The sequence below is a fragment of the Pseudomonas paraeruginosa PA7 genome (assembly GCF_000017205.1).
Taxonomy (GTDB): Bacteria; Pseudomonadota; Gammaproteobacteria; order Pseudomonadales; family Pseudomonadaceae; genus Pseudomonas; species Pseudomonas paraeruginosa.
The window spans coordinates 3379642-4278782 of the sequence record NC_009656.1; the positions used below are offsets into that span (position 1 = coordinate 3379642).

Here is an 899141-nt window from a genome sequence, read left to right on the forward strand (position 1 = left end):
TTGGTTTTTCTGGCCACTGAACGTCCTCACAAGGGAAAGGCGCCGCAAATCATAAGGATATGTTACAGAAACGCCAATTAATCAATCACTCATGACTGATTATATGCTACTGTCGCGCCGCTCGTGGGTTGCACCGCCCATTCCCGGGCACGCCCACAGACTCATGAATCCGAGGGACATCCATGCACATCCAATGGACCGGCTCGCTGCGCGGGCTGCTGGCGACCCTGGTCGCCCTATTCCTGCTGGGCTGCGACAAGGCTCCGGAAGCCGAGAAGGCCACGGACGCTCCCGCCGAAGTCGGGGTGATCGTGGCGAAACCGGCGCCGATCGGCATCACCAGCGAACTGCCCGGCCGCCTCGAGGCCTACCGCCAGGCCGAGGTACGCGCGCGGGTCGCCGGCATCGTCACCCGCCGCCTGTACGAGGAGGGCCAGGATGTTCGCGCCGGCACCGTGCTGTTCCAGATCGACCCGGCGCCGCTGAAGGCCGCCCTCGACATCAGCCGCGGCGCCCTGGCGCGGGCCGAGGCCAGCCACGCGGCGGCGGCCGACAAGCTCAAGCGCTACGCCGACCTGGTCAAGGACCGCGCCATCAGCGAACGCGAGTACACCGAGGCGCAGACCGACGCACGGCAGAGCCTGGCGCAGATCGCCTCGGCCAGGGCCGAGCTGGAGCAGGCCCGCCTGCGCCTGGGCTACGCCACGGTAACCGCGCCGATCGACGGACGCGCGCGACGCGCGCTGGTCACCGAAGGCGCGCTGGTCGGCGAGGACTCGCCGACGCCGCTGACCCGCGTCGAGCAGATCGATCCGATCTACGTGAACTTTTCCCAGCCGGCCGGCGAAGTCGCCGCCATGCAACGGGCGATCCGCGAGGGCCAGGTGCAGGGCGTCGCCGACAAGGACATCGCCGTGCGCCTGGTCCTGGCCGACGGCAGCGAGTACCCGCTGGCCGGCGAGCTGCTGTTCTCCGACCTGGCGGTGGATCCCGGCACCGACACCATCGCCATGCGCGCCCTGTTCCGCAATCCGCATCGCGAATTGCTGCCGGGTGGCTACGTGCAGGTGCGCTTGCAGCGCGCAGTGAACCCGCAGGCGATCACTGTCCCGCGCGACGCGCTGATCCGCACCGCCCAGTCCGCCGTGGTCAAGGTGGTCAATCCACAGGGAGTGGTGGAAGACGTGGAAGTCCACGCCGACACCCTGCAGGGCCGCGACTGGATCGTCAGCCGCGGGCTCAAGGGCGGCGAACGGGTGATCGTCGAGAACGCCGCCCAGCATGCCGCCGGTTCCAGCGTACAGGCGGTGGTCCGCCAGCCGGCCAGCGCCGGCGCCCCCTCACCGCTGGCCGCCTCGCCGGCGGGCCAGTGACGGAGAACACTACGAATGGCTCGTTTCTTCATTGACCGGCCGGTCTTCGCCTGGGTGGTTTCCCTGCTGATCGTGCTCGCCGGGATCCTGGCGATCCGCTTCCTTCCGGTCGCCCAGTACCCGGACATCGCGCCGCCGGTGGTCAACGTCAGCGCCAGCTATCCCGGCGCCTCGGCCAAGGTGGTCGAGGAAGCGCTGACCGCGATCATCGAGCGCGAGATGAACGGCGCGCCCGGCCTGCTCTACACCAAGGCCACCAGCAGCACCGGCCAGGCCTCGCTGACCCTGACCTTCCGCCAGGGCGTGAACGCCGACCTCGCCGCGGTGGAAGTGCAGAACCGCCTGAAGATCGTCGAATCGCGCCTGCCCGAGTCGGTGCGGCGCGACGGCATCTACGTGGAGAAAGCGGCGGACAGCATCCAGCTGATCGTCACCCTCACCTCCGCCAGCGGTCGCTACGGTGCCATGGAGCTGGGCGAGATCGCCTCGTCCAACGTGCTCCAGGCGCTGCGCCGGGTGGAAGGCGTGGGCAAGGTCGAGACCTGGGGCGCCGAGTACGCCATGCGCATCTGGCCGGACCCGGCCAGGCTGACCTCGATGAACCTCAGCGCCAGCGACCTGGTCAACGCCGTGCGCCGGCACAACGCCCGTCTCACCGTGGGCGACATCGGCAACCTCGGGGTCCCCGACTCGGCACCGATCAGCGCCACGGTGAAGGTCGACGACACCCTGGTGACGCCCGAGCAGTTCGGCGAGATTCCCCTGCGCATCCGCGCCGATGGCGGCGCGATCCGCCTGCGCGACGTGGCCCGCGTCGAGTTCGGCCAGAGCGAGTACGGCTTCGTCTCGCGGGTCAACCAGATGACCGCCACCGGCCTGGCGGTGAAGATGGCGCCCGGCTCCAACGCGGTGGCCACCGCCAAGCGCATCCGCGCCACCCTCGACGAGCTGTCGCGCTACTTCCCCGAAGGCGTGAGCTACAACATTCCCTACGACACCTCGGCGTTCGTCGAGATTTCGATCAGGAAGGTGGTCAGCACCCTGCTCGAGGCAATGCTCCTGGTGTTCGCCGTGATGTACCTGTTCATGCAGAACTTCCGCGCCACCCTGATCCCGACGCTGGTGGTGCCGGTTGCCCTGCTCGGCACCTTCACGGTGATGCTCGGCCTGGGCTTCTCGATCAACGTGCTGACCATGTTCGGCATGGTCCTGGCGATCGGCATCCTGGTGGACGACGCGATCATCGTGGTGGAGAACGTCGAGCGCCTGATGGCCGAGGAAGGCCTGTCGCCGCACGACGCCACAGTCAAGGCGATGCGCCAGATCAGCGGGGCGATCGTCGGCATCACCGTGGTGCTGGTCTCGGTGTTCGTGCCGATGGCCTTCTTCAGCGGCGCGGTGGGCAACATCTACCGCCAGTTCGCGGTGACCCTGGCGGTGTCCATCGGCTTCTCGGCGTTCCTCGCGCTGTCCTTGACCCCGGCGCTGTGCGCCACCCTGCTGCGCCCGCTCGACGCCGGCCACCACGAGAAGCGCGGCTTCTTCGGCTGGTTCAACCGTACCTTCCTGCGCCTGACCGGGCGCTACCAGAAGGCCGTGGGCGGGATTCTCGCCCGGCCGATCCGCTGGATGCTGGTCTACGCCCTGGTCATCGGCGTGGTCGCCCTGCTCTTCGCGCGCCTGCCCCAGGCGTTCCTGCCGGAAGAGGACCAGGGCGACTTCATGATCATGGTGATGCAGCCCGAGGGCACGCCGATGGCGGAAACCATGGCCAACGTCGCCGACGTCGAGCGCTACCTGGCGGAACACGAGCCGGTGGCCTACGCCTATGCGGTCGGCGGCTTCAGCCTGTACGGCGACGGCACCAGTTCGGCGATGATCTTCGCCACCCTGAAGGACTGGTCCGAGCGCCAGGACGCCAGCCAGCACGTCGGCGCCATCGTCGAGCGGATCAACCAGCGCTTCGCCGGCCTGCCCAACCGCACGGTGTACGCGATGAACTCGCCGCCGCTGCCGGACCTGGGCTCCACCAGCGGCTTCGACTTCCGCCTGCAGGACCGCGGCGGGGTCGGCTACGACGCCCTGGTCAAGGCCCGCGACCAGCTCCTGGCACGCGCCGCCGAGGACCCGCGGCTGGCCAACGTGATGTTCGCCGGCCAGGGCGAGGCGCCGCAGATCCGCCTGGACATCGACCGGCGCAAGGCGGAGACCCTCGGGGTGAGCATGGACGAGATCAACACCACCCTGGCCGTGATGTTCGGCTCGGACTACATCGGCGACTTCATGCACGGCAGCCAGGTGCGCAAGGTGGTGGTCCAGGCCGATGGCGCCAGGCGCCTGAGCATCGACGACATCGGCAAGCTGCACGTGCGCAACGAGCAGGGCGAGATGGTCCCGCTGGCGACGTTCGCCAGGGCCGCCTGGACCCTCGGCCCGCCGCAACTGACCCGCTACAACGGCTACCCCTCGTTCAACCTCGAGGGCCAGGCCGCGCCGGGCTACAGCAGCGGCGAGGCGATGGCGGCGATGGAACAGCTGATGCAGGGCCTGCCCGAGGGCGTCGCCCACGAGTGGTCCGGCCAGTCCTACGAGGAACGCCTGTCCGGCGCCCAGGCGCCGGCGCTGTTCGCCCTCTCGGTGCTGATCGTGTTCCTCGCCCTGGCCGCCCTCTACGAGAGCTGGTCGATCCCACTGGCGGTGATCCTGGTGGTGCCGCTGGGCGTGCTCGGCGCGCTGCTCGGGGTGAGCCTGCGCGGCCTGCCCAACGACATCTACTTCAAGGTCGGCCTGATCACCATCATCGGCCTCTCGGCGAAGAACGCCATCCTCATCATCGAGGTGGCCAAGGACCATTACCAGGAAGGCATGGACCTGCTGCAGGCGACCCTGGAAGCCGCGCGCCTGCGCCTGCGGCCGATCGTCATGACCTCGCTGGCCTTCGGTTTCGGGGTGATCCCGCTGGCGCTCTCGAGCGGCGCCGGTTCCGGCGCCCAGATCGCCATCGGCACCGGGGTGCTCGGCGGGATAGTCACCGCCACCGTGCTCGCGGTGTTCCTGGTGCCGCTGTTCTTCCTGGTGGTCGGCCGCCTGTTCCGGCTGCGCAAGGCGCCTCGCGCCGATGCGTCGGCCAATACCCCAACGGAGCTGACCTGATGCCCCTTTCGAAACTCTCGGCCTCCTCCCTGGCGCTGTGCCTGGGCCTGCTCGGCGCCTGTTCGCTGGCGCCCCGCTACCAGCGCCCGGAGGCGCCGATCCCGACGGCCTATCCGGCCGTCCCGGCGAGCCAGCAGGCTGGCGACCGGGCCAGGCTGGACGACTGGCAACAACAGTTCACCGACCCGGTGCTGCGCCAGATGATCGGCCAGGCCCTGGAGCACAACCGCAACCTGCGCGTCGCCGCCCTGCGCATCGAGGAAGCCCGCGCGCTATATGGCGTACAGGCCTCGGAGCGCTTGCCGACGCTGGAGGCCAGCGGTCGCTACGAGCGCGAGCGCATGCGCGGCGAAACCCGCGAGGCCGGCCAGGTCGAACAGCGCTATCGGGTCGCAGCCGGCATCAGCGCCTTCGAGCTGGACTTCTTCGGCCGGGTGAAAAACCTCGGCGACGCCGCCCTGGCCGACTACCTGGCCAGCGAGGAGGCCCAGCGCAGCGCGCGGATCGCCCTGATCGCCGAGGTCGCCGGCGGCTACGTGCAGGAACGGGCGCTGTACGCACAGCAACGGCTGGCGGAACGCACCCTGCACGCGCGCGAAAACGGCCTGGCGCTGGTGCGCAAGCGCTACGCCGCCGGGATGAGCACGCGCATCGACCTGCGCAGCGAGGAAATGCTGGTGGAAAGCGCCCGCGCCACCCACGCCGCGCTGGTTCGCGAACGCAGCCAGGCGGTCAGCGGCCTGCAGCTGCTGCTCGGCGACTTCACCGGCGACTGGCAGGATAGCCAGCTGGACCTGGAACACCTCCAGCTGCAGCCACTGCCCGCCGGACTGCCCTCGGAGCTGCTCGCGCGGCGTCCGGACATCCGCCAGGCCGAACAACAACTGCGCGCGGCCAACGCCAACATCGGCGCGGCGCGCGCGGCGTTCTTCCCGAGCCTGCGCCTGAGCACCGACCTGGGCTCGGCCAGTTCAGGCCTGCACGGCCTGTTCAGGGGCGGCAGCCGGGTCTGGACCTTCAGCCCGCAGATGACCCTGCCGATCTTCGACGGCGGACGCAACCGCGCCAATCTCGACCTCGCCGAAGTGCGCAAGGACATCGCCGTCAACCGCTACGAGGAAAGCATCCAGGTCGCCTTCCGCGAGGTCGCCGACGCGCTCAGCGCCGGCGACCAGCTGGAGCTCCAGCTGCGCGCGCAGCGCGCTGTCCGCGACGCCGACCGTGAACGCCTGCAACTGGTACGCAAGCGCTATGCCAAGGGTGTCGCCAATTACCTGGAAATGCTCGACGCCCAGCGCAGCCTGTTCGACTCGGAACAGCAACTGATCCACCTGCGGGGCCTGCGCCTGAACAATGGCGTCGCCCTCTATCGCGCCCTCGGCGGCGGCTGGTCGCAAGGCTGAGACGCCCACCTAGCGGCCCGCCCGCAACGGACGGCTGAAGCGGTAGAACAGGTTGGGTTCGCTGACCAGGTACAGATTCCCCCGATCATCCATCGCCAGCCCCTCGGCCTGCGGCACGTCGTCCGCCAGGCCGTGGTTGCCGGCGCGCAGGGTCAGGCCTCCGAGCGGGCGCCCGGCGCGATCCAGTTCGATGACCAGGCGCGACTCGTCGGAGAGCACCAGCAGGTGATCGCTGGCCTTGTGATAGTAGAGGCTGGAGAGGTCGGTGAGGAACAGCCCGCGATCGCGCCGCGGGTCGCCGCCAACGCTCAGGTCGAGCGCCTCGCCGCGGTCGTTGAAGAAACCGTTGACCTCGATGATACCCACCGGCGCCTTTTCCCGGGCCACGAACAGGCGCTGGCGCAACGGGTCGTAGGCCAGCCCCTCGAAACCCTTGTTGCGTTTGCTTTCCAGCCCCAGCGAGAGCTTGCGGGCGTTGCGCGGGTCGTCGATATGGATCTCCCGCGCGCCGGCATCCACATGGATTTCCACCAGGCGCTGGCGGCGCTCCTCGGCCACCACGTAGACACCGGGACGGACGTATTCGATGGCCTCCGGGTCCCGGAAACCACGCAGCGGAATGCGCCGCAACAGCTCACCGTCCAGCGACAGTTCGAGGAAGTGCGGGTCCTGGTTGGTCACGCTGACCAGGCTGCGCCGGTCCGGGTCGAAGGACAGCGCCGAGACGTTGGCTTCGGCGCCGAGCACGCGGGCCTCGATGTCGACCCGGAAGTCGGCCAGACCCAGCGCCCGCTCCCGCCCTGCGACGTCGCCATGGCGCTGTTCCAGCTTGAACCAGATACGCTCGAACGTGCGCTGCTGCTGGGCCGCCACGAGCGCCGCAGACAATGCGGCGAGCAGGCAGGCCAGGACCACCCTGTAGGACACCAGCCGACTCATCACGACTCCTCCGGAAAAAACGCGTTCGGTGAAGCAGAACAGAGCCATCCGTGTCCTTTCATGAGGAGCAGGTTAAATCTTTCTGACAAGCATCTTTCATGCTTGTCATTTTTCCCGGCGCGGGCCGTTGACAGAAAACCGGCACATCTTTACGTTAACGTAAAGGTAAACGAGCAGGTGCCCCGCGCATGTCCACCACCTACACCATTTCCGATCTCGCCCGCGAGCTGGACATCACCACCCGCGCCATCCGCTTCTATGAGGAGCAAGGCATGCTCTCTCCCGAGCGGCGCGGCCTGGAACGTATCTACTCGCCGCGCGACAAGGTCAGCCTGAAGCTGATCCTGCGCGGCAAGCGCATCGGCTTTTCCCTCGCCGAGTGCCGCGAGCTGATCGAGCTCTACGACCCGGACCCGAGCAGCGGCAACCAGAAACAGTTGAACACCATGCTGGAAAAGATCGCCGAGCGACGCGCCCAGCTGGAACAGCAGCTGCTGGATATCGAACAGATGCAGCTGGAACTCGACACCGCCGAAGAGCGCTGCCGCGCCGCGCTGATGAAAACCGATATCAAACATAAGGTTACTTCTTAAACTTAATCCGAAGCTTTAAACCGGACAAGCACAATTACAGGTGAAAGCATGACCTACCCCAGCCTCAACTTCGCCCTCGGCGAAACCATCGACATGCTCCGCGACCAGGTTCGCGGCTTCGCCGCCGCCGAGTTGCAGCCGCGCGCCGCGCAGATCGACCAGGACAACCAGTTCCCCATGGACATGTGGCGCAAGTTCGGCGAGATGGGCCTGCTCGGCATCACCGTCGACGAGGAGTACGGCGGTTCGGCGCTGGGCTACCTGGCCCACGCCGTGGTCATGGAGGAGATCAGCCGGGCCTCGGCCTCGGTGGCGCTGTCCTATGGCGCGCACTCCAACCTCTGCGTCAACCAGATCAAGCGCAACGGCAACGCCGAACAGAAGGCCCGCTACCTGCCGGCACTGGTCTCCGGCGAGCATATCGGCGCGCTGGCGATGAGCGAACCCAACGCCGGCTCCGACGTGGTGTCGATGAAGCTGCGCGCCGACCGCGTCGGCGATCGCTTCGTTCTCAACGGCAGCAAGATGTGGATCACCAACGGTCCCGACGCCCATACCTACGTGATCTACGCCAAGACCGACATGGACAAGGGCGCGCACGGGATCACCGCGTTCATCGTCGAACGCGACTGGAAAGGCTTCAGCCGCGGGCCGAAGCTGGACAAGCTGGGCATGCGCGGCTCGAACACCTGCGAGCTGATCTTCCAGGACGTCGAGGTGCCCGAGGAAAACGTCCTCGGCGCGGTCAACGGCGGGGTCAAGGTGCTGATGAGCGGCCTCGACTACGAACGCGTGGTGCTTTCCGGCGGCCCGGTGGGAATCATGCAGGCCTGCATGGACGTGGTGGTGCCCTATATCCACGACCGCCGCCAGTTCGGCCAGAGCATCGGCGAGTTCCAACTGGTCCAGGGCAAGGTCGCCGACATGTACACCAGCCTCAACGCCAGCCGCGCCTACCTGTACGCGGTGGCCGCCGCCTGCGACCGCGGCGAGACCACCCGCAAGGATGCCGCCGGAGTGATCCTCTACAGCGCCGAGCGCGCCACCCAGATGGCCCTGGACGCGATCCAGATCCTCGGCGGCAACGGCTACATCAACGAGTTTTCCACCGGCCGCCTGCTGCGCGACGCCAAGCTCTACGAGATCGGCGCCGGCACCAGCGAGATCCGCCGCATGCTGATCGGCCGCGAGCTGTTCAACGAAACCCGCTGAAGCCTGGCTTCCGCGGCCCTTTCCCGGAAGGGAGAAGGCATTCCATTGCATCGACAGGCGCATCGCCAGGCCGGAACCGGCGCAAGCCGGTTCCGGCCACCTCGACACGGAGCCGCCGCCATGGCCATCCTGCACACCCAGATCAACCCACGCTCCGCCGAGTTCGCGGCCAACGCCGCGACCATGCTGGAACAGGTCAACGACCTGCGCACCCTCCTCGGCCGCATCCACGAAGGCGGCGGTAGCGCCGCCCAGGCCCGGCACAGCGCGCGCGGCAAGCTGCTGGTGCGCGAACGCATCAACCGCCTGCTCGACCCCGGCTCGCCGTTCCTCGAGCTTTCCGCGCTCGCCGCCCACCAAGTCTACGGCGAAGACGTCGCCGCCGCCGGCATCGTCGCCGGCATCGGCCGGGTCGAAGGGGTGGAATGCATGATCGTCGGCAACGACGCCACGGTGAAAGGCGGCACCTACTACCCGCTGACCGTGAAGAAGCACCTGCGCGCCCAGGCCATTGCCCTGGAGAACCGCCTGCCGTGCATCTACCTGGTGGACTCCGGCGGCGCCAACCTGCCGCGCCAGGACGAGGTGTTCCCCGATCGCGAGCACTTCGGCCGGATCTTCTTCAACCAGGCCAACCTGAGTGCCCGTGGCATCCCGCAGATCGCCGTGGTGATGGGCTCCTGCACCGCCGGCGGGGCCTACGTACCGGCGATGTGCGACGAAACCGTGATGGTGCGCGAACAGGCCACCATCTTCCTCGCCGGGCCGCCGCTGGTGAAGGCCGCCACCGGCGAGGTGGTCAGCGCCGAGGAGCTTGGCGGCGCCGACGTGCACTGCAAGGTCTCCGGGGTTGCCGACCACTATGCCGAGGACGACGACCATGCCCTGGCCATCGCCCGCCGCTGCGTCGCCAACCTCAACTGGCGCAAGCAGGGCCGGCTGCAATGCCATGCACCGCGCGCGCCGCTGTACCCCGCCGAGGAGCTGTACGGGGTGATTCCCACCGACAGCAAGCAGCCCTACGACGTGCGCGAAGTGATCGCACGGCTGGTGGACGGCTCCGAGTTCGACGAGTTCAAGGCGCTGTTCGGCACCACCCTGGTCTGCGGCTTCGCCCACCTGCACGGCTATCCGATCGCGATCCTGGCCAACAACGGCATCCTCTTCGCCGAGGCCGCGCAGAAAGGCGCGCACTTCATCGAACTGGCCTGCCAGCGCGGCATCCCGCTGCTGTTCCTGCAGAACATCACCGGTTTCATGGTCGGCCAGAAGTACGAGGCCGGCGGCATCGCCAAGCACGGCGCCAAGCTGGTGACCGCGGTGGCCTGCGCGCGGGTGCCGAAGTTCACCGTGCTGATCGGCGGCAGCTTCGGCGCCGGCAACTACGGCATGTGCGGGCGCGCCTACGACCCGCGCTTTCTCTGGATGTGGCCGAACGCGAGGATCGGCGTGATGGGCGGCGAACAGGCCGCCGGGGTGCTCGCCCAGGTCAAGCGCGAGCAGGCCGAGCGCGCCGGCCAGCAGCTCGGCGTCGAGGAGGAGGCGAAGATCAAGGCGCCGATCCTCGAGCAGTACGAGCACCAAGGCCATCCCTACTACTCCAGCGCGCGACTGTGGGACGACGGCGTGATCGATCCGGCGCAGACCCGCGAGGTGCTCGCGCTGGCGCTTTCCGCCGCCCTCAACGCCCCCATCGAGCCGACCGCCTTCGGCGTGTTCCGCATGTGACGAGCAGACCAGCATGAGCGAATTCCAGACCATCCAGCTTGAGATCGACCCGCGCGGCGTAGCCACCCTATGGCTGGACCGGGCGGAAAAGAACAATGCCTTCAATGCCGTCGTGATCGACGAACTGTTGCAGGCCATCGATCGCGTCGGCAGCGACCCGCAGGTCCGCCTGCTGGTGCTGCGCGGCCGTGGCCGGCACTTCTGCGGCGGTGCCGACCTGGCCTGGATGCAGCAGTCGGTGGACCTCGACTACCAGGGCAACCTGGCCGACGCCCAGCGTATCGCCGAACTCATGACCCACCTCTACAACCTGCCCAAGCCGACCCTGGCGGTGGTCCAGGGCGCGGTGTTCGGCGGCGGGGTCGGCCTGGTCAGTTGCTGCGACATGGCCATCGGCAGCGACGACGCGACCTTCTGCCTATCCGAGGTACGCATCGGCCTGATCCCGGCGACCATCGCCCCGTTCGTGGTCAAGGCCATCGGCCAGCGCGCCGCGCGACGCTATTCGCTGACCGCCGAGCGCTTCGACGGACGCCGCGCCAGCGAACTTGGCCTGCTCAGCGAAAGCTGTCCCGCCGCCGAACTGGAAAGCCAGGCCGAGGCCTGGATCGCCAACCTGCTGCAAAACAGCCCGCGCGCCCTGGTGGCCTGCAAGGCGCTCTACCATGAGGTCGAGGCCGCCGAACTGAGCCCGGCGCTACGCCGCTACACCGAAGCGGCCATCGCCCGCATCCGCATCAGCCCGGAAGGCCAGGAAGGCCTGCGCGCCTTCCTGGAGAAACGCACGCCCGCCTGGAGAAACGACGCATGAGCCCGGACTACCGCAGCATCCAGCGCATCCTGGTCGCCAACCGCGGCGAGATCGCCTGCCGGGTGATGCGCAGCGCGCGCGCCCTCGGCATCGGCAGCGTCGCCGTGCACAGCGAGATCGACCGCCACGCCCGCCACGTCGCCGAAGCCGACATCGCCGTCGACCTGGGCGGCGCCAAGCCCGCCGACAGCTACCTGCGCGGCGACCGGATCATCGCCGCCGCTCTCGCCAGCGGAGCCCAGGCGATCCATCCCGGCTACGGCTTCCTCTCGGAGAACGCCGGCTTCGCCCGCGCCTGCGAGGAAGCCGGCCTGCTCTTCCTCGGGCCGCCGGCGGCGGCCATCGACGCCATGGGCAGCAAGTCGGCGGCCAAGGCGTTGATGGAAGACGCCGGGGTGCCGCTGGTGCCCGGCTACCACGGCGAAGCCCAGGACCTCGAGACCTTCCGCCGGGAAGCCGGGCGGATCGGCTACCCGGTGCTGCTCAAGGCCGCCGCTGGCGGCGGCGGCAAGGGCATGAAGGTGGTGGAGCGCGAGGCCGAGCTGGCCGAGGCCCTCTCCTCCGCCCAGCGCGAGGCCAAGGCCGCCTTCGGCGACGCGCGGATGCTGGTGGAGAAATACCTGCTCAAGCCGCGCCACGTGGAGATCCAGGTGTTCGCCGACCGCCACGGCCACTGCCTGTACCTCAACGAACGCGACTGTTCGATCCAGCGCCGCCACCAGAAGGTCGTCGAGGAAGCCCCCGCTCCCGGTCTCGGCGCGGAACTGCGCCGGGCCATGGGCGAGGCCGCGGTACGCGCGGCGCAGGCGATCGGCTACGTCGGCGCCGGTACCGTCGAATTCCTCCTCGACGAACGTGGCCAGTTCTTCTTCATGGAAATGAACACCCGCCTGCAGGTCGAGCACCCGGTCACCGAGGCCATCACCGGCCTCGACCTGGTCGCCTGGCAGATCCGCGTCGCTCGCGGCGAGGCGCTGCCGCTGACGCAGGAACAGGTGCCGCTGAACGGCCACGCCATCGAAGTACGGCTCTACGCGGAAGACCCCGAGGGCGGCTTCCTTCCCGCCAGCGGCCGCCTGGCGCTATACCGCGAAGCGGCCGCCGGCCCCGGCCGGCGGATCGACAGCGGGGTACGCGAAGGCGACGAGGTCTCGCCGTTCTACGACCCGATGCTGGCCAAGCTGATCGCCTGGGGCGAAACCCGCGAGGAAGCCCGCCAGCGCCTGCTGGCGATGCTGGCGGAAACCTCGGTCGGCGGCGTGCGCAGCAACCTGGCGTTCCTCCGCCGCATCCTCGGCCATCCGGCATTCGCCGCCGCCGAACTGGACACCGGTTTCATCGCCCGCCACGAAGCCGACCTGCTGCCGGCGCCAGAGCCGTTGCCGGAGCATTTCTGGCAGGCCGCCGCCGAAGCCTGGTTGCAGAGCGAAGCCGGCTACCGCCGCGACGACGACCCGCATTCGCCGTGGAGCCGCAACGACGGCTGGCGCAGCGCCCTGGCGCGGGAGTCGGACCTGGTGCTGCGCTGCCGCGACGAACGCCGTTGCGTCCGCCTGCGCCACGCCAGCCCCAGCCAGTACCGCCTCGATGGCGACGACCTGGTCAGCCTGGTGGATGGCGTCACCCGTCGCTCGACGGCTTTGCGCCGCGGTTCCCAGCTGTTCCTCGAATGGGCTGGCGAACTGCTGACCATCGAAGCCGTCGACCCGATCGCCGAGGCCGAGGCCGCCCATGCCCACCAGGGCGGTTTGAGCGCGCCGATGAACGGCAGTATCGTGCGGGTCCTGGTCGAGCCCGGCCAGACGGTCGAAGCCGGCGCCGCCCTGGTGGTGCTGGAGGCGATGAAAATGGAACACAGCATCCGCGCGCCCCATGCCGGGGTGGTGAAGGCGCTGTATTGCAGCGAGGGCGAACTGGTCGAGGAAGGCACGCCGCTGGTGGAGCTGGACGAGAACCAGGCCTGACAGCCAAGACGAGGAACAGCATGAACCTGCCGAAGAAGGTCCGCCTGGTGGAAGTCGGTCCGCGCGACGGACTGCAGAACGAGAAACAGCCGATCGAGGTGGCCGACAAGATCCGCCTGGTCGATGACCTGAGCGCCGCCGGCCTGGATTACATCGAGGTGGGCAGCTTCGTCTCGCCCAAGTGGGTGCCGCAGATGGCCGGCTCGGCCGAGGTGTTCGCCGGTATCCGCCAGCGTCCCGGCGTGACCTACGCGGCGCTGGCGCCGAACCTGAAGGGCTTCGAGGCGGCCCTGGAGTCGGGGGTGAAGGAGGTGGCGGTGTTCGCCGCCGCGTCGGAGGCCTTCTCCCAGCGCAACATCAACTGCTCGATCAAGGACAGCCTGGAGCGCTTCGTACCGGTGCTGGAGGCGGCGCGCCAGCACCAGGTGCGGGTGCGCGGCTACATTTCCTGCGTGCTCGGCTGTCCCTACGACGGCGATGTCGATCCGCGCCAGGTCGCCTGGGTCGCCCGCGAGCTCCAGCAGATGGGCTGCTACGAGGTGTCCCTGGGCGATACCATCGGCATCGGCACCGCCGGCGCCACCCGCCGGCTGATCGAGGCGGTGGCCGGCGAGGTTCCCCGCGAGCGCCTCGCCGGGCACTTCCACGACACCTACGGGCAGGCCCTGGCGAACATCTACGCCAGCCTGCTGGAAGGCATCGCGGTATTCGACAGCTCGGTGGCCGGCCTCGGCGGCTGTCCCTATGCCAAGGGCGCCACCGGCAACGTCGCCAGCGAAGACGTGCTCTACCTGCTGAACGGCCTGGGGATCGAGACCGGGGTGGACATGCACGCCCTGGTCGACGCCGGCCAGCGCATCTGCGCGGTGCTCGGCAGGAGCAACGGCTCGCGGGCGGCGAAAGCGCTGCTGGCCAAGGCTTGAGAAGCGGCGGATAACCGCGAGCGGTAATCCGCCCTACCCGACGTCACGCCCAGGCTCGGACACGGCGTCATCCACCCTGCGGGCCGTCATACCCCATCCGCCAACTGATAGCCCGGGTCGTCGCCAGCAGCCGTTCCGCCGCCGGCCCCTGTTCCTCGGCCTGGAAGATGCTCGCCGGGCCGACCACCGTGAGTACCGCCGCCACCCGCCCGCGGGCGTCGAACACCGGCGCCGAGAGCGCTTCCACGCCAGGCATCAGCAGGCCGTGGATCGCATGCAGGCCGCGCGCGCGGATGCCTTCCAGCAGCGCCTCATAGGCCGGGGGCGCAGCCAACGGATGGTCGTCGCGGCCGGCCAGTTCCTCGTCGCGCAATTCAGCCACCTCCCGTTCCGGCAGGAAGGCGGCGAACACCAGCCCGGTGGACGAGCCGAGCAGCGGCAGCACCGAGCCGACCTGGGTGACCACCGTCACCGCGCGCACCGCCTGTTCCACCTGCACCACGGTGGCGCCACGGTTGCCCCAGACGGCGAGGAAACAGGTCTCGTTGAGCTGGTCGCGCAGTTCGGCCAGCGGCGCGGCGGCGCTCTTCAGCACGTCCATGCTGTCCAGTGCCGCCAGGCCCACGCGCAGCGCCTCGCGCCCCAGCGAGTAATGGTTTGTGGAGGCGTCCTGGACCGCGAAGCCGCTGGCGATCAACGCCTGCAGGTAGCGATGGACCTTGCTCGCCGGCATGCCCACATGCTCCGCCAGGCGCGACAGCGAGGTCGCCGGCGACAGTTCGGCGAGGGCCTTGAGGATATCGGTGCCGACTTCGGCGGAGCGGACCTTCTGCTTGCCGGAGGTTTCGGCGGGACTGCTGTTCTTTTCCATGGACGCGGGTTCCTGCAGGCGGGGCCGACGTTATAGCTTGACGCTGCTTTCCGCTCAAATTACGTTATGCGTAATTGAATTACGATAAAAATAACGCAGCCAGCGTGCCAGGTCCCCGGCGGATCGGCGGCAAGCTGCCCCACTTCCCCGGAGGCCTCAGATGAACCTCGACTCCACTGCCCTCGCCTATCAATCGGGCTTCGGCAACGAATTCAGCAGCGAAGCGCTCCCCGGCGCCCTGCCGGTCGGCCAGAACTCCCCGCAGAAAGCGCCCTACGGCCTGTACGCCGAACTGCTCTCCGGCACCGCTTTCACCATGGCTCGCAGCGAGGCCCGGCGCACCTGGCTGTACCGCATCACGCCGTCGGCCAAGCATCCACCGTTCCGCCGCCTGGAACGACAGATCGCCGGTGCCGAGCTGGATGCGCCGACTCCCAACCGCCTGCGCTGGGACCCGCTGGCATTGCCCGAGCAACCCACCGACTTCCTCGACGGCCTGCTGCGCATGGCCGCCAACGCGCCCGGCGACAAGCCGGCCGGCGTGAGCATCTACCAGTACCTGGCCAACCGCTCGATGGAGCGTTGCTTCTACGACGCCGATGGCGAACTGCTGCTGGTCCCGCAGTTGGGCCGCCTGCGCCTGTGCACCGAACTCGGCGCGCTGCAGGTCGAGCCGCTGGAGATCGCGGTGATCCCGCGCGGGATGAAGTTCCGCGTCGAGCTGCTCGACGGCGAGGCGCGCGGCTATATCGCCGAGAACCACGGCGCGCCGCTGCGCCTGCCCGACCTCGGGCCGATCGGCAGCAACGGCCTGGCCAATCCGCGCGATTTCCTGGCCCCGGTGGCGCGCTACGAGGACAGCCGCCAGCCGCTGCAACTGGTGCAGAAATACCTCGGCGAGCTGTGGGCCTGCGAGCTCGACCATTCGCCGCTGGACGTGGTCGCCTGGCACGGCAACAACGTGCCCTACAAATACGACCTGCGCCGCTTCAACACCATTGGCACGGTCAGCTTCGACCACCCGGACCCGTCGATCTTCACCGTGCTGACCTCCCCCACCAGCGTCCACGGCCTGGCCAACATCGACTTCGTGATCTTCCCGCCGCGCTGGATGGTGGCCGAGAACACCTTCCGCCCGCCGTGGTTCCACCGCAACCTGATGAACGAGTTCATGGGCCTGATCCAGGGCGCCTATGACGCCAAGGCCGGCGGCTTCGTGCCCGGCGGCGCCTCGCTGCACAGTTGCATGAGCGCCCACGGCCCGGACGCGGAAAGCTGCGACAAGGCCATCGCCGCCGACCTCAGGCCGCACAGGATCGACCAGACCATGGCCTTCATGTTCGAGACCAGCCAGGTCCTCCGGCCGAGCCGTGCCGCCCTCGAGACGCCGGCCCTGCAGAATGACTACGATGCCTGCTGGGCGTCGCTCGTATCCACCTTCAACCCGCAACGGAGATAACCCCATGAACCAGCCAACCCCCACTCGTAGCTGGGTCGCCTCCGCCAATGGGCATGCCGACTTTCCCCTGCAGAACCTGCCGCTGGGCATCTTCAGCCGTGCCGGCCTGAGCCCGCGTTGCGGCGTGGCCATCGGCGACTCGATCCTCGACCTGGAGGCGGCGCTGGCCGCCGGCCTGTTCGAGGGTGCCGCCGGCGAAGCCGCCGAAGCCACCCGTGGCGGTGCGCTGAACGCTTTCTTCGCCCTCGGCAAGCCGGCCCGCGTGGCGCTGCGCCAGCGCCTGCTGGAGCTGCTCGGCGAAGGCGCCGCGGAGCGCCCGGAGCTGCTCCATCCGGCCGCCGAGTGCCAAATGCACCTGCCGGCCAGGATCGGCGACTACACCGACTTCTACGTCGGCATCCGCCATGCCGAGAACGTCGGCAAGCTGTTCCGCCCGGACAACCCGCTGCTGCCCAACTACAAGCACGTGCCCATCGGCTACCACGGCCGCGCCTCGACCGTGCGCGTCTCCGGCAGCGAAGTGCGCCGGCCCAACGGCCAGACCCTGCCGGCCGGCGCCAGCGAGCCGGTGTTCGGCCCCTGCGCGCGGCTGGACTACGAACTGGAGCTGGGCATCTGGATCGGCCAGGGCAACGCCCCGGGCGAAGCCATCCCGGTTTCCCGCGCCGCCGAGCACATCGCCGGCTTCTGCCTGCTCAACGACTGGTCGGCGCGCGACATCCAGGCCTGGGAATACCAACCGCTCGGCCCGTTCCTGTCGAAGAGCTTCATCACCAGCGTCTCGCCCTGGGTGGTCACCGCCGAGGCCCTGGAACCGTTCCGCCGCGCCCAGCCAGCGCGCCCCGAAGGCGACCCGCGGCCGCTGCCGTATCTCTACGACGACAACGACCAGGCCCACGGCGCCTTCGACATCGAGCTGGAGGTCCTGCTGCTCACCGAGGGCCTGCGCGAGAAAGGCCTGCCGCCGCAGCGCCTGACCCTGAGCAACAGCCTGAGCATGTACTGGACGGTGGCGCAGATGGTCGCCCACCACAGCGTCAACGGCTGCCAGTTGCAGCCCGGCGACCTGTTCGGCTCCGGCACCCTGTCCGGCGCCGAGCCCGGCCAGTTCGGCTCGCTGCTGGAGATCACCGCTGGCGGCAAGCAGCCGGTGCAACTGGCCTCCGGCGAGACCCGGCGCTTCCTCGAGGACGGCGACGAGGTCATCCTGCGCGCCCGCTGCAAACGCGAGGGGCAGGTCTCGATCGGCTTCGGCGAATGTCGCGGCAAGGTGCTCGCGGCCCATCCGGGGGCGCGCGGATGAAGCTCTATACCTACTACCGTTCCACCTCCTCCTACCGGGTGCGCATCGCCCTGGCGCTGAAGGGGCTGGACTACCAGTCGCTGCCGGTCAACCTGCTCCGCGACGGCGGCGAACACCGCCAACCCGCCTACCTGGCGCTCAACCCACAGGGCCGCGTACCGGCCCTGCAGGTCGACGAGGGCGAGTTGCTGATCCAGTCGCCGGCGATCATCGAATACCTCGAGGAGCGCTACCCGCAACCCGCCCTGCTCTCCAGCGATCCGCTGCGCCGCGCCCAGGAACGCGGGGTCGCGGCGCTGGTCGGCTGCGACATCCACCCATTGCATAACGCCAGCGTGCTCAACCTGCTGCGCCAGTGGGGCCACGACGAAGAGCAGGTCCGGCAGTGGATCGGCCACTGGGTCGGCCAGGGGCTCGCCGCCGTCGAGCAACTGATCGGCGACCAGGGCTGGTGCTTCGGCGACCGGCCGGGCCTGGCCGACGTCTACCTGGTCCCGCAGCTCTACGCCGCCGAGCGCTTCGGCGTGGCATTGGACGCCTGGCCACGGATCCGCCGGGTCGCCGCCCTGGCCGCCGCTCATCCGGCGTTCCGCCAGGCCCATCCGGCCAACCAGCCGGACACCCCGGCCGCCTGAGCGACCGCAGAGTCCCGCTCCTGAAGATAAAGGGGGGCGTCCGCCGGACGCCCCATCACCAATAAGAACCTCAGGTACCTTGCGATGCAGAACCAGATCGCCAGCTTTCGCGCGGCGCTCGACGCGCGCCCCGTGTCCCGCTACCAGTGGCTGTTGCTGCTGCTCCTCGCCCTGTTGCTGGTCACCGATGGCTACGATGCCCAGGTGCTCGGCTACGTGGTGCCGACCCTGGCCCAGGAATGGGGCCTGGACAAGGCCGCGTTCGGCCCGGTGTTCAGCGCCAACCTGTTCGGTCTGACCGTCGGTTCGCTGCTGGTGACGCCGCTGGCGGACCGCTTCGGCATCCGTCGGGTGCTGCTCTGCTGCGTGCTGATCTACGCCAGCCTGACCGTCCTGATGGTCTTCGCCGGTTCCCTGGAAAGCCTGATGCTGGCGCGCTTCGTCTGCGGCATCGGAATGGGCGGGGCAATGCCCAGCGCCATGGCGCTGATGGCCGAGTACTCGCCACCGCGCCTGCGTACCCTGATGGTCACCCTGGCGGCCTGCGGTTTCTCCTTCGGCGGCGCCGCCGGCGGTTTCGTCGCGGCTGCCTTCATGGACGGCTTCGGCTGGCAGGCGGTGTTCCTCGCCGGCGGCGTCACCCCGTTGCTGCTGTTCCCCTTCCTCCTCCTGTTCCTGCCGGAATCGCTGCCGCGCCTGCTGCGCGACGCGCCGCCCTATGCCCGCCTGCGCCAGCTCAGCGAGCGCATGGCGCCGGGCTGGCAGCCGCCGCCGGCACAGGCCGACGCCGAGCCGGCGGCGCGCCTGAGCGTGCTGGAGCTGTTCCGCCACGGCTATGCGCGCCCGACCCTGCTGCTCTGGGCGACCTTCTTCGTCAGCCTGATCCTGCTCTACTTCATGGTCAGCTGGCTGCCCTCGCTGCTCCAGGAAAGCGGCCTGACGCGCAATGCGGCGAACCTGGCGACCTCGATGTTCCTCTTCGCCGGCACCCTCGGCGCGATGCTCCTGGCCTGGCTCGCCGACCGCCTGCGCAGCAAGGTGCGCCTGTTGGCGGCGATTCTCGCCGGCGCCGCGCTGTGCACCCTGCTCCTCGGCCTCGACCACGACCAGCCGCGCTGGCTGCTGGCGTTCGTCTTCGCCGCCGGCTTCTGCATCATCGGCGGGCAGCTGACCCTGAACGCCTTCGCCAGCAACTTCTACCCGGCCCAGGTGCGCGCCACCGGCACCGGCTGGGCGCTGGGCGTGGGCCGCTTCGGTTCGATCCTCGGCCCGCTGTTCGGCAGCCTGCTGCTGGGCATGCACATATCCGTGGAGAACATCTTCATGCTTGCGGCGATACCCGCCGGGCTCGCCGCGCTGCTGATCCTCCAGGTCCGCTCGCCCGCCGCCCAGGCGCAGCGGGAAAGCACCGCCGCGCTGGCCGTCGAGGAATCCTGAGCCTTCACCGCGAGCGGCTTCCCGGCTACAGTGGCGACCCGTTTCGCCGCCCGCCGCAGGAGCCGCCAATGACCGCTGCCGACAGCCTCCAGGATTACCAGCGCGTACGCCAGCAGGCGATCCGCTCGCTGTTCGAGATCGTCGAAGGTTCCAGCGAAGGCACGGTGATCGTCGACCGCGAGGCGCGCATCGTCTGGATCAACCAGCGCTACGCGCAGCGCTTCGGCCTCGCCGAGCCGGCGCAGGCCATCGGCCGGCCCTGCGAGAGCGTGATTCCCGGTAGCCTGCTGCGCGAGGTGGTGCGCAGCGGCAAGCCGATCCTGCTGGACATGATGGACAGCGCGAAGGACCCCTTGGTGGTGATGCGCCTGCCGATCCACGACGACGCCGGCGAGGTGATCGGCGCCATCGGCTTCGCCCTGCTCGACGAACTGCGCTCGCTGTCGCCGCTGGTGACCCGCTACCTGAGCATGCAGCGCGAACTGGCCTCGACCCGCTCGCAATTGCAGGCGCGCCAGGCCAAGTACAGCTTCAGCCACTTCGTCGGCACCAGTCCGGCCAGCCTGGAAGTCAAGCGCCGCGCCCGCCGTGGCGCGGCCAGCGAAGCGCCGGTGCTGCTGCTCGGCGAGACCGGCACCGGCAAGGAACTGCTCGCCCACGCCATCCACAGCGCTTCGCCGCGGGCGCACAAGGCCTTCGTCAGCGTGAACGCCGCGGCGATCCCGGAAAGCCTGCTGGAGGCCGAATTCTTCGGTACCGCACCCGGGGCCTTCACCGGTGCCGAGCGCAAGGGTCGACCTGGCAAGTTGCAGGTGGCCCAGGGCGGCACGTTGTTCCTCGACGAGATCGGCGACATGCCGCTGGCGTTGCAAGGCAAGCTGTTGCGCGTGCTACAGGAGAAAGAATTCGAAGCGGTGGGGTCCAACGAAGTGATCCGCAGCGACATCCGCCTGGTCGCCGCCACCTCCATCGACCTCCAGCAGGCGATGCGCGAAGGCCGTTTCCGCGCTGATCTCTACTACCGGCTGAACGTCCTGCCGATCGAGATCCCGCCGTTGCGCCAGCGCCTGGACGACCTCCCGGCGCTCTGCGAGTCGATCCTCGACAGCCTCGACCATGGCCGTCTCCACGAACTCGGCGGCGACGCCCTGGCGCTGCTCGCCCGGCATGCCTGGCCGGGCAACGTCCGCGAACTGCGCAACGTGCTGGAACGCGCGCTGCTGCTGGCCGACCAGCCGTTGCTGGACGCCGCCGCCCTCGGCGCGGCGCTCGGTCCCCTGCAGCCGTTGCCTGAACTTGCGCAGCCCGGGGACGAGGTGCCGGTCGGCGATTTCCAACGGGCCCGCGAAACCTTCGAGCGCGAGCTGATCGCACGTGCCCTGGCGCAGAGTGCCGGCAATGTGGTGGAAGCGGCGAAACGCCTGGGCCTGGGTCGCTCGACCCTGTACAAGAAGATCGTGGCGCTGGGCATCCGTCTCAATAACGGGACTCGTCTCGAAATCGAGACGAACTGAAACCGGCATAGCCCCGCACCTCGGCTCGAATCCGTCTCCATCTGGAGACAAGGCTATTCCCCGCACGCCCCTTCGCCTCGCCGCAGCCCGCGAAAACCGCGACCTTGTGGCCTGGCACGGTTATCGCTACCGGGCTTTCCGACGGCCCTGCCCCGTTCCAGGCCGTCACGCCGGTGCCCGCACCGTTCGACAACAAGAAACAGGCCCGGAGCGCCCTTCCCCATGCGGAGCGCGCCCGCAGCGCCGTGGAGATATGCCCGATGAGCGTGATCATCGCCCTTGCCGCCCTGGGCCTGCTGATGCTGGCCGCCTACCGGGGCTACAGCGTCATCCTGTTCGCCCCCCTCGCCGCCCTCGGCGCCGTGCTGCTCACCGATCCCGGCGCGGTCGCGCCGACCTTCACCGGGGTGTTCATGGAGAAGATGGTCGGTTTCATCAAGCTCTACTTCCCGGTTTTCCTGCTTGGCGCGGTGTTCGGCAAGCTGATCGAGCTGGCCGGCTTCTCCCGCTCCATCGTCGCCGCGGCGATCCGCCTGCTCGGCACCCGCCAGGCGATGCTGGTGATAGTGCTGGTCTGCGCGCTGCTCACCTACGGCGGCGTCTCGCTGTTCGTGGTGGTGTTCGCGGTCTACCCGTTCGCCGCGGAGATGTTCCGCCAGAGCGACATCCCCAAGCGGTTGATCCCGGCGACCATCGCCCTCGGCGCGTTTTCCTTCACCATGGACGCGCTGCCCGGCACCCCGCAGATCCAGAACATCATCCCCTCGACCTTCTTCGGCACCCACGCCTGGGCCGCGCCCTGGCTCGGCACCCTCGGCGCGCTGTTCGTCTTCGCCGTGGGCATGCTCTACCTGCGACACCAGGCGAACAAGGCGCGGCGCAACGGCGAAGGCTACGGCAGCGACCTGCGCAACGAGCCGGAGACCGCCGATGACCTGCGCCTGCCCAATCCCTGGCTGGCGCTCTCACCGCTGGTGCTGGTAGGGGTCGCCAACCTGCTGTTCACCCACTGGATCCCGCAGTGGTACGGCCAGGTCCATACCCTGCAATTGGCCGGAATGGCCACGCCGCTGCAGACCGAGGTCGGCAAGCTCACCGCGATCTGGGCGGTGCAGGCGGCCCTGCTGCTGGGCATCCTGCTGGTGCTGGCGAGCGGCTTCGCGGCGATCCGCAGCCGCCTCGCCGAAGGCACCCGCAGTGCGGTGGCCGGCTCGCTGCTGGCGGCGATGAACACCGCCTCGGAGTACGGCTTCGGCGCGGTGATCGCCTCGCTGCCGGGCTTCCTGGTGCTGGCCGACACGCTCAGGAGCATTCCCAATCCGCTGGTCAACGAAGCGATCACCGTCACCCTGCTGGCCGGCATCACCGGTTCCGCGTCGGGCGGCATGAGCATCGCCCTGGCGGCGATGTCCGACACCTTCATCGCCGCCGCCAACGCCGCGCAGATCCCCCTGGAAGTCCTCCATAGGGTCGCCGCCATGGCCAGCGGCGGGATGGATACCCTGCCGCACAACGGCGCGGTGATCACCCTCCTGGCGGTTACCGGCCTGACCCATCGGGAGGCGTACAGGGACATTTTCGGTATTACCCTGATCAAGACCCTGGCGGTGTTCTTCGTCATCGGACTGTTCTACGCCACCGGCCTGGTCTGATCCGCCCTTTTTTTCATCCAGCGGGAGAAACAGCATGACCCTGAAAGGCAAGACCGCCCTGGTCACCGGCTCCACCAGCGGCATCGGCCTGGGCATCGCCCTGAGCCTGGCAGAGGCCGGCGCCGACCTGCTCCTCAACGGCTTCGGCGAGGTCGACGCGGCGCTGGCGCAGGTCCGCGCCCGCGGCGTGCGCGCCGAGCACCACCCGGCCGACCTCTCCAGCCCGGAGCAGATCGGCGAACTGATGGCCTTCGCCGAGCGGACCTTCGGCGGCGTCGACATCCTGGTCAACAACGCCGGCATCCAGTACGTGGCGCCGGTGCAGGAGTTCCCCACGGAACGCTGGGACGCGATCATCGCGATCAACCTGTCCTCGGTGTTCCATACCACCCGCCTGGCCCTGCCGGGCATGCTCGCGCGCGGCTGGGGGCGGATCGTCAACATCGCCTCGACCCACGGCCTGGTCGCCTCGGCCGGAAAGAGCGCCTACGTCGCCGCCAAGCACGGCGTGCTCGGCCTGACCAAGAGCGTGGCGCTGGAAACGGCGCGCACGCCGGTGACCTGCAACGCCATTTGCCCCGGCTGGGTACTGACCCCGCTGGTGCAGAAGCAGATCGACGCGCGCATCGCCGAGGGCGTCTCGGCCGAACAGGCGCAACACGACCTGCTGGCGGAAAAACAACCCTCGCGGGCCTTCGTCACCCCCGAGCAACTCGGCGGATTGACGCTGTTCCTTTGCAGCGAAGCCGCCGACCAGGTGCGCGGCGCGGCCTGGAACATGGATGGCGGCTGGGTGGCACAATAGGACTCGCCGGCGCCGCGCCGGCCAACTGGAACAGGGACAGGCCCGGAACATGAAACTCCGGGCCGATCGCGATGCCGGGGACGCCTTTCTCCAAATGAAATTCATCTCCATGACTCGGAATGAATACCGAACAATAGCGAAACGCTATATTCCATATGAGGAACTAGCGTTTGACTCTTTTCTGGCGTCAAATTAAAAAAGCCCTCACATCGAGTTCCCCCTGAAGAAGGGGAATCTGCAACACGGACGAAACTTTCCTGAAGGAGCATCGATGTGAGCCATGAACTTTTCATTGAAATAAGACAGCAGCCAATCAGCACTTCGACTTTCGCCGACCTCCTGGATACTTATGGTGTCGGCGAAGTTCTCTGTCGAAATATCGTTTCAAGAAACACGCAACGACATTATTTCATAGGGCATGCCTATACGGTGGAATGGGAGCGGGTCAGGAAGACCGGCGACATCACCCGTGCGCAACCTTCCACCTGGGAACAGGTGAAGGACTTCCTCGTCCCGGACCTGAGTTCGGCCAGGGACCTGGTCTACGTCGCCGGAGCCGGCGCGCTGACGACCGACGCCGCGCTGGCGGGGGGCCTGAGTTGCACCTATTTCGCCAAGCTGGGTTTCGAAGGCATCGTCCTCGGTGGCTCCGTCCGCGATGCGGCGGAAGTAAGGGCCCTGACGACCCCCGTCCTGGCCAGCAACTTCACCCCGGTCGATACCCAGGGCGCCTACCGCGTCAGGAGCACGGGGGAAAGCTGCATGATCGAAGGCAGCCGCGTGACGAGCGGCGACGTGGTGGTCTCGGACGACAACGGCACCGTGGTGTTCCCTGCCCCGCTACTCGGCGAACTCTACGAAAAGGCCCTCGAAATCGAGCGGATCGAGGGAGAAATCCTCGCCACCCTGCGTAACGGGCATGACCACAGGAGCCTGGCCAGCCTCGTGGAGGAACGCAACCGCATCTGACCCGGTAAACACCACAGGGAAGAACCAAGGATGAATATCTATACGCTGGGTCCCAGCGGGACCAACTGTGAAAAAGCCGCCCGGCAATATATGGCCAAGAGTGGCTGGAATGGCCAGATCGAACTTCGCGCCACCCTCGAAGAAGCCCTGGATGATTTGCTCGGCTCACAAGAACCGGGAATCCTGATGGGCTGTATCGTTTATCCCAGGCTGCATGAAATCGTATTTCGTCACCTCGATCGCTTGAAACTTGTCGACCACCATCTCATGGATACCTATGACATGGTCTTCGCGCGAAACGGAAATACCACGGTAAAACGAATCGGCTCCCATCCAGCACCCACCAGTCTGCTGGCAAAGTTAGGGGAGCCTGCAACTTCCGCCGAACTTGTCCTGTGCACTTCGAACAGTGAGGCCGCTCGCCAATGTGCCCTGGGAAATATAGATGGCTGCATCACCACCATCGAGGCGGCGCAGAATAACGAGCTGCATATCGTGGAGAACTTCGGTCCGGTACCGATGGGTTTCAGTATCCACCTGAAAACCGCGACGCCGGTAGCCTGACGATTCCGGACTCATGGAGCCAATGATTCCCATGGAAAAGATCATCATCGAAAACCTGAAGAAGCATGCGATCAATGCCGACGGCAGCGCCCGTGCCGGCTTCATCCACACCGCGCACTGCACCATAGCTTTCTGGAACCTGGAAAAGGGAGCGGTGATCCCCTGCCACCGGCATGTGCACGAAGCCTGCCCCATCATCATCAAGGGCCGGCTGAAACTGCGGGTCGGCGACGTGACCCATGTGCTCGGCGACGGTCAATGCGCGGTGATCGCCTCGAATGTCGAGCATGAAGCCCTGGCGCTCGAAGCCTGCGAGATACTCGAGATCTACTCGCCGGTGCGGGAGGACTACCAGCAACTGGACTTTCGCAAGGTCGCCTGGGACGTGGTCGCCGAAACCTGATCCGGCGCCTGCGGCGATAGCTGTCCTCCACGCCAGTCATCCCTCCGTGGGCGTTTACCGTCCCAGGCGTTATCCGCCATTGCCCCGCTGGCTCGGCGGATAGCCGCGTTGCGGTCATTCGCCCTACGGCCCCGGCTCCGTGCCCCGGCGTAGGGCGCATAACGCCGCAGGCGTTATCCGCCGTTGTTCCACCGATACGCTACGGCATCACCGGCGGAATGTAGGCCAGGGTGCTGCCCAGGGCCCAGAGCAGCACCAGCACCAACGGGATGTGCACCAGCAGCTGGACGAACGAGAAGCCGATCAGGTCGCGCGCCTTCAGCCCCAGCACGCCGAGCAACGGCAGCATGTAGAACGGGTTGATCAGGTTCGGCAGCGCCTCGGCGGCATTGTAGATCTGTACCGCCCAGCCGAGGTGGTATTGCAGTTCGTTGGCCACCTGCATCACGTACGGCGCCTCGATGATCCACTTGCCGCCGCCCGAAGGAATGAAGAAGCCCAGCACCGCCGAGTACACGCCCATCAGCAGCGCATAGGTATCGTGGGAGGCGATCTGCACGAAGAAGGTCGAGATATGGTGGGCCAGGGTCTCGCCGTCGCTGCCGTTGACCGTCGTCATGATCGCCGCGATCGAGCCGTACAGCGGGAACTGGATCAGCACCCCGGTGGTGGTCGGCACCGCGCGCGCCACCGCGTCGAGGAAGCTGCGCGGGCGCCAGTGCAGCAGCGCGCCGAGCATCAGGAACAGCAGGTTATAGGTGTTCAGCCCGGAGATCGCCAGGATCGCCGGCTTGGTCGAGAACTCGTGGACCAGCCAGCCGCCGGCCAGCAGCACCAGCAGGATGATCAGCAGCGGGCTGTGCTCCAGCCACTCGCCGGGCCGGGTCGGCGCCAGTTTCGCCGGTGCCGTGAAGCTCACGTCGACCCCGCAGGCCTTGGCGTCGCGGGCGCTGGCGGCGCTCGGCGCGGTCATGTAGGCGATCACCAGCGAGACCAGGACCAATGCCAGCAGCATGACTCCTGACTGCCAGAGGAAGATGGTCTCGGTGAACGGGATCACCCCGGTGATCGCCAGGATCGACGGTGGCAGGCTGGCCGGGTTGGCCTGCAACTGCGCGGCCGACGACGACAGGCCCAGCGCCCACACCGCGCCGAGGCCAAGGTAGGCGGCGGCGCCGGCGGCGCGGTAGTCCATGCGCAGCTCTTCGCGGCGCGCCAGGGCGCGTACCAGCAGGCCGCCGAAGACCAGGCTGAGACCCCAGTTGAGCAGCGAGGCGAGCATCGACACCAGCGCCACCCAGCAGACCGCCGAGCGGCCATTCTTCGGCACTCGCGCGAGCAGATCGATGAGACGCGAGGCGGGGCCTGAGCTGGCTACCACGTAGCCGCCGATGACCACGAAGGCCATCTGCATGGTGAACGGGATCAGGCTCCAGAAACCGTCGCCGAAGGCCTTCGCCGTGGCGGTCGGGCCGGCGCCCATGGCCAGCGCGGCCAGGCTGACGATAAGGATGGCCAGGGCGGCGAACACCCAGGAGTCGGGAAACCAGCGCTCGGCCCAGCTCGAGCAACGCATGGCGAAGCGCGCGGAGCGGCTTTCTTGGATGGGAAGGATAGCGGTCATCGCGGATTCTCTCGGTTTTATTGTTATTCGGCGGCAACGGGGCCGCCTGTGTGTGCGGTACGGCTCCCTGGGCGCCCGACCGTTCCGGGGAACGGAACGGTGCGGCGCCGGTCGGACGGCCAAGGCCGTCCGCCGCTCGTTCCCTGGACACGAGCGCGCCATGCCCCCGCGAAAGGACATGGCGCGATCACGCCGCGAGCGGCCGGTCGATGGATCAGTCGCGGGCCAGGGTCAGGGCGACGCCCTGGCCGCCGCCGATGCACAGGGTGGCGAGGCCCTTCTTCGCGTCGCGACGGATCATCTCGTGCAGCAGGGTCACCAGCACCCGGCAGCCGGACGCGCCGATCGGGTGGCCAAGGGCGATGGCGCCGCCGTTGACGTTGACCCGGGCGGCATCCCAGCCCAGTTCCCGGCCCACCGCCAGGGACTGCGCGGCGAAGGCTTCGTTGGCCTCGATCAGGTCCAGTTGCTCCAGGCTCCAGCCGGCCTTGTCCAGCGCGCGCCGGGTGGCGGAGACCGGGCCGATGCCCATGATCGCCGGGTCGACCCCGGCGCTGGCGTAGCTGGCGATCCGCGCCAGCACCGGCAGCCCCAGGGCCTTGGCCTTGGCCGCGCTCATCAGCAACACCGCGGCGGCGCCGTCGTTGAGGCTGGAGGCGTTGCCGGCGGTGACGCTGCCGTCCTTCCTGAAGGCCGGCTTGAGCTTGGCCAGGGCCTCGACGGTGGTGCCGGCGCGCGGCTGCTCGTCGGTGTCGAAGCTCAGCGGCTCGCCCTTGCGCTGCGGGACCTGGATCGGCGTGATCTCGTCGCGGAAGCGCCCGCCCTCGATGGCGGCGATGGCCTTCTGCTGCGAAGCGGCGGCGAAGGCGTCCTGCTCCTCGCGGGTCAGGCCATACTTCTCCGCCAGGTTCTCGGCGGTGATGCCCATGTGGTAGTCGTTGAAGGCGTCCCACAGGCCGTCCTCGATCATGCTGTCGACCAGCTTCGCATGGCCCATGCGCAGGCCGGTGCGGGCGCCGGGCATGACGTAGGGCGCCAGGCTCATGTTCTCCTGGCCGCCGGCGACGATCACCTCGGCGTCGCCGCAGCGGATCGCCTGGGCGCCCAGGTGCAGGGCCTTGAGGCCGGAGCCGCAGACCTTGTTCAGGGTCATGGCCGGTACGCCGACCGGCAGGCCGGCCTTGATCGCCGCCTGGCGCGCCGGGTTCTGCCCGGACCCGGCGGTGAGCACCTGGCCGAGGATCACTTCGTCGACCTGGCCGGCATCGAGACCGGTCTGTTCGAGCAGGCGGCGGATCACCGCGGCGCCCAGCTCGGGGGCGGGAATGCCGGCCAGCGAGCCCTGGAAGCTGCCGACGGCGGTGCGGGTGGCGGCGACGATGACGACGTCTTGCATGGATGGTTCTCCTGGATTCGCCCGTGGCCGGGCCGAATCGCTGCGGGTGGACGTAGGGGTGGATCGCTGCCCTATCCTACGCCCTCTGGAAAGGGACGGACCGCGCGGCCGGCGCCTTGCGTGGAAGCGCCAGCCGCGCGGGCCGGGGACTCAGAAGCTCATTTCCGGCACGTGCTCGGGGACGATCAGCTTGCCGGCGGTCTTCGCCACGATCTCCTCGACGCTGACCCCGGGGGCGCGCTCGCGGAGGATGAAGGCGCCGTCCTCGATCTCCAGGTAGGCCAGGTCGGTGAGCACCTTGCGGATGCAGCCGCAACCGGTCAGCGGCAGGGTGCAGTACGGCAGCAGCTTGGACTCGCCGTCCTTGGAGGCATGGGTCATGGTGACGATGATGTTCTCCGCGCCGGCCACCAGGTCCATGGCGCCGCCCATGCCCTTGACCAGCTTGCCGGGGATCATCCAGGAAGCGATGTTGCCGCGCACGTCCACCTCGAAGGCGCCGAGCACGGTGAGATCGACATGGCCGCCACGGATCATGGCGAAGGACTGCGCCGAGTCGAAGATCGACGCGCCGACGCGGGCGGTCACGGTCTGCTTGCCGGCGTTGATCATGTCCGCGTCGACTTCCGCCTCGCTGGGAAACGCGCCCATGCCGAGCAGGCCGTTCTCCGACTGGAGCATCACGTCGATGCCCTCCGGCACGTAGTTGGCCACCAGGGTCGGGATGCCGATGCCGAGGTTGACGTAGTAGCCGTCCTTCAATTCGCGCGCCACGCGCTGCGCCATCTGTTCGCGGGTAAGTGCCATCTGGGGAAACCTCTTGTCGTTGTAGCGGCCGCCGTCAGGCGCGCAGCGTGCGTTTCTCGATGCGTTTCTCGAACCGACCCTGGATGATCCGGTCGACGTAGATGCCGGGGGTGTGGATCTGCGTCGGGTCCAGTTCGCCGGGTTCGACGATCTCCTCCACCTCGACCACCGTGATGCGCCCGGCGGTGGCGACCAGCGGGTTGAAGTTCTGCGCGGTGTGGCGATAGACGACGTTGCCGAAATGGTCGGCCTTCCAGCCCTTGACGATGGCGAAGTCGCCGGTGATGGCCGGTTCGAGGATGTAGTGGCGGCCATTGAACTCGCGTGCCTCCTTGCCCTCGGCGACCGGGGTGCCGTAGCCGGTGGCGGTGAAGAAGGCCGGGATGCCGGCGCCGCCGGCGCGGATCTTCTCGGCCAGCGAGCCCTGGGGGGTCAGTTCGACCTCCAGCTCGCCGCTGAGCAGTTGCTGCTCGAATAGGGCGTTCTCGCCGACGTAGGACGCGATCATCTTGCGGATCTGCCGGTCCTCCAGCAGCACCCCGAGGCCGAAGCCATCGACGCCGCAGTTGTTCGAGACCACCGTGAGGTCCCTGACCCCGCGCCGGCGGATTTCCGCGATCAGGTTCTCGGGGATCCCGCAGAGGCCGAAGCCCCCGGCGAGGACGGTCATGCCGTCGGTCAGGCCTTCGAGGGCCTCTTCGTAACTGCCTACTCGCTTGTCGAGTCCGCTCATGCTGCTGTGCCTCTTCCGGCTCTTGTGATTGTGCGTGCGGCAGTCCGACTGCCGGGTCGCACAGAGCTTCTCCGCTGCGGACTGATTTGTTAAGTTTGTTTTTCCAATCCATTGATGAGAAAAACAAATAAATGACCGTCAAGCAGTTGCGCGCCTTCCTCGCCGTGGCGCAGAGCCTCAGCTTCGCCCAGGCCGGCGAACGCCTGCACCTCTCCCAGCCGGCCCTGAGCCTGGCGATCAAGAGCCTGGAGGAAAGCCTCGGCGGTGCGCTGCTGGAACGTACCACCCGCAGCGTCAGCCTCACCCCCGAGGGCGAGGCCCTGCTGCCGTTGGCGCAGCGCCTGCTGGCCGACTGGGACAACACCGAGGAATTGCTGCGCCAGCACTTCACCCTGCAACTGGGCAAGGTCTCCATCGCCGCCATGCCCTCCTTCGCCGGCAACCTGCTGCCGCTGGTATTGAAGACCTTTCGCGAGCGCCACCCGCGGGTCAACGTGGCGGTGCACGACGTGATCAACGAGCAGGTGCTGGAGATGGTCCGCAACCGGCGCGTCGAGCTGGGCATCGCCTTCGAGCCGGAGTTCCTGGAAAACCTCGAATTCACCCCGTTCTACAACGACCGCTTCGTCGCCGTGGTGCCGGCCGGCTCGCCGCTGGTCGGGCGGGAGCGGATCAGTTGGCGCGAACTGCTCGGCGAGCCCTTCATCACCCTGCAACGCCCCTCGGCGGTGCGCCTGCTCCTGGAAGAAAGCGTGGCCGCCGAGCACGGCCGCCTGCCGGTGGCGTTCGAGAGCCACCAACTGGTCACGGTCGGGCGGATGGTCGCCCAGGGCCTCGGTGTCAGCGCCGTGCCGACCCTGTGCATCCAGCAGATGCGGGAACTCGGCGCGCGCTGCCTGCCGCTCTATGCGCCGCAGGTGCAGCGCCGGGTCGGCCTGCTGCGGCTGAGCGAGCACAAGCTGTCCACCGCCGCCCAGGCCCTCAGCGACGTGCTGCTGCATGGCACCGACTGGCGCTCGCTGGCGCTGCCCGAAGACCAGTCCGGCGATTGAGGCAGGCGCCGCCGCGGGCGGTTATGCTTGGCGCATGGGTCAGAACGACAAGAAGGACGGACACGCCATGCCCGCACCGCTCTGGACGCCTTCCGCCGAACGTATCGCCGCCAGCCGCATGGAGGCTTTCCGGCGCTTCGTCAACCAGCGCCACGCCCTCGCCCTGGCCGACTACCCGGCGCTGCACGCCTGGAGCGTGGAGCGCCGCGAGGCGTTCTGGCAGGCTATCGTCGACTTCTTCGAGGTGCGCTTCCGGCAACCGCCGCGCGCGGTGCTCGAGGAAGGCGCGCAGATGCCCTCGGCGCGCTGGTTCCCCGGCGCCATGCTGAATTTCGCCGAACACCTGCTGCGCCGCCGCGATGACGCCCCGGCGCTGATCGCGGTGAGCGAAGACGGCCGCCGCGAGGTGCTCAGCCACGCCGAGCTGGCCCGTCACGTCGCCGGCCTGCAGAAGCGCCTCGCCGCGCTCGGCGTCGGTCCTGGCGAGCGGGTCGCGGCGCTGATGCCGAACACCTGGCAGACCGTGGTCGGCATGCTTGCCACCACCAGCCTCGGCGCGACCTGGTCGAGCTGCTCGCCGGACTTCGGTACCCAGGGCGTGATCGACCGCTTCGGCCAGATCGAACCGCGGGTGCTGATCGCCTGCGCCGGCTACCGCTACGCCGGCAAGTCGCTGGACCTGACCGCCAGGCTCAACGAGGTGCTCGCCGGCCTGCCCGGCCTGGAGCAACTGCTGGTGGTGCCCTACGACCGTCCGCAGGCACAGCCGCAGGACTACCGCTGCCAGGCGCAGGTCGCGCTGTGGGACGGGTTCTACCAGGCCGAGGGCGAGCCGGTCTTCACCCCGGTGCCCTTCGAGCAGCCGCTGTACATCCTCTATTCGTCGGGCACCACCGGGGTACCCAAGTGCATCGTCCACGCCACCGGCGGCGTGCTCCTGCAACATCTCAAGGAGCACGGCCTGCACACCGACCTGGGCGACGGCGACCGGCTGTTCTACTACACCACCTGCGGCTGGATGATGTGGAACTGGCTGGTCTCCGGCCTGGCGGTGGGCGCCAGCCTGGTGCTCTACGACGGCTCGCCGTTCCATCCCGGCCCGGAACGCCTGATGGATCTTATCGACGCCGAGGGCATCGGCGTGTTCGGCGCCAGCGCCAAGTACCTGGCGGCGCTGGAAAAGGCCGGCGCCCGCCCGCGCCACAGCCATCGCCTGGACAGCCTGAAGACGCTGCTTTCCACCGGCTCGCCGCTGGCCCACGAAAGCTTCGACTACGTCTACCGCGAGCTGAAGAGCGACCTCTGCCTGTCGTCGATCTCCGGCGGCACCGACATCGTTTCCTGCTTCGCCATCGGCAATCCTCTGCTGCCGGTATGGCGCGGCGAACTGCAATGCAAGGCGCTGGGCATGGCCGTGGAAATCTGGGACGACGACGGCCGCCGGCTCGCCAGCGGCAAGGGCGAACTGGTCTGCACCCGGCACTTTCCGTCGATCCCGCTGGGCTTCTGGAACGACCCGGACGGCGCCAGGTTCCATGATGCCTACTTCAGCAGCTTCCCCGGCGTCTGGGCCCATGGCGACTACGCCGAGGAGACCGCCCACGGCGGACTGGTGATCCATGGCCGCTCCGACGCGGTACTCAACCCCGGCGGCGTGCGCATCGGCACCGCGGAGATCTACCGCCAGGTGGAGAAGGTCGAGGAAGTCCTCGAGTCCATCGCCATCGGCCAGGACTGGCGGGGCGATGTGCGGGTGGTGCTGTTCGTCCGCCTGCGCGACGGCGTCGACCTCGACGAGCCCCTGCGCGAACGCATCCGCCAGACCATCCGCGCGAATACCACGCCGCGCCACGTGCCGGCGAAGATTGTCCAGGTCGCCGACATCCCGCGCACCCTGAGCGGCAAGATCGTCGAACTGGCGGTGCGCAACGTGGTCCACGGGCGCCCGGTGAAGAACACCGACGCCCTGGCCAACCCGCAGGCGCTGGAGCTCTACCGCGACCGCGCCGAACTGCGCGACTGAAGCCACGGCGGGCCTGGGCTAGAATGCGCGTTCCGTTTCCCGCAGAAGGTAATCCCATGCCTGTCGCCATGGCCCGCCACATCCTGGTCAAGACCGCCGCCGAGGCCGAGCAACTGAAGCAGCGCCTGGCCAGGGGCGAGGACTTCGCCACGCTGGCCAGGAAGCATTCGACCTGCCCGTCCGGCAAGCGTGGCGGCGACCTCGGCGAGGTGCGCCCGGGACAGATGGTCCGGCCGATCGACAATGCGATCTTCAGAAAGCCCGTGGGCGTACTCCAGGGTCCGCTGAAGAGCCAGTTCGGCTACCATCTCCTGGAAGTGTACTTCCGCGACTGACCCGCCACCGGAGCGTCCATGACCGCCGACCAGATCGCCACCTTCTGCCTGCAACTGCCCGGTGCCCGGGAAGACCTCAAGTGGGGGTCGAACCGGGTGTTCTCGGTGGCCGGCAACAAGATGTTCGCCATCCTCGACTTCGTCGACAAGGACGGCGGCCTGGCCTTCAAGGTCGGCAGCGAGCTGTTCCTCGGCTATGTCGACCGCCCCGGCATCCGTCCGGCACCCTACCTGGCGCGGGCGCACTGGATCGTGATGGCGCGTCCCTACCCGATGAAGGCCGCCGAGCTGCGCGAGGCCCTGGTCCGCTCCCATCAGCTAGTGGTGGCGCGCCTGCCCAGGCGCCAGCGCCTCGGCCTGGTACTCGACGCATGAGCGGCGAGCGTCTGTACACCTGGGCTGGCCTGTGGCGCTCGCCGTCGTCCAGCTGGGAGGCCCTGCGCCTGGAGCACGACCAGGCGGAAAGCCAGTTGCGCGCACCCGACGAACGCAGCGGACTGCCCTACCAGCTGGACTACCGGCTGCGCTGGGACGCCGGCTGGCATCTGCGCGAAGCGGTGTTCCACGTCGAAAGCGAGACCGGGGTGCGCAAGCTGCACCTGCTCGCCGATGGCCGCGGCCACTGGCAGGACGGCGACGGCGAAGCGCTGCCGGCGTTCGACGGCTGCCTGGACATCGACCTCTGGCCAAGTCCCTTCACCAACACCTTCCCGATCCGTCGCCTGGGCCTGGCCGATGGCCAGCGCGCGGAAATCCGCGTCCTCTACATCGAGGCCCCGGCCCTGGAGCCGCGCAGCATGCGCCAGGCCTACACGCGCCTGGACGCCGGCCACTATCTTTACGAGAACCTCGAAGGCAGCGCGTTCAAGGCGGTGCTGCTGGTCGACGAACAAGGGCTGGTGATCGACTACCCGGGCCTCTTCCAGCGCCTCTGAACGTACCTGCGCCACGCGCCGCGCGCCGCTGATCGCCCGGCGAATCCGTTAGCCTGCTTTCATTCCTCATCGGCAACGGTCATCATGGCGAACCGCGACAACCCACTGCGACCGCGTTTCCCACATGTCCGTCGATATCCCCCCCATCCCGCCGGCGCAAGACAGCGCGCGGCAGAACGTCACCCTGCAGATCGTCTCGGTGGTGCTGTTCACCTTCATCGGCTACCTGACCATCGGCATTCCGCTGGCGGTGCTGCCCGGCTACGTGCACGACGACCTCGGCTACGGCTCGGTGCTGGCCGGCCTGGTGATCAGCGTGCAGTACCTCGCCACCCTGCTCGCCCGGCCCTACGCCGGGCGCGTCATCGACGGCCTCGGGCCGAAGCGCGCGGTGCTCTACGGCATGGCCGGCAGCGCCGCGAGCGGGCTGTTCATGCTGCTCTCGGTGGCGTTCCAGGGCTGGCCGGCGCTGAGCCTGGCCAGCCTGCTGGTCGGCCGCCTGGTGCTCGGCGCGGCGGAAAGCCTGGTCGGCTCGGCGGCGATCGGCTGGGGCATCGGCCGGGTCGGCGCGCCGCACACCGCCAAGGTGATTTCCTGGAACGGTATCGCCAGCTACGGCGCCATCGCCCTCGGCGCGCCGCTAGGGGTATTGCTGGTGCAATGGCTGGGACTGTGGAGCATGGGCGCGGCGATCGTCCTGCTCGGGCTGCTCGGCTTCGCCCTGGCCTGGCCGAAGCTGCCGGCGCCGCTGGTGCACGGCGAACGCCTGCCGTTCCACCATGTGCTCGGCCGGGTCACCCCGCACGGCATGGGCCTGGCGCTGGGCGCGATCGGTTTCGGCACCATCGCCACCTTCATCACCCTCTACTACGCCAGCCGTGGCTGGGCCCACGCGGTGCTCTGCCTGAGCGCCTTCGGCGGCTGCTTCATCGGCGCCCGGCTGCTGTTCGCCAATAGCATCAACCGGCTCGGTGGCTTCCGCGTGGCGATCGTCTGCCTCGGCATCGAAAGCCTCGGCCTGCTGTTGCTGTGGAGCGCGCCGAACCCCTGGATCGGCCTGGCCGGCGCGGCGCTCACCGGCTTCGGCTTCTCCCTGGTGTTCCCGGCCTTCGGCGTGGAAGCGGTGAACCTGGTGCCGGCTTCCAACCGCGGCGCGGCGCTGGGTGCCTACTCACTGTTCGTCGACCTGTCGCTGGGCGTCACCGGGCCGCTGGTGGGCTTCGTCGCCAACCTGTTCGGCTTCCGCTCGATCTTCCTCTTCGCCTGCCTGGCCGCGCTCAGCGGGCTGGCCCTGGCCGTCGCGCTGCACCGGCGCAGCCGCCGGCCCGGCTAGGGCCTGCCACCGTCTCCGGCGCCGCGGGGAGCGCCCTGGGCCTCGCCGAGCAAGGCGCTTAGGGCGGCACGCAGCTTGCCGGGCTTCAGCGGCTTGTTCAGCAGCGGCACGCCCAGTCGATTCAGCGCGCGACGGCAGTCGTCGCTGCGGTCGGCGGTGATCATCACCGCCGGGATAGCGGCGCCGTAGTCCCCGCGCAACGCGCCCAGCAACTGGCAGCCGGTGGCGCCGTGATCGAGATGGTAATCGGCGAGGATCACGTCGGGCGCGCGTCCGCCGAGCACCCGCCGGGCGCTTTCCAGGTCGCTGGCGGTGAGCACTTCGCAGCCCCACTGGCCGAGCAGCGCGGCCATGCTGAAGAGAATCTCGGTCTCGTTATCCACCACCAGCAGCCGCCTTCCCGGCAGCGGATCGCCGGCAGACATCCGCGCCGGCGCCTCGCCGGGCGCTGGCCGCGATGGCTCGCGGACCACCGGCACCTCGATGGCGAACAGCGAGCCTCGGCCGGGAATCGAATGCACCTCGATGCGATAGCCGAGGATGCCGGCGATCCGGTCGACGATGGCCAGGCCCAGGCCGACGCCACGGCGCTCGGAAGCCCGGCCGACGTCCAGTTGGTTGAACTCGAGGAAGATCGCCTGCAACTGGTCGGCGGGAATGCCCCGGCCACTGTCCCAGACCTCCAGGCGCACGTTGCCGCCACGCCGGCGCGCGCCCAGCAGTACGGCGCCACGCTCGGTATAGCGGCAGGCGTTGCTGAGAAAGTTGCGCAGGATCCGCGACAGCAGGCGCGCGTCGGTGCGCACCGCCAGCCGGGGAATCCGCGCGCGCAGCGCCAGGCCGGAGGCCCGCGCGACTTCCTCGAATTCGGAAACCAGCGGCCCGAGCAATTCGTCCAGGGAGTAGTCGTCCAGCTCCGGACGGATCGCGCTCTGGTCGAGCCGGGCGATCTCCAGCAGGTCGGTGAGCAGCGTCTCGGCGCCCTCCAGCGCCAGATGGGTACGCTCCACCAGTTGCAGCTCGGCGGCCGGCAGGCCACGCTCGCGCAGGGTATCGACCAGCAGGCGCGCCGCATTGAGCGGTTGCAGCAGGTCGTGGCTGGCGGCGGCGAGGTACTTGTCCTTGCTGTGGTTGGCGGCCTCGGCGGCGTCGCGCGCCTGGCGCAACTGGCGATTGAGCTCTTCCAGCTCGCGGGTACGCCCGGCCACCCGCCGCTCCAGTTCCTCGTTCATGCTCTGCAGGCGCTGCTGGGCCTGGACCCGCTCGGTGATGTCGGCGACGAAGCCTTCGACCAGTTCCTCTTCGTCGTGCCTGAGCAGCAGGTTCATCAACACCTCGATATGGCTGCCATCCTTGCGCCACAGGCGCGTCTCGTAGCCGAACAGGCCGCCGCGCTCGCGCAGCAGCGTGCGGATCCGCCGCATCTCGGCCTCACCGCCGACGAACAACTGCCCGGCCATGTCCTCCAGCGACCAGAGCACCTGTTGCGGATCGTCGTAGCCGAGCATCTGCGCCAACGCCGGATTGGCGGCGCGCAGGCCGTGGCCGAGGCTGGCCTGGAAGATGCCGTGCACGGCGTGTTCGAACAGCCACTTGTAGCGGTTGCGCTCCGCCTCCAGTTCCTCCAGGCGCGCCAGCAGCTCCGGGTAGTGGCTCTTGCGCGCGGAGTGGCTGCCCAGGCCGAGCAATCCGGCCAGGGCCTCCTGCTGTCGCTCAGAGGGCCTCGCCATAGACCACCTCGACGTCACGCTGGCTCGATTCGCGCGGGTTGGTGAGGATGCACGGGTCCTGCATCGCATGGCGCGAAAGGAAGGGGATGTCGGAACTGCCGACCCCGTGCAGGGCGAGGCTCTCGTGGAAACCGACGGCACGCTTGAAGGCGATCAGGTGGTCCACCAGGCGCTGGCGGACCTGCGCCTGGGTCAGGCCGCGGCAGTCGATGCCGAAGGTCTCGGCGATCACCTTGAAGCGCTCCGGCGCGGCGCTGTAGTTGAATGCCACCACGTGTTCGACCAGCGCCGCGTTGCACAGCCCGTGCGGCAGGTCGAGATAGCCGCCGAGGCTGTGCGACATGGCGTGCACCGCGCCGAGGATGGCATTGGAGAAGGCCAGCCCGGCTTGCATGCTGCCGAGCATGATCTTCTCGCGCAGGGCGATGTCGCCGGGGTTGGCGATCATCTGCACCAGGTTGCCGTCGATCAGGCGCATCGCTTCCAGCGCGTGGGGATCGGTCAGCGGGCCGTGGCCGGTGGAGACGAACGCCTCGATGGCGTGCACCAGCGCATCGATGCCGGTGCAGGCGGAGAGGAAGGGGTCCATGGTCAGCGTGGTTTCCGGGTCGATCAGCGAGACGTCGGGCACCACCGCCTTGCTCACCACGGAAAACTTCATGCGCTCGTCCTGGTTGGAAATGATCACGAACTGCGAGACGTCCGCCGAAGTCCCGGCGGTAGTCGGGATCAGGATCAGCGGCGGGCTCGGCACCCGCAGCCGGTCGACGCCTTCGAACTCGAGGATGCTGCGGCCATGGGCGGCGACGATGCCGATGCCCTTGGCGCAATCCATCGGGCTGCCGCCGCCCACCGCGACGATCACGTTGCAGCCCTGGCTGCGGTAGAACTCGGCGCCGAGCATCACCTCCTCGACGCGCGGGTTGGGCGAGATCGCGGTGTACAGGCAATAGTCGACGCCCTGCCCCTCCAGGCTCGCCTGGATGTCGGCGACCCAACCGGCGGCGAGCACACCGGGGTCGGAGACCAGCAGGACCTTGCGCGCACCGAAGGTCTTCGCGTAGTTGGCGACGCTGTGCCGGCAGCCGGCGCCGAAGATGATCTCGGGCGAGACGAATTTACGCAGTTGGCTGAGGTCGTGGCTCATCTGACAGACCATTCTTATTGTTATCGGACATTGCCGGCAGCCTACTGTATTCGTCGGTTATTGCAATGCGACCTTGGCGGGTCCCTTCAATCCTCCAGCAGGCCCAGGTAGAAGCGCCATTCCGCCAGCAGGGCATGGGCGCGATTGGCCGGCTGGCGGAAGCCGTGGCGCTCCTGCGGATAGCGGTGGCACTCCACGCGCACGCCGCTGCGCCGCAGGCCAGCGACCATCGCCTCGGTCTGCTCCGGCACCACCACCGCGTCGAGCCCGCCCTGGAAGAACACCACCGGCGCGCGGATACGCCCGGCCTGCCGCACCGGACTGCGCGCCAGGTAGCGGCGGCGCTGGCGCCGCGGGTCGCCGATCAGCCAGTCGAGGTAGTCGCCCTCGAACTTGTGGGTGCAACGCGCCAGTGCCAACGGATCGCTGACCCCGTAGAGACTGGCGCCGCCGCGCAGGCCATCGAGGCAGGCCAGGGCGCGCAGCGCGCTGTAGCCTCCGGCGCTGGCGCCACGGACGAAGACCCGGTCGCGGTCGATCCGCCCCTCCGTCGCCAGCTGCGCCAGCGCCGCCTCGATGTCGCGCACCTCCAGGCGTCCCCATTGGCCGCGCAGGCGCTGCCGATAGGCGCGGCCGTAGCCGCTGCTGCCACGGTAGTTCAGCGCCGCCACGGCGAAACCGCGCTGGGTCCAGAACTGCAGGCCGGCATCGAACGCCGGCGAATGCATCGAGGTCGGTCCGCCATGCAGCCACACCAGCAACGGCGGTGGCCGTTCGGGATCGACGCGGCGGCGGGCGTTGCGCGGCGGATAGAAGAAACCGTGGCCGTGTTCGCCGTTGCCCAGGGCATAGACGAAGGCCTGCGCATGCGACAGCTCGCCCTCCGCCAGTGACCGCTCGCCACCGCGCAACACCTCGACACGCAGGTCGTCACGGCGGATCGCCAGCAGCGCCGGCAGACGATCGGCCGCCGCCGCGATGCAGTAGAACGCCCGGGCATCCGCGGCCAGTCCGGCGAACCGGTTCCAGTCCGCGGCCAAGCGCCGCTCGCTGCCGTCCGCTTCGCGCAGGAACAGTTGCCCGCCGCCGGCCTCGAGGCGTCCGAGCAGCAGCCTTCCCTCTCCCAGCGGCAGGTAGCTGCAAGCGCCCAGTTGCCAGGGCGCGCCCGCGTGGTCGGCATCGGCGAAGCGGCCGGCCAATGCTACCTCGGCGCAGGGACGCCACCAGCCGTCGCGGTCGCTCAGCCAGTGAAGGCGGCCGTCGGGATCGAAGCGCGGCTGCTGGATCGACTCGCCGCCACCGGCTCCAGCCAGGCAGCGCGTACGCCCACTCTCCGCCAGGCCCAGGCGGGTCTCGGTCCAGGGCTGGTGCGGGCGGTCCCATTCGATCCAGGCCAGCCGCCGCCCCTGGCCGGCGGCACGCGGGGCGGCGTAGAAATCGGCGCCCTCGACCAGCACCCGGCGCGCGCCATCGGCGTCCAGGCGCACGATGCGATGCACCACCCCGGCCGCCTCATGGCTCTCCTCCACCGCCAGCAGGGCATCCCAGGCATCGACGTAGGCCAGGTCGCCGTAGCGACACCGCGCCCCGCCGCCCAGCACTTGGGCTGCACGACCCGCTCGCCAACGGCGTACCTGCTGGTCGGTTTCGTCGACCCAGGCCAGCCCGTCGAGCGTCACGCAGCAGGCGCCGCCACCGTACTCGTAGACCCGGCTGCGCACCGAGCCGTCCGGCGCGGTGGGCTCCTCCAGCTCGCCGTCGCGCCACAGGTACAGGCGCGAGCGCGCGCTGGCCGGATCGAATTCCACCCAGGCCAGCCCGCCATGGGCCGCCTTCAGTTCGCTGAAATCGCGCCCGGCCGCCACCGCGCGCTCGGCGCCCCAGTCGCTCGGCCAGTCGCCGTAGTCGACCATTGCCTCAGGCCTTGCAGATCAGGCGCGAGGCGCGCTGATTGCGCCAGGTCAGCGCGTCCAGGCCCAGCGGCGCCTCCTCGGCCTGGCGCCGGGCGTCGAGGATCAGGTCGTGGCGGGCCGACTTGGCGCAGACCGGGTCGGTGGCGTCGGCGTCGCCGGTAAGGAGGAACGCCTGGCAGCGGCAGCCGCCGTGGTCACGCTCCTTTTCCTCGCAGGAGCGGCACGGCTCGGGCATCCAGGCGTCGCCGCGATAGCGGTTGAAGCCGAACGACTCGTACCAGATGTGGCGCAGGCTGTGCTCGCGCACGTTGGGGAACTTCAGCGGCAGTTGCCGCGCGCTGTGGCACGGCAGCGCGGTGCCGTCCGGGGTAATGTCGAGGAACACGCTGGCCCAGCCGCCCATGCAGGCCTTCGGCCGTTCCTCGTAGTAGTCGGGGGTGACGAAGATCAGCTTGCACGGATTGCCTTCGGCGGCCAGCCGCTGGCGGTATTCGGCGGTGATCCGCTCGGCGCGCTCCAGTTGGGCGCGGGTCGGCAGCAACCCGGCGCGGTTCAGCGCGGCCCAACCGTAGAACTGGCAGGTGGCCAGTTCCACGTAGTCGGCCTCCAGCTCGATGCACAGCTGGATGATCCGCTCGATGTTGTCGATGTTGTGCCGGTGGGTGACGAAGTTGAGCACCATCGGGTAGCCATGGGCTTTCACCGCGCGGGCCATCGCCAGTTTCTGGGCGAAGGCCTTGCGCGAGCCGGCGAGCAGGTTGTTCACCTCTTCGTCGGCGGCCTGGAAGCTGATCTGCACGTGGTCCAGCCCGGCCTCGGCGAAGCGCGCCAGGCGTGCCTCGTCGAGGCCGATGCCGGAGGTGATCAGGTTGGTGTAGAAGCCCAGGCCGCGCCCCGCCTCGATCAGTTCGGCGAGGTCCTGGCGCAGCAGCGGCTCGCCGCCGGAGAAACCGAGCTGGGCGGCGCCCAGCTCGCGAGCCTGGCGGAACACCTCGATCCATTCCGCGGTGCCCAACTCGGCGCCCTCGCGGGCGAATTCCAGCGGGTTCGAGCAGTACGGGCACTGCAACGGGCAGCGGTAGGTCAGCTCGGCCAGCAGCCAGAGCGGCGGCCCCACGCTTTCACTGCAGCTCGATCCAGAATTGCGCATGGGCCACCTCGAGGAACGTCAGGATGTCTTCGTCTATGCCGGGAACTTCGGGAAAACGTTCGCGCAGCGCCGCGACGATGGCCGCCACGTCGCGGCGGCCATCGACCAGCTTGAGGATCTCCCCGGCGCTGTCGTTGAGCTTGACCATCCCTTCGGGATAGAGCAGCACATGGCAGTCCTGGGCCGGTTCGAACTGGAAGCGGAAGCCCCGGCGCAGGACCGGCACGCTGTCGAGCGATGGCAGGCTCATGGCGCCAGCCCCCGGTGCCAGACCCGCTCACGGGTCACCGTATGGTACGGCGGACGTTCCAGCTCGTAGGCCATGCTCATCGCGTCGAGCATGCTCCACAGCACGTCCAGCTTGAATTGCAGGATCTCCAGCATGCGTTCCTGTGCCTCGCGGGTCCGATAGTGCTCCAGGGTGATCCGCAGGCCGTGCTCGACGTCACGCCGGGCCTGGGCCAGGCGGCTGCGGAAATACTCGTAGCCGGCCGCCTCGATCCACGGATAGTGGCGCGGCCAGCTGTCCAGCCGCGACTGGTGGATCTGCGGGGCGAAGAGTTCGGTCAGCGAACTGCTCGCCGCCTCCTGCCAGCTGGCGCGACGGGCGAAGTTGACATAGGCGTCGACGGCGAAGCGCACGCCGGGCAGCACCCGTTCTTCGGACAGCACCTGCTCGCGCTCCAGGCCCACCGCCTCCGCCAGGCGCAGCCAGGCCTCGATGCCTCCCGCCTCGCCGGGGGCGCCGTCGTGGTCGAGGATGCGCTGGACCCACTCGCGGCGGACCTCGCGGTCGGGACAGTTGGCCAGGATCGCCGCGTCCTTCAGCGGGATGTTGAGCTGGTAGTAGAAGCGGTTCGCCACCCAGCCCTGGATCTGTTCGCGACTGGCACGGCCCTCGTACATCGCGACATGGAACGGATGGTGGATATGGTAGTAGCGCCCCTTGTCGCGCAGCGCCCGTTCGAACTCGGCGCGGTCCATGGCGGCACGGCTCATGTCGGTCCCCCTACAGCTGGATGTGCATGCCATCCCAGGCCACTTCGATGCCACTGGCATCCAGTTCGGCGCGCTCGGCCGAAGCGGTGTCGAGGATGGGATTGGTGTTGTTGATATGGATGAGCACCTTGCGCGCGGCCGGCACCTTCGCCAGTACCTCGAGCATGCCGCCCGGCCCGCTCTGCGCCAGGTGGCCCATCTGCCGGCCGAGCTTGTCGCCGACCTCGCAGGCCAGCATCTCGTCGTCGCGCCAGAGCGTGCCGTCCACCAGCAGGCAGTCGGCGCGGCGCATCCATTCGAGCAGCGCCTCGTCCACCTCGCCGAGGCCCGGCGCGTAGAACAGTGTGCCGGCGCTGTCGAGGTCCTCGACGAACAGGCCGATGTTGTCGCCCGGATGCGGGTCGCCGCGATGCGGGGAATACGGTGGCGCGCTGCTGCGCAGGGGGATCGCGGTGAAGCGCAGGCGCGGACAGGCCGGGATGGCGAAAGGCTCGCCATCGAGGGCGATCGGCCGGTGGCGCAGGCCGCCGTTCCAGTGGGAAAGCATGCGGAACAGCGGAAAGCCTTCGCTGAGGTCCTGGTGGACCATCTGCGTGCACCAGACTTCGTGCGGGCAGCCTTCGCGCAGGCTGAGCAGGCCGGTGGTGTGGTCGATCTGGCTGTCGAGCAGGACGATCGCGCCGATCGCCGTATCGCGCGGCCGACGCGCCGGCTGCAGGGCCGGGAAGGCGGCGATCTGGACACGGATGTCGGGCGAGGCGTTGCAGAGGATCCAGCGCTCGCCGTCGTCCGACAGGGCGATGGAGGATTGCGTGCGTGGCTGGGCCGCTACGCTGCCGTCGCGGACCCCGCGACAGTTGCGGCAGTTGCAGTTCCACTGGGGAAAGCCGCCGCCGGCGGCCGAACCGAGAATACGGATGTGCATGGGTCTGCCCCGCGGGCTGGAGGGAGGCCCCGGATGACCGGGGCCGGATGGGTCAGCGGTTGGCGAAGTAGAGGGTCACTTCGAAACCGAGACGCAGGTCGGTGAAGCTGGGCTTGGTCCACATGGGGTCGATCCTCCTGGGGTGGTGCCGGTCGATTCCGGCAGGTCGAGTTAAACATCAGCGGGGAACGCCTCGAATGAGACTTTCGAAGGAGTTCGTCCCCTGATTTGGTAGGGACTGCCGACCCTGGCCAAGGTTCGCCCGGACCGATCCCCCTCGCGCGCCACGGTTGCCCCGGCGCACGAAAAAGCCTAGCCCACGCGGGGTGCTGCGAAGGTCGGCCGGTGTAACGAAAAAAAACGCGGCCGTGGCCGCGTCGCGCCAGGACCCGCCCTGGGGAAGCCACGCCGGGCGTGGCGGCGGGCGCCCCGGGGGGCGTCGGCGAAAGCCGCGCGCCGGAGCGGCACGCGGCGGCTGAGGAACGCTCAGAAGAAGCCCAGCGGATCGATGTCGTAGCTCACCAGCAGGTTCTTGGTCTGCTGGTAATGGTCGAGCATCATCTTGTGCGTCTCGCGGCCGACGCCGGACTTCTTGTAGCCGCCGAACGCGGCGTGGGCCGGGTACAGGTGGTAGCAGTTGGTCCACACGCGGCCGGCCTTGATCCCCCGGCCCATGCGGTAGGCGCGGTTGATGTCGCGGGTCCAGAGGCCGGCGCCGAGGCCGTACTCGGTGTCGTTGGCGATGGCCAGGGCTTCCGCCTCGTCCTTGAAGGTGGTGACGCCGACCACCGGGCCGAAGATTTCCTCCTGGAACACGCGCATGCCGTTGTGGCCCTTGAGCAGGGTCGGCTGGATGTAGTAGCCGCTGGCCAGGTTGCCTTCGAGCTTCTCGGCGCTGCCGCCGGTGAGCACTTCGGCGCCTTCCTGCTGGGCGATGTCGAGGTAGGAGAGGATCTTCTCGTACTGCTGCTGCGAGGCCTGGGCGCCGACCATGGTCTCGGTGTCCAGCGGGTCGCCGCGCTTGATCGCCCTGACCTTCTTCAGCACTTCTTCCATGAATGCCGGGTAGATCGACTCCTGGACCAGTGCGCGGGACGGGCAGGTGCACACCTCGCCCTGGTTGAAGAAGGCCAGCACCAGGCCCTCGGCGGCCTTCTCGATGAACGCCGGCTCGGCCTGCATGATGTCTTCGAAGTAGATGTTCGGGCTCTTGCCGCCCAGCTCGACGGTGGAGGGAATGATGTTTTCCGCCGCGCACTTGAGGATGTGCGAGCCGACCGGGGTGGAACCGGTGAAGGCGATCTTGGCGATGCGCTTGCTGGTGGCCAGGGCCTCGCCGGCCTCCCTGCCGAAGCCCTGGACGACGTTGAGCACGCCCGGCGGCAGCAGGTCGCCGACCAGTTCCAGCAGCACGCAGATGCCCAGCGGGGTCTGCTCGGCCGGCTTGAGCACCACGCAGTTGCCGGCGGCCAGCGCCGGGGCCAGCTTCCAGGCGGCCATCAGCAGCGGGAAGTTCCACGGGATGATCTGCCCGACCACGCCCAGCGGCTCATGGATGTGGTAGGCCACGGTGCTGTCGTTGATCTCGGCGGCGGAGCCTTCCTGGGCGCGGATGCAGCCGGCGAAGTAGCGGAAGTGGTCGGCGGCCAGGGGGATGTCGGCGTTGAGGGTCTCGCGCACGGCCTTGCCGTTGTCCCAGGTCTCGGTGACGGCGAGCAGTTCCAGGTTCTGTTCGATGCGGTCGGCGATCTTCAGCAGGATGTTCGAGCGTTCCTGCACCGAGGTGCGGCCCCAGGCGTCGGCGGCGGCGTGGGCGGCGTCGAGGGCCTTGTCGATGTCCTCGGCGGTGGAACGGGGGAACTCGGCGATCGGCTGGCCGTTCACCGGCGAGGTGTTGGTGAAGTACTGGCCCTTGACCGGAGGCACGAATTCGCCACCGATGTAGTTGCCGTAGCGAGGCTTGAAGGTAACGACGGCACCGGGGGTTCCGGGCGCTGCGTAGATCATGGCGAAGCTCTCCTGTGTGGTCGTTCCGCCGTGGCGCGGCGGACTCGGCGAGGGCGCCGCGGTCGGCGGCGAAGGGTCGGGCGTGTCACTCGTCGACGTGCACGCTTTCCAGATAGCTGCGGATCGCCCAGAGGCCTTCCTGGCTGATGAAGTCGGCCATCTTCGGCATGTACACCGCGCCATCGCGCACCGCGCCGTTGATGACCCGCTCCTTGAACCACTCGTCGCCCTCGGCGCCGGTCTCCAGCAGGCGCAGGTCCGGGGCGATGCCACCGGACTTGGCTTCCAGGCCGTGGCAGCGCGCGCAGTTCTGGTTGTAGGCGGAGGCGCCGATCTCCACGGCCAGGTCGTGCTTGGCGTAGGGCTCGCGGTAGGGGTTGGTGTCGCGCCATTCCTTGCCCAGCGGCTCGAGTCCCTTGGTGTCCACCGCCTGGGGGGTCACGTCGCCGTGGGCCAGGGCCAGGCTCGAGAGGCTGAGACCGGCCAGCACCAGCAGGCCGCGCAAGGCGTTGTTCTTGTTCATCACTTCATTCCTCCGGGGAGACAGGACAAGGCACGGGCGCCAAACGGCGCTCGCCGCCATCCTAGGAGCCTCCGCCGCGCGGCCGAATCCTGCTTTGGGCGCCCTCGCCTACTCCCTTCGCAGTAGAGCCTCGGAAGGCCTCGCGGGGGGCTTTGGCAGCAAGTCCAAGTCATGTCCCGGCCGGGAAGTCTTCCCGGGCGAATCGGGCGATCTTCCGTTCCCGCCGGCGAGCCCCGCTTCCACCATGAAACCGCCGCGGCCCGAGCAGCGGCCTGCCGTTTCTCGACCCTCACTCCAAACGGGAACCCGATCATGACAACAAGAACCTCACCCGCCCCTGCCGGCCTCCTGCGCCCGAGCCTGCACTGCCTCGCCTTCGCCGTCGCCCTGGGCAGCGGTGGCGCCGCGCTGGCCAAGGATGTGACCTGGGAGGACATCGCCAACGACGACAAGAGCACCGGCGACGTGCTGCAGTACGGCATGGGCACCCATGCCCAGCGCTGGAGCCCGCTCAAGCAGGTCAACGCCGACAACGTGTTCAAGCTGACCCCGGCCTGGTCGTATTCCTTCGGCGACGAGAAGCAGCGCGGCCAGGAGTCCCAGGCCATCGTCAGCGACGGCGTGATCTACGTGACCGCCTCCTACTCGCGGCTGTTCGCCCTCGACGCGAAGACCGGCAAGCGCCTGTGGACCTACAACCACCGCCTGCCCGACGACATCCGCCCGTGCTGCGACGTGGTCAACCGCGGCGCCGCGATCTATGGCGACAAGGTGTTCTTCGGCACCCTCGACGCCTCGGTGGTGGCGCTGAACAAGAACACCGGCAAGGTGGTGTGGAAGAAGAAGTTCGCCGACCACGGCGCCGGCTACACCATGACCGGCGCGCCGACCATCGTGAAGGACGGCAAGACCGGCAAGGTCCTGCTGATCCACGGCAGCTCGGGCGACGAGTTCGGCGTGGTCGGCCGCCTGTTCGCCCGCGATCCGGATACCGGCGAGGAAATCTGGATGCGCCCCTTCGTCGAAGGCCACATGGGCCGCCTGAACGGCAAGGACAGCACGGTCACCGGCGACGTCAAGGCGCCGTCCTGGCCGGACGATCGCAACTCGCCGACCGGCAAGGTCGAGTCCTGGAGCCACGGCGGCGGCGCTCCCTGGCAGAGCGCCAGCTTCGACGCCGAGACCAACACCATCATCGTCGGCGCCGGCAACCCCGGCCCGTGGAACACCTGGGCGCGCACCGCCAAGGGCGGCAACCCGCACGACTACGACAGCCTCTACACCTCCGGCCAGGTCGGGGTCGACCCGAGCAGCGGCGAGGTGAAGTGGTTCTACCAGCACACCCCCAACGACGCCTGGGACTTCTCCGGCAACAACGAACTGGTGCTGTTCGACTACAAGGCCAAGGACGGCAAGATCGTCAAGGCCACCGCCCACGCCGACCGCAACGGCTTCTTCTATGTGGTCGACCGCAGCAACGGCAAGTTGCAGAACGCCTTCCCCTTCGTCGACAACATCACCTGGGCCAGCCACATCGACCTGAAGACCGGCCGCCCGGTGGAGCGCGAGGGCCAGCGCCCGCCGCTGCCGGAACCGGGGCAGAAGCATGGCAAGGCGGTGGAAGTATCGCCGCCATTCCTCGGCGGCAAGAACTGGAACCCGATGGCCTACAGCCAGGACACCGGGCTGTTCTACGTGCCGGCCAACCACTGGAAGGAAGACTACTGGACCGAGGAGGTCAGCTATACGAAGGGCAGCGCCTACCTGGGCATGGGCTTCCGGATCAAGCGCATGTACGACGACCACGTCGGCAGCCTGCGCGCCATGGACCCGGTCAGCGGCAAGGTGGTCTGGGAACACAAGGAACACCTGCCACTCTGGGCCGGGGTGCTGGCCACCGCCGGCAACCTGGTGTTCACCGGCACCGGCGACGGCTACTTCAAGGCCTTCGACGCGAAGAGCGGCAAGGAACTGTGGAAGTTCCAGACCGGCAGCGGCATCGTCTCGCCGCCGATCACCTGGGAACAGGACGGCGAGCAGTACCTCGGCGTGACCGTCGGCTACGGCGGCGCCGTGCCGCTGTGGGGCGGCGACATGGCCGACCTGACCCGGCCGGTGGCCCAGGGCGGTTCCTTCTGGGTATTCAAGCTGCCCAGCTGGGACAACCGCACCGCCAGCCGCTGATCCCCGCGCCGCGCCCCGCGGGGCGCGGCTTTCCCCGCCCGCGGAGTATCCCGATGAAGACCTTCCTCCTCTGCGCCGCCCTGCTCGGCGCCGGCCTGGCCCAGGCCGCCGACGACATCGACGACGACAGCGTCCGCATCATCGCCGGCTGCCGCCTGGAGCCCGGCGCGCGCTGCGCCAGGGCCGACCTGCGCGGTGCCGACCTGCGCAACCTCGACCTCGGCCGCATCGACCTGGCCGGCGCCGATCTCTCCGGCGCCGACCTGCGCCACGCCAGGCTCGACCTGGCCAACCTGGAAAAAGCCGACCTGCGTGGCGCCGACCTCACCCGCGCCAGCCTGCAGCAGGCCAACCTGCGCGGCGCCGACCTCTCCGGCGCCAGGGCGGTGGCGATCCAGGCCTGGGGCCTGTTCGCCCAGGGTGCCCAGTGGCAGGGCGCCGACCTTACCGCCGCCTACCTGGAGTTCGCCCGACTCAGCGGCGGCCGCCTGCACCAGGCCACGCTGCGCGCCGCCGACCTGGAGATGACCTGGCTGTCCCGCGCCGATCTCAAGGGCGCCGACCTGCGCGACGCCAACCTGCAGGAAGTCAAGCTGGCCGAGGCCAATCTGGAGGACGCCGACCTGCGCGGCAGCAAGGTGCGCTTCGGCAACTTCCAGGGCAGCAACATGCAGGGTTGCAAGGACTGCCCCGCGGGCTGGCGGTGAAGCGCCGGACAGCAGCGAGGATGCCCCTACCCGACGCTGCCGCAAGCCTTCTCGGCGAGCGGCAGCGGCAGGCCCAGCCGCAGCACGCCGCTGTCGATGGCCCGGTGCACCAGTTCCGCCTGGGTGCTCACCTGCAGCTTCTGCTTGAGCAGGCTGACATGGTTTGACACGGTCTTGCCGCTCACCCCCAGCTGCTCGGCCACCTGACGCATGGCCAGGCCGCGCGCGAGCAGGCGGAATATCTCGAACTCACGGCGGGTCAAGTCGCGCAGGATGGCCTCGCCCTCCTCGCTCCGCTGCTGGCACGCCAGGCGGATGGCCAGGCCCTGCTCGATGTAGACCTGCCCGGCGAGCACCCGGCGCACCGCCTCCAGCAGCGTCGCCGGTGCCGCGCGCTTGGTCAGGTAGCCGCGGGCACCGGCGTCCAGTGCCTGGCGCACCAGCGCCAGCTCGTCGTGCAGGCTGAAGAACAGCACGCGCAGCTGCGGCAGGCGCTGGCGCAGCCGGCGGGTCAGCTCCACGCCGCTGATTCCCGGCAGGTCGAGGTCGACGATGACCAGCGAGGGAATCTCGCGCTGCACCGCCAGCAAGGCGTGCTCGCCGTCGCCGGCCTCGCTCAGTTGCACGTCGGGCAGCAGGCCCCGTAGCAACCCGGCGAGGCCTTCGCGGACCACGGGATGGTCATCCACCAGCAGGATCTTCATGCTTTCCTCCTTTCAGTCGCCACACCCGGCGACGGTCACAGGCGCAGCTCGCAGCCGCGTCCATCGTCGCGCCCGCCCGGTCGAGGGAACCGCCACGCCGCCGCAGGCGGATCCGCGCGTGGCGCCGGCATGCCGTGCCTCAGGGCGCAGCCCGGCAGGCGTGTGCGGCCGAGCAGGCGCCAGGCGTGTCGGGCTGGACATGCCGGGCGTAGAGGAAATCGAAGCCGAGCAGGCTGAGGATCAGCAGGATGGGCAACACCAGGGTGACGGCGATGCGCATGGCGGCGCCTCCTTTGGATGGTCATTGCCAAAGCATGCTAGGACGCCGCCAGCCGCGACAGGCTACTACCTTGGTACTGCCGGGGCGCTACCTTCCCCCAGGTTCCGGCCGCCGCGCGGACGCGGCCGGCATCGGTGCCAGGACATGGGCCATGCGCAAGAGTGGCCGTCTACTACTTTGGTAGCGCTTCGCCCCTCTCAACGTCGAATTTCCAAAGCAGCGCACCTGTCTTGTAATGGCCGCTACAAGAAGAACTACAGAGAAATCGCCATGCCTCGCCTTGCCCACGCTCCGTCCAGCCTGCCACTGGCGCCGTCCGGCCGCGCCCGCCAGCGTCCCGGTCGATCTCCTCGCCGATCCCTCATCCCGGGCCGCCTGGCCCCGCCAGGCCAGGGCGGCGCCGCGCTGGGCTATCGCCGCCGCGGCTGCTACCGTGACGCCAGCGGCGTCCGCCGAACGCCAGCCTCGCGCTGAACCGCCACCCGCCGCCCATAACGACAATAACGAGGTCCTGGCCATGTACAAGATCCTGATCGCCGACGATCACCCGCTGTTCCGCGAAGCCATCCACAATGTCATCGCCGACGGGTTTCCCGGCAGCGAAGTCATGGAGACCGCCGACCTCGACAGCGCCCTGGGCCTGACCCAGGCCCACGACGACCTCGACCTGATCCTGCTCGACCTGAACATGCCCGGGATGCACGGCCTCAACGGCCTGATGAACCTGCGCAACGAGGCCCCGACCATTCCCGTGGTGATCGTTTCCGCCGAGCAGGACAAGCAGGTGGTCCTGCAGGCCATCACCTACGGCGCGGTGGGCTTCATCACCAAGTCCTCGCCGCGCGCGCAGATGACCGAGGCCATCGAGCAGATCCTCAACGGCAACGTCTACCTGCCCTCGGACGTGATCCGCACGCAGAAGAGCTCGCCGCGCCGTTGCGGCCACGAGGAGCACGCGATCGCCCCGGAACTGCTGCAGGCCCTGACCCGCAAGCAGTTGCTGGTGCTGGAGCGAATGACCAAGGGTGAGTCGAACAAGCAGATCGCCTACAACCTGGAGATCGCCGAGACCACGGTGAAGGCGCACGTCTCGGCGATCCTGCGCAAGCTCAGGGTGCACAACCGCGTGCAGGCCATCCTCAGCGCCAGCGACATCGACTTCGCCGCCTACCTGCGTCGCTGAGGCCCGCCCATGCCCGACCGCCGCACCCTGCTGCTCACCATCCTGGCGATGCTGGCCTTCGCCGGCAATTCGCTGCTCTGCCGGGCAGCGCTGAAGGACACCGCCATCGACGCGGTCAGCTTCACCGCCCTGCGCCTTGTTTCCGGGGCGCTCATGCTGCTCTTGCTGCTGCGCCTGCGCCGCGCCCCGGCCGGCGCGCGCGGCGGCTGGCGCGGCGCGGCGGCGCTGTTCGTCTACGCCGCGGCGTTCTCCTACGCCTATGTACAACTGGACGCCGGCACCGGCGCGCTGCTGCTGTTCGGCGCGGTGCAGGTCAGCCTGCTCCTGGCCGGGCTGCTGCGCGGCGAGCGGCCGGGTACGCAGGCACTGGCCGGTTTCCTGCTGGCACTGGGCGGCCTGCTCTACCTGTTGCTGCCGGGAGCCAGCGCGCCGCCACTGGGCGGCGCCCTGCTGATGCTGCTGTCCGGCCTCGCCTGGGGGCTCTATACCCTGCTCGGCCGGGGCGGCGGCGACCCCCTGGCGGTCAGCGCCGGCAATTTCCTCCGCGCCATCGCCTTCGCCGCCCTGCTGCTCCTGGTCTTCCACGGGCAACTGCGGCTGGACGGCCCCGGGTTGCTCTATGCGCTGCTCTCAGGCGCCCTCGCCTCCGGCCTCGGCTACGCCGTCTGGTACAGCGCGCTGCCGGGGCTGACGGCGCTCCAGGGAGCCTCGGTGCAGCTCAGCGTGCCGGTGCTCGCCGCCCTCTGCGGCGCGCTGCTGCTCGGCGAGCCGCTCGGCCCACGGCTGCCGCCGGCGACCCTGGCGGTGCTCGGCGGGATCGCCCTGATCCTCCTCCCGCGCCTGGGCCGCGCGGCGCGCGAACGCGGCTGAATCAGACCACGCCTTCGCGCTCCAGCAGGTGGCAGAGCGCGGTCTTCAGCTTCATCGGCCGTACCGGCTTGTGCATCAGGGTATGGCCAAGCTCGCGGACCTGCTGCTTGAGGTCGTTGCTGTAGTTGGCGGTGATCATCAGCGCCGGCAGTGGCGAACCGCGCCGGGCATTGATCGCGGCGACCGCGTCGATGCCGTTGCGCTGGTCGTCGAGGTGATAGTCGACGATCAGCAGGTCGGCCTCCGCGTGGTAGTTGTCGACCTGGCGCGCCAGGTCTTCCTCCGACAACGCCGTCACCACCCGGCAGCCCCAGGCCTCGAGCAGCGTGCGCATGCCGGCGCAGATCGCCGCGTCGTTGTCCAGCACCCACACCCGCGAACCGCGCAGCCGCTCGCGCAGGTCGTCCGCGCAGGCCGGCGGCTCGGCGCGGCCGCGCGGGGCGTGGCGGGCCAGCGGCACCTCGATGGCGAAGCACGAGCCCTTGCCCGGCCGCGAGCCGACCCGGACCCGGTGGCCGAGCATGCGGGCGATCTTGTCGACGATCGCCAGCCCCAGGCCGAGCCCGCGGTCCTGTTGCGAGCGCTGCAACTCGCCGCGCTTGAACTCCTGGAATATCTCGCCGAGCTTGTCGGCAGCGATGCCGACCCCGGTGTCCCAGACCTCGATAGACAGGCTCTGGCGCTGCCGGCGGCAGCCAAGCAGCACGCGCCCGCGGGGCGTGTAGCGGATGGCGTTGGACAGCAGGTTGCGGAGGATCCGCGCGAGCAGTTGCTGGTCGCTGCGGACCAGCGCCCCGCAGGCCACGAACTCCAGGCGCAGGCCCTCGCTGACGGCCACCTGGCGGTACTCCGCGGCCAGGTTGCCGAGCAGCTCGCCGATCTCGAACGGCGCGATATCCGGGCGGATCACCCCGGCGTCCAGCTTGGAGATGTCCACCAGCGTGCCGAGCAGATTCTCCACGTCCTCCAGCGAATGACTGATGTTGTTCACCAGCGCCTCGTTGCCCTGCCCGACGCCACCGCGCTCCTGCAACGCGCTGGTGAACAGCCGCGCGGCGTTCAGCGGCTGCAGCAGGTCGTGGCTGACCGCGGCAAGGAACTTGGTCTTCGACAGGTTGGCCTGTTCCGCCTCGCGCTTGGCCTCGCGCAGGCGTGCCTCGACCTGGCTGCGCTCGTGGATCTCGCGCTTGAACTGGTCGTTGAGGCTGGTCAGCTCGGCGGTGCGCTCGCGCACCCGCTGCTCGAGGTTCTGGTAGGCCTGGTGCAGCGCCTCGGCGGTGCGCCGGCGCTCGGTGATGTCGCGGATCAGCACGAACAGGCCGACCACCCTGCCGTCGGCCTGGCGGTTCGGCACATAGGAACGCTGCATGTAGCGCTCCTGGCCGGACAGCGCGGTCTCGGCGATCTCGAAGGTCACGCTCTCGCCGGCCAGCGCACGCTCGAAATACGGCTCCAGGCGCCGGCAGTGCTCGGCGCCGTGCACGTCGCGCAGGTTGCGTCCGAGCATCGAGCCGCTCGGCCAGCGGTACCACTGCTCGTAGACCTTGTTGGTGAATTCGTAGACCAGCTCGTCGCTGAGATAGGCGATCAGCGCCGGCACCTGGTCGGTGATCAGGCGGATCCAGCGTTCGCTGGCGCGCAGTGTCTCGGCATGGCGATAGCGTTCGGTGATATCGGTGAAGGTGTTGACGAAGCCTCCGGTGGGCAAGGCATGGGTGCGGATCTCCAGCACCCGGCCGTCGAACAGGCGCTGCTCCAGCACCGCGCGCGGAGCGCCCTGGGCATCGCGGCTGCACGGCGTGATCAGCGGCAGTTCGCTCTCCGCCATGACTTCGGCGAAGGCCCGGTGGCCGCCGATCGGGGCCAGACCGCAGAGTTCCAGGAAGCGTCGGTTCCACAGTTCCAGAGTACCGTCGGCGCCGACCATCGCCACGCCCTGGGACAGGTTGTCCACCGCCCGCTGCAGCAGGTGCGACTTCTGCGCCAGAGCCTGCTCGCGACGCGCGGTTTCGCTGAGCTTGATCTCGGTGACGTCGGTGTAGAGCACCGCCAGCCCGCCGTCGCGGGTCGGCCGCTCGCTCATGCGCAGCCAGCGCTCGTCGCGCAGGCGGTACAGGGTCTGCTCGTCGCCGCCGCGCTGCTCCTCGACGATCAGCCCGCCGCTGCGCGCCAACCGACGCAGCTCGGCCTGGCGCATGCCGGGACCGATGCGCGCGCGGGAATTGGCCCAGAGCGCGCGGAAGCGCTCGTTGAACAGGACGATGCGGCGTTGCCCGTCGAACAGGACGAAGGCATCGGAAATGCTCTCGATGGCATCGAGCAGGTGCTGGTGGGCGGTTTCGGCGCGCAGGCGGGCGTCGCTGAGCAGCTGGTTGCTGGCCCGCAGCTCGGCCATCGCCTGGCTCAGCGCGTCGGTGCGCTCACGGACCTGCTCGGCCAGCACCACGGAATACTGGAAGGCGCCATAGGCATCGTCGCTCTGCGCGGCGCTCGACTCGATGCGTCCGATCAGCGCCTGGTTGATCCGCTGCAACTTGTGCCGCTCTTCCTCGAGGGCGACGACCCGCGCCTGCAGCTCAGCGACGGACACCTCCGCGGGGTCGGCCAATGGCGACCCCGGTGAAGGTCTGGTTGATATGCATGCCATTGAATTGCTCTCCGTAGGTGTTGAAGCCGATCACCTGCTGGCTGCGGAGAAACGCGGCGGTAGCTTCCGTGTCGCCGCCGACCTCCAGCTCCAGGCGCCGCAGGAAGCAGTCGCAACCGATGGTCAGCAACGGCGGTCCGAGGCGCTCGTGCAGCCGGCGGAACTGCGCCTCCAGGTTGGGCAGCAGCGGCCCGGTGCTCATCGCGGTGAGGACGATGCCGTTCTCCACCGCGCAGTAGAAGGTCAGGCTGAGGTCGTCGTTGGCCTGCTGGATCGAGCGCACGTAATAGCGGTCGTCGACCCGCACCGCCAGCGGATGGGCGGAGAACAGGGCGAAGTCCAGCGCCTCCGGCGCCACTCCGACCAGCCGCGCGTACTCCAGTGCCGCCGGTTCGGCGTTGAGTTCGTGGACGCGCCGGCTGCCGCTGTCGGCGCGGGTCACCACCAGCTTCTCGGCGCGCGGCAGCACGTGATGGGTGGTGAAGACCTCGAAGTCCAGCCAGGTGTTGACCAGCAGCACCACCGCCGCGCCGGTATGGAACTGGCCCCGGTGGTAGACGTGGGTATGGGTCAGGTGGTTGTCGTCGCCGGCCGATCCGCCGAAGTGCGGGATCGCCCCAAGGGCCGCGCTGAGCGCGGCGAGCACCACCTCCTCGCGACTGGACAGGCCGTCGAGCAGGGTCAGGGCGAAGCTGTGGCCCTTGATCGGCGCCAGGCCGCCGCTGCGGCAATCGGCGACCAGGCGCTCGACCATCTGCTGGGCGTCGAGCAGGCTGAAGCGCTCCATCTCGTCGATCAGCACGCTGGCGATGGCGAAGCTGCGCAGGTCGAAGCCCACCGCGCTGACGCAACCTCGGCCATAGCCTTGCGGGGTGATCTCGCCGGCGGTGGTGCAGCCGACCAGGTCGATGCCGCCGAAGTAGCGTTCGAGCATCGCGGCGAGGGCCGGCAGGTCGTATTCGGCGGAACAGAAGAACAGCACGAAGCCCAGGTGCGGGTGGATCAGCTGGCGCGCCAGGTCCTGGGCCACCGCCTCGACGTCGCGGGCGCTGGACATGCCCCTGGTGACCCCTTCCCCGTGTCCGTCGTACATGCCTGCGTCCACTTCCGGTTTGCCTGCCGACATTCTACGGAGGCGAGCGCCGCGGCCCCTATCCTACTTGGGTCGCGGCGCCGTCCTCCGAAGGTAGCGGGATCACCAGTTCAGCACGGCGCCAAGGGCCACGGTGTCGGTGTCCTCGTCCAGCGCCGCGCCGTCGCGGCCGTCGATCCGGTAGCGGTTGAGTTCGGCGACCAGCTTGAGGTTGTCGTTGATCGTACGGAAATAGGCGATGCCGCGGCTCTCGTAGTCGGCGGCCGAGCCCAGGCCGTTGCCGTCGTCGACGGTCTTGCCATAGGACAGCGCCAGGCGGTTCCTGCCCCAGCTGTAGGAGCCCTGTAACAGCGCGCCGCGGCTGTCCACCTCGCGCAACGCGGCCTCGCCGGCGTTGTTGGTGAAGAACGGGTTGATGCCCTTGGCGGTGAACCCCGAGCCGGTCAGGGAAAAACCGCCGAACTTCGCCTGCACGCCGTAGCCGAGACCCTTGGAAGTGACGCTGTCGACCGTGTCGCTGGTGTTCTTCGAGGTCTGGTAGCCGCCGTTGATCCAGCTGTAGATCTGCGTACCGCCGAGGTCGAACTGGTAGCTGACCTCGCTCTCGTAGCGCGGGTTGTCCTGGTAGGCCTTGTCGTCCAGGCCGTCGCTGGCGTCCTTGTCGATCTGGTTGGAATCGATCGGGTCGAGGATGCCCACGGCGATGCGCAGGCCGGGCAGCAGGCTGTTGTTGCGGTAGGTGATCTGCGAGGTGGGGAACGGATACGGGTAGCCGGTGCCGATGTTGCCGAAGGACACGCCCTTGCCATCCACCAGGCCGAGGGTGTCGCTGGGATTGCCGAAGCCTGCGAGCAGTTCGTCGAGGAAGATGTTCGAGCGCGAGAACAGGCCGAAGTCCTTGCCGATCAGCACCTCGCCCCAGTCGCCGGCGACGGTGCCGTAGAACTGGCGGACGTCGATGGCGGTGTCGGTGCCGTCGGTCTCGCTGTCGTTGATGGTGACCCAGAACGACGCCCGCCCGCCGAGGGTCAGGTCATCGACCTTCCTGCCGAAGTTGAAGCCGATATAGTTCGGCAGGAACCCCATCTTCACCCGCGACTGGCGGCGGTCGTAGGTCTCGCCCTCGCGATCGACGTCGCTGTTGACGTAGAAGGCGTTGAAGTAGCCATCGGTGGAGAAGGTCGTCTCGTCCTTGTCATAGAGCAGGATGTCGGCGACGGCCGGTTGCAGGCCGCCCAGGGCCCCCAGCGAGGCCAGGGTCAGCGGCAGGATTCGGCGAACGGCGGTGTTGTTCTTGTTCATGGCGCACTCCGCGAGGGTGAAACGACCGGGCCGGTCGTGGCGGAGCCGATTATCGAAACCGGGGAATCCCGGCCATACGCTTCCTTGGGCCTGCTTAGGCGCTGCTTCCCGGGGGGCGCCGGTGGCGCTGCGCAAGGTGGGGTCCCCCTCCCCCGGCGGTAGCGCAACCATGGTCGCGGGGGGAGCGCCACCGAAGCAGCGCGGCTTTCGTCCTAACGCCGCAGTGAAGCCGGCAAGGCTATCTTCGCGATCGGGCGCGACTCGCTTCAGCGTCGGCTGGAAAGCACCCACCAGCCGCCGTGCGCCTCCAGCAGCGCGGCCTGGGCGGCAAGCAGATCGTCGACGCCCAGGCCGCGAGCAGCCTCGGCGAGCAGCCGGGAGCGGCCCTGGCCACCGCCGAGATGCTCCGCCCAGGCGTGTCGCGCCCGCTCGGCAAAAGTCCCCGGCGCCCGGCGCAGGTCGTCGGCGAGGGCATCGCGCAGGCCGGCCAGGCGTTGCGCCGGCAGTTGCGCGAGCGCCTCGACGGAACGCTGGAGGAAGATCTCCGTGTGCTCCAGCAGGCGTTCCGGGCAGGCACGCGGAGATTGCGCGGCGAACAGCAGGCCGCGCCGTGCGCCGACCTCACGGAAGCCGCAGAACAGCGCGTAGCCCAGTTGCAACTCGTCGCGCAGGCGCCGCTGGAAGGCCGGCTCGTGCAGGCGCGCCAGCAGGCGCCAGGCCGCCTCCATCGGCACCTCCGGCGCGGGCAGCGGACAGAACAGCAGCAACGCCGACTCACCGTCCACGGCCAGCTCGCGGCGATGCCGTCCGGGCATCGCTGGCAGAGGCTCAAGGCGCTTGCCGGTAGCCTGCCCGGGCACCCATCGTGGATCAGGCATCGCGGCCTGCATGACCAGGCCGTCCCAGCGCGTCCGCCGCCAGTCGTCGTCGACCTCCGCCAGCGGCTCGCCGAGTACGCCGGGCAAGGCGTCCAGCAGTTGCCGGATCGGCAGGCCAGTGGCGCTGCGGCGCCGCTCGGCGAACGACAGGCGCTCGCCGCTTGCGCGCCAGTCGGCCGGCGCCGCGAGGAGCCGGGCCAGGGCCGGTCGCACGGCGGCCTCGAGGCGGTCGCGTGCTCCGAGCAGGCTCAGCGTCCAGTCTTCGCCGAGCGCTTCCAGGCCCATCTCCACCCCCCGCAGGCGCGCCTGGCCGCACAGCGGACGCAACGCCTGGCGCAGCGCCAGGAAGCGTGACCGTGCGGATATGCCGGGAAAGCGCCAGCGCAGGAACAGCGCGCCCTCGGCGGCGGTGCTCGGCGGCGGCGGCAGTTCGAAGCGCCAGGCATGCCGCTGCGCTGCCAGCGGCGGCGGCGCTGCGGCGACGGGCGCCACGCTCAGGCGGAAGCCCGCCGACCAGCGCGCTTCGGCGCCGTCGAGTTCGCTGTCCAGGTGCAACCGCAGGCAGCGTTCGGCGCGCAGCGCATCCAGGCAGGCCGGGCGAATCTCCGCTGGCAGGCCAAGCACGCGCTGGCGCAGTCGCTCCAGCGGCGCAGTGGGCTCCGCCAGCAACGGCCGGCGCGCCGCCAGCAGGCTCGCGGCATCGTCGCGCAGGGCGCGCAGCCAGTCGAAAAAGGTCTCCTCCAGCGCCGCCGCCGCGCTGCCGTCGAACAGTTCGAAGGTCAGCGCCAGGAGCGCCTGCCGCGCGTCCCGATGGACCACCCGCAGCGCCACCGATTCGCCCAGGCCCTGTTCGCCGAGTGCCGCCAGCAACCCGCCCGGCGAGCGATCGCCAAGCAATTCGGCGAATGCCAGCAGGGTCTGTTCGTCAGCCCCCCGCAAAGCGTCGATGGCAAAGCCCAGCACCAGACGCGGCGGACCCGGCAGGCGCAGCGCTAGCGCCGCGCCGGCGAAGGGTGACAACGGCGGCGGCGACGGACTCGCGCCTGGCGAGCGACCCGGCAGGTCGGCGCAGGCACGCCGCGCCAGCCTCTCCAACTCGTCCAGTGCCTGCGGCCCTTGCAGCCATAGCTGGCAATTGCCGGCGTGATAGTGGGCGGCATGGAATTCGCGCAGCGCCCGCTGGAACGCATCGGTCTCCAGCGCCAGGCTGTCGCGGCGCCCGGCAACGAAACGCCGCAGGGGATGCCCGGCGGGCAGGCCGAGGGCCAGCGCCGCATCGATCAGGGTCTGCTCGTCGGCCGCGCGCGCCAGGTACTCGGCTTCCAGCACTTCGCGCTCGCGCCGTTGCGCGTCGATATCCAGCAGCGGTCGCACGAGCATGTCGAACAGGCGTGCCAGACCGGCGCCAAGGTGCTCCGCCGCCACCTCGAAGAAATAGTCGGTGCTCCTGCCCCGGGTGCTGGCGTTGACCTGGCCGCCGCGCACCTGCAACCACGGCATGAGACGCTCGTCGCCAGGAAACGCCGCGCCGCCGAGGAACAGCAGGTGCTCGAGGAAGTGTGCCAGGCCGGGATGCGCGGTCGGCTCGTCGTGGCTGCCCGCCGCCACCCGCAGCCAGGCAGCGGCGCGCGATGCCGCCGGGTCATGCGCCAGGTGCAGGCGCAGGCCATTGGGCAGCACGCAGTCGCGGCTCCTGGGGTGGCGTTGGGCGTGGCGATCCATGGGCGTCCTCGCGGGTTCCAAGGCTGAACCTTACCCTTGCGCGAGGCGAAGGAAATAGTCCTTTCGCCGGGTCGTGTCAGGAAGCCGCCGGTGGCCGCGCCGGCGGCTCCTGGCCAGACGCTTCCCCGGAGTACAGCGCCTGTCCGCCGTCCGCCTTGAGCGCCTGCCGGACCTCCGGCGCCCGGCACGGGGCGAACAGGTCCAGCGCCGGGTCGTAGGCGTCGGTGCGCACTTCCAGCAGGCCGAGCATGGAATGGAACAGGTTGTCCTGGGACAGCTCTTCGTTGCTGCGCTGGCGCAGGCAGCCGCTGTCGAGGCCGAAGGCGCTCTGGTAGCCGGGCGAGAACCAGGCCAGCATGCCGACGTGCTTCTGCTGGTCCGGCGCCAGCAGGTAGGGCGTGCCATGCAGGTAGAGGTTGTACTCGCCGAGCGATTCGCCATGGTCGGACAGGTAGAGCATGCCGGTATCGATGCGGTCTTCGTTCTTGCGCAGCAGGTCGATCAGGCTGGCCAGCACGTGGTCGGTGTACAGCAGGGTGTTGTCGTAGCCGTTGATGATGCTGTCCCGCGAGCAGGCGCTGAAGTCGTTGCTGGCGCAGACCGGGGTGAACTTCTCGTATTCCTTGGGATAGCGCTTGAAGTAGGCCGGCCCGTGGCTGCCCATCTGGTGCAGGACCAGCACGGTGTCCTGCTCGAGCCCGTCGATGAAGGCCTGCAGGTCGCTCAGCAGGATCTCGTCGTGGCACTCGCCGCCAGCGCACAGCGCCGGGTCCTTGCTGTCGCTCAGGTCCTGGAAGGCCACCCGGTCGCAGGTGCCCTTGCAGCCGGACTGGTTGTCGCGCCAAAGCACCCGCAGGCCGGCGCGCTGCAACACATCGAGGAGGCCCTCCTGGGTCCGTGCGCGGGCGTCGCTGTAGTCGCTGCGGCCGAGGTTGGAGAACATGCAGGGCACCGATACGGCGGTCTCGGTGCCGCAGGAATGCACGTTGGCGAAGTTGATCAGGCCCTCCTCGGCCTTCAGGCGCGGATTGGTATCCCGTGCATAGCCGTTCAGGGCGAAGTTCTGCGCCCGCGCGCTTTCGCCCACCACCAGCACGGTCAGCGACTTGCGCCGGTGCCCCTGCCAGGGCGCGGCACGCCGCGCATCGATGGCGATCGGCCGCAGTGGCTGGCTGGCCGCCTGGGCCTGGCCCTTGGCGTAGCTGATGGCGGCGCCGACCAGGTTGCTCGGGGTGACCTGCAGGCGCAGTTCCTTGTTGTTGCGGAACAGCGAGGACAGCCCCTGGTAGTTGGCCAGAGCCACCCCGCCGAGCAGCGCCAGGCAGCCGAGCGCCACCAGCAGCTTGCTCAGCAGCTCGCGCGGCCACGGCCGGTAGCGCACCGGCGTGCGCCACAGCAGCCAGACCGGCAGCGCGCCTAGCAGCAGAAGGTAGGCGGCGAGCTTCGGCGAAAGCAGGTCGGCGACTTCCGCCGGATTGGTCTGCATGACGTTGCGCAGCATGCCGACATCCATCAGCACGCCGTACTGGCTCATGAAGTAGGTGGTGCCGGCTGCGGCCAGGATCAGCAGGGTCAGCGTCGGCTTGAGCAGCCAGCGGAAGGCCAGCAGGGTCAGCGCCAGGTTGAAGATCGCGGCGATCATCAGGCCGACCGCCAGCATCATGCCCAGCCCCTGCCAGCCCGCCGGGGTGATGGCCATCAGGCGTTGCCACAGCGGCAGGTTGTAGAACAGCAGGAAGGCGACGCTGACCAGCAGGGTCAGCAGTTCGGGACGAACGGCGCGGGCTTTCGGCATGGGCATGGATCTTCACTGACTTCCGGGTTGAAGTGCGCGGTGCCGCCCGTGGCAGCACTCGACGACGGCGGCAGTCTGCTCGGCGATCCGTCAATCTTTCGTGAAGAATATCTACAGAAAACGTGGCCCTTCCGTTCCGCCGAAACCCGCGTATTCCGTGGCTTTCAGACGGATAACGAGAAGCTCGCGGAAAGCTTGCCGAAGGCTTCGGAAGAGCCTCGCCGGGTTGCCCCGGGGAACGCCGCCCCCGCGATCGTCGCGACAGGAACCGGCAAGGGAAACGGAGGCAGGCCCCTACGGACTGTTCTGATTGCGACGTCGTTTTTCAACGAAAGGACAGCCAGACCAATGTCTATCCCGCGACCCCGCCATTTTCGCTAGCATGCCTGGCTTCCGGCCCGGGCTCCCACAAGGACGGCGGCCGCCTCCCTGCTCGTCCCATCCAGATGAGTGCCGTTTCCCCCACCCCACGGGAAACCCTTCTGTGAATTTCCTCGAGCAGCGCGGTACCTCTCCAGCATGAACGCTTTGAAAGGCCGGGACATCCTGGCGCTTGGTTTTATGACCTTTGCCCTGTTCGTCGGGGCCGGCAACATCATCTTCCCGCCCATCGTCGGCTTGCAGTCCGGTCCCCATGTGTGGCTGGCGGCGCTGGGCTTCCTGATCACCGCGGTGGGCCTGCCGGTGATCACCGTGATCGCCCTGGCCAAGGTCGGCGGTTCGGTCGACGCCCTCAGCCACCCGATCGGCCGCTACGCCGGTGGCCTGCTGGCGGCGGTCTGCTACCTGGCGGTCGGCCCGCTGTTCGCCATCCCGCGCACCGCCACGGTGTCCTTCGAGGTCGGGGTGGTGCCGTTGCTCGGCGAGAGCGGCACGGCGCTGTTCGTCTACAGCCTGGCGTACTTCCTCCTGGCCCTGGCCATCTCCCTCTACCCCGGGCGCCTGCTGGACACCGTCGGGCGTTTCCTCGCCCCGCTGAAGATCCTCGCCCTGGCGATCCTCGGCGTCGCCGCGTTCCTCTGGCCCGCCGGCCCGACCGGCACGGCCCGGCCGGAATACGCCGAGGCCGCGTTCTCCCAAGGCTTCGTCAACGGCTACCTGACCATGGACACCCTTGCCGCGCTGGTCTTCGGCATCGTCATCGTCAACGCCATTCGTTCCCGCGGCGTGCAGTCGCCGCGGCTGATCACCCGCTATGCCATCGTCGCCGGGCTGATCGCCGGTGTCGGCCTGGTGCTGGTCTATGCCAGCCTGTTCCGCCTCGGCGCCGGCAGCCACGCCATCGCCGCCGACGCCAGCAACGGCGCGGCGGTCCTCCACGCCTACGTGCAACATACCTTCGGCAGCCTCGGCAGCTCGTTCCTGGCGGGACTTATCGCGCTGGCCTGCCTGGTCACCGCGGTCGGCCTGACCTGCGCCTGCGCCGAGTACTTCTGCCAGCGCCTGCCGCTGTCCTACCGCAGCCTGGTGATCCTGCTGGCGGGCTTCTCCTTCGTCGTCTCTAACCTCGGCCTGACCAAGCTGATCCAGGTATCGATCCCGGTGCTCACCGCGATCTACCCGCCGTGCATCGTGCTGGTGGCGCTGAGCTTCTGTGCCAGCCTCTGGCATTCGGCGACGCGCATCCTCGCCCCGGTGATGCTGGTCTCGCTGGCGTTCGGTGTGCTCGACGCGCTGAAGGCAGCGGATCTCAGCCAGGACTTCCCGCAGTGGCTGCTGCATCTGCCGCTGGCCGAGCAGGGTCTGGCCTGGCTGATACCCTCGGTGGCCACCCTCGCCGCCTGCAGCCTGGTCGACCGCCTGCTGGGCAAGCCGGCGCAGGTCGCGGCCTGACCCTTCCCGGCGATACGCCTGCGCCCCGCGTAGCCATGGGGGCGAAGGCGCGGAGCGGCACCTCTCGACGGGTGTCGCTCCTACTCCGACGCGCAGCGCGCGGGCGCCGCATTGCGCCGGCTCGCACCCGAGCCTCCTCGCGCTGCGGGCTCCGTTTGCCGCTCCCTGCCGCACCAGGCCTGCCGTCCTTCCTACAGTATGCATAACCTCGATGGCAGGAGTTCTTCCTGCTTTCAGTCGGGCGAATAAGCACTATCGAGCGGGATGATTTCTAGCGCCGCGACGCCGTTGTTAGCCTTTCGAGCATTCCCCCGGGAAACCGAATCCAGGAGCCGGTCATGGCCAAGGCACTCATCAGCGTACTGTTCCTCTCCCTCGCCCTCGCCGGCTGCGCCAGCGACTACAACCCCTCGCGCCCCTACGGCGAAGACGAGGTCCGCCAACTGGCGCTGGAAGACCTGGCGCGGCGCAGCCTGTCGTTCGAGGAGTACCAGGCCAAGCGCCAGGCGATTCTCCAGCAGCAAGCGGAAACCACTGTCAGCCAAACCACCGCCGCCGGCCACAGCAACGCCATCTGAGCGGTTTCCCGCCGCATAAAAAAGCCCCGCGACGCGGGGCTTCTGCGTTTCGGCGGACGCTCAGCCGCAGGACAGGCGCTTGATCACCAGGTTGTCGTCGACATCGATGTTCAGGCGACGCGGGTTGTAGTCCATGGTCACCGCGTCATGCGGGCGCAACGCCCGGGCAACTTCCGCGCCGGCGGCGCGGCGGGCCTCTTCGACAGCGGCCGCGGAAGCCTGCTTGCCGACGTAGCCCTGCACCGCCTGGGCATCGCAACGGCCGTCTCCTGCCGGGGTCGCCGCGGGCGCGCTGGCGCTGTCGGTGGACGGGCCGTCGCCGTTGCTGCTGCAACCGGCGAGCAGGGCCGCTAGAACGAGTGCACTGGAAAACTGCTTCAAAGGCATACCGCCTCCTCTGATCTTCTGGAACCACCACCTTACCAGTGGCATGGGTTTGCTGGCGAAACTGCAATCCGCGCTGACAAATTCGCCAGCCTCAGTCGCCGCTCAGGCGCTGCAGTTCGCGACGCACCATGGCCGCGTACTCCGGCGGACGCAGGAGGTAGAGTTGCCCCGCGACCCAGTCCAGCCAGCGCCCGCCCTGTTCGGCGCGGGCGGCGAACAGTCGCCGGGCTTCCTCTTCGGCGCGTTGCCGGTGCTGCTGGTGGAATGCCTTGCGCTTCGACAGGCCGGAGGCATCTGCGGTTCGATCGTCGGGAGTATCGGTCATGGCTCTCTTCGCAACGTGATGCACAGGCCGCGCATTCTAACCTTGGAACACCGTTGCCGTTCGCGGCAAGCGCTTGCCTGCGTCCCGCCCTGCGCCATGCGCAGATCCCTCTGGGGCTGGGCCCCGACGATCTGGCACGGCCTTTGCGAAGCAGCGGCGGTCATTCATTTCCATGGAAGCCGGTCATGAACAGCATCGGTGCCGCCAGCCTTTCCGGCTGGCCTGCGCGTTACCTGAACAACCAGCGGCAAACCACCGTCGACACCGGCGGCGATCTGTCGAAACCGCGCCCCGCCCTCGGCACGCCGCTAGGCGGCGAAGCCGCCGATCCCGCCGCGGAGTCCGCCCGCCAGGCCCTGGACGAAGGACTCGCGAAGCTGAACCTGACGCTGAAGCAGAACCAGGCGCATCCCCCTGCCGCCGCCAGCGAAGGCAAGTCGGCCTATGACGAGTTCAAGGAGTACAGGCAGAAGTCGCCCGCCGAGAGGATGCGCGAGCAGGTCCTGAAGAGCCTTGGCCTGAGCGAGGAAGAACTGGCGGCGATGCCGCCGGAGAAACGCGAGCAGGTGGAAAACAGCATCGGCGAACGCGTGCGCGAAATGATCGCCATGCAGAACGGCCAGGCGCCGGGCCGGCAGAAGGACCCGACGCAGGCCGGCGCGGCGCTGAACGCCTGGATCTGATCCAGGCGCTGGGAAGGACTCAGTTGCGGCCGGCGGCGATCCGCTTGGCGTAGCTGGCGCGCTCCATCTCGCGCACCTCGACGCTGACCTGCACGCCCTCCTCGCCGCCGCCCGCCACCGCTCCGGCGAGCACCTCGCAGACGGCCTCGCCCAGCGCCTGCCGGGTCGCCGCGTCGCGTCCATCGAGGATCGACAGGCAGGCGTGCAGGTAGGCGCGCTCGACCGCCGCGGTGCCCTGCCGGTAGGACTCCAGGGTGACGAAACGCGACTTGATGTCCGCTTCGCCGAATTGCCCGGAGGCAAGCAACGCGGCATTGGCCTGCTCCAGCAGTTCGCCGGGGGAAGTTTCGAGGCGGAGATTGGCGGTGGCTTCGATGACGAGATGCGGCATGCTGGCGGGCCTTGCGGGTAATGGGAAGCGGGATTCTAGCGAGTGGGCAAGGGATGCGACAGTCGGCTTCCGCGCCCCGGCTCAACGCGTCTCGCAGGCCTGCCGCTGGCCCTTGGCCGGTGTGTACAGGTAGCCGGCCGAGTCGCCCGCCTGGCGGTACAGGACCGAACCGTCGCTATAGGAAATCGCGCTCAGCGCCTGGCCATCGGCGAGGCTGCGGACATCGCCGCCCAGCGACTGGACGCTGCTGCCGTCAGGCAGCTTGAGACTGGCGAAACCGTCGATCACCTCGAGTTCGCCGAAGTCTCCGCAGCGCAGGGCCAGCGGCCCGGAAGCAGCCTTCCCGTCCGACGATGAGTCCCCGCAGCCGCCCAGGAGCGACAGGACCAGCAAGGCGGGAAGAACGGCGGGTTTCATCGGAGAGTCCTTTGCAGATGAGCGGAGGACGGGACTCTACCACCTGCCGGGCAGCGGGAAAAACCGCTTCGGCGCACGCTGTCATGCAACGGCAGGCGCACCTGTGAGACAATTCGCCGAATGCCAGGCATCACATCCCGCCTTCATCGCGCTACAGCCACGTCATGACGCTGGCTGCGGCACTCCACGAATGCCCGCAGGATCGACCCACGCTCCAGATGGAGCGAAGCGGAAAGCCGAGAACCGGTACCAGACCGGTATCGCCATGGTCCAGGCGTGCGTAAGTCCTCTATAGGTAAAGAAGTTGATCTCCACCGCGAATATCACCATGCAGTTCGGCGCCAAGCCGCTGTTCGAGAACGTTTCCGTCAAGTTCGGCAACGGCAACCGCTACGGCCTGATCGGCGCCAACGGTTGCGGCAAGTCGACTTTCATGAAGATCCTCGGCAACGACCTGGAGCCGAGCGCCGGCCAGGTCATGCTCGAACCCAACGTGCGCCTGGGCAAGCTGCGCCAGGACCAGTTCGCCTACGAGGACTTCAGCGTCATCGACACGGTGATCATGGGCCACGAGGAACTCTGGGCGGTGAAGGCCGAGCGCGACCGCATCTACTCGCTGCCGGAAATGAGCGAGGAGGACGGCATGGCGGTGGCCGAGCTGGAAGTCCAGTTCGCCGAGTTCGACGGCTACACCGCCGAGTCCCGCGCCGGCGAGTTGCTGCTCGGCCTGGGCATCCCGCTGGAGCAGCACTTCGGCCCGATGAGCGCCGTCGCTCCCGGCTGGAAGCTGCGCGTGCTGCTGGCCCAGGCACTGTTCTCGGACCCGGACGTGCTGCTGCTCGACGAACCGACCAACCACCTGGACATCAACACCATCCGCTGGCTGGAAGGCGTGCTCACCGCGCGCAACAGCACCATGATCATCATTTCCCACGACCGCCACTTCCTGAACAGCGTCTGCACCCACATGGCCGACCTGGACTATGGCGAACTGCGCCTGTTCCCCGGCAACTACGACGAGTACATGACCGCCGCCGAGCAGGCTCGCGAGCGCCTGCTGTCGGACAACGCCAAGAAGAAGGCGCAGATCGCCGAGCTGCAATCCTTCGTCAGCCGCTTCTCGGCCAACGCCTCCAAGGCCAAGCAGGCCACCAGCCGCGCCCGGCAGATCGACAAGATCCAGCTGGAAGAGGTCAAGCCGTCCAGCCGGGTCAGTCCGTTCATCCGCTTCGAGCAATACAAGAAGCTGCACCGCCAGGCGGTGACCGTGGAAAACATCGGCAAGGGCTATGACGGCAAGCCGCTGTTCAAGGGCCTGAGCCTGCAGGTCGAGGCCGGCGAGCGAGTCGCCATCATCGGCCCCAACGGCATCGGCAAGACCACCCTGCTGCGCTGCCTGGTCGGCGACCTGCCGGTGGACAGCGGCGAGGTGAAATGGACCGACAGCGCCGACGTCGGCTATTTCGCCCAGGACCATGCCGACGACTTCGCCGACGACATGAGCCTGTTCGACTGGATGGCCCAGTGGACCCAGGGCGGCGAACAACTGGTGCGCGGCACCCTCGGGCGCATGCTGTTCTCCAACGACGAGATCAAGAAGTCGGTGAAGGTGATCTCCGGCGGCGAGCAGGGCCGCATGCTGTTCGGCCGGCTGATCCTCAAGCGCCCCAACGTGCTGGTGATGGACGAGCCGACCAACCACCTGGACATGGAGTCCATCGAGGCGCTGAACCTGGCGCTGGACAACTATCCGGGCACGCTGATCTTCGTCAGCCACGACCGCGAGTTCGTCTCTTCGCTGGCCACCCGCATCATCGAGCTGGGCGAGAACGGCGTGACCGACTTCAGCGGCAGCTACGACGACTACCTGCGCAGCCAGGGCGTGATCGTCTGATCCAAGGACGCGCAACGAAAAGCCCCGCATCCGCGGGGCTTTTTCCTGCCCGCCGTCCCGTCCCGGCGGATGGCCGCAGACGTCCCGCCCCCACGCGCGGTCATCCCGGAAATTGCTCCAGCGGCCGGACTCAGTCGACGTAGCCGGCCATCATCGCCGCGCGGGTCGCCAGGCGCTGGCCCTCGGCGATCTTCGCCCGCTGCTCGGCGGTCAGCTCGCGGGGCGGATGGTCCTTGATGTAGGCGGCCACGTTCACCCCGATGTAGACGATCAGGGCCGCGGCGATCAGGACGTTCTTCGGGTTGATGTCCGAGCGCCGCTTGCAGGCTTCGCAGATGCCGCTCTCGACGAGACGGGTCGCTCGGGCGCCGCAGTTGCGGCAGTAACACGCGTTCACAGGCCGGTTCCTTGTGCTTGTAATTGTCCGGCCAATCTACACGCAGCGCGGTGCCGCGCACAACGCGAAAACCCCGCCGAGGCGGGGTTCTGCGTTGACGCGGGGATCAGGCCGCGGCGAACTGCTCGGCGATCTGCCGACGGGCGGCGGCGATGGCCTGGGCGCGGGGTTCCTCGCCATAGGCCAGGCCTTCGGCGCGGACCACCTCGATGTCGGTGATGCCGAAGAAGCCCAGCACGGTGCGCAGGTAGCCCTCGTGCGCCGCGCCGCTCGGCTGGCCGGCGTGCAGGCCGCCGGCGGTGGAGACGATCACCACCTTCTTGTCGCCGGCCAGGCCCACCGGACCGTTCTCGGTGTAGCGGAAGGTCTTGCCGGCCACCGCGACGCGGTCGATCCAGGCCTTGAGCTGGCTGGAGATGGTGAAGTTGTACATGGGCGCGCCGATCACCACCACGTTGGCGGCGAGGAACTCCTCCAGCAGCGCTTCGCTCAGTGCGGCCTCGTGCTTCTGTGCGGCGTCGCGCAGTTCGTCCGGGGTGCCGCCGGCGGCCAGCGTCAGCGCCGAGAAGTGGGCCACGGCGTCGGCGGCCAGGTCGCGGTAGCTGACCTCCAGGCCCTGCTCGTTCTGGCGCCAGGCCTGGACCAGTTCGGCGCCCAGTTGGCGGGAAGCGGAAGCGTCGCCGAGGATGCTGGAATCGATGTGCAACAGTTTCATGGTTCGCTCCTGGAAGTGGGGATCGCGGGTCGGCGATCGAGTGGGTTGCATCCTACCCGCAAGAGCAATCGTCGATTAGTCGGCAAGAACATGACTATTCGTCCCATCCATAGGACAATCCCTCACTTCCCAACGGAGCGCGGCCATGCCCCACGATCTCAACGACCTGTACTACTTCGCCAAGGTGGTGGAGTGCGGAGGCTTCGCCGCGGCCGGACGCGAGATCGGCATCCCCAAGTCTCGCCTGTCGCGGCGCATCGCCGAACTCGAGGAGCGCCTGCAGGTCCGCCTGCTGCACCGCACCACGCGCAAGCTGGCGCTCACCGAGGTCGGCGAGCGCTACCTGCAGCATTGCCGCAACCTGCTGCTGGAGGCGGAGATGGCCGACCAGGTGATCGCCGAGCTGAGCGTCGAGCCGCGCGGCCGGCTGCGCCTGTCCGCCCCGGTGGCCATGGCCTCGAGCAACCTCGCCGACCTGCTGCCGCGCTTTCTAGAACGCCACCCGCTGGTGCAACTGGAGATTCTCCTGACCAACCGCCGGGTCGACCTGCTCAACGAAGGCGTGGACGTGGCCCTGCGCGTGCGCGAGATCGGTGACGAGGACCCGGCGCTGGTCTGTCGCCGGCTGGTCCCGGCGACCACGCAGATCCTCGCGGCGCCGACGCTGATCGGCGGACGCCGCCTGGAACATCCCGACGATCTCGCCGACCTGCCCTTCCTCGGCGCCATCGAGAACGACCGCAAGGTCCACGCCACCCTGATCGGGCCGGACGGCAGCCGCTACCACCTGGCGCGCGAACCGCGCCTGGGCGTCGATGATTTTCTCCTGCGCAAGAAAGCCGCCATCGCCGGCCTGGGCGTGACCCTGATGCCCGAAGGCTATTGCGACAAGGAGCTGGCCGAGGGCAGCCTGATACGCATCCTGCCGCACTGGACCTTGCCGCAGAGCACCCTGCAGGCGGCCTACCTGCCGCGCAGCAGCCAGGTCCCGGCGATCCGGGCGCTGCTCGACTTTCTCGTGGAGGCCCTGCAGCGCGCCGCGGACGAAGCCGGCCCGGCCTATCGGCGCGCCAGCGACTGAGCCACGCCGCTCAGCCTAGCCGTTGCAGCAGCATGGCGGACAGCCACCCGCCGAGCAGGGTGTCGAGCCAGAACAGCTGGTGCAGCAGGACGATGCCCCAGAACAGCAGCTGGAAGGAAATCTTGCGGGTCTTGTGCCGGAAGACCTGCTGCGCGATCAAGGCGCCGGGCCAGCCGCCGAGCAGCTCGAAGAGGTGCAGGCGAGCCTCCGGAGTCCGCCAGTCGCCGCGCGCGGCGCGGCGCTTGTCCTGCCAGTAGAGGGCGAACGCCAGCAGGCTGGCCAGCGGATAGGCCAGCAGCGGCCAGAGCGCCTGGCCATCCAGGTGCATGCGCCAGGCGCCGGCGGCCGGCAGCACGCAGAGCAGCAACAGGACCAGCGACTTGGCCAACGGCCGCTGCAAGGCATGCGCCGGCGCCGCCGGCGGACGCGCCTGGGCCCGCGTCACCGGGGCCTGGGCACCACGGCGGACACGGGGTGGGTCGAGGGTCAGCGCGTCCAGCCGCGCCCGCTCGGCGCGCAACCGACCCCGCGCGTCCTGGCTGGCGAGGAACCAGACCTGGTCGCCCTGCAGCGGCCGGCGGTCGCCACGGAAGGCGGAGATGTGCAGGAAGATCTCCTCGCCGCCGGCCTTCGGCTGGATGAAACCGAACCCCTTGTCGTCGTACCAGCGGCTGATCATGCCAGGCTTTTCCATGTGTCCTCGCTCGCTAATGCTGTCGCGCAGCATTCTAGCCATTGGCGCCGGCCGAACGAAAAAAGGCGCGGCCGGAGCCGCGCCTTTCTCCCATGCGGCACGGAGCCTCACAGATCGCCGGCGGTGCTCCAGTCGATCAGGTGGAACTGCCAGGTCGCCAGGATCAGCAGGCCAAAGGCGATCCGGTACCAGGCGAAGGCCGCGTAGCTGTGGTTGCCGATGAACTTCAGCAAGGCGCGCACCGCCACCATGGCGAAGACGAACGAGGTGACGAAGCCGACGGCGAACACCGGCAGGTCCTCGGGACGGAACAGCTCACGGTACTTGTAGCCGGAATACACCGCCGCGCCGACCATGGTCGGCATCGCCAGGAAGAACGAGAACTCGGTGGCCGCCTTGCGCGACAGGCCGAACAGCAGGCCACCGATGATCGTCGCGCCGGAGCGCGAGGTGCCCGGGACCATCGCCAGGCATTGCGCGCAGCCGATCTTCAGGGCGTCCTTCCAGGTCATGTCGTCGACATGCTCGGCGCGGATCACGTGCTGGCGGCGCTCGGCCCAGAGCATGATCACCCCGCCCACCACCAGCGCCAGGGCTACGGTGATCGGATTGAACAGCCATTCGTGGATCAGGTCGGCGAACAGCACGCCGAGGATCACCGCCGGGAAGAATGCGATCAGCAGGTTGACGGTGAAGCGTTGGGCCTGGTGCTGGCTCGGCAGGTCACGCACGACCTGGAAGATCTTCCCGCGAAACTCCCAGACCACGGCGAGGATCGCCGCCAGCTGGATGATGATGTTGAACGCCTTGGCGCGTTCGCCGCCGAAGCCGATGAGATCGGCGACGATGATCTGGTGCCCGGTGCTGGAAATCGGCAGGAACTCGGTCAGCCCTTCCACCACACCCAGGATGAACGCCTGGAAAGCAGTCCACCACTCCATATTCTCCCCCTTCCACTACTTGTCCCGAACACGCTTTCGTTGTTCTCGGCGAAACAGTCGCCGTCTTTTGAGAAGGCCTTACGACTCCAAGGAACCCGACCAGTTCCCCCACGCCCGAAGTCGAAACCGGCGGGCATGCTACCAGAGCGGCAACCAGGGAATCTCGTAATTCTTGCACTGCGGCCGCTGGGCGAAACTGCCGAGACAGCCTTCCGACACGCCACTTCCCGGCACGGCGGGCACATTGGCTACAATGCGCCCTCGTCGCATGAGGGCCTTCTGTGTCACCCCTTGAACTCTTCGCCGCTTCGCTCGGCGTCATCGCCGTCTACCTGACTGTCCGCCAGAACCCCTGGTGCTGGCCCATCGGGCTGGTGATGGTGCTGCTCTATGCCTGGATCTTCTTCGAGGTGAAGCTCTACTCGGACATGCTCCTGCAGGTGGTCTACGCGGCCCTCCAGCTCTATGGCTGGTGGCAGTGGACACGCGGCGGGCAACGCCACGACGGCCGCTCGGTGAGCCGCCTGAGCAACCTACAGCGGCTGCTCGGCCTTGCCGCGGGGCTGGCTGGCAGCGGCGCGCTCGGCTACCTGATGGCGACCCACACCGACGCCGCCAGCCCCTGGTGGGACGCAGGCCTGACCGCCTTCAGCCTGGTCGCGCAATGCTGGATGGCGCAGAAACGCCTGGAGTGCTGGCCACTGTGGATCGTGGTGGACCTGCTGTTCGTGGCGCTCTTCGCCAGCAAGGCGCTGTACCTGACCGCCGCCCTCTACGCCCTCTTCACCCTGCTGGCGATCCACGGCTGGCGCACCTGGCGCCGCGACCCGGCATTGCGCGAGGGCGTCGCCGCATGAAGGTGCTGGTGCTCACCGGGCCCGAGTCCAGCGGTAAGAGCTGGCTTGCGCAACAGGTCCAGGCCCGTTTCGGTGGCCGGGTGGTCGGCGAGTACGTCCGCCACTTCATCGAAGAACAGCGCCGCGACACCCGCTACGCCGACATCCCCGCCATCGCCCGCGGGCAATTGGCCTGGGAAGATGCCGCCCGCGCGGAGCGACCTGCGCTGCTGGTCCTCGATACCCACCTGCTGAGCAACATCCTCTGGAGTCGGATTCTCTTCGGCGACTGCCCGCACTGGCTCGAACCCGCGCTGCTGCGGCGGCGCTACGACCTGCACCTGCTGCTCTCGCCGGAAGGCGTGGCCTGGAGCGCCGACGGCCAGCGCTGCCAGCCGGAACTGGCGCAGCGCCAGGCATTCCATCGCGCCTGCCGCGCCTGGCTGGAAGATCATCGACAAGCCTACCGGACCATCGCCGGCGATTGGGCGGAGCGCCAGCGGCAGGCCTTCGCCGCCGTCGAGCAATTGCTCGACGATGACTGACGGGGCCGTCCTGTCACACCGACGATACAGCGGCTGGGCCGACGAAGCCTTGCCGCAGCGCGCTCGGCGAGAGAACGCGGAACGCCGTCTCGGCATTGAGACAGCCCTCGCCATGCCCACCGGCAGGCGCCCTTCAGCGGTTGCCGCCGGCCCGCCGTTGCAAGGTTGAAACACCTACTCCCATCGCCCCATCCCGCGCGGCCAAGTCCTTGATCGCCAGGGGAAGGCCCGAACCGGCAGGCCCCATGCTCGCTCCCTTGCAACGCTGATCAGGGCTCAGCAGCCAGAAGAGCAAGATCAGGCAGGACGGCCAGGAGTGGCAGATCGTCAGCGGCAGCGACGCCAACGCCAGCTATTTCGGCCTGGGCATGCCTACTCCTCAAGGGGATGCGTGAGCCTGGGAACGATCATCACGTAGCTGCGCAGGGCGGATAACGCCACAGGCGAATCCGCCGGCACCCGGCAACGGCACCTTCCCTTTCAGGCCTCGCCAGCGAGCGCCCGCTCGACTTCCTCGCGCGAGGGGATCGAGGTCTGCGCACCGAGACGGGTCACCGAGATCGCCGCGGCGGCCTGGCCGAAGCGGATCGCCGCCGCCTCGTCGAGGCCGCGCGCCAGGGCCGCGGCGAAGCCGCCGACGAAGGTGTCGCCGGCGGCCGTGGTATCCAGCGCCTTGACCCGCGCCACCGGGAAATGCTCGACCCGTCCCTCGCCCACCAACAGCGCCCCCTGTGCTCCGAGGGTGACGATCACCCTGCCGGCACCCATTGCGCGCAGGCGCTCGGCGGCACGCCCGGCGCTCTCCAGGGAGTCCACCGGCAGGCGGCAGAGCAGTTCGCTTTCGGTCTCGTTGGGGATCAGATAGTCCACCAGCGGCAACCAGTCCGCCGGCACCTCGCGGGTGGCCGGCGCCGGGTTGAGGATCACCGTCTTGCCCAGCGCATGGGCCCGGCGCAGCACATGGCCAACCGTCTCCAGCGGGCTCTCCAGCTGGCAGACCACCACCTGCGCCTGTTCCAGCAAGTGCTCGTGGCGCGCCAGTACGGCCGGCGACAGGTGGCCGTTGCCGCCAGCGACGATGACGATGGCGTTCTGGCTGCTGTCGTCGACCACGATCAGCGCCACCCCGCTGGACTCCCCGGCCACCCGCTCGATCCCCTGGCAGTCGATGCCCTCGGCCTGCAGAGCCCGGTGGAGCTGGTCGCCGTAGGCGTCGTCGCCGAGGCAGCCGATCATCGCCACCTGCGCGCCGAGGCGCGCCGCGGCCACCGCCTGGTTGGCGCCCTTGCCGCCGGGAATGGTGGCGAAGGACTGCCCGGCGAGGGTCTCGCCACCCCGGGGCAGGCGCGGCGCGCGCACCACCAGGTCCATGTTCAGGCTGCCCACCACCAGTACGTTCGCTTGCATCGTTGCGTCCTTGTTCCAGCCTCTCTCTATCGAGGGCGCCCCCGGCGCCCGGTTCAGACCCGCACCAGCGGCGGCGCGGTGGATTCGCGCAGGACCAGCGCCGGCGCCACCACCCGCCGCTGCATCGGCTCCTCGCGCTCGGCGATGCGCTGCAACAGCAGTTGCGCGGCGATCTCGCCAAGCAGTCGGATCGACTGGCCGACCGTGGTCAGCGCGGGAAACACGAAGCGGCTCAGCTCGATATCGTCGAAGCCGATCACCGACAGCTCGTGCGGTACGCGGATATTCAGTTCGGCGGCGGCGCGCAGCACGCCGATGCCGATCATGTCGTTGCCGGCGACGACCGCCGTCGGCCGCTCGCCCGCGCCGCCCAGCAGGCCGAGCGCCGCGTGGTAGCCGCCGGGGCTGCTGAACTCGCTTTCCAGCAGCCACTGCGGGCGCACCTCCAGGCCGGCCCTGGCCATCGCCCGGCGGTAGCCCTCGACCCGCAGCGTCGAGACCTTGGTCGACAGCGGCCCGCCGATGCAGGCAATGTCGCGGTGGCCCAGCTCGAGCAGGTGGCGGGTCGCCAGGTAGGCGCCCATCTCGTGGTCGATCTGCACCCGGTCGGCCTCCACCCCCTCCACCTCGCGGTCGACGATCACGGTCGGCGTGCGCATGTTCGCCAGGCCCTTGGCCAGCGCGCCGTCGCCGCCGGCGGAAGCCAGCACCAGGCCGTCGATGCGCTTCTCCTGGAGCACTCGCAGGTAGTTGCTCTGCTTCTGCGGGTTGTCGTCGGAATTGCAGAGGATCACGCAGTAGCCGTTGCGCTCGCAGCAATCCTCGATGCCACGCGACAGCTCGGCGAAATACGGGTTGGTGCTGTTCGGCACCAGCAGGCCGATGATCGAGGTGGTGCGCACCTTCAGCGAGCGCGCCACGGCGCTGGGCACGTAGTGCAGCTGCGCGATGGCGTCCTCGACCTTCTTGCGCACCGCGTCGCTGACCGGCCGCGTCCTGTTCACCACATGCGACACGGTGGTGAAGGAAACCCCCGCCATCGCCGCCACGTCCTTCATTGTCGCCATCGTTCAGCCCTTTCTGCGGGCGCGATGGCTGCGGTAGGTATCCAGCACCACCGCTACCACGATCACCGCCCCGGTAATGATTCGTTTGGTCGGCTCCGACGCACCGATCTGCGCCAGCCCCGCCGCCAATACGGAAATGATCAGCACGCCGAAGAAGGTGCTGACCACCGAACCGCGCCCGCCCATCAGGCTGGTGCCGCCGATCACCACCGCGGCGATGACCTGGAGCTCCAGGCCGACCCCGGCGTTGGGGTCGGCCGCCTCCAGACGCGAGATCTGGAACAGCGCGGCCAACCCGGCGAGCAGCCCCATCAGGGCGAATACTGCAATCTTATAGGGTTTCGGGTTCACACCGGCCAATCGCACCGCTTCTTCGTTGGTGCCGATGCCGATCAGGTAGCGCCCGAACACCGTGCGGGTCAGCGCCGCCTGGGCGGCGAACATCACCAGCAGGGCGATCACGAAGGCCGGCGAGATGCCGAAGGCCAGCGGGTTGGACAGCCAGGCGTAGGCGTCGCCGATATAGGCGGTGCGCGAGTCGGTCATCTGGTAGGCCAGGCCGCGGGCCATCTCCAGCACCCCGAGGGAAACGATGAACGAGGGAATCCGCCACGCCACCGTGATCGAGCCGGTGACGCAGCCGGCCAGGGTCGCGCAGGCCATCCCGAGCAGCGCCGCCGGCAACACGCCCCAGCCCCAGCCGAGGGTCGCCAGGCTCACCGCCGAAGCCGCCAGGGCCAGCACCGAGCCCACCGAGAGATCGATGCCGCCGATGATCAGGATGAAAGTCATGCCAACCGCCAGCACCACCAGGTCGGGGATCTGGTTGGCGATGGCGAGGAAGGTGCCATAACTGAAGAAGTGGCTGCTCAGCGTCGAGAACAGCGCGATCATCGCCAGCAACGCGCCGGCCAGGCCGAGGTAGGTGCCCAGGCCGAAACAGTTGCCACGACGCGGCGGCGGCGTGGCAGTGGAGGCGGAAGAGGTCGGGTCGCTCATTTCTGGTTCCTTGCGTTGCATGTTCACGACGTCGCCAGCAGCGCGTCGCGTTTCCGGTAGCCGGCGAAGGCCGCCGCCAGCAGCGCGTCCTGGCTCCAGGCGTCGCGCGCGAAGATGTCGACCAGGCGCCCCGCCGAGAGCACGCCGATGCGGTCGCAGATCAGCATCAGCTCGCGCAGGTCGCTGGACACCACCACCAGCGCCTTGCCCTGGCGGGTCAGCTCGGCGAGCAGCGCATAGATGTCGAACTTGGCGCCGATGTCGATGCCACGGGTCGGCTCGTCGAACAGCAGCACCTGGCAGTCGCGTTCCAGCCAGCGGCCAATGACCACCTTCTGCTGGTTGCCGCCGGACAGCTCGCCGACCGCCTGCGCGATGTCCGCGCAGCGCACCCGCAGTGCCTCGACCTGGCGCCGCGCCAGGGCCTCCTCGCGGCGCCGGTCGATTATCCCGTGACGGGCCAGCGCCGGCAGGTTGCCCAGGGCCAGGTTGGCGCTGATCGACTGGCTCAGCAGCAGGCCCTCGCCCTTGCGGTCCTCGGTGATCAGCGCCACCCCCTGGCGCACCGAGTCGGCCGGCGAACGCAGGCTCAGGCGCTGCGGCGGGTCGCCGAGCAGGACCTGGCCGCCGTCGGCGCGGTCGGCGCCATAGATCAGGCGCAACAATTCGGTGCGTCCGGAGCCGATCAGGCCGGAGAGACCGAAGATCTCCCCCGCCCGGACCTCGAACGATACCTCGTGCACCTTGCCGCGCCGGCTCAGCTTCTCCACCCGCAACAGCGGCGCGCCCAGGCGCCGCGGACCGAGGTCGAGGCGTTCGCCCAGCTCGCGGCCGACCATCAGGGTCACCAGCTGATCGGCGTCATGGCGCGCGATCGGCTCGACGCAGACCAGCCGGCCATCGCGCAGCACGGCGATGCGTTGCGCAATCCGCGCCAGTTCTTCCAGGCGATGGGAGATATAGACGATCGCCACGCCGCGCCGGCGCAGGCGCTCGACCTGCTCGAAGAGCATCTCCACCTCGCGCGCGGTGAGCATCGCCGTGGGTTCGTCGAGGATCAGCAGGCGGCAGTCGCCGATCAGGTTGCGGGCGATCTCGACCATCTGCTGGTGGCCGATGCCGAGGTCGCCGACCAGGGTGTCGGGGTCGATCGCTTCCAGGCCGACCTGGGCCATCGCCTCGCCGGCCGCCTGGCGCAGGCGCCGGCGGTCGATCCAGCCGGCGCGTCGCGGCAGGTCGTGGAGGAACAGGTTCTCCGCCACCGACAGGGTCGGCAACAGGTTCAGTTCCTGCATCACCATGCGCACGCCGAGCGCCTCGGCCTCGCGGCGGCTGCCCGGGGCGTAGGGCCGGCCAAGGAGCTCCAGGCTGCCGGAGCCGGGACGCTCCAGGCCGCCGATGATCTTCGACAGGGTGCTCTTGCCGGCGCCGTTCTCGCCGGTCAGGGCCAGCACCTCGCCGCCGAACAGTTGCAGGTCGATCTCCGCCAGCACCGGCTGCGCGTAGGTCTTGCCGACCCCGCGGACGCTCAGCAGCGGCAATGCGTCGCTAGACATGGAAAGACTCCCTCGGGACCGTCAGGGCGCGGTCACCAACTCCACAGGCGTCTCGACCACGCCGTCTTTCTGGTGTTCCGGGGTTTGCCCGGCGAGCAGTTGGAGCGCGGTCTGGATGCCGAACACCGCCTGCTTCGCGGCGAACTGGTCAGCGCTGGCCAGCACCCGGCCATCCTTGAGCATCGGCTTGATCGCCTGGATATTGTCGTAGCCGACCACCTTCACCTGTCCGGCGCGGCCCGCCGCGCGCACCGCCGATACCGCGCCGAGGGCCATGCTGTCGTTGCCGGCGAGCAGCGCCTTGAGCTGCGGATATTCGTTGAGCATCGCCGAGGCCACCGCGTTGCCCTTCTCGATCTCCCAGTTTCCCGATTGCAGGGAGACGATCTTCAGCCCCGCCGCGTCCATGGCTTCCTTGAAGCCGGCGGTGCGCTGCTGGGCGTTGGTGGTGGTGGACACGCCTTCGATGATGCCGACCTGGTCGCCGGCCTGCAGCTGCTTCGCCAGGTACTCGCCGACCAGCCGAGCGCCCTTGCGATTGTCCGGTCCGACGAAGGGCACGTTGAGTTTCTTCGCCTGCAGTACCTGCGGGTCAAAGCGGTTGTCGATGTTGACCACCACGATGCCGGCCTCCAGCGCCTTCTTCACCACCGGCACCAGCGCCCTGGAATCGGCCGGCGCGATCACCAGCGCATCGACGCCGGAGACGATCATCTGCTCGACGATACGGATCTGGCTGGAGGTGTCGGTTTCGTCCTTGATGCCGTTGGAGACCAGTTCGAACTGGTCGGCATGCTCCTTCTGGTAAGCCTTGGCGCCGTCCTCCATGGTCAGGAAGAACTCGTTCGCCAGCGACTTCATCACCAGCGCGATCCTGGGCTTTTCGGGAGATTCCGCGTGGACGGCGGACAGGGGCAGGAACGAGGAACAGGCAGTCAGGACAACGGCGGCCAACAGGCGCCGGGAAGCGACCCGCTTCATGGTGTATCCTCCAGCTTTTCTTATCGTTTTATTGAGGCTTTCGTGCAGGCGCAAACGTTTGCGTTAGATGAATATGCTTCGATCTGACAGATTCTGTCAATTGCCACGAGCAACTGTCGCGAACCGGTCGGGATCGGTTGGATTCTAGATCGCTACCGGTAGCGAACGCAGGTCATTTTGCACGGACTCCCGCGCCGCTCCCCGCGCAAGTGAATCTTTTTTTATATCGCCAATGCCGAAATCGTCTTGTCAGTCATAGCCGCGGCGCTTGACTTCCAGGCGCCGGACGAATTCCTCGAGCACCAGCTTGTAGAGGTCGTCGCCGAGGTAGACATCTTCCACTCCGCAATCGATGTTCGGGTTGTCGTTCACCTCGATCACCACCACCTTGTCGCCGGCCTGCTTCAGGTCCACCCCGTAGAGACCGTCACCGATCAGGTTGGCGGTCTTCACCGCCAGCTCCACCACCTTGCGCGGCGCCTCGTGCACGGCCATGGTCCGGAAGTCGCCGCTGACCTCCTCGGCGTCCGGGCTGTGGTCGTAGATCTGCCAGTGGCCCTTGGACATGAAGTACTGGCAGGCGAAGATCGGCTTGCGGTTGAGCACGCCGATGCGCCAGTCGTACTCGGTATAGAAGAACTCCTGGGCGAGGATCAGCACCGAGCGCTCGAACAGCTCGGCGCTGGCCGCCAGCAGCTGCGCCTGGTCCTCCACCTTGATCACCCCGCGCGAGAAGCTGCCGTCGGGGATCTTCAGCACCAGCGGAAAGCCCAGGCGCTCGCCGACCTTCTCCAGTTCCTGCGGGTTCTCCTTGTAGAGAATCTCGGTGGCCGGCATGCCCAGCTTGTGGCTACGCAGCAGGTCGGCCAGGTACACCTTGTTGGTGCAGCGCAGGATCGACACCGGGTCGTCCATCACCACCAGCCCTTCGCTCTCGGCCTTCTTGGCGAAACGGTAGGTGTGGTCGGCGACATTGGTGGTCTCGCGGATGAACAGCGCGTCGTACTCGGCGATCCGCGAATAGTCCTTGCGCTCGATCAGGTCGACGTCGATGCCCAGGCCGCGGCCGACCCGCACGAAGTTCTTCAGCGCCTTGGCGTCGGAGGGCGGGAACGCCTCGCCGGGGTCGTGGAGGATCGCCAGGTCGTAGCGGAACGGCTTGCGCGAACGCGGCTTGCGCCAGATCTGCCGGCTGAAGCTGTCCAGGGCGTTGGCGAAGAGGTCTTCCTGGTCCTCGCGCAGCTTGTGGATGGCGCCGGGCTTGATGCCCTCGATGTGCCAGCCGCGGTTGCGCTTGAACTCCACCAGCAGCAACGGGCAGGGAAACGCCTCGAACAGCTGGCGCGCCAGGTCCTGCAGCGGCTCGATGTCGGTGCGGCCGAAGTACAGGGTCAGGGTGAAACCATCGGTGCTGCCGTAGGGGTGCGCGGCCAGGGCCTTGTCCAGGGTGCGGTCGAGGTCTTCCAGGACCAGGCTGTACAGCGATTTCCTGGCCAGCTCGCTGATCGTCCGCACCGAGGGGATCACCTTGTGCCCGCGCGCCTCGGCGAGCAGCGAGCAGTAGTAGCCGTGGCGCAGGTACTTGTAGTGCCGGCACAGGTTGATCACCTGGACCCGCTTGCCGGTGTCGTCGTCGATGGGCAGTTCCAGGTATTCCTGGGCGGTGACCACATCCTCGCTGGGGTAATAGGACGTCCAGTCTTCCTTGCGTTCCACGATGATGAACAGCTTGCTCACGACACCTCCCGGGGTGACAGCGAAACCACGGCGCATTCGGAACCGGCTTGCCGGCGCGCGCATCCCGGCCAATACTCGGCGGGAATCCCTTGCGAAACCGCTCTATGGCGCCCGCCAGCAAACCGAAACGTACAGCATCCATTACAGCACGCCCGCGCGGAAGTTCCCGCCCACGGCCGTGGAGAGCGCTATGAACCTGACCCTCCGCCCGGCCGGCGTGGACGACCTGTCCGCCCTGGTCGAGCTGGAAAACCGCTGCTTCGACTACGACCGCCTGTCCCGCCGCAACTTCCAGTGGATGCTCACCCGCGCCCATGCCAGCCTGACGGTCGCCGAGGGCGACGGCGGCGTGCTCGGCTACGCCCTGGTGCTGTTCCACGAAGGCACCTCGCTGGCCCGCCTCTACTCCATCGCCATCGACCCGCGCGCCCGCGGCATCGGCCTCGGCCAGAAGCTGCTGGAAGCCGCCGAGCAGGCCGCGCGGGACAACGACCGCGCCTACATGCGCCTGGAAGTGCGCCCGGACAACCGTGGCGCCATCGCCCTCTACGAGCGCAACGGCTACCGTCCCTTCGCCACCGTGCGCGACTACTACGAGGACCACAGCGAAGCGCTGCGCTTCGAGAAACGCATCCGCAACCCCGGCCACGACCAGCGCCGCCACGTGCCCTTCTACCGGCAGACCACCGATTTCACCTGCGGCCCGGCCTGCCTGCTGATGGCCATGGGCGCGCTGCAACCGGAGCGCCAGTTGACCCGCCGCGAGGAACTGCGCCTGTGGCGCGAAGCGACCACCATCTACATGACCGCCGGCCACGGCGGCTGCAGCCCCCAGGGCCTGGCGCTGGCCGCCTGGCGGCGCGGTTTCCGGGTCAAGCTGGTGCTCTCCGCCAGCGGCCCGCTGTTCCTCGACGGTGTACGCAACGAAGACAAGAAGGCGGTGATGCGCCTGGTCCACGAGGACTTCTGCGAGGAACTCGACGCCTCGGGCGTCGAGCAGAAGCGCTCGGCCCGGCTCGACATCCCGCGCCAGTTGGCCAGGGGCGGCCAGCCGCTGGTGCTGATCAGCAGCTACCGCCTGACCCGCTCCAAGGCCCCGCACTGGGTGCTGGTCACCCACTACGACGAGGACTTCGTCTACCTCCACGACCCCGACGTCGACCACAGCCAGCACCGCCAGCCGCTGGACTGCCAGCACATTCCGGTGAGCCACGCCGAGTTCGACAAGATGAGCCGCTTCGGCCGCAGCAAGCTGCGCGCGGCGGTGATCCTGTTCAATCCTGAATGAGGCGCAGCGCCCCGCCGACCGGCGGGGCGATGTTCTCGCCTATCAATCAATTTCATCGATAGTCGCTAGTGAGACTATCCATTTTTCATTCGCCAGCGCCGATGTTTACATGGTCGCCAGATCCCCGAATAACCAGAACGGAACTGGAGACGACACCATGAGCTACTCCGCCAAATCCTTCTCGGCCCTGATCAACGCCATGCGCGCCGACGGCATCACCCGCCTGGAACAACTGGCCCGCCAGCCGTTCCGCAACGCCCAAGGCTTCTGGAGCGCGGAGGCGAAGAAATGAAAGCCCTGCTCGACCGCCGCACCGACCCCACCTGGATGCTCTACGCCGCGATCATCGCCTGGCTGGCCTTTTCCGGTCTCTGACCGGCGGGCCGCCGGCGGCCTCCCTCCTGCCCTTCCCGTTCCACGCCGTTCTCCAGCGAAACGCCAATCATTCGTCGGCAACCTGCCTGGTTGGGCGATGCAAAAACGTTTCACCTGTTCGCCGTCAAGAAAACCTTGTCAAAAAAGCTGATAGCAGCTTGCCAATATGCCGACGCCTTGGCATAACGATGCGCAAAAAAGGCCTACAAGGACGTTCCCGATGCGCACCGTGAAGAAGGCTCTGCTGGTTGTCGGCGTGATCGTACTGGCGGCTCTCGGCGTACTGCTCTACTACGTCGCCAACCCCAACCTGCCGCGCTACCAGGCGCCGAGCGAAGTACGCTACCTGCCGCAGTGGCAGGACGACGCCCGCCAGCGCTTCTACTACACGCCCCAGGGCACCCTGGTGAAAGGTCTGCACTACGACTGGTTCACCGCCCTCGAACTGCCCCTCTCCGAAGCCCCCTTCGCCGCCCCCGAATACCTCGCCCGCTTCGGCTTCCTCGTCGACCCGCGGCAGAAACCCAGCGAGCTCAACCCCGGCAACCTGCCGGTGGGCTTCAGCCAGCACCGCGACGAGCAGACCGGCACCCGCTACCTGGATATCACCTGCGCCGCCTGCCACACCGGCGAGCTGCGCTACCAGGGCAAGGCGCTGCGCATCGACGGCGGCGCCGCCATGCACTCCATCGCCGCCACCGTGCCGACCCTGCGCGGCGGGGCCTTCGGCCAGGCGCTCGGCGCGAGCATGGCCGCCACCTACTACAACCCGTTCAAGTTCAACCGCTTCGCCAGGAAGGTCCTCGGCGAGCGCTACGAACAGGACAAGGCGCAACTGCGCGCCGACTTCAAGGCGGTGCTCGACACCCTCCTGCGCACCGCCTGGAACGACACCCGCCGCCACCTCTACCCCACCGAGGAAGGCCCCGGCCGCACCGACGCCTTCGGGCGCATCGCCAACAGCGTCTTCGGCGATGCCATCGACCCGAGCAACTACCGCGTCGCCAACGCCCCGGTGAGCTATCCGCAGGTGTGGGACATCTGGAAGTTCGATTGGGTGCAATGGAACGGCTCGGCCATGCAGCCGATGGCGCGCAACATCGGCGAGGCCCTCGGCGTCGGCGCGCGCCTGCGGATCTTCGACGAGCATGGCCAGCCGTTGCAGGGCGAGCAGCGCTACGCCTCCAGCGTGCGCCTGCACGACCTGCACACCCTGGAAGAAACCCTGCAACAGCTGAAACCGCCGACCTGGCCGGAAGACCTGTTGGGCCGCATCGACCTGCAACGCGCCTCCCAGGGTCGCGCCCTGTTCGAAGCCAACTGCGCCTTCTGCCATGCGCCCAAGGTGCAACCGGCGGAATTCGCCGCCTCCGGACGCAATCCCGAGTGGCGCATGCACATGGTGCCCACCGAGGTGATCGGCACCGACCCGACCACCGCCGACAACATCGCCGACCACCGCTACGACCTGCGCAAGCTGGGCTGGAGCGTCGACGAACTGGCGCGGATGAACGTCCAACTGATCGGCGCCGATCCGCAGCAACTCGACCTCTCGCAACTGTCCTCGGCCAAGGGCCTGGCCTACATCACCGCCTTCGTCGAGCAGCGCGCCTATCGGGACGCCGGCATTCCGCCGGAACAGCAGAAGACCATGAACGGCTTCGACCTGCCGATCGGCGTGCAGGAACTGCGCGCCTACAAGGCCCGCCCGCTGGACGGAGCCTGGGCGACTCCGCCGTTCCTGCACAACGGCTCGGTGCCGAACCTGTTCCAGTTGCTCTCCCCGGCCGCCGAACGCTCGCCGCAGTTCTACGTCGGCACCTTCGAATTCGATCCGAAATTCGTCGGATTCCGCACCGAGAAGTTCCCCGGCGGCTTCCTCCTCGACACCCGTCTCACCGGCAACCGCAACAGCGGCCACGAATTCCGCGACGGCTGCCGGCAGAACGGCGTGATCGGCCGCGCCCTCAGCCCGGAAGAACGCTGGGCGCTGGTGGAATACCTGAAGGTGCTCGGCAACCCCGAATTCGAGCGCCGCCTGGTCCCGGCCCAGACCCCGCCCTGGACGCCCGGCCCGAAATGCCCGGCGCCGGAGCAACGGACCGCGCAACGCTGAACCAGGGAAGTGGAGCAACGCACGCCGCCCCTCTCCGCTCCGAACCAGCCCACGCCCTCCGGGACCTGGGCTGGGGAGAGGCAATCGGGCAGCGCTCCCCACCCCAGAAGAATGAAAGCCCCCAGCCAACGCACACCACCAAGGACACCCACTCCATGCGCGCACTCCTCACCCACGCCTGGCTGTTCCTCGGCAAATGGCTCGGCCGCCTGCTCCTCCTGCTGCTGGCCGTCGGCCTCGGCGGCTGGGCCATCGGCAGCCTCTACTACGCCTGGAAATTCTCCGGCCCGGTGTCCGCGGAAGAGCAGATCGCTCCGGACGAAGCCCGCATCACCCAGGCGATCATCCAGGACGCCATCCGCGTGGTCGAACAGCACCGCGACAACACCCGCGTCCTGCGCGATGCCCACGCCAAGGCTCATGGCTGCGTGAAGGCCGAGCTCAAGGTGCGCGCCGACCTCGACCCGGCCCTGCGTCGCGGCGTGTTCGCCGAAGCGGGCAAGAGCTGGAACGCCTGGGTGCGCTTCTCCAACGGCAACGCCTACCCGCAGTTCGACAGCAAGAACGACGCGCGCGGCATGGCCATCAAGCTGCTCGACGTGCCCGGCGAGAAACTCCTGCCCGGCCGTGGCCACGACAGCGAGCAGGACTTCGTCATGTTCAACCAACCGGTGTTCTTCATCCGCGACATCGCCGAATACCGGCAGAACTTCGCCGCCCAGGCCGACGGCAAGAAAGCCCTGGCCTTCTTCCCCAACTGGAACCCCACCAGTTGGGAACTGCGCCACCTGCTGATCGCCCTGCGCACCCTCGCCCCCGCCCCGGACAGCCCGCTGCACGCCGGCTACAACGGCATCTCGCCGTACAAGCTGGGCGAACACAACATCAAGTTCCGCGTCGTCCCCGCCCCGGAGAAGTGCCCGGCCTACCAGCTACCGAAGCAGAACCAGGACCTGCCCAACTTCCTCCGCGCCGCCCTGTACCAGCAACTCTCCATCGACCGCGCCCCCGCCTGCTACGCCTTCCAGGTGCAGCGCCAGGATCCGGGCAAGTACATGCCCATCGAAGACACCAGCGTCGAATGGAAGGAGTCGGACGCGCCCTTCGCTACCATAGCCGACATCATCGTGCCAGCTCAGGATTTCGATAGCCGGGAACAGAACCTGTTCTGTGACAACCTCTCGTTCAACCCCTGGCACGCGCTGCCGGAGCATCGGCCGATCGGCGGGATCAACCGGTTGCGGAAGGCGGTTTACGAGGCAGTCAGTGGGTATAGGTTGGGGAGGAATGAGTGAGGGGCCAGACCAACATCACGCTGGATTTCACGAAGGGGCTGAGCAACTCGTTCTTGTAGCGGAGGAAGCCATTGACCTGAGGCTGGCAAACTTGCAGCCGGTAAACCTTGTGCAGGATCTCTGGTGAACAACCACAGTCGACGTCGCAGCTCGCGCAATTCACGGTCATGAGCGACGCCACTCAACCTCTTGAGCAGCCCTGGGAGTGGGCATCCAGCTGGCTGGTGTCGGACCGGCTGATCATCGCACAGGTCTCCGGATTCTCTGCCGGAATCGTGGCAAGAGTGAGATCACGCCGCTCGTAGGAACGCGGCATCCCCCCTCCGCCCCTCGATAGCTCAACTACACTGGTCCAACTGCATGCACCGGCCACGGGAGCTGAAAACAGCTTGCGGGGGAACACTCCATTACCTGACCTAGGGACAGATCATGCCTCGGAACTTAACAACCGAAATAAGCCCAGCCCAAGATACAGTCAGGATCGGAATTGAGCTTGAGGGGGTTGGAACTGTCCGCATTAAATGGCCAGAAGAACTCGGCCATGGATCCATCAAGAATCTAGAACACCTCCGAGCTCAAACAGATTTCAAAGACACCCTCAAGCGAACCCCTCTGCTCCGCTCTAATAGTTATGGGGATTTCCGTGGCATCTATATTACGCCAGAGGAAGCACAAGAAGAAAAACTAGGTATAGATCATCCTGCCGAAATGGTTTCCCAGCCACACACTCTTGATGAACAAAACCTAGACTTTCTCAGGAACTCAGTATACAAAGCCCTTCGATCAAACCTTAAAGGCAAAATCGCCTTATCCACTAACGAGCAGAATACCCGGTATGGCAATGCGCCAGACAAGTACCCAGCAATTCCTAACGGGAAAGTCCCAACAATCCAAACTGGCGCAACATTTTCGGGCATGTACACAAACAGTGGCGAAGCCTTTCCCACCGTCAACATTGTTCAAACGAGCTGGGGAAAGCAAGTGCCGGTGCTTGGCGGGAATCTTCAGGTTACCTGTGGCATTGCAGTTGAGCAACTCTTTCGGCAGGACCCTGAACAGCTTTCACTAATGGCAGACTTCATCTCCCGCAACGAGTACAAAACCCGATATATCTCCCTTGTAACTTGTACGCTAGCCATTGTTGAAGCCCTGACCGCTCAAGGCGAAATCTTTTACGATTTCGCTGACAAGCGCAACGAACTTCACCTCGCAACATACATGTTCCTGCTTCATCATGTCGCCCCTATCTGGAAGCCCGCGGCCGGATATGAAAAGTGCGCCGTTGGAGCAAACTTCAAGGGAGGAAGTTCCTTTGTCGGCTGCGGTGTCAGCAATACAAACGACCTAATCCCCGACAGCAGTTACGCCTCCGTCTTCGCTAAAATAATAGTCGCGATAAATAGCACCAATGCAACTGACAAAGCAAAGATCCTAAGCACCCTCACATCCCCCCAAGTCATTGAGCTCTACGGAAAGCCTGGACTTTCCTGTCAAGTGCATTTTGACAAGTGGTTTTCGATCCCCAATTTTAGCGACGCTGGCGGGAATCTTTATACCGTCGTCGAAATCCGGCAGCATGCAACAGGAATGAATCTTGAGATGGCTGGATTTCTAGGAGGAAGGCTTACTTCCAACCAGTTTCTCACGAGAATTACCCCATTTGTTTTTGCTCAGCACTGACTTTGCACCAGGGCGTGAAAGCGGTTTAACCAAAGCTGGATATTGGCGCGGCGCCAGCGCGCGATGCCACCCCACGTCCGGCGCGGCGGCGAAGCCAAGGCTGTCGGCGGCATGCCGTGTTCGACTCCGTTGCGGGGAGCGAGTCCAGCCCGGCGACCCGGCGGGTGGCCGCCAAGCCGCTTGCGCAGGCTGCCGGGTTCAGCCAAGCAGCTTGTCGACGGTCAGCGGGAAGTCGCGCAGGCGGCGGCCGGTGGCGTGGTACACGGCGTTGGCCACCGCGGCGGCGACGCCGACGATGCCGATTTCGCCGACGCCCTTGGAGCCCAGTTCGTTGACGATAGCGTCGGGCTCGTCGACGAAGATCACCTCGATATCGCCGATATCGGCGTTCACCGGGATGTGGTACTCGGCGAGGTTGTGGTTCATGCAGCGGCCCAGCGCATGGTCGACCTGGGTTTCCTCCTGCAAGGCCATGCCCAGGCCCCAGACCACCCCGCCGAGGATCTGGCTGCGCGCGGTCTTCGGGTTGATCACCCGCCCCGCCGCCACCGCGCTGACCACCCGGCTCACGCGCAGGCTGCCGAGGGCTTCGTCGACGCGCACCTCGACGAACACTGCCGAATGGCTCGCGCTGGCGTAGCCTTCGCGCCGCGCCGAGGGTTCAGCTTCCACCTCCACCTGCAACGCGTCGTCCGGCAGCCCTTGCAGCAGGTCGGCCAGGGCGTATCGCGTATCGCCCGCTTCCAGGTGGCCCCGGCATATGCGGAAGCGCTCTTCGGCGGCGCCGGCCAGTTCCGGATGGCGGGCCCTGGCATGGGCGACCAGGGCCTGGCGCAGGCGCAGGCAGGCCAGGCGGACGGCGGAACCGACCGAAGAGACGGTGGACGAACCGCCCTGCAACGGGGCCTTCGGCAACGCACTGTCGCCAAGCTGGAAGCGCACCTCTTCCGGCGCCATGCCGGCGGCGTCGGCGGCGATCTGGGTCATCACCGTGTAGGTGCCGGTGCCGATATCGGTGGTCGCGCTGGCCACCCGCAGCAGGCCGTCCGCCTCCAGCCGCGCCCTGGCGCTGGCCTTGCCCTGGATGGCCTCCCAGACGCCGCCGGCCATGCCCCAGCCGAGCAACCGGCGCCCCTCGCTCATGCTCCGTGGCCGTGGGTCGCGGGCCTGCCAGCCGAAGCGCCGGGCGCCTTCCTCGTAGCAGGCCAGCAGCGCCTTGCTGGAGTACGGCTTGTCCTCGTTGCCGTTGCGCTCGGCGAAGTTGATCCGGCGCAGCGCGATCGGATCCATGCCGAGCCGCACCGCCAGTTCGTCCATCGCGCATTCCAGCCCGATCAGCCCCAGCGCCGCGCCGGGGGCGCGCATGTCCAGCGGGGTATAGACGTCCAGCGGCACCAGGCGGTAGGCCAGGGAAAGGTTCTCGCAGCGGTAGAGCATGCCGCTCCACTCCACCACGTGCTCGGTGAAGTCTTCGAAGCGCGAGGTCTGCGCTGTCGCCTGGTGGCCCAGCGCGAGCAGGCGCCCCTCGGCATCGGCGCCCAGTCGCAGGCGCTGCAGGGTGCGCGGCCGGTAGCCGAAACTGAACATCTGCTGGCGGGTCAGCACTACGCGCACCGACCGCCGCAGTTGCAGCGCCGCCATCACCGCCAGGGCCAACTGGTATTGCGGGCGCAGGCCGGAGCCGAAGGCGCCGCCGACGTAGGCGGCACAGACCCTTACCTTGTCGCCGGGCAGGCCAAAGACCTTTTGCAGGTAGGCCTGGCTGTTCTGCGTCCCCTGGGTCTTGTCGTGCACCAGCAGGCTGCCGTCGGGCTGGACGATGACCGTGGACGCATGCGGCTCCATGGGATTGTGGTGCTCGCTCGGCGTGCTGTAGCTCGCGTCGATACGAACCGGCGCGGAGTGATAGGCGCGCTGGAAATCGCCGCGCTCGGCGGGCAGTTCGGCGGGAGCCTCATGGGCCTGGTCGAGGGCGGCCAGCAGGTCGGTCTGGTGCGGCTCGGGCTCGATATCGATGCGTAGCAGCGAGCCCGCGTGGCGGGCCAGTTCCAGGCTCCGTGCCAGGACCAGGGCGAGGGGCTGGCCGCTGTACAGGACGCGGTCGTCGAACAGCGGGCGGAAGGGTTCGCCTTCGGCGGCATCGGCGTCCTTGTAGGGCTCGGCGTCGCCCGCCATCGGCGGCCGGTTCAGGTGGTGCAGCACCGCGACCACCCCGGGAACCGCCAGCGCCGCCGCACAGTCGATGCCGCGCACCCGGCCGCGGGCGACGTGGCTGCTGACCACGCTGCCGTGGAGCAGATCGGCGGCGGGATATTCGGCGGCGTAGCGGGCCTGGCCGGTGACCTTGGCCGGACCGTCGACGCGATCCAGGGCTTGCCCGGTGCTGTGTGGCAGGCTGCTCATTGGCCGATCCCTCCCGAGTGGGCTTCTTCCAGTGCGCGAACGATGGCGTTGCGCGCCAATCCGATCTTGAAGGCGTTGTGGGCCAGCGGCCTGGCATCACGCAGCAGCGCTTCGGCGAAGCGCGCATAGCTGTCGCGGTTCGCCGGGAGCCCCCTGAAGCGTTGCTCCAGCTCTGCGACACGCCATGGCTTGTGCGCCACCCCACCGAGCGCCAGGCGCAGTTCGCCGATGCGCTCGCCGTCCGGTTCCAGGGCCGCCGCCACCGAGACTAGGGCGAAGGCGTAGGAGGCCCGGTCGCGCACCTTCAGGTAGTGGCAATGGCGGGCGAAGCGCGGCGCCGGCAGCTCGATGGCGGTGACCAGTTCGTCGCCGGCCAGGCAGTTGTCGCGCTCGGGCGTGTCCGCCGGCAGGCGATGGAAGTCGGCGAAAGCGACCCGCCGCTCGCCGGCACGACCGCGCACATGCACCCTCGCCTCCAGCGCCGCCAGCGCCACGCACAGGTCGGATGGATGTACCGCCACGCAGTGTTCGCTGGCGCCGAGAATCGCATGGTTGCGGTTCAGCCCGCTGCGTGCGGGGCAGCCGCTGCCCGGCTCGCGCTTGTTGCATGGCGTGGCGGTGTCGTAGAAATACTGGCAGCGGGTACGCTGCAACAGGTTGCCGCCGGTGCTGGCCATGTTGCGCAATTGCGGCGAGGCGCCGGCGAGGATCGCCTGGGCGAGCAAGGGATAGTCCGCCTCGACGGCGGGATGCCAGGCCAGTTCGGCGTTGCTGACCAGGGCCCCGACCAGCAGGCCGCCGGTGGGCGTCCGGCGGATGTCGCGCAGCGGCAGGCCGGTGATGTCGATGAGCCGCCGGGGCCTGGCGACGTTTTCCTTCATCAGGTCGAGCAGGTTGGTGCCGCCGGCGATGTAGCGCGACTCCGGACCGGCCAGGCCCAGCGCCTGTTCGATATCGGCCGGCTTGGCATAGGCGAAGGGCGTCATGCGCGCGGCCCTCCCCGCCCGTCGCGATCGAGCAGCGGCAAGGCGTCTTCCACGGCGTCGAGGATATTGCCGTAGGCGCCGCAGCGGCACAGGTTGCCGCTCATGCCCTCGCGGATCTCGGCCCGCGAGCGCGCCCGCCCCTCGCGCGCCAGGCCAAGGGCCGAACAGATCTGTCCGGGGGTGCAGTAGCCGCACTGGAAGGCATCGTGGCGGATGAACGCCTGTTGCAGGGGATGCAGGCGGTCGCCCTCGGCCAGGCCCTCGATGGTGGTCAGCGCGTCGCCGTCGCACATCACCGCCAGCGTCAGGCAGGCGTTGATCCGGCGACCGTTGCGCAGCACCGTGCAGGCGCCGCATTGGCCGTGGTCGCAGCCCTTCTTGCTGCCCACCAGGTCGAGCCGCTCGCGCAGCAGGTCGAGCAGCGTCAGCCACGGGGGTACTCTCAGCTCTCGGCGCTGGCCATTGATCAGCAGGCTGATCGGCAGGTCCGCCGGTTCCGGATTGGTCATGGTGCTAGCCTCGCGGTCGGTGCATCGGCGCGGCGGATGCCGCTTTTTCAGGTCCGACCGGGGGCCTGGAAGAGACGTTCAAAGTAAATGACTGCCATGGCCATGCGCGCCACGGCGAGCGGCTGCTCGACGCCTGCGCCGCCTACCGGCTGTCCGGGACCTGCGTCGCCCTCACTTGAACAGGCTCGACACCACCCGCGCGACGTGCTCGGCGCCCTTGCTGATCTCCTGCATGATGCCGGCCACGGTGGCGATCTGGTTGTTGTTCTCCCGGGCGCTGGACTCGATGGTCTGCATGTTCTGGTTGATCTGCTGGGTCAGCTTGACGTTCTCGGTGACCACGTTCTTGATCTCCACCGTGGCCCCGCTGGTGCGCGCCGCCAGTTGCCGGACCTCGTCGGCGACCACCGCGAAGCCGCGGCCCATCTCGCCGGCGCGGGCCGCCTCGATGGCCGCGTTGAGGGCCAGCAGGTTGGTCTGCTCGGCGACGCCCTGGATGGTGGTGACGATGTTCTCGATATCCTTGGTCTGCAGGGTCAGCTGGGAAATCAGGCCGACAGCGGTATTGACCATCGACAGGGTCTGGGCCGACAGGGCGACGGACTGGTCGAGGGAGTCGATGCCGCGGGTGGAAATCTGCGCGGTCTCTTCCGCGGTGGAGAACGACAGCTCGGCGGCGCGCCGTACTTCCTCGTTGCGATGGACCTGCTCGGTGACGTCGATAGCGAACTTGACGATCTTGAACACCCGCCCCGTGCCGTCCTTCACCGGGTTGTAGGTGGCTTCGATATGTACCCGCTCGCCGGCGGCGGTGCGGCGCTCGAAATGCCCGCGGGAGAATTCGCCGTGGCGCAGCCGGGCCCAGAAATCCGGATGCTCGCGGTAGAACTCGTCGAAGCAGAGCATGCGATGGTGCTGGCCCTTGAGCGACTTGAGGCTGTAGCCGAAGAGACGCAGGAAGTTCTCGTTGGCGTCGAGTATCTCGCCGTCCGGGGTGAACTCGATCACCGCCATGGACTGGCGCATGGCGTCGTTGATCGCGTTGAGCAGGAGCAGCTCGGAGTGGTTGCGGGTCACGTCGGCGGCCATCTTCAGCACTTCGATGACCGCTCCCTGGGCATTCTTCACCGGGAAGTAGGTGGCTTCCAGCCAGACCGGCGAGCCGTCGCGCCGCAGTCGCTTGAACACGCCGCGCTGCGGCGTGCCTCCCGCCAGCTCCTTCCAGAAGCGCGCGTAGTCGGCGGAAGCCCGGTAGTCCTCCTCGCAGAAGATCCGGTGGTGCTTGCCGACCAGTTCGTCCGCCGTGTAGCCGACCACCGCGAGGAACAGCGGGTTGGCGGACAGCACCTGGCCCTCGGGAGTGAACCGGATGGTGGCGACGTTCTGCCCGATCGCCTCGAGTCGCCACGCCAGGTCTTCACCCTTGGCGGCGCTTTCCACCGCCCTGCTTTTTCTGCCGAAGAGCATCGCGCACGACTCCTTGATGACGCCTGCCATCGCGAGGGAGTAGAGAGCCGGAGATAGTCGTCCTACCGCTAAACGCCAGTGTAGATCGGCGTCCGTCAACTTTCCTCGCGGTGCGCGGCACCGTCCGTCTCCCAGGCTCGCCGCAGTTCCGCCGGCGTGCCAGGCGGCGGGGTTCACTCCCGGTAGTCGCTCAACCTGCTCCAGGGCGCGGAAAAACGCGCGGCCTGCCGATACGTCCGCCAGCGCAACGCCGACGCGGTAGTTGCCCTGGGCGCTGTGGTACATCGGCAGGACCACGTCGCCGGAGTCCACGCGCAGGATCGCCAACTGGGCGTTCCGCCTGTGCAACTCCAGAACATCGGCGCGGGAGCATCCGCTCGCTTGCGCTTCGGCCGCAAGCGGGCGCGCCGCCTCATGTCGATCCGATGGAACCATCCGCCGAACAGGCGACCACAGCCTTCACAGGGCGTCGGCGCGGCAAGGTACGACGCCGAGAACCGGGCCAGCGCGCCGGACGCGGGCGTTGCGTACCGGCCTGCGAAACCGCGAAACCGAGGAGGAGCCCATGAGCCAAGCATCCGCGAGCACCGGCTGCTGCTGGACCGCCAGTGTCCCGCCGGCAAGCTTTCCACGCCTGACCACGAACCATGATTGCGAGGTGGCAGTGATCGGCGCCGGCATCGTCGGCCTCAGCACCGCCCTCGCCCTGCGCCGGGCCGGCAAGACGGTGACGGTACTGGAGGCGCTGGAGGTCGGCGAGCAGGTCAGCGGCCGCTCGACAGCGAAGATCAGTGCCCAGCATGGGCTGATCTATCACTACCTGATCGACACCTTCGGTCGCGAACTGGCCCAGGCCTATGCCGACGCCAACCGCGAGGCGCTGGAAACCATCGCCCGCTGGATCGGCGAGTACCGTATCGATTGCGACTACCAGCCGCAGTCGGCCTACGCCTATGCGAACACGCCGGAGGGCCTTGCGGCGCTTCGCCAAGAGGCCGAGGCCGCGCGTTCGCTGGGCTTCGACGCGCGGCTGCTGGAGCGCGCGCCGTTGCCGTTCGCCACCAGCGGCGCGCTGGAATTCCCCGGCCAGGCGCAATTCAACCCCGCGCGCTACCTGGTCGGCCTGGCCCGGGCGCTGGAGGCCGGCGGCGGGCAGGTCTACCGGCGGACCCGCGCCACCGGCTTCGAGCACGACCGGCGCTGGCGGATCGCCTTCGACGGCGGCACGCTGGAGGCCGACCGGGTGGTACTGGCCACCCACCTCCCGGTAGAAACCCCGGTGGACTACGCCAGTCCGACGCAACCGCGCTGCCACGTGGCGATGGCCTTTCGCCTCGAGGAGCGGGCGCGGCTGCCGGGCATGTTCATCGGCATCGACCCGCCCACGCATTCGATCCGCAGCGGCCGCGACGCCGAGGGGCCATTGCTGCTGGTGCTCGGCCCGCGCTTCAACACCGGCCAGGACGGCAACGTGGCGCGACGCTTCGTCGAACTGGAGGACTGGGCGCGTCGCCACCTGCCGGTGGCCGAGGCGGCCTGGCGCTGGTGCAACGAGGACTACGACACCCCGGACCGCATGCCCTACGTCGGCGAAGCGGACCCACGCAAGGCCCCGGGCCTCTACGTCGCCACCGGCTTCAACGCCTGGGGCATCAGCACCGGCACCGCCGCCGGGCTGGCCATCGCCGGGGAGATCGTCGGCGGCGAACGCCCCTGGGGCACGCTCTTCGCCCCGGACCGGCCGGCCGCGAAGGACTTCAACCAGGGCGGCAACAGCCAGTCGCGGATCGACGATCCGGCGCGCCTGGCCCCCGGTTCGGGCGGCGTGATCCGCCGTGGCGAGGAGCACCTGGCGGTGTGGCGCGACGACGACGGGCAACTGCACGCGGTCGATGCGGCCTGCACGCACATGGGTTGCACGGTGACCTGGAACAACGCCGAGCGCACCTGGGACTGCCCCTGCCACGGCTCGATCTTCCGCGCCGACGGCGCGGTGCTGCACGGTCCGGCCCGCCAGCCGCTGCCCAAACGAACCCTCTAGCCCGCGCGCAGGGAGGCGCAGAGGCGAAGCCTCGGCGCTGTCCGGCATGGATCGGCGCCGGCCACACCCCGGGAGGTAACCATGCCCGCACCCGCACCTGCACACCGCGCCAACGAGGAGGCGCGCCTGGACGCGCTGCTGCGGCGGCACGCCGAACCGCTGCCGGCGCTGGACGACGAGTCGTTCGGCGCCGCCTTCGAGCGCTTCGCCGATGCCCGCGTGGTGCTGATCGGCGAAGCCAGCCACGGTACTTCGGAGTTCTACCGGGCGCGCGCCGCCATCACTCGTCGCCTGGTCGAGCGGCACGGCTTCGGCCTGGTCGCCATCGAGGGCGACTGGCCCGACGCCGCGCGCATCGACCGTCATGTCCGCGCGCTCGGCGACGACCGTGTGGATAGCGGCGACACGCCTTTCAGCCGCTTTCCCAGCTGGATGTGGCGCAACCACGAGGTGCTCGCGTTCGTCCGCTGGCTGCAACGCCACAACGCCGAGCGCCCCGCCGCCGCGCGCTGCGCCTTTCGCGGCCTGGACATCTATAGCCTGCGCGCCTCGATGGACGCCGTGCTGCGCTACCTGGACGCGCGCTACCCGGAACGCGCCGGCGAGGCGCGGCGACGCTACGCCTGCCTGACGCCCTGGCAGGACGATCCGGGCGCCTATGGCGCGCGGGTCGAGTGGGGCGGCGGTGACTCCTGCGAAAACGCCGTGGTCGAGCAGCTCGACGATCTGCTGCGGGCCCGCCTGGAGACCCTCGACCACGGCGAAGGACTCTTCGACGCGACCCAGAACGCCCGCGTGGTGCGCGCCGCCGAGCAGTACTACCGGTCGCTGTACCACGGCTCGGTGTCGTCCTGGAACCTGCGCGACAACCACATGTTCGACACGCTCAGGCAGTTGCTGCGCCAGCGTGGCCGCGACGCCAGGGCGGTGGTCTGGGCGCACAACTCGCATGTCGGCGACGCCTCGGCCACCGCCATGGGCTGGCGCGGCGAATTCAACCTCGGCCAGCTGGCGCGGATCGCCTGGGGCGACGAGGCGGTGCTGCTGGGCATGGGCAGCGACCATGGCGAAGTGGCGGCCGCCGATGACTGGGGCGGGCCGCTGCGGATCAAGCAGGTGCCGCCGGCGCGCGAGGACAGCTGGGAGCGACGCTTCCTCCAGGCCGGCCTGCCGGCCTCGCTTACCGACTGGCGCGGCGAGCGCCGCCGGACGCTGCGCGAAGCCCTCGCCCAGGCACGGCTGCAACGCGCCATCGGGGTGATCTACCGGCCGCAGAGCGAGCGCCTGAGCCACTACTACGAGGCGGTGCTGGCCGAGCAGTTCGACGCCTACCTGTGGTTCGAGCGCGGCACGCCGGTTACTCCGCTGGATCCGCTGGACGGCGGCACCGGCGCGGAAAGCGAAACCTACCCCTTCGGAGTCTGAGATGAGCTATCCACGCTTCGCCGACCGCCGCCACGCCGGCCGCGAGCTGGCCGCCCGGCTGCGCGGCCTGCGCTTGCCACGGCCGCTGGTGCTGGCCCTGCCGCGCGGCGGGGTGCCGGTCGCCTACGAGATCGCCCTGGTCCTGGCGGCGCCGCTGGACCTGCTGCTGGTGCGCAAGATCGGCGCGCCGGGCCATCCGGAGTTCGCCCTCGGCGCGGTGGTCGACGGTGCCGATCCACACTGGGTGGTGGACGAGCGCATGATGGAACTGTTCAAGCCGCCACCGGACTGGTTCCAGCACGAGCTCGCCGTGCAACTGCGCGAACTGGAGCGTCGCCGCGCACGCTACTGCCGGCAACGGCCGGCGCCGCGGATAGAGGGTCGCGACGTGCTGCTGGTGGACGACGGCATGGCCACCGGCAGCAGCGCCCTCGCCGGCCTCCAGGCTCTGCGCCGGCAAGCCCCGCGCTCGCTGCGTCTGGCGCTGCCGGTGGCGTCGGCGGCGAGCGTGGTACGCCTGCGCCCGCTGCTGGACGAACTGGTCTGCCTGGACACGCCGGAGACCTTCCGCGCGGTGGGCGATCACTACCGGGACTTCCACCCGCTCGACGACGACGAAGTCATCGAGCTGCTCGCCGCCGTCCCGCATTGACCCTGCGCGCCCCGATGCGCGTCTTTCCATCGATGCGAGGCGGACCGCCAGATGATCGACGACCGGCGGATCCGCGAACGCCGGGAGCGCGCCGGCCCCCGGCGGCGGCATCGAGTCCGCCGTCGCGCCGGCTCGTCACTGGGCCGCTGGCCGGTCGGCGCTCCCTCCGCTTTCCGGCACGTAGATCATCCGCCCGTCGGCCAGGCGGTAGGTCACCCCGGCGCGGCTGCCCTGCCCTTCGCCGATTTCGCCGCTGGCCTGGTAGCGCTTCAGTTCCTTGCCATCCTTGACCAGCATGCGCATGTCCGCCTCGCCGGGGTTCTCGACCACCACGACCTTGTCCTGGCTGAACGGATTGAGCGGGTTGCGCACGATGACGATCAGGAGAATGCCGATCACCACCAGGAACAGGTCGATCAGGTTGACCATCGAGAGGATCGGGTCGTCCGCCTCGTCGTGTTCGAGGAAGCGCATCAGCCGGCCTCCCGCGCGCGCTCGACGGCGCGCAGTTCCTGGAGCAGCCAGCGGCGACGCACGGTGAGGATGAAGAAGGTGACGCTGGCGGCGACCAGGGCCAGGATCACCGCGGAAAACGCCACCACCAGGTTCTCGCCGATACCTTGCGCATCGTTGCGGGTCAGCGCCAGCAGCGCCGGCCCCATCGGGATCATGGTCGCCACCAGGCCGAGCATCGGCGCGCTGCGCGAGGTGACCCGCAGCCACTCCAGGCGCTGCATGATCCACAGTTCGAGATCGTCGCTGTTGCCGCCGTGCAACGCCTGCCACGCCGCCAGGCGCGAACGGTAGCGCCCGCGATGGCGCTGCCAGGCTTCCACGGCGAAGCCGCCAAGGGCGACGAAGGCATAGGCCAGCGCGGCGAGGATCAACAGCAGCACCGGGACGAGGAACAGGCGGGTGAGTTCGTAGAGGCTGGTTTCCAGGCCATTCATGAGCGATTTTCCATCAGGAGACGATTGACTACGGATTGCCGGACGGCACCGGCGACGAACAGCGCGAGCAGCGCGGCGGCGGCCAGCCAGAACCACCGCTGCGGCTCGCCGGGCGGGGGCGGCGCGACTTCTTCGAGGACGCGGCCGCTGACCGTTTCGCCGGCGCCGGACGCCGCGGCGCCCTCCGCCTGCGCCGCGGCCTCGCCGAAGCCGCCGGCCATCCGTTCGATGAATTCACGGGTGGTCGCCGCGCCGGCCTCGCCGGCGCCGGCGGCCGCCAGTTGCCGCCAGCGCTCGGCCAGTTCGCGGCGGGTCTGCTCGCTGGCGTCCCAGTAGCCCTTGCGGATCGCCTCGGCCATGCGCGCGATGATCTGCGCCTGGGCGGTCGGATTGTGCGTTTCGAACCACTCGGCGAGACCCAGCTCGCGGCGGTCCATGACGAAGGTGTCGTGCAACGCCTGCCACTGGTCGGCGCGGACCATGGTGCGATCCGCCGCCTGCCAGCCCCACAGGTTGTTGGCCAGGTCGAGCATTTCCAGGCTGCCGGCGTAGCCCTCGCGCTGCATCGCGGCGATCCACTGCGGGCTGAGGTAGCGCCCGCGCAGCTCGCTGGCGAGGAACTGCGCGGCGGCCGTGGTGCGCGGCTGGCGCTGGCGCAGGTCGGCGATGTACAGCGCCGGGCTGGCGCCGTCGAGGTAGCGTACCGCCAGTGACAGGCCGCCGAGGTACTCGAACGGGTGGTCGGTGGAGAGCACGCCGTTGAGCGTCGAAGAGCGCGAGAGGAGCGCCGCCTGGACGCCCTTCAACTGTTCGGCGAACAGGTTGCCGCCGTCCAGCTTCACGCCCCAGTCGCGACTGCCGTAGGCATACTGCAAGCGCCCGAGGAACTGCTCGGCGAGCGCCGAGTCGTCGTCCCAGCGGGTGGAGTCGAGGGTCAGTTGCGTTACCCCGGTGCCGTAGTCGCCCGGCGCGTTGCCGAACAGCCGCAGGCGCGACAGGCGCTGCGCCAGTGGCGCTTCGATGCCGCGTTCGCGCAGGCGCCGCTCCAGCGCCTGGCTGTTGCGCGCCAGCGGGTTGCCCGGCTCGTCCAGCGCGGCGAGGCGCTCGATGGCCTCGGCGAGCAGGCGCATGAAGCCGTCGAACTGGTCGCGGTAGACACTGGTCACCTGTAGCACCACGTCCACCCGTGGGCGTCCCAGCTCCGCCGCCGGCACGATGTCCAGCGCCAGCAGGCGGCCACCGGCGTCCCAGCGCGGGCGCAGGCCGAGGGCGTGCAGCGCCTGGCTTTCGACGATGCCCAGGTGGCGCATGGTTTCCGACGACCAGAGGCTGAAGGCGAGCTTTTCCGGCGCCCTGCCCTGGTGCTCGGCGCGGTAGCTTTCCAGCAGTTGGCCGAAGGCCTCGGCGCCGGCTTCGTAGGCGGCGCGGGTCGGTACCTTGTCGGCCTCGAAGGCGAACAGGTTGCGCCCGCTGGGCACCTGCGGATTGCGGATCGGATCGCCGCCCGGTCCGGGTGCGACGAAGCGCCCGGCGAGGCCGGCGAGCAACGCCTCCAGTTCGCCGGTGGCGGCGAGCTGGCGGTCCAGCTCGCGGGCGCGCAGCAGCTGTTCGCGCAGGCGCGGGTCGGCCACACCCGCGATCTCGTCGCCGTCGCGCAGGTAGCGTTGCAACGTGCGGTAGGCGCGGCTGTCGCGCACTGCCTTGAAGTCGCTGGCGAAGAGTTCCCCGGGATCGAGGCCGAGCGCGCGGTAGTAGGGTTCGCCGAGTTGCTGCATGACGGTGCCCAGGCGCAGCTCCGGCGCCGCGGCGACGCCGAAGGTGTGCAGCCCCAGCGGCATCGCCGCGCCGGCCAGTCGGTGCAGGTGGTCGTGGAGCACACCGAGGAACGCCGGGAAATCCTCGCGCATCGCCGCCTCGCTCCAGCCCAGGTCGTCGTTCATGTGCGCCGCCAGAACCGCCGCGCGGATCTGCCCGGCGCTGCGCTCGCGCACCGCGCCTTCGTCCAGCTGCTGGTACTCGTGGATCAGTTGGTGCAGGTCGCGCAGTTCGTCGTACAGCCCGGCCGGGGCGAACGGCGGCGTCTGGTGGCTGACGGTGACCGCGCGCCCGCGCCGGCGCGCCTGGAGCGCCTCGCCAACGTTGTCCTGGATATATGGATAGAACACCGGCAGGTCGCCGAGCGCCCGCAGCGGGTAGTCGCCCACCGCCAGCCCGCGGTCCTTGCCGGGCAGCCATTCCTGGGTGCCGTGGGTGCCGAAATGGATCAGCGCGTCGGCGCCGAAGCCCTCGCGGACGAACTGGTAGACCGCCAGGTAGAGGTGGTCCGGCGGCACCGCGCTGTCGTGGTAGGCCTCGCCCGGACGGCCGGCGCGCGGCGGCTGCGGCAACAACAGGAGATTGCCCAGGCGTGCCGCCGGGAACACGAAGCGTCGCTGGCCGTCGATGTCGCGCAAGGCCCAATGTCGACTCGGGTCGCCCCAGCGCCCGCGCATCCGCTCGCGCAGATCCGCCGGCAGCGCCTCGAACCCGCGCAGGTAGGCGTCCAGCGGCAGGCTCGCGGCGAGGCCGTCGCGATACAGCGCGTCCAGGGTCTGCGGCCGGTAGTAGCCGCCGAGCAGGCGCTGGGCGGTATCGACCAGCGTGCTTTCGTCGCTCGTCGCAATCCGGTAGCCGTCCGCCCGCAGCGCCTCGCCGAGACGGGCCAGGCTGGCCGGTACGTTGAGATGCGAGGCGGCGACGTTCTTCTCGCCCTCCGGGTGGTTCCAGAACATCAGCGCCAGGTGCTTGTCCGCCGCCGGCAGGCGACGCAGGCGCAGCAGCCGGTCGAGCTTGTCCAGCAGGGCCTCGGCCTGCCCGGCCATCAGCTTCGGCTCGCCGTTCTCCAGGGCGCTGATCACCAACGGATCGCTCATTCCCCAGGTTTCCGGCATGCCGAGGAAGGCCGCCGCGGTACGCGGCGCCACCCCGCTGGCGGCGGCCAGCCAGTCGGCCTCGTTGCCGTCGCGGTAGCCGAGGGTCTGCAATACCGGCACGTCCAGCGCGAGGAACTCGGCACGGCGCGCCGGGCCGTTCTGCAGGTGCTGCAGGTTGACCAGCGCCTGGACATCGGCGCCAGCGAAGGACTTCCTCAACGCGTCCGGATCGCTGTCGTCGAACCACGCCGCCAGCGGCGCCTGGCCGTGCCGCTCGCTACGCCGCAACAGTTCGTCGATGGCGCCGGTCTGGGCGTCGGCGATGGCCCCGCGCGGAATGAGGAAGGCGATGCGCGGGGCATCGCTGGCCCAGCGCGAGGCGCCCCAGGCCAGGTAGTCGGCGAGGCCGGCGAACGGCGCCGGTGCGTCGGGATGATAGAAGCCGGCCTGCGCCAGGGGCTGCGGCGCCGGCAACGCGTCGACGGGCAGGCCGGCATGCCAGCGTCGGACCGCCTCGAACAGCCGGCGCAGGTTGGCTTCACCGCCGTTCGCGTAGTAGCCGACCAGGCGCCCGCCCAGCGCCGCCGGCAGGTTGCCGAAACCCGGCGGACCGCCGCCGACGCGGATCCAGGGTTGCGTCCCGCCTTGCAAGCGCTCGCCCAGCGCCTGCTCGACCTGGGCGCGGTCGGTCGGACGCGGCGTGTCGAGGATCAGCAGGTCGCCGCCGTCCAGCCAGTCGCCGGGCGGCGCCTCGCCAATGCCGAGGCGCAGGCCGCGCAACTCGACACCGGCCTCGCGCGCCCATCCGGCTAGGCGCTGGTGCTTGCCCGGGAGGACGAAGTCGCTGCTGAGCAGACGCACCTGGGCCGGCTCCGCCCAGGCACAGAGACCGACCAGCAGCGCGCCGCAGAAGAGTAGCGAACGGCGCATCAGAAGCTCGCCACCAGACCGAGATGGAAGGTCCGCCCAGGTTCGGCATAGGTGAAGTGCGTGTCGTCGTCGGCCAGGCGTTGGTCGCCGAGGTTCTCGATGCCGCCGCGCAGGGTCAGGTTCTCGCTGAGCTTCCGGCTCAGCTCCAGGTGCCACAGGCTGTAGGCCGGCAAGGCATAGCCGACGTTGCTGCTGTAGGTCACCTGGCTGCCGACGTATTCGGTGCGCAACTGGGCGCTGAAGTGCGCGTCGGGCGTCCAGCGCAACTGGCTGTTGGCGAGGTGGCGGGCACGGTCGCCAAGGCGCTGGCCAACGGTGCGGTTGCGCGCGTCGAGATAGGTGTAGTTGAACTCCCAGCGCAGGTCCGCGGGCAGGTCGACGCCACCACCCAGTTCGATGCCGCGGATCCGCGCCTTCTCGACGTTCTCGTAGTTGCGCACTTCGGCGCCGCGTACCCCGCAGCGCGCTACGCAGACGGTCTGGATCAGGTCGTTGACGTCGTTCTCGAACAGCGTGCCCTTCAGCGTCCAGCCGTCGCCCTGGTAGTCGGCGCCCAGTTCGTAGGAGGTGTTGGTTTCCGGCTTCAGGTCGGGATTGCCGTAGATGGTGAAGCGCCCGCCGCCGCCCACCGCCGCATACTCCGGCGACAACTGCTTCAGGCTCGGCGCCTTGTAGCCGCGGCCGACACCGGCGCGCAGGGTCAGCGCATCGGAAAGATGGTGCAGCAGGTACAGGCGCGGACTGCTTTCCCAGCCGAACGCCTCATGCTTGTCGAAGCGGCTGCCGAGGGTCAGCGACCAGTCCGGGCCGAAGGCGATCTCGTCCTGCAGGAACCACGCCTTGTGTCGCGCGCTGGCGTCGCCGGCGGTATTCACCGAGCGATCCTCCAGTTCTTCCTTGCGCCATTCGCCGCCGAGGGTGAAGAGATGCCGCTCGAAGGCCGGCAGGCTGAGGTGGCCGTCGACCACGCTGTCGGTAAGGCGCTGCGGGTTGCTCGGCGATTGTCCGTCGGAACGTGCGTTGTGCCGCTCCAGGCGGTTGCGGTAGGTGCGCAGCTGGCTGCTGCCCCAGTCCCACTGGCCATTGTGGGCGAGCGACCAGCGCTCGCGTTCGATCACGTCGCGCGACTCGTAGTAGCGCGAGCGCGGCCCGCCGGTCTCGCTGTTGCGCCAGCGTCGTTCGCGCCCGCGCTGATGGCCGAGCTCGATGCGCTGGGCTTCGTCAGGAGTCCAGCTGAGGTTCAGCCCGGCGCTGTCGGCGTTGCCGCCCTCCAGCTCGGAAAGCCGGCGATCGTCGGCGTCCGGGGTTTCCTGCTGGCGGCGGCTCTCGCCATTCAGGGCGAGGCCCAGCTTGCCGGGCACCAGCGGCCCGGAGAGATAGGCGCCGAGCTGGTGGTTCTGTCCGCCGAGTCCGTCCTCGCGCACACCGCCATCGAGCAGGCCGCTGCCCGTCCAGGTATCGGTGGCGCGCCGGGTGATCACGTTCACCACCCCGCCAAGGGCTTCCGAACCGTAGAGCGAGGACATCGGCCCGCGCACCACCTCGATGCGCTCGATGCTTTCCACCGGCACCCAGCCGAGGTCGAAGTCGGAATGCGCGATGGCCCCGGACGAGGTGGAAATCCGCTGGCCGTCCACCAGCACCAGGGTGTGCTCGCTGGACATGCCGCGAACGCTGATGCCCCGCCGGGACATGCCGACGCCGTTGAACTGCAGGCTTTCCGAACCGCGCAGAGCTTCCTGCAGGTCGCGCACCGGGCGCCGCCGCAGGTCCTCGGCGGCGATCAGCGAGATGCTGGCCGGGGCGTCGCGCAGCTTGCGCTCGGTATTGGTGGCGCTGACCACCGTGGGCTCCAGGTCGACCGGCGCAGCCAGCGCCAGGCAGGGGAACAGGTAGAGGACCGGCATGGCGCGGGCCAGCCGCAGTGGAGGAAGACGGCGCGGGGAGGAATGGGGGAGCATGGTCGGCAGTCATGAATTATGAATAATCAGAAGTTATAACATAACATTCTATGAGGCTAAGAACGCCAGCCGTTTTTCACGCTGCGTGCCAGGCGGGCTTCGCCGAGGTCGCCACGGTCTGCCAGGAACTGGACGATCATGCGGTCTTCGCCCGCCTCGCCCGGGTCTGGTCGACGCGGTCACCGACACAGGGAATACCTCCAATGGAACCCGGGCAATCCGCCGGAGGTTGACGCAGATCAACGTCCGCCCGGCGACGCCCGCCAGAATCCACAACATATTGATGTTTTGAAAAAACAAAACACATCATGTTGTGGAGAATCTGAAATGACCCAGCCCCGGAAGGCTTCCTCGCCGGCCACCCTGCTCAAGCGCAACGGACGTGAAGTCCCGTTCGATCCCGGCAAGATCGAACGCGCCATCGCCGCCGCCGGCCAGGCGACCGGCGAACTGGACTCGCGGCAGGCGCAGGCGCTCGCCGAGCGCGTGGTGGAGCGCCTGCCGGAGCGCGCCTGCCTGGATATCGAACGGGTCCAGGACCTGGTCGAACGGGTGCTGATGGAGGCCGGCCACTATCCCACCGCACGCGCCTACGTGGTCTACCGCGAACGCCACGGCCGGCTGCGGCGCGAGCGCAGGAGCCTGGTGGACGTCGCCGCGTCGATGAACGAGTACCTCTCGCAGGAGGACTGGCGGGTACGCGCCAACGCCAACCAGGGCTACTCCCTCGGTGGCCTGATCCTCAACGTGTCGGGCAAGGTCACTGCCAACTACTGGCTCGACGAGGTCTACGACGCCGAGGTCGCCGCCGCCCACCGCGACGCCGACCTGCACATCCACGACCTCGACATGCTCGCCGGCTACTGCGCCGGCTGGTCGCTGCGCACCCTGCTGAACGAAGGCCTGAACGGCGTGCCGGGGCGGGTCGAGGCCGGGCCGCCGAAGCACCTGGGCAGCGCCCTGGGGCAGATGGTCAATTTCCTCGGTACCCTGCAGAACGAATGGGCCGGCGCCCAGGCCTTCAGCTCCTTCGACACCTACCTGGCGCCCTACGTACGCAAGGACCGCCTCGACTATCCCGGCGTGCGCCAGGCGCTCCAGGAGTTCATCTACAACCTCAACGTACCGTCGCGCTGGGGCACCCAGACGCCCTTCACCAACCTGACCTTCGACTGGGTCTGCCCGGAGGACCTGCGCGACCAGGTGCCGCGCATCGGCGGCGAGGAAATGCCCTTCGCCTATGGCGATTTGCAGGCCGAGATGGACCTGATCAACCGCGCCTACATCGAGGTGATGCAGGCCGGCGACGCCCACGGCCGGGTGTTCACCTTCCCGATCCCGACCTACAACATCACCCACGACTTCCCCTGGGACAGCGACAACGCCACGCGCCTGTTCGAGATGACCGCGCGCTATGGCCTGCCCTATTTCCAGAACTTCCTCAACTCGGACATGCAGCCCAACCAGGTGCGCTCCATGTGCTGTCGCCTGCAACTGGACGTGCGCGAGTTGCTCAAGCGCGGCAACGGCCTGTTCGGCTCGGCGGAGCAGACCGGCTCGCTGGGCGTGGTGACGCTCAACTGCGCGCGCCTGGGCTATCGCCACCGTGGCGACGCCGCCGGCCTCTACCGCCAGCTCGACCACCTGCTCGAACTCGCCTTCGCCAGCCTGGAGCTGAAGCGCAAGGTGATCCAGCAGCACATGGACGCCGGCCTCTATCCCTACACCCGGCGCTACCTGGGTACCCTGCGCAACCATTTCTCCACCATCGGGGTGAACGGCCTGCACGAGATGCTGCGCAACTTCAGCGACGACCGCGAGGGACTGCACAGCGAAGCCGGGCGTGAGATGGCCCTGGCCCTGCTCGACCACGTGCGCGCCCGCCTGGTGGGTTTCCAGGAAGACAGCGGACACCTCTACAACCTGGAAGCCACCCCCGCCGAAGGCACCACCTACCGCTTCGCCCGCGAGGACCGCAAGCGCCATCCGGACATCCTCCAGGCCGGCACCGCGCAGGCCCCCTACTACACCAACTCCTCGCAACTGCCGGTGGGCTTCACCGACGATCCGTTCGAAGCCCTGGAACTGCAGGACGCCCTGCAATGCAAGTACACCGGCGGCACCGTGCTGCACCTGTACATGGCCGAGCGGATATCCTCGGCGGAGGCCTGCAAGACCCTGGTGCGCAACGCCCTCGGGCGCTTCCGCCTGCCCTACCTGACCGTCACCCCGACCTTCTCGATCTGCCCGCGGCACGGCTACCTGGCCGGCGAGCATGAGTTCTGCCCGAAGTGCGACGAGGAACTGCTGCGCCGCGCGGGCGCCAGGAGTTGCTGCGGCGGCTGTGGCGGTTGAGCCGGCCCTTTTCCCTTCCATCCAACCGCAAGGAGTACACCGATGAGCGTCAACCAGTTGCCCGAAAGCCAGCGCCAGCGCTGCGAAGTCTGGACCCGCGTGATGGGCTACCACCGTCCGGTAGCCGCGTTCAATGCCGGCAAGCAGTCCGAGCATCGCGAACGCCGCCATTTCCGCGAGACGCGATGAGCGCCACGCTCAGGGTCGGGGGCGTCGTGCCCCTGACCACCCTCGACTATCCCGGCCTGCTCGCCTGCGTGCTGTTCTGCCAGGGCTGCGCCTGGCGCTGCCGCTACTGCCACAACCCGGAACTGATCGCCTCCCGTGGCGCGCGGGAGATTCCCTGGGCAGGCCTGCTCGATTTCCTGCGCCGCCGCCAGGACCTGTTGCAGGCGGTGGTCTTCAGCGGCGGCGAAGCGACCCTGCAGGCGGCCCTCGGCGACGCCATGCGCACGGTACGCGAACTGGGCTTCCGCGTCGGCCTGCACAGCGCCGGCATCAACCCGCGCGCGTTCGCCCGGGTACTGGCGCATACCGACTGGGTGGGCTTCGACGTCAAGGCGCTGGCCGAGGACGTCGCCGCCATTACCGGCGTGCGCGGCAGCGGCGCGGCCAACTGGCGCAGCCTGGAACGCCTGCTCGATAGCGGCGTGGCCTACGAATGCCGGACCACGGTGCACTGGCGGTTGTTCGATAGCGAACGCCTCTGGCGCCTGGCGACGCGCCTGCGTGGGATGGGCGTGGAGCGCTTCGCCGTGCAACTGGCGCGCCCGGCCCGCCAGCTCGATCCGACGCTTCTCGCGGCGCCCGCGCCGCAGGGCGCCCCCCAGCTATGGCGAGAGCTGGAGGCACTGTTTCCCGCCTTCGAGCTGCGCGACGCCTGAGCCGCCCCATCGGCGCCGCTCGGGCGCGCCATCCTGCTCCTCGGACCGGGCATCCAGCCCCGGCGATAGAGGCTCGCACAAGACCCATATCAATGCGCCGGATCGAGGACGTCAGCGGCCGCTCGCTGGACGGCACCACCGATGTGGCGACCCTGTGGTTCGCCTTGCAGGCGGCGCGGCTGTCGCCGAACGCGGGAGCGGCGTCCTGGCACAGTCCGCGAACCGAGGCGGTCGCCTGGACTGGCGGCGAAGCCCGTTACCCGGAGCTTGCAGGACACCACCAACGCCAACCGGCGCGGCCCGTGTATGCCGCGCTACCGCGTCCGGCAGTCGCTCCACAGCGAGCGCCTTTGCGAATGCATTAATCCCCCTTGCTAGCTAGCCACCCCGCCGCTGGAGCGACGCGGCCCGCGCTTCTAGGCTCGAACGGTATGACGCAAGCCCATCGACGCGGCGCAAAGGAGGCCTGCGATGCATAACGGAGTTCAAGTGGTATCCGCCCCGCTAACCACCCTGTTCGTGGTTGTCACCGCGGCCTTCGCCGCCTCTCTCGACCACCGCCACCCGCCCGCCACGCCGTCTTCGGTCACGAGCGAACCCGGCATCGCCCACGACATCCGCCTGCTGCCCCGCGCCGCCGCTTTCCGCTGATCTGCGCTGCGCCGGCGGCCCGCCGCCGCATGCGTTTCCCGACCATCCCCCGCGATCCGCCCGTCGCACTCGCCCTATCGGGGCCAACCGGGTCGTCCCCGGCCCGTTCCTTCGAACCTGTGTGGAGTCCATCCCATGAACGGAAGCAGATCCGCCTTTCTCTCTCTTCTCGCCGCCGGCGGCCTGGCGCTCACCCCGGCGGCCCAGGCCGACCAGGGCAACGACGTGGTCGCCCGCCTCAACCAGTTGTACAACGACACCCGCCAGGACTGCGGCGGACCGTCGAAGCCGGCGTTCCTCTGTTCCGGCGTGCTGTTCCGAGCCACCTGGCCGTCCACCGACTACATGTTCTACAGCGTCAGTCCGAAGAGCCAGAAAAGCGGTGGCGTCTCCGCCTCCTACCTGCGCAAGGACGCGAAATACCGCAAGCTCGCCTACGGGCTGAAGAGCGGTTTCATCTTCGACACCATCTTCGGCAACCCGAAGGATCACCAAGACTACGCGGTGCTCTGTTCCTTCCCCATCGACGCCGCCACCGACGATCGCGCCCAGCAGGGCTGCACCGACTCGCGGCGCACGCCGAACAGCGTCGAGAAGTTCTGCCAGGACATCAACGTCGGCACCGCCGAGCAGTGGGCGGCGAACTACCGGCAGAATCGCGGCGACCATTCCCGGCAGTGCTCCTTCGATGTCCGCGACGAGCGCAATGTCGCCGCCGGACCGGCGTTCTACCAGAGCCTCCGGGCAATGGCGCAGATCGCCGACGAATCCTTCACCACCCAGAACGAACTGCGCCTGGCCAAGTGGGAGGAGAACCCGCCGAAGTCGCCGTCGATCCTCGCCGCGTTCTACACCGAGGACGCCGGCCTGGAAGGCGCGCGCCTCAACCAGATCCAGTGGTACCAGTCGGTCCAGGCGTTCCTGCCGATCATCAACATGAGACTGCCGCAGACCCGCCAGCAGGAGGCGCAGTTCGCCTACGACAGCCGCAAGCAGGCGATCTACCCGATCAGCGCGAAGAACGCCTGCCAACGCTACGTGGAAAGCGCCACTTGGGTGGAACGCGACGATCCCGGCTTCAGGAAGAAAATCATGACCCTGGAGGTGATCCCCACCGACTGCGGGCGCAGGATCCAGGACGACCAGACCAACAACTTCTTCAACGAACTGGTGGTCGACCACTACCTGGACAGCGCCTGGAAGGACAACCCGGACAACCGCGACAGCAACATTGGCAGCATGCGCCGGCAACTGGTCTGTCACTTCAACATCGCCCGCGACAAACCGGAGTGGAACCTGGAACCGTCGCGGCCGTATACCTCCAACGAAGACTCGATCGCCAAGGGCTGCAACAACACCTGAGGCCATCCGGCGGGGGCGCCGCGGCGTCTCCGCCCGACATATGGCGCTTTGATATCACACATTTTACCATGCTTTCCTTTCCACGCCGCCCTGGGAACGAACGCATGGCCTTCGACGCCGCCGACTATGTCCACCGCTACCACGCCAGCCTGGAATATGCTCCGGGCAATGAATACCCGCGCCTGAAAGCCTGGGAGTTCCTCTGGGAATACATCTGGGATTCCCGGCGTAGCTGGGACGACCTGGTCGCTCCCGAGCAGCTCGATACCACCGCGCTGCACCTGGGCTTCTACCTGGCCAACTGGGGCATGTTCCGTGGCTCGTCAGGCCTGTTGCAGAACAGCAATCTGGACCTGATGAAGGCCCTGGCCCGGCAATTGTTCGGCGGCCCGGGGCCGGAGCTGTTCGAACTGTCGCTGGTGGACTTCGCCGCCAGCGCCCCACGCCTGGCGCGTAACCAGGAACTGCTGGAGACGGTGCTCGGCGCGATGGACACCCTCAGCAGCCGGGTCAGCTGGACCGACACCCTGAAAAGCAAGATCCTCCTCGGCGTCTGGGGCGAGTTCCCCGCCCTCGACCGCTACTACGTGGCCGCCTGTCGCGCGCTGTACCCGCGCCGCCCCCACCTGACCCGCGCCAGCGGCAAGACGCTGACCGCGCTGCACGGCCTGATCGGCGCGGAACGGCTGTCCTTCCCGCGCCTGGAAACCGCCCGCCAGGGACTGCTCTACCCCACCGGCCGCCTGGCCGACATGGCGTTCTTCCAGTATGGGTTGGAACACGCCTGAGTTTCCTCGCCACCTGCGCCGGCAGGCGCCGCCGCCGGTCCGGGGGACTTGTGGGCCGCCCCTGGCTGCAAGTAGCATGAGACTCATTCTCAATTACAACAGCGACTCCCCCATGCCACCGGCCGACGCCTCCCTGCACGACGCTGTGAGCCATCTCTACCACAACCACCACGGCTGGCTGCAAGGCTGGTTGCGGCGGCGCCTGGGCTGCGCGGAAAACGCCGCCGACCTGGCCCAGGACACCTTCGCCCGCCTGCTCGCCTCGCGCCGGGTGCTGGAGGCGCGCGAGCCACGGGCCTACCTGACCACCGTCGCCAAGGGTCTGATGATCAACTGGTTCCAGCGCCAGTCGCTGGAACGCGCCTATCTCGACGCCCTGGCCACGCTTCCCGAAGAACTGGCGCCGCCGCCGGAACAGCGTCTGATGGTGCTGGAGACCCTGCACGAGATCGACGCCCTGCTCGGCAGCCTGCCGGGCAAGGTGCGCCAGGCCTTTCTCCTGGCCCAGATCGAAGGCCTGAGGTACGAGGCCATCGCCGAACGCCTGGGAGTCTCCCTGGGCTCGGTGAAGCGCTACATGCAGCAGGCTTTCCGCCACTGCCTGGAGCTGATGGAGTGAGTATCGCGCTCGACGGCAGGATTCCCTCGCATATCCTCGACGAAGCCGCCGACTGGCTGGTGCGCCTGCAGGACAGCGCCTGCAGCGACGCCACCCGCCAGGCCTGCGCCCGCTGGCGCCAGCTAAGCCCGCAACACGCCCACGCCTGGGAGCGCGCCGAACGCCTGCTGCAACGCCTCGGCAGCCTGCCGCCGGCGCTGGCCCTGCCGACCCTCGGTCGCGAACGCGGGCTCGACCGGCGGCGCGCGATCAAGCACCTCGCCCTGGTCCTCGGCGGCGCCTCGCTGGGGCTCGCCACCTGGCGGGCCGAACCCTTGCGCGACTGGCTGGCCGACCAGCGCACCGGCGTGGGCGAACAGCGCCGCCTGGATCTGCCCGACGGCAGCCTGCTGACCCTGAACACCGACAGCGCCGTGGACCTGGCCTTCGACGCCAGCCAGCGCCTGGTACGCCTGCAGCGCGGCGAGATCCTCGTCGACAGCCGCGCCGAACCGCGCCCCTTCCGCGTCGCCACCGCCGAGGCGCGGCTGGCTGCCGGCGCCGCGCGCTTCAATGTGCGCCAGGAGCACGCCGCCACCCGGATCGCGGTTCTCGCCGGACGGGTCGAACTGCTTCCGCTGTATGGGCGCGGGCACTGGCTGGAAGCCGGCGAATCGGTGCGCCTGGGCAACGATGGCGAAGCGCGCCCGTTGGCCCGCGACGATATGCCGGACGCCTGGACCCGCGGCATGCTGATGGCCGACCGGATGCCGCTGGCCGAGTTGCTCGGCGAACTCGGCCGTTACCGTCGCGGCGTCCTGCGCTGCGATCCGCAACTGGCCAGGCTGGCGGTGTCGGGCGCCTATCCGCTGCTGGATCTGCGGCGCACGCTGGGCATGCTGCAGGCCACCTACCCGCTGAAGGTGCGCGGGGTGACCGACTACTGGATCACCCTGGTGCCGGCGTGAGCCCAGGGTGCGACCCGCGCGAAGAACCCTGCCGGAGGGCGCATAGCGCCAAGTCCGACATGTCCAGCGACAGGCCGCTCCCACGAAAGAATCTTTCCACGACCTGAGACCTTTTCCCATCTCGGCTGGCAAGTAGAGGAATCCGTCCGACCCAAGGTCCGCAGAGACCACGAGGAACCCTGTACATGCCCGTACGCACGCTTCGTCCCCGTTCGCTGTCCCTGGCCATCCACGTCGCCGCCACGAGCCTGGCCCTCGCCGGCACGGTGCCCGTCCTGCACGCCGCCGAGACACCCGTCGCCAGCGCGGCGCGCAGCTACGACATCGCCCCCGGCCCGCTGGGCCGTACCCTGTCGGCCTTCGCCAGCGAAAACGGCGTGTCCCTGGCCTTCGATCCGGCCCTCGCCGAGGGACGTCGCAACGCCGCCCTGCGCGGTCGCTACGCGCCGGTCGAGGCGCTGCACCGCCTGCTGCTGGGCAGCGGCCTGGAACTGCAGCAGCGCGGCGACGGCAGCTACACCCTGGTGCCGGCGCCCACCGATGGCGCGCTGGAACTGCAATCCTCGCTGATCACCGCCCAGGCCGCCGGCGCCGAGACCCTGCCCGCCGAGTACACCGGCGGCCAGGTGGCGCGTGGCGCGCGCCTGGGCATGCTGGGTAACGTCGACGTGATGGACGCGCCGTTCAGCATCGTCAGCTACACCGCCAGGACCATCGACCAGCAGCAGGCGCGCAGCGTCGCCGACCTGCTGCAGGCCAACGATCCGTCGGTACGCGTGGTCGGCGGGCGCGGCGACCTGGTGGACAGCTACACGATTCGCGGCTTCGCGGTGCAGAACGCCGATGTCGCCTTCAACGGCCTCTATGGTCTGCTGCCGTTCTGGCGGGTGCCGATCGAGTTCGCCGAACGCGTGGAAGTGCTCAAGGGGCCGAACGCCCTGCTCGGCGGGATTTCTCCCGGCGGCAGCGTCGGCGGCACCATCAACCTGGTGCCCAAGCGCGCCGACGACCAGCCGCTGACCCGCGTTAGCGTCGACTGGAGCCAGCGCAGCCAGCTCGGCACCCACCTCGACATCGGCCGTCGCTTCGGCGAGAACAACGCCTTCGGCGTGCGCTTCAATGGCGTCTACCGCAACGGCGACACCGCCGTCGATCATCAGAGCCGCGAGTTTCCCATGCTCTCCCTGGGCCTGGACTTCCGTGGCGAGCGCCTGCGCCTGTCCAGCGACCTGCTGTACCAGAAGGAAAGCCTGGAAGGCGTGGTGCGCCCGCTGCTGACCGGCCCGGGAACCACTCACATCCCCCACGCCCCGGACTCGAAGACCCGCTTCGGCCTGCGCGATTCCTACCTGGACCAGGAGGATTACTCCATGGTCAACCGCGGCGAGTACGACCTCGCCGACAACCTGACGGCGTTCGCCAGCCTCGGCGGCCGCCAGAGCAACTACGAAACCATCGCCGCCAACAGCATCCTCATCGGCAACCAGGGCGATATCGTCAACAGCCTGGCACGCCAGCGTGGCGACCGCCGCACCTATTCCGCCGAGGTCGGCCTGCGCGGCAACTTCGACACCGGCCCGCTCCGCCACGACTGGACGCTCAGCGCCAACCGCCTGCACGAACGGCTGGGCATGGTCTACGCCTTCACCGGGATGCAGCCGGGCAACCTCTACCAGACCTCGCCGCATACGCCGGTCCCGGACTTCTCCAGCCTCGACGGAAGCATCCCGAAGACCAACGAGACCGACCTCGGCGGCGTGGCGCTGGCCGACAGGCTGTCGTTGCTCGAGGATCGCGTGCAGGTCACCCTGGGCGTGCGCCGCCAGCAGATCGAGTCGCGCAACTACGACCAGACCAGCGGCGCGCGCACCAGCCATGACAAGCGGCACGTGTGGACACCGATGGCCAGCGTGCTGGTCAAGCCGCTGCAGGACCTGTCGCTGTACGCCAGCTACATCCAGGGCCTCAGCCAGGGCGAGGCGGCGCCGATGACCGCGGCCAACGCCGGCCAGGTGCTGGCGCCGTACAAGGCCGAGCAATACGAGATCGGCGCCAAGTACGAGCTGGGCGGCTTCACCACCACCCTGGCGCTGTTCGAGATCAGGAAACCGAACGCCTATACCGACGCCAGCAACGTCTTCCGCGCCGACGGCGAGCAACGCAACCGCGGCGTGGAGCTGAGCCTCTATGGCGAACCGCTGGACGGCGTGCGGGTGATGGCCGGCGCCACCTACATCAAGCCCGAGCAGAACAAGACCGGCGACCCCGCCAGCGAAGGCAGGGACGCGCCCGGCGTGGCCCGCCGCCAGGCCAACCTGGGGCTCAGCTGGGACACCCCGTTCGTCGACGGCCTGACCCTCGACAGCCGCTGGATCTACACCGGCTCGGCCTACGTGGACAGCGCCAACGCCCTCGACGTGCCGCACTGGAACCGCGTCGACCTCGGCGCCGCCTACGCCTTCCAGGTCGCCGGCAAGCCGCTGGTGGCGCGCGCCAACCTGGAGAACGCGCTGGGCAAGGACTACTGGACCGCGGCCAACGGCTACCTGTCGATCAGCTCGCCGCGCACCCTTTCCCTGTCACTCACGGCGGACTTCTGAGTCCGCCCCGCCATGACCAGAAACCGCCGATGAGCCGCCAATGACCGCGAAAACCCTGCGCACCTGGTACCTGGTGCACAAATGGACCAGCCTGATCTCCACGATCTTCCTGCTGATGCTCTGCCTCACCGGCTTGCCGCTGATCTTCCACGAGGAGATCGAGCACTACTTCGAGCCGCATCCGCAGCTCGAACCGCTCACCGCCGAGTCGCCGCGCATCGACTACGACGACGTGATCGCCCGCGCCCTGGCCGCCCGGCCGGGCGAGGTGGTGCGCTTCCTGGTATTCGAAAAGGACGACCCGCTGGGCCTGGTGATCACCGCGCCGACCCTGGTGCCGCCGCCGGAGAACGGCCACATGCAGCCGTTCGACGCGCGCACCGGAGAATTCTTCGACGCGCTGCCGCCGCCGGGCGGCTTCATGTACCTGATGCTGAAGCTGCACACCGACCTGTTCCTCGGCCTGCCCGGCTACCTGTTCCTCGGCCTGATGGGCCTGCTGCTGGTGGCCTCGCTGGTGTCCGGGGTGGTGGTGTACACGCCGTTCATGCGCAAGCTGGACTTCGCCACGGTACGCGCCGAACGCAGCCGTCGCCTGAAGTGGCTGGACCTGCACAACCTGCTGGGCATCGTCACCCTGTCCTGGGTACTGGTGGTCGGCGTGACCGGGGTGATCAACACCCTGGCCCTGCCGATCCTGATGCTCTGGCAAGGCGGGCAGTTGGCGGAAATGACCGCGCCCTACAAGAACGCGCCGCCGCTGCAGCGCCTCGGCTCGCTCGACGCGGCCCTGGCCACGGCACGCCGGGCGGCGCCGGACATGGAGGTCAGCTTCGTCGGCTTCCCCGGTACCCAGTTCAGCAGCCAGCATCACTATGCGGTGTTCATGCGCGGCAACACGCCGCTCACCGAGCGCCTGCTGAAGCCGGCTCTGATCGACGCGCAGACCGGCGAACTCACCGACATGCGCGAGATGCCGCTGTACGTGAAGACGCTCCTGCTGTCGCAGCCGCTGCACTTCGGCGACTACGGCGGCATGCCGCTGAAGATCGTCTGGGCGCTGCTCGATCTCGTCAGCATCGTCATCCTCGCCAGCGGTCTCTACCTCTGGTTCGGCCGACGCAAGACGCCATTGGAGAAGCGCCTGGCGGAACTGCCGGACGGCAGCCTGGCGACGGAGGGCAAGGCATGAGGCGCGGTCTCTGGATGATCTTCCGCTGGCCCCTGCTGCTGGCCCTGCTCGGCCTCTTCGGGCTGCTCTCGGCGCTGCTCGGCGACGGTCTCTGCGACCTGCTCTCCTGGCTCGCCCTGGGCACTCCGCTGGTGCTGATCGGCTGGGTCTGGCTGCGCCTGCCGCGAACCCGAAGGAACCCCTGAATGACTGCCCCGCCGCCACCCGCCAGCACCCTGGACTTGCGTCCGCTGATGTTCGAGACCTTCGCCTGCACCCTGGCGGTGATGTCCTTCGTCGCCCTGGTCGGCCCGCTCGCCCGCAAGCTCGGCCTGGCGCCCTGGCAGGCCGGCGCCGCGGTGACCGCCGGCGGCATCGCCTGGATGCTCGCGGCGCGCCCCTGGGGCATCGCCAGCGACCGCCATGGGCGACGGCGGGTACTGCTCGGCGGGCTGGCCGGCTTCGCCCTCTCCTACGGCTCGCTCTGTCTGTTCATCGTGCTCGCCCTGCACTGGACGTTGCCGAGCCTGCTCGCCTTCGCCGGCATCGTTCTTCTGCGCGGCCTCGCCGGCGGCTTCTACGCCGCGGTGCCGGCTTGCACGGCAGCCCTGGTGGCCGATCACGTCGAGGCACAACGACGCGCCGCGGCACTGGCCGGGCTCGGCGCGGCCAGCGGGGTGGGCATGGTGATCGGACCGGGGCTGGCCGGGCTGCTGGCGATTCACGGGCTGGTCCTGCCGTTGCTGCTCACCGCCGCGCTGCCCCTGGTCGCCCTGCTGGCGCTCTACCGCTGGCTGCCACGCAAGGAGCGCCGCCAGCCGAACCGCGGCCTCCCCCTGGCCCTCGGCGACCGCCGCCTGCGGCGGCCGCTGGCGCTGGGCTTCGTGGCGATGTTCAGCGTCACCGTGGCGCAGATCACCGTGGGCTTCTTCGCCCTCGACCGGCTGCGCCTGGAGTCCGCCGACGCCGCGCGGGTGGCCGGCATCGCCCTGACCGCCGTGGGCGTCGCGCTGATCCTGGCCCAGCTCCTGGTGCGCCACCTGGACTGGCCACCGTCGCGACTGATCCGGGCCGGCGGGCTGGTCGCCGCCATCGGCTTCGCCGCCGTGTGCTTCGCCGACTCGCCGCCACTGCTCTGGCTGGCCTTCTTCGTCGCCGCGGCGGGCATGGGTTGGCTGTTCCCGGCAGTCTCGGCGCTCAACGCCAATGCCGTGCGCGCCGAGGAACAGGGCGCTGCCGCCGGCACCCTGGTGGCCGTACATGGCTTCGGCCTGATCAGCGGGCCGCTGCTCGGCGCGCTGCTCCACCAACTGGACAGCCGCGCCCCCTACGCGCTGGTCGGCCTGCTGCTGGCGCTGGCGGCGCTCTGGCCGAGCCAACCGACGCGCCCCGTGGAAACGAGGAGCGAAGCCCCATGACCGCTGTCGACCTGCTGCTGGTCGCGACCCTGCTGGCGGCCCTGCTCGCCTGGTGGATACCCGCCCTGCCCGGCCGCCGTGGTCTGCTGGCGTTCGCCTCGACGCTGGCGCTCGGCGCCGGCCTGTACGCTGCATGGGACGACCGCTGGCAGGCCGCCGTCGGTGCCTTCGCCGGTTTCTCCCTGCTGCTCGGCACCTGTCTGCGCCGCAAGCCCGTGCGCGGCCTGCCGTTCCGGAGCGGTTCGCTGTACGGCCTGCTGGTGCTGCTGGCAATCGCCGCGCTGTACCTGTTCCCGGTCGCGCCGCTACCGGCGCCGAGCGGCCCCTATGCAGTCGGCGTGCGCGATTTCGAACTGGCCGACCCCAGCCGGCCCGGCCTGCTCGGCGCCCCGGCCGGGCAGCCGCGGCGCCTGCTGGTGCGCGCCTGGTACCCGGCGCGCCCGATCGTCGGCACCGCGCCACGCCACTACTTCGACCCGGACGAGGCGCGCAGCACCGCGCGGGGCTTCGGTGAAATACTCGGCTTTCCGCCGTTGCTCACCTACCTCAAGCACCTGCGCACCCATTCCTATCCGGACGCCCCGTTGCGCGACGACTCCGCTCGCCTGCCGGTGGTGTTCTACAGCCATGGCTACAGCGCCTTCGCCGGCGGCAACTGGACCCTGATGGAAGAGCTGGCCAGCCACGGCTATGCCGTCTACGCGATCCAGCACAGCGGCGACGCGTCGCCGACCCGCCTGCCCGACGGTACGCTGCTGCCCATGGACCCCGGCCTGGTCGAACACCTGCGCCGGGCCGCCCACGACGGCTTGCCGCAGGCCATGCGCCAGGGCTATGTCAGCGACGATCTCGACCAGCGCCTCGACGGCCAGTTGCACACCGCCCTCGACCTGCCCGTCCCGGCCAACCGCGCCGTCAACCTCAGCGCGCCGGTATGGCTGGCCGACCGCCTGTTCGTCCATGACCGCCTGCAGGCCGGCGAGGTCCCGGATAGGGTCGCCGACCTGGTGGCCGCCAGCGACTTCGCGCATACCGGCGAGATGGGCATGTCCTTCGGCGGCTCGACCACCGGCGCGGTCTGCATGGTCGACCGACGCTGCGCGGCGGCGGTCAACCTCGACGGCGGCGACTTCGACTTCGCGCCCTTCGATAGCGATTTCCCGGCACCGCTGCTGATGCTGCACGCCGACCTTGGCAACTTCTACCGGCTGTTCGGCATCGAACCGCCGGCCCGCCCGAGAAGCTTCAACGACTTTTCCTACGAACGCTTCGAACACGCCGGCCAGCGCCAGGACATTCATCGCCTGGTACTGCGCGACTCGGCCCATGCCGGTCTTACCGACAATCCGCTGTTCATCCGCCGACCGCTGCGCGACGGGCTGCTCGGCTCGGCCCCGACGGAAATCCTCATCCAGGCGCCCAACGCCCTGGTTCTGGGCTTCTTCGATCATTACCTGCGCGGCCGCGCCAACGACTTTCCGCAAGCGCAGATGGCGCGTTTCTCCGGTTGGCTGACGCGCTATGACAACTCGGCGGTGCGCGACTGGTGGCTGGCCAAGCCGCAAGCCCAGCGCCTGGCGCTGCGACAACGCATCGACGAAATGAAACGGCGCAAGACCGGGCTGGATCTTCCCTGACCACGGGTTACAGTGGGCGCCCCATCTGCGGAGCGCCGTCCATGCATATCCCGCCCGAGCTGATCATCCACCAGACCCGCCACTGGACGTTGAACCAGCGGATCGACTCGGCCCTGCCCGGCTACTGCATGCTCGGCTCGCGGCAACCGGCGACGGCCTTCCACCAGTTGCCGGAACAGGCCCTCGCCGAATTCGGGCCGCTGCTGGCCAGGGTCGAACGCTGCTCCGCCGTGAAGCGCCGGCGCTACGGCATCGTCACGGTTGCAGGTAGCGGTGCCTCCAGCCTCCCTCGTCGCGGTCGTAGCGCAGGCGTTCGTGCAGGCGCTCGGTGCCGTTGCCCCAGAACTCCACCGACTCCAGGCACAGCTCGAACAGGCAATAGCCCGGCGGGCGCGGCAGCGGGCCGGCGGTTTCGGCCAGGCGGCGGGCCTCGGCGCGCAGGGCGTGGATGTCGGCGAGGGTCTGGCTCTGCCGCGAGGCGATCGACATCGGGTGGGTCTGGTACGGGCGGCTCAGCCACTGGGCGTCGGCACGCTCGTCGGGCAGGCGTTCGGCGATGCCGTTGAGGATCACCTGCTGGCTGCTCTCGCGCCAGTACAGCACTCCCGAGGCCCAGGGGTTCTGCGCCAGTTCGCGGCCCTTCTGGCTGTCGGCGTGGGTGGCGAACACCACCCCGCGCTCGCCGAGTTCGGCGATCACCACGATCCGCGTCGATGGCCGGCCCTGCCCGTCGACCGTGGCCAGGGCCAGCGCCCGCGGCTCGCGCACGCCATAGCGGCGGGCGCGTTCCAGCCAGTTGCGCAGGACCTGCATGGGGTTCGCCGGCGGCGCCTCGAACTCCGGGAAGGCGGCTTCGATGGTCCCGGTGAGGGACTCGGAGATGTTCGGGTTCACGCCCATGGCGGCGCTCCTTTGCTCTGGGGGTTCACAGGTAGGCCCGGCCTTCGGCGAAGGCCGCGCCGTTGCCCGACACTTCCACCGCCGAGACCCGTTCGCCGGCACCCTCGGCGCGCGCGTACATGCGCGACGGCCGGCCGATCTCGACGCCCTGGAGGATCTCGATCTGCTGCCCGTAGGGGATCTGCCGGTGGCGCGCCAGGTGGATCGCCAGCGGCCCGGCGGCGGAGCCGGTGGCGGCGTCCTCGACCACGCCGTAGGCCGGCGAGAACATGCGGCTGCGCCAGTGCCGCCCGGCGCCGGCGAAGCAGTTCACCGCCAGGTCCGGGAAGTCGCACAGGGCGCGGTGGTCGGGGTGCAGCGCGGACAGCGCGGCGACGCTCTCCAGGCCGACGAAGACGTGGCGCGGGCCGTTGCGGTAGACCTCGATGGGAAAGGTCGAGCCCTTCAGGCCGAGGGCGGCGAGCAGCTCGGCCGGGCGGCCGAAGTGCTCCCAGGTGGGGATCGGCTGCCGCATGCTGCAGGCCACCACCTTGCCGTCCTGGCGCTCCAGGGTGAAGGGCACGGTGCCCATCCTGGTCTCCAGGAACAGGCTGTCCTTGTCGGTCTCGGCGCCCAGGGCGATGGCGGTGCCCAGCAGCGGGTGGCCGGCGAACGGCAGTTCGTTGACCGGGGTGAAGATGCGGATGCGCGCGTCGCCGTCCTCTTGCGGGCGGAGCACGAAGGTGCTCTCCGACAGGTTCATCTCCCGCGCCATGCGCTGCATGCGCTCGCCGCTGAGGTCGTCGCAGTCGAAGAACACCGCCACCGGGTTGCCTTGCAGCGGTTCGCTGGCGAAGGCGTCTATCACGACATATCTGTGCATGGGGTCTCCTGGCTCAGGGCCGCCGCTCGACCAGCGCGTGGCGCAGCAGGTCGGCGATGATGCGCGGACCCTCGCGGGTCAGCACCGATTCGGGGTGGAATTGCATGGAGGCGAAGCGCGGCCCGCGCAGGGCATGGACCTCGCCGGTCTCGCGGTCGCGGCTGATCTCGATCGGGCCGACCTCGGGGATCTCGATGCGGTCCTGCAGGGCGCGCGCGGCGAAGGTGTTGTAGAAGCCGACGCGCTCGGCGGCGCCGAACAGGTCGATCTGTTTCTGCACGCCCTGGTTGGGCTCCTGCCGGCGTTGCAGGTCCAGGCCCAGGCACAGGCTCAGCACCTGGTGGCTCAGGCACACGGCGAGGAACGGCCGGCGCTCGCTGAGCAGCGAACGGATGGCCAGGTGCAGGTGGCCGATCTTCGGCTGGCCGACCTCGGTGGGGTTGCCCGGGCCGGGGCCCATGATCACCAGGTCGTAGCCGTCGAACGAGTACGGCTCCTGGAAGCCGCGCACGCTCACCGCCAGGCCCAGCGACTTGAGCTGCTTGGCGATCATCGAGGTGAAGGTGTCCTCGGCGTCGACGATCAGCACCTCGCGTCCGGAGAGGTCGGCCTGCAACTGCTGGCGCTCGCTGGCGCCGCGCAGCCAGAAGTCGGCGATCGGCGCGTTGCGGCTGGCCAGCGCCGCCACCACGTGCGGATGCGAGCCCAGGCGCTGCGGTGCCTGGCTCTTCAGCGCGGCGATCAGCCCGGAGGCCTTGGCGCGGCTTTCCGCGGCCTCGCCGCGGGGATCGGAGTGGCGCACGATGGTCGAGCCGACGCCGATGCGCAGGCGACCGTCGGCCTCGATCTCGGCGGTGCGGATCAGGATCGCCGAGTCCAGCGTGCGCCCGCCCTGGCCGTCGCCGCCGATCAGCGCCGCGACCCCGCTGTAGTAGCCGCGCCCCTGCGGCTCGTAGCGGCGGATCACCCGGCAGGCGCTTTCCAGCGGGCTGCCGGTGACGGTCGGGGCGAACAGCGTCTCGCGCAGGATCTCGCGCACGTCGCGGTTGCTCTGGCCCTCGATGAAGTACTCGGTGTGCGCCAGGTGCGCCATCTCCTTGAGGTAGGGACCGAGCACCCGGCCGCCGTCCTCGCAGATCCGCGCCATCATCTTCAGTTCCTCGTCGACCACCATGTACAGCTCGTCGGCTTCCTTGCGGTTGTCGAGGAATTCCATGACCTCGGCCAGGTCCGGCCCGCTCGGCGGATAGCGGTAGGTGCCGCTGATCGGGTTCATCACCGCCAGGCCGTCGCGCACGCTGATGTGCCGCTCGGGCGAGGCGCCGACCAGGGTGCGTTCGCCGGTGTGGATGATGAAGGTCCAGTAGGCGCCCTTCTCGCGCAGCAGCAACTGGCGGAAGAAGCTCAGCGCGCTGGCCGTGGCGTAGCCGTCGATGCGCGCCTGGAAGCGCCGCTTGATCACGAAGTTGGCGCCTTCGCCGCGGCCGATCTCGTCGGCGATGACCCGCCGGACCACCTCGGCGTATTCCTCGTCGTCGAGGTCGAAGCCTTCCTCGTCCAGGGCCAGTGCCTGGTTCGGCAGCAGCGCCAGGGCCTGTTCCAGCGGCAGCAGCTCCTGCTCCAGGACCTTCAGCGCCAGCAGCGGCGCGCCGTCGTCGAGCGCCTCGAAGCCGCGCTCGGCGATCTGCCGGTAGGGAATCAGCGCCAGCAGGTCGTGGCGCGGCAGGCCGGCGCCGGGCTCGTCCAGCGGCAGGTCGGCCAGGCTGCGCAGCTCGTGCGCCTCGCCACGGATCACGTCGAGCAGGCCCGGGCCATTGCTTTCCGGACGGTAGAGCAAGGCGAACGGCGCCGGCCGCTCGAGCAGGCGTTGCAGCAGCGATGGGGGCAGGCCGTTCATGCGAGCACCTCGTCGGTGGTGACCACCATCGCGCAGCGGCTGGCGGCGTATTCCAGGGCCATGCGGTGGTGCGCCTCGCTGAAGTCGGCGATGGCGTCGGCCACCAGGAACGGCTGGATGTCGTTGGAGTAGGCGTCGACCGTGGAGATCAGCACCCCGACGTGGGCATACACGCCGCACAGCACCAGTTGGTCGCGGCCGGCGGCGCGCATGCGCTGCAACAGGTCGGAGTGGAAGAAGGCGCTGTAGCGCCACTTGGTCAGCAGCCAGTCGTCCGGCCCCGGCGCCAGCTCCTCGACCACCTCGCGGTCGGCGGGACTGGCGCGCATGCCCGGGCCCCAGAAGTCCTTGAGCAGGCCGCGCTGCTCCTCGGTCATGCTGCCCGGCTGGGCGGTGTAGGCGATCTGCACGCCCTGCCCGGCGCACCAGCGGCGCAGCCGCGCGGCGTTGGCCACCAGGTCGGCGCGCAGGCTCGCCGGCAGCGGGCGCAGGAAGTAGCGCTGCATGTCGTGCACCAGCAGCACCGCGCGCGCCGGCTCCAGGTTCCAGCGCGCCAGGTTGGCCGGCAGCTGGCCGGCGGTCGGCAAGGGATAGGCGAGGATTTCGGGAATGCCGCTCATGCCACGGTCTCCAGGGGGAAGGTTGCGCTCGGGATCGCCTGCGCGCCGGACCAGGCCATCACCGCGCTGAGCGCCTGCCAGGGGTTGAGCCGCGGATCGCAGAGGCTGGTGTAGTGCCGGCCGACCTGGTGCAGGCCGCTGGAATCGGCGACGCACTCGGTGACGTCGTCCGGGGTGGTCTCCAGGTGCAGCCCGGCGGCCACCCCGCCGGAGCCGGACACCGCCAGGCGGAACGCCGCCACCTCCTCGGCGATGCTGCGCACCAGGCGGGTCTTGTTGCCGCAGGGGGCGACGATGGTGTTGCCGTGCATCGGGTCGCTCAGCCAGATCACCGGGTGCCCGGCCGCGCGCACCGCCTCCACCAGCGGCGGCAGGCGCTCGCCGACCTTCTGCGCGCCCATCCGCGCGATCAGCGTCAGGCGCCCCGGCTCGCGGCGCGGATCGAGGCGCTCGCAGAGCGCCAGCAACTGCTCGCGGCCGATCTCCGGGCCGACCTTGCAGGCCACCGGGTTGAGCACCTCGGCCAGCAGCGCCACATGGGCGCCGTCGACCTGGCGGGTGCGCTCGCCGATCCACGGCCAGTGGGTCGAACCGAGGTAGACCCGGCGCTGCTCGTCCTCGCGCAGCATCGCCAGCTCGTAGTCGAGCAGCAGCATCTCGTGGCTGGTCCACACCGGCGAGGCGTTCGCCTCCTGCCCGGAAGCGGCGTCCCAGCCCAGGTGACGCATGACGTTGCGCGCCGCCGCGTAGCCCTTGAGGATCCGCTGCGGATCGGCCTGGCGCCGCTCGGCGTGAGCCTCGCGGCCGTTGACCATGTCGCCGCGGTAGACCGGCAGGGTCTGCCCGTCGACCTGCTCGTGCGGCTTGGAACGCGGCTTGGCGTACTGCCCGGCGATGCGCCCGACGCGGATCACCGGACGCTTGCCGGCCAGGCGCAGGGCGCCGGCCAGCAGTTCCAGCACCGCCGCCTTGCGCGCCACGTTCTCGGCATGGTGGTCGTCCATGTCCTCGGCGCAGTCGCCGCACTGCACCACCAGCGCCTCGCCGCGCGCCACCCGCGCCAGGGTCGCGCGCAGGGCCAGGATGTCGCCGGCGCGGATCAGCGCCGGGCTGCCGCGCAGGTACGCCTGCACCTCGCGCAGCCGCGACGCATCGCCCCACTCGGGTTGCTGCAGCGCTTCGCAGCGCCGTACGCGTTGCAATAGATCGTCCATAGTTCACCCCTTCCAGGATGGCCTCAGGTGGGAATGCCTTCGCGTTTGATCTGCGGCACCGGAATGCTCAGGGCGCGCAATTGCTGGAAGACGTTCATGAACTCGCGGTTGCGCTTGATCTTGCCGTCGTCCAGCTCGAAGGAATGCAGGAAGTGGTTCTCGTAGTAACCCTCGGGATACCCGGGGAAGAGGATCTTGCCGTGGCCGTCGCACTCGACCCAGAAGTGGTTGGGATCGTCGGTCTCGAAGACCTGGATGTTGTACCACTCCCAGTCCGGGAAGCATTTCAGCGACCACACCGCGTGCTCGGCCAGCTTGTCCTTGCCGCGAATGACGATCGGTTCGCCGGTATCGGTGGTCCACAGGCCGCCGCAACCATCCTCGACGAAAAGTTCATGGCGGCGCAGGCGATCCTGGCCCTTGGTGTTCATATACTTGACTACCGTCTCGCGATTCTTCCTGCGTAACTCCACGGCGTCTTCGAAACCTTGGGGAATGGCATTATCGAGCATCGTCATATCTCCTCTGGAATTGGAATAATCATTAATCAGGCGGGAATGCCGTCACGTTTTATTTGCGGAACGGGTATTCCCAATGCACGCAATTTCTGCATCGGATTCATGAACTCGCGATTGCGTTTTATCCGGCCGTTCTCGAGTTCGAAGGAATGGATGTAGTGGTTCTCGCAATAGCCCTCCGGATACCCCGGGACCAGCGCCTTGCCACGCCCGTCGCACTCGACCCAGAGGTGGTTCGGATCCTCGGTCTCGAAGATCCGCACGTTGTGCCACTCCCAGTCGGGGAAGCAGCGCTCGAGCCACTCGGCGAGCCGCCTGAGGCTCTCATGGCCCCGGAAAACCAGGGGTTCGCCGCTTTCCGTGGTCCAGTTGCCGGCGCAGCCGTCTTCGACGAACAGGCTGTGCCGCTGCAAACGTTCGGCCCCCTTCATGCGCATGTAGCGCTCTACCGTGGCGCGGTTGCGCCGGCGCAACTCCAGGTTGTCGGTGAACCCTTTCAGCCGTTGGTACTCGCGCATGTTGCAAACCTCCGTCAGACGAATCGATAGGCTTCGATCCCGCAAAGAAGACATCGGAATGACAGGCCGGAGAAAAAACCATGTAACTTTTCCCGGGCAAAAGTCGCCCGCTTCGGAGTCTCTCCAAAGTTTCAACTAGTGCCGAATTGCCATGCCGATTATTTCGCCTGCAAACCAGATGTAACCAAATTTGACAGGGGACAAACTTATAAACGCTTTTTTGCAAGCCCCATAACCCCTTAAAAATTACAGGTGCCAGGCATAAATTCCGTTCTATTCTTTCGCCGTTTTGCCGTCCGCCGAGGGAAACCGCTTCCAGCGGGATCGCCAGGCAGGACGGAACGGGCGCGAGGCGGGCCCGGTTGGCCGGGGTGTGCTCGAAGGGAAGGCGTCGCTGCGACGCCGGGAAGCGGCAGCGGCCGTCTGGGGAGCGGCCGGGACGATCAGCGTGGCGGAAACCGCCGGGCGCGCCACGCCCCGGTCCGGTCGCAGGCCGCCCGGCTCAGTTGAGCAGGCCGATGGCGTAGGCCTTCATGGTGGCCTCCGCCTTGTTGCTGGAGTTGAGCTTGCGCATGGCGTTGACGATATGGAACTTCACCGTGCGCTGGTCGATGGAAAGAATCAGGCCGATCTCGCCGTAGGTCTTGCCGACCGCGGTCCATTTGAGCATCTCGGTTTCCCGGGCGGTCAGGCGCACGTTGCTTTCCGGGACGATGCGCGGCGCCAGCAGGTCGCCGAAGGTGGCCTGCAGCATGCTGGTGATCCAGAGCAGGAAGGATTCCTTCTCGAGGATCTCCGCGGCCGCGATGCTCTCGGCCGAGCGCACCAGGGAGAACATGCTGATCAGGCCGTACTTGCCGCGCACGGGAATCGACCAGCCGTGGCGGATGCCATGGTGCAGCGCCTCCTCCCAGAAGAAGCGGTTTTCCTGGAAGTCCTCGCCGTTCCAGATCAGCGGCATGTATTCCAGCAGACCATGGCGAACGATCGGATCGATGGACGTGTAGTCCTCGGAGATATATCTGCTTTTCCACTCTCCTGGATAGTTCGACAGAAAATGATATTTGGGGGCGGTCAAGGGGAAAGGCGCCCGCGCACCGAATGAAAAGAATTCGAAACCATAATTCCCGCATATCTCGAGCGCCAGGGAAAAGAACTCTTCCTCGGTCGTTATTCTTGACAAAATCTCGAGATATCCCTCTCTCTCATCACGCATGCCAGCTTCACCAGTCAACAATCGATCCCGGCAGGATTCGGTTCTCGGTAATTGTTATTCTTTTCGGCTTCCGACTTATCCGCTCATGACACTTCCCTATATCAATCAGGACACGCAAGTTCATATCGCGGCCGACCCGGTTGCAAAACTCGAGGCGACGCCCTTCCCGTCCATCCCGGACCGGGCGGCGGCGAAACGAACCTGAAGAGAGAATCCCGAAGAGTACGGACGCGGGGTTCCACGCAAGGCCTGCGCGGCACTGGACGGGACGGCGCCCCGGGCGTTTGCGGGAGCCATCGAACGGCTCTCCGACGGGCCTCACGGTGGTCTTATTCATTCTTCTTCTCGCACGCTCCATCGTCGTCGGGACAAGCGCCCGCCAACAATCCACCCATGCGCAGCCTCGCTGGAACGGCATGCGTACGGGCACGAAATGGCAGCTACATGGTTCCCCCCTTATCTCCTCGCAGATACCTGCCCGGAAGGGCAGGTTGTCGCTGCATGCCTGTGACAATTTAATTCGACCAGGCATTTCGTTTTCCGTGCCGATGTTCAAGGAGCGCATTCTGATGCAATTAAGAAGAGCACTCCATTCGACCATGGACAACGTATCCACGCCTGACCGAGATCGCTCCCCGCATATAGCGAAGCGATAACCGCAGCCTGCCGAGAAGTGCTTCGAACAATAAACAGGACGCTGGTATTTCGCCTCTACGAAGTTCCGCGCCGCGTCTGTCCCTGAAGGAAGAGGAGAAAAACGAATGATCTATTACTTGATCGGAGTGGCGCTATTCATATTCATGCTGGAGCAACTGATCCCCGGCTGGAAGTTGCCCAAGGTGAGCACCTGGGTGGCCCGGGTGATCTTCCTCAACATCGTCCAGGTGTCGATCGCCCTGCTCGCCGGCATCACCTGGAACAAATGGATGATGGACCACAGCCTGCTGCACACCTCTGACGCCCTGCCGCCGCTGCTGGCCGGCTTCGCCGCCTACTTCGTCAACACCTTCGTCACCTACTGGTGGCATCGCGCGCGCCATGCCAACGACACGCTCTGGCGGCTGTTCCACCAGTTGCATCACGCGCCGCAACGCATCGAGGTATTCACCTCCTTCTACAAGCACCCCACCGAGATGGTCTTCAACTCGCTGCTGGGCAGCTTCGTCGCCTACGTGGTGATGGGCATCAGCATCGAGGCCGGCGCCTACTACATCATGTTCGCCGCGCTCGGCGAGATGTTCTACCACTCGAACCTGCGCACCCCGCACGTCCTCGGCTACCTGTTCCAGCGCCCGGAGATGCACCGCATCCACCACCAGCGCGACCGCCACGAGTGCAACTACAGCGACTTCCCGATCTGGGACATGTTGTTCGGCACCTACGAGAACCCCCGCCGCATCGACGAGCCGCAGGGCTTCGCCGGCGACAAGGAGCAGCGCTTCGTCGACATGCTGCTGTTCCGCGACGTGCACAGCCTCCCCGGAAAAACCGAGCCCGCTCCCGTCCTGGTCAAGCCCGACGTCAGGTGAACGCCATGATTCCAGACATCGATTCCCGTCTCAGCCGGAACATATTGAAATCCATCTCGTATGGCCTCCCCCTCGCCGAAGTGGTCCCCGACCATACCTATGCGCAACTGGAAACGCGCCTCGGCGAACTGAAACGCAGGTATCTGGAGCTGCGCATCTCCCACGGCGCGCGCGAGCTGCCGTTCAGCAACTACCTGTTCTACCTGATCCTCCAGTCGCGCCACCAGGAATTCGACTTCAAGCTGCGCCAGGGCAACTCGGTGGTCACCAACATCCACCGCTTCAAGAGCAAGGGACGCATCCCGTCCCTGACCACCCTGCTCCTGGCCGATGCGGTCAACGCCAAGAGCGAGCTGGAGCTCAAGCATCCGGACATCCCGCAGCTCGACCGCCACGCTCGCGACATCGAGCGCTGGCTGGCCGCCGGCAACGTCATGCCGCCCAGCGAGCGGGCCCTGCGCGGCCTGGTTGAGGCGCTGGAGCGCGCCGCTGGCGAAGGCCGTCCGTTGCACCTGGTGAGCGCGGTATGCCCGGACTACTCGCACTCCAGCGATGCCGAGGGCAAGCCGCGCTACACCTTCGAGCGAGTCGGCGACCAGCCCGGCCTGGCCGGCGCCAAGCTGGTCAGCGCCGGCCAGGCGGTGGCGGAGCTGGCCAGGGCGCGCCAGGTGGAAATCCGCCACGCGATCCTCGGCGGCGAGTTCGAGTACCTGTCGTTCAACCGCACCCCCGCCACCGGCGAGACCCGCGAGGGTTTCCTCGGCAAGGTCGAACGCCAGCTCGAGCGGATCGCCGGGGCGCTGCCCTGCCCGGCCGCGACCTGTTCGTTCTTCGAGATGTGCGGCGGCGAGGACGGCTGGCACCGGGCCCACGGCGAGATCGTCCAGCGCCTGGAACAGGGCGACTACGGCCAGACCGGGCTGGACTACCCGGCCCTGGAGTCGATCTTCCTGTCGCGCCTGCCGCTCTACGAAAAATGGTTCGCCAGCCAGTCGCGCGAGCAGATCCGGGCCAGCTTCATCTCCCAGGCCGCCGAGTACGCATTGATGGGAAAACTCTTCGGCGAGCGCTTCGACAACTTCGTCGTGCTGGCCGTCGATCACTACCGGATGGAGCCGTTCTACTCGTTCTTCGCGACCGTCCCGACGCTCTACATCCGAACCGACTACCTGTAACGAGGGAGCGCCTGCGCCATGCAAGATGAACTGTTCAAGACCCGCTACTCCAGGTACGGCTACGGCATCGACGTACGCCGCACCTACAAGGACCTGCCCTGCCAGCCGTTCTGGACCTGGGTCACCGGCAAGTCGCTGAACGACCGCCCGCCGCGGCGGCCGAAGGACACCCTGCTCAAGCCCTGGCAGCTCTACCTGCACATCAGCTGGGGCTACGCGGTGTTCTTCCTCGCGGTGATCTACGGCCAGCAGCTGCTCGCCTCGCAGCAGCCGCTGTGGCTGAAGTGCCTGCTCGGCGCGCTGATCATGTGCCTGGTGGTCAACCGCCAGCGCGGCTTCCTCCATACCTTCCACTACACCACCCACGGCGCCAGCCTGGAGAGCAAGGCGCTGGCGCGCTTCACCTGCAAGTGGATCCTGTCGATCCCGATCCTGCACACGCCGCGCGACGAGTACATCAGGCTGCACGTGAACGAGCACCACAGCGTGCGCACCTTCAACACCGAACAGGACGTCGACCTGATCTTCATGAAGCAACACGGCTTCTACAAGGGCATGTCCGAGGCCGCGTTCTGGACCCGCCTGGTGCTCGCCCCGTTCCATCCGGCGCGGATCCTCGAACACCTGAAGTTCCGCTTCGAGGTCAGCTTCGTCTCCGCCGCGCGCCACGAACGGATCAGTCGCGCGCTGTACTGGATGGCGCTGCTGGCCCTGGTCAGCGCAAGCGGCTACCTGGAGGCGTTCGCGCTGTTCTACCTGTTCCCGATCTTCATCCTGACCCAGTACTCGTCGTGGATCCAGCACGTCTCCGAGCATCTCTGGTTCGCCCGCAACGAGCACGGCCTGCCGCGCTTCCTGCATTACGGCTCGCTGAGCTGGGGACGCTTCCTCGGCCGCCCCTACCCGGCCGACAAGCAGGGCCTGGCCTTCGCCCTGGCGCTCGCTCGCTGGAGCCTGGGCGTGCTGCTGATCGACATCCCGCTGCGGGTGTTCTCCTTCATGCAGGACCTGCCCAGCCACGACTTCCACCACCGCAAGCCGGGGGTGAACTTCTGGCGCATCGCGCCGGAACGCGCGGCCAACGAGGCACTTCCCTCCAAGTTCGGCCCGATGACCGAGACCTGGGGCATGTGGGAGAACTTCCTGATCCTGCGTGACCACCTCTGCCGCGGCCAGTCGGACCCGTTCGGCATCGTCGACTGGTACCGCGAGAACCAGGCCCGGCTCGCCCCCGAGCATGACGCCGCCAACCAGCCACTTCCCCACCAACCGGTAACCCAGGCCACTGCCTGATCAGACACAGGAACCCTCATGAATACTCAGATCGCCCAGATCACCCAGAGCCTGGCAGCCAACGGCTGCGCCTACATCACCCCCAGCGACGCGCTCTACGACGAGCAGGACTGGGAGCTGATGAACCAGGTCCTGGCCAATTCGAGCCTGCCGTGGGAGAAAATCCTGATCGGCGACGCCGACGAGGAGAACGACCTCTACGTGGCCCGCTTCATGACCGACCGCGAGCGTCCCACGGTGGTCAACCATGCGCTGTCGGAGCTGATCATCCCGCGCGTCTGCAACGACAACGTGATGAGCCTGTTCCGCAAGCTGATGGGCGACGACGCCTTCTACGTCCGGCGCATGCAGGTGAACCGGATGAAGGCCGGCTCGTTCATCGGCCGGCACCTGGATACCGACAGCAACCCGGACTACCAGTACTCCATCGTCCTGCAGCTCGGCACCTACTTCTCCGGCGGCCAGTTCGTGGTCTACGACCGCGACGGCAACCTGCGCAACGACATCAAGCCGGAGCCGCGCTCGGTGATCATCAGCGACTGCAGCTACCCCCACGAGGTCCAGCAGGTGACCGCCGGCGAGCGCGTCTCGCTGGTGTTCTTCGTCAGTCGCCATGCGGAACGGAACCGGCGGGTCTATTGACCCGCCGGCGTGGAGACCGGAAACGATGTCGAAAAATGCACGTTACGCCTGGCGCCTCGGGCTCGGCGGCCTGCTGCTCGGGCTGCTGGCCTACGCGGTGTACCTGGTGGCCGTCCCGCTGGGCTTCAGGTACGGGGAGATCCAGGTCGGCAGCGGCCTGGAGCACGAGGGGCGGATCGCCTGGGACGCCGCCGGCGTCCCGCACATCCGCGCGCAGAACCTGGAGGACGGTTATTTCCTGCTCGGTTACAGCCACGCCAGGGATCGCCTGTGGCAGATTGAGTTCGCCCGCCGCTATGCCGGCGGCACGCTCTCCGAGGTGTTCGGCGGCAAGACCCTGGCGATGGACCGGTTCGCCCGCACCATCGGTTTCCGCCGCACCGCCGAGGGCATCCACGCCAACCTGGACGCGTCCACGCGCGTCCTGCTGGAACGCTACAGCGCCGGGGTCAACGCCTACCTGGAGCAGGCTCCGGCCGCGCTGCCGCTGGAGTTCAGCCTGGTCCGCCACGAACGGCCGCGGCCCTGGACAGCGGTCGACAGCCTGTCCCTACACCTGCTCTATTCCTGGTCCCTGAGCGCCAACCTGGGCATGCAGTTGCAGCGCCTGGCGCTGGCCGAGCACCTGGACCTGGCGCGGATCAACGAGGTATTCGCCCCCTATCCGGGCGAGCGGCCGCTGGCCACCCGCGACTACACCAGCCTGTACCGCTCCCTGCGCGGCACGCCGGACGCCGGCAAGCTGCTGGGGCAATTGCCCGGTTCCAACGTCGAAGGCATCGGTTCGAACAACTGGGTGGTCTCCGCCAGCCGCAGCGCCACCGGCAAGCCGCTGCTGGCCAACGATCCGCACCTGCGCCTGACCAACCCGGCGGCCTTCTACCTGGCCCGCCTGGAGATCCCAGGCCTGAGCCTCACCGGCGCCAACTTCGCCGGCGCCCCGCTGTTCGTCATCGGCCATAACCGGCGCATCGCCTGGGGCTACACCAACACCGGCTCGCACATCCAGGACGCCTACCTGGAACGCGTCGACCCCCAGGACCCACGGCGCTACCTGACCCCGGACGGCTACCGGCCCTTCGAGACGCGCCTGGAACGCATCGCCGTGCGCGACGGCGAGACGGTCTCCCTGGAGGTCCGCAGCACCCGCCACGGCCCGGTGATCAGCGACATCTACGAACCGGCGCGGCTGCCGCAGGCGCAGCGCGACCGGCTGGTGATCGCGCTCGCCTGGACCGGCCTCGACCGTCACGACAAGACCTTCCCGAGCCTGCTGGCGATCAACCGCGCCGAAGGCTGGGAACAGTTCCTCGAGGCCACCGCCGACTTCGGCGTACCGCCGCAGAACATGGTCTATGCCGACGTCGAGGGCAACATCGGCTACGTCTCCGCCGGTCGCGTACCGCTGCGCGGCGCCGATGACGACCTCCATGGCCTGGCCCCCTCGCCCGGCTGGGAGAGCCGCTACGACTGGGTCGGCTACGTTCCGGAAAGCGCCAAGCCACGCAGCCTCAACCCGCGCGAAGGGTTCATCGCCACGGCGAACCAGCGCATCGTGCCGCCCAACTATGCCTTCGACTTCGGCCATGACTGGGTCCTGCCCTACCGCTACGAGCGCATTCGCGAGTGGCTCGGCGGCCCCGGCCAGCGCACCCTGGAAGACAGCCTGGAGTTGCAGAACGACGAGTTTTCCAGCGTGATGGCGAGCCTGTTGCCGAAGATGCTGGAGCAGGTCAGCGACCCCGAACTGCGCGCCAGCGAAGCCTTCGCCCTGCTCCGGGGCTGGAACCACCAGGCCGCCGCCGACCTGGCCGCGCCGCTGATCGCCGGCTACTGGGCGCGCGCCTTCACCCGCGAACTGCTGCAACCGCGGATCGGCTCGCGGTTGCTGGCCAGCGGCTGGAACCAGCGCAACTACGACGGATTCCTCCGGCTGATCCTCGACGGCCAGGCCGACCTGCGCTTCTGGTGCGGCCAGGAACAAGGCTGCGACCTCAAGCTGAACCAGTCGCTGCGCAGCGCGCTGGACGAACTGCGGGCCGCCCACGGACCTTCGCCGGACGGCTGGAAGTGGGGCGAGGCGCACGCGGCCGTCGCCGAACACGTGCCCTTCCACAAGACCCCGCTGCGCGCGCTGTTCGACCTGAAAAACAACAAGGGCGGCGACAACTTCAGCGTCGACGTCGGGCGCTTCGACTACAGCGACCCCGACAACCCGTTCAACACGCGGATCGCCGCGACCCTGCGGATGGTCATCGACCTGGCGGACTTCGACAACTCGCGCTACGCGCTGTCCACCCGCAACTCCGGCCTGCCGTTCGACGGCGCCACCGACCTCAACGAACTCTGGGCCCGCGGCGCGTACATCCGTATCGCCGACGACGCCCCCGGCGCGACGGACCGCCCACTGGTCCTGCGCCCTTCACCTTCTTCCTCCGGCGAGCCACGACCATGACCAGCGATCCGCAGAAAAACGCCTTCGACCTCGACTACTCCAGCCGCGAGCGGCAATTCCCCGAAGGCTTCAAGCGCAAGATAGTCGCCGACCTGCAAGAGGGAATGCCGCAGTTCGATGTGCTGCAATACTTCGGCAACCAGCCGGAGATCTTCGAGACCTACGACCACCTGGTGCTGGCGACCGACCCGGAGGGAGAACGGATCATCGGCATCCTCGGAGCGAAGGACTTCGTCCGTGGCTCGACGCGCTTCCTCTACCTGTGGACGGCGATGGTTGCCGACCGCTACCACCGCACCAGCCTGTTCAAGCGGATCAACCAGTTCTTCCTGCGCCAAGTCAGCGAACGCAACGGCGGGCTGCCGCCGCTGATCGTGGCGAAGACCTACAACCCGGTGGTCTACAACATGTTCCGCGCCCTCAGCGCGCGGATCCCGGGAGCGACGCTGTACCCGGACCTGGAAGCGTCGAGCCAGTGCCCGGACATGGTCGACCTGGCTCGCGAGGTGGTCGGCACGCTGTCCGCCAACCTGCGCCTGGACGCGGAAACCGGTCTGATACCCGGCGGGCAGCGCAGCGTCGCCCCGGATTTCTTCCCGCGCATGGCGATGTCCAGCCACGCCAGGACCAACGACCACTTCGTCGCCCACGTCGGCAGCAGCGACCAGATCCTCTGCATGGTCCGCCTCGCACCCGGTGCCGAACCCTACGTGCAGCAGAGGATCATCCGGTGAGCGGACTCGCGCAGCGCTCCGACGACCCGTGGCTGGCGGCGCTGCCGGCCGCGGTGCTCTACGGTGCCTGGGCAGCCTATGCCAACCAGGACGGCGGCCTGGCGCGAATGGGTGTCGCCGCCCTGCTCCAGGGTGGCGCCAGCCTCCTGGCAACGCGCCTGGGCCTGCACCTGCTGGGCCGTTTCGGTGGTCGCGGCGGCCTGGCGCAACGTCACGCGCCGCTATTGGTGGTGCTCCTGCTGACCACGCCGATGGCCGCGCTGCACGGGCTTGCGGGCGCGCCGCACCCATTGGCGAGCGTGGCGCCGTCGTTCGTCATCGGCTGGCTGTATTTCGGTTTCTGGGCGCGCCGCAACCCGGGCCACCGGCAAGCCGGTGGCGCCTAGCCGGCCCGCCCGGTCGAGCCGCTCCCCGTCGACGGGATCGGCCCGTATACTCGGGGCCTCCCTCATCCGTCCAAGGACGCGCCATCGCCATGCTGGAGATTCTCGGAAAGGCCTCTTCGATCAACGTGCGCAAGGTCCTCTGGACCTGCGCCGAACTGGACCTGCCCTACCGCCGCGAAGACTGGGGCAGCGGTTTCCGCGACACCCACGCGGCGGAATTCCTCGCCCTCAACCCGAACGCCATGGTGCCGGTGCTGCGCGACGGCGAACTGGTGCTCTGGGAATCCAACAGCATCATCCGCTACCTGGCCAACCGCTATGCCGGCGAACGTCTCTATCCGCAGCAGGCGGCGCCGCGCGCGCGAGTCGACCAGTGGCTGGACTGGCAGGCCTCCGACCTCAACCGCTCGTGGAGCTATGCCTTCATGAGCCTGGTCCGGCAGTCGCCGGCGCACCGCGACGCGGCCCAGGTGGAGGCTTCGCTGCGCGGCTGGACGGGCTTCATGGAAATCCTCGAGGGACAAATGCTACGCACCGACGCCTATGTCGCCGGCGAGACCTTCAGCCTGGCCGACATCGCCATCGGCCTGTCGGTCAACCGCTGGTACGAGACGCCGTTCGAGCGTCCGTCGCTGCCAGCGGTGCACGCCTATTACGAGCGCCTAGGCGCCCGCCCCGGCTTCCTCGCCCACGGCCGCAACGGCGTACCCTGAGCGAGGCGCGCGATCACTGGCCGAGCGCCTTGCCCAGGCGCTGCGCCAGGGCGGTGGTGTTGGCGCCGGCGGTATCGAGCAGCAGGTAGTCGTAGTCGGACTTGGCCACCGGGGCGATGCGGTATTGCAGGACGCCCTCGACCACCTGCTGGCCGGCCGGTACGCTGAGGGTGCCGACGCAGGACAGCACGCCGCTGTCCGGATCCTTCTCGAGGATCGCCACGTCGCGCAACGCGCTGTCCTTGAACTCCGGCGAACGCTCGGTGATCGCGCCCTGGAGGAAGATCCGCATCAGTTGGTCCTTCACGTCCGGCGAGGCACAGGCCTCGGCCTCCTTCTTCGCGCAGGCGCTCAACAGCAGCGCGGCGCCCAATACAGCGAGCACGGGTAGCTTCATCATCCCCTCGGGGGTCGGTTGGTGATGCGGGATTGGACTGCGCCGCCGCCGAATGATTCCCAGGCCCCGCGCGACGCCTGCCGCAGGCAGCTGGCACTGGCCAGCCGGCGCGACTGCCAGTAGTCTGTCCGCCGCGCTGGCGACGCCGGCCCCACGCCAACTGGAGCAAGACATGTACCGAGACACCGTGACCCTCACCGTCAGCGCCGAGCAACGCGGCCACGAAAGCGAGGCCGTGGACAACCCGAACGTCGCCATCGGCCTGGAAAGCGTCGAGCCGGGCGTGCTCAAGCTGCACTTCGAAGGCCAGCTGGACGCCCCGGAGAACGCTACCCACATCTGCTTCAGCCTGACCATCGGCCTCACCTACTACGGCCCGATCCTCGACGGCGCGGCCAGCGAGAACGGCGGCTGGATGACCTTCGAAAGCGACATGCTCGACCCGGCGCAACTGGCCTGATCGACTCTCCTTCGCAGCCATCCACCATGAGGAAGGCTGCGAAGTGGCACTTTGACACCCACCCCTCGGCGGTCTATAGACAGTTGCAGAACAGACACGGAAGTGGTGGTTCAGCATGTCAACGTCTTCGACAGTTCGCCCCACGACGAGCCTTTCCGGGATATCCCAGGCCCGCTTCCAGGGGACCCGGACACACGCCTCCCCAGCCTTTCGCGGGACGACTTCTCCGCCTGCGCTCTCCCATCCCCCATGACAGCACCCGGCCGGCGACACGGGCACCGACAGCGCCAGAGCGTACCGACCGGCCTGCCTAACGGGTAGCGACCGGTCGAGTTCTGGCGCGCGGGAAAAGAATCTCCACGCGGGAATCTCATGAAAATACTCGCCCTTCTCGCAGCCTGCCTGCTGGCAGGCTGCGCCACCAACGCCCCGCTGCGCGATGACAGCGAATCGACCTGCGCCGACATGCGGCCTTGCAGCGACAGCTACTACGAACGCCATCCGAACTACGAGATCGGCTTCGTCGAATACAGCGAGCGTGGCAACGACTTCGCGCCTGCCAGAACGCAACGCCTGATCGACCAGCTAAAGCGCTACTCCGCCCGGGAGGACATCGCCATGGTGGTGTTCATTCACGGTTGGAAGCACAACGCGGGACGGGACGACGGCAACGTCGCCAGCTTCAACAAGGCACTCGCCAATCTCGCCTCCTCCGGGGTGCTGGGCAAACGCAGGCTGGTCGGCCTCTATGTTGGCTGGCGGGGCAAGTCGATGCATGGCCTGTATAGCGAGAACCTGACCTACTGGGACAGGAAGGCCGTCGCCGAGGAAGTCGGCCGGGGTGGCGTCGCCGAGTTGCTCGCCCAGTTGGAACGGATCGATCGCAAGGACAGGAACTATCTGGTGATCGTCGGCCACAGCTTCGGCGGCGCAATCACCCTCGGCGCACTTCACGACCCGTTGCTCGAACGCCTGCTGGCTCTGCAGGAGGGTCAGCGGATACGCGCCTTCGGCGACGCGATAATCATGCTGAATCCGGCGATAGAGGCCAATCAGGGCCTGCTGCTCAAGGAGAACAGCCTCAAGGTCGGCGCCCTGGGAGCCCGGCCGCCGCCGCTGCTGTACGTCATCAGTTCGCACGGCGACAGCGCCACCCACTTCGCCTTCCCGCTCGGCCAATGGATCGGCGTCAACCTCACCTGGAGCCAGGTGGACCTGGACAGGACCTACAACGGAACCCGCTATCGCCTCCGGGAAGAAGACCTGGATACCACCGCCCTCGGCAACTACAGCCTGTATCGGACCGCCCTGCTGATCGACCGCGAGTGCCCGCTGCCGGATGGCAGCGACAACTGCGCGCCAAGGCCACCCGAACCGCGGGTGATCGACGACACCGATATCGGCAAATGGCGCTTCAGGAGCTTCTGCAGCGTGGACGGCGGCAACGCCGATCCGGCGCTGCCGCGCATACCCTGCTACAGCAACGAGCCGGTCAACTTCATCTACACCTCGCAGTCCTTCATCGCAGACCACAACGATATCTTCAACGACCAGGTAATCGCCTTCATGGCCACCGCCGTCAGCAAGGCCATCTACGAACGCACGGCTGGCGCCTCCTACTACCGGGAGTGCCACGACCCGGTGCGGAAGAACTTCTCGTTCGGCAAGTGCTTCGACTTCCACTACCTCAAAGCCACGGCCATGCACCGGCGGCTGCAACGGCAACTCTCGGAACCCGGCACCCGCAGCGAACAGGACGTCCTCTATGAAAACCCTCTCTAGCCTGCTCCTGATCGGCTTCGCCGTCGTTCTGCTCGCCCCGCGGATGGCGCCTGCCGCCAGCGCCGCCGAAGACAAGGCCACCTATTGCGGCTCCGGCTTCACCCAGTATCTGGTTCCGGACGACGTCGCGGGCTGCTCGCTCAGCGAGGCCTGCCGCCTGCACGATATCTGCTACGGCCGCTGCGACAAGGACGGCGACCTCTACGGCAGCGCCTACTGCGCGCAAAGCGAAAAGTCCGAAGCCCGCAACATGAGCAAGCAGCAGTGCGACGCCAGGCTGCAGGCCGACATCGCCGTACAGAACGGCAACAGCCGCCTGTGCCGCGCGGTGGGAGGCGTCTACCGGGTATTCGTGAAGCACCTGGGGCAAGGTCCGTTCAATGGCCGGGAGGCGCTGGACATCTACCTGAAGGTCATGCAATCGGCGCCCAGCGCAGCCGACGCCGACGCCCGCCTCGAAGCCATCCATCAACTACAGAAGCAGGGCCTGACCGACGCCAAGGAAATCCGTTACGACGCCGAGCGTATCGTCATCCCACTCAACAGGCCCGTGGAGTCGCCGTTGACCAACGGCTCGGACACTCTCGTCCTGCCGCGCAACCTCGACCGGGAACGGCTGCGCCAACTGGACCAGCGGCTCATCCGCCAATGAGCCTCAGAACAGCGCCATCTGCCGGTCGACCAGGGTGGCGAAATCGTCGCCGACGAACGGCAGGATGGCGTCGGCCACCGGCTGCAACTGCTTGCCCACGTAGTGCTCGTAGTCGATCGCCGAACGCCGCGCCTCGAGCGGCTCGGGACCGGCGACGCCGATCACGTAGCTGATCCAGCCGCCGCTCTGGTACTGCCGCGGGCGCCCGCGCTGGAGGTTGTAGTCATCGGCGATGCGCGCCGCGCGCACATGCGGCGGCACGTTGCGCTGGTAGTCGTCGAGGCGCCGGCGCAGGCGCTTGCGGTAGACCAGCAGGTCGTCCAGCTCGCCGGCCAGGGTCCGCCGCACGTAGTCGCGCACGTAGTCCTGGTAGGGCTGGCGGTTGAAGATGCGCAGGTAGAGCTCCTGCTGGAAGCGCTGGGCCAGCGGCGACCAGTCGGTACGTACGGTCTCAAGGCCCTTGAAGACCATTTCCTCGCCGCCGTCGGCGCGGCGCACCAGGCCGGCGTAGCGCTTCTTGCTACCTTCCTCGGCACCGCGCACGGTGGGCATGAGAAAACGCCGGTAATGGGTCTCGAATTGCAGCTCGAGGGCGCTGGCGAGGCCGAATTCTTCCTTCAGGTGCTCGCGCCACCAGTCGTTGACCCGCGCCACCAGCGCCCGGCCGATGGCCGCGGCCTCCTCCTCGGCGTGGGGGCTGCCGAGCCAGACGAAGGTGGAGTCGGTATCGCCGTAAATCACCGTATAGCCCTCGGCCTCGATCAGCTCGCGGGTACGGCGCATGATCCGATGCCCGCGCAGGGTGATGGACGAGGCCAGGCGTGGGTCGAAGAAGCGGCAACCGCTGGAGCCGAGCACGCCGTAGAAGGCGTTCATGATGATCTTCAACGCCTGCGAGAGCGGCTGGTTGCGTTCGCGCTTGGCCGCCTCGCGGCCTTCCCAGACCCGCGCGACGATGGCCGGCAGGCAATGCCGGGTACGCGAGAAACGCGCGCCGCGAAAGCCTTCCACCGAGTGCTCGTCGTCCGGCTGGCGCAGGCCTTCCACCAGGCCGACCGGATCGATCAGGAAGGTGCGGATGATCGATGGGTACAGGCTCTTGTAGTCGAGCACCAGCACCGATTCGTAGAGGCCCGGCCGCGAGTCCATGACGAAGCCGCCGGGGCTGGCTTCCGGGCGTTTCTCGCCGAGGTTCGGGGCGACGAAGCCGGCGCGGTGCATCAACGGCATGTACAGGTGGGTGAAGGCCGCCACCGAGCCGCCGCTGCGGTCCGCCGGCAGGCCGGTGACGGTGGCCCGCTCGAGGAGGAAGTCGAGCAGTTCGGTACGGGCGAAGATCCGCGTGACCAGCTCGCAGTCCTTCAGGTTGTAGCGCGCCAGGGCCGGCTTGTCCTCGGCGAACATGCGGTCGATCTCGTCCATCCGCTGGTACGGATTGTCGATCGCCTTGCCTTCGCCGAGCAGGGTCCGGGCGACGTTCTCCAGGCTGAACGAGGGGAAGCTCCAGGTCGCCGAGCGCAGCGCCTCGATGCCGTCGATGATCAGGCGCCCGGCCGCCGCGGCGAAATAGTGGTTGTTGCGGCTGCCGTGCTCGCGCCAGCCCATCTCGTCGCCGCCGCGCCCCAGGCGCAGCGGCACCTTCAGGCGCTGGGCATGCTCATGCAGGACGCGCAGGTCGAATTGCACCAGGTTCCAGCCGATGATGGCGTCGGGATCGTGCTCGGCCAGCCACTGGTTGAGGCGTTCCAGCAGCCCGGCACGGCTGTCGCAATAGTCGAGGCGGAAATCCACGGCCGAGGCGTCGCCGTTGGCCGGACCGAGCATGTATACCTGGCGCTGGCCGCAGCCTTCCAGGGCGATGGAGTAGAGATCGCCGCGGGCGTTGGTCTCGATGTCCAGCGACACCAGGCGCAGGCGCGGACGATAGTCCGGAGCCGGCTTCAGGCGCCGGGCGAGCAGGCTGCCGTCGGCCTCGACACTCGCCTCCAGGCTGACCGGCGCGGTGATGAAGCGCTCCATCAGGTAGCGCTCCGGCGGCCGGATATCGGCCTCGAACACCTCGACGCCGGCCTGGCGCAAGCGCTTCTCCAGATTCATCAGTTGGCGATGCTGCTGGCAGTACAGGCCCAGCACCGGCCGCTGCTGGAAGTCGCGCAGCGCCAGCGGCCGCAGCTCGGCGCCGCTCTCCCCGGCAAGAAGCGTCTCGACCCGGACGCGCTGCTCGACCGGCACGAACGCCACCGACGGCTGCGGCGGCAGCCGCACATGCCGGGGGCCGTGGTCGGTCGCCAGCCAGAACGCGACTTCCGTGCCGGCCGGCGTATCGCGCCAGTGCCGGGTCAGGACGAACCCTTGCAGTAACTCCACCATCGACCCCGAATGACTCGCATCCGCCGATTCTACCCGGCCTGCCTTGGGAACGCTGGCATCTTCGGTCAGCCGGCAGCAGCCAGGCGCTTGTAGAAATAGGTGGTGGGACAGGGCGTGCCGTCCGGCATCAGGGCGTAGTCCGGGATTTCCCCGACCCGTGTCCAGCCGGTCTTCAGGTACAGCCGTTCGGCGGCGCTGCCGCTGACCGTGTCCAGCACCAGCAGGGACTTGCCGTGCTCCACGGCGAGCCGGTCCAGTTCGCCCATCAGCGCCTCGGCGAGGCCGCGTCGGCGTGCCCGCCGGTGCACCAGCAGCTTCGCCACGTCGGCGCGATGCGGCTGGTTCGGTGGCTGCGCCAGGAGCAACTGCACGCTGCCGACGATGCTCCCGCCCGCCTCCGCCACCAGCAGCAGGCGCTCGCCGCGCGCCACGCCCTCGGCGACGCCGCGCCAGAAGGCGCTGGCCTGTTCCCGCGGCAACGGCCACATGAAGCTGACCGAAGCCCCCCCTTCGACGCAATCCAGCAGCACCTCGGCCAACTCGTCCAGGCGCGCCAGGGCCTCCTCGGCCGCCAGGCGGCGAATCGTCGGTTCGCTCATCGCCATCTCTCCTGCGCAATGAAATTTCCAATATAGTGGAATACGAATATCATGGACGACAATCCACCGCCAGGGAGTCGCCATGGACCTCGATGAACTGATCGCCCGACGCCTCTCCACGCTGCGCAGTGAGCGCCGTCTGACCCTCGCCCAGCTGGCGGAACGCAGCGCGGTGAGCAAGGCGATGATCTCGCGCATCGAACGCAACGAAAGCAGTCCCACCGCCAGCGTGCTCGGCCGTCTCGCCGGGGGCCTGGGAGTCACCCTTTCCGAGCTGCTCGGCAACACGCAAGCGCCGGCCGCCCCGCTCTGCCGGCGCGACCGGCAGGAGGTCTGGGAAGACCCGGCCAGCGGCTACCGCCGCCGCCAGGTGGGGGCGCGCGACCCGCACAGTGGCTGCGAGATGGTCGAAGTGGAAATCCCGGCGGATACCCGCCTCGACTATCCGCGCTGGGGCGGCCGGCCCTACCGGCAGCGCTTGTGGCTGCTCGAAGGCACCCTGGAAATTGGCTACGGCGAGCAGCGCTTCATGCTGGAGCACGGCGACCGCCTGGACTTCGGCGTCGACCGCGCGGTGACCTTCGTCACCGCCGGACAACCCTGCCGCTACCTGCTGGTGATTCTCCACGACTAGTCGCGCGGCTTTCTCCGCCGACGCTCCGGCGACCAGTCGAGGGCGCCGACCCGGTGCAGGTAGAACAACCCGGCCAGGAGCAGGGAGACGAACAGCGCCACCTCGACGAAGCCCGCCCAGCCGTTCTCCCGCACCGATACCGCCCAGAGATAGAGGAATGGCATCTCGATGCCGAAGATCACGAAGAGCATCGCCACCAGGGCGTACTTGACCGGGAAGCGCAGACGCGCAGAGCCGGTGGAGTCCACCCCGGACTCGAACGGCAGGTTCTTCGCCCGACCATGCGAGCGGCCGCCCAGAACCCGGCCCAAGCCCAGCATGACCAGGCAAAGGGCGACCGCGCCAAGGACGTAGGCGATGAACGCCCAGGCCCCGGGACTGAGAATTCCATGCATGGTGGTCGCTCCTCAACCCTGCGGGGTGGCCAGCTTGAGGATGACGATGCCGGCCACGATCAGCGCCACCGCCAGCAGCCGCAGCGGACTCAGGCTTTCGCCGAAGAGCAGGATACCCAGGGCGAAGGCGCCGACCGCGCCGATGCCGACCCAGATGGTGTACGCCGTGCCCAGAGGCAGACTCTTCATGGAGACGGCCAGCAGGCCGAAGCTGAGGACCATGAACGTCAGGGTGACCAGGCTCGGCCACAGGCGGGTGAAGCCGGCCGACTCCTTCATGGCCGTGGCCCAGACGATTTCGAAGACACCGGCGAGCAGGAGATAGATCCACGCCATTTTCAGCCTCTCTGCAGGGTCGTCCCCGCGCAATGAAAGAAGGAAAACGGGTCGTCCCGCTTCCGGCTGAACGTGCGTGCCGCCCGGGCGGGCGGTCAGTCACCGACGGCGGCGATCCTAGCGCATCGCCGGCGCCGGAGTGAACGCCCGCGGCGGGCGGAGATGTTTCGCCGCGTTTCGGCCAGCGCGCCGAGCGTTCGGCAGGATTGATCTAGACTTTCGCAGGATCGTGCAAGGCGTCCGCCACGCCCCTCGCGCACACTTCGCCCGATGTATCCCAGCCTGACAAGAGATAACGCCCTGCCCGGGCCTTTCCGTGGAGAACCACCATGCCCACCTCGCTCGTTCTGAACGGCAAGGACATCACCCTCGATGTCGACCCGAATATGCCCCTTCTCTGGGCGATTCGCGAAAGCGCCGGCCTGCACGGCACCAAGTTCGGTTGCGGGATGGCCCAGTGCGGCGCCTGCACCGTGCACCTGGAAGGCACCGCGGTACGCTCCTGCGTGCTGCCGGTGTCCGCCGTCGCCGGCAAGCGCGTCACCACCATCGAAGGCATCCGGAGCAAGCCCGGCAAGGCCGTGCAGGACGCCTGGGTCAAGCTCCAGGTGCCACAGTGCGGCTATTGCCAGTCCGGCCAGATCATGTCCGCCACCGCGCTGCTGGAGCAGAACGCCAGCCCCAGCGACGCCGAGATCGATGCCGCGATGAACGGCAACATCTGCCGCTGCGCCGCCTATGCGCGGATCCGCGCCGCCATCCACGAAGCCGCCGACACCCTGAAGGCCTGACGCCATGAACAGCAAGATCGATCTGAGCAACGCCCTGCCCGGCTCGCGCCGCGGCTTCCTGAAAGGCGCCGCGGTGCTCGGCCTGAGCATCGGTTTCCAGTGGAGCGGCGCGCGCCGCGCGCTGGCCGCCGCCCTGCCGGAGTCCGGCTTCGCGCCCAACGCCTTCCTGCGGATCGCCCCGGACGACAGTGTCACGGTGATCGCCAAGCACGTGGAAATGGGCCAGGGCGCCTATACCGGCATCGCCACCATCGTCGCCGAGGAACTCGACGCGGACTGGAACAAGGTCCGCGTGGAAAGCGCCCCCGCTGACGCCAAGCGCTACGCCAACCTGGCCTTTGGCACCATGCAGGGCACCGGCGGCAGTTCGGCGATGGCCAATTCCTGGATGCAACTGCGCGAGGCCGGGGCCAAGGCGCGGGCGATGCTGGTCGAGGCCGCCGCCCGCCAATGGCGGGTGCCGGCCGCCGAGCTGCGCACCCGCGACGGCTTCGTCGAACACCCGGCCAGCCAGCGCAAGGCCAGCTATGGCTCGCTGGCCGCGGCGGCGGCGGAACTGCCGGTGCCGGAAAAAGTGCAATTGAAGGATTCCAAGGACTTCCGCCTGATCGGCCACCAGGCTCCGCGCGTCGATGTGCCCGGCAAGACCGACGGCAGCGCGCAGTTCACCCTCGACGTCAACCTGCCCGGCATGCTGGTCGCCCTGCTCCAGCGCCCGCCGCTGTTCGGCGCCACGGTGAAAGCGTTCGACGCCACGGCGGCCAGGGCGATTCCGGGGGTGGTCGAGGTAGTCCAGGTGCCGCACGGCGTGGCGGTGGTCGCCAAGGGCTTCTGGGCGGCGAAGCAAGGCCGCGACGCGCTCAAGGTCGAATGGGACGAGAGCAAGGCCGAGAAGCGTGGTTCCGAGGCGCTGATGGCGGAGTACCGCAAGCTCGCCGAGCAACCCGGCAAGCCCGCGCGCAGGGACGGCGACGCCGCCGGGGCGCTCGCCGGAGCGGCGAAGAAGGTCGCCGCCAGCTACGAATTCCCCTTTCTCGCCCATGCGCCGATGGAGCCGCTGGACGCGGTGGTCAGGCTGACCGCCGACAGTTGCGAGATCTGGGCCGGCGACCAGTTCCAGACCGTCGACCAGGGCAACGCGGCGCGCACCGCCGGGCTGAAGCCGGAGCAGGTGAAGATCAACACGCTGTATGCCGGCGGCAGCTTCGGCCGACGCGCCAACGCCTGGTCGGACTACATCGTCGAGGCGGTATCGATCGCCAAGGCGCTGGGCGCCAACGGCGTGCCGGTGAAACTGCAGTGGACCCGCGAAGACGATATCCATGGCGGCTTCTACCGGCCGATGTACTACCACAAGCTCGAAGCCGGGCTGGACGCCGACGGCAAGCTGGTCGGCTGGCAACATCGCATCGTCGGCCAGTCGATCCTGGAAGGCACGCCGTTCGCCGCGATGATGGTCAAGGACGGGATCGACGGCACCTCGGTGGAAGGCGCCGCCAACCTGCCCTATGCGGTGCCCAACGTCTCGGTCGAGCTGAGCACCACCCAGGTCGGCGTACCGGCCCTGTGGTGGCGGGTGGTCGGCAGCTCGCACACGGTCTACGCGGTGGAGGCGTTCATCGACGAGGCGGCGCAGGCCGCCGGCAAGGATCCCTACCTGTTCCGCCGCGACCTGCTGGCAGAGCAGCCGCGCCTGCGCGGCGTGCTCGAACTGGCCGCGGAAAAGGCCGGCTGGGACCCGGCCAAGCCGCTGCCCGCCGGGCGCGGGCGCGGTATCGCGGTGACCGAGGCATTCAAGACCTTCGTCGCCCAGGTCGTCGAGGTCTCGGTGGACAAGGACGGCAAGCTGAAGGTCGAGCGGGTGGTCTGCGCGGTGGACTGCGGTATCCCGATCAACCCTGACGTGATCGCCGCGCAGATGGAGGGCGGCATCGGCTTCGGCCTCGGCGCGGTCCTGCACAGCGCGATCACCCTGAAGGACGGCAAGGTCGAGCAGAACAACTTCGACGGCTACCAGGTGCTGCGGATCGCCGAGATGCCCAGGGTCGAGGTGCACATCGTGCCCTCTGGCGAAGCCCCCACCGGGGTCGGCGAACCCGGCGTGGCGCCGATCGGCCCGGCGCTGGCCAATGCGATCTTCGCCGCCACCGGCCAGCGCCTTTACCACCTGCCCTTCCCCACCACCTTCGCCAAGGCCTGAACCAGGCGCCCGCCGGCGGCCCCGCGGCTGCCGGCGCGGCTCAGGCGACCATCCGGGGGCCGCCGCCGACCACGCCGGTCGCCCCGGCGTCGCGCCGATTTGCCTCCGCCCGGCGTCGGGCGCAGACTTCGACGTCCATTCGCCAGCGTAGCCAAGCATGACCGAGCCTCTTCCTTCTTCGTCCCTGGGCCCCGCCCTGCGCCGCTGGCGCCTGCTGCACCGGGTCAAGCAGGCGCACGCCGCCGAGCTGTTCGGCGTGGCCCAGTCGACCATCTCGCGCTGGGAGTCCGGCGCCCAGGCACTGCGGGCGGAGGAACGGACACGCCTGGAAACCCTCCTCGGCGCCCGCCTGGAGACCGCCGCCGACCGGGCGCTGGCCCGCCTGGTCGATGGCAGCCCGCAGCCGATGCATCTGATCTGCGACCTCACCCACCGCCTGCTGGCCTGCTCGCCGGCGCGCGCCACGCAATTCGCCGTCCCCCTCGGCGACCTGCTCGGCCGTTCGCTGTGGCCGTATTGCAGCGAGGAGATCCTCCGCCAGGAAGCCGCCCTCGAGGACCTCGGCTGGCGCGAGCTGCTGGCGCCGCCGGCGCTGGAGTTCGCCAGCGGAACGAACGCCTCGACCATCGTGCCGATCCGGCGCAGCCGCTGCCGCTGGACCCGCCTGACGCTCTCCGACGGCCGCGCGGTGCGGCTGGTGGAAACCCTCTGAACGGCACCGCGGATATTTTATCCGTGGACCGCCGGCGTCCCCGCGCCTAGGCTTGCAGGCTCGCTTCATCCGTAGCGGAGCCCCTGCCATGTCCCTCGAACTGCTGAAGAACCGCCTCGACTTCCTCCGCGAAGCCGAACGCCTGAAAGATGTCCTGCGCTCCGCGCATACGTCTTCCGGTCGCCCGGAAAGCACCGCCGAACACAGTTGGCGGCTGTGCCTGATGGCGCTGGCCTTCGAGGATCAACTGGCCGGCCTGGACCTCGGCAAGGTCCTGCGCATGTGCGTGGTCCACGACCTCGGCGAAGCGATCCACGGCGACATCCCAGCCGTCGAGCAGGCCGCGCACCCGGACAAGGGCGAACAGGAACGCGCCGACCTGTTGCAGTTGACTCGTCACCTCGACGCGCCGCTGCGCGAACGCCTGCTCGCCCTGTGGGACGAATACGAGCGCGGCGAGTCCGCCGAAGCCCTGGCAGTGAAGGCCCTGGACAAGCTGGAAACCCTGCTCCAGCACACCCAGGGCGACAATCCGGCGGACTTCGACTATGCCTTCAACCTCGACTACGGCCGTCGCTATACCGACCGCGCACCGCTGTTCAAGGCCCTGCGCGAGCTACTCGACGCCAAGACCCGACAGCGCCTCGCAGCTCGGCGCGACGCCTAGCGTGGGCCCGCCCGGGCAGCGTTACCAGCGCCACCGCCTACGTAGCTCGCCATGGCTACAGGGAAGCGGCTGGCACGTTTCCACCGACCGGGGCCTATCCTGCACGCTTCAGTAAAGGCGCGCCTTGATCAGCGGGCGCAGCAGGTAGTTCAGCACGCTGCGCTTGCCGCTGAGGATGTCCACCTCGGCGACCATCCCCGGAATGATCGGCAATACCTCCTCGCCGCGCTTCAACTGGCTGCCGTCGGTCTTGATCAGCACCTGGTAGTAGGACTCCTTGCCATGCGGGGTGTCCTCCTCGATGGTGTCGGCGCTGATCTGCTCCAGGGTGCCCTTGAGATCGCCATAGATGGTGTAGTCGTAGGCGGTGATCTTCACCTTGGCCGGCATGCCGGGCACCAGGAAGGCCACGTCGCGCGGCTTGATCTTCGCCTCCACCAGCAGGCGCTCCTCCACCGGGATCACTTCCATGATCGGCTCGCCGGGCTGGATCACCCCGCCGCGGGTGTTGATCAGCACGGTGTTCACCCGGCCACGCACCGGCGACAGGATCTCGGTGCGGCGCAACTGGTCCTGGCGCTGCTGGACGATCGGCTCCAGGGCGCTGAGATCGGCCTTGCGCTGCGCGCGCTCGGTGTAGGCGTCCTGGAAATAGGTGCTCTTCAGTTCGGTCAGCTTGCCGCTGAGGGTGGCGATGTCCTGGCTCAGCTTCAGCGCCTCCATCTGGCTCACCGCGCGCTTGGCCACCAGCGGGCGTACCAGGTCGAGCTGGCTCTGCGCCAGGTGGATCTGCCGCTGGATCGCCTGGCTGCCTTCCAGCAGCTTGTCGCGCCGCGACTTGAACAGCTCGCGCTCGGAACGCGCCAACGGCCCGTCGGGATCGACATCCGGCGGGAACTCGATGCTCTTCCTGCCGAGCACCTCGGCATCCAGCCGGGCGATGGCCGCACGCAGCACGCTGGCCTGGTTGGCCGACTCCTGGAAGTTGGTGAGGAAGCGCGTCTCGTCCAGGCGCACCAGCGGCTGGCCGACTTCCACCAGGTCGCCCTCCTTCACCAGCAGGCGGTCGAGGATGCCACCCTCCAGGCTCTGGATCTTCTGGATCCGACTGAACGGCACCACCCGGCCATCGCCACGGGTCACCTCGTCCAGTTGCGCCCAAGCGGCCCAGCCGATGAACAGCAGCACGCAGCCGAGCAGGGTCCAGAGCAGCGGCCGGTAGACCGGATGGGTAGCCGCCAGCAGCGGGTCGGCCAGTTGCCGGCGCAGGGCGGCGGCATTGCGCTCAGATTCCATGGTTGCCTCCTTCGGCGGCCTGCGGCGCCTGTACCTGGTTGCCCTGCACCACCTGTTCCAGCGGGCCGTCCATGATCACCCTGCCCTGGCGCAGGACCACCGCGCGCTCGACCAGGGCGAGCATGCTTTTCTTGTGGGTGGTGATAACCAGGGTGCGCTTGCCCAGCCATTGCTGCAGGTAGTCGATGACCTGCTTCTCGCTGGTCTGGTCGAAGGCGGCGGTCGGCTCGTCGAGCAGCAGGATCGGCGGATCCTGCAACAGTACCCGGGCCAGCCCGACGGCCTGGCGCTGGCCGCCGGAAAGGCTGGCGTTGCCCTGGATCGGCATGTCCAGGCCCAGCGGGTGGCCGCGGACGAAGGCGCCCAGGCCGACCCCGTCGAGGGTTCCCAGCAGTTCCTCGTCGCTCAGCGCGGCGTTCTCCAGGTTGAGGTTGTCGCGCAGGCTGCCATGGAACAGCGCCACGTCCTGCGGCAGGTAGCCGATGCCACGCTGGCGGTCGGCCGGGTCGATCTGGGTCAGGCTGACGTCGTCCAGCAGCAGGCGGCCCGACTGCATGTCGAGCAGGCCGCTGAGCAGGCGCAGCAGGGTCGACTTGCCGGCGCCGTTGCCGCCGAGCAGCGCCACCCGCTCGCCGGCGCGGATGCCCAGTGCCTGCACGTCGACCACCGGTGGACTGTCGCCGTGGGCCAGGCGCACGCCTTCCAGGCGATAGTTTCCCAGCAGGCGCTCCTTGTGCACGAAGCGCTTGCCCTTGGGCCGCTCCTGCTCGGCGCTCATCAGTTGGTCGAGGCCTTCCATCGCCACCTTGGTGTGCTGCCAGCGGCCGAGGATGCCGGCCGCCTGCGACAGCGGCGCGATGGCCCGCGAGGCGAGGATCGAACAGGCGACCAGGGCGCCGACGGTCATCGCGCCCTCGCTGATCCGATAGACGCCGAACACCACCACGCCGACGTAGCAGAGTTGCTGGACGATGCCCGCCAGGTAGCTCAGGGTCGAGGCCAGGGTATGGGTCTTCATCGCCGTGCCGGCCAGCTCGCCGGTCAGGCTTTCCCACTGGTGCAGGCAACGACCCTCGGCGCGGGTCGCCTTGACCGTCTCCAGATGCTCGAAGGCTTCCAGCAGCACGCCGTTCTTCATCGCCCCCTCGCGCAGGTTCTGTCGCGACAGGTGGCCGAGCAGGCGCTGGGTCAGCAGTCCCGGCAGGACCATCAGCACGCAGGCCACCAGCGGCACCCAGACCACGTGGCCGCCGATCAGCGCGATGATCAGCAGGAAGATCGCCACGAACGGCAGGTCGCTGATCAGCGCCGCGCTGGACGAGGTGAAGAACTCGCGCACCGACTCGAACTCCCGCACCTGGGTACTGAAGGCGCCCATCGACGCCGGCTTGGCGGCGATGCGCGTGCTCAGTACGCGGGAGAACAACAGTGTCGAGAGCTGCAGGTCGAGGCGCTTGCCGAGCACGTTGAGCAGATGCCCGCGCATGATCCGTAGCACGCCGTCGAGGACGATCGCCAGGGCCACGCCGCTGGCCAGGATCCACAGGGTGTCGAACGCCGCGTTGGGCACCACGCGGTCGTAGACCTGCATGGCGAACAGCGCCGAGGCCACCGCCAGGACGTTGGCCATCAGAGCCGCGGCGGTAACCTCGGCATAGGAGCGCCAGAGGCGCTTGAGCGGGCCGAAGAACCAGTGTTCGGGCAAGGCGCTGGCATAGTCGCCAACCCTCCCGTCCGGCCGGTAGCGGCACTTGGCGAAGATCGCCGTGCCGCTGTAGAGCGCCTCCAGCTCGCGCAGCGGCAGGCGTTCGCGGCCGCCGTCGCTCTGCGGCACCAGCACCTCGGCGTGCTCGCCGTCGTTGCCGACCAGCACCAGGCTGCCGCCATCGTCGAGCAACAGCAGGGCCGGCAGCAGGTAGGCGTCGATCCGCCGCAGCGGCTGCCGCTCGACCCGGGCGGTGATATCGGCCCGGCGCAGCGCGCGGGCCACCAGGTGCAACGGCAGGCGGCCGTGTTCCAGCGGCATGCCGTCCACCAGCTCGGCGTCGCCGAGCGGCCGGCCGAGCTGCCGGCAGAGCAGCAACAGGCCCTGGCGCAACGGGTCGACGACGGGGTCGTGGTTGAGGATCACGACGTTATCCGGGGTTTTCTCAGCTTCCATGATTCAGCCGGTTCTCCAATAGCGGACCCAACAGGCCGACTTGCGCGGCCGCCCGATACTCGATGCGCTTGCGTTCGATACGCAGGTTGATCAGTTGCCGCTCCGCCTCGAAGCGCTCGCGCTGCACGTTGAGCAGGTCGATCACGTCGCGCCGGCCGACCTCGAACTGCTCGCGATAGAGCTCGCCGACCTGCTCCGACTCGGTCACCTGCTGGGTCAACGACTGTTCCCGCCAGCGCAGCGTGTCGCCGTTGTCGAAGAGGTTCTGCAGTTGCCGGCGGATGTCGCGCTGCATCGCGTCGGCGGTCCATTTCGCCGACTCCAGGCGCTGCTGCGCGGCGGTCGGCCGGCGGAAGTTGGAAAGCCCCTGGAAGGTATCCATGCGGAAGCGCAGGGATACCACCGAGTCGCTCTCCGGATGCCCACCGATCTCCCGGCGCAGCGCGCTGGCCTCCAGGTTCAGCTGCGGCAGCAGAGAGGCCTTGGCCTCGCGGACCTCGGCCTCGGCGACATTGGCGTCCTCCAGGGCCTTGCGCTGCAAAGGCGATTCGCGGATCACCCGCGCCATATCGCTGGCCGCCAGGTAGCGTTGCAGCGACATCGGCTCAGGCTCCACCAGGTCGGCAGGCTCCTGGCCGACCAGGATCGCGTACTGGTTGCGCGCGTCCTGCAGGTTGCCCTTTTCCAGTGACAGCTGTTCCTGGGCACGCGCCAGCTCCAGGTTGGCGCGGTCCAGCTCGCTGCGGTCGGCATAGCCGTCGCCGCCGCGCGCCTGGGTCATCTCGCGGATGCCATCGAGGCGCTGGATGTGCGCGCGTACCGCCTCGACCCGGCGCTCCGAGGCGAGCACGTCGAGATAGGTCTCGACGATGTCCAGCGCCGCGTCGTCGCGCGCCACCAGCACCGCCTCGGACAGCTTGCGCTGGGTCGCGCTGGCGCTGTCCACCTTGCTCGTCACCCGCCCCCAGTCGTACAGCATCTGCGACGCGGTGAGATCGTAGACGATCTCGCCGAAGTCGAACTCCTGCGGCCCTCCGGACATCGTGACGGAGGGGTAGTACCCCCCTTTGGCCATCTCCACCTCGGTGCCTGCGCGGTCCGCTTCGGCCATCGCGGATCGTACTTCCGGGTGGATCGCCAGCCCTGCCCTGACCGCCTGGTCCAGGGGCATGGCCGGCGCGAACATCGGCAGGCCCAGGGAAAGGAGCCAGATGGCTCCCTTCCCGCACCGCCGTCCCTTGCGCGCGTACTGCCGGCGCCCGCGCATCAGACCACGACCTGTACCGTGTTGTCCTCGACCAGCAGGGTGGTACTGCCGAAGGTGTAGACGTCGTAGGTAATGCCGTTGATCAGTTGCGTGGTACCGGTGTTCACCGCGCCGCTCACGTTCAGCGTGTCGTTGCTTTCACCGGTGATCTGCAGGGTGTTGCTGGCATCGGTGATGACGTCCACCTCCGCCGCCGTCAGGGTCAGCACGCTGCCGCCGTCACCCTTGCCCAGGTCGATACGCTCGAGGTTGCTGAGCGTGCCGACGCCGACGGCGTTGTAGTCGAGGTCGATGCCGTTGGCCAACAGCAGGGTGTCGAAACCGTTCCCGCCGTCGATGCTGACGAAGTCGGTCGCGGTGATCTGGATGGTGTCGTTGCCATCCCCCGCCTGTACCTGGTCGCCAGTGCCGACGTTGAGGATAAGGTCGCTGCCGGCACCACCATTGATGTGCTCGGAGCTGCCGTTGGCACCGGAGAGCACATCATCCCCGCTGGTGCCATTGACGTCGATCTGGCCGATGTTGAGACCGACCCCGGAACCGCTCAACGTGATCCCGTACGACGCGCTGTCGTTGCCGTTGCTGTCGATGGCGACGACATTGAACGACAGCTGCGAGCCGAGGTTGAGCAGATCGGTGATGCTCCCCAGGCCCAGTTGCAGCAACAGCGCCGGGTCCAGCAGGTTCAGCGCGAAATGCCCGGACGCATCCGCGGTCAAGGGCACGGTCACGTTCGCCGCCGGGGTCACCACGCGCACTTCCAGTCCGGAGTTGGGGGCGGTATCGCCGCTGAAGCCGAAGGTCGGCGGCAGCAGCCCGACATCCAGGCCGAAGTTGCCAATGGTCACCGGCTGCGGAATGTTGGTCCCGACGCCAATGGAAGCCACCGGGCTGGGGTTGCCCGCCAGATCTTCGCCCTTTACCGAAACCTGGGCGTTCAGCAACTGGTCCCAGCTCAGGTCTATATCCAGGCCCGTCAACAGGTCCAGCGAGGCAAGCCCGGTATTGTCGGCCGTCAGCGTGACCGTCGCCACGGCTCCCCCGATGTTCACCTCTACCGTGACCTCGGTGCCCGGTTCCGTCGAGATGGTCAGGATGTTGCCCACCAGTGACAGTACCGGAGCGGGTGGCGGGACCGTATCGACCGTGAAGCTCACCGTGTTCGACGCGGTGCCGCCGTTGATGTCGGCGGTGACGGTCGAGGCACCCTCCGGGAATGGTCCCTGGCCGCTGGGAGGCAACAAGGTCAGGGTCACGTTGCCGATGGCGATGTCGCCTGCGGTGAGCGTATGGCTGACCTCGGCCTCGTAGCCGTTCTGTCCGGCGAACTTGACGGTGATCACCTGGCCGGCCTGCATGGTCGGGCGCACCGCGACGTCGACCTGGATGCCATCGCCGATCTCGGCGGCGTTGATCCAGCTATCGGCGGCCTCCGGCACGCTGATGGTCGGCGGCGCCAGGTCCGGCGCATTGATCGTCGCCGGTCCGCTGACGTTGCCGACGGCATCCACCGCGACGCCGGCGATCAGCTCGCCGGTGACCAGCGGTGGCGCGAACGGCAGGCTGAAGTTGCCGCTGCCATCGACGTTCACCGTGATCGGGTTGGCGGTATCACCGTTGACCACGATGCGCACCTGGCTGTTCGGCTCGGCGGTGCCGGTCAGCAGCGCGCCGTCGGCGCTGATGCTCAGCAACGGCGCCGATGGCGCCACCGAATCGACCGTGGTGCTGGCCGGGCCGCTGGCGTTGCCCGCGGCGTCCTCGGCGACGGCATTGATCACCGTGCCGTTGGCCAGCGGCGTGCCAGGGGTGAACGTCCAGTTGCCGCTGCCGTCGGCGGTGGTCTCGCCGATCGGATTGCCGTTGCCGTCGGTGAGGATCACCTTGGCGCCAACTTCGGCGGTGCCGGTGATCACGCTGCCGTTGCTGGCGTTGATCACCGGCGTGGCCGGAGCCACCGTGTCCACCGTGGTGCTGGCCGGACCGCTGGTGTTGCCGGCCGGGTCCTGGGCCACCGCATTGACCACCGTGCCGTTGGCCAGCGGCGTGCTCGGAGTGAAGGTCCAGTTGCCGCTGCCGTCGGCGAGGGTCTGGCCGACCGGGTTGCCGTTGCTGTCGGTGAGGATCACCCTGACGCCGGGCTCGGCGGTACCGCTGAGTTCGACGCCATTGCTCGGCGCGATCACTGGCGTGGCCGGGGCGACCGCGTCCACCGTGGTGCTGACCGGACCGCTGGTGTTGCCCGCGGCGTCCTGGGCCACGGCATTGACTACCGTGCCGTTGGTCAGCGGCGTGCCCGGGGTGAAGCTCCAGTTGCCGCTGCCATCGGCGGTGGCCTGCCCTATCGGGTTGCCATTGCCGTCGGTGAGGATCACCGTGGCGCCGGCTTCGGCGGTACCGCTGATCACCGTGCCATTGCTCGCATCGAGCACCGGGGTGGCCGGGGCCACCGTGTCCACCGTGGTGCTGGCCGGGCCGCTGGTGTTGCCGGCGGTGTCCTGGGCCACGGCATTGACCACCGTACCATTGGCCAGCGGCGTAGCCGGGGTGAAGCTCCAGTTGCCGCTGCCGTCGGCGGTGGTTTCGCCGATCGGGTTGCCGTTGCCATCGGTGAGGATCACCTTGGCCCCCGCCTCCGCGGTACCGGCGATCACGCTGCCGTTGCTCGGGTTGAGCACCGGGATGGCCGGGGCCACCGCGTCGACCGTGGTGCTGGCCGGACCGCTGGTGTTGCCGGCCGGATCCTGGGCCACGGCGTTGATCACCGCGCCATCGGCCAGCGGCGTAGCCGGGGTGAAGCTCCAGTTGCCGCTGCCGTCGGCGGTGGCCTGCCCTATCGGGTTGCCGCCGCCATCGGTGAGGATCACCGTTGCGCCGGCTTCGGCGGTACCGGAGATCACGCTGCCGTTGCTCGGGTCGATCACCGGGACGGCCGGTGCCACCGCGTCCACCGTGGCGCTGGCCGGGCCGCTGGCGTTGCCCGCGGCATCCTCGGCGACGGCATTGATCAGCGTGCCGTTGGCCAGTGGGGTGGCCGGGGTGAACGACCAGTTGCCGCTGCCGTCGGCGGTGGTCTGCCCGATCGGGTTGCCGTTGCCGTCGGTGAGGATGATGGTCGCACCGGCCTCGGCGGTACCGCTGATCACCGTGCCATTGCTCGGGTTGACCACCGGCGCGGCCGGGGCCACCGCGTCCACCGTGGCGCTGGCCGGACCGCTGGTGTTGCCGGACGGATCCTGGGCCACGGCGTTGACCAGCGTGCCATCGGCCAGCGGGGTGGACGGGGTGTAGGTCCAGTTGCCGCTGCCATCGGCGGTGACCTCGCCGATCGGGTTGCCGCTGCCATCGGTGAGGAACACCTTGGCTCCGGCTTCGGCGGTGCCGCTGATCACCACCCCGTTGCTCGGATTGATGACCGGCACAGGCGGCGCGACGGCATCGACGGTGACGCTGGCCGGACCGCTGGTGTTGCCGGCCGGATCGGTGGCCGTGGCGTTGACCACGGTGCCATTGGGTAACGGCGTGCTCGGCGTGAAGCTCCAGTTGCCGCTGCCGTCGGCGGTGGTCTGGCCGATCGGGTTGCCGTTGCCGTCGGTGAGGATGATGGTCGCACCGGCCTCGGCGGTACCGCTGATCTCCGTGCCATTGCTCGGCTCCACCACCGGCGCGGCCGGCGCCACGCCGTCCACGGTGATCACCGCCGGCGCGCTGTCGACGTTGCTCGGGCTGCGCGCCACCACGTTGACCACGGTGCCGTCCGGCAGCGGAATGCCTGGTGTGAACGACCAGTTGCCGCTGCCATCGGCGCTGACCTGGCCGATCGGGTTGCCGCTGCCGTCGGTGATGATGATGGTATTGCCGGCATCGGCGGTGCCGCTGATCACCGAACCGTTGCTCGGATCGACCTGCGGGATCGACGGCAGCGAGGTATCCACGGTGGTACTGCCGGGACCGCTGGTATTGCCGGCGGCATCGGTCGCGGTGGCATTGACCACGGTGCCGTTGGGCAGTTGCGAAGCGGGGCTGAATGTCCAGTTGCCGCTACCGTCGGCGCTGACCTGGCCGATCGGGTTGCCGTTGCCATCGGTTAGGGTGATGGTACTGCCCGGCTCGGCGGTGCCGTTGATGACGTTGCCGTTGCTCGGGTTGACCACAGGGCTCGGCGGTGCCACCGAGTCCACCGTGGTGCTGCCTTGCGGGCCGGTGTTGCCGGCCGGATCCTGGGCCACGGCGTTGACCACCGTGCCATTGGCCAGCGGCGTGCCCGGGGTGAAGGACCAGTTGCCATTGCCGTCGGCGGTGGTCTCGCCGATCGGGTTGCCGTTGCCGTCGGTGAGGATCACCTTGGCTCCGGCTTCGGCGGTGCCGCTGATGGTCGCGCCGTTGCTCGGGTTGACCAGCGGTGCCGGTGGCGCCACCGAGTCCACGGTGGTGGCGGCCTGCGGCCCGGTGTTACCGGTCGGGTCGGTGGCGGTGGCGACGATCACCGTGCCATTGGCCAGCGGCGTAGCCGGGGAATACGACCAGTTGCCGCTGCCATCGGCGGTGACCTGGCCGATCGGGTTGCCGTTGCCATCGGTCAGGGTCACGCTGGCGCCGGCCTCGGCGGTGCCGCTGATGGTCGTGCCATTGCTCGGGTTGATCACCGGCGCCGGCGGCGCGCTGGAGTCGACGGTCACCGTCGCTGGCGGGCTGCTGTTGCCGGCGGCGTCCCGGGCCACCACGTTGACCACGGTGCCATTGGCGATGGGCGTGCTCGGGGTGTAGGTCCAGTTGCCGCTGCCATCGGCGGTGACTTCGGCGATCGGGTTGCCGTTGCCGTCGGTGAGGGTCACCGTGCTGTTCGGCTCGGCGCTGCCGGTGAGGCTGCTACCGTTGCTCAGGTTGACGGTCGGTGTGGCCGGCGCCACGCCGTCCACGGTGACGCTGGCCTGCCCGCTGGTGTTGCCGGCGGCATCGGTTGCGGTGGCGTTGACCACGGTGCCATCGGCCAGCGGCGTGGTCGGCGTGAAGCTCCAGTTGCCGCTGCCATCGGCGATGACCTGGCCGATCGGATTGCCATTGCCATCGGTCAGGGTCACGCTGGCGCCCGGTTCGGCGGTGCCGCTGATCTCCGCGCCGTTGCTCGGATTGACCACCGGCGCGGCCGGCGCCACCGAGTCCACGGTGGTGCTGGCCGGAGCGCTGGTATTACCGGTCGGGTCGGTGGCCGTTGCGTTGACCACGGTGCCGTTGGCCAGCGGGGTGGATGGGGTGAAGGTCCAACTGCCGCTGCCATCGGCGGTGACCTGGGCGATCGAGTTGCCGTTGCCATCGGTCAGGGTCACGGTGCTGCCCGGCTCGGCGCTGCCGCTGATGGTGATGCCGTTGCTCGGGTTGATCACCGGCGCCGCCGGTGCCTGGGAATCAACGGTGACGCTGGCACCCGGGCTATTGTTGCCGGCGGCGTCCTGGGCCACCACGTTGACCACGGTGCCATTGGCGATGGGCGTGCTCGGGGTGTAGGTCCAGTTGCCGCTGCCATCGGCGGTGACTTCGGCGATCGGGTTGCCGTTGCCGTCGGTGAGAGTCACCGTGCTGCCCGGCTCGGCGGTGCCGGTGAGGTTGCTACCGTTGCTCAGGTTGACGGTCGGCGTGGCCGGCGCCACGCCGTCCACGGTGACGCTGGCCTGCCCGCTGGTGTTGCCGGCGGCATCGGTCGCGCTGGCATTGATCACGGATCCATCGGCCATTGGCGTAATCGGCGTGAACGACCAGTTGCCGCTACCATCGGCGGTGACCTGGCCGATCGGGTCGCCGTTGCCATCGGTCAGGGTCACCGTGCTGCCCGGCTCGGCGCTGCCGCTGATGGTCGTGCCATTGCTCGGGTCGACCAGCGGCGCGGCCGGGGCCTGCGAGTCCACGGTGGTGCTGGCTCCCGGACTGGTGTTGCCGGAGGGATCGGTGGCCGTGGCGGTGACCACGGTGCCGTTGGGCAACGCTGTGCTCGGCGTGAAGCTCCAGTTGCCGCTGCCGTCGGCGGTGACCTGGCCGATCGGGTTGCCGTTGCCATCGGTCAGGGTCACGGTGCTGCCTGGCTCGGCGGTGCCGCTGAGCGTGGTGCCGTTGCTTGGGTTGACCACTGGCGTGGCCGGTGCCACGGCGTCCACGGTGACGCTGGCCGGCGCGCTGGCGTTGCCGGACGGATCGGTGGCCGTGGCGTTGACCACGGTGCCGTTGGGCAAAGGCGTGGTCGGGGTGAAGGTCCAGTTGCCACTGCCATCGGCGGTGACCTGGCCGATCGGGTTGCCGTTGCCGTCGGTCAGGGTCACGCTGCTGTCCGGCTCGGCGGTCCCGCTGAGGGTCGTACCGTTGCTCGGATCGACGATAGGCGTGGCCGGCGCGATGGCATCCACGGTAACGCTGGCCGGCGGACTGCTGTTGCCGGCGGCATCCCTGGCCACCACGTTGACCACGGTGCCGTCCGGCAGCGGAGTGGACGGAGTGAGGGTCCAGTTGCCGTTGGCATCGGCGGTGACCTGGCCGATCGTGTTGCCGTTGCCGTCGGTCAGGGTCACGCTGCTGCCCGGCTCGGCGGTCCCGCTGAGCTCGCTGCCATTGCTCGGCTCGACCACCGGCGCGCTCGGCGCCACGCCGTCGACGGTGATGGAGGTCGCCGGGCTGCTGTTGCCGGCGGCGTCCCTGGCCACCACGTTGACCACGGTGCCATCCGGCAGTTGGCTAGCGGGAGTGAAGGTCCAGTTGCCGTTGGCATCGGCGGTGGCCTGGCCGATCGGATTGCCGTTGCCGTCGGTGATCACGAGGGTCACGCCCGCTTCCGCCGTACCGCTGAGGGTGCTGCCGTTGCTGGCATTGACCTGGGGCGCGTCGGGGAAGTCGGGTGCTTCGGCGGTGACCGGAGTGCTGCTGTTGCCGGCCGGGTCGGTGACCACCACCGTCACCGTCTCGCCATTGGTCAGCGGCGGGTTCAGCGGCACCTCGAAGCTGCCGTCGGGACCGACCACCACGGTGGTATCCGGCTGGCCGTCGCCATTGCTGTCGACGCCGACGGTGGCGCCCGGCTCGGCCTTGCCGATCACACTGCCGCCGTCCGGCGCGACCTGCACCCCGGTGGCCGGCGCCGGTGCGGTGGTGTCCGGCGCGACGACCTGCGCCGGCGGGCTGGCGTTGCCGGCAGGGTCGGTGACCACCACGGTGACCGTCTGCCCATTGGTCAGCGGCGGGTTCAACGGCGCGGTGAAATTGCCGTTGGAGTCGGCGATCACCGTAATGTCCGGTTTGCCGTCGCCACTGGTATCGATGCCGACACTCGCGCCGGCCTCCGCCTGGCCGCTGATGCCGCTGCCGTCGGGGGCAACCTTCAGCCCGCTGGCGGCCTTCGGCGGGGTGGTATCCGGCGGTACGCCGCCGCCCCCACCGCCGCCGCCACCGCTGTTGGAAAGCGCCACGCCGCCACCGATCACCGCGGCACCGATCAACAGCGCGGTACCGGCGCTCATGCCACCGAGCAGCCCGGCGCCGGTCAGCGACTCGAAGCCGGCGAAGCTTTCCTGCGGGATGTAGCCGGCCATGAGCGGCCCGTCGGCGGCCACCGGAGGCAGGACCACCGCCACCAGTTGGTCCTTGTCGGCCAGGAACAACTGGCTGGAGGGCTGGCCTTCGGCGTAGAAGTCGGCGATCCGGACCGTTTCACCGGTCTTGAGCTGGACGATCAGGTCGGAACCGCTCTTCGAATATCCCGCCACCGCGTCCGGCGCGACGTCCAGCGCGACATTGCTGCTCTGGGATAGATGGATGATCCCGTTTTCCGGTATTTCGACGGCAGCCGCAGAAGAAATACTTTGATCGATGGAGGTAACTTTCGCCTGGATCGTCATTTCCGACATTCCTCTTGTCAAGCAGCGACCGAGCGGTCGCACCATGTAATCCAGAAATAGCAGCTTTTAAACAAAAGGCGAGTCTGACTTTATATATAACGACTAAGAAAACCCCTGGTGGAAAACCAATCGATACAACTTCTCAAGAATCTGAAATCACTTAGCCATCACAGCCCTATCTTCTTGATAATCAATATATAATCAAAAAGATATAATACTTTGTAAACATCCCGATGACCCTGAAAAAGAAAATCCATTCCAATAAACCTCGAAATCAATATCAGAACTCTACGATGCGGATTTCATAACAGACTTCCAGGAGCGCCGGTTCACCACGAAATGACTTTCCGATACCTCGTTATTCTTCCGCGCGGCGATTTCCATCGCTCCGCCATCAAAGCGTCACCGATCCGGTACCAAGTTACGAAATCGGTCTTCTCCCGCGAGCGCGCATGATCACGATTTCTCCCCTGCCCAGGACACCGACCTGTTCGGCCTGATCCATGGCTTTCGCCCCGGCGAACCGGGGCGGGAAGTCGACTCCGCCCTCGCCTGCCTGCCTGCGACAGGCCCGGGACCCGGACGTGTTTCTGAACGCCGGCTGAGGAAGTGCCGGACTATTCCTTCGAGAGCCTCGTGAAGGTTCGCGCTCCGCGCGCATCGAGCACGTCGACTCCGCCTTGCTGGCACTGGTCAGCGACGTGGTCTTCAATTTCCGCCTGGTTTCCTCGGAGGTCACCACCCTCGGTGGTCTGCGCCCGCGGTCGCCTGCCGGTCAACGCGCGGACGCAGCCATTGCGCTCGGCGGACAAGCCGCGCTCCTCGGTGAAGCACGGCGAACGCTTTCGCTCCTCCGCTCGTCCCTGGAACTGTTGATCCACCTGCTGCGCGACCAGGGCGACTGCCCCAGATCGCCCGCGACACCCGCATGGCGATGGACCATATCGAGGACCAACTGCTGGCCCTGCGCCCCTCCGCGAACCGCGCCGAACAACACGACGACTGCTGAACATGGACAACGCCGGCGGACAGTGGTTAGGTTGCACGACGACCCTCCACCCGGACCGCCCATGAGCCTCTCCCCCGCCGATCTCAAGCAACTCCAGGCCGCCAAGAACCTGCTGGAGAACCCCGGCCTCACCGCGCAGCTCACCAGCCTGCTCGGCACGCCGATCGAATACGGCCTGAAGAAGCTGCCGCGCAAGGTCAGCGAGAAGCTCGGTTCGGTGATCGAAGGCGCATTGCTGAAAGTCGCCCGCTCGGCCACCGCGACCCTCCAGGAGAACGCCAGCGGTCAGCCGGCGAACCGCCTGCATACCCTGGGCGCCGCCGTTTCCGGTGGCGTCGGCGGCTTCTTCGGGCCGCTGGCGATGCTCGTCGAGGTTCCGGTCACCACCGGCATCATCTTCCGTTCCATCGCCGACATCGCACGCAGCGAGGGCGAGTCGGTCAAGGACATGGATACCCTGATGGCCTGCATCGAGGTCTTCGCCCTCGGCGGCAAGTCAGGCTCCGACGATGCCTCGGAGTCGGGCTACTATGCCGTGCGCACGGCGCTGGCACAGCAGGTCAAGGCCGCCGCCGACTTCCTCGGCAAGGACGCCGGCAGCAAGAAGGCCGCACCGATGCTCCTGGCGCTGGTGCGCAAGGTCGCCGAACGCCTGGGCGTGCAATATTCGGAGAAACTCGCGGCACAGATCGTGCCGATCGTCGGCGCCCTCGGCGGCGCGGCGATCAACACGGTGTTCATGAACCATTTCCAGGCCATGGCCCGCGGCCATTTCGTAGTCCGTCGCCTGGAGCGTCACTATGGCAAGGACGTGGTGCGCGAGGCCTATGCCCTGCTGCCGCGGCTCGGCTGAGCATGCCGGCGCGCGACTTCGAGCTGCTGCCCGCGCATCTGGCGGGGGTGGAGGCGGTCGCCGCGGAAAGCCTGCACCGTTTCCCCCGGCATTCCCACGCACAGTACGGTATCGGTCTGGTCGAGGCCGGCGCGCAGAAGTCCCTGAGCGGGCGCGGCATGGTCGAGGCCGAGGCTGGCGACCTGATCACCGTCAACCCCGGCGAAGTGCATGACGGCAGTCCGCTGGGCGGGCGGGCGCGACGCTGGCGGATGCTCTACCTGGAGCCGGCGTTGCTGGCCGAGGCCTGCGCCGGTATCGACGAGCGTTCGGCGAGCCCGCCGGAATTCACCCTCCCGGTGCTGCGCGCGCCGAGGCTGGCGGCAGTGTTCCGCCAGGCGTTCACGGCACTGACCGAAACACTGGGCGACGCCCAGTCGCTGGCCATCGAGGAATCGCTGGTCGGCCTGCTGGCGGAGATCGTCGTACCTTCCCGCCAGCCGCCGGCGGACATCCGCATCCAGCCTCTGCGCGAGCGGATCGACGACGATCCGCTCGCGCCCCTGAGCCTTGCCGAACTGGCCAGCATCGCCGGCCTCAGCCGCTACCAGGTGCTGCGTGCCTTCTCCCGCGCCACCGGTCTCACGCCCTACGCCTACCTGCTGCAACGCCGGCTGGAGCGCGCCCGTGGCCTGCTCGGCACCGACCAGCCGCTGGCCGACATCGCCCTGGCCTGTGGCTTCGCCGACCAGAGCCACCTGACCCGGCTGTTCGCCCGCCTCTATGGCATCTCGCCCGGGCGCTACGCCCGGCCCCGGCGCTGACTGCAATTTCGTTCAAGAACGCCGTCCGCATTGCTGGTGCAGTAGGCCGCTCCAACAGCGGAAGCCCATGTCATGTCCTCCCGTCACCTCGCCCAGGCCTGCCTGGCACTGGCCATGCTGCTGGTCGGCAGCACGGTGGTGGTCAGCAAGCTGCTGGCCCACGCCCTCGACCCCTTCCTCGCCACCGCCCTGCGCCTGGCCCTCGCCCTGCCCTGCTTCCTCATCCTGCTGCGCCTGTCCGGCCAGCGCTGGCCGCGCCTGGGAGCGCGCGACGGATGCTTGCTGCTGGCGCAGGCGGCGGCCGGCAGCGTCGGCTATACGGTGCTGCTGATCGTCGGCCTCCGTTACACCTCGGCCGCCGACGCCGGGGTGATCCTCGGCGCCCTGCCGCTGGTGGCGGCCTCGGTGTCGATCCTGCTGCTCGGTGAACGTCCGTCGCGCCGTTTGCTGGCGGCCCTGGCGCTGGCTTCGGCCGGGGTGGCGGCAATCACCCTGGAGCCCGGCGGCCCGCGCGGCGCCTGGCTGGGCAACCTGCTGGTGCTGCTGGCGGTGGGCTGCGAGGCGCTGTTCATCCTGCTCAACAAGGCGCTGCGTACGGCTGTGCCTGCGCTGCCGCTGTCCACCGCGATGAGCGCCCTCGGCCTGCTATTGAGCCTGCCGCTGGCGCTGCCCGCCCTGCCCGGCCTCGCCACGGTGCCGCTGTCGGCGCTGCTCGCGGTGCTCTACTACGCGCTACTGCCGACGGTGGCCGGTTTCCTGCTCTGGTACGCCGGCGCCAGCCGGGTCAGCGCCAGCGAAGCTTCGCTGTTCACCGCACTATTGCCGGCCAGCGCACTGCTGGCAGCGGCGCTGGCCGGCGAAACCGTGTCGGTGCGCCAGTTGTGTGGTCTCGGCTGCGTCCTACTGGCCTTGCTGGCGGTCCTGCTGCCGAACGGCCGGCGCAGGGGGCCCGGCTGAAGGCGGGCCCCCCGGGCGTCAGAAGGCCAGGCCGGGGTTGTACAGCGGGCGGAAGGCGCAATGGGTGGTGCCGGCGCTCTGGTTGTAGAGATAGAAACGCCGGCAGTCGTTGTCGTAGTTGCCGCTGCCGACATTGATCCGATAGGGGCCGAGGTTGACGCCTTGCAGCGACACGAAGGCACCGTTGTACAGCAGCGAGAAGTGCAGATGCGGTCCGGTCGAGCTGCCGCCCTCGCAGAGTGCGGTGTTGATATCGCTGGCATAGATCCCGAGCTTGGTGTCGGCGCTGACCTGCTGGCCATTGCTCACCTGGATCCGGTCCATGTGGTAGTAGTTGGTCGCCCAGCCGCTGGGATGGGTGACCCGCACCTGACAGCGCGACAGCACCCGTACCGTGCCGGCATGGGCGGCGACCACGCTGTAGGTCGGGCTGCCCCAGCGCGGCCAGTCGTAGGAGGCGTCGATGGACGACAGCGGATAGCCCGAGCCGCTGTTCGAATGCGCGCCATTCGGCTGCCAGGAATAGCCCTGCCGCCATGGCAACTGCATCAGGTTGGCCGGCGGCACCAGCGCGGCCTTCGCCTGCAACTGGCGGGCCGCACGGTTGCGCGGCTGCAGCAGCGCCTGGGACGGGGTGCCGAAAAGCCGCTGGAAGGTCTCGGCATAGGCGCCCAGCGGATGTCCACCATTGGCGTCGGCTTTCGCCGTGTCCTGCAACAGCAGCCCCAGCAGCGCGGCGGAAGCCGGGTTCAGGCCGTTCTCGGCAACGGTGCTGGCGGCTGCCGCCTGGCGCAACCGGTACTCCTCGAAGCCGTAGTAGCGCCGCGACAACTGCTGCAGCACATCGCGCACCTGGGCCTCGAAGCCCTGCTTCGCCGACAGGCGCCCCAGCGGCGCCGCCAGGGCCTGCGGGTCCGGCGCGCCAAGCGGGCCGGACTGCATGACCATCAGCGTCAGCAACACTTTCGGGTTGATGCTGTAGTAGCCGCTCCAGTGCTCCAGGTACTCGCTCCTGTCACGCAACGCCGGCGCGTTCAGCGCCAGGTAGGCCTCCAGGTCGAAGGCCTCGGCGTCGCGGCCGTAGAGAAACAGGTCGTCGTTCAGCGGCAGGGCCACGCTGGGCAATTGCAGCCGCTCGAGCAGTTCCGCCGTGTAGCGGAATGCCGGCAGGCCCTCGTCGTGGGCGCTGGCGGCGCCGCTCACGGCAAGTGCCAACACGGCGAGCAGAAACGGCGAGCTGGAGCTCGCCAGGGCACGCGATCGTTTGTGTTGCATGGGTAGCTCCTGGTCATCGAAGGGAAACCTTGAAAGCCAGCAGCCCGGCAACATCGTCTCCAACGGGGCGGCCTGGTCCGCTCCGCCGGTATTTCGCCCAGGCCGGGTTGCACGCCGCAGGACCGTGCAACGCCGCCAGCCGGGGGGGCAACTACCAGCTTTTGCAGTAAATCCGCCCCCTGGCCGTTTCAGTCGGAAAAATGTGCGGCAGCGCACCAAGGACCCATCGAGTCGATCACAGTACGCCAGCCCACGGAAATACCTCGATACAGTCCGCGCCTTCAACGCTCTTCGTCGCCGCTACCGTCGAGGGGGTCGCGACGGGCCATCTCGGCCTCGTCGAGACCGTGTCCGGCACCGATCTCGTTGCCACGCACGACCCTCAGCCGCTTGTCCGCGGGTGCTTCACCGCCACGCTCGGCGGGCGAGCGGGCGCCGCTCTCGTCGATCAGGGTCTCCGGCGCCAGGTCGTCCATGCCGACATTGTCCTGGTAACCATCGTCCGCGTCCGGCTGTCCGCCGGCATGCCCGGCCTCGCGCACCCGTCGCGAGGAAAACTCGGCGTCAACCTCGGCTTCCGGACGCTCATCGCCGATGCGCGCCTTGCGCGCCTGGCGGCGCTCGTCGAAATCGAGCTCGCGGATCGAGCCCATGCGGTCCTGGATATCGTCGATTTCCTGGGGCGTGGTTTTCCGTCGTGTAGCCATGGCGACCTCCCGTTACGAATGTCGGGCGAAGACTGCGCACCGCGCAGCGCCCTTGTCGGGTCGACCGGCGAGGCACGGGAAGATTCAGGAATTCCAACCGACGGCAGCCTGGCGGCGGAAAAAAAAGCCGGATCGGCCCGGGGCGGGCTGGACGATCCGGCGGAATCGAAGCGCGGGACGTCGCGCACCTTGCCGCCGACGGCGGGAGGTGGCGCACAGCGTTTCGCAGGGAATGACCACGGGCATCGGCCGGTGGTCCAGGGGGAGTCAGCTAGGGACGGCTTCCTCGAGGTAGTCGACGGCCTCGCGCACGGTCTCGATCCGCTCCACGTCGTCATCGGCGATCTCGACGCCGAACTCCGCTTCCAGGGCCATGACCAGCTCGACCACCTCGAGCGACTCGGCTCCGAAGTCGCGACGAAAGTCGCTGTCGAGCCGGATGTCACATTCCTCCACGCCGAGCCGGGCGGCCACCAGTTTCCTCACTCTGGTCTCGATGTCGTCCATGCCTCGCGGTCCCGATGTCCCGACCGTGGAAAAGTGCGGCTAATAAAGCCTCCGCCCCCGCCAGCGACAACTGCCAGATCTGGCAGTGGCGGAAGGCCGACCCACGGCCGCCGCGCCCTGCCGGGCTGGCACGGTGGCTGAGCCGCTGCCGGGAAGATGAAGCCTGTCACAGCCTTTCCTGGGTGCGCGCTACCACCCGCGCCCTGGCCCGCGGCAGGCTCTCCGGCAATCCGGCCAGGGCCCGCTGCGCCTGCCGCGGATCGGCGAAATCGCCCTGCTCCACGGCGAACCACTCGCCGTCGTCGCGCTTCTCGCGGCGCAGGCGCAAGGCTAGCCCCGCGTGGCGTTCGATCAGCGCCCGCATGAACGCCTCGCTGCTACCCTCGATCAGGCGCACCGTGTAACGCCGCGCTGGCGCCGCCGTGGGCTCGCTCTCGCGCACCTCCAGCACCTCGCCGCCACGGCCGTTGCCCAGGCTCGCCGGGTCCGCCAGGCGCGGCTTCTCCATCAGCACCGGGGCCGGATCCGGGTAGCCGCGCGGCGACTCGGGAAGCGCCGGCAGGGCCTGCGCGGCGGGGCGCAGGTCGATGGCCGGGGCGGCGTCGAACAAGGGAGTCGAGGCGCCGCGCAATACCTGGATGGAACGGTAGCGGCCCTGGCTGACCCGTGCCAGGCCGACGGCGTCGCGGACGATGCTCGGGCGCAGGAAGACCATCAGGTTGCGCTTCACCCGGGTGTCCCGGGTCGAACGAAACAGCCGGCCGACCCCGGGAATGTCGCCGAGCAGGGGCACCCGCGAGTCGCTGCGCACCACGTCGTCCTGGATCAGCCCGCCAAGCACGATCACCTGGCCGTCGTCGGCGAGTACCGTGCTCTTGATCGAGCGCTTGTTGGTCACCAGGTCCACCGTCTTGGCCGCCAGCGTGGCCGCTGGCGCGATCGAGGAGATCTCCTGCTCTATTTCCAGGCGCAGCATGCGGTCGTCGCCGATATGCGGGGTCACCTTCAGGGTCACTCCGATGTCCTTGCGCTCGACAGTGGTGAAGGGGTTGCTCGATCCTTCGCTGTTGGTGGTGTAGGAACCGGTCTGGAACGGTACATTCTGCCCGACCAGGATCTCCGCCTTCTGGTTGTCCAGGGTCAGCAGGCTCGGGGTCGACAGCAGGTTGCTGTTGCTGTTGCGGGTCAGCGCGGTGATCAGTGCGCCGAAGTCGCGGCTGCCAAGGCCAACGATGGCGCCATCCGGTAGCTCGGCTGGTGGCTTGCCGCTCTGCAGCGCACCGAGCAGCGTGCCGATGGACAGTCCGCTGCCGGCGAAGCTGGTGCCGCCGACGGCATGCCCGCCGCGCATGGCCCATTGCACGCCGAGCGCCTCGTTGAGTTCGCCGGTCAGTTCGACGATCGCCGCCTCCACCAGCAACTGCGCGCGCGGCACGTCGAGTTGGCGGACGATCTCCTCGAACAATCCGACCTCCTGCGGATCGGCGAGGATCACCAGCGCATTCAACGATTCGTCGGCACGCACCAGCGCGCCGCGCTTGCCGCTGCGCCGCTGTCCCTGATCCCCGCCCTCCCGCAGCGACTCGCCGATCTCTCCCAGGGTGCTGGCGATGGTCTTGGCGTCGCCATGGCGCAGGCGGATCACCCGGCTGTTGGCCGAGCGCGACGATGGCACGTCCAGCGACTGCGCCAGGCGCAACAGCCGGGCCCGCGCCTGTGGCGGGCCGAGCAGGACCAGGCGGTTGCTGCGACTGTCGGCGAGGACCTGGACGGTGGCGGCGTTCTTTCCGGCGGCCGGGGTGACGCTTTGGTCGAGCACCTCGGCGATTTCCGCGACCCAGGCATGGCGCAGGTCGTAGATGCTGTAGTCGTGCTCGCCGGCCTGGTCGAGGCTGCGCACGATCGACTCGATGCGCTCGATGTTGGCGCGCCGGTCGCTGACGATCAGCGCATTGGCCGAGGGTACCGCCGCGAGATGGCCGTGGGCCGGGACCAGCGGACGGATCATCGGGATCAGCTCCACCACCGAGGTCTGCCGGGCCTGGATCACCCGCGTCTCCAGGCTGCCCGGCCCGACGTGGACGCCGCCACCGGCGGCGTCCTGGCGCCCCTCCATGTTCGGCACGATGCGCGCCTGCCCGTCCTGGGGCAGCACCGCGTAGCCATGAGTGGCGAGCACCGAAAGGAACAGCTGGTAGACCTCCGCCAGGTTCAGCCGCGCCTGGGAAACCACCGTGACCCGACCCTTCACTCGCGGATCGACGATGAAAGTCTGGCCACTGATGGCCGAGACCTGCTCGATGAAGTCGCCGAGCTCGGCCTCCTTCATGTTGATCGTCCACTGCTCTTCCTCCTGCGCGGCGGCAGTGGCGGCAGGCGCCGGATGCGCCGTCGCCGCCAGGCCGGGAGTGACGAGCGCCAGCAGCAGGAACAGCGAAGACAAACGGAGGGCGGAACGGGTACTACAACGTGGCATGGGTGGCTTCTGCCCTTCCGGCTTTGGGGAAATACAGACGTTCTTCATGACCCTGGTCGCGTAGCACCACGTGGTCGCGATAGACCGCCAGCAGCACGGTGCCGGGGCGCACTTCGGCGCCCGCCAGGAAGCGCTGCGAGCGCCCGGCCACCGCGATCAGCGCCGCCGAACGATCCGCGCGAAGCGCCAGGAAGCAGGCCAGCAGGCGCAATTGCAGGCGCTCGCCGGCGGGCGCACCGCGTGGCGGCGGGGCCGCGCCGAACAACCTGGCGAGCGCCGCGCGCGAAGCCGGCACCGACGCGCGCGCGGGTGCCACGGGCAACGCGGCGGGCAACGCGCCCAGTTCATGGCGCAGGGCCCGCGCCTGGCTGGCCAGGCTGGCGCTGAGCAACGCCAGCAGCAGCACGCAGAGCGCGGCGGGCACCTGCCCGGACAGGCCACGCGGGGCAATGGGAAACGATGGGAAATGACGCGACATGCAGCAGACGGGTTCCGGCAGACGGGCATGCTGCAACGGCGCGGCTCGCCCAGGGGCGGCGAGCATAAGGGATGGTCTCGCGGCCTATGGCCGCGAAAGGGCAAAACTGTTAAAGACGCCCGCTTTGAACCGCCGGGCCGGGAACTGGCCCACAAAACGGTCGTGGAGAAAGACCGGTATCAGCGTTTGCCCATCGAACGACGGGTGCCGCGCGGCGCCATGCCGGGGCGCTGGCCCTTGTCGTGGACCCTGTGCTGCGGATAGAGCTGGGCCTGGTTCTTCTTCGCCAGGGCGGCTTTCAGCAGCGCGCTGGCGTCGCTCGGCGCGGCAGGGGCCGGGGCGTCGTCGGTGGTAGGGGCCTGGGGAGTAGCGTCGGGGGCGGAAGCCATGGCGTGTCCGGATCGGGGGAAATCGTGGGGGCGCGATTATACATGGCTCCCCAGCGCTCCGGCAGCACCCCCGGCGTGCCGCAACCGGTCAACGCACCTGCCACCAGCCCGGCAATAGCCGGCGCACCCTGGCCTGGGCGAAACGGTCGTCGATCAGGTGCACCACGCCGCGATCGCTGCGGCTGCGGATCACCCTCCCGGCGGCCTGGACCACCTTCTGCAGGCCCGGGTACAGGTAGGTATAGTCGTAACCGTCGCCGAACAGGCGCTGCATGCGCAGCCGAATCTGCTCGTTGACCGGGTTGACCTGGGGCAACCCGAGGGTGGCGATGAAAGCGCCGATCAGGCGCTCGCCCGGCAGGTCGATGCCTTCGCCGAAGGCACCGCCGAGCACGGCGAAGCCAATGCCCTCGCCGCCCGCGACGAAGCGTTCGAGGAAGGCCCGGCGCTCCTCTTCGTCCATCCGTCGCGTCTGGCTCCAGCACGGCAGCCACGGGTATGCCTGGCGGAAGACTTCCAGCGCCTGCTGCAAGTAATCGAAACTGCTGAAGAAGGCCAGGTAGTTGCCCGGCCGCTGGCGAAATTGCTCGCCGAGAATCGCCGCGATCGGCGCCAGGGATGCCTGGCGATGCGCGTAGCGCGTGGACACGCGGCGTTGCAGGTGGACCTCCAGCTGCTCGGCGCTGAACGGCGAGTCCACCTCCAACCAGGGCGTGCCCGCCGGCAGGCCGAGCAGGTCGGCGTAATAGTCGCGCGGCCCGAGGGTAGCGGAGAACAGCACGGTGGAGCGGCTGGCGGCGAAGCGCTCGGCGAGGAACGCCGCCGGCACCACGTTGCGCAGGCACAGGCGGGCCAGGCTGCGGCCGCCGCTGCCTGGACGCTTCTCGATATCGAACAGGGAATGCTCGCCGAACAGCTCGGCGAGGCGGCCGAACTGCAGGATCGCGAAGTAGAACTCCTGCAACGCCGGCTCCAGCGCCTGCGGCTGCTCGGCGAGCAGGTCGTTGATCGCCCCCACCGCGCTCTGCAAGGCCAGGAGCAGCTTCTGCGGTGGCTCCTCGTAGGCCTGGTAGTCGTCCGCCTGGGCCTTGGCCAGTTCGTTCCAGGCACGCTGGATGCGTTCCAGGGGTTTCTTCAGGACCGCCGGGGCGCTCTTGCGCACGCCGAGGAAATCGCCCTGGTCGAGTTCGGCGGAGTACATCCGCCGGCCGCGCTCCACCAGGTTGTGCGCCTCGTCCACCAGCACCGCCAGCCGCCACTGGTTGACCTGGGCCAGGCCATGGAGCATGCCGCCGAGGTCGAAGTAGTAGTTGTAGTCGCCCACCGCCAGGTCGCACCAGCGCGCCAGTTCCTGGCCCAGGTAATAGGGGCAGACCTGGTGCGCCAGCGCCACCTCGCGCAACCGCGCCTGGTCCAGCCAGCGCGCCTCCACGGCGGCGGCGCGCGCCGCCGGCAGGCGCTCGTAGAAGCCCCGGGCCAGGGGACAGGATTCGCCGTGGCAGGCCTTGTCCGGGTGCTCGCAGGCCTTGTCCCGCGCCACCAGTTCCAGCACTCGCACGGGCAGTTCGCCGGCCTCCCCGTGCAGGCTGCGCAGGGCATCCAGGGCCAGGGCCCGACCCGGGGTCTTGGCGGCCAGGAAGAACAGCCGGTCCAGGCGCTGCCCGGGCATCGCCTTGAGCTGCGGGAACAGCGTGCCGATGGTCTTGCCGATCCCGGTCGGCGCCTGGGCCATCAGGCAGCAACCGGCGGAGGCCGCCTTGTACACCGCCTCCGCCAGTTGTCGCTGGCCATGGCGGAATTCGCCGTGGGGAAAGCGCAGCGCGAGCAGTCCGCGGTCGCGTCGCTGGCGGTGCGCGAGTTCCTGCTCGGCCCAGGCGAGAAACGCCTGGCACTGGGTTTCGAAGAAGATCCGCAGGTCGTCGGCGCGCTGGCGCTCGACGAAACGCGTTTCCTTGTGGCTGCCGACCTCCAGGTAGACCAGCGCCAGTTCGATTTCCTCCAGCTTCCGTTCGGCGCAGAGCAGCCAGCCGTAGACCCTGGCCTGGGCCCAGTGCAGGTGCCGGTGGTTGGCCGGTTGCAGGGCGAGGTCGCCGCGGTGGGTCTTGATTTCCTCCAGGCAGTTCGCCTGCGGATCGTAGCCATCCGCCCGGCCGCGTACCTGCAGGTGCCGGTAGCGTCCGCTCAGCGCCACTTCGCGCTGGTAGTGGGCGGGACGCCGGGAGGTCACCAGGGTGTGTCCGGCGATGCCCTCCAGGGCGCTGGGCGAAGGGGTGAAGCGCAGGTCGAGGTCGCCGCGCTTGGCGGTGAACTCGCAGAGCGCGCGCACCGCCACCTGGTAAGGGACGTCGACGCCGGCCTCAGGCATCGGCACGCCACTGCACGTAGCAGACCGCCACCGGCATGTCGCGCTCGCGGCAGAATTGCAGCCAGCGCAACTGGTTGTCCTGCAGGCGGTCGCCCGGTCCCTTGACCTCGACCATCCGGTAGCGGCGCTGCGCCGGCCAGAACTGGATCAGGTCCGGCAGGCCGGCGCGGTTGCCCGGGATATCCTCCAGCAGGCGCTCGAACCAGGCGCGCAGGTGGGCCGCCGGCAGGCAGTCGAGCGCCTGCTCGAGCAAATCCTCGCCGAGCAGCTCCCAGTGGACGAAGGGTGACTGCAGGCCGGATTTCTCGCGGTAGCGGCGGCGGATCGCATCGCGATAGCTGCCATCCTCCAGCCGGCCCAGGCAGGCCTCGAACAGGGCGGCGCGGCGCTGGTGGAAGTCGGCACCGTGCAGGTCCGCCGGCGCACTGTGGAAGGGATGGAAGAACGCCCCGGGAATGGCGGCGAAGATCGCCTCCCAGCAGAGCAGCCCGAACAGCGAGTTGATCAGGCCGTTCTCGACGTAGTGCACCGCGCAACCCGGTTCTTCCAGGTGCTCGCGGACCGCCCACTCGACGCTACACGGTTCGCTCGGGAACGCCAGGCACAGGTCCAGGCGTTCGATTTCCGGCGGCGCGGCCCGCGCCTGCCGCGGCAGGCCAAGCTTGCCCTGCAGGCGCGGCAACAGCCGCGCCAGGCCCTGGCGCTCGGCGTCGCTTTCCGGCGCGCTGGCGGCCTCCAGCGCCAGCGTATGGGCCTCGGCGAAGCGCTCGCCGCGTTCCAGGCTGCGGATCGCCCGCAGGCGCGCGCCGGGATGGCTGGACTGGCGATAGAGTGCATGGGCCAGGTGGAAATCCTGTCGCTTCTCGCAGTGCTGGGCGAACTGGAACAGCAGCTTGACCCGTCGCCCCTCCAGCCAGGAGTTGGCATACGGCTCGCGCGGCAGGTCGGCGAGCAGCTCGCCCAGCGGCTCGCCGAGGTCGAAGCGCTGCCGGCAATCGAACAGGCGCAGGTAGGCGTCGATGTCCTCGCGCTGGCGAAAGCCGCGGGAATCGGCGGAAAACTCGACGCTTTCGTAGCGATAGATGCCCAGGTCGGCGAGGACGAATTCCGACCAGTCCTGCCACAGGTTGCCGAAGTACATCAGCCGCAGGCGGTCGCAGAGCGCCATGCAGCGCAGCGCATAGATCGGCTCGGGGAAGTCGGCCTGCCACTCGGCCAGCCGCCGCGCCTCGGGAAACAACGGCTGCAGCCGTTCCAGCAGTTCGTCCTTGCGCAGGTTGGCCCGCTCGAGATGCGCCCGGAACAGCCGCGACAATTCGTCCTTCTTCAGCAGCGCGAACAGCTGCGCCAGTTCCAGCTCCGGCTGCGCGTCCACCCAGCCCAGCGCGAGCAAGGGTTGCACGGCAGCATGGGTATCGCCGATCTCGGCATAGGCCAGCTTGCCTTCGCGGAACAGCGTGCCCTTGCGCATCACCATGCGCACCAGCAACGCCTGGCTGGCCTCGGGCAGCGCGGCGAACGCGGCGATGAAGGCGCGCTCCTGGTCGTCGAGCAGATCGGCATAGCGTTCGCCGATCCAGGCGAGCACCGCGCGGAAGTTGTGCAGGTAGTAGAAGGGTTCGGGAAGCGCTGGGGAATTCACGGGAAGCGGAGCCTGGTACTGTTCATGCATACAGATACCAGTGCCCCCGCGGCTTGGCAATGCGCATCCGATCAAGCGTCGCCGGCATGGCGACGACTATCCAGGCACAAGGCGTTCGTTATATAAAAATATTAACAACGAAACCTGCCCCGTATCGGTCCGATGAAGAAGATCCGCCAACGCAACCTGCAATTGATCCTCGACGCCGCCTGCGAAGTCTTCGCCGACTGCGGCTTCAGCGCCGCCCGGCTCAGCGACGTCGCCGAGCACGCCGGCGTGGCCAAGGCCAACGTGCTCTATTACTACCGCTCCAAGGCGCAACTCTACGAAGCGGTGCTGGACAGCATCGTCGAGCCTCTGCTGGAAGCCTCCCGGCCATTCGCCGGCGACCAGCCGCCCGCCGAGGCGCTACGCGCCTACGTCGACAACAAGATGCGCATCGGCGCCGAGCGGCCGCACGCGGCCAGGGTCTTCTCCTGCGAGATCATGCGCGGCGCGCCGCGCATGCCGGCGACGCTGCTGGAACGCCTCGACGCCCAGGCCGAACGCAACGCCGAACGCATCCGCCACTGGATCGCCGAGGGCCTGCTGGCGCCGCTGGATCCGTACCACCTGCTGCTCAACCTCTGGGCCATGACCGAGTCCTATGCCCTCGGCGGCTGGCAGCTGGCGCGTCTCACCGGGCAGGCGGGACTGCGTCCGGACGACTACCGGCAGGCGGCGGAGAACATCGTCCGGCTGGTCTGCGCCGGTTGCCTCGCCACCTCCGCCGAGTCCGCCGCGCGCCGGCGGATCCGTGCGGTGGGCGCCTGAGCGTCTTGCGCGAGATCAATTTCCACGCACCGCTATATTCCAAAAGCCATAGCGAAGCCCTAAGCTTGCGCCAGCCCCGTCCGCCCTCCACAGGAGCCCCCATGACCACCCGACTGCCCCAGCTGTTGCTCGCCCTCCTCGCCAGCGCCGTAACTCTGGCCGCCAGCGCCGAGGAAGTTCAGGTCGCTGTCGCGGCCAACTTCACCGCGCCGATCCAGGCCATCGCCAGGGATTTCGAAAAGGACACCGGGCACAGGCTGGTCGCCGCCTACGGCGCCACCGGCCAGTTCTATACCCAGATCAAGAACGGCGCGCCATTCCAGGTTTTCCTCTCCGCCGACGACAGCACGCCGGCGAAGCTGGAGCAGGAAGGCGAGATCGTGCCCGGCTCACGCTTCACCTATGCCATCGGCACCCTGGCGCTCTGGTCGCCCAAGGCCGGCTACGTCGACGCCAAGGGCGAGGTGCTGAAGAGCGGCAGCTTCAGGCACCTGTCCATCGCCAACCCGAAGACCGCGCCCTACGGCCTCGCCGCGACCCAGGCGATGGACAGGCTCGGTCTCGCCGCCACGCTCAGGCCGAGGTTGGTGGAAGGGCAGAACATCAGCCAGGCCTACCAGTTCGTTTCCAGCGGCAACGCCGAACTGGGCTTCGTCGCCCTGTCGCAGATCTACAAGGATGGTAAAGTCGCCAGCGGCTCGGCCTGGATCGTTCCCGCCGAGCTGCACGACCCGATCCGCCAGGACGCGGTCATCCTCAACAAGGGCAAGGACAACGCTGCCGCCAGGGCCCTGGTCGACTACCTCAAGGGTCCCAGGGCCGCCGCGCTGATCAAGTCCTACGGCTACGAACTCTAAGGCGGGACCCGCATGGCGTTGCCACTCGACAGTACGGACCTGGCGGCCATCTGGCTGACCATCGAGCTGGCTTCGCTCACCACCCTCCTCCTGCTGCTGATCGGCACGCCCATCGCCTGGTGGCTGGCGCGCACCCGCTCCTGGCTGAAGGGGCCGATCGGCGCGGTGGTGGCCCTGCCGCTGGTGCTGCCGCCGACGGTGATCGGTTTCTACCTGCTGGTCAGCATGGGTCCCAACGGTTTCATCGGCCAGCTCACCCAGGGCCTCGGCCTGGGCACCCTGCCCTTCACCTTCGCCGGCCTGGTGGTCGGCTCGGTGTTCTACTCGCTGCCCTTCGTCGTGCAACCGCTGCAGAACGCCTTCGAGGCGATCGGCGAGAAACCGCTGGAGGCCGCCGCGACCCTGCGCGCCAGCCCCATCGACCGCTTCTTCAGCGTGGTCCTGCCGCTGGCCCGGCCGGGCTTCGTCACCGCCGCGATCCTCGGCTTCGCTCATACCGTCGGCGAGTTCGGCGTGGTGCTGATGATCGGCGGCAACATTCCGGAGAAGACCCGCGTGGTCTCGGTGCAGATATTCGACCACGTCGAAGCCATGGAGTACGCCCAGGCCCACTGGCTGGCCGGTGGCATGGTGGTGTTCTCCTTCATCGTCCTCCTCGCCCTCTATTCGGGCCGGCGCCGCCGGCCGGGCTGGGCCTGAGATGGATGGCCTGCGCCTGCGCTTCCGCCGCGCCTACCCCGGCTTCGAACTGGACGTCGACCTGGACCTGCCCGGCCGCGGCGTCACCGCGTTGTTCGGCCATTCCGGCTCGGGCAAGAGCACCTGCCTGCGCTGCATCGCCGGCCTGGAAAAGGCCGCCGAGGGCGAGGTGACGATCAACGGCGAGACCTGGCAGGACAGCCGCCGCAACCTCTTCGTCGCGCCGCACCGGCGCGCCCTCGGCTATGTGTTCCAGGACGCCAACCTGTTCCGCCATCTATCGGTGCGGCGCAACCTGGTCTTCGGCCTCAGGCGCATCGCCGCCGCCGAACGCCGCGTCGAGCTGGAACAGGCCTGTGCCCTGCTCGGCATCGAGCACCTGCTCGAGCGCATGCCCGAACGTCTCTCCGGCGGCGAACAGCAGCGCGTCGGCATCGCCCGGGCCCTGCTCACCAGCCCGCGTCTGTTGCTGATGGACGAGCCGCTGGCATCCCTCGACCTGAAACGCAAGGGCGAGATCCTGCCCTATCTCGAACGCCTGCACGAGGAACTGGACATCCCGGTCCTCTATGTCAGCCATTCGCCGGACGAAGTGGCGCGCCTGGCCGATCACCTGGTGCTGCTGGAGAACGGCAGGGTCCGCGCCAGCGGGCCGATCGGCGAAACCCTGGCGCGAGTGGACCTGCCGCTGGCGCTGGACGACGACGCCGGGGTGGTGATCGAGGGTACGGTCAGCGGCCACGACCCGGCCTACGGCCTGCTGACCCTGGTCCTGCCCGGCAGCGCGCTGCAGATGCGTGTCGCCCACGCCCCGCTGGCTCCCGGCAAGCGCCTGCGCTTCAAGGTACAGGCGCGCGACGTCAGCCTGAACCTGCGCGAGGACGCCCAGAGCAGCATCCTCAACCGCCTGCCGGTACGGGTCCTGGAATTGGTCGATACCGACACCGCGGCCCACGTGCTGGTGCGCCTGGACGCCGGCGGCAATCCGTTGCTGGCGCGGATCACCCGTTACTCACGGGACCAGTTGCAACTACGGCCCGGCCAACTGGTGTGGGCGCAGATCAAGTCGGTGGCGGTGCTCGCCTGAACCCCGGACTCGCCTCGGCGCCTAGACCCTGGGCCAACGGTAGCGGATCAACCGGCCCATCCGCCGCAGGAAGGCGAAGCCGTTGTAGATCGGCAGCAGCAGCCGCGACGACTGCGGCAGCTTGGCGACATCCTGCGGATCGTAGTCGGTGACCTCTTCGATGAAGCGCAGGGCCGGATGCCACTGCTCGAGTTCGCGCGGGTCGTCGATGCTCCAGTGCACCTGCGCTCCGGTCTCGCGCAGCGGCGGATACAGGCGCAGCAGCATGATGCCGAGGCGGCCGTAGCCGTCGAACAGCAGCTCACCGCTGCCCAGGTGGTCGACCAGGCGCTCCACCAGGCGCCGCACCTGGGGCTCCCGCAGATAAGGCATCAGCCCCTCGGCCAGGACCAGGGCGGGCCGTTCGCGCGGCACCCCTTGCAGCCAGCCGTCGTCGTCCACCGAGTGGCGCAGCGCCCGGTAGGCGCCGGCGCGCGGCGGGTAGAGGCGCTCGCGCAGGTCCATGACCTGCGGATAGTCAAGGTCGAACCAGGGCACCTCGGCCGGCGGATCGACCCGGTAGATACGGCTGTCCAGGCCGCAACCGAGGTTGAGCACCTGGCCCTCGGGATGGCGGCCGAGGAAGTCGCGGCAGGCCTGGTCGAAGTAATGCGAGCGCATGGCCAGGGCCCGTTCGTTGCCCTTGCCGAGGGCGACCCTGGAGAAGTCGAAGTCGATCTGCCGCACCGCCTCCTCGGCGAAACGATCGTGGAGGATGGAGTCCTCCAGGCGGCTGTCCAGCGCCTTGGCGTAGAGGGTGATCAGGAGTGTCTGCTTTTCTCCGGTGAGGGTGATGCGATGGCCGGGCATGAAAACCTCCTGCTGGCACGCGTGCCTCTTCATTCATTGCTGAAAAGATCGCTATGCTTCGCAATGATTGCCCTGGAGTCACGAATGAAAGCCAACTCCGATGAACTGCAAAGCTTCGTCAGTGTAGTCGACAGCGGTTCCATCAGCGCTGCCGCGGAGCACATGGGTCTGACCGCCTCGGCCGTCAGCCGTACCCTCTCGCGCCTCGAGCACAAGCTCGGCACCACCCTGCTCAACCGCACCACCCGGCGCATGGAACTGACCGAGGAAGGGCGCTATTTCCTCGAACAGGCCCGGCAGATCCTGCAACGGATGGAAGAACTGGAGGAACGCCTCGCCCTGCGCCGGCAAAGTCCCGCCGGGCGCCTGCGGATCAACGCCGCCTCGCCCTTCATGCTGCACGCGGTGGTGCCGCACATCGGCGAGTTCCGCCGGCTGTACCCGAACATCCAGCTGGAACTGAACACCAACGACCTGATCATCGACCTGCTGGAACAGCGCACCGACGTGGCGATCCGCATCGGCGCCCTCAGCGACTCGACCCTCCACGCTCGCCCGCTCGGCGCCAGCCGCCTGCACATCCTCGCCAGCCCCGAGTACCTGGCCCGCCAGGGCACGCCACGGGATGTCGAGGCGCTGGCCGAGCACACGCTGCTCGGTTTCACCCAGCCAGAACACCTCAACCGCTGGCCGGTGGTACATGTCGACGGCGACCGCCTGGACATCCAGCCGGACATCTGCGCCTCCAGCGGCGAAACCCTGCGCCAGCTGGCGCTGAGCCACCAGGGCATCGCCTGCCTGGCCAGCTTCATGACCGACCGTGACATCCTGGAAGGCCGACTGGTGCCGTTGTTCGCCGAACAGATGAGCGAATACCGGCAACCGATCCATGCGGTGTACTACCGCAACTCGCAACTGGCGCTGCGCATCCAGTGCTTCCTCGACTTCATCCAGCAGCGCCTCGGCGCCTGAGTCCGCCGTGAACGAGCGCCTCGACTTCTCGCCCTATCTCGAACGCTGGGCGCTGCAACCCGACGGCGCGCCCTTCGCCACCCACAGCAGCCATCTGCTGCCGGTCCGCCATCGCGGCGCGCCGGCGATGCTGAAGATCGCCTGCGCGGAGGAGGAACGCTTCGGCCACGTGCTGCTCAACTGGTGGGACGGCCAGGGCGCCGCGCGAGTGCTGGCCCATGACGAACAGGCGCTGCTGATGGAGCGTGCCACCGGCACGCGCTCGCTGCTGCAGATGGTCGAGCGCGGCGAGGACGAACAGGCGACGCGCATCCTCTGCCAGGCCATCGAGCGTATCCACGTGCCGCGCCCGGGGCCGCTGCCGGAACTGGTCCCGCTGGAGCGCTGGTTCGACTCGCTGTACGCCGCCGAGCGCCGCTACGGCGGGCTCTACGTCGACGCAGCGGACGCCGCCCGCCATCTGCTGGCGACCGCCCGCGAGCAGCGCCCGCTGCATGGCGACATCCACCACGGCAATGTGCTCGACTTCGGCGCGCGCGGCTGGCTGGTGATCGATCCCAAGCGCCTCTACGGCGAACGCGGCTACGACTACGCCAACCTGTTCACCAACCCCGACGCGAAGACCGCCCAGGCGCCCGGTCGCTTCGAGCGCCAGTTGGACATCGTCGTCGCCGCCAGTGGCCTGGAGCGACACCGGCTGCTGCTGTGGATCCTGGCCTGGGCCGGCCTTTCGGCGGCCTGGTTCGACGAGGACGGTAGCCACGAGGAGACCGCAGCCGAGTTGGTCATCGCCCGCCTGGCACTCGACAGCCTGTTCCGCGAGGCCTGATCAGAAGCGCCAGAATGCGCGGGTGCACAACACCAGTACGGTGAGGATTTCCAGGCGCCCCAGCAGCATGCCGACGGTCAGTAGCCACTTGGCCATGTCCGGCAGGCTGGAGAAATTGCCCGCCGGTCCGATGATCGGCCCGAGCCCAGGCCCGACGTTGCACACGGCGGTGGCGGCACCGGTGAGTGCGGAAATCCAGTCGAGGCCGAGCATGGTCAGCCCGAGCGCGATCACGCCGATGGTGATGGTGAAGAAGAACGAAAAGGTGATCAGCGAGCGGACGATTTCCTCGTCCAGCGGATGACCATTGTAGCTCTGCCGGATAGTCGCGCGCGGATGCACCAGGTTCTGCAGGTTGGCCTTGAGCAGCACGAAGGCCACCTGGAAGCGGAATATCTTCAGTCCCCCGGCAGTCGATCCCGAGCAGCCGCCGACAAACGTGAGGTAGAAGAACAGCATGACCGCGAAGGTGCCCCAGGTGGTGTAGTCGGTCAGGGCGAAGCCGGTGGTGGTCACCACCGACGTGACATTGACGGCCACCAGGCGCAGCGCATCCCACCAGCCATAATCGGAGTTCATCCAGAGCCAGCAGGCGATCACCAGCCAGGTCACCCCCAGGAAGCCGATGAAACCATGCACCTGGTGATCCTTGAGCAGGGCCATGCGATGGCCGCGCAGAGTAGCGACATAGAGGGTGAACGGCAGACTGCCGAGGATCATGAAGAGCACGGCGACCCAGTGCACCGCCGGCTGCGGCCAGTGCGCGAGAGACGCGTCGGAGGTGGAGAAGCCACCAGTGGAAAGCGCGGCCATCGAATGGTTGAGCGCTTCGAAGGGCGTCATGCCCGCCCACCAGAAACACAGTACGCCCAGCAGCGTGAGCGCCACGTAGACAGCGAGGATGTACTGGGCCGCCATGTGAGATCGCGGCATCACCTTCTCCCCCCAGTCGGAGGACTCCGTCTGGAACAGGCGCATGCCGCCCACGCGCAGCAGCGGCAGGATCGCCACCGCCATGCCGATGAAGCCGATGCCGCCGAGCCAGTGCAGCAGCGAACGCCAGATGAGGATGCCCGGCGACATCTGGTCCAGGCCGCTGAATACCGTGGAACCGGTGGTGGTGATGCCCGACATGGTCTCGAAGAACGCGTCGGTATAACTGATGTGCCGCGCCATCACCATCGGCAAGGCGGCGAAGGCGCAGACCACCACCCAGCTGGCGGTGGTCAGGAAGTACATGTGCCGGGCACGAAAATGCACCTGAGCCGGGCGCCCCGGCAGGAGAAGCGCGAGGCCGGCAGCCGCGGTGAGCAGGCTCGACCAGAGGAAGGCATCGAAATCGTCGTAGCGCTGGAAGAGCACAAGCGTCAGCAGCGGAATCAGCATGCTGGCCGCCAGGGTGAGCAGGAAAAGACCGAGGACGAATCCCACCAGGCGAAGCAGGGAAAGGCTCATTCCGTAACAACCTGTTTCAGGGGAGGCGAACAGCCGCGTATTCTAGCGGCCCATGGGGCGAATCCGGAACTGCCTGTCGAAATTGCCTGCCCCAGCCGCAAAGGCCCTCTGTTCGCGGGCATCGTTACATTGTCAAATAGGCACCCCTCACCGCCCACTACCTGTAAGGAAACCCCAAGATGGCCGGAGCCAGCCTCCTCACCCTCCTCGACGACATCGCCGCGGTGCTCGACGACGTCTCGCTGATGACCAAGGTCGCCGCGAAGAAGACCGCCGGTGTCCTCGGCGACGACCTGGCGCTGAACGCCCAGCAGGTCACCGGGGTCAACGCCGATCGCGAACTGCCGGTGGTCTGGGCGGTGGCCAAGGGCTCGCTGCGGAACAAGGCGATCCTCGTCCCCGCCGCCCTGCTGATCAGCGCCTTCGCGCCCTGGGCGGTGATCCCGCTGCTGATGCTCGGCGGCGCCTACCTGTGCTTCGAGGGTTTCGAGAAGATCGCCCACAAGTACCTGCCCCATGAAGACGAGCATGGCGACGAGCAGGCGCTGGCGGCCAACGTCGACCTGGCAGCCCTGGAGAAACAGAAGATCGGCGGCGCCATCCGCACCGACTTCATCCTCTCCGCGGAAATCATCGCCATTACCCTCGGCACCGTCGCCGAGTCCAGCTTCACCACCCAGGTGCTGGTGCTGGTCGGCATCGCCCTGGTGATGACCGTCGGTGTCTACGGCCTGGTCGCCGGTATCGTCAAGCTGGACGACGCCGGTCTCTACCTGTCCAAGCGCGACAGCGGCTTCGCCCGGGGGCTCGGCGGCGCCATCCTGCGCACCGCGCCGTACCTCATGAAAGGCCTGTCGGTGGTCGGCATGGCGGCGATGTTCATGGTCGGTGGCGGCATCCTCACCCACGGCATCCCGCTGGTCCACCACGCCATCGAACAGGCCGCGCAGAGCGTCGCCGGCATCGCCACGCTGGGCCCGCTGCTGGCGGCGATCACCCCGACCCTGCTGAACTTCCTGTTCGGCATCGTCGCCGGCGCGGTGGTGCTGGCAGGGGTGCTGCTGGTCAAGCGCCTGCTGCCGAAGAAGAAAAAGGCGGGCTGAGCCTGTCATCGCGGCAGCGTCATCCGCCATTACCGCAGGAACGGCGGATAACCGCGAAATGGTTATCCCGCCCTAGCGCAGAACTCGTCCCACCTCGTGGCGCGGACATCCGCGAGGCGCTCGTCCCCACGCAAGACCTCGCTCGCTTTAATTCAATTATTTTGCACTGTAATAGCAACATTATTCGTTGGAGACGAATAAACCTCCCCTCCTAGAATGTCCACCAGTGCCACGAGCCGTCTGTTCCGAGCCTTCCAGACGAAGATCCGACCTCCGCACTCCATCGACCCGGCAACGGGATACCCAGAAAAATACCGATAACCCAACGAGGACCCGAGGGTCGCGCCTGCTCGCCAGCCGGCCGGACTCCGGGGCCCGGCGTGCCAGCGACCATGAACGATACGGATAGCAGAAAAGACCCGGACGGCTACAACTACGACGTCGTCCGCCAGTTCACCCTTATGACCCTGGCCTGGGGCATCCTCGGCATGGGCCTGGGGGTGTTCATCGCCGCCCAGCTCGTCTGGCCGCAGCTCAACCTCGACCTGCCCTGGACCAGCTTCGGCCGGATCCGCCCGATCCATACCAGCCTGGTGATCTTCGCCTTCGGCGGCAGCGCGCTGTTCGCCACCTCCTTCTACGTGGTGCAGCGCACCAGCGGCGTGCGGCTGATCTCCGATTCCCTGGCGCGCTTCGTGTTCTGGGGCTGGCAGGCGGCGATCGTGGGGATGATCGTCAGCTACCCGCTGGGCTACACCACCTCCAAGGAATACGCCGAGATGGAGTGGCCCCTGGCGTTGTGGATGACCATCGTCTGGGTGGTCTACGCCTACCTGTTCTTCGGCACCATCGCCCGCCGCAAGGTGAAGCACATCTACGTCGGCAACTGGTTCTACGGTGCCTTCATCATCGTCACCGCGATGGTCCACATCGTGAACCATGCGCTGCTGCCGGTGAGCCTGACCAAATCCTACTCCGCCTATTCCGGCGCCACCGACGCGATGATCCAGTGGTGGTACGGGCACAGCGTGGTCGGCTTCATCCTCTCGGTCGGCTTCCTCGGCATGATGTACTACTTCGTGCCCAAGCAGGCCGGCCGGCCGATCTATTCCTACCGCCTGTCCATCGTGCACTTCTGGGCGATCATCTCGATCTACATCTGGGCCGGCCCGCACCACCTGCACTACACCGCGCTGCCGGACTGGGCGCAGTCGCTGGGCATGGTGATGTCGCTGATCCTCCTGGCGCCGAGCTGGGGTGGCATGATCAACGGCATGATGACCCTCTCCGGCGCCTGGCATAAGCTGCGCGACGATCCGATCCTGCGCTTCCTGGTGGTCTCCCTGGCCTTCTACGGCATGTCCACCTTCGAAGGGCCGATGATGGCGATCAAGACCGTCAACTCGCTGTCCCACTACACCGACTGGACCATCGGCCACGTCCACGCCGGCGCCCTCGGCTGGGTGGCGATGATTTCCATCGGCACGCTCTACCACATGATCCCGAAACTCTGGGGCCGCGAGCGGATGCACAGCACCGGCCTGATCAACGCGCACTTCTGGCTGGCCACCATCGGCACCGTGCTGTACATCGCCTCGATGTGGGTCAACGGCATCACCCAGGGCCTGATGTGGCGGGCGATCAACGAGGACGGCACGCTCACCTACTCGTTCGTCGAGGCGCTGGTGGCCAGCCATCCGGGCTATGTGGTGCGCCTGCTCGGCGGCGCCACCTTCGCCAGCGGCATGCTGCTGATGGCCTACAACACCTGGCGGACCCTGCGCGCGGCGCAGGACCGGCCACTGCCGGCCCTCGCGGCCGGGCAGGAGGCCTGAACATGCTGCTATCCCTGCTGTGTCTCTCGACCCTGGCGCTCGGCCTGGTCCTCAGCCTCGCCGGCAGTACCCGCGAGGAGCGCGAGCAGGCCGCCCTGCTGCCGTTCGCCGACGACCCGGAGGCCGCCCGACGGGTGGCCCGGGATACCGGCAAGGTCTGTCGGCGGGTCGTGCGGCCGCTCGAGGAAGTCCGCGAGACAAGCGACCCGCCCTTCCTCGCCTGAACCGACTCCATCATCCAGGGATGGATGCCTCCAGCACGCAAGTGCCTTTGCGGGGCCGGCAACGGCCCCTTTCTTTTGTCTCGATGAACTCATGAACGACTCTCCCGGCGTCACCGTAAGAACCTGGCTGAAAGGCTTCCGCCCCCTGACCCTGAACGCTCGCCCGCGCGACTGCCTGCGCGCCGGACTCGGCGCCTGCATCGGCGCGCTCGCCGCGGTGTTCGCCTGCCAGGCACTGTTCGGCACCGAGCTGGCGCTGCGCCTGGCCGCGCCGCTCGGCGCATCCGCCGTACTCCTGTTCGCCCTCGGCTCCAGCCCGCTGGCACAACCCTGGTCGATGCTCGGCGGCAACCTGGTCGCCGCCCTGGCCGGCGGTCTCAGCGCCTGCTGGTTCGGCCACGAACTGGCCCCGGCGCTGGTCGGCATGGCCCTGGGCATGCTGCTGATGTTCGCCCTGCGCTGCCTGCATCCACCAAGTTGCGCGCTGGCCCTGAGCGTGGCCCTCAACCCGTCGCTGAGCGAACTCGGCGTCGACGTGGTCTGGCCGATCCTCCTCGCCACCCTGGTGCTGATCGGCTGCGCGCTGCTCTACAACAACCTGATGCGCTCACCCTACCCCCGGCCCTACCAGCCGCCCCGGGCCAACCTGCACGGTACCCGCGACCTGGCGCCGAGCGCGCGGACGGACTTTTCCGCCCGGGACCTGGACCAGGCGCTACAGGACTTCGGTGAATTCGTCGACATCACCCGCGACGATCTCGAGCGCCTGATCCACCACACCGAGCGCTACGCCCTGCGCCGGCGCATGGGCGAGCTGACCGCGGCACGGATCATGTCCCGCGACGTGCAGACGGCCAGCACCGAGACCTTCATCGACGATGCCTGGAAGCAATTGCAGGAGCACCGCCTGAAGGCCCTGCCGGTGCTCGACGAGCATCGCCGGCTGGCCGGCATCGTCACCCAGAGCGACCTGCTCAAGCACTTCCGCCCCGACGGCAGCCCGTTCAAGCGCCTGCGCTTCCTGCGCGGGACCAAGCTGAAGACGATCATGACCACCCCGGTGGTCTGCGTGCAGGCCGACACCCACGCCGTCGAACTGGTCTCGCTGCTATCCGACGAGGGCCTGCACTGCCTGCCCGTGCTCAACGAGGCAGGCTACCTGGTCGGCATCGTCAGCCAGACCGACCTGATCGCCGCGCTCTATCGCAACTGGTTGCAGCACCTGGGCCACGCCGATCAGATCACGTAGTCCCAGCGCTGCGACCAGTCGCTGTCCTCGCGAACCAGCTCGCGCAACAACTGGAAGGCATGGCGCAGGGTCGGCGAGAGGCGTTCGCGGGAATACACCAGGTAGGTCGGGTAGGCGAACTCCGGCGCCTGCTCGACCCGCTGCAGGGTGCCGCTGTCCAGGTAGCTGCTCACCACCCGGGTGCGGAAATAGCCGCTGCCGCCGTTCTGCATGATGTATTGCAGGGCCAGCGGACCGAGGTTGCAGGCCAGCGCGGCCTTGGCCCGGTCCGGCAGCGCGGCGTCGTGCTGGCTGCGGAAGTCCGCGCCCCAGTCGACATACAGATAGGGCTCCGCGGCTACGGCGGAACGCACCATCACCAGCTTTTCCTCCAGCAACTGCTCGACCTGCAGCCCTGGCCAGTATTCCGGCTGGTAGACCAGTGCGGCATCCAGCGCGCCCTGCTCCAGCTGCTTCAGCAGGTCGGCGCCCTGGCCGATCTCGACCCGCACGGCATGCCCGGGAATCGCCTCGCGCAGCCGGCGCATCCAGTTCAGCAGCAACGGATTGCACAGGCTGACCTCGCCGCCGAGGTTAAGCAGGTTGCGGAAGCCGTCCGGCAGCGGCAGGTCGCGCCGCGCCGCGTCCCAGGTCTGCACCAGCTGGCTGGCGTAGCCGAGGAAGTGCTCGCCGTCGGCGGTCAACCGGGCACCCGCGCGGTTGCGCACGAACAGCCGGCAGCCGAGCTGCCCTTCCAGGTTCTGGATGCGCGCGGTGACGGCGGTCTGGGTCAGGTGCAGGCGTTCCGCGGCGGCGACGAAGCTGCCGCTGCGGGCGATCTCCAGGAAGGTACGGGCGAGGTCGATATCCATGCGAAGCGGTCCGCTGCCACAGGTGGGCCGCCATTCTAGGCTGTGCAGGCGCGGGCGGCGAGCGAAGTCCGGCCTGGCCGCCCCCTGGAAATCTGCGACAAAACACCGCGCATAACCGCTTCGGCGCGCTCAAACCCTTCGAAAAGGCGACAACCTGTTGCACAAACGCGCCATGGCGTGACTTTTTCGCTTTCGAAAGCATCAGTTAGCGTGACCGAACACGGTGGAGCCGGGAAGCGCCACCCATGTTCCACGCAGACAATGAACGAGAGAGACCGACTCCCATGAACGCTACGCTCCGTTTCAACGAGGCTTTGCTGATCACCGGGCGCGCCTTCCAGCCATACCAGTGCGTTGCCTGGTCCGAGCTAGGCAGTGACGGCGGCCTGAGCCTGTCCGTAGTCGATCGCACCGGCACCCGCCTGCTGGGTCGTGCGCGCATTCCAAGCTCCGCCTACTCCGATCCGGAGCAGCTTGCCGGCCTGCTGCAACAGGCACGCGAAGAACTCAGCCACAACGGCTACAGCCTGCAGGACTGGAGCATGCCCAGCCAAGGCTGAGCCGCTCCATACGACGAAAGGCGCCCCAGGGCGCCTTTTTCATTCCTCTATTCGAGGCGGTCATGCTGCTGGAACGCCACGCGCACCATGTTGCGCCCCGCGTCCTTGGCCTCGTATAGAGCGCGGTCGGCCTCGCGATAGAGCGCGTCCAGGCCCATGCCGGAGGTCGAATAGGCGACCCCCAGGCTGATCGTCAGGCAAGGGCCGGCGCTGGAGCGGCGGTGCTCGATGCCCAGCGCCTCCACCGCCTGCCGCAGGCGTTCGGCGATGGCCAGGGTGTTGCCCTCCTCGCTGTCGTACAGCAACACGGCGAATTCCTCGCCGCCCAGGCGCGCGGCGATATCCATCGGCCGCCGCGCGCCCTGCCGGAGCACGGCACCCAGCCGGTGCAGGGCGGCATCGCCGGCCGGATGCCCGTAGTGGTCGTTGTAGGCCTTGAAGTCGTCGACATCCACCAGGATCAGCGCCACCCCCTTCCCCTCGCGGGTACCCTGTTCCAGGGCCCGCTGGGCAAGCAGCTCGTAGTAGCGCCGGTTGACCAGGCCGGTGAGGCTGTCCTGCTCGGCCATCATGCCCAGCAGGCGCCGACCGAGGAACTGCTCGCGCTGGGCATAGTCCTGCAGGTACAGGGCGAAGGAGCAGATCAGTACCACCAGGCCGTTGTAGAGGGTATTCAGCAGGTTGGTGCGCAGGTTCTCTTCGCCGCCGAAGAGCAGGAATACCGCCAGGTTCAGGGTCAGGCACAACAACGCCAGGCGCACGCAGGTCCAGAACGCCAGGCCGAGCGGAAAGAACACCGCGAGAATCCCGAGGGTCGCGCCCAACTGGGTGAAGCGCGGCACCCCATGCCACTCGAACAGCACATCGCAGGCCAGCACCGCCAGGTTGATCAGCAACAGGCAATAGGGTGCGATGACATCGCCGACCCTGCGCAGACTGGGCATGAACGCCGCCGGCCAGACCACCAGCAGCAGGCCGATCATCCCCAGGCGTACGCCCAGCAGTTGCTCGAGCAGGCTGGGATGCTGGCGGATATCCACCATCAGCCAGTCGGCCAGAATGAACAACGCCCAGATCAGGAGCGCCACCCCGATGGCGGCGCGCCGCTGCATCAGCGAGTTCCAGCTGAGAAACTCGCGAAATTCGCTTTCCAGCTCCTTTTCGAAACGCAACCAGCGAAAACCGTTGCGCAACTGGCGCGCATACGGATTATCCGGCAGACCAGCCTGTACCAGGCTGTCGCGTGCAAGCATGCTGACTCCCCTACCTCGGACCGACGCTGAAACAGGCCTGGAACGACAATACCCTGGCGCCACTGCAGCGATGAGTCAAAAAGCCATCACCCGTTACCAGACAATAGGGCATGCGAGGTGCCGAGGCGATACCAGCCATCGTGCAGCACATCGTTCCGGCGAGCGAATGGCAAGATCCGTGGGCCGACTGGCATTGCGGCCAGGTCTGAAGGACGCCAGACTGCCGCCATCGCCATGAGGTTGTGCCATGCCCGAACCGCGCCTGATTGCCTGCCTGATCTATCCCGACGTGATGAGCCTGGACGTGACCGGACCGCTGCAGGTATTCGCCTCGGCCAACGTCGAACGGCAGCGCCAGGGCCTGCCACCCTTCTACCGGATAGAGGTGCTCGGCGAGCGTAGCGAAGCGGTGCCCAGTTCCGCGGGCATCCGCATCTGCGCCGACCGCGCCTGGCGCGACTGTCCTCCGGAGAGCCTGGATACCCTGTTGATTCCCGGCGGCCTCGGTGTCGAAACGCAGACTCGCAACGCCGACCTGCTCGCCTGGCTGAAAGCCGCCGAACCGCGCATACGCCGGCTCGGCTCGGTGTGTTCGGGAGCGCTGATCCTGGCCGCCGCCGGGGTTCTCGACGGACGCCTGGCGACCACCCACTGGGCCGACGTGGCGACGCTGCGCCAGGGGTTTCCCGGCGTCCATGTGCAAGGCGACCGCCTGCACACCTACGACCCACAGTGCCGCGACGGCGACGCCCACATCTTCACCTCGGCGGGCGTCACGGCGGGGATCGACCTGGCCCTGGCGCTGGTCGAGGCCGACCTCGGCCGCAGCCTGGCGCTCAGCGTCGCGCGGCGCCTGGTGATGTTCCTCAAGCGTCCTGGCGGCCAGGCCCAGTTCAGCGCCTGGCTGACCCCGGAACCGAGCCGTACACCACGCCTGGCCGCGCTGCTCGAGTGGATTCCCGCCAACCTCGCCGGCGACCTGTCCCTGGAAGCCCTCGCCGACCGGGCCTGCATGAGCCCGCGTACGCTGTCCCGGGTGTTTCTCCAGGAACTGGGCGTGGCGCCCGGTCGCTACGTCGAACGGGTTCGCCTGGAGGCCGCGCGCGCCCTGCTGCAGGACGCCCAGGCGTCGATCGCCACGGTGTCCCGGCTGTGCGGCTTCGGCCATCCGGAAAACCTCCGGCGGACTTTCCACAAGCACCTTTCGGTCAGTCCCCAGGAATACGCCGAACGCTTCGGCATGCTGGCCTGACGCTCCTCCGAGGACCTATCCATGCTGGAACTGCGCCCCAACTGCGAGTGCTGCGACCGCGACCTGCCCGGCGACAGCGGCGACGCGCTGATCTGCACCTTCGAGTGCACCTTCTGCCGCGACTGCGCGACGACCCGCCTGGGCGGCCAGTGCCCGAACTGCGGCGGCGAACTGCTGGCCCGGCCAAGGCGTCCGCCGGATGCGCTGGTCCGCCACCCTGCCTCCAGCCGGCGCGTCGTCAAGCCCGGCGGTTGCCCGGAGTGAGGCCATGCTGCTACGCAACCCGACCCTGCTCCTGCTGTTCTGCGGCCAGGCGCTGTACTGGTCCTGCTCGCTGATCGGCATCACCCTGACCTCGCTGATCGGCGTCCAGTTGGCGCCGCTGAACACCCTGGCGACCCTGCCCCTGGCCCTGCTGGTACTCGGCAACCTGCTGGCGGTGCAGCCGCTGGCGTATTTCATGCAGCGCCACGGCCGCCGTCCCGGACTGATGCTCGGCGCCGCCGGCGGTGTGCTCGGCGGCCTGGTCTGCGCCGCCGGGGTGTGGAGCGGCGACTTCCTCTTGTTCTGCCTGGGCTCCCTGTGCATCGGGATCTACCAGGCCTCGGCCATGTACTACCGGTTCGCCGCGCTGGAGGCGGTGGATGCCGGGCGGAAAGGCCGCGCCAGCGCCTATGTGCTCGCCGGCGGGGTATTCGCCGCGCTGCTGGCGCCGAGCCTGGCGCTGTGGTCGCGCAACGCGCTGGCGCAGCCCTTCGTCGGCGCCTATCTGCTGATCGCCGCACTGGCCCTCGCCGGCCTGTCGCTGATGGCCCTGCTCCGCGAAGGCCAGGCGCCGCGCCCGGCACGACTCGCCTGGCGCGACGTAGGCGGCCTGTTGCAGCGGCCGGTGGTCCGCGCGGCCATCGCCTGCACCGCGGCGGGACACGGACTGATGATCCTGATCATGAACGCCACGCCGCTGGCCATGAGTTTCTGCGGCCTGCCGCTGGAACAGTCGAGTCGGGTCATCCAGTGGCACGTGCTGGGCATGTTCCTCCCGGCATTCTTCGCCGGGCCGCTGGTCGACCGCATCGGCAACCGCCGCGTCGCCCTGCTCGGCGCCGCGCTGCTCGCCGCCAGCGCGGGCATCGCCCTGGGCGGGCAGTCGGTCATGCAGTTCCTGCTCAGTTCGCTGGCCCTGGGCAGCGGCTGGAACCTGATGCTGATCGCCGGTACCACCCTGCTCGGCGAGGGCCACGCCGACAGCGAGCGCGGCGCCGCGCAAGGATTGATGGAGCAAGGCAACAGCCTGGTGGCGGCGCTGATGTCGTTCGGCTCCGGCGCCCTGATCACCAGCCTTGGCTGGAACGCGGTGAACCTGCTGGTCTGGCCGGCGCTGCTGGTGGCGCTGGCACTGCTCTGGCCGGTACGGCGAACGCGGACGCTGTCGCGCTGAAACGCCGGCAACGAAAAAGGCGACCTTGCGGTCGCCTCTTCTGCTTTACGGAAACGCCTCAGTAGTAGGCGTTCTCCTTGTTGCTGTGGTCGGTCACGTCGCGCACGCCCTTCAGTTCGGGAATACGCTCGATCAGGGTCTTCTCGACGCCATCCTTGAGGGTCATGTCGACCATCCCGCAGCCCTGGCAACCGCCGCCGAAACGCAACACGGCGATGTTGTCCTCGACCACGTCGACCAGGCTCACCTGTCCGCCGTGGCTGGCCAGCCCGGGATTGATCTCGGTCTGCAGGTAGTAGTTGATGCGTTCGGTGATCGGGCTGTCCTCGTTGACCATCGGCACCTTGGCGTTCGGCGCCTTGATGGTCAGCTGGCCACCCATGCGGTCGGTGGCGTAGTCGACCACCGCGTCTTCGAGGAAGGGCTCGCTGACGGCATCGATCCAGGCAGTGAAGTCCTTCAGGGCGATGGCGGTGTCCTCGACCTTTTCCTCGCCCGGCTTGCAGTAGGCGATGCAGGTTTCCGCGTACTGGGTACCCGGCTGGGTGATGAAGATACGAATGCCGATACCCGGGGTGCTCTGCTTCTCCAGCAACTCGGCCAGATACGCTTGGGCAGCTTCGGTAATGGTGATGGCGCTCATGGCAACTCCTCGCAAATATGCCGACAGTTTACGCCAATCGGTACTTGCGGATAAAGCCCTAGTAAATTAGTAGGAATAATTCGCGATAACCGACCCGCCCCTTGCGGAGCGGGTCGCGAGACTCAGAGGTTCTCGTAGCGGTTCATGTCCAGTGCGCCCGCCTCGACCGGCTCGGTTTCGCGGATGTACGCCTCGAGATCGTGGAAGTAGCTCCAGAACTGCGGATTGCTGCGGCGCACGCCCCAGCGTTCGACCACCTTGTCGAAGTCCTCGCCGCTCTTCGCCGCCTCCAGGGCGCCGACGAAGGCCTCGGCATCCGTCGCCGGCAGATCGAACATGAAGTTCGGATAGCTGGACAGCACGCCGGGGTAGATCGTCAGGGTGTCCAGGCCCGGCTGGTAGCGCAGCGACTCGCCGAGCATGAAGGCGACATTGCTGTGCGCGCGGTTGCGCAGCACGGTATAGACCTCGCGCTTGCCGCTGGACGTACGTATCCGCAGCATGGTCGCCTCGGGGAAGCGCTCGATCACCTTGAGGCCGGCCGCCGGCCGGCTGACCAGGCGGCTGAAGGCCTGCTCGGCGTCCTGCAGTTCGCGGTCGATGCCCGGTCGATAGCAGTTGCCGTCCAGGCAGCGATTGATCGGGTCGGGACGCGCATTGAGGTCGCCGTAGCGACGCAGCAGTTCTTCGGCGAAGGCCTTCTTCGGCTGCTTCTCCGGCAATCCCAGCGCGCTCGGCGTGTCGTCGTCGAAGGCCTGGTAGTCCAGCCACATCTTCAGCTTGCCGCTGTTCTGGTACCAGTCGTCGAGCAGCGGCTGGCGCGCGTCGACCGGCATCAGGCGGAGGAAGTTCTGCTCGGCGCCGTTGCGGATCAGGTCGAAGTACAGGCGCGTCTGCGCCTGGTGCGAGACGTTGCCGAAGACATCGAAGTTCACCACCAGCCCGTAATAGGTCCGTTCGAACAGCGGGTAGTCCATCAGCCACAAGGTCTGCGGTATCTCGCCAAGCAGGCCCTTGCGCACCGAGGCGCTGTCGAACTGGCGGAAGATGCTCAGCAGGGCGTTGTCGTTGCCATGCCAGATCGTGCTCCAGGTCGGTGGCGGCGCGTCGGCGTAGACGTCCTGGCGCAGGTCTTCGTACTCGTTGCGCTTGTCCCGGTAGGCGCTCCACAGGCCGAGCAGGTTCTTCAGCTCGTCGATCTGCCCCGGCAAGGCCAGCAGCGGCTCGCTCTGCGCGCGGAAGTTGGCATCGGTGACGAACAGGTCCTGGGAGGGATCCTGGAATACCACCCAGAAGTTGTCGCGGATCACGTCGGTGGCGATCTGTCCGCGGCAGACCGGACCGCGGATGAAGGTACGGGTGAAGTACTCGGCATTGTCCAGCATGAACTGGTAGCGCGCCCGCGCCGGGATCGCGGCGAAGGTGGTGAACGGGTTGGCGCGGCTCTGCAGGCCGTAGCCGGGGACCTTGTCGGTGTTCCACTGGGTGCCGAAGAACAGCTCCTGGACATGGTCCAGCTTCTTCGCCGTCAGCGGATAGGTGATGTGCGTCTTGTGCACGATCACGCCCTGGATCGGCCACAGCCGGTAGTAGAAGGTATTGCCCGGGTCGTCGTTGGGGCGCCGGGTGGGAATCGGGTCGATCGGCTGGCCGCTGGGCGTACGCGAGCGAACCAGCTGGAAGAAGTGGCCGGGCGCGCCCTGCTCCGGGAAATACAGGTGTGCCAGGAACAGGTGTTCGTAGAGCCAGCGCGATACCAGGCTCTGCTTGGCTCCGGGCTGGTTGAGGAAGTTCTCCCAGCTGGCCACCTGGCGCATCTCGGCGGCGGTCGGTCGCAACGGCTGCTCGTCGACCGGCGCGCCCGCGGCCAGCCACTTCTGCAAGGTGGCGTATTCGTCGTCGCTCAGCCCGGCCACCGCGAAAGGCATGCCGGAACCTGGGTTCTTGCGGATGAACTCGTCGATGCTGGCCGGCGTCGGGCACTGGTTGGCGCGGTTGATCGAAATGTCCAGGCCTTTAGGGATCTTCGCATTCGGCTGCAGCGGCTGGCTGTGGCCAAGCTCGAGCATCCGCGCCATCAGTGCCGCCTGGCCGCCCTGCGGTTCGAGCACCGACCAGAACTCCTTGCGCCGCCAGGCGTCGGCGCCGTGCGCATCGAGGTACAGGCGGGTGGTCTCCTGCGCCTTGGTCCGCGTGCCATCGTAGACCGGCAGTTGGTTGGCGCCGCGCTGCGCGCCTTCGGCGCTGCTCAGGTTGAGCTGGCAGGGCGAGTCGTAGCAGGCGTGGCAGGCGACGCACTTGGCAGTGAAGATCGGCTGGACGTCGCGGCTATAGGAGACTTCAGCGGCGCAAACAGACTGGATAAAAGACGACAAAACGAAGGCCAACCCAACCAACGGTCTTGGCAACATGAACCACTCCTCACTCGGCGACGGGCGATTCTAGCAAACCCGCCTCTCTGCGCCGCACTTTCGGAGCGGCGAACGACATTATCCGGGCACGGGCCATCATTTAGCCGCCATTCCACCGGCTTCGGCCGCCACGTATGCTAGCCGGGCTCCCAGGCCCGCCCTGGCGATCAAGGACGATGATTTCGAGGAAACAGGGATATGTTTCGACTCGCCGCGCCCCATCCGCGCCCGTTCGCGTGCGCTCCACGTCCCCTCTTCGCCGCTTCCGCCTCCTGTCGCCAGGCGGCGCTTCCGTTCGCGCCCGGCGCGGCCTGGTCCATCCTTTCGCCGCCCTCGCGGCCCATTGGAGAACCCGCCCCATGAAACTGCTCGCCGGCAGCTTCGCCGCTGTCTTCCTGAGCCTTTCGGCCCAGGCTGCGGACTGTACCTTCACCCAGCTGGAAATCGTGCCCCAGCTCGGCTCGCCGAACATGTTCGGCGGCGAGGACGAGCACGTCCGCGTGATGTTCAGCAACGAAGACCCCAACGACGCCAATCCCGACGCCTTTCCCGAACCGCCGGTCTACCTGGCCGACCTCGACAGCGGCAACGATTGTCGCATCGAGGACGGCGGCATCTGGTCGCGCGGCGGCGTGTTCCTCAGCGAGGACGGGCGGCGCGTGCTGATGCATGAATTCAGCGGTTCCAGCGCCGAACTGGTGGCCTACGACAGCGCCACCTGCAAGGTGGTGCACCGCGAGGACATCTCCGGCCAGCGCTGGGCGGTGGACAAGGACGGGCTGCGCCTGGGCGAGAAATGCTCGGGCGAGTCCGTCGCCAGCTGCGCGAAGATCGTGAAGCGCTCGCTCGCACCGTTCTGCCAGACCGCAAAGAAATGACCCCGGGCCGGAGCGCCCTTTTTCCGACACGCATAGGTGACACATGGACAGTCTCGATCAATGCATCGTCAACGCCTGCAAGAACAGCTGGGACAAGAGCTACCTGGCCGGCACCCCGAACAAGGACAACTGTTCCGGCTTCGTCCAGTCGGTGGCCGCCGAACTCGGTGTGGCGATGCCGCGCGGCAATGCCAACGCCATGGTCGACGGCCTGGCGCAGCACCAGGGCTGGAGCAGGCTCGCCTCCGGCGCCGAGGCCGCGCAGAAGGCCGCCCAGGGTTACCTGGTGATCGCCGGCCTAAAGGGCCGCACCTACGGCCACGTGGCGGTGGTCATCAGCGGCCCGCTGTATCGGCAGAAGTACCCGCTGTGCTGGTGCGGCAGCATCGCCGGCGCGGTCGGCCAGAGCCAGGGGCTGAAATCGGTCGGCCAGGTGTGGAACCGTACCGACCGCGACCGCCTCGACTACTACGTCTACTCCCTGGCCAGCTGCAGCCTGCCCAAGGCCAGTTGAGACAGCGTCGCGAATGAGCCAACCTCATTCGCGGCCGCATCCCGCCAGCCCCGACCAGTCCTGCCAGGGTCTCCCGCACCTACTGCCCACGCCTCGCGACCTGCGAATCCTGTGCATCCGCTACGGCACAGCGGCGCTCCCGCTGCCTTTTGCTGGTAAATGAGCAGACTTCAACTTGAATGAAATTCATGGTCCAGCCACCCTCGGTCGGTAAGCCCCTGCCTTTGTTATGCTTTTCACCTTTCCGCCCACTGACGCCAGGTCCATCCATGTCCAGCCCGCTCACCGATCGCAGCGCCCGCCTGCAAGCCCTCCAGCACGCCCTCAGGGAACGTATCCTGATCCTCGATGGCGGCATGGGCACCATGATCCAGAGCTACAGGCTGGAAGAAGCGGACTACCGCGGCGAGCGCTTCGCCGATTGGCCAAGCGACGTGAAAGGCAACAACGACCTCTTGCTGCTGAGCCGCCCGGACGTGATCCAGGCCATCGAGAAGGCCTACCTCGACGCCGGCGCCGACATCCTCGAGACCAACACCTTCAACGCTACCCAGGTGTCCCAGGCCGACTACGGCATGCAGGCGCTGGCCTACGAGCTGAACGTCGAAGGGGCGCGCCTGGCCCGCCAGGTGGCGGACGCGAAGACCGCCCAGACCCCGGACAAGCCGCGCTTCGTCGCCGGCGTGCTCGGCCCGACCAGCCGCACTTGCTCGATTTCCCCGGACGTGAACAACCCCGGCTACCGCAACGTCACCTTCGACGAGCTGGTGGAGAACTACGTCGAGGCGACCCGTGGCCTGATCGAAGGCGGCGCCGACCTGATCCTGATCGAGACCATCTTCGACACCCTCAACGCCAAGGCGGCGATCTTCGCCGTGCAGGGGGTGTTCGAGGAGCTCGGCGTGGAGCTGCCGATCATGATCTCCGGGACCATCACCGACGCCTCCGGTCGTACCCTGTCGGGCCAGACCACCGAGGCCTTCTGGAACTCGGTGCGGCACGCCCGGCCGATCTCGGTGGGCCTGAACTGCGCCCTCGGCGCCAAGGAGTTGCGGCCGTACATCGAGGAATTGTCGACCAAGGCCGACACCCATGTCTCGGCCCACCCCAACGCCGGCCTGCCGAACGCCTTCGGCGAATACGACGAGTCGCCGGCGGAAATGGCCGTGGTGGTCGAGGAATTCGCTGCGGCTGGTTTCCTCAATATCGTCGGCGGCTGCTGTGGCACCACCCCGGCGCACATCGAGGCGATCGCCAAGGCAGTGGCCAAGTACCCGCCGCGGGCCATCCCGGAGATTCCCCGGGCCTGCCGCCTGTCCGGCCTGGAGCCGTTCACCATCGACCGCAGCTCGCTGTTCGTCAACGTCGGCGAGCGCACCAACATCACCGGTTCGGCCAGGTTCGCCCGGCTGATCCGCGAGGAAAACTACGCGGAAGCCCTCGAGGTCGCCCAGCAACAGGTGGAAGCCGGCGCCCAGGTGATCGACATCAACATGGACGAAGGCATGCTGGACTCGAAGGCGGCCATGGTCACCTTCCTCAACCTGATCGCCTCCGAGCCCGACATCTCGCGCGTGCCGATCATGATCGACTCCTCCAAGTGGGAAGTGATCGAGGCCGGGCTGAAGTGCATCCAGGGCAAGGGCATCGTCAACTCGATCTCGATGAAGGAAGGCGTCGAGGCCTTCAAGCACCACGCCCGCCTGTGCAAGCGCTACGGCGCCGCGGTGGTGGTGATGGCCTTCGACGAGGACGGCCAGGCCGACACCCAGGCGCGCAAGGAAGAAATCTGCAAGCGCTCCTACGACATCCTGGTCGACGAAGTCGGCTTCCCGCCGGAAGACATCATCTTCGACGCGAACATCTTCGCCATCGCCACCGGCATCGAGGAACACAACAACTACGCGGTCGACTTCATCAACGCCTGCGCCTACATCCGCGACAACCTGCCCTACGCCCTCAGCTCGGGCGGAGTGTCCAACGTGTCCTTCTCGTTCCGCGGCAACAACCCGGTGCGCGAGGCGATCCACTCGGTGTTCCTCTACTACGCGATCCGCAACGGCCTGACCATGGGCATCGTCAACGCCGGCCAGCTGGAAATCTACGACGAGATCCCGAAGGCGCTGCGCGACCGGGTCGAGGACGTGGTGCTCAACCGCACGCCCGAGGCCACCGAGGCCCTGCTGGCGATCGCCGACGACTACAAGGGCGGCGGCGCGGTCAAGGAGGCCGAGGACGAGGAATGGCGCAGCTACAGCGTCGAGAAGCGCCTCGAGCATGCGCTGGTCAAGGGCATCACCACCTGGATCGTCGAGGACACCGAGGAATGCCGCCAGCGGTGCGCGCGCCCCATCGAGGTCATCGAAGGTCCGCTGATGGCCGGGATGAACGTGGTCGGCGACCTGTTCGGCGCCGGCAAGATGTTCCTCCCGCAGGTGGTCAAGTCCGCGCGAGTGATGAAGCAGGCGGTGGCCCACCTGATTCCCTTCATCGAGGCGGAGAAAGGCGACAAGCCGGAAGCCAAGGGCAAGATCCTGATGGCCACGGTGAAGGGCGACGTGCACGACATCGGCAAGAACATCGTCGGCGTGGTGCTCGGCTGCAACGGCTATGACGTGGTCGACCTCGGCGTGATGGTGCCGGCGGAGAAGATCCTGCAGACCGCAATCGCCGAGAAATGCGACATCATCGGCCTGTCCGGCCTGATCACGCCGTCGCTGGACGAGATGGTCCACGTCGCCAAGGAAATGCAGCGGCAGAATTTCCAGTTGCCGCTGATGATCGGCGGCGCCACTACCTCGAAGGCGCATACCGCGGTGAAGATCGATCCGCAGTACAGCAACGACGCGGTGGTCTACGTCACCGACGCTTCGCGCGCGGTAGGCGTGGCCACCAGCCTGCTGTCCAAGGAGCTGAAGGCCGACTACGTGGCCCGCACCCGCGCCGACTACGCGGTGGTCCGCGAACGCACGGCCAACCGCAGCGCCCGCACCGAGCGGCTGAGCTACGAACAGGCGATCGCCAACAAGCCGGCGTTCGACTGGGCCGGCTACCAGGCGCCGACGCCTTCCTTCACCGGCGTCAGGGTGCTCGACGAGATCGACCTCGCGGTGCTCGCCGAGTACATCGACTGGACGCCATTCTTCATTTCCTGGGACCTGGCCGGCAAGTACCCGCGCATCCTCACCGACGAGGTGGTCGGCGAGGCTGCCACCTCGTTGTTCAACGACGCCCGGGCGATGCTGAAGAAGCTGATCGACGAGAAGCTGATCAAGGCCCGTGCGGTGTTCGGCTTCTGGCCGGCCAACCAGGTCGAGCACGACGACCTGGAGGTCTACGACGCCGACGGCGAGACCCTCGCCACCCTGCACCACCTGCGGCAGCAGACGATCAAGCCGGACGGCAAGCCGAACCTGTCGCTGGCCGATTTCGTCGCGCCGAAGGACAGCGGCGTGCGCGACTACATCGGCGGCTTCATCACCACCGCCGGGATCGGCGCCGAAGAAGTGGCCAAGGCGTACGAAGCCAAGGGCGACGACTACAACAGCATCATGGTCAAGGCGCTCGCCGACCGCCTCGCCGAAGCCTGCGCCGAGTGGCTGCACGAGCGGGTGCGCAAGGAGTACTGGGGCTACGCCCGCGACGAGCACCTCGACAACGAGGCCCTGATCAAGGAGCAATACATCGGCATCCGCCCGGCACCGGGCTACCCGGCCTGCCCCGACCATACCGAGAAAGGCACCCTGTTCGAACTGCTCGATCCGCAGGGCCTGTCCGGCGTCAGCCTGACCGAGCACTACGCGATGTTCCCGGCCGCGGCGGTCAGCGGTTGGTATTTCGCCCACCCGCAGGCGCAGTACTTCGCGGTCGGCAAGATCGACAAGGACCAGGTGCAACGCTACAGCCAGCGCAAGGGCCAGGAAGCCAGCGTCAGCGAACGCTGGCTGGCGCCGAACCTTGGCTACGACGACTGACCAGGAAGGCGACGATGAAATTCCTCACTCCCGAACAGATGGAAAAACCGCGCAAGCGCCGCCTGCGCAAGAAGCTGCGCCTGGGCGAGTTCCAGGAGTTCGGTTTCAGCTTCGAACTGACCTACGACCGCAGCGCCCTCTCCCACGACGATGCGCTGGACCATCTGATCGACTTCGTCGAAGCCCAGGGCTGGGTGTTCGGCGGTGGCGGCTCACCGGAACAGGCGGAGATCAGCGGCTACCTGTGCCTGGCGCGGGTCGGCAGCCTGGACGAGGCGGACCGGGAAAGCGCCCGCCTGTGGCTGGAAGCCCAACCCTGGTGCAAGACCTTCGAGGTCGGCCCGTTGAGCGACTGCTGGCACAACTTCTTCGAGTGAAACCGGCGCCGGCAGGCGCGAAGATGCAACCTACACCCTGATCAGGCGCGGTTCATGCCCCGTGTGGGCGAGGAAAGCCAGCAGGTCTGCGTAGCGAATGCACTCGGTGGCGGTATTCACCAATGGGTGGAAACCGAGCAACTGGTCCTGGCGAATGGCATCGTCGAGCAACACCTCGACCCTGTGCTGCGGATCGTTGACCAGCGCGAAAGGCGTCACGCAGCCCAGTTCGACGCCGAGGTATTCGCGCAGGCGCTCGACCGAGGCGAACGACAGGCGGCTTTCGTCGATCTGCTCGGCGATGCCCGGCAGGTCGGCCTCCTTGCGCTCGTCGAGCAGCACCAGGTAGTGGCGAGTGCCCTTGCGGTTGCGCAGGAACAGGTTCTTGATGCCCTGGTCGGGCAATTCGATGCCCTGCGCGTAATATTCCTCGATGGAGGCGATCGCCGGATGCTCGACCCGCTGGCTGTCGATGGCCAGCTCGCGGAGCAACGCCAGAAGCGCCTGCTCGTCCATTTTTGCACTCATGGGACGCGCGCCCTCAGGTGAACTGCGAGCCGGAACGGCGCACGAACCTGATCGACCACTTGAAGTTCGGCTTGCGCGTCACACTGATCGGGCGCCGGGTCACGGTATCGATGGTGATGTTCCAGAACCCGGTGCTGGGTACCTTGATCTTCGCCGGGAAGCGGTCGAAGGCACCGCCATGGTAGCTATGCCGTCCGCCATTCTTGAAACTGCGGAAATTGGCGTCGTTCATCAGACGGATGTTGCATTGCTGCGAGCACTCGATGACCACGATGTCGTCTTCGTTGAGGTGTTCGCGCTGGTGGACGAATTTCATGGAACGGTTCCGTTGCTGCGGTGGAGCGGAGCGCAACGATAGCACGTCGGCGCCGGCCATACCGCCTCATGACGGGCAATGGTAGGATGCGCGCCCCATGCGTAGCCAAGACCTCCACCAGCGCCTCGCCGATCTCGGCGCCAAGCCCCTGCATTGCGGGAGGATCGTCCGCGCCTGGCTGCAGGGCCGGGCCCTGGATGCCTGTACCGCCCGCCAACGGGCCGAGGACTTCCTGCCGTTGAGCGTACGCCAGGGCCTCCCACGTGTGGCCGAGGAACTGGAAGGCATCGCCCGCCTGCACAGCGAACACCCGGCCAGCGATGGTTCGTCGCGCCTGCTGGTGGAGCTGGCCGACCGGCAGAGGGTGGAGAGCGTGCTGCTGCCGCGCGGCGGCCTGTGCGTCTCGACCCAGGTTGGCTGCGCGGTCGGCTGCGTGTTCTGCATGACCGGCCGCAGCGGCCTGCTGCGCCAGGTCGGCAGCCTGGAAATGGTCGCCCAGGTGGTCCTGGCGCGGCGCCGGCGAGCGGTGAAGAAAGTGGTGTTCATGGGCATGGGCGAGCCGGCGCACAATCTCGACAACGTCCTCGAAGCCATCGACCTGCTCGGCACCGATGGCGGCATCGGCCACAAGAACCTGGTGTTCTCCACCGTCGGCGATCCCCGTGTATTCGAGCGCCTGCCCGGGCAGCGGGTGAAACCCGCGCTGGCCCTCTCCCTGCACAGCACCGATGCCGAACTGCGCCGGCGGCTGCTGCCCAAGGCGCCGCCACTGAGCCCCGAAGAACTGGTGGAGGCCGGTGAAACCTACGCGCGCCAGGTCGACTATCCGATCCAGTACCAGTGGACCCTGCTCGAAGGCGTCAACGACAGCCTCGAGGAAATGGACGGCATCCTGCGCCTGCTCAAGGGCCGCTTCGCGGTGATGAACCTGATCCCCTACAACAGCATGGACGGCGACGCCTACCGGCGCCCGCGCGGAGAGCGGATAGTCGAGCTGGTGCGCTACCTGCACAGCCGCGGCGTGCTGACCAAGGTGCGCAATTCCGCCGGCCAGGACATCGACGGTGGCTGCGGCCAGTTGCGCGCCAGGGCCGAAGGCGCGGCGCCGCAACGGCACATCCGGGTGCGCCGGGGCTGAGGCCCCCTCCTTCCGCCAAGGGTCTAGACTCTCAGGGCAGGAACGCAAAAAGGGAGGAGCACCGATGGCTATCGAGACGGAAGAACCGAACCAGAAACCACCGACCTTCTGGCAGATGCTGCACAGCGTGATGGCCGCCGCCTTCGGCGTGCAGAGCGGGCGGAACCGCGCCCGCGACTTCACCCACGGCAAGCCCGTCCACTTCATCATGCTGGGCCTGCTGTTCACCCTGGTGTTCGTGCTGCTGCTGGCGGGGATCGTGAAGCTGGTGCTGAGCCTCAGCGGCCTTTGACCCGGCGGCCGCCAAGGCTGGGCATCACTGGTGGCTGACCCAGAAGACGGCGGTGGCCACCACCAGCAGGATCAGTACGAAGGCCGCGCGCGCGTCGACCACGCTATCGCGGTTTTCCTGGGTTTTGCTCGGCTCGCTCATGACTCCCCCTGCTTCTTGTGAGTATCCGGGACGAAGACATCGAAAGGCATGTTCCAGTTAAGACCAGCGCCGCCCATCGCTCAAGAAAGGCACGCTTGCAAAGCAGTTATGCTTGCCTGACGCCTTAGGCTTTTTGGTTCTTACCATATACTCAAACATCACTTTTACGCATAACCCCGAACTGGTATCGTGCGCCCACTCCGCGTGGAGCGCGTAGCCGTGCGCGCTGGTTAACGCAGTAAGCCGCATAGCCTGACAGCAGGAAAATTCATGTACGTATACGACGAGTACGACCAACGGATCGTCGAGGACCGCGTCAAGCAGTTCCGCGACCAGACCCGCCGTTACCTGGCGGGTGAATTGACCGGTGAGGAGTTCCGCCCGCTGCGCCTGCAGAACGGTCTCTATATCCAGCGCTATGCCCCGATGCTGCGCATCGCCGTTCCCTATGGCCTGCTCTCCTCGCGGCAACTGCGCAAGCTGGCGCAGATCGCCCGCGACTACGACAAGGGCTACGCCCACATCAGCACCCGGCAGAACGTGCAGTTCAACTGGCCGGAACTGGAGGACGTGCCGGAAATCCTCGCCGAACTGGCCACCGTGCAGATGCACGCGATCCAGACCAGCGGCAACTGCATCCGCAACACCACCACCGACCAGTTCGCCGGCGTCGCCCGCGACGAGCTGGTGGACCCCCGTCCCTGGTGCGAGATCATTCGCCAGTGGTCGACCTTCCATCCCGAGTTCGCCCACCTGCCGCGCAAGTTCAAGATCGCGGTGAACGGTGCTGTGAGCGACCGCGCCGCCATCGAGGTGCACGACATCGGCCTGGAAGCGGTGAAGAACGAGGCCGGCGAGCTCGGCTTCCGCGTCTCGGTCGGCGGCGGCCTGGGCCGGACCCCGATCGTCGGCAGCTTCATCAACGAGTTCCTGCCCTGGCAGCACCTGCTCGGCTACCTGGATGCCATCCTGCGCGTGTATAACCGCTATGGCCGGCGCGACAACAAGTACAAGGCGCGGATCAAGATCCTGGTCAAGGCGCTGACCCCGGAAGTCTTCGCCGAGCGCGTCGAGGCCGAATGGGCCAGCCTGAAGGACGGTCCGAGCACCCTCACCGAGGCCGAAGTCCAGCGCGTCGCCGCGCACTTCGTCGATCCCGCCTACAAGGCCCTCGACGACCTCGACGAATCCCTCGCCCGGCTCGATGCCGAGCATCCCGGCTTCGCCCGCTGGCGTGCACGCAACACCTTCGCCCACAAGAAGGCCGGCTACGTCGCCGTGACCCTCTCGCTGAAACCCACCGGCCAGGCCCCGGGCGACGTCACCGACAAGCAGCTGGACGCCATCGCCGACCTCGCCGACCGCTACAGCTTCGGCGAGGTGCGCAACAGCCACAACCAGAACATCATCCTTGCCGACGTCGAGCAGGGCGAGCTGTTCACCCTCTGGGGCGAACTGCGCGAACTGGGCTTCGCCACACCCAACGTCGGCCTGCTGACCGACATCATCTGCTGCCCGGGCGGCGACTTCTGCTCCCTGGCCAACGCCAAGTCGATCCCGATCGCCGAGGCCATCCAGCGTCGCTTCGACAACCTCGACTACCTGTTCGACATCGGCGACATCGACCTGAACATCTCCGGCTGCATGAACGCCTGCGGCCACCACCATGTCGGCCACATCGGCATCCTCGGGGTCGACAAGAAAGGCGCGGAGTTCTACCAGGTCTCCCTCGGCGGCAGCTCGGCGCGCGACGCCAGCCTCGGGCAGATCCTCGGCCCGTCCTTCGCCCAGGAACAGATGGCCGACGTGATCGACAAGATCATCCAGGTCTACGTGGAACGCCGGACCGAGGAAGAGCCCTTCATCGACACCTTCCGCCGTATCGGTATCGACCCGTTCAAGGAGCGCGTATATGCAGCGAATCATTAAGGACCGCCAGGTGATCGACGACCGCTGGCACGTGCTGCCCAAGGACGCGACCCTGGAAAGCGTGCCCAACAGCGACGACGTGATCATCCCGCTGGCCCTGTGGCTCGAGCACGGCCCGGCCCTGCGCGGCCGCGACGGCGGCCTGGGGGTCTGGCTGGACGCGGACGAGGAGCCGGAAAGCATCGCCGGCGACCTCGACAGGTTCCAGGTGGTCGCGGTGAACTTCCCGGTCTTCACCGATGGCCGTGGCTTCAGCAGCGCGCGCCTGCTGCGCGAGCGCTACGGCTACAAGGGCGAGATCCGCGCGATCGGCGACGTGCTGCGCGACCAGTTGTTCTTCATGCGCCGCTGCGGCTTCGACGCCTACGCCATCCGTGCCGACCGCAGCCCGGAAGACGCCCTGGTCAGCCTGGACGACTTCAGCGAGGTCTACCAGACCTCGGTGGAACAGCCGCTGCCGCTGTTCCGTCGGCGCGGCTGAGCCCAATCCATGAGAAAAAGCCCCGCTTCGGCGGGGCTTTTTCGTTCCTGGCGCCACGGACGCCTCAGGCCGCCCGCACGCTGTCCCAGGCCACCTGCGCCAGCAGTTCGCGACAGTCAGCCAGCGCCACCCGGCTCCGTCCGGCCAGCCACTGGCGGGCCAGATCGTGGGCCGGGCCGATCACCACCGAGGCGAAGCAGTCGTCCGGCATCTCGCGGAACAGGCCCTCGGCCCGATATCCCGCCAGCGCCGCATGGATCCGTGCGAAGTGCGCTTGGTTGTCGGCCCGCAGGCGCTCGCCCAGCTCCCCCGCCTCCACCCGCCCGCGGCTGTGCAGGATGAAACGCGCCCAGTCGGGATTCGCCACCACCCAGTCGATGTAGCTGGTGACCAGCAGCCTGACCGTTTCCTCGGCGCTGCTCGCCCTGGCGAAGCCGGCTTCGAGCAACGCCGCGTACTGGCCGATCCCCGCCAGGTACAGCTCGCCATGGATGCGTTCCTTGTTGCCGAAATGGTGATAGAGGCTGCCGATGCTCGCGCCGGAACGATCGCGGATCATCTCGATGGTCGTGGCGTCCACGCCATGCTCGCTGAAGCAGGCCAAGGCGGCCTGGAGAATCTCGTCTTTGCGGGAGGAACGGCCCATGTCGGTCCTTGTCGATAATCGTCGGAACGCTGACTAGAATATTTTTCTAGAATAAATTTCTAGCCTTCGTATACTGCCCCGGTGCGCACACATCTTCAATCCTGAAACGCCCGGAGTTTTCCCATGAGTCAGATGATGCAGATGTACCGGCAGGTCGGCCCGGCCCAGTTCAGCGCCATGATCGGCCAGTTCGCACCCTATTTCGCCAGCATCGCCCCGCAGTTCGTCGAACTGCGCCCCGGCTATGCCGAAGTCACCTTCCCCAAGCGCCGCGAGGTGCTGAACCATATCGGCACGGTGCACGCCATCGCCCTGTGCAATGCCGCCGAACTTGCCGCCGGGACCATGACCGACGCCTCGATCCCCGCCGGCCACCGCTGGATTCCGCGCGGCATGACCGTCGAGTACCTGGCCAAGGCCACTGGCGACGTGCGCGCGGTGGCCGACGGCAGCCAGGTCGACTGGAACGCCACCGGCAACCTGGTGGTGCCGGTGGTCGCCTATGTCGACGACCAGCCGGTATTCCGCGCCGAGATCACCATGTACGTCAGCCAGCAGGCCTGAGGCCACGCGCCTCCCGCCGTGCTTTCGGCCGGCTGGAGGCGCGCACTCGCCTGATCCTATCCTCGTAGTGCTGGACAGACACCGGAGCGCCACATGAGCCGAGCGCAACACCGAGCCATCGACAACGGCAACGGCCACATACTGGCCAGCCACTGGTACCGCCCCGAAGGAGCGCCGCGCGGCTGCGCACTGATCGCGCCGGCGATGGGCGTGGAGCAACGCTTCTACGCGGCATTTGCCGCCTGGCTGGCGGAGCGGGGCTATCTCGCCGTGACCTTCGACTACCTGGGCATGGGGCAGTCGCGCAGCGGGCCGCTGCGCGGACTGGAGGTCAGCGTGCTGGACTGGGCTCGCCACGACTGCAGCGCCATGCTCGCCGCCGCGCTCGCCGAGATAGGGGACAGGCCGCTGTACTGGATCGGCCATAGCCTGGGCGGGCAGATCCTGCCTTTCGTCCAAGGGCGCGAACGCATCGCGCGAATCTTCAGCATCGCCAGCGGCAGCGGCTACTGGAAGGAAAACAGCGTCCCGCTGCGCAACAGGGTCTGGCTGTTGTGGTATGTCATCGCGCCCCTGCTGACACCCCTTCTCGGCTATTTCCCGGGCCGCCGCCTGGGCATGGTCGGCGATCTGCCGCGCGGGGTGATCGAACAATGGCGGCGCTGGTGCCTGCACCCGCAGTACGCCCTGGCGGATGGCGAGGACATCCGCCGGGCCTTCTCCAGCGTACGCACGCCGATGGTATCGCTGTCATTCACCGATGACGAAATGATGTCCCGACGCAGCATCGAATCGCTGCTGGGCTTCTACCGCGAAGCGCCGAAAACCGCCTGGCGCATCGCACCTGAAGAAATCGGCGCCCGCCACATCGGTCACTTCGGCTTCTTCCGGGCGCAGTTCGCCGAGTCGCTGTGGGCGGGCTACCTGCTGCCGGAGCTGGGCTCCGGCAACGCTCTCAGCCGAGGTTGACCAGCGCCCGGCCGACCAGCTTGCCGGCAAGGATCTGGTTGATCGCGCCCGGCAATTCCTCCAGGGTGATCTCGCGCACCACCTCTTCGAGGTTGTCGAGCTTCCACTGCAGGGACAGCTTGTCCCACATGGACGCCTTGACCACCAGGGGCAGCTCCACCGAGTCCACCCCGAGCAGGTTCACCCCGCGCAGGATGAACGGTAGCACCGAGGCCTTGAAGCCGGCGCCGGCGGTGAGTCCGCAGCAGGCGACGCTGCCGCCGTACTGCAGCGACTTGACCACGTTGAAGAGGATGTCGCCGCCCACGGTGTCCACCGCGCCGGCCCACTGCTCCTTGAGCAACGGCTTGTCGACGCCATCGGCGACGGTGGCGCGATCGAGGATCTGCTTGGCACCCAGGCGGTTGAGGAACTCGGCCTGTTCCAGCTTGCCGGTGGCCGCGGCCACGGTGTAGCCGAGCTTGGCCAGCAGCTCCACGGCGATGCTGCCGACCCCGCCGCTGGCGCCGGTGACCAGCACCGAACCGTGATCAGGACGCAGGCCACTGCGCTCCAGCTTGTCCACGCACAGCGCCGCGGTCAGGCCGGCGGTGCCGAGGATCATCGCCTCGCGCAGGCTCAGCCCCTGCGGGCGCTTGATCACCCAGGCCGCCGGCACCCGGACGTACTGGCCGAAGCCACCGGCGGTGTTCATGCCCAGGTCGTAGCCGGTGACGATCACCTCGTCGCCGGGAGCGAACTCGGCCACCGAGGACTCGGCGACCACACCGGCGGCATCGATGCCGGGGGTATGCGGGTATTTGCGGGTCACCCCACGGTTGCCGCTGGCGGACAGCGCGTCCTTGTAGTTCAGCGAGGAATACTGCACGCGGATCAGTACGTCGCCCGCCGGCAGGTCGCCGGTATCGCGCTCGACCACCTGCGTCTCGTAAACGCCGTGGGGCGCTTCCGTCACCCACAACGCCTTGAATACAGCCATTTCGACCTCCTCTCGTGAAAACCCTTAAGACAGCCTGTTCGTCCCTGCCGGCGCCGGCCTACTGCCAGAACTTCTGCTGGTTGAGGCGTCCCCACCAGGTCACCAGCACGCGATCGATGACCACGCTGGCGGCCAGGCCGACACGCTCCTGCAGGCTCTTGCGCTCGACGAATCGCACCTGGTAGACGTCGCGTTCCCGGGCCTGCTCGGCCAGGTATTCGTCGCTGGTCTTGAGTTCGTCCACCAGCAGCTTGCCGAGCGCGGCCTGGCCCAGCCAGACCTCGCCGGTGGCGATCTCGTCCATGTTCAGTTGCGGCCGGTAGTGGGCAACGAAGTTCTTGAACAGTTCGTGGGTCACTTCCAGGTCTTCCTGGAATTTTTCCCGGCCCTTCTCGGTATTCTCGCCGAATACCGTCAGCGTACGCTTGTATTCGCCAGCGGTAAGCACCTCGAAGTCAATGTCGTGCTTCTTCAGCAGGCGATGGACGTTGGGCAACTGCGCCACCACGCCGATCGAGCCGAGGATGGCGAAGGGCGCGGAGAGGATCCGCTCGCCGATGCAGGCCATCATGTAGCCGCCGCTGGCCGCCACCTTGTCGACGCAGACGGTCAGCGGCACCCCGGCCTGGCGGATGCGCGCCAGCTGCGAGGCCGCCAGGCCGTAGCCATGGACCATGCCGCCGCCGCTTTCCAGGCGCAGCACCACCTCGTCGTCCTTGCCGGCCATGCTCAGCACCGCCGTCACCTCATGGCGCAGTTGCTCGGTGGCCGAGGCCTTGATGTCGCCGTCGAAGTCGAGGACGTAGACCCGCGATTTCTGTTCAGGATGTTTCTTCGCCTGCTTGGCCGCCTTGCTTTCCTCCTTGTGCAGGGCCTTGAGGCTGGCCTTGTCGAGGACACTGTGGCGAACGCGCTCGCGCAGGTCCTTGTAGAAGTCGTTGAGCTTCTGCACGTCGAGATGCCCGCCTGCGCCGCGCCGTCCGCGACCACGCAGGGCGACGATCACCACCAGCACCACGATGATCGCCGCCAGCACGGTCACGGTCCTGGCCAGAAAGCCCGCATATTCGGCAATGAACTCCACACAACCCCCTTTCTACTGTTGACGCACCCATCGGCGGGCGACACGATTGCGCAAGCATACCCAGGCCACCGACGGGCGGCCAGCGATGCCGCTGCCGGAAGAACCTTCGCAGGGCGCGCCCGGGCAGGCCGATAAAGGCAGCGAATGGCATTCAAACAAGCGTATGTTTTTTCGTTGACAGCCCCCGGTGATCCTCATACCCTCGCGGAACTTTCACCCGCCGAGGTCCGCCCGTGGGCAGCATCTACCTGATTCGACATGGCCAGGCGTCGTTCGGTGCCGACGACTACGACGTGTTGTCGCCGACCGGCGTGCGCCAGGCGGAGATCCTCGGCGACCACCTGCTGAACCTCGGCGTCCGTTTCGACCGCGTGCTCAGCGGCGGCCTGCGCCGCCAGCAGCACACCGCCCGCACCGCCCTCGAGCGCCTGCGGGCCGGCGGCCTGCAGACAGCGGAACTGGAAGTCGATCCGGCGTTCGACGAATTCCAAGCCGACGCGGTGATCCGCGCGCACCTGCCGGACCTGCTCGAGGAGCAACCCGAGGCCCTGCATATCCTTCGCCATGCCGCCGAGCATCGGGCGGAGTTCCAGCGCCTGTTTTCCACCATCATCGCGCGCTGGGTTTCCGGCAACCATGAGAAAGATGGGCTGGAAAGCTGGGCCGGATTCCTCGATAAGGTCCATGACGGTCTTCGCCGTCTGCTGGCCGAGGCCAGCGGCAAGGACAGGGTTGCCGTGTTCACCTCCGGCGGCACCATCACCGCCCTGCTCCAGCTGATCGTCGGCATTCCGCCGCTCAAGGCCTTCGAGCTGAACTGGCAGATCGTCAATACCTCGCTGACTCGCCTGAAGTTCCGCGGCGAGGAAGTGTCACTGGCTTCCTTCAACAGTCACGTGCACCTGGAACTGTTGAAGGCGCCGGACCTCATCACCTATCGATGAGCCGGCCTACCGCGACCGTTCCGGTCGCCGAAAAAACCCTAGAAGAAAGGAATAGAACCCATGACCACCGTTGCTGACATCGTCTCCACCATGAAAAGCAAGTTCAACGCCAGCGCGGCCGCCGGCCTGGATCTGGTGTTCCAGTTCAACATCGAAGACGGCGACAACCACTACCTGGTCGTCAAGGACGGTACCTGCGAAGTGGTACAGGGCGACGCCGAGAACCCCAACGTCACCCTGATCATGGACAGCGAGACCCTGAAAGGCATCACCAGCGGCGAGACCGACGGCATGCAGGCCTTCATGGCCGGCAAGCTGCGCGCCGAAGGCGACATGATGCTGGCGATGAAGCTGGGCGAACTGTTCCCGGTCTGATCGTTTCCGGCGTCATGCCAGAAGGAAGACCGGAGTCCCTCGCGGCTCCGGTTTTTTTTCGTCCGGCATTCCTCCAGGCCGACGATCAGGCACCGTGATGGAGCGGCAACACGCTTGCCCATAACGCCCGGCGGCGGCTTGTGAGGCCCGGGACAGGGCATTAGATTAGCCAATTATCGCCGGTCACCATCATTGCGCAGCCTGATGCGCGCACCGGCTTCCGCGGCTCCGCCGTGGCACCACGAGAAGGGAACCCCATGTCGCTGACCGACCAGTCCACCCGCATCCGCGCCGGCGAAGAACTCGACGCCGCCGTCATCGACCCGTACCTGAAAGCCCATATCCCCGGCCTCGAAGGCACCCCGAAGATCAGCCAGTTCCCCGGCGGCGCCTCCAACCTCACCTACCTCATCGAATACCCGCGCCAGGAGTTCGTCCTGCGTCGCCCGCCATTCGGCCACAAGGCCAAGTCGGCCCACGACATGGGCCGTGAATACCGCATCCTGAACCAGTTGAACGCCGGCTTCCCCTATTGCCCGAAAGCCTATCTCTACTGTACCGACGAGTCGGTGATCGGCGCCGAGTTCTACGTCATGGAGCGGGTCAAGGGCATCATCCTGCGCGCCGAACTGCCGCCGGAGCTGAATCTCGACGAACAACAGACCCGCAGCCTGTGCAAGAGCTTCATCGACAAGTTCGTCGAGCTGCACAACGTCGACTATGCCGCCTGCGGGCTGGCCGACCTGGGTCGCCCGGAAGGCTACGTGCAGCGCCAGATCGCCGGCTGGACCGACCGCTACGAGAAGGCCCTGACCCCCGACGCGCCGCTCTGGGAGCCGGTCAAGGCGTGGCTGAAGGACAAGCAGCCGGCCGACCACCACAAGCCGGGCATCGTGCACAACGATTACCGCTTCGACAACGTCATCCTCGACCCGGATAACCCGATGCAGATCATCGGCGTGCTCGACTGGGAACTGGCCACCCTCGGCGACCCGTTGATGGACCTCGGCAACACGCTCGCCTACTGGGTGGAAGCCGGCGACCCGGCGCCGGTGCAAATGACCCGCCGCCAGCCCAGCCACCTGCCGGGCATGCTGACCCGCCGCGAGTTCGCCGACTACTACGCCGAGCGTGCCGGCATCGCGCCGATCGTCAACCTCGACTTCTACTACACCTACGGCCTGTTCCGCCTCGCCGGGATCGTCCAGCAGATCTACTACCGCTACTACCACGGGCAGACCCAGGACAAGCGTTTCGCCCAGTTCGTGCAGATGAACAAGCTGCTGGAGCAGATGAGCCTGCAGGCCATCGAGCGCTCCCGCCTGTAACCGACCACTACAAGGGGATAGCCCATGTCCAAGACCCACCTGTTCGACCTCGACGGCAAGATCGCCTTCGTCTCCGGCGCCAGCCGCGGCATCGGCGAGGCCATCGCCAAGCTCCTGGCCCAGCAAGGCGCCCACGTGATCGTTTCGAGCCGCAAGATCGACGGCTGCCAGGCGGTCGCCGACGCGATCGCCGCGGAGGGCGGCAAGGCCACCGCGATCGCCTGCCACATCGGCGAGATGGAGCAGATCCAGAACGTCTTCGCGCAGATCCGCGAACAGTTCGGCCGCCTCGACATCCTGGTCAACAACGCCGCCACCAACCCGCAGTTCTGCAACGTCCTGGAAACCGACCTGGGCGCCTTCCAGAAGACCGTCGACGTCAACATCCGCGGCTACTACTTCATGTCCATCGAGGGCGGCAAGCTGATGAAGGAGCACGGTGGCGGCAGTATCATCAACGTGGCCTCGATCAACGGCGTATCGCCCGGCGAGTTCCAGGGCATCTACTCGGTGACCAAGGCCGCGGTGATCAGCATGACCAAGGTCTTCGCCAAGGAATGCGCGCAGTTCGGCATCCGCTGCAATGCCCTCCTGCCAGGGTTGACCGACACCAAGTTCGCTTCGGCGCTGGTGAAGAACGACGCGATCCGCAACCTCGCCCTGCAGCGCATCCCGCTCAAGCGCGTGGCCGAGCCGAGCGAAATGGCCGGTGCCGTGCTCTACCTGGCCAGCGAGGCGTCCAGCTACACCACCGGCGTGGCGCTGAACGTCGACGGCGGTTTCCTTTCCTGACGGAACGGCGAGCGCACGAGAGGGAGCCAAGGCTCCCTCTTTTCATTCAGGATTGCCAGTGCCTCGCACGAGTGCGGGCTATTCAGCTGCGTTCTCGGGCAGTCGGATGCCATAGGCGTTACCCGGCGCTTCCGCTTCAGTTGCCGACCCGCCAGCCACCGTTCACCGAGACCACCGCTCCGGTGACGAAGCCAGCCTCGGGCGAGGCCAGCCAGGCCACCGCCGCGGCGATGTCCTCGACTCGCCCGGTCCGGCCCAGCGGGGTTTCCCCGACGATGGCGGCCACCCGCTGCGGGTCGAGACCGCCGGGGAAGAACCGGGTATCGGCGATGTAGCCCGGCGCCACGCTGTTCACCGTGATTCCGCGCGGTCCGAGTTCGCGTGCCAGCGCCAGGCCGAAGCCGTGCAGGCCGGCCTTGGCTGCCGCGTAACCCAGCGCGCCGGGACTGCCGCTGCCGGCCTGGGCGGCGATCGAGCCGATGTGGATGATCCGTCCATCCTCCTCGGCAAAGCGTGGCAACAACGCCAGCGACATGAGAAAGGCGCTCTTCAGGTTGCCGGCCAGCAATGCATCCCACTCCCGCTCTGCTTCCGCCAGGGGCGTGGTGGCGGCGACCAACCGGGTGAAGCCGGCATTGTTCACCAGTACGTCGAGCGTATCGAAGGTCTCGCCGATCCAGGCGGCGACCGCCTCGACGTCGTCGCGTCGGGCGAGATCGGCGGCCATCCAGGCCACACCGCCCAGCTCGGCGGAGACAGCCTCCAGGCGTCGTCGGTCGCGGGCCACCAGGGCGACCCGATAGCCTTGTTGCTGGAGATGTCGGGCGATGGCCAGGCCGATGCCCGAGGAGCCGCCGGTGACCAGCGCGCTACGCGGAGAAGGATGGGTATGCATGACAGGCTTCCTCTGTGGGAGATGGGGTCGCCTCGTCTGGCCAGAGCGAGTGGACGGGAGAATTGTCGGACGTTACGCCGCGATATATCCAATACTGTCTTTCTCAACACGCCATATCCGGGAGGTATCGCAGTGGCCGACCTGCGCCAGTTCCGCCAGTTCGTCGCGGTGGCCGAGGAGCTCAGCTTCCGCCGCGCCGCTGAGCGCTTGCACATGGCCCAGCCGCCCTTGACCACGGCCATCCGGCGGCTGGAAGAGGAAGTCGGCACGCGCCTGCTGGAACGCGACAACCGCATCCACCGCCTGACCCCGGCGGGACGCGCCTTCCTCGACGAGGCGCGGCGCACACTGGCCCAGGCCGAACGCACCCTGGCGGCCGCCCGCAGCGCCGCCAGCGGGCGCCCGACGCTGCGCCTGTCGTTCGTCGACAGCACCATCAACCTGCTCCTTCCGCGCATCCTCCAGGCGTTCCGCCAAGGCGGCGACGCGCTGGACTTCCAACTCCAGGAAGACACCACCGCGGCGCAACTGGAAGCATTGCGCGAGGACCGCACCGATGCCGGGCTGATCGTCCTCCCGGTGGAGCGCCAGCCTGGCCTGCACACGCACCTGCTGGTGGATGGGGAGATGCGCGTGGCGCTGCCCGAGGGCCATCCCCTGGCGCACCATGCCAACCTGCGCCTGGAGCAACTGGCCGGGGAGCCCTGGCTGCTTTTCCCACGGCACCACGGCCCGGGCATGCACGACCTGATCGCCAGCGCCTGCGCCGAGGCCGGCTTCGTCCCGAACGTGGTACAGCAAGCGCGGCAGATGCAGACCATCGCCGGCCTGGTGGCCGGCGGCATCGGCGTCGCCCTGGTGCCTTCGCTGCTGCAGCCGCTGCGGCCGCCCGGCGTGGTCTTCCGCCCCCTGCACGGACGAGCGCGGATTCCCTACCGGCTGGCACTGGCCTACCGCACGCCATCGGCGCTGGTCGAGCGTTTTCGCGAAGTGGCCCAGGCGGTCGCCGCCGAGCCGAGCTTCGGCGGGAAACCTAGCGCCAGTCTCTGAGCGCTGCCTCGGCCGCCGGGTTCATCGGCTCGGCAAGCAGCCCGGCGACCCCGTAGTTCACCGCGAACACGGCCTGGTCCGCCATCGGCAGGAAGGTCACCCGCCCGGCCAGCGGTTCGAACAGGAACAGGTCGTGCTCGCCGGCCCGCAGCCAGCGCCAGAGATCGACGCCCAGCGGACTCTGCGACAGGCTCAGGCGTCGGCCGCGGGATTGCTGCTCGAGGGCCAGGAAGCGGCCGCTCAGCGCGTCGAGCCGGTAGCCCGGCGCCAGGCCGATCAGGGCGGCCAGCCCCTTCCAGCGGAAGATCCGCGCATCCAGTTGCCAGAGTTCGCCGTCCAGCACTACGCTGCGTTCGCTGGCGCCCTCCTGGATCAATACCCGGTAACGCTGCGGCCCTTCGGCCTGGAAGCTCAGGGTGGCCATCGGCTGCTCGGGCTTGAGCAATGAATAGCTGCGCAGGTCCCAGGCCAGCGCCAGCAGCAATGCCGCCAGGGCGACGAAGGCCAGGCCGCAGGTACCGCGCAGCCAACCGAGGAACCAGGTGCGCTCGAACAGGATGCGCGCCGCGACCAGGATGGCCAGCAAGGCCAATAGCGCGAATGCCCAGGCCAGGCCGTCGTACTGCATGCAAGCGATTCCTTCTAGGTGAAATTGCGGGCATTATGCGCACCGCTCCTCCCGACGGCCAGCGAGGCCGTTTCCCGATTGGAAGCAGGTCCGGTTTTTCATGCCCTTCGAACTCGCGATAGACCCCAGCACCCTGATCATCCTGGCCGCAGTGGCCTTTCTCGCCGGCTTCATCGACGCCATCGCCGGTGGCGGCGGCCTGCTGACCATCCCTGCCCTGCTCACCGCCGGCGTCCCGCCGCACCTGGCGCTGGGCACCAACAAGCTGAGCTCGACCTTCGGCGCCGCGACCGCCAGCTACACCTTCTACCGGCGCAAGCTGTTCCATCCCGGCAAGTGGCGCAACGGCCTGCTCGCCACCGCCATCGGTGCCGCCGTGGGGGCCTGGGCCGCCCACCTGCTGCCCGCCGAATGGCTGAACCGGATGCTCCCGGCGGTGGTGTTCGTCTGCGGGCTCTACATGCTCTTCGGCGGCACGCCGAAGGCGCCGCTGGACGCCGATGCTCCGGTCGGTCGCAAACGCCAGTGGCCGCAAGGCCTGGCCCTGGGCTTCTACGACGGGGTGGCGGGTCCGGGCACCGGTGCCTTCTGGACCGTCAGTTCGCTACTGATGTACCCCCTGGACCTGGTACGCGCCAGCGGCGTGGCGCGAAGCATGAACTTCGTCAGCAACGTCGTGGCGCTGGCGGTGTTCATCGCCTCCGGCCAGGTGGTCTGGCTGCTCGGCCTGTGCATGGGCGGGTCGCTGATGATCGGCGCCTATTTCGGCGCGCGCACCGCCATCGGTGGCGGGGCGAGGTTCATTCGCCCGGTGTTCATCCTGGTGGTGCTGGCGCTGACCGCGCGGCTAGCCTGGCAGCACTGGTTCAGCGGCGCCTGAACGGCGCGCCAGGTACAGGTCGATCAGGTGCCGGGCGATCGAGCGCTGCGCCGGTAACGGCGGCAAGGCGTCGAGGGAGAACCACTGGGCGTCCTCGATCTCGTCCTCCTGCGGGACGATCTCGCCGGAAACGTACTCGGCGTGGAAACCGAGCATCAGCGAATGCGGGAACGGCCAGTTCTGGCTGCCTATGTATTCCAGGTTGGCGACTTCCACCCCGACCTCTTCACGCACCTCGCGGACCACGCACTGCTCCACCGACTCGCCGGCCTCGACGAAACCGGCCAGGGTGCTGTAGACCCCCGGCACGAAGCGCGGCGAACGCGCCAGCAGCACTTCGTCGCCGCGGGTGACCAGCACGATCATGCTCGGCGACAGGCGCGGATACTGGTGCAGGTTGCACTGCGGGCACTGCATCACCCGCTCGTGGCCCAGCGCCTGCATGCGCGTGCCGCAGTTGCCGCAGAAGCGGTTGTGGCGCGCCCAGATGCCGATCTGGCTGGCATAGCCGAGCATGCAGAACTGGTCGAAGTCGCCGTGCAGCATGAACTGGCGCAGCGGCGTCCAGGCCATTCCCGGCAGTTCCAGCGGTTCGTCCAGCTCCAGCAGGTAGACCGGCTCACCCTGCCAATGGCCGACGCCATGCTCGGCCAGCAGCGGGAGGTCCTGGCGCTTCAGCCATTCACGGGGGAACAGCAGGCCGTTGTCGTCCTGGAGGAAACGCTGCTGGCAGTGCGCGAGCGCCCAGCCACCCGCCTGGGCGGTATCCGGCCGGCCAGCCTGCCAGCGGAACTCGCCGGCCATCTCAGGCCGCCACCGGCAGGCCGAGCGCCTTGACGCTGGCGCTGGCCAGGTCGAGCACGTCCGGCTGGCCCTGCGGGCGCAGCACGGCCCCGCCCTCGAGATAGTACTCGAGGCTGGTCAGGGCGTCGGCGAGGGTTTCCAGCATCTGTTCCGAGGGCATCTGCGCGGTCTCGATCATGCGTTGCTGGATGTAGTCGGCACAACCGCCGACCAGCAGCGCGGCGCGCTCCTGGCCGAGGAACCAGAGGCCGCCGCGGACGGCCTGCAGGCTCGCCGGGACGTTGGCCAGGTTCAGCTTGTCGCCGTTGGATTCGAGATAGGCGGTTATCGCCCGCTTGGCCAGCGCCAGGCCGGCCTTGGCCTCCTCGATCACCACGATGCGCGCCTCCGCCAGCTGATGTACCGCGAAGGCGTCGGCCTCCCCGGCCTCCAGCGGAGACGGCCGGCTGATGCGCCGCTCGCCACGCTCCAGGTTGCCGACCATGCTTTCCACGTACAGCACCGCATCGGCCAGGCGCAGAAGCGCCTGCGGCGAGTCGGCTACGCCACTGGCTGCCCAGGCGGCCACGGTGGGCAGTTGGGTCTGCAGGGCGGTGCCGGCCGAGTTCAGGCCGACCATGCCGAGGGTCTTGCTCAGCTTGCCCAACTGTGCGTGCAGGTTGCTCAGGCTGTCCGGCTGGGCCACGCCGCGCTCGATCAGGTCGAGCATGTCCTTGACCCCCGCCAGTTCCTCGCGAATCGCCGTTGACAGCGAACGCATCACCGACTGCCCCGGACCGGACAGGCGCTGCGATTCCTCTTCCAGCAGGTGGTCGGTGAACGGCAGCGGCGCCAGCCCATGCAGCTCGCGGACCTCGCGCGAACGCGGGCCCTGGCCGTCGGACAGCGCCACCAGGTAGAGCAGTTCCTTGAGCAGATGGCGCGGCGCCTCGTAGGCCGGGCCGATCAGCAACTGCTTGAGTTCCCGGTCGATGCGCGAGAACAGCTGCTTGCGCGACTTGCGCGGCAGCAACTGGCCATCGACGATCGACTCGATCGCCGCCGCGCCGATCCAGCACAGCCGCGAGCGGGCCACTCCGCCGTGCAGGCTGTCGAGGCGGGCCAGCGCACGGCCCATCAGCTTGAGGCTCGGATAGAGGTTCTGTTCGCGGATCAGCCCGAGCAGGCCGATCTGGTACATGTGCCGCAGGCGCCGGCTTTCCTCGTCCAGCTCGGCCTCGGCAGGCAGGTGGTCGATGGCGGTGCTCGGCGGCCGCGGGATATCCAGGCGAGCGCTGAAGAAGAAGCTCTCCGGCAGCGCCGGCTGCCCGGCGGCGCAACGCACCTCGTTGATCGCCGGCAACAGCAGCTCGGGGATCTCCTGGCGATTGGCCTCGACGTTCTCCAGGTAGCGGCGCAGCACGTACAGGGCATTGCCCAGGGCGGCCAACTGGCCGTCGCGCTCCTCGCTGACCCCGGTGGGGATGTCGGTCGCCAGTTGCAGGGCCTCCTGGGCCAGCAGCTCGGCACCGGCCAGTTCGATCAGGTTGAGGGTGCCGCGGATCTGTTGCAGGCATTCGACGGCATGCTGCAGCAGGCTGCCGTTCTGCCGCTCGGCAATGAACTGCTCCAGGCCCTGTTCGGCCTGCTCCATGGTGGCGAACAACTCGTCGCGCACCAGACTGAGGGACGTGGCTCCTGTGACCATCGGCCTAGTGCGCCTCCCGCGCAAGAATGTACAACGGCATCAATCAGCGAATTCCGGTTGCTGTTTGGCCATATGCGCGGCCATCGCCACCCGCAGGTCGGCGGACTGGAGCATGGCGGCGTTCCAGGTGGCGACGTACTCGAGGCCGTCGTCGACCCGGTGGTCGCGCATATAGCGAATCATTTCCTTGGTTCCACGGATGGCGATCGGCGACTTCGCGGCGATCTGCCGCGCCAGTTCGAAGACCCCATCCATCAAAGCGGCCTGGTCCGCATAGGTGCGGTTGACCAGACCGATGCTGCGCGCCTCCTCGCCGTCGACCATGCGCCCGGTATAGGCCAGCTCGCGCATCATGCCATCGCCGATGATCCGCGGCAGGCGCTGCAGGGTGCCAACGTCGGCGGCCATGCCGATGTCGATCTCCTTGATCGAGAACTGCGCATCGGCGGTCGCGTAGCGCATGTCGCAAGCCGAGACCAGGTCGATGGCGCCGCCCAGGCAATAGCCCTGGATCGCCGCGAGCACCGGCTTGCGGCATCTGTCGACAGCGTTGAACGAGGCCTGCAGTTCGAGGATCTTGCGTCGCAGGGCGTCGGCATTGCGCCCGACGTCCTTGCCCAGCTGGGCGCCGACCTGGGCCAGCAGCATCAGGTCGATCCCCGAGGAAAAGTGCTTGCCCGCCCCGGACAGCACGACCACCCGCACCTCGTCGGTGTCGTCGGCCCAGCGGAAGATCTCGATGATCTCGCGCCAGAAGTCCTGGTTCATGGCATTGATCTTGTCCGGACGATTGATCTGGACGTGGGCGATCCTGTCTGCCAGCTCCACACGGAATGCGTTGTACTCGGTCACGGCGATAGTCCTCGGCAGAGCAACTGCGCTGTCAGAACGCAGAGATTTTTGTTGTGCGGAAAATCCCGCAACTATAACAAGGGCGAGCCAAATGTCGATGCCGCACTGTGTGATGCAGGGCACGCCCATTGATACCGCAATCTCTTCGATGGATGCGCTAAACGCTTGATCTAACGAAAGTCCTGCTGGCATTTTCAGCGTTTTCCCCGCCGTGGAGACCATCGTGAGCAGCCCTTTGAGCCAGGCTTTCGCACAGAACTTCCTCGGGCATTCGCCACGCTGGTACAAGCTGACGATCCTTGCCTTCCTCTTGTCCAACCCGCTGCTGCTGTGGCTGGCCGGCCCGACGGTGGCCGCCTGGGTACTGGTCGGCGAATTCATCTTCACCCTCGCCATGGCGCTGAAATGCTATCCATTGCAGCCGGGCGGCCTGCTGGTCCTGGAAGCGCTGCTGCTCGGCCTGGCCAGCCCCGAAGCGCTGTATGCCGAGCTTCAGCACAATTTCCCGGTGCTCCTGCTGCTGATGTTCATGGTCGCCGGCATCTACTTCATGAAGGACCTGCTGCTCCTGCTGTTTTCCCGCCTGCTGCTGGGCGTGCGCTCGAAAACCCTGCTGTCGCTGCTGTTCTGCCTGCTCGCCGCGCTCCTCTCGGCCTTCCTCGACGCGCTCACCGTCACCGCCGTGGTGATCAGCGTGGCGGTGGCGTTCTTCGCCGTATACCACCGGGTCGCTTCGGGACAACGCGCCAGCGAGGACTACGACCCCGCCACCGACCGCCAGGTCCCCGAACTGCACCGCGCCCATCTCGAGGAGTTCCGCGCCTTCCTGCGCAGCCTGCTGATGCATGCGGCGGTCGGCACCGCGCTGGGCGGCGTCTGCACGCTGGTGGGAGAGCCGCAGAACCTGCTGATCGGCCACGAGGCCGGCTGGCATTTCGTCGAGTTTTTCCGCCAGGTCGCGCCAGTGTCGATGCCGGTGCTGGCAGCCGGCCTGCTGACCTGCGTGGCGCTGGAGAAGAGCCGTCGCTTCGGCTACGGCGCCCAGTTGCCGGCGGCGGTGCGCCAGGTGCTCGCCGAGTACGCCGCGGGCGAAAGCCGCAAGCGTGGGCCGCAGCAGAAGGCCGCGCTGCTGGTACAGGCGCTGGCAGCGCTGGTGCTGATGATCGGATTGGCACTGCATGTCGCCGAGGTCGGCCTGATCGGCCTGCTGGTGATCGTGCTGATCACCGCCTTCACCGGTATCACCGATGAACACCAGATCGGCCGCGCCTTCCAGGAAGCCCTGCCGTTCACCGCGCTGCTGGTGGCGTTCTTCGCGGTGGTCGCGGTGATCCACCAGCAGCACCTGTTCACCCCGATCATCCAGGCGGTGCTGGCGCTACCGGCGGAACGCCAGCCGGGCATGCTGTTCATCGCCAACGGACTGCTCTCGGCAATCAGCGACAACGTGTTCGTCGCCACCATCTACATCACCGAGGTGAAGCAGGCGCTGGACGCCGGGCACATGACCCGCGAGCATTTCGACACCCTGGCGGTGGCGATCAACACCGGCACCAACCTGCCCAGCGTGGCGACGCCCAACGGCCAGGCCGCGTTCCTCTTCCTGCTGACCTCGTCCATCGCCCCGCTGGTGCGCCTGTCCTACGGCCGCATGGTGTGGATGGCGCTACCCTACACCCTGGTCATGGGCGGCCTCGGCTGGTGGGCGGTCAGTCACTGGCTTTGAGCGTAGGCACCCCGTTGACCTGGTTGCGCCACTGCCGCCAGGTATACATCGGGATACCCGCCATCAGCACCAGGAAGCCCCAGAAGATCGCCTGCTGGCCGGTGCCGTAGAGCGCCCACAGCGAGTAGGCGAAGCCCAGCGAACCGATCACCAGCAACTGCCGGCGCGAGCGCGGCGAGAACTCGCCCGGGCGCACCGCCAGCAGTTGCAACAGCGCGGCGGTGCAGAACGCGTAGGGCACCACGCCGGTCATGGTGCCGAGCAGGATGATCACGTTGAACACGTCGACCAGGTCACCATGCCCGTCGACCATCACCAGCGCCGTGACCAGCAGCCCCGAGGCCAGCAGGCCGTGGGCCGGCGCGCCGTTCTTGTTGAGCTGGCCGAGCGACTCCGGGAACAGCCCGTCGCGCGCCGGCGCCACCGGGATCTGCCCCTGCAGCAGCACCCAGCCATTGAGCGCGCCGAGACAGGCGATGACCGCGCCGGCGGCCACCAGGTAATAGCCCCAGTCGCCCATCAGGATCCGTGCCGCGTCGGCGAACGGCGAGGTGGAGCGGGCCAGCACCTCGGGTGGCATCAGCCCCTGCACCGAGGTGATCGAGAGAATGTAGAGCGCCGCCGCGGCCAGGGTGCCGAACAGCGTCGCGCGTGGGATGGTGCGGCGCGGATCCTCGACGTCGTCCGCCGGCACGGTGGCCGATTCCAGGCCGATGAACGACCACAGGGTCAGCGCCGCGGTGGTGGCGATCGCCTGGGCGTAGCCCATGCTCGGCAGCTCGCTGCGCGCCGGGATCGCCAGGTACTCCGGATTGAAGTGGAACCAGCCGAGGATACCGACCAGCAGCAACGGCAGCAGCTTGAGGACGGTCAGCAGGTTCTGCACCACGCTGAAGGTACCGATGCCACGCAGGTTGATCAGGGTGCACAGCCAGATCGCACCGATGGCGACGCCGACCATCAGCAGCGGATCGGCCAACGCCGGGATGAACACTCGCAGGTAGCCGACCAGGGTCACCGCGATCGCCGCGTTGCCGATCCAGGCGGCTTTCCAGTAGGTCCAGGCGCACAGGTAGCCGGCGAAGCTGCCGAAGCCGTCGCGGGTATAGGCATAGGGGCCGCCGGCGCCAGGGTTGACCCGCGCCAGGCGGGCGAAAGTCAGCGCCAGCAGCACCGCACCGGTACTCGATACCAGCCAGCCGAACAGGCTGAGCCCGCCGAACGCAGCCAGGCTGGAGGGGAGCAGGAACACACCCGAGCCGACCATGTTGCCGATCACCAGCGCGCTGCAGGTCCAGAACCCCATGCCGCGCTTGCCGGCCTTTTCTCCTCCCGCCATCGACTCCCCTTAGCCTATCGGCTTCATTCCTTTATGCATTCAACGGTATAGCAGCGCCCGGACGGTCCGTCCTGATGCTGCAGGCCGTGCACATCGGAATCGAAGCCGGGGAAGGCGCGCTCGAAGGTCCGCGCGAACTCGAGATAGTCGAGGATCGAGCGGGTCGCCTCGGTGAAGCGCTCACCCGGCATGATCAGCGGGATGCCCGGCGGATAGGGTACCAGCATGACGGCGGCGATGCGCCCTTCCAGTTGGGCGATCGGTACCGCCTCGACCTCGCCGCGGACCAGCTTGTCGTAGGCCTCGGACGGACGCATCGCGACTTCCGGCAACACCGTGTACATGCGCTTCATGGCCTTCGCCGTGGCATTGTCGCGATAGCTGGCGTGCAGGGCGTCGCTGAGGTCGCGCAGACCCATGCCGTTGTAGCGCTTGCCGCCGGCCTGGGCCACCGAAGGCAAGACATCGACGAGCGGCAGGTTGGCGTCGTAGCAACGCTTGAACTCGAGCAGTTCGGTGACCAGGGTGCTCCACTTGCCCTTGGTGATGCCCATCGAGAACAGCACCAGGAAGGAATACAGGCCGGTCTTTTCCACCACCAGGCCACGCTCCCAGAGGAAACGGCTGACGATGGCGGCGGGAATGCCCTGCTCGCCGAGCTTGCCGCCGGCGCTCAGCCCCGGCGTGGTCAGGGTGACCTTGATCGGGTCGAGCAACACGTAGTCTTCGGCGATGTCGCCGAAGCCGTGCCAATCGGCGCTCGGCTCCAGCACCCAGTCGCCGGTGCGCACCTGGTCGGTGCCCTCCACCTGCTCCGGCTGCCAGACGCCGAACCACCAGTCGCCACGACCGAGGTTCTGTCGCGCGTTGGCCAGGGCGCGGCGGAAGCTCAGGGCCTCGTCGAAGGTTTCCTGGACCAGCGAGCGCCCGGCGGGCCCCTCCATCATCGCCGAGGCCACGTCCAGCGAGGCGATGATGCCGTACTGCGGCGAGGTGGAAATGTGCATCATGAAGGCTTCGTTGAAGCGCGCCACGTCCAGCTGGCGCGCGCCGCCGTCCTGCACGTGGATCATCGAGGCCTGGCTGAAGGCGGCGAGCATCTTGTGCGTGGAGTGGGTGGCGAACACCAGGGGGCCCGCCTCGCTGCGCGAGGTGCCCATGCCATAGCGGCCGTCGTAGAACTCGTGGAACGCCGCATAGGCGTACCAGGCCTCGTCGAAGTGCAGCACCTCGACGCTGTCGCCGAGGGTTTGCTTGATCAGCTCGGCGTTGTAGCACAGGCCGTCATAGGTGGAGTTGGTCACCACCGCCAGCTTCACCTTCGGTTCGCGGCCACGCGCCAGCGGGCTGGCGGCGATTTTCGCGGCGATCGACTCCCGGCTGAACTCGCTCAGCGGGATCGGCCCGATGATGCCCAGTTCGTTGCGCTCCGGGGTCAGGTAGAGCGGGATCGCCCCGGTCATGATGATCGAATGGAGGATCGACTTGTGGCAGTTGCGATCAACCAGCACCAGGTCCTCGCGGCCGACCATCGAGTGCCAGACGATCTTGTTCGCGGTGGAAGTGCCGTTGATCACGAAGAACGTGTGGTCCGCGCCGAAGTTGCGCGCGGCGCGGTCCTCGGCCTCGGCCAGGGGACCGGTGTGATCGAGCAGCGAGCCCAGTTCGGGGACCGAGACCGACAGGTCCGAACGCAGCGTGTTCTCCCCGAAGAACTGGTGGAACGCCTGTCCCACCGGGCTCTTCCGGTAGGCGACGCCACCGCCGTGGCCCGGCGTGTGCCAGGAGTAGTTGGACTGCGCGGTGTGCTCGACCAGCGCGCGGAAGAACGGCGGCAGCAGGCCGGCCAGGTAGTTGCGCGCCGCGCGGGCGACCTGGCGGGCGAGGAACGGCACGGTGTCCTCGAACAGATAGAGGATGCCGCGCAACTGGTGCAGGTCGGCCATCGACTCGGCAGGGGCGTTCTCGATGGTCACCTGCTCGCCAAGGGCGAAGATCGGCAGTTGCGGCGCCCGCACGCGGGCCACGCGGATCAGCTCCACCACATCCTGCAGCAGGCGCTGGTTTTCCCCGGCGCCTTCGGCGGCGACCAGGATGCAGGCCAGGCCGTGATGGGTCGAGGCGACGATGCGTCCTTCGGCGGAACTGGCGGTGGAGAGAATGCTGAAGCCGTCCTGCTCCAGCTCGTGGGCGATGCCCCGCACGCGTTCGCCGGCAACGGTGTCGGCCTTGATGTCGCGATGGACGATGAGGACGGGAAATTTGAGGTCTTTATACATTGTTGATCCCGAGCAGCAGGCGGGCGAACCCCGCCGGTGGGCTCAGGGTAGAGAGTTGCCGGCACGCGCGTAACCCCCGGCGGCTTGCGCGTATAAGAAAAGGTCGCGGCAACACAAGTCATGCTTGCGCGCCTGCCTCCCCAACTGCCGGCGAGGAGCATGGTCCCTCCCACGAAAGAAGATACCGATGCGCAACGCCTGGCAGATCGTCGGCGGCCACTATGCCGCCTCGACCTGCGGCGACCTCGCCGGGATGCCGGCGGACATGGACGAACGCACGCAATGGACGGAAACGGCCGGTTTCCCGCTGGCCGGCACCCATGTCGGCGTGGCGATCCGCGCCGGGGTGTTCCAGGCCTTGCAGCGGGATTGGGAGGGCTTCAGGGTCGAGATCGAGCGCCTGATCGCCGGCGGCGACAACGTGGTCGCCGTCGGTCGATATGCAGCGCCCACCGTCGCAGCGGCAAGTCGTTCGAGGCGCGGGTGGCGCATATATGGATGGTGAAGGACGGCAGGTTCCGCCGTTTCGAGCGGTTCCGCGACACCTCGCTGGAGGATCGGGTGACGCGCTGAATGCGGCGCCCGCGGTGCGTGGGCAGGCTATTCGCCGACCGGCGCTTCCAGTTGCGCCCAGAGCGACGGACCGCCTGCCGACTTCTCGATCACCGCCAGCCGCGCCGCATGCGCAGCCAGCTCTTCGGCGCTGGCGCGCAGCACCGGGGTGGCTACCCGCGCCGGATCGAGCCGCCGGATCGGACTGACCATCGGGCGCCCGCTGCCGTCGCCTTCCGCGCCGCTGCCGGCCAGCGACAGGCTGGTCTGGCCGCCGGTCATCGCCAGGTAGACGTCGGCGAGAATCTCGGCGTCGAGCAACGCGCCGTGCAGGTCACGACCGGAGTTGTCCACGCCGTAGCGCTTGCACAGCGCATCGAGGTTGTTGCGCTGGCCCGGATGGCGCTCGCGGGCCATCAGCAGGGTATCCAGCACCGTGCAATATTCGGTGACATCCGAGCGGTCCTGCTGGCCCAGCAGGGCGAACTCGTTGTTGATGAAGCCGATATCGAACGCCGCGTTGTGGATGATCAACTGGGCGCCACGGATGAATTCGAAGAAATCGTTGGCGACCTCACGGAAGCGCGGCTTGTCCTTCAGGTATTCGTTGGTGATGCCGTGGACGGCGATCGCCCCTTCGTCGACCTCGCGGTCGGGTTGCAGGTAGACATGGAAGTGGCGGCCGGTCAGGCGGCGGCCTTCCAGTTCGACACAGCCGATCTCGATGATCCGGTGACCATCGGTCACCGGCATGCCGGTGGTTTCGGTATCCAGTACGACGCTACGCATCTATGAGCCTTTTTTCTCTTTCGGTGCAGCCCGAGGCTGCTGGAACGCTTGTTTCTACGGTGCCCGCTCAGCGCGGCAACTCGGCGACGCCGCGGTTGGCCAACTGGTCGGCACGTTCGTTGCCGGGATCGCCGGTATGCCCGCGCACCCACTGCCACTCCACCTGGTGTCGGGCGACCTGCTCGTCCAGCGCCTGCCAGAGGTCGGCATTCTTCACCGGCTGCTTGCTGGCGGTCTTCCAGCCGCGCTTCTTCCAGTTCGGCAGCCATTCGGTGATGCCGCGCATCACGTATTCCGAGTCGGTGACCAGGCGGATCGGACAGGAACGCTTCAGCGCCGCCAGTGCCTGGATCGCCGCCATCAGTTCCATGCGGTTATTGGTGGTATCCGGCTCGCCGCCCCAGAGCTCCCGCTCGGCGCCCTTGTAGAGGAGCAGCGCGCCCCAGCCGCCGCGCCCGGGATTGCCCTTGCAGGCGCCGTCGGTGTAGATCACTACCTGTTCTTTGTCTGTCATGCCTAGATTTCGGAATCTCGCCGGCTGACTTTCGCCACCGGCATGGGCACCAGCTGACCGCGCGGTTCGCGCTTGCTCTGGCGCAACGGGCGCAATCCCACGACCAGCTTGCGTGCCACCAATAGATAGAAGCCGGCGCCCGAAGACTGCCAGGCATCGCCCCAGCGCTCCAGGCGCGCCAGGCGCGATTGCCAGGCTGCCGACGCAAGCGGCGGACGATAGCACCCGAAGCGTCGTTTCTCCAGCGCGAAGCCCAGCAGGTTGAGCCAGTCGCAGGCCCGCGACGGTGGGATGCAGCGTGCCTGGCGCAGCGCATCGCCGGCGAAATGATGCCGCACACCCCAGAGACTCCAGGGGTTGATACCGACCAGCAGCAGATGGCCGCCCGGACGAACGGTACGCGCGGCTTCGCGCAACAGGCGATGGGGCGACAGGCAGAAATCCAGGCCGTGTTGCAGCAGCACCACGTCCGCGGCATGTTCGCTGAGCGGCCAGGCGCCCTCTTCGCAGGCGATGTCCACGCCCGGCATCGGCGGCCCCAGGCGCACGCCGCGCTGGATCTGCCCGGTGCTCGGCGGCAGTTCGGCATGCGGCCCGTAGTGCACCAGGTAACCACCGAAGTAGCGGGTCAGCTCGTCGCACAGCAGGCGTCGCTCTTCGGCCAGCATCAGACTGCCCAGCGGTCCCTGGAACCAGTCGCGCGCCCGGTTGATCGAGGCCAGCCATTCGGCATCGGTCTGGGCGAAGGCTTGCGGTTCGTTCATGCGTACCTCCAGCGTCTTCCTCCTCGCGGCGACAGACATCGGCACGAAGGGAAAATAAGCAATACTATGCGCCAATGACTTCTGCTTAGCGACATCGAGCCATGATACAGATCGACGCCCTGCCCGCCTTCAACGACAACTACATCTGGCTGTTGCAAGATGCGACAAGCCGTCGCTGCGCGGTGGTCGACCCCGGCGACGCCAGGCCGGTGGAGGCCTGGCTGGCGGCCCATCCCGACTGGCGGTTGAGCGATATCCTGGTGACCCACCACCATCATGACCATGTCGGTGGCGTCGCCGCGCTGAAGGAGCTGAGCGGCGCGCGGGTCCTCGGCCCGGCCAACGAGAAGATCCCCGCGCGCGACCTGGCGCTGGAGGATGGCGAACGGGTCGAGGTGCTCGGCCTGGTCTTCGAGATCTTCCACGTGCCCGGCCATACCCTCGGCCACATCGCCTATTACCACGCGGCACAAACACCCCTGCTGTTCTGCGGCGACACCCTGTTCGCCGCCGGCTGCGGCCGCCTCTTCGAGGGAACCCCGGCGCAGATGCATCGCTCGCTGGCGCGGCTGGCGGCCCTGCCGGCCAACACCCGGGTCTACTGCACCCATGAGTACACCCTGAGCAACCTGCGCTTCGCGCTGGCGGTGGAGCCCGAGAACCAGGCGCTGCGGGAACGCTTCGAGGAGGCGACCCGGCTACGTGAACGGGATCGCATCACTCTGCCATCGGAAATCTCGCTGGAATTGTCGACCAATCCATTTCTTCGCGTTTCGGAAAATTCTGTTAAGAAAAAAGCCGACCAGCGGAGCGGCCAGCAAAACCGCACCCCGGAGGAGGTTTTTGCGGTCCTGAGGGCCTGGAAGGACCAGTTCTGAAGGCTGGCGAAATCTTGACCACCCTTGAGGTCATTTCTAGAATCGGCTGAATTTTTGCCCGGAACAGCACTCAGCCGATGCCGCCACAGACCCGTAAAACCCCCGATCTAGACGCCCTGGCTCGCGCCGTTCGGGTGTCCATCCTGCTCATCGCCGGCGCCCTCGCCGGTTGCCAGGGCAGCGGCCAGATCAAGGGGGAGGCCCAGGCCAAAGCAGCACGCCCCGGCGCCCGAGCCGTCGACGTCCAGTTCAACCCCTCCTGGCTGCACACCCAGCCCGGCCAGGACACCGCCTACAACGATATCTGGGACCGCATGCGCGACGGTTTCCAGCTCCAGGATGCGATCAGCACCAACCCGCGCATCGAACGCCAGCGTCTCTGGTTCCTCAGCAACCAGTCGTTCCTCGAACAGTCGAGCGAGCGCGGCAGCCTCTACATGCACTACGTGGTCGAGCGCCTGGAAGAACGCAACATGCCGCTCGAACTGGCGCTGCTGCCGGTCATCGAAAGCGCCTACAATCCGTTCGCCCTGTCGCGCAGCAATGCCGCCGGACTCTGGCAGTTCATTCCCGCCACCGGCCAGCATTTCAACCTGCGCCAGACCAACTTCTACGACGGCCGCCGCGACATCACCGCCTCGACCAACGCTGCCCTGACCTACCTCGAGCGCCTGCACGACATGTTCAACGGCGACTGGATGCTCGCCCTGGCGGCCTACAACGCCGGTGAAGGCACCGTCAGCCGCGCCATCGAGCGCAACGAGAAGCTGGGCCTGCCCACCGACTACTGGAACCTGCCGCTGCCGCAGGAAACCCAGGACTACGTACCCAAGCTGCTCGCCCTCTCGCAGATCGTCATGGCGCCAGACTCCTACGGCATCAGCCTGAGTCCGATCAACAACGAGCCGTACTTCCAGGCCGTGCGGGTCAAGCGCGGGATCGACCTGTCCAGCGTCGCCGCGCTCGCCGACCTCGACGAGGACGAGCTGTACCAGTTGAACCCGGCCTACAAGCGCCGCGTGACCATGGACGGCCCCCAGCAACTGTTGGTGCCGATGGAGAAAGCGGCGTTCCTGACCGCCTCGCTGGATACCCTCAAGCCGAAGGAAATCACCGCCTGGCAGCAATACCGGGTGCGTAGCGGCGACAGCCTGCACAGCATCGCCAACCGCTACCGGATCACCGTGGCGGAGCTCAAGAGCGCCAATCGCCTGTCCAGCAACCACCTGCGCAAGGGCCAGCAACTGAGCATCCCCGGTCAGATCGCCGGCGGCGCCAGCAAGCCTGTCTACCAGCAGCTCGCCCGGCAGAGCGCGCCACAGGCCCGGACCCGCTCCTACAAGGTCAAGAACGGCGACAGCCTTTGGCAGATCGCGCGCAACAACGGCGTCGACGTCAACGACCTGAAGCGCTGGAACGGCCTGGACAAGCACGCCCTGAAGGTCGGCCAGACGCTCAAGCTGCAAGGCGGCACCCAGGCCCTGGCGGCGCGCAAGGGAGGCACGTCCGGCAAGCGTGACAGCGCCACCTACTACAAGGTCAAGCGAGGCGACTCGATGTACCTGATCGCCAAGCGCTTCAATGTCGAGATGAAGCACCTGCAGCGCTGGAACCCACGCAGCAAGCAGGCGCTCAAGCCTGGCCAGACCCTGACCCTGTATCTGGACACCGCAAGCCGCTGACGGTCCGCTGCGACCAGCCCTGGAAACGCCACGCCCGCTCCCGCCGGCGTGGCGTTTTCGCAAATACCGCGGGAACGGCGAAACGACGTGTCGGACAGGACCGGCGCGCCCTCTTTTTTCCTGTGCGAGCAAGGTGTTACTGTTGCCGGACGATTCGTTGTCAAAAATAGCCAAGGACCCGGATACACGCCTGATGCGTCGCCTCTCCTTCCTGATCCTCGGCCTGGCCGCAAGCCTGCCCGGCTTCGCCGCGATTACCCAGAGCCATGGTTATGCCCAGTTCGGCACGCTCAAGTATCCGGCCAACTTCCAGCATTTCGACTGGACCAATCCCGACGCTCCCAAGGGCGGCACCCTGCGCCTGATGGCCTCGGGCAGCTTCGACACGCTCAACCCCTACACCCTGAAAGGCACCAGTCCGATCGGCACCGGCGATTTCCTGCAGTACGGCGTCAACGAGCTGAACGAGCCGCTGATGGTCGGCACCGGCCTGTACGATCCCTCCGGCGACGAGGCGGCCTCCAGCTATGGCCTGATCGCCAAGAGCGTGGAATACGCGGAAAACCGCAGCTGGGTGGTATTCAACCTGCGCCCGGAGGCACGCTTCCACGACGGCAGGCCGATCACCGCCAGCGACGTGGCCTTTTCCTACCGCACCCTGGTCAAGCAGGGACATCCGATGTACCGCACCTATCTGCAGGAGGTGAAACGGGTCGACATCCTTAACCCCCACCGGGTACGTTTCGTCCTGCGGCGTTCCGGCAACCCGCTGTTGATCCTGCGCCTCGGCGAGCTTCCGGTCCTGCCACAGCACTACTGGAAGGATCGCGACTTCCGTGCCACCACCTTCACACCTCCGCTGGGCAGCGGTCCCTACCGTGTCGTCGAGGTCGATCCCGGCCGGCGCCTGGTATTCGAACGGGTCAAGGACTGGTGGGGGGAAAAGTTGCCGGTAAACCGCGGCAAGTACAACTTCGACCGGGTCGTGGTGGATTTCTACCGGGACAACGGAGTCGCCTTCGAAGCCTTCAAGGCCGGCGAGTTCGATTTCTATATCGAGCACCAGGCGAAGAACTGGCTGAACAACTACCGCTTTCCCGCCGTCCTGCGCGGCGAAGTGATCCGCACGGAAATCCCGCACCAGATACCCAGCCAGACCCAGGCGCTGTTCATGAACACCCGCCGCGCCGTATTCAAGGAACGCGCGCTGCGCCAGGCGCTGGGCGAGATGTTCGACTTCGAATGGACCAACCGTGCCCTCTTCAGCAATTCCTACCTGCGCTCGCTCAGCTACTACCCGAACAGCGAATTCGCCGCCCGCGGTGTTCCCGAAGGCCAGGAATGGCTATACCTGTCGCCGTACCGCAAGCAGTTGCCGGCGCAGTTGTTCAAGCAGCCTTTCAGCCTGCCGACCACCGAGGGGCGCGGCATTCCCCGTGAAACCCTCAGGCATGCGCTCGGTCTACTGGCCGAAGCCGGCTGGAAGCTGTCCGGCGACCGACTGCTGAATAAGAAGGGCGAACCGCTGCGTTTCGAAATCCTGCTGGTCAATCCGAGCCTGGAGCGGATTCTCCAGCCCTACCGCGAAAACCTCGCCAGCATCGGTATCGACGCGCGCCTGCGTACCGTCGACCGCGCCCAGTACAAGCAGCGCCTGGACCAGTTCGACTACGACATGATCCTCATGACCCTGCCGCAGACCCTGAGCCCCGGGCTGGAGCAGTGGCAGTACTTCCACTCCAGCCAGGCGAAGGTCAAGGGCAGCAAGAACTACGCGGGGATCGCCAACCCGGTGGTCGACGCGATGCTCAACCGCCTGCTCGGCGCCCACAGCCGCGACGAGCAGGTCGCCGCCGCCCGCGCCCTGGACCGAACCTTGCTCTGGCAGTACTACAGCATTCCCAACTGGTACCTCAATTCGCACCGCCTGGCGTACCGCAACCGTTTCGCCTTCGTCACCACCCCGCCCTACACCCTGGGCCTGCGCGCGTGGTGGCAGAAAAACCTGGAGACGTCCCGATGATCCGTCCCCGCTTCACCCCCCTTCTGGCAGCCCTGCTGTTCGGCTGCTGCGGCCCCCTTCTCGCCGCACCGAAGCACGCACTCACGCTCTACGACGAAGCCCCCAAGTACCCCGCCGACTTCAAGCACTTCGACTACGTCAATCCGGACGCGCCGAAGGGCGGCATCCTCCGCCAGGCCGACTTCGGCGGCTTCGACAGCCTCAACCCGTTCATCGGCAAGGGCGTTTCCGCACCTTCGCTGGGCCTGATCTACGACACCCTGGCCTTCCAGTCGCAGGACGAGCCCTTCACTGAGTACGGCCTGCTCGCCGAGAAGATCGAGAAGGCCCCGGACAACAGCTACGTGCGCTTCTACCTGCGTCCCCAGGCACGCTTCAACGACGGCACGCCGGTGACGGCCGAGGACGTGGTGTTCACCTTCGAGACCCTGGTGAGCAAGGGCGACCCGATGTACCGCAACTATTACGCGGATGTCGACAAGGTGGTCGCCGAAGACAAGCTGCGCGTGCGCTTCGACTTCAAGCACGCCGGCAACCGCGAATTGCCGCTGATCCTCGGGCAGATCGCGATCCTGCCGAAACACTGGTGGGCCGACCGCGACTTTTCCAAGACCGGCATGGAAATCCCGGTAGGCAGCGGTCCCTACCGCATCGCCAAGGTCGATCCGGGACGCTCCATCAGCTACGAGCGGGTCAAGGACTGGTGGGCCAAGGACCTTCCGGTCTCCCGCGGACTCTATAACTTCGACACCATCACCATCGACTCCTATCGCGACATGTCGGTCGCCCTGGAAGCCTTCAAGGCCGGTCAGTACGACGTCAACCTGGAATACTCGGCGAAGGACTGGGCCACCGGCTACGAGTCGCCGGCGCTGCGCGACGGGCGCTTCGTCAAGGCCAGCATCCACAATTACAACCCGGTCGGCATGCAGGGCTTCGCCTTCAATATCCGCCGCCCGGTGTTCCAGGACCGCCGGGTACGCCAGGCGATCAGCCTGTTGTTCGACTTCGAATGGTCGAACAAGCAGCTGTTCTTCAGCTCCTACAAGCGCACCAACAGCTATTTCGAGAACTCGGAGATGGCCGCCCACCAGTTGCCCAGCGAAGCCGAGCTGAAGATCCTCGAACCGCTGCGCGGCAAGATTCCCGACGAAGCCTTCGACCAGGTCTTCCAGAACCCGGTCAACGATGGCAGCGGGGTGATCCGCGAGCAGCGGCGCAAGGCCTACCGGTTGCTCACCGAAGCCGGCTACAGGATCGAGAACAACCGCATGGTGGGTCCCGACGGACAACCGCTGACCTTCGAGTTCATGCTGTTCCAGGCCAACATGGAACGGGTCATCCTGCCGTTCAAGCGTAACCTGGCCGAACTTGGCATCGACATGCAGATCCGCCGCGTCGACGTCTCGCAGTTCGTCAACCGCCTGCGCTCGCGGGATTTCGACATGACCTCGGCGACCTGGCCGCAATCCAACTCGCCGGGCAACGAGCAGCGCGAGTTCTGGCATTCCAGCAGCGCCGACAAGGCCGGCAGCCGCAACTTCATCGGCCTCAAGGATCCGGCCATCGACAGCCTGGTGGACAGCCTGATCCAGTCCGACTCGCGGCAGAGCCTGATCGACCATACCCGCGCCCTCGACCGGGTATTGCTATGGGGCTACTACGTGGTGCCGAACTACTACGTCGACACCTGGCGGGTCGCGTACTGGAACCGCTTCGGCCGGCCCAAGGTCACCCCGCTCTACGACTGGGGCCTGATGACCTGGTGGCAGACCAGCGACAAGGCGCTGCCGAGCAAGCCGCAAGCCGAAGCCGCGCAAGACGCCGCGCCGGAACGGGAGTAACGCCGCATGCTCTCCTACATCCTGCGGCGCCTGCTGCTGATCGTCCCGACCCTGTTCGGCATCCTGCTGATCAACTTCATCATCATCCAGGCCGCTCCCGGTGGCCCGGTGGAACAGATGATCGCCAAGCTGGAAGGCTTCGACGCCGCTTCCGGCGGCGCCACCGGACGCATCTCCGGCGGCGGCGGCGAAGTCGCCGTGGCCGGCTCGCAGTACCGCGGCGCGCAAGGCCTGGACCCTGAGCTGGTGAAAGAGATCGAGCGCATGTACGGCTTCGACAAGTCGGCGCCCGAGCGCTTCATGATCATGCTGAAGAACTACCTGCACCTGGATTTCGGGCAGAGCTTCTTCCGCGACGCCAAGGTCACCGACCTGATCATCGAGAAACTGCCGGTGTCGATCTCGCTCGGCCTCTGGAGCACACTGATCATGTACCTGGTGTCGATCCCGCTGGGGATAGCCAAGGCGGTTCGCCACGGTAGCCTGTTCGATATCTGGACCAGCTCGGCGATCATCGTCGGCTACGCCATCCCCGCCTTCCTCTTCGCCATCCTGCTGGTGGTGCTGTTCGCCGGCGGCAGCTACTGGGACTGGTTCCCGCTGCGCGGCCTGACCTCGAACAACTTCGACCAGCTCAGCCTCGGCGGCAAGGTTCTCGATTATTTCTGGCACCTGGCATTGCCGGTAACCGCCCTGGTGATCGGCAACTTCGCCACCATCACGCTGCTGACCAAGAACAGCTTCCTCGACGAGATCGGCAAGCAATACGTGGTCACCGCCCGCGCCAAGGGCCTGACCGAACGCCGCGTGCTCTACGGTCACGTATTCCGCAACGCCATGCTACTGGTGATCGCCGGCCTGCCGGCTGCGCTGCTGGGGATCTTCTTCACCGGCTCGCTGTTGATCGAGGTGATCTTCTCCCTCGACGGCCTCGGCCTGCTCAGCTTCGAAGCGGCGATGAACCGCGACTACCCGGTGGTCTTCGGCACGCTGTTCATCTTCACCCTGTTCGGGCTGGTCATGAAGCTGATCAGCGATATCGTCTACACCCTGGTCGATCCGCGCATCGACTTCGAGAACCGGGAGTAATCCGATGCGCCTGTCTCCCATCAACCAGCGCCGCTGGGCCCGCTTCAAGAGCAACAAGCGTGGCTGGTGGTCGCTCTGGCTGTTCCTCATCCTGTTCGTCGGCAGCCTCGGCGCCGAACTGATCGCCAACGACAAACCGCTGGTCGTGCATTACGACGGCGGCTGGTACTTCCCGGTCTTCAAACGCTACCCGGAAACCACCTTCGGCGGCGAATTCCCCCTGGAAGCCAACTACAAGAGCCCCTACATCAGCCAACTGATCGCCGAGAAGGACGGCTGGGTGCTTTGGCCACCGATCCCCTACAGCTACGACACCATCAACTACGAGCTGAAGGTTCCCGCTCCCGCCCCGCCGTCGGCGGAAAACTGGCTGGGCACCGACGACCAGGCCCGCGACGTGCTCGCCCGGGTGATCTACGGCTTCCGCGTGTCGATCCTCTTCGCCCTGACCCTGACCGTGCTCAGCTCGCTGATCGGCGTCATCGTCGGCGCCCTGCAAGGCTACTACGGCGGCTGGGTCGACCTGCTCGGCCAGCGTTTCCTGGAAGTCTGGTCGGGGCTGCCGGTGCTCTACCTGCTGATCATCCTGGCCAGTTTCGTCCAGCCGAACTTCTGGTGGCTGCTGGGCATCATGCTGCTGTTCTCCTGGATGAGCCTGGTGGATGTGGTCCGCGCCGAGTTCCTTCGCGGCCGCAACCTCGAATATGTACGCGCCGCCCGGGCCCTGGGCATGCGCAACAGCGCCATCATGTTCCGCCACATCCTGCCGAACGCGATGATCTCGACCCTGACCTTCATGCCATTCATCCTCACTGGCGCCATCGGCACCCTCACCTCGCTGGACTTCCTCGGCTTCGGCCTGCCGCCCGGCGCGCCCTCCCTCGGCGAGCTGGTGGCCCAGGGCAAATCCAACCTGCAGGCGCCCTGGCTGGGCATCTCCGCCTTCGTGGTGCTGGCGGTGATGCTGAGCCTGCTGGTGTTCATCGGCGAAGCCGCCCGCGACGCGTTCGACCCGAGGAAATGAGATGAGCGAGAACATTCTGGAAATCCGCGACCTCGCCGTCGAGTTCACCTCCGGCGAACAACGCCAGCGCGTGGTCGAAGGCGTCAGCTTCGATATCCGCCAGGGCGAGACCCTGGCGCTGGTCGGCGAAAGCGGCTCGGGCAAGTCGGTGACCGCCCACTCGATCCTGCGCCTGCTGCCCTACCCCATCGCCAGCCATCCCACGGGCAGCATCCACTATCAGGGCGAGGACCTGCTGAAACTGCCGGAACGGCGCCTGCGCGGCATTCGCGGCAATCGCATCGCCATGGTCTTCCAGGAGCCCATGACCTCTCTCAACCCGCTGCACACCATCGAGAAGCAACTGGCCGAGGTCCTGGCACTGCACAAGGGGCTGAGCGGCGCCAGGGCCGCCGCGAGGATTCTCGAACTGCTCGAACTGGTCGGCATCCCGGAACCGGCCAGGCGCCTGAAGGCCTACCCGCACGAACTCTCCGGCGGCCAGCGGCAGCGGGTGATGATCGCCATGGCCCTGGCCTGCGAGCCACAATTGCTGATCGCCGACGAGCCGACCACGGCGCTGGACGTCACCGTCCAGTTGAAGATCCTCGACCTGCTCAAGGAGCTGCAGGCACGCCTGGGCATGTCCCTGCTGCTGATCACCCACGATCTCAACCTGGTCCGCCGCATCGCCCACCGCGTCTGCGTCATGCAGCGCGGCCGGATCGTCGAGCAGGCCTCCTGCACGGAGCTTTTCGAAGCCCCGCGGCATCCCTACACCCGCGAATTGCTGAATGCCGAACCCAGCGGCGGCCCGGCGGTCAATCCACCCGGCGACACCCTGCTGGCGGTGGACGACCTGCGGGTCTGGTTCCCGATTCGCAAAGGCGTGTTCCGCCGCACCGTGGATCATGTGAAGGCGGTGGACGGGGTCAATTTCGAATTGCCCCGCGGGCAGACCCTGGGCATTGTCGGCGAGAGCGGCTCGGGCAAGTCGACCCTGGGCCTGGCTATCCTCCGGCTACTGGAAAGCCAGGGTGGCATCCGCTTCGAAGGCAGGCGCCTGGATGGCCTGTCGCAGCACGAAGTGCGTCCCCTGCGCCGGGAGATGCAGGTGGTGTTCCAGGACCCGTACGGCAGCCTCAGCCCGCGCATGTGCGTCGGCGAGATCGTTGGCGAGGGCCTGCGTATCCACGGCATCGGCAGCGAAGCCGAACAGGAGCAGGCGATCATCGACGCGCTGGTGGAGGTCGGGCTCGACCCACAGACCCGTTATCGCTACCCCCACGAGTTCTCCGGGGGCCAGCGCCAGCGTATCGCCATCGCCCGGGCGCTGGTACTGAAACCGGCGCTGATCCTGCTCGACGAACCCACCTCGGCGCTCGACCGCACCGTCCAGCGCCAGGTCGTCGAGCTGCTCCGGCACTTGCAGGGCAAGTACAACCTCACCTACCTGTTCATCAGCCACGACCTCGCGGTGGTCAAGGCCCTCAGCCACCAGTTGATGGTGGTGCGGCACGGCAAGGTGGTCGAACAGGGCAGCGCCGAGCAGGTCTTCGCCTCGCCGCAGCACGCGTACACGCAACAATTGCTGGAAGCGGCCTTCATGGCCCCGGCAACCGTGGAAACCGAATAGCAGACGAGGACCGTAGAATGGGATTTCTCACCGGAAAGCGCGCCCTGATCGTAGGCGTCGCCAGCAAGCTTTCCATCGCCTCCGGCATCGCCGCCGCCATGCATCGCGAAGGCGCCGAACTGGCCTTTACCTACCAGAACGACAAGCTCAAGGGCCGCGTGGAGGAGTTCGCCAGCGGCTGGGGCTCGGGGCCGCAGTTGTGCTTTCCCTGCGACGTGGCCGACGATGGCCAGATCGAAGCGGTGTTCACCGCCCTGGGCAAGCACTGGGATGGCCTGGACATCATCGTGCACTCGGTCGGCTTCGCGCCAGGCGATCAGCTCGATGGAGACTTCACTGCGGTGACCACCCGCGATGGCTTCCGCATCGCCCACGACATCAGCGCCTACAGCTTCATCGCCCTGGCCAGAGCCGGTCGGGAAATGATGAAAGGCCGCAACGGCAGCCTGCTGACCCTCTCCTACCTGGGGGCCGAGCGGACCATGCCGAACTACAACGTGATGGGTATGGCCAAGGCCAGCCTGGAGGCTGGTGTGCGCTACCTGGCCGGCAGCCTCGGACCGGAAGGAACCCGGGTCAACGCGGTCTCCGCCGGACCGATCCGCACCCTGGCGGCCTCCGGGATCAGGAACTTCCGCAAGATGCTCGCCGCCAACGAACGGCAGACACCGCTGCGGCGCAACGTCACCATCGAGGAAGTCGGCAACGCCGGCGCGTTCCTCTGCTCGGACCTGGCCAGCGGAATCAGCGGCGAGATTCTCTATGTCGATGGCGGCTTCAATACCACCGCCATGGGGCCGCTGGGCGACGACTAGGTGTCCTGCGCCTAGCGAAAGAGGCCGCTCCGCGCGGCCTTTTTCATGTCTCGGAAACAGGAAAGGCCGCTTGCGCGGCCTCTCCTGTCGACTTCGGTCTCAGTATTTCTCGACTTCGGCCTTGTCCTGCAACTGGCGACGGAAGGCGGCGAAATCTTCCTGGCCGCTACGCGACGCCAGGAAGCGGCGGTACATGGCCTTCTCATCGTCGGAGATAGCCTGCTCCGGCTCGCTGACGCCATTCAGACGGATCACCACGTAGTCGCCGTTGGCCAGGGTCACGCCGGAGAACGACGGCTTGTCCTTGGCTTCCGGACGCTGCATGCGGAACACGGTCTGCAACAGCTTCGGATCGATGCCCTCCTGGCCCCGGGAAGCGGCTTCGACCACTTTCCAGGCTTCGCCCGGCTTAGACGGCGCACGCCCTTCGCGCAACTCGGCGATCAGCGCCTCGCCCTGCTTCTTCGCCGCCTCGGCGGCCTTCTCGGCGGCCAGGCGGTCGCGGATGCCCGCGGCGACCTGTTCCAGAGGCTGCTCCTTGGGCTTGTTGTGCTCCTTGACCCGCAGGACCACCACGGTGTCCGGATCCAGCTCGATCGCGCCGCTGTTGGCAGCCTCTTCCAGCACTTCGGTGCTGAATGCAGCCTGCACTATCTGGCGGTTGGCGGCGATGCCATCGCCACCCGAGCGGCCGAACGGCTGGCTGGTCTGCACCTTCAGCCCCATCTCCTGCGCCGGCTGGCTCAGATCCGCAGCTTCGTAGGCGGAACTTTCGAGGTCCTTGGTGGCCTCGACGAAACGCTGTTCGACCATCTGTTTCTTCAGCTCGTCCTCGAGCTTAGGCTTGAGGCTTTCCAGGCTCGGAACCTCCGGTGCCTGTACGCCCAGCAGCTTGATCAGGTGGTAGCCATACGGGGTTTTCACCGGCGCCGACACCTCGCCCTGCTTCAGTGCGTACAGGGCTTCCTCGAAGGCCGGGTCGTAAACGCCACGTCCGGCATAGCCAAGGTCGCCGCCGGTGGCGGCCGAACCGATGTCCTGGGAGAACTCCTTGGCCAGCGCGGCGAAATCCTCGCCCTTGGCCAGGCGCGCCTTGATCTCGTCGATCTTCGCCCTGGCCTGTTCATCACTGGTCTTGTCATTCACTTCGATCAGGATGTGCGCGGCGTCGCGCTGCTCGGAGAGGTTGGCGATCTCCTTCTGGTACAGCGCATCGAGATCTTCCTGCTTCACCTTGACCTGGTCGAAGAAGGAAGACTTCTTCAGCTCCACGTACTCGACGACCACTTGCTCGGGAGTCATGAATTCGCTCTTGTGGCCCTCATAGAAAGCCTTCACCTCGTCCTCGGCCACGCTGCTCTTGGACGCATCGGCCTTGACCGCAAGGGTGGCGAAGTCGCGGGTCTGCCGCTCCAGGCGGGCGAAGGACTGCAGTTCGTTGTCGGTGACGAAGCCGGTACCCGCCAGGCCGGCACGGAGCTGGCCGATGAGCATTTCCTGGCCGAGCATCTGGCGGAACTGCAGGCGGCTGTAGTTCATCTGACGGATGACCTGGTCGAAGCGGTCCGCATTGAACTTGCCATCCACCTGGAACTCGGGCGTTTGCAGGATCAGTTGGTCCAGAGCCTGGTCGGAGAAGGCGAACTTGTCGTCCTTGGCGGCCTGGAGCAACAGGGTGCGCTCGATCAGGCCCTTCAGGGCCGCTTCCTTGAGCAGCTTGTCATCCAGCATGGATGGGTCGAAATCCTTGCCCAGGCGCTGCAGCAGCTGGCGGCGCTGCATGTCCACGGCCTGTTGGACTTCGTTGAGGCTGATGTCGTCACCGTTGACCTTGGCGGCCACGTTGGAATGGTCGGTAGCCCGGATGATGGCGTCGAAGCCGGTCAGCGACAGGAGAACGATGATCACGCCAATGATGGTCTTGGCGATCCAGCCCTGGGAATTATCCCTGATGTTCTGCAGCATGCAGCCCCCAAAAACTGCCACGACCAGCCGTCTGGGGCGGCGCGGCGTGGGTAAGAGATGCGGATATAAGAAAGGCGCATCCGAGGATGCGCCTTCTCGTAACTGGCGGAGCGGACGGGACTCGAACCCGCGACCCCCGGCGTGACAGGCCGGTATTCTAACCGACTGAACTACCGCTCCGCAGCCAGGCCAGCCTTGGCCAACCTGGGTAGAACTAGTCCAAAAAGACGCTTAGTTGACAGCATCCTTCAGGGCTTTACCGGCCTTGAAGCCCGGGATCTTGGCAGCGGCGATCTTGATCGGCTTGCCAGTTTGCGGGTTGCGACCGGTGCGAGCAGCGCGCTCTTTGACAGCGAAGGTGCCGAAACCAACCAGCACGACGGAGTCACCAGCCTTCAGGGCGCCAGTGACGGACTCGATCACTGCGTCCAGTGCGCGACCGGCAACAGCTTTCGGGATATCAGCAGATGCGGCAATTGCATCGATCAGTTCCGACTTGTTCACTCTAAGTCCCCTTATTTCTGTTGAGTATGTTTCTATGTGTTAGGTGTAAGGAAATTCTGTGCTGGTAGGCCAACTGACTCAGCAAGTGCCGCTTTATAACAAGGGCCCAAAAACAGTGTCAAGAATACCTACCGACTAATGCGTGCTAATTCGCTCCTTGGAATCAGGCTCGCGTTTATCATCCTTTGCAACCATCTCCGGAGCCGCATCGGGCAAGGGCTCCGGGGCGTATTGCAGCGCAATTTGCAGGACTTCGTCAATCCATTTAACCGGTTTAATAACCAGATCACTCTTAATATTGTCCGGAATTTCCTTCAGGTCGCGAACATTTTCCTCGGGAATGATCACGGTCTTGATGCCGCCACGGTGCGCCGCCAAAAGTTTTTCTTTCAGCCCACCGATCGCCAGCACCTGTCCCCGCAGGGTGATCTCCCCTGTCATCGCCACGTCGGCACGCACCGGAATCTGCGTGATCGCCGAGACCAGAGCGGTGCACATGCCGATCCCGGCGCTCGGTCCATCCTTCGGCGTGGCGCCCTCGGGCACGTGGATGTGGATGTCGCGCTTCTCGTGGAAATCCGCCGCGATCCCCAGGCTCTGGGCGCGGCTGCGCACCACGGTGAGGGCCGCAGTGATCGACTCCGCCATCACATCGCCCAGCGAACCGGTCTTGGTCAACTGGCCCTTGCCGGGAACCACGGCCGCCTCGATGGTCAGCAGCTCGCCACCGACCTGGGTCCAGGCCAGGCCGGTCACCTGGCCGATCTGGTCCTGCTGCTCGGCCAGCCCGTAGCGGAACTTGCGCACACCCAGGTAGTTCTCCAGGGCCTCGGTGGTGACCAGCGCCTGGATACGCTTCAGCTTGGCATGTTCCTTCACCGCCTTGCGGCAGACCTTGGCGATCTGTCGCTCGAGGCTGCGCACGCCGGCCTCGCGGGTGTAGTAACGAATGATGTCGCGAAGGGCCGCCTCCTCGAAGGTCAGCTCACCCTTCTTCAGGCCGTTGGCCTGGACCTGCTTGGGAATCAGGTACTTGGAGGCGATATTGACTTTCTCGTCCTCGGTGTAGCCCGGCAGGCGGATGACCTCCATCCGATCCAGCAACGGCGCCGGGATGTTCATGGAGTTCGCCGTGCAGAGGAACATCACGTCGGACAGGTCGTAGTCGACTTCCAGGTAATGGTCGTTGAAGTTGTGGTTCTGCTCCGGATCGAGCACCTCGAGCAGGGCCGACGCGGGGTCGCCGCGCATGTCGCTGCCCATCTTGTCGATCTCGTCGAGGAGGAACAACGGGTTGCGCACACCGACCTTGGTCATTTTCTGGATCAGACGCCCCGGCATCGAGCCGATGTAGGTGCGGCGGTGGCCACGAATCTCGGCCTCGTCGCGCACACCGCCAAGCGCCATGCGGACGAACTTGCGGTTGGTGGCGCGGGCGATGGACTCGGCCAGGGAGGTCTTGCCCACCCCGGGCGGGCCGACCAGGCAAAGGACCGGCCCCTTGAGCTTCTTCACCCGCTTCTGCACGGCGAGATACTCGAGAATGCGCTCCTTCACTTCCTCCAGGCCATAGTGATCGGCGTCGAGGATATCCTCGGCCTTGGCGAGGTCATGGCGCACCTTGCTCTCGGCCTTCCACGGCACATTCAGCAGCCAGTCGATGTAGGAGCGGACCACGGTGGCCTCCGCCGACATCGGCGACATCTGCTTGAGCTTGTTCAGCTCGGCGGTAGCCTTGGTGTGCGCTTCCTTGGTAAGGCCGGCGTTGTCGATGCGCTTCTTCAGCTCCTCGACCTCGTTATGCCCCTCATCGATGTCGCCCAGTTCCTTCTGAATGGCCTTCATCTGCTCATTCAGGTAGTACTCGCGCTGACTGCGCTCCATCTGCTTCTTGACGCGGCCGCGGATGCGCTTTTCCACCTGCAGCAGGTCGATCTCGGCATCCAGCAGGGCCAGGACGTGCTCGACCCGCGATGGCAGGTCGGTGATTTCCAGAATGTCCTGCTTCTGCTCGATCTTCAGCGCCATGTGCGCCGCCATGGTATCGACCAGCCGGCTGGGCTCGTCGATGCTGTTCAGCGAGGAAAGCACCTCGGCCGGGACCTTCTTGCCCAGCTGGACATATTGCTCGAACTGGCTCAACAGGCTGCGGGTGAAGACTTCGGCCTCGCGCTCGCCGACCTCGGCGTCGTCGACGACCTGGACCGCGGCACGGATGTGCCCCTCTTCCTCGATGAAGCGCTCGACCTGGCCGCGCTGCTCGCCCTCGACCAGCACCTTGACGGTGCCGTCCGGAAGCTTGAGCAGTTGCAGCACGGTCGCGACCGTGCCCATGCGATACAGGCCATCCTCGCCGGGATCGTCGTCAGCGGGGTTCTTCTGCGCCAGCAGGAGAATCTGCTTGTCGCCGGTCATCGCCGCCTCGAGGGCCTCGATGGACTTTTCCCGCCCGACGAACAACGGGATGACCATGTGCGGGTACACCACCACGTCACGTAGCGGCAGCAAGGGCAATTCGACGAGTGTTTTCATAATGTCGGCTCTACAGCGGCACTTGGCCACGAAACAGATAGGAAGATCTTTCAGCCTAAGATGGGGTTAGGCCCGGGAAAAAACAAGCGTGGCAGTCGGAAAAGAAAAGGGGCCCGAAGGCCCCTGCTCTGTCATGCCTCAGGCGCAGCCTTGGCTGGCTTTTCGCTGTTCTCGTAGATCATCAGGGGTTGCGACGAACCATCGATGACACTCTCATCGATGACCACCTTGCTGACATCCTGCTGGGAGGGAATCTCGTACATGGTATCCAGAAGAATACCTTCGAGAATCGAACGCAAGCCGCGTGCGCCGGTCTTGCGCTCGAGCGCCTTGCGGGCCACGGCCTTGAGGGCGTCCGGGCGGAACTCGAGATCGACGCCTTCCATCTCGAACAGCTTGGCGTATTGCTTGGTGAGCGCGTTCTTCGGCTCGGTGAGTATCTGCATCAGGGCAGCCTCGTCGAGTTCGTCGAGCGTGGCGATTACCGGCAAACGGCCGACAAACTCCGGGATCAGGCCGAACTTGACCAGATCCTCCGGCTCGACCTCCTTGAACGCCTCGCCGACCTTCTTGCCCATTTCCTGGCTGCGCACCTCGGCATTGAAGCCGATGCCGCCGCGCGCGGAACGGTTCTGGATGACCCGCTCCAGGCCGGCGAAAGCGCCGCCGCAGATGAACAGGATGTTACGCGTATCGACTTGCAGGAATTCCTGCTGCGGATGCTTGCGGCCACCTTGCGGCGGCACCGAGGCGACAGTGCCCTCGATAAGCTTCAGCAAGGCCTGCTGCACACCCTCGCCGGAGACGTCGCGAGTGATGGAAGGGTTATCCGACTTGCGGGAAATCTTGTCGATCTCGTCGATGTAGACGATACCCATCTGGGCCTTTTCCACATCGTAGTCGCATTTCTGCAGGAGTTTCTGGATGATGTTCTCGACATCCTCACCCACATAGCCGGCTTCCGTCAGCGTGGTCGCGTCGGCGATGGTGAACGGCACGTTCAGCAGGCGCGCGAGGGTCTCGGCCAGCAGGGTCTTGCCCGAGCCGGTTGGGCCGATCATCAGAATGTTGCTCTTGCCGAGCTCGATATCGTCCTTCTTGTCACGCTGGTTGAGGCGCTTGTAGTGGTTGTACACCGCTACCGCCAGAACCTTCTTCGCCCGCTCCTGCCCGATCACGTACTGATCGAGGATGGTGCGGATCTCTTTCGGCGCCGGAAGTTTGTGCCCACTACTTTCCGCCTGCGCTTCCTGCACCTCCTCGCGGATGATGTCATTGCACAGGTCGACACACTCGTCGCAGATAAAGACCGAGGGGCCGGCAATCAACTTGCGCACTTCGTGCTGGCTCTTGCCGCAGAAGGAGCAATACAGCAGCTTGCCGTTGTCCTCGCCGTTGCGGGTATCAGTCATTCGATCGATCCAATGGGTAGCTTCAAACACAAGATGAAGGCAATTGTGGGCATTTTCAAGCCCACGAGGCGGCCGAATGTCACGGCCGCCAGCATTGCGGAGCCTTAGACGGCCTGGTCGCGCTGGGTCATGACCTTGTCGATCAGGCCATACTTGACGGCTTCGTCACCGCTCATGAAGCGATCACGATCGGTGTCGCGGGCGATGACGTCCAGCGGTTGGCCGGTATGGTGCGCCAGAACCTGGTTCAGACGTTCCTTGATGAAGAGGATTTCCTTGGCATGGATCTCGATATCCGAGGCCTGGCCCTGGAAACCGCCCAGCGGCTGGTGGATCATCATCCGCGAATGCGGCAGGCAGTAACGCTTGCCCGCGGCGCCACCGGCCAGCAGCAAGGCACCCATGCTGCACGCCTGGCCGATACAGGTGGTCGACACGTTCGGCTTGATGAACTGCATGGTGTCGTAGATCGACATCCCGGCGGTCACCGAGCCACCCGGCGAGTTGATGTACAGGTGGATATCCTTCTCGGGGTTCTCGGCTTCCAGGAACAGCAACTGGGCAACCACCAGGTTGGCCATGTAGTCCTCGACCTGGCCGACCAGGAAGATGATCCGCTCCTTCAGCAGGCGGGAATAGATGTCGTAGGCGCGCTCACCGCGGGCGGACTGCTCCACCACCATGGGCACCAGGCCACCGGCGGCCTGGATATCGGGAACGTGCGGAATAAAAGAGTTGCGAGACATGTCTAGCGATCACTCCCTAACAGATAGTGAAGCCTCAAAGACGCACAAGCCAGCACTAAGGCTGGCTTGTGGGATTCGAACGAGAGGACGAATCAGGCCGCTTGCGGAGCTTCGGCCGGCTTGACCGCTTCCTCGTAGGATACCTGCTTATCGGTCACAGTGGCCTTTTGCAGGACAGTATCTACGACTTGTTCTTCCAGTACAACAGAACGGACTTCGTTCAGCTGGGGCTCGTTCTTGAAGTACCAGGCGACGACCTGCTCGGGCTCCTGGTAGGCGGAGGCCATTTCCTCGATCATCTCGCGCACACGGCCTTCGTCGGCCTTCAGCTCGTGCTGCTTGACCACTTCGGCAACGATCAGGCCCAGCACCACGCGGCGCTTGGCCTGCTCTTCGAACAGCTCCGCCGGCAGCTGGTCCGGCTTGATGTTGCCACCGAACTGCTGGACGGCCTGCACGCGCAGACGGTTCACCTCGTTGCCGATCAGCGCCTTGGGAACCTCGATCGGATTGGCCTGCAGCAGACCTTCCATGACCTGGTTCTTGACCTTCGACTTGATCGCCTGGCGCAGCTCGCGCTCCATGTTCTTCTGCACTTCCGCGCGGAAGCCATCGAGGCCGGTTTCCTTGACGCCGAACAGGGCGAAGAATTCCTCGTTCAGTTCAGGCAGCTTGGGCTCGGCAACGCTGTTGACGGTGACGGTGAACTCGGCGGGCTTGTTGGCCAGGTCCAGGTTCTGGTAGTCCTCGGGGAAGGTCAGGTTGAGCACGCGCTCTTCACCGGCCTTGGCGCCCACCAGGCCCTCTTCGAAACCGGCGATCATGCGACCGGAGCCCAGCACCAGCAGAGTGCCCTTGGCGGAACCGCCGGCGAAGGCTTCGCCGTCGATCTTGCCGACGAAATCGATGTTCAGCTGGTCGTCGTTCTGAGCGGCACGCTCGACCACTTCGAAGCGGGTGTTCTGCTTGCGCAGGACGTCGAGCATGTTATCGACGTCGGCGTCTGCCACCTCGGCCTGCAGGCGCTCGATCTTGATGCCTTCCAGGCCGGAAACGGTGAACTCGGGGAAGACTTCGAAAGTAGCGATATATTCCAGGTCCTTGCCCTTTTCGAAGGACTTGGGCTCTACCGACGGCGAACCGGCCGGATTCAGCTTCTGCTCGACCACGGCTTCATAGAAGGTTTCCTGGATCAGATCACCCATGGCTTCCTGACGCGCGGAAGCTTCATAGCGCTGACGAATGACACTCATCGGCACCTTGCCGGGACGGAAACCTGGAATCTTGGCACGACGGGCGGTCTGCTGCAGACGCTTGTTGACTTCGGTCTCGATACGCTCGGCAGGCACACCAACGGTCATGCGGCGCTCAAGAGCGGAAGTGCTTTCAACAGAAACTTGCATGGATATTCCTCGTTGCACAGACGTAAGCCGGTCCTTCCGGCTCCCAGAATCAAGGGCATGCATTCTAGTAGAGGGAAATGCAGAAGTCACCCCGGCAGGATGCTGTGGCATCGCGGGAATATTCCGACCGCTTTCCCAAGGTCGCCACGTCGTCGACCGCCACTGGAGCTTCGCCCGGGACCGATGCATATAATGCCCGCCGATTCCGTTCCCACCGATGAATCCTTATGGACTGCCCTACCCTCAGCAAGGTATTGCTCGTCGAAGACGACCAGAAGCTCGCCCGCCTGATCGCCAGCTTCCTTTCCCAGCATGGTTTCGAAGTGCGCCAGGTACACCGCGGCGATGCCGCGTTCGGTGCCTTTCTCGACTTCAAGCCGGAACTGGTGGTCCTCGACCTCATGCTTCCCGGCCAGAACGGCCTCCAGGTGTGCCGCGAGATCCGCCGCGTGGACAATCTGCCGATCCTCATTCTCACCGCCCAGGAAGATGACCTGGACCATATCCTCGGCCTGGAGTCCGGCGCCGACGACTACGTGATCAAACCGATCGAACCCCCGGTGCTGCTGGCCCGCCTGCGCGCCCTGATACGTCGCCACGCACCGCTGCCCGCCTCGCCCGAAACCCTGGCGTTCGGCCAACTGAACGTCGATCGACGGCGCCGCGAAGCGGAGCTGGATGGTCGCAGCATCGAACTGACGACCATGGAGTTCGAGCTGCTCTGGCTACTGGCCAGCCAGGCGGGGGAGATCCTCTCCCGCGACGAGATCCTCAACCAGATCCGCGGTATCGGCTTCGACGGCCTGAACCGCAGCGTCGACGTCTGCATCAGCAAGTTGCGCAGCAAACTGAAGGACAATCCTCGCGAACCGGTCCGGATCAAGACTGTCTGGGGCAAGGGCTACCTGTTCAACCCGCTGGGCTGGGAACTCTGAATGCTGCGCCTGTTCCTGCGACTCTACCTGCTCCTGGCCCTGGGCTTCGCCGCCGCGATCTTCGTGGTCGACCATGTCCTCGACGCCGCCTACGACAGCATCCTGGAGAACTACCACCGCGACGCCGTGCGTGGACAGGCCTATTCGCTGGTGGAGAAGCTGGCCCCGCTGGATCAGGCCGGACGCCTGCGCCAGCTCGAGGAATGGCGCCCCCACTACGGCCTGGGCCTGAGCCTGACGGACGCCGGCCTGGCGAAGCTGACGCAGGAAGAACGGGCGCTCCTCGACAAGAACCTTCTGGTCGTGCGCGAGGACTTCACCGAATTCATCAGCCGCATCGACGACGGCCCGCAACTGCTGGATATCAAGCTGCCGCCGGAACCCTCCCTGACTCCGCTGTACACCGTACTGGCCTATATCCTGCTCGGCGCGCTGGTCGGCATCGCCCTGCTGGTCTGGGTACGCCCGCATTGGCGCGACCTCGAGACGCTGCGCCTGGCCGCGCAGCGCTTCGGCGACGGCGACCTTTCATCGCGCACGCGCATCTTCCGGCGCTCCGATATCCGCACCCTGGCCGAACACTTCAATCAGATGGCCGATCGCATCGAGGGCCTGATCAGCCACCAGCGCGAACTGACCAACGCGGTTTCCCATGAGCTGCGCACGCCGATCTCCCGCCTGTCCTTCGAACTCGAACAACTGAACAAGCAGATCGGCGCCGAAGCGCGCCAGGAGCTGATGGAGGATATGCGCGCCGACCTTGGCGAACTGGAGGAAATGGTCTCCGAACTGCTCACCTACGCCCGCCTGGAACACGGAGCGGTCGGCAGCCACCGGGAAATCGTCGATGCTGCGAGCTGGCTGGACAGCGTGGTCGCCGACGTCACCCTCGAGGCCGAGGCCGCCGGCATCACTTGCGAGATCAGCGCCTGCCAGGTCGAGCAGATCCGCATCGAGCCGCGCTTCATGGCTCGCGCCGTGATCAACCTGCTGCGCAACGCGATCCGCCACGCGCATTCACGCGTCGAGATCGCCCTGCTCGACCTTGGGGAAACCTGCCAGATACGGGTCAACGACGACGGCCCGGGCATACCGGCTGACGCCCGGCAGAAGATCTTCGAACCCTTCTCGCGCCTGGACGATAGCCGCGACCGCAGCACTGGCGGTTTCGGCCTGGGACTGGCGATCGTTCGCCGGGTCGCGCAATGGCATGGCGGCCACGCCGAAGCGCAGGGAGCCCCGCAAGGCGGCGCTTCGTTCCGCCTGACCTGGGCGCGCCCGCACTGAAGGCTTAACAATCTTTCACAGATTGCTGACAAAGCTGCTGGGATTGTCCGCAGCACCGCCCCTAGCATGAGACACCTCGCTTACTGCCAGGTGCTCCATGTTCCGCGCAATGCATCTCCCTCTCCTCGGCTGCCTGATCGGCGCCAGCGGCTGCCAGGGCCTGCCGCCCAGCTCTCCGACGACAAGCGCCGATCCGGAACACTACGGCGAGGTCATCGACTACCTGCAACAGCATATCCGCCAGCAGATGAAGATCCAGAAGATCCCCGGCCTCGCCCTGGCGCTGGTCGATGATCAGCAACTGATCTGGGCACGCGGCTTCGGCTACGCCGACGTCGAACGCAGGAGCAACGCCAGCGAGCACACCGCCTTCCGCGTCGGCGGCCTGTCCAAACTGCTGACCGCCAGCGCCTCGCTGCAACTGGCAGAGCGCGGGCTGCTGCCGCTCGACAGCCCCCTGCAGGACAGCCTGCGCGAGTTCTACGTCCGCTCGCGGTTCCATGCCGACCAGGGCGAGGCGGATCGCGCCGTTACCATCCGCCGGCTGCTCAGCCACCAATCCGGCCTGCCTGGCGACCACATGCCGGATCTGTTCGACGACCGCCCACTGCCACTGGCACAGCTGCCCGCGAAAGTATCCGGAGTCTGGCTGAGCAATCCACCCGGAACCCAGGTCGCCTATTCCAACCTGGGCTACGCACTGCTCGGCGCGGCCATCGAACGCAGCAGCAGCGAGGATTTCGAGCAGCACCTGCAGGACAGCCTCCTGCGCCCCCTGCAGATGTCCCACTCCAGCTTCGCCACGCACACGCGGACGGAACAGCATCGCGCCCGCGGCTACGGCGCCACCGAAGACGAGTCCCGCGACCTGCCGGCCAACGGTTTGTGGGCCAGCCCGGCCGACCTCAGCCGCTTCGTCCGCATGCTGTTCGCCGACGGCCGGTACAAGGACCGGCAGTTGCTGCGCAAGCAGTCGGTCGAGGAGATGTTCCGCCAGCAGAACGCCGGCAACGTCCTGGACTTCGACTGCCAGGTGGGTCTCGCGTGGTTCCTGACGTCCTGCGGCACGCCGCCCCTCGAAAACGCCGGACGCCACTACGCCTACGCAGGAAGCGCAGCGGGCTTCCATGCCTACCTGATCCTGGCACCGGAGCAGCGCCTGGCGGCCATCGTCATGAGCAATTCCGCCGCCGCCGGCAGCCTCACCTCCTCCCTGGCGCGGCATGCGCTTTCGCTGATGCTGCGGGTCAAGCAAAGCGGCGCGCCCACCCCGATGACAACGACGCCCTCCAGATCCGCGGGCCTGGCAGTACCAAGCCCCATGGATCGCCAGCGGCTGAGCGGTCATTACGCGACCAGTCTTGGACTGGTTCGCCTGCACGAGCGCAAAGGCCGCCTGTATGCCGACTTCGGCGACCAGCGCGTGGAGCTGCTGCGCAATGCCGCGGGCTGGCTCCAGGCGAGAAAACGGCTGCTGGGACTCTGGCCCGTCGACCTGAAGGAACCCGGGCAACCGCAACTGGACGTCGTCAGCCATGGTCAGCGACAGATCCTGGTCTGCCGCCGCCACGGACGAACCACCTACCTTGGCGAGCGCATCGCCCGGACACCCCTGCCCCAGGCCTGGGTAGATACCGTCGGCAGCTACCGCGTCTCCGGCAATGGCGGGCACAGCTACCTCGATGGCCTGTCGATCAGGCTAGCGGATGGCTTCCTGCTGGTGCGCGGACGAACCGGAAACGGCCAGCTCGGCGAATTCATCCTGCAACCCGTGGACAGCGCGCATGCGGTCCTGGCCGGCAGCGGCCAGGGCCTGGGGGACACCTTCAGCCGTGACTTCGACGGCCTGAACGCGCTCGGCTACCGCTTCGCCCGCCAGGGCACCCAGGCATCACCCTGAACCAATCGAAAGGAATCCCTCATGAAAACCGCCTCCCTGTGCCTCGCCGGCACGCTCGCCGGCCTGTGTTCCGCCGCCACCGCCGAGGAATGGCACTACAGCCTCGGCCTGGGCGCCAGCAACGCGCCCCGCTACAGCGGTAGCGACGAACGCGTCAGCGCTCCCCTGGTCAATCTGGAAGTGGAGGGTCCTTATGGATTTTTCCTGGACCTGGACAAAGGGCTCGGCTGGCAACATGACTGGCAGGACGCCAGTCTTGCGCTCTACGCGGGTCCCAGCGAGCGCCGCAAGGACCGCCGCTCGCGCTTCCATGGCTCGGACCGCCTGAACGGCCTGGGCTCGATCGATGCCCGCCCCCGGCTCGGCCTGGCCGGTACCTACGATATAGGGCCGGTCACGCTCGGGGCGACCTTCGAGCACGCCCTGCGCAAAGACAGCGAGCGCGACACCGGCTCCGCCTTCAGCAGCCTGGAACTGAGCCTTTCCGGCGAACTGTACGAAGGCCGCTTCGGCCGGCTGAACGGGGCTCTCGACAGCCGCTTCGGCGACGGCGACTACCTGCGAACCTGGTACGGCGTCAGCGCGCGACAAGCGGCGCGCAGCCGCTTCAAGGCCTACGACGCGCACGGCGGATTGGTGAGCATTGGCGCCAGCCTGACCTGGCGCTATCCCCTTGGCCAGGACACCAGCCTGATCGGCGCCTTCGACATACAACGCCTGGCCGGCGACGCCGGAGACAGCCCGATCGTCGAACGTCGTACGCAAAGCTCGCTCAGCGCGCTGGTGGAATATCGCTTCTGACACGACACGCAAGAGAGAGCACGGACATGTTCACGACCTTCGCCCTCCGTGGCCGCCAACCCTACATCGCCCGCCGAAGCGCCCTGCAGGGCAACGCCCCGCTCGAGAAACCGACAGGCCGCCAGGAGCCCCCGGCAGCCACGGGAAAATCCTGATCCTCCTCGGCCACGGCGCGCTTCACTGGCAACGGATCACGCCGCTGGCGATGTCGTCATCGATGGAACGAAGCACATCGGCACCCTGGTGCATTCGCTCGATCACTTCGAGCAAGCGCTGAGCCAGCCTGGGATCGCTCGAGCGCTCGACGGCGCGCATGATCTCGACGGCCGCAGACTCATGATCGTTGGCCATCTGTTTCAACGCCTTGCGCAAGCGCTGCTCGGTCCATTTCATCGACATGTCCTTCACTCATACTGCCTAGAGGGGCCCGGTAGGAACACGGGCCCGCTTAAGAGCACCGCGCCGGTGACAAGTTCAACCCGTCGACATGCCCGGCCGACACCAGCGAGCCAGGCGGAAGCGATGGCGTGGCGGAACCGCGGGAAATCCGGGGAAAGACGATGCAGAGGCGTGGGGAGGGAGGAACGAAAACGCCAGGCGCAAGGCCTGGCGTTCGAAAATATGGGGTGGACGATGGGAATCGAACCCACGACACCAGGAGCCACAATCCTGTGCTCTACCAACTGAGCTACGCCCACCATATTTCAAATCGTACCGGATTATCCGGCGTTACCCGCGGCGGTCGGCTGGACTCTGCCTGAAGGTGGTGCGGACGGAGAGACTCGAACTCTCACGCCTTGCGGCGCTGGAACCTAAATCCAGTGTGTCTACCAATTCCACCACGTCCGCGGGACACTGCTTGGAAATGAAAACGCCAGGCCCTGGGCCTGGCGCTTCGGAATATGGGGTGGACGATGGGAATCGAACCCACGACACCAGGAGCCACAATCCTGTGCTCTACCAACTGAGCTACGCCCACCATATTACGACTTGCGGTAAAACATCGCCTGCTTCTTGCCGATTCGCCGAATGGCGCACCCGGCAGGACTCGAACCTGCGACCATCCGCTTAGAAGGCGGATGCTCTATCCAGCTGAGCTACGGGCGCTTTATTCATCTGCATTCAATGCTGAGCGCAAACTTTAAGCTCTGGCAATCACAAAGTCAGCAACCGACTTGCATTACCTCTTACCCTGCGTCCGGCTGTGCTCGGCAAGCGGGGCGCATGTTATACAGGGGGCGAAAGGCCGTCAACGGGTTTTTTAAAAAAATTCAGTCATATAAAGGAGTTACGGCAAATCAGCGGGCCGCCTCCTTTGCCCCGGGCGGCGTCCGTGCGAAAATGCGTACCCTTTTTCCACCCGATTCGATGGTTACCCTTCCGACATGACCGCACAACTGATCGACGGCAAAGCGATCGCCGCCAACCTTCGCCAGCAGATAGCCCAACGCGTGACCGAGCGCCGCCAGCAAGGCCTGCGCGTTCCCGGCCTGGCGGTGATCCTGGTGGGCACCGATCCGGCCTCTCAGGTCTATGTGGCGCACAAGCGCAAGGACTGCGAGGAAGTCGGCTTTCTTTCCCAGGCCTACGATCTTCCCGCCGATACCAGCCAGGACGAGCTGCTGGCACTGATCGACCGCCTGAACGACGACCCCGCCATCGACGGCATCCTGGTCCAATTGCCGCTGCCGGCCCACCTGGATGCCTCCCTGCTGCTGGAACGCATCCACCCGGACAAGGACGTGGACGGCTTCCATCCCTACAACATCGGACGCCTGGCCCAGCGCATGCCGCTGCTGCGCCCCTGTACCCCGAAGGGCATCATGACCCTCCTCGCCAGCACCGGCGCCGACCTGTACGGCATGGACGCGGTGGTGGTCGGCGCCTCGAACATCGTCGGTCGGCCGATGGCCCTGGAACTGCTGCTGGGCGGCTGCACCGTCACCGTGACCCACCGCTTCACCCGCGATCTGGCGGCCCACGTGTCGCGCGCCGACCTGGTGGTGGTCGCCGCCGGCAAGCCGGGGCTGGTCAAGGGCGAGTGGATCAAGGAAGGCGCCATCGTCATCGACGTCGGCATCAACCGCCAGGCCGACGGCCGCCTGGTCGGCGACGTGGAGTACGACGTTGCGGCCCGGCGCGCCAGCTGGATCACCCCGGTTCCGGGCGGTGTCGGACCGATGACCCGCGCCTGCCTGTTGGAAAATACCCTGCACGCAGCCGAGCACCTGCACGACTGAGGGTTTCCGGCAATGAAAAGCCCCGCGAACGCGGGGCTTTTCATTTATCGCTGCGGACTCAGTCGGCCAGGCGCCAGGTAGTGCCGCCCTTGCCATCCTCCAGCACCACGCCCATGGCAGTGAGCTGGTCGCGAATCCGGTCGGACTCCGCCCAGTTCTTCGCCGCCCGTGCTTCCAGGCGCGCCTGGATCAGCGCCTCGACCTCGGCCGCGTCGACCTTGCCCTCGGCGCCCGCCTGCAGGAAGGCCTCCGGCTCCAGCTGCAGCACACCGAGCAGGCCAGCCAGTTGCTTCAGGCGCGCCGCCAGGGCCGCCGCAGCCGGCAGGTCGCTGTCGCGCAGGCGGTTGACCTCCCGGGCCAGCTCGAACAGCACCGAGCAGGCGCCAGCGGTGTTGAAGTCGTCGTCCATCGCCGCGGCGAAGCGCTCGACATGCTCGGCCGCTTCCGCCGGCGCCGCCTCCGGCAGGCCTTTCAGGGCATTGTAGAAACGATCCAGGGCGGCCTTGGCCTCACGCAGGTTCTCCTCCGAGTAGTTGATCGGGCTGCGGTAATGGCTGGCGATCAGCAGATAGCGCACTACCTCGGGGTGGTATTTCTCCAGCACCTCGCGGATGGTGAAGAAGTTGCCCAGGGACTTGGACATCTTCTCGCCATTGATGGTGATCATTCCGCAATGCAGCCAGGACTTGGCGTAGGGCTTGCCAGTCGCCGCCTCGCTCTGGGCGATCTCGTTCTCGTGGTGCGGAAACTCCAGGTCGTTACCGCCGCCGTGGATGTCGAAGGAGTCACCCAGGCAGCAGGTGGACATCACCGAGCATTCGATATGCCAGCCCGGGCGCCCCTCGCCCCAGGGCGACGACCAGCTCGGCTCGCCCGGCTTGGCGCCCTTCCAGAGCACGAAGTCGAGCGGATCCTCCTTCGCTTCGCCCGGCTCGATCCGCGCGCCGATGCGCAGGTCCTCGACCCGCCGACGCGACAGCTTGCCGTAGCCGGCGAACCTGCCGACCCGGTAGTACACGTCGCCGTTGCCGGGGGCATAGGCATAACCCTTGTCGATCAGGGTCTGGATCATCGCGTGCATGCCGGCGATATGGTCGGTGGCGCGCGGCTCCTGGTCCGGCTTGAGGATGTTCAGCCGGGCCTCGTCCTCGTGCATCGCCGCGATCATGCGCTCGGTCAGCACGTCGAACGGCTCGCCGTTCTCGTTGGCGCGATTGATGATCTTGTCATCGATATCGGTGATGTTGCGCACGTACGTCAGGTCGTAGCCACGATGGCGCAGCCAGCGCGTGATCACGTCGAACGCCACCATGCTGCGGCCGTGGCCCAGATGGCAATAGTCGTAGACGGTCATGCCGCACACGTACATGCGCACCTGGTTGCCGACCAGCGGGGTGAAGACTTCTTTGGTCTTGCTCAGCGTGTTGTAGATCTGCAGCACGGTCTTTCCTCAGCCCTGTCCCCAGGAGTCACGCAGGGTGACGGTACGATTGAACACCGGCTTGCCCGGCCTGGAGTCCTTCAGGTCGGCGACGAAATAGCCTTCGCGCTCGAACTGGAAGCGATCCTCCGGGTTCGCCTGGCCCAGCGACGGTTCGGCGCGGCAGCCGGTCAGGACCTGCAGGGAGTCGGCGTTGATGTTGTCGAGGAAGCTGCCACCCTCTTCCGCCTTCTCCGGATTGGCCGAGCGGAACAGCCGGTCGTACAGGCGCACCTCGCACTCGACGCTGCCTTCGGCCGGCACCCAGTGGATCACGCCCTTGACCTTGCGGCCCTCGGGGTTCTTGCCCAGGGTGTCCGGGTCGTAGCTGCAGCGCAGTTCGACGATGTTGCCATCGGCGTCCTTCACCGCTTCGTCGGCACGGATCACGTAGCTGCCACGCAGGCGCACTTCGCCACCGGGAATCAGGCGTTTGTAGCCGGCCGGCGGGACTTCCTCGAAGTCACCGGCATCGATGAACAGCTCGCGACCGAACGGCAGCACGCGCACGCCCATGTCTTCCTTAGGATGGCGCGGCAACTCGAGGTTCTCCACCTGCCCCTCGGGGTAGTTGGTGATCACCACCTTCAGCGGTTTCAGCACGCACATGGCACGCGGCGCGCTGGCGTCCAGGTGGTCACGGATGCTGAATTCGAGCATGCCGATGTCGACCACGCCGCTGGCACGGTTGACGCCGATCATCTCGCAGAAGTTGCGGATCGACTCCGGGGTGTAGCCGCGGCGGCGATAGCCGGACAGGGTCGACATGCGCGGATCGTCCCAGCCGCTGACATGGCCCTCGTCGACCAGTTGCTTGAGCTTGCGCTTGCTGGTCACGGTGTAGTTCAGGTTGAGCCGGGAGAATTCGTACTGGCGCGGTTGCGCAGGCACCGGCAGATTGGCCAGGAACCACTCGTAGAGCGGGCGATGGTCTTCGAACTCCAGGGTGCAGATCGAATGGGTGATGCCCTCGATGGCGTCAGACTGGCCGTGGGTGAAGTCGTAGCTCGGATAGATGCACCACTTGTCGCCGGTCTGGTGATGATAGGCATGGCGGATCCGGTACAGGATCGGATCGCGCAGGTTCATGTTCGGCGAACTCATGTCGATCTTCGCCCGCAGCGAACGAGCGCCGTCGGGGAACTCACCGGCCTTCATGCGGGCGAACAGGTCGAGGTTCTCCTCCACCGAACGATCACGGTAGGGGCTGTTGCGGCCCGGCTCGGTGAGGCTGCCACGGTACTCGCGCATCTCCTCGGGACCGAGGTCGCAGACGAACGCCTTGCCGGCCTTGATCAGCTCGATGGCCCAGGCATGCAACTGGTCGAAGTAGTTGGAGGCGTAGCAGACCTCGCCGGACCACTGGAAGCCCAGCCACTTGATGTCGGCCTCGATGGCGTCGATGTACTCCTGGTCTTCCTTGGCCGGGTTGGTGTCGTCGAAGCGCAGATGGCAGTCGCCAGCGAATTCCTGGGCCAGGCCGAAGTTCAGGCAGATCGACTTGGCGTGGCCGATGTGCAGGTAACCGTTGGGCTCCGGGGGGAAACGGGTGACGATCTTCGCGTGCTTGCCGGCATCCAGGTCGGCTTGAACGATCTGGCGCAGGAAGTTCGGGGCGGCGGTGGTCTCTGGCTTGCTCATGGGATCCTTGGTCATGCTCTCGCCCGGCCAGGGTAGGCCAGGCAAATCAAAGCGCTTATCATAGCCGAAGCTGTCAACCCCCTGACAGGCCTTCGATTTTCACGACAAAGCGGATTACCCACATGATCAAGCTGCATACCAACCATGGCGTCATCACCCTGAAGCTAGACGAAGAGAAAGCCCCGGAAACCGCGGCCAACTTCAAGGAGTACGTGAAAAGCGGCCACTACGACAACACCATCTTCCACCGCGTGATCAACAACTTCATGATCCAGGGCGGCGGTTTCGAGCCGGGCATGAAGCAGAAGTCCACCCGCGCGCCGATCAAGAACGAGGCCAACAACGGCCTGACCAACAAGGTCGGCAGCATCGCCATGGCCCGTACCATGGACCCGCATTCGGCCAGCGCGCAGTTCTTCATCAACGTCGCCGACAACGACTTCCTCAACCATACCGCCCCCACCACCCAGGGCTGGGGCTATGCCGTATTCGGCGAAGTGGTCGAGGGCATGGACGTGGTCAACAAGATCAAGGGCGTGGCCACCACCATGCGCAGCGGCCACCAGGACGTGCCGGCCGAGGACGTGATCATCGAGAAGGCCGAAATCGTCGAAGAGTGAAGCGATGAGCGTCCTGTTCATCTCGGACCTGCATCTCGAAGCGGAACGCCCGGACATCACCCGGGCGTTTCTGTCTTTTCTCGATGAGCGCGCCCGCCGGGCCGAGGCCCTGTACATACTCGGCGACTTCTTCGAAGCCTGGATCGGCGACGACGGCATGGACGCCTTCCAGCATTCCATCGCCAGCGCACTGCGCCAGGTGGCCGACGGCGGCACGCGCCTATACCTGATGCACGGCAATCGCGACTTCCTCATCGGCCAGGCGTTCTGCCGCGAGGCCGGCTGCACGCTGCTGCCCGATCCGAGCGTGATCGACCTCTACGGCGAGCCTGTATTGCTGATGCACGGCGACAGCCTGTGCACCCGCGACGAGGCCTACATGCGCCTGCGTCGCTGGCTGCGCAACCCGCTCACGCTCTGGGTACTGCGCCATCTGCCGCTGGCCACCCGGCACAAGCTGGCGCGCAAGCTGCGCAAGGAAAGCCGCGCGCAGACCCGGATGAAAGCCGTCGACATCATCGACGTCACCCCCGACGAAGTGCCCCTGGCCATGCGCAGGCATGGCGTGCGTACCCTGATCCACGGCCACACTCATCGTCCGGCCGAGCATGCGCTGGAAGTCGACGGCCAGCCCGCCCGGCGCATCGTGCTCGGTGACTGGGACCGCCAGGGCTGGGCGCTGGAGATCGACGCCAACGGCCATCGCCAGGCGCCCTTCCCGCTCTGACCCACCCCAGGCCCGCCACGCGGGCCTTTCAGCGAAGTATTATGCGATTCGCATTTTTTCCGCCGTCCATCTTGACGCCGCGGGCCACCTTTCAGCAGGATCGCGCACCCCACCCCCGCATCAAGGAATGATCGTGATCATCTCGAAGGGAAACCTGATCAAGTTCGTCGCCGCTCCCATCGGCGTTCTGGCCCTCGGCTTCGGCCTGTTCAACGGCGTGTTCTTCTACAACGAAGCCGGCTTCATGACCCACGTACGGACCATCTTCGGCGACGAGAAGATCGTCGACGACGTCGGCTACGCGACCAAGTGGTTCGGCCGCGCCACCACCTGGAAGAAGGCCATCAGCGTGCAGTCCGTGCTGATCACGGACGACAACGACACCAATCCGGACAACGACGGCCTCGGCGCCACCATCGAGGCCTTCCCGATCGTCTTCCTCGGCAACGTCGATGCCAAGGTCGAGTCCTCCGCGCGCTTCCGCCTGCCCGGCGGCGAGCCGTTCCTGAAGATGGCCCAGGAATACCGCAACCCGGACAACTTCATCCGCACCGCGCTGGTGCCGGCGATCAAGGAAACCCTCCAGGCCACCGCCTCGCTGATGAGCGCCGACGACTACTATGCCGGTGCCCGCAGCGAATTCGCCGCCGAGTTCGAGAACCAGCTCAACGACGGCCTGTACCTGATCAAGCGCAAGGAAGTCCGTGGTCCGCGCGGCGCCGTCCCGCACCAGACCGCGATCCTCCAGGCCGGCACCGAGCAGGGCGCGTTCGGCGACAACAACGCCAGCCAGTTCGTCACCGAGAAGGTCACCGATGCCAAGGGCATCCCGGTACGCAAGCAACAGCAGTTCCGCAAGTTCGGCGTCGAAGTGGTGGAGGCGCGGATCACCAATGTCGACCCCAACCCGCAGTACAAGCAGCGCATGGTCAAGGTCCAGCAGGCGCTCGCCGAGCTGGCGGTGGCGCGGCAGAACCGCCTGAAGGAAGAAGAGGAAAAGCTGCTGGTCACCGCCCGCGGCGAGAAGGAAGTCGAGGCCAAGCGCCAGGAAACCCTGCGCGACCAGATCGAACGCACCACCCAGGCGGAAACCGACAAGCAACTGGCGGTGATCAACGCCGAGCGCGAGAAGCAGCGCGCCGAGATCGAGAAGCAGACCGCCGAACTGCTGCGCGACAAGGCCACGGTGACCGCCCAGGCCACCAAGATCACCGCCGACGCCGAGGCCTACGCCCGCGAAGCGGTGATCAAGGCGGACGGCGCGTTGCAGCCGAAGCTCGACGCGCTGATCGCGATCAACAAGGTCTGGGCCGAAGCCGCCGCCCAGGCCCCCGTCCCCAGCGTAATGATGGGCGCCGGCGCCAACGGCGCGGCGAGCCGCCAGGACGAGATTGGCCAGCTGATGGGCGTTCTGGCGACCAAGGCCGCCCGCGACCTGGCCCTCGACCTCAAGGTCAAGGACTGATTCAGGCAGCAAAAAAAGCGCCCCGCGGGGCGCTTTCTTGTTTCCGGCTCAGGCCACCAGGTCCACCGGGTGGCCGCTGTGGAAGCGGAATTCGTTGTCCGGACTGCTGATCAGCTCGGCCTCCTTGGCCCGCACCACCTCGATCGTCCGCTCCACGTCGGCCTCGTCGCCGTACTGGTAGGCCAGCTTCAGGTAGTCCTGGAAATGCCGCGACTCGGACTTCAGCAAACCGCCGTAGAATTTCGCCAGCTCCGCGTCCAGGTGCGGCACCAGGGCGGCGAAGCGCTCGCAGGAACGCGCCTCGATGAAGGCGCCGACCACCAGCGTATCGGTCAGCCGCTGCGGCTCCTGCTTGCGCACCAGGTCGCGCAGCGCCGAGGCGTAGCGGGAGGCGCTGACATTGACCACCGGGATCCCGCGTTTCTTCAGGATCGCCAGCACCTGCTCGAAGTGGCGCAGCTCCTCGCGCGCCAGGCGGCTCATCTTGTTCACCAGGTCCAGGCGGCCGGAGTACTTGCCGATCAGTTGCATCGCCGTCGCCGCGGCCTTCATCTCGCAGGCCTTGTGGTCCAGCAGCATGACGTCCTGGCGCTCCAGGGCCGCCTCGACCCAGGCGGCGGGAGTGGAACAGGCGAGGAATTGGTCGATCTCGGGCAACATGGTGCAGGTCACTCATTCTGGAAAGGGCCTGCCACGACGCTGGTCGGGGCAGGAAAGGCGGAGCATTATACGGAAGCTGCGGTGGTCGGGCAGGCCGACCCGTTTGATATGCATCAAGAGCAGCGGCTGGATTGCGTCTAGAGTTGTTTCAGCGATAACCACAAGCACTCAGGGAGACGATCATGCAAGCCATTCGCAGCATCCTCGTGGTGATTGAACCGGACCAGCTGGAAGGTCTCGCCCTGAAACGGGCACAACTGATCGCCGGCGTGACCCAGTCGCACCTGCACCTGCTGGTCTGCGAGAAGCGCCGCGACCACAGCGCCGCCCTCAACGACCTGGCCCAGGAACTGCGCGAGGAAGGCTACAGCGTCTCGACCAACCAGGCCTGGAAGGACTCCCTGCACCAGACCATCATCGCCGAGCAACAGGCCGAAGGCTGCGGGCTGATCATCAAGCAGCACTTTCCCGACAACCCGCTGAAAAAGGCCATCCTCACCCCGGACGACTGGAAGCTGCTGCGCTTCGCCCCCTGCCCGGTACTGATGACCAAGACCGCCCGTCCCTGGACCGGCGGCAAGATCCTCGCCGCGGTCGATGTCGGCAACAACGATGGCGAGCACCGCGCCCTGCACGCCGGGATCATCAGCCATGCCTACGACATCGCCGGCCTGGCCAAGGCCACGCTGCACGTGATCAGCGCCCATCCCTCGCCGATGCTGTCCTCCGCCGACCCGACCTTCCAGCTCAGCGAGACCATCGAGGCCCGCTACCGCGAGGCCTGCCGCACCTTTCAGGCCGAATACGGCTTCAGCGACGAACAACTGCACATCGAGGAAGGCCCGGCCGACGTGCTGATCCCGCGCACCGCGCAGAAGCTCGACGCGGTGGTCACGGTGATCGGCACCGTGGCGCGCACCGGGTTGTCCGGTGCACTGATCGGCAATACCGCCGAGGTGGTGCTGGACACCCTGGAGAGCGACGTCCTGGTGCTCAAGCCGGACGACACCATCAGCCATCTGGAAGAACTGGCCAGCCAGGACTGACGGGACATCGGAGTGAAAAAAGCCGCCCTCGGGCGGCTTTTTCCTTCACGGGCCGGCGTCAGCGCCCGCTGGCCTGCAGGAACGAGGGCGCGATGTAGCGCTGGTAATGCGCCTCCGACAGAAGGAAGAATTCCCGATCGATGGCATCGCGCAGGTCCGGCAGGTTCCAGTCGCGGAACTCCGGCAGCAGTGCCACGCCGTAGGCTTCGATCTGGTTGATCAGCCGCGAACCGCGGGCGATCAGCTGGTAGGCCCAGCAATAGGGCGACTGCTCGGGGACGAAGCGGATCTGCCGCTGCTCCAGTTGCAGGCGCAGGCGCGCGGCGTCGAAGACTTCCAGCTTGGCGGCCATCACCTGGGCCAGCAACTGCTCCAGGCGACTCCAGACCGCGCGCTTCTCTTCGGCGTCGTAGAGGTTCCAGTTGACCACCTCGTGGTGGAAACGCTTGCAACCACGACATACCAGGTCGCCGTATACCGTGGAGCAAAGCCCTACGCAGGGGGTTTTGATTCTTTGCGAAGACATGACCGGGACAACGAAGACAAAGCGGCATCTTAGCCCTTTGTCTAATCAAGATCACCCCATGGCGCCTGGGGTTTCCGACTTAACTTTGTGCGGAGTTTCCAGTAATATTGCTCCGCCTTTTTAGGCGCCAATGTCCGTTAGAAGCTGTTTTCAAAGCGTCACGAGCACAGTTTCCGGCAGGTACGCTGGCGACGGCGCCACCCTCAAGCGTCTCGCCAGCCCCACACCCCAGCCCGCCGGCGTAAAACTTTGAAAACAGCTTCTGTCTGGAACCTGCCGATGCCCTCGTAGGTTGGTGGATTACCGTCCACCTGGGCCTGACGAGCGGATCTGCGTCGGTTCCTGGATACGTGTCCCCCGGGACCACTGATGAGGGAAATACTGTGCTTGAAGCCTACCGCAAACACGTAGAAGAGCGTGCCGCCCAGGGTGTCGTGCCCCAACCGCTGAACGCCGAACAGACCGCAGGCCTGGTCGAGCTGCTGAAGAACCCGCCGGCCGGCGAAGAAGAATTCCTCCTTGACCTGATCACCAACCGCGTACCGCCGGGCGTCGACGAAGCCGCCTACGTCAAGGCCGGTTTCCTTTCCGCCATCGTCAAAGGCGAAGCCACCTCCCCCCTTATCGACAAGCAACGTGCCGTCGAGCTGCTGGGCACCATGCAGGGCGGCTACAACATCGCCACCCTGGTCGAGGTGCTGGACGATGCCGAACTGGCCAGCATCGCCGCCGATCAGCTGAAGCACACCCTGCTGATGTTCGACGCCTTCCACGACGTCGCCGAACGCGCCAAGAAGGGCAATGCCGCGGCCAAGTCCGTGCTGCAGTCCTGGGCCGATGGCGAGTGGTTCAAGGCCAAGCCGGAAGTCCCGGAAAAGCTGACCCTCACCGTGTTCAAGGTCCCCGGCGAAACCAACACCGACGACCTCTCCCCCGCCCCCGACGCCTGGTCGCGCCCGGACATCCCGCTGCACGCCCTGGCCATGCTGAAGATGGCCCGCGACGGCATCGAGCCGGTCCAGCCGGGCTCGGTCGGTCCGCTGAAGCAGATCGAAGCGGTCAAGGCCAAGGGCTTCCCGGTCGCCTACGTCGGCGACGTGGTCGGCACCGGCTCCTCGCGCAAGTCCGCCACCAACTCGGTGCTGTGGTTCTTCGGCGACGACATTCCGTTCGTGCCGAACAAGCGTGCCGGCGGCTTCTGCTTCGGCACCAAGATCGCGCCGATCTTCTACAACACCATGGAAGATGCCGGCGCCCTGCCGATCGAGTTCGACTGCACCAACCTGGCCATGGGCGACGTCATCGACGTGTACCCCTATGAAGGCAAGGTCGTTCGCCACGACAGCGGCGAAGTGGTCACCACCTTCGAGCTGAAGACCCCGGTCCTGCTCGACGAAGTCCGCGCCGGCGGCCGTATTCCGCTGATCGTCGGCCGTGGCCTGACCGAGAAGGCCCGCGCCGAGCTGGGCCTGGGCGCCTCCGACCTGTTCCGCAAGCCGGAAGCCCCGGCCGACAGCGGCAAGGGCTTCACCCTGGCGCAGAAGATGGTCGGTCGCGCCTGCGGCCTGCCGGAAGGTCAGGGCGTGCGTCCGGGCACCTACTGCGAACCGAAGATGACCACCGTCGGCTCCCAGGACACCACCGGCCCGATGACCCGCGACGAGCTGAAAGACCTCGCCTGCCTCGGCTTCTCCGCCGACCTGGTGATGCAGTCCTTCTGCCACACCGCGGCCTATCCGAAGCCGATCGACGTCAAGACCCACCACACCCTGCCCGACTTCATCATGACCCGCGGCGGCGTGTCCCTGCGTCCGGGCGACGGCATCATCCACAGCTGGCTGAACCGCATGCTGCTGCCCGATACCGTCGGCACCGGCGGCGACTCGCACACCCGCTTCCCGATCGGCATCTCGTTCCCGGCCGGCTCCGGCCTGGTGGCCTTCGCCGCCGCCACCGGGGTGATGCCGCTGGACATGCCGGAGTCGGTGCTGGTGCGCTTCAAGGGCAAGCTGCAACCGGGCATCACCCTGCGTGACCTGGTCCATGCGATCCCCTACTACGCGATCCAGCAGGGCCTGCTGACCGTCGAGAAGAAAGGCAAGAAGAACATCTTCTCCGGCCGCATCCTCGAGATCGAAGGTCTCAACGACCTGACCGTGGAGCAGGCCTTCGAGCTGTCCGACGCCTCGGCCGAGCGTTCCGCCGCCGGCTGCACCATCAAGCTGCCGGAACAGGCGATCGCCGAGTACCTGAAGTCCAACATCACCCTGCTGCGCTGGATGATCGGCGAAGGCTACGGCGACCCGCGCACCCTGGAGCGTCGCGCCCAGGCGATGGAAGCCTGGCTGGCCAAGCCGGAGCTGCTGGAAGCCGACAAGGACGCCGAGTACGCCGCGGTGATCGAGATCGACCTGGCCGACGTCAAGGAGCCCGTGCTCTGCGCGCCGAACGACCCGGACGACGCGCGCCTGCTGTCGAGCGTGCAAGGCCGCAAGATCGACGAGGTGTTCATCGGCTCCTGCATGACCAACATCGGTCACTTCCGCGCCGCCGGCAAGCTGCTGGACAAGGTCAAGGGCGGTATCCCGACCCGTCTGTGGCTGGCCCCGCCGACCAAGATGGACGCCCACCAGCTGACCGAGGAAGGCTACTACGGCATCTACGGCAAGGCTGGCGCGCGCATGGAAATGCCGGGCTGCTCGCTGTGCATGGGCAACCAGGCTCGCGTCCAGACCGGCTCCACCGTGGTCTCCACCTCGACCCGCAACTTCCCGAACCGTCTGGGCGACGCCACCGATGTGTTCCTGGCCTCGGCCGAGCTGGCGGCGGTCTCCTCGATCCTCGGCAAGCTGCCGACCGTCGAGGAGTACATGGCCTACGCGAAGGACATCGACAGCATGGCTGCCGACGTCTACCGCTACCTGAGCTTCGACCAGATCGCCGAGTTCCGCGAAGCGGCCGCGAACGCCAAGATCCCGGTCGTCCAGGCCTGATCCCAGCGACGCGTCGAAGAAGCCCCGCCCCGTGCGGGGCTTTTTCTTGCCCGCGCGAAGGTCCGCCGCCTCCTGGCATAGCGCTTGCTGCTGCCCCGGCAATGGTGCGCGCCAGCGATGGCGCCTGCACGCCGGACAAGGGGGCGAGCGTACCGCCCCGCCGTATACGAGGTGACGATGACAGACAGAGCGATACGCAACCAGGCCTGGGTCGGCGGCTCCGACGCACCGGAAAAGAGCGCCCTGGACATCGGCTTCATGGCGCTGACCGACTCGGCCTCGCTGATCGTCGCCGCCACCCAGGGCTTCGCCCAACCCTACGGCCTGACCCTCAACCTCAGGCGCCAGCCGTCCTGGGCCGCCCTGCGCGACAAGCTGCTGAATGGCGAACTGGACGCCGCCCAATGCCTCTACGGCCTGGTGTACGGCGTGCAGCTGGGTCTCGGCGGCAGCCCGCCGCGCGACATGGCGGTACTCATGGGTTTGTGCCAGAACGGCCAGGCGATCAATCTTTCCGAACCGCTGAAGCGCGCGGGCGTGACCAGTCCCGAGGCACTGCTCCGCCATCGGCGCCAGAATGGTGCATGCCTGACCCTGGCGCAGACCTTTCCCACCGGCACCCACGCCCTGTGGTTGAACTATTGGCTGGCGAGCATCGGCCTGGATCCGCTGCACGACGTGCACAGCGTGGTGGTTCCGCCGGCGCAGATGGTCAGCCACCTCCAGGCCGGGCGCATCGACGGTTTCTGCGCCGGCGGCCCCTGGGGCGCCCTGGCCGTGGAGCAGGGCCAGGGCTTCACCATCGCCACCAGCCAGGCGATCTGGCCGGACCACCCGGAAAAGGTCCTCGGCGCCACCCGCGCCTTCGTCGACACCCATCCGAACACTGCCCGCGCGCTGGTGATGGCGGTCCTCGACGCCAGCCGCTTCATCGAACGGAACGCCGAGAACCGCCTGGGCACCGCGCAGCTGATCAGTGGCCGCGACTATGTAGACGCGCCGCTCGGCGCGATCCAGCCGCGCTTCCTCGGCCGCTACCAGGATGGCCTCGGCAACGCCTGGCAGGATCCCCATCCGCTGCGTTTCTTCGGCGAGGGCGCGGTCAACCGGCCCTGGCTCTCCGACGGCCTGTGGTTCATGACCCAGTTCCGCCGCTGGGGCCTGCTGCGCGAGGACCCGGACTACCTGGCCATCGCTCGCGCGGTGCAGCAGACCGCGCTGTACCGCGACGCCGCCAGCGCCCTCGGCCTGAACACGGAGGGCGGCGACATGCGCAGTTCGACGCTGATGGACGGCCGCACCTGGGACGGCAGCGACCCCGCCGGCTACGCCCGCAGCTTCCCGATCCATGCCCTGGCCGACGCCGGCCAGGGCATCGTCCTCTGACCCTGGTGCGCCCGCCATGCTGCGTATCCTGCTGATCAACGATACCCCGAAGAAGGTCGGACGCCTCAGGACCGCCCTGCTCGAGAGCGGTTTCGAGGTGGTCGACGAATCAGGGCTGACCGTCGACCTTCCGGCCCGCGTCGAAACATTGCGTCCGGACGTGATCCTGATCGATACCGAGTCCCCGGGCCGCGACGTGATGGAACAGGTCTGCCTGCTCAGTCGCGACCAGCCGCGACCGATCGTGATGTTCACCGACGAACACGACCCGGGCGTGATGCGCCGCGCGATCCAGTCCGGGGTCAGCGCCTACATCGTCGAAGGCATCCAGGCCAGCCGACTGCAACCGATCCTCGACGTGGCCATGGCGCGCTTCGAGAGCGACCAGGCCCTGCGCGCCCAGCTCCAGGCGCGCGAGGCACAGCTGGCGGAACGCAAGCGCATCGAGCTGGCCAAGGGCCTGCTGATGAAGATGAAGCACTGCGGCGAGGAAGAGGCCTACACGCTGATGCGGCGCCAGGCCATGAGCCGGCAGCAGAAACTGATCCAGGTCGCCGAACAGATCATCGCCATGCACGACATGCTCGGCGGCTGAAGCCGATGGGCAGCTGGCGATCATATCGCCAGCCACCCTGCTGGCCCCCGGCGCGGGGCGGCGCGGCTATGCTCGGGCGCCCGGCGCGGACCTATCCGTTCTGGGAGTCACCCCCTCGCCACCCTCGACTAGCATGACCAGGGAGGCCCGCAGTGGACGCCCAGGGCTAGGAGCCGCAGGCGTCCGCCCGAACCGCACCGCCTACTCAGCGGTCAGGAGATGCTCAGCATGATCGATCTCAGCACCTGGAACCTCACCATCCCCACCGAGCCCACCCCACAGGTGATCACCACCCAGCAGCTCAACAACGGCTACCAGAGCCAGTATTTCCAGCAAGGCAGCGATGGCGGCCTGGTGTTCTGGGTACCGATCGACGGTTCGCACACCGAGGACAGCACCTACCCGCGCACCGAGCTGCGCGAGACCCAGGCCGACGGCAGCCTCGACAACTGGTACTACTGGCAGGCCGACAACGAACTGCGGGTGACCATGAGCGTCGAGAAGGTCCCGTCGAAGAACAAGGTGATCATCGGCCAGATCCACAGCAAGTCGCCGCAGACCGACGACGGCGAGCCCCTGGTGAAACTGCAGTACTACTACAAGCCGGAGGAAGGTCTCGGCCGCGTGGAGGCGCTGGTGCGCAACCACCCGGACGATTCCTACAGTCGCAACGTGCCGATCCTCGAACAGGTGAGCCTGGACGAGCGTTTCAACTACAGCCTGCGGGTCACCTCAAGCGGCGAGCTGGCGGTACGCGCGCGCAGCCAGGACGGCGAAGAGGACGCCTACTACCAGACCCTGGGCAGCGCCTGGGACAACCAGCTGCTCTACTTCAAGGCCGGTGCCTACGTGAACGACAACGCCGGCGACAGCGGCGAAGGCAGCCGCGTGACCATCTACCACCTGAACACCGCCCATCGCTGACCCACCGCGGCGCACGGATGCGCCGCCCCAGCCCTGTGCAGGCTCCCGGCGCTTGCCACCGGGGCGTGCACACCCAGCCACCCAGGCTTCCCCGCGACCGCTCTACGGCGCGCTCTCGACGACTTGGCAAAGAGCTTGCTAAGTCCAGCCTGACGGTAGCCAACGGCGGTTACCCCTCCCCGACAAAGACGTCGCGCGGCCACTCCTCCGGGAGAGGCCCGTGGCGTCTTCGTCGTTTCGCCCCAGTGCCGGGGCGGGTGGGTGTTCCGCTGTCGGACGCTCACCTTGTAGCGACGCAACTTCCGCCGGGCGGCCATTCCGCCCCCGAATCCGCTGGATACGAGGTGTTCGATGAACAACAGCTTCTGGAAGGCCGGCCATGCGCCGACCCTGTTCGCGGCGTTTCTCTATTTCGACCTGAGCTTCATGGTCTGGTACGTGCTCGGCCCACTGGGCGTGCAGATCGCCGGCGACCTGCAACTGAGCACCCAGCAGCGCGCGATGATGGTCGCCACGCCGATCCTCGCCGGCGCCGTGCTGCGCTTCCTGCTCGGGATGCTGGCCGATCGCTGGTCGCCGAAGAGCACCGGCATTCTCGCCCAGGTCATCGTCATCGCCGCCCTGGCGGCCGCCTGGCTGCTGGGCGTGAACAGCTATCCACAGGCACTGCTGCTGGGGTTGTTCCTCGGCTTCGCCGGGGCATCCTTCGCCGTGGCCCTGCCGCTCGCATCGCAATGGTACCCGCCGCAACACCAGGGCAAGGCCATGGGCATCGCCGGCGCGGGCAACTCCGGTACCGTGCTCGCCGCCCTCTTCGCCCCCGGCCTGGCCGCCGCGTTCGGCTGGAACAACGTGTTCGGCTTCGCCCTGCTGCCTCTCGTCCTGACCCTGCTGGTGTTCGCCATGGTCGCGCGCAACGCCCCGCAGCGGCCGGTGCCCAAGGCCATGGGCGACTACCTGAAGGCCCTCGGCGACCGCGACAGCTGGTGGTTCATGTTCTTCTACAGCGTCACCTTCGGCGGCTTCCTCGGCCTGGCCAGCACCCTGCCCGGCTACTTCCACGACCAGTACGGCCTGAACCCGGTGACCGCCGGCTACTACACCGCCGCCTGCGTCTTCGCCGGCAGCCTGATGCGCCCGCTCGGCGGCGCCCTGGCCGATCGCATCGGCGGCATCCGCAGCCTGCTGATGGTCTACACCCTGGCCGCCATCTGCATCGCCGCGGTCGGCTTCCACCTGCCCAGCGCGATGGCCGCGCTCGGTCTCTTCGTGGTCGCCATGCTCAGCCTCGGCGCAGGCAATGGCGCGGTATTCCAGCTGGTACCGCAGCGCTTCCACAAGGAGATCGGCGTGATGACCGGGCTGATCGGCATGGCCGGCGGCATCGGCGGCTTCTGCCTGACCGCCGGCCTCGGCGCGATCAAGCAAGGCACCGGCGACTACCAGCTCGGCCTGTGGCTGTTCGCCAGCCTTGGCGTGCTGGCCTGGTTCGGCCTCCATGGGGTCAAGCGGCGCTGGCGCACCACCTGGGGCTCGGCGGCGGTCACCGTCGCGCGGGTCTGAGCATGGGCCTGCGCCTGAGCATCGGCGAGGCCAGCGCCTGCGGGCCCCGCGCGGAAAACCAGGACGCACTGCGGGTGGTCACCCCGGCTCCGGCCCTGGCCGCCAGCAAGGGCCACCTGTTGGCCATCGCCGACGGCGTCAGCCAGTGCGCCGATGGCGGCCTGGCGGCGCGCAGCAGCCTACAAGCGCTGGCCCTGGATTACTATGCGACTCCGGAAACCTGGGCCATCGTGCAGTCCCTGGACCGCCTGCTCCTGGCGCAGAATCGCTGGCTGCAGGCCAACGGCGGCGGCCAGCCGCTGCTCACCACCCTCACCGCCCTGGTGCTGCGCGGCACCCGCTACACCCTGGCCCACGTCGGCGATTGCCGGGCCTACCTGTGGCGCGACGGCGAGTTGCTCCGGCAGACCAGCGACCACGTCTGGGAGCAACCGCACATGCAGCACGTGCTGACCCGCGCCCTGGGCCTGGACCAGCACCTGGTGGTCGACTACCTGGAAGGTGAGCTGGAGCCCGGCAGCCAGTGGCTACTGGTCAGCGACGGTGTCTGGGCCACGCTGGGCGATAGCGGCATCCGCAGCATCCTGCGCAACGCCGACGAGCCGCAGCGCAGCGCCGAGGCCCTGGTTCGCGCCGCCCACCTGGCAGGCAGCCAGGACAACGCCAGCGCCCTGCTGGTACGCGTGGAAGCCGTGCCCGCAGGCAGTCTCGGCGACGCCCTCGCGCAACTGGGCCAATGGCCGCTGCCGCCGCCGCTGAAGCCCGGCCAGCTCTTCGAAGGCTGGCGGGTCCGGCAGTTGCTCGGCGAGTCCCGCCAGTCCCTGCTCTATCGCGTCGAGGATGGCCAGGGCCACCCCTGGCTGTTGAAGACCCTGCCCGCAGCGCGTGCCAACGACCCGCTGGCGCCCCAGGCCCTGCTGCTCGAGGAATGGTTCCTGCGCCGCGTCCAGGGCCGGCATTTCCCCGAGCTGCACGGATTGGCGCAACGCCAGCACCTCTACTACCTGATGCGCGAACACTCCGGGGAGACGCTCGCCGAGCGCCTGCGCAGCCATGGTCCGCTGTCGCTGCCGGAGTGGCTGGGGCTGGCCAACCAGTTGCTGCGCGGACTAGGCCAGTTGCACCGACGCAACCTGCTGCACCGCGACCTCAAGCCGGAGAATCTCCATCTCGGCCGCGACGGCGAGCTGCGCCTGCTGGATTTCGGCCTGGCCTGGTGTCCGGGATTGTCGCGCGAAGACCCCCACCTGCTGCCGGGTACGCCCAGCTACCTGGCGCCGGAGTGTTTCGCCGGCAGTCCGCCCGCGGTGCGCCAGGACCTCTACGCCGCCGGCGTCTGCCTCTACCAGGCGCTGACCGGGCGCTATCCCTATGGCGAGATCGAAGCCTTCCAGCATCCCCGCTTCGGCCGCCCCGTCCCGCCCAGCCGCTATCGCCCGGATCTGCCGGCCTGGATCGACGACCTGCTGCTGCGCGCCGTCGCCTGCGACCCCGCACAGCGCTTCGAGACCGCCGAGGAATGGCTGCTCCTGCTGCAGCAGGGAGAAGCGCTGCCGGCCACGACACCCCGCCCGCTGCTGGAGCGCGAACCGCTGAAGACCTGGCGCGCCATCGCCCTGCTGTCCCTCGCGGCCAACCTGGCGCTATTCCTGGCCTGGCTGGAGAGCTGAGCGGCACCAGTCCGGTGCGCAACGCCCCGGCACAGAGCAGAAAGGCCTCGCGGATCCCGCGTGTCATTCCCGCAAGATCGTGGAGAGGGGCAATATCGCAAGTTGGCACGGCGCCTGCTTGGACTTTCCCGACAATCGACAACACAGCGCCGACCTCAACGACGAGGCTGCGCTTCCCGACCGAACGGGACCTGGACAAAGGCGTCCTGCTGGCAACAGCGGGACGCCTTTTTTGTTTGCGCCAACCTTATGCAGGAGCTCCTCCGCATGAAGAAGATCAAACTGGTGATGGTCGGCAACGGCATGGCCGGGGTCCGCACCCTGGAAGAACTGCTCAAGCTCAACTCGGACTTCTACGACATCACGGTGTTCGGCGCCGAGCCCCATCCCAACTACAACCGCATCCTGCTGTCCCCGGTGCTGGCCGGCGAACAGACCTTCGAGGAAATCGTCCTCAACGACCTCGACTGGTATGCGGAAAACGGCATCAAGCTGCTCCTCGACCGCAAGGTGGTGCAGATCGACCGGGTCCGCCGCAAGGTGGTCGCCGCCGATGGCACCGAAGCCGAGTACGATCGCCTGCTGCTGGCCACCGGCTCGCTGCCCTTCATCCTGCCGATCCCCGGCAATCGCCTGCAGGGCGTGATCGGCTACCGCGACATCGCCGACACCCAGGCCATGATCGACTGCGCCCGGAGCCACAGCCACGCGGTGGTGATCGGCGGCGGCCTGCTCGGCCTGGAGGCGGCCAATGGCCTCAAGCAGCGCGGGATGGACGTGACCGTTGTGCACCTCTCCGACTGGCTGCTGGAGCGCCAGCTCGACCGCACCGCCGGCAAGCTCCTGCAAGGCGCGCTGGAAGCCCGCGGCATCCGCTTCCGCCTGAACACCCAGACCCGCGAGCTGATGGACAACGGCAGCGGCCGGGTCTGTGCCGTGCAGTTCAACGACGACGACGTGATTCCCGCCGACCTGGTGGTAATGGCCGCCGGCATCCGTCCCAACACCGAGCTGGCCGAAAGCGCAGGCATCCCCTGCAACCGCGGCATCCTGGTCAACGACACCCTGCAGACCTACGATCCGCGCATCTATGCGGTCGGCGAATGCGCCAACCACCGTGGCATCGCCTACGGCCTGGTGGCGCCACTGTTCGAACAGGCCAAGGTCTGCGCCAACCACCTGGCTCATCTCGGCTATGCCCGCTACCAGGGCTCGGTGACCTCGACCAAGCTCAAGGTGACCGGCATCGACCTGTTCTCCGCCGGCGACTTCATCGGCGGCGAAGGCAGCGAGACCATCACCCTTTCCGACCCCATCGGCGGCGTCTACAAGAAGCTGGTGATCAAGGACGACGTGCTGGTCGGCGCCTGCCTCTATGGCGACACCACCGACGGCGGCTGGTACTTCCGGCAGATCCGCGAAAACCACAACGTGGCGCAGATCCGCGACCACCTGATGTTCGGCGAGAACGCCCTCGGCGATGTCGGCCACCAGGGCCAGAACAGCGCCGCGAGCATGCCCGACACGGCCGAAGTATGCGGTTGCAACGGCGTCTGCAAGGGCGCCATCGTCAAGGCGATACAGGAACACGGCCTGTTCAGCGTCGACGAAGTCAAGAAACACACCAAGGCCGCCAGCTCCTGCGGCTCCTGCGCGGGCCTGGTCGAGCAGATCCTGATCAGCACCGTCGGCGGCGCCGCCGACGTCAAGCCGAAGAGCGAGAAGGCCATCTGCGGTTGCAGCGAGCTCAACCACGGGCAGATCCGCAAGGCCATCCGCGAACACCGGCTGACCAGTCTCGACGCCGCCATGCGCTTCATGGACTGGAAGACCCCGAACGGCTGCGCCACCTGCCGCCCAGCGCTGAACTACTACCTGATCTCGACCTGGCCGGGAGAGGCCAGGGACGACCCGCAGTCGCGCCTGATCAACGAACGTGCCCACGCCAATATCCAGAAGGACGGCACCTACTCGGTGGTCCCGCGGATGTGGGGCGGTGTGACCAGCGCCGCCGAGTTGCGGCGCATCGCCGACGTCGCCGACAAGTACCAGGTGCCGATGGTCAAGGTCACCGGCGGCCAGCGCATCGACCTGCTGGGGGTGAAGAAGGACGACCTGCCGGCCATCTGGAAAGACCTCGACATGCCCTCGGGACATGCCTACGGCAAATCCATCCGCACCGTGAAGACCTGCGTCGGCAGCGAGTTCTGCCGCTTCGGCACGCAGAACTCGACGCAACTGGGCATCGACCTGGAACACGACCTGTTCAACATGTGGTCGCCGCACAAGGTCAAGCTGGCGGTTTCCGGCTGCCCGCGCAATTGCGCCGAGGCCGGGATCAAGGATGTCGGCATCATCGGCGTGGACTCCGGCTGGGAGATGTACATCGGCGGCAACGGCGGGATCAAGACCGAGGTCGCGGAGTTCTTCGTCAAGCTCAAGACCGCCGAAGAGGTGCGCGAATACAACGGCGCCTTCCTCCAGCTCTACCGCGAGGAAGCCTTCTATCTGGAGCGCACGGTGCATTACCTGCAGCGGGTCGGCATGGCGCATATCCGCAAGGCGGTGGTCGAGGACGCGGAAAACCGCAAGGCACTCAACGCCCGCCTGCAATTCGCCCTGTCCTTCGAGCAGGACCCATGGAAGCAGCGCATCGAACAGCCGCTACTGAAGAAGGAGTTCGAACGGATTCCGCTCAAGCAACTGGAAAACGTCTGAAGCCCTTGCCCGGGCCGTCCCACGGCGGCCCTTCCCAACCGGAGTGAACCGATGAACTGGCTGGATATCTGCGCCCTCGATGAAATCAACCCGCTGGGCTCGCGCGTGGTCGCCGGCCCGAAAGGCGACATCGCCATCTTCCGTGCCGCCGACGACCAGGTCTTCGCCCTCGATGACCGCTGCCCGCACAAAGGCGGCCCGCTGTCCCAGGGCCTGATCTACGGCAAGCGAGTGGCCTGTCCGCTGCACAACTGGCAGATCGAACTGGAGAGCGGCGAAGCCGTGGCCCCGGACCAGGGCTGCGCCCATCGCCACCCGGTGCGGGTGGAAAACGGACGGGTGCTGCTCGGCCTGGACAGCGTGGCGCTGTGCGCCTGATCTCTCGACGATAACAGGAGCGAGCATGCCGACAGACTCCCACACTACTGCCTCGACCTGCTGCTATTGCGGCGTGGGTTGCGGCGTCCTGATCGAGCACGACGGCGAACGCATCCTCGGCGTACAAGGCGACCCGCGGCATCCGGCCAACTTCGGCAAGCTGTGCAGCAAGGGTTCCACCCTGCACCTGACCGGCGACCTCCAGGCCCGCGCGCTCCATCCCCAGTTGCGCCTCGGCAAGCAACTGGCGCGGGCTCGCAGCGACTGGGACAGTGCCCTGGATCATGCCGCCGGGCGTTTCGCCGAGACCATTCGCGAACACGGGCCGGACAGCGTGGCCTTCTATATATCCGGCCAGTTGCTGACCGAGGACTACTACGCCTTCAACAAGCTGGCGCGGGCCCTGGTCGGCACCAACAACATCGACAGCAATTCGCGCCTGTGCATGTCCTCGGCGGTGGTCGGCTACAAGCGCAGCCTGGGCGCCGACGCACCGCCATGCAGCTACGAAGACCTCGACTGCGCCGACTGCGTGCTGATCGCCGGCAGCAACATGGCCTTCGCCCATCCGATCCTGTTCCGCCGCCTGGAGGCCGCCAAGGCGGCACGACCGGAAATGCGCATCGTCGTCATCGATCCGCGGCGCACCGATACCTGCGAACTGGCCGACCTGCACCTGGCGCTGCTCCCCGGCACCGACGTCGCACTGTTCCACGGCCTCCTGCACATCCTGCTCTGGGAGGACTGGATCGATCGTTCGTTCATCGCCGAGCACACCGAGGGTTTCGCCGCCCTGAAAGACCTGGTGCGCGACTACCCCCCCGCCGCGGTCGCCGACCTCTGCGGCATCGCCATCGCCGACCTGCAGCGCTGCGCAGAATGGATCGGCCGCTCGCCGCGCTTCCTCTCGCTCTGGTGCATGGGCCTCAACCAGTCGAGCGCGGGCAGCGCGAAGAACAGCGCACTGATCAACCTGCACCTGGCCACCGGCAAGATCGGCCGTGCCGGATGCGGGCCGTTTTCCCTCACCGGCCAGCCGAACGCCATGGGCGGCCGCGAGACCGGCAGCCTGGCCAACCTGTTGCCCGGCCATCGCGACGCCGCCGACCCCGCGCATCGCGCGGAGGTAGCCCGCCACTGGGGCGTCGAGACACTCCCCTCGGCCCCCGGTCTCAGCGCCATCGAGCTGTTCGACGCGGTTCATGAAGGCCGGATCAAGGCGCTCTGGATCGCCTGCACCAACCCCGCGCAGTCGCTACCGGACCAGCGCAGGATCCATGAGGCGCTCGCGCGCTGCCCCTTCGTGGTGGTCCAGGAAGCCTTCGCCACCACGGAAACCTGTCGCTACGCCGACCTTCTGCTTCCAGCCGCTTCCTGGGGAGAAAAGGAAGGTTCGGTGACCAACTCGGAGCGCCGCGTCAGCCATGTCCGCCGGGCCATAGCCCCGCCCGGAGAAGCCCGCCAGGACTGGCAGATCGTCTGTGACTTCGCTCGCCGCCTGGAGCACCGCCTGCGTCCGGGGCAGCCCAGCCTGTTCGACTTCGCTGACAGCGCCAGCCTGTTCGACGAGTACAAACGACTCACCGCCGGGCGCGACCTCGACCTGGCGGGACTCAGCTACGAGCTGCTCGACCGCCTGGGGCCGCAGCAATGGCCATTCCCCGCCGGTGCCGAGCAGGGCACCGCGCGCCTCTATGGCGACTGGCGCTTCCCCACCGCATCGGGGCGCGCCCAGTTGATCGCCGATCCCTATCGCGCCCCGCAGGAAAGGCGCGACGCCCGCTACCCGCTGACCCTCAATACAGGACGGCTGCGCGACCAATGGCACGGGATGAGCAGGACCGGTACCTGCGCGCGGCTGTTCGGCCACGAGGGGGAAGCCCTGGTACACCTGCATCCCGAGGAACTGCGCCGCCGCCAACTGCAGGAAGGACAGTTGGTTCGCCTGAAGAGCCGGCGTGGCGACCTGGTCCTGCCGGTGGGCGCAGACGACTCGGTGCGCCCCGGCCAGGCCTTCCTGCCGATGCACTGGGGCGACCGCTTCCTCAAGGGGCTGGGCTGCAACGTACTGACGGTGCCAGCCTTCGATCCCCTGTCGAAGCAGCCGGAACTCAAGCATGCCGGGGTACAGGTCGAGTCCGTCGAACTGCCCTGGCGCCTGTTCGCCCTGGTCGAGATCGATATCCAGACGCGTTTCGAAGCCCTGCGCCCGCTGTGCGAAGCCTTTGACCATGCCGGTTTCAGCCTTGCCGGAGGCGAGCGCCCGGCCCTGCTGATCGATGCAGCGCATCGCGAAGCGCCGGACAGCACCCTGCTGGAACGCATAGACCGCCAGCTCGAACTGCTCGACGGACCGATCCTCGCCTACGACGATCCGCGACGGGCGATCGGCAAACGCGTGCGCCTCGAAGACGGGCGCATCGTCGCCGTCCGGCTCGCCGGCGAAACCCTCGCCCGCGACTGGTTGAAAGAGCTCTGGCTTACCGGCCGGGCCGATAGCGAGCTACGCCGCTGGCTGCTCGCCCCACTCGGCGCGGCACCGGGACGACCCAGCCAGGGTGCGGGCGGCAAGACCCTGTGCAGTTGCCAGAACGTCAGCCAGCAAACGGTGCTCGGCGGCATCGCCCGCGGATTGGACCTGGACGGATTGAAGCGCGAGTTCGGCTGCGGCACCGGCTGCGGCTCCTGCGTACCGGAAATCAAGAGACTGCTGGCGGCCCCCCGGCCCATGGCGGCGAATGCCTGAGGAGAACGACGATGAGCGGTAAGGTCTGGCTGGTGGGTGCGGGTCCCGGCGATCCGGAACTGTTGACCCTGAAGGCAGTTCGCGCCCTGCAGGACGCGGATGTGGTGATGATCGACGATCTGGTCAACCCGGGCATACTGGAGCACTGTCCGTCCGCCCGGCTGGTCCGGGTCGGTAAACGCGGCGGCTGCCGCTCCACACCGCAGGACTTCATCCAGCGCCTGATGCTGCGGCATGCCCGCCAGGGGCGCAGCGTGGTACGCCTGAAAGGCGGCGATCCATGCATCTTCGGCCGCGCCGGCGAAGAAGCCGAATGGCTGGCCCGCCACGGGATAGACAGCGAGATAGTCAACGGCATCACCGCCGGGCTGGCTGGCGCCACTGGCTGCGGCATACCGCTGACCTACCGCGGCATCAGTCGCGGCGTGACCCTGGTGACCGCGCATACCCAGGACGACAGCCCGCTGGCCTGGGAAGCCCTTGCGCGCAGCGGCACCACGCTGGTGGTCTACATGGGCGTGGCCCGTCTCGCGGAGATCCAGGCCGGGCTGCTGGCTGGAGGCATGGGCGAGGATACGCCGCTGGCAATGATCGAGAACGCCACCCTGGGCAACCAGCGCGAGTGCCGCAGCAATCTCGGCAAGTTACTGCGGGACGCCGGACGTTTCGCCTTGAAGAGCCCGGCGATCCTGGTGATCGGCGAAGTGACCCGCGGCATCGTGTCGCAACCGGTTTCCCTGAGCGCCTGACGAGCGGTCTTTTTCCAGGCAAAGAAAAACCCGGCCTGGGCCGGGTTTTCTTTGAAGGCTCAGCCGATTACTTGGCTTCGGCTTCTACTTCGGCTTCAACGCGACGGTTGATAGCGCGGCCTTCAGCGGTGGCGTTGTCGGCAACCGGGCGGGACTCGCCGTAACCGACAGCGTTCACGCGACCACCTTCCACACCGTACTCGTTGACCAGTACGTCACGAACGGCGTTGGCACGACGCTCGGACAGCTTCTGGTTGTAAGCGTCGGTGCCGACGGAGTCGGTGTGACCTTCAACGGTGGTGGAAGTGGACGGGTACTGCTTCATGAAGTCGGCCAGGTTCTTGATGTCAGCGTAGCTGTTCTCTTTGACCTTGGACTTGTCGAAGTCGAACTTCACGTCCAGCTGTACGCGTACGACTTCGGCGACAGCCGGGCAGCCGTTGGCGTCAACGGTGACGTTGGCCGGGGTGTCCGGGCACTTGTCGACGTTGTCGCAGACGCCGTCGTTGTCGGAGTCGGAGCAAACGTCGGCAACCGGTTCCGGAGCCGGAGCGGCTTTCGAACCACCGAAGTTGAAGCCGACGCCCAGGCCAGCCATCCACTCACCCTGGTGACCGTTGTCACGCTTCTCCAGGCCGTACTGGCCGTCGAGGCTGGCCTTGGCGAAGAAGTTCTCGGTGAAGTAGTACTTCAGACCAGCGCCGATGTTGGCCATGGTCATCTGCTGACGGCCTTGGCTGTCGCTGTTGATGTTGGTGATGTTCTGGTGAGCCAGACCAGCCGACACGTACGGACGCAGACCTACGCCCGGGGTACCGAAGTGGTAGATGGCGTCCAGGGAGGTCAGGTTGCCATGGACCTTCTTGTTGCCGGTTTCGTAGGTGCCACGAACATCGTGGTACTCACCGTAGGACAGAGCCAGCTCGACGTCGTCGGTCAGGAAGTAGCCGATCGAGCCGCCGTACAGGTCAGCGTTCTTCATGTTGCGAACGCTGTCGGTGAAGTAGCGCTTGCCGAAGGCTTCGATCTCTACCGAGTTCTGGCCCTGGGCGAAGGCGTTCATTGCCGAAGCGGCAACCAGCGAGCCGATGACAACGCCTAAGGTGTTCTTCAGTTTCATCCGTTAAATCCCCATCTTGATGGTCAGTTAGTTGTCCAACAATCAGCCGCACAACTTGGGTGGCAAGTTTATCAGAACTTCCCGCATAGAGAGACAATATTTACCCAACTATGTTTCGGTCGCATCTGAAAACTTTTCGCGCAGGCGGTCCAGTGCCCGCTTGTAGCGCATTTTCGTCGCACTCAGACCCATGTGCATGATATCCGCTATCTCCTGAAACTCCAGTTCCGCGACGAAGCGAAGAACCAGAATCTCCCGATCAATCGGATTGACATGGACGAGCCAACGGTCCAATCCGCCCCGTTCCTCCACCTTCGGCGACTTCTCCTCGGAAGCCTCCTCCAGCGGGTCGAGGCTGAGCGCATCCATCAATCGGCGCTTTCGGCGCTCCTTGCGGTACTGCGTGATGCACTCGTTGTACGTGATGCTATATAGCCACGTTTTGAACTTCGACTTGCCCTCAAAGTTCTTGAGGCCGTACAAAACTTTCAGCATCACCTCCTGGCACACGTCGTCCGCGTCACGGTCGTTGCCCAGGTAGCGGGCGCAGACGTTGAACAGCGTGCGCTGGTAACGCCGCATCAATTCCTCGTAGGCGCGCGTCACGTGGAACAGCTCCGAGTGCGCACGCTCGACCAGCTCTTCGTCGGAAAGCTGGCGTGGGTCATACCGCTGTGACAGGGGGTGAGGCTTATTCAAGTGAGATCAGGCCAGTCATATCGTAAGCCGGGCCGCCCTGCAGAGCAGCCACGTCCATTATCTCTCCAGGATCAGCGGCTGGTAACTCGCTGATCGAGCAGTAGACGGTTGGCCAGTGACACAAGCTCTCCCTCTTCCGTCAGCAGGATGGTCTTGACCGTACCTATCTCTTCAATAGTGCCTTCGATGTCGCCCACTTTCACCTGTTGTCCGACCTGATACAGTTCGCGGACGTAGATTCCCGCGATGATCTGCCCGGCCACCTCGCGGCTGCCCAGGCCCAGGGCCAGCGCCGCGGCCAGGCCCACGGTGATCAGGACGATGGCGATGATGTAATTGAGCAGGTCGGTCTTGACCTCCAGCTGCCCTACCGCCACCGAGATGCTGATGATGATGACCAGCCACTGGGCGATTCGCCCGAGGCCGTTGGCGTATTCGAGGCCGACGCCATCCGCCGCGCCGCGCACCACGCTGTTGACCAGTTGCGCCAGGAGCACGCCGACGATCAGCACCAGGGCCGCGCCGAACACCTTGGGCAGGTACAGGGCGAGGACATCCAGGGTGGCCGAGACCCGCTGCAGGCCGAGCGACTCGGCGGCGGAGACCAGGAATACGAGCAGCACGAACCAGTAGACGATCTTGCCGACCAGTGTCGACACCGGAACCTGGATGCCGACCCGGGCCAGCAGCTTGGTCAGGCCGGTACCGCCCATCAGGCGATCCAGGCCGAGCTTGGCGAGCAGCTTGGAGAGCAAGGCGTCGAGCAGCTTGGCGATGACGAAACCGAGCAGCACGACCACCAGGGCGCCGAGCAGGTTGGGAATGAAACCTGCCAGCTTGCCCCACAGGGTGTTCATCGCGGTCAGCAGGCTCTGGGTCCAGATATCGAATTGCATGTTCACTCAGCCTTGTCAGCAGCAGATGCGTTTTTCGCGGAAAGACGGGAAACCGGCGCCAGGTGCGGCGAGCCGTTGTTGATGCCGATCATCAGCGCCTGCAACCAGTGCCCCATCAGGCTGAACAGGTCCCCGGCGCCGACCTGGCGGTTGGCCGTCTTCAATACCCGGCCCAGACGCGCATCGTCGTCCGGCTGGGGAGCCGAAGCCTTGAGCAGGTCCCGCAGGGACTCTTCGAACGGATCGTGCATGCGCACCTCATGTCTGTACGAGGGGGTGACGCCCTCTTCCCCGCGCTGGTCACGTCAAAGCCAGCGCAGCCGACGAAATACCCACCACTGGAACGTGGCGACCCCGCCGATCAGCAGGCAGGCCAGCCAGAACCCGTGCGGGGCATCCGCTCCCGGAATGCCGCCGACGTTGATTCCCAGCAGGCCGGTGACGAAACTCATCGGCAGGAAAAAGCCGGTGATTATACCAAGGAGATACATGGTGCGGTTCATCCGCTCGGTGATTCGTCGCGACTCGGCCTCCTGCAACACGCTGATGCGTTCCCGGATCAGCTCGAGTTCCTCGAGATTGCGGGTCAGCCGGTTGTTCAGTTCGTTCCAGTAGTCGGCATCGTCCTCGACGAACCAGGACAGCTTGTAGCGCGCCAGTTGCGAGTAGATGTCGCGCTGCGGCGCCAGGTAGCGACGCAATCCGGCCGAGCGACGGCGCAAGGTGCGCAACTGGTGCTGGTCGGGACTGGCCCGTTCGTTCGCCTCGACCAGCTCCTCGATCCCGTCGAGCTGGTCGGCTATCGCACTGATGAGCGTGTCGACACGGTCTGTCAGATAATGCGCGAGATAGTAGACCACTTCCGAGGCCGTCCTCGGCCCCTTTCCCGCCTCCAGGTCCGCGCGCAGGTCGGCGACCGCCTTCAGCGGACGCAGGCGCAGGGAGAAGACTCGTTGAGCATCGGCGAAGACCCGCAGCGACACCATGTCCTCCGGCTCCGCGCCCGGGTTCAGGTTCACCCCGCGAAGGAATACCAGCAGGCTTTCCGCGCCGAGGTCCACCAGCCTGGGGCGGGTCGCCTCCTCCAGCAGCAGGTCGCAGGCGAATTCGCTCAGTCCCGCGGAATCACGCAACCAGGCCTGCGCCTCGGGTACGCCCCGGTCCCAGTGCAACCAGAGGCTCTCATCGGGCGTCAGGTCGAGCACGGCAATTTCATTGCGGGCGACACGCCGGCCACCGCCACGCCCATCGAGGACGTAGCCATAGATCAGACCGCGCTCGTTACCTGACTCATACGCTGGCATTGCGCTTCCCTTGGCAAAACGACCATTCCGACAGTAAAAGCAGAAGACTGGCTTCAGTCAATTCATGGACTTGCGGCACAAGCTTAAAGTCAACCCTGAGACCAGGACTGTCTCATGGGGTTCACTCCTACGAAAAGCCCCGGGACACTGCCTGCGTCGCCGGGGCCGGGAACCCTGCGTAAAACAGCCTTAGCCGGGCATATTCAGCGCCTGCGGGGAAACGATGATGCCGTTGTTGTCGGCATAGACGAATTCGCCGGGACGGAACGTGACGCCACCGAAGGTCACGACGACGTTCAGGTCGCCGATCCCGCGCTTGTCGGTCTTCATCGGATGACTGGCCAGGGCCTGGACGCCGAGCTCGGTCTGGGCGATCACATCGACGTCGCGGATGCAGCCGTAGACGACGATGCCTTCCCAGCCGTTCTTCGCCGCCTTCTCGGCGAGCATGTCGCCAAGCAATGCACGACGCAGCGAGCCGCCGCCATCGACGACCAGGACCTTGCCCTTGCCGTCCTTGTCGACCTGCTCCTTGACCAGCGAATTGTCTTCGAAGCACTTGATGGTCACGATCTCGCCACCGAAGGCATCGCGACCGCCGAAGTTGCTGAACATCGGTTCGACGACCTGGACCAGTTCCGGATAGGCATCGCACAGATCGGGAGTGACGTAATGCATGAGGAAGCTCCTGTGGGTGAAGTTCAGGCTCGCGCGGATCCGGCTGCCACACCCGCCCGTTCAGGCGGCGCCGACGTGACCGGAGCCACTGTTTGCGTCACATGTTAGCCGCTGAGACCGGCTTCCGATACGTCTAGCGCCCGACTCCGCACGGTTTCCTCCAGCACCGCCGAACGCTGGCGCAGCCAGCGCTCGACCAGCGGCCATACCTCCCGCTGCGCGGCCTTGCTTACCAGCATCTCGATATGCCCGTAATCCTCGACGAACCCCTCTTCGCGGCCGAGCAGCAGGTACTCGCGCTCCGCCGAGGCAAACCGCTCGAACAACTTGCGGCACGCCCAGGGCGGGTCCTGGCGGTCCCCCGCACCGGCCACCGCCAGCAGCGGCACATCGACCGCCGCCAGCCCCGTCCACCAGTCGTTGCCCGGCTCGCCGAAACGCCCGAACAGACCATGCCAGCGCAAGACCTCCAGGGCGACCCCGACCGGCTCGTCTTCCGGCCCCTGCCGCCAGCGGCTCCCGGAGACTGCGTCGACACGACGCAGCAGCAGGCGCGCGACCCAGGCCGCCAGCGGCAACCTGAACAACCAGTGCGCGGTGCTGACCTGGCTGCCGAACAGCGCTACGGAGCCGATCCGTGCCTGGTCCAGATACCCTCCCCCCAGGCCCGCCGCCAGCACCACGCCACCCAGGGAGTGGCCGATCCAGTGCGCCGGCTGCCCGCTCTGCTCATGAATGAAGTCGGCGATCGCCGGCAGATCGTGGCGCGCATAGTCGGCAACCCGGTTGCCCCGGTAGCCGTCATTGCGGATCGACAAGCCGTGGCCGCGCATTTCCGGCAGCCAGACGTCGAATCCGGCCCGCGCCAGATGGGGACCGAGCCCGAGCGCACGCGGCGAATACCAGAAGCGCCGATTGGAAAAACTGCCATGCAGGAGAATCACCGGCACCCCGCGACGCTCGCCGGCAGCCTGCTGGCCAAGGCGGGTGACGACCAGCTCGACGCTGCCGTCAGGGCTGTTGCCGGGCTTCAGGCGGTAGATGTCTTCGGTGAGGTCGGCGCGCAGCTCGGCGCTGACCAGGGCGACAGGAAAGAGGCGACTACTGCTTTGCATGCTTATCTTGGACTGGAGACACAAAAAAGGGCGGTGTTACCCGCCCTTTCCGGATACAGCGAGGAGCGCTCAGGCCTGGTGGTCTTGCCCTTCGGCGAGGAAGAACCAGGTGTCCAGCACCGAGTCGGGGTTCAGCGAGACACTCTCGATGCCCTGCTCCATCAGCCAGCGCGCCAGGTCAGGATGGTCGGAGGGGCCCTGGCCGCAGATGCCGATGTACTTGCCGGCCTTGTTGCAGGCGGCGATGGCGTTGGCCAGCAGCTTCTTGACCGCCGGATTGCGCTCGTCGAACAGGTGGGCGACGATGCCGGAATCGCGGTCCAGGCCGAGAGTCAGCTGGGTCAGGTCGTTGGAGCCGATGGAGAAGCCATCGAAGAACTCGAGGAACTCATCGGCCAGCAGGGCGTTGGACGGCAGTTCACACATCATGATGACCTTCAGCCCATTCTCGCCGCGCTTCAGCCCGTTACCGGCCAGCAGCTCGACCACCTGGCTCGCCTCGCCCAGGGTACGTACGAACGGCACCATGATCTCGACGTTGGTCAGGCCCATCTCGTTACGGACCTTCTTCAGCGCCCGGCACTCCAGCTCGAAGCAGTCGCGGAACGATTCGCTGATATAGCGCGATGCGCCGCGGAAGCCGAGCATCGGGTTCTCTTCTTCCGGTTCGTAGAGCTTGCCGCCGATCAGGTTGGCGTACTCGTTGGACTTGAAGTCGGAGAGGCGCACGATGACCTTCTTCGGCCAGAAGGCCGCGGCCAGGGTGCTGATGCCCTCGACCAGCTTCTCGACATAGAAGCCGACCGGGTCGGGATAGCCGGCGATGCGCTTCTCGACGCTTTCCTTGATATCCGCCGGCAGGCCGGCGAAGTTCAGCAGCGCCTTGGGGTGCACGCCGATCATGCGGTTGATGATGAACTCGAGGCGGGCCAGGCCCACGCCTTCGTTCGGGAGCTGGGCGAAATCGAAGGCGCGGTCGGGGTTGCCGACGTTCATCATGATCTTGAACGGCAGTTCAGGCATGGCGTCGACCGAGTTCTTGCGCACGTCGAAGCCGAGCTCGCCCTCGAAGATGAAGCCGGTATCGCCTTCGGCACAGGAAACCGTCACGCCCTGGCCGTCCTGCAGGACCTGGGTGGCGTTGCCACAACCGACCACGGCCGGAATGCCCAGCTCGCGGGCGATGATCGCGGCGTGGCAGGTACGCCCGCCACGGTTGGTGACGATGGCGCTGGCGCGCTTCATCACCGGCTCCCAGTCCGGATCGGTCATGTCGGAGACCAGGACGTCGCCCGGCTGGACCTTGTCCATTTCCGACACATCGTTGATCACCTTGACCGGGCCGGCGCCGATACGCTGGCCGATGGCGCGACCCTCGACCAGGACGGTCCCCTTCTCTTTCAGCAGGTAGCGCTCCATGACGGTGGCGCTGGCACGACTCTTCACGGTCTCGGGGCGGGCCTGAACGATATACAGCTTGCCGTCGTCACCGTCCTTGGCCCATTCGATATCCATGGGGCGGCCGTAGTGCTTCTCGATGATCATGGCCTGCTTGGCCAGCTCGGTGACCTCGGCGTCGCTCAGGGCGAAACGGGCGCGGTCGGCACGCTCGACGTCGACCACCTTGACCGAGCGACCGGCCTTGGCCTCTTCGCCATAGACCATCTTGATCGCCTTGCTGCCCAGGTTGCGGCGCAGGATCGCCGGGCGACCGGCCTCCAGGGTCGGCTTGTGCACGTAGAACTCGTCGGGGTTCACCGCGCCCTGGACCACGGTCTCGCCGAGACCATAGGCGCCGGTGATGAATACCACGTCACGGAAACCCGACTCGGTATCCAGGGTGAACATCACCCCGGCGGTGCCGGTTTCCGAACGGACCATGCGCTGCACGCCAGCGGACAGGGCGACCAGCTTGTGGTCGAAGCCCTGGTGCACGCGGTAGGCGATGGCGCGGTCGTTGAACAGGGAGGCGAAGACTTCTTTTGCGGCACGGATCACATTGTCCACGCCACGGATGTTCAGGAAGGTCTCCTGCTGGCCGGCGAACGAGGCGTCCGGCAAGTCTTCCGCGGTAGCGGAGGAGCGCACGGCCACGGCCAGGTTGTCGTTGCCGTTGGCCAGGGCGGCGAAGGCCTGGCGGATCTCGCTGTCGAGGCGGGCCGGGAACTCGGCCTCCATCACCCACTGGCGGATCTGTGCGCCGGTCTTGGCCAGGGCGCTGACGTCGTCGACGTCCAGTGCGTCCAGCGCCGCATGGATACGGTCGTTGAGGCCACTCTGCTCGAGGAAGTCACGGTAGGCCTGGGCGGTGGTGGCAAAGCCGCCGGGTACGGAAACGCCGGCACCGGCCAGGTTGCTGATCATCTCGCCGAGGGATGCGTTCTTGCCCCCCACATGCTCTACATCATGGACGCCGAGCTTATCGAGGGAAACTACGTACTCTACCAAGGTGATCTCTCCACTATTGAATTGGAAAAGCTCAAGCGGGGCCAGGAGCAGCTCCGCTGGATTCTGGCCTGGCCCTTAGAAATAAGTGACAATGCTGCGACAGAAAGGCCTCTGACAACGCGCGGCCTATCATAGCCAAGAATCGTTCCTACCTTAAGGCTTTCGGTGCAAATGAAACGAACCGCATTCTTCATCTCGGATGGCACCGGCATCACCGCCGAGACCCTGGGCCAAAGCCTTCTGGCACAATTCGAGAACATCAGCTTCGTCAAACTGACGAGACCGTACATCGATACCGAAGAAAAAGCGCGCGCCATGGTACAGCAAATCAACAATGCTGCCGAGTCGGACGGGGCCCGCCCGATCATCTTCGACACCATCGTCAACCGCGACATACGGGCGGTCCTGGCGCAATCCAACGGTTTCATGATCGATATCTTCGCCACCTTTCTTTCGCCTCTGGAACAGGAGCTTTCCGCCGATTCCTCCTACTCTGTCGGCAAGTCCCACTCGATCGGCCACAACTCCAACTACATGGACCGTATCGAGGCGGTGAACTTCGCCCTCGACAACGACGACGGCGCCCGCACCCATTACTACGACAAGGCCGACCTGATCCTGGTCGGCGTCTCGCGCTGCGGCAAGACCCCCACCTGCCTGTACATGGCCCTGCAGTATGGCATCCGTGCCGCCAACTACCCGCTGACCGAAGAGGACATGGAGCGCCTGCAGCTACCCAGCGCCCTCAAGCAGCACAAGCACAAGCTGTTCGGCCTGACCATCGACCCCGACCGCCTGACGGCGATCCGCAACGAACGCAAGCCCAACAGCCGCTACGCCAGCTTCGCCCAATGCGAGTTCGAAGTGCGCGAGGTGGAAAGCCTGTTCCGCCGCGAGAACATCGCCTACATCAACTCCACGCATTTCTCGGTGGAAGAGATTTCCGCCAAGATCCTCGTCGAAAAAGGCGTCGAGCGGCGCTTCAAGTAGCGCTTCCAGGACCTCCGGCCAGCGCCGGCAGGACTGCTTGCCGGCTTCCGGTAACGCTTCGAGCCCCGGGACGGGATTTTGTTTCATGCAGGGAGCGAAACCCCGACCAAGTGGCATAAGCGGCTGTCGCTGGCGAAAATCCGCATGATAGAATCCGGCCCGCATGCGCCTGGCGGGGCGCCCGGCATGCCGGCCAGCCGAGCGCGGGCCGATGACGCAGGGTTTTCCGTCACGGACTGGACAGCGATCGCAAGATCGACCCGCCGAACGCGACACCAACCAGGACTTATGAAACTCAAGCCCTCCCTGTTCTGCCTATTCATCGCCGTACCAGGCCTGAGCGTAGCCGCCGAGAAGACGGTCTACGGCCTGAACGAATACGCGCGTATCAGTGACCCGGACATCCAACTGGCCGCCAAGCTCGATACCGGCGCCAAGACCGCCTCCCTCAGCGCCCGCGACATCAAGCGCTTCAAGCGCGACGGCGAGACCTGGGTGCGCTTCTACCTGGCCACCGACAACGCCGACGACACCCCGATCGAGAAGCCCCTGGCGCGGATCAGCAAGATCAAGCGCCGCCATGGCGACTTCAATCCGGACGAGGGCAAGGCCTATACCGCCCGTCCGGTGATCGAGCTGCAGGTCTGCATGGGCAAGGCGATTCGCACCATCGAAGTGAACCTGACCGACCGAAGTGCATTCCAATACCCGCTTTTGATCGGCTCGGAAGCCTTGAAGAAATTCGATGCGCTGGTCGATCCGAGCCTGAAATACTCGGCCGGGAAACCCGGCTGCAAACCTGATGCAAAACCTGCTGAGTAAACCACATGCGCTCTCTCAACCTGCATCTGAAAGTCCTGATCGCCATTCTCCTGACCCTGGGCGTGGCGATCACTGCCTATCAGATTTTCGTCCAGGGTATTCCCGTCACCGAAGCCGAAACCGATGATCTCTGGAACATCGATGCCAAGGTCGACTTCGTCGCCACGCCGAAAACCCCGGTCAAGGTGCAGATGTTCGTTCCGCCGTTGAGCCAGGACTATGTCAGCCTCAACGAAAGCTTCGTCTCCAACAACTACGGCGTCAGCATCAATCGCGCCGACGGCAACCGCAAGGTGACCTGGTCCGCGCGCCGCGCCAACGGCAAGCAGACCCTCTACTACCGCCTGGTGCTGACCAAGCGCTACACCGGCGAGAAGACCAAGGAGAAAGGCCCGATCTTCCGCGACAGCCTGCCCCTGGAAGGCCCGGAAAAGATCGCCGCCGAAGCCCTGCTCGCACCGATCCGCCAGCACTCGGCGGACGTCGAGACCTTCGTCAGCGAAGCCATCAAGCGCGCCAACAACGGCAACGACGACAACGTCAAGCTGCTGATGGCCGGCGACACCAGCCTGGAAAAGAAAGCGCATATCGTCGAAACCCTGCTGTCCATCGCCCACGTGCCGATGGAGCGGGTCCATACCATCCGCCTGGTCGCCGACCTGCAGCAGAGCCCGGAACTCTGGCTGCGCAGCTTCAACGGCGAGAACTGGCTGTACTTCAACGTGGTCACCGGCGAGCAGGGCCTGCCCTCCGACCGCCTGATCTGGTGGCTCGGCGATGAACCGCTGATGAGCATCGACGGCGGCAAGAAGGCCCAGGTCAGCTTCAGCCTGAACAGCAGCGAGATGAACGCCATCCGCCTGGCCAAGCTGTCCGACGAGAACACCGAGGCGGCCTTCCTCGAGTACTCCCTGTACGGCCTGCCGCTGTCTACCCAGCAGACCTTCCAGATCATGATCATGATCCCGATCGGCGTGCTGGTGATCCTGATCCTGCGCAACCTGATCGGCCTGCAGACCCTCGGCACCTTCACCCCGGTGCTGATCGCTCTGGCCTTCCGCGAAACCGGCCTGCAATGGGGTATCGCCCTGTTCACGGTGATCACCGCGCTGGGCCTGTCGCTGCGCTCCTACCTCGAGCATCTGAAACTGCAGATGCTGCCGCGACTGTCGGTGGTGCTGACCTTCGTGGTGGTGATGATCGCGGTGATCAGCCTGTTCAGCCACAAGCTCGGCTTCGAGAGCGGCCTGTCGATCGCCCTGTTCCCGATGGTGATCCTGACCATGACCATCGAACGCCTGTCGATCACCTGGGAAGAGCGCGGCGGCGGCCATGCGATGAAGGTGGCCATCGGCACCCTGTTCGCGGCATCGCTGGCGCACATCCTCATGCGCATCCCGGAACTGGTGTACTTCATCTTCACCTTCCCGGCCGTGCTGCTGATCCTGGTCGCCTTCATGCTCGCCATGGGCCGTTACCGCGGCTACCGCCTGACCGAGCTGTTCCGCTTCAAGGCCCTGCTCAAGGACTGAACCATGTCGATCTGGAAGACCTGGAAAGACCTGACCGCCAAAGGCGTGATGGGCATCAACCGACGCAATGCCGATTACGTCCTGAAGTACAACAAGCGGCACCTGTACCCGGTGGTGGACGACAAGATCATCACCAAGGAACGCGCGCTCGAGGCCGGCATCCACGTGCCGGAGATGTACGGCATCATCGAGACCGAGAAAGGCATCGACAAGCTCAACGAGATCATCGGCGAGCACAACGATTTCGTCATCAAGCCGGCGCAGGGCGCCGGCGGCGACGGCATCATGGTGATCGCCGACCGTTTCGAGGGCCGCTACAAGACCGTTTCGGGGAAGATCGTCAGCCACGAGGAGATCGAACACCACATCTCGAGCATCCTCTCCGGCCTCTACTCCCTCGGCGGTCATCGCGACCGCGTACTGATCGAGTACCGGGTGACCCCCGACCAGATCTTCAAGAGCATCAGCTACGAAGGCGTGCCGGACATCCGCATCATCGTGCTGATGGGCTACCCGGTGATGGCCATGCTGCGCCTGCCGACCCGCCAGTCGGGCGGCAAGGCCAACCTGCACCAGGGCGCCATCGGCGTGGGCGTCGACCTGGCCACCGGGGTCACTCTGCGCGGCACCTGGCTGAACAACAAGATCGCCAAGCACCCGGACACCACCAACGCGGTGGACGGCGTGCAACTGCCGAACTGGGACGGCTTCATGAAGCTGGCGGCCGGCTGCTACGAGCTGTCCGGCCTCGGCTACATCGGCGTGGACATGGTTCTCGACCAGGAGAAAGGCCCGCTGATCCTCGAGCTCAACGCCCGCCCGGGCCTGAACATCCAGATCGCCAACGACAGCGGCCTGGTGCACCGCTGCCACGCCGTCGAGGCGCGACTGGAAGAACTCAAGGCGAAAGGCATCGAAGAGTCCGCGGAAGAGCGCGTACGCTTCTCCCAGCAGCTGTTCGGCCACGTCCAGCAGCAACAGGGCTGACGTGCTTCCGGTATGAAGAAGCCCGGCTCCGGCCGGGCTTTTTCATGTCTCGGATTTCAACGCACCACGGCCAACTCGAAACCGCCCTGCCGGGCGTGCTCGTGCACCTGCATACCCGCCTCGTTTACCGCCAGGTCCTGCAACGGACGCTTGAACGGCTTGTTGTCGAGGGTTTGCAGCGAGCGGTCCTCGTCGGTGGTCAGCAGCAGCACGTAGCGCTCGCCGCGATTGGCCCGCACCGGTACCGTACCCTCGATGAAAGCGTAGCGATACCAGGTTTCCGGGTTCAGCTTGTACACCGCGTCGCTGACCAGCCGGGTCGGCCGCTTGTGCTCGTCGAGGAACAGCAGCGACGGGTAGACCACCTGGCGGTTGGCGAAACTGCGGATGCGCAGGCCGTAGACCCCCTGGGAGCGCGGCAGCCGGATCGCCGCGTAGAAGCTCCTGCCCATGGGAAAGTCGAAGCTCGGTGAAAAGCGGTTCAACTCCTCGTAGCGCGGTTCGTCGGCGTCCAGCTCGGTGAAGTCGCTTTCGGCGATCTGCTCGCAGCAACGCCGTTGCAGATCCTGGTAGAGATCGTCGATGGTCATCTCGGTGCCCTTGAGCAAAGCCTTCAGCGCATCGCTCTGCTGGCCGGCGCCATCCAGGCCGGGCAACGCCGCCGGACGCTGCTTGAACTCGATCTGCCGGCCCTCGGTGAAGGCGATCTGCGACGAAGGCGCGGCCTCCCGCTTGAAGCGCGCCGCGCGCTCCTCGGGCGGGATCTGCGAGTTGTGCATGCGGCCCTTCTCGTCCACCCAGGTGTAGTAGGGACTGCCGTTCTCGCTGCGAACGAAGCCCTTGCCCTCGAAGGCCTCGGCATCGATGTATTCGGCGGAGTGCTCGCCGTTGGGCAGGACATAGTCGGCGCGCTGCCCGGCGACCTGGGCGCCGGCGTAGAAGCTGTTCTGCACGTTACCGCTGGCGTCGATCCAGGTGTAATAGCGGCGCTTGCTCTCCCCGCCGCTCTTGTTCCCCGGCCACTGCGTGGCATTGTCCGCATTGTTCAGCACCCGCGCCTGGTCGCTCTGGCCGACGCGCTGTCGCGCCTGGCGTTGTTGCTGCTCGAACCGGCCGTCGACGAAGGTGTTGTGCACCCCGCCATTGTCGTCCACCCAGGTCAGGTAGCGGCCGCCGGAAGCCCAGCCCGCCGGGGATCCCAGCAGCGCCAGCGCAGCGCCGAGTACGATGGATGCGCGCATGTTCCAGCCCTCAGAAGGTCGTGCGGTAGGTCATGGCGAAAATATAGGCTTTCACCGTGGTGTCCACGTCCAGACCCGCGTAGGGGTTGTACACCAGGTTGTCGAGCCCGGTGCAGTTCAGGTTGCAGCTGGTGTCGGCCTTGACGCTCTGCTTGGTGACGAAGTAATTGAAGCCGACATCGATCACCGTGTCCTTGTCCCACTGGTAGCCCAGCCCCAGGCCGTAGAGATCGGCGTCGCCGATCGGCACCAGGATGTCTGCCTGGCCCTTGGGAATCGCCGAGGGCCGGTACTCATAGCCGGCGCGCAGCTGCAGGCGATCGTTGACGTCGTACTGCACGCCCATGGCCCAGCTCCAGGTGTCGCGGTAGCCGCGGTCGAGGGTGATGCTGTGGCTGGTGGCATCCTTGGAGTCGAGATATTTGGCGATGCGCAGCAGGTCGAGTTCGCGATCGAACTCGATCTTGAACTCGTTCCAGTCGCTGTAGCCGTTCCATTTCAGGTCGACGTTGAATTGCCATTTCTTGAACGGTCGCACCCGGATCCCGGTGGAGAAGGCGTCCGGGTAGACCATGTTCATCGTCGCGTTGCCGTGTTCCTCGTCGACGTTCCCGTAGGGGAACATCTGCCCGAGAATCGCACCGCCGAGCGACTTGTGCACCCCGGTCCAGAAACCCTGCCAACCCTGGCCGTAGTCGACCCGATACTTGCCCTTGAGCTTCATCCGCGACTCGCTCTGGTAGGTCGCGCCCCAGGCGAACCAGTCGGTGGGCTCCCAGAGCACGCCCAGGTTGAAGCTCGGCGACAGCGATTGCTGTATGTCCAGATCGATGTTCGCCAGGTTCTGGAACGGGCCGATGTTGCCGCCACAGACGTTGAAGAACACCTCGAGGATCTCCTGCATCCCCGGCAGGCAGCCGATCTCCTTGGTCTGCTGCAACAACCCGAGCAACTGGTTGGGCGCGCGGAAGTCCTGGTTAAGCGCCACCGCCTGGTGGGAGAAGCCCACCGAGAGGCCGACCGACAGCTCGTCGTTGACCTGGTAGGCCAGCGTCGGCGAGAAGTAGGTCAGTCGCTGCAGCGATACCTCGCGCCCCTGGTAACGCGCCGGATCGCTGTCGGAGTCGCGGCTGTAGCCCAGCGCCTGAGGGGTATAGACGTTGGTGGCGAAGGTGAACTTGGAGCCCGGCGGGTTGATCGAGATCCCGGCCAGCGGCGCCACCAGCAGGGGTACTTCGGTCATGCCGCCGAGCCCCGGCAGGTACATGGTCGGGGTCAGGGTCCGGCTGTGGCTGTTGGCGACCGGATCGTCGCGCAGGCCGAAGGTGCCTTCGCCGTAGTTCGGCGGCGCCTTGAAGCCGGCGCGGATATCCATCACCCCGGTCAGCAGCTTCACGGTCGCCTGGCGCCCCTTCATCCTGGTCAGTGCCGCCGGGTTGTAGTGCACCGAGTCGATACCGGTCTCGTCGGCTGTAACAGCGTTGCCGAGAGCCATGGCTTTCGGGTTGCCGATGGTCAGGTCGTTGGCCATCTGTGCTCCCGCCTGCGGAATCCAGGCCAGGCACACCCCTGCCAGCGCCAGCCGGAGCGGCGCAATGCGCATCTTCATAATGGGCCTCGCTCGCGGGTTACTGGGCCTTCAGCCCTTTGATATCCAGGGGTACGGATAACCCCAGCAGTACATCCGGCGAGTCTTCCGTGAGGCCGAAACCGGCGTTGACGTTGACGATGTAGTCCGGCGACGTCCGCAAGCCGAGCGAGAAGTTCATGATGCTGCTGGTCTGTTCGGACGACTCGAACGTACCGGCAGTGGTGTGATAGCGGTTCTTCAGCGTGTAGGCCATCTGGTACGAGGTCGCCAGCGAGACGTCGTAGGACAGCGCGTAGGCCATGCCCATGTTGAAGTTGATCGTGTTGCCGGGCGAGACCTTCTCCAGCCGGGAGTCGTCGGCCAGGGTCTGGTGCACGTCGTCCACCGGCAGGTTCCAGGTGTAGCCGAGCGAGCCGTAGAGGACCACCGGGTCGATCACATAGGACATGTTCGCGCCGAAGCCCAGGCTGTAGTAGCCGTTGCCGGTGGAGATGTCCTTGTCCAGGTTGGTCTTGTAGGGGCTGTCGCCGGTCGGCAGGCCGATGGTGGTGTACAGCGTGGTGACCGGCCGCCCGCGCACCGCCGCCCAGGGCTGCCAGCGCAGGGTCGCGGAGACGTCGCCGAGGCTGTAGGCGTGGGTGTCCATCTCGGTGTCGTACTTGGCCACCAGCGGCAGGCGGAAGCTGAAGGTAAGGTTGTCCCAGATCCCGTAGTCGAATGTGAAGGAATTGGTGAACGTGTGCTGTGCCTGGCTCTGCCGGCCGGCCAGGCCGTAGATCTGCGTACCGCCGCTGGTGGTGGTCAGCGGCACCAGGGCCAGGCGCTGGTCGCGCACCAGCGCGTAGTCGAACCCGTAGGTGAGGGTCCGCTCGCCCTTCTTCAGCAAGGTGTAGCTCTTCTCGGCGGCCTGGAAGACCTCTTCCAGCGCCTTGGCGCTATCGGCGTCATCCGACTTCTTGGCCAGCGCGTCACGGGCCTGGTCGACCGAGGCCTCCTCGGCGACGGACAGGCCGCTGATGCACAGCAGCAGCGCCGCTGCGCCTGTGTACCCCCTGATTCTCATGGCGCTATCCCCAGAGATTGTTCTTGTTTTGGGTACCTGCTACTTGGTGCGCAGGTGTATCACGTCGCCACCGCTGCCCAACTCACGGACCTGGTTTTCGGTGAATTTGTTGATCTGCGGAAACTCGCGGAATGCCAGCAGGCTGACGGTGCGGTCATCCACCAGGCGCATGTCGCGGTCGCTCAGCGCCAGCGCGTTGCGGGGCTCCTGCCCACTCGGGAAGATCACGAACAGGACGTTCTGGTCCCAGATTTCCTCGAAGCGCGTCCGGGTGAAGCTGATGTTGCCCAGGGCCGGGTCGGCGACGAAGACGTGATCGTTGTAGACATCGCGGACCACCACGAAATGCTTGAAGCCGGCGTAGTGGATGGGCACCAGTGCCGGATGCTCGAGGGCGTCCAGATCGCTGAACTCGGCGCGGAAGCCGCCGCTCTTGTAGCCCAGCGCGGCGGCGTAGCGCTTCATGTCGAGCAGCGAGAAACCGCGGCGCTGCACGATCTTCTCGGCCTCGCCATAGCGCAGCAGGCCTTCCATGACCTGGCGTTCCTCGAGGTTGCGCCCGAGGTAGTAGTCCAGCAGCGTGGTAAGGGCCGCCGAGCCGCAGCTGTAGTCGTAGGCCTGGCGGATGACGTTGCGGAACTGCAGCTGGCTCATCGGTTCCAGCTGCACGGATTCGCGATAGGGGCCATTGGGGGTCAGAGGCTGGCTGAGGTTGACCGTGCCCTGCGGTTGCGGCTTGGTGTCGACCGTCTGGGTGAACCCGAACAGTCCGATCAGACTTCCCAGCAAAATCTCGAACATCGCCCCGTCGCACCTCTTTGGAGAAAGACCCCGCCGATGCCTCGGCGAGGTCTTCGCGTCTCGACCCGGATCGCCTGGATCAGTGACCCCAGACCTTGATGGTGGAACCGGCCATGTTCAGTCCGGAAACGGTCAGCGAACCGATGCTGGCGGCGCTGGTGTCGCCTACCTTGATCGCGCCGACGGTCACGTCGCCGGTGATGGCCGGCAGGCCGATGGCCAGTTGCTGGGTCGACTTGCCGCCGATGTCGGCGGTGACCACATCGATGGTCAGCGGCTTGCTGTCATCGATGGTCAGCGCCGGCAGGCTGATGCTTTCCAGGCGCAGGGAGCCGCCGTTGGTGTCGGTGTCGGTGTAGGTCACGGCTCCCACGGAGCCCTGGAAGGTACCGGAAATGCTGATGCCTGCCTGACCGGTCACGTCGGACAGCGCGCCATCGTCCATGGCTTTCAGGTCGGCATGCGCCAGCAAGGGAGCAGCCAGAACAGCAGTTGCAAGGAACAGGTGCTTTTTCATTGTTATTTCTCCAGTGTTCAGGTGTGGTTTGCCCCAGGGCACTGCCGTTTGCATCCTCTCCCCGGCAGGTCGACCGGCGTTTCGCCGATCTCCAGGTCCGGGACTGCTTCCCTAGGTGTCCCGGACATGGATGCGGTAGAGCGTCATGCTCTCTCGTCCCGGTTTCCAAGCTACTGGGCCACCCCCTGCACCGCCAGCCCATCCAAGGGATGGAGCGATGGCGGGACATATTCACGCCTCGCTCAGCAACCCCAGGCTTTTACCCTTTAGTACGGCTTGCGTTCTGCTCTTCACCCCCAGCTTGGCGAACAGGTTGTGCAGGTGCCATTTGATGGTGGCTTCCGACAGGTGCACCGCCTGCGCGATATCACGATTCGACAAGCCCGCCGCCACCAGCCGCAGGATTTCCCTTTCGCGATGGCTAACATCCTGATTTTCATCGAAACTCTCCGGATCCACGGAGAGTTTCCGGCACTGTTCGCGAAGCAGGTCGGCCAGTCCCTGCCAGGCTGCCGCGCGCTTGGGCTCCGCCTCCCGCCAGCTTTCCCACATCGGCAGCAACCACAAAGCATCGTCCTGGAACAGCCGCCGGTAGCCGAGATTCCAGGCTTCCTCGAGCGTGGCGAGGAACAGGCCGATGGCTTTTTCGCTGTTACCTTTCTGCCAATACGCCACAGAAAGTAACAGGGACAAACGCAGCCGCCGGTCCCTCTGGTAGGCCGAAGAGTAGCCGGCCAGACAGCCTTCCAGCTTACTCTGGGCGCGTTCGGCATGCCGCTCGGACAATGCCAGGCGCGCCTCCGCCAGGACCAGGGCGGTCTGCGCGTCGGCATGCCGTTCGCCGGAGAGCCCGGCCAGGTGTCGTTCCAGTTGCAGGCAGACCCGTTCGGCCTCGTTGGGCCGGCGCAGCCACAGAAGGAACTGCACCTTGCAGCTCATGGCATGAGCGTAGACGCGCTCGTAGCCAGGCGAGAGCAAGCCGCCCAGCCACTCGTCGAGTTGCGCCAGGCCCTGTTCGGCGGCGCCGGAAAAGAAGCGCGCCCTGGCCATCACCAACTGGCCGCGGCTGAGCAGTTCGACGGGTGTCGCGACGTCCCGCCAGACCGTCGCCAGCGGTAGCTCGGCAAGCACGCCGGCGTGCCGGTCCTGCTCGTAGAGCAGATCGGCGTAGGCCAGCGACAGCGGACCGCCGACCCGGCTGCGGCGGCCGAAGACCTGCTCGACCCGGTTGCGCGCCGACTCGGCGATCGCCCTTCCCCGCTCCAGGTCGCCGCTCTCCTTGCAGATCAGCGACTCGATCAGGCTGGTCACCACCTGCAGGTATTCGCTGTCGGCGACCTTCAGGTCCTCACGCGCCGAACCGATGGCGCCGGCAGCCTCGGCGTAGTCGCCGAGCAGGGCGTACGCCGAGGCCTGCACGCAGAGCAGGCTGGCGCGGAACACCGGCTGGTTGCTCGGCACCATCGACAGCCAGTGACGGGCGACCTTCAGGCAGGCTTCCAGCTTGTCCTGGTAGAGCAGCACCAGGGCCTTGAGCACCTGGGCCGCGGCGAGCAACTCACCGAGGCCGAAATGCATGACCTTGCCGCGTCCCTGCAGGAGACGGTGGCTGACCTCTTCGATCAGCGCCTCGGCCTCGGCGAAACGCTGCTCGAACGCCAGTTGCCAGGCGTAGAAGATCTGGAACACCGGATGTTCGCGGATCACCTCGGAAGGAATGCCGTTGAGCATGCCAAGGATGCCGTACACCCGGTTGCCGGCGATCAGGCGCGCGCCCTGCCGCTCCAGCAGTTCGGCGGCGAACAGGTAGTCGCGGGCGCGCAGGGCATACTTGATCGCCCGGTCGGCCATGTCGCGCCCCTCGCACCAGCGCGCCGCCGCATGCAGCAACGGGGTCGGGTCGGCATGCCGGGACAGGCGCCCCTGGAGGAACTCGGCGAACAGGTGGTGATAGCGGAACCACTCGCGCTGGTCGTCCAGGGCGATGACGAACAACTGCTCGTTCTGCAGGCGCATGAGCATGTCCAGGCCATCGCGGCGGCCGGTCAGCGCGTTGCACAGCTCGGCGTTGAACTCGTCGAGCACCGAGGTCTGGTCGAGGAACAGCTGCAGGTCGGCGGGCAGGCTGGCCAGTACGTCCTCGGCCAGGTAGTCGGCGATGTTCCGTTCGGTCCCCGAGAGACCACGGAGGAAGCCTTCCCGATCGGTATTGCGGCTCAACGCCAGGGCTGCCAGGTGCAGCGCCGTGATCCAGCCCTCGGTGCGCTTGAACAGCAGCTTGAGCTCGCGCTCGCCCAGATCCAGCCCCTTGAGTTCGAGAAGGAAGGCATCGCTTTCCTCGCGCGAAAGGCGCAGGTCTTCCGCGCTCAGGCAGAAGGTCCAGGGCTTGAGGGTCGGTTCGTCGACCAGGAAGCGCGGCCGGAAACGGGTCGAGGCGACCACCCGCACATGGTCGGGCAGATTCTCCACCAGGTAACGGACGCCATGCGGCAAGGCGGCGTGGCGAATCCGGTGGAAATCGTCGAGGAACAGGTACAGCGGCCCCTCCAGGCGCCGCAGGTCGGCGAGGAAGGCATCCAGGATACCCTCCAGCGGTACCGCGACATCGGCCCCCAGAAGGTTGGCGGTATTGCCGCCGAAGGTCGGCACCACGCTCTGGATGCTCGCCAGCAGGTACTGGATGAGACGCTGCGGCTCGCTGTCGGTCTCGTCGCAGGACAACCAGGCCACCGCCGCGCCCTGCTCCAGCAGACGCAGGCGCAGCTGGCAGAGGATGGTGCTCTTGCCGAACCCGGCCGGCGCGCTGAGGACCAGCGCGCGCCGCGCGCGGGCCTCGTACAGGCGGTCGATCAGCGCCTGCCGGGGCAGCAGCGGGAGTCCGCCGGCGTTCGGCGGGAACAGCTTGGTCTGCAACAGCGGAATGGCGCTGGCGGAAGCTCCGTCGCGAATCGTCATGGTCAGAGCAGGCTCAATTCGCGGGCCCGCCGGATCGCCTGGGTGCGATTGCGCACCTTGAGCTTTTCGTAGATGTTGTGCAGATGCCATTTGACGGTCCCCAGGGCCAGCGACAGGCGCTGGCCTATTTCTTCGTTGGATAGACCCTGTGCGGCCAGGCAGACCACTTCGCGCTCGCGCTCCGTCAGTCCTTCCTCGAGCGCATCCTGGGGTTTGCGCACGCCCTGCCCCGGCCAGATGCCGAGCAGGCCGCGGATGAACGCCTGCAATGCCGGCTGGCGCTCGGTGGACTCGAGCTGCTGGAGCAACTGGCGGATTCCCTCGCCCTCTTCGACGAAGAGGCTGCGCACCCCTTCGCGCTCGGCGTTGATCAGGCATTCGCCGAGCAGGCTGTTGGCCCGTTCCTGATAGCCCAGGCGCTGGTAGCTGAGCGCCGCCAGGATGTCCAGGCGCAGACGCTGCAGGCCGTGCCAGCCGGGCTGCAGGGTGCCGCGCAACTGAGTGATCTCGTGCAAGGCTTCGCTGAAATGCCCGCGCCCCTGCAACAGGCGCACACGGGTCACGCCCAGCGACCAGTTGACCGGGTTGAAGGCCATGTTGCGGTAGTGCGCGGCCATCTTGTTCCAGTCCACGCTCTTCAGCCGCTGCTCGGCGCGCTTCAGGCGATCGGGCCCGACGTCCTGGAGGATCAGGTTGATTTCCTCGGCCATGGCCTGGGCGAAGAAACGCCACGACTGGTTGCGCGAGGCCAGGGCCTGCATCGCCGCAAGGCTGGCCAGCGCCTCCTTCGGGCGGCCGAGCAGACGCTGGGTGCGCGCCAGGCAGATCTGTCCCTGGGCATAGAAGTCGATCGGGTTGATCACGTCCACATGTCCCAGCGCCCAGCCCAGACGCTCCTCGAGGCCCTCTAGCTCGACCCGGTAGTAGGCGGTCAGGGCTTCGGTGATGGTGGGCAGGGCCAGGGCGCTCCTGGACTTCTCGAACAGAGGCTGGGCGCGCTGCCGGAGCCGCTCGATGAGAAGTTGCGCCTGCTTCACCTGGCCCTGCTCCAGGGCCAGGATCACCTCGACGTTGGCCAGCTGCATGTCCAGGTAGCGCCCTTCGAGGAAATGATTGCGCTGCTGCGCCAGCCCCAGCAGACGTCGCGCCTGGTCGGCCTGGCCGCGCACCACCTGGGCCAGCGCGGCGGTGATCAGAACAGCCACTTCGAGGAAGGCGGCGTTCTGGCCGAGCTGTACCTCCACCCGGCGCGCCAGGGAGATGCACAGTTCCAGGTCATCCTTCTGCAGCGCGACCACGGCTTTCACCGCCAGCGCCGACAGGTACTGGTCGCCCATCGGACCGTCGCCGCGACTTTCGCCCCAACGCGCGAGCAGCTCGTCGATGATCCGGTTGGCGTCGCCCAGGCTCAGGTCGCTGGCGCGCGACCAGGCATCGGTGAGCACCAGGATCGGATAACGTTCGGCAATTTCGTCCGGCACGTGCTTGCGCCAACGATAGATCAGGCTGAGCTGCCCGCGGTTGATCAGCTCCAGGCCGCAACCGTCGACCAGCGCGGCGATCATTTCCGGATCCTCCGCGGCGCAGGCGTGCTCGATGGCGAAGGTGGGCATGTGGTGGTTGGTGAACCACAGGCTGGCGTTGAAATGCAGTTGCTTGAAGCGGTCCGGGTCGGACTCGCGCAGGCGGGTACGGAGGAACTCGGCGAACAGTAGGTGGAAGCGATACCACTGCCGCTCGCGATCCAGCGGCAGGAGGAAGAGCTGCATGGATTCCAGGCGTTCCAGCAGCGCCTGGCCGTCCTGCCGCCCGGTCAGGGCATTGGCCAGGTCACCGCTCAACTGGCTGGCCACCCCCAATGCCAGCAGCGCTTGCTGCAGGTCGTCGGGCAGGCGCTCGAAGACCGCCGCCAGCAGATAGGCGCTGACCGCTTGCTTGTCGCCGTCCAGCAGGGCCATCTGCTGATCCTGGACTTGCGGCTGCTGGCGCAGCCACAGGCTGACGAGATGTACGCCGACCACCCAGCCCTCGGTCTGGCCATGCAGCGCCTTGAGGCAGGCCTCGTCCAGGTAGAGCCCGCTGCGCTCGAGGTATTCGCGGGTTTCCTCGAAACCGAGGCGCAATTCCTCGACGCCGATCTCCAGCAACAGCCCCTTGGCCCGCCAGGTGGCCAGGCTCAATGGCGGCTGCGAGCGCGTACCCAGGGCCAGGACCAGACCGGGTGGCGCGTACTGCACCAGGCGGTTGAGGCCGGCGAAAATGTCGGGGTTGCTCACCAGGTGCAGGTCGTCCAGCACCAGCAGCAGGGGCCGCGCATGGCGATTGAGCTCGCCGAGCAGGCTTTCGATGACCGCCACCACCGGTACCCGCATGGTGTTCTGCAGATAGGACTGGGCGTCGTCGCCCAACTGCGGTACAGCTTCGCCAACGGCTTCGATGAGTTGCCGGCAGAAACGCGCGGGATCGTCGTCCTCCTCGGCCAGCGACAGCCAGGCCACCGCCTGGTCTGCTACAGTGCGCTCCCTGGCCAGGGCCGCGAGCGCACAGGTCTTGCCGAAGCCGGCAGGCGCGGAAAACATCAGAACGCGGGAATGAGGGTTGCGATCCAGCAGAGCGCGGATCGCGGGGCGAAGAGAATATTCGGCTGGCACCTGAGGCGGCACTATTCTGGAGCGCGAAAGGCTGCCGGCTGCTGGATCCTGTACTGCATCCACGGCCTGTATCCCTGTGTCATTATCATTGTGGTACGGAGCCAAATCTCCGTGGGATATTTCCATAATTAGCAGATCACCCTTCTTACGTAAACTGAAGAAATGGCTCTAGGATCGACGATTCCGGCGAACTAGAATTCCTGATTGTCCCACTACCCCCACTTTCCATGCCCAGTTGTCATGTTCACCCGTTGCCCTACCACAGCGACCCGAGCTGTCGTTTCGCCATCATCCACGAGGCTCCCGGCGCGGTAATGCTCGATTCGGGTCGCCCTGTCGCTACCCGTGGACGCTATGACCTTATGAGCGCCTGGCCATTGGCAGAACTGGCGCCACTGCCCGACGAATCGGCCAACCGCTTCTTCGCCCGCCTACGCGAAGCGGCCGGAACCCTGGGCCCCACGCAGCTGCCAGCGCCGTACGAACTGCCCTTCGCCGGCGGTCTGCTGGGCTATTTATCCTACGACCTGGGTCGGCGCATCGAGCGCATCGGCGAACACGCCCGCGATGACCTGGGCCTGCCGCTGGCCTCCGTCGGCCTGTATGCCTGGGCGCTGATCAGCGACCACCAGGCCGGCACCAGCCAACTGGTATTCCACCCGCGATTGGACAAGCGCGAACGCCAGCGCCTGATCGCCCTGTTCAGCGAGGAAACGCAAGGCACGGCCGGCAACTTCAAGCTTCTGGGAAAATTCCGACGGAGCATCAGCGCATCCGACTATCGGCAGGCGATCCGCCGCATCCAGGACTACATCCAGGCCGGCGACTGCTACCAGGTGAACTACAGCCAGCGCTTCCAGGCCGCCTGCAGTGGCTCGCCCTGGGCGGCCTACCAGGCCCTGCGTCGCGCCTGCCCGACGCCGTTCTCCGGCTACCTGCGACTGGCCGGCGGGGCGATCCTCAGCCTCTCGCCGGAGCGCTTCCTCAGGCTCAGCCAGGGGCAGGTGGAGACCCGTCCGATCAAGGGCACCCGCCCCCGTGGCGAGACGCCTGCGGAGGATGCGGCGCTGGCCACCTCGCTGCTGTCCAGTCCCAAGGACCGCGCGGAAAACCTGATGATCGTCGACCTCCTGCGCAACGACCTCGGCCGCAGCTGCCGCCCCGGCAGCGTGCGGGTGCCGGAACTGTTCGCCCTGGAAAGCTACCCCAACGTGCACCACCTGGTGAGCAGCGTCACCGGCGAACTGGCGTCCGACAAGGACGCCCTCGACCTGCTGGAAGGCAGCTTTCCCGGGGGCTCGATCACCGGCGCCCCGAAGATCCGCGCCATGCAGATCATCGACGAACTGGAGCCGAGTCGCCGCGGCATCTACTGCGGCAGCCTGTTCTACCTGGACGTGCGTGGCGAGATGGACAGCTCGATCGCCATCCGCACCCTGTTGGTCAAGGATGGCCAGGTCAGTTGCTGGGGCGGCGGCGGCATCGTCGCCGACTCACGCTGGGAAGAGGAATACCAGGAGACCCTGGACAAGGTCAGGGTCCTGCTGGACACCCTGGAAGGGCTGGCCGCCAGCCGCCCGCTGGAATGAAAGAAGCCCGCGGCAGGCGGGCTTCTTCCGCAGCGTCGGTTACAGGCTCAGTGAACGACTGGAAGCCTTGAGGAACTCGCGCTTGAGGTCCTCGTAGCTATGCACCGCGGGAAACTGCGGGAACTCGCGGATCACGTTTTCCGGCGCATGGAAAAGGATACCGGCATGGGCCTCGGACAGCATGCTGGTGTCGTTGTAGGAGTCGCCGGCGGCGATCACACGATAGTAGAGGCTCTTGAAGGCGATCACCGACTGTCGCTTGGGATCTTTCTGGCGCAACTGGTAGCCGACCACGCGGTCGCTTTCGTCGATCTCCAGCTTGTGGCACAGCAGGGTCGGAAAGCCCAACTGGCGCATCAGCGGCTGGGAGAACTCATAGAAGGTGTCGGAGAGGATGACCACCTGGAAGCGCTCGCGCAGCCAGTCGACGAACTCCACCGCGCCTTCCAGCGGCTTCAGCGTGGCGATCACCTCCTGGATGTCGCCCAGCTTCAAGCCATGCTCGTCGAGGATGCGCAGGCGCTGCTTCATCAGCACGTCATAGTCCGGGATATCGCGGGTTGTCGCCTTCAGCGCGTCGATGCCGGTTTTCTCCGCAAACGCGATCCAGATTTCCGGAACCAGCACGCCTTCCAGGTCAAGACAGGCAATTTCCACAGGACTCTCCTCGAAATTCTCTGAACGATGGGGTGACGACGGACGCGGCACTCTAGCCGCTCGCCGACGGCAAGGCAACGCCAGCTTATTCCACGAACGAAGGTAGACAAAGGTAAATGGTTATTTAGGGCCATATGCCGCCCTTTGCTACCATTCCCGCCACAGAGCGCGACAGCGCCGCCCAGCACCAGGACCCCAGCCCGATGAGCCAGCCGTTTGACGTTCTCGCCCTCGCCTCCCGCCTTGCCGACCAATCCCCCCAGGAGATCCTGAAAGCCGCCTTCGAACATTTCGGCGATGACCTGTGGATCTCCTTCAGCGGCGCCGAAGACGTCGTCCTGGTGGACATGGCCTGGAAGCTCAACCGCAACGTGAAGGTGTTCAGCCTCGATACCGGCCGCCTGCATCCGGAAACCTACCGTTTCATCGACCAGGTCCGCGAACACTACGGCATCGCCATCGACGTGCTCTCCCCCGACCCGCGCCTGCTCGAACCGCTGGTCAGGGAAAAGGGCCTGTTCAGCTTCTACAGGGATGGCCATGGCGAGTGCTGCGGAGTGCGCAAGATCGAACCGCTCAAGCGCAAGCTCGCCGGCGTTCGCGCCTGGGCCACCGGCCAGCGACGCGACCAGAGCCCTGGCACGCGCAGCCAGGTGGCGGTGCTGGAGATCGACGGTGCCTTTTCCACCGCGGAAAAGCCGCTGTACAAGTTCAACCCGCTGTCGGCCATGACCAGCGAGGAAGTCTGGGGCTACATCCGCATGCTCGAGCTGCCCTACAACAGCCTGCACGAGCGCGGCTACATCAGTATCGGCTGCGAGCCCTGCACCCGCCCCGTGCTGCCCAACCAGCACGAGCGCGAGGGCCGCTGGTGGTGGGAGGAAGCCACCCACAAGGAATGCGGCCTGCACGCCGGCAATCTGATCAGCAAGGCCTGAAAGCGTCGATAGGCGTATGCAATCGGGGTAAAGTGCGGGTCGAACCCCGAGCGGAGACCCAGCATGCGCATCACCATGGTCAAGAAAGTCCTCGCCGACGGCGAGGACTGCCGCAAGTGCAAGGAAGTCCGGCAACGTCTGGAGCAAGGCGGCTACCTGCCGCGCATCCATCGCACCCTGGTGGCCGACGAGCGCGACCCGAACAGCGTCGGCTGGATGGTGGCCGCGCAGTATGGCGTGGACACCGCGCCGTTCTTCGTGGTTCGCCACGACGACGGGCGCGAGCAGGTCTACACCGTGTTCATGAGCTTCCTCCATGAAATCCTCGAACCGCAGGCGGAGAAAGCCGCGGATGCCGATCGCGAGGCCCTGGCCAGGCTGGCCGGACGCGACAATCTCGACATGCTCTGAAGGCCGGCCATGAAAAAGCCCAGCCTGGCGCCGGGCTTTTTCATGGCTGGAGGCGATCAGTAGACCGGCAGCTCGATACCGTCGAACAGCTCGTCCAGCTCGGCCTTGTTGTGGCACTGCACGGCCTTGGCCAGCAGTTCGCGGGTCAGGTGCGGGGCGAATTTCTCGATGAAATCGCACATGAAGCCACGCAGGAAGGTGCCGCGGCGGAAGCCGATCTTGGTCACGCTGGACTCGAAGAGGTGGCTGGCGTCGAGAGTCACCAGGTCGTTGTCGAGCTTCGGGTCGACCGCCATGTGCGCCACGATACCCACCCCCAGGCCCAGCCTCACGTAGGTCTTGATCACGTCGGCATCGGCGGCGGTGAACACCACCTTGGGCACCAGGCCGCGCTGGCTGAATGCCTCGTCGAGCTTGGAGCGCCCGGTGAAGCCGAACACGTAGGTGACGATCGGCTGCTCGGCCAGGGCTTCCAGGGTCAGCTTCGGCAGCTTGGTCAGTGGATGGCCATGGGGCACGATCACGCAACGGTTCCAGCGATAGCAGGGCATCATGATCAGGTCGCCGAACAGTTCCAGCGCCTCGGTGGCGATGGCGAAGTCGACGGTGCCGTCGGCGGCCATCTCGGCGATCTGCATCGGCGTACCCTGGTGCATGTGCAGGGAAACGTCCGGATACTGCTTGATGAACCCACTGATCACGTTGGGTAGCGCGTATCGCGCCTGGGTGTGGGTGGTGGCGATGGACAGCGTGCCCTTCTTCTCGTTGGAGAACTCCTGGGCGATCTGCTTGATGCTCTCGACCTTGCGCAGGATCTCGCCCGCGGTATGGATGATCCGCTCGCCCGCCGGCGTCACCCGGGTCAGGTGCTTGCCGCTGCGCGCGAACACCTCGACGCCCAGTTCGTCCTCCAGCAGGCGGATCTGCTTGCTGATGCCCGGCTGCGAGGTGTAGAGGCTTTGCGCCGTGGCGGAGACGTTGAGGTCGTGGTGCGCAACCTCCCAGATATAGCGCAGTTGCTGAAGCTTCATGGAGATTCCTCGAAAAGGTTGTCGCGACCGGCGATCAAGAACCGTAGGTATATAACCATATTAATGGTTTGAGGAATAAAATTAGACGTTTTTTCTGATTCTGCACGCTTTTTCGCCAGGCCGGTCACGCCGCGATTCACAGGTCGCGGCTGCGGTGCTGCAGCATCGGCACCAGGTAGACCGGCACTTCGGCCAGTTGCACCAGGCGCGCCGCGGTCCGTCCCAGCGGCGTGTCGAGCTGGGTGCCGTGGCTGTGGCTACCGGCGACGATCAGGTCGACGGCCAGCCGTTCCGCCTCGTCGAGGATCATCTGCGGCGGATCGCCCTGTACCACCCGCACGCTCTTGACCAGCGCGGCGTCCTGGGGCAGTTCGCCAAGCTCGTCGCGAAAACCTTCCAGGACACGCTTCTCGATGCTCTCCATGACGTTGTCCAGACCCTGCGTGCGAAGGTCCTGCAGGCGCTCGGTGTCCAGGTAGGTCTGCAGGACCGACTCGGCGAACAACCCGAGCGGCTCCACCACATGGACGACATAGAGTTCGGCATTGTAGGCGCGGGTCAACGACAGGGCGTGCTGCAGGACGTACGGGGCATAGAGCCCCAGGTCGGTGGCATAGAGAATCGAACGAATCATGCGGCCTCCTCGACAGCCTGCGCGGCGGGCCTCATTGGCAGATTAGCAGCAAGCATCCATTCTCCTAGCGTTCCCTGCTGTTTCGGGCTTTTTCCAGCCATGTCGCCGAGCGCCCCATCCGGGGGCGTCGCGTTTGTTCAGCGTCCTCGCGCTTCGAGGAAGCGCAACGCCTGGTGCAGCGCCTCTACCCTGGGCATGTCGCATCCCCTGGCGGCGGCCCGCGCCAGAGGTGCAGCATAGATCGCCGCGAGTTCCAGCGGACGCCGCTGGGCGAAGTCGTGGTACATGCTCGGGCGATAATCGGGCATCCGCTCGGTCGCCGCCAGCAACTGTCCGGCATAGCCAGGCGGCAGGAGGAAGCCGCAGGCAGCGGCGGCGTCGATGACCTCCTGCATCATCGCCTCGATCAGCGCCCGGCTGTCCAGGTCGGCCATCAGCGGCGCGGTGCTGCTGTCCAGCAATACCGACAGCCCGTTGTAGGGGATGTTCCACACCAGCTTCTGCCAGCGCGCCTGCTCCAGGTCCGGCATCGCCGTCGATTCCAGGCCGGCGGCGCGGAACAGCGCGGCCCCCTCCTCGACGATCTCGCCTCGTCGCGACTGCTCGGCCGGGCCGGAATGATAGCCGAGGTTCACCCCGCCATAAGCCTGGTGCTCGATCACTCCCGGCTCGCTGCGGTGCACGCAGATGAAACAGAGGCCGCCGAGCAGATGCAGGCTTTCGGGCAGCAACGGGCGCAACTGTTCCTCGACGTCCAGGCCGTTCTGCAACAGCAGCACCTTCGCGCCCTCCGCCGCCGCCGCGCTGATCAGCGGCGCGAGCTGGGCGTTGCTGGTGGTCTTGGCGCCCACCAGCAACCAGTCGCAGGGCGGCATGTCCTGCGCCGAATGGTAGGCCTGGACCGGCGCCAGGCGCCGCGTGCCATGCACCGCGCTGTTCAGGGTCAGGCCGGCGCGACTGACCGCCTCGAACTCGCTGCGCAGGAGAAAATGCACATCGTGGCCGGCATGCGCCAGCATCGATCCATAGAAGCCGCCGATGGCTCCCGTACCGATGATGCCGATCCGCCGCTGCGTTGGTTTCATCAGGGCAACTCCTCAGGTGAACCGGACAATCCCGCCAGTACCGCGCCCCGCAGGGCCTCGCGTTGCAGCGGGACATTCAAGGCGCCGTGGAAACAGCCGTCGCGAACCACGAACAGGGCTGGCAGGTGGAAAACCCCGTAGCGCTCCACCAGTCCGCCGTTGCGACCGGCATCCACCCAGCACAGGCGCTCGACGGGGAGATCCAGGTCACCGAGGTGACGCCGCGCCCATCGGCAGGAAGCGCACCCTTCGCCGGTGAAAACCAGCAGGGAAACCCCTGGCAGGGCGAGCAATCGCTGGTCGGCGTCCAGATCGGTGAGTTCCAGGGACGGCACGCTGTTGACCTCGGTAGAGATGGATTGGGAAAAGCGCTGCCGGTGCGTTCGCCGCTGCTCCCGCCGAGCGTTGGGCCAGGGCCCCGCCTCGCCTGCGGGCGCCGCGCCACCGTAGCGCCTGCACACTATCGACCGCGGCGGCGACGCCTGCAACTGCGGCGACGCCTGGGCGAAGAAATCTCCCGGCGCGCGGGAAAAACCCCGCCCATCCGCGTCCGGCCCATTGTCTAGGCCCGGCCCGACACGTTAAGGTTCGTCTCCCCGCTTGCGAACTTCATGCCTGCGCCCTTTCGCAGGGGGACTCCCGGCGGCCGGCGCCCGTGACCTGATTGAGTACCACGATGGCTGATTTACAGATCGACGACCTTAACGTTGCCTCCAACGAGACCCTGATCACGCCGGAGCAGCTCAAGCGTGAAATCCCCCTGACCGACAAGGCCCTGCAGACCGTGGCCCACGGTCGCCAGGTGGTGCGCGACATCCTCGACGGCAAGGACCACCGTCTGTTCGTGGTGATCGGCCCGTGCTCCATCCACGACATCAAGGCCGCCCACGAATACGCCGACCGCCTCAAGGCACTCGCGGCCGAAGTGGCGGATACGCTGTTCCTGGTCATGCGCGTGTACTTCGAGAAGCCACGCACCACGGTCGGCTGGAAAGGCCTGATCAACGATCCGTACCTGGACGACTCGTTCAAGATCCAGGATGGCCTGCACATCGGCCGGCAACTGCTCCGCGACCTCGCCGAGAAAGGCCTGCCCACCGCTACCGAAGCGCTCGACCCGATCTCCCCGCAGTACCTGCAGGACCTGATCAGTTGGTCGGCGATCGGCGCGCGCACCACCGAATCGCAAACCCACCGCGAGATGGCCTCCGGCCTGTCGTCCGCGGTCGGTTTCAAGAATGGTACCGACGGCAGCCTGACCGTGGCGATCAACGCCCTGCAATCGGTCTCCAGCCCGCACCGTTTCCTCGGCATCAACCAGCAGGGCGGCGTATCCATCGTCACCACCAAGGGCAACCGCTACGGCCACGTGGTGCTGCGCGGCGGCAACGGCAAGCCGAACTACGACTCGGTCAGCGTCGCCCTCTGCGAACAGGACCTGAACAAGGCCAAGGTCCCGCTGAACATCATGGTCGACTGCAGCCACGCCAACTCCAACAAGGACCCGGCCCTGCAACCGCTGGTGATGGACAACGTCAGCAACCAAATCGTCGAGGGTAACAATTCGATCGTCGGCCTGATGGTGGAAAGCCATCTGGGCTGGGGCAGCCAGCCGATCCCGAAGGACCTCGGCCAGTTGCAGTACGGCGTCTCCATCACCGACGCCTGCATCGACTGGGCGGCCACCGAGAAGAGTATCCGCAGCATGCACGCCAAGCTCAGGGACGTATTGCCGAAACGCCAGCGCGGCTGAGCGTGGGGTAAACGAAAACGCCGGGCATCCGCCCGGCGTTCTTCCTTGCGCGCCTCGCTCAGGCGGCGGGATCGGCCTGCCGCTGGCGCCGTTCGATGTAGCGCTCCACGTAGGAGCAGGACGGGATCACGCTGTAGCCCATGCGATCGGCATACTGCAGGGCATGCTCGGTCAGCGCGGCGGCGATCCCGCGGCCACGCAGCGAATCCGGCACGAAGGTCCGGTAGATGTCCAGGGTCTGCTTGCCCAGGTCCATGTAGGCCAGATAGGCGCGATGGCCATCCACCGTCGTTTCGAACTGATGGCCGCCCACGTCGTGATGGATGGACAGGGACTCGCTCACTTTGATCTCCTCAACGGGCCCGCAACCCGACCCGCGCCTGAATGATTGTTCCACGCGAGGCCATCCCTCGCGCTACCGGCCCTCCTCGGACCACCGAATACCTTCGTCCGCTCGCGTCCCCACGGCGAATGGCGCCCGGCGGAGTCCTCGAAACGGCTGACTCGCGCTCATGCGCGGCCGGACTAACGATAGGGCCCATATTGCGGCCTTCCCCGACCAGACTCAACCGTTTCTTCTGGCAGGCCGGGCAATGCCGGGCTCGGAGCCTTCGTGGCGGCTTCCGGCGTCCACTCCGCTTCGCCACGCACCGGCAGGTCCAGACCCGCAGCAGAACCTCGCGAGCCCGGCCCGGCATGACCCATGGGTCAGCCAAAGCGCTTTACGCAGGCTGCGCCCCTCAATAAAGTCTGCCCCACTCCACCACAAGGAAACCTGTCATGAGCGAGTTGATCAGCTACCAGTTCGAAGACGGCATCGCCACCCTGACCCTCAGCAACGGCAAGGTAAACGCCATCTCGCCGGCGCTGATCGACGCCTTCAACCAGGCACTCGACCAGGCCCAGCAGGACAAGGCCGTGGTCATCGTCACCGGGCAACCGGGCATCCTTTCCGGCGGCTACGACCTGAAGGTCATGACCTCCGGCCCGGAAAACGCCGTCAACCTGGTCACCGCCGGTTCTACCCTGGCCCGCCGCCTGCTCTCCCACCCCTATCCGGTGATCGTCGCCTGCCCCGGGCACGCGGTCGCCAAGGGCGCCTTCCTGCTGCTTTCGGTCGACTACCGCATCGGCGTCGACGGGCCGTTCCAGATCGGCCTGAACGAAGTCGCCATCGGCATGACCATGCATCACGTCGGCATCGAACTGGCGCGCGACCGCCTGCGCAAGTCGGCGTTCACCCGCTCGGTGATCAATGCCGAGATGTTCAGCCCCTCCGCCGCGGTCGACGCCGGCTTCCTCGACGTCCTGGTCAGCCCCGAGCAGTTGCTGGAGACCGCGAAGAGCGCGGCCCACCAACTGAAGAAACTCAACATGACCGCGCACCGCAACACCAAGCTCAAGGTGCGCAAGGCGCTGCTGGACACCCTCGACCAGGCGATCGAACTGGACAGGAAACACCTGGGCTGAACAGCCCCGCCCGATGAAGAGCCCGACCCGCGTCGGGCTTTTTTACGACAGATAATTACCTATAAGGTAATAGTTACTCTTATAAAGCGCAGTTTTTCAAAAATTATTACGGATCATACTGATGACATCCAAGGAAAACCGGAGGTCATCATGAAACGCAATGTCTTCGCCACTCTCCTGCTCGGCCTGGTCGCCAGCCTTTCCCTGCCGGGTGCCTTCGCCGACGAGTCCAGCCTGATGGAAAACCGCATGGTCCGGTTGAACCAGCACGCCATCGAACAGGCCCACCAGCAGCAGGCCATCGCGCCGGCTGCGAGCGATAGCGATGCGCAGGGCTGAGCCCCCTCGCCCGCTCATGCCCACTCGTAGAACCTGAAAAGCCCGGCGGATGCCGGGCTTCTTCGTTCAGGCCAGCTTCTCGTCGGCCGCCACGCCCTTGCGATAGACCTCGTAGAGAATCACCGGGATCTCCAGGTCGGCGAGATGACGCAGCACCAGCGGCTTGACCTCGGACCAGGCCAGCCCGCCCACGCCAGTCGCCACGCAGGGCAAGGCGAGGCTGCTCACCCCTTCGCTGCGCACGTAGCGAGCCAGTTCGCGCAGGGCGTGGCCGACATCCTCCAGGCTCGCCTTGCCCGGCTTGGCGCTGCGTCCGCTGTGCAGCATGCCCTGGGTGATCAGGTTGACGATGCACTGCGTCCTGCCCTGTTCGTCGACCCCGGCCCAGACCCAGATGCCGCCCGGCTCGGGTGCCCTGGCATGGGCTGCGTGGCGGTAGTCGCGGACCATCGACGGCCAACGCTCGCGCAAGGCCAGGGCCAGGCCGCTGTCGAAATGATCCTGGGGAGCGATGCCATGGGCGATCACCTGCGCCCCGGAAAGCAGAATGTCACCTTCAACTTCACGAATCATGAGCGTTTCCTTCTTGGCTTCGGGCTGGCGCGGCGTGCGCCGCCTTGCATCTTTCACCGTACGCCTCGCCCACCGGCGCCAGTTGATGCGCATCAAGGGTCGCCGGGACCACCCCGCGCCTGGCCGACTAGACTGCATGCGGGGGAACCTTGGGGGCGCCTCGCCCCTCCATTGGTTTCCAGCGTTTCACCATGACAAGGAAAATCCGCCATGCCGAAATGGATTGCACTTTGCCTGCTCCCGCTGTTGGCAAGCTGCGCCACCTGCCGCCAGGAAAACGACAGGGAGAAACTGCTGTTCGAGAATGACATGCTGCAGGCGAAGCTGATCATCGTCGCCAATGACCGCGAACGCCTGCCCCTGGCCCAGGCCCTGCTCGAGCGCGCCGCGCGCGACGATCGCAGTGGCGAGGCGGACTTCTATCAGGCGGTCCTGCTCGCCCGCCGCGACGGCCAGGCCAGCGACTGCGAACGCGTCACCGGCCTGCTCGAACGCTCCGCCAGGCGGGGCTACCCGCTGGCCAATGCGATGCTCTACAAGATCTACGCCGAACCCTACCTGCTGCCGCGTGCCGACATTCCCAGGGCCGAATCCTACCGGCAGGCCTACGCCGACCTGCCGGTGGCGCGCAGCGGCTACCCTTCCTTCGAGCGGGCCCGGCAGGTGGTCGACCGGCTGCTCGCGCCGACCTCCTGAGCGCTGCGGGCCCAGGATCCCTCCGCCTAAATCATCATTTCTGTCGATAGTTGATAGCGCGATAATTCGTTATTCAATCGAATTTCCATCCGCGATCCTATGCCCATCGAGGTATCGATCACGGAAGCCGCCATGAAACGTCGCAGCCCACGCCACTATGCCCGCAACACCGCCCTGGCCACCCTGGGTCTGTACGCCATCCTCATGCTGGTCGTGCTGAGCCTCCTCGCCGGCGCCGAAAGCGCCAGGAACGCCACACCCGACAACGACACCGCCACGACCTTCTACAACCAGATCGGCCAGGCCCTGCCAGGGCTGCTCTCGGGGTTGAACAGTCGACGCGCCGGTTGAACGCCGGCTTCTTTCCCGGGAAACAGCATGAGAAGGCAAACAAGGAAATTCTGGATCGTCGCCTCCCTGGCGATATTGACCAATGGCTATTCGCTGCTCGGCCTGGCCCAAGGCTCGGCGGGTGCGCTGGCGCGCACCCTCGAATGCAACCAGGCGATGGTTCGCGCGCTGGCGGCCAACCTGGCGCTGAAGTTGCAGAGCGGCACCCCGCCGGCACGCCCGCAGCGCGGGATCCCTGAGCGCTTCATCCTCGACTGCCCGGCCTGAAACGAAAACGCCGCCAACCCCGGGAGGCTGGCGGCGCTCGTATGGCGCGGGCCGGCTCAGGCGCCGGTTGGCTGGCGCGCGACGAAGCGCATCATCCATTCGGCGACGACGGTGCCCTGGTGGTCCCTCGCCAGGCTCTCGACCCCCTTGCGATAGAGCTCCTCGCCCAGGTGCTGCTGGCGCAGTTCGAGCAGTTCGCGGGAATAGTCGTGGACGAACTCGGGATGGCCCTGGAAGCACAGCACCTGGTCGCCGATGGCGTAGGCGGCGTAGGGACAGAAGTCGCTGGAAGCGATCACCCGCGCGTTTTCCGGCAGCCGGGTAACCTGGTCCTGGTGGCTGATCAACAGAGTCAGGTCCGGCAGCGCGGGACTCATCCAATCGGCTCGCTCGTTCAACTGGTACTGGTGGATGCCCATGCCCCACCCCTGGCTGGCGCGCTCGGCCTTGCCACCGAGCAGCAAGGCCAGCAACTGGTGGCCGAAACACACGCCGAGGAGCTTGTCGCCGCGCTCGTAGCGGTCCAGGAGGAAGGTCTTCAGGGTCTGGATCCACGGGTCGGGAGCGAAGGAGTCGGCCTTGCTGCCGGTCACCAGGTAGGCGTCGAAGCGCTCGTCCTCCGCCGGATAGCGTCCCTCCACCACATTGTGGATGACGAACTCGGCAGCGATCGGCTGCTTGGCGAACAGTTGCTGGAACATCCGGCCGTAGCCCTCGTACCGCTCGATCAGTTCGGGGCGAAGGATATCGGTTTCCAGGATACAGATGCGGAGCGACATAAAGACTCTCTGAAGAAGTGGGGTTATTGTCGTTTTCGTTTGATTTAATTAACACAGGAGCGCAGGCAAGGGAACTGTCGCCCTGCTCTCGAAAGGAATATCCGGACGATTCGCCAAAAAACAAGCGACCGGCAGAAAGTTTCCCGAGGCGCGCAACCGTAAAGAAATCTGCACAGGGGACGGAAGGCCTCCCCACACCCGGAACCGCCACGTAAACTGGCGGTTTTTCCCGCGAGGCACATGCCATGTTGCTCAAGGCAATACGTAACGGACTGGGTCAGGCGATCATCTTCGCCGACTTCGTCAGCCGCCCCCGCAAGCTGCAGCGCAGCGCCGAGGCCCAGGCCGAGGTCGAGCGAGCGCTGCGGAGCCTGTCCCTCTACCAGTTCCGCGCCTGTCCGTTCTGCGTGAAGACGCGCCGCGCCATGCACCGCCTCAACCTGCCGGTGCAACTCAAGGACGCCATGAACGATCCGCAGGCCCGCCAGGCCCTGCTGGAAGGCGGCGGCAAGGTCAAGGTGCCGTGCCTGCGCATCGAGGAAAACGGACAGGTGCGCTGGATGTACGAGTCCAACGAGATCATCGCCTATCTGGAGGGCCGTTTCGCCAACGCCTGAATGCCCCCTCCACCGCCCCCGGCCGCGTCCAGGGGCAGGCGATGGATCAGCACACGCGCCGGTACCTCGTCCTCGCGCCCCGCAACAGGCGTCTTACTTCGCGGAGCCGGGTTGCGCCGGGGGATTCGGGCGTGACGCATCCGCCCCGGTTCGCGACCATGAGAAAACCGGCCCGAAGGCCGGCTCTCCATGCGCCGGCAGGACTCAGAACAGTTCGCCCTTCGCCGCCTTCTCCAGCAACAGCGCCGGTGGCTCGAAGCGCTCGCCGTACTGTTCGGCCAGGTACTGGGCACGGGCGATGAAGTCCTTCAGGCCGTACTGGTTGATGAACTGCAGGGCGCCCCCGCTCCAGGCGGCGAAGCCGATGCCGAAGATCGAGCCGATGTTGGCGTCCGCGGTGGACTGCAGCACGCCCTCCTCCACGCAGCGCACTGTCTCGATGGCCTGGATGAACAGCAGGCGGTCGCGTACGTCCCCGGCGGAGATCTGCGCATCGGGTTTCTCGAAACGGCTCTTGAGTTCCGCCCAGAGATGTTTCCTGCCGTTCGCCGGGTAGTCGTAGAAGCCGGCACCGGCGGCCTTGCCCGGGCGCTTGTACTCGTTGACCATCAGGTCGATCACGGCGAACGCCGGATGCGCCGGCAGTGCCTTGCCCTCGGCCTGCAGGTCGCGGGCGGTCTGGTTGCGGATGTGGGTCATCAGGCTCAGGGAGACTTCGTCGGAAATCGCCAGCGGCCCCACCGGCATCCCGGCCTGGCGCGCCTGGTTGTCGATCATCGCGGCGCTGATGCCTTCGCCGAGCATGGCGATGCCTTCGTTGGTGAAGGTGCCGAAGACCCGCGAGGTGAAGAAGCCGCGGCTGTCGTTGACCACGATCGGCGTTTTCTTGATCTGCAGCACGTAGTCGAAGCCGCGTGCCAGGGTCTTGTCACTGGTCTTCTCGCCGCGGATGATCTCCACCAGCGGCATCTTGTCCACCGGGCTGAAGAAATGCAGGCCGATGAACTTCTCCGGCCGCGCCACCGCCTGCGCCAACCCGGTGATCGGCAGGGTCGAGGTGTTGGACGCCACCAGCGCATCGGCCAGGGCATGTTTCTCCGCCTCGGCGGTGACCTTGGCCTTGAGTTCGCGGTCCTCGAAGACCGCCTCGATGATCAGGTCGCAACCCTCGAAATCGGCTTCGCTGGCGCTAGGCGTGATCCGCGCGAGGAATGCGTCGCGCTTCTCGGCGGACAGGTGGCCGCGCGAAACCTTCTTGTCCAGCAACCTGGCCGAATGGGCCTTGCCCTTCTCCGCCGCTTCCAGCGAGACGTCCTTGAGCACCACCTCGATGCCGGCCGCCGCCGAGACGTAGGCGATGCCCGCGCCCATCATCCCGGCGCCGAGCACCCCGACCTTCTTCGTCGCCCGCACCGGATATCCCTGCGGCCGCGACTTGCCGGCATTGATCTCGTTGAGCTGGAACCAGAAGGTGCCGATCATGTTCTTCGCCACCTGGCCGGTGGTCAACTCGGTGAAATAGCGCGCCTCGATCAGTTGCGCGGTATCGAAGTCGACCTGGGCGCCCTCCACGGCCGCGCACATGATCTTCTCCGGCGCCGGGAAGCACCCCTTGGTCTTGTCGCGCAACACCGACGGTGCGATGGCCAGCATCTGCGCCACGCCGGGGCTGGACGGCGTGCCGCCGGGAATCTTGTAGCCGGCGCCGTCCCACGGCTGCTTGACCGCGGGGTTGGCGAGGATCCAGGCGCGCGCCTTCTCCAGCATCTCCTCGGGACTGCCGGCCAGCTCATGGAGCAGCCCGGCCTTGAGCGCTTCGGCCGGGCGCACCTTCTTGCCTTCGGCCAGGTACGGCAGGGCTTTTTCCAGGCCCAGCAGGCGTACCATGCGCACCACCCCGCCGCCGCCCGGCAACAGGCCCAGGGTCACCTCCGGCAGGCCCAACTGCACGCCGGGATTGTCCAGGGCGATGCGATGGTGGCAGGCCAGGCAGATCTCCCAGCCCCCCCCCAGCGCCGCCCCGTTGATCGCCGCGACCACGGGCTTGCCGAGGGTTTCCAGGCGCCGTAGCTGGCCCTTGATCGCGAGGATGCCGGCATAGAAGGCCGGGGCGTCGGCCCTGGTCACCTTGATCAGCTCGTTGAGGTCGCCGCCGGCGAAGAAGGTCTTCTTCGCCGAGGTCAGCACCACCCCGGCGATGCCATCCTTTTCCGCCTCCAGCCGCGCAACGGTCTTCTCCATCGCCTCGCGGTAGGCGCCGTTCATGGTGTTGGCACTCTGCCCGGGCATGTCCATGGTCAGGATGACGATGTTGTCCTGGCCTTTCTCGTAACGGATCGCGTCAGTCATTGCGGTTCTCCCCTTCACACGCGCTCGATGATGGTGGCGATGCCCATGCCGCCGCCCACGCAAAGCGTGGCCAGGCCGTAGCGCAGGTTGCGCCGCTCCAGCTCGTCGAGCAGCGTGCCGAGGATGATGCAGCCGGTGGCGCCGAGCGGGTGGCCCATGGCGATGGCACCGCCGTTGACGTTGACCTTGCTTTCCGCCACGCCCATGTCCTTCATGAATTTCATCACCACCGAGGCGAACGCCTCGTTGACCTCGAACAGGTCGATGTCTTCCACCTTCAGGCCGGCCTTGGCCAGGGCCTTGCGGGTCGCCGGCGCCGGGCCGGTGAGCATGATGGTCGGATCGGTGGAGGTCACCGCCGTGGCGACGATCCGCGCCCGAGCCTTCAGGCCCAGCTCGCGGCCCTTTGCCTCGGAGCCGATGAGCATGGCGCTGGCGCCGTCGACGATCCCCGAGCTGTTGCCCGGCGTATGCACATGCTCGATGCGCTCGACCTGGCTGTACTTGCGCAGCGCGGTGGCGTCGAAGCCCATCTGGCCCATCATCTCGAAGCTCGGCTTGAGCGCGGCGAGGCCCTCGAGGGTGGAGTCGCCACGGATGAACTCATCGTGGTCGAGCAGGACGATGCCATTCTGGTCGCTGACCGGTACCAGCGACTTGCTGAACAGCCCGTCGGCGCGGGCCTGGGCGGCCCTCTGCTGGGAACGCAGGGCGAACGCGTCGACATCGGCGCGGCTGAAGCCCTCCAGGGTGGCGATCAGGTCCGCGCCGATCCCCTGCGGGACGAAGCTGGCGTGCAGGTTGGTTTCCGGGTCCAGCGCCCAGGCGCCGCCGTCGGAACCCATCGGCACGCGCGACATGGACTCGACGCCACCGACCAGGACCAGGTCCTCGAAGCCGGAGCGCACCTTCATCGCTCCGAGGTTGACCGCTTCCAGGCCGGAAGCGCAGAAGCGGTTGATCTGCACGCCGGCGACCTGTTCGTCCCAGTCCGCCACCAGCGCCGCGGTCTTGGCGATGTCGGCGCCCTGGTCACCCACCGGGGTCACGCAACCGAGCACGATATCGTCGACCTGTGCGGTGTCCAGATCGTTGCGCCGCTGCACCGCACGCAGCAACCCGGCCATCAGGTTCACCGGCTTGACGCTGTGCAGCGCGCCATCCTTCTTGCCCTTGCCGCGGGGAGTACGCACGGCGTCGTAAATGAATGCGTCGGTCATGGCGGTCTCTCTTATCCTGTTCTCGTCCGGCCGAGCGGGCCTCCGCCTACCTTAAACAGGCACGCCAGCGGGACAATGACCGAACCGCTCAGGCTGATTGACCACCCAGCTCAGCCTGTGGCGCGCCGGACCACATGGGCCATGCCAGCTTTCGATCGGAAGCGGCGGCGAGCGGACGAACGGTCGGGGCGCACGCCAGAGCGGTCACCGCGCTGTCATATAGAAGGATTATGTCTGGACTCGAGCGTCTTGTATCCAAGTGGTCTAAGCCCGCGCGGGCCGGGGCTTAGACTGATCATGCAAGCGTTCGAAAGGGAGGTCGACGCCGGGGATGCCGGGCCGACCGAAGAGCACGCCACACCGTGGCAAGCCACTCCGTCGAGCCATGGCGCGGAGCCGGCTGCCACCCTGACAACAAGAAAGGCAGACAGGCCATGTTGAACGAGCAGCTGAAAAGATGGCGGCAAGCGAGCCTCATCGTCTTCGCCACCACAGTCATCCTGATCCTTCCCAACCTTAACAGTCTGATCCGCTAGGGCCCTTGCCTGCATGCTGCGCGCCGCGCCCGCGGTCAGCGCAGCGCGGGCAGCCACCAGCTCAGCAGCAGGGGAATGAAGGCGAACGACAGGAGCGTAGAACACAGCACCAGGCTGGCGACCTGATCCGGCGAGCGATTTCCGCGCAAGGCGTAGAGATAGTTGAACACCGCCACCGGCATCGACGACTGCACCACCAGCACCCCCTGCGCCAGCGGCGGCAGATCCAGCAGCAGCGCCACCGACCAGCCCACCAGCGCTCCGAGCAACAGGCGCAACCCACCGTAGAAGAAGCCATGGCCCAGTTGTCGCGGGCGGATGCTCGCCAGCGACACGCCGAGAGTGATCAGCATCAACGGGATGGTCAGTCCGGCCATCAGGTCGACGGTATTGGCCAGCCAGCGCGGCAGTTGCAGGTCCAGCCCCATCAGCAGCAGCGCCAGCAGCACGCTGAGGAGGATCGGGTTGCCCAGCAGCGAGCGCCAGGAACGCTCGCCGCTCATCCAGAACACGCCGAGGCTGAAGTTGCCGATCGACATGATCAGGTAGAACGCCACCGCCAGGGTCATTCCCGCCTCGCCGAACGCATAGAGGCATACCGGCAGGCCCATGTTGCCGACATTCGGGAAGCTGTAGGCCGGCACCAGCACCTGCCACTCCTGGCGCCCGAGTCGCGCCGCCAGCCATCCGAGCGCCCCCATGCAGAGGCAGATCAGCGCGCTGGCCAGGGCCATCCGGCCGAAGCTGTGCAGATCCACCCGGGTGTGGGCGAGGGTCGCCAGGATCAGGCAGGGCGAACCGATGTTGAACACGATGCGCGAGACGAACTCGGTCGGATAGGCGTGCCCGAGACGAACCCAGGCATACCCGACACCGGCGCCGAACAGTACCGGCGCCATCACGGCGAACAACTCGGCGAGCACAGGAACCCCTTGGTCAGCCAGCCATGCAACGGCCCGCATGCTACCGCGAGGCCCCCGTTCCGTGCCAATCTCTCGCTCCATGCCGAAACCGGCGGATGCACGAGGAACCCCTATGCCTGTCTCTCTCCCGCGCCTGGCACTGCTGGGCGCCCTGCTCTTCCCTGTGGCCGCCTGGGCCGCCGAGCTCCGCCTGGAACTGCCGGGCGGCACGCAGACCTGGAGCAGCGAGGAATTGCTCAGGCATCCGCAGGCCCGCGAGCTGGATATCCCGGCGGACGTCGCCTACCGCCGGAGCATGCGCTACCGCGCCGTACCACTGGCGGCCCTGTTGAAGGGCGTGCGTCCCGCAGACCACCTGCAGGCGGTGGCCAGCGACGGCTTCGCCGCCGAGATGGCGGCCGCCCCGCTGCTCGCCAGCCACGGCTCGCAAGCCTGGCTGGCGATAGAAGACCCACAGCACCCCTGGCCACCGCTGGGCGCCGGCAAGCCTTCCGCCGGGCCGTTCTACCTGGTCTGGAGCAACCCCGAGGAACGACGCATCGGCCCGGAGCAATGGCCCTTCCAGGTCGTCCGCATCCGTTACCAGCCCCCCTTGGCCGAACGCTTCCCGGCCCTGCTGCCGGCCGCCGATGCCAGCACGGAGGTGCGCGCCGGCTTCGCCGTGTTCCAGAAGAACTGCCTGGCCTGCCACCGCCTCAATGGCGCCGGCGACGCCCAGTTCGGTCCGGACCTGAACCTGCCGTACAACCCCACCGAGTACTTCCAGCCGCGCTTCCTCGCCCGCTACATCCGCGATCCGCAGGCGCTGCGGCAGTGGCCGCAGGCGAAGATGCCGGCGTTCCCGGAACGGGTGATCGACGACGAGGAACTGCGCCAACTGATCGGCTACCTGCGCCACATGGCCGGGCGCAAGGCCGGCGCGGCCGGCTGAAGAGTCGTCAGATGTTGTACACCGGGGGCGGCGACGGCAGGCGTTCCAGCAAGTCGTGCAGGCCGGCGCCCCACTGCCGGCGGATGGCGCTGAAATAGGCGTCGTCCTCGGTGACCCGGTAGCCCTCCGGCAGGATCAGGCTGTCGCGATGATAGACCAGCAGGTCCAGCGGCATGCCCACCGAGAGGTTGCTGCGGATGGTCGAGTCGAACGACACCAGTGCGCAACGCAGGGCCTGCTCCGGCGGCGTATCGAAAGTCAGGTTGCGGTCCAGGATCGGCTTGCCGTACTTGCTTTCACCCAGTTGCAGGAAAGGCGTGTCCGGCGTGGCCTGGATGAAGTTGCCCTGGGGATAGATGCTGTACAGCGCCGGCGGCTCGCCGGCGATCTGCCCGCCAACCAGGAAGGAACAACTCAGGTCGGTATTCCCTGCCAGGTTGCCGCCGTCGCGCTTCATGACCTCGCGGGCGGTCTCGGCGACCAGCGCCGTGGCGTCGTAGACGGAAGGAACGCTGAGCAGGCTGGCGCCGTCCCGGCGGATGCGCTGCTGCAACAGGTTGATCACCGATTGCGAGGTCGCCAGGTTGCCGGCCGTCTGCACCACCAGCAGGCGCTCGCCGGGCGTGCCGAAGGTGAACAGCTTGCGGAAGGTGGCGATATGGTCGATACCGGCGTTGGTCCGTGAATCGGAGACGAACACCAGCCCCTCGGCCAGGTGCATCGCGACACAGTAGGTCATCTCGAATCTTCCTTCTTCCGTCCGTCCCCGCCTCAAGCGTAAAGGCAATCGCCGATAACGCCAGGCGCGCAATGGCTCGTCACTGTTGCTGGACCTGCAGCAACGGCGCGCTGACCAGCACCCGCGCATGCATCTGCTCGCAACCGCCGCCACGGCGCAGGCCGCGCACCGGGCAGGCGTCGAGGTAGTCCAGGCCAACCGCCAGCTTGAGATGGCGCTCCGGACGGCCGAGCCGGTTGGTCACGTCGAAGCTGTACCAGCCGTCGCCGAGCCAGGCCTCGGCCCAGGCGTGACTGGCCAGGTGCGTCTCGTCCTCGGTGTAGAGATAGCCGGACACATAGCGCCCCGGCACGCCCTGGCTGCGAACGCAGGCGAGGAAGGCGTGGGCGTGGTCCTGGCAGACCCCGGCGCGAGCGCCGAAGGCCTCGATGGCGGTGCTGTCGACCCGGGTCGCGCCCGGCTGGTAGGCGATGCGCTCGTGCAGGGCATGCATCAGGTCGAGCAGGCCGCCGCGGTCCTTGCGCCCGCCCAGCGCCCGTTCGGCGAAGGCGCGCATCTCGGCATCGGCGCCGGTCAGGCGGGTGCTGCGCAGGAACGGCAACGGTGACTGGCGGTCGTGTTCCACTTCGCTCTCCTCGTCGATCTCGACCAGGCCATGGGCGGCGATCAGCACCGACTCGTGCGGCTCGTCGAGGGTCAGCACGTGCAGGATGTTGCCATAGGGATCGCGTTGCGGCCGGGCCGGGCGCGGCAGGTCCAGGCGCCAGTCGACCACGTGCTGGCGCTCGCTGTCCTGGGGTGTCAGGCGCAGGTACTGGATGCTCGCCCGTACCCGGTCTTCGTAGCGGTAGGTGGTGTCGTGGCTGATCGAGAGTCTCATGCGGCCTCCAGATAGGAGCGGTGGATGGCATTGGCCAGCTGGCGAACCAGCAGGATGTAGTCGGTGATCCAGGTATGCAGGCCCTGTTCCAGCACCTCGTCGATCCCGGTGTAGCGCACCCGCGCCTGCAGCTCGGCGGCCAGGCGCTGCGCCGGGCGGCCGTTGACGCCCGGCAGGCCGGAGAGAATCTCGCTGAGTTCCTCGATGCAGGACAGCAGCGAGCGCGGCACGTCCTCGCGCAACAGCAGCAGCTCGGCGATATTGCGGGCGTTGGGCGAGGCGCGGTACAGCTCGGTGTAGCCCTCGAAGGCGGACAGCGCCCGCAGCAGCGCGCTCCACTGGTAGTAGCCGCGCGCAGTGCCCTCCTCGGCGCCGACGCTGTCGCCTGGCTCGTCCTGGGTCTGGTAGCGCGCATCGAGCAGGCGCAAGGTATTGTCGGCGCGTTCGATGAAGGTTCCGAGACGGACGAAGCGGAACGCGTCGTTGCGCATGCTGGTGGCGAAGGTCGCCCCGCGGAACAGGTGCGAACGGTCCTTCACCCATTCGCAGAAACGGCTGATGCCGTAGCGCAGGATGCCCTCCGTGGCGATCCCGCGCATCTCCAGCCAGGTGGCGTTGATGTTTTCCCACATGTCCAGGGTGATCCGCCCGCGCACCGCGTGGGCGCAGGCACGCGCCGCGGCCAGGCAGCTGTAGATGCTGGCCGGGTTGTCCGGGTCGAGGGCGAAGAAGTTCAGCAGGCGCTCGGCGGCCAGTTCGCCGTGGCGTTCCAGGTAGGCGTCGAGGGTACCGGTGATCAGCAGCGGCATGGCCAATTCGTCCAGGCCACCGCCGCTGCGATCCTGCGGCAGCAGCGACAGCGAGTAGCTGACGTCGAGCATGCGCGCGAGATTCTCGGCGCGCTCCAGGTAACGCGACATCCAGTACAGGTCCGAAGCAGTGCGGCTGAGCATGCCTATTCCTCCACCACCCAGGTGTCCTTGGTGCCACCGCCCTGGGACGAGTTGACCACCAGCGAGCCCTCGCGCAACGCCACCCGGGTCAAGCCGCCGGGCACCAGGCGGGCCCGGTCCGGCGCCGACAGGACGAACGGGCGCAGGTCGATGTGGCGCGGCGCGACGCCGCTTTCGACGAAGGTCGGGCAGGTCGACAGCGACAGCGTCGGCTGGGCGATATAGGCCTCCGGGCGGGCCTTGAGGCGCTCGCGGAACAGTTCGATCTCTTCCCGGCTCGCCGTCGGCCCGACCAGCATGCCGTAGCCGCCGGAGCCCTGGGTTTCCTTCACCACCAGCTCCGGCAGGTGAGCCAGCACATGGGCCAGTTCCTTCGGCTTGCGGCACTGCCAGGTCGGCACGTTGTGCAACAGCGGCTCCTCGCCGAGGTAGAAGCGGATCATCTCCGGCACATAGGGATAGATCGACTTGTCGTCCGCCACACCGGTGCCGATCGCGTTGGCCAGCACCAGGTTGCCGGCCCGGTAGGCGGCCAGCAGGCCGGGTACGCCGAGCAGCGAATCGGGATGGAACGCCAGCGGGTCGAGGTAGGCATCGTCGATCCGCCGGTAGATCACGTCCACCGCCTGCGGTCCTGCGGTGGTGCGCATGTAGACCCGCTCGTCGCGGACGAACAGGTCGGCGCCCTCGACCAGTTCCACGCCCATCTCGCGGGCGAGAAAGGCATGTTCGAAATAGGCGCTGTTGAAGCGCCCCGGAGTCAGCACCACCACGCTCGGCCCCTCGACCTCGCTGGCGCGCTTGAGAGTATCGAGCAGCAGGTCCGGGTAGTGGTCGATGGGCGCCACGCGCTGGCGAACGAACAGTTCGGGGAACAGGCGCATCATCATCTTGCGGTTTTCCAGCATGTAGGAAACGCCGCTGGGCGTGCGCAGGTTGTCTTCCAGCACGTAGTAGTTGCCGCTGCCGTCGCGGACCAGGTCGACCCCGGCGATGTGCGCGTAGACGTTGCCCGGCAGATCCAGCCCCTGCATCGCCAGCTGGTACTGGTCGTTGGCCAGCACCTGTTCCGCGGGGATCACCCCGGCCTTGAGGATCCGCTGTTCGTGGTAGAGATCGGCGAGGAACAGGTTCAGCGCCTGGACCCGCTGGATGCAGCCAGCCTCGATGTGCGCCCACTCGACCGCCGGGATGCTGCGCGGGATGGTGTCGAAGGGGATCAGCCGCTCGGTACCCTGCTCGTCGCCGTAGAGAGTGAAGGTGATCCCGGCCCGGTGGAACAGCAGGTCGGCCTCGCGCCGGCGCTGTAGCAGCTGTTCTTCGGGGGTGTCGGCCAGCCAGCGGGCGAACTCCCGGTAATGCGAACGGCATTCGCCGCCCGCATCGTGCATCTCGTCGTAAAACATGCGTGCCATGCCGGACTCCTTGTCGTCACGAACAACGGGGAACTCGCAAAGCCCGTGCCAGCGCCGAGCCAGGACCCAGTGGCCACTGGCAGGGTTGTTGCGGCGGCTTCGCCCCAGTCTGGTGCATCCTGCCGACACGGAAAGAAAGGGCGCCCCGTTTGACGGCATACGCGCCCGCAACCACGGACCGGCATCGACCTGCCGGTCACGAAGCATCCTATCGGGCCGATGGGTCTGGAACAGACCCGGAAGGTAGAGGTTCTTCTCCCACCTTCTATCCAGACAGCCGCCTCGCTCGAACGAGCGATCGGGCGGACCAACGGTAGCAGGGAGGGCCGCCCGAGGCGGGCGGCCTCAGCGGAGCAGGGACAGCCAGTGGCGATAGAAGCCCTCCGCCACCCGGTTCAGCGCGGCAACCTTGAGCGGCAGGTCGGCCAGCATCGCCTCGCGGGACTGCTGGCTGGGCTGCGAGGAGTCGAGCAGCTGCGGCCAGCCATCGATCCAGCGCCGCACCAGTTCTTCGGTCATTTCCGGATGTCCCTGCAGGCCGAGCACATGCCCACCCCAGGAAAACGCCTGGTTCTCGCACCAGGCACTCGACAGCAGGCGCTCCGCGCCCTGCGGCAGGTCGAAGGCATCGCCGTGCCACTGGAAGATCGCGAAGCGCTCCGGCAAGTGCGCCAGCCACGGGCTGTCGCGGCTCTCGCGCTGCATCGGCTGCCAGCCCATCTCGGTATAGGGCTGTTGCCGTACCGTCGCGCCAAGGACGCGCGCCAGCAACTGCCCACCGAGACAATGGCCGAGCAAGGGTATGCGTCGCTCGATGAAGCGACGCAGCAACGCCAGTTCGTCGCCCAGCCAGGGCAGGTCGTCGTTGACGCTCATCGGTCCGCCCATGATCGCCACCGCGCGCGGGCGTTCGGCGTCGAGGCCGGCGAGTTGGCCGAGGTCGGCGCGGACCACCCGGAAATCCAGGCCGCGCTGCGCCAGCACGGTGGCCAAGTGACCCGGCGGACAGAACTCGGCATGAGTCAGAATCAGAATATCGCTCATGGCTTACCTCCGTCCCCAGTCTGAAGGAAAGCCTGCGCGGAAGAAAAGCCCGGCGCCCACCGCCGGAGCCCCGGGCGTCGCGCCCCCCGGCCGTTGGCGGCGGCCGGGGGCATACCGCCATCACGGTCGCAGCGAGGTGACCTCCTGGGTTACGCCCCAACCATCGAGCACACCCCCCAGCGGCACCACGACTTCCTCCAGGTCATGCTCGAAGGCGCCGATGGCGGCGTGGGTGGCGTACATCACCTTGCTGACCTGCAGGTTCCAGGTACCATCGTCGCGGGCTACCACCTGGGCCCTCAAGGATTCGCCGCGAAACTGGCCCGCGGCCTGGCGGGCTTCCCGCTCGCTGGGAAAGATGGCGAAGAAGTCGATGGGATGGATCCGCGCAAAATCGAAGCCGCCTTCTTTCATGCGGCGCAGGACATTCACGCTGACATCATCCGAGAAGGGCTTTTCCATGAGACGCACCTCCTGCCGAGACATTCATGTAGTTCACCGGATTCCCCAATAACTTGCAGTCATCGTCGGCGATCGTAGGATTTTCTTGACTGCTTGAATTGATGATCGGCGACCACGGCTTCTTTCAGGGTAGCGTCAACCTGCCAGCGCTGCCGAGCTTTCCAGCGACTCTGCGGGCGAGGAGCGACCGGCGGCAGACGAAGCGCTGTACCAACCCCCGGCGGGTTGAGCTAGATTTCAGCTGCGCCGAAGTACCGATAGCGACCGTTGGTCTTCCCCGTTGGCAATCGCGGACGGGACTCATGCAATAATGTCAGGTTGACATCAATCACTCTTTTCCCGTAATCCCGCTCGGACGCTTTCATGCTTATCAGCAGCTACAACCAGGTTCTTGTCGCCTTTTCCCTGCTTGTGGCCATCCTCGCGTCCTACACCGCTCTCGACATGGCGGGACGGGTCACCCTGGCGAAAGGCCGCGAGGCGGCCCTGTGGTTGAGCGGCGGCGCCTTCGCCATGGGCTTCGGCATCTGGTCGATGCATTTCCTCGGCATGCTCGCCTTCAGCCTGCCGATCCCGCTCGGCTACGACCTCGGCCTGACCCTGCTGTCGCTGCTGCTGGCCGTCGGCAGCTCGGCTTTCGCCCTGTGGCTGGTGTGCCAGGCCGAGCTGCCCTGGCAGCGGCTGGCGTTGGGCGCCTTGCTGATGGGTAGCGGCATTGCCGCCATGCACTACACCGGCATGGCCGCCCTGCTGATGATGCCGGGCATCGTCTACGACCCGCTGTGGTTCGGCCTGTCCATCCTGATCGCGGTAGTCGCTTCCGGCGCCGCGCTGTGGATCGCCTTCCGCCTGCGCCACGGCAGCCGCCGTATCGTCCTGGTGCGCACCGGCGCCGCCCTGGTGATGGGCTGCGCCATCGTCGGCATGCACTACACCGGCATGGCCGCCGCGCAATTTCCCCTGGGCAGCTTCTGCGGCGCAGCCGGGCGCGGGATCGACAATGGCTGGCTGGCGGTGCTGGTGATCGTCATCACCCTGGCGGTGATCGCCATCGCGCTGATCGTCTCGGTCCTGGACTCGCGCCTGGAAGCGCGCACCTCGGTGCTCGCCAACTCCCTCGCGCGGGCCAACCGCGAACTGATCCAACTGGCGCTGCACGACAACCTGACCAAGCTGCCCAACCGCATGCTGCTCGACGACCGGCTGGAACAGGCGATCCAGCAGGCGATTCGCGATGACCGCCGGTTCGCCGTGCTGTTCATGGACCTCGATGGCTTCAAGGCGGTCAACGATGCCTACGGCCACCACCTCGGCGACCTGCTGCTGATCGAGGTCGCCGAGCGCATCCGCGGCAATGTACGCGCCCAGGACACCATTGCCCGCCTTGGCGGCGACGAGTTCGTCCTGCTGATCGAGGCGCGCGAGCCGGCCGACGCCGCGACGCTCGCCGAGAAACTGGTGAAGCAGATCAGCCAGCCGTACCAGATTTCCCGCCATGAGGTGCGCGTATCGGCGAGCATCGGCATCGCCCTCTTCCCCGGCGACGGCCAGACCCGCCACGAACTGATGATCAACGCCGACGCCGCGATGTACCACGCCAAGGACCAGGGGCGGAATGGCTACTGCTTCTTCGAGAGTTCGATGAACGCCAACGCCCAGGAGCAGTTGCAACTGCTCCACGACCTGCGTCAGGCCCTGGAGCGCCAGCAACTGGTGCTGCACTACCAGCCCAAGGTGCTGGCGCCGAGCGGCCCGATGATCGGCGTGGAAGCCCTGCTGCGCTGGCAGCACCCGCTGCATGGCCTGATCACCCCGGACCAGTTCCTGCCACTGGCGGAAAAGACCGGGCTGATCGTGCAGATCGGTGAGTGGGTCCTCGGCGAGGCCTGCCGGCAGATGCGTCTGTGGCTGGACGCCGGCCACTCGGACTGGAGCATCGCGGTCAACCTCTCGGCCCTGCAGTTCGCCCATGCCGGACTGCTCGACGCGGTGCGCGACGCCCTGCAGCAGCATGCCCTGGAACCCGCACACCTGATCCTCGAGGTCACCGAATCGACCGCCATGCGGGACGCCGATGCCAGCCTGGTGATCCTCGAGCGGCTGTCGGCGATGGGCGTCGGCATCTCCATCGACGATTTCGGCACCGGCTACTCCAGCCTGCTCTACCTCAAGCGCCTGCCGGCAAACGAACTGAAGATCGATCGCGGCTTCATCAACGAGCTGGCCCATGACAGCGACGACGCGGCGATCGTCTCGGCGATCGTCGCCCTGGGCCGCACGCTGAACCTGAAGATCGTCGCCGAAGGCGTGGAAACCGAGGCGCAGAAGGAGTTCCTCACCCGTCTCGGCTGCAATTCGCTGCAGGGGTTCCTCCTCGGCAGGCCGATGCCGGCCGAGCAACTGCTCGCCAGCGTCGCCTGAGCGCCGACAGCGGCCCGTCGCCAGAGCCGTCGAACCATCGCCGCTGCGTTGACTTCCGCCCTCGCTGCGAACACCTTATGTCGCGCCCGCCGGGCGGCATGGGCCAATGCGCGCCACGCCGCCACGACGAGCGTCTACCCAATAACGAGAAAACATGCATGAACAGGCTGTGTGTACTGGGGCTTTTCATCGGGCTGAGCGGGAGCCCGGCACTGGCGGCAGGCCAGGCTGGATCCGCCGATCCGGCAGCGGATGCCAAGGAGCGTTTCATTTCCACCCTCATGGCTCGCATGAGCAACGAGGAAAAGATCGGCCAGCTGCGCCTGGTCAGCGTCGGCGCCGACCATCCCAAGGAAGCGCTGATGGCGGACATCCGCGCCGGCAAGGTCGGCGCGATCTTCAACACGGTGACCCGGCCGGACATCCGCGCGATGCAGGACCAGGTCCGCCACAGCCGCCTGAAGATCCCGCTGTTCTACGCCTACGACGTGGCCCACGGGCATCGCACCATCTTCCCCATCAGCCTCGGCCTCGCCGCCAGCTGGGACCCCGAGGTGGTCGCCCGCAGCGCACGGATTTCCGCGCTGGAGGCCAGCGCCGACGGCCTCGACATGAGTTTCTCGCCGATGGTCGACATCACCCGCGACGCACGCTGGGGACGGGTCTCGGAAGGCTTCGGCGAAGACACCTACCTGACCTCGCTGCTGTCGGGCACGATGGTCCGCGCCTACCAGGGCAAGGACCTCGCCGCGCCGGACAGCATCATGGCGGCGGTCAAGCACTTCGCACTGTATGGCGCAGCCGAGGGCGGCCGCGACTACAACACCGTGGACATGAGCCTGCCGCGCATGTTCCAGGACTACCTGCCGCCCTACAAGGCCGCGGTGGACGCCGGCGCCGGCGCGGTGATGGTCTCGCTGAACACCATCAACGGCGTGCCCGCCACCGCCAACCGCTGGCTGCTGACCGACCTGCTGCGCCAGCAATGGGGCTTCAAGGGACTGACCGTCAGCGACCACGGCGCGGTGAAGGAACTGATCAAGCACGGCCTCGCCGGCAACGAGCGGGACGCCACGCGCCTGGCGATCCAGGCCGGTGTCGACATGAACATGAACGATGATCTCTACTCCACCTGGCTGCCGAAGCTGCTGGCGGCCGGCGAGATCGACCAGGCCGACATCGATCGCGCCTGCCGCGACGTGCTGGTGGCGAAGTACGACCTCGGCCTGTTCGCCGATCCCTACCGGCGCCTGGGCAAGCCGGACGACCCGCCGTTCGACACCAACGCCGAGAGCCGCCTGCACCGCCAGGCCGCCCGCGAGGTGGCTCGCGAAGGGCTGGTCCTGTTGAAGAACCGCGACGGCCTGCTGCCGTTGAAGAAACAGGGGCGGATCGCGGTGATCGGCCCCCTGGCCAAGAGCCAGCGCGACGTCATCGGCAGCTGGTCGGCCGCCGGCGTGCCACGCCAGGCGGTGAGCGTGTACCAAGGCCTGGCCAACGCCGTCGGCGAGCGCGCCACCCTCCTCTATGCCAAGGGCGCCAATGTCAGCGGCGACCCGGCGATCCTCGACTACCTGAACAGCTACAACCCGGAAGTCGAGGTCGATCCGCGCTCCGCCGAGGCGATGCTCGAGGAGGCCTTGCGCACCGCGCGCGACGCCGACCTGGTGGTCGCTGTGGTCGGCGAATCGCAGGGCATGGCCCACGAGGCCTCCAGTCGCACCGACCTGCGCATCCCGGCCAGCCAGCGGCGGCTGCTGAAGGCACTGAAGGCCACCGGCAAGCCACTGGTGCTGGTGCTGATGAACGGACGCCCGCTGTCGCTGGGCTGGGAGCAGGAAAACGCCGATGCGATCCTGGAAACCTGGTTCAGCGGCACCGAGGGCGGCAACGCCATCGCCGACGTGCTGTTCGGCGAGCACAACCCCAGCGGCAAGCTGACCATGTCCTTCCCGCGTTCGGTGGGCCAGGTGCCGGTCTACTACAACCACCTGAACACCGGCCGGCCGATGGACCACGACAACCCCGGCAAGTACACCTCGCGCTACTTCGACGAGGCCAACGGACCGCTCTACCCGTTCGGCTACGGCCTCAGCTACACCGAATTCAGCCTCTCGCCACTGCGCCTGTCCAGCGAGCGCCTGGCCCGCGGCGATACGCTGGAAGCACGGGTGACCCTGAAGAACGATGGCAAGCGCGCCGGCGCCACGGTGGTCCAACTGTACCTGCAGGACCCGGTCGCCAGCCTCAGCCGGCCGGTGAAGGAACTGCGCGGTTTCCGCAAGGTGCTGCTGCAGCCAGGCGAGTCCCGCGAGATTGTCTTCACCCTCGGCGAGGCGGACCTGAAGTTCTACGACAGCCAGCTCAGGCACGCTGCCGAGCCAGGCGAGTTCAAGGTCTTCGTCGGCCTGGACTCGGCAAAGGTCGAGGAAGGGCGCTTCACCCTGCTCTGAGCGATCGCGCGATGAAAAAAGGGGCCTGACGGCCCCTTTCTCATGCACCCCGCGGATCAGTCCTTGTCCGGAATCCCGTGCACCACGCCGGCGGTGTTGTCCAGCAGGCTCTTGGTCGCGGTCTGGATGAACGATTCCAGCTTCTTCTGCAGTTCGGCCTGGTCCGGCACGTCCTTGGTGATCACCGCCTTGGCGTCGCCGCCCAGCTGGTAGTCGTAGACGCGCACGTCGCCGTCCTTCGGCCGCACCAGGATGCGATTGCCGGAAACGATGGCGACGTTCTGCTCGCTGCCCGACGGCTTGATCACGCCGAAGCCCTTGTCGCCTTCGGGCAGGTTCAGCAGGTCACGGCCCCAGCACTGGTGGACGGTCTCGCCGCCGAGCAGGCCCATGATGGTCGGCACGATGTCGACCTGGGTGCCGACGGTCGGCAGGCGGGTGCCGAACTTCTCCTGGATGCCGGGAGCGATCAGCAGCAGCGGCACGTTGAAGCGGTGCAGGTCCATCTCGGTGAGCTGCTCCGGGCTGCCGAAGCCGTGGTCGCCGACCACCACGAAGAGGGTGTCCTTGTAGTACGGCGACTGCTTCGCCTTCTCGAAGAACTGGCCCAGCGCCCAGTCGGAATAGCGCATCGCGGTCAGGTGTTCGTCGAGCGAACCGTAGCCGGTCACGCGCTCCACCGGCAGGTCCTTCGGCAGCGCGTAGGGCACGTGGTTGGAGAGGCTCTGCAGCAGCGCGTAGAACGGCTTGCCGGTGCTCGCCAGCTTGTCCAGCTCCTGGTTGCCACGGGCGAACATGTCCTGGTCGGAAACGCCCCAGGTCGGGTCGGAGAACACCGGGTCGACATAGTCGTTGCGGCCGATGAAGGTGGTCATGCCTTGGTTGCTGAAGAAGCCGGACTGGTTGTCCCAGGCGAAATCACCGTTGTAGACGTAGACGTCCTCGTACTGGCGGGCGCTGAGCAACTGCGGCAGGCCGGAGAACTTGTGGCCGCCTTCCGGGGTTTGCATCAGATACTCGAAGCCCGGCAGGTTGGGGAAGCAGGCCATGGTGGCGAACATGCCCTGGTGGGTATGGGTGCCGTTGGAGAAGAACTGGGTGAACAGCAGGCCTTCCTTCGACAGCTTGTCGAAATACGGCGTGATGTTGCCCGGCGCGCCCAGGGCGCCGACATAGTGGCCGGCGAAGCTTTCCAGCAGGACCACCACCACGTTGCGGATCGGCAGGGTGTTCGCCGCCGGCGGGGTGAATTCGCGGCGCACCGCGGCCTCGTCGGCATCCACCAGCTTGTCGTTGGGGGTCAGCAGCATCTGCCGGGTGGTTTCCAGGGCGACCTTGTCGTCCAGGGTGGCCTTCCAGATGTTCGCGCGATCTTCGGAGAAGCGCTCCTTGGCCGCCTTGACCAGGGTCAGGGTGCCGTTGAGGCCCAACTGGTTGGCGAACATCGATTCGGTGGTGAAGGCGTCGCCCCAGCGCAGCGGCGGGCCCTGGCGCAGGGTGCCGCGGGCGGCGAGGACGCAGACCAGCACGCAGACGAACAGCACCACGCCGCGCACGTACCAGGGCGCGGCGGCGTTCGGCCGGGCGACCACGCTGTCCTCGCGCGGCTTGCGCTGGCTCGGGCGGGTCGCCAGGTCGACCGCCTTGAACAGCCGGTACAGCACCCAGGTGGCGAACGCCCAGGCCAGCAGGTAGCGGACCACCGGGAAGCCGTACCAGAGCATGCTCATCACGGTCTTCGGGTCTTCCGACATGTACTGGAAGACCAGGCTGTTCAGGCGCTGGTGGAACTCGCGGTAGAAGTCCAGTTCCAGTACGCCGAGGAACAGGGTGATGCTGGCGAACACCGTCAGCCAGGCGCGGAACAGGCCGCGGGCGGCCATCGCGCGCAGCGCGAACAGCGAGAGCACCAGCGGCGCCACCGCGTAGACCACGACCCGCAGGTCGAAGCGCACGCCATTGAAGAACGCCTCGAGGAAGGTGCTCGCCGGGGTCGCGCCGATCAGTTCGCGGTTGTAGATCAGCAGCGCCAGGCGTAGCAGGCTGAACATGACCAGCAGCACCAGGGCGCTCAGGGCGGTGAATGCCAGGTGGCTGCGGATGGTCGGCTGGAACAGCCGGGATGGCGATTGGGTGGTTCGGACTTCCGTTTGGTCCATGTTTACAATTCGCTCTTCTGTCGTTCGATTTCGAGAATGCGGTCCCGCCCCTGCTCGGCCAGCAGGTAGCGGCCGGGCCCGATGGGCAGGAGGGATTGCGCGGAGCGCAGGCGCCGGACGATCACCTGCAGCTGGCCGCCGGGCGGCAGCAACAGGGCCCGCGCATTATGCGTCGAGTCCTCGGTGATCCACAGGCCTTCGCTATCGCACAGCAAGAAGCTCGGTGCGTTCAGTCCGTTCAGCACCACCTCGTCCTCGGCCCCCTCATGCAGGCGCATGACGTGGCCACGTTTCTTTTCCGTATAGAAGACGCCGCCGTCCGGGCAGGCGGCCACCCCCTCGGAGCGCTGCAATCCCTCGCGCAGTACCGCCAGTGCGCCCGTCTCCGGGTCGTAGCGGAGGATCCGTCCGTCCAGGTCGCGATCCTCGGCGGCGTACAGGTAGCGGCCGTCGCTGGCGACGCCCTCCACCTGGACCCCGTCGAACAGCGGCAGGGCCTGCTGCCCATGCCACCAGAACACCGGCGACTGTCCCTGTTCCTGGCTGATCGCGATACCGTCGCGGAACGCGGCCATGCCGTCGGGCTTGGACAAGCCGTCGAGCACGGTAGTCCGGCTACCGTCGGCGGCGATGCGGAAGACCAGCCCCTTGCCGTCCTGCAGCTCCTGGCTCACGTAGAGCAATCCGTCCGGGTCGCGGGCCAGGGCGCTGACATGGGGAATATCCTCGAGCACCACCCGATAGGACCAGCCCGGAATCGCGGACACCGGGGCGAAACGCTGCCAGCCGAGGAAGGTCAGGGCGATTAGGAGGACGCTACCGAGCAGGCAGGAGGCTACTACGCCGCTCTGGCGCAATCGTTTGGTCGGCATTCGATGCACTCAAGGACAAAACTGCCATTTATAGCCATGGCGATGGAAAAAAGCGCGCAGATTTTCCCGGATCAATTGTGAAAAAAATGTTAGCTGGCAGTAACAGGGGATGTCCGCGCCGGACATGAAAAAGGGCCTTTCGGCCCTTTCCCCGGTGAAGCGTCAGTCGTTGTCCTGCTTGCCGATGGCCTGCAGTACGTACTGCGGCAAGGCAAAGGCGCCCTGGTGGATATCGGCGTTGTAGTAGCGGGTGGCGATGCCACTGTCGCGGAAGCGCTGGCGCAGGGTCGCCAGCGGCAGGTGACGCAGGCCCTCGCGGGTCGAGCCCCAGGCGAAGGTCATGGCGCCGCCGATATAGGTCGGCACCGCGGCCTGGTAGAAGTGCCAGTCGACGAACAGGCCATTGGTGCGCCCGGCGGTGGTGCGTACCTCGTCCAGTTGCATGAACGGCGTGCCGTTCTGGGTGACCAGGATGCCGCCCTCGTTCAGGCAGCGCCGGCAGGCCTGGTAGAAGTTCTCGGAGAACAGCACCTCGCCAGGGCCGATCGGGTCGGTGGAGTCGGAAATGATCACGTCGAAGCGTTCTTCGGTGGTAGCCACGAAGCGCATGCCGTCGTCGATCACCAGGTTCAGCCGCGGATCGTCGAAGGCGCCCTGGGAGTGGTTGGGCAGGAACTCCTTGCACATGTCGACCACGGTGCCGTCGATCTCGACCATGGTGATCCGCTCCACGCTCTTGTGCTTGGCCACCTCGCGCAACATGCCGCCGTCGCCGCCGCCGATGATCAGTACACGCCTGGCCGCGCCGTGGGCGAGGATCGGCACGTGGGTGAGCATCTCGTGGTAGATGAACTCGTCGGCCTCGGTGGTCTGGATCACTCCGTCGAGGGCCATCACCCGGCCCATCCGGGCGTTCTCGAAAATCACCAGGTGCTGATGTTCGGTGCGCACCTCGTGCAGCATGTTGTCGATGCTGAAGCGCTGGCCGTAGCCCTGGTACAGAGTTTCCTGATAATCGCTCATGGGCCGGGATCTCCCTGGTAAGGCTGCAATCTGGCACGGGGACCTGCCCGCGCCGCGAAGAAAGGCGCGCATTCTACGCTGGCGGCCATGACAGGTCGAACCCCCGCCGGCGGATGGCGCCGAACGCGGCGGACGGGTATCGTCTGCCCATGAACCAGCCCGATTCTCCCCTCGTCCTGCACCTGCCCTACCAGTCGCCCTGGGAATGGCGCCAGTTCCACCAGCATTTCGCCCTGCGCCTGCTCGCCGGCGTCGAGAACCTGGGCGAGGGACACTATGCCCGCAGTTTCCGCGCCGATGGCCGTGGCGCCTGGTTCGAGGTGCGTCCGCTGGCGGAGCGCCAGGCCCTGGCACTGACCCTGAGCCCGGCTGCCCGCCCGCTGGCCCGCGAACTCGAAGCGCGGGTCCGGCGGATGTTCGACCTGGACAGCGACCCGGAAGCCATCGCCCGGCATTTCGCCGGCGATCCGCTGCTCGGCCCGCTGGTGGCTGCCAACCCCGGGCTGCGCCTGCCGGTGGCCTTCGATCCGTTCGAGCAGGCGGTGCGGGCCATAGTTGGCCAGCAGGTCACGGTGAAGGCCGCGGTGACCATCACCGGGCGCCTGATCCAGCGCCTCGGCGAGCCGCTGGAAAATCCCGGCTACGACGGCATCAGCCACCTGTTCCCGACGCCCGCCGCGCTGGCGCAAGCCAACCTCGACGGCATCGGCATGCCCGGCAAGCGCGTACAGACACTGCAACGCTTCGCCGCGGCGATCGCCTCGGGAGAGCTGTGCCTGGACCTGGCGGACGGCCCCGAGGCGCTGGTCGAACGCCTCTGCGCCCTGCCCGGCATCGGCCCCTGGACCGCCGAGTACATAGCGCTGCGCGCCATGGGCGAAGCCGATGCCTTTCCCGCCGCCGACCTCGGCCTGCTGAAATCCACGGTCTGGGGCCCGGGCGGCATCGACGCGCGCAGCCTCAAGGCCCGCGCCGAGGCCTGGCGGCCCTGGCGCGCCTACGCCGCCATCCACCTGTGGCAGCACTATGCCGCCGGCGGCTAGCCGCCGCGCGTACCTAGAGCTTCACGTTGCCACGCGGGCCGGCGATGGCCCAGATGATCAGGCCGAGCACCGGCAGGATGATGATCACCAGGACCCAGATGATCTTCATCCCGGTTTCCGCAGCGCTTTTCAGGATGTTGACGATGGCCCAGATATCCAGGGCCAGGATGACCAGGCTGATCAGCCCGCTGAGGGTGGAACCCATGGCGCGATGCTCCCGAGCGAGAGTGTTCCCTCAGGATAGCCGGCGCGTTCACTCCACGACGATGTCGGCAAAACTTGCCACCGTCGGATGCCCGTCCAGGCTGCCGCCTTCGCGGGCCACGCCGAGCGTGCGCAGGCCCGCGTCGCGCGCGGCATCCAGCTCCTGCACCACGTCGGAGAGGAAGAGGATCTGCGCGGCCGGCAGGCCGATGGCCCCGGCGATCCGCGCATAGGAGGCGCTTTCCCGCTTAGGCCCGCTGGTAGTGTCGAAGTAGCCGGAAAACAGCGGGCCCAGGTCGCCGGCCTCGGAACAGCCGAAGATCAGCTTCTGCGCCTGGATCGAACCGGAGGAATAGACGTACAGGTCCAGCCCTCTCGCCTTCCATTCGCGCAACGCCTGCGCCGCGTCCGGGTAGACATGCCCCTTCAGCTGGCCGTCGCGGTAGCCCTGGGCCCAGACCATGCCTTGCAGGGTCTTCAGCGGCGTCGCCTTGCGGTCCTCGGCGATCCACTGCAGGAGGATCGCGATCACTCGCTCGACACCAGCGTCCGCCTCGCCGCTCGCGGCGCGCACCGCATCCAGCTGCGCGGCCACCTCGGCCTCCCCGGCGTGCTCGCGGACGAAATCCGGCAGGTGCCGGGCGGCATAGGGAAACAGCACTTCGAAGACGAAGCTGACCGCGCTGGTGGTGCCTTCGATGTCGGTGAGGATGGCTTTGATGGTCATGCGGACTCCGGATGAAACCGCCCCCGGCAGGACCGGGGGCGCGGATGGTGACGGATGGGGCGGTGCCTCGCTCAGTCTTCCAGCAGGGGGAAGCGGCTGGCGATGTCGTCGCCGGTGAACTGGGCGACCCAGCCCTCGGGGTTGTTGAACAGGCGCACGGCGACGAAATGCGGATGCTCGCCCATGTCGAACCAGTGGCGGGTGCCGGCCGGCACCGAAATCAGGTCGTTGCGCTCGCAGAGCACGGCGTAGACATGCTCCTCGATATGCAGGACGAACAGGCCGCGCCCGGCGACGAAGAAGCGCACTTCGTCTTCGCCATGGCGGTGCTCGTCGAGGAACTTGGCGCGCAGCTCGGCCTTCTGCGGGTGGTCGCTGTCCAGGCTGACCACGTCCACGGTGATGTAGCCGCGCTCGCGCTTGAGCCGCTCGATCTCGTGGGCGTAGGCAGCGATCACCTCTTCCTGGCTGGCACCGGCGGCGATCGGCGCGGCGGCCTCCCAGCGTTCGAAACGGACGCCGACCTCGGCCAGGGTCGAGGCGATGTCCTCGGCATGGGTCAGCAGCTTCAGCGGCTGCTCCGGCTGGCTCTCGTGATAGACGGTAAGGCTGCTCATCGGCTCAGACTCAGTACTTTCAGTTCACACTCGAACAGAAACTCGAAAGCTTCCACCTGACGCAGGGCATCGCTCATGCGTGCGCCCCAAGTGTACAGCCCGTGGCCGCGGATCAAATACCCCGGGCAGTCCGGGTGCGCCTCCAACCAGGGCTGCACGCGACCGGCCAGGCGGGCGATGTCCTGGTCGTTGTCGAAGATCGGCACCTCGACCTGTCCTTCATGGGTGGTGACTCCGGCGAAGGCCTTCTGCAACTCGTAGTCCTGCAATACCAGGCGGTCGCCGCGGACCAGGCGGGAAAGCACGGTGGCGTTCACCGAATGGGTATGCAGCACCGCGCCGATCGCCGGACTCCAGGCATACAACTGGGTATGCAGGAGGGTTTCGGCGGAAGGTTTCTTGCCCGGCTCCAGGCTGTTGCCGGCCAGGTCGGTGGCCAGCACGTCGTCGAAGCCCAGCTGGCCCTTGTGCCTGCCGGAGACGGTGAGCAGCGCGCGCCCCTCGTCCAGGCGCGCGGAATAGTTGCTGCTGGTGGCCGGCGACCAGCCACGGCCATAGAGGAACCGGCCGGCGTCGATGATCTGCTGGGTCAGCTGTTCACGGTTGTCGTTCATGCCCGCACCTCTTGCAAACGGGTTCTGATGATAGCGGCTGCCAGCAAGGCTGCCAGGCTGGCGATGGCGAAGGTCCAGGCCGCGCCCAGGCTGTTCCAGCTGTAGCCGGAATACAGCGCGCCCAGCGCACCGCCGGTGCCGGCCAGCGCAGCATATAGCGCCTGCCCCTGTCCCTGCTGGCGCGGACCGAAGCTGCGCTGCACGAAATGGATGGCGGCCGCATGAAAACTGCCGAAGGTGGCGGCATGCAGCGTCTGGGCGAAGACCAGGAGCGCAAGGCTGTCGGCCAGGTTGCCGAGGAGCAGCCAGCGCAGCGCCGCCAGCAGGAAGCTCGCCGCCAGCACTTGGCGCAGGCTGAAACGTTGCAGCAGGCGCGGCATGACCAGGAACAGCAGCACCTCGGCGACCACCCCCAGCGCCCAGAGCAAGCCGATCAGCGCGCGGCTGTAGCCCAGCGCCTCCAGGTGCAGGGTGAGGAAGGTGTAGTACGGCCCGTGGGACAGCTGCATCAGGCACACGCACAGATAGAACGCCAGCACGCCCGGCTGGCGCAACTGGGCGAGGAAACCGCCCTCGCCTTCGCGCGGCTCGCGATGGGCCGGCTGGGCGTTGGGCACCCACCAGCTGCACAGCACGATGCCGAGCATGATCGCCAGCAGCGCGGCCGGGTAGACGTCCAGGCTCAGGCGCTCGAACAGCGCGCCGAGACCGACCACGGTGCAGATGAAACCGATCGAGCCCCACAGGCGGATGCGGCTGTAGCTGGCGCTGCGCTCGCGCAGGTGGGCCAGGGTGATGACCTCGAACTGCGGCAGCACGGCGTGCCAGAAGAACGCGTGCAACGCCATCACCAACGCCAGCCAGGCGTAGCTGTGGCTGACGAAGATCAGCGAGAAGCCCAGCGCCGTGCATACCGCGCCGAAACGCACGATGGCCAGGCGCTGGCCGCTGTGGTCGCCGAGCCAGCCCCACAGGTTGGGCGCGACGCAACGCATCAGCATGGGAATCGCCACCAGCTCGCCGATGCGCGGGCTGGGGAAGCCCAGGTGATGGAAATACAGGGCCAGGAACGGCGCCGTGGCGCCGAGCAGGCCGAAATAGAAGAAATAGAAGCTGGACAGGCGCCAGTAGGGAACCGCGCTGGTCACGATCCGCCGTTCACCCGTCCCGCATCGCTGCCTGCCACAGCCCTCACAGCTGCGGCAGGATCGGCGTGTCGACGCGCACGTCGGCGTTCTGCCCACGCTGGCGCAGCAACTGGTCGAGCAGGACGATGGCCATCATCGCCTCGGCGATCGGCGTGGCGCGGATGCCGACGCACGGGTCGTGACGGCCCTTGGTGATCATGTCCACCGGTTCGCCGGCGGTATCGATCGAACGGCCCGGGGTGGTGATGCTGGAGGTCGGCTTCAGCGCCAGGTGAGCGACGATCGGCTGGCCGGAGGAGATCCCGCCGAGGATGCCGCCGGCATTGTTCGACAGGAAGCCTTGCGGGGTCAGTTCGTCGCGGTGCTCGGTGCCGCGCTGGGCGATGCTGGCGAAGCCGGCGCCGATCTCCACGCCCTTCACCGCGTTGATGCTCATCAGCGCATGCGCCAGCTCGGCGTCCAGGCGGTCGAAGATCGGCTCGCCCAGGCCCGGCGGCACACCTTCGGCGACCACGGTGATCTTCGCCCCGATCGAGTCCTGGTCGCGACGCAGCTGGTCCATGTAGGCCTCCAGCTCCGGCACCTTGTCCGGGTCGGGGCTGAAGAAGGCGTTCCGCTCGACGCTGTCCCAGGTCTTGAACGGGATCTCGATCGGGCCGAGCTGGCTCATGTAGCCGCGCACCCGGATGCCCAGGCCCGCCAGGTACTTCTTGGCGATGGCGCCGGCGGCCACGCGCATGGCGGTCTCGCGCGCCGAGGAGCGGCCGCCGCCGCGGTAGTCGCGCACACCGTACTTGTGGTGGTAGGTGTAGTCGGCGTGGGCCGGACGGAACAGGTCCTTGATCGCCGAATAATCCTTGGACTTCTGGTCGGTGTTGCGGATCAGCAGGCCGATCGGCGTGCCCGTGGTCCGGCCCTCGAACACCCCGGAAAGGATCTCCACCTCGTCGGCCTCCTGGCGCTGGGTGGTGTGCCGACTGGTGCCGGGCTTGCGCCGGTCGAGGTCGCGCTGCAGATCCTGGGCGGACAGTTCCAGCCCCGGAGGGCACCCATCGACGATGGCGACCAGCGCCGGGCCGTGGCTTTCGCCAGCGCTGGTGACGGTGAACAGCTTGCCGTAGGTGTTGCCGGACATGCGAGGCTCCGCGGGAAGTCGAGAGGGAAAGGCAAAGGAGTATACCCGCCGGAAACGGGCCTGCGAACCTTCCCCGGCAGGCGCGCTCAAAGCGCTATCATCCGTCCATGAAGACCTCCATGCCGCGCGCCCTCCTCGCCCTGCTCTGCCTGTTCGCCAACCTGGCCCATGCCGCTCCCGGCAGCATCCTCCACCGCCCCTACGACCTGGACACCGGCCACGGCGTGCTGCGCGGCTCGCTGCTGCTGCCCAGGAGCGCCGAGCCGCCGCCGGTGGTCCTGCTGGTCGCCGGCTCCGGGCCGACCGATCGCGACGGCAACAACCCCTTCGGCGGCAACAACCGCTACCTGCTGCGGCTTGCCGAGGCCCTGGCCGAACGCGGGATCGCCAGCGTCCGCTACGACAAGCGCGGGGTCGCCCGCAGCCTGGCGGCGGCGCCGCGCGAGGAGGACCTCAGCGTCGGCGCCTACGTCGACGACGTGGTCGCCTGGAGCCAGCGGCTGGCGCGCGACCCACGCTTCTCCCGGCTGATCCTGGTCGGCCATAGCGAAGGCGCGCTGATCGCCAGCCTGGCGGCACCACGCACGTCCGCCGATGAACTGATCGCCATCGCCGGCAGCGGCCAGCCGATCGACCAGGTGCTGCGCGAGCAGTTGCGTGGCCGCCTGCCGCCGGCGCAACTGCGCCAGGCCGACTCGGTGCTCGCTTCGCTGAAGGCCGGGCAGATGCGCCGGGACATTCCGCCGGCCTTGTCCAGCCTGCTCCGCCCCAGCGTGCAGCCGTACCTGATCTCGCTGTTCCGCGAGGACCCGGCACGGGCCTTCGCCGCCCTGCGCATCCCGACCCTGATTGTCCAGGGCCGCAACGACATCCAGGTCGGCGTCGCCGATGCCCAGGCGCTCAAGCGGGCCAAGCCCGACTCGCAACTGGTGCTGATCGACGGCATGAACCATATCCTGCGGATCGCCCCGAGCACCGGCCTGCAACAGCTATCCGCCTACAACGACCCGAACCTGCCGCTGGCGCGGCAACTGGTCGAGGCGCTCAGCCGCTTCATCCTGCGCAGCGGCAACGCGGAAAAAGCCGGCTGAGGCGCTACAGAAATCGCCCCTGGCGCCGACAACGTCTGAAAGCCGGCCCGTGAACGCGGCCGGCCAGAGGATGCCCGATGATCGATAGCGACACCCAACCGGCCGCAGAAGAAGCCGAGAAGCAACCACCGCACCCCTGGGCCGACCTGGCGCCGGAGCATTTCCGCCTGCTCCGCCTGGCACCGCTGCCCACCGACCGGAGCACCGGCGCCCGCCCGCTGCGCTTCGTCCAGCTCGGCCGGGTCGAGCGTCACAGCGCCGACCAAAGCCTGCTGCGCCTGAGCATCCAGGTTCCGGGCCTGATGCTGCGCAAGGAACAGAACCTGCTGGAGGTCTGGGCCGATCATCGCAACAAGGAAGTGCGTTTCGGTTCGGACGCCGGGCTCAGCCTGGAACCCTTGAACCGCGGGCTGGGCCGCTTCCTGCTGGCCCAGGCGATCGCCTGGGCGCAGCGGCGCTGGGCCCACTACAAGGTCGAGGGCGGCGCACTGGCGCTGAAGGATGGCCTGACCGAAGACGCACGCCTGCGCCGCGACCATTTCATCCGCGCCCAGGGCTTCGACGTCACCTACGAGGACCAGCGGCTGCTCAAGGCCCGCTACAGCGCCGGGCGGATCAGCGAACTGCACAGCGATTGGCACAAGGACAAGGTGCAGCTCGTACCGCTGCTGGACGCCGCGGCGATGCTGGAACAGGCCGAGCAGGCCCTGCAGTCCCAGGAAAACGAGATCCGCCAGCTGGAGCAGCGCATCAACCACTATCGCCGCGACGACACCGGCCTGCGCTTCACCATCGCCTGCCTGACCGCCTTCGCGGTGTTCCAGGCCGGCCTGCTGATCTGGATCGCCACCCACTGAACGGCTGGCGACCTCGCATCACTTCTTCAGGCGCGCACGGAACAACGCCTGGTGCTCGCGGCACTGCGCGGCGGACAGCATGAACACGCCATGCCCACCGTGCTCGAACTCCAGCCAGGTGAAATCCACTTCCGGGTACAGCGACTGCACGTGCACCTCGCTGTTGCCCACCTCGACGATCAGCAGGCCTTTCTCGCCGAGGTGGTCGGCCGCCTCGGCAAGCATCCGCCGCACCAGGTCCAGGCCGTCGTCGCCACAGGCCAGGCCCAGCTCCGGCTCATGGTGGAACTCCGCCGGCATGTCGGCAAAGTCCTCGGCGTCCACATAGGGCGGGTTGGACACGATGAGGTCGAAACGCTGCCCGGGCAGGCCGGCGAAGCCATCGCCCTGGACGGTATAGACGCGCTCGCCGAGGTCGTGGCGCTCGATGTTCATGTTGGCCACCTCCAGCGCGTCGAAAGACAGGTCGGCGAGCACCACTTCCGCCTGTTCGAAAGCGTAGGCGCAGGCGATGCCAATGCAGCCGGAGCCGGTACAGAGGTCGAGGATCCGCGCCGGCTCGGCCGGCAGCCAGGGGGAAAAGCGCTGTTCGATCAGCTCGGCGATCGGCGAGCGCGGCACCAGCACGCGCTCGTCGACACTGAAAGGCAGGCCGCAGAACCAGGCCTCGCCCAGCAGGTAGGCGGCCGGGATGCGTTCCTCGATGCGCCGGCGGAGCACCTCCGCCAGTTCGAGGCGCTCGTCATCCTCCAGGCGGCAATCCAGGTAGCTGTCCGAAATTTCCCAGGGCAGGTGCAAGGACCCGAGAACCAGGTGGCGCGCCTCGTCCCAGGCATTGTCGGTGCCATGGCCGAAGAACAGGCCGGCGGCGTGAAAGCGGCTGACAGCCCAGCGGATGTAGTCGCGCAGGGTGAGCAGACGGGACTCGGACATGACGGAATGGCTCCTCGCAACGCACAAAAGGCCGTCATTCTAGCCGATCGCGCCGCGCCTGGCCTCCATCGCCGGAAGTCCATACCACTTTAGTGCGCCTGCGGCAAAGGTTCACAGTCTCGTCGATAGGGGCCAGAATGAAGGACATGTGCCTTCTCAGGAGTAGTGTCATGCCTCATCCGCTCACCCTTTTGCAGATCAGCGGACGCGGCTACCCGCCAGCCCCCCTTCGGCAGAGCACCCTGCTGATCATCGATGCCCAGGAAGAGTACCGCAGCGGCGCCCTGCGCCTGCCCGGCCTGGAGGCCGCGGTCGCGGAGATCGGCGTGCTGGTGCAGGCGGCACGCGCCAGCGGCACGCCCATCGTCCATGTCCGCCACCTGGGCATCCAGGGGGGCCTGTTCGATCCGCAGGGCCCGCGCGGCCAGTTCCTTCCGGAACTGCAACCGGAGGATGGCGAAAAGGTCGTGGAGAAACGCCTGCCCAACGCCTTTTCCGGCACCGAGCTGCACGAGCTGCTGCAGAACCATGGACGCCTCGACCTGATCGTCTGCGGCTTCATGACCCATTCCAGCGTCAGCACCACCGTGCGCGCCGCCAAGGACTATGGCTATCGCTGCACTCTCGCCGACAGCACCTGCGCCACCCGCGACATTCCCGCCCTGAACGGCGAGGTGCTGCGCGCCGACGACCTGCAACGCGCCGAAATCGCCGCGCTCGGCGACAACTTCGCGGCGATCGTCGCCCAGGCCAGGGAACTGGTCTGACCGCCCATCCTGCCGCTCTCCCGCCCGGCCCTGCGGAGGACTAGTCTGCCTGCAGGGCCGGGAGACGCGGCGCACGGTTTGCCCGCAGCTCCCGGAAACTCGGGAACCCGGCCGGGAGCTTCCGGTCCTAGCCCCGATGACACATGAGGAAGTCGGGATGAAGTTGTCCGATAGTTTCGATGCGCGCCGCCTGCGCCCGCGCCGACCACGGGTCTGGCGCTGGCGCCTGGCGGCGGCGCTGGCGGCCCTGGTGGCGACCCTCGGCGTGCTGCTGGCGCTGGCCGGCGCCTCGGCGCTGATCGGCCGCCAGCCGGCGGTGGGGATGATGCATATCGAACCCGGTGCCGGCGGCGTACTGCTGGCGCTTGGCCTGCTATCGCTCTGGCTGGGCGTGTTCTTCTGGCGCTTCAGCCGCCGCCGGGGCCGTCGCAACAGTGACCTGAGCCTGTCCCCCAGCCTGATGAAAAAGCGCGACTGAGCGGGCTGCCGGCGGCCGGCCGATCCGGTAGAATGCGCCGCTTCGCGGAGGCCCCATGCAAGACGACGACTTTTCCCTGTTCAAGAGCGAGATGCGCGGCGTCAAGCGCATCTCGGTCGACCGCGCCGACACCGGCAAACCCCGCAACGACCGCCAGCAGCTCAAGCAGCGCCAGCTCAATGCCAGCGTGCGCAACGACGAGATCCGCGTCGACGGCTTGTCCGACCAGTTCGTCATCGACGTCGGCCCCGAGGACGAGCTGTCCTGGGCACGCGATGGTGTCCAGGAAGGCCAGCTGCGCAAGCTCAAGCAGGGCCTGATTCCCTTCGACGGCAGCCTGGACCTGCACGGTATGAGCGTGGAAAAGGCCCGGCAGACCCTCTGGGATTTCCTCGCCGAAGCCACCCGCCTGGAAATCCGCTGCGTGCGCGTGACCCACGGCAAGGCGGCACGCAAGGACGGCCGCAGCCCATTGGTGAAGAGCCACGTCAACACCTGGCTGCGCCAGCACCCGCAGGTGCTCGTATTCACGTCCTGCCTGCCGCGCCACGGCGGCACCGGCTCGGTCTATGTGATGCTGCGCAGGACCATGCTCGAAGGCCGCGACGAATAACCGGCGTCCGCCGAGTCTTGCCAGCGGCCCGGCGACGTCCTACCCTCCGCGCTGGTATTCGTCTGACTGGAACGCCCATGTCCCTGGAACAACACTACTCCTCGATCCTCACCCAGCTCGGCGAGGACGTTAACCGTGAAGGTCTGCTGGACACGCCCAAGCGTGCCGCCAAGGCCATGAAATACCTGTGCCGCGGCTACGAACAGAGCCTGGAAGAAGTCGTCAACGGCGCCCTGTTCAGCTCCGACAACAGCGAGATGGTGCTGGTCAAGGATATCGAGCTGTATTCGCTTTGCGAGCACCACCTGCTGCCCTTCATCGGCAAGGCCCATGTGGCCTACATCCCGAACGGCAAGGTACTCGGCCTGTCGAAGGTCGCGCGGATCGTCGACATGTATGCCCGCCGCCTGCAGATCCAGGAGAACATGAGCCGGCAGATCGCCGAGGCGGTCCAGCAGGTCACCGGCGCCCTCGGTGTCGCCGTGGTGATCCAGGCCCAGCACATGTGCATGATGATGCGCGGCGTGGAAAAGCAGAACTCGTCCATGGTCACCTCGGTGATGCTCGGCGAATTCCGCGACAACGCCGCGACCCGCAGCGAATTCCTCAGCCTGATCCGCTGAAGCTCGCTCCGTCGATGAAAAAACCGGCCCAATCGGCCGGTTTTTTCATTTCCATACCCGGCGCTCAACCGAAGAAGCGCTTCATCGAGCGCGACAGCCAGCCGCCCTCGCTCTTGTCCTTGACCAGTTCTGACATGCTGTGGCGCACCGCGTCGACGTAGCCGGCATCGTCGTTGCGGATGTGATTGAACAACCAGCGCGAGAGCAGGCCCTTGAGTTCGTCGCCAACATCCTCGCCGGCCTGGAAGCGCACGCGGTACTCCGAGACCCGACGAATGAACAGCTCGTGGATCTTCTTATGCGCCCGGGAGAACTGATAGCCGGCGTCCTCCATCAGGGTTTCCTCGAAGGCGAAGTGCGACAGGGTGTAGTCCACCAGTTCCTCGATCACCTCGGCGATGGCCGCGTGCTCCTTGCCCTGCTGGGCGTCATGCAGGAGATTGATCATCTCGACGATGCGTTTGTGTTGATTGTCGATGACCTGAATACCGGTATTCAGGTCATCCTGCCAGACCAGATGCGCCATGATGACTTCCCCCAAGCGAACAGCGAACGGCCTTTCCGAACGGCCTGGGGCCAGGGTATTTTTGTGACGCAGTATGGGTATTGACGCCGGTCAAGCGGGACAAGATGTTAATGAATTTCGCATGAGTTCATTCGCCCCCCTCGCGGCGGCCTGCCCGCTCGATCCACTCGGTTTCGCGCGGCTGAACATCGACCATCGTCGCCGGAAAGCGGCGTCACCAGCGGTCCCGACAGGACAGGAAGGAAATGAACCTGATCGCGCACGTGGAAATACCAGTGTCCGATTTGGAGAGGGCGATGCGTTTCTACGCCTCGGTGTTCGGAGTGGCGTTCGGCGAGGTAGCCACCCTGCACGGAAGCAGAATGGCGCATTTCCCCTTCGAGGAAGGCCGTGATGGTGCCAGCGGCGCACTCGCCGAGGGCGACGTCTACGTGCCTACGCTACATGGGGCGATCATCTACCTGAATGTCGCGGACCTGGATGCCGTCCTTGCTCGGGCCCTCGGCGAAGGCAGCGAAATCCTCTTCCCGAAGACGCCGCTTGGCGACGGCGTGTTCATCGCCGAGATCAGGGACAGCGAAGGCAACCGTATCGCCCTGCAGAGCGCTTGCGGAGAGCGGCCGTAGAGGCCATGCAAACCGAGCGCCGCCGGCTCAACGGGCGAAAACGCCGGCCAGCCAGGAACGCCGCGCGCCCAGCGCTTCCTGCAATTCGCGGACGCCGATGCAGCGTCGTTCGGGGTCGAGGCTCAGGGCGGTACGCAGCGCCGGCCAGCAGCGCCGAGGCAGGTGTCCGGGCGCGCGCAACTGGCGCTCCAGCCCCTGCTCCCGGGCCTGGTTCGAGGGCAGGCGGCGGAACGGATGGCGACCGTCGGCCAGTTCGTAGAGGACGCAGGCCAGCGCATACAGGTCGGCCGCCGGCGACAGCGGCGCGCCCTCGAGCAGTTCGGGAGCGGCGTAGCCCGGAGTCCAGGCGTCGATGCGGCCCCGGCTGAGCTGCGGCAGGCCGTCCAGGATGCCTGCCTGCGCCTGGCCGAGGCCGAAGTCGAAGAGCCGCACGCCCTCCTCGCCGAGCATCACGTTGCTCGGCTTCAGGTCGCCATGCAGCACCCCTTGTTCGTGGGCATAGGCCAGAGCATCCAGCAACGGCCGGGCGATCGCGCTCAGCTCGGACCAGGGCAGGCCTTCGGGACGCTCGCAGAGCAGGCGGTCGAGCGGCAGGCCAGACATGAGTTCCATGACGATGTAGGCGCGCTGGCAGGCGGTGTCGACGTCGAAAGTGAACAGACGCACGACGCTCGGATGGCGCAAGCGCCGGGTCAGGGCGAACTCGCTATAGAGCAAGGCGCTGGCGTCGGGTGACTCGGCGACCGATTCGTTGAGCAGCTTCAGCGCTACCAGCGGCGCCGGGTCGCCGAACTGCTCATGGAGCAGGTCCCGGGCACGGTATACCGTCCCCATGCCGCCGGCGCCCAGCATCCGCTCCAGACGGTAGCGCCCGGAAAGAACGTCCGGCAGCGGACCGGGCAACACGGCCGGCAGCTCCGGCGCCGAGGCGGCCGGGGCGGCGAAGGCGAAATAGGTCAGGTTTGCGCCGCCCTCCTCCTCCGGCAGCAGCTCCAGCGACGACAGCGGTTCGTTCATTGGCGGATCACCACGGCCGTCAGGTTGTCCCGCGCGGCGCCGCTCAAGGCGCCGTCGAACAGCCGCTCCACCGCCACCTGCGGCGATGCCAGGCTCAACGCGCGGCCCAGTGCATCGGCGCTCAGCTCTTCATAGAGTCCGTCGCTGCAGAGCAGGAAGACGTCACCGGGATGCACCTCCAGTTCCAGCACGTCCAGCACCAGTTGTTCGCTGGCGCCGACGGCACGGGTCAGCGCGCGCGCCGAGGGATAGGCGCGGGCCTGCTCGATATCCATCCGCCGTTCGTCGACCAGTCGCTGCAACAGCGAGTGGTCGCGGGACAACTGGTACAACCGCTGGCCGCGCCACAGGTAGCAGCGGCTGTCGCCAACCCACACGCAGGCCGCCCGCGAACCCTCCACGACCAGCGCCACCACCGTACTACCGATGATCCTGTCACCGCGTTCGGCGCTGAGGGTGAGTTCCTCGCCCAGGCGCCGGTTGAGCCAGTGCAGGCACTGGCGCATCGCGTTCAGGCGCTCGTCGAATCCCGCTCGGGCCGGCAGTTCCGCCAGGCTGGTGACGATCATCCGGCTGGCCAGGTCGCCGGCCTGGTGCCCGCCCATGCCATCGGCGACCGCCCAGAGCCCGCGATCCGGGCAGTCCAGGAAGGCATCCTCGTTGCGCGCGCGGACCTTGCCGCGATCCGTGCGCGCCGCGCTGCGCCAGGGCTCGGTGCGTTGCATCAGAGCTGCACCGGCATGCGGAAGCTGCGCAGGACCGCGAGATCGAACGGATTCGGCGTGCGCTGGGCGAGCAGCAGGTAGTTGGCGCGCAGGCCGCCCAGGTCGGCCTTGAGCACCATCACGTCACGCCCGCTGAGGTACTCGGTCTGCATCAGGTCGAACAGCCTGAACAGCGACCAGGGCCCGGTATTGCGTTCGACTCCCACCGGTCGCCCGGCCATCCTCTCCAGCACCAGGCTGGTGCGGCCGCCGTCGGCGTCGCTGGGCCACTTGAACGACATCGGCACGATCGGGCCGTGGCGGTATTCCATGGATTGACCGTCGAAACGGAACTCGGCGCGGCTGACGCCAGGATCGAGGGTATAGGGCTCCAGGCGGAAGCGCACCTGCGGCTCGGCCGGGTTCTCGGCGAAGAAGCTCTGGCGAATCACCAGGGCCGTGCCCATCTGGTCGAGATAGACCTTGGACATCGGCAGGCTGTAGCCGTCCACGCTGCGCAGGCGGTAGCTGCCCGGGTCACCGCTGACGAAGGGCCGCATGTAGGTTTCGAAGAAGCGTTCGGCGACGCCCTGCGCCTTGAAGAACTCGCGAAAATCGCTGACCGCGACATCGCTGGCGCTGTGCGCGTTGAACGGGTAGCGCTTGTTGATCGCCTTGCTGTAGAAACCGTACAGCTCGCTCTGGTAGCGCTGGTTGAGGTACAGGTAGGCATCGCCGAGGACCAGCCGCCAGGCGTCTTCGGCCAGTACGCTGAACCATCCGCCGAGCGGTCGCGGCAGTCGCGCGGAGGCGTTGCGCAGGTTGCTCAGGGCATCGCGCTGGCCGCCCATGCGGCTCTTCGCCATGTCGAAAGCCGCCTGCTCCGGCTGGCTGGCGCGCGCCAGTCCGGCGAGTTGCAACTGCAACTCGTTGAGCGCCTGCAACAGCGGGGTGAGGTCGGCCGCCGGGCCGTTGTTATCGTCGAGCAGGCGATGCAGGGGCTCGAAGCGGCGTTGCAGGGACTTCTTCGCGGTATCCGGCAGGTTCTTCGCCAACGCGTCCCTGGCCTTGCCGGCCGCCGCAGCGGCCGCCTTGCCCAGCTTGCCGCCCTTTTCCGTGGCCTTGTCGCTAGCCTCTGCCAGCGCCTCGGCGCTCTCCGCCAGGACCGGGAAACGGGTGTTCTCACGGACCTCCAGCAACAACTGGAGGATCGGCGAGTTGGCGGCGAGCAGCCCGGAAATCTGGTCGGCACCCTCGCCGGCATCGTTGAACGGCAGCAGGCCCAGGCGTCCGACCGCCTCGCTCCAGAAGTTCGCGTAGTCGCGGAAATACAGCTGTTCGAGTTCGACCATCAGGCGCCGCAGGTCCATGTCGCTGATCCCGCTGCCCTCGCCCAGGACCCAGTTGTCGCGAAGGATATCGTTGACCAGGCTGGCGCCCTGGACCACGAAGTACTGCTGGTAGCCCTGCTGGGTATAGAACCCCGGGATCACGTAGTCGGTGCCGACGAACAGACCGGCCTGCGGCCCCAGGTGCTGGCCGAAGCGATACTCGGGCAGGCTTCGCGCCTGTTCGCGCAGCACCCGGTAGACCACGTTGGCCAGGGACTCGCTGCGCAGCACCTGGCGTGCCTGGGCCACCAGGGTGTCGTTCAGCGGATAGCTGAACGGTTGCTCGAGCAGACGGGCGAAATGCGTGTTCAGGCCATTCTGCACGGTGCCGTTGCCGGCATAGCGCTGCGACCAGTCGGTAGCCACCCAGTCCTTGAGCCATCCGTTCTCGCGGCGCTCGCGCAGATTCAGCATCAGGTAGGCCCGCAGGCTGTTGAGCAGGCGTTCGCGATTCTGCAGATTGCCGCGGATCTGCGCTTCAAGCATCCGCGCCACACGCGGCAGCAGTTGCGTCTCCAGCTCGCGGCGATAGGCAGCGGCCAGCGGGGGGTTGACCTCGTTGCCCTGGTACAGCCCGGCGCGCTCGTGCAGCGAGACTTCCCCTTTGGGCGGAAACACGGTGGTCGCCGCATAGCTGCTATCCAGCGTCTTCAGCGCCGCCATGGCGTCATCGCGTTCGCCAAGCGCCTGGCGCTGTTGGGTCCATTGCTGCGCCAGCTCGCGCACCCGCTCCAGGCGCTCGTGGTTGGCCGAGAAACCGCCAGCCCAGAGCAGGCCGAATAGCATAAGGAGCGCCAGCGAACCGACGTACAGGGCGCGCTGGCCCCAGTGGATGCGCGTGCGTTCGCGGCGATCGAGACCTGCCAGGTTGGCCTCGGGGAAGATCACCTGGCTCAGCAGGTGATGGATGAAGCGCGAGCGCCCGTTGCGCAGGGTCGGCAGCAGGCCGCTGGCGATCCCCAGGTTGGCGCCGATGCCGGCGGTGTCCTCGTCCAGCTGCTGGGCCAGGTGCGGCGCGCTGGTCAGGTAGAAGCCGCGCAGGCGGCTGGCGCGCTGGTATCGATTGCCGGTGAAGGCGAGTTCGACGAACAGGCACAACCGCTCGCCGATCTGGCCAAGCTGGTGCGGAAAGTCGAGGATGCGACCGCGACGCAGGGTATCGCGTTCCTGGTGGATGCGCATGATCACCTGGCTGTTCAGGCGTCGCAGGAGGTCCTCGAACGCCTGGCGCAGGACCGTCACATCGGTGCCGTTCTGCTCCTTGCCGAAGCTGGTGCCCAGAACCTGGTCGCTCTCCTCGCGGCTCAACTGGTCGAAGAACTCGTCGAAGCCGAGCAACTGGTCGGCCTTGCTCAGCACCAGGTAGACCGGCAGATCGAGGTGCAGGGTCTGCTGGATTTCCTGCAGACGCGCGCGCACCTGGCGAGCCAGCGTATCCAGCGCCATCTCGTCGTCGCTGAGCAACGTCTCCACCGGAATCGACACCATCACGCCATTCAGCGGCCGTGCGCGGCGGCGCTTGCGCAACAGGCCGAGCAGGGTCGCCCAGGCGCCCCCGTCGACCTCGCCGTCGGCTTGGGTCAGGTAGCGCCCGGCGGTGTCGATCAGGACGCCGTGGTCGGCGAAGTACCAGTCGCAGTAGCGCGTACCGGCGGTGTCACGGGTCAACTTGCGGTCGATCCGGTTGATCGGGAATTCCAGTCCGGAAAAGTCCAGCAGGCTGGTCTTGCCGCTTCCCTGCGGGCCGATCAGCAGGTACCAGGGCAGCTCGTTGCGCCAGCGCTCGCTGCGGCCGCGGTACAGGCTGGAGGTCTTCAGGGTGCGCAAGGCGTCCTTGAAGCGGCTGCGCAATTCCTTCTGTTCGTCTTCGATCAGACCGTCGCGGCGCAGGCGCTCCTGGCCCTCGTCGCTGTCCTCGACGGCCTTGCGCCGCACTCCGGCGCGCCAGCTGACGAAGACCATCGCCAACCCCCAGACCAGGAACATCAGGCTGATGCTCAGCAACCGCGAGGTCGGGCTTTCCCAGAACTTGTAGTCGGCGACCGCCAGCAGCGGCCCGACGAACCACACCAGCAATGCCGCCAGGAGTACCAGCAACAGCGTCCAGACCCACGTCTTGCGCAGGAAGACGCCGACTTTCTTGAAGAAGTTTTTCATTTCGCGTCCCTGTGTTTACGAACCGGGCTGTCCTGCCGCCGCATCGAGCGACTGGTATGGCTGCAGCACCGTGTCGCGTTGCTCGCCGAGAACCCAGGCGAATCCCGAATACATCACCACCAGGCAGACCAGGGTGAACAACGCCACCATCCACCAGGGCACGATCCGCACCAGGCCGCGACGCTGGTCGCTGAGCCCCTGCCAGTGCGGTGACAGTTCGCGCGGCACGTCGCCGCGCAACTGGCGGATCTGCCGGTAGAGCGCATCGGAAATACCGTCCAGGTCGAGCACGCCGCGAGCCATCACCCGGTACTTGCCCTCGAAGCCGAGGGCCAGGCAGAGGTACATCAGCTCCAGCATCGGCAGATGCTTGACCGGGTTCTTCGACAGCCGGTCAAGCAACTGGAAGAACTTCTCGCCGCCGAAGGTCTCGTTATGGAAGCTGCTCAGCAGGCTGATCTTCGACCATTCGCTTTCGTTGCCCCACGGGGTGGTCACCACCGCCTCGTCGACCACCGTGCACAGCACGTAGCGCGCCGCCATGACCTGGCTGTTTTCCACGCCATCCTGCACGGCGCGGAATTCGAAGAGCTTCATGGCGGAGGTCAACCGCTCCTTGAGCGCCGCAAGGTTCTCCAGCACGGTGCTGTGCTTGAGTCGGACCACTTCCGAAAGCAGTTCGGAAGCCGCCGCCACCAGCGGGTTCAGGCTGACGTTGAAGGCTTCGCCCGGACGCAGGCGCGCCGCGTAGATCATCCGCTCCTCGAGCTGCTCGAAGCGCGGCGGTTCGGCGAAATCGGTCAGCGGCCCCTGGGCCGGTACCTGTCCCTGGTGATCGAGGAGGACGGTCTTCTCGTCCTCGTGGTATTCCCTTTCCTTGATCATGTTCAGTTCCTGATGGCCCAGAATTTCAGCTCAAGCTCGGAGAACTCGCCGGATACGTGGAACGCGAAACCGCCGGAGCGCTCCAGTTGGGTCATGTCCTCGGCGTTGGGTTCGAGAATGAAATAGGTCTTGCTGGAGTGGAACGGGATCTGCCGCGGCGCCACCGGCAGCGGCTTGACCCGGATCCCCGGCAGGTGCAGGTTGACCAGTTGGCGAATGTGCTCGACCGCGCCCACCTTGAGATGCGCGGGCAGGCGCTGGCGCAGTTCCTCCGACTCGCAATTGGCACTGGCGGCGAGGACGAACGAGGCGCTGCCGAGCAGCTTGTGGTCGTGCAGGGGCGAGACCAGGATGCCGTACTGGCGGGCCTGGAGAGGCAGTTCGATGGCATGCTGCTCGAGCACCATCGACAGGACCTGGCGGATCGCCTCCATCAGCCTGCGGAAGCTGGCGCCCTGGTCGCTGTGCTGGTAACGGCTGTCCAGGCGCGGACGCTTGCTCTCGCTGCCGAAGGTGGCGAGGTCGCCGAGCATGGTCAGCAGCACCCGGTACAACTGCTCCGGATGCACCTGCTCCAATCCCAGGTAGTGGCGCAGCAGCAACTCGGTGCGATTGATCAGTTGCAGCATCATGAAATCGCCGACCTCCGCGCCGCCGACCTTGCCATTGGACCGGATACGCTCGGCGATGGTGTCGCCGCGATGGCCGAGCATGCTGATCACTTCCTTCAGGCAGGACAGCAGGTAGGCGGATGCATGGGCGTGGAGGTGGCTCGGCACGAAGTCAGGGTCGAGGCTGATCACCCCGTCCGGCGTGGTGTCCAGCACCACCGCCACCTTCAGTTTGACGTAGGCCTGGTCGCTCTGCTGCTCGCCGAGCAGCAGGCGAAAATCCGGCCGCGCACAGCTGACCTGCACCATGGAATCCTCGCCGGCGTTGGAGTCCGCCACCTCCAGGTCGTAGGCGGTATAGCGCGCCAGGACCTCGGCCTGCTCCGGCCGGCGCGCCTCGATGTGGTTGCCGGTGACCAGCGGCAGGGCCAGGTAGATCGGCACGTTCGAGGTATTGGGCGGCACGTCGAGAGCGAGCGGCTCGGTGTTGCCGCCGAGTTCGAACAGGCTGCCGTCGGGCAATACGCCGGAGGCCTGGCTGATCACCAGCTTGCCCATGTTGAGGAACTGGCGGTCCAGCTCCAGGGCGAGGAAGCCCCAGCTGTAGCTGCCCAGCAACTGGGTCCGGGCCTTCATCTGGTTGTCGTAGTAGCGGTCGTTGTGTTGCAGGTGCTGCGGGCGCAGCAGCATGCCTTCCTGCCAGACGATCTTGTGCACGTTCATCGCGCGTCACCCGCCTTGCCGAGCAGTTCGCCGGCATTCAGGATGCCCTTCTGGTCCAGCTTCAGCTCTACCCGGGTCAGCTCTTTCGCCGTGACCGGCACCACGTAGCGCCAGCTTGCCTCGCCGAGATCGCGGTAGGCGGCGAGCACGCCCACGTAGCGGCTCCCCTGCTCCACGCTGAGCTTGAGTTCGACCCGCTCGCCGGGACGCAACTCCAGCTCCTCGCTGGTCACCAGGTCGGGGTCCAGGGTCTCCTTGGGACGTTCGTAGAGGCTGAAGAAGTCGGCGTTCTCGAACGCCACCGGGTGCTTCAGCTCGAACAGCCGCACTACCACCGGCGACGGCCGGCCATTGAGGTCGGGATTGACCCGCTCGCCGGCGCTCAGGGCGAGGTCGAGCTTGGTCAGTCTGGAATACGGCGACAGCGTGGAACAACCGGCCAGCAGCGCCAGGACGGCGAGCATGGCCAGCGCCCTGGCTGGCGGGATCGGGCGACGAGACATGGCAATCATCCTTGGTGCTCGGTGTAGAGGGTGGAAATCAGGCGAACCTGCTCTTCGTAGGCCTGGGCGAAATCACGCGCCAGCAGGCGCTCGCTCCAGTCGTCGTCCTGGCATAGCGACTGGTGGTAGCGACCGTAGGCACGCCAGCGGCTGCCCGAGGTAGCCAGCAACGGCCGGCGGCCGTCGCGCTCGAAACGCAGGGCCAGCTGCTGCGGCGAGAAATGCTCGAGGGTCGCGCGCACCGCCGCCCGGCTGGCGCCGAGCAGCGCCACCTGGTGCGCCTGGAGGTCGCGGAAACTGCGTGCGACGGCCTGTTCGCCACTCAACTGGCCAGGCTTGCCATCCCGAAGCAGATGCCCCAGCGCCTCGCCGGCATCGGCGCTGAAGCGCAAGGGATTCTTGCCGGTATCGCGCAACGTGCTCAGCGACAGCCGCAGTTCGTTCTTCAGTTCGCTGCGGGTTCGCAGGCTCTGCTGCAAGCCGCCGATGCACTGCCGCAGCAAACCGGCGGCGTTGATCGCCAGCGCTTCGCGCGCAGCGCCGTCGAGGCCGTCGAGGCCGTCGAGGTCCACTCCGAGGGCCTGGCCGAAACGCTGCCAGAAGGCTTCGTCGCGTTCCGGACGCGGACTTTCCACGGGTTCCTGCGGAGCCGCCGGGGCGGGCACCAGCTCCGGTACGACCAGGCTTTCCATGTCGATCCGCGCGTAGTCCGCACGCGCCCCGGCCTCATGACTGGGCTGGGCGATCGCGCTCAGGTCGTCGAGTTCGTAGGCATCTGTACCGTCCTGGTCGAGCGCCTGCAACGGATCGAGGGCCAGGAAGGCATCGTCCGGAATGATGCTGCCCGCCGGCTGCGGCCGCCCGACGTCCATGGCGAACTCGTCGGGCTCGCGCAGCAACCGCGCGCGGATTTCGAAGTCGCCGAGCAGGAAGACGCTGTCCTGCTCGATGCGCTGCGGCTCGCCATGCGGCAGGCGGCTGCCGTTGCCGGCGCGGATGCCGTTGCTGCTGGTGTCGGTCAGGTAGAACGCGCCGTTGCGATAGCTGACCCGCGCATGCTGCTTGGACAAGTGCCGCTTGCGATCGGGAATCGCCCAATCGCACTCACCGCCGCGGCCGATGAGGCCGCCGTTCCTGCCGAAGGTCTTGCTGCATAGCTCCGTCGGTACGAATTGCTTGGCGCTGAGCATTTCCAATACCAGTTCCATGAGATCGCTCCTTGCGGTCACTTGCCGCGATTGACCGCCTGCGGATCGCCAAGCGGGCGATAGTCGCCGTCGTTGAATTTGTAGTTGCCGCTGCAACCGGCGAGGCCGCAGAGGACGGCCAGGGCCAGAAGCACGGCGGGCCAGTGACGAACAGGCATCAGGGAGTCTCCATGGAAGGGCCGCGGACGCCGCGCTCCAGGCGCGCGCCCGGCTGGGCTGGTTGGAAGGAAATCTCGATCATGGGCTTCAGGTCCGGGGATCGCCGAAATGAATGTTCAGGCGTCCCATGCGATAGATCAGGGTTCGGCGCGGCAGACCCAGTTCGCGCGCGGCGAGGGTCTGGTTGCCAGCGTTCCTGCGCAGGCAGGCGAGCAGCAGGTCCCGTTCGATCTGCTCCAGATGCTCGCGCAGCTTGAGTGGCGCCTCCGCTTCCGGCGGGGCGCGCAGGGAAAAGTGTTCGGCCAGCAGCACGTCGCCTTCGCAGAGCAATACCGCGCATTCCACCAGTCCCTTCAGCTCCCGAACGTTGCCGGGAAAGCCATAGCCCTCGAGCAGTTCCAGCGCTTCCGCGGACCAGCCCAGCGGCGCGCGACGCAGGAACACGCAGGCGCGTTCGGCGAAATGCCGGGCCAGTTCGAGGGCGTCGCCCTCGCGCTGGCGCAACGGCGGCAACTCGATGGGAAACTGCGCCAGTCGGTAGTAGAGGTCTTCGCGGAACTTGCCATCGCGTACCAGCAGGGCGAGGTCACGGTGGGTAGCGGCGATGATGCGTACATCGACCTTGTGCGTATCGTTGCCGCCGAGCGGGCGAATCTCGCCTTCCTGCAGCACGCGCAACAGCTTGGCCTGGAGCGGCAGGGACATGTCGCCGATCTCGTCGAGCAACAGGGTTCCGCCGTCGGCGGCGTCGAACAGCCCGGGGCGGTCGCGTTCGGCACCGGTAAAAGCGCCCTTTCGGTAGCCGAACAGTTCGCTCTCCAGCAAGTTTTCCGGAAACGCCGCGCAGTTCTGCACCACGAAGGCCTGCGAACGTCGCGGACCGTACTCGTGGATCGCCCGTGCGACCACCTCCTTGCCGGTACCGGTCTCGCCCTGCAGCAGTACCGTGTAGGGGGTATGCAGGACCTTGCTGATCATCCGGCAGGTCTCGCGCATCGCCGCGCTCCGACCGATCAGCCCGTAGCCGCTGACCACCGGCGCACTGGATGGTCCCTGCGGCTCACTGGCGGGATGCGCCAGGCGCTGCAGCAAATGCAACTGGGCCAGCACGAACGAGCCGAGCTGGCCCAGCGCATGGGCGAACCCCTGCAGGTTCAGTGGCCGCAGGGTGGCGCAGACAACCACCCCTCCTACCGTTTTTTCCGGGCTCATCAGCGGCACGCACAGCAGGGACAGCCACGGCTTGTCCCGTAGCGGCAGGAAGCCGGTCTCGTGCAGCCGGGCCGGAAGGTCAACGAGGCTGACCACACGGTTCTGACAAAGAGCGAACTGCAGCAGTTGCTCGCCGTTGTAGTCTGCCGGCAGGATGGAGGGCTCCAGCGCCTGCGGCAGGCCATCGCGGCACTCGGCGCTGAGTGTGAGCACCGTATGGGTCTGGTCGAGCAGGTACAGTTGGCTCAGCTCGCATCCGCAGAGCTTACCGACAGCGCACGCGAAGCCTCCCAGCAAGGCCGAGGCATCGGTTTCCCGTGACAGCGCGGTGAACTGCGCCAGCAGGGCTTCGGCAAAGGACAGCGGTTGCGCAACACGACTGAACATAGCAACCACCTCAGGCGAACTCGCAGAACACGTGTCCGTGCTCGTCGAGTGTCGCGTGAACCCGTACGAGCCGCTCGTCGCGCGCCATCGCCTGCAGCAACCGGTCGGCCACCAGAGGCAGAAGATGAGTGTCCAGCAGATGATCGATCAGCCGGGCGCCACTGTCGCTCTGGATGCAACGTTCACCCAGGTGATCCACCAGCGCAGAGCTGTAGTCGAAAGCCAGGTGGCGGCGGGCCAGGCGCTCGCCGAGCCGGTCCAGCTTGATCCCGATCAGCTCTCGCAGCACCCTGCCGCCCACCGGGTAGTACGGCACCACCCGCATCCGTGCCAGCAACGCCGGTTTGAAATGCTGGCTGAGCACCGGGCGGATGGTGTCTTCGAGAATCTCGGGGGACGGCCGCTCGCCGTCCCGGCAAAGCGCGGCGATACGTTCGCTGGCGAGGTTGGAGGTCATCAGGAACAGGGTGTTGCGGAAATCGATCTCGTGCCCTTCGCCATCGTTGGCTACACCCCTGTCGAATATCTGGTAGAAGAGGTTGAGCACGTCCGGATCGGCCTTCTCCACTTCGTCCAACAACACCACCGAATAGGGCTTCTGGCGTACCGCCTCGGTGAGCATGCCACCCTCGCCATAGCCGACATATCCGGGCGGTGCACCGATCAGGCGCGAGACGGAGTGCTTCTCCTGAAATTCGGACATGTTGATGGTGGTGATGAAACGCTCGCCGCCATACAGCAGGTCGGCTAGCGCCAGCGCGGTCTCGGTCTTGCCCACCCCGCTCGGCCCCACCAGAAGGAACACACCGGCCGGCGCATCGGGCTTGTTCAGCCCTGACGCGGTGGCGCGCATCGAACGGTCCAGTGCCCTGATCGCCTGTTCCTGGCCCCGGATTCGCGCCCGCAGGTCGTCGGCGAACCCCACCACCTTGGCATTGTGCTCCCGCGCCAGTTGCTCCACCGGTACACCGGTCCAAGCGCTGATCACCTCGGCGACCAGGCGCGGGCAGACCTCGAAACTGACCAGCCGCCCCTGGGCCTGGGCATCGGCGAGTGCCTGGCGGGTTTCGTGAAGGGCCTTTTCCAGGGCTTCGACACCGCCATGCTCGTCGGCCGGGAAAGCCTCCGCGTCCGCCTCGCCGCCCTGTTCTTCCCGGCTCGCCTCGCGGGCCCTGGCCAATTGCTGGCGCAGGGCGAGCAGGCGCTCGGCGAGTTCGCGCTGGCGGCTCCACTGGTCCTCCAGTACGTGCCGCTCGCTTTCCGCCTGGGCCAGGCGTTCTTCCAGCACCTGCAGGGCCTCGTGGTCGATCGGCAGCCCTGCCTCGGCATCGCGGCGCAGGGCCTGGCGCTGGCGCTCGCCTTCGGCCAGCTCGCCGCGCAGGCGCTCGAGACTCTCCGGCGCCGCCGCCAGGCTGATGCGCACCCGCGCACAGGCGGTGTCGAGGATGTCGACGGCCTTGTCCGGCAACTGGCGACCCGCCAGGTAGCGGGCGGACAGTTCGGCGGCGGCCACCACCGCGTCGTCGCGCAGGTAGATACCGTGGCTTTCCTCGTAAACACGGGCCAGGCCACGCAGGATTGTCACCGCTTCGGCAACGCTCGGCTCATGCAGTTGCACGGGCTGGAAACGCCGGGCCAGCGCCGGGTCCTTCTCGAAATACTTCTTGTACTCGGCCCAGGTCGTCGCCGCGATGGTACGCAACTCACCGCGTGCCAGGGCCGGCTTGAGCAGGTTGGCGGCATCCGAGCCGCCGGCCTGACCGCCCGCGCCAATCAGCGTATGGGCCTCGTCGATGAACAGGATGGTAGGCCTGAGTGCTGCCTTCACTTCGTCGATGACGCCTTTCAGGCGCCGCTCGAACTCGCCCTTCACGCTGGCACCGGCCTGCAACAGGCCCATGTCGAGGGACAACAGCTCGACGTCCCTCAGTGCCGGCGGCACTTCCCCTGCGGCGATCCGCGAGGCCAGGCCTTCGACGATGGCGGTCTTGCCGACGCCAGCCTCGCCGACCACGATGGGGTTGTTTTTCCGCCGACGGGCCAGGATGTCGACCATCTGGCGAATAGCCCCGTCGCGACAGAGCACCGGATCGAGCTTGCCGTCGCGCGCCTGCTGGGTAAGGTTGTGGGTGAAACGCTGCAACAGGGACTCGCCGCCACCCGGCTTGCCGCTGGGCGCGCCCTCCAGCGGCTGCGAGAGCGCGAAATCCTTCAACCGCTCGATGTCGAGCCGCGCCAGCAGTGGCTGGTAGCGGCTGCCGGCATAGCGCAACGGGTTGCGTAGCAGGGCCAGGATCAATGCCGCCTGGTCGATCTGGCTACGGCCCAGTTCGAGGTTGGCCAGCAACAGCGCATCCTGCAGCCACTGCACCAGCTCGGGCGCGAACACCGGATTGCGCGAGGCACTGTGCTCGCCGCGCGCTTGCAACGCGGCGTTGAGTTCGCCGGCGTCCACCGCGGCATCCTGCAGGGCGCGCGCCAGCAATCCCTGGGGACGCTCCAGCAGGCCCAGCAACAGGTCTTCCACCAGTACCCTGCTGCCGCCGCGGGCGACGCAGCGCTCGGCGGAGCCCTCCAGGTCGCGCCGGGTGTCGGCATCCAGCGCCTGAATCAGTTGTTGCAGGTCTACGTTGATCATGCTCATCCATCCTTAATGAATCTTGCTGCCCAGCGTCACCACGCCATCGGCGCGTTCCCGGCCCAGCCAACTGGTCCAGCCAAGGCGGCACGGGTTCTGCGCGCCGATGCGGAACTCGCGGATTTCCTCGTGGCGCAGGACCAGTCGGATGTCATAGTCGAGCGGGTCACGCAGGGTGAAGCGCACCAGCGCACAAAGCGGCTGGTAACCGGGACCGATTGGCAGGAACTCGTGAAAGCGCTGCCAATCGAGCTGGCGGATATGAATGCGGAACTTGCCGCTGCGGTCGCGAACCCGTTCGCCCAGCACTGCGTCCTCGCCAAGCTGGCTGTTGAACAGACCGAGCCGGTTGCGCTGCTCCTCGAGGATCGCGACGCGCCGTTCGATGCATTGCTCGGCGAGCAGCTCGGCGTGCTTGAAGTAGTAGCGCAGCACCGACTCGATCAGGGCCGCCGAGTGGGCCCGCAGGCTGAGCAGACCGAGGTAGGGCAGCAGACGTTTCCAGTTCAGCTCCCTGGCCTTGCGGATCTCTTCTCCACCCAGCCCGACAACGGAGAACAATTGGGCGGAGAACGCATCGCTCGCGCCGCTCTGGAAACTCACCCGGTAGCGATACTTGCGCCAGATGGGCAACAGCAACCGATGCAGGCGGTGATGGAAAAGATCGAGGAAGTTCCGCGTAGGGTTACTCTCCTCACTGTCGCCCAGGGCCTGCTCGCTGTAGAACGCCGGCAGCGGCGAACTGGAACCGAACAACCCCATCAGGTTGAAGCGCAGCCGCGCCCGCAGCATGCCGCGCTCTTCGAAGAACTCCACCCGATCTATATCGCTGGCCGGAAAGCCGAGACTAGGATTGGCCTGGAATTCCAGCTGATCGTAAAGCGCCTCGTCCCCCAGCCCGGGGTATTGCTCGCGCAGACGATCCATGACCAGCAGGACCGCCTGGAACAGCGAGTATTCGCGAATACCCCGTGCCAACGCGCTTACAGCAGGGGCTGCAAACCCATGCGCGGTTTCCATTGGTACACGTCTCCCTGTGTGCTCCTCACCCGCAATTCGTGGTAAGAGTTGATGCTGGCGTAAAGTGCGAAAAATTCGTTCAGAACCGAAGCGAACACAAACAGGTCGCCCTCGCCGATATAGCCTTCCGGATCGATCGTCAGCTCGGTACGCAAGCCGCGCAGCGGCAGCCCTCGGTGCAAGCGGTCGACATGCTCGTGGCGGACCGCCTTGAGCCCGCCCAGCAGGCGCTTGCTGACCTTCGCGGCATGCTGGTCGTAGTAGCGCGGCAGGTCGTAGGTTTCGAGGATCACCTTGAGTGCATCGACGTTGGCCAAAGACAGGTAGTTGAGCGACATGTTGCTGATCAGCTTCCAGAGGAAGTCGCGGTGCAACGGCGGCGCGTAACTCGGGGTCGCCGGGGTGATATTGCGGAAACCGAGGAACTCCGGTGTGCCTTCGCAGGCGACGCAGATGTCGCCCAGGCGCAGCCGCTGCGGCAGGTTCTGATTCGTGCAGGTAAGCTCCACCGACAGTGTCTCGATCTGCTCGGGATGGCGGATGCCGAAGCTCAGGTAGGTATCCAGGCCATCATGCAGGAGCGAGGTGCGTTGCCGGATGCTGTAATGGGGACGAGCCTCGGGTACATCGAAGCTGGGATCGTGCTCGAACGATTCGAACGGCACATATCCCCGGTAGCCTAGTCCGCCCGGCCGCCAGCCGGTGACACTTTCCACCGAGAACACTCCGCAGTCCTCCAGGGCGTATCTGACCGGCATAAGCAGGTACTCGTCCTGCTTGCCGTCGAGACGGATAGGTAGCGCATCATGGCGGAACAGGTTGACCACCGGAGTGCAGTACAGCCTGATATTCTCCAGCGTCGGGTGCAGGCGCTGGATGCCGTTCTTGCGGATATCGAAACGCAAATCCAGGCCACGAACCTGCTTGAGGAGGTCATCGGGCAGGCTGTCGAGCAGCTCCAGTCCATCGACGTCGACGAAAAGGAACTTGTCCTGGAACGCAAAGTACTCCTGCAGGTAGCGGTAGCCGCGGAAGGTATTCAGCGGATAGGGAATCAGCGCCTCGTCCTCGGCGAACCCCACCGGCCGCACCCGCTCGCCCGCCAGGCGAAACGCCAGCGGCTTGCCGTCGACCCCATCGAGCGGAAGCCCCTGGGCGCCTAACGGGATCAGTTGGATATTGTCCAGATTGCGCAATAGGCACAGGTAGAGCATCTGGCTGATGTAACGCTCGCCAGTCAGGTGCAGGCGCAGACGATTCAGTCGCAGCTCGCCGAGATGCCCGTCGCAGTTCATCTCCAGTCGCAAGCCCAGCAATGCGCCGTCGCCAGTCACCGAGTAGTTCAGCGCCTTCAGGGTGAGCGGCAGGACTTCGGTGGTATAGCAAGTGCGGAAGCGGCAGGCGACCTCGCCTACCGGCCGGCTTTCCACCGGGGTATCGCGTTCCACGCGCAGTGCTTCGCCTGGTCGGGTCAGCGGGTCGAACTGGAGGATGCTGAACGCCGGCAAGGGGCGCATATAGTTCGGCCACAGCAAGTGCATCATCGAGTGGCTGAGTTCCGGCAACTCGTCGTCCAGCTTCTGCCGCAACCGTCCGGTCAGGAAGGCGAAGCCCTCGAGCAGCCGCTCGACGTCCGGATCGCGCCCGGCCTGACCGAGGAACGGCGCCAAGGCTGGGCTGCGCTCGGCGAAACGGCGTCCCAACTGTCGCAGTGCGGTGAGTTCGCTCTGGTAGTAGTGGTTAAAGGGCATGGCGTAGAGATCCGCAGATAGGCGCGATGGCAGGCTCCAGGAACGAGGCGGCGCCCGACGAAGACAGTGCCGAAACCAGTGGTATTCTCTTTCTTGCAGGCATGCGTCCCTGCCTATCTTTCCTGGAGCCCTCGACTCCATCGGCGGCCAGGCCAGGGAACCGGCGGGCGCCAGGAGCGAGCTCACGGACGATGGGCTTGCAGGACATCAGAACCTCCTCAACTGACCGTCACCTGGCCGCGCCCATCCAGGCACGCGGAAAAACTCACCTGGCGCTTGACTCCCTCCACTTCCAGCAGGCCCTCTATGCTGAAGGCCAGGCGGAGTTGGTCGTTGTCCGGCGGCAGGGGAACGACATGCACCTCGCCCAGGCGTGGTTCATAGGCCTCGATGAAGCTTTCGATGGCCGCCCGGGCCTGGCTCAGGGCATCATGCAGGCTCAGGCGCATGTCGTTGAGATCGGGTAACCCGTAGTCGGACAGCGTCTGCACGCTGCCCGCCCGGGTGCTGAGCATCTTGGCCAGATGGGCAGCCACCGACGCCATGGCGGAAACCTCGCTGCTCCAGCCAGCGCGTTTATCCGTCTCGCCGGTGAGGCGTTCGAACAGACTGCCGTATCCGGTCATGGGACGCCCCGCTTACTCCTTGTCCAACTTGCCGACCAACGACAGGGTGAAGTCCGCCCCCATGTACTTGAAGTGCGGACGCACGTTCAAGCTGACGCGGTACCAGCCCGGCTCACCCTCGACATCACTGACGATGATCTGCGCGGCACGCAGAGGACGCCGGCCGCGGACCTCGGCGCTGGGGTTTTCCTGGTCGGCAACGTACTGGCGGATCCACTTGTTCAGTTCCAGTTCCAGGTCGGTGCGTTCCTTCCAAGAGCCCAGTTGCTCGCGTTGCAGCACCTTCAGGTAATGGGCCAGGCGGTTGACGATCATCATGTACGGCAGTTGGGTACCGAGCTTGTAGTTCAGCTCCGCAGCCTTGCCTTCGGCACTGATACCGAAGAACTTCGGCTTCTGCACCGAACTGGCGGAAAAGAACGCTGCGTTATCGCTACCCTTGCGCATGGTCAGGGAAATGAAGCCTTCCTCGGCCAACTCGAATTCGCGGCGATCGGACACCAGCACCTCGGTAGGAATCTTGGTCTCGATCTCGCCCATGCTTTCGAAGTGATGCAGCGGCAAGTCCTCCACCGCGCCGCCGCTCTGCGGCCCGACGATGTTCGGGCACCAACGGTACTTGGCGAAGCTGTCGGTCAGCCTGGTACCAAAGGCATAGGCGGTGTTGCCCCACAGGTAGTGCTCGTGGCTGTTGGCCACGGTCTCCTTGTAGGCGAACGATTTGACCGGGTTTTCTTCCGGATCGTAAGGCGTGCGCAGCAGGAATCGCGGGACGGTCAGCGCCACATAGCGAGAATCCTCGGACTGGCGGAAGCTCTGCCACTTGGCGAACTGCGGGCCTTCGAAGTGATCCTTCAGGTCCTTCAGGTCCGGCAGCCCGGTAAAGCTCTCCAGGCCGAAAAACTTTGGCCCGGCAGCGGCCACGAACGGCGCGTGGGCCATGCAGGCCACGCTGGAGACGTACTGCATCAGCTTGACGTCCGGCGAGCTGGGCGACAGGTAGTAGTTGGCGATGATCGCGCCGACCGGCTGGCCACCGAACTGTCCATATTCTGCGGTATAGATATGCTTGTACAGGCCGGATTGCATTACCTCCGGCGAGTCCTCGAAATCGTCCAGCAAGTCCTCCTTGGATACGCTGAGGATCTCGATCCTGATGTTCTCGCGGAAGTTCGTGCGGTCGACCAGCAATTGCAGGCCGCGCCAGGCCGACTCCAGGGCCTGGAAGTCCGGATGATGGAGGATCTCGTCCATCTGACTGCCGAGCTTGGCATCGATCTCGGCGATCATCCGATCTACCATCGCCTTCTTCACCGGCTCGCCTTCGTTCTGCGGCTTGAGCAGTTCCTCAATGAAGGCCGACACACCACGCCTGGCAATGTCGTAGGCCTCGTCGTCCGGGCTCAAGCGAGTTTCGGCAATGATGCTGTCGAGAATGTTGTACTCACCGTTCTCGTTCCGGTTTTGCTGTGCAGCATTCGTGCTCATGTATTTGCTTCCTTGGCTAGGGGCGCTCAGGCGTCCTGGGATGGTGTGGTATTCAGTCCCAACTCGCCCAGCACACGGCTACGGGATTCGTCATCTGCCAGCACGCCTTCGATGGCCTTGCGGAACGCCGGGGCATTACCCAGCGGCCCCTTGAGGGCGACCAGCGCATCGCGCAGTTCCATCAGTTTCTTCAACTCGGGCACCTGCTCGACGATGCTGGCGGGATTGAAGTCCTTCATCGAGTTGATCTGCAGGCTAACCGCCAACTCCTCACAGCCCCCCTCCACCTGCAGACGGTTGGCCACGCTCAGGGTCAGGCCCAGTTCCTGCTTGGCCAGCACTTCGTCGAAGGTCATCTTGTCAATGCTGATGGGCTTGCGATTCTCCACCTTGCGCTCATCCGCGCGCTGGGTGTAATCCCCGATCGCCAGCAGCTTCAACGGCAGTTCGATTTCCTCCTGCGCCCCGCCCGTGGCGGGTTTGAAAGTGACGTTGATGCGTTCCTTTGGGCCTACCGAGCCTTCTTTGGCCATGGCTTTTTCTCCTTGAAAAATGAGGGCGCGCGGCCCTATTCGAGCACCACCTCGAGATCGAGATGGCACAGCCTGCGATAAATGTCGTCCTTGCGTTCTCGCACGGCATGGTTCTGCGGCAGCAGCTCGCAGCAACTGTGCAGCAGGTGCAGTACATCCAGCGCAAGCTCGGGTTCCCAGGCGCTGAGGCCGGACTCGTGCAACTGCTGGTCGAGGCTTTCCAGTTGGGTCTTGGCCAGTTCGTATTTCTTCGCCAGGAAGCACAACCGTGCCAGGCTCAGTTGCCAGAAGAACCGGGCGCGACCGCCATGTGCACGCGTCATGCCCTGTTTGAGGACCTTTACTGCGGCTTTCAAGCCGTCCTTGCGCAGGATTGGCTGGGCCTCGTCGAGTGCAATGTCCCACTCGGCCTGTAGCGCCACGTTCTCCGCCATGCGCGGGACGCTGCCACTCTGTAGATGCGGCATGACGTGGGCACTGATCCAGCTGCGGGTGGCCGGTTCGGCAAACGCCGTGCCATCGTGGAAGCGCAGGTCCACCAAACCCGGCAACCGCTGCAGCAGCAGCGCAAAATGCATCTCGACTTCCCGCATAGCCTTATCGGCATTGAGCCCCTGCAGACATTCCCAGACCAAACGCTGCCCGTCGAACCAGAACGGCGCCCGGGACAGGCTCGCTTCCAACTCCACCAGCAGGTCGGCGTACAGGCCTTGGGCGAAACGCTCCTGGTAGCTCTTCAGCCTGTCCGCCGGTACGCCCCTGAGCGCGGTGACCTGTTCGCCATTGCGCTCTGGCATGGTCTCGATGGGCAGCCAGAGCATCGTCCGGTTGAGGCGCAGCGCGCGCAGGTCGGTGGCTTTCTGCCGCAGCCACCAGGCGCACAGGGAACGAGCGGCTTCCTGCTGGGCGCGCATGGACTTGTGCGCGTCACGCTCGTTGTCGATGGGGGTACCGGGAGCCAGCAACTGGCTGGCCGCCTGCTTGACCTGGGCCACCATGGCGCCGACCATCCCGGGCTCCGGCTGGACGTCAGTGGTGCGCTGGAGCATGCCCGCCAGGCGCCGGCTGATAGGCAGGAGCAACGGTGCTTCATCGCCCAACTGCTCGGTCAAGACGGAATCGAGGCTGTCCAGATGCTCGACGAGACGTCGGAATAGGGGGAATTGCTCCTTGAGCGGAACGCTCTCGCTGAGCGCCTGCTCCAATCGAGGCACCAGCCAGGCGATGGCCGCGGCTCGGGTGCGCGGCTTGGCCGGGTGCATCTCGACCCAGTGCCTGCAGCACAACCGGTCCAGCAGTCCCAGGCCGGCCAGCAACCCGCTAAAGGACTCGCGCTGGTAGAGAGCCCAGGTCAACCAAGCGGCGACACGCAGGTCCTTGGACTGGGTGCGCAGAAGCACCTCGCTGTTTTCCAGGATCTTCAACCAGTCGACTTGACCACTTTCGTGGAGCGACAGCGCCTTGCCCAGCTCGTTCTCCAGGGCTTCGTACTCACTGGAGAAACGCACATCTTCCCCCGCAAAGACATCCTTTGAAATCGGCTGGTCCGCGAGTTCGAGATAATGCAAGGAGAGCTTGCTTGAATAGGTCATCCTAACCCTTCAATGCACACCATGTGCGTCAGTAAATATCTTGATAGCTCAATTGCTTGGCAGGGAAACCCAAATGAGAATCCCAGTAAACTGCCGAGCGCTTTGTCTCCTCATGAAAACAACATAAAAACCGGCTTGCAATAGGAGCTCCCTTTTTTGGGAATTTTCCTATTCGCTGATACGTATCAATGAAGGGTCATCAAATGGCAAGCCTGTTTCTACGGCCTTGCAGTGCGTCGACAGCCATCATAACGACATTGATGGCCTTTTGGAAAACCCTACCAAAACAGGTAGTTAAAAAAACAAGAAACAGCCCTCAGCCTTAAGAAGGCCAATATGCCAAAAGACCTCCAATGATTCCGTCCTTGGCTGAGAATAGAACTCAAGGATGTGCAAAAAGCTGCACAACCGTAACTTCCAACCTTTCAAAATTAGTCTTCAAGCCCTTGTTAACGCTGCCTAGCACGCAACTGCGCAAAAAGCTGCACACAACATTCCAGCCCCACATCATCTCAACTGTTTCTTCTAAAGAAATGCGAAACGAATGACACTTGAGCAACTGATGAAACTGAAACAGAAATACAGGGAAATAAGCTCGGGGCATTGCGGGACACAGCCTCCGATGAGGCGTAACCCTGACCCAACGGGAGGCCGTGCAAACCGTCCCCACGACCAGCCCAGCTTCCATTGGACGCCACGTTGGCACGCTAGCAGCCGGCTCGCCCAGTTCCCCGGCCAGAACAGTGACCGTGCGACATACGGCCACTAGCGATGTGCAATGGAGCCAAAACAGGTAGGCGAACCTTCGCCGAATGCCGAATAAAGAAAGACCGGCGGTATCACCCGCCGGCCTTTTCCGCCGCGAAGGCGGCTTTGAATCCATCGTCTGAAAAGTGCCTGCCCGCTTTGGACAGTTCCTTCCCTCAGTCCAGCATCCCCACGTACCCAGGCACCTCCCCTACCCGCCTGATCCACGCGCGGATCGCCGGATAGGCCGTCAGGTCGAAGCCGCCTTCGTCGGCGACATGGGTGTAGGCGTAGAGGGTGATATCGGCAATGGAGAACTGTTCTCCGACCAGGAACGGCGTGCGCGCGAGCTGTTTTTCCATGACGTCGAGGGCCTTGTAGCCGCCGGTCTTCTTCTCTTCGAATTCGGCGCGGCGGGCCTCCGGGAGGCCGAGGTAGAGCTTGATGAAGCGCGCCACGGCCACATAGGGCTCATGGCTGTATTGCTCGAAGAATTGCCATTGCAGCACCTGGGTGCGCAGGCGCGGTTCGCTGGGCAGCAGGGCACTGCCGTCGGCGAGGAAGTTGAGGATCGCGTTGGACTCCCACAGGCAACTGCCGTCCTCCAGCTCCAGCACCGGAATCTTGCCGTTGGGGTTCTTCGCCAGGAATTCCGGGGTCTGGGTCTCGCCCTTTAGGATGTCCACCGGTAGCCACTGGTAGTCGATGCCGAGCAGCGACATGGCCAGCTTGATCTTGTAGCAGTTGCCCGAACGGTAATCACCGTAGACCTTGTACATCGTGTCGCTCCTGGGGTCGGAGGCCGGCGCGGAAGAGCGCCGGCGAAGGTTCAGGCCGCTGCGGCGGCCTGGGCGTCGCGGACGACCTTGGCCAGGCGCCGCAGGCCTTCGTGCAGGCGCTCCGGAGCGACATGGCTGAAGTTCAGGCGCAGGCGCCCGAGATTCTGCTCCGGCTCGGCGAAGAAGGGTTCGCCGGGCATGAAGGCGACGTCCGCGGCCAACGCCGGCTTGAGCAGGGTGCGGGTATCCAGCGGCTGCTTTAGGGTCAGCCAGAAGAACAGCCCGCCCTCCGGGATGTTCCATTCGGCCAGCTCGCCGAAGTGTTCCAGCAGCGCCTCCTGCATGGCATCGCGGCGGACCCGGTAGAAGCCGCGCAGCTCGGCCAGGTGCTGGCGATAGGCCTCGCTGCCGAACCATTGCAGCGCCTGCCACTGCCCTACCCGGTTGGTATGCAGGTCGGCCGACTGCTTCAGGCGCAGCAGGTGCGGGAACAGGTCCGGGGTGGCGATCAGGAAACCGACGCGCAGCCCCGGCAGCAGGGTCTTGGACACCGTGCCGGTGTAGATCCAGCTGGACTTGCGCAGGCGGCTGACCAGCGGGGACGCGCGGCCCTCGTCGAACACCAGCTCGCGATAGGGTTCGTCTTCGATCAGGGTCACGCCGAATTCGTCCAGCAGCGCCGCCACCGCATCGCGGCGCTCTTCGCTGTAGCGCACGCCGGACGGATTCTGGAAGGTCGGGATCAGGTAGGCGAAGGCCGGCTTGTGTCGCTCCAGGCGCTGCCGCAGGGCAACCAGGTCGGGGCCCTCGGCACCCAGCGGCACGGTTACGCAATCGGCGCCGAACAACTGGAAGGCCTGTAGCGCGGCGAGGTAGGTAGGCGCCTCGAGCAACACCTCGGTACCCGGGTCGATGAACAGCTTGCTGGCCAGGTCGAGGGTCTGCTGCGAACCGCTGACGACCAGAACCTGGCTCGCCTCGCAGGGTACTCCGAGTGCACGCGCCTCGGCGGCGATGGCTTCGCGCAGGGCCGGCTCGCCCTCGCTCATGCCGTACTGGCCCATGGAGGCCGGCATCTGCTCCCACTGCACCTTCGGCAGCATCGGTTCGGCCGGCAGCCCGCCGGCGAACGACATCACCTCCGGACGCTGTGCCGCGGCGAGGATTTCGCGGATCAAGGAGCTTTTCAGGCGGGAGATGCGTTCAGAGAAGGCCATGGGTTCACCGGTAGCGTAGGCATGGGAAAATGGGTCAAACTGTTTGACCGAAACTACGATGCCGCCCCCGGAAGCGTCAATATGCCTGACCTGAAAAACCACGCCGTCCAGCAGCAGGCCATGATGGAAGCCTTCTTCTTCGCCTACCAGGCATTCACCGCCAAGCCGGACGAGATGCTCGCCCGCCGCGGCCTGGGGCGCGTGCACCACCGCATCCTGTTCTTCATCGCCCGCCACCCGGGGCTCAGCGTGAAGGAATTGCTGGCCCTGCTCGGGGTGACCAAGCAGGCGCTGAACATTCCATTGCGCCAGTTGCTGGAGATGGACCTGATCAGCAGCGCCGCCGCCGACGAGGACAGGCGCAAGCGCCTGCTCGGCCTCACCGGCGAGGGCGTACGCCTGGAGAAAGCGCTGCGCCGGGAACAGTCGCGGCTGCTACAGCGCTGCCTGGAGGAAGCCGGTGGCGAAGCGGTTGCCGGCTGGCTGGCGGTCAATCGCACGCTGGCCCGGACGCATGCCGGCGTTCGCGGCGAGACGGCGGCGGACGCCGACTAGCGCCGAGCGACAAGGCCGGTCGTCACCCCCGCCCCTGCTCCAGCTCCCGCGCCGCGCGCCAGTAGGCCAGCGCCATGGCCACGGTGGCGGCCAGCAGTGGCAGCATCGCCAGCACCAGCAGCAGGACCGAAACCACCATCGCGCCACCGGCGATGTCCAGCCAGGCCATGATCCGCAGCGAGGGATAGAGGTTCTCCTGCTTGAGCAGGCGCAGGCCCAGCCAGAGGGTGGCGACGCCAAGCAGCGCGAGCAGTGCGAAGTACACCAGCGCCTGCCAGTGCCACTCCTGCAGCGCGTCGTCCGTCACTGCCAGCAGGCTCCAGGCTTCGCCCACCAGGGTCAGGAGGATCGACAGCCAGACCGGCCAGGCCAGCGAAGGGCCGCGGAAGCGTGACTCGACCAGATGCTTGAGCCGCAGCAGCAGGTAGGCGCCGAGCAGGCTGAGGAGCAGGCCGAGCCAGTCGGCGTAGGCGCCGAGCGCGGCACCGTCGCCGAACGCCTCGAGCAGGCTGAGCACCATCAGCACCACACCGCCGGCTATCGAGGCCAGGCACAGCCAGGCGAGGACCCGCAGTTGCGCAGCCGTCCAGCGCTGGCGAAAGCCGTCCGGCACGCCCTGCTCGACCAGCTCGACACGCGGAGTGGCGTAGGGGTTTGCATCCATGGCGAAGCTCCTCGGCAAATGCCGCGACGTTACCAGTTGCGTTCGCTTCCGGCAGCAGGGACTGTATGGCCAACTATGTCCGCGGCTGTACCGGGACAGCCCCGCCCCGGCTGTTTAGGCTGCGGAAACAGTAGAACGATGATCGGCACCCTGCGCTTCGCGTCACCCTCCTCCGTGGCCCCGCCCACCGCTGTGCCCGGTCATCCCCACTCCATGGAAGTGCCCGGCATGACCGAAACCACCCAGCCTCAGCCGCAGTCCCGCCTGCGTCCTTTCGCCGACTCTTCGCCCGCCGCCGTGGTGGCCGGCTTCGTCGCCATGCTCACCGGCTACACCAGTTCGCTGGTGCTGATGTTCCAGGCCGGGCAGAACGCCGGCCTGAGCAGTGCACAGATTTCCTCGTGGATCTGGGCGCTGTCGATCGGCATGGGCCTGGCGACCATCGGCCTGACCCTGCGCTACCGCGTGCCGATCGTGATCGCCTGGTCGACCCCCGGCGCTGCGCTGCTGATCAGCAGCCTGCCCGGCGTGCCCTACAGCGAGGCTATCGGTGCCTTCATCGTCTGCGCCGCGCTGATCACCCTGTGCGGTGTCACCGGCAGCTTCGAACGCCTGATGCGCCAGGTTCCCTCCTCGCTGGCCTCGGCGCTGCTGGCCGGGGTGCTGTTCCGCATCGGCATCGAGATCTGCAACGCCGCCGAGCAGCAGACCCTGCTGGTGCTGGCGATGTTCTTCAGCTACCTGCTGTGCAAGCGCGTCTCGCCGCGCTACGCGGTATTCGCCGCGCTGCTGGTCGGCGTGCTGCTGGCCGGGGCGCTGGGCCAGCTGGACTTCAGCCGGTTCCGCCTGGAACTGGCGGTGCCGGAGTGGACCACGCCGAGCTTCTCCCTGGCCGCCACCATCAGCATCGGCATCCCGCTGTTCATCGTCGCCATGGCCTCGCAGAACATGCCCGGCATCGCCGTGCTGCGCGCCGACGGCTACCAGGTACCCGCCTCGCCGCTGATCTCGAGCACCGGCATCGCCTCGATCCTGCTGGCACCGTTCGGCTCCCATGGCATCAACCTGGCGGCGATCAGCGCGGCGATCTGCACCGGCCCCTCGGCCCACGAGGACCCGCGCAAGCGCTACACGGCGGCACTCTGGTGCGGCTTCTTCAACTGCATCGCCGGGACCTTCGGCGCCACCCTGGCGGCGCTGTTCGCCGCTTTCCCCAAGGCGCTGGTGCTGTCCATCGCCGCCATCGCCCTGCTCGGCTCGATCATGAACGGCCTGGCCAATTCGATGGCCGACGAGCGCCAGCGCGAGGCCGCGCTGGTGACCTTCATGGTCACCGCCTCCGGCTTCACCCTGTTGTCCATCGGCTCGGCGTTCTGGGGCCTGGTGGCCGGCCTGCTGACCCAGTTCGTGCTCAACTGGCGGCGCGGCTGACGATCCTCAGTCCGGCGCCGCCACGGGCGCCGGAGCGGCCTTGTGACCGCGGCTGACCCACCAGCCGAAGGCCGCCGCGGTGAAGAACATCAGCACTCCGTAGATCGCCGGCGGAATCGCCATGGTGCTGTTGTTCAGCAGACTCGGACTCAGCGCCAGGGCGATCGCCAGGGTGCCGTTGTGGATCCCGATCTCCATGCCGATGGCCACCGCCTGGGCCTTCGGCAGGCGCAGCAGGCGCGGCACCCAGTAGCCCACCGCCAGGCTCAGCAGGTTGAAGGCCAGCGCGGCCAGCCCGACCACCGGCGCATAGGTAACGAAGGTCTGCCAGTCCTTGGCCAGCGCCAGCAGGATGATCACCAGCAACAACAGCGCGGAAAGGATCTTCACCGGCTTCTGCAGGCGCTCCGCCACGGCCGGCAGGCGGTTGCGCACCAGCATGCCGATGGCCACCGGGCCGAGGACGATGACGAACACCTGCACGACCTTGGCGAACTGCAGGGGAATCGCCTGTCCATCACCCATGAAGTATTGCAGCGAGAGGTTGACGATCAGCGGCATGGTGAGGATGGCGATCACCGAGTTCACCGCGGTCAGGGTGATGTTCAGCGCCACGTCGCCATGCGCCAGGTGGCTGTAGAGGTTGGCGGTAGTGCCGCCAGGCGAGGCCGCCAGCAGCATCATGCCGACCGCCAGGGCCGCCTCCAGGGCGAAGCCCTGGACGATCAGGAAGCAGGCCAGGGGCAGCAGGACGATCTGGCATACCAGGCCGACCAGCACCGGCTTCGGATAGCGCACAACGCGGATGAAGTCGGCCGGGGTCAGGGACAGTCCGAGGCCGAGCATGATGATGCCCAGGGCGATGGGAAGAAACAGCGTCAGGATGGGATCGGCGGTCATTATTGTTATTGCTCCGATGCGACGAAGGCGGGCTCAGGCCGCGGATTCTCGACCCAGGTTAGTCCCCCGGCAGTGGCCTGGCGCGCCAAACCGCGCGCCGACCTGTAACAGAATGCGAACGCCCCGCGACGAGGCATCCGAGGCGGACGGCTCAGATCGCCGTCGCGCCGCCGTCCACCGGCAAGGCGATGCCGGTGGTGAAGCCGGCGTTATCGCTGCACAGGTAGAGCACCGCGGCAGCGATCTCCTCGACCCGCCCGACCCGCCCCAACGGATGCATCGCGGCAGCGAACTCGGCCTTGCGCGGGTCGGCCTCGTAGGCGCGGCGGAACATGTCGGTGTCGATCACCGCCGGACACACGGCGTTGATGCGGATGCCCTTCTTCGCGTACTCGATCGCCGCCGACTTGGTCAGGCCGATCACCGCATGCTTGGAAGCCGCGTAGATGCTCATCTTCGGTGCCGCGCCGAGGCCGGCGACCGACGCGGTGTTGACGATCGCGCCGCCGCCCTGGGCCAGCATCAGCGGGATCTGGTGCTTCATGCACAGCCAGACGCCCTTCACGTTGACCCCCATGATGGCGTCGAACTCGGCCTCGCTGCCGTCGGCCAGCCTGCCCTGCTCGATCTCGATGCCGGCGTTGTTGAAGGCATAGTCGAGGCGACCGTAGGCAGCCACGCAGCCTTCGACCAGCGCCTTGACCTCGGCGTCGCGGGTGACGTCGCAGCGGATGAAAGCGGCCTCGCCGCCGGCCTGGCGGATAGTCGCCACCGTGGCTTCGCCGCCGACGCTATCCAGGTCGGCGACCACCACCTTGATCCCGGCGTCGGCGAAGGCCAGCGCGGTGGCGCGGCCGATGCCCGCGGCACCGCCGGTGACCAGGGCGACCTGGCCGGAAAGGAGTTTGCTCATCTACTGATCCTCGGGGAAAACGTCTCCCGCCAACCGCGGCGGGATCGAACCGGGCCAGTCTAGCCAGGGTCCAGGGCAGGCATAGCACTATCAGGCGATTGGAGGATGGCCCATCCAGGCCATTGATGACACCGCGCAACGCCAATCACCCTCATAGATGACCGGTCATTTCCACACCGCTCGGCGCTTGCCGCCGCCGTTGCCGGCGACTAACCCTAGGTATCCGTTTTCCATTCCACGAGTGCCTGCCATGCAAACCCAGATCAATCGGCAATACCAGTTGGCCCAGCGTCCCAGCGGACTGCCCGGCCGCGACACCTTCAGTTTCGTCGAGGCCCCGCTCGGCGAGCCGGGCGACGGCCAGATCCTGGTACGCAACGAGTATCTGTCGCTGGACCCGGCGATGCGCGGCTGGATGAACGATGCCCGCTCCTACATCCCGCCAGTGGCCATCGGCGAGGTGATGCGCGCGCTCGGCGTGGGCAAGGTGCTGGCCTCCAGGCACCCCGGCTTCAAGCCCGGCGACTACGTGAACGGCGCCCTCGGCGTGCAGGACTACTTCGTCGGCGAGCCGAAGGGCTTCTACCTGGTCGACCCGTCCCGCGCGCCGCTGCCGCGCTACCTCTCGGCGTTGGGCATGACCGGGATGACCGCCTATTTCGCCCTGCTCGACGTCGGCCAGCCGAGGAGCGGCGAGACCGTGGTGATCTCCGGCGCCGCCGGCGCGGTGGGCAGCGTCGCCGGGCAGATCGCCAGGCTCAAGGGCTGCCGGGTGGTGGGTATCGCCGGCGGCGCCGAGAAATGTCGCTTCCTGGTCGAGGAACTGGGCTTCGACGGCGCCATCGACTACAAGAACGAAGACCTCGCCGCCGGGCTCAAGCGCGAATGCCCGAAGGGCATCGATGTGTTCTTCGACAATGTCGGCGGTGAAATCCTCGACACGGTGCTCACCCGCATCGCCTTCAAGGCACGTATCGTCCTCTGCGGCGCGATCAGCCAGTACAACAACAAGGAAGCGGTGCGCGGCCCGGCCAACTACCTGTCGCTGCTGGTCAATCGCGCGCGCATGGAAGGCATGGTGGTGATGGACTATGCCCAGCGCTTCCCGGAAGGCCTGAAGGAGATGGCCACCTGGCTGGCGGAAGGCAAGCTGCAATCGCGCGAGGACATCGTCGAAGGCCTGGAGACCTTCCCCGAGACCCTGCTCAAGCTGTTCAGCGGGGAGAACTTCGGCAAGCTGGTGTTGAAGGTTTGAGAGCCGTCCGGCGGCGCCGGGAAACGGCGGATATCGTCCTGCGATATTCGCCCTGCGCCTCCTCCCCGGAAGCGGCTACGGCGAAAAAATAATGACTCCCGGCAATCCCGCCGCCGGGCCTTCGGGATAAGCTGCGGCATCCGCGCCTGCAAGGAAACGGCCGCATGCCACTCGCCCGCTGGGTCCCCGGACTCGACAGCCTGCTCCACTACCGCCGCGCCTGGTTCCGCCCGGATCTCCAGGCCGGCCTGTCGGTGGCGGCGATCCAGATCCCCACCGCCATCGCCTACGCCCAGATCGCCGGCTTCCCGCCCCAGGTGGGACTCTACGCGTGCATCCTGCCGATGCTGATCTACGCCCTGATCGGCAGTTCGCGGCAACTGATGGTCGGTCCCGACGCGGCCACCGCGGCGATGGTCGCCGCCGCCATCACTCCGCTGGCGGCGGGCGATCCCCAGCGCCTGGTGGACCTGTCGATGATCGTCGCGATCATGGTCGGGCTGTTCTCCATCGTCGCCGGCCTGGCCCGCGCCGGGTTCATCGCCAGCTTCCTCTCGCGACCGATCCTGGTCGGCTACCTCAACGGTATCGGTCTGAGCCTGCTGGTCGGCCAGCTGGGCAAGCTGTTCGGCTACGAGGCGGCCACCAGCGGCTTCGTAGCCGGCATCCTGGCGCTGCTGGAGAACCTGCTGCACCTCCACTGGCCGACGCTGATCGTCGGCAGCCTCTCGCTGGCGGTGATGGTGCTGCTGCCGCGGCGCTTCCCGCAGTTGCCCGGCGCGCTCTGCGGCGTGCTGCTGGCGACCGTGGCGTCAGCGGCGCTGGGGCTCGACCGTTTCGGCGTCGAGCTGCTCGGCGAAGTGCCGGCCGGACTGCCGCACCTGAGCTGGCCGCAGACCAACCTGGAAGAATTGAAAAGCCTGTTGCGCGATGCCACCGGCATCACCGTGGTCAGCTTCTGCAGCGCCATGCTCACCGCGCGCAGCTTCGCCGCGCGTCATGGCTACAGCGTCAATGCCAACCACGAATTCGTCGCCCTCGGCCTGGCCAATGTCGGCGCCGGGGTTTCCCAGGGCTTCGCCATCAGCGGCGCCGACTCGCGCACAGCGGTGAACGACATGGTCGGAGGCAAGACCCAACTGGTCGGCATCGTCGCCGCGCTGGTGATCGCCGCCACGCTATTGCTGCTGAACAGGCCGCTGGGCTGGGTGCCGATGCCGGCGCTCGGCGCGGTCCTGCTGCTGGCCGGCTGGGGACTGATCGACGTACAGGCGCTGAAGGGCTTCTGGAAGCTCAGCCGCTTCGAGTTCAGCCTGTGCCTGCTGACCACCGTCGGCGTGCTCAGCGTCGGCGTGCTGCCGGGCATCTTCGTCGCCGTCAGCATCGCCGTGCTGCGCCTGCTCTACTACACCTATCGTCCGAGCGATGCGGTACTCGGCTGGATGCACGGCGTCGACGGCCAGGTCGAGCTGGCCAAGTACCCGCAGGCCAGCACCCTTCCCGGCCTGGTCATCTACCGCTTCGACGCGCCGCTGCTGTTCTTCAACGCCGACTATTTCAAGCAGCGGCTGCTCGCCGTGCTGGAGCGCACCGAGCAGCCACGCGCGGTACTGCTCAACGCCGAGGCCATGACCAACCTGGACATCAGCGGCCTGACCACCCTCCACGAGGTACAGCAGATCCTCAAGGCCCAGGGCGTGCACCTGTCGCTGGCACGGGTCACCGGGCAGACCCTGGACCTCCTGCAACGCTCGAGCATGCTCGGCGAGATCAAGCCGCCGCTGGTGTTCAGCTCGGTGCGTTCGGGCGTCAGCGCCTACCGCTACTGGCTACGCCAGCAGGCCAAGCTCGCCGGCGCGACGGCACAGCCCCAAGGCGAAACGGTTTCACCGCCGGCGTGAAGCCGGCGATACTGTGCCCTCCCCGGAGAAAGGAGGTTCCCGATGCGTTTCCCGCCGATCCTGCTGCTGGCCCTCGGCCTGTCCGCCAGCGCCCAGGCCGACTGGAGCGGCCCGATCGAGCAGCCGCTCTGGTCGCTGCCGGCGGCCCCGGGCCTGTCGCGCTGGCTGATCGTGCACAACCTGTCGAGCGCGGCGGCCGACGGCCTGTACCACGTCGAGGTCCTGGAGCGCCGCCAGGGCCAGCAGCCCTGGCAGTTCCAGCGCCTGGCCGCGCACCTGGCGCTGACCGAACAGGCGCTGCGGGCGAGTATCGTGGCGCCGCTGAAGCGCGGCGGGGTGTATCCGGAAAGCTACCAGTTCGCCTATCGCGAATGGCAGCGGCGGCAGGCCGCGGGGCAGGCACCGGTGTGCCGCAGCACGGTCGCCGAGTGCCTGCCGACGGCCGAGTGACACCGTCTACCTGGGCCGGATCATGCTGAACGTGTCGCGGGTATAGCTGTAGAGGCTGCCGCCGAGGCGACCGACCAGGTCGAGCCGGGCGCTGTCCACGTGGCGCTCGTCGGCCAGCACCGCGTCGTCGACATGCGCCAGCAGCACGCGGGCGAAGATCATGTGGCAATTGGGGTTCTCCGCCGGATACGGCTTGATCTCCGCCACCTCGCACTCGAAGGCCACCGCCGCCGCGGCGATCCGCGGCGGCGCCACGCGCACGCTGGGCACGGTAGGGATGCCCACCGTCTCGATCTCGCTGATCCCGTGGGGCAACCAGGCGGCGGTGGTGTTCATGGTCTCGGCCTGGGCGGCGCCGACCAGATGGATCACCAGTTGCCCGGTGGCCTGGACATTGCGCAGGGTGTCCTTGAGGCTGCCATCGTCGCGCAGGCTGACGTTGACCATCAGGGTCGGCGGCTCGTCGCTGATCACCTGGAAGAAACTGAAAGGCGCCAGGTTGCTGACGCCCTCGGCGGACAGCGTCGAGACCCAGGCGATCGGCCGCGGGGTGACGGTGGAGGCCAGCCAGCGATAGGCCTCGGCAGGAGCGATGGTGGTGAAGTCCAGTTGCATGACGGGCTCGCGGGAATCGACGGAGGGGATGTCGATTATGCCCGAGCGCGCTCAGCCCGGAGGCGCCAGATAGTCGTAGACCAGGGCAGGCATCTCCAGGCTGAGATCGGCGACCAGGTGACTGGCGCCGAGCACTTCCAGCACCGGCAGGTCCGCCATCGGCGCCAGGGCATGCGCGAACAGCTGCAGGCGCGCCGGGCCGGTCCAGGCCTCGTGCAGCCGGATGTCGCTGATCCGGGTCCGCACCAGCTCGCAGATCCGCGGGCGGCTGTCGTAGCCACGCATGGTCTTGAGCATGAAGGTTTCCACACCGATCGCCGCCAGCGCCTCGTCCCTGGGCAACGGCCGGTGCTTGTAGCCCATGGTCGCGGTGGCGATGCGCAGGCTGCCATAGTCGATGCTCCCGACCAGGGTATCGGAGTCCACGTACAGGGCCGGCTTGCCGAGCTTCTTCGGGTAGGCGCTGGCCTCGCGCCCGGCGGCGATGGCCGGCAGGCTGTCGACATACATCGCATGCAGGTACTCGCCATGGCAGCCATCGAGGCTCACCCGGATCGCCTGGCCACCCTCGGCATAACGCCCCAGCCCGACGCTGTCGGGCATCAGCATGATCTCGAAGCGCACCAGCGCGCCGTCCAGTCGCAACGGTTCCGGGACCACCCGGCGCAGCGCCGCGGGATCGCTGCGGTAGTAGATGTTCAGGTATTCGCGGCGGAAGAAGCGGTACGGCCCGCCGGGATATGCGGCGCCGTCGCCCAGCGGGGTGGAAACGGCGCGCAGGACCTCTTCGATGTTCATCGTACATACCCTGTCGAGATGGACGCTGGAGTTCTAGTCCAGCGTCCGGCCGCCGGCAAGCACGCCTGTAGGGTTTCACAGGCCGGCGCGGGGGACGCCCACCGGCTAGAGTTGTAACCCTTCCCTATCGGAGACAACGCCATGAACCATCGAGGAAGCTGCCACTGCGGAACCATCGCCTACGAGGTCGAGGGCGATCCCGACCGGGTGATCCAGTGCAACTGTTCGCTGTGCCGCCGGCGCGGCTGGCTGCTGTGGTTCGTGCCGCGCGACCGGCTGGCGCTGAAGACCCCGGCCAGCGCCATGCGCACCTACAGCTTCAACAGCCACCGCCTGCAGCATCACTTCTGTCCCACCTGCGGCTGCGCGCCGTTCAGCGAAGGCATCGGCCCGGACGGCCAGGCCATGGCCGCGGTCAACGTGCGCTGCCTGGAGGGCGTCGACGCCGACGCGCTACCGCTGCAGCACTACGACGGCCGCAGCGCCTGACGCTGGCGCAGGTAGGCGATCACCTCGGCCTGGTTGCCGCGGAACTCGACGCGGTCTTCCTTGCTCTGCCGCTGGAAGGCGTACATCGGGTCGTAGTATTCCTTGAGCAGGCCCTCGATCCAGCCGCGGTGGGTCTCCACCGAGCCATCGCGGCCCTGCTCCTCCAGCGCCTGCACGAGGATCGCCGCCAGCCGCTGGTAGCGCTCGCCACCCAGGCGCTTGACGATGCCGGCGAGGCTCTTCTGCAGGTAGGCGGAGAAGACGGCGAAACCCTCTTCCGCACCGACCACGCGCTCGAACTCGCTGCGCAGGTCGATCACGTAGTCCTTGAGGATGCGCGCGACGCGCTGTTCGAAGCCGTCCTCCAGCCACACCAGCGGATAGCCCTGCATGCCCTGGTACAGCTCCAGCGGCAGCGAGCAGCTGCCGACGATCCGCCCCTCGTCCTCGAGGACGAACTGGCCGACGCCGCGATGGCGCTTCTTCAGGATGTCGATGGCCAGGCGGTTCTCGAAGTCGATCTGCGCCGGCTGCGGCGTGGCCCGCCGGCCGAAGCTGGAGCCGCGGTGGTTGGCGTGGCCTTCGAGGTCGAGGCTGTTGTCCAGCGCCGCGATCACCTCGGTCTTGCCGCAGCCGGTGAGACCGCCGACCAGCACGAAGTCGCATTCATCGACCGCCGCGCGGGTGGTTTCGAAAAGGAAGTTGCGCAGCGCCTTGTAGCCACCGATCACCCGCGGATAGTCGATGCCGGCGTCCTGCTTCAGCCACTGCTGGACGATCTGCGAGCGCAGGCCGCCGCGGAAGCAATACAGGTAACCGTTCGGATTGGCTTCGGCGAAGGCCTTCCAGGCCGCCAGCCGTTCGGCCTTGACCGCCCCGCAGACCAGCTCGTGGCCAAGGGCGATGGCGGCCTGCTGGCCGTGCTGCTTGTAGCTGGTACCGACCTTCTGCCGTTCGATGTCGTTCATCAGCGGCCGGTTGACCGTGTGGGGGAAGGCGCCCTTGTGGTACTCCACCGGGGCGCGCACGTCCATCAGGGGTGTGTCTTCGAGGAACAGTTCGCGGTAATGCTGGGTGTTGTCGCGCATCACACCACCTGTACCGCGAGACTCTGTCGCTCGACCAGCTCGCCGATCGGCGCCAGTTGCAGGCCGAGTTCCGCCGCCACGGCAAGGAACTCCGCCTCGCCCTCGGGAGCCACCGCCACCAGCAGGCCGCCACTGGTCTGCGGGTCGCAGAGCAGCAGCTTCTGCACCTCCGGCAGGGGCGCGATACGTTCGCCGTAGCTGTCGAAGTTGCGCAGGGTGCCGCCGGGCACGCAGCCCTGCTCCAGGTAGTACTCGGCGCTGGCCAGGCGCGGCACCGCGGCGTATTCGACGCGCGCGGTGAGCCTGCTGCCGTCGGCCATTTCCACCAGGTGGCCGAGCAGGCCGAACCCGGTGACATCGGTCATCGCCCTGACCCCGGCCAGGCGACCGAAGCGCGCGCCGGGCCTGTTCAGGGTGCACATCCAGTCACGTGCCACGCCGACGTCCTCGGCGCGCAGCCTGGCTTTCTTCTCGGCGGTGGTGAGGATGCCGATGCCCAGCGGCTTGGTCAGGTACAGCCGGCAGCCGGCCTCGGCGGTGTCGTTGCGCTTCATGAAGCGCTTTTCCACCATACCGGTCACGGCCAGGCCGAAGATCGGCTCGGGAGCATCGATGGAATGCCCGCCAGCCAGCGGAATGCCGGCCTCCTCGCAAACCCTGCGGCCACCGGCGATGACTTCGCGGGCGACTTCGGCGGCCAGCACGTTGACCGGCCAGCCGAGGATGGCGATGGCCATCAGCGGGTCGCCGCCCATGGCATAGATGTCGCTGATCGCGTTGGTCGCGGCGATCCGGCCGAAATCGAAGGGATCGTCGACGATCGGCATGAAGAAATCGGTGGTGGAAACCACCCCGCGCTCCTCGTCGATGGCGTAGACGGCCGCGTCGTCGCGCGAGGCGTTGCCGACCCAGAGCTTCGGATCGAGGTTCTGCGCGCCGCTGCCGGCGAGGATCACCTCCAGTACCTTGGGCGAAATCTTGCAGCCGCAGCCGGCGCCGTGGCTGTACTGGGTCAGGCGGATCGCCTCGCTCATCGGTGTACTCCCGTGGATGTCGGAAAAGTGCCCATTCTAGCAAAGCCGACGCCATCGCCAGCGGTCCGATCGCCGCGCCCGTCTCAACGCCCGGCGCGCGACTCGCGGATATAGAAGCGCGCCTTCTCGGCCTTGCTGGTACAGCCCTCGTAGGCCTCGAACTGCTGCTGGGTCTTGGCCCCGGTGAGCAGGGTCAGGGCCTTCGAGTAGCTGACGGTGCCGGCGAAGCCTTCGGCCTTGGCCAGGTCGAGCTCCTTCCAGGCCGCGTCCAGCTGGTCGGCGCAGTTTTCCCGGTAGGCGGTCTTGCCGGCGCAGCCGGCCAGGGTCAGGGCGAGGACGGGCAGAACGATCCAGGTTTTCATCGACAGGTCTCCGGACAGGGAACGGACCGGCGCGGCGCTCTTGGCGGCGGCCGGCTGACGCGCGTATCGTTTTCGCTTCGTCACGCAGTATTGGCAAGGGGTTGCAGATGAGCAAACAGGTCGCCCTGGTATTGGGCTCCGGCGGTGCGCGCGGCTATGCGCACATCGGCGTGATCGAGGAACTCGAGGCACGCGGCTATGAGATCACCTGCATCGCCGGTTGTTCCATGGGTTCGGTGATCGGCGGCATCTACGCCGCCGGCAAGTTGCGCGAGTACCGCGAGTGGGTGGAAAGCCTGGACTACCTCGACGTGCTGCGCCTGCTCGACGTCAGCTTCCGCCTCGGCGCGATCCGCGGCGAGCGGGTGTTCGGCAAGATCCACGAGATCCTCGGCGAGGTGAACATCGAGGACCTGTCGATCCCCTACACGGCGGTCGCCACCGATCTCACCAACCAGCAGGAGATATGGTTCCAGGAGGGCTGCCTGCACCAGGCCATGCGCGCCTCGGCGGCGATCCCGAGCCTGTTCACCCCGGTCATGCAGGGCAGCCGCATGCTGGTCGACGGCGGCCTGCTCAATCCGTTGCCGATCGTCCCGGTGGTGTCGGCCCACAGCGACCTGATCATCGCGGTCAACCTCAACGCCACCAACCAGAAGCAGTACCACCTGCCGGTGATCGAGCGTCCGGCCGCGCTCAAGGGGCGCTTCGACAGCATGATCGAGAGCCTCGGCCACAAACTCTCGTTCTTCCGCCGCCACGGCGACGACAACACCCCGCCGGAACTGAGCGCCGACGCCCTGCTCCACCCGGTGCCGGCGGATTCCGAGGAGCCCGCCGAGCCGCAACTGCAACAGCCGGCCGCGGCGCCGCAGGGCAAGGACTCGCCGAAGTCGGCCAGCGGCACCACGGTGGTGGAGAGCAGCGGCCCGGCGTCGTTGCTGGAACTGGTCAACCAGAGCTTCGAGGTGATGCAGACCTCGCTGGCGCAGTACAAGATCGCCGGCTATCCGCCGGACATCCTGATCAACGTGCCGAAGCGGGTCTGCCGCTTCTTCGAGTTCTACAAGGCGCCGGAGCTGATCGCCCTTGGCCGGCAGATCGCCAGCGACACCCTGGAGCGCTACGAGGAAGACAACGCCTGAGGCTCAGCGGCTGAACTCGAGGACCTCGTAGCCGCCGCGCCGTTCCGGGAACAGCAGGAGGAAGCCGCCGGCGTGCGGGCGCAGCAGCGCGACCACGTCGGACTCCGCCGGCGCGCCATGGGCCAGCCCGCTGAAGGCCACCTGGGGTTCGTCGTTGACCGTGGCGCCACCGAGGAACACGTAGCGCTCGGCACCTTCCGGGAACAGGTAGCCGCTGACCCGCTGCGAACCGCTGGTCTTCTCCAGGAACAGGCCCTGGTCGGTGCGCCGGATGCGGCACTGGAAGTTCGGATAGCGATAGATGCCGTACTGGTCGGCCTGGGTCGAGCGGCACTTCCAGTTGCCCAGCAGGCCTTTCTCGTCGATGGCGACGGCGGGCTGCGCCAGGCTGAGTTCCAGTTGTTCCAGTTCCGGCAGGAAGTCCTCGAAGGCACTGTCGTAGTAGCGCTTGTTGATGACTTCGGCGTCCTGCTCGACAGCCAGCACGCTGCGCTGCTGCTGTTCGCTGGTGTAGCCACGCCAGTCCGGTTCGGCGGCGCCGGCATGCGCGCAGGCGGCGAGAACGGTGAGGCAGGCGAAGACACGGGAAACGGGGATCGGACGGGACATGGCGACCTTCCTGGCGAGTGGACCGGCGCATCCGGCGCATCCGGCGCCGGCAAGCGGTAGCCACAGAACATAGCGCAGCGGCGCCGGGAATTCGAGCGCCGCCGCGACGGACGGCGGCTTCAGAAGATCGACCAGCCGATCCGCTCGCTGAGCTTCTCCAGCGCGGCGATCCCGGCCAGGGAATTGCCGGCGCCGTTCAGCTCCGGCGACCACACGCAGACCGTGAAGCGCCCCGGCACCACCGCGATGATGCCGCCGCCGACACCGCTCTTGCCCGGCAGGCCGACCCGATAGGCAAAGTTGCCGGCCTCGTCGTAGAGCCCGCTGGTGGCCATGATCGCGTTGACCTGCTTGGTCTGCCGCTCGTTGAGTACCTGCTCGCCGCTGTGCTTGCAGAAGCCCTTGTCGGCGAGGAAGCAGAACGCCCTCGCCAGGTCGACGCAGCTCATGCGCAGCGCGCAATGATGGAAATAGCTGAGCAGCACCGCTTCGACGTCATTGTGGAAGTTGCCGAACGACTTCATCAGGTAGGCCGCCGCCGCGTTGCGCGAGCGGTGCTGGTACTCGGAGCGCGCCACCACCGAATCCGAGACCACCTCCGGGTTGCCGCACAGGCGGCGGACGAAGTCGCGCATCGATTGCGCCGGCGCGGCGAAGCGCGACTGGTTGATATCGCAGATCACCAGGGCGCCGGCGTTGATGAACGGGTTGCGCGGGCGGCCGCGCTCGAACTCCAGCTGCACCAGGGAGTTGAACGGCTGGCCCGAGGGCTCGTGGCCGAGGCGCTGCCAGATGTCCTCGCCGGAATGCTGGATCGCCTGGACCAGGCTGAACACCTTGGAAATGCTCTGGATGGAAAACGGCCGCAGCGCATCGCCGGCATGGAACAGTTCGCCGTCGCGGCTGTACACGGCGATCCCCAGTTGGTCCGGCTCGACGCCAGCGAGCGCGGGAATGTAGTCGGCGACCTTGCCACGCCCGATCAGCGGGCGGACTTCATCGAGAATCTCGTTCAACAGTTGCTGCATGGTGACCTTCATCGTGACGCTGGAACGCCGGGCCGGATGCGCGGCTGGCGCGAATGCGCGGCATCATAGGCGATGAAGGCGCGCGCGGCATGCCCGCCGCGCGAAAAAACGCTCTGCATCAGCTATCGCGCAGGCGGTAGCCGACACCCGCCTCCGTAACCAGGAAGCGTGGGCTCGCCGGGTCGTCACCGAGCTTCTGGCGCAGGTGGCCGACCACCACCCGCAGGTAGTGGGTATCCTCGACGTGGGTCGGCCCCCAGATATCCCTGAGCAGTTGCTGCTGGGTCACCACCCGGCCTAGATGGCGCGCCAGCGCGGCGAGCACCGCGTATTCCTTGCGGGTCAGCGCCACCTCGGCGCCGGCCAGGCTGACCCGGCGGTAGGCCAGGTCGACCTGCAGCGGGCCGACCGTCACCGCCGCCTCAGGGCTCTCGCCCTGCGCCGCCTGGCGCAACAGGACGCGAACGCGGGCGAGGAACTCCTGGATACCGAACGGCTTGGTCACGTAGTCGTTGGCGCCGCCGTCCAGGGCCAGCACCTTCTCGCCCTCGCTGGCGCGCACCGACAGCACCAGCACCGGCACCGCCGACCATTCGCGCAGGTCGCGGAGAATGTCCTGGCCGTCGCGGTCCGGCAGGCCGAGGTCGAGTACCACCAGGTCCGGCCGGTTCAACGCGGCCTGGGCCAGCCCCTCCTCGCCGTTGCCGGCCTCCAGAACCCGGTAACCCTGGGCGGTGAGGCTGATGCGGAGGAACTTGCGGATCTGCGGCTCGTCGTCGATCAGCAGGATGGTGTTCTGCAATTGGGTCATGGCGCTCGGCATGGCAGGAGGAAACGGGCGACGAGCCGGCGGCGGCGTCGCGGAAACGGCAGGAATAGCGCGGCCGGCGGCGCCAGGCAAGCGCGCCGTGCTCATTCGTCGGCCTCCAGTTGCCCGAGGTCCGGCTGCGGATGCAGCGGCAGGTGCAGGACCAGGGTGGTGCCGCGACCGTCCAGGCCTTCGCCGACGCTGATGCGGCCGCCGTGGGCACCGATCATGCCCTGGCAGATCGCCAGTCCCAGGCCGGTGCCCTGGCCGCCACGGTCGCCGCGCGCGGCGGTATAGAACATGTCGAAGATCTTCTCCCGTTCGGCCAGGGGAATTCCCGGCCCTTCGTCGCTTACCGCGAAGCGCAGCTCGGCGTCGCCCTGGCTGACCTCGACGCGCAACCGGCCTTGGCTCGGCGAGAAGCGCGCGGCGTTCTCCAGCACGTTGATCAGCGCCTGCTCGATCAGCGCCGCGTGCACATACAGCAGCGGCAGGTCGTTGCCCACGATGGCCTGCACCCGATACGGCGCCAGCACCGCACGCAGGCGGTTCAACGCGCTGCCGACGATGTCGCCGGGGGCCACCCAGTCGCGCGCCAGCTTCAGTCCGCCGTGGCCGAGACGGGTCATGTCGAGCAGGTTCTGGATGTAGCGATCCAGCCGCTCGGCCTCGTCGCGGGTGCTTTCCAGCAGTTCGCGACGATCCGCCGGCGGGATCGCCTCGCCCAACGCCAGCAGGCTGTCGATGGAGCCGCGCATGGCGGTCAGCGGCGTGCGCAGGTCGTGCGATACCGAGGCGAGCAAGGCGCTGCGCAACTGCTCGGTCTCGCCATGCAGGCGCGCGGCCTCCAGGTCCTCGGCCAGGCGCGCCCGCGCCAGGGCCTGGGCCAGCGGCTGGCCGAGGGCGGCGAGCAGGCGCCGGCGCTGCGGGCTGAGCGGCTGGCCGTCCAACGGTGCGATGCCGAGCAGCGCCAGCGGCCCCTCCTCCGCCGACAGCGGCCACCACCACCAGCGCCCGCCCGGCAGGGTGCCGGTGCCCAACCCGGCCGGCTGGTCGTGGCTCCAGGCCCAATCGGCGGCGACCCGTTCCTGGTCCGTGAGCGGCCGCTGCGCGCCGGCCTCGGTTTTCCATTCGCCATTGACCTGGCCGAGCAGGCACACCTCGACGTCCTGCCAGCCCTCGAACTGCTGGGCGGCGGCGGCCAGCACCGCCTGGCGGTCGGTGGCGGCGGTGAGCTTGCGCGAAAGTTCCAGCAGCAGGCTGGTCTCCTCCTGGGTGTCGCGCAGCGCCTCCAGCTGTCGGCGCTGGCGGGCCGCCAGGTTGCCGGTGAGGCCGGCCATGAACAGGAAGAAGGCCAGGCTCAGCAGGTCCTCGTGACGATGGATGGCGAAGGAGAAATGTGGCGGGATGAACAGGAAGTCATAGGCCAGGAACGACGCCACCGCGCACAGCAATGCCGGCATCAGACTGCTGCGCACGGCCACCAGCAGTACCGCCATGAGGAACACCAGGGAGATGTTCGGCAGTTCCAGCAGGTGCGCCACGCCCCAGGCCAGTCCGCTGGCCAGGGCGGTCGCCAGCAGCGCCAGCAGATAGTCGTTCCAGGCCAGCGGATAGCGTGGCCGCGGTTCCGCCGGACGCAGGTCGGCCTCGCTGTCCAGGGCACTGATCTCCAGGCCCTGGCCGTCGCGCAGCAGGCGTCCGGCGAGGCCGCCGCCGAAGGCTCGGCGATACCAGCGGCGCCGCGACTGGCCGACCAGCACCAGGCTGGCGCGGCGCTCGCGGGCATGTTGCAGGAGAGTCCGCGCCACCTCGCCGGCGCGCAGCACGACGATCTCGCCACCGAGCCGCTCGGCCAGCTGCTGGGCGCCCTGCAGGCGCATCCGCGCCTGCTCGCCACGCAGCCCGCCGGTGTCGACATGCACCACGCTCCAGGGCAGGTGGCGGCGCTCGGCGACCCGGCAGGCGTGACGTACCAGGCGCTCGGCCTGCTCGTCGCCGTCGATGCCCACCAGCAGCCGGCCGCGCAGCGCCGGCGCCTCCTCGCCGCGCTGGCGGTAGCGGTGGGCGAGGTCGGCGTCGACCCGCGCGGCGGCGGTCTGCATCGCCAGTTCGCGCAACGCGGTGAGGTTGGTCTGCGAGAAGAACGCGTCGATCGCCGCCCGCGCCTGCTCCGGCACGTAGACCTTGCCCTCGCGCAGGCGCTCCAGCAGCTCGCGCGGCGGCAGGTCGATGAGGACGATCTCGTAGGCTTCCTGCAGCACCCAGTCCGGCACCGTCTCGCGGACCTGCACGCCGGTGATGTCGCGGACCTGGTCGTTGAGGCTCTCCAGGTGCTGGACGTTGACCGTGGTGTAGACGTCGATCCCCGCCGCCAGCAGTTCCTGGATGTCCTGCCAGCGCTTGGCGTGGCGGCTGCCGGGAACATTGCTGTGGGCCAGCTCGTCGACCAGGGCCAGCGCCGGCGGATCGGCGAGCAACCCGTCGAGATCCATCTCCTGCAGTTTCATCCCGCGGTATTCGAGGCTGCGCAGCGGCTGCTGCGGCACCCCGGCGAGCAGGGCCTCGGTTTCCGCCCGCGAGTGGGTCTCGACCACCCCGGCGCGCAGTTTCACGCCCTGGCGCAACTGGGCCTGGGCGGCCTGCAGCATGGCGAAGGTCTTGCCCACCCCCGGCGCCGCGCCGAGGAAGACTTTCAGGCGGCCGCGCCCGTCACCGGGCAGGTCGGCGAGCAGCGCGTCGGCGCGTGCGGTGTCGGTCATGGATCGGTCGTGCTCCGTTGCTCTGCGCCGCGAGGGGCGGGCGATCGCCGGCGATCATCCGCCGATCCGGCATTATTTCAGGTCCTCGCGCCTATGGGGAAACCTAGCGGCCGATACCGGCCAGCGCCATGTTCAGCGCCAGGACGTTGACCACCGGCGGCCCCACCAGCGGCCGCTCGGTGTGGCTTTCCACCAGGTCCTCCACCAGCCGTAGCGGCAGCCCGCGCGCCGTGGCCACGCGCAGCGCCTGGTAGCGCGCGGCCTGGGGAGGAAGCTGCGGATCGAGGCCGCTGCCCGAGGTGGTGAGCAGCGCCAGCGGCACCGGTCCCTGGTCGGCGAAACGCTCGTGGGCGGCATCCCTGGCTATACGCTCGGCCAACGCCGGGTTGCTTGGCGCCAGGTTGCTCGCGGCACTGGAAACGGTGGCGTAGTCGCCCGCCGAAGGCCGCGAATGGAACCACTCCTCGCCGTCGAACTTCTGCGCGATCAGCCGCGAGCCGAGCACCTTGCCCCCGGCGTCGCGCAGCAGACTGCCATTGGCCTGCCCGGGGAACGCCAGCTGGGCGATGCCGGTGACCAGCAGCGGATAGGCCACGCCAGTGGCCAGGCTCAGCACCAGCAGTGAGGCCAGTGCCGGACGGAGTTGCTTGAACATGTGCAGATCCTCTCTTCAGTCCCAGGCCCGCGCCCGACGGCGAGGGCCGTTGTTCATGCCAGACCGACTGCGGTCAGCAGCAGGTCGATCGCCTTGATCCCGAGGAACGGCGCCACCAGGCCGCCGACGCCATAGACCAGCAGGTTGCGCTGCAGCAGTTGCGCAGCGTCCGCCGCCTGCACCCGCACGCCGCGCAGCGCCAGCGGGATCAGCGCGACGATGATCAGCGCGTTGAACACGATGGCCGACAGGATCGCGCTCTGCGGGCTCTGCAGGCGCATCACGTTGAGCACGTCGAGCTGCGGGTAGATGCCGACGAACAGCGCCGGCAGGATGGCGAAGTACTTGGCCACGTCGTTGGCGATGGAAAAGGTGGTCAGCGCGCCGCGGGTGACCAGCAACTCCTTGCCCACCCGGACCACGTCGAGCAGCTTGGTCGGGTCGCTGTCCAGGTCGACCAGGTTGGCCGCCTCGCGGGCGGCCTGGGTACCGTCGTTCATGGCCATGCCGACGTCGGCCTGGGCCAGCGCCGGGGCGTCGTTGGCGCCGTCGCCGCACATCGCCACCAGGCGACCTTCGCCCTGTTCCTGGCGAATCCGCGCCAGTTTCTTCTCCGGGGTAGCCTCGGCGATCACGTCGTCGACCCCGGCCTCGGCGGCGATGGCGGCGGCGGTCAGCGGGTTGTCGCCGGTCACCATCACGGTGCGGATGCCCAGCCGGCGCAGTTCGGCGAAGCGTTCGCGAATGCCCGGCTTGACCACGTCCTTCAGGTGAATGGCGCCGAGCAACCGGCCGTTGGCTACCACCAGCAGCGGGGTGCCGCCGCTCTGGGCGATCTTTTCCACCTCCCGCGAAAGTACCTCGGGCATCTTCTCCCGCGGCAGGTCGATGAAGCGCAGCGCCGCATCCACCGCGCCCTTGCGCAAGACCTGGCCGTTCCAGTCGACCCCGGACAGGCGGGTTTCCGCGCTGAAGGCGATCGGCGTCAGTTCCTCGCGGCGCGGCTCCTCGATCGGATGCAGGATGCGCAGGTATTCGACGATCGACTTGCCTTCCGGCGTATCGTCGGCCAGCGAGGCCAGCAGCGCGCCCTCGGCCAGTTCCTTGCCGCTCACCCCAGGCGCGGCGTACAGCGCGCTGCAGCGGCGGTTGCCGAAGGTGATGGTGCCGGTCTTGTCGAGCAGCAGCACGTGTACGTCGCCGGCGGCCTCCACCGCGCGGCCGGACTTGGCGATCACGTTCAGGCGCACCAGGCGGTCCATGCCGGCGATGCCGATGGCCGAGAGCAGGCCGCCAATGGTGGTCGGGATCAGCGTCACCAGCAGCGCCACCAGGAATACCAGCGGCAGGTTGCCGCCAGCGAACAGGGCGAACGGCTTGAGCGTCACCACCACCAGCAGGAAGATCAGGGTCAGGCCGATCAGCAGGATGTCCAGCGCCACTTCGTTGGGGGTCTTCTGCCGCTTGGCGCCCTCCACCAGGGCGATCATCCGGTCCAGGGTCGACTCGCCCGGGTTGGCGCCGATCCGCACCAGCAGCCAGTCGGAGACCACCTGGGTGTTGCCGGTCACCGCCGAGCGGTCGCCGCCGGACTCACGGATCACCGGCGCCGATTCGCCGGTGATGGCGGCCTCGTTGACCGCCGCCACGCCTTCGATGACTTCGCCGTCGCCGGGAATCATCTCGCCGGCCTCGACCCGCACCACATCGCCCTTGCGCAGGCTGCCGGCGGCGACGCTCTCGAAGCTGCCGTCGGCGCGCCGCCTGTTGGCGGAGAGGCCCTGGCTGCCGGCCTTGAGACTGTCCGCGCGGGCCTTGCCGCGCCCCTCGGCGAGGGCTTCGGCGAAGTTCGCGAAAAGCACGGTGAACCACAGCCAGAGGGCGATCTGCAGCGCCACCGAGGTCGGCACCGCCTGGTCGGGAACGAAGCACAGCAAGGTGGTGAGCACGGCGGTCAGTTCGACCACCAGCATCACCGGCGAGCGCAGCAACTGGCGCGGATCGAGCTTGACGAAGGCTTGCAGCAGCGCCGGCCGCCACAGGGCGGCGAGGCTGGTGGATGCGTTGCTGCGACGTTCGAGCGGTTTGTGCAAGGCGTTCTTGGACGCCTGGGTCTGAGCGTTCATGTGCGATTCCTTCAGAAGCCGAGGCTCAGTTGTTCAGCGATCGGGCCGAGGGCCAGGGTCGGCAGGAAGGTCAGGCCACCGACCAGCAGGATGGTCACGGTGAGCAGACTGACGAACAGCGGGCCGTGGGTCGGGAAGCTGTTCGGCCCCACCGGGCTGGCCTTCTTCGCCGCCAGGCTGCCGGCGATGGCGAGGATCGGCAGGATGTAGCCGAAGCGGCCGATGAGCATGGCCAGGCCGATCATCAGGTTGTGGAACGGCGTGTTGGCGCCGAAGCCGGCGAACGCCGAGCCGTTGTTGGCGGTCCCCGAGGTATAGGCGTAGAGCAGTTGGCTGAAGCCGTGCGGGCCGGGGTTGGTCACCGCCGAGGCCGGTCCCGGCAGGCTGGCGGCGATGGCGCCGAGCACCAGCACGCCGACCGGCATCACCAGCAGGGTGAAGACCAGCAGGCGGACCTCCTTCGCCTCGAGCTTCTTGCCCAGGTACTCCGGCGTCCGCCCGACCATCAGGCCGGCGAGGAACACCGCGATGAGGACGAACAGCAGCATGCCGTAGAGGCCGGCGCCGACACCGCCGAAGATCACCTCGCCGAGCATCATGTTCAGCAGCGGCAGCATGCCGCCCAGCGGGCTCAGGCTGTCGTGCATGGCGTTCACCGAGCCGTTCGAGGCAGCGGTGGTGGTGATCGCCCAGAGCATGCTGGCGGCGGTGCCGAAGCGACTCTCCTTGCCCTCCATCGGTGCGCCCTGTTCGACCGGCAACTGCGCCAGCGCCGGGTTCGGCTGGTATTCGGCCCACAGCGACAGGCCCAGGACGAGGCAGAACAGCAGCAGCATGCAGCCGAGGATCGCGCGGCTCTGGCGCAGGTCCTTCACGTAATGGCCGAAGGTGAATACCAGCGCCGCCGGGATCAGGATGATCGAGGCCACTTCGAACAGGTTGCTCCAGGCGCTCGGGTTCTCGAACGGATGGGTCGAGTTGACGCCGAAGAAGCCGCCGCCGTTGGTGCCCAGCTGCTTGATGGCGATCTGGCTGGCCGCCGGGCCGAGCGGTATGGTCTGCTCGGCGCCTTGCAAGGTGGTGGCGTGGACATAGTCGAAGAAGGTCTGCGGCACGCCCTGCCAGACCAGCAGCAGCGCCAGTGGCAGGCACAGCGGCAGCAGCACGTAGAGGGTGGCGCGGGTCAGGTCGACCCAGAAGTTGCCCAGCTGTCGTGTGGAGCGGCGGCTGATGCCGCGCGCCAGGGCCACCAGCACGCAGAGACCGACCGCCGCGCTGACGAAGTTCTGCACCGTGAGGCCGAGCATCTGGCTGAAGTAGCTCAGCGAAGCCTCGCCGCTGTAGGCCTGCCAGTTGGTGTTGGTGACGAAGCTGACCGCGGTGTTGAACGCCAGGGTCCACTCCAGGCCCGGCAGGTGCTGCGGGTTCAGCGGCAGGCTGCCCTGCAGCACGAGGATCGCGAACAGCAGGACCAGGCCGGCCAGGTTGAATGCCAGCAGCGCCAGGGTGTAGGTCTTCCAGTCCTGCTCGCTCGCCGGATCGACGCCGAACAGGCGATAGCAGGCGCGCTCCAGTGGCGCCAGCGGCGCGCTGAGGAGATTGCGCTGGCCTTCCATCACCTTGAAGCAATAGCGCCCGAGGAACGGTGCGGGCACCAGGACCAGGGCGAAGAAGGCCAGGATCAAGAGAATCTCGTGGCTGTTCATGTGCCCTCCCCTAGGCACGGTCGGCGCGTAGCAGCGCCACCAGCAAATAGACGAACAGTCCCGCGGCCAGGGCCAGGGACAACCAATCCAGAACGGTCATGTGTGCGATCTCTCCTTCGAGCGGCCTCTGCCGCTTGAGGGAAAGTCTCCGCAAAGGGGGCGTAAAGAAGCGATTCCGGGCCACGCCGGACGGCATAAAGAAAGCGTAAAGAGTGGCGCACGGCCGGCGCCGGGGAGCCGGAGCCGGCCGGGACTGCGCCACGGCCGGCAAGGCGAAGGGTCGGCGCTAGCCCTGGGCGGCGCGAATCATGTTGCGGGCGATCAGCAGTTGCTGGATCTGCGTGGTGCCTTCGTAGATGCGGAACAGTCGCACGTCGCGGTAGAAGCGCTCGATCCCGTAGTCGCCGATATAGCCGGCGCCGCCGAAGATCTGCACCGCGCGGTCGGCGACCCGGCCGCACATTTCCGAGGCGAACAGCTTGGCGCAGGACGCCTCGGTACCGACATCGCGGCCTTCGTCGCGCTGCCGCGCGGCGTCGATGACCATGCAGCGCGCCGCATAGGCTTCGGCCTTGCTGTCGGCGAGCATCGCCTGGATCAGCTGGAACTCGGCGATCGGCTGGCCGAACTGCTTGCGCTCCAGGGCATAGCGCAACGCATCCTCGAGCATCCGCTCGGCGACCCCCACGCAGACCGCGGCGATGTGCAGGCGGCCCTTGTCGAGCACCTTCATCGCGGTCTTGAAGCCGATCCCCTCGACCCCGCCGATCAACTGGCTGGCCGGCACCCGGCAGTCGTCGAAGATCACGTCACAGGTATGCGCGCCCTTCTGTCCCATCTTGCGATCCGGCTTGCCCAGGGACAGCCCGGGCGTACCGCGCTCGACGACGAAGGCGGAGATCCCGCCGGCACCACGGATCGCCGGGTCGGTGCGCGCCATCACGGTGTAGATGCCGGCCTGCGGGGCGTTGGTGATGAAGCGCTTGGTGCCGTTGAGCACATAGTGCTCGCCGTCGCGCAGCGCCGTGGTCTTCAGCGAGGCGGCGTCGGAACCGGAGTCCGGTTCGGTGAGGCAGAACGAACTGAGCAGTTCGCCCGACGCCAGGCGCGGCAGGTAGCGCCGCTTCTGTTCCTCGGTGCCGTCGATGACGATGCCCTGGGAGCCGATGCCGTTGTTGGTGCCCAGCAGCGAACGGAACGCCGGCGAGGTCCGCCCCAGTTCGAAGGCGATGCGCACCTCTTCCTCCATGGTCACCCCTAGGCCACCGTAGGCCTCGGGGATCGACAGGCCGAACAGGCCCATCTCGCGCATGCGGGCGACGATCGCCTCGGGGATGCGGTCGGTTTCCGCCACCTCCTGCTCGTGCGGCACCAGGCTCTCGCGGACGAACTGGCGGACGCTGTCCAGCAGCAGGTTCAGGGTTTCCGGATCACGAATCATGCTCACTCCTTCAGGCCCGCAGGCCGGTTGCCATGATTCCGTCACCGGCCTCGGTCAGCGGGTGGCGGCCTCGATGTTGTGGACCATGTGCAGCAGGCGCGGGCCGATGTCGTCCTCCAACTTCTCGCGCTTGAGGTGGAAACTCGGCCCGCCGCAGTTGAACGCCAGCAACCCATGGTTCTCATGGCGCAAGGCCACGCCCACCGCATTGACGTCGCGCTGCCATTCGCCGAGCGAGAGGCAGAAACCGTAGTCGGCGTAGTCGCGGAACGCCCGCTCCAGCCCCTTGCGCACCTCCGGCCAGTCGTCCGGGTGGCGCTTGCGGATATGCCCGAGGAGAAACTCCCGCTCGTCCTCCGGCAGCGCCGCCAGGCAGGCCCGGCCGATGGCGCTGCGGTACAGCGAGAGATGGCTGCCGACCTGCCGGCGCATGGTCAGGTTGGCCTCGCCGTGCACCACGTCGAGGTAGACCATGCTCAGCCGGTCGCGGGCCGCCATCGCCACCGCCGCCTTGGCGTAGCCGGCCATCTCCTCCATCAGCGGACGGGCGACCGCGCGGATCGACAGGTTCGACAGCATCGCGTAGCCGAACGACATCACCCCCGCCTCCAGCTGGTATTTGCCGCTCTGCGGCAAGTGACGCAGGTAGCCCAGCCGGGTCAGGGTGTGAGTCAGACGCGACACCGTCGGCTTCGGCAGTCCGGTCTTCCTCGCCAACTCCTGGTTGCCCAACAGGCTTTCCCGCGGCGTGAAACAGCGCAGCAACTCCAGCCCACGGGCCAGTGCGGTGACGAACTGGCGGTCCTTGAGCTCCTCGTCTTCCTCCTGCATCGGGTCGATCAGCACACGCTCGAAGGCGGACGCCTCCGTTCCTTCGGCCGGACTCCGGCGCTCGTCGTTGCCGCGCATAGTAGGGATCTCTCTTTCAAAAAATCAATAAAACAAAATTAAGTTTCGCATAGCGAAACCAATGGAAGAACCGATCAACGTTCAACAAGTAAGATAAAACTCTTCAAAAACAGCGAATTGCACCGCTTTATCGCCTCATGATCGACGAGGGTGTTTACAACGCCACGGCTGCCGCTGATTATTTTCGATAAATCATGAAAGCATATTTCGCATAGCGAAACACGCTTCTTCCGGAGCTTCCATGTCCGCCGATCCTTCGTCCGTGGTCCTGCTCGAATTTCCCGCAGCCGATATCGCCCTGCTTCGTCTCAATCGTCCGCAAGCCAGGAACGCATTGAACGACGAAATGCGCCAACATCTCGCCGCCCACTTCCAGACGCTTGGCGCGGACCCGGCGATCCGCGTCATCGTGCTCACCGGCAACCCAGGTTGCTTCGCCGCTGGCGCCGACCTCCGCGATCTTTCCACGCGCACGGCGATCGGCCTGTACGGCGGCCACAGCGAGCGCTACTGGGAAGCCATCGCGCGCTGCCCGAAACCGGTGATCGCCGCGGTCAACGGCTTCGCCCTGGGCGGCGGCTGCGAGCTGGCGATGCATTGCGACCTGATCGTCGCCGGCGAATCGGCGCAGTTCGCCCAACCGGAGATCAAGGTCGGAGTGATGCCCGGCGCCGGTGGTACCCAGCGCCTGGTCCGGGCGGTGGGCAAGTTCCAGGCGCTGCGCATGCTGTTCACCGGCTGCCTGGTGAAGGCTCCGCAAGCGCTGGCCATGGGCTTGGTCAGCGAAGTGGTGGCGGACGAGTCGACGCTGCCGCGCGCCCTGGAACTGGCCACGGAGATCGCCCGCCTGCCGCCCCTGGCGCTGGCGCAGATCAAGGAAGTGGTCCTGGCCGGCGCCGACCTGCCGCTGGACAGTGCACTGGCCCTGGAACGCAAGGCGTTCCAGCTGCTGTTCGACTCACAGGACCAGAAGGAAGGCATGCAGGCCTTCCTGGAGAAACGCCCGCCGAACTACCAGGGGAAATAGACGATGCCCGATATTCGCTGTATCGCCGTGGTCGGTACCGGTGCGATGGGCACCGGGATCGCCCAGATCGCCGCCCAGGCCGGCCTGACCGTGTGGCTGTTCGACAGCCGCGCCGAGGCCGCCGCCGAAGCCCGCCAGCGCCTACGGCAGACCTTCCAGAGCCTGTGCGGCAAAGGCAAGCTGGGCGCCGCCGACGCCGAGGCCGCGCAAGACCGGTTGCGGGTGGCGGAACGCCTGGAACAACTGGCCGACTGCGAACTGGTGGTGGAGGCCATCGTCGAGCGCCTGGAGGCCAAGCAGGACCTGCTGCGCCGGCTGGAAGCCATAGTCGCGCCGGAGACCATCCTCGCCAGCAACACCTCGTCGCTGTCGATCACCGCCATCGCCGCCGCCTGCGAGCGGCCGCAACGGGTCGCCGGCCTGCACTTCTTCAACCCCGTGCCGCTGATGCGGGTGGTCGAGGTGGTCGACGGCCTGGCCGGCGCACCGGAAGTCGGCGACGCCCTGCTCGCCCTCGCCACGCGCCTGGGTCACCGTGGCGTGCGGGCCAAGGATACCCCCGGTTTCATCGTCAACCACGCCGGCCGCGCCTATGGCACCGAGGCCCTGCGCATCCTCGGCGAAGGCGTCGCGGAGTGCGCCGAGATCGACCGCGTGCTGCGCGAGGGCGCCGGCTTCCGCATGGGGCCGTTCGAACTGCTCGATCTCACCGGCCTCGACGTGTCGCACCCGGTAATGGAGTCGATCTACCGGCAGTACTACCAGGAACCGCGCTACCGCCCGCACCCGCTGACCCGCCAGCTGCTCGCCGCCGGCCATCTCGGGCGCAAGAGCGGCCAGGGCTTCTATCGCTACGTCGATGGCCAGCCGCAGGACAAGCCCGGCCCGCAGCCGGTGCCGAGGGTCGCCGCCCTGCCTCCGGTGTGGCTGGGCTGCGAAAGCGAGGCCGACCGCCGTACGCTCGCCGGACTGCTGCGCCGCCTCGGCGCCGAACCGGAAACCGGCGAGCGTCCTTCCGCCGCAGCGCTCTGCCTGTTGGCCGCCTGGGGCGAGGACCTGAGCAGCGCCGTGCAGCGCTTCGCCTGTCCGGCCGAGCGCAGCGTCGGCATCGACCTGCTCTGCGATCTCGAGCGCCGGCGCTGCCTGATGCTTTCGCCACTGACCGCCCCGGCCATGCGCGACGCCGCCCACGCCCTGCTGGCCAGCGACGGCGTCGGGGTCACGGTGCTGCGCGACAGTCCCGGCTTCGTCGTCCAGCGGGTCCTGGCGATGATCGTCAACCTCGCCTGCGATATCGCACAGCAAGGTATTGCCAGTGTCGAAGACATCGACCAGGCGGTGCACCTCGGTCTCGGCTATCCCCACGGCCCGCTGGAGTGGGGCGACCGTCTCGACCCGCGGCGCCTGCTGAGCATTCTCCAGCGCCTGCAGGCGCTCACCGGCGACCCCCGCTACCGCCCCAGTCCCTGGCTGCGCCGGCGAGCGCAACTGGGCATGTCCCTGCGTGCCGGGGAAACCGCCATCGTAGGCTGACGCATCGGCGAGCTGGCGGCGCAGCGCTATGCGACTGGCCGCCAGGCCAGCGCTTTTTTCTCAAGCGACGCTTTCCGGGCTTGCAAGCGCCGAGGTATCCTGCGCGCAAATTCATCCGATGATTGGATGTTTCCTCCGTGACCATTCCCCTCAAGCGCTCCCTGGTCGATATCGCCCTGGAGCAGATCCGCCAGCGCATCGACGCCGGCCACTGGCCGCTCGGCCAGCGCCTGCCAGCGGAGCCGGAGCTCGCCGAACTGCTCGGCATGAGCCGCAACACCGTGCGCGAAGCGGTGCGCGTGCTGACCTTCTCCGGCGTGCTGGAAGTCCGCCAGGGCGACGGCACCTATGTGCGTGCCTGCGCCGATCCGCTGGAAACCATGCTGGTGCTGGCGCGCAGCGCGGTGCAGCACGCCCTGGAAGCGCGCGGGATGATCGAGATCGAAGCGGCGCGCCTGGCTGCCACGCGCCGCGACGATTGCGACCTGGCCGCTTTGCGCGAATATCTCGACGCTTCGCGCCAGCGCCACGGCAGCGACGACCTGCAGGACTACATCGAGCACGACATCCGGTTCCACCAGCGGATGGTCGACGCTGCCCACAATCCGGTGCTCAGCGAACTCTATCGCTACTTCTCGCAGGTCATCCGGACCTCGCTGGAACGCACCATGGCCGACCCACAAAGGGCCCAGCCCTGCTTCGAGCTGCACCAGCGACTGCTCGACGCCATAGAACGCGGAGACCCGGACGCTGCCGCCGCGGCCAACCGCGCACTGCTGATCTGAACCCGGGACATACCCATGACTCACGCCTTGAATGCCCGGCCGGGAGCGCACCCCGGCCATCCTCCGGAAGAACTGCTGATCGATGCCGAAGTCGACGACGAACCAGCCCCGCCGGCGCCGCCACTGCGCCCCTGGCTGCTCCTGCTGGGCCTGGTGCTGGTCGCGCTGAACCTGCGGCCGGCGCTGTCCAGTCTCGCCCCGCTGCTCAACCAGGTGCGCGACGACACCGGCCTGTCGGCAGCCGCCGCCGGCCTGCTGACCACCGCGCCGGTGCTCTGCCTGGGCCTGTTCGCGCCGCTGGCGCCGCGCCTGGCCCGCCATATCGGAGCCGAGCGCAGCGTACTGCTGATTCTCTTCTGCCTGGCCGGCGGCATCGTCCTGCGCAGCCTGTTCCCGGTGTTCGGCCTGTTCGCCGGCAGCGTCCTGGCCGGCGCCAGCATCGGCATCATCGGCGTGCTCCTGCCGGGCATCGTCAAGCGTGACTTCCCGCGCCAGGCCGGAGTGATGACCGGGGTCTACACCATGGCCCTGTGCCTCGGCGCGGCGCTGGCCGCTGGCGCCACCGCGCCGCTGGAGAAGCTCTTCGGCAACTGGGAACTGGCGCTGGCGTTCTGGTCGCTGCCGGCGATCCTCGCCGCCGCGTTCTGGCTGCCGCAGACCCGCCAGGGCCGGCACGCCCACCGCCAGGCCTTCCGTGTCGTCGGTTTGTGGCGCGACCCGCTGGCCTGGCAGGTCACGCTGTACATGGGCCTGCAATCGTCCCTGGCCTACATCGTCTTCGGCTGGCTGCCGTCGATCCTGATCGACCGCGGCCTGACCCCGGTGGAAGCCGGCCTGGTGCTGTCCGGCTCGGTGATGCTGCAACTGATCACCGCCCTGCTCGCGCCCTGGCTGGCCGCCCGCGCCAAGGACCAGCGCCTGGCGGTGGTCCTGGTGATGGCCACCACCCTGGCCGGCCTGCTCGGCTTCCTCTATGCGCCGCTGCAGACCATCTGGTGCTGGGCGCTGCTGCTCGGCCTCGGCCAGGGCGGCACCTTCAGCATCGCCCTGGCGCTGATCGTCCTGCGCTCGCGCGACGCCCACGTCGCCTCGCACCTGTCGGGCATGGCCCAGGGCGTCGGCTACACCCTGGCGGCCATGGGACCGTTCATGGTCGGCGTGGTCCACGACCTGAGCGGCGGCTGGAACGCGGTCGGCTACATCTTCGTCGGCGTCGCCATCGCCGCCACCCTGTTCGGCCTCGGCGCCGGTCGCAGCCAGTACGTGGGAGCCCGCAGCGAACACCTGTAGCCCCGCAGATGCAAAAAGCCCCGCATCGCGGGGCTTCCTCTCCTTCGTCAATCAGGCATCCGGACCGCGCCCATCGGCGGGCGGTCGCGGCGTGCTGGCGATCCAGTCGCTGACCAGGTTGTAGGCCACCGCCAGCAGGATCGGACCGAGGAACAGGCCCATGAAGCCGAACGCCAGCAGCCCGCCGAATACCCCGAGCAGCACCACCACCAGCGGCAGGTTGCCGCCACGGCTGATCAGGTAGGGCTTGAGGATGTTGTCCACCCCGCTGATGATGAAGAAGCCCCACAGGCCGAGGAATATCCCGTGGCCGTAGTCGCCCTGGAAGAACAACCAGGCGGTGGCCGGTCCCCAGACCAGCGGCGGGACCATCAGCAGGCTGAAGACGAAGGTCAGCAGGCCGAGCAGCATGGCCCCCGGCACGCCGGCGATCGTGAAGCCGATCCAGGCCAGCAGCGCCTGCGCCGCGGCGGTGCCGATCACCCCGTTGACCACCCGTTGCACGGTGCCGGCGACAAGGTCGCGATAATGCTCCGCGCGGTTGCCGATCAGTCGCTCCAGGGCACGGTGGACGATGGACTCCAGGCGCGGCCCGTCGCGGTAGAAGAAGAAGATCAGCACCAGGCTGAGCACCAGCTCCAGGATCCCGCCGCCGATCTTCGCGCTGCGCGCCAGCAGCCAGTTGCCGACCTCGCCGACGTAGGGCTTGAGCACATAGAAGAACGCCACGCCCTGCTGGTCGATGGAATCCCACCAGCCGATCAGGCGGTCGCCGACCAGCGGCACCCCGGCCATCCACGAAGGCGGCGGCGGCAGGCCTTCCACCTGGAGGTTCTTCAGCAGCTCCATCAGCGAGCGGACGTTGTCCGCCAGCCCGAAGCCGAGCCAGACCAGCGGCAACGCCACCAGGACGATCCAGCCCAGGGTCAGCAGCCCCGCCGCCAGCGACTCGCGGCCACCGAGCAGGCGCGTGAGCATGCGCATCAGCGGCCAACTGGCGAAGGCCAGTACCGCGGCCCAGAACAATGCCGACCAGAATGGCGCCAGCACCCAGAGACTGGCAGCGAGCAGGCCGAACAGCAGCACGCGGAGCAACAGCCGATCGTTATCGAACATCAAGGCAAGCCTTCCTAAGAGGGGGAATACACCGATAGACAGCGCTCGGCGTGCGCCGTTTCCAGCCGAAGCGTGGGGCGCGGGACAGGCAGTCTACCCCTCCAGGGGAACAGGTCGACAACCCTGGCGAAGCCGCCCGGGCCGCGCGCCCGGGCGAGTCGATCAGCGCAGCCAGTTCAGGTGCAGGCCGTCGGTCTCCGACTGGCCCAGTTCCATGCGGCTGTTCAGCACGCCCTGGTCACGCAGGGCGTCGCGCCACTCCTGGGCATGCCTGCCGGACAACTCGACGCGCACCCCGGTGTCCAGGCGCAGGGTTCGCACCAGCAGGTCCAGCCAGGAACCGGCGGGCTCGGCCGGCACGTGGCTGAGGGTCAGCTCGCCATTGGCCTTGAGCAGGCGCAGCAGGGTCGACGGGCTCGGCTGCAGTTCGCCCAGCGGCGCGGCCGCTTCCAGTTCCTCGGCCTGCAGGTAGGCGCGGCGATTGCCACGGGTGATCGAGTAGACCGCCACCAGGCTGTTCTCCCGCGGCGCCGCCAGGCGCACCAGCAGGTAGGCCTGCTGCTCGTCCGGGCCGTACAGCTTGGCATTGCCGAACACCGCGTTGGCCAGCAGGCTGCTGGAGCCGCAGTCGCGCCGCTCGCACCAGAACAGCGGCGTGGCGTCGGCCTTGAGCAGCGCGGTGCGCGCCGCGGCGAACGCCTCCTGGCTGCTGTGCTCGGGCGGCAGGCGGTAGGTCAGCGCGGTCAGCTCGCCTTCGGCGCGCACCTCGCCCTCCATGCGCAGGCGCCCGCTGATGCGGCTGATCGCGCCGAGCGGGTAGACCCGCTCCTCGCTTGGCGCCTGGCGGAAGTCGACGATCTCGGCACGCGGGAAACGCGGCAGCACGTCCAGGTCATGGCTGTCGGGCACGTCGGCGGCCAGCGCCGACAGGCTCAACGCCCCCAGGGAAAGCAACAGGAACCCTCGCATACCGGCCCTCAACGGGTCAGCATCGACTGGGCGGTACGGATGGCGTCGTCGCCCTCCTTCTCCCGCCGCGGCACCAGCAGTCCGCGCTGCACCGCGGGACGCGCCTCGAGGGCGGCGATCCAGCGCTGCAGATTGTCCAGGCCGTCGACGGCGACGCCGGACCAGTCGTGGATGCGCACCCAGGGATAGGTGGCGATGTCGGCGATGCTGTAGTCGCCAGCGAGGAACTCGGCCTCGCCCAGGCGCCCGTCGAGGACCTCGTAGAGGCGCCGGGTCTCATGCTGGTAGCGATCGATGGCGCCCTGCAGCTTCTCCGGGAAATAGCGGAAGAATACGTTGGCCTGTCCCTGCATCGGACCGACCCCGCCCATCTGGAACATCAGCCACTGGATCACCCGCGAGCGGCCCTTGACGTCGGTGGGCATCAGCTGGCCGGTCTTCTCGGCGAGGTAGATGAGGATCGCGCCCGACTCGAAGACGGCGAAGTCGTCGTTGCTGCGGTCGACGATGGCCGGGATCCGGCCGTTGGGGTTGATCCTGAGGAATTCCGGAGCCTTCTGCTCCTTCCTGTCGAACGACAGCGCGTGCACCGTGTAGGGCAGGCCCATTTCCTCCAGGGCGATGGATACCTTGTGGCCGTTCGGCGTGGCGGCGGTGTAGAGATCGATCATGGGGTGACTCTCCGTAGCGATCCGTCCAGCCTTACGGCTGGACCCGGAATAGTCAAGGAAACAACGGCAAGCCGGTGTTTCAGCGGGCGAAGAACTTCGCGAAGACCTCGGCCACCGCCTGGGCCCCGGCTTCGTCATCGAGGTGCAGGTGATGCCCGCCGGGCAGGTGGTGCCGCTCGAACGGCAGGGTTTCCAGCAGCGCGCGCATGCGCGGCTCCACCGCCAGCATGCCCTGCTCGGCCAGCACCAGGCTGACCGGGCATTCCACGCTGCGCACGAAGTTCAGCGCATGGGCCTGGGTCAGGCGCAGCGGCGACGGTAGGGTCAGGCGCGCATCGGTGCGCCAGGTATAGCCACCAGGCACCGGCTCCAGGCCACGCTGGGCGAGCAGCTCGGCGGCCTCCCGGGATATCTCGCCAACCCCGCGCATCCGCGCTTCCACGGCTTTTTCCAGTTCGGCATAGACCGGCTTGCGCTTGTGGCGCAGGGCCAGCTGCGCCTTCAGCGCTTCGCCGAGTTTCTGCGGCGCCTTGTCGGCTTCGCCGGTGTAGGGAATCAGCCCGTCGATCAGCGCCAGGCGCTCGACGCGCTCGGGCAGGGCGCCGGCGAGCAGCACCGAGACGATCGCGCCCATCGAGTGTCCCAGCAGGGAGAAACGCTCCCAGCCCAGTTGCTCGGCCACCATCAGCACGTCCAGGGCATAGTCCCAGAGCAGGTAGCTGGCGCCCTCGGCGCGATGCGCGGAATGCCCGTGGCCGGCGAAATCCAGGGCGACGATACGCAGGCCGGCGAGCTTCGGCGCCAGGCGCGAGAAGCTCATGGCGTTGTCCAGCCAGCCATGCAGGGCGATCACCGGCCTGCCATCCGGCGGACCGAACAGGTGCGCGGCCAGTTCGATGTGCGGCAGGCTGATGCGGACTTCCTCGACCTGCAGGCTCATGCCGAACGCTCCTCGGCCAGCCGCGACCAGCGCTCGAACACGCCCCGCAACAGGTCGGCGGTCTCCCGCGGACGCTCCAGCGGGAACATGTGGCCGCCGGGCAGCGACATGAACTCGCCGCGCGGCATCGCCCGGATCAGCCGGGTGTGGTGCGGCAACACCACCTTGCTGTGCCGCCCGCGCACCATCGCCAGCGGCACCTGCAACTGGCGCGGACGCCCCGGGCTGCTGTGCGGCACGCTGCGGTAGATGCTGATCTCGGTGGCCGGGTCGAAGCGCAGGCGCAGGCCGGAACCGCCACCGCCGTCGGCCAGGCCATGGCGCACATAGGCCTCCAGGCAATCCGGGTCGAAACGGCGGAACAGCGCCTTGCCGGAGAAGTACGCCCGCGCCTCCTCCAGGTCCGGGAACGCCTCGCGGCGCCCCAGGGTGCGTCCGGCCGGAGTGATCCGATCGATGAAGCCGAAACGCTTGGCGGCGCGGATCACCAGGCGGTCGGCGAGGGTCAGCACCGGCGAATCGAGCATCACCACGCCGCGGTAGAACTCCGGCCGGCGCAGCGCCGCGTGGTAGTGCAGCACGCCGCCGAGGGAATGGCCGACGCCCCAGACCGGCTGTTCCAGGCTGGCGAGATGGTGCAGCAGCTCGTCCACCAGGTTGTCCCAATTGTCGTTCACCGGGAAGCGCGGGTCGTGCCCGTGCATCTCCAGGTGATCCACCCGGTACTCCGGGGCCAGGGCCTCGAACAGCTTGGCGTAGGTGGCCGAAGGGAAGCCATTGGCGTGGGCGAAGAAAACCGATTGCGACATGCGCGACGTCTCGACAGGGCTGATGCCTGGGATTCTCCGGCAGCCTCGCCGGGGCGGCAATGGCTTTGCCGGCTGCCACACACGGCGAAGCGGCCAAACCCTCAGGCAGAGCGGACGAGGTGCTCGACGATCGCCAACGCCACCAGCAGGAACACCACGCCACAGGCGCCGTCCAGCCAGGGCACCGCGCGCAGCAGGCGGGCCTGCAGGCCCGGCCGGGTGAGAGTCAGGCTGAGCAGGCCGAACCAGCAGGCGCCCATGCCGAACAGCAGCGCCGCCACTCCCAGCTTGCCGCCCAGCGACATCTGCGGCGGAATCAGGCTGCCGAGCAAGGCGATGAAGAACACCAGCGCCTTGGGGTTGAACAGATTGGTCGCCACCCCGCGCAGCCAGGGCCCCAGGGGCGATGGCGGCAACGCCCCGTCGAGCCGGCCCGGCCGGCCCTCGCCACGTCGCCACCAGGCGCGCAGGGCGCCGACGCCGAGCCAGGCCAGGTACAACGCGCCAACCGCCTGCAGGGCGGCGAACAGCACTGGCGTGCGGCTGAGCAGCAGCGACACGCCGGTCAGCACCAGGGTGGTATGCAGGAGGATCCCGCAAGCCAGCCCCAGGGCACTGGCCAGGCCGGCGCGCCGTCCCTGGTGCAGCGAGGTGCGTACCACCAGGGCGACATCCGGGCCGGGGCTGAACAGGGCCACGGCGAACACCGCCGCCAGGGTCAGCAAGACAGACAGTTCCTGCATGGCTACTCCGCGAAAAGGAATTGGATCAAGGGAAATGGCGGCTCAGCGCTGGCGCAGACGGGCTGGCGGCAAACCGTAGGTACGGCGGAACAGACGACTGAAGTGCGCCTGGTCGTAGAAACCGAACTGCTGGGCCACCTGGCTCAGCGGCTGCTCGCCGCGCAGCACCAGCGGCAAGGCGCGCTCCAGGCGCAACTGGGTCAGCCACTGGTGGGGCGGCAGGCCACAATGTCGGCGGAAACGCCGCAGCGCCTGCCACGGACTCAATCCGCAGAAAGCGGCCAACTCCTCCAGGCTCGGCGGGTATTCCAGGCGCGACTCGAGCCATTCGCGCAGCCGCCTCCAATCGCGCCGGCCGAATCCTTCCCGGTCGTCCTCCTCCACGCGCAGGCTGCTGCCCAGGCTGAGCAGGCAGGCCAGCGCCTGCCAGAGATGTTCTTCCAGGGCCAGGCGGTTCTCCAGCGCCGCCGCTCCGCCGAGCATGCCCAGGTGCAGCTGGCGCAGGCGCTGCTGCAGGCGCTCGTCGCGAACCAGGCTGCCGGTCAGGCGCGGCGCGCCGCGGCGGCCGTCGCTGAAGTCGCGGCCGGCGCGCTCCAGCCAGTCGGCATCGAGCGCCAGGACGCGAATCCGATAGCCTTCCTCGCCGGCGCTGCTGCCGTCGTGGATGCTTTCCGGCGCCATCAGCAAGGCATCGCCGGCCCCGGCCAGGCGCCGTTCGCCGCCGGCGACATAGCGATGCCGGCCCTGCAGCAGCAAGCCGATGTGGTACTCCAGGTGGAAGTGCCGGGGAAAGGAAAAGCGGTTGTGCACGGCGTCGATCAGGCGTACGCCGGGAATCCCGCTGCTGAGATGGGTGATCTGCTCCATCCCGCTACTCTACCGCCAACGGGACGGAACGATCTTGGATAAAATTGCGGAGCGCGCTCAGCCCGCCCTGCCCGCCAGCGGCACCACCGCCATGGTCAGGCGGGCGATGCAGCTCGGTTTGCCGTCGTCGCCACTGAGGCGGATGTCCCAGACATGGGTGGTACGCCCCAGGTGGATCGCCCTGGCCACCGCGGTGACCCGGCCGCTGCGCAGGCCGCGCAGGTGGTTGGCGTTCACTTCCAGGCCGACGCAATAGTACTGGCTGGTGTCGACGCACAGGTAGCTGGCCATCGAGCCCAGGCTTTCCGCGAGGACCACCGAGGCGCCGCCATGCAGCAGGCCGAACGGCTGGTGGGTACGCGAGTCGACCGGCATGCTGGCGGTCAGCGACTCGTCGTCGAAGGCTTCGAAGCGGATGCCGAGCAGGTCGCCGATGCTGTTCTTCTGCGAGGCGTTCAGTTGCTCCAGGTCGGGCGTTTGTCGCCAGAGGCTCATGGGAATTCCTTGCGCAAGGGGGAAGCCCGGAGGGGCTTCCCGTCGGTGGGAGTCATTCGTGCCAGAGCACGGCCTCGCGGCGTTCCACCCATTCGTGGAAGCGCGAGCCATAGGCACCTTCCACCATATTGCGCTTGATCTTCAAGGTCGGCGTGAGGAAACCGTTGTCCACCGCCCAGGTTTCCTTGACCAGTACCAGGCCGACCAGCCGCTCGTGCTTGTCCAGCGCGCCGTTGACCTGTTCCAGGTGCGCCCGCAGGCTGTTTTCCAGGACCCCGCGGGTGCCGTTGAGGGCCTCGCGCCGGCCGACCTCGGAAAGCACGCAAAGCCCCAGCGGCGCGCTGAGTCCCTCGCCGACCACGCAGACCTGCTCGATACGGTCATGCACCGCCAGGCGGTTCTCGATCGGCGCCGGCGCCACGTACTTGCCCTTGCTGGTCTTGAAGATTTCCTTCATCCGCCCGGTCAGGCGCAGGTTGCCCTCGGCGTCCTGCTCGCCCTTGTCGCCGGTGCGCAGGAAGCCATCGGCGGTGAGCACTTCGGCGGTCTTTTCCGGTTCCTTGTAGTAGCCGACCATGGTCGCGCCGCTGCGCACCTGCACCTCGCCCTCGTCGCTGATGCGCACCTCGACGCCGGGGCTGTTCTGGCCGATCCAGCCGGTCTTCTGCCTGCCGGGCCGGCAGACATGGGAGTAGCCGCTGTTCTCGGTCATCCCGTAGACCTCGAGCACGTCCAGGCCCAGGCGGCGATACCAGAGCAGCAGTGCCTCGGGTACCGGAGCCGCGCCGCACAGCGCATAGCGCACCGCATCCAGCCCCAGCCCGGCGAGCACCTTGCGGCCGACGATGCGGCCGAGGATCGGCAGCTTCAGCAGGCGGTCGAGCTTCTGCGCCGGCATCTTCGAATACACCCCCATCTGGAACTTGGTCCAGATGCGCGGCACGCCGAACAGCAAGGTCGGCCGCGCACGCTTCATGTCCTCGAGGAAGGTATCCAGGCTGTCGGCGAAGAATACCGTGGTACCGCCGTAGAGCGAGCCCATCTCGACGAACATCCGTTCCGCCACATGGCACAGCGGCAGGTACGAGAGCATGCGGTCGTCTTCGCGCGTGCCGAACAGCTCCACGCCGCGGCTGGCGGCGAAGGCGAAGCTGCTGAAGTTGTGCATCACCCCCTTGGGCACGCCGGTGGTACCGGAGGTGTAGATCAGGGTGGCGAGCTGGTCGGCGGCGGTCGGCGTGTCGCCTTCGAGCGGCGCGCAGGCCTGCAGGTCGCTCCACTGGCGGTCGAAACGCCCCTCCGGGTGCAACGGCATGGCCACGGTCGGTATGCCCTCGGGGATCCCGGGCGCCATCGCCGGCCAGTCGTCGAGCTTGCCGACGAAGACCACCGCCGACTCGGAATGCTCCAGCACCTGGCGCGCCGACTCGGCGGTGAGATTGGGATAGAGAGGGACGGAAACGTGACCGGCCATCCAGATCGCCAGATCGGTGACGATCCAGTGCGCGCAGTTCTTCGAGATTATCGCGATACGGCTCCCGGCGGGGAGATCCAGGCTGCGCAACCAGGCGGCTGCACGCCGCGCCTGGTCGCCCACTTCGCCCCAGCTCAGCTCCTCGACCCGGCCGCCGCCGATGGGCTGCACCAGGTAACGCCGTTGCGGGTGACGCTTTTCGCGCTCGAAGAAGACTTCGAGCGGCAGACGATTTGCAGTGACCACGTACCGCCTCCGTTGTTGTTGTTCTGGGAGATCGACCAAGCACTTGCTTGGTCGAATATTCCATCACAGCCAACCGCAGGCAAGCCGGGAAATGTTTCGGTTTGTAGTCGTTGCGCCAGGCGCTTCCTAGCCGTGCCGCGGGTGATGCAGCGAGACCAGGCTCATCAGCCCGGCGGCGGCGAAGTCGCCTTCCAGCTCGGCCAGCGAGGCGGTGCTCATCGGCAACGGGTCGCGCCGGTTGCCATGCACCAGCAGGCCGCCCAGCGCCCCGACCAGGGGCTGGTGGCTGACCAGCAGGAGATTGCGCTCGCTGCGCTCGTCGAGGAAACCGAGCACCTCGCGCGGATCGTCGTCGGGCGTCAGCCAAGGCGCGGTGCCCACCGGTTCGACCAGGCCCAGCGCCTCGCGCACCAGCTCGGCGGTCTGCTGGGCGCGCACATAGGGGCTGGCGAGGATCCCGTCGAGCGCCACGCCGGCCAGCCGCGCGGCGCTCTGCAGCACCTCCTTGCGTCCCTGGGCGGTGAGCCGCCGCTCGGCATCGCGGCTGGCGTGCGGCTCGGCCTCGCCATGGCGCAGCAGCCAGAGCCTCACAGTTTCGGCTCTTCGTCACGCGCCGGATGGGCTGCGGGCGGCACGCTATGGGCGGCCTCGCCTTCGGCCGGGCGCGCGGCCGGCCAGTCGGCGAACGGCCAGGGCTTCTCGTCGCTATGGAAGGTACCGAAACGGCCGATCTGCGCCAGGTACTGGCTGAGGCTGTCGCCGAAGGCCATCAGGCTGCCGTTGGGTGCGCCGTAGATCAGGCGATAGACCAGCTGGATCACTACCACAGCCCCGAGGAGCAGTTCGGCGACCTGCCAGATCAGGACGAACAGCAGCATCCAGAGGATGCGGATGGCGATGGACTCGCGCGCTTGCGGATCTGCGGACATGGCGGTCTCCTCGTCAGAAGCCGGTGGTGGGAATGAAGTCGACGTCGGTCTTCGGCTCGCCGCGCATCAGCAGCTGGATGACCTGCGCCAGGGTGCGCCCCTCGAAGAGGATCGCATGGAGACCGGCGACCAGCGGCATGTACACCTGCATCTCGTCGGACTTTTCCTTGAGAACCCTGAGCGTGTTCACCCCTTCGGCGGTCTCGCCCAGGCGCGATACCGCCTGCTCCAGGCTGAGCCCCTCGCCGAGGGCGTGGCCGACCTGATAGTTGCGGCTCTTCGGCGAGGAACAGGTGACGATCAGGTCGCCGACGCCGGCCAGGCCGAGGAAGGTCATCGGGTTGGCGCCGAGCTTGACGGCGAACCGGGTCATTTCCGCCAGGGCGCGGGTGATCAGCATGCTGCGGGTGTTCTCGCCCATGTCCATCGCCGCGGCCAGGCCGGCCATGATCGCGTAGACGTTCTTCAACGCGCCGCCCAGCTCGACGCCGAAACGGTCGCGGCTGGCGTAGACACGGAAGGTGCGGCCGTGCAGGGCCGCCTGCACGCGGGCACAGAGCTCGTCGTCCTCGCTGGCGACCACCGTGGCGGTCAGCTCGTGCTCGGCGATCTCGCGCGCCAGGTTCGGCCCGGATATCACCCCGATCCGCGCCTGCGGGGCGATTTCCTCGAGAATCTCGCTCATCAGCTTGAAGGTGTGCGCCTCGATGCCCTTGGTCAGGCTCACCAGCAGTTTGTCCGTCAGCGCCAGCTGATGTGGCTGCAGGACTTTGCGCAAGGCACTGGAAGGCAAGGCGACGAAAATCAGCTGGCAGTCGGCCAGGGTGCGTTCCAGGTCGGTCACCGGCTCCACGCCGGGATGCACCTTGACCCCTTTCAGGTACCGCGGATTCTCGCGCCGGCTGCGGATCGCCTCGGCCTGCTCCGGGTCGCGCATCCACTGGCGCACGGCCTGGCCGTTCTCGGCCAGCAGGTTGGCGATGGCGGTGCCGAAACTGCCGCCGCCGAGCACGGCAATCGGTTGCTGCTCTGTCATGATTCATCCATTTCTGGCCGCCACGCGGCAATCACGCCATTATACGGTCGGCCAGCCAGCCGACCAGTCTTGACGCTGGCGCTGGCAAAAGCCCGCGCCTCGTTTACCATGCCCGGGCCGACAATACCTACCGAGAACAAGGTCGTTCCGTGCCCATCGCTTCGCGTGCTCCCGTTCCCCTGACCCTGGTCGCCTTGCTGTTCGGCGGCAAGGCGCTGGCCGCCGACCTGTTCAACGACCCCAGCGGCGTTCCCGAGGTATTGACCGCGACGCGGCTGAAACAGTCCCCGGCGGAAGTACCCGGCAGCATCAGCGTGCTCGACCGCGAGCTGATCGTCGCCAGCGGCGCCCGCGACATCCCGGAGCTGATGCGCCTGGTGCCGGGCATGATGGTCGGCTACCTGTCGGGCAACCAGCCGACGGTCAACTACCACGGTACCAGCATGTCCGGCGCCCGCCGCCTGCAGGTTTTGATCGACGGCCGCTCGGTGTACCGTCCGGGCCTGGCCAGCGTCGACTGGAGCGACTTGCCGGTGGCGCTGGAGGATATCGAGCGGATCGAGGTGTTCCGCGGGCCGAACACCGTCAGCTACGGCGCCAACGCGCTGATGGGAGTGATCAACATCATCACCCGCGCGCCCGGCGAGTCGCCCGGCACGCGCCTGAAGTACACCGCCGGCCAGCGCGGCATCCGCGACTGGTACGCCAGCCAGAGCATCGCCCTGGAGGACAGCGATTTCCGCCTGTCGCTGTCCGGCCAGGAAGACGACGGCTTCGATCACGCCCACGACGGCCAGTCCCTGCGCGACGGCCGCCGGCTCAGCCGCTTCAACCTCAACGCCAGCCACAGCCTGGCACCGAACCAGAGCCTGGAGTGGCAACTGGCGGCCAAGGAAGGTTCGAACCAGCATCCCTATGCCTACCACTCGCCGTTCCCCCGGGTTCCCGACAACGTCGACAATTCCGACACCCTGGCCCACGACTACGCCGGCTCGCTGCGCTGGAACGTCGATCTCGACCCGCGCCACAGCTTCTATATACAAGGCTACGCGCAGCACTGGGAACGCCAGCAGGAGTGGAACGCCTGCGAGGCGGCCATCGCCTTCAGCCCCGAACTGGCCCGGCTCTGGGAACTGAATCCGGGTTACCTGCGGCAGTTCGGCGACGACCCCTCGCGACTGCCGCCCGGCAGCGCCGAGGAGCAGCGACTGGCGACGAAAGTCCTCGAGCAGTTGAACAGTGGCGGTCTGCAACCGGTCTGCGGCCGCGTCGACCGGAACATCCGCGAGAGCCGCTATGACCTGGAGCTGCAGGACACCCTCAGCCTCGGCGACAACCTGCGCCTGCTCAACGGCCTGAGCTACCGCTACGACCAGGCGCGCTCCGAGACCTTTTATGGCGGCAAGGTCAGCAGCCAGATCTGGCGCCTGTTCAGTCAGGTCGAGTGGCACGCCGGCGAGCATTGGCTGCTGCAGGGCGGCGGCATGCTCGAGGACGTCCAGGGCTCAGGCAGCTCGTTCAGCCCCAGGCTGGCCGTCAACTACCTGATCAACCCGCAGCACAGCCTGCGCGCGGTGTACTCGGAGGCGGTGCGTTCGCCGGGGATGTACGAGAACGACGTGGACTGGCGCTACCGGGTCCGCCACCTGACCCCCGCCCCCTACGGACAGAGCGAAGCCTACTATTTCGCCAGTGCGCACGGCCCCGGCGACCTAGGCAAGGAGCATACCCGCTCGCGGGAGCTGGGCTACAACGGCTTCTTCCGCGAAGCCGGGGTGGCCGTGGACGTACGCCTGTTCCACGAGGAGATCACCGGTCTCATCAGCGATCCGCTGAGCGTGGTCGACTTCAGCCCGGACAACGGCGACCGCATCCGCTTCGCCGGCGCCGAAGGCCAGCTGGACTGGCGCCTGGGCCTGCGCGACCGCCTGCGCGCCACCTATGCCTACCTCGACTACGACGCCACCAGCCGCTACGACCGACGCCTGACCGCACGCCACGGCGGCTCTGCCGGCTGGATGCGCGATTGGGGACGGGGCTGGTCCAGCGCCCTTTTCTACTACGGCGACGACTCGTTGAACGGTCACCGCTTCGAACGCATCGACCTGCGCCTGGCCAAGCGCATCCCCCTGGGCAAGGCTGCCCTGGAACTGTCCGGAGTGCTGCAGCAGCGCCTCGACGACGAACCGCTGACCCTCCCCGACAACCGCTACGACAGCCGCCACCTGCTCTATTTCAGCGCCGAGGTGACGTTCTAGATGCGGCGCCTCCGTCATCCCCGCCGGCTGCTCTCGATTCTGCTCGTGCTCCTGCTCTGCGCTTTCACCCACGCCAGCGAGGCGGCACAGCTGATCCTCGTCAGCGCCAACCAGGGTGCCGCGCTGGGCGCCTTTCGCGACGCCCTGGCGCAGCGCCGGCCGCAGGACCGGGTCGAACTGCGCACGCCGGCCGCCTTGCCGGACGGCAGCGCCTTCGCCAGCGACACCCGCCTGCTCCTGCTCGGCCCGGAAGCGCTGGCCTGGCGCCTGCGCCAGCGGCAGGCGCCGCCGACCCTGGCCTTGCTGCTCAGCCGGGTCGACGGCCAACGCCTGCTGCCCGCAGCCAACGACCGTCGCGGGCACAGCGTGGAGGGCCTCTGCGTACTCTGGAGCGATCCGCCGGCGGCGCGCCAGCTGCGCCTGGCGCGCCTGATCCTGCCGGGCATACAGCGCATCGGCGTGCTCTACGGCAAGGACAGCGAGTTTCTTCTCGAAGAGCTCAGGCGCGAGGCGCGCAGCCAGGGCCTGCAACTGTTCGTCGCCAGCAGCAGCGGCAACGACGATCCTCGCCCGCTGCAGTTCCTCCTCGGCAATAGTGACCTGCTGCTCGGCATCGACGACAAACAGCTGTACAACTCGCAGAGCATCAAGAGCCTGCTGCTCGGCAGCTATGCCAAGAATCGCGCGCTGCTCGGCCCCACGGCCGCGTTCGTCAAGGCCGGCAGCCTGGCGAGCAGCTACAGCGACCAGGAGGACTGGCTGGACACCCTCGACGAACTGCTCGGCCAGCCCCCCCGACGCTGGCCTCCCAGCCTCTACCCCGGGCACTTCAAGGTGCTCGGCAATCGGCAGGTCGCCCGCTCCCTGGGCATCGATCTGGCCAGCGACGCCGAACTGGGCCGGCGCCTCGCCGAAGGAGAAGAACCATGAGCCAGCGCCACGGCTGGGACATCCGTACCCGCATGCTGGCGATCAGCCTGGGGCCGGCACTGCTGCTGACCCTGTTGCTCACCGCCTACTTCACCTACTCGCGCCTGCAGGACCTGCGCCAGGAACTGACCCATACCGGCCAGTTGATCGCCGACCAGCTGGCGCCTGCCGCCGAGTACGGCGTGATCGCCGGCAACACACCGGTCCTGCAGAAGCTCCTGCAGGCTACCCTCGACACCCCGCATGTGCGCTTCATCGAGGTGCGCGACCGCAACGACAACATCCTCGTGTATGTCGAGCAGTTGCCCGGCGCACTGCAGAACGCCGCGCCGATCGACATCTTCCATTCGACCATCCAGCGCCAGCGCATCGCCCTGGCCAGCGATCCGCTGCTGGACAGCGCCAACGACGGTGACGGCCTGCCGGGCGAAGACTACCTGGGCCGGGTGGTGGTCGGGATGTCCAACGACGCCTTCAGCCAGCGCCAGCAGGAAATCCTTCTCAAGGCCGGCCTGCTCGCCGCCTTCGCCCTGATCCTCACCTTCCTCGTCGCCCGTCGCCTGGCGCAGCGTCTGTCGGCGCCGATCAGCACCATGGGCCAGGCGGTGGAGGCGATCCAGAGCGGCGACTACAAGACCAGCCTGCCGATCCTCGACGACGGCGAGATCGGCGACCTGGCGCGCCACATCAACAACCTCGCCAGCGGGCTGGACCGCGCCAGCCGGGAGCAGGAGCAGGCGATCGGCCAGTTGATCAGCGCCCGCGAGGAGGCGGAGCAGGCGAACCGGGCGAAATCCGACTTCCTGGCGATGATGAGCCATGAACTGCGCACCCCGATGAACGGCGTGCTGGGCATGCTGCAACTGCTGGAAACCACCGAGCAGACTCGCGAACAGGCGGAATACACCGCGCTGGCCACCGAGTCCACCGAGCATCTGCTGAAGGTCATCAACGACATCCTCGATTTTTCCCGCATCGAACGCGGCGCCCTGGAACTGGAATGCATCCCCTTCAACCTGCTGGAACTGGTGCAGGGCTCGGCCCTGGTGTTCCAGCACAGCGCCCAGCAACGAGGCCTGGCCCTGGAGCTGCAGATCCAGGCCGGCCTGGAGCATCTGGAGGTGCGCGGCGACCCGACCCGGATCCGACAGATCCTGGTGAATCTGCTGGGCAATGCGCTGAAATTCACCGAGGAAGGCTCCATCCACCTCAGCCTGGAATGGCAGGCTCTGGATCACGAGGTGCTGTGGCTGACCTGCGCGGTGCACGACAGCGGCATCGGCATTTCGCCGGAACGCCTGGAACACATGTTCGACGCGTTCCAGCAGGCCGACTCCTCGATCTCCCGCCGCTACGGCGGCACCGGCCTCGGCCTGGCCATCGCCCGGACCCTGGCGGAGCGGATGGGCGGCACCCTGCAGGCGCAAAGCAAGGAAGGCTGCGGCTCGACCTTCACCCTGGAGATCCCGTTGCCCTTCCAGCAGTCCCTGCCGCACCCGCAGCAGGCCAGCGGTGGCGCCAGCCCGGTCGCCGCCGGTCAGGAAATCCTCCTGGTGGAGGACAATCCGGTGAATCAGACAGTCATAGAAGCCATGTTGCGCAGCCTCGGCTATCGCGTCACCCTGGTCGCCGACGGCATCCAGGCGGTGCGCCACGCCGAACGCCAGCAGTACGACGCGATCCTGATGGACTGCCGGCTGCCGGTGCTGGATGGCTATGCGGCGACGCGCGAGATCAGGGCCCAGGAAAACGGCCGCCAGGTACCGATCATCGCGTTGACCGCCAACGCCCTGCAGGGCGATCGGGAGAACTGCCTGCACGCGGGAATGAACGATTACCTGGCCAAACCATTCAAACGGGCGGAATTGCAACGCATACTGCAACGCTGGATCGGCTCGCAGCCGGACCTCTCCAGGGCATCGAACGCCAGCGGAGGGGCGGAGCCGGACTGATCTGCGACAAGGGCGGCAAGCGGACGCGGGAATAAAGTGAACATCTGTTCGCCGGACACTGTGACTTTCACCGCAACGCAACAGTCTATGACTAGGCTGCCGCCCCGACGCCGATACAATAACCCGGCGCGACGGCCGCTGGACGAACCGCCACAACCCTGCAGTTCAGGGATTTTTGAGGAGCTCGCATGACCAAACAACACGCCTTCACCCGAGAAGACCTGCTGCGCTGCAGTCGCGGCGAGCTGTTCGGCCCGGGTAACGCGCAACTTCCCGCCCCCAACATGCTGATGATCGATCGCATCGTCCACATCAGCGATGTCGGCGGCAAGTATGGCAAGGGCGAACTGGTCGCCGAGCTGGATATCAACCCCGACCTGTGGTTCTTCGCCTGCCACTTCGAAGGCGATCCGGTCATGCCCGGCTGCCTGGGCCTGGACGCCATGTGGCAGTTGGTCGGCTTCTACCTGGGTTGGCAGGGCAATCCGGGCCGCGGTCGCGCCCTGGGGTCGGGCGAAGTGAAGTTCTTCGGTCAGGTTCTGCCGACAGCGAAGAAGGTCACGTATAACATTCATATCAAGCGCACGATCAATCGTTCGCTGGTCCTGGCCATCGCCGACGGCACCGTCAGCGTCGATGGCCGCGAAATCTACAGTGCCGAAGGCCTCCGCGTCGGCCTGTTCACCTCCACTGACAGCTTCTAAGGGTTATCCGCATGCGTCGCGTCGTTATCACCGGTCTGGGCATCGTTTCCTGCCTCGGCAATGACAAAGACACCGTTTCCGCCAACCTCCGTGCGGGTCGGCCCGGCATTCGCTTCAATCCGTCCTATGCCGAGATGGGCCTGCGCAGCCATGTTTCCGGCTCGGTCGACCTGAACCTCGAAGAACTGATCGATCGCAAGGTATTCCGCTTCATGGGCGATGCCGCCGCCTACGCCTACCTGGCGATGGAACAGGCGATCAAGGACTCCGGCCTGACTCCGGAACAGATTTCCAACCCCCGTACCGGCCTGATCGCCGGCTCCGGCGGCGCTTCCACCCTGAACCAGATGGAAGCCATCGACACCCTGCGCGAAAAGGGCGTCAAGCGCATCGGCCCATACCGCGTGACCCGCACCATGGGCAGCACCGTATCGGCCTGCCTGGCCACCCCGTTCCAGATCAAGGGCGTCAACTACTCGATTTCCTCCGCCTGCGCCACCAGCGCGCACTGCATCGGCCAGGCCATGGAACAGATCCAGCTGGGCAAGCAGGACGTGGTCTTCGCCGGCGGCGGCGAAGAGGAACACTGGAGCCAGAGCTGCCTGTTCGACGCCATGGGGGCGCTTTCCACCCAGTACAACGACACCCCGGAAAAGGCTTCGCGCGCCTATGACGCCAAGCGTGACGGCTTCGTCATCGCCGGCGGCGGCGGCATGGTGGTGGTCGAGGAACTGGAGCACGCGCTCAAGCGCGGCGCCAAGATCTACGCCGAAATCGTCGGCTACGGCGCCACCTCCGATGGCTACGACATGGTCGCCCCGAGCGGCGAAGGCGCGATCCGCTGCATGCAACAGGCACTGGCCACCGTCGACGCGCCGATCGACTACCTGAACACCCACGGCACCTCCACCCCGGTCGGCGACGTCGCCGAGATCCGCGGCGTACGCGAAGTGTTCGGCGACAAGGCCCCGGCCATCAGTTCGACCAAGAGCCTGTCCGGCCACTCGCTGGGCGCCGCCGGCGTTCACGAGGCGATCTACTGCCTGCTGATGATGGAAGGCGGCTTCATCGCCGGCTCCGCCAACATCGACGAACTCGATCCGGAAGTGGCCGACCTGCCGATCCTCCGCGAGACCCGCGAGAACGCCAGGCTGGATACCGTCATGAGCAACAGCTTCGGCTTCGGCGGCACCAATGCCACCCTGGTCCTCAAGCGCTGGCAGGGCTGATCCCGCCATCGCCGCATGAAGCGCCCTCCGGGGCGCTTTTTTGTGCCCGGCGTTTCGCCTGCCAAATCGCATGAACGGCCTAAACCTCCCGTCTTGCCTGCCGATAGCCTGAACAGCCCTGTCCCCCCCTGCCCCCTGGAACACGCCACCATGTCTTTGCGCAGTATGCCCATCGCGACCCGTGCCGCCCTGAGTTTCGCCCTCATCACCCTGTTGCTGGTCATCACCGGGATCTTTTCCCTGAACCGAATGGGCTCGCTCAACGAAGCTTCCTCCGACATCAGCGACAGCTGGCTGCCGAGCGTGCGCGAGAGCGGCGAGATCAACGTCCTGCTGGCCGAACTGCGGCAGGTTCAGCTGGCCCATGTACTGGCCGCGGACGATAGCGCCAAGCGCTTCCTGGAAAGCCGCATGACGGAGATCGGCAAGGAACTGGCCGATCGGGAAGGCGCCTACCAGCGCCTGATCACCGGCGCCGAGGAACGCTCGATCTACGAGCGCTACCTGGCCGCCCGGCAGACACTGTTGCAGAGCCAGCAGACACTGGTGCAGATGTCGCGCGGCAAACCGCTGGAAGAAACCCGCCAGTACACCGAAACCACCCTGCTCGACCAGTACCGCGCCACCCAACAGCAACTGCAGGCGCTGATCGACTTCAACGCCAAGGGCGCCAGCCAGGCCAGCAAGACCTCGGACGAGGTCTACGACAACGCCTTCGCGGCGGTGATCGGCGTGTTGCTGGTCGCCGGCCTGGGCACCGTGCTGCTGGCCTGGTTGTTCACCCGCAGCATCACCCGTCCGCTCGGCGAAGCGCTGCGGGTCGCCGAAGTGATCGCCTCGGGCGACCTCACCAGCCGTATCGACACCAGCGGTCGCGACGAGCCGGCCAAGCTGCTGGTCGCCCTGCAGGGCATGCAGGCGCAACTGCGCCAGACCATCCAGCAGATCGGCAGCTCGGCGACCCAGCTGGCCTCCGCCGCCGAGGAACTGAGCGCGGTCACCGAGCAGGGCAATCGCTCGCTGACCCAGCAGAACGACGAGATCCAGATGGCCGCCACCGCGGTCAACGAGATGACCGCCGCGGTCGAGGAGGTCGCGCGCAACGCCAGCTCCACCTCGGACGCCTCGTCCGCCTCCGAGCAGTCGGCGCAGAACGGCCGCCAGCGCGTACTGGAGACCGTCCAGGCGATCCGCCTGATGAGCGAGGAGGTGGACAACACCTCGGCACTGGTCGGCGGCCTGGCGGAGAAGGCCCAGGACATCTCCAAGGTTCTCGACGTGATCCGCGGCATCGCCGAGCAGACCAACCTCCTGGCGCTCAACGCCGCCATCGAGGCGGCACGCGCCGGCGAGCAGGGCCGCGGTTTCGCCGTGGTCGCCGACGAGGTCCGCGCCCTCGCCCACCGGACCCAGGAATCGACCCGCGAGATCGAGCAGATGATCGCCAATATCCAGGACGGCACCGGTGCCGCGGTGGGCGCCATGGACAGCAGCAGCGTGCGCGCCCGCAACATGCTGGAGATCGCCGAGGCCGCCGGCCTGGCGCTGAACGAGATCGCCGAACGGGTCGGCCAGATCAACGAACGCACCCTGGTGATCGCCAGCGCTTCCGAGCAACAGGCCCAGGTTGCCCGCGAGGTCGACCGCAACCTGGTGAACATTCGCGACATCTCGCTGCAGACTTCCGCCGGCTCCAACCAGACCGCCGCCGCCAGCCAGGAACTGTCGCAACTGGCCATCGACCTGAACAACATGGTCACCCGCTTCGTCGTCTGAACGGCATGGTGCGCCGCCTCACGGCGGCGCACTTCCTCCGGTTGCCCGCCGTGGAGCCCGGGTTTTACCATGGAACCCGATCCCCACCGGAGCCGCCAAGATGGTCAAGCGCACCAGCCACAAGCAAGCCAGTTGTCCAGTCGCCCGTCCGCTGGACGTGATCGGCGACGGCTGGTCGATGCTCATCGTGCGCGATGCCTTCGAAGGTCTGACGCGCTTCGGCGAATTCCAGAAAAGCCTCGGCCTGGCCCGGAACATCCTCGCGGCGCGCCTGCGCAACCTGGTGGAACACGGCGTGATGGTGGCGGTCCCGGCCGAAAGCGGCAGTCACCAGGAATACCTACTGACCGACAAGGGACGCGCGCTCTTCCCCCTGCTGGTGGCGATTCGACAATGGGGCGAGGATTACTTCTTCGCCCCGGACGAGTCCCACGTCCGCCTCGTCGAGCGCGACGGCGGCCAGCCGGTGCCGCGCCTGCAGGTACGCGCCGGCGACGGCAGTCCGCTCGCCGCGGAAGATACCCGGGTCAGCAGGGACTGATCGACGGACGAACAGGCTAACTTCGGCATCCGCGAGCACTCCGTCGAAAACGGCGGACAACGCGGGCGGTCATTCGCCCCGGGGCAAGCTGGTAACCGGCCGCTGGCGCCTGTCGGTCAGGGCGAACAACGTTGCCGGTGTCATCCGCCGATACTCCACACTACAGCGCAGTCAGCGCAAGAAAACGAACACTTCGCCCGGCGCGCGCTCAGCGCACGTCGAAGGTCTTTTCCGCCAGCAGGCGGTCGCCCTGGAACACCATCAGTCGCCACTCGCCCTTCACCACCTCGTGCGGCTCGGTGAATTCGTAGGCCATGACATCGGTCGGCGCGCCCGGCACCAGCTTCTGCACCACTTCGAACCTGTCATGCCGCTGGCCATCCGGAGTGACCACGCCCGGGGTGAGGTAGAGCAGCGTCAAAGGCGTATCGCCTTCCTGCTTGCCGCTGAGCTGATAACGCATGCCGAACTTGGTGCCAAGCTTGGCCGGGACTTCGGTGGTCCGCTGGATGTTCTGCTCGCTGCGGGTCAGCACCCGCTCGCCGGGCTGGAAATCCTGGTAGCGGCTTTCGAACACGCCGTACTCGATGGGGCCGTCGATACGCACCTCGGCCTGCGCCGCCGCGGCGACGCCGGCGCCGAGCAGGAAGACGGAACGACTGATGCAAGAACGCATGAAGGACATGACTCACTCCTGGATGGGGCTGGCCGCGAGCCTATGACACCGGCATGACAGACTGATGACCGATCCGGGTTATTCGCCTCGCGGATCGGCCGGCTGGCGCGGCAGCACCGCGAGGAAATTGTCCCGCGCCACCTGGCGGGCGACCGACTCGGGCAAGGCGTCGAGGAACGGGTCGAAGCTCGTCATCAGCCCGGGCAGGCTGTCGAACTGGCCGACCACGTCGGAGCCGAGCATGAAGCGCTGCGGGAACCGCTCGACCAGCGCCAGCCACTGCGGGTCGGGCTTGCCCTGCTTGTCCAGCAGGTACGGGCGCAACACCGACCAGGACAGGTCGATGTACAGGTTCGGGTAGCGCTCGAGCAAGCGGCCCAGGGTCGGCAGGAGGAAATCCAGTTTCTTCTGGTGGCGATGGATCTCCATGCTGGTCCCGGCGTGGGCCCAGATGAAGCGTACATGTGGATGGTTGCGCAGGGGCTCCTCGATTTCCGCCAGGTACAGCGGGTTGCGCTCGCGCTTGGAGGTCACGTTGGCATGCAGCAGGACCGGCAGGTCGAACTCCGCGGCCAGGTGGTAGACCCGCGCCAGAGCCTCGTTGTTGGCCCGCGGGACATCGCCATAGGTGAGCGCGGTGAGGTCGTCGTGGCGGGTGAAGACCTCGCCGATGCCCTGCCAGAGCCCCGGGTCCAGCTCCAGCATGCGGCGAATGTGGGCGTCGGCGTTCTTGTCGGTCGGATTGAAACCGGTCAGGAACGGATGCACGCGCCGCCGTTGCTCGGCAGGCAAGGACTTCACCGCCGCCGCCACGATCACGTCGGTGGCGCTGTACCAGTAGGCACCGGCATCGTCGCCAGCGTAGTAGCGCGGTCGCTTAGGCTCGTCCTCGTGCCATTTCTTGGCGACCGCGATGCCACTGAGCATGACGTGTTCGACCCGGCCCTTGTCCATCGCCGCCAGCAAGCGCGGCATGCCTTCGCTTTCCTGGAAGAAATCCACATAGTGCACATGGGCGTCGCTGTAGCGATAATCCCTGGCAAGGGTCGTGGACGCCACCAGGGACAGGGCGAACAATGTCGAGAACAGGGCACGCGAACGGGAGCCAGCCATGGCATTCCTCCTGATAGGCCTGAGTGAACATAGACCGTCGCCGCTCGGCCGGGGTTCGCCGCAACGCTGGTTCGTCCTGTTGCTCGCCTTGCTGGCGTGGCACGCCGGGGCCGGTGAACGGCTGGTCTATCCGCGTCACTCCGAAGGACGCAATCCCGAACCCTATGTCGTCGAACTGCTGCAGCTGGCCCTGGCCAGGAGCGGCGGCGACTACCGTCTGGAGCCCAGCCCGCAACCCATGCCGCAATCGCGCGCGCAACTGCGCCTGGAGCAGGACGACCCGAGCCTGCAGGTGATGTGGGCGCAGACCCGCGACGACCTGGAAGACGCCCTCCTGCCGGTCAGGATTCCGATCTATCGCGGCCTGATCGGCTGGCGCCTCCCCCTGGTCAGCACCGCTCACAAGGAACTCCTGGCGCCCGTGCGAAGCCTGGATGATCTCCGTCGTTTCCGCTTCGGCCAGCGCCAGGACTGGGCCGACACCGCGATCCTGCGCGCCAACGGCCTGGAGGTGAAGACCAGCCAGAACTACGAGAGCCTGTTCCGCATGCTCGACGCCGGCCGTTTCGAGGTATTCCCCCGCGAGGTGGTGGTGGTCGACGGCGAGCTGGAAGACGCTTCCCGCGCCGGGCTGCACCTGGCGATCGACGAGCATGTGGTCCTGCACTATCCCGCCGCCTTCTATTTCTTCGTGTCCCGCCAGCGCCCGGAACTGGCCGACGCCATCCGTCAGGGGCTGGAGAAAGCCATCGATGACGGCAGCTTCGAGCGCTTGTTCGAGCGCCATTTCAAGACATTGCTGGGCAAGCTTGCCTTACAGAATCGAAGAATCATCGAACTGGAAAATCCTTATCTTCCTAAGAAAACTCCCTTTCAGCGCAAGGAACTCTGGTACCGTCCATGAGCTAGAATAGGCCTCACCTCACCACCGACGCCCAGCATGTCCCGTACCGCGCCATACCGCCTCGACGACCAGTTCGGCTTCATCCTGCGCCAGGCCAACCAGCGCTATGCGGCCCTGTTCGCCAGCGGCATCGGCAACGGTCTGACGCCGACCCAGTGGGCCGCCCTGGTCCGCCTCGGCGAGACCGGCCCCTGTCCGCAGAACCAGTTGGGCCGGCTCACCGCCATGGATGCCGCGACCATCAAGGGCGTCGTCGAGCGCCTGGACAAGCGCGGGCTGATTCTGCGCAGCGCCGATCCGGACGACGGTCGCCGCCTGCTGGTCAGTCTCAGTCCTGCCGGGCGCGCCGAACTCGAGGCCGGCCTGGCGGCCGCCCGCGAGATCAACCGGCAGGCCCTGGCGCCTCTTTCCCCGCAAGAACAGGAAACCCTGCGCGCCTTGCTCGCTCGCCTGCTCTGACGCCATTCCGGCGTGTCTTTTCTCCGCGCTTCGCCGATCGAACCTGCGCCTTTCGTCGTAGCCGCCTGCCATTGACAGTTCGCCGCGGGCGTCCATAGCATGTTTGTATACAAACAAATTCCCGCATAGCCGCACGCTACCAGGCACGGCCGACGGGATATCCGCCTGATGAACAGCCATGCCCCCGGCATGGGGAGAAACCGCCATGAGCGATGCCCTTGCCCTGACCGTCAACGGTCAGTCCCTGCGCCTCGATGTCGCCCCCGATACCCCCCTGCTCTATGTCCTGCGCAACGACCTGCAACTGAACGGTCCCAAGTTCGGCTGCGGCCTCGGCGAGTGTGGCGCCTGCACCGTGCTGATGGACGGCGTCGCCACCCGCTCCTGCATCACCCCGGTGGAGGCCGCCGTCGGCCGCCGGGTGGTTACCCTCGAGGGACTCGGCGACGCCGCCCATCCCCATCCGCTGCAACAGGCCTTCATCGACGAACAGGCCGCCCAGTGCGGCTACTGCATCAACGGCATGCTGATGACCGCCAAGGCGTTGCTGGATCGCAACCCGGATCCCAGCGACGGCGAGATCCGCCAGGAATTGGCCTACAACCTGTGTCGCTGCGGCACCCATGTGGAGATTCTCAAGGCCGTCCGGCGTGCCGCAGAACGCCTGAAGGACCGCCAGGAGGAGCACCCGGCATGAGCCTGGCCAATCCCTCGCGACGCGGCTTCCTCAAGGCCGGCGGCCTGCTGCTGGTCACCGTCAACCTGCCCGCCCCGCTGCTCGCCCTCGCCGAGCAGGGCGCCACCGACCTGCCGCTGGACCAGGTCGACTCGTTCATCGCCATCGCCGCGGACGGCAAGGTCAGCGCCTTCTGCGGTCACGTCGACCTCGGTACCGGTATCCGCACGGCACTGGCGCAGATCGTCGCCGAGGAACTGGACGTCGCGTTCGACCAGGTCGAGATGATCCTCGGCGATACCAGTCGCACGCCGAACCAGGGGCCGACCATCGCCAGCGCCAGCATCCAGGTCAGCGCCGTGCCGCTGCGCCAGGCCGCCGCCGAAGCCCGGCGCTTCCTCCTGCGCCAGGCCGGAAGCCATTTCCCGGTGCATCCGGACAGCCTGCGCAGCGAAAACGGCCAGGTCTTCGCCGCCGCCGATCCGCAGCGCCGGATCGGCTACGGCGAGTTGCTGCAAGGCCAGCGCTTCAACCTGAACATCGACGGCAAGGCGCCGCTCAAGCCGCGCAGCGAATACCGCCTGGTCGGCAAGCCGGTGCGCCGGGTGGATATCCCGGCGAAGCTGACCGGCCAACTGACCTATGTCCACGACATGCGCCTGCCCGGCATGCTGCATGGGCGAGTGGTGCGTCCGCCCTATACCGGCGCGGATGTCGGCGCCCCGCTCGGCAGCGGCCTGCTGGCGGTGGACGAAAGCTCGCTCGCCGGACTGCCGGGACTGGTCAAGGTGGTCGTGATCGGTGACTTCGTCGGCGTGGTCTGCGAGCGCGAGGAGCAGGCGATCCGCGCCGCGCGCCAGCTCGAGGTGCGCTGGAAGGACTGGCAGGGGCTGCCGCCGCTTGACCCCGACCGGCTCGAGGAGTCCCTTCGCCAGCACCCGAAGAAACCACGCACGCTGCACGACTCGCCCAGTCTCGACCACCACCTCGCGGGCGTCGCCCGGCCCCTGTCGGCCACCTATGTCTGGCCCTACCAGTTGCATGCCTCCATCGGTCCGTCCTGCGCCCTCGCCGAGGTCGATGCGCGACGCGTTCGCGTCTGGTCCGGCACGCAGAATCCACACGACCTGCGCACCGACCTGGCCAGGCTGCTCCGGCGCGATGCCGGGGAAATCGAAGTGATCCGCATGGAGGCCGCCGGCTGCTACGGACGCAACGGCGCCGACGACGTCAGCGCCGACGCCGTGCTGCTGGCGCAGGCGGTGGGACGGCCGGTACGGGTACAACTGATGCGCGAGCAGGAGCATGGCTGGGAACCCAAGGGCACCGCGCAACTGATCGAGGTTCGCGGCGGGCTCGACGAACAGGGCCAGGTGGCGGCCTACGACTTCGCCACCTGCTATCCCTCCAACGGCGCGCCGACCCTGGCCCTGCTCCTCACCGGGCGGATCCCGGCCACGCCACAGGTGGCCGACATGGGTGACCGCACCGCAATCCCGCAATACCGCTACCCGCGGATGCGGGTGGTGGCCAACGACGCGGCCCCCATCGTCCGCGCTTCCTGGATGCGCGGCGTTTCGGCGCTGCCGAACGTGTTCGCCCACGAGTCCTACGCCGACGAACTGGCGCACCTGGCCGGCGTCGACCCGATCGCCTTCCGCCGTCGCTACCTGGACGACGAGCGCGCCCTGGCGCTGATCGACGCCCTGGTCGCGCGCGCCGGCTGGCAACCGCGCACCTCGCCCAATCCGGCGCCTCGCGAGGGCGATGTACTGAAAGGTCGCGGCTTCGCCTACGCACGCTACTTCCACAGCAAGTTCCCCGGTTTCGGTGCCGCCTGGGCCGCCTGGATCGCCGACGTCGAGGTGAACCCGGAAAACGGCGCGGTGCGCGTCGCCAAGGTCTGGGTGGCCCACGACTGCGGGCAGATGGTCAATCCCGAGGGGGTCAGGCACCAGGTCCATGGCAACGTGATCCAGTCCACCAGCCGGGTGCTCAAGGAGTTCGCCACCTTCGACCGGCGCGGCGTCACCAGTCTGGAATGGGGCGGCTACCCGATCCTCGGCTTCCCCGAACTGCCGGAAATCGACGTGCTGTTGCTCGACCGTCCCGAACAACCGCCGATGGGCGCTGGCGAGTCGGCCTCGGTACCCAGCGCCGCGGCCATCGCCAATGCGATCTTCGACGCTACCGGGGCGCGCCTGCGACAGGTGCCGTTCACGCCGGAACGCGTACTCGCGGCGCTGCGCAGGACGCAGGCCTGATCCTTTTCCCCGGGGCGCCACGGCGCCCCGCGCAGTGGATGACTGACAGATGAAGAAGGCAACACGTATCGGCCTCTGGGCCACCGGCAGCCTCGTCGTGCTCGCCGCCATCGCCCTCGGCTACGCCTGGCAACCGGCCATCGCACCGCTGGACGGCGCGCCCGGCCCGTTCAGCACCGAGCAGATCGCCCGCGGCGAACGCCTCGCCGCCCTCGGCGACTGCGCGGTCTGCCATACCCGCGAAGGCGGTCCGCGCAACGCCGGTGGACGGGCCTTGCCGACGCCGTTCGGGACGATCTACAGCAGCAATCTCACGCCGGATCGCGCGAGCGGCATCGGCGGCTGGTCCTATCCCGCCTTCGAGCGGGCCATGCGGCATGGCGTGGCCCGCGATGGCAGCTACCTGTACCCGGCGTTCCCTTACACCGCCTTCACCAGGACTCGCGACGAAGACCTGAAGGCCCTGTACGCCTACCTGATGAGCCAGCCGGCGGTGTACAGCGAAACGCCCGCCAACCAGATGCCGTTCCCCTTCGACCAGCGCCTGCTGATGGCCGGCTGGAACCTGCTGTTCCTCGAGCCCGGCGCCTATCGCGACGAGCCGATGCGCAACCAGCAGTGGAACCGTGGCGCCTACCTGGCGGAAGGGCTCGGCCACTGCGGCGCCTGCCACTCGCCGCGCAACGCGCTGGGCGCGGAAAGGAGCGGCAGCGAGCACTTCGCCGGCGGCGAGGCGGAAGGCTGGACGGCACCCGCGTTGAGCGCCAGCTCGCCGGCGCCCATCGCCTGGAGCGAAGCAGCCCTCCATGCGTACTTCCGCCATGGTTATTCGGCCTATCACGGGGTCGCCAGCGGGCCGATGGCGCCGGTGGTCGGCGAAGGCCTGGCGCGGCAGTCGGACGAAGACCTGCGCGCCCTCGCCCACTACCTGGCGTCCTACGCCGCGGCGCCAGCCCGGGAAACCGACCAGCAGCAGGCCCTGCGCCTCAACCAGCAGAGTTACGGCCGCCTGCAACCGCCCAGCGGCAACGGCGCACGGCTGTTCGCCGGCGCCTGCCTGGCCTGCCACCACGACGGCGACAGTCCGCGCTTCTTCGGCGTACGGCCATCCCTCGCGCTGAACAGCAACGTGCACGCGGACAGCCCGGACAACCTGCTGCGGATCATCCTCGACGGCATCCACAGCCCGGCCACCGGCGACCTCGGCTACATGCCCGGTTTCCGCCACAGCCTCGACGACCAGCAGGTCGCCACGCTGGCCAACTACCTGCGCGAGCGCTTCGCCGGCAAGCCCGCCTGGCCGGACCTCGCTGCCAAGACGGCAAGCCTGCGCCAACAGGCGGCACCCTGAAGCATGCGGCTCAGCCGGGCAAGCGCAAGGAGCGGGCGAAGCAACCAGGGGTCTGGCCGAAATGACGCTGGAACAGGCTGATGAACGCCGAGGTGGAGTCGTAGCCAAGGTCGCTGGCCACCCGCGTCACGCTGGCACCCTCCTCCAGCGCGGCGACCGCGTTGAGCAGACGCAGGCGCTGGCGCCACTCGCGAAACGACAACTGGGTCTGCTCGCGGAACAGCCGCGCCAGGGTCCGTCGGGAAGCCCCCACCAGTCCCGCCCAATCCTCGATGCCGCGCGAATCGGCCGGGTCCGCCTGCAGTGCGTCGGTGATCCGACGCAAGCGCGGATCGACGGGCAGCGGCAGGGTCAGCGGCGCCTCGCGCAGGCGACCGATCTCGTCGGCGACCACCTGCATCAGCCGCTCCGCCTCGCCACCCGGCGGATACTCGCGGGGAAACTCCGCCGCCCGCGTCAGCAATTCGCGCAGCAGGCCGGAGACCTCCAGCACCCGGCAGGCGCCGGGCAACGCGTGGTCCAGGTACAGGCTGCGGAACAACACGGTGTTGCAGGCTTCTGCGGCATGCCGGACGCCCGCAGGGATCCATAGCGCGTGCTGCGTCGGCACCAGGTAGCTGCGGCGTTCGGTACTGGCGCGCAAGATACCGCTGGCGGCGTACATCAACTGGCCCCAGGGATGCTCGTGCATCGCTACCCGATGGCCGGCGGGCATCTCGAAGGCGCGCAGATAGACCGCGCACGGCAGGCTGCGGAACCCCGGCAGGTCGCGTTCTTGTCCCATTTGCGGCATCGGTTGTCCCCATCCGTCGAGTGAGCGGTGCGCCGTCGATGGTAGCGTGTCGCTCCCCGCAGACAAACCGGAGCCGCCGCATGAGCAGCCATCGCCCGCAACACCGCCTGTCCGTCCCCGACCTGCAGCACCGCAAGGGCGCTGGCAGTCTGGTCGTCTTGACCGCCTACAGCACGCCCATGGCGCGCCTGCTCGACCCGCATGCCGACCTGCTGCTGGTCGGCGATTCGCTGGGCATGGTGCTCTACGGCATGCCCAGCACGCTGGGCGTGAGCCTGGAGATGATGATCGCCCACACCCTGGCGGTCGTGCGCGGCAGCCAGCGGGCTTGCGTGGTGGCCGACATGCCCTTCGCCAGCTACCAGGAGTCGCCCCGCCAGGCCTTTCGCAACGCCGCACGCCTGCTGGCGGAGAGCGGCGCCCAGGCGGTGAAGCTGGAAGGTGGCGAAGAGCTGGAGGAAACCGTGGACTTTCTCGTACGCCGCGGCGTACCGGTGCTCGCCCATATCGGCTTGATGCCGCAGCGGGTCAACACCATGGGCGGCTTCAAGGCCCAGGGCCGCGATCCGGAAAGCGCCGAACGGGTGCGCCGCGACGGCCTCGCCATGCAACGCGGCGGCGCTTTCGCGGTGGTCATCGAAGGCGTCGGCGAACCGCTGGCACGCCGCCTGAGCGAGGAACTGGCGATTCCCTGCATCGGCATCGGCGCCTCGCCGGCCTGCGATGGCCAGGTGCTGGTCAGCGAGGACCTGCTCGGGCTCAGCGGCGAGCAGGTACCGCGCTTCGTCGAACGCTACGCGCGGCTCGACCGGGAAATCGCCGAAGCGGCCCGGCGCTTCGCCGAGGACGTGCGCGAACGGCGCTTCCCCGAGGCCCGGCACTGCTTCGCCATGCGCGAGTAGGTCGTCGGTCTCAGGCGAAGACTTCCGCCAGCAGGTCGTCCATCGCCTGGAAGGCACGGCGGGAGGTCCTGGCGTCATAGTGCATCTTGCCCGGCACCTTGGCATGCGGGTCGGTGAAGGAATGCACCGCGCCACCATAGCTGGTGAGCTGCCAGTCGACGCCGGCATCGGACATCTCCCTGGCGAAGGCCGGCAACTGCTCGCGCGGCACCAGCGGATCGGAGGCGCCGTCGAGCACCAGGACCGCGCCCTTGATGTTCCTGGCATCCGCCGGGTCCGGCGTGTCCAGGGTGCCATGGAAGGAGACGAAGGCCTTCAGCTCGGCGCCGTCGCGCGCCAGCTCCAGCGCGCAGCAACCGCCGAAGCAGAAACCGAAGGCGGCCTGGCGGGTCGCATCGACAGCCGCGAGCTTCTGTCCGCGCAGGGCTGCCAGCGCCGCCTGCATGCGCTTGCGCAGCAAGGCGCGGTCGTTCTTCAGCGGCATCATCGCCGCGCCCGCCTCGTCGCCGTTCTGCGGACGCACGTCCCTGCCGTAGAGGTCCGCCACCAGCACCACGCGGCCTCGCCCGGCGACCTGCCGGGCAATCTCCAGCGCGCCGGCGCTCACGCCCATCCAGTTCGGCGCCATCAGCAGGCCCGGACGCGGCCCCGCGTGGCTGGCGTCGTATACCAGTTGACCTTCGTACGGCTGCCCATCGATGTCGTAGGCGACCGGCTCTACACGAATCTCACTCATGGCTACTGCTCCTGCGAGAGTTGGAAAAGACAAAGCCCGCCGAAGCGGGCTTTGTCGGGGCTACTGCTTAAGCGGACAGCTCCACCAGCAGCTTGTTCAGTCGGCGTACATAGGCGCCCGGGTCCTTGAGGCTGTCTCCCGCGGCCAGGGCGGCCTGGTCGAAGAGGATATGCGACAGCTCGCCGAAGCGGTCCTCGTCCGGCTCCGCATCCAGCTTCTCGATCAGCGGATGCTGCGGGTTGATCTCGAAGATCGGCTTCGACTCCGGCACCTTCTGCCCGCTGGCCTCTAGGATCTGCCGCATCTGCAGGCCGAGGTCCTGCTCGCCGATGGCGAGGATCGCCGGCGAGTCGGTCAGGCGATGGGACACGCGCACTTCGCTGGCCTGCTCGTCGAGCACCTTCTTCAGGCGTTCGATCAGGCCTTCCTTGCTCTTGGCGACCTCTTCCTGGGCCTTCTTGTCCTCTTCCGAGTCCAGGCTGCCGAGGTCCAGGTCACCGCGGGCGACATCGACGAACGACTTGCCATCGAAGTCCGGCAGGTAGCTCATCAGCCATTCGTCGATGCGATCGGTGAGCAGCAGCACTTCGATGCCTTTCTTGCGGAACACTTCCAGGTGCGGGCTGTTCTTCACCTGCGAATAGCTCTCGCCGGTGAGGTAGTAGATCTTGTCCTGGCCTTCCTTCATCCGGCCGATGTAGTCGGCCAGCGCTACGCTCTGCTCGCCCGAGTCGCCGCCGGTGGAGGCGAAGCGCAGCAGGCCGGCGATCTTCTCCTTGTTGCCGAAGTCTTCCGCCGGGCCTTCCTTGAGGACCTGGCCGAAGTTCTTCCAGAAGGTCTTGTACTGCTCCGGCTCGTTCTTCGCCAGCTTCTCCAGCATGTCCAGCACGCGCTTGGTCAGCGCCGACTTCATCGAGTCGATCACCGGATCCTTCTGCAGGATTTCCCGGGAGACGTTCAGCGACAGGTCGTTGGAGTCGACCACGCCCTTGATGAAGCGCAGGTACAGCGGCAGGAACTCGTCGGCCTGGTCCATGATGAACACCCGCTGCACGTACAGCTTCAAGCCACGCGGCGCTTCGCGATGGTACAGGTCGAACGGCGCGCGGCCCGGCACGTAGAGCAGCGAGGTGTATTCCAGCTTGCCTTCGACCTTGTTGTGGCTCCAGCTCAGCGGGTTCTCGAAGTCATGGGCGACATGCTTGTAGAACTCCTGGTATTCCTCGTCCTTCACCTCGGCGCGCGGACGGGTCCACAGCGCGCTGGCACGGTTGACCGTTTCCCATTCCGGCTCGGCGGGCTTTTCGGCCTCTTCGCCATGGAACTCCTTGGGCAGCTCGATCGGCAGGGCGATGTGATCGGAGTATTTCTTGATCACGTTGCGCAGGCGCCAGCCATCGGCGAACTCCTCCTCGCCCTTCTTCAGGTGGAGGACGATACGGGTGCCGCGCTCGGGCTTGTCGATGGTGGCGACGTCGAACTCGCCCTCGCCCTTGGACGACCAGTGCACGCCTTCGCTGGCCGGCTGGCCGGCGCGACGGGAGTAGACATCGACCTTGTCGGCGACGATGAAGGCGCTGTAGAAGCCGACGCCGAACTGGCCGATCAGGTGCGAGTCCTTCTTCTGGTCGCCGGAGAGGTTCTTCAGGAAGTCGGCGGTCCCGGACTTGGCGATGGTGCCCAGGTGGGTCACCACATCCTCGCGGCTCATGCCGATGCCGTTGTCTTCCAGGGTGACGGTATTGGCCTCCTTGTCGAAGCTGACGCGGATCTTCAGCTCGGCGCCGCCCTCGAGCAGCTCGGGATTGGCCAGGGCTTCGAAACGCAACTTGTCGGCGGCGTCCGAAGCGTTGGAAATCAGCTCGCGGAGGAAGATTTCCTTGTTCGAATAGAGAGAATGAATCATCAGGTGAAGCAGCTGCTTCACTTCAGTCTGAAAGCCCAGTGTCTCTTTTTGGGTTTCCACGCTCATCGCTCCAAGCTCCATCAATGACATAAGCCGCGTACCACGGCGGATGTCCCCTAGGTGGGGCCTTCTCCCGGATTTTCAAGCGCTTATGCAAAAAAACCGTTCGCGCCTGCCGCCCCTAGCGCTCGAGCAGCTCGAGACGGGCGATCTCCGCCGGACGCAACAGGTAGCTCGCCTCCCCCGCCCCGGGCATTTCCCGGCGGATCACCAGCCGTCCCTCGCCGTCGAGGCCGGTGAAGCGGCCCTCGGCGATTCGTCCGCGCAAGGTGGTGGCCTTGACCAGGCGCTGGCGATAGCGCTCGGGCTCGACCTGCACCGTCTCCAGGTCCAGCTCCGCGTTGCGCGGCGCCGGCGGCACCTGCGGTTCGGGCGCAGCGACCAGGAGCGCTGGCGCCTGCTCCGCCGGCAGTTCGGCGAAGTCGTCGCCGCGTACCGCCCATTCCCGACGGGCGTTCCGCTCCAGCGTCAGCTCCAGGACCTCGCTCCGGCCGCCCACCAGCGCCTCGACGCGCAGCGGACGGGCACGGCTGGCCGCGCGCCAGGAGGGGGCCCGGACGAGGCTGACATCGCGATTGGCGAAGCGTCGTTGCAGGTAATCGCGCAGGACCAGCGCCACGGTATCGTCGGAGTCGTAGCCGAGGTCGACCTTGCCGTAACGGTAGCGCAGGCGGTCGGTATACAGTTCGAGATGACCGCTGAGGGTGGTGCGGTAGTCGCTCGGCAGGCTCAGGTGGAACTCCCCCGCCAGGCGGTTCGGCGCCTTTGGCTCGAGGTCCAGGTGCAAGGTGTAGCCCCGGGCGAGGCGACGGGCTTCGGGCAGGTCCTGTTCCGGCAGCAGCCAGCTCAGTTCGATTTCCGGTAGCGCCCCGCCGTCCTCCGGCAGCACATCCAGGCGCAGCGGACCGGTCGGCTGGGCCGGCAGGCGGATCTGCAACTCGCGCTGGGCATAAAAGTCATGGCCCTGGCGCAGGCTGAGCACGCCATCGATCAGTTCGCCGCTCTGCGGCATGAACGGTCGCCCGTTGAACTCGCCGCGCAGGACTATGGCCAGTTCCGCCGGCGGCTTGGCTTCCGGCTTCAGCCAGCGCAGGCTGAGGATAGCCTCCAGCCGCGCGGCGTCGTGGTTGGCCAGCAGGGCCAGGCCGACCACCAGCGGGATACAGCCCAGCGCGGCGAGCCCCACGCCCTTGCGCGCGGTGCGCCAGTGCACACCGATGTAGGCCAGCGTCACCGGCGGCAGTAGGCTGCCGTAGCCCCACAGCAGGCCGGTGCCGAAGGCCAGGACGATGACCCAGATATAGCCGGCGACCATCAGCAGCAGGCCGCCCAGTATCAGCAAAGCATCCATCGCGATTTCCTCAGGCCCGGCGGCGCGACGCGCCGCTCACGGCTCGTCCACCTTGAAGTGCGCCCGCGCAGTGGCGATCGGCTCGCTCTGGGTGCTCTGCCAGGCAGTGATCGCGACATTCGCCACCCGCCGCCCCTGGCGCCAGACCTGGCATTGCGCGTAGGTATCGCGGAAGTGCCCGGCGCGCAGGTAATCGATGGAAAAGTCGATGATCTTCGGCAGGTGCGGCATGCTCATGAAAGTCAGCAGGTGCAGCATCGCCGCGTGCTCCATGAAACCGGCGATGACCCCGCCATGGATCGCCGGCAGGGTCGGGTTGCCGATGTTGTCCTTGCTCGCCGGCAGGCGGAAGACCATGTCGTCGCCCAGGCGCAGGCATTCGATGCCGATCAGCCTGGCGTAGGGGATGAGCTCCAGCAGCGGGCTGTAGTCATTGTTCTGCCGCGCTTCGCGGACCAGTTGTTCGAGGCTGGCCGGGCTCATGCCGCACCTCCCTGCGCACCCGGCCTGGCGCTACCGGCGCGGGCGACGCCGCCCATGCGCATGAACGCGCCGACGACATGGGCGATCGGCTGACCGGGATCGTCCTGGTAGGCGAAGCCACGGGTGAAGATCACATTCGGCGTGACCCGGTAGCACTCGGCGAAGCCATAGACATCCTTGTTCGGCTCGGCGGGGTGCATGTAGTCGATGCGCAGGTCGAGGGTCGGGCAGATCTCGAATTCCGGCAGCACGCACACCGTGGAGATTCCACAGGTGGTGTCCATCAGGGTGGTGATAGCGCCGCCATGGATCACCCCGCTTTCCGGATTGCCGATGATTGCCTGGCTGTACGGCAGGCGCAGGGTCAGGCCTTTTTCATCCGCGGCCTCCACCGTCACGCCCAGCACCTGGCAGTGGCGCAGGGCCGAGAGAAAGCGGCGGGCGCGCTCGAGGAGGGGGTTTTCCGACATGACGGCAACCTTGCTAGGAATTTTCCGAAGGCGAATCATACCCTGCGACCAAAGCCCCGGCAGCCGGGGTTTCGGCCATATCGATCGAAATAATCGAAGTGTGTGGAACTTCACGCCCCGGCCCATGTTCAAAGGGCTACAACGAGGAAAGCCGCACATGGAGGCTAAACGATGAAAAAGACCGTAACTCTTGCCCTGCTGCTCGCCGCCAGCCTTGGCCTGGCCGCCTGCGACAAGAAAGAGGAAGACAAGGCAGCCGCCCCGGCAGCTCCGGCTACCGAGCAGCAGCCCAGCGCTCCGGCTACTCCGCCTGCCGAGCCCAGCACCCCGGCGCCGTCGAGCGACACTCCGGCCACCCCGCAGACTCCGGCCCCGACTCCGGAGCAACCGCAACAGAACCAGCAATGAGTTCTTGTTGACGTACCCTGAAAGAGCCCGCGCAAGCGGGCTTTTTCATGCCCGGGATTCAGCCCCTGGGCACCTCGCCCTCGCCTTCCCGTGGGCTTTCGGAAATGGCGGTCGCGGTGTAGACCATCACTTCCAGCACGTCCGAATGGAATTCTCGGCGATAGAGAACCAGCACCACGCCGGTCGTCACCAGCATGAAGAACCAGGAATTGATGAACCAGGCGAGCATGGCCAGGCCGAAATAATACGAACGCAGGCCGAAGTTGAACTGGTTGGCGGCCAGCGAGATCACCCGTGCCGCGCGCTCGGCGAAGGACTTGCGCTCCAGCTCGCCGACGTTGCGCTCACCGATCATCGGCGCCGAACCGACCAGGATCGCCGCGAAGTTGTACTGGCGCATGCACCAGCTGAAGGTGAAGAAGGCGTAGACGAAGACCACCGCCAGGCACAGCAGCTTCAGCTCGGACAAGCCGCGACTGGCCTCCTCGACGAACGGCAGGTCGGCCAGAACCGAGACCGCGCGGTCGGTGGAACCCAGCAGGGTGAGAATGCCGGCGAGGATGATCAGGGTGCTGGAGGCGAAGAAGGATGCATTGCGCTCCAGGTTGCCAATCACGCTGGCATCGGCGATGCGGTTGTCGCGCAGCAGTAGCCGGCGCATCCAGTCCTCCCGGTAGAGATGCAGGACGCTGGCCAGGCAGGCGGTGTCGCGCCCCTTCCAGGTCGCATAGCGGGTGTAGCCCACCCAGCAGACCAGGAACCAGAGCGCCGCCAGCAGGTGTTGCAGCAAGTGCCCGTTGAAGATGCCGAGTTCGGCAGTCATGAAAACTTCCCCCGTGAGCCGGTCGGGAATCGCCCCGCCGTTGTTTCGCGCCGTTGGGACGTCGCCCGCCCCGGCCAGGACACGACTTTCGTCGGCTCATGAAAAAGGCCGCCCGCAGGCGGCCTTGGCGCGTACGCCTGAGGTCTCAGGCAACCGCTTCGCGTGGCTTGCCCAGCAGTCGATCGCAGATGACCGCCAGGACGAGCGCAATGGATACCGGCAGCAACCACCCCAGGCTCTGGCCGGCCAGCGGGAGCTTGGCGAAGACCTCCGGCACCCATCCGTTCAGCTTGGCCGCCCCCAGCCCGTCGACGATGCCGAAGATCAATGCCACGATCATCACCGGCACGAATACCCGCGGAGCCGATACCCAGAGACGGTCGAACAGGCTCAGGGCGATCAGCACGATGGCGAGCGGATAGAGTCCTACCAGAACCGGTACCGAAAGGCTGATCAACTGGGTCAGCCCCTGGTTGGCGACCAGCAGGCTGAACAGCGAGAACACGATCACCACCACCTTGTAGGAAACCGGCAACAGCTCGCTGAAGAACTCGCCGCAGGCGGTGATCAGCCCCACCGCCGTGGTCAGGCACGCCAGGGTGATGACCACCGCCAGCAGCAGGCTGCCGGAAATGCCGAAGGTCTGGTGTACGTAGGCGGTGAGTATCTGCACGCCGTTCTGCGCATCGCCGGCGATGCCCTGGCTGGTGGCGCCGAGATAGAAGAGCGCAAGGTAGACCAGCGACAGGCCGGTCGCAGCGATCATGCCGGCGATCATCGAATAGCGGGTGACCAGGCGACTGTCGCTGATACCACGGTCACGGATGGCGGTGGCGATGACGATGCCGAAGACCAGCGCGCCCAGCGTATCCATGGTCAGATAGCCTTGCAGGAAGCCCTGCACCAGCGGCGCGCTCCGGTATTCCCCCGAACTGCTGCCGATCTCGCCCGCGGGCGCGAAGATCGCCGCGCCGCCAAGGACCAGCAGGGCCGACAGCAGCACCGGCGTGATGACCTTGCCGACCCGGTCGACGAGGCGGCCCGGGTTCAGCACGAGGAACAGCACCACGGCGAAATAGGCGACGGTGTAGACGAGCAGCGGCGCGCCTCCATCCCCGGTGAAGGGCGCGACGCCCATCTCGAAGGACACCACGGCCGTACGCGGCGTGGCGAACAGCGGACCGATGGCGAGATAGACGGCGATGGCGAACGCCACCCCCGCACGCCGCCCGATCGGCTGGGTCAGCCGGCCGATGCCGCCGCCGACGCGAGCCAGGGCGACCACCGTCAGCAACGGCAGGCCGACACCGGTGAGGAGGAAGCCGAAGGCCGCGCTCCACACATGTTCGCCCGCCGCCATACCGGCGCTCGGAGGAAAGATGATGTTACCCGCGCCAAGAAAAAGCGCGAACGTCATGAAGCCAAGGGCGAGCAGGTCGAACCCTTTCAAATGAGTCATAGGAGGATGTACCACTGGCAGAAGTCTCGGTTGTTCGGGGTTTCCCTTTGGGGGTGTTAGGAAACATCGTCCTTCCGGATGGGGAGGACCGGTCAAGCCGCCCGACCCCTTTTGAGGGCCATGTGGCGTTATCGCTGCAGGTGCGATGACCTGCGAGGCATTGCATGGCGCGTCCGACGGTTTTGTCGGACAAGAACCGCTGGCAATGATAGCGCATCGCGACGACATCCGTTCGACGGACACGATAAAACGACGAAGGCCACCGCTGTGAGGCGGTGGCCTTCGTTCTGGAAGTCGGAAAACCCGGGAAATCAGGCCTTCTTCACTTCCCAACCGGTCAGCTCGGCCAGGGCCTTGCCGATGTCGGCCAGGGAACGCACGGTCTTCACCCCGGCGTCCTGCAGGGCGGCGAACTTCTCGTCCGCGGTGCCCTTGCCACCGGAGATGATGGCGCCGGCGTGGCCCATGCGCTTGCCCGGAGGGGCGGTCACGCCAGCGATGTAGGAGACCACCGGCTTGGTCACGTTGGCCTTGATGAAGGCCGCGGCCTCTTCTTCAGCGGAGCCGCCGATCTCGCCGATCATGACGATGGCTTCGGTCTGCGGGTCTTCCTGGAACAGCTTCAGGATGTCGATGAAGTTGGAGCCCGGGATCGGGTCGCCGCCGATGCCCACGCAGGTGGACTGGCCGAAGCCGGCGTCGGTGGTCTGCTTCACGGCTTCGTAGGTCAGGGTGCCGGAACGCGACACGATGCCGACCTTGCCCGGCAGGTGGATGTGACCCGGCATGATGCCGATCTTGCACTCGCCGGGAGTGATCACGCCCGGGCAGTTCGGGCCGATCAGGCGTACGCCCAGCTCGTCGCACTTGACCTTGGCGTCCAGCATGTCGAGGGTCGGGATGCCTTCGGTGATGCAGACGATCAGCTTGATGCCGCCGAACGCCGCTTCCAGGATCGAGTCCTTGCAGAACGGAGCCGGAACGTAGATGACCGAGGCTTCGGCGCCAGTGGCTTCCACGGCTTCCTTGACGGTGTTGAACACCGGCAGGCCGAGGTGGGTGGTGCCGCCCTTGCCGGGGGTCACGCCGCCGACCATCTTGGTGCCGTAGGCGATGGCCTGCTCGGAGTGGAAGGTGCCCTGGCTACCGGTGAAGCCTTGGCAGATGACTTTGGTGTCTTTGTTGATCAGGACGCTCATTACTTACCCTCCGCGGCCTTGACGACTTGCTGGGCAGCGTCGGTCAGGCTGGTTGCCGCGATGATGTTCAGGCCGCTCTCGGCCAGGACCTTGGCACCCAGTTCAGCGTTGTTGCCTTCCAGGCGGACGACGACCGGAACCTTCACGCCGACTTCTTTGACGGCGCCGATGATGCCTTCGGCGATCATGTCGCAACGCACGATGCCGCCGAAGATGTTCACCAGAACGGCCTTCACGTTGCTGTCGGACAGGATGATCTTGAACGCTTCGGTGACGCGCTCCTTGGTCGCACCGCCGCCAACGTCGAGGAAGTTGGCCGGCTTGCCGCCGTGCAGGTTGACGATGTCCATGGTACCCATGGCCAGGCCGGCGCCGTTGACCATGCAGCCGATGTTGCCTTCCAGCGCGACGTAGTTCAGCTCCCACTTCTGCGCATGGGCTTCACGGGCGTCGTCCTGGGACGGGTCGTGCATGGCGCGCAGCTTCGGCTGGCGGTACAGGGCGTTGCTGTCGATGTTGATCTTGGCGTCCAGGCAGTGCAGGTTGCCGTCCTTCTTGATCACCAGCGGGTTCACTTCCAGCAGGGCCAGGTCGTAGTCCTGGAACAGCTTCGCCAGGCCGACGAAGATATGGGTGAACTGCTTGATCTGGTCGCCCTTCAGGCCCAGTTGGAAGGCCAGCTCGCGGCCCTGGTACGGCTGCGCGCCGACCAGCGGGTCGATGGTGGCCTTGAGGATCTTCTCGGGAGTGTCGTGGGCGACCTTCTCGATGTCCACGCCACCCTCGGTGGAAGCCATGAACACGATGCGGCGGCTGGAACGATCGACGACGGCGCCGAGATACAGCTCCTTGTCGATGTCGGTGCAGGACTCCACCAGGATCTTGCTGACCGGCTGGCCGTTGGCGTCGGTCTGGTAGGTCACCAGGTTCTTGCCCAGCCACTGCTGGGCGAACGCCTTGGCGTCCTCTTTGCTCTTCACCAGCTTCACACCGCCCGCTTTACCGCGGCCACCGGCGTGCACCTGAGCTTTGACGACCCACTCGCCGCCGCCGATCTTGTCGCAGGCTTCTGCGGCCTCTTCGGGGGTGTCTACGGCAAAGCCCTTGGATACAGGCAGGCCGTATTCAGCGAACAGCTGCTTACCCTGATATTCGTGGAGATTCATGCTTGTCTACCGTTATTCGTCTAGGTATTGCGCATTTCGGTGGAGCGCTCGTGGCGCCCCACCACCTGTGACCGTCACTTCGCGAACCGCCCGGCTCGCGAAAAAACAGTCCGGCGGTATGCGCCCGCGGCCACCTCGCAACGGTCGCCGGCGCTCACCCACCGTGGTTCTTCTGAAAGTCTGCCGCTGCGTCATCCCGACGCAGGCGGCAAACCGTGGATTCTACAGAACCCGGACCCGACAAGGCCAGGAACCTGTCCTGGCCTGACGGACGACGCGTCCCGCGTCGTTGTGACGCCCCTGGCGTGAACCGGGGCGTCGGTTCACTCAGCGCTTCTTGCGGTTGGCGATGTGGATGGCGTGGCCATTCACCGCCAGGGCGGCTTCGTGCAGGGCTTCGGACAGGGTCGGGTGGGAGAAGACCATCATGCCCAGGTCCTCGGCGCTGGTGCCGAACTCCATGCCGATCGCGCCCTGCTGCACCAGTTCGGCGGCGCTCGGGCCGATCACGTGGACGCCCAGCACGCGGTCGGTCTTCGCATCGGCGATGACCTTGACCAGGCCGGTGGTGTCGTTGGCAGCCATCGCACGACCGCTGGCGGCGAACGGGAAGGTGCCGACGTTGACTTCGACGCCCTCGGCCTTGAGGGTCTGCTCGGTCTTGCCGACCCAGGCGATTTCCGGGTGGGTGTAGATGACCGACGGAATCAGGTCGTAGTTCATCTGCGCCTTGTGGCCGGCGATGCGCTCGGCGACCATCACGCCCTCTTCCGAGGCCTTGTGCGCGAGCATCGCGCCGCGAACCACGTCACCGATGGCGAAGACGCCCGGAACGCTGGTCTTGCAGTGGTCGTCGACGTAGATGAAGCCACGCTCGTCGAGGGTCACGCCGCTGTCGGCGGCCAGCAGGTCGGTGGTCACCGGGCGACGGCCGACCGCGACGATCAGTTTGTCGAAGGTTTCCTTCTGCTCGCCGTTGGCGTCGGTGAAGGTCACGGTGACCTGCTTCTTCTTCACTTCCGAAGCGGTCACGCGGGCGCCCAGACGGATGTTCAGGCCTTGCTTGGTCAGGACCTTCAGGGCTTCCTTGGCGATCTGCTCGTCGGCGGCCGGGAGGAACTTGTCCAGCGCTTCCAGGACGGTCACCTCGGCACCCAGGCGGGCCCATACCGAACCCAGCTCCAGACCGATGACGCCGGCGCCGATCACGCCCAGCTTCTTCGGCACGGCCTGGAATTCCAGGGCGCCGGTGGAGTCGACGATGATGTCGTCGGTCAGCGGGGCCGGCGGGATCTCCACCGGACGGGAGCCGGAGGCGATGATCACGTTCTCGGCTTCCAGGACCTGGGTCTTGCCGTCCAGGCCGGTCACTTCCACCTGCTTGTTGGCCAGCAGCTTGCCGTGGCCTTCGAAGGAAGTCACGCCGTTGGCCTTGAACAGGGTGGCGATGCCGCCGGTCAGGTTCTTGACGATGTTGGCCTTGCGCGCAACCATCGCCGGAACGTCGATGGTGACGCCCTTGGCTTCGATGCCATGGACTTTGAAGGCCTCTTTGGCCTCGTGGTACTTGTAGGAGCTGTCCAGCAGCGCCTTGGACGGGATGCAGCCAACGTTCAGGCAGGTGCCGCCGAGCGCCACCTTGCCTTCCTTGCCGATGTACTTCTCGATGCAGGCGGTCTTCAGGCCCAACTGGGCAGCGCGGATGGCGGCAACGTAGCCGCCGGGGCCGGCACCAATCACTACCACGTCGAATTTCTGGCTCATATCTCAATCCTTATTCGGGTGAAACCGGACGGCCCCACGAGGGGGCCGCCGTGAAGAGAAACGCTAAATCAGACGTCCAGCAGCAGGCGAGCCGGATCTTCCAGCAGGTCCTTGATGGCCACCAGGAAGCTCACCGCTTCCTTGCCGTCGATCAGACGGTGGTCGTAGGACAGCGCCAGGTACATCATCGGCAGGATCACCACCTGGCCGTTCACGGCCATCGGGCGCTCCTGGATCTTGTGCATGCCGAGGATGGCGGTCTGCGGCGGGTTGACGATCGGGGTCGAGAGCAGGGAACCGAACACGCCACCATTGGAGATGGTGAAGGTACCGCCGGTCATGTCCTCGATGGTCAGCTTGCCTTCCTTCGCCTTCTTGCCGAAGTTGGCGATGCCGCCTTCGATTTCGGCCAGGCTCATGAACTCGGCGTTACGCAGGACCGGGACCACCAGGCCACGATCACTGGAAACGGCAACGCCGATGTCCTGGTAGCCGTGGTAGACGATGTCGTTGCCGTCGATGGAGGCGTTGACCCCCGGGAAGCGCTTCAGCGCCTCGGTGGCGGCCTTGACGAAGAAGGACATGAAGCCCAGGCGAACACCGTTGTGCTTCTTCTCGAAGAGGTCCTTGTACTTCGAACGCAGGTCCATGATCGGCTTCATGTTGACCTCGTTGAAGGTGGTCAGCATGGCCATGGCGGACTGCGCCTCGACCAGGCGCTCGGCGACCTTGGCGCGCAGGCGGGTCATCGGCACGCGCTTCTCGACACGATCGCCAGCGGCGAAGATCGGCGCCTCGGCGGCCGGAGCGGCAGGCTTGGCCGGAGCGGCCGGGGCGTTCTTCTTCGCTTCGACGGCGGCGACCACGTCTTCCTTGGTCACGCGACCGCCCTTGCCGGTGCCGGCGATGCTGTTCGGGTCGATGCCGGCTTCCTCGGCCAGCTTGCGCGCGGCCGGGGACAGGATGGCATCGTCGCCGCCAGCGGCAGCCGGAGCGGCAGCGGCCTGGGCAACCGGAGCGGCGGCGGGCGCAGCGGCAGCCGGAGCGGCCGGAGCGGCGGCACCGCCTTCGTTCAGCTTGCCGAGCAGCTCGTTGCTCAGAACGGTGTCGCCTTCGTTCTTGATGATCTCGGCCAGCACGCCATCAGCCTCGGCGAGAACCTCGATGACGACCTTGTCGGTCTCGATGTCGACGATCAGTTCGTCACGCTTGACCGCTTCGCCCGGCTTCTTGTGCCAGGTGGCGACGGTGCCGTCGGCGACCGATTCCGGGAAGGTTGGGGCTTTGATTTCGATAGCCATTATGTGCGTTTCCTTAAATTCGGTTTCTTCAGCGCGTAGGCGTTAAACAGTAAAGGCGTCTTGCAGCAGTTTTTCCTGCTGCTCGGCGTGCATCGAGGCGTAGCCGCAAGCCGGAGCAGCGGAGCCTTCGCGACCGGCGTACTCGAGGTTGAGACCCTTCTTGTGCGCGGCGATGACACGGCGCATGTGATGCTGGCTGCAGAACCAGGCACCCTGGTTCATCGGCTCTTCCTGGCACCAGACGATGTGCTTGAGGTTCTTGTAGGGAGCCAGAACCTCCGCCAGGTCGTCTTCCGGGAACGGATACAGCTGCTCGATACGGACGATCGCGGTGTCTTCGCGGCCTTCCGCACGGCGCTTCTCCAGCAGGTCGTAGTACACCTTGCCGCTGCACAGCACGACGCGGTCGACCTTCTTCGGATCCAGGCTGTCGATTTCCGGGATCACGGTCTGGAAGGAACCGTTGGCCAGATCTTCCAGGGTCGAGATGGCGAGCTTGTGACGCAGCAGGGACTTCGGCGTCATCACGATCAGCGGCTTGCGCAGCGGGCGGATCACCTGGCGGCGGAGCATGTGGTAGACCTGGGCCGGGGTGGTCGGCACGCAGACCTGGACGTTCTGCTCGGCGCAGAGCTGCAGGTAGCGCTCCAGACGCGCGGAGGAGTGCTCCGGGCCCTGCCCTTCATAGCCGTGCGGCAGCAGCATGGTCAGGCCGCAGAGTCGGCCCCACTTGCTTTCGCCACTGGTGATGAACTGGTCGATGACCACCTGGGCGCCGTTGGCGAAGTCGCCGAACTGGGCTTCCCAGATCACCAGCGAGTTCGGCGTGGTGGTGGCGAAACCGTATTCGAACGCCAGCACGGCCTCTTCCGAAAGGAAGGAATCGTAGATATCCAGGCGCGGCTGGCCGTCGAACAGGTTGGCCAGCGGTACGTAGACCGAGTCGTCCTTCTGGTTGTGCAGCACCGCGTGACGGTGCGAGAAGGTGCCACGGCCGACGTCCTGGCCGGTCATCCGCACCGGATGGCCTTCGAACAGCAGGGTCGCGTAGGCCAGGGTCTCGGCGAAGCCCCAGTTGATCGGCAGGCCACCGGCCGCCATCTTCTGGCGATCCTCGTAGATCTTCGAAACCTGGCGCTGGACGACGAAGCCTTCCGGCACTTCCAGCATCTTGCTGGACAGTTCCTGCAGGGTCTTCAGGTCGAAACGGGTATCGTGACGCGCGGTCCAGGCGTGACCCAGGTACGGACGCCAGTCGACGAACAGTTCCTTGTTGGGCTCCTTGACCAGGCTCTTCACCACGTGCAGGCCGTTGTCCAGGGCGTCGCGGTAGTCGTCGATCTTCGACTGGACCTGCTCGGCGCTGAGCACGCCGGCGTTCACCAGGGTGTCGGCGTACAGCTCGCGGGTGGTGCGCTGCTTGGCGATCTGCTGGTACATCAGCGGCTGGGTACCGCTCGGCTCGTCGGCCTCGTTGTGGCCACGACGACGGTAGCAGACCAGGTCGATGACCACGTCGCGCTTGAACTGCATGCGGTAGTCGACGGCCAGCTGGGTGACGAACAGCACGGCTTCCGGATCGTCGCCGTTGACGTGGAAGATCGGCGCCTGAATCATCTTCGCCACGTCGGTGGCGTACTCGGTGGAGCGCGCATCGTCCTGGCGGCTGGTGGTGAAACCGACCTGGTTGTTGATCACCAGGTGGATGGTGCCACCGGTCTTGTAGGCGCGGGTCTGCGACATCTGGAAGGTTTCCATGACCACGCCCTGCCCCGCGAAGGCGGCATCGCCGTGGATGGAAATCGGCACGACCTTGTCGCCGGAACCGTCCTTGCGGCGATCCTGGCGAGCGCGAACGGAACCCTCGACCACCGGGGAAACGATCTCCAGGTGGGACGGGTTGAACGCCAGCGCCAGGTGGACTTCGCCACCGCTGGTCATCACGTTCGAGGAGAAGCCCTGGTGGTATTTCACGTCACCGGAGCCGAGCTCGACGATCTTCTTGCCTTCGAACTCGTCGAACAGGTCGCGCGGGTTCTTGCCCAGGGTGTTGACCAGGACGTTCAGGCGGCCGCGGTGGGCCATGCCAATGACGATTTCCTTGGCGCCGTAGGAACCGCAGCGCTGGATGATCTCGTCGACCATCGGGATCAGGCTCTCGCCGCCTTCCAGGCCGAAACGCTTGGTGCCCGGGTACTTGGTGCCCAGGTACTTCTCCAGGCCCTCGGCGGCGGTCAGGCGCTCGAGCAGGTGCGCTCGCGCCTCGGCGGAGAAGCCGGGACGGCCGCGCACGCTTTCCAGGCGCTGGAGGAACCACTTGCGCTGCTCGGAATCGACGATGTGCATGAACTCGGCGCCGAAGGTACCGCAGTAGGTGCTCTTCAGGCTGTCGACGATTTCACGCAGGGTCGCTTCTTCCTTGCCGATATAGAGCTCACCGGTGCGGAAAGTCGTATCCAGGTCGGCACCCGTCAGACCATAGTGGTCGATCGACAGGTCGGCAGGCGCGGGACGCTGCCACAGGCCGAGCGGGTCGAGGGTGGAGGCCTGGTGGCCGCGCAGACGGTAAGCGTGAATGAGACGAAGGACTTCGACCTGTTTCTTCTCGTGCTCGCTGCTCACGCTGCCGGCGGAAACCGGCTGGGCACGGCGCTGGTTCTTGGCCAGCAGGACGAAATGGTCGCGCACCGTGGAGTGCGAAACGTCGGGGGCGGGATTGCCATCGGCGGGAAGCTTCTGGAAATACGTGCGCCACTCTTCTGGCACAGCGTTAGGGTCGTGCAGGTAGAGCTCGTAGAGCTCTTCGACGTAGGCAGCGTTACCACCGGATAGATGGGCACTGTTCCACATCCGCTGCATTACGCTTTCGTGCATGCTAGGTCACCCTCGGTAAGGGGACAACCACCTGGCGAAACCTTGAAGGCTCCGAAGTCCTCAGGCAGCGACATCGGTATGGCCACTACAGATCCCGCAGATAGTCCGGGTACCAGCCCGGATGCCCCTGCTGGTCATATTTTTCAAATCTGGGCCATGGCTTTGTGAGCTTGGCCCGCTTAGTTGCTGCGACGCCGGAAGAACTCCGGCGCCACAGGTGTCGCTAGGTACAACTCATATAACAACTGCGAGGGGATCAGGTTCCGCTCTGCAGCAGCATATTACGCACGTGGCCGATCGCCTTGGTCGGGTTCAGACCCTTCGGGCAAACGTTCACGCAGTTCATGATTCCGCGGCAGCGGAACACACTGAACGGGTCGTCCAGCGAAGCCAGACGTTCCTCGGTCTTGGTATCACGGCTGTCGGCCAGGAAACGATAGGCTTGCAGCAGCGCGGCCGGGCCGAGGAACTTGTCGGGGTTCCACCAGAAGGACGGGCAGGAGGTCGAGCAGCAGGCGCACAGGATGCACTCGTACAGACCGTCCAGTTTCTCGCGCTCTTCCGGGGACTGCAGACGCTCGATGGCCGGAGCCGGGGTGTCGTTCTGCAGGAACGGCTTCACCTTCTCGTATTGCTTGTAGAAGATGCTCATGTCCACGACCAGGTCACGGATCACCGGCAGGCCGGGCAGCGGACGGATCACCAGCTTGCCGCCCTTCAGGCCGGCGGCCGACAGCGGGGTGATGCAGGCCAGGCCGTTCTTGCCGTTGATGTTCATGCCATCGGAGCCGCAGACGCCTTCACGGCAGGAGCGACGGTAGGAGAAGCCCTCGTCCTGTTCCTTGATCAGCGCCAGCACGTCGAGGACCATCACGTCCTTGCCGTTGGTGTCGACCTGGAAATCCTGCATGTACGGCGCAGCATCTTTGTCGGGGTTGTAACGGTAAACACTCACTTGCAACATGGCGGGCACCCTTAGTAAGTCCGAACCTTGGGTTCGAATGCCGGAACGGTCTTCGGCGCGAAGTTGACGGAACGCTTGGATACGCGCTTCTCACCCGGGAAGTACAGGGTGTGGCACAGCCAGTTCTCGTCGTCGCGCTCCTCGAAGTCTTCACGGGCGTGGGCGCCACGGGACTCCTTGCGGTGCTCGGCCGCGATCGCGGTGGCCTCGGCCACCTCGAGGAGGTTTTGCAGTTCCAGCGCTTCGATGCGCGCGGTGTTGAATGCCTGGCTCTTGTCGTTGATCTTGACGTTGGCGATACGCTCGCGCAGGTCGGCCAGCTGGGCAATGCCCTTCTGCATGTACTCGCCGGTGCGGAACACACCGAAGTAGTTCTGCATGCAGCTTTGCAGCTCGCGCTTGAGCGGAGCGACTTCTTCGCCGCTGGTGCGCTCGTTCACGCCGTTCAGGCGCTTGAAGGAGGCCTCCAGGTCGCTCTCGGAGGCGCCACGGGCGTCGATGCCCTCTTTCAGCGCTTTCTCCAGGTGCAGACCGGCGGCACGGCCGAACACCACCAGGTCGAGCAGCGAGTTGCCGCCCAGGCGGTTGGCGCCGTGCACCGATACGCAGGCCACTTCGCCCACGGCGAACAGGCCTTCGACGATCTGGTCGTTGCCGTTGGCGTCCTGGGTGATGGCCTGGCCATGGATGTTGGTGGCAACGCCGCCCATCATGTAGTGGCAGGTCGGGATCACCGGGATCGGCGCGACGACCGGGTCGACGTGGGCGAAGGTCTTGGACAGTTCGCAGATGCCGGGCAGGCGGCTGTGCAGGACTTCCTCGCCGAGGTGGTCGAGCTTCAGCAGCACGTGGTCCTTGTTCGGGCCCACGCCGTTGCCGGCCAGGACTTCCTTGACCATGGAGCGGGCGACCACGTCGCGACCGGCCAGGTCCTTCGCGTTCGGCGCGTAGCGCTCCATGAAGCGCTCGCCATGGGCGTTGATCAGGTAGCCACCCTCGCCGCGGCAGCCCTCGGTGACCAGCACACCGGCGCCGGCGATGCCGGTCGGGTGGAACTGCCACATCTCGATGTCCTGCACCGGCACACCGGCGCGCAGGGCCATGCCCACGCCGTCACCGGTGTTGATCAGGGCGTTGGTGGTAGAGGCGTAGATGCGGCCGGCGCCGCCGGTGGCCAGGACCACGGCCTTGGAACGGATGTAGACGGTCTCGCCGGTCTCGATGCAGATGGCGATGATGCCGACCACCGCGCCGTCCTGGTTCTTCACCAGGTCGACCGCGTACCACTCGTTGAGGAACGAGGTGCCGTTCTTCAGGTTGGCCTGGTACAGGGTGTGCAGCAGCGCGTGACCGGTACGGTCGGCGGCGGCGCAGGTACGGGCGGCCTGGCCACCCTTGCCGAAGTCCTTGGATTGGCCGCCGAACGGACGCTGGTAGATGCGGCCGGTTTCGGTACGGGAGAACGGCAGGCCCATGTGCTCGAGTTCGAACACGGCCTCGGGGCCGACGGAGCACATGTATTCGATCGCGTCCTGGTCACCGATGTAGTCGGAGCCCTTGACGGTGTCGTACATGTGCCAGCGCCAATCGTCGTTCGGGTCGGCCGAGGCGATGGCGCAGGTGATGCCGCCCTGTGCGGATACGGTGTGGGAACGGGTCGGGAAGACCTTGGTCACCACGGCGGTCTTGTGGCCACCCTGGGCCAGTTGCAGCGCGGCGCGCATGCCGGCGCCACCGCCACCGACGATGATGGCGTCAAAGGAAAGTGTACGAATGCTAGCCATGGATCACATACCCCAAAGAATCTGCACACCCCAGACGAAGAATGCGAACATCGCCATGCCGCAGACCGCCTGGAAGAGGAAACGCACGACTGTCGCCGCCTTGCCGAGAGCCATCGGAGTCAGGTAGTCGGTGGAGATGGTCCACATACCGACCCACGCATGGACGCTCAGGGCAACCAGGGTCAACAGGCTGAAGATGCGCATCCAGCCCTGCGAGAACAGGCCGTGCCAGTCCGCGTAGGAAATGTTCGGGTGAGCAATGAGGTAGCCCAGCAGGAAAATGACATAAGCCGCGAGAACGACCGCGGAAACGCGCTGTGCCATCCAGTCGTAGAGGCCCGAGCGCGAGAAGTTTGTGACGTTAGTTACCATACCCATACCCCCGCCAGAACGATCAGCACCACCGCGATGGCGATGACGATTTTGGAGCCACGCTTACCGCCTTCCAGCGTCTCACCGACGCCAGCGTCCATGACCAGGTGGCGAATACCGGCCACCAGGTGGTACAGCAGCGCAGACAGCAGGCCCCAGATCACCAGCTTGGCCAGAGGACTGGTCAGGCACGCCTTCACCTGCTCGAAGCCTTCTTCCGACCTCAGCGACTTGTCGAGCGCGAACAGCAGCACGGCAATACCGAGGAACAGGATGACGCCAGAGATACGGTGGAGAATGGACGTGTAAGCGGTGACAGGGAGTTTGATGGTCCTTAGGTCTAGGTTTACAGGTCGTTTGCTATTCACGGCTTTTTTCACACTGAGAGCCCTAACGAACAGGGCTAGTTGTCGGGAAGTGCACTTGTCAGGTACCCATCACCAGGGAGTGGCGACCGTCTATGAAAGCGGGCCAGGAATACCCCTTGCGGTCGGACGCCGAGTATAGACAGTTAGGCTACTAATGACAACGAAAACACCCATCGCCAAATGGTTGATTGCGGGCCTTTTATAAAAGGCGTAAATAGCCCCCTTTTTCTGCGAAAACCCCGCAACGAAAGGCTCTACGGCATGGATTCGCGCAAATTGACTTTCGAATTTATCCCTCTATAGTGGTGCGGGCCCTGCGTGGGGGGTACTGATGATTTCAAGCATAAATAGGAGGCCATCATGGCTGACAAAAAAGCGCAGTTGATCATCGAGGGCTCAGCCCCCGTCGAACTGCCCGTCCTATCCGGTACCATGGGTCCCGATGTAGTGGATGTACGGGGCCTCACCGCCACGGGCCACTTCACCTTCGATCCTGGCTTCATGTCGACCGCCTCCTGCGAGTCGAAGATCACCTATATCGACGGCGACAAAGGCGTCCTCCTCCATCGCGGCTACCCCATCGAGCAACTGGCCGAGAAGTCCGACTACCTGGAAACCTGCTACCTGCTGCTGAACGGCGAACTGCCCACCGCCGCGCAGAAGGAACAGTTCGTCGGCACCATCAAGAACCACACCATGGTTCACGAGCAACTGAAGACCTTCTTCAACGGCTTCCGCCGCGACGCCCACCCGATGGCCGTGATGTGCGGCGTGATCGGCGCCCTCTCCGCCTTCTACCACGACTCCCTGGACATCAATAACCCGAAGCATCGGGAAGTCTCCGCGCATCGCCTGATCGCCAAGATGCCGACCATCGCCGCCATGGTCTACAAGTACTCCAAGGGCGAGCCGATGATGTATCCGCGTAACGACCTGAACTACGCGGAAAACTTCCTCCACATGATGTTCAACACCCCTTGCGAGACCAAGCCGATCAGCCCGGTGCTGGCCAAGGCCATGGACCGCATCTTCATCCTCCATGCCGACCACGAGCAGAACGCCTCCACTTCCACGGTGCGCCTGGCCGGTTCCTCCGGCGCCAACCCGTTCGCCTGCATCGCCTCCGGCATCGCCGCCCTCTGGGGCCCGGCCCACGGTGGGGCGAACGAAGCGGTACTGCGCATGCTCGACGAGATCGGCGATGTCTCCAACATCGAGAAATTCGTCGACAAGGCCAAGGACAAGAACGATCCGTTCAAGCTCATGGGCTTCGGCCACCGCGTCTACAAGAACTTCGACCCGCGCGCCAAGGTCATGAAGCAGACCTGCGACGAAGTCCTCCAGGAGCTGGGCATCAACGACCCGCAGCTGGAACTGGCGATGAAGCTGGAAGAAATCGCCCGCCACGACCCCTACTTCGTGGAACGCAACCTGTACCCGAACGTCGACTTCTATTCGGGAATCATCCTCAAGGCAATCGGCATCCCGACCAGCATGTTCACCGTGATCTTCGCCCTGGCGCGCACCGTCGGCTGGATCTCGCACTGGCAGGAAATGCTCTCCGGCCCCTACAAGATCGGCCGTCCGCGCCAGCTCTACACTGGCCAGACCCAGCGCGACTTCACCGCCCTCAAGGATCGTGGCTGAACCCGGCCCCCGACGAAAAAGGCTGCTTCGGCAGCCTTTTCATTGCCCCGGAGAAAGCCTCCGACGGGCACAAAAAAGGGCCTGTGTCAAGCTCTTGGCGAAAATCGCCAAGAGGCCGAAAGCCTAAACGAGACAGGGAGTTAGCTCTACTTCGTGTCGCTTTTTGAGGCTGCGGCTGTGTGGACTAGGAGCCACATGGGAGCGTCACGGTAGAGGGCCAAGTCGTGCTGCATCGGGGACGATCGCCAGCAGACGGCAGGTATGCAGCACGATCATAGCCCACTCTGTCGCCATCCTCCAGAACGACGAACGCCCAGCGTCGGGCTGCGCGTTTGAGGGGATGACCGCCGGCTGGATTGAGCATCGTCAGCCGGCTTCGATGCCACGGCCTTGCTCACCACCCCGTCTACTGCCTCTTTCTACTGCCTCCTGCAATGAAGGCTTCGAGCATGTACGGGATCAGCGTCCCAGTACCGAACCTCTGAGTACGTGGGCCACTCCTGGCGAAGGCTTGGCGGGTCGGTTGGCAGCAACATTGACACTCTATCTGTCGTTTGGTATCGTTTGGCATCAAATGGTGAATAACATGACAGAATCTGATGGCTGGCTCTCCCTTGAGGAGACCGCGACCTACCTGGGAATGGGCAAAACGGCGCTGTATGCGATGGCGCGCGAGGGCCGGATTCCGGCGCGGAAGATCGGCAAAAAATGGATCTTCGAGAAGAGCGGGCTCGACCAATGGGTGCGCACCGCTCGCCCTCTTCAGTCGTTTTTTCTCGACGCTGATTTCAAGATCGACGGGAACGACCATCTTCGCGACCCGCAACGCGAGGGTTACTTGCGCACCTACGAGTTCTTCCGCGCAGGAAAGAACAAGGCAATCCTCCAGATTCCCGTCGGGTGCGGTAAGACCGGCTTGGCATCCTTGCTTCCGTTCGGAATTTCGGAAGGCAGGGTCATCGTCATCGCGCCAAACCTAACCATCAAGGATGGTCTCTACGAGGCGATGGACATCACCAACCGTCAGAAATGCTTCTGGCGGAAATCCGGCGTACTAAGCACTGACCAGATGCTGTCTGGACCACTCGCCTGTACGCTTGACAGCGGCAACCTCTCGATCGCGGCGAAGTCCCATATCGTTATTACGAACGTCCACCAACTTGCGACCAACGTGGACAAATGGCTGACCCAGTTCCCTGATGACTTTTTCGACATGATCATCGTCGATGAAGCTCACCACAGTGCTGCTGCCAGTTGGCAGAAAGTCATCGAGCGTTTCCCGAAGGCCAAGGTCGTGCTTCTGACGGCAACTCCATTCCGAAGCGATCGCCAGGAACTCGATGGCGAACTGGTGTTCCGGTACCCATTCAGGAACGCCACTCTGAAAGGTTATATCAAGCGCCTTAAGGCGAGCTACGTCGCCCCCTCGACCATTGAACTCGGCTTCTCCGATGCTGGCGGAAAGACGTACACATTGGAAGAAGTTCTGAAGCTGAAGGAGGAGGAATGGTTCAGCCGCGGTGTTGCGCTTGCCAGGCTGTGCAACAAGCACATCGTCGACAGCAGCTTGCAGAAGCTTGAGGAACTCCGTCAAAGCGGAACGCAGCACCAGTTGATCGCAGTCGCATGCTCCATCAACCACGCGCGGGAGATTCGTTCGCTGTACCAAGAACGCGGCTTCAATGCCGATGTTATCCATAGCAAACAGACGGAGGATGAGCAGGCGGCCATTCTTGCCGCGCTGCGCAACGGCTCGCTCGACTGCATCATCCAGGTGCAGATGCTGGGCGAGGGGTTCGACCATCCGAAATTGAGCGTAGCGGCGATTTTCCGCCCGTTTCGATCGCTAGCCCCCTACATCCAATTTGTCGGGCGCATCATGCGAGTCGTGGTCCAGAACGATCCGGGGCACCCTGACAACATCGGCCATATAGTCACTCACTTGGGCATGAACCTTGATGCGCGCTTGAAGGAATTCAAGCAATTCGAGAACGATGACCAGGCATTCTGGGACAAGGTTATTGGTGGCGATGAACCTGAGGTGCCGCAGGCGGTGCTCGACGGTACCACGCGGCTCCGCGCGGGTGATCAGGTTGTCGTTCATGGTGAGGTCGTCGATTCTTTGTGGGAAGAGGACTTCACGTCGGTTGAGGACACGCAGATCGTTGCAGATCTCCGCGAGCGTCTAAAGCTCCTCGGCCTCGACGACAGCAAGGCTGAGGAGATGGTTCGACTCGCACAGCAATCTCCCGTGCGCAAGAACTCGCCCACTGCACCTTTCATGGTTCAGCCCCAGCGGGAGTGGGAAGAAGCCAGGAAACGGATGCAGGAGCAGGCCAAGCGCTTGGCAAACGTGCTGCTAAACCATGTTGAACTCAAGCAGACCGGCAACGAAATGGTCTACAAATACAAGACCTTGAAGCTCACCGGAAGAAATAACTACATCTGCGCGCTGATGATGGTGAACAAAGAGATGGAAAAGCGCCTGGGAAAAGAAAGGCAGCAGGCGACAACTGAAGAATTCCGCTCCGTTCTCGATAATCTGGATGACCTGTTGCAGGTGCTCGTGCGGCGCGTGCACAAGGCGAAGGCTGTGTATGAAAAAATCGAGTCCTAGAGGGCCGACGCCTTCTCTGATTGGAGGAACCAACGGCCGCCCCAAGCGGGCGACCGTTAAACGGCTTAGCCAATGCTACCGCTGTCACGGCGATCTGGTTATGGGATCGAACTGCATTGAAATCCCAAAACTTGGGCAGGCGTATTCAACCGACCGACGTGTATGCGACGAATGCTTCCAGCTCATTCTGCGCAAAACAGAGGAGGACTTGGCTGAGATCAGGAAGCTTTAAGCGGGACATTTATCTGCTGCTCCCGCATTGAATGTCGTATTTTCAGGGGTCAAATCGACCTTCCCACCCGCCTGAACCCTCGGTCCCCTGCCATGAAGGCTTCCAGCATGTGCGGGATCAGCGTCGCTGCATCGACCGCTTCGCCATAGGTTTGCGCATGGAGCTGTGCATAGCGGTCGAGGTCGGCTTTCAGGCTGGCCGGGCAGGCAAAGGTCAGCTTGATGCTTTCGGTCTTGGGCAGCGGCCCCAACCGCAACTTCTTGGTCGTGCTCATCGTGAAGTCCCTCGGTTGAAGAACAGCGGCTGGTAGGGCCGCAGCACAAGATCCCGATTGACGATGATGCGAACCGGCAGGCCCGGCCGCTCGGTCAAGGTGGGCTGGATGTTGAGATTGCGCCGGGTCATCTCCTGGCCGACTTGGTTCACGCTGTCCTGCAAGCTGTCGCGGCCGGCGATGATGACGTGATCGCCGTCCTGCCGGTTCTCCGGCGCGGCCAGCTCGGCACCGATGCCCAGCAGCGTGGTCAGCGCCGCGCCGGCAAAGATGCGATCCCAATGCCAATCGACGCCATCCTCCAGGCCGGCGTAGCCGGCCGGGTCGGTGCCGGCCAAGTTATCGAGCGTCAGCGAGGATGTGTCGGGCAGGATGATGCGGTTCCAGACGACTTGAACGCGGCTCTGCCCGTAGCTGACCTGACTGTTGTAGCGCCCGAGGATGCGCGACCCCTGCGGGATCAGCAGGAACTTGCCCGTGGCCGTGTCATAGACCGGCTCCGTCACCGTGGCGATCACGTCGCCCGGCAGGTCCGACTTGATGCCCGTCACCAGCGCGCCGGCGACCACCGTTCCGGCCATGACTTGGTACGGCGACGCCGGCAGCGCCAGGTTGCCGGAATTGCGGGTTTCCGTAGAACCGGCTTTCAGGAATGCCTCTTTCTGGTCTTGTCGGTTCTGCACGGCGGTTGGGTCGGCAGGCTGGGCCGCAGTCGAGGCGGGTCCGGCGGCGAGCGCGTCAAAGGCTGCGAGCGCATTTGCACCACCCGGCGCTGCCTGCGCTACCGTGGCAGCAGCCTGGCCCTGGCCGCCCGAGCGGAAGAACACCGACGAGGCCGCAGCGGCTTCTGCCTCTTTGCGCAAGGCGTCGTTGGGGTCGTGGTCAGGGGCCGCGTAGGCGGCGACGGCCGGCTGCTGCGAGTTCACGATGGCCGGGCCGAGATCACCCGGCAGCGGCGGCCCCAGCTCGGGCACGGATGTCGGCAAAGGGGGTGGCAGCTTCGAGTAGTCGGCCGGCAGGCCATCCAGCCCTTCGGACTTTGAGACGCGATCGACGTTGTAAAGCTCGGTCTGCTCGTTGGCGCCGCGCCGCTGCGGTTGCAGCGACCAGATCGTGGCCCCAAGCACGGCGACCGACAGGCCGCCGACGAGGATGGCCAGCGTGCGCCGGTTCAGGCGCGTGACCGGACGCGGCTGGGCGCGCAGCACCACCGCCTCGGGCGCGACCTTGCCCGCCGAAGGCGCGGCAAGGTCGGGAGTGTCGTCCTGGCTCATGGTCAGTTCCTCCGCGCAACGCCGTCCGTGCGCTCGATCCGCACCACGTCGCCCTTGTCGCCACCCAGCCGCAGCTCGGCGGCGCCGAACAGCCGATCGACGATGAAATACGGCGAGCGGAAACGGTAGTTCACCAGTTGCCCATCACCCTGCGCGCCGATGACGAACAGCGGCGGCAGCTCGCCTTGGGCGATGCCCGGCGGGAACTGGATATAGACCTTCTCGCCGTCGTCGAACGCGCGCAGCGGCTTCCACGGCGGACTGCTGCCGCTGATCGCGTAGCGGAAGCGCAGGTTCTCCAGCGACAGCCCGGTATCGACCGGCGCGGCGGCGCTGGCCGCCTGCGCCTGGCGCTGCAAGGCCAGCATCCGGTCGCGCGGGTACTCCCAGGACACCGACGCCATCCACGTCTTTTCCGTCGAAGCCAACTCCAGCAGGTACGTCCTGCGGTTGGTGGTGATGACGAGATTGGTCTTGAGGCCCGATCGGATCGGCTTGACCAGCACATTGACGCGCAGGTCGGCGCCGCTGCCGCTCGACGTATCGCCCACGATCCAGCGCACGGTATCACCAGCGGCCACCGTCACCAGCTCCTCGCCCGGCTGGAGCGAAATCACGGTCACGCGGCCCACGGCTGCATAGACTTGGTAGAGCGCGCCATCGGTGAACGGCCACACCTGAATCGCGTTGACGTATCCCTCGCGCGTGGGTGCGACGCGCGCCTCGGCATTGGCCCGTGAGATGCGCACCTTCTCGTCGGCTGGCTCCGGCGTGGGCTTGGCGTCCTCGGCTTCGGGCAATGGCTTCAACTGCGCCGGCATCGGCAGCACCTCGGGCACCGCCACCACCTCCACCGGCGCGGGTGGCTCGGGTAGCGGCTGGGCCTGCACCGGCTCATCGAGCGAGATGGTCGGCGGTGGCTTGCCCTGCGTGGCGCAGCCCGCCAGGGCAAGCAAGATCACCGGCAAGGCGGATTTACGGAAAAGATCATTCATGGCTTGGCTCCTTCGGAAGAATCCAGTTCGCGGCTCCATGACAGGCCGTTGACGTAGATGCCCAGGGGGTTCTGGCGCAGGCGTTCTTCGGTGCGCGGCGGCTGGAGCACGATGGACACCACGGCCGTCCACCGCTCCAAGCCCGCCGCGGCGCCGTTGACGTAGCGGCGTTCCGTCCAGCGCACGTTGAAAGACGTGTCGCTGGCGCGCACGACGCTGGTGATCTGCACCGTCACCGACTCCTTGCCGATGCGCGCGAACGGGTCGTTGACCCGTGCGTAGTCGTTGAGCACGGCCGCGCCCTTGTCGGTCGTGTAGTCGTAGGCGTCCAGCCAGTTCTGGCGGACGACGATGGGGTCGATGGACAGCGAGCGCACCAGCGTCACGAAGCGCGCGATGTGGTGCGCGGTCTGCGCATCGTTGGGCCGGTATGGCGTGGCGGCTTCGCCCACGGCGCGTACCTGGCCCGCGTTGTCCACCTCCACGACGTAGGGCGTCACGATGGATTGCGCCGAGCGCCACACCAGGCCACCGGCCATCAGCAGCGCGAGCGTCAGGCAGCCGAAGGCCATCAGGCGCCAGTTCTTCGCCTGGACGCGCGGCGAGCCGATGCGCTCGTCCCACACCTGGCCGGCAGCTTGGTACGGCGTGGCAGGCTGCGGCGTGTCGGCGTAGCGCACCTGCGGTTTCTTGAATCGCATGGTCAGTTCTCCTTATGAATCGGAATCGCGCAGGCTCGGCCCCTGGCCGGAGCCGCCGCCATCGCCACCGCGCAGTGCGTGGGCGGTGGTGGTCGCGGCGTGGGTGAGTTGCTGGCGGCGATGCAGGCGCTTGGCCCAAGCGGGCTGTTCCTGTGTCTGCGCCGTAGCGGCGCCGGATGCGGCCTCGCCTGCGGCACCCTGACCGGATGCCGCCCCCGCGCCGCCATCGGCAGCAGTGCCATTCCAGCCAGCGCGGAAGGGAGCGGCCATGCGTTGCCCGGCAGCGGAAGCGCGGGATGCAGCGCCTCGCCCGGCTGCCTGCGCGCCGGTCTTGGCGACGTTGCCCAGGCCCGCCATCGCACCCTTTGCGCCGCCGCCAGCGGCGGCGGAACCGGCCTGGAACGCCGACTTCGCACTGCTGGCCGCCGACGTGGCGGCGCGCGCACCGCTACCGGCCAGCTTGGCGGCAGCCGGGGCCATGCGCGCACCAGCAGCCACGGCGCCACCCACGCCCGTCGCGGCGGCGCCGATGGCGACGGCCGTGCCGGCAGCGCCGACAGCAGCACCGGCCATTGCGCCAGCGCCGAGCTGCGGCGCACCGGAGACGAGGCCCGTGGCGATGCCGGGGCCGAAGATCCCGAGCGCCAGCAAGGTGAGCGAGGCCAGCATGATGACCAGCGCGTGGTCGATAGACGGCTCGGCGGGATGGACTTGGAACTGAGCGAACAAGCCCGAGCCGATACCGACGATCACGGCCAGCACCAGAACCTTGACGCCGGAGGCCACCACGTTGCCCAAAACCTTTTCGGCGAGGAACGCGGTCTTGTTCCAGAGCGCGAATGGCACCAGCACGAATCCGGCGAGCGTGGTCAGCTTGAACTCGATCAGCGTGATGAACAGTTGGATCGCCAGGGCGAAGAAGCACAAGACCACGACCAGCCATGCGAGGAACATCACCACGATGGGGTCGAGGTTCACGAACACTTCGGGAAAGCCCGCCATCTCGCCGATCTGCTCCAGAATCGGCGCCCCGGAGTCGATGCCGGTTTTCGCCAGCCGGCCCGGCTGCAAGAAGTTCTCCATCGTGATGGCCGAGCCGGTGGCGGTGATGCCCAATCCCGCAAACGAGCGGAACACGATGCTGGCCAGCCAGTTGAAGTTATTGATGATGTAGGCGAAGGCACCGACGTAGAGCACCTTGCGCAGCAGCTTGGCGATCACGTCCTCGCCCTGGCCGGTGGCATGACTCATGGCCCAATACAGACCGGCGATCGTCATGTCGATGACGATCAGCGTGGCAGTGAGGAAGGCCACTTCGCCCCGCAGCAGCCCGAAACCCGATTCGATATAAGCGGCAAAGGTGTTGAGGAATTGGTCGATGATGGTCACGTCATTCATGGCGTGTCCTCCGGTTCGGCGGGAACGGCCGGCGCCATGCCATCGGCCGGTTCCTCGAAGCTCGGCGGGATCGGCGGCAGGTCGGCCAGCGTCTGGTATTCATCCGGCCCGGCCTCGCCGGAGAAGAAGCGCCGCCGGAAGGCTTCGGCGGCGGCGCGGCAAGCGTCCTCGCCCGTGGCCTGCCGGTCGGCCGCGCATTGCGCGCGCAATGCCTTCAGCCGCACGGGATCGGCGGCCAGGGCATCGGCAAGGTGGTCGGCCGGCTGCTCGCCGCAAGCGGCCAGCAGCGCGACACACAGGACGAGGACGCATCGCATGGCGGCCTCCCGTCAGTTGCCGTAGAAGTTCACGGACTGCGGCGTGTACGGCGTGCCTTCGCCCAGGAAACGCCGCCGCACTTCGCGGGCGCGCTCCGTGGCTGCCGCCTGCCGCGCCAGTTCCAGCGACGCCGCCCGGTCTTGCGTGATCTGGAGCCGCTGCGACTGGATCGACTGCTTGGCCTGCAAGGCCAGCAACTGATTCATGGCCTGCATCGCCTGCAACGCACCTTCGGCCGACTGGCTCTTGCCAACGAGATCGGCCAGCACGCTCTCGTCTTCGCCCAGGTTCTGCGACACCTGCGCCTGCATCTGCATCGTGGTCTGCAAGCCGTTGAGCGTGTTCCGCCAACGCTCCTGCGCGTCGCGGTACATCTGGTCGCCGCTGACGGTGGCGGCGTACTGCTCGGGATACAGGCGCGCGAACTCCCGATCCAGATTCGTCAGGTCGTAGGCCAAGCCCCTGGCCTGGGCGATCAGCCGCTCGGTCGTCGCCAGGTTGGCGCGCAACTGGCCGACCACGCTGGACGGCAGGCTGGCGAGGTTGCGCGCCTGGTTCATCAGCATCTGCGCTTCGTTTTGGAGCTGCTGGATCTGGTTGTTGATCTGCTCCAGCGTGCGGATCGCGGTCAGCGTGTTCTGCACGAGGTTCGTGGGATCGACCACGACCCATTGCGCATGGGCGGTGGCGGTGCAAAGCATGGCCGCGATGGCGGCGGCGACAAGACGCTTCTTCATGACAGGTTCTCCAGGGGTTGGTCAGCGAGGGAACCCGGCGCGAGGCCGGGGAACGAGGGCAGCAGGTCGGCCGCCCAATCGAGGCCGCGATGGCGCAGCCAGGCGCCCGCGAAGCCGGGCACGCCGGCGTCCAGCAGCACGCGGTCTATGTCGCGCTGGTCTTGCGGCGTGGAAGCGCCCGCAAACGCCAGCGCCGCCGGCCCCAGGTCGAGGTCGAACAGGCGGTTGCCGAGGCGGGATTGGTAGTAGTAGTCGCGCTTGGGCTGCGCGGTGGCGACGATTTCGATCTGCCGCCTGTTGAGGCCGAAGCCCTCGTAGATCGTGCGAATCTGCGGCTCGTTCGCCTGCGGGTTGGGCAAGAAAATCCGACTCGCGCAGCTCTCGATGATCGCGGGCGCGATGCTCGAATCCTTGATGTCGGCAAGGCTCTGCGTGGCGAAGATGACGCTGACGTTCTTCTTGCGCAGTGTCTTGAGCCACTGGCGGATACGCGCGGCAAACACCGGGTCATCGAGGAACAGCCACGCTTCATCGAGGATCAGCAGCGTGGGCGCTCCGTCGAAGCGTTCATCGAAACGCGCAAAGAGGTAATGCAGCACGGCCATGACGGCGGCCTTGCTGTGCATCAGCTCCTCCATCTCGAAGCACTGCACGTCGGCCATGCCCAGCCGGTCGTGGTCGGCGTCCAGCTGCTTGCCGTGGGCGCCACCCAGCACATAGGGCGACAGCGCCTGCCGCAGCGTGTTCGATTGCAGCAGCACGGAAAGTCCCGTCATCGTGCGCTGCTCCACCGGCGCACCGGCGAGACTTCCCAGCGCCGACCAGATAGCCGCTTTCTCGTCGGGGCCGACCGCCACGCCCTCGTGCAGCAAGCGGCCTTCGATCCATTCGGCGGCCCAGGTGCGGTAGCCCTCACGGTCGATGCGCGCGAGTGGCTGGAAGGCGATTTCGCCATCCGTGCCCAGGCCGTAGTGTTCGCCGCCCAGGCCGAGGATGGCGGCCCGCATGGAGCGGCCCATGTCGAAGGCGAAGACGCGCGAGCCGCGATAGCGGCGAAATTGCATCGCCAGCGTGGCGAGCAAGACCGACTTGCCCATGCCAGTCGGCCCCGCGACCAGCGTGTGGCCCACATCGCCGATGTGCGTCACCAGCCGGAACGGCGTGGCGCCATCGGTGCGCGTGACGATCAGCGGCGGGCCGTCGAGGTGGTCGTTCTTCTCCGGCCCAGCCCATACCGCCGACACCGGCATCATGTGCGCCAAGTTCAGTGTCGAGACGATGGGCTGGCGCACGTTGGCGTAGGCGTTGCCGGGGAGCGAGGACAACCAGGCATCCACGGCATTGAGCGTTTCAGGGATGGTGACGAAGCCCCGGCCCTGGATGACGCGCTCCACCATGCGCAGCTTCTCGTCTGCGACGGCGGCGTCCTCGTCCATGACGGTGACGGTCGCCGTCAGATAGCCGAAGGCGACTTGATCGCTGCCCAGCTCCTGCAAGGCAGCGTCGGCATCGGCGGCCTTGTTGTTGGCGTCGGTATCGACCAGCGGGCTTTCCTGCTGGAAGATCGTTTCGCGCAGCAGCGCGATGACGTTCTTGCGCTTGGCGAACCACTGGCGGCGCAGGCGGGAAAGCTCTTTTTCCGCCTCGGCTTTGTCGAGGCAGAGAAAGCGCGTGCTCCAGCGGTACGCAAAACCGAGGCGGTTGAGGTCGTCCAGAATCCCCGGCCAGGTCGAGGTTGGGAAGCCCCGCACTGACACCACGCGCAGGTGCTGGTCGCCCAGCATGGGTGCCAAGCCGCCGACCAGCGCGGAATCGGTCAGGAGCGCGTCGATGTGGAACGGCACTTCGGGCACGCCGACGCGGTAGCGCCGCGTCGAAATGGCGGCGTGCAGGTAGGTCAGCGTCTGCGCGTCATCGAGCCAGTCAATTTCCGGCATCACGCCGTCGAGCAGGTCAAAGACGCGATCCGCTTCCGCGACGAAGGCTTGCAGCCGCTCGCGCCAGTCCACGCCATTCGTCGGCGTGTTCTCGTAGAGCATCCTGGCTGCACGGGCGCGGGATTCTTCCGGCGGCAGGTAAAGCAGCGTCAGGTGATAGCCGCTCTCGAAGTGATTGCCCGATTCCTCGAAGGCGGCCCGGCGTTCTTCCTCCACCACCCACGAAAGCGGCTCGGGAAACTCCGAGTGCGGATAATCGGCCGCAGGCCGGCGCTCGGCTTCGATGAATAGCGCCCAGCCCGATCCCATGCGGCGCAGCGCGTTGTTCAACCGCGCCGACGTGGCGATCAGTTCGCCTTGCGTCGCGCTGTCGAGGTCAGGCCCGCGAAACTGGGCCGTGCGCTGGAAACTGCCGTCCTTGTTCAAGACGACGCCCGGTGCGACCAGCCCGGCCCAGGGCAGCCAGTCGGCAAGCAAGGCCGGGCGCTGGCGGTATTCGGCGAGATTCAGCATCGCGGCGTCCTCCTCTCACACGTCCAGCAGCGGGCGGTGCTTGATGTGCCGCGCGAACACGGCCATGAACTGCGGATCTACACGAGCGCCCCACACCGCCAGCGAATGGCCGACGATCCAGAGCACCATGCCGGGAATCCACAGTTGCAGTCCCAGGCCGACAGCGGCGGCCAGCGTGCCGTTGGCGATCGCCACGGTGCGCGGCGCACCGCCCAGCAGAATCGGCTCGGTCAGCGAGCGGTGCAGCGGCACCTCGAATCCATCCGCGAAGGTGTCCGGGGCGCTCATACGACGGCCCCGCCGGAGAAGCTGAAGAACGACAGGAAGAAGCTGGAAGCCGCGAAGGCGATGGACAGACCGAAGACGATCTGGATCAGTTTGCGGAACCCGCCGGACGTGTCGCCGAACGCGAGCGCGAGGCCCGTGGCAATGATGATGATGACCGCGACGATGCGCGCCACCGGCCCCTGGATGGATTCGAGGATGGATTGCAGCGGGCCTTCCCACGGCATCGAGGAACCTGCGGCCTGCGCGGTTCCGGCCAGGAACAACAGCAGCGCGGCCAGCAGCAGCCCTTGCCCCGCAGGACGGGCCAGGCAACGCAGCCGCGCAAGACGCAAAGCCGGATTTGCAGAAAAACGGAAAGCAGGAATGGTCATCTGCGTCATGGCAGTTCTCCAAGTGAGTCAGGGGATGGGGAAGTCGCCGCAGCAGGTGCGGCATGGGGAAGTGGCGGCAGCTCGGGAAACGGCGCTTCCAGCGCGTCCGCCAGTTGGTAGCCCACGCCGTCGAAGCCGACGACGCGGGCGATGCTCTTGATGCGGCGCTTGCGCCCGCGCCCAGCGATGTGGATCACCACGTTGACCGCTTCCGCGATCAGCGCACGGGGCGGGCTCACCGCCACTTCGAGAATCAGTTGCTCCAGGCGCAGCAGCGCGCCGAGCGCGGAGCCGGCATGGATCGTGGCGATGCCGCCCGGATGGCCTGTTCCCCACACCTTGATGAGATCCAGCGCCTCGGCGCCGCGCACTTCGCCAACCACGACGCGATCAGGCCGCAGGCGCATGGACGAGCGCACCAGTTCGGTCATAGACACCACGCCTGCGCGGGTGCGCAGGGGAACGTGGTCACGCGCCGCGCATTGCAGCTCCACCGTGTCTTCGAGCACCAGCACGCGGTCGCCCGTCGCGGCAATCTCGGCCAAAAGCGCATTGGCGAGCGTGGTCTTGCCACTGCTGGTGGCGCCGGCGATCAAGACGTTCTGCCGCTCGCGCACCGCGCGGACGAGAAAGCCCGCTTGCGCGCTGGTCATCATCCCGTCGATGACGTACCGCTCCAGCGGAATCACGCCGATGGCGCGCTTGCGCAGCGCGAAGGCCGGCCCCGGCGCTGCCGGCGGCAAGATGCCCTCGAAGCGTTCGCCCGTTTCGGGCAACTCGGCGGACAGCAGCGGCTGGCCGCGATGGACTTCTGCGCCAACGTGGGCCGCGACCAGGCGGATGATTCGCTCGCCGTCCGCCTCGGGCAGTTCCACGTCCATCGGCGCGCGTCCGCTGGAAAGCCGATCCACCCAAAGGGTGCGATCAGGATTCAGCATCACCTCCACCACGTCCGGGTCTTCGAGCGCGGCGGCGATCAGCGGCCCCATCGCCGTTCGCAGCATCTGGATGCGGCGGTCGAGCGACGTGGCGCTCATGGACTGCGGAACGGCGCTCATGGCGCACGCTCCCGCGCTTGCGCGGCTACCACCGCGTCCTCCATCCGCATCGGGTCGGGATGCAGTTCCTCCACCACGTCGCGCACCAGACTGCGGCCCCGCAGCAGGTGGCGGCCAAGCTGCTCGGTGAACTGCTCGAAGCGCGCTTTGCCCTGCGCGCGTGCCGCGTCTTGATGCGCCTCGGGAACCGGCGTGCTCACGGTCAGGTAGTAGCGGATGAACAGCGCCAGCGTTTCGATGGCGATGTTCTGGTCGCGCTCCATGCGCTCGGCCTGGCGCGATAGGCGATCCAGCCGCTTGGCGATGGCCGCTTCGCGCTGATCGGCTGCATCGGGCGACAGCCACGATGCGAGTGCCGCCGCGACGATGGACGACTTGGATACGCCTTTCTTGGCGGCCAGCTCATCAAGCCGCTTGGCGTGCTCCGGCTGGATAAAGAGGTTCAGGCGGTAGTGGCTCATAGCTCGATTCCGTCGTTGGGGTCGAGGGAAGCCAGCCGGGCCGTGCGCTGCATGGCTGGATCGAGCTGGCGAGGAAGGGGAAGCGGCAGGTCGTCGTCGTCATCGAGCAGCCCGAGGTCGGCCGCGGGCACGGCCAGTTCGGGGTCGTAGGCGATGGCTTCGGAGAGTTCGGGCTGTCGACGCGGGCCGCCGTCGTCGGCCGAACCCAAGTTCTCCAGGCCATCGGCGGATGCCGTGGCAGGCGCAACGGGCACGGACGGAATCTCCAGCCTGCTCCAGTCGTCGGGCCGCGACGGCGGCGCGTCGGCGTACTGCCCGTTCGTCAGCGTGGGAGGTGGCAGCACACGAAGCTTGAAATTGGCGTCCGCGTAGTAGCGCAGCTTCTTCGCCTTGATCGGCGCCACGCTGGACACCATCACCACGGCCTCGTCAGGCGGAAGCTGCATGACTTCGCCCGGCGTCAGCAGCGGGCGCGCGGTTTCCTGGCGCGACACCATGAGGTGGCCCAGCCACGGTGCGAGCCGGTGTCCCGCGTAGTTGCGCTGTGCGCGCAACTCGGTGGCCGTGCCCAGCGTCTCGGAAATACGCTTGGCCGTGCGTTCGTCGTTCGTCGCAAACGTCACGCGCACATGGCAGTTGTCGAGAATCGAATGGTTCTGGCCGTAGGCTTTGTCGATCTGGTTGAGCGACTGCGCGATGAGGAAGCTGCGGATGCCGTAGCCCGCCATGAAGGCCAAGGCCGTCTCAAAGAAGTCGAGTCGTCCCAGCGCCGGGAACTCATCGAGCATCAGCAGCAGCTTATGGCGGCGCTCGATGCCGTCGGAGCCATCGAGCGATTCGGTGAGGCGCCGGCCGATCTGGTTGAGGATCAGGCGGATGAGCGGCTTCGTGCGCGATATGTCCGAAGGTGGCACCACCAGGTACAGCGATACCGGATGCTCGGCAGCGATCAGGTCGGCGATGCGCCAATCGCAGCGCGAGGTGACTTCGGCCACCGTGGGGTCGCGGTACAGGCCGAGGAACGACATGGCGGTGCTCAACACGCCGGAACGCTCGTTGTCCGATTTGTTGAGCACTTCGCGCGCAGCGGACGCCACCACCGGATGCGGGCCATCGCCGAGGTGCGGCGTGGTCATCATCCGGTGCAAGGTCAGCTCGAACGGGCTGGCCGGGTCGGAGAGGAAGTTGGCGACGCCGCGCAGCGTCTTGTCCTCGCCCGCGTAGAGCACATGCAGAATGGCGCCGACCAGCAGCGCGTGCGAGGTCTTTTCCCAATGGTTGCGCTTCTCCAGCGCGCCTTCGGGATCGACCAGAATGTCAGCTATGTTCTGCACGTCGCGCACTTCATGCGCGCCGCGCCGCACTTCCAGCAGCGGGTTATAGGCCGCCGATTTCGCATCGGTCGGGTTGAAAAGCAAGCAATGCGAGAAGCGCGAGCGCCAGCCTGCGGTGATCTGCCAGTTCTCGCCCTTGATGTCGTGGATGACGGCCGACGCCGCCCAAGACAGCAGCGTTGGCACCACCAAGCCCACGCCTTTGCCCGAGCGGGTGGGCGCGAAGGTCAGGACGTGTTCCGGCCCTTCGTGCCGTAGGTACTGGCGGTCGTACTGACCGAGGAACACGCCGACCGGCTGTATGAGGCCGGCTTTGCGAATGTCATCCGCGTTCGCCCAACGGGCCGAGCCGTAGGTCGTGACCAGGCGCGCTTGGCGCGAGCGCCAGACCGACATTGCGATGGCAACGCACACGGCGACCATGCCACTGGCGCCGGCAATCGCGCCGCCAGTGTCGAAGACCTCCGGCGCATAGGCGCCGAAGAAGAACCACCACTCAAACAGCTTCCACGGGTGGTAGATCGACGTGCCAAGTAAGTCGAACCAGGGCGAGCCAAGGCGTACTTGATAGCCAAGGACCGCTGCTGTCCATTGTGTGGCGCCCCATACGCCGGCGATCACGATGCCGAATACCACGGCGATCTGACCGAACAGCACGTTCGTCCCTTGCATGACCTGGCCTCCGATTTCTCCTGCGCTGATTCCTCGCTAGAAAGCGGCGCCCATTCGCGCCGCACAGGCGAGGATCAGAGCCGGGCTCGGTGCCGGTCAAAGACCTTTATCGGGAGAAAGGTCGAGCAAAAAACAAGAGTTCGCGCGGTAGCGAAGAAAGAAGAAACGCTGCAAGCGCGAGCGCATTGCGGCGTGTAGAGAAATCTTTTTGAGTTTGTGGCTCGGAAGCGGCGATCAGAACTTCGGCGGTGTCTCGGGCGGCGTGTAGGGCACGGTTCCATTCCCATAGAAGCGCTTGCGCGTGGCCTCAGCCACGCGGTTGCACAACTCGTCACCCAGCTTGGCGCGATCGAGCTTGCACTGTTGGCGAAGCTCCTTGAGCCGTTCAAGGTTGGTCGCAAGTTCCTCAACCGTCGGCACCGCTGCCGACGTCGGTGTCTCGGACTGGCCGCAAGCGGCCAGCACTACGGTCAGCAAGAACGGTGTGATCTTGTTCATGGCTAACTGTCCTCCGAAACATGAGATTGAGGCGGGGTCCTGGTCCTGGCGCCGTCGGGCGATTCGATGAAGTGCACCCGCTCAATGAATCGCGCCAAGGTTCTCGATGGCTCTCCGGCTGGGCGCAGCAGGTAGGTGGTCAGCACCGGCGAACGGCCTTCGAGGGGACGGGCGACCACGCCAAGCTCGCGGCTGGCCGCAATGTGTGCCGCCCCGGTCAGGCCCAAGGCAAAGCCGGCCGAAACCAGCGCCATCATCAGGTCGCAGGATGCCACTCGTTCGGCAATCAGCGGCTCCGTCTCCGCCCGTCGCAACACCCGCTCGATCTGCTTTGCGTGGCCTTCGCACACCTGTGGGTCACACAGCACCAGCGGATGACGCAGGACTTCGTCCAAGGGGATGCGCTTGTATTTGAGCAGCGTATGCCGAGCCGGCACGGCCACCATCAGCGAATCGCTCCACACCGGCTCGGCGACAAGCGCTTCACCCACTTCATCCGATTGAGCGAATCCTACGTCGTACAAGTCCTCCTGCAAGCCCTTGATCTGCTGCGACAGCGGAACCTCGAACAAGCGAATCTCTATCTCGGGTTCCTCCTGACGGCACAACGCCAGCAGGGTTGGCAGGCGCGACGGTGTAATGCCATCGGACAGTGCGATGCGTATTTGGGCGTGAAAGCCGTTGGCCGCAGCCTTCACGCTGTCCCGCGCCTGCTGCAAGGCGGCGAAGACACGCGGCATATGCTCCAGAAACAACTTGCCCGCACGGGTCAGTCGGGTGCTGCGCGTGGTACGCGCGAACAGTCGCGCGCCCAATTCGTCTTCCAGTTCCTTGATGGTTCGTGATAGCGGCGACTGCTCTATGTGCAACCGCTCGGCCGCGCGAGCGAAGTGGAGTTCTTCTGCGACTGCGAGAAAACAACGAAGATGACGTAGCTCCATTCTCTTGATCTCATCGCGCTGCATTGCCAGCCGAAACCGCGCCCCGCCAGAGAGGCTGACTGTTGCCTCCTCACGGAATACTACTTATCGTGTGCGCCTTTTCGGCGCCTGCTGTGTGACGATGGCTTTCTAAAGCGATCCTCGAACCACTTTCCGACTCCTTCGGATACGCGAAAGAGTGCGACACAGGCGATCACGACAACTGCAACGAAGATGATGCCCTGCAACACCGAGGGCACCGACATCTCCAAGCATGCGAATCGGGAAACCATATCCGAGCCGCGGATGGTTCGCCGTAAATTCAACGTAAATTCCTGCCCGGCTTCCTCGTCCGAGGATCGGACCATCACGCCCTTGCATTGCGGCGTGTCTTCATCGTGCTTGGAAGGCCCAACTCCCCGCTGAAGTTTACGCAGAATTTATGTGCGAACCCTTTCCCTGAATGGAGAATTTACGGGCCTCTATCGAATACTTGAGTCTGGCTATTTCGCCATTGATTTGCGAAGCAAAACATGCCTCTCAAGATTATTCAATCGACCGCCAAGGTCGTTGCTGTTGCCGTCGGTGGGTTGCTGCTGGGAATGGCGAGTAACGCGCAAGCGCAGGTTTCAGGCAGCGCCACACTGACGTCGGACTACGTTTGGCGCGGATCCTCTCAAACGCGCGAAGACCGCGCCATCCAGGCGGGGGTCAAGTACGCCCATGAGTCCGGGCTGTATGCCTCCGTCTGGGGCTCGAGCGTCAAGTTCAAGCCAGACAGCGGTGCACGCAGCGAGTTCGACCTTGCCGTTGGATGGAGTGGAAAGATCGCCACGGATTGGGCGCTGGATGTCTATCTCCTCCGCTACCAGTACCCCTCGGCGGACACCAGCCTGAACTGGAACGAGATCAACGCGAGCATCACCTGGCGCGACAACTACTGGCTGGCGGTGGGGCACTCGAACAACGCGATGGCCACCGACACGACCGGCACGTATGCGCTGCTCGGTGCCCGTTATCCGATCGACGACCAGTGGCGCGTCGAAGGCAGCGTAGCCCGCTATGTCCTCGATAGCACCTATGCCGACAGCTACACGCACGGCGCGCTCGGCGTCGTCTGGACGTTTAAGGCGCCTTTCGAGGCCAGGCTCACGCTGCATGGCACCGACTCGGCGGCCAAGCGGCTGTTTCCCGGCATGGCTGGCACGCGCGCAGAGCTGGCGCTGCAGGCCTCGTTCTGAGGAGGCTGCAATGGTCCTGAGCACAAGTCCTTGTCCTTGCGACAACCGCGGAGTCACACGCCATGATTGAGTCCATCCTTCTCCTCGTTCTGCTCGTTGCCCTTGGTTGGCCGTTTGGGCGCTATCTGGCCGCGGTCATGCGCGGCGCGCCGATGCGCAGCGACGTGCTGTTCGGCTGGATCGAGCGGCCGATCTATGCCGCGCTGGGCACACGCCCCCATACGGGCATGAGCTGGCGCGGATATGCCGGAGCCTTCCTGCTGTCCAATCTGCTGCTGGCCATCGTGGTCTGGATCATCTTCATGACCCAGGCCTGGCTGCCGCTCAACCCCGACGGCGTGCCCAACATGAGCTGGGACCTGGCGCTGCATACCATGGTGTCCTTCCTCACGAACACCAATCAGCAGCACTACTCCGGCCAGGCGCAACTGTCCTACCTGTCGCAAATGACCGGTATCGTCGGGCTGCAGGTGGTCACGCCGGTGATGGGGCTGGCGGTGGTTGCCGCCACGCTGCGCGGCCTCTTCGGGGGCCGTCAGGCCATGGAGCATGGCGTGGAAGGTGGCGCCACCGCTCCTGCCGGTGCGATCGATGTCGGCAACTATTGGGCTGATGTGACCCGCGCGACGCTGCGCTTCGTGCTGCCGCTGTGCCTGGTGTGGTCGGCGCTATTGACCTGGCAAGGCGTGCCGGCAACGTTGGCAGCCGGGCCTGTCGCAGCCCCGATAGAGGCCACCGCCGAACTCAAGGAGCAGAAGATCCCGCTCGGCCCCGTCGCTCCGATGGTCGCCATCAAGCAACTGGGCAGCAACGGCGGAGGCTGGTATGGCCCCAACAGTTCCGTACCGCTGGAGAATCCCACGCCCCTGTCGAATTTCCTGGAAACCCTGGCAATCTGCCTGATTCCGGTGAGCGTCATCTTCATGATTGCGCCGTTCACGGGGCGCCGAAAGTTCGGCGCCATGGTGTTCGGCACGATGCTAGCCATGTCCGTGGTTTCCGTGGGCCTTTCACTGTGGTCGGAGGGGCACTCAGGAACGGCTACCGATATCGCCCTGATGGAGGGCAAGGAAGTGCGTCTCGGTGCCGACGCATCCGCCCTGTGGGCTTCGGTGACCACTCAGGTGAACAACGGTTCGGTCAACTCGATGCTGGACTCGGCGGCGCCGCTCACCGGCATGGTGTCGATGGTGAACATGCTGATGAACTCTATCTGGGGCGGCGTAGGCTGCGGGCTGCAGCAGTTCATCGTCTATCTGCTGCTTTCCGTGTTCCTGGCAGGACTGATGACCGGGCGCACGCCGGAACTGTTCGGCCGCAAGATCGAAGGGCCGGAGGTCAAGCTGTTAGCCATCCTGGTGCTCTGGCAGCCGTTGGTCATCCTGGGTTTCACGGCGGTGACGCTTGCGGTGCCCAGCCTCACGGGCACTTCGAACCCAGGGTTCCACGGTATCAGCCAGGTGTTCTATGAGTACGTCTCCGCCTTCGCCAACAACGGCTCAGGTTTCGAGGGGCTGGGCGACGCCACCGTGTGGTGGAACGTCAGCTGCGCCTTCGTTCTGGCTGCGGGACGCTTCCCCGCTCTGGTGATCCCGCTCGCCATCGCCGCGATGCTGGCCGCCAAGCGCCGTGCCCCCGAGGGCTCCGGCACGCTCCACATCGAAACGCCGACCTTCGCACTGACACTGATCGGGATCGTCATCATCCTCACGCTGCTGCAGTTCATGCCGGTGCTGGTTCTGGGCCCCGTGGCCGACCACCTCGCCCTGACGCAACTGCTTGCTCGTTGAAAGGAATTTCCTATGTCTACTGCACATAAAAAAATGCCGATCGACGTGGACCGGGGTCTGAAGCCCGCGCTCGTCGATTCCTTCAAGAAGCTGGCCCCGCACCATGCCATCAAGAACCCGGTGATGGCCGTGGTGTGGCTGGGCACGCTGGTCACCGCCGCGACGACCATCGCTGGCTGGGCCAGCACGGGATTCGGCTGGGCGGTCACCATCATCCTGCTGATCACCGTCCTGTTCGCGAATTTCGCTGAAGCGGTGGCCGAGGCGCGTGGGCGAGGCCAGGCGGCCTCGCTGCGCCGTGCGCGCAAGGACCTCGTGGCGCGCCGCCTCGACAAAACGGACCACGAGACGAGCGTCCCTGCCGCCGATCTTCGGCCGGGCGACCGGGTCGTGGTGGAGGAAGGCCAACTGATCCCTGCCGACGGCGAGATCATCGAGGGCCTCGCCACCATCAACGAAGCGGCGGTCACCGGTGAGTCCGCGCCCGTCCTGCGCGAGGCCGGCACCGACCGCTCAGGTGTGATCGGCGGCACCAAGGTGTTGTCCGATCGCGTCATCGTGCGCATTACGGCCGAACCGGGCAACAGCTTCCTCGACCGCATGATCGCGCTCGTCGAAGGATCGAACCGCCAGAAGACGCCCAACGAGATTGCGCTGGGAATCGTGCTGGCCGTGATGACGTTGACCTTCCTGATCGTGGTTGTCACTCTGCCGTTCATCGGCGGCTTCGTGGATGTCCAGATCAACGTCGTGCTTCTGGTGGCGCTGCTGGTGTGCCTCATTCCAACCACCATCGGCGGTCTGCTTCCGGCCATCGGCATCGCCGGCATGAACCGCGCACTCAGGGCTAACGTGCTGGCCAAATCCGGCAAGGCCGTGGAAGTGGCTGGCGATGTGGACGTGCTGCTGCTGGACAAGACCGGCACCATCACCCACGGAGATCGTCAGGCCACGGCCTTCCATGCACTCGCCGGGGTGGACAGTGCGCAACTGCGCGAGGCGGCGTTGCTGGCCTCTCTGGCCGATCCAACGCCAGAGGGCAAATCCATCGTCAAGCTCGCCCGCGGCAAGAACGAGAGGCTCGACGAACCCGAAGGCGCGCACTTCGTACCGTTCTCCGCGCAGTCGCGTATGTCGGGCGTGGACCTTCCTGGCGAGCGCAGCATCCGCAAGGGCGCAATGGACGCAATCGCACAGCACGTACAGGTTTTGGGTGGCCTGATTCCTACAGAGCTGGAAGCCCGGGTTGCAGGAGTTGCCCGCAAGGGTGCCACGCCACTGGTGGTGAGCGATGGCAAGCACGTCCTAGGTGTCATCGAGCTGTCCGACGTGATCAAGCACGGCATCAAGGAGCGCTTTGCCCGCTTGCGGGCGATGGGCGTCAGAACCGTGATGATCACGGGCGACAACCCGCTCACGGCGGCGAACATCGCCGCAGCGGCCGGCGTCGATGACTACATCGCCGAGGCCCGGCCCGAGGACAAGCTCGCGCGCATTCGCGCCGAGCAGACTGGCGGCCGCCTGGTGGCGATGGTCGGCGACGGCACCAACGATGCGCCGGCGCTTGCCCAGGCCGACGTGGGACTGGCGATGAACTCCGGCACCCAGGCCGCGAAGGAAGCCGGCAACATGGTTGATCTCGACAGTGATCCGGCGAAGCTGCTGGCCGTGGTGGAAATCGGCAAGCAGCAGCTCATCACGCGCGGTGCGCTGACCACGTTCTCCCTGGCCAACGACGTATCCAAGTACTTCGCCATCCTGCCTGCGCTGTTCGCGGCGGCAATCCCGTCGATGGCAGCACTCAATGTGATGAACCTGTCGAGCCCATCCAGTGCGGTTCTGTCGGCGTTGATCTTCAACGCCCTGGTCATCCCGGCGCTCATTCCGCTGGCCCTGCGCGGCGTGCGGTTCAGGCCTGCCAGCGCGACCCACCTGCTGCGCAACAACATGCTGATCTACGGCGTAGGTGGTGTGTTGCTCCCGTTCGTCGCCATCAAGTTGATCGACGTCGTGCTCGCCGCCCTGTTCAACGTTTGAGGAGTCTCCCATGAACATGATCGCACCACTTTCAAACAATGCGCGCAAAGCCGCAGCGACCGACTCCACGGTGGTGGACCGAGGGCTCTGGCGCGGCGCCATCGGGCTGACCGTGCTGTCCTTGGCCGGATTCGGCTTTCTCTATTCGCTCGCCGGCGTCGGAGTCGGGCAGGCGCTGTTTCCGCGAACGGCCAACGGCAGCCTGATCGAGCGCGACGGCAAGGTGATCGGCTCCGAGCTGGTGGCCCAGCCGTTCGCAAGCGACAAGTACTTCCAGCCCCGCCCCTCTGCGGCCGGCTACAACCCCCTGGCCTTGGCCGGCAGCAATCAAGCACGGACCAACCCGGACCTGCGCAAGCGCCTGGAGGGAACACGCGCGGCCGCGGCGCAGCGAGAAGGCGTGGATTCGTCCATGGTTCCGGGGGATTTGTTCACCCAGTCCGGCGGAGGCATCGACCCACATATCAGCCCGCAGGCAGCTGCCATCCAGGTCGATCGCGTCGCGCGCGCCCGTGGGCTCGGACGCAATGTGGTCGAAGGTCTGGTCGCCTGGCACACGGAGAACAAGCAGCTGGGTCTGCTGGGCCAGCCCCGGGTGAATGTGCTCGACCTGAATCTGGCACTGGATGACTTGGCTTCACCGGCCACCCGGGCGCCTGCGGCGAACCAATGAGCACACTTGGCGCCTATCTACAGGCCGAGGATGTTCTCCTCAACCTGCCGGTCGCCGACAAGGGCAGTTGTTTCACGCCGTCGGCGTGCACGTCCAGCGCATCGGTGGCTTGGCACCCCGAGGACGTTTCCTCCGGGCTGATGCGGCGCGAGCAGGCCGGCTCAACGGGGCTGGGCCTGGGCATGGCCGTCCGCACATACTACAGCGGCATCGGCAACACAAATCGCGACAAAGAGTTAAAACAACTGGACTTTGAGGATCGGGCTTTCCATGAGAGCCGAACAGACTGAACAAGCAGATGCCCTGTTGGGCGAACTCGAGCGCCAGACCGCTGGACGGTTGACGGTGTTCCTGGGTGCTGCGCCTGGCGTAGGCAAGACCTACGCCATGCTGGTGCGCGCACGCGAACTTCACCACCAGGGGGTGGATGTCGTCGTCGGCATCGTCGAGACCCATGGCCGTGGCGAGACCCAGACCATGGTCGAAGGATTGTCGTTGCTGCCTCGCAAGAAGGTGGAATACCAGGGCCGTCAGTTGGAGGAAATGGACCTCGATGGCTTGCTGGCGCGCAAACCGGCAATCGCCCTCGTCGATGAACTCGCCCATCGCAACGTCCCTGGAAGCCGCCATGAGCGACGCTGGCAGGATGTGGAGGAATTGCTCGACGCCGGAATCGACGTCTATACGACGGTCAATGTCCAGCACCTAGAAAGCGTGAACGACGTAGTGCATCAGATCACCGGCGTTCGGGTGAGCGAAACGGTGCCCGACGCCGTATTCGAGCGACTGCGCGATATACGCTTGGTCGATCTGCCCGCTCGCGAGCTGATCGAACGCCTGAACCAAGGCAAGGTGTATTTGCCGGAGCAGGCCGCCCAGGCACTGCAGGCGTTCTTCTCGCCCTCGAATCTCACCGCGCTGCGCGAACTGGCGATGCAGACCGTCGCCGAACATGTCGATGCCGATTTGCGCGAGAAGCGCGCGGCTCGTGGGCTCGAAGGCATTTCCATCCAGCGTCATGTACTGATCGCCGTCGACGGCCGGGGACACTCGGAATACCTCGTAAGGGCCGGCGCCAAGATCGCCGAGCGCCGCGGAGCGCCGTGGTCGGTGGTCACGGTGGAGACCGGACGCTCGGCCGATGCCGCCTTGCATACGGACGAGATGGATCGCGCGGCTCCAACGCTCAACAGAATGGCGCGCGACGAACAGCAGCGTTTGATGGAAATCGACAAAGCGTTTGCGTTGGCGCGCAACCTGGGCGGCGAGACGGAAGTGATGCACAACACCGATGTCACCCAGGCCCTGCTCGATGCCGCTGCAGCACGTGGCGCCAAGTCCATCGTGATCGGCCGCACACGGGAGCGGCCCTTCGCCCGCATCTTCAATCGCACGCTGACGCAGCAACTCCTTCTGCGGGGGGCACGCTACGAACTGACCATCATCAGCACACCGCAGGCTCGGCAACGCTCGCTGAGGCTGCCCGACATCACGGGAGAACGCCTCACGTGGCGAGAGGCTTTGTTGATCCTGATGGCCAGCCTCGGAGCCGTCGGTACGGCGGCGCTGGCCGAGCGCACCCTGGGTTTGCAGGATCTATCCATGGTCTTCCTGGTGGCAGTCATTCTGGTCGCTTCGCGCACGCGCATGGCCTCGGCTGTCATTACTGCGACACTGTGTTTCCTCGCCTACAACTTTTTCTTCATTGAGCCGCGGTACACGTTCCTGATTAGTGCCCATCGTGGGGTGGCTACCGTGATGCTGTTTCTTGCAGCGGCCCTGATCGCTGGGCGACTGGCCTCGCGACTGCGCATGCAGGTGGTGGCACTGCGCGCGGCGAACACCCATGCCATGGCCATGCAGAATCTGGGGCGCCGCCTCGCCAAGGCAGCCGATCTCGGGCAGGTCATCACGGCAGGGGCATCTATCCTGCAGTCGACTTTGCATGCTGAGGTGTGGATACGCATCAATGGTGAATCTGGACCCGCAACTTCTGCGGGCCGCCTTGCCGATAAGGATTTGACAGCTGCTGATTGGACGCAACAGCACGACCAAGCCAGTGGACGCTATACCGATACTTTGACCAACTCTGCCTGGTGGTTCCTGCCAGTGTCCTCGGACAAGGACACTCTGGGCGTGGTCGGCCTGAGATTCCCACCGAACATGGGCCGCCTGTCGTTCGAGCAGCGCCGCCTTGCCGAGAGCATGGTGGAAGACATCGGCCAAACAGCTCTGCGCACGCGCTTGGTGTCGGAACTGGAGGTGGCGCGCGTCACAGGAGAGACGGAACGGCTGCGGTCAGCGTTGTTGTCTTCCGTGTCACACGACCTTCGCTCACCACTGTCGTCGATGATCGGTGCAGCGGACAGCCTGGCGCGCTACGGCAAGGACATGGGGCTAGAAGATCAGCAAAGCCTACTGGAAACCATCCACGTGGAAGGCGAGCGCCTCGACCGCTACATCCAGAATCTCCTCGACATGACCCGGCTCGGGCAGCAAGGATTGACGCTGACGCGCGACTGGATCGGTATTGATGAGTTGGTGGGTTCAGCATCCCGGCGCTTGCAGCGGTACGAGCCCGACGCTCGCATTGAGCATGAGATTCCGGCAGAACTGACGCCGATCCACGTTCATCCCGCACTCATCGAGCAGGCTTTGTTCAATGTCATGGAGAACGCAGCGAAGTTCTCGCCACCTGGAGAGCCCGTCCGGGTGCAGGTCCGGCGAACCAATGACGATCAGTTGCAGATTGACGTTTCGGATCGTGGTCCGGGCATTCCAGAGGAAGAACGACGGCGCATCTTCGATATGTTCTACAGCGTCGAACGTGGCGACCGAGGCAAACAGGGAACCGGCCTCGGGTTGACGATCGTCCAAGGTATCGTAGGTGCCCACATGGGCAGCGTCGAGGCGCTGCCTGGCCCGGAAGGCCGCGGAACCACCATCCGCCTGACCTTGCCTTGGGGCGGATACTCCAATCAGGAGGCGAAAGAGAATGATGGGACTTCCCAGTGAATCGAGTCCGGGTGCGCCGGCCGCCCGGGTTCTCGTCGTCGATGACGAACCTCAGATCCGCAAGTTCATCGACATCAGCTTGCGGTCGCAAGGCTACGCAACCCTGCTGGCGGGAACAGGCCGGGAGGGCCTGACGCTGCTGGCCAGCAGAGGGGCCGACCTCGTCGTCCTGGACCTGGGATTGCCGGATATGGACGGGAAGGATGTGCTCAAGGAGCTGCGGCAATGGTCGCGCGTGCCCGTCATCGTGCTGACGGTACGCTCCGGCGAGGACGAAAAGGTGGCCCTGCTGGACGCAGGGGCCAACGACTACGTGACCAAGCCGTTCAGTGTCGAGGAACTGATGGCACGCATTCGCGCATTCCTGCGCACGGTGGCGACAGGGACAGACGATAGTCCGATCTACGACGACGGGATTCTCCGAATCGACCTGGCGCAACGGGAAGTGGCCGTTCATGGAGAAGCCGTCACGTTGAGCCGCAAGGAGTTCTCTCTGCTGGCCTTGCTGGTCAGGCAGCCGGGACGGCTGGTGACGCAGGCACAGATACTGCGGGAGATGTGGGGGCCGACGCACGAGGAAGATACCCACTACCTGCGCATTCTCGTGGGCAAGTTGCGCCACAAGCTGGGGGACGATGCCTCCGCTCCTCGCTACATCGTCACCGAACCTGGGGTTGGGTTGAGATTCGTCTCGGAGGAACAGCATCCGGCCTGACCTGTTCGCCGGGAATTCCCAAAGAGGCATTGCGGGTGCGGCTCACCCCAGGGCCGGCCCACGCTGTCGTCCAATCTCCCAAGACACGCCGCCACCGCGCACCGTCGCGGCGAGCTGCTCCCCAAGCCGCTGTTCGATGGGCTTCCACCGCACGAGGCTGGACCCCTTGGCGTCATCAAGCATCCCATTTCGCCCGCTGGCGAGCATGACGGGGCGCCGGTAGACGCCGGCAACGCGCTGGCCGTCGGCCACGGGGCGATGCTCCAGGCCGGTATCGGCGGCAATGTCCTTCGCGGCCTGCGCCAGTTCCCGAGCCCGCTGCTGCCCAGCAGATTCCGGTGAGGATCACGCGCTGCCCGCGCCGCTCGGCCAGTCCCTGTTCGGCCAGGAAGTCCGCGCGCTGCTGTATCGCCTACTTGGCCTCACTGCTAAAGCCCAGGTCGCCCAAGCCCGAGCCACCGTCGATCAACTGCTGGTCAAGCCAGGTGGCACCGATCACGCGGGCCTGCCGCTCGATGGGCAGGTGCGATTTCAGCTCCACCGTCACGCCACCAAGACGCTGGGCGTCATAGCGGCGGCCCTGCTCGGGCAGATCGTCCGGCACCTTCCATAGTCCCTCGGCCACGCACACCACGATGCCGGCCTGGTGCAGGGCTTCGAGGCGGCGGGTGTGGCCCGCAACGACTTCCAGCGGATCACGCCCGACACGGCCTGACCTAGCTCGACGACCAGGTGAGATCGGTGACCGCGCTAGTCAAGCAACCGGCGTGCCATGGCGTTTACGGCCAGATCAATCGCAGCGCCCTCGCCCTCGCCGTCGCCGTCGCCGATGAACCAGGCTGCCGACAAGCCCGTCCATGCAATGATCCAGCGAAGAAGCCGTTCGGGCTCAAACCCGGTCGTCGCGACCACAATGCTGAGTCGAGCCTCCAGCCTGCCCGGCAGGATCGCAAGCGGGCGACCGGGGTCGCTGAGATCGGGATTCGTGAAGATGTTGGCATAGTCGAAGGTGCGCTCGCCGAGCAGTCCGTGCGGGTCGATGGCCAGCCAGCCGCGGTCGCCGAAGTCGAGCACGTTCTCGTGGTGCAGGTCGCCGTGGAGCGGGCACACCTCGCGCGGCGCCGCCAGAAGTTGGCGCGCTACGCTGGCGGCGGGCGCAAGTGCCGCGTGCTCAGCGGCCAACCGGAAAAGCGGCTGGAACCATTCCTGTAGCGGATGGAGATCGGGCGGCGGTCCGGACCGCGGCGCGTGCAGACGAGCGGCGGTGTCGCAGAGGATCCTGCAAGCCTCGTCGTCCTGGCCGGACCACGCTATCTGTGCAAGGTCCCCGGCCCCGGACGCGCGCTCCATGAGCAGAGCGCCCGCCGCCGAGGCGAAGACTCGGGCGGCGCCCTGCCCGTCCCACCAGGTCAACAGGCGGTAACCGGCCTCTTCATCGGGAATGCGCGCGACCTTCAGCATCGCCGGCATGTCCCCCTGGCGGACGGGAAGTATCCAGCTCGAGTGGGTGGTGAGCAGCTCGCCGTCGCGCAGCAGGCGCCAGCGCTCCATCCACGCAGTGACCTCAGGCGGAAAACGGGAAGACACACTCATGAGATGCCTGCAAGCAATTCGTTCTGTATCAGGCGCAGGAGCGTCCCGTCCGGGTCGACCAAAGCGGCCATCGTGCCTCCCCACTCCTGCAGTTCGGGGGCATGGATGCGCGGATAGCCGCTGCTGGTTTCCTGGATGCCGACGGATTTGCACTGCCGGTAGAACTCCGCGAGGTCGTCCAGCCTCAGGCAGCAGCTGAACCAACTCGCGAGGGGATCGAGCCCGGGGTGGGCGAAGAACTCCAGCATGAGATCCCCGCGCTGGAGGATCATCCAGCCGGCGTCCCGGAAAACGATTCCGAAGCCCAACCTTTCATAGAAGGCGGCGGTGGAATCGAAATCTCGTGATGGCAGGTTGGGCGTCGCTTGGTCGGTCATTTCGAACCCCAGAGTCCCGCTCAGAAGAACTCGTCAAGAAGGCGATAGAAGGCGATGCGCTGCGAATCGGGAGCGGCGATACCGTAAAGCACGAGGAAGCGGTCAGCCCATTCGCCGCCAAGCTCTTCAGCAATATCACGGGTAGCCAACGCTATGTCCTGATAGCGGTCCGCCACACCCAGCCGGCCACAGTCGATGAATCCAGAAAAGCGGCCATTTTCCACCATGATATTCGGCAAGCAGGCATCGCCATGGGTCACGACGAGATCCTCGCCGTCGGGCATGCGCGCCTTGAGCCTGGCGAACAGTTCGGCTGGCGCGAGCCCCTGATGCTCTTCGTCCAGATCATCCTGATCGACAAGACCGGCTTCCATCCGAGTACGTGCTCGCTCGATGCGATGTTTCGCTTGGTGGTCGAATGGGCAGGTAGCCGGATCAAGCGTATGCAGCCGCCGCATTGCATCAGCCATGATGGATACTTTCTCGGCAGGAGCAAGGTGAGATGACAGGAGATCCTGCCCCGGCACTTCGCCCAATAGCAGCCAGTCCCTTCCCGCTTCAGTGACAACGTCGAGCACAGCTGCGCAAGGAACGCCCGTCGTGGCCAGCCACGATAGCCGCGCTGCCTCGTCCTGCAGTTCATTCAGGGCACCGGACAGGTCGGTCTTGACAAAAAGAACCGGGCGCCCCTGCGCTGACAGCCGGAACACGGCGGCATCAGAGCAGCCGATTGTCTGTTGTGCCCAGTCATAGCCGAATAGCCTCTCCACCCAAGCGGCCGGAGAACCTGCGTGCAATCCATCTTGTTCAATCATGCGAAACGATCCTCATCTGGCTCATATATCTTCGGTCAGCGCCGGATGGGCAAAATACCAGGCAACCCGACTGGCGAGGAATCTGATTGCAGGGGGGAAGATATGGTCATTACGTAAATTACTCGCTCAGTCTCTCGCCAAAACAAGAGATCTTGAACCTCCAGGCTTCGCAGTCCCTCGTACAACCGGAGACAACATCCAAGCGATAGCGCGGCTCGGTTTGAGGGCATGCAGGCGGTGGACCAAACGCAAGTTCACCAGCCTGACATGCATCTCCGCATTCTCTTATTGGCAGGACGCTGATCATTGTCACGATCCTTGAAACGCTCAACCACGTAATGCTCAAAATTTTGGTGGTTCCTTCGGCGGATTGTATGGCGTTGCACCGTCGCCATAGAACCGCTTGCGTGTGGCTTCGGCGACCCGGTTGCACAACACGTCGCCCAGCCTGGGGCGATCGGTCTTGCACTGCTGGCGCAGTTCCTTGAGTCGTTCAGGGTTGGCGGCCAGTTCCTCCACCGTCGGAATATTCGCCTCCGAAATGTTGGCCTTCTGAGGCGCCTCGGACTGGCCGCAGGCAGTCATCGCGGCGAACAGTAAAAGCGGGATGATTCTTTTCATGGCGCAGGTGCATCCGGGGAATCAGGGCAATGCTTGGGAGCTTCCGGCGATTCGATGGCCTGCACGCGCTCGATGAAGCGCGCCAGCTCATTGGACGGATCGCCCTCAAGGCGCAGCAAGTAGGTCGTCAACGGCGGCACACGCGATGCTAGTGGCCGGGCCACCACGCCCGGCTCGCGGCTGGCGGCAATGTGCGCCTCACCAGTCAGGCCCAGCGCGAAACCTGCGGAGACCAGCGCCATCATCAGATCGCAGGAGGCCACCCGCTCGGCAATCAATGGCTCCATGTCTGTCCGGCGCAGCACCCGTTCGACGTGCTTGGCAAGACCCTCGCATACCTGTGGGTCGCACAGCACCAGCGGGTAGCGCAGCAGTTCATCCAAAGGGATGCGTTTGTGGGCCAGTAACGGATGCCGCGCGGGCACCGCCACCATGAGCGCATCGCTCCATGCGGGCGTGGTGACGATGCCGTCGCCCACTTCATCGGACTGCGCAAACCCCACGTCGTACAGATCGTCATGTAGACCTTTGATCTGCTGAGACAATGGCACCTCGAAGAACCGGAGTTCAACTTCGGGTTCTTCTTGGCGGCACAGCGCCAGCAAGGCAGGTAGCCGCGACGGCGTGATGCCGTCGGACAAGGCGATACGCAACTGGCCGTGGAAGCCGTTGGCGGCCGCCTTCACGCTGTCGCGCGCCTGCTGCAAGGCGGCGAAGACGCGCGGCACATGATCCAGGAACAGCTTGCCCGCACGGGTCAGGCGCGTGCTTCGCGTGGTACGGGCAAACAGCACCACGCCCAGTTCTTCTTCTAGCTCCTTGATGGCACGCGACAGCGGTGACTGCTCGATGTGCAGCCGCTCGGCCGCACGGGCGAAGTGAAGTTCTTCGGCGACCGCAAAGAAGCAGCGCAAGTGGCGTAGTTCCATAGGCTAAGCGTTTCTACGATCCAGATGGAAAAGGTTCCATCCGAGATTCATCCCCGCCACGGCAGCCAGGATGGCGACGGCCCCGACGATCTGCATCGCGCCCAGCAGGTGGTCGAATGCCCAGGCATCGACCACGATGGCGACGATCGGATAGACGAACGAAAGCACCCCCACCAGCGCGGTCGATATCTTCTGGATCGCGCCGTACAGCAGTGTGGACATCAGGCCGGTGTGGATGAAGCCGATGGCCAGCAGGAGGCCCCAGGCATGGGGCGAGGATGCGCCATCGGGCCAGAGGGCAAACGGCGCCAGAAGCACGCTGCCCACGATCATCTGAATCACGACGATCACGTGCGGTGGAACGCCCTTGAGACTCTTGGTGATGGCCGCGGCGATGGCATAGAAGAACGCGGCCGCCAGTGCCAAGCCGATGCCGGCCAGGTAACCCGGAGCGTGCGAGCCGGCCTGCTGGCCGCCGATGACGATCAGCACGACGCCACCGAAGGCCACACCCAACCATCCGAGCTTGTTCGCCGTCAGCTTTTCGCCGAAGAACAGCGCCCCCAACGCCACCAGCATGAAGGGCTGAGTGTGGTAGGTCACGGTGGCGACAGAGATGGAGGCGTGCGAGTAGGCGGTGAACAGCAAGACCCAGTTGGCGATCAAGGCCACGCCGCCCAGCGCAGCCAGTCCCGCCTGCCTGGCGTCGAGTACGCCCCGGCGCAGCAGGCCCAGGCCAGCGCAGGCCAACAGCATGGCAACCGCCCCGAATGCACAGCGCCAGAACACGACGGAAGCGGCCGGCATCCGTGTTTCGAGCACGAACCAGCCGACCGTGCCGGATATGACCGTTTGACATGAGGGGCGGCCAAGGGCGCCAGCCCTTGGACGTCCCCCTCGATGGAAGGGTTAGGCATCACTGCGTGTTCGCTCGAATGCCTGGCGTGTTTGAACCATGTACACGGCTGGACCATCTGGGGTGGTTACGGTACCTTGCCTCTCAAACCCCGCTTTCTCGTAGCATCGGATCGCTCGCAAGTTGCTCGGCGACGGGTCCGTTTGGATCTTGGTGACCTCGGGATCATTGAACAGCAACTCAACCAGAGCTCGAACCAGCTTGGTTCCCAAGCCTTTGCCCAGTTGTGATGCATTCGCCAGTGACTGGTCTATTCCGCGTACTCCTGGATCGGTTTCTTCTTCCCACCATCCGTCCCCGCTTCCAAGAGCAACGTACGACTGGGCATACCCAATCGGCTCTCCATTCAGCATTGCAATGTATGGAGTGACGGACTCTTGCGCTAAAACGCTTGGCAAGTACTGTTCCTGTACGTCAGCAAGTGTCGGGCGTGCTTCTTCTCCGCCCCACCACTCGACGATATGAGATCGATTTAGCCACTCATAGAGCATCGCAAGGTCATGCTCAGTCATGAGGCGCAGTGTGACGGAATCGGTGCTGTTGGTCACGATGCTGTACTTTGTGATGCCTAACATCGCCGTGGTCATCTCCATGATTCCCCGAGTTTTGGTGTTCATTGGCGGTGAAGAAAAATCAAATCGATCGACGAATAGAACAATTGACCGATATGATGATCAGAAGCATATCGTTCGTCAAGTCGAACGATCGTTTGTTCTGAAGAACACAATGACGCCCCCTTCCCAAACCTCCCCGCCCTCGCCAATCGGCCTGCTGGCGGCGTCAATCAAACGTGAACGAGAGCGTTTGGGCCTTTCCATTTCCGAGTTGGCCAAGCGGGCCGGCATCGCCAAGTCCACGCTGTCGCAGCTTGAAGCGGGTGTCGGCAACCCGAGCTTGGAAACGCTCTGGGCCTTGGCTATGGCGCTGGACGTCCAGGTGACCCGGTTGATCGCCCAACCGAGAAGCCGCGTTCAGGTCATCCGCGCCGATGAAGGGGCCACCGTGGCTTCGGAACAGGCCCACTACGCGGCCACCCTGCTGGCGGTCTGCCCGGCCGGCGTTCAGCGTGATCTCTACCGGCTCGTGGTCGAGCCTGGAGCGCCACGGCTGTCCGATCCGCATCTCCCGGGAACGCTCGAACATGTCGTCATTTGTCACGGACGTGCCAGGTTGGGGCCGGTCGGGCACCCGGTAGAGCTGTCCGCAGGCGACTATGCGAGCTATTCGGCTGACGAGGCCCACATGTTCGAGGCGCTCGAAGCCAGAACCACCGCCGTCATGTTGATCGAGCACACGTGATGCCCGACAGCCGATCCCGTGCGGCTAACTGAATAAATGAGGTTCAGGAAATGGCCGACCCTCTCTGTCGTCCCACCTCCCACGACACCCCGCCGCCGCGCACCGCTGCGGCGATCTGCTGCCCCAGCCGTTGTTCGATCACCGGCCTCCACGGCACCAGGCTGAAACCCATGCCGTCATCGAGCATGGCGTAGCGTCCGCTGGCGAGCATGACAGAGCGCCGGTAGATGCCGGCCACGCGCTGCCCATCGGCCACCGGGCGATGTTCCAGGCCGGTTTCGGCAGCAATGTCCTTCGCAGCCTGCGCCAGTTCCCGGTTGCGCAACGTGCCCAGCAGGTTGCGCGCCAGGATCACGCGCTGCCCGCGACGCTCTGCCAATCCCTGTTCCGCCAGGAAGTCGGCGCGCTGCTGCATCGCCTGCTTGGCCTCGCCACCAAAGCCCAGGTCGCCCAGGCCCGAGCCGCCGCCGATCAACTGCTGGTCGAGCCAGGTGGCCCCGATCACGCGGGCCTGCCGCTCGATGGGTAGGTGCGATTTAAGTTCCACGGCCACGCCACCTAGGCGCTGCGCGTCGTAGCGGCGGCCCTGTTCGGCCAGGTCGTCCGGCACCTTCCATAGCCCTTCGGCCACACGCTCCACAATGCCGGCACGGCGCAGGGCTTCGAGGCGGCGGATGTGGACTACGACGACCTCCTGCGGATCGCGGCCCGGTACGGCCTGACCCTGCGCGATGGCGAGGTGGTGGTCGGTGCGGTACAGGCCATCGCTCGCCAGCGCGGCGATGTTGCGGTCGGCCGCACGCACGTCGGCCGATCCCTTCACCTCCACCACGGCGCCGGTCGGATAGTTCGCCAGCTCGTCGCGGGCGTTGAGCGCAACGTAGTGGGCTTTGCCGTCCACCCCGTTGATGACCAGATAGCCTCGGTCGCGTAGCTCGTCGGCCAGCCCCTTCGCGGCCACGCGGCCGAGGATGGTTCGGCCATCGTCGCCCGGCTCGAACACCGCCAGTTCGCGCGGCTCGCCGCGCATGGCCCGCTGCATGGTGCGGATGATGTCGCCACGCTCGCCCAGGGCGCGCAGGGTCTTTTCCGCGTCGGCATGGACGGCCCAGGTGCCGGGCTGCATTTCGTCGGCCAGGCCCAGGCGCTGCAAGCGTTGTAGGCGGCCGATCAGCAACAGGCGCTGGCGTTGCAGCCGCGGTTTGTTGAAGCGTTCGATCTGCACCCAGCCATCCTCGCCGGCCTCGCGTTGCAGGGTGCGATCCAGGCTCGTCCATCGCTCCTGTTCCACCTCGCGCTGCAAGGTCTGCTGGATCTCCAGCTCGGTGCGTGGCCCTAGCCATTCGGTCGCCAGTTCGGCGGCGCGATGGCGGAAACCGTGCGCGATGTAGTCGCCCGCGATGATGAGGTCTTTGCCGGTGTCGTCGCGCCCGCGCACGACGATGTGCGTGTGCGGGTTGTCGGTATTCCAGTGGTTGACCGCCACCCAATCGAGGCCCGTGCCCAGGTCGGCCTCCATGCGGCCCATGAGGTGCCGCGTGTAGGTGCGCAGGTCTTCGAGTTCCGCGCCATCCTCGGGCGAGAGGATGAAGCGGAAATGGTGTCGGTCGTCGGCACAGCGTTCCTTGAAGACGTCGAGGTCGGCCGCATCGGTCTGCGGCCCGTAGGATTGGCCCGGCTCGCCATCGCGGCCCACGCCATCGCGCTCGATGTAGCGCAGGTGCTTGGCGAGCGACTGCGGGCTGGCCTGGCGCTGGTTGACCAGCAGCGTCTTGATGGTCACGCGCCGCGACATGGGCGTGAGCTTCGCCCCCGCGAAGCGCGCCGCCGTATGGCCCCGCCCGAGGCGCGAGCCGGGCCGCTGGCCGGTGCCACGCGCCGACGCCGGACGGCGCACCGAGGACTTGCCTCCGCTGGCCTTGCCCGCCTGCTTGAGCACCTTGGAGACGAAGCCCTGGCCCCGGTTCTTCGGGGCACTGGGGCGGATGCGGAAATCGTCGTCGCGGCGGTCGGTCATGGTTATGCCCTCTGCAAGCTCCGGCGTGTCTGGTCGTGCAAAGCACGCGGACATGCCTGCATTGGCGCGGGCCTCGCGCCACAAGCGGCACGGCGGCAAAACCGTTCCGTGCCGCGCAACCCCCATGTGCAGACTGGCTTTCGACGCGGCCCGGTGCCGCGTCCTTTTGTCTTGCCTTCCGCCTTTGCCTTCCGCTGTCGCTCCAGGCACCGGCGGCCCGGCGGCGCTGCTGCGTGAGCAGCCAGCGCGCCGGCGAACGCGGCGATGGCCGTAGGCCGGGCGCGTTCGAGGCAAGACGCCTGCACGTTGGACGGCTGCGCCGGATGCAGCGCGACGTGCGGTGCGAATGCACCGGCACGGCAGGTGCGGCGACACGGAAGCAGCCAGCAGAACGACATGCCCGATGGCACGTCAGAGCGCAGCGAGTCGGCGGCCATCATGGGCGTGTCACCAGCCACACCGGATGCGCAACGCCGATCACGGCGGATGTGCTCACCGGGCCGAAATAGCGGCTGTCGAACGATGCCGGATTCGTCACGCTCAACAGGAACAGTTCGCCCGGTTCAAGGCGGCGGCAAAGCTGTAAGGATGGCAGCTCCCGGCCCAGCCGGTCGGCAGGCAGCACGGTGGCCGAAGGCACGCCGTCGATGCGTACCTGACCGGCGACGATGCAGACGTGTTGCGGCGCGACCGCGCCCACACGTTTGAGCAGCGGAACGCGCGTCGGCAGGTAGCCGCGCTGCGCAGCGAGCCCGGCGGCCGTGGCCGGAAGCGGCACCAGCACGATGCTGTCCACGGACAACGGACGTGGCAGCGAGGCGGTGCGCGGGTTGAACGGGTCGATGCGATACCAGCCGACCGCCACGCTGTCGGACGGGTTGTAGGTCAGACGCGGCAGCGGCGACACGAAAGCCGCCCAGGCCAGCGCAGCGAAGCCGATGGCGGCCAGTGTCGCCACGACGATGCGAGCGCGCAAACGTGAACGCGGGTGCGAGCGAGGACGTGGCGCAACGGCAGGCGCGTTGGCGGTGGTGGTTGGGGCGGTCATGGCAACACCTTCCCGGCCAGCCAGGCGGCGTGCCGCTCGGCGGTGTATTCGGGCAGCGCAAGGCGAGCCGCCAGACGGTTGCCCAGCGTGCGCCAGTACGCGGGCGACACGTCGATGGCGGCGATACCCAGCGCCTCGATGCCGTCGATGCGCTCCAGCACGGCGCGCACGTTGGCATCGCCTTCGGCGTGCAGCAGCAGGCGCGCGCCCGGCTGCACGCCGGGGATGCGCTGTGCCGCGTCCAGCGGCGGGCAAGCCTGCATCACCATGAGCTGCCAGCGGATCGTGCCGTAGTCGTTGGCCTGCCAGCGGATGCGGCAGAGCATCGCGCCCGGCAGGAACACCGCGCAGCGCCGCCAGTCGTCCAGGCGCAGCGTGCGCGCAGGTTCGCCGAAGCGCAGGTAGAGTTTGAAGCGATGTTCGAGGTAGGCCAGCGAAACGCGGGTCAGCGGCACGTTGCCGGCCTGACCGGCGAGTATCGCGGGATGCAGCGGCGGTGCAGCCGTGGCCGCGCCAGCGGCGGGCGAAGCGGATGCGGTCATGGTGTGTTCTCCCTGCGGTGTTCTGGAAACTCCCGCTCCAGCAGGCTGCGCAGCAGATCGGCCACAGTCACGCCTTGCGTGAAGGCCGACACCTTGATGCGCGCCCGCATGGCGGGCGTGATGTCGAGCGTGAGGCGGGCCGTGTAGAGGTCGCCTTTGCCAAGCGCATCGGCGTCGCCCTGGCGAATCCACGCCTCGGCGTGTGGATTCGCGGGCGGACGTGCGCCGATGCCGACGCGCTTGCCCGTGCGTTTGCTGTTGGGTGGCTGCTTGGTTGTCATGTGGGCCACCGCAGCAGTTCGTCCACCAGGGCGGTGATTTCGCGGGCGGCGGCGCTGTCGGGCGCTGTCTCGCGTGCGAGCCGGCCAGCGGCCACGCTGTCGGCGAACACGATGCGCTGATGCACTTCCGAGCGCAGCGCGGGCAGCGGCTGTTCGGCCAGCGATTGCCGCGCCTCGCGGCCGATGATGGTGGTGCTGACGCGCCGGTTTATGACGAAGGCCGCGCGCAGCGCAGGCCGGAACACCTGCGCCTCGCGGATCAGCGCCACCATCTCGGCGCTGGCCCACAGGTCGTAGGGGCTGGGCTGCACCGGGATCAGCACGCGCTCGGCCGCCAGCAGCGCGGAGCGCGCCAGGGCCGCGATGCGCGGCGGGCCGTCGATGATGACGTGATCGGCGCGGCGGGCCAGCTCCGGCGCTTCCTGATGCAGCGTCTCGCGGGCAAGGCCCACGGCGCTGAACAGCCGTGGCAAGCCTTGCTGGCTTCTGCGCTGCGTCCAGTCCAGCGAGGAACCCTGCGGGTCGGCATCGAGCAGGACGACATGCTGGCCGCGCAGCGCCAGTTCGCCCGCGATGTGCGTGGCGAGCGTCGTCTTGCCGACACCGCCTTTCTGGTTGAGCAGAGCGAGGATCATGGCGCGGCCCTCCGTGTTGGAAAGCCGGTCTTTCGCTCCTGCGTTTGGTGCCGTTGGGTGGTTGTCCACCGAAACGGCGCGCTTCTACTAAAAGTTATGTATTTCTTGTTAGGTAAGTTAGAGGGGACGCAAACCCGCGCCGTTATTGGCTTTCCGGCGTTTTCGTACTCCTGATAGCACGATAGGCGTACTCCTGATAGCACGATACCCGGTACTCCTGATAGCACGAGGCTATTCACACCTTTTCCCGCAGTTATCCCCGTGCCGTGTGCAGCACGGGCCGGAACGTCAGCAGCTCCGTTCCGTCGTCCGGTATCCGCTCGATGCCCAGGACGTAGCCGGGCAGCGACTGCCGCACCACCAGAGCGCGCAGGTCGTAGGCGAAGTCGGAGAAGCGCGCCGCGCTGCCCGACTTGCGGTGCAGGTGCCGGAAATCGAATTGCCAGCCGTCCGGCTGCTTGCCGCCGTGCTTGCGCACCAGGCGGTACAGCCAGCGTTCGATGCCGCCCTTCAAGCGGAAATAGGCCGGGTCGATGGTCAGCACCAGCGCGGCATCGAGCACGCCGGCATAGAACCAGTCCGGCAGGATCAGTTCGATGCCCAACGGCGTGCCGCTGGCGTCGGCCAACTCGCGCCATTCGTTGATCCACGAGAAACGGTGCAGCCGCCGGCCGGTCGTCTCGCGGATGGACGTGGCAATGCTGGTCGATTGCAGCCGGTCGAGCGCGGCTTTCAGCCGCAGGTAGTCGTTGAGGGACGTGCCGCGCCCGATGAAGCGCAGGATCTCGTAGGGCGTGGCGCGTATCCAGCGCGAGGGGCGGATGCCCGCATCGCGCGCCTCCACGATCTGCGAGGCGGCCCATATCAACACGTCGGCATCCCATATCGTTGCGATGCCATGCTCGGCCGTGCCTTCCACGCGGATGGTGATGCCGCCGGCGCGGAAGTCGATCGGCGCCGTGCGCCGCGACTTCGCCAACGAGAAGAACGGAAAGGCCATCAAGTCCTGGCTGTCGCGGGGTGCCATGTCGCCCGGCAGCGCGCGGAACAGGTCGAGCTGTTCGCGCTGCGGCAAGGCTTGCCCTGGCGGGCTGGACATGGCGACGGCCACCCACGCGCCAGCGATCAGCGGCCATCACGGTAGTCGCCCGCGTGGCGTTCGGCATATTCCGGGTCGGAAGTCGCCTCGTAGCTGCGTTGGTCGGCCCAGGCATCGAGGTCGGACACCGCGTACATGACACGGCGGCCGAACTTACGGAACTTCGGGCCGCCGCCGATCACGCGCTGTTTCTCCAGCGTGCGCGGCGAGAGGCGCAGGTACTCGGCGGCTTCGTCGTTAGTCAGGTAGCGTTGGGGCTGCGCAGGCGCAGCGACAGCAGCGGCGGCAGGCCGCAAGGGAGCGGGTCGCATGGGATGTACCTCCATCAAGCCCGGCCACACCACGCGGCCGGATAGAGGCACTTTCAAGAAAGCGAGGCTGCTTGCTAAGGGACGATCTGCGGGGGACGCGAAACGTCCCCCCTACTGCAACGGCAGCAGCGGAAGCTGTGCCAGGCGGCGATAGCCGCCGCGCATCAGCGCCTCGCCACGCCGCACCAGCCGGCGCACGCGGGCGCGCAAGGCGCTGTCCTTGTGCCAGTCGGCCGCGACGGCATCCGCGCCGAACAGCCCTTCGGCGACTTCGCGCAAGGACGCGCCCGCCAGGGTCGCATCGAGAGCCTGCAAGGTGTGCAGTTCCAGCACCGCGGCCGTCGTGGGCCGGGAACGGGCCGCCGCCGCAGGCGCGGCAACCGTTGCCACGGCCAGGGCGTCCAGCTCGGCCGCGAGCGTGCGATAGCGCGCGCACGGCGTGGCGCAGGCCCGAGTGGCGTAAAGGTAGGCCATGCCGTCCTCCAGGCCCGGCGCAAGCGCGAGCCGCAGGCAGCAGCCTGGCCAGTGCGACACCAGCACCAGGCGCTTGCCATCGTGGATCAGTTGCTTGCGCCCAGGCACGCGCCAGAACTCGAAGGCATGGGCCTCGGGCGGTGGGTCGGCATCCGGGTAAAGTTGTACCACGGCGTCGTGATCGGGGAACCAGGCCGGATGCGCGTCGCGCGCATCCAAGGCTGGATCTTCCAGCAGGCGCAGACCCCATGCCTGCGCTGCGTCCGGCCGTCGGCGACGGCGCAGCCAGTCGCGGCGGTAGTCGGGATTTCGGCGCAGGTATTCCCAGGCCAGCGCGGGGGCGTCGAGGTGCAGCGTGTAGAGATACGCGGCAGTCGGATACCAGTGTGCGGCGCTCGAATCAGCCATGACGCAACCTCCTGTCGATCAGCAGGAACGTCGCCACGGATTCCGCCGTGCGGGAGCTATCGAATCGCCATCAGGTCGTCATCAAAAACGGTTAAGCTGTAACTGTCGGTGTCAAGACCATTTGGCTCCTGCGTGTTGCGGAAATCGTCTGAATGCGACGGCTGCACCGCCAGAAAAATGACGAGCAACATGGGAACCGTGCTGCAATCCGCGCCGTCGATCATGACTATTTGCAGCAGAGCGGCACTGCATTGGCGCAAGAATGCGGATTCAGACCTGCACGGTCTTGACCAAGACTGAAATAGTCACAATGCGCCCCGGCTGGCTAGGTCGCGCTGGTTTTCATCAGTCCGTGATCGCGCCGTTCTCCTGCGCCAGCCGGACATACTCCGATAACGGACGCACCGCCTGGAAATACCGATCCCGCCGCACCGGCAGCTTGCGCGGCCCGACGATGCCCGCCAGGTCGGACAGCTTGACCGTCCCGAGCGCAGGCATCCCGATACTGAGGTCGATCAGGCCGTAGGCCGTGTCGCCATCCGCAGGATCGAGCGACACCAGCAGCCAGGTCACATGCGCGTCCGGCGTGAACAGACGCACCACGGGCAGCGGGTCGAGCCGCTGACCAGCGGCGAGCGCCGCGCCGTGGGCCAGCAACCGGGCGCGTTCATCAGCGGTGACAAGCGGCAGGGTCATGGGCAGCCTCTCCACGAAACCGATGATGCGCGGATGCGCTTTGGTGCCGAAGCGCAGAACCGCCGAAACGCATCCGTGCATTCGTGTGAAAGCACGGATGCACAAGCCATCGCATCCGTAGAAGCACGCAAGCGCAGAAGCGGAATTGTAGGAAGCCGGAAAGACACGGATGCGATTCCCCGGTTCTGTCGGAATCCGCAGATGCGGATTTCCGTAAAAGCACGAAAGCGGGCCTTTCAGCCACGAATGAACACTATAGATTGTAGCCCTATAGGGCGCAATGGGCTGTCATCTTGGTTTTTGTGGGGAAACCAAGTTAGTGGCAGCGAAACACTCATTAGCAGCGGCAATACGGACAGTCAGGAAGGCGCGAGGCTTGAGCCAGGAAGCGTTCTCCGACGTGTCCAGCCGCACCTATATGAGTACGCTGGAGCGCGACTTGAAAAGCCCGACCCTGCACAAGCTGACCGAGCTGTGCGAGGTCATGGAAGTACATCCGCTGACGCTGTTGACGCTGGCCTACGCCGGCGACGACACGCACAAGGCCGACGAACTGCTGGCGCGGGTGCGCCAGGAGTTCGAGGCCTTGCTGAAAGAGCGCGACGCGCCCTAGCTGTGATGTCCAGGGACGTTGTTGAGTCGGTCGAAGGGTACGCCGCCAATCGCAGAGTGGTGTCGGTGGTGGTTGTAGAAGTGGAGCCAGCCGGGCAGCGCCAGGCGTCGTTCGGCCTCTGAACCGTAAAACCTGGCATAGGCCCAGCCGTCCCCGAGCGTGCGGTGGAATCGCTCGATCTTCCCGTTCGTCTGCGGCCGGTAGGGGCGTGTCCGCTTGTGTCGGATGCCGAGCCGAGCGCAGAAGTCCCTCCATGCGTGGGATCTGTATGCCGACCCGTTGTCGGATAGGACTCGCTCGACGGTCACGCCTCGTTCGGCGAACCAGGCCACGGCGCGTTCGAGAACTCCCACCGCTGTGCTCGCCTGCTCATCCGACCAGATTTCTGCGTATGCGACGCGGGAGTGGTCGTCGATGACTGTGTGAACGAACGCCGTCCCGGTGCGCGGCTTGTGATCTTTTCCTCGTGGTAATCCCGGAGTCGCGAGCTTGTTCCGTGCGCCTTGCTGCCGACCTACGTAACGATGTCCACCGCCGTCGGGGATGTTGCCGAACTTCGTGACATCGACATGAATCAACGATCCCGGATGAGGATGCTCATATCGCCGCAATGGCTCGCCAGTGACACGATCGATATGCGAGAGGCGGTTCACGCGGCAACGGACGAGGACCGCGTGAACAGTCGACGTCGAGAGACCAAGTCGCGCAGCGATCTGGGCTGGCCCCAGTCGAAGCCGCCAGCGCAGGTTGATGATCTTCTTCTTGACATGCTCGGGCGTCCTGCCTGGGATCCGGTGCGGCTTGCTGGAGCGATCCTGCATCCCAAACTCACCCTCTTCCCGGTAGCGGCCTGCCCATTTCCGGGCAGTGATCGGGGAGACCATGAACATCTTTGCGGCGATCGTGGCCGGATAGCCGTCTTCGACAATCAGCCGAGCTAACCGGAGACGGGCACGAGGAGTGAGAAGAGCGTTCGGATGGGTCATCAATTGGCCTCCGCCGCGGTCTTCGTAAGCGCGCGTCTGGTGAGAAGCATGATGACGAGAGCGATCGCTGTCAGCACCGAAGCGACCCAAACCGGCGCGAGCAGCCCCAGCCCGGTCGCGAGCCCGAGCGCACCAAGCACGGGCCCCGCTGCAGCTCCGATATTCAATGCTGCGGTTGCGTACGAACCGCCCATCGTTGGCGCACCCGATGCTGCATACAGCACACGCGTGATCAGAGTACTGCCGACGCCGAACGACAGGAATCCCTGAACGAGGACGAGGACGATAAGCGCAACGGGATGAGATGCGACCACTGCCAACACGATCCAGCCTGTCAGCAATAGCGGTCCGCCGACTGCGAGCACGAGGCCAGGTCGTTGATCTGATAGTCGTCCTGCGATCGTGACGCCAAGGAACGATCCGATGCCGAACATCACCAGCGCGACGGACACCCACGCTTCGGCCAAGCCCGCGGTCTCGGTCACGATGGGTGCCAGGAAGGTGAATGCCGCAAAGGTCCCTCCGTTGATCAGCGCTCCGAGTGCCATGGCCAGGATGAGCCGCGGCGTCGCCAACTGGCTGAGCTCGACACGGAGCCTTGGTGAGGTCGCGCTAGTCTCGCTCCGACCAACATTGTTCGTGACGCCACGAATGACTCCAACGGCCGCGGGAATACAGAGGATGGCGATCGCCCAGAACGTCGTTCGCCAGCCCAGCGCTGTGCCGAGCAGTGCCCCGGCGGGGACGCCCACGACGGTTGCGATCGTCGTGCCGGAGAGCAGGATCGACAGTGCACGCCCCTTCTGGTTCGCTGGCACGAGGGTAGTGGCCGTGCTCAGTGCTACGGCGAGGAATCCTGCGTTTGCGAGAGCGCTGAGCACCCGGGTGATGAGCAGGAGAGAGAACACTGGTGTCATCGCTCCGATGACGTGGCTTCCCGCGAACACGAGAAGGCAAACGATCAATGTGAGCCGCGGTGGCCAACGGCGAGCGAATGCCGCCATCACTGGCGCGCCGACGACCATACCGACTGCGAATGCGGAGGTCAGCAGGCCCGCAGTGCCGACCGAGACGTCAAGTTCGGTCGCGATCGCGGGGAGCAATCCCGCGAGCATGAATTCTGAAGTGCCCATGACGAAGACCGCCAGGGCAAGCATGTAGAGGGCAAAAGGCATCGAGTACTCCGAGGTGTGAGATCAAGAAATGGTTCTTCTTGTCACCACGGCCAGCGCCCCGGGTACGCCAGACATACGCCCACACAGATCGTGGGCGTCGTAACTAGTGGTTCAAGGGGCTGGCGGTGTGACCGACAACCCCTGACCTGTCTGATTCGGGACTCGACATGCCCCAAACTCTAACATGCCTTCAATGGCAAGCGGTCTGGACAGATACTTCTTGAATCGGCACGGTGTCATTACGGGCGGGGGCCAGAACAACGTCCCTGGACATCACACCTAGCGCGTCTGAATGCCCGCAAGCGGAGCGCGCAGCGCCGCCAGGCGCGAAGGCGTGAGGGATTGAAGCCGAATGGACATGACGCCATTAGCGGCATGGGGCGCAGCCCGAAAGCCCGGCGGCGCAATGCGCCGACACGCCATATTGTTCCTGCTGCCACGGGCTTCGAGCCATCCGACCATCGCCAATGCGATACCGATCCTGGACATGCCGGGCATGAAGCAACCGGCGAAACCCTGTGCGTGCGGTGCTGCGATCAGCAGCATCGCGCCCCGCCGCAATGAGTGGGGCGCGGTGGGCGGCCGTTAGGCCGCCTTGGGCTTGCTGCGCGACCAGATCAGGTCGTGCGTGCCGTTCTCGCCTTCGATCAGGCGGGCATAGACCGTCGCCGGGAACGAAGGATCGTCGATGGCCACCGACAGGTAATCCCGCCCGGCCTCGCTGGTTTTCTTCCACGCCGCGCCGAAGTCGTGGCCGGCCGCGTGCAGGCGGAAGTCCGGGGCGCTTTCGTTCTCGCCCTTATCGTTGGAAACCAGCTTGACCTTGATGTTGAGGGTCAGGGTGCGGAGCTGGCCGGTGAAGCCGTCTTTCTCTGCGGTGAAGGTGCCGATGTTAGCCATGATGATTTCTCCTTTCGGGTTGAACAAGGTCGCGCCAGTGCGTCCTTGTTGTGATCCGTCCGGCGGGGGATGGGCTGGCCGCACCGCGCAGCGGTCGCAACAACGTGGAGAACCTGGAAGCGAAAAGAATTTGTCCCGCGAGGAATGCGCGCAGCGCAGGGGAAATTGTTTTCGCTGGAAGGTTGCGGCCATGAAGCCCAGCCACCGCCAGGATTCACAACAACACAAGGACGTACTGGCCGCCCACTCCCGAATGGAGACATGGCCGACTCGGCATCCCCGCGCGACGGCTTCACCGGCCTGTGCCCTGACACGGGCAAGGACAACACCCGACGACAAGGGCGCAAGCGCCCCTGACGTTGCAGGCGGCCTCTTGCATGAGGCGTGGTGTGGAAGCTCCATTGCAAGGCCGGGCGGTGTGTCGGTGAACCGTCCTTCGTGACGTACAGGCGACGAACCGCCAGCGTCGAGGACGGCACGCTTTCGTGCAACCTGCGGCAGCAAGCCGGGGCGTAGCCCCACAAGTCCCGCCCATTGCAGCGGGGCGCGTTCGGAATGTCGTCAGCGCTGTGCGCCGACGCACTTATGGGCTTCAAGGGTTTCACGCGCACAAGGCCACTTGTGCGCCGCCCCTTCGCCGCCTGCCCGAAGGCGGCGAAGGGGCGTTCTGGCTTTGGGCCTTGAAACCGGGCGCGGCCACCGCCGCGCCCGGATTTTTGACCATCGGCACCAGGGCGGAACGGCCTGGGGCCGATGCTGATGGAACAGCGAAGCGCCCCGGCCGAAACCGGGGCGCTCGGTGGTGGTGAAGCTCAGGCGGCGAGTGCGTGAGCCTGCTGCTCGTCGTCGTTGTCGATGGCTTCCGGCTCGTCGTTCGTCACGGCCTGCGGCGCATCCTGCGCCGTGGTGTCGTCGGTGCCTTCGGCCTTGAAGATGGCAGGCATCCAGCCAGTGCCATCGGCCAGCCGCTCGGCTTCGCTGGCAATGTCGGCCTTCTTCAACTTCGCCAGTCGGGTGACGTGCGCCGGGGCGTACTGCTCCACGGCTTGCAGAATCGCGGCCTTCGGGATGTGCTGGAAATAACCCTCATTGGTGGGCTTCCACCATGCGGCCATGTCCAAGCCGACAGCCTGCGCCAGTTCCGCGCCCGGTTGCTGCTGCGTGGCGCGGGGTGTCACCACGTCCACCGTGACGGCCACGCATACCGCCAGCAGCCGCACCAGTTCATCTTGCGACTTCGCCAGCAGCACGGCGAACAGTTCGGCGCTGTCCTCCGGCAAGCCTTCGCCTGCCACCTGCTGCAACTCGCGCAGCGCCACGGCGGCGGGCGAATCCGGTATGTCCGGGGCGATGCCTTCCAGCCGGTCTTGCGCTTTGAGGCTCACGCCCAGCGGCAACGCATCATGACGGGGGCCGTAGTGGCTTCCCTGCAAGACGGTCTGCACCATGCCATGCACCAGCGCGGCCAGCGCCACTTGCGGATGCCGGGCGACTTCGATTTGCAGCGCGGCGGTGCGGTGGGCGCTCAACCGCTGCGCCAGCTTGTCGGACATGGCGGCGGTCTTGTGCTGCTCGTCGTCTTCGCCTTCGTCGTCGTTCCCGGCTTCGCTTTCGCTGCTGAAACCCTGCCGCAAGCGTTCCAGCGTGCGCAGCGCCTTGGCTTCGGCTTCGCGCAGCAGCCCGCGATGAATCACGGCTTCGCCGTTGCGGTCGATGGTGACGATGGCACCGGCTGCGGCCTTCACTGTCGCGCCGTAGTCCTGCAAGCCATCTTCCAGCGCCTGCAACTGCTCGCCCACGGTTTCACCTTCCTCCTGCAAGGCATCGGCCTTTTCTTCGTCCTCGGCATCCAGCGCGTCATCCACGGCTGCGGCCAGTTCGTGTAGCTTGGTTTGCAGCTTTTCGATGCGCTGCGCTTCGCGCTTGTTCGGTTCGCGGCGCTCCCTCGGCGCACGCTGGAAGGCGTGCAGGTCGGCATGGGTCACGGCGGGGGTGGCATCCACCCACGCCCAGCCTTCGGCCTTCACCTCGGCGGCGATGCCTGCCAGCTTGTCTTGCGCCAGCCGTTCCAGCAGCGCGGCATCGGTCAGATACACGCCCGCGTCACCTTCCGCGAACAGGTCGCGGCGGATGCCGCCGCCTGCGGCTTCGTAGGTGTCCAGTTCCACGAAACGCACCAGCGGATGCCGGTAGGCGTCAATCTCGCGCTCGGTGAGGCGGTCGCGCAATTGGGAAGGGTTGCGCTGCCACGTCGGCGCGTCGTAGAACGCGGTTTCCTGCGCGGCGTGGTCGTCGGTGATGGCAAGGGCCATCAACTGATCGAGCGTCACGGCTTCGGCGCGGTAGTCGGCCAGCAGGCGGGGCGACACGTTCGCCAGCTTCAAGCGGCGCTGCACCACCAGCGGGGACACGCTGAAATCGGCGGCTATGTCCTCGATGGGTCGGCCTTCGGCCACCAGCGCGGCGAATGCCTCGAACTGGTCGGCGGGGTGCATGGCTTCGCGCTGCACGTTCTCGGTGAGGCTGGCCGTGCGGGCGGTGCCATCGGCCACCAGCAGGCAAGGCACTTCCCATTCCTTGCTGATGCGGCGTTTCTTCGCCAGCAGCTTGAGGGCGGCAAGGCGACGGCCACCAGCCACTACTTCGTAATGCTCGCCATCGGCGGCAAGCGTGACGATCAGGTTTTGCAGCAGGCCCACGCGCTGGATGCTCGCGGCCAGTTCGGGGATGGACATGCGCGGGACGGTCTTGCGCACGTTGCGGCCCTTGGGGCGCGACACCAGCCGCGACAGTGGAACCAGAATCAGGTTCTTGCTCGGGTCGGCGGCTTCCAGCGGGATGACGGCGGCGGTATTGACGGCGCGGGCTTCGGTTTGAGTGATGGCGTTCATGGTGATAGCTCCTAACGGTTCAGGGATGCAGCAGCGAGGGATGCGGCAAGGGCTGCTGCCTGCCCCTGCCGCGTGGGGAATCAGGCTTTCAACTGGCGCAGGCCATCGGCCAGCATCCAGAGGGCGCGATTGAGGCGCACATCGGAATCAATGCCCTGCACGGGGCGGGTCTGCTGGCGACGTCCGTTGGCGCTGCGGCCATGCAATCCGCCTTTGGTCAGGTTTTCTTGCGTGCGGTTGAACACGCTCCACAAGTCCGGGCGGCGGTCGTCGAACCGGCGCGGCATCAGGATTTGCGATTCGGTGATGGGCGCGGGCTTGTTGTCGGTGGGGTCGTATTTGAGGGCCAGCGCGGAACGGGCGAACACTTCGGCTTCGCCTTCGTCCAGCGTGATCGCGCGCATGGCATCGCGGGATTCCTTCACGCGCTCGAAACCGCTCAACACCTCGAAAGCGCCTTCGATGACTTGCCCGGCCACGTCGCCCTTATGGGGTACGCGCACATCGGCCACGGTGTCGCCGCACACGAGGCCATTGCTGCACACAAACCGGAACATGCCCGCGAGCATCTGATAGCTGCTCGTGCCATCGTGCGAGTTCAACAACACGATTTCATTGGCTTCCGCGCCGTTGATCTGGCTGGCATGGCGCAGGCGCAGCATGTGTTTCGTATGCTCGCGCTTGCCTTCATCGCGCACGCGGGTTTGCGTCACCATGAAGGGCTGGAACCCTTCTTTGCGAAGCTCGGCCAGCACGGCAGCGGTGGGGATATAGGCGTACCGCTGCGAACGGCTTTCATGCGGCGCGTCCGCGAAGATGGACGGCGCTACGCGGTGAATCTGGTCATCGGTCAGCGGGTAGTCGCTGCGCAGCGAGGGGGAACGGGAAGCGAAACGGGATGCGAGTTGCATGGTCTTTCTCCTGACAAAGAAAAAAAAGGGTTTGCTGTTCACCGCACACCGGATTCCAAGATTCGGAGCCCAGCCTTTGTGGCTGTTCGGTGCGGTCGGCACGAGGAACCCGGTTGGCCCTGTTGCCACCGTCTTTCCTGAGTTCATCGCCCGCGACGGTCAGGAGCGCGCGGACGGGGGCCGTCAAGGAAACAAGCGCAGGGGGTGGTGCGGCCCGCAGGCGTAGCCGAGGACACGGCCCTGCGCGCCTTGATGGCACGCGGAAGCGGGCTACAGTCGCGGACAAGGTGATGAAGTCAGGGGAGACGGCTGGACATGGCAACGGCCGTCCCTGTGTGCCGAACCGCACGCAAGCGAAGCGCGCAGGCCCGAAGCTGGAAGCCGGGCCGTAGGCGTCAGGGATGTGGAAGGCTGGCGAATGCCAGTCCCGTCAGGGATGAGCGGATAGCGAACCTGGAGCAGCGCGGTTCGCGAAGCGGAGACGCAAGGATGTCTCCAGATGTTATGAATTTCTGATAAATTACATACTTGGGGCAGGTTGGCACCAAAAAACTATTTGGCTTGCCTTAAAGGAAAATATTGCCAGCGCCAAAATAATGTGAGGAAAAATATAGCTCTCACATTATTTAAATAAATTCAATATGAAAACGGGGTGTTGATGAGCATTCTTAGCGAAAAAGAGGCAGAAAGCCTCACCATTGAGCGAATGATCTTCCACGTTGTCGATCCAGCATCAGAGTCCCCCGTTTTCTTAGCAGAAGTCAAACCACCGCAATGTGTGGATTTTTTCGTTGAGCGAGTTAAAGAAACTCTTCGTGGAGCCGCGTATGAATTTCTCCCGGGCGCAGGAATTCCGGGCCTTCTTTATCGAGCCTTGCCGAGTCAGGGCGCGAAAGATGAATTTGTTAAAGTCTCGCACGACCTGGCGGATAGATTCAAAGAGAAAGTAAAACAAGATAAGCGACTTGCACCCGGCGTATTGATGCTTTTCTCCTTAAAAACGGAAGGTGATAACCGACTTGTCGCCGTCATAAAATATGAGCACCAGCAAGTTGTATCTTACTCCTACATTAAGGATGACAAGGGCAAGCCGATATTGGATGCAGACGGAAACCCTGTTCCTGATTTGCAGACGCTTGTGGAAACATTTACGAAGGATCGCAAGGCTATGCAGAAATCTGCAGTCATACGATTCCAAAGAAGTAATAGCTCTGAATCGGATGGAGACGTTCAATCATCAATCGTTGTAATTGACCATTCGTCCGGTCGCTACCGCGATGCCACTCAACACTTTGCAAATTTCCTGGATATACGCCGAGCCCTTGAACCTGTCGAACTGACCAAACGCCTCGAAGATGCGGCAGTCGAGTCCATCAAGGCGCACAAGAGCGAGGTCCCCCCAGAAGTTGCTAAAGCTCCCAAGCGGTTTGTACGAGCAGCCATGTCAAGGCTTGAAGGGTTTGACTTTGAAAAACCAGAGGAATTTCTTGGTGCCGTATTGCAAGGAGTGGCTCCAGAGGCCGCAATCCTCAAAACCTTCAAGAGCAAACTCGCCAGCAAGAATATAAGCACAGAAGCATTCAAGTTTGAGGGAGCCACCCCACCACCAGCCGAGTACCGACGAGTAGTCACAAACGAGGGGATTACTCTCTTGTTTAGTGCCGGGCATGAAGAAAACAAGAACGTAGAGATAAAAACAGAGGGGAATGGAGGCGTTGAAATAACCATACGCTCTACCGGCCTGGAACGTAACGATGAACTCGAAAAAATGCCTCGCATCCCTGATTGATTCTTTGGGGGAGCATGCCAACATCCGAGAAACCATCGGGCAAATCGACATTTCCGGGCATGTCTCTCCTGAAAAATCGGACGATTTCAAGCAGGCCTTCAAAGATTTCTCGGAAAAGAAATCTGAGGCTTGGTCGATTTCTATCCGTGATGGCGAATTTTCCGAGATCTCCACAGATGCCATTGCGAATGAGGATGTCACCCTTGTAATCAAGAAGCCAATAGGAGGCAGGATTTTCTTTGCGTCACTAGCAGGATTCTCGGCAGCCTTGGAAGACAAGGCGCTGACATTGGCTAGCGAGCTATTGGTGCTAAGTTCTTTTAATGGATTCAAAACCAGAGGATTTTCTGTCCTGCCTTGGGATGGTGAACCTTTGCCTGGCTTGCCGTGCTTGGAGCCTGATTCAGATGCAATCGACCCTAGAAAAGGCGTAGTACGAGACTTGACCGGCAACACTGTTCCGGCAGACCCCTATCGTTGGATACTAGTAGGTCATGACGGCGGCGGCGAGCCGTGGAATATATGGAAGACTCTGGCAACTAAAAATCTGGCAACACTACTTGTTTCGGATGTCTGGAAAGAAGATACAACGAAAGTATCCATCAATGGCGCGAGAAAGCGCACTTTCTCACTCGGAGAAAAATGCCAGGATAGCAACGCTTACTCGAAAATATGCCAAGCTGCCGATTGGATACTTGTAAAGCAGGACACGGAAGCCCGGCATGAAGTTCTTGTGCGACGTCTTTCTTCGATTGTCAGAGACTCCGACTCCAATGGAGTCGCGGAGTGGCTAACCGTATTGCCTGAATCTCTGCAAGAAGCCCTTGATGGGGCTCGGCTTGATCATCGCGCCTATGTGAGATCAAAGTCAGCAGAAACGGTAAAAGCTATGGCCGACCTCAGAAAGGCGGTTGGAGAAGATGTTTCGCGTATCGTAGAGCGCATTCATAGACTTTCTGCAGGTTTTGTGATTGGTCTGGCTGCACTGGCAACGGGGCTAGGTGTCCGCCTTACATTGCTGACCTCTCAGAAGAACACCTGGGCAGTTGCTGGGATAATTTTCTGCTGCGTCGTACTAGCGATTACATGGGCAAGCATTGTTCTTCAGCATCATGTTAGCTCTAAATCATTGGTAAATGAGTTGCGCAACATGAGGCGTTGGCATAAAAACATTCACATAGCACTAACCCGGTCGGACTATCGAGAGTTGGCATTACATCCGGTGCTTGATGCCATTCGCCTATATAAGAAAACAGCGAAGTCCACCATTAATGGAATGATTGCCGCTTCATTTGTTTTTATTGCCCTTTTTATTATTACCCCTTTTTTCTACTCGGCAGAACCTGTTGGCGCCAATGATAAAAATAGGGAGTCGCAATCATTACTTAATTCTGACATTGAAGAGTCGGCTTTAAAAGTTAGCCCTACCCAGAGAGAGGGCAGAAATTTGGAAGTAGCTCCCCCTACAGGGCAAGAGTCAAATTCAGAAGACGACAAAGCCGTACAAGATACGAGCATTCTTGATGATAAGCAGAGCAGCTCTTCCCAAGATGTATTTGAGGCCGGAGAAAAGGGCCGAAGCCCCGAAAATTATATTAGCCCTCGCTCGGCGAACGACACCGTTCCTACACCCGCTACGATCATGTGATCCAACGTGCGTACCTCCACCAGCCCCAGCGCTTCCTTGAGTCGCTGTGTCAGCACCTGGTCGGCATTGCTTGGCTCAGGATTTCCGCTCGGATGGTTGTGCGAGAGGATGACCGCCGCAGCATTGAGCCGCAACGCCTCCTTGACCACTTCACGCGGATACACCGATGCACTGTCGATGGTGCCGTGGAACATCTCCCGGTACTCGATCAGCCGATGGCGTGCATCCAGAAACAGCACCGCAAAGACTTCATGCTCGAAACCTGCCAGCTTGTTGTGCAGGTATTCTTTGACCAGCGCCGGGGAAGTGAACTCAGCACCGCGCTGCATCTTCAGCTCGATGGCCTGGCGTGCAGCTTCAAGAATTTGATCCACCGATGCCGGGAGGTAGCGCCCTTGGGCGTCACGCACCAGCAAAGCGTTATCGAACGAGGAAAAGGACAGTTGCGACATGATCGTGCTCCGGTTGCTCGGGCGGAATTGCCCGGAACCGTGGCCAGCACGGCGCAGCGCAAAGCAGTCAGGGGGCGTAGCCGACCGCCAGGGCGCAAGCGTGCAAGCACGCGCAGCCCTTGACGCTGCGAACGCCGTGATACGGTGAAGGGAACAGCAAGACCGCCTACACCCCACTCAGCCACACACCCGCCGCCGGCAAGTGCGCAGCACGCGCAGGCCCGGATCAACGATCCAGGCCGAAGGCGTCAGGGATCAGCGCCGAATGGCTGTGATTCGGCACGAAGCGCAGGGCGCAGCCCGCGAGCCCGACGGCGGTACGCCGGGACGCACTGATTCACTGTTTGAATAATCCTTTGGAGCGAACCGCATAAGACCCTTATAGTTCTGAAATGTCGGCCTACTGTCGGGTTGCTGTCGTGTTGTCGTTGTTCCTGGCTCCCCATACTTCGCCACATCGAATGAGAACGAAGGAGCCTTTCCATGAGCGCTACAGAACATGCCCAACAATCCCGTCTGCTGACTCCGACCGAACTGGCCGCTTGCATCAAGCTGTTCCGCGAGATGCGGCAGTGGTCACAGGAACAGTTGTCCGCGATTTCCGGCCTCAACGTGCGGACGATCCAGCGTGTAGAGCAAGGCCAAGTCGCCAGCCTTGACACCCGCCGAGCCCTTGCCCGAGCGTTCGAGCTTGAGGACATTGACGCGCTCAACAAGCCGTTCGTCATTCCATCCGAAGAAGACGCCAAGGCTGCGAAGGAAAAGTTCGACCAGGAGCACGTCACCTTGACGGCGACTCCGCTGACTACTGGTAAGCAATTGGCCAAGCTGGCAGAAACTTGCTCAATGGACTTGTCAGAACCGGCTTTTGAGCTGCCTCGCGAGGCCGACGAAACCTTCGCGATGCTGGTGGACTACCTGCGTGAGTATCGGGATTGTGCCGATGCCTATAACGAAACGCAGAAATTCGAGATATACGATGAGCTGCAATCCCACATCGACGCGCTCAAGGTGCTCGGCGTCTCACTGCGCTACGCCACGCGCAAGATTCAGGTGAAGTGGGGAACAGGTGCAGATGTGAAGCCGATGCTCGCCACGGTGCTTTATATCGTTGGCTTCCCACTCGGCAAAGAACCCGAACAGTTTGCAACACCGAAGTCTGCCAGCATCCGTCTGTAGTTGGGCAACCAACAAAGGCCACAGGCATCAAGGGTCAACGCCGGGCGACCTCGGAAATGAACCTTTCCTTGATCTGCTCCGTTTCAATGATCTGCTTCTCCGACGCCAGGTACAGCCGCTCGGCTTCCTCAGGTGGAAAACCTAGTTCCAGAAACAGATTTGCATCCGGCTTGGTGAGCTAGGCACTGTCTGGCGAATTGGCTCAGCCACAAGCCAGCCCAGCACGAGTGAATTTCCGAGACACTGTCTAGGAAATCCAGATGGGCAGCTTGCGAACCCGCCACTGCCTCCCGGGATGTCTACGATTGAGAGGCCCGCTGCTCAGAAATTCTCGTATCAGTGATACGGGAATCGACAGGCCCGGATAGCGTCAGTAGTGCGGCGAACTCCTGCAGCGTCTCCTGACTGATCGCGCTGGCTTCATGCAGCGCAGCCATGTCGTCCAGCAAGGGTTCAATGATCGGGCTTTCCATGGAAGTCAGGCCGCGACCGTAATGCCTGGCGCGTACTCGTGACGGGCCGGCTGCACCACGATTTCCACATGCTGATCCAGCGACACCAGCGCCTGCATCAAGCGCTCCAGCGAAATGTTCTGGAGCTTGTAGCGGCGAACCTGGGACACCTTGGGCTGGGTCATGCCGGTGATGTGGGCGGCTTCGGTCTGGCTCAGGTCGCGCTGGTCAATTAGTTCGTTGAGTTTGAGCGCGAGCGCGGCCTTCGCCGACAATTCTTCCGCATCGTCGAAACCGAGATCCAGCAGCACGTTGTCGGTGCCTTGAGGGGTATCTTTGCGACTCATAATGTTCTCCTGTTCGCTGCGTAGCGGGCGAGCACTGCCTTCAACCGCTTCTCGATCAACTCCACATCCGGCTGCGGCGTAGCGATGCCGGACTTGGACTTCTTCTGGAACGCATGCAGCACATGCACCGCGTCCCCGATCTTCACTGTGTAAACCGCACGGAAGGTGTCGCCCCGATGGTCTTCCACCAATTCGTACACCCCAGAACCGAGTCCCTTCCAGGGCTTGGCCGAGTCCGGCGTGCCGCCCAACTGGACGACGAACAATGACACGCCCATGTCCTTCTGCACGGGGACGGGAAACTCCTTGAAGTCCTTCTTCGATGAGCCTTCCCAGTACAGGAGCTTGCGTTTCTCTATCATGATTATATCCGTTCAGGTATAGATGGCAAGCGCCTGAATTGTCGCGACAGCGTTGCGACAATTGGGCCGGCAGGATCAGCATCAGGATGCCGCCGCACCACCGGCGCAGCGGGGCAAGACGTGAAAGCTCGCAGGCAGTTCATATCGCCATTTCCTCCGTGCGGCGCGCACCCGTAATCGCCAGCCGCCGATTCGCCACCAGTTCGGCCGCATCACGCACCGGCTTGTCCTCGGTGTGGACGTAGTGCATGAACATCGCCACGGTCTTGTGGCCCGTCAGCTTCATGCCCACCTTGGTCGGCACGCCCGAATTGGCAATGTCGGTTGTCGCACGGTGGCGGATGCCATGCGTGCCGACGTGCGGTACACCAGCGGCCTTGAGCACACGCGTCCAGCCGCCATAGTGTTCGCCGTGGGTCATGTGCCGGGTCGGGTCATTCGGCGACGGCAGGACATAGGGGCAACCTTCCCGGCGCGGCGCTGTGGACAGTAGCCGATAGGCTTCCTCACTCATGGGCTTGGAAATGCCGCCGGTCTTGCTGTCGGGCCAGACGACGCGGCGCTTTTCCAGATCAATCCAGTCCCACTCCAGCGGGCAGATTTCGGAGCGGCGGGCAGCGAACTCGAATTGCAGGCGAATCGCCAGCGGGATGACGTAGTTCTCCAGTCCTTCCGCCTCCAGCGACTCCAACTGGCGGAAGATCCGCACCAGTTCATCGTCCACGATGAGCCGGGTTTCCTTGCCGGGTGGGTACATCGGGACGTGGCGGCATGGGTTCGTCCCATCAGGGCGCAGCCCCCATACTTCGGCCAGGTTGAACATCTTGCGCAGCACGCCGAAGGTGCGGTTCGCCTCGGCCTGCTTGTAGGCCAGCTTCTTCATCAGCGTGGCCACGTCCGGGCGCTTTACGTCCTGCACCTTCATCCGGCCCATGATCGGGATGATGCAACGGTCAATGACTCCCTGGTAGCCGCGCTGCGTGCTGGGCTTGTTGCGCTGCTTGGAGTAGTCCTCCATGAAGGTGTGGCAAAACTCCTTCATAGTCGGTGCCTTGCGGGCGGCGTTCTTGGCCGCGCTTGGGTCGCCACCTTTGCGCACCTCGGCCAGCCACTCCTGCGCCATTGTGCGTGCCTGATCGACGGTCAATTCCCCGTATTGGCCCAGGGCGGGCTTACGGCGCTCGCCCGCGTTCGTGCGGTACTGGAGCATGAACACCTTGCGGCCCGCCGGGGTGATCTTGCACAGGAAGCCGGGCACCACGGTATCCCGCAGTTCGATGGCCTTGTCTTGAGGTTGTGCCGCATCGACTGCGGACTTGGTGAGCTTGATCTTCGCCATGATGACCCCTCGGAAAGCCCGGTTTCCAAGAGCCGCATGGGAGCCACGCGAGGGGAAGCCGGGTCAGGTTTCGGAAAGCACCGGCATATGTTGAACTCGCCTAAGTGATTGATAAACCTGCTGTATCGAGCCTTGGCGTAGTCCAGCGAATTGCGGTACTGGAGTCATCGTGAAACAAAAAACCGCCTCGAAGGCGGTTTTTTCGCGAAGGCGATGCGCTCAACGCTTCTCGGCGGCGCTACGCAACCCCTTGAGGGTGTTCAGCGGTGCATCGACCACGAAGCTGTTGGCCAGCCAGGACGGAATGCTGCCACCCGGCTCGGTTTCCACCTGGTAGGTGACCTCGGTCACGCCCTGCCCCTTCGGCTGCAGCTTCCACTCGCCGACCAGCTTGGGCACGCGGATCTGCCCCTTCTCCTCGGGAATGTAGGTCGGATCGGCCTTCAGATGACGGATCACGGTGCCATCGGCGGTCTTCTCGGTGGTGACATGGATGACCACGTCGCGACCGGTGACCGGCCAGGGCATGTCGATCCTCGAGTAGGTCCAGGCGTCGGCGCCCTCCTGCTTCAGGAGTTTCATCTCGGCGCAGGCATGGATCCACTTGCAGGAACCCTTGACGTCCTCCTGCAGCTCCTCGATGGTCGCCACGTCGGCCTTGATGTCGGTAACGCCGCGATAAGCCTTGTACTTGGAGCCCTGGACACTGCTCAGATAGACCTTCACGCCATCCTCGTCCTTGGCCAGTTTCCAGTCTTCGGCCAGGGCGTTGCCGGCCACCCCGAACACTGCGGCAGCCAGCACGGTCATACGCAAAATGCCACGCATCGTTCCTGTTCCTCTCATTATGGTTATTTTCGGTTCGTCGGCCGGGCGGTCGACGCCCTGCAATCCGCGATCCTGAGCCTTCGGCGCGGGATGGGCAGCAGTATGGCGCGAGACGGCCGGACTTCCAACCCGTTCACGCGGCGGTGATGATTTCCCATTGTGCGATCAACGCCAGCGCCTGTTCGCGGCTGTCGCCGCAGAGCTCCGGATCGGCGTCGAAACGTCCGCACACCGCGGGGCGCTCGGGCCGGCCGAAGAGCCCGCAGAGATTGGCCTCGTCCAGGTGCACGCAACGCACGCCGGCAGGCTTGCCGCCCGGCATGCCGGGCAGCGCGGAGGAGATCGACGGGGCTATGCAGCAGGCGCCGCAGCCGGCTCGACATTGCATGGGAAGGGTCTCGCCCGGGGGGTTGGGAACGGACCGGCAAGGAACGCCGGTCGAAACGGGCGCAAAGAATACGGATCCACCCGGCCGCCGCCAAGCCCGGCGGATCAGCGGCGCGTTTCCGCCTCGAGGCGGGTGTGCCGCAATTGCCATTGCTCGCGGTTAGCGGCGACGAACAACCAGGCTCTCGCCGACTGCGCCGCGGCCCGCCACTGCACCCGACCCGGCTCGCGCAGGTCGATGGACTGCGGCGCCGTCGAAGCGCCGAGGAAGGCGTTACCGGCGGAACTCCAATAGCCCGCGACACCAGCCGGCAAGGTCCGGGAACTGCCCTCCGCGTCGTCGTCGACGATGCCGGAAAGCCGCTCCCCCTCCTCCCGCCGCCAGGACAGAGCAACCCGGTTCAGTTCCGCGTCGGCCAGGACGATACGCACCGCCACCGCGTCCTGGACCGGCTCGAAGGACATTTCGTAGGCGCTCAGGCGGCCATCTTCGCAGCGCAGGTGGCCTTTGAGGGCCAGCCGCCGGCCGATCAGCTCGAAACTTTCCAGGCTCTGCTCCTGGCAGCGCAACAACAGGCTTCCGTCGCGCTCCCGGCCCGCACCGAGGAAGCCGTCTTCGCTTCGCCAGAGCGGTGCGCGGGCGGCGCCGGCGGCATGCAGGTCGAAGCCGTTGCCGCGCCAGCTCAGGCGATAGGCGCCCAGGTCGAAGTCCCTTGGCATGGCGAAGGCTGGCGGAACGTGCAGCTCGCTCCACAGCGCCGGCTCACGCAACGCCCGGACAGCCCACCAGCCCCCCGCCAGCACAACGGCCATCCCTCCCAGCGCGACGCGCCAGGCCCATGAACGCTTGCGCAACCACATACCTTCCGTCCTTTTCCCATGGCCAACCCTTCCGAGCGGGGCTCGCCCTCTTGGTTTTGTCGGCGCCGCCGATTAGGCTGCGCCGTCCCCGCCCTCCGGAGCCTATCCATCATGCCCGTCTGGCTGCAAACCGCGCTGCTGCTGGCCTGTTCCAACCTGTTCATGACCTTCGCCTGGTATGGCCACCTGAAGACCCTCAACAGCAAGCCCTGGATCATCGCCGCCCTGATCAGCTGGGGTATCGCGCTGTTCGAATACCTGCTGCAGGTACCGGCCAACCGCATCGGCTACACCGAACTCTCGGTCGGCCAACTGAAGATCATGCAGGAAGTCATCACCCTGGCGGTCTTCGTCCCGTTCAGCGTCTATTTCATGCAGCAGCCGTTGAAGCTGGATTACCTTTGGGCCGGCCTGTGCCTGCTCGGCGCGGTGTACTTCATCTTCCGCGCCTGAGCCGCGTCACGAACGCAGCCGGGCAATCAGGCTGGAGGTATCCCAACGACCGCCGCCCATCGCCTGCACTTCGGCGTAGAACTGGTCGACCAGCGCCGTGACCGGCAACTGCGCGCCGTTGCGGCGAGCCTCGGCGAGCAGGATCGACAGGTCCTTGCGCATCCAGTCCACGGCGAAGCCGAAGTCGAACTCCCCGGCCAGCATGCTCTGGTGGCGGTTCTCCAACTGCCAGGATTGCGCCGCGCCCTTGCCGATCACCGCCATCGCCGCCTCGCCGTCAAGGCCGGCGCGCTGGGCGAAGTGCAGCGCCTCGGCCAACCCCTGGAGCAGGCCGGCGACGCAGATCTGGTTGACCATCTTGGTCAGTTGCCCGCTGCCCACCTCACCCATCCGCCGGACCATCCGCGCGTAGCTGCACAGCAGGGGCTCGGCACGCCGGTAGAACGCCTCCTCGCCGCCGACCATCACCGTCAGCGCGCCGTTGATGGCGCCCGCCTGGCCACCGGAGACCGGCGCGTCGAGAAAGCCCAGCTCACGCTCGGCAGCCAACAGCGACAGCTCGCGGGCGATTTCCGCCGAAGCGGTGGTGTGGTCGACGAACAGGCTGCCCGGCGCCATCCCCGCGAAGGCACCCTGTTCGCCCAATGCCACGGCGCGCAGGTCATCGTCGTTGCCCACGCAGCAGAACACCAGTTCGGCGCCGACACAGGCCTCGCGGGGTGTGTCGGCGCACCGTCCGGCGTACTCCTCGACCCAGCGCGAGGCCTTGGCCTGCGTGCGGTTGTAGACGCAGACATCGTGGCCTTCGCGGCGCAGATGCCCGGCCATCGGATAACCCATGGTGCCCAGGCCGAGAAATGCGACTGCAGTCATTCGGTGATCTCCTCCAAGTCCGACCAGGCAGCCTAGCACAGCGGTTTGCCGAGGTCCGGAAGCCCCGCCATACTCACGGCGGACCCTGGAATGGATAGCTCCGATGCCTCACTGGCTGGTAATCGATCTGGAGGCCACCACCGCGGAAGGCGGCTGGCCCCTGGAGGAAATGGAAATCATCGAGATCGGCGCGACCCTGGTCGCTGCCGCCGACGCCCGCGAACTGGACCACTTCCAGCGTTTCGTGCGGCCGCTCAGGCGGCCGCTGCTGACCCACTTCTGCCGCGACCTCACGCACATCAGCCAGGCCAGCGTCGATGGCGCCGCCCAGTTCGATGCGGTGTGGGAAGCCTTCGAGCGCTGGCTCGCCCAGCATCGTCCGCGACTGGCTGGCTGGGCCAGCTGGGGCGACTACGACCGCCGCCAGCTGGAGCAGGAATGGCGCCAGCACCGGCTGAGCAGCCAGCTCAGCGAAGTGCCGCACGTCAATCTCAAGCAGCGCTTCGGCGAAGTCCGCCAGCTACCCCGCCCGGTCGGCCTGAATGCCGCCCTGCAACTGGCCGGGATGAGTTTCCAGGGCCAGCAGCACCGCGCCCTGGAGGACGCGCGCAATACCGCACGGCTGCTGCCGCTGGTATTGCCGGTGGAGCGTTGAGCGAGGCCCGCGCCGCCTAGTGACGCCTTTCCGAGGCTTGGGCATACTGGCGGGCCTTTTCAACCCCGCCTGTTCACCCCTTCAGGAGAAGCCCATGTTCAAGGTCAACGAATACTTCGACGGCACCGTCAAATCCATCGCCTTCGACATGACCGCCGGCCCGGCCACCATCGGCGTGATGGCGGCAGGCGAATACGAGTTCGGCACCAGCCAGCTGGAAGTCATGCACGTGATCGCCGGCGCGCTGACGGTCAGGCTGCCGGGCAGCGACGAGTGGCAGAACTTCGCCAGCGGCAGCCAGTTCACCGTCCCGGCGAACAGCAAGTTCCAGCTCAAGGTCGCCCAGGACACCGCCTACCTCTGCGAATACCGCTGAGCCCGGGCAGACAGGAAAACCGGCCGCAGGCCGGTTTTTTTTCGCCCACCGTTAGCGCCTACGGCGGAGGTGCCGGTGCAGGGCGACCCCGCCGCCACAGCGGGCTTGCCCGGCTCACTCCCCCTGCGGGAAGCGGTAGTGCCCGATCACCTGGTAGCGGAACAGCAGATCGTCTTCCCGCACGCCGGCACCGATGTTGTGCAACACCAGCGGCCTGCCATCCAGCGCGCGATCGGAAAGCACGCCGATATGCAGCAGGCCGTTGTCCAGGCGCCAGGCGACGATGTCCCCGGCTCGGTAGGCGGCGGCATCGCGGCTCGGCGCCAGCGACAATCCCTGGCGACTGAACCAGGTCATCAGGTTCGGTACGCGGCGGTGATCGATGTTGCGATCGGCACCTTTCATCCCCCACTGCTGCGGGTAGGCCGCGAAATGGCGGCGCATGTCCTCGTGCACCGCCTTCTGCAGGTCCAGTCCCTGCCCGCGCAGCGCACGGATGACCACGTCGGTGCAGACCCCGGTCTGCAGTGGCACGTCGCCGCCCGGATAGTCCAGCTTCCGGTAGGCGGGGTCATAGCCCAGCGTCACGCCGACCTGGGCGCGCGCCGCCTCCACCAACCGCTGCGGCTCGACCGCAGCGGACGACGCCAGCGGCAATCCGAGCATAGCGAGCAGCAACAGGCGGCGCAGCGCGCCGGATACGTCCATGTACATCCTCGTCTCCTTCTTTTCATGCGCCTGCGGGCGCGTCCCGATCCTTCGCGTACCCCAGCGGATACAGCAGTTCTTCCTTGTAGCCGGCCCAGACCCGGATGGCAGCCGGGAAGCTGTCGTCCAGTGTCGGGTCGCCGCTGTCCACCAACAACGGACGTCCCTCGAGGGTACCCAGCTTGCGCTTGGTGGCGACCACGCGCATGCGCTCCAGGCCGATCGCGCGCAACACTCGCGGGCTGATCTGCTGGTTGCCGCGACCGATGACATGGCCCTGGCCTCCGATGGCCGTGACCAGCAGGAACGCCGGATGGCCGTCCACCAGGCCGAACAGTTGGGTTTCGTCGACATCGCGGGCGATCACCGCCCCGTTTTCCAGCACATCCACGCCCAGCAGGGTGGTTTCCAGGCCGAGGTTGCGCGCCAGGCCGTGGAGGGTCGAGCCCGGCCCCAGCACGTAGCGCACGCCCTCCTCCCAGTTCTCCGCCAGCCAGTCGGCGAGATCCACCAGGACCAGCTCTTCCGACTCCACCCCCGCCTGCTTGACGTGCTGCATGAAGTGCCCTTCCTCGGGAACCGTCATCTCGCCATACCAGCGGGCGGCGACGCGACCGGCGCGCAGGGCGTCCTCGTCGAGGTCGCGCACCTCGCCGCTGGCCAGCCGCACCAGGCCGCCCTCGACCAGGCGCCGGGCCAGCTCGCCGGCAGCGCGTGGACTGATGGCGTAGACTCCCGAATGAATCTTCACCCCGGCCGGAATGCCCAGCACCGGCTGCTGCTCGCGCACCACCCCGGCAACATCCCGTGCCGTGCCGTCACCACCGGCGAACAGGATCAGCGCGACACCGGCTTCCTGCAGGCGCTCGACTGCGCGGCGAGTGTCCGCCGCGCTGCTGAGCGCGCCCTGCAATTCCCCCAGCACGCGGTGACGAAACCCCATGCGCGCCAGCAGCTCGGCCCCCATGGCACCGGGAAAGGTCAGGAACTCGATCTTCTCGACCAGCGGCAACAGGCACTCCAGGGCGATCCTGGTGCGCTCCAGCGCCCGCGGTTCGGCGCCTCTGGCCAAGGCCTCGGCAGCGACTCCGTCGCTGCCCTTCAACGCGACCGAGCCACCCAGCCCGGCCATGGGATTGACCACCAATCCCAGGCGAAACACGTCCATACTCATCCTCGGGCGAACTCCAGGGCGCCCCTGCCGGTCGGACCACTATAACCAGAAAAACGCAGCGGCGGCCGGCAAGCTGGCACGCGGGCTGCAAGATTGCTATGGTCCATGGCTTTCGCACTGGAGCGAGGACATCCGCCGCTTGTCACGGCGGTTTCATCTGCGCTCCCTAGACTGCCGATAAACCTGATGAGGAGACGGGCAATGAATTCGCAACACACCGATACCGCCAAGCGCCGCGTGATCCCCTTCAACGCGCAGCAACACAGCGGTGGCGCCATCATCGACGCGCAGGGCCGGGAAATCCCGATCACCGAAGTGATGATCCAGCGCGCCTGCCGCGAACTGGACAGGTCCCTGGAGCAGGAACAGAAGCAGGCCTGAGCGCCCGCCAGTACGACTTCGAAGCCCGGTGTCCGCCGGGCTTTTTTTGCGCGAAGCCGCGCCCTAGCGGGGCGCCGGCAGGTCCTCGCCGACCAGGTCGAGGAAGGTCTCGACGATCCGCCGCGAACGCTGTTCGCGCAGGCATACCAGGGTCTCGGTCAGGCGTCGCTGGCAATCGACGATGGGTAGCGCATGGACCCGCGTGTCGGCGCCGAACTCCGCGGCCGACACCACCCCCACGCCGATCCCCGCCACCACCGCCTCGCGCGAGGCCTCGCGTCCCTCGACCTGGATCGCCGGGCGGATCCGCAGGCCGGCGCGGCTCATCTCCTCCTCCAGGGTCTGGCGGGTCACCGAGCCCTGCTCGCGCAGCACCAGCGGCATGTCGTCGAGATCGGCGAGGCGGATCGACTCGCGCCCGGCCCAGGGATGATTCAGCGAAACGAAAGCCACGATCGGATCGTTGCGCAGGGTCACCGAGAGCAGCCGCTCATCGCTGACATCGCGCCCCAGGAGGGCGAGGTCGGCCTGGTAGTCGAACAGTCGCTGCAGCGACTCGTCGGTATTGCCGGTCTCCACCCTTACCGCGATGCCCGGATAGCGCTCGCAGAACCGCGCGATCTGCGGCAGCACGTGCACCGGCGCATCCACTGCCAGGGTCAGGGTGCCGGTCCGCAAGGCACTGGAGGCGGACAGCAGCTCCTCGGCCTCGGCCTCGATCACGAACAGCCGCTGAGTCACCGCGAGCAGGCGTTCGCCCAGCTCGCTCAGGCGCACCGAGCGCTTGTTGCGGTGGAACAGCAGCACGCCGTAACGCTCCTCCAGCTTGCGCACCTGGTCGGAAACCGCCGGCTGGGTGAGGAACAGGCGCTCGGCGGCGCGGGTGAAACTGCCGTACACGGCGACCGCATGAAAAGCCTTCAACTGCGCATGGGATACCGACATGGACCTTCACCATTCCAGACAGGGCAAGGGGTTCCGCGCCATGGGCGGTGCACACGAGGATGACCGTTCGGTCAACTTCCCCGAGCCAGGCTTACGGATAAACAAGTAAAACTTATATTTAAAATTTGATAAATCGATTTCATTTATTTATCCGGAATTGTTTCCATCGCTTCACCACAGCGCGCCAGCGCCTCGGCAGCCAGCCCCTGCCAGGGCAGCCGCAACCCTTACCCAGGAGGTGAAGCCGACTCCAGATCCCTCTGACCAGGCACCGCGACATGGCGGTGCGGAAGTGCTCATCAGAACAACAACAAGGCGTGTTCCCCTCACACCTGCCGGCACCGATAACAAGATCGAGGTCAGAACCATGAATCAACGTCCCGGGATGGCGCTGCCGTCCTCTCCCGTGTCCAGCTTCCAGCGCTGGCGCCTGCAGATATTCGCGATCACCTGGCTGGCCTACGCCGCCTTCTATTTCACCCGCAAGGCCTTTTCCGTCGCCAAGCTCGGCATCGCCGAAGACCCGGGCTTCCAGTTGGACAAGATGGCGATGGCCGATCTCGACGCCATCTACCTCGCCGCCTATGCCGTCGGGCAGTTCGCCTGGGGCGTGCTGGCCGACCGCTTCGGCCCGCGGATCGTGGTGTCCGGCGGCCTGCTGATCTCCGCCCTGGCCGCGCTGGTCATGGGCACCTTCGCCACCCTGCCGATCTTCGCCACCTGCATGGTGGTCCAGGGACTGGCGCAGTCCACCGGCTGGTCGGGGTTGTGCAAGAACATCGGCAGCTTCTTCGCCACCCACGAACGCGGCCGGGTGCTTGGCCTGTGGAGCACCTGCTACGCCTTCGGCGGCCTGGTCGCCTCGCCGTTCGCCGGCTGGTGGGCCTACAGCGTGTTCGGTACCTGGCACGCGGCGTTCTATTCCAGTGCCACGGTGGTCGGCGGCGTGGCCCTGCTGTTCCTGTTGTTGCAGCGCAACCGCCCGGAAGACGTCGGCCATCCTCCCGTCGAACCGCAGGTCGCGAGCGAAGCCGTGCGCTATGCCGGCCTCAGGCCGCAAGGCAGCAACGGCGGCAGTCTGCAGATGCTCGCCAAGGTGGTGCGCAACCGCACGGTGCTCTGCCTCGGGCTGGCCTACTTCCTGCTCAAGCCGGCGCGCTATGCGATCCTCCTGTGGGGCCCGGTGATCGTCTACGAACGCATGCCGGCGCTCGGCAAGGTCGGCGCGGCGATCGTTCCCACCGCCTTCGAGGTGGCCGGCCTGCTCGGCCCGATCCTGATCGGTTTCGCCTCGGACAAGCTGTTCGGCGCACGGCGCATGCCCGCCTGCGTCATCAGCCTGCTGGCGCTGACCGTCTGCCTGGCGCTGTTCGTCCCGGCGATGGCCACCGGCAGCATTCCGGTGGTGGTCGGCCTGCTGTTCATGATGGGACTGACCCTGTACGGCCCGGACTCGATGATCTGTGGCTCCGCCGCTATCGACTTCGGCACCGGCGAGTCCGCCGGCACCGCCTCCGGTTTCGTCAACGGCTGCGGTTCGGTGGGTGCGATCCTCGGTGGCCTGCTGCCCGGCTACTTCGACACCTACACGGTGTTCATCGGCTTCACTGTCGCCGCCCTGATCGCCACCGCGGTGCTCGTTCCACACTGGAACAGCCGGCCCGACGGCGCCCGCGAAAGCCTGTGCAAGATCCCCAGCCTGGGGGACTTCCGCCCGATCCGCTCCTGACCGTCCGCGGCGGGACGCCCGCCGCGCCCTTCTCCTCGAACCAGGGAAATCCACAATGCACATCGAACGCTTCGAAGTGGTCAAGCGCCGGGCCGAGATGGCCCTGCACGGCAACACGATCTACATCGGCGGCCAGGTCGCCGACGACCCCAGCGGCGATATCCGGGACCAGACCCGCCAGGTGCTGGAGAACATCGACCGGCTGCTCCAGAGCGTCGGCAGCGACCGCGGCCAGGTGCTCTCGGTACGCATCCTGCTCGCCCACCGGGAGGACTACGCCGGGCTCAACCAGGTCTGGGACCAGTGGTTCCCCGAAGGCCGGGCGCCGACCCGCGCCTGCAGCCTGGCCGAGCTGATCGACCCGCAGTGGCGGGTGGAGATGATCGTCGTCGCCGCCCGCCCGCAATGACGAGGACACCCACAATGACCTTCCGCCCCTTCTGGCTGGACCAGGCCCTGCGCTCCGAACACGCGGCCCCCTGCCCGCCGCTGGCCGGCGACAGCCGCGCCGACGTGTGCATCGTCGGCGGTGGCTACACCGGGCTGTGGACCGCCATCATGCTCAAGGAACAGGATCCCGCACTCGACGTGGTGCTGGTCGAGGCCGACCTCTGCGGCGCCGGCGCCAGCGGCCGCAACGGCGGCTGCGCGCTGTCCTGGTCGGCCAAGTTCTTCACCCTGGAACGGCTGTTCGGCCTCACCGAGGCGATCCGCCTGGTCAAGGCCTCCGAGGACAGCATCCGGGCCATCGGCGCCTTCTGCCAGCGCTACGCCGTGGACGCCGACTACCGCCTCGACGGCACCCTCTATACCGCCACCAACCAGGCCCAGGTCGGTGGCACCGACGCCGTCATCGCCGCGCTGGAACGCCACGGCATCAACTCCTTCGTCAAGCGCCCGCTGGCCGACGTACAGCGCCTGGCCGGCTCGCGCAGGCACCTGGAGGGCTGGTTCTCGCCGGCCGCCGCGACGGTGCAGCCGGGCAAGCTGGTCCGCGGCCTGCGCCGGGTCGCCCTGCAACTGGGGGTACGCCTGTACGAAGGCACGCCGATGCGGGGACTGGAGCACGGCCGCCCGGCGGAAGTGGTCACCCCCCACGGGCGGGTCGTCGCCGATCGCGTGGTGCTGGCGCTGAACGCCTGGATGGCGCGGGCCTTCCCGCAGTTCGAACGCAGCGTGGCGATCGTCTCCAGCGACATGCTCATCACCGAACCACGACCGGACCTGCTGCAGGAGATCGGCCTGACCAGCGGGGTCAGCGTGCTCGACTCGCGGATCTTCGTGCACTACTACCACAACACCCCGGACGGCCGGCTGATGCTCGGCAAGGGCGGCAACACCTTCGCCTACGGCGGCCGCATGCTACCGGTATTCGACCGCCCCTCGCCGTACCTGGAACAGCTGCGCGGCAGCCTGCGGGAGTTCTTCCCCGCCCTCGCCGACGTGGCCATCGAGGCCAGCTGGAACGGTCCATCGGACCGCTCGGTGACCGGCCTGCCGTTCTTCGGCCGGCTCGACGGTCGCGACAACGTGTTCTACGGCTTCGGCTACTCCGGCAGCGGCGTCGGCCCCTGTCACATGGGCGGGCAGATCCTCTCGTCGCTGGCGCTCGGCCTGGACAATCCATGGACCCGTTCGCCGCTGACCCGGGGACCGCTCGGCCACTTCCCGCCGGAGCCGATCCGCTACGTCGGTTCGCTGCTGGTGCGCAACGCGATCCGCCGCAAGGAACGCGCCGAAGACGGCGGCCGGCGCCCACGCCATCTCGACGTGCGCCTGGCCAGGCTGGCTGCCGCCGCGGGCAAGGCCGACAAAGGCTGAGAGCGTTTCCGGGCGCCCCGCCAGCCCATTCGGGGGCGCCCTTCTTTTTCCTTCGGTTTCGATTTCGCTCAAGCAAAGGTCGGAAAAAGCGCATTTAATTCACCCGTCCGTCTGTGCGAGTCTGCTCCGACCCTTGTCCTCACTTTCGTTCATGCATCTGCCGACGACGCGCTCCCTGCCCTACCAGCCTTCCGCCAACCCGGCCGGAACGCCCGCGCGCCTGCCCCGCAAGCACAGCCGCTGGCTGGAACTGGAACCGCTCGCCCTCCCTCTCGAACTGGCCTTCTGGGCGCTCTGGCATTGCCGCCACGCGCGCCCGCCGGACGCTCGTCACGCCTGATTGCCCTCCGGCCCCGCACGACGGCGGGGCCGGCCTGCCGCTTGCATGCCGCTCCGCGACGACGCTGTCGCCGGAGCGTCGCTGCGAGCGCCGCGACACTACCGGACAAGACCGACAAGAGAGCCCCATGAACTTCGCCACCGAACAAGAAGCCCAGGACTTCCTGGCCGCCAACCCCGACATCGAACTCTTCGAACTGTTCATCCTCGATGCCAACGGCGTACCGCGCGGCAAGCTGCTGCACCGCGACGAGCTGCTGGCCGTCTACCGCGGCGGCCGGCCGCTGCCGAGCACCATCCTCGGGCTGACGATGAACGGCGAGGACGTCGAGGACTCCGGCCTGGTGTGGGACGTCGGCGACATCGACTGCCGCGCCTACCCCCTGTCCGGCAGCCTGGTACGCCTGCCCTGGCGGCAGATCCCGACGGCGGCGGTGCAGGTCAGCATGCACCCGAGCGAAGGCCTGCCGGCCAGCGTCGCCGATCCGCGCCATCTCCTGGTGCGAACCATCGAGGCGCTGAAGGCCGAGGGCTATCACCCGGTGATGGCCGCCGAGCTGGAGTTCTACCTGCTCGACCGTGAGCGCGACGCCTACGGCCGCCCGCAACCGGCCCGCGACGCCGATGGCGGCCGCCCGCGGGCGACCCAGGTCTACGGCCTGCGCGAACTGGAGCAGATCGAGCCGTTCCTCGCCGACCTCTACGCCGCCTGCAAGGCGCAGGGCCTGCCGGCGCGCACGGCGATCTCGGAATACGCCCCGGGCCAGGTGGAAATCACCCTCGACCACGGCGACGCCCTAGTCGCCATGGACCAGGCGATCCGCTACAAGCGCCTGGTCAAGGGCGTCGCGCACAGGCACGGGATGCTCGCCTGCTTCATGGCCAAGCCCTTCGACGACCTGGCCGGCACCGGCATGCACCTGCACGTCAGCCTGGCCGACGAACAAGGCAACAACCTGTTCGCCAGCGACGACCCCGCCGGCACGCCTCTGCTGCGCCAGGCGGTCGGCGGCATGCTCGCCAGCCTGCTCGACTCGCTCCTGCTGTTCTGCCCCAACGCCAACTCCTACCGGCGCTTCCAGGCCAACAGCTACGCGCCGCTGGCGCAGACCTGGGGCGTCGACAACCGCACCGTGAGCCTGCGCGTGCCGGGCGGCCCGGCCTCCAGCCGGCATATCGAGCATCGCATCTGCGGCGCCGATGCCAACCCCTACCTGGCCGCCGCGGCGCTCCTCGCCGGGGTCCACCGCGGCATCCGCGAAGGCATCGATCCGGGCGCGCCGGTGGAGGGCAATGGCTATGCGCAGGCGGGCAAGCGCCTGCCCACCGACTGGCTGACCGCCCTCGACGCCCTGCAAGGTTCCGAATGGGCGCGGCAAGCCTTCGGCGAGCCGTTCCTCGGCGTCTACCTGGCGGTCAAGCGCGCGGAATACCAGCAATTCATGGGCGAGGTCGGCGAGCAGGACTGGCGCTGGTACCTGACCCAGGCCTGAGCCATCCCGGATCCGCCCGCATATGGCGGCGCGCCGCCAGGACGCGCCGCACTGGAACAAGGAATACCCGATGAACGCAGCAATCCATCCCCGCCCGGCCGCGGAACGCGCGCCGTCCTACTACGCCGCCACCCTCAACGAGGAAACCGACTATCCGACCCTGCAGGGCACGGTGGCGGTCGACATCGCCATCATTGGCGGCGGCTTCACCGGCGTCGCCAGCGCGGTGGAGCTGGCCGAACGCGGCTACAAGGTGGCCCTGGTCGAGACCCATCGCATCGGCTGGGGCGCCAGCGGGCGCAACGGCGGCCAGGTCACCGGCAGCCTGTCCGGCGACGCCGCGATGCACAAGCAGATGCGCCAGTGGCTGGGCGCCGAGGTCGAGGACTTCATCTGGCACCTGCGCTGGCGCGGCCACGAGATCATCCGCCAGCGGGTGGAGAAATACGGCATCGCCTGCGACCTTCGCCACGGCCACCTGCACGCGGCGATGAAGGCCAGCCACATGGGCGAGTTGCAGGCCTCCTACGAGGAGGCGGTGCGCCGCGGCATGGGCGACCAGGTAAGCCTGCTGGACAAGGCCGGCGTCCAGGCCCACCTGGAGACCGGGCTGTACTGCGGCGCGCTGAAGAACACCCGCAACATGCACCTGCACCCGCTCAACCTGTGCATCGGCGAGGCCAGGGCGGCGGCCGGCCTCGGCGCGCTGATCTTCGAACATTCCGAGGTACTGGATATCGTCCACGGCCCGCGCCCGGCGGTGGTCACCCGCGAGGGACGGATCGAGGCGCAGCAGATCCTGCTTGCCGGCGACGTCTATCACAAGCTCGAACGAGAGAAGCTCAAGGGCATGATCTTCCCGGCCATGGGTGGAATCGTCACCACCCGGCCGCTCGGCGAGCTGGCACGGGAGATCAACCCGCAAGGACTGGCGGTCTACGACTGCCGCTTCGTCCTCGATTACTACCGCCCCACCGCCGACGGCCGCCTGCTGTTCGGTGGCGGCGCCAACTACTCGGGGCGCGACTCGCGGGACATCGCCGCCGAGCTGCGGCCGTGCATCGAGCGCACCTTCCCGCGCCTGAAGGGCGTGGAGATCGAGTTCCAGTGGAGTTGCGCCATGGGCATCGTGATGAACCGGATCCCCCAGCTCGGCAAGCTCTCCGAAAACGTCTGGTACTGCCAGGGCTACTCGGGGCATGGCGTGGCCACCAGCCATATCATGGGCGAGATCATGGCCAAGGCGATGAGCGGGAGCCTGGAGCAGTTCGACACCTTCGCCCGCTGCAAGCACCTCAGGGTGCCGCTGGGCGACCTCTTCGGTAACCCGATGCTGGCCGCCGGGATGTGGTACTACCAGCTCATGGAGAAGCTGCGCTGAAGCGCAAGGAAGGGTGGAGCCCGCGGAAGGCCTAGTCGGCCTTCTTGCGGATCCAGTAGAGATAGGTGCCCGCCTCTTCCTGCTGCTCGACCAGCTCGTGGCCGAGGAATACGCAGAACTTGGGGATGTCGCGACGGGTCGAGGGATCGGTGGCGATCACCTTGAGCAGGCCGCCGGGCGCCAGGTCGCGGACCTTGTTGTGCAGCATCATCACCGGTTCGGGGCAGTTCAGGCCGGTGGCGTCGAGAATGGCGTCGACAGGGTGGGTCATCGGGAAACTCCGCAACAGAATCCGCGCATTGTCGCGCATGCGGCGCGGCCGGTCACCTGTCCCCGGCCAGAACGCCGCCCCTCAGCGTTCGAGGCGACGCAGGTGGCAGGTCACTTCCTCGCGGTCGTGATACAGCTGCTTGCAGCCGAACGCCACCTTCAGGCCGCGCGCGTCGAAGCTCTCGCGCAGGCGCTGGAGGATCTTGCGCACCTCGGCGTAGCGCTGCTTCATCGGCAGCTTGAGATTGACCACCGCCTCGCGGCACAGGCCCTCGCCGATCCAGGTTTCGATCAGCGCGCCGGTGCGCGCCGGCTTCTCGACGATGTCGCAGACCATCCAGTCGACCCGCTGGCGCGGCCGGTACTGGTAGCCGTCGACCTTCTGGTGGTCGACCAGCCCGGAGTACATCAGGTTTTCCGCCATCGGTCCGTTGTCCACGGCGGTCACCCGCATCTCCCGGTTCACCAGTTGCCAGGTCCAGCCGCCGGGCGCCGCGCCGAGGTCGACGGCGAGCATGTCCGGCGCCAGGCGCTTGTCCCATTCCTGGCGCGGGATGAACTGGTGCCAGGCTTCCTCCAGCTTCAGCGTCGAACGGCTCGGCGCCTCGCGGGGAAACTTCAGGCGCGGGATGCCCATCGGCCAGAGCGCGCTGTTGCGCGGCTCGGCGAGGCCGACGAAGACCTCCCGGCCGGAGCGGAAGGTCAGCAGCAGGCGCGGCAGCGCCAGATCCTCCTGCAGCCGGCCGGCCTTGACCAGCGCAGCGCGCAGCGGTTTCTCGAACTTGCGGCAGAAGGTCGAGACCTCCTTGCCGGCGTTGGTGTCCAGCACCTCCAGCCAGAGACTGCCGCAGACCGGATAGCTCGCCAGCTCCTCCAGCAGCACCTCGATGCGCTGGCTTTCCGGCAATTCGATGAAGCCCGGGCCGCGCGCCCACTGGCGCGGGAAGATCAGCTCGGCGAAACGCAGGCGGCGCATCAGGCGCTCGGCGCCATCGACGTCCTGACAGACGAACTCGACATGGGCGCTGGCTGGCTTGCTCCTGGCGTAGCCGGGAATCTCGAGAGTGGCTGCATGCTCGGCGATTTCGGCGCAGACTTCACCTTCGAAGCCTGGCCGGCAGTGCATCAACAGGGTATTCATGGGGTTGTCTCCTTGGCCGCGCACTATAGTGCCGGGCATGCCTCAAGGGAACTGCTGCGACCGTTCGTCGGTCCAGTGTATATGGCAGGAGCCCTCGAGCCGGTCTAGCTTGAAGGTTTCGAACAACGCTATCCCAAAGTCTGACTCTCGCCAGCGGCCGGTACCGATGGGATCGGGCCACCGCGCATTACCGAGGTAACGGCACCCTCGCGTCCGCGGACGCCGCGGGTCCCGGGCGAAGCCAGGCACTATCGGCTCGACGACGGGCCTGGCGTCAGGACGAGGCCAGGCCCGCCGCCCCCGGGCCCGCCGTGAGGAAATCAGAAATGCCTGCTTTGGACAGCCTGAAAACCCTTCGCAGTCTCGCTGTGGACGGCAAGACCTACCACTACTACAGCCTCCCGGAAGCCGCCCGGACCCTGGGCGATCTCGGCAAACTGCCGATGTCGCTGAAGGTCCTGCTGGAAAACCTCCTTCGCTGGGAGGACGGCAGCACCGTCACCGGCGACGACCTCAAGGCCCTCGCCGGCTGGCTCCAGGAGCGCCGTTCCGACCGCGAGATCCAGTACCGCCCGGCACGGGTCCTGATGCAGGACTTCACCGGGGTTCCCGCGGTGGTCGACCTGGCCGCCATGCGCGCGGCCATGGCCAAGGCCGGCGGCGACCCGCAGAAGATCAACCCGCTGTCGCCGGTGGACCTGGTCATCGACCACTCGGTGATGGTCGACAAGTTCGCCAGCGAATCGGCCTTCGAACAGAACGTCGAGATCGAGATGCAGCGCAACGGCGAACGCTACGCCTTCCTGCGCTGGGGCCAGAACGCCTTCGACAACTTCAGCGTGGTACCGCCGGGCACCGGCATCTGCCACCAGGTCAACCTGGAGTACCTGGGCCGCACCGTCTGGACCAAGGACGAGGATGGCAGGACCTACGCCTTCCCCGACACCCTGGTCGGCACCGACTCCCACACCACCATGATCAATGGCCTCGGCGTGCTCGGCTGGGGTGTCGGTGGCATCGAGGCGGAGGCCGCCATGCTCGGCCAGCCGGTATCGATGCTGATCCCCGAGGTCATCGGCTTCAAGCTCACCGGCAAGCTGCGCGAGGGCATCACCGCCACCGACCTGGTGCTGACCGTCACGCAGATGCTGCGCAAGAAAGGCGTGGTGGGGAAATTCGTCGAGTTCTACGGTGACGGCCTGGCCGACCTGCCCCTGGCGGACCGCGCCACCATCGCCAACATGGCCCCGGAATACGGCGCCACCTGCGGCTTCTTCCCGGTGGACGAGATCACCCTCGGCTACCTGCGCCTGTCCGGCCGCCCGGAAAGCACGGTCAAGCTGGTCGAGGCCTACAGCAAGGAACAGGGCCTGTGGCGCGAGAAGGGCCACGAGCCGGTGTTCACCGACACCCTGCACCTGGACATGGGCGAAGTCGAGGCCAGCCTGGCCGGACCGAAGCGCCCGCAGGACCGCGTGGCCCTGCAGAACGTCGCCAGCGCCTTCAACGAGTTCCTCGGCCTGCAGCTGCATCCGTCCAGCACCGAGGAAGGCCGCCTGCTCAGCGAGGGCGGCGGCGGCACCGCGGTCGGCGCCAACGCCGCCTTCGGCGAGATCGACTACCAGCATGAAGGCCAGACCCACAGGCTGAAGAACGGCGCGGTGGTGATCGCCGCCATCACTTCCTGCACCAACACCTCCAACCCCAGCGTGATGATGGCCGCCGGCCTGCTGGCGAAGAAGGCGGTGGAGAAAGGCCTGCAACGCAAGCCCTGGGTGAAGAGTTCGCTGGCGCCGGGCTCCAAGGTGGTCACCGACTACTTCAAGGCCGCCGGCCTGACCCGCTACCTCGACGAACTCGGCTTCGACCTGGTCGGCTACGGCTGCACCACCTGCATCGGCAACTCCGGCCCGCTGCTGGAGCCGATCGAGAAAGCCATCCAGCAGGCCGACCTGACCGTCGCCTCGGTACTCTCCGGCAACCGCAATTTCGAAGGCCGCGTGCACCCGTTGGTGAAGACCAACTGGCTGGCCTCGCCGCCGCTGGTGGTGGCCTACGCCCTGGCCGGCAGCGTGCGCATCAACCTCAGCGAGGAACCGCTGGGCACCGGCCAGGACGGCCAGCCGGTGTACCTGAAGGACATCTGGCCGAGCCAGAAGGAAATCGCCGAGGCGATCCGGAAGGTCGACACCGAGATGTTCCACAAGGAGTACGCCGAGGTCTTCGCCGGCGACGAGAAATGGCAGGCGATCCAGGTGCCGCAGTCGGACACCTACGAGTGGCAGGCCGACTCCACCTACATCCAGCATCCGCCGTTCTTCGAGCACATCGCAGACGCGCCGCCGGCCATCGCCGACGTCGAGAAGGCCCGGGTGCTGGCGGTGCTGGGCGACTCGGTGACCACCGACCACATCTCCCCCGCCGGCAACATCAAGGCCGACAGCCCGGCCGGCCGCTACCTGCGCGAGCACGGGGTGGAACCGAAGGACTTCAACTCCTACGGCTCCCGTCGCGGCAACCATGAGGTGATGATGCGCGGCACCTTCGCCAACATCCGCATCAAGAACGAGATGCTCGGTGGCGAGGAAGGCGGCAACACCCTGTACGTGCCCAGCGGCGAGAAACTGGCGATCTACGACGCGGCCATGCGTTACCAGGAGGACGGCACCCCGCTGGTGATCGTCGCCGGCAAGGAGTATGGCACCGGGTCGTCGCGCGACTGGGCGGCCAAGGGCACCAACCTGCTGGGCGTGAAGGCGGTGATCGCGGAGAGCTTCGAGCGTATCCACCGCTCCAACCTGGTCGGCATGGGCGTGCTGCCGCTGCAGTTCGAGGATGGCCAGGACCGCAGGAACCTGAAACTGACCGGCAAGGAAGTGCTGAACATCCGCGGCCTCGGCGGCGAACTCAAGCCGCACATGCCGCTCAGCGTGGAAGTGACCCGCGAGGACGGCAGCCAGGACAGCTTCAAGGTCCTCTGCCGCATCGATACCCTCAACGAGGTCGAGTACTTCAAGGCCGGCGGCATCCTCCACTACGTGCTGCGCAGCATGCTCTGAGGCAATGACGACCCGCGCGAACAGAAGGGTGGCTTCGGCCACCCTTTTTCCTGCCCGCGCCGGCAGCCGCGGCCCTTCGAAGGACGCATAGCGCCCCGGGCGCGATCCGCCGCCCCCGGTGGACCGGAACCGCCCAGCGGCGGTTCGTCCCGGGCCCTCCCCGCCCCGTGCGCGCCGCCGGCAACGACACCAGGCCGTAGCGCATTGACCTCGATCAGCAAATCCGCCGCCTATCCGACCGATCGGTCGCGTCTCATGCCTTGGGTCAATAGCTATCTGTTTTTCCGCGTGAAAGCATTCACAAATCCCTCATGTGAAAGGCATTTTCGCCGATGCAGAGGTAAATGCTTCACTTGTTTGGAAGGCCCATGCGCAACAATCAGCCCATCACCCAGCACGAGCGCGTCTATCCGGCGGAACAGCGCCTGATCACCACGACCAATCTCAAAGGCATCATCACCTATTGCAACGAAGCCTTCATCGACATCAGCGGCTTCAGCCGCGAGGAGCTGATGTCCGCGCCGCACAACCTGATCCGTCACCCCGACGTCCCGCCGGCGGTGTTCGCCCACATGTGGACCACCCTCAAAGCCGGACGGCCATGGATGGGGATCGTCAAGAACCGCTGCAAGAACGGCGACCACTACTGGGTCAGCGCCTACGTCACGCCCATCTATGAGCGTGGCGCGATCGTCGGCTACGAATCGGTGCGGGTGAAACCGACTGCCGAGCAGATCCAGCGCGCCGAGGCGCTCTACCGCCGGCTCGGCGCGGGCAAGCCGGCGATCCCCCGGCGCGACCGCTGGCTGCCGGTACTGCTCGACTGGCTGCCGTTCATCCTGATCAGCCAGATCGGCTTCCTCATCGGTATCTGGCTGAACTCCTGGTGGGGCTTCATCCTCGCCGGCCTGCTCGCCGTTCCGCTCGGCCTGGCCGGACTGCGCTGGCAGAAGCGCGGGCTGAAGCGCCTGATGCGGCTGGCCGAGCAGACCACCTCCGACCCGCTGATCGCGCAGATGTACACCGACAGCCGCGGCGACCAGGCGCGCCTGGAAATGGCCATCCTCAGCCAGGACGCGCGCCTGAAGACCTGCCTGACGCGCCTGCAGGACACCGCCGAATACCTCACCGAACAGGCGCGCCAGGCCGACACCCTGGCCCACCACAGCTCCGCCGGTCTGGAACAGCAGCGCGCAGAGACCGAACAGGTGGCCACCGCGGTCAACGAGATGGCCGCCACCACCCAGGAAGTGGCGAACAACGTCCAGCTCACCGCCGACGCCACGCAGAAGGCTAACGAACTGACCTCGCGCGGCCGCGACATCACCGCGCAGACGCGCAACGCCATCCAGCGCCTGTCGGAGTCGGTGGGCGAGACCGGCGCCGCGGTCAGCCGCCTGGCCCAGGACAGCAACGAGATCGGCGGCGTGGTCGACGTGATCAAGGGCATCGCCGACCAGACCAACCTGCTCGCCCTCAATGCCGCCATCGAAGCCGCGCGGGCCGGAGAGCAGGGGCGCGGCTTCGCCGTGGTGGCCGACGAGGTGCGCTCGCTGGCGCAGCGCACCGCTGCCTCCACCGAGCAGATCCACCAGTTGATCGCCAAGCTGCAGAACACCGCCAACGATGCGGTGCATACCATGGAAAACGGCCTGCAGCAGGCCGAGGCCGGAGTCCAGCGGGTACTGGAAGCCGACCATGCGCTGGTCGGGATCAGCGAAGCGGTCGGCAACATCACCGAGATGACCACCCAGATCGCCGCCGCCGCGGAAGAGCAGAGCGCGGTGGCCGAAGAGATCAACCGCAACATCAGCACCATCGCCGCGCTGGCCGAGCAGACCTCCGACGAGGCGCTGCGCACGGCGAAGCTGAGCGAGGAGCTGACCACCACCGCGCAGAGCCAGTACTCCCTGGTCGAGCGCTTCAACCGCTGAGATCAGGGCGCGGGGAGGCGCCTCCCCGCGCTCGCCGTCACTTGAAATCCCACTGCATCTGCGCCGGGATGCTCACCGCGCTGGACGACTGCACGCAGACATCCAGATAGTCGGTAAAGCGGGGCGGCGGGGCGATCCCCTCCTCCAGCAGACGACTGTTGTCGAACAGATAGTTCAGGTCGGCGAAGCCGCTGTACAGGCGCAGCGCGCGCAGCACCAGGCGCGGATTGGCCGGACCGATGCGCGACTCGAAGCTCTTCGCCAGTTCCTTCAGGTCGTCCACGTCGACCTTGCGATAGCGCCCGCCTACCGGCGCCGCCCCGTTGGCGCGGGCGAAGGCCTCGTCGATCTCGCCGAAGGTGCAGGCCGCGTGATGGCCGGCGGAGATATGGTAGAGGCTGTGCCCCAGGCGCGGCTTCAGCGCCAGGCCGATCAGCGCTTCGGCGCAATAGTCCACCGGAATCACGTCGATCTGTTCCTCGAGCCCGCAAGTGAAGCTTTCCAGGGCGAAGCCCATGCGGAACACCCAGAAGATGCTGCCGGAAGCCTGGCAGCCGAGGGTGCGATGGCCCACCACGATTGACGGTCGCGCCACCACCAGCGGCAGGCCCGGCAACTCCTCGCGCATGCGCCGCTCGATCTCCGCCTTCGACGCGGTGTAGTCCACCAGTTGCTGCTCGGCCGCCGGGAACTCCCAGGACTCGCTGATCGGCGACTGCCGCTGCGGTCCGCAGCACATCGCGGTGCCGACATGGAGGAAACGTTTCAGCCGCTTGGAGCGGCTGAGAACCTCGGCGAAAGCGAAAGTACCGTCGACATTGACCGGCCAGATGGTCGGGTTCTTCGAGAACGAGGCCACGGCGGCGCAATTGATCACCCGCTCGACCTGCATCAGGCGCAGGGTCTCGCGGGCCAGCCAGGAAGTGTCGAGGAAATCGCCGCAGATGATCTGCTCCGTGCCCAGGGCCATGTAGTCGATCTCGGCGACGCCATGCATCAGCAGGTTGCCGCGCAGGCGTTCGAGCCCCTGCTGGCGGGACTCGGCACGAACCAGGAAGGACAGGTTGGCGCCGTGTCCGTCGGCGATCAGCCGGGCGGCGACCGAGCCGCCGAGGAAGCCGGTGGCGCCGGTCAGCAGGATGCGTTCGCGGGTATCGGTAGCGGTGATCTGCTCACCGTCGGCATGCATGTTCATATCTTCCCCCCTCAGAGAAGTCCGGATCGCCCACCCTCGATGCGAGGGTGGTTGCGCCGCAGCTTATGAGGGGATGCCTTAAGGAACCGTTAATGGCACTGGAGCCCGCGAAGGAAGCCGGCCACCTCCCGCGCCGTTGCCGCCAGGTGCTGCTCGTGGGTAAGGCCGGAGGCCTTCAGCGGCTTGAGGTCGTGGTCCGCCGCGGCCAGCCAGTGCAGGCGGATCGCCGGCGCCAGCGCGTAGCCCGCCACCGCCTCGCGGTTGCCCAGGGCGTCGCGCTCGCCCTGGACGATCAGGGTCGGCGTGCGCAGCCCGGCGAGGTGCGCGACCCGCGGCTTCTCCGGCTTGCCGGCGGCGTAGAACGGGTAGCCGAGGCAGACCAGGGCATCCGCGCCCAACTCGTCGGCCAGCAGGCTGGCCATGCGCCCGCCCATCGACTTGCCGCCCAGGGCCAGCGGCCCCTCCACCGCCTCGCGGACCTGCGCATGGACCCGCCGCCAGCAGTCGAGCAACTGCGCCTGCGGGTTCGGCGGACGCTTGCGGCCGTCCTCGCGGCGCTGGGCCATGTAGGGAAACTCGAAGCGCGCCACGGCGATGCCCTGCCCGGCGAGCAGTTCGGCGATGCGCTCCATGAATGGGCTGTCCATCGGCGCGCCGGCGCCATGGGCGAGAATCAGGGTGGCCGACAGCGCGTCGGCCGGACGGTTCCATTTCAGCGACAACTTGCCACACCTCCTATCCAGTCGGGGCCGGGAAGCCAATTGATCCCGATCAATATTTCATAACGGCCCATTATCCATGCTTCCTCTCGCTAATTACGCCAATTAGACCAGCCCCAATGGGGGGACGCCCGGCATCCCAACTGCCGGAAAAGCCATAGCGTATAACCGTGGATGGAAGCCCATAGCATGAGCACCACTAACCCAGAGTCCGCCTATAACTACAAGGTGGTCCGCCAATTCGCCATCATGACCGTGGTCTGGGGCATCGTCGGCATGACCGTCGGTGTCCTGATCGCCGCCCAGCTGGTGTGGCCCGACCTGAACTTCGGCTTGCCGTGGACGAGCTTCGGCCGCCTGCGCCCGCTGCACACCAACGCGGTGATCTTCGCCTTCGGCGGTTGCGCACTGTTCGCCACCAGCTACTACGCGGTGCAGCGCACCTGCCAGGTGCGGCTGTTCTCCGACACCCTCGCCTCCTTCACCTTCTGGGGCTGGCAACTGGTGATCCTGCTGGCCGCCATCAGCCTGCCGCTGGGCTACACCTCCTCCAAGGAGTACGCCGAGCTGGAATGGCCGATCGACATCCTCATCACCGTGGTCTGGGTCGCCTACGCGGTGGTGTTCTTCGGCACCCTGGTCAAGCGCAAGGTCAAGCACATCTATGTGGGCAACTGGTTCTTCGGCGGGTTCATCCTCACCGTCGCCATGCTCCATGTGGTGAACAACCTCGAGCTGCCGGTGACCTTCACCAAGTCCTACTCGCTGTACGCCGGCGCCACCGACGCCATGGTCCAGTGGTGGTACGGCCACAACGCGGTGGGCTTCTTCCTCACCGCCGGCTTCCTCGGCATGATGTACTACTTCGTGCCCAAGCAGGCCGAGCGTCCGGTCTACTCCTACCGCCTGTCCATCGTCCACTTCTGGGCGCTGATCGCCGTGTACATCTGGGCCGGCCCGCACCACCTGCACTACACCGCGCTGCCGGACTGGGCGCAGTCGCTGGGCATGGTGATGTCGCTGATCCTCCTGGCGCCGAGCTGGGGCGGCATGATCAACGGCATGATGACCCTCTCCGGCGCCTGGCATAAGCTGCGCAGCGATCCGATCCTGCGCTTCCTGGTGGTCTCCCTGGCCTTCTACGGCATGTCCACCTTCGAAGGCCCGATGATGGCGATCAAGACCGTCAACGCCCTCTCCCACTACACCGACTGGACCATCGGCCACGTCCACGCCGGCGCCCTCGGCTGGGTCGCCATGGTTTCCATCGGCTCGCTCTACCACCTGATCCCGAAGGTCTTCGGCCGCGAGAAGATGTACAGCCTGGGCCTGATCAACGCGCACTTCTGGCTGGCCACCATCGGTACCGTGCTGTACATCGCCTCGATGTGGGTCAACGGCATCACCCAGGGCCTGATGTGGCGCGCGGTCAACGAGGACGGCACGCTGACCTACTCCTTCGTCGAAGCGCTGGCCGCCGGCCACCCCGGCTTCATCGTGCGCATGCTCGGCGGTTTCATCTTCCTGCTCGGCATGTTCCTGATGGCCTACAACACCTGGCGCACCGTCAGTGCCGCCAAGCCGGCCGAATACGAAGCCGCCGCACAGATCGCCTGAGGAGCCGAGCATGAAACACGAAATACTCGAGAAGAACGTCGGCCTGCTGGCGTTGTGCATGGCCGTGGCCGTGAGCATCGGCGGCCTGACCCAGATCGTGCCGCTGTTCTTCCAGGACGTGACCAACACCCCGGTGGAAGGCATGAAGCCCTATACCGCGCTGCAACTGGAAGGCCGCGACATCTACATCCGCGAAGGCTGCGTCGGCTGCCACTCGCAGATGATCCGTCCGTTCCGCGCCGAGACCGAGCGCTACGGCCACTACTCGGTGGCCGGCGAGAGCGTCTGGGACCACCCGTTCCTGTGGGGTTCCAAGCGGACTGGCCCGGACCTGGCCCGCGTCGGCAGCCGCTACTCCGACGACTGGCACCGCGCGCACCTGTTCAACCCGCGCAACGTGGTGCCCGAGTCGAAGATGCCGGCCTACCCGTGGCTGGTGGAGAACAAGCTCGACGGCAAGGACATCGAGAAGAAGCTCGAAGTGATGCGCACCCTCGGCGTGCCCTATACCGACGAAGACATCAAGGGCGCCAAGGACTCGCTGAAAGGCAAGACCGAAATGGACGCCGTGGTCGCCTACCTGCAGGTGCTCGGCACCTCGATCAAGAACAAACGGTGACGGCAATGGATATCGGGACGCTGCGAGGACTCGGCACGCTGCTGATCATGGTCGCCTTCATCGGTCTGGTGATCTGGGCCTACAGCGGCAAACGCAAGAAGAGCTTCGACGAAGCGACGATGCTGCCCTTCGCAGACGACCCCGAATCCAAAAAGCACGTCGAGCAAGCTTCTAGGAGTAACAAAGAATGACCACCTTCTGGAGTCTGTACATCACAGCTCTTACCGTCGGTACCTTGATCGCCCTGCTCTGGCTGGTCTTCGCCACCCGCAAGGGCGAGGCCAAGGGAACCACCGAAAAAACCATGGGCCACTCCTACGATGGCATCGAGGAGTACGACAACCCGCTGCCGAAGTGGTGGTTCATGCTGTACATCGGCACCATCGTCTTCTCCGTCGGCTACCTGGTCCTGTACCCGGGCCTGGGCAACTGGAAAGGCGTGCTGCCGGGCTACGAGGGCGGCTGGACCCAGGACAAGCAGTGGGAACGCGAGATGAACATCGCCCAGGAGAAATACGGGCCGATCTTCGCCAAGTACGCCGCCATGCCCATCGAGGAAGTGGCCAAGGACGAGCACGCCATGAAGATGGGCAGCCGCATGTTCGCCACCTACTGCTCGATCTGCCACGGTTCCGACGCCAAGGGCGCCCTCGGCTTCCCCAACCTGGCCGACAACGAGTGGCGCTGGGGCGGTGACCCGCAGAGCATCGAGACCACCATCCTCGGCGGTCGCCACGCGATCATGGCGGCCTGGGGCGATATCCTCGGCGAGGACGGGGTGAAGAACGTCGCCGCCTACGTCCGCACCGAGCTCGCCGGACTGAAGCTGCCGGAAGGCACCAAGGCCGACGTCGAGGCCGGCAGGCAGATCTTCTCGGTCAACTGCGTCGCCTGCCACGGCCCGGAAGGCAAGGGTACCGCCCTGGTCGGCGCGCCGAACCTGACCAACCCCGGCGCGTTCATCTACGGCTCCAGCTACGCCCAGCTGCAACAGACCATCCGCCACGGCCGCCAGGGCCAGATGCCGGCCCAGGAACCCTACCTGGGCAAGGAAAAGGTGCACATCCTGGCCGCCTACATCTACAACCTGTCGCACAACCAGGGCGCCAACTGACCCTCCCCCCACCCGCGCCCTTCCGGGCGCGGGTCCCTCCTCCGGTCTCAGACCTTAGTCCCAGGCGGCGCGACGAAGTGTCGCAGCAGCGGGCGCCTTTCCTACCCATCCATTTCAATCGCGTCTAAGCTGCTCTGCATTCGTCTCTCTCCGGCAGAGCGACGGGACACCTAACTTCACCGGTCGAACCCACTCGACCGGATAGCGCCAAAAAGCCATCCGGCCGCCTTGGAAAGCGCTTCGAAGCAGGCATCAAACTGGCGCCGCCCCTGGCCTGGCGCGTTGCAATGCCCACCCGCTTTCTCCATACTTGCCGCCGATTTTTTGTCCCTAAAAAAGTCCATTAACCGTGGAACCCCTAGCATGAGCACAGCAATCAGTCAGACTGCTTATAACTATAAGGTGGTCCGCCAGTTCGCCGTTATGACGGTGGTCTGGGGGGTCATTGGAATGGGTCTCGGTGTCCTGATCGCCGCCCAACTGGTATGGCCCGAATTGAACTTCGACCTGCCGTGGACGAGCTTCGGCCGCCTTCGCCCCCTGCACACCAACGCGGTGATCTTCGCCTTCGGTGGGTGCGCCCTCTTCGCCACGTCGTACTACGTGGTGCAACGTACCTCGCAAGCCCGACTGATTTCAGACACGCTGGCGTCCTTCACCTTCTGGGGTTGGCAGGCCGTGATCGTGGGCGCCGTGCTGACCCTGCCGCAGGGTTTCACCACCTCCAAGGAATACGCCGAACTGGAATGGCCGCTGGCCATCCTCCTGGCGATCGTCTGGATCACCTACGCGATCGTGTTCTTCGGCACCATCGTCAAGCGCAAGGTCAAGCACATCTATGTGGGCAACTGGTTCTACGGTGCCTTCATCCTGGTGACGGCGATGCTGCACATCGTCAACCACATGTCGCTGCCGGTCAGCTGGTTCAAGTCCTACTCGGCCTACTCCGGCGCCACCGATGCCATGGTCCAGTGGTGGTACGGCCACAACGCCGTGGGCTTCTTCCTGACCACCGGCTTCCTCGGCATGATGTACTACTTCGTGCCCAAGCAGGCCGAGCGTCCGGTCTATTCCTATCGCCTGTCCATCGTCCACTTCTGGGCGCTGATCTCCCTGTACATCTGGGCCGGCCCGCACCACCTGCACTACACCGCGCTGCCGGACTGGGCGCAGTCGCTGGGCATGGTGATGTCGCTGATCCTCCTGGCGCCGAGCTGGGGCGGCATGATCAACGGCATGATGACCCTCTCCGGCGCCTGGCATAAGCTGCGCACCGACCCGATCCTGCGCTTCCTGGTGGTATCCCTGGCCTTCTACGGCATGTCCACCTTCGAAGGCCCGATGATGGCGATCAAGACCGTCAACGCCCTCTCCCACTACACCGACTGGACCATCGGCCACGTCCATGCCGGCGCCCTCGGCTGGGTGGCGATGATCTCCATCGGCTCGCTCTACCACCTGATCCCGAAAGTCTTCGGCCGTCCGCAGATGCACAGCATCGGCCTGATCAACGCGCACTTCTGGCTGGCCACCATCGGCACCGTGCTGTACATCGCCTCGATGTGGGTCAACGGCATCACCCAGGGCCTGATGTGGCGCGCGGTCAACGAGGACGGCACGCTGACCTACTCCTTCGTTGAAGCACTGGTCGCAAGCCACCCGGGCTTCATCGTGCGCATGATCGGCGGTGGCTTCTTCCTCACCGGCATGCTGCTGATGGCCTACAACACCTGGCGCACCGTGCGTGCGGCCAAGCCGGCCGAATACGAAGCCGCCGCGCAGATCGCCTGAGGAGCCCGACGTAAATGAAGAACCACGAAATACTCGAGAAGAACGTCGGCCTGCTGGCCATCTTCATGGTGATCGCCGTCAGCATCGGCGGCCTGACCCAGATCGTGCCGCTGTTCTTCCAGGACGTGACCAATACCCCGGTCGAAGGCATGAAGCCGCGCACCGCCCTGGAACTGGAAGGCCGCGACATCTACATCCGCGAAGGCTGCGTCGGCTGCCACTCGCAGATGGTCCGTCCGTTCCGTGCCGAAACCGAACGCTACGGCCACTACTCGGTCGCCGGTGAGAGCGTCTGGGACCACCCGTTCCTGTGGGGTTCCAAGCGTACCGGCCCGGACCTGGCCCGCGTCGGCGGCCGTTACTCCGACGACTGGCACCGCGCGCACCTGTACAACCCGCGCAACGTGGTACCCGAGTCGAAGATGCCTGCCTACCCGTGGCTGGTAGAGAACAAGCTTGATGGCAAGGACACCGCCACCAAGATGGAAGTCCTGCGCAAGCTGGGCGTGCCTTACACCGACGAGGACATCGCCGGTGCACGTGAAGCCGTGAAGGGCAAGACCGAGATGGACGCCCTGGTGGCGTTCCTTCAAGGCCTGGGAACCTCTATCAAGAGCAAACGGTGAGTGTGATGGATATCGGGACTCTGCGTGGACTGGGCACCGTGGTGATCATGGTCGCCTTCATCGGCCTGGTGATCTGGGCCTACAGCGGCAAGCGCAAGAAGAGCTTCGACGAAGCGACGATGCTGCCCTTCGCAGACGACCCCGAAGCCAAAAAGCACGTCGAGCAAGCTTCTAGGAGTAACAAAGAATGACGACCTTCTGGAGTCTGTACATTACAGCTCTCACCCTCGGCACCCTGCTGGCGCTGACCTGGCTGATCTTCGCCACCCGCAAGGGCCAGCGCAGCAGCACCACCGACGAGACCGTGGGCCACTCCTACGACGGCATCGAGGAGTACGACAACCCGCTGCCGAAGTGGTGGTTCATGCTGTTCGTCGGCACCCTGGTGTTCGCCGTGGGCTACCTGGCCCTGTACCCGGGCCTGGGCACCTGGAAAGGCCTGATGCCGGGCTACCAGTCCGCCGACGAGTTCGCCGACAAGGAAAAAGGCTGGACCGGCGTCCACCAGTGGGAAAAGGAAATGGCCAAGGCCGACGAGAAGTACGGCCCGATCTTCGCCAAGTTCGCCGCGATGCCCATCGAGGAAGTCGCCAAGGATCCGCAGGCGGTGAAAATGGGCGGTCGCCTGTTCGCCTCCAACTGCTCGATCTGCCATGGCTCCGACGCCAAGGGCGCCTACGGCTTCCCCAACCTGACCGACGCCGACTGGCGCTGGGGCGGCGAGCCGGAAACCATCAAGACCACCATCATGGCTGGCCGCCACGCCGCCATGCCGGCCTGGGGTGAAGTGATCGGCGAGGAAGGCGTGAAGAACGTCGCCGCTTTCGTCCTCACCCAGATGGATGGCCGTAAGCTGCCGGAAGGCGCCAAGGCGGACATCGAGGCCGGCAAGCAGGTCTTCGCTACCACCTGCGTCGCCTGCCACGGTCCGGAAGGCAAGGGCACCCCGGCGATGGGCGCTCCCGATCTGACCCACCCCGGCGCGTTCATCTACGGCTCCAGCTTCGCGCAACTGCAGCAGACCATCCGCTACGGTCGCCAGGGTGTGATGCCGGCGCAACAGGAACACCTGGGCAACGACAAGGTGCACCTGCTGGCCGCCTACGTATACAGCCTGTCGCACGGCGAGAAGAGCGCCGAATAAGCGCTCCCTCCCCCACGACCCAGACGGCGCCGGCAACCCCGGCGCCGTTTTATTTTGTGCAAAAGAACAGTGCGAATGGGACAATACGCGACCAAAAGTCGCACAGTTACCGCAAAAAGCCTGATAGATCAGGCGTATAATCAGTAGGCGTGCAACTATTTTCTGACCCTGTCGGCATGTACCGGCCGGGCGCCCCCCACTGCCGTGGTACGCACTGATGAGCAAACAGATTCCCGTTCAAGACGTCACCCCGCCTGCCAAGGGCGACACCAATGACAACGATCTCTACGCCAAGCGCGAGAAGATCTACACCCGGGCCTTCACCGGTATCTTCCGCCGACTGCGCATGGTGGGCGGTGCGGCGCTCTTCCTCCTCTACTTCGGTACCGTCTGGCTCAACTGGAGCGGCCGCCAGGCCGTCTGGTGGGACCTACCCGAGCGCAAGTTCTACATCTTCGGCGCCACCTTCTGGCCGCAGGACTTCATGCTGCTGTCCTGGCTGCTGATCGTCTGCGCCTTCGGCCTGTTCTTCATCACCGTCTTCGCCGGCCGCGTCTGGTGCGGCTACACCTGCCCGCAGAGCGTGTGGACCTGGATCTTCATGTGGTGCGAGAAGGTCACCGAAGGCGACCGCAACCAGCGCATCAAGCTGGACAAGGCCCCGATGAGCGGCAACAAGCTGCTGCGCAAGACCGCCAAGCACAGCCTGTGGCTGCTGATCGGCCTGGTCACCGGCCTGACCTTCGTCGGCTACTTCTCGCCGATCCGCGAGCTGATCCCCGAGCTGCTGACCGGCCAGGCCGACGGCTGGGCCTACTTCTGGGTCGGCTTCTTCACGCTCGCCACCTACGGCAACGCCGGCTGGCTGCGCGAGCAGGTGTGCATCTACATGTGCCCCTACGCGCGCTTCCAGAGCGTGATGTTCGACAAGGACACCCTGATCGTCTCCTATGACCCGCGTCGCGGCGAGAAACGCGGCCCGCGCAAGAAGTCGCTGGACTACAAGGCCCAGGGCCTGGGCGACTGCATCGACTGCACCATGTGCGTGCAGGTCTGCCCGACCGGCATCGACATCCGCGACGGCCTGCAGATCGAATGCATCGGCTGCGCCGCGTGCATCGACGCCTGCGACAGCATCATGGAGAAGATGAACTACCCGAAAGGGCTGATCAGCTACACCACCGAGCACAACCTCAATGGCCAGAAGACCCACCTGGCCCGGCCGCGCCTGATCGGCTACGCCATCGCCCTGGTGCTGATGATCTCCGCCCTGATCACCGCGGTGATCCTGCGTCCGCTGGTCGGCTTCGACGTCAGCAAGGACCGCGTGCTCTGCCGCGAGAACGAACTCGGCCGCATCGAGAACGTGTACAGCCTGAAGATCATGAACAAGGATCAGCAGGACCACACCTACATCCTCGGCGCCAAGGGCCTCGAAGGCCTGACCCTGGAGGGCCGGCGCGAGCTGAAGGTGGCGGCGGGCGACATCCTCAACCTGCCGATGGAACTGTCCATCGACCCGGAGAAGCTGCCTTCCACCACCAACGAGATCGTCTTCACCATCGAGTCGGCCGACGACCCGAGCATCCATAAAGAAGCGAAGAGTCGCTTCATTGGCCCACGCACCCGTTGAGTAACTTGAGCATGCAGTCCGAGACCCACCCTCAACCCTGGTACAAACACTTCTGGGCCTGGTTCATCGTGGCCCTCCTGGCGACCTCGGTGGTGCTCGGGCTGAGCCTGGTCACCATCGCGGTGCGCAACCAGGACACCCTGGTCACCGACAACTACTACGAGGCCGGCAAGGGCATCAACCGCTCCCTCGAACGCGAGAACCTGGCCGTGCGCCTGCAGGTGCACGCCAAGGTCAAGGTCGACGACCTGACCGGCGAAGTCGAAGTGCGCCTGACCGGCAACAGCCGCCCGGAGCAGCTCACCCTCAACCTGATCTCGCCGACCCAGCCGGAGAAGGACCGCCGCGTCGAACTGCTGCGCAGCGCTTCCGAGCGCGACCGCTACGTCGGCCAGTTGACCGACGCCGTCGAGGGTCGCCGCTTCGTCGAGCTGCTCGGCCAGGAAGGCAGCGGCCAGTGGCGCCTGTTCGAGGAAGAGGTGGTATCGCCGACCGTGGTCATGGAGCTGGGCGACGAGCCGCTCCAGGGAGCAGAAGCGAAGCGCCCATGAGCGCCCCCCTGCCCTGCTACCACTGCGGCCTGCCGGTTCCCGCCGGCAGCCGCTTCGAGGCCCGCGTGCTCGGCGAGACGCGGGCCATGTGCTGTCCGGGCTGCCAGGCGGTGGCCGAGGCCATCGTCGCCGGCGGCCTGGAAGGCTACTACCGGCACCGCAGCGAGAATGCCGCCAACCCCGAGGCGCTGCCCAAGGCGCTCAGCGAGGAGTTGCAGCTCTACGACCGCCCGGACGTACAGGGCGGCTTCGTCCAGCACGCGGGCGAGCTGGCCGAAACCAGCCTGATCATCGAGGGCATCAGTTGCGCCGCCTGTGGCTGGCTGATCGAAAAGCACCTGCGCCAGTTACCCGCCGTCGCCGAAGCGCGGCTCAACCTGTCCAACCATCGCCTGCACGTGCGCTGGCAGGACAGCCAGCTGCCGCTCAGCCAGTTGCTTGGCGAACTGCGCCAGATCGGCTACGCCGGCCATCCCTACCAGCCGGATCGCGCGGCCGAGCAACTGGCCGTGGAGAACCGTCGCGCCCTGCGCCAGCTCGGGGTCGCCGGGCTGCTGTGGATCCAGGTGATGATGGCGGTGATGGCGACCTGGCCGGAATTCAACCTCGACCTTTCCGCCGGCATGGACCGCATCCTGCGCTGGGTCAGCCTGATCCTCACCACGCCGATCGTCTTCTACTGCTGCGGACAGTTCTTCCGCGGCGCCCTGCGCGACCTGCGCACCCGCCACCTGACCATGGACGTCTCGGTGTCCCTGGCCATCGGCGGCGCCTATGTCGCCGGTATCTGGTCAACGGTCACCGGCCAGGGCGAACTGTATTTCGACGCGGTCGGCATGTTCGCCCTGTTCCTGCTCGCCGGGCGCTACCTCGAACGCCGCGCGCGGGAACGCACCGCCGCCTCCACCGCGCAACTGGTCAACCTGCTGCCGGCCTCCTGCCTGCGCCTGGACGCCGCCAACCAGAGCGAACGCATCCTGCTCCGCGAGCTGCGCATCGGCGATCGCATCCTGGTGCCACCGGGCGCCGTGCTGCCGGCCGACGGGATGATCCTCGACGGCCAGTCCAGCGTCGACGAATCGCTGCTCACCGGCGAGTACCTGCCCCGCCCGCGCCAGGCCGGCGACACGGTCACCGGCGGCACTCTCAATGTCGAAGGCCCGCTGACCGTCGAGGTCGCCGCCCTCGGCGACGACAGCCGCCTGTCCGCCATCGTCCGCCTGCTGGAACGCGCCCAGGCGGACAAGCCGCGCCTGGCGGAACTGGCCGACAAGGTGGCGCAGTGGTTCCTGCTGATCGTCCTGCTGGTGGCGGCCATCGTCGGCGCGCTGTGGTGGCAGGTCGACCACCAGCGCGCCTTCTGGGTGGTGCTTTCGCTGCTGGTCGCCACCTGCCCGTGCGCGCTGTCCCTGGCCACGCCCACCGCCCTCACCGCCGCTACCGGCAGCCTGCACAAGCTCGGCCTGCTGATCACCCGCGGGCATGTGCTGGAAGGGTTGAACCATATCGACACGGTGATCTTCGACAAGACCGGCACCCTCACCGAAGGCCGCCTGACGCTCAAGCAGGTGCAGCCCCTGCGCGATCTCGACGCAGATCGCTGCCTGGCGCTCGCCGCCGCCCTCGAGAACCGTTCCGAACACCCCATCGCCCGCGCCTTCGGCCGCGCCCCGGAGGCTGCCGAAAGCGTCGAGAGCCACCCTGGGCTGGGCCTCGAAGGCCTGGTCGAAGGCCGCCGCCTGCGCATCGGCCAGGCCGCGTTCGTCAGCGAGCTCAGCGCCGGCGCCATACCGGCGATGCCCGGCGACTCCGGGCAGTGGCTGCTGCTCGGCGACGAACAGGGTCCGCTGGCCTGGTTCGGTCTCGACGACCGCCTGCGCGGCGACGCCCCCGCCCTGCTCGCCGCCTGCAAGGCCCGTGGCTGGCGCACCTTGCTGCTATCCGGCGACGCTTCGCCGATGGTCGCCAGCGTCGCCGCCGAGTTGGGCATCGACGAAGCCCATGGCGGCCTGACCCCGGACGACAAGCTGGCGATGCTCAGACGCCTGCACGAGGAAGGCCGCCGGGTCCTGATGCTGGGCGATGGCGTCAACGACGTGCCGGTACTCGCCGGCGCCGACATCAGCGTCGCCATGGGCAGCGCCACCGACCTGGCCAAGACCAGTGCCGACGCGGTACTCCTGTCCAATCGCCTGGACAGCCTGGTACAGGCCTTCCGGCTGGCGCGCCGCACCCGTCACATCATCATCGAGAACCTGGCCTGGGCCAGCCTGTACAATGGCCTGGTGCTGCCCTTCGCCGCGCTCGGCTGGATCACCCCGGGCTGGGCGGCGATCGGCATGTCGGTCAGTTCGCTGCTGGTGGTGGTCAACGCCCTGCGCCTGACCCGAACCCCTTCGCCGAGGTCCGTATGGCCGCGCTCTACATCCTGATCCCCGTCGCGATCGTCATCGTCGCCATCGCCATCTACGTGTTCTTCTGGGCAGTGGACAGCGGCCAGTACGACGATCTCGACGGCCCCGCCCACAGCATCCTCTTCGACGACGAGGACCCGAAGCACCAGGCCGGCGTCGACGAGGCGGAGAAGCCATCGAAACCCGAGGACCAACCGCGTGGCTGAACTGGCGCCGCTGCTGGTTTCCGCGCTGATCCTCGGCCTGCTTGGCGGAGGCCACTGCCTGGGCATGTGCGGCGGCCTGATGGGCGCCCTGACCCTGGCCATTCCCGCCGAACAGCGCGGCCGTCGGCTGCGCCTGCTGCTGGCCTACAACCTCGGTCGCATCCTCAGCTATGCCTGCGCCGGCCTGCTGCTCGGCCTGGCCGGCTGGGCCGTGACGCGAACCCCGTTCGCCGGCGCGCTACGGGTCGTCGCCGGGTTGCTGCTGGTCGCCATGGGCCTCTACCTGGCCGGCTGGTGGAGCGGACTGACCCGCGTCGAGGCGCTCGGTCGCGGCCTCTGGCGCCATCTGGAACCCTTCGCCCGCCGCCTGCTGCCGGTCTCGAGCCTGCCGCGAGCCCTGCTGCTCGGCGCGATCTGGGGCTGGCTGCCCTGCGGGCTGGTCTACAGCACGCTGCTCTGGGCCACCAGCCAGGGCTCGGCGCTGGACAGCGCGCTGTTGATGCTGGCGTTCGGCCTCGGCACCTGGCCGGTGCTGCTGGCCACCGGCATGGCCGCCGAGCGCCTGACCGCCCTGCTGCGCCGTCGAGGCGTACGCATCGTGGGCGGCCTGATGGTCATTCTCTTCGGCCTCTGGACCCTGCCCGGCCCGCACCAGGCGTGGCTGATGGGGCATTGATGGACGCAAGTCCCAACATGCGGCGACACATTCTGTACACATTCACCCGCTTGATACAAATCAACAGGCTTTCCCGGCGCAATCCCTAGACTTCCCGACTAAAGCTCGCCAACTGGGGATCTCTGGCATGCTCGACACCATTCGCTGGGACGCTGACCTGATTCGGCGCTACGACCTTTCCGGCCCGCGTTACACCTCCTACCCGACCGCCGTGCAGTTCCACGAAGGCATCGGCCCGTTCGACCAGCTGCACGCCCTGCGCGACAGCCGGAAGGCCGGACACCCCCTGTCGCTCTACGTGCACATCCCGTTCTGCGCCAACATCTGCTACTACTGCGCCTGCAACAAGGTGATCACCAAGGATCGCGGGCGCAGCGCGCCGTATCTCGCGCGCCTGGTCCGCGAGATCGAGATCGTCAGCCGCCACCTCTCTCGCGAGCAGGTGGTCGAACAACTGCACTTCGGCGGCGGCACCCCGACCTTCCTCAGCCCCGGCCAGTTGCGCGAACTCATGTCGCAGCTGCGCACGCACCTCAACCTGCTGGACGACGACTCGGGCGACTACGGCATCGAGATCGACCCGCGCGAGGCCGACTGGTCGACCATGGGCCTGCTCCGCGAGCTCGGTTTCAACCGCGTCAGCCTCGGCGTGCAGGACTTCGACATGGAAGTGCAGAAGGCGGTCAACCGCATGCAGACCCCGGAGGAGACACGCACCATCGTCGAGGCCGCGCGCACCCTGCAATACCGCTCGATCAACCTGGACCTGATCTACGGCCTGCCGAAGCAGACCCCGGACAGCTTCGCCCGTACCGTCGACGAAGTGCTCGCCCTGCAACCGGACCGCCTCTCGGTGTTCAACTACGCGCACCTGCCCGAACGCTTCATGCCGCAGCGACGGATCAACGCCGACGAACTGCCGAGCCCGGGGCACAAGCTGGAGATGCTCCAGCGCACCACCGAGCAGCTCACCGCGGCGGGCTACCGCTACATCGGCATGGACCACTTCGCCCTGCCTGACGACGAACTGGCCAGCGCCCAGGAGGACGGCACCCTGCAGCGCAACTTCCAGGGCTACACCACCCACGGCCATTGCGACTTGGTGGGGCTGGGAGTCTCGGCGATCAGCCAGATCGGCGATCTCTACAGCCAGAACAGCAGTGACATCAACGACTACCAGGCCAGCCTCGACAACGGTCAGTTGGCGATTCGTCGCGGCTTGCACTGCAACAGCGACGACCGGGTGCGGCGCGCGGTAATCCAGCAGCTGATCTGCCATTTCGAACTGGCTTTCGCCGACATCGAGATGGAGTTCGGCATCGATTTCCGCAGCTACTTCGCCGAACTCTGGCCGGACCTCGAGCGCTTCGCCGCCGACGGCCTGATCCGCCTGGACGCCAAGGGCATCGACATCACCTCCTCCGGCCGCCTGCTGGTGCGCTCGATCTGCATGCTGTTCGACCGCTACCTGCCCAACGTCAACCGCCAGCGCTTCTCCCGGGTGATCTGACAGCACGCCGCCCCGCCCGCACGGCAGGGCGGCGAATCCCCAGCCCTTCTAGCGCCCCCCCATCATTTTCATGATCAGCGCCGGATCGCTGAGGCCCATTTCCTTGATGGCCTTGGCCAGCGCGGCGGTGGCCGTCTGCAGGGCCGAGTTGAGCTGCTGCAGCTCCTTCTGCAGGGCCGGCAGGCGATTCTGCTTGACGTCCGGATCGGACGAGCCCATGGCCTCCTGCAACTCCTTGAGCTTCTCCTCGATCTTCTGCTTCAGCTCGCGGATCATTTTCACCATCGGCCGCAGTTCCTGCGGAATATCCTCGTCGTCATCCTCCGGCGGGACGCCCCGGGTGGCGGCCAGTTCCCGCCCGGCCTGGGAAATCCGTACATGCCGCTCGGACGCGCCCTCGGCGGGCGCCTGGCTTTCCGGCGGCTCGCCAGCAGCGCCTTCCGCGCGCGCCAGCCTGCCCTCCGTCGCCGGCCGCGACGCCGGTGGTACCTGTGTGGTGAGCCATCCACTGAGCGTGAGCATTGCTGTCCCTCCGAGAAAAACACAACTCTTCCATTAAATCGGCCTTCGCGACCTGAACTTGAGCGCTCCTTCACCCGTTCTTGACAGGGTGCGGCCGGTAGTCGCAGAGATATGCCGCAAGTCACTGATTGGAAAAGCCCCAGCCCTGTCAGAAATGGTCGTTGCCAGCCCTACGGCTGGCACCCGCATCGCACCTGCGTTACCCTTACTCCTGTTGTGCCTTTAACCTAGCAAGGACCCCTCAATGGCCGAAACCATCAAGGTGCGCGCACTGCCCCAAGCACACTGCAAGGATTGCAGTCTGGCCCCGCTGTGCCTCCCTCTGTCGCTGACCGTGGAAGACATGGATTCGCTGGACGAGATCGTCAAGCGCGGTCGTCCCCTCAAGAAAGGCGAATTCCTGTTCCGCCAGGGCGATCCTTTCGGTTCGGTCTTTGCCGTGCGCTCCGGCGCCCTGAAAACCTTCAGCATCACCGATGCCGGCGAAGAACAGATCACCGGCTTCCACCTGCCCAGCGAACTGGTCGGCCTGTCCGGCATGGATACCGAGACCTACCCGGTATCGGCGCAGGCACTGGAAACCACCTCGGTCTGCGAGATTCCCTTCGAGCGCCTGGACGAACTCTCCGAGCAACTGCCGCAGTTGCGTCGCCAACTGATGCGTCTGATGAGCCGGGAGATTCGCGACGACCAGCAGATGATGCTGCTGCTGTCGAAGAAGACCGCCGACGAGCGCATCGCTACCTTCCTGGTCAACCTGTCGGCGCGTTTCCGCGCCCGCGGTTTCTCCGCCCAGCAGTTCCGCCTGGCCATGTCGCGCAACGAGATCGGCAACTACCTCGGCCTGGCCGTGGAAACCGTGTCGCGGGTCTTCACCCGCTTCCAGCAGAACGGCCTGATCAGCGCGGAAGGCAAGGAAGTGCACATCCTCGACTCCATCGAACTGTGCGCCCTCGCCGGTGGCCAGCTGGAAGGCTGAGCCCCGCCCGATCTCGCGACGGGCCCGCCTCGGTGCGGGCCCGTTGTATGATGGAGCCTGAAAGAGCCCCACCCCAGGATCCGCCATGATTTTCGACGAGTTCACCCTCAAGTCGCAGATTCGCGCCGTGCCGGACTTTCCCAAGGCCGGCGTGGTGTTCCGCGACATCACCCCGCTGTTCCAGTCGCCACGCGCGCTGCGCATGACCGTGGACAGCTTCGTCCAGCGCTACATCGAAGCAGACTTCAGCCATATCGGCGCCATGGACGCCCGCGGCTTCCTGATCGGTTCGGCCGTTGCCTATGCCCTTAACAAGCCGCTGATCCTGTTCCGCAAGCAGGGCAAGCTACCCGCCGACGTGCTCGCCGAGGCCTACCAGACCGAATACGGCGAGGCCTTCCTCGAAGTGCACGCCGACAGTCTCTGCGAAGGCGACAGCGTGCTGATCTTCGACGATCTCATCGCCACCGGCGGCACCCTGCTGGCGGCCGCCAGCCTGGTACGCCGCCTGGGCGCCAGGGTCTTCGAGGCCGCCGCCATCATCGACCTGCCGGAACTCGGCGGTTCCACCCGCCTGCAAGACGCCGGCATCGCCACCTTCAGCCTCACCGCGTTCGCCCTCGACGAACGATGAGCCTGCGGGGCGCGTCCGCGCCCCGCCTCGCCCATACCCTATCTTCCGTCTGGCGCCCGGCGCCTTGGCCATTTTCGACCTGGAAATGGCCGTGAATGACCTCCCCTTGCTGGACAGTCCTGCAAATAATTACATCAGCTAATGACACATTCAGAGGTGTTATAGCGAACTCGCCATAGGGAGGCCCGGAAACCCGGCGCTCGCTCCCCAGAACAACAAAGGAGTTAGCCATGACTGCCAGCAGCACCACCTCTACGGTTCGCGCCAATTTTCCCGTGCGACGGATGGATTTCAGCTTCAGCGAAACCCCGAAGTACTGGTGGGACGGGCAGCCGTTCATGACCCAGTTCATGAACAACCTGTCCTCGCTGTTCCCCTACGGCGAAAAGTTCTTCGTCGATAGCGTGCGCGCCGTGCGCGACCGCCTGGAGGACCCGCAACTGAAGAAGGACGTCAGCGCCTTCATCGGCCAGGAAGCCATGCATTCCAAGGAACATGCCGCCTACAACGAATACGCCGAGGAACACGGGGTCGACCTGGAGTGCCTCGAACTGCGGATCAAGGTGCTGCTGGAAAACGTCAGCAAGGTCACCACGAAGAAACACCAGTTGGCGATCACCTGCGCCCTGGAACATTTCACCGCGACCATGGCCGCGCAATTGCTCAAGCGCGAGGACCTGACCGTGCAGATGCAGTCGCCGAAGATGTACAAGCTGTGGATGTGGCACGCCATCGAGGAGAACGAGCACAAGAACGTCGCGTACGACGTCTACCAGACGGTCTACGGCGGCTACTTCACCCGCATCCTGGTGATGATGCTGACCACCCTGATGTTCTTCGGTGTCATCGGCTGGTTCCAGCTCGACCTGCTGCGCAAGGATCGCCAGTTGTCCAACTGGCGCTCCTGGAAGCACGGCCTGGGCACTCTCTTCGGCCTGCGCAGGGGCTTCTTCACGCAATTGCTGTTGCCCTATCTGGACTACTACCGCCCGGGCTTCCACCCGAGCGACCACGATACCGCCAGGCTGGAAAAATACTGGAAGGACAAGCTGGCCTTCGCCGATTGAAGCCTCGTCACGTCATTGCCCCTCCTATCGACGCCAGGCCCTGCCTGGCGTTTTGCATGGTGCAAAAGAACAGGATATTGCACAGGCAAAACCTTCACTCTCAGCAAGACCTCCTGAAAGAGCCGTAGACACGAGGAAATAATTAGTCAAATCCTATCGATTGGATTTTTTCGATGCCCTGAGGTAATATCATGTTCATTATGTTGAACACCAAGGCATTACCTCTTCCCACCTCCCGTCTGGTCTCCCGCGAGCGTCACTGGACCGGCGACCTCTAGCCCCTCCCCTCGACACCCCTCCTCGGTGGCGACCGCCCATGGCGGTCCGCGGCCCGCCCGCACCCCGCCACCGTTCTTCGTCGTCTTTGGCCGCGGCCTCCATTCCGCGGTGCCCATGGGAGGGCAACATGCGTTCCTGGATCTATCTGTTGCTGGCTATCGGTGCCGAGGTGATCGGCACCACCTCGATGAAACTCGCCGCCACCCACGCCCCGGTCGCCGGTCTGCTGCTGATGTACGGGATGATCGGCCTGTCGTATTTCTTCCTCGCCCTGGCGGTCAAACGCGTCCCCGTCGGCGTCGCCTATGCCCTCTGGGAAGGCATCGGCATCGTCCTGATCACCGCGGTCAGTGTCGCCTGGCTGGGTGAAAGCATCGGTCTCTACAAGGCCGTCGGCCTCGGCGTGATGATCGCCGGGATCCTGCTGATCAAGTCCGGCACCCGCAACGGCGAAGCGTCGCGGACGAAGGCGCCGGGGGAGGCTGCGACATGCTGACCCTGGACTGGCTCCCCTTCGCCTGGCTCGGCCTGGCGATCGTCCTGGAAGTCGGCGCCAACCTGCTGCTGAAGTACTCGGACGGCTTCCGCAAGCGCGGCCTCGGCGGCGCCTCGATCCTTTGCGTGCTGGCCGCCTTCACCGCGCTGGCGCAGGCGGTCAAGGACATCGAGCTGTCACTGGCCTATGCGATCTGGGGCGGCTTCGGCATCCTCGCCACCGTCGCCATGGGCTGGGCCCTGTTCGGCCAGCGCCTGGCCTGGCGCGGCTGGCTCGGCCTGCTGCTGTTGCTGGCCGGCATGAGCCTGCTGAAGCTCGCCTGATGCCTCGGCGTCGAGCGACACACCCATCATCTGCAGGACTGTGGCGCCGGTGAACAGCAGCAGGATCTGCTCCTCGCCCAGGGCGCAGATTTCCCGGCGCCGCTCCGGCTGGCCGATGTAGTCCAGCGACAGCTGGAACAGCTGGCGACCGATCAGGCTGGAAAGGCGGCGAATGGTCGCCTCGCTCACCGACGGCAACAGCCTGAATTCGATAATGTCTTCCGACATGTCCTCGGCGAACTCGTCCATGATCTGACGCAGGGCGCCGCGCAGAACCGGCGAGGCGCCATGCAGTTCGCGCACGCCGACGATGAAGGCGGCGGGGTTGCTCTCGACGAAATCGAAGAACAGCCGCACCGTTTCCCGGCAGACCCGTCGCCCCCTCTCCAGCTCCAGGCCGAATGGCATCGCCTCCGGCCGAGCGCCTGGCGCCGCGCGGTTCGCGGCCTCGCGACGGAGCTGCCGCAGCGGCTGGCGCAACTGGGTGGAAATATCGCGGATCATGGTCAGGCCAAGATCGTCGATGTCGCGGAAATGCCGGTAGAAGGTATTCGGGTTCAGACCCGCCTCGCGCGCCAGTTCGCGCAGGCCTATGGCGCCCAGGCTGCGGCTGCTGCTGCCCAGGCGCAGGGCCGCCTCCAGCAGGGCGCGCTTGCCGGGAGCGTCGGTGATCCTGTCCTTCGTCTCGCTCATGTCACTCATGTTCCACCTGGTTGTTTCCATGCGCCACAGGACTGGCCATTGCCTCGGCCGGACCCTACCTAAGGTTGGCTTGACCCTGAAGTATACAGATGTCTACATTCGCAGGTAGACGAGTGTATACGCCAGCAACAATGATAACAGGAGCTTGGCCATGAGTACCCAACCTGTCCCTGTCACCCCGCGGCACTGCAAGGTCGCCATCATAGGCACCGGTTTCTCCGGGCTGGGGATGGCGATCCGCCTCCGCCAGGAGGGCGAGGACGACTTCCTGATCTTCGAGAAGGACGCCGGCGTCGGCGGCACCTGGCGGGTCAACAACTACCCGGGCTGCGCCTGCGACGTGCAATCCCATGTCTACTCCTTCTCCTTCGAACAGAATCCGGAATGGACGCGCATGTTCGCCCGCCAGCCGGAAATCCGCGCCTATCTGGAGAACTGCTGGCAGAAATACCGCCTGCCGGAACGGACACTGCTGAATACCGCCATCGACAGGCTGGCCTGGGACGACCGGCAGAACCTCTGGCATCTGCACGACAGCCAGGGCAACCACTACACCGCCAACGCCGTGGTCTCCGGGATGGGCGGCCTGTCGACCCCGGCCTATCCGGACCTCAAGGGCCTGGGGGACTTCCAGGGCAAGGTCTTCCATTCCCAGCAGTGGGACCACGACTACGATCTCAAGGGCAAGCGCGTGGCGGTGATCGGCACCGGCGCCTCGGCCATCCAGTTCGTCCCGGAGATCCAGCCACAGGTGGCCGCGCTGGATCTCTACCAGCGCACCCCGCCGTGGATCCTGCCCAAGCCCGACCGCGCCATCAGCGAGGCCGAGCGGCAGCGCTTCCGTCGCTTCCCGCTGCTGCAGAAGCTCTGGCGTGGCGGCCTCTACAGCCTGCTCGAAGGACGGGTGCTGGGCTTCACCTTCGCCCCGCAGGTGATGAAGCTGGTACAGCGCCTGGCGGTCCGCTACATCCACAAGCAGATCAAGGACCCGGAACTGCGCCGCAAGCTCACGCCGGACTACACCATCGGCTGCAAGCGCATCCTGATGTCGCACAATTACTATCCGGCGCTGGCCGCGGCCAACGCCACGGTGATCACCGAAGGTATCCGCAAGGTCACCGCCCACGGGATCGTCGACGCCAGCGGCCAGGCGCGCGAAGTCGACGCGATCATCTTCGGCACCGGCTTCACCGCCAACGATCCGATTCCCCGTGGCATGGTCTTCGGTCGCGACGGCCGTGACCTGCTGGACAGCTGGACCAAGGGACCGGAAGCCTACAAGGGCACCACCACCGCCGGCTTCCCCAACCTGTTCTTCCTGATGGGGCCGAATACCGGCCTGGGCCACAACTCGATGGTCTACATGATCGAGTCGCAGATCGCCTATGTCCTCGGCGCGCTGAAGCTGATGCAGCGTCGCGAACTGCTCAGCCTGGAGGTCAAGGCGCCGGTGCAGGAACGCTACAATGAATATCTGCAGCGCAAGCTCGACCGCAGCGTCTGGAGCGTGGGCGGCTGCAAGAGCTGGTACCTGCATCCGGTCAGCGGCCGCAACTGCACCCTGTGGCCGGGCTTCACCTGGCGCTTCCGCGCCCTGACCCGGCAGTTCGACGCCTCCGCCTACCACCTCAGCACCACACAGCTCGCCAGCCTGAGCAACGAAACCCGTCAACCGGCCGAAGGGGTCCCTGCATGAAATCGTTCGAAAACAAAGTCGCCGCCATTACCGGAGCGGGTTCGGGCATCGGCCGCGCTCTCGCGGTGGAGCTGGCCCGCCAGGGTTGCCACCTGGCGTTGGCCGACGTCAACGCCGCCGGTCTCGAGGAAACCCGCCAGATCCTCGCCAGCAGCGGCGTACGGGTTTCCATCGACATCGTCAACGTGGCCGAGCGCGAGCAGGTGCAGGCCTGGGCCGACAAGGCGGCCGCCGAGCACGGCCGGGTCAACCTGATCTTCAACAACGCCGGGGTCGCCCATGCCGGCACCGTGGAAGGCAGCGACCACTCGGAATACGAGTGGATCATGAACATCAACTTCTGGGGCGTGGTGAACGGCACCAAGGCCTTCCTGCCGCACCTGAAGGCCTCCGGCAATGGCCATGTGGTCAACGTTTCCAGCGTCTTCGGGCTGTTCGCCCAGCCAGGCATGAGCGCCTACAACGCGACCAAGTACGCGGTGCGCGGTTTCACCGAGTCGCTGCGGCAGGAGCTGGACATGGAGGATTCAGGGGTTTCCGCCAGTTGCGTGCACCCCGGCGGGATCAAGACCAACATCGCCAAGACCGCACGGATGAACGAAAGCATGGCCAAGGTAACCGGCCAGACCCCCGACAAGGCCCGCCAGCAGTTCAACGACCAACTGCTGCGGACCACTCCGGAAAAGGCCGCCCAGGTCATCCTGCGCGGCGTGCAGCGCGACAGCCGGCGCATCCTGATCGGCGCCGACGCCCATGCGATCGACGTGATGCTGCGCCTGGCGCCGGTGCTCTACCAGCGTGTGGTCACCGCCAGCATGCGCCTGGCCGCGCGTTTCGCGCCGCACCCGAAGAGCGGCCAGGGCGCCCGCGAAGCCAGCGAATGAGTCAGTGGGACCGGGTAGCCGCAAGGCGGCCCGGCCGGCATACTCGACGGCCGACCTCCAGGGAACGGCCGTCATGAATCCTCCCCTTCCGTACTTCCGCTACCATCCCGAACCGCTCGCCAGCGGCAGCATCGAGGCTTCCGCGGCAACCTGCCGGTGCTGTGGCAAGGCCCGCGGCTACGCCTACACCGTATCGCCCTATTCCCGTCACGAACTGCCGCCCGGCAGCCTCTGCCCGTGGTGCATTGCCGACGGCAGCGCGGCCGCGCGCTACGAAGCGAGTTTTTGCGACGACCATCCGTTGCTCGAAGCCGGAATCGCCGCGGAGATCGTCGCCGAAGTCTGCGAGCGCACGCCCGGCTACGCCTCCTGGCAGCAGGAACGCTGGTTGAGTTGCTGCGAGGATGCCTGCGCTTTTCGCGGCGACGCGGGGCGCGAGGAAATCGGACGACTGGGAGCCGAGGGCCTGGCGCAGCGCTTCGTCGATTTCGCCTGGCCGGCTATTACCTGGAAACGCCTCGTCGACGCCTATGCGCCCGGCGGCAACCCGGCCATCTATCGCTTCGACTGCCTGCATTGCGGCCAGGCGCATTACGACCTGGACTTCACCTGATGGGCCGCGGCACTACAAGCCCATCTGCTTGCCGATGATCTCGTTCATGATTTCCCGCGAACCGCCGCCGATGGTGAGGATCCGGTTGTCCCGGTACAGCCGCTCCACCAGGCTTTCGCGCATGTAGCCCATGCCGCCGAGCATCTGCACGGCATCGTAGGTCAGGCGATCGGCGACATCGGTGGCGAAGTTCTTGGCCATCGATATTTCCTTGATCACGCTCTTGCCGGCGGACATCTTCGCCGCCTGGCGATAGGTGAATTCGCGCGACACCTCCAGCTGCGTGGCCATTTCCGCGAGGCGGTGGCGCAGCACCTGGAACTTGCCGATCGGCTTGCCGAAGGCCTCCCGCTCGCGCGCCCAGCGCAGCGACTCCTCCAGGGCCAGTTGCGCGGTCATGTTGGCCATCACCGCCAGGGCCAGGCGCTCGCTCTGGAAGTTGGCCATGATGCAGGCGAAGCCGGCATTCTCCACGCCGATCAGGTTCTCCGCCGGAACCCGGCAGTCGTCGAAGAACAGTTCGGCGGTATCCGAGGCCCACCAGCCCATCTTCTTCAGCTTGCGCCCGACGCTGAAGCCCGGCGTGCCCTTCTCCACCAGCAGCAGGCTGACGCCGCCGAAGCCTTCCCCGCCGGTACGCACCGCCACCGTGTAGTAGTCGGCACGCACGCCGCTGGTGATGAAGGTCTTGCTGCCGCTGACGCGATAGTGATCGCCATCGCGCACCGCGCGGGTCTTCAGGTTGGCCACGTCGGAACCGCCGGACGGCTCGGTGACCGCCAGGGCCATGATCTTTTCGCCGCGCAGCACCGCCGGGACCACCCGCTCGCGCACCTCGGGACGGGCCCACTTGACCACCGGAGGCAAGCCGATATCCAGCGATCCCAGCCCGGCGACCAGGCCGCCGGAACCGCAGCGCATGAGCTCTTCGCTGGCCGCCACCTTGGCGAACAGATCACCTTCGCAACTGCCGCCATAGGCTTCCGGGTAGCCGATGCCGAGGATCCCGGCTGCGCCGGCCTTGAGATAGAGTTCGCGGGGAAATTCCTCGACCTCCTCCCATTCATCGATGTGCGGCAACACCTCGCGCTCGACGAAACGACGCACCGAATCCCGGATCAGTTGATGGGACTCGTCGAAGTACTGCTGGAAGTCAGTCATGGCCGGGCTCCTGATGGGAGCCTCAGAACTTACCTAGCGCTTGCTTGGTTTTCAATACGGGAAAATAGCCATCGGCCAGGGTGTATAGGCCGCCTCGCCGCGGGCAATACGGCAGGCGCGGAAGGGGCGCTCTTCAGGAGATCGGCCGACGGCCGGCCAGGGCATGGGCCAGGGTGCCGCCATCGACCAGCTCCAACTCGCCGCCCAGCGGCACGCCGTGGGCGATGCGCGACAGGGTCAGGCCGCGATCGGCCAGCAGTTGCGCGATGTAGTGGGCGGTGGCCTCGCCTTCCACGGTCGGGTTGGTGGCGAGGATCACTTCGCTGAAGGCGCCGTCCCTGATCCTCGCGTCCAGCTCGGGAATGCCGATCGCTTCCGGCCCCAGCCCGTCGAGCGGCGACAGATGACCCTTGAGCACGAAATAGCGGCCACGGTAACCGGTCTGTTCCACGGCGAACACATCCAGCGGCCCCTCCACCACGCAGAGCAGCGAGTCGTCGCGTCGCGGATCCGCGCACTGCGGGCACAGTTCCTCTTCGCTGAGGGTACGGCATTGCCGGCAGTGACCGACACCCTCCATCGCGGCGGTCAACGCCTGGGCCAGCTTCAGGCCGCCGCTGCGATCGCGCTCCAGCAGCATCAGCGCCATGCGCTGGGCCGACTTCTGCCCGACACCGGGAAGAATGCGCAGGGACTCGATCAGTTGGCGGATCAGCGGGCTGAAACTCATGCGGGACTCGTCGGATAGAGGGAGGGGGAATGGCTGCCGGGCGCCATCCGCGGATGGCGAGCCCGGCGCGAACGCGGGATCAGAAGGGCATCTTGAAGCCGGGCGGCAGTTGCATGCCCGAGGTGAAGCCGGACATCTTTTCCTGGTTGTTCTGCTCGATCTTGCGCACCGCATCGTTGACCGCGGCGGCGATCAGGTCCTCGAGGATCTCCTTGTCTTCCTGCATGAGGCTGTCGTCCAGGCTGACACGCTTGACGTCGTGGCGCCCGGTCATCACCACGCTGACCAGACCGGCGCCGGATTGCCCGGTCACTTCGGCGTTGGCCAGCTCTTCCTGCATCTTCTGCATCTTTTCCTGCATCTGCTGCGCCTGCTTCATCAGGCCGGCCATGCCACCTTTCATCATGTTCTTCACCTCGAATGTCGTCTTGTTGCGTGCGCCAAGCGCCGGTCAGGCCTTGGCTTCCAAAGGTTCGATGGTACCGTCACGGACCACCGCGGCGAACTGCTCGCGCAACTGCCGGACCAACGGGTCGGCATCGATCGATGCCTCGGCCGCCCGCTGGCGCTCGGCGCGCCGGCGTGCCGCCGCCTGGGCCGGGGTCTCCTGCTCAGGCTTCTGCAGGGTCACCTCCAGTTTGAGGGTGCGCCCCAGGTGCTGGTTCAGCGCATCGTTCAGCCGCCGCTGCTGGGTGGCGTTGAACAGCGCGCTCTGGCCCGGATCCAGGTGCAGGTGCCAGTGTTCCTCGTCGGCGGCCACCAGGGTGCAGTTGGCGCCGATGCTGGCGGTCAGGCCGCCGAGGCCGAGGCGCGGGAACAGCTCCAGCCACTCGGCGGCCAGGCCGGTGGCCGGCTTCGCCGCGGGCAGCGGCTCCTCCACCGGGGCCGCCTCGGGCTCGGGAGCGGCGTCCAGGTAAGCCAGGGTATCCATGTCGACTTCGTAGTAGTCGTCCGCCGGTGGCGGCTCGTCATCCGCGTCGTCCTGCTCGTCGGCCACCACGGGCAGCGCCACGGGCAGCGCCTCCAGAACGCTTTCCACCACCGCCTCGACCACCGCTGCCGGCGGTGCCTCCACGGCTGCGGGCTCGGGCTCGGGCTCGGGCTCGGGCTCGGGCTCGGGCTCGGCAACGATGCTCGGCGCCGGCTCTTCCCAGGGCAAGTCGACGACCTCAGCCGCGGCGGGCGCTGCTTCGACAGCCACTTCCGCGACGCGCGCCTCGACCGCCGCCGGCGCGGATGGCGCAGCCGGTACGGCAAACGGCGCTTCGGCGGGCGCAGCGACGACCGGCATGGCAGCAATGGCAGCGACCGGCGCAGGCGAGGCCGCGCCGGCCACGGGGTTGTTGGCGGGATCAGCCGTGGCCTTGCTGATCCCCAGGTCCTTTAGTGGCGTCCTCGGCGCGCCGTCGGCATCCGCCGGGCGGAACGCCAGCATCCGCAGCAGCACCATCTCGAAACCGCTGCGCGGATCGGGCGCCAGCGGGAGGTCGCGGCGACCGATCAGGCCCATCTGGTAATAGAACTGCACATCTTCCGCCGGCAGCGCCTGGGCCAGCGCCAGGACTCGCTCGCGGTCGCCCTGGCCGTTGTCGATGGCCTCCGGCAAGGCCTGGGCGATCGCCACGCGGTGCAGCACGTTGAGCATCTCGGCGAGCACGCCGCCCCAATCCGGACCCTGTTCGGCGAGATGGCGCACCGCTTCGAGCAGGGCCCGCGCATCGCCATCCAGCAGGGCCTGGAGCACGCCGTAGACCTGGCCGTGGTCGAGGGTGCCGAGCATCGCCCGCACGTCGGCGGCCAGCACCTTGCCCTCGCCGAAGGCGATGGCCTGGTCGGTCAGGCTCATGGCGTCGCGCATCGAACCGTCGGCGGCGCGACCGAGCAGCCACAGGGCATCGTCCTCGAACGGCACGTTTTCGGCGCCGAGAACGTGGGTCAGGTGTTCGACCACCCGCTCCGGCGGCATGTTCTTCAGGGAGAACTGCAGGCAGCGCGAGAGGATGGTCACCGGCAGCTTCTGCGGGTCGGTGGTGGCGAGCAGGAACTTGACGTGCGGCGGCGGCTCCTCGAGGGTCTTGAGCAGCGCGTTGAAACTGTGCGACGAGAGCATATGCACTTCGTCGATCAGGTAGACCTTGTAGCGACCACGGGTCGGCGAGTACTGCACGTTGTCGAGCAGTTCGCGGGTGTCCTCGACCTTGGTCCGGCTCGCGGCATCCACCTCGATCAGGTCGACGAAACGCCCCTCGTCGATCTCCCGGCACACCGAACATTCGCCGCACGGCGTGGAACTGACCCCGGTCTCGCAGTTCAGGCACTTGGCCAGGATCCGCGCAATGGTGGTCTTGCCGACCCCACGGGTACCGGTGAACAGGTAGGCGTGGTGCAGCCGCTGGTTGTCCAGGGCGTTGATCAGAGCCTTGAGCACATGGGTCTGGCCGACCATTTCACGGAAGGAACGGGGACGCCATTTACGCGCAAGAACTTGATAACTCATCGAAAACCGTCGCTGAAGGGAAGCACAAGTCGGCCAATGCTAGCGCAATTTGCCCCTTCTGCGCTCGCTGACTTGGCAAACTGCGTGCTAAGAATTCGCCCTACCCTCCATGAGCCCTCGCCCGTGGCAATGACTCGACCTTTCCCGTCCGTATTCGCAGCCCGTTTCATCGCCCCGGCGCTGCTCCTGCTCCAGTTCGCCGCGGCCCAGCCTGCCACGGCTGGCGACAGCGCCGCACCGCCGCTGCGCTTCGCGGTAATGGAAAGCTGGGGCATGCCGCTGATCCGCCTGGAAGAAAGCCAGCCGACCGCCGGCATCGTCCACGATATCACCCGTTCCCTGGCCCGCCAGGTCGGCCGCGAAGCGCTCTACCACCCCTATCCGCGCGCACGTATCGAACAGGCGATGGACGGCGGCGAAATCGACGTCCGCTGCTACATCAGCCCCGCCTGGCTCAGCCGGGACTTCCCCGGCTACCGCTGGAGCGTGCCGCTGCTGGTGCAACGCGACATCCTGGCCGCCCGCGAAGGCTTCGCGCCGATTCCCGAGGCGCTGCCGGCCCAGCGTATCGGTACCGTCCTCGGCTACAGCTATCCACGCCTGCAGGCGCTGTTCGACATCGGCCGGCTGCGCCGCGACGACGCGCGCACCCAGGACCTGGTGCTGGAAAAACTGCGTGCCGGGCGCTATCGCTACGCCGTGAGCCATCAACTGGCCCTGCGCTGGAACAACCGCCAGACGCCGGGGCAGGCGCCACTCCAGGAAGCCGCCCAACTCGAGGAAACCCCGGTGAGCTGCCTGGTGCGGGATGCCGCGGAGGTACCGGTGGAAGCGATCCTGAAGACGTTCGAGGAGATGAAGCGAAACGGAGAGATCGAGGAGATATTGCGGCGCTACCGCTGAGCGCCGGCGGCCCATGGAGAAATGACGGGCCTGAAATGGAGGCGGCCCCGCCAGCCACACCCCGGCACACGATGTTCCCGCTGTGGCTGCTTCCTTCCGGACCTGACCAGGTTGACGGGTAATCGTTGCGGGGGGACCGACAGGGCCACCATTGCAGCCTACCCTGGGGTAGGCCGCGCCATTCTACCGGCTTGCGCGTAAGTTACAACCACTTCAAGCACTTACGTTTGCAATCGGCTTCGCAGAAGCCGCTCAATGCTGCTGGATCAGGCCCTCCGGCGGCGGCTGGGTGGATACGCTCAGTTCGCTGTCGACGTACAGGTCCAGGGTGCCCCAACCCGGCTTGGTGCTGAACGAGGCATACTTCTCCTCGCCCCGGTGGAAGGAAAAGGCGATGCGATAATCGCTGCCGCCGAACAATTTCACCGGGAATTCGCGCACCTGGCCGGGGCGGATCTCCCCGGAGAAGGTCTCCACGCCCTTCTCCCTGTAGCTGTAGGCGATCGGCGCGGGCGCCTGGCCGCTGTAATGCAGCAGGATGCGCGGCCGCTCGCTCCAGCCGACATAGGCGCCGAACAGCACCACCAGCGCCAAGACCCCCAGCAACCGCTGCTTTCTTGCCTTGTCCATCGTTCACTCCAGTCTTCGGAAATCGTTCGTAGCGACGGCGCCGCCGGCTCAGTGGGCGACGCCGTATTCGTCCAAGAGTTTCAGCAGGCCGTCCTCGTCGAGGACCTTCAGCCCCAGTTCGTTGGCCTTGGCCAGCTTCGAGCCGGCGCCGGGCCCGGCGACCACGCAGTGGGTCCTGGCCGAGACCGAGCCGGCGACCTTGGCGCCGAGCCCTTCCAGCTTCTCCTTGGCCACGTCGCGACTCATCGCCTCCAGGGTGCCGGTCAGTACCCAGGTCTGCCCGGCCAGAGGCAGGCCTTCGACCGCTTTGCGCTCGCTCTGCCAATGCATGCCGAACTCACGCAACTGCGCCTCGATGGCCAGGGCACGCTGCACGTTGGCCGGCTCGTCGAGGAAATCGCGCAGGCTTTTCGCCGCTCGCTCGGGCAGACGCTCCACCTGGCGTAGATCGAGCCAGTCGGCGCGGATGATGCCGTCGAGCGAACCGAAGCGGCTGGCCAGCTTTTCCGCGCCGGTGGCGGCGATGAAGGGAATGTTCAGCTTGTCGATGAAACCGGCCAGCGAGGCACAGGCGGCGAACTCCGCGGCGACCTCGCCCTCTTCCTGCAACTGCACGCCATGTTCGGCATCGCGCAACTGGGCGATCACCTGGCGGTTGTGCTCGTCGGCGAAGAAGTTGTGGATCTCGTATGCCACCTCGGCGCCGACGTCCGGCAGGTAGGTCAGCACTTCCGGCAGCGCCTTGCCGATCCGCTCCAGCGAACCCAGCGAGCGCGCCAGCAGCTTGGCGGTCTCCTCGCCGACGTCGGGAATCCCGAGGGCGAAGATGAAGCGCGCCAGCGAAGGCGTGCGGCTGTCGGCGATGGCCGCCAGCAGGTTGTTGGTGGACAGCTCGGCGAACCCTTCCAGCTCGAACACCTGGTCATAGGTCAGGGTATAGAGATCCGCCGGCGAGGCGACCAGCCCGCGATCCACCAATTGCTCGACGATCTTGTCGCCAAGGCCGTCGATGTCCATTGCCCGGCGCGAGACGAAATGGATGATCGCCTGCTTCAGTTGCGCCTGGCAGGACAGCCGGCCGACACAACGGTAGATCGCGCCCTCGCTGAGCGACTCCCTGCCCTTGCTGCGCCTGACCAGTTGGGTCCGCTCCACGGCCGAGCCGCAGACCGGGCAGTGCTCGGGCACCTCGATCGGCTGCGCATCCGCCGGGCGGCGCTCGAGCACCACCTGCATGACCTGCGGAATCACGTCGCCGGCGCGGCGGATCACCACCGTGTCGCCGATGCGCAGACCCAGGCGGGCAACCTCGTCCATATTGTGCAGGGTCGCGTTGGACACCGTGACGCCGGCCACCTGCACCGGCTTGAGACGCGCCACCGGAGTCACCGCGCCGGTACGGCCGACCTGGAACTCCACGCCGAGCAGCTCGGTCAGTTCCTCGCGGGCGGGAAACTTGTGGGCGATCGCCCAGCGTGGCTCGCGGGCGCGGAAACCCAGCTCACGCTGGAAGGCGATGCGATTGACCTTGAACACCACCCCGTCGATCTCGTAGGCCAGCGCATCGCGCCGGCGGCCGATATCGTCGTAGTAATCGCGGCAGGCCTGGGCGCCCTTCACCAGGCGCAGCTCGCGGCTGATCGGAATGCCCCAGCCGCGGAACGCCTCCAGGATGCCCACCTGGGTATCCGGCAGCGTTCCGCTGACCCGGCCGAAACCGTAGGCACAGAACTCCAGCGGGCGGCTGGCGGTGATCTTCGAGTCCAGCTGGCGCAGGCTGCCGGCTGCCGCGTTGCGCGGGTTGGCGAAGGTCTTGCCGCCGGTTTCCACGGCCTTGGCGTTGAGCGCCTCGAAACCGGCCCTGGACATGAACACCTCGCCGCGCACTTCGAGGATGTCCGGCCAGCCTTCGCCGTGCAGCTTCAGCGGTACGTTGCGAATGGTGCGCACGTTGCTGGTGATGTCCTCGCCGGTGCTGCCATCGCCGCGGGTGGCGCCGCGCACCAGTTGACCGTTCTCGTAGAGCAGGCTGACGGCCAGGCCGTCCAGCTTCGGCTCGCAGCTGTATTCCACCTCCGCCCCGCCACCGAGCAGGTCGCCGCCCGGCAGCAGATCGGCCAGGCCCTCGCGCACCCGACGGTCGAAGTCCAGCAGGTCCTGCTCCTCGAAGGCATTGCCGAGGCTGAGCATGGGGATTTCATGGCGCACTTCGCCAAAAGCCGAGGCCGGGGTGCCGCTGACCCGCTGGGTCGGCGAATCGGGCGTCAGCAGTTGCGGGTGCTCCGCCTCCAGCGCCTGCAGTTCGCGGAACAGGCGGTCGTACTCGGCGTCCGGAATGCTCGGCTCGTCGAGCACGTAGTAACGGTAGTTGTGGGTGTCCAGCTCGGTTCGCAGTTGCGCGATACGTTCGGCGGCGGCCTGGGTGTCGGTCATGGTGTGGGAGTCCGTGAAACGAAAAGAGCAGCCTCGGCTGCTCTATAGAGTAGTTCGCCCCCTCTCCCGCAAGAAGGAGAGGGGTATGGCCGGCTCAGCGCTTCTGCATCAGGCTGCGACGCTCATGGTCGATGATGCGCTGGCGGTAGTGCTCGATGGTCTGGGCGGTCAGCACGCTGCGCTGCTCGTCCTTCAGTTCGCCGTTCAGCTCGTGAGCCAGCTTGCGCGCGGCGGCGACCATCACGTCGAAGGCCTGCTTCGGATGGCGCGGCCCCGGCAGGCCGAGGAAGAAGCTCACGGCACGGGTGCTGAAGTTGTCGATGTCGTCCAGGTCGAAGGTACCCGGCTTCACTGCGTTGGCCATGGAGAACAGGATCTCGCCATTGCCGGCCATGCTTTCGTGGCGGTGGAAGATGTCCATGTCGCCGAAGCGCAGGCCGCTCTCGAGGATGTTCTGCAGTAGTGCCGGTCCCTTGAAGCCGCTCTCGTCGCGGGCGATGACGTTGATGATCAGCACCTCGTCGACCGGCGCCGGCTCGGCGGCGGCCACGCTCGGGGCCTTTTCCCGCTCTTTCTCCTTGCGCCCCTTCGACTTGCCCTTGCGCGGTTCCAGCGGCTCGGCGGCATCGCTCGGATCGGCCTCCAGGGCCATGCCCTCGTCGAGATCCAGGTCGCCCTGGCGCGGCTCGTCCTGGCGCTTGCCGCCCTTGCGTTCCTTGCCTTCCCGCGCGCTGACGCTGGGCAGGTCCTGTTCGTCGAAGGACGGCTCGCGATGTTCGACCACCCGCGCCGGGCCGAGCAATTCAGCCGAATCGCCGTCGTCGTCCGGTAGGTTGGCGAAACTGCGGTCGAGCTTGAACTTCAACTTGCCCTTGCCGCCCCGCATCCGCCGCCAACCGTCGAAGAGAATGCCGGCGATCACGATAAGCCCGATAACGATAAGCCATTCGCGCAGACCGATATCCATGTAATTCCGTAGCCCCTAGTGAAAATGGTGAATAAAAAAAATGAAAAAAGGACATCCTATCCCTTGAAACGTGGAGCCAACCTTGTTCTGACAGACCTTTCCCACGCGATACAAAAAAGTGGCCATTAAACTAACATGCCCATGCGCAAGTTTACACTGCCTGATCCTCAGGCTTCAGCCAATGCGACGGCCTCTTCCACATCAACTGCAACAAGCCGTGAACAGCCCGGCTCATGCATGGTCACGCCCATCAACTGATCGGCCATCTCCATGGCGATCTTGTTGTGGGTGATATAGATGAACTGCACTTTCTCCGACATTTCCTTCACCAATCGCGCATAACGTCCGACGTTGGCGTCATCCAATGGCGCATCGACTTCGTCGAGCATGCAGAACGGCGCCGGATTCAACTGGAAGATGGCGAATACCAGCGCCAGTGCGGTCAATGCCTTTTCCCCGCCGGACAACAAGTGGATGGTGCTGTTCTTCTTGCCCGGCGGACGAGCCATGATCGCCACCCCGGTATCGAGTAGATCTTCGCCGGTAAGTTCCAGATAGGCCGTGCCGCCGCCGAAGACCTTCGGGAACAATGCCTGAAGGCCACCATTGATCTGGTCGAAGGTTTCCTTGAAACGATTGCGGGTTTCCCGGTCGATCTTGCGGATGACGTTCTCCAGGGTTTCCAGCGCCTCGGCCAGGTCGTCGTTCTGCGAGTCCAGGTAGCGCTTGCGCTCGGACTGCTGCTGGTACTCCTCGATCGCCGCCAGGTTGATCGGGCCGAGCCGCTGGATACGCGCCGCGAGACTTTCCAGACGCTCCTCCCATTCGCGCTCGCTGGCATCCAGCGGCAGGTTGGCCAGCACCGTGTGCAATTCGTAGCCGTCCTCGGCGAGCTGCTCCTGCAGGGCCTTGCGCCGCACCACCAGCCCCTGCCATTCCAGGCGCTGCTGCTCCAGCTGCCCGCGCAGCAGCTGCGACTGCTGCTCGGCCTGGCTGCGGCGCTTCTCCACATCGCGCAAGTCGCGGTCTGCGTCTTCCAGGGCCAGCCGCGCCTGCTTCAGCTCGTCCTCGACGGCCATCCGTCGCTCCAGCAACTCCTCGAGCTTCATGCGCAGCTCTTCCAGCGGCGCGGCGCCCTCCTCCAGGTTGAGGTTGAGCTGCTCGCAACGCTCGTTGAGGCGAGCCGACTGCTGGTCGAGGCGCTCCAGGGCCTGCTGGGTGGAATTGTGCTGCGCCTTGAGCGAGCCGACCCGCACCGCCAGTTGATGCGCATGGTCCTTGTGGGTACGGGCATCCTGGCGAATCCGGTCGAGCCGTTCGCGCAGGGCGTCACGCTCGGCCAGCAGGGTTTCCCGCCGCTCGGTGTCCAGCGCCATGCTATCCAGTGCTTCCTGCAGGGTCAGGCGCGCCTCGCTCAGTTGTTCCTGTTCCAGCGCGCGCTGCTCGGCCAGTTCCGCCACTTCTTCGTCGAGACGGCGGCGACGCAGCACCAGTTGCTCGACCTTGGCCTGCTGCGCGGACAACTGCGCCTTCAGCTCGCCGTGCCGGCGACCCTCCTCCTGGACCTGCCGGCGCACCTGCTCGCGCGCGCCTTCCAGCTCGCGCTGCTCGTCGCGGGCCGCGGCCAGGCGCTCCTCGCCTTCGGCGACACGGGTTTCCAGGGTCTCGCGCTGTTCCTGCAACGCCTCCAGTTCCTGGGCGCGGGCGAGCATGCCGCCCTGGGCCTCGTCGCTGCGCCGGACCCGCAGGAAGTGCCGGCCGACCCAATAGCCATCGCGACTGATCAGGCTCTCGCCGTCGTCCAGGGCGCCGCGCTGGGCGAGCGCCTGCTCCAGGGTCTCCACCGGCGTCACCCGGGCCAGCCAGGGACTCAGGTCGGCGTCGGCACGAACCTTGTCCAGCAGCGAACCGGACGCCTTCGCGGCTCCGCGAGCGGGGCTGAGCAGGCGCAGTTCGCCCTTGCCGAAGCCGCCCAGGTCGAGCCCGTCGAAGCCGTCCAGCAAGACCGCCTGCAGATCCGCGCCGAGCACGGTCTCCACCGCCAGCTCCCAGCCCGGCTCGACGCGCAGGCCTTCGGCGAGGCGCGGACGTTGTTCCAGGCCCTGTTCGCGCAACCACTCCAACGCGCCCTGTCCGGGATCGAGAGCCGCCTGCTGCAAGGCCTCCAGCGAAGCGATACGCCCGTTCAGGCGCTGCAACTCGCCCTGCGCCAGGTTCTGTTCGGCCGCCAGTTGCTGCAATTCCCGGCGCAATTGTTCGAGCCGCTCGGCCTGGCCCTGCTCCTGCAATTGCAGTTCTTCCAGGGCCAGCTCGGCGATCGCCACCTGTTCGTTGAGCTCGAGGATCGCCGCGTCCTCGGGATCGGCCGCCAACTGGCCACGCTCGTCCTGCAGGCGTCGCTCGCGGTCCTGCAGGCGCTCCAGGCTCTGTTCCAGATGCTGGATGCGCGACTGCTGCACCTCGGCCTGGCGGCGGGGCTCGGCGCTCTGCTGGTTGAAGGCATCCCACTGCTGCTGCCAGGCCTGCATGTCCTGCTCGGCCTGTTCCAGGGCGATGCCCGCCTCTTCCGCGGCGGCCGCGCTGAGCTCCTGCTCCGGCGCGAGCATGGCCATTTCCTCTGCCAGGGTCGCCAGCAGGGTACGGTCGTGCCCGAGGTGCGATTCGGTTTCCTGGCGGGTCCGTTCGGCTTCGCGCAGGTCGTCCTGCAACTGACGCTGGCGCTGCTGGCCATGCTGGATGCTCTGCTCGACCCGGGCGATGTCGCCGCCGACCGAATAGAAACGCGCCTGCACCTGGTTGAAGCGTTCGGACAACTCGTGATGGCCGTCGCGCAGCCGTTCGATGCCGGCATCGGCGCCACGCTGCTCGGCCACCAGGGCCTCGAAGGCGATCTCCTGGTCGCCGATCACCCGCTCGCGCTGACCGACCTGCTCGTTCAGGTCGCGCCAGCGCACGGCGCCCAGCTGGGCCTTGAGCTGGCGCTCCTCGGCCTTGTGTTCCTGGTATTTTTCCGCCGACTGGGCCTGGCGGTGCAGGCGCTCCAGTTGCCGCCCCAGCTCTTCGCGCAGGTCGGTGAGGCGTGCCAGGTTTTCCTGGGTCCGACGGATGCGGCTTTCGGTTTCGCGGCGGCGCTCCTTGTATTTGGAAATGCCCGCGGCTTCCTCGATGAAGTTGCGCAGGTCTTCCGGACGCGCCTCGATCAGCTTGGAGATCATGCCCTGTTCGATGATCGAGTAGCTGCGCGGCCCCAGGCCGGTGCCGAGGAAGATGTCGGTGATATCGCGCCGCCGGCACTTGGTGCCGTTGAGGAAATAGGTGTTCTGCCCGTCCCGCGAGACCCGTCGGCGAATGGATATCTCGGCGTACCGGGCGTATTCGCCGACGAGCGTGGTCTCGGCGTTGTCGAAGATCAGCTCGATGCTCGCCTGGCTCACCGGTTTGCGGGTGTTCGAGCCATTGAAGATGACGTCGGTCATCGACTCGCCGCGCAGGTTCTTCGCTGAACTCTCGCCCATCACCCAGCGCACCGCGTCGATGATGTTCGACTTGCCGCAGCCGTTCGGTCCGACCACTGCCGCCATGTTGCTGGGGAAGTTCACCGTGGTCGGATCGACGAAGGACTTGAACCCCGCCAGCTTGATGCTCTTCAGGCGCATGCGTGCGCTCCCGCCAGGATCGCCATCAGCGTTCGGCGAGCGCTGCCAGCACCAGCTGGCAGTTGTGGCGGCCGTATTCCAGCAGGACCTCGCGGATCCTCGCCTCGTCGCGGGCGATCACCGCTTGCAGGAGCTGGGCGAAACTGCCGAGGAACTGGTTCATTTCCGCCTTGCGCCGCTCCAGCGCCAGGTGATACGCGCGGCTCACCGCTGGCAGGAGGTTTTCCACGGTCTCTTGCAGGTACGGATTGTTGGCGAAGGGGAAGGCCGCGCGCATGATGTCGAAGCTGGCCTCGACGAAACCGTCGATATCGCTCTGCGCCAGGTTGCCCAGCAGACGCTGCTGGATGCCCAGGAACGGCGCCAGCTCGGCTTCGCTGCGCCAGCGCCGGGCGACGCTTTCCGCCAGCATGATGTAGAGCTGCACGATTAGCGCATAGAGGCTTTCGACATGCTGCGGGGACAGTTCGGACACCTGTGCGCCGCGCCGCGGCAGGATGTTCACCAGGTGCCGCCGCTCGAGGATCAGCAACGCCTCGCGGACCGAGCCACGGCTGACGTTGAGGGTCTGGGTGACCTTCTGCTCCTGGATACGTTCCCGTTCCTTGAGTTCTCCCCGGATGATGCGTTCCGCGAGGTGGTGGGCGATCTGCTCTGCCAGGCTGTCCGGGGCCTTGAACGTCATGGTGATCCTTTTATCCAGGGGCACGTTTTCCGGGGGTATGTGGATGGGAAGTGTAACACAGGGCGTTACCCCGCCGGCTTCCCGGCGAAGCGGCGGACAGAACGAAGGTTGGGATGGGGCGGCCCGGCCAAGGGGGGACAATTGTCAGACAATCTAACAAGACAAATACGAGGACTCCCCATGTTTGCCTCGCTTTCCTCTGCCTGGATGCTGCGTCTGAAAAAGTACGGCTACTGGATCTGGCTGATCGCGGTGTTCGGCATCCCGCTCAGCTACTGGTGGTCGCTCGGTAGCGCCTACCCCAACGCCTGGCCCTGGCTGGTGATCAGCGTGGTGTTCGGGCTGATCCCGATCCTCGATGCCATCGTCGGTCGCGACCCGGCCAACCCCGAGGAAGCCAGCGAAGTGCCGGAGATGGAAGCGCAGGGCTACTACCGCGTGCTGTCCCTGGCCACCGTGCCGCTGTTGCTGGGCATGCTCGTCTGGTCCGGCTGGATCCTCGCCCACGAGACCCGCTGGGACTGGGTCGGGCAACTGGGCTGGATCCTCTCGGTGGGGACCGTGATGGGCGCCATCGGCATCACCGTGTCCCACGAACTGATCCACAAGGACCCGCAACTGGAACAGAACGCCGGCGGCCTGCTGCTGGCGGCGGTGTGCTACGCCGGCTTCAAGGTCGAACACGTGCGCGGCCACCACGTACACGTCTCGACCCCGGAAGACGCCTCGTCCTCGCGCTACGGCCAGAGCCTCTACTCATTCCTCCCGCACGCCTACAAGCACAACTTCCTCAACGCCTGGCGCCTGGAGGCCGAGCGCCTGAAGCGCAAGGGCCTGCCGGCCCTGCACTGGCGCAACGAGCTGATCTGGTGGTACGCCATCAGCGCCCTCTTCCTGCTCGGCTTCAGCCTGGCCTTCGGCTGGCTGGGAGCGCTCTTCTTCCTCGGCCAGTCGGTGATGGCCTTCACCCTGCTGGAGATCGTCAACTACGTCGAGCACTACGGCCTGCATCGGCGACGCCTGGACAACGGCCGCTACGAGCGCACCACGCCGGAACATTCGTGGAACAGCAATTTCCTCCTGACCAACCTGTTCCTTTTCCACCTGCAACGGCATTCCGACCACCACGCCTACGCCAAGCGCCGTTACCAGGTGCTGCGCCACTACGACAGCAGCCCGCAACTGCCCAACGGCTACGCCGGGATGATCGTCCTCGCCCTGTTCCCGCCGCTCTGGCGCGCGGTGATGGATCCGAAGGTGCGCGCCTATTATGCCGGCGAGGAATACCAACTCACCGACAGCCAGCGCGCCTGAGCGTCCCGCCCTGGGAAACGGCACCTTCGGGTGCCGTTTTCGTTTATGGGGAAAGTGACTGACCTACAGGTCAAAAAATTATTTGACTCAAAAGTCAGTTTTTTCTAGATTCGCCTCCATGCTCCTACCGTGGAGCCCTGTGCGGAAACCGCCCCACTCCGGCCGGTTCTCCTGCAAGGCCTAGAATTCAATAACAAGAACCCGCCTGGAGGCACGCCTTGATCAGGTTCCTGCTCAACCGGGAGATCCGCGTCGAAGAACGCCTGGACCCCAATCTCACCGTCCTCGACTACCTGCGCCGCCACCTCGGCAAGACCGGCACCAAGGAAGGCTGCGCCTCCGGCGACTGCGGCGCCTGCACCGTGGTGGTCGGCGAACGGGTCACCGGCGAGGACGGTGCCGAACGCATCCGCTATCGCAGCCTGAACGCCTGCCTGACCTTCGTTTCCGCCCTTCACGGCAAGCAATTGATCACCGTCGAGGACCTCAGGCAGCAGCACCGCCTGCACGACGTGCAGCAGGCGATGGTCGACTGCCATGGCTCGCAGTGCGGGTTCTGCACGCCGGGCTTCGTCATGTCGCTGTTCGCCCTGCAGAAGAACAGCGCCGGCGCCGATCCGGCCAAGGCCCACGAGGCGCTCGCCGGCAACCTCTGCCGCTGCACCGGCTACCGGCCGATCCTCGAGGCCGCCGAGCAGGCCTGCCGCCATAGGCGCGCGGACCAGTTCGACGCCGGCGAAGCCGCCATCCTCGAACAGTTGCGCAGCATCGCCCCGCGCGAGACCGCCGAGCTGAACAGCGGCGACAAGCGTTGCCTGCTGCCACTGACCGTCGCCGACCTCGCCGATCTCTACGGCGCCAACCCGCAGGCGCGCCTGCTGGCCGGCGGCACCGACCTGGCGCTGGAGGTCACCCAGTTCCATCGTGAACTGCCGGTGATGATCTACGTCGGTCACATCGAGGAAATGAAACGCATCGAAGTCGGCGCGAACTGCCTGGAGATCGGCGCCGCCACCGCGCTGACCGACTGCTGCCAGGCGCTGGCCGCCGACTACCCGGACTTCGGCGAGTTGCTGCAACGCTTCGCGTCCCTGCAGATCCGCAACCAGGGCACCCTCGGCGGCAACATCGGCAACGCCTCGCCGATCGGCGATGCCCCGCCGCTGCTGATCGCCCTCGGCGCGAAGATCGTCCTGCGCCGCGGCGAACGGCGCCGCGAGCTGCCGCTGGAGGACTACTTCCTCGACTACAAGGTCACCGCCCGCGAAGAAGGCGAGTTCATCGAGAAGATCCTCGTCCCGCGCGCCCGGCCCGGCCAGGCGTTCAAGGCGTACAAGGTCTCCAAGCGCATCGACGACGATATTTCCGCGGTCTGCGCCGCCATCAGCCTCGACCTGGAAGATGGCCGGATCGCCCGCGCCAGGGTCGCCTTCGGCGGCATGGCGGCGATCCCCAAGCGCGCCGCCGCCTGCGAAGCGGCGCTGCAAGGCGCGCGCCTGGAAGCCGCCAGCTTCGAACGCGCCGCCGCCGCCCTGGCGAACGACTTCACCCCGCTCAGCGACTTCCGCGCGAGCAAGGAATATCGCCTGCTGACCGCGCAGAACCTGCTGCGCAAATGCTTCCTGGAGCTGCACGCTCCCGCCGTCGAAACCCGGGTGACCGCCTATGTCTAACCATCGCAAGCCGCACAAGAGCCAGGAAGAGCTGGCCGCCCTGTTCCGCGCCGAGCTGACCACCGGGGTCGGCCGCAGCGTCAAGCACGAAAGCGCACCCAAGCACGTCAGCGGCGAGGCGCTCTATATCGACGATCGCCTGGAGTTTCCCAACCAGTTGCACGTCTATGCGCGCCTGAGCGAGCGCGCCCACGCCCGCATCACCCGCCTCGACGTGACGCCCTGCTACCAGTTCCCCGGCGTCGCCATCGCCCTCACCGCCGCCGACGTTCCCGGCCAGTTGGACATCGGCCCGGTGGTGGCCGGCGACCCGCTGCTCGCCGACGGCAAGGTGGAGTATGTCGGACAGATGGTCCTGGCGGTCGCCGCCGACAGCCTGGAGACCGCGCGCAAGGCGGCCATGGCGGCGATCGTCGAGTACGAGGACCTGGAGCCGGTGCTCGACGTGGTCGAGGCCCTGCGCAAGCGCCATTTCGTCCTCGACAGCCACCAGCACCGCATCGGCGACTCCGCCGCCGCGCTGGCCGGCGCCCCGCATCGCCTGCAAGGCACGCTGCACATCGGCGGCCAGGAGCATTTCTACCTGGAGACGCAGATTTCCTCGGTCATGCCCACCGAAGACGGCGGCATGCTCGTCTATTGCTCGACGCAGAACCCCACCGAAGTGCAGAAGCTGGTGGCCGAGGTTCTCGGGGTTTCCTTCAACCGCATCGTCATCGACATGCGCCGCATGGGCGGCGGCTTCGGCGGCAAGGAAACCCAGGCCGCGGCGCCGGCCTGCCTGTGCGCGGTGGTCGCCTATCACACCGGGCGTCCGGCGAAGATGCGCCTGCCGCGCATGGAAGACATGCAGATCACCGGCAAGCGCCACCCGTTCTACGTCGAATACGACGTCGGCTTCGACGACGATGGCCGCCTGCACGGCATCCAGATCGACCTGGCCGGCAACTGCGGCTATTCGCCGGACCTCTCCGGCTCGATCGTCGACCGCGCCATGTTCCATTCGGACAACGCCTACTTCCTCGGCAACGCCACCATCAACGGCCACCGCTGCAAGACCAATACCGCCTCGAACACCGCCTACCGCGGTTTCGGCGGGCCCCAGGGAATGGTCGCCATCGAGGAGATCATGGACGCCGTGGCCCGCAGCCTGGGCAAGGACCCGCTGGAGGTGCGCAAGCTCAACTACTACGGCAAGGACGAGCGCAACGTCACCCATTACCACCAGACCGTCGAGCACAACCTGCTGGCGGAGATGACCGCCGAGCTGGAAGCGAGCAGCGAGTACGCCCGCCGCCGCGAGGAAATCCGTGCGTTCAATGCCGCCAGCCCGGTCCTGAAGAAAGGCCTGGCGCTGACCCCGGTGAAGTTCGGCATTTCGTTCACCGCGACCTTCCTCAACCAGGCAGGCGCGCTGATCCACATCTATACCGACGGCAGCATCCACCTGAACCATGGCGGCACCGAGATGGGCCAGGGCCTCAACACCAAGGTCGCCCAGGTGGTCGCCGAAGTGTTCCAGGTCGACATCGACCGCATCCAGATCACCGCCACCAATACCGACAAGGTGCCCAATACCTCGCCCACCGCCGCCTCCTCGGGCACCGACCTGAACGGCAAGGCCGCGCAGAACGCCGCCGAAACCATCAAGCGGCGCCTGGTGGAGTTCGCCGCGCGACACTGGAAGGTCAGCGAGGAGGACATCGAGTTCCGCAACAACCAGGTACGCATCCGCGAACTGATCCTGCCATTCGAGGACCTGGTCCAGCAGGCCTACTTCGGCCAGGTCTCGCTGTCCAGCACCGGTTTCTACCGCACGCCGAAGATCTTCTACGACCGCGAGCAGGCCCGTGGCCGGCCCTTCTATTATTTCGCCTACGGCGCCGCCTGCTCGGAGGTGATAGTCGACACCCTCACCGGCGAGTACCGCATGCTGCGCACCGACATCCTGCATGACGTCGGTGACTCGCTGAACCCGGCCATCGACATCGGCCAGGTGGAAGGCGGCTTCGTCCAGGGCATGGGCTGGCTGACCATGGAGGAGCTGGTCTGGAACGCCAACGGCAAGCTGATGACCAGCGGCCCGGCCAGCTACAAGATTCCCGCCGTCGCCGACATGCCGCTGGACCTGCGGGTGAAACTGGTGGAGAACCGCAAGAATCCGGAGCAGACCGTGTTCCATTCCAAGGCCGTCGGCGAACCGCCGTTCATGCTCGGCATCTCGGTCTGGTGCGCGATCAAGGACGCCGTGGCCAGCCTCGCCGACTACCGTGCGCAACCCGCCATCGACGCGCCGGCGACGCCCGAGCGGGTGCTCTGGGGCGTGGAACAGATGCGCCGGCTGAAGACCGTACAGGCGCAAGCGGCGGACGCCGCCGTGGAACCGGCCTGAGCCGCCGCGATCGGGAGGATGACGAGATGAACTGGATCAGCGCCCTGGCCGAACTGCAGCGCAACGGCGAACCCTGCGTCCTGGTGACCATCATCGAGGAGCGCGGCTCGACCCCGCGCAACGCCGGCTCGAAGATGGTGGTCAGCGCCGAGCGGCTCTACGACACCATCGGCGGCGGCCACCTGGAATACAAGGCCCAGGCCATCGCCCGGGAAATGCTTGCCGCGCGCAGCCAGGATAGCCGCCTGGAACGCTTCAGCCTGGGCGCCAGCCTGGGCCAGTGCTGCGGCGGCGCCACGGTGCTGCTGTTCGAACCGATGGGCCAGCCGCAGGCACACATCGCCGTATTCGGCGCGGGCCATGTCGGCCGCGCCCTGGTACCCTTGCTCGCCAGCCTGCCCTGCCGGGTGCGCTGGATCGACTCGCGGGAGAACGAATTTCCCGCGGACCTGCCCGACGGCGTGGAGAAAGTGGTGAACGACGAAGTGCTCGACGAGGTCGAGCGGATGCCGCCCGGCAGCCACTTCATCGTCATGACCCACAACCACCCGCTGGACCTGGAGCTCACCGCGGCGATCCTGGCGCGCAACGACTTCGCCTACTTCGGCCTGATCGGCTCGAAGACCAAGCGCGTCAAGTTCGAGCACCGCCTGCGCGAACGTGGTGTCGACGCCGAACGCCTGCAACGGATGCGCTGCCCGATGGGCCTGGAGCAGGTGAAAGGCAAGCTGCCGGTGGAGATCGCCATTTCCATCGCCGGCGAGGTGATCGCCACCTACAACGCCGCCTTCGGCCTGGAGCGCAAGCAGGGTCCGTCGAGCGTCACCCGGCTGACCCCGGAGTCACGCCGCGCCCAGGAATCCTGAGCATCCCTCCCCGCGTCCGCCGTCCGGCGGCGGACCTCCCACAAACCTTTTTTCGAGACTGCCATGACCCGCAACGCCAAAGCCTACCGCGCCGCCATCCTGCACAGCATCGCCGATCCCGCGGAGGTCGGCGTCGAACGCTCCTACGAATACTTCGAGGACGGCCTGCTGCTGGTGGAGGACGGCAAGGTCGCCCGCCTCGGTGACGCCGAAGCCCTGCTCGGCGAGATCGGCGACGTCGAGGTCGTCGAGTACCGCGACGCGCTGATCACCCCCGGCTTCATCGATACCCATATCCATTTCCCGCAAACCGGGATGATCGCCTCCTACGGCGAACAACTGCTGGACTGGCTGAACACCTATACTTTCCCCACCGAGCGCCAATTCGGCGACAAGGCCCACGCCGACCAGGTCGCCGCCATCTTCCTGCAGGAACTGCTGCGCAACGGCACCACCACCGCGCTGGTCTTCGGCAGCGTGCACCGGCAATCGGTGGACTCGCTGTTCGAGGCCGCCCGGCGCCTGGACCTGCGCCTGATCGCCGGCAAGGTGATGATGGACCGCAACGCGCCGGACTACCTGACCGACACCGCCGAGAGCAGTTACCGCGACAGCAAGGCGCTGATCGAGCGCTGGCACGGCCAGGGTCGCCTGCTCTACGCGGTGACCCCGCGCTTCGCCCCGACCAGCAGCGCGGAACAGCTGGACATGGCGGCGCGGCTGCTGCGCGAGCATCCCGGCGTATACCTGCACACCCACCTGTCGGAGAACCTCAAGGAAATCGAGTGGGTGAAGGAGCTGTTCCCCGAGCGCAGCGGCTACCTGGACGTCTACGACCATCACGGCCTGCTCGGGCCGCGTTCGGTGTTCGCCCATGGCGTGCACCTGTGCGACGGCGAATGCCAGCGCCTGGCGGAGACCGGCTCGGCGGTGGCGTTCTGCCCGACCTCCAACCTGTTCCTCGGCAGCGGCCTGTTCGACCTGCCGAAGCTGGAGCGCTACAAGGTCAAGGTCGGCCTCGGCACCGATGTCGGCGCCGGCACCAGCTTCTCCCAGCTGCAGTCGCTGAACGAGGCGTACAAGGTCATGCAGTTGCAGGGCGCCCGGCTCGATCCGTTCAAGTCGCTCTACCTCGCCACCCTCGGCGGCGCCCGTGCGCTGGAGCTGGACGAGCGGATCGGCAGCTTCGCCGCCGGCAACGAGGCGGACTTCGTGGTCCTCGACTACCACGCCACCCCGCTGCTCTCCTACCGCCTGAGCCAGGCCGGCAGCCTGGCCGAGCGGCTGTTCGCGCTGACCATCCTCGGCGACGACCGCACGGTGAAGGAAACCTTCGCCGCCGGTCGCTCGGTGCATCGTCGCGACTGACTCCCGGCGGTAACGAAAAAGCCCCGCGACGCGGGGCTTTTTCATGCTTCGGATCAGGCCGCCGAGTCGCTGTCGGCCTTGGCCCGGCGCGGCTTCTTCTTGCTCCCGAGCAGATGCGAGAACACCGCGTGCAGGTCACCGGACGCGTTGTCGCTCTCCAGGTTGAGCTTGCTGTCGATGTGCTCCATGTGATGCATCATCAGGGTCACCGCGCGCTCCTTGTCGCCTCTCTCGATGGCGTCGAGGATCTCGTTGTGCTCGTCGAACGAGCAGTGCGAGCGGCCGCCGCTTTCGTACTGGGCGATGATCAGCGAGGTCTGCGACACCAGGCTGCGCTGGAAGCTCACCAGAGGAGCATTGCGCGCCATCTCGGCGAGCTTCAGGTGGAACTCGCCGGACAGGCGGATGCCGGCGCCACGGTCGCCACGGGCGAAGCTGGACTGTTCCTGCACCACCATCTCGCGCAATTCGGCCAGGCGCTCGGTGGTGGCGTTGTCGGTGGCCAGTTCGGTGATGGCGCGCTCGACGGTGCGGCGGGCGAAGAGGATCTGCCGGGCCTCGTCGATGCTCGGGCTGGCGACTACCGCGCCGCGGTTCGGCCGCAGCAGCACCACCTGCTCGTGGGCCAGGCGCGACAGGGCGCGGCGAATGATGGTGCGGCTGACGCCGAAGATCTCGCCGAGCGCTTCCTCGCTCAGCTTGGTGCCGGGGGCCAGGCGTTGTTCGAGGATGGCGTCGAAGATGTGGGCGTAGACGATCTCGTCCTGGGTACCGCTGCGGGCAGGCTTGCCGGTGCGCGGCGGCTTCCTGATGTGTTGCAACTGATCGGTCATCGGTCTCGAACCTTGTGCGTCCGGCTTGTGGCCTGGGCTGATCCTCGCTCGCGGGCGCGAGTGAGGCGCGCCGGCGTCTGATAGCGAAATAGTGTACACAAGCAGCGGCACCCGGCGCATCACCCCTTTCCCTCCTCGTTTCCGCCGCTGCGCCGCCCCGGGCGAAGACCCGCGACGGAAAGCTGATAAAAATGTGGGGAAACGCCCTCAAACATTCTTTGACCTTTTTGTATACAAAGGCATAATCGCTCGCACGAGTTCTTGACCCAAAGGTCAGAAAATCGTGCCCTCACATCACCTTCGAGCCGCGTCAGGGACCTGGTAACCAACCGGCCCGCAGGACCTAACAACAAGAGCGATGAGGAGTACCTGCTGTGGAAAGCACCAAACAAGAAGAACAAGGGATCTACGCTGCGACACCGCCCGCCACCGGCCTGCTCGAACGCCTGTTCAAGCTGCGCCAGCACGGTACGACGGTCAGGACCGAGCTGGCGGCCGGGCTGACCACCTTCATCACCATGGCCTATATCATCTTCGTCAATCCCAACATCATGGCCGACGCCGGCATCGACCACGGCGCAGCATTCGTCGCCACCTGCCTGGCAGCCGCCCTCGGCTGCTTCCTGATGGGCCTGTACGCCAACTGGCCGGTGGGCCTGGCGCCGGGAATGGGATTGAACGCCTTCTTCACCTATACCGTGGTCGGCACCATGGGCTACAGCTGGCAGATCGCCCTCGGCGCGGTGTTCATCTCCGGGGTGATGTTCATGCTGCTGACCTTCTCGCGGGTCCGCGAATGGCTGCTCAACAGCATCCCCCGCAGCCTCAGGTTCGCCATGGGCGCGGGGGTCGGCCTGTTCCTCGGCCTGATCGGCCTGAAGACCGCCGGCATCGTGGTGGCCAGCCCGGCGACCCTGATCAAGCTCGGCCACCTCACCTCGCCCGGCCCGCTGCTGGCGGCGCTGTGCTTCCTGATGATCGCCGTGCTCGAGTACCGCCGGGTGTTCGGCGGCATCCTGATCAGCATCCTCGGCGTCACCCTGGTCGGCTGGGCCCTCGGCCTGGTCGAGTACGGCGGGGTGTTCTCGGCGCCGCCGAGCCTGGCGCCGACCTTCCTGGCCATGGACATCGCCGGGGCCTTCAACGTGAGCATGATCAGCGTGATCCTGGCCTTCCTCTTCGTGCACATGTTCGATACCGCCGGCACTCTCATGGGGGTCGCCCAGCGCGCGCACCTGGTGAAGGAAGACGGGCGCATCGAGAACCTGTCGAAGGCGATGAAGGCCGACAGCGCCTCCAGCGTGTTCGGCGGTGCGCTCGGCGTGCCGCCGGTGACCAGCTACGTGGAAAGCGCTGCGGGCGTGGCCGCCGGCGGACGTACCGGGCTCACCGCGGTGGTGGTCGGTGCGCTGTTCGTCGCCGCGATGTTCTTCGCCCCGCTGGCCGGGATGATTCCCGCCTTCGCCACCGCCGGCGCGCTGATCTACGTGGCCATGCTGATGATGGGCGGGATGGCGCACATCGACTGGGACGAGCACACCGAGACCATCCCGGCGATCGTCACGGTGATCATGATGCCGCTGACCTTCTCGGTGGCCGACGGCATCGCCCTGGGCTTCATCACCTACGTCGCGATGAAGGTCCTCACCGGCAAGCATCGCCAGGTCTCGGCCAGCCTCTATGCCTTGTTCGTGATCTTCGTCGCCAAGTTCATCTTCCTCTGACCCCCGCGGATGGCGGGTAGCCGCAAGCGGCTATCCGCCCCGAACCCGTCGTTGCCCCCGGGGCGCACGACGCGCAGCGTCATCCGCCACCCGGCCGCACCGTGCCTCTCTCCTCGTTCCCCGCAGATCGCCGATGACCGACCCTCGGCACACTTCCCGCGAACGAAAAAAAGCCCGCTCGATGGCGGGCCAGGGAAAAGGACTCAGGGAGTCAATGTTTCGTGGCACGCACCTAGCTGCCGCGATAGGTCGAATAGCTGTAGGGCGAGATCAGCAGCGGCACGTGGTAGTGATCGTCGGCGCAGGCGATGCCGAAGCGCAGCACCACCTGGTCGAGGAACGCCGGCTCCGGCAGCTGTACACCGCGGGCGCGGTAGTAGTCGCCGGCATTGAAGACCAACTGGTAGACCCCCGGGCGGAAATCCTCGCCCTGCAGCACCGGCTGGTCGCAGCGGCCGTCATGGTTGGTCAGGGTGGTGGCGATCAGCTCCAGTTGCTGGCCTTCGACCCGGTACAGCTCGATCTTGATGCCATGGCCGGGGCAGCCGTGCGCGGAATCCAGTACATGCGTGGTCAAACGTCCCATGGGTTGCGGGCGCCCGCTGGCGGACACCACTCCTCCTCTTGCCGTTGTTCTAGGGGTCGCTCCGGGGCCGGCCCGGTGCCGCTCGCTGCAGCCTGCTGGGAGGCCGCCTGCGAGGCAATATAAGTTATTTTCCGAATGATTGTATACAAAAATACCGATACGATCACAAAATGCGCTGCCTGCCCCGAAATCGTGCATTCGTTCCACAAGCCGCACCCGAAGGGGCTCGACTCATCAAGAGTTGACCATATGGACAGGTTTGCCGATGGATGAGTGGCATGCTGGCGCTGCAAGGATTGTATTTACAGACCACCGGCAAACTTGTATACAATAAATCCATCACGGCACCCACCGGCCTGCCCGGTACGCCGCCCCTCCACAACAAGGAACACGGCTGTGAGCGCTGACTACCCACGCGACCTGATCGGATACGGCAACAACCCTCCCCATCCTCACTGGCCCGGCGATGCACGTATCGCCCTGTCCTTCGTGCTCAACTACGAAGAAGGTGGCGAGCGCTGCGTCCTGCATGGCGACAAGGAGTCCGAGGCGTTCCTTTCCGAGATGGTGGCCGCCCAGCCCTTGCAGGGCGTGCGCCACATGAGCATGGAATCGCTCTACGAATACGGCAGCCGCGCCGGGGTCTGGCGCCTGCTCAGGCTGTTCAAGCGACGCAACGTGCCGCTCACGGTGTTCGCCGTGGCCATGGCGGCGCAGCGCAACCCCGAGGTGATCAGGGCGATGGTCGCCGACGGCCACGAAATCTGCAGCCACGGCTACCGCTGGATCGACTACCAGTACATGGACGAGGCCCAGGAGCGCGAGCACATGCTCGAAGCCATCCGCATCCTCACCGAACTCACCGGCCAGCGTCCGGTGGGCTGGTACACCGGACGCACCGGCCCGAACACCCGGCGCCTGGTGATGGAGGAAGGCGGCTTCCTCTATGACTCCGATACCTACGACGACGACCTGCCCTACTGGGATCCGGCCAGCACCGCGGCGAAACCGCACCTGGTGATCCCCTATACCCTGGACACCAACGACATGCGCTTCACCCAGGTGCAGGGCTTCAACAACGGCGAGCAGTTCTTCCAGTACCTGAAGGACGCCTTCGACGTGCTCTACGAGGAAGGTGCGACGGCGCCGAAGATGCTCTCCATCGGCCTGCACTGCCGGTTGATCGGCCGTCCGGCGCGGATGGCCGCCCTGGAGCGCTTCATCGAGTACGCGCAGGGCCACGACAAGGTCTGGTTCGCCCGCCGCGAAGACATCGCCCGCCATTGGCACCGTGAACACCCCTTCCAGGAGAGCAAGGCATGAGCCGTTTCCAGACCCTGACTCCCGCCTCGCTGTCCCGCGAGGCCTTCGTCGAAGCCTTCGCCGATATCTACGAACACTCCCCCTGGGTCGCCGAGCAGGCCTATGACCTGGGCGTCGACGACAGCCTCAACGATATCGACGGCCTGCACCAGCGCATGGCCGACATTCTCCTCTCGGCCAGCCGCGAGGCCCAGCTGGCGCTGATCAATGCCCACCCGGACCTCGCCGGCAAGGCGGCGATCCGTGGCGAACTGACCGCCTCCAGCACCTCCGAGCAGGCTGGCGCCGGCATCCACGAATGCAGCGCCGAGGAGTTCGCCCGCTTCACCGAACTCAACGACGCCTACAAGGCCAGGTTCGGCTTCCCCTTCATCAAGGCGGTGAAGGGCAGCAACCGCCACCAGATCCTGGCGGCCTTCGAGGAACGCATCCAGCACTCCGCCGAAGAGGAATTCGCTACCGCGCTGGCCGAGATCAACAAGATCGCCCTGTTCCGCCTGCAGCAGCTCTGAGGCCTGCGGAGACGAACATGAACGCCGACCACGCGCCCTTCCGCCACTACCTCGACCTCGCCGACGCGCGCCTGGGCAGCCAGGTGGTCGCTGTCAGCGACGAGTGGTTCGCCCCGGCCAGCCGCATGCTGCAGGCCGGCGAGCCGGTGTGGAAGGAAGGCGTGTTCGACGACAGCGGCAAGTGGATGGACGGCTGGGAAACCCGCCGCAAGCGCTTCGAGGGCCATGACCAGGCGGTGATCCGCCTGGGTGTGTCGGGCGTGCTGAAGGGCGTCGACATCGACACCCGCTTCTTCACCGGCAACCATCCGCCGGCGGCTTCCCTGGATGGCTGCTTCTGCGCCGAAGGCGATCCGGATGACGGCACGTCCTGGAGCGAAGTGCTGCCGAGCGTGGAGCTGCAAGGCGATCGCCACCACTACCACGCGATAGATGACGAGCGTCCCTGGACCCACCTGCGCCTGAACATCTACCCGGACGGCGGCATCGCCCGCCTGCGCGTGTACGGCGTGCCCTACCGCGACTGGCGCAGCCAGACGCCGGGAACGGCGCTCGACCTGGCCGCGGCGATCAACGGCGGCCGGGCGCTGGCGTGCTCCGACCAGCACTTCGGGCCAATGGTCAACCTGCTCAAGCCCGGTCGCGCGCTCAATATGGGCGACGGCTGGGAAACCGGCCGTCGCCGCACCCCGGGCCACGACTGGGCGATCATCGCCCTCGGTCATCCCGGCAGTATCGAGGCGGCGGTCGTCGATACCCTGCACTTCAAGGGCAACTATCCGGAAAGCTGCAGCATCCAGGCCGCCTTCGTGGAAGACGGAAACGAGGCCCGGATCGAGGCGCAGAGCCTCTTCTGGCGCGAACTGCTGCCAGCGCAGAAGCTGGAAATGCACCACGAACACCGGTTCGAACGGCAGCTCAACGCCCTCGGCCCAGTCAGCCATGTACGCCTGAACATCTTTCCCGACGGCGGCGTCAGCCGCCTGCGCCTGTTCGGCAGGCCGCAACTACCGTGAGGCCCCGGGCCCCGCGTGCGCCCGGAAGACAACAAACAGAATCGACAGGACCAGTATGCGCACTCTCAAGATCGAGCCGTTGACCAAGGAAGCCTTCGCCCCGTTCGGTGATGTGATCGAAACCGAAGGCAGCGACTATTTCATGATCAACAACGGCTCCACCCGCCGTTATCACAAGCTGGCCACGGTCGAGACCGCGCAGCCGGAGGATAACGCGATCATCAGCATCTTCAGCGCCGAAAAGCTGGAGATGCCATTGCGCATCCGCATGCTGGAACGCCATCCGCTGGGCAGCCAGGCCTTCATCCCGCTGCTCGGCAACCCCTTTCTGGTCGTGGTCGCGCCACTTGGCGATGTACCTGTACCGGGCCTCGTCCGCGCCTTCCTGACCAACGGAAGGCAGGGCGTCAATTACCACCGCGGCGTCTGGCACCATCCGGTGCTGACGATCGAAAAGCGGGATGACTTCCTGGTGGTCGATCGCAGCGGTTCAGGGAACAACTGCGACGAGCATTTCTTCACCGAGGACGAACAGCTCCTCCTCGACCCCCAATCAAACCAATAAGAGAGGTCCTGCCGCCGGTCCGCCGGCCAGGGCAAGAGGTACAAGACTGTGGAAGCACATCTCATCGAATGGCTGAACCTGCTGGTGCGCTGGATTCACATGATCGTCGGGATCGCGTGGATCGGCGCGTCGTTCTATTTCGTCTGGCTGGAGAACAACCTCAACCGCAGCAACCCGCGTGAAGGCCTGTCCGGAGACCTCTGGGCAATCCACGGTGGCGGCATCTACCACCTGGAGAAATACAAGCTGGCCCCGCCGAAAATGCCGGAGAACCTGCACTGGTTCAAATGGGAAGCCTATTCCACCTGGATGTCCGGAGTGGTCCTGCTGACCATCGTGTTCTACCTGAACCCGAGCCTCTACCTGATCGCTCCCGGCAGCGACCTGGCGCCGGCGGCGGCGATCGCCATCGGCATCGGCTCGCTGATCTGCGGCTGGTTCGTCTACACCATCCTCTGCGACTCGGCGCTGGGCAAGACTCCCGCCCTGCTCGGCCTGGTCCTGTTCGTCCTGCTGGTCGCCGCCGCCTACGGCCTGACCCAGGTGTTCAGCGGCCGCGGCGCCTACCTGCACGTCGGCGCGATCATCGGCACCATCATGGTCGGCAACGTGTTCAGGGTGATCATGCCGGCCCAGCGCGCGCTGGTGAAAGCCATCGAGGAAAACCGCGAACCCGATCCGGTGCTGCCGGCCAAGGGCCTGCTGCGCTCCCGGCACAACAACTACTTCACCCTGCCGGTGCTGTTCATCATGATCAGCAACCACTTCCCGAGCACCTACGGCAGCCAGTACAACTGGCTGATCCTGGCCGCCATCGCGGTGCTCGCGGTACTGGTGCGCCACTACTTCAACACCCGCCACGAGAGCAACCGCTTCGCCTGGGCCCTGCCCGCCGGCGCACTGGGCATGATCGCCCTGGCCTTCGTCACCACGCCGAACTACCAGCAGGCTTCCGCGCCGCTGGCCAGCGCCCCGGCGGCGGCTCCAGCGCAAGCGGCGGCCGGCGGCGAAGCAGCGCCGGCAGCCAGCCAGGCGTCCAGCGCCGGGGCGGCAGGTAGCCAGGACTTCGACAAGGTCCACCACGTGATCCAGGAGCGCTGCACCGTCTGTCACTCGGCCAAGCCGACCAGCCAGCTGTTCAGCACCGCGCCGGGCGGGATCATGCTCGACACCCCGCAGCAGATCCAGCAACTGGCGCCGAAGATCCAGGCCCAGGCCGTGGCTTCGCAGATCATGCCGCTGGGCAACATCACCCAGATGACCCAGGAAGAGCGCAACCTGATCGGCAACTGGATCGCCAAGGGCGCCCAGATCAACTGAGCCCTGGCCTCGAGGCAAAGGAACCGCACCTCCGGGTGCGGTTTTTTTTCGCCTGAAGCTGGGGCATCCGACCAATGTCGAACACCGTTCGGCGTTCCGCCTGCAAGCTGCGCCATTCCTGTGGATACAGTGGGAGCAGCTCTGGAAAGCCTGTAGTCGACCGATTGGTCAACTACAAAAAATTACTTTGTATACAAAAAATCGATTGAATCGAGCACACAACGGCGATATAAAACACCCCACCGCACCGCCCTGAAGTCTGGGGTGGATGTTCGGCCAGAAATACCCGGCCGCCGGAACCCGCCTTTTCCGGTGTCCGCCTGCGACTGACAACAATAAAAACGCCTGAGGTGTTGCATGTCCGTGGTAACTGATCGCCGCATCCCCGACTCGCCCGTAGACCAGCGCCTGCCGCTGACGCAGCTGCTGCTGGTGGGCTTCCAGCACGTGTTGCTGATGTACGGCGGCGCCGTCGCCGTACCGCTGATCGTCGGCCAGGCGGCCGGCCTCTCCCGCGAGGAAATCGCCTTCCTGATCAACGCCGACCTGCTGGTCGCCGGCATCGCCACCCTGGTCCAGTCGCTGGGCATCGGCCCGATGGGTATCCGCATGCCGGTGATGATGGGCGCCAGCTTCGCCGCTGTCGGCAGCATGGTGGCGATGGCCGGGATGCCCGGCGTGGGCATCACCGGGATCTTCGGCGCGACCATCGCCGCCGGCTTCTTCGGCATGCTCATCGCGCCGTTCATGTCGCGCATCGTGCGCTTCTTCCCGCCCCTGGTCACCGGCACGGTGATCACCTCGATCGGCATGTGCCTGTTTCCGGTGGCGATCAACTGGGCCGGCGGCGGCAAGGGCGCGGAGGACTTCGGCTCGCTGCACTTCCTGTTCCTCTCCAGCCTGGTGCTTTGCACCATCCTGCTGATCAACCGCTTCATGCGCGGTTTCTGGGTCAATATCTCGGTGCTGATGGGCATGGGCCTGGGCTATGCGATCGCCGGCGGCATGGGCATGGTCGACCTCGGCGGGCTGGCCGAGCGGCCCTGGTTCGACATCGTCACCCCGCTGCATTTCGGCGCGCCGACCTTCGACCTGGCGCCGATCCTCTCGATGTGCCTGGTGGTGGTGATCATCTTCGTCGAGTCCACCGGCATGTTCCTCGCCCTGGGCAAGATCACCGGCCGCGAGATCACCTCGACCGAACTGCGCCGCGGGCTGCTCTGCGACGCCGGCGCCTCGTTCTTCGCCGGTTTCCTGAACACCTTCACCCATTCCTCGTTCGCCCAGAACATCGGCCTGGTACAGATGACCGGGGTGCGCAGCCGCTACGTGACGGTCGCCGCCGCCGGCTTCCTGATCCTTCTCAGCATGCTGCCCAAGGCCGCCTTCCTGGTCGCCTCGATCCCGCCCGCGGTGCTCGGCGGCGCCGGCATAGCGATGTTCGGGATGGTCGCCGCCAGCGGCATCCAGATCCTCCACGAGGCCAACATCACCGACCGCCGCAACCAGTTGCTGGTGGCGGTGAGCATCGGCATGGGCATGGTCCCGGTGGTACGTCCGGACTTCTTCGCCCGCCTGCCGGTGTGGATGGAGCCGATCACCCATAGCGGCATCGCCATGACCGCGATCTGGGCAGTGGTGCTGAACCTGCTGTTCAACATCCTCAGCCGCAACGATCGCAGCCACCTGTGCGGCAGCCACGCGCCGGCGCCCAAGCATTCCTGACTCCCTGGCGGGCCGACGACACTCACGGCCCGCCCTTCCCTCGGGCCGGACCTCGTCCGGCTTCTTTTTTCCTGCGCGTTGTCCGCGCCGCTCAGTCCCGCCGAAGGAAAGGCCCTGCCTTGCGTTCCAGCAGCTGCAGCAATTCCGCCTGCATGTAGGCGTAGTCGTCCGGAATATCCAGGCAGACCAGGCGCTTGCCTCTCATCGCCACGGCGTGCCGACGCAGCAGAGCCTGCCGGTGACGGCGTTCCATGACGACGACCAGCGTCGCCCATTCCAGTTGCTCCCGCTCCAGGGGCGTCTCGGCGTCCACCGCCAGCCCGGCGGAATCGGTCTCGACGCCCGGCCAGTCGGCGAACAGCCGCTCGGCGCTGGGACTGCGCAGGCGGTTGCGACTGCAGATGAACAGGACCCGGTGCATGGAAGTCTTCCTTTGCTGGCATGGCAGACAGCATGACCTCTTCGCTGCGCTTCGGCGCTGCGCTGCATCGCGCTTTCCGAGACCGGCCAGCCGCCGGAAGACGGCCGCCTGGACGGCATGCGGAAGAGGCGGCGAATCGCGCCATTGGCGTGATCGCCCTACGAGGTGTCGTCAGCCGCCGGTCATGCTCATGAAACGCAGCACCTGGACCTGCTCCTGGGCGTCGAAGTGATGCCGCTCCGGCTTCAGGTTCAGCGCCGCCACCAGCGCCGCGCTCAGGCGCTCGCGGTCGCCGGGATGGCTGCGCAGCAGTTGGCGCAGGTCGAGCGCGCCTTCGTGGCCGAGGCACAGCACCAGCTTGCCCTCGGCGGTGACCCGCACGCGGTTGCAGTCGCCGCAGAAATTGTTGCTGTGGGGAGAGATGAAGCCGATACGGCTGGGTTCGTCACCGATCTGATAGTAGCGCGACGGTCCGCCACTGCGCGCCAGGCTCGGCGTCAGCGGCCAGCGCTGCTCGATGATCGCGCGGACTTCGTCGCTGGTGCAGAGGGTCAGCTCGCGACGGTGGCTGGTGATGCTGCCCAGCGGCATTTCCTCGATGAAGCTGATGTCCAGTTGGTTGGCCAGGGCGTACTCGACCAGGTCGAGGATCTCGTCGTCGTTGCGGCCCTTCTGTACCACGCAGTTCAGCTTGATCCGCTCGAAACCGGCTTCGCGCGCGGCCTGGATGCCATCCAGCACCTGCTCCAGGCGATCGCTGCGGGTGAAGGCGGCGAAGCGCTCGCGGCGCAACGAGTCGAGGCTGACGTTCAGGCGGCGCACGCCGGCAGCCTTCAGCTCCCCGGCACGCTCGCGCAGTTGCGAACCGTTGGTGGTGATCGCCAGGTCTTCCAGTTCGGGGCGCTGGCCGAGGCGCGCCAGCAGCCCGGCGATGCCCTTGCGCACCAGCGGCTCGCCGCCGGTGATGCGGATGCGCCGCACGCCGAGGCCGATGAAAGCGTCGGCCACCGCGTACAGCTCTTCCAGGCTGAGGACCTGGTCGCGCGGCAGGAACTGCATGTCTTCGCTCATGCAGTAGGTGCAGCGGAAATCGCAGCGATCCGTCACCGACAGGCGCAGGTAGGTGATGCGGCGGCCGAAGGGATCGACCAGGCGGGAATCGGACATGGTGACTCGTTCTGTTCCGGGGGCTCGCCCGGCGCTCGGTGGGTGAGTGCGAGCGGGCGACTCGATACCCTCAACGAATACTCCAAATAGCGGAAAATGTATAGCGCAAATGAACCAGCGGGTCAGGATTTTCCAGGGCTCCGTCTCGTTCGCACCTTGCTTGAGGGGCGCTCCGGGCGGGTGCTACCATCTTCGGCTTCCTGCCGCCGTTGCAGCAATGAAGAACAAGGACTGATGACCAGCATCCGCGAGCGCAACAAGCGCCTGATCCTCCGCGCCGCCAGCGAGGAGTTCGCCGACAAGGGCTTCGCGGCGACCAAGACCAGCGACATCGCCGCCCGCGCCGGCCTGCCCAAGCCCAACGTCTACTACTACTTCCAGTCCAAGGAAAACCTCTACCGCTGCGTGCTGGAGAGCATCGTCGAGCCGTTGCTGCAGGCATCGGCGCCGTTCCGCGTGGAAGACGACCCGCTGCTCGCCCTGCCCGCCTACATCCGCTCGAAGATCCGCATCTCCCGCGAGCTGCCGCATGCCTCCAAGGTCTTCGCCAGCGAAATCATGCACGGCGCGCCGCACCTGCCGAAGGAATACCTCGACGAACTGAACGCCCAGGCCCAGCGCAACGTCACCTGCCTGCAGACCTGGATCGACCGTGGTCAGCTCGCCCCGGTGGACCCGCATCACCTGCTGTTCGCCATCTGGGCGGCGACCCAGACCTATGCCGATTTCGACTGGCAGATCTCCATCGTCACCGGCAAGGAACAGCTCAGCGACGCCGATTACGACGCGGCGGTGGAAACCATCACCCGCCTGGTCCTGAAAGGCTGTACGCCCGACGGCCAATCCGGCAAGAGCGCCGGCCGGTTGCGGCCGCTGCCGCTCTGACCCGCTCAGGGCGCGCAGCCAGGGCGCGCCTGTCGAGCCCTGGCAACAGCCGGGATCAGGCTGGCCCCGTACCGCTGGTACGCCGGTGGCGGCCGAGCCGCCGGGATGCCTGCTGGGAACCGTTGCCAAGCATCGCTGCCACGCCGAGGAATCCTGCTTCCGGCACGGCACCCAGCCCCTGGCGGACGGCGGCACACGCCAGCTGAAGAAGCGAGGAAAGGCCCGGCCGCCATGGCCGGGCCTGGCGATCAGCCGGCGTCGGGCACCAGCCCGACCGCCAGCACGCCCTGGATCGCACACTGCTCGTCGATGTCCGAGGTGTCGCCGCTGATGCCCACCGCGCCGACCACCTCGGCCTTATCGTTGCGAATCAGCACTCCACCCGGGGCCGGTACCAGGTTGCCATGGGCCAGGGTATTCACCGCCGAAATAAAGGAGGGTCGCTGCTGCGCGTCCGCCGCCAGCACTCGCGACGACTTGCCCAGGGCCACCGCGCCCCACGCCTTGCCGATGGCGATCTGCGGTCGCAGCATGCTCGCCCCGTCCTCACGCTGCAGCGCCACCAGGTGGCCGCCGGCGTCCAGCACCGCGATGGTCAGGGGCGCGGTGGACAGTTCGCGCCCCAGCGCCAGCGCCTGGCGGGTGATGCCCAGCGCGGTTTCCAGACTGATGGTGGTCATGGTCGTTCCTCTCGAGTTGATAAGGGTAGAAATCGGGAAGCCACCCGCAAGGCGGGTGCGTTCGAAAATTTGTACCCAATCTAGTAGCCGACCGGCTTTCCGAAAGCAACACATCAGAACAATCTGAACATATTTTTGTATACATTTTTTCAAACGATGGTTTTATAAGCCTGCTAACGTAGAGACTAAGTTATTGTTTTAATTAGATAAAAATGAATTTCAGCGGCTTTTCCCAGCGTATACAACCCATCTTGACCTTGCGCTCACCCTCTGCCTAGAATCGCTCCAACTTTTGTACACAATTAGTATAAGAACGAGGAACAAAACGATGGCCAGAATGAGAGCAATCGAAGCCGCCGTCCTGGTGATGCGCCGCGAAGGCGTGGATACCGCGTTCGGCGTCCCCGGTGCCGCGATCAACCCCATGTACGCCGCGCTGAAGAAGATCGGCGGCATCGACCATGTCCTGGCCCGTCACGTCGAAGGCGCCTCGCACATGGCCGAGGGCTATACCCGCACCAAGGCCGGCAACATCGGCGTCTGCATCGGCACCTCCGGCCCGGCCGGCACCGACATGATCACCGGCCTCTACTCCGCCTCCGCCGACTCCATCCCGATTCTCTGCATCACCGGCCAGGCACCGCGCGCCCGCCTGCACAAGGAAGACTTCCAGGCGGTCGACATCTCCAGCATCGCCGCGCCGGTGGCCAAGTGGGCGACCACCGTGCTGGAACCGGCCCAGGTCCCCTACGTGTTCCAGAAGGCCTTCCAGCTGATGCGCAGCGACCGGCCCGGCCCGGTGCTGATCGACCTGCCGTTCGACGTACAGATGGCCGAGATCGAGTTCGACATCGACGCCTACGAACCGCTCCCGGTGAGCAAGCCGAAGGCCACCCGGGTCCAGGCCGAGAAGGTCCTGGCCATGCTCGACGAAGCCGAGCGCCCGCTGCTGGTGGCCGGTGGCGGCATCTTCAACGCCGACGCCGCCGAGCGCTTCCGCGAGTTCGCCGAACTGACCGGCATCCCGGTAATCCCGACCCTGATGGGCTGGGGCGTGATCCCCGACGACCACCCGCAGATGGCCGGCATGGTCGGCCTGCAGACTTCGCACCGCTACGGCAACGCCACTCTGCTGGAATCCGACCTGGTGCTCGGCATCGGCAACCGCTGGGCCAACCGCCACACCGGTAGCGTCGAGGTCTACACCGAGGGCCGTCGCTTCATCCACGTGGACATCGAGCCGACCCAGATCGGCCGGGTGTTCATGCCCGACCTGGGTATCGTCTCCGACGCCGGCGCCGCCCTCGACGCGTTCCTCGAAGTGGCCCGCGAGTGGAAGGCGGCCGGCAAGCTGAAGTCGCGCGCCGCCTGGCTGGAAAGCTGCCAGCAGCGCAAGCGCACGCTGCAACGCAAGACCCACTTCGACAACGTGCCGGTGAAACCGCAGCGCGTCTACGAAGAGATGAACGAGTTCTTCGGCAAGGATGCCTGCTACGTCAGCACCATCGGCCTGTCGCAGATCGCCGGCGCGCAGTTCCTCCACGTCTACCAGCCGCGCCACTGGATCAACTGCGGCCAGGCCGGCCCGCTGGGCTGGACCATTCCCGCCGCGCTGGGGGTGGTCAAGGCCGACCCGAGCCGCCAGGTGGTGGCGCTCTCCGGCGACTACGACTTCCAGTTCATGATCGAGGAACTGGCGGTCGGCGCGCAGTTCAAGCTGCCCTATATCCACGTACTGGTGAACAACTCCTACCTGGGCCTGATTCGCCAGGCGCAGCGCGGCTTCGACATGGATTATTGCGTGCAGTTGGCCTTCGACAACATCAACGCCCCCGAGCTGGAAGGCTACGGCGTCGACCACGTGGCGGTGGTCGAGGGCCTGGGCTGCAAGGCGATCCGGGTGTTCGACCCGAACGAGATCGGCGCCGCCCTGGCCAAGGCCCGCGAACTGATGCAGCAACACCAGGTGCCGGTGGTGGTCGAGGTGATCCTGGAGCGCGTCACCAACATCTCCATGGGCACCGAGATCAACGCCATCAACGAGTTCGAGGAACTGGCCGAGAAAGGCGCCGACGCGCCGACCGCCATCTCCCTGCTCGATTGATCGTCGGCCTTTCCCGGGGGCGCGGACGGTGCGTGCGGCACCCCACCCCTGGCGAAAGGCCTCCCGAACGTTTGACCGAACGATAGGAGCAAGACATGCCCCGTTTCTGCGCCAACCTGTCCATGCTGTTCACCGAGGTGGACTTCCTCGACCGCTTCGACGCCGCCGCCAAGGCCGGCTTCGCCGGCGTGGAATACCTCTTCCCCTATGACGTCGAGGCCGAGGCGATCAAGGCCCGCCTGGAAGCCAACGGCCTGGAGCAGGTGCTGTTCAACCTGCCGGCCGGCGACTGGGCCAAGGGCGAGCGCGGCATCGCCTGCCACCCGGACCGGGTTCAGGAGTTCCGCGAGGGGGTCGACAAGGCCATCGCCTATGCCAAGGTGCTGGGCAACCGCCAGGTGAACTGCCTCGCCGGGATCCGGCCGCAGGGGCACGACTGCGCCAGTGTCGAGCAGACCTTCGTCGACAACCTGCGCTACGCCGCCGACAAGCTGGAAGCCGCTGGCATCCGCCTGGTCATGGAGATGATCAACACCCTCGACATCCCCGGCTTCTACCTGCAGAACACCCGCCAGGCCCTGGAGATCCGCGACAAGGTCGGCAGCGCCAACCTGTTCCTGCAATACGACATCTATCACATGCAGATCATGGAAGGCGATCTGGCGCGCACCCTGGAAAACCAGCTGGCGGCGATCAACCACGTGCAGCTGGCCGACAACCCAGGCCGCCACGAACCGGGCACCGGCGAGATCAACTACCGCTTCCTCTTCGAGCATCTGGACCGCATCGGCTACCAGGGCTGGATCGGCTGCGAGTACAAGCCGGCCACCACCACCGAAGCAGGTCTCGGCTGGATGAAGACGCACAACGTCGTCTGACCCGCCCCCACGAACAAGACGCTCCCGCCTCTCTGCGCGGAGCCACTCGACAGACAGAACCAGGAGACACCCGCATGGCCAAGATCGGATTCATCGGCACCGGAATCATGGGCAAGCCCATGGCGCAGAACCTGCAGAAGGCCGGCCACAGCCTGTTCCTTTCCACCCACCACGACGCCGCTCCGGCCGACCTGCTGGAGGCCGGCGCCATTGCCCTGGCCAACCCGAAGGAAGTGGCCCAGGAAGCCGAGTTCATCATCGTCATGGTGCCGGACACCCCGCAGGTCGAGGACGTGCTGTTCCGCAAGGACGGCATCGCCGAAGGCGTCGGCCCGAACAAGGTGGTGATCGACATGAGTTCGATCTCCCCCACCGCCACCAAGGGCTTCGCCGAGAAGATCAAGGCCACCGGCGCGCAGTACCTGGACGCCCCGGTCTCCGGCGGCGAGGTCGGCGCCAAGGCGGCGACCCTGAGCATCATGGTCGGCGGCTGCCCGAACACCTTCGAACGCGCCCTGCCGCTGTTCCAGGCGATGGGCAAGAACATCACCCGCGTCGGCGGCAACGGCGACGGCCAGACCGCCAAGGTGGCCAACCAGATCATCGTCGCGCTGAACATCCAGGCGGTCGCCGAGGCCCTGCTGTTCGCCGCCCGCAACGGCGCCGACCCGGCCAAGGTGCGCGAGGCGCTGATGGGTGGCTTCGCCTCCTCGCGGATCCTCGAGGTGCACGGCGAGCGCATGGTCAAGGGCACCTTCGACCCGGGCTTCCGCATCAGCCTGCACCAGAAGGACCTCAACCTGGCCCTGGCCGGCGCCCGCGAGCTGAACCTGAACCTGCCCAACACCGCCAACGCCCAGCAGGTGTTCAGCACCTGCGCGGCCATCGGCGGCAGCAACTGGGACCACTCGGCGCTGATCAAGGGCCTGGAACACATGGCCAACTTCTCGATCCGCGACGAGTGATCCGCAGTCCGCGCGGGCCCGTCACCCCGCGCGGAGCGACGAAACCCTTCTCGAAGGGATCGGGGAGAGGAACGGTCGACGAACTCCGGTGTTCGCCGCCGCCCTCTTCCTTCCCCGCCCACAAGGCGGGGTAAAGGAAGCGAACGCCCGGCCGGGAGATTCACGGCCTCTGCGTCCGGGCGCCTCGCTTCCATTGCACAGTTCCCGCCGGTGCGGGTGCTGCGCAATGGAAGCGTCGACCACGCTGCGACCGCCGGCCCGACCGGCGGCACGACAACAAGAAATTCGGAGCCTGTCATGAGTACCGACCCACGCGCCTTTCTCACCGAGCTGTTCAATACCGCGGTGGCGGCCGGCCACCCCTACCAGGTGCTGGCCGACCACCTGCCGGAAGATCGCAGCGGGCGCGCCATCGTCATCGGTGCCGGCAAGGCCGCCGGGGCCATGGCCGAAGTGGTGGAGAAGTACTGGCAGGGCGAGATCCGGGGCCTGGTAGTGGCGCCTTACCGCTACGGCGCGCAATGCCGTCGCATCGAAGTGGTGGAAGCCTCCCATCCGGTGCCCGACGACGCCGGCGAGCGCGTCGCCCGTCGCGTGCTGGAACTGATCAGCGACCTGAACGAGAACGACCGGGTGATCTTCCTTCTCTCCGGCGGCGGCTCCGCGCTGCTTTCGCTGCCGGCCGAAGGCATCGCCCTGGCGGACAAGCAGGCGGTGAACAAGGCGCTGCTCAAGTCCGGCGCCGCCATCGGCGAGATGAACTGCGTGCGCAAGCACCTCTCGGCGATCAAGGGCGGCCGCCTGGCCAAGGCCTGCTGGCCGGCCAGCGTCCATACCTACGCGATTTCCGACGTTCCCGGCGACGAGGCCACGGTGATCGCCTCCGGTCCCAGCGTCGGCGATCCGACCACCTCCGCCGATGCCCTGGCGATCCTCAAGCGCTACGCCATCGACGTGCCGCAGAACGTCCTCGACTGGCTCGCCGACCCGCGCTCGGAAACCGTCAAGCCCGACGACCCGTGCCTGGCGCGCAGCCACTTCCAGTTGATCGCCACGCCACAGAACGCCCTCGACGCAGCAGCGGTGAAGTGCCGCGCGGCCGGCTTCTCGACGCTGATCCTCGGCGACCTCGAGGGCGAAGCGCGGGAAGTCGCCAAGGTCCACGCCGGCATCGCCCGGCAGATCCGCAAGCACGGCCAGCCGCTGGCGGCGCCCTGCGTGATCCTCTCCGGCGGCGAGACCACCGTCACCGTGCGCGGCAACGGCCGCGGCGGACGCAACGCCGAGTTCCTCCTCAGCCTCACCGCCGAGCTCAAGGGCGAACCGAACATCTGGGCCCTGGCCGGCGACACCGACGGCATCGACGGCTCGGAAGACAACGCCGGCGCGCTGATGACGCCCTGCTCCCATGCCCGCGGCGAGAAGGCCGGGCTGAAGATCCGCGACGAGCTCGATGACAACAACGGCTACGGCTATTTCCAGGCCCTCGGCGACCTGCTGGTGACCGGACCGACCCGGACCAACGTGAACGACTTCCGCGCCATTCTCATCCTCGAGTCCTGACATGACAGCCGACAAGAAAGCCAAGATCCTCGCCACCCTCGGCCCGGCCACCCGCAGCCGCGACGATATCCGCGCCCTGGTGGAGGCCGGCGCCAACCTGTTCCGCCTGAACTTCAGCCACGGCGACTATGCCGATCACGCGCAGCGCTTCGCCTGGGTGCGCGAGGTGGAAGCGGAGCTGAACTACCCGATCGGCGTGCTCATGGACCTGCAGGGTCCGAAGCTGCGGGTCGGCCGCTTCGCCGCCGGCGCCGTGCACTTGCAGCGCGGGCAGACCTTCACCCTCGACCTCAGCGACGCCCCCGGTGACGAGCGGCGGGTCAACCTGCCGCACCCGGAGATCATCCATGCCCTGGAGCCGGGCATGAGCCTGCTGCTGGACGACGGCAAGATCCGCCTGGAAGTGGTCAACTGCCACAGCGACGCCATCGAGACCCGCGTCGCGGTGGGCGGCGAGCTGTCCGATCGCAAGGGCGTCAACGTGCCGGAAGCGGTGCTGCAGCTCAGCCCGCTGACCGACAAGGACCGCCGCGACCTGGCCTTCGGCCTGGAACTGGGGGTCGACTGGGTGGCGTTGTCCTTCGTGCAGCGCCCGGAGGACATCGACGAGGCTCGTGGACTGATCGGCGACAAGGCGTTCCTCATGGCCAAGATCGAGAAGCCCAGCGCGGTGAGCGCCATCGAGGCGATCGCCGAGCGCGCCGATGCGATCATGGTGGCGCGCGGCGACCTCGGCGTCGAAGTGCCGGCGGAGAGCGTGCCGGGCATCCAGAAGCGCATCGTCCAGGTCTGCCGCCAGCTCGGCAAGCCGGTGGTGGTGGCCACCCAGATGCTCGAGTCGATGCGTTTCTCCCCCGCCCCGACCCGCGCCGAGGTGACCGACGTGGCCACCGCGGTGGGCGCCGGCGCCGACGCGGTGATGCTCTCGGCGGAAACCGCCTCCGGGCAATACCCGCGCGAGGCGGTGGAGATGATGGCGAAGATCGTCCGCCAGGTGGAGGCCGAGCCGGACTACCACGTCCAGCTCGAAGTCAACCGCCCGCAGCCCGACGCCACCGTCTCCGATGCGATCAGCTGCGCGATCCGCCGGGTCAGCCGGATCCTCCCGGTGGCGGTGCTGGTGAACTACACCGAATCGGGCAACTCGACCCTGCGCGCCGCCCGCGAGCGGCCCAAGGCGCCGATCCTCAGCCTGACCCCGAACCTGCGCACGGCGCGGCGCCTGACCGTGGCCTGGGGCGTGTATTCGGTGGTCAACGAGCAACTGGCGCACGTCGACGAGATCTGCTCCACCGCCCTCGACATCGCCCTGGCCCAGCGCATGGCGCGCCGCGGCGACACCGTGGTGGTCACCGCCGGCGTGCCGTTCGGTCGCCCCGGATCGACCAACATGCTGCGCATCGAGACCGTGGCGCCGCCGCTGGGAGGTCTCTGAAGCAAACGAGTTCGGTCCGGCCCGCGCCGTCCCCCCGGGCATGCGGGTCGGGCCACCCTTGTCTCTCTCGGATGGATGGGGCCGGAAATACGGGGCCGCGTCTCCATCCATCCGGGAAAGACCTTCTTGTCGGACCATGGCCTCCCTCGCGCACTCCCATGCAGGCCATGGACATTCAAGACCTCCGGTTCAACTCCTGCCGGAGGTCTTTTTTTCTCCCGGGACGCCCTGCTTGCATGCTCCTCGCCCGGCAACGTCGCGCGGGATGCGTCGACTCCGCTCCCGGCCGTACAATGATCAACCCCGCCTCTCGCGCAGGCCCGGCATCTCCGTGCCTGCCGAGCGGCCCTTGCCGCGCTGACCGCCATGCACCTGCAACCTGTCCTCAATGCATCCCGAATCCTCCTGCGCGGCATCAGCCAGGTGTTCCTCCAGGGCGACCCACGCCTGGGCCTGGCCTGCCTGCTGGCGATCGCCGTCGGCGCGCCGCCGCTGCTCGCCGGCGCCCTCCTTGGCGGCGCCCTCGGCCCGCTCCTGGCGCGCCTGTTGCGCTGCCCCGACAGCGACATCGCGGCCGGGCTGTACGGCTACAACGCGGTGCTGATCGGCATGCTGCTGGCATTCCGCTTCGCCTGGTCGCCGGGCCTGCTGGCGCTGGTGGCGCTCGGCTGCCTGGCCAGCGTGGCGCTGCAACGGCTGTTCCTGCATGGGCTGCGCCAACGCCGCTGGCTACCGCCCTATACCCTGGGCTTCGTCCTCAACGGCTGGTGGCTGGTGCCCCTCGGCACCTGGCTCGGCCTGGCCCCGGCGGTTCCTGGCGGCTGCTTCAACTGCGCCTGGAGCGGCACGGCGGAGCTTGCGGCGCTGCCGCTGGGGATCGGCGAGATCATCTTCCTCGGCGAACCACTCGCCGGCCTGCTCGTCTGGCTCGGCCTGCTGCTGGTCTCGCGACCCTCCGCCGCCTGGGCGCTGGCCGGCGCCGCGGCCAGCCTGCCGCTGGCCTGGCTGCTCGGCTACGACTGGCCGAGCGCCCTGGCCGGGCTCTACGGCCTGAACGCCGCCCTCGCCGGACTGGCCCTGGCGCTGCGCTACCGCACGCCATGGCCAGCGCTGCTCGGCATCGGCCTGGCGGTGGCGCTGCAGCCGCTGTTCGGGCTCCTCGGCCTGCCGGCGCTGACCGCGCCGTTCATCCTCGCCTGCCTGCTCTGCATCGGCGGCGAGCGCCTGTACCTGCGCCTGGCCGGCGGCCTCGGCGCGCGCCTCGGCCGTCGGCGTTCCTGAGGCGGGGAACGCTGGCGCCGGCCAGCTAGTCTGGTAAGGTGCCGCATCCATCATCAGGAGCCACGATGAGCGCACCCGACAGCTGGCGCGAACGCCTCTACGTCATCATCTTCCAGACCGATACCCGCGACGGCCGGCGCTTCGACAGCGCGCTGCTGCTGGTGATCCTGGCCAGCCTGCTGGTGGTGATGATCGACAGCATCGACGAGATCCACCAGGACTACGGCGACCTGCTGGCCTATATCGAATGGGGCTTCACCGGTATCTTCCTGGTGGAATACCTGCTGCGCCTGTACTGCTCGCCCAAGCCGCTGCGCTATGCCTTCAGCTTCTACGGGCTGGTCGACCTGCTGGCGATACTCCCCGGCTTCCTCGCCCTGCTCTATCCCGACGCCCAGTACCTGCTGATCGTCCGGGTCATACGCATGCTGCGGATCTTCCGCGTGCTCAAGCTGCGCCAGTACCTGAGCCAGGCCAACTTCCTGCTCACCGCCCTGCGCGGCAGCAAGCAGAAGATCATCGTGTTCTTCCTCACCGTGATGACCCTGGTCACCGTGTTCGGCGCGCTGATGTACGTGGTCGAAGGCCCGGAACACGGCTTCACCAGCATCCCCCGCGGCATCTACTGGGCGATCGTCACCCTGACCACGGTCGGCTTCGGCGACATCACACCGAAGACCCCGCTCGGCCAGGCCATCGCCAGCCTGGTGATGATCACCGGCTACTCGATCATCGCCGTGCCCACCGGGATCTTCACCGCCGAACTCGCCACCGCCATGCGCCAGGACCCGGCCAGCCTGCTGCACCGGGACTGCCCGGTATGCGGCAAGGCGACCCACGAGACGCAGGCGGCGTTCTGCTGCCGCTGCGGCAACCCTTTGTTCCCCCGCGAGGAAAGCGCCCATGCGGACACTTGATAGACAGCGCTGGGACGCCCTCTGGCAACGCTTCGGCGGCAGCCCGCCGGCGGACGCCTTCGACGCCCTGCTGGCGGCCTATACCGGCGCCGACCGGCACTACCACAGCGATCGCCACATCCTAGCCTGCCTGGAGCACTTCGACCGCTGGCGACACCTGGCGCGCCGGCCGGACCTGGTGGAACTGGCCTTGTGGACCCACGACCTGGTCTATGACACCCATCGTCAGGACAACGAGGCCGCCAGCGCCACCCGCACCGAGCGCTGGCTCGACCAGGCCGGGCTGGCGGCGCTGGGGCCGGCCCTGCGCGAACTGATCATGGCCACCTGTCACCAGGCGCCGCCGGGAGACGCCGACGCGGCCCTGCTGGTGGACCTCGACCTCGCCATCCTCGCCGCGCCGGCGCCGGTCTACGCGCGCTACGAGGCGGACATCCGCGCCGAATACGCCTGGGTGCCTGAGCCGCTGTTCCGCGCCGGGCGCGGCAAGCTGCTGCGCCAGTTGCTGGAGCAACCGGCGCTGTACCACTGCGAGCCGCTGCGGCAACGCTGGGAAGCCACTGCCCGCGCCAACCTGCGCAGCGCCCTGGAGCGCCTGGAACGCCCGGCCTGACGGCCACGGGGAAAATTTCTTCGCGACGCCTAACCCGTCTTTCACCGCTCTTGCGTCTCAGGCAGCAGGAAGGGACCGCACGCACGCGTCCCTCGCCCTCCATTCGCCCAAGGAAGAGATATCGTGAATCGACTCGCCGCCTCTCCGTTCCTGTTCGCCGGCCTGCTCGCCAGCGCTCCGCTGCTGGCCGCGCCGCAAGCGGTCGACAGCCGCATCAGCGCGGTCACCGTCTACGCCGACCGTGCCGTGGTCACCCGCACCGCACGCCTGCAACTGCCCAAGGGCCAGCACGAGATCGCCCTCGAGCAACTGCCCTTCCAGCTTGACGACGCCAGCCTGCGCGCCTCTCTCGAAGCCAGCGCCGCCGCCACCCTGCTCGACGTCAGCAGCGCCGCGCAACGGGTCGAGCGCCCGAACGACAACCGTGTGCAGCAACTCGACCAGCAACTGCGCGAGATCGACCGGCAACTGCGGGAAATCCATGATCGCGGCAGCGTGCTTGAAGCGCAGAAGAAGTTCCTCGCCGACATCCAGAGCGGCAGCACCCAGCCGGGCAAGGATCGGCCCCTGCCCGGCATCGACGAGCTGAAGAACCTGCTGCAGCTGACCGAAGGCAATCTCGAACGCCTGCTCGCCGAACAGCGCCAGCTGGACGACCGCGCCACCGAACTGGAGCAGCGCAAGCAGCAGTTGCAGGAGCAGCGCGGCACCCTCAACGGCGATGGCAAGCGCTTCAAGCGCGCGATCCTGCGGGTCGCCCTGGAGCAACCGGCGCAGGTCGAGGTGAAGCTCGACTACACCCTGCGCGACGCCTCCTGGCAGCCGACCTACGATGCGCGCCTGCGCGACGGCGCGAAAACCATCGAACTGACCTACCAGGGCCTGGTCCGGCAGAGCAGCGGCGAGGACTGGACCGACGTCGACCTGACGCTCTCCACCGCCCGTCCGGCCCTGGGCGGCAACGTACCGCGGCTGAATCCCTGGATCGTCGACATCGACGCGCCCAACGCGTACTACGGCGCCGAAATGGCCATGCAGGACGCTCCGGCGCCCATGCCGCAAGCCGCGCCCATCGCCAGGACCTCGGCGAAGATGGCCATGCCGGCCCCGGCGCCGAAGCTGGCCGAGGCGCGGCTCGCCACCGCGGAAGTCAGCAGCGGCGCCGCCAGCGCGTCGTTCCACATCCCCGTGCCGGCGTCCCTGAACAGCGACGGCAGCGCGCAGAAGGTCACCATCGCCCGCCTGGAAATGCCGGCCAGGCTGCGCTACCTGGCGGCCCCGGCCTTGCGCGAGACCGCCTACCTGGAAGCCGAGACCCGCAACGACAGCGATTACCCACTGCTTCCCGGAACCCTGAATACCTTTCTCGGCAACAGCTTCGTCGCCAGTGGCCATCTGCGCGGGGTGATGCCCGGGGAAAGCTTCGAACTGGCGCTGGGCGCCGACGAGGGCATCGGCATCGAACGCAAGCTGGTCAAGCGCTACACCGACAGCAGTGGCCTGATCGGCAACCGCACGCGGGTCAACTACGAATTCCGCATCGAAGTGCGCAACAACCACAAGAACGCCGAACGCGTGCAGTTCGAGGACCAGTTGCCGGTCTCGCGCAACGAGCAGATCCAGGTCACCCTGCTGGAACCCAAGGCGCAGGAAGTCAAGCGCGAGGACGACGGCAAGCTGAAGTGGGACTGGACCCTGCAACCCGGCGAGAAACGCAGCGCCACCCTCAAGTTCAGCGTGGAGTATCCCAGGGACCTGGCGGTCAGCGGCCTCGACTAGCGCTGGCCAAAGCGCCGGCCGCGGCATAGGCTCGAGCGGGTAATAAGCAAAGCAGTTTTTGATATTTACCCTGCATATAACCCGACGTTATAGTCGAGCCACTACAACATGCTCAAAGGAACTGCCCTGTGAAACGACTGTTCAGCGCCTCCCTGCTGGCCGCCGGCCTGGCGCTCGGCGGCGCCGCTCACGCCGCCCAGCCCCTGCTCAACGTCTCCTACGACGTGATGCGCGACTTCTACAAGGAATACAACCCGGCCTTCCAGAAATACTGGAAAGCGGAGAAAGGCGAGAACATCACCATCCAGATGTCCCATGGCGGTTCCAGCAAGCAGGCGCGCTCGGTGATCGACGGCCTGCCCGCCGACGTCATCACCATGAACCAGGCCACCGACATCGATGCCCTCGCCGACAACGGCGGCCTGCTGCCGAAGGACTGGGCGACCCGCCTGCCGAACAACAGCGCGCCGTTCACCTCGGCCACCGTGTTCATCGTCCGCAAGGGCAATCCCAAGGCCCTGAAGGACTGGCCGGACCTGCTCAAGGACGGCGTCCAGGTAGTGGTGCCGAACCCCAAGACCTCCGGCAATGGCCGCTACACCTATCTCTCCGCCTGGGGCTACGTGCTGAAGAACGGCGGTGACGAGAACAAGGCCAAGGAATTCGTCGGCAAGCTGTTCAAGCAGGTACCGGTGCTCGACACCGGCGGCCGCGCCGCCACCACCACCTTCATGCAGAACCAGATCGGCGACGTACTGGTGACCTTCGAGAACGAAGCCGAGATGATCGCCCGCGAATTCGGCCGCGGCGGCTTCGAGGTGGTCTACCCGAGCGTGTCCGCCGAAGCCGAGCCTCCCGTGGCGGTGGTCGACAAGGTGGTCGAGAAGAAAGGCAGCCGCGCCCAGGCCGAGGCCTACCTGAAGTACCTGTGGTCGGACGAGGGCCAGACCATCGCCGCCAACAACTACCTGCGCCCGCGCAACCCGGAGATCCTCGCCAGGTTCGCCGACCGCTTCCCGAAAGTCGACTTCTTCTCGGTGGAGAAGACCTTCGGCGACTGGCGCAGCGTGCAGAAGACCCACTTCATCGACGGCGGCGTGTTCGACCAGATCTACAGTCCCGACTGATTCCTGGCCGCTCGACGAAAAAGCCGGAAGCGCTCGCGCGCGTCCGGCTTTTGTCATTCGTGCCCCTGGCCGCAGAGTCTTTTCAGCGCCCTGGCCAGCCGGTCTCGCGCAGCGCCGCCAGGAGCGTCTCCCCCTTCAGCGCGGGGACCAGCCGGCCGTCCTCGGTGCGCATGTCCTCGCCGGCCAACAGCACGTTGACGATGGCTTCTTCCACCGCCTCCGCCGCCGCGGCGAACAGCGGCGAGATGTGATCGTTGTTGAGCATCCGTAGCGGCGTGCTCTGCGGCAGTTCCTTGCGCGCATAGTCGGCTGGCGGCAGATCCTGGTTGCCGGTGGCGAAGGCGAGGAACACGTCGCCGCTGGAGTCCTCGGTGCCGCCACCGGTGCGAGCGATGCCGATCGAGGCGCGCTGCGCCAGGCGCTGGCACTGGTGCGGCAACAGCGGCGCGTCGGTGGCCAGGATCACCACGATGGAGCCCATGCCCGGGGTGCCTTCCTCGCGGAACGGCGAGGGGATCTCGCCCAGTCGGCGGCCGACCGGGTAGCCATCGACCCGTAGCTCGCGGCGCTGGCCGTGGTTGGCCTGGACCAGCGCGCCCACCGTCCAGCCGCCCTGCTCCGCCGGCAGTCGCCGCGAGGCGCTGCCGATGCCGCCCTTGAACTCGTGGCAGATCATCCCGGTGCCGCCGCCCACCGAACCTTCGCGGACCGGTCCGGACTCGGCGCAGGCCAGCGCCTCACCGACCTGGCGGGCGCCGACGTGCTGGCCCCAGATGTCGTTGAGCAGGCCATCGAAGGTTTCCATCACCACCGGCATGCACCAGTACAGCCCGCTGTCGCCGAGTTCGGCGCGCTCCTCGGCGATCAGCGCGTCGCGCACCGCGCCGACGCTGTGGGTATTGGTGATGGCGATCGGGGTGGTCAGCAGGCCGGCCTCGCGGATCCACTCCAGGCCGGTGGCGTCACCGTTGCCGTTGAGCACATGGCAGCCGGCGAAGCAGGGTTGCAGGCGCGCCGCACCGGCGCGCGGCTGGACCAGGGTGACGCCGGTGCGAACCTGCCTGCCGTCGCTCCGCTGGTTCAGGGTGCTGTGGCCGACGCGCACGCCGGGAACGTCGGTGATCGCGTTGAACGGGCCGGGAGTGCCCAGGCCGAGGGTGATGCCAAGTTGTCGAGCGCGCATGCGGACTCCTGTGTCAAAGCTTCTGGAACGCCGGACTGAGCTTGCCGTAGGTGCAGTAGAGGATCACCGACACCGCCAGCAATCCGACGATGATCATCACGTCCCTGGCCGAGGCCGCCAGGAACAGGTTGAGCAGCAGGTACCCCGCGCCGCTCGCCGCCAGCAATGCCGGCAGCGGCCACAGCGGCATCCGGTAGGGATGTTCGCGGTCGCGCCGCAGCACCCGGCTGAACAGCGCGCAGAGGGCGACGATCAGGTAGACCATGACGATCAGCAGCACGGTGAACGAGGTCAGTTCGGCCAGGTTGGAACTGAAGCTCAGCGCCGCCGAGGGAATGGCGAGGAACAGCGTGGCCAGCCAGGGCGATTCCCAGCGCGGGTGGATACGGGTGAAGGCACGGTTCAGCGCCGGCATCCAGAGCGCGTCGCGACCACTGCTGAAGATCACCCGGGCGCTCTGGATGACGATGGCGACGATGGCGTTGAACACCGAGAGGAAGATCCCGGCGCTGACCAGGCGCGACAGCGTCTCGTTGCCGTGGCTGTTCAACAGGTAGCCGATCGGGTCGGGGCTGGCGAGCATCGCCGGGAGCGACGGCGCGCCGATCAGCAGCGCGGCGAGCGGGACGATCTCGATCAGCACCACCAGCGCCAGCGACCAGAGCACCGCGCGGTGCACGCTGTGGCCGCCGTCCTTCATGTCCTCGGCGAGCAGCACCGCGCCGCCGAAACCGTTGTAGGAGAACAGCGCGGTGCCGACCGCTCCGATCACCAATGCCCAGGGCGCGATCGCCAGCATGCCGTCGTCGCCGACCACCTGGGGCTGCAGCAGGACGCTCGCCGGCTGCTGCGCATGGCCGAAGCCGAGGCCGACGATCACCAGCAGCGCCGCCACTTCCAGCAGCAGGCAGGTGCCCGTGACCCAGGCGTTGACGCGGATGTTGAGGATGCCCAGCAGGTAGCTGAAGGCGACGATCGCCAGAGCCACGGTCTGCGCGTCGAAGCGGGTGCCGAGGGCGGCGTTCAGGTAGGTCGCCGCGCCGGTGGCGAGCACTGGCGGAATGAACAGCAGCATCGCCAGCACGGTGAGGAAGGTGGCGTAGCCGGCCAACCCGCCGAATACCCGCTTGGCGTAGACGTACTCGCCGCCGGCGGTGCTATGCGCCCGGCCCAGTTCGGCGTAGCAGCAGGCGAACATCAGCGCCAGCGCTGCGGCCAGGGCGAAGGCCCAGAACGCGCCGGTACCGGCCTGCTGGATGGCGAAGGGAGCGATGACGAACACCGAACTGGCGGGGGTGACCGCGGATACGGTGATGGCGACCACGTCGAACACGCCCAGGGTGGGTTTCAGCGCGCCCTCGGGCGCGGGGGAAGAGCTCATGTCGTTGTCCTCTGATTGTTATTGAAGTTGAGGCAGTAACGGAGACTCGCGGCGGCCCTTTGCCGGGGCGCTGGTTATGCGGCGACTTTAGGAGCGCGGTGCTGGCGGGCCAATCACCCTTTGGGGTTACGCCCCTTGACGCGGCGAGTGGAAAAGCCGCAAACCGGTGCCTGCGAAAAACCACCGAGGAGCGAATACGGATGCACACCCTGTTCCGGGACATCGGCATGCATGCCAGCCTGGGTCGCACCATCGAGCAGATCGGCGGCAACCGCTTCTGGAAGCAACTGGTCCTGCTGCTGCACCAGCACCTGCCGTTCGACAACGCCCTGGCGATCTTCTACCCGGCCAGCGGGCTGCCGGTGGCGCTGGAGGAATACGATGCCGAGCCGCACGCCGGGCCGGCCTCGATGCTCGCCTACCTGAACGGCCTGTACCTGCTCGACCCCTTCTACCAGGCCTGCCGCGAGGGGCTGCCGAGCGGCCTGTACCGCCTGGAGGAAATCGCCCCGGACCACTTCCGGCAGAGCGAGTATTACCTCAGCTACTTCCACGACAACGTGCTGGAGGACGAGGTGCAGTTCATCCTCCAGGTGCCCGGCCAGGGCGCGCTGTCGCTGTCGCTGGGCATGCAGCGGATGTTCGCCGACGAGGAATGCGGGATGCTCGGGCTGCTCGCGAGCTGGGTCCTGGCGCTGATGCAGCAGCACTGGCAACAGCGCAGCCAGCGCCTGTTGCCGGCCGCGCCGCAGGAAGAGATGGCCACGCAGATCCGCGACGCCCTCAGCCACTTCGGCGCCAGCGTACTGTCGGAACGGGAACTGGAGATCGCCCGCCTGATCCTCCGCGGCTACTCGTCGAAGGCCATGGCCGAGCGCCTGGCGATCTCGCCGGAGACCATCAAGGTCCATCGGCGCCACCTGTACGCCAAGCTGGACATTTCCTCGCAACCGGAGCTGTTCTCGCTGTTCATCCAGTCGCTCGGGCACGACCCGGAGAACCCCTAGGGGTCATGGATTGGCGTAGCGCCGGCTGAGACCGGGCGGGATGCCGCGGGCGTCGGTCTCGGTCCAGGGCCCCTGCGGGCTGGTGGACCAGAACCAGCCGCCGTCCCAGCGGTAGTAGGTGCGCTGGCGGTAGTAGAGATCGCGCTCGCCACGGATCACGTAGACCCCCAGGCTGCCGTCCCAGACGCCCTTGCCGCCTGGCGGCGGGGCGAACTGCGGACGCGAGCGGCTGGGCTGCGCCGGAGTCTGCGGTTGCGGGATGATCCGCGGCGGCGTCGGGCCCGGGGCGGTGCTCGGACCAGGCTGGCTCTGCGGCGGCAGCGGTGGCGCCGGTTCGCTGGTCTGCGGCGGATGGACCACGCAGCCGCCAAGCCCACCGAGGAGAATCGCCAGACCCAGATACTTCGCCTTCACCACCGCACCTCCCCCAACCGGTTGTCGTTATGGCCGGGCCGCCTGAGGCTGGTCCGGGCCGTCGATGGTCAGCGCTTGCGCCGACGACTGCGCAGTAGACAACGGTTTGCCGCGTCCGATCCACTCGCCGGAGACGGCGTTGCCGGCGCGGGATACCCGCGCCACCAGCTCGACTTGCGGGAAACCACTGAGCTTGAGCTGCGGCATCATGGCGTCGGCATCGCTCAGGCTGACCTCGGCCGGCAGGTCGGCGACGGTCAGGCGCTTCACCGCCAACGGCATCGGCGGGCCGCCGACGGCACGGGCGAAAACGAACACGCTGTCGTCGGCCTTGACCTGGCCCTTCACCGCGTCGCTGATATCCACCTTCACCGTCAGGATCACCTGGGCGGCGGGCGCGGCCGGCGCCGGCGGGGTCTGCCCGGCCTCGGTCATGCGCTCGCGGGCACGCTGGATGCCGCCCTGGATCGCCGAGCGCGCCGGGTCCTCGTTCGGCAACACCGACACCAGGCGCTCCCAGAAACCGATGGCGTCGGCGTAGCGCTGCTCTTCGAAGGCGGCGATGCCGAGCAGGCCGAGGGTGGTCACTTCGGCCGGGTCGCCCTTCAGCGCCTCGTCGGCCAGGGCCTTGATCTGCGCGGTCATTTTCTTGCCGCCGGAGAAATACAGCGCCTGCGCCCACTGGCCGAGCACTTCCGGCTGCCGTCCACTGAGTTCGGCGGCACGCTCGAAGGCACGCGCCGCGTCGGCGCCGCGCTCCTGGGTCATGTAGGTGCGACCGAGGAAGTACCAGCCCTGGGCAGAGTCCGGCTGGGCCTCGACTGCGCGCTCCAGGCGCCTGGTCATCTCTTCCATCGAATGCGGGGCCTGGGCGAACTCGCGGGCCAGCTCGACCTTGTCGCTGGCCCCCCAGTGCAGGTAGAGGCCGAGCGCGACCAGCGGCACCAGCAGCGCCGCGACCATTGGCAGCGCCCGGCCCAGGCGCGAGTTGCGCTCCTCGCCGCTGCCTTCGGTATCGGCGAGCAGTTCGCGGGCGGCCTCGGCGCGGCCGCTCTCCAGCTGCTCGGCGGTCAGCGTGCCGGCGGCCTGCTGGCCGGCCAACTCGGCGATCCGCTCCTGGTAGAGCGCGACGTTGAGGGCGGTACGGTCTTCCTCGGCCTGGGCGCGACGGCCACGCAGCAGCGGAATCAGCAGGAATGCCAGGGCCGCCAGCAGCAGCAGGCCGGCGGCGAGCCAGAAATCAATCATTTGTCGTTCTTCAACAGGTTGGCGAGGCGCGCTTGCTCCTCGGCGGACAGGGTGGTTTGCGCCTTGGCGGCGGGGCGCCGGCGGCGCAGGACGATCACGCCGATCACCAGCACGCCGAACAGCAGCAAGGCGCCCGGACCGAACCAGAGCAGCCAGGTACGCTCGTTGACCGGCGGCTTGTAGCGAACGAAGTCACCGTAGCGGGCGACCATGTAGTCGACGATCTCGCCGTCGCTCTTGCCCTGCTGCAGCTGGCCGTAGATCTGCTTGCGCAGGTCGGCGGCGATCGGTGCGTTGGAGTCGGCGATGTCCTGGTTCTGGCACTTCGGGCAGCGCAGTTCCTGGGTCAGGTTGCGGAAGCGCTCGCGCTCGGCGTCGCTGGCGAACTCGTAGGTGTCGATGGCGGCCCGGGCCACGCCGCAGAGGGCGAGACCGAGCAGCGCGGCGGCGAGAAGACGCTTCATCGGGCCTCCGGCTCGTCCAGCAGTTGCTGGTACAGCGGCGCCAGTTGCTCGCGCCAGACCTTCTGGTCGACCACCCCGACGATCTTGTGGCGGATGATGCCCTGCCTGTCGATCAGGTAGGTTTCCGGCGCGCCGTAGACGCCCAGGTCCAGGCCCAGGGTGCCGTCGGCGTCGCTGATGCTCAGCAGGTAGGGATTGTGCAGCTCGTTCAGCCACTTGATGGCGGCGGCGTTGTCGTCCTTGTAGTTGATCCCGTAGATCACCACGCCCTGCTCGGCCAGTCGGGTCAGTTCCGGGTGCTCGACCCGGCACGACGGGCACCAGGTGCCCCAGACGTTGACCAGCGCCGGCTTGCCCTTGAGGTCGGCCTCGGTCAGGCGCCGGGCCGGGTCCTGCACGCTGGGCAGGTCGAAGGCCGGGAACGGCTTGCCGATCAGCGCCGAAGGCAGCTCGCTGGGGTCCAGCCAGAGGCCGCGGAAGAGGAACACCGCGACGATCAGGAAGATCCCCAGCGGCAGCAGCAGAATCGCTCGTTTCAAGACTCAGGCTCCCTGACCGGCGAGGCCCAGGGCCTCGCGCACACGTGTTTTCACCTTCACCCGGTAGCGCCGATCGAGCGCCGCCAGTGCGCCGCCCAGGCCCATCAGCAGGCCACCGAACCAGATCCAGCGGACGAACGGCTTGACGTGCACGCGCACCGCCCAGGCGCCGTTCTCCAGCGGCTCGCCGAGCGCCACGTAGAGGTCGCGGGTGAAGCCGGCGTCGATCCCGGCCTCGGTCATCATCGAGCTCTGCACGGTGTACAGGCGCTTCTCCGGATGCAGGGTGGCGATCTCCTTGCCGTCGCGGCTGACGTGGATGCTGCCCTTGTCCGAGGTGTAGTTCGGCCCTTCGTGGTGCTTCGCGCCGTCGAAGAGGAAGTGGTAGCCGCCCAGTTCGACGGTGTCGCCGGGCGACATGCGCAGGTCACGCTGGGCGCTGTACTGGCTGCTGAGGACGATGCCGATGGCGCACACGGCGATGCCCAGGTGCGCCAACTGCATGCCCCAGTAGCTGCGGCTCAGGCTGCGGGCACCGGCCAGCACGCCCTTGTGGCGGGTCTTGTCGAGGAAGTCGCGGAAGCCGGCCAGGACCACCCAGGCGGACAGCAGGAACACCGCCAGCACCGCCCAGTTGAAGTCGCCGAAGAGCATCGAGCCGGCCGCCGCGAGTACCGCGCTGACCACCAGCACCGGGGTCAGCATGCCGAGCAGCCAGCGGCTCGGGGTGTCCTTCCAGCGCACCAGCACACCGACCGCCAGGGCCGCCATCAGCGCAGCCATCAGCGGCAGGAACATGGCGTTGAAGTACGGCGGGCCGACCGACAGCTTGGCGCCGCTGAGTGCGTCGAGCAGCAGCGGGTAGACGGTCCCGAGGAGGATCATCGAGGCCGCCACCACCAGCACCAGGTTGTTCAGCAGCAGCAGGGTCTCGCGCGACCACAGGGCGAAGCCGACCTGGCTCTTGACCACCGGCGCGCGCAGGGCGAACAGGGTCAGCGAGCCGCCGACCACCAGCAACAGGAAGGCCAGGATGAACACCCCGCGCTCCGGGTCGGAGGCGAAGGCGTGCACCGAGGTGAGCACCCCGGAGCGGACCAGGAAGGTGCCCAGCAGGCTCAGGGAGAAGGCGGCGATCGCCAGCAGCACGGTCCAGCTCTTGAACACGCCGCGCTTCTCGGTCACCGCCAGCGAGTGGATCAGCGCGGTGCCGACCAGCCAGGGCATGAACGAGGCGTTCTCCACCGGATCCCAGAACCACCAGCCGCCCCAACCGAGTTCGTAGTAGGCCCACCAGGAACCGAGCACGATGCCGACGCCGAGGAAGGCCCAGGCCACCAGGGTCCAGGGCCGCGACCAGCGCGCCCAGGCGGCGTCGAGGCGGCCGCCGAGCAGCGCGGCGATGGCGAAGGCGAAGGCCACCGAGAAGCCGACGTAGCCCATGTAGAGCATCGGCGGATGGACGATCAGGCCGACGTCCTGCAGCAGCGGGTTGAGGTCGTTGCCGTCCATCGGCGTCTGCGGCAGCAGGCGGCTGAAGGGGTTGGAAGTGACGATCAGGAACAGCAGGAAGCCGGTGCTGATCATCCCCATCACCGCCAGCACGCGGGCCAGCATCACCTCCGGCAGTTGCCGGGAGAAGATCGACACGGCGAAGGTCCAGCCGCCGAGGATCAGCGCCCAGAGCAGCAGCGAGCCTTCATGGGCGCCCCAGACGGCGCTGAACTTGTAGTACCAGGGCAGCGCGCTGTTGGAGTTGCCGGCGACGTAGGCCACCGAGAAGTCATCGCGCAGGAAGGCCCAGGTCAGGCAGCCGAAGGCGAAGGCGAGGAAGGCGAACTGTCCCCAGGCCGCCGGGCGCGCCAGGCTCATCCACTGGCGATCGCCGCGCCAGGCGCCGACCAGCGGCAGGCTGGACTGCACCAGGGCCAGGCAGAGGGCGAGGATCAGGGCCAGGTGGCCGAGTTCGGGAATCATCTATTTGCCCTCCTGGTTGTACGAGGTCTCGCCGGCGGCCTTGCCGTTCTCGTAGTGCTTCAGTTGGCCGCTGTCCTTGAGCGCCTTGGTGACTTCCGGCGGCATGTAGTTCTCGTCGTGCTTGGCCAGCACTTCGTCGGCCACCAGCACGCCGTCGCCGCCCAGCTTGCCGAGGGCGACGATGCCCTGCCCCTCGCGGAACAGGTCGGGAAGGATGCCATGGTAGGCGATGGTCACTTCCTTCGCGCCGTCGGTGACCACGAAGCGCACGTTCAGCGAGTCCGCGCTGCGTTGCAGCGAGCCCTTCTCCACCAGGCCGCCGGCGCGGATGCGGGTGTCGGTCGGCGCCTCGCCGTTGGCGATCTGGGTCGGGGTGTAGAACAGGTTGATGTTCTGCTGCAGGGCCGACAGCGCCAGGCCCACCGCGGCACCGACGCCCACCAGGATGGCGAGGACTATGATCAGACGTTTCTTGCGCACCGGATTCACTGCTGGGCCTCCCGGCGCAGGCGACGCGCCTCTTCTTGCAGGTAGCGACGCCGGGCCAGCAGCGGCTCGGCGACATTGATCGCCAGCACCAGCAGGCTGATGCCATAGGCCGACCAGACATAGGGGCCGTGATGGCCCATGGCGAGGAAGTCGCCGAACGATTCGAAACTCATCTTGCCTTCTCCACCTGGGCCTTCACCTCGGCCTTCGCCCAGGCGGTGCGGGATTCGCGCTTGAGCACTTCCAGGCGCATGCGCACCAGCAGCATGGCGGCGAAGAAGCAGTAGAAGCCGAGGACCATGATCAGCAGCGGCAGCCACATCTCCACCGGCATCGCCGGCTTCTCGGTGATGGTGAAGGTGGCCGGCTGGTGCAGGGTGTTCCACCACTCCACCGAGTATTTGATGATCGGGATGTTCACCACGCCGACGATGGCCAGCACCGCGCAGGCCTTGGCCGCGCTGTCGCGGTTACTGATCGCCTGGCCGAGGGCGATGATGCCGAAATAGAGGAAAAGCAGGATCAGCATCGCCGTCAGGCGCGCGTCCCAGACCCACCAGGCGCCCCAGGTCGGCTTGCCCCAGACGGCCCCGGTGAGCAGCGCGACGAAGGTCATCCAGGCGCCGATCGGCGCGGCGCACTGCACCGCCACGTCGGCGATCTTCATCTTCCAGATCAGCCCGACGGCACCGGCCACGGCCAGCATGACGTAGCAGGACTGGGCGAGGAACGCCGCCGGCACATGGATATAGATGATGCGGAAGCTGTTGCCCTGCTGGTAGTCCGGCGGCGCGAAGGCCAGCCCCCAGACGCAGCCGGTGACGATCAGCAGCGCCGCCGCCACGGCGAACCAGGGCAGCCAGCGGCCGCTGATCTCGTAGAACCACTTGGGCGACCCAAGCTTGTGAAACCATGTCCAATTCATCATCAGGCTCTGTTTACAGGGCTCTTTGGAAATACCGGGAAGGCCTTGCGCTGCCAACCCGGGTCAAGCGCGGGCGACGCAGCCGCCCGGTACCGCACCCCCGCCGATGCCTCGGCGGGTGGACTCATTCGCCTACGCTGATCTTCAGGCCGGCAGCGATGGCGAATGGCGTGAGTGTCAATGCTAGCGCCGCCAGGCTCGCCAGCCACAACAAATGTCCGCTGCCGGGCAGGCCCTGGAGGGAGGCCTGCAGCGCCCCGCTGCCGAGGATCAACACCGGGATGTACAGCGGCAGGATCAACAGCGCCAGCAACAGGCCGCCGCGCTTGAGGCCCACGGTCAAGGCCGCGCCGACGGCGCCGAGCAGGCTCAGCACCGGCGTACCGAGCAGCAGGGAGAGCAGCAGCACCGGTATGCAACGGGCCGGCAGGCCCAGCATCAGCGCGAACAGTGGCGACATCAGGACCAGGGCCAGCCCGGAGAACAGCCAGTGTGCCAGTACCTTGGCCAGCACCAGAAGAGCCAGGGGGTGCGGCGAAAGGACCCACTGCTCCAGAGATCCGTCCTCGAAATCGCTGCGGAACAGCCCTTCCAGCGAGAGCAGCACGGCCAATAGCGCCGCCACCCAGACCAGGCCGGGCGACAAGGTTTGTAGCAATTGGCTCTCCGGCCCGACCGCCAGGGGGAACAGGGCGATGACGATGGCGAAGAACACCAGCGGGTTGGCCAGCTCCGCCGGACGGCGGAACAGCAGGCGCGCCTCGCGCGCCAGGAGCAGGCTGAAGACGTTGCTCATGCCGGATCGCCCGCCAGCACCGGCTCGCCCGTCGCGCCGCCGGCCGCCTTGAGCGCGCCGAGGTCCAGTTCGCGATAGCCGGCGGGCACCTGCTGCAAGCTGTGGTGGGTGGTCAGCACCACCATCCCGCCGCGCCGGCAGTGCCCGGCCAGGTGCGCTTCGAGTTGCGCCACGCCCTGCTTGTCGAGGGCGGTGAAGGGTTCATCGAGGATCCACAAGGGCGGTGCGTCCAGGTACAGGCGGGCCAGCGCCACGCGGCGTTGCTGGCCGGCGGAAAGGGTGTGGCAGGGGACGTCCTCGAAGCCGCGCAGGCCGACGTCGGCCAGGGCCCGCCAGATCGCCTCGCGGCTGGCCGGCTGGTGCAGCGCACAGAGCCAGGTGAGGTTCTCCTCGGCGCTGAGCAAGCCCTTGATGCCCGCCGCATGGCCGATCCACAGCAGGCTGCGGGCCAGTTCGCCGCGCTGTTCGGCAAGCGGCCGGCCGTTCAGGCGGACTTCCCCGGCGGTCGGCTGCATCAGCCCGGACAGCAGGCGCAGCAGGCTGGTCTTGCCGCTGCCGTTCGGTCCGACCACCTGCAGCATCTCGCCGGCCGCCAGGCGCAGGTCGAGGCGCTCGAACAGCATGCGCCAGTCGCGCTCGCAGGCGAGCCCGAGGGTTTCCAGCAAGGGGCTGGCGGTGGGGACTTCAGCAGGATCGGACATCGAACAACATCGCCAAGCGTCTCTCCTCGTCGCGGCGCCGGAGGCCTTCACGGAACAGACCCTAAAGTCGGGATAAACACGGCCGCTATACTGGTGACGACGCGGCCAGCCTGTTTGACAGGCGCGGCATTATACACGCCCTTCCCCAGCCTCCGCAGGGTCGTTTAAGACAGGTTGTTACCCATGCCAGCCGAGATAGGCGCCTCCCCGCCACTACCCCCGGTTTCCGCCCCGCGCCCGCTGCCGCCGGCGCAATCGCAGGGCAGCGCCCAGGCCGACGCCGAGATGACCCTGAAGCTGGTGCAGACCCTGGCCGGCCTGCTGGGCGAAGGCGATTCGGGCAAGGCCGAGGTGCTGGCGGTCAAGGAAGGCCTGGCGAACAATTTCCAGGCCCTGCTCAAGCTCACCCTGGCGAACAGCGGGCAGAGCCTGGTGGAAGTGCAGAGCAACCGGCCGCTGGTGCCGGGCAACCTGCTCAACGTCAGCGCCACCAGCAATGCCAGCGTGGTCGCCACCCTGCTCGACAGCATGGCCGGCGCCGGCCCGCTGACCAGCCTCGATCTGGAGCAACTGCCGCCCGGCACCCTGCTCCAGGGCAAGGTCCTGTCCAGTACCGCGCTGCCGCCTGACAAGGCCCAGCAGGTGGTCTACCGGGTCCTGCTGAACCTGCTCAACACCCCGCTCGCCGGCAGCAAGCTGAGCCTCGACTCGCCCCAGGCGCTACCGGTCGGCAGCCTGCTCACGGCGCTGGTGCGGAACAGCCAGCAGATCGACTTCCTGCCACTCAGCGGACGCCTCGACCAACTCGCGCTGGGCCAGCAACTGGCCGGGCAGAATGTCCGCCAGGCTTCCCTGGAAGGCCTGTTCGCCGGCCTGCATGGACTGGCCGGTCGCAACGATTTGCCGGACAATCTGCGCCAGGCCGTGGAGCGCCTCTTCGCCGGCCTGCCGGACGCGCAGAAAATGGGCGACGCCAAGCTGCTCGGCCAGGCCCTGCAGCAGAGCGGACTGTTCCTCGAGGCGCGCCTGATGCAGGGCGCCACCGACCATCTCGGCCAGGACCTGAAGGCCAACCTGCTGCGCCTGTTCGCCCAGCTCGCGCCGCTGCCGCAGGCCGCCGCACAGGCGCCGGGCATGTTCGCCGGCAACACGCCGAACCTGGCCCAGGCGCTGCCGGCCTTCGTCCGCAACGCCCTGGGCAACCTGGGACAAAGCGCCAACAAGACCCAGGCGCTGAACTTTCCCCTGCCGAGCAAGGTTCTCCAGCTATTCGACGAGGACATGGAGCTGGAGTCGCTGCTGCGCCTTGCCGCCGCGGCGATTTCCCGCCTGCAGACCCACCAGCTGTCGAGCCTGGCGCAGACCAGCACACTGCCCGACGGCACCCAGTTGGCCACCTGGCAGATGGAGGTGCCGATGCGCCATCAGCACTCGGTGGTACCGTTGCAGGTGAAGTTCCAGGAAGAACAGCGCAAGACCGGCGAAGAAGCCCGCGAAAGCCTCTGGCGCGTCGAACTGGCCTTCGACCTGGAGCCGCTGGGACCGCTGCACGCCCAGGCCACCCTGCTGCGCGGCAGCCTGTCCAGCCAGCTGTGGGCCGAGCGCGACGCGACCGCCCGGCTGGTCGAGCATGAACTCGGCCATCTGCGCCAGCGCCTGCGCGATGCCGGCCTGACCGTTGGCGAGATCACCTGCCAGCGCGGCCGCCCACCCCAGGGGCCGCGGGCGACCATCGAACAACGCTGGGTAGACGAAACCGCATGAGCAGAAAACAGCCGCCCGCCCCGCGCCAGGCCATCGCCCTGAGCTACGACGGCCAGGCCGCGCCGACCCTTTCCGCCAAGGGCGACGCCGAACTGGCCGAGGCGATCCTGGCCATCGCCCGCGACTACGAGGTGCCGATCTACGAGAACGCCGAACTGGTCCGCCTGCTCGCCCGCCTGGAGCTCGGCGACGCCATTCCGGAAGCGCTGTATCGCACCATCGCCGAGATCATCGCGTTCGCCTGGCACCTCAAGGGCAAGTGCCCGACGGAACCCGCCCCATCCGCCACGACGCAGTCCATGCCGTTGCTGCTGGCAGGTCCGGACGACTGAACGAAGCCCGCTACAGGTCGGAGCCGAAACGCCGGAACCAGACATCACGGGAGCTGTCCCAGCACAACCCGTCCACACTTCGCAGGCCTTCCCATGCGCTCGCCAAGAATCCTCTCCACCGCCGCCCTGCTGCTTATCAGCCATGCCCAGGCCAGCCCGGCCATTCTCGGCGACGGGGAAAAGGATGCGGTCATCGATCGGCACCGCCTGACCCCGGAATTCCGCGTCAATCGGCAAGCCAAGGTACGCCATCACGAGGGGGCTATCGACCGGGTAGTCCTGATTCGGGATGGGAACCGCTTCACCTACCGAAGCTACCTTCGCGACGACCAGAACGAGCCTGCCACCTTCTGGATCCTGGAGTTCGACGCACGCAGCGGGAAACGCCTGAGCGAGCGCCAGACCGATGAGGACGACTATTGGCGCAGGCGCGACGCCGACTCGCGACAGGCGGACAGCGGCGAGAAGAGCCGCTAGACGTCAAGACTGAAACCTTCGACGGGCAGCCCGAGACTCAGGCGAACCCGCCATTGACCCTCAACACCTGGGAATTGACCCAGGCGCCATCCGGCCCGGCCAGGAACGACACCGCCGCGGCGATCTCGTCCGGTTCGCCGAGGCGCTCCAGTGGCGCCAGCCGGGCGATCTGGTCGATCTGCTCGGCGCTCTTGCCGTCGAAGAACAGCTCGGTGGCCACCGGGCCGGGCGCCACCGCGTTCACCCTGATGTCCTGGCCACGCAACTCGTTGGCCAGCACGTGCACCAGACCCTCGACGGCGGACTTGGAAGCGATGTACGGACCGTAGCTGGGCAGAGCCCGGGCGATCACGCTGGTGGACAGGGCGATGATCCGCCCGCCGCGCTCGACATGCCGGGCAGCCAGCCCGAGGACGATGAAGGCGCCGCGCAGGTTGGTGCGGATCACCCGGTCGAAGCCCTCCAGGTCGCCATCGGCGATCTTCAGGTAGGGCATCACGCCGGCGCTGTTGACCACCACGTCGATGCGGCCGAAGGCGCCCCTGGTGGCTTCGAACAGCTTGTCCATGTCCTCCGGGCTGGCCACGTCGCCCTGCACGGCGATGGCCGCGCCGCCGGCGGCGACGATTTCGGCCACGACCTCGTCGGCCTTGGCCTGGTTACCGGCATAGTTGACCGCGACCGCGAAGCCGTCGGCGGCCAGCCGCCGGGCGATGGCGCGACCGATGCCGCGGGAGGCGCCGGTGACGACGGCGGCTTGGATGATGTCAGGCATGGCGGGACTCTCCTGGAATGCACGCGGCGACGGCCACGAATCGTTGGCAACAGTCTAGAAGCAGGTCCAGGCCGGATAAACCGCATCGTTGCGCCATGACCATCCAGGAACCACGAACAATATCGCCATCAGCCAGCGTCGCGCTTGCGCCCGATCCAGGCGTACTGCTGGTATTTCTCCTCGCCCAGGCGCTGGCGTCGACGGTGGCTGGCGAAGGTATCCCCGGAGCAGTAGGTGCAGAAGGTGCTGGCCTCGATCTGTGCCGGATCGACGCCAGCGGCCCGGAACAACTGGCGACAGAACATCGCCAGGTCGAACCAGGCGCCCCGCCCCGCCTGTCTTGGCTCGGGCGGGTCGAACCAGGGCGCCCTTTCGGGGAGCGGGCGAGAATGGCTCCAGGGCCGCTGCGCGTCGATCCAGAGTCCGCCGTGACGCACCTGCAACGCCTCGGTGAAGTCGGAACCCACCTCGTAGCAGCAGGCCCTGATACCGGGACCGATGGCGACCCGGAGGTCCGCGCTGGCCACACCCCGGGCGTTGAAGCGGGCCACCGCCGCGCCGACGATGCCGGCGACCAGGCCTTGCCAGCCACCATGCAGGGCCGCGACCAGGCGCCCATCGGCGCTGCTCATGAGGATCGGCAGGCAGTCCGCGGTCACCACCGCGACCGCCAGCGGTCCCTCGCTGAACACGCCATCGGCGGCATGCTGTCCCGACTCCTCCAGCGAACGCGCCTCGACGATGCCGGCGCCATGCACCTGCCGGCACAGGAACACCCGCTCGGAAAGCGCCTCGCCCGCCGGCAGGAAGGCATGGTCGACGGTGTCGATCGACTTGAGGATCCCGGCCTGGACGGACATGCGACGCCTCGCTGCGGAAGGTTGGGTCTCGACCATAGCGCAAAGAGCGTCACCTTCCCACCTACAGCGCTCACGCGATGCCGCGCAGGTCCAGGCCACTGCGGTCGCGGGCCATCAGCGCCGCCAGCGCGGCATGGCCCAGGGGCCGGTCGGACAGGGAGCGGATGCTCAGGTTGTGCCCGGTGGACCACTCGAACAGCAGGCGCTTCTCCCGGCAGTCGAGTTCCCCCACCAGCAGGAAGCGTTCGACCTTGCCACTGCGCCCAAGCATCGCCAGGGTGCTCTTGCAGGCCGGGTCGAGACGGAAACCGTCATGGAGAAAGTAGTCGTATGGAAAACCCTGATCCAGCGAGCGGCGCAGCTCCTGCTGGTCCAGGCACAGGCTCAGGTGGAAATAGCCGCAGCAGTTGAACAGCGCTCCGTACCTGAGCAGACGGCCGGGGTTGGCGCACAGCACCATGGCGCGCCGGGGTATTGCAGGCATCCGTGTGGCCTCCTGGAAACGTGCTCATTGACCGGCATCGATTCTAGGAAGCGGGTGGCGCACAATTAATAGGATTTTTCCTCTAAATGCCTACCTGTGATCCGAAGCTGCCCCTGCCAGTTCCTGCAGGAGCCGCTCGAGGTGCCGCCGCAGCGCCTCGCGCAGCTCCACCGGCTGCCTGATCTCGAACCCGAAGGGCAGGCCGAACAGGCGGCGGGCGAACCAGTCCAGGTCGTCGGTGCGGGCGCGCAACAACGTGGCGCCGCCCTCCTCCTCCGAAAGCAGGCCGAGCGGCTCGCCGAACGCCGTTATGACCCGCTCCGGATCGGCCCGCAGGATGATTTCCAGCGGATAGGCACGTGGCACCCGGGCGAGGCTTTCCCGCAGATGGCGAAGGGTATCGAAGTCCGCCGGACGCTCGAAGCGCTCCGCCAGCAAACGCAGGCGGTCCAGCCGGTCGAGGCGGAACGAGCGCAGCTCCTGGCGCAGATGGCAGAAACCGCTCACGTACCAGCAACCATTGCGATAGGCCAGGCCATAGGGATCGAGCTGGCGGAAAGTCGCGCCAGCCTGCGGTCCCTGGTAACGGAACTCGACCCGCGAGCGGGTCTGGGCAGCCTCGGCCAGGGTTGCCAGCGCCGACACGCTGGCGACCCCGCGGCTGCGGGCGATGTCCAGGCTGGCCGTTTCGCTGAGCGCGCCCAGGCGCCGTCGCAAGGCGTCGGGCATCACCCGGCGCAGCTTGGCCTGGGCGCTTTCCAGGGCGAGTTCGCTCTCCCCCAGGCCGAGGCCGCGCACCGCCAGCAAGCCGAGGGAGACGGCCAGGGTTTCTTCGGCGCTGAACATCAACGGTGGCAGCTTGAAACCCGCCACCAGCCGGTAGCCGCCATGGCGTCCGCGCTCGCTGGCGATCGGGATGCCCAGTTCTTCCAGGGCGACGATGTAGCGCCGCAGAGTCCGGCCATCCACCTCCAGGCGCCGGGCCAGCTCGCTGCCACTGAGCTGGCCATGGCTCTGCAGCAGTTCGAGCAGGGCGAGCACGCGCACGGTGGGCCTGGACATTTTTTTCTTCCGTCGAATAAATCAGGACCGAATATAGCCTATATAGCCCCTACCCTGTGTTCAGGACGGTCGCGATACGCGCCGTGCGTTACCTGAACGGAGATGGAAAATGGAACCTGTACTGTTTTATGGCGTACCCCACGGCTGCTCCTTTGGTTCGATCGTCGCCCTCGAATGGCTGGGGCGACCCTACCGCCTGTGCCGGATCGAGATGCCGGTGGATGCCGAAGAGCGCACCTACGTGCGCCTGAACCCGGCGCGACAGACACCGACGCTGCTGCTGGAGGACGGCCGCGTGCTCAACGAGAGCCTGGCGATTCTCCAGCACCTGGCGGCGCGCGACCTGTGCAGGAAGCTGGGCTATCCGCAGGGCAGCGCCGAGTTCGACGAGTTGAACTTCGTCCTCGCCCTGCTGCATACCGAATGCCATTCGGCCTGGGGCGCGCTGTTCTACCTCGCCGGCGCCGGGCAGACCGCCCAGGCCGGCGCGCTGGCTCACGCCGCGCGGGCCTACGGGCGGATCGAAAGCCTGCTCGGCGAACGCAAGTGGCTGGCCGGCGAAGGACCGAGCGTCGCCGACGCCTACCTGGCCGGTACCGCGCGCTGGGGCCGGGAACTGGGCTACTTCGACCTGGCAAGCGACTTCCCGCGGCTGCACCGGCACCTGGAGAAACTGGAGCAGGACCCCGCCGTACGCTTCGCCCATGCCATCGAGGACGGGCTGCCTGCGCAAAGCAGCGGGGAGTTCAGGGGTGAGGTGGCACTGGAAGACGTGGCGAGCCGGCTGCTCGCCTGAAACGGCGCGATGAAGGCCGGATGGCCTTCACTTGTCCCTGGCTTCGTGCAGGCGCGCCACCAGTTCGGCTTCGGCCTGCGAGAGACCGCAGGCCTGGGTCAGGTCCTCGGCGCTGGCGCCTAGCCCGACCAGGCGCGCGGCCTGGCTGAACGACAGCGTGGTGGGATCGCGCTGCTCCAGGCGGGCGACCCGGTCGGGCAGCGGCGCCAGCTGCTTGCCCAGGTCCTGCAAGGCCTCGCCCATGCGGATGTTGACCTGCTGGTAGGACTCGATGCGCTTGCTCAACTCCTTGAGACGCCTGTCGCGGGCGACGCCCTGTTCCGCCTGCTGCGCCAGCAGGGCTTCCAGCCGGCGCAGCTCGCGGCGCAACCATAGGCACGCCGTCGCCAGGCCGAGGCAGGCGACGGCCGCCAGTGCCAGCGCGACGATCTCCATCTCAGCGAGCCCTCGTAGCGATCGGACGCATCAGATGCTGCCCAGCTCCGACCACTCTTCCTCGGTCATCATCTTGTCCAGCTCGACCAGGATCAGCAGTTCGCCGTTCTTGTTGCAGACGCCCTGGATGAACTTGGCCGACTCCTCGTTGCCGACGTTCGGCGCGGTCTCGATCTCCGACTGCTTCAGGTAGACCACCTCGGCGACGCTGTCGACCAGGATGCCGACCACCTGCTTGTCCGCCTCGATGATCACGATCCGGGTGTTGTCGCTGATCGGCGCCGGGTCCAGGCCGAAGCGCTGGCGGGTGTCGATCACCGTGACCACGTTGCCGCGCAGGTTGATGATACCCAGCACGTAGCTCGGCGCCCCCGGCACCGGGGCGATTTCGGTGTAGCGCAGCACTTCCTGGACCTGCATCACGTTGATGCCGTAGCTCTCGTTGTCCAGGCGGAAGGTGACCCACTGCAGGATCGGATCTTCGGCACTTTGCGCGGTGGCTTTGCTCATTCCCCTAACCTCTCGAAACCCGCCGCAACCGGCGGAAACTGTCTATCAACGGTCGCCATGCAGGCGCTTGACGGCGCCGCTGGCGATCAGCTCGGCGAGCGCCGCCACGTCCAGCAGCGCGCACATGTGTTCGATGACCGTACCGGCCAGCCAGGGTCTCTGGCTGCGCTGGCTGCGCCATTTCACCTCGGCCGGGTCGAGGCGGATCGAGCGGCTCACCTGGTGCACCGCCAGACCCCATTCGTAGCCCTGGACCGAGATAACGTACTTGAGGCCGTCGCGATAATCGTCGCGGTAGCGTTCGGGCATCACCCAGCGCGCGGTGTCCAGCACCTTCAGGTTACCCGCCTGCGACGGCAGGATGCCGAGGAACCAGTCGGGCTGGCCGAACAGCGGGGTCAGCTCCTGGTTCTCCAGCGGATAGATCGAACCCAGGCACACCAGCGGCACCGCCAGGGTCAGCCCGGCAACGTCGAACAGCAGGCACTCGAAGGGTTCCGCCGCCCAGGCCGGACGGCCGTCGTCGAGCAACGGCAGATCGAGCAACGGCGTTTCGCCCATGCTCGCCGGGGCGTTCGGCACGCGCAGCTCGATGATTTCGTGGTTGCCGGTCTCGACCGGCAGCCCGTCTGCCGGGGCCGGCACCTCGCGCAGCGCTACCGGTGGCGCCAGGCGCGCATCGCGGACCTGCTCCTCGAGCACCGCGGCCTCGAATTCGTCGAAATGCTCATCGATCGCCGCTGTCACCGTCTGGTCCGCCGGGATCGGCGCCTCGACCGGGACGACCGGAACGGCAAGCGGCGTCACCGGTGCCGGCGCGAGCGCGAGCGGCGCCTCGACGGGCGTTTCCAGTTCTTCGAAAGTGGCCTCCTGGAGCAGCGCGTCCAGGTAGGACTGCAAGGCCAGTTGCGAACGGGTGGCGGTAGCGGCGCTCATGTGGGTATTCCGCGACAAGGGTCTACAACGGTTATCGGCCGCACCCCGGTGCGGCTTGAATGCGCCTGTCGGCGCGCTCGCCGGCGCGTCATCAGGCCACCCGGGTGGCCGGCTGCTGCGCCAGCAGGTGCTTGAGCAGGGCGCGATAGGCGATCACCCCGCGGCTCTTGCCGTCATGCTGCGATGGCGTGACACCCGCCCGGCTGGCATCGCGCAGGCGGGTATCGATGGGAATGAATGCCTGCCACAGGTTGTCCGGGTAGTTCTCGTTGAGTATCCGCAGGGTGCTCAGGGATGCCTGCGTCCGTCGGTCGAACAGGGTCGGCACGATGGTATAGGGCAACGCCTGCTTGCGCGACCGGTTGATCATCGCCAGGGTGTTGACCATCCGCTCCAGCCCCTTCACCGCGAGGAACTCTGTCTGCACCGGGATCACCAGGTGCTGGCTGGCGGCCAGCGCGTTGACCATCAGCACGCCGAGCAGCGGCGGGCTGTCGATGATCGCGTGGTCGAAGTCCTGCCAGAGCTGCGCCAGGCTCTTCGAGACCACCAGGCCGAGGCCGCTCTTGCCCGGCGACTGGCGTTCCAGGGTCGCCAGCGCGGTGCTCGAGGGCAGCAGCGAGATGCGTTCGCTGCTGGTGCTGCGCAGCAGCGAGGCCGGCAGCCCCTCGGGAACGTTGCCCTGGTGCAGGAACAGGTCGAAGGCGCTGTGCTCGAGGGTGTCCGGGTCATAGCCGAAATAGCTGGTCATCGAGCCATGGGGGTCCAGGTCGACCACGACCACGCGCTTGCCGGCATCCGCCAGCAGGCCGGCCAGGGCGATGGACGAGGTGGTCTTGCCGACCCCTCCTTTCTGATTGGCGACTGCCCAGACTTTCATTGCTCTACTCTTCCTGGCATGGGACTACCCGGTTGGGGCCGCGCTACTGGCCGGTTCGGCCCCGGCGCCCGGACGGAAACCACGTTTCGCCCACTCATGGCGAAGGCGACGGGGAATTGACGGTTGCCGGCGCGGGCGCCGGCGTACCGCCAGTATTTGCAGCTTGCGTGCCAGCCGCCGAACCCGCGTGGCGCAACGCCGAATCCGGCTGCGCCTTGCCGCTGCCGACACCGCTGACGCTGCGCCGCACCTCCAGGTTGCGCGAGATCACCAGCACCACCCGGCGGTTCTTCGCCCGTCCAGCGGCGCTGGCGTTATCCGCCACCGGCTGGAATTCACCATAGCCCACCGCGGCCATTCGCGACGGTTCGACGCCATCGTTGCCGAGCAGGCGGACGATGCTCGCCGCCCGCGCCGCCGAAAGCTCCCAGTTGGTGGGATAGCGCTGGCTGTGGATCGGTACATCGTCGGTAAAGCCCTCGACATGGATGGGGTTCTTGTAGGGCGCCAGGATCTTGGCGACCTTCTCGACGATACCGAACGCCGCATCGTTGGGCAGTGCGTCGCCGCTGGGGAACAGCAGGCTGGAGTTGAGGGTGATCTCGATCCACAGTTCGTTGCCGCGCACGCTCAACTGGTCGGAGGCGATCAGGTCGCCGAAGGCGCCGCGCACGCTGTCGGCGATCTGCTGCAGCGAATCGGCGCTGGCCGCGTTGTCGCTGGGCTGCTCCTCGACGCTGGTACGTTCCGGTTCGGTGGTGCGCGGGCGTTCCTCGCCGATGGGGATCGGCTTCAGCGAGCGATCGGGCTGGTTGAACACCCCGGTGAGGGTTTCCGAGAGGATCTTGTATTTGCCCTCGTTGATCGAGGAAATCGAGTACATCACCACGAAGAAGGCGAACAGCAGGGTGATGAAGTCGGCATAGGAAACCAGCCAGCGTTCGTGGTTCTCGTGTTCTTCCTGGTGGCGACGGCGACGCGGCATGATCGGCTCCGCTCAGTCCATGAAGCCTTGCAGCTTCAGCTCGATGGAGCGCGGGTTCTCGCCCTCGGCGATGGACAGCAGGCCCTCCAGGAGCATTTCGCGGTAGCGCGACTGGCGCAGGACCAGGGTCTTCAGCTTGTTGCCGATCGGCAACAGCAGCAGGTTGGCGAAGCCGACGCCATAGATGGTGGCGACGAAGGCCACGGCGATGCCGCTACCCAGTTGCGCCGGGTTGGCCAGGTTGCCCATCACGTGGATCAGGCCCATCACCGCGCCGATGATGCCGATGGTCGGCGCATAGCCGCCCATGCTCTCGAACACCTTGGCGGCCTGCAGGTCGCGGCCCTCCTGGGTGAACAGATCGACTTCGAGGATGCTGCGGATGACCTCCGGCTCGGCGCCGTCCACCAGCAATTGCAGGCCCTTGCGCGCGTAGGGATCGGCCTCGGCATCGGCGATGCTTTCCAGGCCCAGCAGGCCTTCCTTGCGCGCGGTCATGCTCCAGGCGACGATCCGGTCGATGCCGCCGGCGAGATCCTCGCGCGGCGGGAAGAACACCCAGCCGAGCATGCCCAGGCCGCGCTTGAGCACGTTCACCGGGGTCTGCAGCAACGCCGCGGCAAGGGTGCCGCCGATCACGATCAGCGCCGCCGGCCCGTTCAGCAGGGCGCCGGCATGGCCACCCTCGAGGAAGTTGCCGCCGACGATGGCGACGAACGCCAGGATGATCCCGACCAGGCTGAGCACATCCATCAGCGCGCCCCTCCGGGCTGGCGGAAGCGTTCGCTGTTCGGCATGCGGCTGGCCATCGACGGCATTCTCTTCATTCCCCTATCCACGCCTTACTGGCACGCCTCGACCAGGTGCCGGCCGATGTCATCGAGGCTGTACACCGCGTCGGCCAGGTTGGCCTTGACCACGGCCATCGGCATCCCGTAGATCACGCAGCTGGCCTCGTCCTGCGCCCACACCTGGCTGCCGCCCTGCTTGAGCAGGCGCGCACCCTCGCGGCCGTCGGCGCCCATGCCGGTGAGGACCACCGCCAGCACCTTGTCGTTGTAGGCCTTGGCCGCCGAACCGAAGGTCACGTCGACACAGGGCTTGTAGTTCAGGCGCTCGTCGCCGGGCAGGATGCGCACCGTGCCGCGACCGTCGATCATCATCTGCTTGCCGCCCGGCGCCAGCAGGGCCAGGCCGGGGCGCAGGACATCGCCGTCCTCGGCCTCCTTGACGTTGATCCGGCAGAGCTTGTCGAGGCGCTCGGCGAAGGCCCTGGTGAAGGCCGCCGGCATGTGCTGGACCAGCACCAGCGGCGCCGGGAAATTGGCCGGCAACTGGGTCAGCACGCGCTGCAGGGCGACCGGCCCGCCGGTGGAAGTGCCGATCGCCACCAGGCGGTAGGCCTTGCGCTTCGGCGCGGCGGAGCCCGCCGATGCGGCTGCCGGTGCCGAGCCCGCGGTCCGGGCGCTCGTCCCGAGGCCGGCGGAGGCGCTCGGCGCATGGCTGGCCGCCGGGCTCGACGGCAACGGCGGCAGGCTGATCGAGCGGCGGTTGCTGCGGGCGATGGTCAGGACCTTCTCGCAGAGCAACTGGCGAACCTTGTCGGGGTTGCGCGAGATGTCCTCGAAATTCTTCGGCAGGTAGTCCACCGCCCCGGCGTCCAGCGCGTCCAGCGTCACCCGCGCGCCCTCGTGGGTCAGCGAGGAGAACATCAGGACCGGGGTCGGGCAGCGCTGCATGATGTTGCGCACCGCGGTGATGCCGTCCATCAGCGGCATCTCGTAATCCATGGTGATCACATCGGGTTTCAGGGCCAGCGCCTGCTCGATGGCCTCGCGGCCATTGGTGGCGGTGCCGACCACCTGGATCTGCCCATCGGCCGAGAGAATCTCCGAGACACGGCGGCGGAAGAACCCCGAATCGTCCACCACCAGGACTTTGACTGCCATAGCTACTCCTCAGAAGGCGACGCTCCCGCGTCGCCGGAAACCCATACGCGGCGTCAGATGCGCCGTGCGTAACGCTTGAGCATGCTCGGCACATCGAGGATCAGCGCGATGCGCCCGTCCCCGGTGATCGTGGCGCCCGCCATGCCGGGGGTGCCCTGCAACATCTTGCCGAGTGGCTTGATCACCACTTCTTCTTGTCCTACCAACTGGTCGACGACGAACCCGATACGCTGGGTGCCGACCGACAGGATCACCACATGTCCCTCGCCCTGCTCCTCGTGGGCCGCGCTCGGCACCAACCAGCGCTTGAGGTAGAACAGCGGCAGCGCCTTGTCGCGGACGATCACCACTTCCTGGCCATCCACCACGTTGGTGCGCGACAGGTCGAGATGGAAGATCTCGTTGACGTTGACCAGCGGGAAGGCGAACGCCTGGCTGCCCAGCATCACCATAAGGGTAGGCATGATCGCCAAGGTCAGCGGCACCTTGATGACGATCTTCGAGCCGGATCCCTTTTGCGAGAACACGTTGACCGTGCCGTTGAGCTGGGAAATCTTGGTCTTCACCACGTCCATGCCGACGCCGCGGCCGGACACGTCGGAAATCTCGGTCTTGGTCGAGAAACCCGGGGCGAAGATCAGGTTGTAGCATTCCAGGTCGGTCAGGCGGTCCGCCGCATCGCGCTCCAGCAGGCCCTTCTCCACCGCCTTGTTGCGCAGCACCTCGGCGTCCATGCCCTTGCCGTCGTCGGTGATCATCAGCAGGATGTGATCGCCCTCCTGCTCCGCCGACAGCACCACCTGGCCGACCCGCGGCTTGCCGGCGGCCTCGCGCTCCTCCGGGCTCTCGATGCCGTGGTCGACGGCGTTGCGCACCAGGTGCACCAGCGGGTCGGCCAGGGCCTCGACCAGGTTCTTGTCGAGGTCGGTCTCCTCGCCCACCAGTTCCAGATTGATCTCTTTCTTCATGTTCCGCGCCAGGTCGCGGACCAGGCGCGGGAAGCGGCCGAAGACCTTCTTGATCGGCTGCATGCGGGTCTTCATCACCGACATCTGCAGGTCGCCGGTGACCACGTCGAGGTTGGCCACGGCCTTGGCCATGGCTTCGTCGCCGCTGTTCAGGCCCAGGCGTACCAGGCGATTGCGCACCAGCACCAGCTCGCCGACCATGTTCATGATCTCGTCGAGGCGCGCGGTATCCACGCGCACGGTGGTCTCCGCTTCGCTGGCCGCCGGCCGCTCGCTCGCCGCCGGCCTGGGCGCGGCGGCCTTGGCGGGCGTCGCCGGTTTCGCCGCGGGACTCTTCGCCGCGATGTTCTTGGCTACCGCGGCGGCGGCCGCGACGGCTTCGGAAGCGCCATTGAACTTGCCCTTGCCGTGCAGCTCGTCGAGCAGCGCCTCGAATTCGTCTTCGCTGATATCCTCGCCAGTCGCGGCGGCCGGCGCCGTGCCCGCCCCTACCGTCTCGGCGGGAGCGCTGGCGGGGGGTGTCGCGACGGGCCCAGCCGCAGCCTCCGGTGCCTCGCCGAACTTGCCCTTGCCATGCAGTTCGTCGAGCAGCGCTTCGAACTCATCGTCGCTGATGTCATCGCCGCCAGCCGCGGCGGCTGCCACGGGCTCCGCCGGGGCCTGCTCCGGCGCGGCGGATGCCGCCGGCGGAACGAACTTGCCCTTGCCATGCAACTGGTCGAGCAGTGCCTCGAACTCGGCGTCGCTGATCTCGTCGCCGCCCGGCGCCTCGACGGCTGCTTCGGCGGGCGCCGCCTGCACCTCGCCACCCTGGAGGGCGTCGAGCAACTGTTCGAACTCGTCGTCGGTGATATCGCTGGAGCCGGCCTGCGCACTTGCCGGCGCCGGTTCGGGTTCGGGCTCCGGTTCCGCGACAGCCGGCGCTTGCGCGGGCGCAGCGCCCTCAGGTTCGGCCAGGCGCGCCAGCGCCGCCAGCAGCTCGGGGGTGGCGGGAGTCGGCTCGGACTGCTCGCGCACCTGGTCGAACATCGCGTTGACCGTGTCCAGCGCCTGCAGCACCACGTCCATCAGTTCGGAGCTGACGCGCCGCTCGCCCTTGCGCAGGATGTCGAAGACGTTTTCCGCGATGTGGCAGCATTCCACCAGCGCGTTCAGCTGGAGGAAGCCGGCACCGCCCTTGACCGTATGGAACCCGCGGAAAATGGCATTGAGCAGGTCCATGTCGTCCGGCCGGCTCTCCAGCTCGACCAGTTGTTCGGACAATTGCTCGAGAATCTCGCCGGCCTCAACCAGGAAGTCCTGGAGGATTTCTTCATCGGCGTCGAAGCTCATTCGGCTGCTCCCAGAGACGTGTTACTCGAAAGGGTCGGCAAGACCGCGGTCCTGCCGGAAATACCGGTCCGCGCCTTGCGGACCGACCTTCGTCCGCGCCGGGATCACCGGCATGACGAAGGCTGTGCCGGCGTCCCGTCGACGCCAGCGTTCAATGCATACTTAACGGCAGCTACGCCGCAGTCTTGAGCCGGGCGGGTCAGAAACCCAGGCTGGACAGCAGATCGTCCACGTCGTCCTGCCCGGACACCACGTCTTCGCGCTTGCTCGCGGCGACCTGCGGCCCTTCGCCCTTGGCCGAGCGCTCCAGCGCGGCCTGGTGGCGCATGCTCACGTGGTCGTGCTCGATGCCGGCGTAGCGGTCCACCTGCCCGGCCATCCAGACCAGCTTCACCAGGTTGCTCTCGACCTCGGTGACCAGCTTGGTGACGCGCTTGATCACCTGGCCGGTCAGGTCCTGGTAATCCTGAGCCAGCAGGATGTCGTTGAGCTGGGAAGACAACTGCCCGGCGTGCTCGCCGCTGCGCACGAGGAACTGATCGATGCGCTTGGCCAGCTCGCGGAAACCGTCGGCGTCGATTTCCCGGCGCATGAAGCGTTGCCAGTCCTGCTGCAGTGCCCGTGCATCGTCACCCATCTGGTTGACCAGCGGGGCGCTCTGCTCCACCAGGTCCATGGTCCGGTTGGCGGCCTTCTCGGTCATCTCCACCACGTAGGAAAGACGATCGGTGGCGTCGGCGATCTGCGACATTTCCTGCGCGTGCGGGGAATGCGGGTCGATCTGGAAATCGACGATGGCGTTGTGCAGTTCGCGGGTCAGCTTGCCCACTTCCTGGTACAGACCGCGGTCCCTGGCCTGGCTGAGCTCCTGGATCAGTTGCACCGCCTGCTGGAAATGTCCCCGTTCGAGGCAGTCCACCAGTTCGCGCGCGTGTTTTTTCAGGGTCGATTCGAATTCATCGCCCGTGGAATCGTTACCAAGCACCATGACACCCTCTTGGCCGGCTTCAGCCGTTGACCCGCTCGAAAATCTTCTCGATCTTTTCCTTCAGGACCTGGGCGGTGAAGGGTTTGACCACATAGCCGTTGACCCCGGCCTGGGCCGCTTCGATGATCTGGTCGCGCTTGGCCTCGGCGGTGACCATGAGTACCGGCAGGTGCTTGAGGCGCTCGTCGGCGCGCACCGCGCGAAGCAGGTCGATGCCGGTCATGCCCGGCATGTTCCAGTCGGTGACGAGGAAATCGAAGTTGCCGCTGTGCAGCATCGGCAGCGCCGTGGTGCCGTCGTCGGCCTCGGCGGTATTGGTGAAGCCCAAGTCCCGCAAGAGGTTCTTGATGATGCGTCTCATCGTGGAAAAGTCGTCCACGATGAGAATTTTCATGTTCTTGTCCAAGTAGACCTCCGTACAGACCAGGACGCGTCCCAGCGGGACGCGCCATACATTCTTTTGCGTTAACGTTTACAAGCCGCGGTCGAGGCCGCTTCAGGCCGACCGCCAATCCGCCAGGCGCGCGCGCAACCGCGCGGCGCACTGGCTGTGCAACTGGCTGACCCGCGATTCGCTGACGCCCAGCACCTCGCCGATCTCCTTGAGATTGAGCTCCTCGTCGTAATACAACGCCAGGACCAGGCGCTCGCGTTCCGGCAGCTTGGCGATGGCATCCGCCAGGGCCGCCTGGAAACGTTCGTCGAGCAGGCCGTGGATCGGCTCGTTGTGACTGAGGCTGGTATCTTCGGGCAATCCATGTTCGCCGTCCTGCAACAGGTCGTCGAAGCTGTACAGGCGGCTGCCCTGCGTGTCGCTGAGGATGCCGTAGTAATCTTCGAGGCTCAATTGGAGTTCGGCAGCAACCTCGTGATCTTTAGCGTCGCGGCCGGTTCTCGCCTCGATCGCGCGGATCGCGTCGGTCACCATGCGGGTGTTGCGGTGCACCGAGCGCGGCGCCCAGTCGCCCTTGCGGACCTCGTCGAGCATGGCGCCGCGGATGCGGATGCCGGCATAGGTCTCGAAGCTGGCGCCCTTGCCGGCATCGTATTTCTTCGCGGCCTCGAGCAGGCCGATCATGCCGGCCTGCATGAGGTCCTCCACCTGCACGCTGGCCGGCAGGCGGCCGAGCAGGTGGTAGGCGATGCGCTTGACCAGTGGTGCGTAACGCTGGATCAGTTGCTCCTGGGAGTTCTGCGCTTGCGCCTTGCTGTACATACGCACTCCAGAGGCCGCTGTCATACGGCCGAGCCTGTCGCGGGGTGTTGGACCAGTCGTTCGACGAAGAACTCCAGGTGCCCGCGCGGGTTGGCCGGCAGCGGCCAGCTGTCGACCTTCTGCGCGACCGCCTTGAAGGCCAGGGACGCCTTCGAGCGGGGGAATGCCTCGTATACGGCTCGCTGTTTCTGCACGGCCTTGCGTACCGACTCGTCGTAGGGGATGACACCTACATACTGTAGTGCGACGTCGAGGAAACGGTCCGTGACCTTGGTCAGTTTGGCGAACAGGTTGCGCCCTTCCTGCGGACTGTGGGCCATGTTCGCCAGGACCCGGAAGCGGGTCATGCCGTGGTCGCGGTTGAGCAGCTTGATCAGGGCGTAGGCATCGGTGATCGAGGTCGGCTCGTCGCAGACCACCAGCAGCACCTCCTGCGCCGCGCGGACGAAGCTGACCACCGAATCGCCGATCCCGGCGGCGGTGTCCACCACCAGCACGTCGAGGTTGTCGCTGATATCGCTGAACGCCTGGATCAGGCCGGCGTGCTGCATGGGCGAGAGATGCACCATGCTCTGCGTGCCGGAGGCCGCGGGAACGATACGCACGCCGCCGGGACCGAGCAGGAGGACGTCGCGCAGCTCGCAGCGTCCTTCGATCACGTCGGCGAGGGTGCGCTTGGGCGTAAGCCCCAGCAGGACGTCGACGTTGGCCAGGCCGAGGTCGGCATCCAGCAGCATGACGCGACGACCGAGATCGGCCAGAGCCAGTGCCAGGTTCACCGACACATTGGTCTTGCCGACGCCGCCCTTGCCGCCAGTTACTGCGATCACCTGTACGGGATGCATGCTACCCATCTGCTTCATACCTTGTGTTGTCGTCTTCCCGGGAAACCCTTCCAGGGTCTTCCGGTATTGGCGGGGCCGATGCACCATCGGTCCCGGCCCGGCGGAAGCCACCTTCGCTTCCGTCACCCGCGCCACGCGCGGCACTCACCGATCTCAGCCGACACGCCGCGCCGGTTGCTGATAGAGCCCGGCGAACATCTCGGCCATGGCGTCCTCGCTGGGTTCTTCCGGCGCCTGCAGGCTGACCGCCCGGCTGACCAGCTGGTGGCTGCGCGCCACCTGCAGATCGTCCGGAATCCGCGGCCCGTCCGCCAGATAGGCTACCGGGAGTCGCTGGGCGATAGCCAGCGCCATCGATTCACCGAGGCTGCCCGCCTCGTCCAGCTTAGTCATGATGCAGCCCGCCAGCCCGCAGTGCCGATAGGTCTGGTAGGCCGACCTGAGCACCTGGCTCTGGCTGGTGGTGGCCATCACCAGGTAATTCTTCACGTTCAGGCTCGGCGACGCCAGAGCCTCGAGCTGCATGCGCAGGGCCGGATCGCTGGCCGGCAGGCCGGCGGTGTCGATCAGCAGCATGCGCTTGCGCGCCAGCGGCGCCAGGGCCTGGATCAGCGACTGGCCGGGGTCGACCAGGGTCACCGGCACGTTGAGGATTCGCCCGAGGGTCTTGATCTGCTCCTGGGCGCCGATCCGGTAGCTGTCCATGCTCACCAGCGCCAGACTCTGCGCGCCGTACTTGAGGACGTAGCGCGCGGCCATCTTCGCCAGTGTGGTGGTCTTGCCGGCACCGGCCGGGCCGACCAGGGCCAGCACGCCACCGGCGTCGAGCGGGTCCTGGTCCGGCGTCGGCACGGCGCGCGACAGGTGTGCCAGGAGCATGCGCCAGGCCTGGCGGGTATCGCCCACCGCGGCGACTCGCTCCAGCAGCGGCTTGCTCAGCTCCGCCGGCAGGCCCATGCGTTGCAGGCGGCGCCAAAGATTGGCCTGCTGCGGGCGCTGATGCTGCAACTGGCCCCAGGCGATCGAACCCAGCTGCACCTCGATCAGTTCGCGCAGGCCGTTCAGCTCGAAGCGCATCGCCTCCAGGGTCTGTCCGCCCGCCGCGGCCTTGGCCTGCGGCGCCGCCATGGACTCGGCGAGGGTTGGCCGCGCCGGCTTCTGCTCGGCGAACAATTGACGATCCTTGCGCTGGCTTTCCGCCGGCCGGGCCGTCAGTTCGGCGCGTGCCTCGGCGATCCGCGCCTGGGTCTTGCGCAGTTCCACTTCCAGCGCCGGATTGGGCTTGCTCGGCGCCGGCGGGGCCTGGTAATCCAGCGCCGCGGTCAGTTCGATGCCGCCGGCGACCCGGCGGTTGCCGAGGATCGCGGCATCCGGACCCAGTTCGTCGCGGACCAGTTTCATGGCCTGGCGCATATCGGCGGCAAAGAAGCGTTTGACTTGCATTGCCCGAACCCCTCAGTTCAGTAGTCTTGCCGGCAACCTCTGGTTGCCCGGTGTGCCGGCCCTGGAGCCGGCGCAGCCCTCGTTCAGTTCTGTCCCACCGTCGCGACGATGGTGACCTGCTTGTTGTCCGGGATTTCCTGGTAGGCCAGCACATGCATGCTGGGCACCGCCATTCGCGCGAAGCGCGACATCATCGAACGGATCGGCCCGGCAACCAGCAGGATCGCCGGCTTGCCGAGCATCTCCTGGCGTTGCGCGCTCTCGATCAGCGAGCGTTGCAGCTTCTCGGCCATCCCCGGCTCCAGCAACATGCCGTCCTCGGAGCCTTGCCCGGCCTTCTGCATGCTGTTCAGCAAGATCTGTTCCAACCTCGGCTCGAGCGTGATCACGGGCAGCTCCGGCTCAAGCCCGACAATGCTTTGCACGATGGCGCGGGACAACGCGACGCGTACCGCCGCGACCATCGCGCCGGGATCTTGACTCCGCGGAGCGACGTTGGCGATGGCCTCGGCGATGGTCCGGATGTCGCGCACCGGCACCTGCTCCTGGAGCAGTGCCTGCAGGACCTTGAGCAGGGTGGACAGGGAAATCAGCCCCGGCACCAGCTCCTCCGCCAGCTTCGGCGAACTGCGGGCGAGCAGTTGCAGGAGCTGTTGCACTTCCTCATGACCGAGCAGCTCGTGGGCGTGCTTGTGCAGCACCTGGTTCAGGTGGGTGGCGACCACGGTGCTGGCGTCCACCACGGTGTAGCCCAGCGACTGCGCCTGGTCGCGCTGGCCGGGCTCGATCCATACCGCCTCCAGGCCGAAGGCAGGGTCCTTGCCGGCGATGCCGTTGAGGCTGCCGAACACCTGCCCGGGGTTGATCGCCAGCTCGCGATCCGGATAGATCTCCGCTTCGGCCACGCTGACGCCCATCAGGGTCAGGCGGTAGGCGTTGGGCAGCAGGTCGAGGTTGTCGCGGATATGCACCGAGGGCATCAGGAAGCCCAGCTCCTGGGACAGCTTCTTGCGTACGCCCTTGATCCGCGCCAGCAGTTGCCCGCCCTGGTTGCGGTCGACCAGCGGGATCAGCCGGTAGCCGACCTCCAGGCCGACCATGTCCACCGGGGTGACGTCGTCCCAACCCAGTTCCTTGACCTCCTGGGCGCGCTGCGCCGGCAGCAGCTCCTGCTGGCGCTGGACCTCCTGCTCGGCGGCCTGCCTGGCCTTGTTCTGGCGGTGCCAGATCCAGTACGCGGCGCCGCCGGCCAGGGCGCCGAGACCGATGAAGGAGACATGCGGCATGCCGGGGACGACGCCCATGGCGATCAGGATCGCCGCGGAGATCGCCAGCGCCTTGGGCGAGGCGAACATCTGCCGGTTGACCTGCTGGCCCATGTCCTCGGAGCTGGACACCCGGGTCACCATGATCGCCGCGGCGGTCGACAGCAGCAGCGACGGCAGTTGCGCCACCAGGCCGTCGCCGATGGTCAGCAGGGCGTAGACCTTGCCGGCGTCGCCGAAGGACATCGAGTGCTGGACCATGCCGATGGCGATGCCACCGATCAGGTTGATGAAGAGGATCAGCAGGCCGGCGATGGCGTCGCCGCGGACGAATTTGCTGGCGCCGTCCATCGAACCGTAGAAGTCGGCCTCCTGGGCCACCTCGCTACGGCGCTTCTTGGCTTCCTCCTGCTCGATCAGGCCGGCGTTGAGGTCGGCATCGATGGCCATCTGCTTGCCGGGCATGGCATCCAGGGTGAAACGCGCGCTGACTTCGGAAATCCGCCCGGCGCCCTTGGTCACCACCACGAAGTTGATGATCATCAGGATTGCGAAGACCACCACGCCGACCACGTAGTTGCCGCCGATCACCACCTCGCCGAAGGCCTGGATCACCTTGCCCGCGGCGCCGTGGCCGTCGTGGCCGTGGAGCAGCACCACGCGGGTCGAGGCGACGTTCAGCGCCAGGCGCAGCAGGGTCGCCACCAGCAGGATGGTCGGGAACACGGCGAAGTCCAGCGGCCGCAGGGCGTACACGCAGACCAGCAGGACCACGATGGACAGGGCGATATTGAAGGTGAACAGCACGTCAAGCAGGAACGGCGGGATCGGCAGGGTCATCATCGCCAGCATGGCCAGCAACAGGACCGGCACGCCCAGGCTGCCACGGCCCAGTCCCGCCAGGTTGCTGCGCACATTGCTGATCAGTTGCGTGCGGTCCACTCTCGACTCCCCTGCCCTGCGTGTGGCGCCCGAAGACAGGCGCCGTACAAACTTTTGACGCCGGAATGCGCGTCGAGCGGGTCAGTGCAGGAACCGTTCCAACTTTTCAATTGCTTGATTGAAAAAGGCTTTTCCCTATCACCAGCTGCCGGAGGCGCCACCACCGCCGCTCGAGCCGCCGCCGCCGGAGAAGGAGTCGGACGACGAACTCGACGATGACGACGAAGAAGAGAAACTCGTCGCCCCCTGGTATCCGCCGCCCCGCCTGCGCCGTCCGCCCGGACCGCCGGAACCGACGTTGCAGCCGATGAACAGCGGCAGGCAGGCGGCGGGCAGGATGATCAGCGCCTCGATGCTGTTCAGCGGGTCGTCCACCAGCAACAGCAGGCACTCCAGGGCCAGGGTCAGCAGCAGTCCCAGCAGACCCGGCAGGTAGGCCCGGCGGCGCCCCTTGCGCAACCCCTGCCAGGCCCCGGCCAGCATCAGCAGCGTCAACCCCAGCGACAGCGGAACGGCCAGCCCGTAGTGGAGCACCGCCACCCCGTAGCGGCCATAGGCCCAGAACAACCCCAGCGCATAGAGCGTGAGAACGGCGAAGAACCAGCGCGCGCCGCGCGAATACTTGAGCAGGGCGCCGAAGCCGACCCCGAGGAACGCCACCAGCTGCGCCACCGGCACCATCGCCCACACCGGCCAGTGGCGCCCCAGCGCCAGCGCCGCGCCGAGCGCCATCAGCGTCCCGAGGGTCCAGTACCAGGCTCGCGGGCGCACCAGCAACAGCACGCCACCAAAGGCGCCGAGCAGGAAGACGATGCCCAGGGTTCGCTGCACCCTGTCGGGATCGATCGGGTCGCGCGGCGGCGGCGGCAACGCCTCGCCGTCGATCAGGCGGACCAGGCGCTGCGCCGCCGCTTCCAGGCCGCCGGCGTAGTCCTGCTGGCGGAACGCCGGGGTCATGTATTCACGAATGATCCGCCCGGCATCGGCGTCGGTGATCGCCCCCTCCAGGCCATAGCCGACTTCGATGCGCATGCGCCGGTCATTCTTCGCCACCAGCACCAGGACGCCATCGTCGACGCCCTTGCGTCCCAGCTTCCAGGCCTCGAAGACTCGCACCGCATAGGCCTCGATGCTGTCCGGATAGGTACTGGAAACCATCAGGATCGCCACCTGCGCGCCCTTGCGCGTCTCGAGCGTCGCCAGGGACGCCTCCAGGCGGGCGCGCTCGCTGGAGTCGAGGGTCGCGGTAAGGTCGGTGACCCGCCGGGTCAACACGGGGACCTCGGCGGGTTCGTATGTCGCATCGGCCGCCCCCTCCATCCCGTCGACAGCGTCCTCGGCGGCAGCGGACGCCGGCGCGGCGGCGCTGACCGGTGCCGCCACGGCGGAAACGGACGGAACGTTAACGGCAACGGCACAGAGCAGCGCGCCGAACAGGCGAAACATGACGAAATAACGCATGATTGCAGACATCCTTGTCTCCGAATGCAATGAACGGGAAGCCACTACCAGCTGCCGGAGGCACCGCCTCCACCGCTGGAGCCGCCACCCCCGGAAAATCCGCCGGACGACGAAGAGGAAGAAGACGAACCGCCGCCGGAACCTCCCGACGAACCTCCGCCACTCCCGCCCAGGCGCACCCGGCCGAATACCAGCAATCCCAGCATGAGCTGGAACGGTATCAGGGCCAGCCAGGCCAGCGGCGCGTCCAGCCCACCGGACAGCAATCCGAGCAGCGGGTAGGCCGCCAGCCACACCCACAGCCGGCGCTGGAAACCCTTCCGCCGCTCGCGCCACAGGGAGCGCATCAGGCGGTAGTTCAGCCAGCCGAGCGTCGCCAGCATCAGCACCCCGGCCGGCCACAGCAGGCCGTAGATGAAAGACACCGCGCTGAAGAAATGCGCCGCCAGCCCGAGCAGGGCTACATAGACCAGTACGCCGATCACCAGATGGAACACCGGGCGCACCGTCCACAACGCGCCGAAGGTCGCGCCGCCGACCAGCATGCACAGCGGAGCGACCAGCAGCACGCTGAGCCATTCGCCGGAGGCGCCGACCAGCGTACCCAGCGCCCAGCAGCACAGCGCACCGCCGAGCAGCCAGGGCCAGCGCGCCGGCCGGGCAGTCAACAGCACCCCGGCGAGCGCCCCGTAGACGAAGGCGACCAGCAGCGCCCAGGCTTCCGCCGGCACTTGTCCCAGCGAGACTCCCGGCGCATCCGACGCATCCAACGCCGCCACGGCAACCGGCAGCGATTCGCCGTCGACCAGGCGGATCAGTTCGGCCACCGCGGCCTCGACCCCGCCGGCGTAGTCACCCTGGCGGAACGCCGGGGCCATCCGCTCGCGAATGATCCGTCCGGCGACCACGTCGGGCACCGCGCCCTCCAGGCCGTAGCCGACCTCGATGCGCATCCGCCGGTCGTCCTTCGCCACCACCAGCAGCAATCCGTCGTCGACCGTCTTGCGCCCGAGCTTCCAGGCCTGGAACAGCTTGTCGGCGAAGGTCTCGATGTCCAGGCTGCCGGTAGTCGCCAGCATCACCACCGCGATCTGCGCGCCGCGGCGGCGCTCCAGCGCCTCGAGCCGTTCCACCAGGCGCAGGCGCGTCGCCTCGTCCAGGGTGTTGGTGGTATCCACCACCCGCTCCGACAGGGGCAAGGCGACCCATTCCGCCGGCGCTTCGGCGTGCGCGGGCATCCAGGGCACCAGCCAGGCCAGGGCGAGCAACAGGAGCAAGCGTGGGAAAATACGATCAGACAGGGTTCGATCCATGAACGGCAGAGCTCTCATCCCGAGCGAGTAGCGGCCAAGGCTGCCACAGCGCGGCGCGCAGCTCCAGCCCGGTCATTCGTCGCGGCGCAGGTCCGGCGGGATCGGCAGGTCCTTCAGGGGGCTCGGGCGCTTGCCCTTGCCGGCCTGGTACTGCTTGAGCTGGTAGACGTAGGCCAGCACCTGGGCGACAGCCAGGTAGAGGCCGGCGGGAATCTCCTGGTCGAGTTCGGTGGAGTAGTACACCGCCCGCGCCAGCGCCGGCGACTCCATGACCATGACCTTGTGCTCGCGGGCCACCTCGCGGATCTTCAGGGCCAGGAAGTCGTTGCCCTTGGCCAGCAGCAGCGGCGCCCCGCCGCCCGCCGGGTCGTACTTCAGGGCCACGGCGAAGTGGGTCGGGTTGGTGATCACCACGTCGGCCTCCGGCACCGCCGCCATCATCCGTCGCTGCGCCATCTCGCGTTGCATCTGGCGGATCTTCGACTTCACCTCGGGCTTGCCCTCGGAGTCCTTGTATTCGTCGCGGACTTCCTGCTTGGTCATCATCAGCTTCTGGCGGTTGTCCCAGATCTGGTACGGCACGTCCACCGCGGCGATCAGCAACAGGCTGCAGGCCATCCAGAAGGCGCTCCAGCCGACCACCTGGGCGCTGTGCAGGATCGCCTGCTCGAGCGGCTGGTGGGCCAGCGCCAGCAGCGCATCGCGGTCGGCGGAGAGCACCAGCAGGGCCACCGCCAGCACCACCAGGAACTTGATCAGCGCCTTGCTCAGCTCGAGCAGCGACTTGGCGGAAAACATCCGTTTCAGCCCCGACAGCGGGTTGAGACGGCTGAACTTGGGTTGCAGGGCGTCCATCGAGAACAGCCAGCCGCCGAGGGCGATCGGCCCGACGATCGCCGCCACCAGCAGCATCAGCAGGATCGGCCACAGGCCCTGTGCCGCCAGGTAGCCCGAGGCGCCGAGCAACTGCAGCATGCTTTCGGTGTTCAGCACGGTTTCCCGGGACAGCTCGAAACTGCTGCGCATCAGGCGCAGCATGGCCGCCGCCAGGTCGGCGCCGTAGATCAGCAGACCACCGGCGCCGGCCATCAGGATCGCCAGGGTGTTCAGCTCCCGCGAACGCGGCAACTGCCCTTTCTCGCGCGCCTCGCGGCGGCGTTTCTCCGTGGGTTCCTCTGTCTTGTCCTGCCCGCTCTCGCTCTCGGCCATGGCTACCTCGCCCGCACCAGTTCACGGAGGAATTGCAGGGCTTCGCCGGCCAGCACCTGGTACTGGCCGAGCAGGTCGGCGGTGCCGATCCAGAGGATTCCCAGGCCCAGCACCAGGGTAAGCGGGAAGCCGATGGAGAAAATGTTCAGCTGCGGCGCCGCGCGGGTCATCGCGCCGAACGCCAGGTTAACCACCAGCAGCGCGGTGATCGCCGGCAGCGCCAGCAGCAGCGCCGCGCCCATCACCCAGCCGAGCTTGCCGGCGATGACCCAGAAGTGGTTGCCGCTCAGGCCCTCGCCCACCGGCAGGGTGACGAAGCTCTCGGCGATCACCTCGAACACCACCAGGTGACCGTTCATCGCCAGGAACAGCAGGGTCACCAGCATGGTGAAGAACTGCCCGAGCACCGGCACCGAGACGCCGTTGGCCGGGTCGACCATGGAGGCGAAGCCCAGGCCCATCTGCATGGAAATGATCTGTCCGGCGATCACGAAGGCGTGGAACAGCAACTGCAGGGAGAAGCCGAGCAAGGCACCGACCAGGATCTGCTCGCCGATCAGCAGCATGGATTTCACGCTCAGCGCGTCCACCTGCGGCATCGGCGGCAGGTTCGGCACCAGCACCACGCAGATCCCCAGCGCCAGGTACAGGCGCACCCGCACCGGCACCAGTTGGGTGCCGATCACCGGCATGGTCATCAGCAGCGCCGCGACCCGGAACAGCGGCAGCACGAAGCTGGCGATCCAGCCGCCGATCTGCGCGTTGCTCAGTTCCAGCATCAGCCGATCAACAGCGGGATGTTGCCGATCAGCGCCTGGGTGTACTCCATCAACTGCCGCAGCAGCCAGGGGCCCAGCACGATCAGGGTGAGCAGGATCACCAGCAGGCGCGGCAGGAAGCTCAGGGTCTGCTCGTTGATCTGGGTGGCGGCCTGGAACATCGCCACCACCAGGCCGACCAGCAGGCTCGGAACCACCAGGACGGCGACGATCATCGCGGTCAGCCACAACGCCTCGCGAAACAGGTCCAGCGCCACTTCAGGGGTCATGTCTCTCTCCAGCGCGCCCATGGCGCGTCAAGCCGGCGGCTCCGCTAGACGGTGCCGAAACTGCCCGCCAGCGTCCCGATGATCAGCGCCCAGCCATCCACCAGGACGAACAGCATGATCTTGAACGGCAGGGAAATGATCAGCGGCGACAGCATCATCATGCCCATCGCCATCAGCACGCTGGACACCACCAGGTCGATGATCAGGAACGGGATGAAGATCATGAAGCCGATCTGGAACGCGGTCTTCAGCTCGGAGGTGACGAAGGCCGGGACCAGGATGGTCAGCGGGGTGGCTTCCGGGCCGCTGATGTCGGTGCGCTTGGAGAGACGCACGAACAGCTCCAGGTCGGAGGTGCGGGTCTGCGCCAGCATGAACGCCTTCAGCGGCACCTCGGCCCGCTGCAGCGCCTCCTGGGCGGGTATCTGCTCGTTCAGGTAGGGCTGCAGGGCCTGGCTGTTGATCCTGTCGAACACCGGCGCCATGACGAACATGGTCAGGAACAGCGCCAGCCCCACCAGAACCTGGTTCGACGGGGTCGACTGCAGGCCCAGCGCCTGGCGCAGGATGGAGAAGACGATGATGATGCGGGTGAAACTGGTCATCAGCATGACGAACGCCGGGATGAAGCTCAGCGCGGTCATGATCAGCAGGATCTGCAGGCTCACCGAATATTCCTGCTGGCCCTGGCCATTGGTGGTCACGGTGATCGCCGAGATCGAGGTCGGGTCGGCGGCCAGCGCCGGCCACGGCGCCAGCAGCAGTAGACAGAGCGCGGCACAGGCGCCGGCCAGGGAAATGCGCGGGGTCATGGCTTGCCCTTGGGGTCCTTGTTCAGCAGCTCCAGCAGGCGCTGGGCGAATTCCGGGGTGGCCGGCTCGCCGTCCGGCAGGTGCACCGGCTCCTTGAGCACGTGCAGCGGCGTGATCCGACCGGGCGTGATGCCAAGCAGGATCTGCTCCTCGCCGACCTGCACCAGCACCAGCCGGTCGCGCGGCCCCAGCGGCTGGCTGGCCAGGGTGCGGATCAGGCGGTTGCTGCGCGGACCGACCTGCTGCACCCGGCGCACCAGCCAGGCGAGCAGGAAGATCAGGCCGATCACCAGGCCGAGGCCAAGCACCAGCTGCGCCAGCTGGGCGGCTGCGCCGGAGGCGCCACCCACCGCCGGCGCGGCGACACCGGCCGGACCCTCCGCGGCGTACAGCGGCGCACCGAGCGCGGCGAGCCCCGGCAGCAGTATCCCGGCGAACAGGCGGCGACGCATGTCAGCGCAGCTTCTTGATGCGTTCGCTGGGACTGATCACGTCGGTCAGGCGGATGCCGAACTTCTCGTTCACCACCACCACCTCGCCGTGGGCGATCAGGGTACCGTTGACCAGCACGTCCAGCGGCTCGCCGGCCAGGCGGTCGAGTTCGATCACCGAGCCCTGGTTGAGCTGCAGCAGGTTGCGGATGCTGATATCGGTATGCCCGACCTCCATGGAAATGGTCACCGGGATGTCCAGGATCACGTCCAGGTTCGGCCCCTCCAGGCCGGAAATGGTCGGTGCCTTGGGCGCCGCGCCGAACTCTTCCATCGGCGCCCGCGGAGTACTCGGCTCCGCCACCGGGGTGGCGCCACCCTGGGCCATCAGCGCGTCGATGTCGTCCTGGCTGGCGTCGCCCGCCTCGGCCAGCGCCGCCGCCCATTCGTCGGCCAGGGCCTGTTCCTCGGTGGTCACTTTTTCTTCGTCTGCCATGGTTCGTCTTTCCTCCGGGGGAAGCGGTCAGCGCGAGCGCTCGACCGCCTCGACAATCTGTAGCGCCAGGTTGCCCTTGTGGGCCCCCAGCTTGACCTTGAAGGCGGGCACGCCGTTGGCGCGCATCACCATGTGTTCCGGCATCTCCACCGGGATCACGTCGCCCGGCTGCATGTGCAGGATGTCGCGCAGCTTGAGCTGGCGGCGGACCACGGTGGCACCGAGCGGCACCTGGACGTCCAGCACGTCCTCGCGCAGGGCCTTGATCCAGCGCTCGTCCTGGTCGTCGTGGTCGGACTGGAAGCCGGCGTCGAGCATCTCGCGGATCGGCTCGATCATCGAATAGGGCATGGTGATGTGCAGGTCGCCGCCGCCACCGTCCAGCTCGATGTGGAAGGTGGAGACCACCACCACTTCGCTGGGGCTGACGATGTTGGCCATCGCCGGGTTGACCTCCGAGTTGACGTACTCGAAGTTCATCTCCAGCACCGCCTGCCAGGCCTCCTTGAGGTCGACGAAGGCCTGCTCCAGCACCATCCGCACCACCCGCAGCTCGGTCGGGGTGAACTCGCGGCCCTCGATCTTGGCGTGGCGGCCGTCGCCGCCGAAGAAGTTGTCCACCAGCTTGAACACCAGCTTGGCGTCGAGGATGAACAGCGCGGTGCCGCGCAGCGGCTTCATCTTCACCAGGTTGAGGCTGGTGGGGACGTACAGCGAGTGCACGTACTCGCCGAACTTCATCACCTGCACGCCACCCACGGCGACATCCGCGGAGCGGCGCAGCAGGTTGAACATGCTGATGCGGGTGTAGCGGGCGAAACGCTCGTTGATCATCTCCAGGGTCGGCATCCGCCCCCGGACGATGCGGTCCTGGCTGGTAAGGTCGTAGGACTTGACCGAACCCGGCGTCGCCTCGACTTCGGTTTCCACCAGGCCATCGTCGACGCCGTGCAGCAGCGCGTCGATTTCATCCTGGGAAAGCAGATCTTGCACGGCCATGGGATACCTACTGCAACACGAAATTGGTGAACAACACTTGCTCGACGGCCAACTGGCCGGTTTGCTTCTTGGCCAGCTCCTGCAACCCGGCGGTCGCCTGCTGGCGGAGCATCTCCTTGCCCACCGGGGTCACCAGCGAGTCGAAATTCTGACTCGAGAACAGCATCACCAGTTTATTGCGAACCAGCGGCATGTGCTCGCGCAATGCGTCCATCTGCGCCTTGTCGCGCCCCATCAGCGCGACGCCCACCTGCATGTAGCGCTGGCGGCCGTTCTGGTTGAAGTTGACGACGAAGGCCGGCGCCAGGATCTCGTACAACGCCGGCTGCTTGCCCGGCTTCACCGCCTCGCTGGCGACTTCCTCGGTCTTCTCGGCCTTCAGCGACTTGCTGAGGAAGAACCAGGTGCCGCCCACCGACAGGCCGATCGCCAGCAGCAGGCCGACCACGATCAGCAGGATCAGCTTCAGCTTGCTCTTGCCGCCGCCCGGAGCCCCCGCCTCGGCGGGTGTCGCCTCTTTCTTAGCCATGCCAAAAATCCGTCGCTATAGCGTCAAATGAAGTGTTTCAGGGGGTGAGAGCAAGGGTTGTGCCATTTTTCAGCGTCGCCCCGGCCCCGCCCTGAGGATAGACGGCGCGGATATTACAGGCTGGCCGGCGGAAGTCATCCCTGGAAACGAAAAGTATCTTCGGCTCAACGGCCTGTGAAACGCCGCCCAACCGGAATCATCACAGAATGGGCAACATGCCAGCTAAGAAGTGTGCCCGGCCTACAGGACCTCAGCCCACCATCGTGACGTCACCAGGAACCATACGGAATGCCATTTCTTTCAATGTAGGCTTTGGAAATATCGCTCAAGGGATAGTGATGTCCGCCTGACCCACCGCCATAGGGCCCCTTCTTCACCACTTCTCCCTGCACTCGGGTGACCTCGATGGGACTCAGGCACGGCCCCATGATCCAGGCCTTGGCGATGCCGCCGGGGGCCAGGCCGATGGCCAGGCCTTCGCGGTAGCCGGTGATCCACTTGTCATCGGCCCGGCAGTATGCCTTCTCACCCTTGACCATGGCCTGCCGGATGGCCTCGGGAATGACGATATAGGCCTGGTAGGTCTGCGGTTCCACCAGCGACTGCCAGCGCACGTAGATCAGTCGCGGCAGGGCCGCTCCACGGACATGCTTGCCGGCCCCCCAACCGGGGCGTTTAGGCCAGCCTCGAGGATTCCCCTTGAAGTTCTTCGGCGTCTGGATCGCCGCCACACCGCTCATGGCGCGGCGAAACACCCGGTCGTGGATATCCACCGCATCGGCGGTCTCGATCCACACCTCCATGTAGCTGGGCGCGAGAAAGCCCAGGCGCCAGGCGTCGTAGGGCAGGCCATTGCCGCCGCGGGCGCAGCCCGCCGGCAACCAGGCCAGGGCCAGCAGCAGGGCGAGCATGAACCTAGGCATTGGGATACTCCTTGCGCTTGCCGCCCTCCGCGGGGCGGTTGATGAACATCACCGCCAGCGCGCTGTTGTGCTTGCCCTTGGCGGCGTTCCAGTGGGCGGACAGGTGGATGTAGCGGCGGCACAGCAGGGCGATTTCCTCCTCGCTGAGGCCGGTGAAGTCCTCACCCAGGGCGTAGGCCTGCAACTTGGCGGCGATGGGCCGTAGTTCGTCCGGGAGGGCTAACGCGGGGTCGCGCTCTTCGATCGCCTTGAAGGCTACCCCGGCCCGCACCGCCAGTTCACGCATGATCCGCAGGTAGACCCGCGACAGCTCGCCGCGCACCCGCCGCTCGCTGCTGAGCGCCGCGTAGACCCGCTTCTCCGGCGGTTCGCCGCGGCGCTGGGGCTGCGCCACCGACCAGGTGGCGATGCCCAGGCGCTGCACATAGGGCCGCCAGTGCGGCAACTCGCGCTCCAGGCGTTGGCGGGTGCGCCAGTAGGCCTCGGTATGCTCGTCGGCCTGGCCCTGGCTGACCAGGTTGCTGTCCGGCCGGCTGAGCAGAACCTTCTCCACCGCTTCGGGCAGGTAGCCGCCGCCGATGTCCGAGTGGGCGCCGGGCAAGCGGATGTCGTGGTCGCTGCGGACCAGGGAGAAGTTGTGGCGGTACTCGTTGCCCGCCACCAGTTGCACCACCCGCCGCGCGCAGCCGGGGGCCAGGCCCAGGGCGAGGTCGGCGTTGCGCCCGTCGTGCGGACTGAAATCGCCGCGCAGCGGCGCGACGATGCCGGCCACGGTGTCGAACAGGCCGACGAAGTTCAGCGCGAAGTCGGTTCCGCGGCGCCAGGCGAAGCGCCGGGCGAACAATGGCGACCCGCCGGGCAGGGCCCGGGCCAGCGGGCTGTCCGGGCCCTTGAGCAGTTCGTTGGCGCAGTGCCGCGCGGCCGCCGCGCCGCGGCTGAAGCCGAACAGGTCGATTTCGATGCGCTCGATCAGGAGATTGGGATTGTTATCCTGCAACAGACGCAACTGCTCCAGTACCAGAGCAGGCATCTGCCTGATCCGCGCCAGTACCCCGGTCGGGCCCTGGCCCGTTCCCTGGCTGTAGAAGGAGTCCTCGCCGCCGCTGCGGGTGCCGACGCCCTCCAGATAGACCTTGAGGTACGCCTCTTCAACGTGCGAAGTTAACGGCTCGCCCGTCTGATCTGGATACAACTCGTACAACCGCGCCACATTGGTCGCATCGTTGCCATAGCTGTTGTCCGGCACCCGGCCCTCGCCGTCGTAGCCATAGGCGGCGCAGTGCTGGCGGATATCCTCGGCGGCCGTGTCGCTCAGGCCCACCGCCAGGGCGTGGCAGCCGGCGACCGCCGCGCTGTTGGCCTGGTTGTTGCCGGTGCCGTCGAAGAACAACCCCAGGCGCAGGGTGACGCCGCTCCGTTCTCCCTCTTCTTCCTCTTCTTCCAGACCTGCGCCGGGGGCTGTCGGCGAACGCCAGGCATCGGCCGGAGGAGGCGCCATCGAACGGCCTGGAAAGGGAGCGCGGGGATTGAGAGACATGGCCGCCGACTCCTCGGATGAGAGTACCTGGCAACGCAACGTCTGGTCGGCGAGCAGGCGTGGCGGCGGATCGCAGCGGCACATGCAGAGATCGCCGTCCAGGGCGGTGCTACGCGTTTCCAGCCGCTCGTCCAGGCGCGGGCCGACGCAGACGATGACCCCGGCACTGCCGCAGGCGGGGCAGAACACACTGTCACCCTCGCGGGCCATGGGCTTGCCTTCGATGCTGGCATGCTCCCAGGCGCTGGTGACGGTGCCGCCCGCCGTGGTGCGGGCGCCCAGGGTGATGTGGTAGCGCTTCATGGTTCCACCTGTGCCGAATGCAAGGGCCATCATATTGCCGGTGCAGGTAGATCAGAGGGCAGTACCACCCTGGTGAAGCAGACGTTTCTTACAAGGGCGGGGTATTTTGACGCAAGCCATTCAGCCCGATCTTACGGCTGCGCGAAAAAAGCAAAAGAAAGGCCTCTCATAGGAGGCCCAAAGGGGAAGCACGGACGCCAGTCTCAGGCGTAGTAGTCGACCAACCCACGGGCGGCCGCCGAACCGGGCCGGCCGCGGATCTCGCTGACTCCAACCAGGGTCTCCTCGTCGCCCGCCGCCTCGCCTGCGAAGCCGCGGCCACGCGCCGAGCCGCCCTCGCCGCCCCGCTGCTGGCCCTGCCAGCCGCGCGCCAGCGACTGGTCGGAGACGTTCACGTCGAGCTGGTTCATGCCTTGCTGGCTGAACATGTCGCGCAGCCGGTGCATCTGGCTTTCCAGGGCGTCGCGGACGCCGGCGTTGGGACTGGCGAAGGTCACCTGGGTCTGGTCCGCGGTCATGTGGATGCGCACATCCAGGCGCCCGAGCTCGGCCGGGTCGAGCTGGATCTCCGCCGACTTGAGGTTCTGGCTGGACATCCACATCACCCGGTCCACCACCGCCTCGCTCCAGCCGTTCTGCTGCATCGCCACCGGCTGGCCGGGCACCGTGCCGTTCACCGGACGGTTGGTCAGGGCCTGCTGCGCCATGGCCTGGGTCAGGCCGTTGAGCTTGGCGGCGAAGGGCTCGCCGCGCGGCTCCGCCTTGCTCTCCAGCAGGCTCTCGCTGGCGGCGCTGGCGAGGGCCGGCTCGGCGGTCTGCTGCAACTGGGCCTCGAGCGCCTTGCCGTCGACGGCCCTGGTCAAGGAATCGGAGGTCAGGCTGGCAAGGGCATCGCCGAGGTCCGCCTGGCGTGGATCGGTGCTCTTCGCCGGCCCGCCTTTCGCCGCCTGCGCGGCGTCCTGGGCGCCCTGCTCCAGGGCCATGCTCACCGCCGGCACGCCGTTGAGCTTGACCAGGGTCGGGTCGCTGCTGGCTTCGGTAAGACTGGCCGGCGCACTGCTGGCCGACGGCACGGCGGGCGGCAGCAGGGCCGCCTGGGTCGATTCGTCGAGCAGCGGCACGGCGCCGCCCAAGCCGAGCAGTTGCAGCGGATCGGCGGGGGTTTCGGTTTTTTCCCCGTCATCGGCGCTGGCCTGGCCGTCTGCCGGCAAAGGCTTGCCGTCTTCGGCAACGGCCGGCTGCCTGGCGGCATCCGCCGGCGGTGCCTCGGCTGCGTCCTTGCCGGCGTCCCGCGGCTTGTCCCGCGAACCTTTCGACGGGCCATCGGTGCGCTCGGCCGGCTTCCTCGCGGTCTCCTTGGCATAGACATCGGAGAAGCTGGAAGTCTTGTCGTTACTGGGCTCAGGCGTTTTCTGCGGGCTCTTCGGCGCGGCAGACTTGGGCTTTACATCAGGCGTCGGCGGCAACAACACACCAGGGGCGACGGCCATGGGAATTCTCCATCTGCGAAGGGATAGCATCGTGGCTTGCGCAGGGGACTCAGCAAGGTCCGGGCCAACTTCGCCGGTCCCCTCCGCGAGGCCTGCGCCAGGCCCTGTGCCGGGCACGCCCGCTTTGCCCGCAGGGCCCGTCTGGACTACAATCCAGAGCCGCATCCCTCCCGAGGTAGTACCCTGATGTCCTTCGCCGAAAAACTGTCCCGTCTGCAAGCCTTCCTCGATGCCGATGACCTGCACGAAGAAGCGCTGGACTACGTGGCGACCCACGGCTACCTGACCGCCCTGTCCATCTGCCCGGAGCAGGTGCCGGAGCGGGAGTGGATCGACGCGCTGTTCGCCGAGCCGCCGCATTACCGCAGCGACGAGGAGCGCCAGGAGATCGAGGGTTCCCTCGAACAGCTCAAGGCGCACATCACCCGCATGCTCGCCAGCGACGAGGATCTCGAGCTGCCCTGCGACCTCGACCTCGGCGACGAGCCGGACGATTCCGACCTGCGCGGCTGGTGCATCGGCTTCATGGAAGGCGTGTTCCTCCGCGAGGAAGTCTGGTTCGAGCAGGCCGAGGAGGAAGTCAGCGAGCTGCTGCTGCCGATCATGGTCGGCTCCGGCCTGTTCGACGAGCAGCCCGAGTTCGACGAGATCGCCCGCGACCGCCACCTGGTGGACGACATGGTCGCGCAGATTCCCGACCTGCTGACCAACCTGTTCCTGCTCTGCCAGGCGCCGGAAGAAAAGCCCGCCCTGCTCAAGCCACGCCCGCACTGAGGAGCCCCGCGGTGGCGCAGCGGGAGATTCGCCCGAGCGCTCGCGCCTGGGTGCGCTACTGCCTCCAGGGAGTGGGTTTCCTCAGCGTCGCCCTCGGCGTGATCGGCATCTTCCTGCCGGTACTGCCGACCACGCCGTTCCTGCTGCTCGCGGCGGCCTGCTTCATGCGCAGTTCGCCACGCTTCTACCATTGGCTGGTCAACCACCCACGGCTCGGCCCGTGGATCCGCGACTACCTGGACGGCGAGGGCATCCCGCTGAAGGGCAAGGTCTATGCCATCGGCCTGATGTGGGCCAGCATCGCCCTCTCCTGCTACCTGGTCCGTCGGCCCTGGGCCCAGGGCTTCATGCTGACCAGCGCGGTACTGGTCAGCATCTATATCCTCCGCCAGAAGACCCGGCCGCCGCGCGGCGCCTGAAGGGCCCGCTCAGGACAGCGCCGGATCGCCCTCGCCCAGCGGCAGGCGGTCACCGGGCCCGCGTCGCTCGGGGCTCAGCACGCTGAAGCCGAAGGTGTTCCAGCCGCCCGCGCTGTCGACGAACACCGAACCGCCGTGCATGCTCGCCACCGCCTTGACGATGGACAGGCCGAGGCCGTGGTTGGCCTCGCTGTTGCTGCGCGCCGCGTCGACCCGGTAGAAGCGCTCGAACAGGTGCACGCGGTGCTCCACGGCGATCGGCGCGCCGGGGTTGCTCACCGCCACCCGCACCTCGTCGCCGCGCCGCTCCACCGCGACCCGCACCTCGCCACCGGCCGCGGTGTGCTGGGCGGCGTTGTACAGCAGGTTGGTCACCGCCCGCTGGAACAGCGCGCGCTCGACCATCGCCCGGGCGTCGCCCTGTACCTGGGGGCTCACCCCGGCCTCGTCGAAGATCACCTCGAGGAACTCCACCGTGGTCGCGATCTCGCCGGCCAGCCAGGTGTCCTCGCGCTCGCAGGCCAGGCGACCCTGGTCGGCGCGGGCGAGGAACAGCATGTCGTTGACGATCGCTCGCAGCCGCTCCAGTTCCTCGAGGTTGGATTGCAGGACTTCCTCGTAGTGTTCGCCGCTGCGCTCGCGGGACAACGCCACCTGGGTCTGGCCGATCAGGTTGGTCAGCGGCGTGCGCAGCTCGTGGGCGACGTCGGCGTTGAACGATTCCAGGCGCACATAGGCCTGTTCCAGGCGGTCCAGCGCGCCGTTGAACGCCCCCACCAGCTCGCGCAGTTCGGCCGGCAAGGGCGACATCTGCAGCCGCAGCGACAATTGTCGCGGACTGATCCGCCGGGTTTCCTCGGACAGCCGGTGCACCGGCCACAGGCCCAGGCGGGCGATCCAGTGGCCGAGCAGCGAGGCCAGCAGCACGCCGAGGGCGGACAGGCCGAGCAGCCATTTCACGGTGGAAGTCCGCGCCTCGTGGAACGCCGCGCTGTCGATGGCGGTGACGTAGGTCAGCCGCGGCCGGCCCTCGCGCGCCGGCAACACGCCGACCCGCGCGGTCAGCGCGTACCGGTGTTCCGGCAACTGCAACTCGTAGCGCCCGGCGCCGCTGGCGATCAGGCGCTGCACCGGCTCGCTGAAGCGGCCGTAGCGGTAGCGCGGATCGTCACTGTCGATCCAGAAGCGAATCAGTTCGTACTCCTGGCTCAGGTTGTCCAGCTTGCCCTGCAGGTAGGGCCAGCGCTCGGCCAGGTCGGGGTGGTCGAGCATCCGCGAGACCATGTTGAAGCGCACGTCCACCTCGCCCTGCTGCAAGCGCTCGGTCTGCCGGTCGAGGATGCAGTAGAGCATGCTGCCGATCAGGGCGAAGATCACCAGCGCGGCGCCGGCGAACATGCCCGCCAGGCGGGTCGACAAGGACATGCCCATCTCAGCCCGGCTCCGCCAGCGCGCGGTTCTCCAGCACATAGCCCATGCCCCGGATGGTATGCAGCAGCTTGTTCTCGAAGGGCCCGTCGAGCTTGGCCCGCAGGCGCTTGATCGCGACCTCGACGACATTCGTGTCGGTGTCGAAATTGATGTCCCAGACCAGCTCGGCGATCGCCGTCTTCGACAGGATCTCGCCGCTGCGCTGGGCCAGCACGCAGAGCAGCGCGTATTCCTTGGCGGTCAGTTCCAGGCGGCTGCCGCCGCGGAACACCTTGCGGCTGAGCAGGTCGATGGACAGGTCGGCGACGCGCATCTGCGACGCGCTTTCGTGGTTGCCGCCGCGTCGGGTCAGGGCCTGCAGGCGAGCGACCAGTTCGAGGAAGGAAAACGGCTTGATCAGATAGTCGTCGGCGCCCTCGCGCAGGCCCCGCACGCGGTCCTCCACCCGCTCGCGCGCGGTGAGCATGATCACCGGTGTCTGCCGCTGCTCGCGCAGCGCCCGCAGCACGCCGTAGCCGTCGATCCCGGGCAGCATCACGTCGAGCACGATCACGTCGTACTCGCCGTTGAGCGCCAGGTGGCGGCCATCGATGCCATTGTCCGCCAGGTCCACGGTGAAACCCTGCTCGGTCAGGCCGCGGTTCAGGTAGTCCGCCGTCTTCGCCTCGTCCTCGACTATCAGTACCCGCATCTGTCGCCCGCTCCTCCACTCGCTCCGGCGCCCCGCGCGCCTGCCTGCATCCTAGTCATGCGGCAGGTCCGGGGAAAGTTCCGTTGGTATCCCTTCATGTCGCCGCCGTCTGGCCGGACTCGCCCGCCGACACCGCCTCGCGACGGTGGAACAGCCGGTCCAGGGCCAGGTAGACCACCGGCGTGCTGAACAGGGTCAGCACCTGGCTCACCAGTAGCCCGCCAACCACCGCGATGCCCAGCGGCTGGCGCAACTCGGAGCCGGTGCCGAAGCCGATCATCAGCGGGACGGCGCCGAGCAGCGCGGCCAGGGTGGTCATCATGATCGGCCGGAAACGGGTCAGGCAGGCCTGGTAGATCGCCCGCTCGGCGCTCAGGCCCTGCTCGCGCTGGGCGGCGATGGCGAAATCGACCATGAGGATGCCGTTCTTCTTGACGATGCCGATCAGCAGCACGATGCCGATCAGCGCCATGATCGAGAAGTCCTGGCCCCAGGCCCAGAGCAGGAACACCGCGCCGATCCCCGCCGAGGGCAGGGTCGAGAGGATCGTCAGCGGATGCACGAAACTCTCGTAGAGCACGCCGAGGATGATGTACACCGCGATCAGCGCGGCGAGGATCAGCAACGGTTGCGAGGCCAGCGAACTCTGGAAGGCCTGCGCCGCGCCCTGGAACACACCGATGATGGTCGAGGGCATGCCGATCTCCTCCTGCGCCCGCTGCACCGCCTGTACCGCCTCGCCGAGCGAGACCCCGGCGGCCAGGTTGAACGACAGGTTGACCGCCGGGAACATGCCGTTGTGGTTGATCTGCAACGGCCCGGAGCGCGGCGGCGCGACCGTGGCGATGGCCGACAGCGGGACCATCTCTCCGCTCAGCGGCGAGCGCAGGTAGAACCAGTCCAGGCTTTCCGCGCGGCCGCGCTGGCGCGCATCGAGCTCGAGGACCACCTTGTACTGGTTGACCTCGGTCTGGTACTCGCCGACCTGGCGCTGGCCGAAAGCGTCGTAGAGCGTCTGGCTGACGTCCTCGGCGCTGAGGCCGAAGCGCGCCGCCGCCACCCGGTCGATGTCCAGCGCGGTGACGCTGGCGCCGACCTGCAGGTCGTTGGACACATCCATCAGTCCCGGCACCTGCTTCAGGCGCTCGGTGAGGCGCTGCGCCCAGAGCGCCAGCTGGGTGCTGTCGCTGCTGCGCAGGGCGTACTGGTACTGGGTCCGCGAGGGGCCGGAACTGAGGTTGATGTCCTGCGCCGCGCGCAGGTAGAGCATGATCCCCGGCACCTTGGCCAGCTGTGGGCGCAACCGGTCGATGAACTCGCCGACCGAGACGTCGCGCTCGCCGCGGTCCTTGAGGACGATCCAGAAGCGCCCGTTGGCCAGGCTCTGGCTGCCGCCGGTGACGCCCACCGCGTGGTTGTAGCTCTGTACCGCCGGGTCGCGGGCGATGATCCCGGCCAGTTGCCTGTGCTTGGCGATCATGTCGTCGTAGGAAATATCCTCGGCCGCCTGGGTGGTGCCGAACACGAACGCGGTGTCCTGCAACGGGAAGAAGCCCTTGGGAATCCCGACATAGCCGGCCACCGCCACCAGGACGGTGAAGGCGAAGCCGACCAGCATCAGCCGCTGGTGCCCGAGCGCCCAGCGCAGGCCACGGTCATAGCCAGCGGTCAGCCATTCGGCGAAGCCCTTTCTCGGCGCCTCGGCATGCCGCAGCGCCGGCATGAAGCGCGAGGCCAGCATCGGCGCCAGGGTCAGCGAAGCGACCACCGAGATCAGGATCGCCACCGTGACGCTGACCGCGAATTCGCGGAACAGCCGGCCGACGATCCCGCCCATGAACAGCAACGGGATGAACGCGGCGATCAGCGAGAAGCTGATGGAAATCACGGTAAAGCCGATCTCCGCCGCGCCCTTGAGCGCCGCCTCGACCTTCGAGGCGCCCGCCTCCAGGTGCCGGTGGATGTTCTCCACCACCACGATGGCGTCGTCGACGATGAAGCCGACGGCGATGATCAGTGCCACCAGGGTCAGGTTGTTGAGGGTGAAGCCGAGCACGTACATCGCCGCGAAGCTGGCGCTCAGGGAGACCGCCAGCACCGTGGCGACGATCAGGGTGGCCGACAGCTGGCGGAGGAACAGGCCCATCACCAGCACCACCAGGCCGATGGTCAGCAGCAGGGTCAGCTCGACCTCGTGCAGCGACGAACGGATGGTCCGGGTACGGTCGTTGAGCACGTCGACCTCGATGGTCGCCGGCAACATCTCGCGCAGGCGCGGCAGCGCGGCCTGGATCGCATCGGCGGTGTCGACGATGTTCGCCCCCGGCTGGCGCAGGATCACCAGTGCCACCCCCGGCTCGCCATTCGGCCAGGCCTGCACGTAGTCGTCCTCGGGGGCGGAGACGATGCGCGCCACGTCCTTGAGGAACACCGGCGCGCCCTGGCGGTAGGCGACCACCAGGTCGTCGTAGTCGCTGGCGTTGAACAACTGGTCGTTGGCCGCCAAGGTCGATACCCGGCCCTCGCCGTAGAGCGCGCCCTTGGCCAGGTTGACGCTGGCCGACTGCAGCGACTGGCGCAGGTCGGCCAGGGTCAGCTGGTAGGCGGCGAGCTTTTCCGGCTGGGCCTGGATGCGGATCGCCGGGCGCTGCTGGCCGACCACGAAGATCTGCCCCACCCCGTTCACCTGGCTGAGCTGGCGGGCGAGGATGGTCTCGGCGTAATCGCTGAGCTCGATCAGCGGCATCATGTTCGAATTGACCCGCAGGATCATGATCGGGCTGTCGGCCGGGTTGACCTTGCGCCAGGTCGGCAGGTTCGGCATGTCCACCGGCAGCCGCCCGGCTGCGGCGTTGATCGCCGCCTGGACCTCCTGGGCGGCAACGTCGATGCTCTTGTCGAGGTTGAACTGCAGGGTCAGGGTGGTCGTGCCCAGGGCGCTGCTGGACGTCATCTCGGTGATTCCCGGGATCGCGCTGAACTGCACCTCCAGCGGGGTGGCCACCGACGAAGCCATGGTTTCCGGGCTGCCGCCGGGCAGCAGGGCATTGATCTGGATGGTCGGGAAGTCGGCCTCCGGCAACGGCGCCACTCCCAGCCGGAGGAACGCCAGCAGGCCCAGCAGCAACGATGCCAGGGTCAGCAACACGGTGGCGATCGGATGACGGACGCACCAGCCGGAAATCCCGGCGCGCGGCGTCACGGCCGTGCCCCCGTCGCCTGCGCCACGCTTGGACGCGGCGCCTGGACATCCACCAGGGCGCCGGGCATCAGCCGCGAGTGGCCGTCCACCACCACCTGGTCGCCCGCGGCCAGGCCTTCCACCACGCTGATGCCGTCGACATCGCGCAGCACCCGCACCGGAACCGCCTCAACCCGGTCGGCGGCCACCCGATACACGAAGTTGCCTTCCAGGCCGCGGCGCACCGCCTTGCTGGAAAGCACCAGCTGGTCCCGCTGCACGCCGGTATGCAGGCTCACCGCGACGAACTGGCCGGGCCAGAGCCGCGCCTGGCGATTGTCGAAAGTGGCGCGCACGCGGATGGTACCGGTGGAACTGTCGATCTGGTTGTCGATGGTCTGCAGGCGCCCCTCGCCCAGGGTGCTGCCGCCGTCGCGGCTGAAGGCCCGCACCGCCGCCTCGCTGCCAAGCAGCGCCTGGAGCTGCGGCAACTGCTCCTGTTGCAGGGAAAACACCACGGAGATCGGCGCGATCTGGGTCACGCTGAACAGCCCGACGCTATCGCCGACCCGTACCAGGTTGCCGACGTCGACGTTGCGGATGCCGACCTTGCCGCCCACCGGCGAGGTGATCCGGGTATAGGACAGGCGGACCCGCTCGGCGTTGATGGTGGCGTCGTTGGCCTTGAGCGTCGCGCGCAGCTGGGCGACCGTGGCCTGCTGCTGCTCGAACAGCTGGCGCGACACCGCGCGCTCGGCGTACAGGCTGCGGTAGCGCCGCAGGTCCTGCTCGGCCGACTTCAATTGCGCCTGGTTGCTCGCCTTGGCGGCCTGCGCCTGCTCCAGGGCGGCGACGATGGCGCGGTCGTCGATGGTCGCCAGCAACTCGCCCGCCTCGACCATCTGCCCTTCGCTCACCAGCAGGCGGGTCAGCTGGCCGTCGATCTGGGTGCGGATCACCACATTGTGCAGCGAGGTCACCGTGCCGATGCCACTGACCCGCTGCTCGACGTCACGGCGTTCCACCGCCGCCACGCTCACCGGCACCTTGGCCGGTGCCGGCGCCGCGTTCGGCGCGCCGTCGCCGCGCAACAGCGCCCAGGCGCCGATCCCGACCAGACCGGCGGCCAGCACAGCCACCAGAATCCGCCCCCCACCACTGCGCAACGCCTGCATCTGCCATCCATCCCCAGGTATCCGGTCCCGCGCGGCCGGCTTCAGGCTTCTTTATAAGCAGCGCAGCGGGACCCCACCCTGACCCGCGCATGACAATCCTGTCAGTTTCGCCGCGTACCCCGCGCTGGCGGGCCGCACGGCGCTCTCGTAGACTTCCCCGACCATCTCCGGAGCCCGCTCGATGTCGCCACCCCCAGCCGCCCGCCGGCCCTGCTCCAGGGCATACGCCCCCTGGCTGCCGCCGCTGGCCGCGATCCTGCTCCTGGCGGTCGGCGCAGCCCTGGCGCAGTGGGACCTGGAGTCGATCCTGAGCCGGGCCGAGCAGCGCTACGGCGAGCTGGGCGCGGCGAAGTCGCGACTGAGCGACTGGGGCAGCCTGCTCGAACAGGGCGGTACGCTCGACGAGGCCGCCAAGCTGCGCGCGGTCAACGACTTCTTCAACCGGTCGCTACGCTTCACCGACGACATCGGGATCTGGCAACAGGAAGACTACTGGGCGACGCCCGTCGAGGCGCTGGTCAAGGGCGCCGCCGACTGCGAGGACTACGCCATCGCCAAGTACGTGACCCTGCGCCGTCTCGGCGTCGCCAGCGACAGGCTGCGCATCACCTACGTCAAGGCCCTGCGCCTGAACCAGGCGCACATGGTGCTGACCTGGTACGCCAGCCCGGCTGCCGACCCGCTGGTGCTGGACAACCTGATCGGCGAGATCCGCCCCGCCTCGCAACGCGACGACCTGCTCCCGGTGTACGCCTTCAACGCCGAGGGCCTGTGGCTGCCCGGCCCCGACGGCGGGCGTCGGACCGGCGACAGCAAGAAGCTGTCGCGCTGGCAGGACCTGCTGACCAAGATGCGCGCCGAGGGCCTGGACCTCGACGCCCCCAAGGAGGACTGAATGTCACTGCTCAAGCAATTGTTCCTCGCCATCTGCCTGTTCCTCGTGGTCGCCTTCAGCGGCAGCTTCGTCAGCAGCGTGGAGAACTCCCGCGAGCAGTTGCGCGGCCAGTTGCGCTCCCACGCGCAGGACGCCGCCACCGCCCTCGGCCTGTCGCTGACGCCGCACGTGGACGACCCGGCGATGGTGCAACTGATGGTCAGCTCGATCTTCGACAGCGGTTACTTCGCCAGCATCCGGGTGATCGACATCCGGAGCGGCAAACCGCTGGTCGAGCGCGTGCAGGCACATGCCGAGCGCACGGTGCCAGGCTGGTTCGCGCGCCTGGTGGATATCCAGGCGCAAGGTGGCGACGCGCTGATCATGCGCGGCTGGGAACAGGCGGCGCGGGTCGAGGTGGTCAGCCACCCGCAGTTCGCCCTGGCGCGCCTGTGGGACAGCGCCCTGGGCAGTCTCTACTGGCTGCTGGCCTGTGGCGCGATCAGCCTGCTGCTCGGTGGCTGGCTGCTGCGTCGCCAGCTGCGCCCGCTCGACCAGATGGTGTTCCAGGCCCATGCGATCAGCCGGCGGGAGTTCCTCAGCCTGCCGAAGCTGCCACGCACGCCGGAACTGCGCCGGGTCGTACAGGCGATGAACCAGATGGTGGAGAAGCTCCGTGCGCTGTTCGCCGAAGAAGCCGCGCGCAGCGAGAAGCTGCGTGCCCAGGCCTACCAGGACAGCCTTACCGGCCTGCCCAACCGGCGCCTGTTCGACGCGCGCCTCAACGAACAGCTCGGCACCGGCGAGCACGCGCATGCCGGCCAGTTGCTGGTGGTGCGCCTGAACGACCTGAACGGCCTCAACCAGCGGCTCGGCGGGCAACGCACCGACGCCCTGATCCAGGCGGTGGCCGGGTCGCTGGCCGAGGCCTGTCGCCAGCATGGCCGCGCCGACTGGCTGCTGGCCCGCAGCCGCGGCGGGGAATTCGCCCTGCTCGCCCCCGGTTGCTCCCGCGAACAGGCCGAGCAACTGGCCGGCGAACTCTGCGCGGACCTGGAGAACCTCGCCCTCACCGGTGCCAGCGACCGCTCGCCGGTCGCCCACCTCGGCATCAGCGCGTTCGCCGAAGGCGACTCGGCGGCGGACGTCCTGGCCCGCGCCGACCAGGCCCTGGCCCAGGCCGAAAGCCAGCCCGGCCAGCCCTGGGCAAGCCAGGACGGCAGTGCGCGCGCGGCGCTCAACGACAGCCAGGACTGGCACGACTGGATCGACCTGGCGCTGGCCGAACGCCGGCTGCTGCTCCACTTCCAGCCGGTGGTGGAATGCCTCGATACCCAGCGCATCCTCCATCACAAAGTCCTGGCGCGTTTGCTCGCCCCTCAAGGCGAAGCCATCGCCGCCGGACGCTTCCTGCCCTGGATCGAGCGCTTCGGCTGGGCGTCGCGGCTCGACCTGGCGATGCTCGGACAGAGCCTGGAACACTTGCAGCGGCATCCGCACCCGCTGGCGCTCAGCCTGTCGGCCAGCAGCGTGCGCAACGCCCAGGCGTTCGCCCCGCTGCTGGCGCTGCTCGAGGCGCACCCGCAACAGGCGCGCCTGCTGACCCTGGAACTGGACGAGCGGCACCTGCCGCCGGCGGCCGAGCTGGAACGCCTGAGCCAGGCCCTGCGCGAGGTCGGTTGCGGCCTTGGCCTGCAGCATTTCGGTGGGCGTTTCAGCCTGATCGGCAACCTCACCCACCTGGGGCTGGCCTATCTGAAACTGGACGGCTGCTATCTGCGTGCCGTCGATCGGGAAAGCGACAAGCGCCTGTTCATCGAGGCGGTATATCGCACCACCCACAGCATCGACCTGCCGCTGATCGCGGAGCAGGTGGAAACCCCCGGTGAACTCGAGGTGCTGCGGGAAATGGGCTTGCGTGGCGCCATGGGACGCCTGTTCGGTAGCCCGGCACCCTGGTCCGGGGATACCTGATAGCGAGTCCGGAGCGGGTCGGACTCGCTTCAGCGCGGATTCGGCATCGACGCCAGGCGCTCCCTCTCCGACAGAGAACGCCCCGCCGCGAACCGATGCTCCACCGTCATGAAACCGCCAGTTGCTGTTCCACCAGCACCCCTCCGTACAGCGCTATCTGGGTCTTGGCGTTGAGCTCGATACGCAGGGCCACGGCGCGCTCGATGCCGATCTTCAGATGCGGGCCGAAGCGCGAGACGTCCAGGCCGGCACGGATCATCATCTTCTCCACGCCTACGGTGGTCACGGTCACCAGGGTCTGGATGTCGTTCTGCAGGCTGTAGCGGGCCAGCGCGCGCATCGCCTCCAGGGTACAGTCGGAAAAGCCCAGCGAACCTTTCTGCCCGGAGTTGATGGCGAAGCGGCTCAGCTCCCAGATATGCGGCGAACATGGTGCTTCCTTGCCATGCAGCAGCTCCGGGAAAGTGTTCTTGAGCATGTAGGGGCCGGTGGTATCGAGAATTCGCCAGCAACCGAAAACCTGGGCTTCGGGAGTGTCTTCCTGGATCAACATGTAATAAGGACTTAGCGCGTCATAACCATCGATCTCCATCTCGTCGATGACACTAACGTCCCAACCCTTGCGCTCCTTGAACACTTGCGCACGCAACTTGTGCATCTCGCCCAGCAGTTTTTTATCGAACTCTTCACGCCGACCAATTTGTACGATCATCTTCACTTCCTCCAAATAGGAAGCTGAAGAATTTATGCAAATTTCATAAATTTATAACTAGCAAATGAGATAGATTTCGGTCGTCCCGGTCCCTTGCTAGGCTCGAAGAAACGTCCGAAAAGATCAGAGCAATGGCTTCACACGAGAGAACACAGCCCCAAAACATGGCCTTCCGGGCAAAGGCCACCCGCACCGCCCGACGGGAAAGCCAGGAAACTTTCTGGAGCCGCTTCGGGATAAGCCAATCCTGCGGCAGTCGTTTCGAGAATGGCGAGAACCTGCCCTTCCCTATATACCTGCTACTGCATTTCTATATAGAAGGGCAAATTACCGATCGCCAGCTCGCCGACTTGAGAGGCAAGATCAGAGAGTAATAAGACCCAAATTAACAGCCATAATGGCAGCCACACGGCGGGAGGTGACACCAAACTTCCGCCGGATATTTCCCATATGGAAATTCACGTTGGCTTCCGAGCAGTTGCAGATGACCGATATCTCCCAACTGGTCTTGCCGATGGCGCACCACTGCAGGACTTCCTTCTCCCGGCTGGTCAATACCACCGGCTTGTTCACCGGATGTTCGAAGGCCAGTCCGGCGCCGCTTTGCAGTGCGTAGTCCTTGAGCATCCAAAGGGTCGGCAGCACCGACTCCATGAAGCGATTCGCCTCGGCCCGGCTCTCCGCCTCCACGCTCAGACTCAGGGCGCCGAGTTCGCCGCGCGCACCGTGCAACGGCATGGTCAGCCCGTACACCAGGCCGGCGGCCGAGGCTTCCTCGAAGAACTCGTGCTGCTTGCGTGTCTGGTAGATGGAGGGTTCCCAGAAGATCGGCAGGACGCTCTGGGTACAATGGCTGACCGTCGGGTCGACCCGCGCATAGCCGGCCTTGTCGTAATGCTCGCGCCAGGCGGCCGGGTAGTTGCCGACGATGAAGGCGTTCTCGTAGTCCTGGCTGTCCTTCGGTAGCAGGCCGAACAGGATTTTCGAAAACCCCAGGTCGCTCGCCATCTTCTGCAGGATGGCGCTCCATTCCAATTTCCCACTTGAGCGTTCCAGCTCAAGAAAACCGTCAACCAAGGCCATAGCGCTACGTTCTTCTTAAACTATTAACAATCAGCCAAATATGGATTCGGCACCCGATATCCGGCACGTTGTGCGGCAGTCCGAGAGACCGGCTTCCTGCCGAGGCGCATGCGCCCGTGCCCGATGACCCCTGAAGATGTCCAGTCAGCCCACTCTATAGAGTTGGCGATGTGCCGGAAAGGCACATTTCAGTCCCACTTAACAATAGACCGCGCCGTTTGATGCACCTAGTACGATACCCGTCCTAGAGGCCAAGCAAACGTTTAAATGTGATCTGCATCACATTTTATGCGAACTGAATACCCGGTCACAGTCTCCCGACGGGTCCGCCTCCCGCTCCCGGGTCCGGCCCCCATTTCCGAGCGCCCGGAGCGAGGTGAAGCGGCCGCCATCAGGCCCGTGCGACGCGCAGCCGGCGACAGGCCCACTTCTCCAGTTCGGCGACGCAGAACAGGCCAAGCCCGGCCAGCAGCACCCGCGCCCATTCGCCCGGCGCCAGGCCGACCGAACCGAACAGCGCCTGCAATGGCGATGCATAGGTGTAGAGCAGCTGCAACACCAGGCAGGCGGCGATCGCCAGCAGGACCTGGCGGTTGCCGGAAAGGCCTTCGCGGCTGAGCACCGAGTCCCGGATATGCCGGCTGTTGAGCAGGTAGAACATCTCGCACGCCACCACGCTGTTCACCGCCATGGTCCGTGCGCGCTCCAGGCCGGTGCCATGCTCCAGCTCCCAGAGGAACAGACCCAGCGCTGCGGCCATCATCAGCAGCGAGACCAGCAGCACCCGCCAGACGAAGAACAGCGACAGCAGCGGCTCCGCCGGCGGGCGCGGCGGCCGCTGCATGAGGCCGCGCTCGGCCGGTTCGAAGGCCAGCGCCAGGCCAAGGGTGCTGGAGGTGACCATGTTGATCCAGAGGATCTGCGCCGGGGTCATCGGCAGGGTCAGCTGGAACAGCACCGCGGCGATCACGATCAGCGCCTCGCCGCCGTTGGTCGGCAACATGAAGAGGATGAACTTCTTCAGGTTGTCGTAGACCGCCCTGCCCTCGCGCACGGCGTTGGCGATGGTGGCGAAGTTGTCGTCGGCGAGAACCACCTCGGCCGCCTCCTTGGCCGCCTCGGTGCCCTTGTTGCCCATCGCCACGCCGACATCGGCGCGCTTCAGCGCCGGCGCGTCGTTGACCCCGTCGCCGGTCATCGCCACCACCTCGCCGCTGGCCTGCAGCGCCTGCACCAGGCGCAGCTTGTGCTCGGGGCTGGCGCGGGCGAACACATCGACGCCCGGCAGCACTTCGCGCAGGCGCCGGTCATCGAGCAGTTCGATCTCCGCGCCGGTCAGCGCCGGCCGGTCGATGCCGATCCCGAGCATGGCGCCGATCGCCCGCGCGGTGTCGACATGGTCGCCGGTGATCATCTTCACCGCGATACCCGCCGCCTGGCATTCGGCGACCGCGGCCACGGCTTCCTCGCGCGGCGGGTCGATGATGCCCACCAGCGCCAGCAGGGTGAAACCGTGTTCCACGTCGGCGAAATCCAGCGCGCGCTGTTCCGCCGGCATCGCCCGGCGGGCGATGGCCAGCAGGCGCAGGCCGCGGGCGGCGGTGTCGGTGGCCAGGCGCCGCCAGTAGTCGGGATCCACGGGCCGCACCGAATCGCCGATGCGCTCCGCCTCGCACATCTCGAGAATGCGCTCCGGCGCGCCCTTCAGGTAGACCATCGCCTGCCCCGCATGATCGTGGTGCAGGGTGGCCATGAAGCGGTGCTCGGACTCGAAGGGAATCGCGTCGCTGCGCGGCCGCTCCGCCGCCAGCGCCTGCGCATCGAGACCGAGCTTGAGACCGAGGCTGAGCAGCGCGCCTTCGGTCGGATCGCCCTCGAGCCGCCAGCAATCATCCTCCTGGTGCAGCCGCGCCTCGTTGCACAGCAGCGCCGCGCGGCCGATTTCCAGCAGGTCGTCGCGACCTTCCGGAGCAAGGCTCTCGCCATTGTGGAAGAAGCCGCCGAGCGGCGCGTAGCCGGCGCCGCTGACCTCGATCACCTGGCCGGCGGTGACGATCCGCTGCACGGTCATCTCGTTGCGCGTCAGGGTGCCGGTCTTGTCCGAGCAGATCACCGTCACCGCGCCCAGCGTCTCCACCGCCGGCAGGCGGCTGACGATGGCGTTGCGGCGCGCCATGCGCTGCACGCCGAGGGCGAGGATCACCGTCATGATCGCCGGCAGGCCCTCGGGAATCGCCGAGGCGGTCAACGCCACCACCAGCATGAACATGTCCACCGCCGGCTGGCCCTGCCAGAGGGTGCCGAGGACGAAGGTCGCGCCGGCCAGCAGCAGGATCGCCAGGGCCAGCCAGCGGCTGAAGCGGGCGATCTGCCGCAGCAAGGGCGTGGCCAGGCTGCGCACCTCGCGCAGCAGCGTGCCGATCCGGCCCAGCTCGGTATTCGCGGCGGTGCCCACCACCACCCCGCGCGCCTGGCCGCTGGTCACCAGCGTGCCGGAATAGGCCATGCAGCGGCGATCGCCGAGCAACGCGTCGATCGCCACCGCGGCGATGCCCTTCTCCACCGGCAGCGATTCGCCGGTCAATGCCGATTCGTCGACATGCAGGTTCTTCACCTCGAACAGGCGCAGGTCGGCCGGCACCCGGTCGCCGGAAGCCAGCAGGACCACATCGCCCGGCACCAGGCACTCGGCGTCCAGCGCCTGGCGCTGGCCGTCGCGCAGGACCATGGCGTGCAGCGACAGCATGCCGCGGATCGCATCCAGCGCGTTGGCCGCCTTGCCTTCCTGGACGAAGCCGATCAGCGCGTTGACCACCACCGCCAGGAGGATCACCGCACTGTCCACCCAGAAACCAAGCAGCGCGGTGACCAGCGAGGCGAACAGCATCATGTACAGGAGAACGTTGTGGAACTGCCGTAGCAGACGCGGCAGCGGTCCCTGGCGTTTCGGCGCGGGCAACCGGTTGTGGCCGTGCGCCGCCAGGCGCCGGGCGGCTTCGCCGGCGTCGAGGCCGGCAGCGCTGCTGTGGAATCTTTCCAGCACCTGTTGCGGCGGGCTGGCATGGGCGTCGCGGGAAGACAGGTAGGGGAAGTCGTTCATGGGATTCCTGCGCCTCGTTCCGATGAGCAGGACTATCGGGCAGGCCTCCCAGGCAACGCTTGACCTGTCTCAAGCGGATGCTTGCAGTTGAAACTATCGGGCCGGGAAAAGTTTTCCGGATGTTGCGCCGCGCCTCGCCCGGCAGAGCGAGGCGCGGCACCGTCACAGGCTCATGTGCAGCAGCGGGAAGGGCCGTCCCGCCGAGTCGGTCGACGAACGGCCGGTCTGGCGGAACCCATAGTGGCGGTAGAACCCGCAGGCCCGCGGGTTCTGTTCGTTGACATCGACGCTCAGGCGCGGATGCAGGCTCCGCGCATGGTCGAGCAGGCATCGGCCGATACCCCGGCCGCGTTGCCCCGGCTCGACGAAGAGCATCTCGACGTGCGTCTGGTTCAGGCCGATGAAGCCCTGGGCCACGCCTTCGTCATCGACCAGCACCCAGACCTCGACAGCCGGCAGGTAAAGATCACGGACCTGCGGGTAGAGCTCGACGATGTCCGCTTCACTGAGAAAGTCGTGGGTCGCGCGGACGGAACGCTCCCACAGGTCGACCAATGCCGTGTTGTCGGCGGCGACCCGCTTGCGAATGTGCATGCCGGACTCCTTGAAAGTCTCCAGGAGGAACGGAACGGCGCCGACGGCCGCTCGACCGGGCGCCGCGCTGAGGTTCGGCGCCTGGATGCCCGTGGCGCGAATCAACGCATGGACGGTGCACAGCGGCGGCGGCGAGAAAGGAAGGGAGCGCCATCCTAAAGAAAAAAGACAGCGCGGGGAACGGGCCGGGCTCAGAAACGATAGGTCCCGCGCAGGGAGACGAACTGGCTATCGTCGGCGCCGGCGCTGCGCAATGCGCCGCCGACCTTGTAGTACTTGTAGTCGAGGTCGACGGTCAGGTTCCGCGAGGCGAACCATTTCAGGTTCGCCCGGAGGATATTGCCGACCTCGCGTCCAGCGCTCTGTTGCGCGCTCGCCGCGACGCCCATGCCCGGATAGTAGATGGCGTCGCCGGCCTGCTGCTTCCAGACCTTGAACAGACCGGGCTCGATACGTACCTGCGACCAGGGCGAGAAGCCCAGCACCGGACCGACGACAATCACGTTGGAGAGAGTGATCAGCGCCGCTTCGCCGTAGACGCCGTTACGCGGGAACAACGGGTCGAAGGTCTGTACCCGTCCGTCGCCGGCCTTGCGGTCGCCGCTGGCGGCGTCGATGCGCAGGCCCAGGCGCGGCTTCCAGGGCGCGGCAAAGCTATAGCCGCTATCGCTGGAAAGCGCCCAGGCACGGATGTCGGCACCGGCCAGCCGGCCGAACTGGCCGGCCAGGTCCCAGCTCCAATCCAGCGCGCCCTGCTTGCCGAACAACCGGCTACCCAGGGTATAGCGCTTCTCCGCGCCGCTCAGCCCGGCCAGGCTCCGTTGACGGGTATCCAGGCCGAAGGCGTACAGATCGACATGCCAGGCCCGCCATAGCGCCAGGCTGGCGTAGAGGCCGTAGAACTTCACCTGGTTGCTGGAACCATCGTCGAAGGCATCGCGACCGAGCCGAACCGGGCGCATGGCGAAGGCATCGAGGCGGGTGTCCGCCGACCAGCTCGCGCTCAGGCGCACGCCATCGAAGGCCTGGCGAACGTTGGGCACGTCGCGGTAGGTCACCAATACCTGGGCGCCGTAGGCCATCTCCTGGCGGCCCACGCGCGTCGTCAGATCGGCCCCGGCGACCTCGAAGCGCGCATCGACGAACGCCTGCTGGACGTCCGTGCGGCTCTCGTCCGGCGGCGCCAGCGTGTCCTTGCCCCAGGCGCGGGTGTTCTGCACCTGGGTGAACAGGCGCAGCCGGCCGTCCAGCAGGTGCAGGTCGGCGTGCGCCTGCAGGCGCTGCATCAGATAGGAATCGTCGGCGTCGCCACGCATGCCGAAGTACGGTTCCCCGACGGCGTCCGCGCGATAGCGCAACTCGCCGCCAAGCTGCAACCAGGCTGATTCGGAGAGACGTCGATAGCGCAATTCATCGAACGGATCGTTGCGCTGGCGCGGGTCGTCGAGAAAACGGTAGTCCTCCAGCCAGCGTGGCAGGCCGGGGCGCAGTGGTCGTTGCTGTTCCAGCCCATCGGCCGCGACGACGTCGACCAGCGGCGCCAGCAGGCCGACCAGGACGCCGCCGAACAGGCCGCGCAACGAGAGTGGGATCGGATATCCGGTCATCGTCGGGTCTCTTGTGGTTTTCCCCGCGCACGGCCATCCCACCGCTCGCTGCACGGAACGGCGGGAGACAGGCGCTACGGATGAAGGCGAAGGGAACGGCGGCCCCGGCGCGCGGCGGGGCCCTGCCGCGCTACTGGATGCAGTGGCTGTACAGGCAGGTCATCTGCCCGTATTTGTAGCGGATCGGCGCCGGCACCACGCCATTGTCCCTGGCGTAGTCATTCCAGTCAGCGGCAAGCTCGGCGACCTTGCCCGGCTCGCTCGCGGAGAGATCGCGGTTGAAGGCCGGATCGCGCACCAGGTCATACAACTCCCAGCGGCCGCTGCCATAAGGCGGCTTCTGCATCTGCGCGGCCCATTGGCCCTTGTACAGGGCCCGGCGACCGTTGAACTCCCAGCCCAGCACCCGCGCCGGCTGCTCCCGGCCCTGCAGGGCCGGGAGCATGGAGCGTCCCTGCAGCGGCAACAGCGCCTCTCCCCGGTACCGTGCGGGATAGTTCGCCCCGGCCAGGGCGAGGATGGTCGGCACGAAGTCCTTCACGTGCAGGACCTCGCCACTGATCGCCCCCTTCGGGGTCGCCGCGGGATAGCGCACGATCGCCGGTACCTGGATCCCGCCTTTCGCGGTGAAGCTCTTGAAGTACGGGAACGGCGTGGCGCCGACCTGCGCCCAACCCGGTCCGAGGGTCACGTACGAGCCCTTGCGGCCCATGTTCCGCGGGCTGTTGTCGAAGGTCGCATCGACCCATTCGCGGATGCCGTTGCGGTCTGCGGTAGTGCCCAGCGATTCTGGGCTGGCCGACTCCGGGCCGTTGTCGGACATGAACAGGACGAAGGTATTGTCCAGCTCGCCGCGCTTGCGCAGGTGCTCGAGCACGCGCCCGATGTTGTGGTCCATGTTGTCGACCATCGCCGCATAGATCTGCATGATCCGCGTCTGTTCCTGGCGCTGTGCCTCGGTCAACTGCTCCCAGGTCGGCAGCTTGTCCGCCAGCGGATCGTTGGGCCGGGTCCCGGCCGGCAGTATCCCCAGTTCGATCATCCGCGCCAGGCGCTTGCGGCGCAGCGCTTCGTAGCCGTCCGCGTAGTTGCCGCGATACCTGTCCAGGTACTCGTCCGGCGCCTGCAGCGGCCAGTGTGGCGCGGTGAACGCCAGGTAGGCGAAGAACGGCTTGCCCGGCTGGCGGTCGCGCTCCAGGTAGCCGAGCAGGCGGTCGGTGTAGAAGTCGCTGGAGTAGAAATCGTCGGGGATCGAGACGTCCTTGCCGTCCTCCAGGTAGCGCGCCTTGTAGTTGCCGGGGAACATCTGGGTCTTGTCCATGTGGCTGGCGCCCCCTGGCATCAGGGTATAGGAGCGCTCGAAGCCACGCGCCGCGGCGTTGCTCTGCGGGGTCGCGCCGAGGTGCCACTTGCCGCTCATGAAGGTGTTGTAGCCGACGTCGCGGAGCAACTCGGCGAGCGTCGCCACGCGGCGATTCAGCTGCCCTTCGTAGCCCGGCTTGCCCTTCTGTTCCGGTTGCAGGTATTCGGCCATGGTGCCGAGACCGGCCTGGTGATTGTCGACCCCGGTGAGCAGCATCGAACGGCTCACCGAGCAGGTCGGACCGGCATAGAAGTTGGTCAGGCGCACGCCCTCGTCGGCCAGCCCCTGCAGGCTGGGCGTGGAGATTTCCCCGCCGAAGGGCGAGGTATCGGAGAAGCCGAGGTCGTCGGCGACGATCAGCAGGACGTTCGGACGCGACGGTGCCGCGGCCTGGCTCTGGGCTACGCAGCACAGCAAGGGGAACAACAGGCCCAGGGCCTTGCGGGAAATTGCGCTCATGAAGCTACCTTCTTCTTGGACTTGTACGGTGGCTGCCGTCCCTCCGCCGGGCGGAAGCGGCAAGCGCAAACTAGACCGCGCCGCGGCCGCGCAACAATAAGCGCAGCGGCAAACTGAGCGTTCGCGGAACTCGAACAATCCCTTCCAGGCGTGTGCCAGAGCGCTCGCCGTCTGGGCGCCGGCAGTGTGCGCGAGACCGGGGATGGACGCTTCCGGGGAAGCTGGGTAGGGTCCGCGCAGAACGACTTCGGAAGCCCATGCGCATGCCCTTCGTGCCCGACCGGCGAGACGCCCACCCACCCCTTCCCCGCCGCCGCGCCAGCTACTGCGCGGGCCTGCTCTGGAGCGCGGCGCTGGCGTGGTCCCCAGCGATCGCGGCCGGCGCGACCGCCGGCCTGGTCGACGAAGGCACCTGCCAGGCCTGCCACGCCCGGCAGAGCGAACAGTGGCGCGGCTCGCACCACCAGTTGGCGATGCAGCCGGCCAGCCCCGGGAGCGTCCTCGGCGACTTCTCCGACGTGCGTTTCAGCCACGCCGGGGAAACCACCCGCTTCTACCGCAAGGGTGACGCGTACTGGGTGAATACGCCCGGCGCCGACGGCAGCAACGCCGACTTCCAGGTGCGCTACACCTTCGGCGTGGAGCCGCTCCAGCAATATCTGCTGGACACCGGCGGCGGACAACTGCAAGCCCTGGGCGTGGCCTGGGATACCCGACGCAAGGCCTGGTTCCACCTGTACCCGGACGAACGCGTGGATGCCCGCCATCCGCTGCACTGGAGCAAGCCACAGCAGAACGCCAACTTCATGTGCATGGAGTGCCACAACACCGGTTTCGAACGCAATCACGACGCCGCCAGCGGCCGCTTCGACAGCCAGTGGCTGGCTACCGGCGTCGGTTGCCAGAGTTGCCACGGTCCGGCCGCCGCGCACCTGGCCTGGACCCGCCAGCCCGATCGGAGGCAGGCGCACGCCGGCTTCGCCGGGAGCCTGGCGGCCACCGCCAACCGCGCCCAGGTGGAAAGCTGTGCGCGCTGCCATTCGCGGCGCTCGCCGCTAGGCGACGGCTTCGATGCGACGGCGCGCCTGCTCGACGACTACCTGCCCAGCCCCCTCGGCCCGGTGCTCTACGAGCTGGATGGAAAGATCAGGGACGAAGTCTTCGAGTACGGTTCCTTCGTCCAGAGCCGGATGTACGCGAAAGGCGTGGCCTGCAGCGACTGCCACGATCCGCACAGCGTACGCCCGAAAGCCGAGGGCAACGGTGTCTGCCTGCAGTGTCACAACCCCTCCGGTCGCGCCGTTCGCCGTGGCATCGACGCTGGCGGCCTGGCCGCCGGCGACTACACCTCGCGCGAACACCTCCGCCACCGCCCCGAAGGCCCGGCCGGGCAGTGCGTCGCCTGCCACATGCCGGGGAAGTACTACATGGTCAACGACCTGCGTCACGACCATTCCTTCAGCGTGCCGAACCCGGCCCGGGCCCTGGCGCTGGGTCTCTCGGACGCCTGCCTCGGCTGCCATGCGCAGATGCCCGGGGCAACCCTGGTGGCAAGCTTCCGCGACTGGTATCCGCGCGCACTCCCACGCGATGGCGGCTATGCGCAGGACCTGGCACTGGTGCGCAACGGCCACCCCGGCGCCGCCGCGGCCCTGCTGCGGCAACTGCGCCGCACCGACCTGCCGGCGATCCGCCGCGCCACGCTCCTCGGCGAGGTTCCCGGCTATCCCGGGCAAGCCCTGCTGCAGCAGGCGCTCGCCGACCTGGGCGACGACGATCCGCAGGTTCGCGAGGCGGCCATCGGTGCCGTCGCCGCCCTGCTTTCGCCAGCGGAACGAGTCGCGCGGATCGCTCCGTCGCTGAGCGACCCGCTGCGCGCGGTGCGCCTGTCGGCCGCCTACGCGCTGCTCCCCGCCATCGCCGAACTCGGCACGCACGCCGCGGCCTGGCGCCGAGCCATCGACGAATACGAACAGGCCCAGCTGGCCCAGCGCGAACGCGCCGAGGCCAATCTCAACCTGGCCAGCCTGTACCAGGCCGACGGCCGGCCGGGCCTGGTACAGGCGCGCCTGCGGGAGGCCCTGCGCCGCGATGCGGATTTCGCTCCGGCGCGGGTCGCCCTCGGCCAGTGGCTGGAGAACGCCGGCCGCGACAGCGAAGCCATCGAGCTGTTGCAGGACGGCATCCGCCGCCAGCCACGCTCGGGCCTGCTGCGCTACGCCAAGGGACTGGCGCTGATCCGCCAGGGCAAGCGCGAAGCCGCACGCCAGGCGCTCGCCGAAGCGCTCGCGGCGGAACCGGACAACCCGCGCCATGCCTATGTCCTCGCCGTCGCCTGGCACGAGGCCGGACAACCAGGCAAAGCCATCGAGGTCCTACGCGCCCTGCTCGCGCGGCGGCCGGCCGAACGCCCGGCGCGCCTGGCTCTGGCCGGCTACCTGCGGCAAGCCGGCGATATCGCCGGGGCCGAAACGGCGCTGGCCGAACTGCGGGCGATCAACCCCGACGATCCGCTGTTCCGCTAGGCGCCATGCGAAAAGGCTACCTCCACCTTCGCCGCTCAGGCACGCAGCAGGACCAGCATTCCTGCCTCGACCCGACAACGCAGGCCCTCCAGAGCCGCTCCCGCACAGGGGCCGTCGATGCACAGGCCATCCTCGAAGCGGAACAGCGCGCTGTGGTGCGCGCACATCAGGACCTCGCCGCGATAGGTGCAGAACTCGCCGGAACGGAAGTCCAGCGGCACGGAGAAATGCGGACAGCGGTTGCGATAGACCCAGGCCTCGCCGCCCCGGCGCACGGCGACCAGCGACAGGCGCTCGCCGTCCAGGACCAATTGCAGGCCCCGGGCGCCACCGTCGGGGATCTCATCCAGGGCGCAAAGCACGCGCACGGCGACGTTCACGGCAGCGCTTCCGGCGCGCCCAGGCTCCAGCTCCAGGGACGGATCTCGACCCGCTCGAACAGGCCGGCACGGACATAGGGGTCGTCGGCGAGGAAGGCCTCCACCTCGTCCAGCGAGGCAGCCTCTATCACCAGCAGGGTACCGTTCATCCGCCCGTCGCAGTCGTCCAGCGTCGGCCCACCCAGGCGCACCACCACCCGGTGCGGCGACGGGTTGCGCAGGTGCGCACGGTGCGCAGGGCGAACCCGCCGGCGCAGGGCGTCAAGCCGCGGGTGGTCGGTGGCGAAGACCGCGAAGTAGCGGTTCATGCCGGCTCCAGGACGAAGTCATAGCGCACCAGGCGGAACGCCGTGTCGATGCCGAACTCCCGCGCCAGCGGATGCTCGGCCGTGCAGGCCAGGTATTCCACCCGCAGCGAGTCCTTCACGCCGAACACCGCGTCCGACGCCAGGTAGGGATCGTCATGCTTGAACAGGTGCGTCACCAGGCGCCGATGCCGCGCCGCCTCGATCATGAAATGCAGGTGCGCCGGCCGCCACGGATGACGGCCGCTGGCCTGGAGCAGACGGCCGACCGGGCCGTCGCTGGGGATCGGGTAGCTGGTCGGGACGATGCTGCGGATCGCGTAGCGCCCCTCGCCGTCCGAGCGATAGCGGCCACGCAGGTTGCCGTGCGGTTGCGTCGCATCCTGCCCGGAATAGCAACCGTTCTCCGCGCTCTGCCAGACGTCCAGGCAGGCGTCGACGACAGGCCGTCCCTGGTCGTCCAGCACCCTCCCCATCACCAGCGCCGGGACACCCGGGGTGAGGGCCATGCTCTCGCCGTAGTCACGTTGCGGCATCCCGGCGATGTAGAAAGGCCCGAACACGGTGCTGTCGGTGGTCCCGGCGCTGCCGCGATGGGCGAGCGCATCGACCAGCATCGACAGGCCGAGCACATCGGACAACAGGATGAACTCCTGGCGCACCAGGCCATCGCAGGTTTGCCCGGTCTCGGTGAGGAAACGTATCCCGGCGAACCACTCCTCCTCGCTCAGCTCCACCTCGCGGACGAAGGCGTGCAGGTGCTCCACCAGCCTTTCCAGCAGGCGACGCAGCCGTGGGTCCGGCGCGGCGGCGAAACTGGCGAGGACCTGGGCGGTGATCCTTTCTTCGGCGGCGTTCGCGCGCCCGGCCGCGTCCGGCCTCGCCGTCATGCCGGCGGCAACCCGTCGCGCGCGCGCTCGAGCAACGCCTGGATGGCCGCGCGATCGAACGGACGGGGGTTGTAGTAAGGGCTGGCGCAGGCGATCCGCGCGACCTCCGCCGGGCCCTCGGGCGGCAGGCCGAGCTCGCCCAGCGAGGCCGGTACGCCGAGGCGGCGGTTGAGCGCGAACAGCAGGGGCCCGGCCTCTTCCGCCGTGCTTCCGCCCAACGCCCGGGCGACCCGCGCCAGGGCGCCCGCCGCGGCCTCGCGGTTGTAGTGCGCGGCGTGCGGCAGGACCACCGCGTGAGCCTGCGCGTGCGGCAGGTTGAAGGTACCGCCGAGGGTGTGGCAGAGCTTGTGGTGGATCGCCATGCCCACCGAGCCCAGACACACGCCCGCCAGCCAGGCACCGTACAGCGCCTGGCCGCGCGCCTCGCGGTCGCCGGGATCACCGACCACCCGTGGCAATGCCTGCGCCAGGGAGCGGATGGACTCCTCGGCCATCAACCCGATGATCGGGTTGGCATCCTCGGCATAGAGCGCCTCCACCGCATGGGCCATGGCGTTCATCCCGGAACAGGCGGAGACGGCCGGCGGCAGGCTGAGGGTCAGCTGCGGATCGTAGATCACCGTCCTCGGCAAGACCCGGGCGTCGCGGCCGGTCTTCTTCAGGCGCTCCTCGGTCATCCCCCAGATCGGCGTCATCTCCGAACCGGCGTAGGTGGTCGGCACCGCCAGGATCGGCAAACCGGACTCCAGCGCGATGGCCTTGCCCAGGCCGATGGTCGAACCGCCGCCCACCGCGATGCAGCAGTCGGCCTGGCGCCTCGCCGCCTCGGCGCGGGCCGCCCGGGCGACCTCCAGCGGCACGTGCATCACAGCCTCGGGATAGACTCCGGCGCTGCGTGATCCGAGGATCCTTGCCAGCCGCTCGGCGAGCTCGCGCTGGTCGGGGGTGGACAGCAGCAGCGCGCGCTCGGCGCCCAGCCTGCCGACCTCCTCGCCAAGGCGCTGCAAGGCACCGTCGCCGAAGACCACCCGGCTCGGCAGGCCCTGATAGATGAATGTCCGCATCTGTCACCTCAGCGCTTGTAGTGCGGCGCGATCTTCGCGTCGACGTTGACCCACACCGAGTGCGCCTCGGTGTACTCGTGCAGAGCCTCGAAGCCCATCTCGCGGCCATATCCGGACTGCCCGACGCCACCGAACGGGCTGGCCGGGCTGACCCGCTTGTAGCAGTTGATCCAGCACATTCCCGCGTGGATCCGCCCGGCCACCCGGTGCGCCCGCTGCAGGTCGCGGGTCCAGAGACCGCTGCCGAGCCCGTAGCGGGTGCCGTTGGCGATGGCCAGGGCTTCCTCCTCGGTGGAAAAGCGCAGGACGGTGACGAACGGCCCGAACACCTCTTCCTGGGCCACCCGGTCCTCGGGCCGCGCCTCGACCACCGTCGGTTCGACGTAGTAGCCCGCGGCCAGGGCGGGATCGCCCGGCGCCCGCCCGCCGGTGAGGATGCGCCCGCCCTCCTCCTCGGCGATCGCGGCGAAGGACAGTACCCGGTCGCGATGCAGCGCCGAGGTCAGCGGTCCCATTTCGGTTTCCGGATCCAGCGGGTCGCCCAGGCGGATCGAGCGCGCCAGCGCGACGAAGCGTTCGAGGAAGCGGTCGGCGATGCGCTCGTGGAGGATCAGCCGCGAACCGGCGATGCAGGCCTGGCCCTGGTTGTGGAAGATGGCCCAGGCGGCGCCGTTGATCGCCGCGTCCAGGTCGGCGTCGTCGAACACGATGTTCGCGCCCTTGCCGCCCAGCTCCAGTTGCACGCGCTTGAGATTGCCGCGCGAGGCCTCGACGATGCGCTGCCCGGTGAGGGTGGAACCGGTGAAGGCGATCTTGCCCACGTCGGGATGCTCCGCCAGGCGCTGGCCGGCGGTATTGCCATAGCCCGGCACGATGTTGACCACCCCGTCGGGGAAACCGACCTCGCGGATCAGCTCGGCGATGCGCAGGGTCGACAACGGGGTGATCTCCGACGGCTTGAGCACCACCGTGTTGCCCGCCGCCAACGCCGGGCCGAGCTTCCAACTGGTGAACATCAGTGGGAAATTCCACGGCACGATCTGCCCGACCACGCCGATCGGCTTGCGCTGCACGTAATTGAGGAAACCCGCGTCCACCGGGATCACCTTGCCTTCGAGCTTGTCGGCGATGCCGCCGAAATAGCGGAAGCAGGCGGCGGTGCGCGGCACATCGAGGTTGCGCGAGTCGCGCAGCGGGTGCCCGGTATCCAGGGACTCCAGCCGGGCCAGTTGCTCGGCATTGGCCTCGATCGCATCGGCCAGTTTCAGCAGCAGGCGGCCGCGCTCCGCCGCCGGCAGCCCGGCCCAGGCCGGAAAGGCACGCCGGGCGGCGGCCACCGCGAGGTCGACGTCGGCCGCCTCGGCGGCGGCGATGCGGGTGATCGGCGAACCGTCGGCTGGGTTCAGCACCTCGATCTCGCCGCGGCCCACGGCAGGGACGAAGCGGCCGTCGATGAACAGTAGGTTCTGCATGGCAAAGGCTCTCCACGCGCCGCTCCGGAGCGGCGCGGCGTCAGGCGGGGTACGGAAGGGAAAAGCGGGCAGCCGACGGTGCGGGCAGCCCGGAAGGTCCTAGAAGTCCACCGGATAGGGCTTCAGTTCGCCGCTCTCATAGCGTTGCGGCAGGTTCGGCGTGGCGTTCTCCCACACCAGCAGCATCGAGCGCTTGGTCGAGTAGCCCTGGTGGCGGATGTCCGCCGGCATCGCCGCGATGTCGCCGGCGCGCATGATCACCCGCGCCCGGGGCGTACCGTCGTCCTTGTCGGCGACATCCCAGACGATCTCGTCGGAAAGCTGCAGGAACCACTCGACCCTGTCGTTACCGTGGAACACCGGGAGGATGAACTCCTCGGTGGTCGGGCAGAACAGGCTGGCCTTGCATACCGAGCTGACCGAGGGGTTCCAGGTCACGTCCGAACGCGAAAGGTACTTGAACAGGTTGAAGGCATGCAGCTCGCCTTCGTAGCCTTCGGCCGGGTGCAGTTCAGGTTCGTCCTGGGGCACATCGAGGAACTGGCGGTTCACCGGCAGGTCGTCGCGCAGCGGCGAATCGTCGGGGAGGCCGGGCATGCGCCGGGTGGCGATACGGAAACGCTCGATGGCCTCGGTGTTGTCGCCGTGCTTGCGGCCGAAGGCGCTGCCGGTCTCCTCCGGCGCGGCGAACGGATCGAAGCTGGCGTTGGTCCAGTCGCGCAGCACCGCCTTGAAGGTCGCCATGATCTTCGGCGTGTCGAACCGTTCGGTGTAGTCGACCCCCGCCTCGCGCAGCACGCCGTTGAAGGTCCCGGCGTAGAGATCGACCTTGCCGTAGTGGTTGCGCGTACCGATCACGTGGTCGAAGTTCACCCAGCCGTAGAAGAAGCCCCAGGCCACGTCGCGCATCATCGCGCGGAGGAAGGCGTCGACCGGGATCAGGTGCGAGCGCGACTGGCCCTTGGCCGGCCATTCGACGCGGGCGAAGTATTCGTCGCGCGACAGCGTGAAGGCACCGAGCCGGAAGCTGCGGTAGCCGGTGGCCGGGTCCGGACGACCGGCCTCGACCTCGTCGCTGGCGAAGCCGCGGGTCTGTTCGGGGGTATCGAGCATGGCCATGATGGCTCTCCTTGTTGTTCTCTGGCAGGCGCCTACTTGAGGCAGATGTCCGCCCACTTCTCCACCGAGAGCGGGCCGAGGATCGTCTGTTGCAGGAGCACGCAGGGCCGCGCGGCTTCGAAGCGGTAGGCGCGGCCGGCCGGCAACAGGACCTGGTGGCCGCGGCCGAGCAGCACGTAGCCCATCGGCCGGCCGCGCGGCAGGTCGCCGGCCAGCTGGGTGCCCTCGCCTTCGCGCGGCGGGCGCTCGAGGTCGAGGAAGTCGACGCGCACCTCGCCGTCCATGGAAATGGCGAACTCGTCATGGCTGCAGGCGAACCAGGGCGAGCGTCCCTCGGCGCGCAGCGCCTCGATGACGTAGCCGAGATTGAGGCCGACCACCACCTTCTCGTAAGGCGCCGAGCGGGCGGCGACCTCGAAGACGTTGGAAAAGGCATAGTGGCGGGCATCGCCCTTCACCAGTTCGATGGAACCCTTGCGGTAGTCGCCCAGGGAACCGAAGACAGTCCGAATAGCGGCATTCATCTCGTCGCACCCGTTTGTTGTTGTAGTCGTGGGGACAAGGTAAAGGCCTTGGTGGAAGGCAACAATCGGCGGGAGAACGACAGGAGTGTTCGCGAATCGCAAACAAATTCCGCTCGGCGCCCACCGTCAGCGAACCCAGCCCTTTTCCAGCAAGGGCCGGTCCCAGCAGGGCTCGTCGCTGATCCGCTCCACCAGGAAGTCGATCAGGGTGCGTACCTTCAAGGCGCGCCGCTGGGTGGCGGGAAACACCGCGGAGAAGTTGAACGACGACAACGGATAGTCGACCAGCAAAGGTAGCAGCCGGCCGCTTGCCAGGTCGGCATGCGCCACCAGCGTCGGCAGGCACACCAGCGCGGTACCGGCCAATGCGTAATCGCGCAGCAGGTGGACCGAATTGGAGCGCACCTGTCCCGCCAGGCTCAGTTCGACGGTCTCGTCGCCATGCTGGAACTGCCAGCGGTTGCGCGACGGATAGCCTTCATAGAGAGCGATCCGGTGCTCCAGCAGGTCACCCGGCCGTTGCGGCGCCGGATGCCGCTGCAGGTACTCCGGCGAGGCCAGGAACAGCCGGCGGACACTGAACAGCTTGCGTTCGATGAGCGTCTCGGCCTGCGGCGGGAACATCTGGAAGGCGATGTCGAAGCCCTCCTCTATCGGGTCGGTCAGGCGGTCGTTGACGATCACGTCCACCTCGATGTCCGGGTACAAGGCGGTGAACTCGGCCAGCAACGGGCCGAAGTGATCGATGGCGAAGCCCGGCAGCATCTGCACGCGCAGCTTGCCGGTCGGCTTGGCGCGCAGGTTGCGCATCTGCTCGGTGAGGCTGTTGAAGCCGGCCACCATGTCCGCGCATTCCTTGTAGTAGGTCTCGCCAACCTCGGAGAGGCGCACATGGCGGGTGCTACGGTGGAACAACGGGGCATTGATGAAATGCTCCAGTTGCTGGATGCGGTGGGTGACGACGGAACGGGTCACTCCGAGCTGCACGGCGGCCTTGGCGAAGTTTCCGGTCTCGGCCACCCGCACGAACGCCTCGATGCTCAGCAAACGGTCCATCTGTACCTCTCTTCTTGTTGTCGGCGTTTTCGGCAGGAGGACTGTACCGCCTATTTCCCCGCCGCCGAAATGCCATCCGCGCAATCGCGCGAACGCAGCCGCCAACCTTCCCCCGTGGCCTCCAGGCTCCCCTCCAGCCCCAGCTCGCGGAGGAACAGCGGGTCGTGGGAAACCACCAGCAGCGCCCCGCGATACTGCCGGAGCATCGTCTCCAGGGCCTGGCGGGCGGCCAGGTCGAGGTGGTTGTCCGGCTCGTCGAGCAACAGCAGCTGCGCTGGCCGGTCGGCATAGAACACCAGGGCCAGGGCGGCCTTCAGGCGTTCGCCGCCGCTCAGAGTGGCACATGGCTGGGCGAGCCGTTCGGCCGGCAAGCCGAGTTGCGCCAGACGCATGCGCAGCCAGCTCTCTCCGCGACTGCGATTGGCCTCCAGCAACTGCTCCAGCACGCCTCGCCCGTCGTCCAGCAGGCTCAGTCGCTGGTCGAGGTAGGCGGCGCCCACCGTCACCGCGCAGGTTCCCGCCAGCGGCGCCAGTTGCCCGGCCAGCAGTCGCAGCAGGGTCGACTTGCCGCTACCGTTCGGACCGACCAACGCCAGTCGTCGCGGACCGCTCAGGATCAGCTCGAGTTCGCGCAACGGCCCGCGCAGATGCGGCAGGACCGCGCCCTTCAACTCGACGATGCGCCGCTGCGCCGCCAGTTCGGCGTCGGGCGAATCGAGCAGCACCGGCGCCGCCTCCCCTACTTCCCGCGCAGCCTCGCGCACCTCGCGGTCGAGGCGCTCGCGCTCCGCCTGGTGGGCCTTGCGCAGCTTCCCGGCGCTGACCTCGCTGCGTTCCTTGAACCCACCGAGCAGGATCCTCGCCTGGTTCGCCGTCTTGCCTTCACGCCGGCCGCTGGCCTGGCGGCGCTCCTGGCGCTGCTGCTGTTCGCGCATGGCCAGGGTCTGCCGCTTGCGCTCCAGGCGACGCTGGTCCAGGCGGTGCCCGGCGGCCTCGCGCGCCTCCTCCCGGCTCCGCGCGTAGAAGGAATAGCCGCCGCCGTAGCTGCGCAGGCCGAGGGACGACAGCTCGACGATCCGCTGCATGCCCTCCAGCAGCTCGCGATCATGGCTGACCAGCAGCAGGCCGCCACGCCAGGCCTCCAGCCTCGCCCGCAGAGCGAGCCGGCCGGCACGATCGAGGTGGTTGCTCGGTTCGTCGAGGATGAGGAAGTCGGCTTCGCCGAGGAAGGCGCCGAGCAGGGCCACGCGCATGCACTCGCCACCGCTCAGGCGGGCGCTCGGGGCGTCCGCCCGCAGGTGCCCGAGGCCTTCGGCGGCCAGGGCGTCGGCCAGGCGCTGGCGGATGTCCCAGCGTTCGCCCAGGCATTCGTAGTCGGCGGCCGCCACGCTGCCCGCCTCGATCCGCGCCAGCGCCTCCAGCCATGGGCGGACGCCGGCCAGGTCGGCGACCGTCGGATAGTCGGCCGGATCGAGCTGCTGGGCCAGGTAGCGCACGCGGCCCTGGCGCCGGACGCTACCGCTGGACGGCTGCACGTGTCCGGCGAGCAGGCGCGCGAGCAGCGACTTGCCGACGCCGTTGCGTCCCACCAGCCCGGTGTGCCGGGTGTCGAAGGTTTCGTCGAGATCGGAAAACAGCAGGCTGCCGTCCGGCAGTTGGAAAGAGACGCCAGCGAGCGTCAGGGTCGACGTATTCGTCATGGATACCCCCTTGATGCCATGCATTCCCCCAGGCCACGGGCCAGGGACGGAAAACCGGCCGTGCGGACACGGCAGCATCAATTGCGCATCGGACGAACACCTCGCAAGGAAGGAAAGGCCGCGCAGTGTACTCCGCGCATGTGGCCCTGCCAATCGGGCATACTCGTTGTCCCTTCCTCGAAACGTCCGATCGATATGGCCAGACCGCGCGTCTCCGAACTCTTCGAACAGGAACCCCCGCACTGGGGCGGTCGCGGCGATCCCTACTTCTGGCGGGAAATGGCCGAGCAACTGGCGGATGCGCCCTGGCCGGCCTCCACCGAGGCATTGCACCGCCTGCTCGGCGAAACCTTCGAACGCCTCAGCGGCCATCCGCTGGACTACGACACCTGGATCTACCTCGCCCGCCACGCCCACGGCGGCATGTCCAGCGGCATGGTCAGCCCGGAATTCTGGCGCGACACCGCCATCCCGGAGCTGCTCGAACGCTATCGGCGGCGGCGCTCATGGCCGAGGTGGTTGCGCCGGTAGGTCTCTTCGCCCATCGCCGCGATCTGCCCCTCGATGAGGGCGTCGAACGGCTTCAGCAGGGCCTCGTAGGTGCGCGGCGCCTCCAGTTCGTCGAGCGCCGCGGCGATCGCCTCGATGGTCGACAACGCCCCCTCCCCCGGCGCCTTGCGCAAGCGATAGCGCGACGACAGCCCCTCGCCCAGGCTAACCCGCGGCAGCGCCGCCAATCCGGGATTCAGGTGCAACAGCTTGCGCGCCTTGCGCCAGGTGCCATCCGGCACCACCAGCAACAGGGGCTCGGCGCCGGCCTCGGCGGCCCGCTCCGCCAACGCTCGCGCCTGCTCGCCGGGGAACAGCAGGCAGGCCCGGTGGCCGGGCCTGCGCCAGGTCTCTTCGGCGAAGCGCTCGCCGACCCGCAGTTCCGCGTTGCGCAGGCCGAGCACCGCCAGCCCGGCGGTGTTCAGCGCATGGCCGACCTCGCTCGGGTGCTGCAGCACCAGCACCCGGGTGCGCGACGGCAGGGACGGAATCAGCGCACAGAGGCAGTGACTGGCGGGGCGAGCGCAACGCTCGCAGCGGCTACGGGACATCGGCGGCTCCTGGAGGGCGCCCAGTGTGCCACAGGTAGCGCTATAACCGGGACATAGCCCTGGCGTCATATTTCCGACGAAAGGCGGTAAATTGTTTCACTCATTGAGAATAACGACGAATTTTTGTCGTTCAATGGAAAAATACAATCGATCCGCCCTCTCAATTCCCCTTCGCCGGCGCCGAAGACTGGAAGGAGGCCCCTCTCTCTATCCAAGGAACTTTCTCATGTTCACTCGCAAGTACCGACAGATGAACGCCGACTTGCAACAGCAACTCGCCGCCGAACGCCTGCACATGGAGGCGCTGGACCGCTCCATGGCGCGCGTGGAGTTCGACCCCGAAGGCAGCATCGTCGACGCCAATGAGAATTTCCTGAACCTGCTGGGCTACCGCCGCGAGGAAATCCTCGGCAAGCCGCATCGCCAGCTCTGCGACGGCAGCTACGCGCAATCGGACGAATACCGGCGCTTCTGGGAGCGCCTGCGGCGCGGCGAACACTTCTCCGGACGCTGCAAGCGCATCACCCGCGAGGGGCGGCCGCTCTGGCTGGAGGCCACCTACAACCCGGTGCGCGACGAGCAGGGCCGCCTGCTCAAGGTGGTCAAGTATGCCAGCGACATCGACGCCATCGTCCATCAGGAACACGAGATGCAGAGCAAGCTCGACGCCCTGTCGCGTTCGATGGCGATGATCGAGTTCGATCTGGACGGCAACGTCCTCGACGCCAACGACAACTTCCTCGCCACCATGGGCTACGGCCGCGCCGAGCTGGCCAACGCCAACCACCGCCAGTTCTGCGAGGCGGCCTACCGCGACGGCTCGCAGTACGCCGACCTGTGGCGCCGGCTGAATCGTGGCGAGTATGTCACCGGGCAGTTCCGCCGGGTCCACCGCAATGGCCAGCCGGTCTGGCTGGAGGCCAGCTACAACCCGGTCTACGACGCCGACGGCAAGCTGTACAAGGTGGTCAAGTTCGCCAGCGACGTCAGCGACCGCATGCGCCGCTACCAGGCCGAGGCGGACAACGCCCAGCAGGCCCATACGCTGTCCACCGAGACCCGCACCGTCGCCGAGCACGGCGCGCTGATCATCCAGAGCGCGGTGGAGGAAATGCTCAAGATCGCGAACACCCTGGACGCCTCGTCGCTGAACATCGGCGAACTGTCGCAGCATTCGCAGCAGATCACCTCGATCGTCAACACCATCCGCGAGATCGCCGAGCAGACCAACCTGCTCGCCCTCAACGCCGCCATCGAGGCCGCCCGCGCCGGCGACCAGGGACGCGGCTTCGCCGTGGTGGCCGACGAGGTACGGCAGCTGGCGGAGCGCACCAGCAAGTCGACCAAGGAGATCGCCGACATGATCGGCCGCATCCAGACCGGCACGCGCAGCGTCATCGACGACATGCAGCACAGCCAGGAACAGGCCCGCCGCGGGGTGGAGCTGGCGAACGAGGCCGGCACCGCGATCCTCGGCATCCGCGAGAGCACGCACAAGGTGGTGGAGGCGGTGCAGCAGTTCTCGCGCACCCTAAACGCCGATCTCTAGGGCTCAGGCCAGGCTCATCTGCGTCCGCAACTGGTCGCGGAAGGCCTGGATCAGCGGCTCGCGCGAACGGCCGCGACGGAGGATCAGGGAGAACGGCGCCTGGTAGCCGAAGGTCGCCGGCAACAGGGCGCGCAGGCGCCCCTGCTCGACCCAGGGATGGGCATAGTGCTCAGGCAGGTAGCCGATGTAGCCGCCGGAAAGGATCAGGATCAGCTGCGCCTCCATGCTCTCCACGGTGCCGGCGCTGTGCTTGAAACCGTGCCGGGCCAGCTCGGCCTGGCTCCAGTAGCCGCGACCGACCATGCGCTGCTGGGTGATCAGGTCGGCGGGAATTCGCCGCCCGTCGAACAGCGGATGCCGGTCGCTGCAGTACAGCCAGTGCTGCTCGCGGTACAGCGGCTGGTAGACCAGCCCGTTCATGCGGCTGGAAAAGGCGCCGATGGCCAGATCCTGGCGGTTCTCCAGCACGCTCAGCTGCAATTCGTAGGGGCTCTGCACCAGCAGGTGCAGGTGCACCGCCGGATGCTCGCGGCTGAAGGCGCCGATCACCTCGGCCAGCGGCAGCGCCGGATCGCTCACCGTGGAGTCGAGCACGCCGAGGTTCAGGGTGCCGCGCAGCTCGCCTTTCAGCGCCAGCGCATAGCGCTCGAAACCCTCCAGTTCGCCGAGGATGCGCAGAGTCTCCTGGTGGAACAGCTCGCCCTTGCTGGTCAGGCTGAAGCCGCCACGGCCGCGGTGGCAGAGCACGATGCCGAGCTGGTTCTCCAACTGGCTCATGTAGGTGCTGATCGCCGAGGTCGACAGGTTCAACTCCTGCTGGGCGGCGGCGAAGCCCTGGTGGCGCACCACCGCGGCGAAGATGCGCAACAGGCGCAGGTCGGGCAAGGCGTTGGACACGGCGACTCCGGTTTGCGGGGCGATGATTTCGGACAGCGGGCCGGGGCCACGGCCGCCGTCCGGGCTCGGCGGCGAAGTCTAGCCGCTTCGCCATTAGTTTAGAAATCTCTGAACTGATTATTTGTAGCCAGCGATTTGACTCGCTACCGGCTGTGAAGAGAATCCGTCCGACCCCTAAAACAACCACAACGACCGTGAGGCCACCCCGTGGACAAGAATCTCCACCAGCCCCTGGGCGGCAATGAAATGCCCCGCTTCGGCGGCATCGCCACCATGATGCGCCTGCCCCATGTCCAGTCCCCCGCCGAACTCGACGCCCTCGATGCCGCCTTCGTCGGCGTGCCTCTCGACATCGGCACCTCCCTGCGTTCCGGTACCCGCTTCGGCCCCCGCGAGATCCGCGCCGAATCGGTGATGATCCGCCCCTACAACATGGCCACCGGCGCCGCCCCCTTCGACTCGCTGAACGTGGCGGACATCGGCGACGTCGCGATCAACACCTTCAACCTGCTGGAAGCCGTGCGCATCATCGAGCAGGAATACGACCGCATCCTCGGCCACGGCATCCTCCCGCTGACCCTCGGCGGCGACCACACCATCACCCTGCCGATCCTCCGCGCGATCAGGAAAAAGCACGGCAAGGTCGGCCTGGTCCACATCGACGCCCACGCCGACGTCAACGACCACATGTTCGGCGAGAAGATCGCCCACGGCACCACCTTCCGCCGCGCGGTGGAAGAAGACCTGCTGGATTGCGACCGCGTGGTGCAGATCGGCCTGCGCGCCCAGGGCTACACCGCCGAGGACTTCAACTGGAGCCGCAAGCAGGGCTTCCGCGTGGTGCAGGCCGAGGAGTGCTGGCACAGGTCGCTGGAGCCGCTGATGGCCGAGGTCCGCGAGAAGGTCGGCGGCGGCCCCGTCTACCTGAGCTTCGACATCGACGGCATCGACCCGGCCTGGGCGCCCGGCACCGGCACCCCGGAAATCGGCGGCCTGACCACCATCCAGGCGATGGAAATCATCCGCGGCTGCCAGGGCCTGGACCTGGTCGGCTGCGACCTGGTCGAAGTCTCTCCGCCCTACGACACCACCGGCAACACTTCGTTGCTGGGCGCCAACCTGCTCTATGAAATGCTCTGCGTCCTCCCGGGCGTGGTGCGTCGCTGAGCCGTGACGCGAGCATGACCGACGAGCGCGTCGAACAGGTGCTGGAGGCCGCCCGCCGACTGGTGGCGGCCTTCGCCCGCAACGATGCCGAGGCCTATTTCGCCGCTTTCAGCGAGGACGCCAGCTTCATCTTCCACAACTGGCCGCAGCCGCTGCGCTCGCGCGCGGCCTACCGCGAGCTGTGGGAGCGCTGGCGACGCGAGGACGGCTTCGAAGTGCTGGCGTGCGAATCCAGCAATACCTGCGTCAGCCTGCAAGGCGACCTGGCGATCTTCAGCCACGACGTCGCCACGCGGCTGCGCCTCCAGGGAACGGAAAGCCTGAACCGTGAACGGGAAACCATCCTGTTCCGCCTAGAACAACAAGAAGGCCGTTGGCTGGCCTGCCATGAGCACTTGTCGGCGATGCCGGAGCACCTGCCATCGACTAGCTAGCTCTCCCGGGAGAACGTCATGGATAACAACAATAACCAACACGCAATCACACGCATCGAAACCTTCGGGGTCGAACAGATTCCCGACCACGAACGCAACGCCACGCCGGTCGATCTGTTCCGCATGATCTTCGGCGGCGCCAATACCTTCGCCACCGCCGTGCTCGGCAGCTTCCCGGTGCTCTTCGGGCTTTCCTTCCAGGCCGGGCTGTGGGCGATCCTGCTGGGCGTCACGCTCGGCGCGCTGATCCTCGCCCCGATGGGCCTGTTCGGCCCGCTCAACGGCACCAACAACGCGGTCTCCTCCGGCGCGCACTTCGGCGTGCACGGGCGCATCGTCGGCTCCTTCCTCTCGCTGCTGACCGCCATCGCCTTCTTCTCGCTCTCGGTGTGGAGTTCCGGCGACGCCCTGGTCGGCGGCGCCCGGCGCCTGGTCGGCCTGGAAGAGAGCGAACTGAACCTGGGCTTGGCCTACGGCCTGTTCGCCGTGCTGGTGCTGACCGTATGCATCTACGGCTTCCGCTTCATGCTGCTGGTCAACAGGATCGCCGTGTGGGCCGCCAGCCTGCTGTTCCTGCTCGGCCTGTTCGCCTTCGCCGGCCCCTTCGACGCCGCCTACGCCGGCAGCGTGCGGCTCGGCCAGCCGGGCTTCTGGGCCGCCTTCACCGGCGCCACCCTGCTGGCCATGAGCAACCCGATCTCCTTCGGCGCCTTCCTCGGCGACTGGGCCCGCTACATCCCGCGCCGGACCTCGCAGGCACGGATCATGCTGGCGGTGATCGGCGCGCAGCTGGCGACCCTGGTTCCCTTCCTGTTCGGCCTCGCCACCGCGACCATCGTCGCCGTCCGCGCGCCGGACTACATCGCCGCCAACAACTATGTCGGCGGCCTGCTGGCCATCGCTCCCGGCTGGTTCTTCCTGCCGGTATGCCTGATCGCGGTGATCGGCGGCATGTCCACCGGCACCACCTCGCTGTACGGCACCGGGCTGGACATGTCCAGCGTATTCCCGCGCCTGCTCTCGCGGGTGCAGGCCACGGTGCTGATCGGGGTCGCCTCGATCGGCTTCATCTTCGTCGGCCGCTTCGCCTTCAACCTGGTGCAGAGCGTCTCCACCTTCGCCGTGCTGATCGTCACCTGCACCACCCCGTGGATGGTGATCATGCTGATCGGCCTGCTGACCCGCCGCGGCTTCTACCGCCCGGACGACCTGCAGGTGTTCACCCGCGGCCAGCGCGGCGGCGTCTACTGGTTCGAGCACGGCTGGAACTGGCGCGGGATGGGCGCCTGGATTCCCAGCGCGGCGGCCGGCCTGGCCTTCGTCAACCTGCCGGGGCAATTCGTCGGCCCGCTCGGCGAGCTGGCCGGCGGCATCGACCTCAGCCTGCCGGTCGCCCTCGGCCTGGCCGCCCTGCTCTACCTGGCGCTGCTGCGCCTGTTCCCGGAACCGCCTTGCGTCTACGGCCCGCGAGGTCCGCGCTGGGTGCGCGCGCACGGCACGCGGAGGGCGCCGGCGATAGCCGCCGCCTGAGGCGGAGTACACACACGGCGGGACGCCAGCGTCCCGCGCTTCCGGCGCCTCGCCGGATACAACAATGACAATGAGAAACCTGGGAGACCTGATATGGCCCTCGACATATTCGTCGTTCTGATCTACGCCGCGGGCATGATCGCGCTCGGCTGGTACGGCATGCGCCGCGCCAAGACCCGCGACGACTACCTGGTGGCCGGCCGCAACCTCGGCCCCGGCTTCTATCTGGGGACCATGGCCGCCACCGTCCTCGGCGGCGCCTCCACCATCGGCACCGTGCGCCTGGGCTACGTCCATGGCATCTCCGGCTTCTGGCTGTGCGGCGCGATCGGCCTCGGCATCGTCGGCCTCAGCCTGTTCCTGGCCAAGCCGCTGCTGAAGCTGAAGATCTACACCGTCACCCAGGTCCTGGAGCGTCGCTACAACCCCGCCGCGCGCCACGCCAGCGCCCTGATCATGCTGGTCTACGCGCTGATGATCGGCGCCACCTCGACCATCGCCATCGGCACCGTCATGCAGGTCCTGTTCGGCCTGCCGTTCTGGGTCTCGATCCTGATCGGTGGCGGTGTCGTGGTGCTCTACTCCACCATCGGCGGCATGTGGTCGCTGACCTTGACCGACATCGTGCAGTTCCTGATCATGACCGTCGGCCTGGTGTTCCTGCTGATGCCGCTGTCGATCAACGACGCCGGCGGCTGGGACGCCCTGGTGGCCAAGCTGCCGGCCAGCTACTTCGACTTCACCGCGATCGGCTGGGACACCATCGTCACCTACTTCCTGATCTACTTCTTCGGTATCTTCATCGGCCAGGACATCTGGCAGCGGGTGTTCACCGCCCGCAGCGAGACCGTGGCCAAGGTCGCCGGCTCCGCCGCCGGTATCTACTGCGTGCTCTACGGCATGGCCGGGGCGCTGATCGGGATGGCCGCCAAGGTCCTGCTGCCGGACCTGGAGAACGTCAACAACGCCTTCGCCAGCGTGGTCGAGCACAGCCTGCCGAACGGCATCCGCGGCCTGGTCATCGCCGCCGCCCTGGCGGCGCTGATGTCCACCGCCAGCGCCGGCCTGCTGGCGGCTTCCACCACCGTCACCCAGGACCTGCTGCCGCGCCTGCGCCGCGGCCGCGGCCAGTCCGACAACGGCGACGTGCACGAGAACCGCATCGCCACCCTGCTGCTGGGCCTGGTAGTGCTCGGCATCGCCCTGGTGGTCAGCGACGTGATCAGCGCCCTGACCGTGGCCTACAACCTGCTGGTAGGCGGCATGCTGGTCCCGCTGATCGGCGCGATCTACTGGAAGCGCGCCAGCACCGCCGGTGCCATCACCAGCATGACCCTTGGCTTCCTTACCGTGCTGGCGTTCATGATCAAGGACGGCCTCGACGCCAATACGCCGATCTACTACAGCCTGGCGGTCGGCCTGCTCAGCTTCGTTCTGGTCAGTCTGTTCACCCGGCGCCCGGCGGGTGTCGCCAGCGCCGCCTGAACCAGGCACAACCCCGACAGGCGAGGGACCTTCCCTCGCCTGTTCCATTCCCGAGAACATGAAAAAGGAACGGCCATGACCACCTGCGGCGAATTCCTCGTCAAGCAACTCGAAGCCTGGGGCGTCGAGACCGTCTTCGGCATCCCCGGCGTGCATACCGTAGAGCTTTACCGCGGCCTGCCCGGCAGCCGCATCCGCCATGTCACCCCGCGCCACGAGCAGGGCGCCGGCTTCATGGCGGACGGTTACGCGCGGGTCACCGGCAAGCCCGGCGTATGCTTCATCATCACCGGCCCGGGGATGACCAACATCCTCACCGCCATGGCCCAGGCCTACGCCGACTCGATCCCGATGCTGGTGATCTCCAGCGTCAACGAGCGCGCGCGCCTGGCCCACGGCAACGGCTACCTGCACGAGTTGCCGAACCAGCGCGACCTGGTGGCCAACGTCTGCGCCTTCAGCCATACCCTGATGAGCGCCGAGGAGCTGCCGGCGGTGCTCGCCCGCGCCTTCGCCGTGTTCGACGGCGAGCGGCCGCGGCCGGTGCACATCGAGCTGCCGCTCGACGTCATCACCGCTCCCGCCGAGCACCTGGCCCTGCGCCCGCGCACCGTCGCCAGCCGTCCGGCGCCGGCCCTCGCGCCCTTGCGCGAAGCGGCGGCGCGCCTGCGCAACGCGAAGAAGCCACTGCTGCTGCTCGGCGGCGGCTGCCTCGAGGCCGCCGCCGAGGCCCGAGCCCTGGCCGCCGCGCTGGACGCGCCAACCGCCCTGACGATCAACGCCAAGGGCCTGCTGCCAGCCGACCACCCGCTGCTGCTGGGCAGCAACCAGTCCTGCGTGCCGGTACGCGAACTGGCCGCGGAGGCCGACGTGGTGCTGGCCATCGGCACCGAGCTGGGCGAAACCGACTACGACGTGGTGTTCGACGGCGGCTTCGCCCTCAATGGCGAGCTGATCCGCATCGACATCGACCCGCAGCAACTGATGCGCAACCACACACCGAGCCTGGCCATCCATAGCGACGCCCGGCTGGCCATGCGCGTGCTGCTGGCCGAACTGCCGGGCGCCGAGGCCTCGCCGCACAGCCCCGGGGCCCGGCGCGCCGCCGCCGTGCGCCAGCGCCTGGCCGAAGACTTCGCCGGCTGGTCGCACTATCGCCAGCTGTTCGCCGCGATCCTCGCCGAGTGGCCGGACGCCCGCTTCGTCGGCGACTCGACCCAGACCGTCTACAGCGGCAACCATCTGGTCGATCTCGACGAGCCACGCCGCTGGTTCAACGCCTCCACCGGCTACGGCACCCTCGGCTATGGCCTGCCCGCCGCCATCGGCGCCAAGCTCGGCGAGCCGGGACGCCCGGTGGTCAGCCTGATGGGCGATGGCGGCCTGCAGTTCACCCTGCCGGAGCTGGCCAGCGCGGTGGAGGCCAAGGTCGGCATCGTCGTGCTGCTGTGGAACAACCACGGCTATGGCGAGATCAAGCGCTACATGGAGCGACGCGAGATCACTCCGCTCGGGGTCGATATCTACACCCCGGACTTCCTCGCCATCGCCCGCGGCTTCGGCTGCGCCGCCGAACGCGCGCGCGATCTCGAGCACCTGCGCGAACTGCTGCGCGACGCCCCGGCGGACCGTCCGCTGATCGTCGAGGTGCTGCAGGCCGCGCCCTTCCATCCCTGACCCGGAGCCCGCCATGGACGATACCGAACTCTACCGCTCCCTCCGCGAGATCCTCGGCGCCCGTGGCGTGCGCGACGGCGCCGCGCTCGCCGGGCAGGACCCCGGCTATCATCCGCAGAACCTCGCCGGAAGCTTCCTGGTCCTGCCGGAAAGCACCGCCCAGGTCGCCGCCGTGGTACGCCTGTGCCGCCAGGCGGGGCGCGCTCTGGTGCCCCAGGGCGGACTCACCGGCCTGGTCGGCGGCGCCGCCGCGCAAGCCGGCGACGTGCTGCTCTCGCTGCGCCGGCTGAATCGCGTCCACCAGTTGGATGCGGCCAGCCAGACCCTCGACCTCGACGCCGGCGTCACCCTCGAACAGGCCCAGGCGCTGGCCGCCGAGGCCGGGCTCGATCCCGGCATCGACCTCGCCGCGCGCGGCAGCGCCAGCATCGGCGGGCTGGTCGCGACCAACGCCGGCGGCATCCGCGCCTTCCGCTTCGGCACCATGCGCCAGCGCGTGCTCGGCCTGGAAGCGGTGCTCGCCGACGGCAGCGTCTACAGCGACCTGCGCGGGCTGCTGAAGAACACCACCGGCTATGACCTCAAGCAATTGTTCGTCGGTGCCGAAGGCACCCTCGGCATCGTCACCCGTGCGGTATTGCGCCTGGAGCCGTTGCAGCGTCCCGGCGCCACCGCCCTGCTCGGCCTGCCCGGCGTCGACGCGGCGATCGCCATCGCCGCGCGCCTGCGCCGCGAGCACGCGGAACGCCTGTTCGCCTGCGAGATTCTCTGGCACGACTACCTGCAATGCACCGCCGCGCCCATGGGCGACAGCGTGCCGAGCCTGGCGCCCTGTCCGCTCTACCTGCTGGTGGAACTGGCCGAGGACCGCCACCTGGACGCCGGCGAGGCGCTCACCACCCTGCTGGAAAGCTGCTTCGAGGACGGGCTGGTGGAAGACGCCCTGCTCGCCGCCAACGAAACCCAGCGCCTGGCCATCTGGCGCCTGCGCGAGGATTCCGACGCAGCGATCCACGCCGGCGTCGACAGCCTGTCCTTCGACGTATCGCTGCCGGTGCCGGCCCTGGCCGGCTACGTCGAGCGCATCCAGCGGCGCCTGGGCGAGTTGGTGGAAGGCATGCGGGTCTTCCTCTTCGGCCATTTCCTCGACGGCAATCTGCACGTCATGCTCGCCGCCGACGTCCCGCTGCTGCCGCTGCACCAGGCGGTGGAGGAAATCCTCTACGGCGAGTTGGGCGAATGCGCCGGCGTGATCTCCGCCGAGCACGGCATCGGCCTGGAGAAGAAGGAAGCCCTGGGTCGCTACGCCGATCCGCTGAAGCTCGCGCTGATGGCGCAGATAAAGGAGCTGCTCGACCCCAGCGGGCTGTTCAACCCGGGCAAGGTCATACCCTGAAGGCCTATCCTCCTGGGATAGCCTTTCCACCGACAGAGACCGCGATGAGAATCGTCAGCCGCGACCGCTGGTTCGAAACCCGGCACTTCTACAACGGCATCAGCCTGATCCACGAGCCCTACGTACGGCCCTTCTATCGCTGCAACATGTGGCATGTCCAGGGCCGCGAGCGCGACGTGCTGGTGGACAGCGGCTCGGGCCTGGTCAGCCTGCGCGAGCAACTGCCCTGGCTCACCGAACGACCGCTGCTGGCGGTGGCCAGCCACACCCACTTCGACCATATCGCCGGCCACCACGAATTCGCCGAGCGCCTGGCGCATCCGGCCGAGGCGGAGATCCTCGCCGCGCCGGACGGCGACAACACCCTGGCGCGCACCTATGTCGGCGACGAGATGTTCGAGGCGCATCCGGAGTGCCCGCTGTGCTACGCCGAGTACCGGGTACGAGCGGCGCCGGCGACCCGCCTGATCGACGAGGGCGACGTGCTCGATCTCGGCGACCGCGTGCTGCAGGTACTGCACACCCCCGGGCACTCGCCGGGCGGCATCAGCCTGTGGGAAGCGGCGACACAGACGCTGTTCTCCGGCGACATCGTCTACGACGGCCCGCTGGTCGAGGACGCCTATCATTCCAACCTCGACGACTATGCCGCCAGCCTCGCGCGCCTGCGCGAACTACCGGTGCGCACCGTGCATGGCGGGCACTTCGCGAGCTTTTCCGGAGAGCGCCTGCGGGACATGATCGGCGCCTGGTTCAGGAACCACGATCGATAGGCCAGAACCGGGACTCTGGCCAGCGCCGCAGGCGGCGGGGCCAGAGCGTCGGGGGAACCGGCTCAGCGACGTTGCCGCGCGGCGAGGCGCCGGCGTTGCTCGTCGTTTTCCACCGGGATGGGTTGCATGCGCGGGGGCTCGATCAGGCCGAGGGCGACACCGAGTTGCCACGCCAGGTTTTGCAGCCAGAGTTTCATGACAGGCCCCTTGTCCAAGGGAAGGAGAATCGGGCGACCTGACAAGTCAGGCCGCCCTAGGAAAGAGTAGACCGGCGTCCCACTCTCCGCACGTTCCACTCCGTCCTTGGAAACAACTTTACTGCGGGAAACCGGCCACGGACCCTGACCTGAATCAAGCCAACGCCGATTCCCGCCCCTGCAGGAGACCGATCCAGGCCTTCAGGTTGGCGCCGACCATGCCCCTGCGCCAGACCAGCCAGGTGCTCGCCCGGGCGAACGGCTCGGCCAGCGCATGCACCGCCACCGACTCCCGGCCCGGCAGGCTCTCCAGCATCGACACCGGCATCAGCGCCACCCCGCCGCCGGCCACCACGCAGGCCAGCATGCTGTGGTAGGACTCGATCTCCATCACCCGGCCCATGCCCACCCGCGCGCTGGCGAACCAGGACTCCAGCAGCAGGCGATAGGAGCAGCGCGGGCGAAAGGCGATCACCGCGCTACCAGCCACGTCCTCGGGCCCGCGCACCGGCGGATGGCCATTCTCGGTGACCAGCACCATGCGCTCCTCGAACATCGGCAGGCCCTCCAGGCCGTCGAAGTCCAGCGGGCCGTCCACCAGCACGGCGTCCAGGCGCCCGCCCAGCAGCGACTCGACCAGTTCGCCGCTGGGCGCGGTCTGCAATTGCAGGTTCACCGCCGGATAGCGCCGGTGGTATTCCGCCAGGCGCGGCGGCAGGTGGATCGCCGCGGTGCTGTACATCGAGCCGAGGGCGAAGTCGCCCACCGGCTCGCCGCCCTGGACCGCCGCGCTCGCCTCCTCCTGCAGGGCGAACAGCCGCGCGGCGTAGTCCAGCAGCACCTTGCCCGCCGGCGACAGTTGCAGGCGCTGGCGTTCGCGGAGGAACAGATCGACGCCAAGCTGTTCCTCCAGTTGCCGCAGGCGCGTCGACAGGTTCGACGGCACCCGGTGCAGGCGCTCGGCGGCGCGGGCGATGGAGCCTTCCTCGGCGACCGCCTGGAAGATCCTCAACTGGCCGAACTCCACGATAAATTCTCCAAAACAGAACAAGTAATTCTCGATTATTCAGTTTTACAGAATCCACGCAAGACCTAACCTGCTGCCACTCATCCCCCCGGCAGGAATCCGTACATGTCCCGTCATTTTCTTCGTTCGCCGCTGGTCGGCCTGCTCGCCTGCCTGCTGGCGCTGGTGGTCGCCATGGGGGTCGGGCGCTTCTCCCTGACCCCGCAACTGCCGCACCTGATCCGCGAAGGCCAGCTCGACCTGACCGGCGCCGGCCTGCTGGCCGCCGCCAATTACCTCGGCTACCTGGTCGGCGCGCTGGACGCGCTGTTCGCCCGCGAAGCGCGGCAGGCGCGCCTGCGCCTGCTGGTCGGGCTCTGGGCCTGCTTCGGCCTGACCCTGGCCTCGGTCTGGGCCGAGGGCTTCTGGCCGCACGCGCTGCTGCGCTTCGGCCTCGGCGTGGCCAGCGCCTGGGTGCTGGTCATGGTCACCGCCCTCAGCCAGCGCCTCGCCGCGGAAAGCGGCCGGGCCCGGCTGGGCGCACTGGTGTTCGCCGGCCCCGGCATCGGAGTGATGGTCACCGGCCTGCTGGCGGCATTGGGCAACGCCCTGGGGCAGGACTCGGTATTCATCTGGAAGCTCTTCGCCGACCTCGCGTTGGTCCTGGTCCTCATGCTCCTGCCGCTGCTGCCGCGCCCGGCCGCACGCAACGCCGGCCACGACGCGCCCGCCACGGCAAGCGAGAACGCCGGCCTCGGCCGCCTGACCTGGGCCTACGGGCTGGTCGGCCTCGGCTACATCATTCCCGCCACCTTTCTCTCGCAGATGGCCGCCACGCGCTTCCATGGGCAATGGCAGGCCGACCTGTTCTGGCCCTGCTTCGGCCTGGCCTCGGCCACCGGGGTAGTGCTGATCAGCCTGCGCCGGCAGCGCCCGGACGGGACCCGCCGCTGGCTGGTCGGCGCGCTCTGGCTACAGGCCGTCGGCGTGCTCGCCTGCCTGCTGCCGGGGATCGGCGGACTGGCCCTCGGGGTAGTGCTGACCGGCCTGCCGTTCCTCGCCGGCATGCAGTTGGTGATGCAATACGCTCGCGAACTGGCGCCGCATACGCCGCAGCGCAACGCTGGCCAACTGACCACCGGTTTCGCCCTCGGCCAGTTGCTCGGCCCGCTGCTGGCGGCGCTCAGCACGCATTTCGCCGGCGGCCTGCAACCGGCGCTGGCGCTCGCCGGGCTCGGCCTGGTCCTGGCCGGCCTGCTGTTGCGCCGGCCGCACTCGCTCAGCGTCGCAGCAGGCGTCGCAGCCACTGCTCGCCGCTGACCAGGGTGATGCCGGCGAGGACCAGCGCCGCGCCGGCGACGAAGTTCAGGCTCAGCGGCTCGCCCAGCAGCAGTACGCCGAAGGTGACGCCGAACAGGGGCGTCATGAAGGAGAAGATCGCCAGGTTGTTCGCCAGGTAGCGACGCAGCAGCCAGAACCAGCAGAAGTAGCTGGCGAACGACACCACCACGCCCTGGAACAGCACGCTGGCGGTGCTCACCGGAGTCCAGCGGACCTCGCCGAACTGGCCGCTGAACAGGGCGATCAGCAGCAACCCGGCGCAGGCCACGAACAACTGGTAGAACAGCGTCAGGCTCGGCGGCGCCTCGGACAGCCGGGTGCCGCGCACCGCCACCGTGGTCGCTCCCCAGGACATCCCGGCGAGCAGGCCGAAAGCGTCGCCGAGCAGCATCCGCCCATCCATCTCCGCCCACGACAGGCCGCCGCCGAAGGCCACCGCGATGCCGCCGAAGCACACCGCCACGCCCAGCCATTGCAAGGGCCGCAGGCGTTCGCTGGGAAGCAGGAAGTGCAGCCCGAGGGCGGAGAAGATCGGCGCGGTATAGAGGAACACCGACATGTGCGAAGCCGTGGTGTATTGCAGGCCGAGGGCGATGAACAGGAACTCCAGGGCGAACAGCGTGCCGGTCAGCAGACCGGCGCCCAGTGTGCCCTGGCGCAGCCCCTCCCAGCCGCCGCGCCAGCACATCAGCAGGCCGACCAGGACGGCGGCGATGCCGGAACGGATGGCCGCCTGCATCACCGGCGCGATGTCCGTCGCCGCCCACTTGATGGTCACCTGCTGGATGCCCCAGATCACGCAGAGCAACAGCATCGTCTGGAAGGCGAAGGCATCGGCGGACTTGCGCATGGCGGACTCACAGGCAGGCATGGAAGGAAGCGGCCACCAGCGGCGACCGTCGGGCAGCGCCATTATGGACAAGCCGGCGCGTCCGGTCGAAGCCTGGAAGCGACCTCCAGCGGGCCGTGGGCGGCGGTTCCGGCCTGGTGGCCTGGCCTGCGGGACGCGACGGCCGGCGCCTGGGGCGCTAGCCGTCCTGCGAACCCGCCATCTGGCCGCTCACTTGCCGGTCTTGATCTTGCTCCAGGTCCGCGTGCGCAGCCGCTCCAGCTTCGGCGGCAGCATTTCCACCGTATACAGCCTGGCCTGCACTTCTTCCGGCGGGTAGACGTTCGGATTGTCGCGCAACTCCGCCGAGATCAAACCGTCCGCCGCCTTGTTCGGGTTGGCGTAGGCCACGTAGTCGGAGATCGGCGCCACCACCTCCGGGCGCAGCAGGTAGTCGAGGAAGGCGTGCGCCTGCTCGACGTTCTTCGCATCGCGCGGGATCGCCAGCACGTCGAACCAGGCCGCGGCGCCCTCCTTCGGGATGCGGTACTCGATGCGTATGCCGTTCTTCGCTTCCCTGGCCCGGTTGGCCGCCTGCATCGCTCCGCCGGACCAGGCGATGGCCACGCAGACGTTGCCGTTGGCCAGGTCGCTGACGAACTTCGAGGAACTGAAGTAGGTGATGTACGGGCGCAGCTTCGCCAGGTGCTCCTCGGCTCGGCGGTAGTCTTCCGGCTGGTGGCTGTTGGGCGACAGGCCGAGATAGTGCAGCACCTCGGGGATCACCTCGGTGGGCGAGTCGAGGAAGGCCACGCCGCACTGTTGCAGCTTTGCCAGGTTCTCCGGCTTGAACACCAGGTCCCAGGAATCCAGCGGCGCATCGTCGCCGAGCACCGCGCGGACCTTGTCGAGGTTGTAGGCGATGCCGTTGGTGCCCCACATGTAGGGCATCACGTAGCGGTTGCCGGGGTCCTTGCCGGCAAGCACCTTGAGCAGTGCCGGGTTGAGGTTCTTCCAGTTCGGCAGCTTGCTCTTGTCGAGCGGCTGGAACACCTCGGCCTTCAGGTAGTTGGGCAGGAAGCTGTCGCTGGGCACCACCAGGTCGTAGCCGGAGTGCCCGGACAGCAGCTTGGCCTCGAGCACCTCGTTACTGTCGTAGACATCGTACTTCGGCGCGATGCCGGTCTGCGCCTGGAAGTTCTTCAGGGTGTCCGGGGCGATGTAGTCGAACCAGTTGTAGATCCGTACTTCCGGCGCGGCCTGGACCAGCCCGGCGGAAGCGGCCAGCACGAGGCCGGCCAGCAGCTTGCGAGTCGATTGCATGCTTCGCTCCTCAGCGGGCCGCGCCTTCATAGCCCTGTAGCACGTTGACCGCGTTGACGCCGATGGCTTCCACCGCATAGCCACCCTCCATGATGAACAGGGTCGGCAGGCCCAGCCGGGCGATGCGCTCGCCCATCCGCAGGTAGTCCGGCGAGTCCAGCTTGAACTGGGAGATCGGGTCTTCCTTGTAGGTGTCCACGCCAAGGGAAATCACCAGGGCATCCGGGGCGTAGCCGGCGATCCGCACGCTGGCATCGTCGAGCGCCGCCGACCAGAGGTCCCAGCCGCTGCCATGGGCCAGCGGATAATTGTGGTTGCAACCCTCCCCGGCGCCTTCGCCGCGCTCGTCGGCATAGCCGAGGAAGTACGGGTATTCGACCCGTGGATCGCCATGGATCGAGACGAACAGCACGTCGTCGCGGCGGTAGAAGATGTCCTGGGTGCCGTTGCCATGGTGATAGTCGACATCGAGGATCGCCACGCGCCGGGCGCCCTGGTCGAGGAACGCCTGGGTGGCGATGGCGGCATTGTTGAGGAAGCAGTAGCCGCCCATGAAGTCGCCACCGGCGTGATGGCCCGGCGGACGGCAGAGGGCGAAGGCACTGCGGGCGCCCTGGCGCATATGCTCCTGGGCGGTCAGCGCGACCTGGGCGGAGCTGTAGATGGCCTGCCAGGTGCCGGCGGTGATCGGCGCCTCGGTGTCGAAGCTGTAGTGGCCCAGCTCGCCCATCAGCGCCGTCGGGATCGGCCCGTCGCGGCGCAGGCGGCGACCGGGGAAGGTAGTGGACACCAGGTCGCCGCTGTGGCCTTCGGCGGTCCAGCGGGCCCAGGCGCCCTGGAGGAAGTCCAGGTAGGCGGCGTCATGGATGCGCAGCAGCGGCTCGCGGCCGAAATCCTTCGGCGCGATCACCTCGCCAAGGTTCTGCGACTTCACCCGGGCCAGCACGGTATCGGCCCGGCTGGGCATTTCGAAACAGGGTTGCAGCTTGCCGTCGACCAGTTCCGACTGGCCGAAGTGCAGACGATGATCGTCGCTGTAGACGCTCAGCATGGAGAAGACCTCACGGGTTTCTTGTTCTTGGTGGGGGGATTCTGCCCAGCCTGCGACACCGGCAAAACGGTGGCGGCGGCCAAAAAGGGATTGATATGGCCAGAATTGCTGTCCCTTTAGCCCCGCCTGGCGATCGTCCCGGGAATTACTCGGCGCCCGCGCCGGTCCATACTCGTTGAGCCAGACAGAGCGGAAGGGGGATTCGATGCGGCGAGCCAGCCTGTTCACGTTTTTCTGCCAGACCATGATGGCGCTCGGCCTGAGCCTGCTCCTGGGCGCCGCCTGGGCCGCGGAGCCGGTCGCGCGAACCGGCGCCGACCTCGAGGCGCCGCCGGCCCTGGCCGAAGATGCCAGCCTCGATCAGCTTGCCGCGCAGCTGGACCTGATCCGCCAGAGCGTTACCGCCAATGCCAGCGACGACCTCCTCGCCGAGCTGCGCCAGAGCGCGCTGCAGGTCCAGCGCCAGGCCGACGCCCTGCTCGCCCTGCGGGTCGCCGACCTGGAGCGACTCGACGACCAGTTGAAAGTGATCGGCCCGCCCCAGCCCGACGAGGCGGAAAGCCTCGCCGCCCAGCGCCAGGCCCTGACCCGGCAGAAGAACGCCCTGCTCGACGACGAACGCCAGGCCACCCAGCTCGGCCAGTCCTCCCGCGACCTGGCGGCGCAGATCGTCAACCTGCGCCGCAGCCTGTTCAATTCACAGATCAGCAGCCGCGCGGCGACGCCGTTCAGCCCGAGCTTCTGGTCGACCCTGATCCGTCCCACCGACGACGACCTGCGCCGGCTGGACAAGCTGAAGGCGGAGGCCCTGGTCGCCTTCGACAGCGCCATCGCACCCGGACACCGCTGGGCCTTCGCCGGAACCCTGCTGGCCACCGTGCTGGTCTGGAGTTTCGGCCGCCGCCTGCTGGAGCGCATGCTTACCTGGGCGATGATCCGCTGGCTGCCGGAAGGCCGTCTGCGGCGCAGCGCCCTGGCCCTGGCGGTAGGGTTGGCGACCATCCTGACCATCGTCGGCGCGGTGTCGCTGATGCGCTGGGGCCTGGAAAGCAACGCCAGCCTGAGCCCCGACATGGCCAGCCTGACCGATCAACTGGTCAGCCTGGCGACCTTCTGCGCCTTCATCGCCGGCCTCGGCCGCGCCCTGCTGATGCTGCCGCGACCGTCCTGGCGACTGCCGGCGATCCCGGACCGGATCGCCAGCGCCCTCGGCCCGTTCCCGGCGATCCTCGCGGTGGCACTGATGCTGGTGGCCACCGAGGAGCGGATCAACAGCGTCACCGGCACCAGCCTGGCCCTGACCGTCGCTCTCAACGGCCTGACCGCGCTGGTCACCGCGCTGATCTTCGCCGCCGCCCTGCTGCGCTACCATCAGGTACGGCGCAAGCACGAACTGGAGCGTCCGGGCGGGATCGCCGGACTGATCCCCTTCGTCGCCTCGGTGTGGATCGCGGCGATTCTTCTCGCCCTGTTCACCGGCTATCTGTCGCTGGCCTACTTCCTCACCGTCAAGCTGCTCTGGATCAGCGTGATCGCGGCCACCACCTACCTGCTGATCGCCTTCTTCGGCGACATCTGCGAAACCCTGCTCTCGCCCAAGCACCCCAGCGGCCTGGCGCTGGCCAATGCGCTCGGCCTGTCGCCACGCCACCAGGCCCAGGCCAGCACGGTGCTTGCCGGGGTCGGCCGCACCCTGCTGCTGCTCACCGCGCTGCTGCTGGCCTTCCTTCCGGCCGGCTCGAGCCCCAGCGAGCTGCTACAGGGCTTCGCCCAGCTGGGCGAAAGCGGCAAGACCCTGGGCAACCTGAACATCGTCCCGCAGGACATCCTGGTCGCCCTGCTGCTGTTCGTCGGCGGCCTGTTCGCCCTGCGCATCGTCAAGCGCTGGCTGAGCGAGCGGCTGCTGCCGGAAACCAACATGGACGCCGGCATGCGCGCCTCGCTGGTGACCCTGGTCGGCTACCTCGGCTTCGTGCTCCTGGCGATGCTGGTGATGTCCGCCCTGCGCATCAACCTGACCAGCCTGACCTGGGTGGTCAGCGCCCTCTCGGTGGGCATCGGCTTCGGCCTGCAGGCCATCGTGCAGAACTTCATCTCCGGCCTGATCCTGCTCACCGAGCGGCCGGTGAAGGTCGGCGACTGGGTCAGCCTGGGCGGGGTCGAGGGCGATATCCGGCGGATCAACGTGCGCGCCACCGAGATCCAGATGGGCGACCGCTCCACGGTGATCGTGCCGAACTCGCAGTTCATCTCGCAGACCGTGCGCAACGTGACCATGGGCAACGCCCTCGGGGTGGTCGGGGTGAACCTGACCCTGCCGCTGGACACCGACGCGATGAAGGTTCGCGAGTTGCTCCTGCAGGCCTTCGCCGAACACCCGGCGATCCTCGACGCGCCGGCGCCCTCGGTGATGTTCAAGGATCTCGCCAGCAACGGCCTGGTGCTCAACGCCAGCGGCTTCGTCAACAGCCCGCGTTCGGTGGCCGGCGCGCGCAGCGACCTGCTCTTCACCATTCTCGACCGCTTGCGCACCGAAGGCATCGCGCTGTCCTCGCCGCAGAGCCTGTTGATGATCCAGGATGGCGGCCCGGCCAGCGCCGCGCCGGCGCCCGAGCCATCCACCTGAACGACGGTGGCGGACTGCCGGTCGCGCAACGGGTAGAATCCGCCCCTTTTCGCACACCCCGAACCGCCATGAACCGCGAAGCCCTCGATATCCTTCTCCAGCACCTGCTCGCCGCGCTGTCCCCGGCGCCTGCGGAAACCCGCCGCCTGTTCCACGGCCGCGGCCGTTGCTGGCCAGGCCTGGAGCAACTGACCGTGGACTGGCTGCAGGATGTCCTGCTGGTCACCCTGTTCAAGGAACCACCGGCCGAGGAGCTCGACGCCCTGCGCCGCACGCTCGCGGCGCTGGTCGCCGCCCCGGCCTGGGCCTCGAGCCAGGGCCGGCGCCTGGTCCTGCAGCACCGCTACCGCCCCGACAGCGCTTGCGAGTGGCTGCTCGGCGAGCCTCTGGAAACCTGGGACATCGTCGAGAACGGCCTGCGCTTCCGCCTCGACCTGGGACGCAACCAGAACACCGGGCTGTTCCTCGACATGCGCCTGGGCCGCCGCTGGGTGCAGGAGCAGGCCGCCGGCCGCCGCGTGCTCAACCTGTTCGCCTACACCTGCGGCTTCTCGGTGGCGGCCGTTGCCGGCGGCGCCAGCCAGGTGGTCAACCTGGACATGGCCCGCGGCCCGCTCAGCCGCGGCCGCGACAATCACCGCCTGAACGGCCACGACCTCGGCCGGGTGAGTTTCCTCGGTCACGAACTGTTCAAGTCCTGGGGCAAGCTGCGCAAGCTCGGCCCGTACGATCTGGTGATCGTCGATCCGCCGAGCTTCCAGAAAGGCAGCTTCGTCCTCACCCAGGACTACCGCAGGATCCTCCGCCGCCTGCCGGAACTGCTGGTGCCCGGCGGCACCCTGCTGGCCTGTATCAACGACCCGGCCATCGGCCCCGACTTCCTCCTCGAGGAAACCGCCCGCGAGGCGCCGTCGCTGCACTTCGTCGAACGCCTGGAGAATCCGCCGGAATTCCCCGATGTCGACCCCGCGGCGGGCCTCAAGGCGCTGCTGTTCCGCAACGCAGGCTGATCGACGCGCGGGCGGCGCGCCGCTAGGCTGTCGGCATGGACATGCCCGATGGATTCATCCCCCTGCCGCCCCGCGTCGAACCGCAGGCGGTCTTTCGCCCCCTGCTCGACGACCTGCGCCGGACCCTGGCCCGACCTCCGTTCGAGCGGGCCTTGCACAGCGTCTACCTGTACGGCAGCGTCGCCCGCGGCGAGGCCATCGCGGGGCGCTCCGACCTCGACCTGACCCTGGTCCTGCGCGACCGGCCCAGCTCCGAACTGGCCGCGCAACTGGAAACCGCGCGCCTGACACTGCAGGCGCGCCACCCGGAAGTCAGCAAGATCGATTTCGACATCGGCCACCTGGCCGAGGCTCGCGATCCGGCCAACCGCCACAGCTGGGGCTACTGGCTCAAGCATCGCTGTCGCTGCCTGTGGGGCGAGGACCTGGCGGCCGGACTGGCGCCTTCGCGTCCCTCGAAGGCCATCGCCCTGGCCCTCAACGGCGACTACGCGCAAGTGCTGGAGGACTACGCGGGACGCCTGGACGCCTCGCGCCCGGCCGAGGAGAGCCGACGCCTGCAACGGGAAGCGGCGAAGAAGCTGATCCGTTCCAGCGACGTTCTCCGCGGGGAAACGGAAACCGCCTGGCCGGAAACCCTGGAGCACTACCTGGCGCTGTTCCACGCGCGCCACCCCGAACAGGCGCCGGCCCTGGAATATTTCAAGGCTGTGCTGGACGGCCAGGCCGCCGACCCGGCGGAGTTCGCCGAGCGCCTGCGCGCGTTCGGCGCCTGGATGCAGGATCAGGAGCGGACGCCGCCTCCGGCCGGTAGAGCAGCTCCCGGATAACCATGGCGAACCGTCCGGCCCTTTCACGGAGGAAAGAAGGCTTGTCCGTCTGCGCCCCGGCAGGAGTCGCGGCTCGGTCCGTAGGCGGATAACGCCACGGCGTTATCCGCCGATACCCGTACAGCGACTACAGAAACGTCCTCCCCCAGCCAGCCACCGGTAGCCCGCGGAAAACACAGCGCTGTCGCTGCCGCAGCGGACTCGCCGGCCCCGGGCTTCCTACATCCGGAGCGACCTGCCGCCGTCGCCGCGACAACCATTGCTTAACAAGCCGGCGGTGCCGCGCGAGGATCCGGAGCTTACCCGTCCCAGCCGGAGCCAACCGATGCGCCTAGCCGCCCCGTTCCTCATGTCCCTCCAGCAATCCGCCACGACGACCATCCTCGCCGCCCTCTGCATCGCCCTGTCGGCACTGGCCGGCAGCCCACCGGCGGCAGCCGCGGAACTGCGGGTAATCACCTCGGGCGGTTTCAGCGCCGCCTACCGGCAACTGGCGCCGCGCTTCAGCGAGAAGACCGGCGATACGCTGCACAGCGCATACGGCCCATCGATGGGCCACACACCCCAGGCCATTCCGCAACGCCTGGAAGCCGGGGAAAAGGCCGATGCGCTGATCATGGTCGGCTACGCCCTCGACGAACTGATCCGCCAGGGCAAGGTGCGCGCCGACTCGCGGGTCGAGCTGGCCGACTCGCGCATCGGCCTGGTGGTGCGCAGCGGCGCGGCGCGACCACCGATCGGCAACGTCGCGCAATTGCGCCAGGCGCTCCTCGCCGCCCGCTCGGTGGCCTACTCCGACAGTGCCAGCGGCCGCTACGTGCAGGAGCGGTTGTTCAAGCGCCTGGGTATCGAACGGCAGATGCGTGACAAGGCAAGGATGATTCCGCGGATCCCGGTCGCCGAAGTGGTCGCCGACGGGCAATACGAACTGGGTCTGCAACAGGTCGCCGAACTGCTGCCGGTGCCGGGCGTCGATTTCGTCGGCCGCCTGCCCGAGGCGGTGCAGTCGGTGACCCGCTTCGCCGCCGGCATTCCGGTGAACGCCGAGCATCCACGGCAAGCCCGTGCCCTGCTGCGCTATCTGGCCTCGCCCGAGGCGCAGGCGATGGTTCGCGCCAGTGGCCTGGACTCCCTCGCGCAATCGGCGCCGGCGGGTGACCGCTGACCGCCAGACGGCGGAGTGACGGCCAACGCCTGCGGCGGTATCCGCCGGCCGCCCTCAGCGCCGCGCCAGCAAGGCCGTGGCGCCCTGCGCCTTGCGCGTGTACCAGAACACCCGGCTGACCCCACGGGTGATCGCCACGTAGGCCAGGCGCAGGCTTTCGTCCGCCATGGCCTGGTCGTAGCTGTTGCGGAAGAAGCCCGAGGCCGCATACAGCGCGTTGCGCAACGGATGCTTCTCGCCCGGCAGGCAATCGTCGACGATGATCGCCACCTCGGCCTGCAGCCCCTTGGCGCGGTGGATGGTCATGCCCTTCACCGGCAGCGCGCGGTCCAGCTCGGCCAGGATCGCCTGCAGCGGCTCGTTGCGCCGACTGAGCAGCAGCACCGCGGTGCGTTCGTTGCTGTTGCGGCTGGCGGCGTATTCGCACTGGCCGCGGACTTCCGCCAGCAGCTTCGGCAGTTGCGCGCGCAGGTCGAAGCGCTGCACCAGCTTCACCCCATGGTCGCCTGGCTGGATCGCGCGGAACGCGCGACAGGTCTTGTCCTGCTTGAAGCGCACCCCGGCCAGCACCGCCTCGCCGTCGCGAATGATCGGCTCCACCGAACGGTAGTTGGTTTCCAGCACCAGCAGCGCGCTCTTGCGGCCCCGCCCGCGCGAAGGGAAATGCCGGTCGAAGTCGATGAACAGCTCCGGCGAGCTGCCGCGCCAGCCATAGATCGATTGCCAGTCGTCGCCGATGGCCATCAGGCTCGGAGGCGTGCCCCGGGTCGCCAGGCACCGATGCAAGGCCTGCAGCCAGAGGACGATCTGCGGCGAGACGTCCTGGAATTCATCGATCAGCAGGTGGCCGAACGGCGCCAGCGCCGCGTCCGGCAAGCTGCCGGCGGCCAGTCGCTCGCCGAGTTGCTGGAAGGCGGCGTCGAAGGTCATCAGGCCCTGTTCGCGCAACAGCGCCTGGAAGCTCGCCCAGAACAGCGCCAGGGCCTCGACGAAGATCTTCTCGCGGACGCCGCACTCCAGTCCGCCACTGTCCAGCCGGTCGATGCGCAGGCCAAGGCTTTCGGCGAAACCGGCCTGGGCGTGGAAGGCCTCGTACAGCGGCAGCGCCTGGAACTCGCCGGCCAGCCTGAACGGCTCCAGCGGCGCCTTCGGCGGCCGCCGGCGCGCGCCCTCCTCCACCTCCGCCGGCGGCGGCAGGTCGAGCAGCTTGTGGGTCTTGGCGCGAAACGCCGGGCTGTCCGCGTAGCACCGCTGGTAGGCCTGCTTCAGCAGGCGCTGCTGGGCGGGGCGCAGGCGTCCGGCGGTGAGCGGGTTGTCCGGTTCGGCGGCCGGGTCGCGGTCGTCGAGTTGCTCGAACCAGCGCGGATTGCCCAGCACCTCGCGGGCCAGGCTGCCCAGCGCCGAGTGGAAGGTCCGCACGCACTGGCGCGCCTGGGCCGCGTCGAACGGGTACTCCCAATGGGCGAGGACCCGCAGTAGCTGTTCGCGCAACTGCGCGCAGGAGGCATTGGTGAAGGAGATCACCGTCAGCCGCTGCGGCTCCACGCCCAGGTGGCAGAGCATGAACACCACCCGCAGGACCAGGGTGGTCGACTTGCCCGAGCCGGCGCCGGCGAAGATCCGCGCCAGCGGCTGGCGGCAGAGGATCATCGCCCACTGCTCCTCCGAGGGCGGGCTCACCACGCCGAGCAGCGCCGCCTGTGCCACCTGCTCGCGCATCGCGCGCTCCTGGGCCTCGTCGATCTTCAGCGCGGCGGCTGGATAGATACCCTGCGGCGCGCTCCGCGCGGCAGCGACAGGCTTGCGCGGCGCCGCCCGCTTCGCGGCCTTGCCGGCAACCTTGGCCGGAGCCTTCGCGGCTTTCTTCTTCGGCCGCCCCCTGGGCGATCCGAACAAGGCCTCGCGGGCCTCGCGTTCGGCCTGCAGGTAGGCGGTGGTACGCGGGAAGCAACGCGCCAGGGCGCTGGAGAGCAACGACTTGTAGCGCCGTACGGCAGACAGCATCAGGACCTATCCGGACAAGGCATGTGGCTGAATAATAAGTGTTTTCCGCTGCCCGCCGACAGTCGTGCGCAGACCGCCCATCGCACCGGGGCAACCCTTGCGCCAGGCCACCGGTCTACCCTTCGGGCCTCGACGGCCTGTCAACTCAGCGAAAACAAGGAGCCTTCCAATGAGCGATTGGGCCATCACCTACAGCAAGGACGAAGCCACCGAGCGCCAAGTCCTGCCCTTCACCCACAAGCCGAGCCCCGAAGAGGTCGCCGAGCACCTGCTGGAGTGGGCCGAGGCCAACCTCAAGCCGGGCCACTACAGCACCGGCAAGCTGGAAAGCGACGAACCGGCCGAATTGCTGCTGCGTCGCTTCGGCATCGTCGTCACCGGCATCGCCGAAGCCTGATCCCTCCCGCGACCGGCAGGCGCCGGTCGCCCCAACGCCTCCCACCGTCCGCCGTCACGCCTTCGCCAGGCCCTCGAGATAGGCGCAGAGCATATCGGCCAGGGCCTGGCTGTAATGATCGATCTCCACCGCGTCGCGCGGCTGTTCGGAAAACTGCTTGCCCACCGCGCTCAGGGTAGTGGTGATCAGTTCCCCGGCGAGATGGTGCCGCTCCTCCGCGAGCGCCGGCAGGGCCTCGCGCAGGAACGCCTGGATCACCCGCGCGCCCTCGGCCTTCACCGCGCGCGCCTCATCGGCGTCGCGGTACAGCGGTGCGGCGTCATTGAGCGCCACGCGGATCGCCGCTTCCTCGCACTCCGAGACGACGAACGCCCGCACCAGCCGACGCAGGCGCTCCAGCGGCGGGCGGGTGGCATCCTCCAGGATGTCCGCGAGCAGCCGGGTGGTGCGCCGCCATTCATCGCTCTGCAGGCGGAACAGGATCGCCGCCTTGTTCGGGAAGTACTGGTACAGCGAGCCGATGCTGACCCCGGCCCGCTCCGCCACCCGCGCGGTGGTGAAACGCTGCGCGCCCTCGCTGGCGAGAACCTGAACAGCAGCCTCCAGGATGCTCGCCACCAGCTCGCTGGAACGGGCCTGGCGCGGTTGCTTGCGCGAGGAAATACGCGGGTTTCGGCTGGCGCTCATGGACAGCTCCGGAAATGCGAATAGCGGAATGCGACGAATCCATCGCATTCTAGATCCGCGCACTCATACGCTCAAACCCACATCCGGAGCAGCCCATGAATACCCTCACCAGCCCCCCGCTCGCCGAACTCCTGCAACGCCTGTTCGCCGAGGCCGAAGCCACCCGCCCAGGCGACAGCCCCGCCCTCGCCGACCTGGCGGACGGCGAACTGGACCGCCTCATGCGCAGCAAGACCGAGTACCGCGAATTCTACGGACGCCTCAGGGACCTGGCGCTGCCCGTCTCGCGGGAAACCGGCAGCCTGCTCTACATGCTGGCGCGCAGCAGCTCGGCGCGGCACATCGTCGAATTCGGCACCTCCTTCGGGCTGTCCACCCTGCATCTCGCCGCAGCTCTGCGCGACAACGGCGGCGGCCACCTGATCACCAGCGAATTCGAGCCGTCCAAGGTGCAGCGGGCGCGGCGGAACCTGGCCGCCGGTGGCCTGCAGGACCTGGTGGAACTGCGCGAGGGAGACGCCCTGCAGACCCTCGCCAGCGACCTGCCGGCAAGCATCGACCTGGTCCTGCTCGACGGTGCCAAGGCACTCTACCCGGAGATCCTCGCCCTGCTGGAAAACCGCCTGCGCCCCGGCGCGCTGGTGATCGCCGACAACGCCGAGCACAGTCCCGAGTACCTGGCGCATGTCCGCTCGCCCGCCAACGGCTACCTGTCCATCCCCTTCGCCGAGGATGTCGAGCTGTCCATGCGCCTGGGCTGAAGCCTCGACTGACGCCGCCTCGCGGGTTTGCTAGGGTCTGGCTCATGTCGCCCGGACACCTCGAAGGAGCCCCGCATGACCCGTGACCGACTCGCCGAGCGCTACCGCGCCTACATCGACTGTCTGAACCGCCAGGACTGGGCGCGTCTGGGCGACTTCGTCCATGACCGGGTGCGCTACAACGACGTGCAGATCGGACTCGACGGCTACCTGCGGATGCTCGAAGGCGACTTCCTGGCGATCCCCGACCTGCGCTTCGAAATCGAGCGCCTGCTCGCCGACCCACCAGCCCTCGCCTGCCGCCTGCGCTTCGACTGCACGCCCGGCGGCCAGCTGTTCGGCATCCCGGTCAATGGCCAGCGGGTGCGCTTCGCCGAGAACGTCTTCTATGAATTCGAAGGTGGCCGCATCGCCGGCGTCTGGTCGGTGATAGACAAGGCGGCGATCGCCGCTCAGGTGCGGATGGCATCGCCGCCGCCCTAGGCGCCAGGCATGGCCTGCCGGCCTACCAGGTATCCACGAAGCGCCGCTTGCTCCCCGCCCGTGGTGCCGGCGTACCGGCGGCGGCCAGGCCGCGCAGGAGCCAGGCGCGGGTTTCCGCCGGGTCGATCACCGCGTCGATCTCCAGGTAGCTGGCCATGTTCAGCGCCTTGCCGTTGCGGTAGGCCTTGTCCACCATGTCGCGGAACAGGGCCTCGCGCCGCTCGGGATCGGCCTCGGCCGCCAGTTCCTTGGCGAAGCCCAGGCGTACCGCGCCTTCCAGGCCCATCGCGCCGAACTCGCCGCTGGGCCAGGCGACGGTGAACAGCGGCGAGTGGAAGCTGCCCGCCGCCATCGCCTGGGCGCCGAGTCCGTAGCCCTTGCGCAGGACCACGGTGAAAAACGGCACCGTCAGGCTCGCGGCGGCGACGAACATGCGCGAGACATGGCGCACCGTGGCCTGTTTCTCCGCCTCCGGGCCGACCATGAAGCCCGGGGTGTCGCAGAGCGAGACCATCGGCAGATCGAAGGCGTCGCACAACTGCATGAAGCGCGCGGCCTTGTCGCCGGCCGCCGCGTCGATGGCGCCGCCCAGGTGGCCGGGGTCGTTGGCGATCAGGCCGAACGGCCGGCCCTCGATGCGCACCAGCGCGGTGACCAGGCCGGGAGCGAACTGGCGGCGCAACTCCAGCACGCTGTCCTGGTCGGCCAGGGCGTCGATCAGTTGGCGGATGTCGTAGACCCGCAGGCGGTTCTCCGGGACCAGGTGGCGCAGCTCGCGCTGGTCGGCGCAGCGCCAGTCGCCGACGGCGCCCTGGAAATAACCGAGGTAGCGTCTGGCCACCGCGACCGCCTCGGCTTCGTCCGCCACCAGCACGTCGATCACCCCGTTGGGTCCCTGCACGCTGGCCGGACCCACTTCCTCGGCGCTGAAGCGACCGAGCCCGCCCCCCTCGATCATCGCCGGACCGGCCATGCCGATGGTCGCGTCGCGGGTCGCGATGATCACATCGCAGCAACCCAGCAGCGCGGCGTTGCCGGCGAAGCAGCGGCCGGACACCACCCCCAGCAGCGGTACCAGGCCGGAGAGCCGGGCCATGCCGACGAAGGTATGGCAATCGAGCCCGGCGACGCCGACGAAGTCGCTATCGCCGGGACGCCCGCCGCCGCCTTCGGCGAACAGCACCAGAGGCAGCCGCCACTGCTCGGCCAGACCGAGCAGGCGGTCGGTCTTCTTGTGGTTCATCACCCCCTGGGTGCCGGCGAACACCGTGTAGTCGTAGGCCAGCACCAGGCAGCGCGCGGCCTGTGCGCCAAAGCGGGCGGCGCCCACGCTGCCGGTGCCGGCCACCAGGCCATCGGCGGGGCTGAGTTCCAGCAGTTCTTCCGTGGAGCGCCGACGACGCTGGGCGGCCAGGGCGAAGCCACCGTATTCGCTGAAGCTGCCCTCATCCAGCAGGTCGAGCACGTTCTCCCGCGCGGTGCGCTGGCCGCTCCGGCGCCGCCGCGCCACCGCCTGCGGGCGGCGGGCATCGCCCAATGCGGCCTGGCGATCCAGCACTTCGGCGAGGTCGGCGCGGATATGCGCCAGGTCCGGCGCCTGTTCGACCTGCGCCAGTGCCTCGTCGCCGTCCAGCGGTTCCAGGAACAGCAGCGGCCGGCCCTCTTCCAGGGCGTCTCCGAGGCGCGCGGCGAGCGAGCGGACGATGCCGCCGCGAGCGGCCTTGACCTCGAATTCCATCTTCATCGCTTCCAGCAGCGCGACGCGCTGGCCGGGCCGCAGTCGCTCGCCCTCGGCCACCTCCAGGGCGACCAGCACGCCAGCGCTCGGCGCCGCCAGCGTCAGGCAGCCCGGCGGCGCCTGCTCCTCGCGCGACGACGCCGCTGCCGTTGGCACCGGCTCGGCATGCCGGGACGGATGCTCGCCGGGCCGGGGTGCCAGCAGCGCCTCCAGCTGGCTCTCGACGAAACGGGTGCCGACCCGGTTGGCCTGTACCGCTGGATGCAACAGGAGATTGCGCAACAGGTCCAGGTTGCTCGCCACGCCCTCCAGGCGGAACTCGCAGAGCGCCCGGTAGGCCCGGCGCAACGCGGCGGGATAATCCGCGCCACGCACGATCAGCTTGGCCAGCAGCGAGTCGTAGCCGGGGTTGACGCGATAGCCGGCGTAACCGTAGCCGTCCACCCGCAGACCGGGGCCGCTGGGCGGTTCGTAAGCGTCGAGGGTACCGGTGGCCGGGCGCGTGCTGCCGTCGGCGGCCAGGGTCTCCAGGTTGATCCGCAGCTGTATCGCGCAACCGCTGGGCGCCGCTGGCTGCGCCAGGCCCAGGCTGGCCAGGTCGGCGCCGGCGGCGAGGCGCAGTTGGGCGTGCAGCAGGTCGACCCCGGTGACCTCCTCGGTGACGGTGTGCTCCACCTGGATGCGCGGGTTGGCCTCCATGAAGTAGAACCGTCCCGGCCGCTCTTCATCGACCAGGAACTCGAAGGTGCCGATGCCCTGGTAGCGCACCGCCCCGGCCATGCGCAGGGCGCAGTCGATCAGCGCCCTGCGGGTGGCCTCCGGGAGGTCCGGGCCGGGCGCGATCTCCAGCAGCTTCTGCTGGCGCCGCTGCAGACTGCAGTCGCGCTCCCAGAGATGGCTGACCGCGCCGCTGCCGTCGCCAAGGACCTGCACCTCGATATGTCGCGCCCGCGCCACCAACTGCTCGACGTACAACTCGTCGCGGCCGAACGCCGCCTGCGCCTCGGCGCGGCAGCGCCGGTAGGCCTCGGCCAGTTGCGCGACGTCGTCCACCGCGCATATGCCGCGCCCGCCGCCGCCGGCCAGGGCCTTGAGCATCACCGCGGCGCCGGCGCCCAGGTCGCGCAGGAACGCTTCGGCCTCCTCCAGGCCGACCGCGCGGTTGAGTCCGGCCACCAGCGGCACTTCCAGGCGCTCGGCCAGGGCGCGCGCGGCGGCCTTGTCGCCGAACAGGTCGAGCACCTCGGCTTGCGGCCCGACGAAGCGAATGCCGGCGCGCTGGCAACGGCGGGCGAACTCGGCGTTCTCGGCGAGAAAGCCATAGCCCGGATGGATCGCGTCGCACGCCTGCTCCCGGGCCACGGCGATCAGCCGCTCCATGTCCAGGTAGGCCGGCGCCCCGCTGCCACCCAGCGGCACCGCGACATCGGCCTGGCGCAGGTGCAGGGAGGCCGCGTCGTCCTCGGCGTACACCGCCACCGAGCGGATGCCCAGGTCGGCACAGGCGCGGGCGATGCGGATGGCGATCTCGCCACGGTTGGCGATCAGCAGGGCATTGAAGGGAGCGGTCACGGCGGCTTCTCCGATTGGCGTTCGGTCATCCGGCGGGCCTCGCGCCGGTCGTCGCAAGCATCTTAGGCAGGCGCCGGGAGCGGCAGAACTGATGCTTATTCATCGATATCCATGAAACCAATGCATGGTTTCGCCAGCGCCACCGCCTGCTAGGCTGGCGGAAATCCCCGTGCCCGGGCGGAACCATGAATCAGCCACATGAATGGCCACCCCTCAGCCGCCTCGATCTGAACCTGTTCCGGGTCTTCGAAGTGGTCTATCGCGAGCGCAACCTGACCCGCGCGGCAGCGCTCCTGCATCTCAGCCAGTCGGCCGTCAGCCACGCCCTGGCGCGCCTGCGCGAACAGCTCGGCGACCCACTGTTCGTCCGCCAGGGCCGCGGCGTGGCGCCGACGCCGCTGGCCGAGCGCCTGGCGCCGGGCATCCGCGACGCCCTCGCCGGCCTACAGCGCAGCGTCGCTCGCTGCCAGTCGTTCGACCCGCGGCACGACGCCCGCACCTTCCTCCTGAACATGCCGGAGCAGTTGGAACCGCTGGTGCTGCCGGACTTCCTCGGCCACCTGCGGCAGGTCGCGCCACAGGTCGAGGTGCGCTGCAGCAGCCTGCACTGGGCGGAACTGAAGACGGAACTGGAGGCCGGCCGCATCGACGCCGCCGTCGAGGTCGCCCGCCCGACCGATGCCGCGCTGCGCCGCCAGCCGCTGCTGGAGGACCGCCTGTGGGTGATGGCCGGCCCGGAGTTCGCCGGCGAGCTGAGCGCGGAACGCTACCTGGCGGCCGCGCACGTGGCGGTCACTTCGCGACGGCGCGGGATCTGCATCGAGGACCTCGCCCTCGGCCAGCTCGGCCTCACCCGCAAAGTGCGCCAGCGCTGCCAGCACTACCTGTCGGCGGCGCTGCTGGTCGCCCAGGGCGGCTACCTGCTGACCCTCACCCGGCGCTACGCCGAACTGCTCAACCGCGGCCTGGGCAATCGCCTGTTGCCGATGCCGCTGGCCTTGCCAGCGGTGGCGCTGAACCTCTACTGGTCGCGCCAGGCCGACGCCGAGCCCGGTGGCCGCTGGCTGCGCGGCGAACTGATGGAACTGGCCGCCCGCGCCGCGCGAGCGGCTGACTAGGGCTTCGCCGCCTTGTCGCGCGCCGCCCTCAGCCATTGCCCGGCCTGCGCCGAACATTCCATGACGTAGGTCGTATCGATCGCGCAGCGTTCGCCGGTGGCCTTGAGCAGATAGGCGGCGTCCGCCACCTCGTAGTCGGAATGCCGGCGCGGCGTCCCGTTCTCCTGGGACTCGCGCTCGTCCTCGCGGATAGCGCAGTACAGCGCGTTGCTGCGGGCGAACAGCTCGAGGCACTCGGCGTCCTTGCCCAGCAATGGGTTGGCGCTTCGCTCGTCGGGGTCGGAGCAGCCGCCGAGCAACAGGCAGGCGCAGGCAATCATGGTCATCGGGCGTCGCATGGATTGCTTTTCCTTGGCCAATGGAGGCCCCATTAGAACAGCCCTTGCGCCGCCACGCACCCGCTCCGCCCGCATGGCCGCCCCACGGCGGCGGCCTGCCAGCTGTGCCGCCTGTGGTTCGCGTAAGGTGACAGGCTCAGAGGGAGCAATGGCTTGGCGCGAAGCGGGACCCGCCTCCCGACAATAAACCTGGGAGGCAGAGCGAATAGAGAAGCCCACCGGCAAGGCGTGCCTTGCTCCACACTATCCAGACGCATCGATATCCAGATCGAACACCGCTCCAGGGACATGGCCGCCTACCAGAGCGGCGATCGCGCGCTCATTGCTGTCGGCATCCGGCGGGGCCATCGCGAGTTGTTCATGCGAGCGATTGAACGAGTGCGCCAGCCAGCGCTCCAGGCTCACCGCCAGCGCCTCGGGCCGATCGGCAACCCGGCCGTAGACCTTGGTCTCGCTGACACGCTCGACGCTCAATGCTTTCAGTCGCACAGCGGTCTGTTGCAACCTGCCGATTTCAGCGCGCAATGGCCCCATTATCTGTTGTTCCCTGGCAGAACCGTAGGCCGCCGCCTCCTTTTCCCGCAACTGCGCCTTGAAGTCCTGCAGCGCTTCCCCGACCCGCTCATACTCGGTCGGGGTCACCACGGTGCGGCCTTCCTCCAAGGCCTCTTGTGCACGGCGCAGGGAAGCCCAGCAATGCGGGATGTAGCTGGCGACCATCTTGTGATCGGCATTATCCAGCATCTGCCGCAGCAGCCCGCCCCGCTCCGGCAAGCCATTCCTTGCAGCCAGTGCCTTGGCGCAGACCGCCGCGCCGCCGCGCTCGGTAATGCTTTCGCAGCCGGGCGTCCACAGGATCGCGGACTTGTGCCCATCGGCAAACGACACGGGCATGAAATGACGCAGTTTGCCGTGGTGCGTGTAAGGCTCGCCGACGATGTTGACGGGACTCAGGAGCACCACCGCCCCTCCGATGGCGGGGTTGAAGAGCATCAGCAGGACGCCCGCCCCCGACATGCGCCAAGACGTTTTCATCCAGGCCGCCGGGACACTGGGCACCGGATCGTTCTGGTTGACCATGCGGTGATGTACCAGAGGCCTGGCGTTTTCCACGAAGGTCTTGTCGCCTACGCGCGGGCTGCCATAGGTGTAGAGCACGATGTCATATTTTTCTGGTTGTTGCCGCAACATCTCGGCGACCAGCAAAGCCACCGCACCACCAAGGCTATGGCCGGTGATCACCAGCTTCTGCCCGCTGTAGAACTTATCCAGGTAGGTTGCAAAGAACTTGATGGCCACCTTGGCCGACTCGTAAAAGCCGTTGTGTACCTTGCCGCTGGTTTCCTCGAACGGCGTCTGCGCAGCATCCACATCGCGCAGAACGTCAGCCATACTCGCGGTGCCGCGTACCACCAGCAGCATCAGCTCATCGTTGTGGGTGACATATGCTTGCGTATCGGTACCCCCTCGTTTTTTGGCATCGTCCAGGTAATGGAGCCTGGCCGGATGTTCCTGATCCGCCCCGAGTTCGGGGCTGTTCACTTCGGGGTAGAGCTCGGGGTCGAACGGTACGACCTCCAGGCGCCTGGAGTAGGCCACTTCTTCATACAGGGGGTAGTAAGCCTTCCCGCCGGCCTGAGTTGCGTCCACTTGCCACAGCTCATCGGACCTGGCCAGGGCATCGCCGAACCAGTTGCCAACGCTGGGTTGCGCCGGAAAGCTCACGCTGTCGGTTTCCACCGGTTGCGTATCGGGTTCCTGGCCAAACGGGCTATAGCTCAGGGTCGACATCAGCGCCAACTGGTACAGGTTGAGGTAGCAGAACGCTTCGCCCGTGGACAGGAGTGGACTCAGCGCCCGCAAGGGGCGCACCTCCAGCACATGGTGCCGGTTCGGCAACAGCGCGATACCGCGAACCCGGGGAGGCCTGGGGCCGAATCCCAACTCCGCCATGGCGGCCGAGGGACGGCGCATCAGCGCATGCACCTGGTGCCGGGGCGGAAAGTACCGGAGCGCCAGGGGCGGAAGATGGGCCCGGTGCTCCACCAGTTCGCTCACCTCGACCTGGCAGAAAGAATCGGCCTGGCCTTGGGCGGGGTTGGACCGGGTGCGGGCGCCGTCAGGGTTGACAAAGCGGGTCTTCTCGGCACGCACTTGCAGTTCAGTGATGGGGAGCGGGTAATGTGGCCTCTTTTGTAAAAACGTGTAGCTCTTCTCACTCCCTTGATAGGCTTGAGCGAGCTTGAGAACGACCGGCCCGCAATAGTGCCGATTGATTCGGCCTGTCCCTGTTTCGTCCAGAACACCAAGGTAGACAACCTCCTCAGAATCGCTGACTTCATAGGCCAGACCGGCATAGGGGCTGCCATCCCCCCGCTCATCCACCAATTGAAAGCTGGTCGAGTGAGTGCGACGCGGGCAGGCATGGATACGTTCACTGAAGAATGGCTTTTCCCACTCCTCCATCGGCCCAGGGGTCATGGGGACACCGCCTTGTTTTCCGTACAACCGGGATAGAGGGTGCAGTTGCGTCCATCCGGCATTCTGAAGGTGCTGAAGTCCTTGTAGTTTCCATAGCAAAACGCGTATTGATCTTCAAAATTGTCACCCAAGCAGCGTTTCCACCCTCCAGGTACCTTGACCCACGTGTCGCCGATAGCTGGCAGCTCTTCGTCAGCCAGCTTGATCCTCAACTTCACCGTCTTGCCGGGCAGTTGATCCAGGGTATAGGCCACGAAAGGTTTCGCTTTGCGCCGTACACCCGTCTCATCCATCCTTTTGCAATCGAGGAGCTTTCTCAGAACACGGGTCTTCCCGGCTGTACGAAACAGCCACTGGCATTGCCCGGCAAACTCGCTTTCCCCGGCCGCATTGAAAGTGCCTTTTTTCACCTCGACCAGCTTGTCTCGTACGACGATCAGGGCCGAGTCACGCCCGAAATCCCTCCAACTCTTGCCATACCAGCCATAGATATAGAAATCGATGCTCTGCAGTACCAAAGGGCAGCCACTGACCGTACGGCGTAACAATATCTTCGAATCCCGTTCATATTTTTCCCGACCCGAGTTATAGCCAATCTGGGTATCCTTCCCCCCCGGCACCGTGCAGGTTTCACCTTTGGCCGGCACATAAGTTGCCGTGGCTTCGTAAGTGAACTCAGGCGGCAGATCCGCCGTAACGGTAAAACTGTTGGACTTGCCCAAGGCAGTGCAGCCCTGGGCCAGCGCAAGGCAACTGGCAAGGGTCATGTTTTTAAGGGTGCGGTTCATATGGAGGCGTCTCCTTGCCAATAACTGCAGTCTTGGACGTTATTCGTCCACGGGTTGAAAGTTGCTGGAGCGCGAGCGCAGTGGGCAGGTATGGATACGCTCAGCGAAGAACGGCTTTGCCCACTCCTCCATCGGCCCAAGAATCATGGGGTCACCGGCTTGTTTTCCGTACAGCCGGGGTAGATGGTGCAGTAGTCACGACCATCCGGCATTCTGAAGGTGCTGAAATCCTTGTAGTTGCCGTTGCAATAGGCTCTTTGATCGTCAAAACTCTTGCCCATGCAGCGCTTCCAACCACCGGGCACTTTGACCCAAGTGTCGCCCCACCCCGGCCTCTCTTCGTCAGCCAGCTTGATCCTCAACTTCACCGTCTTGCCGGGCAGTTGATCCAGGGTGTAGGCCACGAAAGGTTTCGCTTTGCGCCGTACGCCCGTCTCATCCATCCTTTTGCAATCGAGGAGCTTTCTCAGAACACGGGTCTTCCCGGCTGTACGAAACAGCCACTGGCATTGCCCGGCAAACTCGCTTTCCCCGGCCGCATTGAAAGTGCCTTTTTTCACCTCGACCAGCTTGTCTCGTACGACGATCAGGGCCGAGTCACGCCCGAAGTCCCCCCTAGCCTTGCCGTACCAGCCATAGATATAGAAATCGATGCTCTGCAGTACCAAGGGGCAGCCACTGACCGTACGGCGTAACAATATCTTCGAATCCCGTTCATATTTTTCCCGACCCGAGTTATAGCCAATCTGGGTATCCTTCCCCCCCGGCACCGTGCAGTTTTCACCTTTGGCCGGCACATAAGTTGCCATGGCTTCATAAGTGAACTCAGGCGGCAGGTCCGCCGTAACGGTAAAACTGTTGGACTTGCCCAAGGCAGTGCAGCCCTGGGCCAGCGCAAGGCAACTGGCAAGGGTCATGTTTTTAAGGGTGCGGTTCATCTGTAGGCGTCTCCTTGCCAATAACTGCAGTCTTGGACGTTATTCGTCCACGGGTTGAAAGTTGCTGGAGCGCGAGCGCAGTGGGCAGGTATGGATACGCTCAGCGAAGAACGGCTTTGCCCATTCCTCCATCGGCCCAAGAATCATGGGGTCACCGGCTTGTTTTCCGTACAGCCGGGGTAGATGGTGCAGTAGTCACGACCATCCGGCATTCTGAAGGTGCTGAAGTCCTTGTAGTTTCCGTAGCAGAATGCATATTGATCTTCAAACCCTTTCCCCATACAGCGCTTCCACCCACCAGGAACCTTGACCCAGGTATCCTTCATATAGGGGCGCTCTTCGTCAGCCAACTTGATCCTCAACTTCACCGTCTTGCCGGGCAGTTGATCCAGGGTATAGGCCACGAAAGGTTTCGCTTTGCGCCGTACACCCGTCTCATCCATCCTTTTGCAATCGAGGAGCTTTCTCAGAACACGGGTCTTCCCGGCTGTACGAAACAGCCACTGGCATTGCCCGGCAAACTCGCTTTCCCCGGCCGCATTGAAAGTGCCCTTTTTCACCTCGACCAGCGTGTCTCGTACGACGATCAGGGCCGAGTCACGCCCGAAGTCCCCCCTAGCCTTGCCGTACCAGCCATAGATATAGAAATCGATGCTCTGCAGTACCAGAGGGCAGCCGCTGACCGTGCGACGTAACAAAATCTTCGAATCACGTTTGTACTTTTCCCGGCCCGAGTTGTAGCCAATTTTGGTATCCCGCCTACCCGGTACTGTGCAAGTCTCACCTTTGGCCGGGACATAGGCCGCCGTGGCTTCGTAAGTAAACTCAGGTGGCAGGTCCGCCGTAACGGTAAGACTGTTGGACTTGTCCAGGGCAATGCAGCCCTGTATCAACGTAAGGCAACTGGCAAGGGTCATGTTTTTAAGGGTGCGGTTCATACGGGGGCATCTCCTTGCCAGAACCGCACCTCCTGATACACACGCTCGAAATGCGTCGTGGGGGTTTCATCGGGCAGGGGTGACCAGGACCTGGGCAGGGCGTCATCCGATGCGAGCAAGCGTTGAAGCAGTAGAAAGCGGATCTGTTCAGGCGCCCGCCAGCCCCATGTGCGGGCCAGTTCCAACTGCGCCTGAAGCCAGGCGTCGGCATCCCGCTGCCCGGCCAATTCCGCAAACGGCTCCGTCCATTCGGCGATCAGGTAGCGCCAGGCGTTGTCGAACTGAATGCCTGCCGCCGTCTCCGAAGCCGTGGGGACAACGAGCCACGCCGGTTCGGCCGGCACGGGATGGTCGCCAGGGGCGGGGTTGTCGGCATGGAGCCATCGCCCGGCCAGCCAGTAGCACGCGCTGGAGATCGGCCCAAGGAACGCCGGGCGCTGCTCCGGCTGCAGGTGGGCCAGGGCGCGACCCAGCACGCGACTGTCGTGAAAGCGATAAAGCGCCTGGTTCGGCCGCTCGCCCGTTACCAGGCGAGCGCGCCAATGCCGGGCCAGCGACTCCAGATCACTGCTCGCGCTGCTGGCCAGCCAGCCCCAATGACGTTCGGGCGACTTGAGCAACGCCTGAATGACCGGATGGTCCAGCGCATCGAGCCGGAACAGGTAGGGACCTATCGCCGCCAGCGAACTGGCGGGCGTACCGCTATACAGATTGCCGTACTGGTGGGGTTCGCGCCCTTCGAGCAAGGCATCGCGCTCGTCGAGCTGGCCATCGGAGTCCAGTAGCAGATACAGGTATCGGCCCAGCTCACCTTGCTTCTGCAGCCATTGTTCGGCCGTGGTCATGCGGCACCTCCAACACTGCACAGTCCATCGCGACAGATTTCGCAGAGCGGGCAGAAGTCCGCGGCACGTTGCCTGGCGGCAGCCACGAGAGGCAGCGAATTGGCGACGACGGTCTGTGGTGCTTCGGCCAGAACCTGGAGCGCCTGCTGCGGAGCGATGCCGGCCATGGGGGCTCCGCCCTGCACGATCGGCACGCTGCTGAAAATCCCCGCGGAGTTGATGACGATATGCTGTCCACCGGCCTTGAGTGTCAGGTTCATGTCGGCATCGACCACCACATTGGTGGCGGTGACGCGAGCCTGTGATCCGGCCTGCACGACCCAGGTGCCGTCCACGGCGATGCTGCCGGCACCGGTGATGGAAAGCAGTTCGTTGCCGCCGATCCGGGTGTTGCGCTCACCCTGGGTGGTATGCAGCTCATCGCCCTTGATCAGGCTGGAACTGTTCATGTTCACCTGCTCAAAGCGGTCTTTTTCGACCAGGCTGCGGCTGTCCCGGCTTATCCGTTCGTGACGGTCATTGCCGATGCTGGTGTGACTGTCGTTGAGGATCAGTTGCTCGATATCACGCTGCGCGCGCAGGAAGATCTTTTCCTGGCCTGCCCGGTCTTCGATCGAAAGTTCGTTGTAGCCGCCGCTGTTCGGCGTACTTCGACTACGTAATACGGTTCTGCTTTTGTTCGCCGGCAGCGCGTAGGGAACAGGTGTGGTCTTGTTCGGCACGACACCGGTAATCAACGGGCAGTCCGGGTTGCCTTCGAGGAAGCTCACCACCACTTCCATGCCAATGCGCGGGATGGTCACCGCGCCGAAACGCTCACCTGCCCAACTGGAAGCAACCCGCAGCCAGCAACTGCTTTTGTCGCTTCCCAGTTCCCGTCTGTCCCAATGTAGTTCGACCTTCACCCGCCCGTATTCATCACAGAAGACTTCCTCGCCGGCCGGACCGGTGACCCGAGCGGTCTGGCATCCCGGCAGGGGCCTGCGCGTCAGCAGCGGCGGCCGGAAAAACACATCCCATGGAATGGCGGTGAAGGTATTGCGATAACCCTGGGTGAAGCGGTCTTCTGCCTGGCTATCGCCGGGCACGGACTCTTCGAGTGACTGGGGTTGCCGACCAGAGTGCGTGACGCTCAGCAACAACCACAGTTCGTTGCATGTCTTGCGCGGATGTTCGGTCAGCTTGAAGAAGTGACCGCTGCGCAACGTCGGCTGATCGCTCTGGCCTTCGGCCAGCTGGTAATCGACACGATGCCGTTCCAGAGCCTGTCTGGCCAACACCTGCCCACGCTCCAGCGTGGTGATCGGCGAAGGATAACGATAGTCCTCGAGGGCCGGCTCGAACTCCGCGGTGAACTGGCTTTCCAGCAACAGGCTTGGCCGCTTCAGGTCGTAGTCGCGGCGAGTCACCTTGCTGGTGCGGGAACTGAAACGCTGGGAAAACCGATTGACCACCGGATGATCGGCGACCGTCCCAGTATCCTGGCGGTATGGCGTACATCCCAGCAAGGGGAACCAGGCCTGGTCCTCGGTAAACACCAGCAGGTGAGTATCCGCTGAATGCTGGTGGTGCCAAGCGATGCCGTCCTCTGCACACAGCCGTTGGATGAAATCGAAATCACTTTCACCGTACTGAGTGCAGTATTCGCGTTCCGGGCTGGTGTGGACATTGAAGACGTAGACATCAGGCTGGATACCATGGCCTGCCAGCACCTGGGCGATGATCTGCGGTACTGTCAGGTGCTGGAAAATGCGCTGGTTGAAGCTGAACTGCAGGTAGTGCAATACCGGCACCAGGGTCAGGTGATAGCGCGCCAGGCGCCTACCGGCTTCGCCCACGTACACGTCTTCGATATGCCCATGGATCCCTTCGCCGCTCAGGCCGAACTGGAGAAACGCCGGTTGACCGAGCAAACCCTCCAGGTCGAAATCGGGGTTCTCGCTGAGCAGTTCGATGCGGATGGAATAAAGGGTGCTGATGGCTTCGGTGCCATCGAAAGCCAGCACCTTGAAGTCGTTGCGTACGGAGGGGATCGATAGCGCAAAGTGCGCACTATTGGCTGGCGCGAACATTCTTGCTTTTCCTTAAGCCGGACCGCCCAGGTGCAAGCAGCACTTGTAAAAATGCTGCCGCGCGGACATGGAGCGGGGACTCTAGCAAGTCTGCTTTCGAACGTATGCGCAGAAAATTCTGAAGTTGCTTGCCAGTCGGGAGCGACTCTGTTGGGCCCGCTTCCGTTTCACATGGCCAGCCAAGGGACTGCGCAGGCCGTCGCCACAATGCTCTTGCAGTTATCGGACGGCCTTGCCTTTCGGCACTGCTGGCTCCAGGCCGGCGAAACGGCGAGATGAGCGGCCACCGCCTGCCGCCGTCGCAGACCCGATTCCGGCGCCGCCACTACTTCCCTTCCCCATCGCCCAGCGCCGCCCGGTACTTCACCGCCGCGGCGGTGCGCGAGGGCACGTCGAGCGCCTTGAGCAGCGACGAGACATGGATCCGCACGGTGTAGTGGGAGATGTCCAGGACGCGGCCGATCTCCTTGTTGCTCTTGCCCTGGGCCAGCAGGCGGAGGACGTCGAGCTGGCGCTCGGTGAGCCCGTCCAGCAACGCCGACGACTCCAGCGGCAGCAGGCCGGACGGTTCGTAGCGCACCAGCACCTCGCCGGCGCGGATGGCGAGGATCGCCTCGCCGAGTTCCTCGGGGGCGATGCTCTTGCCGAGGAAGCCGTCGACGCCGGCGTCCATCACCTCGGCGATGAGTTGCGGGTCGTCGACCATGGAGACGACGATCAGGGCGGTGCGCGGAAACCGCCGGCGCAGGTCGGCGAGCAGGTCGATGCGGGTCAGGCCGGGAAAGCGCAGGTCGAGGATCAGCGAGTCCGGCTCCTCGCCCTGTTCGGCCAGGTGCACGACCCCGGCGAGATCGCCCGCCTCCTCGAGACTGGCGTCGGGCAGCAGGCGCTGGAGGGTGCGCAGCATGCCCTCGCGAAACAACGGGTGGTCGTCGGCTACGATGATGCGGCCTGTCATTCTGGTGCTCTCCGGAGTCGCACTTTCCGCCGCGCATGCTACCTTAGCCCGCTATCGCCGCGCCCGCCCTTTGTCCGCCCGCGTGACGAAGGGGGCGAAACCGGAAGGCGCCGCGACGGCCCCATGCACAAGGAGGTGCACATGAAGTTCGAGAAGAATACCGAGCTGGACCAGGCCAACCTGCGCCTGATCGTGGCCACCTGCGCGATCGCCTATGTCGTGCTGATCGGCCTGCTGCCCGGGCTGAAAGTCGAGACCTACCTGCCGATCGTCGTCTATTACGGCCTTTTCCTGGTCGCCTCGGTTGTCCTGCGCCAGGCCATCGTGCGCTGGCCGGGCCACTACCCGGCACGGCGGGTCTTCTCCATGCTGCATGACTACGCCGGCACCTCGTTCGGCCTGGTGGTGGGCGGCGAGGCGGCGCTGCCGCTGTACGCGGTGATGGTCTGGATCAACCTCGGCAACGGCATGCGCTACGGCTCGCGTTACCTGGCCATCGCCACCGCGCTGGCGCTGCTGGCGCTGCTGGTCATCTATCGGCTGACCCCGGCCTGGCAGGCGCAGCCGTTCATGCTGCTGATGCTGATGACCACCAGCACGGTGATCCCCTTCTATGCCCATCTCCTGCTGGAGCGCACGCGCAAGGCCACCGAGGAAGCGCTGCAGGCCAACCGGGAGAAGTCGCGACTGCTGGCCCAGGCCAGCCACGACCTGCGCCAGCCGATCCACTCCATCGGCCTGTTCACCGCCTGCCTGCGCGACGCCCGGCTGGGCGACGAGGAACGGCGGCTGGTGGACAACATCGATCGTTCGCTGCTCAACGTGTCGCAGCTGTTCCGCTCGATCCTCGACCTCTATACCCTGGACAACGGCCGGATCCAGCCCAAGCAGGAGAACGTGCACCTCGGCGAGCTGCTGCGCGACCTGGTCCGGCGCAACGCCGAGGCGGCGCGCTGGGCCGGCGTGGAGCTGCGCCTGCGGCCCTGTCGGCTCTGGACCCGGACCGATCCCGGGCTGCTCACCACCATGCTGCAGAACCTGCTCTCCAACAGCCTCAAGTACGCCGCCGAGCGGCCGCTGCTGATCGGCGTGCGGCGGCGCGGCGAGGGCCTCGCGGTGACGATCTACGATCAGGGCCGGGGAATCGCCGAGGAGCACCTGCCACGGGTCTTCGAGGAGTTCTACCGGGTCCGCGAGACGCGTGACCGCGACGTCGAGGGCATCGGCCTGGGCCTGGCCATCGTCCGCCGCCTCGGCCAGTTGACCGGCATCGAGGTGGCACTGCGCTCGCAGGTCGGTCGCGGCACCGCGGTGACCCTGCACGGCCTGCCGGCGATTGCCGCGCAGGCCCTGCCACGTCGCGACGATCCGCTGCAGGCCGGCCTGCTCGGCGGCCTGCGGGTGTGCCTGGTGGAGGACGACCACAACGTCCTGCGCGCCACCTCGGCGCTACTGGAACGCTGGGGTTGCACGGTACAGGCGGAAACCTCGGCGCAGGGTTGGCAAACCGATTGCGACATCCTCGTCGTCGACTACGACCTCGGGCCGCACGCCTCCGGTGTCGAGTGCATCGAGCGGGTCCGCCGGCAACGGGGAGAGGCGGTGCCGGCATTGGTCATCAGCGGCCACGACATCGAACGCATCCAGGCCGACGTGGAAGACGCCGGCATCGCCCTGCTCTCCAAGCCGGTGCGCCCCAGCGAACTGCGCATGACCCTGCGCGCGCTGCGCGAGCGGTCCGCCACCACGGACCAGGCGTCATGAGGAAGAACCGCCGCGCAACGGACGTGCGCGGCACTGCGGCCCCGGACCCCGGGTCTCCGCGCCAGCGATCCGCCGTCCTACGGCGGGCCGTACTTGATGCCACTGCAGCCGTGGGACAGCAGCAGCTCGCCGTCGTCGGCCTCGAACTGGGTGATCCGCTTGCTCTTGTCGACGGTGATGTTGATGATGCAGCGGTTGGGATGGTTGACGGTGTCCCAGTAGTTGGTGTTGACCATCACGTTGCCCTGCATTTCCGAGCTGCTGCCTACCACTTCGTAGCGGGAATAACTGGTGTCGGTGTACCACTGCATCACCACCTGCGAACCGTCGGCGGTGCGCTGCATGTTCTGCGGCGTACCGAAGAAGGCTATCGCTTCCTCGGCGGAGCGGCCCTTCCACTGGCTGCGGGCGTACACCTCGGGCAGCGTGTCCATCTGGATGCAGCCGCCCAGGGAGAGCGACGCCAGCAATGGCGCGATGAATATCCGGCGCATGGTTCCTTCCTTGTCTCGTGCGTCCAGCACAACCGGGTTTCCGCGAAGCGGGGGATCGAGGGCGGGACTATAGCGCCGCGTCGGCGCACCCCGAATAGCACATAGGTACTAGTCGAGCGCCCGGCCCCGATGCGGAAGAAGTCCGCCACGGCGAACACGCCCATCGCCCGGCAACCGTCGTAGGCCAGTACCTCCTTCATTGTTCCTCCTGGCCCGATCGGACTATGAAAAGGCCCTTTCGAGGATCGTTTACCGTGGTGCGCCAACCTGACATGGACGGGTTCTTGGTTGCCCAGTCGACACCTCGTGATATCCCGTGCAGACCGATCGGACTATCGCAGAGAAGCCAGGAGGCAGCCTTCCATGAAGCCCATGGACAGCCGCGAATACCGGATCGACACACCCCACGGGCAGCTCTTCGCCAAACGCTGGACGCCCGCCGCGGCCGGCGCCGCAGCGCCGAGCGTACTGCTGCACGAATCGCTGGGCTGCGTGGCGTTGTGGCGGAACGTCCCCGAGCGCCTGGCGGCCGCCAGCGGACATCCGGTAGTGGCCTATGACCGCCTCGGATTCGGCCGTTCGGCGGCCTACCCCGGCGCCCTGCCACTGAGTTTCATCGGAGACGAGGCGCATCTGGACTTTCCCGCCGTGCTCCGGCAACTGGGCATCGAGCGCTTCATCGCCTTCGGCCACAGCGTCGGCGGCTCAGCGGAGCATGCCGGCGCGCACCGTCAGCGGCCAGCGGACCCGCCGGCGGAGCCACGGGTCGCCCCAGGCCTCGCGCAGTTGCGCGGCGAACGCGACAACCGGGTCCTGGCCCAGGGCCTTGCCCGCTTCCTTCACCGCCGACCAGGTGCCGACGTAGCCGAGCAGGTCGTCCACGCTCCACTCCACCTCGATGGCCAGAGCCGGCAGGCGTCGCTCCTCGAAGGGGAACGGCAGGTTGCGATAGCCTTCCTCCACGTGGCGGCGCTCGGCCGGCCAGTAGGGACCGACGACCTGGTGGTAGAAGTGCTGGAGCAACGGCTCCATGGGCCCGTCGACATGCAGCACGCCATAGGTGACCAGAGCCAGGATCGCGTCCGCGCGGGCCACTCGCCGGGCCTCCTGGTAGAAACGCGGCAGGTCCAGCCAGTGGGCGGCCTGGGCGACGGTCACCAGGTCCACGCTGGCCGCCGCCAGGCCGCTGTCCTCGGCCAACGCGACGCGGTAGTCGACCCGCGGGTGGGCCTGCGCCTTGTCGATCTGCGCAGCGCTGGCGTCGGTGGCGACCACCCGCTCGAAGCGCTCGGCCAGCAGCACCGAGAGTTGACCGGTGCCGCAGCCGCAATCCAGGGCCAGGCCGCGGCCAGGGCTGAGCGCGGCCAGTTCCTCCACCAGACGCGGCGGGTAGCTCGGCCGGTGTGCCGCGTAGTTCGCCGAGCCGGTGGAGAAATGATCCTTGAAGTGGGTGGTCATGGCTGTCTCCGGAAGTGGCGGTGCCACCATAGGCTAGGCGAATGCCGATGGCGGCGAAATAGGGCTTTGGAAGGGCCGCGGCGGTACCCGTCGCCTAGTCGAACAGCGTCTCTTGCGCGCCCGCCTCGCCCCGCGCCAGCAAGCTCCTGATCTGGCTCTCCAGCACCCGGTGCCGCGACCTCGTGATAGCCCGCCGCCAGCGTCTCGTCGGTGCGCTGGCGCAGTTCGCCGCCGACGATCACGCAGAGGAAGAACGCCTTCAGCGCATGCGGCAACTGCGGCGGATGCGGGTGCCGCTGCTTGTCCCAGAGCGCCAGCAACTGCCTCGCGCGCACCCGCAGCCCGGTTTCCTCGTACACTTCGCGGACCACCGCCGTTCCCGGCGACTCATTTGCGCCGCGCCCGCCTACCTCGAATGCCGTGGCGCACCGGGTGCCCCGGCCGACCTCGTGGCGCACGACTGCCTGGGCTTCAGCGGCCTGCACAGCCACCCCGAATGGAAGCTGACCGGCCAGGGCGAGCAGCCGGTGCGGGTGCGCGGCGCGCTGGTCAGCAACGACAACGAGGCCCTGCTCTGCACCGCGCGCCTGGGCCTGGGGATCTTCGCCGCCGGCGGATGGCTGATGAGCCGCGACCTCGACGCCGGCCCGCCGTGGCAGCGCCGCCAGGACTGAGCGCGCCGGACTATCCGGATACCTCCCGGCCAACATGCGGATAGCCAATGCCCCGCCCGTCGGTTCCTACTAGGCTGGCTCGCTTCGCTTTCGCGTTTTCCCACACCAACAACAACTCGATGAGGAATCCAGGCATGGGACAGTACGTCAGCATCGCCGCGTCCGACGGCAGCGGCCGGTTCGACGCGTATCTCGCGCTCCCCGCCAGCGGCAAGGGCCCGGGCGTGGTGATCGGTCAGGAAATCTTCGGGGTCAACGCGAACATGCGCGCGGTGGCCGACCTGTACGCCGAGGAAGGCTACGTCGCGCTGGTCCCGGACCTGTTCTGGCGTCTGCAGCCGGGCGTCGACCTGGGCTACGACGAAGCGGCCTTCGCCAGCGCCATCGACCTGTTCCAGCGCATCGACCTGGACGCTGCGGTGGACGACATCGCCGCCTGCATCGGGCACCTGCGCCAGCGCGAGGAAGTGGCCCACGCCGGGATCGGCTTCGTCGGTTTCTGCATGGGCGGCAAGCTCGCCTACCTCGCCGCGACGCGCACCGACGTTTCCTGCTCGGTGGGCTACTACGGCATGGGTATCGAGGCGCTGCTCGACGAGGCGAAACAGATAAGGGGCCGGCTGGTGCTGCATTTCGCCGAACAGGACGCCTACTGCCCGGCGCAGGCGCGCGACACCATCCTGCCCTGCCTGCGGTCCCTGCCCAAGACCGAGCTGTACCTCTACCCCGGCGTCGACCACGCCTTCGCCCGGGTCGGCGGCACGCACTTCGACAAGCCGGCCTACCTGATGGCCCATGAGCGCAGCATCGCCGCCCTGAAGCGGGAGATCGGGCCGAACTTCGACCTGTCGGCGCTGTGGGACGAGCACGTGCGCCACGAGTTCGACACCCGCGACGTTGCCGCGACCATGGCGACCATGGTCGCCGAGCCCTACGTCAACCACGTCCCGACCCTCACCGGCGGCGTCGGCCAACGCGAGCTGAGCCGCTTCTACCGCCACCATTTCATCCACGGCAACCCGCCGGACATGACGCTCACGCCGATCTCGCGGACGGTCGGCGCACTGCAGGTGGTCGACGAGTTCATCATGCGCTTCACCCATAGCTGCGAGATCGACTGGTTGCTGCCCGGCGTGCCGCCCACCGGGCGCTTCGTGGAAATCCCGATGCTCGGCGTGGTGCGCTTTCGCGGCGACCGGCTGTACCACGAGCACATCTACTGGGACCAGGCCGGCGTACTGGTGCAGATCGGCCTGCTCGACCCGCGGGGCCTGCCGGTGGCGGGCGTGGAGAGCGCGCGCAAGCTGCTCGACGAAAGCCTGCCATCGAACGGCCTGATGCCGCGCTGGGCGAGCAGCGAGGGGCTCGGCCTCTAGGGACGGCGAGACGCGGCTAGCCGCCGACAAGAGCGGCGGCGATCACATCGTCGTAGGTAGGCAGGTCGAGCATGGTCGGCTCCTCGGACCTTGGCAAAGAAAAAACGGGCAAGCCGCCAGGCTACCAGCCGAACGCCGCCAGCAGCGCCTGCGCGACGTCATCGGCGGCGATCCGATCGGTCTCGACCACCAGATCGTCCAATGCCGCCTCGCGCAGTATCGCGTCCAGTTCGGCGCTGCGCCGCAGGTGCCAGGCGAGCCCCTGCGGATCGCTGGCGTGGCGTATCCGCAGGCGCGCGGCGAGGGTTTCCGGCGACGCCTGCAGGCGACAGAGCGACAGCCTGCCCCCGCCGAGCGCGTCGCGGTAGCGCGCGAGGTCGGCGCGACGCTCGAGCACCCCCGCCAGGATCAGGCGTTGCGCTCCGGCCGCGCGATAGTTGGCGGCCAGCACGGCAAGGTTGCGCAGCTCCAGCGCGAGGTTGAAGGGATCGTCCGCCGGCGCCGGCCAGCAGTGCCGGATCGCGTCCAGGTCGAGCAGCGCATGCGCCACGCCGCGCCCGGCCAGGCGCCCGGCCAGGGCCTCGGCGACGGTGGACTTGCCGACGCCGACGGTGCCGTTGAGGAAAAGGCTCTGCATGGGGCGCAGCTCCACGATTCGGGTCTGCCTCACTCGTCCAGGTAGCCATCCCTGATCCCCTTCGAACGGCGATACAGGTACAGGCCGACGCGCAGCACGACGAGCACGCCGAAGAACACCCCGACGGTCACCCAGGTGTTGCCGAAGAACCATTCCAGGCAGACGTAGAGCAACGCCAGCGGAATGCACACGAGGGTCATCAGCAGGTAATGCTTGATCATTGCGGTGGGCACTCCTCTTCTTCGTCCTTCAGCGGGCACTTGACGATCTGCTTGCCCGTCTGCCAGGCGGCCTGGGTGGCCACCGCCTTCTTGATGGTATCGGCATGCGCGGCCTTGCGCGCGGCCAGCTTGGCCGCGCGGTTGGCGGTGTTCGCCGCCTGCCCCGAGAGGGTCCTGATCGCCCTCGCCGACTGGACCACCGTCTTGCCGGTGCTGAGCATGCCCGGCGCCACGGTGCCGATCGCCGCCGAGGCGCCGACATGCTTCCAGTTGATGTCGATGCACTTCCACTTGATGTCGGTGAGATCGCGATCGTTGTCCCAGTTGTCCTTCATCTGTCCCAGCACTTGCTTGCCGGTCTGCATGCCCAGCTCGATACCGGCGCCCAGCGCCGCGCCGATCGCGGCCCGCGCGGCGAAGGCGCCGATCACCACCAGCGGGATGATCAGGCCGGTGGGGTCGTAGGCCACCGACGGCGCGTTCAGCGCATAGGTATAGGGATTGGGCCCGCCGCCCAGGCCGAGCGGATCCTGGCTGGCGTAGCGGCCGGCCTCGGGCAGGTAATAGCGATAGCGGTTGTAGTAGAGGCCGCTTTCCTCGTCGTGGTACTGGCCCTGGAAGCGGATCGGCTGCGCGCCGGGCTCGCGGTCCGGCTCGACCGCCCGCCAGTCGTGCGCGACGCCCTGCCAGCGCAGTTGCCCGCGTTCGTCGCTGAGTTGCAGGGGGGTCCCGAGATGATCGGTATGGAAGAATGCGAACCGCGCCTCGCCCAGTTCCGGCACGCATTGCGCCGGCAGCGGCTGGCCTTCGGCAGCGAACGTCCGGCGCAGCTCGAGCAGTTCCGGGGTATCGGGTTCGCGGGCCTGCTCCAGGCGCAGCAGCGGGACGAAACCGCCCGGTTCGTGAACCGTCGTGCGCAGCTGCCGCTCGAAGGCCTCGGCGCACTGGCGGTCGCCGTCCCAGCCGAAACGCACCTGTTGCTCGACGCCGTCGCGCAGCACGCTCTTGGCGATCCGCCGCGACAGTGCGTCGTAGCGATAGCGCGCCTCCACCCGCGTGCCGTCGGCAGCCTCGCGCGTCAGCCGGACCAGGCGCTGCGCGCCGTCGTAGGCCAGGCGCAGGCGCTCGCCGTCGGCACCGACGCGCTCCACCAGGTTGCCCTGGGCATCGAAGTGGTAGCGATTGCCGGCGATCCGCTGCACCCGGTTGCCGAGCCAGCGCTGCGGGGCCTCGCCGGTCTCGCTCTCGCCGCTTGCGGAGCGAGTGAACCCGGAACGGTACAGTTCGTTGTGCTCGAAGGCCTGGCGACCCGCTTCGCGCCGGTTCGCCACCTCGTCGTCCAGGCGGTTGCCGGCGGCGTCGTAGTGGTAGCGGCGGTCCGGCAGGCCGGCTCGCCGGCTGCCGAGCAGGCGGCCGGCAAGGTCGTATTCGTAGCGCACGGCCGGCTGCTGGTTGTCGTCGATGCCCACCAGTTGCCCGAGTCCGTCGTAGCGATAGCCACGTTGCCAATCGGCGCCCCCGGCCAGGCGCAGGCGACTCTCCTGCAGGCGCCCCAGCGCACCGTAGCGGCGCTCCTGGACGAACAGCGCATCGCTCTTCCCACCATGGCGCGCGTCGCGACGCACCTCGCGCTGCAGGGCGTCACGCTCGAAGGCCAGCTCGATGGCGCCGACCAGCGCGCCGTGCAGGTGACCGGCGCCGTAGGTCAGCCAGGTCACCGGCGGCGCGTCGCCGTAGCGGCTGGTCTGACGCATGCCCAGCTCGTCGTGGCTGTGCTCGACGCTGTAGACCCAGCCATCGGCATGTAGCTGGCTTTCCAGGCGCAGGTTGCCCACCTCGTCGTACTCGTAGCGGACTTCGCAATCCGGCCCGACGGCACTGGCCAGGCGGCCGTCGGCCAGCCAGCGGTAACGTTCGACCAGCGCCGGCGCAGCATCGCTGGCCGGGATCCGGACGCTCGCCAGGCGACCGTCGCGGTCGTAGGCATAGGCGGTCTCCCGACCGTCGGCGTCCTCGCGGGCAACCAGCTCGTCGGCGGCATTGTAGCGGTAGCGCTGGCGACGCCCGTCGAAGCCGGTCTCCTCGACCAGGCGGTCGAGCGGGTCGTAGCGGAAATGCGCCTGGGCGCCGTTCTCGTTGGTCAGGGTGAGCAGCCTGCCAGCCTCGTCGTGCTGGTAGGACAACTCGCGACCGCTGGCATCGGAGACCAGCGCCAGCAGATCGCCATGCCCCCAGGAAAACAGCGTGGCCCGGCCCTCGGCATCGCTGATCCGGGTCTGCCTTCCGAGAGCGTCGTAGGCGTAGCCGAGGGCGCTGCCATCGGCCAGGGCCAGGCCGATCAACTGGCCCAGCGGATCGTAGCGGCGCCGGGTGACCTGGCCCAGCGGATCGGTCTCGCAGGTCAGGCGTCCTTCACTGTCGTATTCGTAGCGCCAGGTCTGGCCGGAACAGTCGGTCAGCGCCGCCAGCAGGCCGAGCCGGTTCCACTCCAGGCGTCGTTCACCGCCACGCGGATCGACGATCCGCGTCGGCCGGTCGGGCAGGCGCGCGTCCTCGTAGCGATAGCGGGTGCTGCCGGCCGGGCCGTGCACGGTGACCGGGTTGCCCCGCTCGTCGCGCTCGAAGCGCCAGCGGCGCTGCATCGCGTCCTCCAGTTCGACCAGCAGCCCGGTCTCCTCGTCGAGCGTCTTGCGGTAACGCGCCTTGCCCGGCGTCTCCTCTTCCAACGTCCGCCCCTGGCCATCGCGCCGGCGCCGGGTCTCCCGGCCCAGCGGGTCGCGCAGGGCGACCAGGCGGCCGAACAGGTCGTAGTCGAACTCGGTGCGGCTGCCGTCAGCCCTGACCAGCGCCGTCCAGCGCCGCTGCCCGCCTTCGCCGGCGAACTCGTAGCGTTCGACGCGGCCGAGGCTGTCGCTGACCTCGGTGGCATCGCGCAGGTAGCGGAAGCTGCGGGTCAGGCCGCCCGCCTCGATCTGTTTCAGCACCCGCCCGTGCGGGGCATGGACATCCCACTCGTAGCGAACCTCCAGCCCGCCCGGCTCACCATGGGCGACCAGCATGTGCGCGTGCCAGGCGAACACCCGCACCACCTGGCCAAGGCGATCGCGCACGGCGATCAGGTCGCCGCTGTCGTTGAACTGGTAGCGCACCAGCCAGTCGAGCCCGGGATCCTGCGGGTCGATATGGTCCGGCGCCGGGCCGTCGTGGCTGGCCAGGATCACGCCGAACAGGCGCAGGCCGTCGTCGCCCTCGCTCGGCGCGCAGGCCTGCTGGTAGACCAGCGCATAGCTGCGTCCGGCGCTGTCGCGCACGCCGGTGAGCAGACCGCGTCCGCTCCAGCGGTACTCGGTACGGTAGCCGGCGCGGCCGAAGCTGGCCTGCAGGCGCCAGATACCGTCGGGATGGCGAAGGAAGTGCAGGTAGCTGTGGCCCGAGAGCACCAGCACCGAGGCTTCCTGCGCCCGGAGTTCGGCCGGCACCGCCGCCCAGCGTCCGCGCCAGGCCTCCACCTCGCCGTCCTCGCGGTTCGAGCCGCCGCGGCGCAGCCAGAGCTCCTCGCTGCCGGAATAGAACTGCGCGCCCGGCGCCAGGGCGGGAAAAGCGATCCGCCGCCCCTGGGCATCGACCAGCACGCAAGCCTCGTCACCCAGTTCCAGATGCATGCTTTCGCCCGGCAGCCACCAGCCCTGGCCGAGCCGCCCGACCCGCGGATTGCTCGACAGGTAGCCGCGGGCGAAGGTGAAGGTGTCCGGCGCCGCCAGGGCGAAATCGACCTCCTCCGGCAACAACTTGCACCCGAGCATCGGGTTGACCGGTTTGCCCACCAGCGGCACGCAGGCCGACACCCGGTCGGCCAGGCCGACCGCGCTGCTGCCGACGTGCACGGTGGGAGAGCCGGTGGAGATCACGCCTCCCGAGACTTTTTCACCGACATGGGAAACGGGTAGCCCGCTCATCTATCCATCCTTCCTTGGCAAAACCTGCGACCGGGCATTCGCCGGCCGCTCAACAGTTGATATCGACGTTCGGCGAGAGGATCTCGATCTCCGCCGGGGTGATGCGGATGGTGCTCTGCCCGCAGCGCAGGAGGATCTCGCGGTCGGCGGTCAGCTCGATGCGCTGGCTGCCGAGGACGATGCTCCTGCCGTCCAGGCCGATCTTCGACCCGTCGTCGCTGCCGCCCACGCTCACTTCGTAGCTGTCGCCCACCGACAGGGTCTTCTTCTTCATCACCTGGGTGCTCTGGTTCAACCCGACCACCGTGTTCATCATCATGCCGACATTGAGGCTGTAGCCGAGGCCGACGTTTTCCATGCGCCCCATGCCGACGTTCTGCAGCGAGGCCATGAGGATGGTCTCGCTCTTGTTCATGCCGATCTTCACCGTTTCGTTGCGGTCCACCGTCTTGCTGCGGTTGGCATGCACGGTGATGGTCTCGTTGTTGTCCACCGTCTCGGTGCGATCGTGCTTCACGTGCACGGTCTCGTCGTGGTCGATGGTCTTGCTGCGGTCGTGACCGACCCAGTGGGTCTCGTCGTTCTCGACCTCGATGTCCTGGTTCTTCTCCGCGTGGATGTACAGCTGCTCGGCGCCCTTCTTGTCCTCCATGCGGATCTCGTTGAAGTTGGCCGGCGTGCCGCCCTTGCTCGAACGGCTCTTGGTGCCGCTCTGGGTGGCGTTCGCCGGCAGTTCGTAAGGCACTGTCTGCTCGGCGTTGTAGACCCGCCCGGTGATGATCGGCCGGTCCGGGTCGCCTTCGAGGAAGCTGACGATCACCTCCTGGCCGATCCGCGGGATCTGGATCGAGCCCCAGTTCTTCCCGGCCCAGGCCTGGGATACGCGCATCCAGCAGGAGCTGTTCTCGTTCGACTGGTCGTGGCGGTCCCAGTGGAAGTGCACCTTGACCCGGCCGTACTGGTCGGTCCAGATCTCCTCGCCCTTGGGCCCGACCACCACCGCGGTCTGCGGGCCGCGCACCACCGGCACCGGCGTCAGCGGCAACGGCCGGAACGGCTGGGCGGCATCGATGCAGTCCAGTTCGCTCTCGAACTGCGCTCCGGCGCCGCCATTGCCGGTCTCGAGAAGCTCCTGGACCACCCGGTATTCCGCCGCCACCACCAGGTACTCGCGGTTCTGGTCGAGCCGCGGATAGTTGCTCAGGTGGAACAGGTGCCCGGAGCCGATGCCCCTGGCGCAACCGCGCAGGCGTACCCGCTCGTGCTGGGTCTGGATCGCTTCGATGCGGGTCCGCGCGTAGTGTTCGCCATCCTGGCTCTGCACGTATTCCCCGGGGTAGTCGTACAGCGGGTAGTCCGCCGCCGCATGGGCGCGCCCCACGTTGGAGCGCACCTCCAGGCGGGTGCCGGGACGCTGGAAATCGTAGTCGTTGAGGCTCAGCGAACCGGGCTGGACCTCGCGCGCCACGTGCCAGTCGAAGAAATGGTCGCGCTCGCGGTGGCCGAGGGTCGGCGGGTAGTAAGGCACGCTGGCGTAGCCGACCGGGCTCTGGTGCGCACCGTAGGCGTCGGAGAGGACCAGGATGTGGCGCTTCTTCTCGTGGCGGAACCAGTAGTAGATGCCCTCCTGCTCCATCAGCCGGCTGACGAAGTCGAAGCTGGTCTCGCGGTACTGCACGCAGTACTCCCACTCGCGGTAGGGGCGTGTCAGGGCATCCTCGAAGTCGGAGAAGCCGAGATCGCGGAACACCTGCTTGATGATGTCCGGGACCTTCTGGTTCTGGAAGATGCGACAGTCGGAGGTGCGCGTGAGCAGCCACAGCCAGGGCCGCAGGGTGACCTGGTAGCTGGCGAACTGGCCGCTGCCGGCACCCTGGCTGCAGCGCGCGACGATGCCGTGGAAATGCCGCCGGATGCCGCCGGGCAATTCCAGTGCCAGGCTCATCGGCTTGCCCAGCAGGGCGTCCAGGGGCAGGGCGTGATTGCTCGAAACCAGCTCGAGCTCGTGGTTGAACAGCCTGCCCAACTCTTCGCGGCCTTCCAGCCGTTGCAGTTGCAGGACCTCGGGGCCCAAAGGGGAATCCACGTGGACCAGGCGGGTATGTTGGGAGAACAGCATGGGAAATCTTCCTTGATAGTCACCTGCGATGGACGGTTCGAACAGCGCGTGCCACCGACGCGGCGAATGATCGTACAATCCCGCGCCGCCGCGAAAGGCTGGCCATTCGCCACACCCCTGCCCGCCTCCTGCGGACCCGCCGACCCTATGCCAGAAAAAAAACCGAGGCAACGGCGGTTTTGTCGAAAAGTATTTCCGCCGCCATGAGCGCTGCGTCGCATTGGCCCATTGCCCCCGGTCACGTGGAAATGCGATATTCACAAACGTGAATCATTCTCATACTACCCTGCCCGCTCCCGCCCCCCGCCTGCTGCTGGTCGAAGACGATCCGCGCCTGCGCGAGGATCTCGACGCGCATTTCCGCCAGCGCGGCTTCCACGTGACCGTCTGCGGCGATGGCTCGCACGGGCTGGAAGCCGCCGGGCGCGAAGCATTCGACCTGGTGTTGCTGGACATCATGCTGCCCGGCCTCGACGGCCTGGCCCTGCTGGAGTCGCTGCGCCGCGAGCAGGCCACGCCGGTGATGCTGATGTCGGCGCTGGGCGCCGAGCAGGATCGCATCAGCGGCTTCACCCGCGGCGCCGACGACTACCTGCCGAAGCCGTTCAGCCTGGCCGAGCTGGATGCCCGCACCGACGCCCTGCTGCGCCGGGTACGCCTGGATCGCCAGCCGCCCGCGCCACGCCAGGACACCCGGCTGGCGTTCGACGAACAGGCCCGGGAGGTGTTCCACGAGGGGCTCCCGGCAGGCCTGACGCCGTCCGAGTACCGCCTCCTGGCCATCCTCCGCGAACACGCCGGCGAGGCACTGAGCAAACCCTTCCTCTATCGCAGCGTGCTGCACCGCAACTACACCCGCCTCGATCGCGGTCTCGACGTGCACGTCTGCAACCTGCGCCGCAAGCTCGCCGCCATCGCCGTGCGCCACCTGCAGATCCAGGCGGTACGCGGCCAGGGCTACCTGCTGGTGGAAACGGAACGGCCCTGATGCGCAGGCATCCGCTGCTGTGGAAACTGGCGCTGCTGCAGGTCGGTTTCTGCCTGCTGCTGACCTGGCTGATCTACACCTGGGGCCTGTCGGTGGAGCGCAGCACCTACTTCCTCGCCCCCGCCGACCGCAGCTACCTGGCGGACTACGCGCGGCAGGCGGAGGATGCCTGGCGCAGCGAGGGCGCCGCGGGCGCCGAACGCTTCCGCAAGGAACTGTCGGCGAAGGAAGACACCTGGGTGGCGCTGGTCGGCCCGCACCTGGAAAGCCTCGGCAGCACGCCGTTGAGCGCCGCGGAATCGAGCCACCTGACCTTCATGCGCAAGCTCGACTGGCCAATGAGCCGGCGCTTGCGGGACGAACTGCCGTACGTCAGCATCGAGTTTCCCGATCATCCCGAACAGGGCCGGCTGGTGATCCAGTTGCCGGAACGCCTGCTGCCCGGCGGGCTGACCCCGCGTACTCGCCTGGTCACCCACGGCATAGTCCCGACCCTGCTGGCCGCCCTGCTCGGCCTGCTGCTCTACCGCCACCTGGTGGCGCCGCTGAACCGCCTGCGCGACCGCGCCGACGCCCTGCGCGCCGACGAACTGGAGACGACGCCGCTCGCCGCGCCGCTGGCGGCGCGCCGCGACGAACTCGGCGAGCTGGCCCAAGCCCTGGAGCACATGGCCGCACGCCTGCGCCAGAGCCTCGCCCAGCAGCGTCTGCTGCTGCGCACCCTGTCCCACGAACTGCGCACGCCGCTGGCGCGCCTGCGCATCGCCCATGACAGCGACCTGCCGCCGGACCAGCTGCGCCAGCGGCTGGACCGCGAGGTCGGCGACATGCAGCGCCTGCTGGAAGACACTCTCGACCTGGCCTGGCTGGACACCGAGCGTCCGCAACTGCCCACCGAGCCAGTGCTGGCGCTGTCGGTGTGGGAAGCGCTGCGCGAGGACGCCTGCTTCGAGAGCGGCTGGGAGCCGTCACGGCTGCCCTGCCGGCTGGGCATCGACTGTCGCGTCGAGGCGCACCTGGACAGCCTCGCCCAGGCCATGGAGAACCTCCTGCGCAACGCCATCCGCCATTCTCCGGAGGGCGGCACGGTCAGCCTCGACGGCGAGCGCGAGGGCGACTTCTGGCACCTGCGCCTGCAGGACCAGGGGCCGGGCGTGGCGGAGGACCAGCTGGAGCGTATCTTCCTCCCCTACCAGCGCCTGGATGCCGCCGCCGGCGAAGGCTTCGGCCTCGGCCTGGCGATCGCCCGGCGCGCCATCGAGCTGCAGGGTGGCCGGCTCTGGGCCAGCAACGGCAGGCCCGGACTATGCCTGCACCTGTGGTTGCCGGCGGCCGCCTGAGGGCGAAGTGTTTAGAAAGTTAATGCGCTTTACTCTCAAATAACAATCAATATCATTCGTGATCTCTCGCTTTTTGCCGCACTGCCCGGAGATCACCGATGTCCTCACGCGCCCTTCCCGCCGTTCCCTTCCTGCTCCTGTCCAGTTGCCTGCTGGCCAACGCGGTGCACGCCGCCGGCCAGGACGACGGCTCCATCATCGAGCTGGGCGAGCAGACCGTGATCGCCACCGCCCAGGAGGAAACCAAGCAGGCGCCGGGGGTCTCCATCATCACCGCGGAGGACATCGCCAGGCGGCCACCGAGCAACGACCTGTCGCAGATCATCCGGACCATGCCGGGAGTCAACCTGACCGGCAACAGCTCCAGCGGCCAGCGCGGCAACAACCGGCAGATCGACATCCGTGGCATGGGCCCGGAGAACACCCTGATCCTGGTCGACGGCAAGCCGGTCAGCTCGCGCAATTCGGTGCGCTATGGCTGGCGCGGCGAGCGCGACAGCCGCGGCGACAGCAACTGGGTGCCGGCCGATCAGGTCGAGCGCATCGAGGTGATCCGCGGGCCGGCGGCGGCGCGCTACGGCAACGGCGCGGCGGGCGGCGTGGTGAATATCATCACCAGGCAGGCCGGCGCGGAAACCCACGGCAATCTCAGCGTCTACAGCAACTTCCCGCAGCACAAGGCCGAGGGCGCCAGCGAACGGATGAGCTTCGGCCTCAACGGGCCGCTCACGGAAAACCTCAGCTACCGCGTCTACGGCAACATCGCCAAGACCGCCTCGGACGACTGGGACATCAATGCCGGCCACGAGTCCAACCGCACCGGCAAGCACGCCGGCAGCCTCCCCGCCGGACGCGAAGGCGTGCGCAACAAGGACATCGACGGGCTGCTCAGCTGGCGCCTGACGCCCAGGCAGACCCTCGAGTTCGAGGCCGGCTTCAGCCGCCAGGGCAACATCTACACCGGCGACACGCAGAACACCAACAGCAACAACTACGTGAAGCAGATGCTCGGCCACGAGACCAACCGCATGTACCGCGAGACCTATTCGGTCACCCATCGCGGCGAATGGGACTTCGGCAGCTCGCTGGCCTATTTGCAGTACGAGAAGACCCGCAACAGCCGGATCAACGAAGGCCTGGCCGGCGGCACCGAAGGTATCTTCGATCCCAACAACGCCGGCTTCTACACCGCCACCCTGCGCGACCTGACCGCCCACGGCGAGGTCAACCTGCCGCTGCACCTGGGCTACGAGCAGACCCTGACCCTCGGCAGCGAGTGGAGCGAGCAGAAGCTCGACGACCCCAGCTCCAACACCCAGAACACCGAGGAAGGCGGCTCGGTCCCCGGTCTCGCCGGGAAGAACCGCAGCAGCAGCTCCTCGGCGCGGATCTTCTCGCTGTTCGCCGAGGACAACATCGAGCTGATGCCAGGCACCATGCTTACCCCGGGCCTGCGCTGGGACCACCACGACATCGTCGGCGACAACTGGAGCCCGTCGCTGAACCTGTCCCACGCGCTCACCGAGCGGCTCACCTTGAAGGCCGGCATCGCCCGCGCCTACAAGGCGCCCAACCTGTACCAGCTGAACCCCGACTACCTGCTCTACAGCCGCGGCCAGGGGTGCTACGGGCAGAGCACCAGTTGCTACCTGCGCGGCAACGACGGCCTAAAGGCCGAGACCAGCGTGAACAAGGAACTGGGCATCGAGTACAGCCACGACGGCCTGGTGGCGGGGCTGACCTACTTCCGCAACGACTACAGGAACAAGATCGAATCCGGCCTGTCGCCGGTCGACCACGCCAGCGGCGGCAAGGGCGACTACGCCAACGCGGCGATCTACCAGTGGGAGAACGTGCCCAAGGCGGTGGTCGAGGGCCTCGAAGGCACCCTGACCCTGCCCCTGGCCGACGGCCTGAAGTGGAGCAACAACTTCACCTACATGCTGCAATCGAAGAACAAGGAAACCGGCGACGTGCTCTCGGTGACGCCGCGCTACACCCTCAACTCGATGCTCGACTGGCAGGCCACCGACGACCTCTCGCTGCAGGCCACGGTCACCTGGTACGGCAAGCAGAAGCCGAAGAAATACGACTATCACGGCGACCGCGTCACCGGCAGCGCCAACGACCAGCTCTCGCCCTACGCCATCGCCGGCCTCGGCAGCACCTATCGGCTGAGCAAGAACCTGAGCCTCGGCGCCGGCGTCGACAACCTGTTCGACAAGCGCCTGTTCCGCGCCGGCAACGCCCAGGGCGTGGTCGGCATAGACGGGGCCGGCGCGGCTACCTACAACGAGCCCGGACGGACCTTCTACACCAGCCTGACCGCGTCGTTCTGAGCCATAACGAGAAAGCCTGATGAGAACCCCCCTGCTCGCCGCCGCCCTGGGCCTCGCCCTGGCGGCGACCCTGCCCGGCACCGCGCCGCTGGCGCAACCGGACCCCGAGGCGACCATGGACCGCAGCCTGCTGCAACGCCAGGACCTGCCCTATCGCTTCAGCGCCGTGGACCTGGACTCCGCCGACGGCCAGCGGCATTACCGGCTGTGGCTCGGTCGACCGCTGCAGGCACCGCCCGCCGCCGGCTACCCGGTGCTCTGGATGCTCGACGGCAACGCCGCCCTCGGCGCCCTCGACGAGACCGCCCTGAGACGCCTGGCCGACGGCGACGCGCCGCTGCTGGTCGCCATCGGCTACCGCACGCCGCTGCGCATCGACCGCGCCGGGCGCACCTTCGACTACACTCCGGCGCGTCCCGGCCAGGCCGAGCAGCGCGACCCGCTCAACGGCCTGCCCAGCGGCGGCGCCGATGCCTTCCTCGACCTGTTGCGCGACGGCATGCGTCCGGCCGTGGCGGCGCAGGCTCCCCTGGACACGGCGCGGCAAACCCTCTGGGGCCACTCCTACGGCGGCTTGCTGGTGCTCCACGCACTGTTCACCCGTCCCGGCGAGTTCGCCCGCTACGCCGCGGCCAGTCCGTCGCTGTGGTGGAGCGACGGGGCAATCCTCGGCGAACGAGCGGGGCTCGAACAGCGACTGCGCGGAAAGCGCGCTGAACTCCTGCTCTGGCGCGGCAGCGCCGAGCCGGCCAGCCCGCGCGGCTCGCTGAGGGCCGAGCCGGGCCAGGCGATGGCGCGGCTGGTGGATGACCTGCGCCAGGTGCCCGGGCTCACGCTGGACTTCCAGCCGCTCGACGGCCTGGGTCATGGCGAGACGCTGGGGGCCTCGTTGCGCCTTCTGCTCGCCCGGCCGGCGGTGGAACGCCAGCGCTGAAGGCGCGCGCTCCCAAGAGAACCGACGCAACGGCGGATAACCGCTTCGCGGTTATTCGCCCTACCGGAGGCCAGGCATCCGCGCGCCGCGACATCCCTCTACGCCGCACGGCCCCCTCTCCCGCCTGCGGGAGAGGGTTGGAGTGAGGGAAAATCGCCCTACGCCACCACCGGAATCAACGGGTCGGCCGCCGCCAGCGCGATGGCGCGGTCCGCCGCCGGCGGGTAGATCCACACGCCGTTGATCTCGGTCTTGATCTTCTTGCCCTCCTCGCGCACGAAGCGCACCTGGCGGTCCCAGCCCTCGGTGAACACCGCGCCCCAGCCGCCGAGGTCGAGGCAGGTCACGTACTTCACCTGGCTGTAGGGAATCGGCTCGACGCCGAGCAGGTCGGCGGCCACGTTGTTGCCGGCCGAGCGGCCCAGGGCGATGGCATGCTGGCAGGTCATCAGGGCATGGTTGCCGCGGTCGTCGGTAGCCGCGCGGGCCACGTCTCCGGTGGCGTAGACATCGTCGAGACCGAGCACCTTGAGGTTGCGGTCGACATGCAGGCGACCCTGTGCATCGCGCTCGCCCGGAATCTGCCCGGTCAGCGTGCTGGCCCGCACGCCCACGGTCCAGACCACGGTCTTCGCCTCGATCCGCTGGCCGTCGTCGAGCGTCACGCCCTCGGCATCCACCGCCGCCACCGAACGCCCGAGGCACCACTCCACGCCCAGCTCCGCCGAGGCCTCGGCGATCAAGCCGCCCAGTTCCGCACCCATCGATGCGCCAATGGCGGCGCCGCGGTCGACCACGATCACCCGCAGCGCCGCTTCCTCGCCGAGGATCGCCCGCAGGCGCGCCGGCATCTCGGTGGCGGTCTCGATGCCGGTAAAGCCGCCGCCGGCGACCACCACGGTGTTGCGTGCCGACGAATCCGGCAGGTCGCGCAGGGCATGCAGGTGTGCCTCCAGGCGCAAGGCGTCTTCCAGTTGGTCGACATCGAAGGCCGCGTCGATGCCGGCGACACTCGCCGGCCGCCACACGCCGCTGCCGGCCGCCAGCACCAGGCGGTCGTAGTCCAGCTGCGCCGGCGCGCCCTCGGCATCGCGGTACGCCACCCGCTTGCCGGCCACGTCGATGCGCTGCGCGCTGCCCTGCACGAAGCGCACGCCGACCGCGTCGAACAATTCGCCCAGCGGCGCCGTCATGCGCTGCACCTCGGGCTCGTAGAAACGCGGGCGGATGCGCAGCTCGGGTTGCGGCGCGAGCACCGCGACCTCGATGTCGTCGCGGCCATGGCGGTCGAGCAGGCGGACCGCGCTCAGCGCGCTCCACATGCCGGCGAATCCGGCGCCGACGATCAGGATACGTTGTTTCATGGAGGCTCCTGGAAGGATGAGGACGGGTTCTGCGGAGAGTCGCCCCTCCGTAACTACGACTATATTAGTCGTAGTTACGGAAAACAAGCCCCGGCACCGACACGAGCAACCACCCACTCCCGCCGTTCGACAGAAGAAGAAGTCAGGAAAAAGGGGTGAAAAATCGGAAACAGAGCGGTTTCGGCCGGGAAAAGCGAGACAGCAAAATCTTGTGACCGCTCTGAAAAGCTCGCACACTATTGCGAATATTTCTGTCGGAGTTAGTGATGGCTCTCTATAGCGCTGGCGTCGAGTACGGCATCCATTGCCTGCTGTTCCTCGCCGACGAGAAAGGTGACAGCCGCGAGTCCAGCGTGCGCGCCCTCGCCGAACTGCAGGGGGTGCCCCCGGAATTGCTGGCCAAGGTCTTCACCCGCCTGGCCAAGGCCGGCCTGGTGGCGGCCACCGAAGGCGTGCGCGGCGGCTTCCGCCTGGCGCGTCCGGCCAACGAGATCAGCGTGCTCGACGTGGTCCGCGCCATCGATGGCGACAAGTCGATCTTCGAGTGCCGGGAGATCCGCGAGCGCTGTGCGCTCTTCGAAGGCAACCCGCCATCCTGGGCGACCCGCAATACCTGCTCGATCCACGCGGTGATGCTCACCGCGCAGAAGCGCATGGAAGAAGCGCTGGCCCAGCAGACCATCCTCGACCTGGTGCGCCGGGTAGGGCGCAGCGCGCCGCCCGAGTTCGGCGAGCAGGTGCTGCGCTGGATGGAAGCCAGCCGCGAAGGCCGCAACCCCACCCGCGACTGAGTCCCTGCGCCAGGCGAGCCGGCGCCGCAAGTCCCTTTCGCGGAAAACACCATTGTCGACTGCGGTGCTAATCGCGCCGGCGTTTCTCCCTACCCTATCCCCAGAGGCCGCCGTAGAGCGGCCGCCGGCCCACTGCAACGGCCCGTGTCCAACTTGCGTGATAGGTGAATGATGGAACCTGGCAGCTACCAACTGACCATGAGCGTGCTCATGACCCCCGACAAGGCGAACTTCTCCGGCAACGTCCATGGCGGCGCCCTGCTCAAGCTCCTCGACGAGGTGGCCTTCGCCTGCGCCAAACGCTACGCCGGACGCTACGTGGTGACCCTGTCGGTGGATCAGGTGATCTTCCGCGAGCCGATCCATGTCGGCGAACTGGTGACCTTCCTCGCCTCGGTGAACTACACCGGGCGCACTTCGATGGAGGTCGGGGTGAAGGTGATGACCGAGAACATCCACGAGCGCACCGTGCGCCATACCAACAGCTGTTTCTTCACCATGGTGGCGATGGACGACCAGCGTCGGCCAGTGGCGGTGCGTCCGCTGGAACCGGAGACGCCGACCGAGAAGCGCCGCTACGCCCAGGCCCTGGCCCGGCGCGAGCAGCGCAAGCTGATGGAGCTGCGCTACCAGGAGATCCGCGAACAGGTGGATCACGCGATGCCGGCCTGAACACCGCCCGGCCCGCGGGCCGGGTCCTCAGCCCTCGCCGACCAGGCTCTCGAACGCTTCTTCCAGCACGCTGGCGCTGCCGGGCCGGACCACCCGCGCCACCTCGCGGCCATCGCGCAGGAAGACGAAGGTCGGCCACAGCTTGACCTGGAACGAGCGGCCCAGGCGCCGGCCAGGGCCGTCCTCGATCTTCAGGTGGGCGACCTCCGGGTAGTCGTCGAGCACTTCCGCCAGCAACGGCTGGGCAGCCTGGCAATGGCCGCACCAGTCGGTGCCGAACTCCACCAGGGTCGGACCGGCGAGCCGGTCCAGTTCGTCGCGCGCCGGTGCCTCGGCGCTGTATCGGCTGTTCATGCGTTGCGTCTCCGTGACGATGGCTGACAGGACGACAGACTGTCGCGGCGGGATCGGGTTCGACCCGCCCGACGATGTCCTCAGCGTCCGCGGGCGCGGACCATGCAGCGCTGGTAGCGTTCGTCGACGCGCTTGGCGAACCAGGCGGTGGTCAGCTTGCGGGTGATCTTCGGGCTTTCCAGCGTGATGCCCGGCAGCACCGCGCGCGGCAGTTGCTTGCCGGTGGCCGCCTCGGCCAGGGCGAAGACCTTGCGGTACAGCGCGCTGTCGGCGAAGTCCGCGCTGTCGCCCTGCTCCAGCGCCCGGCGGATCGCCGCGTCGCTCATGTCCAGGCGCTTGCCCAGGGCGCGCACGGCCAGCTCGGTGGAGCCCGGCGTGCGCGTGCCGTAGCGGATCAGGTCGCCATCCAGCGCCAGCGGGATCCCCGAGACGCGACTCAGCGCGCTCTGGAAGGCGGCGTTGCGGCTGGCGTACCAGCCGGCGTTGAAGTCGGCGAAGCGGTACAGCGGCGCCGGGTAGTCCACCGGATAGCCGAGCAGGTGGGCGATGCCGAAATACATGCCGCCGCGCCGGCTGAACACTTCGCGGCGGATGCTGCCATCCACCGGGTAGGGATAACCGTCGGCGTGGCGCTCGGCGAAAGCGATGCTGACCTGCATCGGCCCGCCGGTGTGCACCGGGTTGAAGCCGCCGAACAGCTTGCCGCCCATGGGCACGATGGCGATGAAGTCGTCGAAGGTCTCGCTCAGCTCCTTCTCCGTCCGCGCCGCGGCCAGGCGCTGGCTGTAGGTCCGCCCATCGGGCGACTTGATACCCAGCGCCGAGCTGACCAGGAACGCCGGCACGTGCAGCTTGCCGGCGCGGCGCTCGAGTTCGCGGGTGGCGATCCTGCCCAGGCCGGCTACCGGCGGGTCGACCTGGTAGGTGGACTCCTGCTCGGTCACCGCCAGCACCGCACAGAGATTCTCGTCGCTGGGGTAGACCTGCTGGGCGGAAAAGGCCGCGTAGATATCGCGGGCCCAACCCTGGCGATCGCGCACCGTGGCCGGCATCAGACGGACGATCTTCGCCCGTACTTCGTCGGGGTTGGGCGGCGGCGGCTCCGCCGACCGCGAACTGCACCCGGCCAGCGCCAGGAGCATGGCCAGCCCCGTTACGCCGCAACCCTGGCGTACTGCTTTCATCTGCGATTCCCTGTTCCGTTGCGAAGTGGGCGGCCGGTGGCGACCGCCGAAGCCAGGGCATTCTAGCCGAGCATCCGGCGGCTTCCGTACCGTCCGTCACGCACGGTCGCGCTTCAGAGCGCTGCGTCGGCGCGCTGCCGCTTGACCCGGCGCCAGGTCGAGGGCGAGGCGCCGGCCAGCCGGAGAAAGATCCGCGAGAAATGCGGCTGGTCGGAAAAGCCGCAGGCGACGCCGATCTGCGACAGCGGTTCGTCGCTGCCCAGCATCAGCTCCTTGGCCCTGTCGACGCGCATGCGCATCAGCCATTCGTGGGGCGACACACCGGTGCTGCACTTGAAGGCCTTGGTGAAATAGCTGCGCGAGAGGCCGCACTCCTCGGCCAGGCGCGCCACCGATACGCCCTCGCTCAGATGCCCGGCGATCAGCTCCTTGGCCCTGCGCAATTGCCAGGGCGCCAGGCCCTTGCCAGTACAGGCCGGGACCGGGGTCGAGGCGAAGCGATCCTGGACGTGGGTCAATAGCGCCAGCATGACCTGTTCGATGAACAGCTCGTTGCGCTCCCCCGCCCTGGCGAAGCTGGGCAGCAGCGCCAGGGCCAGGTGATAGACCACCGGGTCGTCGACGCCGATGATCCGCTCCGGTTCGGCGGACATGCGCTGCCCCTCTTCGTAAAGAAACTCCTTTATCGAAGCGCGCGGCAACATGAAGCGGACATTGTCGTAAGTTGCCCGGTGCTGGCACTTTATTTCATCGCCAAGATAGGCGATGGAGATACTTTTCTGCGGATGACCGCCATCGAATACCAGTTTTTTTCCATTCCAGAGACGGTGGGAGTTGAAGTCGCGCAACTGAACGATGACGGAAAACGAATCGGCACAAGGAATATGGATGACCTTGTCCGGATCGGGAGTCGTCTCACTGTTGCGAATCAAGGCGTATCCCTCTCCCCTTATGATGTTCCCTGGCGTGGGCTGGTCGCTCTTTGTTCTGTCTACGGCAACAGTCATGACTCCCCCTGATTCCATGCGCCTGATGATCTGCTGAAATATTCACTTTCGACGCGATACAGGACGCACGAAAGCTCCCAGAGATTAATCCGAGGGAGCCTTTCGGGGAAATCGAACCCGACGAAGGTAACTAGAAGATTACCATCGCATTACGCGATAATTATAACGTTCAACCCTTTTCCTTTTCCGACGGGCCAGCGACCTGGTCGAGGCGATGCCGACCCGGTAGTTGCCCCAGCACATGGCCGACCGAACCCGCCTTGTCGCAGGCCGAGGCGAACGCGCAACCGCCGAGCAATTGCTTGCCGACCGGGATGACCTGCTCGCCGAGCAGGATGCCGAGCAACCCCACCAGCGCCACCAGCGGCGGAGCCGGCGAACGCACCTGCAACAGGCTGTACACGATCCCCACCAACAGTCCGGCGCCCAGCGACAATACGTAGAGCTTCATCTTCGTTCTCCTTCGCGGCCGTGCCGCCCGGCGGGCCGGAGCGGCACGGCCGGCATTCACTTGGCCGGATTCGGGCCGATGCGTTCGCCGTGGGTCACCCGCTCGGGCGCCTTGTGCACCATGGTGTAGGCGTAGTCCACCCCCATCCCGTAGGCCCCGGAATGCTCCTTGGCGATGGCCATCACGGCGTCGTAGGTATCCCGGCGGGCCCAGTCGCGCTGCCATTCCAGCAGGACCTGTTGCCAGGTCACCGGTACCGCGCCGGCCTGGACCATGCGGTCCATGGCGTACTTGTGGGCGTCGCTGGAGGTGCCGCCCGAGGCATCGGCCACCATGTAGATCTCGTAGCCGCCCTCGAGCATGGCGCAGAGGGCGAAGGTGGTGTTGCAGACCTCGGTCCACAGCCCGGCGACCACGACCTTCTTGCGCCCCGCGGCGGCCAGCGAGTCGCGCACGTTCTGGTCGTCCCAGGAGTTCATCGAGGTGCGCTCGAGGATCTTCTGCTCGGGGAACACCGCCAGCAGCTCCGGATAGGTCGGGCCGGAAAAGCTGTCGGTTTCCACCGTGGTGATGGTCACCGGGATGTCGAACACCTTCGCCGCCTTGGCCAGGCCCACTACGTTGTTCTTCAGCGTCTGGCGATCGATGGACTGTACACCGAATGCCATCTGTGGCTGCTGGTCGATGAAGATGATCTGACTGTTCTGCGGAGTTAGAACTTCGAGATAGTGGCTCATGATTGTTTCCTGACGACGAACGATTAATTCCAGCTGTTGCGCACAACAGCACGCGGGCCAACGGACAACTTTCCGAGGCCGACCAGACTATGAAGCATGGATATTAAAAAAAACAAACCTTTCGAGAAAATAAATCGCCGAACGACAGTATCCGTGAAAGTTGAACAGCGTTATTGAAAACATTCGGCACATAGATACAAAAAGCGCACATCGAGACAATAGGAACAGGACTCCCATCCAGCACAATCGACAGTCCACCCAATAACAAAAGTGCCTATCAAGTTCAGGATCGGGCTCGCGCCTTATCTGGACTCCATTAGCAGAAAGTTGCGCTTGCAGGAGGACGCGTCATTCGGCAAAGCCGCTCTTTCGTCCCGCACGTTTCCTGCCGCACCTATCCTGTCCGGTGGCTTCTCTCGCCGCCGCCTTCGCTGACCGATTCCGCCCCGTCGCCAGGAGCACGCCATGAGCCACGATCCGCCGAGCAAGAACCGCCGCCATTTCCTCGCTACCAGTTCGGTGCTGGGCGCCGCCGGGGCCCTGTGGTCCGCCCTGCCCTTCGCCGACGCCGCCAGCCTTTCTCCCGCAAGCAACCCAGGAGGTTCCATGACCGCCGACCTGATCCTGCACAACGGCCGCTTCCACACCGTGGACCGCGACAACCCCAGCGCCACCGCCGTGGCGATCAAGGACGGGCGCTTCCTCGCCGTCGGCAGCGACGCCGAGGCCATGCTCCATCGCGGCAGCGCCACCCAGGTCATCGACCTGCGGAAGCGCTGCGTGATCCCCGGTCTCAACGATTCGCACCTGCACCTGATCCGCGGCGGCCTCAACTACAATCTGGAGCTGCGCTGGGAAGGCGTACCGTCGCTGGCCGACGCCCTGCGCATGCTCAAGGCCCAGGCCGAACGCACGCCCAGCCCTCAGTGGGTGCGGGTGGTCGGCGGCTGGAACGAATTCCAGTTCGCCGAGAAGCGCATGCCGACCCTGGAGGAACTGAACAAGGCCGCGCCGGACACCCCGGTGTTCGTCCTCCACCTGTACGATCGTGCCCTGCTCAACCGCGCCGCCCTGCGCGTGGTCGGCTACACCAGGGACACGCCCAACCCGCCTGGCGGCGAGATCGTCCGCGACAGCAGCGGCGAACCCACCGGCATGCTGATCGCCCGGCCCAACGCGATGATTCTCTACGCCACCCTGGCCAAGGGACCGAAGCTGCCGCTGGAATACCAGGTCAACTCCACCCGCCAGTTCATGCGCGAGCTCAACCGCCTCGGCCTGACCAGCGCGATCGACGCCGGCGGCGGCTTCCAGAACTACCCGGACGACTACCAGGTGATTCGCGAACTGGCCGACCAGGGCCAGCTCACCGTGCGCATCGCCTACAACCTGTTCACCCAGAAACCCAAGGAAGAACTCGCCGACTTCAAGAACTGGACCGTCAGCGTCAAGTACGGCCAGGGCAGCGATTTCTTCCGCCACAACGGCGCCGGCGAAATGCTGGTGTTCTCCGCCGCCGACTTCGAGGACTTCCTCGAGCCGCGCCCTGACCTGCCGCGGAGCATGGAACAGGAGCTGGAGCCGGTGGTCCGCCACCTGGTGGAACAGCGCTGGCCGTTCCGCCTGCACGCCACCTACGACGAGTCGATCTCGCGGATGCTCGACGTATTCGAGAAGGTCGACCGCGACATCCCGTTCAATGGCCTGCCCTGGTTCTTCGACCACGCCGAGACCATCACCCCACGCAACATCGAGCGGGTGCGGGCACTCGGCGGCGGCATCGCGATCCAGGACCGCATGGCCTTCCAGGGCGAGTACTTCGTCGACCGCTACGGTGCCAAGGCCGCCGAGGCCACGCCGCCGATCCAGCGCATGCTCGCCGAGGGCGTGCCGGTGGGTGCCGGCACCGACGCCACCCGGGTCTCCAGCTACAACCCCTGGACCTCGCTGTACTGGCTGGTCAGCGGCCGCACCGTCGGCGGCATGGCCCTGTATCCGCAGGGCCTGCCGCGGGAAACCGCGTTGCAGCTGTTCACCCAGGGCAGCGCCTGGTTCTCCAGCGAGCAGGGCAAGAAAGGACAGATCAAGGTTGGCCAGCTGGCCGACCTGGCGGCGCTGTCGGCGGACTTCTTCGGCGTCGAGGAAGAAGCCATCAAGTGGATCGAGTCGGTGCTCACGGTGGTCGACGGCAAGGTCGTCTATGCCGCCGCCGAGTTCGACAAGCTCGGTCCGCCGGCGCCGCCGGTGCTGCCGGACTGGTCGCCGGTGGCCAAGGTACCCGGCCACTGGCGGCAAGGCGCGCCGCTGACCGCCCAGGTCCACCAGTGCGTCGGTGCCTGCGCGGTACACGCCCACGAGCACAACCGCGCGCGCCACTCCAACGTACCGGTGAGCGACTTCCAGGGTTTCTGGGGCGCATTCGGCTGTTCCTGCTTCGCTTTCTGACGTACCCGGGCGGGCCCTTCGCGGCCCGCCTCGCCCGGAGTTTTCCCGATGATCCGCGTTCGACCGGTCGGCCGCCTGGCCCTTTTCCTGGCGCTGGGCGGCACCTCGCCGTGCCACGCCGCGGCCCAGGAACCCAAGGCGCCCGAGCTGCTGGAGTGGCGCCTGCTCAACCGCAACTACTTCCTTTACAACGACTATCGCCGCGCGGACGCCGGGCGCGGCTACCGCAAGGAATGGGCACACGGCCTGATCGCCGACCTGGAGTCGGCCTATACTCCCGGCCGCGTCGGTTTCGGCCTCGATCTCCACGGCTTCGCCGGCTTCAAACTCGACGGCGGACGTGGCCATGCCGGCACCGGCCTGTTGCCGCTGGACTCATCCGGCGATAACGCCAGCGAGTATTCCGACGCCGGCGCCGCACTCAAGCTGCGGCTCGGCGAGAGCCTGCTCAAGGTCGGCGAAATGACCGTCGAGACCCCGGTCTTCGACACCAGCGACAAGCGCCTGCAACCCCAGTACGCCAGGGGCTTCTTCCTGCAGAGCGACGACTTCGACCGCGTGCGGATCCAGGCCGGGCGCTTCACCGCCTTCAAGGAACAGGCCGCCAGTTCCGGCCATGGCGACTTCGACGGCTACGGCGCGAGCACCGCCGGCAGCGCCATCGGCTTCGCCGGCGCCAGCCTGGCGGCCAGCGACGACCTGAGCGGCTCGCTGTTCGCCGCGCAACTGGACAACGTCTGGCGCCAGGTCTATCTCAACATGAACCTGCAACGTGCCGCGTTCAGCCTGGATGGCAACCTCTATCGCACGCGCGACCAGGGCCGCAGCCGGGCCGGCGCGATCGACACCCTGGCCTACAGCCTGCAGTTGAAGTACCGCGTCGGCGCACAGGGGTTTTCCCTGGCCTACCAGCGTGTCCACGGCGACACGCCGTTCGACTTCGTCGGAGGTGACTCCATCTACCTCGCCAACTCGATCAAGTACGCCGACTTCAACGGCCCCGGCGAGCGCTCCTGGCAGGCCCGCTACGACCTCGACCTGGCGCCGTTCGGCCTGCCGGGGCTGAGCCTCATGGCGCGCTACGTCAGCGGCCGCGCCATCGACGGCAGCCATGCGCCGGCCGGCGGCGCCTACAACCCGCTGGCCGCCGATGGCCGCTATCGGCCCCTGCTGGGCAGCGGCGGCAAGCACTGGGAGCGCGACCTCGACCTGCGCTACGTGTTCGCCTCGGGCCCGCTCAAGGACCTCTCGCTGAACGTCTCGCACCTCAGCCACCGGGCCAACGCGGCCCAGGCCGGCGACGACATCGACCGCCTCTACCTGATCGTCGAATACCCCCTCAAAGGCTCGCTCTGACATGAACGCACCCGCCGCCTCCCCCTGGAGTCCCCTGCGCCAGACCACCTTCCGCTGGCTGTGGCTGGCCAGCATCGCCTCCAACATCGGCACCTGGATGCACGAGGTGGGCGCCGGCTGGCTGATGACCTCGCTCTCCGCCAGCCCGCTGAACGTGGCGCTGGTGCAGGTCGCCGGCTCGCTGCCGATGTTCTTCCTGGCCCTGCCGGCCGGCGCCCTCGCCGATATCGTCGACAAGCGGCGCTACCTGCTCGGCGTGCAATTGTGGATGGCGTTGGTGGCCACCCTGCTGGCCAGCCTCACCCTGCTCCAGTCGACCAGCGTCTGGCTGCTGCTCGGCCTGACCCTGTGCATGGGCATCGGCACCGCGCTGATGATGCCGGCCTGGAGCGCCACCACTCCGGAACTGGTGGGCAAGGACGAACTGCCGGCGGCGGTGGCGCTGTCCAGTGTCGGGGTCAACCTGGCGCGGGCGGTCGGCCCGGCCATCGCCGGGGTGCTGGTGAGCCTGGTCGGCCCCTGGCTGACTTTCGCCCTCAACGCCCTCTCCTTCTTCGCGGTGATCGCCGTGCTGCTGGCCTGGAAACGCGAGGCCGTGCCCTCGGTGCTGCCGGCGGAACGCCTGTTCGGCGCCCTGCGCGCCGGCTGGCGCTACAGCCGCAGTTCAAGGCCGCTGCAAGCGGTGCTGGTGCGCGCGGTGGCGTTCTTCCTCGGCGCCAGCGCCGGCATGTCGCTGCTGCCGCTGATCGTGCGCGGCGACCTGCAGGGCAACGCCATGGACTTCGGCCTGCTGCTGGGCAGCGTCGGCGTCGGCGCGGTGCTCGGCGCCGCGTTCCTGCCGCGCCTGCGCGAACGCCTCGGCAGCGACCGCCTGGTGCTGCTCTCCAGCGTGCTCTACGCGCTGGTGCTGGTGGCCCTGGCGCTGCTGCGCAACCTCTATTTGCTGGTACCGGTGATGCTGCTCAGCGGCGTGGCATGGATCGCCGTGCTTTCCAGCCTGCAGGTCGCCGCGCAGACCTCGGTGCCGGCCTGGGTCCGCGCCCGCGCGCTGGCGGTCTACATCCTGGTGTTCTTCGGCAGCATGGCCGCCGGCGGCGCCCTGTGGGGGCTGCTCGCCAGCCACCTGTCGATGACCTTCGCCCTGCTCTGCGCCAGCGCCGCGCTGCTGCTCGGCCTGTTCGCGTCGCTGCGCTGCCATCTGCCGGTCACCGCGGCCGAGGACCTCGCGCCGTCGCTGCACTGGCCGGCACCACTGGTCGACGAAGAGGTGGACCGGGAACGCGGCCCGGTGCTGGTCACCCTCGAGTACGACATCGACCCGCAGGACGCCGCGGCATTCCAGGCGGCGATGGTCGAGGTGCGCGCCATGCGTCGGCGCAACGGCGCGGTGTCCTGGGGACTGGTCCAGGACAGCGGCAACCGTCGCCTGTGGCTGGAGTTCTTCATCGATGAATCCTGGCTGGAACACCTGCGCCACCACCAGCGGGTGACCCGCGGCGAGTTGCGGGTCGAGGCCGCCGCCCGGCGCTTCCAGAGCGCCGGCGTCGAGGTGCGTATCCGTCATTACCTGCACGGCGCGGCGCGCTAGGCCGGCGCGACACGGTCGTCGCCCGCCGCTGGCGCTGCCGCGCGCAGCTGTTATCCTGCTCCCGGTGGCGCCAAGGACGGTGGCCGGCAGCGATGCCGCGCACCCACGGCGCCGCGAACGCAACCCACAGGGAAGTCCACGCATGTCCTACGACTACGAGAAGACCAGCCTCACCCTCTACCGGGCGATATTCAAGGCCAACTACGAGGGCGACGTCGGTCGCTACCTGCGCCCCGACAAGGAACTCGCCGAGGCCGCGGAAGTCGCCCCGCTGCTGCATCCGACCTTCGACAGCCCCAGCACCCCCGGCGTCCCCGCCCGCGCGCCGGACATCGTCGCCGGCCGCGACGGCCTCTACGCCCCGGACACCGGCGGCACCTCGGTGTTCGACCGCGCCGGCGTGCTGCGCCGCGCCGACGGCGACTTCGTGATCCCCGACGGCACCGACATCCCGCCGGACCTGAAGGTGAAGCAGGACAGCTACAACAAGCGCCTGCAAGCCACCCACTACACCATCATGCCGGCCAAGCCGATGTACCGGGAGGTCCTCATGGGCCAGCTGGACAACTTCGTGCGCAACGCCATCCGTCGCCAATGGGAAAAAGCCCGCGGGCTCTAGGAGTGAACCATGAACCTGAAACCCCAGACCCTGATGGTGGCGATCCAGTGCGTCGCCGCGCGCACCCGCGAACTCGACGCGCAGTTGCAGAACGACGACCCGCAGAACGCCGCTGAACTCGAACAGCTGCTGGTCGGCTACGACCTCGCCGCCGACGACCTGAAGAACGCCTACGAAGAGGCCTTGGCGCAATACAGCGGCCTGCCTCCCTATGACCGGCTGGTCGACGACCCGGCCGCCTGAGGCCACGGGCCAGACGGCTTCGGCCTGCGCCCGCTCCGGCGCTCAGGCGCGGAAATGGCTCGGCGGCTGTCCGCTCCAGCGCTGGAAGGCGTGGCGCAGGCTGGCGGTCTCGCTGAAGCCGAGCGCCTCGGCGATCCGGTAGATCGGCATGTCGCCGCTCTGCAACAGCTCCTTGGCACGGGCGAAGCGCAACTCGTCGAGCAGTTGCTGGTAACTGGTGCGTTGCTGCTGCAGGTGCCGGCGCAGGCTGCGCGAGGAGCAGTTCAGGCGCCGGGCCAGTTCCTCCAGGCCGGGCGGATCCTGCAGGCGCTCGGCGAGGATCGCGCGGACCCGGTCCAGCCAGGCGCGACGCGCGGCCAGGTCGATGTTCTGCCGCCGGCACTGTTCGAGCATCTCCCGGTGGGTCACCGGGTCGGCCAGCGGCAACGGGCGCTCCAGCCATTCGGCGGCGAAGCCGATGGCGCTGCGTTCACGGCCGAAATGCAACGCGCAGCCGAAGCCGTCGACGTAGGCCCGCGCCATCGCCTCGTCGCCGGCATAGTCGAAGGCCGCCTCCAGCAACGGTAGCGGCTGGCCGAGCAGGTCGGCGCAGGTGACCTTCAGCGAGCCCAGGCACAGTTCGGTGTTGAACGGCCGCAGCGCCTCGTCCTCGCCGTAGCCGGTGGCCACCAGCCAGGCACGGCCGTCGGCGATCTCCAGCGACAGGTGGAAGTAGGTACCGAGCAGCACCGGGTAGCTCAGGCCGATGCGCAGCGCCTCGCCGAGGCTCGGCGCGGAGAGCAGCGCGTAGCCGAGCAGGCCGTAGGCGGAGATCCGCGTGCGCAGCCCCAGGCGCAGGCCCAGCGCCGGTTCGTCGCTCAGCCGGCAGGCGTTGGCGAACACCTGCTGCTCCTGCCAGGGACTGATCAGGCGCCGCAGGTCGAGCAGGTCGGCGGGGGTGATGCCGCTGCCTTCGAGCAGTTGCTCGCGGGCGAAGCCTTCCCTCTCCAGCAGGGAGAGGGTCAGGGTCGACATATGCAGCGAGTTGAGCCAGGTGGCGCGGGAGAAGGTCGAGTCGATCATGGCGTTTCCATCGTTACCGGTGGCCGCGCCGCATTGTTACCGCACGGGCGAGGCAGGACAGCTTAAGCAAGTTGCGCGCCGTCGTGCCTGTCGCTCGTCCCGCGCAATGCGCCTCAGCCCCGCGAGAGGAAGCGCATGCCCTCCTCCAGGCCGCTCAGGGTCAGCGGATACATCTGTTCCTTGACCAGTTCGCGGACCAGTCCGGTGGACGCGGTGTAGTTCCAGGTGTCCTTCGGATAGGGGTTGATCCAGATGAGCTTCTTGTACTTCTCCATGAACCGCTGCATCCAGACGTAACCGGCTTCCTCGTTCCAGTGCTCGACGCTGCCGCCGGCCTGGGTGATCTCGTAGGGCGCCATCGCCGCGTCGCCGACGAACACCACCTTGTAATCCGGACCGTACTTGTGCAGCAGGTCGAAGGTGGCGGTGCGCTCGCTGCTGCGGCGCAGGTTGTTCTTCCACACCGACTCGTAGATGAAGTTGTGGAAGTAGAAGTACTCCAGGTGCTTGAACTCGGTCTTGCAGGCCGAGAACAGCTCCTCGCAGACCTTCACGTGGGCGTCCATCGAGCCGCCGATGTCCAGCAGCAGCAACAGCTTCACCGTATTGCGCCGTTCCGGGCGCATCTGGATGTTGAGCAGGCCGGCGTCCTTGGCGGTGTGGTCGATGGTGCCATCGATGTCCAACTCCTCCGCCGCGCCCTCGCGGGCGAACTTGCGCAGGCGGCGCAGGGCGATCTTGATGTTGCGCGTGCCCAGTTCGACCTGGTCGTCGAGGTTCTTGTACTCGCGCTGGTCCCAGACCTTGGCCGCCCTGCCCTGGCGCTTGCCGGCGTCGCCGACGCGGATGCCCTCCGGGTTGAAGCCGCCGGAGCCGAACGGGCTGGTGCCACCGGTGCCGATCCACTTGTTGCCGCCGGCGTGCCGTTCCTTCTGTTCCTCGAGGCGCTTCTTGAACTCCTCGATCAGCTTGTCCAGGCCGCCGAGGGACTGGATCTGCGCTTTCTCCTCGTCGCTCAGCAGACGCTCGAACTCCTTGCGCAGCCATTCCTCGGGGATCAGCGCCTTGAGGTGGTCGTCGAGTTTCTCTAGGCCCTTGAAGTAGGCGCCGAAGGCCCGGTCGAACTTGTCGAAGTGGCGCTCGTCCTTGACCATGATGGTGCGCGCCAGGTAGTAGAACTCGTCCATGTCGGCGAACACCACGCGGTGCTTCAGCGCGTCGATCAGGTCGAGCAGCTCGCGCACCGAGACCGGCACCCTGGCTGCGCGCATTTCGTTGAACAGGTTGAGCAGCATGGCTGCGACCTCGTCTGTTGTCCGTTGATCCCGGCGCGCGGGCGCCGGTCAGTGTTGGTCTTCCTGCGGCAGGTCGTCGGCGATGGCGTACCAGTCGGCCTTCGAGCCTACATAGATATGCCGCTGCGGCACCTCGCCCAGCGGCGAGTCCAGCGTGCCGAGGGCGATCGAGGTGGACGCCGGGTCCTCGTCGCCGCCGAGCCACTGCAGGTTCGAACCGCAGTGCCGGCAGAAGGTCCGGGTGACGCCGGGCGAGGAGTGGTACTCGGCCACCGCGTCCTCCCCGGCGACATAGCGGAACGCTTCGCGGCGCAGGTTGCCGTAGCTGGCGAACGCCGCGCCGTGGGCCTTGCGGCACTGGCTGCAATGACAATGGCTGGCCGATTCGATGGGCGCGTCGATTTCATAGCGTACCGCGCCGCACAGGCAACTACCGCTGAGCATGGGATGTCCCTCCGCTGTCTGCCGCCGCCACTGCCGGTCCTCTCCAGGGAAAGGGCCGATCCGTTCAGCGACTGGCGCGGCGGCTCATGAACGCCAGGCGCTCGAGAAGCTGCACGTCCTGCTCGTTCTTCACCAAGGCGCCGGCCAGCGGCGGGATCGCCTTGGTCGGGTCGCGCTCGCGCAGCACCGCTTCGCCGATCTCGTCGGCCATCAGCAGCTTCAGCCAGTCGACCAGCTCGGAGGTCGAAGGTTTCTTTTTCAGGCCGGGCACCTTGCGCACGTCGAAGAAGATGTCCAGCGCCTCGCTGACCAGCGACTGCCTGATGTTCGGGTAGTGCACGTCGACGATCTTCTGCAGCGTCTCGCGGTCGGGGAAGGCGATGTAGTGGAAGAAGCAGCGGCGCAGGAAGGCGTCGGGCAGTTCCTTCTCGTTGTTCGAGGTGATGATGATGATCGGGCGCTGCTTCGCCTTGATGGTTTCGTTGGTCTCGTAGACGTAGAACTCCATCTTGTCGAGTTCCTGCAGCAGGTCGTTGGGGAACTCGATGTCGGCCTTGTCGATCTCGTCGATCAGCAGGATCACCCGCTCCTCGGCCTCGAAGGCCTCCCAGAGCTTGCCCTTCTTGATGTAGTTGCGCACGTCGTGGACCTTGTCCACGCCCAGCTGCGAGTCGCGCAGACGGCTCACCGCGTCGTACTCGTAGAGGCCCTGGTGGGCCTTGGTGGTGGACTTGATGTGCCAGGTGATCAGCCTGGCGCCGAAGGATTCGGCCAGTTGCTCGGCGAGCATGGTCTTGCCGGTGCCCGGTTCGCCCTTCACCAGCAGCGGCCGCTGCAGGGTGATGGCGGCGTTGACCGCGAGCTTGAGGTCGTCGGTGGCGACGTAGGACTGGGTGCCTTCGAACTTCATCAGGAAATCCTCGAACGGTAACGCCCTGGCGGGAAAACCGGGCAGTTCAGTATTGTTTGAAAACCCGACTATAACGCGGGGACAAGCGCACTGTGAACGCAGACGGGTCATTCAGTCACTGAATGCCCGGCCACCTCGCGACCCGCCGTTCCGCCCGCGTCTTCAGCCGTCGTTGTCGCGCATCGCCGGGGAACGCTCGAAACGGGCGTTGAACGCCTCGACGAACGCATTGCGGAGAATCCCGAGGAACGCCTGGAAGGCACTGATGTCCCGCTGCCGGACATTACCGCTCAGCTCCACGCGGGTTGCGAACTGATCTTTGCGCTGGTTCTTCAGCGCCGTCTCGCCGCCGCCGACCAGCGCTTCCCAGACCGAACGGAACAGGTTCTTGTCACTATCCTCCACGTCCTGCCGCCAGTTGAACACATCCACGTCACGCAGCAGCGGCTTGATATAGCCGTCCAGCTGGCCGCGCTTCGCATGGGCCTCCAGCACCAGGTCGCCGCTGCCGGCATTGAAGTCGAACTTGCCATAGGCGCTGGCGAAATCGTTGAGGCGCTTCAGCTCGACGCCGGTGACCCGCAGGCGCAGGTCGAAGTCCTCGAAGTCGCTCAGCGGGTCGAATCGCGCCGTCACCTCCAGCGGTGCCTGGCCGAGTATCCGCGCCGTGCCTTCGAGATGCGCCGGCCGCTGGCCCTGGGCGTCGGCCACGTTGGTCAGGTTGTAGATACTGGCGTCGAGCGCCGAGGCGCGCAGGTTCACCGGCGGCTTCGAGCCGAAGTTGCGGAAGCGCAGGGTGCCGTCCACCACCCGCACCTCGTCGAGGGTGATCGGCAGTAGCTTGTCCAGTTGCTCGCGCCAGTCGGTGCCGGCCCCGGTCTGCGAGGCCTCGCGGTCGCCGCCGGCGTCGACGAAGTTGAGCTGCGGACGTTCGAAGACCACCCGCGCCACCACGGCATGGTCCTGCCAGAGCGCCCGCCAGCTCACCGACAGGTCGATGCCCGGCGCATCGAGGAACGGCACCGGCACCCTGCCGTTGTCCTTGACGATGCTCAGGCCATCGATCCGGTAGGCGCCGCGCCATAACGCCAGGTCGACATCGGCGATGTGCCCGCGGTAGTCGCCCATATTGGCCAGCCTGTCGTTCAGGTAGCCACGCACCAGGTACGGCAGCGCCAGGTGCAGCGCCAGCGCGAGCAGGAGCAGCGCCGCCAGGGCGCCCAGGGGAATGGCATAGCGTTTCTTCATCGATGCGGCCCTCCTGGACAGTGGACCCACCCGGCGCGCCGCTGGTTCGACCGCGTCTGGACGCGCGCGCGGGGGCGGAATAGGCTGGTTGATCTTTCCACCCGGCGACAAGGACACCATCATGAGCCGCATCTTCGCAGACAATGCGCAGTCCATCGGCAACACGCCGCTGGTCCAGATCAACCGCATCGCCCCGCGCGGCGTCACCATCCTGGCCAAGATCGAAGGGCGCAACCCGAGCCACTCGGTGAAATGCCGGATCGGCGCCAACATGATCTGGGATGCCGAAGCCAGCGGAAAACTCAAGCCCGGCGTGACCCTGGTCGAGCCGACCTCCGGCAATACCGGCATCGGCCTGGCCTTCGTCGCCGCGGCGCGCGGCTACAGGCTGCTGCTGACCATGCCCGCCTCGATGAGCCTGGAACGGCGCAAGGTGCTCAAGGCGCTGGGCGCCGAACTGGTCCTCACCGAGCCGGCGAAGGGCATGAAGGGTGCGATCCAGAAAGCCGAGGAAATCGTCGCCGGCGATCCGGACAGGTACTTCATGCCGCAGCAGTTCGACAACCCGGCCAACCCGGCGATCCACGAGAAGACCACCGGCCCGGAGATCTGGAACGACACCGAGGGCGCGGTGGACGTGCTGGTCTCCGGGGTCGGCACCGGTGGCACCCTCACCGGCATCGCCCGCTACATCAAGAACACCCGGGGCAAGCCGATCCTCGCGGTAGCGGTGGAACCGGCCACCTCGCCGGTGATCAGCCAGACCCTCGCCGGCGAGGAAATCAAGCCCAGCCCGCACAAGATCCAGGGCATCGGCGCCGGCTTCGTGCCGAAGAACCTGGACCTGTCGCTGGTCGACCGGGTCGAGAAGACCACCGACGACGAGGCGAAGAACATGGCCCTGCGCCTGATGCAGGAGGAAGGCATCCTCTGCGGCATCTCCTCCGGCGCGGCGATGGCCGCCGCGGTGCGCCTGGCCGAGGAGCCGAACATGCAGGGCAAGACGATCGTGGTGATCCTCCCCGACTCCGGCGAGCGCTACCTGTCGAGCATGCTCTTCGACGGCCTGTTCAGCGACCAGGAACTGGCCCAGTGACCCACCACCTGCGGCGCCACGTCGAGATGGCGCCGCCTGCCGGAAGCCCGCACCATGCTGGAAACCTCGCTCTTCGTCGCCACCCTCGCCACCCTCGGCATGCTCTCGCCCGGCCCGGACTTCTTCCTGGTGATCCGCAACGCAGCGCGCTACCAGCGCTCGGCGGCGATGATGACCTCGCTGGGAGTGACCCTCGGGGTGGCCACCCACATGACCTACTGCGTCGCCGGCCTGGCCGTGGTGATCACCACCACGCCATGGCTGTTCAACGCGCTGAAGTACACCGGCGCGGTCTACCTGATCTGGATCGGCATCCAGGCCCTGCGCGCGCGCGGCGGCGGCCGCGTCGACCTGGCGCTCGGCGAGACGCAGCGCATCGGCCACTGGAGCGCATTCCTCCAGGGCTACCTGTGCAACCTGCTCAACCCCAAGGCCACGCTGTTCTTCCTCGCCGTGTTCACCCAGGTGCTGAGCCTGGACTCCAGCTTCGCCGAGAAGCTCTGGTACGCCGGCATCATCGTCGGCCTCGCCGCGCTCTGGTGGCCGCTGCTGGTGGTGCTGATCCAGAGCGCGGTGGTTCGTCGCGGCCTGGCCAGGGCCCAGGGGGTGGTCGACAAGCTGCTCGGCGGCCTGCTGATCGCCCTCGGGGTCAAGGTCGCCCTGAGTTGAGGCACGAGGCCGGGGCCTCGCCCCGGCGCGGCGCACTCTCCTGCCTGCGGGCCCGCAGGGAAAAGCCGCCCCTTTCCTCGCTTCCGGCAACGCGGGATAAAACCCGGGTGCCGGCCAGCGTTGCCGGCGCCCCCTGAGCGCCGGCGGCGAACCAGTCCGTCGCCGGCGCTGTCGTCAGCCGACAGGACACCTACAACAATGAAGACCCGCATCGCCTCCCTCACCCTCCTCGCCCTCGCTTGCGGCAACGGCGCCGCCTTCGCCGCCGACACCCTGAAGATCTACAACTGGTCCGAGTACATCGCCCCGGAGACCGTGGCGAACTTCGCCAGGGAAACCGGCGTCCAGGCCACCTACGACGTCTACGACAGCAACGAGACCCTCGACGGCAAGCTGATGACCGGCCAGTCCGGCTACGACGTGGTGTTCCCGTCGAACCACTTCATGGCCAAGCAGATCCAGGCCGGCGCCCTGAAGAAGCTCGACAAGAGCCAGCTGCCCAACTGGAAGAACCTCAACCCGGTGCTGCTCAAGGCCCTGGAGGTCAACGACCCGGGCAACCAGTACGGCTTCCCCTACCTCTGGGGCACCACCGGCATCGGCTACAACCCGGCGAAGATCAAGGCGGTGCTCGGCGACGACGCGCCGCTGGACTCCTGGGACATCTTCTTCAAGCCCGAGTACATGCAGAAGCTGAGCAAGTGCGGGGTGGCGGTGCTGGACAACGGCCCCGAGCTACTGCCCATCACCCTCAACTACCTCGGCCTGCCACACCACAGCCAGAAGGCCGACGACTACAAGCAGGCCCAGGCGGCGCTGCTGAAGGTGCGCCCGTACATCCGCTACTTCCACTCCTCGAAGTACGTCAGCGACCTGGCCAACGGCGAGATCTGCATGGTGGTCGGTTTCTCCGGCGACATCCTGCAGGCCGCGACCCGCGCCAAGGAGGCCAACAACGGCGTGGAAGTGCGCTACTCGACGCCGAAGGAAGGCTCGCCGCTGTGGTTCGACATGGTCTCGATGCCAATCGACGCGCCCGACGAGAAGGCCGGCTACGCCTTCATGAACTACCTGCTGCGTCCCGAGGTGATGGCGGCGATCAGCAACCACGTGCACTACGCCAACGGCAACCTGGCCGCCGACCCGCTGGTGGACGCGCAGATCAAGGCCGACCCGGCGATCTACCCGCCGCAGGAGAAGATGGCCAAGCTGTTCGCCCTGGAATCCATGCCGCAGAAGATCGACCGCGTGCGCACGCGTACCTGGAACACGGTGAAGACCGGCAAGTGAAGCCCGGCGCCGGCCCGGTTTGTCGCCGGGCTGGCGTTTTAGCGCAAGGCTCGCCCACAGGCTCGTCAAATCCCGGACGGCCCGCTATAGTCCCTCTCGTTGTCTTCATCGACCGGATAGCCTCCATGAACCAGCGCTCGCACAGCTCGCTCCCCGCCCTTCCGGTAGCCACCGGCGAGGTCGGCGCGCTCCAGCCGTGCGCCAGCCTGGGCTGCGTTTCCCCTCCTGTAGTCGCCTCGACTCCGCCTCCACCTCCCGGTTCGGCCGCCTGCCCGCCGCCGGGCGTCAGCCCCTGACGAGCGCGGTAGCGCCCCAACCCTCTTCCACAGCCCGCCGCGGCAGCACCATTCGCTGCCGACGCGTGCCGTCCGCCGCCGGCCCGAGCCCGCGGCATGCCCGACTACAAGGTGGCAGATCCATGCTTGCACTGAACAAATCCGCGCTGGCCGGCCTGGCCAGCACCAGCCTCTTCGTCCTGCTCTGGAGCAGCGGCGCGATCGCCTCGAAATGGGGCCTGGCGCATGCCTCGCCGTTCGCCTTCCTGGTGTTCCGCTTCGGCATCGCCCTGGCCTGCCTGCTGCCGCTCGCCCCGCTACTCAGGCTGCGCGCGCCGCGCAGCGCGCGTGAGCGCGGCAAGGCCCTGCTCACCGGCCTGGTGATGCTGGGGATCTATCCGATCTTCTATATCTTCTCGCTGAAGCTGCAGGTCACTCCCGGCATGATGGCGACCATCCTCGGCGTGCAACCGATCCTCACCGCCGTCATCCTCGAACGCCGGCAGTCGCCGGCGCGCCTGTTCGGCCTGCTGCTGGGCCTGGCCGGCCTGGTGCTGGTGGTCTACCAGGGCATCGGCCTGGCCGGGATGTCCACCGCCGGTATCCTCTGCGCGCTGCTGGCGCTGGCTGGCGTAACCGGCGGCTCGATCATGCAGAAGGGCATCCGCGAGAACCCGCTGGGCACCCTGCCCCTGCAGTACCTCGCCGGCCTCGGCCTGTGCCTGGCGTTCGTGCCCTTCCAGCCGTTCGAGTTCGAATGGAACGCCGGCTTCCTGGTCCCCGCGCTGTGGATGGGCGTGGTGGTGTCGGTGGGCGCGACCCTGCTGCTCTACCGGTTGATCGCCCAGGGCAACCTGGTCAACGTCACCAGCCTGTTCTACCTGGTGCCGGCGGTGACCGCGATCATGGACCTGCTGGTCTTCGGCAACCGCCTCGGCTGGCTCAGCCTGCTGGGCATGGGGCTGATCGTGGTCGGCCTGACGTTCGTCTTCCGCAAGGCCGGCTGAGCGAACGGCCAGCTGCACGTGCTGAACAACCGCAAGACCGCTGCCCACGCCGGCTTCGACGGGTGGCCGCCGACCGCCTGTTCCAGGCCATGCTCGGCAACCCGTCCGGGGTGGTCTTCGCCGAAACCAACCACGCCGAAAGCTGGCAGGCCGTGGCCCGTCCCGAGCAGCGGATCAACCTGCACATCCCCGAACTGTTGCCGGAACTGGCCAGGCTCGCCCACAGCGCGCCGTCCCACGACCCGGCCTCCCCCTTCATCCTCGCCGCCGGCGAGCGGCGCAGCGACACCAGCAATACCGCCGTGCGCGACACCGGCTGGCACCGCCGCGGGCGCTACGGCACCCTGCGCATCAGCCCGCAGGACGCCGAGGCGCTGGGCTGCGCCGACGGCGAGGTGCTGCGCGTGGTGACCCGTCGCGGCGGCGTCGAGGCGGAAGTGGAGATCAGCGACATGATGCAGCCGGGCAATGTCTCCCTGCCCAACGGCCAGGGCCTGGAATACCGCAACGCCAACGGCGAGGTAGTGCGCCGGGGCGTGGCGCCCAACGAGGTGACCGACTGCAGCCAGCGCGACTTCCTCGCCGGCACGCCCTGGCACAAGTACGTGCCGGCGCGCCTGGAGCGGTTGGCGCCGGCCGCGCCGGCCGACGCCTGAGCCGGGAGAGACGATCATGACCTTCGTCGTGCTGGAAGAATGCATCCGCTGCAAGCACACCGACTGCGTGGAAGTCTGTCCTGTGGACTGCTTCTACGAAGGCCCGAACTTCCTCGTCATCCACCCCGAGGAGTGCATCGACTGCGCGCTCTGCGAGCCGGAATGCCCGGTCGCCGCGATCCGCGCCGAGGACGAGGTGCCGCTCGGGCAACGGCAGTTCATCGGCCTCAACGGCGAACTCGCCGCGCATCCCAACTGGACGCGGATCACCCGCAAGAAGCCGGCGCCCGACGACCACGACGCCTGGTTCGGCATGCCGGGCAAGCTGGCCGAACTCGACCGCAACGGCGCCTGAGGCGCGGACAGCGCTCAGGCTTCGGCGCGCGAACGCATGAGCCGCCGGTAGCGACGGGTCTGCAGGAACGCGCCGGTCTGCTGCGCGAACAGCGCGCACAAAGGCGACACCCGTGGGTTGGTCGCCCTGCCCCGGCTCAGCTTGCGCAACTGAAACTTCACCGCCGCCATGTTCGCCAGCGAGGCCAGGGGTTTGTTCTTCCAGGTTATCGGCCGCAGCTGCGGCGCCGGGTCCCTGCCGGCGCGCCAGTCGCGCGGCAGGCCCGGCTCGAGGGCCAGCGCCGTGCCGATGCCGACCATGTCCACCCCGCTGGCCAGCACCTGCTCGGCCACCGGCCGTCGGCGAATGCCTCCCGTGACCATCACCGGCATCCGCGCCACCGTGCGGATGTCGCGGGCGAACTCGACGAAGTAGGCCTCGCGGGCCAGGGTCCGTCCATCGCGCGCCTCGCCATGCATGGCCGGTGCCTCGTAGCTGCCGCCCGACAGCTCGACCAGGTCGACGCCCAGGCCATCGAGCATCCGTACCACCTCGCGGGCATCGTCGGCGCTGAAGCCGCCACGCTGGAAGTCGGCGGAATTCAGCTTCACCGCCACCGCGAAAGCGGGGGAAACCTCGGCGCGCACCGCCCGGACGATCTCCAGCAGCAGGCGTGCGCGGTTCTCCAGGGAACCGCCCCAGGCATCCTCGCGACGGTTGCTCAGCGGCGAGAGGAACTGGCTGAGCAGGTAGCCGTGGGCGGCGTGGATCTGCACCCCGCTGAAGCCGGCCCGTTCGGCCAGCGCGGCGCTGCGGACGAATCGCCGGATGACCTCGGCGATCATCGCCTCGTCCATCGCCCGCGGCGTGGCGAAGTGCTTCGACAGCCCGCCCAGCTCCAGCGGCACCGCCGAGGGTGCCCAGGCCTGCTGGCCGAGGTTGGCCTGCATCTGCCGGCCCGGATGGTTGATCTGCAACCAGAACTGCGCGCCGGCGGAACGGCCGATACGCGCCCAGCGGCGGAATTTCTCCAGTTGCGCATCGTCTTCCAGGACCACCCCGCCAGGGCCGGTCATGGCGCGGCTGTCGATCATCACGTTGCCGCTGATCAGCAACCCGGCGCCGCCATCGGCCCAGGCCTGGTAGAGACGCATCAGCGCCTCGGAGGGCGCCTGCCCGGCGTCCGCCATGTTCTCTTCCATGGCGGCCTTGGCAATGCGGTTGGGGAGGGTCGAACCGTTGGGGAGCGAGAGGGGGTCGAACAGGTTCATGGGGCTACCTCGTAAGGACAGTGGCCCGACGATAAGATTGAAGTGAACTTCAAGGTCAATGCTTTTTTCCCATCCACCGGTTCGGTAGTGGCCGCCGGGCATGCCTGCCCGGCGGCCGTCACGCTCAACCGCGGATGAACGCCAGCAGGTCGGCGTTGATCACCTCGGCCTGGGTGGTCGGCATCCCGTGCGGGTAGCCCGGATAGGTCTTCAGCGTGCCGTTGCGCAGCAGCTTCGCCGAGCGTACGCCGGAGTTCTCGTAGGGCACGATCTGGTCGTCGTCGCCGTGCATCACCAGCACCGGGATGTCGATGCGCTTGAGGTCTTCGCTGAAATCGGTCTGGGAAAAGGCCACGATCCCGTCGTAGTGGGCCTTGGCGCCGCCCATCATGCCCTGCCGCCACCAGTTGCGGATGATCCCTTCCGAGGGCTTCGCCCCAGGTCGGTTGTAGCCGTAGAACGGGCCGGCGGGAATGTCCTGGTAGAACTGCGCGCGGTTCGCCGCCAGCTGCGCCTGCAGGTCGTCGAAGACGCTCTTCGGCAGGCCGCCGGGGTTGCCCTCGGTCTTCACCATCAGCGGCGGCACGGCGCTGATGATCGCCGCCTTCGGCACCGGGTCGTCGGGATAGCGGGCGATGTAGTGGACCACCTCGCCGCCGCCGGTGGAATGGCCGACGTGGATCGCGCCGCGCACCCCGAGGTGCTCGACCACCGCCGCCACGTCGTCGGCGTAGTGATCCATGTCGTGACCATCCCAGACCTGGCTGGAGCGTCCGTGGCCACGGCGGTCGTGGGCGACCACGCGGAAACCTTCGGCGAGGAAGAACAGCATCTGCGCATCCCAGTCGTCGGCGCTCAGCGGCCAGCCATGATGGAAACAGATCACCTGGGCGTCGCGCGGCCCCCAGTCCTTGTAGAAGATCTCGACGCCATCCTTCGTTGTCACATAACCCATGTCGCTTCTCCCGCTCTGGTGTGGATGCAGGCACCCGCGCGACAACGTCGGCGGGCACCCCGTGTAGAGTAGAAAGCCGCCGCCGGCGCGCCGCCTCGACGAGGAAAACGCGACCGACGGTAGCGCGCCGGCGACCAGCCTGTCGTGTTCGTCGCCCGGCGGTGAAACGACCCTAGGCTTGAAGTAGGCTTGAAGGTCAACGCATTTCGAGGTGCGACATGAAAATCGGCGAACTGGCGAAACTCACCGGCCTGGCGACTTCGCGCATCCGCTTCTACGAGGCCAGCGGGCTGATCCGCTCGCAGCGCAGGGCCAACGGCTACCGCGACTACACGGCGGACACCGTGTGGATCCTGAAGCTGGTCACCGGCGCCCAGGCCGCCGGCTTCTCCCTGGAGGAGATCGCTCGCCTGCTGCCGAGCGGCGACGGCGCCTGGCAGCACGGCGAGCTGCTCGAAGGCTTGCGCCGCAAGGTGGCCGAGATCGAGGCCCTGCAACGACGCCTGGAACAGAACAAGGCGCAATTGCTGCTGGCCATCGAGAGCATCGAGAACAAGCCGGAAGGCCTGCAGTGTACGGAGAACACCCAGCGCGTGCTGGAGCGTCTGCGCGAGGAAAGCCGCTTACAGAACGCCGGGCCTGCACGGTAAACCCGGCGCCCTCTCCCGCGCCGGCGGAGCAGCGGCTTTCACTTGACCTTGAAGCTGACTTCAACCCTAGAGTGACGCCAACCCGCCCGGACGGCATGCCGAAACCGGCGCCGGCGGGATCACTCACCGAGGAAGGTCAACGCAATGACCAAGCGCATCCTGCACGTCGTCACCAACGTCGCCCACTATGCCGATCCGACCCAGCCCACCGGGCTGTGGCTGTCGGAGTTGACCCATGCCTACGAGATCTTCGCCGCCCGGGGCTACCAGCAACGCCTGGTCAGCCCCCGCGGCGGCGAGTCGCCACTGGAGCCACGCGCCCTCGGCTGGCCCCACGCCGATGCCAGCGCCAAGGCCTGGCTGGCCGACGAGGCGCTACTGGCGCTACTGGCCGACACCGCCGCTCCCGAACAGGTCGACGCGGAGGCCTTCGACGCCATCTATTTCACCGGTGGCCACGGCGTGATGTGGGACTTCCCCGACGCCGCCGGGCTGCAGCGCCTGACCCGCGAGATCTACCAGCGCGGCGGCATCGTCTCGTCGGTCTGCCATGGCTATTGCGGCCTGCTCAACACACGCCTGGACGATGGCCGCCTGCTGGTCGCCGGGCGCCGCCTCACCGGCTATTCCTGGATCGAGGAGGTGCTCGCCGGGGTCGCCCGCAAGGTGCCGTACAACGTCGAGGAAGAAATGAAACGGCGCGGCGCGCTATACGAAAGGAGCCTGCTGCCGTTCACCAGCAAGGTGGTGGTCGACGGCCGACTGGTCACCGGGCAGAACCCGCAGTCGGCCAGGGCCACGGCCGAGCGGGTGGCCGCCCTGCTCGGCTGAGCGCGCGGCGCTTCAGTCCTGCGCACGCCTCACCTGGAAGTCGTGGCGCCGCTTGCCGATTAAGAACGACATCTGCATCGTCCCGTCGGCCAGGGGCCGCAGGATCGTCGCAGTGCTGGTCTTGTGGTAGGGGTGGCTGAACAGCGCCGGCTTTTCCGTGTAGGCGTAGCTGCGGAAATGCAGCTCGTCGCCGACCCAGCGCACGTCGTTGTAGAGGTGCCGCCAGTTATCGCTGTCGGCCATGTACAGGCGGGCGCCGCCGTCCGCGTCGCGGAGCACTTCGAGCTGTACGCCGTCGTCGTTCGCCCAGCGGCCGATATAGCGCTCCAGGCCGACATGCGGGGGAATCGCCGGCGCGGGGAGGAAGTCGCCGCTGCGGTACGGCGTCAGCCTGCCGCGCTCGGCGTCCGTGTTGTACATCCCGCACAGCGAGGCGACCCTGTCCACCTTCAGGTAATCGAAGGTCAGCTCGGCGCTGGCGATGCGCATGCCCAGGCGCATCGCCTGGGGCTTGAAGTCCAGAACCCGCAGGTCGAACTCGTCGAAGGGCGACCTGACATGGATGGAGCCGCCATCGTCGGCCACCCGGTAGTCGGACGTTTCGATCTCCCGACGTTCGTCGAGCTTCGAGCAGTTGAAGGGGTGCAGCAGCACCTTGCCGTCCGCCCGGTACTCGGCGACGTTGGCGATGCCGTTGCGCAGCGGCAGCATGGCCCAGATGCCGACGATGCGGCTCTGGTCCTCGGCGAGGGGCGACGACGGGGCGGGTTCCCCCGCCTCCTTGTGGGCGCAGCCGCCCAGGACCAGGGCGGCCAGGGCGAAAGGAAGGAATCTGTTCGGCATGCGGGTCATCCATGATTCGTTGGCGAAAACCCCCAGCGCCGCGCTGGAGCATGGCGTTCGCGGACGGCTGCGGAGCGTAGCGCAGAGCGCCGCTCCGCTGCCAGCGACCGGTTCCGCCTTGCGGGCTGCGCGACGCGGCGGCCTATGCCAGCGGCTTGAGCATCAGGAAGTTGCGCACGCTGTAGTAACCCTGCGAATCCCGCCAGTCGAGAGCGGCCAGGCTCTGCATGCCGGCCTCCCACGGCTGGTTGTCGAACAGCGCTTCCACCGTGCGCTGGTTGCCGAAGGCGCAGAAGAAATGCCGGAACCAGTGCAGGCGCGGGTCCAGCGGCTCGGCGCGGATCGCCCGCTCGATGCCCGGGAACAGCCCCGCCGGCAGCGCTGGCGCCTTGCCCTCGGCACCGCGCAGGCCGAGGTTGCCGATGTGCGCCTCGAAACGCCGCTCGCCGATCTCCCAGGTTTCCACCAGCACCTGGTCCTCCCCGGCATGTCCCCAGAACACCGAGAGCAGGACATGCAGGGAATTGGAGCAGAAATTGCGCAACGCGTCCTGCAAACCCTCCTCGCCGCCACCGATGCCGGCGAAGGCCTCCTGCAACTGGCGCTCGTCCTCCAGCAGCACGTCGACATCCAGCCGTCCGGTCTTCTCCCCCGGGTACCAGGTGGCGCGGATCGCCGGCAGCCGCCCGTTGGGTGCCACCCATTCGCCGTGCGCGACGTACTCGATCTGGTGGGAGTCGAACAGTGCAGCCAGGTGCTGCGAGGCGGAGACCGCTTCCATGGGTTGTCCCTTCATGCGTCGATGGCGCGCCCGAGGCGGCCAGGAAAACCCGGCGAGGCCGGGCGAAACGCGGCATAGGGTAGCGTAGATCGACACGCGCGGCGCGCCCGCCCGTTCGGCGCCTGCGCGGGCCGCCCGCCGCCGGGCGGCTAGACTGCCTGGGTCGCCCCCCGCCCGTGGAGACCGCCCCATGACCAGCAAGAACACCATCTGCCTCTGGTACGACAACGCCGCACTGGAGGCCGCGACCTTCTACGCCGAGACCTTCCCGGACAGCGCCGTGCTGGCCATCCACCGCGCCCCCGGCGACTACCCTTCCGGCAAGGAAGGCGACGTGCTGACGGTGGAGTTCCGCGTGATGGGCATTCCCTGCCTCGGTCTCAACGGCGGGCCGGCGTTCCGCCACAGCGAGGCGTTCTCCTTCCAGGTCGCCACCGACGACCAGGCCGAGACCGACCGGCTGTGGCACGCCATCGTCGACAATGGCGGCGAGGCAAGCGCCTGCGGTTGGTGTCGCGACAAGTGGGGCCTGTCCTGGCAGATCACCCCGCGCGTGCTCAGCCAGGCCATCGCCAGTCCGGACCGCGCGGCGGCCAGGCGCGCCTTCGAGGCGATGATGACGATGGGCAGGATCGATATCGCGGCGATCGAGAAGGCCTTCCGAGGCTGAGCCGGCCCACTGGATCACAGAGGAGTTGCGAAATGGACCGATACACCGGCGGCTGCCTCTGCGGCCAACTCCGCCTGGTGGCGAGCGGCCAGCCCTACCGGGTCGGTCTCTGCCATTGCCTGGACTGCCGCAAGCACCACGGCGCGCTGTTCCACGCCTCGGCGATCTTCCCCGAGGACGCGGTGCGCATCGAGGGCGAAAGCCGCGACTACGCCGGGCGCTGCTTCTGTCCGCACTGCGGCTCGTCGGTGTTCTCGCGCAGCGCCGACGAGATCGAGGTCAGCCTCGGCGCCCTCGACGCCCCCGACCGGTTGCGCCCCACCTATGAACTCTGGACTATCCGCCGCGAGAGCTGGCTGCCGGCGTTTCCGCTGGCCCGCCATTATGAAGGGGATCGCCCGGGCAACGGACGCAGTGAAGAATGAAGTTCAAACCCCAGGAAAAAGGTATCGCCATGGACGAATCGTTCGAAGAACATCTGGAACTCGCCAAGACGCTGTTCGCGCGGCGCCTGCCGTACTGGTGCGACGCTTTCCTGCGCCCGGCCGACCAGGCCTTCCACGCCTTCCTGAACGCACATGGCCACGCCACCACCTACCTGGTGCTCGAAGGCTTCGATCCAGTCTATATTCCTCGCGGCTGCGACCTGGATGCCGTACGCGCGACCGCCAGGGCCAGGGCCCGCCTGAGGGAGGAAGGCGCGGCGAAGGACACGCTGCCCATCCTGCTCTGATCGCCTCCCGCCCGGATGGCGGAGCGTCCCGGGCCAGCCCTTCGCCCCCACGCATTGCCCGCCAACGGAAGGCCCCGATGAACCCCCAGCCCCTGTTCCGTCTCGCCGCCTGCCTGGCCCTCCTCCTGCCGGCGGCCTGTGCCACGCCCCGCCCCGCCACGCCGGCGGACCCCGCCACGCTGTTCGCCGACGCCCTGCGCTGCCGCGGCGCCTTCCCCGACGGCCGTGACCCGGCGATAGCCGGCTACCTGCGCGCCAATGGCGTCGAGATACAGGACCGCGTGCCCGGCGGGCCCCTCGACCTGCTCTACCGCTTCGCCAGGCCGCCGCGCATCGACGGCAGCCTGGTGAACGCGGTGCGCGTGCGCGGTGGCAACGGCGTGCTGGTGATGGCCTATGCCGAAGGCGACCTCGAAGACTTCGCCCGCCGCCAGGGTGCGGCGCCCCACCCCGGCGAACACGCCGCCGCGGATGGCTTCGGTGAACTGGAGGTGCTCTACAGCCGGCCCCTTCCACTGCGCCCCGGCCTCGACCAACGCCCGCCGCGCCTGGTGATCGGCCGCGGCATCGAGGCGGCGACGCGCGCGTTCCGCTGGGGCTGCCGGAGCTACGACGGCTGAACGCGGCAAGCCCGGTCAAGGACAACCAGCCCAGGGTCCGACGCCGCCAGCCAGGATCAGGGCGCCTCCGGCCCGGGCAGGCGCGGCGCCAGCCTCAGCATGGCGTCGAGCGCCCCCCGGCGCGCAATGGGCCTCTCACCTTCCTTCGCCAACGTTGCATCTTCCTCGCCTGTGCCGGAAGCGAGGCGATCGAGAACGGGGCAAGGCCGGGCAAGCCGCGACCTCCCTTCAAGCGTCCCGCCCATCGCCTCCAGGTCCGGGGGCCCGCAGGAGAATGCGCACCGCCCAGAGCCACTGGGCGATGAGGGTCTCGTTATGTTCCGGATTGCCCAGCAGCACGCTCGACAGCGCCATGCCGCGCAGGAAACGGATGCTCAGCGACTTCACCGCGTCGTAGTTGGGCGTTTCCCGGACCGCCGCGAACAGGCTGTCGACCACCCGTTCGCGCTCGACCCAGGCCTGCCGCTCGGCGTCCCTGACCGCGGCCTGCAGGTCGGCGTCGGTGCGCGAGGCGCCCCACAGCTCCAGCTCGGCGAGAAAGGCCGGACGCAGGCTCATCGCCGCGAGAATGCGTATCGCGCGCTCGACCGGGTCGCTGACCCCGGCCATGGTCGACTCGGCCTGGCGCACCGCTTCGTCGTTGCGCCGCACCAGCTCCTCGATGGTGGCCGAGAGCAGCGCCGCATGGGTCGGGAAGTGATGGAGCAGCGCGCCACGGCTGGCGCCCGAGCGGCGCTGCACTTCGAGGGTGGTGGTCCGGCTCGCGCCCAGTTCGATCAGCGACGACACGGCCGCATCGAGAAGGCGTTGGCGGGTGGGGACTTTACTGGCGGGCGAGGGACTGCTTGCTGCTGGCATGACGGGCTATTCACTCGACGAATGATGGAAACAGTCAGGATTGACTGTCCGCTCGGGCATTCATACAGTCAACCCTGACTGTGCTGTCCCGAACAACCGAGATCCTACTCCCTGGAGACCGAGATGCCGACCTTCGCCACCGTCAAGATCGAACTGGATCCGCAGTCCCCGCGCATCGCGCGGCTGCTGCTGAACCGCCCGGAGCGCCTGAACGCCATCACCGACCAGACGCCACGCGACATCCGCGCCGCGGTGGAGTGGGCGGAGGCCCACGACGAGGTCCACGTGATCGTCGTGGAAGGCGCCGGCAAGGGCTTCTGCGGTGGCTACGACCTGGCGGCCTCGGCCGAACGGATGCTGGAACACCCCTGCCAGCAGGAAAGCAGCCCCTGGGACCCGATGCTCGACTACGCCTGCATGAAACGGAACACCGAGGACTTCATGAGCCTCTGGCGCTGCAGCAAGCCGACCATCGCCAAGGTGCACGGCCACGCCGTGGCCGGCGGCAGCGACATCGCGCTGAGCTGCGACCTGCTGGTGATGGCCGAGGATGCGCGGATCGGCTACATGCCGACGCGCGTCTGGGGCTGTCCGACCACCGCGATGTGGACCTTCCGCCTCGGCTTCGCCCGCGCCAAGCAACTGATGTTCACCGGCGACGTCCTCGACGGCGCCACCGCCGCGGCCTGGGGCCTGGCCAACCTGGCGGTGCCGGCGGAGGAGCTGGAGGCGGCGACCCTGAAGCTCGCCGAGCGCATCGCCGGGGTGCCCAGGTCGCACCTGGCGATGCACAAGATGGTGGTCAACCAGGTGATGCTGAACATGGGCCTGGAGCAGACGCAAAGCCTGGCCACCCTGTTCGACGGCATCACCCGGCACAACCCCGAGGGTGTCTGGTTCCGCCGCTACGCCCAGGCCGAGGGCTTCAAGGCGGCGGTGGAATGGCGCGACAGCGGCCGGCCGATCCCCGAGCGGGAAGAGGCTCGCGAGCTGATCCGCGACCTGGAGGCACGGCTGAAGCCGTAGTCCACTTCCGTACCGCGCGCGCATGCCGCGCGCAGCCACCCGGAGATGCCCGATGTCGACCGCCGTCCCACGCAACGCCGAGTTGCACCGGCGCCTGGCCGCCACCCCCAGCCCCTTCGACCTGCTCGCCGCGACGGTGCGAGAGGTACCGCAGCGAACCGCCCTGGAATGCCTCCCCGACGACCTCGCCGGTGCCCCGCAGGCGCTCAGCTACCGCCAGTTGCTGCTGGACGTGCAGCGCTTCGCGGCGGCGCTGCGGGCGACCGGCGTCCGCCAGGAGGAAGCGGTGGCCATCCTGCTGCCCTTCGTTCCCCAGGCGGTGGTCGCCCTTCTCGCCGCCAGCGCCGTGGCCGTCGCCTTCCCGGTCAACCTGCTGCTCTCGGCGGAGGCGATCCGCACGCAACTGGAGCTGGCGCGCTGCCGCGTCGTCGTCTGCCTGGGCCCGCATCCGGCGCTGGACGTACGGGAGCGGGTCGGCCAGGCGCTCGCCGCGATGGCCGGGCCGCCGCTGCTGGTCGAGGTGCCACTGGCCGGAGCGACGCCCGGCGCGCTGTGCTGGAACGCCTTCATCGCTCGTTCCGCCAGCGGCGTGGACGCGCCCGACGCGCCCGAGCGCCTCGGCGCGCTGGTCCACACCGGCGGCAGCACCGGGCAGCCGCGCCTGGCGCGCCTGTCGCTGCGCAACATGGCCAGCGCGGCGCTCATGGCCGGCGCCGGCCTCGGCATCCGGCCCGAGGAGCGGCTGCTCAGCGGCTTGCCACTGTTCCACGTCGGCGGCGCCATCGACGCCCTGCTGGCCGCGCTGGCGGTGGGCGCCACCCTGGTCTTCCCGACCGCGCTGGGAATGCGCAACCCGGCCGTGGTCCGGCAGGTCTGGCAGATCGTCGCGCGCTACCGGATCACCCTGCTGGCGGCCGTGCCGACCTCGCTCGCCGCGATCCGCGACAGCCCGCTCGCGGATGCCGACCTCAGCCAGCTGCGGGCGCTGATGACCGGCGGCTCGCCGCTGCCCGAGGAACTCGCCCGGCACCTGCGGGCCCGCACCGGCAAGCCTATCTACCAGCTCTACGGCATGACCGAGTCGAGCGGCATCGCCAGCGCCCAGCTCACCAGCGGCCAGCCTGCGGCCCACGCGGCCGGGGTGCCCGTGCCAGGGGTCGAGATCGCCCTCGGCGAGCCCGGCGTGTACCGGCCGGGGGCGAAGGGCGAAATCCTCGTGCGCGGGCCGAACGTCTTCCATGGCTACCTGACCGCCCAGGGCGTGGTCGACGATCCGCGCGGCGGCTGGCTCGCCTCCGGCGACCTCGGCGAGGTCTCGGCCGACGGCGAGCTACGGATCGTCGGTCGCAGCAAGGATGTGATCATCCGCAGCGGGCACAACATCGATCCCCTGCTCATCGAGGAGACCGCCCACCAGCATCCGGACGTGGCCCAGGCCGCTGCGGTGGCGATGCCCGACGACTATGCCGGCGAGGTCCCGGTGCTGTTCGTGGTGGCGCGCGCAGGCGCGCAGGTCATGCCCGGTGAGATCGCCACCTTCGTCGCGCAACGCATCGCCGAACCGCCGGCGCGTCCCCGCCAGGTCTTCGTTCTCGACGAACTGCCGCTGACCCCGTTCGGCAAGATCGCGCGCTTCCGCCTGCGCCAGCGCGCGGTTGAACAGCGGGTCGGCGAATTGCTGGCGGAGCGCCTCGGCGCAATCACGGTGAGCTGCGACGACCCCGCCGCCAGGCGCGTGACGATCGGCAGCGGACAACGCCTGGAGGAACCCCGGCGCGCGGAGATCGAGCGTCTGTTGCAGCGCTTCGACCTGCAACTGGAGATCCGCCAGCGCTAGCGAAGGCAGCGGTCCGGTGGCTGGCTGGCGGAGATTCTGGTCATTTCCGGGGCACCGCTCCCGGCGCGGGCTGCCACGCCTGTCCAGGCGCCTGCTGCGAGGCACACCATGCGATCGAGGGCAGGCGGCGTCCGGCCACGGGGAGACCATGTGCCGCCAGTTGAAGCGAAAGGGGAAGCGTCCGGCTCTCGCTGTTCTCTCCTACCCCTGCAGCTCGCTTCTCGCCTCGGCCAACTCTCGCTGGGCCTTCCTCAGCTTGCGGGCTTTGCTACGGATCTTGTCTTCCTTGCCGCTGGCCTGGGCCTCCAGCAGTTCCTCCCGCCTTTCCTCGACTTCCTGTTCTTTCTTGCGAATATTCTCTTCATGTTTTCGAAGCAACGAGGCATCGGTGCAGTGCGCCTCGATCCTCTGCAAGGCGATTCGCAATCCGGCTTCACGGTGCGTATTGTCGTGCATCCGGGCATAGTCGATCTGCTGGCGGATCCTGGCCTTCTTGGCCTCGCAGCCTCTGAATTCAGCGTGGGATTGAGCTGACACACCAAGCAGAATGGCGAGCATCAGCGACAGCGCCTTGTTGTTCCTGGCCATCGGGCTTCCTTGTTGCGTGTGGCGACAGCGAGCGAAAGCGGACTCCCGCCCTCCGCCTTTTATCCATGAAGGCATTCCTCATGGGCAGGCCGGCTTTATATGTTTCCGCCCGTAACAACCGATATAGGACGTTTCCGAAAGGGCCGGGGTCGCCAGGGCGATCCGCCTGGCGACCGTTCCCGCCCGCCCGGCTGCGCGGCGTCACGTTCCTGTAGCCAGCGCGGCACCTGGCGACCGGGGTTCGCCCTGCGACGCCCGCGGGCCATGGTCGCAAGCCGAGGAACGGCAGGCGCCGCGACTGGCGTGGTCGCACAGGGCCGGTGGCAGCGGACGCGGCAACCGATTCACTGCATGGGCAAACGGACCGCACCCGGCCGAAAGCCATTCCTCGACGTGCCTCGCCTCTTCACTCCGCCACCCTGCCCTCGACCCGCCGCAACCGCGCCATGCTGTACACATCCACGAAGCGCCCATCCCGCACCGCGTAGTCGCGCATCTCCCCCTCCGTCTCGAAGCCGAACCTGCGATACAGCGCCAGCGCCGGGGCATTGTCGGTGTAGACGGTGAGTTCGAGGCGGCGCAGGTTCATCCAGTTGTCGGCGATGTCCAGCAGTTCGCCGAGCAGGCGGCTGCCGACGCCCTTGCCCTGCCAGGCGACGGCGACGCCCATGCCGATGCTGCCGCTGTGGCTGCGGCGGATGCGCGGGTGCCGTTCGAGGCTGGCGCTGCCGATGACGTCGCCCTGGTGCAGGGCGACGAGGATCAGCAGGCGGTCGTCGTCCGCGCTGCCCTGCAACTGCCTGCGGCGCTGCTCCACCGACTGGTAGGGCATCTGCAGGACCTGGCGGGCCACGGCGGGGTCGTTGTACAGGGCGGTGAGGCCTTCCACGTGGCGTTCGCTGTAGCGTTCGAGGCGGATCGTCGGCGATTCGGCGGTCATTGCGGTCGTCCCTGGCTGTCTGGCCGTCCAGCATAAGCGTCTGCGCCGGGCCCGACCAGCCGGTCGGAGATCGCGCTTTCCCTGTCGCGCGGCTCTGGCTAAGCTCGGCGTTCGAACCACGAAAGGACGCCAGCATGGTCCAGAGTGCCCCAGCCAGCGAAATCGCCGCCCTCATCCTGCGCGGTTTCGACGCTTACCGAGAGCAGTTCCGCGAGATCACCGACGGCGCCCGGGCCCGCTTCGAGCAGGCGCAATGGCAGGAAGCGCAGCGCGCCTCGGCGCAGCGGATCAACCTCTACGAGGAAAAGGTCGCCGAAACGGTGGCCGGGCTGCGCGCGGGGCTGGCCGACAGCGAGCTGCTGGACGTGGAGCGCTGGCCGATCATCAAGAGCGCCTACATCGCGCAGATCGACCTGCGGCTGGACGACGAGCTGGCCGAGACCTGGTTCAACTCGATCTTCTGCGGGCTGTTCAGCCACGACAACATCAGCGACGGCACGATGTTCGTGCACACCACCCGGCCCTCGCTGCGCGCCCACGCCCGCGCGCCCTACACCCGCACCTACCGGCCGGGCGGCGACCTGCGCCAGGCGCTGGAGAAGATCTTCGACGACTACCGCTTCGACGTGCCCTACGACGACCGCGAGCGCGACCTCGAACGGATCGACGCGCTGCTGCACAGCAACCTGCCGGATTGGGTGTGCAAGGACCCGGACCTGGCCATCGAGCTGATCGGCTCGGTGTTCTACCGCAATAAGGGCGCCTACCTGGTGGGCCGCCTGTTCACCCCGGACGAACAGTGGCCGCTGGTGTTCCCGCTGCTGCACCGCGAGGGCCACGGCATCCAGTTCGACACGGTGATCACCGACGAGGCGGAAGTCTCGATCATCTTCTCCTTCACCCGCTCCTACTTCATGGTCGACGTGCCGGTGCCGGCCGAGCTGGTGGCCTTCCTCAAGCGCCTGCTGCCGGGCAAGCACCTGGCCGAGCTGTACACCTCGATCGGCTTCTACAAGCAGGGCAAGAGCGAGTTCTACCGCGCGCTGATCAACCACCTGGCGACCACCGACGACCGCTTCGTCATGGCCCCCGGGGTACGCGGGATGGTGATGAGCGTGTTCACCCTGCCCGGCTTCAACACGGTGTTCAAGATCATCAAGGACCGCTTCAACCCGTCGAAGAGCGTCGACCACGCCACGGTGATCCAGAAGTACCAGTTGGTGAAGAACCACGACCGGGTCGGGCGCCTGGCCGACACCCAGCAGTTCGCCGACTTCCGCTTCCCGGTGAGCAAGTTCGAGCCGGAATGCCTGGCCGAGCTGCTGGAAGTGGCGCCGTCGACGGTGGTGGTGGAAGGCGACGTGGTGCTGATCCGCCACTGCTGGACCGAGCGGCGCATGACCCCGCTGAACATCTACCTGGAGAACGCCAGCGAGGCGCAGACCCGCGAGGCGCTGAACGACTACGGGCTGGCGATCAAGCAACTGGCGGCGGCGAACATCTTCCCCGGCGACATGCTGCTGAAGAACTTCGGCGTGACCCGCCACGGCCGGGTGGTGTTCTACGACTACGACGAGATCTGCTACCTCACCGAGGTGAACTTCCGCTACATCCCCGAGCCGCGCTTCCCCGAGGACGAGATGTCGTCCGAGCCCTGGTATTCGGTGGGGCCCAACGACGTGTTCCCGGAGGAATTCCCGCGCTTCCTGTTCGTCGACCTCGACCAGCGCCGGCTGTTCGCCAAGCTGCACGGCAACCTCTACGACGCCAAATACTGGCAGGGCCTCCAGCAGCAGATCCGCGAGGGCAAGGTGATCGACGTGTTTCCCTATCGGCGGCAGGAGACGCCCGAGCAGTTGCTCAAGTAGCCCGAACCAGCCGCACGCGCCTAGACCAACTGCGCCCCCAGCGCCCGCACCACCCGCTGCAACTCCGCCTGTCCACCGGTGGCGACGCGCAGGCCGGTGATCTCGCGGCGCGGCGGGTAGTGTTTGCGCAGGGCGTCGAAGGCGGCGCGGCGGGTGGCGCTGTCGCCGGTCAGGCTGCGGCGGAAGGCGGCGTCGTCACTGCGCGGGTCGTACACCGCGCGGCACAGCGTGGCCAGGGCCCAGGCCGGGTCGCAGCCGGGGTTGAGTTGCAGGCCGGCGAGCCAGGTTTCCGGCAGCACGTCTTGCAGGCTCACGCGTTCGGCGATGCCGCGCCAGGCGCAGTAGGCCTGGTAGATCTGCGCGGTGCCGCGCAGCTTGCCTTCCAGGCTGTAGCCGGCGATGTGCGGAGTGGCGATCAGGCAGCGCGCGGCCAGTTCGGGGTCGGCCTGCGGTTCGCCTTCCCAGACGTCCAGCGCCACTTCCAGGTCGGCGCCGCCTTCGAGCAGGCGGCGCAGGGCCTGGTTGTCGACCACCGCGCCACGGCTGGCGTTGACCAGCCAGGTGCCGGGACGCAGGGCGGCCAGGCGGGGTTCATCCAGCAGGTGGCGGGTCGGGTGTTCGCCGTCGCGGTTCAGCGGGGTGTGCAGGCTGATCACGTCGGCCTCGGCCAGCAGCCGTTCCAGCGAGACGAATTCGCCGTCCGGCTCGCGCGCCTGGCGCGGCGGATCGCAGACCAGCACCTTCCAGCCCAGCCCGCGCAGCACCTCCACCAGCCGCCCGCCGACCTGCCCGGCGCCGACCACGCCATAGGTGCGTTCGGCCAGGTCGGCGCCGCGCACCTCGGCCATCGCCAGCAGGCAACCGAGCACGTAGTCCACCACCCCGCGGGCGTTGCAGCCGGGCGCGCTGGACCAGGCGATGCCGGCCTCGGCGAAGTAGTCGAGGTCGAGGTGGTCGGTGCCGATGGTGCAGGTGCCAACGAAGCGTACCGGCGAGCCGGCCAGCGCCGCGCGGCTGACCTCGGTGACCGAACGCACCAGCAGCACGTCGACCTCGGCCAGCGCCGCGCGGTCGATGGCGCGCCCGGGCAGGCGGCGAATGGAGCCCTGGTCGGCGAAGAAGGCGTCGACCAGGGGAATGTTTTCATCGGCGAGAATACGCATGCAGACCTCCGCGAACGAGGCTGCACACTCTAGCAGGGCGGAGGCTCGCGGTGTTGCCGAACGGCTCGCGAGACGGACCTGCCAGCGCCATGCGCAAGCCTCGACGATCGCGTTTCTCCCAACCACGACCGCGAACGATGGCCCGCCACAAGGAACAGAACCGCGAATCGCTTCCTCGACCAGGCCCGCGACGGCTTCGTCATGGGCGAAGGCGCCGGCCTCCTGGTCATCGAGGAACTGGTGGGCTGCGGCACCAGCGCCGACGCCTACCACATGACCGCCGGGCCGGAAGATGGCAGCGGCGCCCGCCGGGCCATGCAGCAGGCGCTGCGTCAGGCCGGCGTGGAAGCGGTCGCGGTGCAGTACCTGAATGCCCCCGCCACGCTCAACCTGGAAACGCCCGACGCAGACGCCGAGGGCCTCGACCTGGTTCGCGGCCAAGCCCGGCGGTGGCCGATGGAACATGCGCTATCCAATGGCTTCGGCTGCGGTGGGGTGAATGCCAGCGTATTGTTCCGGCGCCGGGTGTAGGACGGCCGGCCCCTCCGCCAGCCGCTCGGAACCCGCTGGCGGGGGCATCGAGCACAAGGAAACTCCCGGTGCCTGCCCTGCCAGCAGCGGGCCTCGAAGCCGCCCCGAAGGGATTCTGTTGCCGCAGCGAAACGCTGTGAATACACTGCCCGGCATGATTCGTCGCCTTCGCTTGCTCGTAGTCTTGCTGCTGACCGTCGCGCTTCCCCTCACCGGGATGGCGGGCATCGAGGCGCCGACCGAACCTTGCCCGATGCAGAGCATGGGGATGGAGCGGATGGCGGGCATGGATCAGGATTGCTGCAAGGACATGAGCAAGACGCCCCAGCACGGCAAGAAGGACTGTAAAAGCGGACAGGAATGCAAGAGCGGCAGTCTTTTGCAGGTCAATGTCCTGAAGCCCGCCACCCCCACCGCCATTTCCCACCGCGCTACGCGGCATTCCGACGTCGTGCTCGGCCAGGCTCCAGCCGACCCCTGGCGACCACCCTGCGCCTGATTCCTCTCTCGACCTGACCCCCGCCCGCGGCCTTGGCGGCTGCCGGGCGGCCCGCGCCCATGCGCTGGTTTTCCAGAGGAATTCTCGACGTGACCCATGTCCGACTCCTATCGGGCTGGCTGCTGCTCGCGCTGCTGCCCAGCCTGTCCGCGCAGGGTGCCGCCCTGTCGCTGGACGAAGCCTTGTTGCTGGCTGAACGCAACGCACCATCCCTGCTCGCACAAAGCGAGAAGCTATCTGCCGCGAAAAGCGCCGCCATCCCTGCCGGAGAACTTCCCGACCCCAGGCTGAGCCTGGGTGTGCAGAACGTTCCCATCGAGGGCGACGAGCGTTGGTCCACCCGGCGCGACAACATGTCCATGCAGGTGGTCGGCCTGACGCAGGAGATGACCAATGGCGACAAGCGCAAAGCCCGTATCGAGACAGCGCAGGCCGCCATCGAGCGCGCCGATGCCGAGGCGGGCGTGGAGCGCCTGAAGGTCCGTAATGCCTTGGCCCAGGCCTGGATCGGGGCCTACACACTGCAACGCAAGCTGGCAATGTTCGACGACTTCTACCACGAGAACCGTCTGCTCGAGGCGGCCGTCCGCGCGCGCCTGGCCGGCGGCGGCGCAAGCGCGGTGGACGGGGTAGCCCCGCGCCAGGAGGCCGCCCTGCTGGATGAGCAGAAGGACGACCTGCTGCGCCAGGCTGCCCAGGCCCGTGCAGCGCTCAGGCGCTGGATCGGACAGGACGTGCCCCGGACCCTGAGCGGCGGCTTCCCGCACTGGTCCATCGATGCTGCGCGTTCGCTGCAGGCGCTGCACAGGCACCCGGAACTCGCCGCCTACGGACCGATGACCCGCGAGGCGGAAGCGCTGGTGCGCGAGGCCGTGGCGGAGAAGAAGCCGGACTGGAGCTGGGAAGTGGACTACCAGCGTCGCGGCCGCGACTTCGGCGACATGATGACGCTGCAGCTGAGCTTCGACCTGCCCCTGTTCAGCGGCACTCGCCAGGATCCGAAGATCGCCGCGCGACGTGCCCAGGTGCGCCAGCTGGCAGCCGAGCGCGAGGCCCTGGCGCGCGAGCACGAGCAGCAACTGGCGGACGACCTGGCCGAACATCGCCGCCTGCAACGTGCCTTGGAGCGCAGCCAGGGCACCCTGGTGCCGCTGGCCGAGGAAAAGGTACGCCTGGCCACCGCGGGCTACCGCGCCGGCAAGCTCCAGCTCGACGAGGTGATCGGCGCCCGCCAGCAACTGGTGGCGGCAAGGCTCAGGCAGATTGACCTGCAAGGCGCCCTGGCACAGGTCGCGGCGCGCCTCCACTTCACTTACGAGGAGGGCCGCGCATGAGCCGTTTCCCCTGGAAAGCTTCGATCCTGTCAGGTCTCGTCCTGGTCGTAGGCGCCAGCGCCGGCTATTGGCTGGCGCGACCCACCCAGGCGCCGGCAGCGGCACCGCCGCCGGGTACCGAACGCAAGCCGCTGTACTGGTACGACCCGATGGTCCCGCAGCAGCACTTCGATGCACCGGGCAAATCGCCCTTCATGGACATGCAGTTGGTGCCCAGATACGCCGACGATGCCAGTGCCGCCGACAGCGAGCCCGCAGTACGTATCGAGCCGGGCATTCAGCAGAATCTCGGCGTACGCCTGGCCGTCGTCACCCGCGACAAACTCGATCGCGCACTGCGGATCAGCGGCGTCCTGGCTTTCAACGATCGCGACGTGGCCGTGCTGCAAGCCCGTGCCGGCGGTTTCGTCGAGCGCACCTACGCCCGCGCGCCGGGCGATGTGGTGACCGCCGGAGCCCCGATAGCGGACGTGCTGGTACCCGAGTGGACGGCAGCGCAGGAGGAATTCGTCGCCTTGCGCCGTATGGGCGAGCCGGCACTGCTGGCAGCCGCCCGCCAACGACTGCTGCTGGCGGGCATGCCCGCTGAACTCGTGCGACAGATCGAGCGCAGCGGCGAGGTCCAGCCCTTGGCCACCCTGAGAGTGCCGATCGGTGGAGTGATCCGGGAGCTCGATGTACGCCCGGGCATGACCCTGGCGGCGGGCGCGTCCCTGGCCAGGATCAACGGCCTGGGGCACGTCTGGCTGGAAGCCGCCGTGCCGGAGGCGCAGGCCGCCGGCCTGCGTGTCGGCCAGGCGGTCACGGCGCGCCTGATGGCTTTTCCTGAGCGCCCGGTGGCCGGGACCCTGGCCAGTATCCTGCCGGAGAACGACCGGCAGAGTCGCACCCTGCGACTGCGCATCGAACTGCCCAATGCCGATGGCCAGTTGCGCCCGGGCATGACGACAGAGGTCAGCCTCGATCTTGCCGGTCAGGACGCCGTGCTACAGATTCCCAGCGAAGCGGTCATCCGTACCGGGAAGCGCAACCTGGTGATGCTGGCGGAAGGCAAGGGGCGGTTTCGTCCGGTCGAGGTTCGACTCGGCCAGGAGAACGGCAGCCATGTGGCCGTTCTGCAGGGCTTGCAGGAAGGCCAGCGGGTGGTCGCTTCCGGGCAGTTCCTGATCGATTCGGATGCCAGCCTCAAGGGCATCGAGGCCCGCACGGCCGACGAACCCGTCGCGCCGATGCGGATGCCGCCCGTTCACGAGGCGGACGGCCGCATCGTGGAGATCTCCGCGCAAGGCTTGACCATCGACCACGGCCCGTTCCACACCCTGGGCATGTCCGGCATGACCATGACCTTCCCTCTCGCTCGCCCCGGTCTGGCGGCAGGCCTGAAGCCCGGCGACCGCGTTCGCTTCGGCGTCAGCCAGGGCGATGCCGGACTGGTCATCGAACAGATCGGCAAGCAGGAGCCGCAGCCATGATCGCCAAGCTCATCCGCTGGTCGGTGGCCAACCGTTTCCTGATACTGCTGGCCACGCTGTTCATCGTTGCCTGGGGGGTGTGGTCGCTGCGCAGCACGCCGGTCGATGCGCTGCCGGATATCTCCGACGTGCAGGTGATCATCCGTACCAGCTACCCAGGGCAGGCGCCGCAGATCGTCGAGAACCAGGTCACCTATCCGCTGGCCACCACCATGCTGTCGGTGCCGGGTGCGAAGACCGTCCGCGGCTTTTCCTCGTTCGGCGACAGCTTCGTCTACGTGCTGTTCGAGGACGGAACCGACCTCTACTGGGCTCGCTCCCGAGTGCTGGAGTACCTGAACCAGGTGCAATCGCGTCTGCCGTCGACGGCGAAGGCCGCCCTGGGGCCGGACGCCACCGGGGTCGGCTGGATCTACCAGTACGCCTTGCTGGATCGCAGCGGCCGGCATGATCTGGCACAGCTCCGCGCGCTGCAGGACTGGTTCCTCAAGTACGAGCTGAAGACCGTGCCGGACGTGGCCGAAGTCGCCACCGTCGGCGGCATGGTCAAACAGTACCAGGTAGTGCTCGACCCGGTGCGCCTCGCCAGCCTGGGTATCACCCAGGGCCAGGTGATCGAGGCTATCGGCAAGGCCAACCGGGAAGCCGGTGGCGGCGTACTCGAACTCGGCGAGGCGGAGTTCATGGTGCGTGCCTCGGGTTACCTGGAGACGTTGGCGGACTTCCGCGCGATTCCCTTGCGCCTGGCGGCCAACGGCAGCCCGGTGACTCTCGGCGACGTCGCCAGCATCCAGCTCGGCCCGGAGGTACGCCGGGGCATCGGTGAGCTGGACGGTGAAGGCGAGGCGGTGGGCGGGGTGATAGTGCTGCGCAGTGGCAAGAACGCTCGCCAAGCCATTGCCCATGTGAAAGCGAAGCTGGAGACGCTGAAGAAGAGCCTGCCCGAGGGAGTGGAGATCGTCACCACCTACGACCGCAGCCAACTGATCGATCGTGCGGTGAGCAACCTCAGCCACAAGCTGATCGAGGAGTTCATCGTCGTCGCGCTGGTCTGTGCCGCGTTCCTCTGGCACCTGCGCTCCTCGCTGGTGGCCATCGTCTCGCTGCCGGTGGGGGTGCTCATCGCGCTGATCGTGATGCGCCACCAGGGGATCAACGCCAACATCATGTCCCTGGGCGGCATCGCCATCGCCATCGGCGCGATGGTCGATGCTGCGGTGGTGATGATCGAGAACGCGCACAAGCGAGTCGAGGCCTGGCAGGAGAAGCACCCTGGCATGCCACTGGTTGGCGAACAGCGCTGGAAAGTGATGACCGAGGCCGCGACGGAGGTCGGCCCGGCACTGTTCTTCAGCCTGCTGATCATCACCCTGTCGTTCATTCCGGTATTTACCCTGCAGGCGCAGGAGGGACGCCTGTTCGGCCCGCTGGCATTCACCAAGACCTATGCGATGGCCGGCGCCGCCGCGCTCTCCGTGACCCTGGTGCCGGTACTGATGGGGTACTGGATCCGCGGACGCTTGCCCTCGGAGCAGCGCAACCCGCTCAATCGCTGGCTGATCCGGCTCTACCAGCCGGCGCTGGATGCCGTGCTGCGTCGCCCACGCACGACCCTGGCGACAGCGGCGCTGGTCTTCCTCTCCGGACTGTGGCCCCTCGCCCACCTGGGCGGGGAATTCCTGCCGCCGCTGGACGAGGGCGACCTGCTGTACATGCCCTCGGCCCTGCCGGGGCTCTCGGCGCAAAAGGCTTCGGAGCTGCTGCAGAGCACCGACCGCCTGATCAGGAGCGTGCCGGAAGTGGCTTCGGTGTTCGGCAAGGCCGGCCGCGCCGAGTCGGCCACCGACCCGGCGCCATTGGAGATGTTCGAGACGACCATTCGCTTCAAGCCAGAGGAGCAATGGCGACCTGGCATGACCAGTGAAAAGCTGGTGGAGGAACTGGACCGCGTGGTGAAGGTACCGGGCCTGACCAATATATGGATTCCGCCGATACGCAATCGCATCGACATGCTCGCCACCGGCGTCAAGAGCCCCATCGGGATCAAGGTCGCCGGTACCGACCTGGCCGAGATCGACCAGGCCACCCAGGCCGTGGAGCGGGTAGCCAGGGGCATCGCGGGGGTGAGTTCGGCCCTGGCCGAACGCCTCGTCGGCGGCCGCTACATCGATGTCGACATCGACCGCCAGGCAGCCGCCCGCTATGGCATGAACATCGCCGATGTGCAGACCATCGTCAGCAGTGCCATCGGCGGCGAGAACGTTGGCGAAACAGTGGAAGGGCTCGCCCGCTACCCCATCAATGTGCGTTATCCACGCGAGTGGCGCGACTCGGTCGAGGCTCTGCGACAATTGCCGATCTACACCGCCCAGGGTGGGCAGATCACCCTGGGCAGCGTGGCCCGGGTGCGCATCAGCGAAGGTCCGCCGATGCTCAAGAGCGAGAACGCCCGGCTTTCCGGCTGGGTCTACGTGGACGTGCGCGGTCGCGACCTGGCTTCGGTGGTGGCGGAACTGCGCCAGGCAGTGGATCGCGAGGTGCGGCTGGCACCGGGCATGAGCCTGAGCTACTCCGGGCAGTTCGAATACCTGGAGCGCGCCAACGCCCGCCTCGGACTGGTGGTGCCGGCGACCCTGGCGATCATCTTCGTCCTGCTCTACCTCACTTTCGGTCGTTTCGACGAGGCCCTGCTGATCATGGCCACTTTGCCCTTGGCCCTCACCGGCGGGGTGTGGCTGCTGTACCTGATGGGCTTCAACCTGTCGGTGGCGACCGGAGTCGGTTTCATCGCCCTGGCCGGGGTCGCGGCGGAGTTCGGCGTAATCATGCTGGTCTACCTGAAGAACGCCTGGTCCGTACGCCCGGACGGCGGCGGTCCTGGCGAATTGCTGGCGGCCATACGCGAGGGCGCGGTCCAGCGCGTACGCCCCAAGGCCATGACCGTCGCCGTGATCGTCGCCGGCCTGTTGCCGATCCTCTGGAGCGGCGGCACCGGTAGCGAGGTGATGAGCCGCATCGCCGCCCCCATGGTCGGCGGCATGCTCACCGCCCCGCTGCTTTCGCTATTCGTCATCCCCGCCGCCTACTGGCTGATGCGTCGTCGTCAGCCCGGCGAGATAGCCCAACCCCACCCAGGAGAAATTGCATGAACGCTTCCTTCATCGCCCTTGGCGCCCTGCTGTTCGCCCTGTCCTTCCCCGCGTTCTCCGAAAGCATGCCCGACAGGCGGATGGACGGCGCGAAAAGCTACCAGACCGCCCGTGCCGAGGGCACCATCGAGGCGATCGACCCGGAGCGCCACACGGTCACTCTCGCCCATGGTCCCGTCGTCGCGTTGCAATGGCCGCCAATGACCATGGGGTTCAAGACCTCCGACGAGCAACTCGAGGGTCTGCGGGTCGGGGATAGGGTGGAGTTCGAGTTCCGCAGTGAAGGAGGCTCGTCGCGGATCCTGAGTATCCGCAAGAAGTAACTCCCGAGCGCGCGTACGTCCCGTCGGCCGGTTCGGTCGACGGGGCCCTCCCCCGATAGCTGACTGCCGGCCGGGAGGAAGTTGCCCAAGATAGCCATCGTCGAACCGCAGGCGCGTGAGCGGCTGATACCCAACAATCGCGAAACCCGGTTTCGCACGGCAGCCACCTGCCCTATCCTCCCCCCGCCACAACGCCAGGAGGCTACATGCCGGTTTCGTTACCCTTCGAGCAAGTCGATGTCTTCTCCGAACAGCCCTTCAAAGGCAACGCCGTTGCCGTGGTGATCGGTGCCGACCACTTGAGCAGCCAGCAGATGCTCGAGTTCGCGGCCTGGACCCAGTTGAGCGAGACGACCTTCCTGCTGCGGCCGACCGTTGCCGAAGCCGACTATCGCGTGAGGATCTTCACCCCGCTGCGGGAGCTGCCCTTTGCCGGGCATCCGACGCTGGGAAGCTGCCAGGTCTGGCTGAACCAGGGGGGCGGCAATGCTGCTGACGAGATCGTCCAGGAATGCCTGGCGGGCCTGATCCGCATCCGCCGCAAGGGCGCCTTGCTGTCGTTCGCGGCGCCTCCCCTGCTCCGTGGCGGAGCGGTCGAAGACGAAGTTTTGCGACGGATCGAGAGCGGGCTAGGCCTGTCCCCGGGGCAGGTACTCGGCAGCCAATGGGTGGACAACGGACCCGGCTGGGTCGCCGTTCGGCTGGCCACGCGTGACGAGATCCTGGCCATTCGCCCGGACTACGCAAAGCTCGACGGGCTCAACGTGGGGGTGGTCGCGCCCTGGCAAGGTCCCCAGGCGGAGGCTGATGTGGAAGTGCGCGCCTTCATGGGCGAGGAACTCAATGAAGACCCCGTTACCGGCAGCCTCAACGCGAGCCTGGCGCAATGGCTGATCGGCACGGGGGTCATGCCCGGGCGCTACACGGCGAGCCAGGGCACGGCCTTGGGTCGCCGGGGGCGGATAAGCGTCGAGCAGATCGGCGGCGATATCTGGATCGGCGGTGAGGTACAGCCGGGCATGTCGGGGCAGGTCGTGTTCTGAGCGGGACGGCGTAACCTGCCCCTCCCCATTACCTGGCCGGCATGGAGCGGCGTCCGGCATTGGGCAGAAATGCCTGCCCACGCGGATGACAACGAGGGCGCCTTCTCTCTGGAAGCATCCTCCCTGCCCACCGGGCCGCCCAGGCCCGGTGGCTCCGCCCTCCCCTCACCAGTTGTGCGTATAGCTCGCCGTCAGCACCGTGCCCGGCGCCGGCAGGTGGCTGGTGTTGTTGTTGTTGCGCAGCAGTTGGCTGTAGAGCGGGTAGTAGTCGCGGTTGAACAGGTTCTGGATGCCCAGGCTCAACTGGTCGTCGGGGGTGATGCGGTACTGGCTGACCAGGTCGACCGTGGTGTAGGTGCTGACCTGGCGGCGGCCGAAGCTTTCCACGCCGTCGAGACGGTAGTCCTTGGAGTCGAAGAAGGTGGCCTGCAGACGGTTGTTCCAGTCGGCATCCGGCTTGTATTGCAGGTAGGCGGTCAGCTTCAGCGGCGGCACACGGTAGCCGGTCATGTTCTGCCAGTCCTTGCCGTCCGGCTTCTCGCGCCCGCGCATCCAGGTGGCGCTGCCGCCCGCGCCCCAGACTTCGTCGTCGCTGAGCCAGTCGGCGCTGGCCTCGACGCCGTAGATGCGTTCCTTGGTGCGGGTGAGGATCAGGCCGTTGTTGAAACTCTGCACGTCGCCCAGCTTGGAGGTGGTGTAGAACAGCGCCAGGCTGCCCAGGGTATTGCCGCCGATGGCACCGCGCCAGCCGAGTTCGTAGTTGTTGGTCTTCACCGGTTCGAGGTTCGACGAGCCGATATCGAAGCCACGGCGGGCGTTGCGCAGTTGGATGCCGACGTCGGGCAATTGGAAGCCCTGGCTGAAGGAGGCGTAGATCTCCTGGCCGGCCACCGGCGAATAGACGATGCCGAGGTTCGACAGCACCGCATCGTAGTCGAGGTCGCCGCCCTTGACGGCCACCGGCGAGGCGGCCTTGGACTCGGAGAGCGGGATGAAGTCGTCGAATTCGGCGGTGGAATATTCGTAGCGCAGGCCACCGTCGATCGACCAGTGTTCGTCGAAGCGATGCTGCAACTGGGCGAACGCGCCGGCGCTGCGAGTCCGTAGCGGCGGCATGTAGGTGAGCTTGCCGATCTTGTCGAAGACCAGCCCGCCGCTGGCGTCGTAGGCCGCCGGGTCGAACACGTCGAGCGGCATGTCGCTGCGTTCCTGGTTGTAGTCGCCGCCCCAGACCAGTTCGGTATTGCCGCTCTCGCCCAGCGGCGTGCGCAGGGTCAGGCGGCTGCCGAACACTTCGCTGTTCTGCATGATCTGGTCGACGTTGCCGCCACGGGTGGAGACGGCGCGGGCGTCGAACGGAGTGAAGCGAGTGAAATAGTCGCGGTAGTAGAGCTGCGCGGAGAGCCGGCTGCCGAGGATGTCGAGGTTCTCGTACTCGAGGTTCGCCAGGGTGTTGCGGATGCGGTTCTGCTCGTCCAGCTCCAGGCCCTTGATCGCGTTGGCCGGGACCGAGCCCGGCGGCAGTCTGGCGACCCTCGGGTCGGTGGCGTAGTCGGTGTCCTGGCGGGCGTCGTAGTGGCTGAGGGCGAGCTGCACGCGCTGGTTCTCGTCGATGCGCAGGCCGAGCTTGCCGCCGATGTTGTAGACGTTCGAGTCGAACAGGTCGCCCTGGCTGGGTTCCGGGGCGATACGGTCGCCATGGGCATCGTAGGAAGCGCCGACGTGGCGGGTACCGAAGTCGAACGAATAGTCCAGCGCCCCCAGGGAGCCGGCGAAGTACTGCTGGAACTGGCCGCCGAGGCCATCGCTGCCCAGGCGGGTCAGCGGCGAGGTGGCGCTGAGGCGGGTTTCCGCGCGGTTCTCGCCGCCGGCCGGACGCGTGGTGATGGAGATGATCCCGCCGGTGGCGCCACTGCCGTAGATGGCGCTGCTGCCACGGATGACCTCGATCCGCTCGATCAGCGCCGGGTCGATGTTGGCCAGGTTGCGCGAGGAGTCGCGGTTGGTGTTCAGCGGCACGCCGTCGACCATCACCAGCATGCTGCGCCCGCGCAGGGTCTGGCCGTATTCGGTGATGGTGCGGCTGGAGTCGGACATCCCCGGCACCGCCTTGGCCAGCACGGTGGCCAGGCTGTCGGAGCCCTGGCGCAGCTCTTCCAGCTGGGCATGCTCGATGACGGTGGACTGGCGGGTGGCGGAAACCAGGTCGCTGCTGGTGCGCGAGGCGGTGATTTCCATCTGCTCCATGTCCAGCGGTTCGCTCTGGGCTTGCGGAACGGGCGCGGCGGCTTTGCGGGCTTCGCCGGCCGGTACGACGATGAAGGTATGTTCGTCCCTGGTCTGTGCCTGCAGGCCGCTGTCCCGGAGCAACTGGCGCAGCGCCTCCTCGGGGGTGTAACGACCCTTCAGCGCGGGCGCCTGGCGGCCGGTGCCGAGGTCGCCGGCGAAGAGGATCTGTACCGAGGACTGCTGCGCGAGGGCATTGATGGCCTGGCCGAGCGGTGCGGCGGGCAGGTCCATGTCGAGCTTTTCCTGGGCCTGGGCCGACACCGCGAGGAGCAGGCTGCTGGCGAGCAATGAGGGGCGCAGGTGGCGACTGCGGAGGGAAAAATGCACGTCTCGATTTCCTTTGCAGGTTGGCTTTTCCTGGATAGCCGCCACGGCGCGCGGGAAACCCTACCTGCGTCCGAGAATTATTTTCGCGTCGATTTGCGTTGGATCTCGACGCTGCCGTCTTCCTGCCGCGACACGGCCACGGGGAGGATGCTCGGCAGCAGGTCGAGCAGCCGGTCGGCGTTGTGCGCGGCGAAGACGCCGGTCAGCCGGAGGGTGGCCAGGCTGGGATCGTCCAGGAGAATGGGCGCCTTGCGGTAATGGCGCAGCAGCGCGACGGCTTCGCCCAGGGGCGTGCGCTCGAAGACCAGGCGGTCGTCCTGCCAGGCCATCGCCGTGGCGGCATCGACCTTGGCCACCGGGGTCAGTTGCCCGCCGATCGAGTCGACCTGCTGCCCCGGCAGGAGCACCAGCGGCGCCTTCGCGGCGGCCATGTTGGCCACTTCCACCCGGCCACGGGCCAGGGTCACGCGGACATCGTCGTCCAGGCGGCGGACGTTGAACCGGGTACCGAGCACGCGGACCCGGGTCGACCCCGCGGAGACCACGAAGGGCCGGTACAGCGTCGGCGACACCTCGAAGAGCGCCTGCCCCGAGCGCAGCTCGACCTGGCGGCTGAACGGGTGCCAGCTGACCTCGACCTGGCTGCCGCTGTCGAGCAGCAACTGGCTGCCATCGGCCAGGGTCACGTCGCGCCGCTCACCGATGGCGGTGACGAAGCGCTCGTGCTGGTAGGCCGGGTCCAGCCAGGCCAGGGTGCCGACGGCCAGCGCCAGCAGCAGCGCGCCCCCTGCCGCCTTGGTCGCCTTGCGCGGTTTCGGCGTGGCGGGCGGCAGCGGAAACAGCTCCTTCAGCGCATCGCGATGGCGCTGCAGGGCTTCGTCCACGGGAGCCTGCCCGCCCGGCCTGGTGGGCTGGGTCATGCCTGTACCTCGCCACGCCCGAGGCGTTCCCGGCAGGCCGTCAATCCAAGACGCAGGTGCTTTTCCACGGTCTTGATGGAAATGCCGAGCCGGGCGGCGACTTGCGCCTGGGGAATCTCGTGGATCTTGTGCATGACGAAAACGGCCTGGCAGCGAGGAGGAAGCGCGGCGATGGCCTCGACCAGCGCCTGGAACTCGCGCTCGGCCTCATGCCGGCCCACCGGGGTCGCCGCCGCGCAGGCGACCTCGGGAAGCTCGGCGACGGCTTCCACCCAGGCCGCGCGGCGGCGCTCGCTACGATAGCGGCTCACGGCGGTGTCGTGGGAGATTTTCCGCAGCAGCGCCAGGGGCGTGTGGACGTCGCCCTTCTCGTCACGCTCGAGCAACTGCACGCACACGTCGTGCACTACCTCGCGCGCCATGCCCCGGTCGCCGAAGCGCCGGCGAATGTGGTCGACCAGTTCCTCGTAGTGACGAACCAGTGTGGACAGCAAGGTCGGCTTGGCGGGATCGAACGGCACGATGCACCCAGGAAAGGAGCCGGGCTCCGGATAATGGCGGTCGAGTGTAAATGAGAAACAGTCGCAGATGAAAGACCGGCCATCGCCAGGCCTGCCGATAATGGCTTGGCTTGCACGCACGGCGGCGTGTGCATGACCGGACGGCTGCCGCGAGCCAACGCCGCAACGGGCCGATGCCTGGGCGTCTGAGAGAGGCTGCGGAAAAGTCTGGGAGAGGTGTCCCGCGTGTCCAGGGCGCGTTGTCCAGGGCTGCCATGGCTATGCGGCGGATTACCGCCAAGCGGTTGTCCGCTCTCCGGCGCCTGGTTTCAACAACGCGGGGTCGTTTGCCTGCGCGTAGCGGCGGTAGGGCGAATACCGCCACAGGCGTTATCCGCCGCTGCCACGGGTTTGCGGCGGATAACCGGCACGACCATGCCCACCCTTCCTGACCACCCCGTCAACCCGTAAACTAGCCGGTTCCCCTGCCCAGACAAGGACCGCCGTGAACAGCCCCGCCCTGCCCCTTTCCCGTGGCTTGCGCATCCGCGCCGAACTCAAGGAACTGCTGACCCTCGCCGCGCCGATCATGATCGCGCAGCTGGCGACCACCGCCATGGGCTTCGTCGACGCGGTGATGGCCGGCCGCGCCAGCCCGCATGACCTGGCGGCGGTGGCGCTGGGCAACTCGATCTGGATCCCGATGTTCCTGCTGATGACCGGCACCCTGCTCGCCACCACGGCCAAGGTCGCCCAGCGCTACGGCGCCGGCGACCAGCCCGGCACCGGGCCGCTGGTGCGCCAGGCGCTGTGGCTGGCGCTGCTGATCGGGCCGCTGTCGGGGGCGGTGCTGTGGTGGCTGTCGGAACCGATCCTCGGGCTGATGAAGGTGCGCCCGGAGCTGATCGGGCCGAGCCTGCTGTACCTCAAGGGGATCGCCCTGGGCTTCCCGGCGGCGGCGCTGTACCACGTGCTGCGCTGCTACACCAACGGCCTGGGGCGGACCCGGCCGAGCATGGTGCTGGGCATCGGCGGGCTGCTGCTGAACATCCCGATCAACTATGCGCTGATCTATGGCCACTTCGGTATGCCGAAGATGGGCGGCCCGGGTTGCGGCTGGGCCACCGGCTCGGTGATGTGGTTCATGTTCCTCGGCATGCTGTTCTGGGTGAACAAGGCTTCCATCTACCGCGCCAGCCAGCTGTTCTCGCGCTGGGAGTGGCCGGATCGCGCGACCATCGGCCCGCTGGTGGCGGTCGGCCTGCCGATCGGCATCGCGGTGTTCGCCGAGTCGAGCATCTTCTCGGTGATCGCCCTGCTGATCGGCGGACTCGACGAGAACGTGGTGGCTGGCCACCAGATCGCCCTGAACTTCAGCGCGCTGGTGTTCATGATTCCCTATTCGCTGGGGATGGCGGTGACCGTACGGGTCGGCCACAACCTCGGCGCCGGCCTGCCGCGCGACGCGCGCTTCGCCGCCGGCGTGGGGATGGCCGCGGCGCTGGGCTACGCCTGCGTCTCGGCGAGCCTGATGCTGTTGCTGCGCGAGCAGATCGCCGCGATGTATTCGCCGGACCCGGCGGTGATCGCCATCGCCGCCTCGCTGATCGTGTTCTCCGCGCTGTTCCAGTTCTCCGACGCCCTGCAGGTCACCGCCGCCGGTGCCCTGCGCGGCTACCAGGACACCCGGGTGACGATGATCATGACCCTGTTCGCCTACTGGGGCATCGGCCTGCCGGTGGGCTACAGCCTCGGCCTCACCGACTGGTTCCAGGAACCCAGCGGGCCGCGCGGCCTGTGGCAGGGCCTGGTGGTGGGCCTGACCGGCGCCGCGATCATGCTCTGCATCCGCCTGGCGCGCAGCGCGCGGCGCTTCATCCGCCAGCACGAACGCCTGCAACGCGAGGACGCGGCGGCCGCCTCAGTCCTTGGCCGGTAGCGCCGGGGCGGGGCCGCGCGACTTGACGCTGAGGGTGGTGCCGACCGAGGCGAGGATGATCGCGCCGATGGCCAGCCACTGGGTCGGGCTCAGCCGCTCGCCGAGGAACAGCAACCCGGAGAGCGCGCCGAAAGCCGGCTCGATGCTCATCAGGGTGCCGAAGGTGCGCGCCGGCAGGCGGGTCAGCGCGACCATTTCCAGGGTGTAGGGCAAGGCCGTGGAGAGCACCGCGACGCCCAGCGCGAGCGGGATCAGCGCCGGGTCGAGGAGGTCGGCGCCGGCGTGGGCGACGCCGATCGGCACCACCAGGATGGCCGCCACCAGCACCCCCAGCGCGGCGCCCTGGGCGCCATGGTCGGCGCCGGCGCGCTGGCCGAAGAGAATGTACAGCGCCCAGCACACGCCGGCGCCGAGGGCGTAGGCGGCGCCGACCAGATCGAGCGGCTCGGCGCTGTCGCCCAGCGGTAGCAACAGCCAGATGCCGAACACCGCCAGGCCGATCCAGAGGAAATCCAGCAGGCGCCGCGAGGAGAGGATCGCCACCAGCAGCGGCCCGGTGAACTCCAGGGCCACCGCGATGCCCAGCGGCACCGTGCGCACCGAGAGGTAGAACAGCAGGTTCATGCCGCCCAGGGCGATGCCGTAGACCACCACCGAACGCAGCGATTGCAGGCTCAGGCGCTTGCGCCAGGGGCGCAGGAACAGCAGCAGGATCAGCGCGGCGAAGAACAGCCGCAGGGCCGTGGTGCCCTGGGCGCCGACCAGGGGGAACATGCTTTTCGCCAGGGAGGCGCCGCTCTGGATCGAGGCCATGGCGATCAATAGCAGGCCGACCGGCAACAGCGTTCCGGCGAGGCCGCGGGAGGTGGAGGTCATGCAAGAGGTCCGGCAGTGGGAAGCAGCCCGATGGACTGCGGGAAACGGGATGTGCACTATAATGCGCAAAACCGCGACAGTGAGCAATATATTGCCCAACCCTACCGAACGCCCCAGCGTCCTCGAACATGTCTCCGGCAACGTCCGCCGCCTGCGCCTGCAAGCCGGCCTCAGCCAGGAAGCGCTGGCCCGCGCGGCCAGCGTCAGCCGGCGGATGCTGGTGGGCATCGAGAGCGGCGACGTCAATGTCAGCCTGTCGACCCTCGACCGCATCGCCGCCGCCCTCGGCGTGCTGTTCCCCGACCTGGTCCAGGCAGCGGCCACCGACCGCTCGCGGATCAACGCGGTGGCCTGGGTCGGCCGCCACCCGGAGAGCCGCGCCACCCTCCTGGCCAGCGCGCCGGCGCGCCGCGAGGTGGAACTCTGGGCCTGGTCGCTGGGGCCGGGCGAGCGCTACGTGTCGGAACCCGACGCCGCCGGCTGGCGGGAAATGGTGCTGGTCATCGAGGGCCGCCTGCGCCTGGAACTGGCCGACGGCGAGCGGTGCATCGCGGCCGGCGACTTCCATGCCTTCGCCAGCGACCAGCCGTACGCCTACGTCAACGACGGGGACGAGGTGGTGCGTTTCACCCGCAATGTGGTGAGCTAGGCTCTAGCGTCGAGCCAGCCTTCCAGAGGAAACCGCGATGAGCGCACGCGTACGACCCTTCCTGATGTTCCAGGGCGTCCAGGCCGAGACGGCCATGAACTTCTACCTGTCGCTGTTCGACGACGCCGAGATCCTCCATATCCAGCGCTACGGCGCCGAGGGGCCGGGCCCGGAGGGCTCGGTGCTGAAGGCGCTGTTCCGCCTCGGCGACCAGAGCGTGCACTGCATCGACAGCCATGTGCGCCATGCCTTCGATTTCACCCCGGCGTTCTCGTTCTTCGTCGACTGCGAGAGCGACGCGCAGATCGAACGCCTGGCCGCAGCCCTGGGCGACGGCGGCAAGGCCCTGATGCCGCTCGGCGACTACGGTTTCAGCCGGCGCTTCGCCTGGCTGGCCGACCGCTTCGGGGTGTCCTGGCAGCTCAACCTGGCCTGAGCCCGGCAGTTGTCGTCAGGCTTCCTGGAGGACTTCCTGGCACACATCGACCCACTGCGCGCCGACCAGCTCGGCCATCCGCCGCGGGGCGATGCGCACCGCGCTGTGCACCGCGCCGGCGGCCGGCAGCACTTCGTCGAAGGCTTGCAGCGAGACGTCGCAGTACACCGCCAGCGGCGTCGCCAGGCCGAACGGGCAGACTCCACCGACCGGGTGCCCGGTCAGCTCGACCACTTCCTCGGCGCCGAGCATCTTCGCCTTGCCACCGAACGCGGCCTTGATCTTGCGGTTGTCCAGCCGCGCGTCGCCGCGCGCCACCACCAGTACGGTGCGCTCGCCGACGCGCAGCGACAGGGTCTTGGCGATCCGCCCCGGCTCCACACCATGGGCCTCGGCGGCCAGGGCGACGGTGGCGGTGCTGGTCTCCAGCTCGATGACGCGCAGGTCCGGGGCTTTCTCGGCGAAGAACCGCCGGACGGATTCGAGGCTCATGGGGTGGGCTCCTTGGCGAAAACCCACGAACTTATGCAAGCGCGCCGAGGCTGTCCAGCGCCGCGCGCTCAGGCGAAGCGCACGCAGTAGATCGGCGGCAGGTTGGCCGAGAGCGGCTGCCAGCCCTCCCCGCCGTTCTCGCTGAGCCACAGGCCGCCGGTGGTCGAGCCCATGGCCAGGCGTTCGCCGCTGGGGTCGATGTCCAGGCCGTGGCGGTAGACCAGGTCGTAGGCCGGGCCCTCCGGCAGGCCACGGGCGAGGGTCTCGAAGCTGCGGCCGCCGTCGCGGGTGCGGGTGACCACGAAGCGGGCGTCCCTGGGAATTCGGCATTCGTCCTTGGTCGCCGGGACGAACCAGGCCGTGTCCGGCTGCCGCGGATGCACGGCGACGGCGAAGCCGAAGCTGGACGGCTCGGCGACCACGCCCTGCCAATGCAGGCCGCCGTCGCGGGAACGGAAGATGCCGTTGTGGTGCTGTACCCAGAGGAACTCCGGGCGCGCCTGGCACTGCACCAGGCGGTGCGGGTCCTGGATCGCCGCCTCCTCGCTCTGCTCCGGCGGCATGTAGTCGGCGCGCATGCCTCTGGTGGTGCAGGTCCAGCTGCGGCCGTCGTCGTGGCTCTGCCAGACGCCGCCGCAGGACACCGCGACGGTGAGGTGGCGGCTGTCGCGCGGGTCGACGCAGATGGAGTGGATGCCGGGATGCTCGTAACCGCCGCCGAACCATTGGGCGCGTTCGGGTCGTTCCCACAGCTCGCGGTTGAGGCGCCAGCTGGCGCCGCGATCGTCGGAGCGGAACAGGCCGCCGGGGATGGTCCCGGCCCACAGCGTGCCGGGGCGGTCGGCGCCGCCTGGCTCGAGGATCCACAATTGCTGCAACGACCAGTGAGGTTCCGCCGCCTGCCCTGCGGCCGCTGGTGGCTGCGGCGGATAGACCGGCACCGCGCATTCCATCCAGTCCGTCGCGCCGGCGTCGCGACGCCACAGCTTGACGCCGAAATGGCCGAGGTTCAGCGCCGCATAGAGCGCGCCGTCGCGCGGATCGGCGAGGAGCATGCTCACCGGTTCGCCGAGGAAGTGGCTGGCCATTGGCAGCCACCGGCCCGCCGCGTTGCGCCGCAGTTCGAACAGACCCTTGCGGGTGCCGACGTAGAGTCGCTCGCTCACCGGATGTCCTCCTCTGTCGTGCTCAACCGCCGCTCAACGCCTGCACCACGTAGACCTCGCTGTCGGCTTCGAGGCGGTCACCCAGGCCGCGGCGGTCGCGGACCTGCACGCCATCGACGAACAGCGCCACATGCCGGCGCAGGCCGCCCTGGTCGTCGAGCAGGTAGCCGCGCAGACGCGGTTCGCGGGCGAAGGCCGCCTGCAAGGCGGCGGCAACGCTGGCGGCGCTGACCTCCAGGGCAGGCATGGCGACATGCCGCTGGATGGCCGGGGCGAAGACGATACGGGGCATGCCGGGGCTCGCGGAAGTGGCTCTGCTGGAACAGTGTAGAAGCCCTGCAGGCCACGGCTGGCGCGGCCCGCCCAGCGGTCGGCAAGCTCCGCAGCGACGCTCGTCGGCCATCCCGGCCGCTCGGCGCGGGCCTCCTATACTGCCCCGGCCAGCGAAAAAACCGCCGTCACCTGTCGATCCGCCGGCCCGCCGTTCGACCAGTTCGGGAGGCGGGCCAGAACGGGCCGCATTGCGCAGAACAACAAGGAGAACGCAGATGAGATTCATGGTGATCGTCAAGGCCACCCAGGCTTCCGAAGCCGGCGAGATGCCCAGCGAGGAACTGCTCGCGGCGATGGGCCGCTACAACGAGGAACTGGTCAAGGCCGGGGTGATGCTCGCCGGCGAAGGCCTGCAGCCGAGCGCGAAAGGCGCGCGGGTGCGCTTTTCCGGGAGCACGCGGACAGTGATCGACGGCCCCTTCGCCGAAACCCGCGAGCTGATCGCCGGTTTCTGGATGTTCCAGGTGGCCTCCCTGGAAGAAGCCATCGAGTGGGTCAAGCGCTGCCCCAACCCATTCGACGGCGAATCCGAGATCGAGATCCGCCAGGTCTTCGAGGCCGAGGACTTCGGCGAGGAGTTCACCCCGGAACTGCGCGAGCGCGAGGAGCGCCTGCGCGCCGAACTGGAAAAACGCAACTGAACCGCCCCGCACTCCGCCAAGAACGAGGAAAGCGCCATGCAAATCGTCCCCTACCTGATCTTCAACGGTAATTGCCGGGAGGCCTTCACCTGCTACCACCAGCACCTGGGCGGCACCCTGGAGGCCATGCTGCCGTTCGGCGACAGCCCCGAGTGCGGCGACATCCCGGCCGACTGGAAAGACAAGATCATGCACGCACGGCTGGTGGTCGGCAGCTTCGCCCTGATGGCCTCGGACAATCACCCGGCCTATCCCTACGAAGGCATCAAGGGCTGTTCCATCAGCCTCAACGTCGACAGCAAGGCCGAGGCCGAGCGCCTGTTCAATGCCCTCGCCGAGGGCGGCTCGGTGCAGATGCCGCTGGGCCCGACCTTCTGGGCGGCGAGCTTCGGCATGTTCACCGACCGCTTCGGCGTGGCCTGGATGGTCAACTGCGAGCAGGACCGGTAGCGACCGCTACGCGGCCCGCCGCCAGGTAAATCGGCGGCGGGCCCGCGTTCCGCTGTGCGCGAGTCGCTATCGATAGACGCATTGCTGCGATAATTTAGGTTGCATTTTGAAACCAAAAATTCCTAGCCTCCGATTTAGTTTCATATTGAAACCTTACGGAGCGCTTCGCATGCCATCCTCGCCATCCTCCCTCCCCTCCGCGCTGGTGCTGCTGTTCGCCATCGCCTGCGGTCTCAGCGTGGCCAACGTCTACTACGCCCAGCCGCTGCTGGACGCCCTCGGCGCCGAGTTCGCCATCGACCAGGCCGGGGTCGGCCTGCTGTTCGGCGCGACCCAGGCCGGTTGCGCCCTGGCCCTGCTGCTGGTGGTGCCGCTGGGCGACCTGCTGGAGCGCCGCCGGCTGATGTTCGTGCAGCTCCTGCTGCTGGTGCTGTCGTTGCTGCTGGTGGGCTTCGCCGGCGACGCCCTCGGCCTGGCGCTTGGCCTGCTCGGACTGGGTCTGCTCGGCACCGCCATGACCCAGGGCCTGCTGGCCTACGCCGCGGCGCTGGCGGCGCCGGGCGAGCGCGGCCGGGTGGTCGGCGCGGCGCAGAGCGGCGTGGTCATCGGCCTGCTGCTGGCGCGCACGCTGGCCGGGCTGCTCGCCGACCTCGGCGGCTGGCGCAGTGTCTACCTGGTCTCGGCGACGGCCATGGCCGCGCTCGGCCTGCTGCTCTGGCGGGTGCTGCCGGCAGCGCCGGCGAACGCGCTGGGGCTGTCCTACCGGCAACTGCTCGGCTCGATGTTCGTCCTGCTGGCGAGCCAGCGCACGCTGCAGGTGCGCGGCCTGCTCGGGCTACTGATGTTCGCCGCCTTCGGGGTGTTCTGGAGCAGCCTGGCGTTGCTGCTCAGCGCGCCGCCCCATGCGCTGTCGCACAGCGCCATCGGCGCCTTCGGCCTGGTCGGCGCGCTCGGCGCACTGGGCGCGGCGCGCGCCGGCAGCCTGGCCGACCGTGGCCACGCACAGGCGCTCAGTGGCGCCGCCCTGCTGCTGTTGCTGCTGTCCTGGCTGCCGCTGGGCCTCGGCGCGGACTCGCTGCTGGCGCTGGTGCTCGGCGTGCTGCTGCTCGACCTCGCCGGGCAGGCGATCCACGTGCTCAACCAGAGCCTGGTCTTCGCCATCGATCCACGCGCGCACAGCCGCCTGGTGGGTTGCTACATGCTGTTCTACGCGGCCGGCAGCGGCCTGGGCGCCAGCGCCGGCACGGCGATGTACGCCTGGGCCGGCTGGCACGGGGTGAGCCTGCTCGGCGCGGCGATCAGCCTGGTGGCGCTGCTGTTCTGGTGGCTCACCCGCGGCGAGGCGCCGGCGACCTGCGCCGGCGCCGCCTGACGCGCCTCAGTCGAGCTCGCGCAGGCGTCGCTCGATGAAGCGTCGCTCCGGCTCCTGGCGCGCCAGGGCCAGCGCCGCGCGGTAGGCCTCGCGTGCCTCCTGGCGGCGGCCGAGCCGGCGGCAGAAGTCGGCGCGCGCCGAATGCGCCAGGTGGTAGCCATTCAGCTCGCCGCGCGCCAGCAGCGCGTCGACCACCGCCAGCCCGGCCTCGATGCCGTCGCGCATGGCCAGGGCCACGGCGCGGTTGAGCTCGATCACCGGCGATGGCGCCAGGCGCAGCAGCATGTCGTAGAGAGCGACGATCCGCACCCAGTCGGTATCCTCGGCGCGCGGCGCGCGAGCGTGCACCGCGACGATCGCTGCCTGCAGGGTATAGGGACCGAAGCGGCGGCTGGCCAGGGCCCGCTCGACCAGGTCGAGGCCTTCGCCGATCAGTTCGCGGTTCCACAGCGCGCGGTCCTGCTCGTCGAGCCGCACCAGTTCGCCGCTGGCCGAGGTACGCGCCTGGCGCCGCGAATCGTGCAGCAGCATCAGGGCGAGCAGGCCGAGGGCCTCCGGGTCCGGCAGCAGCTCGACCAGCAGGCGACCGACGCGGATCGCCTCGCCGCTGAGATCGGCGCGGGTCAGGCGCTCGCCGGCAGACGCCGAGTAGCCTTCGTTGAACACCAGGTAGATGACCTGCAGGACGTTGTCCAGGCGCCCGGGCAACTCGTCCAGGGCCGGTACCTGGTAGGGAATCCGGGCGTCGCGAATCTTGTTCTTCGCCCGCACGATGCGCTGGGCGATGGCGCTCGGCGCGGCGAGGAACGCGCGGGCGATCTCCTCGGTGCGCAGGTCGCAGACCTCGCGCAGGGTCAGCGCCACCTGGGCCTCGGCGGTCAGCGCCGGGTGGCAGCAGGTGAAGATCAGGCGCAACCGGTCGTCTTCCACCGCCTCGCCCTCCTCCGGCGGCGCTTCGCCCTGGTCTTCCAGCTGCTCGGCGAGCAGCCGCTGCGAGGCGTCGAAGCGCGAGCGCCGGCGCAGGTTGTCGATGGCCTTGAAGCGCCCGGCGGAAACCAGCCAGGCGCGCGGGTTGCGTGGGATACCGTCGCGCGGCCACTGTTCGACGGCCGCGATGAAGGCGTCGTGCAATGCCTCCTCGGCCAGTTCGAAATCGCCGAGCAGGCGGATCAGGGTCGCCAGCACGCGCCGCGACTCCTCGCGGTAGAGCGCATCGATGCGGCTGCGCAACGGCTCGCCGTGCGCCCTCAATGGCGACCCTCCGCGTGGCAGCAGGCGCTTCTCGACGCCTCGTCGTAGCGGTCGTGATGGCGCAGCCAGTCCATGATCTGCTCCTCGTTGCGGCCCCTGGGCGTGAGGTCGAGGAAGTTGTAGGTGGTGAGCAGGATGTCCAGGCCGCGCGCGTAGGCCGAATAGGTGTGGAACACCTCGCCCGCCGGGTTGCGGTAGAACACGCTGGCGCCGGGCATTTCCTCGCCGGCATCGCGGCTCGGCTCATAGTTGTAGTCGACCGCGCCGGCGGCCAGTTGCGCCTTGTCGAAGGCCACGCCGAAATCGCGGTTGAAAGCGCTGCCGTGGGAGGAATACCAGGCGAAGCGCCAACCCATGCGTCGGCGGAATGCCTGGAACTCCTCCAGCGGCGCGCGCGATACCGCCACCAGGCTGACATCGTGGTGCGCCAGATGCTGGTTGGCGCCGTCGATGTGGTCGGCGAGGAACGAGCAGCCGACGCAGCCTTCGCTCCAGCCGGGACCGAACATGAAGTGGTAGACGATCAGTTGGCTGTTGCCGCCGAACAGCTCGGCCAGCGAACGCTCGCCGTGCTCGCCCTGGAAGCGGTAGTCCCGCTCCACCCGGACCCAGGGCAGTTGGCGGCGTTCGGCGGCGAGCTGGTCACGCAGCCGGGTCAGTTGCTTTTCCCGCGCCAGCAGGCGGCGGCGGGCATCCAGCCAGTCTTCCCGGCTGGTCACCGGGTGTTCCTGCAAGGAAAGGTTCATTGCCGATTCTCCACGGAAATTCCAGGTTTGCCGCCGGACTCCGCCTTCGCCCGCGACGGGCGCCGACGCCCGCCCAGCAGGGCGATGCCGGTCAGCGAAGCGCCGCCGGCGAACAGCAGGGACAGGGACGCGATACAAACGGGGCACATGCTCCACCTCCGGCGCCGGGCGCCGTTCACTCCCACTCCTTGATCGGCCGCACCTCGACGCAGCCGAGCCGTCCCGGCGGGATCTTCGCGGCTATCTGCAACGCCTGGTTCAGGTCCCTGGCCTCGATCAGGTAGAAGCCGCCGAGTTGCTCCTTGGTCTCGGCGAACGGACCGTCGGTCATCGCCAGCTTGCCACCCTGGTGACGCAGGGTGGTGGCGCTCTGCACCGACTGCAGGGCGTGCGAGGCGATGTAGTGGCCGGCCTTGCTCAACTGGTCGGTGTAGCTCATGCACTCGTCGACGATGGCGGCGACTTCCTCGGCCGGTACGGCGGCCAGCTTCGCTTCGTCGAAATAGATCAGGCAGAGGTATTTCATGGTGGGCTCCTGGTGCGGATCGACGATCCGTTCGTTCAGTAGTCGCCCGGCGCAAGCGCCTTTCGACAGGGGCGGGAAAAAAACCGCGCGGCGCGGACGAACGGTCGGCGCGGGCGCAGCACAAGCCTAGACCCGCCCGGGCCCCGCGGCGCGGGCCGTCGGTCAGGGCTGGCGCGGGGCGTAGGGATTCAGGAGGGGATCGCGCAGCGGGCTCTCGCGGGTCGGCCCGGCATCGTCCTCTTGGCTGCTCCCGGGGTTACACGATCACCGCCGATAGCGACGCTGCGACCCGCGCATGACCGACGGCATGACGCCCGGCAAGCCAGTCCGGGCCCTGTCGTTCAATTCACCGCATCGCTCGGAAAACCTATTAGAACAGCGCAAAAAAACCCTATCAAAGGTACAGCACTAGCCAGCAGGTACGGATATAACCTGAGACTAAAAGAGCAACCTCATGATTCCTCGTCGACAGGAGAATAAGCCGATCCCGAAACACGGCCAGCAGAAATGACCCTGTAAACATTCGACCATCCCGACAGGCACTCGCCTTAACCAACCTCCTTCCATTCAAAGTTCCACCCACATGTATGTAATGAGTGGAGTAGCCTATGACGTTATCGGATATCGAAAGAATTCAGGATATGAGTCGACACATGTCGGTGCATATTCCTATCGAACTGATCATTTCCTGGGAGCAGAGCGAAGAAGCCTGGAGCGTAAAGGACACCTGTCTGAACTTCGTCTACGTCAATCGACGCTACATGGAATTGATTACCCCGCAGTTCGGTCAGAAAAGCTCCCTGCTTTCGCCGTTCAGCAGCAACATCGAATTGCACGACAAGCTGGTGATCCAGACCGGCAAGCGCATAGAGGCGCTGGCGCTGCTCAGCGCCGAAGACCATCCCGCCCCCCGCTGTCTCTACTTCGAGCGGATGCCGCTGTACGACCGCCGGGCCAACCGCACCGGCGTGATCGCCCACGCCAAGTCGCTGACGTCCATCGCCCCGCGCGGCTTCATCGCCACCGATGGCATCGGCACCTTCACCTTCACGCAGCCCACGCCATTGTTCACCGCACGCGAGTGGGACGTGATCTACCTGATGCTCGCCGGCCTGTCGGAAAAGGAAATAGCCGAACAGATCAGTCGTTCCCTGAGCACCATAAAGTTTCACAAGAGCAACATCTTCCAGAAAGCCGATTGCACTTCCATCAGCGCCTTCAAGACCCTGGCGCGGCGCAACAAGTGGAACTTCTACATTCCACCGGCCTTCGCCAGCGCCAAGTACGTCATCAACCACTGACATTCCTTGAAACCGACGGCGGGCAAACTTCCCTGGTTGCCAGCGCCGTCCCGAGAGAACTCGAGAAAAAGGACAACGGCATGTATCGAAAAGAGTTTTCCATGGCTCCAGGCAACCTCCTTTCCTCCGACAATGTTGGCGAGCGGGAAGTGGCTGTGGAGGGCGGATATATCACTTTCAAAGGTACCAGCCACCCCTCGCCTCCCGCCTGGCCGGCATGTTCTGTGAGAATTTTCCTAAGAATTACCAGCCAGGATTCAAACGCCATATTCATCGATCAGAGATTTCCGAAGAAACCACCTCACGCGCAAACCCGGGAAGAAACCGGCTATTGCCAATCGCCCACTCGAACCCTTTCCCGCTCCACCTACAATGGTTATCCCATCAGGGTCATCCATGGCGACGAGTTCTTCCCTGCGACGCTTGCGTTTTTCTCGGGATACCTGAACCAGCATGCCTCGCCGCCGTCCCCCTCCGGACCGGCGGCGACGCCGCTGTCCGACTCGCCGGAGCCCTTGTCCGAGGAGCGCGAGCCACTCGCCCAGGCCTTCCATCAGGCGCTGCGCGCAGCCATGCAGCGACTGGCCGGACAGGACGGCCACCACTGGTTCTTCCAGCCCGCCGTAGCCGCCTCCCGCGCCGCGGAGGAAGCACCCGCGCGCCGACGCTGGCAGGATTTCAGCCGGGCACCCGGCAGTTGTTGCCAGTCGCTAGCCCTGCGAGTCGACCTGGGTTGTCCGGGACTCGATGCCCAGGGTCGCCCGGCCAGCTTCGGAGTCCCTGCGCAGGTGGTCTCGCGCTATCTGCGTCGCCATGGCATCACGCCGCTGTGCACCGGAGACTATCGCGTGCTGCTGTTCCTTCCCCGGGACGCCCAGCCGGAACATGCCCGTCCGCTGGTGGACAAGCTGCTGGAGTTCAAGCGCTGGCATGACGAAGATGCGCCGCTGAAACAGGTGATACCCGACCTGCTGGAGAGTTCGCCCCTCTACAACTACCTGGGACTGCGCGAACTCTGCGCAATGATCCACGAGGCCTCGCTCCGCCTGCGCCTCGCCGAGCTGGCCGCGGCCAGCGTCGGGACCGCCATCCGCGGCGCGGTCTCGCCGGCCGCGCTCTACGGCTACCTGGTCAACGGCGAGACCGAGTGGGTGGAACTGGCCGACCTTGGCGGACGCGTCGTCGTCAGCCTGATCGGCGCCGGCCCGGCCGACCCGCTCCTGCTGCTGCCGGGTGACCGCGTGCCCCTGGAACCGCGAGCGCTGGTCGACTATCTGCTGGCGCTGCGGACCTTCGGCGAACACTTCCCCGGCTTCGAGCCGCTGCTACAGGGGGTCGAGGTGGACGCGCGCGGCCGCCATGTGGTTCGTTGCGTCAAGCCGGCCGCGCTCGCCCTGCGCTTGGCACCCTGAGCAAGGCCGCCATGCTCAGCGCAGCGCCTTGCTCAGTTGCCCGCGATGCTTGAGCTCCAGGCGGCGGACGAAGGCCTGGAGGATGCGCCGGTAGAGTTCGTCGCCGAGCTGGCCGTCCTCGATGCCGGCGTCGAGGTTCGGGTTGTCGTTGACCTCGATGACCAGCACCCTGTCGCCGGCCTGCTTCAGGTCCACCCCATAGAGGCCGTCGCCGATCCGCCCGGCCGCCTCCAGAGCCAGCTCCAGCACCGCCGGCGGCACCTGCTCCAGCGGTACGGCGCGGCACTCGCCGTTGACGTCCTGGCCGTCGGCCTTGTGGTTGTAGATCTGCCAGTGGCCGCGCGACATGAAGTACTGGCAGGCGTACAACGGCTGGCGGTCGAGCACACCGATGCACCAGTCGTACTCGGTGTAGAAGAACTCCTGCGCCAGCAACAGGACCGAACGCTCGAACAGCTCGCTCGCCGCCGCCAGCAGTTCGCTGTCGTCGTTGACCTTGACCACGCCACGGGAGAAGCAGCCATCGGGAATCTTCAGCACCAGCGGGAAGCCCAGGCGCCGGGCCACCCGCTGCCAGTCCTGCGGGCGTTCCTTGTAGAGGATCTCGGTGAGCGGCATGCCCAATTGCCGGCAGCCGAGCAGGTCAGCCAGGTAGACCTTGTTGGTGCAGCGCAGGATCGATGCCGGGTCGTCCATCACCACCAGTCCTTCGCGCTCGGCCTTCTCGGCGAAGCGATAGGTGTGGTGGTCGACCCGGGTGGTCTCGCGGATCAGCAGGGCGTCGAACTCGGCCAGGCGTGCGTAGTCCTTGCGTCCGATCAGTTCGACGTCGATGCCGAGGCTGGCGCCGACCCGCACGAAGTTGGCCAGCGCCTGCGGGTTGGACGGCGGCAGCGCTTCGTCGGGATCGTGCAGGATCGCCATGTCGTAGCGCGCCACCCGCCGCGAACGCGGCATGCGCCAGGCGCGCCGGCTGAAACCGTCGAGGGCTCCGGCGAAGACATCCTCCTGGTCGCCACGCAGGCGGTTCAGCACGCCAGGACGCACTCCCTCGATATGCCAGCCCTGCTGGCGACGGAACTCCACCAGCAGGATCGGGCAGGGAAAGACTTCGAACAACTGGCGGGCCAGGTCGGCCAGCGGCTCGAACTCGGTATGGCCGAAATACAGGGTCAGGGTGAAGCCGTCGGTGGCGCCATAGGGCGTGCGGCACAGCGCCTTGTCCAGGGCCTTGTCGAGGCCGCCCAGGGCCAGCCCGTACACCGACTTGCGAGCCAGTTCGCTGATGCAGCGCAGCGACGGGATCACCCGGTGGCCGCGGGCCTCGGCCAGCAGCGAACAGTAGTAGCCGAGGCCGAGGTACTTGTAGCCGCGGCACAGGTTGATCACCTGCACGCGGCGGCCGCCGTGGTCGCGCGCCGATTGCTCGAGGTATTCCTGGACGGTGAGGACTTCCTCGCTGGGCAGGTAGGAGGCCCAGTCCTCGCGTCGCTCGACGACAATCATCAGGCGGCTGCCGAGGTCGGCGAGAGCCGGCGGTCGGGGTTGCTCGACGGGGGTCATGGGGAGCGACCCGTCGAGGAAGGCTAGCGAGGCTGCTGACATGAGTGGCGGTATCCTCTGAATGACGGTACCTGCCGTTCTAGACCTCCCCGCACTTCCTGTCGCGCCTCGTTACGCAAGCTTTACGAGCGCCGCCGCCAGGCGCCGGCGTGGCAACCGGCCAGGGCCGCCGGGTGCCGTGCCAAGCGTGCCGAGGAGTGTTTTTACGCTGGCGTTGCGCGCTCCTCAGGCCAGGCTGTCGAGCACCCCGCCATCGACCCGCAGGGCCGCGCCGGTGGTCGCCGAGGCCTGGGTCGAGCAGGTGTAGACCACCAGGTTGGCGACTTCCTCGGGCGTCGCCAGGCGCTGGATGATCGAACTGGAGCGGTGCTGCCGAACAAAGGCGGTACCGGCCTCTTCTATGCTCAGCCCGGCCTTGCGCGCATCCTCGCGGAGCATCTCGGCGACGCCTTCGGTGAGGGTCGGCCCGGGCAGCACCGCGTTCACCGTCACCCCGCTGCCGGCCAGGCGCTTGGCCAGGCCGCGCGACACCGAGAGGTTGGCGGTCTTGCTGAAGCCGTAGTGGATCATGTCCGCCGGGATGTTCAACGCCGACTCCGAAGACAGGAACACCACTCGTCCCCAACCGCGCTCGACCATTCCCGGGACGTAGGCGCGGGCCAGGCGCACCCCGGACATCACGTTGACCTCGAAGAAGCGGCTCCACTCGGCGTCCTCGATGTCGAAGAAGTCCTTCAGCTCGAAGATGCCCAGATTGTTGACCAGGATGTCCGCCTTCGGCTCGGCGGCGACGAAGGCCGCGCAGCCCTCCGCCGTACCCAGGTCGCCGGCGACGCCGCGGACCCTGGCATCCGGCTGGCCGTCCCGGATCGCCGCGATCGCACGGTCCACCGCCGCCTGGCTGCGGCCGTTGACCACCACGGTGGCGCCAGCGGCGGCGAGCCCGGTTGCGATGGCGAAGCCGATGCCGGCGGTGGAACCGCTGACGATCGCCAGTTTGTCGCTCAGATCGATCTGCATGGGAGTCTCCTGTCGAATGGCGAACCGCTCGGGAACGCGGCTCGGGGAACAGACGACAGCCTAGACCAGCCAGCGTTCCGCGCCCGCCTCAGAGACGCAGGCCGACGTTGATCATCGCCGCCGAATTGCCCAGCAGCACCAGCTCGCTGCCCAGCGCGCCGAAGCGCATCCCTACCGAGGGAATGATCACCGGCGCCACGCCGAAGCGGTTCAGCGGGATCTTGTCGCGGTATTCGCCGCGATAGCCCTGCAACAGGCCGCCGGTGACCTTCAGGTAGACCGGGTGGCTGTCACTGTCGAAACGCTTGCCCAGGTAGGCGTAGTTGGAGCGCTGGCGGAAGGAGTTGCGGAAGGTGGCGCCGCCGGCCAGCACACCATCGGCGCGGTTGTATTCGAGGCCGAGCAGGTCCTGATGGTTGTTGTGCTCCGGGTCCGGGTTGAAATGCCGCGTATAGACGCTTGTCTGCAAGTACCAGAACTCGCCGTCGGCGGCCCAGGCAGGTGCGGCGAGCACGGCCAGCAGGCTCAGGATGGGAAAGCGCATGTGGGCTCCAGGGACCGTCGCCAGGGAAGGAAGGCAAGACGTGACGGCTTGCGCCTCGCAGCGTGGATTGTGCTGAACCCGGCCTGAATCGGGACTGAATGAAGCCTGAACAGTTTCTGAACGAACCGTCAGAAAACCCTGAAAAGGCTCAAGAACGGCCTTCGGCAAAACGTTCGGAAAACCGAACGCCATGCCCCGAAAATATTCGGAAGAGCGGACGGAAGGCCATTTCGGGGCATTTTCATCCAAATTTAATTTCTTTTATCTTCAACAAGTTAGGCTAAAAACAGCCGGATTTCATAAGCTGGCATGCATCCTGCCACTACACTGTTCGGCAAGCACGATACTCTCGTGGCTTCCCCTGCCGGGGAAAACCGCGAAACACCCTGTCCCGGAGAGGCCAGGCGCTCGCGGCTCAATAAAAATCAAAACAAGTCGAGGAAGAAATTCATGCGTATCGCTCCCAGTCTGCTGAGCACCGCCATCGTGGCCGCTCTGTTGTCCGCTCCGGTCGTCGCTGACGAGCTCACCGGCACGCTGAAGAAGATCAAGGACACCGGCACCATCACCCTCGGTCACCGTGACGCTTCGATTCCCTTCTCCTACCTCGGCGTCGAACCGGGCAAACCGATCGGCTATTCCCACGACCTGCAACTGAAAGTGGTCGAGGCGGTGAAGAAGGAACTCAACCTCCCCGACCTGAAGGTCCGCTACAACCTGGTCACTTCGCAGACCCGCATCCCGCTGGTGCAGAACGGCACCGTGGACATCGAGTGCGGCTCCACCACCAACAACGAAGAGCGCCAGAAGCAGGTCGACTTCTCCGTCGGCATCTTCGAGGTCGGCACCCGCCTGCTGTCGAAGAAGACCGCCAACATCAAGGACTTCGACGACCTCAAGGGCAAGAACGTGGTGACCACCGCCGGCACCACCTCCGAGCGCCTGCTCAAGGCCATGAACGCGGACAAGAAGATGGGCATGAACATCATCTCCGCCAAGGACCACGGCGAGTCCTTCATGATGCTCGAGTCCGGCCGCGCGGTGGCCTTCATGATGGACGACGCGCTGCTCTACGGCGAAATGGCCAAGGCCAAGAAGCCGGACGACTGGGTCGTCGGCGGCACCCCGCAGTCCTTCGAGATCTACGGCTGCATGGTGCGCAAGGGCGACGCGGCGTTCAAGAAGGTGGTCGACAAGGCCATCACCGACACCTACGCCTCCGGCGAGGTCAACAAGATCTACGACAAGTGGTTCACCCAGCCGATCCCGCCGAAGGGCCTGAACCTCAACTTCCCCATGAGCGACGAGCTGAAGAAGCTGATCGCCAATCCGACCGACAAGGCCGCCGAGCAGATGTAACGAGCGCCTGGCGTTCCTCCGGGAGCGCCAGCGCTTCGCGCGTCGCCCCCGCTTCGCGGCGGGGCCTCGGGGACGCGGGAGGGGCTCGCCCCTCCCCAGCCGTCTCCCCCGGAAGTACCGCGCCGCGGGCCGCCAGGCCCTGCCGGCGCCGTCCTTCCTCGCCAGTGTCTGCAACCGATTGAACCGAGGGGAAACCCCAACATGAATTACAACTGGGACTGGGGCGTGTTCTTCAAGTCCACCGGGATCGGCAGCGAAACCTACCTCGACTGGTACATCGCCGGTCTGGGCTGGACCATCGCCATTTCCCTGGTCGGCTGGATCATCGCCCTGGCGCTGGGCTCGCTGCTCGGCGTCATGCGCACCGTGCCGAACCGCCTGGTATCGGGCATCGCCACCGCCTACGTGGAACTCTTCCGCAACGTGCCGCTGCTGGTGCAGCTGTTCATCTGGTACTTCCTGGTGCCCGACCTGCTGCCCGAGGGCCTGCAGACCTGGTTCAAGCAGGACCTCAACCCGACCACCTCGGCCTACCTGAGCGTGGTCATCTGCCTCGGCCTGTTCACCGCCGCGCGAGTCTGCGAGCAGGTGCGCACCGGCATCCAGGCATTGCCCTACGGACAGACCTCGGCGGCCCGCGCGATGGGCTTCCGCCTGCCGCAGATCTACCGCCACGTGCTGCTGCCCCAGGCCTTCCGGATCATCATCCCGCCGCTGACCTCGGAGTTCCTCAACATCTTCAAGAACTCCTCGGTGGCCTCGCTGATCGGCCTGATGGAACTGCTCGCGCAGACCAAGCAGACCGCCGAGTTCTCCGCCAACCTGTTCGAGGCCTTCACCCTGGCCACGCTGATCTACTTCACGCTGAACATGAGCCTGATGCTGATCATGCGCCTGGTGGAGAGAAAGGTCGCCGTACCGGGCCTGATCTCCGTAGGAGGTAAATGATGGACTTCAGTGGAATCGTTCCCGCCCTGCCGAGCCTCTGGGAAGGCATGCTGATGACCCTCAAGCTGATGGTCCTCGGCGTCCTCGGCGGCGTCGCGCTGGGTACCGTGCTGGCGCTGATGCGGCTGTCGAGCAGCAAGCTGCTGTCGAACATCGCCGGCTTCTACGTCAACTACTTCCGCTCGATCCCGCTGCTGCTGGTGATCACCTGGTTCTACTTCGCGGTGCCTTTCATCCTGCGCTGGATCACCGGCGAGGACACCCCGGTGGGGGCGTTCACCTCCTGCCTGGTGGCCTTCATGATGTTCGAGGCGGCCTATTACTGCGAGATCGTCCGCGCCGGCATCCAGGCCATCCCGAAAGGCCAGATGGGCGCCGCCCAGGCACTGGGCATGACCTACGGGCAGACCATGCGCCTGGTGATCCTGCCGCAGGCGTTCCGCAAGATGACCCCGCTGCTGCTGCAACAGAGCATCATCCTGTTCCAGGACACCTCGCTGGTCTATACCGTCGGCCTGATGGACTTCCTCAATTCGGCCCGTTCGCGCGGCGACATCATCGGCCAGGCCAACGAGTTCCTGATTTTCGCCGGCCTGGTCTACTTCGTCGTAAGCTTCACCGCCTCGTTCGCCGTCAAACGTCTGCAGAAAAGGTTAACCGTATGATTTCCATCAAGAATGTCAGCAAGTGGTATGGCGACTTCCAGGTCCTGACCGACTGCTCCACCGAGGTTGCGAAAGGCGAAGTGGTGGTGGTCTGCGGGCCGTCGGGCTCGGGCAAGTCGACCCTGATCAAGTGCGTCAACGCACTGGAACCCTTCCAGAAGGGCGACATCGTCGTCGACGGCACCTCCATCGCCGATCCGAAGACCAACCTGCCCAAGCTGCGCTCGCGGGTCGGCATGGTGTTCCAGCATTTCGAGCTGTTTCCCCACCTGAGCATCACCGAGAACCTGACCATCGCGCAGATCAAGGTACTCGGCCGCAGCAAGGAAGAAGCCACCAGGAAGGGCCTGGCCCTGCTCGAGCGCGTCGGTCTCAAGGAGCACGCGCACAAGCACCCCGGCCAGCTCTCCGGCGGCCAGCAGCAGCGCGTGGCGATCGCCCGCGCGCTGGCGATGGACCCGGTGGTGATGCTGTTCGACGAGCCGACCTCGGCGCTCGACCCGGAAATGGTCAACGAGGTGCTCGACGTGATGGTCCAGCTGGCCCAGGAAGGCATGACCATGATGTGCGTGACCCACGAGATGGGCTTCGCGCGCAAGGTCGCCAACCGGGTGATCTTCATGGACCGCGGGCAGATCGTGGAAGACTGCGAGAAGGAGGAGTTCTTCGGCGACGTCAGCGCCCGCTCCGAACGCGCCCAGCAGTTCCTCGCCAAGATCCTCCCGCACTGATGTACCCGCCCTCGCCGGCCCGCCCGGCGGGGGCCTGCTCTACCCTCGCCTGCGATAACAATAAATAGGGAAAGCCCATGCAACCTGTGCTCTTCAGAACCCTGTCCCTCGGCGTCGCCATCGCCGCCGCATCCTCCTCGGCCTTCGCCGCCACGCTCGACGGCGGCGCCGTCGCCGCGCCCGACGAGTACGGCGCCAAGGTCGCCGCGCAGATCCTCGAGGCCGGCGGCAACGCGGTGGACGCCGCGGTGGCCACCGCCTTCACCCTGGCGGTCACCTACCCCGAGGCCGGCAACATCGGCGGCGGCGGCTTCATGACCCTGTACATGGACGGCAAGCCGTACTTCCTCGACTACCGCGAGGTGGCGCCGAAGGCCGCGAGCAAGACCATGTACCTGGACGACAAGGGCGAGGTGATCGAGAACCTCAGCCTGGTCGGCGCCAAGGCCGCCGGCGTGCCGGGCACCGTGATGGGCCTCTGGGAAGCCCACAAGCGTTTCGGCAAGCTGCCCTGGAGCGAGCTGCTGACCCCGGCCATCGGCTATGCGCAAAAGGGCTTCAAGGTCGCCGACAAGCAGTTCCAGTACCGCCAGGACGCCGTCGCCCTGTTCAACGGCAAGACCAATTTCGGTGACTACTTCGGCCACATGAAGGCCGGCGAGGCGTTCCTCCAGCCGGACCTGGCGAAGACCCTGGAGCGTATCGCCGACAAGGGCCCGGACGAGTTCTACAAGGGCCATACCGCCGACCTGCTGGTGGCGCAGATGCAGCAGGACAAGGGACTGATCACCCACCAGGACCTGGCCGACTACAAGGTCAGGTGGCGCGAACCGATGCGCGTCGACTGGCAGGGCAACACGCTCTATACCGCACCGCTGCCAAGCTCCGGCGGGATCGCCCTGGCCCAGTTGCTGGGCATCAAGGAAAACCGTGCCGCCGACTTCAAGGGCGTCGAGCTGAATTCCGCGCGCTACATCCACCTGCTGGCGGAGATCGAGAAACGCGTGTTCGCCGACCGCGCCGACTACCTCGGCGACCCGGACTTCGCCAAGGTCCCGGTGGCGCGCCTGACCGACCCGGCGTACCTGAAACAGCGTGCCGCCGAGGTCAATCCGGCGGCGATCTCGCCGACCGAGAAGGTCCGTCCCGGCCTGGAACCGCACCAGACCACGCACTTCTCCATCGTCGACGCCGACGGCAACGCGGTGAGCAACACCTACACCCTCAACTGGGACTTCGGCAGCGGCGTGGTGGTCAAGGGCGCCGGCTTCCTGCTCAACGACGAGATGGACGACTTCAGCGCCAAGCCGGGCGTGGCCAACGCCTTCGGCGTGGTCGGCAGCGACGCCAACGCCATCGAGCCGGGCAAGCGCATGCTTTCCTCGATGAGCCCGAGCATCGTCACCCGCGACGGCAAGGTCAGCCTGGTGCTCGGCACTCCCGGCGGTTCGCGGATCTTCACCTCGATCTTCCAGGTGCTGAACAACATCTACGACTTCCATCTGCCGCTGGAGAAGGCCGTCGCCGCGCAGCGCGTACACCACCAGTTGCTGCCCAAGGACACGATCTACTACGACGCCTACGCGCCGCTCACCGGCAAGGTCGCCGAGGAACTGAAGGCGATGGGCTACACCCTGGAGGACCAGGGCTGGAACATGGGTGACATCCAGGCCATCCGCGTCGACGGCAAGGCCGTGGAGACCGCTTCCGACCCCCGGGGCCGCGGCGTCGGCCTGGTGGTGAAACCCTGACAGGACGGCGGGCGGTCGAGGCCGCCCGCGCCTGATTGCGTGCAACGACGATAACCCTACCAACCTACCGACACGAGATATCGCCATGAAGCCATTGCTCCACGCGTTCGCACCCGGTGTTATGGCCCTGATGCTCCTGCTGCCGCAGGCCGCCCAGGCCAAGGAAGTCGCACCGCAACAGAAACTGTCCAACGTGGTCATCCTGGCCACCGGCGGCACCATCGCCGGCGCCGGCGCCAGCGCCGCCAACAGCGCCACCTACACCGCCGCCAAGGTGCCGGTCGACCAGTTGCTGGCCAGCGTGCCGCAGCTCAAGGACATCGCCAACGTGCGCGGCGAACAGGTGTTCCAGATCGCCTCGGAGAGCTTCACCAACGAGAACCTGCTGGAACTGGGCAAGACCGTCGCCAAGCTGGCCGACCGCGACGACGTCGACGGCATCGTGATCACCCATGGCACCGACACCCTGGAAGAGACCGCCTACTTCCTGACCCTGGTCGAGCACACCGAGAAGCCCATCGTGGTGGTCGGCTCGATGCGCCCGGGCACCGCGATGTCCGCCGACGGCATGCTCAACCTGTACAACGCCGTGGCGGTGGCCGGCGACAAGTCGGCGCGCGGCAAGGGCGTGCTGATCACCATGAACGACGAGATCCTCTCCGGTCGCGACGCGAGCAAGATGGTCAACATCAAGACCGAAGCGTTCAAGAGCCCGTGGGGCCCGCTGGGCATGGTGGTCGAAGGCAAGAGCTACTGGTTCCGCGCGCCGGTCAAGCGACATACGGTGAACTCGGAGTTCGACATCAAGCAGATTTCCGCGCTGGCTCCGGTGGAAATCGCCTACAGCTACGGCAACGTCAGCGACACCGCCTACAAGGCCCTGGCCCAGGCCGGCGCCAAGGCGATCATCCATGCCGGCACCGGCAACGGCTCGGTACCCGCGCGCGTGGTGCCGGCCCTGCAGGAACTGCGCAAGCAGGGCGTGCAGATCATCCGCTCCTCGCACGTCAACGCCGGCGGCTTCGTCCTGCGCAACGCCGAGCAGCCGGATGACAAGAACGACTGGATCGTCGCCCACGACCTGAACCCGCAGAAAGCCCGGATCCTGGCCGCGGTCGCGATGACCAAGACCCAGGACAGCAAGGAACTGCAGCGGATCTTCTGGGAATACTGAGTGAACCCTCCCGGCGCCGCCCACCGGCCGCGCCGGAAAACCGCCCGCTCCGCCGCCAGCCCGGGCGGCGGGCTGGCCTAGCCGCGACGACTGTGATGGAATCCCCCGATCCGCCCTGCCGCGTACCGCCGTCACTCGCCGTGAAACCCCGCCTCGTCCGCCAGTTGCTGCTGCCCATCCCCCTCCTCCTGCTGATGCTCGCCTTCGGCTACGGCGGCTACCGGATCAGCGAAAACGCCGGCATCCGCACCCTCGCCGAGAACGGCGAACGCCAGCTGGAACTGCATGCGCGCACGGTGGAGAGCGAGATCAGCAAGTACACCTACCTGCCCAGCCTGCTGGAGCTGGAGCGCAGCGTCAGCCAGTTGCTGACCGACCCGACGCCGTACCGGCGGAACATGGTCAACACCTACCTCGAAGGCCTCAACCGCCGCGCCGGCAGCCGCGCGGTATACCTGCTGGATACCAATGGCCGGGTGCTGGCCACCAGCAACTGGAGCGACCCGGACAGCTACCTCGGCGAGGACCTGTCGTTCCGCGCCTACTGGCAGGATGCGATGAAGGGCAAGCCAGGCCGCTTCTACGGCATCGGCAGCACTCGCGGCGAGCCGGGCTATTACCTGGCCCACGGCCTGGTCCACGGCGGCCGGATCATCGGCGTGGCGGTGGTCAAGGTGAAGATGGACGCCCTCGAGGAACGCTGGGAGAAGGCGCGTCTGGAAGCCTTCGTCAGCGACGAGAACGGCATCATCATCCTCTCCAGCAACCCTGCCCTGCGCCTGAAGGCGGTGCGCTCCCTGAGCCCCGACGACAAGGAGCGCCTGGCGCGCAGCATGCAGTACTACTGGTGGGCGTTGAACGAATGGCAGCCGCTGGAGCGCGAGCCGCTGGCCGCCGGGGTCGAGCGGCTGAGCTTCGCCGCCGACGCGCAGCACCCGCGCGGCGAGGCGATCAGCTACCTGGCGCAGACCCGCGCGCTGAACGACACGCCGTGGAACCTGACCCTGCTCAGCCCGCTGGAGGACCTGCGCCGCGATGCCGTGCGCAACGGCATGCTGGCCGCCATCGGCTTCGCCCTGCTGGCATTCCTGCTGATCGCCTGGAACGAGCGACGCAAGGTGCTGGCCACCCGCCTCGCCGCGCGCGAGGCGCTGCAGCGAGCCAACGGCGAACTGGAAGTGAAGATCGCCGAACGCACCGCCGACCTGCAGGCCAGCAACGAACGCCTGACCGCCGAGATCCACGAGCGCCAGCAGGCCGAGGACACCCTGCGCAAGGCCCAGGACGAACTGGTCCAGGCCGGCAAGCTGGCGGTGATCGGGCAGATGTCCACCAGCATCGCCCACGAACTCAACCAGCCGCTGGCGGCGCTGCGCACGCTGTCCGGCAATACCGTACGCTTCCTCCAGCGCGGCAAGCTGGAGACCGCCAGCACCAACCTGGCCACCATCAACGAGCTGGTCGACCGCATGGGCCGCATCACCGCCAGCCTGCGCGCCTTCGCCCGGCGCAGCGACGACGCCGGCCAGGCCAGCCTGGCCAAGGCGGTGGACGCCGCGCTGCTGATCCTCCATGGCCGCCTGGAACAGGACCCGCCGCTGCTGCACCGGCACTTCGAGGACGTCTGCCTGGGCATCGACCAGACCCGCCTGGAGCAGATCCTGGTCAACCTGCTGGCCAACGCCCTCGACGCCATGCGCGACCAGGCCGATCGCCAGCTCTGGCTGGAAGGCCGGCGCGAAGACGAACGCTACATCCTGCGCGTGCGCGACAACGGTCCCGGCATCCCGCCGGCGGCGCGCGTGCACCTGTTCGAACCCTTCTTCACCACCAAGCCCGGCGAACACGGCCTGGGTCTCGGCCTGACCCTTTCGGCCAGCCTGGCCACCGCCGCCGGCGGCAGCCTCAGCGTGCAACACCCCGAAAGCGGCGGAACCGCCTTCGAGCTGAGCCTGACCCTGGTTCCCGATTCCCCGACCGCGAGTCCCGCCCGATGAACGAGCCGCTTTCCGTCCTGATCGTCGAAGACGATCCGCATGTCCTGCTCGGCTGCCAGCAGGCGCTGGAGCTGGAGGACATTCCCTGCATCGGCGTGGGCAGCGCCGAGGAGGCCCTGCTGCGGGTCGACCGCGACTTCGCCGGGATCGTCGTCAGCGACATCCGCCTGCCCGGCATCGACGGCCTGACCCTGCTGGAACGCCTCAAGACCCTCGATCCGAGCCTGCCGGTGGTGCTGATCACCGGCCACGGCGACATCTCCATGGCGGTGCAGGCGATGCATGCCGGCGCCTACGATTTCATGGAAAAACCCTTCTCCCCGGAACGCCTGGTCGAGGTCGCCCGCCGCGCCCTGGAACAGCGCGGGCTGGCCCGCGAGGTCAGCGCGTTGCGCCGCCAGTTGGCCGGGAGGCAGGACCTGGCGCAACGGATCATCGGCCGTTCGCCGGCGATCCAGGCGCTGCGCGAGCTGATCGCCAACGTCGGCGACACCTCGGCCAACGTGCTGATCCTCGGCGAGACCGGCACCGGCAAGGAGCTGGTCGCACGCTGCCTGCACGACTACAGCCGGCGCCACCAGCATGCCTTCGTCGCGCTGAACTGCGGCGGCCTGCCGGAGAACCTGTTCGACAGCGAGATCTTCGGCCACGAGGCGCACGCCTTCACCGGCGCCAACAAGCGGCGGATCGGCAAGATCGAGCACGCCAATGGCGGCACGCTGTTCCTCGACGAGATCGAGAGCATGCCGGTCAACCTGCAGATCAAGCTGCTGCGGGTGCTGCAGGAACACACCCTGGAACGCCTCGGTTCGAACCAGTCGATCCCGGTGGACTGCCGGGTGATCGCGGCGACCAAGGCCGACCTCGCCGCCATGGGCAAGAGCGGCCAGTTCCGCAGCGACCTCTATTACCGGCTCAACGTGGTGACCCTGGAACTGCCAGCGTTGCGCGAGCGCCGCGAGGACATCCTGCTGCTCTTCGAACACTTCCTCCAGCAGTCCTCGCTGCGCTTCGACCGCCCCGCGCCGGAACTCGACCGGGCCACGCTGGCCAGCCTGATGGCCCACGACTGGCCGGGCAACGTGCGCGAGTTGCGCAACGTCGCCGAACGCTTCGCCCTCGGCCTGCCGGTGTTCAACAAGGGCGGCCAGGCCGTGCAGACCGGCGGCCCGCGCTTCGCCGAGGCGGTGGAGGCGTTCGAGAAGGCCCTGCTCGGCGACGCCCTGGCCCGCCACGACGGCAACCTGACCCAGGCCAGCCAGGACCTGGGCATGGCCAAGACCACCCTGTTCGACAAGGTGAAGAAGTACGGCCTGCAATAGGCCGGAGCGCCCTCTTCGCCCTGCCCGCCTGGCGCGGGGCGCAATGCTGCATCCGACATTTCTCACCCCCCTGCGATTCCGCTCGGCGGATAACGCCAGGGGCGTTATTCACCCTACGCGCCGGTGTGGGGAACGCGCTATCCGGACATTCATGAATTGAACTCAAGTGTCATTTTCACCGGCAGCGGTTTTTCGCACGAATCGTTCCGCCAATAATGCGCCCACCTTCTTCCATCGCGCCGCGCCACGGCCGGCCTCACGAGCGAGATCGCCAGCATGCTGTTCAGACCCTACACCCTTGGCCACCTGACCACCCCCAACCGCATCGTCATGCCGCCGATGACCCGTTCGCGCGCTGCCAGCGGCGAAGTCGCCACCGCGCTGATGGCCGAGTACTACCGCCAGCGCGCCAGCGCCGGCCTGATCATTTCCGAAGGCACCCAGATCAGCCGCCAGGGCCAGGGCTACGCCTGGACGCCGGGCATCCACAGCGCCGAACAGGTCGCCGGCTGGCGCCAGGTCACCGAGGCCGTGCACGCCGCCGGCGGACGCATCTTCGCCCAGCTCTGGCATGTCGGCCGGGTCTCGCACACCTCGCTGCAACCGGGCAACGCCGCCCCGGTGTCTTCCTCGGCGCTGGTGGCCGAGGGTGTGAAGGTCTTCGTCGACCCCCAGGGTCGCGGCCCGCAGGCCGGCGGCGGCGAGATGGTCCAGCATTCGACGCCGCGCGCGCTGAGCGTGGCGGAAATCAAGGGTATCGTCGCCGACTACGCCCAGGCCGCGCGCAACGCCCTCGACGCCGGCTTCGACGGGGTCGAGCTGCACGGCGCCAACGGCTACCTGATCAACCAGTTCATCGACTCCCAGGCCAATGCGCGCAACGACCAATACGGCGGCTCGCTGGAAAACCGCCTGCGCTTTCTCCGCGAGGTCGCCGAGGCGGTCACCGCGGTGGTCGGCCGGGAACGCATCGGCGTGCGCCTGGCGCCGCTGACCACCTTGCAGGGCGCGGTCGACGACACTCCGCAGGCCACCTACCTGGCCGCCGCGCGGCTGCTGGACGAGATCGGCGTGGCCTACATCCACATCGCCGAGGCCGACTGGGAAGACGCCCCGGCGATGCCGGCGGCGTTCAAGGAAGCGCTGCGCATCGTCTACCGTGGCAGCCTGATCTACTCCGGGATGTACACCAGGGCGCGCGCCGAGGAAGCGCTGGCCAGGGGCTGGGCCGACCTGGTCGGCTTCGGCCGGCCGTTCATCGCCAATCCCGACCTCCCCTACCGCCTGGAACACGACCTGCCGCTGGCCAGCGGCGACCGGTCGACCTACTTCGGAGGCGGAGCGGCCGGCTACACCGATTACCCGTTCCTGTCAAAGACGGCCGGTTGAAATCCACCGCCGAGCGGGCCGCGAAGCTGTGACCGCTCGGCGAAACATGCCGCCACAAGCTCGTCTTTGGTCGACTAGAAGCCTCGCCTGGCGCGGCCTAGACTCAATTCGCCAGATATTCATTATTAATAGGCCTGATTTCATGGACGGGGGGGACCACCGATAGCATTGAGGAAAATTCCGAGGAATCCGTCATGAGCAAGTCCCTGATCGTCCCCCTGGCCGCCTGCCTGATCGTCCTGGCCGGCTGCACCAGCCCGCCACGCAGCGCCGAACGCCCCTACAGCGACGCCGAAATCAAGTCCTACGCCCTCGACAGCCTGGAACACAGCGACCTCTCGCCGAAGCGCCTCGACCAGTACCGCAGCGTGCTTGGCACGCCGCACCGGCAGACCCTCTAGCGCCTTCAGACGGGGCGACGCCAGACGCTCGCCAGCCAGGGCTGCTGCTCGCGCGGCAGGCCCGGCGGCCGGTAGTAGTGCTCCAGCTCGACGAAACCGGCGTCCTCCAGCAGGCGTTTCCAGGCCGGGTAGTCGTGGTAGGCACCGTAGCGTTGGCCATTCCAGCCCTCGCGGTTGTCGCCGCGCGGATTGGAGCTGAACAGCACGCCGCCCGGCCGCAGCGCTTCGAAGAGTTCGCCGAGCACCCGCGGCAAGGCGCTGCCGGGCACATGGAACAGGCTGGCGTTGGCGAAGATGCCGTCGAAGTACCCGGCCGGCAGTCGCAGTGCCAGGAAGTTCTGTTGCCATACCTCGCAACCGCTGTCGGCCCTGGCCATCTCGACGAAGCGCGGCGTGCCTTCGAGTCCCACCGGCTGGTGGCCGAGGCGGCGGAAGGTGGCCAGGTCGCGCCCGGGACCGCAGCCGAAATCGAGGATCCGGTACGGCGGCGGGCCGTCGATATGGCGCAGCAGCGCCTCGACGTTCTGGCTCACGTCGTGGTCGCGGGTTCCTTCGCGGAAGCCTTCGGCGTTGCGCTGGTAGTCGGCCAGGGTGGTGCTGGTGATCTCGCGGAAATCGTCGGTGCTCATGGCGGCTCGCAGTGGCGGGAACCCGCCCAGTCTAGCGCCGGCGCGGGATCCGTCTAAGGTTTTGTAATAGTTTCCCGCTGTGGCGGTGGCCCGCGACACAGTAGGATCGACCTCCCTTTGACTTCCAATGGCCATCATGACCGCCCTTTCGGAGCCTCCCAGTCGTCCTCGCGGACAGCCCTCCCCGCTTCACCTCCTTTTCCTGCGCCCGGCATCGCCGGCCGATGCCGGACAGCTCGCCTCGACCCTCCCCCACTTCGCCGGCCGCCCCAGCCGGGCCGCGAGGTAAGCGCGCATGGAATGGATAGCCGACCCCACCGCCTGGCTCGGCCTGGCGACCCTGATCGTGCTGGAGATCGTCCTCGGCATCGATAACCTGGTGTTCATCGCCATCCTGGCCGACAAGCTGCCGCCGCACCTGCGCGACCGCGCCCGGGTCCTCGGCCTGTCGCTGGCGCTGCTGATGCGCCTGGGCCTGCTGGCGAGCATCTCGTGGATGGTGACCCTCACCGAACCGCTGCTCGAGGTGTTCGGCAAGAGCTTCTCCGGCCGCGACCTGATCATGCTGTTCGGCGGCGTGTTCCTGCTGTTCAAGGCCACCATGGAACTGCACGAACGCCTCGAGGGCCACGTCGCCCAGCACGCCGGCAACAGGACCTACGCGCTGTTCTGGCCGATCGTCGCGCAGATCGTCGTGCTCGACGCGGTGTTCTCGCTCGACGCGGTGATCACCGCGGTGGGCATGGTCGAGCACCTGGAAGTGATGATGATCGCGGTGATCGTCTCCATCGGCCTGATGATCGTCGCCAGCAAGCCGCTGACCCGCTTCGTCAACCGCCACCCGACGGTGATCATGCTGTGCCTGGGCTTCCTGATGATGATCGGCTTCAGCCTGACCGCCGAGGGCCTGGGCTTCCACATCCCGAAAGGCTACCTGTACGCGGCCATCGGCTTCTCGATCCTCATCGAGGTGTTCAACCAGGTCGCCCGCAAGCGCCGCAAGAAGAGCCTGCAGGGCCACCGCCCGCTGCGCGCGCGCACCGCCCACGCGGTGCTGCGCCTGCTCGGCGGCCAGCGCCTGGAGGCCGACGAGGTTGGCGAGGAGGTCGCCGACCTGTTCGAGGAAGGCGACGACCAGGTGGTCTTCGACCGCCGCGAACGGGTGATGATCAGCGGTGTGCTGCAATTGGCCGAAAAGCCCATCCGCAGCCTGATGACGGTGCGCGCCGAGGTCGACTGCATCGACCTGGACAGCGGTCGCGAGGCGATCCGCGCGACGCTGCTCGAGTCGTCCTACTCGCGCCTGCCGCTGGTCCGCGACGGCCGGGTGGAGGAGCCGCTGGGCTACGTGCACAAGAAGGAATTGCTCAAGGAACTGCTCGCCGGCGCCCAGCCGGACCTGGAAAGCCTGGCCCGCCAGCCGCTCAACCTGCTGCAGGACTGCTCGATCCTCAACGCCCTGGAGCAGATGCGCGAGGCCTCGACCCACGTGGCCTTCGTGGTCAACGAGTTCGGCGAATTCATCGGCCTGCTGACGCTGACCGACATCCTCGAGTCGATCGCCGGCGAACTGCCGGACGCCAGCGAGGTAGACGGCCCGGACGTGGTCGAGGACGCCGGCGGCTACCTGGTCAGCGGCGCCATGAACCTCAGCCAGGTGCGTCGCCACGTCGGTTTCGAGGCGCGCGCCACCGAGGACTACCAGACCCTCGCCGGGCTGGTGATGAGCCTGCTCGACCGCCTGCCGGCCATCGGCGACCGCCTGCAATGGCAGGACTGGGAACTGCGCGTGATGGAGGTGGAGGAACGCCGCGTGACCCGGGTCCTGCTGCGCAGGACCTGAGCCGATGCGGCGGCCGGCAAACCGGCCGCCGCGCCCGCTTCAGAGACAGGCGCCTTCGTCGCGCCAGACCTTGCCGCTGCCCTCGCCGCCGGTGAACGCCGGATCGCCGGGCTGCTGGCCGCGGCTCCACCAGCGCGCCGCGTACTGGCGGCCGCCGTACGTGACCCGGTCGCCGCCGACGTAGGCCGTCGAAGCGTTCCAGGACCTGCCGCAGGTCGCTCCCGGCTGTTCCGCCGCGACCCGCACCACGTGATCCTGGCGCACGCTGTGGCTGCCGTTGCCGAGGGTCAGGCTGAAGGTATAGCGACTGTCCTGCGGCGCCTTCGGCGCGACGAAGCTCAGGCGCGCACCGTCGGCTTCGAACGCCAGCGCCGGCGACACGCTCCACTGGTAGCTCAACTCAAGGCCGTTCGGATCGCTCGACCCGGAAGCGTCCAGAACCACCCGCTCGCCCGCCGCGACGTCGGTCTTGCCACTGATCTGCGCCAGCGGCGGCGGCACTTCGCCCTGCTGACAGGGACCGTCGTCGCGCCAGACCTTGCCGCTGCCATCGCCACCGGTGAAGTTCGGGTTACCCGGCTCCTGGCCCTGGGTCCACCAGCGCGCATAGTACTGGCGCCCCCCGTGCTGCACCATGTCACCGGACAGATAGGCCTTGTTGCGCATCCAGGCAGGACGGCAACTGGCATCCTGAGCAGCCTTGACCTTCACCTCGTGGTCGCGGGTCACGCGCTGCTTGCCGTTGTCCAGGGTCAGGGTGAAGCGATAGGGCGTGTCCTGCGCCAGGCTCGGCGCGACGAAGCTCAGGCGCGGGCCGTCCAGCTCCATATCCAGCGCCGGCGATACCGTCCAAGCGTAGCTCAGTGCGGCGCCCTGGGGATCCGAAGAGGCGGAGGCATCGAGCACCACCCGCTCGCCGGCCTCGGCTTCGGCCTTGCCGTCGATCTGCGCCAGCGGCGGCAGGTTGCTTTCCTTCGGCTTGAGCACCTGGATCTTCAGCTTGTTGTCCGCGGCGAAGCTGCCGTCGGCCACTTCGACCCAGCCGCCATAAGGATTGTCGCTGGCGTAAAGCCTATAGCCCTTGATGTTGCCGACCTGACTGTTGTCCTGCCGTGGCAGGTAACGCAGGTGCGAGAAACGGCTGTCCCGGCCCAGGTCGATGATCATCTCGTGGGGGAAGCCGGCGCCCGCCGCGCTAGCCCAGAAGGTCTTCGGGTCACCGTCGATGGCGTTGGCCGCCGCGCCCCTGGCGCCCTCGGCGCTGCTCACCGAGTGGATCCGCCAGTTGCGCGGATCGAGCAGACGGCTGCGCGAGTCGGCCAGCTGGATCTCGGCGGCGCTGGCGCCGCCCTTGCCGCTCGCCTCGGACTCCACCACCAGGCGCAGGTAGCGGGCCTCGACGCTGTCGCTGTCGACGGCGAAGGCATGGCCGTCGAGGATCAGGTCGTCGATGTCGGCGTTGTTGCCTTTCACCGAGACGTACCAGCGGCCGCCAGCCTCTTCGTGGACGCCGAGCGCGGCCACCACGCCCTCGCGCGAACGGTGGTCGAAGTCGGTTTCGCTCGGTCGGCCGTCACGCTTGAGGTAGATCGCGGTCCTGCCGGTCGGTTCGTGGCGCGGCCCCGAGGTGATGCCGAAGGCCAGGCGCCGGGTACCGGCGGGGACATCGACGACGAAGTGCTTCCAGCTGTCCGCCCTGGCCAGGCTGAAACCCTCGTGCAGGACGTGGGTCGCCCGCTCGTCGTCGACCGGCACCACCGAGGGAGCGTAGGCGGAGATCTTCGCCGCGTTGCTGCGCCATACCTGCGCCATGTTGGCGGTCAGGGCGTCGCCGATGGGCACGCCCTGGTTGTCCTTCAGCTCGGGATTGGAGTAGTAGCCCAGCTAGTTGCCGCACATGATGGTGCCGATCCGTCCGTTGTTGTAGCCGAAGTTGAAACCCTGGCCGGTCGGGCAGTGGCTGCCGCCGATGTTATGGCCCAGCTCGTGGCGAAACACGGTGGGGCCGTCGGCCGCGTTCACCGAGTAGCGTCCGTTGGTGTAGGCCCAGCCGGCCGCGCTGTTCTGCCCGGGGCCGGTGCCGCGGCCGGTGAAGAACGCCGCGACCAGGTCCGGGCTGTACTGGCGCATGCCCTCGGCGAAGAGGTTCTTCAGGTCGGCCAGGGTATCGGTATTGACCCGGTGGTCGTCGTCGATCACCTGGGTGCCGACCAGGCGCACGCGCACGCCCTTGACCCTGGAATTGTCCAGCGCCTGGTTGACCGAGGCGACCTGCGCCAGGGCGTAGGCCTCGTGGTCGCCGACATAGGCCACGGACAGCCTGGAGAAACCGGCCAGCACGTCGATCAGCAGGTCGCCGGCGGCATTGCGCTGGGCCTGGTAGCGCAGCGCGCCGTTGCGCGACTCGATCGTCGTCGCAAGCGGCGCGTCGGGTTCTTCCAGGTAGTCGATCTGCTCGTGGGCGGCGCCACGTTGCGCCGGGAACAGGGTAAGGGTCTGCTGGCCGTCGGCAGCACCGCGGATCATCGCGTTGCGCTCGGGCAGCAGGGCGACGAAGCTACCGTCGTCGCGCAGGGCCATCACGATATCGCCGGCGGCCTGCCGGGCCTGGCCCTCCAGGGCGCCGGCCAGCAGGGTGAAGCCCGGATAGCCGCTATCGTCCTGCACGCGCAGGGAACGGATCGACACCCCCGCCTCCTGGCGCAGGCGCTCGGTGCCGGGCGATGCGGCGCTGCGCGACAGCGCGCCGCCACGGACGGCCTGGACGTCGATGAAGCGTCCACCGAAGGTGACTTCCTGCTGGCTCGGCACGGCGTCCCGGGCGGCCTGCCCGGCCAGCGCCGGGGCCATCTGCGGCAACAGGACGCTGGCACCGAGGGCGGCGCACCAGAGACGGGTACTACGGGTGAAGCGATGGGTGGAGGGGCACGACATGGCAATTCCTTCAACTGCACGCCAGTGCGCACCGGACGAAGCGTTCGTCGGGTGGCAGGTGCAGAGTGGGCTGAACGTTTAGGAGAAGTGGTTGCCGGCGACGAAATGGTAGGGAGCCCCCCTTCCCCTGTAAACGCGAGGCCAGGTATTTCGGACCCGTCCTAACCGGCCCGCCGCGCCGGGCCAGAGCCCGTGCCTGGCGGACCGCGCCTCACAGGCGGCGCTCCCAGGCGCGGGCCTGCTCCTGCCTGACCGCCTCGACGAAACTCGCCGGCAGGAGGGTACGGAACGGGCCGTCGGCGGCTTCGACCAGCGCAACCATGCTGGCGATCATTTCCTCGGGATCGTGCTGTTCGAAGGGGAATCTCACGCCGCGGTAGTCGGTGAAATGCCGCCGCGGGTCGTACCAGCGCTTCCAGGTCTCCATCATGCGGTCGTTGAAGCCGGTCTGGTACGGGCCGGGGTTGATCGTTCCGACCTGGATGCCGAACGGCTTCAGTTCCGCATGCAGGGCTTCGGCGAAGGCCTCCAGGGCATGCTTGGAGGCGCAGTAGGCGCCTGTGTAGGGCCCGGTGAGCAGGCCGGCGATGGAAGAGACGAAGAGCACCCGGCCGCGACGCTTCTGCTCGACCATGCGGCGTACGACACCCTGGGTCAGCGCCAGGCTGGCGAACACGTTGGTCTCGAACAGCGCGCGCACCAGCTCCAGCGGAATCTCCGCGCTGGCCCCGGCCTCGGCGCTGCCGGCGTTGTTCAAGAGAACGTCGACATCCCACTCCCAGGCGCGCTCGCGATCGGCGCCGACGGTGATGTCGAGGACCTCCACCCGCAGCGTGCCGCCACGCCGCCCGGCCTCCTCGCGCAGGTCGCCGGCCTGGCCGGCGCTGCGCACCCCGGCGATCACCCGATGGCCGCGTTCGGCCAGGCGTAACGCCACTTCGCGACCGAAACCGCTGCCGGCCCCGGTCACCAGGATTCGCTTGTGAGTCATCGTGCTTGCCTCTGGATTGCCGCCGTGGCCACCGCGGCCTCGGCGATGGATTGATCCTGCGCGGCGCTGCCGCCGGAGACGCCGAGGCCGCCCAGGCAGGCGCCCGGCGCGCCGGCGATCGGCATGCCACCGGCGAAGCAGGCCAGCCCGCCGTTGCTCTGTTCGATGCTCCACAGCGGCTGGCCAGGGCCGGCGAGGCGCCCGAGCTCGCCGCTGGGCAGACGGAACAGCGCGGCGCTGCGCGCCTTGCGCTGGGCCAGGTCGATGGCGCCGGGCACGCTGTCGTCCATGCGCGCGAACGCCAGCAGGTTGGCATGGGCGTCGACCACCGCGACGCAGACCGCCTGGCCCTGCCGGCGAGCCTCGGCGATGGCCGCCGCGATGCAGCGTTCGGCCTGTTGCAGTGACAGATGGGTAGGCATGGCCCGCGTCCTCGTTGGTGGTTGCGAGCCAGTCTAGAAAGGACGAAGCTTCAACAGAACCAGGCCTCTCCTACGTAGACTTTCAAGTTTTTCTAACGATGAATCGACGCGACCCTCTCGCCGGCCTGCACGTCTTCAGGCAGGTCGCCGACACCGGCAGCTTCACCCGCGCCGCCGCCCTGCTCGGGGTGACCCCGGCGGCGGTGAGCCAGGCGATCAACCAGCTGGAAGCCGAGCTGCGCCTGAAGCTGTTCCACCGCACCACCCGCGGGGTCAGCCTGAGCGAGGCCGGGCAGCGCTACCACGAGCAGACCGAGCAGCCCTATCGTGACCTGCTGCGTGCCCGCGAGGCGCTCGGCGAAAGCCTCGAGGAACCCTCCGGACACCTGCGCATCAGCGCCCTGCACCTGGCGAAGCACCTGCTGACCGCGCCGCTGCTCGGCGCGTTCGTGCAGCGTTATCCGAAGGTGCAACTGGAGATCCGCTACGAGGACCAACTGGTGGATATCGTCAGGGAGCAGCTCGACGCCGGTATCCGCCTGGCCGACGCACTGCAGCCGGGCATGGTCGGGGTGCAGCTGACCCCACCGCTGGCCTGCCTGCTGGTGGCCACCCCGGCGTACCTGGCCGAGCGCGGCACGCCGGCCGCGCTCGACGGACTCGACGGGCATGTCGCGGTGCGCTTCCGCTTCCCGCGCAGCGGCCGCCTGCACAAATGGCGCCTGCGCGAGGGCGCGCGGGAAGTCGAGGCCGACCTGCCGGCGCGCTTCGTCAGTACCGATACCGAGGCGATCATCGAGGCGGCCCGCGCCGGCGCCGGGATCGCCCAGGTCTTCATCCGCGAACGGGTCGCCGCGGACCTCGCCGCCGGGCGCCTGGTGGAAGTGCTTCCGGGCAGTTGCCTGCCGCTGCCGCCGATGTGGCTGTACTACCTGAACCGCCGCCACGTGCCGGCCAAGCTTCGCGCACTCATCGAGCTGCTGCGCGAATGGCGACAGCCGGCCTGAACCTCAGCGGCGCTTGCCGGCCGGCGTCGGCCGGCCTAGCAGGAGGTCGTCCGGTCCGTTGATCTCGATGAAGCGCCCGGCTTCCAGCGCTTCCTCCAGCGGCGTGCCGGCGAGCACGTCGGCCTTGCGCAGGGCGCTGGAGAAACGCAGGTCGGCGCTGGCCTCGACCTTCGCCAACGGCACCTGGTAGGTCTTGAACGCGCCATAGCGGAAGCCTTCGCCGGGCATCATCCCTTCCTGCCCGAGCAGATAGGCGGAGACCCCCAGTTCGCCGCTGTCGGCATCGATCATCGCCACCACCTTCCAGAACTCCAGCGGCACCTGCACGCCCTGGAAGAGCGGATCGTCCTCGCGGAACACCGGGCCGGTGAATACCGAGATGCGGAAGCCCTCGCTCCTGGCGTTCTGCAAAACGTAGTCCTCCAGCGACAGCCAGCTGCGCTGGTTGAGCTGCGCCACCTGCGGCACCGCGTTGGTGTAGACGAAGGTGTCGTCCTCGGCCTGCCGGGCGACGGCGTCGCTGTCGCCCCAGCCGGGATCCTCGCGACGCACCATGTGACCCTTGTCGAACGAGGCCGGGCCGTAGAAGTCCTTGTGTCCGACCTGGGCGGCCGCCTCGATGCGCGGGTCGAAGCCCCAGGAATCCTTGCGCTTGAGCGAACGCTTGAGCGCGCCGTCGATATTCACCGCGGTGAGGATCGGCAAGCGCCGGCTGGCGCTCATCACCACCGAGAAATGCAGGTAGTCCAGGCGCGTGCCCTTGCCCACCGGCAGTACCTGGTGGCTCTTGCCCGGCTTGGGCAAGGCCGCCTTCGGCCCGAGGAAGGCCTCGTCGAAGCCCTTGCGCCCGGCCAGGTCGGCGACGCTGCGCTTCTTCTCCTGGAAGCGCGGCGCACCGCACTTCAGTTCCGCCTCGCCCACCGGCACCCAGGCGCGCCGCGCCAGCAGGCTGCGGATCACGCTGGCCTTCACCGCATAGTTGGTCTTGCGGAACTGGCCACCGAAGTGCAGGCCGACCACCTCGCCGCCGTCGATCGAGAGCACCGCCGAACCGGAGTTGCCGCCCAGGGTCGAGCAATCGTGGGTCAGGTACCAGGCATCCCCGGGCAATCCCACGACTTCGCCGGGCGCGAAGCGCTTGACGTCATAGATGTTGCCGAAGATGTCTTCCATCGCCCCGGCGTCGTTGCGGCTGTCGCGCGCCGGGTAGCCGACCACCGCCACCGCCTGGCGCGGCTCGGCGTCCCGGCGGGCGAGGCTCAGCGGCGGCGGCAGCAGGTCGCCCTTCACCACCTGGAGGATCGCCATGTCCGGCGCCTCGGAAACGTCCGGGGCAATCCACAGGACCCGCGCGATCACATGCTCGTCGCTCTCCGGCTGGCGATACTCCTCGCGGAAGTCCACGCGGGTGCGCACCTGCTTGCCGGCCTGGTTGAGGCGGAAACGGAACAGGTTGCCCTGGCGCTCGGCGAACAGACTGGCGACGTGGCGGTTGGTGACGATCAGGTCGTCCTCGATACGCCAGCCGGTGCCACACCAGTCCATGCTGTCGTGGTCGATCAGTTCCAGGCGGCCGACCGAGCGGATCGGCGTGGCCAGCGCGGCGCGGTGCCGCTTCAGGCGCTGTTCCAGGCCGGCCAGCGGCGCTTCGTCGAAAATGCCGTTCTTCACCAGCAGCACCGGCCGGCTCTTGAGCAGGACGATCGCCTCGCTGAAGCGCCGCGAGTCGAAGAACGAGGCGTCCGACTCGGGCGAAAGACTTTTGCCCAGGTGCTCGGCGATCTGCCCACGGCTGGCGTTGTAGGCCGGCACGTTGCTCCACTCGCCCCGGGCGGCGAGTTCGGCGAGCTCCTCGCGGGTGTCCTTTTCCTTCAGTACCGAGCAGACCCGCAGTTCTTCCGGCGTGGCCCGCCGGGCGTTGCGCTTGCGCATGGCCATGTCCCCTCGCTGAGCGGATATCCCTGCCAGCAGTCTAGACAAGGCTCATGACAGGGCCATGTCCCGCTGGCGGCTCGCCGCTCAACCGGCGAACAGCCGGTAGGCCGGGTTGTGGGTTTCCTCCCAGTACGGATAGCCGATCGCCTGCAGCGCCGCCTCCAGCTCGCCGCGCTCCTCGTCCGGCACCTGCAGGCCGGCCAGCACCCGGCCATCGGCGGCGCCGTGGTTGCGATAGTGGAACAGGCTGATGTTCCAGCGCGAACCGAGCTTGTCGAGAAAATTCAGCAGGGCACCCGGACGCTCGGGAAACTCGAAGCGGAACAGCCGTTCCCCACCCACCTCGGTGCCATGCCCGCCGACCATGTGACGGATGTGCAGCTTGGCCATCTCGTTGTCGGTCAGGTCGAGCACCGGGAAGCCCTGCTCGCGCAGGCCGGCGAGCAGCTCGGCGCGGCTGTCGGTGAGCGGATGGGTCTGCACGCCGACGAACAGGTGGGCCTGGCGGTCGCTGTGGTAGCGGTAGTTGAACTCGGTGATCTGGCGCCGCCCCAGCGCCGCGCAGAAGGCCTTGAAGCTGCCCGGCCGCTCGGCCACGGTGACGGCGATGATCGCTTCGCGCTGTTCGCCCAGTTCGGCACGCTCGGCGACGTGGCGCAGGCGGTCGAAGTTGATGTTGGCACCGGAGTCGATGGCCACCAGGGTCTGCCCCTCGGCGCGTTCGCGGGCCACGTACTTCTTGATCCCCGCTACGGCCAGGGCGCCGGCCGGTTCGGTGATCGAACGGGTGTCGTCGTAGATGTCCTTGATCGCCGCGCAGATTTCGTCGCTGCCGACGCTGATCACTTCGTCGACGTGGTCCTTGCAGACCTCGAAGTTGCAAGCGCCGATCTGCGCCACCGCCACCCCGTCGGCGAACAGCCCGACCTGGCCCAGCACTACCCGCTCGCCGGCGGCCAGCGCCGCCTGCAGGCAGTTGGAATCCTCCGGCTCGACGCCGATCACGCGGATCTCCGGACGCAGGTGCTTGACGTAGGCGGCGATCCCGGCGATCAGGCTGCCGCCGCCGACCGGCACGAAGATCGCGTCGAGGCGGCCGCTGTGCTGGCGGAGGATCTCCATCGCCACCGTCCCCTGCCCGGCGATCACGTCCGGATCGTCGTAGGGCGGGACGAAGGTCATGCCTTCGCGCTCGGCCAGTTGCAGGGCATGGGCCAGCGCCTCGGGGAAGGCATCGCCGTGCAGCAGCGCCTCGCCGCCGCGCGCCAGCACGCCCCTGACCTTGAGTTCGGGCGTGGTGCGCGGCATCACGATCACCGCCCGCACGCCCAGGCGCTGCGCCGCCAGGGCCAGGCCCTGGGCATGATTGCCGGCGGAGGCGGTGATCACCCCACGGGCCTTCTGCTCGTCGCTCAGGCGCGCGACACGGGTATAGGCGCCGCGGATCTTGAAGGAGAACACCGGCTGCAGATCCTCGCGCTTGAGCAGCACGCGGTTGCCCAGGCGCTGGGACAACTGCGGCGCGTGCTGCAAGGGGGTTTCCACGGCGACGTCGTACACCGGCGCGGCAAGGATGCTTTCCACGTAGCCGGCCAGCAGGGGTTTGCCTGCGCTGAGGGTAGAGGCGCTCATCGGCAGGCCTCCGCGCTCGCCGCCACCGAGGCCAGCAGGTCGGTGCCGTAGGAGTTGTCGACCGCGCAGCGCCACCGGCCATCGGCCTCCTGGCGGAACACGTAGGTGGCCCGACGTTGCAGGCGGCCGGCCTTCGACTCGATCACCGCCTCGGCCATGACCAGCGCCGTAGCTCCCGCCTCGATCACCCGCAGGTCGTGCTGGCGCACTCGCAGGCTGTGCTCGAAATGCCGGGCGATGGCGTCGAACGCCTGGCGGATCTGCGCCTTGCCGCAGGCGTTGAGGCCCGGCTTGACCACCAGGGTGGCGTCGTCGCAGTAGAAATCCATCAGGGCGTCGAACTGCCCGGCGTTGATCAGGGCGTCGGCCCGGCCAACGAGGTTGTGAAGGGTCTGGTGCTGCATGCTGTTCTCCCGGTTCGGTGGTTTTGGCCCAGGAGACAGAACGAAGAACCCGCCTCGAGGGCGGGTTCGGAGTGGACGCTGGCTAACCCGCCATAGCTGGAATGGCGGTAATAATGCTGCGGCGGGTAGGCAGGGTGGCGAAGGTCATGGAAACCGAAACTACGGGGGCGCCCCGGGGCTGTCAAGGCCGGACCGGCACGGCGGCGAAAAAAAGCCCCTGCGCGATGGCAGGGGCTTTCGTTGAGCGAGCGCCGCCGGTCAGCGGGTCAGCAATACCTTCTGCGGCTGCGAGCCGCTCACCGTGACCAGCTTGGTGACGGTGCCGCCCTCGGTGATGGTCTTGCCATCGCTCTGGGCGCTCCAGGTCAGTTCGCTGGAAATGTAGTAGGTGCCGTTGGGGATGTGGTCGAAGTCGAAGCGGCCGTTCTGGTCGGTGGTCGCCTCGCGCACATAGGTGGCGCGGCGCGGGTCGAGCACCGGCGGCTGCACGTCGGGATCGCGCTTGGCGGCATCGAGGTTGCCGAACTTCGCGTAGTAGGCCTTCATGTAGCTGGTCGCCGGCTCCAGGATGACCTTGGTGTTGGTCCCCTTCTGGATCGCGCCTGAGGCGCTGGTCAGGTACAGGTCGCCGTTGATCACGCCCTCGCCCACCTGCTGGGTCGCCGCGTATTCATGTTCCGGGAAATCCGGCAGGTCGTTGGGGTTGGAGGCGCAGGCCGCCAGGGCCGCGGTCATGGCCAGGAGGCCGAGGTTCTTCTTGATCGAAAGCATGGGCAATTCCTTTTTCAAGCGAAGGTAACGATTCCGTTGTGCGACACCCTCGGCGCGCTCAGGAGCGGCGGCCGAGAAGGAAGCCGGCGAGCAGGCCCACCGCGGTGGTGATGGCCACGGTCTGCCAGGGATTGGCGCCGATGTAGCTCTCCGTCGCGTCCACCGCGTGGCGTCCGCGTTCGGCGACGGCGCTGCCGCCCTTGCCGAGGGCGTCGTTGGCCTTCTCCAGCAGCGCGCCGATCCGCGCCCGCGCGCTGTCTGCCTTGTCGCCGGCGAAGGCGGCGCTGTCGGCAAGCATGCTGTTGGCTTCGGAGAGCAGTTCCTGCAGCTCGCTGTAGCTCTGGTGCTGGATCTGCTCGAGGTTGTCTTTCATTGCGTTCTTGCGTGCCATCTGAAAAGGCTCCCTGAAAAAATGACGTGCATAGGAGTTGATTGGCGGCGCAATGAAAAAGTTCAGCGCGTTCCTCCATGGATTCCGGCGCCCGCGCGGAAGGCGCCGGAATCCGTGGCCGCAGGCTCAGAAGGCGTAGACCGCCGAGAGGATCGCCGAGCGGCCGTCGCCGTATTCGATGGCGGAAGAGCGTGTCTGGTTGCCGGTGACCTGGCGTACCCGCTCGACGTAGGCCTTGTCGAACAGGTTGTCGAGGTTGAGCTGCAGCTTCAGGTCACGGGTCGCCTGGTAGCCGAGCATCAGGCTGTGGACCCAGTAGGCATCCAGCTTGGCGGTGCTCGCCGAGGTGACGTTGCGCTGGCTGACGTAGCGCGCGCCATAGCCCAGGGTCAGCCCTTCCGGCAGTTCGTAGGTGCTCCACAGGCTCAGCGAGCGCGGCGGCGTGTTGGCCAGCGCCTGGCCTTCCCGCTCGGGATATCTCACCGATTTCAGCACCTCGCTGTCGAGGAAGGTGTAGCTGGCGAACAGGTCCCAGCGCTCGCTCAACTTGCCCTTGGCGCTCAGCTCCAGCCCGCGCACGCGCTGCTCGCCGGACATCACGTAGGTGCCGTCGAGCAGGCTTTCACGGGCGTTCTCCTTCTTCACCTGGAACAGCGCCGCATCCAGTTCCAGGCGGCGTTCGAGGAACTCCCACTTGGTGCCCAGTTCGTAGGTGCTGTTCTTCTCCGGCGCCAGGTCTCCGGTGGCCTGGCTCACCCCGGAGCCGGTGCTGACCAGGTATTCCGCCGAGGGGTTGAAGGAAGTGCCGTAGGAAAGGTAGATCCGGCCGTTCTCCCGCGGCTTGAACACCAGCCCGGCGCGGCCGCTGAGCTTGCCGTCGGAACTGTCGGCGCGCACTTCCGGCTTGCCGGCCGGCCTGCTCCTCGACTTGCCGTCGATCCAGTCGTAGCGCAGGCCCAGGCTCAGGTCCCAGCGCGGGTGCAGGGCGATGGTATCGAAGGCGTAGAGGCCCCTGGTCTCCAGCTCGGTGCGGTTGCGTCCGCTGTCGCGCTTGTCGGTGGGGCCGGACCAGTGGCCCGGCGGATTGTGCAGGTCGAAGCCGTCCGCCGGGTAGAACTTGCCGATGTTGTAGGAATAGGTAGTGCGATCGTAGGTCTCGCGGGTCAGTTCCAGGCCGCCGACCAGGGTGTGCCCCAGGCCGAAGGTGTCGAAGCGGGCGGTGAGGTTGCTCTGGTTGGTCCACATCCGGTTGCGCGAATCACGTCCGTAGGCCTGCGGTCCGGCCGGCAGGTAGCGGCCCGGCGGCAGGCCCTTCTGGTTGACATGGGAGGCGGAGATCACCGTATCCCTCCGCAGGTGCGAGTAGCGGGTGAGGTTCTGCAACTGGAGTGCGTCGCTGAAATCGTGCTCGAACTTCAGCGTGGCGACATCGCTGTCGATCCGTTCCTTGTCCAGGTTGCGCCAGCCGAAATAGGCGTGGCGACCGACGCCGTCCAGCTTGCGGCCGTCCAGCGCCGGCACGCCATAGTCGGGAAGGTTGTCGTCGCGCTGGTGGAAATAGCTCAGGGTCAGGCGCGTCGGCGTATCCAGGCCGAAGGTCAGGGACGGCGCGAGGCCCCAGCGTTCCTTGTCGATCTCGTCGCGCCCGGCGACGTCGTTGTGATGGGCCATGAGATTCAGGCGCAAGGCGGTCGACTCGCCGAGTCCCTCCAGCGGCTGGTTGGCATCCAGGGTCAGGCGCCGGTAGCGGTCCGTGCCCAGGCCGCCGCCGAGGTGGGTGAAGGCTTCGCCCCTGGGCTGCTTGCTGACCATGTTGATGCTGCCGCCAGTGGTGCCGGCGCCACCGAACACCGAGTTCGGCCCCTTGATCACTTCCACCGCCTCCAGGTTGAACAGGTCGCTGCGGCTGGTCTGGGCGCTGTCGCGCAGGCCGTCCACCTGCATGTTGGCGTTGGCGCCGAAGCCACGGATGTTGATGCTGTCGCCGGACCCGCCGCCGCCCTCGCCGGCGTTGAAGGTGATGCCGGAGACGTTGGACAGGACCTGGCGCAGGCTCAGGGCGTTCTGTTCCTGGATCACCTTCTGCGGTACCACGGTGACGGTCTGCGGAGTGTCCAGCAAGGGCACCGCGTACTTCGCCGAGGCCGAGCGCACGACCCGCGACGAGTCGCGTTCGCCGGTGACGGTGTCCGAACCCAGCTCCAGGGGGTCGTCCTTGCGGGCCGCCTCTTCGGCCAGGGTCGGCGAAGAACAGGCGGCCATCAGCAGCATCAGTGGCGCCAGCGGGCGCCTGGGGGGCAATGGGGAGGGTTGCTTGCGACGATCCATGCGGTACTCCATCTAGCTATTGATAATCATTAGCATTTGATGGATGCGGGCAGTTCCACACAAGCCAGGGGGTTCCGAAAAAGCACCCGGAAAAATCCGAAGGCCGCCCCACTCCCGCATGCGCGAAGGGAATTGGCCGCCGTTCCGCAGAAGCGCCATGCCGCCCGTGGGGTGGACAAACCATCCGCCCATGCGCGCCGGGCACGCCGCGGACCACCGGCGGATGACGCCCCGCGCATCCAGCCGGCCCGCAGTCTGCCGGCGGCGCCATGGGCCTGCGCACGGGCAAAAAAAAGCCCCGCCAATCGACCGGCGGGGCTTTCCCTAAAGCGCGTCGCCTCAGGGCAGCGAGGCGACCAGGTGGGTGGCGGGCGCCACCTGGAAGTCGATGGACATCATCACGCTCAGCGCGGTGATGGCGACGATCGAGAAGGCGAACAGCTTGCGCGCCCAGAGCCGGTCGTCGGCGGTCCAGTAGCCGGTCAGGGCGATGGCCAGCCACCACAGGCTCACCGCCACCGCCACCAGCAGGTAGCCGTAGCCGGCGTAGCCACCCAGGCACAGGGCGAGGGTCGCCGCCATGAAGGCGAGGATGTAGAGCACGATGTGGATCTTGGTCACCGCGATGCCGCGCGCCACCGGCAGCACTGGAATGCCGGCCGCCTCGTAGTCCTTCAGGCGGAAGATGGCGATGGCGTACGAATGCGGCATCTGCCACAGGCAGAAGATCGCCAGCAGCGAGGCCGCGCCGGCGTCGAACTGCCCGGTCACCGCACAGTAGCCGACCACCGGCGGCATCGCCCCGGAAAGGCTGCCGACCAGCGTGCCGTACTGCGAGCGGCGCTTGAACCACAGGCTGTACAGGCCGACGTAGACGAAGTAGCCGAAGCCGGCCAGCGCGGTGGTCAGCGGGTTGGTCCGCCACCACAGCAGGCCGAAGCCGGCGACGCCGAGGACCAGGCCGTGGGCCAGGGCAGCCTTCAGGGAAATCTGCCCGGTCACGGTGACCCGTCCGCGGGTCCGCTCCATGTGCCGGTCGATGTCGCGGTCGATGCAGTTGTTCAGCACGCACCCACTGGCGACCACCAGCGACAGGCCGATCACCGTGGCCAGCAACAGCATCGGCTCGACGCTGCCGCGGGCGGCGAGGAAGTATCCCCCCGCCACCGCGATCAGGTTGCCGAAGATGATTCCCGGCTTGGCCACCAGGAGATAGCGTTTCAGCTTCACGTCATGGCCCTCAGGGCATCGGCATCATCAGCATGTCGGCGCTGAAGATGATCCACAGCGAGAGTCCGACCACCAGCAGGATCACGATCACCGTGAAGATGAACGCCATCACGTTCCAGCGCCCTTCCGACGACATGTTCATGTGCAGGAAGCAGATAAGGTGCACCACCACCTGCACCAGGCCGAGGACGACCATGGTGAGGATGGTCGCATGGCGCGAGAAGCCGCCGTCCATGACCATGTAGAACGGGATCGCGGTGAGGATCACCGAGAGCACGAAGCCGATCGCGTAGGAACCCAGGCTGCCGTGGCCGGCGCCGTGGTTGTCGTGTGCAGCGCTGCTCATTACAGGGCCCCCATCAGGTAGACGACGGTGAAGACGCAGATCCAGACGATGTCGAGGAAGTGCCAGAACAGGCTCAGGCACATCATCCGGGTGTTGTTCTGCGCGGTGAGGCCGCGGGTCCAGATCTGCGCCATCAGCACCAGCATCCACAGCAGGCCGGCGCTGACGTGCAGGCCGTGCATGCCGACCAGGGTGAAGAAGGACGACAGGAAGGCGCTGCGGCTCGGACCGAAGCCTTCGGCGATCAGGTGGTGGAACTCGTTGATCTCCATGCCGATGAACGCGGCGCCGAGCAGGAAGGTGACCCCGAGCCAGGCGATCGCCTGGCCCTTGGCGCCCTTGTGCGCGGACAGCATGGCCAGGCCGTAGGTGCAGCTGGAAACCAGCAGGATGGCGGTTTCCACCAGCACGTAGGGCAGCTCGAAGATGTCCTTGCCGCTGGGGCCGCCGGCGGTGTGGTGAACCAGCACCGCGTAGGTGGCGAAGACGCTGGCGAACAGCACGCAGTCGGTCATCAGGTAGAGCCAGAAACCGAATACGGTGTTGCCGCCGCTATCGTGTGCGTGATCGTGGTCGTGGCCCACTTCGTGGGCGTCGGCCAGATGCTTGTTCAATACTGCCGTCGACATGGTTCAGACCTGCTTGGCGAGTTGCTGGAAACGGGCGCTTTCGATCTTCTCGATCTCTTCGGGCTGGACGTAGTAGTCGACGTCCTGGTTGTAGCTGCGCACGATGAAGGAACCGATCATGCCGACGAAGCCGACCGCCATGAGCCACCAGATGTGCCAGATCGCGGCGAAGCCGAAGACGAAGGCGAACACGGCGATGGAGAAGCCCGCGGCGGTGTTCTTCGGCATATGGATCGGCTGGTAGGCCGGCAGCTTGCGGTAGGCGGTGCCGGCCTTCTTCATGTCGTGGAAGGCGTCCACGTCCTGCACCTTCGGCAGTTCGGCGAAGTTGTAGAACGGCGGCGGCGAGGAAGTCGCCCATTCCAGGGTGCGGCCTTCCCACGGGTCGCCACTGGCGTCGGCCAGCTGCTTGCGGTTGCGCACCGAGACGAACAGCTGGATCAACTGGCTGGCGATGCCGCAGAAGATCAGCACGGCGCCGAAGAACGCGACCACCAGATACGGCTTCCACAGCGGGTTGTCGTAGTGGTTCAGGCGCCGGGTCATGCCCATGAAGCCGAGGATGTAGAGCGGCATGAAGGCCATGTAGAAGCCCACCAGCCAGCACCAGAAGGAACGCTTGCCCCACTTCTCGTCGAGGGTGAAGCCGAACGCTTTCGGGAACCAGAAGGCGAAGCCGGCCAGGTAGCCGAACACCGCGCCGCCGATGATGGTGTTGTGGAAGTGGGCGATCAGGAACAGGCTGTTGTGCAGCAGGAAGTCCGCGCCCGGGATGGCCAGCAGGACGCCGGTCATGCCGCCGATGGTGAAGGTCACCATGAAGCCCAGGGTCCACAGGATCGGCGTGCTGAAGCGCAGGCGGCCCTTGTAGATGGTGAACAGCCAGTTGAACAGCTTCACCCCGGTGGGGATCGAGATCAGCATGGTGGCCACGCCGAAGAAGCCGTTGACGTCACCGCCCGAACCCATGGTGAAGAAGTGGTGCAGCCACACGGTGAAGCCGAGGAAGGTGATCGCGGCGCTGGCCCAGACCATCGACTTGTAGCCGAACATGCGCTTGCCGGCGAAGGTCGCGGTGACTTCGGAGAAGATGCCGAAGGCCGGCAGGATCAGGATGTACACCTCGGGATGGCCCCAGGCCCAGAAGAGGTTGATGTACATCATGGCGTTGCCGCCGAGCTCGTTGGTGAAGAAGTGCATGTCCAGGTAGCGGTCGAGCGACAGCAGGCCCAGCGCGGCGGTGAGGATCGGGAACGAGGCGACGATCAGGATGTTGGCGAAGGTGCAGGTCCAGGTGAAGATCGGCATCTGCATCAGCTTCATGCCCGGGGCGCGCATCTTGAACACGGTGACCAGGAAGTTGATCCCCGTGAGCAGCGTGCCCATCCCGGATATCTGTAGCGCCCAGATGTAGTAGTCCACCCCTACCCCGGGGCTATAGGCCAGCTCCGACAGCGGCGGATAGGCCACCCAGCCGGTGCGGGCGAACTCGCCCAGGCCCAGCGACACGTTGACCAGCATGGCGCTGACCACGAGCAGCCAGAAGCTCAGCGAGTTGAGGAAGGGGAACGCCACGTCGCGCGCGCCGATCTGCAGCGGCACGGCCAGGTTCATCAGGCCGGTCATGAACGGCATGGCCATGAAGATGATCATGATCACGCCATGCGCGGTGAAGATCTGGTCGTAGTGCTCCGGCGGCAGGTAGCCGTGGTTGGCGCCTTCGGCCAGGGCCAGCTGGCCGCGCATCATGATCGCGTCGGCGAAGCCGCGGACCAGCATGACCAGGGCGACGACGATGTACATCACGCCGATCTTCTTGTGGTCGACCGAGGTCAGCCACTCGGTCCACAGGTAGGTCCACTTGCGGTAGTAGGTGATCGCGCCGACCACGCCGAGGCCCAGCAGGGCGACGACGGCCAGTGTGACCATGACGATGGGCTCGTGGTAAGGCACGGCCGAGAGTGTCAGTTTCCCGAACATCTGCGCTTACTCCTGGGTACTCGGTTGCATGTGCATGTCCTTCATGTCTTTCATGCCCTGCATGGCTTGCATGTCCATGTCCTGCATGTCGTGACCGGGCATGGCGGCTTCGTGCTCGCCGTGCGCGGCACCCTTGGCGTCGCCGTGGTGCTCGTACTTGGTGAGGATGTGGCCGAACAGTTCCGGGCTGACCGAAGAGAAGTAGGTCGGCGGAACGTTCTCGCTCGGCTTGACCAGTTCCGGATAGGTGCCGATCGACAGGCTGGCCGGTGCCGCCCTGACCTTGGCGACCCAGTCCTGGAAGCCCTGCTCGGAGGTGGCGATGGCCTTGAAGCGCATGCCGGAGAAACCGCCGCCGCTGTAGTTCGCGGAGATACCGTCGAACACGCCTTCTTCGTTGGCGATCAGGTGCAGCTTGGTCATCATCCCGGCCATCGAGTAGATCTGGCTGCCCAGTTGCGGAATGAAGAACGAGTTCATCACCGAATCCGAGGTGATCTGGAAATTCACCGGGGTGTCTTTCGGGAAGGCGATCTCGTTGACCGTGGCGATGCCCTGTTCGGGGTAGATGAACAACCATTTCCAGTCCAGCGAAACGGCCTGGATGGTGACCGGCTTGACCTCGGAATCCAGCGGACGGTAAGGGTCGAGCTTGTGGGTGCTTTCCCAGGTGATCCAGCCGAGGATCGCGATGATCACGCAGGGCACCAGCCAGACCACCGCCTCGATGCGGTTGGAGTGGTGCCAGTCCGGCTTGTACTCGGCCTGGGTGTTCGAGGCGCGGTACTTCCAGGCGAACGCCAGGGTCATCACGATCACCGGGATGACCACGATCAGCATCAGCAGGGTCGCGGTAATGATCAGGGTGCGCTCGTCCATGCCCACCTGCCCTTTCGGGTTGAACAGGGTCATGTCGCAGCCGCCGAGCAACAGCGCGGGCGCCAGGGAAAGCCATTTCAATGCGGCAAACGGGTTTGCTTTGGTCATCTTCCGGCCTTAATCGATGGAAGGAGCGAGTGGTCGCTCATGGATGTCTCCTTGCAAGGCGTATGGCGGAGACCGCTGGCATCAGCCAGTTCCAGACATGCAGTCGCCGCCGGGGTACGGAACGCACGCCGGCCGGACACGGGAAAAGGCAAGCGGAGCCCTTCCCGATTCCAGTGGCGGAATCGTTCCACGCGCTGAGTCGTTCCTTGATGAACAGCGTTTACGAAGCTGTGCCGGAAGAGGCCAAGGGCGGCCAAGGCACGTGCATGCCTGGACGAGAAGGATTGCCCTTCCCGCCGGGGGATCAGGTCGCAGTTATCGGTCGGCTATTTGTTGTGCAACAGGCAAGGCAGGAACCCATTTATCGCGATGCGGAGCAGACACTCGCGCGACGCTCGTTGGACCGAAACTGAGCGTCAGTTATTACAATTCATTTCAGCTGGCGAGCCTATGACACATCTTGCAATAGACTTTCTCAAACATAGATAAAGTAGGGTTTTTTCCTGCATGCGACAGGTTGTCGCAGGTCATACCCTAGCACACCGGTTGGATTACGCGAATATTCTTCGCCTGGCCGGGCAAAGCGCAAGGAAATCGCCCTCGCGCCATCATCGTGACCCGAGAGTCAGCGTCTATCGATCCGCCACTGTACTCCTGCCGTTCGTCCAGATGCGCCGACTGTATCCGCCTCAGGTTCGGCGGTAACGCGCAGGCGCCAGAGCAGCGCGGCGGCCAGCAGCGCGCTGGCTCCAGCCACCAGCATCGCCAGGCGGAAGCCCTCGGCCAGCGCCGCCGGCAGTTCGCCGTCGAGCCCCAGCAGGGAACCAGGCAAGCGATGGGCCGTGACCGCCTGGGTGGCGAGCCGTTGTGCATCGGCAATTCCCAGCCCCTCCAGCCGGTCGCCCAGGACGACGATCGCCCGTCCGCTCAGCAGCGCTCCCAGCAACGCGATGCCGACGGCCATGCCAGCCTGGCGCAGGGTATTCATGGTCGCCGAGGCCATCCCGGAACGCTCGCGGACCACGCTCGCCATGACCGCCAGACCGGTGCCGGGAACGGCCAGGCCCATGCCCAGGCCCAGCGCCACCAGCAACAGGCCGATCCAGGGATACGCCGTTCCCGTACCACAAGCGGCCAGCGCCAGCATGGCCAGGCCGATCACCAGGTAGCCCAGCACCAGCAGGCGCTGCAGCGGTACGTGCCGCTGCAAGCGTCCGAACAGCATGGACAGAGCGCCCATGGCGAGGAACTGCGGCGCCAGGTAGAGGCCGGCCTGCTGCGCCGAGGCCCCCTGCACTTGCTGGAAGAACAGGGAGAGGAAGAACAGGCTGGCGTAGCCGGAAAAACCGAGGACGAATGAGGCCAGGTTGCAGACGGCGAACCGTGCCTGGCGGAACAACCCCAGGGGCAGCAACGGCCGGGCGGTCCGCCGCTCGACGAGAAGGAAGCCAAGCAGGCCTACTCCGGCCAGGAGCAGCGCCGGCCAGGCCGTGGGAGACGACCAGCCGCTCTCCCCCGCGGCGATCAGGGCGTAGGTCAGCGCCCCCAGCCAGGCCACGCTGAGCAGTTGCCCCAGGGGATCGAAGGCGGCGTGCTCGGGGTGCGCGGTTTCCTCGATGCCCCACAGGCCCAGGGCGAGCGCCAACAGGCCGAGCGGCAGGTTGATCAGGAAGATGCTCTGCCAGCCGGCGTGCTCCACCAGCAGGCCGCCGAGCAGCGGACCGAGGATCAGCGACAGCGCGCTGAAGGAGGTCCAGCCGCCGATCACCTGGGCACGCTGGCCGGGATCGTGGAAAGCCTGGGTGAGGATCGACAGCGCGCCGGGTATCAGCAGCGCCCCGGCGATGCCCTGGACCGCGCGGCCGAACAGCAGCGGCAGCAGCGAAGTGGCCAGCGCGCAGAGCAGCGAACCGAAGCTGAACAGGGCGACCCCGAGCAGCCAGGTGAGCTTGCGCCCGTAGCGATCGCTCAGGGGCCCCGAGGACAGCATGAAGGCGCTCAGGCACAGCGCATAGGCGTCGACCACCCACTGCAGGCCGGCCAGGTCGGTATCCAGGGCGTGCTGCAGCGTCGGCAGGGCGAGGTTGACGATGCTGATGTCGAGCGAGGCGATGAAGGTTCCCAGGTAGATGGCGGCGACCAGGGCGACACGACGCGAAGGGTTCATGGAGTACTCCGATGAGAGGGCGCTGGCCCAGGAATAATCCATTGACCGACGGTCAGTCAATAAATATCGCGAAACATTCTCATCTTCCTGTCATGCCTCGTCTTCCCCTCCACGCTCTTTTACACTGCCGCCAACCCAACCACCGGACCCGCGCTCCATGCCCGACCGCCACGCCGAACAGCCTGCCCGCCAACCGCGAACCAAACCCGCGGAGGTTCGTCTCGAGGAACTGATGGCGGCGGCGCAGCAACTGTTCCTCGACAAGGGTGTGGACGCCACCACCATCAGCGACATCGTCGCTGCCGCGGGGGTCGCCAAGGGCACCTTCTATCACTACTTCCAAGCCAAGACCGACATCCTCCAGGCCCTGCGCGAGCGCTTCACCCAGGCCTTCCAACAGCGCATCGCCAATGCCGTCGAGGCCTGTCCGGCGTACGACCATCCCGGCCGCCTGCGCGCCTGGACCGAGAGCGGCCTGGCCGGCTACCTGAAGGGCTACCGGCTGCACGATGTGGTCTACAGCGAGCACCATCACCACCAGCGTGGCAACCAGGAGCGCGACCGCGTGCTGGAGCAATTGGCGGAGCTACTGGAGAACGGCGCGGCGGCCGGCGCCTGGCCGCTGCGCAACCCACGGCTGAACGCCCTGCTGCTCTACTCCGGGCTGCATGGCGCCGCCGACGACGCCATCGCCGGCGGCCGCCTGGATACCCAGCCGCTGGCCGACGAACTCGCCGATGCCTTCCTGCGCCTGCTCGGCGCCAGCGACTGAGACGGGCTCAGCCGCGGAAGGTTTCCTGCAGGTGACGCCAGTACAGCCGCCCCTCGTCGTCACGGCGCAGCACTACGGTGGACAGGCGCTCGCTGCGACCCGCCGCGTCGGACTGGATTTCCCGATAGACCAGGGTCGCGCCAGCCGCGCCTGAAGCCAGCAGGCTCTCGCCGTCGATCTCGATGCGCAGCCCCGGACGGGTGCCGCCCTTGCCGCGGAACAGCTCGCCCAGCGCAGTCTTGTCCAGGACCGCGCCATGCGGCGTGACCATCGAGAAGTCCTCGGCGAAACGCGCCATCAGCGCATCCAGCGCGTCGGCGGGGGCCTCGCCGGCCAGCCAGGCGCGGATCGCCACGTGGGCGTCGTGGATTTCCCGGCGATAGGGGCAGTTCATGGTGGTATCTCCTTTCAGGTCTGGACCAGGGCACGCCCCCCCGGCGGAGTCGATACGCCTCACCCACGGCAGGGTAACAGCGTGAGAGCGGCGGCGAACAGGAAGCAGTGCACGAAGGCCGCGGGGTCGGCGCGCGCCTGCAACAGGTTGAGCAACCCACCGAGCACGGCCATGCCCAGGCAGAACGCCAGTTGCCGGTTGATGTTCCACAAGGCGCTGGCATGGCCCATGCGCGCCGCCGGGACGTCGAGCAAGGCCATGCTCTGCGCCGCGCTGCTGCAAAGGCTGCCGCCGAAGCCCATGGCGGCGCCCTGCGCAGCTACCGCGGAGCGCACCAAGCCATGCTGGTGGCCGACAACGCCGCGGCCCTGCGCGCCTTCGCCCTCGACGGGCTGGGTATCGCCGTGCTGCCGGACTGGCTGGTGCGGGCCGACTTGCGCAGCGGCGCGCTGCAACGCCTGCTGGCGGACCACGGTTTTCCGCTACAGGGCGTGCATGCCGTCTGTCCGCCGACCCGCCACCTGCCGTCGAAGGTCCGCGCGTTCATCGACTTCCTCAAGGCTCGCCTGGGGCACCCGGTCGGCGGCTAGAAAACCGAGGCCGCCGCGGTTGCCCGCGGCGGCCTCGGCACAGGCGTGGCTCAGTTGCCCTGCGGCATCTCGCCGCGCGCCAGGCGCGCATTGATGTCACGGACCACGGCCGGCAGTTCGGCGATGGTCTCGACCAGGTAGTGCGGGCGCGCACCTTCGAACATCTGCTCGATGCGCGTGCGTTCGCGTTCCAGTTCCGCCGCCGGCAGCCCCTTGTACTGCTCGTAGGTGAGGCCCAGGGCATTGCCCGAGCAGGTCAGCGCCACCGTCCACATGCCGGCGCGACGCCCTTCGAGGATGCCCGGCCAGGTGTCGTCGACCTTCACGCAGGCCGCCACATCGTCGATCCCCAGGGCGATCACGTTGGCCAGCGCCTGGGCCGGCCAGGGCCGGCCGTTGGGCACCTCGTCGGTGGCCACCACGTGGTCGGCGACGTAACCGTTGGTCTCGGCCAGGGCCACCACCTTCTCCATCACCACCGCCGGGTAGCCGGAACAGGAACCGATCTTCAGGCCCATTCCGCGCAGTTCGGCGATCGCCTGCAGGGCGCCGGGGATCAGCGCCGAGTGTTCGGCGATCTTCTCGATCTGCAGCGGCATGAAGCGTTCGTAGATGGCCGTGACGTCGTCATCCGTGGGCAGGCGGCCGAAGGCGACGCGGTAGCGCTCGGCGATCGCCGGGATGTCGCAGAGGGTGCGGATATGGTCCCACTTGCCCATTCCCATCGGTCCGCGCGCCTCCTCCAGGCTGACCTGGACGCCGAACTCGGCGAAGGCCTCGACGAAGATCTGGGTCGGGGCGAACGAACCGAAATCGACCACGGTTCCCGCCCAGTCGAGGATGGCGGCCTGGAGGGTGGCTGGCTGGTTGTAATTCATTGTCGTGAACCCTTTTTCTGCTGGTTATCGTTCAGTTCAGATCTCGAGGACTTCCAGTTCGCGCAGCGCCTCGCCGATGGCGGCGACCGCCTGCTGCATCTCCGCGGCATCGACGTGGCCGATGCAGCCGACGCGAAAGGTTTCCACCTGGGTCAGCTTGCCCGGATAGAGGATGAAGCCCTTCTCCCGCACGCGCTGATAGAAGTCGGCGAAGCGGTAGCGTGGATCGCGCGGCGCATGGAAGGTGACGATGATCGGCGCCTGGATCTGCGCCGGCAGGAAGCTGCGGAAACCGAGCCGGGCCATCTCGCCGAGCAGCGTTTCGCAGTTGCCCGCGTAGCGCCGCTGGCGCGCCGCCAGGCCGCCCTCCTCCTCGTACTGGCTGAGCGCCTCGTGCAAGGCGGCGACCACGTGGGTCGGCGGGGTGAAGCGCCACTGCCCGGTCTTGCGCATGTAGGCGTGCTGGTCCTGCAGGTCCATGGCCAGGGAATGGCAGTTGCCGGCGCTGGCTTCCAGAGCGGCGTTGCGGGCGAAGACGAAGCCCATCCCCGGGACACCCTCCAGGCACTTGCCGGAGGCGGCGATCAGGGCGTCGAACGGCACCTTCCGCGCATCGATCTCGATCGCCCCGAAGGAACTCATGGCATCGACGATCAGGCGCTTGCCGTGACGCTCGACGACCTTGGCGATGGCCTCCAGCGGATTGAGGATGCCGGTGCTGGTCTCGCAGTGGATCAACGCCACATGGCTGATCGCCGGATCGGCGGCGAGCAGGCGTTCGACGTCAGCGGCGGTGGTCGGCACGTTCTCTTCGGTCTCGAAGGTGCTGAAGGGGCGTTGCAGGACCTCGCAGATCTTCGCCAGGCGCTTGCCGTAGGCGCCATTGATCAGTACCAGGACCTTGCCGTCGCGCGGCACCAGGGTGCCGATCGCCGCTTCCACGGCGAAGGTGCCGCTGCCCTGCAGCGGAACGCAGGTGTGGCTGCCTTCGCCGCCGACGATCTTCAGCAGGCGCTGGCAGACGCTGGCGGTGAGTTCGTTGAAGTCGCTGTCCCAGGAGCCCCAGTCGACCATCATCGCCCGGCGGGTACGGTAGGAAGTGGTCAGCGGACCGGGGGTCAGCAGGATGGGTGCGCGTTCGGCAGTGCTCATGCTCATTTCCTCTGCGGGAATCGGCCAAAGAAACCGGATCGGGCTTCGCGGCCCGGGCGGTCGATCCGCGCCGGCGTTCCGGGGAAGCCTGGAGACATAAGGTGACGGCCGGGCTATTATCGTTCAAATTGTTTGTTCCGATGCCAGTCATAAGCCAGGCCGATACCCATGAACCTCTTCCAGCTCCGCGCCTTCGACGCCGTCGCCCGCGAAGGCAGCTTCACCCGCGCCGCCGAGCGGCTGTGCATCAGCCAGCCGGCAGTGACCGGGCACGTCAAGGCGCTCGAGGAGCATTACCAGGTCACCCTGTTCCGCCGCACCGCGCGACGCATCGAACTGACCGAGGAAGGCTCGCGGCTGGTGGCGATCACCCGCACCCTGTTCGCCCTGGAGGAGGAAGCCGAGGCCCTGCTCGACGCCAATCGACAGTTGGTCTCCGGGCGCCTCGAGGTCGCCGCCGACGGCCCGCACCTGGTGATGCCGATGCTCGCCCGGCTGCGCGCGCAGTACCCGGGGATCACCGTCAACCTGCGCCTGGGCAATGCCCAGGAAACCCTCGCGGCGCTGCTCAGCGAACACGTCGACATCGCCGTGCTGACCGAAGTCGAGGCGCGTCCCGGACTGTTCCTGGAGGAGTTGGTGAATTCACGTATCTGCGCCCTGTTGCCGCGCCAGCATCCCTGGTGCGAACGCAGCGCAGGCATCCCGCTGGAAGAGCTCGACCAGCAGATCATGGTGCTGCGCGAGCCGGGTTCGATCACCCGTCGCACCTTCGACCGCGCCTGCGCCAGCCAGGGCGTGTGGCCGCGGGTGCTGCTGGAGCTGGACAGCCGGGAGGCGGTGACCGAGGCGGTGGCCGCCGAGCTGGGGATCGGCGTGGTGTCCTCGCTGGAACTCGGCAACGATCCCCGGGTACGGGCGGTGCCGCTGATCGGCCCGGACCTGACCAACCGCCACCTGATCGGCTGCCTGGAGAAACGCCGCGGCCTGCGGGTGATCAAGGCGTTCCTGGAACTGGCGGCGGGCTGAGCCGTCGCTTCGTCAGCTCCAGTGCCGCTCGCGGGTGCGGCGGTCTTCGCCGAAGCCGAACAGCGAGCCCAGCGAATACACGATCAGTTCGGCGATCCAGGCGATCAGCAGCGCGCCGCCCAGGCCCCAGGCGATCACCTCGGGCTTGAGCAGGACCTGGTAGCTGTAGCTGGCATAGGTTTCCATCAGCAGCTCACGGTTGGGCGCCCGCAGCATGTGCCAGGCCCGCGCGTACCAGGGACCCTGCATGGCCTGCCACTCGGCGTCGAGCATGCGCGCGCGGCGCATCAGGCGGTCGAGGTTGTCGCCGTCGCGCTGGAACACCGGGTCGCTGTTGCTGCGGTAGTGCCTGACCAGTTCCTCCAGGCTGCCGTTGAAGAACTGCCCGGCGGTCTGCTGGAAGCCCTGGATGTTCTGCGCGGCTTCCAGGCGGTGAGCGTCGACGCGCTTGGCGTAGTCGTCGATGAAGCCGGGCACCTGCACCCCGAGCAGCAGGCCCAGGGTGAACAGCACCAGTCTCAGGTAACTGCGGAACATGCGCTCTCCTCGTTCGCGGCGGCGCTTCAGACCCGCCCCTTGGCCAACACCTCGCCACCCCACCAGAGGACCCATTCGCCGCTCTGCTGCAGGGTCCAGTTCTCGTTGTCGGTGAGCGGCTCGGTGGCGATCACCGTGACCACGTCGTCCGGCGTGGTTTCCGCATGGAAGTCCACGATCAGGTCGGCATCCTTCAGCCGCGCCGGGCCGAACGGCGCGCGACGGGTAATGTAGGCGAGTTTGCTGGAACAGAAGGTGAACAGCCAGTCGCCGTCGCTGATCAGCGCGTTGAACACGCCCTTCTTGCGATATTCGTCACAGGCCGAGATCAGCACCGGCAACAGCACCTCCACCGGCACCGGCTCGGGGAAAGCCCGGCGCACCCGGTTGAGCAGGTCGCAGAAGGCCGCCTCGCTGTCGGTCTCGCCGACCGGGCGGTAGAACCCCGGCTTGGGCTGGAAGTCGGCCAGTTGGCCATTGTGCGCGAAGGTCCAGTAGCGCCCGCCGAGTTCACGGATGAACGGATGGGTGTTGCTCAGCCCGACCTTGCCGACGTTGGCCTGGCGGATGTGCCCGATGACCGTCTCGCTCTTGATCGGGAAGCGCTGCACCAGTCGCGCCACCTCCGAGTCGACGCTCGCCAGCGGGTCCTGGAACAGCCGCACGCCGCGTCCTTCGTAGAAGGCGATGCCCCAGCCGTCGCGGTGCGGGCCGGTGCCGCCGCCGCGCTGCATCAGGCCGGTGAAGCTGAAGACGATGTCCGTCGGGACGTTGGCGCTCATGCCCAATAGTTCACACATGGCTCAAACCTCCCTGAGCAAGGCTGTACGTAGTAGTTGTTCTTCCCGGCGCAGTCGCGCCTGCAACCCCGCGCGGTCGATCGGCAGGAAGCGGGTCAGGGCGCGCCAGAGCAGTCGCGGCAGGTCGCCGCGACGCCGGGGAATCAGGTGCAGATGCAGGTGCGCCACGTGCTGGTTGGCGGCCACGCCATCGTTGAGCAACAGGTTGATGCCCTCCACGCCGAAGCCGGCCCGGCGCAGCGCGCGGCCGGTACGCTCGGCGAGCGCCGGGAGGGCGTCGCGGGCGGCGGCGGAAAGATCGCTCAGGTGCGGGGCGTGCTCGCGGGCGACGATCAGCACGTGCGCCGGTCGCAGCGGAAAGATGTCCAGCAGGACGATGAAATGCTCGTCCTCGAAGAGTCTGTGCGCCGGCTCGCGGCCACCCGCTATGGCGCAGAACACGCAATCCATGGGAAATCCCGACATAGGCCTCGACTCATGCTGAACGCCTGCCGGGCGTAGCGCAAGAATGGATTTCGTCGCGAAAGGCTACAGCCGCGGCTCGATGCGCATGCGCCGGTCGCCGTGCTCGTCGGTGCGGGTGTCGACGTCCGGCATCAACTCGGGCTGCATCATCTGCCGCAGGGTCGGCTCGTCCTCGGCGTCCTGCGACGGGTGCCGGCGATTCTTCCAGGCCCGCTCCAGCGGCCAGCGGATGGCGGCGATCAGCAGGTACAGGCCGAAACCCAGCAGCGCCACCAGGGCCAGGTCGGAGACCGCGCGCCAGGCGTTGTTGCCGACCTTGAACACGACGTCCAGCGCGGTGATGGCGATGGCCGGGGCGTAGAGGTCGTTCTGCGGGTCCACCGGGGTCGGCGTGAACAGCAGGATGAAGACGATCAGCCGCAGGGGCTCGCGCAACCAGCGCCACATCCAGCCGGTCATCAGCCAGAACACCAGCATCAGGCCGAGTCCGGCGATGGCGTAGGCGCCCCAGGCGATCAGATAGTCTTGTTCATTCATGCGGCGTGCGTGGCGATAGCGGTGATGGGGGGCTTATGATAGCCGCTTTTGCGTGCCGACGCGCCTACCCGCCGATGGCGGGCGCCGCGCCGCCAGTTTTATTCAGATTTCCCGGCCTCGCGCATGGCCGGGCCGACGAGGATTCCCGATGCCCCATCCGCAGCCCCCCATCGCCCGCCGCGACGCCGGACGCGACCCCTACGCCTGGCTGGAGGAGCGCGACGCCCCGGAGGTGCTCGACTACCTGAAGGCCGAGAACGCCTACCTGGATGCCGAACTGGCCGACCAGGCCGCGCTGCGCGAGACCCTGTTCGAGGAGATCAGGGGACGCATCCGCGAGACCGACCTGTCGCTGCCCAGTCCCTGGGGGCCGTGGCTGTACTACCAGCGCACCACCGCCGGCGACGAATACCCGCGTCACTACCGCTGTCCGCGTCCGGCGGACGGCAGCCTGGCGGTCGACGAAAGCGCCGAGCAACTGTTGCTCGATCCCAACCTGTTGGCCGGCGACGGCTTCCTCTCCCTCGGCGCCTTCAGCATCAGCCCCGACCAGCGCCTGCTCGCCTACAGCCTGGACACCAGCGGCGACGAGATCTACCGCCTGTTCGTCAAGGATCTCGCCAGCGGCGCGGTGCAGGCCCTGCCCTTCGACGACTGCGACGGCAGCCTGACCTGGGCCAACGACAACCGCACGCTGTTCTTCGGCGAACTGGACGACACCCACCGCCCGCACAAGCTCTATCGCCACCGCCTGGGCGAGGCCGGCGCCGAGCTGGTGTTCGAGGAAGGCGACGGGCGCTTCTTCCTGCACTGCTACCGCTCCAGCTCGGAACGCCAGCTGATCCTCCTGCTCAACAGCAAGACCACCAGCGAGGCCTGGGTGCTCGACGCCGACCAGCCGCAGGGAGACTTCCGTTGCCTGGCGCCGCGCGAGGAAGGCCACGAGTACTACCCCGACCATGGGCGCCTCGACGGCCGCGGCCTGTGGCTGATCCGCAGCAACCAGGCGGGGATCAACTTCGCCCTCTACCAGGCCGAGGAGGCCCGTCCGACCCGCGAGCACTGGCAACTGCGCGTGGCCCACGACCCGCAGCGGACCCTGGAAGATGTCAGCCTGAACGCCGAGGCGGTGATCCTCGGCCTGCGCGACGGCGGCCTGCCGGTGATCGAAGTGCAACCGCAAGGCCTGCCGGCCTACCGCGTGCAGTTGCCGGACGCCGCCTACAGCCTCTACGTGCAGGACAGCCTGGAATTCGACAGCCCCTGCGTGCGCCTGCGCTACGAGGCGCTGAACCGTCCGGCGCAGATACGCCAGCTGAACCTCGCCGATGGCACGCAGAGCGTCCTCAAGCAGACCCCGGTGGAAGGCCCCTTCGACGCCGACGCCTACGCCAGCCGGCGCATCTGGGCCAGCAGCGGCGACGGCACGCAGGTGCCGGTCAGCCTGGTGGCGCGCAAGGAAGTCCTCGACGGCATCGCCGCCGGGCGCCCAGCGCCGCTCTATCTCTATGGCTACGGCGCCTACGGGCATAGCCTGGATCCCTGGTTCTCCCACGCCCGCCTGAGCCTGCTGGAGCGCGGCTTCGTCTTCGCCATCGCCCATGTTCGTGGCGGCGGCGAACTGGGCGAGGCCTGGTACCGTGCCGGCAAGCTGGAACACAAGCAGAACAGCTTCGACGACTTCATCGCCTGCGCCGAGCACCTGCTCGCCGAGGGCTACTGCCGTCCCGAGGGCCTCGCCATCAGCGGCGGCAGCGCCGGCGGGCTGCTGATCGGCGCGGTGCTCAACCAGAGCCCGCACCTGTTCGGCGCGGCCATCGCCGAGGTGCCGTTCGTCGACGTGCTGAACAGCATGCTCAATCCGGACCTGCCGCTGACCGTCACCGAGTACGACGAGTGGGGCAACCCGCAGGAGCCCGAGGTGCATGCGCGGATCGCCGCCTACGCGCCCTACGAGAACGTCAGCGCCCAGGACTACCCGCACCTGCTGGTGGTCGCCGGCTACAACGACAGCCGCGTGCAGTACTGGGAGGCCGCCAAGTGGGTGGCGAAGCTGCGGGCGACCAGGACCGACGCCAACCTGCTGCTGCTCAAGACCGATCTCGGCGCCGGCCACGGCGGCATGAGCGGCCGCTACCAGGGGCTGAAGGACGTGGCGCTGGAATACGCCTTCCTGCTCAAGGTCCTCGACCTGGTATGACGACCGCCGGGGCCGGCGGCGCCGGCCATCCGCCACGAAAAAGGCAACCTTCGTGAAACGACGCTTCTGGTCCGCCATGGGCCTGCTCGCCGCGATCATGCTGGCCGTCTACCTGGCGAATCCGTTCGGCACCGCCAGTCTCGACCCGCGCGCGCGGATCCTCGGCGTGGCGCTGTACAAGATCCCTTCGCGCTCGATGGAACCGACCTTGCAACAAGGCGACTTCATCCTCGCCAACGCCGCGCGCTACGCCTTCGCCGAACCGCAGGTCGGCGACCTGGTGGTGTTCCGCTTCCCGCCGCAGCGCAGCATCGCCTATGTGAAGCGCATCGCCGGGATACCCGGCGATCGCGTGCGAATCGATGGCGGCCGGCTCTACGTCAATGACCGCCCGGTGACCGAGCCCTACCTGGCACAGCAGGCGCTGCGCCAGCCGGACTCCCTGCGCATGGCCGAGCGTAGCGTCCCCGCCGGCCACTACTTCATGCTCGGAGACAACCGCGACAACTCCAACGACAGCCGCTACTGGGGCTACGTACCGCGCGCCGACCTGGTCGGCCGGGTGTTCGTCGTCTGGTATGCCGAGGACACCCGGCGCATCGGCTCGGTGCGCTGACGCCCCTCAGAAGAACTGGGTGACGCTGATCTTGGCGTTGCGTCCCTGGCTGTAGACCAGGTCGCCGCCCAGCGGCTGGCGATAGGAGCGGTTGAACAGGTTGTCCACGGTGAAGTCGATGCGGGTGTCCTTCAGGCCCAGCTTGGCCGGGACCCACTCGGCGAACAGCCGATGGGTGTCGTAGCTGTCGTTGGCCGCGTGATCCCAGTAGATATCGCCGGAACCGGTACCCATCCCGCCGCTGTAGCGATCGCTGGGCAGGCGGTCGGTCTTGCGCACGAACTCGCCCTGCCAGCCGAGCCTGGCGTCCCACTCCGGAACCTTCAGGCCGAGCATGGCCACCCACTTCGGCGGCGGGATGTCGCGCGCCCACACGTTCGGTCCCCAGGGGTTGCTGTAGGCGCCATCGTGCTTGCCGGTCATCCACGAGTAGGACAGGCTGCCGAACACCCGCTGGCTGTCGTAAAAGCTCTCGATCTCGAAGCCCTTGATGGTCAGGCCCGGCAGGTTGCGGTAGTTGCTCAGCGGCAGCAGGTCGCCGCAACTGCCGCCGATACTGCCGTTGTCGATCGACTGCTGGCGGCAGCCGACGCTGCGGGTACGGAAGATCTCGTCCTTGATGCGGTTCTGGAACAAGGTGGTACGGATCTGCAGGCTGTCGCCGGCCACCAGCAGGTCCGGCAGGTTGATCACGCTGCCGCCGCGGATCGCGTGGATGCGCTCGGCGTCCAGGTCGCGGCTGCTGCCGCCGATGGTCGAACTGTTCTGCACTTCGTACTGCTCGTCGATCACCGGCGCTCGCCAGGTCTGGGTGTAGTCGGCGAAGAACGCCAGGTTCGGCGTCGCGGTCCAGAACACCGACAGCCGCGGCGACCAGCCGGAGTAGGTCTGGGCGCGATAGTCATGGCCGAGCCTGGGATTGTGGTAGATCGGCGCCAGGTTGGCCTGGCCGTCGTTGCGCACGCTGTCGAAGCGCATCGACGGAGTGATGGTCAGGCTGCCGTAGGTGATCGCATCCTGGATGTAGAAGCTCTGCGTGTCCTGCTTGCCGGCCGGCATGAATGCCGGTTGCAGCCAGCCGTAGTTGTAGCGCGGGGTATCGTAGGTCTTGCCCGGCATGTGCATGAGGATGTCGCGCTTGTGCTTGTGCAGCACCGCGCCCAGGGTCAGCTCGTGCTGTAGCGCTGCGGTATCGAATCGGCTGGTGTTGCGCAGTTCCAGCACCTTGTCCCGGTACTCGGTGCGCATCCGCTGGCCGCCGGTGGCGAGTTGGTAGAAGGCGCTGTCCTCGCGACGGTCGAGCTGCTCGGTGCGGGCATCGGAATAGCTCAGTTGCAGGTCGATCCAGGGATTGTCCAGCGGATGGTAGTTGTACTTGCCGGTCCAGGTGGTGTCGGTGGTGTCGCGGTGGGCCAGCAGGCGGGTCAGTCCCAGCTCGTAGCCGTAGCGGTCGATGGTCCACTGGCTCGGCGGGGTCGGGTAGCTGCTGGCGGAGAAAGGCGTCCAGCGCGAGCTTTTCGAGCGCAGGTAGGTGAAGCCCAGGTCGTGCTCCTCGGTGGGATGCAGGTTGAGCTTGAACAGGCCGGTCTTCTCGTCCTGGGCGCTGTTGGGCAGGCGCTGGGGATTGACCGGATAGTCCTTCGGCGACAACGGCAGGTTGTCGGCCAGCTTCATGTCGCGCCCGTCGCGGCCGTTGAGGTAGACCAGGGCATCGACGCGGCGGTCCTGGCTGCGGCCGAACACGGCGCCGGAATAGATCTTCTGCTGGTCGTTGGAGTGGTAGCCGTACTTGAGCATGGCGCCGACGTCGCGGTCTTCGCGCAGCAGGTCCGGGGCGTCCTTGGTCTCCATGTGCACGGTGCCGCCGAAGCCGCCGTTGCCGGTGAACACCGAGTGCGGCCCCTTCTCCACCTCGATGCGCTTGATCATTTCCGGCTCGATGAACACCGTGCCCTGCTGGTAGCGTTCGAAGCCGCTCTTCTGCGCGCCGTCCAGGGTGTAGGGCACATCCTCGGCGTCGCCCAGGCCCCAGATGTTGGTGGTCTGCCCGCCCGGCTTGGGCGAGCCGCCCATGGTCACCCCGGGCAGAGTCTGCAACAGGCTGGGGATGTTGTCCGCCTGCTGCCGCTCGATATCGCGCCGGGTCAGGGTGGAACGCCCGACGTTGCTGGCATCCACCTCGCGACCGTTGCCGACGATGGTCTGCGCGTCCAGTTGCAGGGCGTTGTCGCTGTAGGCATCGACCTGGCGCCGGCGCACCACGTAGCCGCCCCCCGCCTCCACCAGCTCCAGTTCGGAACCGGCCAGCAGCCGCTCCAGCGCCTCGCGCACCGCGTAGCTGCCGCTCAGTGCCGGTGCCCGCAGGCCGCGCAGGAGCGACTCGTCGAACAGCACCTGGACCTGCGCCTGCTGCGCCAGGCGCGTCAGCGCGGCGGCCAGCGGCTGCGCCGGCAGGTCGAAGCGTCGTTCGGCGGCACTGGCGCCGGCGGCCCACAACGCGGCGCCGAGCACGGCGGCGGAACACAGCGGACGCCAGGCGGCGCGGGTGAAAGGCAAGGTCATGCTGGAACTCCCAAGTGACTGCTGGAAATCGCCGGCAGCGGCGACGGACAGCAGAGAAGACGCGAGAGGGAGAAAAACCCGCATATGCGAATGAAAAATATTTTCATTAATGACACCAGCGCGGCTCAGCGCGCCAGGATCAGCACCTCGCCGTCGGCCTGCGCCTGCACGCGCACCGGCAGCAGCGCCGGCAGGGCCAGGAGGAAGTCGTCCGGACGGGCGATGCGCACGCTGCCGGAGACGCGCTTGCCGGCCAGGCCGGCGTCCACCAGGCGGATCGGCGCAAGCCGGTAGCGCGACAGTTCCGCCACCAGTTCGCCCAGTGGTTTGTCGCGAAACACCAGTTGCCCGTCGCGCCAGCTGGCGACCTGTTCCGGCGCCACGTGGCCAAGCCGCAGGCGCTGGTCGGCGAGGTCCAGGCGGGCGCTGTCGCCGGCCAGCAGCACCTGTTCGCCGTCCTTTTCCAGCGACGGCCGCAACGCCACCCGCCCCTGCTTGACCGCCACCGTGAAGGCCTGCGCGTCGCGCCGCACGCTGAACTGGGTGCCGAGCACGGTGACCCGGCTGTCGCCGCTGGCGACCCGGAACGGCCGGCTCGGATCGTGGCTGACCATGAAGAACGCCTCGCCCCTCTTCAGCAGCACGTCGCGGGTATGCTCGGCGTAGCGCACCTGGACCTGGGTATCGACGTCGAGGAACAGCTTCGATCCGTCCGCCAGGACCACCTCGCGCTGCTCGCCAGGTGCCGTGCCGTAGGCGAGGTTCGGTCCGAGCGACTGGTCGCGCCAGAACAGGGTGGCGACGAGCAGCGCGCAGAACACGAAGAACGCCGCCGCCAGCGCCCGGGGCAGGCGCCAGGCCGGCACCGGCTCGGGAATATCGTCCAGCGCCGGGCGCGGCAGGCCGTCGAATTCGCGCCAGAGCCGCTCCATGCCGTCGAGCGCTTCGCGATGGCGCGGATCGGCGCGCAGCCAGGCATCCAGCTCCAGCCGGCAGGCGGCGCTGAAATGCGCGGAACGGCGGCGGCTGAACCAGTACGCGGCGCGCTGGTCGATGTCCAGTTCGGCTTCCTCGCCGAACAGCGGCTCCACCCGCTCCGTCGGTTTCATCCTTCGCCTCCCTGGCCGAGGCGCCGCTTGCAGTGCAGCAGGGCGCTGGCGATGTGCTTTTCCACCATGCTCAGGGAAATTCCCATGCGCGCGGCCACTTCGGCCTGGGACAGGCCATCGAACTTGTGCAGGACGAACGCCTCGCGGCGTCGCGGCGGCAGGTCGGCCAGTGCCGCCGCGAGGTGGCTGAGGCGCTGCTGGTGTTCGAAGCGCTCGCCCGGCCCGGCCACCTCGGCCTCCGGCACGGCACGCTCGTCGTCAGCCGCCGGCCGTTCGAGGTCCTGGCCACGGCTCTGCTGCCGGCGCCAGTGATCGCGCAGGAGATTGCGGGCGATCTGGAACAGGAAGGCGCGCGGCTGTTCGACCGACTGCCGGCCCGGCCACTTCAACCACTGGGCGAAGGTATCCTGGGCCAGGTCGGCGGCGTCCGCCGAGCTGCCCAGGTGCCTGCGCAGGAAGCGCAGCAACTCGCCATGGAACGCCTGATAGGCATGCGAGACGGAACCACGGAAACGCTCATCCATCCGTGCCTCCCCCGGCGGCGCCCCCCGCGCCGTTGACCCGCTGCAACACCTCGCCTCCCCGCTTCCGTCGGATACGGAAGTCCCTTCGCAAATATGCGAATGATAATACATATCATTTCATAAAAGTAAGGAGGAGGGACGGACATGGCTCAGCCGGCGCGGAAGATCAGGTAGTCCTCCCAGTCGTCCTCGGCCACCTGGCTTTCGCTGAGCATGCGGCCGGACTGGGAAATGCGCTCCTTGTGCACCTGTTCCGGATCACCGCAGACCAGGTGGTGCCAGAGCGGCAGGTCCCGGCCCTCGGCCACCAGACGATAGCCGCAGGTCGGTGGCAGCCACTGGAACTCGTCGGCCTGGGCCGGGGTGAGCTGGATGCAGTCGGGGACGAAGCGGATGCGCTCGGCGTAGTTGGTGCAGCGGCAGGTCTGCAGGTCGAGCAGCTTGCAGGCGATGCGCGTGTAGTAGACGCTGCCGTCGTCCTCGTCCTCGAGTTTCTGCAGGCAGCACAGGCCGCAACCGTCGCACAGCGACTCCCACTCGTCCTGGTCGAGTTGGGCGAGGGTCTTGCGTTTCCAGAAGGGTTCGACTTTGGCGGCCATGGCATCGGGGGCAGGTGAAAAGGCGCGATAGTCTAGACCCCCGTCTCTCCCAGGCCAAGCGCCGGCCGCCGCGTGGCTACTTGAGGTAGGAACGCAAAGCGGTCACCACCAGTTCCAGGTCCTCGCGGCGCTGTTCCGCGCTCGCCTGCTCGGCGCCGAGGTGTTCGCGGATGTGCCCCTCCAGCACTTCGTTCATCAGGCCGTTCACCGCGCCGCGGATCGCCGCGATCTGTTGCAGCACGGCCGCGCATTCGCTGCCCTCTTCCAGCGCCTGTTCCAGCGCCCGGGTCTGCCCGGCGATCCGGCGCACCCGCGCCAGGAGCTTCTTCTTCCCATGGATGGTATGGGCCACCGCTTTCTCCTCAAGGTAATATACTGGGGTATAGTATATTTTCGACGTCTCGACAGGACAGTAGCAAATGCCCGGCACCCCGACTACCCAGCCTCTGCGCCACTCCCATCGGTTCGACCGGGGCAACCCGCTGGCCGAGCGCAATACGCGCTGGGCGGTGCTGCTCACTGCCAGCATGATGGTCGCGGAGATCGCCGGCGGCTGGCTGTTCAACTCCATGGCCCTGCTCGCCGACGGCTGGCACATGAGCTCCCATGCCCTGGCCCTGGGTCTGGCGGTGCTCGCCTACGGCGCCGCGCGGCGCTACGCCAACGACCCGCGCTTCAGCTTCGGTACCTGGAAGATCGAGGTGCTCGGCAGCTACACCAGCGCCCTGCTGCTTCTGCTGGTCGCCGGGCTGATGCTCTACCAGTCGGCCGAACGCCTGCTCGCGCCGACGCCCATCCACTATGAACAGGCGATGCTGGTCGCCGCGCTCGGCCTGCTGGTGAACCTCGCCTGCGCCTGGCTGTTGCGCGACGGCCATGCCCACCATGGCCATGCGCATCATGCCCACGACCACGACCACGACCATCATGCGCACGGGCACGACCTGAACCTGCGCGCCGCCTACCTGCATGTGCTGGCGGACGCCGCTACCTCGCTGCTGGCGATCGTCGCGCTGGCCGGCGGCCTGCTGTGGAACGCAGTCTGGCTGGACCCATTGATGGGTATCGTCGGTGCGGTGCTGGTCAGTGTCTGGGCCTGCGGCCTGATCCGCCAGAGCGGCCGGGTATTGCTGGATGCGCAGATGGACGCGCCGGTGGCCGCTGAAATCCGCGCGGCGATCGCCAGCAGCCCGCTGCCGGCGGAATTGCTCGACCTGCACCTGTGGCAGGTCGGCCAGGGCAAGTACGCCTGCCTGCTGAGCCTGCTGACCACCGCGGAAGGCAGCGCCGATTACTTCAAACGGCGCCTGGCCGAACACGAGGAACTGGTGCACATCACCGTGGAGGTGAATCCCCTGCTCCCGGCAGCGGCCGCCTGAGCCCGAGTGACTCAGTAGCCGCGGGCGAAATCCACCTCGCCGCGCATCGCGGTACCGGCCCAGAAGCGCGTGAGGTTGTCACGGAACAGCTCGACCATCATCCCCGGCAGCGTCGGCGCGGCGGTATGCCCGGTCAGCAGCAGGCGCGGGGTATGCCAGAACAGGTGGTTGGCCGGCAGCGGCTCTTCGCGGCAGACGTCGATCACCGCGCCGGCCAGCTGGTTGTTCTCCAGCGCCGCCACCAGGTCGGCGTCCACCACCGCCGCGCCGCGTCCGGCGTTGATGAACAACGCCGAGGGCTTGAGCCGGGCGAACAGTGCGCGGTCGTAGATGTCGTGGGTATCGGGGGTGTCGGGCAGCAGGTTGATCAGGTAGTCGGCGGTCTCCGCCAGGCGCCCGAGGTCATCCAGCGAGCCCATGCGGTTGAACGGCACCAGCGAGCGCGGATTCTTCGCCACGCCGCTGAGGTCCATGCCGAAGCCCGACAGGGTGTGCGCCACCGCCTGGCCGATCTCGCCGGTGCCGACGATCACCACCTGGCGGCCACGCAGCCCGCCGGGCGTGCGGCTGTCCCACTGCGTACCGACCTGGCTGGCCAGGCGGCCAAGGAACTGGCGCTCGTGGGCGAGCATGTAGGTCAGCAGGTATTCGCTCATGACCTGGCCGAAGATGCCCACCGCCCGCGTCAGGCTGTAGTCCTTCGGCAGGTCGGCGGCCAGCAGCGGCGTGATGCCCGCCCAGGTCGACTGGACCCATACCGGATGCACGCCCTGGCGCAGCATCTGCGCCACCAGGTCCGGCTGGCCGAGCCAGACGGAGCACTCGCTGGCGGCATCGACGAGCGCCAGGGGGTCATCGCCCGCCACCACCTTCAGGCTGGGATCGGCCGCCATCAACAGCGCGGCATAGAGAGCATGGTCACGTTCGAGAATCAGCAAGCGCATGGGTCACACTGCCAAGCCGGGCAAGGGCTGGCGATCAGGCCGGTGAATATTGTTCTTTCATGCATCACGGCTCCTGGAGGGAAACCCCTCGAGAGCAGCAGGATTGGCGCTGGTAGACCACGGTGGTTGCCAGGGGTTCCGCTATCGTGCGACATCTTGCGGACATCATGCACCGACGGACCAGCCTTGCACAGAGCGGGGTTCACGTCGTGAACGTGGCGCCGGGAACCCGGCGCCAGCGGGGTGCGACTCGCCTCAGAGCGGGTCGTTCATGCGCAGCAATTCCTCGGGGAGATGCTCGATGTATTCCTCTTCGCCCGGCGGCATCTGCAGGTGGAAACCCTGCTTCTCGATGTTTTCCAGGACCTTGGCGACATCCTCGCGGGCCAGTTGGCGTTCGGGCGTGAGGAGCAGGTCGAAGACGTGCTGCGGCGCGCCGAACGGCACCAGCAGTGCCTCGGGCACCCGGCTCAGCGCCTCGCGCTTGTCGACGTAGAGGTACATCTCGTTCTTGCGCGGACTCTTGTAGACGGAACAGATGCGTTTCATGCGCTCTCCAGGGCATTCAGCAGGGCCTGGCCCATGCGTTCGCGGCGCCAGCCGCGCAGGGAATCGGGCAGTTCGTAGGGACCGTGGGGATAACCGCTCTTGAGCAGTGCCTCGAGGATCTTCTTGCGCAGCATCAGCTCGGGCGCCATGCCCAGGGTCTCCGCTTCGCGCTGGCCGATGGCGCGCAGGCTCTTGAGCAGCGGGGTGACCTCCGGCGGCAGCGGCTCGGGCAGCGCCTCCGGCCACTCGCTCTGCGGCAGGCGGGCGGCCTCGGCGATCAGCTCGATGAGGAAGTCGCCGTCCTGGCGCACCGTGCGCGGATGCATGTCCTCGATCGCCGCCAGATCGGTCTTGTTCTTCGGCAGCAGGCGCGCCAGCGGCCACAGGGTACGCTCGCGCAGCACATGGTTGCGCGGCCGGTTGCGCAGGCGCGCCTGCTCCTCGCGCCAGGCGCACAGTTCGCGGAGCACCGCCAGCTGCTGCGGGCGCAGGCGCCAACCCAGCTTGACCTCGCGATAGGCCTCGCGCGGATCGCTCTCGCGACACAGGTTGGCAACCAGTTCGGCGCCATCCTCCAGCAGCCAGGCGCGCTTCTCCTCGCTCAGCCGCGCGTCCAGGGCCAGGTAGACCTGGGCAAGGTGCTGCACGTCGTCGGCGGCATAACGCATCTGCATCTCGGTGAGCGGCCGTTGCAACCAGTCGGAGCGTGTCTCGTCCTTGGGCAGGTCGATATCCAGCACCTCCTTCACCAGCTTCGAGTAGCCCATCGAGTGAGCCATGCCGAGGTAGGCGGCAGCCAGCTGGGTATCGAACAACGGCACCGGCAGGCTGCCGGTCAGGCGCAGGAACACCTCGAGGTCTTCGCTGCAGGCGTGCAGCACCTTCACCACCCGCGGATCCTCGAGCAGTTCGGCGAAGGGGCCCCAGTCCCGGACCAGCAACGGGTCGATCAGCCACTCCCGCCGGCCATCGCCCACCTGCACCAGACCGGCCGCGGGATAGAAGGTATCGACGCGCATGAACTCGGTATCGAGCGCGAGGTACGGCTGTGTGCGCCATTCCCGGCATTGCTGCGCCAGGCTGGCATCATCGCGGATCCACTGGATTTCGGGCGCGGTCACGAACATCTCCTTGGTCAAGTGCGGCGCATTATATAGAGCCCGGCGCCCGGCGAGCATTCCGCTCGGCACCGCGCTTGCCGATGAACGCAGCGAATGTCCATACTCCGCGCTTTGTCCGACAATCCGAACAAGGGAACTGCATGAAGAAGCTCAGCGGAATCATCGTCCTCCTGCTGGCCGGCGCGGCGTTGTACCTGGCGCTGAAAGCCAGCCCGATCGACCCGCTCGCCTGGGACGCACCGGCCGCCCCGCCGATGACCGGGGTCCTCGAGCCCAACGACACCCTGATGAAGGCCGAGCTGCTCGGCCAGGGCCAGGTGGATGGCCCCGAGGACACCGCGGTGGACAGCCAGGGGCGGGTCTATGCCGGCCTCGCCGACGGTCGCGTGGTGCGCCTGGACGGCAGCGGCAAGGTCGAGACCTTCGTCGACACCGGCGGCCGTCCGCTGGGCATGGACTTCGACGCCGCCGGCAACCTGATCCTCGCCGACGCCTGGAAAGGCCTGCTGCGCATCGATCCGCAGGGCAAGGTCGAGACCCTCGCCACCGAGGCCGACGGTGTCCCGTTCGCCTTCACCGACGACCTCGACATCGCCAGCGACGGCCGCATCTACTTCAGCGACGCCTCCAGCAGGTTCCACCAGCCCGACTACATCCTCGACCTGCTCGAGGCCCGACCGCACGGTCGCCTGCTGCGCTACGACCCGGCCACCGGCAAGACCGAGGTGCTGCTCGAGGACCTCTACTTCGCCAACGGCGTGGCGCTGTCGGCCAACGAGGACTTCGTGCTGGTCAACGAGACCTACCGCTACCGCATCACCCGCTACTGGCTCAAAGGCGAGAAGGCCGGCCAGCACGACGTGTTCATCGACAACCTGCCGGGCCTGCCGGACAACCTCCAGGGCGACCGCAAGGGCACCTTCTGGGTGGCCCTGCCGACCCCGCGCAAGGCCGACGCCGACTTCCTCCACCGCCACCCCTGGCTGAAGGCGCAACTGGCCAAGCTGCCGCGCATGTTCCTGCCCAAGCCGACCGCCTACGGCCTGGTCATCGCCATCGACGAACAGGGCAGGATCGTGCGCAGCCTGCACGACACCAGTGGCCACCACCTGCGCATGATCACCTCGGCCAAGCCGGTGGGTGACTACCTGTATTTCGGCAGCCTGGAAAACGACCGGATCGGCCGCCTGGCGATTCCCTGAGCGGCGTCGCGACAAAAAAAGCCCGGCGCGAACGCCGGGCCAAGCCAATCGGACAAACATCCCGAGCTGGAAGGATCATGGAGCAACATCTCGGAACGTCCCGATTCTGCCCGGGTAGACAAAGGCCAGGCTGCCGGGCGAGGCTGATGACCGCGTAAGAATCTTCCTCGCCTGCCCTCAGCGCTTTCCGCCCTCCGTCCCGCCACCGGCCCGGGTGACGGGCCGAGGCTCGCGAGGCATGATCCCTACCTCTGCCATTGGCATTGCTTTCCGACCCAAGGAGTCCGAGATGTCGTCCGCCCAACTGCTGACCGCGCAACAACTGGCCGCCCGTCTCAACGAACCCGACCTGCTGCTCCTCGATTGCCGCTTCGCCCTCGAGGATCCTGCCTACGGCGCTCGCGCCTATCAGGAAAACCATATTCCCGGCGCTCATTTCGTCGATCTCGAACGGGACCTTTCCGGCCCGGTGCACAAGGGCGTGACCGGCCGCCATCCGTTGCCGGACGCCGCCGGACTGGCGCTCAAACTGCAGGCCTGGGGCCTGCGCGAGGACAGCCAGGTGGTGCTCTACGACGACGGCCCCGGCGCCTTCGCCGCGCGCGCCTGGTGGCTGCTGCACTGGCTGGGCAAGCGCGACGGGGTCTACCTGCTCGACGGCGGCCTGGCGGCCTGGAAGGCCGCGGGGCTGCCCCTGACCAACGGCGAAAGCAGCGTCCATCCCGGCGACTTCCAGGGACGGCCGGACGATTCGCTGCTGATCGACGCCGCCACCCTGCAGGCGCGGCTCGGCCGCGCCGAACTGGCGCTGCTCGACGCCCGCGCGCAACCGCGCTTCCGTGGCGAGGTGGAGCCCATCGATCCGGTCGCCGGGCACATTCCCGGCGCGCAATGCGCCGCCTTCACCGACAATCTCGGCAGCGACGGCCGCTTCCTCCCGCCGGAGCAACTGCACCAGCGCTTTTCCGCGCTGCTGCGCGGCCGCTCGGCGGAAAACCTGGTCGCCTACTGCGGCTCCGGCGTCACCGCCTGCCACAACCTGTTCGCCCTGAGCCTCGCCGGCTTCCCATTGCCGCGCCTGTACGCCGGCTCGTGGAGCGAATGGATCACCGACCCGCGGCGCCCGGTCGCCACCGGCGACTGAGGTCATTTGCCCGGATGCGGCTGACGCCACGCCGGGCACCGTTCCGCAGAACCCGCAGCACCTTCCGCGGCGCTTCGCTGCGGGACAGGCCGAAGCGGCGCCCCTCCTCCCGCTTCTTGCGGTGCAACTCGAGTCGCGCCGCGGCGTAGACCCGGCAGGTTTTCCGCCGTGGCCCCAGGAGACGTGGGTCGGCGCGAACAGACCGGCAACGAGGCGAAGCCTGCGCAGCGCCTGATGTCTTCGCGGCCTGCACAAGCGCGACAAGGACCGGGCGGTTTAATTGCCGACAGGCATATCAGGGCCTAGCTAAAGCTGGAAACAATTTAAAAACAGTCCTTTACAGCTGACTTGTTTCACTACACTTCAAGTCAGGCGGCTAAGTCCGCTATCGGCGGGGTCATCGGATATAGAAGCTGCCAAACTGCCCGGCCCCGCCGATCCACCTTGCGCGAGGCCGTCATGGGTATTTCCGCCAACGATCTGTGCCAGCACGTCATACGCCCGACCCTGGACTACCTGTCCTGCCACAGCCCCGCCGCCGAAGCGCTGCTGCTGGGGGCCGCGGCCTGCCAGTCGGCGCTGGGCAGCGCCCTCGACGACCGTCGCGGCCATGGCCTCTACCGGATCGCCGAGGAACGCCACCGGCAGCTCTGGGACCACTATCTGGCGCATGACCCGGAACGTGCCAGCCGGGTCCGTGGCCTGGCCAGCCAGCACGCCTTCCTTGCCGCGCCGCACCTGGAACTGACGGTCAACCTGCGCTACAGCACGGCCATCGCCTGGCTGCTGGTGGAGTCCGCGCAACTGCCGCTTCCTGCCCCGCACGACCACCTCGCCCAGGCCCGCGTCTGGCGCCAGGTGTTCCAGCCGCACGGGCGCCTGCATGACTTCGTCGACGCCTGGCAACGCTGCATCGGCAGCCTCAGCCGGGTCGCCTGAGCGTCTGATGGGAAAACCCCACGTCCGAAACAGACCAACCGGTCAGAAAATTTTTTACATACAGACACGAACGGTTGCGCTACCTTCGCTCCACTGGCACCGGTGCCGACCGCTCTGTTCCGCACCCTGCGGAACTTCGGAAGACTGGCGCCGGTCTGGGAATCTTGGTAGTTTGCGCGCCGTTATACACAGGAGTTGCTCCAACAATGAAAACAATATGGTTTAAAACCTCTCTCGCACTGACCATTAGCGCTGTCTCGACCTACACCCTCGCCAACGGCATCGCCATCAACGAACAGAGCGCCAGCGGCGCCGGTACCGCCTACGCCGGCCGCGCCTCGTCCGCCCTGGATGCCAGCACCATCTACGGCAACCCGGCCGGCCTGTCCAAGCTGAAACGCACCGAAGTCAGCGGCGGTCTGGCGATCGTCAAGGCCAAGGACGACATCAGCCAGGCCCACAGCACCGCCCAGGGCAGCAACAAGGGTGACTCCGTGCCCCTGGCCGCCGTACCGTTCGGCTACTTCTCCACGCCGATCAACGAAGATTTCACCTTCGGCCTGGGCATCTACGTGCCCTACGGCATCATCAACGACTACGAAAACGGCTTCATGGGCAGCTCCCACGGCTCCTACAGCAAGGTGCAGGTGATCACCGTGCAGCCGACCATCGCCTGGAAGATCAACGACAAGGTTTCCGTCGGCTTCGGTCCGACCTTCAACCGCATCGACGGCCAGTTGAAGAACACCCTGGCCACCAACGCCCTGAACGGCGGCAACGGCGATACCAAGATCAGCATCAAGGGCGACGACACCGCGATCGGCTACAACGTCGGCGTGATGGTCGACCTGACCGACGACACCACCTGGGGCCTGACCTACCACTCCAAGGTCAAGTACCACCTGGGCGGCAATACCGAGGTGAAGAACTCCCCGGCGTTCCTCGGCCTGAACGGCAAGTACGACGCCAAGCTGGACATCACCCTGCCGGAATCGGTGGATACCTCCATCACCCACAAGTTCGACGACAAGTGGACCGGCTACGTCGGTGCCGTGTGGACTCGCTGGAGCCGCCTGGAAACCCTCGACGTGCGCAATTCCGGCCTGCCGGCCGGCCCGATCGGGCAGAACTTCCAGACCCTCAGCGAAGACCTGAAGTGGCGCGATACCTGGTCGTTCTCGGTGGGCACTTCCTACCAGGCCACCCCGGAATGGGTGCTGCGTACCGGCTTCGCCTACGAGCCGTCGCCGACCACCAACGAAGACCGCAACGTGCGCATCCCGGTGGGCGACCGCAAGGTCTTCACCCTGGGCGCGGGCTGGTCGCCGAACCAGGACCTGACCGTCGACGTGGCCTACGCCTACCTGTGGGAAAGCACCGCCAGCGTCAACCAGTCGGCCAAGTCGATCGGCCCGATCGACATCCAGCCGGCCTACAGTGCCAAGTACGACAACAGCGCGCATGGCCTGACCGCCCAGGTCACCTATCGCTTCTGATCGCACGCGCTAACGAAGAAGCCGGGCCCTTGCCCGGCTTTTTCATGCCTGCCCGACCCTCAGGGCTGGCTGGCGATGGCCTTCTCGATGGCGGCCTGGAGCTGCGGGTCGTCCGGGGTGGTCTTGCTGGAGAACTGCGCGACCACCCTGCCCTGGCGATCCACCACGTACTTGTAGAAGTTCCAGCGCGGCGCCTGGCCGCTCTGCTCGGCCAACTGGCGGAACAGTGGAATCGCCTCGTCACCGCGCACGTGCTGCGGCTGGGTCATGGCGAAGGTCACGCCGTAGTTGCCGTAGCAGATCTTCGCGGTCTCGGCGGTATCCGCGGCTTCCTGCTTGAAGTCGTCGGAAGGTACCCCGAGCACTTCCAGGCCCTGCCCCTTGTAGCGCTGATAGAGCGCTTCCAGCCCCTTGAACTGCGGGGTGAAACCGCAGTGGCTGGCGGTGTTGACCACCACCAGCGGCTTGCCGGCGTAACGCTGGCAAAGATCGATGCTTTCCTTGGAACGCAGCTTGGTCAACTGGCCCTGCAGCAGTTCCGGGCAATCGGCGGCCCAGCCGCTCAGCGGCAGCCCGGCGAGCGCCAGGGCGGACAACAGCACGCGAGGTTTCATGGAATGGCTCCTTGGCAACGGATGTCCCAGCTTACCCTTCCCCGCGCCTATCGCCACCTATCAGCATGCGCCCATGCCCAGCTCCAGCAGCGCCATTCCGCCACGCTGCCAGCCCCACCAGGCCAGTCCCAGCAGCGCTCCGGCGGCGAGCAGCCAGGCCAGCTTCATGTCGCGCCTCCGGCCGCCTGCAGGCGCGCCACCGGGCGCTCGCGCACCGGCCAGTTGAGCAGCGCCGCGAGCAGGCTGAGCAGGATCGACAGTTGCCAGACCAGGTCGTAGCTGCCGGTGCGGTCGTAGACCACCCCGCCCAGCCAGCCGCCGAGGAAGGCGCCGAGCTGGTGGAAGAGGAACACGATGCCACCGAGCATCGACAGGTTGCGCACGCCGAACAGGGTCGCCACGGTGCCGTTGGTCAGGGGCACCGTGGACAACCACAGCAGCCCCATGGCCACGCCGAAGGCATAGGCGCTGTAGACGCTCAGCGGCAGCCAGAGGAACAGCCCGATCACCGCCCCGCGCACCAGGTACAGCGCTGTCAGCAGGCGCGGCTTCGACCAGCGCCCGCCGAGCCAACCGGCGAAGTAGGTGCCGAACACGTTGAACAGCCCGACCAGCGCCAGCACCGTGGTGCCGACCTGCGCCGGCAGATGCTGGTCGACCAGGTAGGCCGGCAGGTGCACGCCGATGAACACCACCTGGAAGCCGCAGACGAAAAAGCCCAGCGCCAGCAGCCAGAACCCGGAGTGCGAACAGGCCTCGCGCAGCGCTTCGCCGAGGCGCTGCTCGTGCCCCTCGGGCGGCAGCGGGCGATCCTTCATCAGCCCGGCCAGCGGCACGATCAGCGCCACCAGCAGGCCCAGGGCGAGCAGCGCCGAGGCCCAGCCGAGCCAGCCGATCAGGCCGAGGGTGCCGGGCAGCATGGCGAACTGGCCGAAGGAACCGGCGGCGCTGGAGATGCCCATCGCCATGCTGCGCTGCTCCGCCGGCACGGCGCGGCCGACGGCGCCGAGGATCACCGAGAAGGAGGTGCCGGAAAGGCCCAGGCCGACCAGCAGGCCGGCGCTCAGCGACAGTCCGCTGGCCGATTCCGACAGCCCCATCAGGAACAGGCCGACGGCATAGAGCAGCCCGCCGACCAGCACCGCCCGCGCGGCGCCATGGCGATCGGCGAGCGCCCCGGTGAACGGCTGGGCCAGACCCCAGACCAGGTTCTGCAAGGCGATGGCGAAGGCGAACACCTCGCGGCCCCAGCCGAAGTCGGCGCTCATCGGCGCGAGGAACAGGCCGAAGCCATGTCGAACACCGAGGGACAGGGCGAGAATCAGGGCTCCGGACAGCAGGATCCAGAAGGCGGCACGCGGCATGGGTCGCTCCATCTACGGGTATATACCCGCTTTGTCGTGAACGAAGCGCCTCAGCGAGAGGCTTCGTCGGTTGTCAGTCCAGTCGCTCCAGTTCCACCAGCAACGCCGCCAAGGCGCCGCTGCGCTCCTCGCCAAGGCGCCCGGCGAGACGTCGCTGCGCGTCTTCCCAGGCCGGCAGGCCGCGCTCCAGGGCGGCCTGCCCGGCGGGCGTCAGCTCGACCAGGCGGTTGCGCTGGTCCTCGCCGCCGGCCAGACGCAACAGGCCATCGTTTTCCAGCACCCGCAGGTTGCGGCCGAGGGTGCTGCGGTCGAGCCCCATGGCTTCGGCGAGTTCGGAAATGCTCGGCCGGTCCAGGCGCTGCAGGTGCCGTAGCAGGGAAAACTGCGCCACCTTGAGGCCGGTATCGGCCAGCGCCTCGTCGTAGAAGCGGGAAACGCTGCGGGCGGCGCGACGCAGTTTGGTACAGAGGCATTGGGTCGGTAGCATGGATGCGTGTATATACCCGCACCTTCCGGCGGTCAAGCGGATTGTCCGAACTGCCAGCGCCGCCTGTTGCCCCTGCCAAGGCCGGACGCCGGGCGCTGGCCTATAACTCGCGCTGTCAGCGGCAAGCGGGACCACCCGCCGCCCTTCCATCCATCGCCGAGGTAGCCATGCCCGTTTACAAAGCCCCGCTGCGCGACACGCGCTTCCTGCTCAACGAGGTCTTCGATTTCCCCGCCCACTACCGCGACCTGGTCAACGGCGCCGAGGCCACGCCGGACATGGTCGACGCGATCCTCGGCGAGTGCGCGAAGCTCTGCGAGGAAGTCATCGCGCCGCTCTACCACAGCGGCGACGAGGAAGGCTGCCACCTGGAGAACGGCGAGGTACGCACGCCCAGGGGCTACAAGGAAGCCTACGAGGCCTATGTCGCCGGCGGCTGGCAGGGTCTCTCGCACCCGGTGGAATACGGCGGCCAGGGCCTGCCGATGAGCCTCGGCGCGCTCAAGCAGGAGATGATGGGCACCGCCAACTGGCCGTTCTCCATGTATCCCGGCCTCTCCCTCGGCGCGATGAACACCCTGATGCAACATGGCACCGAGGAGCAGAAGCAGACCTACCTGACGCCGCTCACCGAAGGTCGCTGGGGCGGCACCATGTGCCTCACCGAGCCGCAGTGCGGCACCGATCTCGGCCAGGTGAAGACCCGCGCCGAGGCCAACCCCGACGGTAGCTACGCGATCAGCGGGACGAAGATCTTCATCTCTTCCGGCGAACACGACCTGACCGAGAACATCGTGCACATCGTCCTCGCCCGCCTGCCGGACGCGCCGAAGGGCACCCGCGGCATCTCCCTGTTCATCGTGCCCAAGTTCCTCCCCGGCGCAGGTGGCTCCCTCGGCCCGCGCAACGGCGTGAGTTGCGGCGCGCTGGAGAAGAAGATGGGGATCAAGGCCTCGGCCACCTGCGTGATGAACTTCGACGACGCCACCGGCTTCCTCATCGGTCCGCCGAACAAGGGCCTGGAATGCATGTTCACCTTCATGAACAGCGCCCGCATCGGCACCGCCATCCAGGGCGTGGCCACCGCCGAGCTGGCCTACCAGGGCGCCCTCGCCTACGCCCGCGAGCGCCGCTCGATGCGCGCGCTCTCCGGGACCAAGGAACCCGGGCAGGTCGCCGACAGCCTCATGCACCACGGCGACGTGCGGCGCATGCTGCTGACCCAGAAGGCCATCGCCGAGGGCGGCCGCGCACTGGTCTACCTGGCGACCCAGTACGCCGACCGGATGATCCAGGGCATCCTCACCAGCGACGACGCCGAATACGCCCGCTGGGACGACAAGCTCGGCTTCCTCACGCCGATCCTCAAGGGCTGCCTGACCGAACTCGGCCTGGAGAGCGCCAACCTCGGCATGCAGGTATTCGGCGGCCATGGCTATATCCGCGAACATGGCATGGAGCAGATCGTCCGCGACGCGCGGATCGCCACCCTCTACGAAGGCACCACCGGCATCCAGGCCCTCGACCTGCTCGGACGCAAGGTCCTGCTGATGACCCAGGGCAAGGCCGTGCGCGACTTCACCAGGGTCGTGGCGCAGTTCGCCATCGACCTGCTGAAGAACGAACCGAGGATGCGCGGCCGCGCCCTGGTGCTGCTCAAGCTCTGCGCCCAGTGGAACCTGCTGACTCTGCGCATCGCCCTGACCGCGCGCAAGCAACGCGACCTGGTGGGCACCGCCAGCCACGACTACCTGATGTTCTCCGGCTACGCCACCCTGGCCTATTCCTGGGCCCTGCAGGAAGCCGCGGCGCGCCGCCGACTGCGCCTGGGCGGCAGCGAATCGGCGGACTTCTACAAGGCCAAGATCGCCACCAGCGACTTCTACTTCGCGCGTCTGCTGCCGCGCGCCAAAGGCCACGCGGCGGCGATGGCGAAGCCGGTCGGCTCGATCATGGACCTGAAGAGCGAGCACTTCGCCTTCGACTGACGCGCCCCGCCGATCTCAACCACCCCCGGGCGTTGTCGTCGCCCCGAGCAGCAACGCCTGGACATCGTCGAGCATCGAGTCCCATTCGTCCTGGGCGATGTCCATCAGGCGGAAGTAACGCAGCATGAAGGCACCTTCCGCCGCCAGGAACGCCAGGCGCGCGCGGCGTCCCTCGACACTGGCCAGGTCCAGCCCCTCCAGGCGACTGCGGTACCACGCGTTGCTGCCCTCCAGGTGCTCGGGCGTCTGGATCAGCGCCGCCATCAGCGCCGCCGCCTTGCTGCTGGACAGCTCGTCCGAACGCTGGGTCGCCTCGGCATGTGCGCGAACCCGCGTCAGTGGCGTCGGCTGGCTCCCCGCCACCGCCTCGAACAGGCTGTCGTAGGCCTTGCCCCAGCGCTCGAAGATCGCGTCGATCAGCGCATCCTTGGTACCGAAGCAATACTGCACACCGCCCTTGGTGATGCCCATTTCCTTCGCCACCGCATCGATGGTCAGGCCGGCCGCGCCCTCGCGGGCGATCACCGCCTCGGCGGCATCCAGCAACTGGTCGCGGTCGATCGTCCGTCGGCGTCCCATGGCTACCTCTTGAGTTTAAATCCATACGTATGTATTTATATTTTCACACGCCCGCCCGTGGCAGGCAATTCCCGGTATCCACGGCGAGCGAAGAACCGTTCGCCACAGAGGTTATCCCATGTTCCGGCAGAACCGCTGGCTGGTCCTGGCCATCGTCTCCAGCGCCCTGTTCCTCATCATCATCGACATGACCGTGCTCTACACGGCCCTGCCGCGCCTGACCCACGACCTCGGCGCGACGGCGGCGGAGAAGCTCTGGATCGTCAACGCCTACCCGCTGGTGGTCGCCGGCCTGCTGCCCGGCGCCGGGGTACTCAGCGACCGCCTCGGTCACAAGCGGCTGTTCCTCGCCGGCCTGCCGCTGTTCGGCCTGGCCTCGCTGTGCGCCGCCTTCGCCCCCGACGCCGGCGCGCTGATCGGCGCCCGCGCCGGGTTGGCGGTGGGCGCGGCACTGATGATGCCGGCGACCTTGTCGATCGTCCGCCATGTCTTCCAGGACGAACGCGAACGCGCCCTGGCCATCGGTATCTGGGCCTCCGTCGCCTCCGCCGGCGCGGCGCTGGGGCCGGTGGTCGGCGGAGTGCTGCTGGAGTTCTGCTGGTGGGGCTCGGTGTTCCTCGTCAACGTCCCGGTGGTGGTCATCGCGCTGCTGCTGGCCGTGCCGACCATTCCCGCCTGCGGCGGCCAGTCGCGCAAGCCCTGGGACCCGCTCGGCTCGCTGCAGGTGATGCTAGGCCTGGTCGGGCTGGTCTACGCGATCAAGACGCTCGGCACCCGCGCCCCCGACTTCTGGCTGGCCGCCGGCGCCGCCCTCGGCGGAACGGCATGCCTATACCTGTTCGTGCGTCGGCAACGCCGTGCCCGCGAACCGATGATCGACTTCGCGCTGTTCCGCAACCGGCGCTTCGCCCGCGGCGTCGCGGTGGCCCTGGTGGCGACCATGGCGCTGGTGGGCATGGAGCTGGTGTTCAGCCAGCACCTGCAACTGGTGCAAGGCCTGACGCCGCTGCAGGCCGGCCTGTTCGTCCTGCCGATCCCGCTGGCCTCGCTGGTGGTCGGGCCGCTGGCCGGCTGGCTGGTGCCGCGCTGGGGCGAGAACCGGGTGATGTGCGCCTCCCTGCTGCTCGGCAGCGCCGGATTGCTCGGCCTGGCCTTGTCCTACCAGGCCGCCACCGGAGCGCAACTGGCCAGCCTGGTGTTGCTCGGCGTCGGCTTCGGCGGCGCGATGACCGCCGCCTCCACCGCGGTGATGCTCAACGTAGACGAACACAGTTCCGGAATGGCGGCCGCCATCGAGGACGTGTCCTACGAATTGGGCGGGGTGATCGGCGTGACCCTGCTCGGCAGCCTGATGAGTTTCGTCTACGGGATCTCCCTGGCGCTGCCCTCGCCCGACCTGCCGGCACGGGTCCGTGACAGCCTCGACGACGCCCTGATGGTCGCCGAGGGCCTGGCGCCGGAGGTCGCGTCGCGGCTCGTCGAGCTTGCCCGGCAGGCTTTCGACCAGGCCTTCGTCGCCGTGCTACTGGCCGCCGCCGCGCTGCTCTTCCTCAGCGCCATGGCGGTCCTGCGCCAGCCGCGTCCGGCTACAGAGCCAGCGCCACCAGCACCGCGCACTCGGTAAGTTCGACCAGCGCGCCGGCGGTGTCCCCGGTGGTGCCGCCGAGGCGCGCGAGGAAACGGCTGCGCAGCCAGGCGAAGAGCATCAGCGTCACCAGCAGCGCCAGCAGACCGGACAGGCCGAACGCCAGGGCCAGGCCGAAACTCACGCCGAGCACCCACGGCAGGCTGCGCGCCGGCAGGTGCTCGGCGATGGCCTGGCCGAGCCCGCCGGGACGCGCGTAGGGGGTGGTCAGGAACAGCAGCGGCAGGCTGCTGCGCGCCAGCCACGGAGCCAGCAACAGCAGGCCGGGTCGCCCCGCGCCGAGCAGCGCCGCCAGGGCGCCGAACTTCAGCAGCAGGACCAGCACCAGCGCCACCACCGCCGCCGGCCCGCTGCGCGGGTCCTTCATGATCGCCAGGGTCCGCTCGCGGTCGCCCAGCCCGCCGACCCAGGCGTCCGCCATGTCGGCCAGGCCGTCCAGGTGCAGCGCGCCGCTCAGCGCCACCCACAGGCTCAGCAGCAAGGCCGCCTGCAACAGCGGCGGCGTACCGTCGAGCGACCGCGCCGCGCCATACAGCACGACGCCGATCAGCACGCCGACCAGCGGATAGCAGAGCACCGCACGGCCGAACTGCTCCGGCGTCGGCATCGCCGACAGGCGCACCGGCAGGCGGGTGAGGAACTGCAAGGCGACCAGCAGTGACTGCAAGGCTTCGCGCATGACTATTCCCCTTCCCGGCACTCGTGCCAGCGATCGTCGCCCTCTCCGGCGCGCAGGCCGAACAGCGCGCCATGACCGACCTCCACCTGCAGCAGGCGCTCGCGCGGCAGGCCACGGGCGCGAGCGAGCAACAGGCGCATGACGCCGCCATGGGTCACCAGCAGCACGCGGCGGCCGGCGTGACGCTGGCGCAGGCGTCGCTGGGCGGCCAGCACCCGCGCCTCGAACCCGGACAGCGGCTCGCCGCCCGGCGGGGTGAAGGCGTAGGGATCGGCCCAGAAGCGGCCGAGCGCCTCGCTGTGGCCGTCCATCAGGCTGGCCGCCGAGCGCCCCTCCCAATCGCCGAAATGCAGTTCGCGCAGATCGTCATCCAGCTCCAGCCCGATGCCTTGCCGCGCCGCCAGGTCCTCGGCGAAGGCGCGGCAACGTTGCAGCGGCGAGCTGACCAGCAGGTCCCAGCGTCCGCCGCCCACCGCCGCGCGCATCTGCGCCCAGCCGCGCGCGGTCAGGGCATCGTCGAGGCTGCCGCGGAAACCACCGCCGGACTCGGTTTCGCCATGCCGCAGGAGGTCCAGGCGCAGGCTCATGCCGGGCGGTCCGAGACCGCCGCTTCGGCGAAGGTCGCCATCCCCGCGTGCAGCGCGCAGGCCTGGCGCAGCAGCGGCAGCGCCAGCGCCGCACCGCTGCCCTCGCCCAGGCGCAGGCCGAGGTCGAGCAGCGGTTGCGCCGCCAGGGCTTCGAGCACATGGCGATGGCCCGGCTCGGCACCGCTGTGGGCGAACAGCAGCCAGTCGCGGCAGGCCGGGTTCAGGCGCACCGCGCAGAGCGCCGCGACGCTGCAGATATAGCCGTCGACCAGGGCGACCACGCCCTTCTGCGCGCAGGCCAGGTAGGCGCCGGCCAGCGCAGCGATCTCCAGGCCGCCGAGACGACGGAGAACTTCGAAGGGATCGTCGCGATGGGCGCCGTGCAGGGCCAGGGCGCGCTCGATGACCGCGGCCTTGTGCGCCACGCCGCTGGCGTCCAGCCCGGTTCCCGGCCCGACCAGCGCGCTCGCCGGCGCATCCAGCAGCGCGCAGGCCATGGCCGCCGCCGCGGTGGTGTTGCCGATGCCCATCTCGCCGCCGATGAACAGCTGGCTGCCGGCCTGCTCGGCGCGGCGCACGCTTTCGCGCCCGGCCTCGAGCGCCAGCAGGCACTGTTCGGCGCCCATCGCCGGGGCCTCGACGAAGTTCGCGGTGCCCGCCGCCAGGCGCAGGTGGCGCACGCCGGGCAAGGGTTCCAGGGGGACGGCGGTGCCCAGGTCGACCACCTCCAGGCCGGCGCCGAGTTCGCGTGCCAGCACGCTGATCGCCGCGCCGCCGCGGACGAAGTTGCGCAGCATCTCGCCGGTGACCGCCTGCGGATAGGCCGAGATGCCCTCGGCGACTACCCCGTGGTCGCCGGCGAAGACCGTCACCCAGAGCCTCTCCAGGCTCGGTCGTTCGCGCCCCTGCAACGCCGCCAGGTCGATCGCCACTTGCTCCAGGCGGCCCAGCGAGCCGCGCGGCTTGGTCAACCGGTCCTGGCGTTCGGCCGCGCGCCGGCGCATCTGCGGGTCCGCCTCGCGGCAGGCGTCGCGCCACCATTGCAGACTCATAGCGGTTCTCCTTTCAACGGCATGGGCAAGCCGGCGACGGTGAAGGTCACCCGCTCGCAGCGTTCGGCGATGGCCTGGTGCAGCCAGCCGGCCTCGTCGACGTAGCGCCGGCTGAGTTCGCCCAGCGGCACCACGCCGAGCCCGGTTTCGTTGCTGACCAGGATGATCCGCCCCGGCAGCTCGCCGAGACATTCCAGCAGCGCCTCGCGCTCGCCGTCGAGACGCTGGGGATCGTCGCAGAGCAGCAGGTTGGTCAGCCACAGGGTCAGGCAGTCGACCAGCAGGCAGCGTCCGGCCTCGGCCTCGCCGCGCAGCGTCGCCGCCAGCGCCAGGGGTTCTTCCAGGGTTCGCCAGTGGGCCGGGCGGCGCGCGCGGTGCTCGGCGATGCGCCGGCCCATTTCGCCGTCGCCGGCCTGGGCGGTGGCGATGTAGCTCACCGCCAGCCCGCTCTCGGCGGCCAGGCGCTCGGCCAGGCGGCTCTTGCCGGAACGGGCGCCGCCAAGGATCAGGTCACGCATGGGGTTCTCCGCAGAGGGCGAGCAATCGCCCGGTATCCAGGTGGCGCTCGACCAGGTCGGCGAGCCGCTCGATGTCGCGTTCGCGCAAGGCCTGGTAGTCCACCGCCCGGACCTCGCGCAGGCCGGCCCAGCGCAGCAGCGCCGAACAGGCCGCGGTGGATTCGAACAGGCCGTGCAGGTAGGTGCCCATGACGTTCCCGTCGACGCTGCGGGCACCATCCGCGCGGCCATCGTCGAGCACCACCGCCGGCCGCGCCAGGGCCTCGCCACGGGTGACCCCGGCATGGATCTCGTAGCCCGACAGCGGCGCGTCCTCCAGGCTCAGGCGGCCCTGTACGTTGCGCAGTTGCTTGTCCGCTTCCAGGGTCGTTTCCAGCGCCAGCAGGCCGAGGCCAGCGCTGCTGCCGGCCGCGCCTTCCAGGCCGAGCGGATCGTGCAGGCGCTCGCCGAGCATCTGCAGGCCGCCGCAGATCCCCAGCAGGCGACCGCCGTAGCGCAGGTGGCGGAGGATCGCCTCGTCCCAGCCGCGCTCGCGCAGCGCCGCGAGGTCGGCGCGCACGCTCTTCGAGCCGGGCAAAACGATCAGGTCCGCCGGCGGCAGCGCCTGGCCGGGGCCGACGAAGCTCAACTCGACCTGGGGGTGCAGGCGCAGCGGATCGAAATCGGTGTGGTTGCTGATCCTCGGCAGCACCGGCACCACCACCTTCAGGCGCGGCCCGGTCTTGGCCGCCTGGCGCGTATCGATGGCGTCCTCCGCCTCCAGGTGCAGGTCGCTGACATAGGGCAGCACGCCGAGCACCGGCTTGCCGGTGCGCGCCTCCAGCCAGTCGAGGCCGGGTTGCAGCAGGGCGATGTCGCCGCGGAAGCGATTGATGACGAAGCCCCTGACCCGCTCCCGCTCCGAGTCGGAGAGCAGTTCCAGGGTGCCGACCAGGTGGGCGAAGACCCCGCCGCGGTCGATATCGGCGACCAGGATCACCGGGCAATCCACCGCTTCGGCGAAGCCCATGTTGGCGATGTCGTTGGCGCGCAGGTTGATCTCCGCCGGCGAGCCGGCACCCTCCACCATCACCACCCGGTAGGCGGCGGCGAGACGCGCATGGGAGGCCAGCACCGCTTCCATCGCCACGCGCTTGTAGTCGTGGTAGGCGGCGGCGTCCATGCTGGTCACCGCGCGGCCATGGATGATCACCTGTGCGCCGATGTCGGTGTTCGGCTTGAGCAACACCGGGTTCATGTCGGTGTGCGGCGCCAGCCGGCAGGCCTGGGCCTGCACCGCCTGGGCGCGGCCGATCTCGCCGCCGTCGGCGGTGACCGCGCTGTTCAGCGCCATGTTCTGCGGCTTGAACGGCGCCACCGCGACGCCGCGCCGGGCCAGCCAGCGGCACAGCGCGGTCACCAGGGTGCTCTTGCCGGCGTCCGAGGTGGTGCCCTGGACCATCAGGGTCCGTCCGCGATCACTCATGAGCAGGCTCCTTGAAGCCGAGCAGCGCGGCATCGAGCCGGGCCCAGGCGGCCTCGTCGGCGGGCAGGCCGAGGCGCAGGCTGGCCGGCTGCTCGAACTGGCGGGTGAGGATGCCGCGCCGCGCCAGGTGGTCGTGCAACGCCGCGCAACGTGGATCGACCAGGCGCTGGAACAACGCGTTGCCGCCCGCCGGCGGCCAGCCGTGGCGGCGCAGCAGCTCCTCCAGGCGCTGGCTGGCGGCCAGCAGGCGCTCGCGCTGCTGGCGCTGTTGCTGGCGGTCGCGCAAGGCGCTCTGGGCCACATGGCGCACCGGGCCATTGACCGTCCACGGACCGAGCTGCTCGGCCAGCGCCTGCAACAGCGGCCGCTCGCCGAGGGCGAAGCCGAGCCGCGCGCCGGCCAGGCCGAAGAACTTGCCGAACGAGCGCAGCACGATCAGTCCGGGCCGATTGCTGCAGGCCGCCAGGCTCGACTGCGGGGTGCAGTCCATGAACGCCTCGTCGACCAGCAGCCAGCCGCCGCGACGTTGCAGGCGGGCATGCCAGGCCAGCAGCTCGGCGGGCTCGAAGACCCGCCCGGTGGGGTTGTTCGGATTGACCACCAGCAGCACGTCGAGGCTGTCGAGATAGGGCTCGACCTCGGCCTCGCCGATCTCCCGTACCAGGTGTCCGGCCTGGCGCCAGGCGTGGGCGTGCTCGGCGTAGCACGGCGACAGGACGCCGACCCGCCCGCCCCGCCGCAGCCGTGGCAGGGCCTGGATCGCCGCCTGGCTGCCGGCCAGCGGCACTACCTGTTCGGCGCCGTAGTAGAGGCAGGCGGCGGCTTCCAGGCCGTCGTCGCTCTCCGGCAGGCGGGTCCAGGCCTGCTCGGGGATCGCCGGCAGCGGAAACGGCCAGGGCGCGATACCGGTGGACAGGTCCAGCCAGTCCGCCAGCGGAATGTCGTAGCGGCGCGCCGCCGCGCGCAACCGCCCTCCGTGTTCAAGCATGCAGCCACCCCATGGCCCAGAGCCCGGCCAGTACCAGCAGCCAGAGCAGTACGCCCTGGCGCACCAGCGCCAGCGCCCGATAGATGTCGCGGCCCTGCGGCTGCGGGCCGCTGCCGAGGAGCGGCCGCTGGTGCAGCTCGCCGTGGTAGATCGCCGCGCCGCCCAGGGACACGCCCAGCGCACCGGCGCCGGCGGCCATCACCGGGCCGGCGTTGGGGCTGTCCCATTGCGGCGCCTGCTCGCGCCAGCAGCGCAGGGCCTGGCGGGTACCGCCGAGCAGCGCGTAGGTCAGCGCCACCAGGCGCGCCGGCAGGTAGTTGAGGATGTCGTCGATCTTCGCCGCGGCCCAGCCGAAGCGCTCGAAGCGCGCGTTGCGGTAGCCCCACATGGCATCCAGGGTATTGCTCAGGCGATACAGCACCACCCCCGGCGCGCCGGCCACGGCGAACCAGAACAGCGCGGCGTAGACCGCGTCGCTGCCGTTCTCCAGCACCGATTCGGTGGCCGCGCGGGCGACCCCGGCCTGGTCCAGTTCGCGGGTATCGCGGCTGACCATGTAGCCGACACGCCGCCGCGCCTCGTCCAGGTCGCCGGCGCGCAAGGCCAGCGCCACCGGTTCGGCGTGCTCGCCGAGGCTGCGCAGGCCGAGCGCGGCGTACAGCGCCAGGGCCTGGACCAGCCAGCCGAGGTAGGGAATTTCAGCGAGCGCCCAGGCCAGCAGGGTCAGTGGCAGCACCGCGAGGACCCAGGCGCTCACCCCGTGGCTGCGCCAGCCGACCCCGGGGTCGCCCTCGCCGGCCAGGCGCGAGCGGTTGAAACGGCGCTCCAGGCGATCGGCCAGGCGGCCGAAGGCGACCAGCGGGTGCCAGCCCTTCGGCTCGCCGAAGCGCGCATCCAGCGCCACGCCGAGGATACCCAGCAGTGCGCTCATGCTCGCTCGCCCCAGCGGTTCTGGTAGACCAGCTCGGCCAGCGGACGCGGTTCGCTCCAGCCCTCCAGCGCCAGCATCGGCACCGGGTAGAACTCCGCCACCGGGCCCAGGCAGAGCACCGCCACCGCCTCGCTGCCGGGCGGCAGGCCGAGCAGTTCGCCCAGCGCGGCCGGATCGAACAGCGACACCCAGCCCATCCCCAGGCCCTCGGCGCGACTGGCCAGCCAGAGGTTCTGGATCGCGCAGGCGAGCGACGCCAGGTCCATCTGCGGCAGGGTCCGACGGCCGAACACATGACGCTCGCGGTCATCCATCAGCGCGGCGACCAGCAGCTCGGCACAATCCAGCACCCCTTCGACCTTGAGCCGCATGAATTCATCGGAACGCTCGTCCAGCGCCTCGGCGGTGCGCCCGCGCTCCTCCTCGACCAGCCCGTGGATGGCCCGGCGCAGTGCCGGGTCGCTGATGCGGATGAAGCGCCAGGGCTGCATCAGGCCGACGCTGGGCGCCTGGTGCGCGGCCTCCAGCAGCCGCGCGAGCAGCTCCGGCGCCATGGCGCCGCCGCTGAAGTGACGCATGTCGCGGCGCTCGGCGATGGCCCGGTAGACGGCGGCACGCTCGGCGGCGCTGAAGGCGTGGGGAGAATCGGACATGTCAGTCGGCGTCTCGCGCAGGCGCCAGCAACGCGGCGGCGGCCTGCGGGTTGGAAGGCAGGTAGAAATGGATATAGGAAGCCGTCAGCCGGCCCAGGCGGTACACCGCCTCCGCCGTGCTCCGGCCGTTCGGGCAGACGCCACGGGCCAGGGGCTCGACGGCGCAGTCGAGGGTCGAGTGATGGAAGGTATGCCCGCGCAGGCGCCCTTCCGGCAGTTCGACCTCCTGCAGGGCCAGCGCGGTCAGGCGCTTCTGCAGGCGCGCCCGGCCCGGCAGCAGGCCGAGCAGTTCGCCGCGCTCGCCGTCGGCGTCTTCCAGGCAGTCGAGCAGGTAGAGCATGCCGCCGCACTCGGCCAGCAGCGGTTTGCCGGCCGCATGGTGGGCACGGATCGCCTCGGCCATGGCGCGATTGTCCTGCAGGCGCCCCAGGTGCAGTTCGGGATAACCACCTGGCAGGTACAGGCTGTCCACGGCGGGCAACGCCTGGTCCTGCAGCGGCGAGAAGAACAGCAGTTCGGCGCCGAGCTCGCGCAGCAGGTCGAGATTGGCCTGGTAGAGGAAGGCGAACGAGGCGTCGCGGGCCACACCGATGCGCACGCCCTCCAGGCTGCGTTGCAGTGGCGCGGGGGCGGGCACCTCGAAGGTCACCGGTTCCGGCAGGTCGGTCTCGGCGCTGGCCCGCAAGGCGTCGGCGGCGGCGTCCAGGCGCGCATCGAGATCGGCCAGTTCCTCGGCCTGGACCAGGCCCAGGTGGCGGCTCGGCAGTTCGAATTCGGCCGAGCGCGGCAGACCGCCGAACCAGCGCATGCCGGGCGGCAGGCAATCGCGCAGGATGTCGCTGTGGCGCTGGCTGCCGATGCGGTTGCCGAGCACCCCGGAGAACGGCAGGTCCGGCTGGAAATGCGCCAGGCCGTAGGCCAGCGCACCGAAGGTCTGGGCCATCGCCGCACCGTTGATCACCCCCAGCACCGGCACGCCGAAGCGGCGCGCCAGGTCGGCCGCCGAGGGGTTGCCATCGAAAAGGCCCATCACCCCCTCGATGAGGATCAGCTCGGCCTCGCCGGCGGCCTGGGCCAGCAGGCGTCGCGCTTCGGCCTCGCCGACCATCCACAGGTCGAGCTGGTAGACCGGCGCACCGGAGGCGCGGGCGAGGATCATCGGGTCGAGGAAGTCCGGCCCGCACTTGAACACCCGCACCCGCCGCCCCTGGCGCGCATGCAGGCGGGCCAGGGCGGCGGTGACGGTGGTCTTGCCCTGGCCGGAGGCCGGAGCGGCGACCAGCAGGGCCGGACAGCGTACCTGGGTCATGGATGGAACGCCCCCGCGCAGGACGCCGGCATCAGAATTCCACTCCCTTCTGCGCCTTGATCCCGGCCTTGAACGCGTGCTTGACCAGGCCCATCTCGGTCACCGTGTCGGCGGCCTCGATCATCCCCGGCTGCGCGCCGCGCCCGGTCACCACCACATGCTGCATGGCCGGGCGCGCCTGGATGTCGGCCAGGACCCTGTCCAGCGCCAGGTAGCCGTGCTTGAGGGCGATGTTCAGTTCGTCCAGCACCACCAGGCCGATGGCCGGGTCGGCCAGCAGTTGCGCGGCGACCTTCCAGGCTTCCTCGGCCTTGGCGATGTCGCGCTGGCGGTCCTGGGTCTCCCAGGTGAAACCCTCGCCCATCACGTGGTAGCTGACTTCCTCGGGGAAGCGTCGGAAGAAGGCCTCCTCGCCGGTGGTGGCGGCGCCCTTGATGAACTGCACGACGCCGACCTTCATGCCATGGCCCAGGGCCCGCGCGACCATGCCGAAGGCCGAGCTGCTCTTGCCCTTGCCGTTGCCGCTGTGCACCAGGAGCACGCCGCGTTCGGCGCGGGCCTGGGCGATCTTCTCGTCGATCACGGCCTTCTTGCGCTCCATCCGCTCGCGGTGGCGCAGGTCCTTCTCGGGGGATTCGTTCATGGTCGATCACTCCTTGCGGCGACGGGATCTCACCCGCCGCCTCGTTGATTCGAAATACAGGGCCTCACAGGGCCTGGTAGCGCACGCTGAGATAGACCGCCTGGCCGGGCTGGTTGTAGCCATAGGCGGTTTCGTAGTCGGCGCCGAACAGGTTGGCGATCCGGCCCTGCAGGCGCCATTCGTCGTTCAGCCGGTACTCGCTGCGCAGGTCGAGGGTGGCGTAGCCGCCCAGGCGCACCTTGTTGGTCGGATCATCATAGCGTCGGCCTTCGGCATGCACGCTGGCGCCCAGCGAAAGACGCTCGAAGCGCCGGTCCAGCTCCAGGTTGAACATCCGCCGCGCCCGGCGCGGCAACTCGTTGCCGTGGTTGACGCCGCCGGAACGGTTTTGCGGGTCGAGGAAGGTCGCGTTGGCGTTCCAGTCCCAGCCCAGCCATTGGCTGCCGAGGACCAGTTCGACGCCGCGGATGCGCGCTTGGTCGATGTTGTTCGGCTGCCCCCAGGGGCGCCCCGGCGCCGGGCGTGGATCGTTGCCGATCAGGTCGTCGACGTCGGTGCGGTAGGCATTCACCGCCCAGTGTCCCCACGCGTGCGTACCGCTGAGGCCGACCTCCAGGCTGCGCGAGGTCTCGGCGTCCAGGTCGGGATTGCCGTAGTCGGGGTAGTAGAGTTCGTTGAAGGTCGGCGCCTTGAACGCCGTGCCGTAGCTGACGGTGAAGCGCAGCGCGTCGCTCAGCGCGTAGCCCCAGGCGGCGCTGCCGGTGTCGTGCACGCCGAACTGCTGGTTGTCGTCGCGGCGCAGGCTCAGTTGCCAGTCCTGGCGGCCGTGCTGGCCGAGATACTGGGCGAACCAGCCTTTGTTCAGCCGCGAGTCGACGCTGAAGGCTTCGCTGCTGCCGATCTCGTCCTTCTGCCAGTCGTAGCCGAGGGTCAGCACATGGCCTTCGGCCAGGGTCAGGTCGTTCTGCCAGGACAGGCTGTCGCGACGGGTATCGAAACGCGAGTAGAAACGGCCATCCTGATAGGCATCGGCCTTGTCCTCGCTGCGCCCGGCCTGGAGGGTCACCAGCCAGGGATCGAGCGGAGTGAAGCGGGCGCGGCCGCCAACCAGGTTCTGCTCGCCGTCGGCGTTGGCATTGAAACCGGAATTGCCGAAGACCTGGTCATAGTCGTTGTGCGACTTGGCCCTGAGCAGGGTACCGTCAAGCTCCAGGCCGTTGTCGAAGCGATAGCCGCCGCGCAGGTTCCCGGACAGGTTGCGGTAGCCGTCGCGGTCAGGCTCATCGCCCCCGGTACCGGCGCGCTTGGTATTGATGCCCGCCGTATCGAAGCTGCTCACCCCGAGGCTGTACCAGCCGTTGCCAGCGCCGCCGCTGACCCCGGCGCTGCCCTCCAGGGTGTGATGGGTGCCGTAGCCGGCGGAGAAGAACGGCTTGGCGCCCTGCCCGTCGCCGCGCCGGGTGAAGATCTGGATCACCCCGCCGATGGCCTCGGAGCCGTACAGGCTGGAACGCGGCCCGCGCACCACCTCGATGCGCTCGATCAGCTCCACCGGCAAATCCTGGAACGCGGTGAGGCCGGCGCTGGCCGAGCCGACCTTGATGCCGTCGATCAGCACCAGCACATGGTCGGACTCGGTGCCGCGCAGGAACAGCGTGGTGTTCTTGCCGAAACCGCCGTTGTTCGCCAGCGACACGCCGGGTACCTGGCGCAACAGCTCCGGCACGCTGCGCGCCTGGCTGCGCTCGATCTCGGCGCGGTCGATGACGCTCACCGCCGCCAGGCTCTGGGCGGCGGTCCGGGCGGTACGGGTGGCGGTTACCACCTGGTCGTCGAGGCTGACCGGCTCGGCCAGGCTCAGGGAAGACGCGCCGCACAGCGCCACGGCTGCCGGGGTCAGGAAAACTCTGTTCATGCTCTGCGCTGCTCCGTCGCTCTCACCCGCGCGACCTGGGTTGACGAGGCGGACGGAGGACGAGGCGACGGCGGGAGACGTCCGACAGCGCCCTCCGCGATGCCGTGGGTGCGTCAGGCCGGTCTCCGGGCTCGCGAGCGAAGCGCTGGACGCTTCCAGCCGCGCCTTCCCATGCCGGAGCACAGTGGTCATGAAGCGGCTGTCTGATTCGCCTACCGTTGCGGGGGCAGCGCTGGCCTGGTTCCGACGGAACGCACCAGCTTCCCTGTTTCACCCCTTGCGGGGCACCTGTCGCAAGGCGCGCAGCTTAGTGGTTCGGGGCTTGCGCGGTCAATGTGGCCGGCCACCGCAGAACTAGCGCCCCGCTCCGGGGAGCGGGACCGCGCGCAGCGCCGTCCCGGCCGGGGCATGGCTGCGGCACCACTGTCGCCAGGTGGCCTGCAACTGCACCAGCGCGGCGCCGGCCAGCTCGCCGCGTTCGCTGCCGGCCAGCGGGCTGGCGGCCAACGCCTTGAGCAGGCGCATGGTCGGCGGGTCGAGGGCATGCTCGCGGTCGGCCCGCGGGCCGTCGCGCAGCAGCGCCAGGCGCAGGCGCCGCAGGTAGCGGTCGCGGGCCTCGGCCAGCGGCGCCGGGACCTGCTCCAGGCATTGCCGCAGATAGAGCAGCTCATCGCCGAAATCGAGTCCCATCAGGCCGTCCGACCAGGGCTGGCGGCGCCCCTCCGGCAAACGGTCGTAGCGCTGTGCCAGGCGGATCAGGCGATCGGCGGTGCGCCCGCCGAACCAGGCCTCGGCCTGCGCCGGCGAACGCAGGGTGAGCCGCGCCAGGTCGCCGAGGGTCGCCTGCAGCATGCGCCGGTAATGGCGCTCGCCCGGCCGCAGGCTGACCAGGTTGAACACCAGCACGGCGAAGGCCACGCCGAGCACCGTCGACAGGGCGTTGTTGAGGAAGTGCGCGAGGTCGTAGCTCATGCTGTTGCTCGGCGCGACGTTCTTCACGAAGAAGATGCAGAACGGCGAGGCGATCCCGGCCAGGCTCGCCCGGTTCACGCACAGCGCGGCGAAGAACAGCGGCACGCCCAGGCCCAGGCAGAGCAGCGGGAAGCCGTCGACGCCGGGCAGGTAGAACAGCGCGACGAAACCGGCCAGCGGGATCGACAGGAGTATCCCGCGCAGGAAGTTGAGGCCGGCCTGGGCCGGGTTGTCGCGGCTGGCGAAGAGACTCAGCACCACCCCGGTGATCGACACCGCGCCCAACCCGCTCGGCCAGGCGCTGGCCAGCCAGAAGGCGGCCACGCAGAGGAACGCCAGGGCGCTGCGCAGGCCGAACAGCACGCCGCGCTCGATGTCCCGGTGCCAGGCGATGGCGCCCGGCGCCTGGCGCGTGGGTTCGCCATAGACCAGCGCCTCGACGCTGCGCCCGGCCTCCCCCGCCTCGGCCAGCAAGCGTTCGAGGCAGACCAGGCACAGGTGCAGTTGCCCGTGCGCGAGGTCCAGCACGGCGTGCAGGCGCCGCCGGCAACTCTCGAACTCGCCCCGGCGGCCCTCGCGCAGCAGCGTCTCCACCTCCTCCAGCCAGGGCTGCAACGCATGCGCGCTGGCCGGATCGAGCAGCCTCCGCTCGCGCGCCACCTTGCGCGCCGCGCGCAGCAGGCCGAGCAGGTCGAGGCCGAGCACGCGCAGGGCCTGGGAACGGGCGCGACCCAGCGCGCCTTCGAACCAGGCATGGTCGCGCTGGGCATCCGCCGCGGCGATCCGCCCCAGCGCCGCGAGCAGTTCGCCGCGTTCGCTGGCGCCGCGCAGTTCCGCCGCGCCCGCCTGCAGGCCGGCCTCCCAGGCCGCCTTGCCCTGGGTCGCCAGTTGCTGCTCCAGGCGCCGTGGCCAGAGCAGGATGCTCACCAGCGCCGCGCAGAGGATCCCCAGGCCGATCTCCGAACAGCGCGCCACCGCCTGGTCGAACACCGTCGCCGGATCGGCGCTGGCCGGCAGGGCGACGATCGCCGCGGTGTAGCCGGCCAGGACGAAACCGTAGGAAGCATGGTTGTGCAGCAGCGACGCGCCAGCGGTGCAGAACGCCAGCCAGAGCGCCATCAGCAGGAGGAACGGCAGCGACGCCTGGCCATAGAGCGCGACCATGCCGATCGACACCAGCGCACCGGCGCAGGTGCCGATCAGGCGAAACATGCCCTTGGCCAGGACCATGCCGCTATAGGGCTGGCTGACCACGAACACGGTCATCAGCGCCCATTGCGGCTGCTCCAGTTCCAGGCTGAAGGCCAGGTACAGGGCCAGCCCGCCGGCCAGCAGGGCCTTCACGGCGAATTGCAGTTCGTGCAGGCGCGGGCACAGCAACACTTGCACCAGATCGGAGGAAAAGAAGGAAGGCTTGGCCATCGCGGACGCCCCGAAATACATGAGCGAGCGAATTATTAGCAAGCTAATTTTATATTGTCCAGCCACTCCGCGAACTTTCCGGAAGAGCGTTTCGCCCTGCGAAACATGGGCCACCGCCCGCGCCTCGCCTGCGGAGGCGGCATCGCGTCAAGGCGTCCCGCAGCAGCATGGAAGCTCACTGGAGCCGACGAACACGCCTGCGCAGAAGGCGCCAACCGGCAGCGGCACCCGCCGAGCGTTCGTATACAATATCCCGCACGTTCCCAACGCCACGCAGGTTGCCCCGCTTGCCTCTCTCCATGCTCAACGCCCCTAACCTGGGCATCGCCCCTTCGGCCTCCGAGATCATCGCCAGGCACCTGCGCGAAGCGATCATCGCCGGGCATTTCGCCGAGGACGAACCGATCCGCCAGGACGACATCGCGCAACTCTTCAACGTCAGCAAGATTCCCGTCCGCGAGGCCCTCAAGCGCCTGGAGGCGGAAGGCCTGGTGCTGTTCCAGCGCAACAAGGGCGCGGTGGTGACGCGCATTTCCGAACCGGAACTGGCGCAGATGTTCGAAGTGCGGGTGCTGCTCGAGGCACAGGCGATCCGCCTGGCGGTGCCGAACATGGACGAGGCCACCTTCGCCCGCGCCGAGGCGATCTGCGCCGACTTCGTCGGCGAGGACAACGTCGGCCGCTGGGCCGAACTCAACTGGCAACTGCACGCCTGTCTCTACGAGCCGGCGCAGCGGCCGTTCCTGGTCAACCTGATCCGCTCCATCCACGACAAACTGGAGCGCTACCTGCGCATGCAGATGAGCCTGTCCGAAGGCAAGCAACGCGCCGACCGCGAACACCGCGAGATCGTCGCCGCCTGCCGCGCCGGCGATGCCGAGCGGGCCGCGGCACTGATCGAGGAGCATATCGTCGGGGTCTGCCGGACCCTCTACGAACACCTGCCGAACCGCCCCGCCAGCACCTGAACGGACCATCCGGTTATGCCGTTTTCGTCATCCGCCTGAACGAAAATCCTCAAGCGCCCCGTCCCGCCGAAACGCCACCCTGTGTCGCATTCCCCCGGCACAGGCGACCGCCACCATGCAACGCATCCGCATCATCGATTCGCATACCGGTGGCGAGCCCACCCGCCTGGTCATCGCCGGCTTTCCCGAACTCGGCCACGGCGACATGGCCGAGCGCCGGCGCCTGCTCGGCGAGCGCCACGACGCCTGGCGCACCGCCTGCATCCTCGAACCGCGCGGCAGCGACGTGCTGGTCGGCGCCCTGCTCTGCGAGCCGGTCGACCCCGAAGCCTGTGCCGGGGTGATCTTCTTCAACAACAGTGGCTACCTCGGCATGTGCGGCCACGGCACCATCGGCCTGGTCGCCTCGCTGGCGCACCTCGGGCGGATCGGTCCCGGCGCGCACCGCATCGAGACGCCGGTCGGCGAAGTCGAGGCGACCCTTCACGAGGACGGCTCGGTCAGCGTGCGCAACGTGCCGGCCTACCGCTACCGGCGCGCGGTCGCCGTTCAGGTGCCCGGCATCGGCCGGGTCGTCGGCGACATCGCCTGGGGCGGCAACTGGTTCTTCCTGGTCGCCGGACACGCCCAGCGCATCGCCGGCGACAACCTCGACGCCCTCACCGCCTATGCCGTCGCCGTCCAGCAGGCGCTGGAAGACCAGGACATCCGCGGCGAGGACGGCGGCGCCATCGACCACATCGAACTGTTCGCCGACGATCCCCACGCCGACAGCCGCAACTTCGTGCTCTGTCCCGGCCAGGCCTACGACCGCTCGCCCTGCGGCACCGGCACCAGCGCCAAGCTGGCCTGCCTGGCCGCCGACGGCAAGCTGCTGCCCGGCCAGCCGTGGCGCCAGGCGAGTGTGATCGGCAGCCAGTTCGAGGGGCGTTACGAATGGCTCGACGGCCGGCCCGGCGGGCGCATCGTGCCGACCATCCGCGGCCGCGCCCACGTCAGCGCGGAAGCCACCCTGCTGCTGGAAGACGACGATCCGTTCGCCTGGGGCATCCGCCGGTGAACGCCGAGGCCATCGTGGTCGGCGCCGGCATCGTCGGCGCCGCCTGCGCCGAGGAGCTGGCGCGCCGCGGTCTCGACGTGCTGGTGGTCGACTGCCAGCGCGGCGGCGCCACCGCGGCAGGCATGGGCCACCTGGTGGCGATGGACGACAACCCGGCCGAGCTGGCCCTCAGCGGCCACTCGATCCAGGCCTGGCGCGCCTGGGCGGCGGAAATGCCGGAGGATTGCGCCTATCGCGGCTGCGGCACCCTGTGGCTGGCCGCCGACGGCGCCGAACTCGCCGAGGCCGAGCGCAAGCGCCAGGCCCTGCTGGCCGCCGGCGTCGCCTGCGAGATGCTCGACGCCGCGCGCCTGCAAGCCGTGGAACCGGCCTTGCGGCCAGGCCTCGCCGGCGCCCTGAAGGTGCCGGGCGACGGCATCCTCTACGCGCCCAACGCGGCGCGCTGGCTGCTCGAACGAGCCGGCCCGCGCCTGCGCCGGTTGCACGCCGAGGTCAGCGAAGTGGACGGCAGCCGCCTGCGCCTGGCCGACGGCCGCTGGCTGAGCGCCGAGGCGCTGGTACTGGCCAACGGCATCCACGCCGGAGAGCTGTGCGCGGAGCTGCCGATCCGCCCGAAGAAAGGCCACCTGCTGATCACCGACCGCTATCCCGGCTCCCTCCGCCATCAACTGGTGGAACTCGGCTATGTCAGCAGCGCCCACGCCAGCAGCGGTACCTCGGTAGCCTTCAACGCCCAGCCGCGCCCCACCGGCCAGGTGTTCCTCGGCTCCTCGCGGCAGTTCGACACGCTCGATCCGCAGGTGGAAGGCCCGGTGCTGGCGCGCATGCTGCGGCGTGCCCTGGACTACCTGCCGGGGCTCGCCGGCCTCAATGCGATCCGTGCCTGGACCGGCTTCCGCGCCGCGACTCCGGACGGCCTGCCGCTGCTCGGCGAGCACCCGGCGCAGCCGGGCCTGTGGTTGGCGGTCGGCCATGAGGGCCTGGGCGTGACCACCGCGCCCGGCAGCGCGCGCCTGCTCGCCGCCCAGTTGTGCGGCGACGCGCCGCCGCTGGATCCCGCGCCCTACCTGCCGCAACGCTTCCTCTCCAGCCCCGGGGGGCTTCGTCCATGATCGAATTGCTCATCGACCAGCGTCCGCTGCGAGTCGCCGAGGGCACCAGCGTGGCCGCCGCGCTGGCCCTCGGCGGCGACGGCGGCAGCCGCCGTTCCGTCAACGGCGGGCGGCGCGCGCCGTTCTGCGGCATGGGCGCATGCCAGGAATGCCGGGTATTGATCGACGGCCGGCGACGCCTGGCCTGCCAGACCCTCTGCCAAGCCGGCATGCGCGTGGAGACCCGGGCATGAGCGTCGACTACGACCTGCTGATCGTCGGCGCCGGTCCCGCCGGCCTGGCCGCTGCGCTGGCCGCCGCGCCGAGCGGCGCGCGCATCGCCCTGGTCGACGACAACCCGGCCGCCGGCGGACAGATCTGGCGCGACGGCCCGCGTGCCAGCCTGCCGCCACATGCCCGTGAGATGCGCCGACGCCTGGCCGGGTACGTCAACGTCGAGCACTTCGCGGCGACCCGGGTGGTCGCCTGCGGTCCCGGCAGGCGCCTGTTGCTGGAAGACCCGCAACGCGGCTGGCAGGTCGGCTACCGACGCCTGGTCCTCTGTACCGGCGCCCGCGAGCTGCTGCTGCCGTTTCCCGGCTGGACGCTACCCGGCGTCACCGGCGCCGGCGGCCTGCAGGCGCTGGCCAAGGGCGGCCTGCCGCTGGCCGGCCAGCGCCTGGTGGTGGCCGGCTCCGGCCCGCTGCTGCTGGCCAGCGCCGCCAGCGCCAGCCAGTGCGGGGCGCGCCTGCTGCGCATCGCCGAGCAGGCCCCGGCGAGTACCCTGGCCGCCTTCGCCGCGCACCTGCCGCGCTGGCCCGGCAAGCTGTGGCAGGCCGTCCGCCTGTTCGCGCGCAGCTACCGCGCCGACAGCTACGTGCTGGCCGCCCTCGGCGAGGAGCGCCTGGAAGCCGTGCGCCTGCGCGAAGGCGGCCGGGTCCGCGAACTCGCCTGCGAACGCCTGGCCTGCGGCTTCGGCCTGGTGCCCAACGTGCAACTCGGCCAGGCCCTGGGCTATCGCCTCGACGGCCAGGCGCTCGCCGTCGACGAATGGCAGGCCGGCAGCCTGCCCGACCACTACGCCGCCGGCGAATGCACCGGCTTCGGCGGCAGCGAACTGGCCCTGGCGGAAGGCGCCATCGCCGGCCATGCTGCCGTCGACGAGCGCGACGCGGCCCGCCGCCTGTGGCCTCTACGGCGACGCTGGCAGGGCTTCGCCGACACCCTGGCGCGACACTTCGCCCTGCGTGCCGAACTGCGCGAACTGGCGGAGGCGAATACCCTGGTCTGCCGTTGCGAAGACGTGCCCTTCGCCGCGCTGGCCGGGCATGCCGGCTGGACCGAGGCCAAGCTGCACAGCCGTTGCGGCATGGGCGCCTGCCAGGGGCGGATATGCGGCGCCGCCGCGCAATTCCTGTTCGGCTGGACGCCTCCGGCGCCGCGTCCGCCGTTCAGCCCGGCGCGCCTGGAGACCCTGGCCCGCTGGCAGGGCGACGCAGGCTAGCGACGCTCGGCGCGATACAGCCAGCCGAGGCCGGCCAGCGACAGCAGCAGGCCACCCAGCAGCATGGGTGTCAGCGGCTCGGCGAACATCCAGTGCGCCCATAGCAGGGTCAGCGCCGGACTCAGGTACAGCGCCGCACTGCCACCCTGCGCGGAAAGATGGCGCAGACCCAGCCAGTACAGGCCGTAGCCGCCGAAGGTGGGCAGCAGCACCAGCCAGGCGAGCCCGAACAGGAATTCTCCGGACAGCGGCGGCCGCAGGCTACCCTCCGCCAGCGCCAGGCCGGCGAAGGCCGGCAGCGCGGCGCCGATCTGCACGAACAGCACCGCGGCCAGCGATCCCGGCGCGTCGTCCCAGCGCTTCTGCAACAGGGTGGCCAGGGCCAGCGCCAGCATGCCCAGCAGCGGCAGGCCGTAGGCCCAGCCCGGTGCCCGCCCCAGCGCCAGCGCCGCATGCCCGGCCCAGAGCACCCCGGCGGCGCCCAGGGCGATCCCCGGCCACTGCCCCGGCCGCGTTCGCTGCCCCGGCAGGACCAGCGCCAGCAAGGCCACCAGCAGCGGCAACAGGTCGGCCATCAGCGCCGCCACGCCCGGCGAGACGCCGAGTTCGATGGCCTTGGCGATCGGCGCGATGTAGCCCGCGTAGGCCAGCGCCCCGATCAGCGCCTGGCGTCGCCACTGGCGCGCCGACAACCGGCGCAGCCCGGCCCAGGCGAAGGGCAGCAGCAACGCCAGGCAGGCGGCGAAGCGCCAGAAGCTGGTGAGGAACACCGGCGCCTGCTCCATGGCATAGCGGTAGCCGACGAAGCCGGAGCTCCAGGCCAGTACCATGCCCAGTTGCACGGCCAGCAGGCGGGTCGCCGCGGGCATCGCTCGCGGGGTAGAGGTGGTCGCGCGCATCGCTCGGCTCCGTCGGTCAGGTACGAATCGAGGCTAGGCGCCCACTGCCGCTACCATCAAACGAAACTATCTGCACCAGTCATGCAGGAAATCGAAACCATGAGCGCCACCCTGGACATCGAGCTGCTGCGTACCTTCCATGCCATCCTGCGCTTCGGCCGCTTCCTCGCCGCCGCCAGCCATCTCAACCGCAGCCCATCGGCGGTGAGCACTCACGTCCGGCGTCTGGAGGAACTGGCCGGCGGCCGGTTGTTCGAGCGCGACAACCAGTCGGTGCGGCTGACCCCGCTGGGGCAGCGTTTCCAGCGCCAGACCGCCGAGCTGCTGGAAACCCACGACCGCGTGCTCGCCGGGTTGCGCAGACGGGAAGAGCCGCTGCGAGTGCGCTTCGGCATTTCCGAGGAGTACGCCGGCAAGCTGCTCGCTCGCCTCCTGCCGCGCCTCGGCGCGGAACTGCCGGCACTGGAACTGGAAGTGCTCACCGACGCCAGCGGACGGTTGGCCGGGCGCCTGCGGCGCGGCCAGCTAGATCTCGCCCTGCTGGTGCAGGCGCAAGACGAAACCCCGTACGACGGGCATTCCCGCGAGATCGGCGGCACCCAGCCGGTGTGGGTCGCCGGCCACGGCCTGCGGATCGATCCGCAACGTCCGCTGCCGTTGGCCCTGCACGGCCATGGCTGTCCCTATCGGCAGGCGCTGCTGGAAGCCCTCGGCGCGGCGGGCCGGCGCTGGCGCACTGTGGTCAGCAGTCCCGGCGCGGCGGCGCTGGAAGCGGCCATCGAAGGCGGCCTGGCGATCGGCGTGATCGACCGTGCGCGGGTCGGCACGACGATGCGCGTGCTGGGGCCGGCGGAGGGCTTCGCCGAACTCCCCGCCCACCGCATTCGCCTGGCCTTCGCCCCGGGAGACCGATCACCGGCGCTGGAGCGCCTCGGCGAGCTGATCGCCGAGGACTTCCGGCTCTGAGCCGCCACAGCGCCAGGCGATAGACCCGCAGGCGGTGGCCGTCCGGATCGAGGCCGCAAAAGGTGTAGCCGCAGTCCATGGACTGCGGCGCCTGGACGATCTCCATACCCTCTCCGCGCCAGAACCGGTGCAGGCGCCGGACCTCCTCGTCGCTGTCCACCTGGAAGCACAGTTCGCCGCCGCCGGGCAGCCCGCTCGCCGGCGCCAGGGCTTCGACCTCCTCCAGGGAAACATCAGCGGTGGCAGTTCGAACCCTGGCCGCAGCAGGTAGCCGAGCCCGGCGCCGCCCTCGATGTACGCGCCCTGTCGTTGCAGGGTGACGATGTCGCGGTAGAGGGTGCCCAGGCTGATCCCCAGCTCGCCGGCCAGGACATGCCCGGCCACCGGTAGCGGTGCCGACGGAGGATCTGTAGTAATTCCCGCAGGCGCTGGCTACGCGACATGGCAACGCTTCACAACCGGCCCAGGCAGTCGCGGGCGTGGTCGTCGAGCGGCACGTAGACCAGCAGGCGGTCGCCGTTCTTCGGCGCCGACCACCAGTTGGTCTGCTGCAGGTCGAATTCGCCGCAGGCCGGATGGCGGAAGCGCTTGAGCTGGTTCTCGATGCCCATCACTTCGTTGCGCAGCCAGATTTCGCGGAACTCCGCCGAGACGTCCAGGTAGCGCTGCAATTGCCGCTCCCACAACGGATCGCCCATGCGCTCGACCATCGCCGCGCGGAAGAAGCCGACCATCCGCGGCAAGGCCTCCTCGCGGTTGGCCATGCAGGCGCGCCAGCGCGCATGGGTCAGCGCCAGGTAGATGCAGTTGCGGTCTTCCTCGGGGATCTCCGCCAGGTCGATACCCACCAGCCGGCAATAGGCGCGGTTGTAGCCGCGGATGTCGAAACGGGCGTTCTGCACCATGGCTGGCAACGGGTCGAGGGCGTCGAGGATGGCCTGGGTGGCGGCCGAGGGTTTCTCGCAGACCGCCCGCCGCGCCGAGGTCGGCGCGGCCAGCCCGGCGAGATTGAACAGGTGGTGGGTTTCCGTCTCGTTGCACAGCAGGGCGCGGGCGATGGCGCCGATCACCTGCTCCGAGGCGCGTACCGCGCGGCCCTGCTCCAGCCAGGTGTACCAAGTCACGCCGACCCCGGCGAGCTGCGCCACCTCCTCGCGACGCAGGCCCGGCGTGCGCCGGCGGCCGAGGCGGGAAATGCCGACCCGCTGCGGCTCGATGCTTTCCCGCCGGCGGCGCAGGAAGGCCCCCAGCTGTTCGGCGCGGGACGGCTGCGCGGGGCTTTCCGCAGGGTGGCTGGCAGGGGCATCGAGGGGCATGGCGAAGTCCTCCGGAGGGCAGACGGGTAGCGCCAATACCAGGATAAGCAAGAACTGGTACCGGGTTAGCCAGAAGCGCATGCTGCCAGCCCACTCCCCTCCACACAAGGACTCCGCCCATGCCCAGCGCCGTCTCGTCGTCGCGGCTCGGCCTCGCCGGGCTCTGCATCCTGCTGGCGGGGCAACTGTTGCCGATGATCGATTTCTCCATCGTCAACGTCGCCCTCGACGCCCTCGCCCACTCCCTCGGCGCCAGCGCAACCGAACTGGAACTGATCGTCGCCGTCTACGGCGTGGCCTTCGCCGTGTGCCTGGCGATGGGCGGCCGGCTTGGCGACAACTTCGGCCGCCGGCGCCTGTTCGAACTGGGCGTGGCGCTGTTCGCCGTCGCCTCGCTGCTCTGCGGGCTGGCCAGCTCGGTCTGGCTGCTGCTGGTGGCGCGCGCCCTGCAGGGCGTCGGCGCGGCGCTGATCGTGCCGCAGATCCTCGCCACCCTGCATGTCAGCCTCAGCGGCCACGCGCATTCCCGCGCTCTGGCCGCCTACGGCGCGATCGGCGGCCTGGCTTTCGTCGTCGGCCAGGTGCTCGGCGGCTTGCTGGTCACCGCCGACATCGGCGGCCTCGGCTGGCGCAGCGTATTCCTGATCAACCTGCCGATCTGCCTCGGCATCCTCCTCTGCAGCCGCCGCTGGGTCCCGGAGACCCGCGCCGGGCACGCCGCTCGCGTCGACGCGCCGGGCACCCTGCTGCTCGCCGCGCTGATCCTCTGCCTGTTGCTGCCGCTGGCGCTCGGCCCATCGCTGCACTGGTCCTGGCCCTGCGCCCTGCTACTGGCAGCGGCGGTGCCGCTGCTGGCCTGGCTATGGCGCACCGAGCTGCGCCAGGAACGCCGCCAGGCCTGGCCGTTGCTGCCGCCGTCGCTGCTGCGCCTGCCGAGCATCCGCTTCGGCCTGTTGCTGGCGATCCTGTTCTTCGCCTGCTGGAGCGGCTTCATGTTCGCCCTCGCCCTGGCCCTGCAGGCCGGCGCCGGTCTCTCGCCGGCGCAAGCCGGCAACGCCTTCATCGTCCTCGGCGCCTCCTACTTCGTCTCGGCGCTGCTCACCGCCCGGGTGGCGGCGTGGGTCGGCCCGGTACGCCTGCTGCTGCTCGGCTGCGTCATCCAGATGTGCGGCCTGCTCGGCCTGATGCTGACCCTGCAGCGGGTCTGGCCGCAGCCGGGCATCCTCAACCTGGCGCCGGCGACCCTGGTGATCGGCTTCGGCCAGGCGTTCATCGTCAGCAGCTTCTTCCGCATCGGCCTCTCGGAAGTGCCGGCCGCCCAGGCCGGCGCCGGCAGCGCCATGCTCGCCACCGTCCAGCAGGCCTCCCTCGGCCTCGGCTCGGCGCTGCTCGGCGCGGTGTTCGCGCATAGCCTGGAACGCCACGGCGACTACCTGGAGGCGACGCAGGCCACCCTCGCCAGCGAGTTCGCGCTGATGTCGGTACTGCTCGGCGCCACCGTCCTCTTCTACCTGCGCCACGTGCGCACGACGACGTTGCGCTGCGATTCGCCGGGCAACTGAGGCGCGCGGCCAGGCCCCTGTTCCCGGCCGCCGGCGCGCCGTATGCTGGCGCGGCCCTCCAGCCAGGCGTCCGTCACCATGCACGAACTGCTCGCCGCCCCGCCCCCCGCCGACCTCGCCAGCCTGCTGGCCAGCCTGCGCCAGGTCGAAGCGCTGCTCGACGCCATGCCCGGCGTGGTGTTCTTCGTCAAGGACGAGCGCGCCCGCTATGTACTGGTCAACCGCACCCTGGCGCGCCGCTGCGGCGTGAAGGACAAGACCGAGCTGCTCGGCCGCAGCGCCGACGAGGTCTTCCCTTCCAGCCTCGGTCCGCTCTATGCCGAACAGGACCAGCGCGTGCTGCGCGGCGGCGCGGCGCTGGAGAACCAGCTGGAGCTGCACCTCTATCCCGGTCGCCAGCCGGGCTGGTGCCTGACCCACAAGCAGGCGCTGCGCGACGCCGACGGGGCGATCATCGGTATGGCCGGCATCTCCCACGACCTGCCGGCGGCGCAGTCGGCGCACCCGGCCTACGGCCGGCTGGCGGCGGTGGATGCGTACATCCGCGAGCACTACGACCAGCCGCTCAGCCTCGCCGACCTCACTGCCATCGCCGGGCTCTCGGTGGCGCAACTGGAGCGTCACTGCAAGCGCATCTTCCAGCTCACCCCACGGCAGATGATCCACAAGGCGCGCCTCGGCGCCGCCTCGCAACTGCTCGCCGGCGACGCGCCGATCACCGAGATCGCCCTGCGCTGCGGCTACACCGACCACAGCGCCTTCAGCCGCCAGTTCAAGGCGCTCACCGGACTCTCACCGAGCCAGTACCGCGAGACCCATCGCCAGCCCCGAAAAGCGTAACGCCTCGCCCCGCCCCGGGGCGGCGGTAGCAATCCTGCTCCCTTTTGTAACACCGTCGGCCGCGCCCGATCGGGGCGCGGTCCGACCCGCTACGGCGCAGCGACGCGCCAGGCAAAGCGGTCGCGCTCCAGCGAAAGGTTTTTATCGGCGTCGGACGAGGTCCTGGCACAGCCATTGCTCATTGAAAATATCGTATACGAAATCACAAATACGCGATTCGCCACCTTTCTGCTCAACCGCATCGCCGAGGCCCCCAATGAATACCAAGAAGACCCTTGCCCTAGCCCTCACCGCCGCCCTGGGCTGTTCCCTCGCCGGTCTCGCCCAGGCCGACAAGCTCGACGACATCATCGAGTCCGGCAAGTTGCGCTGCGCCGTTACCCTGGACTTTCCGCCGATGGGCTCGCGCGATGCGCAGAACAACCCGGTGGGCTTCGACGTCGATTATTGCAACGACCTGGCGAAGGCCCTGGACGTCAAGGCGGAGATCGTCGAGACGCCCTTTCCCGACCGCATCCCGGCGCTGGTGTCGGGTCGCGCCGACGTGATCGTCGCGTCCACCTCGGACACCCTCGAGCGGGCCAGGACCATCGGCATGAGCATCCCCTACTTCGCCTTCGTCAAGGTGGTGCTGACCCGCGAGGACACCGGCATCGCCAGCTACGCGGACCTCAAGGGCCGCCCGGTCGGCGGCACCGCCGGCACCTTCGAGGCGCTGGCCCTGGAGAAGGACAGCAAGGCCTGGGGCGATGCCAAGGGCAGCTTCCGCGCCTACCAGTCCGAGGCCGACACCGCCCTGGCGATCAGCCAGGGGCATATCGACGCCACGGTCGTCTCTTCCACCGTCGCCGCCTCGTGGATCAAGTCGGGCAAGTACAAGGGCCTGAAGATCGCCGGCGACGCGCCCTACGACATCGACTACGTGGCCCTCGGCGCCAAGCGCAACGAGTACGGCCTGCTCAACTACCTGAACCTGTTCATCAACCAGCAGGTGCGCACCGGCCGCTACGCCGAACTGGCGCAGAAATGGGTCGGTGGCAAGGCGCCGGAGCTGACCACCAGCGCGGTCTATCGCTGAAACCGAGAGCGCGGTCCGTCGTCGGGCCGCGCCGTTTCCCCACGCCCTGGATGCGCCGATGAAGCACGCTCACCTCATCGTTTCCCGTACCCTGGTCGCCGGCAGCGCGTCCGGCGAACTGCTGTACGCCCCGACCGGCCTGAGCTTCTGGGGCGGCGTCGACCCGCGCAGCGCGGAAGTGATCGACCGCCACCACCCGCTCAGCGGCCGCCATCTGCACGGCAGGCTGCTGGCGATTCCCGGTGGGCGCGGCTCCTGTACCGGCAGCAGCGTACTGCTGGAACTGATCCTCGGCGGACGCGCGCCGGCGGCGATCCTCCTGCGCGAACCGGACGAAATCCTCGCCCTCGGCGCGATCGTCGCCGAGGAACTGTTCGGCCGCTCGCTACCCATCGCCTGCCTCGGCGAGCGCTTCGACGAACTCGCCGGTTATCCCTGGGCGCGCCTGGCCGACGGTCGCCTGGAACTCCACCACGATGCCCCGCCGCCGCTGCCGGCACAGCCCGCCGAAGCACCAGCGACCGATGCCGGCCCGCGACTGGATGCCTTCGACCAGGCGCTACTCGCCGGCGAACACGGCGAAGCCGCGCGCCTGGCGATGCGCATCGTCCTGCGCATGGCGGCGTTGCAGGGCGCGCAACGGCTGGTCGACATCCAGCGCGCGCACATCGACGCCTGCATCTACACCGGCCCGGCCGGCCTGCGCTTCGCCGAGACCCTGCGCGCCCTCGGTGCCCGGGTGCGGGTACCGACCACCCTCAACGCCATCTCCGTGGACCAGCGCCGCTGGCGCGAACAGGGCGTACCCGCCGCCCTGGGCGAGCCGGCCGCGGCCCTGGCCCAGGCCTATCTCGACATGGGCGCGCAGCCCAGCTTCACCTGCGCGCCCTACCTGCTCGACGACAGCGCGCGGGCCGGCGAGCAGATCGCCTGGGCCGAGTCCAACGCGGTGCTCTTCGCCAACAGCGTGCTCGGCGCGCGCACCAACAAGTACGCCGACTTCATGGACCTCTGCTGCGCCCTCACCGGTCGCGCGCCGCTGGCCGGCTGCCACCTCGACGAGCAGCGCCAGGCACGGGTGCTGATCGAAGTGGAAGACCTCGGCTGCGTCGACGATGCCTTCTACCCGACCCTCGGCTACCTCTGCGGCCTGCTCTGCGACGGACAGATCCCGGCGATCGACGGCCTGCGGCAGCGGCAGCCGGACCGCGACGCGCTCAAGGCGTTCGGCGCGGCGCTGGGCACCAGTTCCTCGGTGCCGATGTTCCACGTCATCGGCGTCACCCCGGAAGCCCCTGACCTGGCCAGCGCCTTCGGCGGCCGCGCGCCGCGGCGTACCCTGCGGGTCGGTCGCGAGCGCCTGCGCGACGCCTGGCGCGAGCTGGACAGCGCCGGCGAGACGCGGATCGACCTGGTGGCGCTGGGCAACCCGCACTTCTCCGCCAGCGAATTCGCCCGCCTCGCCGCGCTCTGCCACGGCCGCCGCAGACACCCGGAGGTAGCACTGGTGATCACCAGCAGCCGCCAGGTCGTCGCCCAGGCCGAAGCGGCCGGGCACCTGGCGACGCTGCAGGCGTTCGGCGCGCGGCTGGTCACCGACACCTGCTGGTGCATGCTCGACGAACCGCTGGTGCCGCCGGGCGCGCGCACCCTGATGACCAACTCCGCCAAGTATGCCCACTACGCCCCCGGGCTGATCGGCCGCCAGGTACGCTTCGCCGGCCTCGCCGGCTGCGTCGAGGCCGCCATCGACGGGCGGGCCCGCGCCGGGCTGCCCGCCTGGCTGAGCGAGGATCGCTGATGTTCGACTACACCTTCCACTGGCGCTCGGCGTTCAACGCCCTGCCGGAGATGCTCGCCGGCAGCCTGGTGACGCTCCAGGTCACCGCGCTGTCGATGCTCTTCGGCATCCTCATCGCCCTGCTCCTGGCCTTCGCCCGGCTCGGCGGCAACCGCCCGCTGCGCGCCGCCGCCGGAGCCTGGATCTCCATCGCGCGGAATACCCCGGCGCTGTTCCAGATCTACATCCTCTACTTCGGCCTGGGCTCCTTCGGCCTGCACGTCGGTTCCTGGTTCGCCCTGCTCGCCGGGATCACCTTCAACAACGCCGGCTACCTCGCCGAGACCTTCCGCGGCGGCCTCCAGGCGGTGCCCGAGACCCAGTTGCGGGCGGCCCGCTCGCTGGGCATGAGCGCGCCGCAGGCCTATCGCCTGGTGGTGATCCCGCAACTGCTGCGGGTGGTGTTCTACCCACTGACCAACCAGTTGGTCTGGGCCATGCTGATGACCTCCCTCGGCGTGGTGGTGGGCCTGACCAACGACCTCACCGGCGTCACCCAGGCGCTCAACGTCAAGACCTTCCGCACCTTCGAGTACTTCGCCCTGGCCGCCGTCCTCTACTTCGCCATGGCCAAGCTGCTGGTGCTGGCCGCCCGCCTGCTGGGCTGGCGCCTGTTCCGTTACTGAGGGGAATGCCGTGTTCACCACCAGCCTCACCGCCAACGACCTGCTGTTCCTCCTGCAAGGCGCCTGGACCACCCTCGCCATCACCGCCCTGGCGATGCTGATCGGCACCCTGCTGGGCGTCGTCTTCGGCCTGCTCCGCGCCCTGCTGCCACGCGCCAGCCTGCCGCTGGCGGCGCTGCTCGACGTATGCCGCAGCGTGCCGCTGCTGATCCAGTTCGTCCTGCTCAATTCCTTCAAGAGCATCCTCGGCCTCGACTGCAGCGCCTTCGCCGTGGCCTGCCTGGTGCTCGGCGTGTACGCCGCCGCCTACTGCACCGAGGTGGTCCGCGGCGGCGTCCTCTCGGTACCGCCGAGCGTGCGCCGGGCGGCGCGTTCGCTGGGCCTGAGCTATCGCCAGGACCTGTTCCACATCGTCCTGCCGATGGCCGCCCGGGTGGCATTCCCCGGCTGGGTCAACCTGACCCTGTCGGTGATGAAGGACACCTCGCTGGTGCTCTGGATCGGCATCGTCGAACTGCTGCGCGCCTCGCAGACCATCGTCACGCGCATCCAGGAACCGCTGTTCGTGCTCTGCATCGCGGGGCTCGTCTATTACCTCATGAGCTGGGTGGTCGCGCGACTCGGCGCCCGGCTGGAACGGAGATGGCAGCAATGATCGAGATCAGCGACGTGCACAAGGCCTACGGCCAGTTCGAGGTGGTCAAGGGTGTCGACCTGAGGGTGGACAAGGGCGAGGTGCTGTCGATCATCGGCGGCTCCGGTTCCGGCAAGTCGACCCTGCTGATGTGCATCAACGGCCTGGAGCCGATCCAGCGCGGCAGCATCCGCGTCGACGGCATCGACGTGCATGCCCGCGGCACCGACCTCAACCGCCTGCGGCGGAAGATCGGCATCGTCTTCCAGCAGTGGAACGCCTTCCCCCACCTGACCGTGCTGGAAAACGTCATGCTCGCGCCGCGCAAGGTGCTCGGCAAGAGCCGCGCCGAAGCCGAGGCGATGGCGGTGAAGCAGCTCACCCACGTCGGCCTCGGCGACAAGCTCAAGGCCTTCCCCCAGCGCCTTTCCGGCGGCCAGCAACAGCGCATGGCGATCGCCCGGGCGCTGGCGATGTCGCCGGACTACATGCTGTTCGACGAAGCCACCTCGGCGCTCGACCCGCAACTGGTCGGCGAGGTGCTCGACACCATGCGCCTGCTCGCCGAGGAAGGCATGACCATGGTCCTGGTCACCCACGAGATCCGCTTCGCCCGAGACGTGTCCGACCGGGTGGCGTTCTTCCGCAATGGCCTGGTCCACGAGATCGGCACCCCCGACCAGGTGATCGGCAACCCGCAGCGGCCGGAGACGGCGGAATTCCTCCGCTCGGTGCTCTGAGCCCGCCCTGGACAGGAGACAACCATGCGTTCGAAGCGGATCGTCCACATCGTCAGTTGCCATGCCGAAGGCGAGGTCGGCGACGTGATCGTCGGTGGCGTCGCCGCGCCGCCCGGCGCCAGCCTCTGGGAGCAGTCGCGCTGGATCGCCAGAGACCAGGACCTGCGCAACTTCGTCCTCAACGAACCGCGCGGCGGGGTGTTCCGCCACGTCAACCTGCTGGTGCCGGCCAGGGACCCGCGCGCGCAGATGGGCTGGATCATCATGGAGCCGGCCGACACCCCGCCGATGTCCGGTTCCAACTCGCTGTGCGTGGCCACCGTGCTGCTCGACAGCGGCATCCTGCCGATGAACGAACCGCTGACCCGGCTGCTGCTGGAAGCGCCGGGCGGACTGATCGAGGCCCGCGCGGAATGCCGCGACGGCAAGGCCGAGCGGGTGGAAATCCGCAACGTACCGTCGTTCGCCGACCGCCTCGACGCCTGGATCGAAGTCGAGGGCCTCGGCTCGCTACAGGTCGACACCGCCTATGGCGGCGACAGCTTCGTCATCGCCGACGCCCGGCGCCTGGGCTTCGCCCTGCGCCCCGACGAAGCCGCCGAGCTGGTCGCCACCGGCCTGAAGATCACCCGCGCGGCCAACGAACAACTGGGCTTCGTCCACCCGACCAACCCGGACTGGGACCATCTGTCCTTCTGCCAGCTGGCCGCGCCGCCGGAGCGCCGCGACGGTGTCCTCGGCGCGAGCAACGCGGTGGTCATCCGCCCCGGCAAAATCGACCGCTCGCCCTGCGGCACCGGCTGCTCGGCGCGGATGGCGGTGCTCCAGGCGAAAGGCCAGCTGCGGGTCGGCGAACGCTTCGTCGGGCGCTCGATCATCGGTTCGGAGTTCCAGTGCCACATCGAGTCGCTGACCGAGCTCGGCGGCCGTCCGGCGATCCTTCCGTGCCTGTCCGGGCGCGCCTGGATCACCGGGATCCACCAGCACCTGCTCGACCCGGACGATCCCTGGCCGCAAGGCTATCGGCTGTCCGACACCTGGCCCGCCGGCCACTGCTGACCACCCCGCCCGGCCGCAGGCAGCAGCCGGGCGGAAACCGATCCGGCGCGTACCGGATCGCCCACGACGGCGAACGCTGCCGTCGCCCTGTGACTCGGACCGCAGCGGTCCGGCTGAATTCGTATACGAAATACGAAGAAAGGAGAAAGCATGAGCAAGCACGTCAACTGGAGCGGCGTATTCCCCGCGGTCACCACCCAATTCAACGCCGATTTCTCGGTGAACCTGGAGGAAACCCACACGGTCATTTCCAACCTGGTGCGCGACGGCGTGTCGGGGCTGGTGGTATGCGGCAGCGTCGGCGAGAACACCTCGCTGACCATCGAGGAGAAGATGGCCGTCACCGAGGTCGCCAAGGACGCCTCCGGCGGCCGCGTGCCGGTGATCTGCGGGATCGCCGAGTTCACCAGCGCCGGCGCGGCGAAGGTGGCCAAGGCGGTGGAGCGGGTCGGCGTCGACGGCATCATGGTGATGCCGGCGCTGGTCTATTCCTCCAAGCCGCACGAGACCGCCGAGCATTTCCGCAGCGTGGCCAGCGGCACCGACCTGCCGGTGATGGTCTACAACAACCCGCCGATCTACCGGAACGACGTCACCCCGGACATCCTGGTTTCCCTGGCCGACTGCGAGAACATCGTCTGCTTCAAGGACAGCTCCGGCGACACCCGCCGCTTCATCGATGTACGCAACCAGGTGGGCGAGCGCTTCATCCTCTTCGCCGGCCTCGACGACGTGGTCCTGGAAAGCGTGGCGGTGGGTGCCCAGGGCTGGATCTCGGGAATGTCCAACGTGTTCCCGAAGGAAGGCGAGACCATCTTCCGCCTGGCCAGGGCCGGGCGCTTCGCCGAGGCGATGCCGATCTACGAGTGGCTGATGCCGATCCTCCATCTCGACGCCCGCCCCGACCTGGTGCAGTGCATCAAGCTCTGCGAGGAGCTCGCCGGTCGCGGCAGCGCCCTCACCCGCCCGCCGCGCCTGGCCCTGCGCGGCGCCGATCGCGAGCACGTCGAGCGGATCATGGCCAGGGCCCTGGCCAGCCGCCCGGCGCTGCCGGACGTGGGACTGTAGCCCGCACCCGCCGCCGCGTTCCCAGGGGCGGCGGGAATTCCGCCGTCCATTTTCCAGGGAGGCCCCATGCCCAGCATCCTCGGTCACAACTACATCGGTGACGCCCGCAGCGCCGCCGGCGATGTCATCCTGCGCAGCTTCGCCGCCGACAGCGGCGAAGCGCTGCCCTACACCTTCGTCCAGGCCACCGCGGCGGAGGTCGACGCCGCCGCCCGCGCCGCCGAACGCGCCTATCCACACTACCGGCAGCTGTCCGCCGCGCGCCGCGCCGGATTCCTCGAGGCGATCGCCGCGCGCCTCGACGCCCTGGGCGACGACTTCGTCGCCCTGGTCCATCGCGAGACCGCGCTGCCCGCCGCACGCATCCAGGGCGAACGGACACGTACCGCCAACCAGTTACGGCTGTTCGCCGACGTCCTGCGACGTGGCGACTTCCACGGCGCGCGCATCGATCGCGGGCAACCCGGGCGCACCCCGCCGCGCCCCGACCTGCGCCAGTGGCGGATCGGCCTCGGCCCGGTGGCGGTGTTCGGCGCCAGCAACTTCCCGCTGGCCTTCTCCACCGCCGGCGGCGACAGCGCCGCCGCCCTGGCCGCCGGCTGCCCGATAGTGGTCAAGGCCCACAGCGGGCACATGGCCACCGCCGAATGCGTGGCCGACGCGATCCTCCAGGCGGCGGCCGACAGCGGCATGCCGGCCGGGGTATTCAACATGGTCTACGGCAGCGGCGTCGGCGAGGCGCTGGTGCGCCATCCAGCCATCCGCGCGGTCGGCTTCACCGGTTCGCTCAAGGGCGGCCGCGCACTGTGCGACCTGGCCGCGGCGCGGCCACAGCCGATCCCGGTGTTCGCCGAGATGAGCAGCATCAATCCGCTGGTGGTGCTCCCCGAAGCCCTGCGCCGGCGCGGCCGGAAAGTGGCGGAGGAGCTGGCCGCCTCGGTGACGCTGGGCTGCGGCCAGTTCTGCACCAAGCCGGGCCTGGTGCTCGGTCTGCGCGGCCCCGCCTTCGACGCCTTCGTCGGCGCCCTCGGCGAGGAACTGGTCGCCCGGCCGCCACAGACCATGCTCAACGCCGGCACCCTGCGCAGCTACGAAGAGGGGTTGCAGCGCCTCGCCGGGCACCCCGGCATCGCGCATCTGGCCGGCGCGGCGCAGACGGGTCGCCAGGCCCACCCGCAGTTGTTCAAAGCCGACGTGCGGCTGTTGCTGGAAGGCGACGCGCTGCTCCAGGAAGAGGTGTTCGGCCCGACCACCGTGGTGGTCGAGGCCGTCGACGCCGACCAGTTGGCCCGCGCGCTCGACGGCCTGCACGGGCAACTGACGGCGACCCTGGTCGGCGACGAGGACGACCTCGCGGCATTCGCCGGGCTGGTCCCGCTGCTCGAGCACAAGGCCGGGCGCCTGCTGCTCAACGGCTATCCGACCGGCGTCGAGGTGTGCGACGCCATGGTCCACGGCGGTCCCTACCCGGCCACCTCCGACGCCCGCGGCACCTCGGTGGGAACCCTGGCCATCGAACGCTTCCTGCGCCCGCTGTGCTACCAGGACTACCCCGACAACCTGCTCCCGGACGCCCTGAAGAACGCCAACCCGCTAGGCCTGCTGCGCCTGGTCGATGGCCGGAGCACGCGCGAGGCCCTGGATTGAGCACGCCTGGAAGCCTGGATGGCGGATAACGCCGTTGGCGTTATCCGCCCTGCGCAGTCGTTCTCGCTACGCCACGCTGCCCGGTCGGCCCCGGCATGCCCCTCGCCTTACGCTCACTCCAGCAACGCCAGCAACTCCCGGTGCAACGCTTCGGGAATCGCCACGCCATCCCTGGCGCTGCGTGCGCGCGCTTCGAAGCGTCGCTGCGAGGGCAGCCGCGCACCCTGCCCGACGATGCCTTCGAACAGCGTCTCGGCGCGGGCCAGGTGCTCCTGTGCCGAGGCGCCGAGCATGCGTCGCGGATCGATGGCGACCAGCAGTTCGCCGCCATAAGGCGAGGAACCGCTGCCCCCGTCGTAGGCCAGCGACTCGGCGCTGGTCAGGTCGCCGATCAGCGGTCCGGCGAGCAGTTCGACCATCGCCGCCAGGGCCGAGCCCTTGTGTCCGCCGAAGGTGAGCATGGCGCCACGCAGCGCGGCGCTGGCGTCGGTGGTCGGCTGGCCCTGCTCGTCCACGCCCCAGCCCAGCGGGATCGGCTTGCCGGCGCGTTCGTGCAGCTGGATCTCGCCGCGCGCCACGGCGCTGGTGGCGAAGTCGAAGACGAATGGCGGACCATCCGGGCGCGGCCAGCCGAAGGCGATAGGATTGGTGCCGAAGATCGGCTTGTGTCCTCCCGCCGGGGCCACCCAGGCGTGGCTCGGGGTGGTCGCCAGGGCCACCAGGCCAGCGTCGGTCAGCGCCTCGATCTCCACCCACAGCGCGGAGAAGTGTACGCAACGGTTCACCGCCATCGCCGCGATGCCCTGGCTGCGCGCCTTTTCCACCAGGTGCGGCAGACCCAGGCGGAAGGCGCACTGGGAAAACCCGCCATGGGCGTCGACCCGTACCAGGCCCGGGGCGACATCGTGCAGTTCCGGCTCGGCGTCGGCGGACACCTTGCCGGCCTTCAGGGTGGCGATGCAACCGAGCAACCTCCAGATGCCATGGGAAGCGCATTCATCGCGCTCTCCCGCCACCAGGGTGTCGGCCATCGCCTGCACATGGGCCTCGCCGAAGCCATGCCGGCGCAGGATGCGCACAGCCAGTTCGCGCACCTCATCCAGAGTCATTCGAATCACGCGCATCTCCTTCTTCGTTGATCCCGTAGGGTCGCCCGTCGCGGCGGTGTTCTCTTGATTTCAATCGACCGGGAGGATGCCGAAAACGGCACACCACCTCCCGGAGTTTCGATACCGGCAATAAACCTACAGATAAAACCTACAAAACCAGTAGGAGAATTCCAATTAACCCGCAAGCCATCAAGAAACCCCTCCCCCTCTCCGCTATAGGGACCAAGCATCTTCCCTAGCCTGGTCGGAGACCCCACATGATTCTTCGTCGCATCGCCATCGCCCCACGCGCCATCATCGGCTTCGCCATCCTCGCCCTGCTGCTGGTGGCGCTCGGCCTGTTCGCCCACACCCGCATGGGCTCGCTGAACCGAGCCGCCAAGGACATCGGCGAGGTCTGGCTACCCAGCGTCGAGGCTTCCGCCCAGCTCAGCAGCCTGATGAGCGAACTGCGCCTGGGCGAGATGAACCACGTATTGCTGCACGATGCGGGACGCATGGAGCAGCAGGAACAGCAAATGGACAGGATCGTGGCCGCGCTTGCCAAGGTGGAACACGACTACCGCCCTCTGCTGGCCCTGGACGAGGAACGACAGTTGCTCGACCAGTTCGTCCGGCGCCAGCAGGAATACCTCGAAGGACACGCTGCCCTGCTCGCCCTGTCTCGGCAGAACCGCACCGATGAAGCCAGCGTGTTGATGGGCGGAGCGCAATTGCAGCGCTACGAGCAGGTACAGCAGACCCTCAAGCAACTGATCGTGGTCAATCGCGAGGCTGCCCGCGCTTCCGTGGCAGACGCCGCCGACGTCTACGTCCGGGCAACCCGCGCGATTCTCCTGGTGCTGCTGGTGGCGCTGGCGGCCAGCGTGGCGATCGCCTGGCTGCTGACCCGCAGCATCGTCGTGCCGATCCGCCAGGCGGTGGCGTGCGCCGACCGCATCGCGGCGCAGGACCTGACCGGCGAGATCACCAGCGAGGGTCGCGACGAGCCGGCCCAGTTGATGAACGCCATGCGCAGCATGCAGGCCAGCCTGCATGACACCATCGAACAGCTCGGCGATTCCGCCACCCTGCTCGCCTCCGCGGCGGAACAGCTGAATGCGGTGACCGAGGAAGGCAACCGCTCGCTGACGCGGCAGAACGACGAGATCGAGATGGCCGCCACCGCGGTCAACGAAATGAGCGCGGCGGTCGAGGAAGTCGCGCGCAACGCCAGCTCCACCGCCGAAGCCTCGACCCTCTCGGAACAGGCCGCCGGCACCGGCCGCGCCCGGGTCGAACAGACCGTCCGCTCGATCCGCCAGATGAACCAGGAGATCGGCCAGACCGCGCGCCTGGTGGAAGGCCTGGCCAGCCAGGCGCAGGACATCGGCAAGGTGCTCGACGTGATCCGCGCGATCGCCGAACAGACCAACCTGCTGGCGCTCAACGCCGCCATCGAGGCCGCCCGCGCCGGCGAACAGGGACGCGGCTTCGCGGTGGTCGCCGACGAGGTGCGCGCCCTCGCTCACCGCACCCAGCAGTCGACCCACGAGATCGAGGGCATGATCGCCAGCGTGCAGGAAGGCACCGATACCGCGGTCAGCGCGATGAAGGAGAACGACCAGCGCGCCCGGCAGATGCTCGACGAGGCCGAGGCCGCCGATCACGCCCTGAGCGAGATCGCCGAGCACGCCTCGCGGATCAACGAACGCACCCTGGTGATCGCCAGCGCGGCGGAGGAACAGGCCCATGTGGCACGCGAGGTAGACCGCAACCTGGTGAACATCCGCGACGTCTCCGTGCAGACCACCCAGGGCGCCGAGCAGACCCGCGGTGCCAGCCACGAGTTGTCGCGCCTGGCCAA

822 protein-coding genes, 5 tRNA genes, 1 other RNA gene, 16 pseudogenes and 1 riboswitch (2 of these 845 only partly in view) are annotated in these 899141 nt (G+C 67.1%); of the genes and pseudogenes, 378 read left to right on the forward strand and 466 right to left on the reverse strand.

What is annotated here, in order from left to right:
- Positions 1-17, reverse strand: a pseudogene (mexZ, locus tag PSPA7_RS15535) (efflux pump transcriptional repressor MexZ); it reaches 606 nt to the left of the window's first position.
- 165 nt (positions 18-182) lie between these two features.
- Between mexZ and mexX the strand changes: the two are divergent.
- From mexX to oprA, 3 genes are read left to right on the forward strand one after another with little or no spacing between them, the layout of a single operon-like run.
- A complete protein-coding gene (gene mexX / locus PSPA7_RS15540) occupies positions 183-1373 on the forward strand; it encodes a multidrug efflux RND transporter periplasmic adaptor subunit MexX (RefSeq protein ID WP_012076017.1) in 1191 nt (396 codons plus the stop codon).
- A gap of 15 nt (positions 1374-1388) precedes the next feature.
- Positions 1389-4526, forward strand: coding sequence for a multidrug efflux RND transporter permease subunit MexY (gene mexY, locus PSPA7_RS15545; RefSeq protein ID WP_012076018.1), 3138 nt, complete (start codon positions 1389-1391; stop codon positions 4524-4526).
- Entirely contained in the window at positions 4526-5929 is a 1404-nt protein-coding gene (oprA, locus tag PSPA7_RS15550; protein WP_012076019.1) for a multidrug efflux transporter outer membrane subunit OprA, read from the forward strand. The genes mexY and oprA overlap by 1 nt, the downstream gene beginning before the upstream one ends.
- A 9-nt stretch (positions 5930-5938) precedes the next feature.
- On the opposite strand, the gene PSPA7_RS15555 is transcribed toward oprA, so the two are convergent.
- On the reverse strand, positions 5939-6868 hold the full coding sequence (locus PSPA7_RS15555) for an SdiA-regulated domain-containing protein (protein WP_003152950.1): 930 nt from the start codon (positions 6866-6868) through the stop codon (positions 5939-5941).
- A gap of 188 nt (positions 6869-7056) precedes the next feature.
- On the opposite strand from PSPA7_RS15555, the gene PSPA7_RS15560 reads away from it, so the two are divergent.
- From PSPA7_RS15560 to liuE, 6 genes are all read left to right on the forward strand, one after another.
- Positions 7057-7461, forward strand: coding sequence for a MerR family transcriptional regulator (locus PSPA7_RS15560; RefSeq protein WP_012076021.1), 405 nt, complete (start codon positions 7057-7059; stop codon positions 7459-7461).
- 48 nt (positions 7462-7509) lie between these two features.
- Positions 7510-8673, forward strand: a complete 1164-nt coding sequence (gene liuA, locus PSPA7_RS15565; protein WP_003152948.1) for an isovaleryl-CoA dehydrogenase — start codon at positions 7510-7512, stop codon at positions 8671-8673.
- A gap of 120 nt (positions 8674-8793) precedes the next feature.
- The gene (gene liuB / locus PSPA7_RS15570; protein WP_012076022.1) at positions 8794-10401 is read left to right on the forward strand and encodes a methylcrotonyl-CoA carboxylase subunit beta; all 1608 of its coding nucleotides are present in this window, start codon (positions 8794-8796) and stop codon (positions 10399-10401) included.
- 13 nt (positions 10402-10414) lie between these two features.
- Positions 10415-11212 carry a gamma-carboxygeranoyl-CoA hydratase gene (locus PSPA7_RS15575; protein WP_003088598.1) on the forward strand — a complete coding sequence of 266 codons (798 nt, stop codon included), beginning with the start codon at positions 10415-10417 and terminating at the stop codon, positions 11210-11212.
- The gene (gene liuD / locus PSPA7_RS15580; protein WP_012076023.1) at positions 11209-13176 is read left to right on the forward strand and encodes a methylcrotonyl-CoA carboxylase subunit alpha; all 1968 of its coding nucleotides are present in this window, start codon (positions 11209-11211) and stop codon (positions 13174-13176) included. Before PSPA7_RS15575 ends, liuD begins: the two co-directional genes overlap by 4 nt.
- A 20-nt stretch (positions 13177-13196) precedes the next feature.
- Positions 13197-14099, forward strand: coding sequence for a bifunctional 3-hydroxy-3-isohexenylglutaryl-CoA lyase/hydroxymethylglutaryl-CoA lyase (liuE, locus tag PSPA7_RS15585; RefSeq protein ID WP_003152945.1), 903 nt, complete (start codon positions 13197-13199; stop codon positions 14097-14099).
- A 67-nt stretch (positions 14100-14166) separates the two neighbouring features.
- Here the strand turns inward: liuE and PSPA7_RS15590 are convergent, their stop codons facing one another.
- Positions 14167-14970: an IclR family transcriptional regulator gene (locus PSPA7_RS15590; RefSeq protein ID WP_003152944.1), complete on the reverse strand. Its 804-nt coding sequence runs from the start codon at positions 14968-14970 to the stop codon at positions 14167-14169.
- A 160-nt stretch (positions 14971-15130) separates the two neighbouring features.
- Here PSPA7_RS15590 and hmgA point away from each other — a divergent pair, with 160 nt between their 5' ends.
- The 10 genes from hmgA (at position 15131) to PSPA7_RS15640 (ending at position 25711) form a co-directional block, all read left to right on the forward strand.
- Positions 15131-16429, forward strand: a complete 1299-nt coding sequence (gene hmgA, locus PSPA7_RS15595) for a homogentisate 1,2-dioxygenase (protein WP_012076024.1) — start codon at positions 15131-15133, stop codon at positions 16427-16429.
- Positions 16430-16433: 4 nt separating this feature from the next.
- Entirely contained in the window at positions 16434-17732 is a 1299-nt protein-coding gene (fahA, locus tag PSPA7_RS15600) for a fumarylacetoacetase (RefSeq protein ID WP_012076025.1), read from the forward strand.
- A complete protein-coding gene (gene maiA, locus PSPA7_RS15605; protein WP_012076026.1) occupies positions 17729-18367 on the forward strand; it encodes a maleylacetoacetate isomerase in 639 nt (212 codons plus the stop codon). The genes fahA and maiA overlap by 4 nt, the downstream gene beginning before the upstream one ends.
- Positions 18368-18451: 84 nt before the next feature.
- On the forward strand, positions 18452-19804 hold the full coding sequence (locus PSPA7_RS15610; protein WP_012076027.1) for an MFS transporter: 1353 nt from the start codon (positions 18452-18454) through the stop codon (positions 19802-19804).
- A gap of 68 nt (positions 19805-19872) precedes the next feature.
- The gene (gene hbcR, locus PSPA7_RS15615) at positions 19873-21318 is read left to right on the forward strand and encodes a sigma-54-dependent transcriptional regulator HbcR (RefSeq protein WP_012076028.1); all 1446 of its coding nucleotides are present in this window, start codon (positions 19873-19875) and stop codon (positions 21316-21318) included.
- Between the two features lie 260 nt (positions 21319-21578).
- Entirely contained in the window at positions 21579-22970 is a 1392-nt protein-coding gene (locus PSPA7_RS15620; protein ID WP_012076029.1) for a GntP family permease, read from the forward strand.
- Between the two features lie 34 nt (positions 22971-23004).
- Complete coding sequence (bdhA, locus tag PSPA7_RS15625; RefSeq protein WP_012076030.1) at positions 23005-23775, forward strand: 3-hydroxybutyrate dehydrogenase; 771 nt, start codon at positions 23005-23007, stop codon at positions 23773-23775.
- Between the two features lie 273 nt (positions 23776-24048).
- The gene (locus tag PSPA7_RS15630; protein ID WP_012076032.1) at positions 24049-24744 is read left to right on the forward strand and encodes an RraA family protein; all 696 of its coding nucleotides are present in this window, start codon (positions 24049-24051) and stop codon (positions 24742-24744) included.
- Positions 24745-24774: 30 nt separating this feature from the next.
- Positions 24775-25308 (forward strand): type 2 periplasmic-binding domain-containing protein, encoded by a 534-nt coding sequence (locus PSPA7_RS15635; RefSeq protein ID WP_003156525.1) that lies wholly within the window; start codon positions 24775-24777, stop codon positions 25306-25308.
- Between the two features lie 31 nt (positions 25309-25339).
- Positions 25340-25711 carry a cupin domain-containing protein gene (locus PSPA7_RS15640; RefSeq protein ID WP_003156526.1) on the forward strand — a complete coding sequence of 124 codons (372 nt, stop codon included), beginning with the start codon at positions 25340-25342 and terminating at the stop codon, positions 25709-25711.
- Positions 25712-25910: 199 nt separating this feature from the next.
- On the opposite strand, the gene PSPA7_RS15645 is transcribed toward PSPA7_RS15640, so the two are convergent.
- From PSPA7_RS15645 to PSPA7_RS15660, 4 genes are all read right to left on the reverse strand, one after another.
- A complete protein-coding gene (locus PSPA7_RS15645; RefSeq protein ID WP_012076034.1) occupies positions 25911-27335 on the reverse strand; it encodes a short-chain fatty acid transporter in 1425 nt (474 codons plus the stop codon).
- 214 nt (positions 27336-27549) lie between these two features.
- On the reverse strand, positions 27550-28731 hold the full coding sequence (locus tag PSPA7_RS15650) for an acetyl-CoA C-acetyltransferase (RefSeq protein ID WP_003121716.1): 1182 nt from the start codon (positions 28729-28731) through the stop codon (positions 27550-27552).
- Positions 28732-28881: 150 nt separating this feature from the next.
- Positions 28882-29538 carry a CoA transferase subunit B gene (locus tag PSPA7_RS15655; protein ID WP_003088567.1) on the reverse strand — a complete coding sequence of 219 codons (657 nt, stop codon included), beginning with the start codon at positions 29536-29538 and terminating at the stop codon, positions 28882-28884.
- Between the two features lie 34 nt (positions 29539-29572).
- A complete protein-coding gene (locus PSPA7_RS15660) occupies positions 29573-30271 on the reverse strand; it encodes a CoA transferase subunit A (protein ID WP_003088566.1) in 699 nt (232 codons plus the stop codon).
- A 131-nt stretch (positions 30272-30402) separates the two neighbouring features.
- Between PSPA7_RS15660 and PSPA7_RS15665 the strand changes: the two genes are divergently transcribed.
- The 6 genes from PSPA7_RS15665 (at position 30403) to PSPA7_RS15690 (ending at position 35949) form a co-directional block, all read left to right on the forward strand.
- Positions 30403-31323: a LysR family transcriptional regulator gene (locus tag PSPA7_RS15665; protein WP_012076036.1), complete on the forward strand. Its 921-nt coding sequence runs from the start codon at positions 30403-30405 to the stop codon at positions 31321-31323.
- A 67-nt stretch (positions 31324-31390) separates the two neighbouring features.
- Positions 31391-33346, forward strand: a complete 1956-nt coding sequence (locus PSPA7_RS15670; protein ID WP_012076037.1) for an acetoacetate--CoA ligase — start codon at positions 31391-31393, stop codon at positions 33344-33346.
- A gap of 56 nt (positions 33347-33402) precedes the next feature.
- A complete protein-coding gene (locus tag PSPA7_RS15675; RefSeq protein ID WP_012076038.1) occupies positions 33403-33681 on the forward strand; it encodes a peptidylprolyl isomerase in 279 nt (92 codons plus the stop codon).
- Positions 33682-33699: 18 nt separating this feature from the next.
- Positions 33700-34056, forward strand: coding sequence for an MmcQ/YjbR family DNA-binding protein (locus PSPA7_RS15680; RefSeq protein WP_012076039.1), 357 nt, complete (start codon positions 33700-33702; stop codon positions 34054-34056).
- Positions 34053-34616, forward strand: coding sequence for a putative glycolipid-binding domain-containing protein (locus tag PSPA7_RS15685; RefSeq protein WP_012076040.1), 564 nt, complete (start codon positions 34053-34055; stop codon positions 34614-34616). Before PSPA7_RS15680 ends, PSPA7_RS15685 begins: the two co-directional genes overlap by 4 nt.
- A 124-nt stretch (positions 34617-34740) precedes the next feature.
- Positions 34741-35949, forward strand: a complete 1209-nt coding sequence (locus PSPA7_RS15690) for an MFS transporter (protein WP_012076041.1) — start codon at positions 34741-34743, stop codon at positions 35947-35949.
- On the opposite strand, the gene PSPA7_RS15695 is transcribed toward PSPA7_RS15690, so the two are convergent.
- From PSPA7_RS15695 to pedF, 10 genes are all read right to left on the reverse strand, one after another.
- Positions 35946-37679, reverse strand: a complete 1734-nt coding sequence (locus tag PSPA7_RS15695; protein ID WP_012076042.1) for a hybrid sensor histidine kinase/response regulator — start codon at positions 37677-37679, stop codon at positions 35946-35948. The two genes, PSPA7_RS15690 and PSPA7_RS15695, sit on opposite strands and share 4 nt — an antisense overlap.
- Positions 37663-38826: an alcohol dehydrogenase-like regulatory protein ErcA gene (ercA, locus tag PSPA7_RS15700; RefSeq protein ID WP_003157533.1), complete on the reverse strand. Its 1164-nt coding sequence runs from the start codon at positions 38824-38826 to the stop codon at positions 37663-37665. The genes PSPA7_RS15695 and ercA overlap by 17 nt, the downstream gene beginning before the upstream one ends.
- An 86-nt stretch (positions 38827-38912) precedes the next feature.
- Positions 38913-40739, reverse strand: coding sequence for an alpha/beta hydrolase family protein (locus PSPA7_RS15705; RefSeq protein WP_012076043.1), 1827 nt, complete (start codon positions 40737-40739; stop codon positions 38913-38915).
- Between the two features lie 4 nt (positions 40740-40743).
- Positions 40744-41889 carry a pyrroloquinoline quinone biosynthesis protein PqqE gene (pqqE, locus tag PSPA7_RS15710; RefSeq protein WP_034000044.1) on the reverse strand — a complete coding sequence of 382 codons (1146 nt, stop codon included), beginning with the start codon at positions 41887-41889 and terminating at the stop codon, positions 40744-40746.
- The gene (gene pqqD / locus PSPA7_RS15715) at positions 41861-42139 is read right to left on the reverse strand and encodes a pyrroloquinoline quinone biosynthesis peptide chaperone PqqD (RefSeq protein ID WP_003157534.1); all 279 of its coding nucleotides are present in this window, start codon (positions 42137-42139) and stop codon (positions 41861-41863) included. The genes pqqE and pqqD overlap by 29 nt, the downstream gene beginning before the upstream one ends.
- Complete coding sequence (gene pqqC, locus PSPA7_RS15720) at positions 42136-42888, reverse strand: pyrroloquinoline-quinone synthase PqqC (RefSeq protein WP_003157535.1); 753 nt, start codon at positions 42886-42888, stop codon at positions 42136-42138. Before pqqC ends, pqqD begins: the two co-directional genes overlap by 4 nt.
- 10 nt (positions 42889-42898) lie before the next feature.
- A complete protein-coding gene (pqqB, locus tag PSPA7_RS15725) occupies positions 42899-43813 on the reverse strand; it encodes a pyrroloquinoline quinone biosynthesis protein PqqB (RefSeq protein WP_003157536.1) in 915 nt (304 codons plus the stop codon).
- A gap of 52 nt (positions 43814-43865) precedes the next feature.
- Positions 43866-43937: a pyrroloquinoline quinone precursor peptide PqqA gene (gene pqqA, locus PSPA7_RS15730; protein WP_003106462.1), complete on the reverse strand. Its 72-nt coding sequence runs from the start codon at positions 43935-43937 to the stop codon at positions 43866-43868.
- A gap of 362 nt (positions 43938-44299) precedes the next feature.
- Positions 44300-45820: an acetaldehyde dehydrogenase ExaC gene (gene exaC, locus PSPA7_RS15735; RefSeq protein WP_012076046.1), complete on the reverse strand. Its 1521-nt coding sequence runs from the start codon at positions 45818-45820 to the stop codon at positions 44300-44302.
- 85 nt (positions 45821-45905) lie between these two features.
- Positions 45906-46343, reverse strand: coding sequence for a cytochrome c-550 PedF (pedF, locus tag PSPA7_RS15740; RefSeq protein ID WP_003088533.1), 438 nt, complete (start codon positions 46341-46343; stop codon positions 45906-45908).
- 312 nt (positions 46344-46655) lie between these two features.
- Between pedF and exaA the strand changes: the two genes are divergently transcribed.
- Both exaA and PSPA7_RS15750 read left to right on the forward strand, forming a co-directional pair.
- Complete coding sequence (exaA, locus tag PSPA7_RS15745; protein WP_012076047.1) at positions 46656-48527, forward strand: quinoprotein ethanol dehydrogenase; 1872 nt, start codon at positions 46656-46658, stop codon at positions 48525-48527.
- A 53-nt stretch (positions 48528-48580) separates the two neighbouring features.
- Positions 48581-49234 carry a pentapeptide repeat-containing protein gene (locus tag PSPA7_RS15750; RefSeq protein WP_012076048.1) on the forward strand — a complete coding sequence of 218 codons (654 nt, stop codon included), beginning with the start codon at positions 48581-48583 and terminating at the stop codon, positions 49232-49234.
- Between the two features lie 26 nt (positions 49235-49260).
- Here the strand turns inward: PSPA7_RS15750 and PSPA7_RS15755 are convergent, their stop codons facing one another.
- Positions 49261-49938: a response regulator transcription factor gene (locus PSPA7_RS15755; protein WP_012076049.1), complete on the reverse strand. Its 678-nt coding sequence runs from the start codon at positions 49936-49938 to the stop codon at positions 49261-49263.
- A gap of 139 nt (positions 49939-50077) precedes the next feature.
- A complete protein-coding gene (locus tag PSPA7_RS32480; RefSeq protein ID WP_012076050.1) occupies positions 50078-50218 on the reverse strand; it encodes a hypothetical protein in 141 nt (46 codons plus the stop codon).
- A gap of 517 nt (positions 50219-50735) precedes the next feature.
- Between PSPA7_RS32480 and agmR the strand changes: the two genes are divergently transcribed.
- Positions 50736-51401, forward strand: coding sequence for a response regulator AgmR (gene agmR / locus PSPA7_RS15760; RefSeq protein WP_012076052.1), 666 nt, complete (start codon positions 50736-50738; stop codon positions 51399-51401).
- A gap of 9 nt (positions 51402-51410) precedes the next feature.
- On the forward strand, positions 51411-52271 hold the full coding sequence (locus PSPA7_RS15765; RefSeq protein ID WP_012076053.1) for an EamA family transporter: 861 nt from the start codon (positions 51411-51413) through the stop codon (positions 52269-52271).
- Between the two features lies 1 nt (position 52272).
- On the opposite strand, the gene nahK is transcribed toward PSPA7_RS15765, so the two are convergent.
- The 5 genes from nahK to PSPA7_RS15790 all read right to left on the reverse strand — a co-directional run bounded on the left by nahK (position 52273) and on the right by PSPA7_RS15790 (position 61708).
- Positions 52273-54918, reverse strand: coding sequence for a hybrid sensor histidine kinase/response regulator NahK/ErcS' (nahK, locus tag PSPA7_RS15770; protein ID WP_079262182.1), 2646 nt, complete (start codon positions 54916-54918; stop codon positions 52273-52275).
- Positions 54848-56011, reverse strand: a complete 1164-nt coding sequence (nosP, locus tag PSPA7_RS15775) for a nitric oxide-sensing protein NosP (RefSeq protein WP_003157176.1) — start codon at positions 56009-56011, stop codon at positions 54848-54850. Before nosP ends, nahK begins: the two co-directional genes overlap by 71 nt.
- Before the next feature lie 102 nt (positions 56012-56113).
- Positions 56114-57313 carry a porin gene (locus PSPA7_RS15780; protein WP_012076055.1) on the reverse strand — a complete coding sequence of 400 codons (1200 nt, stop codon included), beginning with the start codon at positions 57311-57313 and terminating at the stop codon, positions 56114-56116.
- A gap of 266 nt (positions 57314-57579) precedes the next feature.
- Positions 57580-59913: a pyrroloquinoline quinone biosynthesis protein PqqF gene (gene pqqF / locus PSPA7_RS15785; RefSeq protein ID WP_049792040.1), complete on the reverse strand. Its 2334-nt coding sequence runs from the start codon at positions 59911-59913 to the stop codon at positions 57580-57582.
- 76 nt (positions 59914-59989) lie between these two features.
- Positions 59990-61708: a phosphoethanolamine transferase gene (locus PSPA7_RS15790; protein ID WP_012076057.1), complete on the reverse strand. Its 1719-nt coding sequence runs from the start codon at positions 61706-61708 to the stop codon at positions 59990-59992.
- 519 nt (positions 61709-62227) lie between these two features.
- On the opposite strand from PSPA7_RS15790, the gene brnQ (PSPA7_RS15795) reads away from it, so the two are divergent.
- Both brnQ (PSPA7_RS15795) and PSPA7_RS15800 read left to right on the forward strand, forming a co-directional pair.
- Entirely contained in the window at positions 62228-63541 is a 1314-nt protein-coding gene (gene brnQ / locus PSPA7_RS15795) for a branched-chain amino acid transport system II carrier protein (RefSeq protein ID WP_012076059.1), read from the forward strand.
- A 338-nt stretch (positions 63542-63879) separates the two neighbouring features.
- Positions 63880-64119: a hypothetical protein gene (locus PSPA7_RS15800; RefSeq protein WP_012076060.1), complete on the forward strand. Its 240-nt coding sequence runs from the start codon at positions 63880-63882 to the stop codon at positions 64117-64119.
- Positions 64120-64179: 60 nt separating this feature from the next.
- Here PSPA7_RS15800 and PSPA7_RS15805 read toward each other — a convergent pair whose 3' ends face one another.
- Positions 64180-64506 carry an I78 family peptidase inhibitor gene (locus PSPA7_RS15805; protein ID WP_012076061.1) on the reverse strand — a complete coding sequence of 109 codons (327 nt, stop codon included), beginning with the start codon at positions 64504-64506 and terminating at the stop codon, positions 64180-64182.
- Positions 64507-64597: 91 nt separating this feature from the next.
- Positions 64598-64831 carry a hypothetical protein gene (locus PSPA7_RS15810; RefSeq protein ID WP_012076062.1) on the reverse strand — a complete coding sequence of 78 codons (234 nt, stop codon included), beginning with the start codon at positions 64829-64831 and terminating at the stop codon, positions 64598-64600.
- Positions 64832-65016: 185 nt separating this feature from the next.
- Here PSPA7_RS15810 and PSPA7_RS15815 point away from each other — a divergent pair, with 185 nt between their 5' ends.
- Positions 65017-65514: a hypothetical protein gene (locus PSPA7_RS15815; protein ID WP_012076063.1), complete on the forward strand. Its 498-nt coding sequence runs from the start codon at positions 65017-65019 to the stop codon at positions 65512-65514.
- A gap of 19 nt (positions 65515-65533) precedes the next feature.
- On the opposite strand, the gene PSPA7_RS15820 is transcribed toward PSPA7_RS15815, so the two are convergent.
- Both PSPA7_RS15820 and PSPA7_RS15825 read right to left on the reverse strand, forming a co-directional pair.
- Positions 65534-65905 (reverse strand): 5-carboxymethyl-2-hydroxymuconate Delta-isomerase, encoded by a 372-nt coding sequence (locus PSPA7_RS15820; protein ID WP_003156011.1) that lies wholly within the window; start codon positions 65903-65905, stop codon positions 65534-65536.
- Between the two features lie 81 nt (positions 65906-65986).
- Positions 65987-66322, reverse strand: coding sequence for a hypothetical protein (locus tag PSPA7_RS15825; RefSeq protein ID WP_003156012.1), 336 nt, complete (start codon positions 66320-66322; stop codon positions 65987-65989).
- A gap of 304 nt (positions 66323-66626) precedes the next feature.
- On the opposite strand from PSPA7_RS15825, the gene PSPA7_RS15830 reads away from it, so the two are divergent.
- The gene (locus tag PSPA7_RS15830; protein ID WP_003156014.1) at positions 66627-68216 is read left to right on the forward strand and encodes an ABC-F family ATPase; all 1590 of its coding nucleotides are present in this window, start codon (positions 66627-66629) and stop codon (positions 68214-68216) included.
- Between the two features lie 130 nt (positions 68217-68346).
- On the opposite strand, the gene PSPA7_RS15835 is transcribed toward PSPA7_RS15830, so the two are convergent.
- Positions 68347-68613 (reverse strand): hypothetical protein, encoded by a 267-nt coding sequence (locus PSPA7_RS15835; RefSeq protein ID WP_003156016.1) that lies wholly within the window; start codon positions 68611-68613, stop codon positions 68347-68349.
- Between the two features lie 106 nt (positions 68614-68719).
- Entirely contained in the window at positions 68720-69328 is a 609-nt protein-coding gene (locus PSPA7_RS15840) for an FMN-dependent NADH-azoreductase (RefSeq protein WP_012076064.1), read from the reverse strand.
- A gap of 145 nt (positions 69329-69473) precedes the next feature.
- Between PSPA7_RS15840 and PSPA7_RS15845 the strand changes: the two genes are divergently transcribed.
- Positions 69474-70409 (forward strand): LysR substrate-binding domain-containing protein, encoded by a 936-nt coding sequence (locus tag PSPA7_RS15845; protein WP_012076065.1) that lies wholly within the window; start codon positions 69474-69476, stop codon positions 70407-70409.
- A gap of 10 nt (positions 70410-70419) precedes the next feature.
- Here PSPA7_RS15845 and PSPA7_RS15850 read toward each other — a convergent pair whose 3' ends face one another.
- Both PSPA7_RS15850 and PSPA7_RS15855 read right to left on the reverse strand, forming a co-directional pair.
- On the reverse strand, positions 70420-71136 hold the full coding sequence (locus tag PSPA7_RS15850) for a DUF1294 domain-containing protein (RefSeq protein ID WP_012076066.1): 717 nt from the start codon (positions 71134-71136) through the stop codon (positions 70420-70422).
- 74 nt (positions 71137-71210) lie between these two features.
- Complete coding sequence (locus tag PSPA7_RS15855; protein ID WP_012076067.1) at positions 71211-72044, reverse strand: undecaprenyl-diphosphate phosphatase; 834 nt, start codon at positions 72042-72044, stop codon at positions 71211-71213.
- Between the two features lie 281 nt (positions 72045-72325).
- On the opposite strand from PSPA7_RS15855, the gene pnuC reads away from it, so the two are divergent.
- From pnuC to PSPA7_RS32670, 3 genes and pseudogenes are all read left to right on the forward strand, one after another.
- Positions 72326-72901, forward strand: a complete 576-nt coding sequence (gene pnuC / locus PSPA7_RS15860; RefSeq protein ID WP_012076069.1) for a nicotinamide riboside transporter PnuC — start codon at positions 72326-72328, stop codon at positions 72899-72901.
- A complete protein-coding gene (locus PSPA7_RS15865) occupies positions 72898-73425 on the forward strand; it encodes an AAA family ATPase (RefSeq protein WP_012076070.1) in 528 nt (175 codons plus the stop codon). The genes pnuC and PSPA7_RS15865 overlap by 4 nt, the downstream gene beginning before the upstream one ends.
- A gap of 269 nt (positions 73426-73694) precedes the next feature.
- Positions 73695-73796, forward strand: a pseudogene (locus PSPA7_RS32670) (hypothetical protein); the annotation flags it as partial.
- Positions 73797-73905: 109 nt separating this feature from the next.
- Here PSPA7_RS32670 and rbsK read toward each other — a convergent pair.
- The 5 genes from rbsK to PSPA7_RS15890 are packed head-to-tail and all read right to left on the reverse strand — an operon-like array spanning position 73906 to position 79408.
- Complete coding sequence (gene rbsK / locus PSPA7_RS15870) at positions 73906-74832, reverse strand: ribokinase (RefSeq protein WP_012076072.1); 927 nt, start codon at positions 74830-74832, stop codon at positions 73906-73908.
- A gap of 53 nt (positions 74833-74885) precedes the next feature.
- Positions 74886-75899, reverse strand: a complete 1014-nt coding sequence (locus PSPA7_RS15875; RefSeq protein ID WP_012076073.1) for a LacI family DNA-binding transcriptional regulator — start codon at positions 75897-75899, stop codon at positions 74886-74888.
- Between the two features lie 3 nt (positions 75900-75902).
- Positions 75903-76898 (reverse strand): ABC transporter permease, encoded by a 996-nt coding sequence (locus PSPA7_RS15880; RefSeq protein ID WP_012076074.1) that lies wholly within the window; start codon positions 76896-76898, stop codon positions 75903-75905.
- Positions 76899-76921: 23 nt separating this feature from the next.
- Entirely contained in the window at positions 76922-78454 is a 1533-nt protein-coding gene (locus PSPA7_RS15885) for a sugar ABC transporter ATP-binding protein (protein WP_003153881.1), read from the reverse strand.
- Between the two features lie 21 nt (positions 78455-78475).
- Complete coding sequence (locus PSPA7_RS15890; RefSeq protein WP_228380095.1) at positions 78476-79408, reverse strand: sugar ABC transporter substrate-binding protein; 933 nt, start codon at positions 79406-79408, stop codon at positions 78476-78478.
- On the opposite strand from PSPA7_RS15890, the gene PSPA7_RS32485 reads away from it, so the two are divergent.
- Positions 79352-79522, forward strand: a complete 171-nt coding sequence (locus PSPA7_RS32485; RefSeq protein ID WP_162184771.1) for a hypothetical protein — start codon at positions 79352-79354, stop codon at positions 79520-79522. The two genes, PSPA7_RS15890 and PSPA7_RS32485, sit on opposite strands and share 57 nt — an antisense overlap.
- A 162-nt stretch (positions 79523-79684) precedes the next feature.
- Here the strand turns inward: PSPA7_RS32485 and PSPA7_RS15895 are convergent, their stop codons facing one another.
- Positions 79685-81172 carry a RimK family alpha-L-glutamate ligase gene (locus PSPA7_RS15895; protein ID WP_012076076.1) on the reverse strand — a complete coding sequence of 496 codons (1488 nt, stop codon included), beginning with the start codon at positions 81170-81172 and terminating at the stop codon, positions 79685-79687.
- Between the two features lie 190 nt (positions 81173-81362).
- Here PSPA7_RS15895 and PSPA7_RS15900 point away from each other — a divergent pair, with 190 nt between their 5' ends.
- The 5 genes from PSPA7_RS15900 (at position 81363) to PSPA7_RS32115 (ending at position 87926) form a co-directional block, all read left to right on the forward strand.
- The gene (locus PSPA7_RS15900; RefSeq protein ID WP_003121988.1) at positions 81363-82460 is read left to right on the forward strand and encodes a GNAT family N-acetyltransferase/peptidase C39 family protein; all 1098 of its coding nucleotides are present in this window, start codon (positions 81363-81365) and stop codon (positions 82458-82460) included.
- Between the two features lie 157 nt (positions 82461-82617).
- Complete coding sequence (locus PSPA7_RS32840; RefSeq protein WP_003088290.1) at positions 82618-82752, forward strand: hypothetical protein; 135 nt, start codon at positions 82618-82620, stop codon at positions 82750-82752.
- A gap of 303 nt (positions 82753-83055) precedes the next feature.
- Positions 83056-84951, forward strand: a complete 1896-nt coding sequence (locus PSPA7_RS15905; RefSeq protein WP_012076078.1) for a c-type cytochrome — start codon at positions 83056-83058, stop codon at positions 84949-84951.
- A gap of 155 nt (positions 84952-85106) precedes the next feature.
- A complete protein-coding gene (locus tag PSPA7_RS15910) occupies positions 85107-86246 on the forward strand; it encodes a catalase family protein (protein ID WP_012076079.1) in 1140 nt (379 codons plus the stop codon).
- Between the two features lie 429 nt (positions 86247-86675).
- Positions 86676-87926, forward strand: a complete 1251-nt coding sequence (locus PSPA7_RS32115) for a hypothetical protein (protein ID WP_138009461.1) — start codon at positions 86676-86678, stop codon at positions 87924-87926.
- 198 nt (positions 87927-88124) lie between these two features.
- Here PSPA7_RS32115 and PSPA7_RS15915 read toward each other — a convergent pair whose 3' ends face one another.
- The 5 genes and pseudogenes from PSPA7_RS15915 to PSPA7_RS33040 form a co-directional block, all read right to left on the reverse strand.
- Positions 88125-90329 (reverse strand): xanthine dehydrogenase family protein molybdopterin-binding subunit, encoded by a 2205-nt coding sequence (locus PSPA7_RS15915; RefSeq protein ID WP_012076081.1) that lies wholly within the window; start codon positions 90327-90329, stop codon positions 88125-88127.
- Positions 90326-91315 (reverse strand): FAD binding domain-containing protein, encoded by a 990-nt coding sequence (locus PSPA7_RS15920; protein WP_012076082.1) that lies wholly within the window; start codon positions 91313-91315, stop codon positions 90326-90328. Before PSPA7_RS15920 ends, PSPA7_RS15915 begins: the two co-directional genes overlap by 4 nt.
- Positions 91312-91824, reverse strand: coding sequence for a (2Fe-2S)-binding protein (locus PSPA7_RS15925; protein WP_003157354.1), 513 nt, complete (start codon positions 91822-91824; stop codon positions 91312-91314). Before PSPA7_RS15925 ends, PSPA7_RS15920 begins: the two co-directional genes overlap by 4 nt.
- A gap of 171 nt (positions 91825-91995) precedes the next feature.
- Positions 91996-92547 carry a methyl-accepting chemotaxis protein gene (locus tag PSPA7_RS33035; protein ID WP_371106894.1) on the reverse strand — a complete coding sequence of 184 codons (552 nt, stop codon included), beginning with the start codon at positions 92545-92547 and terminating at the stop codon, positions 91996-91998.
- Positions 92524-93726, reverse strand: a pseudogene (locus PSPA7_RS33040) (PAS domain-containing protein); the annotation flags it as partial. The pseudogene PSPA7_RS33040 and the gene PSPA7_RS33035, both read right to left, overlap by 24 nt.
- A 130-nt stretch (positions 93727-93856) precedes the next feature.
- On the opposite strand from PSPA7_RS33040, the gene PSPA7_RS15935 reads away from it, so the two are divergent.
- From PSPA7_RS15935 to PSPA7_RS15945, 3 genes are all read left to right on the forward strand, one after another.
- Positions 93857-95332, forward strand: a complete 1476-nt coding sequence (locus PSPA7_RS15935) for an FAD-dependent oxidoreductase (RefSeq protein WP_041025361.1) — start codon at positions 93857-93859, stop codon at positions 95330-95332.
- Positions 95333-95413: 81 nt separating this feature from the next.
- Entirely contained in the window at positions 95414-96757 is a 1344-nt protein-coding gene (locus tag PSPA7_RS15940; RefSeq protein ID WP_012076085.1) for an erythromycin esterase family protein, read from the forward strand.
- Position 96758: 1 nt separating this feature from the next.
- Positions 96759-97409 (forward strand): phosphoribosyltransferase, encoded by a 651-nt coding sequence (locus PSPA7_RS15945; protein WP_012076086.1) that lies wholly within the window; start codon positions 96759-96761, stop codon positions 97407-97409.
- 135 nt (positions 97410-97544) lie between these two features.
- Here PSPA7_RS15945 and PSPA7_RS15950 read toward each other — a convergent pair whose 3' ends face one another.
- Genes PSPA7_RS15950 through PSPA7_RS15965 form a run of 4 tightly spaced genes read right to left on the reverse strand, consistent with a single transcriptional unit; the run spans position 97545 to position 104162 of the window.
- Complete coding sequence (locus PSPA7_RS15950) at positions 97545-97883, reverse strand: DUF2149 domain-containing protein (protein ID WP_012076087.1); 339 nt, start codon at positions 97881-97883, stop codon at positions 97545-97547.
- Complete coding sequence (locus PSPA7_RS15955) at positions 97883-98359, reverse strand: MotA/TolQ/ExbB proton channel family protein (RefSeq protein ID WP_012076088.1); 477 nt, start codon at positions 98357-98359, stop codon at positions 97883-97885. Before PSPA7_RS15955 ends, PSPA7_RS15950 begins: the two co-directional genes overlap by 1 nt.
- Positions 98356-102201: a cobaltochelatase subunit CobN gene (gene cobN / locus PSPA7_RS15960; protein WP_012076089.1), complete on the reverse strand. Its 3846-nt coding sequence runs from the start codon at positions 102199-102201 to the stop codon at positions 98356-98358. Before cobN ends, PSPA7_RS15955 begins: the two co-directional genes overlap by 4 nt.
- Positions 102201-104162 carry a TonB-dependent receptor domain-containing protein gene (locus PSPA7_RS15965; RefSeq protein WP_033997172.1) on the reverse strand — a complete coding sequence of 654 codons (1962 nt, stop codon included), beginning with the start codon at positions 104160-104162 and terminating at the stop codon, positions 102201-102203. Before PSPA7_RS15965 ends, cobN begins: the two co-directional genes overlap by 1 nt.
- 327 nt (positions 104163-104489) lie before the next feature.
- Between PSPA7_RS15965 and PSPA7_RS15970 the strand changes: the two genes are divergently transcribed.
- The 15 genes and pseudogenes from PSPA7_RS15970 to PSPA7_RS31215 form a co-directional block, all read left to right on the forward strand.
- Positions 104490-106517 carry a ribonucleoside triphosphate reductase gene (locus tag PSPA7_RS15970; protein ID WP_012076091.1) on the forward strand — a complete coding sequence of 676 codons (2028 nt, stop codon included), beginning with the start codon at positions 104490-104492 and terminating at the stop codon, positions 106515-106517.
- Positions 106518-106559: 42 nt separating this feature from the next.
- Complete coding sequence (gene nrdD / locus PSPA7_RS15975; RefSeq protein WP_003149989.1) at positions 106560-106706, forward strand: anaerobic ribonucleoside-triphosphate reductase; 147 nt, start codon at positions 106560-106562, stop codon at positions 106704-106706.
- Complete coding sequence (locus tag PSPA7_RS15980) at positions 106703-107401, forward strand: anaerobic ribonucleoside-triphosphate reductase activating protein (RefSeq protein ID WP_012076092.1); 699 nt, start codon at positions 106703-106705, stop codon at positions 107399-107401. The genes nrdD and PSPA7_RS15980 overlap by 4 nt, the downstream gene beginning before the upstream one ends.
- Positions 107402-107493: 92 nt before the next feature.
- Positions 107494-107596 (forward strand): annotated as a pseudogene (locus PSPA7_RS32675) (hypothetical protein); the annotation flags it as partial.
- Between the two features lie 276 nt (positions 107597-107872).
- Positions 107873-108052, forward strand: a complete 180-nt coding sequence (locus PSPA7_RS15985) for a hypothetical protein (protein ID WP_003149982.1) — start codon at positions 107873-107875, stop codon at positions 108050-108052.
- Positions 108053-108187: 135 nt separating this feature from the next.
- Positions 108188-109414, forward strand: a complete 1227-nt coding sequence (locus PSPA7_RS15990) for a DUF2599 domain-containing protein (RefSeq protein ID WP_012076093.1) — start codon at positions 108188-108190, stop codon at positions 109412-109414.
- 104 nt (positions 109415-109518) lie between these two features.
- On the forward strand, positions 109519-110202 hold the full coding sequence (locus PSPA7_RS15995; protein ID WP_003149979.1) for a hypothetical protein: 684 nt from the start codon (positions 109519-109521) through the stop codon (positions 110200-110202).
- 112 nt (positions 110203-110314) lie between these two features.
- Positions 110315-110821: a sigma-70 family RNA polymerase sigma factor gene (locus tag PSPA7_RS16000; protein WP_033997176.1), complete on the forward strand. Its 507-nt coding sequence runs from the start codon at positions 110315-110317 to the stop codon at positions 110819-110821.
- Positions 110818-111768: a FecR domain-containing protein gene (locus PSPA7_RS16005; RefSeq protein ID WP_012076095.1), complete on the forward strand. Its 951-nt coding sequence runs from the start codon at positions 110818-110820 to the stop codon at positions 111766-111768. The genes PSPA7_RS16000 and PSPA7_RS16005 overlap by 4 nt, the downstream gene beginning before the upstream one ends.
- A 185-nt stretch (positions 111769-111953) precedes the next feature.
- On the forward strand, positions 111954-114368 hold the full coding sequence (locus PSPA7_RS16010; protein WP_003156968.1) for a TonB-dependent receptor: 2415 nt from the start codon (positions 111954-111956) through the stop codon (positions 114366-114368).
- 40 nt (positions 114369-114408) lie between these two features.
- Positions 114409-115560: a PepSY-associated TM helix domain-containing protein gene (locus PSPA7_RS16015; protein ID WP_012076096.1), complete on the forward strand. Its 1152-nt coding sequence runs from the start codon at positions 114409-114411 to the stop codon at positions 115558-115560.
- Positions 115557-115745, forward strand: a complete 189-nt coding sequence (locus PSPA7_RS16020; protein WP_012076097.1) for a hypothetical protein — start codon at positions 115557-115559, stop codon at positions 115743-115745. The genes PSPA7_RS16015 and PSPA7_RS16020 overlap by 4 nt, the downstream gene beginning before the upstream one ends.
- The gene (locus tag PSPA7_RS16025) at positions 115746-116957 is read left to right on the forward strand and encodes an MFS transporter (protein WP_012076098.1); all 1212 of its coding nucleotides are present in this window, start codon (positions 115746-115748) and stop codon (positions 116955-116957) included.
- The gene (locus PSPA7_RS16030; protein ID WP_012076099.1) at positions 116954-118594 is read left to right on the forward strand and encodes an alpha/beta hydrolase; all 1641 of its coding nucleotides are present in this window, start codon (positions 116954-116956) and stop codon (positions 118592-118594) included. The genes PSPA7_RS16025 and PSPA7_RS16030 overlap by 4 nt, the downstream gene beginning before the upstream one ends.
- Positions 118595-118635: 41 nt before the next feature.
- Positions 118636-118815: pseudogene (locus tag PSPA7_RS31215) on the forward strand (HIT family protein); the annotation flags it as partial.
- 34 nt (positions 118816-118849) lie between these two features.
- Here the strand turns inward: PSPA7_RS31215 and phzG are convergent.
- The 8 genes from phzG to qscR all read right to left on the reverse strand — a co-directional run bounded on the left by phzG (position 118850) and on the right by qscR (position 126339).
- Positions 118850-119494 carry a phenazine biosynthesis FMN-dependent oxidase PhzG gene (phzG, locus tag PSPA7_RS16035; RefSeq protein WP_012074245.1) on the reverse strand — a complete coding sequence of 215 codons (645 nt, stop codon included), beginning with the start codon at positions 119492-119494 and terminating at the stop codon, positions 118850-118852.
- A gap of 25 nt (positions 119495-119519) precedes the next feature.
- The gene (phzF, locus tag PSPA7_RS16040; protein WP_012074246.1) at positions 119520-120356 is read right to left on the reverse strand and encodes a phenazine biosynthesis protein PhzF; all 837 of its coding nucleotides are present in this window, start codon (positions 120354-120356) and stop codon (positions 119520-119522) included.
- A gap of 13 nt (positions 120357-120369) precedes the next feature.
- Positions 120370-122253: a phenazine biosynthesis protein PhzE gene (phzE, locus tag PSPA7_RS16045; protein WP_012074247.1), complete on the reverse strand. Its 1884-nt coding sequence runs from the start codon at positions 122251-122253 to the stop codon at positions 120370-120372.
- Positions 122250-122873, reverse strand: a complete 624-nt coding sequence (phzD, locus tag PSPA7_RS16050; RefSeq protein ID WP_003157855.1) for a phenazine biosynthesis protein PhzD — start codon at positions 122871-122873, stop codon at positions 122250-122252. The genes phzE and phzD overlap by 4 nt, the downstream gene beginning before the upstream one ends.
- A complete protein-coding gene (phzC, locus tag PSPA7_RS16055) occupies positions 122870-124087 on the reverse strand; it encodes a phenazine biosynthesis protein PhzC (RefSeq protein ID WP_012074248.1) in 1218 nt (405 codons plus the stop codon). The genes phzD and phzC overlap by 4 nt, the downstream gene beginning before the upstream one ends.
- 23 nt (positions 124088-124110) lie before the next feature.
- Entirely contained in the window at positions 124111-124599 is a 489-nt protein-coding gene (gene phzB / locus PSPA7_RS16060; protein ID WP_012076100.1) for a phenazine biosynthesis protein PhzB, read from the reverse strand.
- Between the two features lie 35 nt (positions 124600-124634).
- Positions 124635-125123 (reverse strand): phenazine biosynthesis protein PhzA, encoded by a 489-nt coding sequence (gene phzA, locus PSPA7_RS16065; protein WP_003154207.1) that lies wholly within the window; start codon positions 125121-125123, stop codon positions 124635-124637.
- Between the two features lie 502 nt (positions 125124-125625).
- The gene (gene qscR, locus PSPA7_RS16070; RefSeq protein ID WP_012076101.1) at positions 125626-126339 is read right to left on the reverse strand and encodes a quorum-sensing transcriptional repressor QscR; all 714 of its coding nucleotides are present in this window, start codon (positions 126337-126339) and stop codon (positions 125626-125628) included.
- A gap of 761 nt (positions 126340-127100) precedes the next feature.
- On the opposite strand from qscR, the gene PSPA7_RS16075 reads away from it, so the two are divergent.
- The 8 genes from PSPA7_RS16075 (at position 127101) to PSPA7_RS16110 (ending at position 135266) form a co-directional block, all read left to right on the forward strand.
- The gene (locus PSPA7_RS16075) at positions 127101-127868 is read left to right on the forward strand and encodes a sterol desaturase family protein (RefSeq protein WP_012076103.1); all 768 of its coding nucleotides are present in this window, start codon (positions 127101-127103) and stop codon (positions 127866-127868) included.
- Positions 127869-127873: 5 nt separating this feature from the next.
- Positions 127874-129043 (forward strand): hypothetical protein, encoded by a 1170-nt coding sequence (locus PSPA7_RS16080; RefSeq protein WP_012076104.1) that lies wholly within the window; start codon positions 127874-127876, stop codon positions 129041-129043.
- Positions 129044-129061: 18 nt separating this feature from the next.
- Complete coding sequence (locus PSPA7_RS16085; RefSeq protein WP_012076105.1) at positions 129062-130336, forward strand: fatty acid desaturase; 1275 nt, start codon at positions 129062-129064, stop codon at positions 130334-130336.
- A gap of 18 nt (positions 130337-130354) precedes the next feature.
- Positions 130355-130978, forward strand: coding sequence for a 2OG-Fe(II) oxygenase (locus tag PSPA7_RS16090; RefSeq protein WP_003154201.1), 624 nt, complete (start codon positions 130355-130357; stop codon positions 130976-130978).
- A gap of 25 nt (positions 130979-131003) precedes the next feature.
- On the forward strand, positions 131004-133433 hold the full coding sequence (locus PSPA7_RS16095; protein WP_012076106.1) for a penicillin acylase family protein: 2430 nt from the start codon (positions 131004-131006) through the stop codon (positions 133431-133433).
- Positions 133430-134167: a hypothetical protein gene (locus tag PSPA7_RS16100; protein ID WP_003154200.1), complete on the forward strand. Its 738-nt coding sequence runs from the start codon at positions 133430-133432 to the stop codon at positions 134165-134167. The genes PSPA7_RS16095 and PSPA7_RS16100 overlap by 4 nt, the downstream gene beginning before the upstream one ends.
- Positions 134164-134553, forward strand: coding sequence for a hypothetical protein (locus PSPA7_RS16105; RefSeq protein ID WP_003154198.1), 390 nt, complete (start codon positions 134164-134166; stop codon positions 134551-134553). Before PSPA7_RS16100 ends, PSPA7_RS16105 begins: the two co-directional genes overlap by 4 nt.
- Positions 134554-134642: 89 nt before the next feature.
- Complete coding sequence (locus PSPA7_RS16110) at positions 134643-135266, forward strand: glutathione S-transferase family protein (protein ID WP_012076107.1); 624 nt, start codon at positions 134643-134645, stop codon at positions 135264-135266.
- A 13-nt stretch (positions 135267-135279) separates the two neighbouring features.
- Here the strand turns inward: PSPA7_RS16110 and PSPA7_RS32920 are convergent, their stop codons facing one another.
- A complete protein-coding gene (locus tag PSPA7_RS32920; protein ID WP_003154194.1) occupies positions 135280-135666 on the reverse strand; it encodes a hypothetical protein in 387 nt (128 codons plus the stop codon).
- Positions 135667-135835: 169 nt separating this feature from the next.
- Between PSPA7_RS32920 and PSPA7_RS32925 the strand changes: the two genes are divergently transcribed.
- From PSPA7_RS32925 to PSPA7_RS16130, 3 genes are all read left to right on the forward strand, one after another.
- Positions 135836-136123, forward strand: coding sequence for a hypothetical protein (locus tag PSPA7_RS32925; RefSeq protein WP_003154191.1), 288 nt, complete (start codon positions 135836-135838; stop codon positions 136121-136123).
- A 372-nt stretch (positions 136124-136495) separates the two neighbouring features.
- A complete protein-coding gene (locus PSPA7_RS16125; RefSeq protein ID WP_003154189.1) occupies positions 136496-137905 on the forward strand; it encodes an alpha/beta fold hydrolase in 1410 nt (469 codons plus the stop codon).
- Entirely contained in the window at positions 137889-138557 is a 669-nt protein-coding gene (locus PSPA7_RS16130; RefSeq protein WP_003154187.1) for a hypothetical protein, read from the forward strand. Before PSPA7_RS16125 ends, PSPA7_RS16130 begins: the two co-directional genes overlap by 17 nt.
- A 3-nt stretch (positions 138558-138560) precedes the next feature.
- Here the strand turns inward: PSPA7_RS16130 and PSPA7_RS16135 are convergent, their stop codons facing one another.
- Both PSPA7_RS16135 and PSPA7_RS16140 read right to left on the reverse strand, forming a co-directional pair.
- Positions 138561-140924, reverse strand: coding sequence for a DNA polymerase II (locus PSPA7_RS16135; RefSeq protein ID WP_079262240.1), 2364 nt, complete (start codon positions 140922-140924; stop codon positions 138561-138563).
- 68 nt (positions 140925-140992) lie between these two features.
- Positions 140993-141526 (reverse strand): GNAT family N-acetyltransferase, encoded by a 534-nt coding sequence (locus tag PSPA7_RS16140; RefSeq protein WP_012076110.1) that lies wholly within the window; start codon positions 141524-141526, stop codon positions 140993-140995.
- Between the two features lie 82 nt (positions 141527-141608).
- Between PSPA7_RS16140 and PSPA7_RS16145 the strand changes: the two genes are divergently transcribed.
- The gene (locus PSPA7_RS16145; protein WP_012076111.1) at positions 141609-142160 is read left to right on the forward strand and encodes a helix-turn-helix domain-containing protein; all 552 of its coding nucleotides are present in this window, start codon (positions 141609-141611) and stop codon (positions 142158-142160) included.
- On the opposite strand, the gene ndhC is transcribed toward PSPA7_RS16145, so the two are convergent.
- Positions 142157-142555 (reverse strand): NADH-quinone oxidoreductase subunit A, encoded by a 399-nt coding sequence (ndhC, locus tag PSPA7_RS16150; RefSeq protein WP_012076112.1) that lies wholly within the window; start codon positions 142553-142555, stop codon positions 142157-142159. The two genes, PSPA7_RS16145 and ndhC, sit on opposite strands and share 4 nt — an antisense overlap.
- A 12-nt stretch (positions 142556-142567) precedes the next feature.
- A complete protein-coding gene (locus PSPA7_RS16155) occupies positions 142568-142891 on the reverse strand; it encodes a DMT family transporter (protein WP_012076113.1) in 324 nt (107 codons plus the stop codon).
- Between the two features lie 329 nt (positions 142892-143220).
- Here PSPA7_RS16155 and PSPA7_RS16160 point away from each other — a divergent pair, with 329 nt between their 5' ends.
- The 4 genes from PSPA7_RS16160 (at position 143221) to PSPA7_RS16175 (ending at position 147261) form a co-directional block, all read left to right on the forward strand.
- On the forward strand, positions 143221-143682 hold the full coding sequence (locus PSPA7_RS16160) for a (2Fe-2S)-binding protein (RefSeq protein ID WP_012076114.1): 462 nt from the start codon (positions 143221-143223) through the stop codon (positions 143680-143682).
- Positions 143683-143686: 4 nt separating this feature from the next.
- Entirely contained in the window at positions 143687-145882 is a 2196-nt protein-coding gene (locus tag PSPA7_RS16165) for a xanthine dehydrogenase family protein molybdopterin-binding subunit (RefSeq protein ID WP_012076115.1), read from the forward strand.
- Between the two features lie 157 nt (positions 145883-146039).
- The gene (locus PSPA7_RS16170; RefSeq protein WP_003153549.1) at positions 146040-146594 is read left to right on the forward strand and encodes a helix-turn-helix domain-containing protein; all 555 of its coding nucleotides are present in this window, start codon (positions 146040-146042) and stop codon (positions 146592-146594) included.
- 88 nt (positions 146595-146682) lie between these two features.
- Entirely contained in the window at positions 146683-147261 is a 579-nt protein-coding gene (locus tag PSPA7_RS16175; protein ID WP_003153547.1) for an HD domain-containing protein, read from the forward strand.
- Positions 147262-147369: 108 nt separating this feature from the next.
- On the opposite strand, the gene PSPA7_RS16180 is transcribed toward PSPA7_RS16175, so the two are convergent.
- Genes PSPA7_RS16180 through PSPA7_RS16195 form a run of 4 tightly spaced genes read right to left on the reverse strand, consistent with a single transcriptional unit; the run spans position 147370 to position 159862 of the window.
- A complete protein-coding gene (locus PSPA7_RS16180) occupies positions 147370-148557 on the reverse strand; it encodes a beta-barrel domain-containing protein (protein WP_012076116.1) in 1188 nt (395 codons plus the stop codon).
- Positions 148547-150718 (reverse strand): type I secretion system permease/ATPase, encoded by a 2172-nt coding sequence (locus PSPA7_RS16185; protein WP_041025362.1) that lies wholly within the window; start codon positions 150716-150718, stop codon positions 148547-148549. Before PSPA7_RS16185 ends, PSPA7_RS16180 begins: the two co-directional genes overlap by 11 nt.
- Complete coding sequence (locus PSPA7_RS16190; protein ID WP_003153546.1) at positions 150708-151985, reverse strand: TolC family protein; 1278 nt, start codon at positions 151983-151985, stop codon at positions 150708-150710. The genes PSPA7_RS16185 and PSPA7_RS16190 overlap by 11 nt, the downstream gene beginning before the upstream one ends.
- On the reverse strand, positions 151985-159862 hold the full coding sequence (locus tag PSPA7_RS16195) for an Ig-like domain-containing protein (protein WP_012076118.1): 7878 nt from the start codon (positions 159860-159862) through the stop codon (positions 151985-151987). The genes PSPA7_RS16190 and PSPA7_RS16195 overlap by 1 nt, the downstream gene beginning before the upstream one ends.
- Positions 159863-160493: 631 nt before the next feature.
- On the opposite strand from PSPA7_RS16195, the pseudogene PSPA7_RS32685 reads away from it, so the two are divergent.
- The 4 genes and pseudogenes from PSPA7_RS32685 to PSPA7_RS16215 all read left to right on the forward strand — a co-directional run.
- A pseudogene (locus PSPA7_RS32685) lies at positions 160494-160853 on the forward strand (magnesium transporter CorA family protein); the annotation flags it as partial.
- Positions 160854-160932: 79 nt separating this feature from the next.
- On the forward strand, positions 160933-161724 hold the full coding sequence (locus PSPA7_RS16205; protein WP_003156207.1) for an EcsC family protein: 792 nt from the start codon (positions 160933-160935) through the stop codon (positions 161722-161724).
- 2 nt (positions 161725-161726) lie between these two features.
- Positions 161727-162527, forward strand: a complete 801-nt coding sequence (locus PSPA7_RS16210) for an AraC family transcriptional regulator (protein WP_012076119.1) — start codon at positions 161727-161729, stop codon at positions 162525-162527.
- Positions 162528-162599: 72 nt separating this feature from the next.
- Complete coding sequence (locus PSPA7_RS16215) at positions 162600-163484, forward strand: DMT family transporter (RefSeq protein ID WP_012076120.1); 885 nt, start codon at positions 162600-162602, stop codon at positions 163482-163484.
- Between the two features lie 18 nt (positions 163485-163502).
- On the opposite strand, the gene PSPA7_RS16220 is transcribed toward PSPA7_RS16215, so the two are convergent.
- From PSPA7_RS16220 to PSPA7_RS16255, 8 genes are all read right to left on the reverse strand, one after another.
- Positions 163503-164759: a M23 family metallopeptidase gene (locus PSPA7_RS16220; protein ID WP_012076121.1), complete on the reverse strand. Its 1257-nt coding sequence runs from the start codon at positions 164757-164759 to the stop codon at positions 163503-163505.
- A gap of 281 nt (positions 164760-165040) precedes the next feature.
- On the reverse strand, positions 165041-165466 hold the full coding sequence (locus PSPA7_RS16225; RefSeq protein WP_012076122.1) for a hypothetical protein: 426 nt from the start codon (positions 165464-165466) through the stop codon (positions 165041-165043).
- 267 nt (positions 165467-165733) lie between these two features.
- Complete coding sequence (gene acpP, locus PSPA7_RS16230; protein ID WP_012076123.1) at positions 165734-165973, reverse strand: acyl carrier protein; 240 nt, start codon at positions 165971-165973, stop codon at positions 165734-165736.
- A gap of 166 nt (positions 165974-166139) precedes the next feature.
- A complete protein-coding gene (gene gspD, locus PSPA7_RS16235) occupies positions 166140-168449 on the reverse strand; it encodes a type II secretion system secretin GspD (protein WP_041025363.1) in 2310 nt (769 codons plus the stop codon).
- Positions 168436-168963 (reverse strand): type II secretion system protein N, encoded by a 528-nt coding sequence (locus PSPA7_RS16240; protein WP_033997216.1) that lies wholly within the window; start codon positions 168961-168963, stop codon positions 168436-168438. The genes gspD and PSPA7_RS16240 overlap by 14 nt, the downstream gene beginning before the upstream one ends.
- A 143-nt stretch (positions 168964-169106) precedes the next feature.
- The gene (locus PSPA7_RS16245) at positions 169107-169316 is read right to left on the reverse strand and encodes a hypothetical protein (RefSeq protein WP_012076126.1); all 210 of its coding nucleotides are present in this window, start codon (positions 169314-169316) and stop codon (positions 169107-169109) included.
- An 88-nt stretch (positions 169317-169404) separates the two neighbouring features.
- Complete coding sequence (locus tag PSPA7_RS16250) at positions 169405-171681, reverse strand: ATP-dependent DNA helicase (protein ID WP_012076127.1); 2277 nt, start codon at positions 171679-171681, stop codon at positions 169405-169407.
- Positions 171674-173353: a VRR-NUC domain-containing protein gene (locus PSPA7_RS16255; protein ID WP_041025364.1), complete on the reverse strand. Its 1680-nt coding sequence runs from the start codon at positions 173351-173353 to the stop codon at positions 171674-171676. Before PSPA7_RS16255 ends, PSPA7_RS16250 begins: the two co-directional genes overlap by 8 nt.
- Positions 173354-173485: 132 nt before the next feature.
- Here PSPA7_RS16255 and PSPA7_RS16260 point away from each other — a divergent pair, with 132 nt between their 5' ends.
- The 4 genes from PSPA7_RS16260 to modC all read left to right on the forward strand — a co-directional run bounded on the left by PSPA7_RS16260 (position 173486) and on the right by modC (position 176779).
- Positions 173486-174136: a TetR/AcrR family transcriptional regulator gene (locus tag PSPA7_RS16260; protein WP_004367882.1), complete on the forward strand. Its 651-nt coding sequence runs from the start codon at positions 173486-173488 to the stop codon at positions 174134-174136.
- Between the two features lie 101 nt (positions 174137-174237).
- Positions 174238-174993, forward strand: a complete 756-nt coding sequence (gene modA / locus PSPA7_RS16265; protein ID WP_012076130.1) for a molybdate ABC transporter substrate-binding protein — start codon at positions 174238-174240, stop codon at positions 174991-174993.
- Between the two features lie 12 nt (positions 174994-175005).
- On the forward strand, positions 175006-175692 hold the full coding sequence (modB, locus tag PSPA7_RS16270) for a molybdate ABC transporter permease subunit (protein ID WP_012076131.1): 687 nt from the start codon (positions 175006-175008) through the stop codon (positions 175690-175692).
- A gap of 1 nt (position 175693) precedes the next feature.
- A complete protein-coding gene (gene modC, locus PSPA7_RS16275; protein ID WP_012076132.1) occupies positions 175694-176779 on the forward strand; it encodes a molybdenum ABC transporter ATP-binding protein in 1086 nt (361 codons plus the stop codon).
- A gap of 21 nt (positions 176780-176800) precedes the next feature.
- Here the strand turns inward: modC and PSPA7_RS16280 are convergent, their stop codons facing one another.
- Positions 176801-177628 (reverse strand): class I SAM-dependent methyltransferase, encoded by an 828-nt coding sequence (locus PSPA7_RS16280; RefSeq protein ID WP_012076133.1) that lies wholly within the window; start codon positions 177626-177628, stop codon positions 176801-176803.
- Between the two features lie 84 nt (positions 177629-177712).
- On the opposite strand from PSPA7_RS16280, the gene PSPA7_RS16285 reads away from it, so the two are divergent.
- Together PSPA7_RS16285 and PSPA7_RS16290 are read left to right on the forward strand one after the other, a co-directional pair.
- Positions 177713-178600, forward strand: a complete 888-nt coding sequence (locus PSPA7_RS16285; protein WP_004367886.1) for a LysR family transcriptional regulator — start codon at positions 177713-177715, stop codon at positions 178598-178600.
- A gap of 7 nt (positions 178601-178607) precedes the next feature.
- The gene (locus tag PSPA7_RS16290; RefSeq protein ID WP_004367888.1) at positions 178608-179429 is read left to right on the forward strand and encodes an aminoglycoside phosphotransferase family protein; all 822 of its coding nucleotides are present in this window, start codon (positions 178608-178610) and stop codon (positions 179427-179429) included.
- Here the strand turns inward: PSPA7_RS16290 and PSPA7_RS16295 are convergent, their stop codons facing one another.
- Complete coding sequence (locus PSPA7_RS16295) at positions 179430-180884, reverse strand: TrkH family potassium uptake protein (protein WP_012076135.1); 1455 nt, start codon at positions 180882-180884, stop codon at positions 179430-179432.
- Between the two features lie 179 nt (positions 180885-181063).
- Here PSPA7_RS16295 and PSPA7_RS16300 point away from each other — a divergent pair, with 179 nt between their 5' ends.
- From PSPA7_RS16300 to PSPA7_RS16315, 4 genes are all read left to right on the forward strand, one after another.
- A complete protein-coding gene (locus PSPA7_RS16300) occupies positions 181064-181987 on the forward strand; it encodes a DUF808 domain-containing protein (protein ID WP_012076136.1) in 924 nt (307 codons plus the stop codon).
- Positions 181988-182379: 392 nt separating this feature from the next.
- A complete protein-coding gene (gene ccoN / locus PSPA7_RS16305) occupies positions 182380-183822 on the forward strand; it encodes a cytochrome-c oxidase, cbb3-type subunit I (RefSeq protein ID WP_012076138.1) in 1443 nt (480 codons plus the stop codon).
- 2 nt (positions 183823-183824) lie between these two features.
- Positions 183825-184046: a hypothetical protein gene (locus PSPA7_RS16310; protein WP_012076139.1), complete on the forward strand. Its 222-nt coding sequence runs from the start codon at positions 183825-183827 to the stop codon at positions 184044-184046.
- A gap of 91 nt (positions 184047-184137) precedes the next feature.
- Positions 184138-185295 carry a CBS domain-containing protein gene (locus PSPA7_RS16315; protein ID WP_003154280.1) on the forward strand — a complete coding sequence of 386 codons (1158 nt, stop codon included), beginning with the start codon at positions 184138-184140 and terminating at the stop codon, positions 185293-185295.
- Here the strand turns inward: PSPA7_RS16315 and PSPA7_RS16320 are convergent.
- Positions 185283-186146, reverse strand: a complete 864-nt coding sequence (locus PSPA7_RS16320; RefSeq protein ID WP_003154278.1) for a LysR family transcriptional regulator — start codon at positions 186144-186146, stop codon at positions 185283-185285. The two genes, PSPA7_RS16315 and PSPA7_RS16320, sit on opposite strands and share 13 nt — an antisense overlap.
- 284 nt (positions 186147-186430) lie before the next feature.
- Here PSPA7_RS16320 and PSPA7_RS16325 point away from each other — a divergent pair, with 284 nt between their 5' ends.
- Positions 186431-186706 carry a DUF1652 domain-containing protein gene (locus tag PSPA7_RS16325; protein ID WP_003154276.1) on the forward strand — a complete coding sequence of 92 codons (276 nt, stop codon included), beginning with the start codon at positions 186431-186433 and terminating at the stop codon, positions 186704-186706.
- Positions 186707-186753: 47 nt separating this feature from the next.
- Here the strand turns inward: PSPA7_RS16325 and PSPA7_RS16330 are convergent, their stop codons facing one another.
- The gene (locus PSPA7_RS16330; protein ID WP_012076140.1) at positions 186754-187959 is read right to left on the reverse strand and encodes a GGDEF domain-containing protein; all 1206 of its coding nucleotides are present in this window, start codon (positions 187957-187959) and stop codon (positions 186754-186756) included.
- 247 nt (positions 187960-188206) lie between these two features.
- Here PSPA7_RS16330 and PSPA7_RS16335 point away from each other — a divergent pair, with 247 nt between their 5' ends.
- The 3 genes from PSPA7_RS16335 to PSPA7_RS16345 are packed head-to-tail and all read left to right on the forward strand — an operon-like array spanning position 188207 to position 190649.
- The gene (locus PSPA7_RS16335) at positions 188207-189211 is read left to right on the forward strand and encodes a GlxA family transcriptional regulator (RefSeq protein ID WP_012076141.1); all 1005 of its coding nucleotides are present in this window, start codon (positions 188207-188209) and stop codon (positions 189209-189211) included.
- 21 nt (positions 189212-189232) lie between these two features.
- Complete coding sequence (locus tag PSPA7_RS16340) at positions 189233-189475, forward strand: DUF1272 domain-containing protein (RefSeq protein WP_003154275.1); 243 nt, start codon at positions 189233-189235, stop codon at positions 189473-189475.
- Between the two features lie 4 nt (positions 189476-189479).
- Positions 189480-190649, forward strand: coding sequence for an MFS transporter (locus PSPA7_RS16345; RefSeq protein ID WP_012076142.1), 1170 nt, complete (start codon positions 189480-189482; stop codon positions 190647-190649).
- Between the two features lie 58 nt (positions 190650-190707).
- Here the strand turns inward: PSPA7_RS16345 and nfuA are convergent, their stop codons facing one another.
- Positions 190708-191292: a Fe-S biogenesis protein NfuA gene (gene nfuA / locus PSPA7_RS16350; RefSeq protein ID WP_003088034.1), complete on the reverse strand. Its 585-nt coding sequence runs from the start codon at positions 191290-191292 to the stop codon at positions 190708-190710.
- A 122-nt stretch (positions 191293-191414) separates the two neighbouring features.
- Positions 191415-193703 carry a fatty acid cis/trans isomerase gene (locus PSPA7_RS16355; RefSeq protein ID WP_012076143.1) on the reverse strand — a complete coding sequence of 763 codons (2289 nt, stop codon included), beginning with the start codon at positions 193701-193703 and terminating at the stop codon, positions 191415-191417.
- 359 nt (positions 193704-194062) lie between these two features.
- On the opposite strand from PSPA7_RS16355, the gene tsi1 reads away from it, so the two are divergent.
- From tsi1 to PSPA7_RS16375, 4 genes are all read left to right on the forward strand, one after another.
- Complete coding sequence (gene tsi1, locus PSPA7_RS16360; protein ID WP_012076144.1) at positions 194063-194581, forward strand: type IV secretion system immunity protein Tsi1; 519 nt, start codon at positions 194063-194065, stop codon at positions 194579-194581.
- Positions 194582-194624: 43 nt separating this feature from the next.
- Entirely contained in the window at positions 194625-195095 is a 471-nt protein-coding gene (tse1, locus tag PSPA7_RS16365; protein ID WP_003154271.1) for a type VI secretion system effector peptidoglycanhydrolase Tse1, read from the forward strand.
- Positions 195096-195364: 269 nt separating this feature from the next.
- Positions 195365-199069, forward strand: coding sequence for a methionine synthase (metH, locus tag PSPA7_RS16370; protein ID WP_012076145.1), 3705 nt, complete (start codon positions 195365-195367; stop codon positions 199067-199069).
- Positions 199070-199083: 14 nt separating this feature from the next.
- Positions 199084-199446, forward strand: a complete 363-nt coding sequence (locus tag PSPA7_RS16375; RefSeq protein ID WP_003108731.1) for a YggL 50S ribosome-binding family protein — start codon at positions 199084-199086, stop codon at positions 199444-199446.
- A 30-nt stretch (positions 199447-199476) separates the two neighbouring features.
- Here the strand turns inward: PSPA7_RS16375 and PSPA7_RS16380 are convergent, their stop codons facing one another.
- Both PSPA7_RS16380 and PSPA7_RS16385 read right to left on the reverse strand, forming a co-directional pair.
- Positions 199477-199974, reverse strand: a complete 498-nt coding sequence (locus PSPA7_RS16380; RefSeq protein WP_023443100.1) for a prolyl-tRNA synthetase associated domain-containing protein — start codon at positions 199972-199974, stop codon at positions 199477-199479.
- Positions 199975-199987: 13 nt separating this feature from the next.
- Entirely contained in the window at positions 199988-200290 is a 303-nt protein-coding gene (locus PSPA7_RS16385) for a DUF1883 domain-containing protein (protein ID WP_003154266.1), read from the reverse strand.
- A 97-nt stretch (positions 200291-200387) separates the two neighbouring features.
- On the opposite strand from PSPA7_RS16385, the gene PSPA7_RS16390 reads away from it, so the two are divergent.
- The 4 genes from PSPA7_RS16390 (at position 200388) to PSPA7_RS16410 (ending at position 204271) form a co-directional block, all read left to right on the forward strand.
- Positions 200388-201428 (forward strand): RNA methyltransferase, encoded by a 1041-nt coding sequence (locus tag PSPA7_RS16390; protein ID WP_012076146.1) that lies wholly within the window; start codon positions 200388-200390, stop codon positions 201426-201428.
- Positions 201429-201492: 64 nt separating this feature from the next.
- Positions 201493-201720 (forward strand): DUF2970 domain-containing protein, encoded by a 228-nt coding sequence (locus tag PSPA7_RS16395; RefSeq protein WP_003154264.1) that lies wholly within the window; start codon positions 201493-201495, stop codon positions 201718-201720.
- Between the two features lie 411 nt (positions 201721-202131).
- The gene (locus tag PSPA7_RS16405; RefSeq protein ID WP_003154262.1) at positions 202132-203790 is read left to right on the forward strand and encodes a nitrite/sulfite reductase; all 1659 of its coding nucleotides are present in this window, start codon (positions 202132-202134) and stop codon (positions 203788-203790) included.
- Complete coding sequence (locus PSPA7_RS16410) at positions 203774-204271, forward strand: DUF934 domain-containing protein (RefSeq protein ID WP_012076148.1); 498 nt, start codon at positions 203774-203776, stop codon at positions 204269-204271. Before PSPA7_RS16405 ends, PSPA7_RS16410 begins: the two co-directional genes overlap by 17 nt.
- A gap of 64 nt (positions 204272-204335) precedes the next feature.
- Here PSPA7_RS16410 and PSPA7_RS16415 read toward each other — a convergent pair whose 3' ends face one another.
- Positions 204336-204917: a TetR/AcrR family transcriptional regulator gene (locus PSPA7_RS16415; RefSeq protein ID WP_012076149.1), complete on the reverse strand. Its 582-nt coding sequence runs from the start codon at positions 204915-204917 to the stop codon at positions 204336-204338.
- Positions 204918-205040: 123 nt separating this feature from the next.
- Between PSPA7_RS16415 and PSPA7_RS16420 the strand changes: the two genes are divergently transcribed.
- Complete coding sequence (locus PSPA7_RS16420; protein ID WP_003156517.1) at positions 205041-205481, forward strand: hotdog fold domain-containing protein; 441 nt, start codon at positions 205041-205043, stop codon at positions 205479-205481.
- 93 nt (positions 205482-205574) lie between these two features.
- Positions 205575-206450 (forward strand): alpha/beta hydrolase family protein, encoded by an 876-nt coding sequence (locus tag PSPA7_RS16425; RefSeq protein WP_003156518.1) that lies wholly within the window; start codon positions 205575-205577, stop codon positions 206448-206450.
- Here the strand turns inward: PSPA7_RS16425 and PSPA7_RS16430 are convergent.
- Both PSPA7_RS16430 and sohB read right to left on the reverse strand, forming a co-directional pair.
- Positions 206437-207429, reverse strand: a complete 993-nt coding sequence (locus PSPA7_RS16430) for a YhdH/YhfP family quinone oxidoreductase (RefSeq protein ID WP_012076151.1) — start codon at positions 207427-207429, stop codon at positions 206437-206439. The genes PSPA7_RS16425 and PSPA7_RS16430 overlap by 14 nt on opposite strands.
- Before the next feature lie 58 nt (positions 207430-207487).
- Complete coding sequence (gene sohB, locus PSPA7_RS16435) at positions 207488-208513, reverse strand: protease SohB (RefSeq protein ID WP_003156520.1); 1026 nt, start codon at positions 208511-208513, stop codon at positions 207488-207490.
- 233 nt (positions 208514-208746) lie between these two features.
- Here sohB and PSPA7_RS16440 point away from each other — a divergent pair, with 233 nt between their 5' ends.
- The 4 genes from PSPA7_RS16440 (at position 208747) to PSPA7_RS16455 (ending at position 211952) form a co-directional block, all read left to right on the forward strand.
- Positions 208747-209457 (forward strand): histidine phosphatase family protein, encoded by a 711-nt coding sequence (locus PSPA7_RS16440; RefSeq protein WP_012076153.1) that lies wholly within the window; start codon positions 208747-208749, stop codon positions 209455-209457.
- A gap of 60 nt (positions 209458-209517) precedes the next feature.
- Positions 209518-209832 carry an SCP2 sterol-binding domain-containing protein gene (locus tag PSPA7_RS16445; RefSeq protein WP_003087993.1) on the forward strand — a complete coding sequence of 105 codons (315 nt, stop codon included), beginning with the start codon at positions 209518-209520 and terminating at the stop codon, positions 209830-209832.
- A 257-nt stretch (positions 209833-210089) separates the two neighbouring features.
- Positions 210090-211160, forward strand: coding sequence for a phosphotransferase family protein (locus tag PSPA7_RS16450; RefSeq protein ID WP_012076154.1), 1071 nt, complete (start codon positions 210090-210092; stop codon positions 211158-211160).
- A gap of 24 nt (positions 211161-211184) precedes the next feature.
- Complete coding sequence (locus tag PSPA7_RS16455; protein ID WP_012076155.1) at positions 211185-211952, forward strand: SDR family oxidoreductase; 768 nt, start codon at positions 211185-211187, stop codon at positions 211950-211952.
- Between the two features lie 136 nt (positions 211953-212088).
- Here PSPA7_RS16455 and PSPA7_RS16460 read toward each other — a convergent pair whose 3' ends face one another.
- Positions 212089-212847 (reverse strand): SDR family NAD(P)-dependent oxidoreductase, encoded by a 759-nt coding sequence (locus PSPA7_RS16460; RefSeq protein WP_012076156.1) that lies wholly within the window; start codon positions 212845-212847, stop codon positions 212089-212091.
- 132 nt (positions 212848-212979) lie between these two features.
- Between PSPA7_RS16460 and PSPA7_RS16465 the strand changes: the two genes are divergently transcribed.
- The gene (locus PSPA7_RS16465) at positions 212980-213897 is read left to right on the forward strand and encodes a LysR family transcriptional regulator (protein WP_012076157.1); all 918 of its coding nucleotides are present in this window, start codon (positions 212980-212982) and stop codon (positions 213895-213897) included.
- Here PSPA7_RS16465 and PSPA7_RS16470 read toward each other — a convergent pair.
- The gene (locus PSPA7_RS16470) at positions 213881-214525 is read right to left on the reverse strand and encodes a hypothetical protein (protein WP_003153560.1); all 645 of its coding nucleotides are present in this window, start codon (positions 214523-214525) and stop codon (positions 213881-213883) included. The two genes, PSPA7_RS16465 and PSPA7_RS16470, sit on opposite strands and share 17 nt — an antisense overlap.
- 100 nt (positions 214526-214625) lie before the next feature.
- Here PSPA7_RS16470 and PSPA7_RS16475 point away from each other — a divergent pair, with 100 nt between their 5' ends.
- A complete protein-coding gene (locus tag PSPA7_RS16475; protein ID WP_012076158.1) occupies positions 214626-215405 on the forward strand; it encodes a TSUP family transporter in 780 nt (259 codons plus the stop codon).
- Here PSPA7_RS16475 and nudC read toward each other — a convergent pair.
- The 3 genes from nudC to PSPA7_RS16490 are packed head-to-tail and all read right to left on the reverse strand — an operon-like array spanning position 215373 to position 218748.
- The gene (gene nudC / locus PSPA7_RS16480; protein WP_012076159.1) at positions 215373-216209 is read right to left on the reverse strand and encodes an NAD(+) diphosphatase; all 837 of its coding nucleotides are present in this window, start codon (positions 216207-216209) and stop codon (positions 215373-215375) included. The genes PSPA7_RS16475 and nudC overlap by 33 nt on opposite strands.
- A 1-nt stretch (position 216210) precedes the next feature.
- Positions 216211-217896, reverse strand: a complete 1686-nt coding sequence (gene fimL, locus PSPA7_RS16485) for a type IV pilus/biofilm regulator FimL (RefSeq protein WP_003153564.1) — start codon at positions 217894-217896, stop codon at positions 216211-216213.
- 39 nt (positions 217897-217935) lie between these two features.
- A complete protein-coding gene (locus PSPA7_RS16490; RefSeq protein ID WP_003153567.1) occupies positions 217936-218748 on the reverse strand; it encodes a crotonase/enoyl-CoA hydratase family protein in 813 nt (270 codons plus the stop codon).
- A gap of 223 nt (positions 218749-218971) precedes the next feature.
- Between PSPA7_RS16490 and nhaB the strand changes: the two genes are divergently transcribed.
- Positions 218972-220474, forward strand: a complete 1503-nt coding sequence (nhaB, locus tag PSPA7_RS16495) for a sodium/proton antiporter NhaB (protein WP_012076161.1) — start codon at positions 218972-218974, stop codon at positions 220472-220474.
- Here the strand turns inward: nhaB and PSPA7_RS16500 are convergent.
- Positions 220458-221813 carry an amino acid permease gene (locus PSPA7_RS16500; protein WP_003153569.1) on the reverse strand — a complete coding sequence of 452 codons (1356 nt, stop codon included), beginning with the start codon at positions 221811-221813 and terminating at the stop codon, positions 220458-220460. The genes nhaB and PSPA7_RS16500 overlap by 17 nt on opposite strands.
- Before the next feature lie 23 nt (positions 221814-221836).
- Positions 221837-224092, reverse strand: coding sequence for a lysine-specific pyridoxal 5'-phosphate-dependent carboxylase LdcA (ldcA, locus tag PSPA7_RS16505; RefSeq protein ID WP_012076162.1), 2256 nt, complete (start codon positions 224090-224092; stop codon positions 221837-221839).
- 187 nt (positions 224093-224279) lie between these two features.
- On the opposite strand from ldcA, the pseudogene PSPA7_RS16510 reads away from it, so the two are divergent.
- Positions 224280-224665, forward strand: a pseudogene (locus PSPA7_RS16510) (nuclear transport factor 2 family protein).
- Positions 224666-224692: 27 nt separating this feature from the next.
- Here PSPA7_RS16510 and dnaQ read toward each other — a convergent pair.
- From dnaQ to PSPA7_RS16525, 3 genes are all read right to left on the reverse strand, one after another.
- Complete coding sequence (gene dnaQ / locus PSPA7_RS16515; protein WP_003153573.1) at positions 224693-225433, reverse strand: DNA polymerase III subunit epsilon; 741 nt, start codon at positions 225431-225433, stop codon at positions 224693-224695.
- Positions 225434-225500: 67 nt separating this feature from the next.
- Positions 225501-225947 carry a ribonuclease HI gene (gene rnhA, locus PSPA7_RS16520; RefSeq protein WP_003153574.1) on the reverse strand — a complete coding sequence of 149 codons (447 nt, stop codon included), beginning with the start codon at positions 225945-225947 and terminating at the stop codon, positions 225501-225503.
- A 2-nt stretch (positions 225948-225949) separates the two neighbouring features.
- Positions 225950-226711 carry a methyltransferase domain-containing protein gene (locus PSPA7_RS16525; protein ID WP_012076163.1) on the reverse strand — a complete coding sequence of 254 codons (762 nt, stop codon included), beginning with the start codon at positions 226709-226711 and terminating at the stop codon, positions 225950-225952.
- Between the two features lie 101 nt (positions 226712-226812).
- Between PSPA7_RS16525 and gloB the strand changes: the two genes are divergently transcribed.
- The 8 genes from gloB to fabI all read left to right on the forward strand — a co-directional run bounded on the left by gloB (position 226813) and on the right by fabI (position 237681).
- Complete coding sequence (gene gloB / locus PSPA7_RS16530; RefSeq protein WP_012076164.1) at positions 226813-227589, forward strand: hydroxyacylglutathione hydrolase; 777 nt, start codon at positions 226813-226815, stop codon at positions 227587-227589.
- 77 nt (positions 227590-227666) lie between these two features.
- Positions 227667-229271 carry a LysM peptidoglycan-binding domain-containing protein gene (locus PSPA7_RS16535; RefSeq protein WP_023443067.1) on the forward strand — a complete coding sequence of 535 codons (1605 nt, stop codon included), beginning with the start codon at positions 227667-227669 and terminating at the stop codon, positions 229269-229271.
- A 193-nt stretch (positions 229272-229464) separates the two neighbouring features.
- Positions 229465-231294, forward strand: coding sequence for an extracellular solute-binding protein (locus PSPA7_RS16540; protein ID WP_003153584.1), 1830 nt, complete (start codon positions 229465-229467; stop codon positions 231292-231294).
- Complete coding sequence (locus tag PSPA7_RS16545) at positions 231291-233138, forward strand: extracellular solute-binding protein (RefSeq protein WP_012076166.1); 1848 nt, start codon at positions 231291-231293, stop codon at positions 233136-233138. The genes PSPA7_RS16540 and PSPA7_RS16545 overlap by 4 nt, the downstream gene beginning before the upstream one ends.
- 6 nt (positions 233139-233144) lie before the next feature.
- A complete protein-coding gene (locus tag PSPA7_RS16550; RefSeq protein WP_003153588.1) occupies positions 233145-234227 on the forward strand; it encodes a microcin C ABC transporter permease YejB in 1083 nt (360 codons plus the stop codon).
- A gap of 4 nt (positions 234228-234231) precedes the next feature.
- Entirely contained in the window at positions 234232-235251 is a 1020-nt protein-coding gene (locus tag PSPA7_RS16555; RefSeq protein WP_012076167.1) for an ABC transporter permease, read from the forward strand.
- 1 nt (position 235252) lies between these two features.
- Entirely contained in the window at positions 235253-236866 is a 1614-nt protein-coding gene (locus PSPA7_RS16560) for an ABC transporter ATP-binding protein (RefSeq protein WP_012076168.1), read from the forward strand.
- 17 nt (positions 236867-236883) lie between these two features.
- Positions 236884-237681 (forward strand): enoyl-ACP reductase FabI, encoded by a 798-nt coding sequence (gene fabI, locus PSPA7_RS16565; protein WP_012076169.1) that lies wholly within the window; start codon positions 236884-236886, stop codon positions 237679-237681.
- A 99-nt stretch (positions 237682-237780) separates the two neighbouring features.
- Here the strand turns inward: fabI and PSPA7_RS16570 are convergent, their stop codons facing one another.
- From PSPA7_RS16570 to tig, 7 genes are all read right to left on the reverse strand, one after another.
- On the reverse strand, positions 237781-239646 hold the full coding sequence (locus PSPA7_RS16570) for a SurA N-terminal domain-containing protein (RefSeq protein ID WP_012076170.1): 1866 nt from the start codon (positions 239644-239646) through the stop codon (positions 237781-237783).
- A gap of 103 nt (positions 239647-239749) precedes the next feature.
- Positions 239750-239826 (reverse strand) — tRNA-Asp (locus PSPA7_RS16575).
- 51 nt (positions 239827-239877) lie between these two features.
- Positions 239878-240150, reverse strand: a complete 273-nt coding sequence (hupB, locus tag PSPA7_RS16580; RefSeq protein ID WP_003087931.1) for a nucleoid-associated protein HU-beta — start codon at positions 240148-240150, stop codon at positions 239878-239880.
- Between the two features lie 135 nt (positions 240151-240285).
- Complete coding sequence (lon, locus tag PSPA7_RS16585) at positions 240286-242682, reverse strand: endopeptidase La (RefSeq protein ID WP_012076171.1); 2397 nt, start codon at positions 242680-242682, stop codon at positions 240286-240288.
- Between the two features lie 131 nt (positions 242683-242813).
- Positions 242814-244094, reverse strand: a complete 1281-nt coding sequence (gene clpX, locus PSPA7_RS16590) for an ATP-dependent Clp protease ATP-binding subunit ClpX (protein ID WP_003087924.1) — start codon at positions 244092-244094, stop codon at positions 242814-242816.
- A 104-nt stretch (positions 244095-244198) separates the two neighbouring features.
- On the reverse strand, positions 244199-244840 hold the full coding sequence (clpP, locus tag PSPA7_RS16595; RefSeq protein WP_003153591.1) for an ATP-dependent Clp endopeptidase proteolytic subunit ClpP: 642 nt from the start codon (positions 244838-244840) through the stop codon (positions 244199-244201).
- A gap of 92 nt (positions 244841-244932) precedes the next feature.
- Complete coding sequence (tig, locus tag PSPA7_RS16600) at positions 244933-246243, reverse strand: trigger factor (protein WP_012076172.1); 1311 nt, start codon at positions 246241-246243, stop codon at positions 244933-244935.
- A gap of 227 nt (positions 246244-246470) precedes the next feature.
- Here tig and parR point away from each other — a divergent pair, with 227 nt between their 5' ends.
- The 4 genes from parR to PSPA7_RS16620 all read left to right on the forward strand — a co-directional run bounded on the left by parR (position 246471) and on the right by PSPA7_RS16620 (position 251166).
- A complete protein-coding gene (parR, locus tag PSPA7_RS16605; protein WP_012076173.1) occupies positions 246471-247178 on the forward strand; it encodes a response regulator transcription factor ParR in 708 nt (235 codons plus the stop codon).
- Entirely contained in the window at positions 247179-248465 is a 1287-nt protein-coding gene (gene parS, locus PSPA7_RS16610; RefSeq protein ID WP_012076174.1) for a sensor histidine kinase ParS, read from the forward strand.
- Positions 248466-248562: 97 nt separating this feature from the next.
- Positions 248563-250365, forward strand: a complete 1803-nt coding sequence (locus tag PSPA7_RS16615; RefSeq protein ID WP_012076175.1) for a serine hydrolase domain-containing protein — start codon at positions 248563-248565, stop codon at positions 250363-250365.
- Positions 250366-250386: 21 nt separating this feature from the next.
- The gene (locus tag PSPA7_RS16620; RefSeq protein ID WP_003153595.1) at positions 250387-251166 is read left to right on the forward strand and encodes a MipA/OmpV family protein; all 780 of its coding nucleotides are present in this window, start codon (positions 250387-250389) and stop codon (positions 251164-251166) included.
- 177 nt (positions 251167-251343) lie between these two features.
- Here the strand turns inward: PSPA7_RS16620 and PSPA7_RS16625 are convergent, their stop codons facing one another.
- From PSPA7_RS16625 to PSPA7_RS16645, 5 genes are all read right to left on the reverse strand, one after another.
- Positions 251344-251559: a hypothetical protein gene (locus PSPA7_RS16625; RefSeq protein WP_003153596.1), complete on the reverse strand. Its 216-nt coding sequence runs from the start codon at positions 251557-251559 to the stop codon at positions 251344-251346.
- Between the two features lie 229 nt (positions 251560-251788).
- Positions 251789-251864: transfer RNA gene (locus tag PSPA7_RS16630), tRNA-His, on the reverse strand.
- Positions 251865-251930: 66 nt separating this feature from the next.
- Positions 251931-252015: transfer RNA gene (locus PSPA7_RS16635), tRNA-Leu, on the reverse strand.
- Positions 252016-252069: 54 nt separating this feature from the next.
- A tRNA-His gene (locus tag PSPA7_RS16640) sits at positions 252070-252145 on the reverse strand.
- Positions 252146-252196: 51 nt separating this feature from the next.
- Positions 252197-252273 (reverse strand) — tRNA-Arg (locus tag PSPA7_RS16645).
- Between the two features lie 278 nt (positions 252274-252551).
- Between PSPA7_RS16645 and folD the strand changes: the two genes are divergently transcribed.
- On the forward strand, positions 252552-253406 hold the full coding sequence (gene folD / locus PSPA7_RS16650) for a bifunctional methylenetetrahydrofolate dehydrogenase/methenyltetrahydrofolate cyclohydrolase FolD (RefSeq protein WP_012076177.1): 855 nt from the start codon (positions 252552-252554) through the stop codon (positions 253404-253406).
- Between the two features lie 58 nt (positions 253407-253464).
- Here the strand turns inward: folD and cysS are convergent, their stop codons facing one another.
- The gene (cysS, locus tag PSPA7_RS16655; RefSeq protein ID WP_003153597.1) at positions 253465-254847 is read right to left on the reverse strand and encodes a cysteine--tRNA ligase; all 1383 of its coding nucleotides are present in this window, start codon (positions 254845-254847) and stop codon (positions 253465-253467) included.
- 9 nt (positions 254848-254856) lie between these two features.
- Positions 254857-256527 (reverse strand): glutamine--tRNA ligase/YqeY domain fusion protein, encoded by a 1671-nt coding sequence (locus PSPA7_RS16660; RefSeq protein WP_003153598.1) that lies wholly within the window; start codon positions 256525-256527, stop codon positions 254857-254859.
- 122 nt (positions 256528-256649) lie between these two features.
- Here PSPA7_RS16660 and PSPA7_RS16665 point away from each other — a divergent pair, with 122 nt between their 5' ends.
- From PSPA7_RS16665 to PSPA7_RS16675, 3 genes are all read left to right on the forward strand, one after another.
- Positions 256650-257147, forward strand: a complete 498-nt coding sequence (locus tag PSPA7_RS16665; RefSeq protein WP_012076179.1) for a peptidylprolyl isomerase — start codon at positions 256650-256652, stop codon at positions 257145-257147.
- Between the two features lie 4 nt (positions 257148-257151).
- The gene (gene lpxH, locus PSPA7_RS16670; RefSeq protein ID WP_012076180.1) at positions 257152-257874 is read left to right on the forward strand and encodes a UDP-2,3-diacylglucosamine diphosphatase; all 723 of its coding nucleotides are present in this window, start codon (positions 257152-257154) and stop codon (positions 257872-257874) included.
- Positions 257875-258007: 133 nt separating this feature from the next.
- Positions 258008-259339: an SPFH domain-containing protein gene (locus PSPA7_RS16675; RefSeq protein WP_012076181.1), complete on the forward strand. Its 1332-nt coding sequence runs from the start codon at positions 258008-258010 to the stop codon at positions 259337-259339.
- A 48-nt stretch (positions 259340-259387) separates the two neighbouring features.
- On the opposite strand, the gene PSPA7_RS16680 is transcribed toward PSPA7_RS16675, so the two are convergent.
- Positions 259388-260011, reverse strand: a complete 624-nt coding sequence (locus PSPA7_RS16680; protein ID WP_073651551.1) for a tRNA isopentenyl-2-thiomethyl-A-37 hydroxylase MiaE — start codon at positions 260009-260011, stop codon at positions 259388-259390.
- A gap of 170 nt (positions 260012-260181) precedes the next feature.
- Between PSPA7_RS16680 and uspL the strand changes: the two genes are divergently transcribed.
- Positions 260182-261045 (forward strand): universal stress protein UspL, encoded by an 864-nt coding sequence (uspL, locus tag PSPA7_RS16685; protein WP_003152928.1) that lies wholly within the window; start codon positions 260182-260184, stop codon positions 261043-261045.
- Between the two features lie 58 nt (positions 261046-261103).
- Here uspL and PSPA7_RS16690 read toward each other — a convergent pair whose 3' ends face one another.
- Positions 261104-261571: a DUF1289 domain-containing protein gene (locus tag PSPA7_RS16690; RefSeq protein ID WP_012076182.1), complete on the reverse strand. Its 468-nt coding sequence runs from the start codon at positions 261569-261571 to the stop codon at positions 261104-261106.
- Between the two features lie 383 nt (positions 261572-261954).
- Here PSPA7_RS16690 and acnB point away from each other — a divergent pair, with 383 nt between their 5' ends.
- The 10 genes from acnB (at position 261955) to cobA (ending at position 277293) form a co-directional block, all read left to right on the forward strand.
- Entirely contained in the window at positions 261955-264564 is a 2610-nt protein-coding gene (gene acnB, locus PSPA7_RS16695; protein WP_012076184.1) for a bifunctional aconitate hydratase 2/2-methylisocitrate dehydratase, read from the forward strand.
- A 177-nt stretch (positions 264565-264741) separates the two neighbouring features.
- Positions 264742-265950, forward strand: a complete 1209-nt coding sequence (locus PSPA7_RS16700) for a CmpA/NrtA family ABC transporter substrate-binding protein (protein ID WP_012076185.1) — start codon at positions 264742-264744, stop codon at positions 265948-265950.
- 16 nt (positions 265951-265966) lie between these two features.
- Entirely contained in the window at positions 265967-266545 is a 579-nt protein-coding gene (locus PSPA7_RS16705; RefSeq protein ID WP_003152926.1) for an ANTAR domain-containing response regulator, read from the forward strand.
- 228 nt (positions 266546-266773) lie between these two features.
- Positions 266774-267469, forward strand: coding sequence for a polysaccharide lyase family 7 protein (locus PSPA7_RS16710; protein WP_012076186.1), 696 nt, complete (start codon positions 266774-266776; stop codon positions 267467-267469).
- A gap of 351 nt (positions 267470-267820) precedes the next feature.
- On the forward strand, positions 267821-269032 hold the full coding sequence (locus tag PSPA7_RS16715) for an MFS transporter (protein ID WP_003152924.1): 1212 nt from the start codon (positions 267821-267823) through the stop codon (positions 269030-269032).
- Positions 269033-269106: 74 nt separating this feature from the next.
- Positions 269107-270702, forward strand: a complete 1596-nt coding sequence (locus PSPA7_RS16720; RefSeq protein ID WP_235562183.1) for a bifunctional protein-serine/threonine kinase/phosphatase — start codon at positions 269107-269109, stop codon at positions 270700-270702.
- Positions 270703-270969: 267 nt separating this feature from the next.
- The gene (gene nirB / locus PSPA7_RS16725) at positions 270970-273420 is read left to right on the forward strand and encodes a nitrite reductase large subunit NirB (RefSeq protein ID WP_012076189.1); all 2451 of its coding nucleotides are present in this window, start codon (positions 270970-270972) and stop codon (positions 273418-273420) included.
- Positions 273421-273471: 51 nt separating this feature from the next.
- Positions 273472-273798 carry a nitrite reductase small subunit NirD gene (gene nirD / locus PSPA7_RS16730; protein WP_003098054.1) on the forward strand — a complete coding sequence of 109 codons (327 nt, stop codon included), beginning with the start codon at positions 273472-273474 and terminating at the stop codon, positions 273796-273798.
- A 25-nt stretch (positions 273799-273823) separates the two neighbouring features.
- Positions 273824-276544: a nitrate reductase gene (locus tag PSPA7_RS16735; protein ID WP_012076190.1), complete on the forward strand. Its 2721-nt coding sequence runs from the start codon at positions 273824-273826 to the stop codon at positions 276542-276544.
- A gap of 11 nt (positions 276545-276555) precedes the next feature.
- Complete coding sequence (gene cobA / locus PSPA7_RS16740) at positions 276556-277293, forward strand: uroporphyrinogen-III C-methyltransferase (protein ID WP_012076191.1); 738 nt, start codon at positions 276556-276558, stop codon at positions 277291-277293.
- A gap of 67 nt (positions 277294-277360) precedes the next feature.
- Here the strand turns inward: cobA and oprF are convergent, their stop codons facing one another.
- The 8 genes from oprF to ppsA all read right to left on the reverse strand — a co-directional run bounded on the left by oprF (position 277361) and on the right by ppsA (position 285553).
- Positions 277361-278413, reverse strand: a complete 1053-nt coding sequence (oprF, locus tag PSPA7_RS16745) for an outer membrane porin OprF (RefSeq protein ID WP_003087843.1) — start codon at positions 278411-278413, stop codon at positions 277361-277363.
- Between the two features lie 108 nt (positions 278414-278521).
- Positions 278522-279112: an RNA polymerase sigma factor SigX gene (gene sigX, locus PSPA7_RS16750; protein WP_003098059.1), complete on the reverse strand. Its 591-nt coding sequence runs from the start codon at positions 279110-279112 to the stop codon at positions 278522-278524.
- A gap of 71 nt (positions 279113-279183) precedes the next feature.
- Entirely contained in the window at positions 279184-280008 is an 825-nt protein-coding gene (locus PSPA7_RS16755; RefSeq protein ID WP_033997249.1) for a mechanosensitive ion channel family protein, read from the reverse strand.
- Between the two features lie 2 nt (positions 280009-280010).
- Positions 280011-280265, reverse strand: a complete 255-nt coding sequence (locus PSPA7_RS16760) for a hypothetical protein (protein ID WP_023443014.1) — start codon at positions 280263-280265, stop codon at positions 280011-280013.
- A gap of 48 nt (positions 280266-280313) precedes the next feature.
- A complete protein-coding gene (gene cmaX / locus PSPA7_RS16765) occupies positions 280314-281312 on the reverse strand; it encodes a divalent cation transporter CmaX (protein ID WP_012076193.1) in 999 nt (332 codons plus the stop codon).
- Positions 281313-281501: 189 nt separating this feature from the next.
- A complete protein-coding gene (gene rraA, locus PSPA7_RS16770) occupies positions 281502-281990 on the reverse strand; it encodes a ribonuclease E activity regulator RraA (RefSeq protein ID WP_003152917.1) in 489 nt (162 codons plus the stop codon).
- Positions 281991-282094: 104 nt separating this feature from the next.
- Positions 282095-283105 (reverse strand): alpha/beta fold hydrolase, encoded by a 1011-nt coding sequence (locus PSPA7_RS16775; protein ID WP_012076194.1) that lies wholly within the window; start codon positions 283103-283105, stop codon positions 282095-282097.
- A 69-nt stretch (positions 283106-283174) separates the two neighbouring features.
- The gene (gene ppsA, locus PSPA7_RS16780; protein WP_012076195.1) at positions 283175-285553 is read right to left on the reverse strand and encodes a phosphoenolpyruvate synthase; all 2379 of its coding nucleotides are present in this window, start codon (positions 285551-285553) and stop codon (positions 283175-283177) included.
- A gap of 171 nt (positions 285554-285724) precedes the next feature.
- Between ppsA and ppsR the strand changes: the two genes are divergently transcribed.
- From ppsR to PSPA7_RS16805, 4 genes are all read left to right on the forward strand, one after another.
- Complete coding sequence (gene ppsR, locus PSPA7_RS16790; RefSeq protein ID WP_003152915.1) at positions 285725-286543, forward strand: posphoenolpyruvate synthetase regulatory kinase/phosphorylase PpsR; 819 nt, start codon at positions 285725-285727, stop codon at positions 286541-286543.
- A 288-nt stretch (positions 286544-286831) separates the two neighbouring features.
- Positions 286832-287365 carry a retropepsin-like aspartic peptidase RloA gene (gene rloA, locus PSPA7_RS16795; protein WP_003152914.1) on the forward strand — a complete coding sequence of 178 codons (534 nt, stop codon included), beginning with the start codon at positions 286832-286834 and terminating at the stop codon, positions 287363-287365.
- Positions 287366-287370: 5 nt separating this feature from the next.
- Positions 287371-288897: an osmotic stress tolerance membrane protein RloB gene (gene rloB / locus PSPA7_RS16800; RefSeq protein WP_012076197.1), complete on the forward strand. Its 1527-nt coding sequence runs from the start codon at positions 287371-287373 to the stop codon at positions 288895-288897.
- Between the two features lie 3 nt (positions 288898-288900).
- On the forward strand, positions 288901-289884 hold the full coding sequence (locus PSPA7_RS16805; protein WP_003120311.1) for an alpha-L-glutamate ligase-like protein: 984 nt from the start codon (positions 288901-288903) through the stop codon (positions 289882-289884).
- A gap of 56 nt (positions 289885-289940) precedes the next feature.
- On the opposite strand, the gene PSPA7_RS16810 is transcribed toward PSPA7_RS16805, so the two are convergent.
- From PSPA7_RS16810 to PSPA7_RS16840, 7 genes are all read right to left on the reverse strand, one after another.
- The gene (locus tag PSPA7_RS16810) at positions 289941-291125 is read right to left on the reverse strand and encodes a MalM family protein (RefSeq protein WP_003152913.1); all 1185 of its coding nucleotides are present in this window, start codon (positions 291123-291125) and stop codon (positions 289941-289943) included.
- 10 nt (positions 291126-291135) lie between these two features.
- Positions 291136-292734, reverse strand: coding sequence for an outer membrane protein transport protein (locus tag PSPA7_RS16815; RefSeq protein WP_012076198.1), 1599 nt, complete (start codon positions 292732-292734; stop codon positions 291136-291138).
- 19 nt (positions 292735-292753) lie between these two features.
- Positions 292754-293779 (reverse strand): transporter, encoded by a 1026-nt coding sequence (locus PSPA7_RS16820; RefSeq protein ID WP_012076199.1) that lies wholly within the window; start codon positions 293777-293779, stop codon positions 292754-292756.
- 39 nt (positions 293780-293818) lie between these two features.
- On the reverse strand, positions 293819-294580 hold the full coding sequence (locus PSPA7_RS16825; protein WP_012076200.1) for a C39 family peptidase: 762 nt from the start codon (positions 294578-294580) through the stop codon (positions 293819-293821).
- 79 nt (positions 294581-294659) lie between these two features.
- Positions 294660-295097 carry a DUF6160 family protein gene (locus PSPA7_RS16830; RefSeq protein WP_003152910.1) on the reverse strand — a complete coding sequence of 146 codons (438 nt, stop codon included), beginning with the start codon at positions 295095-295097 and terminating at the stop codon, positions 294660-294662.
- Positions 295098-295328: 231 nt separating this feature from the next.
- Complete coding sequence (locus PSPA7_RS16835; protein WP_012076202.1) at positions 295329-298052, reverse strand: winged helix-turn-helix domain-containing protein; 2724 nt, start codon at positions 298050-298052, stop codon at positions 295329-295331.
- Positions 298053-298054: 2 nt separating this feature from the next.
- Positions 298055-300766, reverse strand: a complete 2712-nt coding sequence (locus tag PSPA7_RS16840) for a winged helix-turn-helix domain-containing protein (RefSeq protein WP_071535365.1) — start codon at positions 300764-300766, stop codon at positions 298055-298057.
- 164 nt (positions 300767-300930) lie between these two features.
- Here PSPA7_RS16840 and pabB point away from each other — a divergent pair, with 164 nt between their 5' ends.
- Positions 300931-302292, forward strand: a complete 1362-nt coding sequence (pabB, locus tag PSPA7_RS16845; protein ID WP_041025365.1) for an aminodeoxychorismate synthase component I — start codon at positions 300931-300933, stop codon at positions 302290-302292.
- Positions 302293-302331: 39 nt separating this feature from the next.
- On the opposite strand, the gene thrH is transcribed toward pabB, so the two are convergent.
- On the reverse strand, positions 302332-302949 hold the full coding sequence (gene thrH, locus PSPA7_RS16850; protein WP_012076205.1) for a bifunctional phosphoserine phosphatase/homoserine phosphotransferase ThrH: 618 nt from the start codon (positions 302947-302949) through the stop codon (positions 302332-302334).
- Between the two features lie 134 nt (positions 302950-303083).
- Here thrH and PSPA7_RS16855 point away from each other — a divergent pair, with 134 nt between their 5' ends.
- Together PSPA7_RS16855 and PSPA7_RS16860 are read left to right on the forward strand one after the other, a co-directional pair.
- On the forward strand, positions 303084-303887 hold the full coding sequence (locus PSPA7_RS16855) for a phosphoadenylyl-sulfate reductase (RefSeq protein ID WP_079262184.1): 804 nt from the start codon (positions 303084-303086) through the stop codon (positions 303885-303887).
- Between the two features lie 63 nt (positions 303888-303950).
- On the forward strand, positions 303951-304298 hold the full coding sequence (locus PSPA7_RS16860) for a hypothetical protein (protein ID WP_003152907.1): 348 nt from the start codon (positions 303951-303953) through the stop codon (positions 304296-304298).
- A gap of 56 nt (positions 304299-304354) precedes the next feature.
- Here the strand turns inward: PSPA7_RS16860 and cysB are convergent, their stop codons facing one another.
- The 4 genes from cysB to PSPA7_RS16880 form a co-directional block, all read right to left on the reverse strand.
- Entirely contained in the window at positions 304355-305329 is a 975-nt protein-coding gene (gene cysB, locus PSPA7_RS16865) for an HTH-type transcriptional regulator CysB (RefSeq protein ID WP_012076207.1), read from the reverse strand.
- Positions 305330-305465: 136 nt separating this feature from the next.
- Positions 305466-305963 carry a universal stress protein gene (locus PSPA7_RS16870; RefSeq protein ID WP_003152906.1) on the reverse strand — a complete coding sequence of 166 codons (498 nt, stop codon included), beginning with the start codon at positions 305961-305963 and terminating at the stop codon, positions 305466-305468.
- A 137-nt stretch (positions 305964-306100) separates the two neighbouring features.
- Entirely contained in the window at positions 306101-307048 is a 948-nt protein-coding gene (locus PSPA7_RS16875) for a putative 2-dehydropantoate 2-reductase (RefSeq protein WP_012076209.1), read from the reverse strand.
- Positions 307048-307404: a YbbN family protein gene (locus PSPA7_RS16880; RefSeq protein ID WP_033997303.1), complete on the reverse strand. Its 357-nt coding sequence runs from the start codon at positions 307402-307404 to the stop codon at positions 307048-307050. Before PSPA7_RS16880 ends, PSPA7_RS16875 begins: the two co-directional genes overlap by 1 nt.
- A 320-nt stretch (positions 307405-307724) precedes the next feature.
- On the opposite strand from PSPA7_RS16880, the gene PSPA7_RS16885 reads away from it, so the two are divergent.
- Positions 307725-308801 carry a 3-deoxy-7-phosphoheptulonate synthase gene (locus PSPA7_RS16885; RefSeq protein WP_003152901.1) on the forward strand — a complete coding sequence of 359 codons (1077 nt, stop codon included), beginning with the start codon at positions 307725-307727 and terminating at the stop codon, positions 308799-308801.
- 58 nt (positions 308802-308859) lie between these two features.
- On the opposite strand, the gene PSPA7_RS16890 is transcribed toward PSPA7_RS16885, so the two are convergent.
- Positions 308860-309144 (reverse strand): GNAT family N-acetyltransferase, encoded by a 285-nt coding sequence (locus tag PSPA7_RS16890; RefSeq protein ID WP_003087762.1) that lies wholly within the window; start codon positions 309142-309144, stop codon positions 308860-308862.
- Between the two features lie 437 nt (positions 309145-309581).
- Between PSPA7_RS16890 and PSPA7_RS16895 the strand changes: the two genes are divergently transcribed.
- Positions 309582-310271: a crotonase/enoyl-CoA hydratase family protein gene (locus tag PSPA7_RS16895; protein ID WP_012076210.1), complete on the forward strand. Its 690-nt coding sequence runs from the start codon at positions 309582-309584 to the stop codon at positions 310269-310271.
- A gap of 150 nt (positions 310272-310421) precedes the next feature.
- Positions 310422-310610: a hypothetical protein gene (locus PSPA7_RS16900; protein ID WP_003152898.1), complete on the forward strand. Its 189-nt coding sequence runs from the start codon at positions 310422-310424 to the stop codon at positions 310608-310610.
- Between the two features lie 66 nt (positions 310611-310676).
- Here the strand turns inward: PSPA7_RS16900 and PSPA7_RS16905 are convergent, their stop codons facing one another.
- The gene (locus PSPA7_RS16905; RefSeq protein WP_003152896.1) at positions 310677-311183 is read right to left on the reverse strand and encodes a macro domain-containing protein; all 507 of its coding nucleotides are present in this window, start codon (positions 311181-311183) and stop codon (positions 310677-310679) included.
- Between the two features lie 210 nt (positions 311184-311393).
- Between PSPA7_RS16905 and PSPA7_RS16910 the strand changes: the two genes are divergently transcribed.
- From PSPA7_RS16910 to PSPA7_RS16920, 3 genes are all read left to right on the forward strand, one after another.
- Positions 311394-311879 (forward strand): hypothetical protein, encoded by a 486-nt coding sequence (locus tag PSPA7_RS16910; protein ID WP_003152894.1) that lies wholly within the window; start codon positions 311394-311396, stop codon positions 311877-311879.
- 132 nt (positions 311880-312011) lie between these two features.
- Positions 312012-312230, forward strand: coding sequence for a hypothetical protein (locus PSPA7_RS16915; protein WP_012076211.1), 219 nt, complete (start codon positions 312012-312014; stop codon positions 312228-312230).
- 27 nt (positions 312231-312257) lie between these two features.
- Positions 312258-312497 carry a hypothetical protein gene (locus PSPA7_RS16920; RefSeq protein ID WP_012076212.1) on the forward strand — a complete coding sequence of 80 codons (240 nt, stop codon included), beginning with the start codon at positions 312258-312260 and terminating at the stop codon, positions 312495-312497.
- Between the two features lie 56 nt (positions 312498-312553).
- Here PSPA7_RS16920 and PSPA7_RS16925 read toward each other — a convergent pair whose 3' ends face one another.
- The gene (locus tag PSPA7_RS16925) at positions 312554-313276 is read right to left on the reverse strand and encodes an amidotransferase (protein WP_012076213.1); all 723 of its coding nucleotides are present in this window, start codon (positions 313274-313276) and stop codon (positions 312554-312556) included.
- A gap of 245 nt (positions 313277-313521) precedes the next feature.
- On the opposite strand from PSPA7_RS16925, the gene PSPA7_RS16930 reads away from it, so the two are divergent.
- Positions 313522-313893 (forward strand): glutaredoxin family protein, encoded by a 372-nt coding sequence (locus PSPA7_RS16930; RefSeq protein ID WP_003152886.1) that lies wholly within the window; start codon positions 313522-313524, stop codon positions 313891-313893.
- On the opposite strand, the pseudogene PSPA7_RS33045 reads toward PSPA7_RS16930, so the two are convergent.
- The 4 genes and pseudogenes from PSPA7_RS33045 to PSPA7_RS16945 form a co-directional block, all read right to left on the reverse strand.
- A pseudogene (locus tag PSPA7_RS33045) lies at positions 313863-314036 on the reverse strand (hypothetical protein); the annotation flags it as partial. The gene PSPA7_RS16930 and the pseudogene PSPA7_RS33045 overlap by 31 nt on opposite strands.
- Before the next feature lie 61 nt (positions 314037-314097).
- The gene (locus PSPA7_RS16935) at positions 314098-316242 is read right to left on the reverse strand and encodes a 3-hydroxyacyl-CoA dehydrogenase NAD-binding domain-containing protein (protein WP_012076214.1); all 2145 of its coding nucleotides are present in this window, start codon (positions 316240-316242) and stop codon (positions 314098-314100) included.
- A 14-nt stretch (positions 316243-316256) separates the two neighbouring features.
- Positions 316257-317462, reverse strand: coding sequence for an acetyl-CoA C-acetyltransferase (locus tag PSPA7_RS16940; protein WP_012076215.1), 1206 nt, complete (start codon positions 317460-317462; stop codon positions 316257-316259).
- A 571-nt stretch (positions 317463-318033) separates the two neighbouring features.
- Positions 318034-318921: an AEC family transporter gene (locus tag PSPA7_RS16945; protein WP_012076217.1), complete on the reverse strand. Its 888-nt coding sequence runs from the start codon at positions 318919-318921 to the stop codon at positions 318034-318036.
- Positions 318922-319033: 112 nt separating this feature from the next.
- Here PSPA7_RS16945 and PSPA7_RS16950 point away from each other — a divergent pair, with 112 nt between their 5' ends.
- The gene (locus PSPA7_RS16950) at positions 319034-319852 is read left to right on the forward strand and encodes a cytochrome c (protein WP_012076218.1); all 819 of its coding nucleotides are present in this window, start codon (positions 319034-319036) and stop codon (positions 319850-319852) included.
- Positions 319853-319859: 7 nt separating this feature from the next.
- On the opposite strand, the gene PSPA7_RS16955 is transcribed toward PSPA7_RS16950, so the two are convergent.
- The 6 genes from PSPA7_RS16955 to PSPA7_RS16980 form a co-directional block, all read right to left on the reverse strand.
- Entirely contained in the window at positions 319860-320591 is a 732-nt protein-coding gene (locus PSPA7_RS16955; RefSeq protein WP_003152877.1) for a proteasome-type protease, read from the reverse strand.
- A 79-nt stretch (positions 320592-320670) separates the two neighbouring features.
- Entirely contained in the window at positions 320671-321471 is an 801-nt protein-coding gene (locus tag PSPA7_RS16960) for a transglutaminase family protein (protein ID WP_012076219.1), read from the reverse strand.
- Positions 321468-322424 (reverse strand): alpha-E domain-containing protein, encoded by a 957-nt coding sequence (locus PSPA7_RS16965; protein WP_003152872.1) that lies wholly within the window; start codon positions 322422-322424, stop codon positions 321468-321470. The genes PSPA7_RS16960 and PSPA7_RS16965 overlap by 4 nt, the downstream gene beginning before the upstream one ends.
- Before the next feature lie 2 nt (positions 322425-322426).
- Positions 322427-323839 (reverse strand): circularly permuted type 2 ATP-grasp protein, encoded by a 1413-nt coding sequence (locus tag PSPA7_RS16970; RefSeq protein ID WP_012076220.1) that lies wholly within the window; start codon positions 323837-323839, stop codon positions 322427-322429.
- A 345-nt stretch (positions 323840-324184) separates the two neighbouring features.
- Positions 324185-324883: a type 1 glutamine amidotransferase gene (locus PSPA7_RS16975; RefSeq protein ID WP_003152871.1), complete on the reverse strand. Its 699-nt coding sequence runs from the start codon at positions 324881-324883 to the stop codon at positions 324185-324187.
- Positions 324884-325003: 120 nt separating this feature from the next.
- Entirely contained in the window at positions 325004-325345 is a 342-nt protein-coding gene (locus tag PSPA7_RS16980) for a ribonuclease E inhibitor RraB (protein ID WP_003157539.1), read from the reverse strand.
- A gap of 363 nt (positions 325346-325708) precedes the next feature.
- Here PSPA7_RS16980 and mucR point away from each other — a divergent pair, with 363 nt between their 5' ends.
- Both mucR and bglX read left to right on the forward strand, forming a co-directional pair.
- Positions 325709-327766 carry a bifunctional diguanylate cyclase/cyclic di-GMP phosphodiesterase MucR gene (gene mucR / locus PSPA7_RS16985; RefSeq protein ID WP_012076221.1) on the forward strand — a complete coding sequence of 686 codons (2058 nt, stop codon included), beginning with the start codon at positions 325709-325711 and terminating at the stop codon, positions 327764-327766.
- 158 nt (positions 327767-327924) lie between these two features.
- Positions 327925-330219 (forward strand): beta-glucosidase BglX, encoded by a 2295-nt coding sequence (gene bglX / locus PSPA7_RS16990; protein ID WP_012076222.1) that lies wholly within the window; start codon positions 327925-327927, stop codon positions 330217-330219.
- A 56-nt stretch (positions 330220-330275) separates the two neighbouring features.
- On the opposite strand, the gene PSPA7_RS16995 is transcribed toward bglX, so the two are convergent.
- The 3 genes from PSPA7_RS16995 to speE all read right to left on the reverse strand — a co-directional run bounded on the left by PSPA7_RS16995 (position 330276) and on the right by speE (position 334273).
- The gene (locus PSPA7_RS16995) at positions 330276-332378 is read right to left on the reverse strand and encodes an LTA synthase family protein (protein WP_012076223.1); all 2103 of its coding nucleotides are present in this window, start codon (positions 332376-332378) and stop codon (positions 330276-330278) included.
- A gap of 2 nt (positions 332379-332380) precedes the next feature.
- A complete protein-coding gene (locus PSPA7_RS17000; protein ID WP_012076224.1) occupies positions 332381-333250 on the reverse strand; it encodes an NHL repeat-containing protein in 870 nt (289 codons plus the stop codon).
- Positions 333251-333412: 162 nt separating this feature from the next.
- Positions 333413-334273, reverse strand: a complete 861-nt coding sequence (gene speE / locus PSPA7_RS17005) for a polyamine aminopropyltransferase (protein WP_003152170.1) — start codon at positions 334271-334273, stop codon at positions 333413-333415.
- A gap of 149 nt (positions 334274-334422) precedes the next feature.
- On the opposite strand from speE, the gene PSPA7_RS17010 reads away from it, so the two are divergent.
- Positions 334423-335316 carry a DNA-3-methyladenine glycosylase family protein gene (locus PSPA7_RS17010; RefSeq protein ID WP_012076226.1) on the forward strand — a complete coding sequence of 298 codons (894 nt, stop codon included), beginning with the start codon at positions 334423-334425 and terminating at the stop codon, positions 335314-335316.
- Between the two features lie 13 nt (positions 335317-335329).
- On the opposite strand, the gene PSPA7_RS17015 is transcribed toward PSPA7_RS17010, so the two are convergent.
- From PSPA7_RS17015 to aroC, 6 genes are all read right to left on the reverse strand, one after another.
- A complete protein-coding gene (locus PSPA7_RS17015) occupies positions 335330-335521 on the reverse strand; it encodes a PLDc N-terminal domain-containing protein (RefSeq protein ID WP_012076227.1) in 192 nt (63 codons plus the stop codon).
- Between the two features lie 48 nt (positions 335522-335569).
- A complete protein-coding gene (mtnC, locus tag PSPA7_RS17020) occupies positions 335570-336247 on the reverse strand; it encodes an acireductone synthase (protein WP_012076228.1) in 678 nt (225 codons plus the stop codon).
- A gap of 71 nt (positions 336248-336318) precedes the next feature.
- Positions 336319-336864: a 1,2-dihydroxy-3-keto-5-methylthiopentene dioxygenase gene (locus tag PSPA7_RS17025; protein WP_012076229.1), complete on the reverse strand. Its 546-nt coding sequence runs from the start codon at positions 336862-336864 to the stop codon at positions 336319-336321.
- The gene (locus PSPA7_RS17030) at positions 336861-337478 is read right to left on the reverse strand and encodes a methylthioribulose 1-phosphate dehydratase (protein ID WP_003151901.1); all 618 of its coding nucleotides are present in this window, start codon (positions 337476-337478) and stop codon (positions 336861-336863) included. Before PSPA7_RS17030 ends, PSPA7_RS17025 begins: the two co-directional genes overlap by 4 nt.
- Positions 337475-338626: an MFS transporter gene (locus PSPA7_RS17035; protein ID WP_003151900.1), complete on the reverse strand. Its 1152-nt coding sequence runs from the start codon at positions 338624-338626 to the stop codon at positions 337475-337477. Before PSPA7_RS17035 ends, PSPA7_RS17030 begins: the two co-directional genes overlap by 4 nt.
- A 43-nt stretch (positions 338627-338669) precedes the next feature.
- Positions 338670-339761 carry a chorismate synthase gene (gene aroC, locus PSPA7_RS17040; RefSeq protein ID WP_012076230.1) on the reverse strand — a complete coding sequence of 364 codons (1092 nt, stop codon included), beginning with the start codon at positions 339759-339761 and terminating at the stop codon, positions 338670-338672.
- Positions 339762-339868: 107 nt separating this feature from the next.
- Between aroC and PSPA7_RS17045 the strand changes: the two genes are divergently transcribed.
- Positions 339869-340852 carry an alpha/beta hydrolase gene (locus tag PSPA7_RS17045; RefSeq protein ID WP_033997276.1) on the forward strand — a complete coding sequence of 328 codons (984 nt, stop codon included), beginning with the start codon at positions 339869-339871 and terminating at the stop codon, positions 340850-340852.
- Between the two features lie 77 nt (positions 340853-340929).
- Positions 340930-341709: a hypothetical protein gene (locus PSPA7_RS17050; protein WP_012076232.1), complete on the forward strand. Its 780-nt coding sequence runs from the start codon at positions 340930-340932 to the stop codon at positions 341707-341709.
- Between the two features lie 18 nt (positions 341710-341727).
- On the opposite strand, the gene prmB is transcribed toward PSPA7_RS17050, so the two are convergent.
- The gene (gene prmB / locus PSPA7_RS17055) at positions 341728-342642 is read right to left on the reverse strand and encodes a 50S ribosomal protein L3 N(5)-glutamine methyltransferase (protein ID WP_003157420.1); all 915 of its coding nucleotides are present in this window, start codon (positions 342640-342642) and stop codon (positions 341728-341730) included.
- A 170-nt stretch (positions 342643-342812) separates the two neighbouring features.
- Between prmB and PSPA7_RS17060 the strand changes: the two genes are divergently transcribed.
- From PSPA7_RS17060 to folE, 4 genes are all read left to right on the forward strand, one after another.
- Positions 342813-343409 (forward strand): cysteine hydrolase family protein, encoded by a 597-nt coding sequence (locus PSPA7_RS17060; protein WP_003157421.1) that lies wholly within the window; start codon positions 342813-342815, stop codon positions 343407-343409.
- 157 nt (positions 343410-343566) lie between these two features.
- Positions 343567-343887, forward strand: a complete 321-nt coding sequence (locus PSPA7_RS17065; protein WP_012076233.1) for a hypothetical protein — start codon at positions 343567-343569, stop codon at positions 343885-343887.
- 55 nt (positions 343888-343942) lie between these two features.
- On the forward strand, positions 343943-344500 hold the full coding sequence (locus PSPA7_RS17070) for a Smr/MutS family protein (RefSeq protein WP_012076234.1): 558 nt from the start codon (positions 343943-343945) through the stop codon (positions 344498-344500).
- 77 nt (positions 344501-344577) lie between these two features.
- A complete protein-coding gene (gene folE / locus PSPA7_RS17075; RefSeq protein ID WP_012076235.1) occupies positions 344578-345123 on the forward strand; it encodes a GTP cyclohydrolase I FolE in 546 nt (181 codons plus the stop codon).
- 64 nt (positions 345124-345187) lie between these two features.
- Here the strand turns inward: folE and PSPA7_RS17080 are convergent, their stop codons facing one another.
- On the reverse strand, positions 345188-345649 hold the full coding sequence (locus PSPA7_RS17080; protein ID WP_003149355.1) for a bacteriohemerythrin: 462 nt from the start codon (positions 345647-345649) through the stop codon (positions 345188-345190).
- A gap of 245 nt (positions 345650-345894) precedes the next feature.
- Here PSPA7_RS17080 and PSPA7_RS17085 point away from each other — a divergent pair, with 245 nt between their 5' ends.
- The gene (locus PSPA7_RS17085; protein WP_003149357.1) at positions 345895-346275 is read left to right on the forward strand and encodes a VOC family protein; all 381 of its coding nucleotides are present in this window, start codon (positions 345895-345897) and stop codon (positions 346273-346275) included.
- A gap of 27 nt (positions 346276-346302) precedes the next feature.
- Here PSPA7_RS17085 and PSPA7_RS17090 read toward each other — a convergent pair whose 3' ends face one another.
- From PSPA7_RS17090 to PSPA7_RS17175, 18 genes are all read right to left on the reverse strand, one after another.
- The gene (locus tag PSPA7_RS17090) at positions 346303-347292 is read right to left on the reverse strand and encodes a serine/threonine-protein kinase (RefSeq protein ID WP_003149359.1); all 990 of its coding nucleotides are present in this window, start codon (positions 347290-347292) and stop codon (positions 346303-346305) included.
- Positions 347289-348017 (reverse strand): PP2C family protein-serine/threonine phosphatase, encoded by a 729-nt coding sequence (locus tag PSPA7_RS17095; RefSeq protein ID WP_003087627.1) that lies wholly within the window; start codon positions 348015-348017, stop codon positions 347289-347291. Before PSPA7_RS17095 ends, PSPA7_RS17090 begins: the two co-directional genes overlap by 4 nt.
- On the reverse strand, positions 348017-351544 hold the full coding sequence (tssM, locus tag PSPA7_RS17100) for a type VI secretion system membrane subunit TssM (protein ID WP_012076236.1): 3528 nt from the start codon (positions 351542-351544) through the stop codon (positions 348017-348019). The genes PSPA7_RS17095 and tssM overlap by 1 nt, the downstream gene beginning before the upstream one ends.
- Before the next feature lie 15 nt (positions 351545-351559).
- Positions 351560-352429 (reverse strand): type IVB secretion system protein IcmH/DotU, encoded by an 870-nt coding sequence (gene icmH / locus PSPA7_RS17105; protein ID WP_003087622.1) that lies wholly within the window; start codon positions 352427-352429, stop codon positions 351560-351562.
- A gap of 2 nt (positions 352430-352431) precedes the next feature.
- The gene (gene tssK, locus PSPA7_RS17110; protein WP_012076237.1) at positions 352432-353763 is read right to left on the reverse strand and encodes a type VI secretion system baseplate subunit TssK; all 1332 of its coding nucleotides are present in this window, start codon (positions 353761-353763) and stop codon (positions 352432-352434) included.
- Positions 353760-354266, reverse strand: a complete 507-nt coding sequence (tssJ, locus tag PSPA7_RS17115) for a type VI secretion system lipoprotein TssJ (RefSeq protein WP_012076238.1) — start codon at positions 354264-354266, stop codon at positions 353760-353762. The genes tssK and tssJ overlap by 4 nt, the downstream gene beginning before the upstream one ends.
- Positions 354267-354271: 5 nt before the next feature.
- Positions 354272-355474 carry a type VI secretion system-associated FHA domain protein TagH gene (gene tagH / locus PSPA7_RS17120; RefSeq protein ID WP_012076239.1) on the reverse strand — a complete coding sequence of 401 codons (1203 nt, stop codon included), beginning with the start codon at positions 355472-355474 and terminating at the stop codon, positions 354272-354274.
- 17 nt (positions 355475-355491) lie between these two features.
- On the reverse strand, positions 355492-355632 hold the full coding sequence (locus PSPA7_RS17125) for a hypothetical protein (RefSeq protein WP_003087614.1): 141 nt from the start codon (positions 355630-355632) through the stop codon (positions 355492-355494).
- 88 nt (positions 355633-355720) lie between these two features.
- Positions 355721-357232, reverse strand: a complete 1512-nt coding sequence (locus tag PSPA7_RS17130) for a sigma-54 interaction domain-containing protein (RefSeq protein WP_003149363.1) — start codon at positions 357230-357232, stop codon at positions 355721-355723.
- Positions 357233-357242: 10 nt separating this feature from the next.
- A complete protein-coding gene (gene tssH / locus PSPA7_RS17135; protein ID WP_012076240.1) occupies positions 357243-359870 on the reverse strand; it encodes a type VI secretion system ATPase TssH in 2628 nt (875 codons plus the stop codon).
- A 12-nt stretch (positions 359871-359882) separates the two neighbouring features.
- Positions 359883-360890, reverse strand: a complete 1008-nt coding sequence (gene tssG, locus PSPA7_RS17140) for a type VI secretion system baseplate subunit TssG (protein WP_012076241.1) — start codon at positions 360888-360890, stop codon at positions 359883-359885.
- Positions 360854-362641 (reverse strand): type VI secretion system baseplate subunit TssF, encoded by a 1788-nt coding sequence (gene tssF, locus PSPA7_RS17145; RefSeq protein ID WP_003154519.1) that lies wholly within the window; start codon positions 362639-362641, stop codon positions 360854-360856. The genes tssG and tssF overlap by 37 nt, the downstream gene beginning before the upstream one ends.
- Before the next feature lie 218 nt (positions 362642-362859).
- Complete coding sequence (tssE, locus tag PSPA7_RS17150; RefSeq protein ID WP_003154521.1) at positions 362860-363267, reverse strand: type VI secretion system baseplate subunit TssE; 408 nt, start codon at positions 363265-363267, stop codon at positions 362860-362862.
- A 12-nt stretch (positions 363268-363279) separates the two neighbouring features.
- Positions 363280-364755, reverse strand: coding sequence for a type VI secretion system contractile sheath large subunit (gene tssC / locus PSPA7_RS17155; protein WP_012076242.1), 1476 nt, complete (start codon positions 364753-364755; stop codon positions 363280-363282).
- 26 nt (positions 364756-364781) lie between these two features.
- Positions 364782-365288 carry a type VI secretion system contractile sheath small subunit gene (gene tssB, locus PSPA7_RS17160; protein ID WP_012076243.1) on the reverse strand — a complete coding sequence of 169 codons (507 nt, stop codon included), beginning with the start codon at positions 365286-365288 and terminating at the stop codon, positions 364782-364784.
- Between the two features lie 35 nt (positions 365289-365323).
- Positions 365324-366880 carry a type VI secretion system protein TssA gene (gene tssA, locus PSPA7_RS17165; RefSeq protein WP_012076244.1) on the reverse strand — a complete coding sequence of 519 codons (1557 nt, stop codon included), beginning with the start codon at positions 366878-366880 and terminating at the stop codon, positions 365324-365326.
- A gap of 923 nt (positions 366881-367803) precedes the next feature.
- Complete coding sequence (locus PSPA7_RS17170) at positions 367804-368406, reverse strand: glutathione S-transferase family protein (protein ID WP_012076245.1); 603 nt, start codon at positions 368404-368406, stop codon at positions 367804-367806.
- A 50-nt stretch (positions 368407-368456) separates the two neighbouring features.
- Positions 368457-369623, reverse strand: coding sequence for an aminotransferase-like domain-containing protein (locus PSPA7_RS17175; RefSeq protein ID WP_012076246.1), 1167 nt, complete (start codon positions 369621-369623; stop codon positions 368457-368459).
- Between the two features lie 81 nt (positions 369624-369704).
- Here PSPA7_RS17175 and PSPA7_RS17180 point away from each other — a divergent pair, with 81 nt between their 5' ends.
- Positions 369705-370178 carry a MarR family winged helix-turn-helix transcriptional regulator gene (locus tag PSPA7_RS17180; RefSeq protein ID WP_012076247.1) on the forward strand — a complete coding sequence of 158 codons (474 nt, stop codon included), beginning with the start codon at positions 369705-369707 and terminating at the stop codon, positions 370176-370178.
- A gap of 22 nt (positions 370179-370200) precedes the next feature.
- On the opposite strand, the gene PSPA7_RS17185 is transcribed toward PSPA7_RS17180, so the two are convergent.
- On the reverse strand, positions 370201-370842 hold the full coding sequence (locus PSPA7_RS17185) for a hypothetical protein (protein WP_012076248.1): 642 nt from the start codon (positions 370840-370842) through the stop codon (positions 370201-370203).
- Positions 370843-371070: 228 nt separating this feature from the next.
- On the opposite strand from PSPA7_RS17185, the gene PSPA7_RS17190 reads away from it, so the two are divergent.
- Positions 371071-372273 carry a benzoate/H(+) symporter BenE family transporter gene (locus PSPA7_RS17190; protein WP_003155723.1) on the forward strand — a complete coding sequence of 401 codons (1203 nt, stop codon included), beginning with the start codon at positions 371071-371073 and terminating at the stop codon, positions 372271-372273.
- 6 nt (positions 372274-372279) lie between these two features.
- On the opposite strand, the gene PSPA7_RS17195 is transcribed toward PSPA7_RS17190, so the two are convergent.
- Both PSPA7_RS17195 and PSPA7_RS17200 read right to left on the reverse strand, forming a co-directional pair.
- Positions 372280-373173: a bile acid:sodium symporter family protein gene (locus tag PSPA7_RS17195; RefSeq protein ID WP_012076250.1), complete on the reverse strand. Its 894-nt coding sequence runs from the start codon at positions 373171-373173 to the stop codon at positions 372280-372282.
- A 151-nt stretch (positions 373174-373324) separates the two neighbouring features.
- On the reverse strand, positions 373325-374086 hold the full coding sequence (locus PSPA7_RS17200) for an SDR family oxidoreductase (protein ID WP_012076251.1): 762 nt from the start codon (positions 374084-374086) through the stop codon (positions 373325-373327).
- A gap of 250 nt (positions 374087-374336) precedes the next feature.
- Between PSPA7_RS17200 and PSPA7_RS17205 the strand changes: the two genes are divergently transcribed.
- The 3 genes from PSPA7_RS17205 to PSPA7_RS17215 all read left to right on the forward strand — a co-directional run bounded on the left by PSPA7_RS17205 (position 374337) and on the right by PSPA7_RS17215 (position 377692).
- Positions 374337-375341: an NADP-dependent oxidoreductase gene (locus tag PSPA7_RS17205; protein WP_003155720.1), complete on the forward strand. Its 1005-nt coding sequence runs from the start codon at positions 374337-374339 to the stop codon at positions 375339-375341.
- 164 nt (positions 375342-375505) lie between these two features.
- Positions 375506-377242 (forward strand): SulP family inorganic anion transporter, encoded by a 1737-nt coding sequence (locus tag PSPA7_RS17210; protein ID WP_012076252.1) that lies wholly within the window; start codon positions 375506-375508, stop codon positions 377240-377242.
- Between the two features lie 42 nt (positions 377243-377284).
- Positions 377285-377692 (forward strand): DUF5086 family protein, encoded by a 408-nt coding sequence (locus PSPA7_RS17215; protein ID WP_003155718.1) that lies wholly within the window; start codon positions 377285-377287, stop codon positions 377690-377692.
- 6 nt (positions 377693-377698) lie between these two features.
- Here the strand turns inward: PSPA7_RS17215 and PSPA7_RS17220 are convergent, their stop codons facing one another.
- The gene (locus tag PSPA7_RS17220) at positions 377699-378307 is read right to left on the reverse strand and encodes a flavin reductase family protein (RefSeq protein WP_012076253.1); all 609 of its coding nucleotides are present in this window, start codon (positions 378305-378307) and stop codon (positions 377699-377701) included.
- Between the two features lie 51 nt (positions 378308-378358).
- The gene (locus PSPA7_RS17225) at positions 378359-379105 is read right to left on the reverse strand and encodes an acetoacetate decarboxylase (protein ID WP_012076254.1); all 747 of its coding nucleotides are present in this window, start codon (positions 379103-379105) and stop codon (positions 378359-378361) included.
- Positions 379106-379246: 141 nt separating this feature from the next.
- Between PSPA7_RS17225 and PSPA7_RS17230 the strand changes: the two genes are divergently transcribed.
- Positions 379247-379594: a GFA family protein gene (locus PSPA7_RS17230; protein ID WP_003155714.1), complete on the forward strand. Its 348-nt coding sequence runs from the start codon at positions 379247-379249 to the stop codon at positions 379592-379594.
- On the opposite strand, the gene mnmH is transcribed toward PSPA7_RS17230, so the two are convergent.
- The 3 genes from mnmH to PSPA7_RS17245 all read right to left on the reverse strand — a co-directional run bounded on the left by mnmH (position 379573) and on the right by PSPA7_RS17245 (position 382078).
- Positions 379573-380682 carry a tRNA 2-selenouridine(34) synthase MnmH gene (gene mnmH, locus PSPA7_RS17235; RefSeq protein WP_012076255.1) on the reverse strand — a complete coding sequence of 370 codons (1110 nt, stop codon included), beginning with the start codon at positions 380680-380682 and terminating at the stop codon, positions 379573-379575. The two genes, PSPA7_RS17230 and mnmH, sit on opposite strands and share 22 nt — an antisense overlap.
- Positions 380682-381716 (reverse strand): selenide, water dikinase SelD, encoded by a 1035-nt coding sequence (gene selD, locus PSPA7_RS17240; protein WP_003155711.1) that lies wholly within the window; start codon positions 381714-381716, stop codon positions 380682-380684. Before selD ends, mnmH begins: the two co-directional genes overlap by 1 nt.
- 83 nt (positions 381717-381799) lie before the next feature.
- Complete coding sequence (locus PSPA7_RS17245; protein ID WP_003097836.1) at positions 381800-382078, reverse strand: hypothetical protein; 279 nt, start codon at positions 382076-382078, stop codon at positions 381800-381802.
- A gap of 107 nt (positions 382079-382185) precedes the next feature.
- On the opposite strand from PSPA7_RS17245, the gene PSPA7_RS17250 reads away from it, so the two are divergent.
- Positions 382186-383223, forward strand: coding sequence for a patatin-like phospholipase family protein (locus PSPA7_RS17250; RefSeq protein WP_003155708.1), 1038 nt, complete (start codon positions 382186-382188; stop codon positions 383221-383223).
- A gap of 3 nt (positions 383224-383226) precedes the next feature.
- On the opposite strand, the gene PSPA7_RS17255 is transcribed toward PSPA7_RS17250, so the two are convergent.
- From PSPA7_RS17255 to PSPA7_RS17300, 10 genes are all read right to left on the reverse strand, one after another.
- Complete coding sequence (locus PSPA7_RS17255) at positions 383227-383832, reverse strand: DUF4893 domain-containing protein (protein ID WP_012076256.1); 606 nt, start codon at positions 383830-383832, stop codon at positions 383227-383229.
- A gap of 119 nt (positions 383833-383951) precedes the next feature.
- Positions 383952-384860 carry a glutaminase B gene (glsB, locus tag PSPA7_RS17260; RefSeq protein ID WP_034000544.1) on the reverse strand — a complete coding sequence of 303 codons (909 nt, stop codon included), beginning with the start codon at positions 384858-384860 and terminating at the stop codon, positions 383952-383954.
- Between the two features lie 118 nt (positions 384861-384978).
- Positions 384979-385671, reverse strand: a complete 693-nt coding sequence (locus PSPA7_RS17265; RefSeq protein ID WP_003155703.1) for a response regulator — start codon at positions 385669-385671, stop codon at positions 384979-384981.
- Positions 385672-385772: 101 nt separating this feature from the next.
- A complete protein-coding gene (locus PSPA7_RS17270) occupies positions 385773-388430 on the reverse strand; it encodes a DUF4118 domain-containing protein (RefSeq protein WP_012076258.1) in 2658 nt (885 codons plus the stop codon).
- Between the two features lie 103 nt (positions 388431-388533).
- Positions 388534-389085: a potassium-transporting ATPase subunit KdpC gene (kdpC, locus tag PSPA7_RS17275; RefSeq protein ID WP_012076259.1), complete on the reverse strand. Its 552-nt coding sequence runs from the start codon at positions 389083-389085 to the stop codon at positions 388534-388536.
- A gap of 53 nt (positions 389086-389138) precedes the next feature.
- Positions 389139-391211: a potassium-transporting ATPase subunit KdpB gene (gene kdpB / locus PSPA7_RS17280; protein ID WP_012076260.1), complete on the reverse strand. Its 2073-nt coding sequence runs from the start codon at positions 391209-391211 to the stop codon at positions 389139-389141.
- Between the two features lie 11 nt (positions 391212-391222).
- Positions 391223-392917 carry a potassium-transporting ATPase subunit KdpA gene (kdpA, locus tag PSPA7_RS17285; RefSeq protein WP_012076261.1) on the reverse strand — a complete coding sequence of 565 codons (1695 nt, stop codon included), beginning with the start codon at positions 392915-392917 and terminating at the stop codon, positions 391223-391225.
- Between the two features lie 10 nt (positions 392918-392927).
- On the reverse strand, positions 392928-393017 hold the full coding sequence (locus tag PSPA7_RS17290) for a K(+)-transporting ATPase subunit F (protein WP_003154964.1): 90 nt from the start codon (positions 393015-393017) through the stop codon (positions 392928-392930).
- 186 nt (positions 393018-393203) lie between these two features.
- Positions 393204-394358, reverse strand: a complete 1155-nt coding sequence (locus tag PSPA7_RS17295; protein WP_012076263.1) for an acyl-CoA dehydrogenase family protein — start codon at positions 394356-394358, stop codon at positions 393204-393206.
- A 54-nt stretch (positions 394359-394412) separates the two neighbouring features.
- Entirely contained in the window at positions 394413-395267 is an 855-nt protein-coding gene (locus PSPA7_RS17300) for an IclR family transcriptional regulator (RefSeq protein ID WP_012076264.1), read from the reverse strand.
- Positions 395268-395508: 241 nt separating this feature from the next.
- On the opposite strand from PSPA7_RS17300, the gene PSPA7_RS17305 reads away from it, so the two are divergent.
- The 4 genes from PSPA7_RS17305 (at position 395509) to PSPA7_RS17320 (ending at position 399902) form a co-directional block, all read left to right on the forward strand.
- Positions 395509-396294: an enoyl-CoA hydratase gene (locus PSPA7_RS17305; protein ID WP_003154959.1), complete on the forward strand. Its 786-nt coding sequence runs from the start codon at positions 395509-395511 to the stop codon at positions 396292-396294.
- Positions 396295-396297: 3 nt separating this feature from the next.
- Positions 396298-397827, forward strand: coding sequence for a 3-hydroxyacyl-CoA dehydrogenase (locus PSPA7_RS17310; protein WP_012076265.1), 1530 nt, complete (start codon positions 396298-396300; stop codon positions 397825-397827).
- Positions 397828-397964: 137 nt separating this feature from the next.
- Positions 397965-398612 carry a FadR/GntR family transcriptional regulator gene (locus PSPA7_RS17315; RefSeq protein ID WP_012076266.1) on the forward strand — a complete coding sequence of 216 codons (648 nt, stop codon included), beginning with the start codon at positions 397965-397967 and terminating at the stop codon, positions 398610-398612.
- 15 nt (positions 398613-398627) lie between these two features.
- Positions 398628-399902: a CynX/NimT family MFS transporter gene (locus tag PSPA7_RS17320; protein ID WP_012076267.1), complete on the forward strand. Its 1275-nt coding sequence runs from the start codon at positions 398628-398630 to the stop codon at positions 399900-399902.
- Positions 399903-399953: 51 nt separating this feature from the next.
- Here the strand turns inward: PSPA7_RS17320 and PSPA7_RS17325 are convergent, their stop codons facing one another.
- From PSPA7_RS17325 to PSPA7_RS17380, 12 genes are all read right to left on the reverse strand, one after another.
- Positions 399954-401018, reverse strand: a complete 1065-nt coding sequence (locus PSPA7_RS17325; RefSeq protein ID WP_003157893.1) for an AI-2E family transporter — start codon at positions 401016-401018, stop codon at positions 399954-399956.
- A 162-nt stretch (positions 401019-401180) separates the two neighbouring features.
- Positions 401181-401987 (reverse strand): DUF4892 domain-containing protein, encoded by an 807-nt coding sequence (locus PSPA7_RS17330; protein ID WP_012076268.1) that lies wholly within the window; start codon positions 401985-401987, stop codon positions 401181-401183.
- Positions 401988-401995: 8 nt separating this feature from the next.
- Positions 401996-402658 carry a glutathione S-transferase family protein gene (locus PSPA7_RS17335; protein ID WP_012076269.1) on the reverse strand — a complete coding sequence of 221 codons (663 nt, stop codon included), beginning with the start codon at positions 402656-402658 and terminating at the stop codon, positions 401996-401998.
- 79 nt (positions 402659-402737) lie between these two features.
- Entirely contained in the window at positions 402738-403598 is an 861-nt protein-coding gene (locus tag PSPA7_RS17340) for an alpha/beta fold hydrolase (protein ID WP_012076270.1), read from the reverse strand.
- On the reverse strand, positions 403595-404407 hold the full coding sequence (locus PSPA7_RS17345) for an alpha/beta fold hydrolase (protein ID WP_003157032.1): 813 nt from the start codon (positions 404405-404407) through the stop codon (positions 403595-403597). Before PSPA7_RS17345 ends, PSPA7_RS17340 begins: the two co-directional genes overlap by 4 nt.
- 101 nt (positions 404408-404508) lie before the next feature.
- Complete coding sequence (locus tag PSPA7_RS17350) at positions 404509-405150, reverse strand: LysE family translocator (protein ID WP_012076271.1); 642 nt, start codon at positions 405148-405150, stop codon at positions 404509-404511.
- A gap of 42 nt (positions 405151-405192) precedes the next feature.
- Positions 405193-406017: an AraC family transcriptional regulator gene (locus PSPA7_RS17355; protein ID WP_012076272.1), complete on the reverse strand. Its 825-nt coding sequence runs from the start codon at positions 406015-406017 to the stop codon at positions 405193-405195.
- A 57-nt stretch (positions 406018-406074) separates the two neighbouring features.
- Positions 406075-406512: a hotdog fold thioesterase gene (locus PSPA7_RS17360; protein WP_003087490.1), complete on the reverse strand. Its 438-nt coding sequence runs from the start codon at positions 406510-406512 to the stop codon at positions 406075-406077.
- A gap of 52 nt (positions 406513-406564) precedes the next feature.
- Positions 406565-408232: an AMP-binding protein gene (locus tag PSPA7_RS17365; protein WP_003153827.1), complete on the reverse strand. Its 1668-nt coding sequence runs from the start codon at positions 408230-408232 to the stop codon at positions 406565-406567.
- A gap of 126 nt (positions 408233-408358) precedes the next feature.
- The gene (sixA, locus tag PSPA7_RS17370) at positions 408359-408823 is read right to left on the reverse strand and encodes a phosphohistidine phosphatase SixA (RefSeq protein ID WP_012076273.1); all 465 of its coding nucleotides are present in this window, start codon (positions 408821-408823) and stop codon (positions 408359-408361) included.
- The gene (locus PSPA7_RS17375) at positions 408820-409161 is read right to left on the reverse strand and encodes a DUF4389 domain-containing protein (RefSeq protein ID WP_003153830.1); all 342 of its coding nucleotides are present in this window, start codon (positions 409159-409161) and stop codon (positions 408820-408822) included. Before PSPA7_RS17375 ends, sixA begins: the two co-directional genes overlap by 4 nt.
- Before the next feature lie 13 nt (positions 409162-409174).
- Positions 409175-410197, reverse strand: a complete 1023-nt coding sequence (locus tag PSPA7_RS17380) for an NAD(P)H-dependent glycerol-3-phosphate dehydrogenase (RefSeq protein ID WP_012076274.1) — start codon at positions 410195-410197, stop codon at positions 409175-409177.
- Between the two features lie 149 nt (positions 410198-410346).
- Here PSPA7_RS17380 and PSPA7_RS17385 point away from each other — a divergent pair, with 149 nt between their 5' ends.
- The 7 genes from PSPA7_RS17385 (at position 410347) to bosR (ending at position 419587) form a co-directional block, all read left to right on the forward strand.
- A complete protein-coding gene (locus PSPA7_RS17385) occupies positions 410347-412455 on the forward strand; it encodes a TonB-dependent receptor plug domain-containing protein (protein WP_012076276.1) in 2109 nt (702 codons plus the stop codon).
- Positions 412456-413385: an ABC transporter substrate-binding protein gene (locus tag PSPA7_RS17390; RefSeq protein ID WP_012076277.1), complete on the forward strand. Its 930-nt coding sequence runs from the start codon at positions 412456-412458 to the stop codon at positions 413383-413385.
- Positions 413382-415337, forward strand: coding sequence for an ATP-binding protein (locus PSPA7_RS17395; protein ID WP_012076278.1), 1956 nt, complete (start codon positions 413382-413384; stop codon positions 415335-415337). The genes PSPA7_RS17390 and PSPA7_RS17395 overlap by 4 nt, the downstream gene beginning before the upstream one ends.
- Positions 415338-415525: 188 nt before the next feature.
- A complete protein-coding gene (fabA, locus tag PSPA7_RS17400) occupies positions 415526-416041 on the forward strand; it encodes a 3-hydroxyacyl-[acyl-carrier-protein] dehydratase FabA (protein WP_003087475.1) in 516 nt (171 codons plus the stop codon).
- 11 nt (positions 416042-416052) lie between these two features.
- Positions 416053-417270, forward strand: coding sequence for a beta-ketoacyl-ACP synthase I (gene fabB / locus PSPA7_RS17405; protein WP_012076279.1), 1218 nt, complete (start codon positions 416053-416055; stop codon positions 417268-417270).
- Between the two features lie 150 nt (positions 417271-417420).
- Complete coding sequence (locus tag PSPA7_RS17410; RefSeq protein ID WP_012076280.1) at positions 417421-419046, forward strand: methyl-accepting chemotaxis protein; 1626 nt, start codon at positions 417421-417423, stop codon at positions 419044-419046.
- A gap of 100 nt (positions 419047-419146) precedes the next feature.
- The gene (gene bosR, locus PSPA7_RS17415; protein ID WP_012076281.1) at positions 419147-419587 is read left to right on the forward strand and encodes a biofilm oxidative stress transcriptional regulator BosR; all 441 of its coding nucleotides are present in this window, start codon (positions 419147-419149) and stop codon (positions 419585-419587) included.
- A 208-nt stretch (positions 419588-419795) separates the two neighbouring features.
- Here the strand turns inward: bosR and PSPA7_RS17420 are convergent, their stop codons facing one another.
- Together PSPA7_RS17420 and PSPA7_RS17425 are read right to left on the reverse strand one after the other, a co-directional pair.
- On the reverse strand, positions 419796-420272 hold the full coding sequence (locus PSPA7_RS17420) for a DUF3859 domain-containing protein (protein WP_003149408.1): 477 nt from the start codon (positions 420270-420272) through the stop codon (positions 419796-419798).
- A gap of 69 nt (positions 420273-420341) precedes the next feature.
- Complete coding sequence (locus PSPA7_RS17425; RefSeq protein WP_012076282.1) at positions 420342-421376, reverse strand: amidohydrolase family protein; 1035 nt, start codon at positions 421374-421376, stop codon at positions 420342-420344.
- On the opposite strand from PSPA7_RS17425, the gene PSPA7_RS17430 reads away from it, so the two are divergent.
- The 5 genes from PSPA7_RS17430 (at position 421375) to PSPA7_RS17450 (ending at position 427030) form a co-directional block, all read left to right on the forward strand.
- On the forward strand, positions 421375-422280 hold the full coding sequence (locus PSPA7_RS17430) for a substrate-binding periplasmic protein (protein WP_012076283.1): 906 nt from the start codon (positions 421375-421377) through the stop codon (positions 422278-422280). The two genes, PSPA7_RS17425 and PSPA7_RS17430, sit on opposite strands and share 2 nt — an antisense overlap.
- Before the next feature lie 36 nt (positions 422281-422316).
- Positions 422317-422739 (forward strand): MarR family winged helix-turn-helix transcriptional regulator, encoded by a 423-nt coding sequence (locus PSPA7_RS17435; protein WP_012076284.1) that lies wholly within the window; start codon positions 422317-422319, stop codon positions 422737-422739.
- Positions 422740-422944: 205 nt separating this feature from the next.
- Positions 422945-423436 (forward strand): (2Fe-2S)-binding protein, encoded by a 492-nt coding sequence (locus tag PSPA7_RS17440; RefSeq protein WP_003149402.1) that lies wholly within the window; start codon positions 422945-422947, stop codon positions 423434-423436.
- A complete protein-coding gene (locus tag PSPA7_RS17445; protein ID WP_012076285.1) occupies positions 423433-425679 on the forward strand; it encodes a xanthine dehydrogenase family protein molybdopterin-binding subunit in 2247 nt (748 codons plus the stop codon). The genes PSPA7_RS17440 and PSPA7_RS17445 overlap by 4 nt, the downstream gene beginning before the upstream one ends.
- Before the next feature lie 49 nt (positions 425680-425728).
- Complete coding sequence (locus tag PSPA7_RS17450) at positions 425729-427030, forward strand: cytochrome c (RefSeq protein ID WP_003149401.1); 1302 nt, start codon at positions 425729-425731, stop codon at positions 427028-427030.
- A 10-nt stretch (positions 427031-427040) separates the two neighbouring features.
- Here the strand turns inward: PSPA7_RS17450 and PSPA7_RS17455 are convergent, their stop codons facing one another.
- Positions 427041-427823, reverse strand: coding sequence for an AraC family transcriptional regulator (locus tag PSPA7_RS17455; protein WP_012076286.1), 783 nt, complete (start codon positions 427821-427823; stop codon positions 427041-427043).
- An 80-nt stretch (positions 427824-427903) separates the two neighbouring features.
- On the opposite strand from PSPA7_RS17455, the gene panB reads away from it, so the two are divergent.
- Entirely contained in the window at positions 427904-428725 is an 822-nt protein-coding gene (gene panB, locus PSPA7_RS17460; RefSeq protein WP_012076287.1) for a 3-methyl-2-oxobutanoate hydroxymethyltransferase, read from the forward strand.
- Positions 428726-428735: 10 nt separating this feature from the next.
- Here panB and PSPA7_RS17465 read toward each other — a convergent pair whose 3' ends face one another.
- From PSPA7_RS17465 to PSPA7_RS17485, 5 genes are all read right to left on the reverse strand, one after another.
- The gene (locus PSPA7_RS17465) at positions 428736-429461 is read right to left on the reverse strand and encodes a dienelactone hydrolase family protein (protein ID WP_012076288.1); all 726 of its coding nucleotides are present in this window, start codon (positions 429459-429461) and stop codon (positions 428736-428738) included.
- Between the two features lie 67 nt (positions 429462-429528).
- Positions 429529-431433 (reverse strand): molecular chaperone HtpG, encoded by a 1905-nt coding sequence (gene htpG, locus PSPA7_RS17470; protein ID WP_012076289.1) that lies wholly within the window; start codon positions 431431-431433, stop codon positions 429529-429531.
- A 115-nt stretch (positions 431434-431548) separates the two neighbouring features.
- Positions 431549-432778, reverse strand: coding sequence for a biotin protein ligase-related protein (locus PSPA7_RS17475; RefSeq protein WP_012076290.1), 1230 nt, complete (start codon positions 432776-432778; stop codon positions 431549-431551).
- A gap of 36 nt (positions 432779-432814) precedes the next feature.
- Positions 432815-433261 (reverse strand): PaaI family thioesterase, encoded by a 447-nt coding sequence (locus PSPA7_RS17480; RefSeq protein WP_003149387.1) that lies wholly within the window; start codon positions 433259-433261, stop codon positions 432815-432817.
- Positions 433258-433731, reverse strand: a complete 474-nt coding sequence (locus PSPA7_RS17485; RefSeq protein WP_012076291.1) for a PaaI family thioesterase — start codon at positions 433729-433731, stop codon at positions 433258-433260. Before PSPA7_RS17485 ends, PSPA7_RS17480 begins: the two co-directional genes overlap by 4 nt.
- A 171-nt stretch (positions 433732-433902) precedes the next feature.
- Between PSPA7_RS17485 and PSPA7_RS17490 the strand changes: the two genes are divergently transcribed.
- Positions 433903-434139: a hypothetical protein gene (locus PSPA7_RS17490; protein ID WP_003149385.1), complete on the forward strand. Its 237-nt coding sequence runs from the start codon at positions 433903-433905 to the stop codon at positions 434137-434139.
- A 58-nt stretch (positions 434140-434197) separates the two neighbouring features.
- On the opposite strand, the gene PSPA7_RS17495 is transcribed toward PSPA7_RS17490, so the two are convergent.
- From PSPA7_RS17495 to sdhC, 11 genes are all read right to left on the reverse strand, one after another.
- Positions 434198-434962, reverse strand: a complete 765-nt coding sequence (locus PSPA7_RS17495) for a DUF599 domain-containing protein (protein ID WP_003149383.1) — start codon at positions 434960-434962, stop codon at positions 434198-434200.
- A gap of 145 nt (positions 434963-435107) precedes the next feature.
- Complete coding sequence (brnQ, locus tag PSPA7_RS17500; RefSeq protein ID WP_033998640.1) at positions 435108-436421, reverse strand: branched-chain amino acid transport system II carrier protein; 1314 nt, start codon at positions 436419-436421, stop codon at positions 435108-435110.
- A 311-nt stretch (positions 436422-436732) separates the two neighbouring features.
- Positions 436733-437620, reverse strand: a complete 888-nt coding sequence (sucD, locus tag PSPA7_RS17505) for a succinate--CoA ligase subunit alpha (RefSeq protein ID WP_003087428.1) — start codon at positions 437618-437620, stop codon at positions 436733-436735.
- On the reverse strand, positions 437620-438786 hold the full coding sequence (sucC, locus tag PSPA7_RS17510) for an ADP-forming succinate--CoA ligase subunit beta (RefSeq protein WP_003149379.1): 1167 nt from the start codon (positions 438784-438786) through the stop codon (positions 437620-437622). The genes sucD and sucC overlap by 1 nt, the downstream gene beginning before the upstream one ends.
- A gap of 327 nt (positions 438787-439113) precedes the next feature.
- Positions 439114-440550 carry a dihydrolipoyl dehydrogenase gene (gene lpdA / locus PSPA7_RS17515; RefSeq protein WP_003087422.1) on the reverse strand — a complete coding sequence of 479 codons (1437 nt, stop codon included), beginning with the start codon at positions 440548-440550 and terminating at the stop codon, positions 439114-439116.
- Positions 440551-440618: 68 nt separating this feature from the next.
- Complete coding sequence (gene odhB, locus PSPA7_RS17520; RefSeq protein WP_012076293.1) at positions 440619-441851, reverse strand: 2-oxoglutarate dehydrogenase complex dihydrolipoyllysine-residue succinyltransferase; 1233 nt, start codon at positions 441849-441851, stop codon at positions 440619-440621.
- 42 nt (positions 441852-441893) lie between these two features.
- Positions 441894-444725, reverse strand: coding sequence for a 2-oxoglutarate dehydrogenase E1 component (locus PSPA7_RS17525; protein WP_033998642.1), 2832 nt, complete (start codon positions 444723-444725; stop codon positions 441894-441896).
- A gap of 256 nt (positions 444726-444981) precedes the next feature.
- The gene (locus tag PSPA7_RS17530; protein ID WP_003154624.1) at positions 444982-445689 is read right to left on the reverse strand and encodes a succinate dehydrogenase iron-sulfur subunit; all 708 of its coding nucleotides are present in this window, start codon (positions 445687-445689) and stop codon (positions 444982-444984) included.
- An 11-nt stretch (positions 445690-445700) separates the two neighbouring features.
- Positions 445701-447473, reverse strand: a complete 1773-nt coding sequence (gene sdhA, locus PSPA7_RS17535) for a succinate dehydrogenase flavoprotein subunit (protein WP_003087407.1) — start codon at positions 447471-447473, stop codon at positions 445701-445703.
- 3 nt (positions 447474-447476) lie between these two features.
- Positions 447477-447845: a succinate dehydrogenase, hydrophobic membrane anchor protein gene (sdhD, locus tag PSPA7_RS17540; RefSeq protein WP_024915987.1), complete on the reverse strand. Its 369-nt coding sequence runs from the start codon at positions 447843-447845 to the stop codon at positions 447477-447479.
- A complete protein-coding gene (gene sdhC / locus PSPA7_RS17545; protein WP_003154629.1) occupies positions 447839-448225 on the reverse strand; it encodes a succinate dehydrogenase, cytochrome b556 subunit in 387 nt (128 codons plus the stop codon). The genes sdhD and sdhC overlap by 7 nt, the downstream gene beginning before the upstream one ends.
- Before the next feature lie 348 nt (positions 448226-448573).
- On the opposite strand from sdhC, the gene gltA reads away from it, so the two are divergent.
- Together gltA and PSPA7_RS17555 are read left to right on the forward strand one after the other, a co-directional pair.
- Complete coding sequence (gene gltA, locus PSPA7_RS17550) at positions 448574-449860, forward strand: citrate synthase (protein ID WP_012076296.1); 1287 nt, start codon at positions 448574-448576, stop codon at positions 449858-449860.
- A gap of 586 nt (positions 449861-450446) precedes the next feature.
- Complete coding sequence (locus PSPA7_RS17555; RefSeq protein ID WP_012076297.1) at positions 450447-452477, forward strand: DEAD/DEAH box helicase; 2031 nt, start codon at positions 450447-450449, stop codon at positions 452475-452477.
- 281 nt (positions 452478-452758) lie between these two features.
- On the opposite strand, the gene PSPA7_RS17560 is transcribed toward PSPA7_RS17555, so the two are convergent.
- From PSPA7_RS17560 to PSPA7_RS17630, 15 genes are all read right to left on the reverse strand, one after another.
- A complete protein-coding gene (locus tag PSPA7_RS17560; protein ID WP_012076298.1) occupies positions 452759-452983 on the reverse strand; it encodes a DUF2274 domain-containing protein in 225 nt (74 codons plus the stop codon).
- A complete protein-coding gene (locus PSPA7_RS17565; RefSeq protein WP_012076299.1) occupies positions 452980-454257 on the reverse strand; it encodes a TraB/TrbI/VirB10 family type IV secretion system protein in 1278 nt (425 codons plus the stop codon). The genes PSPA7_RS17560 and PSPA7_RS17565 overlap by 4 nt, the downstream gene beginning before the upstream one ends.
- Positions 454258-454259: 2 nt before the next feature.
- A complete protein-coding gene (gene trbG / locus PSPA7_RS17570) occupies positions 454260-455252 on the reverse strand; it encodes a P-type conjugative transfer protein TrbG (protein ID WP_012076300.1) in 993 nt (330 codons plus the stop codon).
- Positions 455249-455953 (reverse strand): conjugal transfer protein TrbF, encoded by a 705-nt coding sequence (gene trbF, locus PSPA7_RS17575; protein WP_012076301.1) that lies wholly within the window; start codon positions 455951-455953, stop codon positions 455249-455251. Before trbF ends, trbG begins: the two co-directional genes overlap by 4 nt.
- Before the next feature lie 12 nt (positions 455954-455965).
- Complete coding sequence (trbL, locus tag PSPA7_RS17580; RefSeq protein WP_012076302.1) at positions 455966-457351, reverse strand: P-type conjugative transfer protein TrbL; 1386 nt, start codon at positions 457349-457351, stop codon at positions 455966-455968.
- Complete coding sequence (locus PSPA7_RS17585; RefSeq protein WP_012076303.1) at positions 457348-457668, reverse strand: hypothetical protein; 321 nt, start codon at positions 457666-457668, stop codon at positions 457348-457350. Before PSPA7_RS17585 ends, trbL begins: the two co-directional genes overlap by 4 nt.
- Before the next feature lie 12 nt (positions 457669-457680).
- The gene (gene trbJ, locus PSPA7_RS17590; protein ID WP_012076304.1) at positions 457681-458406 is read right to left on the reverse strand and encodes a P-type conjugative transfer protein TrbJ; all 726 of its coding nucleotides are present in this window, start codon (positions 458404-458406) and stop codon (positions 457681-457683) included.
- A complete protein-coding gene (gene trbE, locus PSPA7_RS17595; RefSeq protein ID WP_012076305.1) occupies positions 458403-460856 on the reverse strand; it encodes a conjugal transfer protein TrbE in 2454 nt (817 codons plus the stop codon). Before trbE ends, trbJ begins: the two co-directional genes overlap by 4 nt.
- Positions 460857-460871: 15 nt before the next feature.
- Positions 460872-461144 carry a VirB3 family type IV secretion system protein gene (locus PSPA7_RS17600; RefSeq protein WP_012076306.1) on the reverse strand — a complete coding sequence of 91 codons (273 nt, stop codon included), beginning with the start codon at positions 461142-461144 and terminating at the stop codon, positions 460872-460874.
- Positions 461141-461524, reverse strand: coding sequence for a TrbC/VirB2 family type IV secretion system protein (locus tag PSPA7_RS17605; protein ID WP_003103996.1), 384 nt, complete (start codon positions 461522-461524; stop codon positions 461141-461143). The genes PSPA7_RS17600 and PSPA7_RS17605 overlap by 4 nt, the downstream gene beginning before the upstream one ends.
- Positions 461521-462573, reverse strand: coding sequence for a P-type conjugative transfer ATPase TrbB (trbB, locus tag PSPA7_RS17610; protein WP_012076307.1), 1053 nt, complete (start codon positions 462571-462573; stop codon positions 461521-461523). Before trbB ends, PSPA7_RS17605 begins: the two co-directional genes overlap by 4 nt.
- Positions 462570-463034: a ribbon-helix-helix protein, CopG family gene (locus PSPA7_RS17615; RefSeq protein ID WP_012076308.1), complete on the reverse strand. Its 465-nt coding sequence runs from the start codon at positions 463032-463034 to the stop codon at positions 462570-462572. Before PSPA7_RS17615 ends, trbB begins: the two co-directional genes overlap by 4 nt.
- Positions 463031-465040, reverse strand: a complete 2010-nt coding sequence (locus PSPA7_RS17620; RefSeq protein WP_012076309.1) for a conjugal transfer protein TraG — start codon at positions 465038-465040, stop codon at positions 463031-463033. Before PSPA7_RS17620 ends, PSPA7_RS17615 begins: the two co-directional genes overlap by 4 nt.
- A 234-nt stretch (positions 465041-465274) precedes the next feature.
- The gene (locus PSPA7_RS17625) at positions 465275-465538 is read right to left on the reverse strand and encodes an EexN family lipoprotein (protein WP_012076310.1); all 264 of its coding nucleotides are present in this window, start codon (positions 465536-465538) and stop codon (positions 465275-465277) included.
- A 2-nt stretch (positions 465539-465540) separates the two neighbouring features.
- A complete protein-coding gene (locus PSPA7_RS17630) occupies positions 465541-466479 on the reverse strand; it encodes a LysR family transcriptional regulator (protein ID WP_012076311.1) in 939 nt (312 codons plus the stop codon).
- Between the two features lie 512 nt (positions 466480-466991).
- Here PSPA7_RS17630 and PSPA7_RS17635 point away from each other — a divergent pair.
- The 7 genes from PSPA7_RS17635 to PSPA7_RS17665 all read left to right on the forward strand — a co-directional run bounded on the left by PSPA7_RS17635 (position 466992) and on the right by PSPA7_RS17665 (position 475929).
- Positions 466992-467699, forward strand: a complete 708-nt coding sequence (locus PSPA7_RS17635; protein ID WP_012076312.1) for a TorF family putative porin — start codon at positions 466992-466994, stop codon at positions 467697-467699.
- Between the two features lie 62 nt (positions 467700-467761).
- Complete coding sequence (gene kdpA / locus PSPA7_RS17640) at positions 467762-469489, forward strand: potassium-transporting ATPase subunit KdpA (RefSeq protein ID WP_012076313.1); 1728 nt, start codon at positions 467762-467764, stop codon at positions 469487-469489.
- Between the two features lie 33 nt (positions 469490-469522).
- On the forward strand, positions 469523-471526 hold the full coding sequence (kdpB, locus tag PSPA7_RS17645) for a potassium-transporting ATPase subunit KdpB (protein WP_425600528.1): 2004 nt from the start codon (positions 469523-469525) through the stop codon (positions 471524-471526).
- 10 nt (positions 471527-471536) lie between these two features.
- Positions 471537-472199, forward strand: coding sequence for a potassium-transporting ATPase subunit KdpC (gene kdpC, locus PSPA7_RS17650; protein ID WP_012076315.1), 663 nt, complete (start codon positions 471537-471539; stop codon positions 472197-472199).
- Complete coding sequence (locus tag PSPA7_RS17655) at positions 472196-472489, forward strand: PTS nitrogen regulatory subunit IIA (protein ID WP_012076316.1); 294 nt, start codon at positions 472196-472198, stop codon at positions 472487-472489. The genes kdpC (PSPA7_RS17650) and PSPA7_RS17655 overlap by 4 nt, the downstream gene beginning before the upstream one ends.
- On the forward strand, positions 472470-475214 hold the full coding sequence (locus PSPA7_RS17660) for an ATP-binding protein (protein ID WP_012076317.1): 2745 nt from the start codon (positions 472470-472472) through the stop codon (positions 475212-475214). Before PSPA7_RS17655 ends, PSPA7_RS17660 begins: the two co-directional genes overlap by 20 nt.
- A complete protein-coding gene (locus tag PSPA7_RS17665; protein ID WP_012076318.1) occupies positions 475195-475929 on the forward strand; it encodes a response regulator in 735 nt (244 codons plus the stop codon). The genes PSPA7_RS17660 and PSPA7_RS17665 overlap by 20 nt, the downstream gene beginning before the upstream one ends.
- Positions 475930-475971: 42 nt before the next feature.
- Here PSPA7_RS17665 and PSPA7_RS31255 read toward each other — a convergent pair.
- The 8 genes and pseudogenes from PSPA7_RS31255 to aac(6')-Ib all read right to left on the reverse strand — a co-directional run.
- Positions 475972-476664 (reverse strand): annotated as a pseudogene (locus tag PSPA7_RS31255) (DUF3363 domain-containing protein); the annotation flags it as partial.
- A 15-nt stretch (positions 476665-476679) separates the two neighbouring features.
- Complete coding sequence (aph(6)-Ic, locus tag PSPA7_RS17680; protein ID WP_011666520.1) at positions 476680-477480, reverse strand: aminoglycoside O-phosphotransferase APH(6)-Ic; 801 nt, start codon at positions 477478-477480, stop codon at positions 476680-476682.
- A gap of 38 nt (positions 477481-477518) precedes the next feature.
- Positions 477519-477899: a bleomycin binding protein BLMT gene (locus tag PSPA7_RS17685; RefSeq protein WP_000131935.1), complete on the reverse strand. Its 381-nt coding sequence runs from the start codon at positions 477897-477899 to the stop codon at positions 477519-477521.
- A 20-nt stretch (positions 477900-477919) separates the two neighbouring features.
- The gene (locus tag PSPA7_RS17690) at positions 477920-478714 is read right to left on the reverse strand and encodes an aminoglycoside O-phosphotransferase APH(3')-IIa (protein WP_000572405.1); all 795 of its coding nucleotides are present in this window, start codon (positions 478712-478714) and stop codon (positions 477920-477922) included.
- Between the two features lie 342 nt (positions 478715-479056).
- Positions 479057-479335 carry an EexN family lipoprotein gene (locus tag PSPA7_RS17695; RefSeq protein ID WP_012076320.1) on the reverse strand — a complete coding sequence of 93 codons (279 nt, stop codon included), beginning with the start codon at positions 479333-479335 and terminating at the stop codon, positions 479057-479059.
- On the reverse strand, positions 479332-480264 hold the full coding sequence (locus PSPA7_RS17700; protein WP_012076321.1) for a LysR family transcriptional regulator: 933 nt from the start codon (positions 480262-480264) through the stop codon (positions 479332-479334). Before PSPA7_RS17700 ends, PSPA7_RS17695 begins: the two co-directional genes overlap by 4 nt.
- A gap of 3 nt (positions 480265-480267) precedes the next feature.
- A complete protein-coding gene (locus PSPA7_RS17705) occupies positions 480268-481086 on the reverse strand; it encodes a DMT family transporter (protein WP_012076322.1) in 819 nt (272 codons plus the stop codon).
- Positions 481087-481173: 87 nt separating this feature from the next.
- Positions 481174-481728 carry an AAC(6')-Ib family aminoglycoside 6'-N-acetyltransferase gene (gene aac(6')-Ib / locus PSPA7_RS17710; protein WP_012695458.1) on the reverse strand — a complete coding sequence of 185 codons (555 nt, stop codon included), beginning with the start codon at positions 481726-481728 and terminating at the stop codon, positions 481174-481176.
- 1 nt (position 481729) lies between these two features.
- On the opposite strand from aac(6')-Ib, the gene PSPA7_RS17715 reads away from it, so the two are divergent.
- Positions 481730-482479 (forward strand): helix-turn-helix domain-containing protein, encoded by a 750-nt coding sequence (locus PSPA7_RS17715; protein WP_228380096.1) that lies wholly within the window; start codon positions 481730-481732, stop codon positions 482477-482479.
- Positions 482480-482522: 43 nt separating this feature from the next.
- Here PSPA7_RS17715 and PSPA7_RS17720 read toward each other — a convergent pair whose 3' ends face one another.
- The 10 genes from PSPA7_RS17720 to PSPA7_RS17760 all read right to left on the reverse strand — a co-directional run bounded on the left by PSPA7_RS17720 (position 482523) and on the right by PSPA7_RS17760 (position 489990).
- Entirely contained in the window at positions 482523-484496 is a 1974-nt protein-coding gene (locus PSPA7_RS17720; RefSeq protein WP_012076324.1) for a relaxase/mobilization nuclease domain-containing protein, read from the reverse strand.
- Positions 484497-484932: 436 nt separating this feature from the next.
- Positions 484933-485544 (reverse strand): S26 family signal peptidase, encoded by a 612-nt coding sequence (locus PSPA7_RS17725; RefSeq protein WP_006473307.1) that lies wholly within the window; start codon positions 485542-485544, stop codon positions 484933-484935.
- Complete coding sequence (locus tag PSPA7_RS17730; protein ID WP_006473306.1) at positions 485541-486086, reverse strand: DUF2840 domain-containing protein; 546 nt, start codon at positions 486084-486086, stop codon at positions 485541-485543. The genes PSPA7_RS17725 and PSPA7_RS17730 overlap by 4 nt, the downstream gene beginning before the upstream one ends.
- On the reverse strand, positions 486083-486367 hold the full coding sequence (locus PSPA7_RS17735) for a hypothetical protein (RefSeq protein ID WP_006473305.1): 285 nt from the start codon (positions 486365-486367) through the stop codon (positions 486083-486085). The genes PSPA7_RS17730 and PSPA7_RS17735 overlap by 4 nt, the downstream gene beginning before the upstream one ends.
- Positions 486364-487002, reverse strand: a complete 639-nt coding sequence (gene parA / locus PSPA7_RS17740; RefSeq protein WP_006473304.1) for a ParA family partition ATPase — start codon at positions 487000-487002, stop codon at positions 486364-486366. The genes PSPA7_RS17735 and parA overlap by 4 nt, the downstream gene beginning before the upstream one ends.
- 253 nt (positions 487003-487255) lie before the next feature.
- Positions 487256-488101 carry a replication initiator protein A gene (locus tag PSPA7_RS17745; RefSeq protein ID WP_006473303.1) on the reverse strand — a complete coding sequence of 282 codons (846 nt, stop codon included), beginning with the start codon at positions 488099-488101 and terminating at the stop codon, positions 487256-487258.
- Positions 488102-488127: 26 nt separating this feature from the next.
- Positions 488128-488397, reverse strand: coding sequence for a helix-turn-helix transcriptional regulator (locus PSPA7_RS17750; protein WP_425313408.1), 270 nt, complete (start codon positions 488395-488397; stop codon positions 488128-488130).
- Between the two features lie 126 nt (positions 488398-488523).
- Complete coding sequence (locus tag PSPA7_RS17755) at positions 488524-489294, reverse strand: DUF2285 domain-containing protein (protein WP_006473302.1); 771 nt, start codon at positions 489292-489294, stop codon at positions 488524-488526.
- Positions 489295-489350: 56 nt separating this feature from the next.
- A complete protein-coding gene (locus tag PSPA7_RS32490; protein ID WP_006473301.1) occupies positions 489351-489518 on the reverse strand; it encodes a hypothetical protein in 168 nt (55 codons plus the stop codon).
- A gap of 121 nt (positions 489519-489639) precedes the next feature.
- The gene (locus PSPA7_RS17760; protein ID WP_012076328.1) at positions 489640-489990 is read right to left on the reverse strand and encodes a DUF2958 domain-containing protein; all 351 of its coding nucleotides are present in this window, start codon (positions 489988-489990) and stop codon (positions 489640-489642) included.
- 319 nt (positions 489991-490309) lie between these two features.
- Here PSPA7_RS17760 and PSPA7_RS17765 point away from each other — a divergent pair, with 319 nt between their 5' ends.
- On the forward strand, positions 490310-490603 hold the full coding sequence (locus PSPA7_RS17765) for a helix-turn-helix domain-containing protein (protein WP_006473299.1): 294 nt from the start codon (positions 490310-490312) through the stop codon (positions 490601-490603).
- Here the strand turns inward: PSPA7_RS17765 and PSPA7_RS17770 are convergent.
- The 7 genes from PSPA7_RS17770 to PSPA7_RS17790 form a co-directional block, all read right to left on the reverse strand.
- Entirely contained in the window at positions 490600-491589 is a 990-nt protein-coding gene (locus PSPA7_RS17770) for an IS481-like element IS5564 family transposase (protein WP_167380529.1), read from the reverse strand. The genes PSPA7_RS17765 and PSPA7_RS17770 overlap by 4 nt on opposite strands.
- Positions 491589-492764, reverse strand: a complete 1176-nt coding sequence (gene cmx, locus PSPA7_RS17775; RefSeq protein WP_005297378.1) for a chloramphenicol efflux MFS transporter Cmx — start codon at positions 492762-492764, stop codon at positions 491589-491591. Before cmx ends, PSPA7_RS17770 begins: the two co-directional genes overlap by 1 nt.
- A gap of 21 nt (positions 492765-492785) precedes the next feature.
- Positions 492786-492839 (reverse strand): chloramphenicol resistance leader peptide, encoded by a 54-nt coding sequence (locus tag PSPA7_RS33050; RefSeq protein WP_011113070.1) that lies wholly within the window; start codon positions 492837-492839, stop codon positions 492786-492788.
- Between the two features lie 204 nt (positions 492840-493043).
- Positions 493044-493310 carry a hypothetical protein gene (locus PSPA7_RS32145; protein ID WP_006473298.1) on the reverse strand — a complete coding sequence of 89 codons (267 nt, stop codon included), beginning with the start codon at positions 493308-493310 and terminating at the stop codon, positions 493044-493046.
- A 39-nt stretch (positions 493311-493349) separates the two neighbouring features.
- The gene (locus PSPA7_RS17780) at positions 493350-493664 is read right to left on the reverse strand and encodes a DUF736 domain-containing protein (RefSeq protein ID WP_006473297.1); all 315 of its coding nucleotides are present in this window, start codon (positions 493662-493664) and stop codon (positions 493350-493352) included.
- Positions 493665-494476: 812 nt separating this feature from the next.
- Entirely contained in the window at positions 494477-496555 is a 2079-nt protein-coding gene (locus tag PSPA7_RS17785) for a ParB/RepB/Spo0J family partition protein (protein ID WP_006473296.1), read from the reverse strand.
- A gap of 80 nt (positions 496556-496635) precedes the next feature.
- Complete coding sequence (locus PSPA7_RS17790; protein ID WP_006473294.1) at positions 496636-497466, reverse strand: DUF932 domain-containing protein; 831 nt, start codon at positions 497464-497466, stop codon at positions 496636-496638.
- Between the two features lie 658 nt (positions 497467-498124).
- Between PSPA7_RS17790 and PSPA7_RS31275 the strand changes: the two genes are divergently transcribed.
- Both PSPA7_RS31275 and PSPA7_RS31280 read left to right on the forward strand, forming a co-directional pair.
- Positions 498125-499255: a nucleoid-associated protein gene (locus PSPA7_RS31275; RefSeq protein WP_006473292.1), complete on the forward strand. Its 1131-nt coding sequence runs from the start codon at positions 498125-498127 to the stop codon at positions 499253-499255.
- Complete coding sequence (locus PSPA7_RS31280) at positions 499221-500903, forward strand: hypothetical protein (RefSeq protein WP_006473291.1); 1683 nt, start codon at positions 499221-499223, stop codon at positions 500901-500903. Before PSPA7_RS31275 ends, PSPA7_RS31280 begins: the two co-directional genes overlap by 35 nt.
- Here PSPA7_RS31280 and radC read toward each other — a convergent pair.
- The gene (radC, locus tag PSPA7_RS17805; RefSeq protein ID WP_006473290.1) at positions 500846-501355 is read right to left on the reverse strand and encodes a RadC family protein; all 510 of its coding nucleotides are present in this window, start codon (positions 501353-501355) and stop codon (positions 500846-500848) included. The genes PSPA7_RS31280 and radC overlap by 58 nt on opposite strands.
- Before the next feature lie 483 nt (positions 501356-501838).
- On the opposite strand from radC, the gene PSPA7_RS17810 reads away from it, so the two are divergent.
- Complete coding sequence (locus PSPA7_RS17810; protein ID WP_012076332.1) at positions 501839-502534, forward strand: helix-turn-helix domain-containing protein; 696 nt, start codon at positions 501839-501841, stop codon at positions 502532-502534.
- A 299-nt stretch (positions 502535-502833) separates the two neighbouring features.
- On the opposite strand, the gene PSPA7_RS32495 is transcribed toward PSPA7_RS17810, so the two are convergent.
- The 7 genes from PSPA7_RS32495 to PSPA7_RS17840 all read right to left on the reverse strand — a co-directional run bounded on the left by PSPA7_RS32495 (position 502834) and on the right by PSPA7_RS17840 (position 507110).
- Positions 502834-503007: a hypothetical protein gene (locus tag PSPA7_RS32495; protein WP_006473282.1), complete on the reverse strand. Its 174-nt coding sequence runs from the start codon at positions 503005-503007 to the stop codon at positions 502834-502836.
- A 5-nt stretch (positions 503008-503012) separates the two neighbouring features.
- Entirely contained in the window at positions 503013-503333 is a 321-nt protein-coding gene (locus tag PSPA7_RS17815; protein WP_006473281.1) for a helix-turn-helix domain-containing protein, read from the reverse strand.
- Positions 503330-503695 carry a type II toxin-antitoxin system RelE/ParE family toxin gene (locus tag PSPA7_RS17820; RefSeq protein ID WP_006473280.1) on the reverse strand — a complete coding sequence of 122 codons (366 nt, stop codon included), beginning with the start codon at positions 503693-503695 and terminating at the stop codon, positions 503330-503332. The genes PSPA7_RS17815 and PSPA7_RS17820 overlap by 4 nt, the downstream gene beginning before the upstream one ends.
- Positions 503696-503834: 139 nt before the next feature.
- Positions 503835-505034 carry a tyrosine-type recombinase/integrase gene (locus PSPA7_RS17825; RefSeq protein ID WP_006473279.1) on the reverse strand — a complete coding sequence of 400 codons (1200 nt, stop codon included), beginning with the start codon at positions 505032-505034 and terminating at the stop codon, positions 503835-503837.
- Between the two features lie 219 nt (positions 505035-505253).
- Positions 505254-505862, reverse strand: coding sequence for an START domain-containing protein (locus PSPA7_RS17830; RefSeq protein WP_079262188.1), 609 nt, complete (start codon positions 505860-505862; stop codon positions 505254-505256).
- A gap of 133 nt (positions 505863-505995) precedes the next feature.
- Positions 505996-506250, reverse strand: coding sequence for a YkgJ family cysteine cluster protein (locus PSPA7_RS17835; RefSeq protein WP_003154636.1), 255 nt, complete (start codon positions 506248-506250; stop codon positions 505996-505998).
- Between the two features lie 104 nt (positions 506251-506354).
- Positions 506355-507110, reverse strand: a complete 756-nt coding sequence (locus PSPA7_RS17840) for a hypothetical protein (protein WP_041025367.1) — start codon at positions 507108-507110, stop codon at positions 506355-506357.
- A 111-nt stretch (positions 507111-507221) separates the two neighbouring features.
- Here PSPA7_RS17840 and PSPA7_RS17845 point away from each other — a divergent pair, with 111 nt between their 5' ends.
- Complete coding sequence (locus tag PSPA7_RS17845) at positions 507222-507563, forward strand: DMT family protein (protein ID WP_003087393.1); 342 nt, start codon at positions 507222-507224, stop codon at positions 507561-507563.
- Between the two features lie 6 nt (positions 507564-507569).
- On the opposite strand, the gene PSPA7_RS17850 is transcribed toward PSPA7_RS17845, so the two are convergent.
- Positions 507570-508436 carry an NAD(P)-dependent oxidoreductase gene (locus PSPA7_RS17850; protein WP_003154639.1) on the reverse strand — a complete coding sequence of 289 codons (867 nt, stop codon included), beginning with the start codon at positions 508434-508436 and terminating at the stop codon, positions 507570-507572.
- Positions 508437-508539: 103 nt separating this feature from the next.
- Here PSPA7_RS17850 and PSPA7_RS17855 point away from each other — a divergent pair, with 103 nt between their 5' ends.
- Together PSPA7_RS17855 and ppnP are read left to right on the forward strand one after the other, a co-directional pair.
- Positions 508540-509091, forward strand: a complete 552-nt coding sequence (locus PSPA7_RS17855; protein WP_003154641.1) for a 3'-5' exonuclease — start codon at positions 508540-508542, stop codon at positions 509089-509091.
- 94 nt (positions 509092-509185) lie between these two features.
- The gene (gene ppnP, locus PSPA7_RS17860; RefSeq protein WP_003154643.1) at positions 509186-509467 is read left to right on the forward strand and encodes a pyrimidine/purine nucleoside phosphorylase; all 282 of its coding nucleotides are present in this window, start codon (positions 509186-509188) and stop codon (positions 509465-509467) included.
- A 114-nt stretch (positions 509468-509581) separates the two neighbouring features.
- On the opposite strand, the gene PSPA7_RS17865 is transcribed toward ppnP, so the two are convergent.
- The gene (locus PSPA7_RS17865) at positions 509582-510181 is read right to left on the reverse strand and encodes a DUF1287 domain-containing protein (protein ID WP_003154645.1); all 600 of its coding nucleotides are present in this window, start codon (positions 510179-510181) and stop codon (positions 509582-509584) included.
- A gap of 16 nt (positions 510182-510197) precedes the next feature.
- Positions 510198-511343, reverse strand: a complete 1146-nt coding sequence (locus PSPA7_RS17870) for an ATP-NAD kinase family protein (protein WP_003154647.1) — start codon at positions 511341-511343, stop codon at positions 510198-510200.
- Between the two features lie 207 nt (positions 511344-511550).
- Between PSPA7_RS17870 and PSPA7_RS17875 the strand changes: the two genes are divergently transcribed.
- Positions 511551-511730 carry a PA1571 family protein gene (locus tag PSPA7_RS17875; RefSeq protein WP_003154649.1) on the forward strand — a complete coding sequence of 60 codons (180 nt, stop codon included), beginning with the start codon at positions 511551-511553 and terminating at the stop codon, positions 511728-511730.
- 63 nt (positions 511731-511793) lie between these two features.
- On the opposite strand, the gene PSPA7_RS17880 is transcribed toward PSPA7_RS17875, so the two are convergent.
- The gene (locus PSPA7_RS17880) at positions 511794-512675 is read right to left on the reverse strand and encodes a LysR substrate-binding domain-containing protein (RefSeq protein ID WP_012076336.1); all 882 of its coding nucleotides are present in this window, start codon (positions 512673-512675) and stop codon (positions 511794-511796) included.
- Positions 512676-513042: 367 nt separating this feature from the next.
- Here PSPA7_RS17880 and PSPA7_RS17885 point away from each other — a divergent pair, with 367 nt between their 5' ends.
- The 6 genes from PSPA7_RS17885 (at position 513043) to PSPA7_RS17910 (ending at position 519438) form a co-directional block, all read left to right on the forward strand.
- Positions 513043-514404 carry an MFS transporter gene (locus PSPA7_RS17885; protein WP_041025368.1) on the forward strand — a complete coding sequence of 454 codons (1362 nt, stop codon included), beginning with the start codon at positions 513043-513045 and terminating at the stop codon, positions 514402-514404.
- Between the two features lie 55 nt (positions 514405-514459).
- Positions 514460-514813: a RidA family protein gene (locus PSPA7_RS17890; RefSeq protein WP_012076338.1), complete on the forward strand. Its 354-nt coding sequence runs from the start codon at positions 514460-514462 to the stop codon at positions 514811-514813.
- Between the two features lie 14 nt (positions 514814-514827).
- Positions 514828-516225: an FAD-dependent oxidoreductase gene (locus PSPA7_RS17895; RefSeq protein ID WP_012076339.1), complete on the forward strand. Its 1398-nt coding sequence runs from the start codon at positions 514828-514830 to the stop codon at positions 516223-516225.
- 151 nt (positions 516226-516376) lie between these two features.
- A complete protein-coding gene (locus PSPA7_RS17900) occupies positions 516377-516565 on the forward strand; it encodes a hypothetical protein (RefSeq protein WP_003154653.1) in 189 nt (62 codons plus the stop codon).
- 127 nt (positions 516566-516692) lie between these two features.
- Entirely contained in the window at positions 516693-518057 is a 1365-nt protein-coding gene (locus PSPA7_RS17905) for a glutamine synthetase family protein (protein WP_012076340.1), read from the forward strand.
- 70 nt (positions 518058-518127) lie between these two features.
- Positions 518128-519438, forward strand: coding sequence for an NAD(P)/FAD-dependent oxidoreductase (locus PSPA7_RS17910; protein ID WP_041025490.1), 1311 nt, complete (start codon positions 518128-518130; stop codon positions 519436-519438).
- A gap of 31 nt (positions 519439-519469) precedes the next feature.
- Here the strand turns inward: PSPA7_RS17910 and tusA are convergent, their stop codons facing one another.
- Together tusA and rlmM are read right to left on the reverse strand one after the other, a co-directional pair.
- Positions 519470-519709, reverse strand: a complete 240-nt coding sequence (gene tusA / locus PSPA7_RS17915; RefSeq protein WP_003157379.1) for a sulfurtransferase TusA — start codon at positions 519707-519709, stop codon at positions 519470-519472.
- Positions 519710-519790: 81 nt separating this feature from the next.
- Positions 519791-520849, reverse strand: coding sequence for a 23S rRNA (cytidine(2498)-2'-O)-methyltransferase RlmM (gene rlmM / locus PSPA7_RS17920; RefSeq protein ID WP_012076342.1), 1059 nt, complete (start codon positions 520847-520849; stop codon positions 519791-519793).
- Between the two features lie 326 nt (positions 520850-521175).
- On the opposite strand from rlmM, the gene acnA reads away from it, so the two are divergent.
- Entirely contained in the window at positions 521176-523908 is a 2733-nt protein-coding gene (gene acnA / locus PSPA7_RS17925; protein WP_012076343.1) for an aconitate hydratase AcnA, read from the forward strand.
- A gap of 368 nt (positions 523909-524276) precedes the next feature.
- Positions 524277-525842, forward strand: a complete 1566-nt coding sequence (gene aer, locus PSPA7_RS17930) for a methyl-accepting chemotaxis protein Aer (protein ID WP_012076345.1) — start codon at positions 524277-524279, stop codon at positions 525840-525842.
- Between the two features lie 37 nt (positions 525843-525879).
- Here aer and cprA read toward each other — a convergent pair whose 3' ends face one another.
- Together cprA and PSPA7_RS17940 are read right to left on the reverse strand one after the other, a co-directional pair.
- Positions 525880-527037, reverse strand: a complete 1158-nt coding sequence (gene cprA, locus PSPA7_RS17935) for a cationic peptide resistance protein CprA (RefSeq protein ID WP_012076346.1) — start codon at positions 527035-527037, stop codon at positions 525880-525882.
- An 89-nt stretch (positions 527038-527126) separates the two neighbouring features.
- Positions 527127-527759 carry an alpha/beta hydrolase family protein gene (locus PSPA7_RS17940; protein ID WP_012076347.1) on the reverse strand — a complete coding sequence of 211 codons (633 nt, stop codon included), beginning with the start codon at positions 527757-527759 and terminating at the stop codon, positions 527127-527129.
- 186 nt (positions 527760-527945) lie between these two features.
- Between PSPA7_RS17940 and ccoN (PSPA7_RS17945) the strand changes: the two genes are divergently transcribed.
- The 14 genes from ccoN (PSPA7_RS17945) to hemN all read left to right on the forward strand — a co-directional run bounded on the left by ccoN (PSPA7_RS17945) (position 527946) and on the right by hemN (position 541657).
- The gene (ccoN, locus tag PSPA7_RS17945) at positions 527946-529373 is read left to right on the forward strand and encodes a cytochrome-c oxidase, cbb3-type subunit I (protein ID WP_003087322.1); all 1428 of its coding nucleotides are present in this window, start codon (positions 527946-527948) and stop codon (positions 529371-529373) included.
- A 10-nt stretch (positions 529374-529383) separates the two neighbouring features.
- Positions 529384-529992, forward strand: a complete 609-nt coding sequence (gene ccoO / locus PSPA7_RS17950) for a cytochrome-c oxidase, cbb3-type subunit II (RefSeq protein WP_003087318.1) — start codon at positions 529384-529386, stop codon at positions 529990-529992.
- A gap of 5 nt (positions 529993-529997) precedes the next feature.
- A complete protein-coding gene (locus tag PSPA7_RS17955) occupies positions 529998-530183 on the forward strand; it encodes a CcoQ/FixQ family Cbb3-type cytochrome c oxidase assembly chaperone (protein ID WP_012076348.1) in 186 nt (61 codons plus the stop codon).
- On the forward strand, positions 530180-531106 hold the full coding sequence (ccoP, locus tag PSPA7_RS17960) for a cytochrome-c oxidase, cbb3-type subunit III (protein WP_012076349.1): 927 nt from the start codon (positions 530180-530182) through the stop codon (positions 531104-531106). The genes PSPA7_RS17955 and ccoP (PSPA7_RS17960) overlap by 4 nt, the downstream gene beginning before the upstream one ends.
- Before the next feature lie 363 nt (positions 531107-531469).
- Positions 531470-532897, forward strand: coding sequence for a cytochrome-c oxidase, cbb3-type subunit I (ccoN, locus tag PSPA7_RS17965; RefSeq protein WP_012076350.1), 1428 nt, complete (start codon positions 531470-531472; stop codon positions 532895-532897).
- A 14-nt stretch (positions 532898-532911) separates the two neighbouring features.
- Complete coding sequence (gene ccoO / locus PSPA7_RS17970) at positions 532912-533523, forward strand: cytochrome-c oxidase, cbb3-type subunit II (RefSeq protein WP_003087303.1); 612 nt, start codon at positions 532912-532914, stop codon at positions 533521-533523.
- A gap of 5 nt (positions 533524-533528) precedes the next feature.
- The gene (locus PSPA7_RS17975) at positions 533529-533714 is read left to right on the forward strand and encodes a CcoQ/FixQ family Cbb3-type cytochrome c oxidase assembly chaperone (RefSeq protein WP_003087298.1); all 186 of its coding nucleotides are present in this window, start codon (positions 533529-533531) and stop codon (positions 533712-533714) included.
- Positions 533711-534667, forward strand: a complete 957-nt coding sequence (gene ccoP, locus PSPA7_RS17980) for a cytochrome-c oxidase, cbb3-type subunit III (protein ID WP_003087292.1) — start codon at positions 533711-533713, stop codon at positions 534665-534667. The genes PSPA7_RS17975 and ccoP (PSPA7_RS17980) overlap by 4 nt, the downstream gene beginning before the upstream one ends.
- A 217-nt stretch (positions 534668-534884) precedes the next feature.
- Positions 534885-536300, forward strand: a complete 1416-nt coding sequence (gene ccoG, locus PSPA7_RS17985) for a cytochrome c oxidase accessory protein CcoG (protein WP_012076351.1) — start codon at positions 534885-534887, stop codon at positions 536298-536300.
- An 11-nt stretch (positions 536301-536311) separates the two neighbouring features.
- Entirely contained in the window at positions 536312-536851 is a 540-nt protein-coding gene (locus tag PSPA7_RS17990) for a FixH family protein (RefSeq protein ID WP_003153676.1), read from the forward strand.
- A complete protein-coding gene (locus PSPA7_RS17995; RefSeq protein ID WP_012076352.1) occupies positions 536848-539283 on the forward strand; it encodes a heavy metal translocating P-type ATPase in 2436 nt (811 codons plus the stop codon). The genes PSPA7_RS17990 and PSPA7_RS17995 overlap by 4 nt, the downstream gene beginning before the upstream one ends.
- Positions 539262-539471 carry a cbb3-type cytochrome oxidase assembly protein CcoS gene (gene ccoS / locus PSPA7_RS18000; RefSeq protein WP_003153678.1) on the forward strand — a complete coding sequence of 70 codons (210 nt, stop codon included), beginning with the start codon at positions 539262-539264 and terminating at the stop codon, positions 539469-539471. The genes PSPA7_RS17995 and ccoS overlap by 22 nt, the downstream gene beginning before the upstream one ends.
- Positions 539464-540147: a sulfite exporter TauE/SafE family protein gene (locus tag PSPA7_RS18005; protein WP_012076353.1), complete on the forward strand. Its 684-nt coding sequence runs from the start codon at positions 539464-539466 to the stop codon at positions 540145-540147. Before ccoS ends, PSPA7_RS18005 begins: the two co-directional genes overlap by 8 nt.
- Before the next feature lie 127 nt (positions 540148-540274).
- Positions 540275-541657, forward strand: coding sequence for an oxygen-independent coproporphyrinogen III oxidase (gene hemN, locus PSPA7_RS18010; protein ID WP_003153682.1), 1383 nt, complete (start codon positions 540275-540277; stop codon positions 541655-541657).
- A gap of 48 nt (positions 541658-541705) precedes the next feature.
- On the opposite strand, the gene PSPA7_RS18015 is transcribed toward hemN, so the two are convergent.
- Positions 541706-542179: a hypothetical protein gene (locus tag PSPA7_RS18015; RefSeq protein WP_003153683.1), complete on the reverse strand. Its 474-nt coding sequence runs from the start codon at positions 542177-542179 to the stop codon at positions 541706-541708.
- Positions 542180-542423: 244 nt separating this feature from the next.
- Here PSPA7_RS18015 and anr point away from each other — a divergent pair, with 244 nt between their 5' ends.
- The 5 genes and pseudogenes from anr to mdtI all read left to right on the forward strand — a co-directional run.
- Positions 542424-543158 carry a transcriptional regulator Anr gene (gene anr / locus PSPA7_RS18020; protein ID WP_003087262.1) on the forward strand — a complete coding sequence of 245 codons (735 nt, stop codon included), beginning with the start codon at positions 542424-542426 and terminating at the stop codon, positions 543156-543158.
- A gap of 85 nt (positions 543159-543243) precedes the next feature.
- A complete protein-coding gene (locus tag PSPA7_RS18025) occupies positions 543244-543792 on the forward strand; it encodes an adenine phosphoribosyltransferase (RefSeq protein WP_003153685.1) in 549 nt (182 codons plus the stop codon).
- Between the two features lie 230 nt (positions 543793-544022).
- Positions 544023-544859: a metal-dependent hydrolase gene (locus tag PSPA7_RS18030; protein WP_003153687.1), complete on the forward strand. Its 837-nt coding sequence runs from the start codon at positions 544023-544025 to the stop codon at positions 544857-544859.
- A gap of 406 nt (positions 544860-545265) precedes the next feature.
- Positions 545266-545634 (forward strand): multidrug/spermidine efflux SMR transporter subunit MdtJ, encoded by a 369-nt coding sequence (locus tag PSPA7_RS18035; protein WP_012076354.1) that lies wholly within the window; start codon positions 545266-545268, stop codon positions 545632-545634.
- Positions 545628-545894, forward strand: a pseudogene (gene mdtI / locus PSPA7_RS31295) (multidrug/spermidine efflux SMR transporter subunit MdtI); the annotation flags it as partial. The gene PSPA7_RS18035 and the pseudogene mdtI, both read left to right, overlap by 7 nt.
- On the opposite strand, the gene PSPA7_RS32930 reads toward mdtI, so the two are convergent.
- Entirely contained in the window at positions 545811-546659 is an 849-nt protein-coding gene (locus tag PSPA7_RS32930) for a TetR family transcriptional regulator (protein WP_041025369.1), read from the reverse strand. The pseudogene mdtI and the gene PSPA7_RS32930 overlap by 84 nt on opposite strands.
- A gap of 151 nt (positions 546660-546810) precedes the next feature.
- On the opposite strand from PSPA7_RS32930, the gene PSPA7_RS18045 reads away from it, so the two are divergent.
- From PSPA7_RS18045 to PSPA7_RS18055, 3 genes are all read left to right on the forward strand, one after another.
- Positions 546811-548355: a flavin-containing monooxygenase gene (locus tag PSPA7_RS18045; protein ID WP_012076357.1), complete on the forward strand. Its 1545-nt coding sequence runs from the start codon at positions 546811-546813 to the stop codon at positions 548353-548355.
- Positions 548352-549239, forward strand: a complete 888-nt coding sequence (locus PSPA7_RS18050; RefSeq protein ID WP_012076358.1) for an SDR family NAD(P)-dependent oxidoreductase — start codon at positions 548352-548354, stop codon at positions 549237-549239. The genes PSPA7_RS18045 and PSPA7_RS18050 overlap by 4 nt, the downstream gene beginning before the upstream one ends.
- Positions 549240-549312: 73 nt before the next feature.
- On the forward strand, positions 549313-549852 hold the full coding sequence (locus PSPA7_RS18055) for a CbrC family protein (protein WP_012076359.1): 540 nt from the start codon (positions 549313-549315) through the stop codon (positions 549850-549852).
- A gap of 12 nt (positions 549853-549864) precedes the next feature.
- Here PSPA7_RS18055 and PSPA7_RS18060 read toward each other — a convergent pair whose 3' ends face one another.
- From PSPA7_RS18060 to dnaX, 4 genes are all read right to left on the reverse strand, one after another.
- Entirely contained in the window at positions 549865-551013 is a 1149-nt protein-coding gene (locus tag PSPA7_RS18060) for an acyl-CoA dehydrogenase family protein (protein ID WP_012076360.1), read from the reverse strand.
- Between the two features lie 133 nt (positions 551014-551146).
- Positions 551147-551743: a recombination mediator RecR gene (recR, locus tag PSPA7_RS18065; protein WP_003153697.1), complete on the reverse strand. Its 597-nt coding sequence runs from the start codon at positions 551741-551743 to the stop codon at positions 551147-551149.
- 79 nt (positions 551744-551822) lie between these two features.
- A complete protein-coding gene (locus tag PSPA7_RS18070; RefSeq protein WP_003087236.1) occupies positions 551823-552149 on the reverse strand; it encodes a YbaB/EbfC family nucleoid-associated protein in 327 nt (108 codons plus the stop codon).
- Between the two features lie 45 nt (positions 552150-552194).
- Positions 552195-554240, reverse strand: coding sequence for a DNA polymerase III subunit gamma/tau (gene dnaX / locus PSPA7_RS18075; protein WP_012076361.1), 2046 nt, complete (start codon positions 554238-554240; stop codon positions 552195-552197).
- Between the two features lie 36 nt (positions 554241-554276).
- Between dnaX and PSPA7_RS18080 the strand changes: the two genes are divergently transcribed.
- Positions 554277-555143 carry a substrate-binding periplasmic protein gene (locus PSPA7_RS18080; RefSeq protein ID WP_041025370.1) on the forward strand — a complete coding sequence of 289 codons (867 nt, stop codon included), beginning with the start codon at positions 554277-554279 and terminating at the stop codon, positions 555141-555143.
- Between the two features lie 45 nt (positions 555144-555188).
- Here PSPA7_RS18080 and ffs read toward each other — a convergent pair.
- The 6 genes from ffs to PSPA7_RS18105 all read right to left on the reverse strand — a co-directional run bounded on the left by ffs (position 555189) and on the right by PSPA7_RS18105 (position 563514).
- An RNA gene (gene ffs, locus PSPA7_RS31305) (signal recognition particle sRNA small type) lies at positions 555189-555285 on the reverse strand.
- Positions 555286-555395: 110 nt separating this feature from the next.
- Positions 555396-555773: a hypothetical protein gene (locus PSPA7_RS18085; protein WP_003150443.1), complete on the reverse strand. Its 378-nt coding sequence runs from the start codon at positions 555771-555773 to the stop codon at positions 555396-555398.
- Between the two features lie 48 nt (positions 555774-555821).
- Positions 555822-558206 carry an NAD-dependent DNA ligase LigA gene (gene ligA, locus PSPA7_RS18090; RefSeq protein WP_012076363.1) on the reverse strand — a complete coding sequence of 795 codons (2385 nt, stop codon included), beginning with the start codon at positions 558204-558206 and terminating at the stop codon, positions 555822-555824.
- A 94-nt stretch (positions 558207-558300) separates the two neighbouring features.
- Complete coding sequence (gene zipA / locus PSPA7_RS18095) at positions 558301-559173, reverse strand: cell division protein ZipA (RefSeq protein WP_003150445.1); 873 nt, start codon at positions 559171-559173, stop codon at positions 558301-558303.
- Positions 559174-559340: 167 nt separating this feature from the next.
- Positions 559341-562829, reverse strand: coding sequence for a chromosome segregation protein SMC (gene smc, locus PSPA7_RS18100; protein ID WP_012076364.1), 3489 nt, complete (start codon positions 562827-562829; stop codon positions 559341-559343).
- 25 nt (positions 562830-562854) lie between these two features.
- Positions 562855-563514 (reverse strand): GntR family transcriptional regulator, encoded by a 660-nt coding sequence (locus tag PSPA7_RS18105; RefSeq protein ID WP_003150446.1) that lies wholly within the window; start codon positions 563512-563514, stop codon positions 562855-562857.
- A 180-nt stretch (positions 563515-563694) separates the two neighbouring features.
- Between PSPA7_RS18105 and alkB2 the strand changes: the two genes are divergently transcribed.
- The 5 genes from alkB2 to guaD all read left to right on the forward strand — a co-directional run bounded on the left by alkB2 (position 563695) and on the right by guaD (position 571127).
- Entirely contained in the window at positions 563695-564828 is a 1134-nt protein-coding gene (gene alkB2, locus PSPA7_RS18110; protein WP_012076365.1) for an alkane 1-monooxygenase AlkB2, read from the forward strand.
- Positions 564829-565046: 218 nt separating this feature from the next.
- Entirely contained in the window at positions 565047-566501 is a 1455-nt protein-coding gene (gene xdhA, locus PSPA7_RS18115) for a xanthine dehydrogenase small subunit (RefSeq protein WP_003150447.1), read from the forward strand.
- Positions 566494-568893 (forward strand): xanthine dehydrogenase molybdopterin binding subunit, encoded by a 2400-nt coding sequence (gene xdhB, locus PSPA7_RS18120; protein WP_003150448.1) that lies wholly within the window; start codon positions 566494-566496, stop codon positions 568891-568893. Before xdhA ends, xdhB begins: the two co-directional genes overlap by 8 nt.
- 26 nt (positions 568894-568919) lie before the next feature.
- Positions 568920-569759, forward strand: a complete 840-nt coding sequence (gene xdhC / locus PSPA7_RS18125; RefSeq protein ID WP_012076366.1) for a xanthine dehydrogenase accessory protein XdhC — start codon at positions 568920-568922, stop codon at positions 569757-569759.
- A gap of 63 nt (positions 569760-569822) precedes the next feature.
- Positions 569823-571127 carry a guanine deaminase gene (gene guaD, locus PSPA7_RS18130; protein WP_012076367.1) on the forward strand — a complete coding sequence of 435 codons (1305 nt, stop codon included), beginning with the start codon at positions 569823-569825 and terminating at the stop codon, positions 571125-571127.
- 53 nt (positions 571128-571180) lie between these two features.
- Here the strand turns inward: guaD and PSPA7_RS18135 are convergent, their stop codons facing one another.
- Positions 571181-571960, reverse strand: a complete 780-nt coding sequence (locus PSPA7_RS18135) for a GntR family transcriptional regulator (protein WP_003150450.1) — start codon at positions 571958-571960, stop codon at positions 571181-571183.
- A gap of 374 nt (positions 571961-572334) precedes the next feature.
- On the opposite strand from PSPA7_RS18135, the gene PSPA7_RS18140 reads away from it, so the two are divergent.
- Positions 572335-573684, forward strand: a complete 1350-nt coding sequence (locus tag PSPA7_RS18140) for an NCS2 family permease (RefSeq protein WP_003150452.1) — start codon at positions 572335-572337, stop codon at positions 573682-573684.
- A gap of 232 nt (positions 573685-573916) precedes the next feature.
- On the opposite strand, the gene uraH is transcribed toward PSPA7_RS18140, so the two are convergent.
- A complete protein-coding gene (gene uraH, locus PSPA7_RS18145) occupies positions 573917-574297 on the reverse strand; it encodes a hydroxyisourate hydrolase (protein WP_023442822.1) in 381 nt (126 codons plus the stop codon).
- Positions 574298-574548: 251 nt separating this feature from the next.
- Here uraH and PSPA7_RS32845 point away from each other — a divergent pair, with 251 nt between their 5' ends.
- The 7 genes from PSPA7_RS32845 to PSPA7_RS18175 all read left to right on the forward strand — a co-directional run bounded on the left by PSPA7_RS32845 (position 574549) and on the right by PSPA7_RS18175 (position 580731).
- Positions 574549-574677: a hypothetical protein gene (locus tag PSPA7_RS32845; protein ID WP_012076370.1), complete on the forward strand. Its 129-nt coding sequence runs from the start codon at positions 574549-574551 to the stop codon at positions 574675-574677.
- Positions 574667-575593: an allantoinase PuuE gene (gene puuE / locus PSPA7_RS18150; protein ID WP_012076371.1), complete on the forward strand. Its 927-nt coding sequence runs from the start codon at positions 574667-574669 to the stop codon at positions 575591-575593. The genes PSPA7_RS32845 and puuE overlap by 11 nt, the downstream gene beginning before the upstream one ends.
- Positions 575590-576105: a 2-oxo-4-hydroxy-4-carboxy-5-ureidoimidazoline decarboxylase gene (uraD, locus tag PSPA7_RS18155; RefSeq protein WP_003150457.1), complete on the forward strand. Its 516-nt coding sequence runs from the start codon at positions 575590-575592 to the stop codon at positions 576103-576105. The genes puuE and uraD overlap by 4 nt, the downstream gene beginning before the upstream one ends.
- Positions 576106-576122: 17 nt before the next feature.
- The gene (gene alc / locus PSPA7_RS18160; RefSeq protein WP_012076372.1) at positions 576123-577121 is read left to right on the forward strand and encodes an allantoicase; all 999 of its coding nucleotides are present in this window, start codon (positions 576123-576125) and stop codon (positions 577119-577121) included.
- A 55-nt stretch (positions 577122-577176) separates the two neighbouring features.
- On the forward strand, positions 577177-577686 hold the full coding sequence (locus tag PSPA7_RS18165) for an ureidoglycolate lyase (RefSeq protein WP_003150460.1): 510 nt from the start codon (positions 577177-577179) through the stop codon (positions 577684-577686).
- 48 nt (positions 577687-577734) lie between these two features.
- The gene (locus tag PSPA7_RS18170; protein WP_012076373.1) at positions 577735-579006 is read left to right on the forward strand and encodes a urate hydroxylase PuuD; all 1272 of its coding nucleotides are present in this window, start codon (positions 577735-577737) and stop codon (positions 579004-579006) included.
- Between the two features lie 357 nt (positions 579007-579363).
- The gene (locus PSPA7_RS18175; protein WP_012076375.1) at positions 579364-580731 is read left to right on the forward strand and encodes a nucleobase:cation symporter-2 family protein; all 1368 of its coding nucleotides are present in this window, start codon (positions 579364-579366) and stop codon (positions 580729-580731) included.
- A 91-nt stretch (positions 580732-580822) separates the two neighbouring features.
- Here PSPA7_RS18175 and PSPA7_RS18180 read toward each other — a convergent pair whose 3' ends face one another.
- Both PSPA7_RS18180 and moaA read right to left on the reverse strand, forming a co-directional pair.
- Complete coding sequence (locus tag PSPA7_RS18180) at positions 580823-581152, reverse strand: low molecular weight protein tyrosine phosphatase family protein (RefSeq protein WP_003153128.1); 330 nt, start codon at positions 581150-581152, stop codon at positions 580823-580825.
- Between the two features lie 171 nt (positions 581153-581323).
- Positions 581324-582319: a GTP 3',8-cyclase MoaA gene (gene moaA, locus PSPA7_RS18185; protein ID WP_012076376.1), complete on the reverse strand. Its 996-nt coding sequence runs from the start codon at positions 582317-582319 to the stop codon at positions 581324-581326.
- Between the two features lie 234 nt (positions 582320-582553).
- Between moaA and PSPA7_RS18190 the strand changes: the two genes are divergently transcribed.
- Entirely contained in the window at positions 582554-583204 is a 651-nt protein-coding gene (locus PSPA7_RS18190; protein WP_003087183.1) for a TetR/AcrR family transcriptional regulator, read from the forward strand.
- Between the two features lie 248 nt (positions 583205-583452).
- On the opposite strand, the gene PSPA7_RS18195 is transcribed toward PSPA7_RS18190, so the two are convergent.
- Positions 583453-583884, reverse strand: coding sequence for a GlcG/HbpS family heme-binding protein (locus PSPA7_RS18195; RefSeq protein WP_012076377.1), 432 nt, complete (start codon positions 583882-583884; stop codon positions 583453-583455).
- A gap of 328 nt (positions 583885-584212) precedes the next feature.
- Between PSPA7_RS18195 and gcl the strand changes: the two genes are divergently transcribed.
- From gcl to PSPA7_RS18245, 10 genes are all read left to right on the forward strand, one after another.
- Positions 584213-585988 carry a glyoxylate carboligase gene (gcl, locus tag PSPA7_RS18200; RefSeq protein ID WP_003087182.1) on the forward strand — a complete coding sequence of 592 codons (1776 nt, stop codon included), beginning with the start codon at positions 584213-584215 and terminating at the stop codon, positions 585986-585988.
- A 95-nt stretch (positions 585989-586083) separates the two neighbouring features.
- Positions 586084-586866 carry a hydroxypyruvate isomerase gene (hyi, locus tag PSPA7_RS18205; protein ID WP_012076378.1) on the forward strand — a complete coding sequence of 261 codons (783 nt, stop codon included), beginning with the start codon at positions 586084-586086 and terminating at the stop codon, positions 586864-586866.
- Between the two features lie 74 nt (positions 586867-586940).
- The gene (locus tag PSPA7_RS18210) at positions 586941-587831 is read left to right on the forward strand and encodes a 2-hydroxy-3-oxopropionate reductase (protein ID WP_003087180.1); all 891 of its coding nucleotides are present in this window, start codon (positions 586941-586943) and stop codon (positions 587829-587831) included.
- A 297-nt stretch (positions 587832-588128) separates the two neighbouring features.
- A complete protein-coding gene (locus PSPA7_RS18215; protein WP_012076380.1) occupies positions 588129-589394 on the forward strand; it encodes a glycerate kinase type-2 family protein in 1266 nt (421 codons plus the stop codon).
- A 1-nt stretch (position 589395) separates the two neighbouring features.
- Positions 589396-590829, forward strand: a complete 1434-nt coding sequence (gene pyk, locus PSPA7_RS18220) for a pyruvate kinase (protein WP_012076381.1) — start codon at positions 589396-589398, stop codon at positions 590827-590829.
- Positions 590830-591195: 366 nt separating this feature from the next.
- Entirely contained in the window at positions 591196-592110 is a 915-nt protein-coding gene (locus tag PSPA7_RS18225; protein ID WP_012076382.1) for an urea transporter, read from the forward strand.
- 65 nt (positions 592111-592175) lie between these two features.
- The gene (locus PSPA7_RS18230; protein WP_003157995.1) at positions 592176-593027 is read left to right on the forward strand and encodes an ion transporter; all 852 of its coding nucleotides are present in this window, start codon (positions 592176-592178) and stop codon (positions 593025-593027) included.
- Complete coding sequence (locus PSPA7_RS18235) at positions 593014-593640, forward strand: HD domain-containing protein (protein ID WP_012076383.1); 627 nt, start codon at positions 593014-593016, stop codon at positions 593638-593640. Before PSPA7_RS18230 ends, PSPA7_RS18235 begins: the two co-directional genes overlap by 14 nt.
- Before the next feature lie 123 nt (positions 593641-593763).
- Positions 593764-595419 (forward strand): mucoidy inhibitor MuiA, encoded by a 1656-nt coding sequence (muiA, locus tag PSPA7_RS18240; protein WP_012076384.1) that lies wholly within the window; start codon positions 593764-593766, stop codon positions 595417-595419.
- Between the two features lie 128 nt (positions 595420-595547).
- Positions 595548-596546 carry a sulfate ABC transporter substrate-binding protein gene (locus PSPA7_RS18245; protein WP_012076385.1) on the forward strand — a complete coding sequence of 333 codons (999 nt, stop codon included), beginning with the start codon at positions 595548-595550 and terminating at the stop codon, positions 596544-596546.
- Positions 596547-596628: 82 nt separating this feature from the next.
- Here the strand turns inward: PSPA7_RS18245 and PSPA7_RS18250 are convergent, their stop codons facing one another.
- Positions 596629-597729 carry a DmpA family aminopeptidase gene (locus PSPA7_RS18250; RefSeq protein WP_003151864.1) on the reverse strand — a complete coding sequence of 367 codons (1101 nt, stop codon included), beginning with the start codon at positions 597727-597729 and terminating at the stop codon, positions 596629-596631.
- 13 nt (positions 597730-597742) lie between these two features.
- Positions 597743-599110 carry an APC family permease gene (locus PSPA7_RS18255; protein ID WP_003151865.1) on the reverse strand — a complete coding sequence of 456 codons (1368 nt, stop codon included), beginning with the start codon at positions 599108-599110 and terminating at the stop codon, positions 597743-597745.
- 200 nt (positions 599111-599310) lie between these two features.
- On the opposite strand from PSPA7_RS18255, the gene PSPA7_RS18260 reads away from it, so the two are divergent.
- On the forward strand, positions 599311-600117 hold the full coding sequence (locus PSPA7_RS18260; RefSeq protein WP_012076386.1) for a helix-turn-helix transcriptional regulator: 807 nt from the start codon (positions 599311-599313) through the stop codon (positions 600115-600117).
- Positions 600118-600120: 3 nt separating this feature from the next.
- Here PSPA7_RS18260 and PSPA7_RS18265 read toward each other — a convergent pair whose 3' ends face one another.
- The 10 genes from PSPA7_RS18265 to ccmA all read right to left on the reverse strand — a co-directional run bounded on the left by PSPA7_RS18265 (position 600121) and on the right by ccmA (position 607670).
- Positions 600121-600531 carry a lipoprotein gene (locus PSPA7_RS18265; RefSeq protein ID WP_033999429.1) on the reverse strand — a complete coding sequence of 137 codons (411 nt, stop codon included), beginning with the start codon at positions 600529-600531 and terminating at the stop codon, positions 600121-600123.
- Positions 600532-600558: 27 nt separating this feature from the next.
- A complete protein-coding gene (ccmI, locus tag PSPA7_RS18270; RefSeq protein ID WP_012076388.1) occupies positions 600559-601779 on the reverse strand; it encodes a c-type cytochrome biogenesis protein CcmI in 1221 nt (406 codons plus the stop codon).
- A complete protein-coding gene (gene ccmH, locus PSPA7_RS18275) occupies positions 601776-602243 on the reverse strand; it encodes a cytochrome c maturation protein CcmH (RefSeq protein ID WP_003153739.1) in 468 nt (155 codons plus the stop codon). Before ccmH ends, ccmI begins: the two co-directional genes overlap by 4 nt.
- Entirely contained in the window at positions 602240-602782 is a 543-nt protein-coding gene (gene dsbE / locus PSPA7_RS18280; RefSeq protein ID WP_012076389.1) for a thiol:disulfide interchange protein DsbE, read from the reverse strand. The genes ccmH and dsbE overlap by 4 nt, the downstream gene beginning before the upstream one ends.
- Before the next feature lie 3 nt (positions 602783-602785).
- Positions 602786-604759 (reverse strand): heme lyase CcmF/NrfE family subunit, encoded by a 1974-nt coding sequence (locus tag PSPA7_RS18285; RefSeq protein ID WP_012076390.1) that lies wholly within the window; start codon positions 604757-604759, stop codon positions 602786-602788.
- A complete protein-coding gene (gene ccmE, locus PSPA7_RS18290; protein WP_012076391.1) occupies positions 604760-605248 on the reverse strand; it encodes a cytochrome c maturation protein CcmE in 489 nt (162 codons plus the stop codon). It abuts the gene before it with no gap.
- Entirely contained in the window at positions 605245-605421 is a 177-nt protein-coding gene (gene ccmD, locus PSPA7_RS18295; protein WP_003083136.1) for a heme exporter protein CcmD, read from the reverse strand. Before ccmD ends, ccmE begins: the two co-directional genes overlap by 4 nt.
- Positions 605418-606176: a heme ABC transporter permease gene (locus PSPA7_RS18300; protein ID WP_012076392.1), complete on the reverse strand. Its 759-nt coding sequence runs from the start codon at positions 606174-606176 to the stop codon at positions 605418-605420. Before PSPA7_RS18300 ends, ccmD begins: the two co-directional genes overlap by 4 nt.
- A gap of 121 nt (positions 606177-606297) precedes the next feature.
- Complete coding sequence (gene ccmB, locus PSPA7_RS18305; protein WP_003153734.1) at positions 606298-606969, reverse strand: heme exporter protein CcmB; 672 nt, start codon at positions 606967-606969, stop codon at positions 606298-606300.
- Positions 606966-607670: a cytochrome c biogenesis heme-transporting ATPase CcmA gene (gene ccmA, locus PSPA7_RS18310; RefSeq protein ID WP_012076393.1), complete on the reverse strand. Its 705-nt coding sequence runs from the start codon at positions 607668-607670 to the stop codon at positions 606966-606968. The genes ccmB and ccmA overlap by 4 nt, the downstream gene beginning before the upstream one ends.
- A 285-nt stretch (positions 607671-607955) precedes the next feature.
- Here ccmA and fliK point away from each other — a divergent pair, with 285 nt between their 5' ends.
- The 3 genes from fliK (at position 607956) to PSPA7_RS18325 (ending at position 610243) form a co-directional block, all read left to right on the forward strand.
- Positions 607956-609434 (forward strand): flagellar hook-length control protein FliK, encoded by a 1479-nt coding sequence (gene fliK, locus PSPA7_RS18315; protein WP_074197359.1) that lies wholly within the window; start codon positions 607956-607958, stop codon positions 609432-609434.
- Positions 609431-609766: an EscU/YscU/HrcU family type III secretion system export apparatus switch protein gene (locus PSPA7_RS18320; RefSeq protein ID WP_012076395.1), complete on the forward strand. Its 336-nt coding sequence runs from the start codon at positions 609431-609433 to the stop codon at positions 609764-609766. The genes fliK and PSPA7_RS18320 overlap by 4 nt, the downstream gene beginning before the upstream one ends.
- A 93-nt stretch (positions 609767-609859) precedes the next feature.
- Complete coding sequence (locus PSPA7_RS18325; protein WP_012076396.1) at positions 609860-610243, forward strand: hypothetical protein; 384 nt, start codon at positions 609860-609862, stop codon at positions 610241-610243.
- A gap of 37 nt (positions 610244-610280) precedes the next feature.
- On the opposite strand, the gene PSPA7_RS18330 is transcribed toward PSPA7_RS18325, so the two are convergent.
- The 4 genes from PSPA7_RS18330 to PSPA7_RS18345 all read right to left on the reverse strand — a co-directional run bounded on the left by PSPA7_RS18330 (position 610281) and on the right by PSPA7_RS18345 (position 613424).
- Positions 610281-611018 (reverse strand): SDR family oxidoreductase, encoded by a 738-nt coding sequence (locus PSPA7_RS18330; RefSeq protein ID WP_003153728.1) that lies wholly within the window; start codon positions 611016-611018, stop codon positions 610281-610283.
- Positions 611019-611146: 128 nt separating this feature from the next.
- A complete protein-coding gene (locus PSPA7_RS18335) occupies positions 611147-611878 on the reverse strand; it encodes a purine nucleoside phosphorylase YfiH/LACC1 family protein (RefSeq protein ID WP_012076397.1) in 732 nt (243 codons plus the stop codon).
- A 70-nt stretch (positions 611879-611948) separates the two neighbouring features.
- Complete coding sequence (locus PSPA7_RS18340; RefSeq protein ID WP_012076398.1) at positions 611949-612362, reverse strand: hypothetical protein; 414 nt, start codon at positions 612360-612362, stop codon at positions 611949-611951.
- 90 nt (positions 612363-612452) lie between these two features.
- Positions 612453-613424 (reverse strand): helix-turn-helix transcriptional regulator, encoded by a 972-nt coding sequence (locus PSPA7_RS18345; protein ID WP_012076399.1) that lies wholly within the window; start codon positions 613422-613424, stop codon positions 612453-612455.
- A 109-nt stretch (positions 613425-613533) separates the two neighbouring features.
- On the opposite strand from PSPA7_RS18345, the gene PSPA7_RS18350 reads away from it, so the two are divergent.
- The gene (locus PSPA7_RS18350; RefSeq protein ID WP_012076400.1) at positions 613534-614220 is read left to right on the forward strand and encodes a glutathione S-transferase family protein; all 687 of its coding nucleotides are present in this window, start codon (positions 613534-613536) and stop codon (positions 614218-614220) included.
- Between the two features lie 27 nt (positions 614221-614247).
- Here PSPA7_RS18350 and PSPA7_RS18355 read toward each other — a convergent pair whose 3' ends face one another.
- The 27 genes from PSPA7_RS18355 to PSPA7_RS18485 all read right to left on the reverse strand — a co-directional run bounded on the left by PSPA7_RS18355 (position 614248) and on the right by PSPA7_RS18485 (position 641465).
- The gene (locus PSPA7_RS18355; protein ID WP_003153724.1) at positions 614248-614655 is read right to left on the reverse strand and encodes a DUF2802 domain-containing protein; all 408 of its coding nucleotides are present in this window, start codon (positions 614653-614655) and stop codon (positions 614248-614250) included.
- A 30-nt stretch (positions 614656-614685) separates the two neighbouring features.
- Positions 614686-615165, reverse strand: coding sequence for a chemotaxis protein CheW (locus PSPA7_RS18360; protein WP_003153723.1), 480 nt, complete (start codon positions 615163-615165; stop codon positions 614686-614688).
- Positions 615166-615210: 45 nt separating this feature from the next.
- Complete coding sequence (locus PSPA7_RS18365) at positions 615211-616101, reverse strand: CheW domain-containing protein (RefSeq protein ID WP_012076401.1); 891 nt, start codon at positions 616099-616101, stop codon at positions 615211-615213.
- Between the two features lie 91 nt (positions 616102-616192).
- Complete coding sequence (locus PSPA7_RS18370; protein WP_012076402.1) at positions 616193-616981, reverse strand: ParA family protein; 789 nt, start codon at positions 616979-616981, stop codon at positions 616193-616195.
- A gap of 94 nt (positions 616982-617075) precedes the next feature.
- Entirely contained in the window at positions 617076-617966 is an 891-nt protein-coding gene (gene motD, locus PSPA7_RS18375) for a flagellar motor protein MotD (protein ID WP_003153720.1), read from the reverse strand.
- Positions 617967-617978: 12 nt separating this feature from the next.
- Positions 617979-618719, reverse strand: coding sequence for a flagellar motor protein (locus PSPA7_RS18380; RefSeq protein ID WP_003153718.1), 741 nt, complete (start codon positions 618717-618719; stop codon positions 617979-617981).
- A gap of 89 nt (positions 618720-618808) precedes the next feature.
- A complete protein-coding gene (locus PSPA7_RS18385; protein WP_012076403.1) occupies positions 618809-619915 on the reverse strand; it encodes a protein-glutamate methylesterase/protein-glutamine glutaminase in 1107 nt (368 codons plus the stop codon).
- 53 nt (positions 619916-619968) lie between these two features.
- Positions 619969-622215 (reverse strand): chemotaxis protein CheA, encoded by a 2247-nt coding sequence (locus PSPA7_RS18390; RefSeq protein WP_012076404.1) that lies wholly within the window; start codon positions 622213-622215, stop codon positions 619969-619971.
- A 199-nt stretch (positions 622216-622414) separates the two neighbouring features.
- The gene (locus PSPA7_RS18395) at positions 622415-623203 is read right to left on the reverse strand and encodes a protein phosphatase CheZ (protein ID WP_003155640.1); all 789 of its coding nucleotides are present in this window, start codon (positions 623201-623203) and stop codon (positions 622415-622417) included.
- 19 nt (positions 623204-623222) lie between these two features.
- Positions 623223-623597: a chemotaxis response regulator CheY gene (locus tag PSPA7_RS18400; RefSeq protein WP_003083073.1), complete on the reverse strand. Its 375-nt coding sequence runs from the start codon at positions 623595-623597 to the stop codon at positions 623223-623225.
- Positions 623598-623699: 102 nt separating this feature from the next.
- A complete protein-coding gene (gene fliA, locus PSPA7_RS18405) occupies positions 623700-624443 on the reverse strand; it encodes an RNA polymerase sigma factor FliA (RefSeq protein WP_003083070.1) in 744 nt (247 codons plus the stop codon).
- Positions 624440-625282, reverse strand: coding sequence for a flagellar synthesis regulator FleN (gene fleN, locus PSPA7_RS18410; RefSeq protein WP_003083064.1), 843 nt, complete (start codon positions 625280-625282; stop codon positions 624440-624442). Before fleN ends, fliA begins: the two co-directional genes overlap by 4 nt.
- 135 nt (positions 625283-625417) lie before the next feature.
- Complete coding sequence (gene flhF, locus PSPA7_RS18415) at positions 625418-626707, reverse strand: flagellar biosynthesis GTPase FlhF (protein WP_012076406.1); 1290 nt, start codon at positions 626705-626707, stop codon at positions 625418-625420.
- A gap of 83 nt (positions 626708-626790) precedes the next feature.
- Positions 626791-628914, reverse strand: coding sequence for a flagellar biosynthesis protein FlhA (gene flhA / locus PSPA7_RS18420; RefSeq protein WP_003155638.1), 2124 nt, complete (start codon positions 628912-628914; stop codon positions 626791-626793).
- 138 nt (positions 628915-629052) lie between these two features.
- Positions 629053-630387 carry a TPM domain-containing protein gene (locus tag PSPA7_RS18425; protein WP_041025371.1) on the reverse strand — a complete coding sequence of 445 codons (1335 nt, stop codon included), beginning with the start codon at positions 630385-630387 and terminating at the stop codon, positions 629053-629055.
- Between the two features lie 32 nt (positions 630388-630419).
- The gene (locus tag PSPA7_RS18430; RefSeq protein ID WP_012076408.1) at positions 630420-631688 is read right to left on the reverse strand and encodes a TPM domain-containing protein; all 1269 of its coding nucleotides are present in this window, start codon (positions 631686-631688) and stop codon (positions 630420-630422) included.
- A 72-nt stretch (positions 631689-631760) separates the two neighbouring features.
- Positions 631761-632897 carry a flagellar biosynthesis protein FlhB gene (gene flhB / locus PSPA7_RS18435; protein ID WP_003155636.1) on the reverse strand — a complete coding sequence of 379 codons (1137 nt, stop codon included), beginning with the start codon at positions 632895-632897 and terminating at the stop codon, positions 631761-631763.
- Positions 632898-632899: 2 nt separating this feature from the next.
- Complete coding sequence (fliR, locus tag PSPA7_RS18440; RefSeq protein ID WP_012076409.1) at positions 632900-633676, reverse strand: flagellar biosynthetic protein FliR; 777 nt, start codon at positions 633674-633676, stop codon at positions 632900-632902.
- Positions 633676-633945 (reverse strand): flagellar biosynthesis protein FliQ, encoded by a 270-nt coding sequence (gene fliQ, locus PSPA7_RS18445; protein ID WP_003155633.1) that lies wholly within the window; start codon positions 633943-633945, stop codon positions 633676-633678. Before fliQ ends, fliR begins: the two co-directional genes overlap by 1 nt.
- Positions 633946-633989: 44 nt before the next feature.
- Complete coding sequence (gene fliP / locus PSPA7_RS18450) at positions 633990-634757, reverse strand: flagellar type III secretion system pore protein FliP (RefSeq protein ID WP_003155632.1); 768 nt, start codon at positions 634755-634757, stop codon at positions 633990-633992.
- Positions 634754-635209 carry a flagellar biosynthetic protein FliO gene (gene fliO, locus PSPA7_RS18455; protein ID WP_012076410.1) on the reverse strand — a complete coding sequence of 152 codons (456 nt, stop codon included), beginning with the start codon at positions 635207-635209 and terminating at the stop codon, positions 634754-634756. The genes fliP and fliO overlap by 4 nt, the downstream gene beginning before the upstream one ends.
- Before the next feature lies 1 nt (position 635210).
- The gene (fliN, locus tag PSPA7_RS18460) at positions 635211-635684 is read right to left on the reverse strand and encodes a flagellar motor switch protein FliN (RefSeq protein WP_012076411.1); all 474 of its coding nucleotides are present in this window, start codon (positions 635682-635684) and stop codon (positions 635211-635213) included.
- 27 nt (positions 635685-635711) lie between these two features.
- The gene (gene fliM, locus PSPA7_RS18465) at positions 635712-636683 is read right to left on the reverse strand and encodes a flagellar motor switch protein FliM (RefSeq protein WP_012076412.1); all 972 of its coding nucleotides are present in this window, start codon (positions 636681-636683) and stop codon (positions 635712-635714) included.
- Positions 636684-636690: 7 nt separating this feature from the next.
- Complete coding sequence (gene fliL, locus PSPA7_RS18470; protein WP_003156948.1) at positions 636691-637212, reverse strand: flagellar basal body-associated protein FliL; 522 nt, start codon at positions 637210-637212, stop codon at positions 636691-636693.
- A gap of 269 nt (positions 637213-637481) precedes the next feature.
- Entirely contained in the window at positions 637482-638135 is a 654-nt protein-coding gene (locus PSPA7_RS18475) for a DUF2931 family protein (RefSeq protein WP_012076413.1), read from the reverse strand.
- Positions 638128-639975: a type VI secretion system family protein gene (locus PSPA7_RS18480; RefSeq protein WP_012076414.1), complete on the reverse strand. Its 1848-nt coding sequence runs from the start codon at positions 639973-639975 to the stop codon at positions 638128-638130. Before PSPA7_RS18480 ends, PSPA7_RS18475 begins: the two co-directional genes overlap by 8 nt.
- A 203-nt stretch (positions 639976-640178) precedes the next feature.
- A complete protein-coding gene (locus tag PSPA7_RS18485) occupies positions 640179-641465 on the reverse strand; it encodes a flagellar hook-length control protein FliK (protein WP_012076415.1) in 1287 nt (428 codons plus the stop codon).
- 186 nt (positions 641466-641651) lie between these two features.
- Between PSPA7_RS18485 and PSPA7_RS18490 the strand changes: the two genes are divergently transcribed.
- Positions 641652-642239: a UPF0149 family protein gene (locus tag PSPA7_RS18490; protein WP_003156650.1), complete on the forward strand. Its 588-nt coding sequence runs from the start codon at positions 641652-641654 to the stop codon at positions 642237-642239.
- Positions 642240-642250: 11 nt separating this feature from the next.
- Positions 642251-642658 (forward strand): YbaN family protein, encoded by a 408-nt coding sequence (locus PSPA7_RS18495; protein WP_012076416.1) that lies wholly within the window; start codon positions 642251-642253, stop codon positions 642656-642658.
- A gap of 9 nt (positions 642659-642667) precedes the next feature.
- Here the strand turns inward: PSPA7_RS18495 and PSPA7_RS18500 are convergent, their stop codons facing one another.
- The 4 genes from PSPA7_RS18500 to PSPA7_RS18515 form a co-directional block, all read right to left on the reverse strand.
- Entirely contained in the window at positions 642668-644128 is a 1461-nt protein-coding gene (locus PSPA7_RS18500; protein ID WP_079262189.1) for a sensor histidine kinase, read from the reverse strand.
- The gene (locus PSPA7_RS18505) at positions 644091-644780 is read right to left on the reverse strand and encodes a heavy metal response regulator transcription factor (protein WP_012076417.1); all 690 of its coding nucleotides are present in this window, start codon (positions 644778-644780) and stop codon (positions 644091-644093) included. The genes PSPA7_RS18500 and PSPA7_RS18505 overlap by 38 nt, the downstream gene beginning before the upstream one ends.
- A gap of 94 nt (positions 644781-644874) precedes the next feature.
- Complete coding sequence (gene mexN, locus PSPA7_RS18510) at positions 644875-647982, reverse strand: multidrug efflux RND transporter permease subunit MexN (RefSeq protein WP_012076418.1); 3108 nt, start codon at positions 647980-647982, stop codon at positions 644875-644877.
- Positions 647979-649136, reverse strand: a complete 1158-nt coding sequence (locus PSPA7_RS18515; protein ID WP_012076419.1) for an efflux RND transporter periplasmic adaptor subunit — start codon at positions 649134-649136, stop codon at positions 647979-647981. The genes mexN and PSPA7_RS18515 overlap by 4 nt, the downstream gene beginning before the upstream one ends.
- 181 nt (positions 649137-649317) lie before the next feature.
- On the opposite strand from PSPA7_RS18515, the gene lapG reads away from it, so the two are divergent.
- Both lapG and lapD read left to right on the forward strand, forming a co-directional pair.
- Positions 649318-650031: a cysteine protease LapG gene (gene lapG, locus PSPA7_RS18520; protein ID WP_012076420.1), complete on the forward strand. Its 714-nt coding sequence runs from the start codon at positions 649318-649320 to the stop codon at positions 650029-650031.
- Positions 650032-651984 (forward strand): cyclic di-GMP receptor LapD, encoded by a 1953-nt coding sequence (lapD, locus tag PSPA7_RS18525; protein ID WP_012076421.1) that lies wholly within the window; start codon positions 650032-650034, stop codon positions 651982-651984. It abuts the gene before it with no gap.
- Between the two features lie 106 nt (positions 651985-652090).
- On the opposite strand, the gene lasI is transcribed toward lapD, so the two are convergent.
- Positions 652091-652696: an acyl-homoserine-lactone synthase LasI gene (gene lasI, locus PSPA7_RS18530; protein WP_003151020.1), complete on the reverse strand. Its 606-nt coding sequence runs from the start codon at positions 652694-652696 to the stop codon at positions 652091-652093.
- A gap of 131 nt (positions 652697-652827) precedes the next feature.
- Between lasI and rsaL the strand changes: the two genes are divergently transcribed.
- Positions 652828-653070, forward strand: a complete 243-nt coding sequence (gene rsaL / locus PSPA7_RS32700; RefSeq protein WP_003083010.1) for a quorum-sensing transcriptional regulator RsaL — start codon at positions 652828-652830, stop codon at positions 653068-653070.
- On the opposite strand, the gene lasR is transcribed toward rsaL, so the two are convergent.
- The 5 genes from lasR to PSPA7_RS18560 all read right to left on the reverse strand — a co-directional run bounded on the left by lasR (position 653060) and on the right by PSPA7_RS18560 (position 660902).
- On the reverse strand, positions 653060-653779 hold the full coding sequence (gene lasR / locus PSPA7_RS18540) for a transcriptional regulator LasR (RefSeq protein ID WP_012076422.1): 720 nt from the start codon (positions 653777-653779) through the stop codon (positions 653060-653062). The two genes, rsaL and lasR, sit on opposite strands and share 11 nt — an antisense overlap.
- Positions 653780-654170: 391 nt before the next feature.
- Positions 654171-656879, reverse strand: coding sequence for a cation-transporting P-type ATPase (locus PSPA7_RS18545; protein WP_012076423.1), 2709 nt, complete (start codon positions 656877-656879; stop codon positions 654171-654173).
- A 162-nt stretch (positions 656880-657041) separates the two neighbouring features.
- Positions 657042-657473 (reverse strand): acetyltransferase, encoded by a 432-nt coding sequence (locus tag PSPA7_RS18550; protein WP_012076424.1) that lies wholly within the window; start codon positions 657471-657473, stop codon positions 657042-657044.
- 191 nt (positions 657474-657664) lie between these two features.
- On the reverse strand, positions 657665-659080 hold the full coding sequence (locus tag PSPA7_RS18555; protein WP_003157885.1) for an alginate export family protein: 1416 nt from the start codon (positions 659078-659080) through the stop codon (positions 657665-657667).
- A 130-nt stretch (positions 659081-659210) separates the two neighbouring features.
- Entirely contained in the window at positions 659211-660902 is a 1692-nt protein-coding gene (locus PSPA7_RS18560) for an arylsulfatase (RefSeq protein WP_012076425.1), read from the reverse strand.
- A 257-nt stretch (positions 660903-661159) separates the two neighbouring features.
- Between PSPA7_RS18560 and PSPA7_RS18565 the strand changes: the two genes are divergently transcribed.
- Entirely contained in the window at positions 661160-663427 is a 2268-nt protein-coding gene (locus PSPA7_RS18565; RefSeq protein WP_012076426.1) for a tetratricopeptide repeat protein, read from the forward strand.
- Between the two features lie 35 nt (positions 663428-663462).
- Here the strand turns inward: PSPA7_RS18565 and PSPA7_RS18570 are convergent, their stop codons facing one another.
- From PSPA7_RS18570 to PSPA7_RS18610, 9 genes are all read right to left on the reverse strand, one after another.
- Positions 663463-663807 (reverse strand): Rieske (2Fe-2S) protein, encoded by a 345-nt coding sequence (locus PSPA7_RS18570; protein ID WP_012076427.1) that lies wholly within the window; start codon positions 663805-663807, stop codon positions 663463-663465.
- Complete coding sequence (locus tag PSPA7_RS18575) at positions 663804-664115, reverse strand: YciI family protein (protein WP_012076428.1); 312 nt, start codon at positions 664113-664115, stop codon at positions 663804-663806. The genes PSPA7_RS18570 and PSPA7_RS18575 overlap by 4 nt, the downstream gene beginning before the upstream one ends.
- Positions 664112-665002, reverse strand: a complete 891-nt coding sequence (locus PSPA7_RS18580; protein WP_012076429.1) for a dioxygenase family protein — start codon at positions 665000-665002, stop codon at positions 664112-664114. Before PSPA7_RS18580 ends, PSPA7_RS18575 begins: the two co-directional genes overlap by 4 nt.
- Entirely contained in the window at positions 664999-666066 is a 1068-nt protein-coding gene (locus PSPA7_RS18585) for a maleylacetate reductase (RefSeq protein ID WP_012076430.1), read from the reverse strand. Before PSPA7_RS18585 ends, PSPA7_RS18580 begins: the two co-directional genes overlap by 4 nt.
- 8 nt (positions 666067-666074) lie before the next feature.
- Positions 666075-667538: an aldehyde dehydrogenase family protein gene (locus PSPA7_RS18590; RefSeq protein WP_012076431.1), complete on the reverse strand. Its 1464-nt coding sequence runs from the start codon at positions 667536-667538 to the stop codon at positions 666075-666077.
- Between the two features lie 99 nt (positions 667539-667637).
- A complete protein-coding gene (locus PSPA7_RS18595) occupies positions 667638-668657 on the reverse strand; it encodes a hypothetical protein (protein ID WP_012076432.1) in 1020 nt (339 codons plus the stop codon).
- A gap of 32 nt (positions 668658-668689) precedes the next feature.
- Positions 668690-669181, reverse strand: coding sequence for a cupin domain-containing protein (locus PSPA7_RS18600; protein WP_012076433.1), 492 nt, complete (start codon positions 669179-669181; stop codon positions 668690-668692).
- A 126-nt stretch (positions 669182-669307) separates the two neighbouring features.
- Entirely contained in the window at positions 669308-670237 is a 930-nt protein-coding gene (locus PSPA7_RS18605) for a LysR family transcriptional regulator (RefSeq protein WP_003154798.1), read from the reverse strand.
- A 50-nt stretch (positions 670238-670287) separates the two neighbouring features.
- Entirely contained in the window at positions 670288-671937 is a 1650-nt protein-coding gene (locus PSPA7_RS18610; protein WP_079262190.1) for an ABC-F family ATP-binding cassette domain-containing protein, read from the reverse strand.
- 195 nt (positions 671938-672132) lie between these two features.
- Here PSPA7_RS18610 and PSPA7_RS18615 point away from each other — a divergent pair, with 195 nt between their 5' ends.
- On the forward strand, positions 672133-672468 hold the full coding sequence (locus PSPA7_RS18615) for a hypothetical protein (RefSeq protein ID WP_012076435.1): 336 nt from the start codon (positions 672133-672135) through the stop codon (positions 672466-672468).
- On the opposite strand, the gene PSPA7_RS18620 is transcribed toward PSPA7_RS18615, so the two are convergent.
- On the reverse strand, positions 672426-673037 hold the full coding sequence (locus tag PSPA7_RS18620; RefSeq protein WP_012076436.1) for a tRNA-uridine aminocarboxypropyltransferase: 612 nt from the start codon (positions 673035-673037) through the stop codon (positions 672426-672428). The two genes, PSPA7_RS18615 and PSPA7_RS18620, sit on opposite strands and share 43 nt — an antisense overlap.
- Before the next feature lie 295 nt (positions 673038-673332).
- Between PSPA7_RS18620 and bdlA the strand changes: the two genes are divergently transcribed.
- A complete protein-coding gene (gene bdlA, locus PSPA7_RS18625; protein ID WP_079262243.1) occupies positions 673333-674586 on the forward strand; it encodes a biofilm dispersion protein BdlA in 1254 nt (417 codons plus the stop codon).
- A 3-nt stretch (positions 674587-674589) separates the two neighbouring features.
- On the opposite strand, the gene PSPA7_RS18630 is transcribed toward bdlA, so the two are convergent.
- A complete protein-coding gene (locus PSPA7_RS18630) occupies positions 674590-675483 on the reverse strand; it encodes a LysR family transcriptional regulator (RefSeq protein WP_003082969.1) in 894 nt (297 codons plus the stop codon).
- 207 nt (positions 675484-675690) lie between these two features.
- On the opposite strand from PSPA7_RS18630, the gene speB reads away from it, so the two are divergent.
- From speB to PSPA7_RS18665, 7 genes are all read left to right on the forward strand, one after another.
- Positions 675691-676650 (forward strand): agmatinase, encoded by a 960-nt coding sequence (gene speB, locus PSPA7_RS18635; protein WP_012076438.1) that lies wholly within the window; start codon positions 675691-675693, stop codon positions 676648-676650.
- Positions 676651-676664: 14 nt separating this feature from the next.
- Positions 676665-677084, forward strand: a complete 420-nt coding sequence (locus tag PSPA7_RS18640; protein WP_003157764.1) for a YybH family protein — start codon at positions 676665-676667, stop codon at positions 677082-677084.
- Positions 677085-677102: 18 nt separating this feature from the next.
- Entirely contained in the window at positions 677103-678614 is a 1512-nt protein-coding gene (locus PSPA7_RS18645; RefSeq protein WP_012076439.1) for a purine-cytosine permease family protein, read from the forward strand.
- Positions 678615-678707: 93 nt separating this feature from the next.
- Positions 678708-680099: a sodium:solute symporter family protein gene (locus PSPA7_RS18650; RefSeq protein ID WP_012076440.1), complete on the forward strand. Its 1392-nt coding sequence runs from the start codon at positions 678708-678710 to the stop codon at positions 680097-680099.
- Positions 680100-680174: 75 nt separating this feature from the next.
- Positions 680175-681776 carry a 5-guanidino-2-oxopentanoate decarboxylase gene (locus PSPA7_RS18655; RefSeq protein WP_012076441.1) on the forward strand — a complete coding sequence of 534 codons (1602 nt, stop codon included), beginning with the start codon at positions 680175-680177 and terminating at the stop codon, positions 681774-681776.
- Positions 681777-681789: 13 nt separating this feature from the next.
- A complete protein-coding gene (locus PSPA7_RS18660) occupies positions 681790-683172 on the forward strand; it encodes an FAD-binding oxidoreductase (protein ID WP_012076442.1) in 1383 nt (460 codons plus the stop codon).
- Between the two features lie 44 nt (positions 683173-683216).
- On the forward strand, positions 683217-683945 hold the full coding sequence (locus PSPA7_RS18665) for an MBL fold metallo-hydrolase (protein ID WP_012076443.1): 729 nt from the start codon (positions 683217-683219) through the stop codon (positions 683943-683945).
- Positions 683946-684007: 62 nt separating this feature from the next.
- Here PSPA7_RS18665 and PSPA7_RS32850 read toward each other — a convergent pair whose 3' ends face one another.
- Together PSPA7_RS32850 and ptrR are read right to left on the reverse strand one after the other, a co-directional pair.
- Complete coding sequence (locus PSPA7_RS32850) at positions 684008-684142, reverse strand: PA1414 family protein (RefSeq protein ID WP_003087006.1); 135 nt, start codon at positions 684140-684142, stop codon at positions 684008-684010.
- A 154-nt stretch (positions 684143-684296) separates the two neighbouring features.
- Complete coding sequence (ptrR, locus tag PSPA7_RS18670; protein WP_003156064.1) at positions 684297-685169, reverse strand: putrescine utilization regulator PtrR; 873 nt, start codon at positions 685167-685169, stop codon at positions 684297-684299.
- 105 nt (positions 685170-685274) lie between these two features.
- Here ptrR and PSPA7_RS18675 point away from each other — a divergent pair, with 105 nt between their 5' ends.
- Entirely contained in the window at positions 685275-686468 is a 1194-nt protein-coding gene (locus PSPA7_RS18675) for an MFS transporter (RefSeq protein ID WP_012076444.1), read from the forward strand.
- On the opposite strand, the gene PSPA7_RS18680 is transcribed toward PSPA7_RS18675, so the two are convergent.
- From PSPA7_RS18680 to aphA, 3 genes are all read right to left on the reverse strand, one after another.
- Positions 686428-687339 (reverse strand): DMT family transporter, encoded by a 912-nt coding sequence (locus PSPA7_RS18680; protein ID WP_012076445.1) that lies wholly within the window; start codon positions 687337-687339, stop codon positions 686428-686430. The genes PSPA7_RS18675 and PSPA7_RS18680 overlap by 41 nt on opposite strands.
- 210 nt (positions 687340-687549) lie before the next feature.
- Complete coding sequence (locus tag PSPA7_RS18685; RefSeq protein WP_012076446.1) at positions 687550-688641, reverse strand: extracellular solute-binding protein; 1092 nt, start codon at positions 688639-688641, stop codon at positions 687550-687552.
- A 10-nt stretch (positions 688642-688651) separates the two neighbouring features.
- Complete coding sequence (aphA, locus tag PSPA7_RS18690; protein WP_012076447.1) at positions 688652-689692, reverse strand: acetylpolyamine amidohydrolase AphA; 1041 nt, start codon at positions 689690-689692, stop codon at positions 688652-688654.
- A 205-nt stretch (positions 689693-689897) separates the two neighbouring features.
- Between aphA and PSPA7_RS18695 the strand changes: the two genes are divergently transcribed.
- The 4 genes from PSPA7_RS18695 (at position 689898) to PSPA7_RS18710 (ending at position 695323) form a co-directional block, all read left to right on the forward strand.
- The gene (locus tag PSPA7_RS18695) at positions 689898-692318 is read left to right on the forward strand and encodes a DUF3772 domain-containing protein (RefSeq protein WP_012076448.1); all 2421 of its coding nucleotides are present in this window, start codon (positions 689898-689900) and stop codon (positions 692316-692318) included.
- Between the two features lie 68 nt (positions 692319-692386).
- Complete coding sequence (locus PSPA7_RS18700; protein WP_012076449.1) at positions 692387-693328, forward strand: class I SAM-dependent methyltransferase; 942 nt, start codon at positions 692387-692389, stop codon at positions 693326-693328.
- A gap of 35 nt (positions 693329-693363) precedes the next feature.
- Entirely contained in the window at positions 693364-694158 is a 795-nt protein-coding gene (locus PSPA7_RS18705) for a nucleotidyltransferase domain-containing protein (RefSeq protein ID WP_012076450.1), read from the forward strand.
- Positions 694159-694507: 349 nt separating this feature from the next.
- A complete protein-coding gene (locus tag PSPA7_RS18710) occupies positions 694508-695323 on the forward strand; it encodes a substrate-binding domain-containing protein (protein ID WP_034000244.1) in 816 nt (271 codons plus the stop codon).
- A gap of 54 nt (positions 695324-695377) precedes the next feature.
- Here the strand turns inward: PSPA7_RS18710 and PSPA7_RS18715 are convergent, their stop codons facing one another.
- Positions 695378-697327, reverse strand: coding sequence for a DEAD/DEAH box helicase (locus PSPA7_RS18715; protein WP_012076452.1), 1950 nt, complete (start codon positions 697325-697327; stop codon positions 695378-695380).
- Between the two features lie 169 nt (positions 697328-697496).
- Here PSPA7_RS18715 and PSPA7_RS18720 point away from each other — a divergent pair, with 169 nt between their 5' ends.
- Positions 697497-697724 carry a hypothetical protein gene (locus PSPA7_RS18720; RefSeq protein WP_003158045.1) on the forward strand — a complete coding sequence of 76 codons (228 nt, stop codon included), beginning with the start codon at positions 697497-697499 and terminating at the stop codon, positions 697722-697724.
- Positions 697725-697778: 54 nt separating this feature from the next.
- On the opposite strand, the gene PSPA7_RS18725 is transcribed toward PSPA7_RS18720, so the two are convergent.
- Positions 697779-698411: a TetR/AcrR family transcriptional regulator gene (locus PSPA7_RS18725; protein WP_012076453.1), complete on the reverse strand. Its 633-nt coding sequence runs from the start codon at positions 698409-698411 to the stop codon at positions 697779-697781.
- 95 nt (positions 698412-698506) lie between these two features.
- Between PSPA7_RS18725 and PSPA7_RS18730 the strand changes: the two genes are divergently transcribed.
- Both PSPA7_RS18730 and PSPA7_RS18735 read left to right on the forward strand, forming a co-directional pair.
- Positions 698507-699172: an O-methyltransferase gene (locus tag PSPA7_RS18730; protein ID WP_012076454.1), complete on the forward strand. Its 666-nt coding sequence runs from the start codon at positions 698507-698509 to the stop codon at positions 699170-699172.
- 75 nt (positions 699173-699247) lie between these two features.
- Positions 699248-699655 carry an ester cyclase gene (locus PSPA7_RS18735; protein ID WP_003158048.1) on the forward strand — a complete coding sequence of 136 codons (408 nt, stop codon included), beginning with the start codon at positions 699248-699250 and terminating at the stop codon, positions 699653-699655.
- A 22-nt stretch (positions 699656-699677) separates the two neighbouring features.
- On the opposite strand, the gene PSPA7_RS18740 is transcribed toward PSPA7_RS18735, so the two are convergent.
- Positions 699678-702965, reverse strand: coding sequence for a carboxyl transferase domain-containing protein (locus PSPA7_RS18740; protein ID WP_012076455.1), 3288 nt, complete (start codon positions 702963-702965; stop codon positions 699678-699680).
- A gap of 185 nt (positions 702966-703150) precedes the next feature.
- Between PSPA7_RS18740 and PSPA7_RS18745 the strand changes: the two genes are divergently transcribed.
- The gene (locus tag PSPA7_RS18745) at positions 703151-704083 is read left to right on the forward strand and encodes a LysR family transcriptional regulator (RefSeq protein ID WP_012076456.1); all 933 of its coding nucleotides are present in this window, start codon (positions 703151-703153) and stop codon (positions 704081-704083) included.
- Here the strand turns inward: PSPA7_RS18745 and PSPA7_RS18750 are convergent.
- From PSPA7_RS18750 to PSPA7_RS18785, 8 genes are all read right to left on the reverse strand, one after another.
- The gene (locus tag PSPA7_RS18750; protein ID WP_012076457.1) at positions 704080-704421 is read right to left on the reverse strand and encodes a hypothetical protein; all 342 of its coding nucleotides are present in this window, start codon (positions 704419-704421) and stop codon (positions 704080-704082) included. The genes PSPA7_RS18745 and PSPA7_RS18750 overlap by 4 nt on opposite strands.
- A gap of 243 nt (positions 704422-704664) precedes the next feature.
- Complete coding sequence (locus tag PSPA7_RS18755) at positions 704665-706902, reverse strand: lipase family protein (protein ID WP_041025373.1); 2238 nt, start codon at positions 706900-706902, stop codon at positions 704665-704667.
- Positions 706899-707690, reverse strand: a complete 792-nt coding sequence (locus PSPA7_RS18760; RefSeq protein ID WP_012076460.1) for a hypothetical protein — start codon at positions 707688-707690, stop codon at positions 706899-706901. The genes PSPA7_RS18755 and PSPA7_RS18760 overlap by 4 nt, the downstream gene beginning before the upstream one ends.
- A 143-nt stretch (positions 707691-707833) precedes the next feature.
- Positions 707834-708628, reverse strand: a complete 795-nt coding sequence (locus PSPA7_RS18765) for a hypothetical protein (RefSeq protein WP_012076461.1) — start codon at positions 708626-708628, stop codon at positions 707834-707836.
- 143 nt (positions 708629-708771) lie between these two features.
- On the reverse strand, positions 708772-709566 hold the full coding sequence (locus tag PSPA7_RS18770; protein ID WP_012076462.1) for a hypothetical protein: 795 nt from the start codon (positions 709564-709566) through the stop codon (positions 708772-708774).
- Entirely contained in the window at positions 709563-710411 is an 849-nt protein-coding gene (locus PSPA7_RS18775; protein ID WP_012076463.1) for a DUF4123 domain-containing protein, read from the reverse strand. The genes PSPA7_RS18770 and PSPA7_RS18775 overlap by 4 nt, the downstream gene beginning before the upstream one ends.
- Positions 710408-712483: a type VI secretion system Vgr family protein gene (locus PSPA7_RS18780; RefSeq protein ID WP_012076464.1), complete on the reverse strand. Its 2076-nt coding sequence runs from the start codon at positions 712481-712483 to the stop codon at positions 710408-710410. The genes PSPA7_RS18775 and PSPA7_RS18780 overlap by 4 nt, the downstream gene beginning before the upstream one ends.
- Before the next feature lie 325 nt (positions 712484-712808).
- Positions 712809-713441 (reverse strand): response regulator, encoded by a 633-nt coding sequence (locus PSPA7_RS18785; protein ID WP_012076465.1) that lies wholly within the window; start codon positions 713439-713441, stop codon positions 712809-712811.
- Between the two features lie 141 nt (positions 713442-713582).
- Here PSPA7_RS18785 and PSPA7_RS18790 point away from each other — a divergent pair, with 141 nt between their 5' ends.
- Positions 713583-715205 (forward strand): hybrid sensor histidine kinase/response regulator, encoded by a 1623-nt coding sequence (locus tag PSPA7_RS18790; RefSeq protein ID WP_012076466.1) that lies wholly within the window; start codon positions 713583-713585, stop codon positions 715203-715205.
- Positions 715206-715282: 77 nt separating this feature from the next.
- Here the strand turns inward: PSPA7_RS18790 and PSPA7_RS18795 are convergent, their stop codons facing one another.
- Positions 715283-715699 carry a hypothetical protein gene (locus PSPA7_RS18795; protein WP_003157184.1) on the reverse strand — a complete coding sequence of 139 codons (417 nt, stop codon included), beginning with the start codon at positions 715697-715699 and terminating at the stop codon, positions 715283-715285.
- A gap of 372 nt (positions 715700-716071) precedes the next feature.
- Between PSPA7_RS18795 and PSPA7_RS31320 the strand changes: the two are divergent.
- Positions 716072-716392: pseudogene (locus PSPA7_RS31320) on the forward strand (alpha/beta fold hydrolase); the annotation flags it as partial.
- A 12-nt stretch (positions 716393-716404) separates the two neighbouring features.
- On the opposite strand, the gene PSPA7_RS18800 reads toward PSPA7_RS31320, so the two are convergent.
- Complete coding sequence (locus PSPA7_RS18800; protein ID WP_003157186.1) at positions 716405-717157, reverse strand: class I SAM-dependent methyltransferase; 753 nt, start codon at positions 717155-717157, stop codon at positions 716405-716407.
- The gene (locus PSPA7_RS33055) at positions 717154-717648 is read right to left on the reverse strand and encodes an NUDIX domain-containing protein (protein WP_228380097.1); all 495 of its coding nucleotides are present in this window, start codon (positions 717646-717648) and stop codon (positions 717154-717156) included. The genes PSPA7_RS18800 and PSPA7_RS33055 overlap by 4 nt, the downstream gene beginning before the upstream one ends.
- On the opposite strand from PSPA7_RS33055, the pseudogene PSPA7_RS30460 reads away from it, so the two are divergent.
- Positions 717538-717828, forward strand: a pseudogene (locus tag PSPA7_RS30460) (LysR substrate-binding domain-containing protein); the annotation flags it as partial. The gene PSPA7_RS33055 and the pseudogene PSPA7_RS30460 sit on opposite strands and share 111 nt — an antisense overlap.
- Positions 717829-717965: 137 nt before the next feature.
- Positions 717966-719207, forward strand: a complete 1242-nt coding sequence (locus PSPA7_RS18815; protein WP_012076469.1) for a dienelactone hydrolase family protein — start codon at positions 717966-717968, stop codon at positions 719205-719207.
- Positions 719208-719328: 121 nt separating this feature from the next.
- Here PSPA7_RS18815 and PSPA7_RS18820 read toward each other — a convergent pair whose 3' ends face one another.
- From PSPA7_RS18820 to PSPA7_RS18835, 4 genes are read right to left on the reverse strand one after another with little or no spacing between them, the layout of a single operon-like run.
- Positions 719329-719844 (reverse strand): AAA family ATPase, encoded by a 516-nt coding sequence (locus PSPA7_RS18820; RefSeq protein WP_012076470.1) that lies wholly within the window; start codon positions 719842-719844, stop codon positions 719329-719331.
- Positions 719845-719873: 29 nt separating this feature from the next.
- Positions 719874-720065: a hypothetical protein gene (locus PSPA7_RS18825; RefSeq protein ID WP_012076471.1), complete on the reverse strand. Its 192-nt coding sequence runs from the start codon at positions 720063-720065 to the stop codon at positions 719874-719876.
- Positions 720062-724021: an RHS repeat-associated core domain-containing protein gene (locus PSPA7_RS18830; RefSeq protein ID WP_012076472.1), complete on the reverse strand. Its 3960-nt coding sequence runs from the start codon at positions 724019-724021 to the stop codon at positions 720062-720064. Before PSPA7_RS18830 ends, PSPA7_RS18825 begins: the two co-directional genes overlap by 4 nt.
- Before the next feature lie 49 nt (positions 724022-724070).
- The gene (locus PSPA7_RS18835) at positions 724071-726140 is read right to left on the reverse strand and encodes a type VI secretion system Vgr family protein (protein ID WP_012076473.1); all 2070 of its coding nucleotides are present in this window, start codon (positions 726138-726140) and stop codon (positions 724071-724073) included.
- A 265-nt stretch (positions 726141-726405) separates the two neighbouring features.
- Here PSPA7_RS18835 and PSPA7_RS18840 point away from each other — a divergent pair, with 265 nt between their 5' ends.
- The 4 genes from PSPA7_RS18840 to pfeE all read left to right on the forward strand — a co-directional run bounded on the left by PSPA7_RS18840 (position 726406) and on the right by pfeE (position 731741).
- Entirely contained in the window at positions 726406-727128 is a 723-nt protein-coding gene (locus tag PSPA7_RS18840; RefSeq protein WP_012076475.1) for a response regulator transcription factor, read from the forward strand.
- Positions 727128-728468 (forward strand): two-component system sensor histidine kinase PfeS, encoded by a 1341-nt coding sequence (pfeS, locus tag PSPA7_RS18845; protein WP_012076476.1) that lies wholly within the window; start codon positions 727128-727130, stop codon positions 728466-728468. The genes PSPA7_RS18840 and pfeS overlap by 1 nt, the downstream gene beginning before the upstream one ends.
- Positions 728469-728566: 98 nt before the next feature.
- Positions 728567-730807, forward strand: coding sequence for a siderophore enterobactin receptor PfeA (pfeA, locus tag PSPA7_RS18850; protein WP_012076477.1), 2241 nt, complete (start codon positions 728567-728569; stop codon positions 730805-730807).
- Between the two features lie 19 nt (positions 730808-730826).
- Entirely contained in the window at positions 730827-731741 is a 915-nt protein-coding gene (gene pfeE / locus PSPA7_RS18855) for a ferric enterobactin esterase PfeE (protein ID WP_012076478.1), read from the forward strand.
- A gap of 158 nt (positions 731742-731899) precedes the next feature.
- Here the strand turns inward: pfeE and PSPA7_RS18860 are convergent, their stop codons facing one another.
- The gene (locus PSPA7_RS18860) at positions 731900-733105 is read right to left on the reverse strand and encodes an NAD(P)/FAD-dependent oxidoreductase (protein ID WP_012076479.1); all 1206 of its coding nucleotides are present in this window, start codon (positions 733103-733105) and stop codon (positions 731900-731902) included.
- Positions 733106-733371: 266 nt separating this feature from the next.
- Between PSPA7_RS18860 and PSPA7_RS18865 the strand changes: the two genes are divergently transcribed.
- Positions 733372-733896, forward strand: coding sequence for an RrF2 family transcriptional regulator (locus tag PSPA7_RS18865; protein ID WP_003153948.1), 525 nt, complete (start codon positions 733372-733374; stop codon positions 733894-733896).
- A 171-nt stretch (positions 733897-734067) separates the two neighbouring features.
- Positions 734068-734568, forward strand: coding sequence for an acyl-CoA thioesterase (locus tag PSPA7_RS18870; RefSeq protein WP_012076480.1), 501 nt, complete (start codon positions 734068-734070; stop codon positions 734566-734568).
- A gap of 27 nt (positions 734569-734595) precedes the next feature.
- Here PSPA7_RS18870 and PSPA7_RS18875 read toward each other — a convergent pair whose 3' ends face one another.
- From PSPA7_RS18875 to PSPA7_RS18895, 5 genes are all read right to left on the reverse strand, one after another.
- The gene (locus PSPA7_RS18875) at positions 734596-734922 is read right to left on the reverse strand and encodes a thioredoxin family protein (RefSeq protein ID WP_012076481.1); all 327 of its coding nucleotides are present in this window, start codon (positions 734920-734922) and stop codon (positions 734596-734598) included.
- A gap of 80 nt (positions 734923-735002) precedes the next feature.
- Positions 735003-736106: a DUF1615 domain-containing protein gene (locus PSPA7_RS18880; RefSeq protein WP_012076482.1), complete on the reverse strand. Its 1104-nt coding sequence runs from the start codon at positions 736104-736106 to the stop codon at positions 735003-735005.
- Positions 736107-736219: 113 nt separating this feature from the next.
- A complete protein-coding gene (locus PSPA7_RS18885) occupies positions 736220-737113 on the reverse strand; it encodes a helix-turn-helix domain-containing protein (RefSeq protein WP_079262191.1) in 894 nt (297 codons plus the stop codon).
- A 169-nt stretch (positions 737114-737282) separates the two neighbouring features.
- Complete coding sequence (locus PSPA7_RS18890; RefSeq protein ID WP_003153940.1) at positions 737283-737564, reverse strand: XapX domain-containing protein; 282 nt, start codon at positions 737562-737564, stop codon at positions 737283-737285.
- A 56-nt stretch (positions 737565-737620) separates the two neighbouring features.
- Complete coding sequence (locus PSPA7_RS18895) at positions 737621-738301, reverse strand: hydrolase (protein ID WP_012076484.1); 681 nt, start codon at positions 738299-738301, stop codon at positions 737621-737623.
- Between the two features lie 606 nt (positions 738302-738907).
- Here PSPA7_RS18895 and PSPA7_RS18900 point away from each other — a divergent pair.
- The 5 genes from PSPA7_RS18900 to PSPA7_RS18920 all read left to right on the forward strand — a co-directional run bounded on the left by PSPA7_RS18900 (position 738908) and on the right by PSPA7_RS18920 (position 744552).
- Positions 738908-740746 carry an amidohydrolase gene (locus PSPA7_RS18900; RefSeq protein WP_079262245.1) on the forward strand — a complete coding sequence of 613 codons (1839 nt, stop codon included), beginning with the start codon at positions 738908-738910 and terminating at the stop codon, positions 740744-740746.
- Positions 740747-740794: 48 nt separating this feature from the next.
- Positions 740795-742102, forward strand: a complete 1308-nt coding sequence (locus tag PSPA7_RS18905; RefSeq protein ID WP_012076488.1) for an OprD family porin — start codon at positions 740795-740797, stop codon at positions 742100-742102.
- Position 742103: 1 nt separating this feature from the next.
- Positions 742104-743690: an MFS transporter gene (locus tag PSPA7_RS18910; protein WP_012076489.1), complete on the forward strand. Its 1587-nt coding sequence runs from the start codon at positions 742104-742106 to the stop codon at positions 743688-743690.
- A 142-nt stretch (positions 743691-743832) separates the two neighbouring features.
- A complete protein-coding gene (tse2, locus tag PSPA7_RS18915) occupies positions 743833-744309 on the forward strand; it encodes a type VI secretion system effector Tse2 (RefSeq protein ID WP_012076490.1) in 477 nt (158 codons plus the stop codon).
- 9 nt (positions 744310-744318) lie between these two features.
- Positions 744319-744552 (forward strand): Tsi2 family anti-toxin, encoded by a 234-nt coding sequence (locus PSPA7_RS18920; protein ID WP_003152207.1) that lies wholly within the window; start codon positions 744319-744321, stop codon positions 744550-744552.
- A 42-nt stretch (positions 744553-744594) separates the two neighbouring features.
- Here PSPA7_RS18920 and PSPA7_RS18925 read toward each other — a convergent pair whose 3' ends face one another.
- From PSPA7_RS18925 to PSPA7_RS18945, 5 genes are all read right to left on the reverse strand, one after another.
- The gene (locus PSPA7_RS18925) at positions 744595-745614 is read right to left on the reverse strand and encodes an AraC family transcriptional regulator (RefSeq protein WP_012076491.1); all 1020 of its coding nucleotides are present in this window, start codon (positions 745612-745614) and stop codon (positions 744595-744597) included.
- Between the two features lie 113 nt (positions 745615-745727).
- Positions 745728-746909 (reverse strand): vWA domain-containing protein, encoded by a 1182-nt coding sequence (locus PSPA7_RS18930; protein ID WP_012076492.1) that lies wholly within the window; start codon positions 746907-746909, stop codon positions 745728-745730.
- Positions 746910-746957: 48 nt separating this feature from the next.
- The gene (locus tag PSPA7_RS18935) at positions 746958-747353 is read right to left on the reverse strand and encodes a GFA family protein (protein WP_003152209.1); all 396 of its coding nucleotides are present in this window, start codon (positions 747351-747353) and stop codon (positions 746958-746960) included.
- Positions 747354-747417: 64 nt separating this feature from the next.
- Positions 747418-748263 (reverse strand): AAA family ATPase, encoded by an 846-nt coding sequence (locus PSPA7_RS18940; RefSeq protein WP_003152210.1) that lies wholly within the window; start codon positions 748261-748263, stop codon positions 747418-747420.
- Positions 748264-748425: 162 nt separating this feature from the next.
- A complete protein-coding gene (locus PSPA7_RS18945; protein ID WP_003152212.1) occupies positions 748426-749511 on the reverse strand; it encodes a DUF748 domain-containing protein in 1086 nt (361 codons plus the stop codon).
- 121 nt (positions 749512-749632) lie between these two features.
- Between PSPA7_RS18945 and cysK the strand changes: the two genes are divergently transcribed.
- The 6 genes and pseudogenes from cysK (at position 749633) to fdxA (ending at position 754859) form a co-directional block, all read left to right on the forward strand.
- Complete coding sequence (gene cysK, locus PSPA7_RS18950) at positions 749633-750607, forward strand: cysteine synthase A (protein ID WP_041025495.1); 975 nt, start codon at positions 749633-749635, stop codon at positions 750605-750607.
- Positions 750608-750661: 54 nt separating this feature from the next.
- Positions 750662-751276 (forward strand): LysE family translocator, encoded by a 615-nt coding sequence (locus PSPA7_RS18955; protein ID WP_012076494.1) that lies wholly within the window; start codon positions 750662-750664, stop codon positions 751274-751276.
- Between the two features lie 198 nt (positions 751277-751474).
- Positions 751475-752566, forward strand: coding sequence for a polyamine ABC transporter substrate-binding protein (locus tag PSPA7_RS18960; RefSeq protein WP_012076496.1), 1092 nt, complete (start codon positions 751475-751477; stop codon positions 752564-752566).
- Positions 752567-752984: 418 nt separating this feature from the next.
- The gene (locus PSPA7_RS18965) at positions 752985-753848 is read left to right on the forward strand and encodes a DMT family transporter (RefSeq protein WP_012076498.1); all 864 of its coding nucleotides are present in this window, start codon (positions 752985-752987) and stop codon (positions 753846-753848) included.
- A 9-nt stretch (positions 753849-753857) separates the two neighbouring features.
- Positions 753858-754504 (forward strand): annotated as a pseudogene (locus tag PSPA7_RS18970) (molybdopterin dinucleotide binding domain-containing protein); the annotation flags it as partial.
- 16 nt (positions 754505-754520) lie between these two features.
- Positions 754521-754859: a ferredoxin FdxA gene (gene fdxA, locus PSPA7_RS18975; RefSeq protein WP_012076500.1), complete on the forward strand. Its 339-nt coding sequence runs from the start codon at positions 754521-754523 to the stop codon at positions 754857-754859.
- A gap of 14 nt (positions 754860-754873) precedes the next feature.
- On the opposite strand, the gene PSPA7_RS18980 is transcribed toward fdxA, so the two are convergent.
- Both PSPA7_RS18980 and PSPA7_RS18985 read right to left on the reverse strand, forming a co-directional pair.
- Positions 754874-756109, reverse strand: a complete 1236-nt coding sequence (locus PSPA7_RS18980) for an NADH:flavin oxidoreductase/NADH oxidase family protein (RefSeq protein ID WP_012076501.1) — start codon at positions 756107-756109, stop codon at positions 754874-754876.
- A gap of 124 nt (positions 756110-756233) precedes the next feature.
- Complete coding sequence (locus tag PSPA7_RS18985; protein WP_012076502.1) at positions 756234-757064, reverse strand: alpha/beta fold hydrolase; 831 nt, start codon at positions 757062-757064, stop codon at positions 756234-756236.
- A gap of 218 nt (positions 757065-757282) precedes the next feature.
- Here PSPA7_RS18985 and PSPA7_RS18990 point away from each other — a divergent pair, with 218 nt between their 5' ends.
- Positions 757283-757714: a MerR family transcriptional regulator gene (locus PSPA7_RS18990; protein ID WP_012076503.1), complete on the forward strand. Its 432-nt coding sequence runs from the start codon at positions 757283-757285 to the stop codon at positions 757712-757714.
- Between the two features lie 144 nt (positions 757715-757858).
- Entirely contained in the window at positions 757859-758545 is a 687-nt protein-coding gene (locus tag PSPA7_RS18995; RefSeq protein WP_012076504.1) for a type 1 glutamine amidotransferase domain-containing protein, read from the forward strand.
- 12 nt (positions 758546-758557) lie between these two features.
- Here the strand turns inward: PSPA7_RS18995 and PSPA7_RS19000 are convergent, their stop codons facing one another.
- Together PSPA7_RS19000 and PSPA7_RS19005 are read right to left on the reverse strand one after the other, a co-directional pair.
- Positions 758558-759388 (reverse strand): hypothetical protein, encoded by an 831-nt coding sequence (locus PSPA7_RS19000; RefSeq protein WP_041025496.1) that lies wholly within the window; start codon positions 759386-759388, stop codon positions 758558-758560.
- 142 nt (positions 759389-759530) lie between these two features.
- The gene (locus PSPA7_RS19005) at positions 759531-760169 is read right to left on the reverse strand and encodes a DUF6348 family protein (protein ID WP_012076506.1); all 639 of its coding nucleotides are present in this window, start codon (positions 760167-760169) and stop codon (positions 759531-759533) included.
- A gap of 190 nt (positions 760170-760359) precedes the next feature.
- Here PSPA7_RS19005 and PSPA7_RS19010 point away from each other — a divergent pair, with 190 nt between their 5' ends.
- The 4 genes from PSPA7_RS19010 (at position 760360) to PSPA7_RS19025 (ending at position 762192) form a co-directional block, all read left to right on the forward strand.
- On the forward strand, positions 760360-760839 hold the full coding sequence (locus PSPA7_RS19010) for a VOC family protein (protein ID WP_012076507.1): 480 nt from the start codon (positions 760360-760362) through the stop codon (positions 760837-760839).
- 32 nt (positions 760840-760871) lie between these two features.
- Positions 760872-761264, forward strand: a complete 393-nt coding sequence (locus PSPA7_RS19015; protein ID WP_012076508.1) for a GFA family protein — start codon at positions 760872-760874, stop codon at positions 761262-761264.
- Between the two features lie 29 nt (positions 761265-761293).
- Positions 761294-761572 carry a hypothetical protein gene (locus tag PSPA7_RS19020; protein ID WP_041025497.1) on the forward strand — a complete coding sequence of 93 codons (279 nt, stop codon included), beginning with the start codon at positions 761294-761296 and terminating at the stop codon, positions 761570-761572.
- A 77-nt stretch (positions 761573-761649) separates the two neighbouring features.
- Positions 761650-762192, forward strand: coding sequence for a hypothetical protein (locus PSPA7_RS19025; RefSeq protein WP_012076510.1), 543 nt, complete (start codon positions 761650-761652; stop codon positions 762190-762192).
- Positions 762193-762420: 228 nt separating this feature from the next.
- On the opposite strand, the gene PSPA7_RS19035 is transcribed toward PSPA7_RS19025, so the two are convergent.
- Positions 762421-763050: a TetR/AcrR family transcriptional regulator gene (locus PSPA7_RS19035; protein ID WP_012076511.1), complete on the reverse strand. Its 630-nt coding sequence runs from the start codon at positions 763048-763050 to the stop codon at positions 762421-762423.
- 123 nt (positions 763051-763173) lie between these two features.
- Between PSPA7_RS19035 and PSPA7_RS19040 the strand changes: the two genes are divergently transcribed.
- Positions 763174-764076, forward strand: coding sequence for a crotonase/enoyl-CoA hydratase family protein (locus tag PSPA7_RS19040; RefSeq protein ID WP_012076512.1), 903 nt, complete (start codon positions 763174-763176; stop codon positions 764074-764076).
- A 52-nt stretch (positions 764077-764128) separates the two neighbouring features.
- Positions 764129-765913 (forward strand): AMP-binding protein, encoded by a 1785-nt coding sequence (locus tag PSPA7_RS19045; protein ID WP_012076513.1) that lies wholly within the window; start codon positions 764129-764131, stop codon positions 765911-765913.
- A 201-nt stretch (positions 765914-766114) separates the two neighbouring features.
- On the opposite strand, the gene PSPA7_RS19050 is transcribed toward PSPA7_RS19045, so the two are convergent.
- Complete coding sequence (locus PSPA7_RS19050) at positions 766115-766501, reverse strand: DUF1090 domain-containing protein (RefSeq protein ID WP_012076514.1); 387 nt, start codon at positions 766499-766501, stop codon at positions 766115-766117.
- 406 nt (positions 766502-766907) lie between these two features.
- Entirely contained in the window at positions 766908-767441 is a 534-nt protein-coding gene (locus tag PSPA7_RS19055) for a GNAT family N-acetyltransferase (protein ID WP_012076515.1), read from the reverse strand.
- Positions 767442-767575: 134 nt separating this feature from the next.
- Between PSPA7_RS19055 and aceK the strand changes: the two genes are divergently transcribed.
- A complete protein-coding gene (gene aceK / locus PSPA7_RS19060; protein WP_012076516.1) occupies positions 767576-769309 on the forward strand; it encodes a bifunctional isocitrate dehydrogenase kinase/phosphatase in 1734 nt (577 codons plus the stop codon).
- Positions 769310-769329: 20 nt separating this feature from the next.
- On the opposite strand, the gene pdxB is transcribed toward aceK, so the two are convergent.
- Positions 769330-770472: a 4-phosphoerythronate dehydrogenase PdxB gene (pdxB, locus tag PSPA7_RS19065; protein WP_012076517.1), complete on the reverse strand. Its 1143-nt coding sequence runs from the start codon at positions 770470-770472 to the stop codon at positions 769330-769332.
- A 150-nt stretch (positions 770473-770622) separates the two neighbouring features.
- On the opposite strand from pdxB, the pseudogene PSPA7_RS19070 reads away from it, so the two are divergent.
- The 7 genes and pseudogenes from PSPA7_RS19070 to PSPA7_RS19100 form a co-directional block, all read left to right on the forward strand.
- Positions 770623-771003 (forward strand): annotated as a pseudogene (locus tag PSPA7_RS19070) (beta-ketoacyl-ACP synthase II); the annotation flags it as partial.
- Positions 771004-771157: 154 nt separating this feature from the next.
- Complete coding sequence (locus PSPA7_RS19075) at positions 771158-771502, forward strand: hypothetical protein (RefSeq protein WP_041025375.1); 345 nt, start codon at positions 771158-771160, stop codon at positions 771500-771502.
- Between the two features lie 59 nt (positions 771503-771561).
- Complete coding sequence (locus tag PSPA7_RS19080) at positions 771562-772836, forward strand: TolC family protein (protein ID WP_171941874.1); 1275 nt, start codon at positions 771562-771564, stop codon at positions 772834-772836.
- Positions 772833-774308: an efflux RND transporter periplasmic adaptor subunit gene (locus tag PSPA7_RS19085; RefSeq protein ID WP_012076521.1), complete on the forward strand. Its 1476-nt coding sequence runs from the start codon at positions 772833-772835 to the stop codon at positions 774306-774308. Before PSPA7_RS19080 ends, PSPA7_RS19085 begins: the two co-directional genes overlap by 4 nt.
- Positions 774305-777457 (forward strand): efflux RND transporter permease subunit, encoded by a 3153-nt coding sequence (locus PSPA7_RS19090; protein WP_012076522.1) that lies wholly within the window; start codon positions 774305-774307, stop codon positions 777455-777457. Before PSPA7_RS19085 ends, PSPA7_RS19090 begins: the two co-directional genes overlap by 4 nt.
- Positions 777454-777780: a copper-binding protein gene (locus PSPA7_RS19095; protein ID WP_003149605.1), complete on the forward strand. Its 327-nt coding sequence runs from the start codon at positions 777454-777456 to the stop codon at positions 777778-777780. The genes PSPA7_RS19090 and PSPA7_RS19095 overlap by 4 nt, the downstream gene beginning before the upstream one ends.
- A gap of 206 nt (positions 777781-777986) precedes the next feature.
- Complete coding sequence (locus PSPA7_RS19100; protein ID WP_012076523.1) at positions 777987-778823, forward strand: PhzF family protein; 837 nt, start codon at positions 777987-777989, stop codon at positions 778821-778823.
- A gap of 165 nt (positions 778824-778988) precedes the next feature.
- Here PSPA7_RS19100 and PSPA7_RS19105 read toward each other — a convergent pair whose 3' ends face one another.
- From PSPA7_RS19105 to PSPA7_RS19115, 3 genes are all read right to left on the reverse strand, one after another.
- Positions 778989-781439 carry a TonB-dependent receptor gene (locus PSPA7_RS19105; protein WP_012076525.1) on the reverse strand — a complete coding sequence of 817 codons (2451 nt, stop codon included), beginning with the start codon at positions 781437-781439 and terminating at the stop codon, positions 778989-778991.
- Between the two features lie 77 nt (positions 781440-781516).
- Entirely contained in the window at positions 781517-782359 is an 843-nt protein-coding gene (locus tag PSPA7_RS19110; RefSeq protein ID WP_041025376.1) for a FecR family protein, read from the reverse strand.
- Positions 782356-782880, reverse strand: coding sequence for an RNA polymerase sigma factor (locus PSPA7_RS19115; RefSeq protein ID WP_003149613.1), 525 nt, complete (start codon positions 782878-782880; stop codon positions 782356-782358). Before PSPA7_RS19115 ends, PSPA7_RS19110 begins: the two co-directional genes overlap by 4 nt.
- Positions 782881-783364: 484 nt before the next feature.
- Here PSPA7_RS19115 and pmpM point away from each other — a divergent pair, with 484 nt between their 5' ends.
- Positions 783365-784798, forward strand: coding sequence for a proton-coupled multidrug efflux MATE transporter PmpM (gene pmpM / locus PSPA7_RS19120; protein WP_012076527.1), 1434 nt, complete (start codon positions 783365-783367; stop codon positions 784796-784798).
- Here the strand turns inward: pmpM and rhtA are convergent.
- The gene (rhtA, locus tag PSPA7_RS19125; protein ID WP_012076528.1) at positions 784781-785674 is read right to left on the reverse strand and encodes a threonine/homoserine exporter RhtA; all 894 of its coding nucleotides are present in this window, start codon (positions 785672-785674) and stop codon (positions 784781-784783) included. The genes pmpM and rhtA overlap by 18 nt on opposite strands.
- Here rhtA and PSPA7_RS19130 point away from each other — a divergent pair.
- A complete protein-coding gene (locus tag PSPA7_RS19130; protein ID WP_074197512.1) occupies positions 785673-786323 on the forward strand; it encodes a helix-turn-helix domain-containing protein in 651 nt (216 codons plus the stop codon). The genes rhtA and PSPA7_RS19130 overlap by 2 nt on opposite strands.
- Before the next feature lie 37 nt (positions 786324-786360).
- Complete coding sequence (locus tag PSPA7_RS19135) at positions 786361-786759, forward strand: VOC family protein (RefSeq protein WP_003157221.1); 399 nt, start codon at positions 786361-786363, stop codon at positions 786757-786759.
- Positions 786760-786774: 15 nt separating this feature from the next.
- Here the strand turns inward: PSPA7_RS19135 and PSPA7_RS19140 are convergent, their stop codons facing one another.
- The 3 genes from PSPA7_RS19140 to PSPA7_RS19150 form a co-directional block, all read right to left on the reverse strand.
- Entirely contained in the window at positions 786775-787251 is a 477-nt protein-coding gene (locus tag PSPA7_RS19140; RefSeq protein WP_012076529.1) for a YbaK/EbsC family protein, read from the reverse strand.
- Positions 787252-787319: 68 nt separating this feature from the next.
- Entirely contained in the window at positions 787320-788417 is a 1098-nt protein-coding gene (locus PSPA7_RS19145; protein ID WP_012076530.1) for a WD40/YVTN/BNR-like repeat-containing protein, read from the reverse strand.
- Between the two features lie 22 nt (positions 788418-788439).
- Positions 788440-788709, reverse strand: coding sequence for a MoaD/ThiS family protein (locus tag PSPA7_RS19150; RefSeq protein ID WP_003157224.1), 270 nt, complete (start codon positions 788707-788709; stop codon positions 788440-788442).
- Between the two features lie 256 nt (positions 788710-788965).
- Between PSPA7_RS19150 and PSPA7_RS19155 the strand changes: the two genes are divergently transcribed.
- The 3 genes from PSPA7_RS19155 to PSPA7_RS19165 all read left to right on the forward strand — a co-directional run bounded on the left by PSPA7_RS19155 (position 788966) and on the right by PSPA7_RS19165 (position 791213).
- Complete coding sequence (locus PSPA7_RS19155) at positions 788966-789391, forward strand: YciI family protein (RefSeq protein ID WP_003157225.1); 426 nt, start codon at positions 788966-788968, stop codon at positions 789389-789391.
- A 36-nt stretch (positions 789392-789427) separates the two neighbouring features.
- Complete coding sequence (locus PSPA7_RS19160; RefSeq protein ID WP_012076531.1) at positions 789428-789841, forward strand: VOC family protein; 414 nt, start codon at positions 789428-789430, stop codon at positions 789839-789841.
- Between the two features lie 169 nt (positions 789842-790010).
- Entirely contained in the window at positions 790011-791213 is a 1203-nt protein-coding gene (locus PSPA7_RS19165; RefSeq protein ID WP_012076532.1) for an MFS transporter, read from the forward strand.
- Positions 791214-791219: 6 nt separating this feature from the next.
- Here PSPA7_RS19165 and PSPA7_RS19170 read toward each other — a convergent pair whose 3' ends face one another.
- From PSPA7_RS19170 to PSPA7_RS19180, 4 genes are read right to left on the reverse strand one after another with little or no spacing between them, the layout of a single operon-like run.
- Positions 791220-792443: an RNA polymerase sigma factor gene (locus PSPA7_RS19170; RefSeq protein ID WP_033999015.1), complete on the reverse strand. Its 1224-nt coding sequence runs from the start codon at positions 792441-792443 to the stop codon at positions 791220-791222.
- A 17-nt stretch (positions 792444-792460) separates the two neighbouring features.
- Positions 792461-793210, reverse strand: a complete 750-nt coding sequence (locus PSPA7_RS19175; protein ID WP_003158106.1) for a DUF899 domain-containing protein — start codon at positions 793208-793210, stop codon at positions 792461-792463.
- On the reverse strand, positions 793207-793359 hold the full coding sequence (locus PSPA7_RS32500) for a hypothetical protein (RefSeq protein ID WP_003158105.1): 153 nt from the start codon (positions 793357-793359) through the stop codon (positions 793207-793209). Before PSPA7_RS32500 ends, PSPA7_RS19175 begins: the two co-directional genes overlap by 4 nt.
- Before the next feature lie 26 nt (positions 793360-793385).
- A complete protein-coding gene (locus tag PSPA7_RS19180) occupies positions 793386-793736 on the reverse strand; it encodes a YciI family protein (RefSeq protein WP_003158104.1) in 351 nt (116 codons plus the stop codon).
- A 641-nt stretch (positions 793737-794377) separates the two neighbouring features.
- Here PSPA7_RS19180 and PSPA7_RS19185 point away from each other — a divergent pair.
- Positions 794378-795037: a helix-turn-helix transcriptional regulator gene (locus PSPA7_RS19185; RefSeq protein ID WP_171941872.1), complete on the forward strand. Its 660-nt coding sequence runs from the start codon at positions 794378-794380 to the stop codon at positions 795035-795037.
- 515 nt (positions 795038-795552) lie between these two features.
- The gene (locus PSPA7_RS19190; protein WP_012076537.1) at positions 795553-796449 is read left to right on the forward strand and encodes an Orn/Lys/Arg family decarboxylase; all 897 of its coding nucleotides are present in this window, start codon (positions 795553-795555) and stop codon (positions 796447-796449) included.
- A gap of 15 nt (positions 796450-796464) precedes the next feature.
- Here PSPA7_RS19190 and PSPA7_RS19195 read toward each other — a convergent pair whose 3' ends face one another.
- From PSPA7_RS19195 to pagP, 3 genes are all read right to left on the reverse strand, one after another.
- Positions 796465-798054 carry a RimK family ATP-grasp domain-containing protein gene (locus tag PSPA7_RS19195; RefSeq protein ID WP_079262192.1) on the reverse strand — a complete coding sequence of 530 codons (1590 nt, stop codon included), beginning with the start codon at positions 798052-798054 and terminating at the stop codon, positions 796465-796467.
- A gap of 183 nt (positions 798055-798237) precedes the next feature.
- The gene (locus PSPA7_RS19200) at positions 798238-799032 is read right to left on the reverse strand and encodes an SDR family NAD(P)-dependent oxidoreductase (RefSeq protein ID WP_012076539.1); all 795 of its coding nucleotides are present in this window, start codon (positions 799030-799032) and stop codon (positions 798238-798240) included.
- 88 nt (positions 799033-799120) lie between these two features.
- Positions 799121-799576, reverse strand: coding sequence for a palmitoyltransferase PagP (gene pagP, locus PSPA7_RS19205; protein WP_003157970.1), 456 nt, complete (start codon positions 799574-799576; stop codon positions 799121-799123).
- A gap of 450 nt (positions 799577-800026) precedes the next feature.
- Between pagP and PSPA7_RS19210 the strand changes: the two genes are divergently transcribed.
- The 10 genes from PSPA7_RS19210 to PSPA7_RS19255 all read left to right on the forward strand — a co-directional run bounded on the left by PSPA7_RS19210 (position 800027) and on the right by PSPA7_RS19255 (position 811313).
- Positions 800027-800935 (forward strand): glutamate/aspartate ABC transporter substrate-binding protein, encoded by a 909-nt coding sequence (locus PSPA7_RS19210; protein ID WP_003157969.1) that lies wholly within the window; start codon positions 800027-800029, stop codon positions 800933-800935.
- Positions 800936-801136: 201 nt separating this feature from the next.
- Positions 801137-801883 carry an amino acid ABC transporter permease gene (locus PSPA7_RS19215; protein ID WP_003157968.1) on the forward strand — a complete coding sequence of 249 codons (747 nt, stop codon included), beginning with the start codon at positions 801137-801139 and terminating at the stop codon, positions 801881-801883.
- Positions 801880-802548: an amino acid ABC transporter permease gene (locus PSPA7_RS19220; RefSeq protein ID WP_012076541.1), complete on the forward strand. Its 669-nt coding sequence runs from the start codon at positions 801880-801882 to the stop codon at positions 802546-802548. The genes PSPA7_RS19215 and PSPA7_RS19220 overlap by 4 nt, the downstream gene beginning before the upstream one ends.
- Entirely contained in the window at positions 802545-803279 is a 735-nt protein-coding gene (locus PSPA7_RS19225) for an amino acid ABC transporter ATP-binding protein (RefSeq protein WP_003157966.1), read from the forward strand. Before PSPA7_RS19220 ends, PSPA7_RS19225 begins: the two co-directional genes overlap by 4 nt.
- Positions 803280-803356: 77 nt before the next feature.
- Positions 803357-805030 carry a gamma-glutamyltransferase gene (gene ggt, locus PSPA7_RS19230; RefSeq protein ID WP_012076542.1) on the forward strand — a complete coding sequence of 558 codons (1674 nt, stop codon included), beginning with the start codon at positions 803357-803359 and terminating at the stop codon, positions 805028-805030.
- An 85-nt stretch (positions 805031-805115) separates the two neighbouring features.
- Positions 805116-806204 carry an asparaginase gene (locus tag PSPA7_RS19235; RefSeq protein WP_033998925.1) on the forward strand — a complete coding sequence of 363 codons (1089 nt, stop codon included), beginning with the start codon at positions 805116-805118 and terminating at the stop codon, positions 806202-806204.
- A gap of 95 nt (positions 806205-806299) precedes the next feature.
- Positions 806300-808201 carry a sensor histidine kinase gene (locus PSPA7_RS19240; RefSeq protein WP_041025377.1) on the forward strand — a complete coding sequence of 634 codons (1902 nt, stop codon included), beginning with the start codon at positions 806300-806302 and terminating at the stop codon, positions 808199-808201.
- Positions 808198-809523 carry a two-component response regulator AauR gene (aauR, locus tag PSPA7_RS19245; protein ID WP_012076545.1) on the forward strand — a complete coding sequence of 442 codons (1326 nt, stop codon included), beginning with the start codon at positions 808198-808200 and terminating at the stop codon, positions 809521-809523. Before PSPA7_RS19240 ends, aauR begins: the two co-directional genes overlap by 4 nt.
- Positions 809524-809799: 276 nt before the next feature.
- Positions 809800-810912, forward strand: coding sequence for an alkene reductase (locus PSPA7_RS19250; protein WP_012076546.1), 1113 nt, complete (start codon positions 809800-809802; stop codon positions 810910-810912).
- Between the two features lie 194 nt (positions 810913-811106).
- Positions 811107-811313 (forward strand): hypothetical protein, encoded by a 207-nt coding sequence (locus PSPA7_RS19255; RefSeq protein WP_012076547.1) that lies wholly within the window; start codon positions 811107-811109, stop codon positions 811311-811313.
- Positions 811314-811318: 5 nt separating this feature from the next.
- On the opposite strand, the gene PSPA7_RS19260 is transcribed toward PSPA7_RS19255, so the two are convergent.
- Positions 811319-811942: a class I SAM-dependent methyltransferase gene (locus tag PSPA7_RS19260; RefSeq protein ID WP_012076548.1), complete on the reverse strand. Its 624-nt coding sequence runs from the start codon at positions 811940-811942 to the stop codon at positions 811319-811321.
- 295 nt (positions 811943-812237) lie between these two features.
- Here PSPA7_RS19260 and PSPA7_RS19265 point away from each other — a divergent pair, with 295 nt between their 5' ends.
- Positions 812238-813785: a TerC family protein gene (locus PSPA7_RS19265; RefSeq protein ID WP_012076551.1), complete on the forward strand. Its 1548-nt coding sequence runs from the start codon at positions 812238-812240 to the stop codon at positions 813783-813785.
- A 39-nt stretch (positions 813786-813824) separates the two neighbouring features.
- Here PSPA7_RS19265 and PSPA7_RS32710 read toward each other — a convergent pair whose 3' ends face one another.
- The 4 genes from PSPA7_RS32710 to PSPA7_RS19280 form a co-directional block, all read right to left on the reverse strand.
- Positions 813825-815627, reverse strand: a complete 1803-nt coding sequence (locus tag PSPA7_RS32710; RefSeq protein WP_012076552.1) for a discoidin domain-containing protein — start codon at positions 815625-815627, stop codon at positions 813825-813827.
- Between the two features lie 42 nt (positions 815628-815669).
- On the reverse strand, positions 815670-816719 hold the full coding sequence (locus PSPA7_RS32715; protein WP_012076553.1) for a zinc-dependent metalloprotease family protein: 1050 nt from the start codon (positions 816717-816719) through the stop codon (positions 815670-815672).
- A gap of 211 nt (positions 816720-816930) precedes the next feature.
- On the reverse strand, positions 816931-817710 hold the full coding sequence (locus PSPA7_RS19275) for an SDR family oxidoreductase (protein ID WP_012076555.1): 780 nt from the start codon (positions 817708-817710) through the stop codon (positions 816931-816933).
- A complete protein-coding gene (locus PSPA7_RS19280) occupies positions 817707-818132 on the reverse strand; it encodes a GlcG/HbpS family heme-binding protein (protein ID WP_012076556.1) in 426 nt (141 codons plus the stop codon). Before PSPA7_RS19280 ends, PSPA7_RS19275 begins: the two co-directional genes overlap by 4 nt.
- A gap of 98 nt (positions 818133-818230) precedes the next feature.
- Here PSPA7_RS19280 and PSPA7_RS19285 point away from each other — a divergent pair, with 98 nt between their 5' ends.
- Complete coding sequence (locus tag PSPA7_RS19285) at positions 818231-819139, forward strand: LysR family transcriptional regulator (RefSeq protein WP_012076557.1); 909 nt, start codon at positions 818231-818233, stop codon at positions 819137-819139.
- 3 nt (positions 819140-819142) lie between these two features.
- Here the strand turns inward: PSPA7_RS19285 and PSPA7_RS19290 are convergent, their stop codons facing one another.
- The 12 genes from PSPA7_RS19290 to PSPA7_RS19345 form a co-directional block, all read right to left on the reverse strand.
- On the reverse strand, positions 819143-821071 hold the full coding sequence (locus PSPA7_RS19290; protein ID WP_041025500.1) for a DNA/RNA non-specific endonuclease: 1929 nt from the start codon (positions 821069-821071) through the stop codon (positions 819143-819145).
- Positions 821072-821158: 87 nt separating this feature from the next.
- Positions 821159-822706 carry a threonine ammonia-lyase, biosynthetic gene (gene ilvA, locus PSPA7_RS19295; protein WP_003150086.1) on the reverse strand — a complete coding sequence of 516 codons (1548 nt, stop codon included), beginning with the start codon at positions 822704-822706 and terminating at the stop codon, positions 821159-821161.
- Positions 822703-823110 carry a YybH family protein gene (locus PSPA7_RS19300; RefSeq protein ID WP_012076559.1) on the reverse strand — a complete coding sequence of 136 codons (408 nt, stop codon included), beginning with the start codon at positions 823108-823110 and terminating at the stop codon, positions 822703-822705. The genes ilvA and PSPA7_RS19300 overlap by 4 nt, the downstream gene beginning before the upstream one ends.
- 258 nt (positions 823111-823368) lie before the next feature.
- The gene (locus PSPA7_RS19305; RefSeq protein ID WP_012076560.1) at positions 823369-823881 is read right to left on the reverse strand and encodes a hypothetical protein; all 513 of its coding nucleotides are present in this window, start codon (positions 823879-823881) and stop codon (positions 823369-823371) included.
- A gap of 58 nt (positions 823882-823939) precedes the next feature.
- Positions 823940-824272, reverse strand: coding sequence for an ElaB/YgaM/YqjD family protein (locus PSPA7_RS19310; RefSeq protein ID WP_003150084.1), 333 nt, complete (start codon positions 824270-824272; stop codon positions 823940-823942).
- 126 nt (positions 824273-824398) lie between these two features.
- Positions 824399-826600, reverse strand: a complete 2202-nt coding sequence (locus PSPA7_RS19315) for a TonB-dependent receptor (protein WP_012076561.1) — start codon at positions 826598-826600, stop codon at positions 824399-824401.
- A gap of 339 nt (positions 826601-826939) precedes the next feature.
- Complete coding sequence (gene cyoE / locus PSPA7_RS19320) at positions 826940-827830, reverse strand: heme o synthase (RefSeq protein ID WP_003150082.1); 891 nt, start codon at positions 827828-827830, stop codon at positions 826940-826942.
- A 10-nt stretch (positions 827831-827840) separates the two neighbouring features.
- Entirely contained in the window at positions 827841-828176 is a 336-nt protein-coding gene (gene cyoD / locus PSPA7_RS19325) for a cytochrome o ubiquinol oxidase subunit IV (RefSeq protein ID WP_003109258.1), read from the reverse strand.
- Positions 828176-828805 (reverse strand): cytochrome o ubiquinol oxidase subunit III, encoded by a 630-nt coding sequence (cyoC, locus tag PSPA7_RS19330; protein ID WP_003086858.1) that lies wholly within the window; start codon positions 828803-828805, stop codon positions 828176-828178. Before cyoC ends, cyoD begins: the two co-directional genes overlap by 1 nt.
- A gap of 3 nt (positions 828806-828808) precedes the next feature.
- Positions 828809-830785, reverse strand: a complete 1977-nt coding sequence (gene cyoB / locus PSPA7_RS19335; protein WP_012076562.1) for a cytochrome o ubiquinol oxidase subunit I — start codon at positions 830783-830785, stop codon at positions 828809-828811.
- A 6-nt stretch (positions 830786-830791) separates the two neighbouring features.
- Positions 830792-831772, reverse strand: a complete 981-nt coding sequence (gene cyoA / locus PSPA7_RS19340; protein WP_012076563.1) for a ubiquinol oxidase subunit II — start codon at positions 831770-831772, stop codon at positions 830792-830794.
- A gap of 625 nt (positions 831773-832397) precedes the next feature.
- Positions 832398-833939 carry an MFS transporter gene (locus PSPA7_RS19345; RefSeq protein WP_012076565.1) on the reverse strand — a complete coding sequence of 514 codons (1542 nt, stop codon included), beginning with the start codon at positions 833937-833939 and terminating at the stop codon, positions 832398-832400.
- A 157-nt stretch (positions 833940-834096) separates the two neighbouring features.
- On the opposite strand from PSPA7_RS19345, the gene PSPA7_RS19350 reads away from it, so the two are divergent.
- Positions 834097-834711 carry a TetR/AcrR family transcriptional regulator gene (locus tag PSPA7_RS19350; protein WP_012076566.1) on the forward strand — a complete coding sequence of 205 codons (615 nt, stop codon included), beginning with the start codon at positions 834097-834099 and terminating at the stop codon, positions 834709-834711.
- 7 nt (positions 834712-834718) lie between these two features.
- Here PSPA7_RS19350 and PSPA7_RS19355 read toward each other — a convergent pair whose 3' ends face one another.
- Both PSPA7_RS19355 and PSPA7_RS19360 read right to left on the reverse strand, forming a co-directional pair.
- Positions 834719-835105, reverse strand: coding sequence for a DUF4440 domain-containing protein (locus PSPA7_RS19355; RefSeq protein ID WP_003150071.1), 387 nt, complete (start codon positions 835103-835105; stop codon positions 834719-834721).
- Between the two features lie 14 nt (positions 835106-835119).
- Positions 835120-835416, reverse strand: a pseudogene (locus PSPA7_RS19360) (MFS transporter); the annotation flags it as partial.
- On the opposite strand from PSPA7_RS19360, the pseudogene PSPA7_RS19365 reads away from it, so the two are divergent.
- Positions 835402-835695, forward strand: a pseudogene (locus PSPA7_RS19365) (LysR substrate-binding domain-containing protein); the annotation flags it as partial. The pseudogenes PSPA7_RS19360 and PSPA7_RS19365 sit on opposite strands and share 15 nt — an antisense overlap.
- Before the next feature lie 50 nt (positions 835696-835745).
- Here the strand turns inward: PSPA7_RS19365 and phnX are convergent.
- Complete coding sequence (gene phnX, locus PSPA7_RS19370; RefSeq protein ID WP_012076569.1) at positions 835746-836573, reverse strand: phosphonoacetaldehyde hydrolase; 828 nt, start codon at positions 836571-836573, stop codon at positions 835746-835748.
- A 36-nt stretch (positions 836574-836609) separates the two neighbouring features.
- Positions 836610-837725: a 2-aminoethylphosphonate--pyruvate transaminase gene (gene phnW, locus PSPA7_RS19375; protein WP_003150064.1), complete on the reverse strand. Its 1116-nt coding sequence runs from the start codon at positions 837723-837725 to the stop codon at positions 836610-836612.
- A gap of 168 nt (positions 837726-837893) precedes the next feature.
- On the opposite strand from phnW, the gene PSPA7_RS19380 reads away from it, so the two are divergent.
- Positions 837894-838754 (forward strand): LysR substrate-binding domain-containing protein, encoded by an 861-nt coding sequence (locus PSPA7_RS19380; protein ID WP_003150062.1) that lies wholly within the window; start codon positions 837894-837896, stop codon positions 838752-838754.
- 12 nt (positions 838755-838766) lie between these two features.
- On the opposite strand, the gene PSPA7_RS19385 is transcribed toward PSPA7_RS19380, so the two are convergent.
- The 4 genes from PSPA7_RS19385 to PSPA7_RS19400 form a co-directional block, all read right to left on the reverse strand.
- Positions 838767-839291 carry a DUF2937 family protein gene (locus PSPA7_RS19385; protein ID WP_003150061.1) on the reverse strand — a complete coding sequence of 175 codons (525 nt, stop codon included), beginning with the start codon at positions 839289-839291 and terminating at the stop codon, positions 838767-838769.
- Between the two features lie 26 nt (positions 839292-839317).
- Positions 839318-840091: a class II glutamine amidotransferase gene (locus tag PSPA7_RS19390; RefSeq protein ID WP_003150059.1), complete on the reverse strand. Its 774-nt coding sequence runs from the start codon at positions 840089-840091 to the stop codon at positions 839318-839320.
- A gap of 3 nt (positions 840092-840094) precedes the next feature.
- Positions 840095-840556, reverse strand: a complete 462-nt coding sequence (locus PSPA7_RS19395) for an HIT family protein (protein WP_012076570.1) — start codon at positions 840554-840556, stop codon at positions 840095-840097.
- Between the two features lie 63 nt (positions 840557-840619).
- Positions 840620-841093, reverse strand: a complete 474-nt coding sequence (locus tag PSPA7_RS19400) for a hypothetical protein (protein ID WP_003086834.1) — start codon at positions 841091-841093, stop codon at positions 840620-840622.
- Between the two features lie 148 nt (positions 841094-841241).
- On the opposite strand from PSPA7_RS19400, the gene PSPA7_RS19405 reads away from it, so the two are divergent.
- Complete coding sequence (locus PSPA7_RS19405; RefSeq protein WP_012076571.1) at positions 841242-843293, forward strand: S9 family peptidase; 2052 nt, start codon at positions 841242-841244, stop codon at positions 843291-843293.
- Between the two features lie 76 nt (positions 843294-843369).
- Positions 843370-843909, forward strand: a complete 540-nt coding sequence (gene lepB / locus PSPA7_RS19410) for a signal peptidase I (RefSeq protein ID WP_003150053.1) — start codon at positions 843370-843372, stop codon at positions 843907-843909.
- A gap of 6 nt (positions 843910-843915) precedes the next feature.
- Here lepB and hxuC read toward each other — a convergent pair whose 3' ends face one another.
- The 5 genes from hxuC to PSPA7_RS19435 form a co-directional block, all read right to left on the reverse strand.
- Positions 843916-846471, reverse strand: a complete 2556-nt coding sequence (hxuC, locus tag PSPA7_RS19415) for a heme receptor HxuC (RefSeq protein ID WP_012076573.1) — start codon at positions 846469-846471, stop codon at positions 843916-843918.
- Between the two features lie 125 nt (positions 846472-846596).
- Positions 846597-847580: a FecR family protein gene (locus tag PSPA7_RS19420; protein WP_012076574.1), complete on the reverse strand. Its 984-nt coding sequence runs from the start codon at positions 847578-847580 to the stop codon at positions 846597-846599.
- Entirely contained in the window at positions 847577-848104 is a 528-nt protein-coding gene (locus tag PSPA7_RS19425; protein WP_012076575.1) for an RNA polymerase sigma factor, read from the reverse strand. Before PSPA7_RS19425 ends, PSPA7_RS19420 begins: the two co-directional genes overlap by 4 nt.
- 149 nt (positions 848105-848253) lie before the next feature.
- Positions 848254-848703: a YcgN family cysteine cluster protein gene (locus PSPA7_RS19430; RefSeq protein ID WP_012076576.1), complete on the reverse strand. Its 450-nt coding sequence runs from the start codon at positions 848701-848703 to the stop codon at positions 848254-848256.
- A 76-nt stretch (positions 848704-848779) separates the two neighbouring features.
- Positions 848780-849055: a metal/formaldehyde-sensitive transcriptional repressor gene (locus PSPA7_RS19435; RefSeq protein WP_003082658.1), complete on the reverse strand. Its 276-nt coding sequence runs from the start codon at positions 849053-849055 to the stop codon at positions 848780-848782.
- A 67-nt stretch (positions 849056-849122) separates the two neighbouring features.
- On the opposite strand from PSPA7_RS19435, the gene dmeF reads away from it, so the two are divergent.
- Entirely contained in the window at positions 849123-850082 is a 960-nt protein-coding gene (gene dmeF / locus PSPA7_RS19440; RefSeq protein ID WP_012076577.1) for a CDF family Co(II)/Ni(II) efflux transporter DmeF, read from the forward strand.
- 11 nt (positions 850083-850093) lie between these two features.
- On the opposite strand, the gene PSPA7_RS19445 is transcribed toward dmeF, so the two are convergent.
- From PSPA7_RS19445 to rnd, 3 genes are all read right to left on the reverse strand, one after another.
- Positions 850094-851026 (reverse strand): D-2-hydroxyacid dehydrogenase, encoded by a 933-nt coding sequence (locus tag PSPA7_RS19445; protein ID WP_012076578.1) that lies wholly within the window; start codon positions 851024-851026, stop codon positions 850094-850096.
- Between the two features lie 255 nt (positions 851027-851281).
- Entirely contained in the window at positions 851282-851575 is a 294-nt protein-coding gene (locus PSPA7_RS19450) for a YcgL domain-containing protein (protein ID WP_003082651.1), read from the reverse strand.
- Positions 851572-852696, reverse strand: a complete 1125-nt coding sequence (gene rnd, locus PSPA7_RS19455) for a ribonuclease D (protein ID WP_074197522.1) — start codon at positions 852694-852696, stop codon at positions 851572-851574. Before rnd ends, PSPA7_RS19450 begins: the two co-directional genes overlap by 4 nt.
- 140 nt (positions 852697-852836) lie before the next feature.
- On the opposite strand from rnd, the gene PSPA7_RS19460 reads away from it, so the two are divergent.
- The 4 genes from PSPA7_RS19460 (at position 852837) to PSPA7_RS19475 (ending at position 857477) form a co-directional block, all read left to right on the forward strand.
- Complete coding sequence (locus PSPA7_RS19460) at positions 852837-853898, forward strand: SMP-30/gluconolactonase/LRE family protein (protein ID WP_012076580.1); 1062 nt, start codon at positions 852837-852839, stop codon at positions 853896-853898.
- Between the two features lie 289 nt (positions 853899-854187).
- Positions 854188-855042 carry a sulfurtransferase gene (locus PSPA7_RS19465; protein ID WP_012076581.1) on the forward strand — a complete coding sequence of 285 codons (855 nt, stop codon included), beginning with the start codon at positions 854188-854190 and terminating at the stop codon, positions 855040-855042.
- Between the two features lie 459 nt (positions 855043-855501).
- A complete protein-coding gene (locus PSPA7_RS19470; protein ID WP_003151189.1) occupies positions 855502-855981 on the forward strand; it encodes a hypothetical protein in 480 nt (159 codons plus the stop codon).
- A 206-nt stretch (positions 855982-856187) separates the two neighbouring features.
- On the forward strand, positions 856188-857477 hold the full coding sequence (locus PSPA7_RS19475; protein WP_012076583.1) for an outer membrane protein transport protein: 1290 nt from the start codon (positions 856188-856190) through the stop codon (positions 857475-857477).
- A gap of 59 nt (positions 857478-857536) precedes the next feature.
- On the opposite strand, the gene PSPA7_RS19480 is transcribed toward PSPA7_RS19475, so the two are convergent.
- From PSPA7_RS19480 to PSPA7_RS19490, 3 genes are all read right to left on the reverse strand, one after another.
- The gene (locus PSPA7_RS19480) at positions 857537-858091 is read right to left on the reverse strand and encodes a glutathione peroxidase (RefSeq protein ID WP_003086801.1); all 555 of its coding nucleotides are present in this window, start codon (positions 858089-858091) and stop codon (positions 857537-857539) included.
- A gap of 164 nt (positions 858092-858255) precedes the next feature.
- A complete protein-coding gene (locus tag PSPA7_RS19485) occupies positions 858256-859455 on the reverse strand; it encodes an MFS transporter (RefSeq protein ID WP_012076584.1) in 1200 nt (399 codons plus the stop codon).
- 73 nt (positions 859456-859528) lie between these two features.
- Entirely contained in the window at positions 859529-859978 is a 450-nt protein-coding gene (locus PSPA7_RS19490; RefSeq protein ID WP_074197514.1) for a MarR family winged helix-turn-helix transcriptional regulator, read from the reverse strand.
- Positions 859979-860109: 131 nt separating this feature from the next.
- On the opposite strand from PSPA7_RS19490, the gene PSPA7_RS19495 reads away from it, so the two are divergent.
- On the forward strand, positions 860110-861930 hold the full coding sequence (locus tag PSPA7_RS19495; protein WP_012076586.1) for an acyl-CoA dehydrogenase C-terminal domain-containing protein: 1821 nt from the start codon (positions 860110-860112) through the stop codon (positions 861928-861930).
- A 15-nt stretch (positions 861931-861945) separates the two neighbouring features.
- On the opposite strand, the gene PSPA7_RS19500 is transcribed toward PSPA7_RS19495, so the two are convergent.
- Complete coding sequence (locus PSPA7_RS19500; RefSeq protein ID WP_012076587.1) at positions 861946-862509, reverse strand: TetR/AcrR family transcriptional regulator; 564 nt, start codon at positions 862507-862509, stop codon at positions 861946-861948.
- A gap of 118 nt (positions 862510-862627) precedes the next feature.
- On the opposite strand from PSPA7_RS19500, the gene PSPA7_RS19505 reads away from it, so the two are divergent.
- On the forward strand, positions 862628-864133 hold the full coding sequence (locus PSPA7_RS19505; protein WP_012076588.1) for an MFS transporter: 1506 nt from the start codon (positions 862628-862630) through the stop codon (positions 864131-864133).
- Here PSPA7_RS19505 and PSPA7_RS19510 read toward each other — a convergent pair.
- The 12 genes from PSPA7_RS19510 to PSPA7_RS19565 all read right to left on the reverse strand — a co-directional run bounded on the left by PSPA7_RS19510 (position 864096) and on the right by PSPA7_RS19565 (position 877288).
- Positions 864096-864833 carry an adenosylcobinamide-GDP ribazoletransferase gene (locus PSPA7_RS19510; protein ID WP_012076589.1) on the reverse strand — a complete coding sequence of 246 codons (738 nt, stop codon included), beginning with the start codon at positions 864831-864833 and terminating at the stop codon, positions 864096-864098. The two genes, PSPA7_RS19505 and PSPA7_RS19510, sit on opposite strands and share 38 nt — an antisense overlap.
- Before the next feature lie 2 nt (positions 864834-864835).
- Positions 864836-865420 (reverse strand): alpha-ribazole phosphatase family protein, encoded by a 585-nt coding sequence (gene cobC, locus PSPA7_RS19515; protein WP_012076590.1) that lies wholly within the window; start codon positions 865418-865420, stop codon positions 864836-864838.
- Positions 865417-866472, reverse strand: coding sequence for a nicotinate-nucleotide--dimethylbenzimidazole phosphoribosyltransferase (gene cobT, locus PSPA7_RS19520; RefSeq protein WP_012076591.1), 1056 nt, complete (start codon positions 866470-866472; stop codon positions 865417-865419). The genes cobC and cobT overlap by 4 nt, the downstream gene beginning before the upstream one ends.
- On the reverse strand, positions 866469-866990 hold the full coding sequence (gene cobU, locus PSPA7_RS19525; protein WP_012076592.1) for a bifunctional adenosylcobinamide kinase/adenosylcobinamide-phosphate guanylyltransferase: 522 nt from the start codon (positions 866988-866990) through the stop codon (positions 866469-866471). The genes cobT and cobU overlap by 4 nt, the downstream gene beginning before the upstream one ends.
- Complete coding sequence (locus tag PSPA7_RS19530; RefSeq protein WP_012076593.1) at positions 866983-868455, reverse strand: cobyric acid synthase; 1473 nt, start codon at positions 868453-868455, stop codon at positions 866983-866985. Before PSPA7_RS19530 ends, cobU begins: the two co-directional genes overlap by 8 nt.
- A complete protein-coding gene (gene cobD / locus PSPA7_RS19535) occupies positions 868448-869443 on the reverse strand; it encodes a threonine-phosphate decarboxylase CobD (protein WP_012076594.1) in 996 nt (331 codons plus the stop codon). Before cobD ends, PSPA7_RS19530 begins: the two co-directional genes overlap by 8 nt.
- On the reverse strand, positions 869436-870374 hold the full coding sequence (gene cbiB / locus PSPA7_RS19540) for an adenosylcobinamide-phosphate synthase CbiB (RefSeq protein ID WP_012076595.1): 939 nt from the start codon (positions 870372-870374) through the stop codon (positions 869436-869438). Before cbiB ends, cobD begins: the two co-directional genes overlap by 8 nt.
- Positions 870371-871027, reverse strand: coding sequence for a 5,6-dimethylbenzimidazole synthase (gene bluB, locus PSPA7_RS19545; RefSeq protein WP_012076596.1), 657 nt, complete (start codon positions 871025-871027; stop codon positions 870371-870373). Before bluB ends, cbiB begins: the two co-directional genes overlap by 4 nt.
- 1 nt (position 871028) lies before the next feature.
- A complete protein-coding gene (locus PSPA7_RS19550; protein WP_012076597.1) occupies positions 871029-872336 on the reverse strand; it encodes a cobyrinic acid a,c-diamide synthase CobB in 1308 nt (435 codons plus the stop codon).
- Between the two features lie 31 nt (positions 872337-872367).
- Complete coding sequence (gene cobO, locus PSPA7_RS19555; protein ID WP_012076598.1) at positions 872368-872979, reverse strand: cob(I)yrinic acid a,c-diamide adenosyltransferase; 612 nt, start codon at positions 872977-872979, stop codon at positions 872368-872370.
- Positions 872980-873043: 64 nt separating this feature from the next.
- Entirely contained in the window at positions 873044-874894 is a 1851-nt protein-coding gene (btuB, locus tag PSPA7_RS19560) for a TonB-dependent vitamin B12 receptor (RefSeq protein WP_012076599.1), read from the reverse strand.
- A 99-nt stretch (positions 874895-874993) separates the two neighbouring features.
- Positions 874994-875201: riboswitch (cobalamin riboswitch) on the reverse strand.
- A gap of 47 nt (positions 875202-875248) precedes the next feature.
- Complete coding sequence (locus PSPA7_RS19565; RefSeq protein WP_012076600.1) at positions 875249-877288, reverse strand: FUSC family protein; 2040 nt, start codon at positions 877286-877288, stop codon at positions 875249-875251.
- Positions 877289-877587: 299 nt separating this feature from the next.
- Here PSPA7_RS19565 and PSPA7_RS19570 point away from each other — a divergent pair, with 299 nt between their 5' ends.
- The 5 genes from PSPA7_RS19570 to PSPA7_RS19590 all read left to right on the forward strand — a co-directional run bounded on the left by PSPA7_RS19570 (position 877588) and on the right by PSPA7_RS19590 (position 881911).
- The gene (locus PSPA7_RS19570; RefSeq protein WP_003157648.1) at positions 877588-878256 is read left to right on the forward strand and encodes a GntR family transcriptional regulator; all 669 of its coding nucleotides are present in this window, start codon (positions 877588-877590) and stop codon (positions 878254-878256) included.
- A 115-nt stretch (positions 878257-878371) separates the two neighbouring features.
- Positions 878372-879316: a 4-hydroxyproline epimerase gene (locus tag PSPA7_RS19575; RefSeq protein ID WP_012076601.1), complete on the forward strand. Its 945-nt coding sequence runs from the start codon at positions 878372-878374 to the stop codon at positions 879314-879316.
- Positions 879313-880428 carry a D-hydroxyproline dehydrogenase subunit beta LhpB gene (gene lhpB, locus PSPA7_RS19580; protein WP_012076602.1) on the forward strand — a complete coding sequence of 372 codons (1116 nt, stop codon included), beginning with the start codon at positions 879313-879315 and terminating at the stop codon, positions 880426-880428. The genes PSPA7_RS19575 and lhpB overlap by 4 nt, the downstream gene beginning before the upstream one ends.
- Positions 880425-880661, forward strand: coding sequence for a (2Fe-2S)-binding protein (locus tag PSPA7_RS19585; RefSeq protein WP_012076603.1), 237 nt, complete (start codon positions 880425-880427; stop codon positions 880659-880661). Before lhpB ends, PSPA7_RS19585 begins: the two co-directional genes overlap by 4 nt.
- Entirely contained in the window at positions 880658-881911 is a 1254-nt protein-coding gene (locus PSPA7_RS19590) for an NAD(P)/FAD-dependent oxidoreductase (RefSeq protein ID WP_012076604.1), read from the forward strand. Before PSPA7_RS19585 ends, PSPA7_RS19590 begins: the two co-directional genes overlap by 4 nt.
- Here PSPA7_RS19590 and PSPA7_RS19595 read toward each other — a convergent pair.
- Positions 881908-882810, reverse strand: coding sequence for a DMT family transporter (locus PSPA7_RS19595; RefSeq protein ID WP_012076605.1), 903 nt, complete (start codon positions 882808-882810; stop codon positions 881908-881910). The genes PSPA7_RS19590 and PSPA7_RS19595 overlap by 4 nt on opposite strands.
- Before the next feature lie 99 nt (positions 882811-882909).
- Between PSPA7_RS19595 and PSPA7_RS19600 the strand changes: the two genes are divergently transcribed.
- Entirely contained in the window at positions 882910-883776 is an 867-nt protein-coding gene (locus PSPA7_RS19600) for a LysR family transcriptional regulator (RefSeq protein WP_033999001.1), read from the forward strand.
- On the opposite strand, the gene PSPA7_RS33060 is transcribed toward PSPA7_RS19600, so the two are convergent.
- Entirely contained in the window at positions 883723-884160 is a 438-nt protein-coding gene (locus tag PSPA7_RS33060) for an HTH domain-containing protein (RefSeq protein ID WP_374119533.1), read from the reverse strand. The two genes, PSPA7_RS19600 and PSPA7_RS33060, sit on opposite strands and share 54 nt — an antisense overlap.
- Positions 884161-884228: 68 nt before the next feature.
- A complete protein-coding gene (locus PSPA7_RS19610) occupies positions 884229-885173 on the reverse strand; it encodes a helix-turn-helix transcriptional regulator (protein WP_079262193.1) in 945 nt (314 codons plus the stop codon).
- A 38-nt stretch (positions 885174-885211) separates the two neighbouring features.
- Between PSPA7_RS19610 and PSPA7_RS19615 the strand changes: the two genes are divergently transcribed.
- The 10 genes from PSPA7_RS19615 to PSPA7_RS19660 all read left to right on the forward strand — a co-directional run bounded on the left by PSPA7_RS19615 (position 885212) and on the right by PSPA7_RS19660 (position 896186).
- The gene (locus tag PSPA7_RS19615; protein WP_012076607.1) at positions 885212-886654 is read left to right on the forward strand and encodes an MFS transporter; all 1443 of its coding nucleotides are present in this window, start codon (positions 885212-885214) and stop codon (positions 886652-886654) included.
- A 42-nt stretch (positions 886655-886696) separates the two neighbouring features.
- Positions 886697-887494: an AraC family transcriptional regulator gene (locus PSPA7_RS19620; protein WP_012076608.1), complete on the forward strand. Its 798-nt coding sequence runs from the start codon at positions 886697-886699 to the stop codon at positions 887492-887494.
- A 256-nt stretch (positions 887495-887750) separates the two neighbouring features.
- Complete coding sequence (locus PSPA7_RS19625) at positions 887751-888572, forward strand: ABC transporter substrate-binding protein (RefSeq protein ID WP_012076610.1); 822 nt, start codon at positions 887751-887753, stop codon at positions 888570-888572.
- Positions 888573-888630: 58 nt separating this feature from the next.
- Positions 888631-890373 carry a cis-3-hydroxy-L-proline dehydratase gene (gene lhpI, locus PSPA7_RS19630; protein ID WP_012076611.1) on the forward strand — a complete coding sequence of 581 codons (1743 nt, stop codon included), beginning with the start codon at positions 888631-888633 and terminating at the stop codon, positions 890371-890373.
- Positions 890373-891038 carry an amino acid ABC transporter permease gene (locus tag PSPA7_RS19635; protein ID WP_003157816.1) on the forward strand — a complete coding sequence of 222 codons (666 nt, stop codon included), beginning with the start codon at positions 890373-890375 and terminating at the stop codon, positions 891036-891038. Before lhpI ends, PSPA7_RS19635 begins: the two co-directional genes overlap by 1 nt.
- 10 nt (positions 891039-891048) lie before the next feature.
- On the forward strand, positions 891049-891693 hold the full coding sequence (locus PSPA7_RS19640; RefSeq protein WP_012076612.1) for an amino acid ABC transporter permease: 645 nt from the start codon (positions 891049-891051) through the stop codon (positions 891691-891693).
- On the forward strand, positions 891690-892412 hold the full coding sequence (locus tag PSPA7_RS19645; RefSeq protein ID WP_012076613.1) for an amino acid ABC transporter ATP-binding protein: 723 nt from the start codon (positions 891690-891692) through the stop codon (positions 892410-892412). Before PSPA7_RS19640 ends, PSPA7_RS19645 begins: the two co-directional genes overlap by 4 nt.
- A gap of 24 nt (positions 892413-892436) precedes the next feature.
- Entirely contained in the window at positions 892437-893471 is a 1035-nt protein-coding gene (locus PSPA7_RS19650; protein WP_003157813.1) for a trans-3-hydroxy-L-proline dehydratase, read from the forward strand.
- A 150-nt stretch (positions 893472-893621) separates the two neighbouring features.
- Positions 893622-894539, forward strand: a complete 918-nt coding sequence (locus PSPA7_RS19655) for a dihydrodipicolinate synthase family protein (RefSeq protein WP_012076614.1) — start codon at positions 893622-893624, stop codon at positions 894537-894539.
- 66 nt (positions 894540-894605) lie between these two features.
- Positions 894606-896186, forward strand: a complete 1581-nt coding sequence (locus PSPA7_RS19660) for an aldehyde dehydrogenase (NADP(+)) (protein ID WP_012076615.1) — start codon at positions 894606-894608, stop codon at positions 896184-896186.
- A gap of 113 nt (positions 896187-896299) precedes the next feature.
- On the opposite strand, the gene lhpD is transcribed toward PSPA7_RS19660, so the two are convergent.
- Positions 896300-897304, reverse strand: coding sequence for a bifunctional delta(1)-pyrroline-2-carboxylate/delta(1)-piperideine-2-carboxylate reductase (gene lhpD / locus PSPA7_RS19665; RefSeq protein ID WP_012076616.1), 1005 nt, complete (start codon positions 897302-897304; stop codon positions 896300-896302).
- 248 nt (positions 897305-897552) lie between these two features.
- Here lhpD and PSPA7_RS19670 point away from each other — a divergent pair, with 248 nt between their 5' ends.
- Positions 897553-899141, forward strand: the 5' portion of a protein-coding gene (locus tag PSPA7_RS19670; protein WP_012076617.1) for a methyl-accepting chemotaxis protein. 37 nt of this gene lie beyond the right edge of the window; 1589 of the gene's 1626 nt are visible here — the first part of the coding sequence; it begins with the start codon at positions 897553-897555; the stop codon falls past the right edge of the window.

What these genes read in the sequence shown, in the direction of transcription:
- tssF (WP_003154519.1), bottom strand. Translation starts at nt 362,641, where the DNA reads ATGCCCTTTAACCACTACTACCAGAGCGAACTCACCGCACTGCGACAG.
- PSPA7_RS19090 (WP_012076522.1), top strand. Translation starts at nt 774,305, where the DNA reads ATGATCGCCAAGCTCATCCGCTGGTCGGTGGCCAACCGTTTCCTGATA.
- lasR (WP_012076422.1), bottom strand. Translation starts at nt 653,779, where the DNA reads ATGGCCTTGGTTGACGGTTTTCTTGAGCTGGAACGCTCAAGTGGGAAA.
- PSPA7_RS19080 (WP_171941874.1), top strand. Translation starts at nt 771,562, where the DNA reads ATGCGCTGGTTTTCCAGAGGAATTCTCGACGTGACCCATGTCCGACTC.
- PSPA7_RS18085 (WP_003150443.1), bottom strand. Translation starts at nt 555,773, where the DNA reads ATGGACAAGGCAAGAAAGCAGCGGTTGCTGGGGGTCTTGGCGCTGGTG.
- PSPA7_RS18605 (WP_003154798.1), bottom strand. Translation starts at nt 670,237, where the DNA reads ATGGACCGTTTGCTGAGCATCGAGGCGTTCGTGCGGGTGGCCGAGACC.
- ppsR (WP_003152915.1), top strand. Translation starts at nt 285,725, where the DNA reads ATGAAACGAACCGCATTCTTCATCTCGGATGGCACCGGCATCACCGCC.
- ccoO (WP_003087318.1), top strand. Translation starts at nt 529,384, where the DNA reads ATGAAACACGAAATACTCGAGAAGAACGTCGGCCTGCTGGCGTTGTGC.
- PSPA7_RS15765 (WP_012076053.1), top strand. Translation starts at nt 51,411, where the DNA reads ATGCCCGACCGCCGCACCCTGCTGCTCACCATCCTGGCGATGCTGGCC.
- PSPA7_RS17715 (WP_228380096.1), top strand. Translation starts at nt 481,730, where the DNA reads ATGCTGTACTTTGTGATGCCTAACATCGCCGTGGTCATCTCCATGATT.
- PSPA7_RS15790 (WP_012076057.1), bottom strand. Translation starts at nt 61,708, where the DNA reads ATGCCGAAAGCCCGCGCCGTTCGTCCCGAACTGCTGACCCTGCTGGTC.
- PSPA7_RS19315 (WP_012076561.1), bottom strand. Translation starts at nt 826,600, where the DNA reads ATGGATCGTCGCAAGCAACCCTCCCCATTGCCCCCCAGGCGCCCGCTG.
- PSPA7_RS19260 (WP_012076548.1), bottom strand. Translation starts at nt 811,942, where the DNA reads ATGAGCACCGACGATTTCCGCGAGATCACCAGCACCACCCTGGCCGAC.
- PSPA7_RS17185 (WP_012076248.1), bottom strand. Translation starts at nt 370,842, where the DNA reads ATGGATGCAAACCCCTACGCCACTCCGCGTGTCGAGCTGGTCGAGCAG.
- PSPA7_RS17700 (WP_012076321.1), bottom strand. Translation starts at nt 480,264, where the DNA reads ATGGAACTACGCCACTTGCGCTGCTTCTTTGCGGTCGCCGAAGAACTT.
- PSPA7_RS17305 (WP_003154959.1), top strand. Translation starts at nt 395,509, where the DNA reads ATGTCCGCCGATCCTTCGTCCGTGGTCCTGCTCGAATTTCCCGCAGCC.
- PSPA7_RS17390 (WP_012076277.1), top strand. Translation starts at nt 412,456, where the DNA reads ATGCGGCGCCTCCGTCATCCCCGCCGGCTGCTCTCGATTCTGCTCGTG.
- PSPA7_RS18195 (WP_012076377.1), bottom strand. Translation starts at nt 583,884, where the DNA reads ATGACCACCATCAGTCTGGAAACCGCGCTGGGCATCACCCGCCAGGCG.
- PSPA7_RS17350 (WP_012076271.1), bottom strand. Translation starts at nt 405,150, where the DNA reads ATGCAGGAACTGTCTGTCTTGCTGACCCTGGCGGCGGTGTTCGCCGTG.
- PSPA7_RS17525 (WP_033998642.1), bottom strand. Translation starts at nt 444,725, where the DNA reads ATGCACGAAAGCGTAATGCAGCGGATGTGGAACAGTGCCCATCTATCC.
- PSPA7_RS16775 (WP_012076194.1), bottom strand. Translation starts at nt 283,105, where the DNA reads ATGCAAAGCAGTAGTCGCCTCTTTCCTGTCGCCCTGGTCAGCGCCGAG.
- aauR (WP_012076545.1), top strand. Translation starts at nt 808,198, where the DNA reads ATGAACGAGCCGCTTTCCGTCCTGATCGTCGAAGACGATCCGCATGTC.
- ldcA (WP_012076162.1), bottom strand. Translation starts at nt 224,092, where the DNA reads ATGTATAAAGACCTCAAATTTCCCGTCCTCATCGTCCATCGCGACATC.
- nudC (WP_012076159.1), bottom strand. Translation starts at nt 216,209, where the DNA reads ATGGCCGGCGAGTTCCGCTGGCAGGCTGGCCGGCCGGATACCGCCCAG.
- PSPA7_RS19485 (WP_012076584.1), bottom strand. Translation starts at nt 859,455, where the DNA reads ATGCCGCGTGCCGCCTTCTGGATCCTGCTGTCCGGAGCCCTGATTCTC.
- PSPA7_RS19500 (WP_012076587.1), bottom strand. Translation starts at nt 862,509, where the DNA reads ATGGGACGCCGACGGACGATCGACCGCGACCAGTTGCTGGATGCCGCC.
- PSPA7_RS18725 (WP_012076453.1), bottom strand. Translation starts at nt 698,411, where the DNA reads ATGAGCGCCAGCCGAAACCCGCGTATTTCCTCGCGCAAGCAACCGCGC.
- PSPA7_RS18755 (WP_041025373.1), bottom strand. Translation starts at nt 706,902, where the DNA reads ATGACCCCTGGGCCGATGGAGGAGTGGGAAAAGCCATTCTTCAGTGAA.
- nirD (WP_003098054.1), top strand. Translation starts at nt 273,472, where the DNA reads ATGAACTGGCTGGATATCTGCGCCCTCGATGAAATCAACCCGCTGGGC.
- PSPA7_RS15640 (WP_003156526.1), top strand. Translation starts at nt 25,340, where the DNA reads ATGGAAAAGATCATCATCGAAAACCTGAAGAAGCATGCGATCAATGCC.
- fliK (WP_074197359.1), top strand. Translation starts at nt 607,956, where the DNA reads ATGACCCTGAAGCTGGTGCAGACCCTGGCCGGCCTGCTGGGCGAAGGC.
- cyoD (WP_003109258.1), bottom strand. Translation starts at nt 828,176, where the DNA reads ATGAGCAGCGCTGCACACGACAACCACGGCGCCGGCCACGGCAGCCTG.
- brnQ (WP_012076059.1), top strand. Translation starts at nt 62,228, where the DNA reads ATGAACGCTTTGAAAGGCCGGGACATCCTGGCGCTTGGTTTTATGACC.
- PSPA7_RS17290 (WP_003154964.1), bottom strand. Translation starts at nt 393,017, where the DNA reads ATGACCGTTCTGGATTGGTTGTCCCTGGCCCTGGCCGCGGGACTGTTC.
- PSPA7_RS16030 (WP_012076099.1), top strand. Translation starts at nt 116,954, where the DNA reads ATGACCGCTGTCGACCTGCTGCTGGTCGCGACCCTGCTGGCGGCCCTG.
- fahA (WP_012076025.1), top strand. Translation starts at nt 16,434, where the DNA reads ATGAACCAGCCAACCCCCACTCGTAGCTGGGTCGCCTCCGCCAATGGG.
- PSPA7_RS17440 (WP_003149402.1), top strand. Translation starts at nt 422,945, where the DNA reads ATGAGCGATGCCCTTGCCCTGACCGTCAACGGTCAGTCCCTGCGCCTC.
- kdpA (WP_012076313.1), top strand. Translation starts at nt 467,762, where the DNA reads ATGATTGAGTCCATCCTTCTCCTCGTTCTGCTCGTTGCCCTTGGTTGG.
- PSPA7_RS17825 (WP_006473279.1), bottom strand. Translation starts at nt 505,034, where the DNA reads ATGGCGAAGATCAAGCTCACCAAGTCCGCAGTCGATGCGGCACAACCT.
- PSPA7_RS16295 (WP_012076135.1), bottom strand. Translation starts at nt 180,884, where the DNA reads ATGAGCCTTTCCCTGCTTCGCCTGGTGGGATTCGTCCTCGGTCTTTTC.
- PSPA7_RS19620 (WP_012076608.1), top strand. Translation starts at nt 886,697, where the DNA reads ATGCTGGCGCGGCCCTCCAGCCAGGCGTCCGTCACCATGCACGAACTG.
- PSPA7_RS16470 (WP_003153560.1), bottom strand. Translation starts at nt 214,525, where the DNA reads ATGCAGTACGACGGCCTGGCCTGGGCATTCGCGCTATTGGCCTTGCTG.
- PSPA7_RS18710 (WP_034000244.1), top strand. Translation starts at nt 694,508, where the DNA reads ATGTCCCTCCAGCAATCCGCCACGACGACCATCCTCGCCGCCCTCTGC.
- PSPA7_RS16500 (WP_003153569.1), bottom strand. Translation starts at nt 221,813, where the DNA reads ATGGCGGGAGGAGAAAAGGCCGGCAAGCGCGGCATGGGGTTCTGGACC.
- PSPA7_RS15810 (WP_012076062.1), bottom strand. Translation starts at nt 64,831, where the DNA reads ATGACCGATACTCCCGACGATCGAACCGCAGATGCCTCCGGCCTGTCG.
- PSPA7_RS19565 (WP_012076600.1), bottom strand. Translation starts at nt 877,288, where the DNA reads ATGGCCAAGCCTTCCTTCTTTTCCTCCGATCTGGTGCAAGTGTTGCTG.
- PSPA7_RS17345 (WP_003157032.1), bottom strand. Translation starts at nt 404,407, where the DNA reads ATGTCGCAATCGGTTTTCTTCGCCCACGCCAATGGCTTCCCTTCGGCC.
- PSPA7_RS18990 (WP_012076503.1), top strand. Translation starts at nt 757,283, where the DNA reads ATGAAAATCGGCGAACTGGCGAAACTCACCGGCCTGGCGACTTCGCGC.
- pfeS (WP_012076476.1), top strand. Translation starts at nt 727,128, where the DNA reads ATGCGCAGGCATCCGCTGCTGTGGAAACTGGCGCTGCTGCAGGTCGGT.
- PSPA7_RS16185 (WP_041025362.1), bottom strand. Translation starts at nt 150,718, where the DNA reads ATGGAAGCTGAGAAAACCCCGGATAACGTCGTGATCCTCAACCACGAC.
- PSPA7_RS19390 (WP_003150059.1), bottom strand. Translation starts at nt 840,091, where the DNA reads ATGTGTGAACTATTGGGCATGAGCGCCAACGTCCCGACGGACATCGTC.
- PSPA7_RS17995 (WP_012076352.1), top strand. Translation starts at nt 536,848, where the DNA reads ATGAGCGCCCCCCTGCCCTGCTACCACTGCGGCCTGCCGGTTCCCGCC.
- PSPA7_RS18945 (WP_003152212.1), bottom strand. Translation starts at nt 749,511, where the DNA reads ATGAAGAAACGCTATGCCATTCCCCTGGGCGCCCTGGCGGCGCTGCTC.
- PSPA7_RS18800 (WP_003157186.1), bottom strand. Translation starts at nt 717,157, where the DNA reads ATGACCACCCACTTCAAGGATCATTTCTCCACCGGCTCGGCGAACTAC.
- PSPA7_RS19660 (WP_012076615.1), top strand. Translation starts at nt 894,606, where the DNA reads ATGCCCAGCATCCTCGGTCACAACTACATCGGTGACGCCCGCAGCGCC.
- PSPA7_RS18180 (WP_003153128.1), bottom strand. Translation starts at nt 581,152, where the DNA reads ATGCACCGGGTCCTGTTCATCTGCAGTCGCAACCGCCTGCGCAGTCCC.
- PSPA7_RS19645 (WP_012076613.1), top strand. Translation starts at nt 891,690, where the DNA reads ATGATCGAGATCAGCGACGTGCACAAGGCCTACGGCCAGTTCGAGGTG.
- PSPA7_RS17265 (WP_003155703.1), bottom strand. Translation starts at nt 385,671, where the DNA reads ATGACCCAATTGCAGAACACCATCCTGCTGATCGACGACGAGCCGCAG.
- PSPA7_RS16080 (WP_012076104.1), top strand. Translation starts at nt 127,874, where the DNA reads ATGATTCCAGACATCGATTCCCGTCTCAGCCGGAACATATTGAAATCC.
- PSPA7_RS16455 (WP_012076155.1), top strand. Translation starts at nt 211,185, where the DNA reads ATGTCCAAGACCCACCTGTTCGACCTCGACGGCAAGATCGCCTTCGTC.
- PSPA7_RS19305 (WP_012076560.1), bottom strand. Translation starts at nt 823,881, where the DNA reads ATGCTTTCGATCAAGAAGAACCTCGGCCTCCTGGCCATGACCGCGGCC.
- PSPA7_RS18515 (WP_012076419.1), bottom strand. Translation starts at nt 649,136, where the DNA reads ATGCAGGCGTTGCGCAGTGGTGGGGGGCGGATTCTGGTGGCTGTGCTG.
- PSPA7_RS17395 (WP_012076278.1), top strand. Translation starts at nt 413,382, where the DNA reads ATGAGCCAGCGCCACGGCTGGGACATCCGTACCCGCATGCTGGCGATC.
- PSPA7_RS17045 (WP_033997276.1), top strand. Translation starts at nt 339,869, where the DNA reads ATGAAGACCTCCATGCCGCGCGCCCTCCTCGCCCTGCTCTGCCTGTTC.
- PSPA7_RS16475 (WP_012076158.1), top strand. Translation starts at nt 214,626, where the DNA reads ATGCCCTTCGAACTCGCGATAGACCCCAGCACCCTGATCATCCTGGCC.
- tssB (WP_012076243.1), bottom strand. Translation starts at nt 365,288, where the DNA reads ATGGCCAAAGAAGGCTCGGTAGGCCCAAAGGAACGCATCAACGTCACT.
- PSPA7_RS16325 (WP_003154276.1), top strand. Translation starts at nt 186,431, where the DNA reads ATGAACGCTACGCTCCGTTTCAACGAGGCTTTGCTGATCACCGGGCGC.
- PSPA7_RS17295 (WP_012076263.1), bottom strand. Translation starts at nt 394,358, where the DNA reads ATGATTCGTGATCCGGAAACCCTGAACCTGCTGCTGGACAGCGTCCGC.
- PSPA7_RS17230 (WP_003155714.1), top strand. Translation starts at nt 379,247, where the DNA reads ATGAACCATCGAGGAAGCTGCCACTGCGGAACCATCGCCTACGAGGTC.
- PSPA7_RS17355 (WP_012076272.1), bottom strand. Translation starts at nt 406,017, where the DNA reads ATGGAGCAGATCACCCATCTCAGCAGCGGGATTCCCGGCGTACGCCTG.
- pqqB (WP_003157536.1), bottom strand. Translation starts at nt 43,813, where the DNA reads ATGCACATCCGTATTCTCGGTTCGGCCGCCGGCGGCGGCTTTCCCCAG.
- PSPA7_RS18995 (WP_012076504.1), top strand. Translation starts at nt 757,859, where the DNA reads ATGACCAAGCGCATCCTGCACGTCGTCACCAACGTCGCCCACTATGCC.
- PSPA7_RS18545 (WP_012076423.1), bottom strand. Translation starts at nt 656,879, where the DNA reads ATGAACGACTTCCCCTACCTGTCTTCCCGCGACGCCCATGCCAGCCCG.
- PSPA7_RS15705 (WP_012076043.1), bottom strand. Translation starts at nt 40,739, where the DNA reads ATGGTCGACTACGGCGACTGGCCGAGCGACTGGGGCGCCGAGCGCGCG.
- PSPA7_RS18030 (WP_003153687.1), top strand. Translation starts at nt 544,023, where the DNA reads ATGACTGCCAGCAGCACCACCTCTACGGTTCGCGCCAATTTTCCCGTG.
- odhB (WP_012076293.1), bottom strand. Translation starts at nt 441,851, where the DNA reads ATGGCTATCGAAATCAAAGCCCCAACCTTCCCGGAATCGGTCGCCGAC.
- PSPA7_RS17955 (WP_012076348.1), top strand. Translation starts at nt 529,998, where the DNA reads ATGGATATCGGGACGCTGCGAGGACTCGGCACGCTGCTGATCATGGTC.
- PSPA7_RS17835 (WP_003154636.1), bottom strand. Translation starts at nt 506,250, where the DNA reads ATGCAATGTCGAGCCGGCTGCGGCGCCTGCTGCATAGCCCCGTCGATC.
- PSPA7_RS19595 (WP_012076605.1), bottom strand. Translation starts at nt 882,810, where the DNA reads ATGCGCGCGACCACCTCTACCCCGCGAGCGATGCCCGCGGCGACCCGC.
- PSPA7_RS18665 (WP_012076443.1), top strand. Translation starts at nt 683,217, where the DNA reads ATGAGAATCGTCAGCCGCGACCGCTGGTTCGAAACCCGGCACTTCTAC.
- liuA (WP_003152948.1), top strand. Translation starts at nt 7,510, where the DNA reads ATGACCTACCCCAGCCTCAACTTCGCCCTCGGCGAAACCATCGACATG.
- smc (WP_012076364.1), bottom strand. Translation starts at nt 562,829, where the DNA reads ATGCGCCTGAAGAGCATCAAGCTGGCGGGGTTCAAGTCCTTCGTCGAT.
- PSPA7_RS18015 (WP_003153683.1), bottom strand. Translation starts at nt 542,179, where the DNA reads ATGCTCACGCTCAGTGGATGGCTCACCACACAGGTACCACCGGCGTCG.
- fliQ (WP_003155633.1), bottom strand. Translation starts at nt 633,945, where the DNA reads ATGACCCCTGAAGTGGCGCTGGACCTGTTTCGCGAGGCGTTGTGGCTG.
- PSPA7_RS17905 (WP_012076340.1), top strand. Translation starts at nt 516,693, where the DNA reads ATGAACTTCGCCACCGAACAAGAAGCCCAGGACTTCCTGGCCGCCAAC.
- tse1 (WP_003154271.1), top strand. Translation starts at nt 194,625, where the DNA reads ATGGACAGTCTCGATCAATGCATCGTCAACGCCTGCAAGAACAGCTGG.
- PSPA7_RS18260 (WP_012076386.1), top strand. Translation starts at nt 599,311, where the DNA reads ATGCACACCCTGTTCCGGGACATCGGCATGCATGCCAGCCTGGGTCGC.
- PSPA7_RS17425 (WP_012076282.1), bottom strand. Translation starts at nt 421,376, where the DNA reads ATGGCTGGCTCCCGTTCGCGTGCCCTGTTCTCGACATTGTTCGCCCTG.
- PSPA7_RS18560 (WP_012076425.1), bottom strand. Translation starts at nt 660,902, where the DNA reads ATGAGCGCAATTTCCCGCAAGGCCCTGGGCCTGTTGTTCCCCTTGCTG.
- PSPA7_RS18430 (WP_012076408.1), bottom strand. Translation starts at nt 631,688, where the DNA reads ATGGATCGAACCCTGTCTGATCGTATTTTCCCACGCTTGCTCCTGTTG.
- acnA (WP_012076343.1), top strand. Translation starts at nt 521,176, where the DNA reads ATGCCTGCTTTGGACAGCCTGAAAACCCTTCGCAGTCTCGCTGTGGAC.
- PSPA7_RS18640 (WP_003157764.1), top strand. Translation starts at nt 676,665, where the DNA reads ATGACCGACGAGCGCGTCGAACAGGTGCTGGAGGCCGCCCGCCGACTG.
- PSPA7_RS16385 (WP_003154266.1), bottom strand. Translation starts at nt 200,290, where the DNA reads ATGAAATTCGTCCACCAGCGCGAACACCTCAACGAAGACGACATCGTG.
- PSPA7_RS16660 (WP_003153598.1), bottom strand. Translation starts at nt 256,527, where the DNA reads ATGAGCAAGCCAGAGACCACCGCCGCCCCGAACTTCCTGCGCCAGATC.
- PSPA7_RS16010 (WP_003156968.1), top strand. Translation starts at nt 111,954, where the DNA reads ATGCCCGTACGCACGCTTCGTCCCCGTTCGCTGTCCCTGGCCATCCAC.
- PSPA7_RS16960 (WP_012076219.1), bottom strand. Translation starts at nt 321,471, where the DNA reads ATGAGACTCTCGATCAGCCACGACACCACCTACCGCTACGAAGACCGG.
- PSPA7_RS18300 (WP_012076392.1), bottom strand. Translation starts at nt 606,176, where the DNA reads ATGATGAATTGGACATGGTTTCACAAGCTTGGGTCGCCCAAGTGGTTC.
- trbG (WP_012076300.1), bottom strand. Translation starts at nt 455,252, where the DNA reads ATGAATGATCTTTTCCGTAAATCCGCCTTGCCGGTGATCTTGCTTGCC.
- phnX (WP_012076569.1), bottom strand. Translation starts at nt 836,573, where the DNA reads ATGAATTACAACCAGCCAGCCACCCTCCAGGCCGCCATCCTCGACTGG.
- fliM (WP_012076412.1), bottom strand. Translation starts at nt 636,683, where the DNA reads ATGGCCGTGCAAGATCTGCTTTCCCAGGATGAAATCGACGCGCTGCTG.
- PSPA7_RS32920 (WP_003154194.1), bottom strand. Translation starts at nt 135,666, where the DNA reads ATGATGAAGCTACCCGTGCTCGCTGTATTGGGCGCCGCGCTGCTGTTG.
- PSPA7_RS18795 (WP_003157184.1), bottom strand. Translation starts at nt 715,699, where the DNA reads ATGCGCCGGATATTCATCGCGCCATTGCTGGCGTCGCTCTCCCTGGGC.
- PSPA7_RS15755 (WP_012076049.1), bottom strand. Translation starts at nt 49,938, where the DNA reads ATGAAGATCCTGCTGGTGGATGACCATCCCGTGGTCCGCGAAGGCCTC.
- PSPA7_RS16860 (WP_003152907.1), top strand. Translation starts at nt 303,951, where the DNA reads ATGCGCATCACCATGGTCAAGAAAGTCCTCGCCGACGGCGAGGACTGC.
- nosP (WP_003157176.1), bottom strand. Translation starts at nt 56,011, where the DNA reads ATGTACGACGGACACGGGGAAGGGGTCACCAGGGGCATGTCCAGCGCC.
- PSPA7_RS16975 (WP_003152871.1), bottom strand. Translation starts at nt 324,883, where the DNA reads ATGAGCGATATTCTGATTCTGACTCATGCCGAGTTCTGTCCGCCGGGT.
- PSPA7_RS16665 (WP_012076179.1), top strand. Translation starts at nt 256,650, where the DNA reads ATGATCAAGCTGCATACCAACCATGGCGTCATCACCCTGAAGCTAGAC.
- PSPA7_RS17125 (WP_003087614.1), bottom strand. Translation starts at nt 355,632, where the DNA reads ATGCCTGTTCGTCACTGGCCCGCCGTGCTTCTGGCCCTGGCCGTCCTC.
- PSPA7_RS18475 (WP_012076413.1), bottom strand. Translation starts at nt 638,135, where the DNA reads ATGCCTAGGTTCATGCTCGCCCTGCTGCTGGCCCTGGCCTGGTTGCCG.
- PSPA7_RS16980 (WP_003157539.1), bottom strand. Translation starts at nt 325,345, where the DNA reads ATGGAAAAGCCCTTCTCGGATGATGTCAGCGTGAATGTCCTGCGCCGC.
- PSPA7_RS16015 (WP_012076096.1), top strand. Translation starts at nt 114,409, where the DNA reads ATGACCGCGAAAACCCTGCGCACCTGGTACCTGGTGCACAAATGGACC.
- PSPA7_RS15905 (WP_012076078.1), top strand. Translation starts at nt 83,056, where the DNA reads ATGCGCACCGTGAAGAAGGCTCTGCTGGTTGTCGGCGTGATCGTACTG.
- PSPA7_RS19480 (WP_003086801.1), bottom strand. Translation starts at nt 858,091, where the DNA reads ATGAAACCTCGCGTGCTGTTGTCCGCCCTGGCGCTCGCCGGGCTGCCG.
- PSPA7_RS18425 (WP_041025371.1), bottom strand. Translation starts at nt 630,387, where the DNA reads ATGTCTGCAATCATGCGTTATTTCGTCATGTTTCGCCTGTTCGGCGCG.
- PSPA7_RS17735 (WP_006473305.1), bottom strand. Translation starts at nt 486,367, where the DNA reads ATGACAACCAAGCAGCCACCCAACAGCAAACGCACGGGCAAGCGCGTC.
- hemN (WP_003153682.1), top strand. Translation starts at nt 540,275, where the DNA reads ATGCTCGACACCATTCGCTGGGACGCTGACCTGATTCGGCGCTACGAC.
- PSPA7_RS17465 (WP_012076288.1), bottom strand. Translation starts at nt 429,461, where the DNA reads ATGAGTGAGATTCGTGTAGAGCCGGTCGCCTACGACATCGATGGGCAG.
- PSPA7_RS16100 (WP_003154200.1), top strand. Translation starts at nt 133,430, where the DNA reads ATGACCAGCGATCCGCAGAAAAACGCCTTCGACCTCGACTACTCCAGC.
- xdhB (WP_003150448.1), top strand. Translation starts at nt 566,494, where the DNA reads ATGTCTAACCATCGCAAGCCGCACAAGAGCCAGGAAGAGCTGGCCGCC.
- PSPA7_RS15665 (WP_012076036.1), top strand. Translation starts at nt 30,403, where the DNA reads ATGACCGTCAAGCAGTTGCGCGCCTTCCTCGCCGTGGCGCAGAGCCTC.
- PSPA7_RS19585 (WP_012076603.1), top strand. Translation starts at nt 880,425, where the DNA reads ATGATCGAATTGCTCATCGACCAGCGTCCGCTGCGAGTCGCCGAGGGC.
- PSPA7_RS19350 (WP_012076566.1), top strand. Translation starts at nt 834,097, where the DNA reads ATGCCCGACCGCCACGCCGAACAGCCTGCCCGCCAACCGCGAACCAAA.
- PSPA7_RS17455 (WP_012076286.1), bottom strand. Translation starts at nt 427,823, where the DNA reads ATGCCGCAAATGGGACAAGAACGCGACCTGCCGGGGTTCCGCAGCCTG.
- PSPA7_RS17025 (WP_012076229.1), bottom strand. Translation starts at nt 336,864, where the DNA reads ATGAGCAGCCTTACCGTCTATCACGAGAGCCAGCCGGAGCAGCCGCTG.
- PSPA7_RS16025 (WP_012076098.1), top strand. Translation starts at nt 115,746, where the DNA reads ATGACTGCCCCGCCGCCACCCGCCAGCACCCTGGACTTGCGTCCGCTG.
- radC (WP_006473290.1), bottom strand. Translation starts at nt 501,355, where the DNA reads ATGTCGCAACTGTCCTTTTCCTCGTTCGATAACGCTTTGCTGGTGCGT.
- PSPA7_RS16755 (WP_033997249.1), bottom strand. Translation starts at nt 280,008, where the DNA reads ATGCAATTCGATATCTGGACCCAGAGCCTGCTGACCGCGATGAACACC.
- PSPA7_RS18505 (WP_012076417.1), bottom strand. Translation starts at nt 644,780, where the DNA reads ATGCGGGTACTGATAGTCGAGGACGAGGCGAAGACGGCGGACTACCTG.
- PSPA7_RS17435 (WP_012076284.1), top strand. Translation starts at nt 422,317, where the DNA reads ATGTCCCGTACCGCGCCATACCGCCTCGACGACCAGTTCGGCTTCATC.
- mucR (WP_012076221.1), top strand. Translation starts at nt 325,709, where the DNA reads ATGCTTATCAGCAGCTACAACCAGGTTCTTGTCGCCTTTTCCCTGCTT.
- tssK (WP_012076237.1), bottom strand. Translation starts at nt 353,763, where the DNA reads ATGAACGTGCACAAGATCGTCTGGCAGGAAGGCATGCTGCTGCGCCCG.
- PSPA7_RS31280 (WP_006473291.1), top strand. Translation starts at nt 499,221, where the DNA reads ATGAACTCGAAAAAATGCCTCGCATCCCTGATTGATTCTTTGGGGGAG.
- PSPA7_RS19310 (WP_003150084.1), bottom strand. Translation starts at nt 824,272, where the DNA reads ATGGCACGCAAGAACGCAATGAAAGACAACCTCGAGCAGATCCAGCAC.
- PSPA7_RS19005 (WP_012076506.1), bottom strand. Translation starts at nt 760,169, where the DNA reads ATGGAAGCGGTCTCCGCCTCGCAGCACCTGGCTGCACTGTTCGACTCC.
- PSPA7_RS19300 (WP_012076559.1), bottom strand. Translation starts at nt 823,110, where the DNA reads ATGCAGCACCAGACCCTTCACAACCTCGTTGGCCGGGCCGACGCCCTG.
- PSPA7_RS18720 (WP_003158045.1), top strand. Translation starts at nt 697,497, where the DNA reads ATGAGCGATTGGGCCATCACCTACAGCAAGGACGAAGCCACCGAGCGC.
- dnaX (WP_012076361.1), bottom strand. Translation starts at nt 554,240, where the DNA reads ATGAGTTATCAAGTTCTTGCGCGTAAATGGCGTCCCCGTTCCTTCCGT.
- alc (WP_012076372.1), top strand. Translation starts at nt 576,123, where the DNA reads ATGAACGCCGACCACGCGCCCTTCCGCCACTACCTCGACCTCGCCGAC.
- panB (WP_012076287.1), top strand. Translation starts at nt 427,904, where the DNA reads ATGAGCAGCCATCGCCCGCAACACCGCCTGTCCGTCCCCGACCTGCAG.
- PSPA7_RS17885 (WP_041025368.1), top strand. Translation starts at nt 513,043, where the DNA reads ATGAATCAACGTCCCGGGATGGCGCTGCCGTCCTCTCCCGTGTCCAGC.
- PSPA7_RS18865 (WP_003153948.1), top strand. Translation starts at nt 733,372, where the DNA reads ATGGCTCTCTATAGCGCTGGCGTCGAGTACGGCATCCATTGCCTGCTG.
- PSPA7_RS17180 (WP_012076247.1), top strand. Translation starts at nt 369,705, where the DNA reads ATGCCTGACCTGAAAAACCACGCCGTCCAGCAGCAGGCCATGATGGAA.
- PSPA7_RS19050 (WP_012076514.1), bottom strand. Translation starts at nt 766,501, where the DNA reads ATGGCCAGGAACAACAAGGCGCTGTCGCTGATGCTCGCCATTCTGCTT.
- PSPA7_RS19345 (WP_012076565.1), bottom strand. Translation starts at nt 833,939, where the DNA reads ATGAACCCTTCGCGTCGTGTCGCCCTGGTCGCCGCCATCTACCTGGGA.
- PSPA7_RS19505 (WP_012076588.1), top strand. Translation starts at nt 862,628, where the DNA reads ATGTTCCGGCAGAACCGCTGGCTGGTCCTGGCCATCGTCTCCAGCGCC.
- gloB (WP_012076164.1), top strand. Translation starts at nt 226,813, where the DNA reads ATGATACAGATCGACGCCCTGCCCGCCTTCAACGACAACTACATCTGG.
- clpX (WP_003087924.1), bottom strand. Translation starts at nt 244,094, where the DNA reads ATGACTGATACCCGCAACGGCGAGGACAACGGCAAGCTGCTGTATTGC.
- ppnP (WP_003154643.1), top strand. Translation starts at nt 509,186, where the DNA reads ATGTTCAAGGTCAACGAATACTTCGACGGCACCGTCAAATCCATCGCC.
- PSPA7_RS18875 (WP_012076481.1), bottom strand. Translation starts at nt 734,922, where the DNA reads ATGAACAGCCGATACAGCGCCGAGGCACCGGCGCGCGACGAACTGGAC.
- PSPA7_RS16170 (WP_003153549.1), top strand. Translation starts at nt 146,040, where the DNA reads ATGACCGAGCCTCTTCCTTCTTCGTCCCTGGGCCCCGCCCTGCGCCGC.
- PSPA7_RS17225 (WP_012076254.1), bottom strand. Translation starts at nt 379,105, where the DNA reads ATGAACATCGAAGAGGTCCTGCGCGCCGTTTCCACCCCGCTGGGCGAC.
- PSPA7_RS32145 (WP_006473298.1), bottom strand. Translation starts at nt 493,310, where the DNA reads ATGCTGCTGATCGCAGCACCGCACGCACAGGGTTTCGCCGGTTGCTTC.
- PSPA7_RS17095 (WP_003087627.1), bottom strand. Translation starts at nt 348,017, where the DNA reads ATGCAACGCACCGAGCCCTGGCGCAGCGCGGCGCGCACGGATCGCGGC.
- PSPA7_RS17910 (WP_041025490.1), top strand. Translation starts at nt 518,128, where the DNA reads ATGAACGCAGCAATCCATCCCCGCCCGGCCGCGGAACGCGCGCCGTCC.
- ccoO (WP_003087303.1), top strand. Translation starts at nt 532,912, where the DNA reads ATGAAGAACCACGAAATACTCGAGAAGAACGTCGGCCTGCTGGCCATC.
- PSPA7_RS15670 (WP_012076037.1), top strand. Translation starts at nt 31,391, where the DNA reads ATGCCCGCACCGCTCTGGACGCCTTCCGCCGAACGTATCGCCGCCAGC.
- PSPA7_RS16920 (WP_012076212.1), top strand. Translation starts at nt 312,258, where the DNA reads ATGAGAAGGCAAACAAGGAAATTCTGGATCGTCGCCTCCCTGGCGATA.
- PSPA7_RS18890 (WP_003153940.1), bottom strand. Translation starts at nt 737,564, where the DNA reads ATGAAGCTCTACGTATTGTCGCTGGGCGCCGGACTGTTGGTGGGGATC.
- trbF (WP_012076301.1), bottom strand. Translation starts at nt 455,953, where the DNA reads ATGCGATTCAAGAAACCGCAGGTGCGCTACGCCGACACGCCGCAGCCT.
- PSPA7_RS15820 (WP_003156011.1), bottom strand. Translation starts at nt 65,905, where the DNA reads ATGCCGCATCTCGTCATCGAAGCCACCGCCAATCTCCGCCTCGAAACT.
- lpdA (WP_003087422.1), bottom strand. Translation starts at nt 440,550, where the DNA reads ATGAGCCAGAAATTCGACGTGGTAGTGATTGGTGCCGGCCCCGGCGGC.
- PSPA7_RS15805 (WP_012076061.1), bottom strand. Translation starts at nt 64,506, where the DNA reads ATGCCTTTGAAGCAGTTTTCCAGTGCACTCGTTCTAGCGGCCCTGCTC.
- ndhC (WP_012076112.1), bottom strand. Translation starts at nt 142,555, where the DNA reads ATGCATGGAATTCTCAGTCCCGGGGCCTGGGCGTTCATCGCCTACGTC.
- PSPA7_RS17850 (WP_003154639.1), bottom strand. Translation starts at nt 508,436, where the DNA reads ATGACTGCAGTCGCATTTCTCGGCCTGGGCACCATGGGTTATCCGATG.
- PSPA7_RS19570 (WP_003157648.1), top strand. Translation starts at nt 877,588, where the DNA reads ATGCTCAACGCCCCTAACCTGGGCATCGCCCCTTCGGCCTCCGAGATC.
- PSPA7_RS18955 (WP_012076494.1), top strand. Translation starts at nt 750,662, where the DNA reads ATGCTGGAAACCTCGCTCTTCGTCGCCACCCTCGCCACCCTCGGCATG.
- PSPA7_RS17880 (WP_012076336.1), bottom strand. Translation starts at nt 512,675, where the DNA reads ATGTCGGTATCCCATGCGCAGTTGAAGGCTTTTCATGCGGTCGCCGTG.
- PSPA7_RS17310 (WP_012076265.1), top strand. Translation starts at nt 396,298, where the DNA reads ATGCCCGATATTCGCTGTATCGCCGTGGTCGGTACCGGTGCGATGGGC.
- PSPA7_RS18925 (WP_012076491.1), bottom strand. Translation starts at nt 745,614, where the DNA reads ATGATCGACTCGACCTTCTCCCGCGCCACCTGGCTCAACTCGCTGCAT.
- PSPA7_RS17200 (WP_012076251.1), bottom strand. Translation starts at nt 374,086, where the DNA reads ATGAGCAAACTCCTTTCCGGCCAGGTCGCCCTGGTCACCGGCGGTGCC.
- PSPA7_RS15875 (WP_012076073.1), bottom strand. Translation starts at nt 75,899, where the DNA reads ATGGCGACAATGAAGGACGTGGCGGCGATGGCGGGGGTTTCCTTCACC.
- mnmH (WP_012076255.1), bottom strand. Translation starts at nt 380,682, where the DNA reads ATGCGCGACAACACCCAGCATTACCGCGAACTGTTCCTCGAAGACACA.
- PSPA7_RS18790 (WP_012076466.1), top strand. Translation starts at nt 713,583, where the DNA reads ATGAAGTTCGAGAAGAATACCGAGCTGGACCAGGCCAACCTGCGCCTG.
- PSPA7_RS15910 (WP_012076079.1), top strand. Translation starts at nt 85,107, where the DNA reads ATGCGCGCACTCCTCACCCACGCCTGGCTGTTCCTCGGCAAATGGCTC.
- PSPA7_RS17755 (WP_006473302.1), bottom strand. Translation starts at nt 489,294, where the DNA reads ATGGCTGATTCGAGCGCCGCACACTGGTATCCGACTGCCGCGTATCTC.
- phzA (WP_003154207.1), bottom strand. Translation starts at nt 125,123, where the DNA reads ATGCGCGAGTACCAACGGCTGAAAGGGTTCACCGACAACCTGGAGTTG.
- PSPA7_RS17255 (WP_012076256.1), bottom strand. Translation starts at nt 383,832, where the DNA reads ATGTCCCGTCCGATCCCCGTTTCCCGTGTCTTCGCCTGCCTCACCGTT.
- PSPA7_RS19470 (WP_003151189.1), top strand. Translation starts at nt 855,502, where the DNA reads ATGGGTATTTCCGCCAACGATCTGTGCCAGCACGTCATACGCCCGACC.
- PSPA7_RS18930 (WP_012076492.1), bottom strand. Translation starts at nt 746,909, where the DNA reads ATGCTGCTCAACCTGTTCAACGAAATGCGCGCAGCCAGGGTGCCGGTC.
- PSPA7_RS18360 (WP_003153723.1), bottom strand. Translation starts at nt 615,165, where the DNA reads ATGAGCAAAGCCACCGCGCAAAGTGCCGAAGATCCGATCCTGCAGTGG.
- PSPA7_RS17300 (WP_012076264.1), bottom strand. Translation starts at nt 395,267, where the DNA reads ATGCGCGGCAACGACGAGCGCCGGAGTCCGGCCGAAGGAACGGAGGCG.
- ccoN (WP_012076138.1), top strand. Translation starts at nt 182,380, where the DNA reads ATGAACGATACGGATAGCAGAAAAGACCCGGACGGCTACAACTACGAC.
- PSPA7_RS16875 (WP_012076209.1), bottom strand. Translation starts at nt 307,048, where the DNA reads ATGAAACCAACGCAGCGGCGGATCGGCATCATCGGTACGGGAGCCATC.
- aceK (WP_012076516.1), top strand. Translation starts at nt 767,576, where the DNA reads ATGGTCCAGAGTGCCCCAGCCAGCGAAATCGCCGCCCTCATCCTGCGC.
- PSPA7_RS18885 (WP_079262191.1), bottom strand. Translation starts at nt 737,113, where the DNA reads ATGACTGTTGCCGTAGACAGAACAAAGAGCGACCAGCCCACGCCAGGG.
- PSPA7_RS18480 (WP_012076414.1), bottom strand. Translation starts at nt 639,975, where the DNA reads ATGAAGCGCTACCACATCACCCTGGGCGCCCGCACCACGGCGGGCGGC.
- cmx (WP_005297378.1), bottom strand. Translation starts at nt 492,764, where the DNA reads ATGCCTTTTGCCCTCTACATGCTTGCCCTGGCGGTCTTCGTCATGGGC.
- PSPA7_RS16425 (WP_003156518.1), top strand. Translation starts at nt 205,575, where the DNA reads ATGAGCCGAGCGCAACACCGAGCCATCGACAACGGCAACGGCCACATA.
- PSPA7_RS16710 (WP_012076186.1), top strand. Translation starts at nt 266,774, where the DNA reads ATGATCGATCTCAGCACCTGGAACCTCACCATCCCCACCGAGCCCACC.
- PSPA7_RS17375 (WP_003153830.1), bottom strand. Translation starts at nt 409,161, where the DNA reads ATGTCCGCAGATCCGCAAGCGCGCGAGTCCATCGCCATCCGCATCCTC.
- pqqE (WP_034000044.1), bottom strand. Translation starts at nt 41,889, where the DNA reads ATGCGCAATTCTGGATCGAGCTGCAGTGAAAGCGTGGGGCCGCCGCTC.
- PSPA7_RS19200 (WP_012076539.1), bottom strand. Translation starts at nt 799,032, where the DNA reads ATGCAGATCGATCTGAGCGACAAACTGGCGATCGTCAGCGGTTCCACC.
- PSPA7_RS16415 (WP_012076149.1), bottom strand. Translation starts at nt 204,917, where the DNA reads ATGGGCCGTTCCTCCCGCAAAGACGAGATTCTCCAGGCCGCCTTGGCC.
- PSPA7_RS19100 (WP_012076523.1), top strand. Translation starts at nt 777,987, where the DNA reads ATGCCGGTTTCGTTACCCTTCGAGCAAGTCGATGTCTTCTCCGAACAG.
- PSPA7_RS18490 (WP_003156650.1), top strand. Translation starts at nt 641,652, where the DNA reads ATGTCCTTCGCCGAAAAACTGTCCCGTCTGCAAGCCTTCCTCGATGCC.
- cbiB (WP_012076595.1), bottom strand. Translation starts at nt 870,374, where the DNA reads ATGAGCGCACTGCTGGGTATCCTCGGCGTGGCGCTGGATGCGCGCTTC.
- PSPA7_RS15970 (WP_012076091.1), top strand. Translation starts at nt 104,490, where the DNA reads ATGACCCAGCCCCGGAAGGCTTCCTCGCCGGCCACCCTGCTCAAGCGC.
- PSPA7_RS17665 (WP_012076318.1), top strand. Translation starts at nt 475,195, where the DNA reads ATGATGGGACTTCCCAGTGAATCGAGTCCGGGTGCGCCGGCCGCCCGG.
- bdhA (WP_012076030.1), top strand. Translation starts at nt 23,005, where the DNA reads ATGACCCTGAAAGGCAAGACCGCCCTGGTCACCGGCTCCACCAGCGGC.
- PSPA7_RS18655 (WP_012076441.1), top strand. Translation starts at nt 680,175, where the DNA reads ATGACCACCTGCGGCGAATTCCTCGTCAAGCAACTCGAAGCCTGGGGC.
- PSPA7_RS16525 (WP_012076163.1), bottom strand. Translation starts at nt 226,711, where the DNA reads ATGAACGAACCGCAAGCCTTCGCCCAGACCGATGCCGAATGGCTGGCC.
- PSPA7_RS16380 (WP_023443100.1), bottom strand. Translation starts at nt 199,974, where the DNA reads ATGAGTGCAAAAATGGACGAGCAGGCGCTTCTGGCGTTGCTCCGCGAG.
- gspD (WP_041025363.1), bottom strand. Translation starts at nt 168,449, where the DNA reads ATGCCACGTTGTAGTACCCGTTCCGCCCTCCGTTTGTCTTCGCTGTTC.
- PSPA7_RS18860 (WP_012076479.1), bottom strand. Translation starts at nt 733,105, where the DNA reads ATGAAACAACGTATCCTGATCGTCGGCGCCGGATTCGCCGGCATGTGG.
- PSPA7_RS19445 (WP_012076578.1), bottom strand. Translation starts at nt 851,026, where the DNA reads ATGCGCTTGCTGATTCTCGAACGTGACCATGCTCTCTATGCCGCGCTG.
- PSPA7_RS32715 (WP_012076553.1), bottom strand. Translation starts at nt 816,719, where the DNA reads ATGTCGTGCCCCTCCACCCATCGCTTCACCCGTAGTACCCGTCTCTGG.
- PSPA7_RS19035 (WP_012076511.1), bottom strand. Translation starts at nt 763,050, where the DNA reads ATGCCAGCAGCAAGCAGTCCCTCGCCCGCCAGTAAAGTCCCCACCCGC.
- phzF (WP_012074246.1), bottom strand. Translation starts at nt 120,356, where the DNA reads ATGCACAGATATGTCGTGATAGACGCCTTCGCCAGCGAACCGCTGCAA.
- PSPA7_RS19075 (WP_041025375.1), top strand. Translation starts at nt 771,158, where the DNA reads ATGATTCGTCGCCTTCGCTTGCTCGTAGTCTTGCTGCTGACCGTCGCG.
- exaA (WP_012076047.1), top strand. Translation starts at nt 46,656, where the DNA reads ATGACAACAAGAACCTCACCCGCCCCTGCCGGCCTCCTGCGCCCGAGC.
- aroC (WP_012076230.1), bottom strand. Translation starts at nt 339,761, where the DNA reads ATGTCCGGCAACACCTACGGCAAGCTGTTCACCGTCACCAGCGCTGGC.
- PSPA7_RS17870 (WP_003154647.1), bottom strand. Translation starts at nt 511,343, where the DNA reads ATGGACGTGTTTCGCCTGGGATTGGTGGTCAATCCCATGGCCGGGCTG.
- PSPA7_RS15935 (WP_041025361.1), top strand. Translation starts at nt 93,857, where the DNA reads ATGAGCCAAGCATCCGCGAGCACCGGCTGCTGCTGGACCGCCAGTGTC.
- PSPA7_RS16245 (WP_012076126.1), bottom strand. Translation starts at nt 169,316, where the DNA reads ATGGCTTCCGCCCCCGACGCTACTCCCCAGGCCCCTACCACCGACGAC.
- fimL (WP_003153564.1), bottom strand. Translation starts at nt 217,896, where the DNA reads ATGGTCACAGGAGCCACGTCCCTCAGTCTGGTGCGCGACGAGTTGTTC.
- PSPA7_RS19095 (WP_003149605.1), top strand. Translation starts at nt 777,454, where the DNA reads ATGAACGCTTCCTTCATCGCCCTTGGCGCCCTGCTGTTCGCCCTGTCC.
- fliL (WP_003156948.1), bottom strand. Translation starts at nt 637,212, where the DNA reads ATGGCTAAGAAAGAGGCGACACCCGCCGAGGCGGGGGCTCCGGGCGGC.
- PSPA7_RS16955 (WP_003152877.1), bottom strand. Translation starts at nt 320,591, where the DNA reads ATGACCTACTGTGTCGCGATGCACCTGGCCGAGGGGCTGGTGTTCGTC.
- pyk (WP_012076381.1), top strand. Translation starts at nt 589,396, where the DNA reads ATGACAGCCGACAAGAAAGCCAAGATCCTCGCCACCCTCGGCCCGGCC.
- PSPA7_RS15620 (WP_012076029.1), top strand. Translation starts at nt 21,579, where the DNA reads ATGAGCGTGATCATCGCCCTTGCCGCCCTGGGCCTGCTGATGCTGGCC.
- PSPA7_RS17090 (WP_003149359.1), bottom strand. Translation starts at nt 347,292, where the DNA reads ATGAACGAACCGCTGTCGTCGCTGGAGCTGCTGCCGGAGGAGGAGGGC.
- PSPA7_RS18215 (WP_012076380.1), top strand. Translation starts at nt 588,129, where the DNA reads ATGAGTACCGACCCACGCGCCTTTCTCACCGAGCTGTTCAATACCGCG.
- PSPA7_RS17000 (WP_012076224.1), bottom strand. Translation starts at nt 333,250, where the DNA reads ATGCCGACCAAACGATTGCGCCAGAGCGGCGTAGTAGCCTCCTGCCTG.
- PSPA7_RS18190 (WP_003087183.1), top strand. Translation starts at nt 582,554, where the DNA reads ATGACCAGCATCCGCGAGCGCAACAAGCGCCTGATCCTCCGCGCCGCC.
- PSPA7_RS17990 (WP_003153676.1), top strand. Translation starts at nt 536,312, where the DNA reads ATGCAGTCCGAGACCCACCCTCAACCCTGGTACAAACACTTCTGGGCC.
- cobA (WP_012076191.1), top strand. Translation starts at nt 276,556, where the DNA reads ATGAGCGGTAAGGTCTGGCTGGTGGGTGCGGGTCCCGGCGATCCGGAA.
- clpP (WP_003153591.1), bottom strand. Translation starts at nt 244,840, where the DNA reads ATGTCTCGCAACTCTTTTATTCCGCACGTTCCCGATATCCAGGCCGCC.
- PSPA7_RS16160 (WP_012076114.1), top strand. Translation starts at nt 143,221, where the DNA reads ATGCCCACCTCGCTCGTTCTGAACGGCAAGGACATCACCCTCGATGTC.
- kdpA (WP_012076261.1), bottom strand. Translation starts at nt 392,917, where the DNA reads ATGAACAGCCACGAGATTCTCTTGATCCTGGCCTTCTTCGCCCTGGTC.
- PSPA7_RS19355 (WP_003150071.1), bottom strand. Translation starts at nt 835,105, where the DNA reads ATGAACTGCCCCTATCGCCGGGAAATCCACGACGCCCACGTGGCGATC.
- PSPA7_RS18835 (WP_012076473.1), bottom strand. Translation starts at nt 726,140, where the DNA reads ATGCTGTTCTCCCAACATACCCGCCTGGTCCACGTGGATTCCCCTTTG.
- PSPA7_RS17085 (WP_003149357.1), top strand. Translation starts at nt 345,895, where the DNA reads ATGAACCTGATCGCGCACGTGGAAATACCAGTGTCCGATTTGGAGAGG.
- PSPA7_RS19155 (WP_003157225.1), top strand. Translation starts at nt 788,966, where the DNA reads ATGAGATTCATGGTGATCGTCAAGGCCACCCAGGCTTCCGAAGCCGGC.
- PSPA7_RS17250 (WP_003155708.1), top strand. Translation starts at nt 382,186, where the DNA reads ATGAGCAAACAGGTCGCCCTGGTATTGGGCTCCGGCGGTGCGCGCGGC.
- PSPA7_RS15825 (WP_003156012.1), bottom strand. Translation starts at nt 66,322, where the DNA reads ATGAAACCCGCCGTTCTTCCCGCCTTGCTGGTCCTGTCGCTCCTGGGC.
- PSPA7_RS19185 (WP_171941872.1), top strand. Translation starts at nt 794,378, where the DNA reads ATGAGTCGACACATGTCGGTGCATATTCCTATCGAACTGATCATTTCC.
- PSPA7_RS19610 (WP_079262193.1), bottom strand. Translation starts at nt 885,173, where the DNA reads ATGCGCTTCTGGCTAACCCGGTACCAGTTCTTGCTTATCCTGGTATTG.
- PSPA7_RS16915 (WP_012076211.1), top strand. Translation starts at nt 312,012, where the DNA reads ATGAAACGTCGCAGCCCACGCCACTATGCCCGCAACACCGCCCTGGCC.
- PSPA7_RS16810 (WP_003152913.1), bottom strand. Translation starts at nt 291,125, where the DNA reads ATGCGCGCATCCATCGTACTCGGCGCTGCGCTGGCGCTGCTGGGATCC.
- PSPA7_RS19235 (WP_033998925.1), top strand. Translation starts at nt 805,116, where the DNA reads ATGAAGCCATTGCTCCACGCGTTCGCACCCGGTGTTATGGCCCTGATG.
- PSPA7_RS17450 (WP_003149401.1), top strand. Translation starts at nt 425,729, where the DNA reads ATGAAGAAGGCAACACGTATCGGCCTCTGGGCCACCGGCAGCCTCGTC.
- ercA (WP_003157533.1), bottom strand. Translation starts at nt 38,826, where the DNA reads ATGAGCCACGACCTCAGCCAACTGCGTAAATTCGTCTCGCCCGAGATC.
- PSPA7_RS16190 (WP_003153546.1), bottom strand. Translation starts at nt 151,985, where the DNA reads ATGCGCGGGCGCCGGCAGTACGCGCGCAAGGGACGGCGGTGCGGGAAG.
- PSPA7_RS18610 (WP_079262190.1), bottom strand. Translation starts at nt 671,937, where the DNA reads ATGACGAATACGTCGACCCTGACGCTCGCTGGCGTCTCTTTCCAACTG.
- kdpC (WP_012076259.1), bottom strand. Translation starts at nt 389,085, where the DNA reads ATGTTCAAGCAACTCCGTCCGGCACTGGCCTCACTGCTGGTGCTGAGC.
- PSPA7_RS32845 (WP_012076370.1), top strand. Translation starts at nt 574,549, where the DNA reads ATGCTGGCGCTGCAAGGATTGTATTTACAGACCACCGGCAAACTTGTA.
- PSPA7_RS18730 (WP_012076454.1), top strand. Translation starts at nt 698,507, where the DNA reads ATGAATACCCTCACCAGCCCCCCGCTCGCCGAACTCCTGCAACGCCTG.
- PSPA7_RS19510 (WP_012076589.1), bottom strand. Translation starts at nt 864,833, where the DNA reads ATGCGCGAAGCCTTGCAGTCACTGCTGGTCGCCTTGCAGTTCCTCACC.
- PSPA7_RS19285 (WP_012076557.1), top strand. Translation starts at nt 818,231, where the DNA reads ATGAATCGACGCGACCCTCTCGCCGGCCTGCACGTCTTCAGGCAGGTC.
- pdxB (WP_012076517.1), bottom strand. Translation starts at nt 770,472, where the DNA reads ATGCGTATTCTCGCCGATGAAAACATTCCCCTGGTCGACGCCTTCTTC.
- PSPA7_RS19395 (WP_012076570.1), bottom strand. Translation starts at nt 840,556, where the DNA reads ATGTCGGGATTTCCCATGGATTGCGTGTTCTGCGCCATAGCGGGTGGC.
- PSPA7_RS15880 (WP_012076074.1), bottom strand. Translation starts at nt 76,898, where the DNA reads ATGAGCGACCCGACCTCTTCCGCCTCCACTGCCACGCCGCCGCCGCGT.
- PSPA7_RS32495 (WP_006473282.1), bottom strand. Translation starts at nt 503,007, where the DNA reads ATGGAAAGCCCGATCATTGAACCCTTGCTGGACGACATGGCTGCGCTG.
- PSPA7_RS16355 (WP_012076143.1), bottom strand. Translation starts at nt 193,703, where the DNA reads ATGTTGCCAAGACCGTTGGTTGGGTTGGCCTTCGTTTTGTCGTCTTTT.
- ligA (WP_012076363.1), bottom strand. Translation starts at nt 558,206, where the DNA reads ATGACCGACACCCAGGCCGCCGCCGAACGTATCGCGCAACTGCGAACC.
- PSPA7_RS18905 (WP_012076488.1), top strand. Translation starts at nt 740,795, where the DNA reads ATGATCCGCGTTCGACCGGTCGGCCGCCTGGCCCTTTTCCTGGCGCTG.
- PSPA7_RS16965 (WP_003152872.1), bottom strand. Translation starts at nt 322,424, where the DNA reads ATGCTCAGCCGCACTGCTTCGGACCTGTACTGGATGTCGCGTTACCTG.
- PSPA7_RS19460 (WP_012076580.1), top strand. Translation starts at nt 852,837, where the DNA reads ATGAAGAAGCTCAGCGGAATCATCGTCCTCCTGCTGGCCGGCGCGGCG.
- hmgA (WP_012076024.1), top strand. Translation starts at nt 15,131, where the DNA reads ATGAACCTCGACTCCACTGCCCTCGCCTATCAATCGGGCTTCGGCAAC.
- PSPA7_RS19160 (WP_012076531.1), top strand. Translation starts at nt 789,428, where the DNA reads ATGCAAATCGTCCCCTACCTGATCTTCAACGGTAATTGCCGGGAGGCC.
- PSPA7_RS18735 (WP_003158048.1), top strand. Translation starts at nt 699,248, where the DNA reads ATGACCCGTGACCGACTCGCCGAGCGCTACCGCGCCTACATCGACTGT.
- cobN (WP_012076089.1), bottom strand. Translation starts at nt 102,201, where the DNA reads ATGCGCCGTTCGCTACTCTTCTGCGGCGCGCTGCTGGTCGGTCTCTGT.
- PSPA7_RS18025 (WP_003153685.1), top strand. Translation starts at nt 543,244, where the DNA reads ATGATTTTCGACGAGTTCACCCTCAAGTCGCAGATTCGCGCCGTGCCG.
- PSPA7_RS16000 (WP_033997176.1), top strand. Translation starts at nt 110,315, where the DNA reads ATGCCACCGGCCGACGCCTCCCTGCACGACGCTGTGAGCCATCTCTAC.
- cobT (WP_012076591.1), bottom strand. Translation starts at nt 866,472, where the DNA reads ATGAGTCTGCAATGGTGGCGCGACGCCTGCCGCGAGGCGGACCCGCAG.
- PSPA7_RS18165 (WP_003150460.1), top strand. Translation starts at nt 577,177, where the DNA reads ATGCGCACTCTCAAGATCGAGCCGTTGACCAAGGAAGCCTTCGCCCCG.
- PSPA7_RS18715 (WP_012076452.1), bottom strand. Translation starts at nt 697,327, where the DNA reads ATGCTGTCTGCCGTACGGCGCTACAAGTCGTTGCTCTCCAGCGCCCTG.
- PSPA7_RS19055 (WP_012076515.1), bottom strand. Translation starts at nt 767,441, where the DNA reads ATGACCGCCGAATCGCCGACGATCCGCCTCGAACGCTACAGCGAACGC.
- PSPA7_RS17565 (WP_012076299.1), bottom strand. Translation starts at nt 454,257, where the DNA reads ATGAGCCAGGACGACACTCCCGACCTTGCCGCGCCTTCGGCGGGCAAG.
- PSPA7_RS18935 (WP_003152209.1), bottom strand. Translation starts at nt 747,353, where the DNA reads ATGCTCAGCGGTAGTTGCCTGTGCGGCGCGGTACGCTATGAAATCGAC.
- kdpB (WP_012076260.1), bottom strand. Translation starts at nt 391,211, where the DNA reads ATGAACGCTCAGACCCAGGCGTCCAAGAACGCCTTGCACAAACCGCTC.
- PSPA7_RS15850 (WP_012076066.1), bottom strand. Translation starts at nt 71,136, where the DNA reads ATGCTGCGCGACAGCATTAGCGAGCGAGGACACATGGAAAAGCCTGGC.
- PSPA7_RS15915 (WP_012076081.1), bottom strand. Translation starts at nt 90,329, where the DNA reads ATGAGCAGCCTGCCACACAGCACCGGGCAAGCCCTGGATCGCGTCGAC.
- tssC (WP_012076242.1), bottom strand. Translation starts at nt 364,755, where the DNA reads ATGAGCACGAATGCTGCACAGCAAAACCGGAACGAGAACGGTGAGTAC.
- PSPA7_RS32115 (WP_138009461.1), top strand. Translation starts at nt 86,676, where the DNA reads ATGCCTCGGAACTTAACAACCGAAATAAGCCCAGCCCAAGATACAGTC.
- PSPA7_RS18820 (WP_012076470.1), bottom strand. Translation starts at nt 719,844, where the DNA reads ATGCAGAGCCTTTTCCTCAACGGCACCGTCGGCGTCGGCAAGTCCACC.
- PSPA7_RS16205 (WP_003156207.1), top strand. Translation starts at nt 160,933, where the DNA reads ATGAGCCTCTCCCCCGCCGATCTCAAGCAACTCCAGGCCGCCAAGAAC.
- fliN (WP_012076411.1), bottom strand. Translation starts at nt 635,684, where the DNA reads ATGGCAGACGAAGAAAAAGTGACCACCGAGGAACAGGCCCTGGCCGAC.
- PSPA7_RS18550 (WP_012076424.1), bottom strand. Translation starts at nt 657,473, where the DNA reads ATGCACATTCGCAAGCGGGTCGCCGCCGACAACACGGCATTGGTCGAC.
- PSPA7_RS19575 (WP_012076601.1), top strand. Translation starts at nt 878,372, where the DNA reads ATGCAACGCATCCGCATCATCGATTCGCATACCGGTGGCGAGCCCACC.
- PSPA7_RS31275 (WP_006473292.1), top strand. Translation starts at nt 498,125, where the DNA reads ATGAGCATTCTTAGCGAAAAAGAGGCAGAAAGCCTCACCATTGAGCGA.
- cobO (WP_012076598.1), bottom strand. Translation starts at nt 872,979, where the DNA reads ATGAACGAATCCCCCGAGAAGGACCTGCGCCACCGCGAGCGGATGGAG.
- liuD (WP_012076023.1), top strand. Translation starts at nt 11,209, where the DNA reads ATGAGCCCGGACTACCGCAGCATCCAGCGCATCCTGGTCGCCAACCGC.
- tagH (WP_012076239.1), bottom strand. Translation starts at nt 355,474, where the DNA reads ATGGAACTGGTATTGGAAATGCTCAGCGCCAAGCAATTCGTACCGACG.
- PSPA7_RS15750 (WP_012076048.1), top strand. Translation starts at nt 48,581, where the DNA reads ATGAAGACCTTCCTCCTCTGCGCCGCCCTGCTCGGCGCCGGCCTGGCC.
- PSPA7_RS17445 (WP_012076285.1), top strand. Translation starts at nt 423,433, where the DNA reads ATGAGCCTGGCCAATCCCTCGCGACGCGGCTTCCTCAAGGCCGGCGGC.
- PSPA7_RS18880 (WP_012076482.1), bottom strand. Translation starts at nt 736,106, where the DNA reads ATGAAAGCAGTACGCCAGGGTTGCGGCGTAACGGGGCTGGCCATGCTC.
- PSPA7_RS18695 (WP_012076448.1), top strand. Translation starts at nt 689,898, where the DNA reads ATGCGGCGAGCCAGCCTGTTCACGTTTTTCTGCCAGACCATGATGGCG.
- PSPA7_RS32925 (WP_003154191.1), top strand. Translation starts at nt 135,836, where the DNA reads ATGTACCGAGACACCGTGACCCTCACCGTCAGCGCCGAGCAACGCGGC.
- PSPA7_RS19175 (WP_003158106.1), bottom strand. Translation starts at nt 793,210, where the DNA reads ATGAACCTTTCCTTGCAGGAACACCCGGTGACCAGCCGGGAAGACTGG.
- PSPA7_RS15685 (WP_012076040.1), top strand. Translation starts at nt 34,053, where the DNA reads ATGAGCGGCGAGCGTCTGTACACCTGGGCTGGCCTGTGGCGCTCGCCG.
- PSPA7_RS16615 (WP_012076175.1), top strand. Translation starts at nt 248,563, where the DNA reads ATGTTCCGCGCAATGCATCTCCCTCTCCTCGGCTGCCTGATCGGCGCC.
- mtnC (WP_012076228.1), bottom strand. Translation starts at nt 336,247, where the DNA reads ATGACCATCAAAGCCATCCTCACCGACATCGAAGGCACCACCAGCGCG.
- PSPA7_RS17655 (WP_012076316.1), top strand. Translation starts at nt 472,196, where the DNA reads ATGAGCACACTTGGCGCCTATCTACAGGCCGAGGATGTTCTCCTCAAC.
- PSPA7_RS17215 (WP_003155718.1), top strand. Translation starts at nt 377,285, where the DNA reads ATGCGTTTCCCGCCGATCCTGCTGCTGGCCCTCGGCCTGTCCGCCAGC.
- aer (WP_012076345.1), top strand. Translation starts at nt 524,277, where the DNA reads ATGCGCAACAATCAGCCCATCACCCAGCACGAGCGCGTCTATCCGGCG.
- phzG (WP_012074245.1), bottom strand. Translation starts at nt 119,494, where the DNA reads ATGGGCGTGAACCCGAACATCTCCGAGTCCCTCACCGGGACCATCGAA.
- PSPA7_RS18745 (WP_012076456.1), top strand. Translation starts at nt 703,151, where the DNA reads ATGAATCAGCCACATGAATGGCCACCCCTCAGCCGCCTCGATCTGAAC.
- PSPA7_RS18600 (WP_012076433.1), bottom strand. Translation starts at nt 669,181, where the DNA reads ATGAATGCCGCTATTCGGACTGTCTTCGGTTCCCTGGGCGACTACCGC.
- liuE (WP_003152945.1), top strand. Translation starts at nt 13,197, where the DNA reads ATGAACCTGCCGAAGAAGGTCCGCCTGGTGGAAGTCGGTCCGCGCGAC.
- fliP (WP_003155632.1), bottom strand. Translation starts at nt 634,757, where the DNA reads ATGACCCCGCGCATTTCCCTGGCCGGCGCCTGTGCCGCGCTCTGTCTA.
- PSPA7_RS15780 (WP_012076055.1), bottom strand. Translation starts at nt 57,313, where the DNA reads ATGAACAAGAACAACACCGCCGTTCGCCGAATCCTGCCGCTGACCCTG.
- PSPA7_RS16225 (WP_012076122.1), bottom strand. Translation starts at nt 165,466, where the DNA reads ATGGCTACACGACGGAAAACCACGCCCCAGGAAATCGACGATATCCAG.
- PSPA7_RS16835 (WP_012076202.1), bottom strand. Translation starts at nt 298,052, where the DNA reads ATGACGATTCGCGACGGAGCTTCCGCCAGCGCCATTCCGCTGTTGCAG.
- PSPA7_RS19420 (WP_012076574.1), bottom strand. Translation starts at nt 847,580, where the DNA reads ATGAAACCGACGGAGCGGGTGGAGCCGCTGTTCGGCGAGGAAGCCGAA.
- PSPA7_RS18255 (WP_003151865.1), bottom strand. Translation starts at nt 599,110, where the DNA reads ATGAGCTCTTCCCCCGCGCCCGAGGGCGCGCTGAAACCCACCCTGGGC.
- pqqC (WP_003157535.1), bottom strand. Translation starts at nt 42,888, where the DNA reads ATGAGCCGTGCCGCCATGGACCGCGCCGAGTTCGAACGGGCGCTGCGC.
- nrdD (WP_003149989.1), top strand. Translation starts at nt 106,560, where the DNA reads ATGAGCGTCAACCAGTTGCCCGAAAGCCAGCGCCAGCGCTGCGAAGTC.
- PSPA7_RS16145 (WP_012076111.1), top strand. Translation starts at nt 141,609, where the DNA reads ATGGACCTCGATGAACTGATCGCCCGACGCCTCTCCACGCTGCGCAGT.
- PSPA7_RS17050 (WP_012076232.1), top strand. Translation starts at nt 340,930, where the DNA reads ATGATCGATAGCGACACCCAACCGGCCGCAGAAGAAGCCGAGAAGCAA.
- PSPA7_RS17490 (WP_003149385.1), top strand. Translation starts at nt 433,903, where the DNA reads ATGAAAAAGACCGTAACTCTTGCCCTGCTGCTCGCCGCCAGCCTTGGC.
- PSPA7_RS16895 (WP_012076210.1), top strand. Translation starts at nt 309,582, where the DNA reads ATGAGCGAGTTGATCAGCTACCAGTTCGAAGACGGCATCGCCACCCTG.
- rsaL (WP_003083010.1), top strand. Translation starts at nt 652,828, where the DNA reads ATGGCTTCACACGAGAGAACACAGCCCCAAAACATGGCCTTCCGGGCA.
- fdxA (WP_012076500.1), top strand. Translation starts at nt 754,521, where the DNA reads ATGACCTTCGTCGTGCTGGAAGAATGCATCCGCTGCAAGCACACCGAC.
- PSPA7_RS19255 (WP_012076547.1), top strand. Translation starts at nt 811,107, where the DNA reads ATGAGCAAGTCCCTGATCGTCCCCCTGGCCGCCTGCCTGATCGTCCTG.
- fabI (WP_012076169.1), top strand. Translation starts at nt 236,884, where the DNA reads ATGGGATTTCTCACCGGAAAGCGCGCCCTGATCGTAGGCGTCGCCAGC.
- PSPA7_RS16825 (WP_012076200.1), bottom strand. Translation starts at nt 294,580, where the DNA reads ATGTTCGAGATTTTGCTGGGAAGTCTGATCGGACTGTTCGGGTTCACC.
- zipA (WP_003150445.1), bottom strand. Translation starts at nt 559,173, where the DNA reads ATGGATATCGGTCTGCGCGAATGGCTTATCGTTATCGGGCTTATCGTG.
- ccmI (WP_012076388.1), bottom strand. Translation starts at nt 601,779, where the DNA reads ATGATTGATTTCTGGCTCGCCGCCGGCCTGCTGCTGCTGGCGGCCCTG.
- cobC (WP_012076590.1), bottom strand. Translation starts at nt 865,420, where the DNA reads ATGAGCCTGCGCCTGGACCTCCTGCGGCATGGCGAAACCGAGTCCGGC.
- PSPA7_RS18615 (WP_012076435.1), top strand. Translation starts at nt 672,133, where the DNA reads ATGGCCAGACCGCGCGTCTCCGAACTCTTCGAACAGGAACCCCCGCAC.
- PSPA7_RS16925 (WP_012076213.1), bottom strand. Translation starts at nt 313,276, where the DNA reads ATGTCGCTCCGCATCTGTATCCTGGAAACCGATATCCTTCGCCCCGAA.
- PSPA7_RS16420 (WP_003156517.1), top strand. Translation starts at nt 205,041, where the DNA reads ATGAGTCAGATGATGCAGATGTACCGGCAGGTCGGCCCGGCCCAGTTC.
- PSPA7_RS18365 (WP_012076401.1), bottom strand. Translation starts at nt 616,101, where the DNA reads ATGAGCGCCGCTACCGCCACCCGTTCGCAACTGGCCTTGCAGTCCTAC.
- pfeE (WP_012076478.1), top strand. Translation starts at nt 730,827, where the DNA reads ATGAGAACCCCCCTGCTCGCCGCCGCCCTGGGCCTCGCCCTGGCGGCG.
- PSPA7_RS17685 (WP_000131935.1), bottom strand. Translation starts at nt 477,899, where the DNA reads ATGACCGACCAAGCGACGCCCAACCTGCCATCACGAGATTTCGATTCC.
- PSPA7_RS16165 (WP_012076115.1), top strand. Translation starts at nt 143,687, where the DNA reads ATGAACAGCAAGATCGATCTGAGCAACGCCCTGCCCGGCTCGCGCCGC.
- PSPA7_RS16545 (WP_012076166.1), top strand. Translation starts at nt 231,291, where the DNA reads ATGATCCGTCCCCGCTTCACCCCCCTTCTGGCAGCCCTGCTGTTCGGC.
- PSPA7_RS17060 (WP_003157421.1), top strand. Translation starts at nt 342,813, where the DNA reads ATGCCTCATCCGCTCACCCTTTTGCAGATCAGCGGACGCGGCTACCCG.
- PSPA7_RS19465 (WP_012076581.1), top strand. Translation starts at nt 854,188, where the DNA reads ATGTCGTCCGCCCAACTGCTGACCGCGCAACAACTGGCCGCCCGTCTC.
- PSPA7_RS15885 (WP_003153881.1), bottom strand. Translation starts at nt 78,454, where the DNA reads ATGTCTAGCGACGCATTGCCGCTGCTGAGCGTCCGCGGGGTCGGCAAG.
- PSPA7_RS15610 (WP_012076027.1), top strand. Translation starts at nt 18,452, where the DNA reads ATGCAGAACCAGATCGCCAGCTTTCGCGCGGCGCTCGACGCGCGCCCC.
- PSPA7_RS18685 (WP_012076446.1), bottom strand. Translation starts at nt 688,641, where the DNA reads ATGCAATCGACTCGCAAGCTGCTGGCCGGCCTCGTGCTGGCCGCTTCC.
- rloB (WP_012076197.1), top strand. Translation starts at nt 287,371, where the DNA reads ATGCGCTCTCTCAACCTGCATCTGAAAGTCCTGATCGCCATTCTCCTG.
- PSPA7_RS18395 (WP_003155640.1), bottom strand. Translation starts at nt 623,203, where the DNA reads ATGGTGCTTGGTAACGATTCCACGGGCGATGAATTCGAATCGACCCTG.
- cmaX (WP_012076193.1), bottom strand. Translation starts at nt 281,312, where the DNA reads ATGCCAGCGTATGAGTCAGGTAACGAGCGCGGTCTGATCTATGGCTAC.
- ccoN (WP_003087322.1), top strand. Translation starts at nt 527,946, where the DNA reads ATGAGCACCACTAACCCAGAGTCCGCCTATAACTACAAGGTGGTCCGC.
- fliA (WP_003083070.1), bottom strand. Translation starts at nt 624,443, where the DNA reads ATGACAGCGGCCTCTGGAGTGCGTATGTACAGCAAGGCGCAAGCGCAG.
- modB (WP_012076131.1), top strand. Translation starts at nt 175,006, where the DNA reads ATGGCGTTGCCACTCGACAGTACGGACCTGGCGGCCATCTGGCTGACC.
- fleN (WP_003083064.1), bottom strand. Translation starts at nt 625,282, where the DNA reads ATGAAGCAGATGGGTAGCATGCATCCCGTACAGGTGATCGCAGTAACT.
- PSPA7_RS18705 (WP_012076450.1), top strand. Translation starts at nt 693,364, where the DNA reads ATGGACATGCCCGATGGATTCATCCCCCTGCCGCCCCGCGTCGAACCG.
- PSPA7_RS18760 (WP_012076460.1), bottom strand. Translation starts at nt 707,690, where the DNA reads ATGAACCGCACCCTTAAAAACATGACCCTTGCCAGTTGCCTTGCGCTG.
- prmB (WP_003157420.1), bottom strand. Translation starts at nt 342,642, where the DNA reads ATGTCCGAGTCCCGTCTGCTCACCCTGCGCGACTACATCCGCTGGGCT.
- motD (WP_003153720.1), bottom strand. Translation starts at nt 617,966, where the DNA reads ATGCCGCGTCGCCGTCGCCACCAGGAAGAACACGAGAACCACGAACGC.
- PSPA7_RS17475 (WP_012076290.1), bottom strand. Translation starts at nt 432,778, where the DNA reads ATGGATGCTTTGCTGATACTGGGCGGCCTGCTGCTGATGGTCGCCGGC.
- speE (WP_003152170.1), bottom strand. Translation starts at nt 334,273, where the DNA reads ATGAGCGATTATCAGGAAACTCTGTACCAGGGCTACGGCCAGCGCTTC.
- PSPA7_RS19600 (WP_033999001.1), top strand. Translation starts at nt 882,910, where the DNA reads ATGAGCGCCACCCTGGACATCGAGCTGCTGCGTACCTTCCATGCCATC.
- PSPA7_RS18590 (WP_012076431.1), bottom strand. Translation starts at nt 667,538, where the DNA reads ATGCAGAACCTACTGTTCATCGACGGCCGCTTCGTCCCTGCCGTGGGC.
- tssJ (WP_012076238.1), bottom strand. Translation starts at nt 354,266, where the DNA reads ATGTCTCGTCGCCCGATCCCGCCAGCCAGGGCGCTGGCCATGCTCGCC.
- PSPA7_RS17170 (WP_012076245.1), bottom strand. Translation starts at nt 368,406, where the DNA reads ATGTACAAGGTCTACGGTGATTACCGTTCGGGCAACTGCTACAAGATC.
- parR (WP_012076173.1), top strand. Translation starts at nt 246,471, where the DNA reads ATGGACTGCCCTACCCTCAGCAAGGTATTGCTCGTCGAAGACGACCAG.
- PSPA7_RS17480 (WP_003149387.1), bottom strand. Translation starts at nt 433,261, where the DNA reads ATGAGCCCGGCCAGCCTCGAACAACTGGTCCGCGAAGCGCGGCAGAAC.
- bosR (WP_012076281.1), top strand. Translation starts at nt 419,147, where the DNA reads ATGGTCAAGCGCACCAGCCACAAGCAAGCCAGTTGTCCAGTCGCCCGT.
- oprF (WP_003087843.1), bottom strand. Translation starts at nt 278,413, where the DNA reads ATGAAACTGAAGAACACCTTAGGCGTTGTCATCGGCTCGCTGGTTGCC.
- PSPA7_RS15800 (WP_012076060.1), top strand. Translation starts at nt 63,880, where the DNA reads ATGGCCAAGGCACTCATCAGCGTACTGTTCCTCTCCCTCGCCCTCGCC.
- PSPA7_RS17220 (WP_012076253.1), bottom strand. Translation starts at nt 378,307, where the DNA reads ATGCAACTGGACTTCACCACCATCGCTCCTGCCGAGGCCTATCGCTGG.
- trbJ (WP_012076304.1), bottom strand. Translation starts at nt 458,406, where the DNA reads ATGAAGAAGCGTCTTGTCGCCGCCGCCATCGCGGCCATGCTTTGCACC.
- nfuA (WP_003088034.1), bottom strand. Translation starts at nt 191,292, where the DNA reads ATGAGCGCCATCACCATTACCGAAGCTGCCCAAGCGTATCTGGCCGAG.
- ccoG (WP_012076351.1), top strand. Translation starts at nt 534,885, where the DNA reads ATGAGCAAACAGATTCCCGTTCAAGACGTCACCCCGCCTGCCAAGGGC.
- PSPA7_RS15675 (WP_012076038.1), top strand. Translation starts at nt 33,403, where the DNA reads ATGCCTGTCGCCATGGCCCGCCACATCCTGGTCAAGACCGCCGCCGAG.
- PSPA7_RS17760 (WP_012076328.1), bottom strand. Translation starts at nt 489,990, where the DNA reads ATGACCCTGCCGCTTGTCACCGCTGATGAACGCGCCCGGTTGCTGGCC.
- cysK (WP_041025495.1), top strand. Translation starts at nt 749,633, where the DNA reads ATGAGCCGCATCTTCGCAGACAATGCGCAGTCCATCGGCAACACGCCG.
- hbcR (WP_012076028.1), top strand. Translation starts at nt 19,873, where the DNA reads ATGACCGCTGCCGACAGCCTCCAGGATTACCAGCGCGTACGCCAGCAG.
- cyoA (WP_012076563.1), bottom strand. Translation starts at nt 831,772, where the DNA reads ATGACCAAAGCAAACCCGTTTGCCGCATTGAAATGGCTTTCCCTGGCG.
- parA (WP_006473304.1), bottom strand. Translation starts at nt 487,002, where the DNA reads ATGATCCTCGCTCTGCTCAACCAGAAAGGCGGTGTCGGCAAGACGACG.
- cysB (WP_012076207.1), bottom strand. Translation starts at nt 305,329, where the DNA reads ATGAAGCTTCAGCAACTGCGCTATATCTGGGAGGTTGCGCACCACGAC.
- tsi1 (WP_012076144.1), top strand. Translation starts at nt 194,063, where the DNA reads ATGAAACTGCTCGCCGGCAGCTTCGCCGCTGTCTTCCTGAGCCTTTCG.
- PSPA7_RS19215 (WP_003157968.1), top strand. Translation starts at nt 801,137, where the DNA reads ATGAATTACAACTGGGACTGGGGCGTGTTCTTCAAGTCCACCGGGATC.
- PSPA7_RS19020 (WP_041025497.1), top strand. Translation starts at nt 761,294, where the DNA reads ATGGACGAATCGTTCGAAGAACATCTGGAACTCGCCAAGACGCTGTTC.
- PSPA7_RS18785 (WP_012076465.1), bottom strand. Translation starts at nt 713,441, where the DNA reads ATGACAGGCCGCATCATCGTAGCCGACGACCACCCGTTGTTTCGCGAG.
- PSPA7_RS16330 (WP_012076140.1), bottom strand. Translation starts at nt 187,959, where the DNA reads ATGCTTGCACGCGACAGCCTGGTACAGGCTGGTCTGCCGGATAATCCG.
- PSPA7_RS16450 (WP_012076154.1), top strand. Translation starts at nt 210,090, where the DNA reads ATGTCGCTGACCGACCAGTCCACCCGCATCCGCGCCGGCGAAGAACTC.
- PSPA7_RS18035 (WP_012076354.1), top strand. Translation starts at nt 545,266, where the DNA reads ATGCGTTCCTGGATCTATCTGTTGCTGGCTATCGGTGCCGAGGTGATC.
- brnQ (WP_033998640.1), bottom strand. Translation starts at nt 436,421, where the DNA reads ATGACTCATTTGAAAGGGTTCGACCTGCTCGCCCTTGGCTTCATGACG.
- liuB (WP_012076022.1), top strand. Translation starts at nt 8,794, where the DNA reads ATGGCCATCCTGCACACCCAGATCAACCCACGCTCCGCCGAGTTCGCG.
- PSPA7_RS18390 (WP_012076404.1), bottom strand. Translation starts at nt 622,215, where the DNA reads ATGAGCTTCGACGCCGATGAAGAAATCCTCCAGGACTTCCTGGTTGAG.
- PSPA7_RS19000 (WP_041025496.1), bottom strand. Translation starts at nt 759,388, where the DNA reads ATGCCGAACAGATTCCTTCCTTTCGCCCTGGCCGCCCTGGTCCTGGGC.
- PSPA7_RS18660 (WP_012076442.1), top strand. Translation starts at nt 681,790, where the DNA reads ATGGACGATACCGAACTCTACCGCTCCCTCCGCGAGATCCTCGGCGCC.
- rloA (WP_003152914.1), top strand. Translation starts at nt 286,832, where the DNA reads ATGAAACTCAAGCCCTCCCTGTTCTGCCTATTCATCGCCGTACCAGGC.
- agmR (WP_012076052.1), top strand. Translation starts at nt 50,736, where the DNA reads ATGTACAAGATCCTGATCGCCGACGATCACCCGCTGTTCCGCGAAGCC.
- pqqF (WP_049792040.1), bottom strand. Translation starts at nt 59,913, where the DNA reads ATGGATCGCCACGCCCAACGCCACCCCAGGAGCCGCGACTGCGTGCTG.
- PSPA7_RS15660 (WP_003088566.1), bottom strand. Translation starts at nt 30,271, where the DNA reads ATGAGCGGACTCGACAAGCGAGTAGGCAGTTACGAAGAGGCCCTCGAA.
- PSPA7_RS19010 (WP_012076507.1), top strand. Translation starts at nt 760,360, where the DNA reads ATGACCAGCAAGAACACCATCTGCCTCTGGTACGACAACGCCGCACTG.
- PSPA7_RS17320 (WP_012076267.1), top strand. Translation starts at nt 398,628, where the DNA reads ATGACTCACGCCTTGAATGCCCGGCCGGGAGCGCACCCCGGCCATCCT.
- PSPA7_RS18250 (WP_003151864.1), bottom strand. Translation starts at nt 597,729, where the DNA reads ATGCGCGCTCGACAACTTGGCATCACCCTCGGCCTGGGCACTCCCGGC.
- PSPA7_RS17975 (WP_003087298.1), top strand. Translation starts at nt 533,529, where the DNA reads ATGGATATCGGGACTCTGCGTGGACTGGGCACCGTGGTGATCATGGTC.
- PSPA7_RS18825 (WP_012076471.1), bottom strand. Translation starts at nt 720,065, where the DNA reads ATGATCAAGCATTACCTGCTGATGACCCTCGTGTGCATTCCGCTGGCG.
- PSPA7_RS18620 (WP_012076436.1), bottom strand. Translation starts at nt 673,037, where the DNA reads ATGTCCCGTAGCCGCTGCGAGCGTTGCGCTCGCCCCGCCAGTCACTGC.
- ccoP (WP_003087292.1), top strand. Translation starts at nt 533,711, where the DNA reads ATGACGACCTTCTGGAGTCTGTACATTACAGCTCTCACCCTCGGCACC.
- uraD (WP_003150457.1), top strand. Translation starts at nt 575,590, where the DNA reads ATGAGCCGTTTCCAGACCCTGACTCCCGCCTCGCTGTCCCGCGAGGCC.
- ilvA (WP_003150086.1), bottom strand. Translation starts at nt 822,706, where the DNA reads ATGAGCGCCTCTACCCTCAGCGCAGGCAAACCCCTGCTGGCCGGCTAC.
- PSPA7_RS19400 (WP_003086834.1), bottom strand. Translation starts at nt 841,093, where the DNA reads ATGAATGAACAAGACTATCTGATCGCCTGGGGCGCCTACGCCATCGCC.
- PSPA7_RS19275 (WP_012076555.1), bottom strand. Translation starts at nt 817,710, where the DNA reads ATGACTCACAAGCGAATCCTGGTGACCGGGGCCGGCAGCGGTTTCGGT.
- PSPA7_RS18485 (WP_012076415.1), bottom strand. Translation starts at nt 641,465, where the DNA reads ATGGCCGTCGCCCCTGGTGTGTTGTTGCCGCCGACGCCTGATGTAAAG.
- PSPA7_RS16550 (WP_003153588.1), top strand. Translation starts at nt 233,145, where the DNA reads ATGCTCTCCTACATCCTGCGGCGCCTGCTGCTGATCGTCCCGACCCTG.
- pfeA (WP_012076477.1), top strand. Translation starts at nt 728,567, where the DNA reads ATGTCCTCACGCGCCCTTCCCGCCGTTCCCTTCCTGCTCCTGTCCAGT.
- PSPA7_RS15690 (WP_012076041.1), top strand. Translation starts at nt 34,741, where the DNA reads ATGTCCGTCGATATCCCCCCCATCCCGCCGGCGCAAGACAGCGCGCGG.
- PSPA7_RS18980 (WP_012076501.1), bottom strand. Translation starts at nt 756,109, where the DNA reads ATGAACCTGTTCGACCCCCTCTCGCTCCCCAACGGTTCGACCCTCCCC.
- PSPA7_RS19110 (WP_041025376.1), bottom strand. Translation starts at nt 782,359, where the DNA reads ATGACCCAGCCCACCAGGCCGGGCGGGCAGGCTCCCGTGGACGAAGCC.
- PSPA7_RS16820 (WP_012076199.1), bottom strand. Translation starts at nt 293,779, where the DNA reads ATGAGAATCAGGGGGTACACAGGCGCAGCGGCGCTGCTGCTGTGCATC.
- PSPA7_RS16970 (WP_012076220.1), bottom strand. Translation starts at nt 323,839, where the DNA reads ATGGCACGCATGTTTTACGACGAGATGCACGATGCGGGCGGCGAATGC.
- PSPA7_RS17820 (WP_006473280.1), bottom strand. Translation starts at nt 503,695, where the DNA reads ATGATAGAGAAACGCAAGCTCCTGTACTGGGAAGGCTCATCGAAGAAG.
- tssA (WP_012076244.1), bottom strand. Translation starts at nt 366,880, where the DNA reads ATGACCTATTCAAGCAAGCTCTCCTTGCATTATCTCGAACTCGCGGAC.
- PSPA7_RS17015 (WP_012076227.1), bottom strand. Translation starts at nt 335,521, where the DNA reads ATGGGTTCCACCCTCAGCGGGCTGATCAGCCTGGTCATCCTGGCCCTG.
- PSPA7_RS19195 (WP_079262192.1), bottom strand. Translation starts at nt 798,054, where the DNA reads ATGTCAGCAGCCTCGCTAGCCTTCCTCGACGGGTCGCTCCCCATGACC.
- PSPA7_RS19635 (WP_003157816.1), top strand. Translation starts at nt 890,373, where the DNA reads ATGTTCGACTACACCTTCCACTGGCGCTCGGCGTTCAACGCCCTGCCG.
- phzC (WP_012074248.1), bottom strand. Translation starts at nt 124,087, where the DNA reads ATGGACGATCTATTGCAACGCGTACGGCGCTGCGAAGCGCTGCAGCAA.
- PSPA7_RS17895 (WP_012076339.1), top strand. Translation starts at nt 514,828, where the DNA reads ATGACCTTCCGCCCCTTCTGGCTGGACCAGGCCCTGCGCTCCGAACAC.
- PSPA7_RS19210 (WP_003157969.1), top strand. Translation starts at nt 800,027, where the DNA reads ATGCGTATCGCTCCCAGTCTGCTGAGCACCGCCATCGTGGCCGCTCTG.
- PSPA7_RS17530 (WP_003154624.1), bottom strand. Translation starts at nt 445,689, where the DNA reads ATGTTGCAAGTGAGTGTTTACCGTTACAACCCCGACAAAGATGCTGCG.
- sdhD (WP_024915987.1), bottom strand. Translation starts at nt 447,845, where the DNA reads ATGGTAACTAACGTCACAAACTTCTCGCGCTCGGGCCTCTACGACTGG.
- PSPA7_RS16460 (WP_012076156.1), bottom strand. Translation starts at nt 212,847, where the DNA reads ATGCATACCCATCCTTCTCCGCGTAGCGCGCTGGTCACCGGCGGCTCC.
- trbL (WP_012076302.1), bottom strand. Translation starts at nt 457,351, where the DNA reads ATGAATGACGTGACCATCATCGACCAATTCCTCAACACCTTTGCCGCT.
- sucC (WP_003149379.1), bottom strand. Translation starts at nt 438,786, where the DNA reads ATGAATCTCCACGAATATCAGGGTAAGCAGCTGTTCGCTGAATACGGC.
- PSPA7_RS18920 (WP_003152207.1), top strand. Translation starts at nt 744,319, where the DNA reads ATGAACCTGAAACCCCAGACCCTGATGGTGGCGATCCAGTGCGTCGCC.
- PSPA7_RS17070 (WP_012076234.1), top strand. Translation starts at nt 343,943, where the DNA reads ATGCAAGACGACGACTTTTCCCTGTTCAAGAGCGAGATGCGCGGCGTC.
- PSPA7_RS18230 (WP_003157995.1), top strand. Translation starts at nt 592,176, where the DNA reads ATGAGCGCACCCGACAGCTGGCGCGAACGCCTCTACGTCATCATCTTC.
- hyi (WP_012076378.1), top strand. Translation starts at nt 586,084, where the DNA reads ATGCCCCGTTTCTGCGCCAACCTGTCCATGCTGTTCACCGAGGTGGAC.
- sucD (WP_003087428.1), bottom strand. Translation starts at nt 437,620, where the DNA reads ATGAGCGTCCTGATCAACAAAGACACCAAAGTCATCTGCCAAGGCTTC.
- cyoB (WP_012076562.1), bottom strand. Translation starts at nt 830,785, where the DNA reads ATGTTCGGGAAACTGACACTCTCGGCCGTGCCTTACCACGAGCCCATC.
- PSPA7_RS16410 (WP_012076148.1), top strand. Translation starts at nt 203,774, where the DNA reads ATGCAGCGAATCATTAAGGACCGCCAGGTGATCGACGACCGCTGGCAC.
- PSPA7_RS17245 (WP_003097836.1), bottom strand. Translation starts at nt 382,078, where the DNA reads ATGAAAACCTGGATCGTTCTGCCCGTCCTCGCCCTGACCCTGGCCGGC.
- xdhC (WP_012076366.1), top strand. Translation starts at nt 568,920, where the DNA reads ATGAACTGGATCAGCGCCCTGGCCGAACTGCAGCGCAACGGCGAACCC.
- PSPA7_RS17210 (WP_012076252.1), top strand. Translation starts at nt 375,506, where the DNA reads ATGCCACTCGCCCGCTGGGTCCCCGGACTCGACAGCCTGCTCCACTAC.
- PSPA7_RS17205 (WP_003155720.1), top strand. Translation starts at nt 374,337, where the DNA reads ATGCAAACCCAGATCAATCGGCAATACCAGTTGGCCCAGCGTCCCAGC.
- flhB (WP_003155636.1), bottom strand. Translation starts at nt 632,897, where the DNA reads ATGGCCGAGAGCGAGAGCGGGCAGGACAAGACAGAGGAACCCACGGAG.
- cobD (WP_012076594.1), bottom strand. Translation starts at nt 869,443, where the DNA reads ATGCTTGAACACGGAGGGCGGTTGCGCGCGGCGGCGCGCCGCTACGAC.
- PSPA7_RS15560 (WP_012076021.1), top strand. Translation starts at nt 7,057, where the DNA reads ATGTCCACCACCTACACCATTTCCGATCTCGCCCGCGAGCTGGACATC.
- PSPA7_RS15995 (WP_003149979.1), top strand. Translation starts at nt 109,519, where the DNA reads ATGGCCTTCGACGCCGCCGACTATGTCCACCGCTACCACGCCAGCCTG.
- PSPA7_RS17840 (WP_041025367.1), bottom strand. Translation starts at nt 507,110, where the DNA reads ATGTGGTTGCGCAAGCGTTCATGGGCCTGGCGCGTCGCGCTGGGAGGG.
- PSPA7_RS17865 (WP_003154645.1), bottom strand. Translation starts at nt 510,181, where the DNA reads ATGTACATGGACGTATCCGGCGCGCTGCGCCGCCTGTTGCTGCTCGCT.
- PSPA7_RS18380 (WP_003153718.1), bottom strand. Translation starts at nt 618,719, where the DNA reads ATGGATGTGCTCAGCCTGGTCGGGATCATCCTGGCGTTCGTCGCCATC.
- PSPA7_RS19220 (WP_012076541.1), top strand. Translation starts at nt 801,880, where the DNA reads ATGATGGACTTCAGTGGAATCGTTCCCGCCCTGCCGAGCCTCTGGGAA.
- bglX (WP_012076222.1), top strand. Translation starts at nt 327,925, where the DNA reads ATGAACAGGCTGTGTGTACTGGGGCTTTTCATCGGGCTGAGCGGGAGC.
- PSPA7_RS17625 (WP_012076310.1), bottom strand. Translation starts at nt 465,538, where the DNA reads ATGAACAAGATCACACCGTTCTTGCTGACCGTAGTGCTGGCCGCTTGC.
- PSPA7_RS16625 (WP_003153596.1), bottom strand. Translation starts at nt 251,559, where the DNA reads ATGAAATGGACCGAGCAGCGCTTGCGCAAGGCGTTGAAACAGATGGCC.
- PSPA7_RS17065 (WP_012076233.1), top strand. Translation starts at nt 343,567, where the DNA reads ATGAAGTTGTCCGATAGTTTCGATGCGCGCCGCCTGCGCCCGCGCCGA.
- PSPA7_RS15950 (WP_012076087.1), bottom strand. Translation starts at nt 97,883, where the DNA reads ATGCGCTTCCTCGAACACGACGAGGCGGACGACCCGATCCTCTCGATG.
- pabB (WP_041025365.1), top strand. Translation starts at nt 300,931, where the DNA reads ATGCCCAGTTGTCATGTTCACCCGTTGCCCTACCACAGCGACCCGAGC.
- PSPA7_RS16300 (WP_012076136.1), top strand. Translation starts at nt 181,064, where the DNA reads ATGGCCGGAGCCAGCCTCCTCACCCTCCTCGACGACATCGCCGCGGTG.
- uspL (WP_003152928.1), top strand. Translation starts at nt 260,182, where the DNA reads ATGCAAGCCATTCGCAGCATCCTCGTGGTGATTGAACCGGACCAGCTG.
- cprA (WP_012076346.1), bottom strand. Translation starts at nt 527,037, where the DNA reads ATGAACATGCATGCCGACGGTGAGCAGATCACCGCTACCGATACCCGC.
- lepB (WP_003150053.1), top strand. Translation starts at nt 843,370, where the DNA reads ATGGGCCTGCTCGCCGCGATCATGCTGGCCGTCTACCTGGCGAATCCG.
- PSPA7_RS16285 (WP_004367886.1), top strand. Translation starts at nt 177,713, where the DNA reads ATGAAAGCCAACTCCGATGAACTGCAAAGCTTCGTCAGTGTAGTCGAC.
- PSPA7_RS17585 (WP_012076303.1), bottom strand. Translation starts at nt 457,668, where the DNA reads ATGCGATGCGTCCTCGTCCTGTGTGTCGCGCTGCTGGCCGCTTGCGGC.
- PSPA7_RS16310 (WP_012076139.1), top strand. Translation starts at nt 183,825, where the DNA reads ATGCTGCTATCCCTGCTGTGTCTCTCGACCCTGGCGCTCGGCCTGGTC.
- ccmB (WP_003153734.1), bottom strand. Translation starts at nt 606,969, where the DNA reads ATGAGCAACGTCTTCAGCCTGCTCCTGGCGCGCGAGGCGCGCCTGCTG.
- guaD (WP_012076367.1), top strand. Translation starts at nt 569,823, where the DNA reads ATGACCCGCAACGCCAAAGCCTACCGCGCCGCCATCCTGCACAGCATC.
- PSPA7_RS16555 (WP_012076167.1), top strand. Translation starts at nt 234,232, where the DNA reads ATGCGCCTGTCTCCCATCAACCAGCGCCGCTGGGCCCGCTTCAAGAGC.
- PSPA7_RS16940 (WP_012076215.1), bottom strand. Translation starts at nt 317,462, where the DNA reads ATGACCGACGCATTCATTTACGACGCCGTGCGTACTCCCCGCGGCAAG.
- PSPA7_RS18580 (WP_012076429.1), bottom strand. Translation starts at nt 665,002, where the DNA reads ATGACGGCGAGGCCGGACGCGGCCGGGCGCGCGAACGCCGCCGAAGAA.
- PSPA7_RS19450 (WP_003082651.1), bottom strand. Translation starts at nt 851,575, where the DNA reads ATGAAACGCATCTGTTCCGTCTACAAGAGTCCGCGCAAGAACGAGATG.
- PSPA7_RS16315 (WP_003154280.1), top strand. Translation starts at nt 184,138, where the DNA reads ATGAACGACTCTCCCGGCGTCACCGTAAGAACCTGGCTGAAAGGCTTC.
- PSPA7_RS32850 (WP_003087006.1), bottom strand. Translation starts at nt 684,142, where the DNA reads ATGAAACTCTGGCTGCAAAACCTGGCGTGGCAACTCGGTGTCGCCCTC.
- PSPA7_RS15925 (WP_003157354.1), bottom strand. Translation starts at nt 91,824, where the DNA reads ATGACCAATCCGGAACCGGCGGACCTGCCGATCAGCCTGCTGATCAAT.
- PSPA7_RS19140 (WP_012076529.1), bottom strand. Translation starts at nt 787,251, where the DNA reads ATGAGCCTCGAATCCGTCCGGCGGTTCTTCGCCGAGAAAGCCCCGGAC.
- PSPA7_RS16885 (WP_003152901.1), top strand. Translation starts at nt 307,725, where the DNA reads ATGGCTGATTTACAGATCGACGACCTTAACGTTGCCTCCAACGAGACC.
- PSPA7_RS18335 (WP_012076397.1), bottom strand. Translation starts at nt 611,878, where the DNA reads ATGTCCGTCCAGGCCGGGATCCTCAAGTCGATCGACACCGTCGACCAT.
- PSPA7_RS18385 (WP_012076403.1), bottom strand. Translation starts at nt 619,915, where the DNA reads ATGGCAGTCAAAGTCCTGGTGGTGGACGATTCGGGGTTCTTCCGCCGC.
- PSPA7_RS16560 (WP_012076168.1), top strand. Translation starts at nt 235,253, where the DNA reads ATGAGCGAGAACATTCTGGAAATCCGCGACCTCGCCGTCGAGTTCACC.
- PSPA7_RS15985 (WP_003149982.1), top strand. Translation starts at nt 107,873, where the DNA reads ATGCATAACGGAGTTCAAGTGGTATCCGCCCCGCTAACCACCCTGTTC.
- PSPA7_RS19240 (WP_041025377.1), top strand. Translation starts at nt 806,300, where the DNA reads ATGGAATCCCCCGATCCGCCCTGCCGCGTACCGCCGTCACTCGCCGTG.
- PSPA7_RS17790 (WP_006473294.1), bottom strand. Translation starts at nt 497,466, where the DNA reads ATGCAACTCGCATCCCGTTTCGCTTCCCGTTCCCCCTCGCTGCGCAGC.
- htpG (WP_012076289.1), bottom strand. Translation starts at nt 431,433, where the DNA reads ATGAGCGTGGAAACCCAAAAAGAGACACTGGGCTTTCAGACTGAAGTG.
- PSPA7_RS16950 (WP_012076218.1), top strand. Translation starts at nt 319,034, where the DNA reads ATGCCTGTCTCTCTCCCGCGCCTGGCACTGCTGGGCGCCCTGCTCTTC.
- lapD (WP_012076421.1), top strand. Translation starts at nt 650,032, where the DNA reads ATGTCACTGCTCAAGCAATTGTTCCTCGCCATCTGCCTGTTCCTCGTG.
- PSPA7_RS32840 (WP_003088290.1), top strand. Translation starts at nt 82,618, where the DNA reads ATGAGCTACTCCGCCAAATCCTTCTCGGCCCTGATCAACGCCATGCGC.
- PSPA7_RS32490 (WP_006473301.1), bottom strand. Translation starts at nt 489,518, where the DNA reads ATGATCGACGGCGCGGATTGCAGCACGGTTCCCATGTTGCTCGTCATT.
- PSPA7_RS16390 (WP_012076146.1), top strand. Translation starts at nt 200,388, where the DNA reads ATGCGTAGCCAAGACCTCCACCAGCGCCTCGCCGATCTCGGCGCCAAG.
- PSPA7_RS18050 (WP_012076358.1), top strand. Translation starts at nt 548,352, where the DNA reads ATGAAATCGTTCGAAAACAAAGTCGCCGCCATTACCGGAGCGGGTTCG.
- PSPA7_RS15655 (WP_003088567.1), bottom strand. Translation starts at nt 29,538, where the DNA reads ATGGCACTTACCCGCGAACAGATGGCGCAGCGCGTGGCGCGCGAATTG.
- PSPA7_RS15575 (WP_003088598.1), top strand. Translation starts at nt 10,415, where the DNA reads ATGAGCGAATTCCAGACCATCCAGCTTGAGATCGACCCGCGCGGCGTA.
- PSPA7_RS18345 (WP_012076399.1), bottom strand. Translation starts at nt 613,424, where the DNA reads ATGTCCAGGCCCACCGTGCGCGTGCTCGCCCTGCTCGAACTGCTGCAG.
- oprA (WP_012076019.1), top strand. Translation starts at nt 4,526, where the DNA reads ATGCCCCTTTCGAAACTCTCGGCCTCCTCCCTGGCGCTGTGCCTGGGC.
- PSPA7_RS18340 (WP_012076398.1), bottom strand. Translation starts at nt 612,362, where the DNA reads ATGCCTGCAATACCCCGGCGCGCCATGGTGCTGTGCGCCAACCCCGGC.
- pagP (WP_003157970.1), bottom strand. Translation starts at nt 799,576, where the DNA reads ATGCGCTTTCCCATCCTGAGCCTGCTGGCCGTGCTCGCCGCACCTGCC.
- PSPA7_RS17695 (WP_012076320.1), bottom strand. Translation starts at nt 479,335, where the DNA reads ATGAAAAGAATCATCCCGCTTTTACTGTTCGCCGCGATGACTGCCTGC.
- PSPA7_RS17725 (WP_006473307.1), bottom strand. Translation starts at nt 485,544, where the DNA reads ATGACCGCCCCAACCACCACCGCCAACGCGCCTGCCGTTGCGCCACGT.
- PSPA7_RS15990 (WP_012076093.1), top strand. Translation starts at nt 108,188, where the DNA reads ATGAACGGAAGCAGATCCGCCTTTCTCTCTCTTCTCGCCGCCGGCGGC.
- PSPA7_RS16735 (WP_012076190.1), top strand. Translation starts at nt 273,824, where the DNA reads ATGCCGACAGACTCCCACACTACTGCCTCGACCTGCTGCTATTGCGGC.
- lpxH (WP_012076180.1), top strand. Translation starts at nt 257,152, where the DNA reads ATGAGCGTCCTGTTCATCTCGGACCTGCATCTCGAAGCGGAACGCCCG.
- mexX (WP_012076017.1), top strand. Translation starts at nt 183, where the DNA reads ATGCACATCCAATGGACCGGCTCGCTGCGCGGGCTGCTGGCGACCCTG.
- PSPA7_RS15590 (WP_003152944.1), bottom strand. Translation starts at nt 14,970, where the DNA reads ATGGAAAAGAACAGCAGTCCCGCCGAAACCTCCGGCAAGCAGAAGGTC.
- PSPA7_RS17810 (WP_012076332.1), top strand. Translation starts at nt 501,839, where the DNA reads ATGAGCGCTACAGAACATGCCCAACAATCCCGTCTGCTGACTCCGACC.
- metH (WP_012076145.1), top strand. Translation starts at nt 195,365, where the DNA reads ATGTCCAGCCCGCTCACCGATCGCAGCGCCCGCCTGCAAGCCCTCCAG.
- PSPA7_RS16930 (WP_003152886.1), top strand. Translation starts at nt 313,522, where the DNA reads ATGTTGCTCAAGGCAATACGTAACGGACTGGGTCAGGCGATCATCTTC.
- fabA (WP_003087475.1), top strand. Translation starts at nt 415,526, where the DNA reads ATGACCAAACAACACGCCTTCACCCGAGAAGACCTGCTGCGCTGCAGT.
- PSPA7_RS19085 (WP_012076521.1), top strand. Translation starts at nt 772,833, where the DNA reads ATGAGCCGTTTCCCCTGGAAAGCTTCGATCCTGTCAGGTCTCGTCCTG.
- PSPA7_RS15980 (WP_012076092.1), top strand. Translation starts at nt 106,703, where the DNA reads ATGAGCGCCACGCTCAGGGTCGGGGGCGTCGTGCCCCTGACCACCCTC.
- PSPA7_RS17855 (WP_003154641.1), top strand. Translation starts at nt 508,540, where the DNA reads ATGCCTCACTGGCTGGTAATCGATCTGGAGGCCACCACCGCGGAAGGC.
- lasI (WP_003151020.1), bottom strand. Translation starts at nt 652,696, where the DNA reads ATGATCGTACAAATTGGTCGGCGTGAAGAGTTCGATAAAAAACTGCTG.
- dmeF (WP_012076577.1), top strand. Translation starts at nt 849,123, where the DNA reads ATGCCCGGCACCCCGACTACCCAGCCTCTGCGCCACTCCCATCGGTTC.
- PSPA7_RS17600 (WP_012076306.1), bottom strand. Translation starts at nt 461,144, where the DNA reads ATGAGCGCCCCGGACACCTTCGCGGATGGATTCGAGGTGCCGCTGCAC.
- gltA (WP_012076296.1), top strand. Translation starts at nt 448,574, where the DNA reads ATGGCTGACAAAAAAGCGCAGTTGATCATCGAGGGCTCAGCCCCCGTC.
- PSPA7_RS16375 (WP_003108731.1), top strand. Translation starts at nt 199,084, where the DNA reads ATGAAATTCCTCACTCCCGAACAGATGGAAAAACCGCGCAAGCGCCGC.
- exaC (WP_012076046.1), bottom strand. Translation starts at nt 45,820, where the DNA reads ATGATCTACGCAGCGCCCGGAACCCCCGGTGCCGTCGTTACCTTCAAG.
- PSPA7_RS16095 (WP_012076106.1), top strand. Translation starts at nt 131,004, where the DNA reads ATGTCGAAAAATGCACGTTACGCCTGGCGCCTCGGGCTCGGCGGCCTG.
- PSPA7_RS17845 (WP_003087393.1), top strand. Translation starts at nt 507,222, where the DNA reads ATGCCCGTCTGGCTGCAAACCGCGCTGCTGCTGGCCTGTTCCAACCTG.
- modC (WP_012076132.1), top strand. Translation starts at nt 175,694, where the DNA reads ATGGATGGCCTGCGCCTGCGCTTCCGCCGCGCCTACCCCGGCTTCGAA.
- PSPA7_RS15900 (WP_003121988.1), top strand. Translation starts at nt 81,363, where the DNA reads ATGAACCTGACCCTCCGCCCGGCCGGCGTGGACGACCTGTCCGCCCTG.
- PSPA7_RS16020 (WP_012076097.1), top strand. Translation starts at nt 115,557, where the DNA reads ATGAGGCGCGGTCTCTGGATGATCTTCCGCTGGCCCCTGCTGCTGGCC.
- rhtA (WP_012076528.1), bottom strand. Translation starts at nt 785,674, where the DNA reads ATGACCTCCACCTCCCGCGGCCTCGCCGGAACGCTGTTGCCGGTCGGC.
- PSPA7_RS15955 (WP_012076088.1), bottom strand. Translation starts at nt 98,359, where the DNA reads ATGAATGGCCTGGAAACCAGCCTCTACGAACTCACCCGCCTGTTCCTC.
- acpP (WP_012076123.1), bottom strand. Translation starts at nt 165,973, where the DNA reads ATGGACGACATCGAGACCAGAGTGAGGAAACTGGTGGCCGCCCGGCTC.
- maiA (WP_012076026.1), top strand. Translation starts at nt 17,729, where the DNA reads ATGAAGCTCTATACCTACTACCGTTCCACCTCCTCCTACCGGGTGCGC.
- PSPA7_RS17900 (WP_003154653.1), top strand. Translation starts at nt 516,377, where the DNA reads ATGCATCTGCCGACGACGCGCTCCCTGCCCTACCAGCCTTCCGCCAAC.
- PSPA7_RS17745 (WP_006473303.1), bottom strand. Translation starts at nt 488,101, where the DNA reads ATGTCCAGCCCGCCAGGGCAAGCCTTGCCGCAGCGCGAACAGCTCGAC.
- nirB (WP_012076189.1), top strand. Translation starts at nt 270,970, where the DNA reads ATGAAGAAGATCAAACTGGTGATGGTCGGCAACGGCATGGCCGGGGTC.
- mexY (WP_012076018.1), top strand. Translation starts at nt 1,389, where the DNA reads ATGGCTCGTTTCTTCATTGACCGGCCGGTCTTCGCCTGGGTGGTTTCC.
- PSPA7_RS16260 (WP_004367882.1), top strand. Translation starts at nt 173,486, where the DNA reads ATGAAGAAGATCCGCCAACGCAACCTGCAATTGATCCTCGACGCCGCC.
- PSPA7_RS18070 (WP_003087236.1), bottom strand. Translation starts at nt 552,149, where the DNA reads ATGATGAAAGGTGGCATGGCCGGCCTGATGAAGCAGGCGCAGCAGATG.
- hxuC (WP_012076573.1), bottom strand. Translation starts at nt 846,471, where the DNA reads ATGACCTTGCCTTTCACCCGCGCCGCCTGGCGTCCGCTGTGTTCCGCC.
- PSPA7_RS19250 (WP_012076546.1), top strand. Translation starts at nt 809,800, where the DNA reads ATGCTGTTCAGACCCTACACCCTTGGCCACCTGACCACCCCCAACCGC.
- nahK (WP_079262182.1), bottom strand. Translation starts at nt 54,918, where the DNA reads ATGGCATGCATATCAACCAGACCTTCACCGGGGTCGCCATTGGCCGAC.
- PSPA7_RS18325 (WP_012076396.1), top strand. Translation starts at nt 609,860, where the DNA reads ATGCGCTCGCCAAGAATCCTCTCCACCGCCGCCCTGCTGCTTATCAGC.
- phzE (WP_012074247.1), bottom strand. Translation starts at nt 122,253, where the DNA reads ATGAACGGCCTGCCCCCATCGCTGCTGCAACGCCTGCTCGAGCGGCCG.
- PSPA7_RS16690 (WP_012076182.1), bottom strand. Translation starts at nt 261,571, where the DNA reads ATGTCTTCGCAAAGAATCAAAACCCCCTGCGTAGGGCTTTGCTCCACG.
- PSPA7_RS19025 (WP_012076510.1), top strand. Translation starts at nt 761,650, where the DNA reads ATGAACCCCCAGCCCCTGTTCCGTCTCGCCGCCTGCCTGGCCCTCCTC.
- PSPA7_RS16395 (WP_003154264.1), top strand. Translation starts at nt 201,493, where the DNA reads ATGGCTATCGAGACGGAAGAACCGAACCAGAAACCACCGACCTTCTGG.
- pedF (WP_003088533.1), bottom strand. Translation starts at nt 46,343, where the DNA reads ATGAACAAGAACAACGCCTTGCGCGGCCTGCTGGTGCTGGCCGGTCTC.
- PSPA7_RS18175 (WP_012076375.1), top strand. Translation starts at nt 579,364, where the DNA reads ATGTCCGTGGTAACTGATCGCCGCATCCCCGACTCGCCCGTAGACCAG.
- PSPA7_RS16130 (WP_003154187.1), top strand. Translation starts at nt 137,889, where the DNA reads ATGAAAACCCTCTCTAGCCTGCTCCTGATCGGCTTCGCCGTCGTTCTG.
- PSPA7_RS17420 (WP_003149408.1), bottom strand. Translation starts at nt 420,272, where the DNA reads ATGTCCTTCATGCGTTCTTGCATCAGTCGTTCCGTCTTCCTGCTCGGC.
- PSPA7_RS17010 (WP_012076226.1), top strand. Translation starts at nt 334,423, where the DNA reads ATGAACCAGCCCGATTCTCCCCTCGTCCTGCACCTGCCCTACCAGTCG.
- PSPA7_RS17770 (WP_167380529.1), bottom strand. Translation starts at nt 491,589, where the DNA reads ATGACCCATCCGAACGCTCTTCTCACTCCTCGTGCCCGTCTCCGGTTA.
- PSPA7_RS17890 (WP_012076338.1), top strand. Translation starts at nt 514,460, where the DNA reads ATGCACATCGAACGCTTCGAAGTGGTCAAGCGCCGGGCCGAGATGGCC.
- PSPA7_RS18815 (WP_012076469.1), top strand. Translation starts at nt 717,966, where the DNA reads ATGGGACAGTACGTCAGCATCGCCGCGTCCGACGGCAGCGGCCGGTTC.
- PSPA7_RS16715 (WP_003152924.1), top strand. Translation starts at nt 267,821, where the DNA reads ATGAACAACAGCTTCTGGAAGGCCGGCCATGCGCCGACCCTGTTCGCG.
- PSPA7_RS17195 (WP_012076250.1), bottom strand. Translation starts at nt 373,173, where the DNA reads ATGACCGCCGATCCCATCCTGACGCTGTTTCTTCCCATCGCCCTGGGC.
- gcl (WP_003087182.1), top strand. Translation starts at nt 584,213, where the DNA reads ATGGCCAGAATGAGAGCAATCGAAGCCGCCGTCCTGGTGATGCGCCGC.
- PSPA7_RS19590 (WP_012076604.1), top strand. Translation starts at nt 880,658, where the DNA reads ATGAGCGTCGACTACGACCTGCTGATCGTCGGCGCCGGTCCCGCCGGC.
- PSPA7_RS15680 (WP_012076039.1), top strand. Translation starts at nt 33,700, where the DNA reads ATGACCGCCGACCAGATCGCCACCTTCTGCCTGCAACTGCCCGGTGCC.
- PSPA7_RS18870 (WP_012076480.1), top strand. Translation starts at nt 734,068, where the DNA reads ATGGAACCTGGCAGCTACCAACTGACCATGAGCGTGCTCATGACCCCC.
- PSPA7_RS18285 (WP_012076390.1), bottom strand. Translation starts at nt 604,759, where the DNA reads ATGATTCCCGAACTCGGCCACCTGGCCCTGATCCTCGCCCTCTGCCTG.
- PSPA7_RS17270 (WP_012076258.1), bottom strand. Translation starts at nt 388,430, where the DNA reads ATGACCGACACCGCACGCGCCGACGCGCTGCTCGCCGACCTGCCCGGT.
- icmH (WP_003087622.1), bottom strand. Translation starts at nt 352,429, where the DNA reads ATGATCAAGGAAAGGGAATACCACGAGGACGAGAAGACCGTCCTCCTC.
- PSPA7_RS18650 (WP_012076440.1), top strand. Translation starts at nt 678,708, where the DNA reads ATGGCCCTCGACATATTCGTCGTTCTGATCTACGCCGCGGGCATGATC.
- flhF (WP_012076406.1), bottom strand. Translation starts at nt 626,707, where the DNA reads ATGCAAGTCAAACGCTTCTTTGCCGCCGATATGCGCCAGGCCATGAAA.
- kdpC (WP_012076315.1), top strand. Translation starts at nt 471,537, where the DNA reads ATGAACATGATCGCACCACTTTCAAACAATGCGCGCAAAGCCGCAGCG.
- PSPA7_RS17555 (WP_012076297.1), top strand. Translation starts at nt 450,447, where the DNA reads ATGACAGAATCTGATGGCTGGCTCTCCCTTGAGGAGACCGCGACCTAC.
- dnaQ (WP_003153573.1), bottom strand. Translation starts at nt 225,433, where the DNA reads ATGCGTAGCGTCGTACTGGATACCGAAACCACCGGCATGCCGGTGACC.
- bdlA (WP_079262243.1), top strand. Translation starts at nt 673,333, where the DNA reads ATGGAGGCGCTGGACCGCTCCATGGCGCGCGTGGAGTTCGACCCCGAA.
- PSPA7_RS16175 (WP_003153547.1), top strand. Translation starts at nt 146,683, where the DNA reads ATGTCCCTCGAACTGCTGAAGAACCGCCTCGACTTCCTCCGCGAAGCC.
- PSPA7_RS17030 (WP_003151901.1), bottom strand. Translation starts at nt 337,478, where the DNA reads ATGAACGACAACCGTGAACAGCTGACCCAGCAGATCATCGACGCCGGC.
- anr (WP_003087262.1), top strand. Translation starts at nt 542,424, where the DNA reads ATGGCCGAAACCATCAAGGTGCGCGCACTGCCCCAAGCACACTGCAAG.
- PSPA7_RS19550 (WP_012076597.1), bottom strand. Translation starts at nt 872,336, where the DNA reads ATGACCCAGGTACGCTGTCCGGCCCTGCTGGTCGCCGCTCCGGCCTCC.
- PSPA7_RS16540 (WP_003153584.1), top strand. Translation starts at nt 229,465, where the DNA reads ATGCGTCGCCTCTCCTTCCTGATCCTCGGCCTGGCCGCAAGCCTGCCC.
- PSPA7_RS17335 (WP_012076269.1), bottom strand. Translation starts at nt 402,658, where the DNA reads ATGATCGATCTCTACACCGCCGCCACGCCGAACGGCCACAAGGTATCC.
- PSPA7_RS16125 (WP_003154189.1), top strand. Translation starts at nt 136,496, where the DNA reads ATGAAAATACTCGCCCTTCTCGCAGCCTGCCTGCTGGCAGGCTGCGCC.
- PSPA7_RS15555 (WP_003152950.1), bottom strand. Translation starts at nt 6,868, where the DNA reads ATGAGTCGGCTGGTGTCCTACAGGGTGGTCCTGGCCTGCCTGCTCGCC.
- rbsK (WP_012076072.1), bottom strand. Translation starts at nt 74,832, where the DNA reads ATGCAAGCGAACGTACTGGTGGTGGGCAGCCTGAACATGGACCTGGTG.
- PSPA7_RS15865 (WP_012076070.1), top strand. Translation starts at nt 72,898, where the DNA reads ATGAAGGTGCTGGTGCTCACCGGGCCCGAGTCCAGCGGTAAGAGCTGG.
- PSPA7_RS18225 (WP_012076382.1), top strand. Translation starts at nt 591,196, where the DNA reads ATGCACCTGCAACCTGTCCTCAATGCATCCCGAATCCTCCTGCGCGGC.
- PSPA7_RS18330 (WP_003153728.1), bottom strand. Translation starts at nt 611,018, where the DNA reads ATGCCTGACATCATCCAAGCCGCCGTCGTCACCGGCGCCTCCCGCGGC.
- PSPA7_RS17190 (WP_003155723.1), top strand. Translation starts at nt 371,071, where the DNA reads ATGACCGAAACCACCCAGCCTCAGCCGCAGTCCCGCCTGCGTCCTTTC.
- PSPA7_RS16345 (WP_012076142.1), top strand. Translation starts at nt 189,480, where the DNA reads ATGCTGCTACGCAACCCGACCCTGCTCCTGCTGTTCTGCGGCCAGGCG.
- PSPA7_RS19430 (WP_012076576.1), bottom strand. Translation starts at nt 848,703, where the DNA reads ATGGCCGCCAAAGTCGAACCCTTCTGGAAACGCAAGACCCTCGCCCAA.
- PSPA7_RS18780 (WP_012076464.1), bottom strand. Translation starts at nt 712,483, where the DNA reads ATGTTCGCGCCAGCCAATAGTGCGCACTTTGCGCTATCGATCCCCTCC.
- PSPA7_RS15645 (WP_012076034.1), bottom strand. Translation starts at nt 27,335, where the DNA reads ATGACCGCTATCCTTCCCATCCAAGAAAGCCGCTCCGCGCGCTTCGCC.
- PSPA7_RS17080 (WP_003149355.1), bottom strand. Translation starts at nt 345,649, where the DNA reads ATGGCGCATCTGGTCTGGCAGGATGACCTGAATACCGGTATTCAGGTC.
- PSPA7_RS17485 (WP_012076291.1), bottom strand. Translation starts at nt 433,731, where the DNA reads ATGTCGGAAAACCCCCTCCTCGAGCGCGCCCGCCGCTTTCTCTCGGCC.
- PSPA7_RS18675 (WP_012076444.1), top strand. Translation starts at nt 685,275, where the DNA reads ATGTCCCGTCATTTTCTTCGTTCGCCGCTGGTCGGCCTGCTCGCCTGC.
- PSPA7_RS15920 (WP_012076082.1), bottom strand. Translation starts at nt 91,315, where the DNA reads ATGACGCCCTTCGCCTATGCCAAGCCGGCCGATATCGAACAGGCGCTG.
- ccmH (WP_003153739.1), bottom strand. Translation starts at nt 602,243, where the DNA reads ATGAAGCGTCTTCTCGCCGCCGCGCTGCTCGGTCTCGCCCTCTGCGGC.
- bluB (WP_012076596.1), bottom strand. Translation starts at nt 871,027, where the DNA reads ATGTCCGATTCTCCCCACGCCTTCAGCGCCGCCGAGCGTGCCGCCGTC.
- tusA (WP_003157379.1), bottom strand. Translation starts at nt 519,709, where the DNA reads ATGACCCACCCTGTCGACGCCATTCTCGACGCCACCGGCCTGAACTGC.
- PSPA7_RS19625 (WP_012076610.1), top strand. Translation starts at nt 887,751, where the DNA reads ATGAATACCAAGAAGACCCTTGCCCTAGCCCTCACCGCCGCCCTGGGC.
- PSPA7_RS19405 (WP_012076571.1), top strand. Translation starts at nt 841,242, where the DNA reads ATGCCCCATCCGCAGCCCCCCATCGCCCGCCGCGACGCCGGACGCGAC.
- PSPA7_RS16210 (WP_012076119.1), top strand. Translation starts at nt 161,727, where the DNA reads ATGCCGGCGCGCGACTTCGAGCTGCTGCCCGCGCATCTGGCGGGGGTG.
- PSPA7_RS18775 (WP_012076463.1), bottom strand. Translation starts at nt 710,411, where the DNA reads ATGACCACGGCCGAACAATGGCTGCAGAAGCAAGGTGAGCTGGGCCGA.
- PSPA7_RS19150 (WP_003157224.1), bottom strand. Translation starts at nt 788,709, where the DNA reads ATGCCCCGTATCGTCTTCGCCCCGGCCATCCAGCGGCATGTCGCCATG.
- PSPA7_RS17175 (WP_012076246.1), bottom strand. Translation starts at nt 369,623, where the DNA reads ATGGCCTTCTCTGAACGCATCTCCCGCCTGAAAAGCTCCTTGATCCGC.
- PSPA7_RS18350 (WP_012076400.1), top strand. Translation starts at nt 613,534, where the DNA reads ATGGAACCTGTACTGTTTTATGGCGTACCCCACGGCTGCTCCTTTGGT.
- PSPA7_RS19495 (WP_012076586.1), top strand. Translation starts at nt 860,110, where the DNA reads ATGCCCGTTTACAAAGCCCCGCTGCGCGACACGCGCTTCCTGCTCAAC.
- glsB (WP_034000544.1), bottom strand. Translation starts at nt 384,860, where the DNA reads ATGCAGCAACTGTTGAACGAGATTCTCGATGAAGTCCGCCCGCTGATC.
- ggt (WP_012076542.1), top strand. Translation starts at nt 803,357, where the DNA reads ATGCAACCTGTGCTCTTCAGAACCCTGTCCCTCGGCGTCGCCATCGCC.
- cyoC (WP_003086858.1), bottom strand. Translation starts at nt 828,805, where the DNA reads ATGTCGACGGCAGTATTGAACAAGCATCTGGCCGACGCCCACGAAGTG.
- PSPA7_RS19130 (WP_074197512.1), top strand. Translation starts at nt 785,673, where the DNA reads ATGCAAGAGGTCCGGCAGTGGGAAGCAGCCCGATGGACTGCGGGAAAC.
- PSPA7_RS16280 (WP_012076133.1), bottom strand. Translation starts at nt 177,628, where the DNA reads ATGCCCGGCCATCGCATCACCCTCACCGGAGAAAAGCAGACACTCCTG.
- PSPA7_RS18985 (WP_012076502.1), bottom strand. Translation starts at nt 757,064, where the DNA reads ATGGGTTATGTGACAACGAAGGATGGCGTCGAGATCTTCTACAAGGAC.
- PSPA7_RS17615 (WP_012076308.1), bottom strand. Translation starts at nt 463,034, where the DNA reads ATGAGCCACTACCGCCTGAACCTCTTTATCCAGCCGGAGCACGCCAAG.
- PSPA7_RS19385 (WP_003150061.1), bottom strand. Translation starts at nt 839,291, where the DNA reads ATGTTCCGCAGTTACCTGAGACTGGTGCTGTTCACCCTGGGCCTGCTG.
- PSPA7_RS18055 (WP_012076359.1), top strand. Translation starts at nt 549,313, where the DNA reads ATGAATCCTCCCCTTCCGTACTTCCGCTACCATCCCGAACCGCTCGCC.
- PSPA7_RS32500 (WP_003158105.1), bottom strand. Translation starts at nt 793,359, where the DNA reads ATGTGCCCCGTTTGTATCGCGTCCCTGTCCCTGCTGTTCGCCGGCGGC.
- PSPA7_RS18700 (WP_012076449.1), top strand. Translation starts at nt 692,387, where the DNA reads ATGAACCGCGAAGCCCTCGATATCCTTCTCCAGCACCTGCTCGCCGCG.
- PSPA7_RS19015 (WP_012076508.1), top strand. Translation starts at nt 760,872, where the DNA reads ATGGACCGATACACCGGCGGCTGCCTCTGCGGCCAACTCCGCCTGGTG.
- phnW (WP_003150064.1), bottom strand. Translation starts at nt 837,725, where the DNA reads ATGAGCACTGCCGAACGCGCACCCATCCTGCTGACCCCCGGTCCGCTG.
- PSPA7_RS17410 (WP_012076280.1), top strand. Translation starts at nt 417,421, where the DNA reads ATGTCTTTGCGCAGTATGCCCATCGCGACCCGTGCCGCCCTGAGTTTC.
- PSPA7_RS18135 (WP_003150450.1), bottom strand. Translation starts at nt 571,960, where the DNA reads ATGACCGATCAGTTGCAACACATCAGGAAGCCGCCGCGCACCGGCAAG.
- PSPA7_RS18105 (WP_003150446.1), bottom strand. Translation starts at nt 563,514, where the DNA reads ATGACGTTCAAGGCCCCGGACAGCCTGGCAGAGCAGATCGCCCACCAC.
- PSPA7_RS16870 (WP_003152906.1), bottom strand. Translation starts at nt 305,963, where the DNA reads ATGATTCGTTCGATTCTCTATGCCACCGACCTGGGGCTCTATGCCCCG.
- pqqD (WP_003157534.1), bottom strand. Translation starts at nt 42,139, where the DNA reads ATGAGCCTGCCATCGCTCGACAGCGTGCCGGTCCTGCGCCGGGGCTTC.
- PSPA7_RS18750 (WP_012076457.1), bottom strand. Translation starts at nt 704,421, where the DNA reads ATGCGACGCCCGATGACCATGATTGCCTGCGCCTGCCTGTTGCTCGGC.
- PSPA7_RS16090 (WP_003154201.1), top strand. Translation starts at nt 130,355, where the DNA reads ATGAATACTCAGATCGCCCAGATCACCCAGAGCCTGGCAGCCAACGGC.
- PSPA7_RS16830 (WP_003152910.1), bottom strand. Translation starts at nt 295,097, where the DNA reads ATGAAAAAGCACCTGTTCCTTGCAACTGCTGTTCTGGCTGCTCCCTTG.
- PSPA7_RS16445 (WP_003087993.1), top strand. Translation starts at nt 209,518, where the DNA reads ATGACCACCGTTGCTGACATCGTCTCCACCATGAAAAGCAAGTTCAAC.
- PSPA7_RS15945 (WP_012076086.1), top strand. Translation starts at nt 96,759, where the DNA reads ATGAGCTATCCACGCTTCGCCGACCGCCGCCACGCCGGCCGCGAGCTG.
- PSPA7_RS17495 (WP_003149383.1), bottom strand. Translation starts at nt 434,962, where the DNA reads ATGACTGCCGAACTCGGCATCTTCAACGGGCACTTGCTGCAACACCTG.
- PSPA7_RS17690 (WP_000572405.1), bottom strand. Translation starts at nt 478,714, where the DNA reads ATGATTGAACAAGATGGATTGCACGCAGGTTCTCCGGCCGCTTGGGTG.
- PSPA7_RS18400 (WP_003083073.1), bottom strand. Translation starts at nt 623,597, where the DNA reads ATGAAAATTCTCATCGTGGACGACTTTTCCACGATGAGACGCATCATC.
- PSPA7_RS16935 (WP_012076214.1), bottom strand. Translation starts at nt 316,242, where the DNA reads ATGACTGACGCGATCCGTTACGAGAAAGGCCAGGACAACATCGTCATC.
- PSPA7_RS16805 (WP_003120311.1), top strand. Translation starts at nt 288,901, where the DNA reads ATGTCGATCTGGAAGACCTGGAAAGACCTGACCGCCAAAGGCGTGATG.
- PSPA7_RS18060 (WP_012076360.1), bottom strand. Translation starts at nt 551,013, where the DNA reads ATGACTGACTTCCAGCAGTACTTCGACGAGTCCCATCAACTGATCCGG.
- PSPA7_RS17660 (WP_012076317.1), top strand. Translation starts at nt 472,470, where the DNA reads ATGAGAGCCGAACAGACTGAACAAGCAGATGCCCTGTTGGGCGAACTC.
- PSPA7_RS18830 (WP_012076472.1), bottom strand. Translation starts at nt 724,021, where the DNA reads ATGAGCGGGCTACCCGTTTCCCATGTCGGTGAAAAAGTCTCGGGAGGC.
- tse2 (WP_012076490.1), top strand. Translation starts at nt 743,833, where the DNA reads ATGTCCTACGACTACGAGAAGACCAGCCTCACCCTCTACCGGGCGATA.
- PSPA7_RS18960 (WP_012076496.1), top strand. Translation starts at nt 751,475, where the DNA reads ATGAAGACCCGCATCGCCTCCCTCACCCTCCTCGCCCTCGCTTGCGGC.
- PSPA7_RS18575 (WP_012076428.1), bottom strand. Translation starts at nt 664,115, where the DNA reads ATGAACCGCTACTTCGCGGTCTTCGCCACCGACCACCCGCGGCTTGAC.
- PSPA7_RS17325 (WP_003157893.1), bottom strand. Translation starts at nt 401,018, where the DNA reads ATGTTCGATAACGATCGGCTGTTGCTCCGCGTGCTGCTGTTCGGCCTG.
- PSPA7_RS17340 (WP_012076270.1), bottom strand. Translation starts at nt 403,598, where the DNA reads ATGAGCCTGCAGGTCGAGGAAGTCCGCATCAGCCTGCCGCACATCGAA.
- PSPA7_RS19650 (WP_003157813.1), top strand. Translation starts at nt 892,437, where the DNA reads ATGCGTTCGAAGCGGATCGTCCACATCGTCAGTTGCCATGCCGAAGGC.
- PSPA7_RS18355 (WP_003153724.1), bottom strand. Translation starts at nt 614,655, where the DNA reads ATGGAGATCGTCGCGCTGGCACTGGCGGCCGTCGCCTGCCTCGGCCTG.
- PSPA7_RS16700 (WP_012076185.1), top strand. Translation starts at nt 264,742, where the DNA reads ATGACAGACAGAGCGATACGCAACCAGGCCTGGGTCGGCGGCTCCGAC.
- PSPA7_RS16140 (WP_012076110.1), bottom strand. Translation starts at nt 141,526, where the DNA reads ATGAGCGAACCGACGATTCGCCGCCTGGCGGCCGAGGAGGCCCTGGCG.
- PSPA7_RS19040 (WP_012076512.1), top strand. Translation starts at nt 763,174, where the DNA reads ATGCCGACCTTCGCCACCGTCAAGATCGAACTGGATCCGCAGTCCCCG.
- tssE (WP_003154521.1), bottom strand. Translation starts at nt 363,267, where the DNA reads ATGACCGGATACGGCAGTCTGTTCGAACGCCTCACCGGCGAGACGGAT.
- PSPA7_RS16535 (WP_023443067.1), top strand. Translation starts at nt 227,667, where the DNA reads ATGCCGCCACAGACCCGTAAAACCCCCGATCTAGACGCCCTGGCTCGC.
- modA (WP_012076130.1), top strand. Translation starts at nt 174,238, where the DNA reads ATGACCACCCGACTGCCCCAGCTGTTGCTCGCCCTCCTCGCCAGCGCC.
- PSPA7_RS17130 (WP_003149363.1), bottom strand. Translation starts at nt 357,232, where the DNA reads ATGTTCAGTCGTGTTGCGCAACCGCTGTCCTTTGCCGAAGCCCTGCTG.
- selD (WP_003155711.1), bottom strand. Translation starts at nt 381,716, where the DNA reads ATGAGCGAGGCGATCCGCCTGACCCAGTACAGCCACGGCGCCGGCTGC.
- PSPA7_RS16855 (WP_079262184.1), top strand. Translation starts at nt 303,084, where the DNA reads ATGCCGCCCTTTGCTACCATTCCCGCCACAGAGCGCGACAGCGCCGCC.
- PSPA7_RS17360 (WP_003087490.1), bottom strand. Translation starts at nt 406,512, where the DNA reads ATGAGCCTCTGGCGACAAACGCCCGACCTGGAGCAACTGAACGCCTCG.
- PSPA7_RS18080 (WP_041025370.1), top strand. Translation starts at nt 554,277, where the DNA reads ATGCTAGCGCAATTTGCCCCTTCTGCGCTCGCTGACTTGGCAAACTGC.
- ccmD (WP_003083136.1), bottom strand. Translation starts at nt 605,421, where the DNA reads ATGAGTTTCGAATCGTTCGGCGACTTCCTCGCCATGGGCCATCACGGC.
- ccoN (WP_012076350.1), top strand. Translation starts at nt 531,470, where the DNA reads ATGAGCACAGCAATCAGTCAGACTGCTTATAACTATAAGGTGGTCCGC.
- PSPA7_RS16430 (WP_012076151.1), bottom strand. Translation starts at nt 207,429, where the DNA reads ATGGCTGTATTCAAGGCGTTGTGGGTGACGGAAGCGCCCCACGGCGTT.
- PSPA7_RS16405 (WP_003154262.1), top strand. Translation starts at nt 202,132, where the DNA reads ATGTACGTATACGACGAGTACGACCAACGGATCGTCGAGGACCGCGTC.
- PSPA7_RS15855 (WP_012076067.1), bottom strand. Translation starts at nt 72,044, where the DNA reads ATGGAGTGGTGGACTGCTTTCCAGGCGTTCATCCTGGGTGTGGTGGAA.
- PSPA7_RS17605 (WP_003103996.1), bottom strand. Translation starts at nt 461,524, where the DNA reads ATGACGCAGATGACCATTCCTGCTTTCCGTTTTTCTGCAAATCCGGCT.
- PSPA7_RS18770 (WP_012076462.1), bottom strand. Translation starts at nt 709,566, where the DNA reads ATGAACCGCACCCTTAAAAACATGACCCTTGCCAGTTGCCTTACGTTG.
- sdhA (WP_003087407.1), bottom strand. Translation starts at nt 447,473, where the DNA reads ATGGCTAGCATTCGTACACTTTCCTTTGACGCCATCATCGTCGGTGGC.
- PSPA7_RS17620 (WP_012076309.1), bottom strand. Translation starts at nt 465,040, where the DNA reads ATGCAAGGGACGAACGTGCTGTTCGGTCAGATCGCCGTGGTATTCGGC.
- PSPA7_RS18645 (WP_012076439.1), top strand. Translation starts at nt 677,103, where the DNA reads ATGGATAACAACAATAACCAACACGCAATCACACGCATCGAAACCTTC.
- PSPA7_RS17630 (WP_012076311.1), bottom strand. Translation starts at nt 466,479, where the DNA reads ATGGAGCTACGTCATCTTCGTTGTTTTCTCGCAGTCGCAGAAGAACTC.
- PSPA7_RS16180 (WP_012076116.1), bottom strand. Translation starts at nt 148,557, where the DNA reads ATGGAATCTGAGCGCAATGCCGCCGCCCTGCGCCGGCAACTGGCCGAC.
- PSPA7_RS16255 (WP_041025364.1), bottom strand. Translation starts at nt 173,353, where the DNA reads ATGCATGAACAGTACCAGGCTCCGCTTCCCGTGAATTCCCCAGCGCTT.
- PSPA7_RS15815 (WP_012076063.1), top strand. Translation starts at nt 65,017, where the DNA reads ATGAACAGCATCGGTGCCGCCAGCCTTTCCGGCTGGCCTGCGCGTTAC.
- phzD (WP_003157855.1), bottom strand. Translation starts at nt 122,873, where the DNA reads ATGAGCGGCATTCCCGAAATCCTCGCCTATCCCTTGCCGACCGCCGGC.
- PSPA7_RS18565 (WP_012076426.1), top strand. Translation starts at nt 661,160, where the DNA reads ATGCGCATGCCCTTCGTGCCCGACCGGCGAGACGCCCACCCACCCCTT.
- PSPA7_RS18320 (WP_012076395.1), top strand. Translation starts at nt 609,431, where the DNA reads ATGAGCAGAAAACAGCCGCCCGCCCCGCGCCAGGCCATCGCCCTGAGC.
- tssG (WP_012076241.1), bottom strand. Translation starts at nt 360,890, where the DNA reads ATGGAAACCGCGCATGGGTTTGCAGCCCCTGCTGTAAGCGCGTTGGCA.
- PSPA7_RS32480 (WP_012076050.1), bottom strand. Translation starts at nt 50,218, where the DNA reads ATGCGCATCGCCGTCACCCTGGTGTTGCCCATCCTGCTGATCCTCAGC.
- PSPA7_RS17720 (WP_012076324.1), bottom strand. Translation starts at nt 484,496, where the DNA reads ATGACCGACCGCCGCGACGACGATTTCCGCATCCGCCCCAGTGCCCCG.
- PSPA7_RS16075 (WP_012076103.1), top strand. Translation starts at nt 127,101, where the DNA reads ATGATCTATTACTTGATCGGAGTGGCGCTATTCATATTCATGCTGGAG.
- lhpI (WP_012076611.1), top strand. Translation starts at nt 888,631, where the DNA reads ATGAAGCACGCTCACCTCATCGTTTCCCGTACCCTGGTCGCCGGCAGC.
- PSPA7_RS19180 (WP_003158104.1), bottom strand. Translation starts at nt 793,736, where the DNA reads ATGAAATACCTCTGCCTGATCTATTTCGACGAAGCGAAGCTGGCCGCC.
- PSPA7_RS16155 (WP_012076113.1), bottom strand. Translation starts at nt 142,891, where the DNA reads ATGGCGTGGATCTATCTCCTGCTCGCCGGTGTCTTCGAAATCGTCTGG.
- rnhA (WP_003153574.1), bottom strand. Translation starts at nt 225,947, where the DNA reads ATGACAGACAAAGAACAGGTAGTGATCTACACCGACGGCGCCTGCAAG.
- PSPA7_RS19530 (WP_012076593.1), bottom strand. Translation starts at nt 868,455, where the DNA reads ATGAGTGATCGCGGACGGACCCTGATGGTCCAGGGCACCACCTCGGAC.
- tig (WP_012076172.1), bottom strand. Translation starts at nt 246,243, where the DNA reads ATGCAAGTTTCTGTTGAAAGCACTTCCGCTCTTGAGCGCCGCATGACC.
- PSPA7_RS17560 (WP_012076298.1), bottom strand. Translation starts at nt 452,983, where the DNA reads ATGAGCACGACCAAGAAGTTGCGGTTGGGGCCGCTGCCCAAGACCGAA.
- PSPA7_RS18965 (WP_012076498.1), top strand. Translation starts at nt 752,985, where the DNA reads ATGCTTGCACTGAACAAATCCGCGCTGGCCGGCCTGGCCAGCACCAGC.
- tssM (WP_012076236.1), bottom strand. Translation starts at nt 351,544, where the DNA reads ATGAAAAACTTCTTCAAGAAAGTCGGCGTCTTCCTGCGCAAGACGTGG.
- phzB (WP_012076100.1), bottom strand. Translation starts at nt 124,599, where the DNA reads ATGCTCGATAATGCCATTCCCCAAGGTTTCGAAGACGCCGTGGAGTTA.
- fliO (WP_012076410.1), bottom strand. Translation starts at nt 635,209, where the DNA reads ATGCGTCGCCGCCTGTTCGCCGGGATACTGCTGCCGGGGCTCGCCGCG.
- recR (WP_003153697.1), bottom strand. Translation starts at nt 551,743, where the DNA reads ATGAGTTTCAGCCCGCTGATCCGCCAACTGATCGAGTCCCTGCGCATT.
- PSPA7_RS18210 (WP_003087180.1), top strand. Translation starts at nt 586,941, where the DNA reads ATGGCCAAGATCGGATTCATCGGCACCGGAATCATGGGCAAGCCCATG.
- PSPA7_RS15635 (WP_003156525.1), top strand. Translation starts at nt 24,775, where the DNA reads ATGAATATCTATACGCTGGGTCCCAGCGGGACCAACTGTGAAAAAGCC.
- PSPA7_RS15650 (WP_003121716.1), bottom strand. Translation starts at nt 28,731, where the DNA reads ATGCAAGACGTCGTCATCGTCGCCGCCACCCGCACCGCCGTCGGCAGC.
- PSPA7_RS17875 (WP_003154649.1), top strand. Translation starts at nt 511,551, where the DNA reads ATGAATTCGCAACACACCGATACCGCCAAGCGCCGCGTGATCCCCTTC.
- PSPA7_RS15695 (WP_012076042.1), bottom strand. Translation starts at nt 37,679, where the DNA reads ATGGCGAGGCCCTCTGAGCGACAGCAGGAGGCCCTGGCCGGATTGCTC.
- PSPA7_RS16995 (WP_012076223.1), bottom strand. Translation starts at nt 332,378, where the DNA reads ATGGACCAAACGGAAGTCCGAACCACCCAATCGCCATCCCGGCTGTTC.
- PSPA7_RS18680 (WP_012076445.1), bottom strand. Translation starts at nt 687,339, where the DNA reads ATGCGCAAGTCCGCCGATGCCTTCGCCTTCCAGACGATGCTGTTGCTC.
- ccoS (WP_003153678.1), top strand. Translation starts at nt 539,262, where the DNA reads ATGGCCGCGCTCTACATCCTGATCCCCGTCGCGATCGTCATCGTCGCC.
- PSPA7_RS18370 (WP_012076402.1), bottom strand. Translation starts at nt 616,981, where the DNA reads ATGAAAGTCTGGGCAGTCGCCAATCAGAAAGGAGGGGTCGGCAAGACC.
- rlmM (WP_012076342.1), bottom strand. Translation starts at nt 520,849, where the DNA reads ATGAATACCCTGTTGATGCACTGCCGGCCAGGCTTCGAAGGTGAAGTC.
- kdpB (WP_425600528.1), top strand. Translation starts at nt 469,523, where the DNA reads ATGCCGATCGACGTGGACCGGGGTCTGAAGCCCGCGCTCGTCGATTCC.
- PSPA7_RS19290 (WP_041025500.1), bottom strand. Translation starts at nt 821,071, where the DNA reads ATGCGCAAGCGCAACGCCCGGCGGGCCACGCCGGAAGAACTGCGGGTC.
- PSPA7_RS19225 (WP_003157966.1), top strand. Translation starts at nt 802,545, where the DNA reads ATGATTTCCATCAAGAATGTCAGCAAGTGGTATGGCGACTTCCAGGTC.
- lon (WP_012076171.1), bottom strand. Translation starts at nt 242,682, where the DNA reads ATGAAAACACTCGTCGAATTGCCCTTGCTGCCGCTACGTGACGTGGTG.
- PSPA7_RS18585 (WP_012076430.1), bottom strand. Translation starts at nt 666,066, where the DNA reads ATGCGGACATTCATCTATCAGGGCCTGCCGAGCCGGGTGGTCTTCGGC.
- PSPA7_RS18940 (WP_003152210.1), bottom strand. Translation starts at nt 748,263, where the DNA reads ATGAAGTTCGAAGGCACCCAGTCCTACGTCGCCACCGACGACCTCAAG.
- fabB (WP_012076279.1), top strand. Translation starts at nt 416,053, where the DNA reads ATGCGTCGCGTCGTTATCACCGGTCTGGGCATCGTTTCCTGCCTCGGC.
- fliR (WP_012076409.1), bottom strand. Translation starts at nt 633,676, where the DNA reads ATGCTGGAACTGAGCAACGCGCAGATCGGCGGCTGGATCGCCAGCTTC.
- rraA (WP_003152917.1), bottom strand. Translation starts at nt 281,990, where the DNA reads ATGCATTACGTCACTCCCGATCTGTGCGATGCCTATCCGGAACTGGTC.
- PSPA7_RS15940 (WP_012076085.1), top strand. Translation starts at nt 95,414, where the DNA reads ATGCCCGCACCCGCACCTGCACACCGCGCCAACGAGGAGGCGCGCCTG.
- cobU (WP_012076592.1), bottom strand. Translation starts at nt 866,990, where the DNA reads ATGCGTGACCTGATCCTTGGCGGCGCCCGTTCCGGCAAGAGCCGCCTG.
- PSPA7_RS17785 (WP_006473296.1), bottom strand. Translation starts at nt 496,555, where the DNA reads ATGAACGCCATCACTCAAACCGAAGCCCGCGCCGTCAATACCGCCGCC.
- PSPA7_RS18500 (WP_079262189.1), bottom strand. Translation starts at nt 644,128, where the DNA reads ATGTGCTGGAGAACCGCGCGCTGGCGGAGCCGGGCTGAGATGGGCATG.
- PSPA7_RS16110 (WP_012076107.1), top strand. Translation starts at nt 134,643, where the DNA reads ATGCTGGAGATTCTCGGAAAGGCCTCTTCGATCAACGTGCGCAAGGTC.
- PSPA7_RS16570 (WP_012076170.1), bottom strand. Translation starts at nt 239,646, where the DNA reads ATGCTGCAGAACATCAGGGATAATTCCCAGGGCTGGATCGCCAAGACC.
- PSPA7_RS19380 (WP_003150062.1), top strand. Translation starts at nt 837,894, where the DNA reads ATGAACCTCTTCCAGCTCCGCGCCTTCGACGCCGTCGCCCGCGAAGGC.
- PSPA7_RS19655 (WP_012076614.1), top strand. Translation starts at nt 893,622, where the DNA reads ATGAGCAAGCACGTCAACTGGAGCGGCGTATTCCCCGCGGTCACCACC.
- PSPA7_RS16340 (WP_003154275.1), top strand. Translation starts at nt 189,233, where the DNA reads ATGCTGGAACTGCGCCCCAACTGCGAGTGCTGCGACCGCGACCTGCCC.
- PSPA7_RS16905 (WP_003152896.1), bottom strand. Translation starts at nt 311,183, where the DNA reads ATGATTCGTGAAGTTGAAGGTGACATTCTGCTTTCCGGGGCGCAGGTG.
- PSPA7_RS19615 (WP_012076607.1), top strand. Translation starts at nt 885,212, where the DNA reads ATGCCCAGCGCCGTCTCGTCGTCGCGGCTCGGCCTCGCCGGGCTCTGC.
- PSPA7_RS16335 (WP_012076141.1), top strand. Translation starts at nt 188,207, where the DNA reads ATGCCCGAACCGCGCCTGATTGCCTGCCTGATCTATCCCGACGTGATG.
- PSPA7_RS15840 (WP_012076064.1), bottom strand. Translation starts at nt 69,328, where the DNA reads ATGAAACTGTTGCACATCGATTCCAGCATCCTCGGCGACGCTTCCGCT.
- tssH (WP_012076240.1), bottom strand. Translation starts at nt 359,870, where the DNA reads ATGATCAACGTAGACCTGCAACAACTGATTCAGGCGCTGGATGCCGAC.
- PSPA7_RS16085 (WP_012076105.1), top strand. Translation starts at nt 129,062, where the DNA reads ATGCAAGATGAACTGTTCAAGACCCGCTACTCCAGGTACGGCTACGGC.
- PSPA7_RS16250 (WP_012076127.1), bottom strand. Translation starts at nt 171,681, where the DNA reads ATGCCTGAGGCCGGCGTCGACGTCCCTTACCAGGTGGCGGTGCGCGCG.
- moaA (WP_012076376.1), bottom strand. Translation starts at nt 582,319, where the DNA reads ATGTCCGATTCCCGCCTGGTCGATCCCTTCGGCCGCCGCATCACCTAC.
- PSPA7_RS17635 (WP_012076312.1), top strand. Translation starts at nt 466,992, where the DNA reads ATGCCTCTCAAGATTATTCAATCGACCGCCAAGGTCGTTGCTGTTGCC.
- PSPA7_RS16910 (WP_003152894.1), top strand. Translation starts at nt 311,394, where the DNA reads ATGCCGAAATGGATTGCACTTTGCCTGCTCCCGCTGTTGGCAAGCTGC.
- PSPA7_RS16705 (WP_003152926.1), top strand. Translation starts at nt 265,967, where the DNA reads ATGCTGCGTATCCTGCTGATCAACGATACCCCGAAGAAGGTCGGACGC.
- PSPA7_RS17730 (WP_006473306.1), bottom strand. Translation starts at nt 486,086, where the DNA reads ATGACCGCATCCGCTTCGCCCGCCGCTGGCGCGGCCACGGCTGCACCG.
- aphA (WP_012076447.1), bottom strand. Translation starts at nt 689,692, where the DNA reads ATGCTGAGCGTCTACAGCGACGATCATCGTCTGCACTTCGGCCAGTCG.
- ccoP (WP_012076349.1), top strand. Translation starts at nt 530,180, where the DNA reads ATGACCACCTTCTGGAGTCTGTACATCACAGCTCTTACCGTCGGTACC.
- PSPA7_RS17815 (WP_006473281.1), bottom strand. Translation starts at nt 503,333, where the DNA reads ATGAGTCGCAAAGATACCCCTCAAGGCACCGACAACGTGCTGCTGGAT.
- PSPA7_RS16195 (WP_012076118.1), bottom strand. Translation starts at nt 159,862, where the DNA reads ATGACGATCCAGGCGAAAGTTACCTCCATCGATCAAAGTATTTCTTCT.
- ccmA (WP_012076393.1), bottom strand. Translation starts at nt 607,670, where the DNA reads ATGTCCGATCCTGCTGAAGTCCCCACCGCCAGCCCCTTGCTGGAAACC.
- lapG (WP_012076420.1), top strand. Translation starts at nt 649,318, where the DNA reads ATGTCGCCACCCCCAGCCGCCCGCCGGCCCTGCTCCAGGGCATACGCC.
- qscR (WP_012076101.1), bottom strand. Translation starts at nt 126,339, where the DNA reads ATGCGTGATGAGAGAGAGGGATATCTCGAGATTTTGTCAAGAATAACG.
- PSPA7_RS17830 (WP_079262188.1), bottom strand. Translation starts at nt 505,862, where the DNA reads ATGCGTGGCATTTTGCGTATGACCGTGCTGGCTGCCGCAGTGTTCGGG.
- PSPA7_RS15845 (WP_012076065.1), top strand. Translation starts at nt 69,474, where the DNA reads ATGCCCCACGATCTCAACGACCTGTACTACTTCGCCAAGGTGGTGGAG.
- btuB (WP_012076599.1), bottom strand. Translation starts at nt 874,894, where the DNA reads ATGAACAGAGTTTTCCTGACCCCGGCAGCCGTGGCGCTGTGCGGCGCG.
- PSPA7_RS15965 (WP_033997172.1), bottom strand. Translation starts at nt 104,162, where the DNA reads ATGCTCCCCCATTCCTCCCCGCGCCGTCTTCCTCCACTGCGGCTGGCC.
- PSPA7_RS19165 (WP_012076532.1), top strand. Translation starts at nt 790,011, where the DNA reads ATGCCATCCTCGCCATCCTCCCTCCCCTCCGCGCTGGTGCTGCTGTTC.
- PSPA7_RS18595 (WP_012076432.1), bottom strand. Translation starts at nt 668,657, where the DNA reads ATGGCCATGCTCGATACCCCCGAACAGACCCGCGGCTTCGCCAGCGAC.
- PSPA7_RS18555 (WP_003157885.1), bottom strand. Translation starts at nt 659,080, where the DNA reads ATGACCGGATATCCGATCCCACTCTCGTTGCGCGGCCTGTTCGGCGGC.
- alkB2 (WP_012076365.1), top strand. Translation starts at nt 563,695, where the DNA reads ATGTTTGCCTCGCTTTCCTCTGCCTGGATGCTGCGTCTGAAAAAGTAC.
- PSPA7_RS18910 (WP_012076489.1), top strand. Translation starts at nt 742,104, where the DNA reads ATGAACGCACCCGCCGCCTCCCCCTGGAGTCCCCTGCGCCAGACCACC.
- PSPA7_RS19265 (WP_012076551.1), top strand. Translation starts at nt 812,238, where the DNA reads ATGGAATGGATAGCCGACCCCACCGCCTGGCTCGGCCTGGCGACCCTG.
- PSPA7_RS18235 (WP_012076383.1), top strand. Translation starts at nt 593,014, where the DNA reads ATGCGGACACTTGATAGACAGCGCTGGGACGCCCTCTGGCAACGCTTC.
- PSPA7_RS19280 (WP_012076556.1), bottom strand. Translation starts at nt 818,132, where the DNA reads ATGCCTACCCATCTGTCACTGCAACAGGCCGAACGCTGCATCGCGGCG.
- PSPA7_RS16220 (WP_012076121.1), bottom strand. Translation starts at nt 164,759, where the DNA reads ATGCAACACAAACGATCGCGTGCCCTGGCGAGCTCCAGCTCGCCGTTT.
- PSPA7_RS18045 (WP_012076357.1), top strand. Translation starts at nt 546,811, where the DNA reads ATGAGTACCCAACCTGTCCCTGTCACCCCGCGGCACTGCAAGGTCGCC.
- PSPA7_RS16320 (WP_003154278.1), bottom strand. Translation starts at nt 186,146, where the DNA reads ATGGATATCGACCTCGCCCGTACCTTCCTGGAGATCGCCCGCAGCGGC.
- PSPA7_RS17380 (WP_012076274.1), bottom strand. Translation starts at nt 410,197, where the DNA reads ATGACAGAGCAGCAACCGATTGCCGTGCTCGGCGGCGGCAGTTTCGGC.
- PSPA7_RS19475 (WP_012076583.1), top strand. Translation starts at nt 856,188, where the DNA reads ATGAAAACAATATGGTTTAAAACCTCTCTCGCACTGACCATTAGCGCT.
- PSPA7_RS16215 (WP_012076120.1), top strand. Translation starts at nt 162,600, where the DNA reads ATGTCCTCCCGTCACCTCGCCCAGGCCTGCCTGGCACTGGCCATGCTG.
- PSPA7_RS16900 (WP_003152898.1), top strand. Translation starts at nt 310,422, where the DNA reads ATGAAACGCAATGTCTTCGCCACTCTCCTGCTCGGCCTGGTCGCCAGC.
- PSPA7_RS32930 (WP_041025369.1), bottom strand. Translation starts at nt 546,659, where the DNA reads ATGAGTGACATGAGCGAGACGAAGGACAGGATCACCGACGCTCCCGGC.
- PSPA7_RS17430 (WP_012076283.1), top strand. Translation starts at nt 421,375, where the DNA reads ATGGCATTCCTCCTGATAGGCCTGAGTGAACATAGACCGTCGCCGCTC.
- folD (WP_012076177.1), top strand. Translation starts at nt 252,552, where the DNA reads ATGACCGCACAACTGATCGACGGCAAAGCGATCGCCGCCAACCTTCGC.
- PSPA7_RS16815 (WP_012076198.1), bottom strand. Translation starts at nt 292,734, where the DNA reads ATGAAGATGCGCATTGCGCCGCTCCGGCTGGCGCTGGCAGGGGTGTGC.
- trbE (WP_012076305.1), bottom strand. Translation starts at nt 460,856, where the DNA reads ATGCTGAATCTCGCCGAATACCGCCAGCGCCCGGCCTTGCTTGCCGAC.
- folE (WP_012076235.1), top strand. Translation starts at nt 344,578, where the DNA reads ATGTCCCTGGAACAACACTACTCCTCGATCCTCACCCAGCTCGGCGAG.
- PSPA7_RS17330 (WP_012076268.1), bottom strand. Translation starts at nt 401,987, where the DNA reads ATGCGAGGGTTCCTGTTGCTTTCCCTGGGGGCGTTGAGCCTGTCGGCG.
- parS (WP_012076174.1), top strand. Translation starts at nt 247,179, where the DNA reads ATGCTGCGCCTGTTCCTGCGACTCTACCTGCTCCTGGCCCTGGGCTTC.
- trbB (WP_012076307.1), bottom strand. Translation starts at nt 462,573, where the DNA reads ATGAGCGCCGTTCCGCAGTCCATGAGCGCCACGTCGCTCGACCGCCGC.
- PSPA7_RS18900 (WP_079262245.1), top strand. Translation starts at nt 738,908, where the DNA reads ATGACCGCCGACCTGATCCTGCACAACGGCCGCTTCCACACCGTGGAC.
- PSPA7_RS19045 (WP_012076513.1), top strand. Translation starts at nt 764,129, where the DNA reads ATGTCGACCGCCGTCCCACGCAACGCCGAGTTGCACCGGCGCCTGGCC.
- PSPA7_RS18765 (WP_012076461.1), bottom strand. Translation starts at nt 708,628, where the DNA reads ATGAACCGCACCCTTAAAAACATGACCCTTGCCAGTTGCCTTGCGCTG.
- PSPA7_RS18895 (WP_012076484.1), bottom strand. Translation starts at nt 738,301, where the DNA reads ATGAGCCACTATCTCGAAGTTCTAACTCCGCAGAACAGTCAGATCATC.
- PSPA7_RS16620 (WP_003153595.1), top strand. Translation starts at nt 250,387, where the DNA reads ATGAAAACCGCCTCCCTGTGCCTCGCCGGCACGCTCGCCGGCCTGTGT.
- PSPA7_RS19135 (WP_003157221.1), top strand. Translation starts at nt 786,361, where the DNA reads ATGAGCGCACGCGTACGACCCTTCCTGATGTTCCAGGGCGTCCAGGCC.
- PSPA7_RS19425 (WP_012076575.1), bottom strand. Translation starts at nt 848,104, where the DNA reads ATGGATGAGCGTTTCCGTGGTTCCGTCTCGCATGCCTATCAGGCGTTC.
- PSPA7_RS17780 (WP_006473297.1), bottom strand. Translation starts at nt 493,664, where the DNA reads ATGGCTAACATCGGCACCTTCACCGCAGAGAAAGACGGCTTCACCGGC.